Source organism: Trinickia sp. HAY1-2D (assembly GCF_056754935.1).
In genome coordinates, this window is sequence record NZ_JBPGWX010000002.1 from 621469 (window position 1) to 1530823 (window position 909355).

General features: G+C 62.7%; 847 protein-coding genes, 15 tRNA genes, 1 other RNA gene, 20 pseudogenes and 3 riboswitches (2 of these 886 running past the window's edge). Of the genes and pseudogenes, 449 read left to right on the top strand and 434 right to left on the bottom strand.

Annotated elements, in window-relative coordinates; translation table 11 throughout:
* Window positions 1-241: the start of an adenylosuccinate lyase gene (gene purB / locus ACR9ZC_RS09895; protein WP_481582634.1), read on the bottom strand. It extends 1148 nt beyond the left edge of the window; 241 of the gene's 1389 nt are visible here — the first part of the coding sequence; it begins with the start codon at window positions 239-241; the stop codon falls past the left edge of the window.
* Window positions 242-441: 200 nt separating this feature from the next.
* On the bottom strand, window positions 442-1842 hold the full coding sequence (locus ACR9ZC_RS09900; RefSeq protein ID WP_481580143.1) for an MFS transporter: 1401 nt from the start codon (window positions 1840-1842) through the stop codon (window positions 442-444).
* Between the two features lie 384 nt (window positions 1843-2226).
* Between ACR9ZC_RS09900 and ACR9ZC_RS09905 the strand changes: the two genes are divergently transcribed.
* A complete protein-coding gene (locus tag ACR9ZC_RS09905) occupies window positions 2227-3207 on the top strand; it encodes a LysR family transcriptional regulator (protein WP_481580144.1) in 981 nt (326 codons plus the stop codon).
* 6 nt (window positions 3208-3213) lie between these two features.
* Here the strand turns inward: ACR9ZC_RS09905 and ACR9ZC_RS09910 are convergent, their stop codons facing one another.
* Together ACR9ZC_RS09910 and ACR9ZC_RS09915 are read right to left on the bottom strand one after the other, a co-directional pair.
* On the bottom strand, window positions 3214-3903 hold the full coding sequence (locus ACR9ZC_RS09910) for a hypothetical protein (protein WP_481580145.1): 690 nt from the start codon (window positions 3901-3903) through the stop codon (window positions 3214-3216).
* A 699-nt stretch (window positions 3904-4602) separates the two neighbouring features.
* Window positions 4603-4788, bottom strand: a complete 186-nt coding sequence (locus tag ACR9ZC_RS09915; protein ID WP_481580146.1) for a hypothetical protein — start codon at window positions 4786-4788, stop codon at window positions 4603-4605.
* A gap of 21 nt (window positions 4789-4809) precedes the next feature.
* Here ACR9ZC_RS09915 and ACR9ZC_RS09920 point away from each other — a divergent pair, with 21 nt between their 5' ends.
* From ACR9ZC_RS09920 to ACR9ZC_RS09940, 5 genes are all read left to right on the top strand, one after another.
* The gene (locus tag ACR9ZC_RS09920) at window positions 4810-6114 is read left to right on the top strand and encodes a Glu/Leu/Phe/Val family dehydrogenase (RefSeq protein ID WP_331568710.1); all 1305 of its coding nucleotides are present in this window, start codon (window positions 4810-4812) and stop codon (window positions 6112-6114) included.
* 221 nt (window positions 6115-6335) lie between these two features.
* Window positions 6336-7232, top strand: coding sequence for a glutamate/aspartate ABC transporter substrate-binding protein (locus ACR9ZC_RS09925; RefSeq protein WP_331568709.1), 897 nt, complete (start codon window positions 6336-6338; stop codon window positions 7230-7232).
* Window positions 7233-7312: 80 nt separating this feature from the next.
* Window positions 7313-8053 carry an amino acid ABC transporter permease gene (locus ACR9ZC_RS09930; RefSeq protein ID WP_331568708.1) on the top strand — a complete coding sequence of 247 codons (741 nt, stop codon included), beginning with the start codon at window positions 7313-7315 and terminating at the stop codon, window positions 8051-8053.
* Window positions 8053-8730, top strand: coding sequence for a glutamate/aspartate ABC transporter permease GltK (gltK, locus tag ACR9ZC_RS09935; protein WP_173255284.1), 678 nt, complete (start codon window positions 8053-8055; stop codon window positions 8728-8730). The genes ACR9ZC_RS09930 and gltK overlap by 1 nt, the downstream gene beginning before the upstream one ends.
* The gene (locus ACR9ZC_RS09940; RefSeq protein ID WP_173255283.1) at window positions 8727-9452 is read left to right on the top strand and encodes an amino acid ABC transporter ATP-binding protein; all 726 of its coding nucleotides are present in this window, start codon (window positions 8727-8729) and stop codon (window positions 9450-9452) included. The genes gltK and ACR9ZC_RS09940 overlap by 4 nt, the downstream gene beginning before the upstream one ends.
* 10 nt (window positions 9453-9462) lie before the next feature.
* Here ACR9ZC_RS09940 and ACR9ZC_RS09945 read toward each other — a convergent pair whose 3' ends face one another.
* Window positions 9463-10371 (bottom strand): class II glutamine amidotransferase, encoded by a 909-nt coding sequence (locus ACR9ZC_RS09945; RefSeq protein ID WP_481580147.1) that lies wholly within the window; start codon window positions 10369-10371, stop codon window positions 9463-9465.
* A gap of 224 nt (window positions 10372-10595) precedes the next feature.
* On the opposite strand from ACR9ZC_RS09945, the gene pyrC reads away from it, so the two are divergent.
* From pyrC to rnpB, 3 genes are all read left to right on the top strand, one after another.
* Window positions 10596-11660 carry a dihydroorotase gene (pyrC, locus tag ACR9ZC_RS09950; protein WP_481580148.1) on the top strand — a complete coding sequence of 355 codons (1065 nt, stop codon included), beginning with the start codon at window positions 10596-10598 and terminating at the stop codon, window positions 11658-11660.
* Window positions 11661-11702: 42 nt separating this feature from the next.
* Window positions 11703-12566: a DUF3025 domain-containing protein gene (locus ACR9ZC_RS09955; protein WP_481580149.1), complete on the top strand. Its 864-nt coding sequence runs from the start codon at window positions 11703-11705 to the stop codon at window positions 12564-12566.
* Window positions 12567-12579: 13 nt separating this feature from the next.
* An RNA gene (gene rnpB, locus ACR9ZC_RS09960) (RNase P RNA component class A) lies at window positions 12580-12997 on the top strand.
* A gap of 299 nt (window positions 12998-13296) precedes the next feature.
* Here rnpB and ACR9ZC_RS09965 read toward each other — a convergent pair.
* Together ACR9ZC_RS09965 and ACR9ZC_RS09970 are read right to left on the bottom strand one after the other, a co-directional pair.
* Entirely contained in the window at window positions 13297-13452 is a 156-nt protein-coding gene (locus tag ACR9ZC_RS09965) for a hypothetical protein (protein ID WP_481580150.1), read from the bottom strand.
* Between the two features lie 174 nt (window positions 13453-13626).
* A complete protein-coding gene (locus ACR9ZC_RS09970; RefSeq protein ID WP_481580151.1) occupies window positions 13627-14049 on the bottom strand; it encodes an OsmC family protein in 423 nt (140 codons plus the stop codon).
* Between the two features lie 412 nt (window positions 14050-14461).
* Here ACR9ZC_RS09970 and rplM point away from each other — a divergent pair, with 412 nt between their 5' ends.
* From rplM to erpA, 3 genes are all read left to right on the top strand, one after another.
* On the top strand, window positions 14462-14890 hold the full coding sequence (gene rplM, locus ACR9ZC_RS09975; RefSeq protein ID WP_173255277.1) for a 50S ribosomal protein L13: 429 nt from the start codon (window positions 14462-14464) through the stop codon (window positions 14888-14890).
* An 11-nt stretch (window positions 14891-14901) separates the two neighbouring features.
* A complete protein-coding gene (gene rpsI, locus ACR9ZC_RS09980; RefSeq protein WP_173255276.1) occupies window positions 14902-15294 on the top strand; it encodes a 30S ribosomal protein S9 in 393 nt (130 codons plus the stop codon).
* Window positions 15295-15491: 197 nt separating this feature from the next.
* The gene (gene erpA, locus ACR9ZC_RS09985) at window positions 15492-15857 is read left to right on the top strand and encodes an iron-sulfur cluster insertion protein ErpA (RefSeq protein ID WP_173255275.1); all 366 of its coding nucleotides are present in this window, start codon (window positions 15492-15494) and stop codon (window positions 15855-15857) included.
* 35 nt (window positions 15858-15892) lie between these two features.
* Here the strand turns inward: erpA and ACR9ZC_RS09990 are convergent, their stop codons facing one another.
* Window positions 15893-17041, bottom strand: coding sequence for an anhydro-N-acetylmuramic acid kinase (locus ACR9ZC_RS09990; RefSeq protein WP_481580152.1), 1149 nt, complete (start codon window positions 17039-17041; stop codon window positions 15893-15895).
* Between the two features lie 191 nt (window positions 17042-17232).
* On the opposite strand from ACR9ZC_RS09990, the gene tyrS reads away from it, so the two are divergent.
* The 3 genes from tyrS to ACR9ZC_RS10005 are packed head-to-tail and all read left to right on the top strand — an operon-like array spanning window position 17233 to window position 19675.
* Window positions 17233-18480, top strand: coding sequence for a tyrosine--tRNA ligase (gene tyrS / locus ACR9ZC_RS09995; protein ID WP_481580153.1), 1248 nt, complete (start codon window positions 17233-17235; stop codon window positions 18478-18480).
* Between the two features lie 12 nt (window positions 18481-18492).
* On the top strand, window positions 18493-18951 hold the full coding sequence (dtd, locus tag ACR9ZC_RS10000) for a D-aminoacyl-tRNA deacylase (protein ID WP_481580154.1): 459 nt from the start codon (window positions 18493-18495) through the stop codon (window positions 18949-18951).
* A 46-nt stretch (window positions 18952-18997) separates the two neighbouring features.
* Complete coding sequence (locus ACR9ZC_RS10005) at window positions 18998-19675, top strand: histidine phosphatase family protein (RefSeq protein WP_481580155.1); 678 nt, start codon at window positions 18998-19000, stop codon at window positions 19673-19675.
* 116 nt (window positions 19676-19791) lie between these two features.
* Here ACR9ZC_RS10005 and ACR9ZC_RS10010 read toward each other — a convergent pair whose 3' ends face one another.
* Both ACR9ZC_RS10010 and ruvB read right to left on the bottom strand, forming a co-directional pair.
* Entirely contained in the window at window positions 19792-20727 is a 936-nt protein-coding gene (locus ACR9ZC_RS10010) for an oxygenase MpaB family protein (protein ID WP_481580156.1), read from the bottom strand.
* A 60-nt stretch (window positions 20728-20787) separates the two neighbouring features.
* Window positions 20788-21852: a Holliday junction branch migration DNA helicase RuvB gene (gene ruvB / locus ACR9ZC_RS10015; protein WP_331571028.1), complete on the bottom strand. Its 1065-nt coding sequence runs from the start codon at window positions 21850-21852 to the stop codon at window positions 20788-20790.
* 146 nt (window positions 21853-21998) lie between these two features.
* Here ruvB and ACR9ZC_RS10020 point away from each other — a divergent pair, with 146 nt between their 5' ends.
* The gene (locus tag ACR9ZC_RS10020; protein WP_481580157.1) at window positions 21999-22283 is read left to right on the top strand and encodes a type II toxin-antitoxin system Phd/YefM family antitoxin; all 285 of its coding nucleotides are present in this window, start codon (window positions 21999-22001) and stop codon (window positions 22281-22283) included.
* Window positions 22280-22699: a PIN domain-containing protein gene (locus tag ACR9ZC_RS10025; RefSeq protein ID WP_481580158.1), complete on the top strand. Its 420-nt coding sequence runs from the start codon at window positions 22280-22282 to the stop codon at window positions 22697-22699. The genes ACR9ZC_RS10020 and ACR9ZC_RS10025 overlap by 4 nt, the downstream gene beginning before the upstream one ends.
* Window positions 22700-22735: 36 nt before the next feature.
* Here the strand turns inward: ACR9ZC_RS10025 and ruvA are convergent, their stop codons facing one another.
* From ruvA to ACR9ZC_RS10065, 8 genes are all read right to left on the bottom strand, one after another.
* Window positions 22736-23317 carry a Holliday junction branch migration protein RuvA gene (gene ruvA, locus ACR9ZC_RS10030; protein WP_481580159.1) on the bottom strand — a complete coding sequence of 194 codons (582 nt, stop codon included), beginning with the start codon at window positions 23315-23317 and terminating at the stop codon, window positions 22736-22738.
* Between the two features lie 77 nt (window positions 23318-23394).
* Window positions 23395-23937, bottom strand: coding sequence for a crossover junction endodeoxyribonuclease RuvC (ruvC, locus tag ACR9ZC_RS10035; protein ID WP_331571024.1), 543 nt, complete (start codon window positions 23935-23937; stop codon window positions 23395-23397).
* Window positions 23938-24037: 100 nt separating this feature from the next.
* The gene (locus tag ACR9ZC_RS10040; RefSeq protein WP_481580160.1) at window positions 24038-28900 is read right to left on the bottom strand and encodes a trehalase family glycosidase; all 4863 of its coding nucleotides are present in this window, start codon (window positions 28898-28900) and stop codon (window positions 24038-24040) included.
* A 436-nt stretch (window positions 28901-29336) separates the two neighbouring features.
* Window positions 29337-30902 carry a bifunctional phosphoribosylaminoimidazolecarboxamide formyltransferase/IMP cyclohydrolase gene (gene purH, locus ACR9ZC_RS10045; RefSeq protein ID WP_481580161.1) on the bottom strand — a complete coding sequence of 522 codons (1566 nt, stop codon included), beginning with the start codon at window positions 30900-30902 and terminating at the stop codon, window positions 29337-29339.
* Window positions 30903-30941: 39 nt separating this feature from the next.
* Window positions 30942-31175, bottom strand: a complete 234-nt coding sequence (locus tag ACR9ZC_RS10050; RefSeq protein ID WP_173255266.1) for a Fis family transcriptional regulator — start codon at window positions 31173-31175, stop codon at window positions 30942-30944.
* A complete protein-coding gene (gene dusB, locus ACR9ZC_RS10055) occupies window positions 31172-32245 on the bottom strand; it encodes a tRNA dihydrouridine synthase DusB (protein WP_440561731.1) in 1074 nt (357 codons plus the stop codon). Before dusB ends, ACR9ZC_RS10050 begins: the two co-directional genes overlap by 4 nt.
* Window positions 32246-32370: 125 nt before the next feature.
* Window positions 32371-33684, bottom strand: a complete 1314-nt coding sequence (locus tag ACR9ZC_RS10060) for a UbiH/UbiF/VisC/COQ6 family ubiquinone biosynthesis hydroxylase (protein WP_481580162.1) — start codon at window positions 33682-33684, stop codon at window positions 32371-32373.
* On the bottom strand, window positions 33681-35078 hold the full coding sequence (locus tag ACR9ZC_RS10065; protein ID WP_481580163.1) for an aminopeptidase P N-terminal domain-containing protein: 1398 nt from the start codon (window positions 35076-35078) through the stop codon (window positions 33681-33683). The genes ACR9ZC_RS10060 and ACR9ZC_RS10065 overlap by 4 nt, the downstream gene beginning before the upstream one ends.
* Window positions 35079-35270: 192 nt before the next feature.
* Between ACR9ZC_RS10065 and ACR9ZC_RS10070 the strand changes: the two genes are divergently transcribed.
* Together ACR9ZC_RS10070 and ACR9ZC_RS10075 are read left to right on the top strand one after the other, a co-directional pair.
* On the top strand, window positions 35271-35882 hold the full coding sequence (locus tag ACR9ZC_RS10070; protein ID WP_440561721.1) for a glutathione S-transferase family protein: 612 nt from the start codon (window positions 35271-35273) through the stop codon (window positions 35880-35882).
* Entirely contained in the window at window positions 35879-36652 is a 774-nt protein-coding gene (locus ACR9ZC_RS10075) for a hypothetical protein (protein WP_481580164.1), read from the top strand. The genes ACR9ZC_RS10070 and ACR9ZC_RS10075 overlap by 4 nt, the downstream gene beginning before the upstream one ends.
* Here the strand turns inward: ACR9ZC_RS10075 and mnmA are convergent.
* Together mnmA and ACR9ZC_RS10085 are read right to left on the bottom strand one after the other, a co-directional pair.
* Complete coding sequence (mnmA, locus tag ACR9ZC_RS10080; RefSeq protein ID WP_481580165.1) at window positions 36550-37689, bottom strand: tRNA 2-thiouridine(34) synthase MnmA; 1140 nt, start codon at window positions 37687-37689, stop codon at window positions 36550-36552. The genes ACR9ZC_RS10075 and mnmA overlap by 103 nt on opposite strands.
* A gap of 20 nt (window positions 37690-37709) precedes the next feature.
* On the bottom strand, window positions 37710-38198 hold the full coding sequence (locus ACR9ZC_RS10085) for an NUDIX hydrolase (RefSeq protein WP_481580166.1): 489 nt from the start codon (window positions 38196-38198) through the stop codon (window positions 37710-37712).
* A gap of 209 nt (window positions 38199-38407) precedes the next feature.
* Between ACR9ZC_RS10085 and ACR9ZC_RS10090 the strand changes: the two genes are divergently transcribed.
* Genes ACR9ZC_RS10090 through ACR9ZC_RS10100 form a run of 3 tightly spaced genes read left to right on the top strand, consistent with a single transcriptional unit; the run spans window position 38408 to window position 41342 of the window.
* A complete protein-coding gene (locus ACR9ZC_RS10090; RefSeq protein ID WP_481580167.1) occupies window positions 38408-39559 on the top strand; it encodes a Re/Si-specific NAD(P)(+) transhydrogenase subunit alpha in 1152 nt (383 codons plus the stop codon).
* 10 nt (window positions 39560-39569) lie between these two features.
* The gene (locus ACR9ZC_RS10095) at window positions 39570-39887 is read left to right on the top strand and encodes an NAD(P) transhydrogenase subunit alpha part 2 (RefSeq protein WP_331571004.1); all 318 of its coding nucleotides are present in this window, start codon (window positions 39570-39572) and stop codon (window positions 39885-39887) included.
* Window positions 39888-41342: an NAD(P)(+) transhydrogenase (Re/Si-specific) subunit beta gene (locus ACR9ZC_RS10100; protein WP_481580168.1), complete on the top strand. Its 1455-nt coding sequence runs from the start codon at window positions 39888-39890 to the stop codon at window positions 41340-41342.
* Between the two features lie 72 nt (window positions 41343-41414).
* On the opposite strand, the gene ACR9ZC_RS10105 is transcribed toward ACR9ZC_RS10100, so the two are convergent.
* Together ACR9ZC_RS10105 and ACR9ZC_RS10110 are read right to left on the bottom strand one after the other, a co-directional pair.
* Window positions 41415-42104: a helix-turn-helix transcriptional regulator gene (locus tag ACR9ZC_RS10105; protein WP_331571000.1), complete on the bottom strand. Its 690-nt coding sequence runs from the start codon at window positions 42102-42104 to the stop codon at window positions 41415-41417.
* A 170-nt stretch (window positions 42105-42274) separates the two neighbouring features.
* Window positions 42275-42676, bottom strand: coding sequence for a VOC family protein (locus tag ACR9ZC_RS10110; protein ID WP_254366727.1), 402 nt, complete (start codon window positions 42674-42676; stop codon window positions 42275-42277).
* 327 nt (window positions 42677-43003) lie between these two features.
* Here ACR9ZC_RS10110 and ACR9ZC_RS10115 point away from each other — a divergent pair, with 327 nt between their 5' ends.
* Window positions 43004-45103 carry a putative bifunctional diguanylate cyclase/phosphodiesterase gene (locus ACR9ZC_RS10115; RefSeq protein ID WP_481580169.1) on the top strand — a complete coding sequence of 700 codons (2100 nt, stop codon included), beginning with the start codon at window positions 43004-43006 and terminating at the stop codon, window positions 45101-45103.
* A gap of 102 nt (window positions 45104-45205) precedes the next feature.
* Here ACR9ZC_RS10115 and ACR9ZC_RS10120 read toward each other — a convergent pair whose 3' ends face one another.
* The 7 genes and pseudogenes from ACR9ZC_RS10120 to ACR9ZC_RS10150 form a co-directional block, all read right to left on the bottom strand.
* Complete coding sequence (locus ACR9ZC_RS10120) at window positions 45206-45625, bottom strand: Hsp20/alpha crystallin family protein (protein WP_331570996.1); 420 nt, start codon at window positions 45623-45625, stop codon at window positions 45206-45208.
* Between the two features lie 69 nt (window positions 45626-45694).
* A complete protein-coding gene (locus ACR9ZC_RS10125) occupies window positions 45695-46135 on the bottom strand; it encodes an Hsp20/alpha crystallin family protein (RefSeq protein ID WP_331570994.1) in 441 nt (146 codons plus the stop codon).
* 226 nt (window positions 46136-46361) lie between these two features.
* Window positions 46362-47650 (bottom strand): annotated as a pseudogene (locus ACR9ZC_RS10130) (THUMP domain-containing class I SAM-dependent RNA methyltransferase).
* A 167-nt stretch (window positions 47651-47817) separates the two neighbouring features.
* Complete coding sequence (locus tag ACR9ZC_RS10135; RefSeq protein ID WP_481580170.1) at window positions 47818-48522, bottom strand: PqiC family protein; 705 nt, start codon at window positions 48520-48522, stop codon at window positions 47818-47820.
* Window positions 48519-50171 carry a PqiB family protein gene (locus ACR9ZC_RS10140; RefSeq protein WP_440561702.1) on the bottom strand — a complete coding sequence of 551 codons (1653 nt, stop codon included), beginning with the start codon at window positions 50169-50171 and terminating at the stop codon, window positions 48519-48521. Before ACR9ZC_RS10140 ends, ACR9ZC_RS10135 begins: the two co-directional genes overlap by 4 nt.
* A complete protein-coding gene (locus ACR9ZC_RS10145; protein WP_331570986.1) occupies window positions 50168-50851 on the bottom strand; it encodes a paraquat-inducible protein A in 684 nt (227 codons plus the stop codon). The genes ACR9ZC_RS10140 and ACR9ZC_RS10145 overlap by 4 nt, the downstream gene beginning before the upstream one ends.
* A gap of 7 nt (window positions 50852-50858) precedes the next feature.
* Window positions 50859-51527 (bottom strand): paraquat-inducible protein A, encoded by a 669-nt coding sequence (locus ACR9ZC_RS10150; RefSeq protein WP_481580171.1) that lies wholly within the window; start codon window positions 51525-51527, stop codon window positions 50859-50861.
* Window positions 51528-51862: 335 nt separating this feature from the next.
* Between ACR9ZC_RS10150 and ACR9ZC_RS10155 the strand changes: the two genes are divergently transcribed.
* The 4 genes from ACR9ZC_RS10155 to ACR9ZC_RS10170 all read left to right on the top strand — a co-directional run bounded on the left by ACR9ZC_RS10155 (window position 51863) and on the right by ACR9ZC_RS10170 (window position 55121).
* Complete coding sequence (locus tag ACR9ZC_RS10155; RefSeq protein ID WP_481580172.1) at window positions 51863-52429, top strand: cytochrome b; 567 nt, start codon at window positions 51863-51865, stop codon at window positions 52427-52429.
* Window positions 52430-52448: 19 nt separating this feature from the next.
* Window positions 52449-53018: a YceI family protein gene (locus ACR9ZC_RS10160; protein WP_481580173.1), complete on the top strand. Its 570-nt coding sequence runs from the start codon at window positions 52449-52451 to the stop codon at window positions 53016-53018.
* A 76-nt stretch (window positions 53019-53094) separates the two neighbouring features.
* The gene (locus tag ACR9ZC_RS10165) at window positions 53095-53673 is read left to right on the top strand and encodes a YceI family protein (RefSeq protein ID WP_481580174.1); all 579 of its coding nucleotides are present in this window, start codon (window positions 53095-53097) and stop codon (window positions 53671-53673) included.
* A 170-nt stretch (window positions 53674-53843) separates the two neighbouring features.
* Entirely contained in the window at window positions 53844-55121 is a 1278-nt protein-coding gene (locus ACR9ZC_RS10170; RefSeq protein ID WP_481580175.1) for an MFS transporter, read from the top strand.
* Between the two features lie 95 nt (window positions 55122-55216).
* Here the strand turns inward: ACR9ZC_RS10170 and secF are convergent, their stop codons facing one another.
* From secF to queA, 5 genes are all read right to left on the bottom strand, one after another.
* Window positions 55217-56167, bottom strand: a complete 951-nt coding sequence (secF, locus tag ACR9ZC_RS10175; RefSeq protein ID WP_481580176.1) for a protein translocase subunit SecF — start codon at window positions 56165-56167, stop codon at window positions 55217-55219.
* 30 nt (window positions 56168-56197) lie between these two features.
* Entirely contained in the window at window positions 56198-58237 is a 2040-nt protein-coding gene (secD, locus tag ACR9ZC_RS10180; RefSeq protein ID WP_481580177.1) for a protein translocase subunit SecD, read from the bottom strand.
* Window positions 58238-58349: 112 nt separating this feature from the next.
* Complete coding sequence (gene yajC / locus ACR9ZC_RS10185) at window positions 58350-58676, bottom strand: preprotein translocase subunit YajC (protein WP_331567992.1); 327 nt, start codon at window positions 58674-58676, stop codon at window positions 58350-58352.
* A 123-nt stretch (window positions 58677-58799) separates the two neighbouring features.
* A complete protein-coding gene (tgt, locus tag ACR9ZC_RS10190; protein ID WP_481580178.1) occupies window positions 58800-59981 on the bottom strand; it encodes a tRNA guanosine(34) transglycosylase Tgt in 1182 nt (393 codons plus the stop codon).
* A gap of 54 nt (window positions 59982-60035) precedes the next feature.
* On the bottom strand, window positions 60036-61085 hold the full coding sequence (queA, locus tag ACR9ZC_RS10195) for a tRNA preQ1(34) S-adenosylmethionine ribosyltransferase-isomerase QueA (protein ID WP_481582635.1): 1050 nt from the start codon (window positions 61083-61085) through the stop codon (window positions 60036-60038).
* A 147-nt stretch (window positions 61086-61232) separates the two neighbouring features.
* Between queA and recG the strand changes: the two genes are divergently transcribed.
* From recG to ubiA, 5 genes are all read left to right on the top strand, one after another.
* Window positions 61233-63404, top strand: coding sequence for an ATP-dependent DNA helicase RecG (gene recG, locus ACR9ZC_RS10200; protein WP_481580179.1), 2172 nt, complete (start codon window positions 61233-61235; stop codon window positions 63402-63404).
* Window positions 63405-63518: 114 nt separating this feature from the next.
* Complete coding sequence (locus tag ACR9ZC_RS10205; RefSeq protein WP_331567989.1) at window positions 63519-64478, top strand: hydrogen peroxide-inducible genes activator; 960 nt, start codon at window positions 63519-63521, stop codon at window positions 64476-64478.
* Window positions 64479-64652: 174 nt separating this feature from the next.
* Entirely contained in the window at window positions 64653-66104 is a 1452-nt protein-coding gene (locus ACR9ZC_RS10210; RefSeq protein WP_331567988.1) for a catalase, read from the top strand.
* A gap of 174 nt (window positions 66105-66278) precedes the next feature.
* Window positions 66279-66767, top strand: a complete 489-nt coding sequence (locus ACR9ZC_RS10215) for a Dps family protein (protein WP_331567987.1) — start codon at window positions 66279-66281, stop codon at window positions 66765-66767.
* A gap of 158 nt (window positions 66768-66925) precedes the next feature.
* Complete coding sequence (ubiA, locus tag ACR9ZC_RS10220; RefSeq protein WP_481582636.1) at window positions 66926-67789, top strand: 4-hydroxybenzoate octaprenyltransferase; 864 nt, start codon at window positions 66926-66928, stop codon at window positions 67787-67789.
* Window positions 67790-67876: 87 nt separating this feature from the next.
* Here the strand turns inward: ubiA and proC are convergent, their stop codons facing one another.
* The 3 genes from proC to ACR9ZC_RS10235 all read right to left on the bottom strand — a co-directional run bounded on the left by proC (window position 67877) and on the right by ACR9ZC_RS10235 (window position 70405).
* Window positions 67877-68689, bottom strand: coding sequence for a pyrroline-5-carboxylate reductase (proC, locus tag ACR9ZC_RS10225; protein WP_481580180.1), 813 nt, complete (start codon window positions 68687-68689; stop codon window positions 67877-67879).
* 27 nt (window positions 68690-68716) lie between these two features.
* Complete coding sequence (locus ACR9ZC_RS10230) at window positions 68717-69415, bottom strand: YggS family pyridoxal phosphate-dependent enzyme (protein ID WP_481580181.1); 699 nt, start codon at window positions 69413-69415, stop codon at window positions 68717-68719.
* 75 nt (window positions 69416-69490) lie between these two features.
* Complete coding sequence (locus tag ACR9ZC_RS10235) at window positions 69491-70405, bottom strand: GNAT family N-acetyltransferase (protein ID WP_481580182.1); 915 nt, start codon at window positions 70403-70405, stop codon at window positions 69491-69493.
* Between the two features lie 214 nt (window positions 70406-70619).
* Between ACR9ZC_RS10235 and ACR9ZC_RS10240 the strand changes: the two genes are divergently transcribed.
* The 11 genes from ACR9ZC_RS10240 (at window position 70620) to ACR9ZC_RS10290 (ending at window position 83113) form a co-directional block, all read left to right on the top strand.
* Entirely contained in the window at window positions 70620-72098 is a 1479-nt protein-coding gene (locus ACR9ZC_RS10240; protein WP_481580183.1) for an aldehyde dehydrogenase family protein, read from the top strand.
* Window positions 72099-72315: 217 nt separating this feature from the next.
* Window positions 72316-72984, top strand: a complete 669-nt coding sequence (locus tag ACR9ZC_RS10245; protein ID WP_331567982.1) for a haloacid dehalogenase type II — start codon at window positions 72316-72318, stop codon at window positions 72982-72984.
* 55 nt (window positions 72985-73039) lie between these two features.
* Entirely contained in the window at window positions 73040-74314 is a 1275-nt protein-coding gene (locus ACR9ZC_RS10250) for an NAD(P)/FAD-dependent oxidoreductase (RefSeq protein ID WP_481580184.1), read from the top strand.
* A 65-nt stretch (window positions 74315-74379) separates the two neighbouring features.
* The gene (locus tag ACR9ZC_RS10255; protein WP_481580185.1) at window positions 74380-75996 is read left to right on the top strand and encodes an ABC transporter substrate-binding protein; all 1617 of its coding nucleotides are present in this window, start codon (window positions 74380-74382) and stop codon (window positions 75994-75996) included.
* Between the two features lie 94 nt (window positions 75997-76090).
* Entirely contained in the window at window positions 76091-77047 is a 957-nt protein-coding gene (locus ACR9ZC_RS10260) for an ABC transporter permease (protein WP_481580186.1), read from the top strand.
* Window positions 77044-78000 (top strand): ABC transporter permease, encoded by a 957-nt coding sequence (locus ACR9ZC_RS10265; RefSeq protein ID WP_481580187.1) that lies wholly within the window; start codon window positions 77044-77046, stop codon window positions 77998-78000. The genes ACR9ZC_RS10260 and ACR9ZC_RS10265 overlap by 4 nt, the downstream gene beginning before the upstream one ends.
* Window positions 77997-79826, top strand: coding sequence for an ABC transporter ATP-binding protein (locus ACR9ZC_RS10270; protein ID WP_481580188.1), 1830 nt, complete (start codon window positions 77997-77999; stop codon window positions 79824-79826). The genes ACR9ZC_RS10265 and ACR9ZC_RS10270 overlap by 4 nt, the downstream gene beginning before the upstream one ends.
* Window positions 79823-80143, top strand: a complete 321-nt coding sequence (locus tag ACR9ZC_RS10275) for a (2Fe-2S)-binding protein (RefSeq protein ID WP_331567976.1) — start codon at window positions 79823-79825, stop codon at window positions 80141-80143. The genes ACR9ZC_RS10270 and ACR9ZC_RS10275 overlap by 4 nt, the downstream gene beginning before the upstream one ends.
* Window positions 80122-81561 carry an FAD/NAD(P)-dependent oxidoreductase gene (locus tag ACR9ZC_RS10280; RefSeq protein WP_481580189.1) on the top strand — a complete coding sequence of 480 codons (1440 nt, stop codon included), beginning with the start codon at window positions 80122-80124 and terminating at the stop codon, window positions 81559-81561. The genes ACR9ZC_RS10275 and ACR9ZC_RS10280 overlap by 22 nt, the downstream gene beginning before the upstream one ends.
* Window positions 81558-82736 carry an NAD(P)/FAD-dependent oxidoreductase gene (locus ACR9ZC_RS10285; protein ID WP_481580190.1) on the top strand — a complete coding sequence of 393 codons (1179 nt, stop codon included), beginning with the start codon at window positions 81558-81560 and terminating at the stop codon, window positions 82734-82736. The genes ACR9ZC_RS10280 and ACR9ZC_RS10285 overlap by 4 nt, the downstream gene beginning before the upstream one ends.
* Window positions 82737-82738: 2 nt before the next feature.
* The gene (locus tag ACR9ZC_RS10290; protein WP_481580191.1) at window positions 82739-83113 is read left to right on the top strand and encodes a helix-turn-helix domain-containing protein; all 375 of its coding nucleotides are present in this window, start codon (window positions 82739-82741) and stop codon (window positions 83111-83113) included.
* 59 nt (window positions 83114-83172) lie between these two features.
* Here the strand turns inward: ACR9ZC_RS10290 and ACR9ZC_RS10295 are convergent, their stop codons facing one another.
* From ACR9ZC_RS10295 to ACR9ZC_RS10315, 5 genes are all read right to left on the bottom strand, one after another.
* Complete coding sequence (locus ACR9ZC_RS10295; protein WP_481580192.1) at window positions 83173-84579, bottom strand: aminotransferase class III-fold pyridoxal phosphate-dependent enzyme; 1407 nt, start codon at window positions 84577-84579, stop codon at window positions 83173-83175.
* 178 nt (window positions 84580-84757) lie between these two features.
* On the bottom strand, window positions 84758-85993 hold the full coding sequence (gene glcF, locus ACR9ZC_RS10300) for a glycolate oxidase subunit GlcF (protein WP_440560348.1): 1236 nt from the start codon (window positions 85991-85993) through the stop codon (window positions 84758-84760).
* Between the two features lie 34 nt (window positions 85994-86027).
* The gene (gene glcE, locus ACR9ZC_RS10305) at window positions 86028-87116 is read right to left on the bottom strand and encodes a glycolate oxidase subunit GlcE (protein WP_481582637.1); all 1089 of its coding nucleotides are present in this window, start codon (window positions 87114-87116) and stop codon (window positions 86028-86030) included.
* 123 nt (window positions 87117-87239) lie between these two features.
* Window positions 87240-88745 (bottom strand): FAD-linked oxidase C-terminal domain-containing protein, encoded by a 1506-nt coding sequence (locus ACR9ZC_RS10310; RefSeq protein WP_331567970.1) that lies wholly within the window; start codon window positions 88743-88745, stop codon window positions 87240-87242.
* Window positions 88746-88762: 17 nt separating this feature from the next.
* Complete coding sequence (locus ACR9ZC_RS10315; RefSeq protein WP_481580193.1) at window positions 88763-90223, bottom strand: FAD-binding oxidoreductase; 1461 nt, start codon at window positions 90221-90223, stop codon at window positions 88763-88765.
* 160 nt (window positions 90224-90383) lie between these two features.
* Here ACR9ZC_RS10315 and ACR9ZC_RS10320 point away from each other — a divergent pair, with 160 nt between their 5' ends.
* Together ACR9ZC_RS10320 and hmpA are read left to right on the top strand one after the other, a co-directional pair.
* The gene (locus tag ACR9ZC_RS10320) at window positions 90384-90938 is read left to right on the top strand and encodes a cob(I)yrinic acid a,c-diamide adenosyltransferase (RefSeq protein ID WP_481580194.1); all 555 of its coding nucleotides are present in this window, start codon (window positions 90384-90386) and stop codon (window positions 90936-90938) included.
* A gap of 131 nt (window positions 90939-91069) precedes the next feature.
* Window positions 91070-92275, top strand: a complete 1206-nt coding sequence (gene hmpA / locus ACR9ZC_RS10325; protein WP_481580195.1) for an NO-inducible flavohemoprotein — start codon at window positions 91070-91072, stop codon at window positions 92273-92275.
* A gap of 35 nt (window positions 92276-92310) precedes the next feature.
* Here hmpA and aroG read toward each other — a convergent pair whose 3' ends face one another.
* The 4 genes from aroG to ACR9ZC_RS10345 form a co-directional block, all read right to left on the bottom strand.
* Window positions 92311-93384, bottom strand: a complete 1074-nt coding sequence (aroG, locus tag ACR9ZC_RS10330; protein ID WP_481580196.1) for a 3-deoxy-7-phosphoheptulonate synthase AroG — start codon at window positions 93382-93384, stop codon at window positions 92311-92313.
* 399 nt (window positions 93385-93783) lie between these two features.
* On the bottom strand, window positions 93784-95250 hold the full coding sequence (gene tldD, locus ACR9ZC_RS10335) for a metalloprotease TldD (protein WP_481580197.1): 1467 nt from the start codon (window positions 95248-95250) through the stop codon (window positions 93784-93786).
* 79 nt (window positions 95251-95329) lie between these two features.
* Complete coding sequence (locus ACR9ZC_RS10340; protein ID WP_481580198.1) at window positions 95330-96172, bottom strand: carbon-nitrogen hydrolase family protein; 843 nt, start codon at window positions 96170-96172, stop codon at window positions 95330-95332.
* A 32-nt stretch (window positions 96173-96204) separates the two neighbouring features.
* Entirely contained in the window at window positions 96205-100431 is a 4227-nt protein-coding gene (locus tag ACR9ZC_RS10345) for a YhdP family protein (protein ID WP_481580199.1), read from the bottom strand.
* A 124-nt stretch (window positions 100432-100555) separates the two neighbouring features.
* Between ACR9ZC_RS10345 and glnE the strand changes: the two genes are divergently transcribed.
* Entirely contained in the window at window positions 100556-103384 is a 2829-nt protein-coding gene (gene glnE / locus ACR9ZC_RS10350; RefSeq protein ID WP_481580200.1) for a bifunctional [glutamate--ammonia ligase]-adenylyl-L-tyrosine phosphorylase/[glutamate--ammonia-ligase] adenylyltransferase, read from the top strand.
* 58 nt (window positions 103385-103442) lie between these two features.
* On the opposite strand, the gene recN is transcribed toward glnE, so the two are convergent.
* Together recN and ACR9ZC_RS10360 are read right to left on the bottom strand one after the other, a co-directional pair.
* Entirely contained in the window at window positions 103443-105110 is a 1668-nt protein-coding gene (gene recN, locus ACR9ZC_RS10355; protein WP_481580201.1) for a DNA repair protein RecN, read from the bottom strand.
* 87 nt (window positions 105111-105197) lie between these two features.
* Complete coding sequence (locus tag ACR9ZC_RS10360) at window positions 105198-106115, bottom strand: NAD kinase (RefSeq protein ID WP_331567960.1); 918 nt, start codon at window positions 106113-106115, stop codon at window positions 105198-105200.
* Window positions 106116-106302: 187 nt separating this feature from the next.
* Between ACR9ZC_RS10360 and hrcA the strand changes: the two genes are divergently transcribed.
* The 3 genes from hrcA (at window position 106303) to ACR9ZC_RS10375 (ending at window position 109095) form a co-directional block, all read left to right on the top strand.
* Window positions 106303-107322 (top strand): heat-inducible transcriptional repressor HrcA, encoded by a 1020-nt coding sequence (gene hrcA, locus ACR9ZC_RS10365; RefSeq protein ID WP_331567959.1) that lies wholly within the window; start codon window positions 106303-106305, stop codon window positions 107320-107322.
* 182 nt (window positions 107323-107504) lie between these two features.
* Window positions 107505-108572 (top strand): ferrochelatase, encoded by a 1068-nt coding sequence (gene hemH, locus ACR9ZC_RS10370; RefSeq protein ID WP_481580202.1) that lies wholly within the window; start codon window positions 107505-107507, stop codon window positions 108570-108572.
* Between the two features lie 115 nt (window positions 108573-108687).
* Window positions 108688-109095: an RNA-binding S4 domain-containing protein gene (locus tag ACR9ZC_RS10375; protein ID WP_481580203.1), complete on the top strand. Its 408-nt coding sequence runs from the start codon at window positions 108688-108690 to the stop codon at window positions 109093-109095.
* Here ACR9ZC_RS10375 and ACR9ZC_RS10380 read toward each other — a convergent pair.
* Window positions 109067-109228 carry a hypothetical protein gene (locus ACR9ZC_RS10380; protein ID WP_440559484.1) on the bottom strand — a complete coding sequence of 54 codons (162 nt, stop codon included), beginning with the start codon at window positions 109226-109228 and terminating at the stop codon, window positions 109067-109069. The genes ACR9ZC_RS10375 and ACR9ZC_RS10380 overlap by 29 nt on opposite strands.
* Window positions 109229-109626: 398 nt before the next feature.
* Here ACR9ZC_RS10380 and grpE point away from each other — a divergent pair, with 398 nt between their 5' ends.
* The 4 genes from grpE (at window position 109627) to ACR9ZC_RS10400 (ending at window position 115720) form a co-directional block, all read left to right on the top strand.
* Complete coding sequence (grpE, locus tag ACR9ZC_RS10385; protein ID WP_481580204.1) at window positions 109627-110226, top strand: nucleotide exchange factor GrpE; 600 nt, start codon at window positions 109627-109629, stop codon at window positions 110224-110226.
* Between the two features lie 166 nt (window positions 110227-110392).
* Entirely contained in the window at window positions 110393-112345 is a 1953-nt protein-coding gene (dnaK, locus tag ACR9ZC_RS10390; protein WP_331567955.1) for a molecular chaperone DnaK, read from the top strand.
* A gap of 219 nt (window positions 112346-112564) precedes the next feature.
* Entirely contained in the window at window positions 112565-113695 is a 1131-nt protein-coding gene (dnaJ, locus tag ACR9ZC_RS10395) for a molecular chaperone DnaJ (RefSeq protein ID WP_481580205.1), read from the top strand.
* Between the two features lie 54 nt (window positions 113696-113749).
* On the top strand, window positions 113750-115720 hold the full coding sequence (locus ACR9ZC_RS10400; protein WP_481580206.1) for a chorismate-binding protein: 1971 nt from the start codon (window positions 113750-113752) through the stop codon (window positions 115718-115720).
* A 3-nt stretch (window positions 115721-115723) separates the two neighbouring features.
* Here the strand turns inward: ACR9ZC_RS10400 and panB are convergent, their stop codons facing one another.
* From panB to ACR9ZC_RS10435, 7 genes are read right to left on the bottom strand one after another with little or no spacing between them, the layout of a single operon-like run.
* Complete coding sequence (gene panB / locus ACR9ZC_RS10405; protein ID WP_481580207.1) at window positions 115724-116539, bottom strand: 3-methyl-2-oxobutanoate hydroxymethyltransferase; 816 nt, start codon at window positions 116537-116539, stop codon at window positions 115724-115726.
* A gap of 60 nt (window positions 116540-116599) precedes the next feature.
* Complete coding sequence (locus ACR9ZC_RS10410; protein WP_331567951.1) at window positions 116600-117274, bottom strand: deoxynucleoside kinase; 675 nt, start codon at window positions 117272-117274, stop codon at window positions 116600-116602.
* Window positions 117271-117822: a 2-amino-4-hydroxy-6-hydroxymethyldihydropteridine diphosphokinase gene (gene folK, locus ACR9ZC_RS10415; protein WP_331567950.1), complete on the bottom strand. Its 552-nt coding sequence runs from the start codon at window positions 117820-117822 to the stop codon at window positions 117271-117273. Before folK ends, ACR9ZC_RS10410 begins: the two co-directional genes overlap by 4 nt.
* 58 nt (window positions 117823-117880) lie before the next feature.
* Window positions 117881-119467, bottom strand: a complete 1587-nt coding sequence (gene pcnB, locus ACR9ZC_RS10420) for a polynucleotide adenylyltransferase PcnB (RefSeq protein ID WP_481580208.1) — start codon at window positions 119465-119467, stop codon at window positions 117881-117883.
* Entirely contained in the window at window positions 119464-120150 is a 687-nt protein-coding gene (locus ACR9ZC_RS10425) for a histidinol-phosphatase (RefSeq protein ID WP_481580209.1), read from the bottom strand. The genes pcnB and ACR9ZC_RS10425 overlap by 4 nt, the downstream gene beginning before the upstream one ends.
* Window positions 120151-120161: 11 nt before the next feature.
* Window positions 120162-120953: a DnaA regulatory inactivator Hda gene (gene hda / locus ACR9ZC_RS10430; protein ID WP_481580210.1), complete on the bottom strand. Its 792-nt coding sequence runs from the start codon at window positions 120951-120953 to the stop codon at window positions 120162-120164.
* Window positions 120954-120955: 2 nt separating this feature from the next.
* A complete protein-coding gene (locus tag ACR9ZC_RS10435) occupies window positions 120956-122032 on the bottom strand; it encodes an AI-2E family transporter (protein ID WP_481580211.1) in 1077 nt (358 codons plus the stop codon).
* 113 nt (window positions 122033-122145) lie between these two features.
* Here ACR9ZC_RS10435 and purM point away from each other — a divergent pair, with 113 nt between their 5' ends.
* Window positions 122146-123213, top strand: a complete 1068-nt coding sequence (purM, locus tag ACR9ZC_RS10440) for a phosphoribosylformylglycinamidine cyclo-ligase (RefSeq protein WP_481580212.1) — start codon at window positions 122146-122148, stop codon at window positions 123211-123213.
* Window positions 123214-123286: 73 nt separating this feature from the next.
* On the opposite strand, the gene miaA is transcribed toward purM, so the two are convergent.
* Both miaA and mutL read right to left on the bottom strand, forming a co-directional pair.
* Window positions 123287-124234: a tRNA (adenosine(37)-N6)-dimethylallyltransferase MiaA gene (gene miaA, locus ACR9ZC_RS10445; protein ID WP_481580213.1), complete on the bottom strand. Its 948-nt coding sequence runs from the start codon at window positions 124232-124234 to the stop codon at window positions 123287-123289.
* A gap of 10 nt (window positions 124235-124244) precedes the next feature.
* Entirely contained in the window at window positions 124245-126212 is a 1968-nt protein-coding gene (gene mutL, locus ACR9ZC_RS10450) for a DNA mismatch repair endonuclease MutL (protein ID WP_481580214.1), read from the bottom strand.
* A gap of 146 nt (window positions 126213-126358) precedes the next feature.
* Between mutL and ACR9ZC_RS10455 the strand changes: the two genes are divergently transcribed.
* Window positions 126359-127054, top strand: a complete 696-nt coding sequence (locus tag ACR9ZC_RS10455) for a DedA family protein (protein ID WP_481580215.1) — start codon at window positions 126359-126361, stop codon at window positions 127052-127054.
* Between the two features lie 86 nt (window positions 127055-127140).
* Entirely contained in the window at window positions 127141-128868 is a 1728-nt protein-coding gene (locus ACR9ZC_RS10460) for a SulP family inorganic anion transporter (RefSeq protein ID WP_481582638.1), read from the top strand.
* Between the two features lie 7 nt (window positions 128869-128875).
* Here the strand turns inward: ACR9ZC_RS10460 and icmH are convergent, their stop codons facing one another.
* The 3 genes from icmH to tssJ (ACR9ZC_RS10475) all read right to left on the bottom strand — a co-directional run bounded on the left by icmH (window position 128876) and on the right by tssJ (ACR9ZC_RS10475) (window position 131701).
* Window positions 128876-129655, bottom strand: a complete 780-nt coding sequence (gene icmH, locus ACR9ZC_RS10465; protein ID WP_481580216.1) for a type IVB secretion system protein IcmH/DotU — start codon at window positions 129653-129655, stop codon at window positions 128876-128878.
* Complete coding sequence (tssK, locus tag ACR9ZC_RS10470) at window positions 129652-130998, bottom strand: type VI secretion system baseplate subunit TssK (RefSeq protein ID WP_481580217.1); 1347 nt, start codon at window positions 130996-130998, stop codon at window positions 129652-129654. Before tssK (ACR9ZC_RS10470) ends, icmH begins: the two co-directional genes overlap by 4 nt.
* 88 nt (window positions 130999-131086) lie before the next feature.
* Complete coding sequence (tssJ, locus tag ACR9ZC_RS10475) at window positions 131087-131701, bottom strand: type VI secretion system lipoprotein TssJ (protein ID WP_481580218.1); 615 nt, start codon at window positions 131699-131701, stop codon at window positions 131087-131089.
* A 349-nt stretch (window positions 131702-132050) separates the two neighbouring features.
* On the opposite strand from tssJ (ACR9ZC_RS10475), the gene ACR9ZC_RS10480 reads away from it, so the two are divergent.
* The 9 genes from ACR9ZC_RS10480 to tssA (ACR9ZC_RS10520) all read left to right on the top strand — a co-directional run bounded on the left by ACR9ZC_RS10480 (window position 132051) and on the right by tssA (ACR9ZC_RS10520) (window position 142738).
* Window positions 132051-132704, top strand: a complete 654-nt coding sequence (locus tag ACR9ZC_RS10480; protein ID WP_331567938.1) for a tetratricopeptide repeat protein — start codon at window positions 132051-132053, stop codon at window positions 132702-132704.
* Window positions 132705-132740: 36 nt separating this feature from the next.
* Complete coding sequence (tssB, locus tag ACR9ZC_RS10485) at window positions 132741-133277, top strand: type VI secretion system contractile sheath small subunit (RefSeq protein WP_331567937.1); 537 nt, start codon at window positions 132741-132743, stop codon at window positions 133275-133277.
* Window positions 133278-133294: 17 nt separating this feature from the next.
* Window positions 133295-134785 carry a type VI secretion system contractile sheath large subunit gene (gene tssC, locus ACR9ZC_RS10490; RefSeq protein ID WP_331567936.1) on the top strand — a complete coding sequence of 497 codons (1491 nt, stop codon included), beginning with the start codon at window positions 133295-133297 and terminating at the stop codon, window positions 134783-134785.
* A 76-nt stretch (window positions 134786-134861) separates the two neighbouring features.
* Window positions 134862-135365 (top strand): Hcp family type VI secretion system effector, encoded by a 504-nt coding sequence (locus ACR9ZC_RS10495; protein ID WP_331567935.1) that lies wholly within the window; start codon window positions 134862-134864, stop codon window positions 135363-135365.
* An 84-nt stretch (window positions 135366-135449) separates the two neighbouring features.
* Window positions 135450-135956, top strand: coding sequence for a type VI secretion system baseplate subunit TssE (gene tssE, locus ACR9ZC_RS10500; RefSeq protein WP_481580219.1), 507 nt, complete (start codon window positions 135450-135452; stop codon window positions 135954-135956).
* Between the two features lie 51 nt (window positions 135957-136007).
* Window positions 136008-137882 carry a type VI secretion system baseplate subunit TssF gene (gene tssF, locus ACR9ZC_RS10505; protein WP_481580220.1) on the top strand — a complete coding sequence of 625 codons (1875 nt, stop codon included), beginning with the start codon at window positions 136008-136010 and terminating at the stop codon, window positions 137880-137882.
* Window positions 137846-138961 carry a type VI secretion system baseplate subunit TssG gene (gene tssG / locus ACR9ZC_RS10510; protein WP_481580221.1) on the top strand — a complete coding sequence of 372 codons (1116 nt, stop codon included), beginning with the start codon at window positions 137846-137848 and terminating at the stop codon, window positions 138959-138961. The genes tssF (ACR9ZC_RS10505) and tssG (ACR9ZC_RS10510) overlap by 37 nt, the downstream gene beginning before the upstream one ends.
* The gene (gene tssH / locus ACR9ZC_RS10515; protein ID WP_481580222.1) at window positions 138958-141627 is read left to right on the top strand and encodes a type VI secretion system ATPase TssH; all 2670 of its coding nucleotides are present in this window, start codon (window positions 138958-138960) and stop codon (window positions 141625-141627) included. Before tssG (ACR9ZC_RS10510) ends, tssH (ACR9ZC_RS10515) begins: the two co-directional genes overlap by 4 nt.
* A gap of 1 nt (window position 141628) precedes the next feature.
* Window positions 141629-142738, top strand: coding sequence for a type VI secretion system protein TssA (gene tssA, locus ACR9ZC_RS10520; protein WP_331567930.1), 1110 nt, complete (start codon window positions 141629-141631; stop codon window positions 142736-142738).
* 42 nt (window positions 142739-142780) lie between these two features.
* On the opposite strand, the gene ACR9ZC_RS10525 is transcribed toward tssA (ACR9ZC_RS10520), so the two are convergent.
* The 4 genes from ACR9ZC_RS10525 to ACR9ZC_RS10540 are packed head-to-tail and all read right to left on the bottom strand — an operon-like array spanning window position 142781 to window position 149593.
* Window positions 142781-143722, bottom strand: coding sequence for an OmpA family protein (locus tag ACR9ZC_RS10525; RefSeq protein ID WP_481582639.1), 942 nt, complete (start codon window positions 143720-143722; stop codon window positions 142781-142783).
* 13 nt (window positions 143723-143735) lie between these two features.
* A complete protein-coding gene (gene tagF / locus ACR9ZC_RS10530) occupies window positions 143736-144722 on the bottom strand; it encodes a type VI secretion system-associated protein TagF (RefSeq protein ID WP_481580223.1) in 987 nt (328 codons plus the stop codon).
* The gene (tssM, locus tag ACR9ZC_RS10535) at window positions 144719-148669 is read right to left on the bottom strand and encodes a type VI secretion system membrane subunit TssM (protein WP_481580224.1); all 3951 of its coding nucleotides are present in this window, start codon (window positions 148667-148669) and stop codon (window positions 144719-144721) included. The genes tagF (ACR9ZC_RS10530) and tssM (ACR9ZC_RS10535) overlap by 4 nt, the downstream gene beginning before the upstream one ends.
* A gap of 60 nt (window positions 148670-148729) precedes the next feature.
* On the bottom strand, window positions 148730-149593 hold the full coding sequence (locus ACR9ZC_RS10540; protein ID WP_481580225.1) for a M15 family metallopeptidase: 864 nt from the start codon (window positions 149591-149593) through the stop codon (window positions 148730-148732).
* A 125-nt stretch (window positions 149594-149718) separates the two neighbouring features.
* Here ACR9ZC_RS10540 and ACR9ZC_RS10545 point away from each other — a divergent pair, with 125 nt between their 5' ends.
* The 6 genes from ACR9ZC_RS10545 to ACR9ZC_RS10570 all read left to right on the top strand — a co-directional run bounded on the left by ACR9ZC_RS10545 (window position 149719) and on the right by ACR9ZC_RS10570 (window position 154531).
* The gene (locus tag ACR9ZC_RS10545) at window positions 149719-150729 is read left to right on the top strand and encodes a phage tail protein (RefSeq protein ID WP_481580226.1); all 1011 of its coding nucleotides are present in this window, start codon (window positions 149719-149721) and stop codon (window positions 150727-150729) included.
* A gap of 381 nt (window positions 150730-151110) precedes the next feature.
* The gene (locus ACR9ZC_RS10550; RefSeq protein ID WP_481580227.1) at window positions 151111-151686 is read left to right on the top strand and encodes a thiamine phosphate synthase; all 576 of its coding nucleotides are present in this window, start codon (window positions 151111-151113) and stop codon (window positions 151684-151686) included.
* Between the two features lie 120 nt (window positions 151687-151806).
* Window positions 151807-152301: a YciE/YciF ferroxidase family protein gene (locus ACR9ZC_RS10555; RefSeq protein WP_331567923.1), complete on the top strand. Its 495-nt coding sequence runs from the start codon at window positions 151807-151809 to the stop codon at window positions 152299-152301.
* Between the two features lie 93 nt (window positions 152302-152394).
* On the top strand, window positions 152395-152940 hold the full coding sequence (gene phaP, locus ACR9ZC_RS10560) for a TIGR01841 family phasin (protein ID WP_481580228.1): 546 nt from the start codon (window positions 152395-152397) through the stop codon (window positions 152938-152940).
* Between the two features lie 78 nt (window positions 152941-153018).
* Window positions 153019-153555, top strand: a complete 537-nt coding sequence (locus tag ACR9ZC_RS10565) for a hypothetical protein (protein WP_414720180.1) — start codon at window positions 153019-153021, stop codon at window positions 153553-153555.
* Between the two features lie 115 nt (window positions 153556-153670).
* Window positions 153671-154531: an MBL fold metallo-hydrolase gene (locus ACR9ZC_RS10570; RefSeq protein WP_331567921.1), complete on the top strand. Its 861-nt coding sequence runs from the start codon at window positions 153671-153673 to the stop codon at window positions 154529-154531.
* 12 nt (window positions 154532-154543) lie between these two features.
* On the opposite strand, the gene ACR9ZC_RS10575 is transcribed toward ACR9ZC_RS10570, so the two are convergent.
* On the bottom strand, window positions 154544-155866 hold the full coding sequence (locus ACR9ZC_RS10575) for an MFS transporter (protein ID WP_481580229.1): 1323 nt from the start codon (window positions 155864-155866) through the stop codon (window positions 154544-154546).
* 103 nt (window positions 155867-155969) lie between these two features.
* On the bottom strand, window positions 155970-156515 hold the full coding sequence (locus ACR9ZC_RS10580; RefSeq protein ID WP_481580230.1) for a gluconokinase: 546 nt from the start codon (window positions 156513-156515) through the stop codon (window positions 155970-155972).
* 173 nt (window positions 156516-156688) lie between these two features.
* Here ACR9ZC_RS10580 and gntR point away from each other — a divergent pair, with 173 nt between their 5' ends.
* Window positions 156689-157717: an HTH-type transcriptional regulator GntR gene (gntR, locus tag ACR9ZC_RS10585; RefSeq protein ID WP_481580231.1), complete on the top strand. Its 1029-nt coding sequence runs from the start codon at window positions 156689-156691 to the stop codon at window positions 157715-157717.
* A gap of 50 nt (window positions 157718-157767) precedes the next feature.
* On the opposite strand, the gene ACR9ZC_RS10590 is transcribed toward gntR, so the two are convergent.
* The gene (locus ACR9ZC_RS10590; protein ID WP_481580232.1) at window positions 157768-158997 is read right to left on the bottom strand and encodes a multidrug effflux MFS transporter; all 1230 of its coding nucleotides are present in this window, start codon (window positions 158995-158997) and stop codon (window positions 157768-157770) included.
* A gap of 184 nt (window positions 158998-159181) precedes the next feature.
* On the opposite strand from ACR9ZC_RS10590, the gene ACR9ZC_RS10595 reads away from it, so the two are divergent.
* The 3 genes from ACR9ZC_RS10595 to argP all read left to right on the top strand — a co-directional run bounded on the left by ACR9ZC_RS10595 (window position 159182) and on the right by argP (window position 162147).
* Window positions 159182-160114, top strand: coding sequence for a LysR substrate-binding domain-containing protein (locus ACR9ZC_RS10595; protein ID WP_481580233.1), 933 nt, complete (start codon window positions 159182-159184; stop codon window positions 160112-160114).
* 197 nt (window positions 160115-160311) lie between these two features.
* Window positions 160312-161058: a glucose 1-dehydrogenase gene (locus ACR9ZC_RS10600; protein WP_481580234.1), complete on the top strand. Its 747-nt coding sequence runs from the start codon at window positions 160312-160314 to the stop codon at window positions 161056-161058.
* 138 nt (window positions 161059-161196) lie between these two features.
* Window positions 161197-162147 (top strand): HTH-type transcriptional regulator ArgP, encoded by a 951-nt coding sequence (argP, locus tag ACR9ZC_RS10605; RefSeq protein ID WP_481580235.1) that lies wholly within the window; start codon window positions 161197-161199, stop codon window positions 162145-162147.
* Here the strand turns inward: argP and ACR9ZC_RS10610 are convergent.
* From ACR9ZC_RS10610 to ACR9ZC_RS10665, 12 genes are all read right to left on the bottom strand, one after another.
* Window positions 162144-163394, bottom strand: coding sequence for an SLC5/6 family protein (locus ACR9ZC_RS10610; protein ID WP_481580236.1), 1251 nt, complete (start codon window positions 163392-163394; stop codon window positions 162144-162146). The two genes, argP and ACR9ZC_RS10610, sit on opposite strands and share 4 nt — an antisense overlap.
* Complete coding sequence (locus ACR9ZC_RS10615) at window positions 163384-164349, bottom strand: fatty acid desaturase family protein (protein WP_481580237.1); 966 nt, start codon at window positions 164347-164349, stop codon at window positions 163384-163386. Before ACR9ZC_RS10615 ends, ACR9ZC_RS10610 begins: the two co-directional genes overlap by 11 nt.
* A gap of 202 nt (window positions 164350-164551) precedes the next feature.
* Window positions 164552-164980, bottom strand: coding sequence for an ACT domain-containing protein (locus ACR9ZC_RS10620; RefSeq protein WP_481580238.1), 429 nt, complete (start codon window positions 164978-164980; stop codon window positions 164552-164554).
* A 41-nt stretch (window positions 164981-165021) separates the two neighbouring features.
* Window positions 165022-165558 carry an NADPH-dependent FMN reductase gene (locus tag ACR9ZC_RS10625; RefSeq protein WP_481580239.1) on the bottom strand — a complete coding sequence of 179 codons (537 nt, stop codon included), beginning with the start codon at window positions 165556-165558 and terminating at the stop codon, window positions 165022-165024.
* Window positions 165559-165601: 43 nt separating this feature from the next.
* Entirely contained in the window at window positions 165602-166903 is a 1302-nt protein-coding gene (locus tag ACR9ZC_RS10630; protein WP_481580240.1) for a homoserine dehydrogenase, read from the bottom strand.
* Window positions 166900-167757 (bottom strand): transporter substrate-binding domain-containing protein, encoded by an 858-nt coding sequence (locus ACR9ZC_RS10635; protein ID WP_481580241.1) that lies wholly within the window; start codon window positions 167755-167757, stop codon window positions 166900-166902. Before ACR9ZC_RS10635 ends, ACR9ZC_RS10630 begins: the two co-directional genes overlap by 4 nt.
* Entirely contained in the window at window positions 167735-168517 is a 783-nt protein-coding gene (locus ACR9ZC_RS10640; RefSeq protein ID WP_481580242.1) for a thioesterase II family protein, read from the bottom strand. The genes ACR9ZC_RS10635 and ACR9ZC_RS10640 overlap by 23 nt, the downstream gene beginning before the upstream one ends.
* Window positions 168504-169085 carry a gamma carbonic anhydrase family protein gene (locus ACR9ZC_RS10645; RefSeq protein ID WP_481580243.1) on the bottom strand — a complete coding sequence of 194 codons (582 nt, stop codon included), beginning with the start codon at window positions 169083-169085 and terminating at the stop codon, window positions 168504-168506. The genes ACR9ZC_RS10640 and ACR9ZC_RS10645 overlap by 14 nt, the downstream gene beginning before the upstream one ends.
* The gene (locus ACR9ZC_RS10650; protein WP_481580244.1) at window positions 169082-170242 is read right to left on the bottom strand and encodes a MupA/Atu3671 family FMN-dependent luciferase-like monooxygenase; all 1161 of its coding nucleotides are present in this window, start codon (window positions 170240-170242) and stop codon (window positions 169082-169084) included. Before ACR9ZC_RS10650 ends, ACR9ZC_RS10645 begins: the two co-directional genes overlap by 4 nt.
* Window positions 170235-173255, bottom strand: a complete 3021-nt coding sequence (locus tag ACR9ZC_RS10655) for a type I polyketide synthase (protein ID WP_481580245.1) — start codon at window positions 173253-173255, stop codon at window positions 170235-170237. Before ACR9ZC_RS10655 ends, ACR9ZC_RS10650 begins: the two co-directional genes overlap by 8 nt.
* Window positions 173256-173258: 3 nt before the next feature.
* Window positions 173259-175145: a non-ribosomal peptide synthetase gene (locus tag ACR9ZC_RS10660; protein WP_481580246.1), complete on the bottom strand. Its 1887-nt coding sequence runs from the start codon at window positions 175143-175145 to the stop codon at window positions 173259-173261.
* A 15-nt stretch (window positions 175146-175160) separates the two neighbouring features.
* Window positions 175161-175793 carry a LysE family transporter gene (locus ACR9ZC_RS10665; RefSeq protein ID WP_481580247.1) on the bottom strand — a complete coding sequence of 211 codons (633 nt, stop codon included), beginning with the start codon at window positions 175791-175793 and terminating at the stop codon, window positions 175161-175163.
* A gap of 586 nt (window positions 175794-176379) precedes the next feature.
* On the opposite strand from ACR9ZC_RS10665, the pseudogene ACR9ZC_RS10670 reads away from it, so the two are divergent.
* From ACR9ZC_RS10670 to tnpB (ACR9ZC_RS10685), 4 genes and pseudogenes are all read left to right on the top strand, one after another.
* Window positions 176380-176511 (top strand): annotated as a pseudogene (locus ACR9ZC_RS10670) (ATP-binding protein); the annotation flags it as partial.
* Between the two features lie 541 nt (window positions 176512-177052).
* Complete coding sequence (locus ACR9ZC_RS10675) at window positions 177053-177412, top strand: hypothetical protein (protein WP_481580248.1); 360 nt, start codon at window positions 177053-177055, stop codon at window positions 177410-177412.
* A complete protein-coding gene (gene tnpA / locus ACR9ZC_RS10680; RefSeq protein ID WP_481580249.1) occupies window positions 177413-177868 on the top strand; it encodes an IS66-like element accessory protein TnpA in 456 nt (151 codons plus the stop codon).
* Entirely contained in the window at window positions 177865-178104 is a 240-nt protein-coding gene (tnpB, locus tag ACR9ZC_RS10685; protein ID WP_481580250.1) for an IS66 family insertion sequence element accessory protein TnpB, read from the top strand. The genes tnpA and tnpB (ACR9ZC_RS10685) overlap by 4 nt, the downstream gene beginning before the upstream one ends.
* On the opposite strand, the gene ACR9ZC_RS10690 is transcribed toward tnpB (ACR9ZC_RS10685), so the two are convergent.
* The 3 genes from ACR9ZC_RS10690 to ACR9ZC_RS10700 form a co-directional block, all read right to left on the bottom strand.
* Window positions 178086-180197, bottom strand: coding sequence for a recombinase family protein (locus tag ACR9ZC_RS10690; RefSeq protein WP_481580251.1), 2112 nt, complete (start codon window positions 180195-180197; stop codon window positions 178086-178088). The genes tnpB (ACR9ZC_RS10685) and ACR9ZC_RS10690 overlap by 19 nt on opposite strands.
* 286 nt (window positions 180198-180483) lie before the next feature.
* Window positions 180484-180948 (bottom strand): helix-turn-helix domain-containing protein, encoded by a 465-nt coding sequence (locus ACR9ZC_RS10695; protein WP_481580252.1) that lies wholly within the window; start codon window positions 180946-180948, stop codon window positions 180484-180486.
* Window positions 180949-181119: 171 nt separating this feature from the next.
* Entirely contained in the window at window positions 181120-181482 is a 363-nt protein-coding gene (locus ACR9ZC_RS10700) for a DUF5372 family protein (RefSeq protein WP_481582640.1), read from the bottom strand.
* On the opposite strand from ACR9ZC_RS10700, the gene tnpB (ACR9ZC_RS10705) reads away from it, so the two are divergent.
* The 6 genes and pseudogenes from tnpB (ACR9ZC_RS10705) to tnpC all read left to right on the top strand — a co-directional run.
* On the top strand, window positions 181401-181586 hold the full coding sequence (gene tnpB, locus ACR9ZC_RS10705) for an IS66 family insertion sequence element accessory protein TnpB (protein ID WP_481580253.1): 186 nt from the start codon (window positions 181401-181403) through the stop codon (window positions 181584-181586). The genes ACR9ZC_RS10700 and tnpB (ACR9ZC_RS10705) overlap by 82 nt on opposite strands.
* A gap of 29 nt (window positions 181587-181615) precedes the next feature.
* A pseudogene (locus tag ACR9ZC_RS10710) lies at window positions 181616-182086 on the top strand (IS66 family transposase); the annotation flags it as partial.
* A gap of 168 nt (window positions 182087-182254) precedes the next feature.
* Window positions 182255-183778: an IS21 family transposase gene (gene istA / locus ACR9ZC_RS10715; protein ID WP_481580254.1), complete on the top strand. Its 1524-nt coding sequence runs from the start codon at window positions 182255-182257 to the stop codon at window positions 183776-183778.
* Between the two features lie 12 nt (window positions 183779-183790).
* Entirely contained in the window at window positions 183791-184558 is a 768-nt protein-coding gene (gene istB, locus ACR9ZC_RS10720) for an IS21-like element helper ATPase IstB (protein WP_481580255.1), read from the top strand.
* 774 nt (window positions 184559-185332) lie between these two features.
* Entirely contained in the window at window positions 185333-186595 is a 1263-nt protein-coding gene (gene ltrA, locus ACR9ZC_RS10725) for a group II intron reverse transcriptase/maturase (protein WP_481580256.1), read from the top strand.
* Between the two features lie 48 nt (window positions 186596-186643).
* Window positions 186644-187618, top strand: a pseudogene (gene tnpC, locus ACR9ZC_RS10730) (IS66 family transposase); the annotation flags it as partial.
* A 754-nt stretch (window positions 187619-188372) separates the two neighbouring features.
* Here the strand turns inward: tnpC and ACR9ZC_RS10735 are convergent.
* The 10 genes from ACR9ZC_RS10735 to ACR9ZC_RS10780 form a co-directional block, all read right to left on the bottom strand.
* Entirely contained in the window at window positions 188373-190013 is a 1641-nt protein-coding gene (locus ACR9ZC_RS10735) for an anti-phage dCTP deaminase (RefSeq protein ID WP_481580257.1), read from the bottom strand.
* Between the two features lie 390 nt (window positions 190014-190403).
* Window positions 190404-190479: transfer RNA gene (locus ACR9ZC_RS10740), tRNA-Lys, on the bottom strand.
* Between the two features lie 84 nt (window positions 190480-190563).
* Window positions 190564-191313 (bottom strand): tol-pal system protein YbgF, encoded by a 750-nt coding sequence (gene ybgF / locus ACR9ZC_RS10745; RefSeq protein WP_481580258.1) that lies wholly within the window; start codon window positions 191311-191313, stop codon window positions 190564-190566.
* Between the two features lie 18 nt (window positions 191314-191331).
* Window positions 191332-191835: a peptidoglycan-associated lipoprotein Pal gene (gene pal / locus ACR9ZC_RS10750; protein WP_173256276.1), complete on the bottom strand. Its 504-nt coding sequence runs from the start codon at window positions 191833-191835 to the stop codon at window positions 191332-191334.
* Window positions 191836-191854: 19 nt separating this feature from the next.
* The gene (gene tolB, locus ACR9ZC_RS10755; RefSeq protein WP_331567899.1) at window positions 191855-193147 is read right to left on the bottom strand and encodes a Tol-Pal system beta propeller repeat protein TolB; all 1293 of its coding nucleotides are present in this window, start codon (window positions 193145-193147) and stop codon (window positions 191855-191857) included.
* A 110-nt stretch (window positions 193148-193257) separates the two neighbouring features.
* Window positions 193258-194277: a cell envelope integrity protein TolA gene (gene tolA, locus ACR9ZC_RS10760; protein ID WP_481580259.1), complete on the bottom strand. Its 1020-nt coding sequence runs from the start codon at window positions 194275-194277 to the stop codon at window positions 193258-193260.
* Window positions 194252-194701 (bottom strand): protein TolR, encoded by a 450-nt coding sequence (tolR, locus tag ACR9ZC_RS10765; RefSeq protein ID WP_331567897.1) that lies wholly within the window; start codon window positions 194699-194701, stop codon window positions 194252-194254. Before tolR ends, tolA begins: the two co-directional genes overlap by 26 nt.
* Before the next feature lie 10 nt (window positions 194702-194711).
* Complete coding sequence (gene tolQ, locus ACR9ZC_RS10770) at window positions 194712-195389, bottom strand: protein TolQ (protein ID WP_173256280.1); 678 nt, start codon at window positions 195387-195389, stop codon at window positions 194712-194714.
* A gap of 158 nt (window positions 195390-195547) precedes the next feature.
* On the bottom strand, window positions 195548-196018 hold the full coding sequence (gene ybgC / locus ACR9ZC_RS10775) for a tol-pal system-associated acyl-CoA thioesterase (RefSeq protein WP_331567896.1): 471 nt from the start codon (window positions 196016-196018) through the stop codon (window positions 195548-195550).
* A 125-nt stretch (window positions 196019-196143) separates the two neighbouring features.
* The gene (locus ACR9ZC_RS10780; protein WP_481580260.1) at window positions 196144-196890 is read right to left on the bottom strand and encodes an SDR family NAD(P)-dependent oxidoreductase; all 747 of its coding nucleotides are present in this window, start codon (window positions 196888-196890) and stop codon (window positions 196144-196146) included.
* A 302-nt stretch (window positions 196891-197192) separates the two neighbouring features.
* A riboswitch (ZMP/ZTP riboswitch) is annotated at window positions 197193-197292 on the top strand.
* 171 nt (window positions 197293-197463) lie between these two features.
* On the opposite strand from ACR9ZC_RS10780, the gene glyA (ACR9ZC_RS10785) reads away from it, so the two are divergent.
* The 7 genes from glyA (ACR9ZC_RS10785) to ACR9ZC_RS10815 all read left to right on the top strand — a co-directional run bounded on the left by glyA (ACR9ZC_RS10785) (window position 197464) and on the right by ACR9ZC_RS10815 (window position 202229).
* Entirely contained in the window at window positions 197464-198711 is a 1248-nt protein-coding gene (glyA, locus tag ACR9ZC_RS10785) for a serine hydroxymethyltransferase (protein WP_331567894.1), read from the top strand.
* Between the two features lie 6 nt (window positions 198712-198717).
* Window positions 198718-199197, top strand: coding sequence for a transcriptional regulator NrdR (nrdR, locus tag ACR9ZC_RS10790; RefSeq protein WP_173256284.1), 480 nt, complete (start codon window positions 198718-198720; stop codon window positions 199195-199197).
* Window positions 199198-199358: 161 nt separating this feature from the next.
* On the top strand, window positions 199359-199946 hold the full coding sequence (locus ACR9ZC_RS10795) for a GspH/FimT family pseudopilin (protein ID WP_481580261.1): 588 nt from the start codon (window positions 199359-199361) through the stop codon (window positions 199944-199946).
* Window positions 199943-200392, top strand: a complete 450-nt coding sequence (locus tag ACR9ZC_RS10800; RefSeq protein ID WP_481580262.1) for a type IV pilus modification PilV family protein — start codon at window positions 199943-199945, stop codon at window positions 200390-200392. Before ACR9ZC_RS10795 ends, ACR9ZC_RS10800 begins: the two co-directional genes overlap by 4 nt.
* 44 nt (window positions 200393-200436) lie before the next feature.
* Window positions 200437-201225, top strand: coding sequence for a PilW family protein (locus ACR9ZC_RS10805; protein WP_481580263.1), 789 nt, complete (start codon window positions 200437-200439; stop codon window positions 201223-201225).
* Window positions 201222-201764: a pilus assembly PilX family protein gene (locus ACR9ZC_RS10810; protein WP_481580264.1), complete on the top strand. Its 543-nt coding sequence runs from the start codon at window positions 201222-201224 to the stop codon at window positions 201762-201764. Before ACR9ZC_RS10805 ends, ACR9ZC_RS10810 begins: the two co-directional genes overlap by 4 nt.
* Window positions 201765-202229 carry a type IV pilin protein gene (locus ACR9ZC_RS10815; protein WP_481580265.1) on the top strand — a complete coding sequence of 155 codons (465 nt, stop codon included), beginning with the start codon at window positions 201765-201767 and terminating at the stop codon, window positions 202227-202229.
* Between the two features lie 89 nt (window positions 202230-202318).
* Here ACR9ZC_RS10815 and ACR9ZC_RS10820 read toward each other — a convergent pair whose 3' ends face one another.
* The 5 genes from ACR9ZC_RS10820 to ACR9ZC_RS10840 all read right to left on the bottom strand — a co-directional run bounded on the left by ACR9ZC_RS10820 (window position 202319) and on the right by ACR9ZC_RS10840 (window position 206000).
* Window positions 202319-202780: a DUF3318 domain-containing protein gene (locus ACR9ZC_RS10820; RefSeq protein ID WP_481580266.1), complete on the bottom strand. Its 462-nt coding sequence runs from the start codon at window positions 202778-202780 to the stop codon at window positions 202319-202321.
* A gap of 74 nt (window positions 202781-202854) precedes the next feature.
* The gene (locus tag ACR9ZC_RS10825) at window positions 202855-203253 is read right to left on the bottom strand and encodes a phage holin family protein (protein ID WP_481580267.1); all 399 of its coding nucleotides are present in this window, start codon (window positions 203251-203253) and stop codon (window positions 202855-202857) included.
* Between the two features lie 133 nt (window positions 203254-203386).
* On the bottom strand, window positions 203387-203689 hold the full coding sequence (locus tag ACR9ZC_RS10830; RefSeq protein WP_331567886.1) for an ElaB/YgaM/YqjD family protein: 303 nt from the start codon (window positions 203687-203689) through the stop codon (window positions 203387-203389).
* Between the two features lie 229 nt (window positions 203690-203918).
* On the bottom strand, window positions 203919-205109 hold the full coding sequence (locus ACR9ZC_RS10835) for an acyl-CoA dehydrogenase (protein ID WP_481580268.1): 1191 nt from the start codon (window positions 205107-205109) through the stop codon (window positions 203919-203921).
* A 75-nt stretch (window positions 205110-205184) separates the two neighbouring features.
* Window positions 205185-206000 carry an EAL domain-containing protein gene (locus tag ACR9ZC_RS10840; RefSeq protein ID WP_331567884.1) on the bottom strand — a complete coding sequence of 272 codons (816 nt, stop codon included), beginning with the start codon at window positions 205998-206000 and terminating at the stop codon, window positions 205185-205187.
* Window positions 206001-206180: 180 nt separating this feature from the next.
* On the opposite strand from ACR9ZC_RS10840, the gene hmgA reads away from it, so the two are divergent.
* Entirely contained in the window at window positions 206181-207524 is a 1344-nt protein-coding gene (gene hmgA, locus ACR9ZC_RS10845) for a homogentisate 1,2-dioxygenase (protein WP_481580269.1), read from the top strand.
* 76 nt (window positions 207525-207600) lie between these two features.
* Here hmgA and ACR9ZC_RS10850 read toward each other — a convergent pair whose 3' ends face one another.
* From ACR9ZC_RS10850 to ACR9ZC_RS10880, 7 genes are all read right to left on the bottom strand, one after another.
* The gene (locus ACR9ZC_RS10850) at window positions 207601-208254 is read right to left on the bottom strand and encodes a hypothetical protein (RefSeq protein WP_481580270.1); all 654 of its coding nucleotides are present in this window, start codon (window positions 208252-208254) and stop codon (window positions 207601-207603) included.
* Between the two features lie 26 nt (window positions 208255-208280).
* Complete coding sequence (locus ACR9ZC_RS10855) at window positions 208281-209675, bottom strand: selenium-binding family protein (RefSeq protein WP_481580271.1); 1395 nt, start codon at window positions 209673-209675, stop codon at window positions 208281-208283.
* A gap of 102 nt (window positions 209676-209777) precedes the next feature.
* Window positions 209778-210059, bottom strand: a complete 282-nt coding sequence (locus ACR9ZC_RS10860) for a DUF6566 family protein (protein ID WP_481580272.1) — start codon at window positions 210057-210059, stop codon at window positions 209778-209780.
* A 42-nt stretch (window positions 210060-210101) separates the two neighbouring features.
* Entirely contained in the window at window positions 210102-210671 is a 570-nt protein-coding gene (locus tag ACR9ZC_RS10865; RefSeq protein ID WP_481580273.1) for a hemerythrin domain-containing protein, read from the bottom strand.
* Window positions 210672-210782: 111 nt separating this feature from the next.
* Entirely contained in the window at window positions 210783-213062 is a 2280-nt protein-coding gene (locus tag ACR9ZC_RS10870; RefSeq protein ID WP_481580274.1) for an FdhF/YdeP family oxidoreductase, read from the bottom strand.
* 74 nt (window positions 213063-213136) lie between these two features.
* Complete coding sequence (locus ACR9ZC_RS10875; protein ID WP_481580275.1) at window positions 213137-215125, bottom strand: glycoside hydrolase family 28 protein; 1989 nt, start codon at window positions 215123-215125, stop codon at window positions 213137-213139.
* A gap of 244 nt (window positions 215126-215369) precedes the next feature.
* Window positions 215370-216593, bottom strand: a complete 1224-nt coding sequence (locus tag ACR9ZC_RS10880; protein ID WP_481582641.1) for an MFS transporter — start codon at window positions 216591-216593, stop codon at window positions 215370-215372.
* A gap of 279 nt (window positions 216594-216872) precedes the next feature.
* On the opposite strand from ACR9ZC_RS10880, the gene ACR9ZC_RS10885 reads away from it, so the two are divergent.
* Window positions 216873-218438, top strand: a complete 1566-nt coding sequence (locus ACR9ZC_RS10885; RefSeq protein ID WP_481580276.1) for a TAXI family TRAP transporter solute-binding subunit — start codon at window positions 216873-216875, stop codon at window positions 218436-218438.
* A 115-nt stretch (window positions 218439-218553) separates the two neighbouring features.
* Complete coding sequence (locus ACR9ZC_RS10890; RefSeq protein WP_331567876.1) at window positions 218554-219195, top strand: DsbA family protein; 642 nt, start codon at window positions 218554-218556, stop codon at window positions 219193-219195.
* Window positions 219196-219247: 52 nt separating this feature from the next.
* On the opposite strand, the gene ACR9ZC_RS10895 is transcribed toward ACR9ZC_RS10890, so the two are convergent.
* From ACR9ZC_RS10895 to ACR9ZC_RS10905, 3 genes are all read right to left on the bottom strand, one after another.
* Entirely contained in the window at window positions 219248-220387 is a 1140-nt protein-coding gene (locus ACR9ZC_RS10895) for a helix-turn-helix domain-containing protein (RefSeq protein ID WP_481580277.1), read from the bottom strand.
* A 302-nt stretch (window positions 220388-220689) separates the two neighbouring features.
* Window positions 220690-222714 (bottom strand): hypothetical protein, encoded by a 2025-nt coding sequence (locus ACR9ZC_RS10900; protein ID WP_481580278.1) that lies wholly within the window; start codon window positions 222712-222714, stop codon window positions 220690-220692.
* Window positions 222715-222834: 120 nt separating this feature from the next.
* Window positions 222835-224874 (bottom strand): hypothetical protein, encoded by a 2040-nt coding sequence (locus ACR9ZC_RS10905; protein ID WP_481580279.1) that lies wholly within the window; start codon window positions 224872-224874, stop codon window positions 222835-222837.
* A gap of 1326 nt (window positions 224875-226200) precedes the next feature.
* On the opposite strand from ACR9ZC_RS10905, the gene ACR9ZC_RS10910 reads away from it, so the two are divergent.
* From ACR9ZC_RS10910 to ACR9ZC_RS10975, 14 genes and pseudogenes are all read left to right on the top strand, one after another.
* Window positions 226201-227202 (top strand): GlxA family transcriptional regulator, encoded by a 1002-nt coding sequence (locus ACR9ZC_RS10910; protein ID WP_331567872.1) that lies wholly within the window; start codon window positions 226201-226203, stop codon window positions 227200-227202.
* Window positions 227203-227214: 12 nt separating this feature from the next.
* A pseudogene (locus tag ACR9ZC_RS10915) lies at window positions 227215-228759 on the top strand (mannose-1-phosphate guanylyltransferase/mannose-6-phosphate isomerase); the annotation flags it as partial.
* A gap of 249 nt (window positions 228760-229008) precedes the next feature.
* On the top strand, window positions 229009-230412 hold the full coding sequence (locus ACR9ZC_RS10920; protein WP_481580280.1) for an undecaprenyl-phosphate glucose phosphotransferase: 1404 nt from the start codon (window positions 229009-229011) through the stop codon (window positions 230410-230412).
* 80 nt (window positions 230413-230492) lie between these two features.
* Entirely contained in the window at window positions 230493-231644 is a 1152-nt protein-coding gene (locus ACR9ZC_RS10925; RefSeq protein WP_481580281.1) for a polysaccharide biosynthesis/export family protein, read from the top strand.
* A gap of 66 nt (window positions 231645-231710) precedes the next feature.
* On the top strand, window positions 231711-233954 hold the full coding sequence (locus ACR9ZC_RS10930) for a polysaccharide biosynthesis tyrosine autokinase (protein ID WP_481580282.1): 2244 nt from the start codon (window positions 231711-231713) through the stop codon (window positions 233952-233954).
* 69 nt (window positions 233955-234023) lie between these two features.
* A complete protein-coding gene (gene gmd / locus ACR9ZC_RS10935; protein WP_331565811.1) occupies window positions 234024-235142 on the top strand; it encodes a GDP-mannose 4,6-dehydratase in 1119 nt (372 codons plus the stop codon).
* A 13-nt stretch (window positions 235143-235155) separates the two neighbouring features.
* Window positions 235156-236109, top strand: a complete 954-nt coding sequence (locus tag ACR9ZC_RS10940) for a GDP-L-fucose synthase family protein (RefSeq protein WP_331565813.1) — start codon at window positions 235156-235158, stop codon at window positions 236107-236109.
* Between the two features lie 8 nt (window positions 236110-236117).
* Window positions 236118-237305 (top strand): glycosyltransferase family 4 protein, encoded by a 1188-nt coding sequence (locus ACR9ZC_RS10945; protein WP_481580283.1) that lies wholly within the window; start codon window positions 236118-236120, stop codon window positions 237303-237305.
* The gene (locus ACR9ZC_RS10950) at window positions 237302-238558 is read left to right on the top strand and encodes a WcaI family glycosyltransferase (protein ID WP_481580284.1); all 1257 of its coding nucleotides are present in this window, start codon (window positions 237302-237304) and stop codon (window positions 238556-238558) included. Before ACR9ZC_RS10945 ends, ACR9ZC_RS10950 begins: the two co-directional genes overlap by 4 nt.
* A 425-nt stretch (window positions 238559-238983) precedes the next feature.
* Window positions 238984-240456, top strand: a complete 1473-nt coding sequence (locus tag ACR9ZC_RS10955) for a circularly permuted type 2 ATP-grasp protein (RefSeq protein WP_481580285.1) — start codon at window positions 238984-238986, stop codon at window positions 240454-240456.
* 54 nt (window positions 240457-240510) lie between these two features.
* Window positions 240511-241563 carry an alpha-E domain-containing protein gene (locus ACR9ZC_RS10960; protein WP_481580286.1) on the top strand — a complete coding sequence of 351 codons (1053 nt, stop codon included), beginning with the start codon at window positions 240511-240513 and terminating at the stop codon, window positions 241561-241563.
* Between the two features lie 46 nt (window positions 241564-241609).
* Window positions 241610-245089, top strand: a complete 3480-nt coding sequence (locus tag ACR9ZC_RS10965; protein ID WP_481580287.1) for a transglutaminase family protein — start codon at window positions 241610-241612, stop codon at window positions 245087-245089.
* An 18-nt stretch (window positions 245090-245107) separates the two neighbouring features.
* Complete coding sequence (locus ACR9ZC_RS10970; RefSeq protein WP_481580288.1) at window positions 245108-247747, top strand: circularly permuted type 2 ATP-grasp protein; 2640 nt, start codon at window positions 245108-245110, stop codon at window positions 247745-247747.
* A complete protein-coding gene (locus ACR9ZC_RS10975) occupies window positions 247744-248631 on the top strand; it encodes a transglutaminase family protein (protein WP_481580289.1) in 888 nt (295 codons plus the stop codon). The genes ACR9ZC_RS10970 and ACR9ZC_RS10975 overlap by 4 nt, the downstream gene beginning before the upstream one ends.
* Window positions 248632-248646: 15 nt before the next feature.
* Here ACR9ZC_RS10975 and ACR9ZC_RS10980 read toward each other — a convergent pair whose 3' ends face one another.
* The gene (locus ACR9ZC_RS10980; protein ID WP_481580290.1) at window positions 248647-249258 is read right to left on the bottom strand and encodes a hypothetical protein; all 612 of its coding nucleotides are present in this window, start codon (window positions 249256-249258) and stop codon (window positions 248647-248649) included.
* Between the two features lie 238 nt (window positions 249259-249496).
* Here ACR9ZC_RS10980 and ACR9ZC_RS10985 point away from each other — a divergent pair, with 238 nt between their 5' ends.
* Both ACR9ZC_RS10985 and ACR9ZC_RS10990 read left to right on the top strand, forming a co-directional pair.
* Window positions 249497-250096, top strand: a complete 600-nt coding sequence (locus tag ACR9ZC_RS10985; protein WP_481582642.1) for an LbetaH domain-containing protein — start codon at window positions 249497-249499, stop codon at window positions 250094-250096.
* Between the two features lie 193 nt (window positions 250097-250289).
* Window positions 250290-252011, top strand: coding sequence for an FAD-dependent oxidoreductase (locus ACR9ZC_RS10990; RefSeq protein WP_481580291.1), 1722 nt, complete (start codon window positions 250290-250292; stop codon window positions 252009-252011).
* 82 nt (window positions 252012-252093) lie between these two features.
* Here the strand turns inward: ACR9ZC_RS10990 and ACR9ZC_RS10995 are convergent, their stop codons facing one another.
* Window positions 252094-253293, bottom strand: coding sequence for a glycosyltransferase (locus tag ACR9ZC_RS10995; protein ID WP_481580292.1), 1200 nt, complete (start codon window positions 253291-253293; stop codon window positions 252094-252096).
* Window positions 253294-253297: 4 nt separating this feature from the next.
* Window positions 253298-254827: a hypothetical protein gene (locus tag ACR9ZC_RS11000; protein WP_481580293.1), complete on the bottom strand. Its 1530-nt coding sequence runs from the start codon at window positions 254825-254827 to the stop codon at window positions 253298-253300.
* A 331-nt stretch (window positions 254828-255158) separates the two neighbouring features.
* Between ACR9ZC_RS11000 and ACR9ZC_RS11005 the strand changes: the two genes are divergently transcribed.
* Window positions 255159-256358, top strand: a complete 1200-nt coding sequence (locus tag ACR9ZC_RS11005; RefSeq protein ID WP_481580294.1) for an acyltransferase family protein — start codon at window positions 255159-255161, stop codon at window positions 256356-256358.
* 9 nt (window positions 256359-256367) lie between these two features.
* Here the strand turns inward: ACR9ZC_RS11005 and ACR9ZC_RS11010 are convergent, their stop codons facing one another.
* Complete coding sequence (locus tag ACR9ZC_RS11010; RefSeq protein ID WP_481582643.1) at window positions 256368-257597, bottom strand: glycosyltransferase family 4 protein; 1230 nt, start codon at window positions 257595-257597, stop codon at window positions 256368-256370.
* A 315-nt stretch (window positions 257598-257912) separates the two neighbouring features.
* Between ACR9ZC_RS11010 and ACR9ZC_RS11015 the strand changes: the two genes are divergently transcribed.
* Both ACR9ZC_RS11015 and ACR9ZC_RS11020 read left to right on the top strand, forming a co-directional pair.
* A complete protein-coding gene (locus ACR9ZC_RS11015; RefSeq protein WP_481580295.1) occupies window positions 257913-259148 on the top strand; it encodes an oligosaccharide flippase family protein in 1236 nt (411 codons plus the stop codon).
* A complete protein-coding gene (locus ACR9ZC_RS11020; RefSeq protein ID WP_481582644.1) occupies window positions 259145-260221 on the top strand; it encodes a glycosyltransferase family 4 protein in 1077 nt (358 codons plus the stop codon). Before ACR9ZC_RS11015 ends, ACR9ZC_RS11020 begins: the two co-directional genes overlap by 4 nt.
* A 60-nt stretch (window positions 260222-260281) precedes the next feature.
* Here the strand turns inward: ACR9ZC_RS11020 and ACR9ZC_RS11025 are convergent, their stop codons facing one another.
* Window positions 260282-261070 (bottom strand): sulfite exporter TauE/SafE family protein, encoded by a 789-nt coding sequence (locus ACR9ZC_RS11025; protein WP_331568029.1) that lies wholly within the window; start codon window positions 261068-261070, stop codon window positions 260282-260284.
* 324 nt (window positions 261071-261394) lie between these two features.
* Here ACR9ZC_RS11025 and ACR9ZC_RS11030 point away from each other — a divergent pair, with 324 nt between their 5' ends.
* Entirely contained in the window at window positions 261395-262492 is a 1098-nt protein-coding gene (locus ACR9ZC_RS11030; protein WP_481580296.1) for a glycosyltransferase family 4 protein, read from the top strand.
* A gap of 51 nt (window positions 262493-262543) precedes the next feature.
* On the opposite strand, the gene ACR9ZC_RS11035 is transcribed toward ACR9ZC_RS11030, so the two are convergent.
* The 4 genes from ACR9ZC_RS11035 to ACR9ZC_RS11050 form a co-directional block, all read right to left on the bottom strand.
* Window positions 262544-265117: an FG-GAP-like repeat-containing protein gene (locus tag ACR9ZC_RS11035; protein WP_481580297.1), complete on the bottom strand. Its 2574-nt coding sequence runs from the start codon at window positions 265115-265117 to the stop codon at window positions 262544-262546.
* Entirely contained in the window at window positions 265114-266589 is a 1476-nt protein-coding gene (locus ACR9ZC_RS11040; protein ID WP_331567115.1) for a sodium:solute symporter family protein, read from the bottom strand. Before ACR9ZC_RS11040 ends, ACR9ZC_RS11035 begins: the two co-directional genes overlap by 4 nt.
* The gene (locus ACR9ZC_RS11045) at window positions 266586-266801 is read right to left on the bottom strand and encodes a DUF3311 domain-containing protein (RefSeq protein WP_481580298.1); all 216 of its coding nucleotides are present in this window, start codon (window positions 266799-266801) and stop codon (window positions 266586-266588) included. Before ACR9ZC_RS11045 ends, ACR9ZC_RS11040 begins: the two co-directional genes overlap by 4 nt.
* A 132-nt stretch (window positions 266802-266933) precedes the next feature.
* Window positions 266934-267419: an aminoacyl-tRNA deacylase gene (locus tag ACR9ZC_RS11050; protein WP_481580299.1), complete on the bottom strand. Its 486-nt coding sequence runs from the start codon at window positions 267417-267419 to the stop codon at window positions 266934-266936.
* A 226-nt stretch (window positions 267420-267645) separates the two neighbouring features.
* On the opposite strand from ACR9ZC_RS11050, the gene ACR9ZC_RS11055 reads away from it, so the two are divergent.
* From ACR9ZC_RS11055 to ACR9ZC_RS11065, 3 genes are read left to right on the top strand one after another with little or no spacing between them, the layout of a single operon-like run.
* Entirely contained in the window at window positions 267646-269124 is a 1479-nt protein-coding gene (locus tag ACR9ZC_RS11055) for a DUF1800 domain-containing protein (protein WP_481580300.1), read from the top strand.
* A 1-nt stretch (window position 269125) separates the two neighbouring features.
* Window positions 269126-270298 carry a DUF1501 domain-containing protein gene (locus tag ACR9ZC_RS11060; RefSeq protein ID WP_481580301.1) on the top strand — a complete coding sequence of 391 codons (1173 nt, stop codon included), beginning with the start codon at window positions 269126-269128 and terminating at the stop codon, window positions 270296-270298.
* A gap of 55 nt (window positions 270299-270353) precedes the next feature.
* The gene (locus tag ACR9ZC_RS11065; RefSeq protein WP_481580302.1) at window positions 270354-272633 is read left to right on the top strand and encodes a hybrid sensor histidine kinase/response regulator; all 2280 of its coding nucleotides are present in this window, start codon (window positions 270354-270356) and stop codon (window positions 272631-272633) included.
* Window positions 272634-272655: 22 nt separating this feature from the next.
* Here ACR9ZC_RS11065 and ACR9ZC_RS11070 read toward each other — a convergent pair whose 3' ends face one another.
* From ACR9ZC_RS11070 to ACR9ZC_RS11085, 4 genes are all read right to left on the bottom strand, one after another.
* A complete protein-coding gene (locus ACR9ZC_RS11070) occupies window positions 272656-273603 on the bottom strand; it encodes an anti-sigma factor family protein (RefSeq protein ID WP_481580303.1) in 948 nt (315 codons plus the stop codon).
* A complete protein-coding gene (locus ACR9ZC_RS11075; protein ID WP_481580304.1) occupies window positions 273593-274219 on the bottom strand; it encodes an RNA polymerase sigma factor in 627 nt (208 codons plus the stop codon). Before ACR9ZC_RS11075 ends, ACR9ZC_RS11070 begins: the two co-directional genes overlap by 11 nt.
* Before the next feature lie 94 nt (window positions 274220-274313).
* A complete protein-coding gene (locus ACR9ZC_RS11080) occupies window positions 274314-274706 on the bottom strand; it encodes a cupredoxin domain-containing protein (RefSeq protein WP_481580305.1) in 393 nt (130 codons plus the stop codon).
* Window positions 274703-275668, bottom strand: coding sequence for a metallophosphoesterase family protein (locus tag ACR9ZC_RS11085; RefSeq protein WP_481580306.1), 966 nt, complete (start codon window positions 275666-275668; stop codon window positions 274703-274705). Before ACR9ZC_RS11085 ends, ACR9ZC_RS11080 begins: the two co-directional genes overlap by 4 nt.
* A 352-nt stretch (window positions 275669-276020) precedes the next feature.
* Here ACR9ZC_RS11085 and ACR9ZC_RS11090 point away from each other — a divergent pair, with 352 nt between their 5' ends.
* Both ACR9ZC_RS11090 and ACR9ZC_RS11095 read left to right on the top strand, forming a co-directional pair.
* Window positions 276021-278645: a T6SS effector BTH_I2691 family protein gene (locus ACR9ZC_RS11090; protein ID WP_481580307.1), complete on the top strand. Its 2625-nt coding sequence runs from the start codon at window positions 276021-276023 to the stop codon at window positions 278643-278645.
* 3 nt (window positions 278646-278648) lie between these two features.
* The gene (locus tag ACR9ZC_RS11095; protein ID WP_481580308.1) at window positions 278649-279722 is read left to right on the top strand and encodes a DUF6708 domain-containing protein; all 1074 of its coding nucleotides are present in this window, start codon (window positions 278649-278651) and stop codon (window positions 279720-279722) included.
* Window positions 279723-279728: 6 nt separating this feature from the next.
* On the opposite strand, the gene ACR9ZC_RS11100 is transcribed toward ACR9ZC_RS11095, so the two are convergent.
* Complete coding sequence (locus tag ACR9ZC_RS11100) at window positions 279729-281702, bottom strand: sigma-54-dependent Fis family transcriptional regulator (RefSeq protein ID WP_481580309.1); 1974 nt, start codon at window positions 281700-281702, stop codon at window positions 279729-279731.
* Between the two features lie 267 nt (window positions 281703-281969).
* On the opposite strand from ACR9ZC_RS11100, the gene ACR9ZC_RS11105 reads away from it, so the two are divergent.
* From ACR9ZC_RS11105 to ACR9ZC_RS11120, 4 genes are all read left to right on the top strand, one after another.
* Window positions 281970-282944, top strand: a complete 975-nt coding sequence (locus ACR9ZC_RS11105) for an alpha/beta fold hydrolase (RefSeq protein WP_481580310.1) — start codon at window positions 281970-281972, stop codon at window positions 282942-282944.
* 366 nt (window positions 282945-283310) lie between these two features.
* Complete coding sequence (locus ACR9ZC_RS11110; RefSeq protein ID WP_481580311.1) at window positions 283311-285038, top strand: methanol/ethanol family PQQ-dependent dehydrogenase; 1728 nt, start codon at window positions 283311-283313, stop codon at window positions 285036-285038.
* Between the two features lie 98 nt (window positions 285039-285136).
* Window positions 285137-286378, top strand: a complete 1242-nt coding sequence (locus ACR9ZC_RS11115) for a c-type cytochrome (protein WP_481580312.1) — start codon at window positions 285137-285139, stop codon at window positions 286376-286378.
* Window positions 286379-286619: 241 nt separating this feature from the next.
* Window positions 286620-288146: an aldehyde dehydrogenase family protein gene (locus tag ACR9ZC_RS11120; protein ID WP_481580313.1), complete on the top strand. Its 1527-nt coding sequence runs from the start codon at window positions 286620-286622 to the stop codon at window positions 288144-288146.
* A gap of 132 nt (window positions 288147-288278) precedes the next feature.
* On the opposite strand, the gene ACR9ZC_RS11125 is transcribed toward ACR9ZC_RS11120, so the two are convergent.
* Window positions 288279-289472 carry a porin gene (locus ACR9ZC_RS11125; protein ID WP_481580314.1) on the bottom strand — a complete coding sequence of 398 codons (1194 nt, stop codon included), beginning with the start codon at window positions 289470-289472 and terminating at the stop codon, window positions 288279-288281.
* A 294-nt stretch (window positions 289473-289766) separates the two neighbouring features.
* On the opposite strand from ACR9ZC_RS11125, the gene ACR9ZC_RS11130 reads away from it, so the two are divergent.
* A complete protein-coding gene (locus ACR9ZC_RS11130) occupies window positions 289767-291323 on the top strand; it encodes a methyl-accepting chemotaxis protein (RefSeq protein ID WP_481580315.1) in 1557 nt (518 codons plus the stop codon).
* 10 nt (window positions 291324-291333) lie between these two features.
* Here ACR9ZC_RS11130 and ACR9ZC_RS11135 read toward each other — a convergent pair whose 3' ends face one another.
* Together ACR9ZC_RS11135 and ACR9ZC_RS11140 are read right to left on the bottom strand one after the other, a co-directional pair.
* Window positions 291334-292080, bottom strand: coding sequence for a FadR/GntR family transcriptional regulator (locus ACR9ZC_RS11135; RefSeq protein WP_481580316.1), 747 nt, complete (start codon window positions 292078-292080; stop codon window positions 291334-291336).
* A 168-nt stretch (window positions 292081-292248) separates the two neighbouring features.
* Window positions 292249-293334, bottom strand: coding sequence for a lactonase family protein (locus ACR9ZC_RS11140; protein WP_481580317.1), 1086 nt, complete (start codon window positions 293332-293334; stop codon window positions 292249-292251).
* A 165-nt stretch (window positions 293335-293499) separates the two neighbouring features.
* On the opposite strand from ACR9ZC_RS11140, the gene ACR9ZC_RS11145 reads away from it, so the two are divergent.
* Window positions 293500-293637, top strand: a complete 138-nt coding sequence (locus tag ACR9ZC_RS11145) for an entericidin A/B family lipoprotein (protein ID WP_331568109.1) — start codon at window positions 293500-293502, stop codon at window positions 293635-293637.
* 640 nt (window positions 293638-294277) lie between these two features.
* On the opposite strand, the gene ACR9ZC_RS11150 is transcribed toward ACR9ZC_RS11145, so the two are convergent.
* From ACR9ZC_RS11150 to ACR9ZC_RS11160, 3 genes are all read right to left on the bottom strand, one after another.
* The gene (locus tag ACR9ZC_RS11150) at window positions 294278-294556 is read right to left on the bottom strand and encodes a hypothetical protein (protein ID WP_481580318.1); all 279 of its coding nucleotides are present in this window, start codon (window positions 294554-294556) and stop codon (window positions 294278-294280) included.
* Window positions 294556-295041 carry a DUF2778 domain-containing protein gene (locus ACR9ZC_RS11155; RefSeq protein ID WP_481582645.1) on the bottom strand — a complete coding sequence of 162 codons (486 nt, stop codon included), beginning with the start codon at window positions 295039-295041 and terminating at the stop codon, window positions 294556-294558. The genes ACR9ZC_RS11150 and ACR9ZC_RS11155 overlap by 1 nt, the downstream gene beginning before the upstream one ends.
* A gap of 720 nt (window positions 295042-295761) precedes the next feature.
* Window positions 295762-296403, bottom strand: a complete 642-nt coding sequence (locus ACR9ZC_RS11160; RefSeq protein WP_481580319.1) for a GNAT family N-acetyltransferase — start codon at window positions 296401-296403, stop codon at window positions 295762-295764.
* 677 nt (window positions 296404-297080) lie between these two features.
* On the opposite strand from ACR9ZC_RS11160, the gene groES reads away from it, so the two are divergent.
* The 4 genes from groES (at window position 297081) to ACR9ZC_RS11180 (ending at window position 300172) form a co-directional block, all read left to right on the top strand.
* Window positions 297081-297371 (top strand): co-chaperone GroES, encoded by a 291-nt coding sequence (gene groES, locus ACR9ZC_RS11165; protein WP_173256351.1) that lies wholly within the window; start codon window positions 297081-297083, stop codon window positions 297369-297371.
* A gap of 45 nt (window positions 297372-297416) precedes the next feature.
* On the top strand, window positions 297417-299057 hold the full coding sequence (groL, locus tag ACR9ZC_RS11170; protein ID WP_481580320.1) for a chaperonin GroEL: 1641 nt from the start codon (window positions 297417-297419) through the stop codon (window positions 299055-299057).
* A 307-nt stretch (window positions 299058-299364) separates the two neighbouring features.
* On the top strand, window positions 299365-299622 hold the full coding sequence (locus tag ACR9ZC_RS11175) for a hypothetical protein (RefSeq protein ID WP_481580321.1): 258 nt from the start codon (window positions 299365-299367) through the stop codon (window positions 299620-299622).
* Window positions 299623-299647: 25 nt separating this feature from the next.
* Entirely contained in the window at window positions 299648-300172 is a 525-nt protein-coding gene (locus tag ACR9ZC_RS11180) for a helix-turn-helix transcriptional regulator (RefSeq protein ID WP_481580322.1), read from the top strand.
* Window positions 300173-300205: 33 nt separating this feature from the next.
* Here ACR9ZC_RS11180 and ACR9ZC_RS11185 read toward each other — a convergent pair whose 3' ends face one another.
* On the bottom strand, window positions 300206-301072 hold the full coding sequence (locus tag ACR9ZC_RS11185) for a hydroxymethylpyrimidine/phosphomethylpyrimidine kinase (RefSeq protein WP_481580323.1): 867 nt from the start codon (window positions 301070-301072) through the stop codon (window positions 300206-300208).
* A 181-nt stretch (window positions 301073-301253) separates the two neighbouring features.
* Here ACR9ZC_RS11185 and ACR9ZC_RS11190 point away from each other — a divergent pair, with 181 nt between their 5' ends.
* The 8 genes from ACR9ZC_RS11190 to ACR9ZC_RS11225 all read left to right on the top strand — a co-directional run bounded on the left by ACR9ZC_RS11190 (window position 301254) and on the right by ACR9ZC_RS11225 (window position 307901).
* Window positions 301254-301424 carry a rubredoxin gene (locus tag ACR9ZC_RS11190; RefSeq protein WP_173256356.1) on the top strand — a complete coding sequence of 57 codons (171 nt, stop codon included), beginning with the start codon at window positions 301254-301256 and terminating at the stop codon, window positions 301422-301424.
* Window positions 301425-301484: 60 nt separating this feature from the next.
* Complete coding sequence (locus ACR9ZC_RS11195; RefSeq protein WP_481580324.1) at window positions 301485-302837, top strand: FimL-related protein; 1353 nt, start codon at window positions 301485-301487, stop codon at window positions 302835-302837.
* Between the two features lie 217 nt (window positions 302838-303054).
* Window positions 303055-303633, top strand: coding sequence for a YqgE/AlgH family protein (locus tag ACR9ZC_RS11200; RefSeq protein WP_481580325.1), 579 nt, complete (start codon window positions 303055-303057; stop codon window positions 303631-303633).
* A complete protein-coding gene (gene ruvX, locus ACR9ZC_RS11205; RefSeq protein WP_173256359.1) occupies window positions 303630-304064 on the top strand; it encodes a Holliday junction resolvase RuvX in 435 nt (144 codons plus the stop codon). The genes ACR9ZC_RS11200 and ruvX overlap by 4 nt, the downstream gene beginning before the upstream one ends.
* Window positions 304051-304587: a bifunctional pyr operon transcriptional regulator/uracil phosphoribosyltransferase PyrR gene (gene pyrR, locus ACR9ZC_RS11210; RefSeq protein ID WP_481580326.1), complete on the top strand. Its 537-nt coding sequence runs from the start codon at window positions 304051-304053 to the stop codon at window positions 304585-304587. The genes ruvX and pyrR overlap by 14 nt, the downstream gene beginning before the upstream one ends.
* Before the next feature lie 69 nt (window positions 304588-304656).
* Window positions 304657-305679, top strand: coding sequence for an aspartate carbamoyltransferase catalytic subunit (locus ACR9ZC_RS11215; RefSeq protein WP_331573666.1), 1023 nt, complete (start codon window positions 304657-304659; stop codon window positions 305677-305679).
* Window positions 305680-305782: 103 nt separating this feature from the next.
* Window positions 305783-307060 carry a dihydroorotase gene (locus tag ACR9ZC_RS11220; protein ID WP_481580327.1) on the top strand — a complete coding sequence of 426 codons (1278 nt, stop codon included), beginning with the start codon at window positions 305783-305785 and terminating at the stop codon, window positions 307058-307060.
* A 34-nt stretch (window positions 307061-307094) separates the two neighbouring features.
* Window positions 307095-307901 (top strand): lysophospholipid acyltransferase family protein, encoded by an 807-nt coding sequence (locus ACR9ZC_RS11225; RefSeq protein ID WP_481580328.1) that lies wholly within the window; start codon window positions 307095-307097, stop codon window positions 307899-307901.
* Here ACR9ZC_RS11225 and cysC read toward each other — a convergent pair.
* Window positions 307898-308452, bottom strand: coding sequence for an adenylyl-sulfate kinase (gene cysC / locus ACR9ZC_RS11230; protein WP_481582646.1), 555 nt, complete (start codon window positions 308450-308452; stop codon window positions 307898-307900). The genes ACR9ZC_RS11225 and cysC overlap by 4 nt on opposite strands.
* 156 nt (window positions 308453-308608) lie before the next feature.
* Window positions 308609-309454, bottom strand: a complete 846-nt coding sequence (locus ACR9ZC_RS11235; RefSeq protein ID WP_481582647.1) for a symmetrical bis(5'-nucleosyl)-tetraphosphatase — start codon at window positions 309452-309454, stop codon at window positions 308609-308611.
* 213 nt (window positions 309455-309667) lie between these two features.
* On the opposite strand from ACR9ZC_RS11235, the gene rfbB reads away from it, so the two are divergent.
* The 12 genes from rfbB to ACR9ZC_RS11295 all read left to right on the top strand — a co-directional run bounded on the left by rfbB (window position 309668) and on the right by ACR9ZC_RS11295 (window position 324224).
* Window positions 309668-310729: a dTDP-glucose 4,6-dehydratase gene (gene rfbB, locus ACR9ZC_RS11240; RefSeq protein WP_481580329.1), complete on the top strand. Its 1062-nt coding sequence runs from the start codon at window positions 309668-309670 to the stop codon at window positions 310727-310729.
* 10 nt (window positions 310730-310739) lie between these two features.
* Window positions 310740-311621, top strand: a complete 882-nt coding sequence (gene rfbA, locus ACR9ZC_RS11245; RefSeq protein ID WP_481580330.1) for a glucose-1-phosphate thymidylyltransferase RfbA — start codon at window positions 310740-310742, stop codon at window positions 311619-311621.
* Window positions 311618-312169, top strand: a complete 552-nt coding sequence (rfbC, locus tag ACR9ZC_RS11250; RefSeq protein ID WP_481580331.1) for a dTDP-4-dehydrorhamnose 3,5-epimerase — start codon at window positions 311618-311620, stop codon at window positions 312167-312169. The genes rfbA and rfbC overlap by 4 nt, the downstream gene beginning before the upstream one ends.
* Window positions 312170-312202: 33 nt before the next feature.
* Window positions 312203-313129, top strand: coding sequence for an NAD-dependent epimerase/dehydratase family protein (locus ACR9ZC_RS11255; protein ID WP_481580332.1), 927 nt, complete (start codon window positions 312203-312205; stop codon window positions 313127-313129).
* A gap of 202 nt (window positions 313130-313331) precedes the next feature.
* Window positions 313332-314243: a dTDP-4-dehydrorhamnose reductase gene (gene rfbD / locus ACR9ZC_RS11260; RefSeq protein WP_481580333.1), complete on the top strand. Its 912-nt coding sequence runs from the start codon at window positions 313332-313334 to the stop codon at window positions 314241-314243.
* A gap of 36 nt (window positions 314244-314279) precedes the next feature.
* On the top strand, window positions 314280-315074 hold the full coding sequence (locus tag ACR9ZC_RS11265) for an ABC transporter permease (RefSeq protein ID WP_331572999.1): 795 nt from the start codon (window positions 314280-314282) through the stop codon (window positions 315072-315074).
* Window positions 315075-315245: 171 nt separating this feature from the next.
* Window positions 315246-316280, top strand: coding sequence for a GDP-mannose 4,6-dehydratase (gene gmd / locus ACR9ZC_RS11270; protein WP_481580334.1), 1035 nt, complete (start codon window positions 315246-315248; stop codon window positions 316278-316280).
* A 125-nt stretch (window positions 316281-316405) separates the two neighbouring features.
* The gene (locus ACR9ZC_RS11275; RefSeq protein WP_481580335.1) at window positions 316406-317635 is read left to right on the top strand and encodes an ABC transporter ATP-binding protein; all 1230 of its coding nucleotides are present in this window, start codon (window positions 316406-316408) and stop codon (window positions 317633-317635) included.
* 15 nt (window positions 317636-317650) lie between these two features.
* Entirely contained in the window at window positions 317651-318979 is a 1329-nt protein-coding gene (locus tag ACR9ZC_RS11280; protein ID WP_481580336.1) for a class I SAM-dependent methyltransferase, read from the top strand.
* 18 nt (window positions 318980-318997) lie between these two features.
* A complete protein-coding gene (locus tag ACR9ZC_RS11285) occupies window positions 318998-321583 on the top strand; it encodes a glycosyltransferase family 4 protein (RefSeq protein ID WP_481580337.1) in 2586 nt (861 codons plus the stop codon).
* A 120-nt stretch (window positions 321584-321703) separates the two neighbouring features.
* Window positions 321704-322687, top strand: coding sequence for a class I SAM-dependent methyltransferase (locus ACR9ZC_RS11290; protein ID WP_481580338.1), 984 nt, complete (start codon window positions 321704-321706; stop codon window positions 322685-322687).
* On the top strand, window positions 322680-324224 hold the full coding sequence (locus tag ACR9ZC_RS11295) for a hypothetical protein (RefSeq protein WP_481580339.1): 1545 nt from the start codon (window positions 322680-322682) through the stop codon (window positions 324222-324224). The genes ACR9ZC_RS11290 and ACR9ZC_RS11295 overlap by 8 nt, the downstream gene beginning before the upstream one ends.
* On the opposite strand, the gene ACR9ZC_RS11300 is transcribed toward ACR9ZC_RS11295, so the two are convergent.
* The 12 genes from ACR9ZC_RS11300 to ACR9ZC_RS11355 form a co-directional block, all read right to left on the bottom strand.
* Window positions 324181-325416, bottom strand: coding sequence for a class I SAM-dependent methyltransferase (locus ACR9ZC_RS11300; RefSeq protein WP_481580340.1), 1236 nt, complete (start codon window positions 325414-325416; stop codon window positions 324181-324183). The genes ACR9ZC_RS11295 and ACR9ZC_RS11300 overlap by 44 nt on opposite strands.
* Before the next feature lie 162 nt (window positions 325417-325578).
* The gene (locus tag ACR9ZC_RS11305; protein ID WP_481580341.1) at window positions 325579-327864 is read right to left on the bottom strand and encodes a DUF7024 domain-containing protein; all 2286 of its coding nucleotides are present in this window, start codon (window positions 327862-327864) and stop codon (window positions 325579-325581) included.
* 20 nt (window positions 327865-327884) lie between these two features.
* Window positions 327885-328880, bottom strand: coding sequence for a glycosyltransferase family 2 protein (locus tag ACR9ZC_RS11310; protein ID WP_481580342.1), 996 nt, complete (start codon window positions 328878-328880; stop codon window positions 327885-327887).
* The gene (locus ACR9ZC_RS11315; RefSeq protein WP_331566967.1) at window positions 328877-329272 is read right to left on the bottom strand and encodes a GtrA family protein; all 396 of its coding nucleotides are present in this window, start codon (window positions 329270-329272) and stop codon (window positions 328877-328879) included. The genes ACR9ZC_RS11310 and ACR9ZC_RS11315 overlap by 4 nt, the downstream gene beginning before the upstream one ends.
* A 31-nt stretch (window positions 329273-329303) precedes the next feature.
* Window positions 329304-330236 (bottom strand): transketolase family protein, encoded by a 933-nt coding sequence (locus ACR9ZC_RS11320; RefSeq protein ID WP_481580343.1) that lies wholly within the window; start codon window positions 330234-330236, stop codon window positions 329304-329306.
* Window positions 330233-331039 carry a transketolase gene (locus tag ACR9ZC_RS11325; RefSeq protein ID WP_481580344.1) on the bottom strand — a complete coding sequence of 269 codons (807 nt, stop codon included), beginning with the start codon at window positions 331037-331039 and terminating at the stop codon, window positions 330233-330235. The genes ACR9ZC_RS11320 and ACR9ZC_RS11325 overlap by 4 nt, the downstream gene beginning before the upstream one ends.
* Window positions 331036-332082: an NAD-dependent epimerase/dehydratase family protein gene (locus ACR9ZC_RS11330; RefSeq protein ID WP_481580345.1), complete on the bottom strand. Its 1047-nt coding sequence runs from the start codon at window positions 332080-332082 to the stop codon at window positions 331036-331038. The genes ACR9ZC_RS11325 and ACR9ZC_RS11330 overlap by 4 nt, the downstream gene beginning before the upstream one ends.
* Window positions 332083-332092: 10 nt before the next feature.
* Entirely contained in the window at window positions 332093-333406 is a 1314-nt protein-coding gene (rfbH, locus tag ACR9ZC_RS11335; RefSeq protein ID WP_481580346.1) for a lipopolysaccharide biosynthesis protein RfbH, read from the bottom strand.
* Between the two features lie 5 nt (window positions 333407-333411).
* Entirely contained in the window at window positions 333412-334482 is a 1071-nt protein-coding gene (gene rfbG / locus ACR9ZC_RS11340; protein ID WP_481580347.1) for a CDP-glucose 4,6-dehydratase, read from the bottom strand.
* The gene (gene rfbF, locus ACR9ZC_RS11345) at window positions 334482-335252 is read right to left on the bottom strand and encodes a glucose-1-phosphate cytidylyltransferase (protein WP_440559786.1); all 771 of its coding nucleotides are present in this window, start codon (window positions 335250-335252) and stop codon (window positions 334482-334484) included. Before rfbF ends, rfbG begins: the two co-directional genes overlap by 1 nt.
* A gap of 242 nt (window positions 335253-335494) precedes the next feature.
* A complete protein-coding gene (locus ACR9ZC_RS11350; protein WP_481580348.1) occupies window positions 335495-336604 on the bottom strand; it encodes a glycosyltransferase family 4 protein in 1110 nt (369 codons plus the stop codon).
* A gap of 116 nt (window positions 336605-336720) precedes the next feature.
* Window positions 336721-338169, bottom strand: a complete 1449-nt coding sequence (locus ACR9ZC_RS11355) for a mannose-1-phosphate guanylyltransferase/mannose-6-phosphate isomerase (RefSeq protein ID WP_481580349.1) — start codon at window positions 338167-338169, stop codon at window positions 336721-336723.
* 355 nt (window positions 338170-338524) lie between these two features.
* Here ACR9ZC_RS11355 and ACR9ZC_RS11360 point away from each other — a divergent pair, with 355 nt between their 5' ends.
* The 4 genes from ACR9ZC_RS11360 (at window position 338525) to ACR9ZC_RS11375 (ending at window position 343748) form a co-directional block, all read left to right on the top strand.
* Window positions 338525-340414, top strand: a complete 1890-nt coding sequence (locus ACR9ZC_RS11360) for a polysaccharide biosynthesis protein (RefSeq protein ID WP_481580350.1) — start codon at window positions 338525-338527, stop codon at window positions 340412-340414.
* 132 nt (window positions 340415-340546) lie between these two features.
* Entirely contained in the window at window positions 340547-341731 is a 1185-nt protein-coding gene (locus ACR9ZC_RS11365) for a glycosyltransferase family 4 protein (protein ID WP_481580351.1), read from the top strand.
* A 48-nt stretch (window positions 341732-341779) separates the two neighbouring features.
* Complete coding sequence (locus tag ACR9ZC_RS11370; RefSeq protein WP_481580352.1) at window positions 341780-342742, top strand: NAD-dependent epimerase/dehydratase family protein; 963 nt, start codon at window positions 341780-341782, stop codon at window positions 342740-342742.
* 10 nt (window positions 342743-342752) lie between these two features.
* Window positions 342753-343748, top strand: a complete 996-nt coding sequence (locus tag ACR9ZC_RS11375) for an MraY family glycosyltransferase (protein ID WP_481580353.1) — start codon at window positions 342753-342755, stop codon at window positions 343746-343748.
* A 42-nt stretch (window positions 343749-343790) separates the two neighbouring features.
* On the opposite strand, the gene ACR9ZC_RS11380 is transcribed toward ACR9ZC_RS11375, so the two are convergent.
* Together ACR9ZC_RS11380 and ACR9ZC_RS11385 are read right to left on the bottom strand one after the other, a co-directional pair.
* Window positions 343791-344894, bottom strand: coding sequence for an MraY family glycosyltransferase (locus ACR9ZC_RS11380; RefSeq protein ID WP_173259903.1), 1104 nt, complete (start codon window positions 344892-344894; stop codon window positions 343791-343793).
* An 83-nt stretch (window positions 344895-344977) separates the two neighbouring features.
* On the bottom strand, window positions 344978-346183 hold the full coding sequence (locus ACR9ZC_RS11385; protein ID WP_481580354.1) for a sulfotransferase family 2 domain-containing protein: 1206 nt from the start codon (window positions 346181-346183) through the stop codon (window positions 344978-344980).
* A gap of 258 nt (window positions 346184-346441) precedes the next feature.
* Between ACR9ZC_RS11385 and ACR9ZC_RS11390 the strand changes: the two genes are divergently transcribed.
* Window positions 346442-346720, top strand: a complete 279-nt coding sequence (locus tag ACR9ZC_RS11390) for a type II toxin-antitoxin system RelB/DinJ family antitoxin (RefSeq protein WP_481580355.1) — start codon at window positions 346442-346444, stop codon at window positions 346718-346720.
* A gap of 132 nt (window positions 346721-346852) precedes the next feature.
* Here ACR9ZC_RS11390 and ACR9ZC_RS11395 read toward each other — a convergent pair.
* A pseudogene (locus ACR9ZC_RS11395) lies at window positions 346853-347149 on the bottom strand (hypothetical protein); the annotation flags it as partial.
* A 54-nt stretch (window positions 347150-347203) separates the two neighbouring features.
* On the opposite strand from ACR9ZC_RS11395, the gene ACR9ZC_RS11400 reads away from it, so the two are divergent.
* From ACR9ZC_RS11400 to ACR9ZC_RS11410, 3 genes are all read left to right on the top strand, one after another.
* On the top strand, window positions 347204-347467 hold the full coding sequence (locus tag ACR9ZC_RS11400) for a GSU2403 family nucleotidyltransferase fold protein (RefSeq protein ID WP_481580356.1): 264 nt from the start codon (window positions 347204-347206) through the stop codon (window positions 347465-347467).
* An 83-nt stretch (window positions 347468-347550) separates the two neighbouring features.
* Window positions 347551-348108, top strand: coding sequence for a nucleotidyltransferase domain-containing protein (locus ACR9ZC_RS11405; protein WP_481580357.1), 558 nt, complete (start codon window positions 347551-347553; stop codon window positions 348106-348108).
* Entirely contained in the window at window positions 348108-348545 is a 438-nt protein-coding gene (locus ACR9ZC_RS11410) for a hypothetical protein (RefSeq protein WP_481580358.1), read from the top strand. The genes ACR9ZC_RS11405 and ACR9ZC_RS11410 overlap by 1 nt, the downstream gene beginning before the upstream one ends.
* Window positions 348546-348590: 45 nt before the next feature.
* Here the strand turns inward: ACR9ZC_RS11410 and galE are convergent, their stop codons facing one another.
* Genes galE through ACR9ZC_RS11430 form a run of 4 tightly spaced genes read right to left on the bottom strand, consistent with a single transcriptional unit; the run spans window position 348591 to window position 352899 of the window.
* Entirely contained in the window at window positions 348591-349613 is a 1023-nt protein-coding gene (gene galE / locus ACR9ZC_RS11415; RefSeq protein ID WP_481580359.1) for a UDP-glucose 4-epimerase GalE, read from the bottom strand.
* 12 nt (window positions 349614-349625) lie between these two features.
* On the bottom strand, window positions 349626-350813 hold the full coding sequence (locus ACR9ZC_RS11420) for a glycosyltransferase family 4 protein (RefSeq protein ID WP_481580360.1): 1188 nt from the start codon (window positions 350811-350813) through the stop codon (window positions 349626-349628).
* Window positions 350810-351649: a glycosyltransferase gene (locus tag ACR9ZC_RS11425; protein WP_481580361.1), complete on the bottom strand. Its 840-nt coding sequence runs from the start codon at window positions 351647-351649 to the stop codon at window positions 350810-350812. The genes ACR9ZC_RS11420 and ACR9ZC_RS11425 overlap by 4 nt, the downstream gene beginning before the upstream one ends.
* Entirely contained in the window at window positions 351646-352899 is a 1254-nt protein-coding gene (locus ACR9ZC_RS11430; RefSeq protein ID WP_481580362.1) for an oligosaccharide flippase family protein, read from the bottom strand. The genes ACR9ZC_RS11425 and ACR9ZC_RS11430 overlap by 4 nt, the downstream gene beginning before the upstream one ends.
* A 272-nt stretch (window positions 352900-353171) precedes the next feature.
* On the opposite strand from ACR9ZC_RS11430, the gene ACR9ZC_RS11435 reads away from it, so the two are divergent.
* Window positions 353172-354566 carry a phosphomannomutase/phosphoglucomutase gene (locus tag ACR9ZC_RS11435; protein ID WP_331571635.1) on the top strand — a complete coding sequence of 465 codons (1395 nt, stop codon included), beginning with the start codon at window positions 353172-353174 and terminating at the stop codon, window positions 354564-354566.
* Between the two features lie 70 nt (window positions 354567-354636).
* On the top strand, window positions 354637-354828 hold the full coding sequence (locus ACR9ZC_RS11440; RefSeq protein ID WP_331571680.1) for a DUF805 domain-containing protein: 192 nt from the start codon (window positions 354637-354639) through the stop codon (window positions 354826-354828).
* Window positions 354829-354906: 78 nt separating this feature from the next.
* Here the strand turns inward: ACR9ZC_RS11440 and ACR9ZC_RS11445 are convergent.
* A pseudogene (locus tag ACR9ZC_RS11445) lies at window positions 354907-356049 on the bottom strand (cysteine desulfurase family protein); the annotation flags it as partial.
* Between the two features lie 164 nt (window positions 356050-356213).
* Window positions 356214-356954, bottom strand: coding sequence for a DUF2242 domain-containing protein (locus tag ACR9ZC_RS11450; protein WP_481580363.1), 741 nt, complete (start codon window positions 356952-356954; stop codon window positions 356214-356216).
* A gap of 203 nt (window positions 356955-357157) precedes the next feature.
* Between ACR9ZC_RS11450 and waaC the strand changes: the two genes are divergently transcribed.
* The 3 genes from waaC to waaA are packed head-to-tail and all read left to right on the top strand — an operon-like array spanning window position 357158 to window position 360483.
* Complete coding sequence (gene waaC / locus ACR9ZC_RS11455; RefSeq protein ID WP_481582648.1) at window positions 357158-358210, top strand: lipopolysaccharide heptosyltransferase I; 1053 nt, start codon at window positions 357158-357160, stop codon at window positions 358208-358210.
* A gap of 22 nt (window positions 358211-358232) precedes the next feature.
* Window positions 358233-359117: a Kdo hydroxylase KdoO gene (gene kdoO / locus ACR9ZC_RS11460; RefSeq protein WP_481580364.1), complete on the top strand. Its 885-nt coding sequence runs from the start codon at window positions 358233-358235 to the stop codon at window positions 359115-359117.
* A gap of 58 nt (window positions 359118-359175) precedes the next feature.
* Window positions 359176-360483 (top strand): lipid IV(A) 3-deoxy-D-manno-octulosonic acid transferase, encoded by a 1308-nt coding sequence (gene waaA / locus ACR9ZC_RS11465; RefSeq protein WP_481580365.1) that lies wholly within the window; start codon window positions 359176-359178, stop codon window positions 360481-360483.
* 56 nt (window positions 360484-360539) lie between these two features.
* On the opposite strand, the gene ureG is transcribed toward waaA, so the two are convergent.
* The 19 genes from ureG to ACR9ZC_RS11560 form a co-directional block, all read right to left on the bottom strand.
* Window positions 360540-361160 (bottom strand): urease accessory protein UreG, encoded by a 621-nt coding sequence (gene ureG / locus ACR9ZC_RS11470; protein WP_481580366.1) that lies wholly within the window; start codon window positions 361158-361160, stop codon window positions 360540-360542.
* 21 nt (window positions 361161-361181) lie between these two features.
* A complete protein-coding gene (locus ACR9ZC_RS11475; protein WP_481582649.1) occupies window positions 361182-361871 on the bottom strand; it encodes an urease accessory protein UreF in 690 nt (229 codons plus the stop codon).
* Window positions 361858-362550 (bottom strand): urease accessory protein UreE, encoded by a 693-nt coding sequence (ureE, locus tag ACR9ZC_RS11480; RefSeq protein WP_481580367.1) that lies wholly within the window; start codon window positions 362548-362550, stop codon window positions 361858-361860. The genes ACR9ZC_RS11475 and ureE overlap by 14 nt, the downstream gene beginning before the upstream one ends.
* A 23-nt stretch (window positions 362551-362573) precedes the next feature.
* A complete protein-coding gene (ureC, locus tag ACR9ZC_RS11485; RefSeq protein WP_481580368.1) occupies window positions 362574-364280 on the bottom strand; it encodes an urease subunit alpha in 1707 nt (568 codons plus the stop codon).
* A gap of 47 nt (window positions 364281-364327) precedes the next feature.
* The gene (locus ACR9ZC_RS11490; protein WP_173259886.1) at window positions 364328-364633 is read right to left on the bottom strand and encodes an urease subunit beta; all 306 of its coding nucleotides are present in this window, start codon (window positions 364631-364633) and stop codon (window positions 364328-364330) included.
* Between the two features lie 67 nt (window positions 364634-364700).
* On the bottom strand, window positions 364701-365003 hold the full coding sequence (gene ureA / locus ACR9ZC_RS11495; protein ID WP_173259885.1) for an urease subunit gamma: 303 nt from the start codon (window positions 365001-365003) through the stop codon (window positions 364701-364703).
* A gap of 39 nt (window positions 365004-365042) precedes the next feature.
* Window positions 365043-365762, bottom strand: coding sequence for an amino acid ABC transporter ATP-binding protein (locus ACR9ZC_RS11500; protein WP_481580369.1), 720 nt, complete (start codon window positions 365760-365762; stop codon window positions 365043-365045).
* Window positions 365749-366399, bottom strand: coding sequence for an amino acid ABC transporter permease (locus ACR9ZC_RS11505; RefSeq protein ID WP_173259883.1), 651 nt, complete (start codon window positions 366397-366399; stop codon window positions 365749-365751). Before ACR9ZC_RS11505 ends, ACR9ZC_RS11500 begins: the two co-directional genes overlap by 14 nt.
* Window positions 366396-367064: an amino acid ABC transporter permease gene (locus ACR9ZC_RS11510; protein WP_331571615.1), complete on the bottom strand. Its 669-nt coding sequence runs from the start codon at window positions 367062-367064 to the stop codon at window positions 366396-366398. Before ACR9ZC_RS11510 ends, ACR9ZC_RS11505 begins: the two co-directional genes overlap by 4 nt.
* Window positions 367064-367858, bottom strand: coding sequence for a transporter substrate-binding domain-containing protein (locus ACR9ZC_RS11515; protein WP_481580370.1), 795 nt, complete (start codon window positions 367856-367858; stop codon window positions 367064-367066). The genes ACR9ZC_RS11510 and ACR9ZC_RS11515 overlap by 1 nt, the downstream gene beginning before the upstream one ends.
* Window positions 367859-368080: 222 nt before the next feature.
* A complete protein-coding gene (locus ACR9ZC_RS11520; protein ID WP_481580371.1) occupies window positions 368081-368848 on the bottom strand; it encodes an urease accessory protein UreD in 768 nt (255 codons plus the stop codon).
* 273 nt (window positions 368849-369121) lie between these two features.
* Window positions 369122-369814 carry an urea ABC transporter ATP-binding subunit UrtE gene (gene urtE, locus ACR9ZC_RS11525; RefSeq protein WP_481580372.1) on the bottom strand — a complete coding sequence of 231 codons (693 nt, stop codon included), beginning with the start codon at window positions 369812-369814 and terminating at the stop codon, window positions 369122-369124.
* A 63-nt stretch (window positions 369815-369877) separates the two neighbouring features.
* Window positions 369878-370717, bottom strand: coding sequence for an urea ABC transporter ATP-binding protein UrtD (urtD, locus tag ACR9ZC_RS11530; RefSeq protein ID WP_331571674.1), 840 nt, complete (start codon window positions 370715-370717; stop codon window positions 369878-369880).
* Entirely contained in the window at window positions 370717-371952 is a 1236-nt protein-coding gene (urtC, locus tag ACR9ZC_RS11535) for an urea ABC transporter permease subunit UrtC (RefSeq protein ID WP_481580373.1), read from the bottom strand. Before urtC ends, urtD begins: the two co-directional genes overlap by 1 nt.
* A gap of 8 nt (window positions 371953-371960) precedes the next feature.
* Window positions 371961-373574 carry an urea ABC transporter permease subunit UrtB gene (urtB, locus tag ACR9ZC_RS11540; protein WP_481580374.1) on the bottom strand — a complete coding sequence of 538 codons (1614 nt, stop codon included), beginning with the start codon at window positions 373572-373574 and terminating at the stop codon, window positions 371961-371963.
* A 126-nt stretch (window positions 373575-373700) separates the two neighbouring features.
* Window positions 373701-374996 carry an urea ABC transporter substrate-binding protein gene (gene urtA, locus ACR9ZC_RS11545; protein ID WP_481580375.1) on the bottom strand — a complete coding sequence of 432 codons (1296 nt, stop codon included), beginning with the start codon at window positions 374994-374996 and terminating at the stop codon, window positions 373701-373703.
* Window positions 374997-375339: 343 nt separating this feature from the next.
* Window positions 375340-375663 carry a rhodanese-like domain-containing protein gene (locus ACR9ZC_RS11550; protein WP_481580376.1) on the bottom strand — a complete coding sequence of 108 codons (324 nt, stop codon included), beginning with the start codon at window positions 375661-375663 and terminating at the stop codon, window positions 375340-375342.
* 74 nt (window positions 375664-375737) lie between these two features.
* The gene (locus ACR9ZC_RS11555) at window positions 375738-376391 is read right to left on the bottom strand and encodes a protein-L-isoaspartate O-methyltransferase family protein (RefSeq protein WP_481580377.1); all 654 of its coding nucleotides are present in this window, start codon (window positions 376389-376391) and stop codon (window positions 375738-375740) included.
* 128 nt (window positions 376392-376519) lie between these two features.
* Window positions 376520-376777 (bottom strand): hypothetical protein, encoded by a 258-nt coding sequence (locus ACR9ZC_RS11560; protein ID WP_481582650.1) that lies wholly within the window; start codon window positions 376775-376777, stop codon window positions 376520-376522.
* A gap of 194 nt (window positions 376778-376971) precedes the next feature.
* Here ACR9ZC_RS11560 and ACR9ZC_RS11565 point away from each other — a divergent pair, with 194 nt between their 5' ends.
* The 3 genes from ACR9ZC_RS11565 to ACR9ZC_RS11575 are packed head-to-tail and all read left to right on the top strand — an operon-like array spanning window position 376972 to window position 378754.
* A complete protein-coding gene (locus ACR9ZC_RS11565) occupies window positions 376972-377298 on the top strand; it encodes a YkgJ family cysteine cluster protein (protein WP_331571670.1) in 327 nt (108 codons plus the stop codon).
* Complete coding sequence (locus ACR9ZC_RS11570; protein ID WP_331571597.1) at window positions 377295-377888, top strand: DUF1439 domain-containing protein; 594 nt, start codon at window positions 377295-377297, stop codon at window positions 377886-377888. The genes ACR9ZC_RS11565 and ACR9ZC_RS11570 overlap by 4 nt, the downstream gene beginning before the upstream one ends.
* A 29-nt stretch (window positions 377889-377917) precedes the next feature.
* Entirely contained in the window at window positions 377918-378754 is an 837-nt protein-coding gene (locus tag ACR9ZC_RS11575; RefSeq protein ID WP_481580378.1) for an undecaprenyl-diphosphate phosphatase, read from the top strand.
* A gap of 33 nt (window positions 378755-378787) precedes the next feature.
* Here ACR9ZC_RS11575 and trmB read toward each other — a convergent pair whose 3' ends face one another.
* Both trmB and ACR9ZC_RS11585 read right to left on the bottom strand, forming a co-directional pair.
* The gene (trmB, locus tag ACR9ZC_RS11580) at window positions 378788-379567 is read right to left on the bottom strand and encodes a tRNA (guanosine(46)-N7)-methyltransferase TrmB (protein WP_481580379.1); all 780 of its coding nucleotides are present in this window, start codon (window positions 379565-379567) and stop codon (window positions 378788-378790) included.
* Window positions 379568-379677: 110 nt separating this feature from the next.
* A complete protein-coding gene (locus ACR9ZC_RS11585) occupies window positions 379678-379884 on the bottom strand; it encodes a hypothetical protein (protein ID WP_440561260.1) in 207 nt (68 codons plus the stop codon).
* A gap of 268 nt (window positions 379885-380152) precedes the next feature.
* On the opposite strand from ACR9ZC_RS11585, the gene ACR9ZC_RS11590 reads away from it, so the two are divergent.
* Window positions 380153-381892 carry a pyrrolo-quinoline quinone gene (locus tag ACR9ZC_RS11590; RefSeq protein ID WP_331571590.1) on the top strand — a complete coding sequence of 580 codons (1740 nt, stop codon included), beginning with the start codon at window positions 380153-380155 and terminating at the stop codon, window positions 381890-381892.
* 148 nt (window positions 381893-382040) lie between these two features.
* Here the strand turns inward: ACR9ZC_RS11590 and ACR9ZC_RS11595 are convergent.
* Window positions 382041-382115, bottom strand: a tRNA-Gly gene (locus ACR9ZC_RS11595).
* A gap of 303 nt (window positions 382116-382418) precedes the next feature.
* Between ACR9ZC_RS11595 and ACR9ZC_RS11600 the strand changes: the two genes are divergently transcribed.
* Both ACR9ZC_RS11600 and ACR9ZC_RS11605 read left to right on the top strand, forming a co-directional pair.
* Window positions 382419-382715, top strand: coding sequence for a DNA-binding protein (locus tag ACR9ZC_RS11600; RefSeq protein WP_331571588.1), 297 nt, complete (start codon window positions 382419-382421; stop codon window positions 382713-382715).
* Complete coding sequence (locus ACR9ZC_RS11605; protein ID WP_331571586.1) at window positions 382715-383020, top strand: helix-turn-helix domain-containing protein; 306 nt, start codon at window positions 382715-382717, stop codon at window positions 383018-383020. Before ACR9ZC_RS11600 ends, ACR9ZC_RS11605 begins: the two co-directional genes overlap by 1 nt.
* A gap of 323 nt (window positions 383021-383343) precedes the next feature.
* On the opposite strand, the gene ACR9ZC_RS11610 is transcribed toward ACR9ZC_RS11605, so the two are convergent.
* From ACR9ZC_RS11610 to ACR9ZC_RS11635, 6 genes are all read right to left on the bottom strand, one after another.
* Window positions 383344-383559, bottom strand: coding sequence for a hypothetical protein (locus ACR9ZC_RS11610; protein ID WP_481580380.1), 216 nt, complete (start codon window positions 383557-383559; stop codon window positions 383344-383346).
* Window positions 383556-384329, bottom strand: coding sequence for an IS21-like element helper ATPase IstB (gene istB, locus ACR9ZC_RS11615; protein WP_481580381.1), 774 nt, complete (start codon window positions 384327-384329; stop codon window positions 383556-383558). The genes ACR9ZC_RS11610 and istB (ACR9ZC_RS11615) overlap by 4 nt, the downstream gene beginning before the upstream one ends.
* Window positions 384316-385815, bottom strand: coding sequence for an IS21 family transposase (istA, locus tag ACR9ZC_RS11620; RefSeq protein ID WP_481580382.1), 1500 nt, complete (start codon window positions 385813-385815; stop codon window positions 384316-384318). Before istA (ACR9ZC_RS11620) ends, istB (ACR9ZC_RS11615) begins: the two co-directional genes overlap by 14 nt.
* Complete coding sequence (locus tag ACR9ZC_RS11625) at window positions 385805-386269, bottom strand: hypothetical protein (protein ID WP_481580383.1); 465 nt, start codon at window positions 386267-386269, stop codon at window positions 385805-385807. Before ACR9ZC_RS11625 ends, istA (ACR9ZC_RS11620) begins: the two co-directional genes overlap by 11 nt.
* A gap of 1098 nt (window positions 386270-387367) precedes the next feature.
* Window positions 387368-387727: a DUF1493 family protein gene (locus ACR9ZC_RS11630; RefSeq protein ID WP_481580384.1), complete on the bottom strand. Its 360-nt coding sequence runs from the start codon at window positions 387725-387727 to the stop codon at window positions 387368-387370.
* Entirely contained in the window at window positions 387724-388155 is a 432-nt protein-coding gene (locus ACR9ZC_RS11635) for an STM2901 family protein (RefSeq protein ID WP_481580385.1), read from the bottom strand. Before ACR9ZC_RS11635 ends, ACR9ZC_RS11630 begins: the two co-directional genes overlap by 4 nt.
* A 182-nt stretch (window positions 388156-388337) precedes the next feature.
* Between ACR9ZC_RS11635 and ACR9ZC_RS11640 the strand changes: the two genes are divergently transcribed.
* From ACR9ZC_RS11640 to ACR9ZC_RS11650, 3 genes are all read left to right on the top strand, one after another.
* Window positions 388338-388568: a hypothetical protein gene (locus tag ACR9ZC_RS11640; protein WP_481580386.1), complete on the top strand. Its 231-nt coding sequence runs from the start codon at window positions 388338-388340 to the stop codon at window positions 388566-388568.
* Window positions 388569-388950: 382 nt separating this feature from the next.
* Window positions 388951-389505, top strand: coding sequence for a class I SAM-dependent methyltransferase (locus ACR9ZC_RS11645; protein ID WP_481580387.1), 555 nt, complete (start codon window positions 388951-388953; stop codon window positions 389503-389505).
* Between the two features lie 1079 nt (window positions 389506-390584).
* Entirely contained in the window at window positions 390585-391778 is a 1194-nt protein-coding gene (locus ACR9ZC_RS11650) for a benzoate/H(+) symporter BenE family transporter (RefSeq protein ID WP_481580388.1), read from the top strand.
* 233 nt (window positions 391779-392011) lie between these two features.
* Here the strand turns inward: ACR9ZC_RS11650 and ACR9ZC_RS11655 are convergent, their stop codons facing one another.
* A complete protein-coding gene (locus tag ACR9ZC_RS11655; RefSeq protein WP_481580389.1) occupies window positions 392012-392842 on the bottom strand; it encodes an SDR family oxidoreductase in 831 nt (276 codons plus the stop codon).
* Window positions 392843-392957: 115 nt separating this feature from the next.
* Here ACR9ZC_RS11655 and ACR9ZC_RS11660 point away from each other — a divergent pair, with 115 nt between their 5' ends.
* A complete protein-coding gene (locus ACR9ZC_RS11660; protein ID WP_481580390.1) occupies window positions 392958-393461 on the top strand; it encodes a LysR family transcriptional regulator in 504 nt (167 codons plus the stop codon).
* Between the two features lie 71 nt (window positions 393462-393532).
* On the opposite strand, the gene istB (ACR9ZC_RS11665) is transcribed toward ACR9ZC_RS11660, so the two are convergent.
* Both istB (ACR9ZC_RS11665) and istA (ACR9ZC_RS11670) read right to left on the bottom strand, forming a co-directional pair.
* Window positions 393533-394300: an IS21-like element helper ATPase IstB gene (gene istB / locus ACR9ZC_RS11665; RefSeq protein ID WP_481580255.1), complete on the bottom strand. Its 768-nt coding sequence runs from the start codon at window positions 394298-394300 to the stop codon at window positions 393533-393535.
* Between the two features lie 12 nt (window positions 394301-394312).
* Window positions 394313-395836 carry an IS21 family transposase gene (gene istA, locus ACR9ZC_RS11670; RefSeq protein WP_481580254.1) on the bottom strand — a complete coding sequence of 508 codons (1524 nt, stop codon included), beginning with the start codon at window positions 395834-395836 and terminating at the stop codon, window positions 394313-394315.
* Window positions 395837-395945: 109 nt separating this feature from the next.
* Between istA (ACR9ZC_RS11670) and ACR9ZC_RS11675 the strand changes: the two genes are divergently transcribed.
* Window positions 395946-396431, top strand: a complete 486-nt coding sequence (locus ACR9ZC_RS11675; RefSeq protein WP_481580391.1) for a LysR substrate-binding domain-containing protein — start codon at window positions 395946-395948, stop codon at window positions 396429-396431.
* A 119-nt stretch (window positions 396432-396550) separates the two neighbouring features.
* On the opposite strand, the gene ACR9ZC_RS11680 is transcribed toward ACR9ZC_RS11675, so the two are convergent.
* The gene (locus tag ACR9ZC_RS11680) at window positions 396551-397327 is read right to left on the bottom strand and encodes a helix-turn-helix transcriptional regulator (RefSeq protein ID WP_481580392.1); all 777 of its coding nucleotides are present in this window, start codon (window positions 397325-397327) and stop codon (window positions 396551-396553) included.
* 110 nt (window positions 397328-397437) lie between these two features.
* Here ACR9ZC_RS11680 and ACR9ZC_RS11685 point away from each other — a divergent pair, with 110 nt between their 5' ends.
* The 4 genes from ACR9ZC_RS11685 (at window position 397438) to ACR9ZC_RS11700 (ending at window position 402302) form a co-directional block, all read left to right on the top strand.
* Complete coding sequence (locus ACR9ZC_RS11685; protein ID WP_481580393.1) at window positions 397438-398517, top strand: zinc-binding dehydrogenase; 1080 nt, start codon at window positions 397438-397440, stop codon at window positions 398515-398517.
* A 573-nt stretch (window positions 398518-399090) separates the two neighbouring features.
* Window positions 399091-401232 carry a peptidase domain-containing ABC transporter gene (locus ACR9ZC_RS11690; protein WP_481580394.1) on the top strand — a complete coding sequence of 714 codons (2142 nt, stop codon included), beginning with the start codon at window positions 399091-399093 and terminating at the stop codon, window positions 401230-401232.
* Complete coding sequence (locus ACR9ZC_RS11695) at window positions 401232-402041, top strand: sulfotransferase family protein (RefSeq protein WP_481580395.1); 810 nt, start codon at window positions 401232-401234, stop codon at window positions 402039-402041. The genes ACR9ZC_RS11690 and ACR9ZC_RS11695 overlap by 1 nt, the downstream gene beginning before the upstream one ends.
* A 69-nt stretch (window positions 402042-402110) precedes the next feature.
* Window positions 402111-402302 carry a hypothetical protein gene (locus ACR9ZC_RS11700; RefSeq protein WP_440561391.1) on the top strand — a complete coding sequence of 64 codons (192 nt, stop codon included), beginning with the start codon at window positions 402111-402113 and terminating at the stop codon, window positions 402300-402302.
* Window positions 402303-402456: 154 nt separating this feature from the next.
* Here the strand turns inward: ACR9ZC_RS11700 and ACR9ZC_RS11705 are convergent, their stop codons facing one another.
* Both ACR9ZC_RS11705 and ACR9ZC_RS11710 read right to left on the bottom strand, forming a co-directional pair.
* Window positions 402457-402816, bottom strand: coding sequence for a DUF1493 family protein (locus ACR9ZC_RS11705; protein WP_481580396.1), 360 nt, complete (start codon window positions 402814-402816; stop codon window positions 402457-402459).
* Window positions 402816-402998: pseudogene (locus ACR9ZC_RS11710) on the bottom strand (STM2901 family protein); the annotation flags it as partial. The pseudogene ACR9ZC_RS11710 and the gene ACR9ZC_RS11705, both read right to left, overlap by 1 nt.
* A gap of 319 nt (window positions 402999-403317) precedes the next feature.
* Here ACR9ZC_RS11710 and ACR9ZC_RS11715 point away from each other — a divergent pair.
* From ACR9ZC_RS11715 to ACR9ZC_RS11725, 3 genes and pseudogenes are all read left to right on the top strand, one after another.
* The gene (locus ACR9ZC_RS11715) at window positions 403318-403671 is read left to right on the top strand and encodes a DUF1428 domain-containing protein (protein ID WP_481580397.1); all 354 of its coding nucleotides are present in this window, start codon (window positions 403318-403320) and stop codon (window positions 403669-403671) included.
* A gap of 130 nt (window positions 403672-403801) precedes the next feature.
* Window positions 403802-404152 (top strand): annotated as a pseudogene (locus tag ACR9ZC_RS11720) (nuclear transport factor 2 family protein); the annotation flags it as partial.
* A gap of 242 nt (window positions 404153-404394) precedes the next feature.
* Window positions 404395-404685 (top strand): hypothetical protein, encoded by a 291-nt coding sequence (locus ACR9ZC_RS11725; protein WP_481580398.1) that lies wholly within the window; start codon window positions 404395-404397, stop codon window positions 404683-404685.
* On the opposite strand, the gene ACR9ZC_RS11730 is transcribed toward ACR9ZC_RS11725, so the two are convergent.
* On the bottom strand, window positions 404669-405568 hold the full coding sequence (locus tag ACR9ZC_RS11730) for a LysR family transcriptional regulator (RefSeq protein WP_481580399.1): 900 nt from the start codon (window positions 405566-405568) through the stop codon (window positions 404669-404671). The genes ACR9ZC_RS11725 and ACR9ZC_RS11730 overlap by 17 nt on opposite strands.
* A 130-nt stretch (window positions 405569-405698) precedes the next feature.
* Between ACR9ZC_RS11730 and ACR9ZC_RS11735 the strand changes: the two genes are divergently transcribed.
* Window positions 405699-406091 carry a carboxymuconolactone decarboxylase family protein gene (locus ACR9ZC_RS11735; protein WP_481580400.1) on the top strand — a complete coding sequence of 131 codons (393 nt, stop codon included), beginning with the start codon at window positions 405699-405701 and terminating at the stop codon, window positions 406089-406091.
* A 32-nt stretch (window positions 406092-406123) separates the two neighbouring features.
* Here ACR9ZC_RS11735 and ACR9ZC_RS11740 read toward each other — a convergent pair whose 3' ends face one another.
* The gene (locus ACR9ZC_RS11740) at window positions 406124-407005 is read right to left on the bottom strand and encodes a LysR substrate-binding domain-containing protein (RefSeq protein ID WP_481580401.1); all 882 of its coding nucleotides are present in this window, start codon (window positions 407003-407005) and stop codon (window positions 406124-406126) included.
* A gap of 95 nt (window positions 407006-407100) precedes the next feature.
* Between ACR9ZC_RS11740 and ACR9ZC_RS11745 the strand changes: the two are divergent.
* A pseudogene (locus ACR9ZC_RS11745) lies at window positions 407101-407867 on the top strand (sulfite exporter TauE/SafE family protein).
* A gap of 162 nt (window positions 407868-408029) precedes the next feature.
* On the opposite strand, the gene ACR9ZC_RS11750 reads toward ACR9ZC_RS11745, so the two are convergent.
* Entirely contained in the window at window positions 408030-408950 is a 921-nt protein-coding gene (locus tag ACR9ZC_RS11750) for a LysR family transcriptional regulator (protein ID WP_481580402.1), read from the bottom strand.
* 113 nt (window positions 408951-409063) lie between these two features.
* Between ACR9ZC_RS11750 and ACR9ZC_RS11755 the strand changes: the two genes are divergently transcribed.
* Window positions 409064-410020, top strand: coding sequence for a haloalkane dehalogenase (locus ACR9ZC_RS11755; RefSeq protein WP_481580403.1), 957 nt, complete (start codon window positions 409064-409066; stop codon window positions 410018-410020).
* Here ACR9ZC_RS11755 and ACR9ZC_RS11760 read toward each other — a convergent pair.
* Window positions 409993-410709 carry an SDR family NAD(P)-dependent oxidoreductase gene (locus tag ACR9ZC_RS11760; RefSeq protein WP_481580404.1) on the bottom strand — a complete coding sequence of 239 codons (717 nt, stop codon included), beginning with the start codon at window positions 410707-410709 and terminating at the stop codon, window positions 409993-409995. The genes ACR9ZC_RS11755 and ACR9ZC_RS11760 overlap by 28 nt on opposite strands.
* Window positions 410710-410838: 129 nt before the next feature.
* On the opposite strand from ACR9ZC_RS11760, the gene ACR9ZC_RS11765 reads away from it, so the two are divergent.
* Window positions 410839-411795 (top strand): LysR family transcriptional regulator, encoded by a 957-nt coding sequence (locus tag ACR9ZC_RS11765; RefSeq protein WP_481580405.1) that lies wholly within the window; start codon window positions 410839-410841, stop codon window positions 411793-411795.
* Between the two features lie 52 nt (window positions 411796-411847).
* On the opposite strand, the gene ACR9ZC_RS11770 is transcribed toward ACR9ZC_RS11765, so the two are convergent.
* The 4 genes from ACR9ZC_RS11770 to ACR9ZC_RS11785 all read right to left on the bottom strand — a co-directional run bounded on the left by ACR9ZC_RS11770 (window position 411848) and on the right by ACR9ZC_RS11785 (window position 414516).
* Entirely contained in the window at window positions 411848-412177 is a 330-nt protein-coding gene (locus ACR9ZC_RS11770) for a DMT family transporter (protein WP_481580406.1), read from the bottom strand.
* A 14-nt stretch (window positions 412178-412191) separates the two neighbouring features.
* Window positions 412192-412902, bottom strand: a complete 711-nt coding sequence (locus tag ACR9ZC_RS11775) for a glutathione S-transferase family protein (protein ID WP_481580407.1) — start codon at window positions 412900-412902, stop codon at window positions 412192-412194.
* The gene (gene gstA / locus ACR9ZC_RS11780; RefSeq protein ID WP_481580408.1) at window positions 412899-413525 is read right to left on the bottom strand and encodes a glutathione transferase GstA; all 627 of its coding nucleotides are present in this window, start codon (window positions 413523-413525) and stop codon (window positions 412899-412901) included. The genes ACR9ZC_RS11775 and gstA overlap by 4 nt, the downstream gene beginning before the upstream one ends.
* A gap of 193 nt (window positions 413526-413718) precedes the next feature.
* Window positions 413719-414516 (bottom strand): DeoR/GlpR family DNA-binding transcription regulator, encoded by a 798-nt coding sequence (locus tag ACR9ZC_RS11785; protein ID WP_481580409.1) that lies wholly within the window; start codon window positions 414514-414516, stop codon window positions 413719-413721.
* 175 nt (window positions 414517-414691) lie between these two features.
* On the opposite strand from ACR9ZC_RS11785, the gene ACR9ZC_RS11790 reads away from it, so the two are divergent.
* From ACR9ZC_RS11790 to ACR9ZC_RS11830, 9 genes are all read left to right on the top strand, one after another.
* Complete coding sequence (locus ACR9ZC_RS11790; RefSeq protein WP_481580410.1) at window positions 414692-415546, top strand: transketolase; 855 nt, start codon at window positions 414692-414694, stop codon at window positions 415544-415546.
* Window positions 415539-416483: a transketolase family protein gene (locus ACR9ZC_RS11795; RefSeq protein ID WP_481580411.1), complete on the top strand. Its 945-nt coding sequence runs from the start codon at window positions 415539-415541 to the stop codon at window positions 416481-416483. The genes ACR9ZC_RS11790 and ACR9ZC_RS11795 overlap by 8 nt, the downstream gene beginning before the upstream one ends.
* Before the next feature lie 31 nt (window positions 416484-416514).
* Window positions 416515-417312, top strand: a complete 798-nt coding sequence (locus tag ACR9ZC_RS11800) for a GolD/DthD family dehydrogenase (RefSeq protein ID WP_481580412.1) — start codon at window positions 416515-416517, stop codon at window positions 417310-417312.
* A 64-nt stretch (window positions 417313-417376) separates the two neighbouring features.
* On the top strand, window positions 417377-418321 hold the full coding sequence (locus tag ACR9ZC_RS11805; protein WP_331567678.1) for a D-ribose ABC transporter substrate-binding protein: 945 nt from the start codon (window positions 417377-417379) through the stop codon (window positions 418319-418321).
* A gap of 68 nt (window positions 418322-418389) precedes the next feature.
* Window positions 418390-419025 (top strand): DUF2291 family protein, encoded by a 636-nt coding sequence (locus tag ACR9ZC_RS11810; RefSeq protein WP_481580413.1) that lies wholly within the window; start codon window positions 418390-418392, stop codon window positions 419023-419025.
* Window positions 419022-420560, top strand: coding sequence for a sugar ABC transporter ATP-binding protein (locus tag ACR9ZC_RS11815; protein ID WP_481580414.1), 1539 nt, complete (start codon window positions 419022-419024; stop codon window positions 420558-420560). Before ACR9ZC_RS11810 ends, ACR9ZC_RS11815 begins: the two co-directional genes overlap by 4 nt.
* A gap of 20 nt (window positions 420561-420580) precedes the next feature.
* Entirely contained in the window at window positions 420581-421663 is a 1083-nt protein-coding gene (locus ACR9ZC_RS11820; protein WP_481580415.1) for an ABC transporter permease, read from the top strand.
* Window positions 421664-421698: 35 nt separating this feature from the next.
* Complete coding sequence (locus tag ACR9ZC_RS11825; RefSeq protein WP_481580416.1) at window positions 421699-423168, top strand: FGGY-family carbohydrate kinase; 1470 nt, start codon at window positions 421699-421701, stop codon at window positions 423166-423168.
* Window positions 423169-423195: 27 nt separating this feature from the next.
* Window positions 423196-423987 carry a glucose 1-dehydrogenase gene (locus ACR9ZC_RS11830; protein ID WP_481580417.1) on the top strand — a complete coding sequence of 264 codons (792 nt, stop codon included), beginning with the start codon at window positions 423196-423198 and terminating at the stop codon, window positions 423985-423987.
* A gap of 62 nt (window positions 423988-424049) precedes the next feature.
* On the opposite strand, the gene ACR9ZC_RS11835 is transcribed toward ACR9ZC_RS11830, so the two are convergent.
* Window positions 424050-424550, bottom strand: coding sequence for a 6,7-dimethyl-8-ribityllumazine synthase (locus ACR9ZC_RS11835; RefSeq protein WP_481580418.1), 501 nt, complete (start codon window positions 424548-424550; stop codon window positions 424050-424052).
* Window positions 424551-424620: 70 nt separating this feature from the next.
* A riboswitch (FMN riboswitch) is annotated at window positions 424621-424780 on the bottom strand.
* Between the two features lie 400 nt (window positions 424781-425180).
* Between ACR9ZC_RS11835 and ACR9ZC_RS11840 the strand changes: the two genes are divergently transcribed.
* The 4 genes from ACR9ZC_RS11840 (at window position 425181) to ACR9ZC_RS11855 (ending at window position 427725) form a co-directional block, all read left to right on the top strand.
* Window positions 425181-426068, top strand: coding sequence for a hypothetical protein (locus tag ACR9ZC_RS11840; RefSeq protein WP_481580419.1), 888 nt, complete (start codon window positions 425181-425183; stop codon window positions 426066-426068).
* A gap of 93 nt (window positions 426069-426161) precedes the next feature.
* Window positions 426162-426497, top strand: a complete 336-nt coding sequence (locus ACR9ZC_RS11845; protein WP_481580420.1) for an ArsR/SmtB family transcription factor — start codon at window positions 426162-426164, stop codon at window positions 426495-426497.
* The gene (locus tag ACR9ZC_RS11850; RefSeq protein WP_481580421.1) at window positions 426494-426988 is read left to right on the top strand and encodes an arsenate reductase ArsC; all 495 of its coding nucleotides are present in this window, start codon (window positions 426494-426496) and stop codon (window positions 426986-426988) included. The genes ACR9ZC_RS11845 and ACR9ZC_RS11850 overlap by 4 nt, the downstream gene beginning before the upstream one ends.
* A gap of 5 nt (window positions 426989-426993) precedes the next feature.
* Window positions 426994-427725 (top strand): aquaporin, encoded by a 732-nt coding sequence (locus tag ACR9ZC_RS11855; RefSeq protein WP_481580422.1) that lies wholly within the window; start codon window positions 426994-426996, stop codon window positions 427723-427725.
* On the opposite strand, the gene ACR9ZC_RS11860 is transcribed toward ACR9ZC_RS11855, so the two are convergent.
* On the bottom strand, window positions 427693-428328 hold the full coding sequence (locus ACR9ZC_RS11860; protein ID WP_481580423.1) for a 2-hydroxychromene-2-carboxylate isomerase: 636 nt from the start codon (window positions 428326-428328) through the stop codon (window positions 427693-427695). The two genes, ACR9ZC_RS11855 and ACR9ZC_RS11860, sit on opposite strands and share 33 nt — an antisense overlap.
* Before the next feature lie 243 nt (window positions 428329-428571).
* On the opposite strand from ACR9ZC_RS11860, the gene ACR9ZC_RS11865 reads away from it, so the two are divergent.
* From ACR9ZC_RS11865 to ACR9ZC_RS11880, 4 genes are all read left to right on the top strand, one after another.
* Window positions 428572-429546, top strand: coding sequence for a LysR family transcriptional regulator (locus ACR9ZC_RS11865; RefSeq protein WP_481580424.1), 975 nt, complete (start codon window positions 428572-428574; stop codon window positions 429544-429546).
* 19 nt (window positions 429547-429565) lie between these two features.
* On the top strand, window positions 429566-429952 hold the full coding sequence (gene crcB, locus ACR9ZC_RS11870; protein WP_481580425.1) for a fluoride efflux transporter CrcB: 387 nt from the start codon (window positions 429566-429568) through the stop codon (window positions 429950-429952).
* Window positions 429953-429997: 45 nt separating this feature from the next.
* Window positions 429998-430321 (top strand): DUF190 domain-containing protein, encoded by a 324-nt coding sequence (locus ACR9ZC_RS11875; RefSeq protein ID WP_481580426.1) that lies wholly within the window; start codon window positions 429998-430000, stop codon window positions 430319-430321.
* Between the two features lie 303 nt (window positions 430322-430624).
* A complete protein-coding gene (locus ACR9ZC_RS11880) occupies window positions 430625-430864 on the top strand; it encodes a hypothetical protein (RefSeq protein WP_481580427.1) in 240 nt (79 codons plus the stop codon).
* A gap of 109 nt (window positions 430865-430973) precedes the next feature.
* Here the strand turns inward: ACR9ZC_RS11880 and ACR9ZC_RS11885 are convergent, their stop codons facing one another.
* Window positions 430974-431474 (bottom strand): Ohr family peroxiredoxin, encoded by a 501-nt coding sequence (locus ACR9ZC_RS11885; protein WP_481580428.1) that lies wholly within the window; start codon window positions 431472-431474, stop codon window positions 430974-430976.
* A 436-nt stretch (window positions 431475-431910) separates the two neighbouring features.
* Between ACR9ZC_RS11885 and ACR9ZC_RS11890 the strand changes: the two genes are divergently transcribed.
* From ACR9ZC_RS11890 to ACR9ZC_RS11910, 5 genes and pseudogenes are all read left to right on the top strand, one after another.
* Entirely contained in the window at window positions 431911-432936 is a 1026-nt protein-coding gene (locus ACR9ZC_RS11890) for a LysR family transcriptional regulator (RefSeq protein ID WP_481580429.1), read from the top strand.
* A gap of 424 nt (window positions 432937-433360) precedes the next feature.
* Window positions 433361-433714, top strand: a pseudogene (locus tag ACR9ZC_RS11895) (lecithin retinol acyltransferase family protein); the annotation flags it as partial.
* Window positions 433715-433825: 111 nt separating this feature from the next.
* Window positions 433826-435340 carry an efflux transporter outer membrane subunit gene (locus ACR9ZC_RS11900; RefSeq protein WP_481582651.1) on the top strand — a complete coding sequence of 505 codons (1515 nt, stop codon included), beginning with the start codon at window positions 433826-433828 and terminating at the stop codon, window positions 435338-435340.
* 33 nt (window positions 435341-435373) lie between these two features.
* Entirely contained in the window at window positions 435374-436690 is a 1317-nt protein-coding gene (locus ACR9ZC_RS11905; RefSeq protein WP_481580430.1) for an EmrA/EmrK family multidrug efflux transporter periplasmic adaptor subunit, read from the top strand.
* A 105-nt stretch (window positions 436691-436795) separates the two neighbouring features.
* Window positions 436796-438349 (top strand): DHA2 family efflux MFS transporter permease subunit, encoded by a 1554-nt coding sequence (locus ACR9ZC_RS11910; RefSeq protein WP_481580431.1) that lies wholly within the window; start codon window positions 436796-436798, stop codon window positions 438347-438349.
* Between the two features lie 28 nt (window positions 438350-438377).
* Here ACR9ZC_RS11910 and ACR9ZC_RS11915 read toward each other — a convergent pair whose 3' ends face one another.
* Window positions 438378-439379, bottom strand: a complete 1002-nt coding sequence (locus tag ACR9ZC_RS11915; RefSeq protein WP_481580432.1) for a LysR family transcriptional regulator — start codon at window positions 439377-439379, stop codon at window positions 438378-438380.
* Window positions 439380-439615: 236 nt separating this feature from the next.
* On the opposite strand from ACR9ZC_RS11915, the gene ACR9ZC_RS11920 reads away from it, so the two are divergent.
* Window positions 439616-440371 carry an SDR family oxidoreductase gene (locus ACR9ZC_RS11920; RefSeq protein WP_481580433.1) on the top strand — a complete coding sequence of 252 codons (756 nt, stop codon included), beginning with the start codon at window positions 439616-439618 and terminating at the stop codon, window positions 440369-440371.
* 101 nt (window positions 440372-440472) lie between these two features.
* On the opposite strand, the gene ACR9ZC_RS11925 is transcribed toward ACR9ZC_RS11920, so the two are convergent.
* Entirely contained in the window at window positions 440473-441036 is a 564-nt protein-coding gene (locus tag ACR9ZC_RS11925) for a YggT family protein (protein ID WP_331567641.1), read from the bottom strand.
* A gap of 63 nt (window positions 441037-441099) precedes the next feature.
* Window positions 441100-442029: a Rossmann-like and DUF2520 domain-containing protein gene (locus tag ACR9ZC_RS11930; protein ID WP_481580434.1), complete on the bottom strand. Its 930-nt coding sequence runs from the start codon at window positions 442027-442029 to the stop codon at window positions 441100-441102.
* A 326-nt stretch (window positions 442030-442355) separates the two neighbouring features.
* Between ACR9ZC_RS11930 and ACR9ZC_RS11935 the strand changes: the two genes are divergently transcribed.
* Window positions 442356-442517 (top strand): hypothetical protein, encoded by a 162-nt coding sequence (locus ACR9ZC_RS11935; protein ID WP_173259740.1) that lies wholly within the window; start codon window positions 442356-442358, stop codon window positions 442515-442517.
* A gap of 316 nt (window positions 442518-442833) precedes the next feature.
* Entirely contained in the window at window positions 442834-443118 is a 285-nt protein-coding gene (locus ACR9ZC_RS11940) for a hypothetical protein (protein ID WP_481580435.1), read from the top strand.
* Between the two features lie 111 nt (window positions 443119-443229).
* Here the strand turns inward: ACR9ZC_RS11940 and ACR9ZC_RS11945 are convergent, their stop codons facing one another.
* Together ACR9ZC_RS11945 and ACR9ZC_RS11950 are read right to left on the bottom strand one after the other, a co-directional pair.
* Window positions 443230-443904, bottom strand: coding sequence for a LysE family translocator (locus tag ACR9ZC_RS11945; RefSeq protein ID WP_481580436.1), 675 nt, complete (start codon window positions 443902-443904; stop codon window positions 443230-443232).
* Window positions 443905-443938: 34 nt separating this feature from the next.
* Window positions 443939-445513, bottom strand: a complete 1575-nt coding sequence (locus tag ACR9ZC_RS11950; RefSeq protein ID WP_481580437.1) for a UbiD family decarboxylase — start codon at window positions 445511-445513, stop codon at window positions 443939-443941.
* A 604-nt stretch (window positions 445514-446117) separates the two neighbouring features.
* Between ACR9ZC_RS11950 and ACR9ZC_RS11955 the strand changes: the two genes are divergently transcribed.
* The gene (locus ACR9ZC_RS11955) at window positions 446118-447254 is read left to right on the top strand and encodes a transglycosylase SLT domain-containing protein (RefSeq protein WP_481580438.1); all 1137 of its coding nucleotides are present in this window, start codon (window positions 446118-446120) and stop codon (window positions 447252-447254) included.
* A 100-nt stretch (window positions 447255-447354) separates the two neighbouring features.
* Here ACR9ZC_RS11955 and ACR9ZC_RS11960 read toward each other — a convergent pair whose 3' ends face one another.
* From ACR9ZC_RS11960 to ACR9ZC_RS11985, 6 genes are all read right to left on the bottom strand, one after another.
* Window positions 447355-448554 carry a pyridoxal phosphate-dependent aminotransferase gene (locus ACR9ZC_RS11960; RefSeq protein WP_481580439.1) on the bottom strand — a complete coding sequence of 400 codons (1200 nt, stop codon included), beginning with the start codon at window positions 448552-448554 and terminating at the stop codon, window positions 447355-447357.
* A 91-nt stretch (window positions 448555-448645) separates the two neighbouring features.
* Complete coding sequence (nusB, locus tag ACR9ZC_RS11965) at window positions 448646-449083, bottom strand: transcription antitermination factor NusB (RefSeq protein WP_331567629.1); 438 nt, start codon at window positions 449081-449083, stop codon at window positions 448646-448648.
* Window positions 449080-449589, bottom strand: a complete 510-nt coding sequence (gene ribH, locus ACR9ZC_RS11970) for a 6,7-dimethyl-8-ribityllumazine synthase (protein WP_331567627.1) — start codon at window positions 449587-449589, stop codon at window positions 449080-449082. Before ribH ends, nusB begins: the two co-directional genes overlap by 4 nt.
* A gap of 57 nt (window positions 449590-449646) precedes the next feature.
* Window positions 449647-450777, bottom strand: a complete 1131-nt coding sequence (ribBA, locus tag ACR9ZC_RS11975; RefSeq protein ID WP_481580440.1) for a bifunctional 3,4-dihydroxy-2-butanone-4-phosphate synthase/GTP cyclohydrolase II — start codon at window positions 450775-450777, stop codon at window positions 449647-449649.
* Between the two features lie 137 nt (window positions 450778-450914).
* Entirely contained in the window at window positions 450915-451799 is an 885-nt protein-coding gene (locus ACR9ZC_RS11980) for an AraC family transcriptional regulator (protein WP_481580441.1), read from the bottom strand.
* 89 nt (window positions 451800-451888) lie between these two features.
* Window positions 451889-452704, bottom strand: a complete 816-nt coding sequence (locus tag ACR9ZC_RS11985; RefSeq protein ID WP_481580442.1) for an acetoacetate decarboxylase family protein — start codon at window positions 452702-452704, stop codon at window positions 451889-451891.
* Between the two features lie 288 nt (window positions 452705-452992).
* Between ACR9ZC_RS11985 and ACR9ZC_RS11990 the strand changes: the two genes are divergently transcribed.
* From ACR9ZC_RS11990 to rpsU, 3 genes are all read left to right on the top strand, one after another.
* Window positions 452993-453280, top strand: a complete 288-nt coding sequence (locus ACR9ZC_RS11990; RefSeq protein WP_173259762.1) for a hypothetical protein — start codon at window positions 452993-452995, stop codon at window positions 453278-453280.
* A gap of 40 nt (window positions 453281-453320) precedes the next feature.
* On the top strand, window positions 453321-453602 hold the full coding sequence (locus tag ACR9ZC_RS11995) for a hypothetical protein (protein ID WP_331567619.1): 282 nt from the start codon (window positions 453321-453323) through the stop codon (window positions 453600-453602).
* Window positions 453603-453685: 83 nt separating this feature from the next.
* Window positions 453686-453898 (top strand): 30S ribosomal protein S21, encoded by a 213-nt coding sequence (gene rpsU / locus ACR9ZC_RS12000; protein ID WP_173259766.1) that lies wholly within the window; start codon window positions 453686-453688, stop codon window positions 453896-453898.
* A 92-nt stretch (window positions 453899-453990) separates the two neighbouring features.
* On the opposite strand, the gene ACR9ZC_RS12005 is transcribed toward rpsU, so the two are convergent.
* The 8 genes from ACR9ZC_RS12005 to ACR9ZC_RS12040 all read right to left on the bottom strand — a co-directional run bounded on the left by ACR9ZC_RS12005 (window position 453991) and on the right by ACR9ZC_RS12040 (window position 463261).
* Window positions 453991-454809 (bottom strand): M55 family metallopeptidase, encoded by an 819-nt coding sequence (locus tag ACR9ZC_RS12005; protein ID WP_481580443.1) that lies wholly within the window; start codon window positions 454807-454809, stop codon window positions 453991-453993.
* Between the two features lie 3 nt (window positions 454810-454812).
* Window positions 454813-455916, bottom strand: coding sequence for a DmpA family aminopeptidase (locus ACR9ZC_RS12010; protein ID WP_481580444.1), 1104 nt, complete (start codon window positions 455914-455916; stop codon window positions 454813-454815).
* A 38-nt stretch (window positions 455917-455954) separates the two neighbouring features.
* Complete coding sequence (gene gsiD / locus ACR9ZC_RS12015; protein ID WP_440560982.1) at window positions 455955-456854, bottom strand: glutathione ABC transporter permease GsiD; 900 nt, start codon at window positions 456852-456854, stop codon at window positions 455955-455957.
* An 11-nt stretch (window positions 456855-456865) separates the two neighbouring features.
* Window positions 456866-457786 carry a glutathione ABC transporter permease GsiC gene (gene gsiC / locus ACR9ZC_RS12020; protein WP_440560983.1) on the bottom strand — a complete coding sequence of 307 codons (921 nt, stop codon included), beginning with the start codon at window positions 457784-457786 and terminating at the stop codon, window positions 456866-456868.
* Between the two features lie 67 nt (window positions 457787-457853).
* Window positions 457854-459401 (bottom strand): glutathione ABC transporter substrate-binding protein GsiB, encoded by a 1548-nt coding sequence (gsiB, locus tag ACR9ZC_RS12025; RefSeq protein ID WP_481580445.1) that lies wholly within the window; start codon window positions 459399-459401, stop codon window positions 457854-457856.
* 32 nt (window positions 459402-459433) lie between these two features.
* The gene (locus ACR9ZC_RS12030) at window positions 459434-461326 is read right to left on the bottom strand and encodes a dipeptide ABC transporter ATP-binding protein (protein WP_481580446.1); all 1893 of its coding nucleotides are present in this window, start codon (window positions 461324-461326) and stop codon (window positions 459434-459436) included.
* A 50-nt stretch (window positions 461327-461376) separates the two neighbouring features.
* Window positions 461377-462390, bottom strand: coding sequence for an isoaspartyl peptidase/L-asparaginase family protein (locus tag ACR9ZC_RS12035; RefSeq protein WP_481580447.1), 1014 nt, complete (start codon window positions 462388-462390; stop codon window positions 461377-461379).
* Window positions 462383-463261, bottom strand: coding sequence for a MurR/RpiR family transcriptional regulator (locus ACR9ZC_RS12040; RefSeq protein WP_481582652.1), 879 nt, complete (start codon window positions 463259-463261; stop codon window positions 462383-462385). Before ACR9ZC_RS12040 ends, ACR9ZC_RS12035 begins: the two co-directional genes overlap by 8 nt.
* Before the next feature lie 250 nt (window positions 463262-463511).
* Between ACR9ZC_RS12040 and ACR9ZC_RS12045 the strand changes: the two genes are divergently transcribed.
* The 7 genes from ACR9ZC_RS12045 to ACR9ZC_RS12075 all read left to right on the top strand — a co-directional run bounded on the left by ACR9ZC_RS12045 (window position 463512) and on the right by ACR9ZC_RS12075 (window position 473210).
* Window positions 463512-465200, top strand: a complete 1689-nt coding sequence (locus ACR9ZC_RS12045; RefSeq protein WP_481580448.1) for a purple acid phosphatase family protein — start codon at window positions 463512-463514, stop codon at window positions 465198-465200.
* A 321-nt stretch (window positions 465201-465521) separates the two neighbouring features.
* On the top strand, window positions 465522-466022 hold the full coding sequence (locus ACR9ZC_RS12050; RefSeq protein WP_331567601.1) for a VOC family protein: 501 nt from the start codon (window positions 465522-465524) through the stop codon (window positions 466020-466022).
* A gap of 66 nt (window positions 466023-466088) precedes the next feature.
* A complete protein-coding gene (locus ACR9ZC_RS12055; protein ID WP_481580449.1) occupies window positions 466089-467159 on the top strand; it encodes a tryptophan 2,3-dioxygenase family protein in 1071 nt (356 codons plus the stop codon).
* Between the two features lie 1568 nt (window positions 467160-468727).
* Window positions 468728-469897 (top strand): aminotransferase class V-fold PLP-dependent enzyme, encoded by a 1170-nt coding sequence (locus ACR9ZC_RS12060; protein ID WP_481582653.1) that lies wholly within the window; start codon window positions 468728-468730, stop codon window positions 469895-469897.
* The gene (locus ACR9ZC_RS12065) at window positions 469891-470685 is read left to right on the top strand and encodes an SDR family oxidoreductase (RefSeq protein WP_481580450.1); all 795 of its coding nucleotides are present in this window, start codon (window positions 469891-469893) and stop codon (window positions 470683-470685) included. Before ACR9ZC_RS12060 ends, ACR9ZC_RS12065 begins: the two co-directional genes overlap by 7 nt.
* An 11-nt stretch (window positions 470686-470696) precedes the next feature.
* Window positions 470697-471815: an aminotransferase class I/II-fold pyridoxal phosphate-dependent enzyme gene (locus ACR9ZC_RS12070; RefSeq protein WP_481580451.1), complete on the top strand. Its 1119-nt coding sequence runs from the start codon at window positions 470697-470699 to the stop codon at window positions 471813-471815.
* Window positions 471816-471932: 117 nt separating this feature from the next.
* Complete coding sequence (locus ACR9ZC_RS12075; RefSeq protein ID WP_481580452.1) at window positions 471933-473210, top strand: DUF2252 family protein; 1278 nt, start codon at window positions 471933-471935, stop codon at window positions 473208-473210.
* Window positions 473211-473288: 78 nt separating this feature from the next.
* On the opposite strand, the gene ACR9ZC_RS12080 is transcribed toward ACR9ZC_RS12075, so the two are convergent.
* The 6 genes from ACR9ZC_RS12080 to hemL all read right to left on the bottom strand — a co-directional run bounded on the left by ACR9ZC_RS12080 (window position 473289) and on the right by hemL (window position 477611).
* Complete coding sequence (locus ACR9ZC_RS12080; RefSeq protein ID WP_481580453.1) at window positions 473289-473603, bottom strand: CcdB family protein; 315 nt, start codon at window positions 473601-473603, stop codon at window positions 473289-473291.
* Window positions 473603-473848 carry a type II toxin-antitoxin system CcdA family antitoxin gene (locus ACR9ZC_RS12085; RefSeq protein ID WP_481580454.1) on the bottom strand — a complete coding sequence of 82 codons (246 nt, stop codon included), beginning with the start codon at window positions 473846-473848 and terminating at the stop codon, window positions 473603-473605. Before ACR9ZC_RS12085 ends, ACR9ZC_RS12080 begins: the two co-directional genes overlap by 1 nt.
* A 49-nt stretch (window positions 473849-473897) precedes the next feature.
* The gene (locus ACR9ZC_RS12090) at window positions 473898-474185 is read right to left on the bottom strand and encodes a hypothetical protein (RefSeq protein ID WP_481580455.1); all 288 of its coding nucleotides are present in this window, start codon (window positions 474183-474185) and stop codon (window positions 473898-473900) included.
* Window positions 474186-474501: 316 nt separating this feature from the next.
* Complete coding sequence (locus tag ACR9ZC_RS12095; protein WP_481580456.1) at window positions 474502-475131, bottom strand: riboflavin synthase; 630 nt, start codon at window positions 475129-475131, stop codon at window positions 474502-474504.
* Window positions 475132-475149: 18 nt separating this feature from the next.
* Window positions 475150-476301 carry a bifunctional diaminohydroxyphosphoribosylaminopyrimidine deaminase/5-amino-6-(5-phosphoribosylamino)uracil reductase RibD gene (ribD, locus tag ACR9ZC_RS12100; protein ID WP_481580457.1) on the bottom strand — a complete coding sequence of 384 codons (1152 nt, stop codon included), beginning with the start codon at window positions 476299-476301 and terminating at the stop codon, window positions 475150-475152.
* A 26-nt stretch (window positions 476302-476327) separates the two neighbouring features.
* On the bottom strand, window positions 476328-477611 hold the full coding sequence (gene hemL / locus ACR9ZC_RS12105) for a glutamate-1-semialdehyde 2,1-aminomutase (RefSeq protein ID WP_481580458.1): 1284 nt from the start codon (window positions 477609-477611) through the stop codon (window positions 476328-476330).
* 239 nt (window positions 477612-477850) lie between these two features.
* Between hemL and ACR9ZC_RS12110 the strand changes: the two genes are divergently transcribed.
* The gene (locus ACR9ZC_RS12110; protein ID WP_481580459.1) at window positions 477851-479077 is read left to right on the top strand and encodes a Bcr/CflA family multidrug efflux MFS transporter; all 1227 of its coding nucleotides are present in this window, start codon (window positions 477851-477853) and stop codon (window positions 479075-479077) included.
* Window positions 479078-479205: 128 nt separating this feature from the next.
* On the opposite strand, the gene ACR9ZC_RS12115 is transcribed toward ACR9ZC_RS12110, so the two are convergent.
* From ACR9ZC_RS12115 to zwf, 4 genes are all read right to left on the bottom strand, one after another.
* A complete protein-coding gene (locus ACR9ZC_RS12115; RefSeq protein WP_481580460.1) occupies window positions 479206-480342 on the bottom strand; it encodes a porin in 1137 nt (378 codons plus the stop codon).
* 561 nt (window positions 480343-480903) lie between these two features.
* Window positions 480904-482826, bottom strand: a complete 1923-nt coding sequence (locus tag ACR9ZC_RS12120) for a bifunctional transcriptional regulator/glucokinase (RefSeq protein WP_481580461.1) — start codon at window positions 482824-482826, stop codon at window positions 480904-480906.
* Window positions 482804-483496, bottom strand: coding sequence for a 6-phosphogluconolactonase (pgl, locus tag ACR9ZC_RS12125; protein WP_481580462.1), 693 nt, complete (start codon window positions 483494-483496; stop codon window positions 482804-482806). The genes ACR9ZC_RS12120 and pgl overlap by 23 nt, the downstream gene beginning before the upstream one ends.
* A 94-nt stretch (window positions 483497-483590) precedes the next feature.
* Complete coding sequence (gene zwf / locus ACR9ZC_RS12130; protein ID WP_481580463.1) at window positions 483591-485051, bottom strand: glucose-6-phosphate dehydrogenase; 1461 nt, start codon at window positions 485049-485051, stop codon at window positions 483591-483593.
* 626 nt (window positions 485052-485677) lie between these two features.
* Between zwf and ACR9ZC_RS12135 the strand changes: the two genes are divergently transcribed.
* The 4 genes from ACR9ZC_RS12135 to ACR9ZC_RS12150 all read left to right on the top strand — a co-directional run bounded on the left by ACR9ZC_RS12135 (window position 485678) and on the right by ACR9ZC_RS12150 (window position 490095).
* Window positions 485678-486928 carry an ABC transporter substrate-binding protein gene (locus ACR9ZC_RS12135; RefSeq protein ID WP_481580464.1) on the top strand — a complete coding sequence of 417 codons (1251 nt, stop codon included), beginning with the start codon at window positions 485678-485680 and terminating at the stop codon, window positions 486926-486928.
* A gap of 125 nt (window positions 486929-487053) precedes the next feature.
* Window positions 487054-487992, top strand: coding sequence for a carbohydrate ABC transporter permease (locus ACR9ZC_RS12140; RefSeq protein ID WP_414720176.1), 939 nt, complete (start codon window positions 487054-487056; stop codon window positions 487990-487992).
* 40 nt (window positions 487993-488032) lie between these two features.
* Window positions 488033-488878, top strand: coding sequence for a carbohydrate ABC transporter permease (locus tag ACR9ZC_RS12145; protein WP_331567716.1), 846 nt, complete (start codon window positions 488033-488035; stop codon window positions 488876-488878).
* Between the two features lie 98 nt (window positions 488879-488976).
* Window positions 488977-490095, top strand: a complete 1119-nt coding sequence (locus tag ACR9ZC_RS12150; RefSeq protein WP_481580465.1) for an ABC transporter ATP-binding protein — start codon at window positions 488977-488979, stop codon at window positions 490093-490095.
* Window positions 490096-490129: 34 nt separating this feature from the next.
* Here the strand turns inward: ACR9ZC_RS12150 and ACR9ZC_RS12155 are convergent, their stop codons facing one another.
* Genes ACR9ZC_RS12155 through trxB form a run of 3 tightly spaced genes read right to left on the bottom strand, consistent with a single transcriptional unit; the run spans window position 490130 to window position 492506 of the window.
* The gene (locus ACR9ZC_RS12155; RefSeq protein WP_331567540.1) at window positions 490130-490750 is read right to left on the bottom strand and encodes a trimeric intracellular cation channel family protein; all 621 of its coding nucleotides are present in this window, start codon (window positions 490748-490750) and stop codon (window positions 490130-490132) included.
* 18 nt (window positions 490751-490768) lie between these two features.
* Window positions 490769-491485, bottom strand: coding sequence for a Smr/MutS family protein (locus tag ACR9ZC_RS12160; RefSeq protein ID WP_481580466.1), 717 nt, complete (start codon window positions 491483-491485; stop codon window positions 490769-490771).
* A 25-nt stretch (window positions 491486-491510) separates the two neighbouring features.
* Window positions 491511-492506: a thioredoxin-disulfide reductase gene (gene trxB / locus ACR9ZC_RS12165; RefSeq protein WP_414720175.1), complete on the bottom strand. Its 996-nt coding sequence runs from the start codon at window positions 492504-492506 to the stop codon at window positions 491511-491513.
* A 352-nt stretch (window positions 492507-492858) separates the two neighbouring features.
* Here trxB and ACR9ZC_RS12170 point away from each other — a divergent pair, with 352 nt between their 5' ends.
* The 3 genes from ACR9ZC_RS12170 to ACR9ZC_RS12180 are packed head-to-tail and all read left to right on the top strand — an operon-like array spanning window position 492859 to window position 497268.
* The gene (locus tag ACR9ZC_RS12170) at window positions 492859-495171 is read left to right on the top strand and encodes a DNA translocase FtsK (protein ID WP_331567536.1); all 2313 of its coding nucleotides are present in this window, start codon (window positions 492859-492861) and stop codon (window positions 495169-495171) included.
* A 60-nt stretch (window positions 495172-495231) separates the two neighbouring features.
* Window positions 495232-495939 carry an outer membrane lipoprotein chaperone LolA gene (lolA, locus tag ACR9ZC_RS12175; protein WP_481580467.1) on the top strand — a complete coding sequence of 236 codons (708 nt, stop codon included), beginning with the start codon at window positions 495232-495234 and terminating at the stop codon, window positions 495937-495939.
* A gap of 24 nt (window positions 495940-495963) precedes the next feature.
* Window positions 495964-497268 carry a replication-associated recombination protein A gene (locus ACR9ZC_RS12180; protein ID WP_481580468.1) on the top strand — a complete coding sequence of 435 codons (1305 nt, stop codon included), beginning with the start codon at window positions 495964-495966 and terminating at the stop codon, window positions 497266-497268.
* Window positions 497269-497271: 3 nt separating this feature from the next.
* Here ACR9ZC_RS12180 and ACR9ZC_RS12185 read toward each other — a convergent pair whose 3' ends face one another.
* Complete coding sequence (locus ACR9ZC_RS12185; protein ID WP_481580469.1) at window positions 497272-498132, bottom strand: aldo/keto reductase family oxidoreductase; 861 nt, start codon at window positions 498130-498132, stop codon at window positions 497272-497274.
* A 95-nt stretch (window positions 498133-498227) separates the two neighbouring features.
* On the opposite strand from ACR9ZC_RS12185, the gene ACR9ZC_RS12190 reads away from it, so the two are divergent.
* From ACR9ZC_RS12190 to ACR9ZC_RS12245, 12 genes are all read left to right on the top strand, one after another.
* Window positions 498228-499136 (top strand): LysR family transcriptional regulator, encoded by a 909-nt coding sequence (locus ACR9ZC_RS12190; RefSeq protein ID WP_481580470.1) that lies wholly within the window; start codon window positions 498228-498230, stop codon window positions 499134-499136.
* A gap of 57 nt (window positions 499137-499193) precedes the next feature.
* Window positions 499194-500489 carry a serine--tRNA ligase gene (gene serS / locus ACR9ZC_RS12195; protein ID WP_481580471.1) on the top strand — a complete coding sequence of 432 codons (1296 nt, stop codon included), beginning with the start codon at window positions 499194-499196 and terminating at the stop codon, window positions 500487-500489.
* 170 nt (window positions 500490-500659) lie between these two features.
* Window positions 500660-500750, top strand: a tRNA-Ser gene (locus ACR9ZC_RS12200).
* Between the two features lie 239 nt (window positions 500751-500989).
* On the top strand, window positions 500990-501304 hold the full coding sequence (locus ACR9ZC_RS12205) for a hypothetical protein (RefSeq protein ID WP_481580472.1): 315 nt from the start codon (window positions 500990-500992) through the stop codon (window positions 501302-501304).
* 316 nt (window positions 501305-501620) lie between these two features.
* A complete protein-coding gene (locus ACR9ZC_RS12210) occupies window positions 501621-502211 on the top strand; it encodes a GNAT family N-acetyltransferase (RefSeq protein WP_481580473.1) in 591 nt (196 codons plus the stop codon).
* 143 nt (window positions 502212-502354) lie between these two features.
* Entirely contained in the window at window positions 502355-502696 is a 342-nt protein-coding gene (locus ACR9ZC_RS12215) for a DUF6916 family protein (protein WP_481580474.1), read from the top strand.
* A gap of 37 nt (window positions 502697-502733) precedes the next feature.
* Window positions 502734-503345, top strand: coding sequence for a phage tail protein (locus ACR9ZC_RS12220; protein ID WP_481580475.1), 612 nt, complete (start codon window positions 502734-502736; stop codon window positions 503343-503345).
* Window positions 503346-503393: 48 nt separating this feature from the next.
* A complete protein-coding gene (locus ACR9ZC_RS12225; RefSeq protein WP_481580476.1) occupies window positions 503394-510656 on the top strand; it encodes a DUF4347 domain-containing protein in 7263 nt (2420 codons plus the stop codon).
* Between the two features lie 52 nt (window positions 510657-510708).
* Window positions 510709-512265: a TolC family protein gene (locus ACR9ZC_RS12230; RefSeq protein WP_481582654.1), complete on the top strand. Its 1557-nt coding sequence runs from the start codon at window positions 510709-510711 to the stop codon at window positions 512263-512265.
* Window positions 512266-512303: 38 nt separating this feature from the next.
* The gene (locus ACR9ZC_RS12235; protein WP_481582655.1) at window positions 512304-513071 is read left to right on the top strand and encodes an efflux RND transporter periplasmic adaptor subunit; all 768 of its coding nucleotides are present in this window, start codon (window positions 512304-512306) and stop codon (window positions 513069-513071) included.
* Between the two features lie 5 nt (window positions 513072-513076).
* Complete coding sequence (locus tag ACR9ZC_RS12240; protein WP_481580477.1) at window positions 513077-514501, top strand: efflux RND transporter periplasmic adaptor subunit; 1425 nt, start codon at window positions 513077-513079, stop codon at window positions 514499-514501.
* A 40-nt stretch (window positions 514502-514541) separates the two neighbouring features.
* Window positions 514542-516653: a site-2 protease family protein gene (locus ACR9ZC_RS12245; protein ID WP_481580478.1), complete on the top strand. Its 2112-nt coding sequence runs from the start codon at window positions 514542-514544 to the stop codon at window positions 516651-516653.
* A 60-nt stretch (window positions 516654-516713) separates the two neighbouring features.
* On the opposite strand, the gene ACR9ZC_RS12250 is transcribed toward ACR9ZC_RS12245, so the two are convergent.
* On the bottom strand, window positions 516714-517091 hold the full coding sequence (locus ACR9ZC_RS12250; RefSeq protein WP_481580479.1) for a copper resistance protein CopC: 378 nt from the start codon (window positions 517089-517091) through the stop codon (window positions 516714-516716).
* Between the two features lie 238 nt (window positions 517092-517329).
* Here ACR9ZC_RS12250 and ACR9ZC_RS12255 point away from each other — a divergent pair, with 238 nt between their 5' ends.
* The 6 genes from ACR9ZC_RS12255 (at window position 517330) to minE (ending at window position 524264) form a co-directional block, all read left to right on the top strand.
* A complete protein-coding gene (locus ACR9ZC_RS12255) occupies window positions 517330-520155 on the top strand; it encodes a DUF2339 domain-containing protein (RefSeq protein ID WP_481580480.1) in 2826 nt (941 codons plus the stop codon).
* Window positions 520152-521504: a DUF3999 domain-containing protein gene (locus ACR9ZC_RS12260; RefSeq protein ID WP_481580481.1), complete on the top strand. Its 1353-nt coding sequence runs from the start codon at window positions 520152-520154 to the stop codon at window positions 521502-521504. Before ACR9ZC_RS12255 ends, ACR9ZC_RS12260 begins: the two co-directional genes overlap by 4 nt.
* A gap of 203 nt (window positions 521505-521707) precedes the next feature.
* Window positions 521708-522214, top strand: a complete 507-nt coding sequence (locus ACR9ZC_RS12265) for a GNAT family N-acetyltransferase (RefSeq protein ID WP_440561234.1) — start codon at window positions 521708-521710, stop codon at window positions 522212-522214.
* A 170-nt stretch (window positions 522215-522384) separates the two neighbouring features.
* Window positions 522385-523122, top strand: coding sequence for a septum site-determining protein MinC (minC, locus tag ACR9ZC_RS12270; protein WP_481580482.1), 738 nt, complete (start codon window positions 522385-522387; stop codon window positions 523120-523122).
* Between the two features lie 62 nt (window positions 523123-523184).
* Entirely contained in the window at window positions 523185-523997 is an 813-nt protein-coding gene (minD, locus tag ACR9ZC_RS12275) for a septum site-determining protein MinD (RefSeq protein WP_331573128.1), read from the top strand.
* 12 nt (window positions 523998-524009) lie between these two features.
* Window positions 524010-524264 (top strand): cell division topological specificity factor MinE, encoded by a 255-nt coding sequence (gene minE, locus ACR9ZC_RS12280; protein ID WP_173257066.1) that lies wholly within the window; start codon window positions 524010-524012, stop codon window positions 524262-524264.
* Window positions 524265-524354: 90 nt separating this feature from the next.
* On the opposite strand, the gene ACR9ZC_RS12285 is transcribed toward minE, so the two are convergent.
* Entirely contained in the window at window positions 524355-525752 is a 1398-nt protein-coding gene (locus tag ACR9ZC_RS12285; protein ID WP_481580483.1) for a chloride channel protein, read from the bottom strand.
* A 343-nt stretch (window positions 525753-526095) separates the two neighbouring features.
* Between ACR9ZC_RS12285 and ACR9ZC_RS12290 the strand changes: the two genes are divergently transcribed.
* Window positions 526096-526233 (top strand): hypothetical protein, encoded by a 138-nt coding sequence (locus ACR9ZC_RS12290; RefSeq protein ID WP_331573132.1) that lies wholly within the window; start codon window positions 526096-526098, stop codon window positions 526231-526233.
* A 192-nt stretch (window positions 526234-526425) separates the two neighbouring features.
* Window positions 526426-527571: an OpgC domain-containing protein gene (gene opgC, locus ACR9ZC_RS12295; RefSeq protein ID WP_481580484.1), complete on the top strand. Its 1146-nt coding sequence runs from the start codon at window positions 526426-526428 to the stop codon at window positions 527569-527571.
* 50 nt (window positions 527572-527621) lie between these two features.
* On the opposite strand, the gene ACR9ZC_RS12300 is transcribed toward opgC, so the two are convergent.
* The 4 genes from ACR9ZC_RS12300 to ACR9ZC_RS12315 form a co-directional block, all read right to left on the bottom strand.
* Entirely contained in the window at window positions 527622-528938 is a 1317-nt protein-coding gene (locus ACR9ZC_RS12300; RefSeq protein ID WP_481580485.1) for an MFS transporter, read from the bottom strand.
* A 264-nt stretch (window positions 528939-529202) separates the two neighbouring features.
* A complete protein-coding gene (locus ACR9ZC_RS12305) occupies window positions 529203-529712 on the bottom strand; it encodes a TonB family protein (RefSeq protein WP_331573139.1) in 510 nt (169 codons plus the stop codon).
* 160 nt (window positions 529713-529872) lie between these two features.
* A complete protein-coding gene (locus ACR9ZC_RS12310; protein ID WP_481580486.1) occupies window positions 529873-530463 on the bottom strand; it encodes a C39 family peptidase in 591 nt (196 codons plus the stop codon).
* An 11-nt stretch (window positions 530464-530474) separates the two neighbouring features.
* Entirely contained in the window at window positions 530475-531221 is a 747-nt protein-coding gene (locus ACR9ZC_RS12315) for a hypothetical protein (protein ID WP_481580487.1), read from the bottom strand.
* Between the two features lie 324 nt (window positions 531222-531545).
* On the opposite strand from ACR9ZC_RS12315, the gene ACR9ZC_RS12320 reads away from it, so the two are divergent.
* The 3 genes from ACR9ZC_RS12320 (at window position 531546) to ACR9ZC_RS12330 (ending at window position 534669) form a co-directional block, all read left to right on the top strand.
* Window positions 531546-532313: a helix-turn-helix transcriptional regulator gene (locus tag ACR9ZC_RS12320; protein ID WP_481580488.1), complete on the top strand. Its 768-nt coding sequence runs from the start codon at window positions 531546-531548 to the stop codon at window positions 532311-532313.
* 310 nt (window positions 532314-532623) lie between these two features.
* Window positions 532624-533766: a branched-chain amino acid ABC transporter substrate-binding protein gene (locus ACR9ZC_RS12325; RefSeq protein ID WP_481580489.1), complete on the top strand. Its 1143-nt coding sequence runs from the start codon at window positions 532624-532626 to the stop codon at window positions 533764-533766.
* Window positions 533767-533946: 180 nt separating this feature from the next.
* Window positions 533947-534669: a hypothetical protein gene (locus tag ACR9ZC_RS12330; protein ID WP_481580490.1), complete on the top strand. Its 723-nt coding sequence runs from the start codon at window positions 533947-533949 to the stop codon at window positions 534667-534669.
* 47 nt (window positions 534670-534716) lie between these two features.
* Here the strand turns inward: ACR9ZC_RS12330 and ACR9ZC_RS12335 are convergent, their stop codons facing one another.
* The 3 genes from ACR9ZC_RS12335 to ACR9ZC_RS12345 all read right to left on the bottom strand — a co-directional run bounded on the left by ACR9ZC_RS12335 (window position 534717) and on the right by ACR9ZC_RS12345 (window position 536358).
* Entirely contained in the window at window positions 534717-535055 is a 339-nt protein-coding gene (locus ACR9ZC_RS12335) for a YggL 50S ribosome-binding family protein (RefSeq protein ID WP_481580491.1), read from the bottom strand.
* Between the two features lie 539 nt (window positions 535056-535594).
* A complete protein-coding gene (locus ACR9ZC_RS12340) occupies window positions 535595-535882 on the bottom strand; it encodes a hypothetical protein (protein ID WP_331573149.1) in 288 nt (95 codons plus the stop codon).
* Complete coding sequence (locus tag ACR9ZC_RS12345) at window positions 535879-536358, bottom strand: DUF2778 domain-containing protein (RefSeq protein ID WP_481580492.1); 480 nt, start codon at window positions 536356-536358, stop codon at window positions 535879-535881. Before ACR9ZC_RS12345 ends, ACR9ZC_RS12340 begins: the two co-directional genes overlap by 4 nt.
* A gap of 531 nt (window positions 536359-536889) precedes the next feature.
* On the opposite strand from ACR9ZC_RS12345, the gene ACR9ZC_RS12350 reads away from it, so the two are divergent.
* From ACR9ZC_RS12350 to ACR9ZC_RS12370, 5 genes are all read left to right on the top strand, one after another.
* The gene (locus ACR9ZC_RS12350) at window positions 536890-537567 is read left to right on the top strand and encodes a hypothetical protein (RefSeq protein WP_481580493.1); all 678 of its coding nucleotides are present in this window, start codon (window positions 536890-536892) and stop codon (window positions 537565-537567) included.
* Window positions 537546-537827 (top strand): phage terminase small subunit P27 family, encoded by a 282-nt coding sequence (locus tag ACR9ZC_RS12355; protein WP_481580494.1) that lies wholly within the window; start codon window positions 537546-537548, stop codon window positions 537825-537827. The genes ACR9ZC_RS12350 and ACR9ZC_RS12355 overlap by 22 nt, the downstream gene beginning before the upstream one ends.
* 454 nt (window positions 537828-538281) lie before the next feature.
* Entirely contained in the window at window positions 538282-538752 is a 471-nt protein-coding gene (locus ACR9ZC_RS12360) for a hypothetical protein (protein WP_481580495.1), read from the top strand.
* A 225-nt stretch (window positions 538753-538977) separates the two neighbouring features.
* Window positions 538978-539550, top strand: a complete 573-nt coding sequence (locus ACR9ZC_RS12365; protein ID WP_481580496.1) for a hypothetical protein — start codon at window positions 538978-538980, stop codon at window positions 539548-539550.
* Between the two features lie 173 nt (window positions 539551-539723).
* Complete coding sequence (locus tag ACR9ZC_RS12370) at window positions 539724-539990, top strand: hypothetical protein (RefSeq protein ID WP_481580497.1); 267 nt, start codon at window positions 539724-539726, stop codon at window positions 539988-539990.
* A gap of 140 nt (window positions 539991-540130) precedes the next feature.
* Here ACR9ZC_RS12370 and ACR9ZC_RS12375 read toward each other — a convergent pair whose 3' ends face one another.
* The 7 genes from ACR9ZC_RS12375 to rph all read right to left on the bottom strand — a co-directional run bounded on the left by ACR9ZC_RS12375 (window position 540131) and on the right by rph (window position 545373).
* The gene (locus ACR9ZC_RS12375; protein ID WP_481580498.1) at window positions 540131-540343 is read right to left on the bottom strand and encodes a hypothetical protein; all 213 of its coding nucleotides are present in this window, start codon (window positions 540341-540343) and stop codon (window positions 540131-540133) included.
* Window positions 540344-540416: 73 nt separating this feature from the next.
* Window positions 540417-541259: a class A beta-lactamase gene (gene bla, locus ACR9ZC_RS12380; RefSeq protein ID WP_481582656.1), complete on the bottom strand. Its 843-nt coding sequence runs from the start codon at window positions 541257-541259 to the stop codon at window positions 540417-540419.
* Window positions 541260-541819: 560 nt separating this feature from the next.
* A tRNA-Ser gene (locus ACR9ZC_RS12385) sits at window positions 541820-541909 on the bottom strand.
* A 97-nt stretch (window positions 541910-542006) separates the two neighbouring features.
* Window positions 542007-542696 (bottom strand): UdgX family uracil-DNA binding protein, encoded by a 690-nt coding sequence (locus tag ACR9ZC_RS12390; protein ID WP_481580499.1) that lies wholly within the window; start codon window positions 542694-542696, stop codon window positions 542007-542009.
* 67 nt (window positions 542697-542763) lie between these two features.
* Window positions 542764-543984 carry a radical SAM family heme chaperone HemW gene (hemW, locus tag ACR9ZC_RS12395; protein WP_481580500.1) on the bottom strand — a complete coding sequence of 407 codons (1221 nt, stop codon included), beginning with the start codon at window positions 543982-543984 and terminating at the stop codon, window positions 542764-542766.
* Window positions 543981-544607: an RdgB/HAM1 family non-canonical purine NTP pyrophosphatase gene (rdgB, locus tag ACR9ZC_RS12400; RefSeq protein ID WP_481582657.1), complete on the bottom strand. Its 627-nt coding sequence runs from the start codon at window positions 544605-544607 to the stop codon at window positions 543981-543983. The genes hemW and rdgB overlap by 4 nt, the downstream gene beginning before the upstream one ends.
* Before the next feature lie 25 nt (window positions 544608-544632).
* The gene (gene rph / locus ACR9ZC_RS12405; protein ID WP_481580501.1) at window positions 544633-545373 is read right to left on the bottom strand and encodes a ribonuclease PH; all 741 of its coding nucleotides are present in this window, start codon (window positions 545371-545373) and stop codon (window positions 544633-544635) included.
* Window positions 545374-545593: 220 nt separating this feature from the next.
* Between rph and ACR9ZC_RS12410 the strand changes: the two genes are divergently transcribed.
* The 4 genes from ACR9ZC_RS12410 (at window position 545594) to ACR9ZC_RS12425 (ending at window position 549974) form a co-directional block, all read left to right on the top strand.
* Entirely contained in the window at window positions 545594-546517 is a 924-nt protein-coding gene (locus ACR9ZC_RS12410; protein ID WP_440563995.1) for a YicC/YloC family endoribonuclease, read from the top strand.
* Between the two features lie 7 nt (window positions 546518-546524).
* Entirely contained in the window at window positions 546525-547223 is a 699-nt protein-coding gene (gene gmk, locus ACR9ZC_RS12415) for a guanylate kinase (protein ID WP_331573161.1), read from the top strand.
* 60 nt (window positions 547224-547283) lie between these two features.
* On the top strand, window positions 547284-547487 hold the full coding sequence (gene rpoZ / locus ACR9ZC_RS12420) for a DNA-directed RNA polymerase subunit omega (RefSeq protein WP_006400783.1): 204 nt from the start codon (window positions 547284-547286) through the stop codon (window positions 547485-547487).
* Between the two features lie 108 nt (window positions 547488-547595).
* Complete coding sequence (locus tag ACR9ZC_RS12425) at window positions 547596-549974, top strand: RelA/SpoT family protein (RefSeq protein WP_481580502.1); 2379 nt, start codon at window positions 547596-547598, stop codon at window positions 549972-549974.
* A 63-nt stretch (window positions 549975-550037) separates the two neighbouring features.
* Here the strand turns inward: ACR9ZC_RS12425 and ACR9ZC_RS12430 are convergent.
* Together ACR9ZC_RS12430 and ACR9ZC_RS12435 are read right to left on the bottom strand one after the other, a co-directional pair.
* Window positions 550038-550114 (bottom strand) — tRNA-Arg (locus tag ACR9ZC_RS12430).
* A 70-nt stretch (window positions 550115-550184) separates the two neighbouring features.
* A tRNA-Arg gene (locus tag ACR9ZC_RS12435) sits at window positions 550185-550261 on the bottom strand.
* 114 nt (window positions 550262-550375) lie between these two features.
* On the opposite strand from ACR9ZC_RS12435, the gene greB reads away from it, so the two are divergent.
* The gene (gene greB, locus ACR9ZC_RS12440) at window positions 550376-550939 is read left to right on the top strand and encodes a transcription elongation factor GreB (RefSeq protein WP_481580503.1); all 564 of its coding nucleotides are present in this window, start codon (window positions 550376-550378) and stop codon (window positions 550937-550939) included.
* Window positions 550940-551051: 112 nt separating this feature from the next.
* Here the strand turns inward: greB and ACR9ZC_RS12445 are convergent, their stop codons facing one another.
* On the bottom strand, window positions 551052-552203 hold the full coding sequence (locus ACR9ZC_RS12445; protein WP_331573167.1) for a porin: 1152 nt from the start codon (window positions 552201-552203) through the stop codon (window positions 551052-551054).
* A 486-nt stretch (window positions 552204-552689) separates the two neighbouring features.
* Window positions 552690-552956: a hypothetical protein gene (locus ACR9ZC_RS12450; protein ID WP_481580504.1), complete on the bottom strand. Its 267-nt coding sequence runs from the start codon at window positions 552954-552956 to the stop codon at window positions 552690-552692.
* A gap of 375 nt (window positions 552957-553331) precedes the next feature.
* On the opposite strand from ACR9ZC_RS12450, the gene ACR9ZC_RS12455 reads away from it, so the two are divergent.
* Together ACR9ZC_RS12455 and ACR9ZC_RS12460 are read left to right on the top strand one after the other, a co-directional pair.
* Window positions 553332-553544, top strand: a complete 213-nt coding sequence (locus tag ACR9ZC_RS12455; RefSeq protein ID WP_173257085.1) for a cold-shock protein — start codon at window positions 553332-553334, stop codon at window positions 553542-553544.
* Between the two features lie 97 nt (window positions 553545-553641).
* Window positions 553642-554805, top strand: a complete 1164-nt coding sequence (locus tag ACR9ZC_RS12460) for an exonuclease domain-containing protein (protein ID WP_481580505.1) — start codon at window positions 553642-553644, stop codon at window positions 554803-554805.
* Window positions 554806-554822: 17 nt separating this feature from the next.
* On the opposite strand, the gene ACR9ZC_RS12465 is transcribed toward ACR9ZC_RS12460, so the two are convergent.
* The 3 genes from ACR9ZC_RS12465 to ACR9ZC_RS12475 all read right to left on the bottom strand — a co-directional run bounded on the left by ACR9ZC_RS12465 (window position 554823) and on the right by ACR9ZC_RS12475 (window position 557136).
* A complete protein-coding gene (locus ACR9ZC_RS12465; protein ID WP_481580506.1) occupies window positions 554823-555419 on the bottom strand; it encodes a chorismate mutase in 597 nt (198 codons plus the stop codon).
* A gap of 201 nt (window positions 555420-555620) precedes the next feature.
* Complete coding sequence (locus ACR9ZC_RS12470; protein ID WP_481580507.1) at window positions 555621-555770, bottom strand: hypothetical protein; 150 nt, start codon at window positions 555768-555770, stop codon at window positions 555621-555623.
* Between the two features lie 247 nt (window positions 555771-556017).
* Complete coding sequence (locus ACR9ZC_RS12475; RefSeq protein ID WP_481580508.1) at window positions 556018-557136, bottom strand: aldo/keto reductase; 1119 nt, start codon at window positions 557134-557136, stop codon at window positions 556018-556020.
* A gap of 118 nt (window positions 557137-557254) precedes the next feature.
* Here ACR9ZC_RS12475 and ACR9ZC_RS12480 point away from each other — a divergent pair, with 118 nt between their 5' ends.
* On the top strand, window positions 557255-558196 hold the full coding sequence (locus tag ACR9ZC_RS12480) for a LysR family transcriptional regulator (protein WP_481580509.1): 942 nt from the start codon (window positions 557255-557257) through the stop codon (window positions 558194-558196).
* A 12-nt stretch (window positions 558197-558208) separates the two neighbouring features.
* Here the strand turns inward: ACR9ZC_RS12480 and pcaC are convergent, their stop codons facing one another.
* The 3 genes from pcaC to ACR9ZC_RS12495 form a co-directional block, all read right to left on the bottom strand.
* Window positions 558209-558604 (bottom strand): 4-carboxymuconolactone decarboxylase, encoded by a 396-nt coding sequence (gene pcaC / locus ACR9ZC_RS12485; protein WP_331573181.1) that lies wholly within the window; start codon window positions 558602-558604, stop codon window positions 558209-558211.
* Window positions 558605-560005: a 3-carboxy-cis,cis-muconate cycloisomerase gene (locus ACR9ZC_RS12490; RefSeq protein ID WP_481580510.1), complete on the bottom strand. Its 1401-nt coding sequence runs from the start codon at window positions 560003-560005 to the stop codon at window positions 558605-558607.
* Between the two features lie 87 nt (window positions 560006-560092).
* A complete protein-coding gene (locus tag ACR9ZC_RS12495) occupies window positions 560093-561043 on the bottom strand; it encodes a LysR substrate-binding domain-containing protein (RefSeq protein WP_481580511.1) in 951 nt (316 codons plus the stop codon).
* 137 nt (window positions 561044-561180) lie between these two features.
* On the opposite strand from ACR9ZC_RS12495, the gene pcaH reads away from it, so the two are divergent.
* The 5 genes and pseudogenes from pcaH to ACR9ZC_RS12520 form a co-directional block, all read left to right on the top strand.
* Window positions 561181-561933, top strand: coding sequence for a protocatechuate 3,4-dioxygenase subunit beta (gene pcaH, locus ACR9ZC_RS12500; protein WP_331573187.1), 753 nt, complete (start codon window positions 561181-561183; stop codon window positions 561931-561933).
* Window positions 561933-562580, top strand: a complete 648-nt coding sequence (pcaG, locus tag ACR9ZC_RS12505) for a protocatechuate 3,4-dioxygenase subunit alpha (RefSeq protein ID WP_481580512.1) — start codon at window positions 561933-561935, stop codon at window positions 562578-562580. Before pcaH ends, pcaG begins: the two co-directional genes overlap by 1 nt.
* A 240-nt stretch (window positions 562581-562820) precedes the next feature.
* The gene (locus ACR9ZC_RS12510) at window positions 562821-563990 is read left to right on the top strand and encodes a DUF6538 domain-containing protein (protein ID WP_481580513.1); all 1170 of its coding nucleotides are present in this window, start codon (window positions 562821-562823) and stop codon (window positions 563988-563990) included.
* A gap of 13 nt (window positions 563991-564003) precedes the next feature.
* Window positions 564004-564150, top strand: a complete 147-nt coding sequence (locus ACR9ZC_RS12515) for a hypothetical protein (RefSeq protein ID WP_481580514.1) — start codon at window positions 564004-564006, stop codon at window positions 564148-564150.
* A gap of 141 nt (window positions 564151-564291) precedes the next feature.
* Window positions 564292-564741 (top strand): annotated as a pseudogene (locus ACR9ZC_RS12520) (phage portal family protein); the annotation flags it as partial.
* Between the two features lie 156 nt (window positions 564742-564897).
* Here the strand turns inward: ACR9ZC_RS12520 and ACR9ZC_RS12525 are convergent.
* The 8 genes from ACR9ZC_RS12525 to pepN form a co-directional block, all read right to left on the bottom strand.
* Window positions 564898-568527, bottom strand: coding sequence for a hypothetical protein (locus tag ACR9ZC_RS12525; RefSeq protein WP_481580515.1), 3630 nt, complete (start codon window positions 568525-568527; stop codon window positions 564898-564900).
* Between the two features lie 712 nt (window positions 568528-569239).
* On the bottom strand, window positions 569240-570115 hold the full coding sequence (locus ACR9ZC_RS12530; protein WP_481580516.1) for a reverse transcriptase family protein: 876 nt from the start codon (window positions 570113-570115) through the stop codon (window positions 569240-569242).
* A 109-nt stretch (window positions 570116-570224) separates the two neighbouring features.
* Window positions 570225-570548 carry a helix-turn-helix transcriptional regulator gene (locus ACR9ZC_RS12535; protein WP_481580517.1) on the bottom strand — a complete coding sequence of 108 codons (324 nt, stop codon included), beginning with the start codon at window positions 570546-570548 and terminating at the stop codon, window positions 570225-570227.
* Between the two features lie 1062 nt (window positions 570549-571610).
* Entirely contained in the window at window positions 571611-572384 is a 774-nt protein-coding gene (locus ACR9ZC_RS12540; protein WP_481580518.1) for a DUF3800 domain-containing protein, read from the bottom strand.
* 174 nt (window positions 572385-572558) lie between these two features.
* Window positions 572559-572810 carry a hypothetical protein gene (locus ACR9ZC_RS12545; protein WP_481580519.1) on the bottom strand — a complete coding sequence of 84 codons (252 nt, stop codon included), beginning with the start codon at window positions 572808-572810 and terminating at the stop codon, window positions 572559-572561.
* A gap of 791 nt (window positions 572811-573601) precedes the next feature.
* Window positions 573602-573677, bottom strand: a tRNA-Thr gene (locus ACR9ZC_RS12550).
* 54 nt (window positions 573678-573731) lie between these two features.
* A complete protein-coding gene (locus tag ACR9ZC_RS12555; protein WP_331573191.1) occupies window positions 573732-574748 on the bottom strand; it encodes a class 1 fructose-bisphosphatase in 1017 nt (338 codons plus the stop codon).
* A 160-nt stretch (window positions 574749-574908) separates the two neighbouring features.
* Window positions 574909-577599, bottom strand: a complete 2691-nt coding sequence (gene pepN, locus ACR9ZC_RS12560; protein WP_481580520.1) for an aminopeptidase N — start codon at window positions 577597-577599, stop codon at window positions 574909-574911.
* Window positions 577600-577753: 154 nt separating this feature from the next.
* Between pepN and ACR9ZC_RS12565 the strand changes: the two genes are divergently transcribed.
* Window positions 577754-578458: a DUF4136 domain-containing protein gene (locus ACR9ZC_RS12565; protein WP_481580521.1), complete on the top strand. Its 705-nt coding sequence runs from the start codon at window positions 577754-577756 to the stop codon at window positions 578456-578458.
* Between the two features lie 43 nt (window positions 578459-578501).
* On the opposite strand, the gene ACR9ZC_RS12570 is transcribed toward ACR9ZC_RS12565, so the two are convergent.
* The 8 genes from ACR9ZC_RS12570 to ACR9ZC_RS12605 form a co-directional block, all read right to left on the bottom strand.
* Entirely contained in the window at window positions 578502-579074 is a 573-nt protein-coding gene (locus ACR9ZC_RS12570; protein WP_481580522.1) for a TMEM165/GDT1 family protein, read from the bottom strand.
* 83 nt (window positions 579075-579157) lie between these two features.
* Window positions 579158-579293, bottom strand: a riboswitch (yybP-ykoY riboswitch).
* 72 nt (window positions 579294-579365) lie between these two features.
* Complete coding sequence (gene guaD / locus ACR9ZC_RS12575) at window positions 579366-580697, bottom strand: guanine deaminase (protein WP_481582658.1); 1332 nt, start codon at window positions 580695-580697, stop codon at window positions 579366-579368.
* A gap of 79 nt (window positions 580698-580776) precedes the next feature.
* The gene (locus tag ACR9ZC_RS12580) at window positions 580777-581799 is read right to left on the bottom strand and encodes an adenosine deaminase (RefSeq protein WP_481580523.1); all 1023 of its coding nucleotides are present in this window, start codon (window positions 581797-581799) and stop codon (window positions 580777-580779) included.
* Entirely contained in the window at window positions 581780-582862 is a 1083-nt protein-coding gene (gene xdhC, locus ACR9ZC_RS12585; protein ID WP_481580524.1) for a xanthine dehydrogenase accessory protein XdhC, read from the bottom strand. The genes ACR9ZC_RS12580 and xdhC overlap by 20 nt, the downstream gene beginning before the upstream one ends.
* A gap of 16 nt (window positions 582863-582878) precedes the next feature.
* Complete coding sequence (xdhB, locus tag ACR9ZC_RS12590; RefSeq protein WP_481580525.1) at window positions 582879-585245, bottom strand: xanthine dehydrogenase molybdopterin binding subunit; 2367 nt, start codon at window positions 585243-585245, stop codon at window positions 582879-582881.
* Complete coding sequence (gene xdhA, locus ACR9ZC_RS12595; RefSeq protein WP_481580526.1) at window positions 585242-586777, bottom strand: xanthine dehydrogenase small subunit; 1536 nt, start codon at window positions 586775-586777, stop codon at window positions 585242-585244. The genes xdhB and xdhA overlap by 4 nt, the downstream gene beginning before the upstream one ends.
* 265 nt (window positions 586778-587042) lie before the next feature.
* Window positions 587043-587561, bottom strand: a complete 519-nt coding sequence (locus ACR9ZC_RS12600) for a disulfide bond formation protein B (protein WP_481580527.1) — start codon at window positions 587559-587561, stop codon at window positions 587043-587045.
* 99 nt (window positions 587562-587660) lie between these two features.
* Window positions 587661-589040: an amidase gene (locus tag ACR9ZC_RS12605; RefSeq protein WP_481580528.1), complete on the bottom strand. Its 1380-nt coding sequence runs from the start codon at window positions 589038-589040 to the stop codon at window positions 587661-587663.
* Window positions 589041-589278: 238 nt separating this feature from the next.
* Here ACR9ZC_RS12605 and ACR9ZC_RS12610 point away from each other — a divergent pair, with 238 nt between their 5' ends.
* From ACR9ZC_RS12610 to ACR9ZC_RS12645, 8 genes are all read left to right on the top strand, one after another.
* The gene (locus ACR9ZC_RS12610) at window positions 589279-590631 is read left to right on the top strand and encodes a gamma-glutamyl-gamma-aminobutyrate hydrolase family protein (protein ID WP_481580529.1); all 1353 of its coding nucleotides are present in this window, start codon (window positions 589279-589281) and stop codon (window positions 590629-590631) included.
* Window positions 590632-590770: 139 nt separating this feature from the next.
* Window positions 590771-590846: transfer RNA gene (locus tag ACR9ZC_RS12615), tRNA-Gly, on the top strand.
* Window positions 590847-590907: 61 nt separating this feature from the next.
* Window positions 590908-590983 (top strand) — tRNA-Gly (locus tag ACR9ZC_RS12620).
* A gap of 94 nt (window positions 590984-591077) precedes the next feature.
* A tRNA-Cys gene (locus ACR9ZC_RS12625) sits at window positions 591078-591151 on the top strand.
* 342 nt (window positions 591152-591493) lie between these two features.
* Window positions 591494-593458: an asparagine synthase (glutamine-hydrolyzing) gene (gene asnB / locus ACR9ZC_RS12630; protein WP_481580530.1), complete on the top strand. Its 1965-nt coding sequence runs from the start codon at window positions 591494-591496 to the stop codon at window positions 593456-593458.
* A gap of 506 nt (window positions 593459-593964) precedes the next feature.
* On the top strand, window positions 593965-594459 hold the full coding sequence (locus ACR9ZC_RS12635; protein WP_481580531.1) for a NucA/NucB deoxyribonuclease domain-containing protein: 495 nt from the start codon (window positions 593965-593967) through the stop codon (window positions 594457-594459).
* A gap of 19 nt (window positions 594460-594478) precedes the next feature.
* A complete protein-coding gene (locus tag ACR9ZC_RS12640; RefSeq protein ID WP_481582659.1) occupies window positions 594479-596533 on the top strand; it encodes an SMI1/KNR4 family protein in 2055 nt (684 codons plus the stop codon).
* 130 nt (window positions 596534-596663) lie between these two features.
* The gene (locus tag ACR9ZC_RS12645) at window positions 596664-597140 is read left to right on the top strand and encodes a GNAT family N-acetyltransferase (RefSeq protein ID WP_481580532.1); all 477 of its coding nucleotides are present in this window, start codon (window positions 596664-596666) and stop codon (window positions 597138-597140) included.
* Here ACR9ZC_RS12645 and ACR9ZC_RS12650 read toward each other — a convergent pair.
* The 3 genes from ACR9ZC_RS12650 to ACR9ZC_RS12660 are packed head-to-tail and all read right to left on the bottom strand — an operon-like array spanning window position 597137 to window position 599235.
* Entirely contained in the window at window positions 597137-598018 is an 882-nt protein-coding gene (locus ACR9ZC_RS12650) for a cytochrome c oxidase assembly protein (RefSeq protein WP_481580533.1), read from the bottom strand. The genes ACR9ZC_RS12645 and ACR9ZC_RS12650 overlap by 4 nt on opposite strands.
* Before the next feature lie 31 nt (window positions 598019-598049).
* On the bottom strand, window positions 598050-598520 hold the full coding sequence (locus ACR9ZC_RS12655) for a copper chaperone PCu(A)C (protein WP_173260757.1): 471 nt from the start codon (window positions 598518-598520) through the stop codon (window positions 598050-598052).
* A 31-nt stretch (window positions 598521-598551) separates the two neighbouring features.
* Window positions 598552-599235, bottom strand: a complete 684-nt coding sequence (locus ACR9ZC_RS12660; RefSeq protein ID WP_481580534.1) for an SCO family protein — start codon at window positions 599233-599235, stop codon at window positions 598552-598554.
* Window positions 599236-599545: 310 nt separating this feature from the next.
* Here ACR9ZC_RS12660 and otsB point away from each other — a divergent pair, with 310 nt between their 5' ends.
* Window positions 599546-600298: a trehalose-phosphatase gene (gene otsB, locus ACR9ZC_RS12665; RefSeq protein WP_481580535.1), complete on the top strand. Its 753-nt coding sequence runs from the start codon at window positions 599546-599548 to the stop codon at window positions 600296-600298.
* Window positions 600295-601737, top strand: coding sequence for an alpha,alpha-trehalose-phosphate synthase (UDP-forming) (gene otsA / locus ACR9ZC_RS12670; protein ID WP_481580536.1), 1443 nt, complete (start codon window positions 600295-600297; stop codon window positions 601735-601737). The genes otsB and otsA overlap by 4 nt, the downstream gene beginning before the upstream one ends.
* A 60-nt stretch (window positions 601738-601797) precedes the next feature.
* Here the strand turns inward: otsA and ACR9ZC_RS12675 are convergent, their stop codons facing one another.
* Window positions 601798-603666 carry an ABC transporter ATP-binding protein gene (locus ACR9ZC_RS12675; RefSeq protein ID WP_481580537.1) on the bottom strand — a complete coding sequence of 623 codons (1869 nt, stop codon included), beginning with the start codon at window positions 603664-603666 and terminating at the stop codon, window positions 601798-601800.
* A 778-nt stretch (window positions 603667-604444) separates the two neighbouring features.
* On the opposite strand from ACR9ZC_RS12675, the gene ACR9ZC_RS12680 reads away from it, so the two are divergent.
* The 5 genes from ACR9ZC_RS12680 to uvrA all read left to right on the top strand — a co-directional run bounded on the left by ACR9ZC_RS12680 (window position 604445) and on the right by uvrA (window position 613860).
* Window positions 604445-605509, top strand: coding sequence for a glycosyltransferase family 4 protein (locus ACR9ZC_RS12680; RefSeq protein ID WP_481580538.1), 1065 nt, complete (start codon window positions 604445-604447; stop codon window positions 605507-605509).
* Between the two features lie 230 nt (window positions 605510-605739).
* Window positions 605740-606573: a hypothetical protein gene (locus ACR9ZC_RS12685; RefSeq protein WP_481580539.1), complete on the top strand. Its 834-nt coding sequence runs from the start codon at window positions 605740-605742 to the stop codon at window positions 606571-606573.
* 24 nt (window positions 606574-606597) lie between these two features.
* Entirely contained in the window at window positions 606598-606999 is a 402-nt protein-coding gene (locus ACR9ZC_RS12690) for a DUF488 domain-containing protein (RefSeq protein WP_414720183.1), read from the top strand.
* Between the two features lie 32 nt (window positions 607000-607031).
* Window positions 607032-607637, top strand: a complete 606-nt coding sequence (locus ACR9ZC_RS12695; RefSeq protein ID WP_481580540.1) for a uracil-DNA glycosylase family protein — start codon at window positions 607032-607034, stop codon at window positions 607635-607637.
* Between the two features lie 256 nt (window positions 607638-607893).
* On the top strand, window positions 607894-613860 hold the full coding sequence (gene uvrA / locus ACR9ZC_RS12700) for an excinuclease ABC subunit UvrA (protein WP_481580541.1): 5967 nt from the start codon (window positions 607894-607896) through the stop codon (window positions 613858-613860).
* Between the two features lie 15 nt (window positions 613861-613875).
* On the opposite strand, the gene ACR9ZC_RS12705 is transcribed toward uvrA, so the two are convergent.
* Together ACR9ZC_RS12705 and ACR9ZC_RS12710 are read right to left on the bottom strand one after the other, a co-directional pair.
* A complete protein-coding gene (locus tag ACR9ZC_RS12705) occupies window positions 613876-615162 on the bottom strand; it encodes an MFS transporter (RefSeq protein WP_481580542.1) in 1287 nt (428 codons plus the stop codon).
* 108 nt (window positions 615163-615270) lie between these two features.
* A complete protein-coding gene (locus ACR9ZC_RS12710) occupies window positions 615271-616062 on the bottom strand; it encodes a PadR family transcriptional regulator (protein ID WP_481580543.1) in 792 nt (263 codons plus the stop codon).
* Between the two features lie 259 nt (window positions 616063-616321).
* Here ACR9ZC_RS12710 and ACR9ZC_RS12715 point away from each other — a divergent pair, with 259 nt between their 5' ends.
* From ACR9ZC_RS12715 to ACR9ZC_RS12745, 7 genes are all read left to right on the top strand, one after another.
* Window positions 616322-616873, top strand: coding sequence for an AidA/PixA family protein (locus ACR9ZC_RS12715; RefSeq protein ID WP_481580544.1), 552 nt, complete (start codon window positions 616322-616324; stop codon window positions 616871-616873).
* A gap of 22 nt (window positions 616874-616895) precedes the next feature.
* Complete coding sequence (locus ACR9ZC_RS12720; RefSeq protein WP_481580545.1) at window positions 616896-617450, top strand: AidA/PixA family protein; 555 nt, start codon at window positions 616896-616898, stop codon at window positions 617448-617450.
* A gap of 25 nt (window positions 617451-617475) precedes the next feature.
* Window positions 617476-617985 carry an AidA/PixA family protein gene (locus ACR9ZC_RS12725; RefSeq protein ID WP_481580546.1) on the top strand — a complete coding sequence of 170 codons (510 nt, stop codon included), beginning with the start codon at window positions 617476-617478 and terminating at the stop codon, window positions 617983-617985.
* An 87-nt stretch (window positions 617986-618072) separates the two neighbouring features.
* Window positions 618073-618603 carry an AidA/PixA family protein gene (locus ACR9ZC_RS12730; protein ID WP_481580547.1) on the top strand — a complete coding sequence of 177 codons (531 nt, stop codon included), beginning with the start codon at window positions 618073-618075 and terminating at the stop codon, window positions 618601-618603.
* A 105-nt stretch (window positions 618604-618708) separates the two neighbouring features.
* The gene (locus ACR9ZC_RS12735) at window positions 618709-619005 is read left to right on the top strand and encodes a hypothetical protein (protein ID WP_481580548.1); all 297 of its coding nucleotides are present in this window, start codon (window positions 618709-618711) and stop codon (window positions 619003-619005) included.
* Between the two features lie 13 nt (window positions 619006-619018).
* Window positions 619019-619384: a hypothetical protein gene (locus ACR9ZC_RS12740; RefSeq protein ID WP_481580549.1), complete on the top strand. Its 366-nt coding sequence runs from the start codon at window positions 619019-619021 to the stop codon at window positions 619382-619384.
* An 86-nt stretch (window positions 619385-619470) separates the two neighbouring features.
* On the top strand, window positions 619471-620463 hold the full coding sequence (locus ACR9ZC_RS12745; RefSeq protein WP_481580550.1) for a hypothetical protein: 993 nt from the start codon (window positions 619471-619473) through the stop codon (window positions 620461-620463).
* A gap of 172 nt (window positions 620464-620635) precedes the next feature.
* Here the strand turns inward: ACR9ZC_RS12745 and ACR9ZC_RS12750 are convergent, their stop codons facing one another.
* Window positions 620636-621616, bottom strand: a complete 981-nt coding sequence (locus ACR9ZC_RS12750; protein WP_481580551.1) for a hypothetical protein — start codon at window positions 621614-621616, stop codon at window positions 620636-620638.
* A 402-nt stretch (window positions 621617-622018) separates the two neighbouring features.
* Here ACR9ZC_RS12750 and ACR9ZC_RS12755 point away from each other — a divergent pair, with 402 nt between their 5' ends.
* The 3 genes from ACR9ZC_RS12755 to ACR9ZC_RS12765 all read left to right on the top strand — a co-directional run bounded on the left by ACR9ZC_RS12755 (window position 622019) and on the right by ACR9ZC_RS12765 (window position 626614).
* On the top strand, window positions 622019-622999 hold the full coding sequence (locus ACR9ZC_RS12755) for a hypothetical protein (protein WP_481580552.1): 981 nt from the start codon (window positions 622019-622021) through the stop codon (window positions 622997-622999).
* Window positions 623000-623546: 547 nt separating this feature from the next.
* Window positions 623547-624269 (top strand): site-specific integrase, encoded by a 723-nt coding sequence (locus ACR9ZC_RS12760; protein WP_481580553.1) that lies wholly within the window; start codon window positions 623547-623549, stop codon window positions 624267-624269.
* A gap of 374 nt (window positions 624270-624643) precedes the next feature.
* Window positions 624644-626614, top strand: a complete 1971-nt coding sequence (locus ACR9ZC_RS12765; protein WP_481580554.1) for an AAA family ATPase — start codon at window positions 624644-624646, stop codon at window positions 626612-626614.
* 455 nt (window positions 626615-627069) lie between these two features.
* On the opposite strand, the gene ACR9ZC_RS12770 is transcribed toward ACR9ZC_RS12765, so the two are convergent.
* From ACR9ZC_RS12770 to ACR9ZC_RS12790, 5 genes are all read right to left on the bottom strand, one after another.
* A complete protein-coding gene (locus ACR9ZC_RS12770; RefSeq protein WP_481580555.1) occupies window positions 627070-628545 on the bottom strand; it encodes an ion channel in 1476 nt (491 codons plus the stop codon).
* Between the two features lie 169 nt (window positions 628546-628714).
* Window positions 628715-629473 (bottom strand): hypothetical protein, encoded by a 759-nt coding sequence (locus ACR9ZC_RS12775; RefSeq protein WP_481580556.1) that lies wholly within the window; start codon window positions 629471-629473, stop codon window positions 628715-628717.
* Window positions 629474-629498: 25 nt separating this feature from the next.
* Window positions 629499-630167, bottom strand: a complete 669-nt coding sequence (locus ACR9ZC_RS12780; protein WP_481580557.1) for a hypothetical protein — start codon at window positions 630165-630167, stop codon at window positions 629499-629501.
* Window positions 630168-630187: 20 nt separating this feature from the next.
* Complete coding sequence (locus ACR9ZC_RS12785) at window positions 630188-630733, bottom strand: hypothetical protein (protein WP_481580558.1); 546 nt, start codon at window positions 630731-630733, stop codon at window positions 630188-630190.
* 665 nt (window positions 630734-631398) lie between these two features.
* Window positions 631399-632142, bottom strand: a complete 744-nt coding sequence (locus ACR9ZC_RS12790; protein WP_481580559.1) for a hypothetical protein — start codon at window positions 632140-632142, stop codon at window positions 631399-631401.
* 550 nt (window positions 632143-632692) lie between these two features.
* Here ACR9ZC_RS12790 and ACR9ZC_RS12795 point away from each other — a divergent pair.
* The 4 genes from ACR9ZC_RS12795 to ACR9ZC_RS12810 are packed head-to-tail and all read left to right on the top strand — an operon-like array spanning window position 632693 to window position 635618.
* Window positions 632693-633157, top strand: a complete 465-nt coding sequence (locus tag ACR9ZC_RS12795) for a hypothetical protein (protein WP_481580383.1) — start codon at window positions 632693-632695, stop codon at window positions 633155-633157.
* On the top strand, window positions 633147-634646 hold the full coding sequence (istA, locus tag ACR9ZC_RS12800; RefSeq protein ID WP_481580382.1) for an IS21 family transposase: 1500 nt from the start codon (window positions 633147-633149) through the stop codon (window positions 634644-634646). Before ACR9ZC_RS12795 ends, istA (ACR9ZC_RS12800) begins: the two co-directional genes overlap by 11 nt.
* Window positions 634633-635406 (top strand): IS21-like element helper ATPase IstB, encoded by a 774-nt coding sequence (gene istB, locus ACR9ZC_RS12805; protein WP_481580381.1) that lies wholly within the window; start codon window positions 634633-634635, stop codon window positions 635404-635406. The genes istA (ACR9ZC_RS12800) and istB (ACR9ZC_RS12805) overlap by 14 nt, the downstream gene beginning before the upstream one ends.
* A complete protein-coding gene (locus ACR9ZC_RS12810; protein WP_481580380.1) occupies window positions 635403-635618 on the top strand; it encodes a hypothetical protein in 216 nt (71 codons plus the stop codon). Before istB (ACR9ZC_RS12805) ends, ACR9ZC_RS12810 begins: the two co-directional genes overlap by 4 nt.
* Window positions 635619-635763: 145 nt before the next feature.
* Here the strand turns inward: ACR9ZC_RS12810 and ACR9ZC_RS12815 are convergent, their stop codons facing one another.
* Window positions 635764-636069: a hypothetical protein gene (locus ACR9ZC_RS12815; RefSeq protein ID WP_481580560.1), complete on the bottom strand. Its 306-nt coding sequence runs from the start codon at window positions 636067-636069 to the stop codon at window positions 635764-635766.
* Window positions 636070-636346: 277 nt separating this feature from the next.
* On the opposite strand from ACR9ZC_RS12815, the gene ACR9ZC_RS12820 reads away from it, so the two are divergent.
* Genes ACR9ZC_RS12820 through ACR9ZC_RS12830 form a run of 3 tightly spaced genes read left to right on the top strand, consistent with a single transcriptional unit; the run spans window position 636347 to window position 638166 of the window.
* Window positions 636347-636592: a hypothetical protein gene (locus ACR9ZC_RS12820; RefSeq protein ID WP_481580561.1), complete on the top strand. Its 246-nt coding sequence runs from the start codon at window positions 636347-636349 to the stop codon at window positions 636590-636592.
* Complete coding sequence (locus ACR9ZC_RS12825) at window positions 636589-636858, top strand: hypothetical protein (protein WP_481580562.1); 270 nt, start codon at window positions 636589-636591, stop codon at window positions 636856-636858. Before ACR9ZC_RS12820 ends, ACR9ZC_RS12825 begins: the two co-directional genes overlap by 4 nt.
* A gap of 39 nt (window positions 636859-636897) precedes the next feature.
* Window positions 636898-638166, top strand: coding sequence for an IS256 family transposase (locus tag ACR9ZC_RS12830; RefSeq protein WP_481580563.1), 1269 nt, complete (start codon window positions 636898-636900; stop codon window positions 638164-638166).
* 105 nt (window positions 638167-638271) lie between these two features.
* On the opposite strand, the gene ACR9ZC_RS12835 is transcribed toward ACR9ZC_RS12830, so the two are convergent.
* From ACR9ZC_RS12835 to ACR9ZC_RS12875, 9 genes are all read right to left on the bottom strand, one after another.
* Window positions 638272-640482, bottom strand: a complete 2211-nt coding sequence (locus ACR9ZC_RS12835; RefSeq protein WP_481580564.1) for a DotA/TraY family protein — start codon at window positions 640480-640482, stop codon at window positions 638272-638274.
* A 77-nt stretch (window positions 640483-640559) separates the two neighbouring features.
* Window positions 640560-640868 carry a hypothetical protein gene (locus ACR9ZC_RS12840; protein WP_150668167.1) on the bottom strand — a complete coding sequence of 103 codons (309 nt, stop codon included), beginning with the start codon at window positions 640866-640868 and terminating at the stop codon, window positions 640560-640562.
* 1 nt (window position 640869) lies between these two features.
* On the bottom strand, window positions 640870-641103 hold the full coding sequence (locus tag ACR9ZC_RS12845) for a hypothetical protein (protein ID WP_481580565.1): 234 nt from the start codon (window positions 641101-641103) through the stop codon (window positions 640870-640872).
* Window positions 641104-641158: 55 nt separating this feature from the next.
* The gene (locus ACR9ZC_RS12850) at window positions 641159-641368 is read right to left on the bottom strand and encodes a hypothetical protein (protein WP_246183822.1); all 210 of its coding nucleotides are present in this window, start codon (window positions 641366-641368) and stop codon (window positions 641159-641161) included.
* 83 nt (window positions 641369-641451) lie between these two features.
* Entirely contained in the window at window positions 641452-642363 is a 912-nt protein-coding gene (locus ACR9ZC_RS12855) for a site-specific integrase (protein ID WP_306440133.1), read from the bottom strand.
* Window positions 642364-642656: 293 nt separating this feature from the next.
* Window positions 642657-642731 (bottom strand) — tRNA-Val (locus ACR9ZC_RS12860).
* Between the two features lie 48 nt (window positions 642732-642779).
* A complete protein-coding gene (gene dnaQ, locus ACR9ZC_RS12865; protein ID WP_481582660.1) occupies window positions 642780-643532 on the bottom strand; it encodes a DNA polymerase III subunit epsilon in 753 nt (250 codons plus the stop codon).
* A 61-nt stretch (window positions 643533-643593) separates the two neighbouring features.
* Window positions 643594-644040 (bottom strand): ribonuclease HI, encoded by a 447-nt coding sequence (rnhA, locus tag ACR9ZC_RS12870; protein WP_331567271.1) that lies wholly within the window; start codon window positions 644038-644040, stop codon window positions 643594-643596.
* Window position 644041: 1 nt separating this feature from the next.
* A complete protein-coding gene (locus ACR9ZC_RS12875; RefSeq protein ID WP_481580566.1) occupies window positions 644042-644911 on the bottom strand; it encodes a class I SAM-dependent methyltransferase in 870 nt (289 codons plus the stop codon).
* Between the two features lie 17 nt (window positions 644912-644928).
* Here ACR9ZC_RS12875 and gloB point away from each other — a divergent pair, with 17 nt between their 5' ends.
* From gloB to ACR9ZC_RS12905, 6 genes are all read left to right on the top strand, one after another.
* Window positions 644929-645720 carry a hydroxyacylglutathione hydrolase gene (gloB, locus tag ACR9ZC_RS12880; RefSeq protein ID WP_481580567.1) on the top strand — a complete coding sequence of 264 codons (792 nt, stop codon included), beginning with the start codon at window positions 644929-644931 and terminating at the stop codon, window positions 645718-645720.
* A gap of 183 nt (window positions 645721-645903) precedes the next feature.
* A complete protein-coding gene (locus ACR9ZC_RS12885; RefSeq protein ID WP_481580568.1) occupies window positions 645904-647613 on the top strand; it encodes a transglycosylase SLT domain-containing protein in 1710 nt (569 codons plus the stop codon).
* Window positions 647614-647985: 372 nt separating this feature from the next.
* The gene (carA, locus tag ACR9ZC_RS12890; protein ID WP_481580569.1) at window positions 647986-649134 is read left to right on the top strand and encodes a glutamine-hydrolyzing carbamoyl-phosphate synthase small subunit; all 1149 of its coding nucleotides are present in this window, start codon (window positions 647986-647988) and stop codon (window positions 649132-649134) included.
* A 70-nt stretch (window positions 649135-649204) separates the two neighbouring features.
* The gene (gene carB / locus ACR9ZC_RS12895; RefSeq protein ID WP_481580570.1) at window positions 649205-652459 is read left to right on the top strand and encodes a carbamoyl-phosphate synthase large subunit; all 3255 of its coding nucleotides are present in this window, start codon (window positions 649205-649207) and stop codon (window positions 652457-652459) included.
* Between the two features lie 142 nt (window positions 652460-652601).
* On the top strand, window positions 652602-653078 hold the full coding sequence (gene greA, locus ACR9ZC_RS12900; RefSeq protein WP_440560839.1) for a transcription elongation factor GreA: 477 nt from the start codon (window positions 652602-652604) through the stop codon (window positions 653076-653078).
* 11 nt (window positions 653079-653089) lie between these two features.
* Window positions 653090-653578 carry a DUF4149 domain-containing protein gene (locus tag ACR9ZC_RS12905; protein WP_481580571.1) on the top strand — a complete coding sequence of 163 codons (489 nt, stop codon included), beginning with the start codon at window positions 653090-653092 and terminating at the stop codon, window positions 653576-653578.
* Between the two features lie 50 nt (window positions 653579-653628).
* Here the strand turns inward: ACR9ZC_RS12905 and ACR9ZC_RS12910 are convergent, their stop codons facing one another.
* Window positions 653629-654234 carry a YhbY family RNA-binding protein gene (locus ACR9ZC_RS12910; RefSeq protein WP_481580572.1) on the bottom strand — a complete coding sequence of 202 codons (606 nt, stop codon included), beginning with the start codon at window positions 654232-654234 and terminating at the stop codon, window positions 653629-653631.
* Window positions 654235-654410: 176 nt separating this feature from the next.
* Here ACR9ZC_RS12910 and ACR9ZC_RS12915 point away from each other — a divergent pair, with 176 nt between their 5' ends.
* From ACR9ZC_RS12915 to phoR, 11 genes are all read left to right on the top strand, one after another.
* Window positions 654411-655073, top strand: coding sequence for an RlmE family RNA methyltransferase (locus ACR9ZC_RS12915; protein WP_331567289.1), 663 nt, complete (start codon window positions 654411-654413; stop codon window positions 655071-655073).
* 198 nt (window positions 655074-655271) lie between these two features.
* Window positions 655272-657164, top strand: coding sequence for an ATP-dependent zinc metalloprotease FtsH (ftsH, locus tag ACR9ZC_RS12920; protein ID WP_331567291.1), 1893 nt, complete (start codon window positions 655272-655274; stop codon window positions 657162-657164).
* A 189-nt stretch (window positions 657165-657353) separates the two neighbouring features.
* Entirely contained in the window at window positions 657354-658178 is an 825-nt protein-coding gene (gene folP, locus ACR9ZC_RS12925; protein WP_481582661.1) for a dihydropteroate synthase, read from the top strand.
* A 25-nt stretch (window positions 658179-658203) separates the two neighbouring features.
* Entirely contained in the window at window positions 658204-659565 is a 1362-nt protein-coding gene (glmM, locus tag ACR9ZC_RS12930; RefSeq protein WP_331567295.1) for a phosphoglucosamine mutase, read from the top strand.
* A gap of 260 nt (window positions 659566-659825) precedes the next feature.
* Entirely contained in the window at window positions 659826-660857 is a 1032-nt protein-coding gene (gene pstS / locus ACR9ZC_RS12935; RefSeq protein ID WP_331567297.1) for a phosphate ABC transporter substrate-binding protein PstS, read from the top strand.
* A 98-nt stretch (window positions 660858-660955) separates the two neighbouring features.
* On the top strand, window positions 660956-661936 hold the full coding sequence (gene pstC, locus ACR9ZC_RS12940; RefSeq protein ID WP_481580573.1) for a phosphate ABC transporter permease PstC: 981 nt from the start codon (window positions 660956-660958) through the stop codon (window positions 661934-661936).
* A complete protein-coding gene (gene pstA, locus ACR9ZC_RS12945; RefSeq protein WP_481580574.1) occupies window positions 661933-662829 on the top strand; it encodes a phosphate ABC transporter permease PstA in 897 nt (298 codons plus the stop codon). Before pstC ends, pstA begins: the two co-directional genes overlap by 4 nt.
* A 15-nt stretch (window positions 662830-662844) precedes the next feature.
* Window positions 662845-663693, top strand: coding sequence for a phosphate ABC transporter ATP-binding protein PstB (gene pstB, locus ACR9ZC_RS12950; RefSeq protein ID WP_331567303.1), 849 nt, complete (start codon window positions 662845-662847; stop codon window positions 663691-663693).
* Between the two features lie 21 nt (window positions 663694-663714).
* Window positions 663715-664419, top strand: coding sequence for a phosphate signaling complex protein PhoU (gene phoU / locus ACR9ZC_RS12955; RefSeq protein WP_481580575.1), 705 nt, complete (start codon window positions 663715-663717; stop codon window positions 664417-664419).
* A gap of 17 nt (window positions 664420-664436) precedes the next feature.
* The gene (phoB, locus tag ACR9ZC_RS12960; protein WP_173260138.1) at window positions 664437-665138 is read left to right on the top strand and encodes a phosphate regulon transcriptional regulator PhoB; all 702 of its coding nucleotides are present in this window, start codon (window positions 664437-664439) and stop codon (window positions 665136-665138) included.
* A gap of 46 nt (window positions 665139-665184) precedes the next feature.
* Window positions 665185-666498, top strand: coding sequence for a phosphate regulon sensor histidine kinase PhoR (phoR, locus tag ACR9ZC_RS12965; RefSeq protein ID WP_481580576.1), 1314 nt, complete (start codon window positions 665185-665187; stop codon window positions 666496-666498).
* A gap of 23 nt (window positions 666499-666521) precedes the next feature.
* On the opposite strand, the gene ppk1 is transcribed toward phoR, so the two are convergent.
* Window positions 666522-668585: a polyphosphate kinase 1 gene (ppk1, locus tag ACR9ZC_RS12970; protein ID WP_481580577.1), complete on the bottom strand. Its 2064-nt coding sequence runs from the start codon at window positions 668583-668585 to the stop codon at window positions 666522-666524.
* 202 nt (window positions 668586-668787) lie between these two features.
* On the opposite strand from ppk1, the gene ppx reads away from it, so the two are divergent.
* Window positions 668788-670392 carry an exopolyphosphatase gene (gene ppx, locus ACR9ZC_RS12975; protein ID WP_481580578.1) on the top strand — a complete coding sequence of 535 codons (1605 nt, stop codon included), beginning with the start codon at window positions 668788-668790 and terminating at the stop codon, window positions 670390-670392.
* 17 nt (window positions 670393-670409) lie between these two features.
* Here ppx and ACR9ZC_RS12980 read toward each other — a convergent pair whose 3' ends face one another.
* Window positions 670410-671231, bottom strand: a complete 822-nt coding sequence (locus ACR9ZC_RS12980) for a GNAT family N-acetyltransferase (RefSeq protein ID WP_481580579.1) — start codon at window positions 671229-671231, stop codon at window positions 670410-670412.
* 143 nt (window positions 671232-671374) lie between these two features.
* A complete protein-coding gene (locus ACR9ZC_RS12985) occupies window positions 671375-671833 on the bottom strand; it encodes a SixA phosphatase family protein (RefSeq protein WP_481580580.1) in 459 nt (152 codons plus the stop codon).
* Window positions 671834-671999: 166 nt separating this feature from the next.
* On the opposite strand from ACR9ZC_RS12985, the gene ACR9ZC_RS12990 reads away from it, so the two are divergent.
* Window positions 672000-672076 (top strand) — tRNA-Pro (locus tag ACR9ZC_RS12990).
* Window positions 672077-672136: 60 nt separating this feature from the next.
* Here ACR9ZC_RS12990 and ACR9ZC_RS12995 read toward each other — a convergent pair.
* Together ACR9ZC_RS12995 and ACR9ZC_RS13000 are read right to left on the bottom strand one after the other, a co-directional pair.
* A complete protein-coding gene (locus ACR9ZC_RS12995; RefSeq protein WP_440560258.1) occupies window positions 672137-672430 on the bottom strand; it encodes a HigA family addiction module antitoxin in 294 nt (97 codons plus the stop codon).
* A 5-nt stretch (window positions 672431-672435) separates the two neighbouring features.
* Window positions 672436-672714, bottom strand: a complete 279-nt coding sequence (locus ACR9ZC_RS13000) for a type II toxin-antitoxin system RelE/ParE family toxin (protein ID WP_481580581.1) — start codon at window positions 672712-672714, stop codon at window positions 672436-672438.
* 284 nt (window positions 672715-672998) lie between these two features.
* Here ACR9ZC_RS13000 and ACR9ZC_RS13005 point away from each other — a divergent pair, with 284 nt between their 5' ends.
* Window positions 672999-673250, top strand: coding sequence for a hypothetical protein (locus ACR9ZC_RS13005; protein WP_481580582.1), 252 nt, complete (start codon window positions 672999-673001; stop codon window positions 673248-673250).
* A gap of 45 nt (window positions 673251-673295) precedes the next feature.
* Here the strand turns inward: ACR9ZC_RS13005 and ACR9ZC_RS13010 are convergent, their stop codons facing one another.
* From ACR9ZC_RS13010 to ACR9ZC_RS13020, 3 genes are read right to left on the bottom strand one after another with little or no spacing between them, the layout of a single operon-like run.
* The gene (locus ACR9ZC_RS13010) at window positions 673296-674051 is read right to left on the bottom strand and encodes a PP2C family protein-serine/threonine phosphatase (RefSeq protein ID WP_481580583.1); all 756 of its coding nucleotides are present in this window, start codon (window positions 674049-674051) and stop codon (window positions 673296-673298) included.
* A gap of 12 nt (window positions 674052-674063) precedes the next feature.
* A complete protein-coding gene (gene tagH / locus ACR9ZC_RS13015) occupies window positions 674064-675386 on the bottom strand; it encodes a type VI secretion system-associated FHA domain protein TagH (protein WP_481580584.1) in 1323 nt (440 codons plus the stop codon).
* A gap of 55 nt (window positions 675387-675441) precedes the next feature.
* Window positions 675442-675828 (bottom strand): TssQ family T6SS-associated lipoprotein, encoded by a 387-nt coding sequence (locus ACR9ZC_RS13020; RefSeq protein WP_481580585.1) that lies wholly within the window; start codon window positions 675826-675828, stop codon window positions 675442-675444.
* A gap of 552 nt (window positions 675829-676380) precedes the next feature.
* Between ACR9ZC_RS13020 and tssJ (ACR9ZC_RS13025) the strand changes: the two genes are divergently transcribed.
* From tssJ (ACR9ZC_RS13025) to ACR9ZC_RS13105, 17 genes and pseudogenes are all read left to right on the top strand, one after another.
* On the top strand, window positions 676381-676905 hold the full coding sequence (tssJ, locus tag ACR9ZC_RS13025) for a type VI secretion system lipoprotein TssJ (protein ID WP_481580586.1): 525 nt from the start codon (window positions 676381-676383) through the stop codon (window positions 676903-676905).
* Entirely contained in the window at window positions 676902-678269 is a 1368-nt protein-coding gene (gene tssK / locus ACR9ZC_RS13030) for a type VI secretion system baseplate subunit TssK (protein ID WP_481580587.1), read from the top strand. Before tssJ (ACR9ZC_RS13025) ends, tssK (ACR9ZC_RS13030) begins: the two co-directional genes overlap by 4 nt.
* Before the next feature lie 15 nt (window positions 678270-678284).
* Window positions 678285-679592 carry a DotU family type VI secretion system protein gene (locus ACR9ZC_RS13035; RefSeq protein WP_481580588.1) on the top strand — a complete coding sequence of 436 codons (1308 nt, stop codon included), beginning with the start codon at window positions 678285-678287 and terminating at the stop codon, window positions 679590-679592.
* Window positions 679589-683230, top strand: a complete 3642-nt coding sequence (gene tssM, locus ACR9ZC_RS13040; protein ID WP_481580589.1) for a type VI secretion system membrane subunit TssM — start codon at window positions 679589-679591, stop codon at window positions 683228-683230. Before ACR9ZC_RS13035 ends, tssM (ACR9ZC_RS13040) begins: the two co-directional genes overlap by 4 nt.
* The gene (gene tagF, locus ACR9ZC_RS13045) at window positions 683227-683892 is read left to right on the top strand and encodes a type VI secretion system-associated protein TagF (RefSeq protein WP_481580590.1); all 666 of its coding nucleotides are present in this window, start codon (window positions 683227-683229) and stop codon (window positions 683890-683892) included. Before tssM (ACR9ZC_RS13040) ends, tagF (ACR9ZC_RS13045) begins: the two co-directional genes overlap by 4 nt.
* Window positions 683893-683959: 67 nt before the next feature.
* A pseudogene (locus ACR9ZC_RS13050) lies at window positions 683960-685135 on the top strand (serine/threonine-protein kinase); the annotation flags it as partial.
* Window positions 685136-685945: 810 nt separating this feature from the next.
* Window positions 685946-686977 (top strand): type VI secretion system protein TssA, encoded by a 1032-nt coding sequence (gene tssA, locus ACR9ZC_RS13055; RefSeq protein WP_481580591.1) that lies wholly within the window; start codon window positions 685946-685948, stop codon window positions 686975-686977.
* A 63-nt stretch (window positions 686978-687040) separates the two neighbouring features.
* The gene (gene tssB / locus ACR9ZC_RS13060) at window positions 687041-687601 is read left to right on the top strand and encodes a type VI secretion system contractile sheath small subunit (protein ID WP_481580592.1); all 561 of its coding nucleotides are present in this window, start codon (window positions 687041-687043) and stop codon (window positions 687599-687601) included.
* Complete coding sequence (gene tssC / locus ACR9ZC_RS13065; RefSeq protein ID WP_481580593.1) at window positions 687594-689102, top strand: type VI secretion system contractile sheath large subunit; 1509 nt, start codon at window positions 687594-687596, stop codon at window positions 689100-689102. The genes tssB (ACR9ZC_RS13060) and tssC (ACR9ZC_RS13065) overlap by 8 nt, the downstream gene beginning before the upstream one ends.
* A 32-nt stretch (window positions 689103-689134) precedes the next feature.
* Window positions 689135-689626, top strand: coding sequence for an Hcp family type VI secretion system effector (locus tag ACR9ZC_RS13070; RefSeq protein WP_481580594.1), 492 nt, complete (start codon window positions 689135-689137; stop codon window positions 689624-689626).
* A 48-nt stretch (window positions 689627-689674) separates the two neighbouring features.
* On the top strand, window positions 689675-690220 hold the full coding sequence (tssE, locus tag ACR9ZC_RS13075) for a type VI secretion system baseplate subunit TssE (RefSeq protein WP_481582662.1): 546 nt from the start codon (window positions 689675-689677) through the stop codon (window positions 690218-690220).
* A gap of 4 nt (window positions 690221-690224) precedes the next feature.
* A complete protein-coding gene (gene tssF, locus ACR9ZC_RS13080) occupies window positions 690225-692096 on the top strand; it encodes a type VI secretion system baseplate subunit TssF (protein WP_481580595.1) in 1872 nt (623 codons plus the stop codon).
* Entirely contained in the window at window positions 692093-693250 is a 1158-nt protein-coding gene (gene tssG / locus ACR9ZC_RS13085) for a type VI secretion system baseplate subunit TssG (RefSeq protein ID WP_481580596.1), read from the top strand. The genes tssF (ACR9ZC_RS13080) and tssG (ACR9ZC_RS13085) overlap by 4 nt, the downstream gene beginning before the upstream one ends.
* On the top strand, window positions 693243-695906 hold the full coding sequence (tssH, locus tag ACR9ZC_RS13090) for a type VI secretion system ATPase TssH (protein ID WP_481580597.1): 2664 nt from the start codon (window positions 693243-693245) through the stop codon (window positions 695904-695906). Before tssG (ACR9ZC_RS13085) ends, tssH (ACR9ZC_RS13090) begins: the two co-directional genes overlap by 8 nt.
* A gap of 14 nt (window positions 695907-695920) precedes the next feature.
* The gene (locus ACR9ZC_RS13095) at window positions 695921-696442 is read left to right on the top strand and encodes a hypothetical protein (RefSeq protein WP_481580598.1); all 522 of its coding nucleotides are present in this window, start codon (window positions 695921-695923) and stop codon (window positions 696440-696442) included.
* A gap of 72 nt (window positions 696443-696514) precedes the next feature.
* Window positions 696515-698695, top strand: a complete 2181-nt coding sequence (locus ACR9ZC_RS13100; protein ID WP_481580599.1) for a type VI secretion system Vgr family protein — start codon at window positions 696515-696517, stop codon at window positions 698693-698695.
* A gap of 13 nt (window positions 698696-698708) precedes the next feature.
* Window positions 698709-699974 (top strand): hypothetical protein, encoded by a 1266-nt coding sequence (locus ACR9ZC_RS13105; protein ID WP_481580600.1) that lies wholly within the window; start codon window positions 698709-698711, stop codon window positions 699972-699974.
* 130 nt (window positions 699975-700104) lie between these two features.
* Here the strand turns inward: ACR9ZC_RS13105 and ACR9ZC_RS13110 are convergent, their stop codons facing one another.
* Window positions 700105-700428: a hypothetical protein gene (locus tag ACR9ZC_RS13110; RefSeq protein ID WP_481580601.1), complete on the bottom strand. Its 324-nt coding sequence runs from the start codon at window positions 700426-700428 to the stop codon at window positions 700105-700107.
* A gap of 42 nt (window positions 700429-700470) precedes the next feature.
* Here ACR9ZC_RS13110 and ACR9ZC_RS13115 point away from each other — a divergent pair, with 42 nt between their 5' ends.
* The 3 genes from ACR9ZC_RS13115 (at window position 700471) to ACR9ZC_RS13125 (ending at window position 706885) form a co-directional block, all read left to right on the top strand.
* A complete protein-coding gene (locus tag ACR9ZC_RS13115) occupies window positions 700471-704508 on the top strand; it encodes an RHS repeat-associated core domain-containing protein (RefSeq protein WP_481580602.1) in 4038 nt (1345 codons plus the stop codon).
* A gap of 15 nt (window positions 704509-704523) precedes the next feature.
* Window positions 704524-704880 (top strand): SMI1/KNR4 family protein, encoded by a 357-nt coding sequence (locus ACR9ZC_RS13120; RefSeq protein WP_481580603.1) that lies wholly within the window; start codon window positions 704524-704526, stop codon window positions 704878-704880.
* 283 nt (window positions 704881-705163) lie between these two features.
* Complete coding sequence (locus ACR9ZC_RS13125; protein WP_481580604.1) at window positions 705164-706885, top strand: sensor histidine kinase; 1722 nt, start codon at window positions 705164-705166, stop codon at window positions 706883-706885.
* Between the two features lie 34 nt (window positions 706886-706919).
* On the opposite strand, the gene ACR9ZC_RS13130 is transcribed toward ACR9ZC_RS13125, so the two are convergent.
* From ACR9ZC_RS13130 to wrbA, 4 genes are read right to left on the bottom strand one after another with little or no spacing between them, the layout of a single operon-like run.
* The gene (locus tag ACR9ZC_RS13130) at window positions 706920-707747 is read right to left on the bottom strand and encodes a metallophosphoesterase (protein ID WP_481580605.1); all 828 of its coding nucleotides are present in this window, start codon (window positions 707745-707747) and stop codon (window positions 706920-706922) included.
* A 22-nt stretch (window positions 707748-707769) separates the two neighbouring features.
* Window positions 707770-709200: an FAD-binding oxidoreductase gene (locus tag ACR9ZC_RS13135; protein ID WP_481580606.1), complete on the bottom strand. Its 1431-nt coding sequence runs from the start codon at window positions 709198-709200 to the stop codon at window positions 707770-707772.
* Entirely contained in the window at window positions 709197-709622 is a 426-nt protein-coding gene (locus ACR9ZC_RS13140; RefSeq protein ID WP_481580607.1) for a DUF2069 domain-containing protein, read from the bottom strand. The genes ACR9ZC_RS13135 and ACR9ZC_RS13140 overlap by 4 nt, the downstream gene beginning before the upstream one ends.
* The gene (gene wrbA / locus ACR9ZC_RS13145) at window positions 709619-710221 is read right to left on the bottom strand and encodes an NAD(P)H:quinone oxidoreductase (RefSeq protein ID WP_331567368.1); all 603 of its coding nucleotides are present in this window, start codon (window positions 710219-710221) and stop codon (window positions 709619-709621) included. Before wrbA ends, ACR9ZC_RS13140 begins: the two co-directional genes overlap by 4 nt.
* 126 nt (window positions 710222-710347) lie before the next feature.
* On the opposite strand from wrbA, the gene ACR9ZC_RS13150 reads away from it, so the two are divergent.
* The 3 genes from ACR9ZC_RS13150 to ACR9ZC_RS13160 all read left to right on the top strand — a co-directional run bounded on the left by ACR9ZC_RS13150 (window position 710348) and on the right by ACR9ZC_RS13160 (window position 713452).
* On the top strand, window positions 710348-711649 hold the full coding sequence (locus tag ACR9ZC_RS13150) for a YihY family inner membrane protein (protein WP_481582663.1): 1302 nt from the start codon (window positions 710348-710350) through the stop codon (window positions 711647-711649).
* Between the two features lie 100 nt (window positions 711650-711749).
* Complete coding sequence (locus ACR9ZC_RS13155) at window positions 711750-712508, top strand: SDR family NAD(P)-dependent oxidoreductase (RefSeq protein WP_481580608.1); 759 nt, start codon at window positions 711750-711752, stop codon at window positions 712506-712508.
* Window positions 712505-713452, top strand: a complete 948-nt coding sequence (locus ACR9ZC_RS13160) for a sigma-70 family RNA polymerase sigma factor (protein ID WP_481580609.1) — start codon at window positions 712505-712507, stop codon at window positions 713450-713452. The genes ACR9ZC_RS13155 and ACR9ZC_RS13160 overlap by 4 nt, the downstream gene beginning before the upstream one ends.
* A gap of 7 nt (window positions 713453-713459) precedes the next feature.
* On the opposite strand, the gene ACR9ZC_RS13165 is transcribed toward ACR9ZC_RS13160, so the two are convergent.
* From ACR9ZC_RS13165 to ACR9ZC_RS13175, 3 genes are read right to left on the bottom strand one after another with little or no spacing between them, the layout of a single operon-like run.
* Complete coding sequence (locus tag ACR9ZC_RS13165) at window positions 713460-713780, bottom strand: Mpo1-like protein (RefSeq protein WP_481580610.1); 321 nt, start codon at window positions 713778-713780, stop codon at window positions 713460-713462.
* 20 nt (window positions 713781-713800) lie between these two features.
* Complete coding sequence (locus tag ACR9ZC_RS13170; protein WP_481580611.1) at window positions 713801-714637, bottom strand: alpha/beta fold hydrolase; 837 nt, start codon at window positions 714635-714637, stop codon at window positions 713801-713803.
* The gene (locus tag ACR9ZC_RS13175) at window positions 714634-715968 is read right to left on the bottom strand and encodes an O-acetylhomoserine aminocarboxypropyltransferase (protein ID WP_481580612.1); all 1335 of its coding nucleotides are present in this window, start codon (window positions 715966-715968) and stop codon (window positions 714634-714636) included. The genes ACR9ZC_RS13170 and ACR9ZC_RS13175 overlap by 4 nt, the downstream gene beginning before the upstream one ends.
* 196 nt (window positions 715969-716164) lie before the next feature.
* Here ACR9ZC_RS13175 and ACR9ZC_RS13180 point away from each other — a divergent pair, with 196 nt between their 5' ends.
* The 3 genes from ACR9ZC_RS13180 to aroC all read left to right on the top strand — a co-directional run bounded on the left by ACR9ZC_RS13180 (window position 716165) and on the right by aroC (window position 719956).
* Window positions 716165-716623 carry a CBS domain-containing protein gene (locus ACR9ZC_RS13180; RefSeq protein ID WP_481580613.1) on the top strand — a complete coding sequence of 153 codons (459 nt, stop codon included), beginning with the start codon at window positions 716165-716167 and terminating at the stop codon, window positions 716621-716623.
* A 189-nt stretch (window positions 716624-716812) separates the two neighbouring features.
* Window positions 716813-718750, top strand: a complete 1938-nt coding sequence (locus tag ACR9ZC_RS13185; RefSeq protein WP_481580614.1) for an MFS transporter — start codon at window positions 716813-716815, stop codon at window positions 718748-718750.
* A gap of 105 nt (window positions 718751-718855) precedes the next feature.
* Window positions 718856-719956 carry a chorismate synthase gene (aroC, locus tag ACR9ZC_RS13190; RefSeq protein ID WP_481580615.1) on the top strand — a complete coding sequence of 367 codons (1101 nt, stop codon included), beginning with the start codon at window positions 718856-718858 and terminating at the stop codon, window positions 719954-719956.
* Window positions 719957-720077: 121 nt separating this feature from the next.
* On the opposite strand, the gene ACR9ZC_RS13195 is transcribed toward aroC, so the two are convergent.
* Window positions 720078-721751 carry an electron transfer flavoprotein-ubiquinone oxidoreductase gene (locus ACR9ZC_RS13195; protein ID WP_481580616.1) on the bottom strand — a complete coding sequence of 558 codons (1674 nt, stop codon included), beginning with the start codon at window positions 721749-721751 and terminating at the stop codon, window positions 720078-720080.
* 191 nt (window positions 721752-721942) lie between these two features.
* Between ACR9ZC_RS13195 and ACR9ZC_RS13200 the strand changes: the two genes are divergently transcribed.
* On the top strand, window positions 721943-722722 hold the full coding sequence (locus ACR9ZC_RS13200) for an SDR family oxidoreductase (protein WP_481580617.1): 780 nt from the start codon (window positions 721943-721945) through the stop codon (window positions 722720-722722).
* 91 nt (window positions 722723-722813) lie between these two features.
* Window positions 722814-723245 (top strand): acyl-CoA thioesterase, encoded by a 432-nt coding sequence (locus tag ACR9ZC_RS13205; protein ID WP_331573343.1) that lies wholly within the window; start codon window positions 722814-722816, stop codon window positions 723243-723245.
* A gap of 12 nt (window positions 723246-723257) precedes the next feature.
* Here the strand turns inward: ACR9ZC_RS13205 and ACR9ZC_RS13210 are convergent, their stop codons facing one another.
* The gene (locus ACR9ZC_RS13210; protein ID WP_331573345.1) at window positions 723258-723803 is read right to left on the bottom strand and encodes a PAS and helix-turn-helix domain-containing protein; all 546 of its coding nucleotides are present in this window, start codon (window positions 723801-723803) and stop codon (window positions 723258-723260) included.
* A gap of 260 nt (window positions 723804-724063) precedes the next feature.
* On the opposite strand from ACR9ZC_RS13210, the gene ACR9ZC_RS13215 reads away from it, so the two are divergent.
* The 19 genes from ACR9ZC_RS13215 to ACR9ZC_RS13305 all read left to right on the top strand — a co-directional run bounded on the left by ACR9ZC_RS13215 (window position 724064) and on the right by ACR9ZC_RS13305 (window position 741874).
* Complete coding sequence (locus tag ACR9ZC_RS13215; RefSeq protein WP_481580618.1) at window positions 724064-724768, top strand: CoA transferase subunit A; 705 nt, start codon at window positions 724064-724066, stop codon at window positions 724766-724768.
* A gap of 1 nt (window position 724769) precedes the next feature.
* Window positions 724770-725411 (top strand): CoA transferase subunit B, encoded by a 642-nt coding sequence (locus tag ACR9ZC_RS13220; RefSeq protein WP_331573347.1) that lies wholly within the window; start codon window positions 724770-724772, stop codon window positions 725409-725411.
* Between the two features lie 80 nt (window positions 725412-725491).
* Entirely contained in the window at window positions 725492-726418 is a 927-nt protein-coding gene (locus tag ACR9ZC_RS13225) for an alpha/beta fold hydrolase (protein ID WP_481580619.1), read from the top strand.
* A gap of 113 nt (window positions 726419-726531) precedes the next feature.
* A complete protein-coding gene (locus tag ACR9ZC_RS13230; protein WP_481580620.1) occupies window positions 726532-726891 on the top strand; it encodes a RidA family protein in 360 nt (119 codons plus the stop codon).
* A 55-nt stretch (window positions 726892-726946) separates the two neighbouring features.
* Window positions 726947-729169, top strand: coding sequence for a RelA/SpoT family protein (locus tag ACR9ZC_RS13235; protein ID WP_440560599.1), 2223 nt, complete (start codon window positions 726947-726949; stop codon window positions 729167-729169).
* A 117-nt stretch (window positions 729170-729286) separates the two neighbouring features.
* Window positions 729287-729363: transfer RNA gene (locus ACR9ZC_RS13240), tRNA-Val, on the top strand.
* Window positions 729364-729740: 377 nt separating this feature from the next.
* Window positions 729741-731648: a threonine--tRNA ligase gene (thrS, locus tag ACR9ZC_RS13245; protein WP_481580621.1), complete on the top strand. Its 1908-nt coding sequence runs from the start codon at window positions 729741-729743 to the stop codon at window positions 731646-731648.
* A 47-nt stretch (window positions 731649-731695) separates the two neighbouring features.
* Window positions 731696-732217: a translation initiation factor IF-3 gene (gene infC, locus ACR9ZC_RS13250; protein WP_173258971.1), complete on the top strand. Its 522-nt coding sequence runs from the start codon at window positions 731696-731698 to the stop codon at window positions 732215-732217.
* A 224-nt stretch (window positions 732218-732441) separates the two neighbouring features.
* On the top strand, window positions 732442-732639 hold the full coding sequence (rpmI, locus tag ACR9ZC_RS13255) for a 50S ribosomal protein L35 (protein ID WP_331573357.1): 198 nt from the start codon (window positions 732442-732444) through the stop codon (window positions 732637-732639).
* A gap of 30 nt (window positions 732640-732669) precedes the next feature.
* The gene (rplT, locus tag ACR9ZC_RS13260; protein ID WP_173258875.1) at window positions 732670-733029 is read left to right on the top strand and encodes a 50S ribosomal protein L20; all 360 of its coding nucleotides are present in this window, start codon (window positions 732670-732672) and stop codon (window positions 733027-733029) included.
* 152 nt (window positions 733030-733181) lie between these two features.
* Window positions 733182-734195 (top strand): phenylalanine--tRNA ligase subunit alpha, encoded by a 1014-nt coding sequence (pheS, locus tag ACR9ZC_RS13265; RefSeq protein ID WP_481580622.1) that lies wholly within the window; start codon window positions 733182-733184, stop codon window positions 734193-734195.
* A 58-nt stretch (window positions 734196-734253) separates the two neighbouring features.
* Entirely contained in the window at window positions 734254-736686 is a 2433-nt protein-coding gene (gene pheT / locus ACR9ZC_RS13270) for a phenylalanine--tRNA ligase subunit beta (RefSeq protein WP_481580623.1), read from the top strand.
* Window positions 736687-736751: 65 nt separating this feature from the next.
* The gene (locus ACR9ZC_RS13275) at window positions 736752-737162 is read left to right on the top strand and encodes an integration host factor subunit alpha (protein ID WP_173258880.1); all 411 of its coding nucleotides are present in this window, start codon (window positions 736752-736754) and stop codon (window positions 737160-737162) included.
* Between the two features lie 50 nt (window positions 737163-737212).
* Window positions 737213-737623 carry a MerR family transcriptional regulator gene (locus ACR9ZC_RS13280; protein WP_481580624.1) on the top strand — a complete coding sequence of 137 codons (411 nt, stop codon included), beginning with the start codon at window positions 737213-737215 and terminating at the stop codon, window positions 737621-737623.
* A 52-nt stretch (window positions 737624-737675) separates the two neighbouring features.
* Window positions 737676-737752, top strand: a tRNA-Pro gene (locus ACR9ZC_RS13285).
* Between the two features lie 506 nt (window positions 737753-738258).
* The gene (locus ACR9ZC_RS13290) at window positions 738259-738741 is read left to right on the top strand and encodes a DUF2778 domain-containing protein (RefSeq protein WP_481580625.1); all 483 of its coding nucleotides are present in this window, start codon (window positions 738259-738261) and stop codon (window positions 738739-738741) included.
* Window positions 738738-739019, top strand: coding sequence for a hypothetical protein (locus ACR9ZC_RS13295; protein ID WP_440559203.1), 282 nt, complete (start codon window positions 738738-738740; stop codon window positions 739017-739019). The genes ACR9ZC_RS13290 and ACR9ZC_RS13295 overlap by 4 nt, the downstream gene beginning before the upstream one ends.
* Before the next feature lie 498 nt (window positions 739020-739517).
* The gene (locus ACR9ZC_RS13300; RefSeq protein WP_481580626.1) at window positions 739518-740765 is read left to right on the top strand and encodes an acyltransferase family protein; all 1248 of its coding nucleotides are present in this window, start codon (window positions 739518-739520) and stop codon (window positions 740763-740765) included.
* A gap of 59 nt (window positions 740766-740824) precedes the next feature.
* A complete protein-coding gene (locus tag ACR9ZC_RS13305; protein WP_481580627.1) occupies window positions 740825-741874 on the top strand; it encodes an acyltransferase family protein in 1050 nt (349 codons plus the stop codon).
* Window positions 741875-741912: 38 nt separating this feature from the next.
* Here ACR9ZC_RS13305 and ACR9ZC_RS13310 read toward each other — a convergent pair whose 3' ends face one another.
* Window positions 741913-742818, bottom strand: a complete 906-nt coding sequence (locus tag ACR9ZC_RS13310) for a LysR family transcriptional regulator (protein WP_481580628.1) — start codon at window positions 742816-742818, stop codon at window positions 741913-741915.
* Between the two features lie 135 nt (window positions 742819-742953).
* Here ACR9ZC_RS13310 and ACR9ZC_RS13315 point away from each other — a divergent pair, with 135 nt between their 5' ends.
* Window positions 742954-744111: a CaiB/BaiF CoA transferase family protein gene (locus ACR9ZC_RS13315; protein ID WP_481580629.1), complete on the top strand. Its 1158-nt coding sequence runs from the start codon at window positions 742954-742956 to the stop codon at window positions 744109-744111.
* Between the two features lie 35 nt (window positions 744112-744146).
* On the opposite strand, the gene ACR9ZC_RS13320 is transcribed toward ACR9ZC_RS13315, so the two are convergent.
* The gene (locus tag ACR9ZC_RS13320; RefSeq protein WP_481580630.1) at window positions 744147-744671 is read right to left on the bottom strand and encodes a low affinity iron permease family protein; all 525 of its coding nucleotides are present in this window, start codon (window positions 744669-744671) and stop codon (window positions 744147-744149) included.
* A 205-nt stretch (window positions 744672-744876) separates the two neighbouring features.
* Here ACR9ZC_RS13320 and ACR9ZC_RS13325 point away from each other — a divergent pair, with 205 nt between their 5' ends.
* Complete coding sequence (locus ACR9ZC_RS13325) at window positions 744877-745320, top strand: anti-sigma regulatory factor (RefSeq protein WP_481580631.1); 444 nt, start codon at window positions 744877-744879, stop codon at window positions 745318-745320.
* A gap of 6 nt (window positions 745321-745326) precedes the next feature.
* On the opposite strand, the pseudogene ACR9ZC_RS13330 reads toward ACR9ZC_RS13325, so the two are convergent.
* The 7 genes and pseudogenes from ACR9ZC_RS13330 to ACR9ZC_RS13360 form a co-directional block, all read right to left on the bottom strand.
* A pseudogene (locus ACR9ZC_RS13330) lies at window positions 745327-746409 on the bottom strand (sensor histidine kinase); the annotation flags it as partial.
* 33 nt (window positions 746410-746442) lie between these two features.
* Window positions 746443-746691: pseudogene (locus tag ACR9ZC_RS13335) on the bottom strand (phosphatase RsbU N-terminal domain-containing protein); the annotation flags it as partial.
* Window positions 746688-747308 (bottom strand): SpoIIE family protein phosphatase, encoded by a 621-nt coding sequence (locus ACR9ZC_RS13340; RefSeq protein WP_481580632.1) that lies wholly within the window; start codon window positions 747306-747308, stop codon window positions 746688-746690. The pseudogene ACR9ZC_RS13335 and the gene ACR9ZC_RS13340, both read right to left, overlap by 4 nt.
* Entirely contained in the window at window positions 747305-747706 is a 402-nt protein-coding gene (locus ACR9ZC_RS13345; RefSeq protein ID WP_481580633.1) for an anti-sigma regulatory factor, read from the bottom strand. Before ACR9ZC_RS13345 ends, ACR9ZC_RS13340 begins: the two co-directional genes overlap by 4 nt.
* Window positions 747696-748070: an STAS domain-containing protein gene (locus tag ACR9ZC_RS13350; RefSeq protein WP_481580634.1), complete on the bottom strand. Its 375-nt coding sequence runs from the start codon at window positions 748068-748070 to the stop codon at window positions 747696-747698. Before ACR9ZC_RS13350 ends, ACR9ZC_RS13345 begins: the two co-directional genes overlap by 11 nt.
* A 4-nt stretch (window positions 748071-748074) precedes the next feature.
* A complete protein-coding gene (locus ACR9ZC_RS13355; RefSeq protein WP_481580635.1) occupies window positions 748075-749049 on the bottom strand; it encodes a protoglobin domain-containing protein in 975 nt (324 codons plus the stop codon).
* A 175-nt stretch (window positions 749050-749224) separates the two neighbouring features.
* Window positions 749225-750283, bottom strand: coding sequence for a LacI family DNA-binding transcriptional regulator (locus ACR9ZC_RS13360; protein WP_481580636.1), 1059 nt, complete (start codon window positions 750281-750283; stop codon window positions 749225-749227).
* Window positions 750284-750473: 190 nt separating this feature from the next.
* On the opposite strand from ACR9ZC_RS13360, the gene ACR9ZC_RS13365 reads away from it, so the two are divergent.
* From ACR9ZC_RS13365 to ACR9ZC_RS13385, 5 genes are all read left to right on the top strand, one after another.
* Window positions 750474-751631 (top strand): ABC transporter ATP-binding protein, encoded by a 1158-nt coding sequence (locus tag ACR9ZC_RS13365; RefSeq protein ID WP_481580637.1) that lies wholly within the window; start codon window positions 750474-750476, stop codon window positions 751629-751631.
* An 11-nt stretch (window positions 751632-751642) separates the two neighbouring features.
* Window positions 751643-753634, top strand: coding sequence for a beta-galactosidase (locus tag ACR9ZC_RS13370; RefSeq protein WP_481580638.1), 1992 nt, complete (start codon window positions 751643-751645; stop codon window positions 753632-753634).
* 83 nt (window positions 753635-753717) lie between these two features.
* Window positions 753718-754980, top strand: coding sequence for an ABC transporter substrate-binding protein (locus tag ACR9ZC_RS13375; RefSeq protein WP_481580639.1), 1263 nt, complete (start codon window positions 753718-753720; stop codon window positions 754978-754980).
* Window positions 754981-755106: 126 nt separating this feature from the next.
* On the top strand, window positions 755107-756024 hold the full coding sequence (locus tag ACR9ZC_RS13380) for a carbohydrate ABC transporter permease (protein WP_481582664.1): 918 nt from the start codon (window positions 755107-755109) through the stop codon (window positions 756022-756024).
* A 12-nt stretch (window positions 756025-756036) separates the two neighbouring features.
* Window positions 756037-756888 (top strand): carbohydrate ABC transporter permease, encoded by an 852-nt coding sequence (locus ACR9ZC_RS13385; protein WP_331572420.1) that lies wholly within the window; start codon window positions 756037-756039, stop codon window positions 756886-756888.
* Between the two features lie 7 nt (window positions 756889-756895).
* On the opposite strand, the gene tssF (ACR9ZC_RS13390) is transcribed toward ACR9ZC_RS13385, so the two are convergent.
* The 5 genes from tssF (ACR9ZC_RS13390) to ACR9ZC_RS13410 form a co-directional block, all read right to left on the bottom strand.
* Window positions 756896-758719: a type VI secretion system baseplate subunit TssF gene (tssF, locus tag ACR9ZC_RS13390; RefSeq protein WP_481580640.1), complete on the bottom strand. Its 1824-nt coding sequence runs from the start codon at window positions 758717-758719 to the stop codon at window positions 756896-756898.
* A gap of 226 nt (window positions 758720-758945) precedes the next feature.
* Window positions 758946-760877, bottom strand: a complete 1932-nt coding sequence (locus ACR9ZC_RS13395; protein ID WP_481580641.1) for a bifunctional diguanylate cyclase/phosphodiesterase — start codon at window positions 760875-760877, stop codon at window positions 758946-758948.
* Complete coding sequence (locus ACR9ZC_RS13400; RefSeq protein WP_481580642.1) at window positions 760874-761395, bottom strand: YfiR family protein; 522 nt, start codon at window positions 761393-761395, stop codon at window positions 760874-760876. The genes ACR9ZC_RS13395 and ACR9ZC_RS13400 overlap by 4 nt, the downstream gene beginning before the upstream one ends.
* 10 nt (window positions 761396-761405) lie before the next feature.
* Window positions 761406-763448: a TonB-dependent receptor plug domain-containing protein gene (locus ACR9ZC_RS13405; protein ID WP_481580643.1), complete on the bottom strand. Its 2043-nt coding sequence runs from the start codon at window positions 763446-763448 to the stop codon at window positions 761406-761408.
* A gap of 330 nt (window positions 763449-763778) precedes the next feature.
* Window positions 763779-764684, bottom strand: a complete 906-nt coding sequence (locus tag ACR9ZC_RS13410; RefSeq protein WP_481580644.1) for a helix-turn-helix transcriptional regulator — start codon at window positions 764682-764684, stop codon at window positions 763779-763781.
* Window positions 764685-764810: 126 nt separating this feature from the next.
* On the opposite strand from ACR9ZC_RS13410, the gene ACR9ZC_RS13415 reads away from it, so the two are divergent.
* On the top strand, window positions 764811-765602 hold the full coding sequence (locus tag ACR9ZC_RS13415; RefSeq protein WP_481580645.1) for a helix-turn-helix transcriptional regulator: 792 nt from the start codon (window positions 764811-764813) through the stop codon (window positions 765600-765602).
* A gap of 25 nt (window positions 765603-765627) precedes the next feature.
* Here the strand turns inward: ACR9ZC_RS13415 and ACR9ZC_RS13420 are convergent, their stop codons facing one another.
* The 3 genes from ACR9ZC_RS13420 to ACR9ZC_RS13430 all read right to left on the bottom strand — a co-directional run bounded on the left by ACR9ZC_RS13420 (window position 765628) and on the right by ACR9ZC_RS13430 (window position 767953).
* Complete coding sequence (locus tag ACR9ZC_RS13420) at window positions 765628-766533, bottom strand: helix-turn-helix transcriptional regulator (protein WP_481580646.1); 906 nt, start codon at window positions 766531-766533, stop codon at window positions 765628-765630.
* A 269-nt stretch (window positions 766534-766802) separates the two neighbouring features.
* Window positions 766803-767726, bottom strand: a complete 924-nt coding sequence (locus ACR9ZC_RS13425; RefSeq protein ID WP_481580647.1) for a dTDP-4-dehydrorhamnose reductase family protein — start codon at window positions 767724-767726, stop codon at window positions 766803-766805.
* A gap of 8 nt (window positions 767727-767734) precedes the next feature.
* Window positions 767735-767953, bottom strand: a complete 219-nt coding sequence (locus tag ACR9ZC_RS13430; protein ID WP_481580648.1) for a heavy-metal-associated domain-containing protein — start codon at window positions 767951-767953, stop codon at window positions 767735-767737.
* A 134-nt stretch (window positions 767954-768087) separates the two neighbouring features.
* On the opposite strand from ACR9ZC_RS13430, the gene cueR reads away from it, so the two are divergent.
* The 3 genes from cueR (at window position 768088) to ACR9ZC_RS13445 (ending at window position 769400) form a co-directional block, all read left to right on the top strand.
* Entirely contained in the window at window positions 768088-768528 is a 441-nt protein-coding gene (gene cueR / locus ACR9ZC_RS13435) for a Cu(I)-responsive transcriptional regulator (RefSeq protein ID WP_481580649.1), read from the top strand.
* Between the two features lie 207 nt (window positions 768529-768735).
* Window positions 768736-768882, top strand: coding sequence for a DUF3563 family protein (locus ACR9ZC_RS13440; RefSeq protein WP_331572440.1), 147 nt, complete (start codon window positions 768736-768738; stop codon window positions 768880-768882).
* A gap of 182 nt (window positions 768883-769064) precedes the next feature.
* Window positions 769065-769400: a hypothetical protein gene (locus ACR9ZC_RS13445; RefSeq protein WP_481580650.1), complete on the top strand. Its 336-nt coding sequence runs from the start codon at window positions 769065-769067 to the stop codon at window positions 769398-769400.
* Between the two features lie 4 nt (window positions 769401-769404).
* Here the strand turns inward: ACR9ZC_RS13445 and ACR9ZC_RS13450 are convergent, their stop codons facing one another.
* Complete coding sequence (locus ACR9ZC_RS13450) at window positions 769405-770250, bottom strand: 23S rRNA (adenine(2030)-N(6))-methyltransferase RlmJ (protein WP_481580651.1); 846 nt, start codon at window positions 770248-770250, stop codon at window positions 769405-769407.
* Window positions 770251-770560: 310 nt separating this feature from the next.
* Between ACR9ZC_RS13450 and ACR9ZC_RS13455 the strand changes: the two genes are divergently transcribed.
* Together ACR9ZC_RS13455 and ACR9ZC_RS13460 are read left to right on the top strand one after the other, a co-directional pair.
* Complete coding sequence (locus tag ACR9ZC_RS13455) at window positions 770561-771358, top strand: 3-hydroxybutyrate dehydrogenase (RefSeq protein ID WP_331572446.1); 798 nt, start codon at window positions 770561-770563, stop codon at window positions 771356-771358.
* A gap of 15 nt (window positions 771359-771373) precedes the next feature.
* Entirely contained in the window at window positions 771374-772615 is a 1242-nt protein-coding gene (locus ACR9ZC_RS13460; protein ID WP_481580652.1) for a DUF3734 domain-containing protein, read from the top strand.
* Between the two features lie 142 nt (window positions 772616-772757).
* Here the strand turns inward: ACR9ZC_RS13460 and ACR9ZC_RS13465 are convergent, their stop codons facing one another.
* Window positions 772758-773957, bottom strand: coding sequence for an amino acid aminotransferase (locus ACR9ZC_RS13465; protein WP_481580653.1), 1200 nt, complete (start codon window positions 773955-773957; stop codon window positions 772758-772760).
* A 283-nt stretch (window positions 773958-774240) separates the two neighbouring features.
* Here ACR9ZC_RS13465 and uvrB point away from each other — a divergent pair, with 283 nt between their 5' ends.
* The 5 genes and pseudogenes from uvrB to ACR9ZC_RS13490 all read left to right on the top strand — a co-directional run bounded on the left by uvrB (window position 774241) and on the right by ACR9ZC_RS13490 (window position 779736).
* The gene (gene uvrB, locus ACR9ZC_RS13470) at window positions 774241-776331 is read left to right on the top strand and encodes an excinuclease ABC subunit UvrB (RefSeq protein ID WP_481580654.1); all 2091 of its coding nucleotides are present in this window, start codon (window positions 774241-774243) and stop codon (window positions 776329-776331) included.
* 177 nt (window positions 776332-776508) lie between these two features.
* Window positions 776509-777056 (top strand): annotated as a pseudogene (locus ACR9ZC_RS13475) (iron transporter).
* Between the two features lie 23 nt (window positions 777057-777079).
* Window positions 777080-777418 (top strand): cupredoxin domain-containing protein, encoded by a 339-nt coding sequence (locus tag ACR9ZC_RS13480; protein WP_481580655.1) that lies wholly within the window; start codon window positions 777080-777082, stop codon window positions 777416-777418.
* A 66-nt stretch (window positions 777419-777484) separates the two neighbouring features.
* A complete protein-coding gene (locus ACR9ZC_RS13485; protein WP_173258947.1) occupies window positions 777485-778327 on the top strand; it encodes an FTR1 family iron permease in 843 nt (280 codons plus the stop codon).
* 17 nt (window positions 778328-778344) lie between these two features.
* Window positions 778345-779736: a 4Fe-4S binding protein gene (locus tag ACR9ZC_RS13490; protein ID WP_481582665.1), complete on the top strand. Its 1392-nt coding sequence runs from the start codon at window positions 778345-778347 to the stop codon at window positions 779734-779736.
* 159 nt (window positions 779737-779895) lie between these two features.
* Here the strand turns inward: ACR9ZC_RS13490 and hemP are convergent, their stop codons facing one another.
* From hemP to ACR9ZC_RS13510, 4 genes are all read right to left on the bottom strand, one after another.
* Entirely contained in the window at window positions 779896-780162 is a 267-nt protein-coding gene (hemP, locus tag ACR9ZC_RS13495) for a hemin uptake protein HemP (RefSeq protein WP_481582666.1), read from the bottom strand.
* A gap of 137 nt (window positions 780163-780299) precedes the next feature.
* Complete coding sequence (locus ACR9ZC_RS13500; protein ID WP_481580656.1) at window positions 780300-780782, bottom strand: SRPBCC family protein; 483 nt, start codon at window positions 780780-780782, stop codon at window positions 780300-780302.
* A 23-nt stretch (window positions 780783-780805) separates the two neighbouring features.
* Window positions 780806-781234, bottom strand: a complete 429-nt coding sequence (locus tag ACR9ZC_RS13505) for an OsmC family protein (RefSeq protein WP_481580657.1) — start codon at window positions 781232-781234, stop codon at window positions 780806-780808.
* A gap of 160 nt (window positions 781235-781394) precedes the next feature.
* A complete protein-coding gene (locus tag ACR9ZC_RS13510) occupies window positions 781395-782267 on the bottom strand; it encodes a pirin family protein (protein ID WP_481580658.1) in 873 nt (290 codons plus the stop codon).
* 126 nt (window positions 782268-782393) lie between these two features.
* Here ACR9ZC_RS13510 and ACR9ZC_RS13515 point away from each other — a divergent pair, with 126 nt between their 5' ends.
* Window positions 782394-783374: a LysR family transcriptional regulator gene (locus ACR9ZC_RS13515; protein WP_481580659.1), complete on the top strand. Its 981-nt coding sequence runs from the start codon at window positions 782394-782396 to the stop codon at window positions 783372-783374.
* Window positions 783375-783694: 320 nt separating this feature from the next.
* Here the strand turns inward: ACR9ZC_RS13515 and ACR9ZC_RS13520 are convergent.
* The 9 genes and pseudogenes from ACR9ZC_RS13520 to ACR9ZC_RS13560 form a co-directional block, all read right to left on the bottom strand.
* A pseudogene (locus ACR9ZC_RS13520) lies at window positions 783695-784122 on the bottom strand (ExbD/TolR family protein).
* A 14-nt stretch (window positions 784123-784136) separates the two neighbouring features.
* On the bottom strand, window positions 784137-784865 hold the full coding sequence (locus tag ACR9ZC_RS13525; protein WP_481580660.1) for a MotA/TolQ/ExbB proton channel family protein: 729 nt from the start codon (window positions 784863-784865) through the stop codon (window positions 784137-784139).
* Window positions 784866-784889: 24 nt separating this feature from the next.
* On the bottom strand, window positions 784890-785078 hold the full coding sequence (locus ACR9ZC_RS13530; RefSeq protein ID WP_481580661.1) for an energy transducer TonB: 189 nt from the start codon (window positions 785076-785078) through the stop codon (window positions 784890-784892).
* Window positions 785075-785644, bottom strand: a complete 570-nt coding sequence (locus ACR9ZC_RS13535; protein WP_481580662.1) for an energy transducer TonB — start codon at window positions 785642-785644, stop codon at window positions 785075-785077. Before ACR9ZC_RS13535 ends, ACR9ZC_RS13530 begins: the two co-directional genes overlap by 4 nt.
* Window positions 785645-785870: 226 nt before the next feature.
* Window positions 785871-786113, bottom strand: a complete 243-nt coding sequence (locus ACR9ZC_RS13540; protein ID WP_173258962.1) for a (2Fe-2S)-binding protein — start codon at window positions 786111-786113, stop codon at window positions 785871-785873.
* Window positions 786114-786260: 147 nt separating this feature from the next.
* A complete protein-coding gene (murI, locus tag ACR9ZC_RS13545; protein ID WP_481580663.1) occupies window positions 786261-787163 on the bottom strand; it encodes a glutamate racemase in 903 nt (300 codons plus the stop codon).
* A gap of 52 nt (window positions 787164-787215) precedes the next feature.
* Window positions 787216-787695, bottom strand: a complete 480-nt coding sequence (gene bfr / locus ACR9ZC_RS13550) for a bacterioferritin (RefSeq protein ID WP_173258965.1) — start codon at window positions 787693-787695, stop codon at window positions 787216-787218.
* 173 nt (window positions 787696-787868) lie between these two features.
* On the bottom strand, window positions 787869-789404 hold the full coding sequence (locus ACR9ZC_RS13555; protein WP_481580664.1) for a fumarate hydratase: 1536 nt from the start codon (window positions 789402-789404) through the stop codon (window positions 787869-787871).
* 137 nt (window positions 789405-789541) lie between these two features.
* A complete protein-coding gene (locus ACR9ZC_RS13560; RefSeq protein ID WP_481580665.1) occupies window positions 789542-790444 on the bottom strand; it encodes a DMT family transporter in 903 nt (300 codons plus the stop codon).
* A gap of 331 nt (window positions 790445-790775) precedes the next feature.
* On the opposite strand from ACR9ZC_RS13560, the pseudogene acs reads away from it, so the two are divergent.
* The 13 genes and pseudogenes from acs to ACR9ZC_RS13625 all read left to right on the top strand — a co-directional run bounded on the left by acs (window position 790776) and on the right by ACR9ZC_RS13625 (window position 799416).
* Window positions 790776-792757, top strand: a pseudogene (gene acs, locus ACR9ZC_RS13565) (acetate--CoA ligase).
* 102 nt (window positions 792758-792859) lie between these two features.
* Window positions 792860-793216 carry a DUF4212 domain-containing protein gene (locus ACR9ZC_RS13570; RefSeq protein ID WP_481580666.1) on the top strand — a complete coding sequence of 119 codons (357 nt, stop codon included), beginning with the start codon at window positions 792860-792862 and terminating at the stop codon, window positions 793214-793216.
* Window positions 793213-795231 (top strand): sodium:solute symporter family protein, encoded by a 2019-nt coding sequence (locus tag ACR9ZC_RS13575; protein WP_481580667.1) that lies wholly within the window; start codon window positions 793213-793215, stop codon window positions 795229-795231. The genes ACR9ZC_RS13570 and ACR9ZC_RS13575 overlap by 4 nt, the downstream gene beginning before the upstream one ends.
* Window positions 795232-795361: 130 nt before the next feature.
* On the top strand, window positions 795362-795832 hold the full coding sequence (locus ACR9ZC_RS13580; RefSeq protein ID WP_481580668.1) for a VOC family protein: 471 nt from the start codon (window positions 795362-795364) through the stop codon (window positions 795830-795832).
* The gene (locus tag ACR9ZC_RS13585) at window positions 795829-796158 is read left to right on the top strand and encodes an ArsR/SmtB family transcription factor (RefSeq protein ID WP_331566651.1); all 330 of its coding nucleotides are present in this window, start codon (window positions 795829-795831) and stop codon (window positions 796156-796158) included. Before ACR9ZC_RS13580 ends, ACR9ZC_RS13585 begins: the two co-directional genes overlap by 4 nt.
* Window positions 796155-796634: an SRPBCC domain-containing protein gene (locus ACR9ZC_RS13590; protein ID WP_481580669.1), complete on the top strand. Its 480-nt coding sequence runs from the start codon at window positions 796155-796157 to the stop codon at window positions 796632-796634. Before ACR9ZC_RS13585 ends, ACR9ZC_RS13590 begins: the two co-directional genes overlap by 4 nt.
* Before the next feature lie 73 nt (window positions 796635-796707).
* Window positions 796708-796798: transfer RNA gene (locus tag ACR9ZC_RS13595), tRNA-Ser, on the top strand.
* Window positions 796799-797243: 445 nt separating this feature from the next.
* Window positions 797244-797420 carry a type II toxin-antitoxin system HicA family toxin gene (locus tag ACR9ZC_RS13600; protein ID WP_481580670.1) on the top strand — a complete coding sequence of 59 codons (177 nt, stop codon included), beginning with the start codon at window positions 797244-797246 and terminating at the stop codon, window positions 797418-797420.
* 58 nt (window positions 797421-797478) lie between these two features.
* A complete protein-coding gene (locus ACR9ZC_RS13605; RefSeq protein WP_481580671.1) occupies window positions 797479-797895 on the top strand; it encodes a type II toxin-antitoxin system HicB family antitoxin in 417 nt (138 codons plus the stop codon).
* A 31-nt stretch (window positions 797896-797926) separates the two neighbouring features.
* On the top strand, window positions 797927-798376 hold the full coding sequence (locus ACR9ZC_RS13610; RefSeq protein ID WP_481580672.1) for a hypothetical protein: 450 nt from the start codon (window positions 797927-797929) through the stop codon (window positions 798374-798376).
* A gap of 29 nt (window positions 798377-798405) precedes the next feature.
* Window positions 798406-798786 carry a hypothetical protein gene (locus ACR9ZC_RS13615; RefSeq protein ID WP_481580673.1) on the top strand — a complete coding sequence of 127 codons (381 nt, stop codon included), beginning with the start codon at window positions 798406-798408 and terminating at the stop codon, window positions 798784-798786.
* Complete coding sequence (locus tag ACR9ZC_RS13620; protein WP_481580674.1) at window positions 798783-799088, top strand: hypothetical protein; 306 nt, start codon at window positions 798783-798785, stop codon at window positions 799086-799088. The genes ACR9ZC_RS13615 and ACR9ZC_RS13620 overlap by 4 nt, the downstream gene beginning before the upstream one ends.
* A 7-nt stretch (window positions 799089-799095) precedes the next feature.
* Entirely contained in the window at window positions 799096-799416 is a 321-nt protein-coding gene (locus ACR9ZC_RS13625) for a hypothetical protein (RefSeq protein ID WP_481580675.1), read from the top strand.
* On the opposite strand, the gene ACR9ZC_RS13630 is transcribed toward ACR9ZC_RS13625, so the two are convergent.
* From ACR9ZC_RS13630 to ACR9ZC_RS13670, 9 genes are all read right to left on the bottom strand, one after another.
* Window positions 799388-800215 carry a patatin-like phospholipase family protein gene (locus ACR9ZC_RS13630; protein ID WP_481580676.1) on the bottom strand — a complete coding sequence of 276 codons (828 nt, stop codon included), beginning with the start codon at window positions 800213-800215 and terminating at the stop codon, window positions 799388-799390. The two genes, ACR9ZC_RS13625 and ACR9ZC_RS13630, sit on opposite strands and share 29 nt — an antisense overlap.
* Window positions 800209-800475 carry a ubiquitination-like system serine protease family protein gene (locus ACR9ZC_RS13635; protein WP_481580677.1) on the bottom strand — a complete coding sequence of 89 codons (267 nt, stop codon included), beginning with the start codon at window positions 800473-800475 and terminating at the stop codon, window positions 800209-800211. Before ACR9ZC_RS13635 ends, ACR9ZC_RS13630 begins: the two co-directional genes overlap by 7 nt.
* 35 nt (window positions 800476-800510) lie before the next feature.
* Window positions 800511-800981, bottom strand: a complete 471-nt coding sequence (locus ACR9ZC_RS13640) for a hypothetical protein (RefSeq protein WP_481580678.1) — start codon at window positions 800979-800981, stop codon at window positions 800511-800513.
* A gap of 10 nt (window positions 800982-800991) precedes the next feature.
* Complete coding sequence (locus ACR9ZC_RS13645) at window positions 800992-801309, bottom strand: hypothetical protein (protein WP_481580679.1); 318 nt, start codon at window positions 801307-801309, stop codon at window positions 800992-800994.
* Window positions 801306-801530 carry a hypothetical protein gene (locus tag ACR9ZC_RS13650; protein WP_481580680.1) on the bottom strand — a complete coding sequence of 75 codons (225 nt, stop codon included), beginning with the start codon at window positions 801528-801530 and terminating at the stop codon, window positions 801306-801308. The genes ACR9ZC_RS13645 and ACR9ZC_RS13650 overlap by 4 nt, the downstream gene beginning before the upstream one ends.
* Complete coding sequence (locus ACR9ZC_RS13655; protein ID WP_481580681.1) at window positions 801527-802093, bottom strand: hypothetical protein; 567 nt, start codon at window positions 802091-802093, stop codon at window positions 801527-801529. Before ACR9ZC_RS13655 ends, ACR9ZC_RS13650 begins: the two co-directional genes overlap by 4 nt.
* A 55-nt stretch (window positions 802094-802148) precedes the next feature.
* Complete coding sequence (locus ACR9ZC_RS13660) at window positions 802149-802355, bottom strand: hypothetical protein (RefSeq protein WP_481580682.1); 207 nt, start codon at window positions 802353-802355, stop codon at window positions 802149-802151.
* Between the two features lie 161 nt (window positions 802356-802516).
* Window positions 802517-803071, bottom strand: coding sequence for a glycoside hydrolase family 19 protein (locus tag ACR9ZC_RS13665; protein ID WP_481580683.1), 555 nt, complete (start codon window positions 803069-803071; stop codon window positions 802517-802519).
* Window positions 803068-803397 (bottom strand): hypothetical protein, encoded by a 330-nt coding sequence (locus ACR9ZC_RS13670; RefSeq protein ID WP_481580684.1) that lies wholly within the window; start codon window positions 803395-803397, stop codon window positions 803068-803070. Before ACR9ZC_RS13670 ends, ACR9ZC_RS13665 begins: the two co-directional genes overlap by 4 nt.
* A gap of 178 nt (window positions 803398-803575) precedes the next feature.
* Between ACR9ZC_RS13670 and ACR9ZC_RS13675 the strand changes: the two genes are divergently transcribed.
* The 3 genes from ACR9ZC_RS13675 to ACR9ZC_RS13685 all read left to right on the top strand — a co-directional run bounded on the left by ACR9ZC_RS13675 (window position 803576) and on the right by ACR9ZC_RS13685 (window position 805700).
* Complete coding sequence (locus tag ACR9ZC_RS13675; RefSeq protein WP_481580685.1) at window positions 803576-803875, top strand: XRE family transcriptional regulator; 300 nt, start codon at window positions 803576-803578, stop codon at window positions 803873-803875.
* 2 nt (window positions 803876-803877) lie between these two features.
* Window positions 803878-804525, top strand: a complete 648-nt coding sequence (locus ACR9ZC_RS13680) for a hypothetical protein (RefSeq protein ID WP_481580686.1) — start codon at window positions 803878-803880, stop codon at window positions 804523-804525.
* Between the two features lie 71 nt (window positions 804526-804596).
* Window positions 804597-805700, top strand: coding sequence for an acyltransferase family protein (locus ACR9ZC_RS13685; RefSeq protein ID WP_481580687.1), 1104 nt, complete (start codon window positions 804597-804599; stop codon window positions 805698-805700).
* Between the two features lie 8 nt (window positions 805701-805708).
* On the opposite strand, the gene ACR9ZC_RS13690 is transcribed toward ACR9ZC_RS13685, so the two are convergent.
* The 27 genes from ACR9ZC_RS13690 to ACR9ZC_RS13820 form a co-directional block, all read right to left on the bottom strand.
* The gene (locus ACR9ZC_RS13690) at window positions 805709-805894 is read right to left on the bottom strand and encodes a hypothetical protein (RefSeq protein WP_481580688.1); all 186 of its coding nucleotides are present in this window, start codon (window positions 805892-805894) and stop codon (window positions 805709-805711) included.
* Between the two features lie 10 nt (window positions 805895-805904).
* Window positions 805905-807644: a hypothetical protein gene (locus ACR9ZC_RS13695; protein WP_481580689.1), complete on the bottom strand. Its 1740-nt coding sequence runs from the start codon at window positions 807642-807644 to the stop codon at window positions 805905-805907.
* A gap of 59 nt (window positions 807645-807703) precedes the next feature.
* Entirely contained in the window at window positions 807704-808294 is a 591-nt protein-coding gene (locus ACR9ZC_RS13700; RefSeq protein ID WP_481580690.1) for a hypothetical protein, read from the bottom strand.
* A 77-nt stretch (window positions 808295-808371) separates the two neighbouring features.
* Window positions 808372-809505 carry a baseplate J/gp47 family protein gene (locus ACR9ZC_RS13705; protein WP_481580691.1) on the bottom strand — a complete coding sequence of 378 codons (1134 nt, stop codon included), beginning with the start codon at window positions 809503-809505 and terminating at the stop codon, window positions 808372-808374.
* A gap of 54 nt (window positions 809506-809559) precedes the next feature.
* A complete protein-coding gene (locus ACR9ZC_RS13710) occupies window positions 809560-809961 on the bottom strand; it encodes a phage tail protein (protein WP_481580692.1) in 402 nt (133 codons plus the stop codon).
* On the bottom strand, window positions 809961-810641 hold the full coding sequence (locus ACR9ZC_RS13715; protein WP_481580693.1) for a phage baseplate assembly protein V: 681 nt from the start codon (window positions 810639-810641) through the stop codon (window positions 809961-809963). Before ACR9ZC_RS13715 ends, ACR9ZC_RS13710 begins: the two co-directional genes overlap by 1 nt.
* Entirely contained in the window at window positions 810638-811783 is a 1146-nt protein-coding gene (locus ACR9ZC_RS13720) for a phage late control D family protein (protein ID WP_481580694.1), read from the bottom strand. Before ACR9ZC_RS13720 ends, ACR9ZC_RS13715 begins: the two co-directional genes overlap by 4 nt.
* Window positions 811780-812733 carry a hypothetical protein gene (locus ACR9ZC_RS13725; protein ID WP_481580695.1) on the bottom strand — a complete coding sequence of 318 codons (954 nt, stop codon included), beginning with the start codon at window positions 812731-812733 and terminating at the stop codon, window positions 811780-811782. Before ACR9ZC_RS13725 ends, ACR9ZC_RS13720 begins: the two co-directional genes overlap by 4 nt.
* Window positions 812734-812736: 3 nt before the next feature.
* The gene (locus ACR9ZC_RS13730) at window positions 812737-814641 is read right to left on the bottom strand and encodes a phage tail protein (protein WP_481580696.1); all 1905 of its coding nucleotides are present in this window, start codon (window positions 814639-814641) and stop codon (window positions 812737-812739) included.
* A gap of 265 nt (window positions 814642-814906) precedes the next feature.
* The gene (locus tag ACR9ZC_RS13735) at window positions 814907-815386 is read right to left on the bottom strand and encodes a phage virion morphogenesis family protein (RefSeq protein ID WP_481580697.1); all 480 of its coding nucleotides are present in this window, start codon (window positions 815384-815386) and stop codon (window positions 814907-814909) included.
* Window positions 815383-815547, bottom strand: coding sequence for a hypothetical protein (locus tag ACR9ZC_RS13740; protein ID WP_481580698.1), 165 nt, complete (start codon window positions 815545-815547; stop codon window positions 815383-815385). The genes ACR9ZC_RS13735 and ACR9ZC_RS13740 overlap by 4 nt, the downstream gene beginning before the upstream one ends.
* Window positions 815548-815582: 35 nt before the next feature.
* On the bottom strand, window positions 815583-815960 hold the full coding sequence (locus tag ACR9ZC_RS13745; RefSeq protein WP_481580699.1) for a hypothetical protein: 378 nt from the start codon (window positions 815958-815960) through the stop codon (window positions 815583-815585).
* 3 nt (window positions 815961-815963) lie between these two features.
* Window positions 815964-816398, bottom strand: coding sequence for a hypothetical protein (locus tag ACR9ZC_RS13750; RefSeq protein ID WP_481580700.1), 435 nt, complete (start codon window positions 816396-816398; stop codon window positions 815964-815966).
* 57 nt (window positions 816399-816455) lie between these two features.
* The gene (locus ACR9ZC_RS13755; protein WP_481580701.1) at window positions 816456-817982 is read right to left on the bottom strand and encodes a phage tail protein; all 1527 of its coding nucleotides are present in this window, start codon (window positions 817980-817982) and stop codon (window positions 816456-816458) included.
* Between the two features lie 62 nt (window positions 817983-818044).
* Window positions 818045-818182 carry a hypothetical protein gene (locus ACR9ZC_RS13760; protein WP_481580702.1) on the bottom strand — a complete coding sequence of 46 codons (138 nt, stop codon included), beginning with the start codon at window positions 818180-818182 and terminating at the stop codon, window positions 818045-818047.
* A gap of 7 nt (window positions 818183-818189) precedes the next feature.
* Window positions 818190-819056 (bottom strand): hypothetical protein, encoded by an 867-nt coding sequence (locus ACR9ZC_RS13765; protein ID WP_481580703.1) that lies wholly within the window; start codon window positions 819054-819056, stop codon window positions 818190-818192.
* A gap of 4 nt (window positions 819057-819060) precedes the next feature.
* Window positions 819061-819738, bottom strand: a complete 678-nt coding sequence (locus ACR9ZC_RS13770) for a hypothetical protein (RefSeq protein ID WP_481580704.1) — start codon at window positions 819736-819738, stop codon at window positions 819061-819063.
* Window positions 819705-820154 carry a hypothetical protein gene (locus ACR9ZC_RS13775; protein ID WP_481580705.1) on the bottom strand — a complete coding sequence of 150 codons (450 nt, stop codon included), beginning with the start codon at window positions 820152-820154 and terminating at the stop codon, window positions 819705-819707. The genes ACR9ZC_RS13770 and ACR9ZC_RS13775 overlap by 34 nt, the downstream gene beginning before the upstream one ends.
* Window positions 820132-820527: a hypothetical protein gene (locus ACR9ZC_RS13780; RefSeq protein ID WP_481580706.1), complete on the bottom strand. Its 396-nt coding sequence runs from the start codon at window positions 820525-820527 to the stop codon at window positions 820132-820134. The genes ACR9ZC_RS13775 and ACR9ZC_RS13780 overlap by 23 nt, the downstream gene beginning before the upstream one ends.
* Window positions 820528-820827, bottom strand: coding sequence for a hypothetical protein (locus ACR9ZC_RS13785; protein WP_481580707.1), 300 nt, complete (start codon window positions 820825-820827; stop codon window positions 820528-820530). It abuts the gene before it with no gap.
* A gap of 67 nt (window positions 820828-820894) precedes the next feature.
* Window positions 820895-822205, bottom strand: coding sequence for a major capsid protein (locus ACR9ZC_RS13790; RefSeq protein WP_481580708.1), 1311 nt, complete (start codon window positions 822203-822205; stop codon window positions 820895-820897).
* Between the two features lie 14 nt (window positions 822206-822219).
* Window positions 822220-823020 (bottom strand): DUF6651 domain-containing protein, encoded by an 801-nt coding sequence (locus ACR9ZC_RS13795; protein ID WP_481580709.1) that lies wholly within the window; start codon window positions 823018-823020, stop codon window positions 822220-822222.
* A 132-nt stretch (window positions 823021-823152) separates the two neighbouring features.
* On the bottom strand, window positions 823153-824553 hold the full coding sequence (locus ACR9ZC_RS13800; protein ID WP_481580710.1) for a DUF4055 domain-containing protein: 1401 nt from the start codon (window positions 824551-824553) through the stop codon (window positions 823153-823155).
* A gap of 12 nt (window positions 824554-824565) precedes the next feature.
* Window positions 824566-824739: a hypothetical protein gene (locus ACR9ZC_RS13805; protein WP_481580711.1), complete on the bottom strand. Its 174-nt coding sequence runs from the start codon at window positions 824737-824739 to the stop codon at window positions 824566-824568.
* Between the two features lie 10 nt (window positions 824740-824749).
* Window positions 824750-826153: a phage terminase large subunit gene (locus ACR9ZC_RS13810; RefSeq protein ID WP_481580712.1), complete on the bottom strand. Its 1404-nt coding sequence runs from the start codon at window positions 826151-826153 to the stop codon at window positions 824750-824752.
* Entirely contained in the window at window positions 826098-826577 is a 480-nt protein-coding gene (locus ACR9ZC_RS13815; protein ID WP_481580713.1) for a DUF2280 domain-containing protein, read from the bottom strand. Before ACR9ZC_RS13815 ends, ACR9ZC_RS13810 begins: the two co-directional genes overlap by 56 nt.
* 28 nt (window positions 826578-826605) lie before the next feature.
* Window positions 826606-827268 carry a putative metallopeptidase gene (locus ACR9ZC_RS13820; RefSeq protein WP_481580714.1) on the bottom strand — a complete coding sequence of 221 codons (663 nt, stop codon included), beginning with the start codon at window positions 827266-827268 and terminating at the stop codon, window positions 826606-826608.
* A gap of 160 nt (window positions 827269-827428) precedes the next feature.
* Here ACR9ZC_RS13820 and ACR9ZC_RS13825 point away from each other — a divergent pair, with 160 nt between their 5' ends.
* Entirely contained in the window at window positions 827429-827716 is a 288-nt protein-coding gene (locus ACR9ZC_RS13825; protein ID WP_481580715.1) for a hypothetical protein, read from the top strand.
* A gap of 79 nt (window positions 827717-827795) precedes the next feature.
* Here the strand turns inward: ACR9ZC_RS13825 and ACR9ZC_RS13830 are convergent, their stop codons facing one another.
* The 20 genes and pseudogenes from ACR9ZC_RS13830 to ACR9ZC_RS13925 all read right to left on the bottom strand — a co-directional run bounded on the left by ACR9ZC_RS13830 (window position 827796) and on the right by ACR9ZC_RS13925 (window position 842723).
* Window positions 827796-828356 carry a hypothetical protein gene (locus ACR9ZC_RS13830; RefSeq protein WP_481580716.1) on the bottom strand — a complete coding sequence of 187 codons (561 nt, stop codon included), beginning with the start codon at window positions 828354-828356 and terminating at the stop codon, window positions 827796-827798.
* 71 nt (window positions 828357-828427) lie between these two features.
* Window positions 828428-828904: an HNH endonuclease gene (locus ACR9ZC_RS13835; RefSeq protein ID WP_481580717.1), complete on the bottom strand. Its 477-nt coding sequence runs from the start codon at window positions 828902-828904 to the stop codon at window positions 828428-828430.
* A 142-nt stretch (window positions 828905-829046) separates the two neighbouring features.
* Window positions 829047-829250 carry a hypothetical protein gene (locus ACR9ZC_RS13840; protein ID WP_481580718.1) on the bottom strand — a complete coding sequence of 68 codons (204 nt, stop codon included), beginning with the start codon at window positions 829248-829250 and terminating at the stop codon, window positions 829047-829049.
* A 119-nt stretch (window positions 829251-829369) separates the two neighbouring features.
* Complete coding sequence (locus tag ACR9ZC_RS13845) at window positions 829370-830020, bottom strand: hypothetical protein (protein WP_481580719.1); 651 nt, start codon at window positions 830018-830020, stop codon at window positions 829370-829372.
* A complete protein-coding gene (locus ACR9ZC_RS13850) occupies window positions 830017-830244 on the bottom strand; it encodes a hypothetical protein (protein WP_481580720.1) in 228 nt (75 codons plus the stop codon). Before ACR9ZC_RS13850 ends, ACR9ZC_RS13845 begins: the two co-directional genes overlap by 4 nt.
* Entirely contained in the window at window positions 830241-830633 is a 393-nt protein-coding gene (locus ACR9ZC_RS13855; RefSeq protein ID WP_481580721.1) for a hypothetical protein, read from the bottom strand. The genes ACR9ZC_RS13850 and ACR9ZC_RS13855 overlap by 4 nt, the downstream gene beginning before the upstream one ends.
* Window positions 830630-830959 carry a hypothetical protein gene (locus ACR9ZC_RS13860; protein ID WP_481580722.1) on the bottom strand — a complete coding sequence of 110 codons (330 nt, stop codon included), beginning with the start codon at window positions 830957-830959 and terminating at the stop codon, window positions 830630-830632. Before ACR9ZC_RS13860 ends, ACR9ZC_RS13855 begins: the two co-directional genes overlap by 4 nt.
* Window positions 830956-831429 carry a DUF1367 family protein gene (locus tag ACR9ZC_RS13865; RefSeq protein WP_481580723.1) on the bottom strand — a complete coding sequence of 158 codons (474 nt, stop codon included), beginning with the start codon at window positions 831427-831429 and terminating at the stop codon, window positions 830956-830958. The genes ACR9ZC_RS13860 and ACR9ZC_RS13865 overlap by 4 nt, the downstream gene beginning before the upstream one ends.
* Window positions 831430-832024: 595 nt before the next feature.
* Window positions 832025-832486, bottom strand: coding sequence for a RusA family crossover junction endodeoxyribonuclease (locus ACR9ZC_RS13870; RefSeq protein ID WP_481580724.1), 462 nt, complete (start codon window positions 832484-832486; stop codon window positions 832025-832027).
* A complete protein-coding gene (locus ACR9ZC_RS13875; RefSeq protein ID WP_481580725.1) occupies window positions 832483-832674 on the bottom strand; it encodes a hypothetical protein in 192 nt (63 codons plus the stop codon). The genes ACR9ZC_RS13870 and ACR9ZC_RS13875 overlap by 4 nt, the downstream gene beginning before the upstream one ends.
* Window positions 832671-833180: a hypothetical protein gene (locus ACR9ZC_RS13880; RefSeq protein ID WP_481580726.1), complete on the bottom strand. Its 510-nt coding sequence runs from the start codon at window positions 833178-833180 to the stop codon at window positions 832671-832673. Before ACR9ZC_RS13880 ends, ACR9ZC_RS13875 begins: the two co-directional genes overlap by 4 nt.
* On the bottom strand, window positions 833173-834198 hold the full coding sequence (locus ACR9ZC_RS13885; protein WP_481580727.1) for a DUF1376 domain-containing protein: 1026 nt from the start codon (window positions 834196-834198) through the stop codon (window positions 833173-833175). Before ACR9ZC_RS13885 ends, ACR9ZC_RS13880 begins: the two co-directional genes overlap by 8 nt.
* Window positions 834195-835115, bottom strand: a complete 921-nt coding sequence (locus ACR9ZC_RS13890; protein WP_481580728.1) for a hypothetical protein — start codon at window positions 835113-835115, stop codon at window positions 834195-834197. Before ACR9ZC_RS13890 ends, ACR9ZC_RS13885 begins: the two co-directional genes overlap by 4 nt.
* The gene (locus tag ACR9ZC_RS13895; protein WP_481580729.1) at window positions 835112-837628 is read right to left on the bottom strand and encodes a DNA methyltransferase; all 2517 of its coding nucleotides are present in this window, start codon (window positions 837626-837628) and stop codon (window positions 835112-835114) included. Before ACR9ZC_RS13895 ends, ACR9ZC_RS13890 begins: the two co-directional genes overlap by 4 nt.
* Window positions 837625-838383, bottom strand: coding sequence for a hypothetical protein (locus tag ACR9ZC_RS13900; RefSeq protein WP_481580730.1), 759 nt, complete (start codon window positions 838381-838383; stop codon window positions 837625-837627). Before ACR9ZC_RS13900 ends, ACR9ZC_RS13895 begins: the two co-directional genes overlap by 4 nt.
* Window positions 838380-838745, bottom strand: coding sequence for a DNA cytosine methyltransferase (locus tag ACR9ZC_RS13905; protein WP_481582667.1), 366 nt, complete (start codon window positions 838743-838745; stop codon window positions 838380-838382). Before ACR9ZC_RS13905 ends, ACR9ZC_RS13900 begins: the two co-directional genes overlap by 4 nt.
* Entirely contained in the window at window positions 838709-839218 is a 510-nt protein-coding gene (locus tag ACR9ZC_RS13910) for an HNH endonuclease signature motif containing protein (protein WP_481582668.1), read from the bottom strand. The genes ACR9ZC_RS13905 and ACR9ZC_RS13910 overlap by 37 nt, the downstream gene beginning before the upstream one ends.
* Window positions 839219-840020: 802 nt before the next feature.
* Window positions 840021-841748, bottom strand: a pseudogene (locus ACR9ZC_RS13915) (Hint domain-containing protein); the annotation flags it as partial.
* Window positions 841745-842155, bottom strand: a complete 411-nt coding sequence (locus ACR9ZC_RS13920) for a hypothetical protein (protein WP_481580731.1) — start codon at window positions 842153-842155, stop codon at window positions 841745-841747. The pseudogene ACR9ZC_RS13915 and the gene ACR9ZC_RS13920, both read right to left, overlap by 4 nt.
* A 238-nt stretch (window positions 842156-842393) precedes the next feature.
* A complete protein-coding gene (locus ACR9ZC_RS13925) occupies window positions 842394-842723 on the bottom strand; it encodes a YdaS family helix-turn-helix protein (protein WP_481580732.1) in 330 nt (109 codons plus the stop codon).
* A 104-nt stretch (window positions 842724-842827) separates the two neighbouring features.
* On the opposite strand from ACR9ZC_RS13925, the gene ACR9ZC_RS13930 reads away from it, so the two are divergent.
* The 29 genes from ACR9ZC_RS13930 to ACR9ZC_RS14070 all read left to right on the top strand — a co-directional run bounded on the left by ACR9ZC_RS13930 (window position 842828) and on the right by ACR9ZC_RS14070 (window position 860482).
* Complete coding sequence (locus tag ACR9ZC_RS13930; protein WP_481580733.1) at window positions 842828-843619, top strand: LexA family protein; 792 nt, start codon at window positions 842828-842830, stop codon at window positions 843617-843619.
* Complete coding sequence (locus ACR9ZC_RS13935; protein ID WP_481580734.1) at window positions 843619-843924, top strand: hypothetical protein; 306 nt, start codon at window positions 843619-843621, stop codon at window positions 843922-843924. Before ACR9ZC_RS13930 ends, ACR9ZC_RS13935 begins: the two co-directional genes overlap by 1 nt.
* Before the next feature lie 175 nt (window positions 843925-844099).
* On the top strand, window positions 844100-844411 hold the full coding sequence (locus ACR9ZC_RS13940) for a hypothetical protein (RefSeq protein WP_481580735.1): 312 nt from the start codon (window positions 844100-844102) through the stop codon (window positions 844409-844411).
* Window positions 844412-844494: 83 nt separating this feature from the next.
* Window positions 844495-844644 (top strand): hypothetical protein, encoded by a 150-nt coding sequence (locus tag ACR9ZC_RS13945; RefSeq protein WP_481580736.1) that lies wholly within the window; start codon window positions 844495-844497, stop codon window positions 844642-844644.
* Window positions 844644-844790, top strand: coding sequence for a hypothetical protein (locus tag ACR9ZC_RS13950; RefSeq protein WP_481580737.1), 147 nt, complete (start codon window positions 844644-844646; stop codon window positions 844788-844790). The genes ACR9ZC_RS13945 and ACR9ZC_RS13950 overlap by 1 nt, the downstream gene beginning before the upstream one ends.
* Before the next feature lie 260 nt (window positions 844791-845050).
* Entirely contained in the window at window positions 845051-845548 is a 498-nt protein-coding gene (locus ACR9ZC_RS13955; RefSeq protein WP_481580738.1) for an Lcl C-terminal domain-containing protein, read from the top strand.
* Between the two features lie 216 nt (window positions 845549-845764).
* Complete coding sequence (locus ACR9ZC_RS13960; protein ID WP_481580739.1) at window positions 845765-846097, top strand: hypothetical protein; 333 nt, start codon at window positions 845765-845767, stop codon at window positions 846095-846097.
* A gap of 97 nt (window positions 846098-846194) precedes the next feature.
* Window positions 846195-846359 (top strand): hypothetical protein, encoded by a 165-nt coding sequence (locus ACR9ZC_RS13965; protein ID WP_481580740.1) that lies wholly within the window; start codon window positions 846195-846197, stop codon window positions 846357-846359.
* Complete coding sequence (locus tag ACR9ZC_RS13970) at window positions 846356-846625, top strand: KTSC domain-containing protein (RefSeq protein WP_481580741.1); 270 nt, start codon at window positions 846356-846358, stop codon at window positions 846623-846625. Before ACR9ZC_RS13965 ends, ACR9ZC_RS13970 begins: the two co-directional genes overlap by 4 nt.
* Entirely contained in the window at window positions 846622-847719 is a 1098-nt protein-coding gene (locus ACR9ZC_RS13975) for a hypothetical protein (protein ID WP_481580742.1), read from the top strand. Before ACR9ZC_RS13970 ends, ACR9ZC_RS13975 begins: the two co-directional genes overlap by 4 nt.
* A complete protein-coding gene (locus ACR9ZC_RS13980; protein WP_481580743.1) occupies window positions 847712-849505 on the top strand; it encodes a YqaJ viral recombinase family protein in 1794 nt (597 codons plus the stop codon). The genes ACR9ZC_RS13975 and ACR9ZC_RS13980 overlap by 8 nt, the downstream gene beginning before the upstream one ends.
* A gap of 96 nt (window positions 849506-849601) precedes the next feature.
* Complete coding sequence (locus tag ACR9ZC_RS13985; RefSeq protein WP_481580744.1) at window positions 849602-850309, top strand: DNA polymerase III subunit beta family protein; 708 nt, start codon at window positions 849602-849604, stop codon at window positions 850307-850309.
* Window positions 850310-850431: 122 nt separating this feature from the next.
* Entirely contained in the window at window positions 850432-851076 is a 645-nt protein-coding gene (locus ACR9ZC_RS13990; RefSeq protein ID WP_481580745.1) for a 1-pyrroline-5-carboxylate dehydrogenase, read from the top strand.
* Between the two features lie 250 nt (window positions 851077-851326).
* Window positions 851327-851911 carry an Lcl C-terminal domain-containing protein gene (locus tag ACR9ZC_RS13995; protein ID WP_481580746.1) on the top strand — a complete coding sequence of 195 codons (585 nt, stop codon included), beginning with the start codon at window positions 851327-851329 and terminating at the stop codon, window positions 851909-851911.
* A gap of 22 nt (window positions 851912-851933) precedes the next feature.
* Window positions 851934-852305, top strand: a complete 372-nt coding sequence (locus tag ACR9ZC_RS14000; protein ID WP_481580747.1) for a four helix bundle protein — start codon at window positions 851934-851936, stop codon at window positions 852303-852305.
* 104 nt (window positions 852306-852409) lie between these two features.
* Window positions 852410-853678: an RNA-directed DNA polymerase gene (locus tag ACR9ZC_RS14005; RefSeq protein WP_481580748.1), complete on the top strand. Its 1269-nt coding sequence runs from the start codon at window positions 852410-852412 to the stop codon at window positions 853676-853678.
* A gap of 94 nt (window positions 853679-853772) precedes the next feature.
* The gene (locus tag ACR9ZC_RS14010) at window positions 853773-854369 is read left to right on the top strand and encodes a hypothetical protein (RefSeq protein WP_481580749.1); all 597 of its coding nucleotides are present in this window, start codon (window positions 853773-853775) and stop codon (window positions 854367-854369) included.
* Window positions 854370-854374: 5 nt separating this feature from the next.
* A complete protein-coding gene (locus tag ACR9ZC_RS14015) occupies window positions 854375-855265 on the top strand; it encodes a hypothetical protein (RefSeq protein WP_481580750.1) in 891 nt (296 codons plus the stop codon).
* Window positions 855258-856058 (top strand): DUF1653 domain-containing protein, encoded by an 801-nt coding sequence (locus ACR9ZC_RS14020; RefSeq protein WP_481580751.1) that lies wholly within the window; start codon window positions 855258-855260, stop codon window positions 856056-856058. The genes ACR9ZC_RS14015 and ACR9ZC_RS14020 overlap by 8 nt, the downstream gene beginning before the upstream one ends.
* A 44-nt stretch (window positions 856059-856102) precedes the next feature.
* Window positions 856103-856297 carry a hypothetical protein gene (locus ACR9ZC_RS14025; protein WP_481580752.1) on the top strand — a complete coding sequence of 65 codons (195 nt, stop codon included), beginning with the start codon at window positions 856103-856105 and terminating at the stop codon, window positions 856295-856297.
* Window positions 856294-856596 (top strand): hypothetical protein, encoded by a 303-nt coding sequence (locus tag ACR9ZC_RS14030; RefSeq protein WP_481580753.1) that lies wholly within the window; start codon window positions 856294-856296, stop codon window positions 856594-856596. The genes ACR9ZC_RS14025 and ACR9ZC_RS14030 overlap by 4 nt, the downstream gene beginning before the upstream one ends.
* Window positions 856586-856894, top strand: a complete 309-nt coding sequence (locus tag ACR9ZC_RS14035) for a hypothetical protein (RefSeq protein ID WP_481580754.1) — start codon at window positions 856586-856588, stop codon at window positions 856892-856894. Before ACR9ZC_RS14030 ends, ACR9ZC_RS14035 begins: the two co-directional genes overlap by 11 nt.
* Before the next feature lie 111 nt (window positions 856895-857005).
* On the top strand, window positions 857006-857308 hold the full coding sequence (locus ACR9ZC_RS14040) for a hypothetical protein (protein ID WP_481580755.1): 303 nt from the start codon (window positions 857006-857008) through the stop codon (window positions 857306-857308).
* Window positions 857308-857952, top strand: coding sequence for a hypothetical protein (locus tag ACR9ZC_RS14045; RefSeq protein ID WP_481580756.1), 645 nt, complete (start codon window positions 857308-857310; stop codon window positions 857950-857952). The genes ACR9ZC_RS14040 and ACR9ZC_RS14045 overlap by 1 nt, the downstream gene beginning before the upstream one ends.
* Entirely contained in the window at window positions 857949-858272 is a 324-nt protein-coding gene (locus ACR9ZC_RS14050; protein WP_481580757.1) for a phage protein NinX family protein, read from the top strand. The genes ACR9ZC_RS14045 and ACR9ZC_RS14050 overlap by 4 nt, the downstream gene beginning before the upstream one ends.
* On the top strand, window positions 858262-858678 hold the full coding sequence (locus ACR9ZC_RS14055; RefSeq protein ID WP_481580758.1) for a hypothetical protein: 417 nt from the start codon (window positions 858262-858264) through the stop codon (window positions 858676-858678). The genes ACR9ZC_RS14050 and ACR9ZC_RS14055 overlap by 11 nt, the downstream gene beginning before the upstream one ends.
* Window positions 858678-859217: a DUF1643 domain-containing protein gene (locus tag ACR9ZC_RS14060; protein WP_481580759.1), complete on the top strand. Its 540-nt coding sequence runs from the start codon at window positions 858678-858680 to the stop codon at window positions 859215-859217. The genes ACR9ZC_RS14055 and ACR9ZC_RS14060 overlap by 1 nt, the downstream gene beginning before the upstream one ends.
* A 3-nt stretch (window positions 859218-859220) precedes the next feature.
* On the top strand, window positions 859221-859421 hold the full coding sequence (locus ACR9ZC_RS14065) for a DUF4224 domain-containing protein (RefSeq protein WP_481580760.1): 201 nt from the start codon (window positions 859221-859223) through the stop codon (window positions 859419-859421).
* Between the two features lie 2 nt (window positions 859422-859423).
* Entirely contained in the window at window positions 859424-860482 is a 1059-nt protein-coding gene (locus ACR9ZC_RS14070) for a tyrosine-type recombinase/integrase (RefSeq protein ID WP_481580761.1), read from the top strand.
* 227 nt (window positions 860483-860709) lie between these two features.
* Here the strand turns inward: ACR9ZC_RS14070 and ACR9ZC_RS14075 are convergent.
* From ACR9ZC_RS14075 to ACR9ZC_RS14145, 15 genes and pseudogenes are all read right to left on the bottom strand, one after another.
* Window positions 860710-861243: pseudogene (locus ACR9ZC_RS14075) on the bottom strand (site-specific integrase); the annotation flags it as partial.
* A gap of 12 nt (window positions 861244-861255) precedes the next feature.
* Entirely contained in the window at window positions 861256-861909 is a 654-nt protein-coding gene (locus ACR9ZC_RS14080) for an Arm DNA-binding domain-containing protein (RefSeq protein WP_481580762.1), read from the bottom strand.
* A 637-nt stretch (window positions 861910-862546) separates the two neighbouring features.
* Window positions 862547-863278, bottom strand: a complete 732-nt coding sequence (locus ACR9ZC_RS14085; RefSeq protein ID WP_481580763.1) for a hypothetical protein — start codon at window positions 863276-863278, stop codon at window positions 862547-862549.
* A 1165-nt stretch (window positions 863279-864443) separates the two neighbouring features.
* Entirely contained in the window at window positions 864444-864908 is a 465-nt protein-coding gene (locus tag ACR9ZC_RS14090) for a hypothetical protein (RefSeq protein WP_481580764.1), read from the bottom strand.
* Entirely contained in the window at window positions 864905-865414 is a 510-nt protein-coding gene (locus ACR9ZC_RS14095) for a hypothetical protein (protein ID WP_481580765.1), read from the bottom strand. Before ACR9ZC_RS14095 ends, ACR9ZC_RS14090 begins: the two co-directional genes overlap by 4 nt.
* Before the next feature lie 244 nt (window positions 865415-865658).
* Window positions 865659-865811, bottom strand: a complete 153-nt coding sequence (locus ACR9ZC_RS14100) for a hypothetical protein (RefSeq protein WP_481580766.1) — start codon at window positions 865809-865811, stop codon at window positions 865659-865661.
* Complete coding sequence (locus ACR9ZC_RS14105; protein ID WP_481580767.1) at window positions 865808-866011, bottom strand: hypothetical protein; 204 nt, start codon at window positions 866009-866011, stop codon at window positions 865808-865810. The genes ACR9ZC_RS14100 and ACR9ZC_RS14105 overlap by 4 nt, the downstream gene beginning before the upstream one ends.
* 284 nt (window positions 866012-866295) lie before the next feature.
* Complete coding sequence (locus ACR9ZC_RS14110) at window positions 866296-867663, bottom strand: HK97 family phage prohead protease (RefSeq protein ID WP_481580768.1); 1368 nt, start codon at window positions 867661-867663, stop codon at window positions 866296-866298.
* A gap of 411 nt (window positions 867664-868074) precedes the next feature.
* Entirely contained in the window at window positions 868075-868554 is a 480-nt protein-coding gene (locus ACR9ZC_RS14115; protein ID WP_481580769.1) for a hypothetical protein, read from the bottom strand.
* Between the two features lie 10 nt (window positions 868555-868564).
* Window positions 868565-868876: a hypothetical protein gene (locus tag ACR9ZC_RS14120; RefSeq protein ID WP_481579904.1), complete on the bottom strand. Its 312-nt coding sequence runs from the start codon at window positions 868874-868876 to the stop codon at window positions 868565-868567.
* Window positions 868876-869706, bottom strand: coding sequence for an IS21-like element helper ATPase IstB (gene istB / locus ACR9ZC_RS14125; RefSeq protein ID WP_481579903.1), 831 nt, complete (start codon window positions 869704-869706; stop codon window positions 868876-868878). The genes ACR9ZC_RS14120 and istB (ACR9ZC_RS14125) overlap by 1 nt, the downstream gene beginning before the upstream one ends.
* Window positions 869703-871214 carry an IS21 family transposase gene (istA, locus tag ACR9ZC_RS14130; protein WP_481582621.1) on the bottom strand — a complete coding sequence of 504 codons (1512 nt, stop codon included), beginning with the start codon at window positions 871212-871214 and terminating at the stop codon, window positions 869703-869705. The genes istB (ACR9ZC_RS14125) and istA (ACR9ZC_RS14130) overlap by 4 nt, the downstream gene beginning before the upstream one ends.
* 149 nt (window positions 871215-871363) lie before the next feature.
* Entirely contained in the window at window positions 871364-873817 is a 2454-nt protein-coding gene (locus ACR9ZC_RS14135; protein WP_481580770.1) for a phage tail length tape measure family protein, read from the bottom strand.
* Entirely contained in the window at window positions 873817-873993 is a 177-nt protein-coding gene (locus tag ACR9ZC_RS14140) for a ribbon-helix-helix domain-containing protein (RefSeq protein ID WP_173262829.1), read from the bottom strand. The genes ACR9ZC_RS14135 and ACR9ZC_RS14140 overlap by 1 nt, the downstream gene beginning before the upstream one ends.
* A gap of 315 nt (window positions 873994-874308) precedes the next feature.
* The gene (locus tag ACR9ZC_RS14145) at window positions 874309-874596 is read right to left on the bottom strand and encodes a hypothetical protein (protein ID WP_481580771.1); all 288 of its coding nucleotides are present in this window, start codon (window positions 874594-874596) and stop codon (window positions 874309-874311) included.
* A gap of 375 nt (window positions 874597-874971) precedes the next feature.
* On the opposite strand from ACR9ZC_RS14145, the gene ACR9ZC_RS14150 reads away from it, so the two are divergent.
* The 5 genes from ACR9ZC_RS14150 (at window position 874972) to ACR9ZC_RS14170 (ending at window position 881434) form a co-directional block, all read left to right on the top strand.
* The gene (locus ACR9ZC_RS14150) at window positions 874972-875346 is read left to right on the top strand and encodes a hypothetical protein (protein ID WP_481580772.1); all 375 of its coding nucleotides are present in this window, start codon (window positions 874972-874974) and stop codon (window positions 875344-875346) included.
* 524 nt (window positions 875347-875870) lie between these two features.
* Window positions 875871-876881 (top strand): GlxA family transcriptional regulator, encoded by a 1011-nt coding sequence (locus tag ACR9ZC_RS14155; RefSeq protein WP_481580773.1) that lies wholly within the window; start codon window positions 875871-875873, stop codon window positions 876879-876881.
* A gap of 271 nt (window positions 876882-877152) precedes the next feature.
* Entirely contained in the window at window positions 877153-878364 is a 1212-nt protein-coding gene (locus ACR9ZC_RS14160; RefSeq protein WP_481580774.1) for a M24 family metallopeptidase, read from the top strand.
* A 68-nt stretch (window positions 878365-878432) separates the two neighbouring features.
* Entirely contained in the window at window positions 878433-879758 is a 1326-nt protein-coding gene (gene glyA / locus ACR9ZC_RS14165; protein ID WP_481582669.1) for a serine hydroxymethyltransferase, read from the top strand.
* 302 nt (window positions 879759-880060) lie between these two features.
* The gene (locus ACR9ZC_RS14170) at window positions 880061-881434 is read left to right on the top strand and encodes an MFS transporter (RefSeq protein WP_481582670.1); all 1374 of its coding nucleotides are present in this window, start codon (window positions 880061-880063) and stop codon (window positions 881432-881434) included.
* 292 nt (window positions 881435-881726) lie between these two features.
* On the opposite strand, the gene ACR9ZC_RS14175 is transcribed toward ACR9ZC_RS14170, so the two are convergent.
* The 5 genes from ACR9ZC_RS14175 to ACR9ZC_RS14195 form a co-directional block, all read right to left on the bottom strand.
* Window positions 881727-882434 carry a succinate dehydrogenase iron-sulfur subunit gene (locus ACR9ZC_RS14175; protein ID WP_481580775.1) on the bottom strand — a complete coding sequence of 236 codons (708 nt, stop codon included), beginning with the start codon at window positions 882432-882434 and terminating at the stop codon, window positions 881727-881729.
* A 183-nt stretch (window positions 882435-882617) separates the two neighbouring features.
* Window positions 882618-882761 (bottom strand): DUF488 family protein, N3 subclade, encoded by a 144-nt coding sequence (locus ACR9ZC_RS14180; protein ID WP_481580776.1) that lies wholly within the window; start codon window positions 882759-882761, stop codon window positions 882618-882620.
* Complete coding sequence (locus tag ACR9ZC_RS14185) at window positions 882758-885127, bottom strand: glycoside hydrolase family 15 protein (RefSeq protein WP_481580777.1); 2370 nt, start codon at window positions 885125-885127, stop codon at window positions 882758-882760. The genes ACR9ZC_RS14180 and ACR9ZC_RS14185 overlap by 4 nt, the downstream gene beginning before the upstream one ends.
* Window positions 885128-885154: 27 nt before the next feature.
* On the bottom strand, window positions 885155-885436 hold the full coding sequence (locus tag ACR9ZC_RS14190; RefSeq protein WP_481580778.1) for a DUF6566 family protein: 282 nt from the start codon (window positions 885434-885436) through the stop codon (window positions 885155-885157).
* A 364-nt stretch (window positions 885437-885800) separates the two neighbouring features.
* Window positions 885801-886127 (bottom strand): four-helix bundle copper-binding protein, encoded by a 327-nt coding sequence (locus ACR9ZC_RS14195; RefSeq protein WP_481580779.1) that lies wholly within the window; start codon window positions 886125-886127, stop codon window positions 885801-885803.
* A 197-nt stretch (window positions 886128-886324) separates the two neighbouring features.
* Between ACR9ZC_RS14195 and ACR9ZC_RS14200 the strand changes: the two genes are divergently transcribed.
* From ACR9ZC_RS14200 to ACR9ZC_RS14210, 3 genes are all read left to right on the top strand, one after another.
* Complete coding sequence (locus ACR9ZC_RS14200; RefSeq protein ID WP_481580780.1) at window positions 886325-887401, top strand: fatty acid desaturase family protein; 1077 nt, start codon at window positions 886325-886327, stop codon at window positions 887399-887401.
* Window positions 887402-887486: 85 nt separating this feature from the next.
* Window positions 887487-887795, top strand: coding sequence for a MocE family 2Fe-2S type ferredoxin (locus ACR9ZC_RS14205; RefSeq protein WP_481580781.1), 309 nt, complete (start codon window positions 887487-887489; stop codon window positions 887793-887795).
* 4 nt (window positions 887796-887799) lie between these two features.
* Window positions 887800-889032: an NAD(P)/FAD-dependent oxidoreductase gene (locus tag ACR9ZC_RS14210; protein WP_481580782.1), complete on the top strand. Its 1233-nt coding sequence runs from the start codon at window positions 887800-887802 to the stop codon at window positions 889030-889032.
* A 61-nt stretch (window positions 889033-889093) separates the two neighbouring features.
* On the opposite strand, the gene ACR9ZC_RS14215 is transcribed toward ACR9ZC_RS14210, so the two are convergent.
* The 6 genes from ACR9ZC_RS14215 to ACR9ZC_RS14240 all read right to left on the bottom strand — a co-directional run bounded on the left by ACR9ZC_RS14215 (window position 889094) and on the right by ACR9ZC_RS14240 (window position 896144).
* Window positions 889094-890218: a LacI family DNA-binding transcriptional regulator gene (locus ACR9ZC_RS14215; protein WP_481580783.1), complete on the bottom strand. Its 1125-nt coding sequence runs from the start codon at window positions 890216-890218 to the stop codon at window positions 889094-889096.
* 364 nt (window positions 890219-890582) lie between these two features.
* Window positions 890583-892325 (bottom strand): peptidoglycan D,D-transpeptidase FtsI family protein, encoded by a 1743-nt coding sequence (locus tag ACR9ZC_RS14220; protein ID WP_481580784.1) that lies wholly within the window; start codon window positions 892323-892325, stop codon window positions 890583-890585.
* The gene (locus ACR9ZC_RS14225; protein WP_481580785.1) at window positions 892322-892675 is read right to left on the bottom strand and encodes a hypothetical protein; all 354 of its coding nucleotides are present in this window, start codon (window positions 892673-892675) and stop codon (window positions 892322-892324) included. The genes ACR9ZC_RS14220 and ACR9ZC_RS14225 overlap by 4 nt, the downstream gene beginning before the upstream one ends.
* Window positions 892676-892840: 165 nt before the next feature.
* On the bottom strand, window positions 892841-893716 hold the full coding sequence (locus ACR9ZC_RS14230) for a serine hydrolase (protein WP_481580786.1): 876 nt from the start codon (window positions 893714-893716) through the stop codon (window positions 892841-892843).
* A gap of 11 nt (window positions 893717-893727) precedes the next feature.
* A complete protein-coding gene (locus tag ACR9ZC_RS14235; RefSeq protein ID WP_481580787.1) occupies window positions 893728-894777 on the bottom strand; it encodes a M23 family metallopeptidase in 1050 nt (349 codons plus the stop codon).
* A gap of 482 nt (window positions 894778-895259) precedes the next feature.
* The gene (locus ACR9ZC_RS14240; protein WP_481580788.1) at window positions 895260-896144 is read right to left on the bottom strand and encodes a DUF72 domain-containing protein; all 885 of its coding nucleotides are present in this window, start codon (window positions 896142-896144) and stop codon (window positions 895260-895262) included.
* 452 nt (window positions 896145-896596) lie between these two features.
* Between ACR9ZC_RS14240 and ACR9ZC_RS14245 the strand changes: the two genes are divergently transcribed.
* The 4 genes from ACR9ZC_RS14245 (at window position 896597) to ACR9ZC_RS14260 (ending at window position 900699) form a co-directional block, all read left to right on the top strand.
* Window positions 896597-897106 carry a DUF1697 domain-containing protein gene (locus ACR9ZC_RS14245; RefSeq protein ID WP_481580789.1) on the top strand — a complete coding sequence of 170 codons (510 nt, stop codon included), beginning with the start codon at window positions 896597-896599 and terminating at the stop codon, window positions 897104-897106.
* Between the two features lie 190 nt (window positions 897107-897296).
* Window positions 897297-898415 (top strand): patatin-like phospholipase family protein, encoded by a 1119-nt coding sequence (locus ACR9ZC_RS14250; protein ID WP_481580790.1) that lies wholly within the window; start codon window positions 897297-897299, stop codon window positions 898413-898415.
* A gap of 695 nt (window positions 898416-899110) precedes the next feature.
* On the top strand, window positions 899111-899671 hold the full coding sequence (locus ACR9ZC_RS14255) for an NADPH-dependent FMN reductase (protein ID WP_481582671.1): 561 nt from the start codon (window positions 899111-899113) through the stop codon (window positions 899669-899671).
* A gap of 86 nt (window positions 899672-899757) precedes the next feature.
* Window positions 899758-900699, top strand: coding sequence for a LysR family transcriptional regulator (locus ACR9ZC_RS14260; protein ID WP_481580791.1), 942 nt, complete (start codon window positions 899758-899760; stop codon window positions 900697-900699).
* A 19-nt stretch (window positions 900700-900718) separates the two neighbouring features.
* Here ACR9ZC_RS14260 and ACR9ZC_RS14265 read toward each other — a convergent pair whose 3' ends face one another.
* The 6 genes from ACR9ZC_RS14265 to ACR9ZC_RS14290 all read right to left on the bottom strand — a co-directional run bounded on the left by ACR9ZC_RS14265 (window position 900719) and on the right by ACR9ZC_RS14290 (window position 906082).
* Window positions 900719-901060: a DUF4148 domain-containing protein gene (locus tag ACR9ZC_RS14265; RefSeq protein WP_481580792.1), complete on the bottom strand. Its 342-nt coding sequence runs from the start codon at window positions 901058-901060 to the stop codon at window positions 900719-900721.
* Between the two features lie 283 nt (window positions 901061-901343).
* A complete protein-coding gene (locus ACR9ZC_RS14270; RefSeq protein WP_440562393.1) occupies window positions 901344-902453 on the bottom strand; it encodes an alcohol dehydrogenase catalytic domain-containing protein in 1110 nt (369 codons plus the stop codon).
* A 74-nt stretch (window positions 902454-902527) separates the two neighbouring features.
* Window positions 902528-903061: a carboxymuconolactone decarboxylase family protein gene (locus ACR9ZC_RS14275; RefSeq protein ID WP_481580793.1), complete on the bottom strand. Its 534-nt coding sequence runs from the start codon at window positions 903059-903061 to the stop codon at window positions 902528-902530.
* Window positions 903062-903068: 7 nt separating this feature from the next.
* On the bottom strand, window positions 903069-904091 hold the full coding sequence (locus ACR9ZC_RS14280; protein ID WP_481580794.1) for a VOC family protein: 1023 nt from the start codon (window positions 904089-904091) through the stop codon (window positions 903069-903071).
* A gap of 53 nt (window positions 904092-904144) precedes the next feature.
* Complete coding sequence (eno, locus tag ACR9ZC_RS14285; protein ID WP_481580795.1) at window positions 904145-905470, bottom strand: phosphopyruvate hydratase; 1326 nt, start codon at window positions 905468-905470, stop codon at window positions 904145-904147.
* Window positions 905471-905587: 117 nt separating this feature from the next.
* The gene (locus tag ACR9ZC_RS14290; protein ID WP_481582672.1) at window positions 905588-906082 is read right to left on the bottom strand and encodes a cupin domain-containing protein; all 495 of its coding nucleotides are present in this window, start codon (window positions 906080-906082) and stop codon (window positions 905588-905590) included.
* A 336-nt stretch (window positions 906083-906418) separates the two neighbouring features.
* Between ACR9ZC_RS14290 and ACR9ZC_RS14295 the strand changes: the two genes are divergently transcribed.
* Together ACR9ZC_RS14295 and ACR9ZC_RS14300 are read left to right on the top strand one after the other, a co-directional pair.
* Complete coding sequence (locus ACR9ZC_RS14295) at window positions 906419-907222, top strand: fumarylacetoacetate hydrolase family protein (protein WP_481580796.1); 804 nt, start codon at window positions 906419-906421, stop codon at window positions 907220-907222.
* Between the two features lie 355 nt (window positions 907223-907577).
* Window positions 907578-908714 (top strand): porin, encoded by a 1137-nt coding sequence (locus ACR9ZC_RS14300; RefSeq protein WP_481580797.1) that lies wholly within the window; start codon window positions 907578-907580, stop codon window positions 908712-908714.
* A 172-nt stretch (window positions 908715-908886) separates the two neighbouring features.
* Here the strand turns inward: ACR9ZC_RS14300 and ACR9ZC_RS14305 are convergent, their stop codons facing one another.
* Window positions 908887-909355, bottom strand: partial view of a methyl-accepting chemotaxis protein gene (locus ACR9ZC_RS14305; protein WP_481580798.1) — the final stretch only. The gene runs 1118 nt beyond the window's last position; only the last 469 of its 1587 coding nucleotides appear in the window; the start codon falls outside the window, past its right edge; the stop codon is at window positions 908887-908889.

Genomic DNA, 909355 nt, shown 5'->3' on the forward strand with positions numbered 1-909355 from the left:
CCGAAAAGCGTTCGACGAGCTGCAGCAGGAACCGCTCCGATTCGCCCGAAAAGCGCGGCACTTCGGCGAAGCCCGCGTGCGAGAGCGCGATGAGCCAATGCACTTCGACGGTGACGCGGTGGCGCATGAAAGCGGCTTCGGACAGCCAATCGCGCAGGGCTTCAGTCTTGGCGGCGTAGCGGCCGTCGAGCGGTGAGAGTGCGGTGAGGGCAAAAAGGGTATCGGCGCGGGTATCGGACATGATGGGGCGACGGAGCGCAGCAAGCGCCCGTTCGTAAGCGGCAAGGGAATCGCGCATTTTACCATCGAGCGGGAACGCCGCTGCCGAGCGGGAACCGCCGCTCGTGTCTCCGGCTGCCGGTTGCCGCGTCGCCAAAGAAAAAGGCATGCGTTGCCGCATGCCTTGCAAAGAATGACGCGCGCGAAGTGCGCGAACCTGACTCAGTCGCCCGCTGTGGCCGTGCGACGGATGCCGGCCGTCGCCGCGGGGGCTGCGACCGGCGCGCCCGGCGCCGCCCAGACGAGCCATTGCGCGCGCAGCGCGAGGACGGCCAGGCACGCGCAGGCGGCGAGCGCGCCGAAGGTGGCGAAGCCCATCTGGTAGCTCCCGGTGCTTTCCTTGGCGATGCCCATGACAACCGGCAGATAGAAACCGCCGATGCCGCCCGCGGCGCCCACGACACCTGACAAGAGGCCCGTCTTGCCTTTCCAGCGATGCGGCACGAGCTGGAACGTCGAGCCGTTGCCGAGTCCGAAGGCGAGATACAGGCACACGAGGATCGCGATGCCGCCGCTCAACGGCGGCATCCATGCCGCGAACAGCAGATCGGCGGCCGAGATGACGGCGAGGAGGACGACGAGGGCGCGCACGCCGGTCACGCGATCGGCCAGGTAGCCGCCAAGCGGGCGTACCATCGCGCCGAGGAACGCAAGCAGCGACATGAACAGGCCGGCTTCGAGTTTGGGCATTTGATAAAGATTCGTGAGCAGCAGCGTCACATACGACGACATGCCGACGAAGCCGCCGAACGTGATGCTGTAGACCAGCATGATGACCCACGTGTCGCGTTCTGCCAGCACGCTCCGGTAACGCGCCGGCAACAGCGCGATCGCGCCGATCGCGCCGAGCACCGGCAGGAGCAGCAGGCCGGTCTTGCCCGTGCCGAACACACCTGCTTTCACCGCGAGGACGAGCACGATGAGGCCCGCGAGCGTGGCGATGAAGCTGCCGGTTGCGCGCAGCGTACTGCCGGTCTTTTCGCCGCGGTCTTCCGCCCATGCGAAGATCGCGAGGCCCGCGATCGCAAGCAGCGGCAGCGCCGCCGCGGTGGCCATTTGCCAGCCGAGCACAGCCGCGACGCGCGGGAACAGGAACCCGTCGAGCACCGCGCCGATGTTGCCGGCGGCGGCCAGGCCGAGCACGAGGCCCTGGACTTTCGGGGGATAGCTGCTGCCGGCCATCGGAAGCGCGACGGCGAAGCTCGCCCCGCCCATGCCGAGAAACACGCCGAGTACGAGCAGGAGTGTGTAGCTGGGCGCTGCGGGCCAAAGCGGCAGCACGATCGTCGGTAGCGCGGACAGCAGCACGCCGACGAGCGCAATGCGCCGTCCATTGGTCGATTGATAGAGGTTGCCGAGCGTCACGCGCAAAATCGCGGCGGCCAGTACCGGGACGGCGACGAGAAAGCCTTGCTGCGCGGCCGTCATCGCTATGTCCTTGCCGATGAACGGGGCGAGCGGGCCGTAAAGCACCCATACGGTAAAGCCGGTATCGAAATACAGGAAACAGGCAAGCAGCGATCGCCAGTTGCCGCTCTGTAGCGCGTGTTGCAGATTCTTCATGACAGCCTCGCGGGTGATCGGAGAAAGATGCGCCTTGTTATTTTGCAGTGCAGCGCGACGGCGTTGTTACGCAAGGCCCGTGCCATATCGCCGCATCACCGCAGGCATGGTCGCGCGAGGCGCGGGAGGCTCGGGCGGTGCGAACGCAGGGCGGGACGCAGGCGCAACGGCGCACCTCGGCTGCACTGGTGCGCGGCCCCAGCCATGCGCACCTGGCGTGCGCAATCGGCACTGCACCCGTGCGTGGCGCGCGCCCCGATGGTGCGCCGCGCCAATCTTCTACACAAATCGGCAGCTCCCAGGGGCAGGGGCGCGACGGAGCGGATACCGGCGCCAGTACAATGCGAGGCGTTGCCGCCGCGGCGGTGTTTGCCCGATGCTCGTATGGAATTGAAATGGCTCGAGGATTTCGTCTCGTTGGCGGAGACGCGCAGCTTCAGCCGCTCGGCCGAGCTGCGGCATGTGACGCAGCCTGCGTTTTCGCGGCGCATCCAGGCGCTCGAGGCGTGGCTCGGCACTGAGCTCATCGACCGCTCGGTCTATCCGACGCGACTCACGCAGGCCGGCGAGGTGTTCTACGAGCAGGCGCTCGCGATGCTTTCGCAGATGCACGAAGCGAGAATCGTGCTGCGCGGGCATATAGGCGCTCCGGCGGCGACGATCGAATTCGCCGTGCCGCACACGCTGTCGCTCACCTATTTCCCGCATTGGCTGCAGCGTATCGAGGCCCGCATGGGGCCGGTGCATACGCGGCTGCGGGCGCTGAACGTGCATGATGCCGTGCTGTCGCTCGTCGAAGGCGGGTGCGATCTCGTCATGGGCTATCACCATCCGAGCCATCCTGTCGCGCTCGATCCGGGCCGCTACGACATGCTGACGCTCGGCTTTGAGCCGATCAGCCCGTTCTCGGCGCCGGTGCGCGCGGGCCGTCCCCGGTACCAGTTGCCCGGCACACCCGAGACGCCGGTGCCTTACCTGTCCTATACGCAGAACGCGTATCTGGGGCGGATGACAGAGGTGATTGTCGCCAAGGCACCGGAGCGGCTTTATCTGGACCGCATCTATGAGACGGACATGGCCGAAGCGCTGAAGGCCATGGCCATCGCCGGACACGGCGTCGCGTTCCTGCCGCATAGCGCAGTGGAGGACGCCGTGGCGGCGGGCGCGCTGGTGCGGCTCGATCGCCCGGCGCGCGGCGTGGCGGCGGACCGTTTCACCCTGACGATGGAGATCCGCCTTTACCGTGACAAGCTTGCCGTTGCCGGCGAGGATCCGCGCCATGCGCTCGTGCGGCGGTTATGGGATGTCGTGGCGAACGAGTTGGAGGCACAAGCAAGTACCCCCCCGAGGTCGCTCGGGACTTGATGCGCGTCACAGGCCGTTGCGGGGAAGCGGCAGTATGTCCGTGGGGGTCAAGCCGTATGCCCCGGCGGCTACGTTCAATGGAACGCCGTGTCGCTGCGCGTACCAGATAATGGGACCCCGGGCGCAGATCTCGTTCAGATCGCGCCGGGCATCCTCGGGAACCATGAATCGATCGGGCCGTGCCAGGTCGCGCGCAACAGCCAATTGCATGACGCAGTGCATGACCGCAGCCGGTGGCAAACCGAATTTTCCGGCGATCGCCATATGCGTCTCAGGCTGACTGAGCTTCTGCCTGAGCTCATGACGTACCGGGCCGTTCATTGCGGCGGCCACAAGCCCGCTTTGATCCGCGATGCGCCCTGTCTCGTCCATAATGCGAATGTCGTAACGTTGCGAGACGTACAGCAGGTTCGCTCCGCTGCGCACTTCGTGGCCCGCCGGCCCATTTTCCACCGCATAAGCCTCCAGCCGCGCACGGTCGGTATCGGGAAGCCGAAGCACTGAGAGGACGTCGCCGATCGGGTACCCTCGTTCGACTGCGGAATGGCTCAGTTCGGTCATGACAGCGGCGCCCGCTACGCGATGCTTGCTTGAGATGAGTTGAATGTTCCCTTCCGAGAAATTGCTGCTCGTTTCGATTTCGCGCGCCGCTGCCCGCGCCCGGAGCCACCTTTCGCCGTCGGCGCCGACACCCATTCGCCGCGCAATTTCACCCGGGGAAACGCCCCTCTCGAGTGCCCAGCGTGCCGGCCCCCGAAGCGCCGCCTGTTCGATGTCGGGCATCAATGCGGCAATCCTCTCGTCTGGATATCCCGCTGTTTGCAACGCTCGCCGCAGATGATCGTCCGTGTCCGCGATCGACATGCCATGAGTGAAAATGAGGCCTTGGGCAGCTTTGGCCAGCAGCTTTTGGATATTGACCGGATGCTCGATTCCGAACCGGCTGATGACCTGGACGACGTTGGCCCCGCTTGCATACGCCGCTTGCCCAGCCGGTCCCTCCACCGAATGGAGTTCGAGGTCGTAACGTTCGAACGGATGAAAGATCCCGGCCTTATTTGCGACCTCCCGCACATTCTTTCCGGAAACAACCGCTCTTTCCGGACTATTGATGCTGAGCCCGGATTGCCTTATGCGGTTGCCCGCGTCTCGCGTCGCCTGTCGAGTTTTCGATCCCAGCGTCGCGGCGATCTCGCGAAGTCCGGCTCCGACGCTGCCCCACTGCGGCTGTCCCGGCATATAGGCGGGCGGCGGCGGTGGCGCATTCGGCGGGCTCGGGAAGGTGCCGCCTGGTTGCGGATATCCCGGTGGCGTTGTCGGGGGAATCCACTGGCCTCCGCCCGGACCGTTGGTAGTCGTCATGGCCGCTCCTCGATCTGTTCATTGGCTTGCTTTTTAGCAGCGACGACGCGTCGAGGCGTCGGCTGCAGCGAAGAATGCGCCTGGAATCCGCACCGCCGTGTCTGAGAACGCGGCGATAAAGGTGGCGACGCGCAGTGCAGACGTTATGCAAAAAACACATAACGCAATGACCATACGGCATTGGATTTCAAAAAGCGGTTTTCCGACAATGGCGCTCATTCCGTGACCGTTGGAGTCTTCATGTCATCGCCACTGCCGTCAGACGCACTTACGCAATCCATCCCTTCGTATCTGCATGCTGATGATCTGGGTCCCTGGGGCAATTACCTGCGTCAGGTCGACCGCGTCGCGCCGTATCTCGGCTCGCTTTCCCGCTGGATCGAAACCCTCAAGCGCCCCAAGCGCATCTTGATCGTCGATGTGCCGATCGAGCTCGACAACGGCACCGTCGCGCATTTCGAAGGCTATCGCGTTCAACACAATGTCTCGCGCGGCCCGGGGAAGGGCGGCGTGCGCTATCACCAGGATGTCACGCTCTCGGAAGTCATGGCGCTGTCCGCCTGGATGTCGGTGAAGAACGCAGCCGTGAACGTTCCCTACGGCGGCGCGAAAGGCGGCATCCGCGTCGATCCGCGCAAGCTTTCGCGCGGCGAACTCGAGCGGGTCACGCGTCGCTACACGAGCGAGATCGGCATCATCATCGGGCCGAATACCGATATCCCCGCGCCGGACGTCAATACGAACGAGCAGATCATGGCGTGGATGATGGACACGTACTCGATGAACCAGGGCCAAACGGCCACTGGCGTCGTGACGGGCAAACCGATCACGCTGGGCGGCTCGCTGGGCCGCCGCGAAGCGACCGGGCGCGGCGTGTTCGTGGTGGGTACGGAAGCCGCGCGCCGGGTGGGCTTGAGCATCGAAGGCGCGCGCGTGGCCGTGCAGGGCTTCGGCAACGTGGGCGGCATCGCGGCGCGCCTGTTCCAGGAAGCCGGCGCCAAGGTAATTTCGGTGCAGGATCACACTGGCGCGCTGCATCGGGCGAGCGGTATCGATACAGTCGCGCTGCTCGAGCATGTGGCGAAAACCGGCGGCGTCGGCGGCTTCACGGGTGCGGACCCGGTCAGCAGCGACGAATTCTGGACGATCGAGACCGATATCCTGATCCCTGCCGCGCTCGAAAACCAGATCACCGAGAAAAACGCGGCCAGGATCAAGACGAAGATCGTCGTCGAAGGTGCGAACGGTCCGACGACGACCGCGGCGGACGACATCCTCCACGACAAGGGCGTGCTGGTCATCCCTGATGTCGTGGCCAACGCCGGCGGCGTGACCGTGTCGTACTTCGAATGGGTGCAGGATTTCTCGAGCTTTTTCTGGACCGAAGACGAGATCAACCAGCGCCTCGAGCGCGTCATGCGCGAGGCGTTCAACGCCGTCTGGCAGGTGGCGAGCGAAAACAAGGTTTCGATGCGCACCGCGGCGTTCATCGTGGCGTGCAAGCGCATCCTGATGGCGCGTGAAATGCGCGGGCTTTACCCCTGATACCGGTTATCCCGGGAAGCTTTTCCCCTGTTGTCCGGCATGCCGCGCACGAGGCGGCGCTGCCGGCACCTCGACGCGGGCGACATCGATCGGTGTCGCCCGTTTCCTCGTCCAAGCGGGCACGAGACTCGCCGTGCGAAAAGGCATTTGCGCAAATCCGATGCTTTCAAAAAGGTAACTTGATACACTGGCGCCGGTTCAGGCCAAAGGAGATCGCCACAATGAAGATCAAGAAGACAGCTGTATTGTTTGCCGCCGTATGCACCCTCGTCGCAGGCAGCGCGTTCGCGCAAGACTCGGGCACGCTGAAAAAAATCAAGGACACGGGCGTTATCGCGCTCGGCCACCGCGAATCGTCGATTCCGTTTTCCTACTACGACGAGAAGCAAGACGTCGTAGGCTACGCGCGCGACGTTCAGATGGCGGTCGTCGATGCGGTCAAAAAGAAGCTCAACATGCCGAACCTGCAGGTGAAGAATATCCCGGTCACCTCGCAAAACCGTATTCCGCTCGTGCAGAACGGCACCGTCGATATCGAATGCGGCTCGACGACGAACAACAAGGAGCGTCAGCAGCAAGCCGCCTTCTCGGATACGTTCTTCGTGATCGGCACGCGGCTCATGACGAAAAAGGATTCGGGCATCAAGGATTTCGACGATCTGAAGGGCAAAACCGTCGTGACGACGGCTGGTACCACGTCCGAGCGTCTGCTGCGCAAGATGAATCAGGACAAGAACATGGGGATGAACATCATCAGCGCGAAGGATCATGGCGATTCGTTCCATACGCTGGAATCGGGCCGTGCCGTCGCGTTCATGATGGACGATGCGCTGCTCGCGGGCGAGCGCGCCAAAGCGCACAATCCGGGCGAGTGGGTGATCGTCGGCACGCCGCAGTCGCGTGAAGCGTATGGCTGCATGATGCGCAAGGACGATCCGGCATTCAAGAAGGTCGTCGACGATGCGATCGCCAAGTTCGAAACATCGGGCGAGGCGGACAAGAGCTACAAGAAGTGGTTCGAATCGCCGATTCCGCCGAAGGGGCTCAATCTGAACTTCCCGGAAAGCGAGGACATGAAGGCGCTGTTCAAGAACCCGAACGACAAAGCGATCGATTGATCGGCACATCCGCATCGGTTGGAAGTTGAATCGAACGGAAGGGGCCTCGCTCCTTCCGTTCTTTTCGTTGGAGTCTCATCATGTCCTATCACTGGAACTGGGGCGTTTTGCTTCAGCCCGTGTCGACCGGCGAACCGACGACCTATCTCGGGTGGCTGCTTTCCGGCATGCGCGTGACGGTGACCGTGTCGCTGTCCGCCTGGGTGATCGCCCTCATCGTCGGTTCGATCGTCGGTGTGTTGCGCACGGTGCCTAACCGTCCGCTATCGGGTTTCGCGACCGGCTATGTCGCGGTCTTCCGTAACGTCCCGCTCATCGTCCAGTTTTTTATCTGGTATCTCGTCGTTCCCGAGTTGTTGCCCGTTTCGATCGGCACGTGGTTCAAACAGTTGCCGCCCAGCGCGCAATTCTTTTCGTCGTCCATCATCTGTCTCGGCTTGTTCACCTCCGCGCGCGTGTGCGAGCAGGTTCGATCCGGCATCGAGGCGTTGCCGCGCGGGCAGCGTGCCGCGGGTCTCGCGCTCGGGCTCACGCAATGGCAGACGTACCGTTACGTGCTGTTGCCGGTGGCCTACCGGATCATCGTGCCGCCGTTGACCTCCGAGTTCCTCAATGTCTTCAAGAACTCGGCCGTGGCCTCGACGATCGGCCTGCTCGATCTCTCGGCGCAAGCCCGGCAACTCGTCGACTATACGGCACAGACCTACGAGTCGTTCATCGCGGTCACGCTCGCTTATGTCGTCATCAACCTGGTCGTCATGGGCATCATGCGCTTCATCGAACATAAGAGCCGCCTGCCCGGCTATATCGGAGGCAAGTGATGCATCAATTCGATTGGAGCAGCATAGCGGGGGCGTTGCCGACGCTGTGGAGCGGGGCCATCGTCACGCTCGAGATCACGGTGCTTGCGATTGTCGTCGGCATCGTGTGGGGCACCGTGCTCGCGCTGATGCGCCTGTCGGGCGTCGCCCCGCTCGGCTGGTTCGCGAGGGGCTATGTGACGGTATTCCGTTCGATTCCGCTCGTCATGGTGCTGCTGTGGTTCTTCCTGATCGTGCCGCAGTTCCTCCAAAGCGTGCTCGGGCTGTCGGCCAACATCGACATTCGGCTCGCCTCGGCCATGGTGGCGTTCTCCCTGTTCGAGGCCGCCTACTACTCGGAAATCATCCGTGCCGGGATTCAGTCGGTCTCACGCGGGCAGGTCAACGCATCGTTCGCGCTCGGCATGACTTACGGGCAGTCGATGCGCTACATCATCCTGCCGCAGGCGTTTCGCGCGATGGTGCCGCTGCTGCTCACGCAGGCGATCGTGCTCTTTCAGGACACGTCGCTCGTGTATGTGATCAGCCTCGCGGACTTTTTCCGCACGGCTACCAACATCGGCGATCGCGACGGCACGATGGTCGAGATGGTACTGTTCGCGGGCGCGGTTTATTTCGTAATTTGTACGCTGGCGTCGAGCCTGGTCAAAGTACTCCGTAAAAAGGTCGCAAGATGATTTCGATCAAGAACGTTTCGAAGTGGTACGGGCAATTCCAGGTGCTCACCGATTGCACGACCGAAGTGAAAAAAGGCGAGGTTGTGGTCGTATGCGGGCCGTCGGGCTCGGGAAAATCGACGCTCATCAAGACGGTCAATGGCCTCGAGCCGTTTCAGCAGGGCGATATCGTCGTCAACGGGCAGTCGCTGAACGACAAGGGCACGAACCTCTCGAAGCTCCGCGCCAAGGTCGGCATGGTGTTTCAGCATTTCGAGCTCTTCCCGCATCTGTCGATCACCGAGAATCTGACGCTTGCGCAAATGAAGGTGCTCGGCCGATCGAAGGACGAGGCGAGGGTGAAGGGCCTGAAGCTGCTCGATCGCGTCGGCCTGCAGGCACACGCCGACAAGTACCCTGGCCAGCTCTCGGGCGGTCAGCAGCAGCGTGTGGCGATCGCGCGAGCGTTGTCGATGGATCCCGTCGCCATGCTGTTCGACGAGCCGACTTCGGCGCTTGACCCCGAAATGATCAACGAGGTGCTCGACGTGATGGTCGAGCTCGCGCGCGAAGGCATGACCATGATGTGCGTGACGCACGAAATGGGATTTGCGAAGAAAGTCGCGCACCGCGTGATCTTCATGGATCGGGGCGCGATAGTCGAGGACGATCGCAAGGAGGATTTCTTCGCGAATCCGAAATCGGATCGCGCGAAGGACTTTCTCGCGAAGATTCTGCATTGACCGCTAGCCGTTACGACTCGTACGCGGCGATGTCGTCCGCTTCGGCGGCCAGATCGCCGCCCGCGGCAGCGATCCTCGCACTCGGAGCAGTGGGATCGCACGCGGGGTTGCGTGCTTTTTCGAGCACTGACGGCGGCACCGGGATATGGGCCCGCGCGGCTACATCGCCATCCTGGAACATCAGCAGATCGCCCGGCTCGAACGCCGTCCAAATCTCGTTGTCCGTCAGCGGCTGAGTCGCGATCACCGCGACGCGGTCTTCCGGCGTCGTGTATTGCGCGAAGTCGATCGACATATCGGCGTCGATGAGATGCGCCGTCGAGAACGGCCAGCGGCGCACGAGGTAATGCAGGTGCGTCGAGCAGTGAGCGAACAGCGCCTGCCCGTTCGACATCAGGAAATTGAACACGCCGTAATTCGTGACTTCGCGGGTGAGCGCGGTGAGCGCCGCGAACAGATCGTGCAACGGTGGCTGCGCGCATGGAAATGCCTGACGCAGGCCCTGCATGATCGCGCAAAAGGCGAGTTCGCTATCGGTCGTACCTACCGGCTGATAGACACCTGTCAGCGTCGGCCGATAGCCCGCAAGATCGCCGTTGTGCGCGAATATCCAATGCCGCCCCCAGAGTTCACGCATGAAAGGGTGACAGTTTTCGAGCAGGATGTGCCCTTGCGTGGCTTTGCGGATATGGGCGATCGTGTTTTTCGATTTGATCGGATATCGCTTGACCATCTCGGCGATCGGCGAGGTGGCCGACGATTGATGATCGATGAAAAGTCGGCAGGCCTTGTCCTCGAAAAACGCGATGCCCCAGCCGTCGGCATGATGGTCGGTGACGCCGCCACGCGCCGCGAAGCCGGTGAAGGAGAACGTGACGTCCGTCGGCGCGGCGCAGTTCATTCCAAGAAGTTGGCACATGGTACGAGGGCGTGCGGTACGGGCGAGCCGTTTGACGGACCCGCTACAATATATTGTTTGAAGCATATACCGAGCCGCTGACCGAAAAAAGCTAAATCAGTGGCCTGGCGCGGCCCGGCGTTGCGGTTTTTCCACGTTCGTGCGGGTGTCGATATGCCCATTGTTGCTCTTGGCCGCCCCTCGAGGGGCGCCGCTTTTCTCCTGTTTTCCGTTCTGCCGCTGCCATGACTGTCTCTTCGAATTCCTTGCCCGACTCGTTGACCTTTGCCCGCCCCGACGACTGGCATCTGCATCTGCGTGACGGCGCGATGCTTGCCGCGGTGCTGCCGCATACCGCGCGCCAGTTCGGCCGGGCCATCGTCATGCCGAACCTGAAGCCCCCGGTGACGACGACCGAGGCCGCGCGCAGTTATCGCGAGCGCATCCTGGGTGCGCTGCCCGAAGGCGCCGCCTTCGAACCGCTGATGACGCTGTATCTGACCGACAACACGCCAGCAGACGAAATCCGGCGGGCCAGGGAAAGCGGTTTCGTGCACGGCGTGAAGCTTTATCCCGCAGGGGCGACGACCAATTCGGACGCTGGCGTCACCGATCTGGGCAAGTGCGCAAAAACGCTCGAAGCGATGCAGGAACTCGGCATGCCGCTGCTCGTGCATGGCGAGGTGACCGATCCGTCGATCGACCTGTTCGATCGGGAAAAGGTGTTCATCGATCGCGTCATGATCCCGCTGCGGCGCGATTTTCCCGCGCTCAAAGTGGTGTTCGAACACATCACGACCCAGGATGCCGCCGATTACGTGCGCGACGACGGTGCGGCCGACGGCCAGCTTGGCGCTACGATCACGGCTCACCACCTGCTTTACAACCGCAACGCCATTTTTCAAGGTGGCATCCGGCCGCATTATTACTGCCTGCCTGTGCTCAAGCGCGAAACCCACCGTCGTGCCCTCGTGGCCGCGGCGACGTCGGGCAATCCGCGGTTTTTTCTCGGGACCGACAGCGCCCCCCATGCGAAGGGGGCGAAGGAACATGCTTGCGGCTGCGCCGGCTGCTACACCGCGTTGCACGCGCTCGAGCTCTACGCCGAGGCGTTCGAGCAGGCGGACGCGCTCGATAAGCTCGAGGGGTTCGCAAGCTTTTTCGGCGCCGACTTCTACGGTCTGCCGCGCAACACCGCAAAAGTAACGCTCACGCGCGAGCGGTGGGCGTTGCCGGCCGAATTCGATGCGGGCGACGCTTCCGTCGTGCCGTTGCGCGGCGGCGAGGAAATCGGCTGGCGGCTTGCCTGAGGTGGGCCGGCGCTCGAATGACGACTCGCCGATGATCCCGGGATGAGCCTGCTTGCGAACGGCGTCGCCCCGAGCGCGCCCGCGTTCGCGGGTTTCGATCGCATCGACTGGGCGGCGCCCTGGCTTGCGCCGTGCGCCGAACGCGGCGCGCGTTGGCAGCGCATGGCGATCGAGCGCCCGGAAGCCTATCTCGCGGCGCTACAGCAAGACGCCGCCGCAGCCGGCCATCGAACGGGACGGGGCGAGGCGCTCACGTTCATCGCTCAGGCGGATTTGCCGCCGGGAAGTGCGTACGAAGCGCATATCGCCGCGACCGGCCGCGTACCGACGCGGGAGAATCTGCACGACTTCTTCAATGCACTGATGTGGTTCACCTATCCGCGCGTGAAGGCCACGCTCAACGCGCGGCAGGCGCGGATCATTGCGCGCGACGGCGTGAGTGCGAGGCGCGGGGCGGAACGCGACGCACTGACGCTTTTCGACGAGAACGCCGCGCTGTTCGTCGCGGCCGACGCCGAGCTTCGGGATGCGCTCACCGGATTCGATTGGCGGCGGCTGTTCGTGACCGATCGTACGGCATGGGGCCAGCGATGCGCGGTGCGCCTCTTTGGCCATGCGCTGCAGGAAAAACTGATCGCGCCCTACAAGGCGTGTACGGCTCACGCCTGGATCGTCGACGCTCCCGAGGCCTATTTTTCGTGGACCGCGGCGCGGCAGACCGAGTGGCTCGACGCGACGGTTGCCGATGCGCTCGTGGAGGCGCCGCTTTCCAGCCGCATGTTCGCTCCGCTACCGGTCCTTGGTGTGCCGGGGTGGTGGCCGGCCAATGCGGAGCCGGCGTTTTACGACGATGAGCGCGTATTTCGCCGCGGGCGTCGCGCGGAGCGGCAGTCCCGCGCGTGCTAAACTTCCCGGTTGCAAAGCAGGCTAGGCAGTCGCGGCCGTTTCCGGCGTAAGCCGTCGACGGGCGAGGAAAGTCCGGACTCCATAGGGCAGGGTGATGGCTAACGGCCATCCGTGGCGACACGCGGAACAGGGCAACAGAAAGCAAACCGCCGATGGCCCGGCGAAAGCCGGGATCAGGTAAGGGTGAAACGGTGCGGTAAGAGCGCACCGCGGCTGCGGCGACGCAGTCCGGCACGGTAACCTCCACCCGGAGCAATTCCAAATAGGCAGGCACGCATCCTCGGATGCAAGCGGGGCCCCCGTCTCGCCTGCGGGTAGGAAGCTCGAGCGCGTCAGCAATGGCGCGCCTAGAGGAATGACTGCCACGCGTGTGACGCGCCGCAAGGCGCGTCGCGCGTGCACAGAATCCGGCTTACCGGCTTACTTTGCCGATCGACGCGAAGGGCGGCACCCGTTGTCAGGGTGCCGCCTTTTTCTTTTACGCCAGAGTGAGCACCATCCTGCGGATGTAAGTCCCGACGGTCACTTGGACCTCCTCTGATGCCGCGGATGAAAAGCCCGCGTGTAAAATGCGGCAAGTCCCGTGCGGGCTTACCAATAACAACATTTCCTGAGAGACTTCCTATGCCAATGCAATGTGGTGCCGCTGACGGCGCACGCCGCGCGGAACGGTGACACTTGTCTTTGACTGGGGGCTGGGGGGCTCCGTGACCCTTGGGGCACATCCCGATCAGAGCTTGATGAAGCCCGTGCCGACGCCTGTCACGATCTCGACCGCGAGGCCCGCGCATTCGATTTCCTCCACGATGTTCGCGACCGTACGGCCCAGTTCCACCGCGGCTGCGGCAAGTGCGTCGACGTTGTCGGGATGGTCGGCGACTACCATCAACTGCCCGGGCCCGGCGTACGCGCGCTGCGAATGAGCCGGCGCATCTTGTTCTTGCCGACGACGGGCGAAGTCACGAGGACGCCCGGAATGCCTGCCTCGACCATGATTTCAGCTTCGCCGAGCTCAGCGCATTCGCGCGCCGCTCAATAAGGCGAAATGACGCGATCGTCCTTACTGCTCCACAATCTCGAAGGAGTGCGTCAATTCGGCCGTCTTGGCGAGCATGTTCGACGCCGAGCAATACTTGTCGTGCGACAGGTTGATGGCCCGCTCGACCGTGGCCGGGTTCAGATTCTTCCCCGTCACCGTGAAGTGGAAGTGAATGCTCGTGAAGACCTTCGGATCGACGCTCGCACGCTCCGCCTTCAGCGTCACCGAGCATCCGGCGATCTCCTGACGGCTCTTTTTCAGGATCATGACGACGTCATAGGCCGTGCAGCCGCCCGTGCCGAGCAGAACCATTTCCATCGGCCGCGGGGCCAGATTGCGGCCGCCGCCCTCGGGGGCGCCATCCATCATGGCCAGATGCCCACTGCCGGTCTCGGCGGCGAACGCCATGCCGTCAGGCCCCATCCAGCTCACCTTGCATTCCATGTCCAGGCTCCCGCGCAGTCAAAAGAAGAGCGCATTGTAGCCTCGCCCGAACGCTGCCGCTCCGCGCGGAATCGCACGCCGCGCGATATCGATATATCGTATCGTGAGATGCGATTTCGCGATGCAAATTTTCTTGCGCGATGGGGTGATCCTCTGTACAATACGACTCATTGGTTGCCATGCTTGTTCGGCAATCTCCGCATGTCTCCTCCACCCTCCTCCTTAGGTGGATTAAGCCCGAGCCGAGTGTTCGGGCTTTTTTTTGACGTGTCGCCTTGAATTCCTTTATAATTCAGGGCTTTTCCGCATCCATGCCCGCGGGAGAAGAACAGGGAGAGCCTGCGCCGCGTCTCGATACGCAACTATCCAAGCAGGAATGAAAGCAAGGGCAGGTCACAATTTTGGATCGATCATGAAGACATTTTCCGCGAAAGCCGAAGAGGTAAAGCGCGAATGGTACGTGATTGACGCGACGGATAAGGTTCTCGGCCGTGTCGCCAGCGAAGTGGCACGCCGTCTTCGCGGCAAGCACAAGCCTGAGTTCACCCCGCACGTCGACACTGGTGATTTCATCATCGTCATCAACGCTGGCAAGCTGAAGGTGACGGGCAACAAAAACACCGACAAGAAGTACTACCGCCACTCGGGCTACCCGGGCGGTATCTACGAAACGACGTTCGGCAAGATGCAGGAGCGTTTCCCGGGCCGTGCGCTCGAGAAAGCGGTCAAGGGTATGCTGCCGAAGGGCCCGCTTGGCTATGCAATGATCAAGAAGCTGAAGGTCTACGCCGAAGCGACGCATCCGCATACGGCTCAGCAGCCGCAAGCGCTCGAGATCTAAGGGGAGCCCACATGATCGGTAATTGGAACTATGGTACGGGCCGCCGCAAGAGCGCCGTCGCTCGTGTCTTCATCAAGGCAGGCAAGGGCGATATCGTCGTCAACGGCAAGCCCATCGCTGATTACTTCTCGCGCGAAACGTCGCTGATGATCGTTCGTCAGCCGCTCGAGCTCACGAACCACGGCACGACGTTCGACATCAAGGTCAACGTGTCGGGTGGCGGCGAGACGGGTCAAGCGGGCGCGGTCCGTCACGGCATCACGCGTGCGCTGATGGACTACGATGCGACGCTGAAGCCCGCGCTGTCGAGCGCCGGCTTCGTGACGCGCGATGCACGTGAAGTAGAGCGTAAGAAGGTCGGCTTCCACAAGGCACGCCGCCGCAAGCAGTTCTCGAAGCGTTAATACGCGCCGGTACCGCGCCGCAATGCTGGCGCGGTCCGCAAAAAAAGCCGCCGCTGCTGTCCGCACCGGCGGCTTTGTTCATTTCCGCGGCGTCATACGGAACGTTTCAGGCAAGCACCCATTGAATTCATGGACTTACAGCACGATATTCCGAACAGCCCTACAATGGCGCTTAGCAGCTTTTTTGGAGAGTTCGAATGACCGCCGTCACTGAAACCCCCGTGACCGAAATGCCCGGCCCCTTCGTCTTCACGGACGCGGCGGCTGAAAAAGTGAAGCAATTGATCGACGAAGAGGGCAATCCGGACCTCAAATTGCGCGTTTTCGTGCAAGGCGGCGGATGCTCAGGCTTCCAATACGGCTTCACGTTCGACGAAACGATCAACGAAGACGACACCGTCATGAACAAGGCGGGCGTTCAACTGCTGATCGATTCGATGAGTTATCAATATCTCGTCGGTGCTGAAATCGACTACAAGGACGATATCAACGGCGCGCAATTCGTCATCAAGAACCCGAACGCCACGACCACGTGCGGCTGCGGCTCGTCGTTCTCGGCGTAACGTAGTTTCCCCCGTTCCGGCCGTTCAGCAACCGCTCACGCCGGGTAGAGCGCCCCCAGCACGCGCTCGCCCGCGGCGCCCGTGACCGCGGGCAGATTCCCCGGCGCCCGCTCGATACACCGCTTCGCCAACCAGGCGAACGCGAGCGCTTCCACGTGATGGGGCGGTACGCCGAGTTCGTCGGTCGTTCTCACCGATGCGCCGCTGACACCACTCTTCGTCAATGCCGTCTCGAACGCTCGAAGCAGTTCGGGATTGCGCGCTCCGCCTCCGCAGACGTAAATAGCGCCGCATCCGCCGGCATGCCGCTCCACCTCCCGCACGACGGTCGTCGCCGTCAACGCGGCCAGCGTGGCCTGGACGTCGGCCGGGGCCGATTCGGAAAAACCGGCCAGTTTGGCATCCAGCCAACTCGCATTGAACAGATCGCGGCCCGTGCTCTTGGGTGGCGGCAATGCAAAAAACGGCTCGTCCAGCAACCGGTTCAAGAGCGGCTCGACAACCGTGCCGGTTGCCGCGAATCGACCGCCTTCGTCGTAGGGCGTGCCCAGATGGCGGCTGGCCCACTCGTCGAGCAGCACATTCGCGGGCCCGCAGTCGAAGCCCCTGACAGACGTGCCGGTGTCGGCGGGAAGGATCGTGATATTGCTGATCCCGCCGAGATTGCAGATCACGCGGGTCTCGTTTGCGGACCGGAAGATCTGCTCGTGAAAGGCCGGCACGAGCGGCGCGCCCTGGCCGCCGGCCGCCACATCGCGGCTTCGGAAATCCGCCACGACGTCGATGTGCGTCATCTCCGCGAGCAAGGCGGGATTATTGATCTGACGCGTATAGCCTTTTTCGATCATATGGCGCACCGTTTGCCCGTGTACGCCGATCGCTCGCACGCGCGACGGTGCCAGGTTGGCGGAGCGCAGCAGTTCGTGGCAGCACACCGCGTACCGTGTGGCGAGGGCCGATGCGGCGAGCGCCTCGCGCTCGATTTCATTGTCTCCGGGCTGCTGCAGCGCGAAGAGCGCGCCGCGCAGGCCGTCGGCGAAGCCGACGAAAGCGTCGGCCAGCACGGTCGGGGGCCGTCCGTCGGCGAATTCGACGGCGACGCCGTCGACGCCGTCCAGGCTCGTGCCGGACATCAGGCCGAAGTAGATGCCGTCACCGGGAGCGGAGGGGGCGGTACGGGGCACGGAAAACTCCTCGTCGTTTCAAGGTGGCCGGCGCGGGCCGGAAGACGGTGCGAGGCGGCGCAAGGCGGCACCGCACCCCCGACATTATCCAAGCAATGGCGCGCTTGCGTTCAGCAGCGTTGCGAGGGCGGCGCGCGCCGAGAATATGGGACAATTACGGCTTTTGCAACGTCTCAGCACGCGACTTTCCGATGAGCACCGACTCCACTGCCCAACCCGCCTCGAAGTTTCCAGTCACGGACGAGGTCCTTCACGCGCTCGCTGTCGCCAAGCGCGGCGCCGACGAACTGCTGATCGAAGAGGAGTTCGTGCAGAAGCTGGCGCGAAGTGCCGCGACGGGCAAGCCGCTGCGCATCAAGCTCGGGCTCGACCCGACTGCACCGGATATTCATATCGGCCATACGGTCGTGCTGAACAAGATGCGTCAGCTTCAGGATCTCGGGCACACCGTCATCTTTTTGATCGGCGACTTCACCTCGCTCATCGGCGATCCTTCGGGACGCAACGCCACGCGACCGCCGCTCACTCGCGAGCAGATCGAATCGAATGCGAAGACTTATTTCGATCAGGCCGCGCTGGTGCTCGATCGCGAGAAGACGGAGATCCGCTTCAACAGCGAATGGTCGATGCCGCTCGGCGCCGACGGCATGATCAAGCTGGCGTCGCGCTATACCGTCGCGCGCATTCTCGAACGCGAGGACTTCACGAAGCGGTTCCAGGGTGGTGTGCCGATCTCCATCCACGAATTCCTCTATCCGCTGATGCAGGGTTACGACTCGGTCGCGCTGAATGCCGATCTCGAGCTCGGCGGCACCGATCAGAAGTTCAACCTGCTCGTTGGGCGCGAGCTGCAGAAGCAGTATGGACAAGAGCAGCAGTGCATTCTGACGATGCCGCTGCTCGAGGGACTGGACGGCGTCGACAAGATGTCGAAGTCGAAGAACAATTACGTCGGCATCAGTGAGAAGCCCGCTGACATGTTCGGCAAGCTGATGAGCATCTCGGATACGCTCATGTGGCGCTACTTCGAGTTGCTGTCGTTTCGCAGCGTTGAGGAGATTGCACACTTCGCCCGCGAAGCGCAGGAAGGCCGCAATCCGCGCGACTTCAAAGTGCTGCTCGCGCAGGAGGTCGTGGCGCGCTTTCATTCGCAGGCCGACGCCGAGCGCGCGCTCGAGGACTTCAATCACCGCGCGCGCGGCGGGGTGCCCGATGACATCCCATCGGTGACGCTTGCCGGCGCGCCGCTCGGCATCGGCCAATTGCTCAAACAGGCGGGCCTCGTGCCGTCGACGAGCGAGGCGCTGCGCAACATCGACCAAGCCGGCGTCAGGATCGACGGCACGACGGTTACGGACAAAGGGCTCAAGGTCGACGCCGGTGAATATGTCGTGCAGGTCGGCAAGCGGCGCTTCGCGCGCATCACGCTGACCGCGTGACAGAGGGGGCTCGTGATCGCCTTGATCCAGCGGGTGACCCAGGCGCAAGTGCGCGTCGGCACGCGCGTCACAGGAGAGATCGGCCCGGGACTGCTCGCGCTCGTTTGCGCCGAGCGCGGCGACAGCGAAGCCGTGGCCGACAAACTCGTCGCGAAGGTGCTGGGCTATCGCGTATTCGGCGATGCGGCCGGCAAAATGAATCTGCCGCTTTCGAATATCGACGGCGCAGGGCGTGCCGGCGGGTTGCTGCTCGTTTCGCAATTCACGCTGGCGGCCGATACCGACAGCGGCCTGCGTCCGAGCTTTACGCCGGCCGCGCCGCCCGAGGATGGGCGGCGTCTGTTCGACTATTTCGTTGCTGCGGCGCGGGCGCGTCACCCGCTCGTCGAAACCGGCGAGTTCGGTGCCGAGATGCAGGTCTCGCTCGTCAACGACGGTCCCGTCACGTTCTGGCTGCGCGCCCGTAACTGATCCGAACGGTCCGGGCCTGACCTGACCGTCCATACGTCTTTCGATCATGCCAACCCGCATCGTTTTCATCCGCCATGGCGAGACCGACTGGAATCGCATCAAGCGCATCCAGGGCCACATCGATATCCCGCTGAACGAGACTGGGCTCGAGCAGGCCCGCCGAATTGCGGCGCGGATGACCCGCGAAGCCGGCGCCGGCCGCGGGGTCGATGCCATCTATGCGAGCGACTTGATGCGAGCGCGGCAAACGGCCGAGCCGACGGTGGCCGCGCTCGGCTTGTCGCTGAAGCTACAATCGGGGCTGCGCGAGCGCGCCTATGGCGTCTTTCAGGGACATGACAGCGATGAGATCGCGGACCGGTTTCCCGATGCCTACGCCGTCTGGCAGACGCGCGATCCAGGCTTTGCGCCCGAAGGCGGCGAGTCGCCGCGCGTGTTCTATCACCGGGTGCTGCACACCGTCGCGCAAATCGCGGCCGAGCATCCGAACGGCCGCATCGTCTGCGTGACGCACGGTGGCGTGCTCGATTGCGTTTATCGCTGTGCTCGCGGGCTGGCGCTCGATGCGCCGCGCGACTATCCGTTGCTCAATGCGAGTCTCAACAGCGTGCAGTGGGACGAAGCCGGCCGCGCCTCGATCGTCGAATGGGGCGATGTCGCACATCTCGAAAGCGCGAGCGCCGACGACGGCTTGGCGGTGGCGAAAGGCGTCGACCGCAAGTAGGCGACACGGAGCATCATCGACGCCCCTGCGGCGCGCCGCACGCGCAGGCGTGCGTTGCTAGCGTTGTGCGCGCGTTGAGCTTGGTCGCGGGCGGTGCCATGGCGCCATTACTGCCGTCACGCCACTTGCGCAGCCACGCGCCGGCGTGCGCGCTTCGATGCCCCATTGACGAGCGCCCAGCGCATCACGGGCGCGACCATGCGTATGCCTTGGCGTGCCAGCTTGCCCGCATACCGCGCCGGCGCCGAAAAACCGATCAAGTCCTGCGCCCAGCGGGGTAACGAATCGACGCCCGCGCGGAACACCAATGCGCCGGCAGGCCGCATCAAGCGTCCTTTCGGGGCGGCGTGGGCAAGCACCGCAACGACTTCTTGCACGCGCGGCCCTGCCTCGAGCGCGGGCCGCATGGTGGCGAGATAGGTCGCCACTTCCGCCCGGGAGCGCGGCACATCCTCGGCACCCAGCAGTTGCGCGATCATGGCCATCTCGGCGTAATAGCGATCCTGCTCACCGATCGACAGCGCGGGATTGACATAGCGCAGATGGGCAGCCATGAAGCTCGAGACCTCTGCCACGTGGACCCATGTCAGCAACGCGGGATCGCTGGCGCGGTAAGGCCGCCCGTCCGGAGCGGTACCGCTCACGGCGAGATGGATGCGTTTGACGCGTTCGATCAGCGCGAGCGCGTCGGCGCGGTTGCCGAACGTCGTGCCCGAGATGAACGTGGCCGTGCGGCGCAGGCGGCCGAGCATATCGGTGCGAAACGTGGAGTGGTCCCATACACCGGCCAACGCGAGCGGATGGAGGGCCTGCAGCATCAACGCCGAGATGCCGCCCACCATCATCGCCGTGAAATCGGCATGCACTTGCCAGCAGACCGCATCGGGGCCGAAGAGGCCAGGGTCGCCGGGCGGCGACGAGAAATCGAGCGTCGGGCCGCTGCCTGTCGTCAGATGAGTGATGCCCCGGACGATCTTCGCGCGCACTCGGGCGCCGAGCGCATCGCGCCATGCCATGCTCGGACGAGGGGCTTTGCCGGCGCTATCTGACATGGAGAGCTGGGGAACCGTTGAAATGAGGCCTGCCCGACGCGTGCGCTCGACGCTTGCGCCTCAGGAGGCGTCGTTATCCCAGAGGCTGCGCACGGTGCTGGCCGCGTCGGGGGTGGCCAGGCCGAAATGGCGGTACGCCGCCAAAGTCGCCACGCGCCCGCGCGGTGTGCGCTGCAAATAGCCTTGCTGGATCAGATACGGCTCGAGGACGTCTTCGATCGTATCGCGCTCCTCGCCGATGGCGGCAGCCAGATTGTCGACACCGACGGGGCCGCCGTCGAACTTGTGCAGGATGGCCTCGAGCAGCTTGCGGTCCATCAGATCGAAGCCGACGGCGTCGACATCGAGCATGGCAAGGGCCGCATCGGCCACTCGCGCCGTGATATTGCCGTCGGCCTTCACTTCGGCGTAATCGCGCACGCGGCGCAACAGCCGGTTCGCGATGCGCGGCGTGCCGCGCGAGCGGCGCGCGATCTCGTACGCGCCGTCGCGATGGATCTGCGCGCCGAGCAGCGATGCCGAGCGCACGACGATGCGCGCGAGCTCCTCGGCGTTATAGAACTCCAGGCGCGCGACGATGCCGAAGCGATCGCGCAGCGGATTGGTCAGCATGCCGGCGCGCGTCGTTGCGCCGACGAGCGTGAACGGCTGGAGATCGAGTTTCACGCTGCGCGCGGCCGGACCCTCGCCGATCATGATGTCGATCTGGTAATCCTCGAGCGCGGGATAGAGGATTTCCTCGACGACGGGCGAAAGGCGATGGATTTCGTCGATGAACAGGACGTCGTTGGCTTCGAGATTCGTGAGCAGCGCGGCGAGATCGCCGGCACGCTCGAGCACGGGCCCGGACGTTTGCCTCAGATTGACCCCCATTTCGCGGGCGATGATGTGCGCGAGTGTCGTTTTACCGAGGCCCGGGGGGCCGAACAGCAGGACGTGATCGAGGGACTCCGAGCGGCGCTTGGCCGCCTCGATGAAGATTTCGAGCTGGCCGCGCACTTTTTCCTGGCCGACATACTCTTCGAGCTGGCGCGGACGCAGCGCGCGCTCGAACGCTTCCTCGTGCGAGGAAGAGGGTGCCGCGGAGATGATGCGCTCGGTGGCGAGCTTGTCGGTTTCGATCATGCGCGCCATTGTACCGCGCGCGGCGCTTCGCGCCGACCGGAACGCGGCCAATGAGGCACGCTTGCGTTTCCATTCTCGAAAATTTAAAATGTGTACACGTCGATTCACAAATGTAGCGTGCGAAGGCACGATGCGGGAGCATGAGCATGGAAGCAATCAAGGTAGGGATTCGTGCGTTTCGAGCCGATCTCGCTGAATACATTGCTGCGAGCACACCGGTGGCGGTAACGCGTCATGGCCAGACGGTAGGTTACTTTATCCCGGCACACGGCCAGGACGAAGGACAACGCGCCGCGTTGAAGAAAGCGAGTAAGGCCCTGGACCGGCTGTTGGCCGATCATGACGTGGATGTCGAGGAAGTCGTGTCTGAATTCAAGACGGCGCGTCGTGCATCGGCGGGCAAATCCAAGGCGGGCACCAAGTCGACATGAGCAGTAAGGCAATCGTACTCGACGCGAATATTCTGATTCGGGCTGTCCTCGGCAAGCGCGTGCGCGAGTTGATCACTGCGCACGCAGAAGATGTCCGGTTTTTCGCCCCCGACGTCGCCTATGCGGATGCCAGGAAGTATCTGCCAGGCCTGCTAAAAAAGCGTGGCATCTCGCCCGAACCCGCGATAGCGGTGCTGGATGGCTTGGTTCCGATCGTCCAGATCATCGACGGGGAGATTTACGCCGAAGCGAAAACGCAGGCGCTCCAGCGCATCGGTACACGCGATGCGGACGACTGGCCCGTTCTAGCGTGTGCAATGATCGTGGGGTGCCCTGTTTGGACCGAGGATGCAGATTTCTTCGGGACAGGCATCGCAACATGGACCACGGACCGGATCGCACTTTATCTCGCGTGACACTGTGGAGACTGATGTGAATGATTTGGCCCCATATTAAGCCTTCGACAGTGCTTTCAGCGCGAGCTTGATGCCTTCGGACACGCCGGTTCCAGCCGGCACGTTTTTGATGGCGGCGAGCGCTTCTTTTTCCGAGTAGCCGAGGGCGAGCAGGGCATTGAGGATGTCGGTGGCGTGGTCGGACGGGGACACGGCCGCGGCGGCCGCGCCGAGATCGGCGCCGAGCTTGCCCTTGAGCTCGAGCAACAGACGCTCGGCCGTTTTCTTGCCGATGCCGGGCACACGCGTGAGGCGCGCGGCATCTTGCAGCGTCACGGCCTGGGAGAGCTCCTGAACGCTCATGCCGGAGAGCACCGCCAGCGCCATGCGCGCGCCGATGCCGCTGATCTTGAGCAACTCGCGGAATGTGGTGCGCTCCTGGGCCGTGCCGAAGCCGTAGAGGAGGTGCGCGTCTTCGCGCACGATCAGCTGCGTGAGCAGGACGACTTTTTCACCTGTCGACGGCAGGTTGTAAAACGTGCTCATCGGCACGTCGATCTCATAGCCCACCCCGTTGCAATCGACGAGCAGGTGAGGTGGGTTCTTTTCCAGCAGGGTGCCGGCGATTCGACCGATCATGTCTGAGGCGAGTGGAAAGGCAATGCGCGAGTGTAGCGTATGCCGAGGTGTCGCGAGCCGGCCGCAGGCCTTGCGTGTCAGCCGACGAGTCGCCCGCGCCGCACGCGCAATCCTTTTTTCGCGAGCCCGGGGGCGATATCCGCGAGGGCGCCGAGCGCACTTCCACCGTGGGCGTGGCAGATGGCCATGCCGAGCGCGTCCGCTGCGTCGGTGCCCGGCAGGCCGGGCAGATCGAGCAGGCGTCCAACCATCTGCTGCATTTGTTCTTTCGTCGCACGGCCGTATCCGACGACGGCTTGCTTGAGCTGCAGTGCCGTGTATTCGGCAACGGGCACGCCGCCGGACACGAGGCCGCAGATCGCCGCACCTCGCGCTTGCCCAAGCAGCAGCGTCGATTGCGGATTGACGTTCACGAAGACTTTTTCGATGGCCGACTGGTCCGGGGTGTGCTGGCGGATCAGCGTGGAGATGCCGTCGAAAATCGTGCGAAGACGGGACGGCAGATCCGCATCGGCCGTGCGGATGACGCCGCTCGTCACGTAAGTGAGCCGTTGGCCGGTTTGATCGATGATGCCGAAGCCCGTGACGCGCAGGCCGGGATCGATGCCGAGGATTCTCATGAGATTCAGGTGGGGAAGTGCCTGCGATACTACAACGAACGGCACTTCCCGCCTACAGGCGCAACGCTCCCATACATCCCGAGTGCGAGGACACGTGTTGTCAGGCCGCCACCGTCTGCTCCACCGGTTGCTCGTAGACCTCCTTGCAGCTCTTGAACCGCCATGCGAAATAGGCAAGCGTTTCATTGGTCATCGTCATGTTCGGTTCAACCGGATATTCGCCACCGCGGCCCAGCTCGCCATTGGGGTTGTACTTCTCGGCCGTGATGCCGTAATTGACGAGTGCCGCGCGGGCATTTTTCACGAAGCCCAACGCGATTCGTTCCGCACGCTCTGGATGACCGTTCGCGATCAGGCCTTCGACCGCCTTGTAAGCGTGCATCGCCCAGAAATTGAAGCCATCCCACTGCTCGTGGCTATCCACATCGGCGGTGGCCATGAGACCGTCCCCGGTGGTGAGCGAGTCCAAAGCCCCGACGATCCATTCGATGTCTTGCGGCGGCACGACGCCGGCCCAGAGTGCGTTGGCGACCTCGGCCGACAGCAGTGGATGCAGCTCGCCTTCTCTGAGCCGGTAGTACGACCCGACCATCATCGGCGGACGCGTGCCGGGCTTCGGCTCGAGCGTGATATCCGTACGCGGCGCGAGGAAGGTTTCCTGCATTGCGAGCTCGCGCTGATCGGCGAACTTCTGCAGCATGTCCGCCATTTCGTCATGACCGGCTGCACGCAGCGCCCTTACCAGGACGCGCTCGGACTGGAGCACATGGGCATTTTCAGTCAGCGGCGCGGAATAGCTCAGTTCGCGGCGGCCATCGACCGGGTTGCGCTGCGCCCGGCTGAAATCGGTACCGATGGCCGCGCTATCGCGGTTCTCGCCGAACACGAATGCAGGATTGATTCCGAGCCGCGCGAGTTCCTCGTCTGCGATCTCAGTGTCTTCGAGATCGCCTTCGGGGCGCGATCCCGAGGGCGTCGCATAGTCGATCAAACCGTTGACGATCTTGCCGTCGGGTTTCATTGCGACACCGTTGAAGATGGTCCCGGGCATCAGGCTCTCCGCACCGCGCATTCTGTTGTACCACTCGCCCATCAGTTCGGGCAGAAATTCCACCAGGATGTCGTCATTGCCGACGTGGTCCGCGTACATCCCCGCGATGATCGCGAACGTCTCCGGCTGCTGACGTCCGGTGTAGTGCGTCGCGTAGGCGTTTTCGTCGATTCCGGTCGTCCTGATGATGTGCGCTTTGTTGATGAGCGTACGCCTGACGCTCGCCAGGTCTCCGTCGGCCAGTTGGCCCGCCGATGCCAGCAACTGGTCCCATTGGAACGGAGTACTGAAGCGATTTGACGGTACGTCCGCAACCTCCGGAACCGGAATTGCGGATGAGCCCACCCGCAACGTCGCTTCCGACATATCGAGCTTGTTGATCTTGCGAAACGCGAGGACGTGGTCTTTCAGTGAGTTGATCGGCCCTTCTGGCTTTCTGTCGGCAAGCGGTCGACGCGGCGGATAGAAGTTCGCCTTGAAGAAGTCCGCAATGTCGAAGTCCTTCCAGAACTCGTCTCCCAACGTATCGAGATCTTCCGGGATAGCTTGTCCCTGCGCGATGTTTTTGATTGCGTATTCTCGCCGCGACCGCTCGAAATCCGCCATGATCTCGGCCGCAGGGCGCCTGGGGTCGCAGTCGACCACGGCCATGCTGTCGGACGTACCCAGATAGTCGTGGAGCGAATCGCCGATGGGCGTGCCTATCGGGTAGAGACGGGAGCGCCTCTGCACCAAGTGAAAGAGCTGCCCATAGATCTGCTTGTGACTCGGCATGACCACAGGCTCGACCGGCACCCATTCCTGCGGAAAGTTCGCGAAGATTTCGCGGATCTGCTGCTGCATCGGCGATTGACGCACGTTGGGATCGGCGGGTGCGAATCGGGTCGGCTTATTGGCTTTGAAGATCCGCTGGTTTTCGGCGTCCGGCACGTACATTTCGGGCACGCGAGTGCCGACGAGCGTATTGCGTCCGCCCGTTCGGCCGAGCACGTGTTGACGATCGCGCTCGACGGTGCCGACGAAGTGCTGTTTCTGGTACGCGATCGGTGGCATCCCGCTCACATTTTCGTGCTGATTGGTGTACTGGTACGACACCACCATGTTTTCGCCCCAAGTGGATTCGTCCAGCAGCTTCGCGCCCGCGCTGTCCATCTCACGCTGAATCGCCGGCCCCGCGGCGGGGTTGCCGTTCATTGTCGCAATCCTGTCGAAGCGGGCGTTCAACTCGCCCGCGGCTTCGGGCTTGACATAGCGCCGCACGACGACTTTGAGATCCCCGCGTGCGCCCGCGGGGCGATCGGGCAGTATGTGGTTGCGCATGTGTTCTGGCGGCGTAGGCGAAGAGGCGCCCCAGAGTTCCGTTTGCCATTCGATGTACTCGAGCTCGGTCATGACCCATTCTTGATACGGCGTACCGTTGGTGCCCGGGGGCGGGAGGTACAGCGTCGCCTCTCCGCTCTCGAGTCCTTTTACGAACCGTTTCATTGGGATCCACCACGCACCGAGGCCCATGCCCGTCACGTCGTGAATGGGCGGTGTGAGGCTCGGTTGCGGATAGGTGAGCCCACCGAGCGTTATATGCTGTTCGCGGCGGTTCTCGCTTCGCGAGACATTGTCCGCCCCGCGGATTCGGCTCGTGAGAGTTCCTTTGGTCCGCGAGAGTTGCACGGCGAACGCGTTCCACCAGCTGTTGACGCCCCCCACAACCCACGCGTTCTTCGGAATGGCGAGGTTGCCTCCGAACGGCGTGTTTACACCGAGCACCGTCATGGTCTGCGCGATACGCGCCCTTTCCGTGTCTTCGCGCGTTTGATGATGGACGCGGATGTGGTCGTTGTCGAAATGCTCGTCAACGAGATTGTCCCACCCGCCAAGGTCCTCGTCGCTATCCTCGGAAGCGGTCACCCCGGATAGCGCATCGACGACCTTGCATGCCAAGGCCTTTGCCTCATCGAACGTGTCGGCCGCGATGCGAAGCTTGACGCCCTCCGACGTTTCGTGAGAGCGGTGAAAACCATATTCGAACACTTGCCACCAGAAATTCTCGGACGCGGCGCTCGGGCTCTCGGAGTGAATCTGCCCAACAGCGCCGGCGAGAAGTGTCCATGACTTGCGATCCATCGTGCCGATGTCGATGTCGATATGAGCGCCGTCAGGACCTTCGTCCCCCGAGAGAATCATGGCGGCGCCGCGGCCGCGAATGCGAGAGCCTGTCGGCAACGGCGTGACGGTCGGATGCCCCCATTTATGCCTCAACGCCTCGGGAGCGACCGTCGCCCAGTACGTGATATTCGGCCCCTGTGCACCTCGGCTCGTGAACGCGATGGAGGTGCCGGGGCGCATCGTATCGACGAGCTCGCGCACCCCTCGAGCGTTGCTTGCTTTGCCTAGCTGCATGTTTTCGAGCGTCCGCAGGTGCTTGCCCATGTCCGACGTGGCGGGATCGACGCCGGCTTCCCGCATCCATGCACGCAGTTTGTCGACGTTCAGTTGCCTGCATTCGCCGTGCCCCTGTTGCCATGCCGGGTGGCGGCTCAGCTCCCGCGGCGTGATTTGCAGCCTGCGCGCGGTCGCATCGAGCAAATCGTTGAACTCCCCTCTTTTCAGATCGATCGAAGCGCGCCGTGTACGGTGATCCACGCGGTTGATGAACGCTTTCAATGCGGTGAAGTGCAGCGCTTGACGCACGCGGTCATCGGTCAATTCCGGGACGAAGTCGGTGTCGCGCACAAGCAGGCCGTTTTCCCATCTCATCGGCGGGGCGAGTGCCTCGTCCAGATGCGCGACTAAATCGCTCATGGTCCGCTTGGCCAGTGTGTCCATCAGACGCTGGTTCATCGTCGGCATGCGCCCGAAGAAACCGCGTTTTTCGTTGGTGTCGCTGAATATCTGGTTCACCCGGTGCCGCATCATCGACAGATTTCTGACGTCGCGCTCGCCCCCTTGTGGCTTGAAGAGCAGAATCGCCTCGCGTTCCTTCCGGGTAGGGCTGGTGGAGCACGAGCCCATCAACGCGCGCGCCGCGATGACATTGCGCTCGAAGCCCAGCGCCTCGCTGGTGCCGGGCCGCGGTTTGTCGGCATCGGGTTCGGGCAGGGCACAATCAACGATCTCCTGGGCGAGCATGAGGGCGTCATTGAGATCTCGCGGGCGCTCAAACGCCTCATCGCCGAACGGCAGATTGTCGAGCAGATGTGCGCACGCTCTGAGCGTGGTCGACATCCGCCGACGCTCATCGTCCGTATCGCTCAGGCGGACAAAGCGCGATGGGGCGAGCGCCGTCAGCACATCCCAACCCAGCTCGGTTTTTGCGAGCAGACACTGGGCCGCCAGATCGTCGGCTTGAACCGTTGCTGGAAATCGCGACGGGTCGCCCTCCGCTTGAAGATTCCAGGCATTCATGACATCCCGCGCACGTTCTGCATCGCCGCCCGTTGCCTGGGCGAGCGCGGTGGCCAACACGATCGCCTGCGCGTAGCGCGGCGCATGACCGTAGACAGGGATGTCGCTGTTTTCGCGTCTGTCGAGCAACTGATCGACGAATTGAGGGCTGACGCCCACGAACATCGACTCGATCTCAGCGCGTGCCGACTCCCGGTCGGTCATCGGATCTTGAGTGCTCGGGCGCTGGCGAGCGTCCTCGGCCGCTGCGCGAAACCGGCGGCGACTCGTTCGATCGTCGTTGCCTGCGAATGTCCGTTCGACGTGCTCATCCAGTTTTCGCTTGACGTCGACCGGCTGCGGTTTGCGATCCATCCGAAACAGCCCGCGCAGCCTGCCGCCTCGCAGGCGGGAGGCGTTCTCCCGATTGACATCGTCAGCGGCGGGGGCGGCAGTCTGCCGGTCCGCTGCCGGATGCTGCGCATGCGGGACGCTCGGTGCCGTCGTGGGCGAGAGAGTGGGCGTTGACATACACGTCTCCTTGGGAGGTTCTTCTCTTTGATCACCGGCTCGACGATCGAGTGGTCGCCGCAATGGCTGACGACTTCATGTGATCGAAGTGCCTTGCAGTTGCTCAGTGCGTGCCGTGTGTGGCTCTCGCGCTGAAGTGGTGACGATTATCGCGTTGCGCACATTGGGCGCATGGAGGTGGGCGAAGAGGAGAACGGCGGCGCGACGTGGCAGGCGTGCGCATCCAGGGCGCACGTATCAAAACGCGAGCGAGGGCGAAGCGGTGTGAGGAGAGGCGAAAAGCGGTACAGCTATTGGGACGGTCGTGTGCGCCGGGCCAGCGTTCTGACCGATTCAATGAGAGGGCGTCGGTCCGTGGCTCGAATGTCTTCGATGAAAACGTTGCACACGCAACGGGCGCCCATCGATGCGGGCGCCCGCGACATGCAATCGGCGATCAGTGCCGGAAGTGCCGCACGCCCGTCATGATCATGGCGATGTTGTGCTCGTCCGCGGCGGCGACGACTTCGTCATCGCGCATCGAGCCGCCCGGTTGGATCACGCAGGTCGCGCCCGCGGCCACGACGACATCGAGGCCATCGCGGAACGGGAAGAAGGCATCGGACGCCACGGCCGAGCCCGCGAGCGTGAGCCCCGCGTTTTGCGCTTTGATGCTCGCGATACGGGCCGAATCCACCCGGCTCATCTGGCCCGCGCCGACGCCGAGCGTCATACCCTTGGCGCAAAAGACGATCGCGTTCGACTTCACGTATTTCGCGACGCGCCAGGCGAAGAGCAAATCGTCCATTTCCTGCGGTGTCGGATGACGCTTGGTCACGACGCGCAATTCGCGCGACGAGACGTTCTTCGCATCGGGCGATTGCACGAGCAGCCCGCCGCCGACACGCTTGAAATCGAACGTGTTCTGCCCGGCGCCCAGAGCGATTTCGAGCAAACGCACATTTTGTTTGGCCGCAAAGACTGCCTTGGCGCCCTCCGTGAACGACGGTGCGATCAGCACTTCGACGAACTGCTTGGCCACGGCTTGAGCCGCAGCCTCGTCGACCTCGCGGTTGAACGCGATGATGCCGCCGAAAGCCGAAGTCGGATCGGTCTTGAACGCCTTCGAGTAGGCTTCGAGCGGATCGGCCCCGATGGCGACGCCGCAGGGATTCGCATGCTTGACGATCACGCAGGCGGTTGCATCGAACGTCTTCACGCACTCCCACGCCGCGTCGGCATCGGCGATGTTGTTGTACGAGAGCTCCTTGCCTTGCAACTGGCGATAGGCCGCAAGCGCACCGGCCGGCGCTGACAAGTCCCGGTAGAACGCCGCGCTCTGATGCGGATTCTCGCCATAGCGCAGGTCCTGCACTTTCTCGAAGGCCACATTCAACGTGGCCGGATACGCGTTGCGCGAGCTATGCTGGAGCGCCTCGGTCAAGCTCGTCAGATAGTTCGTGATCGCGCCGTCGTACTGCGCCGTGTGCGCGAAGACCTTCGTCGCCAGGCGGAAGTTCGTCTTGTAGCCGACCGTGTTGCCGTTCGCCCGCATTTCATCGAGCACCGCCGAATAGTCGGCCGGATCGACGATAACCGTCACGTCGCGATGATTCTTGGCGGCCGAGCGCAGCATCGTCGGACCACCGATATCGATGTTCTCGATGGCGTCTTCGAGCGTGCATTGGTCTTTCGAAACCGTTGCGACGAACGGATAGAGATTGACGACGAGCAGATCGATCGTCGGAATCCCGTGCGCTTCGAGCGCGGCCATATGCTCCGGCACGTCCCTGCGCGCGAGAATGCCGCCGTGCACTTTCGGGTGCAGCGTTTTGACGCGGCCGTCGAGCATTTCGGGAAACCCGGTGTAGTCGGCCACTTCGGTCACGGCGAGGCCCGCCTCGGCGAGCAGCTTGGCCGTGCCGCCCGTCGACAGGATCTTGACGCCGAGCGCCGAGAGCGATTGGGCGAATTCGACGATGCCGGACTTGTCGGAAACGGAGATGAGCGCTTGCTTGATCATGATGGAAACCAATACCGAAAAGGGACGAGGGCGGCGCGACTACAGCAGACCGTGCTGTTGCAGCTTTTTGCGCAACGTATTGCGGTTGATGCCGAGATACTCGGCGGCAAGCGACTGATTGCCGCCGGCCTGCTCGAGCACCACCTCGAGCATCGGTTTTTCGACGCACGACATCACCATGTCGAAGACGTCGTGTGCTTTCGCGCCGTCGAGATCCTGGAAGTACCGCCCCAGGCTGTCGCGGACGCATTGTTCGATGTTGTGTTTGCTCATGCTGCTATGGGTTCTTGATGTCTCGGCTGGTTCGGCTCGCCGCTTGTATCCGCTTCGTCTTCCACGTAGACGAGACGGTCGGACAAAGCCAGTTGCGCGTCGAAAAACTCGTTGACGGCCAGCAGTTGTTCGCGTGTGGTATCGAGCGTGTTCATCCTGTGCCGGAACGCATTGGCGCCAGGAAGGCCGCGAGTGTACCAGCCGATATGCTTGCGCGCAGTACGCACGCCGGTGAACTCGCCATAAAACGCGTAATGATCCTCGAGGTGCTCGTTCATCACCTCGCGAATCTCCGCGATGCGCGGCGGCGGCAGCAGCTCGCCGTGCCGCAGGTAGTGCTCGATTTCGCGAAAGAGCCACGGGCGCCCCTGCGCCGCGCGGCCGATCATGATCGCATCGGCTCCGGTGGCGGCGAGCACGGCCTGCGCTTTCGCAGGCGTATCGATGTCGCCGTTTGCCACGACGGGGATTCGTGCTGCGCGTTTCACGGCGGCGATGGTGTCGTACTCGGCTTCGCCGTGATAAAGATCGGCGCGCGTGCGGCCGTGCACGGTCAGCATCGAGATGCCGGCGTTCTCCGCGATGCGGGCGATGTTGAGCGCGTTCTTGTGCTCGCGGTCCCAGCCGGTGCGGATCTTCAATGTGACGGGCACGGCATTGGGCCCCACGCCGACGGCGGCCACGACCGCCTCGACGATGCGGGCGACGAGCGGCTCGTCCTGCAAAAGCGCCGAGCCCGCGGCGACATTGCAGACCTTTTTCGCCGGGCAACCCATGTTGATATCGATGATCTGCGCGCCGTTGGCCACGTTGTAGCGAGCGGCCTCGGCCATCATCGCCGGATCGGCGCCCGCGATCTGCACCGCGATCGGCTCGACCTCGCCCGCATGATTGGCCCGGCGCATCGTCTTTTCGCTTTTCCAGAGCTGAGCGTTCGACGCCACCATTTCCGATACGGCATACCCGGCGCCCAGGCGCTTGCAGAGCTGCCGAAACGGCCGGTCCGTGACGCCCGCCATCGGAGCGACGAACAGGTTGTTGCGCAGAGTGTGGGGGCCGAGGGTTGGCATGATGGGACGGCTGTCCGAGCTCGTGACGCGGCGCGGACGCAGGCTGGCGACAAGGGAAACGGGCATTTTACCGCGTTAACGGTCAGCCCCGCGGGTCAGCCCCGGCGCAGCCCTCGTTTCGCATGCTACTGGCGCTGGCCGAACATCATCTGTCGTGCGAGCGCGGTCTTGGCGGGCGGCAGGAATTCGAGCGCCGTCAGCGCGAGGCCGCGTAGCGGCGACAGCGGCCCGAGATCGGCCGTGAACAGGCGCGCAAGCGTATCTGTCGCGCCGATCGTGAGCGTTCTGTCGAGCCGGCGTGCCTTGGCGAACGCGGCGAGTGCATCCGGCACGGGCCCGAGCCGCGCGAGCGCGTCGGCCAGCGCGTGCGCGTCGCGCAGCCCCAGATTGAGGCCTTGGCCCGCGACGGGGTGAAGCGTCTGCGCGGCGTTGCCGATCGCCGCGATGCGGCCATCGACGAGCGTCTTTGCCGCGGCGAGACCGAGCGGGAAAGCGGCACGGCCCCGTATCGCCTCGAAGCGGCCCATGCGCGAGCCGAACGCGCGCCCGAGCTCGTCGAGCAACTCGGCATCGGCAAGTCCGGCGCGCCGGGTGGCCTCATCTGGCGACATGCACCACACGAGCGCGTAATCGGCCTGTCCGACCCCGCCCATCGGTAAAAGAGCGATCGGCCCTTCGCCGGTGAAGCGCTCCCAGGCTGTATCCGGCTGCGGTGTGGTGACGCTCACGACGCCGACGAGCGCGGTTTGTCGATAGTCGCGCATCGTGCGGCGGGCGACCTCGGCCGAGCCTGCCGCGCCGTGCGGCCCGTGGGTCTTGCTCTGGCCCTCGCCCTCGCCGGTGCGCACCTCGCCGAAGAGCCCCCCTTCGGCGTTGACGACGATGCGCGCGCGCACCGTGCGCCGCACGGCTCCGGTTTCGAGCGGCAGCGTCAGCGCGTCGTCGCCCGGCTCGTTACGCGGCGGCAGTGCGGAGGTGGACGTGAACCAGTCTACGGCGGTGCGCCGCACGGTCCGTGCGAGCGTCTGCACGAGCGAGCCGTACCGAACGACATAACCGAGGGCCGCGAGGCCGTGCTCGTCGCGCTCGATCAGCGTGCGGCCGAAGCGTCCGCGCTCCGAAACGTGGATGCGCTCGATCGGATGGGCGTCGGCCGGCCACGCTCCGAGCGGCTCCAGCAACATACGGGAGCCCTCCGAGACGGCGATGGCGCGCGGATCGTTTGCCGCATCCTCCGGCTCCCGTGCGTCGACGAGCGCGACGGCGAGTCCGGCACTTGCACTGCGCCGGGCAAGCCAGGCGGCGAGCGCAAGGCCGACCGGGCCCGCGCCGACGATCGCCACGTCGAAGTCAGGACCGCCCGCCTCGCGCGCGGCTTGGGCCGCTTCGGCGGATTCGGCAGATTCGGCCGATCCGGTTGTCGTCGATTGCGCTGTCATGGCTGAGCGGCCCGCGAGGCAAGCATGAGTGCCTCGATTTCGTCGGCTTGCACGGGCACGTCTCGCGACAGCAGCTCGCAGCCGGTCTCGGTCACGACCGCATCGTCCTCGATCCGTATGCCGATGTCCCAGTAGCGCTCGGGCACATCCTCGGCCGCGCGGATATAGAGACCCGGCTCGATCGTGAGCGTCATCGAGGCCGCGAGCGTGCGCCACGGCAAGGCGCCTTGCGCATCGCGCGCGGCGCCGCGGTCGCGGTAATCGCCGCAATCGTGCACGTCCATGCCGAGCCAGTGCCCGGTGCGGTGCATATAAAAGCGCGCATAGGCGCGCTCGGCAATGACGTCGTCGACCGACGAGAAGCGCTCGCGCGCAATGATGCCGGTATCGAGCAGCCCCTGCGCGAGTACGCGTACGGCGGCGTCATGCGGGGCCTCGAAGCTCACGCCCGGGCGCGTCGTATCGATGGCGGCTTGCTGCGCGGCGAGCACGATGTCGTAGAGCTCCCGCTGCGGCGAGGAGAACCGCCCGTTCGCGGGAAACGTGCGTGTGATGTCGGAGGCGTAGCCGTCGAGCTCGCACGCTGCGTCGATCAGCACGAGTTCGTCGTCGCGCAACATCGCATTGCCCGCCGGGTAGTGAAGCACGCAGGCGTTCGCGCCCGCTGCGACGATCGAGCCATAGGCGGGGCCCTGCGCGCCGCGGCGCCGGAAGGTATAGAGCAGCTCCGCCTCGAGCTCGTACTCGGTCATGCCGGGGCGGCATACGGACATCGCGCGCCGGTGGGCTTCGGCCGAGATCTGCGCGGCGCGGCGCATGATCGCGACCTCGTGCGGATCCTTGAAGAGCCGCATGTCGTCGAGTTTCGGCGTGAGATCGACGAGCGCCACGGGCGCGGCGACGCCGCTGCGGCTTTGCGAGCGCACCGCGTCGAGCCATCCCCGAATTTTGCCGTCGAGTTCGCCCGATTGCGCGAACAGGTAATGCAGCGCCGGCGCGTCGGCGATCAGGCGCGGCAGCTCGGTATCGATTTCGTCGACGGAAAATGCCGCATCGAAGCCGAACGCGTCGCGCGCGGCCTCGGGGCCGAAGTGAAAGCCTTCCCAGGTTTCGCGCTCGGCGTTCTTGGGACGGCAGAAAAGCAGACTGGCCGGCTCGTCGTCGCGAGCCTCCGCGTCGAGCACGATGAACGCCTGCGGTTCGGTGAAGCCGGTGAGGTAGTAGAAGTAGCTGTCGTGCCGGTACGGGTAGTCGGTATCGCGGTTGCGCGCGAGTTCCGGCGCCGTCCCTACGACGGCGACACCGCCGCCGGCCGCGCGCAGGGCAGCCAGCAGGCGCTCGCGGCGTTCGCGGTAGACGGCAATGGCGAGGGGGGGATCGGTCGGTCGATTCATCGTGAGATTGTAGCGCCCAAACGGCGGCTCGATGGCGTGGCGCCGTCGCGGCGCGGCGCGCGCGTCAGCCGGTGTGTTGCATTCCGCCGACAGGCGCCGGCCTGGCCGATCGGGCCGATATCCCCGCAACGCTGTCCGCCGTTATGATCGTTGGCAACGTTATACTCTCCGTCGCACACCTGAGAAACGCAGATGATGAAACTAATCGGTTCGCTGGCCAGCCCGTATGTGCGCAAAGCACGCATCGTGCTGGCCGAAAAGAAGATCGACTACCAACTGGTGCTCGAAGACGTCTGGGCACCCGAGACGACTATTCATACGTTCAATCCGCTCGGCAAGGTTCCTTGCCTCCTCATGGAGGACGGTGAGGCCGTGTTCGATTCCCGCGTCATTTGCGAGTATGTCGATACGCTGTCGCCGGTTGGCCGGCTCATTCCGCAATCGGGCCGGGAGCGCGTCGAAGTCCGCTGCTGGGAGGCGCTGGCTGACGGCGTACTCGATGCCGGCGTCCTGATCCGCCTCGAGACCACGCAGCGCGAAGAGGCGCGGCGCAGCGAAGGCTGGGTCGCACGCCAGCGACGCAAGATCGACGAAGCGCTGGGTGCCATGTCGCAAGGGCTCGCCGGCAAGCCGTGGTGCGCAAACAATCATTTTTCGCTTGCCGATGTGGCGGTCGGTTGCGCACTCGGCTACCTCGATTTCCGGATGCCGGAGCTTGGCTGGCGCGAAAAGCATTCGAATCTCGATAAGCACTTCGCGAAGCTTTCGCAGCGGCAGTCGTTCATCGATACCATCCCCGCTTGAATCTTCCCGACGCGCCCCCGCACGATGAGCGCTCGCCCGAGCGCACCGATCTGGCCGCGGCTCGGCAGGCTCCTGCGCTGAGCGGGCGGGGGATGGCCGGTGCGGCGCTCGCTTTCCTCATACTTCTCTGTCTGCTCGTGCTTGCGTGGGAGTTCGCCGCGCGGCGCGGTCTCGTCGACCCGTTCTTCGTCTCGCAGCCGTCCGTCATTGCGTATCAGCTTTTCGACTGGTGGCATGGCGCAACGTCGCGCGGCCCATTGGCCGTACACATCGGCCTGACGCTCGGCGAGACGGCCGCCGGGGTGGCGGGCGGCTCGTTGGCTGCCGCGCTGGCTGTTGCAGCTTGTCCGGGGGATTCGATGCGCGGCCGGATACTGCGGGTCGCGACCGGCGTCGCGCAGCCGGCCGTCGGTATCGGCATTGCCGCGGCGCTCGCGATGGGGCTGAGCGGCGCAAGCGGATGGGTGCCCAAGGCTGTGTTCGCCGCGCTGGCCGTGTTCGCGGCAGCCATGGTCGATGCGCGCGGGTCGCTTCGAACGTCGTCGCGCTTACGCCTGCGGTGCCAGCTTGCACTCGCCGCGGCCGTGCTCGCCGAATGCCTTGCCCCGGGCCGCGGTGTCGGCTTTCTGATCGTGCGTTCGCTGCATCAGTTCAATGCGGGCGGCGTTTATGCGGCGCTCGTCGTACTCGTTGCGATATCGGTGGCGATCGACGCCGTGGCCGCGGCCTGTTCGATGATGCCGCCGCCCAGGCAGACATCGCCGTCGTAGAGCACCGCCGACTGGCCCGGCGTCACCGCCCACTGAGCGGTATCGAAGCCAAGCGAGAACTGTTGCGGCCCGCCTTGGACGCTGAAGGTGCATGGGGCGTCGGCTTGGCGGTAGCGCGTTTTGGCGCCGAGCCGGGCGCCATCGTCGGGCGCGGCGCCTGCCACCCAACTCGTATTGCCCGCGACGAGCGTCTCCGACAGCAGCCACGGATGATCGTGGCCCTGCACGACGTAGAGCGTGTTCGTCGCCATGTCCTTGCCGGCGACGAACCACGGCTCGCCGCTGCCGCTCTTGCTGCCGCCGAGGCCGATTCCCTTGCGCTGGCCGAACGTATAGAAGGCCAGACCGATGTGCTCGCCGACGACGACACGCTCGGGCGTCATCATCGGTCCCGGCCGCGTAGGCAGATAGCGGTTCAGAAACTCGCGGAACGGCCGCTCGCCGATAAAACAGATACCGGTCGAATCCTTTTTCTTCGCATTGGGCAGCCCGATTTGCTCGGCGATCGCGCGCACCTGCGTTTTGGGGATGTCGCCGAGCGGAAACAGCGTCTTCGACAACTGCGCCTGATCGAGGCGGTGCAGAAAATAGGATTGGTCTTTGGTGTGATCTTTCGCCTTGAGCAGCTCGAAGCGGCCATCGGCTTCGCGCACACGCGCGTAGTGGCCCGTCGCGATCGTCTCGGCGCCGAGCGACATGGCATGGTCGAGAAACGCCTTGAACTTGATCTCCGCGTTGCAGAGCACGTCGGGGTTCGGCGTGCGGCCGGCCGAATATTCGCGCAGGAATTCGGCGAACACGCGGTCCTTGTATTCCGCCGCGAAGTTGACGGCTTCGACATCGATGCCGATCAGGTCCGCGACGGAGACGACGTCGATCCAGTCCTGCCGCGTCGAGCAGTACTCGCTGTCGTCGTCGTCTTCCCAGTTCTTCATGAAAAGGCCGACGACGTCATAACCGGCTTCCTTGAGGAGCCAGGCGGTCACCGACGAATCGACACCGCCCGACATACCCACCACCACTTTTTGCTTGCTCATCGAATTCACTGCTATCGGGTTCATGGCGCGTCGGCGACCGGCGGTCCGACCGAATGCGTATGCAGAAGGTCGAGCGCAAAGCGCTGGCCGGCGAGGTAATCGTCGAGCGAGCGCAAGACGAGCGGCGTCCGGTGACGCTCGCGACAGGTACGCAGCTCCTCGGGCGTGAGCCAGAGCGCACGCACGATGCCTTCGTCGAGCGTGCGCGGCGCTGGCTCGGCGCTGCAGGTGCCGCAGAACGTGAAGCGCAGGTACGTTGCGCCGCTGCCAGGTTTGTCGATATGCGTCATATAGACGCCGACGAGCGCTTGCGGGGCGAACGTGTGCGCCGTTTCCTCGAGCGTTTCCCGGATGGCCGCCTGAAGCAGCGTCTCGCCGGCCTCGAGATGGCCAGCCGGCTGGTTGATGCGCAGGCCGTCCGCCGTCTGCTCCTCGACCATCAGAAAGCGGCCGTCGCGCTCGATGACGGCCGCGACCGTCACATGCGGCGCCCAGCGTTCGTTTTTCATAGCAGCGCATTTTACCGAATGCGCGATGCGGCCGCTCGACACCTCCCAGCGAGCGATCCGCACCGATTTTCGTCAGCCGGCGCAAGTTCGGTTAAAGTGTCGCTTCGAATCAGCCGTGTCAGCCGTGTATCTCGACAGATGGAGCCGGCGTGCGTGGTCGGCCTGTCTTCGCTTTGCTTGATGAACGAGAAGGTGAGGAGGATTGAACGATGCACATCGGAGTGCCAGCCGAAACGCGTGCGCATGAAGCGCGCGTGGCCGCGACGCCCGAGACGGTCAAGAAGTACGTCGCGGCCGGACATCGTGTCACGATCGAGCGCGGAGCGGGAAGTGCCGCGAGCGTGACCGACGACGCGTTCGCCGCCGTGGGCGCGGAGCTTGCCGACGCGGCCGCCGCGTTCGGCGCCGAACTCGTCCTCAAGGTGCAATCGCCGCAGCCGGCGGAACTCGCGATGATGAAGCGCGGCGCCGTCGTAGTCGGCATGCTCGAACCGTTCAACGCCGAAAACGCCGCGCGCCTGGCCGAAGCCGGCGTCACCGCGTTTGCGCTCGAGGCTGCGCCGCGCACGACGCGCGCACAAAGCCTCGACGTGCTGTCCTCGCAAGCCAATATCGCGGGCTACAAAGCCGTACTCGTTGCGGCCGATCTCTATCCGCGTTTCATGGCGATGCTGATGACGGCCGCGGGCACGGTCAAGGCCGCGCGCGTGCTCGTGCTCGGTGCGGGCGTGGCCGGGCTGCAGGCCATTGCGACGGCGAAGCGCTTGGGTGCGGTCATCGAGGCGTCCGACGTGCGGCCGGCCGTCAAGGAGCAAATCGAATCGCTCGGCGCTAAATTCGTCGAGGTGCCTTACGAAACCCAGGAAGAGCGCGATGCGGCCGAAGGCGTCGGCGGCTATGCGCGGCCGATGCCGGCCAGCTGGCTCGCGCGCCAGGCGCAGCAGGTTCACGAGCGCGCCAAGCTTGCCGACATCGTCATCACGACCGCGCTGATCCCGGGACGGGACGCGCCGACGCTGCTGTCGGAGGAGACGGTCAAGGCCATGCGGCCGGGGTCCGTTGTCGTCGATCTGGCGGCAGGGCGCGGCCCCGAGCTGGCGGACCGCCCCGGTCAGCGCGGCGGCAATTGTCCGTTGACGGAGGCCGACCGCGTCGTGACGAAACATGGTGTGACGATCGTCGGTCACACGAACCTGCCGGCCATGGTCGCCGCCGACGCATCCTCGCTCTACGCGCGCAACCTCTTCGATTTCCTCAAGCTGATCGTGACGAAAGAAGGCGCGCTGAACATCGACCTGACCGACGACATCGTCGCGGCAACGCTGATTGCCCGCGACGGTGCGACCACGCGCACATCCTAAGGAGCCGGCGATGGAAATCATCAATCACACGGTCATCAACCTGATCATCTTCGTGCTGGCCGTCTATGTCGGCTATCACGTGGTCTGGAACGTCACGCCTGCGCTGCATACCCCGCTCATGGCCGTGACCAATGCGATTTCGGCAATCGTGATCGTCGGCGCGATGCTGGCGACGGGGCTCACCGTCGGCGGCGCCGGCAAGTTCTTCGGCACGCTGGCCGTGCTGCTCGCGGCAGTGAACGTGTTCGGCGGTTTTCTCGTGACACGGCGCATGCTCGAGATGTTCAAGAGAAAAGAACCGAAAAAACTGGCGAAGGAGGGTGCGTAAATGAGCATGAACGTCGTTACGCTCCTGTATCTCGTCGCCTCCGTCTGTTTCATTCAGGCGCTCAAGGGCCTCTCGAATCCGAAGAGCGCACGCGCGGGCAATGCATTCGGCATGGCCGGGATGGCGATTGCGATCCTTACCACGGTTGCGCTGATCGTCAGAGAAGCAGCGCTGCTGGGCTCGAACCTCGCGCTCGGGCTCGGGCTGCTGTTCGCCGCGCTCGTCGTCGGCGGCGCGGTGGGGGCGTTCGTCGCGGCTCGCGTCGAAATGACGAAGATGCCCGAACTCGTCGCCGCGATGCATTCGCTGATCGGTCTCGCAGCAGTGGCCATTGCCTACGCGGTGGTGTCGGAGCCGGCCGCGTTCGGGCTCGTGCCGCCCGATGCGCCCTACGCGGGCTATCTGCCGTTCGGCAACCGGATCGAGCTGTTCATCGGCACATTCGTCGGTGCCATCACGTTCTCGGGATCGGTGATTGCGTTCGGCAAGCTCTCGGGCAAGTACAAGTTTCGACTGTTTCAAGGGGCGCCCGTCGTCTATGCGGGCCAGCATCTGATCAATCTGATGCTCGCGCTCGGCATGCTCGGCTTCGGCATCATCTTCTTTCTCACGCAGTCGTGGTTGCCGTTCATCATCATGACGCTGATCGCCTTCGCGCTCGGCGTGCTCATCATCATTCCGATCGGCGGGGCCGACATGCCCGTCGTCGTCTCGATGCTGAACTCGTACTCGGGATGGGCGGCGGCCGGCATCGGTTTCTCGCTGAACAACGCGATGCTGATCGTGGCGGGTTCGCTCGTCGGTTCGTCAGGTGCGATTCTCTCGTACATCATGTGTCACGCGATGAACCGGTCGTTCTTCAACGTACTGCTGGGCGGCTTCGGCGCCGAACCGGGCGCGGCCGCGGCGGGCGGCCCGGCCGAGCAGCGGCCCGTGAAGTCGGGCTCGGCCGAAGATGCCGCGTTCATGCTCGGCAACGCCGAAAACGTCGTGATCGTGCCGGGCTACGGTCTTGCCGTCGCGCGTGCGCAGCATTCGCTGAAGGAGCTGACCGACAAGCTCATCGAGAAGGGCGTCGATGTGCGCTATGCGATTCACCCCGTTGCCGGTCGTATGCCGGGGCATATGAATGTGCTGCTCGCCGAGGCCGAGGTGCCCTACGATCTCGTCTTCGAAATGGAGGACATCAACAACGAGTTCGGCCAGACCGATGTCGTGCTCGTGCTGGGTGCCAACGACGTCGTGAATCCCGCGGCGAAGAACGACCCGGCGTCGCCCATTGCGGGAATGCCGATCATCGAGGCCTACAAGGCTCGTACCGTCATCGTCAACAAGCGCTCGATGGCCGCCGGATATGCGGGGCTCGACAATGAGCTGTTCTATATGGACAAGACGATGATGGTGTTCGGCGATGCCAAGAAGGTCATCGAGGATATGGTGAAGTCGGTCGACTGAGCTGCGGGGTGCGGCCGAGTCTGTCGTGCGCATAGCTCGGCCACCGCACTTCGGCGCGTACGCCCTTCGACATCATGCCGACGAGGGCGCTTCGACGTGCCGCAGGTAATCGGCGAGCCGCCGGCCTGCCATATCGGGAAACCCCTCGTGCGGCGTGACATCGACCATGCGCGAGATGTCGAAATTGCGGAAGTCTTCGCGCAGTTCGCACCATGCCCCGACCGTCCATTGCCCGCCCCAATAGACGAGGCTGAGCGGCCAGATGCGCCGCTCGGTCTCGGCCCCTTTCTTGTCCCGGTACGAAAAGCTCACGACGTGTCGGGTATCGACGGCACGATGGAGCGCATCGACGTTTTGCGAGAACTGGCGATCGATGTGATACGAGGGCGCGAAAACGGCAAGGCGCTCAAGTGTCGCGCGCTTGTCGGCCGGCATGGCCGAAGCCACTTTCGCGAGCGCGCTGCGGGCACCGGCCGCGAGACCCGCGCCGCCCCAGGTTTCGATCATGCGGGCGCCGGCCGCCAGTGCCGCGAGTTCGTCGGGCGTGAAGGTGAGCGGCGGCAGACTTGCCGTGCGCGAAAGCCGGTAGCCGATGCCCGCCTCTCCTTCGATCGGCACCCCCGATAGCTGCAGATCGCGAACGTCGCGATAAACGGTGCGCGGCGAGACGCCGAGCCATTCCGCGAGTTGCTGCGCCGTCGTCAGGCGCCGCCCGCGCAGCAACTCGGCGATCTGGAACAGGCGGTCGGCTCGGCGACTCATGGCGGACGGACTCGGCTAACGGTAGCGAAATGGCCCAGGGCGAGGCCGGGCCGGTGGCCCGGGCTCGGTATGGCGCGATGATAGCGCGGGCCGTCACCCATCAGTCGCGGAGTGAACGGCCGCGCCTGGCACGCATCAGTCGCGGAGTGAACGGCCGCGCCTGGCACGCATCAGCGTAGTTCGAGCGAATGAAGACCGACCCGGTTGCCCTCGCAGTCGATGAAAAATCCGATGTAGCCATACCCGTTCGGCAGCTCGACCAGCGAGCCGTCCTGCTTGCCGCCGGCTTTCTCGATGCGCTTGAGCGTGGCTTGCAACGACGGTTCGGCATTCAGATAGACGAGGGCGCCGTCACCGGGTTGAGCGGGCCGCAACTGCTGGGGGTTGTTGACGATGCAACCGCCGGTTGCACCGTCTTCGTGGGGGAATACTGCCATCGGCACCCCGCCGACGACTTCACGGTTCAATTCGATGCCAAGCGCGGCTTCGTAAAAGCGGGCGGCGCGTTCCAGATCGACGGCCGGAAGTTCGAACCAGGCGATAACGCGAGTGGCAGCAGCGACAGCGGTCATGACAGTCTCCATCGGGGGCGGCGGTGTGCCGGACAGTGCGCCGGACGGCGCGTGAGAGACAGTCTGAGGCGGTGCTGCTGACAGCGTTCTGTCAGTAGAGGTGGCGGCGGGGCCGTCCGGATGTCGAGGTCCGGCAATGGCGGTCTCCGTTGCATCGCTGCGGCACCCATCGGGATGCGGTTCTTACGCATAAAGTAATCCGCCAGTTTGTCGATACAACAAGCTTGATACCGTGCGCCGCGCGCAGATGTGGTGCGACCCTTCGAGGCTGAGCCGCACCTAGACACAGTCGCACGAGACTGACTGATACTAACGAAGAGAGAGCCGATGACCGGGGTCTACAACCCGCTGCTGGTCTGCCTGTCGCTGGTGGTCGCATTCCTTGCGTCCTACACGGCAGTGGAATTGTCCGGCGGCCTGAATACGCTCGCGGGCGCCAAACGGCGGCCGCTATGGCTCGCGGGTGGCGCGGTGTCGATGGGCGTGGGTATCTGGTCGATGCACTTTATCGGCATGCTCGCATTCTCGCTGCCCGTCGAGGTTGGCTACGATCTGGCCGCCACGACAGCATCGCTGTTCCTCGCGATCGGCGTGTCGCTGATTGCGCTTGCCACGGCGAGCCGCGGCGTGCTGTCGAGCGCACGCCTGTGCATTGCAGGGACCGTCATGGGCATCGGCGTCGCCGCGATGCACTTCACCGGCATGCACGCGATGCAGATGTCGCCGGGAATCGTCTACACGATCTGGAGAGTCGCGCTGTCGGTGGGTGTGGCGATCGCCGCTTCGATGGCGGCGCTTTGGCTCGCCTTCACGCTGCGCGCATCGGACGTGCAGAACGTCGTGGTCAAGCGGCTCGGCGCAGCCTTCATCATGGCGCTCGCGATCACCGGAATGCATTATGTCGGCATGAGCGCGGCCGATTTCGCCGCCGGCAGTATTTGCCTCTCCGTCGGCAAGCTCGATGCGCGCTGGCTTGCGCTCATCGTCACCGCGACATCGTTCACCGTGCTGGTCGGCACACTCGCATTGCTTGGCTTCCATACGAGCAGCCTCTCGATCTCGCTGCGGCGCGCGAACCGGCAACTGCATTACCTCGGTACGCACGACGCGCTGACGAATCTCCCGAACCGCCAGCAACTTTCGTTGCGCATCGCGCAGGCGATCGCCGAATGCTCGCGCAGAGAATCGCCATTCGCCGTGCTCTTCATCGATCTTGACGGCTTCAAGTCGATCAACGATTCGCTCGGCCACAGCGTCGGCGACGACTTGCTTAAAGCGTGCGCCGAGCGTCTACGCCAGGACGTGCCCCCGACCGCCATGGTCGCCCGGCTCGGCGGAGATGAATTCGTGATCGTGGTCGAGCACGTGGCAGAGCCGTCGTCCGCCGAGGCGCTTGCCAATGGCGTCCTGCGGCGGCTAAGCGAGGAGATCGACGTCAACGGATTGCCGCTGCGCGTGAGCGCAAGCGTCGGCGTTGCGTTCTATCCTCGTGACGGCAGCAATGCCGGCGAACTGCTGCACAGTGCGGACGCCGCCATGTACGTCGCGAAGCAAAGCGGGCGCAACACGTTCCGGGTGTTCGAGCCGCAGATGAACCATACCACCCTCAAATCGCTGATTCTGCAACGCGATCTGCATCGTGCGTTGACGGGCGGCGAACTCAGCGTGTCGTTTCAGCCGAAGTTCAGCGTTGCGTCGCAATCGGTGACGGGCGTGGAGGCACTGATTCGCTGGCGCCATCCCGAACTCGGCGAGATTCCTCCGCTCGAGTTCATTCCCATCGCGGAACGCTCGGGGCTCATCGTCGGGATCGGCGACTGGGTAGTGCGGGAGGTCTGCAGCAATATTGCGCTATGGGATGCGCAAGGGCTGCCCCCGGTGTGTGTGGCGGTGAACCTTTCGCCGATCCAGTTCAACGTGCAAGACCTGGTGGCCCGGATCGACACGCTGATCGGCGCAGCCGGCGTCGATCCCCGTCGCCTGATGTTCGAGATCACGGAAACAACGGCGATGCAGAACATCGAGAAGACGAGCCGCACGATCGAAGCGCTGCAGTCGCGCGGCTATACCGTCGCGATAGACGATTTTGGCACCGGATACTCGAGCCTCGCCTATCTACAGCGCTTCAGGTTCGACCAGATAAAGGTCGACGGCTCGTTCATGCGCGATCTCGTCGCCGGCGGCCGGCGCGGCAGCGCATTGCTGTCGGCCGTCATGACACTCGCGCGCGCGTTGCAGATCGAAGTCGTGGCGGAAGGCGTCGAGACGGAGTCGCAGTTCCTGACGTTGCGCGAGCTTGCCTGCGATCAGATGCAGGGGTTCCTGTTGAGCCGGCCTTTAACCGCCGTCGAGCTTCCTGCGTTCCTGCGTTCCGTTGCCGACCGAATCGTCACCGCCGGGGGCGCGTGCGTCACGCCGGCAGAATGAGGGCGGCTGCGGAACCCTCATCGACCAGCGACCGCACGCGCAACCGCGCGATACCACCCTCGCGCGGTTCGCAAGGCACGAAAATGCAGCGCCAACCGCCGATCAGCCGACGCTGATCTCGATGCGCCGCGGCTTCGCTTCGTCGCGGCGCGGAATCGTCAGCTTCAGTACGCCGTCGCGCAGTTGTGCGTCGATACGCGATACGTCGAAGTCCGGGCTCAGCGTGAACGCGCGCGCGAAATGCGGGTGGCGTATCTCCGCGTGCTGTAGTCGCAAGCCGGCCGGGGTCGGCACGACCGCTTCCGCCTCGATCGTCAGACTGCCGTCCTGCACGCGCACATCGAGTTTTTCGCGCGGTACGCCCGGTAAGTCTGCATAGAGCGTAATGCCATGACGGTCTTCGAAGATATCCACGTCCGGAGCGAGGCGCACTTGACGCGTTGCGGTCTGTCCGTTCCCCGGTTTCGTCACGGTCGTGCTGCTCCCTCCGGCCTGGGTGGCCAGCTTGGTTGTGTCATTCATGATGTCCTCCATAATGCATTGGGCGGGTCGCCCCACCGGTCCAATTCGCTGTTTCGTGCGTAGCCGCGTTTATTGCACGGTGACCGAACGCGGCTTCGACGCTTCGGACTTGCCGACGCTGATCGACAGGCACCCGTCCACGTAGCGCGCGCTGACCTTGTCCGGGTCGGCGTGCTGCGGGAGTTCCACGACGCGCCGGAATGCGCCGACGAAGCGCTCCTCGGCGTAGACGCGTGTCTCGTCGGACGATTCCGGCTCGGTGCGTTTGCGCTCGCCGCTGATCGTGAGCAGACCCTTGTCGATCGAAACGTCGATCGTGGCCGGATCGAGCCCCGGCGCGAATGCGACGATCTCGACCGATTCGTCGGTCGTGCCGATGTTGATGGGAGGGAAGGCGTCGAAGCGCGTGGCGCGCAGACTCGCGGGGAACCCCGCGAAGAGGTTCGTCATCTGCCTTTGCAGGCGATCGAGCTCGCCCAGCAGATTGGCGTCGAAGAAAAGATCGCTCATGATTGGCTCCTTTCCGGGGGGCCCGCACGGAGCTGAACCGGACTACGCGCTCCAGTCCATCCGTCCGCGAGGAAGCCCGCTGACAAACAAATCGAAACACGCAGCGCGTGAACCGCGACTGCCTGAGCGAAACCTAAGATAGTGCAGAAAGTGGAGATTTCAAGAGGGGCGCAGGCGCGACGAATGGCGTTCCCTGACCCCTATGGCATCGAGGGTCGGAGAAGCACTAATCGCGCGCCGGCCGCGACTTCACGCTGCCCGTGACGAGATCGAAGCGAAAGAGCCGGCACTCGAGCGCGCCGTTGAAAAGCGGCGTCTTCGTCGATTCGCGTAGCCGCATGAGCCCGGGAAGCTTGCGATCCGCCGTCAACACGAAAGCGCTCCAGCCCGCGAAGCGCTGCTTGAGTGCATCGCCGAACGCCTGAAAGAACTCCGCATCGGGCGTCTCTTCGTGAGCGCGGCGAAAACCTTCCGCGTTTTCACGCGGCTCCCGCAGTTCCCCCGCGGGCCACGGCCGCGTACGGTCAGCCGCTCCCCATAGGGCGGATTCGCGACGACGATACCAGGGGCCGCGATCGGCGGCGTGATCGCCCGCGCGTCGAGCTGCTTGAGCGAGATCGACGGCAACCCAGCCCGTTCGAGGTTTGCGCGAGCCTTCTCCAGCATGTCGCCCGAGATATCGCTGCCGAAGATGCGCAGGTCGGCCGAATTCGATGCCCGTGCCGCGCGTTTGGCGTCCATCGCCTCGACTTTCATCGCCTGCCAGGCGGCGACGTCGTATTGCTTCAGCTTCTCGAAACCGAAGCGGCGCTCGACGCCGGGTGCGATGCCGAGCGACATCTGCGCCGCTTCGGCAAGGAACGTGCCGCTGCCGCACATCGGATCGTAAAGCGGCGTGCCCGGCGTCCAGCCCGCCACGCGCAGGATGCCCGCGGCGAGGTTCTCGCGCAGCGGCGCGGCGCCCTTGTCGAGCCGCCAACCGCGCTTGAAGAGCGGTTCGCCCGAAGTATCGAGATAAAGGGTGCAAAGATCGGCGGTCAGAAACGCGGACACGCGGACGTCGGGCTGTGCCGTGTCGATGCTCGGACGCGCGCCGCTCACGCTGCGCAGACGGTCGCACACCGCATCCTTCACGCGCAGCGTGGTGAACTCAAGGCTGCGCAGCGGCGATTTGATCGCGGTGACATCCACGCGCAGCGTTTCGTTCGCGGAAAACCAGGTCTCCCAGCGCTGCTCCGCAGCAAGCGCATAGACGTCCTGTTCGTTGCGATAGGAGCGCTCGGCAATCTTGAGCAGCACGCGGCTGGCAATGCGCGAATGCAGATTGGCCGCCATGCCGACCGCCCAGCCGCCGCGAAACTGTACGCCGCCAGGCACTTGGGCACCGGCTTCGAACGGGGCGGCAGCGCCAGCCATTTGCAGACGGGCGCCGATTTCCGCGAGTTCGGCGGCAAGCGCGGCTTCGAGCCCGCGCGGACAAGGGGCGAAAAAATCGAACGGCGTGGGGGTGGACATAAGGCACAGGGGTAATTCAAAGACGCCATTGTACGCGTCTCATCCATGCGTCCCGGCGCCTCCATGCGCGGCTCGAACGCAAGCGTGCGCAGTGCGCGGCGAAACCGTTTTCAATCCGGCGCTGCCGCGACGGACGTGCCGGCGTCCAATCTTGCTGCGCTGTCAGGTCAGTTCGAACTGCTCACAGCGCTCTGGCTTCCCGACGCGCAGCCGCTTGCCGCCGCGCCCGCTGCGGCGGCCGGCCGCGCCGCCAACGCGCGCACGGCGGCCGCGATGTCGTCGGCCATCTGTGCGACGGCGCGGCGGTGACCATCGACGAGCGCGGGGTAGCCGGCTTCGACGGGCTCGCTCGCCACGGTTCGGCAGGTCAGCACGGCCTGCGTGCGTACGGCGCGCACGCTCCAGACCGCATCGAGCACAGCGCGCGAACCGGGCCACGATTCGAAGCGGCGCACGTTGACCGTGATGCGATAAACCGGCACGCCTGCCGGATAGGGCGCGCCATACACATCGAACGAGGCCAGGCGCACGGCCAGATCGCCCGACAGCGCCCTGCGGATTTCATCGGCGGGCGTCGAGGCCCAGCGTTCCTGCTCGAGCACGTCGACGCGCGCATCGCCGGCCTGCACGACGAGCTGGTTGCGCGAAACCTGGGCCGGCGTGTCGACGGGGGGCACCTCGAACAACAACGCGGGAGCCGTCGTCGGACGTAGCGCGGCCGCTGCCGGCACCACTCCGTCGCTGCCGGCATTCGCGCCGCTCAACGTATAGAACCGGCTCGTGGGCGAGGCGCAGCCAACGAGCGCCGCGGCGCTGGCCCAGACCGCGGCACGAACGAGTCCGGCCCGGCAAGAAGTGCGAATGGAGGTCATGGATGGCCATCCTTGGCTTTGCCGCGCAATAGCGATTCGGGATGCCGCTCGAGATAATCGGCGAGCGCGTTCAGCGATTGCAGCGTCTGCGTGAGTTGGTTCAGCGCCTGATGCATATCCGATTGCAGCGGCGAATCCTGCTGCAGCGTGGCCTGCGCCGCGCCGAACGTTTGCCGCGCCGCGGCGAGCGTGTCGCGCGCCTGCGGGGCGAGTTCGGTATCGAGCTGCTTGAAGAGGTTGTTGGCGTTCTTCAGCGTGCCGTTCAGATTCTGGCTGATCTCGTCGAACGGGATCTTGTCGATCTTTTTCGCGATGTCGGCCACCTGCAACTGCAGCTCTTCGAGCGTGTTCGGCACCGTCGGCAATACGAGCGGCGCATGCCGCATGTCCAACGACGCCCGCGGCGCGTTCGGGAAAATATCGAGCGCAACATAGAGCTGGTTCGTGAGCAGATTGCCGGTACGCAGCTGGCCGCGCAGCCCGTGCGCGACGAGCGTGCCCAGCAGTTCCATTCCCGCGGTCGGTCCGCCGCGTGCAATGGCGTCGCGGAACTGTTGACCGAGCCGGTCGGGGTAGAGGTTCATCGTGACGGGCATCGTGAAATTGCGTGCCTTCGGATCGTACTCGACGCCGATTCGCGTCACCTCCCCGAGCTCGATTCCGCGGAAATCGACGGTAGCGCCCGGGGACAGTCCGCGCACCGATTGGTTGAAGTTCATGACCACCGACAGCGGCGGACCGTCCGGCTCGCGCATTGCGCTGCTTTCGTCGCTGGCGAGCCGGAAGACCGCATCGTCGGGTGCGGCCTGGCCCACGGCTTGCCCTGGCGGCGACTGAAACGCGACGCCGCCGACGATGACGGTGGCGAGCGACTGCGTATTGAGCTTCAGGCCGCTCGAATCGAGCCGTAGATCGACGCCGCTCGCATGCCACCAGCGCGAATTTGTGCCGACATATTGATCGTAGGGCGAATTGACGAATACCTCGACCGTCACGCCGGTGCCGTCCTTGTCGAGCGAGAAGCCGACCACTTGTCCCACTTGCACGCGCCGGTAATAGACGGGCGAGCCGATATCGAGCGAGCCGAGCGAGCCGCCTTGCAGCGTATAGCGGCGACCCCGCAGGTCGCCCGTCACGGCCGGCGGCTTTTCGAGCCCGACGAAATCGGATTGCGCGTTGCGCGAGCGGCCGGCGTCCACCCCGATGTACGAGCCGGACAGCAGCGTGCCGAGCCCCGTTACGCCGCTCGCACCGATGCGCGGGCGCACGATCCAGAATTTCGTGTCTTCGACGGCGAAGTCCTCGGCCTCCTTGGTCAGCTCGACTTCCACGAGCACGCGGTGATGGTCCTTCGACAAGCGTATCGTTTTGACCGCGCCGATATCGACATCCTTGTACTTCACCTTCGTCTTGCCCGGCTCGAGGCCCTCGGCGCTCGAGAAACTGATCGTAATGGTCGGCCCGCGATCGATCACCGATTTGACGACGAGGCCGATACCGATCAGCGCGGCAACGAGCGGGACGAGCCAGACGAGCGAGGGCAGCCAACTGCGTTTCGCTGCCAAGGGCTCGGGCAAATCGGGCGGCAGCTCCGGGCCGCCGGGCGAACCGCCGTTGGCGTTGGGGGGCTGTCCTTGCGAACTGGTCATGATGAGGGTCCTGAGTCGGGCGGGCGGCGTGGCGCACTGTCGGCGGTATCGGCTCCGCTTTCGTCGTGCACAGCGTCCCAGATGAGGCGCGGATCGAACTGCATCGAAGCGAGCATCGTCAGCACGACCACGGAGGCGAACGCAAGCGCGCCCCAACCGGCCGTGATGACGGCGAAAGACTTGAACCGTACGAGCGCGACGGTCAGCGTGATGACGAAGACATCGAGCATCGACCAGCGGCCGATGCGCTCGACGAGCCGGTAAAGCCGCGTGCGTTCGAGCGGGCGCCACGGCGTGCGCCGCTGGACCGTGATCGCGAGCAGCGCGAGCACGGTGAGCTTGAGCATCGGTACGAGAATGCTTGCAACGAAGACGATGATGGCAAGCGGCCAGTCTCCGGAGACCCAGAAATAGACGACGCCGCTCATGATCGTGTCGTCCTGGTCGCCGAACAACGAACTCGTATGGAGCACGGGCAACAGGTTAGCGGGAATGTAGAGCAACGCCGCCGCGATCAGGAGCGCCCAGGTGCGCGAAATACTGTTCGCCTGACGCTGATGAAGCGCGGCGCCGCAGCGTGAGCAATGCTGTCGCGCGCGGCGCGGCGCAGCGCGGACTTCGACGTTGCCGCATGCGTGGCAGGCGATGAATCCAGCGCGGGCCGCGGTGAGATAGCTCATCGGGCGTCTATCGGCGGTGCGCCGACGCACGCGGGATGCCGCCCTGCGTGCGTGTACGGGGCGCCGGGGACGGGCGCAAGGCGTCCGCGATATCCCAGAGCGCGCGCGGATCGAACATGACGACGACGGCCAGCATCAGCGTCAGCCCGCCGAACGCGAAGAGCGCGGCCTCGGGCACGACGCGGGCGAGGCTCGTCATCTTGACGATGGTGACGAGGATGCCGAGCATCAGGACCTCGACCATCCCCCACGGCCGAACGAACTGGATGGTCCGCAAAACCAGATCGAAGGCGGGCGGCACGACGCCCGAGCGAACCGGCATCAGCACATAGAGCAGCGCGACGAGTTCCACGAGCGGAAATAGAAACGTCGAACAGAAGACGGCCACGGCGACGAGTTCCATCCCATCGTTCCATAGCACGCCGATCGCACCGATCAGCGTGGTCTGGGAAGTCGTGCCATTCAGATCGAGTTCGACGATCGGAAAGCCTTGCGCGATCAGGAAGGTGATCAGGGCGGCGACCGCGAGCGCGGCGATCAGGTCGAGGCGGGTCGCGCTCGAGCGAAAAAGCAACGCCGCGCAGCGCGGGCAACGCGTGTTCATCTGCTGCGCATGATGCGGTTTTCGCAACAGTGCGTCGCATTCGTGGCATGCAATCAGATCCAAGCGATTCATGGGCGGCGGGCTTTCGTCCTGGTTTCATCGCGGGCCGCGGTGCGTCCGCGCGATGTGCGGATGTGCCGCAAGTCCGCGCCCATCTTACCAAATGGACCTTCGAGGGGGCGCCGCGCGTCCCGCGGACGGGCTCGCCGATCGAACGATTGGGCCGATCGGCGCGGCGCGCGGGCACTTTGCAGCGGGCAGCGGCCGCCGGCGAGAAGCCCGTTTGCGATCCCGCACGTATTTTCAGGTTGCGGTACGATGGCGCCCGTTGGAATAGCGAGCGGGACATATTCGTTTCATCAGTATCCGGGTAGCGGGCCCGCTTTCATGTCACTCGATGCCTTGCCATGCAGACCAAACGTCAGCCTTCCTTTGCGCGATCAGACGGATATACGCGTATTGCAATCGCCTTTCACTGGGTGATTGCACTTTTGATCGTGAGCGGATTCACGATCGGCTGGATCATGACCCGCATTCCCGGTTTCACCCCCGAGAAGCTGCGCTATTTTTCGTGGCACAAGTGGATTGGCGTGACCGTGTTCGCGTTGGCGCTCGTGCGCGTCCTGTGGCGTCTGACGCACGAGGCGCCGCCGCTGCCGTCCGGTATGAGCGCCTGGCAGCGCGCGGCTGCGAACGCCGTGCACGGGCTGCTGTACCTGCTGATGATTGCGGTCCCCGTTACAGGGTACCTCTATAGCTCGGCCGCGAACGTGCCCGTCGTCTATCTCGGGCTCATTCCGTTGCCCCGCATCATCGATCCGAACCCGGAGTGGAAAGCGATCCTCAAGACCGCGCATATTACGCTCGATTACGGACTCGGCATTCTCGTGCTGGCGCACGTCGCGGCCGCGCTCAAGCATCAATGGATCGACCGGGACAAGCTGCTCGCCCGGATGATTCCGTTTCTCAAGTGATCTCTGAACGGAAATGACAATGAAAGCATCGTTTTACCGCTACATGCTGGCGGCGTTCGCCGCGGCGTCGATGGCCGCCGCCGGCCTGGCCCAGGCACAGGTCGATACCGCGAAGAGCTCGATCGTCGCGACCTCCAAGCAGATGAACGTGCCCGTGGACGGCAAGTTCACGAAGTTCACGGCGCAAATCAGCTTCGATCCGGCCAAGCCCACGACGGGCAGCGCCCAATTCACCATCGATGTGGCGAGCTACGATCTCGGCGACAAAGAGTACAACCAGCAGGTAGCCGGCAAGGACTGGTTCGATGCGAAGACTTACCCGAGCGCGACCTTCGTCTCGAGTGCCATCGCGCCGGCAGGCGGCAACAAGTACAACGTGACGGGCAAATTGACGATCAAGGGCAAGAGCCAGAACGTTGTCGTGCCCGTGACGGTGACACAGCAAGGCGCGACGCAGGTCTTCGATGGCGCGTTGCCGATCAAGCGTTCCGCGTTCGACGTGGGGACGGGCGAGTGGAAGGATACGTCGGTCGTGGCCGACGACGTGACCATCAAGTTCCATATCGTCGCCGCTGCCAAGAAGGGCTGAACTTCCCGAGTTGGACTTCGCCGCACGCAATCAACCCTTTTCGCCGCCCGGATGGCGGCACGCATCAGGAGAATCAATGAAGACCAATCTGCTCATCGCCGCGGCACTTGCCGCCTCGATTTCGGGCGCCGCATTCGCTGCCGATACGTACCAGTTGGATCCGAATCACACCTATCCGAGTTTCGCGGCCGACCATTTCGGCGGTCTCTCGGTCTGGCGTGGCAAGTTCACGAAGAGCTCGGGCACGGTGACGCTCGATCGCCAGGCGAAGACGGGCACGGTCGACGTCACGATCGATGCGGCTTCGATCGATACCGGCAACAAGAAGCTCGACGAACATCTGGTCGGCAACGAGTTCTTCGACGTGGCGAAATATCCCACGGCGACGTATAAGGGCACCGAGATCAAGTTCGACGGCGACAAGCCCGTCGAAGTCATCGGCACGCTGACGCTGCACGGCGTCACGAAGCCCGTGAACTTGAAGATCGAATCGTTCAAGTGCATGCCGCATCCGATGCTTAAACGCGAGGTATGCGGTGTCGAGGCCAGCACGATGTTCGATCGCGATGAATTCGGCATCGATATGGGCAAGAAGTACGGGTTCAAGATGGAAACGGCGCTGCGCATCCAGGCCGAGGGTATCAAGCAGCAATAACCGCTCAGCACGGGCTTAAGACCCGGCGCTCAGGGAACGAGCCGCTTCGCGCATCGAGCCGGGGCGGCTTTTTTTCGCATAGACACCTGCCGCTCCTCCGTTGCGCGCCTCAAATTTGCGATAGATACTTGCCGCGGCACCGCTCCCCTAAAACAACCCAGGAGGCAAGCATGGGCGAGACTTTGACGGCACGACCGGCCACGGCGCGCAATGGCGTGTGGCGGGCAGTTGTTGCAACATCCATCGGCAACGCACTCGAGTGGTTCGATCTCGTCGTCTACGGATTCTTTGCCGTTTTGATCGCCCGGCTTTTCTTTCCCGCGGGCAACGAAACCGTCTCGCTGCTGCTCACGCTCGGAACCTTCGGCGTCTCGTTTTTCATGCGCCCGCTTGGCGCCGTCGTCATCGGCGCCTACGCGGACCGCGCGGGACGCAAAGCCGCTCTTACGCTGTCGATCCTGCTCATGATGGTCGGCACCGCAATCATTGCCGTGCTACCGACCTACGAGCGCATAGGCGTGGCGGCGCCGCTCATTCTGGTGCTCGCGCGGCTCATGCAGGGTTTTTCCGCCGGCGGGGAATTCGGCAGCGCCACTGCGTTTCTGGCCGAACACCGGCCCGAGCGGCGCGGATTCTTTGCGAGTTGGCAGGTGGCGAGCCAAGGTCTTACCACGGTGCTGGCCGCTGTTTTTGGTGCCGTGCTGACGGGCGCGCTCACGCCCGAGCAACTGTCGACCTGGGGATGGCGCGTGCCGTTCATCTTCGGTCTGCTGCTGGGGCCGATTGCCTATTACATCCGCTCGAATGTCGACGAAACGCCGGAGTTCCTCGCGGCCGAGACGACGCGCACGCCGCTGGCCGATACGTTCGCCGCGCACAAGACGCGGCTGGCGGTGGCGATTGGTATCGTGGTGCTTGGCACGGTCTCGACGTACCTTGTGCTGTTCATGCCGACTTATGCAGTGAAGCAGCTGAAGCTCCCTTCGTCGATCTCGTTCGCCGCAATTGTTTTGACCGGCGCGATCCAGATGGTTTGCTCACCGCTCGTCGGGCATCTGTCCGACCGGTATGGGCGCACGGGCATCATGTCTGCTTCGGCTGCGCTCATGCTTTTGCTCGCGTATCCGGCCTTCGCGTGGCTCGTGGGACGACCCACGACAGGCGTGCTGATCGCCGTGCAAATCGGCTTGGGGCTCCTGATGACCGGGTATTTTGCGGCGCTGCCAGGGCTGCTGTCGGAGCTCTTTCCCGTGGCGACCCGCACGACCGGCATGTCGCTCGCCTATAACATCGCGGTCACGATCTTCGGTGGCTTCGGCCCGTTCATCATTGCGTGGTTGATCCGGGCAACGGGCGACAAGGTCGCGCCGAGCTTTTATCTCATGTTCGCGGCGGCGGTGAGCTTTGCGGCACTCATCGCGGCGCGGCGGGTGCTCGGCATGAGGTGAATGGAAGGCGACCCTGCCATCAGGGGCCGTGTACCAGAAAAAACGCGCGACTCGGATGAGCCGCGCGTTCTCGATGTTACCGATGCTGCCGAGTCTCAGACTTCCGCCCCGGCGTTCGGATCGTTCGGATCGTGGCGCGGACGCGTTTCCTTGAGCAGGTCTTCGCGCTTCACGCCGAGCCACATCGCCAGCGCGGCCGCGACGAATACCGACGAGTAGATGCCGAACAGAATGCCGATCGTGAGCGCCAGCGCGAAATAATGCAGCGTCGGCCCCCCGAACAGGAACATCGACAGCACCATCATCTGCGTGCAACCGTGCGTGATGATCGTGCGCGACATCGTGCTCGTGATGGCGTGATTGATGACCTCCATGACGCTCATCCTCCGTTCGCGGCGGAACGTCTCGCGAATCCGGTCGAAGATCACGACGGACTCGTTGACCGAATAGCCGAGCACCGCGAGCACCGCGGCCAGCACGGATAACGAGAACTCCCATTGGAAGAAGGCGAAGAAGCCGAGAATGATGACGACGTCGTGCAGGTTCGCGACGATACCGGCCACCGCGTACTTCCATTCGAAGCGGAACGACAGGTAGATCATGATGCCCGCCACGACGCAGGCGAGCGCAAGCAGGCCGTTCGTGGCGAGCTCCTTGCCGACCTGTGGCCCGACGAACTCGACGCGTTGCAATTGCGCGGCCGCGTCGTGCTGCTTGAGAGCAGCCATGACGAGCGTGCTTTGCTGCGACGACGTCAGCCCGGCCTTCAGCGGCAAGCGGATCATGACGTCGCGCGAAGTCCCGAACGTCTGCACCTGCGCGTCGGCGTAGCCGAGCGTGCCGAGCGTCTCGCGCACGGGCTCGAGCTGCACCGCCTGCGGATACTGCACTTCGATCACGGTGCCGCCCGTGAACTCCACCGACAAATGCAGCCCACGGTGTAGCAAAAAGAACACCGCGGCAAAGAACGTGAGGAACGAAATCGCGTTGAAGATCAACGCGCGCTGCATGAACGGAATGTCTTTATGGATGCGGAAAAATTCCATGTTCTTCTCTCCGGAGCCTAGGTCGGCCCGTTAGCGGGGCGAGCCCGGTTTGCGCGGCGCGCTGGCGCCTTCGCGCGCGCGGTTGCGCAGTACAGGCTTGCTTTCGCGCGCCCCCTTGCCCTTGGCCGGCGTGCGTGCCTCCGGCGAGGCGAGGGCAGCGCTCGCCTGCGCGGTGTCGGTCTCGGCATCGGCGCCGGTGTAGGGCGCGCCGGCGCCCGCGGGACGCCAGACCTGGCCGATCGCGAGCGACTTCAGCTTCTTCTTGCCGCCGTACCAGAAATTGACGAGACCGCGCGAGAAGAACACGGCCGAGAACATCGACGTCAGAATGCCGATGCAGTGCACGACGGCGAAGCCGCGCACGGGGCCGGAGCCGAACGCGAGCAGCGCGAGGCCGGCGATGAGCGTCGTCACGTTCGAATCGATGATGGTGGCCCACGCATGCGCATAGCCGTTCTGAATCGCGAGCTGCGGCGGCGCGCCGTTGCGCAGCTCTTCGCGCACGCGCTCGTTGATGAGCACGTTCGAGTCGATCGCCATGCCCAGCGCAAGCGCGATAGCCGCGATACCCGGCAGCGTCAGCGTGGCTTGCAGCATCGAGAGGACGGCAACGAGCAGCAGCAGGTTCACCGACAGGCCGATGACGGAAACGACGCCGAAGAGCAGGTAGTACGCGACCATGAAGACCGTGATCGCCGCGAAGCCGTAGACGACCGAATCGAAGCCCTTCTTGATGTTGTCGGCGCCGAGGCTCGGGCCGATCGTGCGTTCTTCGATGATGTCCATCGGCGCGGCGAGCGAGCCGGCGCGCAGCAGCAGCGCGAGGTCCGCTGCGGCCTGCGGCGTCGGCTGGCCCGTGATCTGGAACCGGTCGCCGAGCTCGGATTGGATCGTCGCGACCGTCAGCACCTGGCCCTTGCCTTTTTCGAACAGCACCATCGCCATCGGCTTGCCGATGTTATCGCGCGAGACGCTCGCCACCGCGCGGCCCGCCGTCGAGTTCAGGCGGATACTGACCGAGGGGCGCTGATGTTCGTCGAAGCCGGCCGAGGCGTCGATGATGCTGTCGCCCGTGAAAATGACCTGCTTGCGCAGCAGCACCGGAACCTGATTGCCTTCGGTGAACAGTTCGTCGCCGGCCGGGACCGCTTCGCCCGGTTGCGGATGCGTGTTGACGGGATCGGCGAGGCGCGCTTCGAGCGTTGCCGTGCGGCCGATGATCTCCTTCGCCTTGGCGGTGTCCTGCACGCCGGGCAGCTCGACGACGATGCGGTCCGCGCCTTGCTGCTGGATCACCGGTTCCGCCACGCCGAGTTCGTTCACGCGGTTATGCAGGGTCGTGATGTTCTGCTTGACGGCCGCTTCCTCGACGCTGCGCTGCTGAGCCGGCGAGAACGTGCCGACGAGCTCCGTGCCGCCGTCCGCGGCCGGCCGCGAGTTCCATTGCAGCTCGGGGATCGAGCGCGCGAGCTGCGTGCGCGCCGTGTCGGCCACGCTTGCCTCGGCGAAGCGGATGACGACCGATTGACCGACGCGATTCACGCCGCCGTCGCGGATATTCGCCTCGCGCAAATTGGTGCGCGCATCCGAGGCATCGGCATCGAGGCGCTTGCTCAGCGCGCCGGCCATGTCGATCTGCATGAGGAAGTGCACGCCGCCGCGCAAATCGAGGCCGAGATACATCGGCAACGCGTGCAGCGCGGTCAGCCAGCGCGGCGAGGCGCTTTGCAGATTGAGCGCGACGATGAACTGCGGATCGGACTGATCGGGGTTCAATGCTTTTTGCAGCGCGTCTTTCACATGCAACTGCGTGTCCGTGTCCTTGACGCGCACGCGGATATTCGCATTGGTCGCGCCGTTATCGAACGTGACGTCGTCGGGCTTGATTCCGTTCGCGGCGAGCGCGGCTTCGACTTGCGAGAGCGTGGACGAATCGAGTTTGACGGTTGCCTTGCCGCTCAGCACCTGCACCGCGGGCGCTTCGCCGTAGAAGTTGGGCAATGTGTACAGAAGGCCGATGGCAAGCGCCACGGCCATCACGACATATTTCCAAAGGGGGTAACGATTCATGGGATGGGCCGAACGGAAGTGGGCGTAAAGGCGCGGTAGGAAGCGGCGTCGAAGCTCGGCGACGAGCGCGCGGCGCCCGATGAGCCGCGCGTTTCGCCTGTGCTGCGGCGCGTCAGAGCGACTTGATCGTGCCTTTCGGGAGAATCGTGGTGACGGCGGCCTTCTGGACGACGATTTCGGTGCCCTCGGCGATCTCGACGCCGACATAGGCGTCGCTCACCTTCGTCACTTTGCCGACGACGCCGCCCGTGGTCACGACTTCGTCGCCCTTGGCCATCGCCGAGAGCATGCTGCGGTGCTCTTTCTGGCGCTTCATCTGCGGGCGGATCATGATGAAATAGAGCACCGCGAACATGAGGATGAGCGGCAAAAAGCTCATCAGGCTGGACTCGGCGCCGCCGGTTCCGCCTTGCGCGAATGCGTTGGAAATCAAGGACACGTTTAATTCTCCGTAAGTACGATCGGAACGATCTGAGAGATCGAAAAAAAGGCCGCGTATTTTACCACCGCCGCTCGAGGCGACGGCGGGGCAGCGCGGGATTGGGACCGGCAGCCCGCGCCGCTAGTCGACGCCCCTTGCGCGCTCCTCGGCGAATCGCATCCGAAAAGCGTCGAAAGTTCTAGTTTCGATGGCTTCGCGCATTTCGCGCATCAGTTCCAGGTAGTAATGCAGATTGTGGATCGTATTGAGCTGGGCGCCCAGAATTTCCCCTACCCGGTGTAGATGATGCAAATAGCCGCGCGTGAAGTTCCGGCAGGTATAACACGCGCACGATTCGTCGAGCGGTCGAAGCGAATTCTTGTGCGTCGCGTTGCGAATCTTGATGTCGCCGAAGCGCGTGAAGAGCCAGCCGTTGCGCGCGTTGCGCGTGGGCATGACGCAATCGAACATGTCGATCCCCGACGCTACGCCCGCCACGAGGTCCTCGGGCGTGCCGACGCCCATCAGATAATGCGGCTTGTCGGCGGGCAGACGCGGGCCGACGTGCTCGAGCACGCGCATCATCTCTTCCTTGGGCTCGCCGACGGACAGTCCGCCCACCGCAAAGCCGTGAAAATCGATCTCGGCCAGCCCCGCGAGCGATTCCTCGCGCAAATCCTCGTACATGCCGCCTTGCACGATGCCGAATAGCGCATTCGGGTTGCCGAGGCGCGCGAATTCATCGATCGAACGTTTTGCCCAGCGCAGCGACATGCGCATCGACGCCGCGGCGTCGGCGTGCGACGTCGGTACGCCGTCCGTGGCGTAAGGCGTGCACTCGTCGAACTGCATGACGATGTCCGAATTCAAGACCTTCTGAATCTGCATCGACACTTCGGGCGACAGAAAAAGCTTGTCGCCGTTGATCGGTGAGGCGAACGTGACGCCGTCTTCCGTGATCTTGCGCAGCTCGCCGAGCGAAAAAACCTGGAAGCCGCCCGAATCGGTCAGGATCGGGCGCCGCCAGCCCATGAAGGCGTGCAGGCCGCCGTGCGCCGCAATCGTCTCGAGGCCTGGACGCAGCCAAAGGTGAAACGTATTGCCGAGCACGATTCGCGCTTCGATTTCCTCGAGTTCGCGCGGGGCGATCGCCTTGACGGTGCCGTAGGTGCCCACGGGCATGAAAATCGGCGTCTCGACCACGCCGTGATTCAGGGTCAGGCGCCCCCGCCGGGCCTGCCCGTCGGTGGCGAGCAGCTCGAACGCGAGCCCGCCGGGCGGCGCCTCGCCGGGCGGATTTTCGTGGGTGAGACCTTCGGTCATGCATGACTCCGGAAAAAGGCTGCGCGCGCCGTTTTCGAGCGGCGCGCCGGTGCATCAGTCATCGCGGCGCGTGAGCAGCATCGCATCGCCATAGCTGAAGAACCGGTAGCGGGATTCGATCGCGTGCCGGTAGGCCGTGCGGATCGTCTCGACGCCGGCGAACGCGGACACGAGCATCAGCAGCGTCGACTTCGGCAAATGGAAATTGGTCACGAGCCGATCCACGATGCGAAAACGGTAGCCGGGCGTGATGAAAATATCGGTTTCGGCCGAGGTTGCCGCGAGCGGCCGGCCCGCCGCTTCGGCGTCGCGCGCGGCCGCTTCGAGCGCACGCATCGACGTCGTGCCTACGGCCACGATACGGCCGCCGCGCGCGCGCGTCTCGGCGATCGCGTCGACGAGCGTGTCCGGCAAGTGGTACCACTCGCTGTGCATCTTGTGCTCGGCGATGTTCTCCACGCGCACGGGCTGGAACGTGCCGGCGCCCACGTGCAGCGTCAGCGTCGCGCGCCTGACGCCGCGCGCGTCGAGCCGGGCGAGCACGTCGTCGTCGAAATGCAGTCCGGCCGTCGGCGCGGCGACGGCACCCGGACGTTGCGCAAAGACGGTCTGGTAGCGGGTCTCGTCGGTCGCGTCCGGATCGTGCTCGATGTAAGGCGGCAGCGGCAGGCGGCCGTGGCGCTCGATCAGATCGAGACAGCTCTCGGGAAAATGCAGCGTGTAAAACGGTTCGACACGCTCGCCGACCGTGACGTCGAACGCATCGGCTAGCCGCAGGACCGTGCCCTGCGCGGGGCTTTTGCTTGCGCGGATCTGGGCGAGGGCCGAGCGCTCGCCCGATACGCGCTCGATCAGCACCTCGATTCTTCCCCCGCTGGCCTTTTGCCCGAAAAACCTCGCCTTGAGCACTTTCGTATCGTTGAAGACGAGCAGATCGCCGGCCGAGAGGCACTCGGGCAACTCGAGGAAGCGGCGATCGACGAGGCGCGCCGGGGTGGCCGCGGTATCCACCTCGAGCAGACGGCTCGCGCTGCGTTCGGGCAGCGCCTGCTGTGCGATGAGTTCGGGCGGCAGATTGAAATCGAAATCGGAAAGCGTGAACATGCTGCGTTGGTCGGCCTGAAGCGGCGCGGCCCGACAGACGTGCGAGCCGCTATGATCGCGAAACATCGCGAACGCCCGTTCCGGCAGCATGGCCGGAACGCGGTTTTACATGCGATAAAGCCGATATTGTACTTGCGAAGAGGACCGATGCCCTTGCCACGCCCGCACCTGCCCGATCCGTCGGACGACGTTCCCGCGGCCGAACCCGTCGTGGAGAGCCCGCGCAAGGCCCCGAAGGCGGCCAAGGTGGCGAAGTCCGCCGACAAGCTTGCCAAGCTCGGTCTCACGCGCGACATCGATCTCGTCTTGCACCTGCCGATGCGCTACGAGGACGAAACGTCGCTCACGCCGATCGGCGAACTGCTGCCCGGCGAGACGGCGCAGACCGAAGGCGTCGTGTTCGACAACGAGATCGCTTACCGCCCGCGGCGGCAGTTGCTCGTGAAGCTGCGGGACGACGCGGGCGACGAACTGATTCTGCGCTTTCTGAACTTTTACGGCTCGCAGGTCAAGCAGATGGCCGTCGGCGAGCGCCTGCGGGTGCGCGGCGATGTGCGCGGCGGCTTTTTCGGGCTCGAGATGGTGCACCCGAGCGTGCGTCCCGTCGACACCGATACGCCGCTGCCGCAGGCGCTGACACCCGTTTATCCGAGCACGGCCGGCGTCTCGCAGGCCTACCTGCGCAAGGCCATCGACAACGCGGTGGCACGCACGCCCTTGCCGGAATTGCTGCCCGAGCCGCTCGCGCAAGCCTGCGTGCGCCGGCTCGGCTTGCCGCCCCTCGCTCAGGCCGTCCGCACGCTTCATCATCCGAGCGCGGACGCCGACGAAGCAGCACTGATCGACGGTACGCACCCTGCGTGGACGCGGATCAAATTCGACGAACTCCTGGCTCAGCAGCTCTCGCTCAAACGGGCTCACGAAGAGCGGCGTCGCCGCACGGCCCCGCCGATGCCTGCTGCCTCGAACGGCGCGCAAGCCGCCGCACTGACACTCAGCGCCCGCCTGCGGGCAGCGCTGCCGTTCGCGCTGACCGGTGCGCAAGAGCGCGTCGTCGCCGAGATTTCGGCCGATCTGACCGCCCCGCACCCGATGCAGCGGCTCTTGCAGGGCGATGTCGGCAGCGGGAAGACCGTCGTCGCGGCGCTGGCGGCCGCGCAGGCGATCGACGCCGGCTATCAGGCGGCGATGATGGCGCCCACCGAAATCCTCGCCGAGCAGCACGCCCGCAAGCTGCGCGGCTGGCTCGAGCCGCTCGGCGTGGCAGTGGCGTGGCTCGCGGGCAGCCTGAAGACGAAGGAAAAACGGGCGGCGCTGGAGGCCGCGGCCAGCGGTACGGCGCAACTCGTCATCGGCACGCACGCGATGATCCAGGAGACCGTCGAATTCGCGCGGCTGGGGCTCGTGATCGTCGACGAGCAGCACCGCTTCGGCGTCGCCCAACGGCTTGCGCTTCGAGCGAAGGCGCATCGGGCCGCGGACGGGGCCAGCGATTTCCAGCCGCACCAGCTCATGATGTCGGCGACGCCGATCCCGCGCACGCTGGCGATGACCTACTACGCCGATCTCGACGTGTCGACGATCGACGAGCTGCCGCCAGGTCGCACGCCGATCGTCACCAAGCTCGTTTCCGACACGCGCCGCGACGAGGTGGTTGCGCGGGTGCGCGAAGCGGCGCTGACCGGGCGGCAGGTCTACTGGGTGTGCCCGCTCATCGAGGAAAGCGAGACGCTGCAGCTGCAAACGGCGGTCGAAACGTTCGAGAAACTGGCGGCGGCGCTGCCGGAGTTGCGCGTCGGCCTCGTGCACGGCAGGCTGCCGCCCGTGGAAAAGGCGGCCGTGATGGAGGCATTCGCCGGCAACGAGGTCCAATTGCTCGTGGCGACCACCGTGATCGAAGTGGGTGTCGATGTGCCCAACGCGTCGTTGATGGTGATCGAGCACGCGGAGCGGTTCGGCCTCGCTCAACTGCACCAATTGCGCGGGCGGGTGGGGCGCGGCAGCACCGCCTCGGTCTGCGTGCTGCTCTATGGTGGGCCGCTTTCGCTGACGGCGCGCGCGCGTCTGAAGACGATGCGCGAGACGACGGACGGTTTCGAGATCGCGCGCCGGGACCTCGAAATCCGGGGGCCGGGGGAATTTCTCGGCGCGCGGCAGTCCGGCGCCGCGATGCTGCGCTTTGCCAATCTGCAAAACGACGCGTGGCTGATCGAGCCTGCCCGTGAAGCCGCGGCGCGGCTCGTCGCCGAATACCCGGATGTCGTGGCGGCGCATCTGGCGCGCTGGCTCGGCGGGCGCGAGCAGTACCTGAAGGCATGAACGAAGGCAGGGCGAATGGAGCTCGGCTCGAAACTGGGGCTTATACGGTTGGCGAATTCGCGCGACGGGTGTATAACTTAAACCTATCAACTCCCAAGTTTTGATTGTCCCCCAATGACGCTCACTGAACTGAAATACATCGTGGCGGTAGCCCGCGAGCGACACTTCGGGCGCGCTGCCGAGGCGTGCTTCGTCAGTCAGCCGACGCTGTCCGTCGCGATCAAAAAGCTCGAGGACGAGCTCAACGTGCAGATTTTCGAGCGCGGAACGAGCGAAGTCAGCGTGACGCCGATCGGCGAGCAGATCGTCACCCAGGCGCAACGGGTGCTCGAGCAGACGCTCGCGATCAAGGAAATCGCCAAACAGGGGAAGGACCCGCTCGTGGGGCCGCTGCGGCTCGGTGTCATCTATACGATCGGGCCGTATCTGCTGCCGACGCTCGTCAAGCAGATGATCAAGCGTGTGCCGCAGATGCCGCTGATGCTGCAGGAGAACTACACGCTCAAGCTCATCGAACTGCTCAAGCAAGGCGAGATCGACGTGGCGATCATGGCGCTGCCGTTTCCCGAAACGGGCCTCATGGTACGGCCGCTTTACGACGAGCCGTTCGTCGTCGCGCTCCCGTCCGGCCATGCATGGGAGTCGCGCAAGAAGATCGACGCAGACGACCTCAAGCAGGAAACGATGCTGTTGCTCGGCAACGGACACTGTTTTCGCGACCATGTCCTCGGCGTATGTCCCGAGCTGATGCGATTCTCGCAGACGGCCGACGGCATCCAGAAGACGTTCGAAGGCTCCTCGCTCGAGACGATCCGCCATATGGTGGCCAGCGGAGTCGGCATTACCGTATTGCCGCGGATGTCGGTGCCCGAGGTGAAGGTGCACGCAGGCGGCCCCGATGCCGGTCTGCTCAGCTATGTTCCCTTCGACGAACCCGTGCCCGATCGCCGCGTCGTGCTGGCGTGGCGCAAGAGCTTCACGCGCATGCCGGCCATCGATGCGATCAGCGAAGCGATTGCCGCCTGCGACTTGCCCGGCGTCGACAAGCTCGATCTGCCGGCCGTGGTGAACTGAATGCCGAAGATGTCCGCTTGGACATGACGGGGCGGCCCGCTGCCGCCTCGTTTTTTTAGCCCCTATCGAATAGATTGAATCGATTAATTTGCTGTTGTCGATAGCTATCTATATGCTCGGCTCCATGGATCGCAGCGATTTGCCGCTGACTCCCTCTCGACCCAAGGAACCGCTATGTCCGACAGCAAGCTCACCACAGCCGCAGGCGCGCCCGTCGCCGACAACCAGAACTCGATGACAGCGGGGCCACGCGGCCCCATCGCATTGCAGGACGTCTGGCTGCTCGAAAAGCTCGCGCATTTCGACCGCGAGGTGATTCCCGAGCGGCGTGTTCACGCAAAAGGCTCCGGCGCATTCGGCACGTTCACGGTGACGCATGACATCACGCGCTATACGAAAGCGGCCGTGTTTTCGGAGCTTGGCAAGCAAACGCCGTTGTTCATCCGGTTCTCGACCGTGGCGGGCGAGCGCGGCGCCGCCGATGCCGAGCGCGACGTGCGGGGCTTTTCGATCAAGTTCTACACCGACGAGGGCAATTGGGACGTCGTCGGCAATAACACGCCGGTCTTTTTCATCCGCGATCCGCTCAAGTTTCCCGACTTCATCCACTCGCAAAAACGCGACCCGTACACGAACCTGCGCAGCAACATCGCGGCGTGGGATTTCTGGTCGCGCCATCCCGAATCGCTGCACCAGGTCACGATTTTGATGAGCGACCGCGGGATTCCGAAGAACTACCGGCAGCAGCACGGATTCGGCTCGCATACCTTTTCGTTCATCAACGCCGCGGGCGAGCGGTTCTGGGTCAAGTTCCATTTCAAGTCCGCGCAGGGCGTCGAAAACCTGACGAACGAGCAAGCCGCCGCCGTCATCGCGGGCGATCGCGAGAGTGCGCAGCGCGATCTCGTCTCGAGCATCGATCGCGGCGAGTTTCCGAAGTGGCACTTCCGCGTGCAGGTCATGCCCGAGGCCGATGCCGCGCGATACGGTATCAATCCTTTCGACATCACCAAAGTGTGGCCGCACAAGGACTATCCGCTCATCGATGTCGGCACGATCGAGCTCAACCGCAATGCCGCGAACTACTTTTCCGATGTCGAGCAGGCGGCATTCACACCGGCCAACGTGGTGCCTGGCATCGGGTTTTCTCCGGACCGCCTGCTGCAGGGGCGTCTTTTCTCGTACGGCGATGCGCAGCGCTACCGGCTCGGGGTCAATCATCATCAGATTCCCGTCAATGCGCCGAAGTGCCCGGTTCACGCGTTTCATCGTGACGGCGCAATGCGCACCGACGGCAATCTCGGCGGCACCCCGAACTACGAACCGAGCCGCTTCGGCGAGTTCGCGCAGGATCGCAGCGCCCTCGAGCCGCCGCTCGCGGCCGGCGCGATCGACCGTTACGATCACCGCGAGGACGACGACTACTACAGCCAGCCGGGCGCGCTCTTTCGTCTGTTCGACGAGGGCCAGCGCGCGCGACTGTTCGATACGATCGCGGGGCACATCGACGGCGTGCCCGAGGACATCGTCGCGCGCCAGCTCGAGCATTTCTCGCGTGCCGACCCGGCCTACGGCGCGGGCGTGGCCGATGCGATCGAGCGCCGGCGCGCGGCCCGGGCGAAGTAAGGACGTCAAGCGATGACGAATGCGGGCCCCGCCAAGGGGCGCCCCCAAGGTGGCGCCGCAACGTTCGAGTGGGCTACACTGGCGCTCCCCCGATGCGGGAAGCACGAGCGCCTTCGGTTGGCGCAGGACATCCGCCGTCTCGCACCGTTCGCATCTCTTTTGCAAGGAACCGCCATGGCAAAGAAAAACACCGCATCGCAAATCGACATCGGCATCACCGACAAAGACCGCAAGAAAATCGCCGAGGGTCTTTCGCGCCTGCTCGCCGATACCTACACGCTCTATCTGAAGACGCACAACTTCCATTGGAACGTGACGGGGCCGATGTTCAATACGCTGCACCTCATGTTCGAGACGCAGTACACCGAACTCGCGCTGGCAGTCGATGCGATCGCCGAGCGGATTCGTGCGCTGGGCGTGCCCGCACCGGGGAGCTACAAGGAATTCGCGAAGCTGTCGTCGATTCCCGAGGCCGATGGCGTGCCGAGCGCGGAAGAGATGATTCGCCAACTGGTCGAAGGGCAGGAAGCGGTGGTGCGTACCGCACGCGCGATTTTTCCGACGACGGATGCGGCGCACGACGAACCCACGGCCGATTTGCTGACCCAGCGTATGCAGACGCACGAGAAAACCGCCTGGATGTTGCGTGCCATGCTCGCCTGAGGCCACATCGGTGGCACCCGCCAGCCACCGCACCTCACCGCACATAAAAACGGGACGCCGCTGTTTGGGCGTCCCTTTTGCATTCGGCTGCCGATTTTAAGTCTTAAAATAGCGGGATCCCGGTTTCAGTCAGTTCCGCCCACGCGATGTCCGCACCGATGTTTGCCCGCTTTCCGCTTTATCTGCGCTTGATCCGCATGGACAAGCCGATCGGCAGTCTGCTGCTGCTCTGGCCGACATTGAACGCGCTCTGGATCGCCTCGGGCGGACATCCCGCGCCGTCGCTGATCGTCATCTTCGCATTGGGCACCGTGCTCATGCGCTCGGCCGGGTGCGCGATCAACGATTACGCCGACCGCGATTTCGATCGCTACGTGAAGCGCACCGAGAATCGGCCGCTTACTTCGGGCAAGATCCAGGCGTGGGAAGCGCTGGCGATTGCGGCCGTGCTGTCGGTCGTTTCGTTCTTGCTGATCCTGCCGCTCAATGGACTGACGAAAGCGTTGTCGGTCGTCGCGCTGTTCGTGGCGGGCTCGTATCCATTCATGAAGCGCTTTTTCGCGATCCCGCAGGCCTATCTGGGCATCGCGTTCGGTTTCGGCATTCCGATGGCGTTTGCCGCCATTCAGGACCGTGTCCCGATGCTCGCCTGGATCATGCTGCTGGCCAACGTGTTCTGGGCCGTGGCTTACGACACCGAGTACGCCATGGTCGATCGCGATGACGATCTGAAGATCGGCATTCGCACTTCAGCGATCACGTTCGGCCGCTTCGACGTCGCCGCCGTCATGCTGTGTTATGCCGCCGTGTTCGGCATCTATGCGGCGATCGGCGCGGCGCTCGGTTTCGGCTGGCCGTTTTGGTTAGGCTGGGCGGCCGCGCTCGGCTGCGCCGCCTATCACTACACGCTCATCCGCGAGCGCGAGCGCATGGCCTGTTTCGCGGCGTTTCTCCACAATAACTGGCTTGGCGGCGCACTTTTCGCGGGCGTCGCCGCGCATTACGTCATCGCCGGCCTATAGCGCGGCGATCGTCCCGCCGTTGAGGCGGGACTCGCGAATCACCACTTTCTTGCGGATCGTATCGATTCGGCCGCAGCTCAGTGCTTCTCACTGCTTGCCGAGTTCGTCGCCCATTTCCTTGGCACGCGCGTCGGCGGCGAGTACGCCCTTGACGATCGCAGCCTTGACGCCTTGCGCCTCGAACGAGGCGAGGGCCGCGGCCGTCGTGCCGCCTTTCGACGTAACGCGCTCGCGCAGCACGCCGGCGGGCTCGTCCGATTGCACCGCGAGCTGTGCCGCGCCCGCGAACGTCGCGAGCGCGAGCGCACGGCCTTCTTCGTCGCCGAGCCCCAATTGGCGCGCGGCCTCTTGCAAAGCCTCGATGAAATAGAAGACGTAGGCGGGACCGCTGCCGGAGATGGCCGTGACCGCATCGATTTTCGCTTCGTCGTCGAACCATACCGTGTTGCCGACCGCACCCAGCACATCGGACGCGAGCGAGCGCCCCGCGGCATCGACGCCCGGCAGCGCGACGAGGCCCGTGACGCCCATGCCGATCAACGCCGGCGTATTCGGCATCGCACGTACGATGTGCGTGTAGCCGTCGAGCCAACGCGCGATGTCGGACCCGCGAATCCCGGCCGCGATGCTGACGACGAGCTGCGTCGCCAACTGCGGCGCCAAGGCGGCGGCGACGCTTTTCATCACTTGCGGTTTGACGGCGAGCACGATGGCGTCATAGTCGCGCAATGCGGTGTCGGCTGTCGCGCCGGTCTTGACGCCGAACTGTGCGTGAATGCGCGCGCGCGCGTCTTCGTTGGGGTCGATGGCATAGAGGTCCGAGGCTGCGGTGCCCCGTTTGACGAGGCCGCCGATCAATGCCGCGGCCATGTTGCCGCAGCCGATGAATGCGATTTTCATGGTGGATGGTTCGTGCTGAAGGAGAAGTCAGTGAGCGTAGTCGCGGGCACCGAAGACGGCCGTGCCGATCCGCACGAGCGTCGCGCCTTCGAGCACGGCCGCTTCGAGATCGGCCGACATACCCATCGAGAGCGTATCGAGTGCGAGACCTTCCGCGCGTAGATCGTCGAACAGCGCGCGCAGGACGCGGTGCGGCACCCGTTGCGCATCGGAATCGGCCGCCGGTTCGGGAATCGACATCAGGCCGCGTAGCGTCAGCCGCGGTAACGCGGCGATCTCATGCGCGAGTGCGGGTGCGTCGGCGGCCGATACGCCGCTTTTCGACGCTTCGCCGCTCACGTTGACTTGCAGGCAGACGTTGAGTGCAGGCAGCGTGTCGGGGCGCTGCTCGGAAAGGCGTTGCGCGATCTTGAGACGGTCGACTGAATGGACCCAGTCGAAATGCTCGGCGACGGGGCGCGTCTTGTTCGATTGCAGCGGGCCGATGAAATGCCATTCAAGATCGGCGCGCAGCTCGGCGAGCGCCTCGATTTTGCCGATGGCCTCCTGCACGTAGTTCTCGCCGAACGCGCGTTGGCCTGCTGCAAATGCGGTGCGCACGTCCTGGGCGGGAAACGTCTTCGAAACGGCTAGCAGCCGGACCGATGCGCTGTCGCGGCCGGCCGCTTGTGCGGCTTGCACGATGCGGCGCTGGACGGCGTCGAGATTGCGGGCGATGTCGGACATGGCGATGCGAAGCGGAAACCGGTGGGCAGCGACTGGGGGATTATACGGCGCGCCTGCCAGCCGACCGCCTCAGGCTCACCAGACCGCCTGACTCGTGATGGCAAACTGCTTCGATGTGGTATCGGCCGCCAACGGTCCCGCACCCGACGCCCCGTACGCCGTCCGTTCGATATGATCGACGAGCGGCAACCCGACGTCTTCGAGCCAATCCGAAAGCCCCAACTCGCGAGGCGTGTCGATGCGCACGAACATCCCCGCGTTGGACGCGAGCCAATGACTGATGAGGGCCTTGGCCCGGCACGAATCCGTCGACTCGGGCGCGATCACGGGCCCGATGACATGCCCATCGCCGAAGCGCCGAAACAACGCAAACCCGATCAGCTCTCCGTCCCGATCGAGCGCGATCCCGCTCGCGATATCGAGCAGCGCAGGCAACAGCTCCCGTCGATCGAGTCCGCTGGCACGCGAAGCGAGCTCGACGAGCCGGGGCGTGTCGTTGGCGCCGACCGGTCTCAACCGTTCGCCGGGCGGCAGCGATACGAGCGGAGGATGAAACGCCGCCCCTTGGTGCTGATGGATCCGCCCCAGCCACCGAAAGCCGAGCTGCTCGACGAGCGGCAAAGCGGCGTCGCTTGCGTGGAGCAACAGCGTGCGCGGCTCCAGCGCCTGCATCCAATGCGTGATCATCGCGCGGCCGATGCCGTGGCGCTCGTGATCGGGCGCCACGATCAGCATCCCGATCGTGGCCGCATCGCCGCCGAACTGCCACGCGAATGCCGAACCGACCAGCGTTCCGTCTTCATCGACCGCCACGATCCCCTTGCCGGTGTGCGCGGCGAACCGCCAGTCCTCCGGGCGGTGACGCCAGCGTACCGACCGGGACAACGCGTGAGCGGCGCTGAGATCGTCGTCCGCAAACTCGCGCAGACTGATGCCGCTATTGGGGATTCGATCGAGCACGTCGGCCTCCTGTTCTGTGTGCGCATACATCGGATATTCACTGTCACAGTGTGCCCCACGGCTGACTAGGACGATCTTCCTATCGTCGCCTCATTGCAGTGTCGAAATGTGATGCACTGCAAAACGCACCGTACGACGCTCGATAACGCATCGAATCTGCTGATGGCGAGATTTTGTCGGCGAAATATGCGGTGGCGCTCGCACTACGATGTGTGTCATCGAAACCGTTCGAAGACTTCATATCATGGATCAGTTCGAGCCTTCCTCCGTCGCCATACGCAGCGGCCACTTCATTGGCGGCGAGTGGATCGATCAGCGCACCGCTCAAAGGGACGTTGTGCGCCCTTCCGATGGCGTCGCATATGCCTCGGTACCGATCGCGGATGCCCAGACCGTGGATCGCGCCGTCGACAATGCGTCGCGCGCGTATCGCGAGAGCGGCTGGCCGCGCATGGCGCCGCGCGAGCGCGCACGTGTGCTGCGCCGCTTCGCCGAGCTGATTGCCGCCGACGCCAGCACACTTGCGCCGCTCGAGGCGATCGGCTCCACACGGCCCATCCGGGAGGCCTACACCTGGGATGTCCCGTTCACCGCCGAAGGCATCCGTTTTTATGCCGAGTTCGCCGATAAGGTGGGGGGTGAACTCGTGGCCACCGACCACGATCATCTGGGCATGACGATCGCCGAACCGTATGGTGTCGTGGCGGCCATCGCGCCGTGGAATTTCCCGCTCGTGATGGCATCCTGGAAGATCGGGCCGGCGCTTGCGGCGGGCAATGCGGTCGTCGTCAAGCCTTCCGAGATGACGCCTTTCTCGGTGCTGCGTCTCGCCGAACTCGCCGTCGAGGCCGGCATACCGGCGGGCATATTCAACGTCGTGCAAGGCGACGGCGCGACGACGGGCGATGCGCTCGTGCGGCATCCGGGCATCGCCAAGGTCACGTTCACGGGGTCTACCCGCGCGGGTGCCCAGATCATGGCGGCCTGCGCCGAGTCCGGCACGAAGCCGCTCACGCTGGAGCTTGGCGGCAAGAGCCCCCAGTTGGTTTTCGCCGACGCGCCGAAGATCGACGAAGTCGCGCACCGAATCGCCCGGGCCATTTCGAGCAACGCGGGGCAGGTCTGCGTGGCGGGTTCGCGTCTGCTCGTTCAGCGCGCCGTGGCCGAAGAACTGGTGGAGCGCATCGGCCAGGCATTCGCGGCGCTGCGTGCCGGCGCAACGTGGGCCGCGGGCACGACGCTGCCACCGATCGTTTCGGAGGCGCAAGCCGCGCGCATCGAGGCCATCGTCGAACGCAGCGCAGCGCAAGGCGCTGTCGTGCGATGCGGCGGCCGGCGCGCGGATGCCGCCGTGCCCGGCGCGTTCTACCTGCCGACGATCCTCACCGATGTGACACCGCAAACGGAAGCCGTGCGCGCGGAAATCTTCGGCCCGGTGCTCACCGTGCAGACGTTCGAGACCGAAGAGGAGGCGCTCGCGCTCGCCTCGCATCCCGACTACGGGCTGGCGGCCGGCGTTCACACGGCGGATATCGGCCGCGCGTTACGCCTCGTGCGTGCACTGGAGGCAGGCACGGTGTGGGTCAACCGTTACGGCCGTACGAACGACTTCGCGATGCCGACGGGCGGATACAAGCGCTCGGGTATCGGCAAGGATCTTGGACGGCTCGGCTATGAAGCCCACCTTCGTTTCAAGAGCGTCCTCATCGATACCCGGAGCTGACGATGCCGCCGTAAATCGGAACGAATCGGCGCGCAGCCACCCCAGCACGATCTGCTGTCGCAGCGGTCCCGAACGAGTGATTTGTATCGTCGAGCCGCCCCTAATCGACGACACGGCTTATTTTGGACTGCTTTAATTTTCGTATAGACGCTTTCTATCTGTCTTTCGCCACTGAGCCCAAAACGGGTTCATTAGACAAAACAAAAGGATTGTCATCATGATCGACTTCGAGCCTAAATACATCACCTTCGACTGCTACGGCACCCTGACGAAATTCCGCATGGCGGATATGGCACGCGAGATGTATGGTGATCGTCTGAAGGGCGCGGAACTGGAAAAGTTCGTCGCGTTCTTCGCCGCCTATCGCCTCGACGAAGTGCTCGGCGCGTGGAAACCCTATCGCGACGTCGTCGTCAACTCGGTGCGCCGCACGTGTGAGCGTATGAGGGTTGAATTCAACGAAGCCGAAGCGGAAAAGTTTTATCTCGCCGTGCCGACCTGGGGCCCGCATCCGGATGTACCGGAAGGCCTCTCGCGCCTCGCGAAAAAATACAAGCTCGTGATTTTGTCGAACGCCTCGGACGATCAGATCCAGAGCAATGTCGACAAGCTCGGCGCGCCGTTCCATCGGGTCTTCACCGCGCAGCAGGCGCAGTCGTACAAGCCGCGCATGCGGGGCTTCGAATACATGTTCGACCAACTGGACTGCAACCCGCAGGACGTGCTGCACGTTTCGTCGAGCCTGCGCTACGACCTGATGACGGCGCACGATCTCGGCATCAAGCACAAGGCGTTCATCAATCGCGGCCATGAGCCGGGCACGCCGTACTACGAGTACACCGAGGTCAAGACGATCGGCGAACTCGCGGCGCAGCTTGGCCTGTGAGCGATCACTGGTCGCGCTCGCGTTCTTTCACCCGGCTTAGCCCCGAGGTTGCACGATGAAGCTCGATTCCTACTGGCTCGATACCGCGCCTGCGGGTGTCTACGCAAGCGAGGGGCCGGCGCAGGGAAGTTTCGACGTCGCGGTCATCGGCGGCGGCTTCACCGGGCTTTCCGCGGCGCTCGCGTTCGGTCGTCGCGGCGCGAGCGTCGCGGTGCTCGATGCGGGGCGCATGGGAGGCGGTGCATCAGGGCGCAACGGCGGTCAATGCAACACGGGCGTGGCGCAGGATTACGCCGCACTGCGCCAGCAACTTGGCGTGGAGCGTGCGCAGGGCTGCTACCGCGCTTACGCGGCGGCCGTCGATACGGTGGAGCGGCTGATTCGCGAGGAGCGGATCGAGTGCGATTACTTGGCTTCGGGCAAGCTGAAGCTCGCATCGAAGCCGCGTCATCTCGAACACTTGCAGCGCACGGCCGAGCTGATTCATCGCGAGGTCGATTCCGACGTCGAGATCATCGGCCGCGACCGGATTTGCAGCGAAGTCGATTCGGACAGCTTCTTCGGCGGCCTCCTGCAAAAACGCGGCGGACAGATGCACATGGGCAAGTTCGCCGTCGGGCTCGCGAATGCGGCGGCACGCCATGGCGCGCAGCTCTTCGAGCATGCGGCGGTGACGTCGATCGAGAAGGATGGCACCGGATATCGCGTGGAATCGTCGCGCGGCACCCTGCGGGCCCAGCAGGTGCTGATCGCGACGGGCCCCTCGCGGCACGGTCCCTTTTCGTGGTACCGGCGGCGGCTGGCACCGGTCGGCTCGTTCATCGTCGTGACGGAGCCGCTGCCCGAAGCGGCGCTCGCGCGCCTCTTCCCGAAGAGGCGGTCATACACGACGAGCCGCCTCATGCACAACTATTTTCGGGTGACCTCCGACTCGCGCCTGCTCTTCGGCGGCCGGGCACGCTTCACGGCATCGGAGCAGCCATCCGACGAGAAGAGCGGCCGCATCTTGCGCGGGAATCTCACGCAGCTCTTTCCGAGTCTCGCAGGGGCGCGGATCGACTACTGCTGGGGCGGACTCGTCGATATCACGGCCGACCGTCTGCCGCGCGCCGGACAGCATGGCGGCATATGGTTTTCGATGGGCTACAGCGGACACGGCACGCAGATGTCGACGCATATGGGACAGGTGATGGCCGAGGTGATGAGCGGTAATCCGGCCGCCAATCCGTGGCGCGATTTCGACTGGCCCGCGATTCCCGGGCATACGGGCAAGCCTTGGTTTTTGCCGCTCGTCGGCGCGTACTACCAGATCAAAGACGTTTTTTATTGACGCTGTATCGAGCAATTGACCAAAACGGCCGTTCCCCCACAAGACCACCTCACGCGGAGAGATTCATGAGCATCGATAATTCGCCCGAAGACGTAGCCGGCAGCGGCGTACGACTGGAAGAACTGACACGGCGTGGCGCCGCGCGGCGCGACATTCTGCGCGCGATGATGGCGAGCGGCATGATGTCGATGACGGGCGCGGGGCTGCTCGCCATGAGCGGCCAGGCACTAGCACAGGGCAAGCCGAAGCAGGGCGGCAAGATTCGCGTGGCGACGCAATCCTCGTCCGCCACCGATACGCTCGATCCGGCCAAGGGAGCGGTTTCGACCGATTATGTGCGGGCCAACATGCTGTACAACGGCCTGACCGAGTACGACTCGCATCTCGGCGCACAGATGGCGCTTGCGCAATCGATCGATACGAAAGATGCCACGGTCTGGGTCATCAAGCTGCGCAACGGCGTGCAGTTCCATGACGGCAAGGCGCTCGCGCCCGCCGATGTCGTCTGGTCGCTGACACGCCACAAGGACCCGGCTACCGCATCGAAGGCGAAGACGCTCGCGGATCAGTTCAAGGAGGTCAAGGCGAGCGGCCCGAACGAAGTGACGATCACGTTGCAAGGGGCGAACGCCGACCTGCCCGTGATCCTCGCCGATTCGCATTTCATGATCGTCAAGGACGGGACGAGCGACTTCAAGACGGCCGTGGGCACGGGCCCGTTCAAGCTCAAGGATTTCTCGCCCGGCGTACGTACGGTCGTGGTGCGCAACGAGCACTACTGGAAGCCGGGACTGCCGCATCTCGACGAGATCGAGCTCGTGGGTATCGGCGACGAGCCGGCGCGCGTGAACGCGCTGCTGTCGGGCGACGTGCAGCTCATCAATCAGGTCGATCCGCGCTCGGCCGCGCGCATCAAGGGGACGTCGGGTTTCGCCGTGCAGGAGACGAAAACAGGCGGCTACACGGACCTCATCATGCGCGACGAAGGCGGTATCACGGGCAACGCCGATTTCCGCCGCGGCTTGATGTACCTGCTCGATCGCGAACAGATTCGCAATACGGTGCTGCTCGGCTATGGCTCGATCGGCAACGATCAACCGATCGATCCGACCAACAAGTACTACTTCGCGGGGTTGCCGCAGCGTACGTTCGATCCGCAAAAGGCGAAGTTCTATTTCCAAAAGGCAAAGCTCGGCAACGCGCCGGTGCAGGTCTACGCCTCGCCGGCCGCGGATGGCTCCGTCGAAATGGCCATGCTGTTGCAACAAGTCGCACCGCAGGCCGGCTTGAATCTGAAAGTGGTGCGTACGCCTTCGGACGGCTACTGGTCGAATCACTGGATGAAGCATCCGCTGACGTTCGGCAACATCAACGCGCGTCCGAGCGCCGATGTGATCTTCACGCAGTTCTTCAAGTCGGACGCTCCGTGGAACGAGGCCAACTGGAAGAACCCGCAGTTCGACCAGATGCTGGTGGCGGCCCGCGGCGAGCCGGACGAGGCCAAGCGCAAGAAGATTTACGGCGATATGCAGGTGCTCGTGCATGACGATGGCGGTGTCGGCATTCCGATGTTCCTGAGCTCGATCGATGCGCATTCGACGAAGCTCAAGGGGCTCGGCTCGATTCCGATTGCCGGCCTGATGGGCTTCAAGTTTGCCGAGAACGTATGGCTGGATACCTGATCCACCTGCGCGGCACCGCGCGCGGCTCGAAACGGCAGCAGGTTTCGGCACCGCGCGCGGCGGCCGCGCAACTCTTAACCGGAGATGTCGTCCGATGAAAGTTCACGCGCAACAACTCATTGCGGCACGGCTCGGTCTCGCGCTGCTCACGTTGCTGATCGTTTCGGCCATCGTGTTCGGCCTGACCGGGCTCTTGCCCGGCGACGCGGCCCAGCAGGCGCTCGGTCAAGCGGCGACGCCCGAGCAGGTGGCCGCCTTGCGTCATCAATTCGGCCTCGATCAGCCCGCGCTGCAGCGCTACTTCGAGTGGCTCGCGCACGTCGTGACGGGCAACTTCGGCACGTCGCTCTCCAACAGCATGCCCGTGAGTCAACTCATTGCGACGCGTTTGCCCAACTCGCTCATGCTCGCCGGATTGACCACGCTGGTGTCGGTTCCCGTCGCGCTCTTGATCGGCATTCTGTCCGCCATGTTTCGCGGCTCGCTGCTCGATCGCACGCTCAACGTATTGACGTTGTCGACGGTCGCCGTTCCCGAGTTTCTGATCGCGACGATCGCCGTGCTGATCTTCGCGGTGAAGCTGCGCTGGCTGCCCGCGCTGTCGTATCTGTCGGAGGTGACGTCGTTCGGTGCGCTCGTGCGCATCTATGCGATGCCCGTGACGACGCTGTGCTGTGTCATCGTCGCGCAGATGGCCCGCATGACGCGCGCGGCGGTGCTCGACCAGTTGAACGCCCCGTATGTCGAGATGGCGCGATTGAAGGGCGCGTCCCCCGGACGCATCGTTTTGCGTCATGTCCTCCCGAACACGATCGGACCGATTGCCAATGCCATCGCCTTGAGTTTGTCGTATCTGTTCGGCGGTGTCGTGATCGTCGAGTCGATCTTCAACTATCCGGGGCTCGCGAGCCTGATGGTGGATGCCGTGACGAACCGCGACATGCCGCTCGTGCAAGGCTGCGTGATGGTGTTCTGCTCCGCCTATCTCGTGCTCGTGCTGATCGCCGATATGTGTCAAATCATCTCCAACCCGAGGCTGCGTCAACGATGAACCGACCCGCCACATCCCATGGCACCACCGTGCTGTACTCGGCGCCCGGCGAAGAGGCGAAGCCTTGCGCCGATGCGCTCCAGGACGTGCCCATCGAAGCATTGACCGTCAAGCGCAGCGTATTACGCCGTTTCGCGAGCCGCTTCTCGGTGCTCGGCCTGATAGGGCTGACGATCATCGTATTCTGGCTCGGCGTGGCGTTCATCGGGCCGCTCGTCGCGCCGTACAAGGGCGGTGCGGTCACGTCGACGGAAATCTTCGGCGCATGCAGCTCTGCGCATCTGCTCGGCACCGATTACCTCGGCCGCGACATGCTGAGCCGCGTGCTCTACGGCACGCAATATACCGTGGGGCTCGCGCTTGCATCGGCCGTGCTCGCCAGCTGTATCGGCACGTTCATCGGCCTCGTCGCGGCCGTGTCGGGCAGATGGGTCGACGAAATCTTGAGCCGTCTGTTCGACGCACTGATTTCGATTCCCAGCAAGGTGCTCGCCCTCGTCATCATCGCCGCGTTCGGTTCGTCGGTGCCGATGCTGATCATGGTCGCTGCGCTCGCCTATATTCCCGGCGCATTCCGCATCTCGCGCTCATTGGCGGTCAACCTGATGACGCTCGAATACGTGCAGGTCGCCAGGGCGCGCGGCGAGCGGCTGCTCTATATCGCTCGCGTCGAGGTACTGCCCAACATGATCCATCCGATGCTCGCGGATTTCGGCCTGCGTTTCGTGTTCATCGTGCTGCTGTTGAGCGGTCTGAGCTTCCTCGGCCTCGGCGTGCAGCCGCCCGATGCCGACTGGGGGTCGCTCGTGCGCGAGAACATCGGCGGTCTGTCGGAAGGCGCACCCGCCGTGCTGATGCCGGCGGTCGCGATCGCGACGCTGACGGTCGGGGTGAACCTGCTGATCGACAGCTTGCGGCGCCACGGCGCGCGCGCTAACGGAGGTGGCCGATGAGCATGATCGAGGTGAGGGGGCTGCGCGTCGTTGCGGGCATCGCGCCCGAGACGGTCGTCGAGATCGTGAAGGGCGTCGATTTCACCGTCGAAAAGGGCGAAGTGCTGGCGCTCATCGGCGAGTCGGGCTCCGGCAAGACGACGATTGCACTGTCGCTGCTCGGCCATGCGCGCGGCGGGTGTTCGATCGCTGGTGGCTCGGTGAGGATCGGCGGCGTCGACGTGCTGTCGCTCGACGAGAAAGGGCGGCGTGCGTTGCGTGCACGCGCGGTCGCTTATGTCGCGCAAAGCGCGTCGGCGGGGTTCAATCCCGCCCGCACGATCATGGATCAGGTGATCGAGCCGGCGCTGCTGCATAAGCTGATGACGCCGGCCGCGGCTCGCGCGAAGGCCATCGAACTGTTCCGCTCGCTCGCATTGCCTGCGCCGGAGACGATCGGTTCGCGCTATCCGCACCAGGTATCGGGTGGACAACTGCAGCGCCTGATGGCGGCCATGGCGTTGATCACGGACCCGGCGGTCGTCGTCTTCGACGAGCCGACGACCGCGCTCGACGTCACGACGCAAATCGAAGTGCTTGCCGCGTTCAAGAAGGTCATCCGCGAACTGGGCACGACGGCCGTCTATGTCTCGCACGATCTGGCCGTCGTGGCGCAGATGGCGGACCGCATCGTCGTCCTCAACGGCGGTAAAGTGCGCGAAAACGGCGTGACGGCCCAAGTGCTCGATGCGCCGGCCGACGAATACACGCGCCAGTTGCTGGCCGCCACGCGCCATCCCGACCCCGACCCCGTCGTAGCCGCGCCGGAAGCGAGCGTGCCGTTGCTCGAAATTCGCCATTTGAGCGCGGGCTACGGGCGCGTCGGTTCGAATGGACTGCCCGCGGTGCGGGTGCTCGACGACGTGAGCCTGAAGATCGCACGCGGCAGCGCGCTCGGGGTCATCGGAGAATCGGGTTCGGGCAAGACGACGCTCGCGCGTGTGGTTGCCGGGCTCGTGGACCGCGCAAGCGGCGACGTGCTGCTGGACGGCAAATCGTTGCCCGCGAAGCTGTCCGAGCGCACGCTCGAGCAGTATCGGCGCGTGCAGATCGTGTTCCAGAACGCCGATACGGCGCTGAACCCGAGCCGCACGGTGGCCGATATCCTTGCGCGGCCGATGTGCTTTTATCACGGGCTGCGCGGCGCGGCGGCGACCAAGCGCATGCTCGAACTGCTCGACCTCGTGAAGCTGCCGGCCTCGGTGGCGAAACGCCAGCCCGGCGGCCTGTCGGGCGGACAAAAGCAGCGCGTGAATCTGGCCCGTGCGCTCGCCGCCGATCCGGAACTGATCCTCTGCGACGAAGTGACATCGGCACTCGACACGGTGGTCGGTGCGGCGATCCTCGAGCTGCTCGGCGAATTGCGGCGCGAGCTCGGTGTCTCGTACATGTTCATCAGCCATGACATCTCGACGGTGCGGGCGATCTGCGACGAAGTGGTCGTGCTCTATGCTGGCCAGTGCGTCGAAGCGGGCCAGCGCGACGCGTTGAGCGCACCCCCTTATCACCCTTACACGGGTCTGCTCGTCGACTCGGTGCCCGCGCTGCGTCCGGGCTGGCTCGATACGCGCCGTGCCATGACGTCGGGCGCGCTGCCCGCGATGGGGCCGCCCAGCGATTCAGACCAGCTTTGCAGTTTCCGTTCGCGCTGTACGGCCCGTATCGACGGGAAGTGCAACGTCACACCGCCTTCGATGACGAAGCTTCCCTCGGGCGTCGAAATCCGATGCCACCATTCGGCGGCGGATCTGGTCCGCATGCAGAGAGCCGAAGCAGTGACGCCATGAGTTCGCGCTTCGTGAGGGTCGCCGAAACAGGACGCAAGACGTTCGATCTGATCGTGGACGGTGTCCCCACGCAGGCGGCCGAGGGCGACACGCTGATGGTTGCCTTGCTGACGACGCACGACACATTGCGCGATTCCGAGTTCGGCGATGGACGCCGCGCGGGTTTCTGCCTGATGGGCGCATGCCAGGACTGCTGGGTCTGGACAGCCGAGGGCGAGCGCCTACGAGCCTGTACGACCCCGGCCGCGCCGGGCATGTCGATCGTCACGCGCGCGGCGCTCGTTGGGGAAGGCGTATGGCCGCGCGTCCGGATGTGAAAGCGATGAAGGTCGTCGTGGTCGGTGCGGGTCCCGCGGGCGTACGCGCGGCACAAGCGCTCGTCGAAGCCGGATTGCGCCCCGTCGTAATCGATGAGGGCCGCAAGGACGGCGGCCAGATCTATCGACGGCAGCCCGACGGGTTTTCCCGCTCGTACGGGACGCTCTATGGCACCGAAGCGGCGAGGGCGGCCGCGCTGCACCGCGACTTCCAGGCGATGCGCCCATCCATCGACTATCGCCCCGACACGCTGGTCTGGAACATCGGGGCGAAGGCGGTCCATGTCGTCAGCGGCACGCGCTACGAGGAGGTCGCATTCGACGCGTTGATCGTTTGCAGCGGCGCGACGGACAGGTTGATGCCCGTACCGGGGTGGCATTTCGCAGGGACCTTCAGCCTGGGCGGCGCGCAGGTCGCGTTGAAATCGCAAGGCTGCGCGATCGGTGCGCGCACGGTGATGATGGGTACCGGGCCATTGCTGTACCTGGTGGCCGCGCAATATGTGAAAGCCGGCGCGACGGTGAGCGCCGTCCTGGATACGTCGACCTTTGCGCAGCGCCTGCGCGCTTTGCCGCAACTGCTCGCAATCCCTTCGACGCTGCGCAAGGGCCTGGCGCTCATGCGCGTGCTGAAGAAGGCGGGCGTTCGCGTTCATCGCGGCGTCACGCCCGTGGAAATCGACGGTTCGCCCGAGCATGGCGTGGCGGGCGTGCGCGTGAAGCTCGCCGACGCAACGACCCTCGAAGTGCCCTGCGACGCGGTCGCGCTCGGCTATCACTTGCGCTCGGAAACCCAGCTTGCCGACCTCGCGGGCTGCGACTTCGATTTCGACGATGCGACGCAGACGTGGCTGCCGCGTATCGACGAGGATGGCCGCAGCAGCATCGCCGGCGTCTATCTCGCCGGCGACGGCGTGCGTGTTCGCGGCGCGGATGCCGCCGAACGCGCGGGCCGGCTCGCCGCGTTGGCGGCCCTGAGCGATGCCGGAATCCAGCGCGAAGGCGCCGCGCGCCTGCGCGCCGAACTCGGACGTTTCACGCGCTTCGCAGCCGGCTTACGCCGCGCCTTTCCGTGGCCCGCGCGTTTCGCGGCCGCGCTGCCCGACGATACGATCGTCTGCCGTTGCGAGGCGATCACGGCCGGTGAGTTGCGCCGCGTCGTGCGCGAGATGGGCGCGACGGAAGCGAACCGCGCGAAGGCGTTCTCCCGCGTCGGCATGGGGCGTTGTCAAGGCCGCTTTTGCGCGCACGCGGGCGCCGAAGTCATCGCTGCCGAAGCACATGTTCCGCTCGAAGCGGTGGGGCGGCTGCGCGCTCAGGCGCCGGTCAAGCCGTTGCCGATGGCGATCGCGCCGGCGTGCCGCGCTGAACGGACCCTGGAACACGCGGGTCGATGCACGCAGGAGTTCAGCGAATGAGCAACCGAGCCGACGTGATCGTCATCGGCGGCGGAATCGTCGGGACGTCGGCGGCGTTTTTTTTGCGCCGCAGGGACCGCTCGGTGACGTTGCTCGAACGTGGGCTCACGGGCCAGCAGGCGAGCGGCGTGAATTTCGGCGGGATCCGCCGCCAGGGCCGAGTGCTTGCGCAACTCCCGATGGCCAATCGCGCGCTCGAAACGTGGCGACGCTCGCGGGAATTGCTCGGCGACGACGTCGAATTCCTCCCGTCGGGGCATACGCGCGTTTGCTACCACGCGCACGACGCCGAGTATTTTCATCGCTATGCGTTGGAGGCGCGTGCATACGGTCTCGATCTCGAGGTGCTCGAAGGCGCGGCGATGTTCCGGCGGTTCCCGTTTTTGAGCAGGGAGGTGCTGGCCGCCTCCATTTCGCCGCTCGATGGGCATGCGAATCCCCGTCTTGCCGCGCCCGCATTCGCGCGGGCGGCGGCCCGGCTCGGCGCGAGCATCGTCGAGAACACGGAGATCGTGCGTGTCGACAAAGAAGCGGGTGGCTTTCGCGTGGAGAGCGTCCGCGGCGATATCTACCGCTCGCAGCAGCTCTTGATTTGTGCCGGCGCATGGGCGAACGCACTGTCGACGCAATTCGGCGAGCCCGTTCCGCTTGTGGCGCGCGGTCCGCAGATGGCGGTCACGGAGCCGGTGCCTTACGTCTTCGGCTCGTCGATGGGCGTCTATACGTCGATCAAGGAAGAGAGCGTCTATTTCCGGCAGATTCCGCGCGGCAACATCATATTGGGCGGCGGTCCGCCGGGACCGGCCGACGTGGCGACGCGCCGTGCAGGCGTGCTGCCAATCAACACGGTCCGCCAGCTCGCACAGTTTCGACGGCTCGTTCCGGCCATGACACCGCTGAACGTCATTCGCGTCTGGAGCGGTGTCGAGAGCTACCTGCCCGATGCGGAGCCGATCGTCGGCGCCAGTTCCACGACGGACGGTCTTTTCTATGGATCCGGCTTCAGCGGATCCGGTTTTCAGATCGGTCCCGGCGTGGGAGAGACGCTGGCGGAACTGCTCGACACCGGCCGCACCGAGATCGCGCTCGAACCGTTTTCCGTTGCTCGCTTCGCGCACAGGGCATCCGATGCGCCGCTGGCGAGCGCCGACGTCTTTTCGCCGAGCGAGGCCTGATCATGCAGATCGTCGATGCACCCGACAGCGCGCTTCGCGATGTGCTGGCCTACATGGAAGCGAATTTCGACAAGTCCGTGCGCCTCGCCGAATTGGCCGAAATGTCGGCGCTCAGCGTTTCTCGCTTCGCAACCGTGTTTCGCCAGCGGATCGGACTGTCACCGTACAAGTACCTGTGCCGGGTGCGCGTGCGACGCGCGCAGTCGCTGTTGCTCGCGGGCGTGCCGGGCGCCGTGGTGGCCGCGGAAGTCGGGTTTTTCGATCAGAGCCACTTGGCGCGCCATTTCAAGCGCTTTTGCGGCGTCACGCCCACCGAATTCCTGCAGCAGGCGAGGGCGCGCGACGCTGTGGCGACCGGCAGCACGCGCTTTGCCTGATGCGCCGACAGGCGGACCGCAGCCGCCTGTGGACACACCGTTGGCCATGCGTCACGAACTTACGCGGCAGCACGGCTTCCCAGTTCACTCGATGCCTTGAGCGCGGCTCGCACCTCGGATTGCGCGAGGACATCGTCGAGCGTCTTTTCGAGGCGCTCGAACATCAGATCGAATTCGCTTTCCGTGAAGGACAACGCGGGTGCGAACCCCAGGACGCCGTCGCCGAACGCACGGAAAACGAGGCCATTCGCGTACGCGGCCGTGGCGATGCGCTCGGGCAGCGTGAGCGATGGATCGAAGCGCTGTTTGGTCGTTTTATCCGCGACGAGTTCGAGCGCGCCGAGCAAGCCGCGATGCCGTGCGTCGCCGACGAGCGGATGCGCGAGCAGCGCGTCGAGTCCCTGCGCGAAGCGGGGCCCGCGCGCGATGCCGTTGGCGAGCAATCCGCCTTCATGATAAAGACGCAGCACTTCGAGCCCGATCGCGGCGCTGACGGGGTGTGCCGAATAGGTATGACCATGGCCGATCGCCGCCGTGGGGTCGCCGTCGGCAATGCCTTGATAGACGGCATCCGACATCAGCACGGCGCCCATCGGCGCGTAGCCCGCCGTGAGCCCCTTCGCCACGGTCATGAGGTCGGGCTCGACTCGTTCGGCCTCGCAGGCGAAGAGCGGTCCGGTGCGGCCGAAACCCGTGATGACTTCGTCGGCGACGAACAGAATATCCAGTTTGCGGCACGCTTCGCGCATCGCTCGCAGCCAGCCGGCGGGTGGCACGATCACGCCGCCCGAGCCCTGGATCGGTTCGCAGAAGAACGCGGCGACATGCTGTGCGCCGAGTTCGGCGACTTTGGCCTCGAGCGCGGCCACCGAGGCAGCGATGATGGCGGCATCGTCGGCGTGTTCGCTACGGTACGGATACGGCGACGGAATATGGTGCTGCGTCGCAAGCGGCAGATCGAAGTGGCGATGGAAAACGGGTAGTGCGGTCAGCCCTGCACCGATCGCCGACGAGCCGTGATAGCCGCGCTCGAGCGCGATGACGTGCTTTTTCGTGGGTCGCCCGGTGGCGTTGTAGTAGTGCGTAATGAAGCGCAGCGCCGAATCGACGGCGTCCGACCCGCCAAGTGTGAAGTACACGTGCTGCAACGACGCGGGCGACAATTCGACGAGTTTCGCGGCAAGCTCGATGGCCGGCTCCGAGCCGAAATGGAAGTACCCCGTGGCATAGGGCAGTCGCGCCATTTGCCGGGCGGCCACCTCGACGATGCTTTGATGCCCATAGCCGGTGTTGACGCACCACAGACCGGAGAACGCATCGAGCAGTTCATGGCCGTTTGCGTCGCGCAGAAAGACGCCCTGCGCGGACTCGAGTACGGTCACGCCGCGCGCTTCATGCGCGCGATAGCTGACGACGGGGTGGATCAGGTGTTTGCGATCGGCTTCGACGAGCGAGGAGTTCGACATGATTCGGTATCCGGTAGCGTGGAGCGGTTGACGATTCCATGCTACCGGGCAACGACCCTCGGCCGATTCGCCAAATAAATCGCGAAATAGCGCGATCGTGGCGTTTCGGGGTCACGCCGCAGCATATTCTGCTGGACCGGATCGGTCATGTTCGAGGCGTCGCGCCCGCCGCGCCGTGTTACGCAGCCAACATATGCTCGACGAGTTCGATCCAATGCGCGACGGGTACCGATGTGCCGCTTTGCAGATGCGTGATGCACCCGATGTTCGCCGATACGATCATTTGGGGCTCGAGTACCCGGAGGGTGTCGATCTTGCGATCGCGCAACGTATAGGCGAGCGACGGCTGAGTGATCGAATAAGTGCCTGCCGAGCCGCAACATAGATGACTGTCGGCGGGCACGCGCACTTCGAGGCCGAGCGACGTCAGCAGCCGTTCGACCACGCCCCGGATTTGCTGCCCGTGCTGCAGCGTGCAAGGCGGATGGAACGCAACGGTATGCACGCCGCGGCGGCGCGCGAGCGCCGTGAGTTCCGGTTCGAAGCCCTGCAGCCATTGCGCGATGTCGCACGCGAGTTCGGCGACGCGGCGCGCCTTGTCCGCGTAGACCGGATCGTCGCGCAGCAAGTGCCCGTACTCCTTGATCGTCGCGCCGCAGCCCGAGGCATCGATGACGATCGCCTCGATACCCGTTTCGATATACGGCCACCACGCATCGATGTTGCGGCGCATATCGTCGAGCGCTTCCTCGCGGTAGCTCAAGTGCAAGCGAATCGCGCCGCAGCAGCCGGCCTCCGGCGCCACGATCGCCTCGACGCCGAGCGCATCGAGTACGCGCGCGGCCGCAATGTTGATGTTCGGCAACATCGCCGGCTGAACACAGCCGGCGAGCAGCAGCACCTTGCGTTCGTGCGGCACCGCCCGTTTGGCGGGCCACTGAAGCAGACGCTGGCGCGGCGGCACCTTGTCGCGCAGCTTGCGCGGCAGAAACGGCCGCACGTGCTGGCCGAGCCGCATGAGCGGCGTGAATACGGCAGTGTTGGGCAAGAGACTCGCCAGCAGCCGCCGTATCAACCGCTGGCGAAGCGGGCGCGGCACGGTCGCATCCACATGTGGCCGGCCGATTTCCACGAGCCGCCCGTACTGCACCCCCGAAGGGCAGGTCGTCTCGCAGCTGCGGCAGGTCAGGCAGCGGTCCAGATGCAGCTGTGTACTGCGCGTGACGGGCGCGCCCTCGAACATCTGCTTCATCAGATAGATGCGGCCGCGGGGGCCGTCGAGTTCGTCGCCCAGCAGTTGGTACGTCGGGCAGGTGGCCGTGCAAAAGCCGCAATGAACGCATTTGCGCAGAATCGCATCGGCCTCTTCGCCGTCCGGCGTATTGCGAATGAAGTCCGCCAGTTGTGTCTGCATCGCGTCGCTCAGTCGATCGGGGTCTTGGGATGGCTCAGAAGTCCGCGTAGAGGCGGCCGCGATTGAAGATGCGTGCCGGATCGAAGGCGGCCTTCAGGCCTCGATGGATCCTCATGATCGGCGCCGGCAGTGGCGTGAAGACCCCGGCGCTGCGATCGAACTCGCGGCCTGCGCGAAAAATGGTGGCGTGACCGCCGGCCTGCTTGGCGCTGATACGTACCGTTTGCGCATCGGTATCCGTGATCCACCAACGCTGAGAGCCACCCCACTCCATCAGCTGCGCGCCCGGCAGCTGCAGCGGTTCGGTGACGGACGGCAACGCGAGCCGCCAGAGCGCCGAGCGCGGCGGAATCGTCGCGAAGAACGGATCGGTCTGCTCGCGCAAGCCGGCCCAGAAGCGCTCGGCCTCGACGGCATCCACGACTTCCCCGCCGATCGTATTGCGGGCTGTCTTCACGCCGTTCTCGGCGCCCGAGAGGCGTACCGCGAGCGTACCGTTGCGCCAGGCGCTCGCCGTGATCGGCAACGGGCGGCCGCACCACTCGTTGAGCTTGCGTACTGCATCGGTGCCGTTCATGTCGAACTTGAGCGTCGTTTCGGCCACGGGCAACGGCAGGACTTTGATCGACACATCGAGCATCAGGCCGAGCGTGCCGAGCGAGCCCGCCATCAGTCGCGAGACATCGTACCCCGCAACGTTCTTGACCACTTGACCGCCGAAACGCAGCGTTTCGCCGCGGCCGTCCATCATCGTGACGCCGAGTACGAAGTCGCGCGGCGCACCGGCCGAGCTGCGGCGCGGACCCGCGATACCCGCCGCGATGCAGCCGCCCAGCGTGGCGGAGCGGCCGAAGTGGGGCGGCTCGAACGCGAGCATCTGGTTGTGTTCGGCGAGCGCCGCTTCGACCTCCGTCAACGGCGTGCCGCAGCGCGCCGTCATGACGAGCTCCGCAGGGTCGTACGAAACGATGCCGCGATACGCGCGGGTGTCGAGAATCTCGCCGTTGAGCGCCTGGCCGTACCAGTCTTTCGTGCCCGAGCCGCGGATGCGCAAGGGGCGCTCGTCAGCCGTGGCTGCGCGGATACGCTCGGCCCAGTAGCCGAGGATCTCGTCGTCTTGCATGGCTTCCCGCTTTATGGTGTCGTTCATCCGGTTGCCGCTTTTGCCTCAGGGCTTCATTCTACCGGCCGACCCGGGGCAGGCAAGCCACGGGTTTATACGCGTGGCGGTGCGCGGCGGCGAGGGCTAAAAGCGCGGCAGCTCCGGATGAGGCAAAAGGCCGCCGCGCACATGCATCTTTCCGTACTCGGCGCAGCGCGCGCGCGTCGGAATGCCCTTGGTGGGGTTCAGCAGCCCGTCCGGATCGAACGCGCGCTTGACCGCGAAGAACGCATCGCATTCGGCCGGAGAAAACTGGACGCACATCGAATTGATTTTTTCGATGCCGACGCCGTGTTCGCCCGTCACGGTGCCGCCCAGCTCCACGCAGGCCTCGAGAATCTCGGCACCGAACGCCTCCGCGCGATGCAGTTGGTCGGGATCGTTGCCGTCGAAGAGAATGAGCGGATGCATGTTGCCGTCCCCGGCGTGAAAGACGTTGATGCAGCGCAGACCGTAGGTGCTCTCCATCTTCTCGATGCGCGCGAGCAGCGGTCCGATACTGCGGCGCGGCACCGTGCCGTCCATGCAGTAGTAATCGGGCGCAAGCCTGCCCGCGGCCGGAAAGGCGTTCTTGCGGCCGGACCAGAATTTGAGGCGCTCGGCCTCGGTGCGGGAGATCTGCAACCGGGTGGCGCCGTGTTCGCGCAGCACGGCGGTCACCCGTGCGATTTCTTCGGCGACTTCCTCGGGCGTGCCGTCCGACTCGCAAAGCAGGATGGCCGCGGCGTCGCGATCGTAGCCGGCGCCGACGAACGCCTCCACCGCGCACGTCGCGGGATTGTCCATCATCTCGAGCCCGGCCGGAATGATCCCCGCCGCGATGATGGCCGCCACCGCGTTGCCGCCTTTGACGACATCGTCGAAGCTCGCCATGACGACTTGCGCCGTCGGCGGCTTCGGAATCAGCTTGACGGTCACTTCCGTGACGATCGCGAACATGCCTTCGCTGCCGATCATGACGGCAAGCAGATCGAGCCCGGGCGTATCGGGCGCGAGCGAACCGAATTCGACGATCTCGCCTTCCAGCGTGACGGCGCGCACGCGCAAGACGTTATGCACGGTCAGTCCGTACTTCAGACAATGCACGCCGCCCGAGTTTTCCGACACGTTGCCGCCGATCGTGCAGGCGATCTGGGAAGACGGATCGGGCGCGTAGTAAAGCCCATAGGGCGCGGCCGCTTCGGAGACGGCGAGGTTGCGCACGCCGGGCTGGACGGTGGCGGTGCGCGCATACGAGTCGACATCGATGATTCTCGTGAAGCGCGCGAGCGAAACGACGATGCCGTTCGAGATCGGCGTGGCGCCGCCCGACAGCCCGGTGCCCGCGCCGCGCGGTACGATCGGCACGCCAAGGCGCTTGCATATCTGCACGATACGCAGCACCTGCGCCTCGGTTTCCGGCAGTGCTACCGCGAGCGGCAGTTGCCGATAGGCGCTGAGCCCGTCGCATTCATATGGGGCGGTCTCTTCATCACGATAAAGCAGACAGCGCGCGGGCAGCGTGGCCATCAGCGCCTGGACCACTTCGCGCTGGCGCTCTTCGCGCAGCGCTGCTGACATCGCCGGATCGGTTTGGGCTGCGGTTGCCATCGGTTTCCTCGCCTGTCTCAGGCCGTGTAGGTGAAGATCTTGCCCGGATTCATCAGATTGCGCGGATCGAGCGCATGCTTGAGCGCGCGCATCACATCGACGGCATCGCTGCCATGCTCGTCGATGAGGAAATCCATTTTGTGCAGACCGATGCCATGCTCGCCCGTGCAGGTTCCGCCCATGCGCAGCGCGCGCTCGACAATACGCCGGTTCAGGCGTTCGGCTTCGCTGAATTCCTCGGGCCGGGCCGGGTCGATCAGGATCGCGACGTGGAAGTTGCCATCGCCGACGTGTCCTACGATGGGGCAGGGCAGCGGCGAGCCGCGTAGATCGTCTTCCGTTTCGACCACGCATTCGGCCAGCCGTGAGATCGGCACACAGACATCGGTCGTGACGGCGCGACAGCCCGGCTTGAGTTGCAGCATCGCGAAATAGGCGTTGTGGCGTGCGTTCCAGAGCCGGCTGCGTTCCTCGGGGCGCGTGGCCCAGGCGAAACCGCTGCCCGCATGTTCGGCGGCGAGCGCCTGTACCGTCTCGGCTTGCTCCTTGACGCTCGCCTCGGTGCCGTGGAACTCGAAAAAGAGCGTCGGCGATTCGGCAAGCGTCAGATTCGAGTGACGGTTGATCGCGCGGATCGCGAGCATATCGACGAATTCCACGCGAGCGACGGGCACGCCGAGTTGAATCGTTTCGATGACGGTGCGCACAGCCTCGCCCATCGACGGAAAGGCGCAGACGGCGGCCGAAACGGCTTCCGGCTGCGGATAAAGCCGCACCGTGATTTCGGTGATGACGCCGAGCGTGCCCTCCGAGCCCACGAAGAGCCGGGTCAGATCGTAGCCGGCCGACGATTTGCGCGCCCGCGTGCCCGTCTTGATGACGCGACCGTCTGCGAGCACCGCCGTGAGGCCGAGCACGTTTTCTCGCATCGTCCCATAGCGCACGGCGTTGGTGCCCGAGGCCCGCGTGGCCGACATGCCGCCGATGCTCGCATCCGCGCCAGGATCGATCGGAAAGAAGAGCCCCGTGTCGCGCAACGCTTCGTTGAGCGCCTTGCGCGAGACGCCGGCCTCGACGGTGGCCGTGAGATCTTCCGCATTGATCGACAGGACGCGATTCATGCCGGAAAGATCGATCGATACACCGCCTTCCACCGCAAGCAGATGCCCTTCCAACGACGAGCCGTTGCCATACGGAATGACGGGCACGCCGTAGCGCGCGCAGAGCTCGATCGTCGTGCGCACGTCCTCGGTGGATTCGGCGAAGACCACCGCATCGGGCGGTTGAGGATCGAACGGCGACTCGTCGCGGCCGTGGTGTGCGCGTACCGCCTCGGCCGTTGAAACACGTTGACCGAAAGCGCTCGCGAGCGCGGTGAACAGTTCGGGAGCAAACGGCCGGCGAGGGCGCGGGGCAGCGGCGCCAGGACGTCCTTCTTGGGGATGCAGCGGATGAACGTCGGCGGGAGGACGGTCCATATCATCTCCGATATCGTTTTGGCCATTCTACGCCGCCGCGGCACAGGCACGTGCCGAGGTGGCCGGTGGAGCGTGCCGTTCAGCCGGCTCCTATAATGAGGCCGTTTCGGCCGCCGCCAGGGCGGCGGGCCGACGTGCAGCGACTACGAAGGAGACCTCGATGGGACACCGTTTGAGCAAGATCGCCACGCGCACCGGCGATGACGGCACGACTGGCCTCGGCGACGGCAGCCGCATACGCAAGGACGATGCACGAATCGAGGCGATCGGCGAAGTCGACGAGTTGAATTCGCAGCTCGGCGTGCTGCTGGCCGAGCCGTTGCCCGAGGACTTGCGCGAGGTACTGACGGCCGTGCAGCACGACCTGTTCGATCTCGGCGGCGAGCTCTGCATTCCGGGCCATACGATGATCGGCGACGAACATCTGGCCCGTGTCGACGGCTGGCTCGCGCACTACAACGCCGCGTTGCCGCCGCTCACCGAATTCATTCTGCCGGGGGGCACCCGCGCGGCGGCGCTCGCGCATGTGTGCCGGACGGTCTGCCGCCGCGCGGAGCGCTCGATCGTCGCGCTCGGCGCAACGGTGACGCTGGAAGCCGCGCCCCGCCGATATGTCAATCGCCTCTCCGACCTGTTGTTCGTGCTCGCCCGGGTGCTGAACCGCGCCGGCGGTACGGGCGATGTCTTGTGGCAACGTCAGCGCCCCGGGAAATAGCCCGCGCAGTCTCGCCGATCCACCCGGCCAGCGGTCGCTCGCAGCATGCTGCGGTGCGACAAAGTGTCGTATGTCGGATACACTCTCGTAAGATGTATTCTTGATCAATGTTTAGAAGGAGCCCACCCGACATGACGACCCCGCTCACCGCAGACCAGATCGCACGCGTCAAGGCGACCGCGCCCGTATTCGCCGAGCACGGCGCAACGATCACCAAGCATTTTTACCGCCGGATGTTCGCGAACCGCCCCGAGCTGCGCAATCTGTTCAACCAGACGCACCAGGCGAGCGGCACGCAGGCTCATACCCTCGCCCACGCGGTCTACGCCTATGCCGCGAATATCGACAATCTCGGTGCGCTGGGTTCGGCCGTCGGCCGGATCGCGAACAAGCATGCGAGCCTCAATATCCGCCCCGAGCACTATCCGATCGTCGGTGAAAACCTGCTCGCGTCGGTCGTCGAAGTATTGGGCGATGCGGTCGACGAGCAAACGCTCGAGGCGTGGCGCGCCGCCTATGCGCAACTGGCGGGAATCATGATCGGCGCCGAGGCGAAGCTCTACGGCGCCGCGCCCTGGAGCGGCTATCGCCCGTTCGTCGTCTCGCGCAAGGAAGTCGAGAGCGACGAGATCACCTCGTTCTACCTGACGCCCGCTGACGGCGGCGCTGCGTGCGGCTTCGTGCCGGGCCAGTTCGTCTCGGTCAAACGCTATGTCGGCGAGCTCGGCGTCGACCAGCCGCGGCAGTACAGCCTCTCCGATGCGCCGCACGGCAAATGGCTGCGCATTTCGGTCAAGCGTGAAGCGGGGCGCGAAGACGTGCCGGCCGGGCGCCTTTCGACATTACTGCATGAGGGTGTCGAGGTCGGTTCGATCGTCGAAGTCACGGCGCCGATGGGCGAGTTCCGCCTCGATCTCGAAAAAACGACGCCGGTCGTGCTGGTCTCGGGCGGTGTCGGCGTGACCCCGATGATGTCGATGATCTCCACGCTCGTGGCCGCCGAGAGCCCGTGCCGCATTGCGTTCGTGCACGCCTGCCGCAACGGCCGCGTGCATGCGTTCAAGCGCTGGCTTGCACAGACGATGGCGACGCATGCGAACGTTTCGCGGGCAGTGTTTTACGAAGAAGTGTCGGAGACCGACCGCGAAGGTGTCGATTACGACCTCACGGGCCGCATCGATTTCTCGCGCATCGCCCATCAAGCGATTCTGCCCGATGCGGACTACTACCTGTGCGGGCCGGTTCCGTTCATGCAGCAGCAGCGCGAAGCGCTGATTGCGCTCGGTGTGGACGCGGCACGCATTCACACCGAGGTGTTCGGCTCCGGCGCGATCTGAACCGGAGGCCGGAACCGCATTGGCGCATCGATGCTTCAGTTGCCGCTACCGCGGACGATGCGCCGCTGCTTGACGCTCTCCGCCAACCCCTCCAGCACGCCGACGCTTTCGTCCCAGCCGATGCATGCATCGGTGATGCTTTGGCCGTAGGTCAGCGTACAACCCTCCTGCAGATCCTGGCGCCCCGCGACCAGATGCGATTCGACCATCACGCCGACGATGCGCTCGTCGCCGCCCGCGATCTGCCTTCCAATCTCGGCGCACACGGGAATCTGGTTCTCGTGCTTTTTCGAGCTGTTGGCGTGACTCGCATCGATCATGAGCCGCGCCGCGAGGCCTGCTTTGCCGATAGCGGAGCACGCCGCATCGACGCTTTGCGCATCGTAGTTCGGGGTGGTGCCGCCGCGCAGAATCACGTGACAGTCCTCGTTGCCTGCCGTCGAAACGATGGCTGAATGGCCGCCCTTCGTCACCGAGAGGAAGTGGTGCGGTTGCGAGGCCGCCTTGATCGCATCCACCGCGATCTTGACGTTGCCGTCCGTGCCGTTCTTGAAACCGACCGGGCACGAGAGCCCCGACGCGAGCTCGCGATGGACTTGCGACTCGGTCGTGCGTGCGCCGATCGCGCCCCAGGAGACGAGGTCCGCGATGTATTGCGGGCTGATCATATCGAGGTATTCAGTCCCTGCAGGCATGCCGAGCTCGTTGATGCCGACGAGCAATTCGCGCGCGGCGCGCAGGCCGTCGTTGATCTTGAAGCTGTTATCGAGGTAGGGGTCGTTGATGAGTCCCTTCCAGCCGACCGTCGTCCGCGGCTTTTCGAAGTAGACGCGCATGACCACCTCGAGCTCGCTCGCGAAGCGCTTGCGCTCGTGCACGAGCCGGCGCGCGTAGTCGAGCGCGGCCGCGGGATCGTGGATCGAGCAAGGGCCGACGATGACGATCAGACGATCGTCCATGCCGTGCAGGATGCGATGCATCGCCGTGCGCGCGCCGTAGATCAGATCGGCGACCGGCTCTGTGCACGGAAATTCGCGAATCAAGTGAGCGGGCGGTGTGAGCTCTTTGAGTTCGCGAATGCGGACATCGTCGGTATTGTGCGGGGCCATGCTGTATTTCTCCTTGTCGACTCGGTGTGGGGCGCACCTCTCGATCCGTTCGGCGTGGTTCCGCGTGGTTCCGGATACGACGGACGAACAGTGAAGGTGCAGGGCTGGCGGGTCGCGGCGAAAAAAAACCGCCGGACTCGCCGGCGGTTTTTCGGGAATTCAGGTTCGCGTCACGCGCTAACACCCCTCTCGATCCGCCGGCGGACTGAGATGCCAAAAGAAGTAAAAGTAAAACTTCGGGCTCATGAGTGGGGAAAGCGCGTTGGAAACGGGTATCCGGGCTTTATACGCTCCGCCGGCACGGCTGACAAGCCGTCGGAGGGGAAAAAAGCGAAAAATCCACGCGGGGCGACCGAACAACGGATATTTTTCGCGCGCCCGCGCGGATTCGAAGCCGGTTCAAAGCGTGCCGCCCACCGTCATCTTCTCGATGCGCAGCGTCGGCTGGCCGACGCCGACGGGCACGCTCTGTCCTTCCTTGCCGCACACGCCGACACCGGTATCGAGCGACATGTCGTTGCCGATCATCGTCACGTACTTCAGCGATTCGGGACCGCTGCCGATCAGCGTCGCCCCCTTCACAGGGTAGGTGACCTTGCCGTTTTCGATCATGTACGCCTCGGAGGCCGAAAACACGAACTTGCCGTTCGTGATGTCGACTTGCCCGCCGCCGAAGTTCACGGCGTAAAGCCCGTTCTTGACCGATGCGATGATTTCGGCCGGGTCTTTGTCGCCGTTGAGCATGTAGGTGTTCGTCATGCGCGGCATCGGCAGCGCCGCATACGATTCGCGCCGCGCGTTGCCCGTCACCGGCATTTTCATGAGCCGCGCGTTGAGCGAATCCTGGATATAGCCCTTGAGCACGCCGTCTTCGATCAGCGTCGTGCATTGCGTGGCGTTACCCTCGTCGTCGATGTTGAGCGAGCCGCGCCGGTTCGGTAGCGTGCCGTCGTCGACGACCGTGACGCCCTTGGCCGCCACGCGCTCGCCGATGCGTCCGGCGAACGCGGACGACCCCTTGCGGTTGAAGTCTCCCTCGAGCCCGTGGCCGATGGCTTCGTGCAGCAGCACGCCCGGCCAGCCCGGCCCGAGCACGACGGTCATGGTGCCTGCCGGCGCCGGCCGCGCATCGAGATTGACCAGCGCCGCATTGACGGCATCGTCGACATAGCTCGAGAGCACGTCGTCGGAGAAATAGCCGTAGTCGAAGCGGCCACCGCCGCCGCCCGAGCCGATCTCACGCCGGCCGTTTTGCTCGGCGATCACGGTGACCGAGACGCGCACTAGCGGCCGCACGTCCGCGGCGAGCACGCCATCGCTGCGCGCGACGAGCACGATGTCGTACTCGCCCGCGAGCCCGGCCATGACTTGCGTGATGCGCGGATCGCGCCCGCGCGCCATTAGTTCGACACGCTCGAGCAGTTTGACCTTCGCCGTGGCGTCGAGCGAGGCGAGCGGGTCGGCGGGCAGATAGAGATCGCGGCCCGCGATGCCCTTCAGGACACTCGCCGCCTGGATCTTTTGCTTGCCGCCGCCTGCCTTGGCGATCGAGCGCGTGGCCTCGGCGGCCTGACGCAACGCCTCGGGCGAGAGGTCGTCGGAGTAGGCGAATGCCGTACGGTCGCCCGCGACGGCGCGCACGCCGACGCCCTGGTCGATGCTGAAACTCCCCGACTTCACGATGCCTTCCTCGAGGCTCCATGCTTCGCTGCGCGTGGCCTGGAAGTAGAGGTCCGCATAGTCGACGCGGTGCGTGAAGATATCGGCGAGCGTACGCGTGAGCAGCGCCTCGTCGAGCCCGTAGGGGGCCAACAAGACTTCCTTCGCGGTCGCGAGATTGCGAATGCCGGGTTCGATGATATTCATGCGGATAGTTCGAGAAAGGAGGCTGTGAATGTCGGAATGGCTGGCCGGGTTCGAACGATGGGTCGGTCGGGCATGACGGCTAGGAGAGGACGCGGTGGCGCCACGCGGGCAGGCTGCGCCGCACTTCGTCGATGCGCGCGCCGTCGATTTCGCCCGCGACGATGCCGGGGCCTTCGTCGGTGCGCACGTCGACGATCTCGCCCCATGGATCGATCAGCATGCTGTGGCCCCAGGTGCGGCGGCCGTTTTCATGCGTGCCGCCTTGCGCCGCGGCGAGCACGTAGCACTGATTTTCGACGGCGCGCGCGCGCAGCAGCGTCTCCCAGTGCGCGCGCCCCGTCGTATAGGTGAACGCCGACGGCACGACGATGAGCGCCACGTCGCCCATGCGCCGGTAAAGCTCAGGAAAGCGCAAATCGTAGCAGACCGAGAGCCCCACGCGTCCGAACGGCGCTTCGAACGTGCGTACGTCGCGGCCCGGGCGGATCGTGCGTGCTTCGTCGAACGATTCGGCGCCCTTTTCGAAGTTGAAAAGGTGGATCTTGTCGTAGCGCGCGACCTCGTTGCCTTCGGGATCGAATACGAGCGTCGTGTTCAGCACGCGCTCGGCGTCGGGCACCGGATCCGTGACGGCGAGCGGAAGCGTGCCGCCGATGATCCAGATACCGTGCCGGCGTGCCGCATCGGCCAGAAACCGCTGGATCGGCCCATCGCCGTAAGGCTCGCGCACGGCCAACTTGTCGGCGTCGCGAAAGCCCATGAAGCAGAAGTACTCGGGCAGCAGGACGAGCCGCGCACCGTTGTCGGCCGCCTCGGCGATGAGACGGCCGGCGTCGTGCAGATTGCGCTCGCGCTCCGGCGTGCTGACCATCTGGACGGCTGCGACGCGAAAAGGCGCCGGGAATGCGTGTGGATCGCTCATGGGGGTCCGGTGGGCCTGGCGCACGGCGTGCGTCACTTGCCTGTCGATTCCGTTGCTTCGGCTGGAGCAGCCATCTTACCCCGATCGCCGGTGAGCCGCTCGACGTGCGGTTGCGACCATGACCCCGTTATTGCGTAGTGCGTGGCAAACGCGTGGGCGATCGACTGCGAGAGAGCGAGATTGGCGAAGAAGGCGCCGAGCCCCAGCAACGGATTGACGATCGTCGCCGCGATCACGGCCGAGCCCGCATTGACTGTCGGGGTCACCTGCACACGCAGGTCCTGCGTTTCCTTCGCGAGATCGACCGTGCCCGAGAGATCCGCCCGCGCCGGCGCCGTGACGAGATGAAAGTCGTCCGTTCGACCGATGCCGTCGGCGATGCGGCCCGTGCCCGTCACGCGCTCGAACGGCAGCCCTTCGCCGATGACGTCCCTGAAGTTGAGCGTGACGACGCGCGCGAGGCTTTGCAGGCTCAGCACGCCAAGCAGTTTCGCGACGCCGGGGTCGACCTTGAGGATCTGCCCATGATGGAGATCGAGCGCCATCTGGCCGCGCAGCGTCGGATAGTCGATGGCCGTCGGACCACCGCGCCAGCCCACCTTGCCCGACAACGTGCCGGCGCCGCCCTTCACCGTGCGCGGCAGGCCGAATTGATCGAGTAGCGCACCGGCGTTGGCGATGTCGAGCTTGAAATCGATCGCCGTGCGGCGCGGCGAATTCCGATCGATGTCGTCGCCGAGCCGGCGCAGTGTGCGCCAATTCGCGGTCGCCGACAGGTGCGCGGCCGGATTCGCGACATCGAGCTTGTCGAGTTGCCAGACAGGCACGCCGTCTTCATCGGTATTGTGCGCCTGGATGGCGAGCCGACCGAAGCCGCGCCCGCGTACGCTGAGTTCGTCGACGACGAGATCGATCGCCGGCATCCGTTCTGTTGTCGACGAAGATATCTGCCGCACGAGATCGTTGCCCACCGTGACGGGAACGGCCGCCTTCGAGAGGCGCGCCGTCAGCAGCCCGTTGGGGTTGGCCGGCGTGCCGGGTTGCCACGACAGCGTGCCCGTCACCTGATCCGATGCGAGTTGCGCCCGCCAGTCCTCGTCGGAGCCCGTGCCATCGAAGGCGACATGGGTCCACTCGCGCTCGAGCAGCTTGAGGGTGTCCACATGCGCCGTCAGGCGAGTCGGCATGAACTGGCTCGCGAGGCCGCCGGCCGCCTTTGGCGATGGGGTTCGTGCCGACGGCGGCGCTTGGGTCGGCCGGGCGGCGGCGCGCAGCTCGGCAGCGATTGCGCGCCAGCCATCGCCGTCGAGCGACGCAAGCTCGGCCGTCGCACTGACGCCTTGGGCCGGCATGCGCGCGGCCGTACCGATGCCGATCGCGCCGCGCACCACCTCCAACGCCTGCGGAGCGCCCGGTTCGCGGGCACCGCGCCGCAGCAGGTAAGTCGCGCTCGCGGGTCCCAGCTGCAGCTCGGCGCGGGCCAACGCCCCGGCCTGCACGTCGGCGTCGGTTTTCGCCGCGTCGACCGAGAGCGAAAACGGCATCGGCGTGCCGAGCGGCTTGTCGAACGGTGCTGGGAAGTCGAGCCCGAGTCCGCTCAGGTCGGAACGGGCTTCGATCTGCGGTAGACCACTCCTCGTGCCGCGCACCGAGATCGAATAAGGCGCCGTGCCATGCAGGTGGCCGAGCAGTGTTCCGCCGGGACCCTCTATGCCGAGTTCGCGGGCGCTGTCGGCGGCGATGCGTCCCGCGATATCGAATGTATAGGCGCCCTTGTCGTCGAGCGCGCCGTTTGCGCGTATCTCTCCGCCGAGCCAGCGGCCCGCCACGTGTTCGACGCCGAGCGTGTGCCCGGTGAAACGCACCCGCCCGGTCAGCGCGTCGAGCGGTGGCCATTGTTCGCGCGCGAGGCTGTTTCCCTGGAGCCCGACCGTGCCGTCCACGCTCACGCGAGGCTCGGGTCCGCGCGGTACGGTGAGCGTGAGCGCGAGCGTCGCCGGGCCCGTCCCGCGCAGCTTTTGCGTCGCATGATCAGTCAGGCTGGCGGCCGCGCTTTCGTTCAGATAGTCGAGGAAATCGGCGAGCGGCCCGTGCGCTTTGCCCTCGATGACGAGGTCCGAGCCGTGGTTGCCGAGATCGTCGATGCGTCCGGTCACCCGGTCCAGCGTGACGCGCTTGTAACGCGCCCGACCGATATCGAAACGCAGCACGTTTTCGGCGAGCGAAAAGACGCCATCGATGCCGTCGAGCGCCGGCCAGACATCGGGCGCGCCGTTGGCGAGCGTCTTGGCGGGGAACGGCGAGGGATCGAACCGCGCGCCGGTGAACGGCGCAACGATGCGGAAGATGCCGGCTTTCGGATCGCGCGAGTAGGGGAACTGATCGAGCCCGCCATGGACCTCGATGGTCGCGTTGCGGGCAATGCCGTCTTGCAATCCATGTCCGAGGTAATGGCGCAGATGTTCGCCGATGCTCGTCGGCAAATAACGCGGGATGGAAGGGACTTTGGCGCGTTCGATTTTCGCGGAGAGATCGAGGGTGCCGCGCCCATGGCCCGGATTGGTGTAACTCGCGACGACGCGGCCGGCCGCATCGGCGTTTTCGACGCTGAGTTCGGGAACGGTGATCGTGAAAGCCTTATGCGGCTGGCCGGGCGCAGCGGTGACGGTCCATTGGCCGCGGCCGCGCAGCCGATCGAACGCGAGGCGCGGATCGTCGAATTCGCCGGGCAGCGTGAGCGTCGTCTCGGCGGTGTCGACGGTGACGCTGCCATGGGCTTCGTCGGCATCGATCGAGCCCCGGAGGTTTTCGACGCCGGGCAGGCCGGCACGCGGATGTCCGGCCGGCGAAAGCCCCGGCGGCGGCTCCTGCGCCGCGAAGCTGATCCCTTCGAGGTCGCCCTTGAACCGGTAGCGCACGATCGGGGCGGTGCCGGAGACGCGCTGCTCGCTGGCAGCCAGCGCGTTGGCGGGGCGTGCGCGCTCCACTTCGATCACGTAGTTGGCGACGAGTCCGCGCGGGTCGAACCGTACGAGTTCGTCGCGAAAACGCTCCGGCACAGGCAGGGCGCGAGTGAATTCGGCCAGCACGCCCAGATCGACGCGGTCGCCCGCTACGCTCATCAACTGACCGTGCTCCACATCGGGCACGCGATAGCGGCCCGTGAGCGTGGCGAACGAGAGCGTGCGCGAGACCGGCGTGCCATCGGCGAGCGGCGGCTGTCCGAGTTCCGCGTGCAGATTCGACAAGCGCAGACGGTAGTCGCGCTGCGGCGCGATATCGGCGGCCCACTCGAATCGGGCGACGGGCAGGTCGAGCCGTGGCTGCGCGGGCCGAACCTGCAAGACGACATCGGCGCCTTGCAGCCGTCCGCGCGCCGAGCGCAGTGCACCGCCCGAAAAGTCCGCCCAGATTTCGTTGTCGATGCGCCCGGCATGCAGCTTCATCGGAATCTTCAGGTAACGCGCGAGCGCGGGCAGCTCGACGGGTCCCGTCGACAAATAGGCCTGTCCATTCCAATTCGCGGGCTTGCCGACTTCCGCCAGCGGCAGATGACGAAAACGCGCGCGAAAATCGAGCGCTCCCTTGAGCACGGTGCCTTCGGGCGGAGCCTGCAACGCTACGCGGTGTTCGAAGGCTCCGTTGAAGATGGCCGCCCGGATGTGGCGCAGGGCAAGCTCGGGGGCTTTACGCTGGTTGTCGCGCCAGCGCAGCGTGCCGTCGCGCAGCACGATGGCGCGCTGCGTGAGCACCCAATTCGAAAACGTGGTGTCGTTGCCGGTGTGAGTGGTCGGTACCTGCACGCCCGCGACGGCGATCGAGCCATCCGCCGCGCGCGTCACGAGCACATCGGGGTGCTCGACGACGAAGCTCGCCAGCGCGGGCCTGCCCCGCATGAGCGAACTCCACGAGAGGGAGGCGCGGGCGTCGGGCACCGAAAGCGCGATGTTGCCGTCGCGGTCGCGGATCGTGAGCCCGGTCACATCGAGGCCCGGCTCCAGTCCATTCCAGTGAGCGGCAAGTTTTGCGATGCGCAGCTCGACGTGCAGCCGCGCGGAAATGAACGCCTCGATCCGCGGCCGAAAATCGTCGATGCGCGGCAAGACGACATAACGCAGTCCGATGAACGCCGCGCCGAGCGCGAAGTAGACGACGAGGGCGAATGCCAGGGTGGCTTTGAAAACCCGGCGCAGAAGCGGGAGATCGTGGCGCGTGCGTCCGGCAACGGCTTTTTCGACGGATTCCTTGCTGTCGGACATGCTGCGGCAGATCGGGGGTATGGTAGTTTGGCGTTTCGGACGTCGAATGTAACACAGCGCAGGCGCGGGGCGAGGCGCGCAAAGCCCGTGCCGCGTGGGCTGCCGGCGCGCTCCTCACCCATCCATGCCGCGCAACACGCGAGCCACATCGTTCATGACTGCAACCGCACTGCTGAGTTCCGCCTATTCGTCTTTTACCGCACGCGCGATCGCCGCGCGACCCGAGCTGAATGGGCTCATTGCCGACTGGGCGCGCGCGCCGATCACGCGCGAGCGCATCGACGCCCGATTGAATGCGCTCGCCGCGCTGGAGCGGCAGGCCCGCGGTAGCGCCGAGACCGGGCCGCTGGACGAGGATGCCCTGCGCCGCGTGCTGCGGCGGTTGCGCGTGGAGGTGTTCTGCGCGGTCATGGAGCGCGATCTGGCCGGTCTTGCGGATGTCGACGAGGTGACCGGCACGATGACCGATCTTGCCGAGGCCGCCGTCCAGCATGCGCTCGCCACGCTCGAAGCCGAACTCGAAGCGCTCTACGGCGAGCCGCGCGGCCCGAGCGGCGAGCGGCTCGTGCTGGGCGTGGTCGGCATGGGCAAGCTGGGCGGGCGGGAGCTGAACGTATCGTCGGATATCGATCTCATCTTTGTCTACGAGGACGATGGCGAGACCGCGGGCGCGGCGCGGCCGCCCATCTCGACTCAGGAGTTTTTCACGCGCCTCGGCAGGCGGCTCATCGGTGCGCTGGCCGAGCCGACGGCGGATGGATACGTCTTTCGCGTCGACATGCGATTGCGGCCCAACGGCGACGCCGGACCGCTCGCGTGCAGCCTCGGTATGCTGGAAGAGTATTTCTACGTGCAGGGCCGCGAATGGGAGCGTTATGCGTGGATCAAAGGGCGGCTCGTCTCGGAAGGCGCGAGCGCTGCCGCGAAGCGTCTGGCCGCGCAGCTCGACGCGCTCGTCAAGCCATTCGTTTACCGACGCTACCTCGATTACGGGGTGATCAGCGCGATTCGCGCTTTGCATCGCCAGATCGGCGAGGAAGCGAGGCGCCGTGCCTCGATGCGTCCCGACAAGGCGGACGACATCAAGCTCGGTCGCGGCGGTATCCGCGAAATCGAGTTCAGCGCACAGGTGTTCCAACTGATCCGCGGCGGCCAGGATGCCTGCTTCCGCGTCAGGCCGACGCTCGCCGTGCTGCGCTGCGCGGCGGACCGCGGTCTGATCCCGGCCGCCGTGTGCGAGGAGCTCACGCAGGCCTACCGTTTTTTGCGTCTGCTCGAACACCGCCTTCAATACCGGCACGACGCTCAAACGCATGCCGTGCCCGTCGATGCCGACGAGCGGGCGCGCCTCGCGGCCTCGATGGGTTTCGCGGATTACGCGAGCCTCGCGGCCAAGGTGGACGAGTACCGCGAGCTCGTCGAAACGCAGTTCGATCAGATCTTCGCGGACAAGGTGCGCGACACCGGCGGCGAAGCGGCCGAAGCGCGGGCGGCAAGTATTTGGAGCAGTGCGCTCGACGACGATGCGGCCGCGCCGTCGTTGGCCGCGCGCCTCGAGGCGCTGGGCTTTGCCGACGCCGAAGACCTCCTCGCCCGGCTCGTCGGCATCCGTCGTTCGATGCGCTACCAGGGGCTGCCGGAGCGCAGCCGCGAACGGTTCGATACGATTGCGCGGCGGGCTCTCGAGGCGACGGCGGCGTGGGAGCCCGCCGACAAACGCAGCACGACGCTCGCGCGGCTCTTCGACTTGCTCGAGGCCGTGGGCCGGCGCGGCGCTTATCTCGCGCTGCTCAACGAGTATCCGGCCGCGCTCGATCGCGTGCTCGCCGTGCTGGCCGCATCGCGTTGGGCGGCCGGCTACCTGACGCGCCATCCGCAGTTGCTCGACGAACTGCTCGACGACGAAGCGATCGCGAGCCCGTTCGATTGGACCGGGTTCAAGGCTTCGCTGCGCACCCGGCTGGCCGCGGCGGATGGCGTCGAGCATCAGATGGACCTTTTGCGGCACGCCCACCAAGCGGAGGTGTTCCGCATCTTGCTGATCGATCTGGCCGGCAAGCTCAGCGTCGAGCAGGTCAGCGACCGGCTGTCGGAGCTCGCCGATTCGGTGCTCGACGTGACGATCGAAGCGGTGTGGCGCCAACTCCCCAAACGTCACCGCGAATCGCCGCGGTTTGCCGTCATCGCTTACGGCAAGCTCGGCGGCAAGGAACTCGGCTATGCCTCGGATCTCGATCTGATCTTTCTGTATGACGACCCGGACGAAGCGGCTGCCGAAATCTATGCCACTTTTACGCGGCGTCTCATCACATGGCTCACGACGGCGACGGGAGCCGGCACGTTGTTCGACGTCGATTTGCGGTTGCGGCCGAACGGCGAATCGGGCTTGCTGATCACCGATCTCGATGCGTTCCGGCGTTACCAATTGCGCGAGGGCGATGCAGCCAATACGGCGTGGGTTTGGGAGCACCAGGCCTTGACGCGCGCACGGTTTTGCGCGGGCGATGCGCAGATCGGGACGGAGTTCGAGGCGATCCGCAAACAGGTGCTCACGATGCCGCGCGAGGCGGGGCCGCTTGCGACGGAAATCGTCGCGATGCGCGAGCGCGTCGCAGCCGGCCATCCGAACCGCAGCGACCTCTTCGATCTCAAGCATGATCGAGGCGGCATGGTCGATATCGAATTCATCGTCCAATACTGGGTCTTGCTGCACGCCGCGCGCGACCCCGAGCTCATTCTCAATACCGGCAATATCGCGCTGCTGCGTGAAGTAGCCCGCTATGGGCTCATGCAGCCGGAAGAGGCGGAGACCGTAGGCGGCGCTTACCGCGCTTATCGCAAACTGCAGCATCGCTTGCGGCTCGATGGCATGGAGAAGGCGCGCGTACCGGCCGCGCAAATCGCCGCCGAACGCGATGCCGTGCTGCGGTTGTGGCAGCGCGTATTTGGGTGATGGCGTGCACCGGCGGCCAGCGGGCGGAGCCGCGCGGGCCGCGAGCCGGCGGTCCTCCCTAAGCCGCGAGCATCTCCTTGGCGTGGCGGCGCGTGGTGGCCGTGATTTCGAGGCCGCCCAGCATTCGCGCCACTTCCTCTATCCGGCTCGTACGGTCGAGCTGCGTCACTGTGGACAGCGTGCCGCCGTCCGCCGTACCGGCTTTGGCGACCTGGAAGTGGTGATCCCCGCGCGCCGCGACCTGCGGCAAATGCGTCACGCAGAGTACCTGCCGATCGCGGCCCAGTTGATGCAGCAGCCGGCCGACGACTTCCGCCACGCCGCCGCCGATGCCCGTATCGACTTCGTCGAAAATCAGTGTCGGCGTCGGGCTCGCGGCGCTGGCGACCACCGCCAATGCCAGGCTGATACGCGCGAGTTCGCCGCCCGAGGCGACTTTGGCGAGCGGCCTGGGCGGCACCCCTGCGTGGCCGGCCACGCGAAATTCGATCTGTTCGAGACCGTGCGCACCGCCTTCGGCGAGCGGGACGAGCGCGACTTCGAAGCTGCCGCCGGCCATGGACAGTTCCTGCATGCCCGCCGTGACCGCGGCGCTCAACGCTTTCGCCGCCTTCGCACGTGCTTTCGAGAGCTGCTTCGCCTCGCGCAGGTAGGCTTCATGCGCCGTGGCGACGGCCGCTGTCAGCGTATCGAGATCCGCCGCGGCATCGAGCGCGGCCAATTGCGCGCGGCGTGCCTCGTGCTCGGCCGGCAGCGTTTCCGGTTGCAACCGGAACTTGCGGGCGAGCGAGTGCAGCGCATCGAGCCGGGCTTCGACCTGCGCGAGCCGATCCGGATCGAGCTCGAGCTTTTGCGCATAGTGCGTCAGCGAATAAACGGCCTCGCGCAATTGAATTTCGGCGGGCTCGAGCGAGGCGAGCGTGTCGCCGAGCGCCGGATCGATATCGGCCAGATCGCGCAGTTTCGAGACGATCGAGCCGAGCCGGCCGAGCATGGCATTGTCGGCCTCCGACAGCGCATCGACGGCGCCGCGCACGCCTTCGATCAGATTTGCGGAGTGCGCGAGCCGACGGTGCTCGGCGGAAATTTCTTCCCATTCCCCGGCTTGCGGTGCAAGCTTGTCGAGCTCGGCAAGCTGCCATGCGAGGCGCTCGCGCTCGAGCTGCAGCTCGCGATCGCGCGTTCGAGCGAGCTCGAGCGCATGTTGCGCATCGCGCCAGCTTCGGTGCGCGCTTGCCACCGTGGCGGCAGACGCCGTGAGGCCCGCATGGGTATCGAAAAGCGTGCGTTGCGCATCGGGGCGCATCAATAACTGATGGGCATGCTGCCCGTGGATATCGACGAGCCGTTCGCCGAGCTCGCGTAATTGCGCGAGCGTGGCGGGCGTGCCGTTGATGAACGCGCGTGAACGCCCGTTGGCATCGACGACGCGTCGCAGCATGACCGCGCCGCCCGCTGCGTCGGGCTCGGGCCGCGCGAGCGCCTGGTCGTCGAGCCAGCGTTCGACCTCCGCCGTGGCGCTGAACTCCGCCGTGATATCGGCGCGGCTCGTGCCGGTGCGCACGACGTCGGCGTCGGCGCGCGCGCCTAGCGTCAATGCGAGTGCGTCGATGAGGATCGATTTGCCGGCGCCGGTTTCGCCCGAAAAAACAGTAAAGCCGCGATCGAATTCCAGGTCGAGCGCGGCGACGATGACGAAGTCGCGTATCGAGAGGTGGCGGAGCATGGGAATGGTGATGTTGACGTCGTGTTCTCGTATGGGTTGCCGACGGCCGAGGCCGCTCGGGCGCCGTGGTCCGTCGGCGCGCCTCGTCTAGAGCGGCCCTGTCGCGTTGTCCGGTTCCTCGCCGCCGGACGGATGCTCGTTCCAATGGAGCTTTTGCCGCAGCGTCGCGTAATAGCTATAGCCGACGGGATGCAGAAACGGCACGGTGTGACGCGAGCGCCGCACTTCGATCGTGTCGTTGAGCTCGAGCGCGGTAAACGATTGCATGTCGAAATTCACGTTGACGTCGCGTCCGCCGATGATCTGGATGCCGAGCTTGCATTCGTCCGGCACGACGATCGGGCGATTCGACAGCGCGTGCGGAGCGATCGGCACGAGCACGAGACCGCGCAGCTGCGGATGAAGAATGGGGCCCTGCGAGGACAGCGCATACGCGGTCGAACCCGTCGGCGTGGCGACGATGAGGCCATCCGAGCGCTGGTTGTACATGAAGCGCCCGTCGACGAGCACGCGCAGCTCCGCCATGCCGGAAAAACCGCTGCGGTTGACCACCACATCGTTGAACGCGAGCGCGTGATAGATCGGCTCTCCCGCGCGCATGATGCGCGCTTCGAGCAGCGTCCGCTCCTCGCGCTCGAAGCTGCCCGCGAGCATCTGCGGCACGCGCTGCTGCATCTCGGAGACGGGGATATCGGTGATGAACCCGAGCCGCCCCTGATTGACGCCGATGAGAGGCGTACGATAGGGCGCGAGCTGGCGGCCGATGCCGAGCATCGTGCCGTCGCCGCCCAGCACCACCGCGACATCGGCCCGCGCGCCGATTTCGGCCGGCGTGAGGGACGGATAGCCGCCGATGCCGATATCGCGCGCGGTCTCGGCTTCGAATACGACTTCGAAGCCCCGCTGCGCGATGCAAGCGGCGAGCGCCGCCAGCGGCTCGCCGATGCCGGGCGTGTTGCTGCGCCCGACGAGCGCAACAGTCTTGAACTGGGTCCCAATATTCATGCCGGCATTACACCATAGCTGGGGTCCTAAAAGAACCGTTGTTCCACCCGGTCCCGCAATATTGATTTGTCGCTAGAATGATGACGTGCCGATGAAGGGCGGGCCGCGCGCCGGGACCCGCCGTGCGGCAACCCGAACGCCCCCAGGCGGCCCGGGGACCATCGGCGATTGGCTAAAATTTTGCGTCATGCTAGAACCACGCGCACAAACCTTGTTGAAAACCCTGATCGAACGCTATATCGCGGAAGGTCAGCCGGTCGGCTCGCGCACGTTGTCGCGCTATTCCGGGCTCGAATTGAGTCCGGCGACGATCCGCAACGTGATGTCGGACCTCGAGGAGATGGGGCTCGTGGCCAGTCCGCATACGTCGGCGGGCCGGATCCCGACGCCGCGGGGCTACCGTTTGTTCGTCGATACGATGCTGACGGTCGAATCCGTCGCGGACGAGGAAGCCGTCACACGGGCCGTCAAACGGACGCTGCAGCCCGGCGAGCCGCAAAAAGTCGTCGCGGCGGCGGCCAGCGTGCTGTCGAACCTGTCGCAATTTGCCGGCGTCGTGCTGACGCCGCGCCGCAGCCACGTGTTCAAGCAGGTCGAATTCATGCGGCTGTCCGACAAGCGCATTTTGCTGATCATCGTGACGCCCGAGGGCGATGTCCAAAACCGCATCATGGCGACGCGGCGCGAATATTCCCCCTCGCAACTCACTGAAGCGTCGAATTACATCAATGCGCACTTTGCGGGGCTCTCGTTCGACGAGGTCCGCCGGCGGCTGCGCGAGGAAATCGACGAACTGCGCGGCGACATGACGGCGCTCATGCACGCGGCGGTGACCGCGAGCACGGACGAATCCGACACCGGCGAAACGGTGCTGATCTCGGGCGAGCGCAATCTGCTCGAAGTGGCGGACCTTTCGTCCGACATGGCGCGGCTGCGCAAGCTTTTCGACGTATTCGACCAAAAGACGAGCCTCCTGCAATTGCTGGATGTGTCGAGTCATGCGCAGGGCGTACAGATATTCATCGGTGGCGAATCGAATCTCGTCCCGATCGAGCAAATGAGCGTCGTGACGGCGCCTTACGAGGTCAATGGGACGATCGTCGGCACGCTCGGTGTCATCGGGCCGACGCGCATGGCCTACAGCCGTGTGATCCCGATCGTCGACATCACCGCGCGATTGCTGTCGACCGCGCTCAGTCAGCACTAGACTTTGGCGCGGCGTCGGCACCGGTAGGTCGCCGGCGGGCCATGGGCGAATGATGCACGGTGCGGGCGAGGCCCCGCCATTGGCCGGATGGCCGAATGTCGGGCAGCACGGGCGGCTCGCTATAATGCCCTTCACGTGAACCGAGCTTGTGCCGCGCCGCTCAAGCCTTTCTACGATTGCCCATGCGCTTCGATCTCGAGCTGCCGTCGCAGCCTGCCACGTCTCATCGCGTCGCCGTGCTGCTGATCAATCTCGGCACGCCCGATGCCCCGACGCCACGCGCGGTGCGCCGGTATCTCGCGCAATTCCTGTCGGATCCGCGCGTCGTGGAAATCCCCGCGCTCGTCTGGCAGCCGGTGTTACGCGCATTGATCCTGCCGTTCCGGGGCCGCTCGTCGGCCCGGAAGTACGCGTCCGTCTGGATGCAGGAAGGCTCGCCGTTGCGCGTCTACACCGAAAAGCAGGTCGAAGCGCTGCGTACGCTGCTGCATGCGAACGACTATCCAGTGATTGTCGAGTATGCGATGCGCTACGGCACGCCGGGCATCGGTGCGATGCTCAACCAGTTGAAGCTGGCGGGCGCCGAGCGCGTGTTGTTGATGCCGATGTATCCGCAATATTCGTCGTCGACCACGGCGACCGCGTTCGACGCCGCATTCGCGGCGCTCGGGCGCATGCGCAATCAGCTCGAAATCCGCACCGTGCGGCACTATGCCGATCATCCGGCCTATATCGGCGCGCTGGCCGAGCAGGTGCGGGCGTACTGGGCTGTCCATGGCACCCCGAATTTCGCCTCGGGCGACAAACTGATTCTCAGTTTCCACGGCGTGCCCAAGCGGACGCTCGATCTGGGCGATCCCTACCACGGCCAATGCCAGCAGACGGCGGCAATGCTCACGGCGGCGCTCGGATTGACGGCCACCGAATGCCTCGTCACGTTCCAGTCGCGGTTCGGCCGCGCGCAGTGGCTGCAGCCCTACACCGCGCCGACCCTGCGCGAGCTCGGGGCGGCCGGCGTGCGCCGGGCCGATGTCTTCTGTCCGGGCTTTACGGCCGATTGCCTGGAAACGATCGAGGAAATCGGGATCGAGGTCCGCGACGAATTTCTGCATGCCGGCGGCAAGGAATTTCATCGCATTCCATGTCTGAACGCCGCACCGGCCTGGATTGCCGCGCTGGGCGAAATCGTCGCGCAGCAGCTTCAGGGCTGGCCGGCGCAGGCGCCAGCCGCGGCTGGCGCGCTCGCATGACGACGCGGCGCTTCCAAAGCGCACCGGCGTACGCGCACTTGCGGGCGGCGGGCAGGATCGTTGCGCGCAACCGTGTGGACGCGGTGCGCGCCCCGAGCCCATTTCAGCGATTGTCATGAACTTCAAGATTTCGACGGAACCGGGTGCGCGCCTGCGCATCGACAAATGGCTCTGGGCCGCGCGCTTTTTCAAGACGCGGTCCCTGGCGGCTGACGCAGTGGACAAGGGCCGCGTGCGAATTGGCGGCGCCGCCGTGAAGCCTGCCAAGGAAGTCCGGGTGGGCGATCTGGTCGTGATAGAAATCGACCGGCTCAGCTGGGAAGTCCGCGTGGTGGGTGTATGCGAGGTGCGCGGGCCGGCCGCTGTGGCACAGACCCTTTACGAGGAAACGCCGGAAAGCCGCGCGAAGCGCGCGGCCGAGGAGCAACGGCGCCGTACTTATCGCGAGCCGGCGGCCGCGCTGCGCGGGCGGCCGACGAAGCGCGACAGGCGCGTCATCGACAAACTTTCAGGTGGGGATTGAAAAGCTGCTCGAAAGTGGCATGGACGGCACCATATTCCGTCGTTCTGTCGGTGACGGCGCCGGAGATGCAGATGGTCGTGGTCCCCGCGACGAGTACCAGCGCGACCACCGCAATTGCAAAGGTCAGTTTCACGGTACTCCCCCAATGGAGATGAGCGGGCACGGACACGAAAAGCGGTTCGAAACGATGCTGCCGGGCGCCATGCAGTGCTCGCGGGCCGCGGGCTTTGCACGGAAAAACACCTAGACGAAAACCAGTGTAGGGCAAACCAGAATGGTGCTCAATGCGGTTTCGGTACTGGTGCCGTAACCAGTGTTACCGTTCGTTTCCCATGCACGGCACCGGTGCGAAAAAGCCGCGTTTGCCTCTTGAAACGCCATATGGCGCCCCCATTTGCGCCGGGATGCGTGAGCGTGGAGTTGCTTTTCCGCAACAAACAGCGCTCCGGCGGCGCGGTGACACACACCCGAGCGAGCCGGCGCGCGAAATGCACGCTCTGAACGACTTCACCTTTAGGACGATTTCGCGACATGGAACACCCGCAAGACAACCCCGCTGATCAGAACCCCGCTTCGGCAGGCGATACGGCGCAACCCATGGCTGAGAGCGTCGCCACGCAAGCGGCACCCGCTGCCGAGGAATCGCAGGCGCAGGCCGCCAACCAGCAGGCTGCCAATCAGGCCGAGACGGCACTCGCCGAGGCTCAGGCCAAGCTCGCCGAGCTCGAGGAGAGCTTCCTGCGCGCCAAGGCCGAGACCGAAAACGTACGCCGCCGCGCGGCCGAAGACATCTCGAAGGCGCGCAAATTCGCGATCGAGGCTTTTGCCGAGCACCTGCTTCCCGTGGTCGACAGTCTCGAGGCTGCGCTGTCGGACTCGTCGGGCGACATCGCGAAACTGCGCGAAGGCGTCGAATTGACGCTGCGCCAGTTGACGGCCGCCATGGAAAAAGGACGTGTCGTGGCACTGAACCCTGTCGGCGAGAAATTCGATCCGCACCAGCACCAGGCCATCTCGATGGTGCCGGCCGATCAGGAGCCCAATACCGTCGTATCGGTGTTGCAAAAGGGTTATGTCATCGCCGACCGCGTACTGCGGCCGGCCCTCGTGACGGTGGCCCAGCCCAAGTAACCGCGCCGGGCGCCCGGGCGCAACGCAAAAAACCAATGACCGCATTGGCCCCGGGGCCTTGAAAACGATGCGCGAGCACTCATGTTGAGTGCAGTTATGAATCGAGCAGGAGCGGCTCCCCGGTAGGCGCCGCTGCTACGGACTGAAAGTCAGGAGATTAGGAAAAATGGGCAAAATCATCGGCATCGACCTCGGCACCACGAATTCGTGCGTGGCGCTGATGGAAGGCAATCAGGTCAAGGTGATCGAGAATTCGGAAGGCGCCCGGACGACGCCGTCGATCATCGCGTACATGGAGGATGGGGAAATCCTCGTCGGCGCGCCGGCCAAGCGTCAGTCGGTGACGAACCCGAGGAAAACGCTCTTTGCGGTCAAGCGCCTGATCGGCCGCCGCTTCGAGGAAAAGGAAGTGCAAAAGGACATCGGCCTGATGCCCTACGAGATCGTCAAGGCCGACAACGGCGACGCCTGGGTGAAAGTGGGCGACAACAAGCTCGCGCCGCCGCAAATCTCCGCCGAAGTCCTGCGCAAGATGAAGAAGACCGCCGAAGACTACCTCGGCGAGCCGGTCACCGAAGCCGTGATCACCGTGCCGGCGTACTTCAACGACAGCCAGCGTCAGGCCACGAAGGACGCGGGCCGGATCGCCGGTCTCGAAGTCAAGCGGATCATCAACGAGCCGACGGCGGCTGCGCTCGCGTTCGGTCTCGACAAGGCCGAGAAGGGCGATCGCAAGATCGCGGTCTATGACCTCGGTGGCGGTACGTTCGACATTTCGATCATCGAAATCGCGGACGTCGACGGCGAGATGCAGTTCGAAGTGCTGTCGACGAACGGCGATACGTTCCTTGGCGGTGAGGATTTCGACCAGCGCATCATCGATTACATCATCGGCGAGTTCAAGAAAGAGCAGGGTGTCGACCTCTCGAAGGACGTCCTCGCGCTGCAGCGTCTGAAGGAAGCGGCCGAGAAGGCGAAGATCGAGCTGTCGTCGAGCCAGCAGACCGAAATCAATCTGCCGTACGTCACGGCGGATGCCTCGGGCCCGAAGCACTTGAACCTCAAGATCACGCGTGCGAAGCTCGAAGCGCTCGTCGAGGACCTGATCCAGCGTACGATCGAGCCGTGCCGCATCGCCATCAAGGATGCGGGCGTGAAGGTGAGCGATATCGACGACGTGATTCTCGTCGGCGGTATGACGCGCATGCCGAAGGTTCAGGAAACGGTCAAGGAGTTCTTCGGCAAGGAGCCGCGCCGCGACGTGAACCCGGACGAGGCGGTGGCCGTGGGCGCCGCGATCCAGGGGCAGGTGCTGTCCGGCGACCGCAAGGACGTGCTGCTGCTCGACGTGACGCCGCTGTCGCTCGGCATTGAAACGCTGGGCGGCGTCATGACGAAGATGATCAGCAAGAACACCACGATTCCGACGAAGCATCAGCAGGTGTATTCGACGGCGGACGACAACCAGTCGGCCGTGACGATCAAGGTGTTTCAGGGCGAGCGCGAAATGGCGGCCGGCAACAAGCTGCTCGGCGAGTTCAACCTGGAGGGCATTCCGCCCGCACCGCGTGGCGTGCCGCAGATCGAGGTGACGTTCGACATCGACGCGAACGGTATCTTGCACGTCGGCGCGCGCGACAAGGGCACGGGCAAGGAAAACAAGATCACGATCAAGGCGAACTCGGGCCTGTCCGAAGCCGAGATCGAAAAGATGGTGAAGGATGCCGAAGCCAATGCCGAGGAAGATCACCGTCTGCGTGAGCTGGCCGATGCCCGCAACCAGGGTGACGCGCTCGTGCACAGCACCCGCAAGGCGCTGACCGAGTACGGCGAGAAGCTCGACGCCGGCGAGAAGGAGAGCATCGAATCGGCGCTGAAGGAGCTCGAGGAAACGTTGAAGAGCGGCTCGAGCGACAAGGCGGCGATCGAAGCGAAGATCGAAGCCGTGGCCAAGGTCTCGCAAAAGCTCGGCGAGAAGATGTATGCCGACATGCAGGCGCAAGGCGCCGCGGGTGCTGCCACCGGTGCCGGCAACGGTGCGAGCGCAGGCCAGGCGTCGAGCAAACCCGCGGAAGACGATGTGGTCGACGCGGACTTCAAGGAAGTGAAGAAGGACTAAGCGAAGGCTTAGCCGAAACGGCGGCCGGTACCCTTCATGGGACCGGCCGGTGACGCGCCTGGCGAACCTTCGGGTTCTCCGGGCACATTTGCTTTATGGGCGGCGTGCTTGTGACGGCTGCGAGGCGGTAGCCGGCGAGAGGCATGTCCGAACGAGTCGGAAGACTCCACAGCATGTGAAAGGAGCGGTCGTGCGCGCTGCGCGGCCGGTGGTGAGCCGATGGCGAAACGGGATTACTACGAGGTTCTGGGCGTTGCGAAAAACGCGAGCGACGACGAGATCAAGAAGGCGTATCGCAAGCTCGCGATGAAGTATCACCCGGACCGCAATCCAGACAACAAGAATGCGGAAGAGCACTTCAAGGAGGCGAAAGAGGCCTACGAAATGCTCTCCGATTCGCAAAAGCGTGCGGCGTACGACCAGTACGGTCACGCAGGCGTCGATCCGAACATGGCGGGCGCCGGTGCGCACGGCTTTGGCGGCTTCGCCGATGCGTTCGGCGACATCTTTGGCGACATCTTCGGTCAGGCGGCCGCTGGTGGCGGCCGTCGCGCGGGCCCGCAGGTCTATCGCGGCGCCGATCTGCGCTACAGCATGGAAGTCACGCTGGAGCAGGCGGCGCACGGTTGCGAGACACAGATCCGCGTACCGACGTGGGTGGGCTGCGAGGTCTGCCACGGTTCCGGGGCGAAACCCGGCACGAAGCCCGAAACCTGCCCGACCTGTCATGGAGCGGGCGCGGTGCGCATGTCGCAGGGCTTTTTCAGCATCCAGCAGACTTGCCCGAAGTGCCACGGCAGCGGGACCTACGTGCCCGATCCCTGCACGAACTGCCATGGCGCCGGCAAGGTGAAGGAAACGAAGACGCTCGAAGTGAAGATTCCGGCGGGGATCGACGACGGCATGCGTATCCGCTCGTCGGGCAACGGCGAGCCGGGTGTCAACGGCGGTCCGCCGGGCGACTTGTACGTCGAGATCCATATCAAGCCGCATTCGGTCTTCGAGCGCGAAGGCGACGATCTGCACTGCCAGATGCCGATCCCGTTCACGACGGCGGCGCTGGGCGGCGAGATCGAAGTGCCTACGCTTGCAGGCCGCGCGAGCTTCACGGTGCCCGAGGGGACGCAATCGGGCCGGACGTTCCGGTTGCGCGGCAAGGGCATCAAAGGCCTGCGTTCGAGCGTGGCTGGGGATCTATACGTCCACGTGCAGGTGGAAACGCCCGTGAAGCTGACCGACACGCAGCGCGAACTGCTCAAGCAGTTCGAGAAATCGCTCGTGGAGGGCGGGCCGCGCCATAGTCCCCAGAGCAAAAGCTGGTTCGATAAGGTAAAAAGCTTTTTCGATTGAGTTCTAGTGCACTAGCGAGAGGCGCCGGGCAGTCCGTTGCTGCGGGTATGAACGATGAATGTTGACGAACGCGGCACGGTATTCGCACTGCTCGACGATTGCGACGCGAGCGCGGCGCGCCGTTCGAGCCGTTTGTACACGCGCTTCGTGCGCGAGCACGTAGCGCGTGAGGCTTCGAAGCTCGACGAAGTGTGCGCTGCCGCCGCGGCCGATGTGCGCGGCGGGCTTCATGCGCTCGTTCTCGGCGATTACGAATTCGGGCGCGACCTGCATCTCGCGCGAACCCATTCGACGCAGCGCGGCTCAGGCTCGCTGCGTTTTTTATTGTTCGAGCGATGCGAGAAGCTCACGCGCGACGAAGTCGACGCATGGCTTGCCGAGCGCGATCGCCTGGAGGGCGCCGCGTTCTCGCAAGGCACCGGCACCGACCCATCGGTAGCAGGTACGGCCCATGTTGCGGAAAGCGTGACGCCCGACGAATTCGATGCGGCGATTGCCGCCGTTCACGAGGCATTGCGCGCGGGCGAGTCCTACCAGATCAACTACACCTATCGACTGAAGTTCGATGTGTTCGGCTCGCCGCTCGGGCTCTTCCGGCGGCTACGCGCCAGACAGCCCGTACACTTCGGCGCACTCATCGCGCTGCCGGCGGATCGGTGGATCGTTTCGTGCTCGCCGGAACTCTTCATCGAAAAGACCGGCGCGCGGTTGCGCACGCGCCCGATGAAAGGAACGACGGCGCGGGGCCGCACGCCCGAGCAGGATGCACGCGCCGAAGCGTTCCTGCGCAGCGATCCAAAAAACCGCGCCGAGAACCTGATGATTGTCGACTTGCTGCGCAACAACGTCTCGCGCGTGGCGAAGATCGGCTCGGTGCAGGTGCCGGCGTTGTTCTCGATCGAACCGTATCCATCGATCTGGGCGATGACGTCGACGATCGAGGCCGATCTGATCGACGGCGCCTCTTTTGCCGACATCATGCGGGCGCTTTTCCCCTGCGGCTCGATCACGGGTGCGCCCAAACACCGGACGATGGAGCTCATCGACGAGATAGAGACCACGCCGCGGGGGCTTTACACCGGCACGATCGGTTGGTACGACGCCCCTTCCGATAGCACTCCGGACGCGCCGCATCCGGGCGGCGACTTCTGCCTGTCCGTGACGATCCGCACGTTGACGCTCGACGTGCCGAACGAAGCAACGGGCTTGCGCGCCGGAACGATGGGCGTGGGCGGCGGGATCGTGCTCGACAGCGTCGCGGCCGACGAACTGGCGGAGTGCCGGCTGAAGGCGAAATTCCTGACCGGCGCCGATCCGGGCTTCGAGCTGTTCGAGACGATGCGGGCTTCGCGCGAGGCGGGCGTGGCGCATCTCGACCGCCATCTCGCGCGTCTTGCAGCCAGCGCGGGCGAGTTCGGTTTTGTTTTCGAGGAGTCGGCACTGCGCGAGCAGATCGACGAGCGTTGCGCGCATTTGAGCGCCGGCGGCGAACATCGTTTCCGGCTTGCGTTATCGAAGGAGGGGCGGGTCGTCATCGTGACTGCGCCGCTCGTTCCGGTCGTGACGCTCGGCGGACAGGCACGAGGCGATGAGGCCGAAGGGTCGTTCGTTGGCGTACTGCTGGCTCCCGAGCACGGATTTGCGCCGATGCGCTCGAACGACTGGCTGTTACGGCACAAGACGACGCGTCGCGCCGAATATGATCGCGGCTGGCGCGAGGCCGAAGCGAATGGTGCGTTCGACACGCTCTTTTTCAACGAGCGCGGCGAGTTGACCGAGGGCGGCCGCTCGAACGTCTTCGTCAAGCTCGAGGGCCGCTGGTGGACGCCGCCCCTTTCCGCGGGTGTGCTGCCCGGGGTGATGCGCGCGGTACTGCTCGACGATCGCGCGTTTGGCGCCGCGGAGCGGGAACTGACCTTGCGCGAGCTTCATGCCGCCGAAGCGTTGCTGATATGCAATGCCTTGCGTGGCGCGCTGCCCGCGCGGATCGTACCGGTACAGCAGAACGAAGCCGGGCCTCGGTGAGGCTCAAAACTCGTGCTCGGGGCTCGGGAACGACCCGTCCTTGACGGCCTTCACATAGGCCTCGATCCCTGCCGCGATGCTCGGCGCGCCGGCCATGAAGTCCCTGACGAAGCGCGGCCGCTTGCCCGGATAGATACCGAGCATGTCGTGAAGGACGAGCACCTGCCCCGAGCAGTCGAGCCCTGCGCCGATGCCGATCGTCGGAATTCGCAATTCGTTCGTCACGCCCGAGGCCACCGCGGAGGGAATGGCTTCCAGCACGATCAACTGCGCGCCGGCATCCTGAACCGCTCGCGCATCGCTCACGAGCTGCGCGGCAGCGGCGTCCGTCTTTCCCTGTACCTTGAAACCGCCGAACGCATGCACCGATTGCGGCGTGAGCCCCACATGCGCGCAGACGGGAACGGACCGTTCGACAAGATAGCGCACCGTATCGGCGAGCCATTCGCCGCCTTCGAGCTTCACCATCTGCGCGCCGGCGCGCATGATTTTGACCGAGCTGGCAAAGGCCTCGGCCGGCGTACCGTAGCTGCCGAAAGGCAGATCGGCCACCACGAGCGCGCGCGGATCGACGCGTGCGACGCAGCTCGTGTGGTAGGCGATGTCCTCGAGCGTGACGGGCAGCGTCGTCGTATGTCCTTGCAGTACATTGCCGAGCGAATCGCCGATCAAGAGCACATCGACGCCCGAGCGATCGAGCAGGGACGCGAAGCTCGCGTCATAGCAGGTCAGCATCGCGATTTTTTCGCCCGCGTCGCGCATGGCCTGGAGCTTCGGCACGGTCACCTTGGGCCGGCTGGTTTCCTGCAGGTAGGTCATCGAATGTCCCGTTCCCGGAAAGAGAGTGGAAGGCGCCCGGCCAGATCGCGGCCGGGCTGCTCACTGTGCTTTGACGAAGCTCGCCTTGCGGCCGCGCATCGTTTCGATGCGCTCGACGACGAGTTCGAGATCCGCTGCCGACTCGAGCGGATTCAAATGCTCGGTATTGACGGTCAACACCGGGCAGGCATCGAAGTGATAGAAGAATTGGTCGTAAGCTTCGGCAAGTTTGCGTAAATATGCCTCGGACATCGGCGCTTCCTCGGGCCGGGCGCGCTTTTGAACGCGCTGCAGGAGCGTCGCGGGGCTCGCTTGAAGATAGACGACGAGATCGGGTACGGGCGCTACGGCGTCGAGATGGCCTGCCAGCTTTCGATAAAGACGCCACTCCTCGTCATCGAGCGTGATGCGGGCGAAGATATCGTTCTTTTGTGCGATGTAGTCCGCGACGAGCGAAGCGCCGTTGGCGAGCGCTTCGGCTGCTTCGCGCGCTTCGTCGATGCGCTGCAGTGCGAAGTGCAGCTGCGTAGGCAGCGCATAGCGCGCCATATCGCCATAAAACCGCGCGAGAAAAGGATTCTCGTTGGCGCGTTCGAAAAGAGGCCGCATCGACCAGCGCTCGACGAGTCGTTCCGCGAGCGAGGTCTTGCCTGCTCCGATGGGCCCCTCGATCGCGAGGTAGCGGCACGGCGCGCGGCGATCCGGCGCCTCGACGGTGATGGCGGGATGGGTCATCGGCAATCGCTGTCGGTGGAAGGAGGCGCCTCGCGCTTGATACCAAGCTTGTCGAGTAACGCACAGCGGCAGGTTTGAACCTTCTCGATGCGCTGATCGGCGACCGCGGCAACGAGCGCCTTCGCGGGACCGACACCGGGAATCGCAAGCTCGGGGTCGATTTCGAGGAGCGGTACCAGCACGAACGCGCGTTTGGCGGCGCGCGGGTGGGGAATCGTCAAATCGGTATCGTCGATGCGCTCTTCGCCGTATAGCACGATATCGAGATCGAGCGTGCGCGGAGCGTTGTGAAACGGGCGCTCCCGCCCGAACTGGTGCTCGATGCGGTGGCACAGCGCGAGTAGGGCATGGGGACTGAGCGTCGTCTCGACTTTGACGACGAGATTGTAGTAGTCGTCGCCTTCGGCATCGATCGGTCCAGTCCGATACAGGCTCGACTTGGCGAGCACGGTGATGGTGTGCTGTTGGGCAAGGCAGACGACCGCATCCTTCAAGGACTGCCGGGCATCGCCGAGATTTGCACCGAGGCCGAGATAAGCAACCGTCATCACATGGCTTCCTACGACTCCACGACTTGACCACTCCGGACGCGCACAGCCGCGACCGTCACTCCTCGCGCACGTCGTGCGTGGCGGGACTGACCGCATCGCTCGACGATTCCGCTTCGCCCGTCTTGGCGCGGCTGCGGCCGCCGCGGCGCCGGCGCTTGCGCGGTGCCCGCTCCCGGCCGCCTTCCGACAGCAGCGCTTCGCGCGCCGCCGAATCGCCTTCGATGAAGGCCGTCCACCATTGGCCGATCGACGGATCGAGTTCGCCCGACTCGCAGCGCAGCAGGAGGAAATCATACCCCGCTCTAAATCTTTGGTGTTCGATGAGCTTGAGCGCGCTGCGCCCCGAGCGTTTTTCCAGGCGCGCCTGCAATCCCCAGATCTCGCGCATGTCGGCCGAGTAGCGCTTGTGAATGGCGAGCTTCTCGGTTTGCTTGTCGAGCACGTCGTCCATGGCGCGATGCAGCGCGGGAACGGGATATTCGCCGTCGCGCTCGAATTGCTGTGCGCGCTGTTGCATGTCGTGCCAGAGCAGCGTGGCGAATAAAAAGCCGGGTGAAACCGGTTTGCCGGCGCGCACGCGCGCATCGGTATTGTTCAGCGCGAGCGTGACGAACGATTCGCCGTGCGGCTGCTCGAGCACGACATCGAGTAAAGGCAACAGCCCGTGGTGAAGTCCTTCCTTGCGCAACTGCTGGAGGCACGCGAGCGCGTGGCCCGACAGCAGCAGTTTCAGCATTTCGTCGAACAGCCGGGCGGCCGGCACGTTGTGGATCAGATCCGCGAGCGCCGTGATCGGTGCGCGGGTGGCATCGTCGATCTCGAAGCCGAGCTTCGCGGCAAAGCGCACGACGCGCAGCATCCGGACGGGATCCTCGCGATAGCGCGTCGCCGGATCGCCGATCATCCGCAGCATGCGCGCCCGGACATCGGCCATCCCGTTGTGATAGTCGAGCACCGTTTGCGTCGCCGGATCGTAGTACATCGCGTTGATCGTGAAATCGCGCCGCGTCGCATCCTCGTGCTGCTCGCCCCAGACGTTGTCGCGCAGTACGCGTCCGCTGGCATCGACGGCGTGCGTACGCCGATCGAGTTCGTCGCGGCGCGACCGTCTGCCCGGCGCGCCGCCCGCGGGCGGCGCTTGCGGCGCGTCCTGCGGCGTGTCGACGAGCGCTCGGAAGGTCGAGACTTCGATGATTTCCTGTCCGAACTGGACATGAACGATCTGAAAGCGCCGCCCGATCAGCCGCGCGCGGCGAAAAAGCTTCTGGACTTCTTCGGGCGTCGCGTCCGTCGCGACATCGAAATCTTTCGGCGCAATGCCAAGCAGCAGATCGCGGACGGCTCCGCCGACGATGAATGCGCGGTAGCCGGCCTGCTGCAGCGTATCGGTGACGCGAACCGCGTTGCGCGAGATCAGCGTCGGATCGATGCCGTGAATGTCCGAGGACAGAATGACGGGAACGTCGGGCTCGGGCGGCGCACTCTTGCCGCCTGCGCGCGCAGGCTTGCGGCGCGGTTTCGCGGGACGTGATTCGTTCTCGTCGAGCGGCGGCGAATCCTGGTGCGACCGAGCGGCCTCGGGTACGTCGACGGGCGCGGGCGAGTCGTGGCCCAGCAGTTTGCGGATGAGTTTCTTGATCACGACGGTTCAAAAAGATCGAGGATGCGCCAGCCTTTCGCTTCGGCGTGCGCGCGCAGCGTTGCGTCGGGATTGGTCGCGATCGGATCGGTGACTTTCTCCAGCAGCGGAATATCGTTATGCGAATCGCTGTAAAAGTAGCTGCGCTCGAACCCGGCAAGCGTTTTGCCGAGCGAAGCCAGCCATGACTCCACGCGCACGATCTTCCCTTCGCGGTAGCTCGGCGTGCCGGCGCCTCGGCCTGTGAACGCCGACCCGGGCTGGCCGTCGACGGTTTCGACTTCGCAGGCGATCAGCATTTCGACGCCGAACGCGTCGGCGATCGGCCGCGTGATGAATTCGTTCGTCGCCGTGACGATGCAGCAGAGGTCGCCCTTGTCCTGATGGCTGCGCACGAGTTCGAGCGCGACCGGAACCAGTGCGGGCCGGATGACTTCGTGCATGAACTGCTCGTGCCAGGCCGCCAGTTGCTCGCGCGAATACTTGGCAAGCGGCGTGAGCATCGCTTCGAGGTACGCATGGATGTCGAGCTGGCCAGCCTTGTAGTCGGCGTAGAAGCGATCGACGTCACGCATGAAGCGCTCGGAGTCGACAATGCCGAGCTTGACCATGAAGCGGCCCCATTCGTGGTCGCTGTCGGTCGGGATGAGCGTGTGGTCGAGGTCGAAAAGTGCGAGATGGGTCATGAGGGCGCATTTTACTTGAACCGGCGCGGGCCAGTGGCCTGAGCGCCGGGCGGCGCATCCGCCGATCGTTCGGACGGGCTCGCGTCCACGTCCTGCGTGCCCTGCCAAGCGGCCGGCTGAGCGAGCATGGTGCGCAACAGCGGCAGCGTGACGGCGCGCTTTTGCTCGAGCGAGAAGCGGTCGAGCGCATCGAGCAATGCCATCAGACTCGGCATGTCGCGGCGAAAGTGCGTGAGCAGATAGCTCGGGACGTCCTCGGCCAGCGCAATGCCTCGCTCCCTGGCCGCTTGCCTGAGCACGGCGGCTTTGCGGTCGTCCGGCAGGGGAGCGAGGTGAAAGACCAGCCCCCAGCCGAGCCGGGTACGCAGATCCTCGCGCACGGCCAGCGCGATCGGCGCGGCATTGCCGGTGGCGACGAGCGCCGCCGACGGCTGCGCGCGCACCTCGTTGAAGAGGTTGAACAGGGCGACTTGTTGCGCGCTCGATAGCTTGTCGCAGTCGTCGATCGCATAGATCGGCACGCGCGCGTCGAACGAGAATGCCGCGAGCGCGCTTTGCGGGCCGATGAAGCGGGCGCGCTGGGGCCCCGCGCTATGCACGAGCGCTGCCAGCAGATGGCTGCGCCCGCTGCCCGGCTCGCCCCAGATGTAGAACGTGCGGTCGGCCACCGGGCCGGCCGCGAGCGCGCCGTCGAGCTCGGCGAGCCGCGTGACGAGCTCCGCGTTGGTCCCGGCGAAAAAATTGTCGAATGTCGAGGGCGGCGGCGTGCCCAGATCGAGCGTCAGTTGGCGCAGCACGGTCACGGTCAGTTCTTGTAAAGCCCGCTTGCCAGGTAGCCGCGGCGCACTTCGCGCAGCGCGCTCGAGAGGATGGCACTGACGGGCAGGGCGAGCAGCACCCCGAAAAAGCCGAACAACTGGCCGAATGCGAGCAGCGCGAAGATCACGGCGAGCGGATGCAGGCCGATGCGCTCGCCGACGAGCCGCGGTGTCAGAATGAAGCTTTCGAGAATCTGGCCGATGCCGTAGACGACGGCCACCGCCGCGAAGCCGTACCAGTCGCCGAACTGCAGCAGCGCGGCGAGCAGCGCGAGGATGAGCCCCGTCGCGAAGCCCACGTAGGGAATGAAAACGGCAAGCCCGGTGAATACGCCGACCGGCAGCGCGATTTCGAAGCGGGCGACGCTGAGCGCAGCGGCGTAATAGATGGCGAGAATGCCCATCACGAGCAACTGGCCGCGCAGATATTGCGAAAGCGTGCCGTCCATCTCGATGACGAGCTCGGTGGTTTTCGCGAGCCAGCGCCGCGGCACGAACGAGGCGACGCGCGCAAGCATCATGTTCCAGTCGTACAGCAGGTAAAAGAGCACGAGCGGCACCATGACGAGGTCGCCCACCACCGTGATCATCACGTTGCCGCTCGTGCGCACCGATTTCCAGACCGCCAGCGCGACGGCCTGCGCGCTGCCTTCGATCTGACCTGTCAGCATGTCGCGCAGGCTCGAGAAATCGAAGACGTCGCCAAAGCCGAGGAACGCGAGTTTCGGCTGAGCCCAATCGTGCAGCCGCGCGATGAGCCCCGGGATCTGCTGTTGCAGTTGCGGGCCTTCGCGCCGCACGACGGCGAACACGAGCAGCACCAGCAGCGTCACGAGCAGCGCGAAAAACAGCATCATCACGAGCGCGGCGAGCCCGCGCGGCACGCGCTTGCGTACGAGCCATCCCACTCCGGGTTGCAGGATGTAGGCGAGGATCGCGCCGAGCAAGAACGGGGTGAGCACGGGGCGCAGCAGCCATAGGAGCATGCCGAGGCCGAGTGCGACGGCACCCCAGAAAAGGGCCTGGCGCTGATAAGGCGTGAGAAGCGGAGAGTTCTGCGACAAAAGCGTTTCCTGGTGGGTCGGCGAGCGGTTCGGGACGGCCTGCCGACGAGTAGCACGGAATCGAAGCCGACATCAGTTAAAATCGCATTTTACCGACCTTCTCGCACTCCCCCATGAATCAACCGAAATCGGCTCCGGATGGGCAGCATCCGGCTCAGGGTCTGTCGTACCGCGATGCGGGCGTCGATATCGACGCGGGCGACGCGCTCGTCGACGCAATCAAGCCGTTTGCGAAGAGGACGCTGCGCGATGGCGTGCTGGGCGGCATCGGCGGTTTCGGCGCGCTTTTCGAGGTGCCGAAGAAATACCGCGAGCCCGTGCTCGTATCCGGCACGGACGGCGTCGGAACGAAGCTCAAGCTCGCGTTTCATCTGAACAAGCACGACACGGTCGGTCAGGATCTCGTCGCGATGAGCGTCAACGACATCCTCGTGCAAGGCGCCGAGCCGCTTTTCTTCCTCGATTACTTCGCCTGCGGCAAGCTCGATGTGGGCACTGCGGCCACGGTCGTGAAGGGTATCGCCCAGGGCTGCGAGCTTGCCGGCTGTGCGCTGATCGGGGGCGAGACCGCTGAAATGCCGGGCATGTACCCCGATGGCGAATACGATCTGGCCGGTTTTGCGGTCGGCGCGGTCGAAAAGAGCAAGATCATCGACGGCAGCACGATCGCCGCGGGCGACGTGGTGCTCGGGCTCGCGTCGAGCGGCATTCATTCCAACGGGTTTTCGCTCGTGCGCAAGATCATCGAGCGCGCCAACCCTGATCTTTCGGCGGATTTTCATGGCCGCTCGCTGGCCGACACGTTGATGGCGCCCACGCGCATCTACGTGAAGCCGCTGCTCGCGTTGATGCAGAACATCGCGGTCAAAGGCATGGCGCACATCACGGGCGGCGGTCTCGTCGAGAACATTCCGCGCGTGCTCGGCGAGCACCTGACGGCTGAACTTCACAACGGCGCGTGGCCGATGCCGCCGCTCTTTTCGTGGTTGCAGCAGCACGGCGGCGTGGCCGATGCGGAAATGCATCGCGTCTTCAATTGCGGGATCGGCATGGCCGTCATCGTGGCGGCGGCGGACGCCGACGAGGCGATCCGACAGCTCGGCGCAGCCGGCGAAGCCGTCTGGAAAATCGGCGTCGTGCGTGCGCGGGCCGAAGGCGAAGCGCAGACGATCGTCGTGTAAAGGGCTCGCGAGTGCCCGGAAACGCCCGTCGTTCGCCTTCGCGCGACGGGCGGGCCCCAATGCAGAGCAACGCTCAGCGCGTATCGAGCGCGCGTTCTATCGCTTCGACGGCGTCGTGCGTGGCCGAGTCCGCGCAGCAATCGATGACGATGCGCTCCGTCATCGCGCGCAGCCAGGTCAGTTGCCGTTTGCACAACTGCCGTGTCGCAAAGATCGCCTTGTCGCGCATCGTGGCCGAATCGATCGTTCCATCGAGGTATTCCCAGGCCTGCCGGTAGCCGACGCAGCGCATCGAAGGCATCGACGGATCGAGATCTCCGCGCGCGCGCAACGCGGCGACTTCATCGATGAATCCGGCCGCCAGCATCGCGTCGAAGCGCCGCGCGATGCGCGCATGGAGCGCGCCGCGGTCCGACGGCTCCAGCGCGATCGGCACGAACCGGTACGGCGACGCTTCGCGGCGGCTTCCCGCCGCCGAGGCGAGCAGTGTCGACATCGGCTGTCCCGCAACGAGATAGATCTCCAGTGCGCGCTGAATCCGCTGCGCATCGTTCGGCGCGAGCCTTGCGGCCGTAACGGGGTCGACGGCGGCAAGGCGGGCATGCAAAGCCGGCCAGCCCGCGCGGGCAGCCTGCGCTTCGAGCTCTGCCCGGATGTCCGCGTCGGCGGCGGGCAGGTCGTCGAGGCCGTGCGCCAGCGCCCGGTAATAGAGCATCGTGCCGCCGACGAAGAGCGGAATGTGGCCGCGCGCGCGAATCTCGTCGATCAGCCGCAATGCGTCGGCGCGAAATTCGGCGGCCGAATAACTGGCGGTAGGCTCGACGATGTCGATCAGATGATGGGGTACTGCTGCGCGTTCGGCCGGTGTCGGTTTGGCGGTGCCGATATCGAGCGTGCGATAGACCAGCGCGGAATCCACGCTGACGATCTCGATGGGCAGCCGCTCGGCGCAAGCGAGCGCGGCGGCGGTCTTGCCCGATGCCGTCGGGCCGAGCAGGCAGGCAATGGCAGGCCGATTCATGCCGTCTCGCTCACTGCCCGCGCATGAAGAGGCGATCGAGATCGGCGAGCGAGAGCTGGTACCAGGTGGGGCGCCCATGATTGCATTGGTCGGCGCGTTCGGTCGCCTCCATCTGGCGCAACAGCGCGTTCATCTCGTCGAGCGTCAGGCGCCGGTTCGCACGCACCGCGTGATGGCAGGCGAGCGTGCCAAGCAGCTCGTGCTGCCGCTCAGTCAGTACGCGGGAGCCGCCGTAGGCCTGCAGGTCGGCGAGCACGGCACGCGCAAGCGCCGGCAAATCCGCGTCTTTCAGCAGCGCCGGTACCGCGCGAATGGCGAGTGTGGTGGGGGAGAGCGCCGCGAGGTCGAAGCCGAGCGCATCGAGCGTCTCGCGTTCTTCCTCGACCGTGCCGATTTCGACGGCGTCCGCGGGCATCGAGATCGGCAACAGGAGCGGCTGCACCGCGATCGCACGCTCGGCGAGCGCGCGCTTGAATTGCTCGTAGAGGATGCGCTCGTGGGCTGCATGCATGTCGACGATCACGAGGCCACGCGCATTCTGCGCGAGCACGTAGATGCCGTGGATCTGGCCCAGCGCATAGCCGAGCGGATGGTCGTCGTCCGTTCCGGGTGCGCCGGCATGCGTGGTATAGAGCGGCTCGGCACTGTCGCGGGCTTCGAGCATGCCGCCGACGGCGTGTGTGGCCCCATCGGCGCCGCCGGCTTCGATGTCCTTGCGCCCGAACAACGCATCGTAGAGGGCCAACGGCTGTGCGACCGGCAGCCTGCCCTGCGTCATGCGCGCATCGCGCATCCAGGTCGTGCCCGAGCGGACCGTGGCCGATGGCGTCGCGCCAACCGGTGCGGATGGCGCGAGTCCGCCGGAGCCCGGCCAATTCGACCCCTGCTGCGGCTCGGCCGCGAGGTGAGTGGCGTGTCCGCCGGCCGTGGTTTCCGGCGAGGCGCCCGCTTCCCGCGCCAGCGCTCGCTGCAGCGCGTGAAAGACGAACTGGTGCACGGCGCGGGAATCGCGAAAGCGCACCTCGATCTTCGAGGGATGCACGTTCACATCGACCGCTTCGGGCGGCAGATCGAGAAAGAGCACATAAGACGGATAGCGATCGCCGTGCAGCACGTCCTCATAGGCCGCGCGCACGGCGTGCGTGAGCAGCTTGTCGCGCACGAAGCGGCCGTTGACGAAAAAGTACTGCTGATCGGCGCGGCCGCGGCTTGCGGTCGGCAGTCCGGCGCAGCCGTAGAGCGCGAGCGGTCCGGCCTGCTCGTCGAGCGGCAGGTGCGCGAGCGCGAAGCCTTCTCCGAGAATCTTCGCGACACGCTGGGCCGGCTCGCTCGCGTTCCAGTGTTCGAGCGCGCGCCCGTTGTGAAGCACCGAAATCGCCACGTCGGGGCGCGCGAGGGCCGCGCGACGGATCATTTCGATGCAGTGGCCGAGTTCGGTCTGCTCGCTTTTCAGGAACTTCCGGCGTGCCGGCGTGTTGAAGTAAAGCTCGCGGATTTCGATGGTGGTGCCAACGGCGCCGGCCGCGGGCGACAATGCGCCCGTTTGGGCGTCGATACGCGTGGCGTGCGGTGCCTCCGCGGTGCGGCTCGTAATGAACGTTTCGGCGACCGAGGCGATCGAAGCGAGTGCCTCGCCGCGAAAACCGAGCGTCGCGACGGCTTCGAGTTCGGCGAGCGATCGAATTTTGCTCGTCGCATGACGCATCAACGCAAGCGGCAATTCGGCGGCCGGAATGCCGCAGCCGTCGTCGGCGATCGAAATCCGCTTTACGCCTCCCGCGTCCAGCACGATGCGCAGCGTTTTCGCACCGGCATCGAGCGCGTTCTCCAGCAGCTCTTTGACGACGGAGGCCGGCCGCTCGACCACTTCACCGGCCGCAATCTGGCTGATCAACTGGTCGGGCAGCGGGGCGATCGCGCGCAGGGAGCGAGCGGGCGTGCCGTCGGCGCGCGTGGGCGGTTCGGGGAATTCGGACATGCCGCAATTATAGCGATTGGCGCCATGCCGGTCCGGGCGGCACATCCCGGCGGTGAGCTGTTTCCAGGATGGGCGCGGCACTTTCGGTATCATGGCGCGAGCGCTTTGCCGCCTGCGCTGTCGCGCGCGGAATTTTTCTCAAAGGGATGCATTTGGATACGCTGCTTCATTTCGTCGGCCTGGTGCTGCACATCGACGCGTTTCTTGGCGACTTCGTCAATCAATACGGCGCGTGGGTGTACGCGGTGCTGTTTTTCATCGTCTTCTGCGAGACCGGGCTCGTGATCCTGCCGTTCCTGCCGGGCGACTCGCTGCTTTTCATCGGCGGGGCGTTTTGCGCGACGGGCGAGATGAACCTCACCTGGCTCATTCTGCTGCTACTGACGGCGGCCGTCGGAGGCAATAGTCTGAACTACGCGATCGGCCGTGCGATCGGGCCGGCCGTGTTCAATACGCGTATTCGCTATCTCGAGCGCTTTCTCGATCGCGCGGCGCTGCAAAAGACGCACGACTTCTACGAGCGGCATGGCGGCAAGACGATCGTGCTGGCGCGCTTCGTGCCCGTCGTACGTACGTTTGCGCCGTTCGTCGCCGGCGTGTCCGGCATGAGCGTTTCGCGCTTTCAGTTCTTCAACGTGGCGGGCGCCTTGAGCTGGGTACTGCTGCTCGTGCTCGCCGGGTACTTCTTCGGCAATATCCCGTTTATCCGCCAGTACCTGAATATCATCGTGCTCGTGGGGATCGGCGCCGCGATCGTGCCGCTTGCACTCGCGGCGCTTTGGAAGGTGTGGCGCAAGAAGACCGCAGGCCCGGTCGTGCGCAAGCAAAGCGGACGTCCTTGAGCGGCGTCGATGCGGGCAAGGCCGTGTGACGGTTCGTCAACGAGAGCCAAGAGCTAAAGCAAAAGGCGTCGCACGCCTTGCCGACCATGACCATCGATACCGGCCACGCCGCCGCGGCGCATCTTCAGGACCCGAGCCATTACGCGAGCGCCGAAGCCGCGCCGCCGCGTTCCCTGCGGCTCGCCAAAGACGCGCTCGCGGGCGTGTCCATCGCCGGTCTGCTGCTGCCCGAAGCCGTTGCTTATGCGGGCCTCGCCAATCTGCCTCCGCAGGCGGGCGTGGTCGCGCTGCTCGTTGGGCTGCTCGTCTATGCCGCGCTCGGCAGCAGCCGGTTCGCGATCGTCTCGGCGACATCGTCGTCGGCCGCCGTACTCGCAGCGACGGTGAGTGCCGTGCCGGGCGCCCGTCTCGCAGCTGCCGCCGCGCTCGTCGCGGCCGCGGGCGGCCTTTTCCTGCTGGCTGGCGTCGCGCGCTTGGGCGGCGTGTCGGATTTCATCGCCAAGCCGGTGCTGCGCGGATTCGCCTTCGGCCTCGCGTTGACCATCACCCTGAAGCAGATTTCCAGCATCGTCGGCGTGAAGTCGCGATTCCCGGATGCGCCTCGCATCGCCTACGACCTCCTGGTTCAGGCGCCGCAATGGAATCTGCATAGCGTCGGCGTCGGGGCCGTTGCGCTCGCCATTCTCTTCGCGCTCGGTCGCCGCGCGCGGATCCCGGCCACACTCGTCGTCATCGTGCTCGGCATCGGGGCCGGCTATTGGATCGACTGGCATCGCTGGGGTATTCCGATCGTCGGCGATATCGATTTGCGCAACGTGCATTTCGGGTTGCCCGCCTTTCAGCGCACCGAATGGCTCGAAACGGTGGAGCTCGCCTTTGCGCTGATGCTGATTCTTTACGCGGAGTCCTATGGCTCGATCCGCACGTTTGCACTCAAGCATGGCGATAGCGTTTCGGCGAACCGCGACCTGCTTGCGCTCGGGGCGGCGAATGTCGCGTCGGGTCTGCTGCAGGGTATGCCGGTCGGTGCAGGCTACTCCGCCACCTCGGCAAACGAGGCGGCGGGGGCGCAAACGCGTCTGGCCGGCGTCGCCGCGGTATGCGTGATCGCGCTGATCGTGTCGTTCCTGTTGCCGCAGCTCGCGCGCACGCCCGAGCCGGTGCTCGCCGCCATCGTGATCTACGCGGTGAGCCATTCGATCGATCCTGGCGTGTTCCGGCCTTATTGGGTCTGGCAGCGGGATCGTTTGCTCGCGATGGCCGCGCTGGCGGCCGTGCTCGTCTTCGGCGTGTTGCACGGGCTGCTCGCGGCGATCGCGGTGAGCCTGTTCCTGACGTTGCGCAGCTTGTCGGTGCCGGTGGTGAGCGTGCTGGGCCGCCTGCGCGGGAGCCATGACTTCGTCGATATTGCCGCGCACGCCGACGCGCGACCGATCGATGGCATCGTGATCGTGCGCCCGGAAGTGCCGCTTTTCTTCGCCAACGTCGAACGGGTGCTCAGCGAGACGCGCGCTCGTGTCGGGGCCTACGTGCCGACGCCGCATACCGTGATGTTGAGCCTGGAGGAGTCGCCCGACGTCGACAGTACCTCGATCGAGGCCTTGCGCATCTTTGCCGCCGAGTTGCGTTCGCGCGCTCAAACGCTCGTGTTGGCTCGTTTGAAACCCAGGGCATTGGCGGCGCTCGGGCGCGCCGTCGATGAAACGTTGCCCGCGCAAGCATTGCGCGAGCTCAGCGTCGATGAATGCGTGCAATCGGTACTCGACGGGCTCGGCGCACCCGGGAACGGCAACCCGTCCGCGAGCGGCGCCTGAGCGCGGATCAAGGCAGCGAGATCGTCAGGTTGGCCGATTCGGCCTCAGGCTTGACGAGCTGCGAGTAAGGCGCAAGCGTATGGAGCGTGGAATCGCGCAAATACGTATGGAGTCCGAAATACGCACCGAGCGCGACCAGCGCGAATACGGCGCCGATGGTCCACAGCGGCACCTCATGCTTGAGCCGGTGCGCGATCTGATCGGGCAGCGGCCAGTGCGGCGCGAACGACGCGCGCTTGCCCTTCATGTGGGCAATTTCGTCGCCGAGCCGGGCGCTCAGGTAGGCGAGCTTTTCCGGCCCTTCGAGCAAATACTTGCCTTGAAAGCCGAGCAGCAGACACATGTGGAATACTTCGAGCGACTGTAGGCGGGCGGCGCCCTGCGCGCGGCACGCTTCGAGGTGATCGAAGAACTTTTCGCCCGCGAGCTGCTCGCCGAAGAGCACGAGCTGCAAAGGACGACGCTCCCAATCCGCACGAATCTTGAATGACGATGCGAGCACCGCTTCGTCTATCGCCGCGCAAAACGCGAATTTGGCCGCGTAGACATCGTCGGCGGGTGCATTGAGCTTTTTCGCGCCGCGCTCGAAATCCGCGAGAAACGACTGCACGCGCGAGCTGAACTCTGTCGCGTCGCCTGGCTCGCGCCCTTGCTTGAGCAGAAACAGCATGAAAAAGCCGTCATAGAGCAAATCGCGCAGCGAGCGCGCCTGGGCGCCGGTCTCAGTGCTCGACGCGGAGGTCGTCGGCGGTGCGCTGCCGCCGAAAAGGGATGGGACTTCGGTCACGATGTCACCGCAATGAGTTCGAGTTTGAGATCGTTGATGCCCGACGGCGTATAGATCATCGCCGACTGTGCCTGCAGCATGCGCTCGTATAGCGTGCCCCGCGCGTCCAGCGAGAAGTAGCATGCACCGGGGCGTACCGGCACGGCGGGCGGCACTTGCGGCGTGTAGACGAGCTTCACGCCGGGCATCGCGGAGAGCACGAGCTTGTCGACGTCGTCAGGCGCGCCGACCTTGAAGCGCGCGGGGACGGCCTCGACGAGTTCGACAGGTGCCATGTCCGCCGAGACGGCGATGAAGAAGGTGGTCTTCTCGTCGATCTTGCCCGAATCGAGGCGGCCGATATGAAACGAAGGGCGGACCTCTTCGAGCGCGATCGCGAAATGGCGCGTCGAAATCACGGTCTCGAGCAAGTCGCGCACGATGGTGTCGAGCGTCTCGAACGCGGGCCCCGGATCGTCATGTCGATACGCGGGCAGATCGGTGAGCGAATAGCGTTTGGAAAACGTCATCAATTGACCGGCAAGTCGCAGCAGCTCCTGAAAGAGCCGCTCCGGGTGCAGCGATGCGTGCTGCAGCAAATGCACGAGCGATGCGACCGCCGCATTCGCGGTATGCAGCAGCCAGAACGAGGCGATGTCGCCCGAGCGGAACTCGATGATGTTCTTCGTCGGCTCGCGATGAAACCCGTAAAGCGCGCTCACCTTCGCTTGCAGCGCATCGATGAGCTGACGCAAGCACTGGTGCAGCACGGGCGATGCTTCGATGGCAAGCGTCGGCGGCACGAAGGTCTCGTCGAGCTCGAAGCCCGAAGCCGCCGTGCGCTTCACGCGCGCGATCGGCACCGCGATCAGTTGAGCGCGCGGTTCGTTGTGGCCGATCAGTTTGACGCGCGTCTTGAGGAACGTGAGATTGGCCGTTGCCGCATCGGTGAACTGGTCGGCTACCGGCAACTGCTTGCTCGCGTAGCGCGACCCGAAGCCGCCGTTCGTTTCGCCGGAATCGTGGTTGCCCGTGTCGCGCAACGGATGCAGCGCGAGATAGAAGACGAACTCGCTGACGCCGTCGGGCAGCGTATCGAGCGAGATCGATTCGGGCAACTCGTCTGCCTGCGGGGCCGTATAAAGGGTGCCGTCCGGGAAGATGAGCGAGAGCTCCGCGATCCGCAACAACTTGTTGTTGAGCGAATCGGGATCGAAGCGCACCGAGCGTACGCCCCAGTTGTACGGTTGAATGGCGCGTATCGATTCGAAAACGCGCGCCTCGTGATAAGCGTCCTGTTGCTGGAAATGCTGAGGCCTGAGAAAAAGGCCTTCTCCCCAAAGCAATTTCGCCGAATAACTCATCTCGAATCCGCAAGGAAAGTCAAAACGCCGCGCATGCGGTCATAAAAGGTGCATTCAACATGCATCGACTGCTCATTGGTGCGTGCCTTCATCCGCAAGACACCGATGACAGCATATTCAACGCAGGCATAGGCAGACCCGGATCGGGCGGAATGACCGTGCCGTTCGCGACGGTCATCGCACAACTGTGAAGGCCGATCATTATGCCGGATTTCTCCGATTTCACCGGATCGAAGGCGAATTTCCATCGCCGCATGGCGGGATCGCGAAAGAGCGCGACGATACCGAACGCCTGCGCTTCACGCGAAACCTTCTCCACCATTTGATAGCGCTGGCCCGGAATCAGCGTCACCTCGCGCACGCCGAGCAAATCCGCGCCCAGGGCGCTTTTTTCTTTCGCCGGGTCGGTAAAGGCGTCGAAGCCGGCCTGCTGGAATGAAGTCGGATCCTTGAGTACGTATAGCCGCACGACCACGGCAAGCGGATGCCTGTTGTTGGCCGCATTCAGGTTGGGCGCGGCGGCGAGCGTCAGCGAAATGTCGCGCGGCGGTTTCTGTGAGTCGGGCACGGCGGGCTTGCCGAGGCCGGCCACCTGGAGCGCGGCCGACGCTGCGGCGCCGAGCATGGGCACACCGGCGGCGCACCCCGAGAGTGACAAGGCGACCGCAAGCGGTGCCATGGCGTGTCTGAAATATGGCCTCATCGAACTAATCCGGCCGATGCCGGTGCTCCATCCAAAGTGTGGGAAAAGCAGCCGGAACGGCGCCTGCAATCCGTTTAAAACTAGAAAACGGACAAGTTTGTATAGTGGCTAATACGCCGCCCCGTCCGGCAAATTTTGCTTAATGTGGAATCAACTCAAAATAGACTCGGAAAATGTTTCCTCCCCGCCCGTGTCCGTTCCTTATTCAAAGAATTCCTACTCGACCTATATCGCACGATAGAAGTTGAATTATGGAAATTTGGCCGGTACTATACGCGCGCACTCGCCGCAAAGCAAAGCTGTGGTTTCCGGGCGAATTAAATAAACCGCTAGGCGGTACCAACAAATCATGAAACAGCGACTTTCTATAAAACTTTCCGCGGCGGTGCTCGTATGCGCCGCTATCGCTGGCTGCGCGACGCAGCAATCGGCTCAGCAAACCACCCCCGAGGCATTCAACAAGGCGCTGGCCGATGCCGACACTGTCGCAAAAGGCGGTGACAAGGACAAAGCGATCGCGCTGTATCAACAGTTGACCAAGGCGGACCCGACACGCGAAGAGCCGTGGTCGCGCATCGCTCAAATCCAGTTCGATCAAAACCACTACGGTCAGGCGATCGTCGCCGCGCAAGAAGCCTTGCAGCGCGATTCGACCGATCGCGCAGCCAAGAGCGTACTGGCCGTGAGCGGCCTGCGCATTGCCACGCAGTCGCTCGGCGAATTGAGGCAGGACGCCGCGCTTGCGGGCGACGCGAAGAGCGACGCTCAGACGCTCGCTCACGAACTGCGCGACACGCTCGGGCAGGCAACGCTCTTCCCGGAAGAAGTCGTGCAGAAAAAGCCCGTGGCGAAGCGCCGCCGCATCGCGCGTCATCCGGCGCCGGCCGCGAAAGAAGCCGGGGCGGATGGGGCGAACGCGGCAACGACGGCGTCCAAGCCCGACGAACCCGCCGCCGCAAAACCGGCCGGCAGCGGCGCAGATCCTTTCAGCGCGCTTCGCTGAACGGTCCGTTTGAACCAACGTTTCGGGGAGCCGTCGATGGCGAAGAAAGAAAGTATTCAAAAGCGCTTGCAAAAAGTGCGTCCGCCGCGCGTGCAACTGACCTATGAGGTCGAGCGCGGCGATGCGATCGAGGTGAAGGAGTTGCCGTTCGTCGTCGGCGTCGTTGCCGATCTGGCCGGGCAATCGGAAGTCGAGCAGCCGAAGCTGCGCGAGCGCAAGTTCGTCAATATCGATCGCGACAATTTTGACGATGTCATGAAAGGCCTGGAGCCGCGCGCGGCTTTTCAGGTCAAGAATCGATTGACCGACGCCGGTGGTTCGTTTGCGGTCGACCTGCGTTTTCGCTCGATGGCCGACTTCAGCCCGGACGAGGTCGTCAACCAGATCGAGCCGCTGCAACGCCTGCTCGACGCACGCTCGAAGCTTGCCGATCTGCGCAACAAGCTCGCCGGCAACGACAAGCTGGAAACCTTGTTGAGCGAAGTGCTCGCCAACACGCAGCAGCTGCAGACGTTGACGGGAACGGCGCGCGAAAGTGACAACGACGCGGACCAGGACAAGCAGGGCGAGTGAGCCCGAGCGGGGGTGATATGAATCAGCAAACGGCCATGGCGAGCACGGCGCTCGCGGAAACGAGCACGGCAACGTCGTTGCTCGACGAGATCGTCGAAAAAAGCAAAGTCGCGAAATCCGATTCGGAGCATGCGCGGGCAAAAGACCTCATCAGCGAACTCGCGCACCAGGTGCTCGAAGGCACCGTCGTCGTATCGGACAATCTGTCCGCTACGCTCGACGCGCGCATTGCGGAGCTCGATCGCCTGCTCTCCGTCCAGTTGAGCGAAGTGATGCATGCGCCGGAGTTTCAGCGCATGGAAAGCACCTGGCGCGGGCTCGAATACCTGTGCAAGGAGAGCAACACCGGTTCGACGATCAAGATCAAGGCGCTCCATGCGGCCAAGCGCGAGATCGTGCGCGACTTCAAGAACGCGTCGGAATTCGATCAGAGCGCGCTGTTCAAGAAGGTTTACGAGGAAGAGTTCGGCACGTTCGGCGGCGCACCGTTCGGCGCGCTGGTCGGCGACTTCGAGATCACGCGTCAGCCGGAGGACATGTACTTCATCGAGCAGATGTCGCATGTCGCCGCTGCCGCCCACGCGCCTTTCATCACCTCGGCGTCGCCCGAGATCATCGGCCTCGAATCGTTTGCCGATCTCGGCAAGCCGCGCGATCTCGGCAAAGTCTTCGATACCGTCGAATACGCGAAGTGGAAGTCGTTCCGCGAGTCCGAAGACTCGCGCTACGTCGGCCTGACGCTGCCGCGGTACCTGGGGCGCCTGCCGTTCAATCCGAAGGACGGCCTCGTTGCGGACTCGTTCAACTTCGTCGAGGACGTCGACGGCACCGATCACAACAAGTACCTCTGGTGCAACGCGGCGTGGGCGTTCGCCGCACGGCTCACGGCCGCGTTCGACGATTTCGGCTGGTGCGCCGCGATTCGCGGCGTGGAAGGCGGCGGACTCGTCGAAGATCTGCCCACGCACACGTTCAAGACGGACGACGGCGAGATCGCCCTGAAGTGTCCGACCGAAATCGCGATCACCGATCGGCGCGAAAAGGAGTTGAGCGATCTCGGGTTCATTCCGCTCGTGCATTGCAAGAATTCGGATTACGCGGCGTTCTTCGCGGCGCAGTCGGTACAACGGCCGAAAAAGTACAACACCGACAGCGCGAACGCGAATGCCGTACTGTCCGCTCAACTGCAATACATTTTCTCGGTCTCGCGCATCGCTCACTACCTGAAGGCGATGATGCGCGACAAGATCGGCAGCTTTGCCTCGGCGCAAAACGTCGAGACGTTCCTGAACCGCTGGATCTCGCAATACGTCCTGCTCGACGACAACGCAACGCAAGAGCAAAAGGCGCAGTTTCCGTTACGTGAAGCGTCGATCCAGGTGGCCGAGATTCCCGGCAAGCCGGGCTCGTATCGCTCGGTCGCGTTCCTGCGTCCGCATTTTCAGCTCGACGAGCTGTCGATTTCGCTGCGGCTCGTCGCGGACCTGCCCAAGCCGGCAGGCGCCTGACACCTAAATCCAATTTAACGGGCCGGGGCACGCTCCCGGCTCGCTTTTAAACCGCCACTTCGGGAGTCGAGAAGCCATGAAAGATATGTTTTTGAAGTTCGGCAACCCTGCCATCCAAGGCGAATCCGCCGACAAGGACCACACCGGCTGGATCGAGTTGAATTCGTGGGCGCATTCGATCGTCCAGCCGCGCTCGGCAACGGCGTCGACGGCAGGCGGCCATACGGCCGAGCGCTGCGAGCATGCCGACATGACGTTCACGAAAGACATCGATGTCGTCAGCCCGCTGCTTTATCAGCACGCTTCGGGCGGCACGACGTTCGATGAAGTCACGATCGACTTCATGCGTGCGGACGGCGAGGGCAAGCGCGTCAAATACCTCGAAATCAAGCTCAAGTACGTGATCATTTCGAGCATTGCGCCGAGCGTGGTGGGCGAAGGCCTGCCGAGCGAGACGTTCTCGCTCAAGTATGCCGCCGTCCAGTGGAAGTACACGCAGCAGAAGGTGGGCGGCAACCAGGGCGGCAATGCTCAGGGCGCCTGGAGCCTCACGAAGAACGACAAGACCTACGCGGTCTGATGTAGCGAAGCGGGCGGCGTGCCGGTGTTCGCACCGGTATCCGCCCGTGCCGTTCCGAGGGTAGAGCGAGGCGCGCACGTACCGATGAAGCGATTCGAACCGAGCTTGCTCGACAAGCTTTTCGACGACGATCCGCATTCGCCGGCACCGGCCGCGATGCGGCAGATGTCGCTCGACGAGCTCAAGAGCCGCGTGGCGCGCGATGTCGAGGCACTGCTCAACACGCGTATCGTGTTCACCGAAGGACAGCTCGAGAAACTCATCGAATGCCAACGCTCGGTCTTGACCTACGGGTTGAACGACTTCGCGGGACTGAGTCTCGCAAGCCACACCGATCGCGGGTTCATTTGCACGTCGATTCGTAACGCCATCGCGCGGCACGAGCAGCGATTGCGCGAAGTGACGGTTTCGTTGGAGTTGAACGCGCAATCGACCAATGCGCTTTACTTCGCGATCCGGGCGAAGCTCGTCGTCCACCCGGCCGAAGAGCCGGTCAGCTTCGATGCCATGCTGCAGGCGTCCACGCTGCAATACTCCGTCACCCGCTCGCGGCGCAGTACCGATGCGTCGCGCAGCCGCGTGTACGAGTGATCAGAGGCAGGCAAAGAAACGGAGCGAAGCGCCCGCGCTCGGGGAATATAGATGGAAGCGTTGCTGCCTTATTACGAGCGGGAGCTGGCATTTTTGCGGCAGTATTCGCGCGAGTTCGCGGATCGCTACCCGAAGATCGCGGCCAGGCTTGCCTTCAGCGGCGAGCAAAGCGATGACCCGCATGTCGAGCGGATGATCGATTCGTTTGCGCTGCTCGGCGCGCGAATCAACAAGAAGCTAGACGACGAATATCCGGAGTTCGCCGAGGCACTTTTCGAAGTGCTCTATCCGCACTACCTGCGTCCGTTTCCGTCCTGCTCCATTGCTCAGTTCGGCGCGAGCACCGCGACCGCGCTGCGCTCGACGCGCGCGCCGGTCGTGATTCCGCGCGGGACTCTGCTCGAGAGCCGCGAGGTTCGGGGCGTGCGCTGCCAGTTCCGTACCGCATTCGACGTCACGCTGGCGCCGATCGCCGTCACGCGGGCACGCTATCGACCGCTCGCCGCGTTGCCGGCCAATGCCCCGGTGTTGCCGGGCAATGTCTCGGGGGTGCTGTCCTTCACGTTCGAGAGTACGTCGCCCGATATGGGCTTGCATGCGTCGGGACTCGCGACGTTGCGCGCCTATCTTCACGGTGAGCAGTCGTTTACCGCGGCATTGGCCGATTGCATTTTCATTCGGGCTACGGCGGCCTACGTCGAGGTGGGCGATTCGAGCGAGCCGGAAGGGGCGGCCGAGCCGGGGGCCTGGAGGCGGCTCGAGGGCATGCCGATCGAGCAGACAGGCTTCGCCGACGATCAGGCGCTGATCGATTACCCGGCGAGATCGCACCCCGCCTACCGTTTGCTGACCGAGTATTTCGCGTTTCCCGAGAAATTCGATTTCATCGATTTTGGCCTGGGCGAGATGCTTCGGGCCAGTGGGCCATGCCGCCGGCTGACGCTGCATGTGACGATCAGGCAGACGCGCGCGGAAACGCAGGCGCCGCGACTCGTCGAAACGCTGTCGGCGCACCATCTGCGTCTCTTTGCGACGCCCGTGGTCAATCTCTTCGCGCGACGCGGCGAGCCGATTCGCGTCAGCCACGAGGCTGTCTCGTATCCGGTCATCGCCGACGCCCGCCACGCGCACGCTTACGAGGTCTATTCGATCGATGCCGTTCATGTGGTGAAGGAGTCCGTCGGCGAACAGGCTGTCGAGGAGTTCCGGCCGTTTTACGCGCTGCATCACGACGAGCCGTCTCAACTCGGCCGATATTGGTTTGCGCGTCGCAATGCGCGGGTTGCGCAGATGAGCCCGGGCTACGAAACGGAGCTGTCCGTCGTCGATGCGCATTTTTCGCCAGCGCGCGCCATGACGAGCACGGTGAGCCTCGCGCTCACCTGCACGAATCGCGATTTGCCCGCGCGGCTTGCGATCGGCCTCGAAGGCGGCGATTTGTTCGCAGACCGAACGATTTCCGACGGGCCCGTCTCGATGCTGTGCCGCCCGACGCCGAGCGTACGAATCGAGCGTGGCGCGTCGATGCATCGGCGGTTGATTTCGCATCTCGCCTTGTCGGAGGTTTCCCTTTTACGCGAGGATCTATCGACGCTGAAGGAACTGCTCGTCCTCTACGATCTTCGGCGCACCCCGGCTTCCATCCGTCACATCGAAGGCATTGTCGCGCTCGAAGCGCGGCCTGCTGTCGTATGGCTGCCCGGCAAGCCGTTCGCGACGTTCGTGCGCGGTAGCGAAGTGCGCCTCACCGTCGACGAAACGCATTTCGTCGGCACGAGCCTCGCGTCGTTCATTCGCGCGCTCGATATGTTTTTCGGACTCTACGTCAGTCTGAACAGCTTCGTACAACTGGTTGCCGTGTCCAAGCGCACGGGCGAGGAGATCATGCGATGCAAGCCGCGCAGCGCCGATTCGATGCTGGCGTAGTCGAGCGGCTCCTCGACGAGCCGTACCGCTTTCAATTTTTCCAGGCCGTGCGCGTGCTCGAGGTGTGGTTCGCGCAGCAGGTGTCGCGCCGCGCCGGCGAACGCGTCGCCGGACGTATCGGATTTTGCAGCACGTTGTCGTTGACGTTCGCGCCGAGCGAGCTCGAGCGCGCAGTCTCCTACGATTGCGCGGGCGCCGCGCTCGCGAACCCCGAGGAGCGCCGCTCGGCGATGGCGGACCAATCGCTCGCGCGGATCGAATTGACGCCGTCGTTCTTCGGCATGTTGGGTGGCCAGGGCGCGCTGCCGCTGCATTACACCGAGCAGCTCGCCGCTCGCGAACAGTTGCAGCGCGACCGGGCCGCGCGCGAATTTTTTGATGTGTTTTCCGATCGGGCGACGGCGCTTTTTTACGAGGCATGGAAAAAGTATCGCCTCCCGTTTCATTACGAGCTCGACCGGAACGAACGCTATCTCCCGCTGCTGCTGGCGCTTGCGGGACTGACCCATGTGCCGACGCGCGCCGCGCTGCAGCGCGGTCCCGGCGCGCTCGTCGACGAAGCGTTGGCCGGCTTCGCGCTGCCGATCCGGCATCGGCCGATGTCCGCCGCCTATTTGGCGCGTGCATTGTCGGAATACTTTCGCGTGCCCGTGCAGGTCGAGCAGTTCATCGGCAAGTGGTACGAGGTGCCGGCCGAACGTCTTTCGCGGCTCGGCCTGGCCAACGCAAAGCTCGGCGCGACCGCGCTCGCGGGAGAGCGCGTCTGGCAACGCGATATGCGCGCGCGGCTCGTCGTCGGCCCGCTCAATAAAAAGGACTACGAAGCATTCCTGCCGGGCGCTGCGTCGGCCATCGCGCTCGAGCGCATGCTTTCGATTGCTGCCGGCGACATGTTCGAGTACGAGGTATGGCTCGTCCTGGCCCGCGAAGAGGTCGGCACGAGCCAGCTCGGCGCAGGTGCGCGGCTGGGCTGGGATGCCTTTCTTTGCACGCGCGAAGCAGTGTGCGATCGCGACGACGCACGCTACGAACTGAACCTCATCCATTCATTCCCAGACACAGGAACTGTCGACTCATGAGCACGCCTCTGAAGACCCTCATTGCCAAGCTCGACGCACTGTGCCTCGATGCGGCCACGCGTGCCGCGAGCCTGTGCCTCGCCCGCGGTCACTATGAGGTCGACCTCGAACATTTGTTTCTCGCTCTGCTCGACGATACCGCGAGCGATCTCGGCATCGTGCTGCGCTCGAACAGGCTGAGCGCCGACACATTGCGCCGCGATCTCGAGCGCGAGCTTGGGCGCCTGAAAACCGGCAACACGCGCACACCGGTGTTTTCGCCGCATCTGATCGCGCTTTTCGAGCAGGCGTGGTTGATCGCGTCGCTCGATTCGCATGCGGCGCGCATCCGCTCGGGGCACCTGCTGCTCGCGCTGCTCGGCGCACCCGATCTGGCGCAGTTTGCGCAGCGGATGTCGGCCGTTTTCGCCGAGGTGCCCATCGAAGCGCTGAAGCACAAATTCGACGAGATCACGGCCGGATCACACGAGGCAGAGGCCGTGCCGGTGCGCGCGAGCCCAGGCACGGATGGCTCGGGCGAGGCGGACGGCGCGATACCCGGTCTAGCCGCGCCCGGGGCATCGAAGACGCCCGCGCTCGATACCTATACGACGAATCTCACGCAACGTGCGCGGGAAGGCAAGATCGATCCCGTCATCGGGCGCGAAGCCGAGATCCGGCAGACCATCGACATCCTGATGCGGCGCCGTCAGAACAACCCCATCCTGACCGGGGAGGCCGGCGTGGGCAAGACAGCGGTCGTCGAGGGACTCGCACTGCGCATCGCGGCCGACGACGTGCCCGAGCCGCTGAAAGGCGTGGCGCTGCATGTGCTGGACATGGGGCTGCTGCAGGCCGGCGCCAGTGTCAAAGGCGAGTTCGAAAATCGTTTGAAAAACGTCATCGACGAAGTGAAGAAGAGCGTCGTACCGATCGTTCTTTTCATTGACGAAGCCCACACGATCATCGGCGCGGGCGGACAAGCGGGGCAAAACGATGCGGCGAATTTGCTGAAGCCCGCGCTCGCGCGCGGAGAGCTTCGCACGGTCGCCGCCACGACCTGGAGCGAGTATCGCAAGTACTTCGAGAAGGACGTCGCGCTTGCGCGGCGTTTTCAGGTGGTGAAGATCGACGAGCCCGGCGAGGCTTTGGCAGCCGCTATGGTGCGCGGGTTGGCGCCGCGCATGGAAGCGCACTTCAATGTGCGCATTCTCGATGAGGCCATCACCGAGGCCGTGCGTCTTTCGCACCGGTATATCACGGCGCGTCAATTGCCCGACAAGGCCATCGGCGTGCTCGATACCGCCTGCGCAAAGGTCGCGCTCGCGCACGGTTCGACACCCGCCGCGATCGACGATGCGCGCAAACGGATCGAGCGCATCGATGCCGAGATCGCTTCGCTCGAACGCGAGGTCGGAGGCGGTTCGGCTGGAGCCGGGCATGAAGAGCGGCTTGCCGAGCTGCGCACGGCGCGTGCGACCGACGTCGAAACGCTTGCGGCCGACGAAGCGCGTTATGAGCAGGAGCGCGCACTCGTGACGCGTATCGGCGAGTTGCGTGCGGCGCTCGAGACGGCGAGCGCCGACGAGGCCGATGCCGCCCGCGCGGCGCTGGCCGAGCAGATGTCGTCGTTGCAGGCGATCCAGCAATCGAGGCCCATGGTGCCGTTGCAGGTCGACGGCCATGTCGTCGCGGAGATCGTCGCTTCGTGGACGGGCATTCCGCTCGGACGCATGGTGAAGGACGAGCTTCGCACCGTGCTCGGTCTGAAGGATCTGCTCGCCGCGCGCGTCATCGGACAGGACCATGCGCTCGAAGCGATTGCGCAGCGCGTGCGCACAGCCAGCGCGAATCTGGAAGACCCGAATAAGCCGCGCGGCGTATTTCTGTTCGTCGGACCTTCGGGCGTGGGCAAGACCGAGACGGCGCTGGCACTCGCCGATATTCTTTACGGTGGCGAGCGCAAGCTCATCACCATCAATATGAGCGAGTATCAGGAGGCGCATAGCGTATCGGGGCTGAAAGGGTCGCCGCCCGGATACGTCGGCTATGGCGAGGGCGGCGTACTGACGGAAGCGGTGCGGCGCAATCCCTATTCCGTGGTACTGCTCGACGAGATCGAAAAGGCGCATCCCGATGTGCTCGAGATGTTCTTTCAGGTGTTCGACAAGGGAACGCTCGACGATGCCGAAGGGCGCGAAATCGACTTCCGGCATGCGCTGATCATCTTGACGTCGAACGTCGGATCTTCGGCGGTGATGCAGGCGTGCCTGAACCAGCAGGCCGAAGAGTTGCCCGATGCCGACGCGCTCTCGGAGATGTTGCGCCCGCAACTTTACAAAACGTTCAAGCCGGCCTTTCTCGGCCGCGTCAAGGTGATTCCGTATTACCCCATTTCCGATGACGTGCTCGCCGAAATCATCGAACTGAAGCTCGGCCGTATTCGCGATCGGATTGCCGCCAATCACCGCGCACAGTTTTCGTGGGACGAGTCGCTCGTCGATGCGGTGCTGGCGCGTTGCACCGAAGTCGACTCGGGCGCGCGCAACGTCGACCATATTCTGAACGGTACGCTGCTGCCCGAATTGGCGCAGCAGGTACTGGGACGGGTGGCGCAAGGGGACCGGATGGAGAGGATCGCGGTGCGTGCCGGCGAGGACGGCGAATTCGAATACAAGGTGGCATGAGATGGCAATCGATCTTGCACCGCTTCTGGCGCCGTTGGACGGCGCATCGACATGCGGCGAGGATATGTTGTTTTCGAACGATTTCGACGAAATTCAGCATGCGCGCCGTTTCGACGATCCATCGCTCGATCAGGGCGAGTGGGTGACCGAGATCAAGGAGGCCAACTGGAGCCTCGTGATCGAACGGTGCACCGAGCTGCTGAGCAAGCGGACGAAAGATCTGCGCGTGGCCGCGTGGTTGACCGAGGCGCTTGCGATCAAGCAAGGGATATCGGGTTTGACGCAGGGCTACACGTTGCTGAGCGGGCTTTGCGCTCAGTACTGGGACAAGGTGCATCCGCTGGCCGAAGGGGAGGACACCGAGTACCGGCTCGGCAACGTGACCTGGCTCGTGGCTCGTACTGCGCAACTGCTGCGCGAAATGCCGTTGACGCAGACATCGAGCGCCGGCTTTACCGCCATCGATTGGGAGGTCGCGTCGAACGTCGCGCAGGCGATCAAGCGCGACCCTGATCATGCCGACGACATTGCGCGCGGCAAACCCTCGTTCGAGCAGATCGATGCGGCGAAGCGCGCGACGCCGGTGCCGTTTTATCGCGCATTGTTGGCCGATCTGAAGGCGTTCGAGGCGGCGATGCTCGCGCTCGAACAAGAACTCGAGACCCGTGCGCAAGAGGCCGCGCCGAGTTTTCGGCAAGTCAAGGATTCCTACGCTTTCGTCCACGGGCTGGCGGAGCGATTCGCGCGCGACGTTGGCGTGAGCGTCGAGGTGCCCTCGGGCAGCCCCGCTCAGTCGCCATCGGCACCGAGCGTCGAGCGCGCCGAGCCGACATTCAAGACGCCGCTTTCGCAAGGAACGCCAATGGTTTCGACGCCGCAAGCCCGGCATTCGGGCGTGATTCAAAACCGTGCCGATGCGGTGGCGCAATTGCGTGCCGTTGCCCAGTTCTTACGGGCAACCGAGCCGCATAGCCCGGCGGCCTATTTGGCGGACAAGGCCGCGGAATGGGCCGATATGCCGCTGCATCAATGGTTGGCTGCCGTGGTGAAAGACGACGGATCGCTCGCGCATTTGCGCGAGCTGCTCGGGGTGAAGCCGGACGCGCAATGAGCCTTCGCGGCGGATGCGGTATGCATCGACACGTGGCCCGATTTACTTCCCGACACGAAACTCGATTCGCCGATTACGCGCGCGTCCATCGCTGGTATCGTTCGACGCAATCGGTTGATCGGGCCCGACGCCCATCGTCGTCATCGATTGCGGCGCGATACCCTTCGTCACGAGATAGCCTTTGACCGCGTCCGCCCGGGCCTGACTCAATGTGATATTCGAGGCGCGATTGCCCGAGTTGTCCGTGTGCCCGATGATTTCTACCGTTTTGCCGGACAGCCTGGCGAGCGCCGCGGCCATCTGATCGAGGATCGAACGCCCCTGCGGCGTCAGCATCGCGCTTGCCGTCTCGAACTCGATCGTGCGGTTCGCCAGCGTGCTATCGAGCACACCTTGCTCCGAAGCGCTGACGCGCAAGCCGTTCTTGATCGTGTACGTGGGATTGAGCGCATTGGCCATATCGCTGGCGATCTGCTGGCGCTGCGCCTCGTTGCCGACCTCGCCCTTGACGTCGATCTGCGTCCCGTCGATCTTCAACTGCCCTTTGCTGATTTGCTTCAACTGCGGACCGATGAGCTTTTGGACATTGGCAGCCCAGTTCGGCGGCGTATCGACATTGCCCACCTCGATCTGATCGACGACGTTTGCGGCGCCGTACGTGTCGCGCAGGCGCTGCAGCACGGCCGCGCGCGTCGATTCGTCGGGTACCTTGCCGCTGGCGACGACTTGTCCCGGCGTCGCGTTGACCGGCGGCGGAACGCGTGTCGCGGTGTTGGCCGCGCCAGGCTGCTGCCCGGCCTGCGCGGCCTGGCCGGACGGCTGCGTCGGCGCTATCGGAGTCGAACGGATGCCGATACCGCTGTTGTCGACCGGAGAAACATTGGCGGGCCCCGCTGTATCGGCGAATGCGGCGCCGGCTGTCAAACCGGCCGCCCAGGTGAATGCGGTAACGGCCGCTATGCGCGTCAGCACACGAGGAAGCATTGCAACCATCGTCTTACGCCCCGATGAATGCTTCTCTGAACGTATCGATGGCGATACGCAGCGAGAGCTGAGGTTGCTCCAGATAGCTGACGAGCTTGCTGATGCCCGGTTCGTTTTGTGCGTGTTCGTCGACCCATTCGGGATCGTCAATATCGATGTTATGTGTCGCATAAGCTTGCGGATCGATGACGCTATGAAGCGTTTTTGCGGATGCGCCGTTGAAGCCGATGACGAGACGCTCGCGTTCGGCAATGTTACCGATGAACACCGCGACCTCGAAATCGGCTTGCGAGAGAAACGGTGCGACGAGTTCGAGCCAGAACGCCGCAACCAGGCTTCGGTAGAACGTGTCGTTCGGCAACGGCAGGGTGAGTCCGCGCTCGAGATGCCGGGATTTGCTTTGCATCACGGGCTTGAGGAGCGAGCCAAGTGCGAGCATCGCGCCGCGCAGTCGTACCGGATGGCCGCTGGCGAGCAACATCTGCTCGAGCCCGGCCAAGGTTTGATGCTCGACGAAATCCGAAAACGTGCCGTCGTGCGAGTTCGATTGTCCGGCGTCGATCGAGACCTGCGTGTCGCCCAATGCTTGCAGCGCGGCGCTCGGCTCGGTGCACTCGTAAAGCTCTCGCATCTGAGCCGCGGCGCGCGACCAGAGCCGCGCGAATGCGAGCGGACTGCGCGCGAGGAAGGCGAGCGGGCGCTCGACCTCGAGGGCGGTTGCCGCGACCAGCGGAAAGCGCCGCGACGAGACATCGTGGCTCGCCATCATGTGACCGGCGATGGCAAGCTTGCTTTGCGAGCCGAGGAACGCGAAGTTCATCGGCCGGGCGTTCTCATAGACGATCTTCCAACGCGGATCTTCGGCAAGCAGCTCCATCGCTTGCGCAATCCAGCGGTCCAGCGTTTGCAGGAGCTGCGCATTGTTCGTGCTTTTGACGAAATCGCCGCGCGAGGGAATTTTGCCGAAATAGGCCAATTGCGCCTGGACCGATTGCGTCATTGCGCGGCTCCCGGGTTCGTGGCCGCGGTAGGGGTGGCGGCCGGATTGGTCGATACGGTGCGTGGCGAGTCGATGCTCGGCGTCGCACCGGAAGTGGCAGCGCCCGAAGCGGCGGCCGTCGTCGCGCCCGAAGCGAGTGCCGTTGCCGGCGTCGAGCCGCTTGCGGCCGCGGCATTCGCACGGGCTGCCGCCACGTCGACGACGCTCGCAGGCAGCCGTGTACCGCGCAAGCTCTGTTGCTGGGGCGCATCGCCGCTGCCGGCTTGCGGTTGCGACGTACTGACGATGCGCATGCTGAAGGCGACGGTCACATCGCCTTGCGTCCACGACAGGTCGAATGTGCCATCGGCATTGCGCTTGCGTTGTGCCGAATTGATCAGCTTCTCGAGCCCGTAGCGCCCGGGTTCGTTGACGAGCTGAATCGTGCGGCCATCGAACGTCGTCGCTGTGAGCGTGGCGCCGGCAGCGCCCTGCGGGTTGGGCCATACGAAGTTGGCCCACTGTGCGGGCGTATTGCGGTAACGCAGTTGCTGGCCGTCGATCGTCAGCGTGTATTCGGTCGTCTTTGCACCGGGCTGAGGCAGGATCTGGAAGACGGTTTGCGGCTCCGCCGTCGCTTGCGCGCCGCCTGCCGCCGCTCCCGAAAGCGGAGCGACCCAGCGTGCGAACCCGCTCGAGAAGTCGGGCGTGAATGCGACGCCCATGCCGCCCCACGTGCGCGGGCTCAGCGTATCGCCGCGCCTGACCGCGAGCGGCCCCAGCGTGGTCCCGACAAACTTCGAAACGGCGCCGTCCGGGCCGAACACCTGCGCGATTTCGCCGGCACCGGCCTCGACCTTCGCGTTGGCCATGAACGGATACTTGTTCGCAAGCGATGTCTGGAACGGCTGGAGCACCTGTGCGTTCCACACCTTGTTCACTTCGTCGCCGGCGGGCCCGATCACGACGGCGAACGCCTGCATCAGTGGCCGCACGAGTAGCGGACGCAGCGCCTTGCGTTGATCGTCGGTCAGACCGGTGAGCATCTGCTCGTCGACGAACTTCAGCGAATCGGCGAGCTCCGAGGCGTTGCCTTCGAGCGTTTGCTGCATCAGCTCGCGCGCGCCGGGGCCGGGGTCGCCCTGATTCTTGAGCAGATTGAAGCGTGTGCGCACCTTCGAGAGCGTCTCCATGTAGCCTCGAAGCAAGGAGTTGTCTCCCTGCTTGGCGACGATGCGCGCAAGGCCGGTGAATGCCGTGCCCACCGGGCCCATCGTCGCCGGCGCGAGCGCGCCCGGATCGATGTCGATGCCAGCGTTTTGCGCCGCCTGCTCGCGTGCCGAGAACATCCGCTTGAACCAGCCGCTCACGCCCTTTTGCGCACGCTGCAGCGTAGTGGAAGCGAGTGCCGGATTGTCCCAGGCGGTCTGGTCGTACGCCGTCTCGAAGATTTTGCGGATCGGCGAATCTTGGGGGTCGCCGAGACGGTTCATGGATGCGACGGCCTGATCGAAGCTGCCGAAGTCCTGAATGGCGATACCCTGCATGAAGCGCTGCCAGTGCTGCGCATAGTCGGTCTTGTACATGCCGACCAGCGCTTTCTGGATTTGTTCGGGGCTGCCCTCGAGCGTGAGGTCGTCCTGCGACGCGGTGTTGAGCACCCAGTCCTTGGCCTGCAGCTCTTTCGTGGCGGCATCGCGAATGGCGGGCTGCACGTACTGGAACCAGGCATCGCGCGTGAACGTGCCCGGAATCGCGTAACTTCCGGCGACGAGATTGGCGTTGTCGTCGCCGACGATGCGCGCCACCGTCATCGGCGCGAACCGTGTCGAAGCGCGCGCCTTGATTTCCTCGTACACGCGCTGACGCGCCGGCATGCCGCGCACGACGTGGCGCAGATTCTCGCGGGTCTGATCGACGAGCGAAAGATTGGCGTCGATCATCGGCCAGTCGTCGTCGGATACACGCGAGAGATAGAACGTGATCATGCGTTCGGCACTCCTGATCATGTCGCCGCGTGGCATGTTGCCGCGATTCGTCTCGAGCCAACCCCGCCAGAAACGCGCGAGCTGATCGGTCAGATGAGCCGCCTCGACATGGCGCTTGTCCGACAGCATGAGGTAGGTCTTGAGTGCGTTATAGGCATCTTCGACGTTGGTCGGGGAGGCATCGCTGTAAAGCCCGCCTTGCGCACTTTGCTGACTGAGCGCCGACGTGCCGCTGCGCGCGGAAACGGTGACGGCGCCCGATTCGGGGGGGCGCGTGAGCGGTGTCAGCTGATCGGGATGCGCATTGACGTCGCGCAGGAACGATGCAAGGTTCTGCGAGACCGGATCGAGCATCAATTGCTTTGCGCCGCGGTAGTACTCGGCGAGCAAGCGCTGCTCGATGCGATCGCCCTGATACAGGCCGAGCGAGACGGAGAGCGGCCGATCGCGGCGGAACTGTTCGAGTTGATCGATGCGGTCTTCGAGAACGTCCATCGCCTGCAGGCGCGATTGCAGGTTGTTGTGGCCTTGCTGAATGCGAACGACGTTGTCGAGATCGGCTTGCACGTTTGCGACGAGCTGCTGATTGCCGATCGTGGACCACGTCCAGCCGCCGAGCGCCAGTGCCAGTACAGCGACGAACGTGAAGAACGTGCCGTAGCGCAGCCGTGTCTTGGCTGGGCTCGCGAACTGTCGCACGGTCTGGCGATCGGCGAAGATCACCTTCGAGAACAGATCGCGCAGGAAAAAGCCGTTTTGCGAGGAGGGCGCCTGCGGCGCGGGAAGATTGTCGGTCGCGAGGCCAAAGCGCGTGCCGATGCGAAGCGCCGCGGCGCTGTTCGTCTGCCCCTCTTGCAGTGCGCTCGTGAAATAAAAGCCGCGCAGGATCGGCTTGTATTGGAATGGATTGTTCTCGAACAGCGTCGCGAGGAACATGCGCAGCGCCGGCTTGATGGCGAGGAATTCGAGCGGGAAGCTCAGTTGCCCGGGCGACAGCTTGTTGCCTCGATTGATCGACATCTGAGCGATGCTGATTTCCTTCAAGCCCTCGTAGAGTTCCTCGAAATGCTCGTCGAACAGCGCGACGACGTCCCGTCTTTCGTCGGGTTCATAGGGCAGCGTGGCGCCCCAGACACGTTCATATTCATGGCGCTCGCCCCCGCCGAAGAATTCGGCGAAGCCCGTGATCAGGTCGGCCTTCGTGAACATGACGTAGACCGGGGCGAAGACCTCGAGCTTCTCCGTCAATTCCTGCACGCGCTGGCGCAAGCTGCGGGCGAGATTGATCGTGGCATCGGGACGGCTCGACGTCAGCTCCGCGATGCTCGCCGTGACGATGATCCCGTTGATGGGCGCCTTGGGCCGATAGCGTTTGAGCAAACCGAGAAAACCGAGCCATTCCGTGCGATCTTCCTCGTGCACCGAATAGCGGCCGGCTGTATCGAGCAGGATGCCTTCGGTCGTGAAGAACCAATCGCAATTGCGCGTGCCGCCGATCCCGTGAATCACCGCGTCGTTCTTGTCGGCGAACGGAAACTGGAGCCCTGAGTTCAGCACGGCGCTGCTCTTGCCCGCGGCAGGATTGCCGATCACGATGTACCACGGCAGCTCGTAAAGCGCGGAGCCGCCCGCTATCTGTCCGATCTTCGATGTCTTGATCGTGCGTACCGCATCGACGAGCCGTGTGCGCAGAACGTCGAGCTCCGCTTGCTTGGCAGGCTGCTGGACCGCGGCGGCCTTGCCGGCTTCGGCCTGTTGTTCGAGCATCTCGCCAAGCTTGCTGTTGGCTCGCCGGGCGGCCCGGCGCCGCCAAAGCCAGACGACGAGCACGATGAGCACGAGCGCGGCGAACGCCGCGCCGGGCCACGCGAGCGGAATGTCGAACCAGAGCGCGCCTCCGAAGAGGATGACCGCGACGACGAGCAGGCCGAAAACGGTCATCGTGCGTTTATGGGTGAGCGCATTGAGCAGGCGTTGCATAAGACGTTCTTCTATATGAATGGCGCGACGACAGCGCGGCAAAAGCAGCTTTTGATTCGATTACCGGATGGAAACGGAAAGGGCGGCGGCGCGACGCAGAACAAATCCGGGCTTGTGGTATTCGACGTGCCCCAGATCCATCAATTTCCATCGTCCGCCCCAGGTCAAGCCGACCTGTTCGGCCGTTTGCCCGTACAGCTGATAACCACGCATGGCCCACGGATCTTTTTCCGAAATGACGAGCTTGCCGTCTCGCAAAAAGGCGTTATCGGCGGCAAGGCCGTATTGGTGATAGCTCTGATATGCGGCAGCATTTGTGACACCCCCCAGCTGCGCCAGCCGGTTTTGTCGATCCGGACTTCGGTAACCTTCGAGCAAAGCCATTTCATAGCCGTATTGCTCGCGCATGATTTTGTACACGAGCAACAGCCGTGTTCTAAAGTCCGCATCCAGCAAACTCCAGTCGCGACTCGCGTCGCGTAATGCTGGACGGACCTGTTCGACTTCTTGCGTCGCGAAAACCTCCGGCGGCAACGGCGGCGGTGGGACGAGCTGTTCCCCGTGCAGCAAAGCGGCGATTTTCTCGTCGGGCGCCCGCGTTTCGCCGTCATACTGAAATAACAGCTTGCCGCGCAGTGCAATTGCAAGCAATGGAGGCGCGGCAAGGATACCTGTCGTAATGAAAATCATCAAGCGACGTCGAATCAGTATTTTTTTCGTATTTCCGATCGTCGATTGCGAAATTTTTACTGATTTCCTTATGCCATGACGTGCCTGTGTCATACGCAGCGAGGCGCGACGTCCTACACGCCGCTGTATATGAAGCGCGGCATTGATAAGCGCGGTACGCGCCTGTGGCAATAGCAGTACGGCTGCCAGCGTGACGGCGAGAGCAAAATAGGCGGTAAGCGCAACGGCAATCAAGTTCGGCCCCGTAGCTGGGAAATAAATTGTCTTTTGTAATGCTTGATCTTAGAATCTGGCCTGCTGCAAGGCAGGCCGGATTGCATTATCGCGGCGAATTAAACCCAAATTCAATGAGACAGTGAATGAGTGCGCCGGACAGTCCCAGTTCCAAAGCGCGGCCGAGCCTGCTTTCCGAGACGGCCAAGAGCGCCGCTGATAACGATTCGCGGATTCTCGCGAATCTGGAAGGCCGTGTCGCTGCGCAGCCGAATTCGACGCGCCGCTCCAACAAGCTCTGGATTGTCGTCGTCGCCGCCGCGCTGGGCCTGAGTGCATTCGGCGCCTGGCAGTGGCAACGCGCGTCACGGGATGATGGTCAGACGAGCCCGCGCGTGGCGTCGGCGCTCGACGGTGTTAAAAAGACGGCGGCGGCACCGGCGGCGAGCGCGGCGGCTGCGAGGGTCATAGCCGACGCATCCGGCACCGCGGCCGACACGCTCCAGACGGCGGCATCGGCTCCGCAGCCGGCCGTCATCTTGGCCGATACTGCCGCTAACGATCGTCCGGCCTCCGCGCCTGCCGGTGCGCTTGCCTCGGCGGCGAGCGCTGCACCCGCCGCGACGGCGGCAATCGGTGCGAGTGCGTCCGATAGCGAGCGTCTTTCCCGCGCCTTGAGCGACGGTGCGTCGGCATCGGGCAGTGCGGCCGCGCCGGCGGCGCACGCGAAGAGCGCCGTCGCGGCGCGTGAGGCGACGAATACGACGAAGACCGCGAAGACGACCACGGCGTCGCACACCGTTCGCGAGGCCGATAAGAAGCATCAGGCACAACGCGTCGCCTCGGCGCATCCGCGCAAGGATGCGAATGCCGGCGCGAAAAAGCCGGACCAGGACGTGGATCTGCTGGCCGCGATCGTGGCGCGTACGAAGCCCTACGATGCCAATCACGGCAAGACGTCGGCGAAGACGGGTGCTGCGCAGAAGACGCAAACCGCGGCGAGCGGCGGGCCGGGATTGGCCGGGCGCGTTGCCGAATGTTCGACGCGTGGTTTGATCGAAGGCCAGTTTTGCCGGTGGCACGTCTGCGCCGATCACTGGGGCAAGGATCCGGCCTGCCCATCGAGCACCTTTCGATCCGCCGGCTCGAGCGACTAGGGCCTGTTCACGCTAATTACAGGCTTGCGAACGTGCCTTGCCGGCCGCAGGACAAGGAGAGAGGAGGCGCAATAGCCGTAGCTATTGCAACGACGAACGACGCCGTCCCCAAGGGGATTTCCTGCGGGGCATAATGCGGCCGGCAAGGCACGTTCCCCTGGTTGTAGGAATCCTTCGTGGGGCTGGCCACCAGAAGGGCCGATCGCCGCGTCATGCTCCTTGTGAATACGTCGAGTATTCCCTTCGTCCCATTCCTTGCGCTCGGCCCTTCTGGTGGCCAGCGCAAGCCTGTAATTAGCGTGAACAGGCCCTAGCGCTTGGCGAGAACCGGCGCGGCGTCGATGCGATGACAGGGCAAGCTTCTTTTGGTAGCTTTGCCGCATGCGCGACGACAAAGTCCTTCCCGAATGGCTGCTCGTGACACCCGAGCCCCCGGCCGACGGGCGCTTCGACCCATTCCTCGCACGTATCGAGCATGCGTTGGCAGGTGGCGTAGCGCTTATCCAACTGCGCTCGAAGCACGCGAGCGCCGAGTCGTTCGACGAATTGGCCGGCGAAGTCCTAGGGATTTGCCGCCGTCATGGCGCGCGGCTCATCCTGAACGGACCTGTCGAAACGACGAGGATACGCGCCGACGGTATCCACTTGAATAGCGAACGATTGCTGCGCTCGACGCGGCGCGCAACATCCGGCTCGCAGTGGGTCAGCGCCGCCTGTCACACACGAGCGCAATTGCGCCACGCGCAGGCCATTGGGGTCGATTTCGTGACGCTTTCTCCCGTGCTGCCGACATCGTCTCACCCCGGCGCGCCGACGCTCGGCTGGCGGCGCTTCGCCGAACTCGTCGCGAGCGTGCAATTGCCGGTCTATGCGCTGGGCGGCATGACACGCGCCGATTGCCGGCTGGCCCGAGCGTTCGGCGCTCAAGGTATCGCCGGCATTTCGGCGTTCTGGTAGCACCGCTTTCCCTCCCATGGCGTTCGAGCGTTTCGAGGCACGTGCGTTGCATCCGTGAGCGGAGCCTTGTGCTTGATCGCAGTTGCGATCGCTTTTCACATCGATCCAAGGGAGTTCGCCATGGCACGCCAAACGCTGGAAGACTTGTTCATTCACGATCTTTCCGATATTTACAGCGCGGAAAAGCAATTGACACGTGCGCTCGGTAAGCTGGCGCGTGCCGCGACCAACGAGCAGTTGTCGCAGGCATTCGAGACGCATCTGCAAGAAACGCACGGCCAGGTCGAGCGCATCGACAAGGTCGTGGAGATGTGCGGTATTCGGTTGAAGCGCATGAAATGCGCGGCGATGGAGGGGCTCATCGAAGAAGGGCAGGAGCTGGTCGAGGAACTGGAGAAGGGCCCCATCCTCGATGCGGGCCTGATCGGCGCCGCTCAGAAAGTGGAGCACTACGAGATCGCGGCGTACGGCACGCTTTGCGCCCTCGGCAAACAGCTTGGACGGGAGGATGCGGTGAAATTGTTGCATCAAACGCTGGAAGAAGAGAAGGCGACCGATCAGAAGCTCTCGCAGTTTGCCGAAAAGATCGGTAATCCCCAGGCGAAAAAGGGCTGATGGCATGCGCTTCGCGAGTTGAATGCGTGCCGCGCGGGACGCATCGCGCGGCACGCTTTACAGAGTCCTACCTCTTTCCGACGGAGCAAGAAGATGAATACACCCGCACTCGAATCGGCCGGTCGCATCGGTAAGTCCGCCATCGGTTCGTTCAGCGATATGGCGGATCGCACCCTCGACGGCCTGCAGCGTATGACCCAGCTGAATGTGCAGACAGTCAAGACGACGCTCGCGGAACAAAAGGAAATCGCCGATGAAGTGCTGTCGACGCGATCGCTCGACTGGGTTCTGGCATTGCCGTCCGCGCAGAGTCAGGCGGCATTGAAAAAGGCGCTGGCCTACTGGGGCCACGCAAGCAACATCGCAATCGAGACGGTGGCCGATAACGTCGGATGCAGCTGGTCCAGTCTCCACGACTACTCGCGGTGGGCCGCCTCCTGGCTCGAGGATGCGTCGGAACTCGCGCGCACGGGCGCTTATACGTCCGCTTCGACGAGCCTCGTCGTGACGGATCCGAATGCCCAACTGCCGGCTACCGTCGCATCGACCTCGGGGGCGAGCGGAAAAACCGGCGGCAAGGGGCGTTCGGTCAACCTCGTCGATAGCGAAGGAAAAAGCGTATCCTCGACGAAGCAGTAGCGCTACCGCAGCATCGCGTCCCGCGGCATGGACGACGTTGCTTGCCGAAAAAGGACTTGAAAAAAGGAACGCTTCGCGATGAACACGAGATGCGCCCTGGACGGCGAATGTAAAACCTTGCTGCGCGAGGCCATGCGCCGTTTCTCGCCGAGCGAGCGTTCCTCTTTGATCCGGCACGTCGCGGCATCGGGCGCGACGGCCGGCGCGCTGTCGGCCCTCACGGCCGGAAGGCGGGCGCGCATCGACGGTACGACCGTCTATGCGCCGATCAATGCGGTGACGCATTCCTTATGGCCCGATGCAGCCCCACGCGCGACATGCTTCAGTGTCCGCCATACCCTGCTGGGATTGGCCATTCACCAGTGCGCCGCCATGTTCTGGGGCGTATTGTTCGAAGCGCTCGTTCCAAGGTCGCCACGCAAACGCGTGGGCACGACGCTGGCAGTGGCCGCGGCGACGGCCGCGACTGCCTATGCCGTGGACTATCACTGCGTGCCGAAGCGGCTCACGCCGGGCTTCGAGTCGCATCTGTCGCCGCGCTCGATGGTGTGGGTCTACACGGCTATCGCCGGCGGCTTCGCATTCGCGGCCTTGCTCCGGCGGCAATCGCGCTGAGTGTGTCGTCGCGCGTTCGACGACTGTCGGGATAGATGCCGGCGACGAAGGCCTCATCGTCCCCGAGGCTGATATATTGTCGCGCAAACACATCTCGAACGAACTGGAGGTTGTCATGCGGCCCTTCGTCGAACCTTTTTTCGATTCGGCCACGTCCACATTCAGCTATGTCGTTCACTCGGGCGATGGGACCGATTGCGCGATCGTCGATTCGGTTCTCGACTACGATCCGAAATCGGGTCGCACGTCACGCGCATCGGCCGATCGCATCATCGGCTTCGTGCGCGAGCACGGCTTGCGCGTCCAGTGGCTGCTCGAAACCCATGCCCATGCCGACCATCTATCGGCGGCGCAGTACCTCAAAGCGGAGCTGGGCGGCAAAATCGCGATCGGGGAGGCCATTCAGGTCGTTCAACGCACGTTCAAGGGCATCTTCAACCTGGGGATGGACGTGCCGGCGGACGGTACGCAGTTCGACTACCTTTTCGGCGCGGACGAGACGTTCGCAATCGGCGCGCTGACGGCGCGTGCGATGCATGTGCCGGGGCATACGCCGGCCGATATCGCATACCAGATAGGCGACGCGGTTTTCGTCGGCGATACGCTTTTCATGCCGGATGTCGGTTCGGCCCGTTGCGATTTTCCAGGCGGCAACCCGCACACGCTTTATCGGTCCGTGCGCCGGCTTTTGTCGTTGCCGCCCGAGACGCGTCTGTTCATGTGCCATGACTACCCGCCCGATTCGCGCGAACCGTGCTGCCAAACCACGGTGGCCGAAGAGCGCAATGCCAACGTTCATCTGCACGACGGCATTACGGAGGAAGCATTCGTCGAAATGCGCACGCGCCGCGACAGCACGCTCGGTATGCCCACGTTGATTCTGCCGTCTGTCCAGGTCAACATCCGGGCGGGCGCCATGCCCGCGCCGGAATCGAACGGTGTTCGGTATCTGAAGATTCCGCTCGATGCGCTGTGAGCGCCGGGCGACTCAGGCCACCGATGCGCGATCGCGCGCGCCTTGCTGCTCGGGCTCGGGGATCGCTTCGATGCGGCCCATGACGAATACGAACGAGACGATGCCGATGGCGAGGATCACGCCCGCGATCATGAACGCATTGGTGAACGAGTTCGTCGACCCGACGATGTAGCCGGTGACGATGGGCGCGGCCACGCCCATCAGGTTATTGACGAAGTTCATGATGCCGCCGATGGTGCCCACACCGCCTTTCGGTGCGATCAGCGAGGGCAGCGACCAACCGACAGGCGCGGCGGAGGCGAGGCCGCCGAGCGCGATCGAGATCCAGAGGATCGCCCAGCCGGGGTTCGTTGTCTGCGTTGCGCCCAGCACAGCGAGGCCAAACAGCATGCCGACCACGAGCACGCCCTTGCGTACGCGCGTTTCGTCGTGGCCGCGGCGAATCAGGTGATCGATGAGCCAGCCGCCCACGACGAGGTCCGCCACGGTCGCGACCGCCCACGGAATCGCCGCATATTCGGCCGACGTCAGAATGTTCATGTGCATCGTATGCACGAGATAGCCGGGCAGCCAGGTGAGAAACAAATAGAACGAATAGCCATAGGCGGCAAAGCCGATCGTGAGCCCCCAGACTTTCGATTTCTTCAGCAAGTAGCCCAGCATGCCGAACACGCTCGCGCTCGCCGTACCTTCCGGCGTCGCGCCGCCTTGGCGGATGTAGTCCAGCTCCGCAGCATTGACCTTGCGGTCCTGGCTAGGATCGCGATAGATCAGAAAGAAGGCGAGGAAGTACGCGAGGCTCAGCAACGCCGTGATGCCGAAGCCCCAGCGCCAGCCCATGCGAACGACGACGAAGGCAACGAGCGGCACGCCGATCACATTGGAGAACTTGGCGGCCGCATCGAAGATCGCCGTGGCGAGCCCGCGTTCGCTGCGCGGGAACCAGTAGCCGGTCGCTTTCGAACTGACGGGAAAGCCGGGTGCCTCGGCGACGCCCAGCATGGCGCGCGCGGCGAAAATGCCGCCGAAACCGCCTGCGAAAGCCGTCACGGCGGAGGCCAGTCCCCACAGAAACGCACCCCAGCGGCCGACGCGGGTGACGCCGAAGCGGTCCAGCACGATCCCAGCCGGCACCTGCAACAACGCGTACGGCCAGAAGAATGCGCTGAAAAGCAGGCCCATCTCCGCCGGAGTGAGGTTGAACGCCTCCTTCAACTGAGGGGCCGCGACCGACAAATTGATGCGGTCGAAATAGTTGATGAGTACGCCGATGCCGAGCAGCACGCCGATTACCCAGCGCCGCTTGGTCATTTGACTGCTTGCCGTTGTGGTCACTTCCTGTCTCCCGAAAACTCCGAGGCGGTCCCCGAATTCGATTGCTGTGGTGTCGGTCTGCGGTGTCACGCACTCGCAGCCGGCTGGTTTCTATGGGATAGCGCTATCTTTCGCGTGACAAAAATATCGGCTGCGTGGCTTGATCGCCGCACCAGAGGGCGGCGCGCTCGACGATGGCCGCGAGAGGCGCCGTGGCGGCGAGCGTCAGCGTGGGATGTTCGTCGATCGGTTGCTCGAGATCGGCAAACTGGCTGTTCACGAGCGAGGTCGGCATGAAGTGGCCGGCTCGCGACGCAATGCGTGCGAGCGCCTGCTGTCTCGGGATGTCGAGGAACACGAAGCCCAGCGAGGGGACGGCCGTGCGCAGCCGTTCGCGATAGCGGCGCTTGAGCGCCGAGCAGGCGAGCACCGGTCGCGCGCCGAGCGCCGCGACCCGCAGCAGTTCCGCCGCCAGGCTGTCGAGCCAGCCCGCACGATCCGCATCGGTGAGGGCGACGCCGCGCGACATTTTGTCGACGTTTGCGGCCGGGTGAAACGCGTCGCCTTCGATATAGTGGCCGCCGATACGCTCGGCGAGCGCCTTGGCGACACTCGTCTTGCCGCAGCCTGCCACGCCCATGACGACGATGGCTGAAATCGCCGGGTTCATTGATCTGCACTCCCGCTGCTTGAGATAGCGCTGTCTTCCGCGCGCTAAAAAATCGGCCTTTCATGGGGCCGTGGAGCTATGTCTGGAGGAATTCGCGCGGATCAGCATCAGCGTTTCGTCGCCTCGCTTTTAGCGTTGTCCAGACGATAAGACAGCGCTATCCTAGCCGAACGATGACAACTTCGACACCCAGGAAAACCCGGGCCACGGGCAGGCCGACCCTCGAGGAGGTGGCGCGTCGCGCCGGGGTCAGCACCATCACCGCGTCGCGTGCATTGCGTGGGCTGGCTTCGGTCGGGCCTGAATACGCGACGCGCGTGCAGGCGGCTGCGCGCGAACTCAACTACGTGGCCAATTCCGCGGCGCGGGCGCTCGCGTCCGCTCGTAGCCACGATGTGACCGTACTGATTCCGTCGCTATCGAACAATGTCTTCACCGATGCGCTCGAAGCGATCCATGCAGTATTGCGGCCGCGCGGCTTCGAGATGCTGATCGGCAACTCGCATTATTCGCGCGACGCGGAAGAGGATTTGTTGCGGCACTACCTCGCGTCGCCGCCGAGCGGGATGATCGTGACCGGGTTCGATCGCACGGAGACGGCCCGGCGGCTCATCGCCGATAGCGGCGTGCCGTGCGTCCACATGATGGAGCTTGCGTCGGCGAACGGTATTTATTGTGTCGGCTTCTCGCAAACGAAAGCCGGTGAGGCGGTGGCGGAGCATCTGATTGCGCGCGGTTGCAAACGCAATGCGTTCGTCGCCGCCCAACTCGATCTGCGGATGATGCAGCGTGGCGAAGGCTTTCGAAGCCTGCTGCAGCGGCGCGGGATCTATGACGCCGACCTTGAAGTCATGACGCCGGCGCCCTCGTCGGTCAGGCTCGGTGGGGAGCTGTTTTTGCAGTTGATGAAGCGGCGGCCGGATGTCGACGGAATTTTCTTCGGCAACGACGACCTCGCACAAGGTGCGCTATACGAGGCCTGCCGCCATGGCGTGCGCGTCCCGGAGCAGGTGGCGATCGTCGGCTTCAACGATCTTGCCGGCTCGGCGGACTCCGTGCCGCGACTGACGACGGTGCGCACCCCGCGCGCTGAAATGGGCCGCATCGCCGCGCAATTGCTGCTGGCCCTCATCGATAACGAGCGCGTTGCCCGGCCGGCTGTCGATCTCGGTTTCGAACTCATCGTGCGCGAGAGCGCGTGAGCGACGTGCGGCGATAAGGCTTGGCGATCGTCCGCACGCCATTGACCTCGTCAGCTTCGGCAGGCCGCAGCCACGGCTGTAACGGTTCGGGGCCGTTCCGAACGCAGCAGCAGAAGCGGAAAAGCGATGCAGCCGAGCGTGGCCACGCCGGCAACGAAAAGAGCCAGGGCGAGCACGGTGGCAGGCAGTGCCGCGATTGCATAGATGGCCAGCGAGCCCGCCGTCAGATGCATGGCGCCCATCAGTCCCGACGCCGCGCCGGCGTTCGAAGGAAAGCTCGTCACGCCGCCGGCGAAGGACAACGGAACCAGAAAGCCGTTGGCGAGCGTGATGACGGAAATGGCGAGAATCATCGGCAACGGCGTGCTCACGCCATCCACACCGAGACCGATCAGTGCGAGCGCGCCCAGCGCGAACAGCAGATAGCCGACGCCGAGGAGCCGGTTCAGCGCATAGCGCCTGGCGAAATGCCGCGAAACGAGGTTGCCTGCGATATAGGTGAGCGAAAGGCTGATGTAGCAATGGCTGATGGCCTTGGCGTTGAGTCCCATGGACTCGAGCAGGACGGGCGAAGCAGCCAGATAGCCCAGGTAGCCGGCGTAGCCCACGCAAAGATTCACGGTATAGGACCAGAAGCGCGGTTGGGCGAGCAGCATCGGGTAGCTTTCAAACGTGCGCCATACCGAGCGTTGGCGGCTCGACTTCGGCACAGTCTCGGGGATGTAGATCGCGAGCAGTGCAAGCGCCGCTAGGCCGAGCGCCGCCGTGAAGAAAAACGGCGCTCGCCACGAGATATAAGTCGTCAGATAGCCGCCCACCAGCGGGGAGAGGGCCGGCGAAGCGCCCACGATCGGCATGATCGTGGTGAAGGTGTGCGCGGCGGTCTTCGCATCGAAGATGTCGCTGACGATGGCACGGCCGATGACCATGCCCGCGCCGGCTCCGAGCGCCTGTGCGATGCGCGCGACACCGAAGGTCGCGACATCCGGCGCCAATGCGCAGGCGATCGATGCAACCGTGTAGAGCAACATACCGCCCATGACGAGACGGCGGCGTCCGAATGCGTCCGAGAGCGGCCCATACACGGCTTGTGCGATGGCAAGGCCGATGACATAGATGCTGAAAGTGTGCTGCAGTGCTGCGATGGGCGTGCCGAATTCATGGGCGGCGAGCGGCATGCCCGGTAGATTGATGTCGGAGGCGATGAGGCCGCTGGCGCTGAGCAGGACGAGTGTCGTGAGCAGTACGCCGTATGCGATGGCGGGTCTTGGGCGTTCCATGGAAGTCACTCTCGATGAAGGTACGTCGTCAGGTGGCCGCTGCGCTTGCGCGGCCGGATTGGACCGATGAGCGCAGCGAGCAACGACAGGTTATCGAGACGAAAGCTTAGAGCGGCAGATATAATGCCGTCCAAGACTTAATTCGTCACAGTTGATGCTATTGCAGTCTTAAGTGAGGTTCGAGATGGAACTGCAGCAGCTACGCTATTTCGTGGCCGTCGCCGAGACCGAGCATGTTGCGCGGGCCGCGGAGCGGTTGCACATTTCGCAATCGCCGTTGAGCCGGCAGATCCGACAGCTCGAGGAGGACTTGGGTCTGCAACTGTTCGAGCGGATCAAGCAACGCGTTCGATTGACACCGGCGGGCCGCGCGTTTCTCGACGAGGCGCGCGATCTGCTCGCGCAGGCGAGCCGTCTGGAGGAACGCGCTCGGCAGGTGGGCAAGGGCGAAATGTGTTCCCTGTCGATCGGCTATTGCGAAGGCATCGTGCACAACGGGCGATTGCCCGCGGCGTTGCGGCGCTTTCGCGCGCAGTATCCACGCGTCGGTCTCAAACTTGCCGCGATGCGTTCGGCCGAGCAGGCGGAGGCACTCGAGCGCGCCTCGATCGATATCGCGCTTGCCTATAACGTGCCCGCGCAGGCGGTTGCGTTCGGCACGCGGCTGCTTTCGCGCGAGCCGTTCGTGTTGGCTTTGGCGGACGATCATCCGTTGGCTGCGCGGCCGGCGGTGCTGCCGGCCGACCTGGACGGCATGCCGTGGATCGCGCTTCCCAAGGCGCTGAACCCCGCGGCGCGCGAACGGTTCCTTGCGGCATGTGCCGCGAGCGGCTTCCAGCCCGACATCCAATTCGAGGTGGCCCATGTCTCCACGACGCTTGGGCTCGTCAGTGCTGGGCTTGGCGCGGCGATCATGCAGGCGAGCATGCGGCGGATGAACCCGCCGGGCGTCGTTTTCAAATCGATCGAATGGCTGCCGCTTGCGGTCGAGATTCACGCGATGTGGCGCACGAAGGCCCAGACCGTTGGGGCTCGGCGGTTTCTGGAGGTCCTGCAGGAGTTGGATGGCATCCATGAGGATGCCAAAGCCGGCAGCGCGGCCTTCAGCGAGGCGTGAGCGAGCTGCCCGACGCACGCCCGGTTTGGCGTTGGGCGATTGTTCGAGTTTGGCGAGCGGTTAATTCGCCGCCGTCCGCTTTATCAGATCGGAGGGCGGGCTTAACTTCACGGTGTTTTCTGTCCGTATCGCGGTGTCGAACCAGGGACTCGGCGTCGGACATCTTTCATCGATTACGAACCGTAAAGGAAAGCACCATGAGCAAGCTATCGGGCAAAGTAGCAATCGTCACCGGCGCATCGAAAGGCATTGGCGCGGGTATTGCCAAGGCGCTCGCCTCCGAAGGCGCCGCCGTCGTCGTCAATTACGCCAGCAGCCGCGCCGGCGCGGAAGCTGTCGTCGATGCGATCGTATCGAAAGGCGGCAAAGCCGTCGCGGTGGGTGGAGATGTATCCAAGGCTGCCGAGGCACAGGCCATCGTCGATGCTGCGATCTCGCAGTTCGGCCACCTCGATATTCTCGTCAACAACTCGGGTGTTTATGAATTCGCTCCGCTCGAGGCTATTACCGAAGAGCATTTCCATAAGCAGTTCAACGTCAACGTGCTCGGACTGCTGCTGACGACGCAAGCTGCGGCCAAGCATCTCGGCGAGGGCGGCAGCATCATCAATATCAGCTCCGTCGTCACGCGCATCGTTCCGCCGGCAAGCGCCGTGTATAGCGGAACGAAGGGCGCGGTCGATGCTATCACCGGTGTGCTCGCGCGCGAACTCGGGCCGCGGAACATCCGCGTCAATTCGATCAATCCCGGCGTTGTCGTGACGGAAGGTACGCACAGTGCGGGTGTCATCGGCTCCGACATGGAAGCTCAGGCGGTCAGCCAGACCCCGCTGGGGCGCACGGGGCAGCCTGACGACATCGGTCGCGTTGCGGTGTTTCTCGCGTCCGACGATTCGCGGTGGATGACGGGCGAACAACTCGTGGCCGCGGGTGGGTTGCGTTGAGGGGCGCTGCGCGCATCGAGCGTCGGTAAAAGATTTTTAATGCGCGCATCAAATTAATTTTGTGAGCTGAAATGCCGATTTAGGGTGGAATATAGTGCACCGCTAAAAACCCCATAAAAATGCTCACGAGGGTGCACTATGCTTGATCGGTTTCAACTTGAGGCGTTTGCGACGGTAACCGAAAACGGGAGTTTCGAGCAGGCCGCCAATGCGCTCCACATTACCCGTGGCGCCGTATCGCAGCGCATCAAGGCCCTGGAAGAAGCGCTTTCCACCGTGCTGCTGGTGCGCGAGAGACCCGCACTACCGACGGCTGCCGGCGAAGTCGTGCTGCGGCACGTGAAAGCCTTGCGCCTGCTCGAGCATGATGTCTACGTCAGCCTCAAGCTGCGCACCTCACGGAATGAGCGCACGCCGATCGCGATTGCCGTCAATTCGGATTCCCTCGCAACGTGGTTCGACAGGTGCTCGGAAGCGCTTGTTCGACAACTGCCGGTGGCGCTTGAAATCAACGTCGACGATCAGGATCATACGCGGCACATGCTGACGCGAGGAGATGTCACGGGGTGCATCTCCACCGAAAGCCAGCCTTCGCAGGGTTTCAACGCGATTGCGCTGGGCTCGATGATGTACCGGTGCGCTGCCGCGCCCGCGTTCGCGCAGCACTATTTTCCACGCGGGTTGACACCGCATGACGCGAAATCGGCGCCGGCGGTGCTCTTCAATCGCAAGGACTCCCTTCACGACACCTTCCTGAAATCGAAGTTTGGTGTCGAACTGAAACAGTTTCCTCGCCATTACTTTCCATCGCCGAGCGCGCTGCTCAATGCGATTCGCAGCGGCAATGGATACGGTCTCATTCCCGCCCAGCAGGCGGAAGAACTGCTGGCTTCGGGCCAGCTCGTCGATCTCGCGCCGCAGGAGGGACTCTGCATTCCACTCTTTTGGCACCACTGGCAACAAGAGCCGCCTCTGGCGCGGCAAGTCACTGAGTTCGTCGTGGAGTTCGCGCGGACCGCGCTGGCTCCGGACGGGCGGCAATGCGGGGCTGCTGGCGACGCCAGGGAGGCCAGCGCCGCGTCGAGCTAGCTTGCGCTGCCAGGCTCGCGCACCCGGTGGATTTCCAATGCGAGGACCGACGCAAGTATTCCGGCGCCCAGGAACGTCATTTCAACGTGTCCGCTGACGAAACCCATCCATTTCGTGGCATAAAGCGCGCTCGATACCGCGAAGCCTGCCAGCAAAGAGCGCTGAGCGGCGAGCGCCGGCACATCGATCTTCAGCAACTGGTATGCGAATAGCGGCGCAATGCTGGCAATGTAGACGATGTTCAGATCGACCATCGTTTCGACGATCGCCTGCCCACGCGTCGCGACCACACCCCCGAGCAGGACGAGGGCGATCGATACTCGAAGCCTTGCATGGGCACGCGGCGCGGCCGAAAGTGCAAGGACGGCGTCGGTCATGGCGCGAACGATAGCGGCGCCGGAGCCGAGCGCCGCGGCGAGCAGCGTCAGCAGCATCGCTGCGCCGGCGCCGTGGCCCAGGCGATCCGACATGTGGGCGAGGACCAGCGGAATCGCTTCTTTCGCGTTGACCGTGTGGGCGACGAGACCTGCGTTCATCGCGGCAAGGACTGCAGCCGCCGGCAGCGCGCCTACGATCATCAGTGCGACGGCGGCGAGCGCACATCCGAGCCGGGCATCGGCACGATTGGACGCCGCGATGATGAATTGCTGGTAGTCGGCTCCCGTCAGGACGAGAAAGACGACCGCGATCGTCATGGTCGCGACCTGTGCGCTGCCAACGCGAGGTAAGTCGGCGGCAAAGCGCGGGAGCGCATGCAGATAAGTATCGAGTCCGCGCAGGTCGATGACTGCGACCAGCAGCACGACACTGCTCGCCAGCAGACACAAGGAGAACACCTTCGACGCGAGTCCGAGGCGCAGGTGCGCCGCGATGACGATGAGCGTCAGCACGATTGGCAACGACAGCGGGTGCGAGACGCTCGTCAGCGAGAGTGTCGTCGCTGCCCCTTGGATCTGCGCGGCGAGCACGCCCGTCATCCAGATCATCGAGAGCAAGGCGACATACCGCTTGACGGCGGGGCCATAGCTTCGTCCGAAGACATCCCATAGCGGCATGCCCAATTGCCAGACGCGGCTTGCCAGCAATGCGAGAAGCAGCATGCCTATTGCGGTGAGCCACGGATAGAGGCAGCCGGCCATGCCATACGACACCGCGAGCTCTCCCGAGCCGAACAGGAAGCCGATGCCATAGCTCGCCGAAACCAGCAATGCCGCAACTTGCAGCGGCCCAAGGCGTTCATCGCGCATTGCCAGGCCCCGCACTTTGCGCGAGGCGCACAACGGCGCCGCGTCCCCAAAAATACGCTGTGCATACGATGCTGCGCGAACGGTAGCTCGGCAACTGCGACACTGCTTGCCACGCAGCGGGCAGCCGGTAATACGGCACCGAGGGCATCAGATGGTGCGTGAGATGATAGCCGTTGTTGTGTGGGTGAACGAGCCAGCGCCAGGGGCGACGAACAACGATGTCTCGCGTGAACGAATAGATGCCGCCCGGATGCAGGCCGTAGTGATCGCACATCTCGCGCAACACCGTGATGGCGTGAAAGCCCGTCGCTTTTGCCAGATACCATGACGCGACGAATACCTCGGCGTACCGAACGCCGGCGATCGACGCGAGCAAGCTCCACACCGCTATCCACCATGCGACCAGCATCAGGCGCCGTATTGCGCTGACATTGCGGTCGATCACGTGACCGAACAGAGAGGCGAGCCAGCTTCTCCGGGATAACAGCAGCCGGCAGTAGGTTCCCGGCCAATCGGGAAAACGGACCGTGCCCGGGCCGATGTAGTCGGGATCGTGTGCCGGCATCCCCAGCATTGCGTGGTGACGGGCATGCGTGGCGCGATAGCGTTCCAGATCGATCAGCAACGCCGGTGCAAGCAACGTCTTGGCCACGAAGTCGTTGCATCGGGGCGCTCGATAGAGATTTCGATGTCCCGCTTCATGCAGCAGGTTGCCGAGCGCGCGTTGTCGGTTCGCAATCACGGCAAGTGCGGGCAACGCGGCGGCCGCGCCGAAGCGGCAAACGAACGCTGTAGCGAGCATGATGAGTGCCCAGTCGAATGCAATGTCGAACGCAGGCCGCACCGGGTCGATATCGCCGCGAGCCATCGCGTTCGAGCCGCGTTCCGCGAACTCTTTGTGAACCAGAGTTGCATCCGCCGATACGAAAGCCGGGCCTAACGTCTGAAAAGTCATCGCAACGCCGTTGATCAGAAAGATTGCATCGAAGGTCGCGGCACGCTTGCATCGCGCCCGCATGACCTGCCGCGCGGCATTCTATCTGGATGCTCTTGGCGCAAATCGTGGTTTAGAAATTTTCGCGGACCGACAGTCTGGCTCATCGCGGCGAGCGCCCGCGCCATGCTGATGATGCTCAACTGGCGAGCATGCCTGGACTTCAGTCGTCGGCAGCAAGGGTAGAGGGAAATGAAGGATGGGTGGCGAGGGATCGCAACACTTGCAGCGCTTGTACAGCCTGATCCACCGGAACAAAGATGTGATCGTGGTAGTAGGCAGATACGGCGTTGCAGGGAATCCCGGCGCGGGCTAGCGCAGTGCAAACCGTGGCGAGAAAGCCCACGGCGGCGAGATCGGAGTGGATCTCGAGCGTGATCAATCGCGATTCGAAGGACCAGGACAATCCCAGCGCTTCGGCTAACGTCTTTTCGACGATCGCGGTGAGGCCTTCGGCTTCGCGGAACAGGCAGATAGCCTCGACCCCATCCGGCAGGCGATGATCCGGGAAAGCGCAAAAGACGTAACGCGGCGACGTCAGCGTGGGGGCCATGTCGCGCAGCAAGACCGCGAGATTACGCTCTGGGCTCACGCTGAACTTCCTCGCTTCGGATTACTGGCGGCGCAATACTATCACGCGTGTCCGATCTGTCGCAGCAGACCGGCAGCGACGCAATCGGCTTGCGCGAGCAACTCGTGCGACCAGCGGCCGCTCGTCGCATCCCTGTCCTGCGGGCAGACGGCCAACTGCTCCACGATGGCCGGGACGTGTAGCGAGCGCAGCACATGACGCATGGCTGCCAGTGTGGCCATGCCGCCGCGCGGGCTGCCAGAAGCCGCAACCAGCGCGGCGGGCTTGCCTGCGACGAGCGGGCTATCGAGGTGATCGAGAAGATTCTTCAGCCCCGCACTGAAGCTGCCGTGATATTCCGGGCTTCCGATTGCAAACGCGCTGGCGGAGTCGACCACTTGGCGCCATGCATGCAGATCGGCAGCTCCGCCATTGCCGAGTCCATAAATAGGCAGATCGAAAGTGCCCACGCACACGCGCCTTGTCGGGTGACCGGACCGCTGAAATCGTTCTTCGAGCAGATGCAAAGCCCGGCTCGTCTGCCCTTCCGAGCGCGGGCTGCCGCAAACGACGAGGATCATGATCCGAGTCCAGCCCATCGCAGTCTCGTGGCAGCCATGTTTGGGCTCGAGCCTCCTCCCGTCAACATCCGCAATCCTCCAGGACGGGAAGCACCACCACGGGGTGATCGCGGCCGGCCGCGCGCTGGAGTTGAGGCAGCGTACTGCGCAGCCGATCCTCGGAAACAGGGTGAGTAATGACGACCAGATCCGTTAGCTCGCCCTGCGCGGCATCCTGAAGCAGCGAATGCGCCGAGATGCTCGCAGTGGCGAGCACGCGGCTCACCTCGGCTAGCGCGCCCGCGCGGTCGTCGAGGCGAAGCCGAATGTAAAACGCTTCCATGCACTGCGGCGTACCGTGGGCTAGCGCCGCCGCGGGCGCGGCGTCGCGAAAGCCCATGTTATAGGCACCGGTGGCGGTGTCGGAGTCGCTGCCATTGGCTAGTTCCAGCAGATCGGCGAGAACGGCGCTGGACGTCTCTTTGCCCCCCGCGCCCGATCCATACAGAAACGCCGAGCCGAGCAGGTCGCCCCGTAACGCGATGCCGTTCATCGAGCTACCCACCTGGGCCAGCATGGAACGGTCCGGCACCAGGGTTGGCTGCACGCGGATTGCCATGTCATCGCCGACAAGCTTCGCCTGCGCGATGAGCTTCACTTGATGCCCGAGTCGCTTCGCGTATCCTATGTCTTCGCGCTCGATGTCTGCGATCCCTTTGAAACGGACTCGCTCGAAGTCGATGGGCACGCCGAACGCAAGCGACGCCAGCAGTGTGATCTTGTGAGCTGCATCCTCGCCGTTGATGTCGAGCGTGGGATCAGCTTCGGCATAACCCCGGCGCTGTGCTTCGGCAAGTGCACTGGAGAAATCCGCGCCGTGCTCGCTCATCTGCGAGAGCACGTAGTTGGAGGTGCCGTTGAGGATGCCCACCACCGATGAAATCCGGTTTGCCGCCGCCGCTTCGCGCAGCGTCTTGATGATGGGTATCGACACGGCAACAGCGCCTTCGAATAGCACACGGCGCCCGGCGCGCGCGGCATGGGCCATGATTTCAGCGCCGTGATGGGCCAGCAGCGCCTTGTTGGCGGTGATGACATGTTTGCCGTGGGCAAGCGCGCGCAGCACCAGTTCGCGTCCGAGCGGCACGTTGCCGGTCAGCTCGATCACCACGTCGACCTGCGGGTCGTCGACGAGAGCGTGCGGATCGTTGCCGATCTGACAGCCGGCCGGTGCGCGGCCGTGCGCCCGCGATGGCGTGCGAGTGGCGATGCGGACGAACTCGATGGGCGCGCGCGCCTTGGCAAGAATGAGATCCTGATTGGCCAGGAAGCTCTCCATGGTGGCGGCCGCAACATTGCCGAAGCCGAGAATGCCTACTTTCATGTACTTCCTCGAGGATGACGAGTGGGGGGTATCTGAAGCGATCCGGCGGCCGATTCTGGACCTGGCCGGGTCAGGTGAGGCAGTTGGCGCTCGAAGTCCAGGCCCAGGCTGAATCCGAGACCGGGCAGCGGACGATCGAACCAGCGAGCGTAGCGACGGGCGAAATCCGGCGCTTGCAGCACGGCACCCAGTGCGTGGTTCACTGCCTCGTGGAACGCGTGATCGGCGTGCCGCATCATGAAGCCGTAGTGCTCGCTGCCGAGACGCTGCCCTGCGAGCACGAGTCCGCCTTGATGAGCGCGTGGCATGAGACCGGCGAGGATGACCTCATCGGCCACGATGCCGTCGATCTCGTCGTCCTCGACAAACGCGTCGAATGCTTCGCCAATGCTCGGGCGGCCCACGAAGTGCGGCGTGCATCGGCCACCGCTGGCGTCGAGCAGTGCGCGATGGCTAGTCGAACCGGTGATGCCCGTGACGCGAATCGTGTGCGGGCTCGAGAGCGAACGTCTTGCCTTGAGCGCCAAGCGATGCGCGGTATGAAAGATGGGGCGGCTGAACGCAACATGGCGTTGGCGTGCCTCGGTAATCGTGGTCGAGCCGCACTCGATGTCGATCTCGCCGCTGATCAGTCGAGCCGTGCGCGTACTGGACGTGACCTCGACAGGCAGCATGCGCAACGGTGCGCCCAACCGCGAGGCGAGCGCGTCGGTCACCTCGGTTGCCAGCGCGACGGAATAACCGATCGGCCATTGCTCCCGCGTCGCATACGAAAACGGCGGAGTATGCCGCTGAAAACCGATGCGAATCTCGCCGCGCATGCGCAAGCGGTCAAGCGTTGGAAGCGAGCACATGTCGGCAATCCTCGTCGAGAAGTCGGCGTAGCAAGGCAAGGGTGGACGCGGGCCGCGCGCACAGTTCGAGGTGCCCGCCCGGCAGCGTGTGAAGCGTGAATCGTCCGGTGATTGCGGCCTGCCAGCGCAGCATGTCCTGCGGGCACACCAGCTTGTCCGCTTCCCAAGCGAGGCCGTCCACGATCAGAGGTAGCGGTCTTGGAAGCGGGTGTTGGAATTCGCGTCGCATCCATGCGATGTCGGCGTCCAGCGTCGCGCAGAGGATGGCCTGCATTTCCGGATCGTCCAATGCGGCAGGCCACGGCTCGCCGAGGCTCGCATACCAGGCGGGAAGATGGCCGCGACGCCAGGAACGGACCGCCGCCGGCAGCCCGGGCGCTTGAGCGGAAACGATCAACCGGCAATGCCGGCCGTGGCGTTGCCAAAGGGCGGCCGCCACCCACCACGCGAGGGTGCCTCCCATGCTATGTCCGAAAAGGACGAGATCCCGATGCCCGGTGCGATCGAGAGCTCTCGCAATCTCGTCCGAGAGTGCCGGTAAGGTATCGTCGAGCCGTTCCGCGTGGCGGTCTTCCCGGCCCTTCAACTGCACGCGCGCGAGATCCGCGTAAAGCTTGTCTTCGACAGGCCAGCCCGCGAAGGTCGATGCGCCCGCTCCGGCAGGGTGGAAGCAGACAAGGAGGCGGGAGCGCGCGCTATCGTGTGCATTCGCGCTTATGCGCAGGAGCGGGCGATGCCGCATGCCGTTATGCACGCTCATGACCGTACGTCGCCGGCACGCCGAAACACGCCTCGATCTCGTGGGGCTTTAAGCGATGCAGATCGCGACGATAAGCGTCGGCCAGCGCTTTGTATTCCCTTGCCGTGTCCCGCAGCCCTTCGATGTCGCTGGCATCGAGCGTCATCAGTACGCGAGCCGGATTGCCGGAAATCAGGCTGTTGTCGGCAAACTCGGGACCGGCGCCCAGTTGCGAACCCGCCGTGACGAGACTGCATGAACCGACCTTCGACCCGTTCAGCAGAATCGCGCCGATGCCGATCACGGAGTGCGCCCCGACGTAGCAGCCGTGCAGCATCACGCCGTGTCCGATAGTCACGTTTTCTTCGAGTGTGAGCGGATAGCCGGGGTCGGCATGGAGCATCGCATGCTCCTGGATATTGCTGTTCGCGCCAATGGCGATACGGGCCTTGTCGCCGCGAATGGTGACGCCTGGCCAGATGCTGGCACCCGGCCCTATGTCGACATCGCCGATGATGACCGCGTCCTCGAAAACATAGGCGTCGGGGTGGATCCGGGGGCGCAGCCCCTGAAATGCGAAGAGCTTCATTTTTTTCGATGTCCGAGCAGTCGGGACAGCAAGCGCAGGCTGTCGAGCACATGAGCTTTGTCGAGGCCGAAGTCCACGAGGCACGCCACTTCGTCGACTCCGATATGGCGGAAGTTTTCGAGCCGCGTCTGTGCTTCCAAGAGGTCGCCGATCAACGAACTCGTGTCCACATAACGCGAGAAGACCATCTCGATGAAGTCGTCGCGATCGTTACCCAGGCTCTGGAGCGTTCGCACCTTGTCGCTGGCACCGGCCCGATCGGCGCTCTGATGCTGCGAAACGAATGACTTCAGATACTCGGTCAACGCGGGGCGGACTCGCTCGATAGCACGAGGCGCATCGGTATCGACATAGGTGTGCAGCATCAAGGAAACGACGCCCGCGTCCGGGTCCCATCCCGCGGCTTGGCGGGCCGCACGATAGATTGCGATGCGGCGCTCCAGCTCTTTGGGGCCGAAATTGATCAGCGCAGTCAGTACGTTGAAGCCGCTGCGACCGGCGAACTCCCACGCTTGCTCGCGCTGCGATGTGGTCAGCCAGATCGGCAACTCCGGCTGGACTGGCCGTGGATAAGTGACGATCGCATGAGGCTGGTCGAACGCATCGAGGCGCTCGATGGATTGACCTCGCCACGCCGTGCGCAACTGCTCTCGATAATCATTGAGGATGTCGAACTTATTGTGAAAGTTTGCCGGCTTGAGCACGAAATCTCGCACGTGCCAACCGGGCGCGATCGCGATGTCGACACGACCGTTCGACAACTGGTCGACGACAGCCCACTCCTCCGCCACGCGTAGCGGGTCATGCAGCGGCAGATTGATGCTGCCGGCTCGCAGGCGCACGCGCTGTGTCGCGGTAGCCAGCGCCGCGGCGAGCAGTGCGGGATTCGGATAAGCCCCCCCAACCTCGGTGAAATGCCGCTCGGGGGTCCAGATCGCGTTGAAGCCCGCTTCGTCCGCGAAGCGGGCAACATCGATCAGAAGCTCGTAAGGGCCGAGGCCGGGCGTGAGTCCGGAAAAGAAGATGATGCCCAGCTCGGGCAGGGCAGTGCGCGCTGGGGCCTCGCTCTCGACTCTGTCCAGGGCGACCCCAACGCGCTCGAGCCTGGCGGTCAGACGAGCGACCTGGTCGCGGGACAGCGAAGCGGATTCAGACATTGGCAGGCTCCTCGAGCAATTGGCGGGCTATCTCGCGCGAGATAGCGGCAATCGAGCTGCGCTCATAGAAGCTGCGCAAGGCAATGTCCACTTGGAACGTTTCCCGTAGCCGATTGACCAGTTGGATAGCCAGCAAGGAGTTGCCACCGAGCTCGAAGAAGCTGAGTGCCGTACTCATTTCCGTGCCGCCGAGGAATGTCCGATAGATGTCGGCGACCGGGCCCTCCACGGGATTGGACTCGCTCGCATCGACTGTTTGATTGGCAGCCGGCACGCCGGTCGCGTCGGCGCCATCGGTTGCGGCGGGAATAGCCTCGGAGGACGCGACGCAAGACGGACGGACCGACTCCGATTCGACAGGCACGGCTTGGCGGCGCGGCTGGAAACCGATCACGGGACGCACCCAATGGGTATCTCGTGCGAACGGATACACGGGCAACGAGATCTTGCGCCGGCCGTCCACATGGGCATCGATGTCGACGTCCGGCGCGAGCGTCCAGCCTAGCGCTACCGCTTCGAGGAAATGCGCGTATTCATGGTCCACGCTGGCGATCGCCGGCACGATGATGGCTTCTTGGGCCGCGCGCTCCCGCAGGTTGCCGCGGAGCAGATTGCCCATCGCATGACCATGTCCGATTTCGATGAAGTGACGCACGCCGAGATCGGCCAGCGTATCGACCGACGCGGCGAACTGAACCGTGCGGACAAGATGGTCGGACCAATACGCGGGGTTGCGGTACTCGTACTCGGTCAGCAGTCGGCCCGTAACGTTAGAGACGATGGGCATGCGTGCAGTGCCGAAGTCCACGTCGCGCAGATAATCGAGGAACATGCGTGCAGCAGGTGCCATCATGGGCGAGTGAAAGGCATGCGACGTGTTGAGCCGCTGATGTGCGAGGCCGCATGCCTGGGCCATCGCCTCGGCTGCTTCGATGTCCGCGAGCGACCCCGACAGCACGTATTGCCGGGGCGAATTGTGCGCCGCCAGCGCGAGTAGCCCCGCATCGAGCATCGGCCGGAACGGCTCCGGATGTTCCACGCTGAGCATTGCTCCCGCTACGCAGGCCGCCATGAGGCGAGCCCGCGCAGCGACGATGAGCCCCGCGGTCTCGAGATCGAAGACGCCGCTGACCGAGGCTGCTACCACTTCGCCGAGGCTGTGCCCCATGAGGTAGTCGGGCCGCACGCCGCTATCGATCAACGCTTGCGCGAGTGCGTACTCGACGGCAAAGATAAGCGGCTGGGCGATATCCGTAGGCAGAAGTTCAGCGTCGGACGTGGCCTCCCACAGACAGGCTCGGAGGCCGGTTTCGCCAGCCGGGTCCAGCGCATGCACTGCATGCTCCAGATGGTCCCGGTATACGGGCCAGTCGGCGGCCAGAGCCCGGCCCATGCCAAGCCGCTGTGTACCTTGTCCGCCAAACACGAACGCCAGCAGAGGCGGGCAGGCGTTGCGGTTGCGCGCAAAGTCGCGCGAGCGAAGCCGCGCGGCTGCCTCCAGGGCGTTTCGAGCGACCACGGCAGCTCTTACGGGCAGCTGCGGACGACACATCCGCGACGTGTAGGCCGCGTCTGCCAACGATGTCTCGGGTGCCGCCTCGAACTGATCGGCAAGCAATGCGGCCATACGATCGAGGGCCGCGTCCGATCTGGCCGAGAACGTGAAGAGTTGCGCGCGGGTGGCACTGACCGGTGCAGTCGGGGGCACGGCGGGCGCACTGCGCAGCACGAGGTGGCAATTGGTCCCGCCCATGCCGAACGCGCTCACCGCTGCATGACGGGTCTGGCTCATGTCCAGTTGAAGCTGACGGTCCGCGATGAAAAAGCGCGACCCGTCCAGTCCAAGTTGCGGATTCACGCGCTGCAGGTGCAACGTCGCGGGCACGATGCCGTTTTTCAGTACGAGGGCGGTCTTGATGAGGCCGATTACGCCGGCAGCGATGTTGAAATGGCCGAAGTGGCCCTTGAGCGAGCCGATCGCGCACGGCCTGCCCTCGAGCCCGTAGGCCTGACGGATGGCTTCGATCTCGATCGGGTCGCCGAGCCGGGTCCCGGTGCCGTGTGCCTCGATGAACTGCACATGGCCCGGCGATACGCCTGCCACTGCCAGTGCTTGCGCGAGCACTTCGCGCTGGCCGCTCACGCTGGGCGCCGTGAATCCCACCTTTTTCGCCCCGTCGTTGTTGATCGCCGATCCGCCGATGACGGCGACGATATCGTTGCCGTCTTCGACGGCATCGCCCAGCCGCTTCAATAAAACCAGGCCAAGGCCATTGGTAAAGACGGTGCCGCGAGCGTCGGCGTCGAACGGACGGCAAACGCCATCGGGCGACAGCACGCCGTCGGCCTGGTACTTGTAGCCGGCGTGCTGGGGCAGCCTGATGTGGACCGCACCCGCGATGGCCAGATCGCATTCGCCGAGCAATAGACTTTGCACGGCGCTATGGACCGCGACCAGGCCGGTGGAGCAGGACGTCTGGACGTTGACGCTCGGGCCTTGCAGATCCAGCTTGTATGAAATCCGGTTCGCGAGAAAATCCTTGTCGTTGCCGTGGCGGATCAGCATTTCGCCCAGCGCATCGACGAGTTCCGGCTGCTCCAGCACGCCGAACAAGTAGGAACTGAAGCTCGATCCCGCAAAAACGCCAATGCGCTTTCCTGCACGAGCCGGATCGATGTTGCCACGGTTGAGCAGGGTCACCGTGGCTTCCAGCATCATCCGCTGCTGCACGTCGAGCACGTCGGCCTCGCGTCCGCTCATCTCGAAGTAGGCTGCATCGAACTTGTCGACGTCGTCCAGAACGGCTGCTCGCTTGATGTAGTCTGGGTGCGATCGTAACTCTGGCGATACGCCGGCCTCGGCGAGCTGATCGTCGCTCAGCTCCTGAATCGTGCAGCGATCTTCCAGTAGGAGTTCCCAGAGCTTGTCGACGTTATCGGCACCGGGAACACGGCATTCCATCGCGACAATGGCGATGGCGTCTTCGTCATATTCGCAGTCAGAGAGGGTCATAGTTCAAGCCTGAGCGTCAGGATTCTGACGCTCGCTCCATTGAAATTGCGATTGCCGGGTGCGGCGATGGCGTGCACCCAGGGTTTGCGCGCGCACGGCGTGTACCGCGGTATGCGCTCGCGGCGCGGCCGCGGTACCAGGACTCGCATCGCCAGCCAGCATGGCGGCTTGCGACGCGAGGGTGGCGTGCTCGAAGAGCCGCACGATCGGAAGCCGGATCCGGAACGTCTCTTCGATGCGGGCGTGTAGTTCGACTATCGTCAACGATGTGCCGCCCGACTCGAAGAAGTTGCGATGCGGATGGACCGAGTCGGAACGCAGCACGGCTCTCCATAGCAACTCGAGCCGCTCTGTCGCCGTCGCGCCGCTCGTGCGAAGCGGCGCGGCCGCCGGCGGCGCCGCCGGCGGCGGCTCCGATACGAGACGGGACAACTCGGTCCGGTCGAGTTTGCCGTTGGGCAATCGGGGCAATGTGGCAAGCGTCAGTACGCGCGAAGGCACCATTGCGGCTGGCAGGGTTTGGCGAAGGTGACCCATCAGCGGCGCGATCACCTCCTGCGTGGCCTCGAGGACGGCCGCGAGGCTGCGCTGGTAGCCTGTTCCCGTCGTGCAGACAAAGACGTCGCGAACGCCTGGAAACGAGGCGATTGCGGACTTCACTTCCAGCAGTTCGATGCGCACGCCATTGATCTTGACCTGGTCGTCCAGACGGCCGCGGATTTCAATCTCTCCACTGGCGTTGCGCAGGCCCAGATCGCCCGTGCGATAGACGCTGCGGGGAGGTCCATCCGGCGGTTGAAAGTCTACGAACGGCGCACGCAGGCCAGCCTCATGCAGATAACCATGCGAATGCCAGCGCGTCTCGATGCAGATTTCGCCCACGACTCCGTCCGCGCAGGGGCGCAACTGCTCATCGAGGATGTGCGTTGTCGATCCGGGGATCGGATGGCCGACAGGCTGAACGCCATCGACCGGTTGCGAAGGCACGCGTTTGAAATGCTTCGCGAGCGTGGTTTCCGTCGGACCGTAGAGATTGACGACTTCGCACGATGGGAAGCGCGCTTGCCATCGCCGGACGAGCACGCCTTCCAGCGGTTCGCCGGCAAAGAAGGCCAGCCGCATCGTGGCGATTGGCGGACGCGCGGGCGCGCTGTTGACCCAGTGATTGGCAACCGATGGCACGACGTGCATGGCGGTGATGGCATGCGTCTCCAGAAAATCGAAGAGATCGCGCGCGCCAAGATGGCGATGGTCGGGAATGCACAGCGTTGCACCGTTGGCAAGCGGCGTGAAGGCGTCTCTTAGCCAGACGTCGAACGACAAGTTAGTCAGATGTGCGAAGCGATGTTGCGGGCCAATACCGAACTCGCAACCCTGCCACTGCACGAAGTGAGACATACCTTGATGACTGCCCAGAATCGCCTTGGGGTGCCCGGTAGAACCCGAGGTGAACGCGATATAGGCGTGGTCGATGTCGACGGGCGCGAAGCGGACCGGTGACGCCTGGGCCAGTTCCAGTTGCGTGGTCGCGCCGCAGCGTATCGTTGCGGCAGGCGGGACGCTGCCGAACATCAGGCGCTGGCGTTCCTCCGGCAAACCGTCATCGACGTTCATCAGCACGCAGCCGATCGACCAGACAGCTAAAGCGGCCACGATGGTCTCGACGCTTCGGTGACCCACGACCGCAACGACGCTGCTTGGCGCGACCTTCTCTGCCAAGCGTGATCGCATCGCGTCGATCCGTTGCGCGAGCTGGGCATAGTGCACGGCCTGCCCGAGTTCCTCAACGGCTACTCGATCGGCGTAACGCTCGCAGCTGAGGCGCACCAGCTCGTGCACCGCCGGCCCTGCACAAAGTTCAGGCGTGCGCGGATCGGAATGGCGTATCATGGACCGGCTCATGGCTCAGTGGACCACGCGCTGAAACGTCGCCAGCACGAGCGCTGCCAGCATGAACAACGAACCGAATGTCTTGTTCAGCATCGCAATGTGCTTTTCTGTTTTCAGGTAGACGAGCGCTTTCGAGGCGAGACCGGTATAGCCGGCCATCACCACGAGATCGGTGAATGCGAAGGTCAGCGCGATAGCGATGTACTGCGGTGTCAGCGGGGCGTTAGAGTCGATGAACTGCGGAATGACGGCCAGCATGAAGAGGTAACCCTTCGGGTTCACCGAGTTCAGTGCGATGCCTTTGCCGACGAGCTTGAGGACGCCGATCTTGGGCGTCTCGGTGCGCGCGACATCGATCGGCGCGCCCTTGGCGCGCCACTGGCCGAATCCGAGGTAAAAGAGGTAGGCGACGCCAGCCCACTTGATCACATTGAACGTTACGGGCGAGGCTTGAATTACCGCCCCCAGTCCAACCACTACCGCGAAAAATACCGACCAGAGGCCGAGTACCAGACCGACCACGCCGAAATACCCGCGTTTGAATCCATAGTTCAGCCCGTTGGTCATTGAGAATACGGAACCTGAACCCGGTGATAGCGAGAAGATCCAGGAGGCGAGAAAACAGGTAATCCAGGTATCGATGTTCATGGTGGCGATTTTCAAGAAATAGGCAACGCGATGATTCGGTCGAACGCAATGTCGCCTGCCGGACAGGCAGGATGGCGTCCGCGGGCGTCGCAACGTTCGTGGGAAAGAATTTGCCGAGGCCGGTCTTTGTCCAGGCCGCGAAGGGCGGTTTGCGGACTTGACTGCGTGGTCCGGCAGCTCAGACACCAATGCTATCAATGCAGTGATGCAATGAAGCGAGAATCAAAGACTTTAGTTGCCGGTGAATTTTTTTAAACATGCCACTTCAGTGCGATCTGCAATTTCGCATGCTTGGCAATTCGGGTAATTCGGTGGGTGTCGTGATCGAACATAGCTGGAGAGCCGCGGTGCTTCTTGCGAGTTATCACATGAGGATCACCGAAACAACCGTGGCCCACGTCTCGAGCGTGAGGCGTATAGGGAAGATTTCCCGGGTGTTGCACCGATCGGTCAGCTGAAGTTGTGCGCCGATCGATGCACGCCCGCTCTCAAAATCTGGGAAGGCCGGCCTGGCAGGAGCACATCGTCGCCGATTATTCGGATGCTGCTAACCGCGATGGCAAGACGCTATCGCTGTCAGTCGTCGGGCAACGCCACGCTAACAGCGGCCATGCTCGACCGCATCCTGCACCGCGCCCACATGATCCAGATCAAAGGAGACAGCTACCGACTTGAACAGCAACGCAAAGCCGGCCACGTGCCGGCATCGAAGAACTAACTACTGGCTCACTTTTACTTTGCGCGCTCACGCGCGAAGTGGCTCAGAATTCGAATAGGCTTGACACCCGTTAGGTTTGCGCTGGATCGGACGGCGTTGCGTCTTCGGCCGGTGGTTCGGGGCGGTTGTACCCGAAGGCCGCGCTCAGATTGCGCGGCGGTTGCAGTGGCGGGCGATCTTCGGCCGGGACGCCAGTCGAAGATGAGGAGGCTTCAAGACTTGGGGCGCCAGACCTGGATTCGTCGACTTGCCGCGGCTTGTGTCCGCTAGCAGACGGAATGCGCTTCTTGAGGCCGGCTACTGCGCCGGACGCTTCTGGCGGCACAGTGGGCTCGCCCGCGCTCGTATCTCCGATCGCTTTTGCTTCGCCATGGCTGTCGTCGGCAGACGACGGGCCCCCCACCGGAGAAATGGACATGATCGAATACCCTCGCTGATGTTTCGGTAGGCGCATCGTGCCATTGCTGCCGATGAGCTGACAGGGCAACTGCGAAGCGGGGGCATTTCTTGCGAAACCGTTGTGGTAGACGGCTGCGGCAACGTGTGGCAGTTGCTGCTGGCGCACAATACGCGTCCGCTCAGGCATGAGGCGTTCTTCCGTGCTCGCGCGATGAGGCGACTGTTAAGCGTGTTGCTGGCAATTGTGCTGACCGTTCCGGTCTTTCTCATTCTGACTCGAATCGACGCGATCCCTGGGTGGCTGTACAGCGAACGCGGCTATGCCGTACTCGATCCGTTGTTTCGCGTGTTCGGTGCGGTGGGTGTCGAGGGCCACGAGGATGTGGTCGCTGGTGTTTTACTGGTTGCCAGCTTCGTTATCGCCGTTGGGATCGTGTGGAGTGGACCGGCCGTATGGCGAATTGGTCGTAAGCGTGTCGCCGGTACCGTCTCGACGGTGTGAATGAATGTTGCCAGAGTAGGCCCCACCACACGAGTAGCGGGGACCACAGTGTCAACAGAGGCACCGAAGAGAACTTCACGCAAAGGCATTCCGAATCACCCCATCGAGTTTCGACGGCGCCTGGCGACGCTGGCTTGCGAGCCAGGCGTATCCGTGGCGCGCCTGGCGATGGAACACGGGGTGAACACGAATTTGCTATTCAAATGGCGTCGAGCGTTGCGCGCCGGCGAATACGATCCGGCGGGATTGTTGCCCGTAACGGTGGAAGCAGCGGCGCCACAGTTCGAGCGGCCGGCTTCGTCCGCGACGCCGACGCCTGTCATCGGCGCCGCCGCGGTGGGCGCCATCGAAATCAACGTCGGCAACACTCGCGTTCGAATCGAAGGCTCGCCCAACGAGGCCACGTTACGGCTGGTGCTGTGCATGTTGCGCAACACATCGGAATCGGCAGCATGATCGGGCTGCCCAGCCGCACAAAGGTCTGGCTGGCCGCGGGTGTGACCGACATGCGCTCGGGCTTCAACAGCTTGGCAGCGAAGGTCCAGACCGTATTGGAACGCGATCCCTTCAGCGGCCACGTGTTCGTGTTCCGAGGCAAGCGCGGCGATCTGGTCAAAGTGCTGTGGTGGAGCGGCGACGGCATGTGTCTTCTGATGAACTATCTGGCTTCATACTACAACTCCTTCAGTTGAATTGGAGCGTTTTGATCCGCTGTCGCTCGAGCAGCTGCTACTCGGTCGGTAAGTCGATCCCATCGACTGCTATGCTTCACTGGTGGGTTCGAATCGGGGACGTCGTAGAGAAACGCGTAATCGTTGTAGGCGTGTCTGATGACGAGACCGTACTCCACCCACCTCATGAGCGTTGCGACGTGGATTCCGAGACGTGTAGCGGCTTCGGATCTCGTCAACATGCCACGATCTCGCAGTCTGTCGCGACGCGATCGGAGTCCGTTTCGCTGAGCGATGTACGAGACGCGCAACGCGGTGAATCGAATGTTGCCCTTACCTGGTCGGACGCAACCGCCCGGGCGGATACCTTGATCGTTGAGGATTTCCGCAATCTCTGGACATGTGTGGCTATCCAGAAGCTTGTCGATAAGCGCCAGGACCTCCGGCCGGGTCTTGACCTGTTGTGCCGAGGATTTGGGATTCTGTGCCGTGAGCGTTTCAGTCTTGCCTGCCTTGAAACGAACGTGAATCTTGGTTGTTCCTTCGTCTGGAAGTTTGACCAGCGTGACGTCCTCGATGATGTAGGCGAGCAATCGCTTACGCTCCCGATTCGCCAAGGACTGGTCTCTCCAAAGCGTGTTGAAGTCAGCCGTCATGACGACGAGCCGGTCGCGGATCGCATCGTCGAGCACAAGACGCTCCTGCTGCTGACTGCGCTCCCTTTGTTCCCTGGCGTCGGCCAATGCACGCAACTTGTCGTTCCATTCCTGCTCGAGGGTGTCGGCAACCAGACGGTTGTTCGGGTCCACTAGCATGAAACGCCGTTGCGCAAGATCTGCGTCGAACTGGGCGCGTTCGATGGCGCGCAGGCGTAACTGGTCGGCTTCATCGTGGCGCGCTTCGATCTCCCTGCGAATCTCCCATGCCAGCTCGACTGCGGCCGGAGTCATCGAGGCGACAACTAATGCACCAACCGCCTCATCGATCGGGGCTCCAGCAATCGACTGGCAACAAGGCTCTCCGCGGGTGCCTTGGGCGCGATCGCAGATATACCACGCCTCCTGTCGTCCGCGTCGCGTGGCATACCGGAGCCGCAAGTGCCTGCCGCAACGTCCACAGATGGCACGTCCCTGCAGTAATGCCGCTCCCTCGCGAGGCGGCGACGATCGCGCAACTTCATACCCACGACCATTCGTTTCGAGAACCTTGAGGTTCTGCTGAAACTGTTCCCAGGTGATGTATCCGGGATGGGCGTCAGGGATACAGGCAAGCCAGTCATCGCGATCACGTCGTCGAGGCACCTTCCGCCCGTCGGCAATTCTCCGATACTGCCGTCGGCCATAGGCGTAAGCACCTGCATAGCGCGGATTGTTCAGCATCCGAAGTGCCGTCGACGCGGAAAGGTGCTGGAAAGTGACGAACTTCTCATTGTGCGTGCGGGACGGGAAGAGAAGGCCTTCATTCTTGAAGACCTTGACCGTCTGACTGGCGGAGCCGACCCGCCAGAACGTCTCGAAGAAGTACGCGATGGTCTCTCTGACCTGGGAGTCCGGATCAAGCACTACGTTGCCGAGTTCGTCATATACAAAGCCTGTTGGTAGCAGACAGCGATACTCGCCGCGGTTGACCTTGTTCAAGATTCCGCCGCGTAGTCGTGCTTTGAGAACATGCAGTTCGGCTTCACTCATTGTTCCTTTGAGTCCAAGCAGGAGCCGATCGTTAAAGGTCGCCGGATCGTAGACTCCGTCCTCGTCAAGGATGAGCGTATCCGCAAGCGCGCAGATTTCCAGCAGCCGATGCCAGTCGGCATTGTTTCTCGCCAGGCGTGAGACCTCCAGGCCCATGACGATGCCCGCGCGTCCCATGCCAACATCCGTAACCAACCGTTGAAACCCTTCGCGCCAGGACGCCGATGCTCCGGACTCTCCCTGGTCGCTATCGATCGTGACGATTTGCTCGTCGCGCCAACCGAGCGCGGTTGCGCGCCCACGCAGGGCGTATTGCCGCTTCGTGCTCTCGACGTTCTCGACGACTTGCCGCATCGACGACTGCCGGACGTAAAGGTAAGCGCTCCGTTCGAGGTGGTGAGGTTGAACTTTAAGCGATGCGTTCATGGTGTTCTCCGTTCGTTGAGCGTCACAGCCATGCCTGCTAGTGCATAGATGATGCTCTGGCGCTCGAAGGACTGTACGTACGGCGAGGACCGGGTAACGACCGGATCCAGCGGAGCACACGTTGGGACCATCATGCGTGCCCACGCCCACATGCCTCGAGCAAGAAGGACGCTGAGTCCGCGACGCGCTTCTGGAGGCAGGGCCTCGCCAAGCACAGCGGAACGCAGCACTTCGTATTGCGCAGCGATTGCAGATGAAACTACCAACGGCCAAGCATCGGATCGCGCTATTCCGCCGTTTTTTTTACACCGAGGGCACGCTCGATCGTTCTCGGATGTACATCAAGACCAAATTCCTTTCGAACCAGCTGTGCCAGTTCGCGTGCTCGAATCGGCTCTCCGGGCGTGAACTGCGATTTGAGAAAGGCCAACACGTCACCCTGTATCTTGTGTGGACCGCGCGGTCCTCGCTTCCTCGGAACCAACCCCGCGATCCCGCCTTGCTCAAAGTCCGTCCGCGCCTGGTAGAAGGTTGGTCGCGAAACACCGTATTCGTCGGCGATCTCGGTGACCGACGCCTTCTCGACGGAGACGCGGCGCAACATCTCGTACTTGACCTGCACAGCGTCGCGGGGATCGAAGAATCCGCCTTCGCAGAACTTCGGATCACGAACGCTCTCCGGTGCCGGATTCAGCGTGCCGTCCTCCGCGAGAACATCGGTCTTCGAGCGCCTGCGTTCATTCGTTGGCACGTTTGCTCCGGGGGCTGCTTCCATTTGTAATTAAATTATGCCGCACAATGAACCTTGTCAAGCTGTCTTCACGGCCGTGTTCGCTTATAATTTGCGTAGATTGTGCGCATGCGCCGACAGAAGACCAGAGATTGCGGCGTTAATTATTTTACACATGCGACATAATTCGCTTTACAACGACGAGGAGATCTCAGCGTCCCTGCGCGAAGAGAGGCGTCTCACGAGAAATGCAAGCTCCATCAGATCCGCGACTGTGAACAGTGCGCGCTGTTGCCCTATCGTGACTTCGGGCTCGGGCTCAGTCATATCCGTCCACCTCGGAGGTACCGAGCACACCGACTTGTCGTCGATGCGCAGCAAGAGACGCTTGCCAGAGCGGTTATAGCGCTCGCCGACGCAGACGAGTTGCCGGCCACTGAAGGGATGGAAGGGATGAGTTATGCGGACAAGCCGTGTCGAGGGAGCGACAAGGCCTGCATTCCGAGGTATGTTACAAACGCCTGGAACGGGGCCGATTCGTGTGGCCCCGCGCAGATGGCGGCGTTGTGTGCCTGAGCCAAGCCCAGCTGTCGATGCTGCTCGAAGGCATCGACTGGCGCCAGCCGATACGAACGACGGAGCCGACATCGGCGTTGTAAACGTGCTGGCCGCCGCGTAAACTGCGGGCATGACTGCGGCCAACGCCTATCCAGACGACATCGAAGCGCTCAAAGCCATGCTGCTCGAGCGCGATGCTCGCATTGGGCATCTCGAGGACGTGGTCGAATCGCATAAGGCGGCAAACGCCACCGCCAAGGCAGAGATCGAGCATCTGAAGCTGCTGATTGCGAAGCTGCGCCGCATGCAGTTCGGTCGCAAGTCGGAGAAGCTTGATCGCCAGATCGAGCAACTCGAACTGCGGCTCGAAGAGCTGGAGGCCGACGAAGGCGCCGCTCCGATCGAAATCCCCAAGACACCTCGCACAGCGCCGGAACAGTCGCCTCGCAAACCGCTGCCGGAGCATCTGCCGCGGGAGGTGCAAACGCATTTGCCGGAATCGACGGTGACGTGCTCGGAATGCGGCGGCAAGCTGAAGCTGCTGGGCGAAGACGTTGCCGAACAACTTGAGTACGTGCCTGCGAGCTTCCGCGTGATCCGTTGCGTATTTCGGACGAACGTGACCGGCCGTTTCGGGATCGTGACCGACGATTTCGGCAACGTGACCGGTCATTTCGGGAACGTGACCGAGCGGACCGGAAGGCAGGATTGGCGTTGCGCATGACATCAACCACGCGGGCTATGCTCGCCGGCTTTGGCCGGAGAGAACATGCCCGCGCACCGGATGAACATGCGCATGATCAAGGACGTTTTACGACTTAAATTCGACGGCGGCCTCTCGCACGATCGGATCGCCGCGTCGCTGGGCATTTCCAAAGGCGTGGTCACGAAGTACGTCGGACTGGCGGGCGCCGCCGGGCTGGACTGGGCAAGTGCCTGCGACATGGACGAAGGCGAGCTCGAGCGACGGCTACTCGGCAAGCCTACAGGACCAGCCGCCTACGCCCAGCCCGATTACGGGCGCATCCATCAGGAACTGCGCCGCAAAGGTGTGACGCTGACCCTGCTGTGGGAGGAGTACCAGGCCGAGTTCGCCGACCGGCAAACCTACCGCTACACGCAATTCTGCGAGCACTACAAGGCGTTCACGAAGCGTCTTAAGCGCTCGATGCGTCAGATCCACCGCGCCGGCGAGAAACTGTTCGTTGACTTCGCCGGTCCCACATTGCCGCTGACCAGCGGGCGACGCGCGCACGTGTTCGTGGCCGCCATGGGTGCCTCGAGCTACACGTTCGCGTGCGCGACGCCGGCCGAGACGATGGAGGACTGGTTGGGCGGCATTGCGCGCGCGCTGACCTTCTATGGCGGCGTGCCGCAACTGATCGTGCCGGATAACCCGCGCGCGATGATCGCCGATCCCGACCGCTACGAACCCCGCGCCGGTGACACCGTGCTGGACTTCGCGCGTCATTACGGCACTTCATTCCTGCCTGCACGCGTGTATCGCCCGCAGGATAAACCGAAGGTAGAAGTTGCGGTCCAGGTCGTCGAGCGTTGGATCATGGCGCGCCTGCGTCATCACCGGTTCGCATCGGTCCAGTCGGTCGACGACGCAATCCGGCCGTTGCTCAAGAACCTAAACGAGCGCCCGTTCCAGAAACTGCCCGGATGTCGTGCGAGCGCATTCGCCGACCTCGACGCACCGGCACTGCAACCGTTGCCCGCCCAGCCCTATGAGCTCGCGCGCTTCAAGACGGTGACAGTTCACATCGACTATCACGTCGAGATCAACAAACACCGCTACAGCGTGCCGCACGCCCTGGTCGGTCTCAAGCTCGATGCGCGCATCACGGCGGGCGCCGTCGAGCTATTGCATCGCGGCCGCCGCGTTGCCAGTCATGCTCGCAGCGATCGCGTAGGTGGCTACACAACGGTCGTCGAACACATGCCGGCGGCCCACCGTGCCCACCTGGAATGGACGCCCCAGCGATTGATTCACTGGGGCCAGCAGATCGGCGCGGCAACTGGCGTGCTCGTCACCCGATTGCTGCAGGAGCAACGCCATCCAGAGCACGGCTATCGGGCATGTCTCGGGTTGCTCTCGCTGTCTCGCCGCTATGGCCGCGAGCGCCTCGAAGCGGCGTGTGCGCTGGCGCTGGAACTGGGCGTACACCGGTACCGCCATGTGCGCGACATCCTCATCAATAACCGCGACCGCGCTGCGGCGGCAACGCCTGCCGACTGGGTCAGCCCGAGTCACGCGCACGTGCGCGGCCCCAGCTATTACCAATAACGAGAACCCGCCATGATGATGCAACAGACATTGACGCAACTGCGAGCGCTGAGGCTTGACGGCTTCGCCGACGGCCTTGAAGAACAACTGACGCAACCTGGTTCGGTTAGTCTCAGCTTCGAGGAACGGCTATCACTCCTGGTCGACCGGGAAGCCAGTTGGCGTGATGATCGGCGCCGCACACGCCTGCTTAAGCAAGCACGCTTGAAGTATCCGCAGGCCGCCATCGAAGATCTCGACACCCGCGCCGGCCGAGGCGTGGACTCGCGCTCGCTCATGAGCCTCGCCCTCGGTGATTGGGTCGAAGCCGGTTACAGCCTGCTCATCAGCGGCCCAACGGGCGCGGGCAAATCGTGGCTGGCCTGTGCGCTCGCGCAATACGCCTGTCGGCGCGGACATTCGGCGTTGTATCTGCGCGTGCCGCGCATGAGCGAAGAGCTGCGCGTGCTGCACGGCAACGGCGGCTTCACCAAATGGTTGCTACAAGTAGCCCGCGTTGATGTGCTCCTGCTGGACGATTGGGGGATGGCTCCCCTCGATGCGACGGTTCGAAACGATCTGCTCGAGATGATCGACGACCGCGCCGCAGGCAAGGCGACCATCGTCACCAGCCAATTACCGATCGAACACTGGCATGGCTGGATCGGCGACGAGACCATTGCCGATGCGATGCTCGATCGGCTCATGCAGCGGCATCATCGGATCACGCTCACCGGCGAATCGCTCAGAAAAGCGGCCCTTAAACCCAACGTTCCGGAGCCCGAACTCGACCAAAACTAGCGAGGAAAACTACAATCGACACCGCGCAACGCCAAAACCCGCCGAATCGGTCACGTTCCCGAAATCGGCGGTCACGTTCGCCGAAATACGCAATCCGTCATGTGCGGCCCAAATTCGCCTGCGCGTGCTGCGATCACATCGCACAGGCAGCAGCGCCGAGTCGCCCCATCGAGCGCGGCCTCGCGGGCCCTGGACTGCTCGCGCACCTGCTGGTCTCGAAGTTCGCAGATCACAGTGTGTCCTGGAACACATCCTGAAGTTCGGGGTGTGGAACTGCATGAGAGATGAGGGAGGGCCCCTCGGGGCCGGCGATCAGGAGCCGGTCTCAAACCGCCACAAGCTGCTGTCGTAAAGAGCGATGGTGGTGAGCGTTGTGGGAAAGGCGGAACTTTGATTCCGTCAGGTAAGGTCCACGGAGACGAGCGAGAGCGAACCGTCGATGAACTGCCGAAAGCGTATCGTTGATGTCAGAACCGGAGCTGGTGGTCGCTCCGGGATGAGTGCGGGCGGAGTCCTGAAGCCCGGCCCGCGCGGCATCCGGCTCGAAGGCGGCGTGAACGTGGACCAGGCTCTCATGCGGAACAGGAGAACCTGTCGCCCCGATGCGAAGGGAGACGGTCGAGCAGGCGATCCCTGCGAGACCCAGAGTACCGATGCGGGGCACAGGGGCAGAATGGCTCGTAGTAGGGTTGAAGGCGCTGTAATGGAGCTGGACCGAAGGGGCCATGGTATCCAGCCTTCGGCTGCGGCCAACCGTATAACGGGAGGAGCTGCATGACGCGGGCAAAGCCGTTTTCTATCCAGAAGCGGGACGTGTGGGAAGCCTTCAAAAGAGTGAAGGCCAACCACGGAGCGGCTGGAGTGGACGGGCAATCAATCGAAGAGTTCGAGGCGAAGCTGTCCGCCAATCTGTACAAGCTCTGGAATCGAATGTCGTCCGGAAGCTACATGCCTCCGCCTGTTCGACGGGTGGACATACCGAAAGCGGGAGGCGGTACGCGACCACTGGGGATTCCCACGGTTGCAGATCGCATCGCACAGGAGGTTGTCCGGCGATATCTTGAGCCGATACTGGAACCCGTGTTCCACGCGGACTCGTATGGATATCGCCCCGGTCGGTCGGCGATTGATGCAATCAGGACGGCGCGCGAGCGGTGCTGGCGATCGGACTGGGTGCTCGATATCGACATCAAGGGCTTCTTTGACAACATCGATCATGAGCTGCTGCTCAAGGCGATTCGTCGGCATACCGACTGCGTCTGGGCGGTTCTCTATATCGAACGTTGGTTGAAGGCGCCTGCGATGCTTGATGATGGTGAACTTGTTGCGAGGGACAGGGGCACGCCGCAAGGCGGGGTTATTTCTCCGCTTCTAGCTAACCTGTTTCTCCACTACGCGTTCGATGTCTGGCTCGGGCGCGCAATGCCGGGGGTGTCGTTCGAGCGGTATGCCGACGACATCATCTGTCATTGCCGCACTGAGCGACAGGCAAAGGCGCTATGGGCACGTCTGGATGAGCGGCTCCGCTCGTGTGGTCTCGCGCTCCACCCGCAGAAGACGAAGCTTGTCTACTGCAAGGACACGAACCGCAAGGGCGAGTACCCGTGCGTTAGCTTCGACTTCCTTGGCTATACATTCCGGCCTCGGTTGGCGCAGTGGCGCGGGGGACTCTACGGAGTTTCGTTTCTGCCCGGCGCAAGCCCTCGGGCGCTCAAAGAGGTTCGCAAGGCGGTACGTAACTGGGGCCTCCAGAGGCGCAGCGACAAGGGGCTGACCGATCTTGCCCGGATGTTCAATCCATACATCCGCGGCTGGATCGGTTACTTCAGTTGCTTCTACAAGTCGGCGCTGTATCCGACTTTGCGTCGGATTGATGCGCACCTTCTCCGGTGGGTTGCTCGCAAGTTCAAGCGATTTCGTGAGCGCCCTCGTGGCGCGCGTGCGTGGCTTGCGAAGATCATCCGGGCCCAGCCCGGGTTATTTGCTCACTGGTCCCTTCTGTATGGCCGGCCGGGTGCTGGGAGCCGTATGAGTTGAGAGGCTCACGTACGGTTCTGGGAGCGCGTGGGGGTGAGATTCCCCCGCGCGACTCGCTTCCCGTTGTATCGGCAGTCGGTCATGTATGCGCGTGAGGGCGTCGAGCTCGATCGCTCGCTGCTCGCGAAGTGGGTCGGCCACGGCGCGACGCTCTTACAACCACTGGTCGATGCGTTACGCCGGCATGTGATGGCGGCGACGAAGTTGCATGCCGACGATACGCCAGTGCCAGTGCTCGAACCGGGCAACGGCAAGACGAAGACTGGGCGCTTGTGGGTCTATGTGCGTGACGATCGATCCTCGGCTGATGCGACGCCACCAGCGGTGTGGTTTGCCTACACGCCGGATCGCAAAGGCATCCATCCGCAACGACATCTCGCGTCGTTCAGCGGCACGCTGCAAGCCGATGCATATGGCGGCTATCAGGCTATCTACGAGACCGGTCGCGTGAAGGAAGCCGCATGCTGGGCGCATGCCCGACGGCAGTTCTACGAGCTGCACGCAGCACGCCCGAATGCACTGAATACCGAAGCGCTCGAGCGTATCCGCGCGTTGTACAAGATCGAGGACGCGATACGCGGCAAACCGCCCGATGAGCGTCGCGCGTATCGAGAAGCACATGCCCGAGCGCTTCTCGATCAGCTTCACGCCTGGCTCACCGCCACGCTAGAGACGCTCTCAAAGAAATCCGATACGAGTCGGGCCATTCTCTATGCGCTGAACCGATGGGAAGCGCTCACACGCTATTGCAACAACGGCCGGCTAGAGATCGACAACTTGCCGGTCGAGCGCGCATTGCGTGGAGTGGCCATTGGAAGGCGCAACTACCTGTTTGCCGGCGCGGACTCCGGTGGTGAACGTGCCGCCGCGATTTACAGCCTCATCGGGACGGCAAAACTTAACGAGATCGATCCCGAGGCCTATCTGCGCTTCGTACTGGCCCGAATCGCCGATCACGCGATCAACCGCGTGGACCAACTCATGCCGTGGGTTGTAGCGGATCAGTTCCGCAACGCCAACTAAACATCACGCCCCCGCCGTCAAGACGGCGCTCGCGACACGCTTACAATTGGTCGCCGTCCGAGCCAGTAGCTCCCGGCCGTGCGCATGGCTATATTCGCGAAGCCGCATATACTTGCCCGTGTTGCAGGCGAGCGCGAGGCAAGTAGAGGTCGTCGCTAGACGGCAGCCCGAATGGGTGGGATCCGCGAATCCGGGGCCTGCAACAGTTCTACCCTTTTCCACAGGGACGCCGGTTTCCCGGTGTATTGAACGCGGTAATCATGCGTCTCAATGGATCCGTTATTCCTTGCGAGTGTTGGTCTCGGCGGTCTGGGATGGTGGGGCCAGAAAATGAAACTCGCGACGAGGATGTGTGGTGCCACTTGGCTGCAAGTCGACACGCATCGCATGCATTACTTCGCTCAAGAGCGCATCATGCCGTTGGTCGCTTCGCTCAGTGCTGCGATAGGAGATTTCTCTCTGGCACCGCCCGGGTTCGCCCGCAAGACGAAAAGGCCGCCTGAAGGCGGCCTTTTCGTCAAATTCAGAAGTGTAGTGAGCGGCGTAAGACGCGCTTGAGTAGCTCCCTTTCTCGCTCCAGAGCCTTCTTTCGCGCTCGCTCCGTGCCGGTGGGCAACAACACGACCTCGGCGCTTGCCAGAGTTTGTGTGCAATTTGACACCAAGCGGCAACCTGCGGGCGCTGGAGGCTCCAGTGGCGGTTCGAAGTTCAGACTAAGTTGCTTGTCCCGATCCATATCCCCCCCGGTAGACGCTCATAGGGCATCGCTGCCACCGCCCGCAGCATCTGGGGCAGGGCTCGGCGCTAGAGCTTGCGGTTCGGCCGATTGTAGACTACGAACGGCCATCGACTCAAGAGTAGGGATTGCCTCTAGCGTGATGGCGGTAACAGGGTACGCCGATCTAGATCTCATTTTTCCGCTCTGTGGATCTTTGCGTCCCTCGTCCTGGGCTGAGAAAAATTTGAGGAAACGTGATGGCGCGACTCCGTCAAAAGGGAGGATACGCACCTTTTCCTTGTCCGCCTCACGCTCAGTGATCGCGTCGGAATGAAGCTTCGTGGCCAAACTTTTGCGGTAGGGCTCCAGAAAATACACTTCTCTGACGCCTGCAGCGACGATATGGCGCGCGCACGCGTGGCATGGATACGTTGTCACAAAGAGTTTTCCGCCGCGAACTTTGGACCCATGGGCGGCCCCCGCGTTGAGCAGCGCGTGCATCTCGGCGTGGACTGCCCGGGAAAATTCAATGAGGCCCTTCAGTTGTGTGTCGTGCCGGATAAGCTGGACCGCTTCGCCCCGTTTGCTCTCGTCGATAATGTGTCGCTGAATCATCCGCGTTACAACGGCATCGGCCATGATGTCCTTTTCCTCATCGTTGAAGCAATGTCCCCCGTCTAGATTCCAGCATCTATGATCGGCGTCAACCGAGTCCCCGGAGTCGAGAGATTCATATAGACCCCCGAATGGACGTGGCACGTCGTTCCAACCTACTGCAAGTATTTCACCTTCCTTACTTGTAATCGAGGCGCCTACTTGCCGCGACAAACACGCCGAGTTACGTGCTGCTGAATATGCGGCGTACATGGCCCGTTCGTTCGGAGTCGGCGTTGCGATTCGCGTTCCAAGCATCAGGTCCAAGAACCGCTTTACTCGAGAGCGTAACTGTGAATCTGTGCCCGAGTCCACGCGTAGAAAGAAATCAGACAGGGGGAACGTATCTCGCACTTGCTGTCCATAGTCCACCTCTTCTCCCGAGTCTTGGTCTATTAATTGGTGCACATGGTCGCCCCGATTCGCCCGCCTAGAGAGCTTGTCGATCCTCATTTCAACCGGGGAATAAACGCCAATTACGTGCAGCATGTCGCCATACACAGATCGCAGCAGACGCAACTCGTCGATGTTCTTTATTGAATCGATGATGTGGCAGCTCCGGATAGACAAGATCGGCTTCAAGTCGGTGTCGGAGGAGTCATCGCGTTCAAACAATTCCGCCTGCTGAGTAGCGCTCTCAGTGACGTTGAGCTCCTCGCGCGCGAGAGTGATCTTCTTAATGGCCACGCGGGCTAAGTAGGCGTTGCCATGATGTCGTCGTAGCTCGTTTCCAGCCTCGATCAACTGTTTAGTCGAACCTTTTGATGCGGATAGGGCGGCGAGCCGCCTTATCTCGTCGCTGAGCCGAATAATCGAGACCTCTTCGTAGCGATAGTCGTTGCCCTCGAGCAACTCCTTAACTGTCTTTGCGACGTCATGCAGTGGCGTGCCCATGGGACCGCACAGGGCGATAACAATCTCGGCCGTTAGCGACTTGTCGATTGCATTCTGATCATCAAATCGCTCCGCTCTACGTCGCTCACGTCGCGGTTCCGTTACAACTTCAAGATTGGATTTGGCCATTCCGTCCCGCCCGGAAAGTGTGATTTTCCTAAAGAATATCTGGAAAATCGCGGTTGTGACGCAGCCTGCGTAAGAATGCGGCGAACGGAAGCAGCTATTCCTGACGATTTTCCGGTGGGGTTTGGGCGTGGCTCCGTTGGCGGGTTTCAGCCCAAGCTGTTACTCCGTGCGGAGGGTATCGAGTTATCTTGGGGCTGACCGGCGAAGAGCTGCTAACAAGATGCGGTACCCAAGAAGATCTTAGCTGGCGAGCAGGCCACCTTAGTGACAGTTGACGGGAGTAGTGTTGGCGGTTGGGTGACTGGCGGGGCCTGCCAGGCGTTTGCGGAGCAGTCGAGGATTTGCGGCGAAAGAAAAAGGGCTTAGCCGAAGCTAAGCCCTTGAATTTCTTGGTAGGCCGTACTGGATTCGAACCAGTGACCAACGGATTAAAAGTCCGCTGCTCTACCAGCTGAGCTAACGACCCGAAAGACGAAAAATTATAGAGGGGGGAGGGCGGATCGTCAAGCTTGGGCTCGCGCCATCTTGCCGTGCCGCCCGACCCGCCTCCTTACTTGATCTGCCCCAGCTTGGTCTGCGCCGATTGCGCCACTTCCGAGCCGGCATACTGCGACACGATCTGCTGCAACGTCTTTCGGGCCTGCGCCTTCTGACCTTGTTCCAGCTGATTGTTCGCGATTGCCAGCAACGCCTCGGGCGCGCGCGGATGCTGCGGGTAGTTCTTGACGATGTTTTGCCAGACCGCGGTCGAACCTTTGTAGTCCCGCTGCGCATAAAGCGCATTGCCGAGCCAGTACTGCGCCGTCGGCTGATAGGGGCTTTGCGGGTACTTCGCGATGAAGTCGCGAAACGATGCGGCGGCCGTCTTGAAGTCGCCCGCCCGGAATTCCTGCGACGCCTTGTTGAAAGCATCCGTTTCGCCCGGCTGCACCGTGCCCTGCACCCCATCGACAGTCTGCTGCTGCGGCTCGAACTTCTTGAGCCGCCCGTCGAGATCGGTGTAGTAATCCTTTTGCTGCTTTTGCAGGGTGGTCAGCTGGTTGGCCATGTCCTCGTTTTGCCCGCGCAACGTCGCGACCTGCTGATTGAGCTGATCGATGCGATTGGACTGGTCGAGGAGCGCCCGCTGGGCCGCCGACAACTGGCTCGCGAGATTATCGGTCTTGCTGCGCAAGTCGAGAATCGCCTGACGAGCCTGGTCGTCGTCGAATATGCCGGCGTGAGCAGGCAGCGCGACAAGCGCCGAGGCAGTCATGCCGGCGGCTGCGACGCCGCGCAGCCAGGAAAAACGGTGCTTCATATACGTCGCCTGTTACCTTTATTGATAGAGGATGTCCGCGCGGCGGTTTTGCGCCCACGATGCCTCGTCATGACCGGGGGCCAAAGGCTTTTCCTTGCCCAGGCTCACGGCTTCCATTTGCGAATCGGGCACGCCGAGTGTGCGCAGCGCGCTGCGCACGGCTTCGGCACGCTTTTGACCCAGCGCGAGGTTGTATTCGCTCGTGCCGCGCTCGTCGGTGTTGCCCTGAATCAGAATGTGGCGGTCCGGGTGGCTCTTCATGTATTGCGCATGGGCCTGCAGCAGCGACTGGTATTCGTCCTTGACCGAATAGCTGTCGAAGTCGAAGTACACGCTGCGCTTGGCGAGCGGGCTGTTCGGATTGTTCAGCTCGTCGACGGTGACGGGCGCCACTGCGTTCGGATTCGGCTGTTGGCCGACCGTGCCAGTGGTCCCTTTGTCGTTGAGCTTCACACCCGAATGGCAGGCTGCCAACGCGCCCACGAGCAACGCTGCAAACACCATACGAAGTTTCGACATCATTTCTTACTCTCCTTGTGTGTCATTGCATAAACGGACCCCAGGACGGCTCGCGTACGCTGCCGCCCGGAACGGACAGGATTTGCCGCGTCCGACCGTCCGTCGAGACTGCGGCCAGCACGCCACGGCCGTTCACCTGAGTGGCGTAAAGAATGTACTGACCGTTCGCCGCGAAGCTCGGCGATTCGTCATGTGTCGTATCGGTAAGCGCCGTTGCCACGCCGCTTTGCAAATCCTGCACGTAGAGCTTGAATGCGCCGCCGACGCGCGAAATATACGCGAGTTGCTTGCCGTCCGGACTCACACGCGGGCTTGTGTTGTAACTACCCGTAAAAGTCACGCGCTGCGCCGCGCCCGCTTGCTCGCCTTGCGCGGGCATCCGGTAGATCTGCGGCTGGCCGCCTCGGTCGCTCGTGAAGTAGATCCATTGCCCATCGGGCGAGTAGGCCGGTTCGGTATCGATCGAGCCGCTCTGCGAAAGGCGCCGCAAGCCGCTGCCGTCCGCGTTGACTGCGAAGATCTGCGTGTTGCCGGTTCGCGAGAGCGCGACCGCCAGCGTGCGGCCGTCCGGCGACCACGCGGGCGCACTGTTGTTGCCCTTCTGGTCCGAGATGATGACGCGCCTGCCCGTCGGCAAATCGTGGACATACACGATCGGCTTGCGCTTTTCGAACGATACGTAGGCCACCTTCGTGCCGTCAGGCGACCACGCCGGCGAGATGATCGGTTCGGGGCTCGACAGCGCGACATGCACGTCTTGACCGTCGGAATCCGAGACCTGCAACAAGTAGCGGTTGCCGCTCTTGACGACATAGGAAAGCCGCGTCGCAAAGACGCCGCGCGTGCCGAGCAGCTTCTGATAGATGTAATCGGCGATCTTGTGCGCAGTCATGCGCAGACCGCTTTCCGGCGTGGTCAACGACAGGCCGCCGAGGTTTTGCTGCTTGGCCGTGTCGTAGAGCTTGAAACGCACTTCATACGTGCCGTTCGCGGCGCGCGTCACGCTGCCCGCGACGAACGCATCGGCGCCTTTTGCCTTCCAACCGCCGAGGTCGACCGAATCGGTCTCGGAGACGGGGGCGCTGCCCGCATCGATATTCGTGAATTTGCCGCTGCGTTTCAGATCCTCGCGCACGATCGCACTGATCTGCTGCGGTGCGCTGGTTTCATTCGCGAAATTCGCCGTTGCGATCGGAAGTTGCGCCGAACCGGTGCCCGTCACGACGACGGTCAGCTCCGCGTTCGCGGCACCACATGCAGCGATCAGGCACGACGCCACCCATGTCTTCAAGCCTAGCTTCGTCATCAAACTCATGCGAGAAATCCCAAAAAACAAGTTGTCACAACTGCAAAGAGACCGTCGAGTGCATCTTTCGTTCCCGCTTCCGGTCCATCGCGCCGACTTTGCCACCCCCGCGGCGTTCGTTATTGCGGTGGTCTTACCTTGATGGAAAAGCTCGCCGGCGCCTGCCCATTGGTATCGAGCGGCATTGGATCGGACTCCCGTACCGCACGCAGCGCAGCGTCGTCGAATGCCGGATTGCCGCTGCTGTGCTGGATCGTTGCCGACAGCAGGGTGCCTGTCGGCGCGCAACGCACGGCGATCAGCGTTTCGAGCGAGTTGTCCGGCGGCCAATGAACGTTCGGCGCCACCCGCCTGCGCACTTTGTCCGCGTATCCGGGCGAGGCGGCCGTGCCGCCCGAGCCCGTTCCGGTGCCGCCCTTGGCGAGCCCGTTGCCGCTCGAGCTTTCACCGGCGAGGCCTTGCAACTGCGCGAGCCGCGCGCGGCGCTCCTGGTCGAGCTGCTGTTTTTGTTTCGCCTGCTGCTGCGCCAGGGCCTTGGCCTTTGCCGCTTTCTCGGCCTCCGCCTTCTTTTGCGCTTCGACCTGCTGCTGCTTGAGTTCCTCTTCCTTCTGTTGCTTGAGCTGCTCCTGCTTTTGCTGCTCGGCCAATTGCTGCTGGCGAAGCTTCTCCGCCTGCTGCTTTTTGAGTTTGTCGGCCGCGGCCTTTTGCGCGGCCAGCTCGGCCTGCTGCTGGAGCTCGCGCTGCCGTTTCGCCTGTGCCTCTTGCTCGGCGAGTTGCCGCTGACGTTCCTGCTGCTCGAGCAACGCCGCGCGCGCGGCGGCTTCCTGCTGCTGGCGTTTTTTCTGCTGCAGCGCGATGTCAGCCTGCTCGTCCGGGACCGGCGGAGCAGGCGGCGCTACACGCACGGGCGGGGCCGGCGGGGGCGGCGTCTGCTGCTGCGGAATATCGGTCCACAACTCGGCTTCAGCCCCCGCGGGCGTGCTGTTTTGCCAATGAATGCCGTGATAGAGGAATAACCCGAGCAACACGTGCATCAAGAGCGCGAGCGTGAACGCTCGCGTCGTCCCGCGTTCGCGGGGCGGTTGCGGGGGAAGGAATCCGACTTGCCGGGTTTCATTGCGATTTAACGAGCAGCCCAACGCGCTTGACGCCGCGCGCCTTCAAATCCGACATGACCTGCATCACGGCTTCGTACTTGACCGTCTTGTCAGCGGCAATGACCACCGGCTGATCGGGGTGCGAGGTTTCGCGCTCGGTCACGAAGCCGGTCAGCTCCGCACGGGTCATCTGTTCCTGTTGCGTCGCGCCCGCGTCGTCCTTGTAACGAACGCTCATCTTGCCGTCCGCGCCGATATTCACCACGACGGGCGGTGTTTGTTGTTGCGGTGCCGCACCGCCCACCGTGGGCAGATTGACGATCGACGGTGCGACGAGCGGCGCCGTGACCATGAAGATCACGAGCAGCACGAGCATCACGTCGATGTAAGGGACGACGTTGATGTCAGACATCGCGCGGCGGGAGCGGCTGCCGCGCATGGACGAACGATTGGTCGAGCCGGCCATCGCGTGCTCCTTAATGCGCCTGGCGCTGCAAGATATTCGAGAATTCTTCGATGAACGTTTCGAAGCGGATCGCGAGGCGATCGATGTCGTGCGCGTAACGGTTGTATGCCACCACGGCCGGGATAGCGGCGAAAAGGCCGATCGCCGTCGCCGTCAGCGCCTCGGCGATCCCCGGCGCGACGTTGGCGAGCGTTGCCTGTTGCACGTTCGCGAGACCGCGGAAGGCGTTCATGATCCCCCATACGGTACCGAACAAGCCGATATATGGGCTCACCGAGCCGACCGATGCCAAGAACGCGAGATTGGCTTCGAGTGCGTCCATTTCACGCTGAAACGCTGCGCGCATGGCACGCCTCGCGCCATCCAGGATCGCGCCGGGATCGTTCAGGCGCTTTTCCTTGCCTTTCAAGAATTCACGCATGCCCGATTCGAAAATTCTCTCGAGCGCGCCGATCGTATGGCGGTTGTTCGCCGCGCTCTGATAGAGCGCTTGCAGATCGCCGCCCGACCAGAAGTCGCGTTCGAACTGTTCAGTTTGCGCGCGGGCGCGCCGAATGGCAAACCACTTGCGGAAGATAAACGTCCAGGACATCAGGGACAGCAGCAGCAAGAGCCCCATGACGGCCTGCGCGAGGACGCTCGCGTTGAGGACAAGAGAAATAATCGACAGATCTTGTGCGTTGTTCATAGATATTTTGCTTTTGCATCCGAAGGGCGGCCATCATGGGCGGCAAGCCGCCGAAGCGGTCCCAGTCGGCAACCTGAAAGCTCGGCGGCACGCGCAGCCGAGCTCCATTGGGTAACGATGCGGACAATACAAGGCCACTGACGAACTCTCAACGGTGTTCATGCATCGGCCGTTGACATTCCGGCGTGCACGACTCCGGGGCCTCGCCGCAGCGCTGCGAGCACGTCGGGTGGAATGGGCGCGGGTTTGAACGTGGCGCGCTCGACGCAGGCGACGCGAATCTCGCCGGTGGCAAGCAGGCGATCGTCGCACCACGCGTGTTGCACGAAATCGACACTCGCGCGACCAAGCCGCTCGATGTGGCTCTCGATCGTGAGCAGATCGTCCAGACGCGCGGGCGCTCGATAGTCGAGCGCCGTGCCGCGTACGACGAAGACGATCCCGATCTCCCGGTCGAGGCGGCCTTGTTCGATGCCGCACGCGCGGAGCCATTCGGTTCTCGCGCGCTCGAAGAACTTAAGGTAGTTCGCGTAAAAGACGATGCCGCCCGCATCCGTATCTTCGTAATACACGCGCAGCGGCCATAAAAAGCCGCGGCCCGTTGCTGGGCGACTGCTAGGCATATTCATGGGCGCATTTTACCGGAACCCGTACGACCATCTCGAAATTACATGTCGAGCGCAGGACGCAGGGCACCGGATACGGTCGTCCGGCCATGCCTACGCGCTCGGACCGTGGGCGTTGCCGAGCGGTTTCAGCCACGATGGATCGACAGGCCCGCGAACGATTGCGCCACCGGCATCAGCTCGATCGTATTGACGTTCATGTGGGCGGGCAGCGTGGCGATCCAGTAGATCGAATCGGCGATGTCTTGCGGCGAAAGCGGCGTTACACCGCGGTAGAGGCCGGCTGCCTTGGTGTCGTCTCCCTTGAAACGCACGTTCGAAAACTCCGTGCCGCCGCAGAGCCCCGGCTCCACGCAGGTGACGCGTACGGCCGTACCCGAGAGGTCGGCGCGCAGATTCAGGCTGAACTGGTGCACGAAAGCCTTCGTTGCCCCGTAGACGTTGCCGCCCGAATACGGGTAGCTGCCCGCCGTCGAGCCGAGGTTGAATATATGGCCGCGATTGCGCTCGACCATTCCTGGCAGCAGAGCATGCGTGACGGCGGCGAGGCCGGTGCAGTTCGTCTCGATCATCCGGGACCAATCGTCGAGATCGGCCCGCTGTGCGGGTTCCAGTCCAAGGGCGAGCCCCGCATTGTTGACGAGCACGTCCACGGACGCGAACGCCTCGGGCAGCCGCCCCGGCAACGCTTGTATGGCGGCGCGGTCGCACACGTCGAGCTCGAGCGGCAAAAGTGCCGGTCCAAGCTCCTCGGCGAGCGCCTCCAGGCGATCGAGGCGGCGAGCGGTGGCGATCACGCGGTGGCCGCCATTGACGAAACTGCGAGCGATGGCGGCGCCGAAGCCGGCGGATGCGCCCGTGACTAAAACGATCATTGCTGCTCCTGACTGGTCGAACCCGGCAGGCCTCATGGCCTTGCCGGTATAAGCAAGAACTACCGAAGGCGAAAAACGGAACGGGCCGATGATACCCGCCGTACCCCGGTCGCGGTATGAATGCTCCCGATTCTTTCGAAATGCTTTCCATTGGGCTGCGGGCGCGCGCCGAGGGCTCCGGCTACCTTTCGCGGGAGGGTCGGCGCGGGAAGCGGTGCGCGCAAGCGCGCCGCGATGCGGCCGTGCTGGCACTGTGGCCGGCCAATTGCCTATTGGTTGCGCTGCCAGTACACTAACGCGCTCAGCCCTTGCGTAACTGGCGATAACACCCTCCGGGGTCAAGGTGGAGCGACCCACCGTGAAGCGCAAGGTGCCGTTTTGCCGTTCGCCTGGGCAGCCGAAAACCGCGCGCGTTCGCTTGCGCAGCGGCGGTTGCCCCGCGGGTGCAACGGAGCTTCGACCATTCGAATTTTCCGCCACGCCAGTGCCGGCCCCTCCGCCATCCAGTGCAAGCGTACGTTCGTATGCATTCCGCGCATTTCGGCCAACCTGTAAACCTTCAACGGAATCCGTATGTTTGACAGAGCCCAAAGCACCATTGCCGCCATCGATCCCGAGATCTGGCAAGCGATCGAACAGGAAAACCGCCGTCAGGAAGAACACATCGAACTGATCGCATCGGAAAACTACACGAGTCCGGCCGTGATGGCCGCCCAGGGCTCGCAGCTCACCAACAAATACGCCGAAGGCTATCCGGGCAAGCGCTATTACGGTGGCTGCGAATACGTCGACATCGTCGAGCGACTGGCCATCGAGCGCGTGAAGGCGATCTTCGGCGCCGAGGCCGCGAACGTGCAGCCGAACTCCGGCTCGCAGGCGAATCAGGGTGTCTTTTTCGCGATGCTCAAGCCGGGCGATACGATCATGGGCATGAGCCTCGCCGAAGGCGGTCACCTGACGCATGGCTCGCCGGTCAACATGTCGGGCAAGTGGTTCAATGTGGTCAGCTACGGCTTGAACGAGGCGGAAGACATCGACTACGACGCCGCGGCCAAGCTTGCCGAGGAGCACAAGCCGAAGCTGATCGTTGCCGGCGCATCGGCGTTCGCGCTGAAGATCGACTTCGAGCGCCTCGCGAAGATCGCGAAATCGGTCGGCGCGTATTTGATGGTGGATATGGCGCACTATGCGGGGCTCATCGCCGCCGGTGTGTATCCCAATCCGGTTCCCCATGCCGATTTCGTCACGACGACGACCCACAAGAGCCTGCGCGGCCCGCGCGGCGGCGTGATCCTGATGAAGGCCGAATACGAGAAGCAGATCAATTCGGCCATCTTCCCCGGCATTCAGGGCGGCCCGCTCATGCATGTGATCGCCGCGAAGGCTGTCGCATTCAAGGAGGCGCTCTCGCCTGAGTTCAAGGCCTACCAGCAGCGCGTGGTCGATAATGCGCGCGTGCTGGCCGAGACGCTCGTCAAGCGCGGCTTGCGCATCGTGTCGGGCCGTACGGAAAGCCACGTGATGCTGGTCGACCTGCGCGCGAAGAACATCACCGGCAAGGCGGCTGAAGCCGCGCTGGGCGCGGCGCATATCACCGTCAACAAGAACGCGATTCCGAACGATCCGGAAAAGCCGTTCGTCACGAGCGGGATCCGCCTCGGTTCGCCCGCCATGACGACGCGTGGCTTCGGTGCGCAAGAAGCGGAGCAAGTGGGGAATCTGATTGCCGACGTGCTCGAGAACCCGGAAGACGCGGGGACGATCGAGCGCGTGCGCGCGCAGGTTGCCGAACTCACCAAGCGCTTCCCGGTTTATCGCTGAGCCACCATGCGCTGCCCCTTTTGCCGGCACGAGGATACCCAGGTCGTCGATTCGCGCGTATCCGAGGACGGCGCCGCGATTCGGCGCCGCCGCCGGTGTCCGGCCTGCGACAAGCGTTTCACGACTTACGAGCGAGTCGAGCTCATGTTGCCGGCGGTGGTGAAAAAGGATGGCAGCCGCACCGAATTCGATCGCCGCAAGATTGTCGCGAGCATGCAACTGGCGCTTAGAAAGCGCCCGGTTGCGGCGGACGCGATCGACGCGGCGGTTGCCCGCATCGAGTATCAATTGCTGGGCAGCGGCGAACGCGAAGTGCGCAGCGAGCGCCTTGGCGAGCTCGTGATGAACGAGCTGCGTCAGCTCGATACCATCGCTTACGTTCGCTTTGCATCGGTCTACCGGCGCTTCGAGGATGTATCCGAATTCGAGGACGTCATCGAAGAGTTTCGTCGCGCCGCTCCCGCCAAACCGTCGCGCAAGCGTTGATCGGTCTAGTCGTTTCATCGTTTTCATTCCCTTGCATATTGACGTGACGCGCCATTGTCGGCGCGTCGATACTTGCTCGCCACTCGGCCGAACGGACGATGGTGCTGTACGTGCACGTCCGCTAGATTGATCGAATCGAACAACGGACAACGGAGCTGGGAATGCGGTTCGGTGCAAGCGGAGCAGGCATTGAGCGCCGACGTGCGCGGCACGCGCGCGGATTCACATTCGTCGAAACGCTGATCGTCTGCGCCGTGATGCTGTTGCTCGCGACGCTGGCGATACCGTCGTTTGCGACCTGGCAGCAACGCCAGCGCGTCGAAGCGAGCACGCGCATGCTGCTGGCGAGCATGTCGTACGCGCGCAGCGAAGCGGTTCGTATCGGTTTGCCGGTCGTGATTTGCCGCACTGATGGTGACGGACGATGCGTCCATAACGGCGCACACGACTTCGGCCGGGACCGTGTCCCCGTCGATTGGGCGACGGGTTGGGTCGTCGCGCTTGAAACCGGTTACGGACAGCGGGTATTGCGCACGCATGTTCCGGCGCCCGGCGTGCGGATCCGCGGCGCCGCGCATGCGATCCGGTTTCGCCCGCCGGCCGGACAGGTGATCGGCGGGTTTCGCAGCTTCGAGATCGCGCCGACAGGCGCTCGTCATGGCGCGTCTGCGCAAGCCGCGAGGCGCTGCGTTTCGATCGCTGCCGGCGGCCGGGCGAGGGTGGGCGCCGAGTGCGGGCGGCACGTATGAATGCCTCGCCGCGAATCCCGGGCCGGCAAACCGGAGGCTCGCTGCTTGAAGTTGCGATCGCACTGGGCATCGCCGCGTTGTCTCTTGTTGGCACGATCTCGAGCCAGTTCGTGGCCGTGCGTACCGAAAAGAGTTCTGCGCAGCGCGAGGTGGCATCGCTGATTGCGGCTTCGGCCGCCGATGCGCTGCGCGAACGATCCGCGGCAGCGGGTGAGATCGAGTACTGGCGTGTCCAGGCCATGCAGGCATTGCCGCGTGGCGACATCGTCGTACGGGATGCAGGTAGCGGTGCCGCATTCGTCGCCGTGCGCTGGGCGAGTTCGCAAGCGGGTGGGCACGCGCTTGGGCGAGCGCGCCCTATACGTTTCGACGGATGTCCGCCCGAGTTCGCCGCCCCCGAGGTTTCTTGCAGCGTAGCGCCTCTGTTTCTGGGGGCGACGCCATGAGGCTGGGCGCTTCGCGCGGGGCGAAATCAATGAGGCGCGGCTCAGTGGGGAGGCGCAGCCGCGGGCATACGCTCATCGAGTTGATGGTTGCAACGGCACTGGGGCTCGTCGTCGTGGCGATGATCGCGTCGCTCTACCATACGGTGCGTCAGTTTTACGCCGCGTCTGCCTATACGGCGCTGATGCGCGAGGCCGGCATGACAGCCCTGTTGCTGATGAGCGAGCAGATCCAGATGGCGGGGTTTGTGCCGCCAGGGTTGCCGGCGCTGTCGGGAGATGTCGCGCCGGGACTATTCGGCTGTACGTCGGGATATCCGGTCGAAACGGCGGGCGGGCTTCGTTGCGAGCGCGATGCGAGCGGCTCCGACGGCATCGTTATCCGCTATGTCGACGACGCCGTGGCGACGTGGCCTACCGAGGCGGGGCAAACGACGGATTGCCTGGGGCAGGGTATCGGGCGAGCCGGAGAGTCGGTCGTCGTCTCCAATCGTTTTTTCGTGGGGACATCGCGGGATGGCGGCACCCCCGAGCTTTATTGCGAAGGCAACGGCGGTCTTGCCCGGCAACCGGCTGTTGCGGGTGTCGAACGGCTGGCTTTCAGGTATTGGATACGCGGGGCCGCCCGAGCCGTTCGTGCCGATGCCGTCGCGCCGAACGATTGGCAGCACGTCACTGCCGTGGATATCTGTGTGCGTGTCCGCGGGAGGCGGACGGACGCACGCGGCCAGCACGTCGATTGCGACCCGGTGGCGACGCGCTATTTCGACGGTCACGCTCGGCAGGTATTCCGGCGCCGCGTTGCGGTACGGAATCACGAGCAGGCGGGCCGATGAGCAATGCGTCGGCATACGGTCTGGTGCCACGGACCCATCGCGCCTGCCGTCTTGCCCGGCAGGCATCCGGGGCGGCGTTGCCGGTTGCGCTCATGCTGACGTCGATGCTATCGGCGGCGGCCATCGCCTCGTTCGACGCGACCATCATGGGTGTGCGGCGCGCATCGAACTTCGAGGATGCGCTGCATAGCATGCAGGCGGCCAATGTCGCGCTCGAGCTTTGCCTCCGCGAGCACGAGGCCGGCCGCGCGCCGCTGCTGCTGCCGAGCCGCGCGGAGGCGATGCGTTGGCAAGAGCGCGATCCGTTCGCCGATGCCGCTGCATTTGCGCCGCTACCGAACTGGCCCGGTGGTCGCAGGCCGCCTCAGTGTCTGATCGAAGGGCTGCGCATTGCGGAGCGGCCGCACGCGCGGGGATTTGTGGTCACGGCGAGAGGCTTTGGCGCAAGCGTGGATGCGCAAGCGTGGGCACAGGTCTTCGTGGTTCGCGAAGCGGGTAAGGAATCGCGTCACTGGCGCCGCATCGCGAGGAGACGGTAATTGAACGCCAGGGACGCTACGCGCACGCCGGCTCGCTGGGCCGCGGCATTCTCTCTGATGGAGTTGGTGATTGCGCTGGCGATCGTCGCTGCGTTGGCCGCTTACGCGCTGCCGAGTTACCGCGAGCATGTGGCGCGCGCCCATCGCGCCGATGCTGCGATGGCGCTCTACCGCGCGGCGCAGTATCTGGAAGCGGGCACGGACGCACATGCAGGCGGGGCGGTCGTCTTGCCGGCTGGACTCGACCAGGCGCCGCCTGTCGGCGCGCCAATCTATCGGCTCCATGTGGTCGATGGCGACCGCGCGAGCGGATACTACGCGCTGGAGGCGCGGCCTGTCGATGCCGGCCCGATGGCGGGCGATGCATGTGGGACATTCATTCTGGATGTGCTCGGCGCGCGTATGAACCGGCGAGCTGGCTCGCGCGGCACCATGGACCCTGGCTGCTGGCTGGGCCGCCGATAGCGGCAAGCGCGGACATGAACCGCGGAAATCGAACCGGCTCGGCTCAGCTCGCGGAGATAAGAATGCTCAGCGGCGCACCGCTGCAAGCGTTACGGCGCATCGCCGGTCTGCGTGGCCGACCGCGCGTGCTCGCGGTGGATCGCTTGCGCGAGAAAGCGATACCCCGCCCATGCGGCCGCGCCGAGCGATCCCCACTTGATGAGCGGCTTGGTGCCGGCGGCCAGCGTCGCGCGCAGCGGCTTGGCCAGTATCAACGACGCGAGCGAGCTCACCAGCGGGTGGCCGGTGAACCAATCGGTCAGCGAGGCATTGATGCTCTTGCCGCCCGCCCTGGACCGATGGCTGGAAAAGCCCGGGACGAACAGCTTCAGCCAGCCGAAGCTCGACAGACTGTGATGAAGCTCCATACGCGCGTGCACGAACTCGGAACGCTCGACCTCGGCGCGCAACAGCAGCAACTCCTTGCGGACCGTGCGCAATTGCGGAGAACTCAGGTCCTTGACGGGACCGTGCGCGCGGGCACGTGCGTGATGCTCGGTAGTCTGGCTCATGGCGGGCAGTGAATCTCGGTTCGATTGGGGCGCTCAACGGTAATCAACGGCAATCAACGGCAAGCACCACCCAACTAAGGCTGACGGAACATCTCGCGGTCTTTCTCGAACTCGTTGAGCGTCGCTTGAAAAACGATCGGCGCGTCATGCAAACCGCTGCGTGCCTTGAGCGCGCACAAAAGCGCGCCAATTCCATAGACGCCGGTAATGCCCGCAAGAACCTGCCATCGATAGGTGTCCCAGAATGCCACGGCAATCAGGGCTGTCAGGCTGATGAGCGCCATCATCGCGAACATGACGGCGATGAGGCCGAGAAACACTACGGCCAGAATGCGCTCGCGCTCTTCCGCGAGCTCGATGCCGATGAGCTCGAGCCGCGTTTGCAACAGCGCGTACAGCGAACTCAGCATCCGTCGCAGCGGTCCGTGCTGGTTGGCGGATGAATGCGGCGATGGGTTGTCGTCGTTTGGCATGAAGTTCGGACGGATTAGCGCATAACCCCGCGCGGGCAGACGGCGCCAGCGATTTGCCGTACAGGCTCACGGCCGAGCGGGCCAGCTCGGCGGCAGCCTGACGGGCACCGGCGCGCCGGCCGGCGCACCCGGATTACTTGCGGTTGATGAGAAGGCCGAGCACCATGCCGATCCCCGCTGCAACGCCAATAGCCGTCCACGGGTGTTCATGCACGTAGTCGTCCGTTGCGCGCGCAGCCTTTTTGCCTTTTTCCACGACGACGACCTGGACGTCGGCCGCTTTTTCCTTGGCTTGCTTGAGCCGGGAGAGCGCGGTTTCGCGCAATTCCGAGGCGCGTTCGCCTGTGGCATTCGCGGCTTGCTTCAAGAGGTCCTCGGCATCCGCGAGGACGGTTCTGATATCGGACATCAATCTCTCCTTGTTAACTTCAGCCATTCGAATCCCCTAGTTTCCATCCACGCGTGCATCGTACCAAAGATAGGACAGCCGGCGGGCATATGCCACACCCGATGCACATGCAGAATCCATTCCCGGCCCGATTCGCATAACCGATGCGCCTCACCGGACGGCTTTATCGCAGACTGCGCGCGGCTTGAAGAAGTTTCGTCGGCGCGACGCCGAATTTACACAGGCACCGGCCGATATACGGCCGGGTGCCACGCGCTCAGAAGAATGCTTGAATGCCTGTTTGGGCGCGTCCGAGGATGAGGGCGTGGATGTCGTGTGTGCCTTCGTAGGTGTTGACGACTTCGAGATTGACGAGATGGCGCGCAACGCCGAATTCGTCCGAGATGCCGTTGCCGCCGAGCATGTCGCGCGCTAGTCGGGCAATGTCCAATGCCTTGCCGCAGGAGTTGCGCTTCATGATCGACGTGATTTCGGACGCTGCGATGCCTTCATCCTTCATGCGGCCGAGGCGCAGCACGCCTTGCAAGCCGAGCGTGATTTCGGTTTGTATGTCGGCGAGCTTCTTTTGCACGAGCTGATTGGCCGCGAGCGGGCGGCCGAACTGCTTGCGTTCGAGTACGTACTGACGCGCCGTATGCCAGCATGATTCCGCCGCCCCGAGCGCACCCCAGGCAATGCCGTAGCGCGCCGAATTCAAGCAGGTGAACGGTCCGCGCAAGCCGCTTACATTGGGCAGCATGTTCTCGCGCGGCACCAGGACATCGTCGAGTACGATTTCGCCGGTGATCGATGCGCGCAGTCCGACCTTGCCGTGGATGGCCGGCGCACTGAGGCCTTTCATGCCTTTTTCGAGGATGAAGCCGCGGATGGTGTCCTTGCCGTCTTCGTCGAGCTTGGCCCAGACGACGAACACATCGGCGATCGGCGAATTGGTGATCCACATTTTGGCGCCGGTCAGCACATAGCCGTCTTCGACCTTGCGTGCGCGCGTGACCATGCTGCCCGGATCGGAGCCGTGATCGGGTTCCGTGAGCCCGAAGCAGCCGATCCATTCGCCGGTGGCGAGTTTCGGCAGATAGCGGGCCTTCTGCGAATCCGAGCCGAACTCGTAGATCGGCACCATCACGAGCGACGACTGCACCGACATCATCGAGCGGTAGCCCGAGTCGACCCGCTCGACCTCGCGTGCGATCAGGCCGTAGCTGACGAAATTGAGACCCGGCCCGCCGTATTCGTCCGGAATGGTCGGACCGAGCAGACCGATGGCGCCCATTTCGCGGAAGACCTCGATATCGGTGCGCTCGTGACGAAACGCTTCAGTGACGCGCGGCAGCAGTTTGTCTTGCGCATAAGCGTGCGCCGCGTCGCGCACCATGCGTTCCTCTTCGGTCAACTGCTCGTTGAGCAGGAGCGGATCGTCCCAGTGAAACCGGGCAGGCTCGGCCATCGTGATCTCCTTTCAGGTCTGTTGTCGCGAAAGCATCGCACCGCCGCGCGAAGCGCTGGAGCGGGATGCCCCGCGTTAGCGGATCCGCGCGTGCGGCTCGAACAGCGGCCCTTGCACGAAGCGCGCACCGAACTGCTGGAGCGCATCGAATTGCGCTTCCGTCGCCACTCGATCGAAAATCAGCGGAATGTGCAGTCGGTTGGCGTACGCAATGAGCGGCTTGGTCATGGCATCTCTCAAGACAGCTGCACCGTCGATTTTCAGAAAGTCGAGCCGGGCCATGTCCGATACCGACATGATGTGTCCGGCATTCGGCAGATTACCCGCCACCTTGAACCCGAAGCGCTGGTAACTCTTCGTGAGATAGCCGAGAAACGTGCGATGGGCGACCGCGATACCGGGCAGTTCGATCACGATACGCGCGGGGTTGAGGCCGAGCGAGACGAGCACCGTGGAAAAGTGCTGGCCGTGATCGTACTTGACGCTCTTGAGCAGACGCTCGTGCACGCGCAGAAAAAGCAGTCCGTGCTGTTGCGAGCCGAAAAAGTTGATTGCATGCAGCGTGCGCGCGAGGCGATCGCGCGCGACGAGTTCCTGGTCGTCCTCGACGCGTTCGCAAGGATCGAACGGCGTGCCGCCGGGCGCGAGCGTCAGTGCCTGAAAGCCCAGCTCGTCGCCGAAACGGTCTGCGCTGTCGGGCGCGGACCAGAGCGTTTGTATGCCGTTCATGCTCACGTCGAAGATGGGCTGATAGCCGCTTTCGAGGCGCAAGCCGTCCAGGTGCGCATAGGCGAAGCCCGGCGGCGTGTCGCCGCCGGACGACAAGTGCTCGCGCAAGAAAGGATGAGCGGCGGCGTGTTCGAGGAGCGCGGGAATGGTCGGGGGGATCATGGGCAGGCGTGGGAGGGGTGCTGTGTCGATGGTAGCAGCACCCTGGCCGGCAGCATCGTTACTTCGTCGTTACTTATATCGATATTGTCCGGTAGTGCTCCATCAGGGTTTACGTTGAATCAACAATGAGTAATTGGTTTTACCATGCGTAAATCGAGAAGCACCACGGAGATAGGATTCATGCACTCAGCCTCTCGCCACAGCGGACCTGACGGCTATCAGTCGGGTTTTGCCAACGAGTTCGCCACCGAAGCGCTACCTGGCGCGCTGCCCGTCGGCCGTAATTCCCCGCAGCGCGCACCGTACGGCCTGTACGCCGAGCAACTGTCGGGGACCGCGTTCACGGCACCGCGCGCGCATAACCGCCGCTCGTGGCTTTACCGAATCCGCCCGGCGGCGGTTCATCAGCCGTTCGAGCGCATGCCGGCGGATGACGCTGGCGGGCCACCGCCGCGACTCGTCGCGAACTTTGCTCAAGTTCCGCCCACGCCACCGAACCAGCTTCGATGGGACCCGCTGCCGCTGCCCGATACGCCGACCGATTTCGTCGACGGGCTCGTTACGATGGCCGGCAACGGCAGTGCCGCGGCGATGTCGGGTTGCGCGATCCATCTCTATGCGGCCAATCGTTCGATGCATGACCGCTTCTTCTATAGCGCGGACGGCGAACTGCTGATCGTGCCGCAAGCGGGGCGGCTGGCGATCGCCACGGAGATGGGACGGATCGACCTCGAACCGTCGGAGATCGCCGTCATTCCGCGCGGCGTGCGATTTTCGGTGGCGCTGCCGGACGCAAGCGCCCGCGGTTACGTCTGCGAGAATTTCGGTGCACTGCTGCGCCTGCCCGATCTCGGACCGATCGGCTCGAACGGGCTCGCGAATCCGCGCGACTTCCTGACGCCGCAGGCCGCATACGAAGATCGGGAGGGCGCCTTCGAGTTGGTGGCAAAGCTCGACGGCTTGCTCTGGCGCGCCGATATCGGACACTCGCCGCTCGACGTCGTGGCGTGGCACGGCAATTACGCGCCTTATAAGTACGATTTGCGCCGCTTCAACGCGATCGGCTCGATCAGCTTCGATCATCCCGATCCGTCGATCTTCCTCGTGCTGCAATCGCCAAGCGACACGCCGGGTGTCGATTCGCTCGACTTCGTGATTTTCCCGCCGCGTTGGCTTGCGGGCGAAGATACCTTCCGACCGCCCTGGTTTCATCGCAATGTCGCGAGCGAGTTCATGGGGCTGGTCCACGGCGTCTACGATGCAAAAGAGGAGGGCTTCATGCCGGGCGGTGCGAGCCTGCACAACTGCATGGCCGGACACGGCCCCGATGCGGCCACGTTCGAAAAGGCGTCGACGATGGATACGACCAAGCCGCAAAAGGTGGCCGACACGCTCGCTTTCATGTTCGAGACGCGCACGTTATTGCGGCCCACGCGTTTCGCGCTCGAAAGCGCTCAGTTGCAGGCCCGCTACTTCGAGTGTTGGCAGGGGCTGCGCAAACGCTTCGACGCTGCCCGCCGATGACGATCGTTCGCGGAAGACATCGGATCGGCTTGCAGACGCCCGGGCAGGGCGGTTGCGGCCGCCGCAGGGCCGGGTTTCAGCCGAACGCCAGCAGGAACGTGCCGGCCGCGACGAGAGCGGCCGACCAGAGCCAGTCGAAGTTGATCCAGCCGCGCCGCAAGACGCCGAGCCCCACATACTGATAGGCAACGAACGCGAGGATCGCGCTGGTCGCGGTTGCAACGGCCGTATGCAGCAGCGTGGCCGCAGCGGCGGGACCGAGCGGCCCGCCCGGCGGTCCGAACGCCCCGCTCGTGCAAAGCGGCATCAGCGCGGGAACCAGCATGAGCCCGGCGCCATGCAGCGTCGCCGTCGCGGCGGACCACAAGGCCAGCCCCGCGAATCCAGCCGTCATGCCCACTGCGATGCGGTGCCGATGCCCGTAGAAATGGTGATAGATGCCCCATGCGACCAGCATCGCCCCGAGCGCGAGCTGCATATGCAGCGTACGGGCGAGCACGCCGAACGCGAGCGCCGAGCTCGTCACGGCGAATACCGACACGGCGTGTCCGAGCGCAAGCGGCGGCAGCGCGGCCCAAAGCGCCTGGCGGCTGCCGCGCTGCAGCCCGAGCGCAGTCGCGAACAGCCATCCCATGGCCGGATTGACGCCGTGAAAGACGCCGCTGCCGACGATGGCCACCCAACTCGTCGCGGCGGTGGCGGCGCTTGCCGCGCTCAGTGTCGCACTCATACGGACCCCACGCCTCCCGCGGCGTCTCACGGGTAGCAGTAGGAATCCGACGAGGCGTCGCCGCCTTCGAGCCGGATCTGATGTGGCCGATGGGTGTCATGCCACGGCAGATAGAACTCCCGGTCGAACTCGAGCCCGCTGCCGGCTGGCGCATCGAGCTTGACCATCCAGCCGGCGATGCCGTCGGGATAGAACTGTTCGTCGATCGCACCGTAAAGCGAGTTCGTGAAGTAGACGCGTTCGCCGTCCCGGCTGACTTCGACCATTTGCGGTCCGCCGTTGAGCGGACGGCCGTCGGCGCACGGATGCGTGGCGCGCGAGGCGATGCCGCCCACGCGCACCGTGCCCGTCAACTCCGGGTGAAACGGATCGGAAACGTCGTAGCGGCGCATGTCGCCGGTGCCCCAGCAGGCGACGAACAGCGACTTGTCGTCGAGCGAGAGCGCGATATCGGTAACGAGCGGCGGGACCGCGGAAAACCCCTTGAGCATCGGCGGCAGGATCGCCGGGTCCGCCGGTTCGGCCGGAATTTCGATGATTTTGCGCGCGGCCCAGCGGTTGCCGTCTCGATACCAGGTCCAGATCGATGCCGAGAGGTCCTTCAAACTGATGACCGAATTGACGAAGCCGTAGGCCTTGGTCGGATCGTGCGCCGGCCGCAGCTCGAAGACGAGTTGATGTTCGGCGCCAAAATCGAGGGTTTGCTGGTGTTTGCGCGTGTTGAGATCCCAGAAGTGCAGCCGATGGCCATACTGCCCGCCGAGCAGTACCTCGGGCACGAGGCCGTTTTCGAACGTGGCCGGCAGCCCCCATTCGCTGGATACGAGCGTGTCGAAGCCGAGATGCCACCAGGCATCGTAGGCGAGCTCTTGCGGTCCGCGCTCGATTTCCCAGCGGCCGCGGACATCGAACGTCTCGTGATCGATGAGCATGACACCGCCCGGCGCTTCGCCCTCGGCGTTCGCGAGTGCGGTCACGTAGATTCCCTGCGGGCCGCAATGGACGGTATGCGGGCGCGTATAGCCCGCTTTGCGTTTGAGCTCCTCGGGCTCGATCACGCGTACGATGGCCGGGCGGCGTGGGTCGGGCTTCGTATCGAGGATGTGGATGCGCGACGAGCGCAGCCCCGGCACGACGAGATAGCGGCGCTCGGAGTGCGGGTGGGGCGCATTCGGACACAGGCACGAGCTGCAGGCGTTCCAGCCGAAGTGATGCAGCTCGTCACCGGTATTGGGCATGGCGACGCGGTGAACGATGGTGCCGTAGCTCGGCGAATCCGCATCGAGATCGACGACGGCGATTTCGTCGGGCGTGGCGCGCTTCGGATCGAAGCTCGCCACGTAGGCCAGCGTTTCCGGGGGAGCGTCTGCGGCGAGCCGCGCAGACGGGTAGAACGTCGGATCGGGTTTCCAGGACGGCATGAGCCTCTCCAAGAGAGGGGGAGGCTCACTATCGTAGGTGGCCGTCGTATGGAAAATCAAGGAACCGTTTGGAATAAGCTAAGGCCCGTTCAGGCGGGGCCCTCATCTCGGCCGCGCCGGGTTGCGAAGGGCAAGCACTCCGTCGCGCTGATCCAATAGGTAGCGCACGCGTTCGATGCCCGCCCGTTGCGCTTCCTCCCGCGTGCTCCAAAACGGTACGACGGTCTCGGGTCCCTCCAGTTGCACGGGTTGTCCGTCGCGTTCGACATCGATGACGGCGAGCCAGCTGTTGCGCTCGTTGCGCTGCGTGTGCACGGTCACGCTGTAGCCGCGATACACGAAGCGCTCGGGCGGAAACTCGTCGCGATCAGATGGGAAGGGCATGAGCGGGTGCCCGTGTCGGACAATGCGCGGCGGCGCGGCGGTTCATGCCGCGCGCGCGTGTCGATTGCCCCTGACGAGCCGCGCCACGCCGCAGGCGAGCACGGTCGCCACGACGGCTGTGGCAACAGGGAATGTACCGGCCGTATTGACTGCCATCTCGACGGGATGTTCTCCCAGCAACTGCATTCGCCGGCGCATCATTTGTGCACCCAGCGTGCGCAATTCGGGACCGAGCGCGCGCTCCGCGAGAGGTAGCAGCTTCGTTTCCTCATCGGCGACATGGTGCAGGGTATCGCGCATCAACTCCATGAACAGCGAATCGTATGCGGCGTTCTCCGGGCCCATGCCACGCAGCTTCGCGATGATTTCGCGCAGTTGGTCATGCTCCGGCTGGCTCTTCTTCAGAATTTCGTCAGTCGGTGCGATGCGCGCAAGGGCAGGGTAGAAGAATTCTTCTTCGAGCTGTGCATGTATTTCAAGCGCTCTGCAGACGGAGGTGACGATCGCACGTTTGCGCCACCATGCGGTTTCGCTACCGTAGCGATGAAATGCAGATACGGCGTGGGAGTGATCGAGACGAATCATCGTCGTGATGGTGGGCACGTAGGGCATGGTATCGACCTCTGATGGTGGGACACGGTAAGGGACCGTGCGCGTTCCGCTGAGCATGCTGCGTTCCCGCGCGGCACCCTCACCGCAAAAGCAGTCGGGCGTGAACACGCCCTAGACGATGCGCACCGGAATCGATTTCGCCCCCGGGACCTTGCTTTCCTTCGCGTAGTGCCAAAGCGGCAGCAATACGTTGCATTCCGGGTAGTAGCCGCCGATACAACCCTCGGGTATCGCATACGCCTTGATTTCGAGCCCTTCGAGGCGCCGATCGATGCCGTCGTCGGCGATCGTCTGCAGCGTCACTTTCTGCCCTTCATGCAAGTGACGTTTTTCGATATCCGCTTTATTCATCAGAATGACCATGCGCGTATTCTTCACGCCGCGAAAACGGTCTCCGGTGTTGTAGATCGTCGTATTGAACTGGCTGTCGCTGCGCAATGTCATCAGACGCAGCGCTTCAGGCACCTTCTCCGGCATGTCGGGGTCTTCGCCCAGCGAGTGGGGCGTGAGGAACTCGGCCTTGCCCGATGGGGTTTTCCACTGGCGATGACGTGCGGCAAGCGGCCGGTGGAAGCCGCCCGGCTGCCACATGCGCGCGTTGAAGTCGTGGAAGATGTCGGGGTAGGTCTTGGCGATTTCCTCGCGCACGAGCGAATAGTCGTCGCGCCAGGCGTCCCAGTCGACGGTGGAACGCTCCCCCAGCGTTGCTTTGGCGATGCCCGCCACGATGTATTGTTCCGGGCGGGCTTTTTCGCTGGCGGGTTCCGTGACGCCTTTCGAGCCATGCATGCAGCCCGTGCTGTCTTCCATCGACACGGCTTGTTCGCCTAGTGGCGTACGGTGAATTTCGATTCGGCTCAGGCACGGGAGGATGTACGAGACTTCGCCGTGAACGAGGTGGCTGCGGTTGAGCTTCGTCGCCACATTGACGGTCAAGCGCAGACCTGCCCATGCCGGCTCCGTGCGCAGCCGATCCGGGACCGAGCGTACGAGATTGCCGCCCAGATTGACGACGGCTTTCACCTCGCCATTCAGCATCGCTTCGAACGCTTCAACGGTGTTCAGCCCTTTGCTCCTCGGGGGCTCGAACGAGAACTGCGTCGCGAGCTGATCGAGCGGCGCCAGTTCCGGCTTCTCGGTGATGCCCACCGTGCGCTGGCCCTGCACGTTGGAGTGTCCGCGCACCGGCGAGGGGCCGGCGCCCGGCTTGCCGATGTTCCCGCGCAACAGCAAAAGGTTGGTGAGCATGCGCACGTTCTGCACGCCGAGCCGATGCTGCGTCAAACCCATCCCAAAGTGCGCCATTACCGCGTTGGCCCGCATGTATTCGTCGGCCGCATCGAGCAGCGCCGCGCGCGTGAGGCCGCTCACACGTTCGATCTCGCTCCAGTCGGTTGCCCGGGCATAGGCAGCGAACTCCTCGAAGCCGATCGTGTGTTCATCGATAAAGGCGACATCGAGGACGCGAGGCAAGCCCTGCGTTTTGGCTCGATCGTCCGCTTCGATGACCGCCTTGCAGATGCCGAGGATGGCCGCCGTATCGCCGCCCGTCTTCACCTGGTGGTACTGCGTGCTGATCTGTGTCTGCGCGGGTGTCAGCATCTGCACGGGCGACTGCGGGTTCGCGAACGAAACGAGGCCGGGCTCGACCAGCGGATTGAACGTGATGATGGGAACGCCGCGATTGCGTGCTTCCTGCAACTGGTGGAGCATTCGAGGACTGTTGGTGCCGACGTTCTGTCCGAAGAAAAACATCAGGTCGGTCTTTTCGAAGTCTTCGAGCGTGATCGTGCCGACCCCGACTCCAATGGCTTCCTTCAGTCCGACGCTGGTGCTCTCGTGGCACATGTTCGAGCTGTCGGGAAGATTGTTGCAGCCATACATCCGCACGAAAAGCTGATACATGTATGACGTTTCGAGGGATGCCCGCCCCGACGTGTAGAAAACGACGCTCTTGGGATCGAGCGCGGCCAGTTCCCGGCCGATCTCGCGAAAGGCGTCCTCCCAGCTGACTTCGACGTATCGATCGGTAGCAGCGTCGTACTTCATCGGTGCGGTGAGTCTTCCGGCCTCCTCGAGGTCATGGTCGGGCCAGTTCAGCAGCGAGCTCACCGTATTGAGTTCGAAGAACTCGGGCGTCATGCGCTTCGCAGTGAGGTCCCACGCGGTCGCTTTTGCTCCGCTTTCGCAGAATTCGAACGTGTGAGGATCGGCCGGCTTTGCCCACGAACAACTGACGCACATGAATCCGTCGGGCTTGTTCTGCTTGAGCAGAACCGCACTGTCTTTCAGTGTGACCTTTTCCTGCGCGAGGATGTTCGTTACCGCTTTCAGCGATCCCCAACCGCCGGACGCGAATGGATATGACGGACTCTTGTTTGCCTTGCTCATGGCGGGATGCTCCGGAGAAACAGCGCTACGCAGGTCCGTAGCGAGCAATCTCCATTCCATCCCGCCCCGAGGGCTTAGCGCTTGTCGACGATCGTCGTGTTGACGATCTGGCCCGCGATGACCGTATTCGAGAGCGTGATCGCGTTCACGTTGTAGGCATAAATCGGCCCGGGCGAGGTGACCGTGGCAGGACCCGCCGCGACCGGGGTGCCGAAGTCGCAGTTGCTGATCGAGACGCCCGAGATCGGCACGACGGTCGGCGCGGGTGTGGGTCCGTTGTAGTCGGATGCGACGGGACCTTGCGCGACGATCGCCTGAAAACAGGAGCCGGTTACGCCGTTCAACGTCACGTTGCTCGCCTTGACGTCCGATATCGTGATGTTTTGCACGACGGGCGGCCGCGTTCTGACGGCATCGTTAGCGGGCTGATAGTCGCAGTCGAACGTGACGATTCCGCCTTGAGCCGCTGCCGGATTCCCGGCCGCCGGCGTGACGACGCCCAGCGGCACGCTCGCATTGATCGGACTGCCGGCGAGAAACGCGCTGCCGTAGCCACCGCCTTTGAGACTGACGCCGTTCGGCAGCGTCACGCCTTTGACGTGGAAGTCCTTCACGTAGCCGCCGCGATTCATGTTCGTTTTCACGCGAATGGCGATATTGAGCGGATTGGTTTGCCAGTTTGCGTTGAGCATCGACAGGTTCGTCGCGAAGATCTGCTCGACGCCGCCGCCCATCTCGCTGCCGAGCGTAATGCCGCCATGGCCGCTGTTCATCGTGCAATCGCGAATCAAATGGCGTTTGGCCGGACCGTATCCGGTGTCGAGATTCTTGCCCGATTTGATGGCGATGCAATCGTCGCCCGTATTGAACGTACAGTTTTCCACGAGGACGTTGGTGCAGGCCTCGGGATCGAACCCATCGTTGTTGGGACCGATGCTGTCGGTCGTCACGCCGCGAAACACGACGTTCATGCAGGCCGTGGGATGGTGCTGCCAGAACGGCGTGTTTTGCGTCTGGTAGTTTTCCATCAGCACGTTCTTGCAGTCGATGAATTCCACAAGGCACGGACGCAGATAATGGCCGAGCCCGAAGATGCGTTTTTCGACGGGCACGCCGGCTTCGGAAAGCGCCGGCAAGTAGTTCTGGTCCTGCTGCCACGGGGTGCTGGGCGAGGTCAGCAGCGCATAGAGCGCGTCGGAGATGCCGGGCGCCACGAGGCGCAAATCGGCGTTGTTCGGGTTGGCATACGCTTGGCTCGGCACCGATGCGCCTGCTCCGTAGGCGCCGGACGAGCCCTTGTACGTCCACCAGCAGACGCTGTTGTTGCCGCTGCCGGAGAACGGCGTCATGGCTTGCCCATTGAGCACCGAACTCGGACCTTCGCCCGTCAGCGCGATGTTGATCGCGTTGCGCGCATAGACCGGAGCGCCGAAGTTCAGGCAGTCGTCGGCCTGCCAGCGGCTGTAGTAGAGCCGGCCGTTGGCGCCGCAATCCACGGGGCCGTCCTTCGCATAGTCGGCAGGGTTCGGGGTGAAATAGATCGTGCAGTTCGCGCTCAGGTGAAAGCGGACGTTGCTTTGCAGGACGATCGGCCCAGCGCAGTACCAATTGCCGGCCGGAACGACGACACGACCGCCGCCTTCGCGGTGGCAGGCGTCGATCGCGGCCAGGAATGCCGGGCGCGAGTCGAACGCATTGGGGGCGGGCGTCTTCTCGGAGCCCGGGCTGACAGGCGACTTGACCACGTTCGTGTAGGGCGAGGCGGCCGCCACGACGCTCACGGACTGTGCGCCGTAAGCCGTCACGTCGTAATCGCGCGGACGAAAGAGCGTCTTCGAAACATGCGCCACCATCGCCGCGATCCTCGCGGCCGCGCCGTGTTCGCCCCAAATGAGATCGACCTGGGGAATGCCGGGCGCCGCGGCGAACGCGCGCACGGCGCTCAGTGGTCCCAGCGTGCCGGCAAGTGCCGCACCGCCGAGGCCGACGAATGCGCGGCGCGTGAGGCGGACGTTCGATAAGGCGGAAATCGATGATGCACGACGACGGCTTTTTGCTGTCATTTGGAACGCCTCCTGGATAGGATCGACGAGCGGCAAGGGACGCGCGGCCCGCGCTGAGTCTTATGTTGTCGTACTACGTTGAGGAGTGTAGTTCCGAACCGTTCCGGCTGAGAAATCTCGTAACCCGCGGAGCTAGTGCGCTTGATGGTGAGTGGAGCGCAGTGCGACTCATCGGTCATCGTATGACTGGCGCGCGCAATAAGCGGATGTCGGGCGGCTAACCGCCGGATTCGGAGGATGCGGCCTAAAACGCCGGGGCGGCGCCGTTGCGCACGTAACGTACGTAGAGGCTCGCGCTCAGCACTGCCGCTGCTGCGGCGGCCAGCGCAGCCATGAGGAACACCGAGCCATACCCGAAAGCGCCTGCGACATAGCCCGCCAGGGGACCCATGATGCCGAGCGAGAGGTCGAAGAACACCGAGTACGCCGACAGCGCCGCACCGCGGCTCGCGGGGGGCACGAGTCCCACGGCCTCGACGCCGAGCGCGGGGAAGACGAGCGCGAAGCCGAAGCCGGTCAGCGCCGCGCCGGCCAGCGCGGCATGCGGGGTGCCGGCCAGCCACAGCAGAATCAGGCCCGCGCATTCCAACGAGAACGACGCGATGGCAATGCGCAACCCGCCATATGTTTTGATGGCATTGGCGAATGCGAGGCGGGCGCCGACGAACAGCATGCCGAATACGCTGAGCGCGAGAGCCGGGTGTTGCCAGCCGCGCGCGGCGTAGTAGAGCGCGATGAATGTCGCGATGGCGCCGAAGCCCGCGGTGCCGAGCGCAAGGCCAAGGCCGTGGGGCAGGACGCGCATGAAGACGCTCGCATACGACATCCGTTCGCCATGGACAGGCGGGACCGGCGCGACCCGGCGCGCGAACGCGTAGCCCAGCGCCGCGAGGACCACGGTGACGGCGCCGAGCGCCCACGGACCGCCGAGCGCATGGGCAAGCGCGGCACCGGCCGGCGCGCCGACGGCAATGGCGCCGTAGGTGGCGACGCCGTTCCACGAGATCACCCGCGCGCTGTGATGCGCGCCGACGCGTCCGATGCCCCAGAGAATCGCGCCCGTGCCGACGAAGCTCTCGCCGAAGCCGAGAACGAGCCGCGAGAGCAAGAGGACGGCAAGGCTTGCGATACGCCACTCGGTCAACATGCTGGCGATGAGCAGCAGCGCGCCGCTCGCACCGCACGCGGCAAGGCCGGTGAGCACGGTGCGCCGGGCGCCCCGCGCATCCGCGCTGCGGCCTGCGTGCGGACGCGAAGCGAGTGTCGCCGCGTATTGGACGCTGACGGCCGCGCCGGCCAGGACCGAGCCGAAGCCGAGGTCGCCGTTGACGAAGCCCGGCAAGACGGGCAGCGGGATCCCGATCGTCAAATAGCAGATGAACGTGAAACAAACGACGCTGACGATGCGCGCGGTCGCCGTGCGATCGGACAACGCGGGTTGAGGTGCGGAGGCGGACTCGGCGGACATGGGCTCGGCGACGGGACTGGGCAAGACGTAAAACCGGAAACCAAGGATACGCGGCACATCCGCTGGGGGCGCGCCCGTGAACCGGGCGGCCTTCCCATGCGGCTCGCCGCAAAGGCGGGATTGTCTCATGGAACCGGTTTCTTTGCGTTGCAGCAAAAGACGGGGCCTGGCGGCGAACGGCATGCGCGACGGCGCGATTCCTGTACCATCGGCGGGCGCCGCGGTCCAAGACACGGCGGCGCGATATTCACTGTTCCGACGTGTCCGATCCCACTATCGATGAAACCGACTTCCGAGCGCCCACGCCGCGCGCCGCGCCTCGTCGCGCGTTTCGTAGCCATTTCCTGGCGCGATCTCGCGGTCTCGTTCGGCCCGATCCTGCTCGTGTCGGCGGCCGCAATCTGGGGTGCCATCCGCCTCATTCAGCCTGCGCCGCCGACCACGCTCACCATCACCGCGGGTCCGCCGGGCAGCTCGTTCTGGAACGCCGCCATCGGCTATCGGCGCATCCTGGCGCGCAACGGCATCAAGCTGATCGTGCTGAGTTCGGAAGGGTCGCAGGAGAACCTGGAGCGGCTTTCCAACGCGCACTCCGGTGTCGATGTCGGTTTCGTGCAAAGCGGACTCGTGGCGCCGCCGCCTGAGCTGTCGGCGGCGAGCGCGTCGGCGCCTTCGTCGGCTTCGTCGGGTTCATCGGCCTCCCAGCCGGTCGCGGCCTCTGCGTCCGCCGCGCCGGCGCCCGGGGTGTCGCCATCCGCCTCCACGTTGGCGCTGGCGCTGGCTGCATCGGATGGTACGCCGCCGTCGGCTGCATCGGACGCCGCCTCGGCGCCCGACGGCGGCGCGGTACCGCGGCCCGTGCCGAAAGGGCTCGTGTCGCTCGGCAGCGTCGCCTACGTGCCGCTCGCCGTGTTCTACAACGGACACGCCCGGTACACGAGGCTGTCCGCGTTCGCCGGCAAGCGCCTGGCGATCGGGCCCGAAGGCAGCGGCGCACGCGCCTTGGCGCTCACGCTGTTGAAGGCCAACGGGATCGAGCCGGGCGGCAGTACCACGTTGCTGCCATTTACCGGCGAACAAGCGGCCGATGCGTTGACGCAGGGAAGCATCGATGCCGCGTTCTTTTCCGGCGACTCGGCGCAAGTCCCTGTGATGGCCCGGCTCACGCGCACGCGAGGCGTGCGGCTCTTCTCGTTTTCCCAGGCGGATGCGTACACGCGGCGCTTTCCCTATCTGACCGATGTCGTCTTGCCGATGGGCGCGTTCGATCTCGGCAAGAACGAGCCTCCGCGCACGGTCCACACGCTCGCGCCGACGGTCGAGCTGATCGCCCGCGATTCGCTGCACCCCGCGCTATCGGATCTCCTGATCGAGGCTGCGCGTGCGGTCAACGGCCGGCCGAACCTGCTGCAGCGCGCGGGCGAGTTCCCGGCGCCGATCGCGCACGATTTTCCCATCAGCGATGACGCCGCGCGCTACTACAAGTCCGGCAAGAGTTTTCTCTATCGGCTGATGCCGTTCTGGTTGGCGAGCCTCGCCGACCGGCTCATCGTGTTGATCGTGCCGATCGTCGTCGTGCTGATTCCGGGGCTGCGTCTCGTACCGTCGCTTTATGCGTGGCGTGTGAAGTCGCGAATTTATCGCTGGTATGGTTCGCTGATCGCGCTCGAGCGCGCTTCGCTCAGCGACACGTCCGAAAGCGAGCGTTCGGCGCTCGTCGACCGCCTCGACGAAATCGAGGCATCGGTCAACCGGCTCAAGATGCCGCTTGCCTACGCGGACCAGTTTTACGTGCTGCGAGAGCACATCGGGTTTGTCCGGGAGCGGCTCGCGAAAAAGAGCTGAGGGGGCGCGCACGCCGCAAGGCAGCGCGCGTAAGATTCAGATACGCGCAGCGTGGCCGGGTAGTCCGGCGGCGTCGCACGGCTCGAGGCGGTCCAGGGTGCAACGGGAGACAACAATGAAGCACGGTATCGATGCGGCCATGCCGCTGTGGTTCTACGACTTCGTGTCGCCGTTCTCGTATCTCCTGCTCGAGCAGCACGACAAATGGCCCAGCCTGCCGTTCGCCCTCGTGCCCGTTTCGGTCCATGCGCTCTATCGCCACTGGGGGCAGCGACCGGCGAGCGAAGTGCCGCCCAAACGGGCGTTCACCTATCGGCACGCTCTGTTTCGTGCCGAACAGCTCGGCATTCCGTTCAAGATGCCGCCGGTGCATCCGTTCGATTCGACGAAGGCACTGCTGCTCGCGGCCGCCATCGGTGCCGATCTCCCCACCGTGTGCACGATGTTTCGTTTTATTTGGCGCGATGGCCGCGATCCGTCGACGCCCGACGGTTTCGCGGATCTTTGCAGCGCGGTCGGCATGCCGCATGGCGAGCGGCTCGTCGAACACGAGGAGACGAAGTCGCGGCTGCAGCGCAATCTCGACGATGCGATCGCGCTCGACGTATTCGGCGTGCCGACGTTCCGGCTTAATCGCCAGCTCTTTTGGGGCGAAGATGCGTTGCCGATGTTGCTGTATTGCGCGCGCTCGCCAGGCTGGCTCGAGTCGCCCGAAGTGCGGCGCCTCGGCGAACTGCCGAACGGGATCGCCTCGTAGGGCCGATAGCCGATAGCCGATAGCCGATAGCCGATAGCCGATAGGCCGCGCCCTAGCTGCGCTGACTCGTGCGCCGGCGCTCGGCGATCCGGTATTCGGTCGGCGAGATCGCGAGCCGCTTGCGGAAAATCTTCGCGAGCCCGTCGCCGCTGCTCACCCCGCAACGGCGGGCGATCTTGTCCACCGGCAGATCGGTTGCAACCAGCAGCAGACAACTGGCGTCGAGCCGGGCACGCAGCAGATATTCCGACGGTGTGAGACCCATTTGCGATTTGAAGCGGCGCAAGAAGCTGCGCTCGCTCATCGCGGCGACCTGCGCGGCCTTGGCGACCGAAATCGGGCGGCCGTAGTTTTCGCGCATCCATCGTGCCGCGGCGTTGATCTTCTCGCGCGCGCCGCCTTCATCGAGCTCGCCGAGCACGGCGCCGAGACGCCGCCACGCGCCCGGCACCGAGCGTTCGGAGATCTCGCGCGCGGCATCGGCGCCGCGATCGCGTTTGACGATCGACAGCGCGGCAGCGATCGGGCCGAGGGGGTCGTCGAGCGCGACCGGCTGCTCGATCAACGGTGGACTTCCCGCAGCGGCGCCGATCGCGAGCGGCACGCTGGGCACGGGCGATCCCGCTTCCGGATGTTCGTTCACGGCATGGGCGGCGGCCAGGATGGCGAATCCTTCGCCGATCGCCTTCACGATGCGGGTCTTCTCGAGCACCGCACGCAGATGGCGCAGAAAGGTTTCGTCGGTTTTCGCGAGAGCGGCGCCCGGGCCGCCGGCGATGAAGAGCACATCGAAACCGCGCGCGCCGTCGTCTTCGAGCCGCTCCGACCAGACGCGCATGGCGCCGCTGCTCGCAATACTGCCGCCGACGTCCGACACGACGACGAGTTCGTAGGGTTCGGGCGCCTCATGTGCTTCGGGCATGCCTTGCGGCTCGACGTGAGCCTGTACCCGCGGCTCGGCGCGCGGTGTCGGACTTGTGCGTGACGATGGCGGCGGGGGCTGCCCTGCATGCGTCGCGCCCGCACCGGGGGCCGAGCCTGTGCCGGGGCCCGTCGGCGCGCCTGAGTGCTCCTGCGCTGCGACTTCGCGTTCGAGTTCGATCTCGTCGGCGAGCCGGAACACCTCGGCGACCGAACTCACTTCGACGAGTGAAAACGCGTCGAAGATCAGAATAGCGATGCGTTTGGTCATGAGAGCAATATCGTCGCGACGACATCGGCGCCGCTCGCGGACATTCGCCTTGCAGCGTTCGTGGCAGCCAGCCCGGATTCCCGGCGCCCTGGTTCGACGCCGAAAAAGAATCGTGCACGGGGTGAAAGCTAATGGACTGGCTGCGTCGCATCATATGCGGCGCGGCGCGACGCGCCTCGCGCAGCGTCGGAAAAGCGCGAGATGTTGTCAGATGGTCTCGATACTTTCGCGCTGCACGGCGAAGCTCCGGCCGCGATATGCGAGCCGGCGCGCCTTCGCATGTCGGTGCGCGCCGCGCCAAGTCACTGCCCGGTGTAGCCCGCGGGAACGGTAACGTGGGACATCATGGCGTTGCGGTTCGACGAGACGACGTAGATCGGCGATTCGCTGAGCGGCAGCGTAATGCGTCCGTTGCTGTAGGGCATGGATGCGGCGTTGCCCATGACATCGAGCACGGTGACATTGCCCGACGTGCCGTCAGCATCGACCTTCAGCGAGTACGGCACGGTGTAGGTGGCACTGAAGCCGGTCGCGGCGCTCCACACGGCATTGTTGTGCGTCCACAAGGCGGTGACGATCTTGCCGCCGTTCAAGCGTTGGAACGCATAGCCGTAGACGCCCGAGGGGACGTCCTTCAGATAGCCGAGCGTAGTGGTGCCGTCGATGATGCGCGTCATGGCCGCGACGGCCATGGCGGCGGGTTTCGGGCTGATGTCGTTGGAGCCGTAGCTGCCTTTCGGGTTGGACAAATCGAAGAACAGCCCATAGCCGGGCGGCGAGTCGGGCGTGTCCGACGAATAGAACACGTAGGTCATATCCGCACCCTCGCCGAGCAGAATCAAGTGCGTGCGCGCGACGACGGCGCCCTGGGCGAAGAGCACGTTCTGCGTGGGGTAGTTGGCGCCGTAGGCGGTACCGATGTCATAACTGATACCGGTTTCGGTCGCGAAAAGTTTGGCCCCGGGTTTCAGATACTGAACCATCGCGCGACGCAGCTCGCGCATCGAAGCGGGCAGCGCATTCGCCGCGCTGGCGGCCTGCCCACTGGTTGCGAGCCGTTCGGGCGGGTGCGACGGCGAGCAGCCGACATCGTAATAACCGTGAATTGCAAGGCCGTCGAGGTAGTGCGCGAGGCCCAGCGGCGCGAGGCGCTTGAGCCAGCGCGTGTTTTCGCGTACCGATGCGTTGGCGGTGCCCATGACGACGGCGTGCGGATCGGTCGCATGAATCGACTCGTAGGTCGCGCGATAAAGCGCGACGAAGTGGGCGTCGGTATCGCGCCAGGGCAGTCCGCCGTCGTAGTCGGGCTCCCAGGTCGTTTGATAGTAATTATTCGATTGATTCGGAAAGTAGCGCGCTCGAATGGCCGCGGAGTCCTCGCCGACCCGGCGCATGTAGCTGCGATAGGCGGCCTCGGACGACGGCGCATAGCTGTGCGTGCGCTGGCCGGTGGGACTCGCCCAGCCCGGAATGCCGTCGAGCTGGATGAGCCGCATGATGTCGCCCTGTCTGAAGTAGCGCGCGAGCGTTTCGGTACCGGGCTTGAACGTATCGGCCTTTTCCTCCTCTTTCATGTACCAGTTGCGATTGTCGTTGGCCCACGAGAAGCCGAGCGTCGGGTAGAGCGGCCGATAGCCGTCTCCATCGCAGCAGGTTTCGCCGGGCTCGAGGTAGTTGGTCCCCTGTCCGCCGAAACGATGCTGATCTTCGTGCGAGTAGGTTGGGGCCGGCAGCACGCGGGCCACATCGGGCAGCACGCCGAATGTGGCGATCCCCGCGGGGCGGGTGCCACGGGCCGGCAATGCAGCACCTGCGTCCGCGAGCCGCGCCGAGACCGCGAAATAGCCGGCCAGCGGGGAACGGCAGCGCAGTGTGGTCGTGCGCGCACCGGCGCTTACGTGTAGACGGCCGCTCGCGCGCACAACATCGCGCGCGTCGTGTATTTGCCAGACGACGGTGTCGTCGTGTTCGATGTGCGTCGTGAACGCAATCGTAAAGTCCCGCTCCACGGTGAACGTGCGCGTGCCGTTGCTGCCCGGCGTATCGGCTTCGAGTGCTTCGCCTTTTTCGCGCGCCGCGTGCGTGCTCGCGCCGGGCTCGCAGGCGATCGATCCGCTCACGCTGAACGGCATCGCCTTGGCTGTGGCCGCCGCAGCGGCCGTGGCGGCCGCGGCGCGCGTCGGCTGCACTTGCTCAGCGTCGGTGCGGCCGCGTTCGCAGGCCGCGAGCGCGCATGCCAGCGAGAGCAGGACCGGCGTCGCGAACGATGCGAGCCGGCTCAGGCGCGGGCGCCGATGCGCCTCGCGGTCGAGGAGGGCTGCGGGCATGAAACGAAGGCGCTCCTGGAAGACGGATTCTCGAGTTCAGCACAGTGTTCGCGCAGGGACCGTGCCCTGGCGAACATTTCGTGTGAACGATCCGCGCTACCGTCGGAGCGGCCCGCCGCATCACTGCGCCACGTAGCCGGCGGGAACCGTGACGTGGGACATCATGGCGTTGCGGTTCGACGAGACGACGTAGATGGGCGACTCGCCGAGCGGCAGCGTTATGCGGCCGTTGCTGTAGGCCATGGACGTGGCGTTGCCCATGACGTCGAGCACGGTGACATTGCCCGACGTGCCGTCGTCGTCGACCTTCAGCGAGAAGGGCACGGTGTAGGTGGCACTGAAGCCCGCCGTTGCGCTCCACACGTCATTGTTGTGCGTCCACAAGGCGGTGACGATCTTGCCGCCGTTCAAACGTTGGAACGCATAGCCGTAGACGCCGGTGGGCACATCGTTGAGATAGCCGAGCGTCGTGGTGCCATCGACGATGCGCGTCATGGCGGCGACAGCCATCGCGGCGGGCTTGGGGCTGATGTCGTGCGAGCCGTAGCTGCCGTTGGCATTGGACAAGTCGAAGAAGAGTCCGTAGCCGGGCCCATCGGGCGTATCGGACGAATAGAAGACATAGGTCATGTCCGCACCCTCGCCTAGCAGAATCAAGTGCGTGCGCGCGACGACGGCACCGTGAGCGAAGAGCACATTCTGCGTGGGGTAGTTGGCGCCGTACGACGTCCCCATGTCGTAGCTGATGCCGGCTTCCGTCGAAAACAGTTTGGCGCCGGGCTTCAGATACTGGGCCATCGCGTGGCGCAACTCACGCATCGAAGCGGGCAGCGCGTTGGCCGCATCCGCCGGATTCGGATCGGTTGCATGCCGCTCGGGCGGATGCGACGGCGAATTTCCCACGTCGTAGTAGCCGTGAATCGTCAATCCGTCGAGATACTGGGCGAGGCCCAGCGGCGCGAGACGTGCGAGCCATTCCGAGTTCGTGCGCACGAGCGCGGCCGTGACGCCCATGACCATCGCGTTCGGATCGGTCGAATGCAGGCCCGTGTAAGCGGCACGGTACATCGAGATCATGTTGGCATCAGTGTCGGACCAGTGCGTCGGTCCGCCGCCGTCGGGCTCCCACGTGATCTGGTAGTAGTTGTTTGCCGCCTTCGGGAAGTAGGCCGCGTGGATCATCGCGGAATCGGTGCCGACCCGGCTGGCGTAATCCTGAAACGCTGCCTCCGAGGACGGCGCATAACCTTCGGTCTGCCCACCTGTCGGACTCGCCCACGCGGGAATGCCGTCGAGCTGGATCAGCCGCATGATGTCGCCCCCGCGGAAGTACGGTGCGAGTGTTCCCGTACCCGGCGCGAATGTGTTGGGACCGTTCGGTTCTTCCATGTACCAGTTGCGATTGTCGTTGACCCACGCGAGACCGAGGTCGGTGTAGAGCGGCCGATAGCCATCGCCGCTGCAGCAGGTGGTGCCGGCCACCAGGTAGTTCGCGCCCTGGCCTCCGAACCGGTGCTGGTCTTCGCGCGCGTAGACGGGGGCGGGTAGCGTGGCCGACAAGTCGGGCAGCACACCGAACGTCGCGATACCGGCCGGACGTGTGCCGCGCGATTGCAACTGCGCCCCGTTCGACGTCAGCGATGCCGTGACGGCGAAATAGCCGGCGAGCGTCGAGGAGCAATCGAGGTTCACGGTATTCGCGCCGCTTTGCACGGGAAAGCTGCCGCTCGCGCGTACGACGTTCCAGTCGTCGCGGATCTGCCAGCTCAGCGTATCGGCTTGCGCCGCGCGTGTGGTGAAGGCGAGCTTGAAGTGGCTGCCCGTTGCGAACATGCGCGAGCCGTCGCTGCCGGGCGTGTCGGCTTCAATTGCGTCGCCGCTCGAGGATGCGGCGCTGGTCGGACTCGACACCGATCCGCACGTCAGCGCCTGAGCGCCGGCCGCGACGATGGGTGCGGCTGTGTTCGCTTGATTGGCTCCCGCGGAGCCCGAGCCGGCGCCGCCGCCACCCCCTCCGCCGCACGCGGCGAGCGCGAGAACCGCGCACGAGAGTGCGGCGGGCAAGGCGACGTAGGGTGGGGAAAAACTGGAACGCTCGGTGAGCAGGGACGGAAGGAGGCGGGGGGCGCGCTTTGACAGCGCAGTTGTTTTCGTCTTCATTCGTAAGGTATGAAAAAAGCCGCGCCGTAAAAAGTGACGAGCGCAGGCATCCCGCATCGCAAGAGCGATGAAGGGGGGCCGCCAAAAGGCGGCGCAACCAAGGGAATGACGCGGTGTGTCGATTCGGCACGAAGAGGCGCGACCCGCTTAGGCGGGGCCCTCGACCGCAAGAGCGGCCTTGCCGGAACGGCTCGTGACGCCAGGCGATGAAGAATCGGGCGCGACGGCGATGTGCAAACGTTTGCGTCTGACGAAACCGTATTGGCCGGCGATTCGGTGGACGAAAGACTACCCCGATTCGGTAATTATCGGGAGTGAAACATCTAGCTTATTTGCGCAACGCCAAGTGGCGGATTCGTGCTGGGCCTGGCGTCTGCGGCAACGTCGGGTCGCGGTCTCGGACAGTGCGCAAACGTTGCAGGGATGAATCGGTTCATGGTGGCTGCCGGGACACGGCGCAAGGTTTGCCGGTCGCGCAGAGGCCCTTCGCATCTTTCGTGCCCCGGCGCAGCGCGCTGCGCGCAAAGCCCGACCCATGGGCGCCTGGGAACGGCCAAGCCCGCGGGAAGCCGCGTCGCCTTTCGCCAAGCCGCTGCGATCGGCTTTACTGAGCAGATTAATGAGTGAAGTTATGACATCTCTATGAAGGCGGTCAATGTCTGAAATAGTTGTATATCTGAGCCGCCATTAAATGAATCATAAATGAAACATGAAAGCGGTCGCATTCCTATCGTTTTGTATTACAAAATAGGAAAGCCAGAATCGCGGCGTCGTAAATCGACCGCTTCTGCCGTTAGGCGTTATGCGCCAGTGTGGCTTGCGCCACAGATGCCCGGCGCGACTCCGACTATCTTCCTATCGTGCGTTTGTTCGGAAGTGTCTTCGAGGTCTGGTTCGCGAATTGCGAAGCAGGTCCGGCAAGTCCTGATTGCCGCGAAGGCGTGACCGTCGCCGCGCTCGGTTCCATCGGCTCGAACGAGGCCGAATCCAGCAGTTCATTCAGCCACATAAGGAGACCGGGTTCGCTCGACGCGGAGCGGGCTTGGGCGTCGGCGGCGTTGCGCCGGCGCGCAGGCGTTCTTTAGCTAAATGATGTGCAGAGGATTCGGAAATTAATCGGATTTGTCTGGTTACGGTAGGAGTGTATTTCGGCAATGGCAGAGATGGCAGAGGTTTTCGAAGACACCGGACGGCATCAATGCCGCCAAGATGCCGTTCGATTACGTCACGTAATCCGCCAAATGGATACGTGCTGTCTATGATGCACTGCGAATTGCCGAAAAGGGGGCTGCCGTTATGCAGGCAACGAATATTGAGGGAAATACCATGCCTTACGCGAGTATCGAACCCGCTGTGATGGGTTGGTTGCGTGCGTCGCAAACGAGCGCCGCGCACACCGCCACGCGCCGTATCGCGATCGTTCTGTTCGACGGCTTTTCGCTCCTCGGCACAGGCCTCGTTGCCGAAGTCTTCCATATGGCCAATGAGATCGTCAGTACCCGCTCCAGCGACGAGTGGGTCTACGACGTGACCTTCCTCTCCGCGGGCGGCGGCAATGTGACGTGCTCGTCGTCGGTTCGCGTGTGGACCGATGGGCTCGACGCGCGTCACTTCAGCGGCTTCGATGCGCTCTTTGTCGCAGGCGGCAGGGGTGCGACGGCCGCGGCGCATGACGAGCGGCTGATCGGTTGGCTGCGCCGCGTGCAGGTCAAGACCGCCAATGTGCGCTCCATCGACGAAGGGCACTTGCTGCTCGAAGCGGCCGGGATCGGCAATCGCGATAGCGAATATCAGTTCAACTCCTATCTGAAGCAGGCCGGCCGCGACGCCCCCATCGCGGACACAGGCGACCGGCTCGCGCCGATGAAAGGCGCGCTGACGATGGTCAAGCGCGACCTGGGCCTCGACATCGCGCGCAGCGTCGCCGAGCGGCTGATGCCGGGCTCCAGCGCCCGCTTCGTACCGATTCTCGGAGACGCCGGCGCAGCCAGCGCGGGCGACAAGATTCGTGCGGCGGCGCGTTGGCTCCAGGACAACTGCGAACGGCCGATTTCGATCGCGGATGCCGCGCAGGTTGCCGCCATGAGCGAGCGCAACTTTTTGCGCCGCTTCAAGCTCGAGCTGGGCATGACGCCGTCCGACTATCTGCTGCAGGCGCGTCTGGCGATCACCTGCAGCTTGCTGATCGACTCGGAGCTGCCGGTCGACAAGATCGCCCGCCGCAGCGGCATGGGCAACGGCGATCGGCTCGCGAAGATTTTCCGCAAGCGCATGATGATTTCGCCGACCGAGTTCCGCATGCAAAGCCGCCGCGACGTGGGCGGTTAACGGGAGCATGGCATGAGAACTCCCGAACAACGATATGGCGGCGGGGTTGCCGGATTGTCCGCTCGTGGACCGATTGCCGCGCTCGGCGCCCAGCTCGCGCGCGAAAGCACGCCGTGCCGGCGGATCGTCCCCGTCGTGCTGGCGGGTGGCTCGGGCACGCGATTGTGGCCGATGTCGCGCGAGCACTATCCGAAGCAACTGATCGACGTCGTCGGTGCCGATACGCTGCTGCAGTCGACGGTACGCCGGCTCGACGGTTTTCCGGAGGAATGGGAACTAGCCGAATCGCCCATCGTGGTCTGCGGCGGCGAACACTGCTTCATCATCGACGAGCAATTGCGCGAGAGCGGCGTTACCCCGCAGCTCATCGTCGAACCGGCGCGCCGCGATACCGCGCCCGCGCTGACGATGGCTGCTGCGCTCACGTGCTCCCACGGCCGTGACGCGATTCTCGTCGTGATGCCATCGGATCACGCGATTACGGATGTGGCCGCGCTGCAATCTTCGATCGAGCTCGCCGCGCGCTACGCGCAGCGTGGCGCGATCGCGACGCTCGGTGTGCCGCCGACACGGCCCGATACCGGCTTCGGCTACATCCGCATCGGCGACGCGTTGGGCGACGGCGCACATCGGATTGGCGGCTTCGTCGAGAAGCCGGCGGCGGAACTCGCCGCGCAGTATCTCGCCGCGGGCAGCTACTGGTGGAACAGCGGCATCTTCGTCATGCGTGCATCGGTATGGCTCGCGACGCTGCGCGCACTGCAGCCCGCGATGCATGACGCGTGTCTCGCGGCGTTCGCGAGCGGCGCGACGCACGACACGCGTTTTACACCGGGTGCGCAAGCATTCGCGCAGACACCGGCCGATTCGATCGACTATGCGGTGATGGAGCGGCTCGGCGGCGCCGATGCGCCGTGCGAGGGCGTCGTCGTGCCGCTCAACGCGGGCTGGTCGGACCTCGGCTCGTGGGATGCCGTCTGGGATGCGCTCGAGAAGGATGCGCAAGGCAACGTGGCACGCGGCCGCGTCGTCTTCGAAGGTGCGACATCGACCTATGCGCATTCGCAGGGCCGGCTCGTGGCATGTGTCGGGACGGCCAACATCGTTGTCGTGGAGACGCCCGACGCCGTGCTGGTCGCCGACCGGTCGCACGTGCAGCGCGTCAAAGGGCTTGTCGCCCGCATCAAGGCCGATCATGCGCCGGAGGCCGATGCGCACCGCAAGGTACGGCGTCCGTGGGGCTTTTACGATTCCATCGATCATGGCGACCGCTTCCAGGTCAAGCGCATCGTCGTCTCGCCTGGCGCGCGGCTATCGCTGCAGATGCACCACCACCGCGCCGAGCATTGGATCGTCGTGCGCGGCACCGCGCTCGTCACGCGCGGCGAGGAGCAGTTCCTGTTGAGCGAAAACGAATCGACGTTCATTCCGCTCGGCGTGCTCCACCGTCTCGACAACCCCGGCAAGATGCCGCTCGAAATCATCGAAGTGCAATCGGGCGCCTACCTCGGCGAAGACGACATCGTGCGTTTCGACGACCAATACGGCCGATGCGCGCCGGCCGCTGCCGAGGACAACCATGGGAGCAATGCGAGCGGCAACGTCAATGGCAACGGCACCGGCACCGGCCACGGCAGTGGAAACGGCAATGGCGCCAGCAACGGCAGTGTCCATGCCGCCAGCAATGGCGACGGCAATGGACATGCGGGCGACCACCACGGCAGCGACCGCCCCGGTAACGACCAGCGCCGCAACGGCAAGGGCCTGGCGTCCTGACGGCCGCCCGATGCTCGCGGAGATACGAACATGCGTGACTTCCAAGGCCTCTTTGCACGTTTGTGCGACGTCGCGCTGATCGTCGCAGCGGCGGTCCTGGCGTCGCATTTGCGGTTCGAGGACTGGGCTCGAGACGGCTTTGCGGATGCGTTTGCGCTTTACACGGCGGCCTTTGCGCTCGTGCTGTTTCCCGTGTTCGGTGTCTACGAGTCGTGGCGCGGCCGCTCCAAGCGCGTGTTGGCGGGCCAGGTCGCGCTCGCGTGGATCGTCGTGCAGGCTTGCGCGCTGATGGTCATGTTCTCGCTGCGCCAGATCGATTTCATTTCACGCCTGTGGTTCGCTTACTGGAGTGCATTGGCCGCCGGGTCGCTGATCGCCTATCGCCTCGTCGCGCATGCCCTGCTGGCGCGGCTGCGCCACGCCGGCCTGAATCTGCATCAAGTCGCGATCGTCGGATGCGGTACGCATTGCGAGGGCATCCTGCGGCGGATCGAAGCGGCACCGGCGACCGGTTTCCGTGCAACGGCCGTCTATCTGCCGAACGGCGATCCGCGGCACGAACTGGCCGCGCTCGATCTTGCGGAGCCGAGGGTGGAGCGGTTCGACGATTTCGATGCCTTCGTCAAGTACGTGCGTGCGAGCGATTTGCACGAACTCTGGCTCGTTTTGCCGTTATCCGAGGAGCGCACGATTTTGCGCGTGGTGCGCGAGTTCCACGAAGATCTCATCAACATTCGCTTCATGCCCGATATTCGCGCGCTCGCCCTGTTCGACACGAGCGGCATCATCGATCTGCTCGGCGTGCCCGCGATCAATCTCATGGCCTCGCCGCTCTCGCCGAGCGCCATGTTGAAAAAGGAGATCTTCGATCGCGTGTTCGCGCTGTGCGCGCTGATCGGCCTCGCCCCGCTGCTGCTGGCGATTGCGATCGCGGTGAAGGTTTCGTCGCCGGGTCCCGTGTTCTTCCGGCAAAAGCGCAAAGGCGCCGACGGACGCGTCTTCACGATCTACAAGTTCCGCTCGATGCGGATCCACGATGAGAAACCCGGCGTCGTGAAGCAAGCGGTGCGGCACGATCCGCGCGTGACGCGCGTCGGCGCCTTCTTGCGTCGCACGAGCCTGGATGAGCTGCCGCAGTTTTTCAATGTGTTGAAAGGCGACATGTCTGTCGTCGGACCGCGTCCGCATGCGCTCGAACACGATGATCTCTATCAGAAGGTTGTCGCGGGCTACATCCATCGCTATCGGATCAAGCCCGGCATCACCGGCTGGGCGCAAGTCAATGGTTATCGGGGCGAGACGGACCGCATCGAAAAAATGGAGCGGCGCGTTGCGCACGATTTGTATTACCTCGGCAACTGGTCGTTCGCACTGGACATGCGAATCATCGCCGCGACCGTCGTGAAAGGGTTCAGGCATACCAACGCATATTGACGGTCGATGAAGAGCGGCGTCTGCACCGGCACGTTGCGGGCGGGCGCCAAAACCAATAACCGGCACGGGAGGGAAGGGTCATGTGCTATTCGGTCGAGCGCGTTCGCGCATACGTAATGGTTGGGTTCATCGCGCTGGCGGGCACGCTCGGAGCGTGTTCCATCGTGCCGGGTCAGCGCATGGATACGCCGGCGACCGTCGATGAGACGGGCGGCGAGTACAGCAAGGAGCCGGTGCAGAAGACGCAGATTCCAATCACCGACATCAACCTCTCGTTGATTCGGCAAATGGGCACGCAGGCGGGCCAGCCGAAGCTCTCGCCCGACATCCTGAGCTTGTTCGGCAAGGCGGGCCCCTATACGGTCGGCCCGGGCGACGTGCTGCAGATCACGGTCTGGGATCACCCCGAGCTTGCGGCCGCGCTCGGCCAGCCGGCGGCGACGACGCGCGACGCGGACGCGGCACCGGGCTTCGTCGTCGACGAAGCGGGCAACATCCAATTCCCGTATGCGGGCGTCGTGCATGTGGCAGGCGACAGCACTGAAACGATCCGGCGCAAGATCGTGTCGCGTATCAGCCGGGTCTACAAGAGCCCGGAAGTGACGGTGCGTATCACCTCGTACCGCGCGTCGCAGATCTACGTCGACGGGGAAGTCGGCAAGCCGGGCGCCCAGCAGATCAACGACATCGGCATGACGCTCACGCAGGCCATCGGACGCGCCGGCGGGTTCACGGGAGCCGCCGATCAGGGCGAAGTCACGCTCGTGCGCGGCGGCACCAGCTACCCGATCAACTTCAACGAGATCGTGAAGAGCGGGCACAACCCCAACGATCTGGTCTTGAAGCCCGGCGACATGCTGCGGGTCGGTTCGCGCGACGAGCACGGCGTCTATGTGATGGGCGAGGTCAACAAGCCGGCGACCGTTCTGCCGATGCGCAGCGGCAGGCTCTCGCTCGCGCAGGCGCTCTCGGAGGCCGGCAGCATCAACCCGAACACCGCCAAGGCCAAGGAGCTCTTCGTCATTCGCACGTCGTCGACGGGCAACCAGCCGCAGATCTATCACCTCGACGCAACGTCGCCCGTTTCGATGGTGCTCGCGAATCAGTTCGCGTTGCAGCCGAAGGACGTCGTGTATGTCGATAACGGTGGGCTCGTCAAGTTCAACCGCGTGCTGAATCTGCTCTTGCCGGCAATCAACGCGGGGCTGACGGCGGCCATCGTGACCAAATAGTGCAACCCATTCGTCCCGTCGTGCGCGGCGCGGCATGACGGGACGGTCAGCAACGGGGCAACGGATATGGCTATGAATTTCGAAAACCGCTACACCGACGTGACGGCAGCCGACGAATTGCGCCTGACGGACTATCTTCAGGCGATCGTCGGAAACTGGCGACTGATCGCGACGATCACGCTGGCCGTGACGCTGGTTTCAGTGGGCTACGCGTTTCTGACGCGGCCCGTATACAAGGCCGATGCAGTCATCCAGGTCGAGGATGTCCAGAATGGCGAAAACGGAGGCGGCGGCAACCAGCAGCAACAGATCGAGCCGCTCTCGCGGATGTTCACGCGCAAGGCGACGACCGCAGCCGAAATCGAACTACTGAAGTCGCGCCTCGTCACCGAGGCGACGGTGCGCGATCTGCATCTCGATACGACCGTCGAACCGCGGACCGTGCCGGTCATCGGCTCGATTCTCGCTGCGCTGACGACGGGCAAGTGGGGTTTCAAGGTCGATCCTTTCATGAACCTCGGCGGCTTCGCGTGGGGCAACGAGAAAATCGGCGTGGCCCGCTTCGATACGCCGAAAGCGCTTTACGGCAAGCCGTTTACGCTGGTCGCCGGACCGTCGGGCACCTTCACGCTCGAAGATGGCGATGGCATTGCTCTTGCCAGCGGCCGGGTGGGCGAAGACGTGAAAGCCGCGACCGCGGCCGGCACTGTGCTGTTGCATGTCGATCACCTCGTGGCTCGCCCCGGTACGCAGTTTCATCTGACGCGGGCATCGACGCTCGACACGGTCGAGCACTTGCAAAAAGCGTTGCGCGTGGCCGAGACGGGACTGCAATCGGGCGTGATCAACGTGACGCTGCAAGGCGAGAACGCGCAGCTGACGGCCGACATCGTCAACGGTATCGCGCGCCAGTTCATCAAACAGGACGCGGATCGCCGCTCCGCCGAAGCGGAACACACGCTCGCCTTCCTGGACGAGCAACTGCCGCAGTTGCGCCACGAACTCGATGCGGCGGAGCAGCGTTACAACAATTTCCGGAACACGCACGGCACGGTCGACCTCAGCGAAGAAAGCCGGTTGCTGCTGCAGCAGATCGTCGACAACAAGACGAAGCTCGCGGACTTGCAGCGTCAGCGTGCCGATCTGTCGCAGCGCTTCACGGCCAATCATCCGGCGGTGGCCGCGCTCGATGCGCAGATCGCACAACTGCAAGGGTCGCAGGGGCAGATGTCCAAGAACGTCGCGCAACTGCCCGATACCGAGCAGACGGCGTTGCGTCTGCTGCGTGATGTGCGGGTCGATACGGAGCTCTATACGAATCTGCTGAATAGCGCTCAGCAACTGCGCGTCGTCAAGGCAGGGCAGGTCGGCAACGTGCGCGTCGTGGATTTCGCCGAGACGCCCGATCAGCCGGTCTGGCCGAAACGCTACATCGTGATTCTGATCGGCTTGGGCGGCGGACTCTTCCTCGGCATCGTGGCCGCGTTCGTGAAGAAGGCGCTTTACGGCGGCGTGGAGCGTGCCGACGAGATCGAGAACGCGATCGGCGTGCCGGTTTTCGCGGTGGTGCCGCGAAGCGGCTTGCAATTGCGTCTGCAGCAAAACGTGATGATGCGCCGGCAGGGCTTGCACGTGCTGGCCGCGCAATCGCCGCAGGACATCGCCGTCGAGGGCGTGCGCAGCCTGCGCACCACGCTGCAGCTCTCGCTCGATCAAGCGCGCAACAACATCGTCATGCTGACGGGTTCCCGTCCCGACGCCGGCAAGTCGTTCCTGTCGGTCAACCTGGCTGCGCTCGTCGCATCTGCCGGTAAGCGCGTGCTCGTGATCGACGGCGACATGCGGCGCGGGGAAGTGCATTCGCACTTCGGCGTGCGCCATCAGCCGGGGCTCTCGGATGTGCTGCGCGGGGCCGAGCCGGCCTCCGTCATCCAGCGCGAAGTGCTGCCGGGTCTCGACGTGCTGACGAAAGGCACGCTGCCGAGCCACCCGTCCGAGCTGCTCATGAGCGAGCGCTTCCGCGATCTGCTCGACGCGCTTTCGCGGCATTACGACCTGGTGATCATCGATACGCCGCCGGTGCTCGCGGTCACCGATTCGACGGTGATCGGCAAGTACGCCGGTACGTCGTTGCTGGTCGTGCGGTATGGACGGCATCCGATCGCGGAGATCACCGAGACGGCGAAACGCCTCGAGACCGGCGGCGTGAACCTGCAAGGTGTCTTGCTCACAGATGTGCCGCCCGCCGTGCCGATGCTGGGTGGCTCGTACAACGGGGGCTACTACGGTTACGAAAGCATCGCCGAGTGAGATCGGCGATGCAAACCCACCGCGCCGGATTCGAAGCGGCGCGGCCACACTACACAGAGGATATTGGCGATGAACCAAAAGGTCGCGTTGATTACCGGGATCACCGGGCAGGACGGTTCCTATCTGGCGGAGCTGCTGCTGGACAAAGGCTATGTCGTGCATGGTCTGAAGCGCCGCACGTCGCTGTTCAATACGGACCGCATCGATCATCTCTATCGCGATCCGCATGAAAGCGGCGAGCGGCTCACGCTGCATCACGGCGACCTGACCGATTCGGCGAGTCTGCTGCGCGTGATTCAAGCCATCGAGCCTGACGAGATCTACAACCTGGCGGCGCAAAGCCACGTTCATGTGTCGTTCGACGAGCCGGAGTACACGGCGAATGCCGATGGCCTCGGGGCGCTTCGCATCCTGGAGGCGATCCGTATCCTCGGCATGGAGAACAAGGCGCGTTTTTATCAAGCGTCCACCTCCGAGCTCTACGGCCTCGTGCAAGAAGTCCCGCAACGCGAGACGACACCGTTTTACCCGCGCAGTCCTTATGCGGTGGCGAAGCTCTTCGCGTACTGGACGACGGTGAACTATCGGGAGGCGTACGGCATCTATGCGTGCAACGGCATCCTGTTCAATCACGAATCGCCCGTGCGCGGCGAGACATTCGTCACGCGCAAGATCACGCGCGCGCTTGCCCGCATTGCGGTGGGTATGCAAACGGAGCTCTATCTGGGCAACCTCTCGGCGCTGCGCGATTGGGGGCATGCGCGCGATTACGTCGAAATGCAGTGGCTGATGCTGCAGCAGGAAGAGCCCGAGGATTTCGTCATCGCGACGGGAGAGCAATACAGCGTGCGCGAGTTCGTCGAGCGTGCCGCGGCCGAGCTCGGCGTGACGATTCGCTTCGAAGGCACCGGCGTGGACGAGGTGGGGATCGTCGAGCAGGTCGCGAACCGCGAAATACGCGTGACGCCAGGCGACGTGATCGTTCGCGTCGATCCGCGCTACTTCCGTCCCACCGAGGTGGAGACATTGCTCGGGGATCCGTCCAAGGCCCACGAAAAGCTGGGCTGGAAGCCGCGCACGTCGTTCGAGGCGCTGGTGAAGGAAATGGTCCGCGCCGATTATCAGCTCGCACGGCGCGATGCGCTCGTTACGCTCGCGGGCTTCACAGCGCTCGAACACCACGAGTGAGGAGACCTGAGCGATGGACAAGGAAGCACGCATCTATGTGGCCGGCCATCGAGGTATGGTCGGCTCCGCACTCGTGCGCGAGCTCGATGCGCACGGTTATCGCAACATCATCACGCGCACGCACGCCGAACTGGACCTGACGGACCAGCATGCGGTCAACGCGTTTTTTCACGATGCCCGTGTCGACATCGTGCTGCTCGCGGCGGCGCGCGTGGGCGGCATCCTCGCCAATGCCACGCAGCCGGCGCGCTTTCTCTACGAGAATCTCGCCATCGAGACCAACGTGATCCATGCGGCGTATCGCGCGCAGGTGGGGCGGCTCGTCTTTTTCGGCTCGTCATGCATCTACCCGAAGCTCTGCCCGCAGCCGATTCGCGAGGAGTACCTGCTCAGCTCGGCGCTCGAGCCGACCAACGATGCCTATGCCATCGCCAAGATCGCCGGTCTCAAGATGTGCAACGCCTACAACAGCGAATACGGCACGCATTACGTTTCGCTGATGCCGACCAATCTCTACGGTCCCAACGACAACTACGATCCGCGCGGCTCGCACGTGCTCCCCGCGCTGATCCGCAAGGCACACGAGGCGAAGGCGGCGCATGCACCCCAACTGACGGTCTGGGGAACGGGCACGCCGCGGCGCGAGTTCCTGCACGTCGACGATCTCGCCGGGGCTACGCGCTTTTTGCTCGAGGGCGATGTGGGAGAGGGCGTCTACAACGTGGGCGTGGGAGAAGATCTATCTATTCGCGAGCTGGCCGAGTGCGTCGCGCGCATCGTCGGCTACGACGGCGAGCTGGTATTCGATGCGACGAAGCCCGACGGCACGCCGCAAAAGCTGCTCGACGTCTCCCGGCTCGCTCAGATGGGCTGGCGGGCGCGCATCGGCCTCGAAGAGGGCATCGCGCGGACTTACGAGGATTTTTGCTCGCACCATTGCGAACTCGAAACGGCTTCGAACGGATGAATCGAAAAATGACAGCAACCGTGACGATCTTTCACAACGTAGTGTGGTCGCGCCACAAGGGCGTTGTGTTTTCAGCGCTGCACTCTTTGTCGACGAGCGGAACCATCCGATACTCGATGGTCCAGATCGCCGATACCGAAACGGACCGTGTCGGCTTTTCGGACGTCGACTATTCGTTTCACCGGTACCCGATGCAAAAGCTCTTCGACGGGTGCTATGAAGACGTGCCGGCCTGGAAGATGATCGGGCGATTGACATGGGAGGTCGTGAAGGCGAAGTCGGACCTGATCGTGCTGCCGGGCTACCACCGGCCCGAGTATTGGGCGATGCTGGCCGCCTGTATCGTCACGCGCAAGCGACGCGCCGTGTTTTGCGATTCGACCGGGCGCGACAAGCCTCGCCGATTGGCCACGTCGATTCCGAAGCGGATCTTCTTCTCGCTTTGCGACGGTTACTTCGGTTTCGGCGAGCGCTCGCGCGAATACCTCGTCTCGCTCGGTGCGAAAGCGAACCGCATCTTCGTGCCTTGTCAGGCCGCGGCCTTGCCGCGCTCGTATTCGAGCGAGCACGCACTCGAGGCGCGTATCGACAAGCGCGCGAGCGGCGAGCCGGTTTTTCTCTACGTCGGCCGGCTCTCCGAGGAAAAGAGCATCGATACGCTGATACGCGCGTTCGCGCAGCTACGGATGAGCGTACCGTCGGCGACGCTGCGCATCGTCGGCACGGGGCCGATGCTCGATGCGTTGAAGACGCTCGTCGATTCGCTCGGCGTGCGCGGTACCGTGCATTTCGTCGGCAGTCTGCAAGACGAGCCGCTTTCGAACGAGTACTTCGCCGCGTCGTGCCTCGTGCTGCCGAGCACGAGCGAGCCTTGGGGCCTCGTCGTCAACGAGGCGCTGAGCCACGGTTGTCCGGCTGTCGTCAGCGACCAGTGCGGCTGCGTGCCCGAGCTCGTCGTAAGGGGCGAAACGGGCTATGCATTCGAAGCGGGCAATATCGCCGCGCTACGCGACACGCTGTTGATGGCGATGGAGCGATTCGCCGATACGCGGGCGACGGCTAAGTGGTGCCTCGAACGCATCGCGCGGTTCGATCCGCGCTCGGCGGCGGCCAATATCGCGCGCGGCTGCGCGACGATGCTCGTCGACAAGAGCGGCGATCAACCGGCGACCGGCGCGGAGCGACTGCGCCAATGAGGCTGCTCGTCTATGGTCTGAACTATGCGCCCGAGTTGACCGGCACTGGCAAGTACACGGCGGAGATGGCTGAGGCACTTGCCGTGCGCGGCCATGACGTGCGCGTCGTCACCGCGCCCCCGTACTACCCTGAGTGGCGCGTGGCCGAAGGGTGGCATGCCTGGCGTTATCGGCGCGAAACGCGCGCGGGCGTGACCGTCTGGCGCGCGCCGCTATGGGTGCCGGCGCGCCCGAGCGGCGCGACGCGCCTCGTGCACCTGGCTTCGTTCGCGCTGAGCTCTGCCATGCCGATGGCGCGTCAGTTGCGCTGGCGGCCCCATGTCGTCATGGCTGTCGCGCCGACGCTGCTGTGCGCCCCGGCCGCGCTAGCGGTGGCGCGCATGACGGGTGCGCGCGCGTGGCTGCATGTTCAGGACTTCGAAGTGGATGCGGCGTTTGGCCTGGGCATGCTTCGGAGCCCGCGCGCGGCCAGGCTCGCGCGCGGCGTCGAGCGCTCGCTGCTCACGCGCTTCGATGTCGTCTCGTCGATCTCGGCGAAGATGGTCGAGCGGCTTTCGCGTCTCGGCGTGGACGCGTCCAAAGCGTTTTGCGCACCGAACTGGGTCGATGTCGAGGGGATCCGTCCGCTCGATCGCCCGAGCGGGTACCGGCGAACGCTTGCGATCCGCGATGACGCGAAAGTGGTGCTCTACGCGGGCAACATGGGAACGAAGCAGGGGCTCGAGCATCTCGTCCATGCGGCCATCCTGCTCGCCCATCGTACCGACATCTGCTTCGTCTTTTGCGGCGATGGCCCGACAAAGGCCCGTATCGCCGAGCGGTGCGCAGCGCTTCCGAACTGCCGCGTGCTGGGCCTGCAGCCTGCCGAACGTCTGAACGAGCTGCTCAATCTCGCCGATATTCATGCGCTGCCGCAGCGCGCCGATGCGGCCGATCTGGTCATGCCTTCGAAGCTCACGGGCATGATGGCCAGCGCGCGCGCCATAGTGGCGATGGCGCGTTCCGGGACGGAGCTTTACGACACCGTCGCTCCGCGCGGGATCGTCGTCGAACCCGACGATGCGCGCGCGTTTGCGCGGGCGATCGTGAATCTTGCCGACGATCCGGCACGTCGTGCGCGGCTCGGTGCGGAGGCACGGCGCTTCGCCTGCGAGACGCTGTCCACGGCATCGGTGTTGGCGCGCCTGGAGGCGCGGCTCATCGAATGCGCCCGGCGCGCAACGCCGGCGATCGAATCCCGGCGGGCCGGGTGACCCGCGGGCCTTCGGTGCCCCGTGCCGGTGCGGCGCAGCTTTCACTGATGCCCCATTGAAGTGCGTGAACGTTGGGAGGGCCGCCGGTCCGCCGCTATAACCCGTCGCTGATCCGCGCTCCCTCAAGCCTGGCTTGCATCGGCACGCTAATTGCGTTGATGCGGCCCAACGTCCGGTTGCCTGCCGCACGGCCTGTGCTGCGGGTTTTCCCCCTATCGCGCTCGGCCTCGCAGCCGGCTACCGTGGCGTTGAGCGCCGGCGAAGCAAGATCGACCGGGCTTTCGAGTGCGGCTGCCGCGTGCTGCCGCCTCCATCGAAGAATGCTTGATACCGAACGACTGCGTCCCGATGAGGGCGATAGTCGGGCTCGACGGGGCCATGCTTTGAGCGCCAACGGCCCCGAATAACGGACGGGAATATCGGCCATGACGCAAGCCTTCTTCAGCGAGATGTTCGAGCGCGATGGACCCGCTATCGCGGGCGTGCCGCCAGCCGAGTTTCCAGGCTGCGGCGAGACACGCGCGCACTACCGTGAATTCCACGGGTGGATGTGCGCGCAAAGCGAGCAGCAGATTGCGAACAAACGCGCCGAAGCGGATCTGAACTTCCGCCGCGTCGGCATTACGTTCGCGGTCTATGGCGCAAAGGACGAGACCGGGGTCGGCACCGAGCGTACGATTCCGTTCGACGTCATTCCGCGCATCTTTCCGGCACACGAGTGGGCGGCCCTCGAACGGGGCCTGCGCCAGCGCGTTTGCGCGTTGAACCGCTTCATTCACGACGTCTATCACGATCAGGCGATCATGCGCGCGGGCGTCATTCCCGCGGAGCAGATCCTCGCCAACGGGCAGTACCGTCCGCAGATGCAAGGCGTGGATGTGGCGCGCGATATCTACGCGCACATCGCCGGCATCGACATCGTGCGTGCGGGTGCCGGCGAATTTTACGTGCTCGAGGACAACCTGCGGGTGCCCTCGGGCGTGTCGTACATGCTCGAGAACCGCAAGATGATGATGCGGCTCTTCCCCGATCTCTTTGCGCGCAATCGCGTCGCGCCGGTCGCGCATTATCCCGACCTGCTGCTCGATACGCTGCGCTCGGCGGCGCCGCACGGCGCGGCTGACCCGACGATCGTCGTGCTCACCCCGGGCATGTACAACTCGGCGTATTTCGAGCATGCGTTTCTCGCGCAGCAAATGGGCGTCGAGCTGGTCGAGGGGCAGGATCTGTTCGTCGAGGGCGGCTTCGTCTACATGCGGACCACGCAGGGGCCGCAGCGCGTCGATGTGATCTACCGGCGGGTCGACGACGACTTTCTCGACCCGGAGGTGTTCCGACCGGATTCGACGCTCGGCGCGGCCGGTTTGCTCGCGGCCTACCGCGCCGGCAACGTGACGCTGGCCAATGCCGTGGGCACCGGTGTCGCCGACGACAAGTCGATCTATCCGTACGTGCCGGACATGGTGCGGTTTTATCTCGGCGAGGAGCCGATCCTCGACAACGTGCCGACGTGGATGTGCCGCAAGCCGGACGACCTGCGCTACGTGCTCGATCATCTGTCGGAGCTCGTCGTGAAGGAAACGCACGGCGCGGGCGGCTACGGGATGCTCGTCGGTCCCGCGTCGAGCGCGGCCGAGATCGAGGCGTTTCGCGCCGCGTTGATTGCGCAGCCCGACAAGTACATCGCGCAGCCGACACTGGCGCTCTCGACCTGCCCCACCTATGTCGAGGCAGGCATTGCCCCGCGCCACATCGATTTGCGGCCGTTCGTGCTCTCGGGCAGCGAAGTGCGGATGGTGCCCGGAGGCCTCACGCGCGTTGCGTTGCGCGAGGGCTCGCTCGTCGTCAATTCTTCGCAAGGGGGCGGTACCAAGGACACCTGGGTGCTCGAACAGTAGGTCGCGCGGTACCGCCGCATTTTCGCTCTTGCCACGAACGCATCGGGAGACAGTATGTTAAGCCGCACCGCCGACCATCTCTTCTGGATGGCTCGCTATACCGAGCGGGCCGAGAACACGGCTCGCATGCTCGATGCGAATTATCAAATGGCGCTGTTGCCGCAATCGGACGAATACGCGGCGCTGGGCTGGCGCGCCATGCTGTCCATTTCCGAGCTCGCGGACAGGTATGAGGCCGCGCATCCGAGCATGACGAGCCGCGATGTGATCGCCTTCATGTCGAGCGATCGCGACAACCTCTCGTCGATCGTCAACTGCTTGCGTGCCGCGCGGGAAAATGCACGCGCCGTGCGCGGCGCAATCACGACCGATCTTTGGGAAACGCTCAACACGACGTGGCTCGAGTCGCAGCGCATGCTCGCCGACGGCGTGCTGGATCGCGATCCGGGCCAGTTCTTCGAGTGGGTCAAATTCCGCTCGCACCTATCGCGCGGCGTGCAACTCGGCACCATGGTCAAGGACGAGGCGTTTTACTTCATGCGCCTGGGCACGTTCCTCGAGCGGGCCGACAACACCGCGCGCATTCTCGACGTCAAGTACGAGATGCTCGAGCAACGCGGCGGCATGCTGACCCAGCCGCTCGCGCAGTCGCTCGATTACTATCACTGGGCAGCAGTGCTGCGCTCGGTCTCGGGCTTCGAGGTCTATCGCAAGGTCTATCGCGATGTGATCACGCCGGAGCGCGTCGCGGACTTGTTGATCCTCTTCGCGGACTGGCCGCGCTCGCTCGCGGCGAGCCTCGACGAAGTTCGCCAGATCATCGCGCGGGTGCGTAACGCGCGCTCCGCGCACGCGGAGGCGATGGCCGTGCAACTTCATGCCGATGTGCGGGCCGCGTCGATCGGCGACATCCTGCGTGGCGGGCTGCACGCCTGGCTGACCGATTTCCTCGTGCGGATCAACGAACTCGGCAGCCGCGTCAGCCGCGATTTTCTCGTGCCGCTCGCGCCGGAACCCGAGGCTGCCGTCGTTCAAACAGCATCTCAGTCCCAGTCGCAATCATCGCAATCTCAATCGCAGTCCCAGTCTCAGCCGCACGCGGCATGAGCGCCGCGGCCGAAACGTTTCCCGCTCACCGCTTCGAGGTACTCACGTGTCGATTCGCGTCGCGTTAAATCATGTCACGCGGTACCGCTACGACCGCCTGGTCGCGCTCGGACCTCAAGTCGTCCGGCTGCGGCCGGCGCCGCATTGCCGCACGCCCATCCTCGGGTATTCGATGCGCGTCGAGCCGGCGGACCATTTCGTCAACTGGCAGCAGGATGCCTTTGCGAACTACCAGGCGCGCCTCGTCTTTCCCGAGCCCACGCGTGAATTCCAGGTCACGGTCGATCTCGTGGCCGAGATGTCCGTCTACAACCCGTTCGATTTCTTCCTCGAACCGGAGGCGGAGAAATTCCCGTTCACTTATGCGAGCGCGCTTGCCGCCGAGCTTGCGCCGTATCTCGTGCGCGCGGCCGAGCCGACGCCGCGGTTTGCCGCTTTCGTCGAAAGCATCGACCGCACCCCGTGCGGCACGGTCGATTTTCTCGTCGCGATCAACCAGCGTCTCGCCGATGAAATCGGCTATTTGATCCGCATGGAGCCCGGCGTGCAAACGCCGGAAGAAACGCTCGAAAAAGGCTCGGGCTCGTGCCGCGACACAGGTTGGCTGCTCGTCGAGACGCTGCGCCATCTCGGCCTTGCCGCGCGCTTCGTCTCGGGCTATTTGCTGCAGCTCGCCCCCGATGAGAAAGCGCTCGACGGTCCGAGCGGAACGGAGGTCGACTTCACCGATCTGCACGCGTGGTGCGAGGTCTATCTGCCGGGCGCGGGCTGGATCGGCTTCGATCCCACGTCGGGGCTGCTCGCCGGCGAAGGGCATATTCCCGTCGCGTGCACGCCGCAGCCGGGCAGCGCGGCGCCGGTAGCGGGCGCACTCGACGAATGCGAGGTCGAGTTTTCGCACAGCATGTCGATCACGCGTGTGCTCGAGACGCCGCGCGTGACGAAGCCTTACGACGATGCGCTGTGGCAGGACATCGAGCGCGTCGGCGCGCACGTGGACGCGGATCTCGAGTCGATGGACGTGCGGCTCACGATGGGCGGGGAGCCGACGTTCGTCTCGGTGCGCGAGCGCGATGCCGCCGAGTGGAACACCGATGCGCTCGGGCCGACCAAGCGTGGCTACGCGGTTTCGCTGATGGACAAGCTGCGTGCCCGATATGGCGCGAACGGCTTCCTGCACGTGGGGCAGGGCAAGTGGTATCCGGGCGAGCAACTACCGCGCTGGGCGCTGTCGCTCTTCTGGCGCGCGGATGGCGAGCCGTGCTGGCAGGACCCGACGCGCTTCGCCGATGAACGCGATCCGATGCACTACACCGCGGACGATGCCGGCCGGTTCATCCGCCATCTGGCGGGCAAGCTCGCGCTCGACGACACGCATGTCCAGCCCGGCTACGAGGATGTCTGGTACTACCTGTGGCGCGAGCGACGCTTGCCGGTGAACGTCGATCCGTTCGATTCGCGTCTCGACGACGAGCTCGAACGCCTGCGGCTGCGGCGTATCTTCGATGCGGGCCTGGCAGCCGTGACCGGTTACGCGCTGCCGGTTGCGCGGGAACGGGACACGGCGGCGACACTCGCAGGCCCGCGCTGGATCACGGGGCCCTGGTTCTTTCGCGACGAGCGCATGTACCTGATTCCAGGCGACTCGCCGATGGGCTATCGGTTGCCGCTCGATGCGCTGCCCTGGGTCGGTGCGGCGGACCATCCCCGGCTGCACGAGCACGATCCGTTCGGGCCGCCGGCCGCGTTGCGCAGCGCAACGCAATTGCGTGCGCAGTATGCGTCGCCGGAAGACGCGGCAAACGACGTTGCGAAGCCCGCCCGGGCCGCCGGTCGCGCCGGCGCATCGCGAGGGCAAGGCGGCGATGCTGCCGCGGCCGATGCGCGTATGCCGGAGCACGGCGAATCGGCGGCATGGCTACATCGCACGGCGCTTTGCGTCGAAGCGCGCGATCCCGTGCGCGCGGCTGGGCCGCAAGCGGAAGCTGACGCCGCGGCGGCGGGCCGCAAAGGCGGCGCGCTTTATGTCTTCATGCCGCCGCTGGCCGCGCTCGACGACTATCTCGACCTGCTGGCGGCCGTCGAGGCGACGGCTGCGGACCTGCAGGTCAAGATCGTGATCGAAGGCTATCCGCCGCCGCGCGATGCGCGCCTGAAACTGCTGCAGGTGACGCCCGATCCCGGCGTCATCGAAATCAACATCCATCCGGCCGCGACGTGGAGCGAGCTCGTCGACAACACGGCGTTCCTTTACCGCGCCGCGCACGAATCGTATCTGGGCCCCGAAAAGTTCATGCTCGACGGACGCCATACGGGCACAGGCGGCGGCAATCACATGGTGCTGGGCGCCGCGACGCCGGCCGACAGCCCATTCCTGCGCCGCCCCGATCTGCTCGCAAGCCTCATTGGCTATTGGCACAACCATCCTTCGCTGTCGTACCTGTTCTCCGGGCTCTTCATCGGTCCGACGAGCCAGGCGCCGCGCGTCGACGAGGCCCGCAACGATCAGCTCTACGAGCTCGAGATCGCGTTTCGCGAGCTGCAGCGTCAGCTCGACGGACTCGCGGCGCTGGGCGAGGGCGACGAGTCGGTGCCGCCCTGGCTCATCGATCGCGCATTGCGCAACATCCTCATCGACGTGACGGGCAACACGCACCGCGCCGAATTCTGCATCGACAAGCTCTATTCGCCCGACGGTCCTGCGGGCCGGTTGGGCTTGCTCGAGCTGCGCGGCTTCGAGATGCCGCCGCATGCGCGCATGAGCCTCGCGCAGCAACTGCTGCTGCGCGCGCTCGTCGCGCGCTTTTGGCGCACGCCTTACACGACGCGTCTCACGCGCTGGGGCACCGAGCTGCACGATCGCTTCATGTTGAGCACTTTCGTGCAGATGGATTTCGACGATGTGCTCGCCGATCTTCGCGCGGCCGGCTACGCGTTCGATCGTGCCTGGTTCGCGCCGCATTTCGAATTCCGCTTCCCGCTCGTTGGCGAGTTCGATGCGAGCGGCGTCGCGCTGACGCTGCGCCATGCGCTCGAGCCCTGGCACGTCATGGGCGAGGAGGGGGGGCCAGGCGGCACAGTGCGCTTCGTCGATTCTTCGCTCGAGCGCATCGAGGTGCGCGCGCTCGGTCTCAACGAAAACCGCCATGCCGTAACGGTCAACGGCGTGCCGCTGCCGCTGCAGCCCACGGGCCGTGCGAGCGAGTACGTGGCGGGCGTGCGCTTTCGCGCATGGCAGGCGTCGTCGTCGCTTCACCCGACCATCGGCGTGCACGCACCGCTTACGTTCGATCTCGTCGACAATTGGGCCGAGCGCTCGCTCGGCGGATGCCAGTATCATGTCGCACATCCGGGTGGACGCAATTATCAGACGTTTCCCGTCAATGCCTACGAAGCGCAGAGCCGGCGGCGTGCGCGCTTCTTTACGATCGGCCACACGCCCGGGCCGATGTCCGTAAAGGCGCGCGAGCGCAGCCTCGAGATGCCTTTTACGCTCGATCTGCGGCGTGTCGGCGGCGACGACTGACCGAAGCCAGAGAGCCTTTTGCCTTTTCAATCGACCCTGCCGTTCGACGCCGCGGCCGATGTCGCCGATGCGCTCGCGCGATTGCTCGACGTTCCGACGCGCGCCGGCCATTGGGACGAGCTGCGCGATGCCACCGGCGCCTTGCGCGCGCCGTGGCGGCGTTTTTTCGGCCTGCTGGGCGTGGATGGCGTCGCGGGCCTCGAGCCTGCCGCAGCCGCTATCGCCCGGCAGATCCGCGACAACGACATCACTTATAACGTCTATGCCGATAACGGCGAGCCGCGGCCCTGGGCGCTCGATCTGCTCCCGTTCATCGTCGACGAGAACGAATGGGCGACGATCGAGCGCGGTGTCGCGCAGCGCGCGCGACTGCTCGAGGCGCTCATCGCCGATATCTATGGTGCGCAGACAGTGCTTGAGCGCGGCTTGTTGCCGGCGGCGCTCGTATTCGGACATCCGGGCTATCTGCGCCCGATGAAGGGTTGTTTGCCGCCGGGCGGCCGATATCTGCAGATCGTGGCAGTCGATCTGGCCCGCGGGCCCGCTGGCGAATGGACCGTCATGGGGCACCGCACGCAGGCGCCGTCGGGGCTCGGCTACGCGCTGGAGAACCGGCTCATCGTTTCGAGCCTGTTCGCTCAGCCGTTTCGCGCCCTCGGCGTGCAACGGCTCGCCCCGTCGTACTCGCAGTTGATCGCGACGCTCGCGCAGGCGGCGCGCACGACGATGACCGACGACGAGCGCCAGGCCCGCGCCGGCTCGCCGCATATCGCGCTGTTGAGCCCGGGGCCGTTCAGCGAGACCTACTTCGAGCATGCGTTCCTGTCGCGCTATCTCGGCCTCACACTCGTCGAAGGCAGCGATCTCACGGTGCGCGGCGACAAACTCTATCTGAAGACGCTGGCGGGTCTCGAACGTGTGCACGGCCTGCTGCGCCGGCTCGACGACAGCTTTTGCGATCCGGTCGAGCTGCGCGCCGAATCGAGCATCGGCGTGCCGGGCCTGCTGGAGGTCATGCGCGCCGGCAATGTCGTCGTATCCAACGCCCCGGGAGCCGGTGTGGTCGAGTCCGCGGCGCTGCACGGCTTCTTGCCCAAGATCGCCGAAGCGTTGTTCGGCGAGCCCCTCGCTTTGCCGAGCGTCGCCAGTTGGTGGTGCGGCGAAGCGGCCGTGCGCGAAGACGCATTCGCCCGGCTGACCGACGCATGGCTCGCGCCGACCTGGGCAGGACTGCCGCATCCGGCCTCATCGGACATGCCGCCCGGGCTTGCGGCCGGACCGCAGTGTCTGGCCGACTGGCGCGCGCGCATCGAGCAGGCGCCCGACGCGTTCACGATCCAGGCGCCGCTGCCTTATTCGTGCGCGCCGCGCTACGAGGACGGCACGTTATCGCACCGGCCCTGCGCGCTGCGCGTGTATGCGATCGCAGGGGCGTCGGGCGGCTGGCACGTGCTCCCGGGCGCTTTCACGCGTATGGCGGGCGATCGGCAAACGAGCGTCTCGATGCAGTCGGGTGGCAGCAGCGTCGATACCTGGGTGCTGTCGAGCCGGCCGGGCTCGACCTTTTCGCTGTTGCCCACTCCGATGAAGCCCGGCGATTTCGCCTATCGCCGCCGCACCGTATCGAGCCGCGCCGCCGAAAACCTGTTTTGGGCCGGGCGCTACAGCGAGCGCGCGGAAAACAGCGTGAGGCTCGCCCGCCTCATTCTCGGCTCGCTCGACAGCCACGATTCCGAGGAGATGCTGGCCACGCTCGTGGAGCTCGCCGCGCGCTTCGAGCTCATTGGGGCCGCCGAACCGGCGGCCCGGCCCACGCGCCATGCGTTCGAACGCGCGCTGGTGGCCGGTTTGCACGAGCATTCTGGCACGGGCAGCATCGGTCGCATCATCGCGAGCCAGGCACGGGCTTGCGGCGAAATCCGCGCGCGGCTCTCGAACGACCACTGGCGGACGATTCTCGCCGCGCGCAACGATTTTCGCGATGCACTGCATGCGCTGTCGCTCGTGCCGCCGTCCAACGCACAGGGGGAGGAGGCGGGGCAGGGCGAGCGCTACGATTCGTACGACCGCGTCGCGCTGATGCACGCGCTGGAGACGCTCGCCATGCAGCTTTCGGCCATCAGCGGCTCGCAAGGCGATCGCATGGTCCGCGACGAAGCATGGCGGCTGCTCTTCGCGGGCCGGCACATCGAGCGCGTGATCGGGATGACGACGCTGTTGCGCGTCGTGGCCGACGCAGGCGTGCTGGCCACGCCTGCCGGCTTCGATCTGCTGCTGCAGCTTTTCGACAGCACGCTGACCTATCGCTCGCTGTATCCCGGGCGGCTCGAGGTGCCCGCATTGATCGATCTCGTCGTCGTCGACCCGACGAATCCGCGCGGGCTCTACGGCGTCTACGAGCGGCTCGCGAAGAAACTCGACGAAATCGCCGCGGCCGCGGGCGGCGCGGTGCGGCGGCCGTTCGGCGAGGCCATGCCGCCCGTATCGTCGCTGCCGACGCTCGAGCGCCTTTGCAGTACCGACGCCGCGGGGCGCTACGCGACGCTCGCCGCGCTATGCGACGAACTGGCCTCGCATGTGGCCGCGGCATCGAACGAAATCAGCAGCCGCTACTTCTCCCATGCGGACAACCCGCTGGCAGCGAGGCTATCGACATGAGCGCAGAGCTGAGGCTGTCGGTTTCGCACGTCACGACCTATCGCTATACGATGCCGGTCGAGACGGCACAGCATCTCGCCGCACTCCGGCCGCTCGATTGCGCCTGGCAGCGTGTGCTCTCGCATCGTTTGAAGATCGACCCGGTGCCCGCTTACGAGAGTGCCCACATCGATGCGTTCGGTAACGAGGTGCGTTACTTTTCCTTCGAGGCCCCGCACGACTACCTGGAAGTCACGAGCGAAACGACAGTCGAGTTGGCCGAGCGCTGGGCTGCGCTCGACGTGTGGGCGACGCCGGCCTGGGACACTGTCGCCGCCGCCCTGCGTTACCGCGCCGGCGAGCCCTATATGCCCGAGAGCGAATTTGTCTTCGCCTCGCCGAACATCGCACTCGCACCGGAGCTGCGGGCGTACGCGCAATCGAGCTTCGCGCCCGGCACGCCGCTCGCCGTGGGCGCCACCGACCTCATGCATCGGATCCATGCCGATTTCGTCTACGCGCCGCAGGCCACCGAATTCGATACGCCCGCGCTGCGCGCGTTTCATCTACGCCAGGGGGTCTGTCAGGACTACGCGCAAGTGATGATCGGATGCCTGCGTTCGATCGGCTTGGCGGCTCGCTACGTGAGCGGCTATTTGCGCACGGTGCCACCGGAGGGGACACCGCGCCTCATCGGCGCCGATGCATCCCACGCGTGGGTATCGGTGTTTTGTCCCGGGACCGGCTGGGTCGATTTCGATCCGACCAACGATGTGCTGGCCGATCTCGATCACGTCACGCTCGGCTATGGCCGCGACTATACCGACGTATCGCTGCTGCGCGGCATCATCCTCGGAGGCGGGGAGCATACGGTCGAAGTCGCCGTCCATGTAGCCGCTCAGTAGTCGCGCCCTCGCGCGCTACCACGGCATCCGATAGACGGTCTGTCCGTTTGCATTCCCATTGGCCGGGCCCTTGAACGCGTCGCGATAGGCTGCTTGCGCGGCGGCTTGCGGCGTGCGTGCGGGCCCGTTGTCGGCCCCGGCTGCGCCCCCGTTCGCGGCATCCGCCGGGGGCGGCCGGCGACGACCGCCCGGTGGCAGCGGATCGTAGCCAAAGCCAGGGCCGCCGCCTGTCGGCACGCGCTCGGCCTTCATCAATTCCGTTTGACGCGCTTCGTCCGCATCGCCCGCCGTTGGATACGGATTGCTATAGGCTGGGGGGCCGCCCATGAGCGCTTCCTCGTTGCCAATGCCGCGCAACTGATTGGCGGTGGTCCGCGCCGCGGCCGCACGGTCCCCGGCCGTGCCAGGGGCTGCGGCGGCGTTGTTGTTGTTGCGGGCGTTGCCGGCACCGGGGGCACCGGCGGGGGCGCCCGGCGGCTGCGCGGCGAGCGGCGCAGCAGCAAAGAGCGCAACGCATGCCGCCGCGGACACGAGTGCGGCGTGCGCGGTCCGCGCGAGCGTACTTCGCCGCGCGCTCCCTTCTTGCGCCGATCCGGCGCCATGTCGATGCTGCGAAAACAGTGTCACAAGCAGACTCCCTTGTGCAACGTCTGACAGCTCCCATGCTCGCGCGGGCAGACCCTGCGGCGCCGCCAAAACACCGTAACCGCCCGCCATCCGTGCGGCTGCCGACAAATCGTGGCATGCGTCGCGCTCGATAATCCCCGCACGAGAGCAAGAACATTCGAGGGCATCGGCGATGGAGCGCCATATCGACCATGACGAGGCCGCGCAAGCGCGCCTGGACAACGACGACCTGTCAGCGATGCGGGCCGGCAGTGCGCGCGTGACAGGCGCCCCTGCCGACTCGGCCGCCGCACAGCGCGTCATCGACTTGTCGCGGGCGGGCAAGGGCAATTACGTTGCACGCCGCAGCAGGCTGATCGAAGCGATCTGGTTCCTCATCGAAGCGTGCGTGATCAACAACAAGCTCCTGCCGATCTCCGCTGTCCGCGTTGCGTTATTGCGTCTTTTCGGCGCGAAGATCGGCACCGGCTGTCGTTTCGTGCATCCGCTGCGCGTGAAGGCACCGTGGAATCTGGAAGTCGGCGATCACTGCTGGTTCGGCGTCGATGTCTGGATCTACAACCAGGCGCCCATTCGAATCGGCTCGCACGTCTGTATCTCGCAAGGCACATTTCTGAGCGCGGGCTCGCATGATATGTCGACGACGATGGATTTGCGCGTGGCACCGATCGTCATCGAAGACGGCGTCTGGATCACCTCGAAATGCGTCGTGCAGATGGGGGTCACCATCGGGCGCTCGGCCGTGGTCACGCCTCTTTCGGTCGTGCATCGTTCGCTGGATGCGGAGGGCGTTTACGGCGGCAATCCGTGCCGGCTTCTGCGCAAGCGTTTCTCATAATGCAGATAAAAAGAGCAAACATGACGGTATTGCGTAATTCATCGGATCGTATGCGCAATACATTTTTGGGTTTTAGCTTCGCTTCACCGATTATTCGTAATTGAAGGGCAATTTCGTTGGCCGGAGGCGGCGCGAAATTGGCCGACGACGAAAATGCACCGGCTCATTATCCCAATAAAACTGGGGAAAAAGAATGTTTGTCGATACGCGCACTGTCGACGAGGGGTACATCGTCGAAGCTACGGTTTGTATTGTTGGCGCGGGCGTGGCGGGGATTACGCTCGCGCTTGAAATGAATCGGCTTGGCATCGATACATGTCTGCTCGAAAGCGGCGGATACAAGGCCGACGATGAAACGCGGGATTTGTATCGGGGAGAAAATGCCGGCCTGCCATACTCTTTTGCCGATGGCAGCCGCAGCCGTTTTCTCGGCGGGAGCAGCAATTGTTGGGGCGGCTGGTGCCGCCCGCTCGATCCATGGGACTTCGATAAGCGCGAGTGGGTGCCGCATAGCGGCTGGCCGTTCGGGCTCGACGAGCTGGCGCCCTACTATGCGCGCACGCATGCGTGGCTCAAGCTCGGCCCGAACAATTTTGATCCGGAATTCTGGGAGCGCGCGATCGGGCGACCGGACGTGCGCCGCATTCCGCTCGTGACGGGCAAGGTCCGCGATACGGTCGCGCAGTTCAGCCCGCCCGCGCGCTTCGGCAAGCTCTATCGCAGCGCGCTCGAGCGTTCGGCATGCGTGCGGGTTTTTCTGCATGCCAATGCGGTCGATATCGAGACCGACCGCACCGCCTCGCACGTGACGGGCATTGCAGTCGCCACGCTATCGGGCCGCCGCATCGCCGTGCGTGCGAAACAGTACGTGCTTGCCGCGGGAGGTATCGAGAACGCACGCATCCTGCTCGCTTCCAACCGTGTGCAGCCGGCGGGGCTGGGCAACGGCAACGACGTCGTCGGCCGGTTCTTCATGGACCATCCGCGCATCATGTCCGCGAGTGTCCGATTCTCCGACGCGTGGGCGCGCAACAAGCTCTACGACATCAAGTTCCATTACCAGAACGCCGCCGTGGCCGCGTTGGGCACGCCGATCTCGTCGCAGTTCGCGTTGACGCCCGACGTGCTGCGGCGCGAACAGCTGCTGAACTCGCGCGTCTGGTTCTTCTCCCTGTTCTACGGTGAGGGCAGCGCCGGCGCCGAGGCGCTGATTCGCTGCAAGCAGGCGCTCTTGAAGAAAGATCAACCGGGGTGGCGCTTGCGCGACGACGTCGCCACGATGGCCGCCCATCCCATCGATACGGTCGGCTTTGGCTTGACGCGGCTTTTTCAGCCGCGTGCGCTGATCACCGATGTCAAACTGCAGGCGATCGTCGAGGCGGCGCCGAACCGCGATTCGCGCGTGACGTTGAGCGAATCGCGCGACCGGCTCGGCATGCCGCGCGTCAAGGTTGCATGGCGGCTCGATTCGCTCGTGCAGCGCACGTTCGACCGGACCTTCGCCTTGATGGCCGATGAACTGCGTGCGAGCGGTGTCGCGCAGGTACGGCTCGACGAGCCGCTCGAGGGCCGTGCGTGGCCGTCGTCGCTCGAAGGGACCTGGCATCACATGGGCACCACGCGTATGCACGATTCTCCGCACGAAGGCGTGGTCGACCGGGACTGCAAGGTTCACGGCATCGACAATCTGCACATTGCCGGCTCCTCCGTGTTTCCGAGCGTGGGCGCCAACTTCCCCACCATCACGATCACGGCGCTGGCCCTACGGCTGGCCGAGCGGCTGGCCTCTTCGCTCGGCAGGGTCGATGCACTCCCGGCGAGCAACGATGCGTACGCGAACGCCGGCAACAGCGACGCGAAGGTCGATTCCCTGCCGTTCGCCGCCGCGACGCTCTCGCGCATTGCAAAGGAGTGACGAGCGGCCGCTGCGATATCGCGCGCTGTGCGGGCTGCCCGCGCGATCGCGCGGGCACTCAAGGGTCAGGGGCGGAGATCGTCTAGGACGACGATAATCGCGCCGAACGCTCGAGCGGATAAGTCGGACGCGCCGCATCGGCTTCGAGCACGTCGATCAGCCGCCTGGCGTGCGCTTCGACGGTGAAGCGCTCGCGGAACGTCGCGGCGGCCCGCGTGCGCATGCGCGTGCGCGCTTGCTCGTCGAGCGCGAACCAGCGCCTCAAGTTGCGCTCCGTACCCGCCACGGTATCGGGGGCGACAAACCCCGCCCCATCGCCGGCCACTTCGCGCCAGATGTTGACCTTGTCCGAGATCAAGACGGGCACGCCGCACGCGAGCGCTTCCACGACAGCGATGCCGAAGTTTTCCTGATGCGATGGCAACACGAACGCATCGGCGGCATAGAAGGCACCCCATTTGAGCTCGCCCTTGAGCATGCCGGCCCAGGTGACGCGTGCTTCGATGCCGGCGCGGCGTGCCTCGTCGCGCAGCGCGGCGAGCGTGTCGTCGCTGCCGGGGCCGGCCAGCACGAGATGCGCGTCGCCTGCGAGCTGCGCGAGATTGGCGAATGCGCGCAGCAACAGATCGCAGCCCTTTTTCGGGTGGATGCGGCCGAGAAAGAGAATGAGCCGCTTGCCCTCGAGTTCGGGCCGCGCCGCGAAGAACGCTGCGCGCAACGGGGCCGCATGAGCGGGCGGTGCCGCCGTGCCATACGAAACCACCTGCTCGCGCGCGCGATACAGCCAGAACGATTGGCGTGCGAGCAGGCGTTCCTCTTCGGTCGTGAACAGGACCGCGCGCGCATCACGCAGCACGCGGTATTCAGCCCAAGGCCAATAAAGCCACTTCTTCAAATGTTTGAGCGGATACGCGCGCTTGAACCAGGGGTCGAGCATGCCGTGGGCGAACACGTAGTACGGCACGCCGAGGCCTCGCAGCGCGCGCCACGCGGCAAAGCCGTGATACTGCCAAAGACCGTTGACGACGACGGCGTCGAAGCGCGGCCCGTGTTCGCGCAGCCACGGCACGGCATGGGGCGTGCGTCCGTATTTTCCTTGCGGCGGCCCGAGTCCCGTGACGATCGCACCCGGCTGAGCGAGGAACGGCGCATCGGGCGCATCGAGCGAGGCGATTTCGACCCGATGCCCGAGCGAGGAAAGCGCCTGTACGCTTTGCCGCACGCCTTCGGCGGGACCGCCTGCTTCCGGATCGAGCGTGGCTGTCAACTGAAGGATTCTCATAGCGTTATTGCGGTTCGATACGGTCGTCGTCGCGGCGCTGCGTGAGCGCTGGCCTCGGAGCTGGCGTCGGAGCTATTGGCGCAGCGAGCGACGGCTCGTGTCGATCGTCGACACCGTCGCCCTGCCGCTGTTGCGCGCCGAGCGCGGTCTGCGGCACGGGCCGTCCGACCGCCGGTTGATGTCGTATCGGCGCGGGCCTCATCTGCGCTCCCAGCCGACGCAACTGCACGTGCATCGCGATCATCAGTCCGAGCGACACACCGAAGACGAGTCCGGAAAAACGCGGGCCGAGCGGATTGCCGCCGATCGAGGTGGCGGGCAAGGCCGCGGTAAGCAAAATCGCGCGGCCGAGCACGGGTAGATAGGGAACATGCGGCATATGCATGCGCCATCGTCGGTAGGTGATCGTGCAACGATAGAGCGCGAAAAGGATGGCTACCGGCATGGCGACGCCGAAGAACAACCCGCCCGCAAAGAACTGATAGACCCAGAAGTTGTGTCCGGCCGACCAGTCATGAATCGCGTAGAAGTCCTTTTTGGTCATCTGCCCTTGCAAATCGGGCAAATAGCTCGGCGAATAGCGGTACTCGTGTCCGTAGCCCATACCGAAGAGCGTCGATACCGGCGTGGACGTGACTTCGTCGTACTGATATTTCATTTCGGCCAGACGGGTGACGGTCGTCGGATCCTTGCCCGTCGTCGTGGCCTTTTCGGCGAAGAAAAGCCGCTGTGTCCAGTGGCCGGCCACCTCCGGAAAAAGCGTGGCCGCCCCGAACGCCATCCCGCCGAGCAGGATCGTGGCCACCGTCGCGCGCAGGAGCGCCCGCACGAGATAGCGCAGCGAAGGCGCACTCATCCAGACCGCGAGCGCAAAAAGAAGCGCGGTGCCGACGAGCAAAGAGCGCGTGACACTGAGCAGTTCGATGAGGATGGTCCCCATGAACAGGACGAGCGTGAGCGCGGTGAACCGCTTGGCGATCACGAACTCGTGCAGCAGCACGCCTTGCAATCCAAGAAACGTCGCCGATACGATGCGATAGCGCACGTCTTCGAGCGGCCCGCCCGTTGCCATGCCATAGACGAACGTGAAGGCCAGCGCAATGACGTTGGCCCAAAACATCGCCTTTTCGAATTGCTCGACACGGCTTTCCTGCCACGGGCGGCAGGCGACGATGAAGCCCATCTGGAAAAGCACGAAGGGCAACAGTACACGCAGGTATTGCCCGATCGGGTTGTCCTGGACCAATTGCGTGACGAGACTGCCGGGGACTGCGAGCGCAATCGCGAGCCAGACGAACGAGCGCAGGCTCGAGCGGTCCGTGATGCGCGGAGCGATCAACATCAGCAGCGCGCCCCCGGCCAACGCTGGCACCGCCAGCAGGATTTGCGCGAGATGGCTCGAGGTATCGCTGATGGCCTTGTAGTCCATCGCGAGCGGGCAGATGAAGATCCAGATCCACAGACTCGCGTAGCGGTTATAGCGTGACACGGGATGCCCGGCCAATGTCGATTGATAGGGCGGAGCGGCTGCCATTGGAGTGGTTTCTCCCTGATCGTTGTGCGAGCGTCGTCGCTCGACCTTCCTCCTTCGGCTGACGCAAAAAGCAAGCCACGGGGAATGGTTTTCCTGTCCGACTATAACGTTGGCCGGCTGTGCGAAAGCGCGGCTGGCGGATCGAGACTATCGTTCGGCGTCACGAGGCAGACGGCTCCGACGCGCGAGCGCAACGGTCGGGCCCCATGTCGCTGACGGGCGTGATATTGGCGGACGGAGGCAGCGGGAGCATCGGAACATCGCTATAGGCAGCGCGCTTCGGAAACACCGCGGCGCGCAAAGACGATAAAGAGAGAACGAGGTGAAACAGATGGGCACTCTCTTCGGAGGAGCCAAGGCGATCGTCCGAAACCGAACGATCGAACTGGACTTCCTGCGCGGCATCGCGATCATCGCGGTGATGGGCTATCACTTTCATACAGTCGCTACCGGCTTTCGTGTGATACCCATCATCCAATACCCGTTTACGCATTTCGGCCGGGAAGGGGTGAACCTGTTCTTCACGCTGAGCGGTTTTCTCGTCGGCGGATTGCTGCTGCGTCAGTACGCGAGCACCGGCGTCATCGATGCACGCCGCTTCATCGTCCGGCGGATCTTCAAGATCTGGCCGGCCTACTATGTACTCATTGCGTTTCATATGGTGGCGGGCCGTCATCCGCTGAGCACGTTCGCCGTGCAAAACCTCACGCATTTGCAGAACTACCTGGGGACGTCGATTTCCCAGACTTGGAGTCTCGCAGTCGAGGAGCACTTCTATCTGCTGCTCCCGGCGCTGCTGCTCCTGTTCGCGCGGTGGAAGCTGCGTGCCAATGCGATCCTCGCGATGCTCGGCTTGATTTGCCTCGCAGTGTTGATCGGGCGTTCGATCGTCGTCGCAAACGGCGGACTCGACGCCGCGTTCTTCCAGACGCAATACCGCATCGACAGCCTGCTCGCGGGCGTCATGCTCGCGGCCGTGTATTGGATGAAGCCCGACCTTTATCGCCGCCTCGCGCAAAGGAAGGGCATGCTGCTCGCGATCGTCGGTTTCCTCGTGGCCTGGCTCGCGTTCGCCACACGCCACGATGCGCTCGACGAGAGCATCGGCTACACCATCCAGTCGGCCGGGTACGTTGCGCTCATCGTCCTCATGCTCGAACATACGGGCTCGATGGCGCGTCTCTGGCTCTTTCGCGCGATCGCATGGGTCGGTGTTTATTCGTACGGAATCTATCTCTGGCATTCGATCGCGTTCGCACCGGCCGATATCCTGATCGCGAAGACGAGCGCGCTCGGCTTGCCGGCGCTGGTCATCTGGGCGCTCGCGCTGGCGTTTCAGATCACGATCGCGATATCCGCGGGGTACATCACGACGCGGCTCGTCGAGTTCCCCTTCCTGCTCCTGCGCAACGCGCTGTTCCCGGCTCAGGGCGTCGCGAGCGCCGAGCCGAGCGCACCGGTGCCCGTCGTGCCGAAGACGCCGGCGGCGGAGCCCGAGAACGTGCCTGTCGTCGGCAGCCAGCCGTCGTAGGCGTTGCGCTCAGGCCATCGCTTCTTGCAGCGTGCGTTTGAATTGATCGAGCGTGTTGCGTTCGAGCAACCGCTCGTGCGCGCCTTCCGGTGCTTGCGTGCGATCGGCCGGATCCGCGTTTCGCGCAAATACCTTTTCGATCGCGGCTGCGATGGAGGGCGGCGAAAGATCGTCGATGACGGGGCCCAGCGTGCCGCCGCGGCAAAACCAGCCTATGAGGCCCTCGGCGGTTGCGATCACCGGTTTGCCGAACCGGTAGGCTTGCACCAGGACCCCGCTCATGCCGTAGTGCCCCTTGTAGCCGAGCCAGACGGCATCGCATGCCGAGAAAAGATCGAACTCCATCTCGTTCGTGATGAAGTGGTCCAATACGACGGGTGCAGGCGTCAAGCGCGGCGCTCGAGTGCGCAGGAATTCGCGCGTTTCGCCGTCTTCTTCTCCGGCTACCACGAGCGTCGGTGCGTCGTGCATCGTTTCGAGCGCCGCCACGAGTTCTCGAATGCCCTTGCGATCGGTGATCGAGCCGTATACGAGCAGATGACGCCCGTGGGGCGCGAGCCCCAGCTTCGCGCGGGCCGCGGCAGGGTCGTCCGCACGCGCGTCGGGAAACGGGTCGGCCAGATAACGCACGACGGCAGCGCGCTGGCCGAGCGCCTGCGCGCTCCATTCGCTGAGCGTCGGGTCGATCGACAGCAACGCGCGCATGCCCTTCACACGCACGGCCTGGCGAAACAGGTAAGCCTTCGCCGCGTTGACGACGCGCCGATCGGGGGCTTTCACGCCGACCGTTCTGTGATGAAACGACGAGCGCATCGTGATGCCGACCCAGGGAGCGCCGCCGAACGGCGAACCGAGAAACGGCAGCGCGTAAAGAAAGTAGTCGACGTAGGGCACGACGACGAGCGAGACCGGCTGGAACTGTGCGATGAGCCGGTACGCGTAGCGGAAATAGCGGTGATGGCGCACATATGAAATGCGCTCCAGACCGGCCGCACCGCCGGGCCGCTCTTGCTGCGGATCGACGAACGCGATTTCTAGATCGTCGCGCGCGGCGCTCGTGATCTTGCGCGCGAGGCGATGGTCCTCGTTACGCGATTCTGTCACCACGACGCAACGATACCCGGCATCCGTGTAGGCTTCGGCCGCCCACTGCGCGTACCGCCATCGATGTCCCGTGAAGTTGGGCTCGATGACGAGCACGGTTTCGCGCGGTGTCGGTTTGCACGTCGCATCGGGCAGCGCCGCCGGCACCGCTTCGGGTATGGCGCGTGCGCCGGGGAGAAATGTCGTTTTGCATCGTCTCGTCGCTCTCGTCGGTCTTGCGGCCCGAAGCTGTTGGGACACGATGACCGTACCACCGGCTGCGTTACGTCATCCGTCATTTTTGCTCACGTCATGGCGGAAAAGAACAGGTCGTCTCGCCAGGATGGCGGGCCGCGCCTACTAGATGGCGCGCCCAGCCGCCGTCTACAAGGTACTTTGTGCTTTCTACTTCTGAATCGGGGCAGTTTTTCCAACGTGAGCGCATCGTGGGGCAGGGAAGTGAGATCGAGCATGTTTGCGACGCTATCGATGCGCGCGGGGCTGGGCACGAGCGCGGCCACGTGGGTATTGCTGCAGCAGGTCGCGGTGCGTGGCCTCGTGGCGCTCAAGTTTCTCGCCATCGGGCGCATTCTCGGGCCGACCGCTATCGGTAGCGTCAGTGTGGCGCTGCTCGCCGTGGCGATCGCCGAGTCGCTGTCCGACACCGGACTTGCGCAAGCGGTCATCCAGGGGCGGGAAGCCCCGACGCACACCGAACTGGGCGCAGTGTGGACAACGCTGATGGCGCGGGGCGCGTTCGTCGCGTTGCTGCTGCTCGCGCTCGCGCCGGTGATGGCCGCACAATTCCATCTCGATGGGTCGATCCTGCTGCTGCAGCTCGCCGCGGTGTTGCCGCTCTTGCGCGGCGCGGCGTCGCCGACTTACTTCGTCGTGCAGCGCGAGCGCCGTTTCAAGCACATTGCCGCGGTCGAGATCGCCGCGGCGTGTGCCGATTGCGCAGTGGGCCTGTTGCTGGCCATCGCGGGTGCCGGCGCGATCTCCGTGTTGATCGGCATGGCGCTCGGCGAGGCCCTCAAGAGCACGCTGACCTGGGCCACGATGCGACCGCGCCCGCCCATCGCGCTGCGCTGGCATGGCATTGGGCACTATGTCGCTTTTTCCCGCTGGATCTGGGCGAGTAGTGTCGTGAACCTCGTACTCAATCAGTTCGACAAGCTCGTGGTCGGCAAAATGCTGGGACCGGCGCAGCTCGGTGCCTATCAGATGTCGTCGCGCCTCGCGCAGATGCTGCTCGCGGACGCCGCGATCGCCATGTCGCAATACCTCTTTCCGACTTTCTCGGCCCATCATCGCAGCGACGCGGCACGCGCCGCACGCATTTTTCAGCTCTATCTCGTGGCTGCCGGTTTCGGACTCGCGCTGATCGTCGTGCTGTTGCGATGGCTCGCGGCGCCGCTGTTTTCGCTCGTGCTCGGACCGCAATGGATGCCCGCGGTGCCGCTGTTCCGAATCTTCGTCATCAACATGGCGTTGGGCGCATTGATCGCGGTGCTCGTGTCGTACCTGCGAGCAGTCGGCGATGCGCGCGCGGCAACGCAGGCTTCCGTGATGCAGGTCGTCGTGCTGTTCTCGGTCGTGCCGCCCGCGACCCACTACTGGGGCGTGACCGGCATTGCCTGGGGAATGACCGCGGGACTCGCCACGGCAACGCTATGGATGCTGTACCGAACGGTAAAGGCCAGATGATGCGGATTCTTCATCTCGTGCTCGCACCGCGGTTATCCGGCGCAGAAGTGCTCGCCACCGAGCTCGCTTTGCATCAGCGGGCCGAGGACCACCATGTCTCGTTGACATCGCTGTTGCCCGCGCATGACGATTTCGAGCAATTGCGGCGCGAGCTTGCGCAAGGCGACGTGCCGTGCCGCTTTCCGCTCAAGCGGCACGGCATGGCCGGCAAGCTCTGGCATCTTTACCGGGTCATTCGCATCGTGCGGCCCGACGTGATCTTCGCGCATGCGACGATACCGGCGTTCTATGTCCGTGCGTTGCCGATCGCAACGCCCATCGTCTACATCATGCATTCGGCAACGAACGACTTCGAGCGGAACCTGTTCCGACGCGTCGAGCGGATTTTGTCGGCGCGTGCGCGCGCGGTGGTCGGCGTCTCGCGCACGAACGTGGACGACTACATCGCCATGGTGGGGCCACACCCGCACATGATCGTGATTCCGAACGGCGTCGACCCGGCGCGCTTTCTTCACGCCGCCGCGGCCGAAGCGAGCGGCGGCGCTCCGCAAATCGTGCAGATCGGACGTTACACGGCGATCAAGAACCAGTTGCAGACCGTGCGCGCGTTCGCGCAAGTGATACGCGAAGTGCCCGACGCCCGGCTGCTGCTGTGCGGCGTGATCGAAGATCCCGCTTACCATGCGCGAGTCATCGAGCTCGTCGCGACGCTCGGTCTCACGCATGCCGTGGCGATAGAGGGCTCGCGCACCGACGTCTCGCGGATGCTCGCGCAAGCGAGCGCATTCGCGATGCCTTCGCACTCGGAAGGGCACAGCATCGGATTTCTCGAAGCGCTCGCATCGGGCATTCCGGTGGTGGCGAATACCATCGAGCCGTTCCGGTTCGCGAACGACTTTCCGGGCGTGCAGCTCGTCGACACCGATGACACGGCCGCCTACGCGAGCGCACTCGTCGCGGCGCTCAATCAAAGCCGCGTACAACGCGAACTGACGGGGCTCACGCTCAAGGATTCGGCCGAGCGCTATCTCGACGTCGCTCGCAAAGTGGTCCGTCAAGGCGTCGTTTTCTGATCATCCCGATATCGTGCGCGCCGCGCCCGTCGTCGATGCAGGCATGGCGTCAGCGCGATGTCACAGCACGACGAGCCGCACGCCGATCAGTACGAGCACGCCCGCCAGCAGATTGCGCAGCAGCGTTTCGGGCGCGCGTGCCGATAAGTGGCTGCCCAGCGCGATGCCGGGCAGCGAACCGATCAGCAGCGAGAGCAGCATCATCCAATCGACCGAGCCGAGCAGCCAGTGCCCCATGCCCGCGGCGAGCGTGAGCGGCACGGCGTGGGCGATGTCGGAGCCGACGATGCGCGCTGTCGGCAGCGACGGATAGAGCAGCAACAGCACCGTCACGCCGATGGCGCCCGCGCCGACCGACGTCAGCGAGACGAGCACGCCGAGCACGGCGCCCGTCAGGATCGTCAATGCGGTGGTGCTGCCGGCGGAAGGCTGGCGTCTCGTGCGGGCCGCGAATCGCATCAGCTGCGGGCGGAACACGAGCGCGATCGACGTGATCAGCAACGCGGTGCCGAGAATATGCTGCAAGAGCGCTGTCGCGCGCGGAGAGTGGATGCCGTGATGCTGGAGCCACCACAGCGTGAGCGCCGCGGCCGGCACACTGCCGGCCGCGAGCCGGCCCGTGATACGCCATTCGACCGACCCCTTGAGACCGTGTACGAGCGTGCCCGCCGATTTGGTCGCGGCCGCGTAGAGCAGATCGGTGCCGACGGCCGTCGCCGGATGCACCCCGAACAGCAGCACGAGCAGCGGCGTCATCAGCGAGCCTCCGCCGACGCCGGTCAATCCGACGAGGAATCCAACCGCAAGGCCGGATACGGAGTACAGGAGATCGATATGGGGCAGAGCCATGTGCGATAGGGTGTGGCCGCGACAAAACGGCGCGAAAGGACCGGAAAGCGGATCGAAAGCGGCGACGCGGTGGCGCTGCACACGCACGATCGGCGCGCGAAAACAGCCATTGTCGCAAAAGTGGCGCCGGAACGCTCGATAAGGTCAGATAAGACCGGTCTGTCGATTTGCGCCAGCCGCGCGCGGGCGGGCCGAAACCCACTACAAGATGGCGAGCGCACTGGCCCTACCGCACGTTATTTTGGTGCGCGGGCGGCATGCGGCAACGTCCAATGCATGCCGTAGATGGGGCGAATTTCTGCCCTTATTCGCCACAGGGACACTATGCGCATTTTCCAGCTGATCCTCGCGCCGAGGCTTTCCGGCGCCGAGATGCTCGTGAAGGGGATCGCGATCGACCATCAGCAGAGCGGACACAGCGTTTGCATCGCTTCCCTCTTGCCGGCGCACGGCGATTTCGCGCCGGCAGCAGGCGAGCTGGCGGCGCATCGTGTCACCTGCGTCTTTCCGCCCCGGCGCTACGAAAAGCTCGGCCGCCTGCTGTTTCTCTATCGCGCGATTCGCCGCTTCAAGCCCGACGTGATCTTCGCGCACGCCACAATTCCCGCCCTGTACGTGCGTGCGCTACCGGTACGCGTGCCGATCGTCTGGGTCATGCACTCGGGCGTCGACGATTTTCAGGACAACCGCCTGCAGCGTGCGGAGCGGCTTTTGTCGTTGCGCGCCAAGGCTGTGATCGGCGTATCGCAGAAGAACATCGATGAATATCGGCGCGCGATCGGCCGGCATCCGCCGCTCATCGTCGTGCCGAACGGCGTCGACGCGGAACGTTTTCGCCATCGCGAATCGGTGCGTGGGCCGCGCGGCGAGGCGGGTTCGGCCGGCGCGGCAACGGGCGGCGATGCCGCCAAGCGCATCGTTCAGATCGGCCGTTATATTGCCGAGAAGGGGCAACTCGACACGATACGCGCGTTCAAGCGGGTGCTCGATGTCGAGCCCGATGCGCGGCTCTTGCTGTGCGGTGTCGTGGACGATGTCGCCTACCATGCCAAGGTCCGCGAGCTCGTCGACGAGCTCGGGCTTGCTTCGCATGTCGAGGTCACGGGGCCGCAGACCAATGTCGCCGAGATTTTGGCCGCCTCCAGCGTCTTTGCGATGCCTTCGCGCTTCGAGGCGCACAGCATCGGTTTTCTCGAAGCGCTTGCGTCCGGTATTCCCGTCGTCGCCAATACGATCGATTCGTTCGCCTTCGCGCGTGGATGGCCCGGTGTGCAACTCATCGAGACGAGCGATATCGACCGCTACGCCCAAGCCCTTGCAACCGCGCTCGGCGAGCCTCGCGCGCAGCGCTCGCTCGACGGTCTGACGCTCGAGGATACGGCCGAGCGCTATCTTGCCATCGCGCGGCAGGTGATCCGATAGGCGGCTCCCATCCGGGGGCCCCTCCGGCCTTCGGCAGACGCCGGCCGAGGCCTATTGCAGGCGGTCCAGCCGCAGCGTCTCGGTGTACCGGCCCGGCAACGTGCCGAGCCGTTGTTCGGTTCCCAGCGCGTGCCCGTCGGCCTCGAAGTCATAGCGCACCAACGCGGGAGCGCCGCCCCAGTAGTGATACTCGTCGAGGTGGGCATCGGTTCGTTCGAAGAGAACGAGCCGCGAGCGTCCGCTGCCACCTGTGCCGCTGCCGCTGCCCGTGTCGCGCGTAAGCGCAGGCAGCGCATCGGTCCACGCCACATCGAGCGTGCCGATATGCATGGGCGCCGACAACCGTCGCTCCGTGCAGTCTGAGGCGATCGTCCAGACATCGATGCCGCCGCGACCCTCCGACGAGGGAACGCGCGCGCCAAGCAGCACGAGTCCGTCCTGTCCGCTCGAATCGATCGGCCCTGCCGCGATACGTGTGAGCGCGGGATCGAACGATGCCGGCAGCACGCGGCGATCGTGCGGCGAAAATGCCCGGCCCGAGCTTATCCATTGGGACAGTGCGAGCGAATGATCGGTGCGTTCCGCTGCGACTATGGTGGCACGCTGCGAGCCGGCAACGCGCAGCGCAAAGAATTGCGTTGCGGCCGCCAGCGGCACGGCCGCCCGCCATCGCGACGGGGCATTGCCCGATGCGCCGCGGCTCGTCAGCACCGAGAAGTCGAAGCCCCGGCCGTCGACGGTGCGTCGCACGGCGAGGAGATCGGCGCGGCCGTCGCCGTCGAAATCGGCCGCCAGATACTGCTGCGTGCGCGCCGGTGCGAGCGTGGCGTCGCTGCGGTACCAGAGACTCGGCGCGGCGAACGCGCTTCCCGTACTCGCGAAGCGCCAGAAGGCTGTCCCGCCGTGCGCGTCCGGTGCGATCGCCATGAGGTCGGCGCGGCCGGTGCCATCGAAATCGCCGAGCACGAAGCGCGTGTCGTCGAAGCATAGTGCGTCGCCGCGGCAGCTCGGCACGATTGCGTCCGCATCGAACCGAACGGGGTTCGCGTACCAGCGAGCCGCCCGCGCGCCCGGGGCGAGCGGTGTGACCCAGATATCGAAGCCGGGGCCGTCGGTCCGGCGCTCGATATAAACCGCGCTGGAGCGGCCCGTGCCGGAGACATCGCCATAGAGCGCGGCATCGAGGCGCAGGTCCCGCCACGGCGCCGCCAACTCCGACGTCCAGCGATAGGCGGTCGTGCGTTGCCCGCAAGCGGCGAGCATGGGCGTGTCTCCGCTTGCGCCGAGGCAGTGGCCGAGCGGCGTACGCACGATGCCGAAGTCCCAGGGTGTGAAGCGCTGCGCGAGCGCTTCGTCGTCGCACGGTTCTTCCACGAGCCGGCCCGCGCGCTCCGCGACGCAGCGGCCGCTCGCCACGCTCATGAGGGCCGCGTCGTGCGGATTGCCGGGGTAGCTCGGCACGGGCCGCCATCGCCATGCGCGTGCGGGGGTGCCGTCGCAGGCCGCGAGCGTGATCGTACGGGCGCCAGGTGCCACGCTCGCGGTACTCGCTTCGGCACTGCTCAAGCATCGGCTCGTGCGCACGTTGACGAGATTGAAGGCGGCCATGGCGTCAGGCGACGAACGCGCTCGCGACGATATGGGCGACGGGTCCGCGAACGAGGACCGGGCCGGTAGCGCCGGCGTCGACGCAACGGCTCCCGGCGTGCCGAACGCATAGCGCCGGGCCACCCAATTGCCGTTCCACTCGTATTCGCCGAAGACCTGCGCGATATCGCCGCCGTCCATTGCGAAATAAGTGGCGACCTGATCGCGTTTCATCTGGGTTGCCTGAGCGGACAGGTTCGCCGGCATACCTGCGCTCACGTAAGTGAGGTGATAGCCGATCGGCGCCTGCACGCCGGCCACGCGTGCCGCCTCGCGTGTCGCGCGTGCGGCGTAGATGTGATCGGGGTGTTCCAGAAACGGAACGGTGTCGGGATTCAACGTAAAGATTTGCGTCGCATGCGCGAGTATCGCGCCGAGCGTCGCCGTCAGCGCGGGGCGATCGTAGCGGGCCGCACCGCGGCCGTCGGCCCCCATCGGGTAGCTGGAAACGGATGCGCCCTCGTCCCACAACAGCGCGAGCGGCGCACGCCCGCCGCGCACCTGCGCGCCCGGCAGCCGCAGCTCATAGAGCGCGACGCGCGGCATCGCGTCGAGGACCATACGATGCACGGGCTGGCCGGCGATCGATACCGTCGACTCCGTCCATGCGTTGCGCACTCCCGCCATGCGGGCATACGTCCGGCGGATCGCCCGCTCGCGTGTGAGCACGTAATCGAACTTCGAATTGTCCGCACCGCCGATCAGATGCACGGTGACGATGCACCATCCGGCACGCAGACGGTCGGTGATACCGGGATTGACGAAGAGCAGGTCGTCGTCGAGGTGCGCGACCACGGTGACCAGCGTGCCGGCGCTGCAGCCGGGCGGCAGGACCATTCCAGCCTGAGCAATGGACTGACGGGTGACGGCCGCGACCGGATGCGTCGCTCCACGCACTGCGGCGAGGCCGGCCGCAACGGCGATCGCGGCGAGCGCGGCGATCGCCGCGCTCAGCCGCACACGTAAACCAACGCTCACAACGAATGTGCCTGCGACTGAGCTGCCGTGCGAGACTGAGTGAGCGCGCTGACGATGAGCAGCACGAGAACGTTGACGGACAGGGCGACGAGGCCGATGTTCGTATCCTTCAGCCGCTCGGGCAGAAACGGAAACCACTGGCCGAGCGTGGCATGCGTCAGCGTCGTGATCGTGACGACGGCTACGCCCGCGACGATACCCGCGAATGCGCCTTGCCACGTCACCCAGCGCCGCGCCGCGAGGCTGGCGAGCACGGCTGGAAAGAGCTGGGTGACGAAACTGTAGCCCATGAGCAGCAGCGCGACGATCGTTTCGCCGCCATGCAGCGTGAAGCCGACCCCCACGAGTGCGATGACCGGCACCAGCACGCGGGCGAGCCGCGTCACCTGAGCGTCGCTGGCCTGGCGCGCGATGCCGCCGCGATAGATGTCGTTGGCGATCAGCGTGGCCGCGGCATTCAGAATCATCGAACCCGGCACGAGCGCGGTCAGTACACCGGCCGCGCCGATCACGCCCACGAACCAGGGGTCGAACGTCGCGAGCGAGAGCCGGAACAGCGATAGATCGATGTCGCCGCCCTTGAGGCCGGGCACCTTGAGCGTTGCCGCGAAACCGACGAAGAAGACGAACAGCAGGATCAGCTGATAGACGGGCAGCACGGCCGCGTTACGCCGGAAGATGCGCTCGTCGCGCGCGGTGAACACCGACGCGAACGTATGCGGCCACATGAAAAAGCCCAGTGCCGTAAGCGCGACCGTCGATTGGAACCAGGTCACGCTCGAGCCCTTCTCGGGGAACGAGAGGAATCCCGGCTTCGCGGCATCGATGGCGTGGAACATCGGCGCATATCCGCCGTAGTAGTGCAACGGCAGGTAGATGCCGAGGAAGAGCACGACGCCCAGAATCATCAGGTCCTTCGTCACCGAATTCCAGGCCGAACCGCGCACGCCGGAGATCGTCACATAGGCCGTCACGACCAAGGCGCCGATCCAGATGGCGGCCGCGGGCGAGATGGCGCCGTACGAAGTCGTCGCCACGATGATGCCGAGCCCCTTGAACTGAAGGACGAGATACGGCACGAGGGCGACCACATCGACGATCGCGACGAGTACGCCGAGCCCGGGGCTCGCGTATTTGCTCGCGAGAAAATTCGGTTGCGAGACGACGCGGTTGGCCTTGGCATAACGCCAGATCGGCGGTAGCAGCCAGTACGAGAGGATATAGGCGAGCGTGGCGTAGGGGAGGATGTAATAGACGGGGGCGCCCTTGCCGTATGCGAAGCCGCTGCCGCCGAGGAACGTGAACGTCGTGTAGATCTCGCCGGCCATCAACAGAAAGACGAACGCCGTGCCGAAGCTGCGGCCGCCGACCGACCACTGCTCGAGATTCATGTCGTGCCCGCGGCGGGCGCGCAGACCCAGGCCGAGCGCCAACAGTGTGAACGCCGCGATGATGAGGAGTGCGCTGCTCATGGGCGCACCTCCTCACCGGGCGACGCGGCCGTGCGGTTGGCCGGGTCGAGCCGGTAGATGAGCGCCATGATGACGGCGGTCAGCACGACCCAGGCGACGATCCATGCGAGCACGAGCGGCATGCCGAGCACGAGCGGCTCGACGCGATTGACGAACGGGACACCGAGCAAAATGCCGATGAACGGCAGCGCGGCGAGCAACCTGAGAACCATGATGAAATCACTCCTGGAAGGGGTGCGACATGATCGGACTGCGCGCCACGACTCTATGCCCAACATCGGTGCGCCGTAAAGACTTTCAAAAATGCCGTCCGGCGCCTGCCCACGACGCTTTTTCGTAGGGCGTCAAATCGACAGTCCCTGCATCCGGTGGGCGAAACGCGCGCGCTCGGCTTGCTCCATCAGTGCGAGGAACTGCTCGATATCCATGTGAACGAGCGCTTCGTGATCGCCTGCTTCGAAGTAGACGTCGGGCTCGCGCACGAGGCTTTCATCGAGATACGTCTGCATCCCGTAAGCCATGCCGACGGGCGGCAGCGCGCCGATATCGCAGTCCTTGAAGATTTGGCGAATGTCGGCCTCGCTCGCCACGGCGAGTTGCCTGCCCGTGCGCGAGCGCAGTTCGGACAGCCGCACGGCATGCGTCGATGGGAGCACGGCCGCGACATAGCCGTGTTCGTCCGCGAGAAGCACTGTCTTGGCCAGGCGCTCGCCCGGCACGTGCGCGGCGGCGGCCGTTTCGGCGCTCGAGTGGCTATAGGCATGATGCAGTACATCGTAGCGGGCACCCCGGTTGTTCAGACATTGCTCGAGCGTAGTTGACATCGACATGGCGCACCTCCGTCGTTCTAGCGAAAAACGCGTTTGAAACGCGGCCTGCATACGGTTCTCCTAGCATAGGTCGTTTGCTGCGTGCTGCTGCGGATATCGGGAGCATGCCGCGGCGCGTGCGCCGGCGTAACAGTTTTTACTCATATGTAAATGACCAGGCGTTGGAACGCGCTACATTGAACGCCGAGCCGATATGCGCAGCAGCCGGAGTCCCACGCGAGACAACATGGCCAATACAGAACATATGACCGGCGCGGCGATCGCGCTGAATCGATTTGGGCTCGGCGCGCGCGCCGGCCAGGCCGCTCCCGGCGACCCCAAAGGCTGGCTGTTGGCCCAACTCGACGCCTACGAGCCGTGGCCGCCCGCATGGGCGCAGGAGCCCAGCTCGCATGCCGCACTTGAAGCCGTGGCCGAGGCTCGCCGCGTGCGCAAAGAGGCGAAGATGGCCGCGAGCACGGCGGCCGCGAGCCAGGCCGGCGCAGCGGCAAGTCGGGCGGCTATTCAGGCGGTGCGCAAGGAACTGCGCGACACCTATGTCTCGGCCGTCGACGCCCGTATGAACAGCGCACTGGCGACGAATACCCCGTTCGTCGAACGGCTCGTGCATTTCTGGGCGAATCATTTCGCCGTGTCGGCGGACAAGCCGGAGCTCGCGCCGCTTGCCGGCGCTTTCGAGGCCGAGGCGATTCGCCCGTACGTGCTCGGATCGTTCGAGGACATGCTCGTGGCCGTGGAGTCGCACCCGGCCATGCAGATCTATCTGGATCAGGTCCGCTCCGTCGGCCCGAACAGCCCGGCCGCGTTACGCGCCGGCGCGCGCAATCCCGCCAAAAAGCCCGGGCTCAACGAAAACCTCGCGCGCGAAATCATGGAGCTGCATACGCTCGGTGTGCGCACGGGCTACACGCAAGACGACGTGACCGAGTTCGCGCGGGCCCTGACAGGCTGGAGCATCGCCGAGGCCCCGGGCGCGGCGCCGGCGATGAAACGCGCCGCGGGTGCCAAACCGGGCTCGGGCACCGCGATCGCCGGCACTTTCGTGTTTCGGCCTGCGCTGCACGAGCCCGGCGAACGAACGGTCATGGGCCGACGCTATGCGGCGGCCGAAGCGGATACCGGTGCGACGCAAGCGCTGGCCGTGCTCCACGACCTCGCGCGGGCGCCGGCGACGGCGCGCCATATCGGTTTGAAGCTCGCGCGCCATTTCTCGACAGACAACCCGAGCCCGGCCATGGTCGAGCGGCTCGCGCATGCATTCGAGGCAAGCGGCGGCGATCTGCCGAGCGTCTATCGAGCGCTCGTTGCGTCGCCCGAGGCATGGCAGCCCGTGGCGACGAAGTTCAAGAGCCCCTGGGATTGGACGATTTCCGCTTGCCGCGGCATCGGGCTGACCCGACTCGACAATCTGCATGCGGCGCCGCTTCTCGCGCAACTGGGCCAGCCGGTGTGGCGGCCTGGTTCGCCGGCCGGCTACGACGATACGAGCGCGAGCTGGGCGGCGCCCGATGCGCTGATGCGTCGCGTCGAACTGGCTCAGCGCATCGCCGCTCGCGTCGGCGAGAGCATCGATCCGCGCACGTTGGCGCCGACGCTGCTTGCCGGGGCGCCGATGCCGGCCACCGCGGCGGCGATCGCGCATGCAGAAAGCGTGCCGACGGCGCTGGCGCTGCTGCTGGTTTCGCCCGATTTTCAACGGAGATGACATGACGCTCTCTCGCCGCAGATTCCTGACCCTGTCGGCCGCGGGTGCCGGCGCCATGCTGGTCTCGCCGATGCTCGCGCTGGCGCGGGTCGAGTCGGAGCGCCGTTTCGTGTTCGTCATCCAGCGCGGCGCCGCGGACGGACTGAACATCGTCGTACCCTATGCCGATCCGGCTTATGCCTCGCTGCGCGGTCCGCTCGCGCTCGAGCTATCGTCGGCCGCCAAGCTCGACGGCACGTTTGCGCTGCATCCGGCCTTGCAGCGTACGGCGCGGTTCTACGCCGCCCGCCAAGCGCTTTTCGTTCATGCCGTGGCGACGCCTTATCGCGATCGTTCCCACTTCGACGGACAGAACGTGTTGGAGACCGGCAGTACCGCGCCCTATCAGCTGCGCGACGGCTGGCTGAACCGTCTCGTCGCGCTGTTGCCGCGTGACGCGGCCCAGGCGATCGCGTTCGCGCCGACGGTGCCCGCCGCATTGCGCGGGCGTTCCAATGTCGAGTCGTACGCGCCTTCGTCGTTGCCGGACGCCTCGGACGATCTACTCATGCGCGTGGGCGAGCTCTACTCGCACGATGCCGAGCTCGGACGGCTCTGGAGCGAGGCGCTGGCCGCGCACGCGATGGCCGGGCGGTCAGGGCCGAGGCAGGACCCCGCTAGCCTCGGCAAGCTCGCCGCCGGCTTTCTGGCACGCGCGGACGGCCCGCGCATCGCGATGATCGAGACCGGGGGCTGGGATACCCATAGCGCGCAGAATCCGCGGCTCGCCGCGCAACTGAAAGCGCTCGACGCGATGCTCGGTGCACTGCGCGACGGTCTCGGCACGGTCTGGGCCGACACGACGGTGGTGGTCGCCACCGAGTTCGGGCGCACTGCCGCGGCGAACGGCACCGCAGGTACCGACCACGGTACCGGATCGCTGGCGATGCTCATGGGCGGGGCAGTCGCGGGCGGACGGGTCATGGCGGATTGGCCAGGCTTACGCGCGGGCGATCTTTACGAGGGCCGCGATTTGCGCGCGACGACGTCGCTCGATGCGCTGGTCGCCGGGGCGGCAGCCGAAACGTTCGGCCTCGATCCGGCGCATACCGTGGCGGCGCTCTTTCCGAAGCGTCGCTTGCTCGCCCCGGTCACCGGTGTCGTTGCCGCAGTGGGGACAGCGCGACACGCGTGAGCCGCGGCACGGGCGTTGCTTGCCGCGTTAAGGGTATCTGCATGGAGACGCTTTCATGAGCAACGCCGCTCGCGCCCTCATTCCGCGGCGGGACTTCACTGAACATTTCGTCCGCTTTTACGACGACGAGCTGCCCGTCATAGACGAAGTCGTCCAGTTTGCCTTGCGCGCCTTGCGCGACAAAGGCGTGGCGATCGTCATCGCGACGGACGCGCATTTGTCGGCGATCGTACCGCGCCTCGAGCGCGCGGCACGCGGACCGCGTTCGGGCAAGCTGATTTGCGCGGAGGCTCAGGCCGCGCTGGCCGGGTTCATGGTCGACGGTTGGCCCGACGACGAGCGATTTTTTGCAACGATCGGCGCGCTCGTGGCCGACGCGGCGGCGCGCGCGGATGCGGCGCCGATTCACGCATTCGGCGAGATGGTGGCGATACTGGGCGCAGCCGGGCAATACGATGCGGCCCTACGGCTCGAAATGCTCTGGAACCAACTGGCGCGGCGCCATGCGTTCAAGCTCTTTTGCGCTTATCCGCGGGCGCTTTTCTCGCATCCCGCGCAACTCGGTGTGTTCAGCGAAATCTGCGGCGCGCACGGGCGCGTGCTGCCCGCCGAGATCCTGACGGACGTGGGCGCCGCCACGGCCAGCCGGCTGATCGCTCCGTGGCAACGAAAGGCGGCTGCGCTCGAAAGCGAAATACAGCGGCGATGCGAAGCCGAAGCGGCACTGCGCCGGCGCGAGCGCGAACTCGTCGACTTCGTCATGAACGTGCCGGTGGCAGCGGCGTTCCTCGCGGGGCCTGACCACGTCTTCCGACTCGCCAACCATGGATATCGCGAGCTCGTCGGTTGCCCCGAGCCGATCGGCCGTACCTATGCCGACGTGTGCCCGGACGAGAAGCTCGGTGGAGAGGTCGCCCAACTGCTATCGAAATGCTATACGAGCGGCCGCTCGATCCACCGCGACGAGTACCGCATCGAAATGACGCGGACCGACGGCGCATTCGAACCGCGCTATTTCTCGTTCAATTTTAAACCTTCGCGTTCGGACAGCGGCGAAGTGGAGGGCGTCATCGCGGTGGCCGTCGAGGTGACGGAGCAGGTGCGCAATCGCGAGCGCCTCGAAAAGTCGCATGCAGAGCGCGAGCGGCTACTGGTCGAGCTCGAGCGCGCAAGCCGCGCGAAGGACGAGTTTCTGGCAATGCTCGGCCATGAATTGCGTAATCCGCTCTCGCCGATCGTCACCGCGCTGCAGCTGATGCGCATGCGCTCGGATGGCGAGACGTCGCACGAGCAAAGCATCATTGCACGACAGGTGGAGCATCTGGTGCGGCTCGTCGATGACTTGCTCGACGTCGCCCGTCTCACGCGCGGCAAGATCGAGCTTCGACGGCGTACGGTGAATGTTTCGGACGTGCTCAACCATGCGATCGAAATGGCGAGCCTGCTGCTCGAGCAGCGCAATCACCGGCTGACCGTCCAGGCCGAGCCGGATCTCGTCTGGTCGGTCGATGCGGCGCGCATGGCGCAGGTCGTCTCCAACCTGCTGACCAATGCGGCGCGTTACTCGGCGGTGGGCGAAGAAGTGCGCCTTTGCGCTTCGCGCGGGCCTGGCGATACGATCGAGATCAGCGTACGCGACAACGGTATCGGCATTAGCGAGAAGATGCTGCCGCGCGTGTTCGATCTGTTCTTTCAAGGCAAGCGCAATCTCGATCGCGCGGAAGGCGGGCTCGGCATTGGCCTCGCGTTGGTCAAGAATCTCGTCGAACTGCATGGCGGCAACGTGGGCGCTGCCAGTGCGGGGCCGGGTCGCGGCAGCGAATTCACGATTCGCGTGCCTGCCCCGGCGGCGGGCCACGCGCATCGGTCGCCGGGCGCGCGGGCTCCCTCGGTGCCGTCCGAACGGACAGCGCACGCTGCGCCGCCCCCTAAAAACGGCTGCCGCATCCTGCTCGTCGACGATAACGTCGATGCTGTCGAAGCGCTCGCGCTGCTGCTCGGCGAGTGCGGTCATCGCGTCGAGGCCGTCCACGATCCCGCTGCCGCGTTGCAGATCGTCGGGCGCTTCAAACCCGAGATCGCGGTCGTCGATATCGGCCTTCCCGTGATGGATGGCTACGAGCTCATCGGCAGCCTACGCGCGATGCCCGCCACGCGTGAGTGCATGTTCATCGCGCTGACCGGTTACGGACAGCAGGCCGATCGCTTGCGCAGCGAGGCGGCGGGTTTCGAGCATCACCTCGTCAAGCCGGTCGATCTGGCGCATCTGACGCGTCTCATCGACGCATTCCAGGCTGAGAAAGCAGCGCACGCGGCCGAAAGCCACGGCCCGTGATCGCTGCTTGCCCGGCCGGCTGTTACATCGACTCGCCCGACGCCGGGCGCCCGGCAGCCGTGTTTTGCGCGCCCTGCAGTTTCATCTCGAGCGCCTTCTGGAAGCTGGCCAGCACGTTCGGCTCAGCGTCCGTCACGGCCCACCACACCATCCCGTTCGCGCGCCAATGCAAGAGGGCATAGCCGTCGCGCACGAGCGTGGCGGACCCGCTTTCGCCGCCGCTGTCCGACGCTTCGCGCTCCGGCATCACGTAGACATCGATCACGTGCAGGCGATAGCGGTAGATGAGCACGGCAACACGCCGATGCGCCACGTAATCGAGGCGTCCGCCCGCCAGCGCGAAGCCCTCCGCAGCGAGATCGACGACGGGCGGCGTGTAATCGAGGCGGCCGTTGAACCACGGCTTCACCGTATGCTGATCCGTGGAGATGACGTCGATGCCGTGCCCCGACAGTTGTGCGCGGACATGCGCGCCGACGAGTTCGTCGACGAAGAGCTCGGCGCGATTCGGGCCGCGTAGCGAAGGCGTCAACGCGAGCGTCGCGGCAACGGCCATCGCAACGGCAACGGCGCTCAGCCCGGCGAAGGCTGCGACACGGCCGCCGCCCGTTCGCCCGGCGGCGAGTCCCTGCCATGCGGGCCGATGCGAAGCGGGCCGAGCCGAACCGGGTTGGCGCCAAAGCTGCTTCAGCCAACCGAAGCGCGCGTCTCGCCGCGGCTCGGGGCGATCGGCGGCAGACCTTCGACCGGCTTCGCGCTCGAGCGCGGCCGCGATGCGCATACGCAGTGCATCGGGCGCGTGGTGATACTCGGCGCGCCGCACGCTGCGGCGTATCGCAAGCAGGGCTTCCTGTTCGGCGCGGCACGCGGCGCAGGTTTCGAGATGTTGTCGGACCGCGCGCGCTTCGCCTGACGGGAGTTCGCCGTCGAGGCTCGCATCGATGCGAGGACGGATGTCGTCACATTCCATCAGGCCTCTCCTGCTTACCGTCGGTCGTGCGCACCTGCGAGGCCCGGCGTTGCGGCTCGCGCGATGTGACGATGGCGGCGAATTTGCGCCGCGCGCGGGCGATGCGCGACATGACCGTGCCGATCGGCAATTCGGTGACCGCCGCAATCTCGCGGTAGCTCAAGTCCTCGAGCTCTCGGAGGATCAGGACTTCGCGGAATTCGACGGGCAGCTCGGCAAGCGCCTCGTGCACGAGCCGCGTGTCCTGCTCGCGGATCATCAGCGTTTGCGGATCTTCGGGTGCCGTGCCCCAGCCGTCGATCGGCGTGTCGTCGAGTTCCTCGTCGAACTGCACGACCTCATGCGACGATGCGCGACGGCGCCACTCCGAATACCAGGTGCGGCGGACGATCGCGAGCAGCCACGGCCGGGCGCTGTCGCCTTCAAACGAATCGAAAAAGCGCAGGGCGCGCATGAATGCCTCCTGGACGATGTCTTCGGCATCGGCCGAATTGCCACTCAACCAGCGCGCAAGGTTGTAGGCCGCATCGAGGTGCGGCAAGGCCAACGCCTGGAAACGGCGAACCTGCTCGCCGTCGTCGCGCTTGCGCGCGGCCTGTCGATCGCTGCTGGTCACCCCGGCTCCTTCCCCCTCACCGATGCACCATCGGCCACCCGTCGAGTGTAGTTCGCTTTTGGGCATATCGAGGGTCCGTTGAGCCACGACGTTTTCACCGGACCACGATCTTGCCGACCATCATCGGATGAATACTGCAGAAGTAGGTGTAGGTGCCCGACTTCGTCAGCACGGCCGTGTACGAATCGTTCGTGTCGAGTGCGGGCGAGTTCTTGAACGCACCGTTCGTACTGACCACGACATGCGGCTCCTCGTCACGATTGACCCAGACGATGCGCGCGCCGGCCGGCACGTGGATTTCGTTCGGCTTGAATGCGAAGTTGCTGATTTCGACGCGATAAACGGCCGGCTGGCCGGAGCCGCCGGCATTGCCGCCAGCCGCTTGCGCGTCGCCATCGGTCGCGGCTCGGGAAGCGCTCGTTGCAACGGCAGCCATGACCATGAGCAAGGTGGCCGCAATCCGGCCGCGAAAGTACCGTGCGTTCATGACAGCGTCTCCTCGGTGAGGGCAAGCGTGCGTGCGGTCTCGACATGACGCACGACGCGCACGCCGATATAGTCGGCCAGCTTGCCGGCGGGGATCTCTTTGAGCGGTCCGGGCCCAGGGCCCACGCCCGGCGCCGGCTGCGGGTAGGCCGTCGAGCGGGCGGTGAAGAACGTCACGTTGCCTTCGACCTTTTGCTGAATCTGATGGATATGTCCGTTGAGCACCGTCACCGAACCGAAGCGACGCAGCAAGGCGAGCGCTTCGCCCGCGTCATCGGTGCCCCAGCCCCATGAGGGATAGAGCGACCACAGCGGCATGTGGGCGAATACGACGATCGGCGTTTCCGATGTGCGGCTCGCGAGATCGCTGCGCAGCCAGGCGAGCTGATCGGTGCCGAGCGAGCCGAGGCCACCGGCCTTGAGGTTCAGCACGTTGATCAGTGCGACGAAGTGCACGCCGCGGTGATCGAAGCTATACCAGCCGCCTTTCGTTGCTTCGCTCCCGAAGCGACGGAAAAATTCGGCGCCGTTATCGCCGATCACGTCATGCTCGCCCGGGACGAAGAAACGTTGTTTCGTGCGCATCTGGCGCATCAGCTCGGTCACCGTATCGAACTCGTCGGGCTTCGAGAGGTGAGTCAGATCGCCTGTATGCATGACGAAGTCCGGCTGCACGGGCAGGGCGTCGATGTGGTCCAGCGCACGCTTGAAGGTGCCGGCGACATCCTCGTTTGGCGCCTTGTTGAAGCCGATATGCGAATCGCTGACTTGCACGAAGCTGAACGCCGCGTTCTTGGCTTCGCCCTGCGCGCTGTCGCCGAGCGCGCGTGCCTGAAGGACGCCGCCCTGCATGAACCAGAGCGTGCCGGCGCCGGCCCACGCCATGCACTTGAGAAATTCGCGCCGGGCGCCGGCCGGTCGCGCGTCGCGGTAGCCGTCTTTATCGTCTTGCTTGCCATCCATGATCGGAGTCTCCTGGTCGTGGTGAATGCGGCCAGAAAAGACCGCGCTCGGAGGACCGGCGACGCACGCGCCGCGAGCTCGATGAGCTGTCCTCATCCAGCATTACCGCGCCGTGCGCCCGGTTATTCCCGCCAGAAGTGAAAAACATGGAAGTGATATCTCGTTGATCGTTTCCTTTGTTCTTTTGGGGCGCAGTTGTATGTAGAATCGCCCCGTTTTGAATCCTGGCGTTGGTCAGGCTGATGAATGAAAACGAACCTGTCTGTACGAAGTCGCCGGAAAAGGGTCGCCGGCATGCAGCGCAGAGCGGTCGGCTATTTAGGCTGGACGCCGAAATTCAGGGATCGAAATCATGACAACTAAAGGATGCCCGCTGTGCGATCGGCAGTCGTTGCTGATCTATCCGGTTCGGTATGCCCTCGCGTGCCCGCGTGGCGCGGCGAAAGCGCCGGGACTGTCCGGCAACTTCAAGATCGATGGTCGTGCTCCGCAATCGATCGGCACGGCAAAGTACACGTTGCGTGCGCTGCGGCAGGGCTATCTGTACACCTACGATGAGAAGCGCAAGCGGCTCAGCGCCTACATGGTCCTCGACGATGGCTCGCTGTGGTATTTCCCGCCTGATACGACGCCGCCGCCGGGTGATTCGAAAGGCGCACGAACGGAGAGTTGTAAAGCGAGCGGCGAAACTGAGTTCGAATCGTTGGGTCGGTGTATCGGCGTCCAGCACACGCCTGGCAGCGACGAAGCGACGAACTTTTGGATTGGTTGGTCGAACGTGCGATGGACGAAGGATCTTGTCTACAACAAGATCGGCAACGAGAGCTGGCGAAAGCAGCATATGCAGTGCATCAACGTCGCGGCGATGCTCGCAGGCGGTGCCGCGGATACGGGAGAATTTCAGGCTGCTCACGGCACGGTCGCGCATTTCGCGATGGACGACCAGGCGATGAAGGATGCGTTCGGGTTCAGCAACCGCGCTCCCAAGGACGAAATCAGCCTGCGTCAACGCAAGATCGCGAACCGCATCGGCGAGGCGATGGCGAAGTCACCGCTCAAGAAAGGCTTCATCGTCGCGGTCAACGATCCTGTCGGCATCACGAACGATCTCGCGGAATTGACAGTCCCGAATGTGCATAACGGCTTCGATGAGCAGGTCTACTGGAAGTACATTTCAGCGCAGCTTGTGGAGCGGGCCGAAGCGGGTATTCGTGCAAACGCTGAAGCGATGACAGGGTTGACCTATGGGGCGTCAAAAGCCATCGCGGACGCTAACGTTGCGAATGTGGCTGACCGCGCAGCCATTGCGCCGGACCCGGTAAGCCTTTTTCATTTCGTTCGGACGTGGATCAAGACTGGAAGCGCCGATCAAGCAGCGAAGATCGAACAGCAAAAGATCGACGATGTGCCTGCAACACAGCAGGCCGCAGCAGATGAGGCGTGGCGCGAGGCTTCGCTCAAGAAAGGACCCGACGGCAAACCGGTGATTGGTTCGGATGGGAAGCCCGAAAGCGTTATCGACATCAAGGCGCTGGATCATTTCCGTGAGCGGGAATATCCGCAGGCGCTCGATGCCTTCAGGCCCAAGTGGGAACCCCTCGTAAAAGCCCATGCTGGATGGCTCAAATCGCAGTTGCTCGCCGACTGGATGGCCGGCAATCACGACACGGCGGACCTTCGCAGCGGGTATGCGTACAGCGAATCGTGCGCGCAAGCGATCGGTGCGGCTGCGGGTACCGATGATTGCAAGGCAGTGTTGGAAGAGTGGCTGAATGGTCGAGCCTCGGATACCCGCAATTTGTACGTGCGCGCTTTAATGTTCAATCAGACGGAGTTGATGAAAGCCGCTGATGCTCAAGTTCACGGCTCGGATATTCAGTACGAGAATATTCTGAACCTCTACAAGGCCGCCTTCCAAAACATCGAAAAGCTTGGTAATGCGGCCGGCTTGCGAGACAGGCTCGTCGTGACTACGGCTAATACTGTCGTGAATGTCCTCGCGACAGGCTTGAAAGGCGCGGCTGTCGGATACGTCACGATCCGATTGGCGCTACACGCCGGCGTGCCGATCAAGGCCGCTCATATCACGCCGATCGCCGTGCGGAACTGGATACTTGACCAAGGCAAGGCGTTGGGATTGAAACTCGACGACGATAGAATCGAAGGTCGTGCGGCAGCGATGAAGCTCAGCCGGCAGGTAGTCAATGCTGCGCCGCCTGCCGATCCGGCCGTTTTCGGATACGCGATCGACACCGATGCCTGGGTGAGGGAGGGCACGCTCGAGGCGGGCGATATCAAGGTCATCAAGATTCCTGGTGTGGAAACGACCCGCAAGTGGCTCGGCTCATCGTCGTCGGTCCAGTTCAATCATGGCATCGTGGCGGCGATCTTTCAGCTCGCTACGTTGACTTTTGCGTATAAGGATTTCGCCGGCAGTGATCAGTTCAACAAGAGCGAGAATGTGCTGAAGCTCACGGGGTCGCTCGTCTCGATTCTCGGAAATATCGTCGAGACCGTATCCGAAACCGTTGCCAAGGCACCAAACCATCCTCTCTCCGCTTTTCTCATGAAGCAGTGGGCGTGGTTTAGTCGTGATACGGCCGAGATCGGAGCGAGGATCGGACGATGGACCGGTGCGGTCGCCGGTGTCGTGCTGGCCGGGTATGACGTATTGAACAATTTGCCGCAGGCGTATAAAAACAAGGACTACGCATTGACTGCTTTGTATGCAGCGAATGGGACCCTAGGCGTCTACCTGGCTCTCTCGCCGTTCCTTTCTACAATTCCCCTTCTCGCCAGTTGGCTTCCTGCCGCATGGCTGGTTCTGGCGGCATCGATTATAGTCGGCATCGTGATTGCGAAATGCAAGCCGGCGGCGATCAATGAATGGATGCCGCGATGCAGGTTCGGAATGAGTGAGCGCTATCGTTCACTGGATGAAGAGCTCAAGGCCTTCAATTCCGCTATGGGAGCTTAACGTATGGACGAGCGGTTGATGAAGAAGTGCACCGGCTTACCTGTTCCAGAATGGGATCTGGCACATCGCTTATGCATCAAAAAGCCGGCGGGTCCTGAGATAAAGGATTTTGGCTCAGTCTTTTGTGTCAATTCCACCTTTATGGATGTGGTCGACCCTTCTTTTGCTGAAAGGCAGTGGGTTATATTGCCTGTTGTGATTGCGTTTGTCGCAATAGGGATCGGGCCGTATATCTTCTTTCTTACACATTCTGATCCTGCGCCGGCTTTCTGGATGTTTATATTCAACATATTGGCACTTATTCCTATATTGCTCTTTGGTTCCATTGCCTGGAAGCTAGGCAGCGGCTTGTTCTTCGGCCTGCGATACCAACCGATCCGCTTCCACCGTGAGACACGCAAGCTCTACGCGATCCGCGCGAGACGCTTCTTCGGGAAACCTGGGGAAGGGGACATCGTTTGGGAGGCGCCGTGGACGGACGAATCGATCTTCTGCCTGCATCGCGAGGTCACCCCTTTCGGGACGGTGTTTCACATCCGCCACTACACGGTCGACGATCAGGGCAACGTCACGAGGGTGTTTTCGATCGGTCGCGAGTGGACGGCATCGCAAATCAGGCTAGCGCTTGCTCAGTGGAACTACTGGTGCAAGTACATGAGCGATGGCCCGAACGGCCTCCCGAAACCGATGCTGTTCCACACTCAGCACGAGACGCCGCGCGAGTCATTCCTGTTTTCGCTTTATAGCTTCGGGATGAGCGCGCCTGTCTTCATGCGGCTCCTATCGATGCCCGCTGTGCTTGTTTTCACCGCAATGAGAATGCTGGCGAATGCGACGTGCCGAGCTCCCGTGTGGCCACAGGCGATCGAGAACATCTCTCACGTCGCACCTCACGACCCATATGCGGAACCGCGCACCGGCACACCGGTTGGCTGGGCCGAGACCGTCCTTGCGCAACAGCGCGGCGAGTATCCGGAAGACTCGAATGCGCGGGTTGAAGACTGGACCGGAGAACCCGATGGCCGCTTGCACGCCGCAGCTTGGCTCGATAAGCCCGCTACTCAGGCGGCGCGATAAAGACCTCTACTCGTCTTCGACGGCTCGATTGAGCCCAAACGAAGCAGGCATCTTGCGATAGATAGTCGTACGGGAGACGCCGAGTGCGCGGGCCGCGGCCGATACGTTGCCCCCATGCCGCTCGATGGCCGCAGCGATGACCGAAACCGCCACTTCCTGCAAGCGCGCATCGTTCCTCAAGGCGACATGTGGGGGCTGCCCGACCTGCGATGCGGCACTTGCCTCACGGCCAGCGATATCTTCGAAGAAATCGTCGGGCAGATGCTCGCGGCGAATCACGCCATCGGCATCGACCATCGCAGCGGCCGTACGCAGCAAGTTTCCGAGCTGCCTGAAGTTACCGGGCCAAGCGCATTGCTCGAACAGCGCGGCGACCTCGTGCGAGACGCTGAGACTGCATCCGTTGCAGCTCGCCGCCGACTCTTGTTCCAGCATCTTTTCGATGACGACTGCAAGATCGGTCCGCTCCCGCAGCGGCGGCAATTTGACGACGAGCCCGTTCAGCCGATAGTAGAGATCTTCGCGAAAGAGATTTTGCGCAATCATCTCCCGCAGGCTGCGATGGGTTGCGCAGACGACGGAGATATCGACGGGAATCGATTTGGTCGACCCGAGCGGATTGACGATCCGTTCTTGCAGTACGCGCAGCAGGCGCACCTGCAGCGGATAGGGCATATCGCCGATCTCATCGAGAAACAGCGTGCCGCCGTTGGCCTGCACGAGCTTGCCGAGGGCGCCCTTGCGCCGCGCACCGGTGAAGGCCCCTTCTTCGTATCCGAACAATTCCGATTCGATCAGCGTTTCGGGAATCGAGGCACAGTTCACGGCAACGAACGGACCGTCCCGGCGCGGCGAGTCGTTATGGATCGCCTGCGCGAGCAGTTCCTTGCCGGTACCCGTCTCGCCTGTGATCAGAATCGGAATGTCCTTGCCGATGACCTTGCGCACCTTCGCAATCACGGCGGCCACTTGCGGATCGCCCGTATCGAGGCTCGCAAGCCGCACACGTGTGCTCGTCGACGCCGCCTGCGCGACCGCGCGCGATACGCGTTGTACATCGGCGACGGGACCGTCGGCGAACGACGTGCGCTTGATGCCGATGCGCGCGCGGACCACCGTGCCGTTGTGCAGATTCAGCGAGACGACTTGATCGGGATGCGCGCGCACGCGATCGAAGAGCTGCGCGCTCGTGAGACCGAAAAGCGAGGCGAGGGTATGCGCACGCAATCCGGCGAGCGGGACGCCGAGCTGGAATTGCGCGCTGCGATTGGCCGACAGAAAGCGGCCGTCGAGCGTGAAGGCGGCGATGCCTTCCATCAGCGTGCCGAGGAATTCCGGGCGGCCATGAAAGGCGATTTGCAGCGTGTCGCGGAACGTGCTCGTGAACAGATGATTTTCGATCATCTGCACCGACATCTTCGCGAGCGCCATCGTGTGCTGATGATAGCTGCGGCAATCGCCCGTCACGTCGAGCACACCGACCACCTCGCCGTAAGGGTCGAGGATCGGCACGCTCGAGCATGTGAGGAACCGGTTGGCCGCCAGATAGTGCTGATCGCCATGGACGACCGTTGCGCTGCGCTCGGCCAGCGCCGTACCGATGGCGTTCGTGCCCTGGCGGTCTTCGGCCCAGTTCGCACCCGGGCGAAGCGCGACCTTTTCCGCGCGCTGGAGGAAATCGTCGTCGCCGATCGAATGGAGGATGAGGCCTTGCGCATCCGTCAGCACGATCATGCTTTGCGTATTGACGATCTGCTCGTGCAGCGTTTCCATGACGGGCAGGGCATGCGCCGTCAGTACGCGGTTTTGTTCCAGCTTGAGCGTGAGGTCGGCACCGGTCAGCACGTCGTAGTCGGGCTGCGTGCACGTGTGCAGGCCGAAACCTTCCGAGCGTTCGTGCGCTTTCTGTATGCAAGGGGTCAACCAGCCGCTTTCGCTGTTCGTGAGCGAGCTCGGGGCGTGACGGGCGTCGTCCGGCATTGTCTCCTCCATTGAGGCCTCAGCAAGGCCCTCGTACCGGCGCGTAGCCGATACGTTGTGGTGCCGCTTGGAGCAAGTTACGCGCCAGAAACGCCACTTCGAGCCGAAGCCGGGCTGAAAGGCCATGCCGCGACCGATGAGCGCACGGCATCGACTTTCGACTGCATCGTTTACGATGGCGCCATTGCCGAGTGGGCGGAATCGGGAGTTATCCGTAGTTTCCCGAGGTTTCCAGCCGCGGCTCTCAGCCTCTCGAACCGGCCTTTAATGAACGCGTCTCATTCGAACGTCCGAGCGCTCCAACGCGCGGTAACGCGTCACATCATCACGCGCGATGGCCATCGCATCGCGGTTGCCGTCGCGGGCGCGCACGACGGCGTACCCGTCGCCGTCCTGCACGGCGGGCCCGGCAGTGCAAGCGCGATGAGCGTGCTTGCGCGCTTCGATCTCGCGCGCTGTCGAGTCGTGCTGATCGATCAGCGCGGCGCCGGCGCGTCGAGACCGCGCGGCAGCCTGCGGCATAACCGCACGGACCGGCTCGTCGGCGACATGGAAGCAGTTCGCGAGCGGCTCGGATTCGCCCGCTGGGGTATCGTCGGCGGATCGTGGGGCGCGGCGCTCGCGCTCGCCTATGCGGGCGCGCATCCGCAGCGCGTGACAGGCGTCGTGCTGCGCGGCCTTTTCCTCGCATCGCGGCGCGAGGTGCGAGGCTTGTTCATCGGCTCGCGCGGCCGCGCACCGCACGCATGGCGCGCGCTCATGCGTGCGGCGCATTGCGACCGTCCCGCAGCGCTCGTCGCATGCTGCGAGCGGGCGTTGCGCCAGGGCGCTCCATGGGCGCGGCAGCGCGGCGTCGCGCTCGCGTGGAGCGATTACGAAGACGCGGTACTCGCATCGGCGCATATCGGCCGTCCACGCGGCACCGGTCGCCGGACGCGCACCGGGCACGCGAACGCGTTGCGGCTGACGAAGAAGTACCGCATCCAGGCGCACTATCTGACCCATGACTGTTGGCTCGGCGAACGGCGGCTGCTCTCGCTGGCGCGCCGCGCCGCGATGAACGGCGTACCGTTCGCAGCCGTTCACGGCATGCACGATCCCGTATGTCCGCCCGGCAATTTGCGGCGCCTCGCACGGGCCGTTCCGAACGTCAGACTCACGCGCGTGGACGCCGGCCACCTCGGCAGCGAACCGGCGCTCGCAGCGAGTCTCGCCGAGGCGATTCGAGCGATGTTCGGCTGAAGCCGTTCGGCGTCGCTTGCGGTCCACGCTCTCTTCAACTCTCTCCAGCCCTCTCCGGTTTCCCTCCTGCCTGTTCCCAACGTGAACAGTGTCCGCACCGCCTGTTCCGAATTGGAACAGCCGCGACGTAACGACACATCGAACGACGCGATTCGGCGGGCACGCGCATCGGCTGCGATGCCGCGCGGCACCGGGCGATCCCACCTCAATGGCATACGACTTGCGTCGAGCCGCCCGCCGCGGTTGCCGAATGAAGCGTGAAGCGCGCAGTTCGAAATACCGCCGCAATCAATCGATAAATCCTTGGCCGCGCGTGGCATCGCACTCAGGCGGAGTCAGCGCTCGGCAGGAGCCTTGGAGAGAGACATGAAAAGAAGTTCGGCTTCGGCCTTGTTGCTCACGGCACTTGCGAGCGCGCTCGCGGGCGTTCTCGGTCTCGATGCACCTCGTGCCGGCGCGGCCGACGCGTATCCCCCGGTCACGTTCGAGCGCATGACGAACGCGCAAGAGGACGCGGGTTGGCTGACCTACTACCGCACCTACAGCGGGCAGTCGCATTCGCCGCTCAAGCAGATCGATACTTCGAACGTCAAACGGCTCGTGACGGCATGGAGCTACAAGTTCCCCGCCGATCTGCAGCAAGGCTTCGAAGCGACGCCGATCGTCAACGGGCGTTATCTCTTCGTGAGCACGCCCAAGGACAACGTCTATGCGTTCGATGCCGCCACGGGCAAGACGCTGTGGAAATTCGAGCCCAAGCTCGGCGCCGAATCGTTCAAGACGGCCTGCTGCGATGTCGTCAACCGAGGCGTCGCGCTCTACGGCAAGAACGTCTATGTGGCCATGCTGAGCGGCGAAGTGGCCGCCCTCGATGCGCAAACGGGCAACCTCGTCTGGAAGAAGCAGATGTTCGATCCGGGCCTGGGCTATGCGTTCTCGCTCGCACCGCTCGCGCTGGACGGTGCGATCGTCGTCGGCAGTTCGGGCGGCGAATATGGCGCGCGCGGCTTCATCGCCGCGCTGAGCCCCGAGGATGGCAAGGTGCTCTGGAAGCGCTTCACGGTGCCGGGTGCGAAGGAGAAGGGCGGCGACACCTGGCCCGGCGGCATGCAGGATCACGGCGGCGCGCCGGCCTGGCTGACCGGCACCTACGATGCGGCGACGAAAACGCTCTACTGGGGTGTCGGCAATCCGGGGCCGTGGCTGGCCGATCTGCGCCCCGGCGACAATCTTTATTCGGACTCCTTACTTGCGCTCGACCCGAAGACCGGCGCGCTCAAATGGCACTTCCAGTACACGTCGCACGACACGTGGGACTACGACGGCGTCAATACGCCGGTACTCGCGAAGATCAGCTACGAGGGCAAGGACTACGACGCGATCATCCACGCGGACCGCAACGGCTACTTCGACGCGATCGATCGCAGCAACGGCAAGCTCATCTATGCAAGGCCGTTCGTCAAGGCCACTTCGGTGACGGGGTACACGGCCGAGGGCAAGCCGATCCAGGACGGCGCGAAATATCCGAAGGTCGGCTCGACGATCGATACGTGTCCGAGCTTTCTCGGCGGCAAGAACTGGTGGTCGATGTCCTACGATCCCGAGCGGCACCTCGCGTTCGTTCCCGCGCTGCATGCCTGCATGAGCCTGTCCGGTAAATCGGTGAGCTACATGGAAGGGCTGCCCTATCTGGGCGAAGGGTTCGAGATCAAGGCCGAGCCCGGCAGCAAAGGGTATGGCGAGCTGCAGGCCATCGACGTGAACACGGGCAAGAAGGTCTGGAGCCATTGGACGAAGATGCCTTGGAACGGCGGCGTCGCGAGCACGGCAAGCGGCATTGCGTTCAGCGGTTCGCTCGACGGCCATCTCTATGCGTTCGATGCGGCCACGGGCAAGGTGCTTTGGAAAAGTCCGAAACTCGCGAGCGGCATCATCGCGCAGCCGTCGATCTTCGAAGTCGACGGCAAGGAGTATGTTGCCGTGCTGGCCGGCTACGGCGGCGCGAATCCGATCTGGGGCGGCCCGATGGCGAAGATAGCAGAGAAGGTTCCGCGCGGCGGCACGCTCTACGTCTTCGCGCTCGGTCGCAGCTGACCGGTCCTCGGCATCGCAGCCTTTATCTGTCGCGAGTCTGCTCTGTATTCGGCGCATGACTCGCGGCACCGCTTCACGCATTCATCGGTAGCATCGCCATGAAAATCTCCTCTTTGCCTCTCGCAGCCGCAAGCGTCTTCGCTGCCGGCGCCTTCCTCGCCTCGGCGCCGGTCCCCGCGGCCGTGCGTGTCTGTACGTTCCCCGGCAGCCCGTCGGCCAGCCTCGATCGAGCCGTCGCGCGCGAAGCATTCAAGCGCGCGCGAATCGATGCGTCCATCGTCAGCGATGCGCTCGGCTCGAGCGATGACGACGGGGTCTCGCTCAAGGAATTGCGCCGCGCGCTCGAGAGCCGCTGCGACGTTATCGCGGGCTTTCCGCGCTCGCCGACTGCCAACGCCGCGAGCCCCGAGCTGCAATTCTCGCGCGGTTATTTGCGAGCGGACTATGTCGACCTGAGCATGGCCGCATCGTCGTCGACGCCTCGCCCGGCCAATGTGGTGGCCGCGACCTATGCGAGCCCCGCGCAGCTGATCGCCGTGCAGCAGTTCAGCGGTGCGCGGCTCGACCTCGAAAACACGCCGGAGCTGACCGTCGCAGCGGTCGCGGGCGGGCGCGCTCAGCGCGCGATCGTCTGGTACCCGGCCGTGGTGGCCTATCGACGCTCGCACCCCGAGCAACGCTTCGAGCTCGGCGCGACGCGCTCGGTCTACGCGCAGTGGCAATTGGTCTTCGCATTCGATGCGAAGCGAGCCGGGCTGCATGAACGCATCGACAAGGCGTTGGCGGCGATGCAAGCGGATGGCCGGCTCGCCGCGCTCACGCGCGACTGGGATCTCCCGGCATTGGCCGAGGCCGCGGCCGACCGGCCGGTGCATAGGCCGGAGCTTGCCTACCGCGATGGTGCCGCGCGGTATGCCTTCGGCGCAGTGCGCGCCGCAACCTACGATCCATCGACGGGAGGAGCTTTTGTGCGCGTGGCAGCGGGGTCGCCCGGCGACTCGCCCGCGTTCGACCATGCGCAGATCGAACACGGCAAGCGTCTTTATGCGAGCGCGTGCGCCAAGTGCCACGGAGCGACCCTGCAGGGCGTGACGGCGCCGGCCTTGACCGGTCCCGCGTTCGCACCGGCCAGCAATTCCCACCTCACGATCGGAGGCATCTTTGGCTACATGTCCACGAACATGCCGGCAGACCGCCCGGGCAAGCTCAAGCCGCAGGACTACGCCGACATCATGGCGTTCCTGCTCTATTCGAACGGATATCGACCGAAAACCGAGAAGCTCACGGCCGATGTCGCGCGCGCGTCGGTGACGCCGCTCAATGCGGGGCCCGGGCAATGATCGATCGCACGCGCGGCGATCGGTTCGTACGACCGTTCCAGTTGTTCCACTTGTTTCGGTTGTCCCAAATTGGAACGGTCGTCGATGCAGCTTGGAACACTGTTGCAGTCGGCGCCGGTCGATGCAGGTCTGTATCGATGTCCAGGCGGCCTTGGGATACGTGGGCATACATGTTGCCTCGTTGAGCCCGCCGCCGGATGGCACACAACCCAACACAATCTTGGATTCAAGGAGACACGCGATGGACATGTTAGACCTCAAGAAGCTGGGACTCGACATCGAGTATCCGTACCTTCAGCAGTACGAGAACTACATCGGCGGCAAGTGGGTCCCGCCCGTTGCAGGCGAATACTTCGAAAACGTTTCGCCGATCAACGGCAAGCCGTTCTGTCGCATTCCCCGTTCCGGCGCAGCGGACGTCGAGCTCGCGCTCGATGCGGCTCACAAGGCACGTCGCGCCTGGGGCAAGACTTCGACGACCGATCGTGCCAACCTGCTGCTCGCGGCAGCCGATCGGATGGAGAGGAATCTGAAGCTGTTGGCCGTGGCCGAAACGATCGACAACGGCAAGCCGCTGCGCGAGACGATGGCCGCCGACCTGCCGCTCGCGGTCGATCATCTGCGCTACTTCGCCGGCTGCATTCGCGCGCAGGAGGGTGGCATTTCGGAGATCGACGACAACACCGTCGCGTACCACTTTCATGAGCCGATGGGCGTCGTCGGCCAGATCATCCCCTGGAACTTCCCGTTGTCGATGGCGGCATGGAAGCTCGCCCCCGCGCTCGCGGCCGGCAACTGCGTCGTGCTGAAACCGGCGGAGCAGACGCCGGCTTCGATCCTCGTGCTGATGCAGATCATCGGCGATCTGTTCCCGGCCGGCGTCGTCAACATCGTGAACGGCTTCGGCCGCGAGGCGGGCGAAGCGCTTGCCACGAGCAACCGGATTTCGAAGCTGGCCTTCACGGGCTCCACGCCGACGGGCAAGCACATCATGCGCGCGGCAGCCGAGACGTTGATTCCGACCACGGTCGAGCTCGGCGGCAAGAGCCCGAACATTTTCTTCGCCGACGTGCTCGATCGCGACGATGCGTTCCTCGACAAGGCGCTCGAAGGCCTCGCGATGTTCGCGCTGAACCAGGGCGAAGTCTGTACCTGCCCGTCACGCGTGATGATCCAGGAGTCGATCTACGAGCGCTTCATCGAAAAGGCGATCACCCGGGTGCAGGCGATCAAGGCCGGCCATCCGCTCGATCCGTCGACGATGATCGGCGCGCAGGCTTCGCAGCAGCAGCTCGACAAGATCCTGTCGTACATCGACATCGGCCGCGGGGAGGGCGCGCAATGTCTGACGGGCGGCGAGCGAAGGAGTCCCGCCGAAGGCCTGTCGAGCGGCTACTACGTGATGCCGACGATGCTGCTCGGTAACAACAAGATGCGCGTATTCCAGGAGGAGATCTTCGGGCCGGTCGCGTCTGTGATGACGTTCAAGGACGAAGCCGAAGCGATCGAACTCGCCAACGATACGTATTTCGGACTCGGTGCGGGCGTCTGGACGCGCGATGGCACGCGCGCGTACCGGATGGGCCGCGAGATCGAAGCGGGCCGCGTGTGGACCAATTGCTATCACCTGTATCCCGCGCATGCGGCGTTCGGCGGCTACAAGCAATCGGGCATCGGGCGCGAGACCCACAAGATCGCGCTGTCGAACTACCAGCAAACGAAGTGTCTGCTCGTGAGTTACGACGCCAAGCCGCTCGGCTTCTTCTGATCGCGCGCAGTAGGCGAGGGGGCGCTGTTCACAAAGAAAAACGCCAGAGTCGTGAGACCCTGGCGTTCAAGTGCTCGCACCGAAGTTTGAGCAGCGCGGCATCGACAACCGATGCCGCGCAGTCGTTGTTGCTTAGAAGCGGTGGATGATGCCTGCGCCGATCGCAACTTGGTTTTGGCTCGCCGACGCGCTGATGCCGTCGCCGATTTGTGCCGTTGCGTTGATGATCGCTGCGCCGTTACGCGTCTTGCCCGTGGCGTGCTGGTACGCTTCGATCACGTAGAAGCCCGTGCGCTTCGACAGTGCGTAGTACTGCGACAGGTTGAACTGGTGGTACTTGGCAGCGCTCGTGATGCCGTTGGCTTCCGATGCGGCCGTGTAGCTGTAGCCTGCCGCGAGGTCGAGAGCAGCCGTCGCCTTCCAGTGCAGCACAGCGCCAAACGTGTTGAACACGGCTTCGTTCGTGAACGTCGAACCGGCGCCCGGCACGTAGACCACGTTCGTGTACGACGCGGACACGTCCCACGCCGGCGTGAACTGATAGCCGGCCGTCACGCCGAGGCGGCGCTGAGCGACAGCCGTCTTGTAGCCGTTGTCGATGGCCGACACGGCTTCTTCAGCACCGTTGTTGCTCGCCGCCGACGTCCACGTAGCACCGTTGGCGTTCTTGATGTTCTGGTAGCCGACGCCGATACCGAACGGGCCGTTCTTGTATTGCGCAGCCACGCTCCACACCGAGTTCGCTGCGACGCTGCCCGGCGTGCCGCCGAACGCGTAGCCGCCGCTGAACGTGAAGCCGTAGAGGTTCGGCGACGTGTAGATGACTTGGTTGTTGGTACGGTAGTTCGTATCCAGCGAGTCGATATCGCCCGGATGCGCGCCGAATGCGCCGGTCAGCCACGTCGTCGGGCTCCACGGCGAGAGCAGCGTGTAGTACGGCGTGTACTGACGGCCCATCGTGACCGTACCGAAGGCGTCGTTCGTCAGGCCAACCCAGGCTTGACGGTGGAATTCGAGACCGGCCGTGCTTTGCGTGCCGTTCATGATGTTGAAGCCTTGCTCCAACGTGAAGATGGCCTTCGTACCGCCGCCGAGGTCTTCGCTGCCCTTCAGGCCGAAGCGGTTGCCCGCCCACACGCCGTTGTTCATCTTGACCAGCGACTTACCGCCCGACGTGGCGCCCGTCGAAGGAGCGACGTTGTTCACATAGGCGAAGCCGTTATCCACGATACCGTAGAGCGTAACGCTGCTTTGCGCTTGCGCAGCGCCAGCAACGAGGCTCGTCGCGGCTGCGGCCACCATCGTGGCGAGTACTTTCTTCTTCATCAGATCTCCGGGTGCTGAGAGGGACTTCTTATCGATACCGGCACCGCTGGCACCGGTACTTATATGTCATCGTATGACTGTAACTGCCAGTAAAATTGTCGGGGCGACCCCGGAGCGGGCATACTAGGGAAACTACTACGTATTAACCCGCTAGCTCCTGCTTGTAAGACAACGTATGATGTGCGCCGCCGCGTATTTGCATCGATACCCAATGCCCGGGCTTGATTTAAGTCATTCAAGAAAACCCTGACAGGACCGATAAATAGGGGATCGACGTAATACGGGGGACACAAGATGCGCAACTGGACAGTGCGACACAGCCTGCTCGCGGTATTGATCGTCTTCGCGGTCATGATCATCGTGGGTGGAGTAGTGGGCGTGGTGGCACTCGATCGCTCCAACGGCAACGCCCGCTTCCAGCGCCAGGTCGCGCGTCAGGTCATTCTCGCCAACGACGGCTACAAAGACACCACGCGTACCCGCTCGGCGCTCACGCGCGCCTACGCCGCGCTCAAAGAGAACAACGACAAGGCGACGCGCGACTCGGCGCTCAAGAGCGCCCAGACCACGATCGACCGCGCCGCCGAGGAAACGGAGGCGTTTCGCCGTTCGGACCGGTTCGACGGGCAGGATGACGCGTTAAAACAACAGTTGCTCAATGCGTCCGATCAGCTCGCAACCCACCTGAAAGCGGCATTCGTGGCGTTGCAAAATGACGACACTGCGGCCTACGTGACGATCAACGACGGGGACATCCGGAACGCCGGTATCGCCTATTCGGCGGCTGTGGAGAAGTTTCAGCAGCTTGCGCGCACGCTGGCCGATGCCTCGGCCGAGCGCGGCGAGGCGGAGTTCAAGTGGGTGCTCGGCATGGTGATCGTCGGCGTATCGTTCGCGCTCGCCCTCATCATCGCCACGCATTTCGCGCTTCGCCGCATCGTGCTCGGGCCACTGCGGCAGGCGGTTGCCATGCTCGACCGGATTGCCGCGAACGATCTGACCGTCGAGGTGCCCGAGGCCGGCAGGAGCGAAGTCGGCCAGTTGTTCGGCGCCATGCGGCGCATGCGGCTCGGGTTATGGCGGACCGTTTCGGACGTACGCACGAATTGCGATGCGATTCACACTGCCGCGCGGGAGATCGCCGCCGGCAATCTCGATCTGTCGAGCCGGACCGAACAACAGTCCGCGTCGCTGCAGGAGACCGCGGCGAACATGGAGCAGCTCACCTCGACCGTCAAGCGCAATGCCGATAGCGCGCAGCAGGCGAGCAGTCTCGCGTCGAGTGCCGCGCAGGTCGCGACGCGCGGAGGCGATGTCGTCGCGCGCGCGGTGCAGACGATGAACGCGGTATCCGAAAGCTCGCAAAAGATTGCCGATATCACCGGCATGATCGACAGCATCGCGTTCCAGACGAACATCCTCGCGCTCAATGCGGCCGTCGAATCGGCCCGGGCCGGGGAGGCCGGGCGCGGCTTTGCCGTAGTCGCGTCCGAAGTGCGCGCACTCGCGCAGCGCAGCGCCGCCGCGGCCCATGAGATCAAGACGCTCATCGGCACATCGGTCGCGGACGTCAAAAACGGCAACACGCTCGTGGTCGAGGCCGGGCAGACGATGAACGAGATCGTGACGGCGGTGAGCGAGGTCGCGGGCATCATGGCCGAAATCACCGCGGCCACGGCCGAGCAAAGCATCGGCATCGCCCAGATTGGCGACGCCGTCAGCCAGATGGATCAAGTCACCCAGCAAAACGCCGCGCTCGTCGAGGAATCGGCGGCCGCGGCCGGCGCGCTCGAGCAGCAGGCGCAAGCCACGGCTTCCGCCGTCGCCGCCTTCAGGCTCGCTGCCGCCTGATACCGCGCGTTCAGTCGAATTGCGTCGCCGCGTGCTGATTCGCGCGGCGCAACCGTTCGCGGCTGTTCGAAAGATGCATGCGCATGGCCGCGCGCGCGCTTTCGGCGTCGCGCCGCGCAATCGCATCGAAGATGCTTTCGTGCTCGCGGTTCACGAGCGAGAGATAGGCGCTCGGGTCTTCGCGCGCGATGCTGGCGGAATCGACGCGCTCGCGTGGAATCAAGGCCGTGCCGAGCTGCACGAGAATATCGACGAAGTAGCGATTGCCGGTGGCCTGCGCCACCGCGACATGAAAGTCGAGATCCGCTTCCACACTGTCCGAGGCATTCGCGCGCTTGGCCGCGATCATATCGAGCGCGGCGCGAATGCGCGCGATGTCGGCCGACTTCGCCCGTTGCGCGGCGAGCCCCGCGCATTCCGTCTCGAGGCTGATGCGCAACTCGAGAATTGCCAGTACGTCGCGTAACGTCGTACCCGGTACCACTTCGAGGCCGATCGATTGTTTGCTCGGCTCGAGCACGAAGCTGCCGATGCCATGGCGCGTCTCGATCACTTTTGCGGCCTGCAAACGGGAAATGGCCTCGCGGATGACGGTGCGGCTGACGCTCATCGTTTCCATGAGCTGGGATTCCGTCGGCAGCTTGTCACCGGGCTTGAGGACGCTTGCCTCGATTTGCTCAGTCAAGCGGCTGACGACGAATTCCGCCAAGTTTCGAGCCCGTCTTTGTGGGACGGCAGGGGTGGGCGGCGCGGACATCGATGTACCTCGTGGGGACAGCATTTTATGAGTGCGAATGCGTATTCATTATAGCTAGTCACGCCCCCAAGTCGTCAGATGACGGACATTCGGTGGGCGAGTAAAGCGCGTGGACCGGCACCGGCGCGCCATGGGCGGCCCGGGCCGGTTTTGCCGATGCTGTCTGCGTTACTCGAACGTGACCACTTCGACCCAGTTCGGGTTCTTCCCCGTCGGTGCACCGCCGTTCGCCGTCAGTGCGCCGGTTCTGCGATCGATACGATACTCGGTCAAATGATTCGAGAGTTGTCCAACCGCGAACAGATATTGACCGGATGCGTCGATGCCGAAGCCGCGCGGCTGTTTTTCAGTCGGCCATGTCCCGATACGTTGCAGCTTGCCCGAGCGGCGATCGACGCGGTAGCCCCCGAGCGTGCTCGATGTGCGCTCGGATACGTAGAGGAACTTGCCGTCGGGCGTCAGGTGGACGTCCGCGCCCCAGGGTTTTCCGGTGAACTCGGTCGGGAGGATCGAGATCGTCTGAACGGGACGTGCCGCATCGGCCTTCTTGTCGAAGGCCAGCACATGGAGTTTGCCGTCGAGTTCGTCGATCAGATACACGAAGCGCCCATCGCCCGAGAATACGAAGTGGCGCGGGCCCGAGCCGTGCGGCAGCGAGTAGGCCGGCTTCGGGTCGAGCGTGAGCGTGCCGGCGTCGCCGTCGAGCGCGAGCTTCAGCCAGGCGTCCGAGCCCAGCACCGAAGCGAAAGCGTACCGATTGTCGGGCGAGGTACGAATGGCGTGTGCCATCGGTCCCGTCGGGACGGTTTGAAGCGCATCTTCAGGCATGCCCTTCGCATCGATGCGGCTCATCGACAGCAGGTTGCCGCCGTACGAGGCGCCGAAGAGGAAGCGGCCCGTGGCGTCGGTGGAAATGTAAGCCATGCTCTCGGGCAACGCCGCGGTGCCGATCCGCGTGAGCGTCCCGTCGAGCGGATTCATGAACAGCGTCGCCACGCTGTACGGCTTCGAGCGCAGTCCGACATAAAGATGCGGCCGGTTCGGCGAACGTGCCATCGGCATGGCCGTGCCGCCGACAGCGAGCGTCTGGATCGATGTGAGCGCGCCCTCTCGGTCATCGAGTTTGAATGCCGAGATGTCCTGGCTGTCGGCGTTCGAGACGTAGACATAGGTGCTGCTTGCATGCGCGGTGCCGGCGAGCGCGCATGCCATCAGGCCGGCTAGCGCCACGCGCAGTGAAAAACGTCTCGGCATATCCATTCTCCTCACTGTTATTGATGACGGTAATGTACGTCATCTTATGTCTGATAACTAGGCGGAGAAACGCTGCGGCATTAGGAGGCCCGGGATCGGCACGACGATTGCTCCAGACCCGTTACCTAAAACGTCGGGCGACTCGGCTCGCAAGGGAGGATTTCCATGAAACGACTCATCGCGCTCCTGGTACTTGCCGCAACGGCGGCGCTGACAGCCTGCCATACCGTTGCGGGGGCGGGAGAAGACCTCTCGAAGGGCGGTCACGCCATCACCAACTCGGCCGAGAAGCATTCGGACTGACGTCGGTCGAAACTGCAATCGGGCGGCGTGTTGCGCGCCGCCCGCGGTTTACTCAGGTCGCGACATTCCCCAATGGGTGCTCGCGGCCCCACGTCATATCAGGCTGAAGTCCGGCCCCGTCGCCCCGGGTGGTCTCGCCGCGTTCGGCCGTCTTCAGACGCGATCTGCCGACCGGCGCGCCGACGAAATGAGCGCCGCTATTTCGCATGCGCGGCGCTTGCTGGCGGCCGCCGAGCGATTGGGTCGTTCGTCGGCTTGGTGGGGCGCTTGACCGGCATGTTGTCGGGGTTGTGAGCGTTCACTCCGCTTGCGGGGGACTGTGGGGGCTGGACCATGGACGCGCTGGCATTGCTCGGCGCGCTTTGGCTTTGTGCGTGGGCCAGACTGACTCCGGCCAGGGCGGCCCATGCAACCGTTGCAACCGCAAAGGCGTGCCCGAGCTCTCGATCGATCGCACTCATCATCGGCTCCTCGGCGGGAAAAGCCGCCGTGTTCATATGGAGCAGCAATCGGAGGACCCGTTTCAAGGCGAACGGCGCCGCTGGGGGCGCGGGTCATTCGATGCATCGCTGGGAAGTCGTGAGATCGGTAGTACCAAAGCACTCGCTTGCGGTTTTGGCGACCGCGGCCCCGCGAGCCGTCATGAGCGGCGCGCGAGCCGCCAGCGGTGAAACGCCAGATTCAGTACCCAGACTATCAGCGCGGCGGCAGCGAGAGACAGCACGATAATGACGAGCAATCCGACCGTCTCTATGTCATCTGCGTTGTTGACCGTATCGACTCCAAGCCTGCGCATGACCAGCGCAATCAACGCCGGCAGTGGCGGGAACTCGTAGGGAAGGCTGGCGATGAACCGCGACAGCGCAAAGCCGATGACAACGGTTGCCAACATATTGGCGCCGTAGCGGACAAGCTTCATCAACGAACCTCCAGCGTGCCGTAAGCCTTTACACTCGTACCGGGAACGGTAAGCGTTGGTCCGCCGCTTCTCAGATACGTGCTGAGCTGTTTGAATTGTGCCGGGTTGACGAGCGCGATGCATCCTTCGCTGCGACGCTGCGGCCCAATGGGATGCAATCGAAACGCACCTCGTCGTACGCCGTTGACGTAGGTCACATCGTCGATGGCACCGTCGTTTCTGTACAGCGCGAACCATTCATTGCGGTCGGTACCGTAGCCGTGAGTCCGAAGGATGTCGTAAAGCCACCCTAGGTGCCCGCCAGATTGACGATCAAGGATGTAGTATCGCCCCCGTGGAAGCGGTCCGGACTCGGCGTTGCCTTCGGCGGCAGGATTATTTCGGTCGGCCGGCATACCGGAGAAGGCTGCGAAAGTGCCAGCGCCAGAACACGAGAGCGACGTAAGCGGTTGGTTATTCAGCAAAAACGTGCAGTTGATTGGCATCACCCGGAACTCGTGGTCGATCAAGCTTGCAATGTTGACATGCTCGCCGACCGAGCCGCAACCGGCGGCTCGGTCTGTCTATCGGTGCGGACGAGCTGGGAGCGGCGCATATGTGCCTAAACCTCCATCTTTTCGGGCGCGATGCGGCACTTACCTAGGCGCTGCACCACGCGATTTTTCATTGTTTCAGCACGTCAGCGCCGTGTCGATCGCGCCGACATCGGCAGCCCCAAACTCGGGCACAGACTACCAAGCCGACAGATGAACGAATCAAATCGCAGGCAGCAGGCTACAGAGAACGACAATTACCTTGGCCGGTCGCATTGACTCAGGTTTTTTGTTACCGAGCTAGGCTCGTTGCCTCAAGTACTTTGCTACTTGTTAGACGGCTGATGGGTGCGACGTCGTCGTTCTGAGGCGCAGTTGCATTGCGGCGCGCGTCGACTGGCCGTTACGGACGGCGGGCGGATTTAGCGATGCGACGACGCTACAAGCAGGCGCCAACGGATTGGGCCCAGATTGGGCTCGTGCTGATGGTGATTCTGGGGTGGCAGAGAATGGCCATGGGCCGATACCGCCTCGATGCCACAGCCCGCGCATTTGTATATGCCGGAGAACGGCGCGGTTGCACCGGGATGATGAAGTGTGTCGAACGCGTCGTTGTTGACGTGTGACAGCTGATTCCCGTATTTGTATTGCGCCATGACGTCACCGGCTCGGTTACACCGCAAAGTTTTGATTGAGTTCAGCAACATCGGGTGTCGGCAACGCCAAAGGCGTGTCCCCTTCCGGTGAGTATAAATCGCGGTACATCAGGACGGTACGAGGCGCGTCGTCCTGTGCGCCGCGCTGTGGACGTTTCTTGCTCACCGTCGACTGACGCACTTTGTTGTGCGCGGCGGCTTTAAACCCATTGCGTTCATAGAACTGGATCGTGCGCGGATTGTTGTCCGCATCGACCGTCAGTAAGCGCACCGATACGCTGTTGCCGTAGGCAATCGCCTCGATCGCTCGGGTCAGCTCGCGTCCGATTCCGGCCGATTGCAGGTCCGATCGCACTGCGAGCTTGGTGATCTTGATTGCGGGGAAATACTTGATCGAACACTCGAACGGCAGTCCCAGCTCGAACGCCTCCGATAAATTCAACGGAAGCCCATCGGCGGACAGACTGAAAAATCCCACAGGGATCACGTCGTCCTGGGCGTAGGCGACGACCGTTTCAGTCAGGCCGTGCATGGAATAGTCGCGAGCGCTTTCTGTCAGGAACGAATCCAGGCCTTGATTGCCGCACACGAAACCCGCGAGCTGTGCGGAGGTCAGGTCACAGATGTTGCGGAGCGCAAGCTGCGCGAGAGTCGGCACCGACGAGCGTTAACCGCGACGCACACCGTGCGGCAGCGGTGCCGCGAACGCTTTTTGGAGATCCGCAGCATATCGACGCAATTGTTCGCGGCGTTCGTCCGTCAGAGTGACGGACGTGACGCTACGGACGAGCGCGCGACTATCGCGGCGCGTCAATCTGCGGGTGGACTGAATGATGGGTTTGGCTGCCATGTTGCTACTTCAGATTACATAATCACATCGCGCAACCGCCAGTTTTGCGGCACCTGCGCACATTATCGGAAGCGATACCGAGAACTTAAGAGCGATCCGCGAAAAGGTCAACCGCAAACGTACATTCTGCACAGCGGGCGTTGCGGTAAAAGATTCCGATCGAAAACCAGGCCGCGATTTTCGCACGACCTTTTGGGTCGAAGCGATTAGAACACACGAATGATACATGGTTCACTTAACGGACGCAGCAGCGCCGAATGGCCGCGGCCACCGACGTCCAACGCGTCGGCGGCGGCCTACATGGCCGGTGTCCTACCTCTGATTTGCAACGATTCTCACTTCCTCGTCCGGCCCTCCTTGAAATCGGGGCAACCCGTCCATATAATTAGCACTCGCTGCACGTGAGTGCTAACAAGTTCCGTCCGGGTCGCTGGGCGGCCTACCAAGCTAAGCGTTCTTCAGTCTCAATCAGAGAGGAGTGTTGTATGAACCTTCGTCCTTTGCACGATCGCGTCATCGTGAAGCGTCTGGATCAAGAAACCAAGACCGCCTCGGGCATCGTGATCCCCGACGCTGCGGCCGAAAAGCCGGACCAGGGTGAAGTGCTCGCGATCGGGCCGGGCAAGCGCAATGACAAGGGTGACCAGATCTCGCTCGACGTCAAGGTCGGCGATCGCGTGCTGTTCGGCAAGTACGCAGGCCAAACCGTGAAGGTCGACGGCCAGGAACTGCTCGTCATGCGCGAAGAAGACATCATGGCGGTCGTTCAGAAGTAATCACGCTTCCGATCCATATCCACTGAGATTTCAAGGAGTTAGAAGATGGCAGCTAAAGACGTCGTATTCGGCGACAGCGCACGCGCCAAGATGGTCGAAGGCGTGAACATTCTCGCCAATGCGGTGAAGGTCACGCTGGGCCCCAAGGGCCGTAACGTCGTGCTCGAGCGCAGCTTCGGCGGCCCGACGGTGACCAAGGACGGTGTCTCGGTCGCGAAGGAAATCGAGCTCGAAGACAAGCTCCAGAACATGGGCGCGCAGATGGTCAAGGAAGTCGCTTCCAAGACCAGCGACAACGCCGGTGACGGCACGACGACGGCCACGGTGCTGGCTCAGTCGATCGTCCGCGAAGGTATGAAGTATGTCGCGTCGGGCATGAACCCGATGGACCTGAAGCGCGGCATCGACAAAGCGGTGATCGCCGCCGTCGAAGAGCTGAAGAAGATCAGCAAGCCGTGCACGACGAACAAGGAAATCGCCCAGGTCGGTTCGATTTCGGCCAACAGCGACACCTCGATCGGCGAGCGCATCGCCGAGGCAATGGACAAGGTCGGTAAGGAAGGCGTCATCACCGTCGAAGACGGCAAGTCGCTCGCCGACGAACTCGAAGTCGTCGAAGGTATGCAGTTCGACCGCGGCTACCTGTCCCCGTACTTCATCAACAACCCCGACAAGCAAGTCGCCGTGCTCGAGAGCCCGTTCGTGCTGTTGCACGACAAGAAGATCTCGAACATCCGCGATCTGCTGCCGGTGCTCGAGCAAGTCGCGAAGGCTGGCCGTCCGCTGCTGATCATCGCCGAGGACGTCGAAGGCGAAGCACTCGCCACGCTGGTCGTGAACAACATCCGCGGCATCCTGAAGACCGTTGCGGTCAAGGCGCCGGGCTTCGGCGATCGTCGCAAGGCGATGCTCGAAGACATCGCGATCCTCACGGGCGGCCAGGTGATCGCCGAGGAAACGGGTCTTTCGCTCGAAAAGGCCTCGTTGCAAGAGCTCGGTCAAGCGAAGCGCATCGAAGTTGCGAAGGAAAACACGACGATCATCGACGGTGCGGGCGACGGCGCCAACATCGAAGCACGTGTGAAGCAGATCCGCACGCAAATCGAAGAAGCCACTTCGGACTACGATCGCGAAAAGCTGCAAGAGCGTGTGGCGAAGCTGGCCGGCGGCGTGGCAGTGATCAAGGTCGGCGCTGCAACCGAAGTCGAAATGAAGGAAAAGAAGGCACGTGTCGAAGACGCGCTGCACGCTACGCGCGCGGCCGTTGAAGAAGGTATCGTGCCCGGCGGCGGTGTGGCGCTGATCCGCGCTCGCGCGGCGATCGCCAGCGTCAAGGGCGAAAACGCCGACCAGGACGCAGGTATCAAGATCGTGCTGCGCGCGATGGAAGAGCCGCTGCGTCAGATCGTGTCGAACGGTGGCGAAGAAGCCAGCGTCGTCGTGGCGGCCGTTGCCAATGGCAAGGGCAACTACGGCTACAACGCAGCCACGGGCGAGTACGGCGATCTGGTCGAGGCAGGCGTGGTCGATCCGACGAAGGTGACGCGCACGGCGCTGCAAAACGCCGCTTCGGTTGCCGGCCTCCTCCTGACGACGGACGCGGCTGTTGCCGAGTTGCCGAAGAAGGACTCGCCGATGCCTGGCGGCATGCCCGGCGGTATGGGCGGCATGGGCATGGACATGTAAGTCTCGCGCAACAGCGAGCAGCATGAAGGGCGCGCCTCACGGCGCGTCCGTCCAGACGAAACCCCGCAGCGATGCGGGGTTTTTTTGTTTGTGCCGCAGCCAGATCCATTGGCCGTTTGGCGGATTTCCACGCACCGCACTTTGCGGGAGCATGAGCCTTTCCACTCACATTGGAGAAGGCCATGTTTCATTGCCGGACAAGCCCTGCGCTTGCGCTCTGCGTCCCCTTGCGCTTCGCCAAAACGGCGTCCGAATATTGTAGTTGTCAATTGACAACCTCGTCGTTTCCCCCTATCCTGGGGCTCGTATGACTCGTCCGGTGCATCCGAAGAAGGAAATCGAGGAGGCGCTGCGGTACGCGCAAGCGAACGGCTGGACCGTAAGGGTCGGTGGAGCGCACGCCTGGGGAAGGCTTTATTGCCCATACAACGATGCGGAGTGCCGCTGCGGAGACTTCTGCATCGTCGGTATTTGGAGCACCCCGAAAAACGCGGGCAACCACGCGCGAGCGTTACGGCGAGTCGTCGATCACTGCACTACGCACCAGATGAACGTGCGGCAATAAAAGGGCTGTGCCAAGGAATAAGCCAATGGAATACGTATTCACTTTGAGATATCAACTGCCGGTCGAACTGTGCGATCCGGCGGAACTGATGGAGCGGCTCGGGGCGGCGGGGTGCGACGATGCGCTGGTCGGGATGGGCTTGCCGGGCCGAGTCGCGCTGGAGTTCACGCGCGAAGCCGCATCCGCGCAAGTGGCGTTGGTGACTGCCTTGTCCGATGTACGTCGCGCCCTTCCCGGCGCAACGTTGATCGAGGCGGTGCCGGACTTCGTCGGCCTGAGCGATGTCGCGGACGTTGTCGGCGTGAGCCGGCAGAACATGCGCAAGCTCATGCTCACCCATGCGGCGAATTTCCCCGCCCCCGTGCATTGCGGCACCACCTCGATCTGGCACCTCGCCGAAGTCCTCGCATGGTTGCAGGACAAGGGCAGCTATGAACTGAAGGCGGAACTACGCGAGACTGCCGCCGCCGCAATGCAGATCAACCTGGCCAAGGCGGCGCGTCAGGCATTGCCGCGTGTTCAGCAGCAAGTGAGCGGCCTCATCGCCTGAGCGAGGCATGCGGCGAATCGGCACAGCCGCGCGTCAGTGCGGCGGCTGACGGTAACGGGGCACAGCGGCGGCGCCTTCCACGCGCACTTCTTCATTCTCGTCGTCATGCGCCCAAAAGAAGCGATCGAGCAGGTAGGCGCCCATACCGGGACGGAACGCATGGAGGGTTGCCTGATAGAGATATTCCTGGGCTTCGCGGGCGGCCTCGGCGGGCTCTTGCCCGTTCGCGAGCAGCGCGGCAATGGCCGCACCCAGCGTATCCGTCGTGCCCATCAGCCGGTGAGGAGGGCGGTCCCACATGTCCTGTCGCAGTTGCCCTTCTTCGCCGAACAGCGTGTTGACGAGCCGATGGGTGCCCGTCTGTATCGACAAGATGTACTCGGCCCCCTGCGAGAGCAAATGCGCAATCGCGGCATCGAGGCTTGGGGCATCGGCGTCGCCATCGGGTTGCGCCAATGCAGCGAGCGTCGTCTGGTCCGCCACGAGCAGTGTGGTTTGCGGCGCGAGCAAGTCGGCGATCGATTCGCGCAGATCGTCGGCAGCGAGGACGTGCTCGTCATCGACGGTGAAATCGGGCGCCAGAATCAACGGGATATCGTCGTAGTCGGCTACGACTTCGGCGATCGCACTCACCACCTCCGCGCGCGTTGCCGCGCCCACTTTAAATGCGGCGATCGGCATGTCTTCGAGTAGCATGCGCGCCTGGGTGGCCACCACCTCGGGGTCGAGTCCTGTAACTTCGTCGCAGTTTGCGGAGTCGCGGACCGTATAGCCGGTGAGAACGGAAACGCCGTGGCAGCCCATGCTCGCGAGCGTGAGTAGGTCGGCCTGGATGCCGAAGCCTCCGGTCGGATCGGAAAGACCGAAAGTGAGAACGATGGGAGGAGCGGCGCTGGGCATGGCGGAGGTTGGGGCAAGAACGGGTTGGGACGTCGCAAAAATGCAGTCGGCTCAATTATGCGGCTTTATTGATTCGGATGGCACGATGGGCGTGCTCAATTCAAGGGCGTAGCCAGTGCGGCATCAAAAACGGTACCATCATGGCTCTTTTAATCAACGGACCTTTCGACGCGGCATAGGAATGGAATATAAAAGCTGGATGTGCCTCATTTGCGGCTGGATCTACGACGAAGAGGCCGGCCTTCCGGAGGAAGGGATCGCTCCCGGAACGAAGTGGGAAGATGTCCCGCTGAACTGGACTTGTCCCGAATGCGGAGCCCGCAAGGAAGACTTCGAAATGGTTCAGATCTGATCCGCGACGCGAGCGGCTGTCGGCAAGCCGCTCGTCATTTTGCGAGCGCGCGCTGCCCCTATGAGTTCTCCTCTCACGTCGAACTTCGAAGCGCTGCCGAACCCCCGCGGGGCGGCAGTGCGACCGGCTGAAGACGCTCTGGCTGAAGCGCGCCGAGCCTTCGATTCTCATGCTGCGACCGGCGCGCCGCTGCGTCGCGCAGCCGAGGCGTTGGCGCATGCCGGCTGGTTGCCGGCGCAACGGTTCGCCGAAACGCTGGCGCTGGCCTCGCCGTTCGCCGAAGGCGCGTTCGAGGAGCGATTCGGTGCGGCGCTCGCCGATTTCCAAGCCGCGCTCATGCGGCGCAATCTGCGCGAGCTTGCTTGCTCGACGGTCCTGTTCGAGCACTACCGCGACCTGCGCTCGCGCATCGCGATGCACGCGGGCCCGTCGGACATCGCTTACGAAGATGTCGCGCTGGCGGGCAAGCCGATCGCCCCGGCAACGATGAGATCGATTGCGACGCCGCAGCTGGCGCGTTTGCGCGCGTGCTACGAAAGCGCGCTGCTCGCGTGGCTGCGCGGGCGTGATTCGGCGCACGGGGCGCTGGGCGATCTGGACGGTTACATCGAGCAGCTCGCCGGGCCCGATCCATACGATGTTTGGCGGCTCGCGGCCGCGTGCGCGCGAGCGCTGCGGGTGACCGGGCGAGCCACCACGGGCGATGCCGATGCGAAACGCTTCTATGCGCGGTGCAACCTGCTGCTCGGGGAGCAGGCGCATGGACTCCTGCTCGCGCCGAAGTCGTTCGTTCGTATGGCGCTTGCTTTGCTGTGGCGCGACTATGCGCTTTACGGTGCTCCCGCGGAAGATGCCGATCAGGTGGCGCTGCTCAACGACTACGGGCTGACGGTCGATTGGCATGTCGCCGGCAACATGGATTCCGAGGCGCGCTGGGAGGTTGAGGCGGCGCGCGAAGCGGGACAAACGGGCGTTCGAGACGGATCGTCCGTGCGTGAGCTCGGAGTGCTGTCGATCCATGCGCCCGCTTACGAAGATTTTCTGCAGACGGCCGATATCGCGATGTCGGCACTCGCGAATCGTCCCGTATCGACCGACGCGTCCGCGGCGCTGAAGCTCTCCGAGGCGGCTTATCGGCTGGGCAGCGCAGGCTGCGCGCTTGGCCTTGGACACATCGCCGCGCTTGCCGACGCACTGGCGCTGGCCTGGCGTCTGACGGCGTGCGCCTGGCAGTCCGCCGCGCCGGAACGCCAGCCCGAGGCCCGCGCCGTGGATGCGGCCGCCCAGGCGCTGCGCGCGATGCTGCTACGTGTGGCGGCTGGCGTGGCCCCGTCCGAATCTGGCGCATTTCATGCGTTGATCCAGTCGATCGAGCGCGCCGCGCCGGCGCGCTCGCACCCGGCCCATTTCTGATCTCTCCCCTTGCGGCCCGTGCGTCGGCGCGCGCGTTGCGCGGCGCGGACAGCCGGCTGCGGCGGCGCGGCTGAAAGGCCCGGCCGACGTGATAGAGTGTGCAGTAATGAGGCATGTCGCCCCTTGGCGGCACGGCGGCCGGCGCCCGGTGCGCGGCCGTGCGCTGGCGCCCGAAGTCGCGGGCCGGTCCCGCACTGTCTTTGCTAGAATTCGAACCATGCCTAAGAGTAACGATCGCATCAACCTGACCAACCAGTTCCTGATCGCCATGCCGAATATGGCCGATCCCACGTTTTCAGGGACTGTGGTCTATCTTTGCGATCACAGCGATCGCGGAGCGCTCGGCCTTGTCATCAACCGGCCGACCGACATCGATCTGGAATCGCTTTTCAGTCGCATCGATCTCAAACTCGCAATCGAACCGCTGTTGCACGTGCCCGTCTATTTCGGCGGCCCGGTGCAGACCGAGCGCGGCTTCGTGCTGCACGAGCCCGTCGAGGGCAGTGCCTACACGTCGTCGATGTCGGTCACGGGCGGCCTCGAAATGACCACCTCGAAAGATGTGCTCGAGGCCGTCGCGAGCGGAAAAGGGCCGCAGCGCTTTTTGCTGACGCTCGGTCACGCCGGCTGGGGTGCGGGTCAGCTCGAAGAGGAAATCTCCAAGAACGGCTGGCTCACTGTGGAAGCCGATCCGCGCATCGTGTTCGATGTGCCGGCGGAAGAGCGTTTCGAGGCTGCGCTTGCATTGCTCGGCATCTCCGCATCGATGCTTTCCGGTGACGCAGGGCACGCATGAGCAAACCGGTCGGGCGTGAGGCGACGCTGCTTGCGTTCGACTACGGCGAAAAGCGCATCGGCGTGGCCGTCGGCAATATGTTGACGCGTCAGGCGCGCGCGCTGGTGGTCGTGCCGAACACGAACCGCGAGTATCGTTTCGAAGCGCTCGGCAAACTGATCGGCGAATGGAAACCCGATGCACTCGTCGTGGGATTGCCGCTGCATCCCGACGGCACGCCGCACGACATGACCCGCCTCGCCAAGCGTTTCGGCAATCAATTGAACGGCCGCTTCAATCTCCCGGTGGCATGGGTCGACGAGCGCTACAGCTCGGTCCAGGCCGCCGCCGATTTGCGCGATGCCGGCGTGCGTGTCGACATGATCGATGCCGAAGCGGCCCGCATCATTCTTCAACAATATCTGGACGGACTTTCCGATGAGCTGCATTGACGCCGAAGCGTCGTATCGCGTTTTGCTCACGCAAATCCGCGATGCATACGGCCACCTTTTCGGCAGTGCCGACGCGCCGGAGCTGGCGGGTATTCATAGCGGCGGCGCCTGGCTCGCGAAGCGGCTCGCGAGCGATCTGGGCATCGAGCGGTTCGGCGTGATCAATGTCGCCTTGCATCGCGACGACTACGCCAAGAAAGGCCTGCATAGCCAGGCGAGCCCCACGTTGTTGCCGTTCGATGTCGACGGGCGGCGCATCGTGCTCGTCGATGACGTGCTGTACACCGGCCGAACCGTGCGCGCCGCGATCAACGAACTCTACGATTACGGCCGCCCGGCGGCGATCGAGCTCGCCGTGCTGGCCGAGCGCGGCGGCCGGGAGTTGCCGATTGCGGCGCGTTTCGTCGGCGCCCATGTGGAGCTCGCCGACGACACCACGCTGGTGCTCGTGCGCGAGGCGCAGGGCGACCGCGACGGCGAAACCGACCGCTTCACCTTCCGTACCGAGCCGCGTACCGATTGACGCGATCGACGCGATTGACGCGCGCACGCTCTTGCACGCTACCCGACCCACGTTTGCAGCAGGCAGAATATGAACACCGTCACCCCGGGGCAGGCCGACCATGCAACTTCGGCAGACCGTTTTCGCTACGGTTTCCTGAAGGGCAATCCGCAACTGACGAAAAACGGCGAGCTCAAGCATCTGCTGACGATCGAGGGATTGCCGCGCGCGATCGTCACGCACATTCTCGATACGGCCGAGCAGTTCGTGAGTGTCACCGATCGTGAGGTGAAGAAGGTGCCGCTCTTGCGCGGCAAGTCCGTCTTCAACCTGTTCTTCGAGAACTCGACGCGCACGCGGACCACGTTCGAGATTGCGGCCAAGCGCTTGTCGGCCGACGTCATCAACTTGAACATCAATGCATCGTCGACGAGCAAAGGCGAATCGTTGCTCGATACGATCAACAATCTGTCGGCGATGCATGCCGATATGTTCGTCGTTCGCCATGCATCGAGCGGGGCCCCTTATCTGATTGCGCAGCACTGCGCGCCGCACGTGCACGTCATCAATGCCGGCGACGGGCGCCATGCGCATCCGACGCAAGGCCTGCTCGATATGTACACGATTCGTCATTACAAGCGGGATTTCACGAATCTGCGCGTGGCGATCGTCGGCGACATTCTGCATTCGCGCGTTGCGCGCTCCGATATCCATGCGCTCACCACGCTCGGCGTGCCGGAGGTCCGTGCGATCGGCCCGCGCACGCTGTTGCCGGGCGGGCTCGAACAGATGGGTGTGCGGGTGTTCAACAATCTCGACGAGGGATTGAAGGGTGTCGACGTCATCATCATGCTGCGGCTGCAGAACGAACGGATGAGCGGGGCGCTGTTGCCTTCGGCGCAGGAGTATTTCAAGAGCTGGGGGTTGACGCCCGAACGTCTTGCGCTTGCCCAGCCCGATGCGATCGTGATGCACCCGGGACCGATGAACCGCGGCGTCGAGATCGATTCGCAAGTGGCGGACGGCCCGCAATCGGTGATTCTCGATCAGGTGACGTTCGGCATCGCCGTGCGCATGGCCGTGATGGGCATCGTGGCCGGCAACAACGATTGAGACGGTTTGCCCGATCGTGGCGCTAGCCCGCGCCGATGCACGGGCGGCAGGTACGCGCGCGGGAATGCGAAAACAAAGACGGACGGAATAAAGAAGGCAGCGCATGAAGATTCATATCGAAGGCGGCACGTTGATCGACCCGGTGGCGGGCAGCGAGGCGCGGGCCGATGTATTCATCGACGAGGGCAAGATCGCGGCGATCGGTACCGCACCGGCCGGTTTCGATGCTGCAAAGCGCGTCGATGCGAAAGGGCGCCACGTCGTGCCGGGGCTCGTCGATTTGTCCGCGCGGCTGCGCGAGCCCGGCAACGAATATCGCGCCACGCTCGAGTCGGAAACCGCCGCGGCGCTGGCCGGCGGCGTGACGAGCCTCGTATGTCCGCCCGATACCGAGCCCGTGCTCGACGAGCCCGGTCTCGTCGACATGTTGAAATTCCGCGCGAGCAACCTCGAGCGCGTGCACGTGTATCCGCTCGGCGCTCTGACCGTCGGCTTGAAGGGGCAGGTCATCACCGAGATGGTCGAGCTGACCGAAGCCGGTTGTATCGGGTTTTCGCAGGCCGATGTGCCCGTCGTCGACACACAAGTGCTCCTGCGCGCGTTGCAGTATGCGAGCACGTATGACTACACCGTATGGCTGCGGCCGCTGGATGCCTATCTCGCCAAGGGCGGCGTGGCGGCGAGCGGCGCCGTTGCTTCGCGGCTCGGTTTGCCGGGCGTACCCGTTGCGGCCGAGACGATCGCACTGCATACGATCTTCGAATTGATGCGCGTGACCGGTGCGCGCGTGCATCTGCCGCAACTATCGTCGGCGGCCGGCATCGCGCTCGTGCGAGAAGCCAAGGCCGAAGGGTTGCGCGTCACATGCGATGTCTCGGCGAACCACGTCCATCTGATCGACGTCGACATCGGTTACTTCGACGCGCAATTCCGGCTCGATCCGCCGTTGCGCGGGCAGCGCGATCGCGAGGCGATCCGTGCAGGCCTGGCGGACGGCACCATCGATGCGATCGCATCGAATCACACGCCTGTCGACGACGACGAAAAGCTGTTGCCCTTCGACGAAGCGACCCCGGGCGCGACCGGCCTCGAGCTGCTGCTCTCGCTGACGGTGAAATGGGCCCAGGAAGCACGCATTCCGCTGGCGAAGGCATTGAGCCGGATCACCGCCGCACCGGCCGATGTGCTCAAGCTGCCCGCGGGGCGCATCGAAGTGGGTGCCGTGGCCGATCTTTGCGTTTTCGATGCGAGCGCGCACTGGCGCGTCGAGCCGCGCGTGTTGAAGAGCCAGGGTCACAACACGCCGTTTCTGGGCTACGAACTGCCGGGCCACGTGATGGCGACGATCGTCGCGGGCCGTCTCGCCTACGAGCGCGTGTGAGCGCGTCCCTGCCGATCCGAATGGACCGACTCGAATGAAACTCGCGCTTGCCAAGGCCCGGCTGGGACTGCACCTGCTGCACGGAATGTGGATCGTCGCGACACGCTTTCCGCACGCCTCGCCCGAGCGCAAGCTCGTGCTCATCCGCGCGTGGTCGCTCAAGGTGTTGCGGCTCGCGGGCGTCAAGCTCGTCGTGCATCATGACGAGGCGCGGCTCGACCACGGTGCGCTGGTGGTCGGCAACCACGTCTCGTGGCTCGATATCTATGTCATCAATGCGTGGCGGCCGACGCCGTTCGTTTCGAAGGCCGAAGTGCGCCATTGGCCCATCGTCGGCTGGCTCGCGCATCAACTGGGCACGATCTTCGTGCATCGGGAAAAGCGCAGAGACGCCCATCGCACGATGCACGAGATGGCGGCGCGGCTGCAAGCGGGCGAGGTGATGTGCATGTTTCCCGAAGGCACGACCTCGGATGGTCTCGACTTGTTGCCGTTTCACTCGAATCTGTTTCAAGCGGCTGTTTCGGCCGGTTGCCGCGTGCAGCCCATCTGCCTTTTATACGAGGATGCCGAGGGCCGGCAATCGACGGCGCCCGCTTATATCGGCGATATGTCGCTGGGCGAATCGGTCGATGCCGTCTTGCGCGGTGCTCCGTTGACGGCGCACTTGTATGTGGGCGACGCGATCGAAGCGGTAGAGGACAGGCGCGTGCTGGCGGCGAGGGCTAGAGATGCCGTGGCGGCCGGTCTTGTTCGATTGAAGCCATCGCAACCGGCGCCGGCCATGGCGCCGAGCGCTTCAGATACGGCACCGCTGGGTGCCGAATACGATCAGCGTTAAACGGCAAAACGCATCGGCGCGATGTTCGCTTGAATGAATGCCTCGAACCGAGCGACCGAATCGTCGATCGTGAGACCGGCCGTATCGATCGTCAGATCGGGCGAGACGGGGGCCTCATAGGGCGACGATATGCCCGTGAACTCGGGCAACTCGCCGCGTCGCGCACGTGAATAGAGTCCTTTCGGATCACGCGATTCGCATACGGCAAGACTGCTGGCGATGTGCACTTCGAAGAAGCGCTCGCCGACGATCGAACGCGCAAGACTGCGATGCTCGCGCGCCGGCGAAATCAGCGCGCCGATCACGACGAATCCCGCGTTTTTGAACAGCGCGGCCACTTCGGCGGTGCGGCGGACGTTTTCCAGACGGTCGGCGTGGCTGAAGCCGAGGTTCGAATTCAGGCCGGTACGCAGGATGTCTCCATCGAGCACCACTACCATGCAGCGCCTCGCTTCGAGCCGTTCCTTGACGGCATGCGCGAGCGTCGATTTGCCGGCGCCCGAGAGGCCCGTCATCCAGAGGACGCCGCCGCGCTCGCCGGACGAAACGATGGACTGCGGGGCGCCGCTCACGCTCGCCAGGTTCTGCGGAATCTGGCGGGACGATGCGTCTGTTGATGGAAAGGGGGTGCCTTCCAAGGTGACTCCTGCTCGATTGCGAAACACTGCATTCTATGAAAATTTGCGGGCACGCAAAGCGCGGCGCGGTTACCGATTGTTTCTACAATCGGTGCATTCCTCTTGCGCGACGGTGCGCGCCGCCGGATCGCGCGTGAGGCGGACGGCCGTCAGACGGTTGCCCCACACGCAGCCCGAATCGAGCCCGATCAGGTTGTCGCGCATGAGGACGCCGAGCGCAGCCCAGTGCCCGAACACGATGGTGGTGTCCGACGTGCGGCGATCGGGTGCGTCGAACCACGGCACAAAACCCGTCGGACCGTTTTCGAGGGTGCCGTTCGCACTGAACTCCATGTCGCCGCCGGGGGTGCAGAAACGCACGCGCGTGAACGCGTTGAAGGCGACGCGCAACCGATCCACGCGCGAGAGATCGGGCGACCAGCGATTGGGCCCCTTCTCGTAGAGTGCCGCAAGCGTTTCCTGCCAGTTCGGCGCGCGCAGCGCCCGCCCCAATTCGTCGGCGAGTTCGAGCACGAGCGTCGTGTCCCACTGCGGCAGGACACCCGCATGGACCATCAGCGTGCCGTTCTCCAGATGAGCGAACGGCCGCTGCCGAAGCCAGTCGAGCAGCTCCTGCGCATCGGGCGCCGTCAGGATATCGCCGAACGTATCGTCCGCCTTCTGACGGCGTATGCCAGCCGAGACGGCCAGCACATGCATATCGTGGTTGCCGAGCACGACCTTCGCCCGCGCGCCGAACCCTGCTATTTCCCGTAGTGTGGCGAGCGAATCCGGGCCGCGGTTGATGAGATCGCCGGCGAACCAAAGCGGTGTATCGCCGGGCGGGGAAAGCCTGGCGAGAAGGCGGCGAAAGGGTGCAAGGCATCCCTGCAGATCGCCGAAAGCAATGGGGGCGGCAAGCGTGTCCATGGTCAGATAGTCAAATGGAATGGACGGCTCTCTAAAGTCTTGCAGGCCTGCAGCCGTATAATTAGCTGATTATTTGGCCAAACTGAGCAGCGGCGCGGGCGATATTTGGATCACCGCACCGCCAGCAAAGAGCGAGCCGTCGAACGGAATTTCGGCGAGGGGGCATTGTACGCAAAGTCCCGCTGACGCGTCGCGGGCCGCGCAATTTTGAGGAACCCCATGATCCTGGTCACCGGCGGCGCCGGTTTCATCGGCGCCAATTTCGTGTTGGATTGGCTGCGCGATTCGCAAGAAGCTGTCCTGAACGTCGACAAACTGACGTACGCGGGCAACTTACGCACGCTCGCGCCGCTGGCGGACAACCCGGGCCACATCTTCGTGCGCGGCGATATCTGCGACGGCGCGTTGCTCGACGGCTTGCTCGCACAACACAAGCCCCGTGCCGTGGTGCATTTCGCGGCCGAAAGCCATGTCGACCGGTCGATCCACGGCCCCGCCGACTTCGTGCAAACGAACGTCGTCGGCACGTTCACGCTGCTCGAAGCCGTGCGCCGATACTGGTCCGCGCTCGACGATGCGGCTCGCCCGGCCTTTCGCTTTTTGCACGTTTCGACGGACGAGGTGTTCGGTTCGCTTTCGCCCACGGATCCGCCCTTTTCCGAGACGACCGCCTACGCGCCGAACAGCCCGTACTCGGCGACCAAAGCAGGGTCCGACCATCTCGTGCGCGCCTATCGTCACACCTATGGTTTGCCGACACTGACGACGAACTGCTCGAACAATTACGGGCCATACCAGTTCCCCGAAAAACTGATTCCGCTGATGATTGCCAACGCGCTCGCCGGGAAACCGTTACCGGTGTATGGCGACGGCCAGAACGTCCGTGATTGGCTTTACGTCGGCGATCATTGTTCAGCCGTGCGCGAGGTGCTCGCGCGAGGCGAGCCCGGCGAGACATACAACGTCGGCGGCTGGAACGAGAAAACGAACATCGACGTGGTGACGACGATTTGTGAATTGCTCGACGGCATCCGCCCGAAAGCGCACGGCTCGTACCGCGAGCAGATCGCGTTCGTGAAGGACCGGCCGGGGCATGACCGGCGTTATGCGATCGACGCCCGCAAGCTCGAGCGGACGCTGGGATGGAAGCCTGCCGAGACGTTCGAGACAGGGATGGGGAAAACAGTGCGCTGGTATCTCGACAACGCGGCCTGGGTGAGCGAAGTGGCCTCCGGCGATTACCGGAAGTGGCTCGAAACGAACTATGCAAAACGCGACTGAAGGAGCCTCCATGGCGCGCAAAGGCATCATCCTAGCGGGCGGCTCCGGCACGCGGCTCTATCCGATTACCCATGCGGTGTCGAAACAGCTGCTGCCGGTATACGACAAGCCGATGATCTACTACCCATTGTCCACGTTGATGGTCTCCGGGATTCGCGAAGTCCTGATCATCTCGACGCCGCAGGACACGCCGCGTTTCGAGGCGATGCTGGGCGACGGCAGCCAGTGGGGGATGAACCTGCAATACGCGGTGCAGCCGAGCCCGGACGGTTTGGCGCAGGCGTTCGTCATCGGCAAGGACTTTGTCGATGGCAAGCCGTCGACGCTGATACTGGGCGACAACATCTTCTACGGCCACGATCTGGTCAGCCAGCTCGAACGCGCCGACGCGCGGACCTCGGGCGCAACGGTTTTCGCGTATCACGTGCAGGATCCGGAGCGGTATGGCGTCGTCGAATTCGATTCGGCATTCCGCGCGCTATCGATCGAAGAGAAGCCCGCGCAGCCGCGCTCGAACTACGCCGTAACGGGGCTTTACTTCTATGACGAGCACGTGTGCGAGATTGCGAAGAGCATCAAGCCCTCGGCGCGCGGCGAGCTCGAGATCACCGATGTGAACTCGCATTATCTGCAAGCGGGCAAGCTCGACGTCGAGATCATGGGGCGCGGCTATGCGTGGCTCGATACGGGCACGCACGATTCGCTGATCGAAGCGGCCAGCTTCATTGCCACGCTGCAAAAGCGGCAGGGGCTGATGGTGGCTTGCCCCGAGGAAATCGCCTATCGCCGCAACTGGATCGATGCCGAGCAACTGCTGAGGCTTGCGAAGCCGCTTTGCAAGAGCAGCTACGGCGCGTATTTGACGGGCCTTCTCACCGACCAGATCGCATGACAATTCAAGTGACCTCGATGCCGCTCGACGGCGTGAAGCTCATCGAGCCCAAGGTGTTCGGCGATACGCGCGGCTTCTTTTTCGAGAGCTTCAACGCTCGCGAGTTTGCGCAACACGTGCAAGACGGCGTGACGTTCGTACAGGACAATCACTCGCGTTCCGCCAAGGGCGTGCTGCGCGGCCTGCATTATCAGATCGCGCATGCGCAGGGCAAGCTCGTGCGTGTCACGGAAGGCGAGGTGTTCGACGTGGCCGTCGACCTGCGTCGCTCGTCGCCTACGTTCGGCAAGTGGGAGGGCATCACGTTGTCGGCCGAGAACCATCGGCAGTTGTGGATCCCGCCCGGCTTCGCGCACGGCTTCGTGGTACTGTCCGAGTCCGCGCAGTTTCTCTACAAGACGACCGATTATTGGTATCCGGAGTTCGAGCGCTGCCTGCTTTGGAACGATCCGAGCGTCGGCATCGAATGGCCGATCGAGTTCGAGCCGATCCTGGCCGCCAAGGATGCCGCCGGCCGGTTATTGGCCGATGCCGACCTGTTCGAGTGAGCGAACGGGTTCGTAAAAAAATCGAAATCTAAGATGGGTGTTGGATTGGAATCTTCTTCTCAGCCAGGGCGTCGGCGTGTGTTGCTGACCGGCGCTCGCGGCTTTACGGGCGTCTATGTCCGCAACGAACTCGAGCGCGCCGGCTACGAGGTGATCGGCACGCTGGCGCGCGGCGAAACGGCCGGTGCGCACGAGCATCTGCTCGATATTTCGTCGCTGCACGATTGCCGCCGCGTGATTGGCGAAGTGCGGCCCACGCATCTCGTGCATCTGGCCGCGATCAGTTTCGTGGCGCATGACGACGCGCTCGACATGTATCGCGTCAACGTGCTCGGCACGCTGAACCTGCTGCAAGCCTGCGTCGACGTGGGATGCCACCCGGAGAAGGTTCTCGTCGCCAGCAGCGCGAACGTCTACGGCAACGCCGCGGGCGTGGTGGACGAGAGCGTTGCACCCGCGCCGGTGAACCACTATGCGGCCAGCAAGCTTGCGATGGAGCACCTGGTGCGGACCTGGTTCGACCGCTTGCCCATCGTTGTCACGCGGCCGTTCAACTACACGGGACGCGGGCAGGAGCCGCGCTTTCTCGTGCCGAAGATCGTTTCGCACTTCGTGCAGCGCAGGCCGTTCATCGAGTTGGGTAACCTCGACGTGGCGCGGGATTTCTCCGACGTGCGGATGGTGGCCAGCATCTATCGCTCGCTGTTGGCCGGCAAGGCGGCCGGTGAGGTCGTGAATGTCTGCAGCGAGCGCGCGTACACGCTGCATCAGGTCATCGACATGGTGCGGGAAGCCTCGCATCACGATCTCGACATCCGAGTGAACCGCGCATTCGTTCGGGATAACGAGGTCAAAATGCTGATCGGCTCGGCCGAGAAGCTGCGGCAACTGGTTCCGGATGTCGAACCTATCGAATTCGCCGATACCATTCGTTGGATGGTTCAACGCGAGCATCACTGAGCGCAGCCAAAAGTAGGCGGTGGAGCGGCAATTTGTACCTTGCCGCGGCCCTGGGTCGGCAAAATTCACCCGATTGCGGTGTTTCAGATTGTTAGGCACCTTCGGTTACCCCCCGTGTGCTTCTATAATCTCGTGTCCTCGCGTCGTGGCGCTTTCGTCGGCTGGCATCTGTCCGGTATCTGTCCTCGGGGTGCACTCGTTCATGTCCGATTCGAACCAACCGATCATTCTCGTTACCGGCGCGTCGGGGCAAGTAGGCTTCGAGCTCGTGCGCACGCTTCAGGGGCTGGGAACGGTGATCGCGCCGCGGCGCTATGCACTCGATCTCGCCGATGTGCGTTCGACCGAGGCGGCGCTCGATGAGATCCGGCCTTCGCTGATCGTCAACCCGGGTGCCTATACCGCTGTCGATCAGGCCGAGAGCGATGTCGATACCGCAATGCGCATCAATGCGCATGCGCCTGGTGTATTGGCTGCGGCGGCCCATGCGATGGGCGTGCCGCTGATCCATTATTCGACGGACTATGTCTTCGATGGCGCGAAGCAAGGGGCCTATGAAGAAGACGACGCGCCCGGCCCGTTGAATGTCTACGGTGCGAGCAAATTGGCCGGCGAGCGCGCCATCGAGCAGGCTGGCGCCGCGCATCTGATTTTGCGTACGAGCTGGGTCTATGGCGCGCGCGGGCGCAATTTTATGAAGACGATGCTGCGCCTGGGCGAAGAGCGCGACGAGCTGCGCATCGTCGACGATCAACGCGGCGCCCCGACGTGGTCGCGTACGATCGCGACACTGACGGCGCATATCGTTGCCCAGGCCATGGCAGTGGCGCCTGAAGCGCGGGCGCAATGGTGGTCCGCGCGCAGCGGCACGTACCATCTGAGCGCGAGCGGGGAGGCCTCGTGGGCGGAATTCGCGCGGGCGATTTTCGAGCTTGCCTCGCCCGAGAAGGCGCCGAAGGTCGTACCGATTTCGGCGAGCGAATACCCGACGCCGGCGCGGCGGCCCGCCAACTCGCGGCTTTCCAATGCGAAGTTGGCCGCGGCGTTTGGAATTCGGCCACCGCATTGGCGGGACGCTTTATCGCTCTGCTTGCAGGACCGGCAATCGTGGTGAGGCCGGGCATCGGCACGAAACATCGAGGAAGATAAATTGGCTGCATTGTTGAATGCGCTGCTGCGATACAGGGGCTTTGTCGTCGGCAGCGTGAAACGCGAATTCCAGACACGTTATCGCACGAGCATGCTCGGCGCGTTGTGGCTCGTGCTGCAACCGTTGGCGTTGATCGTCGTGTATACGGTCGTGTTTTCGGAGGTGATGAAGTCGAGGCTGCCGGGCGTGCAGAGCACGTTCGGCTACAGCATTTACCTTTGTGCGGGCGTATTGACGTGGGGGCTTTTCGCCGAGATCGTTTCGCGCGCGCAAAGCGTCTTCGTCGACAATGCCAATCTGCTGAAAAAGCTCAGCTTCCCTCGCATCGTGCTGCCCGTGATCGTCACGTGTTCCGCGCTGATGAACTTCGCGATCATCTTCGGCCTCTTTTTGGTTTTTCTTATCGTCACGGGAAACTTTCCGGGCGTCGTATTCGTGGGCCTCGTGCCGCTGCTGTTGACGCAGGTCCTTTTCAGCATCGGGCTCGGTATCACGTTGGGGGTGCTCAACGTTTTTTTCCGCGACGTCGGTCAATTCATGGGCATTCTTCTGCAGTTCTGGTTCTGGTTCACGCCCGTTGTCTATCCGTGGCATGCGCTGCCGGAGCAGGTCAGACCATTGATCCGGCTCAACCCGATGGCGCGATTGATCGAGGGATACCAGACGATCTTCGTGAACCGCCTTTGGCCCGACTGGTCGCTCGTGTGGCCTGTCTTTGTGCTCGGTGTGCTGTTTTGCCTGCTTGGAATGCATCTTTTTCGGCGGCATGCGGCGGAAATGGTCGACGAGCTGTAGTGCGTCCGTTGTGCGCGCAATATGCGCGCGATAGGCGCCGTTGCGGCGAGCCGCTGGCTTTGAGCGTTTTTGGCAAGGAGCGCTCGGCTATAATTTGCGGCGTTCGATTTCGGTATTTTGATGATTCTTCGCGGAATATGGCGCGGAGATCAGCTTTCCAAAGGAGAGGGAATGACAAGGGCAGTCGTAACCGGCATCACCGGTCAAGATGGTGCGTATCTGACGCAATTGTTGCTCGAGCGCGGGTACGAAGTCTTTGGCACGTACCGGCGTACGAGCTCGGTGAACTTCTGGCGCATGGAAGAGGTGGGCGTTCTCGATCACCCCAATCTGCATCTTGTCGAACACGATCTGACCGATCTCGGCGCCTCCATTCGCCTCATCGAAATGGCGAAGCCGCGAGAAGTCTACAACCTCGCTGCGCAAAGCTTCGTCGGCGTCTCGTTCGATCAGCCCGGCACGACGGCGCAGATCACCGGCGTTGGCGCCTTGAATCTGCTCGAAGCCATTCGTATCGTTGACCGCTCGATTCGCTTCTATCAAGCATCGACGTCTGAAATGTTCGGTAAGGTGCAGGCCGTTCCGCAAAAGGAAGACACGCCGTTTTATCCGCGCAGCCCCTATGGTGTGGCCAAGCTGTATGCCCACTGGATCACCGTGAATTACCGCGAGTCGTACGACATTTTCGGATCGAGCGGCATCTTGTTCAATCACGAATCGCCGCTGCGTGGGCGCGAATTCGTCACGCGCAAGATTACCGATTCGGCGGCGAAGATTTCGCTCGGCAAGCTCGACGTACTCGAGCTGGGCAACCTCGACGCCAAGCGCGATTGGGGTTTCGCAAAAGAGTATGTCGAGGGCATGTGGCGCATGCTGCAGGCTGACGAACCCGATACGTTCGTGCTGGCCACCAATCGGACGGAGACCGTGCGCGATTTCGTCTCGATGGCATTCAAGGCAGTCGGTACCGAATTGAAGTGGCGCGGCGAAGGCGATAAAGAGGAAGGCGTCGACGTTGCCAATGGCAAGGTACTCGTGCGCGTGAACCCGAAGTTCTACCGGCCGGCCGAAGTCGAGCTGCTGATCGGCGATCCGGCGAAGGCAAAGGCCAAGCTTGGCTGGGAGCCGAAGACGTCGCTCGAAGAACTGTGCAAGATGATGGTGCAAGCCGATCTGCGTCGAAACGAAGCCGGCTTCTCGTTCTGACCGGATGAAGCGAGAGGGCGTTTCGGCGCCCTCGAGCCCGCGCCGATTCGAGCCTGGCCGAGAAGAGGCCGGGCCTTTTCCTCACAGCGTCCAACGCTTCGACTCGTAACCGCGGACCCGATCTCATGGGTAGTATTTCCGTACAAAACGTCAGCAAGGCCTACAAGCAATATTCGTCGCGTTTCGGGCGGTTGCTCGAATGGGTCGCGCCGGGGCATGCCGTCAGGCATCAGCTCAAATGGATATTGCGCGATGTCAGCTTTGACGTGAAGCAGGGCGAGGCCGTGGGCATCGTCGGTATCAATGGCGCGGGCAAGAGCACGTTGCTGAAAATGATTACCGGCACGACGCAGCCCACGCGCGGCAGCATCAGCGTCCACGGACGCGTTGCGGCGATGCTCGAGTTGGGGATGGGTTTTCATCCCGACTTCACGGGCCGCCAGAACGTCATCATGGCAGGGCAACTGCTCGGTCATCCGGTTGAAGAGATCATGGCGAATATGCCGGCGATCGAGGCGTTCGCTGAAATTGGCGATGCCATCGATCAACCGGTGCGGGTCTATTCGAGCGGCATGCAGATGCGCCTTGCATTCAGCGTGGCCACGTTCCGCCGCCCCGACATTCTCATCGTGGATGAAGCGTTGTCTGTCGGCGATGCCTACTTCCAGCACAAGAGCTTCGATCGCATCCGCTCCTATCGCGAGCAGGGCACGACGCTGATGATCGTCTCGCACGACAAGACGGCGATTCAGTCGATTTGCGATCGCGCCATTTTGTTGAACGAGGGACGCCTGGAAAAGCAGGGCGAGCCCGAAGAGATTTTCGATTACTACAACGCGCTGTTGGCGGACCGCGAAGGCAAAACCGTCAAGCAGGTGCGCGGCGAGGATGGCAAGACGCGAACCGTCTCGGGCTCCGGCGAGGCCACGGTCGACGCCATTCGTCTCGTCGATGCCGACGGCAAGAGCGTCGAGGTGATCGATGTGGGGAGTCACGTGGCGCTGGAGGTGGATGTTTGCGTTCACGAGAACGTGCCCGACCTCGTGCTCGGATATGCGATCAAGGACCGGCTCGGTCAGCCGATATTCGGCACCAATACCAGTTTTCTTGCGCACGCGCGTTCAGCGTATGCTGCGGGCGAGCGCATCAAGTACCGGTTTGCGTTCACCGCGAACCTCGGTGAAGGGAATTATTCGATCGCCGTGGCGTTGCACGCCGGCGCTACCCACGTCGAAAAGAATTACGAGTGGCGCGATCATGCGATCGTTTTCCAGGTGCTCAATATGTCGAAAAAGAAATTTGTCGGCTGCGCTTGGATGGAGCCGGAAGTGAGCACCGTGAACTATCAACTATAGAAAATTCGGGGACCTATGCTGTCAGACGATTTTTACCGGGCGCTCGAAGATCGCTTTCGGGGAAGCCGGGAGACGATCAAGGCGCGGCAGAGCGTTTATTTGCCGGTCGTCGAGGCGCTGCATGCAAAGGTGCCCAAGCAAGTGCTCGACGTGGGATGCGGGCGGGGTGAGTGGCTCGAGTTGTTGAAAGAAAGCGGCGTTCCTGCTGAGGGGATAGACCTCAACGAGGAATTCGTCGACGCGGGGCGGGCTGCTGGGTTGATCGTGCGAAAGGCCGATGCAATGCAGTTCCTGGCTGCGCAAGCCGAGAACACGTACAGCCTGCTTAGCGCGTTCCACGTGGTCGAGCATTTGGGCTTCGATAACTTGCTGGCGTTTCTGAAAGAGGCGTATCGCGTTGTCGACGAAGGCGGCGCGATTCTTCTCGAGACGCCGAACCCAGCGAACTTGGTGGTCGGCGCATGCAATTTCTATATCGATCCGACCCATGAGCGGCCGATTCCCTCGGTACTCCTAAGCTTTGCGGCCGAGTATTCCGGGTTCGAGAGCGTTGTGGTTGTTCCAGTCAACCGCGGTGCGCTTCAGCGCGATCTGGAGTTGATGCCTGCCGAGCTGGCTGGAGCAACGATTATTAACAAAGTTGTCTCGACGATCGACGACAATTTGATGCAAGCACCTGACTATGCGGTGATTGCATTCAAACGGCGCGACTCAGGGCTCGAGCAAGCTGCACAGGCGTTGGTGAGCGGGTCCTCGCTCGCTGTATCCAAAAGCGAAGAGGGGAGCATGGAGCTGCTGAATCTGACCGTTGTGGAGGCTCAGGCCGAAATGCGCAGATGGCAGGAGCGCGCGTATCAAGCGGAGATTCAAATCCGTGAACTTGAGCTCAGGCTGAGCGAAGCGGAACGCCGAGCGGAAGCCGAGAGGTTCAAGATCGAACAGCGTGCGGCAACGGCCGAGATGGAGATTCTGAGGTTGCAGGATCACATCAATGCAATGTATAGCAGCAGCAGTTGGCGGCTCTCCGCGCCCCTGCGGATCGGCGGGCAAGCGCTTCGGAAGGTTGGGCTGTCGCCGTCCGGCGTCAAGCCTCGCGTCAAACTCGTTCTTTTACACGCTGCGGCGTATGTGCGCTGCCGTCCGGTACTGAAGGCTCGCATCTCTGCCGTTCTGACGAAGTTTCCTGCGCTGCGTTCCCGCCTGGTGAATGTGATCGGGTCCGATGCGCTTCGCGGTGTCGGCGCTGGTGTCGACGACGAGATCGATTCCGTCGATCGTTTGACGGCCCGGGGCCGAAAGATCCATTCGGATCTGACTGGCGCAAAAGATCGCAATACCCCTTAAATCAAAGTTAGGACGACTATGCGCATCGTATTGGACCTTCAAGGCTGCCAATCCGCAAGCCGGTTCCGAGGGATCGGCCGGTATAGCATGGCGTTGGCGCAGGCGATCGTTCGGAATGCAGGGCAGCACGAAATATGGGTGGTCCTGAGCGATGCCTTTCCTGATTCGATAGAAAGCATTCGCGCATCGTTTGCTGGGCTCCTTCCCAGCGAGCGCATCGCCGTTTTTGCTATGCCATCTGTGACGCCCTATCAGGGGCTGGGCAATTGGCGCGTGGCCGCGGCCCGACTCATTCGCGAATATGCGATTGCGGAGCTGGAGCCGGACCTGGTCCATATCAGCAGCTTGTTCGAGGGATATGTCGACCAATCGACGAGCTCGGTCAAGGCGTTCGATGCGAATGTCGTTACGGCCGTTACGCTCTATGACCTCATCCCGTTTCTCAATCCTGAGCGTTATCTCGCGGATCCCGGCGTCAGACGGCATTACTACGGAAAGATCGATGCCTTGAAGCGGGCGGATGTCCTGCTCGCCATTTCTCAGTACTGTGCGGAAGAAGCGTCCCGAGAGCTTGGGATTCCTGGCGAGCGGATCATTAACATCTCGTCGGGTGTGTCGGGCATCTTCAAACGGGTCGAGTTTTCTGAGCAAGCGGTACGCGACCTATACCAACGGTATTCGATCGAGCGCCCATTCGTGATGACGACGGGCATCGTGGAGTCGCGCAAGAATCTGGAGCGACTGATCGTCGCCTATTCCAAGCTGCCGATCGAGGTGCGGCATCAGCATCAGCTGTTCCTCGCATGTCAGGCAACTGAAGCGCAGGCGGTCAAGCTGAACGGGATCGCGAAAGCGAACGGACTACGCCATGACGAGATGGTGCTGGGCAGTTATATTCCCGACGACGATCTCGTAGCGCTCTACAATCAGTGCCGGTTGTTTGTTTTCCCTTCGCTCCACGAGGGTTTCGGTCTTCCGGCGCTCGAGGCGATGGCGGCCGGTGCCGCCGTGATCGGCTCGAATACCACGAGCATCCCTGAAGTCATCGCGCGGAACGACGCATTGTTCGACCCGCTCAACGTCTCTCAGATGACATCGATGATGCGTCGGGCGTTGACCGATGATGAATTCGCGGCGTCGTTGCGAGAAGATGCGATCGCGCGCGCGAACCGTTTCTCGTGGGATGAGACGGGGCGTAGGGCGGTACGGGCATTCGAAGCGGCGGTCGAGGCGCGGAGTGCCGGCATTAGCGCGGCGGAAAGTGCGACGGCCAACCTGCACCATAGTCGCGAATCGGCCGACAATCGTTACCATCGATTGATCGAGGCACTTAGAAAACTCGATGCCTCCGCGATGGGATTGGACTACATCGCGGCTGCGGATGCCATTGCGGCGAACCAGCGTACCAACCGGGACCGTCAGTTGTTGGTCGATGTATCGGTGCTGTCCGAAGTCGATGCAAAATCTGGCATTCAGCGGGTCACGCGAGCGATCCTTCGCCAACTGATGACCGCTGCCCCCACGGGGTGGAAGGTGCGGCCCGTGAGACTGGAGCGCTCGACGATGGGCTACCGATACGCCAATGAGTTTTGGCGTGGGCTCGATTTTGCATCGGACGCGCCGACAGAGGGCGATGACTGGGTCGATACGCAGTCTGGCGACGTGTTTTTCGGTCTCGATCTGGTGGCAGACCGCATACCTCAAGCCGAGCGGTGGTTTCTCAAACAGCGGCGGCGAGGAGTGCACATTTACTTCGTTGTCTACGATCTCTTGCCGGTAAGACGCCCCGAGTGGTTCCATGAGGGCATTGCCGGCTGTTTTCCGCCTTGGCTCAAAACTATCGCTACGGTTTCCGATGGCTTGATCGGCATTTCGCGTGCGGTCGCGGATGATCTGGAGGACTGGCTCGACTCGGCTGGGATCGAACGTCTGCGTGAACTGAAGCTGGGGTACTTTCATCTTGGGGCTGACATTGAAAACAGCCAGCCTTCGAAAGGGTTGCCTGACAATGCGCCTCAACTGTTGGCGGCGATGCGTTCGAAGCCGACGTTCCTCATGGTGGGGACGGTAGAGCCACGGAAGGGGCACGATCAGGCGATAGCCGCATTCGATGCACTCTGGGCTGCCGGTATTGACGTCAATCTCGTGGTGGTGGGCAAGGCAGGGTGGGGCTTGAATGGCTTCGACCGCATGCTCCGCGAGCACCCCGAGGCCGGCAAACGCTTTCTGTGGATCGATGGGGCGAGCGATGAGTACCTGGATCAGATCTATGGAGCAGCGACATGCCTGATCGTCGCGTCGAAGGGGGAGGGGTTCGGCCTGCCGCTTATCGAAGCCGCACAGAAGGGCCTGCCCATTATTGCTCGCGATATTCCGGTTTTCCGCGAAGTTGCAGCTGAGCATGCGCTTTATTTTGACGGCGAAAGTGCGGATACACTCGCGCAATGTGTGCGAGAATCACTGCGGCTGCGTGAAACCGGCACTATGCCGCCGTCGACCGGGATGGCATGGTTGAGGTGGGCAAAGAGCGCGGATCAAGTGAAAGACATACTTTTCGAAAACAAGTGGTACAAAAGTTGGCGCTCGTGTGTCTGCGTCGACTAGCGGTTGAAGTACTGCACACGAATGTCGGACCAGGACGCTAAGCGGGCAGAGAACCCTGCTAGCTGCATTGCTCATCCCCCTAGGCGACCTCACGCTCGCCGCTTTGGTACAGGAGAGTATATGTTCATGCTGAGGCGCAGAAACGAGATTGAAAAGGCGGTAGCGCCGCCTCTTCAACTCTCCAAGAAAACGGATAACGAGTACACGATCGACTCATTTCCACTTCGTCCTCCCTTGCCTTTGCCAGAGGGCACGACCAAGGATGAACTATTTGATTGGTTGAAGTCTGTTCGTGAGGCGCAAGCGCCGGAGTCTATCCGCGAGTACTGCATTCAGGACTTTGAGCGATTCGTTCACACATATGGGTTGGTGCGCCGAGCATTAGCCGGTTCGGGCGACGGTTGCCGCGGGCTTGAATTAGGTGCTAATCCGTACTTCACGACGATGCTCTTGAGGTGTTTTACAAACGCCGAATGGACGCTTGCAAATTATTTCAGTCCTGATTTTCCCAACGGGATTAATGCTCAATGTGTTTTGCATAACGAATCGATGGCGAGTCGCCGACTCATCTCAAGTGATCTGGAATTTCATCACTTTAATATTGAGCAGGACGCCTTTCCTTTTGAATCGCAGTCGTTCGACGTGGTTTTATTTTGCGAAATTATTGAGCACTTGCTGAATGATCCTTGTCGGGTCCTGTTGGAAATAAAAAGGGTATTGCGCCCTGGCGGAACGCTCGTGCTTACCACGCCGAACGTGGCTCGGTTGGAGAACGTGGCGCGCCTTATTTCCGGTGTAAATATATACGACCCCTATAGTGGTCATGGCCCGTACGGTCGGCATAACCGCGAATACAATAAGCATGAGTTATTTATGTTGTTGGGGTATCTTGGTTTTTCTGTTGATGAGATATTCTCGGCCGACGTGCACGAAAATTTGGCAGGTAATTTTACTGATGTGAATAAATTCGGGGGCTTGGTGGATTTCAGGCGACACGACTTAGGGCAATACATATTCATCCGAGCGAAAAACAAAGGTCAAGGTGGTGTAAAACGGCCAAAATGGCTGTATCGGTCATATCCGCAGTCCGAGTTGGATGAATAAGTCGCAAGCGCTTCGTGGGCGGATGGGGCGGAAATTGACGAAAAAGAATGTAGGCGGGATGGCGATTGTCGTCGTCTTTTTGACTTTTTCATACCTCTCGTTCGAACCGTACATAAAATCTGGTTTCTGGTACGACGATGTTGCGAATTGGCAGACGTGGGGTTTGGTCCATCGCCATGGGATAACCATCTCTGATTTTTCTTGGAGAATGGTTGTGCTCAGCTTGCAATCTGGTCGTATACTCGGTGCTTACGCCCAGATATACCCGTTCTTCTATTATATTCATGCGCCGGCAGTGGTCAAGTCGATCGATATTGGATTGGTCTTGATCAACGTGGCGCTGTTCGCGTGGCTATTGAGGAAACTCGGGGCAAGTGCGAGGCTTGTAATTGCTTTTGCAATGCTTGTTGTTGGCCTTCAATTGCAAATCAGGGATTTTTTCGATCCTGTCGGATCCTTCTCCACTCTTTATCCGAGCCTGGGTATCGAGCTATCGGTGTGCATGCTGTTGTTGGTGAAATGGCGAGAAACAGGACGGGCGAGTTGGCTGGCAGCGTCGTCTGCGATCGCGCTTGCATCAACATTTATTTACGAGCTTAATGTGCTGTATTTCCCGATTGCGCTCGCGTTCATTTTTGTTGAACGAAAGCGTATCGCTTGTCGGCGATCGGCATTGTGGCTCGTGGCGATCCCGTTGGTGCTCGTTGCGGCGATACAGATCGCTGTGAAGTGTCACGCGGTGGCGCTATACACGGGCACCGCTCCTGGGTCCGTATCGATGTTCGCGATGACGCTCGCAAAACAACTGATCGCGGGACTGCCGGGTAGCTTCTATGCCTTCCGTGGATGGTGGCAACTTCCTTATGATCAAGTCGTCTCGACGTTCCTTGGGGACCCTCGGAAATGGCTGCTTGCCGCCGTGACGTTTGCCCTAGCGTGGTTCTCAACCGGAGAGAAACGCGCCGTGCCGCGTCTCGCCTCGTTTTCATACGTGTGCTTCGGGGCGTTGATTTTCCTTCCTGCGGTAATGGTTGCACTCTCATCGAGATACCAGAAAGAGGTGATCTGGGGCGTGGGATACCTACCGGTGTACTTGCAGTATTTCGGCGTTGCCTTTTTTCTCGCCCGGGGGATCGAGTTGATTGGCACATCGATAGTCGCGCGCGTCTCGATCGCCATCGTCGTCGCCATACTCGTGCCGATGAATGTGATCGTTAACCAGCACACCCGTGACATCCTCGATGCGGGATTCTGGAACGACCAAGTGTCGCTCGCGTCGGCTATGCGCAACGGATTGATGGACTCGGTCAAGGACGGCGATATCATCGATACCCCTGGCTTGCCAGCGTGGCTTGGGGGAGACCTGATCTATCAGATCATCCAGAAGCGGGTCGTTGTATCGGGGGAGCAGACGTTTGGCTTCCTGCACGTTCTTCCGTCGCAATCTCCAAACTACTTCGTTCTCCAACGGGGCAACAATCACGGGTGGTCCCTCATTCCAGCGGACGGAATTCGATCGACAGCAATTCGAGACTAACGTCATTATGACAAAACAGTCTCATCTGTATGTCCGACGTGGGGCGTTCCAATAGGAAGGGCAACTCGATTGCCTCGATTTTTTCCCGCGAAAAGTCGGCGGTCGACGAGGTGATCGTTCTTGCATCCTTGGACACGCATATGTCGATCGTTGCTTGTCCGGACGGCCGTGACTTCGCGGAGAGATTGGCTCGGGCCACCCATCGTCCTGCTGGCAGGGCACAATATGGACCGAAAAATCCCCATCCGTTTGAGGCGCCATTGAGCTTGAGCGACTGACCTTCCTTCTGTCCGACGGTCGAGCCGATCATTACATCTCCCGCTGGCGTCGATAACCGGCTCGTGTCAAACCGCTGCGCCTCCCAGACGATTGCCGCCGCATGCGCGGTCGAGTCGTGTTTTGTACCCACCCAGCCCGTCGAGAGTAGCGCATGCCGGAAATACTCTTCGCTGAAGCCAAGTTCGAGCCATCCGTATTTCCTGATGGCCCACAGCGCTTCCCCGGCAAGGCGAATTCCCCACGGCATCGGAAAATTCTGCTCTATAGGCTCCCCGCCGAAATAGATGCGTCCGTCGTGGTTCACAGCCTTCTGCAGCGCCCGGAGGAGTCGGAGATGGTCGTCGCAGTGGTGAAAGGACTCATAGAAAATGACGGCGTCGTATGGATCATCAATCGTTTCGACCCACATGAAATCGGAATTGACGATATTGATCGGTACGCCGAGGCGGTCCGCCCTGGCGCGCAGCAGGCGACAATATCGTTCCTCGATGTCCACCGCAGTTATGTCGAAGCCAGCCTGAGCTAATGCAAGGCTCGTGTTTCCCCACCCAGGCCCAAATTCGAGAATACGGCCCCCGGGGGGTACACGCATCGCTCGGATGAGGGATCCGATAGCGAGAAGCTGGTTGCCAATCGTTTCGGTGTTCCGGGTGTTGTAAGGAAAAGGATTCTTGACGAGCGCGTCGACGTCAAACTTATGAGACTCATTCTCCAACGAGTACGGCTTGCCGGCGATGGAGGAGTAAAGTTTCTTCTGGTATCTCGCGTACTCGTCGCTGAAGGGGTCGTCGGGGACTCCTTTCGGTTCCATGCGGAACGAAAGGAAAATACTGCGTAGTTCTTGATCCGACGTAGCTGCGTTGCATTCCGCAATCTTGGCGTCCAGCTCTTCCAATGTGGTAATCGTCTGCATCGTGCCCTCTCTCATGGACGCCAATGATGTTACTCCGTCTTCAGAGTCCCGGTGTCTCCTCATCGTTGGCACCCTCGCCGCAGGCGACAACATAAATGCCGAGCCCCCAGGATATTGCTGCCATGCGAGTCTGGACTGCGCCTCAAGGCTTTCGGTTTCTGCTCACGGCAATGTTTCGATCGATAGTCGCTGCAGCCCTATGCCAAGCTTGCGCGTATCGGCGCTCATTCCCACGTCGTGCGGTGAAATGGGTTTCGCGGGGCGGATCTCGATCTTGTCAGTTGCAACGTGGTCGTCAAAGCGTAGAGCAAAGTCTTTCAAGGCCGGCGTCGGCACGAATTCCCGCACCTCATGCCCTACGATTACTTTCGTAGCGCCGCTGACATTAGGCTCAAATCCTTGGCAGCGAATATGCAGTACAAAATGCTTCGGAAGTGGCGCCACAAAAGTCAGCGTAACCGCCGGAGCAAGGTTCGCATCCGACCATCGGCCCCACGGCTCGAGATCCGAGAGACCCTTAACGTCGGACAGAAACGTCGGGACTGACGGGCGAGAAAAATCTATACCGTCGTGGAGCGTACCGACGGACCGTACACCAAGTCCGTCGACGATGAATCCCGCACGTTCCATGATCTGACGATCGGTCAGACCCTGCTGCGCAGGTACCGCATCGTTGTTGCCTTCTGCGACGAGGTCGAAGAATACCTGTTGATTGCTTCCACTGATTAGCACCGGCGGATGTCCGGTCGCGCTAGTTAAAGCGCGTTCAATCTGCACTCCACCGTCCGTGTACCCCCGGCGATCAAGATACACCCCTCGGAACCCAAGCTTGCGAATGACATCGATTTGCCGCTGGACAGATTCCTGTGAGAGCGCACGGAAGAAAAGATCGCCGTTTCTTCCTTTCATTAAACCGTAGCTCCATTTCAACGAGCGGGAGTGCAGGTAACCAAGCGCTTGATCGTACGCTTGCAATTTATTCAAGGGCGGCACTTCAGGGAAGGGCATGTACGGCAGTTGGTAGACCGCCGAGCCCGGGGGCAATCTGTTTTCGATCGACGCGACGAATCGAGCATCGTCTTCAAAAGTCGCTTTGTTTGCAGCGAAGCACGGTCCGCAGCCGGGCGCCTTTTGGTCCCAGACGGCAAATCCGGCAAGCGCAATGGCGAGTCCGATGATAGAGGCGTTGGAGAGACGATAACGGCCTGCCACACGATCGAGGCTCAACATCGCGGCACAAACGCTGGTGAACGCAACAAAGACGCTTGCGCGGTTCCACGCCCGGATCATCGGACTGATCAGCAAACTAAAGAGCGATGAAAAGCCGCCTATCGTGCAAAACAGGATCATGACCAGCGCGAGGGATGCCAGAAATGGCATGCTGTCGGATTCACCCGTCTTTTTTCGATGAAGGACGACCGACAGTAAGAGAATCAGAAAGCCCGCTGACGCGATCACGCCCCCGGCGGATGAATCGTTTTCGTTCACCAGAGGAAACGTGGTTGAGTAAGCCTCGTTTAATTCGGCAAACGGTTTGAATCGATGGTGCGGGCGCGGCAGCAGCATCTGTGCGATTTTGAGACCGTATCGCTCCGATTCGGCGGCGGATCGTTGGGCCGTTTCTTCGTTGACGCCGTGCGAGCCTCGATAGGCGAGATTCGGTGCGACGTTGGCGACAATTCCGATCGTCACGATCAAGGTGGCCAGGACGGATCGAATAAGAGGCGTGAGCGAGCGGGCGCGGGCAGCACCGGTTGCACCCCCCGTAAGCAACATGAGTACGCCGAAGAAAGCGTAGTAGACGCCGAAACAGGACAGCGCCAGGAGCGACGCGCCATAGACCGCCCGGTTCGCCCAGGGGCGCTCTTTGAAAAACTGTGCTCTTTGGCCTTGATAGATCCTGTAGGCGAACAAGGCAAAAATCGGCGCCGAGAAGTACCACGTATAGAGCAAGTGGCCCATTCGCATGAAGTGAAACGGCAATATCGCGAAAGCAAAGGCTCCGACAGCGCGGAAGGGCGTTTTGGACACGCCGAATCGCCCAAAGGCGTAGTAGGCCGCTAACGCATTGAGCGGGAAGCCGAGCAAATAGTAGATGTTGTAAGCCGCCCCGGCGCTGTGCGTAGCCATTCCGAATGCTTTGAGGAACAGCAGGCTTCCCGAATCGGGGATCGGATAGTCGTAAAGCGAGGCGCCAAAAGGGTAACCCAGTGCTTGGCTCTGGAAGACCCAGGGGTTTTCGATCAATCGCTTGATGAGGGTCAGCGTGAACAGGCCATCACCGGAATAAAACGCCGGGATATGCAGCTGGAATATCCTGCCGCCCACTGCAAGCCAACCGACGATCAGCGATGCAATGGCGACTGACCATGGAACGATTCGCGGCCAGAAAGCAGGTTTCTGCGCTGATGTGATCGGCGTCGTTTGGTTTGCGATTGGACTGCCCATTGGACGGCGTTCTCCTTTCTTCAAGCGGCTGGCGACGTCGATTGGGCGGCGATCTCATTGCCTGTCGCCGCGTTCGGCATCGCCGGGGTTCCGGCGATCCGTTCACGTTCGACTACCAATGGTCGCCTCTGCGCATACGTGAGAATCGCCCCAACGTACTCTCCCAGCAGCCCAATGAAAAACAATTGAACAGAGGAAAAGAAAAACAAACCGATCAGCATCGGTGCGCTGCCCATCGAGAAGCTGTTCCAGTACATGAGCTTCAAGACGAGATAGACGAACGATACGCAAAGACTCATCCCTGACAAGATGAAGCCAGCAATCGTCGCGAGCCTGAGCGGTACCTTCGAATGCGAGGTGATACCGAGCATCGCGATGTCATATAGCGTATAAAAGTTGTTCTTCGAGATTCCTCGTTTGCGTCGAGGCTGCACGTAGGGAATCTGCACGGCATCGAAGCCGATTTCGCAGATGAGCCCGCGGAAGTACGGGTATGGATCATCGATCTTCCTCAGAATCTCGATGACCTTGCGATCGTACAGGCCGAAGCCGGTGAAGTTTTGAATCAGCTTCACGTTGGCGATCCGCGTGACGAGGCGGTAGTACATCCTTCGCAGCGCAAAAAACAGCTGCGATTCCTTGGCCTCGGGTTTGACGCCAACGACGATCGGTGCACCTGCGAGCCATTTTTCGACGAATTCGCGCATCAGGTCGGGTGGGTCTTGCAAGTCGGCGACGAGCAATATCACTGCATCGCCTTTCGCTTGCAGAAGCCCATGCATCGGTGACCGGATGTGCCCAAAATTCCGAGCATTGACAATCACACTGACGGCCGGATCGCCGGCCGCGATCACGCGAAGCTTCGCGACGGTGGAGTCGGTCGACGCGTTGTCGATGAACAGGTGATCGTAGGTGATCCCGGGAATCGAAGAGAGAACGCGGCGCGCTTCGGCGTAGACCGCTTCCACATTCTCTTCCTCGTTGAAGCAGGGCGTGACGACCGTAATGTGCTTCATGGCAAGTTGAAAACGAATCGACGATTGAGGATAAAAGCAATGACGCTAAGCGGGACGAGCGTGATTGCGTTGGCGATGTACACGTTTGGCCACAGGCCGAGCAAGAGGCGAACGCCACCCAGGTTCAGCAGGTAGATGACGATATAGACACCAACGAATCGCCAGAACCGTGAGCGCGGCGCACCATTGAAAACCAGGCGCCCGATGCTTTGGAAATTGAATAGGACCCCACCGACGGTCGCAAGACCGATCGCGGCAGGGTAGGGCATGCCGAAGTACGTGAACGCTGCGAACAACGAATAGCCGAATACGGTGTTCAATCCACCCACGACCAAGAAGCGCAGGAGTTGCACGAACGTCGCCGCAGCGGTTTCGCGCTGAGGTAGGCTCACCGGGGGCTCACGGAGCGGGCTGCCCGTGCTTTCACTGTTGGTACTGGACATTTTCTTCGAGCGTTTTCCGGATACGGTTCTCGACGTCCACCGCACGCAGGCCATGGCTCTCCATGACGAAGGAATAGTTGCCGCACAGCGTACTGAAGCGGTCCTCGATCCCTATGCGAATGAACGTTCCCGTATAACGGCCCATCAGTGTTTCGGCAACGATGCCACCGAGCCCACCATAAATGGAGTGCTCTTCGAAAGTGACGATCCCCTCGCGCCCTTCAGCCAACTTGCGAAGCGATGCCTCGGGAAACGGCTTCAGGCACGACGCCGAGACGACGTCGGCCCCACCGATCGCCGCAGCGACCTTTTGAGCGAGTTTGACGCCGGACCCCGTCGCAACAAACAGATAGGGCGCAGTGCCGGTGCTCGATAGAGGCAGCAATTCGTTACAAGATGAAGCGGGCAACGGAGCGCTGTGAACATCGCCCAGGTCGGCTTTGCCCATGCGCAAATAGGCCGGGGCTTCGCGCTGCAAAATCTCATCGAAGCATGCGTTCAGTTCGAAGCCGTCCGCGGGCGAATAAATGGAGATTTGCGGTACGGCGCGCAACGCCGCGATGTCTTCCGTGCTTTGATGGCTCGTTCCCAACTGCGCGTAAACGACGCCTGCGCCGTCCCCGATGAATGTCACCGGCAGGTTTTCGTAGCAGACATCGATCTTGATTTGCTCGAGCACCCGGATCGGAACGAATGCCGCGAGCCCATAAACGATGGGCCGGAAGCCGGCTTTTGCAAGGCCGGCTGCGACACCCACCATATTCTGCTCGGCGATGCCGCAGTTCATATATTGGTCGGGGCAAGCCTTACGGAACGGATCGAATAAAGCGTATCCGTGATCGCCCGTGAGCAGCAAGACCCTCGGATCCTTCTGGGCTGCGGCAACCAGTGCGTTCGAGAAAGCGTCTCTCATGCTTTACCCCTGAGTTCGGACACGGCGGCCTCATAGGTCTGAGGCGTGAGGCGGGTGTAATGCCAAATGTTGTCGTTCGCCATGAACGACACACCTTTGCCCTTTACCGTTTTTGCGACGATGGCTTTGGGCCGACCGTTCTTCATGCTCTTCAAATCGCGATATGCCGCGTCAATGGCAGTCTCGTCGTGACCGTCGATCGTCGCTACATCGAAGTCGAATGCGGTGAACTTCGCCGCCACATTCCCGAGGCCCATGACTTCATCGGTCGTGCCCATCGCTTGAAACCCGTTTGCGTCGACGATGACAACGACGTTGTCGAGCTTGAACTGGGAGGCGAACAGAGCGGCTTCCCAGATAGCGCCTTCGTTCAGCTCACCGTCTCCCACGAGGGCGTAGCAGATTTGGTCCGTGCCATTGCGTTTCGCGCCGAGCGCGAGTCCGACTCCGACCGATAGCCCGTGCCCGAGCGAGCCGGCAGTCGCCTCGACACCTGGCACATGAGCATCGGCAAGCCCCTTGAGGCGTGTGCCGTTCCCAAAATATCGCCCGAGTTCTTCATCCGACAGCCAGCCGATTTCATTCAGACATGCGTATTGCGCCATGACGCCATGTCCTTTGCTGAGGACCATGTAGTCTCGTTGCGATGAGCGCGGATCGTCCTTGTCCAAGCGCAAGTGGTTCCGATAGAGCACCGCCAGCAGTTCGACAATGGAGAACGCGCAGCCGATGTGGACCGTCGATCCTGCGTAGGCCATATCGAGAATCGTCTTGCGAATGCGTGTCGCGTCGAAGGCTTTCATTGCGTCACCGCCGTTCTGTTCCAGTTGATAGTTTTGGACAAGGCTGTTTCCAATCCGGTGTATTGCGCGAGGCCGAGCGATCTTCGGGCCTTCGATGTATCGGGCACGTAGCGAGGCGCATACGAGTTGTTGCGCGCCGCGGTCGGCAGGCCCGAGTCCCTCGATCCGCATAGGCGTTCGATCGTCTTCGCCAACGCGGCGATAGACAGCGCATCTTCCGAGCCGACGTTGTAGGCTTGGCCATTCTCTGCGTGAAGCAGCATGCGCAAAAGCCAAATGCAGGTATCGGCCATGTACAGATAGCTGCGCAGCGGCCGCCCGTCACCTTTCATGCTGATGGGCCGGCCGGCAATTGCGTCCCGTATGAAATTGCCTGCTGCGAATGGGCCGTCTAGTGGAATGCCCGGACCGACGAGCGCATAGATTCTCGCGATGGCGACTTGGAGATCGCCCTCCCGGGCATACGTCGCCGCGAGCCACTCGGCTGCTCGTTTGCCCTGGCCGTATGCCGTGGCGGGGTCGAGCGGATCGGGCGCGCCCATATAGCTTTCCGGCATCTTTTCGACGGAGGGCGGCTGAGTACCATAGACCGCACCGCTCGAGGTCAGCAGTAAGCGCGCGGCGCCGCTTTTTCGCGCAAAGTCCAGCACCCGTCGCGTGCCAGTGACACCGGTATCGAACATACGCAGAGCGTCGGCCGCCTTCTTCGTGTCGGCGACATCGGTGGCGGCATGGACGCAGAAATCGATGCGGCCTACATCTGCCTCGAAGGTGGTGACATCGCCTTCAATGAGCGTCAAGCTGCCATCGTCGAACAGATGCGGTGCGTACTCGCGTGCCTTAGCGGCATTGCGGCTCAACGTGACGACTTCGACGTGTGAAGACGTCACGCGGTTGGCATGCTGAATGGCTTCGAGCAGCCACGAGCCGATGAACCCCGTGCCCCCGGTCACGAACAGCCGTGCCCCGTCGAACGCCGCCCACACGTCAGCGGTCTGTTCGACGATGAATTGCAAGTCGTCTTTGGGCAGCGGCTTACGCATGGAAGCTCGGTTAGAAATTTACGCCGAGAAAAGTCTCGATCTTTTCCGCAACGAAATCGAGCATCTCGCGGCCAAGGCCGGGATAGACGCCGACCCAGAACGTCTGGTTCATGACGATATCGGTGTTCGTCAGTTCGCCGCTGACGCGGTATCCCCGTCCGATCATGTACGGCTGGCGCGTGAGGTTGCCGGCGAACAGCAGGCGCGTGCCGATCTTGTTTTGATCCAGGTAACCGAGCAAGTCGACGCGGCGAACGTTCGCCTCGGGCTTGAGCGTGATCGGGAAACCGAACCACGACGGGTCCGAATTCGGCGTCGCGTGCGGCAGAATCAGGAACTCGGAGCAGGACTGCAATCTGTCATGCAGATACGCGAAGTTGTCCCGGCGAGCTTTGATGAAACCTTCGAGCCGGTCCATCTGAGCAAGTGCACATGCTGCCTGCATGTCGGTGATCTTGAGGTTGTATCCGAGATGCGAGTACGTGTACTTGTGATCGTAGCCTTCGGGCAGATTGCCGAGCTTCCAGCAAAAACGCTTTCCGCAGGTATTGTCTTTACCCGGCGCGCAGTAGCAATCGCGCCCCCAGTCGCGGAAGGATTCCGCGATCAGCTTCAGATCGGCGTTATTGGTGAAGACAGCACCGCCTTCTCCCATCGTAATGTGATGGGCAGGGTAGAAGCTGAGCGTGCCGATGTCGCCGAAGGTGCCGACCAGTTGACCGTTGTACGTCGCCCCGAGCGCGTCGCAGCAATCCTCGACGAGCCACAGGTTGTGCTTTTTGCACAGCGCCGTGATGACTTCGAGGTTGTACGGGTTGCCCAAGGTATGCGCGAGCATGATCGCCTTGGTCTTCGGCGAGATTGCCGCTTCGATCTTCGAAGCGTCGATGTTGTAGGTGCCGAGTTCGACATCCACAAAAACAGGAATGGCGCCGAATTGAATGATCGGATTGACCGTTGTCGGGAAGCCCGCAGCTACACCGATGACTTCATCGCCGGGGCGAATTGCGCGATCGCCAAGCTTCGGTGAAGTCAGCGTCGAGAACGCAATCAGATTGGCCGAGGAGCCGGAGTTCACCGTAATAAGATGGTTGACGCCTAGAAACTGCGCCAGTTTCTTCTCGAACGCGTCGTTGAACCGGCCCGTCGTCAGCCAGCCATCGAGCGAGGCTTCAACCATCAGCTCCATCTCGCGCGCACCGATCACTTTGCCGGACGGTGGGATGACGGTCTGTCCGGGTTCGAACGCCGGCTTTTGTGTCGCCATTTCGCCGTACTGGCGCACGAGGGCGACGATCTGCTCGCGGATCTGATCTTTGTTCATGGGCTTCAGGATTGAGTAAATTGATCTATCTGTTCGAGCGTGACGGCCCGCATGTCCTCTTGACGTGCGGCGGCCTTGTACCAGGCGACGATTTCGTCCAAGGCACGCTCGAGATTCCATCGAGGCTGCCAGCCGAGCCGGTTGCGTGCTTTCGAGCAATCCAGCTTCAGGAAAGTCGCTTCGTGCGGGTGTTCCTCGCCATCCAACGCCCAGCTCGCACCGTCTCCCCATTGGGACGTGAGGCGCTCGACAATAGCCTGCACGGGGCGCGCATCCGCATCGTTGGGGCCGAAATTCCACGCTTCGGCGTAGCGGCTTTGTTCCGAATACAGCTTTTCGGCAAGCAGCAGATATCCGCTGAGCGGCTCGAGAACGTGTTGCCAAGGCCGGATAGCGTGGGGGCTCCGGATGCGGACCCGCTCCTCGCGCATGATCGCTCGCATGATGTCCGGAATGAGGCGATCGGTTGCCCAATCGCCGCCGCCGATCACGTTACCCGCGCGGGCACTCGCGATGGCGACACCATGCGTTGCGTATGTCGACGGGTTGAAGAATGAGCGCCGATAGGCCGCAGTGACGAGCTCCGCGCAGCCTTTACTGCTGCTATAGGGATCGTAGCCGCCCATCGACTCATTTTCGCGGTAGCCCCATTCCCATTCGTGGTTCTCGTAGCACTTGTCGGTCGTGACGATGACGACAGATTTCACGCCTGGAACATGGCGAACCGCTTCCAGCACATGCACCGTGCCCATGACATTCGTTTCATAGGTCTCGACGGGGCTTGCATACGACTCGCGCACGAGCGGCTGCGCCGCCATATGAATGACGATTTCGGGCGAGGCCGCTTTCATCGCGTTCAATACCGCATGTCGATCGCGAATATCGGAGATGACAGAGTCGATTCCGTCCGCGACGCGGGCCAGATCGAATAGATTCGGCGTGGTGTCCGGCGCAAGGGCGTACCCCGTGACCTTCGCGCCGAGGGCCTGAAGCCATAGCGTGAGCCAGCTGCCTTTGAAGCCCGTGTGGCCCGTGACAAATACCTTCTTGCCCCGCCAAAACGTTGTCGATTGCATCACCACACCTTCCATGGAGCCTTGCCGCTCTGCCACAACTCTTCCAGGTGATTCTTGTCGCGCAGCGTATCCATGGGCTGCCAGAACCCGTCGTGTTCGTATGCGGCAAGCTCTCCGCGGCTGGCGAGCGTTTCCAGCGGCTCGCGTTCCCAAACGCATTCGTCGCCGGGGATAAGGTCGATCACCCGCGGCGAAAGCACGAAGAAGCCGCCGTTGATCATCCCGCCGTCGCCTTTCGGCTTCTCCTTGAAGGAGCCCACTTTGTTTTCGCGGATATCCAACGCGCCAAAGCGGCCAGGGGGAAACGTCGCACTGAGGGTCGCCAACGTCCGCTGCTGCTTGTGGTATTCGATCAGCGACGTGATGTTGATGTCGCTCAATCCATCGCCATACGTGAAGCAGAACGCCTCTTCGTCTTTCACGAAATCCCGCACGCGGCGCAGGCGGCCACCAGTCATCGTGAGCTCGCCCGTATCCACTAGCGTGACTTTCCACGGCTCCGCATACTGCTGATGCACTTGCATCTCATTCGTCCGCATGTCGAAAGTCACGTCCGACATATGCAGAAAATAGTTCGCGAAGTATTCCTTGATGACGTAGCCTTTATAGCCGCAGCAGATCACGAATTCATTGATTCCGTACGCGGAATAAATTTTCATGATGTGCCACAGAATCGGCTTGCCGCCGATCTCGATCATAGGCTTGGGTCGGTTGACGGTATCCTCGGAAATGCGTGTTCCAAGCCCGCCTGCAAGAATGACTGCTTTCATCGAAATCCTGTGGGACGCGGTGGGTTATCGCCGTTGGCGGCACTGACCGATGCGGCAACAAACGTCGCTTGTACAACTTGCCGCCGAGCCACACGCTCAGCTGCAGCGAAAATCGGTCGGTAGTTGTTACATGGAAAGAATTGGTAATTTCCGGACCGCAGCGCGCCATTATAGAGGACGGTGCGCCGGTTGACGACCCGTGCGGCGGCCCGGGGCCAATCGGTCATGGGTACCGACGCGACTTACGCGCGCGCAGCCAACCGCCGATACAACTCGACGTACGATTCCGCCATCCTGGCGGCGGTGAAGTGCATTTTAAAGCGTTCGAGTGCGCCCGCGCCCAACCGTTTCGTTAGCGCGTCGTCACCCCACAGCTTCGCCATGGCACCCCTGAGCGCCTGCGGATCGCTAGGCGGCACCACAATCCCCGTCTCTCCATCCACATTCACATACGACGTCCCCGTCCCGATTTCGGCGGAAATCAGAGCCTTCCCGAACATCGCCCCTTCGAGCAGCGATATCCCGAACGCCTCCGATCGCAGATGCGAGGGAAACGTCAGCGCATGACAAAGCGTGAGCAGCGCGATTTTATCGTCGTCGCCGACAGGGCCCACGAAATCGACGTTGTCGAGTTTCAGCCGCGCCGCCTGCTGCTTGAGCTCTCTCTCGACCGGCCCGGCGCCAACGATCACCGCACGGAACTGGGTTCCCGCGAGCGCATCGAGCAGGATATGCAACCCCTTGTAGTACCGCAGGTTGCCCACGAACAAAAAGAACTTCTCGCCGGCACGCTCGCGCCAATATCGCAGCTTGTCCTCGGTGGGCGCCGCATAAGATGCGGGATCGAGCCCGATCGGAATGACCTCTACCTTGTCCCGAAAGCGCCGCAGCACGTCGCTCGTCTCGACGTAGTTCGGCGAAGTCGCAACGATCTTGTCGACGCTGGCAAGAAACCTGTCGCGCAGCGGCTTGTAGAACTGCAGCAACACCTTCTGCCGCACGATATCCGAGTGATACGTGACGAGGCACGGCTTGCGTACGCGCGTCAGAAAATGCGCCATATCGGCAAACGGCCAGGGGAAGTGATAGTGAATCACGTCCGCATGTCGCGCCAGATCCTTGAAACGCTTTAACGCATGAATTGAAAATGCCGACGAGGCAATCTCGACATCGAGCTTTGCGCGGTGATGAATGTGATCCCCGAAATCGACGGTCGAGGTGTCTCTGCTGACCGTCAACACTTCGCTCGTCACGCCTTGTTTCGCGGCCCCCGAGCATATCTGCCCAATCAGCTCTTCAACGCCGCCCATCGAATCGGGCTTGTATGTTTTATAGAAATGGAGAACGCGCATGAGTCAGGCAGGGTTCGTGGGCACGACGTTCGTTGTTCGCTTCTTCGGCAAGACTGCCGCGCCCGCGCCCGATCGAAGCAGGGGAAGGGGGCTTGCAGCCCCCTCATAACCGCAGTTCAGCAGGGTGCGCGCCCGTAGATGTCTTCGAAGCGAACGATATCGTCTTCGCCGAGATACTCGCCGCATTGCACTTCGATCAGCACGAGATCGAGCACGCCCGGATTGACGAGCCGATGCTTGTGCCCCGCCGGGATATACGTGGATTCGTTCGGCTGCAGCGAGATGATCTGCTCACCGTTGACGATCTCCGCGCAGCCGCTGACGACGATCCAGTGCTCGCTGCGATGGTGGTGCATCTGCAGAGAAAGGGACGCGCCGGGTTTGACGACGATGCGCTTCATCTTGAAGCGATCGCCTTCTTCGAGCACCGTATAGGTGCCCCAGGGGCGATGCACGGTGCGGTGCAGGCGGCATGCGTCGTCGTTCGTCCGCTTGAGCTTGGCGACGATCTGTTTCACGTCCTGCGCGCGGTCTTTGTCCGCGATCAACAGCGCATCGGGCGTATCCACGACGATGAGACCGCGCACGCCGACCATGCCGATCAGGCGCTCTTCGCTCTGCACGAAGCAGTTCTCGACATCGTGCAGCGCGGTCCTGGCATTAATGCGGTTGCCGCTCTCGTCGGGCGAAGTCAACTCGCTGATCGCAACCCATGATCCGATGTCGTTCCACCCAAGATCGCACGGCACGACGTTGACGTTGCTCGACCGTTCCATGACGGCGTAGTCGATCGAGATGTCTTGCGCCTTGCCGAAATGCGCTGCATCGAGCTCGACGGAAAAGCCATCGTCCGATGTGCTCCGTCGTGCGTCCTTCACAGCCGCAAGCGTCGGCTCGATGACGTTCGGCGCGTGCTTTTGCAATTCGTCGAGCATCGTCTGCGCGGTGAAGCAGAACATGCCGGCGTTCCACAGGTGCCGGCCCGTACCGACCAATTCCTTGGCGATATTCAGCTCGGGTTTCTCAATGAAACGTTCGACCTTGTGGATGCCCTCGGCCCCTGGCAGCGGGCGTGCTTCGAATTCGATATAGCCGTAGCCCGTTTCCGGCGCGGTCGGACGAATGCCGAACGTCACGATTCGGCCGTTAGCCGCACCGCGTGCCGCGTCTTGCACGGCTTGCGCGAAGGCTTGCTCTTTCTCGACGAGTTGATCGGCCGGCATGACGAGCATGATCGCATCGGGGCCGTGCGCCTCGCGAACGACCTCGGCCGCAGCGCCGATTGCCGCCGCCGTATTGCGGGCAGCGGGCTCGAGCACGAAGCCGACACGCGAGACGTCCGTGTCCACCTCACCGCACTCGTCCTTCGTTAGAAAGTAGGTCTCGCGATTGGTAACGATCAGGACTTCGTTCGTCGACGCAACGCGAGCTGCGCGCAAGAACGTCTTTTGCAGAAGGCTTTGACCGTCAGCGAGCTTGAGCAGCGGCTTGGGAAACGCTTCCCGGGAAACGGGCCAAAGGCGCGTTCCGGCACCGCCGCAGATGATGACAGGAATGATATTCATCGGCGCTGATCCATTGTGCAGGGGGCGATTCTAGCGGAAATTGGCCCCGGCCGACCGAAATCGAGAACATCTGGTTACGGATTTTGCACCATCTGGCACATCACAGTATTCCGTCGCACGTCTTTTATGGAGTATCTTCAACGGGGCCGTTTTGACCTATTCCGAGAAGGCCGTGGCGGGATCGGGCGTGGTGTTGGCGCCACTTCGCATGGAAATTGCTACCGATCTGCCTCATAATGCTGGCCTGCGCAATTGTATGCGGGCCGGCTGCCGCGATCAATAAGAAGAACGCTAAAGCGTTGAACGGGCTCTCTGCGCTATGTATTCCAACTTTACTCCGAGGAAAAGTCGCGGAATGTCTCGATTTAAATCATCGTGGCTGTCGTTGAGTGCATTCGCTTTCGATGCGCTGGCGGTGACGGCTGCGTGGCTTGCGGCTTACGCGATTCGCTTCAACGGGGACGTACCCGTTGCCTTCCTGTACGGCGCACTTCATGCGCTGATCTGGGTCGTACTGGTCTATGCAGTGATGTTCCGCGTGTTCGGTCTATACCGGGGCATGTGGGTGTTCGCGAGCCTGCCGGATCTGGTTCGTATTTCGAAGGCCGTTGGCTCCGGCGCGCTGCTCATCATGATCGGCGCGGTCATGCTGCAGCCCTCGCCCATCATTCCGCGTTCGGTGCTGATCGTCTGTCCGCTGCTGCTCTTCCTCGTCATGGGCGGCGCGCGCGCGTTGTATCGGACTGCGAAGGAATTCTATCTTTATGGGGGTCTGGTTGCCCAAGGCAAGCCGGTCATCGTGCTGGGCGCCGGCTCGGCCGGCGCGAGTCTCGCGCGCGAGTTGTCGCGTTCGAGCGATTGGCGCCTGGTCGGCCTGCTGGACGACGATCCAGCCAAGCAGGGCCGCGAGATCTACGGTTACAAGGTCTTGGGGCCGATCGCCGATTTGCAGCGCGTTGCTCAACAGCTGAAGGCCGAGCACGCGATCATCGCCATTCCATCGGCATCGGTGGACGCCCAGCGCCGCGTCGCGGCGATCTGCGTGCGCGCCGGGGTCCGCGCAATGGTGCTGCCGGCGCTGGCCGCATTGACGAAAGGTCAGCCGTTCCTCGCACGTGTGCGGCACATCGATCTGGAAGACTTGCTGGGGCGCGAGCCGGTCAAGATCGATACGCCTCACGTGGAAGCGCTGCTGCGCGGCCGAGTCGTCATGGTCACGGGCGCGGGCGGTTCCATCGGCTCGGAGTTGTGCCGCCAGATCCTGCGCTTCGAGCCGGCTCAATTGATCGCCTTCGATGTCTCGGAGTACGCAATCTATCGGCTGGTCGAAGAGCTGACGGACCACTATCCGGGCCTCTCGATGGTACCGGTGGTGGGCGATGCCAAAGACTCGCTTTTGCTCGATCAGGTTTTTTCTCGCTATGCGCCCCATATCGTCTTTCATGCGGCGGCCTATAAGCACGTTCCGCTGATGGAGGAGGTGAACGCCTGGCAGGCTGTGCGCAACAACGTGCTCGGCACTTATCGCGTCGCACGCGCGGCCATCCGCCACGGCGCGAAACGCTTCGTGCTGATCTCGACGGACAAGGCAGTCAACCCGACCAACGTCATGGGTGCGAGCAAACGGCTGGCGGAGATGACCTGTCAGGCGCTTCAGCAAACGAGCAACGGGACGCGATTCGAAACGGTCCGCTTTGGCAACGTGCTCGGCAGTGCCGGAAGCGTGATTCCGAAATTCCAGAAGCAAATCGCCAAGGGCGGGCCGGTCACGGTCACGCATCCCGAGATCACGCGGTTTTTCATGACGATCCCCGAGGCGTCGCAGCTCGTCTTGCAGGCGTCGAGCATGGGACAAGGCGGCGATATCTTCGTGCTCGACATGGGCGAGCCCGTGAAGATCGTCGATCTGGCTCGCGACCTGATCCGTCTGTACGGCTTCACCGAAGAGCAGATTCGGATCGTTTTCACGGGCCTGCGCCCCGGCGAAAAGCTCTACGAGGAGCTGCTCGCCGACGACGAAACCACCACCCGCACGGTGCATCCGAAGCTGCGCATCGCCCGGGCACGGGAAGCCCCGAGCGATCTTCTCGACGAGTTGATGCCGTGGTTGATGCAGCATCGCGTGTTGACCGACGATGAAGTGCGCCGCGATTTGCGTCGATGGGTCCCAGAATATGAGACGGCGTTGCCGCCGCGGCTCGAATCGGTCCCCATTACGCGCTCCGCCGGGGTGCTGACGCGCTAACGAGCTGCGCGCGCACCTCCCGGGTGCGCCAATTGTTGGAAAATCGACGGCTTCCTGTCGTAGCATGGCGGCTTTGATCGTCAGGCGTCTTTCGCCCCTTTTTTCAACGCCACCACGGCTCGCTGCCATTGCATGAAACTGCTTTTTGATCTCAACTCGCTGCGGCCGCCGCGCAGCGGCGTCGGCTACTACACGCAGCACCTGCTCGAAGGATTGTTGGAGCAACCGGATGTCGAGGCAATTGCCGGATGGGTGGGCTCGACCGTCTACGAAGGCGATGCGCTGCGTGCGCTGATGTGCGATCAAACGTCGCTGGCCAAGGCCGCCCAATTCAGCAAAGGGTTCACCGCATCGGCTTTGCGCGCCGCGCGCAATGTCCCCGGCGTCTATAAAGCTCGAACGCTTGCCCGAAGCTTTGCTTCGGGGAGTTTGCGTCGGGACTTCGCCAAGCGTGGCTACCTCTATCACGAGACGAATTTCATCGCGTCGCGCTACCGCGGACCTTCCGTTGTCACGGTCCACGATCTGTCCCATCGGCGGCACCCCGAATTCCACCCGAGCGTGGCCGTCCAGTATCTGGACGATGGATTGCCGCGCACGCTTGCACAAGCGCGCGTCGTCATTGCGGACAGCCACTACACGAAGAAGGAAATTCACGACATCTATGGATTGCCCGACGAGAAGGTCGTCACTGTCCATCTGGGCGTGGAAACGTGCTTTCAGCCTCGATCGGAGGAAGTCTGCTCTGCCGTGCTCGCGGCGTTGGGGCTGAAATACCGTGGCTTCGTGCTGTCGGTCTGTACGTTGCAGCCGAGGAAAAACCTGCGCCGGCTCGTCGCGGCCTACGCCCATTTGCCCGAAGCGCTGAGGCGCGAGTATCCGCTCGTTCTGATCGGCGCGAACGGGTGGATGAATTCCGATCTGCAGCGCGATATCGGCCCCTTGGCGAACGCCGGTCAAATCATCGCGCCGGGCTATGTGTCCCGGGCCGATCTCACTCGGCTGCTATCGGCTGCGGCAGTATTTGCCTATCCGTCGCTTTACGAAGGGTTCGGTCTGCCGGTGGCGGAGGCGATGGCAAGCGCAGTTCCTGTGTTGACCGCCAACGTGACATCGTTGCCGGAAGTGTCGGCAGGGGCGGCTTGGGAAGTGGATCCTTATTCCGTCGATGCAATCGCCGACGGCCTGGCGCGATTGCTCGAAGACGCTGCGTTGCGCGAGTCGCTCGTCGCCAAGGGCTTGCAACGCGCAGCCGAACTCACCTGGGCGGCAACAGTCGAGCAGACCCGCGATGTCTATCGGTCGGTGCTGGCGTGATGCCCGCCAGGCGATATCGTTGAGGCGGGGTTCATACAAGGAGGCGGTGTGCGAATTGCCATAACGGGAGCTAACGGTTTCGTCGGCAAGGCGTTGTGCGCGCTGCTGCGCGACAGCGGCCATGACGTCGTTGCGCTTGTGCGTCGGCAAGGTGTCTGTACGCCCGGTGTGCGCGAGTGCCTGATCGAGGATGACAACTTCGCCTCGCTCGCGTTGGGCAGACCCGCCTTCGGCCCATGCGACACCTTCGTTCATCTTGCGGCCCGCGTGCACATCATGCGCGATCGCTCGGTGGACCCGATCGCTGCCCATAGAACGACGAATGTCGACGGCACGCTCAACGCCGCGCGCGCCGCATCGGCGGCCGGCGCGCGGCGGTTCATCTATGTCAGCAGCATCAAGGCGCTCGGTGAGGGCGAGCCGGGGCGGCCGTGGCGCGAGAACGACGAGGCGTCGCCTGTCGATCCATACGGCGTATCGAAGCGCGAAGCCGAACTGGCGTTGAGCGAGTTCGGGCGGGCGGTTGGCATGGAGATCGTCGTCGTGCGTCCGCCGTTGGTCTACGGTCCGGGCGTGCGCGCGAATTTCCTCGGTCTCATCAAGGCTGTCGAGAAGGGCGTTCCGTTGCCGCTGGGGGCCGTCGATGCGCAACGCAGCATGGTCTATGTCGGCAATCTGGCGGATGCGATTCGTTTGCTCGCCACCTATCCCGCCGCACTCGACGGTGCCTATCACGTGACCGATTGCGAGGATTTGAGCGTCTCGCAGATGATTCGCGCGATTGCCGATGCACTGGGCAAGCCGGCGCGGCTCGTGTCCGTGCCGGTCGCCTTGTTGCGCCTGATCGGGACTTTGACGCGGCAGTCGGACCGCATCGATCGGCTGACCGGCCCCTTGCGCGTGGAGTGCAGGCGGCTGCCCAGCGAGCTCGGATGGACGCCGCCGTGGCAAGTCGCGGATGGGCTTAAGCAAACGGTGCGGGCACGATCGACCGTTTCAACCGTTGAATGAGGCGCCATCGATGACGATATCGTCGCTTCTTCTCACCGGGTTCGCTGGTGCACTGATCTGCTTCGTAGTCCTATGGATCCTGCTTCGCACGGGATGGGCGTTCGATATTGCGCTCGATATTCCCAATCATCGTTCGTTGCACGTGAAGCCGGTGCCGCGTGTGGGCGGATGGGGCGTGTTGCCGGCGGCGCTTGCGATCGTCGCGATCGAGGCTCCGCTGATGCATCGGTTCGCCGTCGGAGCGCTCGTCCTGGGTGCGCTTTCGCAGATCGACGATCGCCGTGGCTTGTCCGCAAAGACGCGTTTCGCGGCGCATTCGATCGTGGCCGGGTCGGCGGTGGCGCTGAGCGCGAACGGCATCGATTGGTGGCTCGCCGTGGCTGCCGTCATCGCGCTCGTTTGGCTCATCAATCTCTATAACTTCATGGATGGTTCGAACGGCCTGGCGGGCGGCATGGCCGTCTTCGGCTTCGCAACCTATGCCGTGGCGGCGATGGCTGGCGAGCCGCAGTTATCGATTGCCTCGGTGGCGATTGCGGGCGCCGCGCTCGGCTTTCTCGCGCTCAACTTCCATCCGGCCCGTATCTTTCTGGGCGACGTGGGGTCTATCCCGCTGGGTTTCCTTGCGGGCGCGTTAGGCTTTTGGGGTTGGCGGCACGATGCGTGGCCGGTCTGGTTTCCGGCGCTTGCGTTCGCTCCGTTCATTGCGGACGCAACGGTGACATTGCTGCGCCGGCTCGCGCGCGGCGAGAAGGTCTGGGAGGCGCATCGGCAGCACTACTATCAGCGCCTCGTGCAACTCGGCGCGTCTCATGTCCGCGTCGCGTTGCTTTATTACGGCCTGATGTTGTGCGGTTCGACGCTCGCGCTGGTGGCGCTGCATGCGCCGACCATCGCGCAATGGCTGGCGGTTGCATGCTGGTATCTGGTGCTCGCCGGCGTAGGCATGGGCATCGATCAACGCTGGCGCGCGTTCGAGCGATCGCGCGCCGAGACGGCGGCCTGAATACCGCGGTAGTAGCGTGAGCGTGGTGGTGGAGCGCGGAGGTTAGCGCCGCCCGCTGCGCCGCACGACGAGCCACTTCGGCGATCTGAAACGGACGATGCTCACGTAGAGCCAGACATACGTCAGTGCGAACAGCACGACGAAGGCGAACAGGTGCACCGTGTGTTGCCAAAAGAGCGTCGCGGGAATGACACCGATCAGGCACAGCAGCCACAGATAGGGCGATGTGAACGAATTGCGCCGCGTCAGCTCATGCGCGGTTTTCGCGCCGACGGCCCAACGCATGAGGCGCTTGTAGACGAGCATGTGCAAATGCACGCCGTCGGGAATGCCGGGCGACATGCCGCGCACGAATTTTTTCCGGTAGATCGAAAAGCAGGTCTCGAAGATCGGATAAACGAAGAGCAGCACGGGATACCAGGCCGAAACCTCGCGGTGTCGCATGACGAGCATGATCGCGAGTTCCGCAAGCATGAAGCCGATGAAATAGGCCCCGCCGTCGCCCAGAAAAATGAGACCGGCCGGGAAATTCCAGATGAAGAAGCCGAGTACCGCGCCCATCATGATCAGCGATGCCGACAGCACGATCGGATCGGAGAGGCGGAACGCCACATAAGCAAGCGATGCAAACATCATCATCGCGACCATCGACGCAAGACCGTTGAAGCCATCGATGATGTTGACCGCATTCGCCAAGGCCGCGACCGCCAGCACGGTCACCGCGGCTGAAATGACCGCATAGGAAAGCAGAAAATCCAGCGGCGGTACGCTGATGCGCACCACGGCGATGTGCAGCGCGAAATAGGCGAGGGCGGCTGAGCCCATGGTGGCGACCAGGCGTGCGGTGGGCGAAACGCGCTTCGTGACGTCTTCGATCAAGCCCGAGGCGAATGCCGGAATGCCGCAGGCGATCAATGCGAGGATGCCCAGCGAGACAGCCGGATAGGGGCCGTAGAGCTCCAGCGTCGACGCCACCAGCCCGACGAGGATCCCGAGGCCGCCGACGCGCGGAACGGGCCGGGCATGAAACTTCTGTACGCCGGCCAGATCGGCATCGATCGAAAACCTTTCGTGCAGATGCGCATAGCGCACGATCAGCAATGTAACGAGCAGCGAGACGAGAAAGGCGAGTGCGAAACTGAGCATGAGCGGTAGCCGGGTGGCGGACGGCGAATTATACCGAGAGCCGTCCGCATGCCTGCCGCGTAGGAGGTGAAGCGTGAAATGCCTTATGCGATTTCGATCGGGTAATCGGTACAGACGCGGGACGGCTCGTCGTCGAACCACGCGACGCCTTCTTGCACCATCGTTATCCGCAATGTGTATTTGCCCGCATGCTCCGGGGTGACGACGCGAACCGCGTAATGCTTGCATTCGCCCGCGCTAAGCGTTTCCGAGAGGGCGGTACGTTCGCCGTCGAAGACGACCATGCCCCCGGTTTGCGCATCGAGCCAATGGTACGAAAGATTGAGCGGATAGGGGGTCTGGCTGGCCAGACGGAAGTGGGATCGGTTTGCGAGGGCGACGTTGGCGTGGAACTCCGAACCGGGTTGTGCGGCGCGCGGCGCGCTCACGACCGTCATGGCGATTCGGCTTCGTTCTTCGGTGCCCAGCGGAGCTGTCCATGCGGCTGGGGCATGGCGCGGATTCGCTTTCCACTGGCTCATGAGCAGCGAGTCGACCATTGCGGCGTATCGTTGCTCGAATACTTTCGCGGCCCAGTCGTACAGCTCGCGATCGAGTTCGGTGACGCGATGAATGGCTTCGAGCGCTTCGACGGAGAGGGCCTCGGCCGGGACGCGATTGGACGAAACGTTGAGCTTCCGTTCCTCGATGACAGGGTAGAAGCCGAGCGTATGGCTCAGAAGCTGCAGCGACTCGCTCATGCGCTCCGCCAAACCGACGAAGAGGCACTGCTCGAGGCGGGCCTTGGCGCGGGTCAGCAGTTCGCGATCGTGCTTGCCGCTCGCATATTCGCGCACGACTGCCTGCCCGTAGCCGACGGGATCTTTCGCGAGTTTCTCGTAATCGAGATCGACCGCGAGGAATAACGTCTGAGCATTGATCAGATCCCAGTTCGTTACTTCGTCGGAGACGAAATCCAGGAGCGACCAATTCTCGTTCACGACCTGATCGTGCCGATATGCGTCGGGCTCGCGGCGCACATGCGAATACCAGGAAATGGTGCGCTGAACGGGGTCGCGCAGCATCGTTATATAAGCGAGGTCTCTTTTCAAATAGGTATTCAAGCCGTGCCATAGATGGCCCCGGAAGAAGGCGTACTTGGAAAGATCCTGCCTCGGAAGCGCGAAGAGGCTCGGAAGCAGCTGGGCAGGGCATATTTCGCTGGAATCGAATTGACTATCCAGGAAACTGATCAGAGAAGTGCCAGCGGTTTTGGGTATATGGAGATAATAGAGAGGTAAATCGGACATTTCTATTTGTTAATCTGATTTTTGCCAATTTTATGTCATTCTGTGATCTTTATAAATAACGAACTTGTTACGTTGGCTTACAAGGTGAAAGCGGCGGTGTCGTCTGGTCAATGTCCGGGGTTACCTCGTCCGAAATTCGCTCGACCCGATCATGGAGCGCCGTGGTCTAGCGCAGACTGGCTTGCGCGACAACACCGCAAAGCGGGGGCTCGATTGAGATACAATGTATCTCATTTTTGACGGTGAGACGAGGTTGCCATGACTGCCACTACGATGGTCCACGTCCGTTTGGACGAGCATTTGAAAGCGGAAGCGGCTGAGACGCTTGCGTCGATGGGCCTATCCCTCTCGGACGCGGTCCGCGTGTTTCTGAAGCGGGTCGTTGCAGACAAGCAACTGCCGTTCGAACTGAAGGTGCCGAACGAGGAGACGCGGCGTGCGATGAAAGAAGCCGATGACATCGTCCGGACGCGTCGGGGCCGCTTCAAGACGGGCAATGAACTGATCGATGAGCTTGAGAAAAAGCGCCGCAAGTAAACGGGCAAGTCTTCCGCGGGAGGCTGATTACACGAAGATATCGCGTCGACGACAGCTCCGCGCACGGATGCGTGGTTTTCGTGCGGGCGGGTACACATGCCGATCTGTTCAAATAGGTGGCGCCGACATCCATCAGAATCCCGCGGTGCCTCGAACGCTGCCGATAGCGTCGTCGCACCCCTCAAGCAAACCGTTCCGATTCATCGACTGCCACCGCCAATGATCGGCGCACATGCGCTCGATGCCATGCACCGCGCGCCAGCCAAGTATCTGCCGGCCGCACTTGTACTCGCAAAGCATGAAGCCACATCCCCCGGGCCGCCGATCCACGAGCTCATAGGGCACCTTCCGCCCCGAAGCGGCCCTGAATGCTTTCGCCACCTCCAACACCGAGTACCCGCGCCCGGTACCGAGGTTGACGGTCAGGGAAAGCGAATGTTATGTCGTCTTAACCTATTGAAATGTATGTAATTTCGGTATGTTTTGTCGAAATCAACCTTTATACCGAACATCGGACCCAACGGCGACATGGCGCGACTGGAAACGCTGGAGCCGATGGCCTTCGCCCGGCTCAAGCGTTGGATGGGGAGTCTAAAAAACCGCGACGCCCTGAAGCGCCGACGAGATGTGTCGCAGGCCGAGGTGGTTGAAGAGACGATCAAGCAAACCCGTTCGGATTCATCGACTGCCACCGCCCATGGTCGGTGCCCAACGCGCTCGATGTTCACGCAATTATTTGATCCTTGAAATGGGGATATATATCCCTCAGTTGAGGATTCGCCGGTTGATCCCTATACTAGGGATTTGTATCCCCATATCGAGGATTGACTGTGAGTATTGCCGACTTTCTCTTCACAAGGGGCTTGCAACGAGTGCTTGGTGCCACACTGCTACAACCTGACCGCAGTTTTACGCTCGAGGAACTGCTGCGTCTGGCGGACAGTGGGCGCGGAAGCGCTCAAAAACAGGTGGACCGCCTAGTCGAAGCTGGCGTACTGCGGGAAGACGCCCGACGAGGCCGGCAACGAAGCATTCGAGCGAATACCGAATTTATCCTCTATCCCGAATTGCTCAGTATCGCGCGGAAGTCATTTGCTATTGTGGAGCCTCTGAAGGAAGCCCTCGAGCCTTTTGCCGACCTCATCAACTCGGCGTTTGTGTTTGGCTCAGTGGCCAAGGGCACGGACAGTGGCCGGAGCGACATCGACCTGATTGTCATCGGGAGCGCCCCTCTGCTCGAACTATCTGAGGCGATGCACAAGGCGGAGCTAGGTTTGCTGCGCCCCATCCACTTCTCCTTGTACGAGCCCGCTGAGTGGGCTGCCCTGGTACAGGCTGATCCCATCGTGGCCCAGATTGCCGAGGGCCCCATCTTGAAGATACTGTGATGTCGCGCCCAACTGAATATGACAATCTCATCAAGACGAAAGCCTTGGAGGCAGTCGCCTCAACGCCTGGCGCTATCGCGGGCTTCCTGCGTAACGCTGCGGACTACAGGGTTACGGCAGAGGGACTAGACCCTGAACGACATATGCAAGTATTCACCTTGGCCTACGAAGGCTATTTTCAGGTGGTCCAGGCGATCCTCGAGTTCTATCAAGTCCGCACTAAAGAGGCAGGGCGTAACCTAGCCATCCAGCGCGTTTCCACGTCGTTGGGCGTGAGCCCCCAAGAATTTGCGTTCATCACGAAGGCCCACGAGCGTCGCAACGGTACTTGTTATGTTTCACCGTTTCCTCCGGTATCGAAGGCCGAGGCCGTCACCATGCTGGCTATTCTGACTAAGTACCTACCCGTCGCGCATACGCTGACCGGCACGTCGTGAGAATCGGTCGGCAGAACAGCTATGAACCGGTGCACGCTGCCGCCTTCAAACAAACCCATTCGGATTCATCGACTGCCACCGCCAATGATCGACGCACATGCGCTCGATGCCATGCTCGGCGCGCCAGCCAAGTATCTGCTCGGCCGCACTCGTACTCGCAAAGCATGAAGCCACATCGCCAGGCCGCCGATCCACGAGCTCGTAAGGCACCTTCCGCCCCGAAGCGGCCTCGAACGCTTTCACCACCTCCAACACCGAATACCCGCGCCCCGTACCAAGATTGACGGTCAAGCTGGCATCGCGCACCTTCAGCGCATCGAGTGCCGCGATATGCCCGCGCGCCAGATCCACGACATGGATATAGTCGCGTACGCCCGTGCCGTCAGGCGTGTCGTAGTCGCTACCGAACACACGCAGCTTGTCGAGCTTGCCTACCGCGACCTGCGCCACATAAGGCATCAGGTTGTTCGGAATGCCCGCGGGGTCCTCGCCGATACGTCCACTCTCGTGCGCCCCAACCGGATTGAAATACCGCAGCGTGGCAATGCGCCACGCCGGATCGGACCGTTCGACATCGCGCAGAACCTGCTCCGCGATCAGCTTCGATTGCCCGTAGGGGTTCGTCGCCGAAAGCGGGAACGATTCGTCGATCGGCGAGCGCTCGGGCACGCCATAAACAGTCGCCGACGAGCTGAAAACGAATCGCTTCACATTGCGCTCACGCATCGTATCGAGCACGGTGAGCAGGCTACCGATGTTGTTACGGTAGTAGTCGATCGGTTTGGCAACCGATTCGCCGACCGCCTTCAACGCGGCGAAATGAATCGCGGCATCGATCGGGTGCTTGTCGAAAATCGCGCTCAGCGCCGCGGCATCGCACGCGTCGGCTTCGTAAAAAGCGACTTTACGGCCCGCAATCTCCTCGATGCGTCGCACAGCCTCGCGCTTGCTGTTGACGAGGTTATCGACGATGACCACGTCATAATCGCTTGCGAGCAGTTCGACCGCGGTATGCGAGCCAATGAACCCCGCTCCGCCCGTCACCAGAATCGTGCCTTTCATCGCCATCGTCGTGCTCCGTCAAAGATAAAGAGAAACGCCAGTGAGTTCGCGCAGCGTTTCGAGGTAGCGCGCGATGACAGTCGTTTCGTCGAATTCCGCCGCGACCTTCGCGCGGCCGCGCTCACCCATTGCACGCCGTTCGTCAGGCGTGAGTGCCATCATCGCTTGCAGCTTGTCGGCGAGGCTCGCCGCGCTTTTCGCCTCGCAGAGAAATCCCGTGGTGCCATCGGCCACCACTTCGCGGCAGCCCGGAACGTCGGTCGCCACGATCGGCCGGCCCATCGCCGAAGCCTCCATCAGCGTGCGTGGCACGCCTTCCCGGTACGAAGGCAGTACCACACAGTCCGCGTTCGCAATGTGCTCGCGTACGTCGTGCGCCTCGCCGAGATATTCGACGATGCCTTCGCGTTCCCACGCTTGCAGCGTGTCCAGCGTCACCGCGCTCGGATTGTCGACGCCGGCCGGCCCGAGCAGCTGGAACCGCGCCGTGGGATGCCGCTCGCGCAAGATACGTGCCGCCTCGACATATTCGCCGACGCCCTTGTCCCAAAGCAAGCGCCCGATCAAGACAAATGTAAAGTTCTGTTTCTGTCGCGGCGGGGTGTATGCGAAATGGTTCAAGTCCACCCCTTCGCCATGGAGCAGGCGTGCCCGCTCGGGGTGCGCGAGCAGCCGCGATTCGACGAATGCCGTCTGGTCGTCCCGGTTGAGGAACCATACCTGGCGCGGAAACCGGAACGCGAACCGATAGAGCGCCTTCGCTACGACCGCCGCACGGCTCTTCTGGATGAAGACGTAGCCGAGGCCCGTCGTGACCGCAATCGACGGAACACGCGCAAGCCATGCGGCAACGGTGCCGTAGATGTTCGGTTTGATCGTGTAGTGAAACACGATGTCGGGTTGGATCGCGCGGTAATGGCGATACAGTGCGGCGAACGTACGCAGGTCGTCGCGCGGGTTGGTCCCTTTCGACGCCACGTGCAGTTCCACGAAGCGGCAGCCCATTTGCTCGAGCAGGGCGGTCGTACGATCGCGCGGCGCGATGACCGTCACGGTCGCGCCATTGGCGATCAGCGTGCGGATCAGTCCTTGGCGATACGTATGGATCGCAAACGACGTATTGCAGACGAGGCAAATGGAAAGCGTTCGCGCAGCGGTAGCGCGCGTGCTAGTGGCAACGGCAGCGGATCGAGCAGGTGAATTCATGCGGTACGGGCGGCAAAGAGGACACGTTTCATGCGGTGAAGCCATCCGTAGGGTGTGACGAGATGGAGCAGGTTCTTCGCGAGTCCTAACCAATCGTAGACGTTGCGTGGGTTGAAATAGCGCATGCCGAGCCGGATCGTGGAGACGATCTGCCTGCGGCGCTTCGTAGCGCTGATGCCGTCCGGATTGGCTTCGTAATAGAGCCCCAGCTCGGGCAGGTTCGCACAGTCGTAGCGTTCCATGAGACGCAGGAAGAGGTCGAGGTCCTCGGCCGCCGGATACGCAACACGGTAATTGCCGACCGCGCGCACCGCATCGACGCGCAGCATCATCGCCGGATGCACCAACTGCGAGCGGAAAAAACGCAAGCGGCGAATGTCAGCCGGCTCGGTGGCGGGTCGCAACATGAAGAGCGGTTCGCCTTCGCGTGTTACCACTTGCGTCCACATGCCCACACCGGCAACGTTCGGATGCGCTTCGAGGTAGGCGCGCTGCTTGGCGAGCCGCTCGGGCGCGGCAAGATCGCCGGCATCGATGCGCGCTGCGTACTTGCAGCCGCGCGAAGCGAGTGCTTCGATGCCGGCTTGTAACGCTCGTTCGATCCCCCCGTTTCGGGGCATCCGCAGAATCTCGACGGTCACGTTCGGCAGGGCCGGTGCGACGATCGGCGGATCGCTGCCGTCGTCGACGAGCAAGACGTGCACAGCGGCGCGTTCGCGAAACGACGTCAGCGTGCGCTCGACATCCGCTTGCCCGTTATAGGCGGGCATCAACACCGTGACATCGGCAAGCGCGTCGCTCGGCGCGGATGGCGGGGCGGTGGTGGGCGTCGTCATGACAGCTTGTAGCGAATGTAGTAGAGGTTCACCGCGGAGGCGGCGGCATAGCCCGCGGCGAGTCCCACGAGCGCGCCGTATGCACCGATCCGCGCGATGGCAACGAGGTTGACGACGAACGCGACAGCGAGCGCGAGCACCCACTTCGCGAGCAGAACGAACTTCGCCTGATATTTGAGCACGACCAGATTGCCGATGGCCTCGATGCCGGCTGGCACGGAAAGCCAGACACACCAGCGAAAAATCGCGACGGCGCCTTCATAGCCGGGCCCGAACACGCGCGTGATGATCAGGTGTCCGAACAAACCGAGCACGAGCGCGCCGGCCGCCATCAGCGCGGCGGCGAACAGCATCAGACGCCGTACGTTGGCAAGCAGTTTGGCGGTGTCCTGCACGCGGTAGATGAAGGCCGGCGCGATGGTCTGCGCGAGCATGAGCCCGAGCGCGATCCAGTTTTCGTTGATCTGTTGCGCGGCCGAGTAGCGGCCGAGATCGGCGAACGAGATGGCGCGCTCGAGCATGAGCCGGTCCAGCTTCAGAAACAGATACATGCAGACGAGGCCGATCCAGAACACCGTGCCCGCGCTTGCGAAGTGACGCAACAGCGGCCCGTCGACGCGCCAGCCGAGCGTACCGCCATGGCGGCGCATGTAGTAGACGACGAGCGCACCGCCGATGACGGCCGATTCGGCGGCCCAGAGCCAGCCGAACGCGGCGGGCGCCATGGCAACGCGCACGAACAGATAGACGAGCGCGGCTTTGGCGAGCGCGGTGACGATGCTCGTCAACAACTGCGGCTTGCTGTAGGTCAAGCTTTGCAGCCACGAGTTGATGACCCCGATGAACGGCTCGCGAAAAAGCATGGTCACGGCGAGGCCGGCGAGCATGGCGCCGACGAGCGGGTCCGTTACGCCGAGCGCAATGGCTGTCCATGTCGCGGCGAGTGCCAGCACCGAAACGCTCATGCGCAGCGCGAAGGCGCTGCCGAGCACCGTGCCCAGCTCGGAGGCGGGGCGATGCACGATCGTCGGGACGAGGATTTCAGCGCCGCACACCCATGTGATGGGCGCGAGCACGAGCAGCAGCGTGTTCGCGTATTGCCATTTGCCGAAGGCGTCGGGGCCCAGGTAGCGCGCAAGCAGGCCCGCGATGGCGATGGCGACGACGATCTGGGTCAGTCGTTCGAGCCCGAGCCAGATAATGTTCGCGACGGCTTTCGCGACGTCCTGATTGGCAAGACGCTTCAGCATACGTTGCGCGGCAGGGAATTTGCTCGTCGTGGGACGCGCTTCGCTAACGCCTTGATACAAGCTTCGGCTGACGAATGTCCGGCAATGAAACGTCTTGGCATTAAAATGAGCGCGTCGTGCGTCCGTTGAAAAACGGCAATTATAAGTGGGAACGATCGCGCACCCCTCGTGCGGCGGCGGTGTAAGGGGAATCTGCGACACCGCGTGCGGCGCGCTGCGTCTGGCGCCGCAACGCCGTTTTGCATCCTTTTTTGCAGACTGAGAGCCTATCCATGATTTCACAATCCATCTTCAAGGCGTATGACATCCGCGGCGTCGTGGGCAAGACGCTCGATGCCGATGTGGCGCGCTTGATCGGCCGTGCATTCGGCAGCGAAATTCGCGCGCAGGGCGGCGACGCCGTCGTCGTCGGACGCGATGGCCGCTTGTCGGGTCCGTCGCTCGTCGCGGCGCTGGCCGACGGGTTGCGCGCGGCGGGTGTCGATGTCGTCGATGTCGGCATGGTGCCGACGCCGGTCGGCTACTTCGCGGCGAGCGTGCCGCTCGCGTTGCCGGGCGGCGAACGGTCGGTCGATTCGTGCATCGTCGTCACGGGCAGTCACAATCCGCCCGACTACAACGGCTTCAAGATGGTGTTGCGCGGCGCGGCCATTTACGGCGAGCAGATCCAGGCGCTTTATCGGCGTATCGTCGACGGCCAATTCAGCGCCGGCGATGGCGGCTATGTCGAATACGACGTCAGCGATAAATACATCGAGCGGATCGTCGGCGACATCAAGCTCGCGCGCCCGATGAAGCTCGTCGTCGATGCGGGCAACGGTGTCGCGGGCGGTCTTGCCCCGCGCCTGTTCAAGGCGCTCGGCTGCGAACTCGTCGAACTCTTCACCGATATCGACGGCAATTTCCCCAACCATCATCCCGATCCCGCGCATCCGGAAAACTTGCAGGATGTGATCCGGGCACTGAAGGAAACGGATGCTGAAATCGGCTTCGCATTTGATGGCGACGGCGACCGTCTCGGTGTGGTCACGAAGGATGGCCAGATCATCTATCCGGACCGCCAACTGATGCTCTTCGCGCAGGAAATCCTGTCGCGCAACCCCGGTGCGCAGGTCATCTACGACGTCAAGTGCACGCGCAATCTTGCTACCTGGGTGCGCCAGCATGGCGGCGAGCCGGTCATGTGGAAGACGGGCCATTCGCTCGTGAAGGCGAAGCTGCGCGAGACGGGCGCGCCGATCGCCGGTGAAATGAGCGGGCACGTGTTCTTCAAGGACCGCTGGTACGGTTTCGACGATGGTCTGTACACGGGCGCTCGCTTGCTCGAGCTGCTGGCACGCGTGAGCGATCCGAGCAAAGTACTCAACGATCTGCCGAATTCACTGTCGACGCCCGAGTTGCAATTGAAGCTCGAAGAGGGCGAGAACTTTGCGCTGATCGGGCGTTTGCAGAAAGAGGCGCGCTTTCAGGGAGCGGACGAAGTCATTACGATCGATGGGTTGCGCGTCGAATACCCCGATGGTTTCGGGCTTGCGCGTTCGTCGAATACGACGCCTGTCGTGGTCCTGCGCTTCGAGGCCGACAGTGCCGATGCGCTCGCGCGGATCCAGGACGATTTCCGGCGCGTGATTCTGGCCGCGAAGCCGGACGCAAAGCTGCCGTTCTAAGCGATCGCGCTGCCCCGGTGGGATGCCGGGGCAGCGCGGACGGGCCTTACTGGAGAAAAAAATGCATCCAATGAATTCCGGGCACTGGCTGTTCGTCATCGTCGTTCTGGTCGCGATGCTCTATCCGTACATCAGAATCATCCGCCGAGCGGGGTACTCGGGCTGGTGGTTCCTGACGATGTTCGTGCCGATCGTCAACATCGTCATGCTCTGGGTCTTCGCATTCGCACAGTGGCCCGCACTCAATCGGGCCGATCGATAGATCGGTAGCTCGATAGCTCGGTAGTCCAGCGCATACGCTCGCAGGAAAGCTGACGCGTCAGCGCCGGCATTCCTGAGCGCATTCGCTCACGACCTGCTCGAAGCAGCCCACCGCATAGTCGACATCGACCTCGGTCGTGTACCGCCCGATGCTGATTCGAATCGTTCGACTGGCGGCATCCTGCCCGAGTCCGATCGCGGTCAGTACATGCGACGGCGTGCCCGCTGCGGAATTGCAGGCCGAAGTCGATGAGACGGCCAGATCGCCGGGCAGCATGAACGTGAAAAAGCCTGGCAGATCGATGGTGAGGCTCAGCGTATGGGGAATGCGCCGCGCTGCGCTGGCATTGTGCTCGACGCCTTCGAGTCGAAGTACCCGTTCGAGCAGCCGCGCGCTCAATCTCGCGATCCGCTCGCTGTCGGCTGGCATCTGATCCTGCGCGATCTCGCACGCGGTTCCCATTCCGACAATTTGGTGCGTGGGAAGCGTGCCCGAACGCAGGCCGCGCTCATGGCCCCCGCCATGCATTTGCGGTGCGATACGCTCGCATACCTCGCGGCTGACATAGAGCGCGCCGATTCCTTTGGGGCCGTAGACCTTGTGCGCCGACATCGACATCAGATCGATGCCGAGTGCCCGCACATCGATAGGCGTTTTGCCGAGCGCCTGCGCCGCATCGACATGCAGCAGCGCGCCGGCCTCATGTACCACCTGCGAGATTGCAGCGATGTCGGTCAACGTGCCGAGCTCGTTGTTCACGAGCATCAGCGACACGAGGCCGGTGTCCTCGCGCAACGCGGCGGCTACCGCCTGGACCGTGATCTCGCCGTTTTCGGATGGGCGCAGATAACTGACGGGCAGGCCGCGCTTTTCGAGGCTTGCCATCGTATCGAGCACGGCTTTGTGTTCGAGCTGGCTCGTGATCAGATGCCGTCGCGCCGAGGCGGTATCGGCATAGCCTTTCAGGGCGAGATTGTTCGATTCGGTCGCGCCGGAAGTCCAGACGATTTCGTCGGCGGAAGCGCCGATCAGCGCCGCGACTTGTTGGCGACCACGCTCGACCAATTGGCGGGCGCGCTGACCGGCCGCATGGGAGCTCGACGCCGGGTTGCCGAACGCTCCCGACATGCCCAGGCATCCGAACATGGATTCGATGACCTTCGGATCGGCCGGCGTCGTGGCGGCGTAATCGAAATAGCGCAAATGGCCTGCGTCGCTCATCTTCTTCTCTCCGCTCTTCATGAACGAAGCGATCGTACGCGCAGTGCCCTAAAAAGTGCTTCCAAAATAAACTGCGTTTCGCTTTGTTTTTGGTATGAATTTCTAGCGAATCCGGAATTTGTAGAACGGCTTTTTACCCGTCGACGATGCCGTGCGCTCTCGGCCTATGGCGCCGTGGGTGCCGGCTGCGACGCGAGACCGTTCCTTGCGGTATCGGCGGGCGCGGATGTCGATGCGCCCGAGGGGGCCGAAGCTGTCGAAGGTGTCAATGGTGTCAATGGTGCCGCCGGTGCCGCCGGCGGGGAGGCCGGCAACTCGCTCGCTTTGATCTTCGAAGGCTGCGGCACGGGCACGGCCTTCACCACGGTACGCAGGTACTGATCGACGTAATCGAAGAAGCGCTCGTAAAATTTCTGCGATTGAATGGTTTCGCTCGACACCTTCACCATCGCATCGCTGTTCGAGCGAATCGGCAGCGAAAGCGAACCGAAAATGCTCAACCCCACGCTTGCCGAGGTGTCGCTCTTTTTCAGCGCAAAGCCGCTTTGCACGGCGTTCGCGTAGACGAGGCTCGAATTCTCGGCATCATCGCCCGCCGTACAAACGACATGGAATTCGACGGTGATGTGCTTGTCGCCACTCGGCTGGAAATCCTTGCTCGCGTCGATCGTGTCCGAGCGCGTCGTCGTAGTCAGATATCCCTGGCTCAGCAGCGCACGCCGTGCGGCCTCGCAAGCATCGGACGACGTTGCGGCGAAATGGCGCGAGAACGGGCTCGCGCCCGTATCGAACATCTCCTGCTGAAACTTGGGTTGCTGCGGCGGGCTGGAACAGGCCGCCAGCGCGGCGAGCCCGGCAAGCTGCAGCACGATGCCAAAACGAAAAAAACGATACGAACGGTGCATGGTAGGAAACGGTACGAAGTAGTGCGCGCCCACGGCGCGGCGCTCAAACGGGCTATTGTAGTGTGATCGGCGCGCGAAGAATAAGACGCTCAAAAGCGCCGCCCGATGGCGGAACATCGTGCCGCCAGCCGGTTCATCGCGGAAAAAACGCGCCGACGCGGTAAAATCGCGCGTTTGGGCGGCTCCAACGCGCGACGTACGCAATATCGTCCCGCGCACGGACCGCCTCGCCACCATCGTTTTTTTCTTTTTCTTTCGGTGTGCAAAAGATCCTGATCGTGCGAGTGTCGTCGCTGGGCGACGTCGTTCACAACATGCCGGCGGTAGCCGATATCCGGCGCCGTTATCCGGGCGCCGAAATCGACTGGCTCGTCGAAGAGAGCTTTGCGGATCTCGTGCGGCTTGTCGCAGGGGTGCGGCAGGCCATCCCGTTCTCGCTGCGGCGCTGGCGCAAAGAGCCGCTCGCCGCCGCGACCTGGCGCGAAATCCGCGCGCTGCGCCGCTCGCTCGCCGCGGAGCGCTACGACGTCGTCATCGATTGTCAGGGCCTCATCAAAACGGCCTGGGTGGCGAGCTGGGCACGCCGTCCCGTCGTCGGGCTCGGCAATCGCACCGACGGCGCGGGCTATGAATGGCCGGCTCGCTTTTTCTACGACCGGCTCGTGCCCATCGCGCCGCGTACGCACGTCGTCGAGCGTACGCGCCAACTCGTCGCCGCAGCGCTCGCTCTGCCGGCACCGACGCCCGCGGACGACCTCGATTTCGGCCTCGACACATCGCGCGCGGCATCGGCGCTTGCGGCGCTCGGGCTCAATCTTCCCGTGCCTTACGCCGTGTTCGTTCACGCCACCTCGCGCGCCGACAAGCAGTGGCCGGACGCGAATTGGCTCGAATTGGGCCGCGCGCTCGTTTCGCGCGGCATGTCGCTCGTGCTGCCATGGGGAAACGACGCGGAGCGCGCGACGAGCGAGCGGCTGGCGCAAGAGTTCAATGCCGCCGCCATCGTGCCGCCGAGGCTTTCGCTGCCGGCGGTCGTGGGCCTGCTCGATGCTGCCGCCGTGACCGTCGGCGTCGACACCGGACTCGTGCACATTGCCGCCGCGCTCGAGCGTCCGACGGTCGAGCTGTACAATTTCGCGACCGCATGGCGTACGGGCGGCTATTGGTCGCCGAAGGTCGTCAATCTGGGCGATGGCGGGCCGCCGCCATCGCTGCAGCAGGTGAAATCCGCACTGGCCGGTTTCGGCCTCCTCTGATTCGCCAGCGCTCAACCGAACCATGAACGAATCGCAAATCATCGAAGTCGCCGCGGGGGATTGGCAAGGGCAGGGCCTTTCGGTGCCGCGCGAGACTTTGCGCGCCGCGCTCGAGCACGGCAAGGTGCTGTACTTCCCGAATCTCGCTTTTCCGATCGAAGACCGCGAGAGCGCACTGCTCGATCCGGCGCTCGCCGATCCGAAGCGCAAGAACATCAGCCTCGAGCCTGCCGGCGGCGCACTGCGCGGTGTACTCGCCGATGCGGCCACCCAATCGGCGGTGCGCTCGCTCGTCGCGCGCTATCAGGCAAACGCGCATTCGCTCGTCGATGGCCTCCTGCCCGAGTACCGCGGCAAGTTGCGCGCGGCGCCGACGAGTCTTCGTCTCATGCGCGTGGAGACGCGTCACACGTCGTGGCGCAAGGACGACAGCCGCCTGCATGTCGATGCGTTTCCCTCGCGCCCGAATCGCGGTGAGCGGATTCTGCGCGTTTTCACGAACGTGAATCCGCACGGCACGCCGCGTGTCTGGCGCGTCGGCGAGCCGTTCGAGGACATGGCCCGGCGCTTCCTGCCGCGGATCAAGCCGCAACTGCCCGGCTCGGCGTGGGTGCTCGAGCTGCTTCGTATCACGAAGTCGCGACGCAGCGAATACGATCATCTGATGCTTCACTTGCACGATTGCATGAAGGCCGATCTCGATTACCAGAAGACGAGTCCGCAGGAGACGCTTCCCTTTCCGCCGGGCAGCGTATGGGTCTGCTTTTCCGACCAGACCGCGCATGCGGCGATGTCAGGCCAGTTCATGCTCGAGCAGACGTTCTTTCTGCCGGCCGATGCCATGGTGCAGCGCGAGTGCGCGCCCATCGGCATTCTCGAGCGGCTCACCGGCCGGGCGCTGATTTGAGCGCCGCCGTCGTGGGTTTCGCGCGGCTGCGTGCCGCCTCGTCACGCCAGGGTGCGGCATGCTGAGGGCCCTCTATCGCGCGCTCTGGTGGATCGTCGCGCCGCTCGCGGTGCTCCGGCTTTTCATTCGCTCGCGGCACGAGCGCGGCTATCGCGAGCATATCGGCGAGCGCTTCGGCCGTACGGCCGGCCGGCCGCGAGACGATCTCGCGCCGCTCATCTGGGTCCACGCGGTATCGGTCGGTGAAACGCGCGCGGCGGAACCGCTCGTCGAAGCGCTCTTGCGCGCCAGGCCCGACGCTCGGTTGCTCGTCACGCATATGACTCCAAGCGGCCGTGCGACGGGCGAACGGCTGTTCGGCTCGCGCGTTGCACGGTGTTATCTGCCTTATGACATGCCGCACACGGTGCGGCGCTTTTTGCGCGCATGGCGGCCGACGGTTGGGATCGTGATGGAAACGGAGGTCTGGCCGACGCTGCTCGAGGAGTGTCGCCGCGCCGATGTTCCGCTCGTGCTGGCAAATGCACGCATGTCGGCGCGTTCCTACCGGCGCGCGGCACGCTTCGGGCGGGCGACGCGCGAGGTGTTCGGCGGTTTCTCGCGCGTGCTGGCGCAAAGCCCTGCCGATGCGAAACGGTTGACGGCGCTCGGTGCGCGCCATGTCGCGGTGCTCGGCAATCTGAAGTTCGATATGGCGACTCCCCCGGACCTGGTGGCGCGCGGTCGTGCGTGGCGCGCGGCGATCGGCACGCGCCCGGTATGGGTGGCCGCGAGTACGCGCGAAGGGGAAGAGGGGTTGATCCTCGATGCGTTGGCCGCACAGGCGACGAAGGACGCGCTGTTGCTACTCGTGCCCCGGCACCCGCAGCGCTTCGACGAGGTCGCGGCGCTTGTCGAACGGCGTGGCGTGCGTCTTGCGCGGCGCTCGCAATGGGGCGGCGAGGCGAAGCCCGCGGCTGCCCCGGGGCCTGCCGATATGGCGCCATTGCCAGCCGACGTGACGGTGCTGCTCGGCGATTCGATGGGCGAGCTCGGCGCCTATTATGCGGCGGCGGATGTCGCGTTCATTGGCGGCAGTTTGCTGCCGCTTGGCGGGCAGAACCTGATCGAAGCCTGTGCGGTGGGCGTACCGGTGCTGATCGGGCCGCATGTCTTCAATTTCGCGCAAGCGACGGCCGATGCGGTGGCGGCCGGTGCCGCGCAGCAGGTGAGCGATCCGGCCGATCTTGCCCGCGTGCTCGACGAGCTTTTCTCGGACCGGGGGCGCCGCATTACGATGGGCGCGGCGGCTTCGGCGTTTGCCGCGCGCCATCGCGGGACGACGGAGCGAACTGTCGAGGTATTGAGGGCGTTGATGGAGGGGTGAGCCAACCGGTGGCGCAGTGACGGCCGCCAGACATTTGCAGTCAGGCGGCCAACCGCTCAGCTTCGCAGCAACCCCTTCGCCTCGATGAACGACACGACTTCGTCGAGCCCCTCGAGCGCTTTCAGATTGCACATGACGAAAGGCCGCTCGCCGCGCATCTTCTTTGCGTCCGCTGCCATGACTTCGAGGTTGGCACCGACGAATGGCGCGAGATCGGTCTTGTTGATGACGAGCAGGTCCGACTTCGTGATACCCGGCCCACCCTTGCGCGGAATCTTCTCGCCGCCCGCCACGTCGATCACGTAGATCGTCAGATCCGACAGCTCCGGGCTGAACGTGGCCGCCAGATTGTCGCCGCCTGATTCGATGAAGACGATATCGGCCTCGGGAAACCGCGCGAGCATGCGATCGACCGCTTCGAGATTGATCGAGGCATCCTCTCGGATCGCCGTGTGCGGGCATCCCCCCGTTTCCACGCCCATGATGCGCTCGGCCGGCAACGCCCCCGATATCGTCAGAAGGCGCTGATCTTCCTTCGTATAGATATCGTTCGTGATGGCTACGAGGTCGTAGCGCTCGCGCATCGCCTTGCAGAGCATTTCGAGCAGGGTCGTTTTGCCGGAGCCGACAGGGCCGCCGACGCCGACTCTCAGCGCCGGCAATTTCTTGGTTCGCATGACGGTATCTCTCGTATCGATCTAGGAGCGGAAAAGCCGCGAGTATTGCTGTTCGTGGCGCGCGGAGAGCACGCCGAGCATCGGTGCAAACGTGTTGATGGCGGAGGGCGGGGTCGCCAGCGCGAGTTCGACGGCCGCCTCGATGGAGTCGCGCAGCGAGACGATGATGCGCTGGCCGGCCATTTGCCCGAGCGGTACCGCCTTGAGCGCCGCGGCAACCTGATTCTCGGCCCAACTGAACGCGTAAGCGGCGAGGGCGGCTGGCGGGTCGATGTCGTGCGCGGCCACGGCGAAGGCGAACGTGCTCGGCTGAGCCACCGGTGCGAGTGCGGTAAGCGTCTCGCGCCGCGCCGTATCGCCCCATTCGAGCGATAGGCATAGCTGCTTGAGCGACCAGCCCATCTGCTCGGTTTCGCGTCGCAATTCGGCCGATTCGCGGCTGGCGAGAAACTCGGCATCGGCCGTGGCCAGCGCCGCGATCGACTGCGCATCGTGCGCGTGCCAGCGCGCGATCTGATGCGAGAGAAAGGGCAGCTCGCAGCGCGCCAGGACGTGTGCGAGACCGCCGGCAATCCATGCGGACGTCGAGCGCTCGTCGACGACCCACTGCGAGTCGATCGCGGATTCGAGCCCTTGCGAATAACTGAACGCGCCAACCGGTAGTGCAGGCGATGCCAGATGCAGCAGCGCGGTCAACTCAGCGATGCGCATGGCCTTTGCCGTGGCTGTGTGCGTGACCATGGCCGTGATCGTGCCCATGCTCGCAATCGTGGCCATGCTCGCCATCGCATTGCCCGCCATGGCCGTGAGCGTGCTTGTGGCCGTCGTCATGGCCGTGAGAATGAGCATGATCATGCCCATGAGCATGCTCGCCGTGATGTTCGTCGAAGACACGCTGAGCGAGCGCGTAATCTTCATCGAACGTTGCATCGTGCCCGTGCCGATGCCCGCCGCCGTACGCACCGGTTTCGGGTTGAAAAGGCAGCGACGCCGCCTCCACACGCACGCCAAGCCGCGTCAGCATCGATTCGAGCACCGTGTCGGCTTCGAGCTTCAGATAATCGGCACCTACTTCCACGGGCGTATGACGATTGCCGAGGTGGTAGGCAGCCCGTGTAAGCGCCAGCGCATCGTTCGCACGCACGACGAGAACCGCTTCGTCAGCTGCGACCACGCGCACGAGGCCGCCATCGTCGGCCACGAGCACGTCGCCGTCGGCCAACACCGTGCCGCGCGGCAGCACGAGCGCCACGGTCTCGCCGTTATCGAGCGTGGCCGAAAGCCGGCTCTTGCAGCGCGCCTCGTAGGCCAGCGTGAGCGTCGGCGCCCGCGAAACGAGCGATGCCGCGAGCTTCACATGAGGCGCGATGCGTTTGTCGATAGTGCGCATGTCGAAACCTGGATCGTCAGCACTCAAAACAGAAAATACCGCTGCGCCATCGGCAGCACGGTCGCGGGCTCGCAGGTCAGCAACTGGCCGTCCGCGACGACTTGATAGGTCTCGGGATCGACGCTGATCGACGGCTGCCAAGCATTATGGATCATGTCGGCTTTCGTGACCGTGCGGCAGCCGCGCACCGGCACGATCCGCTTGGACAACCCATAACGTTCGGCAATGCCTGCCTGCGCGGCCATCTGCGAAACGAACGTCAGCGAGGTGCGCGCAAGCGCGCCGCCGCGCGTGGCGAACATCTCGCGGTAGTGCACGGGCTGCGGCGTCGGAATCGAGGCATTCGGGTCGCCCATCTGCGCAAGCGCGATCATGCCGCCCTTTACGATCAGCGACGGTTTCACGCCGAAAAACGCCGGCTCCCAGAACACGAGATCGGCCCACTTGCCGGGCTCGATCGACCCCACTTCGTGCGCAATACCATGCGTCAGCGCGGGATTGATCGTGTATTTGGCGACGTAGCGTTTGGCGCGGAAGTTATCGTTGCGCGTATTGTCTTCGGCGAGCGCACCGCGTTGGACCTTCATCTTGTGCGCGGTCTGCCAGGTGCGAATGATCACTTCGCCCACGCGCCCCATCGCCTGCGAATCGGACGACAGCATCGAAAGCGCACCGAGGTCGTGCAGGATGTCCTCCGCCGCGATCGTTTCGCGCCGGATGCGCGATTCGGCAAAGGCGAGATCTTCGGCGATGGACGGATCGAGATGGTGGCAGACCATCAACATGTCGAGGTGCTCGTCGAGCGTGTTGATGGTGTAGGGGCGCGTCGGATTCGTCGACGAGGGCAGCACGTTCGCTTCGCCGCAGACCTTGATGATGTCGGGCGCATGTCCGCCGCCCGCGCCTTCGGTGTGATACGTGTGGATCGTGCGGCCCTTGAACGCGGCGACCGTCGTTTCGACGAAGCCCGCTTCGTTCAGCGTATCGGTGTGAATCGCGACTTGCGTGTCGGTATCGTCGGCCACGGACAGGCAATTGTCGATCGCGGCCGGCGTCGTGCCCCAGTCTTCATGCAGCTTGAGCCCGATGGCCCCGGCGGCGACCTGCTCGACGAGCGGTGCGGGCAGGCTCGCATTGCCCTTGCCGAGAAAGCCGAGATTCATCGGCCAGCCGTCGGCCGCCTGCAGCATGCGTTCCATGTGCCACGGACCGGGCGTACAGGTGGTCGCATTCGTGCCCGTGGCGGGGCCGGTGCCGCCGCCGAGCATCGTCGTGACGCCCGAGGCGAGTGCTTCGTCGATCTGCTGCGGGCTGATGAAATGGATGTGCGTATCGATGCCGCCGGCCGTCACGATGAGACCTTCGCCCGCGATGATTTCCGTCGCCGCGCCGATGGCGATCGTCACGCCCGGCTGGATATCGGGATTGCCGGCTTTGCCGATGGCGGCGATGCGGCCGTCCTTGATGGCGATATCGGCTTTGACGATGCCCCAGTGATCGAGAATGACGGCGTTCGTGACGACGGTATCGGCCACTTCGGCCGCGCACCGTTGCGACTGACCCATGCCGTCACGTATCACCTTGCCGCCGCCGAACTTCACTTCTTCGCCGTAGAGGGTGAAGTCCCGTTCGATTTCGATCAGGAGCTCGGTGTCGGCGAGCCGGATCCGGTCGCCCGCGGTCGGGCCGAACATTTCCGCGTAGGCGCGGCGATCGATGCGCAGTGTCATGACGGTTCGCAGTACTAAGAGTAGAAGAGGGCGGCAACGCAAGGCCTTTACAACGGGCCCATCACCTTGCCGTTGAAGCCGTAGACAGTGCGGTCGCCGGCCAGCGCGACGAGCTCGACCGTACGTTCCTGCCCCGGCTCGAAGCGCACGGCGGTGCCCGCGGCGATGTTCAGCCGAAAACCGCGCGCACGCTCGCGCTCGAACGCGAGCGCGGCATTCACTTCATAAAAATGGAAGTGCGAGCCGATCTGCACGGGGCGATCGCCGGTGTTGGCGACCGTGAGCGTCAGCGTTTCGCGGCCCGCGTTGAGCTCGATATCGCCGGGTTCGGTGAGGATTTCGCCAGGAATCATCGATCAAGACCTCGAACGGTTGGAGAAGACCCGCTGTTGCGCATGCCCACGCTTGCGGCGCGGCCTGTCATGGAATCGGATGATGGACGGTGACGAGCTTCGTGCCATCCGGAAAAGTCGCCTCGATCTGGATGTCGGGAATCATTTCGGGCACGCCTTCCATGACGTCGTCGCGTGTGAGCAGTGTCGTGCCGTAATGCATCAGCTCGGCCACGGTCTGCCCGTCGCGCGCGCCTTCCATCAGCGCGGCGGTGATGAACGCGACGGCTTCCGGATAATTGAGCTTGAGGCCGCGGGCCTTGCGGCGCTCGGCCAGCAGCGCAGCGGTGAAGATGAGCAGTTTGTCTTTTTCGCGTGGAGTGAGCTTCATCGCTTGGTGCCGTGCGGCTGTAAGCGCCTTGAAAGCGCGTTATTGAACGAACTTCCGCAATTCTATGCTCTGCGGGCTGCCGAAGATCTGTTCGGGCGGTCCGCTCTCCCAGACGCGCCCCTCGTGCATGAAAACGACGATATCACTCACGCGGCGCGCGAAGCGCATTTCATGGGTGACCATGATGAGCGTCATGCCATCGCGCGCCAGTTGCTCGACTACGCCGAGCACTTCGCCCACGAGCTCGGGGTCGAGCGCGGACGTGATTTCATCGCACAACAGCAGCGTCGGCTCCATCGCGAGCGCGCGCGCGATGGCCACGCGCTGCTGCTGTCCGCCCGAGAGCTGATCGGGATAAGCGTCGAACTTGTCGCCGAGACCGACGCGTTCGAGCATCTGCTGCGCGACCTCGCGCGCCTTCGCACGCGGCGTTTTCTTGACGACGCTTTGCGCGAGCATGACGTTTTCTCCGGCGCGCAGATGGGGAAACAGGTTGTACTGCTGAAACACCATGCCGACCTTCAGCCGGAGGCGGCGCAAGTCGGCATGGCGTGCGTCGATGCGCTCGCCGTCGATGCCGATCGTTCCCGAATCGATGCTCTCCAATCCGTTGAGCGTGCGCAGCAGGGTGCTCTTTCCGGAACCGCTGCGGCCGATGATCGTGACGACCTGGCCCGCTTCGACATTCAAATCGATACCCTTCAGGACGTGCGCCGCGCCGAATTGCTTGTGCAACTGCGTGACTTCAACGAGCGACATGGAGTTTCCTTTCGAGCGCACGCGCGGTGCGCGACAACGGGTAGCACAGCATGAAATAAATGAGCGCGACGCAACCGTAGACGGCGAATGGCCGGAACGTGGCATTCGATATCACGGTGCCCGCTTTCGTCAGTTCGGTAAAACCGATGATCGAAACGAGCGCCGTGTCCTTCACCGCTTGAACGGAGAAGCCGACCGTCGGTGCGATGGCGATGCGCAGCGCCTGCGGCAGCACGACATGGCGCAACTGCTCGAAGTAGGTCATCGCGAGACTGGCCGACGCTTCCCATTGCCCACGCGGGATGGCCTCCACGCAACCGCGCCAGATCTCGGCGAGATACGCACTCGTGAAGAACGTCAGGCCGAGCGTTGCTGCCACCCAGGGCTCGACATCGAGACCGAGGAGCGGCAGCCCGAAAAAGACGACGAAGAGCTGCATGAGAAGCGGCGTGCCCTGAAACACCTCGATGTAGAGCTTGGCGAATGTGCGCGGCAATCGCGAAGGCGACACGCGCGCAATGAGCAGCGCGAAGCCGGCGAGGCCGCCGACGAGGAACGAGACGATCGACAGCACGATAGTCCAGCGCGCGGCGAGCAGCAGGTTCGAGACGATTTGCGCAAAGCTGAATTCGATCATCGCGCGCCTCGTGCGAAGAACCGCCGGCCTGCCGCCTTGAGCACCGCGCGCAGTGCGATCGCAAGACCGAGGTAGGACACCGTGATCACGAGATAGGTCTCGAACGAACGGAAATTGCGCGACTGGATGTAGCTGGCGGCGTAGGTCAAGTCCGGCACCGAAATCTGCGAGACGACGGCCGAGCCGAGCATCACGATGACGATCTGGCTCACGAGCGCAGGGAAGACCTTGGCCAGCGCCTGCGGCAAGACTACGTGCCGATAGATCTGCGCCGGTGTCATGGCCAGCGACGCGGCGGCTTCGACGTGCCCGCGCGGCACGGCGGCGACGCCCGCCCGCACGATCTCGGTAGCATAGGCACCGAGGTTGAGCGTCATCGCGATGATCGCCGCCGAGTACTCGTCGAGCCGCACGCCGAGCGCGGGCAGGCCGAAGAATACGAAGAAGAGCTGAATGATGAAGGGCGTGTTGCGGATCGCCTCGACATAGGCGGCGACGATCGTCCTCAGCGCGCGCGAGCGCGATTCGCGCGCGGCCGCGCCGCCGACTCCGAGCGTCACGCCGAGCGCGGTCGCCACCGCGGTCAGCCCGACCGTCAGGGCTGCGCCGTGCGCGAACATGCCCGTGTACTGCGCGAGCTCCCCGAACTCCAGCGTGTAGCTCATTACAGTGTCGCCGGCAGCGGCTGACCGAACCACTTCTTCGACATCGCTTCGAGCCGGCCGTCATGGCGCGCCTGTGCGATGGCTGCGTTGACCTTTTCGAGCAGCCGCGTTTCGTTCTTGTTCAGGCCGACATAGCAGGGCGAATCCTTGATGACGAACTTCGGCTCGGGCTGGCGCGGCGGGTGCCTGGCGACGATGGCCGCGGCGACGACGTTGCCGGCCGCGATCAACTGCACTTGTCCGGAGAGGAACGCCGCGATGGTGGCGTTGTTGTCCTCGAACCGTTTGATCGTCGCGTTCGGTGCCATCTGTGTCAGTGCGATTTCTTCGAGCGCGCCGCGCGTGGCGCCCACCGTCTTGCCCGTGAGATCGGCGGGGCCGGCAACCTTGATGTCGGCGGGGCCGAACACGCCTTGATAGTACGGCGCATAGGCCTGCGAGAAGTCGATGACCTTTTCGCGGTCCGGCGTCTTGCCGAGCGACGAGATGACGAGGTCCACCTTGTTCGTCGTCAGATACGGAATGCGGTTGGCGCTGTTGACGGCCACGAGCTGCACCTTGGCGTTGAGCGCCTGAGCGAGCAGCGCAGCCATGTCGACGTCGTAGCCCTGCGGCTTCATGTCCGCGCCGACCGAGCCGAAGGGCGGATAGTCCTCCGGTACCGCAACGCGCAGCACGCCGCTTTTCGCGATGGTGTCGAGCGCATCGGCTTGCGCGCGCTGATTCAGTGTGATCGACAGGATGGCGGCGGTGGCGAGCGTGGCGAACGTACGCGCGATCAGGCGAGGCTTCATGAATGGGTCTCCTACGCGGCCATTCGTGCCGCAAGGAAAGCGGCACCGTTCATGGCCGGGTGAGCGCCCGATTGAGCAAGCCGCATGCCAAGCGAGGCGGGCCGCTGCTCCGACTGGTCCAACTGGTCAGTCCAGTCGTTTCGCGTTGTCGGATGCGCACCGAAGCGGTGCGTTCATGCACGGTTTGTCGTCGTTATGCGTGGCTTTGGTGCGGATGCGTGCTCAAGTCGACCAGAGCCGCAGTGCGCGGGCCGGTACGCCGTGAACGATAGGGCGAAGTTCGGTCCAGCAGCGCTGCATCAGCAACTGGATGCCCTCCATCGATGCACCCAACGCGCGCACGAGCAAGACGCCGCCCGGCAAAGCCGTCGCGCCCGCCCGCAACGTCGCGTCGAACGGCAGTTGCGCGGCCAGCGTCTCGGCGAGCTCGGGCGTGCAGGCGGGGCCCACGGCCCAGAGCGTGCCGAAGGCGGCGAAACCCGCCAGCCCTTGCGAGGCATCGCGCAGCGCGTCGTCGGCGCGTAAGGCGGCGCGCTCGTGCCACAGCAACGGGCCGGGCTCGCCGAGGCGAATCGCGGTGGTACTCGCGAATTCGCCCGCCGACCAACGCTCGCCGGCCGCCTGTCGCCCGAGCTGCGTGGCGTCCCAGCCGATCGCGGTGGCGTCGGGCGCGATCTCGAGCTCGAAGGCGAGCTGCGCCCGTGCGGAGTCGAAGACGATGTTGTTTTGCGGCAGCCAGTCGAGCTTCGCGCCCGAACCCACATGAAGCGCGATACGCTGCGCCGCGCTGCGTCCGTTGGCTTTGTACCATTTCGTCGCGCCGGGCGTCGTCAGTACGGCGTGCGCGCCGGCATCCAGGCGGACATCGATGGCGAGTTGGTCGCCGCCGGCGATGCCGCCGGGCGGGTGGACGATGACCGCATGGCAGATCGCGTGCCCTTCCGGGTAGAGCGGGCGCTGCACGCGCAACGGCCCGACGTGGCGCCGCATCGAAAGCGTCGTTCGTTCGGCGCGGTAGGTGAATCCGAGCTCGAGTCGCGCATCCCAGCCGCTCGACGCGGTGCCATGCGGAGTCGCCGGCGCGCCGGCGGTGGTGTCGGATGGCGCGCAAGCGTTGAGAGAGGTAGGGTGCGGCGAAAGCATTGCTGAACACTGAGAGACGGTGCCGCGAATCTACACGAAAGTGATTGGCAATGGCACATTCGAGCCGCGGGGACCTGCAGCGTGCCCCGCCGCAGTGCGGGGCGCGCATCGCATGCAATCTCAAACGGCGATCATCTCGCGTACGCCTTGCGCCTCCATCTCCGCGCCCATGCCGTTCGCGACGATCTCGCCGCGCCGCATGACCCAGTAGCGGTCGGCCAGCGAGCGCGCGAAGTCGTAGTATTGCTCGACGAGCAGCACCGTCATGCCCGTTTCGTCGACGAGCTGCCTCAGCGTGCGGCCGATCTCCTGGATGATCGACGGCTGAATGCCTTCGGTCGGTTCGTCGAGTATCAGCAGTTGCGGCTCGCTCATCAGCGCGCGGCCGATCGCGAGCTGTTGTTGCTGCCCGCCCGAGAGATCGCCGCCGCGGCGCTTTCTCATTTCCTCGAGCACGGGAAAGAGCGAATAGATCCGGTCGGGCACCTGGGATACGGGCTTGCGGCTCGCGGCGCCCACGAGCAGGTTCTCTTCGACGGTGAGCCGCGCGAAGATTTCCCGCCCTTGCGGCACATAGCCCAGGCCCTGTGCGACGCGTGCATGCGGCGGCAATGTTTCGAGCGGCTGGCCGGCCCAGGCGATCGTGCCGCTTTTCGCACGCACGAGCCCCATCAGGCAGCGCAAAAGCGTGGTCTTGCCGACGCCGTTGCGCCCGAGCAGCACGGTCAGCGATCCTTTCGGCACCTCCATCGTCACGTCGCGCAGAATGTGGCTGCCGCCATAGAATTGGTTGAGCCCGGTGATGTTCAGCATCGACGTCTTCCTCGGTTCATCGGTTCTTCGGTCTTTCTGTTCGCGTGCGAGCGTTGGCCCGTCTCAACGGCCGAGATACGATTCGATCACCGCATCGTTGCGCTTGACCTCGTCGAGCGTGCCGTCGGCCAGCACGCGCCCCTCCGCCATGACGGTGACACGTCCGCCTTCGCCGGCAAGCGCCGCGACGAACTCCATGTCGTGTTCGACGACGAGCATCGAGCACGTGCCGCGCAAGCGGTCCAGCAGTGCGGCGAGCGCCATCGTTTCGTCGTCGGTCATCCCGGCAGCGGGTTCGTCGAGCAGTAGCAGCGCGGGCTGCTGCATCAGCAGCATGCCGATCTCGAGCCGTTGCTTCTGGCCGTGCGAAAGCTCGCCGGCAAGCCGTCGCGCCTGCGCGGCGAGGCCGATGGTCTCGAGCGTGGCTTCGATGCGCTGTTGCGCTTCGCGCGTCAGTTGCGCGCGTAGCGATGCCCACCAGCCCTTATCGGTTTTCATCGCCAGTTCGAGGTTTTCCCAGACGGGGTGCTGCTCGAACACGGTGGGCTTCTGGAACTTGCGGCCGATGCCCGTGCGCGCGATCGTGGGCTCGTCCATGCGCGTCAGATCGAGCGTCTGGCCCAGGAAGACCTTGCCGTGATCGGGCCGTGTCCTGCCCGTCACGACATCCATCATCGTGGTCTTGCCGGCGCCGTTCGGTCCGATCACGCAGCGCAGCTCGCCGGCGTCCAGCGATAGCGAAAGATTGTCGAGTGCGCGGAAACCATCGAAGCTGACGGTGACATCCTCGACATAGAGAATCGTGCCGTGCGATACGTCGATTTCGCCGGGCGTCAGCACATGCGACATGGCCGCCGTGCCGGAGAGCGCGTGCAGATCGAGCGGGGTATCGGTGGAGGGCATCATGACTTGGATCTCCCCTCGATAAGCGTCGACGGACGAGGACGGGCTCGCGCGCCTTGCATGCGCGCAAGCAGCGGCTCGACGAGACCCGCGAGACCGCGTGGCATGACGAGCGGCACGATCACGAACAGCGCGCCGAGGAAAAAGAGCCAGTACTCGGCGAAGTAGGCCGTGAACAGGCTCTTGGCGCCGTTGACGGCAATCGCGCCCGCGATGGGGCCGAGCAGCGTCCCGCGCCCGCCGACGGCGACCCAGATCGCCATTTCGATGGAGTTGGCCGGCGACATCTCGCTCGGATTGACGATGCCGACTTGCGGCACATAAAGCGCGCCTGCGATCGCGCAGAGCACCGCGGACAAGGTCCAGATGAAGAGCTTGTAAGCAAGCGGGCTGTAGCCGAGAAACATGAGGCGCGTCTCGCTGTCGCGCATCGCGGTGACGACGCGCCCGAGCTTGGACACGACGATGGCGCGCGCCGCGATGAACGCCAGCACGAGCGTGGCGAACGTCAGCAAAAAGAGCACCGTACGCGTGCCCGGATGCGTGATCGAAAAACCGGCGATGCGCTTGAAATCCGTGAAGCCGTTGTTGCCGCCGAACCCGGTTTCGTTGCGATAGAACAGCAGCATCGCCGCATACGTGAGCGCTTGCGTGATGATCGACAGATACACGCCTTGCACGCGCGAACGAAACGCGAAGAAGCCGAACGTCCACGCGAGCAGCGCGGGCACCACCACGACGAGCGCGAGTGCGTAGGCGAGGTGCTCGGTGCCGTGCCAGTACCAGGGCAGCGCATGCCAGTTGAGAAACACCATGAAGTCGGGCAGATCGCTGCCGTAGACGCCATCGTGTCCGATCGCGCGCATCAGGTACATGCCGATGCCGTAGCCGCCGAGCGCAAAGAAGAGCCCGTGACCGAGGCTGAGAATGCCGCAGTAGCCCCAGACCAGGTCGAGCGCCAGTGCGGCGATCGCGTAACACATGAACTTGCCGCCGAGCGTCAGCACATAGGCCGAGAGATGGAACGGGCTCGATACCGGCAGCACGAGTGACGCGAACGGCACACCGATGCCGATGGCAAGGACGAGTGCGAAAAGAGCGGCCCATGCCGGACGCGGCAACAAGGCGCGGCGTGGCGGCAAGCCGAGCGCGAAGCCGGCGCTGGCGCCTGCGTCGTTGCCCGCCAGTGCCGGCGCGGGGCCCGCGCTGGAATGAAGCGTGGTGGTGGAAGTCATGGCTTGCCTCATGCGCTGCGTCCTTTCAGGGCGAACAGCCCCTGCGGACGCTTCTGGATGAACAGCACGATCAGCACGAGCACGGCGATTTTCGCGAGCACGGGGCCCGAGAACGGCTCGATCGCCTTGGCCAGCAGTCCAAGGCCGAAGCTGCCGAGCACCGTACCCGCAAGCTGGCCTACGCCGCCGAGTACGACGGCCATGAACGAGTCGACGATATAGCTTTGCCCGAGATCGGGGCCGACGTTGCCGATTTGCGAGAGCGCGCAGCCGCCGAGCCCGGCAATGCCGGCGCCGAATGCGAACGCGTATGAATCGATGAGCGCTGTCTTGATGCCCACGCAGGCGGCCATATTGCGGTTTTGCGTGACCGCGCGCACGAAGAGCCCCAACCGCGTGCGCGTCAGCACGGCCCATGCGATGGCGATCACGGCCAGCGAGAAAGCGAGAATCGTGAGGCGGTTGTACGGCAGGATCAGATCGGGAAACAACGCGACGCCGCCCGTCATCCAATGCGGATTGGCAACTTGCACGTTTTGCGCGCCGAAGATCGAACGCGTTGCCTGCATCAGCACGAGGCTGACGCCGAACGTCGTCAACAGCGTTTCGAGCGGTCTGCCGTACAGATGCCGGATGACGAGCCGCTCGATGACGATGCCGACCGCGGCCGCGGCGAGGAACGCCGCGGGGACGGCCACGAGCGGATACCAGTCGAAGGCGCTGGGTGCGTAGCGTTGAAAGAGGTTCTGCACGAGGTAGGTGGCGTACGCCCCGATCATCAGGAATTCGCCATGCGCCATGTTGATGACGCCGATGACGCCATACGTGATGGCGAGCCCGAGCGCCGCGAGCAGCAGCACGCTGCCGAGCGAAATGCCCGCGAAGATCGTTCCGGCGATGCGGCTTTCGCGTGCCATCGAATCGAGCGCGTCGATCCCTTTTTGCGCGGCCTCGCGCACGCGTGCGTCCGGTTCGGCGAAACTGCCGTCGGCCTGTTTCGCGACGAGCTGACGCAGCAGGAGATACGTGTCCGGGTCGCGGCGGGCCGCGACGAGCGTAGCGGCTTCGAGACGTTTGGCCGCATCGCGGTCCGAAAGCGCCGTCATGGCCCAGAGCGTATCGAGGCGCCGCTTGAGCGCCGGATCGGTTTCTTTCGCGCGGGCGCTGTCGATGAGCGGCTTCATCGACGGATCGGGGGTGGCGAGCAATGCCTCGATCGCTGCGCGGCGCGCCTGCGGGTCGGGTGAGGCGAGCCGGAGCCCCGCCAGCGCGCCCGATACCTTGCTGCGCAACAAGTTGTTCAGCGTGATCGGCTGTGCATCGCCGATTGCGACCGTCTTACCCGTTATCGCATCGCGGGCGTGGTCGGCATCGTCGCTGTCCTGAATCAGCACCTGAGCCGATGTGCCGGCCAGCGCGCGATTGTCGGCCAGTGCGTTGAGGACTGCTAACGAAGCAGGATCGTGCATGGCGACGAGCTTGTCGATGGCCGCCGATTTTTCTTCGAAATCGTCGCCCGCGAGCGGTGCAAGCTCGGCGGGCGTCAGCGCATGAGCGGCGCTGACGACGAGCGCGAACAGGAGCGGCGCAGCGCACAGGCAATAACGTAAGCGAGCGATCATGAATGACGCGCCGTGGGAAGTTGAGCGGGAATGCGTGATGCGATTCGAGAGAGCGGGCGCGGCGCGGCGACGCGTGCGGCGCGCCCGCTCTTTCAGAGCGGCATCAGGTGGGCAACGAACGCCGTGTTATGCGACGGCGCGCCGGCGCAGGAAACCGGGAATCGAGGCAACCACATCGGGCTTGCCCTGGTTGCCGGCGATATACGGGCTCCACGGTTGCGCACGGATGGCCTGCTTGGTCTTCCAGACCACGTTGAATTGGCCGTCGCCGCGGATTTCGCCGATCATCACGGGCTTGTGCAAATGATGGTTTCCGTCCATCGACAGGACGAAGCCGGAAGGCGCATTGAACGTCTGGCCGATCATGGCCGTGCGTACTTTGTCGACATCGGTGCTCTTGGCTTTTTCGACAGCCTGCTTCCACATATGGATGCCGACGAAGGTCGCTTCCATCGGATCGTTGGTGACGCGCTTCGTGCCGCCCGCCAGCTTTTGCGAAGCCACCCATTCCGCCCACTGCGACTTGAACTTGGTGTTCTCACCGGCTTTGACGGACATGAAGTAGTTCCATGCGGCGAGGTGACCGACGAGCGGTTTCGTATCGATGCCGCGCAGCTCCTCTTCGCCCACCGAGAATGCGACGACGGGCACGTCCGTGGCCTTGAGCCCCTGGTTGCCGAGTTCCTTGTAGAACGGCACGTTCGAATCGCCGTTGATCGTCGAGACGACTGTCGTCTTGCCGCCTTGCGCGAAGCTCTTGATGTTGGCGACGATCGTTTGATAATCGCTGTGGCCGAACGGTGTGTAGACCTCCTGGATATCGGCGTCCTTCACACCCTTCGCATGGAGGAACGCGCGCAGGATCTTGTTCGTCGTGCGCGGATAGACGTAGTCGGTGCCGAGCAGGAAAAAGCGCTTGGCGCCGCCGCCTTCGGGGCTCATCAGATACTCGACGGCGGGAATCGCCTGCTGATTCGGCGCTGCGCCCGTATAGAAGACGTTGCGCGACATCTCCTCGCCTTCGTATTGCACGGGGTAGTAGAGCAGCCCGTTCAGTTCCTCGAAGACCGGCAACACCGATTTGCGCGACACGGAGGTCCAGCACCCGAACACGCATGCGACCTTGTCCTGCGTCAGCAACTGGCGGGCTTTCTCGGCGAACAGCGGCCAGTTCGAGGCCGGATCGACGACCACGGGCTCGATCGGCCGGCCCATCACGCCGCCTTTGGCGTTGATGTCGGCGATCGTCATCAGCGCGGTGTCCTTGAGCGACGTTTCCGAGATCGCCATCGTGCCCGACAGCGAATGCAGAACGCCGACTTTGATGGGGCCTTTCGATTCGGCCCGTGCAAATGGAATCTGTCCTCCCAATGCGAGCGCGCTCGATGCCGTGCCGAGCTTCAACAAGCTGCGACGTTTCATGTGCTTCCCCTTGCCGTGGGTGAGATGCGATTTATAGGGATAGGACTGCTAAATAAACGGCCGAAGAGGTGCTGCCGCTTCGGCCCGCCGACCATCGCAAGCTATGTGCCAGCGACGAAAACGGCGCGCACGCACAGCGTTGGCGCGGCAGGGCAAGCAGGTGAGTGGCGGGAAAGCGCGAAATTGGTGCGCGATGCGGCTGCGTGCGCCTCTTCGCGGTGCCTCGCGCGCAGAGATGAGGCGCGGCGTGAGTGAAGATGGTGAAGTTGCCGCCGCTGAAAGACAAAACGCCGGCGACGGCCGGCGTTTATCGATCGAACTCGAAAGAGGTGCTTCGGTGTACTCAGTAAGTGGGCACGGCCGGATCGACCTGGCGCGACCAGGCGTCGATGCCGCCTTGCAGGTTGAACACCTGCTTGAAGCCGCGCGATTCGAGGAACATCGCCACGTTCGCACTGCGAGCGCCGTGATGGCAGATGCAGACGATCGGCGTCTCGTCGTCGAGCTCTTCGCTGCGGGCGGGAATCTCGCGCATCGGAATCGAGACAGTGCCGCCGATGGCGGCCGTGGCGAGTTCCCACGGCTCGCGCACGTCGAGCAGCACCGGCGAGGGGCGCGAATCGTCAGCCAGCCATCGGGCGAGGTCGGGGGCGGTCACGTTTTGCATCAGGGCACTCGGTCGGATAGGCGATAGGCGGGGCGGCAGTGCCGCCCCCGCAAGGATTGCGGCCTTTGTCTGGGTCAGAACTTGAAGCGCGGCGGCTCGACGGCGTTGACGAGCGGCTCGATATACGTTTCGAAGACATCCGCCACGCGAAATTGTTTCTCGTCGATGCGCGTGATGATCTGGGCTTTCATGACCGGGGCAACACCGACGAAGGCGGCGAGGCGGCCGCCAACCTTCAACTGCTCGAGCATTTCCTGCGGCAGCACCGGCAGACCGCCGGAGACACAGATGATGTCATAGGGCGCCGCGCCGATCCAGCCGCGAGCGCCGTCACCGGTTTCGACCTGGGCGTTCAACACGCCGTTCGCGGCGAGGTTCTGCTTCGCCAGTTCGGCCAGTTCGGGCTTGATGTCGATCGTCAGGACGTGGCGGGCGCGATGCGCGAGCAATGCCGCCATATAGCCCGAGCCTGCGCCGATTTCGAGCACGCTCTCATGCTTTTTGACGGCCAGATCTTGCAGCACGCGCGCTTCGACGCGCGGCGCGAACATGTGCTGGCCCTCGGGCAGCGGCAGTTCGAGGTCCGCGAAGGCGAGCTCGCGATAGGCGGCGGGGACGAAGTTTTCGCGTTTGACGATCGAGAGCAGATTCAGCACATCCTGGTCCAACACATCCCAGGTGCGGATTTGCTGCTCGATCATGTTGAAACGGGCTTGCTCGATGTTCATGGCGGCTTGACGGGCTTGAGACGAAAGCGGTTCGACAGCTTGAATGAGAGAAACTGCGGGATTGTACCAAACCCCCGATCGGCGCCGGGCGGGGCACGCAGGCCGTGGCGGCGCGTCGGCCGGGATGCTCAGCGCCGGCTGCGCTTGATCTGGGCGTCGAAGGCCGCGTCGAGCTTGCTTTGTCTTTTCGGCTGGGCGGGGGAGAGCGAATCGACGAACGCGACGAACGCATCGAGCGGCATCGGCTCGCCGACGGTGCGCTCGGCACCGCCCGCTCGATCGACGAGGCGGAAAACGCCGCCGGGCAGGCTCCGGGCGGCGTAGGCGTTATTGCCGCTGCGTGTCTTGAGTCGTTCGACTGCGTAGATTGCCTTCGTGCCGCGCATGATTCGGTTCTCGTCGAGCTGAATGCCGCAAAACATCCACTGTACCAAGGTCGGCCGCGCGGCGGCGGCTTTGGGCATCTGGGCGCGAACGCAGGCACAATGCCGCTTGAGATATTGCTCCGGGACGCCGATGGCGGCGAACCGATTTCGTCATTCATGTACCGAGGATCCGAGCTGTGGCAGCCGATGTATCGATGACGCCGCCAACCGGCGAGCAGCACGCGTGCCGCCCTGGCTGTGGCGCCTGCTGCATCGCGCCATCGATCACGAGCCCGATTCCGGGCATGCCGCACGGCAAGCCGGCGGGCGTACGCTGTGTTCAGCTCGACGACGAGAATCGTTGCGCGATCTTCGGCCGCCCCGAGCGCCCGGCATGCTGCTCGGGGCTGCAGCCGGAAGCGCAGATGTGCGGCACCTCGCGCAACGAGGCGCTCGCCTGGCTTTCCCGGCTCGAGGAACTGACGCGGCCGGCCACGGATGCGCCGGCCCCCCAATCATCTGGATACGGAGAAGCTGCATGACAGATGTCGTTCGTTCGCACCGACGAAAATTCGTGCGGACGGTTGTGACGCTCGGCGCCGCGGCCGCGTTTGCCGCGCCTTTTTCCGCCTGCGCGAGCCGCACGTTTCCTTTTATCCCCGATCACTACACGTTCTCGCAGCGACAGGTGCAGGCCGCCGTCGCACGCAAGTTTCCCTACCGCCGCGACGTATCGCAGTTGTTCAATCTGGCTTTGACGAATCCGGTGGTCGGCTTCGCGCCGGACGCGAACCGCGTGCTGATCACCGTCGATGCGCACGTCGCCAGCCCGTTCCTGCAAGACCCGGTGGACGGCGCGCTGACTCTCTCGAGTCGCCTCGAGTACGACGGCGCGCAGCATGCCGTCGTACTGCGTTCGCCGAGTGTCGATCATGTCGATGTCGCCGGCGAGGCACGGGCCTACCGGCAGCAGATCGAAGCCGCCGGCGCGCTCGCCGCCGCACAGTGGCTGGACGGCTATCCGATCTACACGTTCAAACCCGAAGAGCTTCAATTTGCCGGTGCCACCTTCGAACCCGGTACAATCACGATCCTTACAAACGGCATACGCGTTCAGATCGTCGAGAAATAGCTCGGCGCGCGGTGCCATCCGGAGGCTCGATGGATTGGATACTGATCGCGAAGGCGGTGGTTCTCGGCGTCGTCGAGGGCATCACCGAGTTCCTGCCGGTCTCGAGCACCGGCCATTTGATCCTGGCCGGTAAGCTGCTCGACTTCAACGGCAGCGGCGCCAAGACGTTTCTCGTCGTCATCCAGTTTGGCGCCATTCTGGCGGTGTGCTGGGAGTATCGGCGGCGTATTGCGGCCGTCGTCGCGGGCCTCTTTACCGATGCCAGTGCGCGGCGCTTCGCCATCAATGTCGTCATCGCGACGATACCCGCCGTCTTGCTCGGCATGCTCTTCGAGGCGCAGATCAAGCGGGCCCTGTTTGCGCCGGTGCCCGTTGCGTTCGCGCTCGTGATGGGCGGAATCGTCATTCTATGGGCGCAGGCGCGCGAGCGTTCGCGCGGCGAGACGGGCGCCTCGATCGGCTCGCTCGATGAGTTGCGGCCGCTCGATGCGTTCAAAGTCGGCTGCGCGCAGTGCTGCGCATTGATTCCCGGCGTCTCGCGCTCGGGCTCGACGATCATCGGCGCCATGCTGCTTGGCGTCGAACGGCGCGTGGCAACGGAGTTTTCGTTTTTTCTCGCCATTCCCATCATCGTCGGCGCAACGCTCTACGAGCTCGCCAAGCATGGCCACGGCGCGCTCGTGGGCACGGGCGGCGTGCTGACGGTCGGGACCGTGGCCGCGTTCGTCAGCGCATTCGTGTGCGTTCGTTGGCTGCTGCGCTATCTCGCCACGCACGATTTCACCGTGTTCGCCTGGTACCGCATCGCGTTCGGCATGCTCGTGCTCGTCATCGGTTACAGCGGCGAACTCGACTGGCGCGCTTGAGAATCCGCGCAGCGCCATGCACGCGCCAGCGCGTCAACCGGCGCGCTTTTTGAAAACGAGATCCCATACCCCATGCCCGAGGCGCAGCCCGCGGCGCTCGAATTTCGTCACCGGGCGATATTCGGGCCGCGGTGCATAGTCCTGGGCGGTATTGTCGAGCGACGGCTCGGCGCCCAGCACTTCGAGCATTTGTTCCGCGTAGTTCTGCCAGTCCGTCGCGCAATGCAGATAGGCACCCGGCTTGAGCCGCGAGACCAGCTGCGCCACGAACGGCGGCTGGATCAAGCGGCGTTTATGGTGGCGTGCCTTGTGCCACGGGTCGGGGAAGAAGATATGGACGCCATCGAGCGAAGCGGGCGCCAGCATATGCTCGATCACCTCGACCGCATCGTGCTGAACGATGCGGATGTTAGTGAGCGCTTGCTCGTCGATCAACTTGAGTAGCGCACCTACGCCGGGCTCGTGCACTTCGACACCGATGAAATCGTCGCCGGGGCGCCGTGCCGCGATCTCCGCGGTCGTCGCGCCCATCCCGAAGCCGATTTCGAGCACGCGCGGAGCCTCGCGGCCGAATATCGCGTTCCAATCGGCGGGCTCGCCCGTGTAGGGCACGACGAAGCGGGGCCCGAGCTCGTCGAGGGCGCGGCGTTGGCCTGTGGAGACGCGGCCGGCGCGTGTGACGAAGCTGCGAATGCGCCGCAAGTGCGGCTTGGCCGTCGCAGGGTCGGATGTTTCGCTCGCGGCATCGTGCGCGGCGCGCGCGCGGGGGGCGTCGCCAGGCGCGCCGGCGTCATCATCGGAATGGTGAGTCATCTTTAAAACGGTCGATTGGAAGGCGGATTGCGACCTGAGGCAGACGCAACGTGCGCGAGATTGTAGACGAGAGCGGGGAGGGCGCAATGCTGGCCGGCGCGACGCCGACGTCAGTCTGCGACGATGACGTGGACCTGTGACGGAAACTCGAGATCGAATTCGAGCACGCGCCCAACGCGTACGTCGAGCAACAAACGTTCGACCTCGCCGAGCAACCGTTCGTAATGCGACGCATCGTGCGCGAATTTATCTTCGCGCTGCTGCGTGATGGCCCGCCGGGCATCAACGAGCAACGCGACGGCGCTGGTGCGAGACATGAAATACCGTTCCATCAACTGCCATTCAAAGGGGGAATGAGTCGGGCATCGATTGTCGCCCGAAATGCGTGACCATGCATCGACAGCCGGTCAATGAAAAAATTCGGGCATGGCGCAAAAAAAGGGCACGCAAACCCGCAACGATGGCGGACCAATGCGCTGCAATGTCGCGCTACGTTGTGTGCTGCTTCGTACCATCGAAGCCTCTGACGATGCGTCGGCCGACGTTTTTGCGATCGTCTGGCGCTCGCCGGGAACGGAGATTGGCATGCGAGCTCTGCAGCCCGAGCGCGACGACAGGCGGCGCCTGCTCGCCCAACGCGCGAGACGTCTGGGAATATGGCTTTTGACAGCGGGCATCTGCGTATCGTGCGGTGGAGGTGGCTCCGGTAGCAGCCAGATGGCGGCGCTCGGAGGCGGCGCGGGTGGCGGTGGAACCGGCTCGGGCGGCGGAACTGGCGCGGGCGGCGGAACGGGCGGCGGCGGCATGGGCGGCATGGCGTTCGCCACCGACGTACTGATGCACCACAATGACCTCGCCCGTACGGGCGAGATGCTGGCCGAGACGACGCTGACGCCGGCCAACGTGCGCGCTGCGACGTTCGGCAAGGTGGGTTTCCTGCCCGCCGATGGCAAAGTGGATGCTCAACCTCTCTTCGTCACGAATCAGTCGATCGGTGGGGCCGCGCACAACGTCGTCTATGTCGCGACCGAGCACGATAGCGTCTATGCGTACGACGCCGACACGTCGGCACTCCTATGGCATGTCTCGCTTGTGGGCAACGGAGAGACGCCGAGCGACGATCACGGGTGTCAGGACTTCACGCCGGAAATCGGTATCACCGCCACACCGGTGATCGATCGCAATCGCGGCGCGAACGGCGTGCTCTATGCCGTCGCAATGACGCGGGATGCAAGCGGTGGCTACCACCATCGCCTGCACGCACTCGATTTGTCGACGGGTACCGAAGTGCTGGGCGGCCCCAACGAGATCGGCGCGAGCGTTCCGGGCAATGGAAGCGAAGGCACGAACGGCGTGATGCGGTTCGATCCGTCGCTGCATACCGAACGTGCCGCCCTGACACTCGTCGGCGACAAGATTTACACCGGATGGACTTCCCACTGCATGAACGGCCCTTATACGGGCTGGATCATGTCCTACAGCGCGAGTACGCTGCAGCAAACGGGCGTGCTCAACATCGCGCCGAACGGAAGCGCCGGATCCGTCTGGATGGCGGGCTCCGGGATGGCTTCCGACGGTACGTCGATTTTCGTCGTCGATGGCAACGGCACGTTCGATCCGACGCTCAATGCGCAGGGCATGCCGAGCGGAGGCAATTTCGGCAATACCTTCATGAAGCTATCGGGTGCGTCGCTCGCCGTCACCGATTACTTCGCGATGTCGAATACCGTAGCCGAATCGAATGCCGACGACGATTTCGGTTCAGGCGGACCCTTGCTGCTGCCCGACGAGGTGGCGGCGGACGGCACCGTCAAGCATCTGGCTGTCGCTGCGGGGAAGAACAACAAGATCTATGTCGTCGATCGCGATGCGATGGGCAAGTTCGACGCTGCGGGGGACCACATCTGGCAGGAGCTGACGGGCACGCTGGGCGGTGGCATCTGGGGCTCGCCGGCGTATTACAACGGTGTGGTGTACTACGGCGGGCTCAACGACAATCTCAAGGCCTTGCCGATCACGAACGCACTGCTCGCATCGACCGCAGCTTCGAGGAGTCCCACGACCTTTCCCTATCCGGGCACGACGCCGGCGATCTCAGCCAACGGCGCGACGAACGGCATCGTATGGGCCGCGGAAAACGGCAGCACGGGTGTGCTGCATGCGTACGACGCGGGCAATCTCGGCAACGAGCTTTACAACAGCAATCAGGCCGGGACGCGCGATCAATGGGGTAGCGGCAACAAATTCATCACGCCGATGATTGCGCTGGGCAAGGTGTACGTGGGTGCGACGAATGGCGTCGCTGTTTTTGGGTTGCTGCATTAGGCGGTGCCGGGCGGTGGGCGATGCAGGGTGTTCCGCCGCTTCGCTCCGGGCTAGGCTCGAGCGCGTATCGATGTGCGCGAAGGGGGAGTAATCCGGGAACCGCGCGCAGATCACATTGCGCGAAAGTCTTTGCAGAAAGAGGAGATGCTGGAGCGGGCGATGGGAATCGAACCCACGTCTCTAGCTTGGGAAGCTAGGGTAATGGCCATTATACGACGCCCGCAGAGACCGCGATTCTACAGGGTTTTTGGTGGTTTGGGGGAGGGCGTCGTTTGGACGCTGGCGTGAAAAGTGGCGCCACTTGAGGAGTTGTTGCTGGCATTGTCCGTTCGGTGGATCGGATCGACCCCGAAGGGCGGGCCGGTTCGTTTGTTGTGAATAATGGATACATTTTGAGATTGCTCATACCACTTACGGTGAGCTAACACTGTACGGTTCGAGCCGAGAGTGTCGATCCGGCGGCCTAGTCAACGGCGAGAGGTCCCAGAGCTTGATGTTGTACGGGAATCCCGTATAATGCGCATCTATGCGGACCGTGATCGAAACCCCGACCTTCCAGAAGCAAGCCGAGCGCATTTGGTCAGATGCCGAACGTTTGGACTTCATCGGCTGGATCGCCGCCAATCCGGATGCAGGGGATGTGGTCCCTGGCGCCGATGGCGCTCGTAAGGTTCGCTGGAAGCGCGCAGGTACCGGCAAGTCGGGCGGTGCGCGCGTAATCTACTTCAATCTGACCGATGAGGAGATTGTGTTGCTCGTGGCGGTTTATGCCAAGGCCGAGCGCGAGAACATGCTCCCCAAGGACATCCGAAAGGTGCTGTGATGGACATCGAGAAAATCGCCAAGGCCATTGAGGCCGACGCCGGTGAGTCGCTGCCGGATCTGCGTCACGCGCTTGAGGAAGCCAAGGCGCGCGTCGGTCGCGTAACCACTCCCGAGCAGATGCTTGTGCGTCAGGCGCGCGAGGCGGCGGGGATGACTCAACCTGCTTTCGCCGAGCGGATCGGTACGCCCGTGGCCACGCTGCGCGATTGGGAGCAAGGTCGCTTTGCTCCCTCGGGAGCTGTCCTGTGCCTGCTGCGCTTGATTACCAGGCATCCTGAATTGACTGCCGAACTTGCTGCGTAACGGAACCTGTTGTGTCCTACCGCCCGCCTCGAGCGGGCGTTTTCCAGAGCGAAATAATGTGCGATCCGAAGTGAGTTTGCGAAAAGCTGCTGGGGCTACCGAGCCAGCAGTCTATCCGGTCTGCTGGGCAAAAACGTCCGGGAATTCATCGCCACATAGCGCAAAAAGTGCGTCATAGATTTCGCGATCTTGCTCTGGGCCGTTGGAGTGGGTGCAGATTGTTAGCGCCGGTGTAAAACCGACGCTAAACGACGGCGCAAGGTTGAGCGAATCACTCAAGAACAAAGGGGCCGCGTGGGCCCCTTTGTCGTCAATGACATCGATCAGAACGGCGGATCGCACTCGTTGAGCGGCAGCTCGTGTTGCCGGCGATCGTCACGTAGGACCCGCTGCATGTCGGGCAGATATCGGGCGCAAATCACTTCACGCAGGTCGTCGAGTAGCTCGAACACGGCGAGCGCCTGCTCGGGCGTCCAATCATCGGGCACGACGAAGCTCAGGCCGCGCGTTCGACCGGAAGGCAACAGCGGGGCTTTCATGATGTCTGCCCTCCCTTGGCCGATTTGCCGGGACTGCGCTGGCGGGCGCGTTTGTCAGCCCGCTCGCGAGCTTCTTTCAGGCGGTACGATTCGCCTTCGATCGAGATGACCTCGGCCAGATGCACCAGGCGATCGACGAGCGAGACGACGCAGGCAGCGTTGGGGAACACTTCGTGCCATTCGGCGAACGGTCGATTCGATGTCACGATCGTGCTGTTGTTCTGGTATCTGCGGCTGATCAGTTCGAACAGCAGATCCGCATGGCGATTCGAGTACGAGAGGTATCCGACCTCGTCGATTACAAGGACGTCGGGCGCAGCATAGCGACGCAGGCGCCGGCGCAGCGTTGAATCGCTATCGAGCGCGGCCAGTTCGCCCAGCATGTTGCCGGCGGTGGTGAACAGCACCGTATGCCCATGCACGAGCGCCTGATGCGCGATGTTCTTCGCTAGCGTCGACTTGCCCACGCCGTTCGGGCCGATGAGCACGACGTTGGCGGCGTCCTTCATGAACCCGAGCGTCATCAGATCCTCGATGGCGCCGCGATCACATCGTGACGGCCAAGCCCAATCGAAGTCGCATAGGGCTTTGAATCCACCCAGATGCGCTTCCTTGATGCGCCGCTCGAGCGAGCGACGGGCTCGCTCGTCTTCTTCCCACTGCACGAGCGGGGCGACCCACGGCTGCTGCGCAACTTCCGGCCAGTGGGCCAACAGCCCGTGCAAACGTAATTCCTGTGCGCGCGTACGCAATGATTCAAGCGAGCTCATCGGAGCCTCCGGCGAGTTGGTCGTAGGTGTCGAGCCGGTGTGGTCGAACCGGCGTGTCCTTCTGGCGTACGTGCGGTGGCAGACACACGGCAAGCGGCGGCGGTAGCTGCTGCTCTTCGCGGCGGCGCTCCAGCGCCAAGCGCACGGCGTTCGGGTGCGGAACGCCGCTTTCGAGCGCATCTCCGATTGCGGCCTGCAATTGCGCAGCGCCGTATCGTTCGAGCAGACGCAGCAACGCCGCCGTGATGGTGCCCAGATTCGCATTGCGTTCAGCCGCGCGGCGCAGCAGGTCTTGGCTAGCAGGGGCGGCTTTGGCCAAGCGATCCATTCCGCGATGATGCCGGGCCTCGCGTTTGACGCCGACGAGCGTCTCGATGTGAACGGGCTCTTCGATTTGCGCGCCGCGGTCGAAACTGCGAGCGTGGCGGGCAATGATCTCGGCGCCATCGAGCACACGTACCTGCTCGAGATCGGCGCGTATCGTGAGCGTGCGCCGCACGTGCGTGTGCGGGATCGAGTAGTCGTTCAGATCGAAGCGCACGTAGGGCGTCTTGCCGACTTTGACGGCGAGCGTTTCCTCGACGGGATACGGGTTCTCGGGCAGCGCAAGCAGCGTTGGCTGTTCTTGAGTAAATGCTTGGCGCACGCTGATCATGCGATCCTCCGGGCACGGGCGATCGGCCGCCTGCGTGCGGCACCAGTGCTCGGCTTGCGCATTCAGATCGTCCAGATCGGTGAACTGCCTGGCCGCGAAGAACGCGTCGCGGACATGTCGAATCGCACGCTCAACGCGGCCCTTCTCATTGCCGCGCGCAATGGCCACCGGCCTGGGCTCGAAGCGATAGTGCGCGGCGAAGGCGAGCAGCGTCGGATGGAAACGGATGGCCTCGCCCTGGCGTTCGAGCACGGCGCTCTTCAGGTTGTCGTAGAGGATGACCCTGCCGAGCCCGCCCCAGCAGGTGAAGGCGCCGATATGGCCGCGCAGGAAGTTCTCCATGCGCGCGTCGAGGAAGAACCGAAGATACAGATCGCGCGAGTATGAGAGCACCATCACGAAGGCCATCAAGGGCCGGCGCGCTCGGCCGATCTGCAAGTGACCGAAGTGCCCCCAATCGCATTGCATCTGTTCGCCGGGCAACGTGCGCAGCCGCAGGTACGCCTCGGCAGGCGGGCGCGGCCGGTGCAGCGAGATCAGATGCCGGAAGTGCGTGGGGCCGCCCTGATAGCCGCGCTCACGCACCATACCGTAAAGGCGACTGGCGGTGAGTGTCGGATACTTCTCGAGCGTCTGGCCAATGAACGGCAGATATGGCTCGATCATCGAAGAGCGCGGCGCCGATCCATGGCGCGGCAAGCCGGCCTGCGCGAGCACCCGTTTGACGGTGTCGCGATGCACGTGCAGTTGCCGCGCGATGGTGCCGCAGCGCCACTTCTCGACGTGATAGAGCCGCAGGATATGGGCTTCGAGTTCAGCGTCAATCGTCACCTTCAGAGCCTCCCCGCAATCGGTAGATGGAATGGAAAGCTCGACGGCGCAGCGGGCCAAGGCGTACGAACGGCGAACACGCATTGCCGCATAGGTGGCAATGCGTCGCCGTCGGCACTGATGCCGTGACGCGATGATGAGCGAAGGCGGCGCGCATCGACTCCGCAGCCAGTAGAGCACTGGACGCCGTCGCGAGTGAACCGTGATGCGTCACTTTATTGATTCGTGCCCGGTAACGCCGGGCGCGCTGCGCATGGGCGAGACGTCCACGGCGAGAGTGCTGGTAACGCTGGGCCGCTTCGCGCTGGCTCGCGCGGCGAGCCGCTTGCGCACAGCCGTTGGCGCAATAGATCTGGCCGCGATCACAGCGGCGACAAATGAACACCTGTGCCCGACAGCGGGCGCAAAGGAACAGGCGGCCCGTGGGCTGCTCTTGGCAATAGCCTTCGGTCATCGGCGCTCCGATCGAAACGCCGAAGACGAACGCATAGACAGGAGCGCGCCAGCCGTGGAATACTGCGGCTGCACGCGCTCCCTGTGTTAAAGCCCCTGGCTTTGCACGTTGACTTGTGTGGCGCGACTCCGGGGTTAACTTGGCGGTTTAGCCGGGGTCGCGTCGGTGGTTTCTTCGGCGCTGTGCCTTTCTACCGCAACCGCTTCCCGCCGTCATCTCCCAACGCGCTTTGCGCGTCTGCACTCGCCCTACGGGCTCCTTACGACGCGCAAAGCGTCGTCAATGCCCAGCGCAACCTTCCCTACACATCGCGCAATAAGATCCGGCCGCTCAGTGGCTCGATTCCGGAACGCCGTCGTTTAGTGTCGGATTTGGACCGGCGTTCACAGCAGATCGAAAGGTAGATGTTTTTTTGTTCATGCACGCCGAAGATCAGCCACTCCCCGGTAAGTTTTTGCTTTGCTGCGCGCTGCCTGTAGCCCTCCATCACGAACGCGTGAGCCAGCCGACCTTGCCAGCCAACGCGCGAGGGAGCTTCCTCTTCTTCAACTGCAATCCGGGCGCACAATTTTTCCAGTGACGAATTACTGCGCTCTTACCTACTTCGGCGAGGTTTTTTGCTTTCGACCGTGGACGTGCCAATTCGCGCTTATCGCGAGACGTTGGAGATGGTCGCTGAAGTGAAGGGTCTTTGCAGTACCGACACAGGGAAATCGATTCCAAGCCCCAAAGTGCCCGACGGTGCCTCGATGGTCGACCGAAGTGGGGGTAGAACGGACATCGCGGTTGGCGACCTCGTGCAGTGGGAAGCAAACGGTTTGCTGCAGTTTGAGAGGCCTCGAACTGTCACGGCGCTTCGCGAGCATGAGGGGCAGGATTGGGTATTCGTAGAAGGCAGCGAGAGACGGGGTTACCGCTCCACGAAGTCATCCTGGAGCGGAAGGGGCGTACGGGCTTCGAAGCGGTTCGGGAGGGGCAAAGCCGCACCGAAAACCGGCCGGTTTCGAGTTTTCACACAGCCTCGGTCGATGGGCGTCAATCGTGACATCTGTCTTGTTCACCGATACCGGAATCGCCTATCGCCTTCCCGAGGGTCCGTCAGAACCGACCGTTCTCAACCTTCTCGCAATCCCATTTACCAAGGCTGGCAGCTGTGACGAGCATGCCGACCGTGATAGGAATGCGATCGAGCGCCTTTCGCCGCTTTCGCGACAGGGCTGTGACGAGCATGAGCAGAAGGCCGGACCCCTCGTCCATGAAGTAGCGCCCCGACGCAAAATCGCCTTCATCGACCTTGAAGCGGGCAAAGAAGGCTTCCATGAACATTTCACCTTCGATGCCGGTGATGCCGAGGTCGTCTTCAAGCGTCGTGGCCGTCGTGATCACCTTGCTCTTCGACAAGCCGCGCTCGTTGCGCACGAACGATTCGACTTCTTCGAGCAGCAGCGAATTGCTCATAGGCGGTCCTCGGGCTTCACGAGCTGGTTGTAATGAACGGCGCTGCGGTAGCTGATTACCGACACGTCGTAGGCGAGGATGACTTCGCCGATGATCGGGACGGTGCGGCCGACGAAAACGCCGATGTTGCGCGTCCAAAGAATTTTGAGGCGTCGGACGCTGCCGAGCGTTAGCGTCGGCAGGATGTCCTTCTCTATCTTGAAGTCGAGATGCTTGCGCGCCACCCGTGATGCTATCGATGTGCCGATTGTCGCACCCTTCGGTTTGCGCCTCGTTGGAAGGAATGGCCAGCCGATGATCAGCAGTGCCAGCCCGGTCAGCTCGTCAACGCCGAAGTGCTTTGCGGCCTCGTCGAGCATAACGAGAAAAAACAATTGCGGCGGCGTAAGGTTTGTGTGTATGCCGTATGTGTAAGTGTTGTCCGACACGTTTGGTCCTCGGAGTCAATCAGGGCGAGAACGTATCAGAAGTCGATTCGTCTGAGAATAGACGGACCGGACTACTTCGTGCGAGCGCTCCAGCCAGCCTAGCCGCCGCGCCTCATGCAGCCGCTTCGTCGAGTGCGATGCGCTCGTTGTTACGATCGCGGTATAGGCCGGATAGTCGTCGCATGGACGACTCCGAACACCCTGACAATTTCCCGCCGCTGACCATCGAGCAGATTCGCGAGTTGGCCGCCGCGATCCGCGAAGTCTTTGGAAGCAATCTCCCGCGGATGGAGTTCACGGACAAGCTGCTGCTGTTTCTTGAAGGCGTACCAGGGTATGAAACAGACGCAATAGACACATCGCTGATCGACTCGGCTTGGGCGGAGTACGCGCATCGGGACCGGAAGGCTTGACCGGCCTACTCGCGCCGATGCTTGTCGTGCGCAGTCTGCTGGTTGCGGCTTGAGCAAGCACCGGATGGCGCGCCTGCAGGATGGGCGTAAATCGCATAATTGAAAAAAAGTCCATCGCCCGCACCTGAAATATGAGGTAGGTTGACTATCATCTGTTGAAATCATAGTATGGTCCGGGAAATACGCTGGGCTGATAGCCTTGTGTTGAAGAAAAAACTAGTTTCCTGAGAGAGTTGAATGAACGATACGATTCTTACGTCAGCGTTGGTTGAGACACGCCTATTCGACGAACCTGAGCCTCGGCGGATTTTTGATGTCGAGCGAGTCGCGTATCTGGTGGCAGCCCACGACTCTGCGAAGTTTTTTTGCGAGTAACATGCGAATGGCAAGGAATCTTGTCAATCCTGTTTCACTTCTAAAGTACGCTCTTGGGAAAAGAGAGGTTGATGGTCTCGTTTTAGAGTTCGGTGTGGCGACAGGAGCAACTCTCAAGATTATCTGTGAAGAAACCGCGCATACAGTTTATGGTTTCGATAGTTTCAACGGACTTCCGGAAGATTGGACGCATTTCCAGAGGTCCGGCCGTTTTTCCTCGTCAGGGTGTCCTCCGGAAAACCTCGCAAAAAACGCTGAATTAGTTATTGGTCTTTTCGAGGAGATTTTGCCGTCCTTTATGGGTGATCATGTTGGGCCTGTAAGTTTTGTCCATATCGACTGCGATCTTTATTCGAGCACGAAAACCGTGTTTCAGCACCTCTCGCCGAGGCTGTGTCCAGGATCAATCATTGTATTTGATGAATACTTTAATTATCCGGGATGGCAAGACAATGAGCACAAGGCCTTCGTCGAGTATCTCGAGAGATCTAATCTCGATGGTGAGTACATCGGGTTTGCCTCGAGTGGACAGTCCGTTTGTGTTCGTCTGAAAGCTAAGTAAATTCCATATCCGAATGCGCGTTCTCTTTTTTGCGCACGACCGCGGTGGCGGAAATGTGTTGGTTGAAGTTGCCCAACACATTGACCGTCGAGGGCATGCGTGCTTGTGTATTGGTCTTGGCCCATCAAAGGATATTTTTACTCATACCGGCATCGCCAGTGTGCAGTTAACGGAGCGCACGCTAGAACGCGAACTCATCAAGCGAATCCGACGGTTTCGCCCTGACATCATTGTCACGGGAACAAGTGTCCGGTCTCACGCCAAACATGTGCTTTGGAGAGTTGCCGGCTCGCTAAATGTCCCGTCGTTAGCTTTGGTGGACGGGTGGACAAAAATTAGAGAGAGATTCAGATCGAGGAGACGGAGGCGCGCCGCGCCCGATCGCTATGGTGTGGTTGATTCCCATACGAAGCGAACGCTCGTCAGAACGTGCAAAGTTGCTCCGGCGAGGATAGATGTCATTGGTCATCCCCATCTGGAAAAATCGTCGGCTGATCTCATCCTTGCTCGAACGACCAGAAACAAGTCTGATTGCCTGACCTTAGGCTTTTTCTCCACGCCCGCGGAAGATTCCGAGGCAGGTCCCGGAATCGATGCTGCTCGCTCAGTTCTTCCCCATCTGCACGCTTATGCTCCGATGCGAGTGTTCTTTAAGCCGCATCCTCGCGAAGAGCTCGGCCCTTGGAGGCAATGGATACGGGAAAATCATGCGAGGGAGGACAGTAGGTGCGTCCGCCTCACGTTGGTTGACGGCCAATCAACACACGACATACTTACTAGCGTTGACCTTGTTGTCGGCCTTCCGACGACAGTTTTAATCGAGGCGGCCCTTTCCGGAATTCCTGCTATGGTAATCGAGCCAAAGTGGTGGCCAAGCAAAAATTACGCGATAAAGTGCCATCTATCGGAGAGCATTGTTCGAGAGAAGGGCCGCATTCCTCAAAAACTGTCGGAATTGGTTGAGCGGACTCGGACTTCGACTCCACGGATTGTGGATGGAAGTGTTGCGAACTCCTGTTATCGTGCCGTCAAGGCGATTCGGAATTTTTATAATTTGACCTCGCGCGTTTAATTTAAGCATGCCTACCGAAAACATCGGCAGATCTCGCTTCCTCGGAGCATCGCCTAACGCGATGATCATACCGTTTCTTTCCTGCATTATTGGGTTCGGTGGGACGGTCGTTCTTATTATTCAATCTCAAAATGCAATTGGGGCATCGCAGACGCAGATGGTATCTGCGATTACATCACTTTGTGTCGCCATTTCCGTTTTGGGGTTGATGCTCACCTTGCTCCATAGAGCCCCTGTCATTTTGGGCTGGTCAACACCTGGCGCTGCTTTACTGGCGGGATATACCGGAATCCATGAGTACCCGCAAGCCGTAAGCGCGTTCATACTAGCGGGTGCCATGACCCTTGTTGCCGGATACAGCTCGACTCTGAGGGGGATCGTGTCCCGAATCCCCATCTCGGTATCTTCCGGGATGCTCGCGGGAATTGTTTTTCCATTTTGTTTGCCGTTGTTCACCAGGACATCGCTCCATCCTATTCTTGCTATAGCTACTCTGGCGACATTTATCGTTGTTCGCAGTGTCAATCCGATGTATGCGCTCGTTGCGTCGATTACGGTTTCGATCCTCGCGGGAAATGCTGTTAATTCACTTCCTGATCATTATTCCGGGAAGATTTTTGGCGTATTGAATCCTGTATTGCCGTCTACGAATGTTTTGAGTTCAATTGAGTTGGCGATTCCCTTATTTCTTGTAACGCTCGTGTCGCAGAATTTGCCGGGGCTATTGATTATTCGCTCTGCGGGTTATAGCGTGAAAGAGAGGTTGACCGTATCCTTGGTGGGTCTCGCTTCCATTGTAATCGCTCCGTTTGGCGGGCACGGTATCGGGATGGCGGCGCTTACCGCTGCAATGTGTGTGGGCGAAGATACGGGCCTCGCTCCCGAGCGTAGATGGTTGGCCGGTGTAATGTACGCCGTGTTTTATGCGGTTCTTGCGATGTTCTGCTCCCCGGTGATTTATTTTTTTATTTCAATGTCGCGTGATGTTCTCGCAACAATAACTGCCGTTGCTGTCCTCCCGATTCTTGCGGGGACCATGAGTGGCATGGTGGAGGTCCCGGAGGATCGCGATGCGGCCGCGCTGACGTTTGCTGCTACCGCCTCGGGCATGGTTTTCGTTGGGATCGGCTCCGCGTTTTGGGGGCTTCTGATCGGCGGCTGCACTTGGGCAATAAAACGTAAGCTGCGTCCGCTCGGTTAAGCACCCAGGTTCTGACCTTGGGATTACGGACGAAACCGGTTGTTGTCGATATGGTCGTTCCAGGTGCTTTGCTTCCGTCAGGGCGTTCTTTCCGCGTCTTGCGAATCTTGGCGACGGCCACTGCTTCGACTGCCCGATGCAATTCCTACTTACCCTCCAACTCGGCGATGAGAGTTTCAATCTCCCCAGCAACTCATGTCCCGACATTTTTTGCCGGTGGAGGCCCGGTCGGTCTAGCTTATCGAGTCGGCTGAAAACGCAATGTCCTTCTGTGCGTCGAGCGCCCTCAGGCGCTCGACCAACGCAGCCCTGATCGATTCGTACGCACCTCCGCCAAGCGTCAGACGGAACGGAGGATGCGCCGAGTCAGCCGCGGCGATCATTGCGGCGACCGTCTTGCCGGCATCGCCCCGGATTGCAAAGCTGTTGGACGCAATCGCCCGCCTGACGTCGCCCGCCGGGGTATCGTCGTACTCGGGCATCGGCACGGCGCGATCGAGACCGGCACCGAACTGCGTGCTCGTCGGCCCCGGCTCCACGATCATGAAGTCTATGCCGAATGGCGCCACCTCCTGCGCCACTGACTCGACGAAACCTTCGATGCCCCATTTCGTGGCGTGATAGAGACTGAAATTCGGATAAGCGATCTGCCCCCCTTCGGATGAGACCTGGACGATTCGGCCGCCGCCCTGGCGTCGCAAGTGAGGCAGCGCGGCACGAATGACCTGAACCGAGCCGGTGAAATTGGTGGCGACCTGCCGGTCAATCTGTTTATCCGTCACTTCCTCCGCCGCGCCGAATAACCCGTAGCCAGCGTTGTTCACGACCACGTCGATACGGCCCATGGTTTCGAATGCGACAGCGACATTCGAGCGCACTGCGCGAATGTCGGTGACATCGAGTGTCAGCACATGCAACCGGTCATCGTGCTGTTTTTGCAGCTCATCGAGCGCCCCCTCACGGCGCAGCGTCGCGACCACCCGATCGCCGCGTTGCAGCAGGCGCTCGGCGAGTAAACGGCCGAGGCCTGACGACGTGCCGGTGATAAACCAGGTCTTCACCATGGTAGGTCTGTCCATAAAGTGGATGGAATGGCATTGCGTGGTTACGAGTATAGGGACGCGTTATTGGCCAGAGAAGGCAATATAGTCGGCATAACCTCGTGAAAATTTGCCACCAATGAGCAAACCGACACTTGCCGATCTCACCGCGTTTTCCGCCGTTGCAGCGCATCGGAGTTTCCGCCGTGCCGCAGATGCACTTGGCGTTTCGCGCTCGTCGCTAAGTCACGCCATGCTCGCGTTGGAGCGCGAATTAGGGGTGCGCCTGCTCAATCGCACGACGCGTAGCGTGGCACCGACAGAAGCCGGAGAAGCATTGCTCGCGAGGCTTGCGCCCGTGCTCCGCGATCTTGACGAGGCACTGGATTCGGTCGCTGACGCGCGCGGCAATCCGAGCGGCACGCTCAGAATCAATGCCAATGAGAGTGCGGCGCGGCTGTTGTTGAAAACGGTGGTGCCACGCTTTCTGGAGCGCTTCCCCAGCATGGCGCTCGATCTGGTCGCGGAGGGACGGCTCGTCGATATCGTCGAGCAAGGTTTCGATGCCGGAGTACGGCTTGGCGAGTCGATCCCGCGCGACATGGTGGTCGTGCGGATCAGCTGCGTATTTCGGCGAACGTGACCGCCGATTTCGGGAACGTGACCGATTCGGCGGGTTTTGGCGTTGCGCGGTGTCGATTGTAGTTTTCCTCGCTAGTTTTGGTCGAGTTCGGGCTCCGGAACGTTGGGTTTAAGGGCCGCTTTTCTGAGCGATTCGCCGGTGAGCGTGATCCGATGATGCCGCTGCATGAGCCGATCGAGCATCGCATCGGCAATGGTCTCGTCGCCGATCCAGCCATGCCAGTGTTCGATCGGTAATTGGCTGGTGACGATGGTCGCCTTGCCTGCGGCGCGGTCGTCGATCATCTCGAGCAGATCGTTTCGAACCGTCGCATCGAGGGGAGCCATCCCCCAATCGTCCAGCAGGAGCACATCAACGCGGGCTACTTGTAGCAACCATTTGGTGAAGCCGCCGTTGCCGTGCAGCACGCGCAGCTCTTCGCTCATGCGCGGCACGCGCAGATACAACGCCGAATGTCCGCGCCGACAGGCGTATTGCGCGAGCGCACAGGCCAGCCACGATTTGCCCGCGCCCGTTGGGCCGCTGATGAGCAGGCTGTAACCGGCTTCGACCCAATCACCGAGGGCGAGGCTCATGAGCGAGCGCGAGTCCACGCCTCGGCCGGCGCGGGTGTCGAGATCTTCGATGGCGGCCTGCGGATACTTCAAGCGTGCTTGCTTAAGCAGGCGTGTGCGGCGCCGATCATCACGCCAACTGGCTTCCCGGTCGACCAGGAGTGATAGCCGTTCCTCGAAGCTGAGACTAACCGAACCAGGTTGCGTCAGTTGTTCTTCAAGGCCGTCGGCGAAGCCGTCAAGCCTCAGCGCTCGCAGTTGCGTCAATGTCTGTTGCATCATCATGGCGGGTTCTCGTTATTGGTAATAGCTGGGGCCGCGCACGTGCGCGTGACTCGGGCTGACCCAGTCGGCAGGCGTTGCCGCCGCAGCGCGGTCGCGGTTATTGATGAGGATGTCGCGCACATGGCGGTACCGGTGTACGCCCAGTTCCAGCGCCAGCGCACACGCCGCTTCGAGGCGCTCGCGGCCATAGCGGCGAGACAGCGAGAGCAACCCGAGACATGCCCGATAGCCGTGCTCTGGATGGCGTTGCTCCTGCAGCAATCGGGTGACGAGCACGCCAGTTGCCGCGCCGATCTGCTGGCCCCAGTGAATCAATCGCTGGGGCGTCCATTCCAGGTGGGCACGGTGGGCCGCCGGCATGTGTTCGACGACCGTTGTGTAGCCACCTACGCGATCGCTGCGAGCATGACTGGCAACGCGGCGGCCGCGATGCAATAGCTCGACGGCGCCCGCCGTGATGCGCGCATCGAGCTTGAGACCGACCAGGGCGTGCGGCACGCTGTAGCGGTGTTTGTTGATCTCGACGTGATAGTCGATGTGAACTGTCACCGTCTTGAAGCGCGCGAGCTCATAGGGCTGGGCGGGCAACGGTTGCAGTGCCGGTGCGTCGAGGTCGGCGAATGCGCTCGCACGACATCCGGGCAGTTTCTGGAACGGGCGCTCGTTTAGGTTCTTGAGCAACGGCCGGATTGCGTCGTCGACCGACTGGACCGATGCGAACCGGTGATGACGCAGGCGCGCCATGATCCAACGCTCGACGACCTGGACCGCAACTTCTACCTTCGGTTTATCCTGCGGGCGATACACGCGTGCAGGCAGGAATGAAGTGCCGTAATGACGCGCGAAGTCCAGCACGGTGTCACCGGCGCGGGGTTCGTAGCGGTCGGGATCGGCGATCATCGCGCGCGGGTTATCCGGCACGATCAGTTGCGGCACGCCGCCATAGAAGGTCAGCGCGCGCGCAATGCCGCCCAACCAGTCCTCCATCGTCTCGGCCGGCGTCGCGCACGCGAACGTGTAGCTCGAGGCACCCATGGCGGCCACGAACACGTGCGCGCGTCGCCCGCTGGTCAGCGGCAATGTGGGACCGGCGAAGTCAACGAACAGTTTCTCGCCGGCGCGGTGGATCTGACGCATCGAGCGCTTAAGACGCTTCGTGAACGCCTTGTAGTGCTCGCAGAATTGCGTGTAGCGGTAGGTTTGCCGGTCGGCGAACTCGGCCTGGTACTCCTCCCACAGCAGGGTCAGCGTCACACCTTTGCGGCGCAGTTCCTGATGGATGCGCCCGTAATCGGGCTGGGCGTAGGCGGCTGGTCCTGTAGGCTTGCCGAGTAGCCGTCGCTCGAGCTCGCCTTCGTCCATGTCGCAGGCACTTGCCCAGTCCAGCCCGGCGGCGCCCGCCAGTCCGACGTACTTCGTGACCACGCCTTTGGAAATGCCCAGCGACGCGGCGATCCGATCGTGCGAGAGGCCGCCGTCGAATTTAAGTCGTAAAACGTCCTTGATCATGCGCATGTTCATCCGGTGCGCGGGCATGTTCTCTCCGGCCAAAGCCGGCGAGCATAGCCCGCGTGGTTGATGTCATGCGCAACGCCAATCCTGCCTTCCGGTCCGCTCGGTCACGTTCCCGAAATGACCGGTCACGTTGCCGAAATCGTCGGTCACGATCCCGAAACGGCCGGTCACGTTCGTCCGAAATACGCAGATCAGCGATGATCTTCGCTTTGTGGTGGTTTGTTCGCCATCGTATATCGCCGAACGAACGCCGCCCACCACGCCCGACGACCTCCGTACCCACGCCTGTATTCGCCAACGGCTGCCGAGCGGCAAACGGTACCGCTGGGAGTTCCGCAAAAACGGCCAGGAGGTGGCGATCGATGTTCCCGGTGTGCTCACGCTGGATAACAACGGGCTGATGGTTGAAGCCGCGTCCGCTGGCTTAGGCCTCGCTTATGTACCGGAGTCCGCCGCCAGAGACTGGCTGGACGCGGGCCGGCTCGTCACCGTGCTGGCAGATTGGTGCCCATTCATTCCCGGGCTCTATTTGTACTATCCCGGGCATCGCCATGTGCCTGCTGGGCTACGGGCGTTCGTTGACGTGGTTAGGGAGGTCATTGCCGAACGCGTGTGAGCGTTTGTCATCGAGAATTGTAAGCGATCGTTCAGTCGGCTTTGCACGCTCGCCGTCGGCCCGGATCGACCTGCCCGGCATGAAGGCATCATTGCGGGCGAGATGGGTACATCGCTGATTCACGCGGGCGTGTAGATCGCGAGTTTCAACCCGGGGTCGTCGTTCGCCTGAAAGGTCGCGTAGTCATAGCGTTGCGCGCCGCGCTCCGGATGGATCAGCATCTTTCGGCCGGACGCGCCACCACGAATATCGTGCGCGTTCCACCATTTCGCGAATTCGGCGCTGTGCGCGCGCAGCCGTTCGACCAGTTCGACAAAGGCCGGATCGTCGGCATAAAGATCATGCGTTGCGCGAAACAACGCGATCATGCGACGCGCCTCGCTGGCCCAGTTCGCGCCGAAAAGCCGTCGCGAATCCGGTTCGATGAACATGAACACAAGAATGTTGCAATCCGCTTCGGCAAGACGCTCGAAGCCGAGAAGATCGGCCGCCGCTGCATTCCAGGCCAGCAGATCCCAACGCCTGCCCGTGACATACGCGGGAAGCTCGAGAGCCGCAATCAGATTCGTGATGGGTCGCGGCACGCTCTCGCGAGTGAAGGTATGCCGATCGCCGCTGCGTGCCAGTGCGCGCAGATGCGCCGCCTCGACTTTGCCAAGCCGCAGCGCGCGAGCCAGCGCTTCAAGAGTGGTATCGGACGGATTCACCGTGCGGCCCTGCTCGAGCCGCACATACCAGTCCACGCCGATGCCCGCGAGTTCGGCAACTTCCTCGCGACGCAATCCGGGCGTGCGCCGCCGCCGCCCGTTATTGAGTCCTACCGACTCAGGGCTTAGCTTCTCGCGCCGTGAGCGCAGAAAATCGCCGAATTCGCTTCGGCTCGCGGTTGTCATCATCGTCCGTCCTCAAGGAGGTACGCGCGAATCCCAGGATAGTCCCAGGCCTTGTTACCAATGCTACGCCTGCCAGAATGGCCTCGTCCAATGGCCATCACAGGGGAACGCAGATGAAAGCAGCGATCTTGAAGACGCTCGGCAAGCCGCTTTCGATTGAAGACGTAGCAGAGCCTTCATTGGGCACCGGCGAAGTGATCGTCGACGTCGCGGCCGCGCCAGTGCTGTCGTATGCGCGGGAAGTGTTCAGCGGCGAGCGCCGCTACCTGATCGAATTGCCGATCGTGCCTGGCTGCGGGGCAATCGGTCGCGTCCGTGCGTTCGGCCCCGACGCCACGCGCCTGGAAAAAGGCGACTGGGTTCTCTGCGACCCAACAGTGCGTTCACGCGACGACGCGCTCACGCCCGACATTACATTGCAGGGCTGGAGTGCACGCGGCGACGGCGGCCTGCGGCTCGCGCGCCATTTCCACAACGGCCCATTCGCCGCACAAATGCGCGTGCCAACCGAAAACGCCATTCGCATCGGTGAAATCGATCCCGCCGATGCCGCGAAATGGTGCGCGCTCAGCACCATGCTGGTTCCGTACGGCGGGCTGCTTGCGTCGAATCTGCAGGCTGGCGAGACATTGCTTGTGAGCGGCGCGACCGGCAACTTTGGCAGCGCGTGCGTCGCCGTCGCCCTCGCGATGGGTGTGCGCTGCGTGGTCGCGCCGGGCCGCAATGAACGCGTGCTCGCGGATCTGCAAAGGCGCTTCGGCGAACGTATCCGTACCGTGAAGCTCACAGGCGACGAGGACGACGATCGGGAACGGATGCGTGCGGCTGCCGGAGCACCCATCGACTGCGTGATGGATCTGCTGCCGCCGTCTGCGACCACGAGGACGGTGCGCGCCGCGGTGATGGCCGTGCGGCCTTACGGACGTGTCGTGTTGATGGGCGGTGTCGGCATGCTCGGCGGCGACGGTCTCGATTTGCCGTACCCGTGGATCATGCGCAACGACATCACCGTGCGGGGCAAATGGATGTATCCGTCGGAAGCGGTCGCGCTTATGACGGGCCTAATTCGCGGCGGTCTGCTCGATCTCGGACACTTCGACGTGACGTCCTTCGAACTCGACGACGTGAACGAGGCCGTCAGTCATGCTGCGGCGAATGGCGGCCCATTCAGGATGACGGTAGTCCATCCATAAACGCGGTTTCTCCAGCGCTTCGGTCAAGCGACGCCAGTGCGCCGGTTTCTTTCAAATCGGTGTAAAGGGAATCAGAATCGAATGACGTAAAAACAAGGAATACCCTACTTAATTCTCAAAAACTCTCATCATCGCGGAGAGGCTTTAATTATCGAATTGACAGCGTCTGTGCGGTGTCGCCGGAGCAGTGCGAATTCAATTGCGCACCAGCGAATCAATAAGGATTATCTGACGCGAAATTCAACAAATTCTTCACATTTGTTTATCAATAACTATGCGAGACTGTAAGCGCTCGCCGATCGACCGGCTTTCAATGTAAATCGATGGGACACACCCCCAGCTTTCTCATTGAGATGAAGCATCTAAAAATAGTTTTCTTATGGCGCAAAACCGGATCTTTCGGACAGCTGCATTGAATTACCGGCAACGCACAATGGCCGGCACGGTTCTGATCCGCCGGGCATGGCCTGCGTGGGCGTCGTGGGCACTGGCAGGCTCGCTTGTGGCCGCCGTGACGATCTTTGCGTACATGGCGCAAACGCGATGATCGGGCTGCGCGGGAAACTTCCCGTTATGCTCCAGGCCGAGTTGACCGAATGCGGTCTCGCGTGCGTGGCCATGATGGCCGCCTTCCACGGAAAACCGATTTCGATGCGCGAAGCCAGACAGCACATTGTGTTGTCCAGCAAAGGTGCAACGCTTGCGGATCTCATCGATATCGCCTCCGCTTTGGCGTTGTCGTCGCGAGCGTTACGCGTCGAGATCGAGGATCTCAGCGAGCTGCGGCTGCCGTGCATTCTGCACTGGAACATGAATCATTTTGTCGTGCTCAAGTCGCTGAGCCGAAGCGGCGTCACGATACACGACCCGGCCGCGGGCTTGCGGCGAATTTCGTGGCGCGAGTTCGATGGGCATTTCACCGGCGTGGCGCTGGAATTGTGGCCATCGAGCGAATTCGTCCGCCACAGCGAAAAACGAGATCTCTCGCGCTTCGCACCGATCGCCAAATATTGTCTCGATGCGAAATCCGAACTTAGCTGGATTTTGCTATCGGCATTCGCGCTCGAGGCGTTGTCCATTGCCATGCCGTTTCACCTGCGATGGGCAATCGACCGGGGGCTCGTGTCGTCGTCTCACACGCGTACGCTGGCCGTGCTGTCGATGGGATTCGCGCTGCTGGTCGTCGTGCAGGCGGCGATCTCCGCGGTTCGTGGGTGGCTAGTCGCCGCGATCAGCGCACACCTGAATTTCCGCTGGCTATCGAACGTCTTTTCGCATTTGATTCGGCTGCCGCTCGCGTGGTTCGAACGGCGTCACCCGGGCGCCGTTCAGTCGAACTTCGGATCGGTCGAGCAGATCCAGCACATGCTGAGTACGCGATTTGCGCAAACGATCGTCGATGGCGTCATGGTCGTCGGTACGATGGCCATGATGCTGTCGTATAGCACTGCCGTCAGCGTCGTATCGGTCGGTGCCGCGTCGCTGTACCTCGCCTCCCGATGGCTGTCGTTTCGTGCAATGCGCGACGTCAAGGCGGAAGAGATCGCGTTCGGCAGCAAGCAGAACAATCATTTTCTCGAAACGCTGCGCGGCATTCAGACCGTGCGCCTGTATGGCCAAGTGCCGCTGCGGACAATGCATTGGCTGAATCTGCTGGTCAGTCAGTTCAACGCCGGTCTGCGCAGTGAACGCATTGTCGCCGTTCAACGCGCGATGAGCACATTGCTGTTCGGGCTGGAGCGCATTGCGGCCGTCTGGATCGGCGCGCTCGCGGTCATCGATAGCCGCTTGACGGTGGGGATGCTGTTCGCCCTTGTCGCCTACCGGGAGCAATTCTCAACCCGTGTTGCCGGGCTGATCGATTGCGTCATCGATTTGAGAATGCTTGTCGTGCACGTCGAACGGGTAACCGACATTACCGATCACGCGCCCGAACCCAACGAAGCAGTGGCGGGCTGCTTGTCGCCGATCGACCACGATCGTCTGGAGGCGAGCGTCGAGTTGCGCGGCGTCAGTTTCCGATATGCGCCGTCCGAGCCATGGGTATTGAAGCGCGTCGATCTGCGCATCGAGCCCGGCGAAAGCGTCGCCATTACCGGCCCATCCGGGGGCGGTAAATCGACGTTGGCAAAAATCTTGTTAGGGCTACTCGAACCCGTGGAAGGAGAAGTGCTGTTTGGCGGGCGGCGTATCGACGAGATCGGATTGACACCTTTTCGTCGTCTCGTCGGCACCGTGATGCAGGACGACACCGTGTTCGGCGGCACGATTGCCGAGAACATCAGCTTCTTTGCCGCGGACGTCGATATCGAGCGCATCGAAGCCTGTGCCGCGCTCGCCGGGCTCCATGCGGAAATCGATCGCATGCCGATGGGTTACGACAGCCTCGTGGGCGCGGGCGGATGTTTGCTGTCGGGAGGCCAGAAGCAGCGCCTGCTGCTGGCGCGTGCGCTCTACAAACAACCCCGCCTGCTGCTGCTCGACGAAGCCACGAGCCATCTGGATACCGCGAATGAAACCGCCATCAATGCGGCCGTGCGCGCGATGCAACTGACTCGCATCGTCATTGCCCATCGGCCGCAGACGATTGCGTCGGCCGAGCGCGTGTTCCGGCTCGAGCACGGCCGCGTAGATCTTGTCGACGATGACGAGGCACACCGGGGCCAGGATGCCGGCGCGATCGGCACCCACCACGCTCATAGGGAGACCGCCTGATGACCTATCACGTTCTGTCGGGATTGCCGCGCTCGGGATCGACGCTGCTGGCGGCGCTGCTTCGGCAGAATCCTCGTATCCACGCGGATATGACGAGCCCCGTCGCCCAGCTCTACATTGCGCAGTTACAGGCGATGAATGCATCGGTCGAGATGCACCATCATTTTGATACGGCACGACGGCGACGGCTGTTGCGGGCGGTTTTCGATGCCTACTACGGCGATGCGGAAGGACGGCCGGTTGTGATCGATACGCATCGCTCATGGAGCTGCATGCTGCCGGGATTGGTCGATCTGTTTCCGGCGACACGGGCGATTTGCTGCGTCCGGAATGTCGGCTGGGTGATCGACAGCCTCGAGCGGCTCGCGCGCAAGCATCCCCATCGATTGTCCGCATTGTTCGGCAACCGGGCGGACGTGACGGTGTACGAGCGCGTCGAGGCGCTGTGCGCGAGCAACGGTATGGTGGGCTACGCGCTCGATGCACTGAAGCAGGCTTGCTATGGCGCCGAAGCCGGACGGGTGCTCGTGGTGCGCTACGAAACGTTGTGCCGCGAGCCCGCCCGGGTGCTCGCTCGCATTTATGCGCATCTTGATGAAGTGCCTTTCGAACACGACACGGCAAACGTTCAATACGACGCTGAGAGCTTCGACCTCGCCGTGAATACGCCGGGGCTGCATCAGGTGCGGCGCGGCGTGTCGTTCGAGCCGCGTGACACGGTCTTGCCGCCCGATATGTTCGCGCATCTGGAGTCGTTCAATTTCTGGGAACGCCCCGATGTGGAGGCACACGGCATCGCGATTGTATGACTTCGATCGATACCCGCACGATCGAAGGCACTGAAGCCTTTAATTGCGGGATTTACGAGGATATTCACCATGAATGAAAAGAACCAGGTCGAGCGCCAGGCAGCTGAATCGCTCACGCGCGAAAAGATCCGCACGCCGATGACGCTCCGTGAAGGTCGCTCGTCGTCGCTGCGGACGCTGACCGCCGAGGAAATCCAAGGCGTGCGCGGTGGGTATAGCGACCCGGGCCCGAACTGCAACCGTTGGGGATACGGCTGCTAAATAGCGGTGAGATGACGCGCGCCGGAAGGCGTGCGTCTCCGTACCCCTCAGAGATTGGAAGCACAGCGGCTCCTCTCCCGCACCTGCGGACTTGTTACGATCCTCGGCTTGTACACCCACATCCGCCGGCTCCTTGTCGTGGGACACCTTCTCGTCATTGACTTGCGGAAAATCGTGACAACGTTTGTGAGTCCCATTTTCCAATAGCAAGTGCCTTATAAAGCATGCCGACGGTCAAGGTTTCTCGCTTCAATGAGTGCGATTTTCTTAGTACCTTCATCATCAGGTGATACAGAATCCCCTCGCCTTCCATGAGGAAGTAGCGATGAAAGTCGTAATCACCCCTATCCAAATGGAACGCTTCAAAGAAGTGCTGCATGAACTCGTCAGCATCGTCTCCCTGTTGGCCCAAATCGTATTCGATCGTCGATTCGGGCGTTATGGGCTTCTTCGGCGATACGCACGCTTCCTTTCTAACAAACGACTCGAGGTCTTCCCAGGTATGGTTTGCCATTAAAACACCCTATCCTCAGGCGAAACGATGCGGTTGTATTGAATGACGGTGTGATACCCGATCTCGGCAACATCGTTTGCCAAGAGGACCCAACCGACGCCCGGCAGCGTTCGACCGACAAACGTGCTGAGCTTGTCAGTCAAAATCCAACGAAGCCGCTTTATGCTGTTCAGCGTGAAAGTCGAACAGCCGACGAAACGCCGCCTGTTCGCAGGCTGGATCGTATCAAAAAGCCGGAACGTCGGTGGATCCGTCTGAGGAATCGGACCGCGACGGGATGGGGCGGTCATATCGTCCTGCGTGAAACGCAGCCATCGACACAGATCCCGGGACCTCGTGATTCGTAAGCAGATGAGCTAGCGTTGCCGACTCCGACGTAGCGATGGATAGTCGATTTCCTAAAGCGTCGTTCGTCGTGTGTATAGGGCGGCGGTTGTGGCACTGCGGTTCCGACGTCGCTTTGGCGCCCCTAGTCATTCTTAACGCGCACGGAGATCGTTCATGACTTACGTAGATGGATTTGTCGCCGCGGTGCCCACGGCCAATCGTGAAATGTACCGGAAGCATGCCGAATCGGCAGCGGCCGTCTTCAAGGAACACGGCGCATTGAAGGTGGTCGAGTGCTGGGGAGATGACGTCCCGGAAGGGAAGGTGACGTCTTTTCCGATGGCGGTCAAACGGCAGCATGACGAGGCGGTGGTGTTCTCTTGGGTTGTCTGGCCTTCGCGTCAGGCACGAGACCAGGGAATGAAAGCGGTGATGGCCGACCGACGGCTGCAGCTTGGCACGAATCCGATGCCTTTCGACGGTAAGCGGCTGATCTACGGCGGGTTTGAAGTGATCATGGACGCGTGAGTGGCCGAACAAGGCGGCGCCGGTCAAAAATGGCCAGGGGCCTGCGGCTCACCTGATTTCTTTCAGCAGGTCCGCCTGCAGGAACAAGCCGTTGAGCCGCTTCTTGAAACATTCAATGGAGACGGCCTATATGCAACAAGATCCGGCCGACATCGCCCGTGCGAGTTATCTCGCCTATGTACGTAAAGACCGCGCCGCCATCGAGGCTCTGATCGGCGACGACTTTCATTTCACCAGCCCTCTGGATAACCGCTTGGATCGCAACACCTACTTCACACGTTGTTGGCCCAACAGCGAGACGATCACCGACTTTCAGTTCGTCGATGTCGTTGTTCACGGCGAACAAGTCTTCGTCGTGTACGAAGGAACGAGTTTTCGCAGTCGACGATTCCGCAATACCGAGAGGCTTACCATCCGTGGTGGCAAGATCGTCGAGGCAGAGGTCTATTTCGGCTGGTCCCTTCCGCACGACGTGCCCGATTGCGAGTTGGCGTGCGGCGCGGCCAGTTGCGCACGTTGGCTGAAAGCGCCTAGATTTTCCACCCCTTGCAAGGTTTACTACGGCGGCACAGTTACTACACTGCTAACGGGTCGCGGATATCAGACCGCGCGACCTTCTCCATCAGTTGCGCGCACTGCACGCTGTCGGAGGGAGCAGTGAGGGGACGCACGCATTGCGTGTGCGGCTTGCTCGTCTCGTTGGTCCGTCAAGGAGCATCGATCATGCAAACTGTTATAAGGAAATTTTCCGGAAAGGGTGCAAAGGAGTTATACGATCTGCTCGAGAAACGAACGACTGAGGTGGAGGAGCTGATGCGTTCGGTCAAGGGCTTCGTCAGCTACACCCTCGCACGCAGTGGAGATGGCGGATTTTCGGTAACCGTTTGCCAAGACAAGGCAGGCACTGATGAAAGCGTGCAAAAAGCGAAGGACTGGATCGCGAAAAACGCCGCAGACACGGGCGTGGGCGCGCCCGAAGTATTGGAAGGATCGGTCCTCATTTACCTGAAGTAACGTCTCCAAACCGTTCGACCAAGAAGTCGACAAACGTACGAATCTTCGCCGGCGGCCGCCGGTCCGCCGCGAACAGCAGGTGCATCGACCGCGACGCAGGCGCGTAGTCGGGCAATATCCGCACGAGTCGGCCAGCGTGCAAATCGTCGGCGAGCAGAACCTCGGGCTGCATGATGATGCCGAGCCCGGCGAGCGCCGCCATTTTCAGTGCTTCGCCGTTGTTGGCCGTCAGCACGAGCGAAACGGGCACGACAACTTCCCCGTCCGGTCCCGCCAAGCGCCAGCGGCGCCCTGCCACCGGATGCGCAAAGCCCAGACATCGATGGGCCGTCAGATCCGCCGGCACGGAAGGCGTCCCGTGCCGCTTCAGATAGGCAGGCGCGGCGCACACGACTGATCGATATGGGCGCAATCGTCGTGCAACTAGCGAGGAATCGGGTAGTTCGCCCACCCGCACCGCGACATCGAAGCCTTCGTCGACGAGATCGACTGCGCGATCGCTCAATACGAAGTCGATGTCGACGGCCGGATGCGCTTCGCGATAATCGATGCACGCGGGCGCCAGCGCATGGACACCGAACGATACCGGCGCCACCACGCGTAGCCGTCCGCGTGCTTCGTCTCGCAGTTCGACGCCGAGCGATTCCGCATCGCGAACGTCCGTCAGAATGCGCCGGCAACGTTCATAGTATTCGGCGCCGAGCTCTGTCAGGCTCTGGCGGCGCGTCGTGCGGTTCAACAAGCGCCCGCCCAGCCGCGCTTCGAGTGCACGGACGTGATGGCCCACCATGGTTCCCGTCAGCCGGAATTCCTCTGCGGCGGCCGAGAAACTGCCCCGTTCCACGACCCGCACGAAAATCGCCATGCTTTCCAGTCGATCCAATTGCGAAGCGTCCTTTCGTTATGTTCGAAGCAATTCCATCTTTTTCCCGGCGGGCTGCGTCGCAACAATGCCATCGATCGCCCGAATCTAAACCGGTGCGGCCTCGCAGATCAACACAGGAGAATTCGTCATGCTATCGCAACCCACGCTTCGCGAACGCGGCGCGGCATTGCTCGCGCAACTGCATGGCAGCGGTGCTGCCGACGCTTTGAGGGCCGACATGGAAGGGCTGTGCCCCGACTTTGTCGATATGTCGATCGAATGGGCGCTCGGCGGCGTCATGGCGCGGCCGGGCCTCGATCTCGTGACGCGCGAGCTCGTCGTCATCTCGTCTTGCGTGACGCTCGGGCACCCCGTCACGCAGTTGCGCGCGCACGTCCACGCCGCACTCGCAGCCGGCGCGACGCGCGAGCAGGTGATCGAAGCGATTCTGCAATTGATGTTCTATGCGGGCGGAGCGGCCGTTCGCAATGCACTCGTTCACTGCAAGGATCTGTTAGCGGAGCCGGCGTCGGCTCGGTAGGGCAACCAACGAGGGCTCTGTCAGCGCAAAGGCTATGGCGCGCCTGCCTTCAACTGCCGCGCGAGCAGATCGGCATGCGGCGCCAGCGCGAGAAAGTCGCGCGCGCAAAGGTAAAGCCGCCGCGCAGCCCATGCCTCCGATAGTGGCAGGATGGCAAGGTCCCGACGCAGCGTGCTCGCCAATACTTTGGACAGGATCGATACGCCGACGCCTGCCTCGACCAACATCGCCACATGCTCGACGCTGCGCAACTGGACGCGGTAGTAGAGCTGACGACCAAGACGCGACGCGCGTTCCGCAAGGTATGTTTCGAGCGCGGTATCCGCCATGCCGACAATCGGTTCGCCAAGAACTTCCGTGAATGCCACGGAGGCTTGCGTCGCCACGCGATGCGCGCGGCTGGCCACTACCACGAGTTCGTCCTCTGCAATCAGATGCGTCTGCAGGCTCGCGAGGTCGGTAGTGTCGGCCACGATGCCAAGGTCCGCGCGCCGGTCCACCAGCGCCTGGACGATCTCGGAACTAGGCCGTTCTTCGAGATCGACGGCAAGGTCGGGATGCGCCGCCAGGAACTGACATAGCCGGGGCGGCAGGAATGCCGCCAGCGCGGCGGTGTTGGACAGCAGTCGAATGCGTCCTTTCAGTCCCGTTGCGTAGGTACGCAACTCCCCGCGCATCTGCTCCACTTGGCCGAGGATCGAACGGGCATGCCGAATCAAGGCCTCGCCGGCCGCGGTTGCGCGCACGCCGCGACGGTTGCGCTCCAGCAACGGTGCGCCAAGCGCCGACTCCATGCCCGCGATGCGCTCACTGACCGACGCCAGCGCCAGGTGCATTTCTCGCGCGCCTTGCGTCAGGCTGCCGCATTCCACGACAGTCAGGAATAGCCGCATATCGGTCAAGTCGAAGCGCACGATAGGGGTCCTTTATCTGCTTTTCGTTTTTTCCGAAGTCTAGCACTGGAAATGCCAGATTGCGGATAGAGGGTCGAGTGCCTAGCATTACGGCCATGGAATCAATTTTTCTGATTTTTCTCGCTGGAATGGTGGCTGGTGCAATGAACGCACTAGCCGGAGGCGGCTCGTTTGTCAGCCTGCCTGCGCTGATCGCGGCGGGTGTGCCACCGGTTTATGCGAATACCTCCAGTACGGTTGCGCTGTTTCCTGGTGGCCTCGCCAGCGCGTGGGCCTATCGAGACGGCCTGGGTCCAGTCGGGTCGGTGCCGTTGCGCGCGTTGCTGGTTGCGACGCTGTGCGGTGGCCTGGTCGGAGCGATCCTGCTGCTGCACACCTCGTCCGCAGCATTCGCTTTCGTGTTGCCATGGCTGCTGCTGATCGCGTGCGTTGCGCTGTCGTTCGGACGGCGGATCGGCGCTGCGCTGCGGGCTCGCTGGCGCATTCGCGCAGGCGCGGTACTGGCCATCCAGTTCGCGCTCGGCGGGTATGGAGGCTACTTTGGGGGGGCGGTGGGGATCATGATGGTCGCCATATGGGGGCTGCTCGACAATCGCGATATCAAGCACCTCAATGCTCCCCGTACGCTGCTGGTCAGCGCGGCGAATCTTGTTGCAGTGCTGGCGTTCATCGGCGCGCAGGCGGTGCGCTGGCCCGAGACGCTGGCCATGCTGGCCGGCGCAATCCTGGGGGATACGGTGGCGCGCACCTTGGCCGGCGCGCCTCGCCGGCAATCATTCGTGCCGGCACGCTGCTGGCAACGTCCTGCATCACGCTGGCGTTCTTCGTGAAGACCTATGCGCCGATGCTGCTGCATCGTTGAGCATGTTGTACGCCCTGCTGGAAACCATTGGAGCGCTCGCCATCCTGGCAAGCATCGCGGCGCACGTAGCCATCTCGCGCCGCAAGCCTATCTCCCGCGACGTTTTCGGCTCGGCTCCTCGGTCCGATAGCGACCCAAGGTCTTCCCAGGTATGGTTTCCCATTAAAACATCCCACCCTCAGGTGAGGCAGCGCCACTCTCGCCCAGCTCCGTCGCCAGAAAATCGAGAAACACCTTCATCTTCGCCGGCAGGAAGTGCCGCGACGGATAGACGGCATAAATCGTGGTTTCGTCGCTTTCCCACTCGGTGAGCGCCGGCAGCAGCAAGCCCTCGGCCAACTGATTGCGCACGTAGAGTTCCGGAATGAGGCTCAAGCCGAACCCCGCAAGCAGCGCGTCGCGCACAGCAAGGCTCGAGGAAACCTTATAGCGGCTCGTCACAGGCACCGTCACCGTCCGTCCATCCTTGCGAAACGCCCAGGCGGCGGAGTGATCCGACAACGTGAACTGCACACAGCTATGGTTGGCGAGATCAAGTGGATCCTTGGGCATGCCGCAGCGCTCGAAATAAGACGGCGCAGCACACAGCACATGCTTGAGAACCATCAGCTTGCGCGCCACGAGCCGGGAATCCTCCAGTCTGTCGCTGCCGCGCAGCGCACAATCGTAGCCGTCGCGGATCAGATCGATGCGCCGGTCGTCCAAGTGAAGATCGAGCGAAAGGCCGGGGTGACGCGCCAAAAATCGCGGGAGCGATGGCGAGATCGTCAGCAGCGTCAGCGTGATGGGCGCGCTGACGCGAAGCTGTCCGGCAGCTCGTTGCTGCAATTCGCCCACCGAGCCGTCCGCTTCGTCGAGATCGTCCAAAATGCGCGCGATCCGCTCGTAATACTGCGCGCCGGCTTCGGTCAAACTGAGCCGCCGGGTCGTCCGGTTCAGCAATCTAGCGCGCAAATGCGTCTCCAATTCGCCGATGTTCTTGCTGACCGCAGCGGGAGACAGGCCCAATTGTTTCGCCGCCCGGCTAAAGCTGCCGACGGAGACGACGGTCCGAAACACAGTCAAGGCGGTCATGCGGTCCATGATTGCGCACCCCTGGTAAATAGTCTTTTCCGTTGACGCAATATTATCAATCGAGACGCGCGTAATTAGGATGACGAGGTGTCGCTAGCCGAACTTCTAGAAGGAGCCTCGTCATGCCGCTACCCACCGTCGCTTCAACCCTGCGTGTGCCCGTCCTCGATTCGACGATGAGCTACCGGCAGCAGGGCCCGGAAGACGCCCCCGTCGTGCTGTTCCTGCATGGGAATCCGACTTCGTCGTACATCTGGCGTAACATCATGCCTGCAGTCGCCGACACACACCGCGCCATCGCGCCGGACCTGATCGGTTATGGGCACTCGGGCAAGCCGGACATCGATTACCGCTTTGCCGATCACGTGCGCTACCTGGACGGTTTCATCGAAGCGCTGGGTCTGGGTACGTTCTATCTCGTGGCGCAGGACTGGGGCACGGCGCTGGCATTTCATTTCGCCACGCGTTTTCCTCAGCGCGTGAAGGGCTTGGCGTTCATGGAATTCATTCGGCCTTTCGACCGCTGGGACGAATTTCATCAAAATCCCCAGGCGCGTGCGACCTTTCAGAAGTTCCGCACACCGGGCATCGGCGAGGAAATGATCCAGCGCGACAATTTGTTCCTCGAACGGGTTCTTCCGGGCTCGGTCCGGCGCACGCTATCCAGCGAGGAACTCGCAACCTACAAGCAGCCTTTTCCGACGGAAGAATCGCGCAAGCCGATCTGGCGTCTGGCAAACGAATTACCGATCGAAGGGCAACCGCAAGATGTCCATCGATGCCTGACCGAAGCACACGCGGCGCTCGAGGCTTCCACGTATCCGAAGCTCTTGTTCGTCGGCGATCCGGGCGCAATCGTGTCGCCTGCCTTCGCGAGACAGTTTGCGGCGGGCCAGCGGAATATCGGCGTCGTCGAGTTGGGCGCGGGTTTTCATTATCTGCAGGAAGACCACGCGGCGCGGATCGGCGAAACGCTGCGCGCATGGATTGCCACGATCGAGGACGATTCGCGTCCGGGGGAGGTGCCTGCCGCGGGAGCACGCGAATCTTCTCACCACGGAACGGTCCGACCTTGGTAATCGAGATACTCCAACCCGGGACGCCCCAACTTGCTTAGCAGCACGTTCACGACTCCGGGCACGCTCTCGTCGATGGACAACCGTCCCTCGGGCCCTCCGAGGTCGGTCCGTACCCAGCCCGGCGCCATCAGCACCATGGGCCGTGGCGTACCCGCCTGGCGCGCGGCAAAGCTGCGCATGAACTGATTCAGCGCCGCCTTGCTGCCCCGATAGACTTCCCGCTGGCCTGTTTCGTTGTCGGCGATGCTGCCTTGTCCCGACGACATGATTCCAATCAGGCCGTCCGGTGCAACGAGATCGGAAAGGCGTTCGACCACGCGCATCGGGCTGAGCGCGTTGGTGATCATCAGGTTCACGAAATCCTCGGTCGATACTTCGCCAATCGTTTGAGTGGGATCCGGATTGGTAGTGCCCGCATTGACGAATAGCATCTCGAACGTACGTCCGGCCAGGCGTTCGCGCAAGGCGGCGATTTGCTCGGGCCGCGTGATGTCGAGCATCTCGATTTCAACCTGACCGGGACATGCATCGGCCAAGTCGTGCAGCAGCGTTCGGCGGCCGGCGCGGACAGTGCCCACCACATGCCATCCCTTCTTCACGAACTCGACCGCCATGGCGTGGCCAAGGCCGCGCGAGGCGCCGATCAGCGCAATGGTGCGGACAGGAGCGGAAGTGGAAATGTCTGGCATGGCGCGATCCTTTGTGCGAGTGACGTCATCGATTCTCCGGATAGCGGTCGGCTTGCGCCAGACGCCTGGGATGCAATCGACGGTTGCACGTAGCGCCATACCTCAGTCGTTTTCGACTATGCTGCGGGCATGTCACGCGTCGACCTCAATCTCTTGACCGCGCTCGATGCATTGCTGAGCGAACGCAGCGTTACGCGAGCCGCGCTACGCCTGAATGTGAGCGTTTCGGCAATGAGCCGCACGCTGGCGCGTCTGCGCGTAGCTACCGGCGACCGGTTGCTATTGCAAGCCGGCCGCGCGCTGGTTCTCACGCCTTACGCCGAGCAGTTGAGTCAGCGCCTTCCCGCGCTGCTGCGCCAAGCTCAGGCTGCGCTAAGCCGCGCCGACACTCGGCTGGAGATCGCGGCGCTCGAGCAGCGTTTCACTGTGCGAGCGGGGGAAGGCTTCATCGATCTGCTGGGAGCAGCGTTGATCGATCGGGTGCATCGAGCGGCGCCAGGTGTTCAGCTTCGCTTCACGCCGAAGCCCGATTGGAATGCGCAACCGCTAAGGGAAGGGGGCGTCGATCTGGAGATCGGCATCGTCAAAACCGCCGCGCCGGAGGTCCGCGCGCGCGTGCTCTTGCGCGACCGCTACGTCGGCGTGTGCCGCGTCGGCCATTCGCTGTTGAGCGATGGCGATGTCAGCATCGAGCGATGGACCGCGTACCCGCACGTCGATATATCTCGCACTGGCGAAGCCGATAGTCCGGTGGACGCGGTCCTCGCGTCGCGCGATCTGCGGCGGAACGTGCCGATCGTCGTGCCGTCATACACGAGCGCTATCCATCTTGTTCGTCAATCGGATTTGCTGGCCGTCGTCCCGCATTCGTGCTTGGGCAATGCCTTTGTGCCTGAGTATGCAACGGCCAACGGCGTGCAGAGCTTCGAGCTGCCGCTGGCCGTGCCGGCATTCAACGTCTCGGCGATTTGGCATCCGCGACTCGATCACGATCCGGCGCATCGCTGGTTTCGCGCCGAAGTGCTGGCGCTATGCTTGGCCGCTTACCCGCGCACTGCGAGTCGGGATGGACATTCATCGACCTGAGCCTCGGGCGGGACGCTTCGAACGTGTGCATACAATCTGTGAATCCTGCACGTTAGGCAGGCGCCATCTTCAATGTGACGATGCCCGCGACCACGAGCGCGACGCCGCCGAGTCGGATCAGCCCCGCGGGCTCTCCGAAGAGCGCAATGCCGAGCAGCACCGTTCCCGCCGCGCCAATTCCGGTCCACACCGCGTACGCCGTGCCCACGGGCAGCACTTGCAGTACGCGGCCCAACAGGAAGACGAACGCGGCGAGCAACAGCAAGGACACTACGCTCCAACCCAGCCGTGTGTAGCCGTCGGCGTATTTCATCGATACCGCCCAAGCGACATCGCAAAGCCCCGATACGATCAGCCAGCCCCATGCGGCCCCTTGGCTCATTGCGGTTATCCCGTTCATTGCATCGACGCTCCCGAGCGTTTGAGCAAATAAGCATCATGCCGAGTCAGAAACGCCCGCAGGCGCTCCTCATAGCCGGGCAAGACGGCATCCGTCACGCTGGGTCTTTCGAACAACGCGCGACGCCAAGCGTCGACCTTCGGCGTGTGCGCAAAGACGTCGGTGGGCACGAGCGCATCGAACACATCGAAGTATCTGAAGATCGGCGCGAACGCCGCGTCGACGAGGCACATTCGCGAACCGCAAAACAACGGACCGTCGCCGAGTTCCGCTTCGACGCGAACGAACTTCCGTTCCAGGGCCTCTCGCTTCGTCTCGTAGGTGGTCGCGTCGGTCGCGGTCTCGAAATGCCAGATATCCGCGAGGATGGCCGAAGCGAATTCGATCCAACTGCGATGCCGCGCCCGCTCGAGCGGATCCGACGGGTGCAGCGAGGGGCCCGCGCCGACATCTTCGAGGAATTCGCAAATGACCGCGCTCTCGAAGACGGCGGCAGGCGGCTCGGGGCCGTCCCCGCCGACGAGCAACAACGGAACTTTGCCGAGCGGCGATATCGCACGAAACCATGCGGGTTTGTCCGCGAGATCGATGTAGCGCCGCTCGAAAGCCACGCCTTTTTCAGCGAGTGCGATCGCGGCGCGCTGCACATAGGGACACAGCGCATGGCTCACGAGCGTGTAGGCCGGCGTTATCGACGACGCAGTCATGCCGGCACCTTCAATCCTTCGGCCTTCATCGCTTCGCGTACGGCCGGCCGCCGGCCAACCCGTTCGAGATAGGCGCGCAGACTCGGGAAGCCGGATAGGTCGACATCGACGAACCGCGACCAGCTGACGATGGTGAACAGATAAGCGTCGGCCACCGTGAAGGCTTCGCCCGCGAGAAAGGGTCCGCCCGCAGTCAAATGCGTTTCGACGTATCGCAGCCGCTCGGCAATCTTGCCGCGCGCGACTGCTTGGGCTTGCGCGCCGTATTCGTCGTGGAAGAGCCACGGGCTGTACATCTTGTGCAATTCGGTGGCGATGAAGTTCAGCCACGCTTGCAGGTGGACGCGCGCCATCGTTCCCGCCGGCGGCGCCAAGCCGCTTTCCGGCTTCATGTCGGCCAGGTATTGCACGATCGCGGGGCCTTCGGTCAGGACCGTGCCGTCGTCGAGTTCGAGCACCGGGACATAGCCGTTTGGATTGACAGCGGAGAAGTCGGTCCCGGAACCGGTGGTGTGCGGCGTTTTTGTGATGCTCACGCGTTCCAGTTCGAGCGCGATGCCGGCTTCGACGGCGACGATATGCGGCGACAACGAGCAGGCGCCGGCGGAGTAATAGAGCTTCATAGGGCCTCTTGAGCGATGGCGGTAAGTGAACGACCGGACCAGCATGCGGGTTGCGAGCGCGCAACGTCTATTGCGCAAATGCCATTTTGGATTGCATTCGCGCAAGCGGTCGTCAGCGTTTCGCCACGCTGGACTTGCCGAAATCGACCGCAAGGTCGCCGGGCCCTGCGCCGCCTAAATCGTCATGCACGCATCAGCCCGCGGACCGATCGGACTCGTCGTGGGCGTAGATGATCTGCGTGCCGTTGTCGGCGAGCCACTGGGCGAAATCCGCACCCAACCCCTCGTCGGTGACGAGGTAGTCGATCCGGTCCATCGCGCCGAATGCCGCGAACTCACGCTTTCCGAACTTTTTCGAATCGGCGAGCAGGTAGACCGTTTTCGCGGCATCGATCATCGCCCGTTTGACGTGCAAATCGATGAAGTCGGGGTACGAGATACCCGATTCTTTCGAGACACCGCCGGCCGCCAGGAACAGTTTGTCGACGAACATCCCCTGGAAAAACGTCGACGCCTTCTCCCCTGAAACCGCAATCGTCTCCGGCTTGAATTCGCCGCCTGTCAGCATGATCCGGTTGGTCGGCTCCGCGCCCAGGATAATGGCGATGTTCAGCGCATTCGTCACAATCCGCAGGTGCTGTCGATCGAGCAGGTTCTTCGCGAGTTCGGTCGTCGTCGCCCCGCAATCGAGAATGATGGAGTCGCCGTTTCCGATGAGCGTCGCAGCCATCCGGCCGATCAGTGCCTTCTCGGGGCTCGTCGGAAGAATGTTGGTTCGATCGGCGACAGGTCGCGCCTGACCGGCCTGCGGCGTCACGAGGCGGACGTTGCCGTGGACGCGTTCGACGCGGCCATGTTTCTGAAGCTCGTCGATGTCCTTTCGAATGGTTGGCATCGAAACGCCAAACTCGCTCGAGAGCTCGGAAAGCTTGATCAGCTTGGCGGCCTGCACCCTCTCGAAAATCTTTTCTGTTCTCGTCCGTTGGTCCATTGTTCTCTTCCCGCGAAGCGACCGAGCGGCTTCGCCACATCCGCCAATATTGTGCCCTAAACGACCACGATATGGTCCGATCCGGGGTTTACCCTCTTTCCTTTGATTTCTCTTTGACTTTCGAAAGAAAGTAAAAGAAACTTAAATCAAGCAAACGGGAAGTGCGGGAGTCGGAATGCAAAACCCTTACAAGCAGTCTGGAGACGCGCTGCATCGGCGGGCGCAAGAAATCCGTAAAAAGATCTGCGTGATGAACTCCGCTGCCAGGAGCGGCCATACGGGCGGTGACATGTCGGAGGCCGACGTGCTCGCAGCGCTTTACTTCCACGTGCTCCGCTATGAGGTGCAAGCTGACCGGACGGTGAAATGGCACGATGAATTCATCCTCAGCAAGGGACACGGCGTAGGAGGGCTCTATGCCTGCTTTGCCGAACTCGGTTGGCTCACCGACGACGAACTGCTGACCTACCTGAAAGACGATTCGCGCCTGCCGGGTCATCCGGTGCGCGAAAAGCTGCCGTCACTGGTGACCGTCAATACGGGCGCTTTAGGGCACGGCTTGCCCATCGCGGCGGGGCTGGCGATGGCGAAGCAGCGTCATGCAAGCCATGTGGAGGGCTCGCCCGGCCGGGTTTTCGTGCTGACGGGCGACGGTGAGCTCGAAGAGGGTTCGAACTGGGAAGCCGCGATGGCGGCGGCACATTTCGAACTGGCGAACCTGGTCGTGATCGTGGATCGCAACCGCCTGCAACTGGCGGACTTCACCCACAACATCATGGACATGGATCCGCTCGACGAGAAATTCCGGGCTTTCGGCTTCGAGGTCCATGACGTCAACGGAAACCAGGCGGATTCGATTTGGAAACTAATAGAAAGCCTGGATTTCGAGAACGGAAAGCCCAAAGTCGTCATCGCTCACACCATCAAGGGGCGCGGCGTGTCGTTCATGGAGAACGTACCCGCGTGGCACCACAAGTTTCCGGACGAAAAGCAACTTCGACAGGCACTGGAGGAACTGGACCATGCGTGAGTACGCCGATTTGCGAGACGGTGTGATCAGCGCACTCGGACGGTTGACGGCCGCAGGCCGGGACATTCTCGTGATGGTCGCGGATTCGACCTCCACGTCCAAGATCGCCCCTTTCCTCGAGACCTATCCCGAACGGGTCATCAACGTGGGAATCGCCGAACAGAACATGGTCGGAATGGCTGCAGGGCTGGCCCTGGGCGGCCATGTCGTCTTCACCGCCAATGCCGCGCCGTTCCTCGTCGCCCGCGCGAACGAGCAGGTCAAAAACGATGTCTGCTACAGCGCGACGAACGTCAAAATGCTCGGACTGAATGCCGGAGTGGCTTATGGTCCGCTAGCGTCGACCCACCACGCGATCGACGACATCTCGATCATGAGCGGATTCGGAAACGTCCAGATTCTCGCGCCTTGCGACGAGGTCGAAGTGATTCAGATGGTCGAATACGCAGCCGCCGTCGAAGGGCCCGTCTACATCCGGCTCGACAATGCGAAGTTTCCCATCGTGCACGAGGCGGACTACCGGTTCCAGCCAGGCCGTCCCGACGTGGTGATGCGGGGCAGCCGCGTCGTTGTGATCGCGTTGGGCTCCGTGGTCGGCGAAGCGCTCGATGCTTGCGAACGGGTGAAGGCGCAGCACAACATCGCCCCGACGCTCGTGAATCTGTCATCGATCCGGCCGCTCGATCAAGACGCCCTCGCGAAGATCATTGCGGCTCATGACTGCGTCGTCACAGTGGAAGAACACTCGCTTCACGGCGGGATCGGCGCGATCACCGCGGTCTTGATGGCGCGACGCCAGCTTGCGAAGCCGCTCACGATGCTCGGAATCACCGAAGGCGAGTTCGCCAAGTACGGCACGCGCAAAGGAATCCGGCGCCACTACCGCATTGACGCGGCAGGCATTGCCGAAGCGATCTGCGCGCAGTGCGCGCACTGAACGTACAGCTAGATTTCAAGGAGACACTGGCATGGCCATTCAGTACGACATGTCGCTGCGTCATGGCGTCGACTTCGACTTCCGGCTCGACGGCAAGATTGCCGTCGTAACGGGCGGTCTGGGCGGTATCGCGATGGCAACGAATGCGGCACTAATCGCCAAGGGCGCGCGCGTCGCCATTTTCTATCCCAGCTTCGAAGAGCCACGAGTGAAGGATGCAATCGAGGCGCTCGGGGCGGCAAACGCCGCCGCATTTGCCTGTGACGTTGCGAACGAGGCCGATGTCGCGAAGGCGATGAAGGCGGCGCTCGATCGCTTCGGCGATTTGCATCTTCTCGTCAATGCCGCCGGCTGCATCACGCTTACGCCTGCGGAAGACATCAGCCTCGATGAGTGGCAAAAGCAGATCGGTGTAAATCTCACGGGCCCGTTTCTCTGCTCGAAGCATTTCGCTCGACACGTTCTGGCGAGCGGCCACGGCGGCAAGATCGTCAACATCGCCTCTCAAGCCGCGACCGTGGCGATCGACAAGCATTGTGCCTACACGTCGGCGAAGGCCGGGCTGATCGGCATGACCAAGGTGCTTGCCAAAGAATGGGCCCTGCGTGGGGTCACGGTCAACACCGTTTCGCCCACCGTCGTGCTCACCCCGATGGGTGCGGCTGCGTGGGACGGCGAAAAAGGCGAAGCGATGAAAAAGCAGATCCCTGTCGGACGGTTCGCTTACACGGATGAAATTGCCGCCGCAATCCTGTTTCTGCTTTCGAACGGTGCGGACATGATCACGGGCGCCGACATCATGATCGATGGGGGATACACGATCTGTTGATGGCACTTTGAGCGCAGCCGGACGAGGCTGCAACGTTGATAAAGACACTAACCTGGAGACAAAAATGCTGAGGAAATTCGCACTCGCGGCTGCCGTTGCTGCCTCGCTCGCAGCGGTCCATTCCATCGATGCGCTCGCCGCTTCGAAAGGGACCATCGCAATTCTCGTCAACGCCCTCGACAACCCCTATTACGCCGCGGAAGCGAAGGGCGCCGATGCCGAGGCCAAGAAGCTTGGTTACGATACGATCGTGTTGTCGCACGGCGAGGATGTGAACAAGCAAAACGAACTGATCAATCTGGTGATCGGCAAGGGCGTGAAGGGTATCGTTCTCGACAATGCGGATTCCAACAGCAGCGTTGCGACCGTTCGCACTGCCCAGGAAAAGAAGGTGCCTGTCGTGCTGATCAACCGCGAGATTCCGAAGGACGGCATCGCAATTGCGCAACTGAGCCACAACAATCTACAGGCTGGTACTGAAGTCGCGCAAAAGTTCGTCGAGGCGATCGGCGAGAAGGGCGAGTACGTCGAACTCACCTGCAACTTGGCCGACAAGAATTGCGTGACTCGGTCGCAGGCATTCCACCAGGTGCTCGACCAGTATCCCGATCTGAAGATGGTGGCCCGCCAGGATGCCAAGGGTGCGCTGCTGCCGGGCAAGCAGGCGATGGATTCGATCCTGCAGGAACACCCGAACATCAAGGGCGTCATTTGCGGTAACGGTCCCGTTGCACTCGGTGCGATCGCATCGCTCGAATCGGCCGGAAAGAAGAGCGTTGTCGTGATGGGTATCGACGGCAGCAACGATGAGCGCGATTCGATTCTGCAGAGCAAGCTCAAGGCCAGTGTCATGTTGCAGGCGCAAGGCATTGCGAAACACGGCGTCGACCTGCTCGACAAGTACATCGCGACTGGCAAGACAGGCGAACCGGAACGTCAGCTCACGCGTGGCATTCTGATCACCAAGGACAACGCTTCGCACGTCAAAGACTTCTATTACAACAAGTAGGCGCATGGGGCGTTGGAGCGGGTGCGGCGAGGGCGGCACCTGCGCAAATGTCGTCAAGAGAGGTAGTCATGGTTTCTTCCCCATCTGCAGCCGGGCTGGCGCTGGTAGTGCTCGGCGCCGTTTCGGTTGCCGGGTGTCACGTCGTGACGGATACCGAACTCGCCGAGATTCGCTCTCAGGGACAGCATCAGGGCCCGGATCCCGAAAAAATCCTGAGCGAACAACTGATCCCGTATGCGGACAAAGCGGCCAAGCCGGCTGCTCAGGTGATCGGCGCGGCCGGCCAGAATTTCGATAGCGCCTGCAAGGAGTACGGTTTCCGTCAAAGCACGGCTTTTCCATGCGACTTCTGGATTCGTGTGCGCGGCAAGGTCACCAAGGTCGACACTTCATCGCGCGTTGGAAAGGCGTACGTGGATGTCACGCCTTCGTCCGGCGGCGATCCAGTGCATATCGCACTCGAGACAGGCCCGGTCGTCATTGGCACGGGCGTTCGCGACGGCTTTCCCGGTATCAAGTACAGCGACTTCGACGACCAGACGCGCTTCGCGGTATTTGGACAGGAGCTGAACAAACTCGTCGTCGCGCGAGCGCAAAAATCGCTGAAGCTCAAGGTGGGCGACACGGTTGATGTGGCAGCGGTCTACAGCAGCTGGAGCGAGCCCGCCGGTGAAATCCGCGCGATTCCGGTGGCCTGGAAATGAGCGAATCCCGAACCATGAATCCGGTCAACGTCATCGAGACGCGCGGGTTGTCCAAGGTCTACCCCGGGACCGCGGCACTATTGGACGTCGACTACAAGGTGCGACGCGGCAAGGTCAACGTGCTGATCGGCGAAAACGGCGCGGGTAAATCGACGTTGATGAAATTGCTCGCCGGCGCGGAAGTCCCGACGTCCGGAGAAATCCTGGTAGACGAGAAGATCGCGCAGATCTCGGACGTGCGCAGCGCGGAGAGGCATGGCATCGGCATCATCTTTCAGGAATTGAACCTGTTCCCCGAGATGACGGTTGCCGAAAATATCTTCGCCGGAAACGAACTGACCAGTTCCGGGGTGATCCGCCGCAAGGACGAGGACCATCAGGCAAGGATTCTGCTCGATCGTCTGCAGATTCCGATCGACCCGCGCACGCGGCTAGGCGATCTCTACGTCGGACAACAGCAACTGGTGGAAATCGCCAAGGCGCTCTCCAAGCACATCAAGGTGCTGATCATGGACGAGCCGACTTCCGCTCTCTCGAAGACCGAAGTCGAGGTTCTCTTCAAGATCATTGCGCAACTGAAGGAAGAGGGCGTCACGGTCATTTACATCTCCCACCGTCTAGAAGAGGTCATGGCGATCGGCGACTGCATTACGGTGCTGCGTAATGGACGCCTCGTGGCGGAAGACGATATTGCGAATATCGACATTCCCTGGATCATCGAAGCGATGGTGGGATCGTCGAAAAAGCGATTCGCGTTCGAGCAGCATGCAATCGGTCCGGAGGTTCTCAAGGTCAAGGACCTTGCTCTCAAGCGGCCCAATGGTATCTACGCGGTTGACCATGTTTCATTTTCCGTCAGGGCCGGTGAGGTCATCGGTATCTACGGTCTGATGGGGGCGGGTCGTACGGAACTGCTCGAGTCGTTGCTGGGCGCGCAGCCGCTGGCGCTCGGCGAAATCGAGTTGGCCGGCAAGGCGATCGAAGATCTCCCGATCCACAAACGGATCGAGGCTGGCATCGCGCTGGTACCGGAGGACAGGCAGAAGCAGGGGATGGTGCAGTTGATGTCGATCCTCGAAAACATGACGCTCTCGAGTCTGTCGAAGTTCACCCGGCGTTTCTCGTTCGGCGCACTGCGACGTGACAAACAGCTCGAGGCATCGACCGATATCGTCAAGCGCCTCGCGATCAAGGCCGCTTCCGTCGATGCGCCCATTACGTCGTTGTCGGGCGGGAATATGCAGAAGGTCGTGATCGGCAAGGCGCTGCTGACATCGCCGAAGGTACTGCTGATGGACGAGCCGACGCGAGGGATCGACGTCGGTGCCAAAGAGGACGTCTACAAGACGATTAGCCTCCTCGCGAACTCGGGTATCGCAGTCGTGTACGCGACCTCGGAGCTGGATGAAGCAATGGCTGTTTCCAATCGGGTCTTCGTGATGGCCAGCGGAAAATTGACGGCAATCATGGAGCGTTCGCGGTTCGACAGCGAACGCATCGTGCGCGCGTCCACGCCCGCAACAGCCGTAGTGTGAAGCATTTTGAGGCACAAACCATGAGCACTCCGAACAGCAGCAATCCTTCGATCCAGCCGGTTCACGGCAAACACAACCGTCAGTCTGCTTACATGGCTGCCCGCATCGCGGTGAGCGTGCTCAAGCTGCGGATCTTCATTGCACTCTTTGCGATCATCATCGTGTTCTCGCTTGCGGCGGAAAACTTCCTCTCGGCAGGCAACATGTTGATCATGGCGAAACACGTCACCATCGTCGCCATTCTCTCGATCGGAATGACGCTCGTTATTCTGACCGGGGGCATCGACCTCTCGGTCGGCTCCATAGTCGGCATCAGCGGTATGGCGGCGGGGTATCTTTTGCTCGAAGGCGTCAAGCTTGGCCACTACGTGGTGTTTTTCAACCCGTGGGGAGTGACGCTGATCGCTTGCGCGTTGGGTGCGGTCATCGGCGCGGTGAACGGCTACCTGATCACGGCGCTCAACGTGGCGCCGTTCATTGCAACGCTCGGCATGTTGTACGTCGTGCGCGGCGCAGCGCTGCTCGTCAACAATGGCGGCACCTTTGCCGATCTCGGGGGCAACCCGGCTCTGGGCAACACGGGCTTCGAGTTCCTCGGAAACGGCACGATTCTCGGGCTTTCGATGCCCGTGTGGATCATGGTGATTCTCGCCGCCGTCACGATTTTCATTGCAAAGCGCACGCCGCTCGGTCGCCGCATCTATGCGATCGGAGGCAATGAGCAGGCCGCTCGCTTTTCCGGAATTCGTACCAATCGGGTGAAGCTGTTCGTCTACATGTTCTCGGGTTTTTGCGCGGCGATCGTCGGGCTCGTGATCACAGCTCAATTGCAGACCGCGCACCCATTGACGGGCCAGACGTTCGAATTGAATGCGATTGCCGCGGTCGTGTTGGGCGGTACCGCATTGATGGGTGGCCGCGGCACGGTCTTCGGTTCGGTCGTCGGTGCCTGTGTGATCAGTATTCTCGGCGATGGCATGGTGATGTGCGGCATCAGCGATTTCTGGCAGATGGTCATCAAGGGCCTCGTCATCATCTTCGCGGTAGTCATCGACCAGTTGCAACAGCGTTTGCAAACCCGCATGGTTTCGCTCACCGCGTGAGCGTCTGGACTCGAACTGCCTTCATGAAAGCGGACATGCAATACATTCTGGCGATCGATCAAGGCACGAGCGGTACGAAGGCGCTCGTTTTCGACTCCGAAGGGCAGGTGCACGCCCGTGGCTTCGTAGCTGTGCCTTGTACCCATCCGCGTACGGGATTCGTCGAGCAGGATCCGGATCTCATCTACGAGTCGGTGCTGCAAGCTGTATCCAGTTGCCTCGGCGCGTTCGAAGGCGAGAGCAAGGACATCGCTGGTGTCGGGATATCGAACCAGCGCGAGACGGTCGTGCTTTGGGACGCGGAAGGTCGGCCCATCGTGCCGGCGGTATCGTGGCAATGTCAACGTTCGCTTGCCATATGCGACCGGTTCAAGAGGGAAGGTAGGGGACCCGCCATTGCCGAGAAGACGGGGCTGTTGATCGACCCGTACTTCTCGGGTACGAAGCTCGTCTGGTTGAACGAAAACGATGAGCAGGTGCGATCGCATATCAAGGCGGGCACAGCGCACTTCGGTACGGTGGATAGCTGGTTGCTGCATCGTTTGACCGGGGGTACGGCGTACCGCACCGACTATACGAACGCGTCCCGGACGATGCTGTTCGACCTTCGCAATCTGGAATGGGATCGTGAACTGCTCGCTGATTTCGGTTTGCAGGGGCTGCAACTGCCCGAACCGCATCCGTCGTCATTCGATTTCGGTGCAAGCGATTTCGATGGCATCTTCGATCGGCCTGTGCCGATCGTATCGATGATCGGTGACTCTCATGCAGCGGCCGTCGGCGAGGGATGCCTGAGCCCCGGTATGGCCAAGGCCACGATGGGCACTGGCTCGTCGATCATGATGAACGTGGGCAACAAGCCTTTGCCTGCCACTCACGGCCTGGTGTCGACCGTTTGCCTTGCCACTGACCAACGTATCGATTACGCACTCGAAGGCATCGTGATAAGTGCGGGTTCGACGCCTTCGTTCCTGAAAGAGAAACTGCGACTCTTCGACGACTTCATAGAGGCGGAGCGCGCGTTCACGGAGTACGACAACGGCGGCGTCTTTTTCATTCCCGCGTTTTCAGGAATCGGATGCCCGCATTGGAAATATCCGGGCGGCGCACAGATCCTAGGCCTGAACTTTTCGACATCATGGCAAAACGTGGTGCGGGCGGCTTATGAGTCGATCGTCTACCAAATCAAGGACGTGATCTCCGTCATGGAGGGCGAGGCCCATGTCCCGCTGCGCGAACTTTTCGTCGACGGTGGGTTGGTGCAGAGACCGTTCCTTCTTCAATATCTCGCCGACACGTTGAATCGGCCCGTCAGTACGCTCGCACTGAGCGAAATATCGGCCGCAGGCGCGGCAGTGCTTGCGGCGTTGAAGCTTGGGGCGATCAGTTCCCTCGACGAATATCGCAAGACCCGGGTGGTGGCAAGACGTGTAGAGCCGGGGGCGGGCGTCGAAGCTGCCTCGAGAAATCACGCTCAGTGGTTGCAATGGATCGGGCGGCTTTGAGCTCCGTCGATTAATGGAGATCGAGAAATGGCATTCCAGCAGCGTTTCGAGAACAAGGTTGTGGTGGTAACGGGCGGCAGCCGCGGCATCGGATTGGGTATTGCGAGGCGTTTCGCCGAGGAGGGCGCAAAAGTATGCATCTCGGCAAACGAGAAGGGCGTGCATGACGCGGCAGCCCAACTGCGTGAGTCGGGCTTCGAGGCCATTTCCATCGAAGCGGACGTTACCAGCAAGGACCAGGTCGTCGCGCTCTACGAAGAAGTTGCAGCCAAGTTGGGCGAGGTTGATGTTTCTGTCCAGAACGCGGGCGTCATTACCATCGCGAAGCTCGAGGATCTGACAGAAAACGAATGGGACAAGGTACTCGCGGTCAATACCAAAGGCGTTTTCCTTTGCTGCCAGGAAGCGGCGAAGCGGATGCTGCGCGCGGGAAAAGCGGGTCGCCTCATCAACACCGCATCGGGACAGGCGCGACAAGGTTTTGTCTACACGCCACATTATGCAGCGAGCAAGTTCGGCGTTCTGGGAATCACGCAGAGTCTGGCGAAAGAGCTGGCACCGACTGGCATCACGGTGAATGCGTTTTGCCCGGGGATTATCGCGACCGATATGTGGTCATACAACGACGAAGCGTGGGGCAAGCTGCTGGGCGACTACAAGCCCGGGCAACTCATGGCCGAATGGGTCGAAAGCATTCCCATGAAGCGCGCCGGCAGCGACAAGGATGTCGCGGGTCTTGTCGCATTCCTTGCGTCGGATGACGCGGCCTACATCACGGGACAGGCCATCAACGTGGATGGTGGCATGTTCATGTCCTGAGCCCGTGTGCGTAGTCGCGAGCAATGTTGCCCGCGACCTTGCACCGCAGGCGGTGTCCGAGTTCAGGCAGGTTGTAGCAGAGAAACCTTGTGTACCGTATCTGCGCATGCCCGTGCGACTTCCGCGCCCTTCACGACAAAATGATCGGTGAAGAACTTGATGTGTTCTTCGCCGTGATGGAAGTGGTGCGGCGTCAGAACAGCGGAAAACACGGGGGTACCTGTTTCGAGCTGAACCTGCATCAAGCCTGAAATAACCGCCTGAGCGACGAATTCATGGCGATAGATGCCGCCATCGACGACTAGTCCTGCCGCGACGATGCCTGCGTAACGACCGCTCTGGGCGAGCCGTTTGGCATGCAGGGGGATTTCGAACGCGCCTGGGACTTCGTAGAGGTCGATGTCCTCAACGCCGTAACCGAGCTCTTTGATGACGTTCAGAAAAGAGTGCTTGCACTGGTCGACGATATCGCGGTGCCAGCATGCCTGGATAAAGGCGATCCGGGTGCCATTGCCGCCGTAAACGAATGGTGCTTGTGTTTCGATCGAGAGAGATTTGTTCATGGATTTCAGCCTGTTTTGAGTAAACAGGGCGAAGAACAGCCGTCTCCCGCATGCGCGGGAATGCTGGCTGTCCTGTTCTCTTTCATCCGGACTATACCGTCGGCCCCGGAATCCAACCGGGTCTGCTGACCTCTGTTATCGCAGCAATGTCGAAACAGAGCGCTCGCGGGCTACGTCCGTGAAAGACGATTACCGCCGGTGGGGAATTGCACCCCGCCCCGAGAACGTGTTCTTGACGAACGGAGCGTACGTTACCACGGATCCCACGACCCTGTTGCACGCTCGCCCTGATGGTGGCATATAGCGAACGATGGCGATGTCGATAATGCGACACGGATTTGCCGGCGCCTTGGCTCACCATATCTCCGGCGGCCGGCGCCATAAGGGACGATCGTGAAAAGGAATCACCGCATGAGGCGCGGGCCGTCGCCGAGCCGATACGATCAGCGATAAGACCCGGTCCCATCGCACCTGGGCGGGAATCATTTCGCTGCACGGCGGCGAGCGTAGCGGACGTCTAGCGATGCCTTCGCGCAGCGCCCCCGCATTTCGCCGGACAATGCGGCACTTCGAACCAGCCGGGGTCAGCATGACGTTCCCTTTATCGGTAACGGCATCACGAGCGCGGAAATGGGCTTCGACATCACTCGCACGAACGGGGCGCACCCGATCGCATCCGCTACGGGCGGGAGCCAAGCATCGTCATCGAATGCCGCCGGGTCGTCCGCTTCTCGTGGTCGGCGAGCGCTCGCCGATGGCTACCTGCAAGGGCTGCCCGGGCGGGCTGCGAGCAGCGCACGACCGGCCGCGGTGACCAAGTCGAGCGGGTGGACTGCTGTCGCCGCGCATATCCGAAATCCGGCCGACGATCCGCGCGTATCGAATCTCCTTGCGAAACTCGAGGTACTCCACGAGCAATCGCCGACGTTTCGCGCACGCATGAAAAAGGTGGTCGGCGAAGGGGGAGTCACGATCACCGTTGCCCGAGGCGACCATTTGCCCAAAGCCTTTACGCACCCCGGACTGCGTCGCATCCATCTTTCGGAGGAAGTGGCTAGCGATGCCCCGGGCGGTGCTCACCGGTCGCTGCCAGCGCTTGCGGTGGAAATCTCTAACCTGTATCGGGGCGAAGAGTTCGAGACGCTCAACCGGCATGTCAAGCATGGACGCCTCGGCATCGAGCATGCCGCTCGATTGAAGGAAACCGCCGAGTACGGGTCGGTGACCGATATGGTTCGATACTTTTCCGAGGCGCGCCGGAGTCTGGAGCAAATGGGTTTCGGGAATCCTTCCGACTGGTACGCCCGTATCGGTCCGTTCGGCGACGTTCGTGCCGCCTACCCGACGGCGAACGATTACGTGAGCGCCGCCGTGAAGTCAGGCCATACCGCTGCATACGAACGGCAGTTCGCCAACATTGCGGCGCAAATGAAGCGCACCGCCGAGCCCTCCGCCAACAACGATTCGACTGCCGCGGCCCTGAACCCCAAATCTCCGGCGCCGCTGGGCGCGCGCTAGACGCGATAGCGGTCTTTTCGTTCGCCGGGCGAACCCCGCCGCACGCACATCTTTCGCATTGCGGTGCACCAACAATTCGACTATATTGGAAATATGGAAGAAAATGACGTCGTCCGATCCCTTGCCGCGCTCGCGCACGGCCTCCGCCTGCAAGTTTTCCGGATGCTGGTGGTGGCCGGTCCTGCAGGCCTGACTCCCGGCGCGATCGCCGAGCAGCTCGATGTGCCCGGGGCGACGCTGTCATTCCATCTCAAGGAACTGATGAACGCGCACCTGGTGACCCAGGAGCGTGAAGGCCGCAACCTCATCTACCGGGCAGCCTACGGCCACATGGGCGCACTGCTCGAGTTCCTCACCGCCAACTGCTGCCAAGGCGAGAAGTGCCTGGAAACCAGCGTCACCGCGTGCGATAAGCGCGTCTGCTCATGACCACCAACGTACTGATCCTCTGCACCCATAACTCCGCACGGAGCGTGCTGAGCGAAGCCATGCTCAACCACTGGGCACGAAAGCTCGGCAAGCATGTGCACGCCTACAGCGCCGGGAGCGCGCCGAGCGGCCGCCTGAATCCATTCGCGCTGGAAGTCCTCGCTGACGCCGGCATCGACACGGCCAGCTATCGCAGCAAAAGCTGGAATGAGTTCTCCGGAGACGACGCGCCGCGCATGAGCATCGTCATTACGGTGTGCGATAGCGCTGCGGCGGAACAATGCCCTTATTGGCCCGGCAGTCCGGTGAAGGTGCATTGGGGTTACGCTGATCCGTCCAACGCACCCGGGGGCGATGCGGGCAAGCGTCAGGCCTTCGAGCTGACGCGCCAGGCAATCGGCTACCGCATGTTGCAGCTTCTGGCCTTGCCGCTCGATACGCTCACCCATGCCGACTTGCAGGCCGAGCTCGAACGCATTTCCAGGAATTGAGCGCCATGTCCGATCTGCGCAGCAGGCTCGCCGCCGAAGCATTGGGTACGGCTTTGCTGTTGGCCATCGTCATCGGGTCCGGCATCATGGCCGAGCGACTGGCCGGCGGAAACGTCGCGCTGGCACTGCTCGCCAATACAGCGGCTACGGTCGGTGGGCTCTATGTCCTGATCGAGACGCTTGGGCCGGTCAGTGGCGCACATTTCAACCCGGTGGTCAGCGCGGTCATGGCGGTGCGCGGCGAGCTGCCTGGCGCCGCACTGGCGCCTTATATCGCGGCTCAGTTGATCGGCGCCGTGCTCGGTGCCTGGCTGGCGCACGCAATGTTCGATATGAGCATCGTGCAATTGTCCACCAAGGTCCGTGGTGGCACGGGCCAATGGATCGCCGAGGTCGTGGCTACCGCTGGCCTGCTCCTCGTCATCCTGCGCGCGCCAAACGGCCGCGTCTCGTCGATGGTGGCCGCGTATATCGGCGCGGCATACTGGTTCACTGCCTCCACATCCTTCGCCAATCCGGCGGCGGCGTTCGGGCGTATGTTCAGCAACAGCTTTGCGGGTATCGCGCCGCACAGCGTGCCGGCCTTCGTGTTGGCCGAATGCGCCGGCGCGGCGATCGGGTTACTGCTTCATCGGATGCTGCAGTCCAGTCGGGGCGGCAGCGCTCATCCCAATGTCATGGAGTCCCACGGGCGCGCCTGGATGTCACGATCCGCTACGCCGGACGCCGACCGGTAACGCGCTCACGCGCTGCACTTCCGGCGTGGCCAGCCAGTCGCTCTCCAGACATTGCAGGAACATCGCGGTCGCGTCTTCTCCCCAGAACAGATCGCCGTTACGCACGAACGTGGGCACACCGAACACGCCGAGTGCGATCGCCGCGTCGGTGTGATGGCGCAAGGCGTCTTTCACCGCAGGCTGCTCGACGGCGGCGACGCCCTCCGGAAAGCCAACCGCTTCGCACAGTGCGGCAAAGCCCTCGGGTGAGGCCACTTCCTGTCCGTCGCGCCAGATGTGCCGGAACACCGCACGGACGGCATCGAGCGAGCCACCCATCGCAATCGTCAAGCGTAGCGCCTTGATCGGATTGAACGGATGCGCGGGCGGCATGCGGTATGCAATGCCGAGTTGCAGTGCGCGAAACAGCGCATGCCGGTAGGTGAACGTACGCTTCGCGTCGATCTCGGCGGGGGCCTTTTGGCCCCAGTGGTTCAGGATCGCGCCGAGCACCACCGGGCGCGGACGGATGGCGAGGCCTGCCGGCAGCTTGTCGAACTGTTCGATCTGCAGGTAGGCGAACGGGGAGACTACGTCGAAGAACCAGTCGATGGTGTCGGGCATGGACGCTCCTCGGCCGGTACGCGCGTGCATCGCGCGGACGGCACAAACGGCGCCCCGGTCAGGGCGCGAATGTCTGCCAGTGTCGCATGCGAGACGATCTCGTGCAGCGCGGGCCGGTCCCGATCGCATCGCCCCCCTTTGGCCCCAGCTTGACCCGACGCGACCGATGCGTCGACGCAAAACCCATGATACGAACGCGGTTCGGGCTTGCAACCGCGCAAGAAGCCGATTAGCGTCGCGTTCATGAACGACTGGAACGAACTTCGCCTTGTCCTCGCCGTATATAGAACAGGCAGCCTGACGGCTGCGGCCGAGCGGCTGCGCGTCGATCATTCGACGGCCTTTCGACGTCTGAAGGCGCTTGAAAGCCGGCTCGGCGTGCGTCTTTTCGAACGCTCGGCGGGCGGGGCCTACGAGGCCACGGAAGCCGGGGCCCGCATGGCTGCCGCGGCCGAACGCATGGAGGACGAGGTGCTGGCCATGGATCGCGACATCACGGGCCGGGACCATCGGCTGTCCGGCCGATTGCGCGTCACTTCGTCGGAAACACTCGCGTTCAGTCGGCTGACCCGCCACCTGGCGGCATTCAGAGAGGCCCATCCCGGCATCGTGGTCGAACTGACCGTCGACAATCGCGTGCTCAATCTCTCGCGCCGGGAGGCCGATATCGCGCTGCGTCCGGTGCGCCCGAAAGAAGGCGAGCTCTGGGGCCGCAGGCTGGCCAACGTAGCATGGGCGCTTTACGCCTCGTCCGAATATCTGGAGGCGCACGGCGGCGCATTGGCGCACGTCGACGAACTCGAAGGCCACGCGTTGGTTGGCTGGGAATACGCTGCATCGGGTATCCAAGCGGCCGAATGGCTGGCTCGCACTGCCGCTCCCGACGCTTTCGTTTACCGGACCAACAGTCTCATCAACCAGTTTGTCGCGGCGCGTGCCGGTATCGGGCTCGCGCTATTGCCGTGCTATCTCGGCGACAGCCAGCCCGGCGTCGTCCGTGCGCTGCGCGCACCGGTGCTGGAACTCGAGGGCGAGCTTTGGATCGTCGCGCACTCCGATCTGAAAGGCACGGCACGCGTCAGAGCGTTTTTCGATGTCGTGGGCGAGGGGCTGGCTCGTGAGCGCGAGTTGTTCGAAGGGCGATTCGACGCGAACGACGCTGTTCGTCCGGCCTCGTCTGCCGTACCATCCCGGTTCATAAAAAAACGCCGAACATGACTTGAATCAGGACGGGACCTTGGTTTACACGCTGCTTTCCATTTTCATTGGCGCCGGTTTGGGCGCGTTGCTGCGCTGGGGATTTTCGATCGGACTCAATGCGGTGTTTCCGATGGTGCCGCTCGGCACCCTTGCGTCCAACCTCATCGGCGCCTATCTGATCGGCGTCGCCGTGGTCTTTTTCACCGCGAAGGCCGGTTTGCCGCCCGAATGGCGGCTCTTCGTCATCACCGGCTTCATGGGCGGGCTCACGACGTTCTCGACGTTTTCGGCCGAAGTGGTCACACTGATCGCGCAAGGGCAATTTGCGTGGGCGCTGATCGAAGCGGCGCTGCATGTGTTCGGCTCGTTCGCGCTGACCGGTCTCGGCATCTGGACAGCCCGAGCCTGGCTCTACGCAGCGTAAGCAGGCCGGCGCCCGCTCCTGCTCCACCGTTCCTGGAGACGCGCCATGGACGACTATGTGCTGTTACGGTTTTATGTCCACGAAAACCATCGGCTGCATTGGAAGCCGTTGTGGGAGTGGTTGCTGACCGAAGCGAGCCGAATGGGCGTGACGGGCGGCTCCGCTTTTCGCGCGATGGCCGGTTTCGGCGCGCATCGCGTTCTGCACGAGGAGCGCTTCTTCGAGCTTCAGGGCTCGTTGACGGTCGAAGTCGAATTCGTCGTGACCGAGGCCGAAGCGAAGCGTCTCATCGAACGCGTTTCGCAGGAAAAGCTGCGCGCCCTCTATGCGATCATCCCAGCTCGCTTCGGTGCCATCGACAATACGTAGACCGTGAACGCAACCGAGGCCGGCTCTCGCGATTACGGGAGGGAACGTGCCGAATGAGGGTTTGCCCCTATCAAGTGCCGCACTCGTTAGCCGTTACACAAGAGGCATGGAGTCATGACGAGAGGGCGGTGATGAACGGCCAAACGTTTGCGCGAACGCTGTGGCTATCCCTTCTCCCGAGCCTGGTGGGCCTGACCGTCATTCCGCGACTCGATGCATGGTTGTTGCGCCAAGTTCATCGAACGGCTCGTAAACATTCGGCCGTACGAAGCGGTGGGTTTCCGACGGGGCAGGAGGATACGTATGGTGAGGGGAGAAATCGAGCGACTGGAAAAGACGGTGCACACTTTAGCCCGCCTTCCCTGGCTGATCCGTCGTGAATACTGGGTCTCGCAGATCGAGCACCTGTTGGAAGCCACAACGATGTCGATCGTCGATCGCCGACGGTTGACGGCGTTGCTGGAGCAGCTTTCGTCGATGCCGACGGAGCTGCGGTTGACGCGATACGAGCGCACGTTGGCTATTCCGGCGCATAGCGGATGAGTGGTGTGATCTTTTGAAGACGCAGGTGCGCCGGCCCTGCTGCCGGTGAAGCAGGGAATGTCTTCGACAACGGACAATCACGCGCGCTTGCCGCCCCATGGGCGTTGGGTCAGTCAACGACGGTCACGATATTGACGGTCCCTTGTCGGGCCATCTTTGCATACGGGCACAAGCGCTCGGCAGTTCGAACCATCTCTTCCGCCACGCATCGATCGACGCCCGGCATCCGGACGCGCAGGTCGATGACCAACGCATAGCCTCCGTCCATCGGATCGCGACCGAACGAAACCTGCACTTCGACAACCGTATCGGCGATGTCCATCGCGGCGCGTTTGCCGAGCAGATTCAGCGCTCCATGGAAGCACGCCGCAAATCCCGCGGCGAACAACTGCTCGGGATTGGTCCCGTTCCCGGGGCCGCCGAACACGGTGGGCAGCCGCAGCTCCACAACGAGATTTCCGTCATCCGAGCGGGCCACTCCAGATGCGCGCCCGTGTCCCGTCTCGCCACCGGAAACGGTGACACTCGTTGTATAGAGGGGATGAAAATCCCGGCCCCGATACCTGTCGAGGAGGGAAAGCGGTGGGGCTTGCAGCTTTTTCTCGTCCATGATGCATTCTCGAGTTCAGTGACGTGCGATCCGACCCCAGTCAGCGATTCGTCGGAGTCTCTCTTGCAGACTACGGGACAATGCCGCCCCCATCGTAAACGGACGCCGATATCAACGGTAGGGCCGCCATGGGCGACATGATGTTTCTCGTTTGGCGACAATCCAAATGAAATGATCGGACATGAAGCGCTCGTCCAAGGGACTGCTTTCGAAACAGGCGAGTGTTACACTTCCATCCAGACCCACATCTCCAGGTTGACGGCGCCGCATGCGAATGGGGCCTTTCCCGATAGTTTTCGATGCAGCCGTTTCCGGTCCCCCGGAGTTGCGCCAATGACCGCCACTTCATAGTTGCAACTTGGCAGTCGTTGCCGGTGCCAGCGCAGGCTGGCACCCGGACGGCCGATCCGATCACGTCTCAGTATTGGGGCTATCAATGGACCAATCGGATACATCGCAGCGAGGCTTCCGCGTTGGCTTGCCAAATAATGCTGACGCTTTGTCTACCTGTTTCGCGACGAGCTACGCTGGGATCATCGCCTTCATGGCGGTCGCAACCGAGGGAAGCTTCGCCAAAGCCGGGGAGCGCTTGGGGGTAGGGCGCTCGGCTGTCTGCCGAAATGTTCAGAAGCTCGAAACGCAGCTCAGTACGCGCCTGTTTCTCCGAACGACAAGAACGACAACCCTGACGCAAGAGGGCGAAAGGTTCTTCGAGAACTGCAACCAGGGCGTGGCTCATATCGTTGGGGCCGTGAACGATATGCTGGACCTCCGCCAGGGTCCACCGCGTGGCTTCCTTCGCGTCCTCTCGACTGTCGGGTTCGGACGCAAAGTGGTTGCTCCGCTGCTTTTCCGGTTCTCCGAGGTCTATCCCGATATCGCAGTCGACCTGCTTCTGGACGACAGGCCAGTCGATTTCGCAGCGGAGCAGATCGACGTCGCGTTTCGCGATGGGTGCATCGAGGATTCCAGCATCATTGCGAAACAGTTGATTCCAATGCAGTTGGTACTCTGCGCGTCGCGCGCCTACGCCGAGGAGCGGGGACTTCCATCCACGCTGGAAGACCTGGCCCAGCACGACTGTATCAACCTGAGGTTCAACGGTCGCGTCTTTGATTGGGATTTCAAGGTCGACGGCCATATGCGAAAGTATCTGCCGACCGCCAGACTGACTTTCAACGACGCAGACCTGGTATTGCAAGCGGTCCTGGAGGGCCGCGGAATCGCCCAGATGCCCGGCTATCAAGTGTGCGATTACATTGCGCGCAACGAACTCGTCGCGGCGCTAAGGCGATACGTTCCGGATGACCGGGGTCACTACATCTGCTATCTCTGCCGGCAGCATCTGCCGTCACGCATTCGTGTGTTCGTCGATTTCATGACGGACGAGATCCGGGCGCGCAATTCACTTTGCCTGGGCGAATTCAATACCGACGACTCGGAAAGCCTGCATCAGGTGTGAACACCACAAGTGGTGCCGTTGCATGTTGTATTGGTGTCCACAGGGCAACAGTGAGTGTTCCGATGCGTATCTACCGAGGTGGCGACTCGACGCCTACTATTCCGACATGACACCGAGATCAGCTCAATTGAGTTGGCGGGGCGTCGAGGTCGTTAGTGGAGAGCGTCATGTTTCGTCTCGGATCCCTATCGATGTTTGCAGGCTGGATCATGTTGTCTGCGGTGAGTGTCGGGCTTGCAATTGCCGTCTCGTTCAGCGGCATTATCTGAAGCCCGATATCCGCCTCTCAAACCGCAATCTTCCATAGCCAATCAGGCCTGACAACGGAAAGATGCGGCTCGCAAGGCCGGCATCCAATTGGATCTCCGAGCGGAATCTCGGAGGGACTCGCGTCTTATTGCACCCATAACATGGGCGGTTCGACATGGAAAGTTCATATCTTGATTGCCGCACAACTTCACCGGAGCTGGGCATCGCCGAATGCGCCATCGAAGTTGGCGCCCATATTGTCACCGAGCGGGAAGGCTATATGCACCATGGAATTTATGCGGGGAATGGACGGGTGATTCACTACGGTGGATTTCATCATTGCGCGCAACGTCGGCCCATTGAATATATCCCGTTACACCGCTTTGCGGCGGGAAGAGCGATAAAGGTTCGATCTGAACCGGACGCGATTTATACCGGGATAGATGCCGTGGAGCGAGCCAGATCCCGCTTGGGCGAAGACCGATATCGGTTGCTGAGCAATAACTGCGAACACTTCTGCACATGGTGTGTGTCAGGTGTCGGACATAGTGAACAGGTATGCCGATGCATAAGGAATCCATGGCAAGGCATCAAGACCCTGTTCGCGCTGGCGAGAGAGGAACGCATGGTAGGCCGGAAGATGAGCATTCAGCCAAACATCGGGCAGTGCGTATCGCGTGCGCTGAAACCGGGTGTGGTGATGTTCGCGGCGGCGCTGTCGGCGTGCGTGAACTATGCCGATATCTACGGCGACGCGAAAATGGCCGAGCCGCAGCAGTATGCCACTCGGCAAAGCCTGCCCGAGCAACAAGGCCATTGGCCCGCCGCCAACTGGGCCGACCAGTTCGGCGACGCGCAACTCAAGGCGCTGATCGAGGAAGCGCTGAAAAGTAGTCCGACGCTGGAGCAGGCGCGTGCACGCGTTGAGGCTGCATCGGCGTACAGCGAGACGGCGAAGGCGAGCACGATGCCGCGGGTCGACGCGAACTATTCGCTCACGCGTCAACGGTTCTCGAGTACGACGTTCGTGCCGCCTCCTTTTGGCGGCTCGTGGCAGACCGAGAACAAGGGCCTCTTGAGCGCGTCCTATGATCTCGACCTGTGGGGCAAGAACCGAGAAGCGCTGAAAGCGGCAATCTCGCTGCATCAGGCGAGCCGGGCCGACGCGGAAGTCGTCAAGCTGACGCTGACGACGTCGATTGCTCGCACGTACAACCAGCTTGCGCGCCTGTATGTGCTGCGCGACATCGCTCAAGACGAAATCACGCATCGCGAGCAGATCGAGCGGATCACGGCGGGCCGCATCGCGACGGGGCTGGACACGGAAGTCGAGCGCAAGACTGCGCAGGCCAACCTCGCGACGAGCCGCGCCGCGCTGAAATCGCTCGACGGACGCATCCTCATGGTTCGCTACGAGATCGCTGCGCTGCTTGGCGCAGGTCCCGACCGCGGCTTGCAGATCGCGCGCCCGACGCTGGGCATGGGTGACGATGTGCGCCTGCCCGACAATCTGCCGGCGGATCTCCTGAGTCGCCGCCCGGAGATCGTGGCTGCGCGATGGCGTGTCGATGCGATGACACACGATGTGAACGAGGCGAAGGCCGAGTTCTATCCCGACATCAACTTGAGCGCTGCAATCGGGCTCGACGCATTCGGTTTCGGCCGCTTTCTGACGGCGGCGAGCCGCACCGCATCGGTCGGTCCGGCCATCCATCTACCCATCTTCGACGCGGGCGAACTGCGCGCGCAACTGAAGGGCCGCTACGCGGACTTCGACTACGCAGTCGCGACTTATAACCAGTCGCTCGTGAGCGCGCTCAACGAAGTCGCCAAGCAACTCGCGGATGTCCGTTCGACGGATGCGCAGCTTGCGGATGCGCAGATCGCGCAGGACGCCGCACACCAGGCCGACAAGCTCGCGCTCATGCAGTACAAGGCAGGCCTCACGAATCAGTTGACGGTTTTGAACGCCGACGTCGCCGCGCTTTCCGCCGATCAGGCTGTCGCGGATTTGCGCATGAACCGCCGAGATCAGCAGATTGCACTGGCTTCCGCGCTGGGAGGCGGTTTCGTCGATACGTCGAACCAAGACTCCGCGGCAGCGTCGCCCACGCAAGCGTCCGCACTCAAAACGCCTGTTGTCGCCGCGCGCTAAGGCGCCACCACCGAATTTGCCTGGAGAACTGAAATGAGCGAAATCAATGCTGTGGAGGGCCAGGAGACCCGGACGAGCGGCGCGAAACGTGACGCAGTCGTTGACCCGAAGGCCGCAGTCGCGACCGGACCCGACACGGGCAAGCGCAAGTTGCTGCTCGCGCTGCTCGGCGCGGCTGTCGTTGTCTCGGCGGGGGCTTACGGTGCGTACTACATGACGTATGCGCGTTACCACGAATCTACCGACGACGCGTACGTCAGCGGCAATCTCGTGCAGTTGACGCCGCAGGTGACGGGCACTGTTGTTGCCGTGAATGCCGACGATACACAGATGGTGAAGGCAGGGGACCCCGTGGTTACGCTCGATAACGCGGATGCGAGAGTTGCGCTCGGCAACGCGGAAGCCCTGCTCGGGCAAGCCGTGCGGCAGGTCAGCCGTTTATACGTGGACAACGATTTCTATGCCGCGAACGTCGCGCAGAAGCGCTCCGATCTGGTCCGTGCGCAGGATGATCTACGCCGCCGCCAGGCCATCGCCGATACGGGCGCCGTGTCGGCCGAGGACATCGCGCACGCGCGCGACGCGGTGACTGCCGCGCAGGCGGCGCTCGATGCCGCACGTCGACAGGCGCAAGCCAATCGCGCGTTGACCGGCCGCACGACGATCGGCCAGCACCCGAACGTGGAGGCGGCCGCGTCGAAAGTCCGCGATGCATATCTCGCGTATGCGCGCGACACGTTGCCAGCGCCCGTCACCGGCTATGTCGCGAGGCGTTCGGTGCAGGTCGGGCAGCGCGTGTCGCCGGGCACGCCTCTGATGGCGATCGTGCCGCTCGAGGGCGTGTGGATCGAAGCGAATTACAAGGAAAGCCAGTTACGCAACATGCGCGTCGGCCAACCGGTGACGATGACGGCCGATGTGTATGGCGGCAAGGTCCGGTACCACGGCCGCGTTCTCGGCTTCTCAGCGGGCACGGGCAGCGCGTTCTCCACCTTGCCCGCGCAGAACGCGACGGGCAATTGGATCAAGATCGTTCAGCGTCTGCCCGTGCGCATCCAGCTCGATCGCAGGGAGCTCGAAGCGCATCCGCTGCGTATCGGCCTGTCGATGGATGTCGACGTGGATACGCGCAACGAGACCGGCCCGCAGCTCGGCGCCGCCAGGAGCACGTCGTATCGCACGAATGTGTTTGCCGAATACGGCGCGCAGGCAGATGCCGAGATCGAAAAGATCATCGCGCAGAACAGCGTTTCGTCGCATGCGGGGTCCGTGGGCGACGTCGTATCGTCGATGCCTTCCGCAAAGCGCGACCCAAGCGATAAGAGTGACGCCAGACATCACGCAGGCTGAATTGCCTGCCGGAGCGCGACCCGCGCTCGTGTTCCCGTTCATTCACTACTCTGACGGGCCGGATCGATACGCCGGACCTGTCGAAAATTTCAGACTGGAAGCGAGATGAATTCCTCGATGCAGATTGCACCACCACCGCTGACAGGCGGCAAACTGGTCCTCGCGACAATCGCGGTCGCGCTCGCGACGTTCATGAACGTTCTCGACTCTTCCATCGCCAACGTCGCGATTCCAACCATCTCGGGCAATCTCGGCGTATCCGTCGACGAAGGCACATGGGTGATCACGCTTTTCGCGGCGTCCAATGCCGTCGCGATTCCGTTGACGGGTTGGCTGACACAGCGCGTCGGTCAGATCAGGCTATTCGTGGCCGCGATCGTGCTGTTCGTGTTCTCGTCGTGGCTGTGTGGCGTCGCCCCGAACCTGATCGTGCTACTCGCTGCTCGCGTGTTGCAGGGAGCCGTCGCAGGTCCGCTGATTCCGCTGTCGCAGGCCATTTTGCTCGGCTCGTATCCGAAGGAAAGAAGTTCGACGGCGCTGTCGCTGTGGGCGATGACGGCGACAGTCGGGCCGATTGCGGGTCCTGCGCTGGGCGGCTGGATCACTGACAGCTATAGCTGGTCGTGGATCTTCTATATCAACATTCCCGTGGGGTTGTTTGCCGCCGTCGTCACCTGGGTGATCTACCGTGACCGCGATTCCCCGGCGCGAAAGCTTTCCATCGACAAGGTGGGGCTGCTGTCGCTGATCGCGTGGGTTGCGTCGCTGCAGATCATGCTCGACAAGGGCAAGGATCTCGATTGGTTCAACTCGCCCGTGATTTGCACGCTCGCTGTCGTTGCCGCCATCAGCTTCCTGTTCTTCCTCATCTGGGAACTCACGGAGAACCACCCGATCGTCGATCTTCGCCTCTTTGCGCAACGCAACTTCCGCGGCGGCACAATTGCGATCTCGATCTCGTACGCGGTGTTCTTCTCGAACCTCGTGATCCTGCCGCAGTGGATTCAGGGTTATCTAGGCTATCGTTCGGTGGATGCCGGTCTCGTGACGGCGCCGCTCGGAATCTTCGCCGTGCTGCTCGCGCCCGTGATGGCGAAGATCTTGCCGAAGTCCGATGCGCGGATCCTCGCGACGCTGGCCTTTCTCGGCTTTGCAGCGGTGTTCTTCATGCGTTCGCATTACACGACAGACGTCGACGCATATACCTTGGTGCTGCCGACGCTGTTGCAAGGCATTCCCATGGCACTCTTTTTTACGCCGCTTACCGCGATCATTTTGTCGGGGCTGTCGGCGGACAAGATTCCGGCGGCCGCCGGCTTGTCCAACTTCATGCGCGTCCTCGCGGGAGGTGTCGGCACATCGTTGATCTCGACGGGCTGGAACGACCGCACGATATTGCATCATGCGCAGCTCGTCGAACAATCGAGCGTGAACAACCCCGTCTATGTGAGCTCCATCGCGAACCTTCGCGCGATGCTCGGCGGTGGTATGGATCAGGCCGCGGCATTCTTCGAACACTCGCTGAATGCGCAGGCCGCGATGCTCGGACTGAACGACATCTTCTGGCTCTCGTCGATGATCTTCATTGCGATCATTCCGCTGGTATGGCTCACCCGGCCCGCAAAGGGCGGCGGCGCGGCGACGGCAGTTGCGCACTGAAGCAGGCACTTCCAGTGCCTCCTTACCGTCATTCGACTGTCGATAAGGTCGGCATCGTCGGCAGACGCTGCAAATCGAGTGCTCTGGTGTGCTCGATCATGTAGTCGATGAACACCCGGATTCGGGCCGGAAGATGCTTGCGGCTGAGATAGCAGATATAGTGGCCGCCATCGTCGGGTGCATGCTGCGCGAGACAGCTGAGCAGTTGCCCATCCTCGAGCAGGTCGCAGACTTGGTAGGCGGGTAACTGAGCGATGCCTACTCCGTGGCGCACAGCCTGCAGCACCAGATCCGCGTCGTTGAACGTTTGGTGCGCGAAAGGCTGGCGCCGCTGCGCGACCCCGTCGATCTTGAACTCCCATTCCCTGATGCGGCCCGAAGCCGTCCGGAAGTTGATGCAGCGATGATTCGGAAGCTCGTCGACGTGGCGCGGCAAACCGTGAATCCGCGCATAGCCGCGTGACGCGCAGACAATCATCTGCATGGGGATCAACTGCCGAGCCACGATTCCGCTGTCTTCCATGCGACCCTCGCGAAAGGACACGTCGATTCGATCGGCGGTGAAGTCGGCGGGCTGATCGTTCAGCAGCAATTCGAGCTCGATCTCGGGATATTGCATGTGAAAGTCCTGCAATAGCGGCGCGACGACCTTGCGCCCGAAGCCGGGCGTCGAACCGATGCGCAGATGGCCGCGCGGCGGCCCGGTACGCAGCTCTCGCATGTCTTCGAGCGCCTGGGCGATGCGCTCCATACCCGGCTGACAGTTCTCATAGAAGAGCTCGCCCTCGCGCGTCAGCGACGTACTGCGAGTCGTGCGCAAAAAGAGACGCGTGTCGAGTTGGGCCTCGAGTTTCTGTACGTTCCGGCTGACCGAAGAGCGACCGATGCCGAGGCGGTCGCCCGCGCGGGAGAAGCTGCCTTCGCTGGCGACGGCTAAAAAAGAAACGACGCAAGCAAAACTGGTTGCCATTTTGCTTGCGAACTGATCGTCCGCGCCCGAAAGGGGAAAGCGTGAGGGGTACGTTGACATGGGAGCGCAAGTCTTGGAGTCCATAAGCGAACTAGACGTATCTGCGCTGCCGTTTGTGACACGGTTCGCGGCTTCATTTATTGCGGGAGGTCGCGACTCGCTGCGGGGCCGAGCGACTTCGATTGCTGCTATTAGGACAACACAGTGAGCCTGTTTGCGTGTCTACCGCGACACGCGCCCGCCCATTACGATGAGTTCCTCCGGCGCCTTGCCGCTAACCAGATGGAGGGTGAATCATGAGGATCGTCGTCATTGGCGGTACGGGCCTGATCGGCTCGAAGACCGTCGCTATTCTGCGTCAAGGTGGCCATGTCGTCGTCGCGGCCTCGCCCAATAATGGCATCAACAGCATCACCGGCGAGGGGCTCCATGCGGCCATTGCCGGCGCGCAGGTGGTAGTCGATCTCGCCAATTCGCCCTCGTTCGAAGATAAGGCAGTGCGGGAATTCTTCGAGACTTCCGGCCGCAACGTTCATGCGGCGGAGGCTGCCGCCGGCGTCCGTCACCATGTCGCGCTGTCGATCGTCGGCGCGGACCGGACGCCCGAGAACGGCTATTTCCGCGCCAAGGTTGCTCAAGAGAAACTGATCGAGGCTTCGGGTGTGCCTTACACCATCATCCGTTCGACTCAGTTCATGGAATTCCTCCGCGGCATTGCCGATGCCGGTACCGTTGGAAACGTCGTCCGGCTTTCGCCCGGTCTGTTCCAGCCCATCGCGGCCGACGACGTCGCGGCCTTCGTTGCCCAGGTGGCGCTCGCGGCGCCGCGAAACGGGATAGTCGAGATCGCGGGCCCGGAGCGCGCGCCGTTCGACGAAATCATCGCTCGCTATCTGAAGGCAGTCGGTGATGTGCGCGAAGTCGTACGCGACCCGGAGGCCCGTTATTTCGGCGGCGTGGTCGAAGAGCGTTCGCTCGTGCCGTTGGGCGAGGCGCGTCTAGGCCGCATTGGTTTTGACGAATGGTGCCTCAGCGCTCGGGCGCACGCTTGATTCCGTACCGGGATGCGGCAACGCCATGAAGTGCGCACTCGCCGATGCCTCGTGCCGTATCCCGGCCGCGCCCGCTTTGCGACCCGCCCGCCGCCGCCGCTTCAAATGCCGAACAGCGTCAGCGAAACGGCCACGCGCGTCACGATCATCAACAGCACCTGAACGATGACGAAAAGCAGGATCGGCGACAAATCGATGCCGCCGAAGCGCGGCAGCACGCGCCGCAGCGGATTGAGAAACGGCGCGGTCAGCTGATACAGGATCGGCATGGCGGGCGAGCTCGGATTGAGCCAAGAGAGCAACGCCATCAGGATCGTCAGCCAGACGAGCAGGTTCAACGCCCATTTGATGACGGTCAGCAACGCCACGATCGCGATGACGGGCGCGAGCCCGAGCGGATCGACACCGGCGACCGATACCATCAGCACCACATAGACGATCGCCGCGATCAGCGCGGCGACCAGGCTCGCCCAGTCGATTCCGCGCGCCGTCTTGAAGACATGGCGCAAGGGCAGAACGAGCCAATTCGTCGCGTGGTTGACCGCATTCGAGACCGGGTTGTAAGGCGGCATGCGTACCGCGACGATCCACGCCCGCAGGAGGAGCGCAGCCCCGAAAAGCGTGAATACGGTGTTGAGCAGAAAGCGGGCGATATCGCCGAACATCGTTGGTCCTTTCGTTCTTGGGTTCTTAGGAAAGTGCGGCGCGCCGCGCCGGTCGTCACCATATCACGGCTTACTGGCGGCTTGCACTTGCAGCGTACGGGCGAGCGAATCCTCCACGATGCGATCGATTGCATCGAGTGTCGCCGGTGGATTCGCACGCCGCCGCGCCAGCGCTACGGCACGGCGCGTGAGCAGCCCATAAAGGGCGGCGTGATCGCTGCCGAGCGCCTCGAAGCAAGCCAATTGCTTTTGCAGCAGCACCGCATCGCCGCGCGAAACCGGGCCCGCGAGGGCATTGGCCAAGCCTTTCTCCCGGGCTGTGTCGATGGTGCCGCTCAGCATCGGCAGCAACGCCCGCAACGCGTCTTCCTCGCTCAACCCGAGCGTGCGCCAGAGTTCCACGGCTTCGAACAGTGCGCAAAGCGCGAAGCTTGCGGCATAGTGGGCTGCTCCGTGATAGAGCATCCGTTGCCCGGCCGGAATCTCGAGCGGATGGCACGACATACTGCGCGCCAGCGTTTTCAATGCTTGGGCAAGCTCGGCGTTCGCTTCGATCGTGATCGAGCAGCCCGCGATACGGTCCACGTCCGCTGGGGCGCCGCTGAAGAGAAAGAGCGGATGGAAGCCGCCCGTCAGCACGCCTTGCGCCGCGGCGCCGGCCAGTACGTCGACGCCGGTTGCCCCAGAACAGTGCACGAGCGCCTTGCGGGCGCCGCGCGCGATGGCGCCATCGAACTGTAATGTGTTCGCGATCGTACCGATGCTGTCGTCGGGAGTCGCTAAAAAGACGATATCGGCGGCATCGACGACCTGTTGCGGATCCTCCACGGCCGGGCAGGCGCCGAGCACGGTGGCAAGCTCACGCGCGGTATCGCCGCGGCGGCTCGCGACGGCAGTCACGGGATAGCCGGCGCGCGCGAAGCCGAGCGCCAGACAGCGGGCAAGCCGGCCGGCGCCGATGAAGCCGAGCCGCGGAGCGAGGGAGAACGGCATGTCGGGAACGATGGGCAAATGCAATTCGCCGCAGTATCGCGCATCTGGATTGCCAGCGGCGAGCGGCGTCGCCGTTAGCCCACACTCCCCATGTTGCGCAACCGGGATTCGTGCTGATTTTCGGGGATCGTTTTCGGGTGTGGTATGAGAGCCAGAGCAGAAAGTGGCAGCAAAACGAACAAGTGCGATGCGACCGCAAGGCGTCGGTCGCAGGCCGCCAGGCGGGCACGGACGCCACCCGCGTCGCGCCGGTGCATGGACGAAGGTTGGAATGAGTTCGCGTTGTATTTTCGTTCCGGTGTTGCAGCCATGTATGGGGGGTTACGATGAACGTCTTTTCCTATCGCAAACACTTGCGCTTTTTGAGTCCCTCGCAACGGCGCATCTGGTGGGACCAGAAAAAGCGCCTGACGCCGCGCGTCAAGATCGGTGGCGCCTACGTGCCCCCCGCCATTACGCGCGAATTCACCTATGTGAAGGTCGGTTGACGCGGCAACCCGTCTGCGGGTTCGTCGCGCCGCCCCGGCGTTCAGGTGCCGGGGTGTGGGTCCGATACATCGTTTTGTAATCAAAGATTACCGATGAATGTGGGCGCGGCAGCCGTCGGTCGGTAAAGAGGACCGGCGGCGGTCGCTGCTTCCGCTCGGACGATGGCGCGGCCCGGCGCTGGGCGCGGAGCGCAATTGCAATTTGCAACAAATGCACACGGTGTGTGCGACGCTTTTTCTATACATTTGACATGTCAGTGCACGGGTCAGTCGTGCGCCGTTGTGGGCGCCGCACCTGCACCGCAAAGGAATAGAAATGAAAAAGCTCGTTGCGTTGTTAGCAGTGGCTGCGGCCGGCGTGGGGTTCGCCGCCACGGCGCAGGCACACGTGTCGGTCGGCGTCGGGATTGGTTTCCCGATTGCGCCGGCCTATCCGGTCTATTCGCCACCGCCGCCGGTGTACTATGCGCCGCCCCCTGTCGTGTATTCGCCGCCGCCCGTCGTCTATGGGTATGGGCCGCCGGCTTATGTCGGCGGTTATTACGGCCGTCCGTGGCACCATCACCATCGTGGCTATTGGGGCCGCCCCTGGGGCTATTGATCGCGTTCCACGCGCCGGTGCGTTCGCGCTGACGCAGGTGCCGTAAAAGCGGCGCAACACAGGCTTTGCCGCGGTGTTGCGCCGCTTTTTATCGACCGCCCCGCGAATGTGTCACGCCGTTCGCGCGATATGCACGATGAGGTCTCGGTATCCGTCCACGATGACGCTATAGGACAAATAAGCGAACAGCAGCGCGGAAACGATGTGGCAGGCGCGTAAGAGGCCCGAGCCGGCGCGCTTGCGTCCGTGGCTGGCCAGTACGCACAGAAAAAGCGTCCAGGCGAGTCCGCCGAGAAAAAATCCGCCGAGAAACACGGAAGCCGCGCGCGCATCGGTCGCGCCGGCCCGCGCGATCAGCGCACCGCCCACCGCGGCGAACCAGACGATGGCCGAAGGCGAGGAGAGGGCGAGCATGGCACCGCGCACGAACCCACGCGCCGGAGCGGACGACGCGTCTGCATGCGCCGGCGCTTGCGCTACGACCGCGCGGCTCGCGAGCGCTTCGCGCGCCATCTTCCAGGTCAGGTAGAGCAGCATGGCGGCGCCGCCGAGCCAGACGATCCAGCGAACGGCTTCGAAGCGCAACAGCGCGGTCATCCCTGCGAGAGCGAGCGTCGCGTAGGCCAGATCGCCGAAGCAGGACCCCAGCCCGAGCCAGAACCCCGATTTGAAGCCGTGCCGCAACGTCAGCGAAAGCATCGCGACGTTGACGAGCCCGATGTCGAGGCACAGCGATAAAGACAGAAAAAAGCCGTTTGACAGCATCGATGCGGAATGGGAGTACATAGCAGTTTTGCCGTGCGTTCGTTTGCCGGCAATATCAACGGCCGAAGCCAAGCTGGTCCCACAGCGTATCGACGCGTGCTTTCACGGCCGGATCCATCGCGATGGGACGTCCCCATTCGCGATCGGTTTCGCCGGGCCATTTATTGGTTGCGTCGATACCCATCTTCGAGCCGAGACCGGCCACGGGCGACGCGAAATCGAGATAGTCGATGGGGGTACGTTCGACGAGCAGCGTATCGCGCGCGGGGTCGACCCGTGTCGTAACGGCCCATATCACTTCTTTCCAATCGCGCACGTCGACATCGTCATCGACGACCACGATGAACTTCGTGTACATGAACTGCCGCAGAAAACTCCAGACGCCGAACATGACGCGCTTCGCGTGCCCGGCGTAGCTCTTCTTCATCTGCACGATGGCCATCCGATAGCTGCATCCTTCGGGCGGCAGGTAGAAGTCCGTGATCTCGGGAAATTGCTTTTGCAGCAACGGGACGAACACTTCGTTCAGCGCGACGCCGAGCATGGCGGGCTCGTCGGGCGGTTTTCCGGTGTAGGTCGAATGGTAGATCGCGTCGCGGCGCATCGTGATGCGCTCGACGGTGAAGACCGGGAACCACTCCTGCTCGTTGTAGTAGCCGGTATGGTCGCCGTAGGGCCCCTCCAGCGCATGTTCATAGGCCGCGGCGGGGCCGCGCGACGGGCGCGCAGGGGCGCCGGGCGGGACGGCCGTGACGTCGTCTGCCTGCGGATGAATGAACCCTTCGAGCACGATCTCCGCGCGTGCGGGTACCTGCAATGTGTCCACGCCGGGCGTGAGGCACTTGGCGAGTTCGGTGCGCCCGCCGCGCAGCAGTCCGGCGAACTGATACTCGGAGAGCGTGTCGGGAACAGGCGTGACCGCTCCGAGGATCGTCGCCGGATCGGCGCCCAGCACGACGGCGACCGGGTAGGGCTGGCCGGGATGCTTGAGCGCGAACTCGCGGAAGTCCAGCGCGCCGCCGCGATGCGCGAGCCAGCGCATGATGAGCTTGTTGCGGCCGATCAGCTGTTGTCGGTAGATGCCGAGGTTTTGCCGGGTCTTGTTGGGCCCGCGCGTGACCGTCAGGCCCCACGTAACGAGCGGCGCCGCATCGCCGGGCCAGCAGGTCTGGATCGGCAGCTTCGCGAGATCTACGTTGTTGCCCTCCCAGACGATCTCCTGGCACGGCGGCGAGCTCACCGTCTTCGGTGCCATGTCCCAGACCGCCTTGGCGAGCGAGATCAGCTTGCCGGCGTCTTTCAGCCCCTTGGGCGGCTCGGGCTCTTTCAATGCGGACAGGAGTCGGCCGATATCGCGCAGCGACTCCAGCGCGGCACCGTCGCTGGCCGCGCCGGCGCTATCGATACCCATGCCGAGCGCGATGCGCCGCGTCGTGCCGAAGAGGTTCGCGAGTATGGGAAACCGGTAGCCGGTCGGCGCGTCGAAAAGCAGGGCCGGGCCGCCCGCGCGCAACACGCGATCGGCGAGCTCGGTCATTTCGAGGACAGGCGACACAGGATGATTGATGCGGCGCAGTTCGCCTGTTGCTTCCAGGCGCTCGACAAAATCACGTAAGTCTTTGTATTTCATGGATTACGGTCAGGCGGCGGCCGATGCGCGGCGCTTTGAATGAGGGCCGTTCCCCGCTACCGCGAGGGGGCTGGATGGCCTGCGATTGTACTCGTCGAGGGCGGAATCGCGTGCTCGAAAGCGTTTTCACAACCGGCCCGAAACGCGCGTGAGGCATAGTTTTCGGCCGTTTGGAGCCTTTCTTTAATTACATTTAGTTATGAATTTGAGAATTTGTAGCATTGACGATCTATAAAAGCCTGCTAGAATCCGTCGGCATTGGCTGCTGGGCCAATGCGATTCGAGTTCTATATCCCGGTCATTGACGCACCGCGTCACCGCTCGCCGCCTTGCACGGTGCTCGGTCCGATGGTTGTTCTTGCCAGCGCTTCGTGCCGCTGGCGTTTGCGTGTGAGAGCCACCGCGTGCATGCCTTCGGGGCATGCCGACGGTCCTTTTGCTCCGATGTGGCTCTCCACACGGTCCGGTACCGTATTCGACGGTACCGTGCCGTATCCCGGCGTCGCCGCGGTCCCAACCAAGGCCGTGCACGCCTTGGCTTTCGCGATATGCGCTCCATGCGCCGCAGTACCCTTCGCGAGGCCATGCCCAATGGGAGAACTGAATGAATACTTGGTTATCGTGGCGTCCCGAGGTTCGCTTCGCCCCGCTCGTGCGGGCAGCGTTGCGCCGTGGAACGCGTGTCAGCCACCATCTGTTCAGCATCGTCGGCGCGTGCGCCGTGGCGGTGGCGCTCGCGTTGTGGCTGTTGCCGACGGTGCGTGGGACGCTCGCAGCCAAGCTGATGCCGGTGCTGACGGCCGCCGTCGAGGCTGGCCCCGCGCGTCTGTTGAGCGGCCATCCCCTGCCACCGTTCGCGCCGGCCCATGCCGCGTCCCGCGACGAGACGCTCAGTGCCAACCCCATCAACGCCGACAACGCGCGCTATGACGGCGCTTTCGATGGCAGCGGCGCGAGCGGGCTCAGTGTCGCAAGCAGCGCAACCTCGCTCGATGCACGCACCCCGACGAGCGTCGATCTGCTCGCGAAGACGATTTCCTCGCAGCGCGTGGCCGCGGAGGCGCGCGACGACCGTGTTCTGGTCTCGGTGCGCGAGCAGGCGCTCGTCGCCTCGTATCTGGCACGCCGTTATCACGTCGCACAGGAACCGGTCTCCGAGCTCGTGAAAGCGGCGTTCGAAACGGGCCGCCAAGTCGGCCTCGATCCGCTCTTGCTGCTCGCGGTCATGGCAATCGAATCGGGCTTCAATCCCTACGCGGAAAGCGGCGTAGGCGCACAAGGCCTCATGCAGGTGATGGCGAAGGTCCACTCCGACAAGTTCGAGTATTTCGGGGGGACGACGGCGGCACTCGAGCCGCTCGCCAATATCACGGTGGGCGCACTCGTGCTGAAGGACTGCATCGCGCGCGGCGGCTCGCTTGCCGAGGGCTTGCGCTTCTATGTCGGTTCCACGTCGCCCGACGATGGCGGCTACGGTGCAAAAGTGATGGCGGAGCGGGCGCGTTTGCGCGACGTCGCGCGTGGGCGCTCCGTACCCATCAACGCGCCGCAGGCGCCGCAGCCTCAACCGCAGCGTGCCGTGGTCGCCTCGAACAAGCGCGTGCAGGTCGCGCTGAACAGCAATCATCCCGCGGCCGCCACGGTCAAGAGCACGGCGCCGGTCCGCAGCGATAGCGACACTGGCAGCGATGGCAACGCCGACGCGCAGCATGGGAGCGGCGGCTCGGAGCTTGGCGCGTAAGCCACGCCGTACTCGAGCCCGATACAAAAAAAGCACCCGGCGGGGTGCTTTTTTATGGACGATCGCCGCAGGCCCCGACGGGGGGCGCTGTTCGGGCTTACTAGGCTGACCGGCCAAACAGCCGGCCCAGCCGGGCGACGGCTTCCTCGATGAGCGGATAGGCCGTCGCATACGACAGACGGATATAGTTGCGCGGTGCGTGAACGCCGAAATCGAGCCCGGGGACGAGCGCGACGCCGGCATCGTGCAGCATGGCCTTCGCGAGCTCGGCGCTGTCGCCGGCCGCGGGGTGCGGCACGCCGCGGCAATCCGCATAGACATAAAACGCGCCGTCGGGAACGACGGGCACCGAAAAGCCGAGCGAGCTCAGCGCCGGTACGACAAAATCGCGGCGCCGCTTGAATTCGAGCCGGCGGCCTTCGTAGATCGCGATCGTTTCGGGTTCGAAACAGGCCAACGCCGCGTGCTGCGCGAGCGCCGACGCGCAGATGAAGAGGTTCTGCGCGAGCTTTTCGAACGCATCGATCATCGAGGGCGGCACGACCAGCCAACCGAGCCGCCAGCCGGTCATGTTGAAGTACTTCGAAAAGCTGTTGACCGTGACCACATCGTCGCCAAACGAGAGCGCCGACACGGGACGCGCGTCGTACCACAGCCCCTGATAGATCTCATCGACGATCGTAAAGCCGCCGCGCGCGCGTACGGCATGGACGATGCGCTCGAGTTCGGCCGGAGCGATCGACGTGCCGGTGGGATTCGATGGCGAAGCGAGCAGCACGCCGCGCGTACGTGGGCCCCAGTGCGTTTCGATATCGTTTGCGCTCAACTGGAAGCGCGCCTCGGGGCCGCTCGGCACGAGAACCGGTTTGCCTTCCGTCGCCGCCACGAAATGCCGGTTGCACGGATACGATGGGTCGGGCATCAGGACTTCGTCGTCGCGATCGACGAGCGCCGCGCAGGCGAGCAGCAAAGCCGCCGATGCACCGGCCGTCAGGATGATGCGGCCCGGATCGATCGAGACGCCATAAACGCTCGCGTAGTAATCGGAAATCGCTTCGCGCAGCGGGGTGATGCCCAGCGCGCCGGTGTACTTCGTCACGCCGCGCCGCAGTGCCTGCGCGGCGGCCTCGATGACAGGTTCGGGCGCCGTGAAGTCGGGCTCGCCGATGCCCATATGGATAATGTCGCGCCCCGCGCGCTCGAGCTGCGCGGCTTGCTTGGCGAGCTCCATGACGTAGAACGGGGCGATCGCGTCGACTCGCGAAGCGAGCTTGACGAGCGGTTCGGTGGCGACGGTCATGCTGATGCGCGTTCGATTTCAGTAGGAGAGGGGGCGGCCCGCCGCGAGTCACGGGCGCGGCCGTTGGCTGCGTCGGCGCGGGCGCGCCCGATCAGTGGCTGCCGCGGCTTGCCTGCGCTTCGCCGGGGCGCAGCGTAAGCGCGAGCTTGTCGAGCACGCCGTTCACATACTTGTAGCCATCCACGCCGCCGAACGTCTTGGCGAGCTCGACCGCTTCGTTGATGACGACACGGTAGGGGATGTCGGGGTGGCACTTGAACTCGTAAGCGGCGACGAGCAGCACGGCGCGCTCCACGGGGGAGAGCTGTTCGATGGGTCGATCGAGACACGGCGCGAGGTCGGCCGACAGATCGGCGGCGTCCCGGATCACGCCATGCAGCAGCGCGTCGAGATGCTCCTTGTCTGCCTTGTCGAACCCTTGCGCGCCGCGCAACTGGGCATCGATCTCACCGGCGGCGGCACCCGACAGCAGCCACTGATACAACCCCTGCGTGGCCAGTTCACGGGAGCGGCGTCGTGCACTCTTCATGCCTCGTCCTCTTCTTCCTCGTCTTCGTCTTCATCGTCGCCGCTCAGTTGCTCGAGCGCGACCGACAAATTCGCCATTTCGATTGCGACGCGCGCCGCGTCCCGGCCCTTCTCGGTCATGCGCGCAACGGCCTGGTCGTCGCTATCGGTGGTGAGCACCGCGTTGGCGACGGGAATGCCGAAGTCGAGCGCAATGCGCGTGATGCCGGCGCCGCTTTCATTCGAAACGAGTTCGAAATGATAGGTTTCGCCGCGAATGACGGCGCCAAGCGCGATGAGCGCGTCGAACTGGCCGCTCTCGGCAAGCTTTTGCAGCGCGAGCGGGATTTCGAGCGCGCCCGGCACCGTGACGAGCAGCACGTCTTCGCCCGTCACGCCGAGCCGTTCGAGCTCTTCGATGCAGGCGTCGACGAGCCCGTTGCAGACCGGTTCGTTGAAACGAGACTGGACGATGCCGATTCGCAGGCCGTCGCCGTCGAGATTCGGTTGGTATTGTCCGATTTCCATGGGGTTGTCCGTGAGAAGAGAAAGGGGGCGAGTCGCAACCGATGCGGCGACGGCCGATTATGCGCTTTTCGTCGCGGCGGCGCCCGGCATCGGCACGAAACCGGTGACTTCGAGGCCGTAGCCGGACATGCTGCCGAGGCGCCGCGGATTCGATAGCACCTGCATCTTGCCTACGCCGAGTTCGCGCAGGATCTGTGCGCCGACGCCATAGGTCTTGAAATCGACGGGGCGGCGCTTCAACTGCTCGGCCTTCTCCTTTTCGTCGAAGGCCTTGAAGACGTCGACCAGATGGTCCTTGGAGTCGCCGCAATTGAGCATGACGATGACGCCGAGATCGCGCGAGGCGATTTCTTTCATGGCTGCGTCGAGCGTCCACGAGTGCGTCGAGCTGCCTACTTCGAGCAGATCGAGCACCGACAGCGGCTCGTGCACGCGAACGAGCGTGTCGCGTTCGGGCGACGGTGTCCCACGCACGAGCGCGAGATGCGGCGAGCCGCTCGGGTGGTCCTGATAAAGGACGGCACGAAACGCACCGTGCGCCGTTTGCATCGTGCGCTCGGCAACGCGCGTAACGATCGATTCGGTGCGGCTGCGGTAGTGGATCAGATCGGCGATCGTGCCCGTCTTCAGGCCGTGCTGCGCGCCGAATTCGAGCAGATCGGGCAGGCGTGCCATCGTGCCGTCGTCCTTGATGACCTCGCAGATCACGGCGGCCGGCGTCAGCCCGGCGAGCGCCGCGAGGTCGCAGCCGGCCTCGGTATGCCCGGCGCGCACGAGCACGCCGCCCGGCTGCGCCATGATCGGGAACACATGGCCCGGCTGGACGATGTGCTCGGGACGGGCATCGCGTGCGACGGCCGCCGCGACCGTGCGTGCACGGTCGGCTGCGGAAATGCCCGTTGTGACGCCCTCGGCCGCTTCGATGCTGACCGTGAAAGCCGTGCCGTACTGCGTACCGTTGCGGTAGGTCATGAGCGGCAGGTGCAGCTGCTTGCAGCGCTCCTGCGTCAGGGTCAGGCAGACGAGGCCGCGACCGTAGCGAGCCATGAAGTTGATCGCTTCCGGTGTGACGAAATCGGCGGCAAGGACGAGGTCGCCCTCGTTTTCGCGATCCTCTTCGTCGACGAGGATCACCATGCGGCCGGCCTTCAGTTCGGCGATGATCTCGGGTGTGGAGGCGAGGGTCATGTCGGTGGGCTTGTTCGGGAAAGCGCGTATTTTACGCCAGCCTGACGGTCATGGCCGCAATCCCGCGTCCGCGTGCGTGCATTCGCTCCATTCGTTCGGTAAGCGGCTCGGACCGTCAGCGAGCGGCTCGCTTGCCGTCAGCGCGCCGGCTCTTGCGCAAACGCTTTGCGAAGCGTCCCGGGCGCGCTTCCATGAATACGTTTGAAGACCCGCGTCAAATGGGCCTGATCGGCGAAGCCCGTTTGGGCGGCGATATCGGCGAGCGGTGCACCGTGCATCATCAAGGCTTTCGCGCGGGCGATGCGCCAGTTGCGCAGCCAGGCATCGGGCGGCAGCCCGTAGCGCCGGGCAAAGTGCTTGACGAGGGTCGTGCGGTGCACGCCCCAGCGGCGCGCCGTGGCCGTCACGTCGGCCTTCACGGGCGTGTCCGCCGTGAGCTGGCGGCGCAGCTCCTCGCTCGCCCGGTCGGTCGCGTCGGTGGTGCGCAACCGGCTCGCGGCGGGGTTGTCGGCGGTTGGCCGGCACAGGTTCGCGCTCCCGCGCGTGGCATCCCCCGCATGCGCCGCCGGTACGCCATGCCGGGTGAGCAGCGCCAAGAGCGCCGTACTGAGCGCGAGTGCGCGCTCCTGCGACGAGAGTTCGGAGGCCGTCAGCGCCCCGACCCATTGCTCGCACAGCGCCTCGTCGCGAATGACGATCTGCTCGAAACCGACGCCGTCGCGATGCACGAGCGCGGCGTGCTGCTCGAACCAGGCCGGATCGATGTAGGCCATGCCGTATCTCAGCCCTGCTTTCGCGGTTCCACCGGTATGAACGACGCGCGGCGCAATCACGACGACGTCGCCGCGCCGGGCGACCCATTGCGCGCCTCCGCACGAAAACGCGCACGCGCCGTCGGCGATCGCGCCGATCGACCAGGCATCGTGAAAATGCGGCTCGAACCGGTAATCCTCGAGGGCGGCAGCCATGATTTCGCCCGGCAGTTCGGTGCCGCAATACCAGGTAAAGCGCGAGACGGTCATGACACGCTCCTCGATCGCCGATCAGCCGATATGGTAGCGGCTGATCGGCGGCGAGGGCACGCGCCCGGTCATCGACCGATATGCGGAATTCATCGCTGGTCAGCGAGGTAATTCTCGGCGACGACGAGATCGTCGATGGTCAGTGAGACGATCATCCGAAAACCGTTGCCGACGCTCAGTGGGCGAAACGCATCGAGCTCGAGCGACGGATGCGCGCTCAGCTCGAGCTCGGCCCGCCCGCTCTGCAATCGATCGATCGAGACGTTGCGCGCACGCAGTTGCGTGAGCTCGTGTACGGCGGGCGCGTCATGATAGCCGGCGGTGAGGCGCGGAAAGTGGCGCACGTTGAAGGTCGACGCAAAGCCGGGCTCCGGCAGGCGCTCGGTGGGGCCGTCGAGCGTGACGCGCGCATCGAACACGCGGCGATCTCGATAGGCGAGCGAGGCGGCGAACCGGCCGCCTGCCGACGGACTCGGCGATGCAGGGGAATGCACGCCATAGCTGCGTGTGATGGCCGTGTGTCCGAACTGTTTCGGCCAGCCTTGAACGAGACCGCGCATGAGGGCCAGATCCTGGTCGACCCAGATGTACGGACAGTAGGAGGCGGGCGAGCCTTTGCGCTCGCAGGCGACGAGCAGAATCGTCTCCTTGTATTGACTTGCGACCGGGTCGAGATACTCGTGGCCTGCATCGGTGGCGAATTGCCATTCGCAGAAAAACACGGTGCAGCGGCCGGCGCGCTCGCCTGTCGCCGGGGTCAACCCCCGCGGCAGATAGGCGGCGAGGGCGTCGCCGTCGGCCGCGAATTCGACGGCAAGACACTCGCCGGCGTAGTGCCACGGCGGGTGCGGTGCAAGCGATGACGTTCCGTTTGGCGTGCGCGGAATCGAATAGCCTTGCAGCATGTTTGCCCCCTTCGTTTTCGGTGAGAAGCCAGTATGGCGGGCACTTCGGGGGGCGTCTTGAACGCCAGTGAACGAAACTTTCTCTGTGAGAAGGCGCAAAAACGCGTAACATGGGGCAGCTCGCTCGATTCGAGCGCCCGCTTCCCGCGCACGTCGCGATTCCTCCGCCAGGGCACCCCGTGCCCCTGAACGCCAGGCATAAGGCAAGCTTGCTTCCGCGGTACAGTCCTTGGCTGGCCGTTTTTCTGTCGATATCTTGCCGCACCCGTGCGGCGCTGGGGTTACCCCATGAGCACCGGTTTTCATTCATACCGAGGGTTGGAGCTTTACCCTCTGGTCTTTCCGCATCAGGCAGCCAAGCCTGGATTCGCTCACAACTACGACGAAGGCTTCGATGCCGCCGTTCGTATTCAGGAGATGGAGGACGCTGGCGCGGCTGCGCGCAGCCGCGTCTTCCGGCTGACGGTCAAAAGGCCGTTCGAAAATGCAGGCGACGCGCGGCGGGCTTCCATCGCATATGCGGAGCAGTTGATCGATGCGTGCGATCCCGACAAAACCGTCTGGGACAGCGAATAGCGCGGTCCGTGTATAGTGCACCTCCTGTCGGGAAATCATCATGTTGGCGACACAGCTTCGCTCTTATAAGGGATACGATCTCTATCCCCTCGTGTTCTCGCGCAAATTCGAACGGTTCGACGGTCACTCGCGATATGCGGAGGGCTACGACATCGCCATTCGCGTGTGCCGGGCGGGGGATCGAAGCGGCGCCGGAAGGGTCTTTAAAATGGACCAGCAGCAGGCATTCGTCTCTTTCGGCACGGCACGCCGTGCCGCGTATCGACACGGCGAAGACATCATCGACGGAAGGGTGGAAGGCGCATCCGTCGGTGACCTTTAAACGATCCACGCGCGCTCAGCGGTCGGCGGATGCATTCGAACATGCGTTGCGCTCGCTGCCCGGATCGCAAACCAGGAGCAATATTGACTACCGTCATTCCCAAACCGAACGAACCCATGGAAGTGGCGCTGCGGCGTTTTCGCCGGAGCATTGAAAACACGGGCCTGATCAAAGAGCTTCGTGCACGGATGGCCTACGAAAAACCGACCACCGAACGCAAACGCAAGCGTGCCGCGGCGGTGTCCCGGCTGCGCAAGCAGATTCGCCGCTCCATGCCGCCGAAAAAGATGTATTGAACTGCCGCGCCGCCCAATGGGCGCGCGAGGGGATTCAACCCCGCGGGTGACGCTTCGTCCGTTCACGAGCCATGCGCATCGGCAACGGGCGATCAGCGCAGCATGAAAGACATCGCCGAAAGGCAGTTCAGCATCCGCACGATCGATTGCATATTGGCCGCGCGAAAACGCAGCGCAGTGCCATCGATGCGCTGCATCTCGGGCCACTGACAGAACAGGTCAGCAAGGCCCGCTGTCTGCGCGACGAGCTCGCATTCGAGCGGTGCCGCGATCGTGAACGGCGAGAGATCGCGCGCGGCAGACACGGCTGCCCGCGCGGCTTCGTAGACCCTATTGCATGCATGCGCGGGCGCCAGGCTCGTGCAAGATGCGTTGCCCGCCGCACGTTTGGTTTGCACGCCGATTGCGCCTGGAAAGGTCGATGTCGTTTCCGCAAGGAAGATATCGTCGCCCGACAGCAGCGCAACGGGCACGCCGAATTCGCCGGCGAGCGCCCCATACAAGCCAGCCTCGCCCAGTTCGATGCCGTTCACGCGCACGCATCGGAACGCAAAACTGTTGATCGTGTGCGCAAGCACGCCCGTGCTTTGGGCGCGCGCGTGATAGCCGATCATATAGACGGCGTCGCAGTCCTGTTCGACACCGGCCATCATCCCGAGATAGCGCGGCTTGCCCGTGATCGTCTGCGCGCGTGCGTCCAGCCGATCGAGCAGCAGGTTGCGAAAGCCGCCATGCGAATCGTTGACGAGGACTTGCGTCGCGCCACCATCGAAGGCCCCGCGGATCGCGGCGTTGGCTTCGTCGGTCATCCAGAGGCGTGCGCGTTCGTATTCGGCGTTGCCCGGGCGCGTTTGCTCGCTATGGACTACGCCCGCGATGCCTTCGATATCGGTGGAAATCAGAATCTTCAACGGTCATTCCTCGCTTCGTTGCGGGTCCAAGACACTGCGCCAATCGGGCAGCGCTTCCAGGATCGAGCGTCGGCTGTGGCCCTCCCGGCCCGTCACGGAAGCCGCGCGCCAAATCGCGTGGACGATGGCTTGCTCCACGGCTTCGGCACATGCTTCGAAGAGCGCGTCGATATGCGACTCGTGCAGCATGTGCACAGAAGGCATGGGCTCGTCCGGCAAGTGGGGGATCTGATAGGCCGTGCTGAAGGCCAGCGCGATGTCGCCGCTGCCATGTCCATAAACGGATCCCATGCGCGCGAGCCCGGCCCCGGCGCGCTTCGCTACGCGCCCCAGTTGCCGCGTATCGAGCGGGGCATCCGTGGCGACGATCATGATGATCGAGCCTTTTTCCGGTTCGCTGAATTCGTCGCCGCCGCCGGCACGGTTCGCGGCAAGCGTTCGGCCTAGCGGCTGTCCTGCAACGCTCAGATGGCAAAGGCGACCGAAATTGGCTAGCACGAGTGCGCCCAGGGTGTACCGTTCGCCGTTGGCAAGCATGGCCACGCGCGAGGCGGAACCGATGCCTCCTTTGAATCCGAAGCACGACATGCCGCGTCCCGCGCCCACCGATCCCTGCGCGAACATCGGCGCGGCCGCCGCGCATGCCTGGGCGTAATGCCCGGCCGACACGGCCATTGCCTGTATATCGTTCAAATAACCGTCGTTGCATTCGAACACGAGCGGATTGAGCGTGGGCCACTCGCGACCGATTTGCCGATGGCGGCGAAGAGCCGTTTCGATCTGCGCGGTGGCGATCGCAGCGACCGAAAAGGTATTCGTCAATGCCAGCGGCGTTTCCACTACGCCGAGCTCTTCCAGTTGCACTAGCCCGACGCTTTTGCCAAAGCCGTTGATGACGGTCGCGGCCGCCGGCACCTTGTAGAGGAATTCGTCGCGCTCATGCGGTACCACCACCGTCACGCCGGTCTGGCGCTCGCCTTCCGCGATGGTGGCGTGCCCGACTTTTACTCCGGCCACATCGCTGATGAGGTCGAGTGGCCCGGAGGGCAGGGTACCCACCCGTGGGGCGTCACCGGCAACAACGTCGGGCGCTTGCTGAAAAGGCATGGAAGTCTCTTTATCGCTGTCTCGCCGTCGTAGTCGGCTCAACGGTCGAGTTTCGGGTCGAGCGCGTCGCGCAGGCCGTCGCCCAGCAGATTGAAGGCGAGGACGGTCAGGAAGATCGCGAGCGCTGGAAAAATGGCCACATGCGGCGCCAGCAGCATATCCGCGCGCGCGTCGTTCAACATCGCGCCCCACTCGGGCGTCGGCGGTTGGGCGCCCATGCCGAGAAACGACAAGCTCGCGGCCGTGATGATCGAGGTGCCGATGCGCATGGTGCCGTAGACGACGATCGGCGAGATCGTGCCGGGAAGAATGTGACGGAACACGATCACCCAATCCGAGGCGCCGATGCTGCGCATCGCTTCGATGTAGGTCATGTGCTTGATCGACAGCGTGCTGGCGCGCACGAGCCGCGCGAATGCCGGCACGCTGAACACGGCCACGGCGATGATCACGTTGGCCATGCTCGAGCCGAGAATGGCGACGACGCCGATCGCCAGCAAAATACCGGGGAACGCGAGCAGGACGTCGGAAATGCGCATTGCGATGCGATCCCACCAGCCCTCGTAATAGCCGGCCATGAGACCCATGAGCGTGCCGCCGAGCGCGCCGAGTGCCACGGATATCAATCCCGCGGCCAGCGAGATGCGCGAGCCCATGACGATGCGGCTGAATTCGTCGCGCCCGAGCGCGTCGACGCCCATCCAGTGAGCCCATGACGGGCCCGCGTTCAGCGCGTTGTAATCGAAATAATTTTCCGGATCGAAAGGCACGATCCACGGCGCGAAGACGGCGACCAGCACGAGCAGCACGACGAAAGCGCCCGCGCCTTTTGCCAGCCTTTGCTTGCGGAACTTGCGCCAGAACTCGCGCGCCGGCGTGCGCACGCGGCCGGGCGGCGCGACGTCGGGTTGCAGCGCGGTAGCCTCGATTTCGCTCATCACGGCCTCCCTCATGCGTAGTGGATGGTCGGGTTGATGAGCCCGTACAGCACATCCACCACGATGTTGATCACGATGAATTCGGTGGAAAACAGCAAGATGAGCCCCTGGATGACGGGGTAATCGCGCATGTTGACCGAATCGACGAGCAGGCTGCCCATGCCGGGCCACGCGAACACCGCTTCGACGACGATGGAGCCGCCGAGCAGGAAGCCGAATTGCAGCCCCATCATCGTCACGACGGGAATCAGCGCATTGCGAAACGTGTGCTTGACGATGACGATCCACTCGGAGAGGCCTTTGGCCCGCGCCGTGCGCACGTAGTCCTCCTGCATCACCTCGACGAAGGCGGCACGCGTGAAACGCGCCATGACGGCGGCTACGCCGGCGCCGAGCGTGATCGAGGGCAGGATGTAGTGCCGCCACGAGCCGCCCCCGATCGATGGCAGCCATCCGAGCTGGACCGAAAAAATCTGCATCAGCACCATGCCGAGCGCAAATGCGGGAAACGAAATGCCCGAGACCGCGAGGGTCATGCCGATCGCGTCGGGCGCACGATTGCGCCAGACCGCCGAGGTCACGCCCACCACGAGGCCGAATATCACTGACCATGCCATGCTGGTCAGCGTCAGCACGAACGTCGGCATGAAACGATCGGCGATCTCCCGCGATACGGGGCGCCGTGTGCGCAGCGACTCGCCGAGATCGCCATGCAGCATGCGTTCCGTATAGCGCACGAATTGCGCGGGCAACGGCAGATCGAGGCCGAGCTGGTGGCGCACGAGCGCGACAGTGGCCTCGTCGGCGTCGGCGCCCGCGGCAAGGCGCGCCGGGTCGCCGGGCAGCACGTGAACGAACATGAAGACGGCGATCGTCACGAGCACCAGCGTCGGAAGGGTACCCAGCAGTCGTTTGGCGATATAGACGAGCATGATGAACCCGCATGGTCAGCGCGGATCGGACAAGCCGTCCGCGCTTCGGTGGGAGATACGAAACGACTTACTGCGCGAGGTCGACGTCGCTGAAGTTGAACGAGCCGTCCGGCATCACATAAAAGCCGCTCAGCTTCTTGCTCTCGGCTGCCAGGGTGCGGTCCGTGGTCAGGAAGATCCACGGCGCATCCTTCCAGATGCGCTGCTGCGCATCCGCATAGAGCTGCTGCCGTTTCGCAGCGTCCGTGGTCAGCAAGGCATTCGAGACGTCCTTGTCGACATCGGCGTTCGAGTAATACGCCGTGTTGTAAAACACCGGCGGCCATGCATCGGTGGTCAGCAGCGGACGCAGTGCCCAGTCGGCTTCGCCGGTCGATGCGGACCAGCCGCCGTAGTACATGCGCACCGCCGCGGTCTTCGCATCCTTGACCTGTTGCACGCGCTGTACGCGCTGGCCGGATTCGAGCAATTCGATCGACGTCTTGATGCCGACCTGCGCGAGCTGCTGTTGCAGGAACTGCACGACCTTGGCTGAGGTGCCGTCGTTATAGCCGGACCAGAGCGCGGTCGAAAAACCGTCCGGATAACCCGCTTCTTTCAGCAGCGCGCGCGCCTTGGCCGGATCGTAGGGCCAGGGCGACATCTTGTCGGCGAATGCCACCCCCTGGGGCACGACGCCCTGCGACGGAAACGCGTAACCGGCGAACGCGACCTTGGCCAGCGCGTCCTTGTTGATCGCGTAATTGACCGCTTCGCGCACCCTCACGTCGCTGAACGGCTTTTGCAGCACGTTCATCGATACGTACCGCGCCATGATCGATGGCGTGGAAACGACATCGAGCTTCGGGTTGGCTTTGAGCAGCGCGGCCTGCTCATACGGCACCGGATAGGCGAGCTGCGCTTCGCCGGTCTGGATCACCGTGGCACGCGTATTGTTGTCGGTCACGGTCCGAAAGGTCAGCGTATCGATCTTCGGGAAGCCCTGGCGCCAGTAGCCGGCGAACTTCCGGACCTTCAGGTACTCGGCCGGTTTCCATTCCACGAACTCGAACGGACCCGTGCCGACCGGATGGAACGCAATATCCTTGCCCCACTTTTTGAGCGCGGCCGGGGAGATCATCATGGCCGAGGGATGGGCGAGTGCGTTGATGAATGCGGAGAACGGCTGATTCAGCGTGATCTTCACAGTGGAGGGGTTGACTGCCTCCACCGATTTGATCCGGTTGAACTGGTTGTACCGGGCGAGGCCGTTGCTCTTGTCCAGTACGCGATCGAGGTTGACCTTGACCGCTTCCGCATTGAACTCCGTACCATCATGAAACTTCACGCCCTGACGCAGGGTGAGGGTATAGACCAGACCATCCGGGCTCACCGTATAGCTCTGCGCGAGCAGCGGCTGCGCCTTCAGATCTTTGTCGAACCCGAAGAGTCCCTCGTAATAGGCCTTGCCGACAGCCTGTGCGAGCGTCGAATTCGTGTTGTAGGGATCCAGCGAATCCAGGGCGATCTGCACTGCGACTGTCACGTCCTTTGCGGCCATCGCCAACGGTGCCGTGAATACACCGAAAGCGAGCGCAATGGCGCCGACCCATTGTTTTGCGCGAAACGTACGCATCGTTCAACTCCTCGTAGCAGGGTGGTGGTGCATCAAAACTGCGCGGCAATGGCATGCTGCGCGACAAAATGGTCCCGAGCGACCTGCATGAGCGGTGCAACGACGGGCTCGTCGCCGACATCGCGGATCGGGCTCGGAATCTCGTCGGAGGACAGCTTGCGGTCGAGGTGGCGCCGACGCGGGTCCGCGATCGGTACCGCGCTCATCAACTTCTTCGTGTAGGGGTGCTGAGGATTCTCGAAGATGTCGCGACGTGAGCCGATTTCGACGATCTGACCGAGATACATGACGGCCACGCGATGACTGATCCGTTCCACCACGGCCATGTCATGCGAGATGAACAGCATGGCCATGCCGAGTTCGTGCTGCAGATCGATCAGCAGGTTGACGATTTGAGCCTGGATCGATACGTCGAGGGCGGACACCGATTCGTCGGCGACGATGACCTTGGGATGGGTGGCGAGTGCCCGGGCAATGCAGATGCGCTGCCGCTGGCCGCCCGAGAATTCGTGCGGATAGCGCTGCGCCGCATCGGCCGGCAACCCGACACGCTCGAGCAGATGGCGCATGCGTTTTTCGGCTTCGCGCTCGTCATACAGCTTATGGATGCGCATCGGCTCCATGACCGAGTAACCGACGCTCAGGCGCGGATCGAGCGAGGCCAATGGGTCCTGAAAAACGAACTGGATATGGCAGCGCAGATCGCGCAGTGCCGCACCCTGCAGACTATCGATCGGCTGGCCGTCGAATACGATCCGGCCGCCCTGGCTTTTGACGAGCTGCAGCAGCGAGCGGCCCGTCGTCGATTTGCCGCAGCCCGATTCGCCGACCAACGACAGCGTTTCGCCGGGATGCAGATCGAAGCTGACCTGCTCGACCGCATGAACGCGGCGTTTCACGCGGCTGAAGAGGCCGGTACGGATGTCGAAACGCGTCGTGAGCTCGCGCACACTGAGAATCGGCTCGCGTCTCGTGTCGGCGGCTGCCGCGGCGGTTGCGGGAGCCTCCGCTATTGGCGTCTTGCCTGCCACATCGGCGCCGTCGAGCAGAGGAAAACGCGCGGGGCGATCGGTGCCGCGCATCGAGCCGAGCCGCGGTACCGCGGCAAGCAGGGCTCGCGTGTACGGATGGGACGGCGCATCGAAGATCTGCTGCGAGGGGCCATCCTCCACGGCTTCGCCGCGCAGCATCACGAGCACGCGATCGGCTACTTCCGCCACGACACCCATGTCGTGCGTGATGAAGATCACGCCCATTTGCATGTCGCGCTGCAACTCGCGGATCAACTGCAGAATCTGCGCTTGTACGGTGACGTCGAGCGCGGTGGTCGGCTCGTCGGCAATCAGCAGGGCGGGCCGGCACGCCAGCGCCATGGCGATCATGACGCGTTGGCGCATGCCGCCCGAGAGTTGATGCGGAAAGCGCCCCAGTACGTTCCTGGCATCGGGCAGGCGCACCTGATCGAGCATACGCAGTGCTTCGGCGCGCGCGGCGCTTGCGCCGAAGCCTTGATGAAGGCGAATCGATTCGGCAATCTGCTCGCCGACGGGGAACACCGGATTCAGCGATGTCATCGGCTCCTGGAAGATCATCGCGAGATCGGCACCGCGCATCGCGCGCATCTGCTGCGCACTGCTGCGCGCGAGGTCCACGACGGGACCGGCCCGGCGGCGGAATTGCATGCGTCCGCTCGTAATGCGGCCGCCGCCATACTCGACGAGGCGCATCAGCGCGAGCGAGGTAACCGACTTGCCCGAACCCGATTCGCCGACGATGGCGAGCGTTTCGCCGCGATCCACATGAAACGAAAGGTGCTTGACCGCCGGGATCGTGCACTCGGGACCCTTGAATTCGACGCTCAGATCGTCGACGCGGACGACTTGGCTGGGTGCCATGTCTTCGAATGGTGCAGCTATCGGGTTCATGGTTTGGCTCGCATCGATAAGGGCCGGGAGCGACAGGGCTCGTTCGCCTGTCACCGATAGATGGCGACGACAGGGGCTTGTCCGGTGCGAATGAAGCCCCGGTACATTCCTTCGGTGTTGAATGGCATGCTGACGTTGCCGTGGGCATCGACGGCGATGAGGCCGCCGCTGCCGTCGATGAGCGGCAGCTGTTCGTGGATCACGCTATGCGAGGCTCGTTCGAGCGAAGCGCCCGCGTACTTCATCCGGGCAGCGACGTCATGCGCGGCCACCAGGCGGATGAACATCTCGCCCGTTCCGGTCGTCGAAATCGCGCAGGTGTCGTTGCTCGCATAGCAACCCGCGCCGATGATCGGCGTGTCGCCGACGCGCCCGGGCTGCTTGTTGGTCATGCCGCCCGTCGATGTCGCGGCGGCAAGGTTGCCGTGCGCATCGAGCGCGACGGCCCCCACCGTGCCAAGCTTGCGACCCTCGTCGAGCGGCGCAGAGCTCAGCGCGCTGTCTTGCGAGCCGCCCGGAAACGATAGCGGTACTGCCGATTGCGCGGCTGGGGTGCCGTCGTGATCGAGCGCTGTCCCATCCGCGCTCGTTCGCTGCACACGTTCGAGCTGCGCACGGCGCTCGGGCGTCGAGAAGAACGCGGGCTCCACGCACTCGAGTCCGTGCGCGCGCGCGAACGCTTCGGCGCCGTCCGCAACGAACAGGACGTGCTGACTGCGCTCCATCACGGCACGTGCGGCGAGCACCGGATTGCGCACGGTGCGCAGATTGGCCACCGCGCCGCTTTTGAGCGTGCGGCCGTCCATGATCGCCGCATCGAGTTCATGGGTACCCGCGCTCGTGAAGACGGAACCGCGACCCGCATTGAAAAGCGGACATTCCTCGAGCAGGCGCACGGCTTCCGTCACGGCATCGAGCGCGGTGCCGCCTTCGTCGAGAATCCGTCCGGCGTTGCGCAGAATCTCGCGCATGGCGCTCTGGTAGGCCTCGCGCACGTCCGCCGAAGCTTCTTCGCGCGCCATTGCGCCCGCGCCGCCATGAATGGCGAGTACAGCGTTAGTCATGCTTGTCTTCCTTGTGGTTCAGCCAGGGCATCACCGATTCGGTGACCTTTGCCACCGCGTCGAGCGAATTGGCGGAGCGATGGGCGACAGCCGCGCACAGTGCTTCTATCAAGCCGAGTGCCGACGTCTCCGAGTTCGAGAGGTATTGCCGCTCGCTATGCGCGAACAGGCAGATGTCGGCGCAGGCGGCAATCGGCGAGGTGGGTTTGTCGGTGAGCGCGAGAACGTTGGCGCCCGTGTCGCGTGCGGCCTTGACCAGGGTGACCGTGTCGGCCAGATAGCGCGGAAAACAAATGGCGATGACGAGGTCGCCCGTGCGGAGCCGGGAAGTCTGGCGCGCGGCTTCCGATACGCCGCCGATGGTCGCGAGGTTTTCCACCATGTCGCAATAGACCGCCAGGTTGCGCTGCAGGAGCCCCGCGAGATAGCCGCTCGCCCCGAAGCCGAGGACGGAGATGCGCCGGGCGTCCAGCACGGCTTGCACCGCTTTCTCGCACTGGTCGGCGCTCAGCGACGCGCGCGTGAGCTCGAAATTGCGCTGATCCTCATAGAGCGATGCGGCGAAGACATCGGCCGCCGACGCGGCGCGCGTGCGCTCGAAACGCAAGCGCTCGACAGGCGCCAGCGCGTCCTCGAACCCCTGCGCGAGCAGCGCGCGGAACTGCGGGTAGCCCGGCAGACCGAGCTTGCGTACGAAGCGATTGGCTGTCGCATTCGACACCTCGCAGGCGTTCGCGAATTCGTCGATGCTCATCAACGCAACCTTGAACGGCTTCGCGAGCACGTAATCGGCAAGGCGCCGATGCGCGTCGCTCAGGGCCGGCAGCGTTTCGGCTATGCGTTCGACGACGGACGAGGAGGGCGGATTCATCGCGGTGCCAAGGGCAGTGGTGTTCGTCATGTAAGTAAATTTTCACCAGAGTATCGACGACAAAAAAATATTTTCATAGGGGTTTACGCCGAGATGGAGCATAGAGGATGGGGGCGCTCGGGCCACGACAAGTGGGCGCACGCGCGGTGCGGGGGGTGACATCTGGCCTTCACTCGCCGCCGCTAGCATGGCGCGACATGCAAGCGCGTCGGCCGGCGCACGGCCGTGGATACATGAGGGCTGACAGGAAATGACGAAGAAAAACACCACCGATGCGTCTTTGGATCATGCGAGCGGCAGCGTATCGCGCCGCGGCTTTCTCAAGCTCGCGGGCGCCTCGGGATTCGCGGGCGCGGCCGGCGCGCTGACCGTGGCGGCGAAAGCGGCTTCGGCAGGCGAGGCCGCCGACGGCACGCCCGAACAAATCCATCTGACGTGGGGCGACGATCCGACGAGCGAGGTCGTCGTGTCGTGGGCGTCGCAAGCGGCGGCCACCGGGGCGCGAGTCACCGTGAGTGCGGACCATGGCCACAGCGAAACCGTGCGCGCGGTACAGCGCGTGTACACGGACGGACTCTCCGGTGTCGCAGTGTTCGCCTATCATGCGCGCGTGCGTGGCTTGCGGCCCGATACCACGTACCGCTATGAAGTCACCGCGGACAACAGCAGCCGCGTCGGCACTCCGTTCAGCGCGAGCTTCGCGACCGCTCCGCGCGGTCGCAAGCCGTTCCGCTTCACGAGCTACGGCGATTTGGCGACGCCTAACACCAACTGGGTCCTGTCGTCGCCGCAAAGCCGCTTCGCGGTGGAGGCCGTCGAGCGGTTTCAGCCGCTGTTTCACCTGCTGAACGGCGACCTGTGTTACGCGAACCTCAACCCGGCGCATCAGACCGATGTGTGGCGCGATTTCGGGAACGACAACCAGACATCGGCGGCCAATCGTCCCTGGATGCCGTGCCCGGGCAACCATGAACTCGAGTTTCACAACGGCCCGCAGGGTCTCGACTCCTATCTGACGCGCTATACGCTGCCCGATAACGGCACACGTTTCCCAGGGCGCTGGTACGCGTTTCAGGTGAGCTCGGTGCTGTTCATCTCGCTCGATGCCGACGACGTCGTGTATCAGGATGCCGCCGCGTTCGTCGCGGGCCCCGCGCCGCTCGTGCCCGCACCGGGCACGGGCAATCCGCCGATCGCGCCGGGAACCTCGCTATACGTGCGCGGCTACAGCAACGGCGAGCAGACGCGCTGGCTCGAGAAAACGCTGCGCCGCGCCGCGGACGACCGCGATGTCGACTGGATCGTCGTGCAGATGCATCAGGACGCGCTGAGTTCGTCGAAGACAGGCAACGGTTCGGACAAGGCATTGCGCGAGGCGTGGCTGCCGCTCTTCGAGCGCTATGGCGTCGACCTCGTACTCTGCGGGCACGATCACGACTACGAGCGCAGCTATCCGGTGTGCGGCTGTTTCCGGTACATGGGTACGGACCTGGCGACGGGCGAGCGCGTCGACACGCTGACGCCGCGACCGGTGCGTCATGCGCAGTACGGTGCCAACACCTTCGACACGACGCGCGGGACGATCCACCTGATTCTCGGCGGTGGCGGCACCAGTGCGCCGCTCGATGTGTATGGCGTCGACACCGGCACCGGCATCGCGCAAGCGAAGGTATTCACGAAGCCGAACCGTCCGATGCCGGGTGCGAGCGCGGGTACCTTCGTGCGTGCGCCGGCCGACGCGGTGGAAGACGCGGTGTGGTCCGCGAAGCGCGATACCGAGACGGGCTACGGCATTGCGGTGTTCGATGTCGATCCGGGCGAGCGTGGCGGCAAGACCACCATCACGATGAACTACTATCACGCGCCCGGCGCGGACCGCGTCCCGACCGGGGAGTACGAGCTCTTCGAGACGGTGACGCTCGCGAAGGCACGTCGTTGAGATGTAGGTCGACTGATGCAGGGCGCGGCTTCGTCACGCCCTGCATCAGATGGCAGACGTAACGGCTTTCCTGCTCGCTGAAGGTCGTGCGGTACCGGCGCTGTCGCCGCGTTGCATTGGTTCTACTTTTCGCTGTCGTCCTCTCGTTTTCGCGCCCCATCCTCCCCGTACCGCCGCGACTTTTCGACAATCCTCCTGCAGCACTTCATTAGCTGACTCCGAATGATTGCTCTTGCGCAACGCTAACGGTTGCCGCAAGCGGCAACCGTTTTCCCTCCTCGCCGCACGGCGATTTGCCTCGTATCGTTAAAAGGAATGCCCATGCCGAAAAAGCTTCATCACGCTGCCTATCGATGCAAGGACGCCGCTGAAACCGTCGACTTTTATGTCAACGGAATCGGGATGAAATTTGCGGCGACGATGATCAATCACATCCCGTCGACGGGGCTCAAGGCCATCAACAACAATGTCTTCTTCGAAATGGAAGACGGCAGCTATATCTGCTTTTTCGAAATTCACGGCAGCAAGGAACCGGTTCTGCCGGTCGAAAACGATTGGGCACAACATCTCGCGCTCGAGGTCGAGGATGAAACGCGCGCCGAGGCCATCTGTGCACGGCTGCGCGAGCGCGGCGTGGCAGTCGAAGGGCCCGTCGTGCACGGCGAGCTCGCGAGCTCCTGGTATTGCAACGATCCGAGCGGACACCGGATCGAATTGATCGTCAAGCCCCGCGTACCCGCGACCGCGATATGGGAACGGTTTGCGGCAACCGCATACGACGATCTGGCCAAGTGGGCCGAGTTCAAGAAGACCGCGATCTGAGCGGGTCCCTACGGTCGCATTCGTCGACCGCGCATTCCATTGCAAAAACGCAGATCGAGGTCGCGCATGAAGGAAACGAATTACTGGAACTACCTCAAAGTCGAGGAGTTGTTGGCGCTTCAAACTGGCCTCGGTGAGGACGAATCGGGAGTCGGTAACGATGAACTGCTTTTCATCGTCGTCCATCAGATTTACGAGCTTTGGTTCAAGCTCATCCTGCGTGAATTGACGTTCGCGCGCAATGCGCTGAGTGAGGACATGCCGCACGACCATCGCGTCGCGCCGATCGTACGCTCCCTGCGCCGGGCCATCGTCATTTTCGAGCAGGCGAATCAGCATTTCCGGGTGATCGAGACGATGACCACACGGGATTTTCTCGATTTCCGCGACGCGCTTACGCCAGCGAGCGGCTTCCAATCGGCCCAGATGCGCGAAGTCGAGATCCTGCTGGGGCTCGAGGACCACGAACGCATTTCGCCTGGCAACCGATGCTTCAAGGACGCGCTGAAGTCTGCGGACGGCACGCCCTCATGGTCGTCCCGACGTGTCGAAGCGCGTATCGCGCAAGGCCCGAGTTTCAAGGATTGCCTTTATGAATGGCTGTCCCGTCTGCCGATCGTCGGGACGGTCGACGGCTTCATCGGCGACTATGTGCGCGCCATTCGCGACGAGAACCGCAGCCGCGCGCAAATGCTCGTCGAGTGCGGTCTTCCGCCCGACGATATCGAGCGCCTCGCGGTCCGCCGGCGGGCCGACGAATCGAACGTCGAGGCCTACCTGCGCGCGCAGGACGACCCCGAAGCCGATATGGCGACGCGCGCCAAACGTCGTGCGGTCCGCGCCGCATTGCTCTACATCGAAAGCTACCGGGAACGACCCGAGCTCGGATGGCCGCGCGAGCTCATCGAAGCGGTGCTCGATTTCGAGCAAGCCTTCGTGATCTGGCGGCAGCGGCATGCGCGGATGGTCGAGCGGATCATCGGACGCCGCGTCGGTACCGGCGGCTCGAGCGGCGTCGACTATCTGGACGAAACCGCGCTGCGCTATCGCGTGTTTTCGGATCTTTGGACCGCGCGTTCGTTGTTGTTGCGCAAGGCCGCGGTCCCGACGCTCGATCCGGCGTTGGAGGATCGATGATGGCGCGCATTCGCGTGGTCGTCGTCGGGGCAAGCATGGCGGGCCTGATAGCTGCGCTCGCGCTCGCGCGCAAGGGCGCCGACGTTCAATTGCTCGATCGCGACGATATGACGCCGCGCGTCGATCGCGCATCGAGCGGTGAAGCCCCGTTCGATGCGAGCTGGCGCAAAGGTGCACCGCAGGCGCGTCATACTCATGCGCTCGCGGCACTTGGGCGCCAGGTACTGCGTTCGCGCGCGCCCGACGTGTGGCAGGCGTTGCTCGATGCGGGCGCGATCGAGACGCCGTTTGGCGGTACGCTGCAACCGGGCAAGGAAGCCGTGCCGCGCGTCGACGACGACGCGTTGTTCGGCCTGTCGTGCCGACGCTCGCTCGTGGAGGAAGTCGTCCGCCGCATCGTATGCGCCGAGCCGAATGTGACGCTGCGCGATCGGGTGGTCGTCACCGGACTGCTGGCAGCGCCCGGACCCTTACCGGTCGTCGAAGGTGTACGCACGTCGGAGGGCGACGTGCGTGCCGATCTCACGATCGACGCGCTGGGACGTGCATCGCCATCTGGAAAGTGGCTGCAAGCGCTCGGCGCATCGGCACCGGTGGAAAGCTCGGAAACCTGCGGCCTGTCCTATCTCACGCGCTGGTACCGGTCGCGCAACCGGCCGGCCGTGCAGTTGACCTCGGGTCTTTCCGCCGGTGCCTATGCGGCATCGAGCGGCTGTATCGCGTGCCCCGCGGATCATGGTTATGTGTCGGTGACGATGATCGTTCCGCACGGCGACGTCATGCTGTCGCCGCTATCGGATGCGCAGACGTTCACCGCGGCGGCCCGTTTGCATGCCGGCCTTTCCGAATGGCTCGATATCGAAGCGGGAGAACCGCTCTCCGACGTCCTTCGCTGGCCCGTCTGCGAGAATCGCTTTCGACGCTTCGTTGTCGATCGCCGGCCGCTCGCGCTCGGGCTCATCGGCGTCGGGGATTCGATTTGCGTGACGAACCCGGTCTATACGCGCGGCATGTCGCTCGCTGCGCGCCACGCGTTTGCGATCGCGGACATGGTCGGTGCGCTCGGTGTGGGCGACGGCTATCGACTCGCACTCGAAGCCGACGCGCTCGCACAAACGCTGTTGCGCCCCTGGTTCGACGACAGTGTCGCCCAGGATCGTGCGCGCCTTGCGTTATGGCGCGGCGAGGCTCATCCGTCGCTGGGCGACGAATCGATTACGCTCCAGCACATCGCGGCCGCGGGCCGGCATGACATCGAGGTGTGGCATGCGTTGGCCCGCCGCACGAGCATGCTCGAGGAGCCCGATGCGATATTTACGCGCGGCGCGCTCATCGAGCGCGTGCGCCGTACGCTGGCGGCGCATCCTCCATCGCCGCCGCCGGGGCCGACGAGGCAGGACCTGCTGCGGGTCATCGACGCGCGACGCGCGCATGCGTCACAGCCGGGAGCGCACGTTGGCATCGACCCTTCCGGTTCGCATGAAGCTCGCAGCGAGCCGGCCTTCGATGTCGCAGCCGCGCGTGAGCGCTTCCTGCTCGACGATCGCATCGTGTGTCTCAACCACGGCATGCTCGGCGCCTGTCCCATCGAGGTACTCGATCGGCAGACCGAGTGGCGCACCCGAATCGAACGACAGCCGTGCGCCTTCGTTCTGCGCGAGCTTCCGGCTCGACTCGACGATGCGCGCCAGGCACTGGCCGAACTCATCGGCGCATCCCCGGGAGATCTGGCGCTGCTGCCGAACGTGACGACGGCGCTCAGTGCCGTGCTGCGATCGCGATCGTTCGCCGCGGGCGATGAAATCCTGACGACGGACCACGCTTACCTGTCGTGCCGGAATCTGCTCGATTTCGTGGCGCGCGAAACGGGCGCGCGGATCGTCGTCGCTCGGATCGAGACCCCCGTGGCCCACCCCGATGCGGTCGTCGACGCCGTGCTCGATCGCGTGACGGCGCGCACGCGGCTCGCGGTTCTGGATCACGTGACCAGTCCGACGGCGATCGTCTTTCCTATTGCTGCGCTCGTCGACCGACTGGCGGCCCGCGGTGTCGATACGCTGGTCGACGGCGCGCACGCACCGGGAATGCTGCCGCTCGACGTCGACGCGATCGGCGCCGCGTATTACGCCGGCAATTGTCACAAATGGCTTTGCGCTCCGCGCGGTGCGGGCTTTCTGCATGTACGGCGGGATCGCGCCGACGGTTTGCATCCGCCCGTGATCAGCCGCGGCTACGGCGTATCGAGCACCGATCGTCCGCGGCTGCATCTCGAGTTCGACTGGCTTGGCACCGCGGACCCCACGCCGCTGTTATGCATTCCCGACGCGATTCGCTTTCTGCGGAATCAACTGCCCGGCGGATTGCCGGCGCTCTATGCGCGCAATCGTGAGCTGGCGCTCGATGCCGCGCGCACGTTGGCGCAAGCGGTGCCGGTCGTACGGCTCGCACCCGATTCGATGGTCGGCAGCATGATCGCGTTTGAACTGCCGGACTCGTTCGCCGCGGCGCCTATCGACGCAGCCGCATCGCTGCAGCAACGCCTGTACGACATGCATGGCATCGACGTATCCGTTGCGTCCTGGCCGGACGGCCGGCGGCTTGCGCTGCGTATCTGCGCGCAGATCTACAACTCGATCGACGATTTTCGTCGACTGGGCACCGTGCTTCGCGAACTTGCCGCCGACGTGCGGGACAGCGACATGGTGTCCGACGCTCATCTTAGGAGTACTGAATGTTGAATGGGAATCACGAAGCAACCCGGCGTGTGTTGTTGACCGGCGGAAACGGCGGCATCGGCATCGAGCTGATTCGGGTGTTCGCCGAGGCGGGGTACCACGTCACCTTCACGCATCGCCCGGACGACGACAGCCTGCGACGGGCACTCGATCTGATCGAGCGGTTTCGCGATCGCCGCGTCGACGCTTTGCCGCTCGATGTCGGAAACCGTGCGAGCCACGCGGAGCTGGTCGAGCGCCTCGTCGAACCTGTCGATGTCCTCATCCACAATGCCGGCGTCGGCACGAAGACGGTGGAGCGGGTTGCGTCGCACCCCAAGGCTCAGGACGAAGCGTTCTTTCGCGTGAATGCGCTCGGGCCGCTTTGGCTGACCGACGATCTATTGCCCGCGATGCGCCACCACGGTCGCGGCAAGATCGTCTTCGTGAGTTCGGTCGATGGCGGCATCACGCATTTTCCGCGTTTTCGCGCGGCGGACGGAATGAGCAAGGCGGCCGTCGCCTTTCTCGGGCGGCAACTCGCGGCATCGCTTGCGTATACCGGCATCGATGTGTTCACCGTCTGCCCGGGCGCAACGGATACGCCGATGTTTCAAGCGAGCACGCTGCGCGGGTTGACGGCCGAGCAGCGGCAGGCGCTCGAATCCTCGCTGCCGGGCGGCCGACTGATCGAGGCTCGCGAGATCGCCGATCTTTGTTTTTATCTGTGTCGCGACGAAGCGCGCATTTTGCGCGGTGCCGTCATCGATGCGTCGCTGGGTTTGGGCGTGTGCCCGACCGTGTTGAGCTAAGGAGGCCCTCCATGCCCGTTCCATCCAATAGCTTCTGGGAGCAATGGCTCGTCGCGCATCGCGCGAGACCCGAAGCCTGTGTGACGTTCTCGCTTTCACCCTCTCCCTCGTTGAAGGAATTCATCGAAGAACTCGACGGCAGCATGCCTCTCGATTGGTCGAGCGAGGACTATCAGGGAGCGCGCGGCCTGCGTGGCCAGGTTCTCGACCGTTACGGATATCGTCCCGCGTGCGATATCGACGATGTGCTGATCACGGCGGGTGCGCAGGAGGCGAATTATCTCGCTTTGACTCAGTTGCTTCGCCCCGGCGATGAACTCTTGATCGATGCGCCCGGCTGGCAGCAGCCGATCGTCCTGGCCGAGCAGATCGGTGCGGTCGTGAAGTATGCGCCGCGCCTCGAGGCGCGCGGCTGGGCGCTCGACGTCGATCGGCTCGAAGCGCTCGTCACGCCAAAAACCAAGGTCGTTTTCATCTGCAACCCGAACAATCCGACGGGGCGTGTCGAGGACGAAGCGACGCTGCGCAGGATCGTCGGCATTGCCGAGCGTGTCGGCGCGTACGTCATCTCGGACGAGGTCTATCGCGGTCTCGAATGGGAAGGACCGCAAACGCCGCGCGTGGCGACGATGTACGAGCGCGGTATCAGCACCGGCAGCGTGTCGAAACTGCTTGGTTTGCAAGGGCTGCGCACCGGCTGGATGATTACGCGCGATCGAAAGCTGATTGCCGACGCGATGGTGTTGCGCGAGAACACGAGCGAGATCATGAACGTGATGGGCGAACGCATCTCCGAGATCGCACTGCGTCCGGATCGATTCGCGCTCGCCGTCGAGCGCTCGCGAGCGGTCGGATATGCACGGATCGAACGACTCGACCGGTTCGTTGCAGATCAGCCGGCCTTGCGCTGGCGCCGGCCGGCGGCGGGGCTGCTCGGACTTGCATATCTGGATCTGCCGATAACCGCGGGAGCGTTTGCGCACAAGCTGCTGATGCCGCCGTACAACACGTTCGTGATGTCAGGCGACGCGTATGCGTGCCCGCAGCATCTGCGGCTCGGGGCGGGCGGGGTGTCCGACGAGGAGCTTGAACTCGGGCTTTCGCGAATGGCGCGTTTGCTTGGGAGTTGAGCCGGATTGCCCTCGATGGGCGATACGGTGCATCCGACGAAATCGGGTGCCGCGCTGTCCGGGCACGCTTTGAGCTAACTGCGATAGGTGCGGACCACTCCTGTCCGTGGAGGCACCGTGTCGAGGCGATCGGCCAAATCCGCGCAATATCCTCCGCCTGACGCCAGTCAGTACGTGCTGGCCGAGTTGCGCCGGCAGAAAATGGCGCGCTCGCCTCATGCCTATGAGCGGGGCACCGCCGCTCATTTTTACGAATGGGTGAAGACTCAGGCGGCCGGCAGGTTACCGGTGGGGCCGGACGTGTGGATTTGCGGCGATTGTCACTTGGGCAACCTTGGCCCGGTGGCCAACGCCGACGCAGAGGTTGCGGTTCAGATCCGGGATCTCGATCAGAGCGTGATCGGAAATCCGGTGCACGACCTGCTGCGACTGGGACTGTCGCTGGCTACCGCGGCGCGCAGTTCGGATTTACCGGGCGTGATCCTGAGTCGCATCGCGGGTGCGCTGCTCGACGGGTATGAACAAGCGTTCGACGACCGGCGCGCTGACGACACGAGCCAGTCGCAACGACCGAAAGTGGTCACGATCGCGATGAAGGAAGCGCTGCACCGTTCGCAGCGTAAGCTTGCACGCCAGAACATCCGGCATGTCGAGCCCCACATCCCGCTTGGCAAGCGCTTTTGGGCGATGTCGGACGACGAGAATCAGGCTGTGCACGCGCTGTTCGAAGCCGGGGGCCCGGCGCTGATTCGTACGGTGCTGGGCGAGACGGAGCGAAACGCGTCGGCGATCCGCGTGCTCGATGCTGCTTATTGGGTGAAAGGATGCAGTTCGCTGGGCCGGCGCCGATATGCGGTGTTATTGGGCGTCGATGGGTCGAACTCCACGGACGGCCCACCGCGCCTCATCGACATCAAGGAAGCGGTCGCGCCTGCGGCGCCGGTTGCTCACGGGCATCGTATGCCGCGCGACAATGCAAAACGTGTGGTGGAAGGCGCACGCCATGTCTCGCCGTTGCTCGGCGAGCGCATGATCGCTGCTCGGCTCGATGGTTGCTCGGCTGTGGTCCGTGAGCTGATGCCTCAGGATTTGAAGGTCGAGGCTGAGCATCTGTCGGAACGCGACGCGGTGAAAGCGGCGTATTTTCTGGCGCTTGTCGTCGGTCGCGCGCATGCGGGGCAGATGGATGCCGCGACTCGCCAAGCGTGGCTCGCCGCATTGCACACCAGGCGACCGAAGTCTTCGGAGGCGCCTTCGTGGCTCTGGAGCAGCATCGTCGAATTGCTCGTGATGCATGAAGCGCAATACCTCGAACATTGCCGGCGTTATGCGTTGGAACGGCCGTTGAGCAGTGCTCAAAGCTGCATTGAGTACGGGGGCATTAGTGAGTCGTAGAACACCAGTCTGTGTGCGAAAGCGTCACGGCTTTGTTCTCGAAGATGACCTTCGGCTTCGGTTAGTCCGCTGGCAAACTCACCATCCCCCAAACAATCGGTCTAGTGCCGATATGATTTCATCCTGCCGATGTACGAGCGAGCTAACTGGCTTGGTCAGTGCGCTGCGCGGAACGGCGGCGAGCGTCGGGGTATCGAGCATGCACTCGATACCCTCGACAACGAATATGGGGATGAGGTCAGGCGGAAGCGGCACTGGGGCGATCCGGTCCAGGCGGCGTAGCGGAACAACTACGCGGGTCGCTAAGCCGGACAGATGATTTCCTTGGACCTCGAGCACATAGGGCGTACCCGGGTGCCCACTCGGGTTGGCAAACACGTCGAAACGACCCATCAGAACGTCCGATACTGAGCGAGAGGCAGGCCGTCGCGCTCTACCATGTCGTTGTATGCCTGGATAAAATCAGCATATTTGATTGCCCATTGGCGGTCCTTCTCTAGCTGTACCGCCTGCCGGATCGCCCGTTCGCATGTCTGTGAGAAGTTGATCCCGAGCTCCTTCGCGTCCTTGTAGACGTCCTCAGGCAGGCTGATGTTGGTAGCTCGGCGCGGAATGGCGTCAGTCGTCGTATGCCGCATATTCACCCCTCCCATGTGCGAATTTATGCGCATTATAACCCACATAATTCTATTGATCCCGGTATCCGTTTGCGGGCCCGCCCGAGAGAGCCCGCTGCCATGCCGAGGCCTGTGGCAGGGCTATAGCGCGCCGACGAACCGGGATGCTGTTGGCGCTCACCCATGAAGCAATGCGAGCGCTGGTCGGCGTCTCATTGCGCATGACCTCATGCTGCACCATATCGACGAGTGCAACGGACCATCCCGGTTTTAGCAGCAGATTCAGCGCATCGGCGTAGGCAAGCGTGATCAAAGGCCCTGCGTCGGGAAGCAGGGTAACGGCTTTGTCATTCGCCATGCACTAACTGCGCAGCGCGTTGAGGTCATCTACCATGCGGCGCGTGCTCGACTCCGACAAGCGCGGCATGGGCAAATGGGCCTGCGCCATCAGCCACGTACCGCGCAACTATGCTGAGTTTGGCTGGAAACGCTTGCACAGCCTTTGTCGCGCACACCATCGAGGCCGCCATGCTCGGCAAGCTGGCGATCCGGTAGCCGCCTTCTGGCGCCTCGGTCAAATGCACGGTATCGCCCTTCTGCACCTTGGTTCCGGCAGCGGATCGTCGAGTAAGTCGGCGAACGATGAAACTCGAAACGCGCACTGGTTTAAACAGTTACGGGCGGCCCATGAGTGATGCCGACGACAGCATCCTTTCTGTGTAGCGCGCAATCAAATCAACCTCCAGATTGACCCGGCTACCCGTCGACAGATGCTTGAGCGTCGTGACTTCGACGGTATGCGGAATGAGGTTGATCGAAAACTCGCAACCGTCGTCCCGATCGACAACGCTATTGACCGTCAGGCTCACACCGTTGACGGTCACCGAACCCTTATACGCGAGATAGCGGCCGATCTCGCGCGGCGCCAGCACGCGCAACTCGTGCGACTCGCCCACGGGCGCGAAGCGCGTGACGGTACCGAGCCCATCGACATGTCCCGAGACGATATGCCCGCCCAGCCGCTCATGTGCCGTGAGGGCCTTTTCAAGGTTGACCTCGCCGGACTCGCCAAGCCCCACGGTGCAATTCAGGCTTTCGCGCGAGACATCGACGTCGAATGTTTCGCCCGTCTTGGCGACGACCGTCATGCAGGCACCCTGGATCGCAATACTGTCGCCGATGGCGACGTCCGTCAGATCGAGCGCGCCCGCGCGCACCGTCAAACGCACTCCGGCGTTTGCCTCGGTGCCGAGCGGCGCTACTGTCTCGATGCGGCCCACTGCCGCGACGATTCCCGTAAACATCGTGTCTGTGCCTCGTAATCAGAATGAAGAGGGCGTCGGAGCAGGCGCCGGCGAAACCGGCTCGGCCGGTACCATGCGCGCCAGCACGCGCAGATCGTCGCCGACCCGCTCGACGCTGCGGAATACGAGCCGCGTGCGCGCATCGAGCGTCGCGGGAGCGGCAAGCGCAAGCATGCCCGCAGAATCGGCGCCGAGCAGGCTCGGTGCAAGATAGACGAGCAACTCGTCGACACATCCTTCGCGCAGCAGCGAGCCGTTGAGCTTATGTCCGGCCTCGACGTGCAGCTCGTTGATGCCGCGCCGGCCGAGTTCCTTGAGCATGCCCGCCAGATCGACCTTGCCGTGTGCATTCTCGAGCGCGACGACTTCCACGCCCCGCTCCGCGAGCGCCTCCGCTCGCGCCGCATTGTCCCCGTCCAGGCCCGCGCAGAAAACAAGTGGCGGCGCACCTTCGAAGATATGCGCATCGAGCGGCGCGTCGAGCCGGCTGTCGATGAGCACACGCAGCGGCTGGCGCGGCGTCTCGATCGCGCGTACCGTCAAGTGCGGATTGTCCTCGCGCACGGTACCGACGCCGGTCAGGATCGCGCAGGCGCGCGCGCGCCAGGTATGTCCGTCGGCACGGGCGGCGGGCCCGGTGATCCACTGACTCTCGCCGGAGGGCAGCGCCGTTCGCCCATCGAGCGAGGCCGCGATTTTCATGCGCACCCACGGCCGTTTGCGCGTCATGCGCGAAACGAAGCCGATGTTCAGCTCCTGCGCTTCATGGGCCAGCAACCCGCAACGAACGTCGATCCCAGCGTCGCGCAGCATCGTGAGACCGCGGCCCGAGACCTGCGGGTTCGGATCTTCCATCGCCGCGATCACACGCGCCACGCGCGCCTCGATCAGCGAATGAGCGCACGGCGGCGTGCGACCGAAATGGCTGCAAGGTTCCAGCGTCACATAGGCCGTCGCGCCATGCGGATCGTTGCCGCGCCGGCGCGCGTCCTTGAGCGCCTGCACCTCGGCGTGGTCCTGGCCGGCAGGCTGTGTAAAGCCTTCGCCGATGGCCAGTCCGTGCTTGACGAGCACGCAGCCGACCCGCGGGTTGGGCGTCGTCGTGTAAAGCCCCCGCGCAGCCAGCGCGAGCGCGCGCTGCATGTGGGCGAAGTCCGCGTCGGAAAACATCGTCGGGTGCTCGTCGGCGAGCGGCGTTACGCCGCAAGCGCGGCAAACGCACCGCGTGCGGCATCGAGCGTGGCATCGATGACGGCATCGTCGTGCGCACTCGACACGAACCCGGCTTCGTACGCGGATGGCGCGAAATGGACGCCAGCGTCGAGCATGCGATGAAAGAACGCGTTGAAGGCGGCGATGTCGCTGCGCGAGACATCGGCGAAGCTGGCCGGCACCTGCGCGGTGAAGTAAATGCCGAACATGCCGCCGAGCGCATCGGCGCTGAAGGCCACGCCGGCCGCACGCGCCGCCGCCGACAGCCCGTTGGCCAGGCGCGCAGTCTTCGCCGAGAGCTGTTCGTAAAACCCCGGCGCCTGGATCAGTTGCAGCGTCTTCATGCCCGCCGCGACGGCGACAGGATTGCCCGATAGCGTGCCGGCCTGATAGACCGCTCCTTCAGGGGCGAGGTGCGCCATGATGTCGCGCCGACCGCCGAACGCGGCCGCGGGCATGCCGCCGCCGATGACCTTGCCGAGGCAGGTGAGATCCGGCTCGATGCCATAAAGCGCTTGCGCGCCCCCCAGTGCGACACGAAAACCGCACATCACCTCGTCGAAGATCAGCACGGCACCGTATTCCGTGCAAAGCCGCCGCAGCGTCTGCAAGAAGGCCGGATTGCCGCGCACCAGGTTCATGTTGCCGGCCACGGGCTCGACGATCACGGCCGCGATCTCGCGGCCGAATGCGGCGAACGCCGCTTCGAGCGCCTCGCTGTTGTTGTATTCGAGCACCGTCGTATGGTTGGCGATATCGGGCGGCACGCCGGCCGAAGTCGGGTTGCCGAACGTGAGCAGACCCGAGCCGGCCTTGACGAGCAAGCTGTCCGCGTGCCCGTGATAGCAACCTTCGAATTTGACGATGCGGCTGCGATCCGTGAATCCGCGCGCCAGGCGCAGCGCACTCATCGTCGCTTCGGTGCCGCTCGAGACGAACCGCAACTGCTCCATCGAGGGGACGAGCTTGCGGATTTCTTCGGCGATCTCGATCTCGGCTTCGGTCGGCGCGCCGAACGAGAAGCCGTCAGCCAGCACACGCTGAACGGCTTCGAGGACTTCGGGATGGACATGGCCCAGGATCATCGGTCCCCAGGAACCGATGTAGTCGATGTAACGGGTCCCCTCGGCGTCCCAGAAGTAGGGGCCCTGGGCACGCGCGATGAAGCGCGGCGTGCCGCCGACCGAGCGGAAGGCCCGCACGGGCGAATTGACGCCGCCGGGGATGACGCGCTGAGCGCGTTCGAACAGAGCTTGATTGCTAGGCATGGAGTGAGGGCAACTGCAATGAAGGATCGGGCCGGGGCGCCACCCGTTCAATCGGGCGCCATGGCAAAAAACGGCCCTACGATGCGTGGAATTGTACCGGAGCGGCGCCGCCCGGGCGTTTGCCGATCGCTTTGCGTAGAATCTGCGCTTTACGCGCCGTGCGCTTCGCGCCCGGTTGCCTGGCTCGCCGCTTGCAGCCGCCGCGCAGCGCCTGCCGTCTTTATGAGGCATTCCATTCGATGACCGAAACCGACCAACGCCAGCCTGATCTACGCCTCATCGTGCTCCTGGGCGCGCTCGCGGCCTGCGGCCCGATCGCGGTCGACATGTACCTGCCGAGCCTGCCTTCGATCGCACGCGCGTTCGGGGTCGCCGATTCGGCCGCCCAAAGCACGCTGACGAGCTTCATGCTCGGCTTCGCGATCGGCATGCTGGTCTATGGCCCGCTGTCCGACCGTTTCGGCCGGCGTCCGATTCTGCTCGGCGGCCTCGCTCTTTTTCTCGTCGCGAGTATTGCCTGCGCGAGTGCGGGGTCGATCGATCTGCTGGTCGGCATGCGTTTCGTCCAGGCGCTGGGAGCCGGCGCGGCCTCCGTGATGGCGCGCGCGATCGCGCGTGACGTCCATGCGCCGCACGATGCGGCGCGCGTGCTCTCGATGATCGCGATCGTGACGGGGGTAGGCCCACTGCTGGCGCCACTCATCGGCGGACAGTTGCTGCTCGTCGGCGGCTGGCGTGCGATCTTCGTCGTGCTGGCGCTCTTCGGTGCGCTCGCGTCGGCGCTCGCCTTCATGCGGGTGCGCGAATCGTGGCCGGCCGACAAGCGTGCCGGCGCGGCGCTCTGGCATTCGTTCGCCATCTACGGGCGGCTTCTCGTCGATCCGGTCGCGCTCGGCCACTTGTTGTGCGGCGGCATGGCGTTCGCGTCGATGTTCGCGTACATCACGGCAACGCCGTTCGTGTACATCGATTATTTCCATGTGACGCCGCAACACTACGGGTTCTTCTTCGGCCTCAATATCGTCGGCATCATGCTCGGCAACTATCTCAACGCGCGGTTGATCAGCCGGTTGGGCTCGCTGCGGCTCGTCGCGGGTGCGTCGTTCGTGAGCTGCGGGGCCTCGTTGTTCGTTGCGCTCGCTTGCCTGACGGGGTGGGGCGGCCTCTGGTCCATCGTCGCGGGGCTGTTCTTCGTGGTGGGCGTCGTAGGTGTGCTGACCGCGAATTGCACGACCGATCTCATGCACCGCTATCCGCGCAACGCGGGCGCCGCGGCCGCGGTTTTCGGTGCCGGGCAGCTCGTGCTCGGCGCGCTCGCAAGCTTCGTCGTCGGTGTGCTGCAAAACGGCACGCCCACCGGCATGGGCATCACGATCGCTGGGACCGGGGCGCTCTGTTTCGCCGGGCGAACGATGGTGATCCGCTGGCACGGCCTGCCGGCGCGCGGTACGGCCATGCCACGCTGAAGGTCGCACGCGAGACAACCGCCATAAAAAAAGGCGCCAACAAGCGGCGCCTTTCGAGTGTACTGCCGATCCCGCTGTCGTCCGGCAAAGCCGAAGCTTTGCCGGCGCGCGGGTTGTTACTTGTTTGTTTAGAACTTGTGACGGATACCGACGCGTGCTGCGACCTGGTTCTTCGTCGTGCTGGCGCCGGAGAACTCTGCCGCGTAGATGTCAGCCGTCACACCGCCGCTCATCGCGTGCTGGTAGACGCCCATTGCATAGACGTCGGTACGCTTCGACAGACGATAGTCGGCAACCAGGTTGACCTGACCGTACTTCGGCTTCTGGCCCGTTGCATCGACCTTACCGAACGTGAACGTGTAGCCCGCGCCGAGCGTCGTGGCCGGCGTCAGGCTGTACTGGCCCCACAGTTCAGCGCTGTCGAACCGCACTTTGTTGCCGGCCACGCCGTTCGCGTCGTCGAACCGCACGTCCGAGAAGTTGGCACCGAAGAGCGCCGGTCCCATCGTGTAGCTCGCGCCGAGGCTGGCGACCTGCATGTTGCGGGGCAGACCGACGAGACCCCAGATGCCCGTCGTCGGATTGACGGCGCCCGGTGCCTGGTTCGCGTTGAAGTTGCCGTCGTCAAACTGCACGCCGGGGTTGCGCGCGTAGAAGTAACCTGCGCCGACATACAGAGGACCGGCCGAGTAGCTCAATGCGCCGCCGATCGTGCTGTTTTGACCGAACTGGCCGGCAACGCCGCCGAATGCGTACATGGCTTCGGCTTGCAGGCCCGCAAACTTCGGCGAGACATACTTCACTGCGTTGTTGATACGGAAGCCGTTATCGGTGTTGTCGATATCGGCCGGGTGCGAGAAGAACGCGCCCCACTGGCCGTTGAACGTCGTCGACTGAACCATGTCGACCACCGGGTCGTATTGGCGACCGAGGGTCAGGGTACCGAACGAGTCGTTCGTCAGACCGACGTAGGCCTGGCGACCGAACATGCGGCTATGCTGAGCCAGCTTGCCGTTGGCCGCGTTGAAGCCGTTTTCCAATTGGAAGATGGCCTTGGTGCCGCCGCCCAGGTCCTCAGCGCCCTTCATGCCAAAGCGGCTACCTTGCAAGATACCGCTTTGCTCTTGCCACTGCGAATGACCGCTAGTGTTGTTAACGTAGCTGATCCCGAGATCGATGATGCCGTAAAGGGTGACACTGTTCTGCGCGAACGCCGGTGCTGCCACGGCGCTCGTCACTGCGAGGGCGATAAGCGATTTTTTCATTAAACGGTCTCCGAGACGTTGAACTGCAAATTGAGCACCCGGGGTGGTGAGTGCAGCGGACTAGCGCATCTTTTGAACACGCTGGATCCCCGCCGCGGGTCCAGGTAGTCGTCCGGATACTAGGCATGTCGAAATCAGCCCCTTATTAGTGGAAACACTAGTTGCTTCCCGTCGTTGCAGTTTTTGAAACGGTGTATTTCGCGAAGAGCCTCTTCCACAGCCGCGCCGGCTGTGCGTTCCGGTGAAAGCGGTTGCTTAAATATGCACGACAGCGTTGCCGCGCCGCCACATATCGTGTGTCAGAATTGTTGCGCTTGCGTGGGGAAAAACAGACGAAGAAACGGCCGCTTTGCCCAATATTGGGGCGATCGCGGGCGGCTCGTGCACCGAAACGGGGGATCATGGGCGAGGACGGCGGCCGGCTCACCCCAAAAAAAAGCCCGGGCCGGCGGACCGGAACGGGCTCTTGGAATAAAGCCGGCGAATCGCAACAGTCCCCGGCCGATTGAGTGTAGCAGCGTGGAGACGCCCCTCCGATGAGGGTTTTCGCCAAGCTCGAGGTCAATCCGTAGCGGAGGATGCCGCCCCATGGCTGAGCCAGTCGAGCACGGCCGCCGCATCCTCGGTGCGGCTCGCGCGAGCCTTGGCAACGGCCTCGGTCACTTCCGGGCTCGGTACGGCGCGCCGGATCGCCACGCCCACGGCGAGAATGTCGATCATCACGAGATGCAAAATGCGCGAGATCATCGAAAGCTGCGATTCGCGCATCTCGATGTGATCCGTTTCCAGCGCCACCGTAGCCCGCTTGGCCAGCGGTGTGTTGCTCGAGGTGATGGCGATCACCTGCGCGCCCGCCTGCATGGCGACGTCGAGCACGCGCAGCAGCTCGGGCGCCCGGCCCGACTTCGATACCGCCACGATGACGTCGCCTTTGCCGAGCAGGGCAGCGGAGGCGGCCTGCATATAGAGATCGCCGTAGGCGATGGTCGGAATGCCGAAGCGGAAGAACTTGTAATGCGCGTCCTGCGCGACGATGTTCGAATTGCCCAGTCCGTAGAACTCGATGCGCCGTGCGCTGTTGAGCATATCGATCGCCCGCTCGACATGCTCGAAGTTCAGGTGCTCGCGCAACTGCAGGATCGCCGAGACGGTGTTGTCGAGCACTTTCGCGCCGAAATCGGTCGCCGTATCGCCGAGATGGACCTGGCTGTGGCTGACCGGAATGGTTCCGGTCAGCCCCGTGGCGAGCTTGAGCTTGAAATCGGACAGGCCCTGGCAGCCCAGCGAACGGCAAAAGCGGATCACCGTCGGCTGGCTCACGTCGGCCTTGCGGGCGATATCGACGATCGGATCGCTGATGATCGAGCGCGGATGATTCAAGGCGAGATCGGCCACGCGCCGCTCGGCCGGCGTCAGCGCATCGCGCATCTGACGAATGCGCTCGAAGACAGCCGAGGAGCCGCCGCCCGTGCGGTTCGAGAGCTGCTCCGCGAGAATGGCCGACACGCCCAGGAACGCCGGATACTCGGCCGTGATGACGTAGGTGGGCACGTTGGCCAAATACGGCTCGAAGCGGCCCTTCGCCTCGAAGCGCTCTCTGAACCGCGAGCGCGCGAAGAACTCGCCCAGCTTCAGCACGACGCCGCCGCCGATGTAGATGCCGCCGAGCGCGCCGAGTGTCACGGCGATATTGCCCGCGAACGTGCCGAGAATGCCGCAAAAGCAGTCGACCGATTCAGCCGCGAGCGGATCGCCTTCGAGCGCGCGGCTGACGACCTCCGCGGGATCGAGGGTGGCGCCGACGCGCTTTTTGTCGCGTGCCGCCAGCGCCCGGTAGATCAATTCGATGCCCGGACCTGCCGCGACGCGTTCGAACGACACGTGCGACCACTTCTTGCGCGCATAGTGCAGCACGATGTCCTCGCGCTCGTCGGACGGCGCGAAGCTCGCATGACCGCCTTCGCTGCCGAGGGCAATCCAGCGGTCGTCGGCGGGAATGAGGCCCGATACGCCAAGGCCCGTGCCGGGGCCCAGCAGGCCGATCACGCTGTTCTGGCGGCGCGCGCCGCCGCCGATCTGCACGCGCTGCGCGTCCGTGAGGCCCGGCAGCGCCATCGCGAGCGCGGTGAAGTCATTGACGACGAGCAGCGTATCGAAGCCGAGCGCGCGACGCGTGGCTTCGATCGAGAACGTCCAGTTGTGGTTGGTCATGCTGACCTGATCGCCATCGACGGGATTCGCGATCGCGATTGCCGAGTGATTGACGTGGCCGACTTTCGTGTCCTTCAGATACTGCTTGAGCACCTCTTCGACGCTCGGATACTCGGCGCAGGGATAGACGCGAATCTGCGAAATCTCGCCGGGGCCGATTTCGAGCGCGAAGCGCGCGTTGGTGCCGCCGATATCGGCGAGCAGCCTCGGGCCGTCGGCGTGCTGACGGGCGCCCGGAATGGCGATTACTTTAGTTTGCACACCAGTAGACATCGAGTCTGACTCCCTTGTCGTTTGCCAGCTTCGAGATGGCGTTTTCCTGGGCGGTGGATGCGGCTGCCTTGAGCACGTCGAGTTTGGGCGTGCCGGAGATCAGCAGATAGAGCCGCTCGATTTGCTTGAGTGCGGCGAGCGACAAGCTCACGCGCGCGTGGGGCGCTGCCTTGGGATGGACGGCGACGAAGTATGGCGCATCGGGGGACGTGATCCGGGCCCACTCGGGAGCGTCGGCAAAGAGCGACGCGCTATGCCCGTCTTCACCCATGCCGAGCACGGCAACGCTTGGCAACGCGCGCTGCGCATCGGCGTTGAGCGCGGCGACGTTTGCTTCGAGCGTGACGGCCGTATCGACGAGCGGCAAAAAGCGCGCATCGCCCGCACCGTCTCGCAGCAGTGTCTCGCGCACGAGTCTCGCGTTGCTGGCCGGATCGGTTTCGGGCACCCAACGGTCGTCGACGAGCGTCAGATCGATGCGCCTCCAGTCGACCGGTTCTTTCGCCAATGCGAGCAGAAACGGACGCGGGCTCGTACCGCCGGATACCGCGAGCGTCGTGCGCGACGCGCCGCCGGACGCGGCGCACGATGCGTTGAGCGCATCGCCGACCGCTCTCGCCAGCGCGCCGGCCTGGGCGCGCGGATCGTCAAAAGCGTGAAGCTCGATCACTTCTCCTCCTGAGCAGCTTTTTGTATTCCCCAACGGGTTCGTTCGACGGGGCGCCGCGGTACGCAGCGCTCCGTCCCGGCATGCGACCCTTGCCTTAGTTTTCTTCCTCGAGCCAGCAGGTGCCGTGCTGCGCGAGCATCGCGCTGGCGGCGGCCGGCCCCCAGGTACCCGACGCATACGGCTTCGGCGGCTTGTTCGATACCGCCCATTCGTTGAGAATGGGCTCGACCCAGCGCCAGGCGGCTTCCTGCTCGTCGCGCCGCACGAACAGCGCGAGCCGGCCGTTGATGACATCGAGCAGGAGCCGCTGGTACGCCTCCATCTGTCCTTCCTTGAAGAACTGATCGAAGGCGAGATCCAGGTGCACGCTCGCGAGATTCATGCCTTCGCCGGGCTGCTTGGCGAGGCAGTAGAGCCTGATCGATTCGTTCGGCTGCAGGCGGATCACGAGGCGATTGGCGCCCGGGCGCAGCGCCGGCGCGCCGAGCGCCGAGTGTGGCACCGGGCGGAAGTTGACGACGATCTCCGCGATGCGATCCGCGAGCCGCTTGCCCGTGCGCAGGAAGAACGGCACGCCGGACCAGCGCCAGTTCTCGATCTCGACTTTCAATGCGACGAAGGTTTCGGTCGCGCTCTGCGGCTTCACACCGTGTTCGGTCGCATAAGCGGGCACCGAGGCCCCTTTGATGACGCCCGCATGATATTGCCCCCGAACGGCGACCTTGGAGATGTCGCGCGTATCGATGGGCTTGAGCGCGCGCAATACCCGCAGCTTCTCGTCACGCACCGAATCGGAGTCCATCGAATGCGGCGGCTCCATGGCGACGATCGATAGCAACTGCAACAAATGGTTCTGCACCATGTCGCGCAGCGCACCCGTGTTGTCGTAGAAGTCGCCGCGGCCTTCGACCCCGAGCTCCTCGGCGATGGTGATCTGAATGCTTTCGACCCACTCGCGGCGCCACAACGGTTCGAACAGGGCGTTGCCGAAACGCAGCGCGAGCAGGTTCTGCACCGGCTCCTTGCCGAGGTAGTGATCGATCCGGTAGATCTGCTCTTCCGTGAAGATTTCGCCGACGGCGTCGTTGATCGCGTTCGACGAGCGCAGATCGTAGCCGAGCGGTTTTTCGAGCACGATCCGCGCGTTCTCGTTCAGGCCCACGGAAGCCAGCGCGCGGCAGATCGGTACGAACAGCGACGGACCGGTCGCCAGATAGAAGACCCGAATCCCCGGATGCCCGTCGAGCGCATCGCGCAGCACGACGAAATCCTCGGCCTTGCCGAGATCGAGCTTCACGTAGGCGATGCGTTCGAGAAAGCTCCGCCAGACGGCATCGTCGACGCCCGCCTTCGAGACGTGCGACTTGACGTTCGAATTGATCCATTCGATGTAGCCGTCGCGATCCGCCGCGTGCCGCGCCACGGCCACGATCCTGCCGTTGTCGGACAGCATGCCCGCACGGTGGGCTTCGTACAGCGCCGGGAGAATCTTTCGCATCGACAGGTCGCCGGTCCCGCCGAAGAGAACGAAGTTAAAGCCTGAGTCGATTTGCATGAGTCGTGAGCCGAAGGTCAAGGGTTGCTGAGCGCGCGGACCAGGTGCAGGTTGCGTCGGATTGGGGCTTGGGTCGAACTAGCGTCGTATCTGAGGTGGATCTGTCTCCAGTTTGCCTCTCGCACATTCTCCATCGGATCGACCGCTCGACGGAGACGGCGGCCGGGACCCGGTTGTAGCGCGATAAAAATTTTTTTGACACTGAATTGTAGTTTAACTACAATCCAAATCAAGAGGTAACGTTGATTCGATGCAAAAAGCATGCGTCGCGCGGAGCGTGGCGCGGTGTTTCGGGCGCGAATCGGCTGCGAAGCGTGCTGGCACGTCGGCGCGCTCGGGTATGCGCCGCGCGTTGCATCTTAGCGTCAAGCGGCAATCCGTTCCGCCTCCCCGAGTCCGACCGCGCGATGCCTGTCGGGCCGGGTCGAATCAAAACAGGAGACAAGTTGTTGAGTTCCGAATCATCCAATTCCTGAAGCGTCTTCCGGCCGGGCGTGTGTTCAGCCGTATCGAATGGCGCCAGGTCCGGCCTGTCCAGTGTTGTTCTGTTTGACCAACCACCGTTCCCCATCGCTAAGAAACGGGGAGCAATCGTATCTTGTTCAGGTGTCCGGAGGAGATAAAGAATGAAAGTTCGCGCGATCATGGCAGCGCTCGCCGCCACGGGGCTGATGGGCGCTGTTTCGGCGCAAGCGGCGGAGTCCGTCGAAGTGCTGCACTGGTGGACGTCGGGTGGCGAATCGAAAGCCGTCGGCGTGCTGAAGGACGACATGACGAAGCAGGGTTACACCTGGAAGGACTTCGCGGTCGCCGGCGGCGCGGGTGCGGCCGCAATGACGGCGCTCAAGACGCAGGTCATCTCGGGCAATGCCCCTTCGGCCGCGCAGATCAAGGGGCCGCTGATTCAGGAGTGGGCCGATCAGGACGTGCTCGTGAACATCGATTCGGTCGCGAAGGACGAGAACTGGAAGAAGAACCTGCCGCCGGAAATCGACAAGATCATGCAGTACAAGGGCCACTACGTCGCCGCGCCGTTCTCGGTGCACCGCGTGAACTGGCTCTACATCAACAAGGCCGCGCTCGACAAGGCGGGCGGCAAAGTGCCGACGACCTGGGACGAGTTCTTCACCGTTGCGGACAAAATGAAGGCGAACGGCATCATGCCGATCGCCATGGGGGGCCAGCCGTGGCAGGACCTCACGCTTTGGGAAGATGTCGTGCTGTCGCAAGGCGCTCCCTTCTACAAGAAGGCGCTCGTCGATCTCGACCAGGCCACGCTGACTTCGCCGCAGATGGTGAAGGTCTTCGATACGGTGCGTAAGATCCAGGGCTACTTCGATTCAGGTCGCACGGGCCGTGACTGGAACCTCGCCACGGCGATGGTGATCAACAACAAGGCCGGCATGCAGTTCATGGGCGACTGGGCCAAGGGCGAGTTCGCCAACGCGAACAAGAAGTCGGGCGTCGACTATGTCTGCGCACCCGTGCCGGGCACCGACAAGGCCTATACGTTCAACGTCGATTCGTTCGTCTTCTTCCAGCAAAAAGGCCAGAAGGCGGCAACGCCGGGGCAACTCGCAATGGCCAAGACCATCATGAGCCCCGCGTTCCAGGAGCAGTTCAGCCTCTACAAAGGTTCGATCCCGGTGCGTCTCGGCGTGTCGATGACCAAGTTCGACGATTGCGCGAAGAAGTCGTACACGGATGAGCAAACGGCGATCAAGTCGGGCGGCTATGTGCCGTCGCTCGCGCACGGTATGGCGCAGCCCGACGCCGTTGCCGGTGCGATCACGGACGTCGTGACGAAGTTCATGAACTCGCAGCAATCGTCGGCTGATGCCGTGAAGGCGCTCGCGAACGCCGCGAAGACGAAGTAAGCGAAGGCAGTGCCCAAGCGCGGCGCGTCTCGTTCGACGCGCCGCTCTCAGCATCACCTACGCCGGTCGCCGCGTTGCGGCGCAAAGCAGGGCGCGCGCCGGCAGGCAAGATTAGGAGTCGAGTAGTGGCTGCCTCTCTTAGCGACAAAGGCAACAAGATGGCACACACGTATCGTCGTTCATCGTCGTTTTCGGCGGTGGCCGATCGCTGGATCCCGAAGCTCGTTCTGGCGCCCAGTATCGTCATCAGCCTCGTTTTCATTTACGGTTTCATCGCTGTCACCGGCTATCTGTCGCTTTCGAAGTCGCGACTGATGCCCAATTACACGTTCGCGGGTCTCGACCGCTATACGGAGCTCTTCAATAACGATGTCTGGTGGACCTCGGCCAAGAATCTCGGCTGGTTCGGCATTCCGTTCATCGGCATTTGCGTGGGGCTCGGTCTTTTTCTCGCGATCCTGCTCGATCAGAAGATTCGCAACGAAGGCGCGCTGCGCGCGATCTTCCTTTATCCGATGGCGCTCTCGTTCATCGTGACCGGTACAGCGTGGCAGTGGATTCTCAATCCGGGCCTGGGCCTCGAAAAAGTCATGCACGACTGGGGATTCGCCAGCTTCTCGTTCAACTGGATCGGGGATCCGGACAAGGCGATCTTTTGCATCGTAATTGCCGCCGTCTGGCAATCGACCGGGTTCGTCATGGCACTCTTTCTGGCCGGCTTGCGCGGTGTCGACGCCGAGATCTTCAAAGCCGCACAGGTCGACGGTGCTTCGCTGCCCACGATCTATCGCAAGATCGTGATTCCGAGCATGCGTCCGGTGTTCTTTTCGGTACTGCTGATTCTGTGCCATATCGCCATCAAGACGTTCGACCTCGTGGTTGCATTGACCGCGGGTGGTCCGGGCACTTCGTCGTCGCTGCCCGCCATCTTCATGTACACGTTCTCGTTCAACCGCGGACAGCTCGGTGTCGGCGCCGCGTCGTCGATGATGATGCTCGCAACGGTCGTGGCCGTGCTCGTGCCGCTCATGTACATGGAATCGAGGAGCACCCGCAATGTCTGAAATGACACAGAAGTTTGGGGACGGCCCGGCGCGTACCGGAATGTCGGTGAGCCGTGTCGTGATCTACGCGGCCCTCATCCTGTTCGCGCTTTATTTCCTGTTCCCGATCTACGTGATGCTTTCCACGTCGTTCAAGGATATCGACGAGCTGCGCACGGGTAATCTGCTCACGCCGCCGATGCACTGGACTATCGCCCCGTGGGTGAAGGCATGGAGCGGGGCCTGTACCGGCGTACGCTGCGACGGGATGCAGCCGTTCTTCATGAACTCGATCCGCATGGTCATTCCGGCCGTGCTGATCTCGTCGATCGTCGGCGCGTTCAACGGTTACGTCCTCACGCACTGGCGCTTTCGCGGTGCGGACGCGCTTTTCACGATGCTGCTCGTCGGCTGCTTCATTCCGTTCCAGACGATTTTGCTGCCGATGGCGCGTCTGCTCGGCACGATCGGGATCTCGAACACGATCACGGGGCTCGTCTTCGTGCACGTCGTCTACGGGATCGCCTTCACGACGATGTTCTTCCGCAACTTCTACGTCGGCGTGCCGGCCGAACTCGTCAAGGCCGCGCGGATCGACGGTGCCGGCTTCTTCACGATCTTCACGCGCATCCTGTTGCCGGTGTCGCTGCCGATCTTCATGGTGTGCGTGATCTGGCAGTTCACACAGATCTGGAACGACTTCCTGTTCGGGATCGTGTTCTCCGGCGTCGATTCGATGCCGATCACCGTCGCGCTGAACAACCTCGTCAATACGTCGACCGGTGTGAAGGAATACAACGTGGACATGGCCGGCGCGATCATCGCGGCCCTGCCGACGCTTCTCGTCTACGTGATCGCAGGGCGCTACTTCGTGCGCGGCTTGACCGCGGGTGCGGTCAAGGGCTGAGGCGGTCGGGCTTCGCGCCCGAGGGCGCGACACGCCGGGCTGCGCACGAAGCGCAACGCTTATTCGCAAGCAGCAATGCAGATTAAAGGATTCTCAGCATGGCAAGCCTTTCCATCCGCGACGTATACAAGACTTACCCGAACGGCGTACCCGTCCTCAAGGGCGTCGACATCGAGATCGAGGACGGTCAGTTCCTGATTCTCGTGGGCGGCTCGGGTTGTGGCAAATCGACGCTGCTCAACATGATCGCCGGGCTCGAGACGGTCACGAAGGGCGAGATCCGCATCGACGACAAGGTCGTCAACAACCTGTCGCCGAAGGATCGCGACATTGCGATGGTCTTCCAGTCGTACGCGCTTTATCCGTCGATGACGGTGCGCGACAACATCTCGTTCGGACTCAATATCCGCAAGGTGCCCAAGCGCGAACAGCAGCAGATCGTCGAACGCGTTTCGCAGATGTTGCAGATCGATCACCTGCTCGATCGCAAGCCGGGGCAGTTGTCGGGCGGTCAGCGTCAGCGCGTTGCGATGGGCCGCGCTCTCGCGCGAGACCCGGTCATGTTCCTGTTCGACGAGCCGCTCTCGAACCTCGACGCCAAGCTGCGCATCGAAATGCGTTCGGAAATCAAGCTGCTGCATCAGCGCCTGGGGACGACGATCGTCTACGTGACGCACGATCAGATCGAGGCGATGACGCTCGGCGATCGTATCGCGGTCATGAAAGACGGTATCGTCCAGCAATTCGGCGCGCCGCAGGACATCTACGATTCGCCGTCGAATCTCTTCGTGGCCGGCTTCATCGGCGCGCCGCCGATGAACTTCATCGAGGGCAAGCTTGTCGAGCAGGGGGCCGGTGCCGGTATCGAACTCGATACGGGCGTGAGCCGCAGCGTACTGAATCTGCCATTCGACCTGGCGCGCGTGAAGGGTTCGATCGGCAAGAACGTGATTCTGGGGCTGCGCCCCGAGCGGATTACCGACGCACGTCACGCGCACAACGGTCATGGAGAGGGGCTGCAACCGATCGAAGTCAAGATCGACGTGATCGAGCCGACGGGTCCGGATACCCTGGTGTTTGCACAGATCAACGGCAAGCGGACGGTGAGCCGGGTGCATCCGGCATCGAATCCGCAGCCGCTCTCGAACATGACGCTGCTCTTCGATGTCTCGAAGGCCGTGCTGTTCGATCCGGCCACGGAAGCGCGCATCGCCTGATTGCCGGGCATAGGCTCGGTCGCGCTTGCCGCGCTCAATGCGGCAAGCGCACGTCGAGTTTGAATGTCACGAGCCGCGCGACCAGAATGAAAGCGGTTGCGGCCAGCACGCTGTAGACGGGGTCGACATCGGCTTTCGCGAGCAGCAGGTAGAGGCCGCAGCCCGCCAGTGCGCACGTGGCGTAGGGCCGCGAGTCCCTGAGGATGAGCGGCACCTCGTTGCAGAGCACATCGCGAAGAATTCCGCCGAATACACCCGTCACCACGCCCATCATTGCCGAGATGAACCAGGGCATGCCCGACTCGAGGGCAATCGACGTTCCCGATACGCTGAAGAGCCCGAGACCGACCGCATCGGCGACGAGCAGGGCACGCTCGGACAGTACGCGCGACGCCATGCGCAGCATGACCGGCGCGAAGAACGACAAAGCGAAAATGACGATGACGTAGGTCTGGTGCTCGACCCAATAGAACGGCCGCCGGCCCAGCAGGACGTCCCGGACCGTGCCGCCGCCGAAGGCGGTGACGGTGGCGACGAGAAACGTGCCCACCGCATCGAGCCGCCGCTTGCGCGCCTCGATGAACCCCGAGACCGCAAAGGCGAAAATGGCGAGCCCCTCGATGATCGACAGGGCGAGGGTGAGCCTCGGGTGCATGCGTGCGTTCGTGAAAAGTCAGGCTGAACGAGGGGGCGCCTTCGGCGCGCTGGGGGGCTGCAAGAGTACGAGCACGGCGCCGGCGCCTCCATCGCGCTCGCGTGCCTGACAAAATGCAATGACTTCCGCTTTCTGCACGAGCCAGGCGCGGACCTTTCCCTTGAGCACGGGCTCCTTGCCGACCGAGCCGAGTCCCTTGCCGTGAACCACGCGTACGCAGCGCAAGCCGCGCTTGACCGTTTCGCGAATGAACTCCGCCAATGCCTCGCGCGCTTCGTCGCGCCGCATGCCGTGCAAGTCGAGCTGGGCCTGCACGACCCAGTGACCGCGCCTGAGCTTGCGCACGACTTCGTGGCCGATGCCTGGCCGGCAGTAAAAGAGCGACTCGTCGGTATCGAGCAGCACTTCGGGATCGAATTCGTCGGAGATCGCCTCGGCCAGCACGGCACGCTCGTCGCGCCGCGTCTGCACCGCCACGGCCGGCGGCGCCGCCCGCTCGTGCACTGCGCGCGCCGAAGCCTTCAGCGGCGATACGTTGCCGACTTCGCGCCGGAAAAGTTCGGCGTCGGCCGAGGCCTCCCGGGCCGCTTTGGCGGCGGCGGCGCGCTCGCGTTCGCGCTGGGCCGCGCTGCGTTCGAGCGCGTCGCGCAGCCCGCCGAGACTGGCCAAGCCGCCAGCCCGCACGGGAGCCTCGCCCGGTTTGACGCTACCGGGACGCGTTCGATGTCTGCTCATGACACAGCCGGACTGCTCTCGGACGTTAGCGGTCCGATTCGTGGCTCATGACGTGAGCCTGATGCACTTCATGGATGCTTTCCAGGTAGCGCTGCGCATCGAGCGCCGCCATACAACCGGTGCCGGCGCTCGTGATGGCTTGGCGATAGACGTGATCCTGCACGTCGCCCGCGGCAAAGACACCTGGTACGCTCGTCGCCGTCGCGTTGCCGCTGAATCCGCCGTTCGTGATGATGTAGCCGTTCTTCATCTCGAGCTGGCCGGCGAAGATGTCGGTGTTGGGCTTGTGGCCGATCGCGATGAACACGCCCTGCAGCGCGATATCGGATGTTTCGCCCGTCTTCGTATGCTTGATGCGCAGGCCCGTGACACCGGAATCGTCGCCCTTGACCTCGTCGAGCACATGGTTCCACTTGATCTCGACGACGCCTTCCTTTTCCTTCTCGAGCAGCCGGTCGATCAAAATCGGCTCGGCGCGGAACTTGTCGCGTCGATGGACGACGGTCACCTTGCTGGCGATGCCCGCGAGATAGAGCGCTTCCTCGACGGCCGTATTGCCGCCGCCCACCACGGCCACGTGCTGCTGCTTGTAGAAAAATCCGTCGCACGTCGCGCAGGCCGACACGCCGCGTCCCATGAACGCTTCTTCCGAGGGCAGCCCCAGATATTGCGCCGACGCACCGGTCGCGATGATGAGCGAATCGCAGGTGTACTCTCCCGAATCGCCGATCAGACGGATGGGCTTTTCATCGAGCTTGGCGGTGTGGATGTGGTCGAACACGATTTCGGTGTTGAAACGCTCGGCATGGTCGAGAAAGCGCTGCATCAGCTCGGGACCCTGAACGCCGTTGGCGTCGGCCGGCCAGTTCTCGACATCGGTCGTCGTCATCAGTTGCCCGCCTTGCGCGAGGCCCGTGACGAGCACCGGCGAGAGATTGGCGCGCGCCGCGTAGACGGCAGCCGTATAGCCGGCGGGGCCGGAACCGAGGATGAGGACTTTGGCGTGTTTGCGCGTGGACATGGAGATCGAATCCGTAATGAATACCGCTAAATGAGCTGACGGGGCGGCGGCACAGCCAATGCTGACCGTTGGCAGCGCGCACCCGTTGCGCGTCTAGGCCTAAATGGGGCACACCCGCGCATTATAAAGGGCAGGGCCTTCGCTTGCCGCCCAGGGAATTTCAATCGTGGCGATAGCCGGCACCCGTCGCACGCGCGGCGCGGCCCAGCGTCGGGCGCGCGTGCGGCAGCCCAACTGTTGCGCCGTTACCGTCATTTACAGCCCGTGGCGCGACGCAGCGTTTACAATAGCCCGCATCGAACGACCGGCGTGCCGGCGCCTACGGGCCTGCACGCCAAGCCTTTACGGATTCATGGCCAAAGCTCCCTATTCGGCGCACGCGCAAGCCTTACCGCATCGCATGTCGCGCCTTTTCACCGAAATCCGCTGGATATTGCAGGTCGCGCTCTGCGTGTTCCTGGCGATGGCGCTCGTCAGCTACAGCCGCCACGATCCGAGCTGGACGCACGCCGAGCAGGTCGAGCGCATCGCGAACTGGGCAGGCCGCGTGGGTGCCTGGACATCCGACATCCTGCTGTTGCTGTTCGGCGTGTCCGCCTATTGGTGGGTCGCACTGCTCGCGCGGCGCATCGCCGCGAACTACCGCCGGCTCACGCATCAAGTGGAAGCCGAGGAGGACAAACCGCGCGAATCGTGGGTCGCCGATGCGTTCGCGTTCGCGCTCGTGTTGCTCGCATGCGACGGAATCGAAGCCTTGCGGATGTGGTCGCTGCGGGTGCCGTTGCCGCGTGCGCCGGGCGGTATCGTCGGCGACGCCGTGGCGCGCGGCGTCTCGCATGCGCTCGGCTTCACGGGCGGCACGTTGGCGCTCTTGATCGCGCTCGCCATCGGCTTGTCGCTCTATTTCCGGTTTTCCTGGCTCTCCGTTGCCGAGCGGGTGGGTGACGCGATCATTTCGGCGGTGACGTTCGCGAAGCTGCGCCGCGAAGCCGGCCGCGATCGAAAGCTCGGCGAAGCGGCCGCGGTCAAGCGCGAAGGCAAGGTCGAACAAAGTCGCGTGCGCCTGGAAGATCACGAACCCGTCACGATCGTGCCGCCCATCGTGACGCCGGCCAAGTCCGAGCGCGTCGAGAAGGAAAAGCAGGTTCCGCTGTTCAAGGACCTGCCGGGCGACACCACGCTGCCGCCGATCGCGCTGCTCGACGCGGCGCCGGCCGTGCAGGAGTCGGTGTCGGCCGATACGCTCGAGTTCACCTCGCGTCTGATCGAAAAGAAGCTCAAGGATTTCGGTGTGGACGTGAGCGTCGTGGCCGCCTACCCGGGCCCGGTGGTCACGCGCTACGAGATCGAGCCGGCCACGGGCGTGAAGGGCAGCCAGATCGTCAATCTCGCGAAGGATCTCGCGCGCTCGCTGTCGCTCGTTTCGATCCGCGTCGTCGAGACGATTCCGGGCAAGAACTTCATGGCGCTCGAGTTGCCGAACCAGCGCCGCCAGACCGTGCGGCTTTCGGAGATTCTCGGCTCGGAGGTCTATGCCGACGCGGCCTCGAAGCTCACTATCGGTCTCGGCAAGGACATCGGCGGCAAGCCGGTGTGCGCGGACCTCGCCAAGATGCCCCACCTGCTCGTAGCCGGCACGACGGGCTCGGGCAAATCGGTCGGTATCAACGCGATGATCCTCTCGCTCGTCTACAAGGCGAGCGCCGACGAAGTGCGCATGATCCTGATCGATCCGAAGATGCTCGAAATGAGCGTCTACGAGGGCATTCCGCATTTGCTGTGCCCCGTCGTCACCGATATGCGGCAGGCCGGCCACGCGCTGAACTGGACCGTGGCCGAAATGGAGCGCCGCTACAAGCTCATGAGCAAGCTCGGCGTGCGCAATCTGGCCGGCTACAACCACAAGATCGACGAAGCGGCCAAGCGCGACGAAAAGCTGCCGAACCCGTTCAGCCTGACGCCCGACGAACCGGAGCCGCTGACGCGCCTGCCGAACATCGTCGTCGTCATCGACGAGTTGGCGGACTTGATGATGGTGGTCGGCAAGAAGGTCGAGGAGCTGATCGCGCGCATCGCGCAAAAGGCGCGCGCGGCCGGCATCCACTTGATTCTCGCCACACAGCGCCCGTCGGTCGATGTCATCACCGGTCTCATCAAGGCCAACGTGCCGACGCGGGTTGCGTTCCAGGTCTCGTCGAAGATCGATTCGCGCACGATTCTCGATCAGCAAGGCGCCGAATCGCTGCTGGGCATGGGCGACATGCTCTATATGCCGCCCGGCACAGGTCTGCCGGTCCGTGTGCACGGTGCTTTCGTCTCGGATGAGGAAGTGCATCGCGTCGTCCAGAAGCTCAAGGAGCAGGGCGAGCCGAATTACATCGAAGGCATTCTCGAGGGCGGCGTGGCGGGCGAGGGCGACGAAGGCTCCGCCGCGCTCGGCGGCGCGGCGGGTGGTGCGGAGGAGTCGGATCCGCTTTACGATCAGGCCGTCGAGATCGTCGTGAAGCACCGCCGCGCCTCGATCTCGCTCGTGCAGCGCCATCTGCGCATCGGCTACAACCGTGCGGCGCGGTTGCTCGAACAGATGGAGCAATCGGGGCTCGTCTCGGCGATGTCCACCAACGGCAATCGCGAAATCCTCGTGCCCGCGCGCGACGGCGACTAGGCATCGTTGCCGCTTGGCCGAGAAGCCGCGCGGCTCAGTTCATCACGGAGAATCACCCCCATGCAGCATCGTTTCCGGCATTTCGCGTGGCGCTTGCTCTCGTTTTCGTGGGTCTCGCGCCCTATGCGCCGAGGGCTTGCCGCAACCCTGTTCGGTGCCGCGCTCGCGGTGGCGGCGCCGACGGCCTTTGCCAGCGGGACCGAGCAATTGAAAGCCTTCGTCTCGCAAGTGCAGTCGGCGCGCGGCGAATTCGTGCAAAAGGAAGTGAAGGCGCCTTCGAAGGTGCAAGGCGCCAAGCCGACGCAGGGTGGAACGTCGAGCGGCACGTTCGTCTTCTCGCGGCCCGGCAAATTCATCTGGACCTACGAGAAGCCCTACGAGCAGGTCTTGCAGGCTGATGGCTCGAATCTTTACGTCTATGACAAAGATCTGAATCAGGTCACGATCCGCAAGTTGGGCGGCGCGCTCGGTGCGAGCCCGGCCGCCATTCTTTTCGGCAGCAACGATATCGAGCAGAACTTCACGCTGCGCGACGCGGGGGTGAAGGCGGGGATCGACTGGCTCGAGCTGCGCCCGAAGTCGCGCGATACCCAGTTCGAGCGTGTCGGCATCGGCTTCAGGGACGGCAATCTCGAGGCGATGGAACTGCACGACGTCTTCGGCAACGTGACGCTGCTCACGTTCACGAACATTCAGAAGAACCCGCCGCTCAAGGCCGATTCGTTCAAGTTCACGGTGCCGAAGGGCGCCGATGTCATCAACGGCTGAGCCTCGCCATCGGGAAAACGCGTCATGCCTGATCTGTTCGCGCAAGAACCCGTTGCGCCGCTCGCCGAGGCTCTTCGCCCGAAGACCTTGGACGAGGTCATCGGCCAGTCCCACTTGCTCGGCGAGGGTAAGCCGCTGCGATTGGCGTTCCAGTCGGGCAAGCCGCACTCCATGATCTTCTGGGGACCGCCGGGAGTGGGCAAGACGACCTTGGCACGTCTTACCGCGACGGCCTTCAAATGCGAATTCATTGCCCTATCCGCGGTCTTCTCCGGTGTCAAAGACATCAGGGCGGCAATGGAGCAAGCCGAGCAGAATCTGGCGATGGGCAAGCACACGATCTTGTTCGTCGACGAGATTCACAGGTTCAACAAGTCGCAGCAAGACGCGCTTCTTCCTTATGCGGAAAGCGGCTTGGTCACGTTCATCGGTGCCACCACCGAGAATCCTTCCTTCGAGGTGAATTCGGCCTTGCTGTCGCGGGCGCAGGTCTATGTGCTGAAATCGCTGACAGACGACGAATTGAAGCAGTTGCTTCGACGCGCTCAGGAAAAGGCGATTGGCGGTCTGGAGTTCGACGATCTGGCCAGGGACACCATCATCGGCTATGCGGATGGTGACGCCAGAAGATTCCTGAACCTGCTCGAACAGTGCCAGACGGCTGCCGGTGCCGCCGGGATTCGGAAGATCGACGCGGAGTTCGTGCGCAATGCGTTGACGTTGAATTCCAGGCGCTTCGACAAGGGCGGCGACAACTTTTATGACCAGATTTCAGCCCTTCACAAATCGGTTCGCGGTTCGCATCCCGACGCCGCTCTCTACTGGCTGACGAGAATGCTGGACGGCGGCGCCGATCCCCGGTATCTGTCGCGGCGGATCGTTCGCATGGCTTGGGAAGACATCGGTCTTGCCGACCCGAAAGCCATGCAGATCGCGAACGACGCGGCCCTGACCTACGAGCGTCTGGGAAGCCCGGAAGGCGAGTTGGCGCTGGCGCAGGCGGTGATCTATCTGGCCGTTGCCGCCAAGAGCAACGCTGGCTACATGGCCTACAACCAGGCCCGAGCTTTCGTGAAGCAGGACAAGAGCCGTGAGGTTCCTGTCCATTTGCGCAATGCGCCAACGAAGCTCATGAAGGAGCTGGGGTACGGGCATGAATACCGATATGCCCACGATGAACCCAATGCCTACGCCGCTGGCGAGACCTACCTTCCTGACGGCATGGAAGAGCCTCGCTGGTATCAGCCGGTTCCAAGAGGTCTGGAAATCAAAATAAGCGAAAAGTTGGCCCTCTTGAAGAAATTGGACGAAGAAGCGGGGAAGAAATAAGCACTAGCGCGCCATCCCGTCCAGTTCGACAACGATGTCGTCCGGCAGCAGGAGTGTTTCCGCAGCCAGGTTTTCCTTGAGGTGGCTGATCGAGGCCGTTCCAGGAATGAGAAGGACGTTGGGTGCACGATGCAGGAGCCAGGCCAGTGCCACCTGATTGGGCGACGTCCCGAGACGGGCAGCGACGTCGGATAACGTGGCCGACTGCAACGGCGAAAAACCGCCTAGCGGGAAAAACGGGACGTAGGCGATATGATCGCGGCCCAGCTCGTCGATCAACGCGTCGTCAGTCCGATGGGCCAGGTTGTAGTGGTTTTGCACGCATACGATATCGCAAATGCGGCGTCCCTCCGCCACTTGGGCCGGGGTCACGTTACTCAGGCCGATATGGCGTACGAGGCCCTTGCGCTGCAGCTCTGCAAGCGCGGTGAGCGGCGCTTCGATCGAACCTTCGGCCGGCTGCATCGGATCGATCATCACGCGCAGGTTGACGACGTCGAGCTTATCGAGTCCCAGATTGCGCAGATTGTCGTGCACCGCCTGCTCGAGCTCGGCGGACGAATAAGCCGGCAGCCACGATGCGTCGGCGCCGCGGCGCGCACCGATCTTCGTGACGATCACCAGGCCGTCGCGGTAGGGATGCAGCGCCTCGCGGATCAACTGGTTGGTCACGTGCGGCCCATAGAAATCGCTGGTGTCGATATGATTCACACCGCATTCGACCGCCGTGCGTAGAACGGCGAGGGCACCGTCCTTGTCGGCGGGCGGACCGAAAACGTGGGGCCCGGAAAGGCGCATCGCGCCGTAGCCGATGCGGTTGACCGTCAGGTCGCCGAGACGATAAGTAGCGGATGAGGAAGGCATATTGGACCTCTTTCTGTTGAAGGTCTTAGTGTAGGCACGCAGCTCCCGTTCGAAAAGACGGCATAATCTACACAACCTGTACGAAAATGCGCACAATGAAACTCGATCTCGCCGACCTGAATGCTTTCATCGCTGTGGCGCGCGCCAAGGGCTTCCGCGACGGCGCACGCTCGACTGGCGCCAGCGCATCGGGTCTGAGCGAGGCGGTACGGCGGCTGGAGGCGCGACTGGGCGTGCGTCTGCTCAACCGCACGACCCGCAGCGTGGTCCTTACCGAAGCGGGCGACCGTTTGTTGGAGCGTCTCGGGCCGGCATTGACGGAGGTCGAAGCCGCGCTCCACGAAGTGAACGATTTGCGCGATCGCCCTGCCGGCAGGTTGAAGCTGAACGTTCCCGTCAGCGCCGCACGACTGGTGTTACCCACGATCGTGCCGGGTTTCCTGGCCGCTTACCCCGAAATACAGTTGGAGATCATTGCGGAAGAAAGCCTCGTCGACGTGTTGGCGGCCGGCTGCGATGCGGGCATCCGCTACGACGAGCGTCTCGAGCAGGACATGATTGCCGTGCCCATCGGTCCGCGGGTCCAGCGTTTCGCAGCTGCGGCTGCGCCCTCGTATCTCGACAAGCGTGGACGACCCGATCATCCGAGCGAGTTGCTGCGGCACGACTGCTTGCGCATGCGTTTTGGCGGACGCGCGGTGCAGCCATGGGAATTCAAGCGCAACGAGGAAACGGTGAGGATTGACGTCGATGGACCCTTGCTGGTCGAGCGTTCCGGTGCGGTCGATTTGATCGTCGATGCGGCCCGAGCAGGAAGCGGCATCGCCTACCTGTTCGAGGATTGGCTGCGGCCGTATCTGCAAAGCGGTGCGCTGGAAGCGGTGCTCGAGCCGTGGTGGCAGTCGTTTTCCGGCCCTTTCCTGTATTACCCCGGACACCGCCTCGTCCCACCCCCGCTGCGCGCCTTCATCGACTACATCAAGGACACGACCCGCAATGACTGACAGTCGATGCGGTGCGTTAAAATCGCGGTTTTCCCTTTACGACAATCGACTTTCCCCATGCTCGACATCCAGTTGCTGCGCAAAGATATCGAAGGCGTTGCCACACGCCTTGCCGCACGCGGCTACACGCTCGACGTCGCGGCGTTTTCGGCGCTCGAAGCCGAACGTCGTGCCATTCAGACCCGCACAGAAGAGCTGCAGTCGCGGCGCAACACATTGTCGAAGCAGATCGGGGCGATGAAGGGGCGCGGCGAAGACACGTCGGCGGTCATGGCGGAAGTGGGCTCGCTCGGCGATGAAATGAAGACGTCAGCCGCGGCACTCGACGGCGTTCAGGCGCGCTTGCAAAGGCTGCTGCTCGAAATGCCGAACCTGCCGCACGAAAGCGTGCCCGTTGGCCGCGACGAAACGGACAACGTCGAAGTTCGCCGCTGGGGCACGCCACGGCAATTCGACTTCGAGGCCAAGGATCACGTCGATGTGGGCACGCCGCTCGGGCTCGATTTCGAAACGGGCGCGAAGCTGTCAGGTGCGCGGTTCACGCTGCTGCGCGGGCAGGTTGCGCGTCTGCACCGTGCGCTTGCGCAGTTCATGCTCGATACGCATACGCAGCAGCACGGCTACACGGAAACGTACACCCCTTACATCGTCAATCCCGAGGTCCTCGTCGGCACGGGCCAGTTGCCGAAGTTTGCGGACGACATGTTCCGCGTGGAGAAGGGTGGCGCCGAGAGTGCGGTGACGCAGTACTTGATTTCGACGTCGGAGATTCCGCTGACCAACACGGTGCGCGACAGCATTCTCGATGCGGGCGAATTGCCTGTGAAACTGACGGCTCATTCGCCGTGTTTCCGCTCGGAGGCGGGCTCTTACGGCCGGGACACGCGCGGCATGATTCGCCAGCATCAGTTCGACAAAGTCGAGATGGTGCAGATCGTGGCGCCCGAGGCGTCGTACGACGCGCTCGAGCAGATGGTCACGCACGCCGAGGCCATTTTGCAAAAGCTCGAGTTGCCGTATCGGGTGATCACGCTCTGTACGGGAGACATGGGTTTTTCCGCGGCGAAGACATACGACCTCGAAGTCTGGCTGCCGGCGCAGAACACCTATCGCGAGATTTCGAGCTGCTCGAATACCGAAGCGTTCCAGGCGCGTCGCATGCAGGCGCGGTATCGCAACGCTCAGGGCAAACCGGAGCTGCTGCATACGCTCAACGGCTCCGGCCTCGCGGTGGGGCGCACGCTCGTTGCCGTGCTCGAGAATTTCCAGAATGCCGATGGCTCGGTGACAGTGCCGGCGGCGCTGCGTCCTTATCTGGGCGGCGTCGAGCGCTTGGAGCCGGTGCGGGCGTGATCGATCGGGTGCGGCGTCTCGGCTTGCGACCTTCTTGGTAAAAAAGCTTGGAATGCTGCTTTCGATGTTCTATAATCTTCGCTTCGCCAAACAGCGACCAGCTTGGCGAAGCGAAGTAAGCGGTGGTAGGGCAGCTATGTGGCAAATGAGCTGCATGCCATCCACAAGACGGAAAGGTGGCAGAGTGGTCGAATGCGCCGGACTCGAAATCCGGTGTACGGTTATACCGTACCGTGGGTTCGAATCCCACCCTTTCCGCCAGGACATCAGCAAACGGGCCTTTCGGCCCGTTTTGCGTTTCTGTGTCAGAAAAAATCCTTTAGCCGTACGCCTGTGTGGCGGCCATCGCCGCGCGATGTGGAAGCGGCGATGAGCTTGAGCACATCGTCGTCCACAGAAATCGATTATCAACGCCATCAGACTTGGATGAATTTTCGCAACTGATGTTCTTCGCTGCGCCGCGTATGGTTACATGGAAAACTTTCACGACGGGGTAGCGAATGGCTGATCGTCATCTTAAGTGGGTTCCAGTGCCCGCATGGCAAAAGGCAGGCTCGACGGTTGACGGTGGTGGCTCGGGAGGAGATGATGGCGGCATGCAAGCGCGAATCTCCCTCCTTGAAGCGGCCAATTTGGAAATCCGCGATCGTCTCGTCAAAATCGAGACGAGGCTGAATGCGCTCGCCTCGAAAGAAGATTTAGCGCATCTCAGGGCCGAACTTCATGCCTCGCTGAACGTACAGACATGGCGCATTATCGGCGCCGTGACGTTGTTGACCGGCGCCGTTTATTATTTGGCGAAATTCGCTCACTGACACTGTTCAGTCTGCGTCGCGCGGGCTTTCGTTGATATCACTTGAAACGGGCTTTGCCGCCGCTTACGCCGTCTCGCGGCGCGGCGCTCCTCGTTTCGATCGCCGAACGAGCTGTCGCAATGACAGCACATGCAGCAAGACCGAGCCTTGTACCACGACCGCTCGTGTCGACACATTTGGCATATCGCTTCGGGCGGTAAAAATGTCGATGCGGGTATTCCCGGTGCGCTCGGCCCAAGTACCAGATTGCGAGCCGACTTTCCCTAGACTAATATCCATCTCGCCTGTACTTATTTTCTCGGTCGATTGAAGTCGCATGCATCGATTGGCCGTTTATCGCGTGCACAAGGAAGTGATGCGAGAAATGACCAACACCGGTGGTGCATATTTGAGCCTGCGGTCTGCGTCTGAAATCGATATTGAATTTTTACGTACGGTTTTTGAAAGCACGCGCGAGCAAGAATTCGCGCAAACAGGATGGAGCGTCGAGCGCGTTACGGCATTACTGGCCGATCAATTTTCGATGCAGCATGAGTATTACCGTCGGCATTACCCGCATGGCCGCTTCGATGTAGTCATGCTGGGCAAGACCGCGATCGGACGCCTTTATCACGATTGGCAGGGGGCCGATGCGCGGTTAATCGATATCGCACTCTTGCCCGCTTATCGACGCGGGGGTATCGGCGGGCGGCTCGTCCGTGCATTCGTCGCGCAGGCGGCCGCACGGGCGATGGCGGCGGTGTTGTACGTCGAAATCGACAACCCGGTGCAAGAGCTGTATCGGCGCCTGGGGTTCGAAGCGGTCGGCGAGAACGGTGTGTATCTGCAGATGCGTCGAGCGGCCGCGCCGTTCATCGATGAAAGCGTCGTGCCTGTGCCAGGGCTGGCGGCTGAGGGCGCGATGTAACGCGAGGCGCGGCGACGCGCGAACATCCGCGGCTCGCGTTGTGATGAGCCAGGCGAATCACGTATCAAAACGATAGGCCATGGCCGGCAACGCCGACCAAGACAGATAGCGCATCACACAACGAATAAGAACCGGGGGCTTGCTTGCGGACTATCCCTACCCATGACGAGTTGCTCGAAGCGATCGGGCAACGCTTCACTTTCGCTTCCGCCGACGGGCAGACCGTCGAGGCGGTGCTCGCGCACGCGCCTGCCGGCATTGCCATGGATGACAGCTTCATCTGCTACTCGGCTACGTTCGAGTTGCCTGCGGGCGTTTTCCCTCCTCAGGACGTTTATCGCATAGGCTCGCCGAGCGGCCGAGCGTGGGACCTGCTCGCCACGCCTACGCGGCCCACCGGGGACGGGCGATCGACGCTTACCGTCGTTGTGCACTGTCGCGCCGATGCACTGGCTATGGACGCCGGTTCGCAGGGCGTCAATTGAGCATCTTTCCCATTCTTGACTCGACTGGAGGCGTTCGATGAGTGATCCGTTCCTGGGTGAAATCCGCATGGTGGGCTTCGACTACGCTCCCTACGGCTGGGCGTTGTGTGCAGGTCAAACGATCGCGATTTCGCAAAATCAGGCGTTGTTTTCTCTGCTCGGCACCGTTTACGGCGGCAACGGCACGACGACCTTTCAATTGCCGAACATGCAGGGCCGTAGCCCCGTTGGTGTGGGGCAGGGCCTGGGGTTGTCGACCATTGTCATCGGCGAGCAAGCCGGGACCGAGAATGCGACGCTGACGACGCAGAACATGCCGATGCATACGCACACGGCGACCGTGTCGAGCGGCGGTTCGGCCACGGGCTCCGTCGCAATTCCGGCCACCACGTCGACGGCATCGCAAAGCGCGGTTCCCGGTACAACCGCGGTGCTCGGGCCGGTTAGCGTCAGCAATCACCAGGGTGCGCTCTACAGTACCTCGACGCCCAATACGACACTTCAGCCGTTCAATGTCACGGTGGAGGGATCTGCGCCGTCGGTGCAGAACGGCATGGCCGGGGGCAGCACGCCTTTTTCGGTGCGCAATCCGTACTTGGGCATTACCTTCGTCATCGCCTTGCAAGGGATTTTTCCCTCGCGGGGATAAATAAATTGAGGCGTGCCGCCACCGGCACGCCGTCGGGGAAATCACGCGATGAGATTTGCCGCCAGCCTCTCGAAGCTTCTCGCCGCGATGCGAGGGTCCGCCCCGACCGCGCGCCGCGAATGTACCGCCATGCCGGCGCCGCTGATCGTCGCGCTCGAGCCGCGCATCGTCTATGACGCATCGGCCGCAGCCATCGGAGTGGCAGCTGCTGCCGCCCCGCATCCGACGAACGGCGATGGACATGCCGCGAGTACCGCACACGAAGGCGCGTCGGCTTCAACCTCGACGCGTGCGGTGCATGGCTTCACACCCGCGGCAGTGGCCGCCGGTCAGGGCGAAGCGGGCGCGCAAAACGCAGCTGCCACAGCACGGCATGGCTACACGAGCACGCCGTTTTCGGGCGTTACGGGCGACGCTACCGCGACGCGCGCGGTGCACGGCTTCACGGATTCGGTTGCGCAATCGGCGGATCGCCAAGTCGTCTTCATCAATTCGAACGTCACCGATCTTCAGACGCTCGTCGCTGGCTTGCCGGCTGGCACGCAGTACGTCGTGCTCGATTCGACGAAGGACGGGCTTGTCCAAATCGAGCAGTATCTGCAGGCACACCCCGGCGTCAGCGCGATCCATCTCGTGTCGCATGGCGCCACGGGCGAGTTTCAGGTGGGTAGCACATGGATCAACGAAGCCGATATCTCGACGTACAGTTCGGAGTTCGCGCAGATCGGCGCGTCGATGAAGGCGGGCGGCGACTTTTTGATTTACGGCTGCGACGTCGCCGGCAATGCGGACGGCAAGGCGCTCGTTCAGCAGATCTCGTCGATATCGGGATTGAACGTGGCGGCGTCGACCGACGCAACCGGCGCGGCCTCGCTTGGCGGTGACTGGTCGCTCGAATACGACGCGGGCACCGTGCATGCGGGCGTTATTTTTTCGGCGGCCTCGGAGCAAAACTACGATCACGTGCTCGCCGCATTCGACGAGACCTATGACGGGTCGGTCGGCTTCGATACGGGCTCGACGCCCGTCGCTTCGACGACGCTCGACGGCCTGACCTATACGGGCGATCAGGCTGTCGAGTATCAGGTCGTCAGCGGATCGCTTCCGTCGAGCGGGTCGGGCGGCGAGTTCATCGTCAACACGCAGGGCACGCAGATGTCATCGCTGACGATTCAGCGGCAAGATGGCACCTTGATGGCGGTAGAGAGCTTCGATATCGATATATTTGTCAGCAACCAAGTGACGGTCCAGGCCCTCGACGGGTCCGGCAACGTCGTTGGGAGCATAGTCCTCGATTTTTCCGCTGGCGCCACTGCGTACACGCCGGGCCACGTGTCGAACAGTTCGCTCTTTCACGTCGATCTGTCCAGCAACGCTGCGTTCTCACAGGTCAAGAGCATCAAGCTCATCGAGACTAGCGGCAACGGCACCTTTCTCTCGCCCACACTGGATAACTTCACCTATCTCGCGCCCTCGTCCCCGCCGACGCTCACGGCCACCGGCGGCACCACGTCGTTCGTGGCAGGCGACAACACGGCGTCGACACCGGTCGCCGTCGATTCCGGCATCACGTTAGCCGATGGGAATTCGGCCACCGCCGTGAGTGCCACCGTGTCGATTACGGGCAACTTGCACAATGCGGAGGACGTGCTAGCGTTCACGAACACGAGTGCCGCCACGTACGGCAATATTTCAGCGGGATACAACGCGGTCACGGGCGTTCTGACGCTGACATCCTCGGGTGGCACGGCCACTATCGCGCAATGGCAGGCGGCATTGCGCGCGGTGACCTACACCGATACGGCCGTGACGCCGAATGCCGCCACCCGCGCAATCAGCTTCGAAGTCACCAACGACGGCTTCACGGCCGGTAATACCACGACGAAGCAGGTCAGCGTCACCGATACCGACCAAACTCCGATCGTGTCGACCAGTGGCAGCACGCTGAGCTACCGGGATGGCGCATCCGCGGTGACGATCGACAGCGCGATCACAGTGAGCGATCTCGACAACACGACGCAATCGTCGGGCACGGTGTCGGTGTCGGGAGGCTTCCACAGCGGCGATACGCTTGCGTTCAACAACACGAGTGGGGCGACGTTCGGCAACATCGCGGCTTCGTATAACGCGGCGACGGGCGTGCTGACGCTGACGTCCGCCGGCGCGACCGCCACGGATGCGCAGTGGCAGCACGCGCTGTCGGCAGTCACATTCTCCAGTACGAGCACGACGCTCGGCAGTCGCACGATTTCATTCGCGACGAGCGACGGTACGAAAACGAGCACGGCAGCGACCGACACCGTGAATGTGGTGACACCGGTTCAAATCACGACGGATTCGGGCTCGGCTGCGTTCGTGGCGGGCGACAACACGGCGTCGACGCCCGTCGCCGTCGATTCCGGATTGACGGTGACCGACACGGCCGCCACGACGCTCGCCTCGGCCACTGTCGCGATCACGGGCGGCTTGCAAAGCAGCCAGGATGTGCTGGGGTTCACGAACGACGGCGCGACGATGGGCAACATCACCGCGTCGTACAACGCGGCGACGGGCGTCATGACGCTCGCCTCGGCCGGTGCGACGGCAACGCTGGCGCAATGGCAGAGCGCACTCGAGTCGGTGACTTATACCGATACGGCCGTTACGCCGAATGCGGCGACGCGCACGATCAGCTTCGCGGCGGTCGACGGTGCGGGCAATTCAAGCGCAACAGCCACCCGCACGGTGACAATCACGGACACCGACCAAACGCCGATCGTAACGACGACGGGCGGCACGACGAACTACGTGGGCGGCACGTCGGCCGCGACGATCGACGGCGGCATCTCGGTGAGCGATCTCGACAATGCGACGCAATCATCTGGGACAGCTTCTGTTTCCAGTGGCTTCCATAGCGGCGATGCGCTTGCGTTCACAAATACGAGTACGGCCACGTTTGGCAATATCGCGGCTTCGTACAACGGGGCGACGGGCGTGCTGACGCTGACGTCGTCGGGTGCGATGGCCACCGACGCACAGTGGGCGAACGCGTTGTCGGCGGTGACGTTCTCGAGCACGAGTACCACGTACGGCAATCGTACGATTTCGTTCGCGACGAGCGACGGCGCGAAAAGCAGCACGGCGGCGACCGACACGGTCAGCATGACGGCCCCGCCGACGATCACGACCGATTCGGGTTCCGCTTCGTTCGTGGCGGCTGACAACGCGGCGTCGACGCCGGTGGCGATTGATGCGGGCTTGACGGTGACTGACGGTAGCGCGACGACGCTGAGCTCTACGACAGTTGCCATCACGGGTGGCTTTCATAGTGGCCAAGACGTCCTCGCGTTCACCAACGACGGCGCGACGATGGGCAACATTACGGCGTCGTACAACGCGGCGACGGGCGTCATGACGCTCGCCTCGGCCGGTGCGACGGCAACGCTGGCGCAATGGCAGAGTGCACTCGAGTCGGTGACTTATACCGATACGGCCGTTACGCCGAATGCGGCGACGCGCACGATCAGCTTCGCGGCGATCGACGGCGCAGGCAATTCAAGCGCTACAGCCACCCGCACGGTGACAATCACGGACACCGACCAAACGCCGATCGTAACGACGACGGGCGGCACGACGAACTACGTGGGCGGCACGTCGGCCGCGACGATCGACGGCGGCATCTCGGTGAGCGATCTCGACAATACGACGCAATCGACAGGGACGATCTCGGTCACGAGCGGCTTCCACAGCGGCGACACGCTGGCGTTCGTCAACACCAACTCGGCGACGTTCGGCAATATCGTCGGGTCATACAACGCGGCGACGGGTGTGTTGACGTTGTCCTCATCGGGCGCGACGGCGTCCAACGCTCAATGGGCCAGCGCATTGAGCGCGGTGACATTCTCCGCCGGCTCGAGCGCAACGCCGGGCAACCGCACCATTTCGTTCGCGGTGAACGACGGCATTAAAAGCAGTGCGGTGCGGACGGACACCGTGGATGTATTGGGGCCACCGACGATCACGACCGATTCCGGCTCTGCGTCCTTTGTAGCGGGCGACAATACAACTTCAACGCCCGTGGCGATCGATCCCGGGCTGACGCTGACCGATGGCGCGTCGCCGACTTTGGCGTCGGCTACCGTCGCGATCACCGGAGGATTTCACAGCGGCGAAGACGTGCTCGGATTCACGAACACGAGCGCGACCACATTCGGCAACATTGCCGGCTCCTATAACGCTGCGACGGGTGTGCTGACGCTGACTTCTTCCGGCGCGTCGGCGACGCTCGCGCAATGGCAGGCAGCGCTCGATGCTGTGACGTACACCGACACTGCCATCACGCCCGACAACACGACGCGCACGATCAGCTTCACGGCGGTCGACACGGGCGCCGTCACGAGCAATACCGCGACCCGAACAGTGACCGTGACCGACACCGATCAAACGCCGATCGTCTCGGCGACCGGTGGCACGACCAACTACATCGCCGGTACGTCCGCCGTGACGATCGACGCGGCCATCACGGTCAGCGATCAGGACAATACGACCCAATCGGACGGCACCGTATCGATCACGACGGGCTTCCATTTCGGCGATACGCTGACGTTCGTCAACACGAATTCGTCGACTTTCGGCAACATCGTCGGGTCCTACAATTCCGCGACAGGCGTGCTGACGCTGACGTCGGCGGGTGCGACGTCGAGCGATGCACAGTGGTCCCACGCATTGAGCGCCGTGACGTTCTCCGCAGGATCGAGTATCACGCCTGGCAATCGCACGATTGGATTCGCCGTGAGCGACGGTACGAAGACGAGCGCTTTGGCAACCGATACGGTCGCCGTACTCGGGCCGCCGACGATCACGACCGATCCGGGTTCGGCATCGTTCGTGGCGGGCGACAACGCTACATCGACGCCCGTGGCGATCGATTCGGGGTTGAGCGTGACCGACGGCGGTGCATCGACGCTGGCCTCGGCCACCGTTGCAATCACGGGCAACTTCCATAGCGGCGAGGACGCCCTCGCGTTCATCAACACCAGTTCGACGACGTACGGCAACATTGCCGCATCCTACAACGCGGCGACGGGCGTTTTGACGCTGAACTCCGCCGGTGCGACGGCTACGCTGGCGCAATGGCAGGCGGCCCTCGATTCGGTGACCTATACGGACACGGCGGTCACGCCGAACACTGCCACGCGCACGATCAGCTTTACCGCGGTGGATACCAGTGCCGTGACGAGCAACACCGCGACGCGCACGGTGACCGTGGCCGACACGGATCAAACGCCAGTCGTCACGGCAGCAGGCGGCACGACGAGCTACGTGGTGGGCACATCCGCCACCATCGTCAACTCGAGCGTGAGCGTGACCGATCTCGACAATCCGACACAATCGTCGGCAACGGTGTCGGTCACCGGCAACTTCCATGGCGGCGAGGACATCCTCACCTTTACGAACAGCAACGCCCCGTCGTTCGGCAACATTGCGGCGACCTACGATTCGGCGACAGGCGTGCTGACGCTGAGCTCGGCCGGCGCCACCGCCACCGACGCGCAATGGGCGAATGCGCTGAGCGCCGTGACGTTCTCGACGAGCGGGACGCACTTCGGCAATCGCACGATTTCGTTCGCCACGAGCGACGGCTCGAAGACGAGCGCGGCTGCAAGCGCAACGCTCGTCGTGCTCGATCAGCCGCACATCACGCCCGATGCGGGGTCCGGTTCATTCGTGGCAGCCGACAATGCCACGTCGACGCCGATCGTGGTTTCGCCGGGCCTGACGCTGACCGATGCGAGCAGTACGACGGCATCGTCCGCGAGCGTGGCGATCGCGGGCGGATTCCACGCCGGCGAGGACGTGCTGGCGTTCGCCAACGACAACGCGACGATGGGCAACATCGCGGCCAGCTATAACGCGAGTACGGGCGTGCTGACGCTGACGTCGGCGGGCGCCACGGCCTCGCTGGCGCAATGGCGAGCGGCGCTTGCATCGATCACGTATACCGATACGGCGGTCGTGCCCGACACTACGACACGCGTCATCAGTTTCACGGTGATCGATGGAAACGGCGCCGTGAGCGCGGCGCAAACGCGTAGCGTCACGGTGACCGACACCGATCAGACACCGCTTCTGTCCATCGGCGGAAGCGTGACGTTCACATCGCTAGGGGCGCATTCGACGCCGGTCGCGATCGCGCCGCAAGTGACCATCAGCGACCGCGATCCGAACGCTACGTTGAGCTCGGCGCAAGTGGCGATCAACGGGGGCTTCGATGCGGCGAACGATACGCTTGCGTTCACCGGCAGCGCGGCAACGGGCAACATCGCCGCAAGCTACAACGCCGCTACAGGTGTGCTGACGTTGACCTCGGCCGGCGGCACCGCATCGCTCGCGCAATGGCAGGCCGCACTGCAATCGGTCACCTACTCGGATGCGAAGTCGGGCGCGAGCGGCAGCCGCACCGTGGCGTTCACCGTCAGCGACGGCATGAAGACGAGTGCCGTCGCATCGAATACGATCACGATCGTCAGGGGGCAGACGGGCATCGTACCGATCTTCCCGACGCCGCCGACGGTCATCGAATCGCCTGCAGCAGCGCAGCCGCCGTTGTTTACGGGCTCCGATCGCACCGGCGCGCCCGACGTGCTCGACGAGTTCGATGAGCCGCTGCCCGTGGGCTCGGTACCGATCGTGCCGACAATGACGTTCTCCGATCCGAGCGCGCCGCGCAACATGCAGCCGCTCGATCGTGCCTCGGTGTCGCGCTTCGACGCGGCGGCGCTCGATGCGGCAATTGCGGTCGGTACCGCCGAGGTGCCCGTGCCGCTTCCCGACGTCTCGTTTGCAATTGGGCCGAACGACCCGTTCTCGATCGAAGTGGCGACGCTGTTGCCGCCTTCCGAGGCGATGCACGGCGGCTCCGACGTCACAGTCCGGCTTGCCAACGGCCGTTCGCTGCCAGGCTGGATCCATTACGACGCGGCAAGCGGCGTATTGCGGGGCAAACTCCCTCCCGGTGCGGAAGACGTCCATATCGTCGTTCAGACGCGCGACGCATCGGGTCGTGAAACGCGCCGCCAGATCGTGCTCGCGCCGCACGACAAGCATGGCCGCTCGCACGATGAGCGCAATCAGCACGATCAGCAGCATGGACAGGACAAGCACGGCGCAGTGCATCCATCGCCGCAAGGGCACACGAGCCGGGCGGCCGCCGAGCCCTCGGTCGCGCGCGCGGCGAGACCGCTCGGCAAGCCGTCGCTCGATCAGCAGTTCGCCCAGGCGCGCGCTGCGCTGCACGTTTCGCATCCCGGCGGCGCGACGCGTCGCCTATGAGTTACCTCATCCTCCAAGACCAATGAGATCTCAATCGACCTGTGCCACAGCGATGCCTTCGTCCACTACTGAATCCTCCGTTGCGTGGGCAACGGCCTCCACGCTTATCCTGCGCCCTTCGCTGATTGCCGTTTCGCTGGCCGCGATGTGGCTGTCGGGCTGCGCCATCCACCCGACGCCCTTCACGGACGCCGAACGCGCCCAGAGCGCGCGTGCCGACCGCACGGCGATGTTCGCGGAGCAGCCGCCGCTCGCCGGGCCTGTTACGCTCGACGAGGCCATGGCGCGTGCGATCCGCTACAACCTCGATCATCGCTTGAAGATGATGGAAGAGGCGCTTGCGCAAAAGCAGCTCGACGTCGCCAGTTTCGACATGCTGCCGCGTTTGACCGCGGCTGCCGGCTACACGTCGCGCAATCATCCGCTCGCCTCGCGATCCGTGTCGCTCGCCACGGGCGAACAATCGTTGGAGTCGTCGTACTCGACCGACCGGGACATTCGCACGGCCGATCTCACGTTTTCGTGGAATTTGCTCGATTTCGGGGTGAGCTACTTCGAGGCCAAAGAGCAGGCCGATCGCGTGCTCGTCGTGGAGCAGCGCCGGCGCAAGGTCGTCCAACTGATGATGCAGCAGGTGCGCGAGGCCTACTGGGAGGCGACGGGCGCGCAGCGTCTGGAGAGCCGCATTGGCCCGCTGCTCGAGCAAGCGAAGCAGGCGCTCGATGAATCGCGGCAATCGCAGAGCGAGGGCTTGCGCTCGCCGCTCGACACGCTCGCTTATCAACATGCGCTGCTCGATATCATGCGCCAGCTCGAAGCCGTGCGCGATCAGCTCGAGGAAGCCAAGCCGCGGCTCGCCTCGTTGATGAACATTGCGCCCGGCACTGATTTCACGCTCGCGCCGCCGGCGGATTTCACGGTGCCTAGCTTCGAGATGCCGATGGACCGCATGGAAGAGACGGCGCTCGAGCGCCGGCCAGAACTCGTCGAAGCCGGCTACAACGAGCGCATCAGCATCAACGAGACGCATAAGGCAATCGCCAAACTGTTGCCCGGCATCGAGGTGCAGTTGGGCGGGCATTACGACAGCAACAGCTTGCTCGCCTATCACGCATGGCGTGCGGCCGGTATCAATGTGAGCTGGAATCTGCTGAACCTGCTCAACGCGAAGAACATCCGCGGTATGGCGCGTGCCCAGCGCGACGTCGCGCATGCGCAGCGGCTCGCGCTGTCGATGGCCGTGCTCACGCAAGTTCACGTCGCGAGCGCCGAGCTCGGCGCCAAGCAGCGCCAGTTCGATTTGTACAAGCAGCTCAACGACGTGGATGGCCAGATCCTGCAGCATACCCACAACGCGACGGTGGCGAATGCGCAAGGCAAGCTCGAGGAGATTCGCGCGGCCACTTCGGCCATGATCTCGGAGCTGCGCCTCTATCAAAGCTACGGCGAGCTCGAAAGCGCCTATGGCCAACTGCTTGCGACGCTCGGACTCGACCCGGTTCCGGCCGACACGCGCAATGGCGATCTGAAATCGATCGAGCAATCGCTCGACAAGGAGCAAGCGCGATGGGCCGAGTTCGGCCACGCGAACGGAGTTACAACGCAATGAACCGATGGGGCAGGGCAGGGCTTGGTGGTGCGGTATTGATGATGGCGGTTCAGGGTGGTTGGGCTGCAGGAGTGCAAGCGGGGACCCCGGCCCCGGCGGCGTCGGGACCCTCGGGTGGGCCCGTCGCGCATGCCGAGGACGACGGACGCATCCGTATTCAGCTCGTTGCGCGCGACGAGGTCGAAGTGTCGAGCGAAATCAGCGCGAAGATCGCCTCGACGCCGTTTCGCGATGGCGATGCGTTCCGCGTGGGCCAGACGCTCGTGTCGCTCGATTGCTCGCTGTACGCGGCTCAACTGCACAAGGCGCAAGCCGAGTCCGACGCCGCCGTGGAGTTGAAGCGTGTCAACGATCGGCTGTCGCAGCTCCATTCGATCGGCCAGATCGACGTCGAGCAAGCCGCGGCAAAGGCGAAAGCGAGCGCGGCCGAGGTGGCCTACATGCAGGCGACGGTGCGCAAGTGCGCCATTGCGGCGCCGTTCGACGGACGCGTCGTCAAGCGCAGCGCTTCGGCGCAGCAGTTTGCGCAGCCCGGCAAAGCACTGATGACGATCGTCGACACGAGCCACCTGGAGCTCAAGATGATTGTCCCGTCGAAATGGCTCGCCTGGCTCAAGCCGGGCCATCCGCTGACGGTCAAGGTCGATGAGGTCGGCAAGGTGTATCCGGCCACGGTCGCTCGCATCGGCGCGCGTGTCGATCCCGTCACGCAGACCATCGATGTGACGGCCGCATTGTCCGGGCACGCATCCGAGCTCCTGCCCGGTATGAGCGGGTGGGCGAGCTTCGCCGGCGCGAGCCGCTAGCCGTCATGAACGCCCCCTTGCGGATCCAGGCGGACGCGCTCGCACTGCTATGGCAGTTGTCAGCACGCGCTCGGCAGGCGCCGAGCGAGGAGACGCTCGGCTTCGTCATCGTCAATGAGTCCCTTTCGCTCGTCCCGTATCGTCAAGCGGCGTGGTGGCGGGCGCCGGCGCCTCTTCCGGGTGCGGTCGCAGCGGTCTCGGGGCTGCCGCAGAGCGATCCCGGCGCACCCTATGTGCAATGGCTCGGCCAAGTGTGTCGCGAGCTTGAAAAACGTCATTCGACGCAAGCGGACGCGTCATCGACATCGCAGCAGGCGGACGTGCGCGAGGGGGCGGGTGCCGGCGATCACCCGGCCCTCGATTGGCCCTATGCCTTTGTCGCGGACAGCCTGCCCGAGCCGCTCGCTGCTGAATGGGACGCCTGGTGGCCGGCACATGCTCTATGGCTGCCGCTTTTCGATCGCACCGGCCGCCCGCTCGGCGGTGTCCTCTTTGCGCGCGACGAGCCGTGGACGCAGCTCGACGAAGCGCTGCTCGCCGAGCTCGCGCGCGTTTGGTCGCACGCCCTCGCGGCATTTTCGCCACGCGCTTCCTGGCTGCAGCGCACGAAACTCGCCCTGCGCGCCGGCAAACATCGACGCCGGTTGCTTGCAGCCGTCGCCTTCGCGCTCGTCATACCCGTGCCGCTGACGGTGCTCGCGCCGGCCGAAGTCACGCCGAAGGATCCGTTCGTCGTGCGCGCGCCGCTCGACGGCGTCATCGACAAGCTCTTCGCGCAGCCGAATCAGCGCGTCGAGGCGGGCGCGCCGCTCTTCGCACTTGATTCGACGACACTCGCTTCGCGCTATGCGCTTGCAAACAAAAACTACGCCACGGCGCAGGAGGAGTACCGGCAGACCGCGCAACTGGCCGTCACCGACGATAAAGACCGGCTCGACATGGCGTTGCGCAAAGGCAAGCTCGATCAGAGCGCGGTCGAACTCGACTATACGGCGCGCGAGCTCGCGCGCGTGCGCGTGAATGCGCCACGCGGCGGCGTCGCGGTGTTCTCCGATCCGAACGATTGGAACGGCAAGGCGGTATCGATCGGGGAGAAGGTGATGCTGCTCGCCGATCCGGCCCATGTCGAATTGACTGCCTATGTGCCTGTTGCCGACAACGTCGATGTCGTGCCTGGCGCGACCGTCACGCTCTATCCGAAGAGCTCGCCGCTCGCGTCCTACGATGCCCGCATCGATACGGTGGCGTATCGCGCCGAGCCGACGCCCGACGGCGTGGTCGCCTACCGTGTGAAAGCAACCTTCGTCGATGCCACCAAGCCGCCGCTCGGCACGATGGGTACCGCGCGCATTCATGGTCGCTGGGTGCCGCTCGCCTACTATCTGCTGCGCCGCCCGCTCGCATCGGCCCGGCAGTGGTTCGGCTGGTAGGTGGGTCCATGACCACGCCTTGTGAATTGACGTAGCTTCGATGCCCCGCCTTCCGTCCCTTCGCCAAGAACTGAGCCTGACGCCCGGCGCCGCGACGCCGGACGGCGCTCCGACGTGGATGCTCCACGATCCGGCGGCGAATCGTTTCTTCCAGATCGGGTGGCCCGCGTTCGAGATGCTCTCGCGCTGGCCGCTCGACGATGCAAGCGCGATCGTCGCTTCGGTCAACGCCGAGACGACGTTGAGATTGACGATGGAGGACTTCGAGTCGCTCGTACGGACGCTGCTTCATCAAAATCTGCTCGTCGCGACGAGCGCGGCCGACACAGGACGGCTCGCGAGCGCAGCCGCGGCGGGCAAGCTGTCGCACGCTATGTGGCTCCTCAAGCATTATTTGATGGTTCGCGTGCCACTGTGGCGGCCGATGCCTTTTCTGCGGCGCTTCGCGCGTTATGCCGAACTCGCCTACCGCCCAGCGTTCTGGATCGGCGTCGCGATTGCGGCGCTGATCGGGCTCGTGCTCGTGTCGCGACGCTGGGACGAATTCGTCCACACCTTCCACGGCTACGCCGATCTACGCGGGCTTGCCGCGATCGCTCTCGCACTGGGCTGTGCCAAGGTGCTGCACGAGTTCGGCCATGCGTTCACGGCGCATCGCTACGGTTGCCGCGTGCCGACGATGGGCGTCGCGCTGCTCGTCATGGTGCCGGTGCTCTATACCGATACCACCGAAGCCTGGAAGGTGCCGGGGCGTGCCGAACGTTTGCGCATTGGTGCTGCCGGGATGCTGACCGAGCTTGCATTGGCCGCATTCGCCACGTTGGCCTGGAGCCTGTTGCCCGACGGACCGTTGCGCGCGGGCGCATTCCTGCTCGCAACGACGACCTGGATCGGCACGTTGACGATCAACGCGAGCCCGTTCATGCGCTTCGATGGCTATTTCCTGCTGTCCGATTGGCTCGACATGCCGAATCTGCACGATCGCGCGTTTGCGTTCGGCCGCTGGTGGATGCGCGAGCAGCTGTTCGGTTTTGGCGATCCGCAGCCCGAGCCGTGCGCAGCAGGCCGCGGACGCTTTTTGATCGCGTTCTCGTTCGCGACCTGGCTCTATCGGCTCGTCGTCTTCTTTTCGATCGCGCTCGTCGTCTATCACACTTTTTTCAAGGCGCTGGGCTTGATCCTCTTTTGCGTCGAATTCGGCTGGTTCATCGCACGGCCGATCGTGCGCGAAGTCATCGCCTGCTGGCATCGCCGTTCGGCGCTGCGTTGGTGCCGGCAGACGCGGCGTAGCGCGGCGCTCGGCGCGATCCTGTTTGCGCTTGTCGTGCTGCCCTGGCACGGCGGTGTGGGCGCGCCGGCCGTGCTGGGGCCGCAGCGCGCGCAAGGCCTCTATGCTCCCGAGGCGGCTTACGCGAGCGGCGAGGCACCGATCGCCCGCGATGGTCAGCGCGTACATGCGGGTGACGTACTTGCCGTGCTGAGCTCGCCCGATCTGACGCATCGACTGCAAGCAGCACGAGCCGACGAAGCGTTGTTGCGCTGGCAGGTCGAGCAGCAGTCGTTCGATACGAGGCTACTCGAACAGGGTGTCGCGCTGCGGCGGCGCTGGGACGCTGCCCGCGAAACGGTGGCGGGGCTCTCGGCGCAAGTCGGGCAACTCACGCTGCGTGCGCCGTTCGACGGTGTCGTGCAAACCGATGACGCGCTCGCGCCCGGTACCTGGCTGCCGCGCGGCGAGCATCTGTTCGACGTCGTCGGGCCGATGGGGGTGAAGGGCGAGGCGTTTGTCGGTGAAGACGATGCGGCGCGCATCGCGTCCGGCGAGCCGGTGACATTCGTTGCGGCGCTGCCCGAACGGGGTGCGCTGCACTGCCGCGTCACGGCCGTCGATCGCGTCAATCTTGCCGCGCTCGATGTGCCGTCGCTGGCAAGCGTGTACGGTGGGCCGCTGCCTGTGCAGTCGCAGCCGGGCACGCATCAGCTCGTGCCGCTCGCGGCCACCTATCGCGTACGGATCGGCGCGTGCCCCGGGAACGAGGCGTGGCCGCGCGAGATCGTCGGCACCGCGACGATCGGCGCGGCGCGTCAAAGTTTTGCGTGGCGAGCGTTGAAGTGGCTTGCGGCCGTATTTGTGCGCGAGGGTGGCGCTTGACGATGCGATCGCCTTTCGTGGCGACTATCGTGATGCCGAAGACGATCGCATGCTCGCCAGTTACTTCACCGAAAACGTATAACGCCCCTGCGTGCGATGCCCGTCCGCGGCAACGGCGACCCACACGACGGTGTACTTACCGGGCGCGAGTGTGCCGACCGAAATCGACATGTGCTTCGGGTTCGCCGCATCGACAGCAGACTTGCCGCTGACGACGGACTTGCCTTGTGCATTGGTCACATCGATCGAACTGAACGCCGGTTCGAGACGGTCGTCGAAATCGATGGCAACTTTGTCGATCGTCGCCGTGATGGTGGCGCCGGCGGCGGGTTCCTGACGAGTCGGCCTGGCGTGAGCGAACGCGAGCGAGGCAGCGGCAAGCGTCAGTGCGGCGGCGGCAATGTGTGCCGCGGAAACGATCGATAGATGCTTCTTCATATCCTCAGTGACCTTTCAATGCAGTGCAAGGCGGGCGCGTGACTAGGGCTCCGATCGTAGCCGATCGGCCGTAGTGTCGCAAACGAGGTATGCCACCCCATCGGGGGCACGCGAAAATGCATGTGATAGCCTACACATCGTTCTCCTGCCATATCGGACGTCGCTCGCGTTGCCCACGTCGCGCACATTGCGCACGCTTGCCGTTGCCGTTGCGATGAAAAGACAAAAAGAGGAACACATGCGCTGGATCTTTGGGGTGGTGGGCCTGGTGATCGGCTCGGCGATGGCGCGGCTTGTCGGTGCCTCGGATGTGAGCGGGGCGATAGTGGGAGCGCTGGCCGGCTTCATGTTCGGCGTGTGGCTCCGCCGAGCATCGCCGGCGCAAACAACCGCTGACGCGGGCGCGGAAAAGGCTCTCGACGGTTCGACGACGCTCGCTGCGCGCGTCGAGCAGCTCGAACGTCAGGTCGCCGCGTTGACGCAGGAACTCGCGCGGCTGCATTCGCCCGAGGCGCAACCCCCTCAGGTGTCTCCCATCGCGCAGACGACAGTAGCGCCTGTCGGGCCCTCCGATTCCGGCACGCCGCCGGCCTCCCGTGACGACGCAAGCGAAGTTCAGCCCGGAACCGCGGCGATGTCCGTGCCCATGCCCGGCGAGCGCAACGAGCAGACCGTTCCGACCGCACCGACTGCACCGACGGTCTTCGAGCGAGCGGTGCGGTCGGCGCGTGATTGGCTCGTCGGCGGTAACACGGTGGTGCGGGTGGGCATCATCGTCCTCTTTTTCGGCGTGGCGTTCCTGCTCAAATATGCGGCCGACAACGCGATGCTGCCAGTCGAGTTCCGCCTCGCGGGTGTCGCGCTCGGCGCCGTCGTGCTGCTCGTACTGGGCTGGCGTATCGGCCCGCGGCGCGGTGCTTATGGCCTCGTGCTGCAAGGCGGCGGTATCGGTGTGCTGTACCTGACGGTGTTTGCGGCGACCAAGCTGTACGGGCTGCTGCCCGCCAGTGCGGCCTTCCCATTGATGGTCGTCATTTGTGCCCTGGGTGTGTTTCTGGCGGTACGCCAGGACGCGCCCGCGCTTGCGTTTCTCGCGAGTGCGGGCGGCTTCCTGGCGCCGGTGCTGATTTCGACAGGTGGCGGCAGTCACGTCGTTCTGTTCAGTTATTACGCACTGCTCGATGCCGGTATCTTCGCCATCGCCTGGTTCAAGGCCTGGCGTCCACTCAATTTACTCGGCTTTACGTTCACTTTCGCCATCGGCACAGTCTGGGGAGTGACGTCGTACCGGCCTGAATTGCTCGCGAGCACCGAGCCGTTTCTGATCCTCTTCTTTCTGATGTACGTCGGTATCGCACTGCTTTATGCGATGCGCCGCGAACTCGCGATCCAGCATTACGTCGACGGCACACTCGTATTCGGCACCCCCATCGTCGCGCTCGGTTTGCAGGCTGCGCTGATGAGGCACATTCCATTCGGCCTTGCCTGGAGCGCGGTGGCACTGGGCGCTTTCTACCTGATCGTAGCCGCGTGGCTCGCGCGTCGGCGCGAGCGATTGGCGTTGCTGTTTCAGTCCACGGCGGCCATTGGCGTCGTCTTCGCCACACTTGCAATTCCCCTCGCGTTCAGCGGACCGACGACGAGCGCGGCCTGGGCGGTCGAAGGCGCCGCCGTCACCTGGCTCGGCGTGCGTCAACGGCGCTACTTGCCGCTTGCTTTCGGGCTCCTCATGCAGCTCGCGGCAGCCGGGGCATTTTTCGTGAGTCAGCTTTTCGCGAGCTCACCCGCCACGCCGGTGCTGAACGGCGCCTATCTGGCGACATTGCTGATTGCAGCGGGCGGCGTTTTCACCGGTTGGCAACTGCATGGGCGCGACGAAGGGCGCGCGTGGCGTCCGTGGACCGGGCAACTGGGCTTCGCGGCGGCGATCTGGGGGCTCGTCTGGTGGATCGGCGGCGGAGCGGACGAGATCGCCGCCTACGCGCAAACGCATGCCGTCGGGGCGCCACAGCGTTTCGCGATCGATGCCTCGATACTCTTTGCCGTGCTGACAGCCTGGGTCGCGCATGCGCTTCGCCGCGTGCTTGCGTGGCCCGCGGCGCGATGGCCCGCACTGGCGCTCGCGCCGGTATTGGCGTGGCTTTCGCTCGCCGCGCTGGGCTTGAACGAGGCGCCGCTCACGGGTCTCGGGGCGATTGCGTGGCCGGCCGCATTCGTGTTCGGATATCTGCTGTTGTGGCGCGAGCAAAGCGATGCGCCTGGCCGGACTGCGGATGCGCTGCATACCGTGATGTTCTGGGTGCTCTGCTGTGTGCTCGCCCAGCAAGCGTATTGGCGTTTGCGCACGTACGTGCCCGAGGGCGCCTGGAGCTGGAGCGCATGGGCATACGGCGTCGGGATGGCGGTTTTACTCGTGTCGACCGTCGGGACACGCTTGCGTTGGCCCATCGGGCGATTCGCGCGTGCCTATCAGCTGTGGGCGGCCGGGCCGCTTGCCGCACTGCTCTGGGTATGGACCCTGGCCAGTTTGCAAAGCGATGGCAGCGCGGCGCCGTTGCCGTGGCTGCCGCTACTCAATCCACTCGATGTCGCGCAGATGCTCGTGTTCGTTGCGATGGCGGCATGGCTGCGGCGCGCGTCGACATTCGGTTTTGCATTACCGTCCCGCGTGTTCGCTTACGCGACACTGGCCACGGGATTTCTCTGGCTCAACGCGTTGTTGTTGCGCGCGCTTCATCATTGGATCGGTCTGCCATACAGCCTCGGCGAAATGGCGCGCTCCACGTTGGCGCAAGCCTGCGTCTCGATCCTCTGGGCGGTGAGCGCGCTTGCCATGACTATCTGGGCCACGCACAAGGGCGCACGCGCGGTCTGGTTCGTAGCGGCCGGCCTGCTCGCCTTGACCGTCTTGAAGCTGTTCGTGTTCGACTTGTCGCACGTTCAGGGGCTCGAGCGCATCGTGTCGTTCATCGGGATCGGCGTGATGCTGCTGTTGATCGGCTACTTTTCGCCGCTGCCGCCGAAGGTTTCGGAGCGCGGAACAACGGGAGGCAACCTCACGTGAAGCGTTTCGTTGGAGGCTGCGGCGCGACGGTGCTCGCGGCGTTCGCCATTGGGCTGCCGGTTGCGGCGCAAGCTGCGTCAACGCCGTTCACGCATCGCTTTGCGCTCGAACTCGACGGGCGCGCGCCGTACTACGCCCTTGCCGTGCCACCGGCCGTGTATGCCGCGAGCCGTCGATCCGATCTCGGAGACGTGCGTGTGCTCAATGGCGCAGGCGAGCCCGTGCCTTATTCGCTCGATGCGCCCGTGGCCCATCAGGCGCCGACGCTGCGTCCGGTCAACTGGTTTCCGTTGCCGGCCGCCGCTGCGAACGCGCCCGCCGCAACGGCCGGCGTATCCATCGCACAGGATGGGACATTGCGCCTCACGACGGCCGCGGCGAACGCGGGCGCGCGCGATGCGGACCTGCTCGATATCGGTTCTGCCGCGCAGCACGTGGGCGCGCTTGTCATCCATGTGCGGGAGGACAGCTACCAAGGACGCGTGCATGTCGATGCCAGCGCCGATCTGCAAAGCTGGCGTGCGGTGGCCGATGCCTCGATTCTCGAGGCCAACCACAACGGCGAGCGTCTTGCGCAGGAACGCATCGCGCTCGATAACCTCGGGCAGCGAGAGCGCTATTTGCGGCTTCGGTGGCTTGGCGGCGGCCCGGAGATCGCATCGGTCGACGTCGAGCTTTATCCCGATGAAGCCCGCCCATCCGATGGCGCCCGCCAATGGCGCGAGGGCCTCGTCGCCCGTGCGGGCAAAGCTGCGGGCGAATATCTGTTCGAAACGGGCGGCGCCTACCCGGTCGACCGCCTCAGAATCGATGTGCCGCAACCGAATACGGTGGCGCAAGCCACCGTCTACTCGCGCCCGAACGGCGATGTGCCGTGGCGCGAGATTGCGCACGCGCTGCTTTTTCGCGTCGCGCAACACGGCGAAGCGCGCAATCCGCCTTTGGAATTCGCGCCGGATACGGATGGTCAATGGCGAATCGTCGTCGACATGCGCAACGGCGGACTGGGCAACGGCATGCCGAGCGCGGCAGTGGGCTGGCAACCGGCACGGCTCACGTTCGTCGCTCGCGGCGCTGGGCCGTTCTCGCTTGGCGTCGGCAATGCGCGCGTTGCCGGGGCCGCCGAGCCGCGCGACGACATCCTCGTGGGGGGCGAGGGCGGGGAGGGTATCAAGCCGGCACACCTGGGCGCGCCGCTGCCGGTCGACGAGGATGAAGCGCGGCGAGCCGCCGGCAATGCGGACTCAGCGCGCCGATACGTGCTCTGGGGCGCGTTGCTATTGGCCGTCGCCGTGCTCGCCGCGATGGCTTGGCGCCTCTTGCGGCCGCAAGATACGGCGCGGTCGTGACGCTCGCCCGTGCCGACGATCGGCACGCCTGACGTTTCGCAGTGCCAACGCGAGAGCTTTCTTTCAGTGTGCTTACGTGCTATAGATGCGCGTGTTCCGGGTCTTGCAAGACTCTCAGCGTGCTTTCCCGCGACGACTATTTGACTCGCTCGCCGGTTAGGGCGAAGCTACGCACCAGCATTTCTTCCGCCCATCGGATATTCATGAGTTCATCGCTGACAGTTCGCCGTATTGCTGCCGACCAGGGCCCAACACTGCGCGAATTGCGCACCGCTGCATTACGCGAAGCGCCCTACGCGTTTGGGCAGACGCTGGAGGAGGCGCTCCACGAACAGACCGAAACGTTCGAAGCGATCGCCGCCCGCCATGCCGGATCCGACACCTCCACGTCTTTCATTCTCTACACGGAAGGTTACCCGGCGGGGCTGATCGGCGCTTACTTCGACGACGGGCACAAGGCGTTCGTCTGCGCGCTATGGGTCGCGCCGGCCGTGCGCCATTTGCGCGGTGGGGAGCTGCTGGTCAATACGGCGAGCGAATGGCTCGCCGAGCGCGGCGCCGACGAAATCCACGCGTGGGTGACCGACATCAACCGCAACGCGATGCGGTTCTACGAGCGCCTCGGCTTCGGGCCGACGGGCGACCACGCACGCATGCCACGTCAACCGGAAGCGTGGGAAACGCTGCTGGTGCGGCACGTCAAGCGCTGAGTGCGCGCCCTCCTGCCTCCTGCGTCATCTCGTTCGGAATCGGCTCTGACGGGTTGCGCACCGTTCGCTGACGGGCTCTTCCCGCCACCGCAGCCATTCCTCATATCGGAAAAATCGTCGCCGCACGCGCGGACCCCTGTAAAATACGCAAAATTTTTTGCCTCAATGCTATGTCGCTGAATAAATCGCCATTCTTCGAACTACGCAGCGGCTCGGTCGATACGCTCTTGTTCGTCGTCAAGACGACCGACCTCGGTGCGCTGAAGAGCGAGCTCACGCGGCGCTTCGAGGCGACTCCCGAATTCTTCGCGGGCGATGTCGTCGCCATCGATGTACGGCGCTTGGCCGACAACGAGCGCGTGCCGGTCGACGAGCTGACGGCACTGCTGGGCGAAGTCAGAATGCGCGCGCTCGGCGTGGTTGCCGCGCCGCATCAGACCGAGTGGGCCGCTCGCGGCGGGCTGCCTTTGCTCGAAGCGCGCGACCGGCGCGCAGCGCCTCCGAAGGGCGAGCACGCAAGCGCCGCCGCGCCGCAGCCCGCGGACGTCGTTGCGCCGGTGCCGCAGGTCGCTGCGTCGGCGCTGGTCATCGATAAACCGCTGCGCTCGGGGCAGCAAATCTATGCGAAGGGCGACCTCATCGTGCTCGGGCTCGTGAGCTACGGCGCGGAAGTGATCGCCGAAGGCAACATCCATATTTACGCGCCGCTACGCGGGCGCGCACTCGCCGGCGTCCACGGCAATCACGACGCGCGGATTTTCTGCACGTGTCTCGAACCGGAACTGATTTCGATCGCAGGCATCTATCGGACGTCGGAAAACCCGTTGCCGGCCGAATTATTGGGCAAGTCGGTGCAAATCCGGCTTGCCGACGAACGACTGATCATCGAGCCGCTGCGGCTCACGTGAGATGCGCGATACGCATCGCGCAAGCCTCATCGACTCAATTGACGAACACAGGGTAAGGGGAAATGGCAAAAATCGTTGTGGTGACTTCGGGCAAGGGCGGCGTGGGCAAGACCACGACGAGCGCGAGCTTCGCGTCGGGCCTCGCACTGAGGGGCTTCAAGACGGCCGTAATCGACTTCGACGTCGGGCTGCGCAATCTCGACCTCATCATGGGCTGCGAGCGCCGCGTCGTGTACGACTTCATCAACGTGATCCAGGGCGAGTCGAACCTCAACCAGGCGCTCATCAAGGACAAGAAGTGCGACAACCTCTTCGTCCTGCCCGCATCGCAAACGCGCGACAAGGATGCGCTCACGCTCGAGGGTGTGGAGAAGGTCATCAACGATCTGAGCGGCATGGGCTTCGACTACATCGTCTGCGACTCTCCGGCCGGTATCGAATCGGGTGCGTTGCTCGCCATGCATTTTGCCGATGAGGCGCTGGTCGTGACGAATCCCGAAGTGTCGTCGGTGCGCGATTCCGACCGTATTCTCGGCATCCTTTCCTCGAAGACGAAGCGCGCCATCGAGGGCAAGGAGCCGATCAAGGAACATCTGCTCATCACGCGCTACAACCCGAAGCGTGTGAGCGAAGGAGAAATGCTTTCTCTGTCCGATATCCAGGAGATCCTGCGTATCGAACTGATCGGCGTGGTGCCCGAATCGGAGGCGGTGCTGCACGCCTCGAACCAGGGCTTGCCGGCCGTGCATATGGACGGCACCGACGTGGCCGAGTCGTACAAGGATATCGTTGCGCGCTTTCTGGGCGAGGACAAGGCGTTGCGCTTTACCGATTATCAGAAGCCGGGGCTTTTGCAGCGCCTCTTCGGCAAGTAAGCGGAGCACGCCATGTCGATCCTTTCCTTTTTGCTCGGCGAAAAGAAGAAGTCCGCGGCGGTCGCGAAAGAGCGGCTGCAACTCATCATTGCTCACGAACGCGGCGGTGGGCACGCGCCGGCCGATTATCTGCCGGCGCTGCAGCGTGAGCTCGTCGCGGTCATTTCGAAGTACGTGAAAATTTCGGACGACGATATTCGCGTGAGCCTCGAACGGCAAGACGATCTCGAAGTCCTCGAAGTCAAAATCGAAATTCCTCAGACTTGAATGCGATGCGGGCGTCCGACGTCCGCATCGCCGTCGCCGCTGCGCAACTTGCGTGGCTTGCTCATTTCCCCGGTTTCGCGCGGTTGTCGATCAACTGCTTCGCTCGTCAGCCGGCTTTGCCGGCGGCTCCTCGTCTTCGAAAAGCGGTTCGAGCGTCTTGGGCGATTCGGGCGCGGCCGCGGGTGGTGCGGCCGGCGTCAGATAACGATGTGAAAGCGACTCGTAGAGCGGCGGCGCAATGAGCCGCGAGACGCGGCTGGAGATCAGTGCGGTTGCCATCAACGAGATCACGAGCGCATGGCCGTTGATCATCTCCATCACGATGACGAAAGACGTAATCGGCGACTGCGTCACCGCTGCCAGATAGCCCACCATCGCGAGCGCAATCAACATCGGCAACTGCATGTTCGTGAACACCATGTGCAGCAGGTTGCCGAAGCCGGCACCGATCGATAGCGACGGCGCAAAGATGCCGCCCGGTATGCCGGGCAAATACGAGCCGACCATCGAGATCAGCTTCAGGAACGGATAAAACGCCGACAATTGTTCGCGTCCGTCGAGCAGGCCGCGCGCCTCGGCGTAGCCGCTGCCGAATGTCGTGCCGCCCGAGACGATGCCCACTACCGCAACCACGAGTCCGCACAGCGCGCCGAACAGTACCGGCTGCTCGCGATGCAACCGCTGCAACGCGGCGGGCTGCCAGCGCGAGGTGTGCAGCAGGAGCCACGCAAAAAAACCGCCTGCAAGCCCGGTTACGAGCGCGGTGATGACAACGGCGAGCGCGAGCAGATCGGGGAAGTGCGAGCCGAGCTGGATCGTGCCGAAGTAGGTGTAATTCCCATTCATGCCGAGCGCAATCACGCCGGCCACGATGATGGCCGTGATCAGCACGCCGCTCGCACGTGCTTCGAAGCTGCGCGTCAACTCCTCGATGGCGAACACGATGCCGGCCAGTGGCGTATTGAAGGCCGCGGAGAGGCCCGCGGCCGCACCGGCGAGCACGAGCTGACGCTCGATGAGGGCATTCGAGCGCGGATAGAAACGGCGCAGGTTGTACATCAGCGTTGCACCAACCTGCACCGTCGGCCCTTCTCGTCCGATCGTAAAACCGCCGAGGATCGCGAGAAAGGAGACAGCGACTTTGCCGACGAGAATGCGCATGCCGAGCATGCGCGGCCCGAGCCTGGACGGGCCTTCTTCGAGCGTGGCGATGACCTGCGGGATGCCGCTGCCTTCCGCGCCTCGGAAAAAGCGTCGCGTGGCCCAGACGCACGCCGCGCCGACGGCTGGCGTGACGATCAGCGGCAGCCATGCGTGGCGATGCTGCATCGCCTGGAAGGCGCCGTAGCCCCAGTCGATCAGCCGCGCGTAGAAAACGGCGAGCAATCCGACCGCAATCGCGCCGAGCCAGAAAATCCCATAGCGGCGCCATAGGTGCCGCGCATAGCGGACGAGATCGGGGGATCGGGCGAGCTTGGTCCGGAGCATGGGGGAGTGGGCGGCCAAAGTGGCGATTATAGCGAGCCATCGTCTGTCACGCCTCGCAAGAATCGAGGCGATGTTCTTGCAGGATTGGGCGCTGCGCTCATTACAAGCCTGTTAAATCTGTGCCCGTTCGTTCACGGCGGCACCCATGTCGCCAGCGTACGCACCGTGTTCGACGCGCGATGCCGATGTTCTGTAATACGTCCGCATCGGCTGCTTACAAATTGCAACGCTGCGGCATCGCGCGCTGCTGTCCAATCGACTCATCCGTCGAATCGGCCGCAACGATTCGACGTTCCGATGTTCGATATGCGCCGCACGCACGCGGTTGAGGGGAGAAGACGAAATGAAACGCTCGATACTGACTTGGGTCGCGGGGGCGCTGCTGGCCGCGACATTGGCGGGATGTGTCGTGGTACCGGCCGGAGGTTACTATCCCGGCTACTACCATGGCGGCTATCATGGCCGTTACTACGATCGTTGAATTCACGCATCGTTGCGCGGCGCACAACCCGCGCAGGCGCGAACCCTGCTTTTCATGAACGGCATCGGCTCGACGAGGAACGGACGAGGGAACAGGTTGTCCATCGCATTTGTTCGTCAGGAAACGAGGGTCGAGGCGGGGCGCCGATAGCATTGCCCGGTTGCCGCCGTCCGATTCGTTCGAGGGGATCCAATGAGTGGGACTGCGGGGCGTTCGGTCGAAGTGGATTTTTTGCGCGGTGCGGTGTTGATCGTCATCGCGCTCGATCACATCTCGAGGGGGATATTGCAACACGCGATGCTGCATAGCTACGCGTATTGCGATGCCGCCGAAGTATTCGTATTTCTAGGCGGTTATGCTTCCGCGGCGGCCTATGGCGCGGTGGCTTCCAGCAACGGCGAGACCGGTGCCCGCCGACGCTTTTTCAAGCGGGCCGGAGAAATCTATCGAGCTTACTTGCTGACCGCGGCGCTGATGCTCGTCGGCGGTGCGTTGTTGACCCGCGTGCCCTGCGCGCAAGCGGCGATGGCCGACACGAGCTGGCCCGTCTTCGCGCGCCATCCGTTGCAGACGCTGGCGGACATTGCGCTCTTTCGCCGTCAGCCTTATCTATCGGCCGTATTGCCGATGTATGTGCTGTTCGCGCTGGTTGTGCCGCTCATCGTGCCGCTTACGCGCCGCGCTCCGGCGGCCGTGCTGACGTCCAGTCTCGCCCTCTGGCTCGTCGCGCCATGGCTCGGCGCTTTGCTGCCGGCGGCGGGCGACGGGAGTTGGCCTTTCAATCCGTTTGCCTGGCAACTGATGTTCATGTTCGGCATCCTCGCACGGACACACCCGGTATCGGCCGAGACGCTGGCCTCGGTGACGGGAAAACGGGTAACGCGGGCCGCGTTCGTCGTGGCCCTGACCTTTGCCTTCGTCAAGCTCTGCATCGATGCGCATCCGTCGCCGGGCTTCATGAAACAGAATCTCGCGAGCGTTCGCATCGTCAGCTTCCTCTCGATTGCCTGGCTGTGCGCACAAGCAGTGCGGCTAGGATGGTTGCGCAAGCTGGCCGATCGCTTGCCGAGCGTGGTGACGATCGGCAAACAAGGCCTCATCTGCTTCGTGGGCGGAACGGTGGTCTCGATGTCGATCGACGCGGCGTTGGCGCTCGCACGTGTGCAGACGAGCGATATCTGGACGGACTGGCCGATCCGTTTGCTCGGTGACGCGTCAGCCGTTGTTCTGCTCGTGTCGCTCGGACGCGCTGCAAGCGCGCTGAAGGCTCGCAAGCGTCCGGTCAGCGTGCCGGCAGCGATGGCATGGCTTCCGGCCCGCTCCCGCGAGCGCGAGTAGGAGCGGGGCCGGCGGCTCGGCGCGGCCCGCCCCGTGCGTAAAGGAAACGCTCAGTTCAGCGCAATACCGCGTGTCTCGCGCATTGCGAGGACGGCGACGAGGCTGACAGCGGCGGCGATCGAGACATAAGCGCCGACCCACGCGAGGCCGCCGCGGGCCGCGAGCATCTGCGCGATATACGGCGCGACCGATGCGCCGAGAATCCCGCCGAGGTTGTACGACACGCCTGCGCCGGTGTAACGCACGCTCGTGGGAAAGAGCTCGGGCAACAGCGCACCCATCGGCGCAAACGTGATGCCCATCAGAAACAGCTCGATGATTAGAAAGAGCGCGACGAGCGGCGGCGATCCGCTTCCGACGAGCGGTGCCATCGTAAAGCCCGAGGCGATGGCGGCCGCGATACCCGCTATCAGCACGGGCCGGCGGCCGAATCTGTCGCTGGCCCATGCCGCGAGCGGCGTCGCGAGCGCCATGAAAACGACGGCGAGGCACAGCAGCCCGAGGAAGCTTTGCCGTGAAAAATGCAGCGTCCCGACGCCGTACGAGAGCGTGAAGACTGTGGAGATATAAAAGAGCGTATAGCAGACGACCATCGCCAACGCCCCGAGCAGCGTTGGCCCGCCGTGGCGTGCGAACAGCGTGACGAGCGGCACGCGTACGCGCTCGCGGCGCTCGATTGCCGCGCGAAAGGCGGGGGTCTCGGCGATTTTCAACCGGACGTAAAGCCCGAGCGCGACGAGCACGGCGCTCAGCAGGAATGGCACGCGCCAGCCCCAGCTGCGGAACTGCTCGTCCGACAACGTGAGCGCCAATCCGAAGAAAAGTCCGTTCGATGCCAGAAAGCCGACGGACGGTCCGAGTTGCGGGAACATGCCGAACCAGCCGCGGCGACCTGCCGGCGCGTACTCCGTGGCGAGCAACGCGGCGCCGCCCCATTCGCCGCCTAGACCGATTCCCTGCCCGAGACGCAGAATGCAGAGCAGCACCGGTGCAAGGCCGCCGATCGAATCGTAGCCGGGCACGAAACCGATCAATGTGGTCGATACGCCCATGACGAGCAGCGACGCAACGAGTGTCGATTTGCGGCCGATGCGATCTCCGAAGTGCCCGAACAGCAGCGAGCCGACCGGCCGCGCGATGAAAGCGAGGCCGAACGTGACGAATGCCGAGAGCGCCTGAGCCGTGGGCGAGCTGTGCGGGAAGAATACCGGGCCGATCACCAGCGCGGCCGCGGTGGCGTAGACATAGAAATCGTAGAACTCGATCGCAGTACCGATGAAACTCGCGAATACGATGCGCGAGCGGCTCGTGGCGTTGTCCGCGTCGGATGAGGTAGCCATCGCGGGGGATGACGGCGAAGCCGGCATAGGAGTCTCCGTGGTCGTGACGCGCGATGCGAGGCCCGCGCGCGAAACCGCGCCGAACGCAGGCGGGGTCCGTTGTTGTGGATCGATCGGGAATCGCTGCGTTGCTCGACGCATTGGCCGCCAAGCGGTGCGACGCGGCCAGCGGTGCGATGCAATGCGGTCTGGATTATAGCGAGTCCGCCGACCTTGGCGTCGGCGGATGCACGCCGGGGTTCCCACCGCATCCGGGCGGGAGCGCCGCACCGGATGCCCGGTGCGAGCGCTTCAGTCGAACGCCTGGGCCTGCGGCGCGGCAAGTGTGCGCAGTTGGAACTTACCGTCGTCGTTGAAGAGCCAATCCTCGAACATTTCGAGTTGGCCGAGCGCGTTGAGCAGCTTGGGCGGCGGCGGTGGCAGCGGGGCGGCGCGGCGTAGCGAGGCCAGCGCCGTGGCTTCCGCTTCGTCGTCGCCGTTGGTGCGATAGACCGACGACGAGACCAGCTTGCCATCGCGATCGACCTTCATCGCAACGACGACGAGGGAGCGCAGCATCGCTTGCGGCGGGCGTTTTTGCACATAGGACGGATTGCGCTCGACGATACGCTCGGCGACCAGCTTGCGATACTGATCGAGCGTCGCACTGTTGACAGCGGCCGGCGGCGGGGCCGTCAGCGCGGACGGTCGCTGAGGCGGCGTGAATGTGCAGGCGCTCGCGAGAGCCAGCGCGCCCAAGGCTGGAAAGCGCCAATGCCCACGGACGCGCGGCGCGGGAAGGCGGCGAAAAATGGCGATCATGGCGAGGTGCGGCTATCGATGGATGCTCGGCTGAGCGGGGGCAACGGGATAAGAAAAGAGTAGGCTACCGGCCGCCATTGCGCATCCGGGTTCGCGCGATTTTATGTGCGCATGCGAACGAGCGCGAACTGAGCGGATGTTCGTTTCGAAGTGATCGAATCTAGTATGCGATCAGCGACTCCACCCAGGTGTGAAGCCCCATGTCGCCCTGCCCATATCTCATCCAGTCGTAGTCGCCATAACCGGCACCTTCGCCCGGCCAGGGGTTCATGAAGTAAAGCGTTTGCGAAGCATCGTCGAAACCGTCGATGACGATGAAATGGCCGCCTCCGCCGGGCCAGGACCAGAGCGCGATTACAGGGTTGCCGCGCTGAACGGCCGAACGCGTCGCACCATAGGAAAGCGGGTTGCCGTAATAGCGCGATGCGCGCCGCCCCAGCCACCAAAGGATGCCTTCGATACCGGTCGTACCGGCCAGGTAGTTTCCGGAATTCGCTCGATCGTTCCAATAAAACGGATAGGCTCCGCATGCATAGCCGACCGAGTCGACCCAGTTGGCGATTCGGCATTGCGATGTCGTGACGCCGCGGTAAGCCAGCACGGCGTCCGCGTCCGCGCTCCAACACCACTCGCTGTGTATTTGCTGCGCGAGGGGAACATCGAGTTGAACGCTTGCCGCCTGCGCTGCCATCTGCGGCGCTATGAAGGCCGCAGCGCTCGCGATGAGATACGCCGCCGGAGCAATCTTCATGATGGAACTCCTCAATGGCTGAAGCGTGGATCGCTCATCCCGCGCCGGATACTCGCACGCAGCGCGTCGATGATCCGGTGTTCGCTCAGCGCCTCGCGTTTCGTGGCGGCGACAGGGCTCGCGCCCGCGGCGGAATCCGGTCTCGACGAAAACGCGAGTTCTTGCGCACTCAGCAACGGCAGGTATGCCGGATCGCCGTGCGCGATGACTTCGATGAAATCCGCCAGCCCTTGCTCGCTGCGTATGAAGCGCAGTCGTGGGGCCGAAGGGTCGCGGAGATAGTCGCTCACGGCGCGTGAGATGTCTGCGGCGAGGCCCGCGCCGCCCATCTGCACCGTTTTCCACTGGCCGCGCACACGCGCGACCGTCGCGAGGCCGACTGGCCGGTCGCCGATCAGCACCAAGAATCGCCAGACTCCGGTACGGCGCAGGCTCTTGTCGATGCTGTTGCCCGCAAGCAGCGAAGCCGCATCGATCAGATAAATCTCGAAGCCGTAGCCGATCGCGGCATCGCGCACGGCGCCCGGCGAATCCATCGAGAAAATGCGGCTCAGCGAGCGACTATCGTCGTTGTCCATCGCATGTTCAGCCAACGCGGCGAGCGAGCGTTCGGCGGCATCGCGCTGCGGCGTGCCGAGCGCGAGCGTGAAATCGACTGGCGACGAGGCATTCCCCTCGTTGGCCGCGACGGGTGCCGGGCACGCGGCGATCAGCGCCACTGCCAGCAAGATTCCGAGCGACTGCCTGAATGAATGCATGGGGACGGCTCCTTCGTCTAAGGCACGGCGCTGCCATGGCTGAATAGGAGCTTAGGAAGAAGCGGTGCGATCGGCCAGCGGGCTCCCTGAGGTTGAGAGGTTTCGAAGCGATTCGCATAGATTGTCTGCGGCCGTTTTTCCGGTCGATTTTCTCCGAAAACCCACTATGTGGATTGGGTGTGGATTTATAACGAACAATTTGCGACGGCCGCTGATTTTCTCAAATACTAAGATTAATGGGCTCAAGTTCGTTTGAATTTCAAGTTTCCATCCAGTATCGTTCGGCAGGCGGGGTTGCGAGATTCGTCTCTGTGAATCTAGAACTTGAATGAGGCCGAGGGAAAAATGTTTCGATATGAAATGGGTGCAGCGCTCCTTGATGCCGCGGATTCGGACACCTGGTTCGATGAACTATCTGAAATTGGCCGACGGCATGATTTCGAATACACGATATTTGCTTTGTCGATAAGAAACACCATGCCGTTCGAAAATGCGTTTTATCGCGGAAATCATTCGGCGGTGTGGCGAAAGATATACGAACAGAAGCACTACGTGCGCATCGACCCGATCGTGCGCTATTGCCAGTCGAAGCTCACACCGCTCGTTTGGGGCAGCGAGCGTTTTGTCGAGCCCGAAGAGCAGAGTCTTTACGAACAGGCGAGTGGATTCGGCATGCGGTGGGGCGTGACGTTTCCGATTCACGGGCCAAAGCAGGAAGTGGGTATGTTGTGCTTCGCCACGAGCCGGAAATCGGAGGAAGCGAGGCGCGACGTGGTGGTGCATATGCCGAAACTGGGATTGATTCGGGATATCGCTTACGAGACGGGCTTGCGCTTTGCGCGTGAAGGAATGAGTTCATCGGTGCCGAAGCTGACGCCCTGCGAAACGGAGTGCCTAAAATGGCTCGCACTCGGAAAATCGACGTGGGAGATTTCAAAGATACTGGATCGGTCGCAGGCAACGATCAACTATCACATCCATAACATCAAAAGAAAAATGGACGTGCATTCGCGAAGCGCCGCAATGATGATGGCGGTCAAGCTCGGATTGATCGAGGTCGATCGGTTGGCCTCCACGCCTTGTTTTGCATAGCCGCGGTTTGCCCGGGGACGATCGGGCCCCGCATTGGCCGGCGGCCGGCATCGCGCGCGGCACGAGCGTTCGCCGTTCGAGCCGAAGCGACACGGGGCCGATGTCAGCGTTTTCCCGAGGAAACGATTCCATGCTGATAAACGGTTGAACCTTTTGCCCGGCGCAGCCGATATCTCCGTTACGCAGCGACGCTGGTCGCCTGCTGTAACGGAGGAGCCGCAAGATGAGGGATGGAAGCCAGCCGGGTGTTTTCCACGAGACTGGCGCGCCGCGGTCTGCATCAGTCGCTGCGCGTCGTATGGCGGCGGTCATGCTCGCGGTGTGGACCGTACTGCCGTTCGCGTTCGCGCCCCGTGACGTGCAAGCGCAAGAAACGATCAAGATCGGTGTGCCCGCGCCGCTGTCCGGAAGCTACGAGCGGGCGGGTGTCGACATCGTCGATGGCGGCAGGCTCGCCATCGAGCAGATCAACGCCGCCGGCGGCGCACTTGGCAGGAAGCTCGAACTCGTGCCGCAAGACGATGCCTGCAATCCCGACGGCGCGGCGAAGGCGGCGACCCAGCTGGTTGCGGCGGGTGTCGTCGCCGTCGCAGGCGGTTATTGCTCGAGCGCTGCGCTGCCCGAGCTGCGCGTGTTGCACGACCGGCATATTCCCTACGTGCTGGATGCCTCTACGTTTCCGCAGCTCACCGATCACGGTTGGAACGACGTCTTTCGCACGATAGGGCGAACCGACGCGCAGGGAGGCTTCGCCGCACAGTTCATGAGGGACGTACTGCATGCGACGCGCGCAGCGGTCCTCAATGACGGGTCCACGTATTCGCAGGGGCTCGCGCAAAGCACGATCGCGGCGCTCAAGCAAGCGGGTGTCGAGGTGGTCTACGACCGTGCGATCACACCGGGACAGCCGGATTATCGCAGCGTGATCAAGGGGGCGACCGATTCCAAGGCGGATGTCCTGTACTTCACGGGGTATTACACCGATGCTGCCGTGCTGGCGAAAAACCGGCGCGAGCTGACGCCGTCGATCAGATACTTCATGGGCAACGGCACCGCGGACCCGTCGTTGATCGAAAAGGGTGGGGCGGCGGTGGAGGGGATGATCGTGACGACCTCGCCGTTACCGCAGTTGTTCCCGCAGTCCCGCGCACGGGGTTTTGTGAAGGCGTACGAAGCTGCCTACCAGCGCGCGCCCGGTCCGTATTCGGTTTACGAGTACGACGCGATCGGGGTTACGGCACAGGCCATCGAGAACGCGAACTCGACCAAACCGGAGGACATCGCGGCGGCGTTGCATAGGCTGAAGCGCTACAACGGTGCGACGGGCGAAATCGAGTTCGATCAGAAGGGCGATCGAGCGAAGGCGCCGTTCATGGCGGTGACGGTGCGCGATGGCAAGTTCGAACCGTATGCCAGCCTCGATGCCAAGGGGCGGTGGGTGGCGGTGAAGTAGGGGGGCGTTCTGGCGCAGGGCGTGTCCGCTTTGGTTCTATGTCTGACAAGGGATAAGAGGCGGTTAGCGCCGTCTACCCACCAACGTACCCACCATTGCCGAAACTGCGAGGTCATGTAGAAACCGACTGGCCCCTTTAGGGCTATTGTCTGATGATATATTCGGCTTTAGCATCCGCGCATGACTGCAAACCGGGACGACTCCTTCTTCGCGCGGCTGGTCTCGCCGATGCTTGAGCAACTGCGGCGCCTCGCCCATGGCACCCGCGGCGAGCACTCCGTCGACGATCTGAAAAGCGAGGCATGGCTGGCCGCTCTGGACATCCACGAAGAAGGGGGCGTTGAGTTCGAACCGGAGGACGAGAGTTTTCAGCAAGCGATACTGACGAAGCTCCGCAAAGCATTCGGGCGCTTCGCCAATCGCAAAATGCGGTTCGCAGTGCAACTGGACCACGAGCAAGCTGGCGACGACGGCGAACTTCTTCCAAACTTTCTCGCCTCGAGCTTGACCGCTTCAGACGACTACGAGCCGGAAATCGCGCTGGAGCGCGCAGAGGAGAGTGTCGCCCGCGAGAACCATCTGGGGGAGCGATTTACGGAAGCCGTCGCCTACCTGCGAGCCCTTGACCACTTCGACAATGATTGCAACAGGCTCGTGGAGCATCTGGTAATCACGTTGGGAGTGTTCAAGTCTCGAGTGGCCCGGGCTGAGCTGATGGCCCAGCGCCAGCCGTCGTTGTTTGATGGAATCGAGGCCGTCCCGCGCGACTTTGTACCGCTCCGAGGCCGGGCAGTGCGCTTGATAGCTCAAGCATCGATCGAGTGGCGGCGAATTTGTGCCTTGATGAGACCGCATCAACAGCGCTTGTTTTCGGGCGCTCCCTCGTTGTTCCGCAAGCAATGAGCTGGCGTGGCCGTTCAATTATCTGCAGCACGCGGTGGCGCGCCTTTTCAGTCGTGGCCGTACCATGCATCCACCAGCGGGCCAACCGTTACCGCACTGAATTCGCTCCGTCCCGCTAGCCAAGCGCGAACGCACTCGCGCTGCTGTTCATTTGCGGATCCGCGCGCCGAATTGGCCACCACGTAGCCCTCCAAGTCTCGGTTGATACCGCCGCCGAAGAGCATCCCGTTGGGCTCGATGCATTTCTCAAGAAAGACGTCAATGAGTGTATCCCGTTGAAGAGCGTTCAGCGGCGACGCGAGCTCGGCGGACACCGAAAAGCCAAGCTCCTGAAATTCGCCGATCCGGAGTTTCTTTCGTTGTCGTCGAGAACGATGTTTTGCCAAGTCTTCTCTCCCTCGTTGTACCAGCACCCGATTGCATTGGCTCATGTTTCTGAGCCGGCGCCGGGGCGATCGTTCATTAGGCCAGACGCATTTTACATCTGGTGCTATCGAGGAAATCTCGCACGGCGTTGGCACCAACAAGCGGACGCGCTCGATGCCATCCAGGCTATCTCGCCTTCGAATTTGCAGCACATCACTGCTCGAGCTTCGGCGGCAGCGGCGAACGCGCGATACGGCAAGCCTGTTCTCACATCGAATGGGGCGCGAAATTCGCCGCCGCAGCGATGTGGCAGCGCCGATGGGGGCAAGTCTTCCCGCTCTTCGCTTATCCGCCGGAACTACGCGAATCGCATACAACTCGACCGAGAGCCGAAAGGCCGCTGTTTCGAACTCTCCGTCAAAATACGGCGGTAAAAGGATTCGCTTCCCCTACATCATGAGTCGTTACCTGACGCGAAACGAACTCGCCGAACTGGTCGGCTGCAAACCGACCAGCCTGGCATGCAACCACAGCCTACCGCTCGCTTGCGAACCCGCGACTAAGAAGCCTTTCGGCGTCGCCCCTCGCGTAACGGTCGGACGATGAATCGGTAGATCGTCCAGACAGTGATGCATGCGGCCGCCAACGAGACAAAAAAATAGAAGAGCAGCAACAGAGTTTCCCCTTCATCGGCTCCGCGCACATTGAAGAGGTCCGCGAGGAAGAAGTAGACCTTTTGGCCGCCGGCGCTCTTGCGAACATCGTCGACCCACTGCCAGCTATAGATCAGCTTCAAGTACAGGTATGTCAACGCCGCTACCATCGCCGTGCGCAGCACATATTTCATTTCACCTCCACGACGCCGTAGTAACGCGCTTTTGTGCCCGGAATATAGCTGGGCGGAAGTGAGAGGAGGTAGGTACGGAGCTGATTAAAACGCGATTGGTCCGTGAGGGTAATACAGCCTTCACTGAGACGCTGACGGCCCGCGGGATGGAGGCGGAAGTTATTTCTGCGTACGCCACTCACGATGACCCAATCGGCCATCGGCTGTGTCACCGGGTGTAGCGAGAACCACTCATTGCGGTGTGAGTTGCTGAACTCGTCCTTGATGGGATCCCACAGCCAGCCAAGGCGCCCGCCGCTCTCCCGCGCGATGATGTAGTAGCGCCCCTTCGGAATCGGTCCCGCCTTTGCCAATGCCGTATCGGCGGCCCTATTCTCGTGTCCGACGTCGCCGGAGAAAGCTGGAAAGGTGAGCCTATCGCAAGTCAGCTTGCTGATAGGCTGGCCGTTCAGAACGAATGTGCAGTTCGCTGCCATTGACTTGTGCCCTCGATCGTCTTTTTATTGGTGGGCGAAAGCATATCAAATCCTGAGGCGCGTTCACGTCCCTATGCCCCAGATACATAGCGCCCGCCGCGCGGCTGAGCGAGATGAGACACGAGCAGCGCGGGCGATCGCGCCCCGCGTGAGTGATACGGAATGGCCTAAATGCCGCCTAGCGGGGCTCCGATGAGTTCGGCGGAGAAAACAGTGGCAAGTGCCAGGGCGTGACCGCACCAACAGCCTACCCACCTACCGCCCCCCCCAAACTTCGCGACTAAACCGGACTATTCGCAACGACTCCGGACTATTTCGATTTTGGATTCTTCTTTGTGAGCCTTATGCAGCAAGGGAATTGGCGATTTAACCGAATTGTCCAAGATTGTTTCGAGCGGTGCGAATACCTTTGTACCCTGTTCGGCACCGACGCGCCGGCAACGGATCGGACCGGACTGGTGAGCTTGAATCGCGCCATCTATTTGCTCGCTACGCGCCATCTCGGCAACGCTGTCGCGCCATACGTGCTCAATGCAGACGTTCGCGCCAATCGCGCGCTCGCTCGTCTGGTATCAGCAATACCTCACGGCACTGGTGGGCGTCAGCCAATTCATTCAACGGGCGCTTGATGACCGCCTTTGGACGCCATGTTGCTTGCTCAGCGGAGCACCTTTCCCGCATGACGCCCTGAGCGACTGGACTCAGCTCGATATTGCAGGCGCGGTTTCTGCGGCGGCCCGCACATTCTGGGAAAACCCTCCGACCAGCGGAGCCGACTCCGAGGCGTGGCCGGATTATGTTGCGCGTGCGCCCGGCGTGGGCATCGAGCAGCGCGAACTTGACGGTTTATTCGCCGGGACGATGGGGCGATCGGTCACCCCAGCGGAGCCGAGCGCGTCTGAACCGAATCTGTCGTCGAATGGGCCGCCGCCTGTATCGACCGGCACCGGCCTTCTGCCCGATTCGCCTGCGATCAACGCAAGTTGCAGTGCGCATGCCGACCACGACGCCCCGTCAGTTCCAGCGAACGCGCCGATTTCCGCCGGCATAACGCATCGAGTCAAAACTCGCCGCCGCGACATTCTGAGTCCGGTGATAGACAAGGCCGTCCAGGCAGCCGGAAGCCGTGAGTTCCAGGCTGGCTGTCATCCGATGCGCGCAAGCACTGGCCGACGATCGCCGAGCCATTGCGCGCGGCGGGCCTGTTGACCGCGCTCGATACTACCGCGCTGGCGCTCTATTGCGAGGCGTTCGTCACCTGGAAAGACGCGAGCGACAAGGTCGTGAAGCATGGCGCCGTCATCAAGGGCGCAGCGGGTTATCCCGTCAAATCGCCCTATTTACGCATTGCAAATCGGGCATACGATCAAATGACGCGCATGTTGGCCGAGTTCGGCATGACGCCCTCGAGCCGGTCGCGTTGCACGGTCACGAAGCCAGACGATCCCGGGCCGTATGCGAAGTTATGAGGAAGACTTGACCCAGCGACCGTAACGGACCAGCAGTCACCACTTTCATGGCGCAGATGTTCTCACTTATGCAACAGAACAGGCGAGTGCCCAGCAAGAATTAGCTCAAGACGTCATGCATCGAGACGACGCAAACGAACAATGATGGTGCGGAAACCTGCGAATCGCCCGCCCGGGCGAGGCGTGATGAGATGCCCGGAGATCAACTCGCGTCTCATAAACGAAACTTTTCTGACCTTCGCATGCATTTCCAGCCAATCATCGCGACGAGCGGCCATGCGTACACGCGATCTGCGCAACATGGTCTGCCATTTGCATGGGGAAATCGCCGGCGCGCGAGAGAATGTGCACCGGACCGCTATTCACAAATTGAGTCCAATCGAAATCACAAATTAAACCCATCGGGGAGGGGCATATGACTAGCAGAAGGATCATAGTGTGTTGGCTCGCGGCTTTGGCTGTAGCCGAACTGGCCGGCTGCGTCACACCTGGGACAGATGCAATTCAGATGGGGGTAGAAAAGAGCCGGACCTACGACGCGGCATTCGATGCGGTGTGGCCTGCGATAGTCGGCAGTGTTGCTGACCGAAACCTGCCCATCACCACGCTGGAAAAAGCGAGTGGGCTGATCGCCATAAGCGGAGTGTCTTACTCCCCCGCCGACGCAGAGGAAGGCCGGCGAGGGTCAGTGAACGGTGTTCCTGACCGCATTACGGCCCGTTCCGCCAAGTTCAACATCTTCGCCACTCGTCTCAACAACGGGAGAACGAACGTCCGGGTCAACACGAGCTTCATGATGCAGATTCGAACCGGCAACGGTTCGCAGCTGTTTCCGTTTCGCTATGAATGGGAATACGCGTACTCGAACGGAAACGTTGAAAAGCTCATCCTGAACGACGTCAGCTATCGTATTAAGCCGCATTAACCACTGAAACCGATATCCGCGATCAAATCGGACCAAAGGTGCACTTGGCAATTCTCCGGCGAGGGCAGGGACTTCGTTCAATCGCCGGTTCCAACCGTCTTGTTGCGTCCCAGGTTAGACCATATGGCATCGCGGACCCATGGCGGTCATCTGCCCTAGCTGCGACGGTAACGCGAAATGACTTCGAACTGGTATCGGCCAGCGGTGCATGGAGGGGAAGGCGGAATGAGCAAAGCAATTCGCTGGATTCTCGGGATCGTACTGGCCTTAATGGTTATCGGACAGTTGGTGAGGCCCAGTCATACAGATGTCGCCGCCGCATCCGCGTCGACACAACCACCGGTCACAGCGCAGGTCGCGCCGACTCCAGAGCAAGTGCCCATCCATTGGCACTACGACGAGCAGCGTGACGAGATGCGCGGGACGGTCCGGAAATACGCATGGGCGAATGCCGACGAGCAGCTACAGTTCGCGTTTCCTTATGGGGGTGGCAGCACTCCGTCGATCCGACTCCGGAAATCTGGGAGGGGAACAGAGGTCTTGCTGGACGTCAGCAAAGGGCAGTTTATGTGCTTCATCGACGGCTGCTGGGTATATGTGAAATTCGACGGCGGAGCCGTCACCAGATACTCCGCAGTCCCGCCAAGCGACGGCACCAGCAATGTCCTCTTTCTCGATCCAGCCGCTCAGTTCGTTAAGAAATTGAAGAAGGCGAATCACGTCACGATTGAGGCTGAGTTCTATCAGGAAGGGAAACGGCAGATGACTTTTGACGTTGCCGGCCTCGACTGGAAATAGGAGCACGCACACCAGCGCACGCGCACCAAGCAGCCCCCGACGCAGACTTTCGACAGGAAAGCAAGCACGCGGGGACCGCCTGCACGTTTCGTTCAAAGTCTTCGAGGTCACGCGCGCGCGCCTGCCCCGACTGTAGTAACTCACTGGATAGGAGAAATGTAATGTCAACTAACATGGAGCTGGAACTGTTGCACGAGATCAACCAGCGCGTGACCCGTACTGAATCGCGCATGGTGCAGCTAGGAGATTTTGTCGGTACGAACCTGCGCGTGCGGATGCGCATTGCAGTGCGCAAACACGCTGGCGATGTGTGGGTCGAAGTCGACGCGCTCGATACATCGATCTCGCGGATCTATACCGAGCTGCGCGAGCATGACATTAAAGGCATCCCGGTGCCCGTGCGCTGTGGCGGAAAAGACATCGCCACCGTCTATCCGTAACCCAGTCGAGCGAACATGAGCCATCCTGACACACCGGACTTCATAACGCCCGGTCAGGTCGAGCGCTGTTTCCTCACGGCAGGTGCGGTGTCAACTCTATACATAAGGTGCGGCATGAAGGGTGGACGCTTCACGTTTACCTAGTGTTCGTGGTCTAGCAATTCGATTTCGCGCAGGCGAGCAGCGGCGCTCGTCGCAGTACGTGAGGCCTTGCTCGAGGGTGGGTCGTTCAAAGCGCAGATGCGCCGCTGCGGTGCGTGCAAACGGACGGCGCTCGGGGCGGCCGTTCCCTGGGCGATGCGCTGCGCGAGCCTGCGCACCACGTCATCAAATGTCGCGATGCCGTCCACCATCTTTGCGTCGCGGGCGGCCTGCGGCGACGCGGAAAAAAATAGGCGGATATTCCGAGCGCCTTCGATGCGTCGCTCACGCCACCTCCATGGCCCACTGCGTAAAGGCTTCGCCCGCCTTTCGCAAAACTGACTCGCGTTCCGCCATCGCAAGGCTTGGCGCATCAAAGTAGGCCGCAACGATCAATGGATGTCGCCCGATTGGCCGCACAAGCGCGTAATCGTTTGTTTCCCCTCCAACACTGGTTCCCGGTCGGTCCGCACAGATCCAGCTTTGAGGTAATACCGCGCGAATACGGCTGCGACCTGGCTTGCAATTGATCATTCCCCGTTCGAGTCGGGCGCGCGATTCCGCGGTGAGAGCATTGCCAAGCAGAAGCGTCTTCGCTAGGGTCACGATAGCCCGTGGTGATGTTGTATCAAGCAAGCCGCTATAGCTGTTTGCCTGCGGCTCATACCGGTCTGAGCGGGTTACGGTATCCCCCAATCGGCGAACGAATGCTGTAAGGGCTTCGGGCCCCCCCGCGCTCCTCATCAGTAGCACGGCAGCGGTGTTGTCGCTTTCTTCCAGTATGGCCCGGCAGAGGTCATCGATCGACATCGCACCGCGAGCAACGTTCGCCTGAGTCACAGGAGAGGTTAAAATCAAATCTTTTTGCGTATAGGCAATTTGACGGTCGAGCCGTTCTTCGCCCCGATCGACGCGCGCAAAAATCTGTGCTGCTAGGATTCCTTTGAAGGTGCTGCACATAAGGAACCGCTCATCAGCGCGATAGGCAAGCGTTCGTCCGGAACCTGTATCAACGGCGAAGAAGCCCAAGCGACCACCTGACTCTGCCTCAATGTTGGCGAGCCGCCGTCTTTTCACGCATGTTCCAGCCGGTTCACACGAGGGGTTTGCACCAACTGCGCCTAGCACCCGAGACGCGCTGGTAACTATCGCGGCACTCAGCGCTGCTTTGGCAAAGGTCCGTCGTTTCATTCCATCTCCTTCGGATGGCGCCACTATGGCGGCTTGGCTGCAGCCCGTCAAACGACGATATAAAAGGGGAGCCAGAAGAATTTCTTCTGGCTCCCCGTCTCCGAGCGGGGAGCGGCACTGCGCAATGCGGGGCATCTACGCGATGTCCAACTTCTTAGCGATGGTTGCCTTTAGCGGCCAGATGTCCGCTGTCGAGAAGGCCCACTGTCTGTTGTGCGTCGGCATGCGACCTACGCGGCGGTGACGGGCGAACGGTTGATGGTGCCAAACGCCATGCCCGCCTTTGGCGTATCGACGGCATTGAACCGGGCGAGATAGTCGCCCGGGTGCCATGCCTCACAGACGCGTCAGGACGCCCAGGCCGCCGGGGCGGCGGCCCAGACGAAGGCGGGAAGTGGTGCGCACTCAGGCCGTTCGCGCGGACTGTTGGCGTTTGGGGGGTTCTTTGGCGGGTAGAAACGAAAAACGGGCCGAGAGGCCCGTATTCATTGATGTTCTGGCGGAGGGCGTGGGATTCGAACCCACGAAGGCCGTAAAGCCTTGCCGGTTTTCAAGACCGGTGCATTCAACCGCTCTGCCAGCCCTCCGAGGGGAGCGATTGTACCGCGAAACAGTCGGCCTGCAGCAATGCCGACGGCGCCCTGGATCCCGCGCAGCCCGCTTCCCCCGCGTCGCAAGATCCGCTTACTCCGTGCCCGAGCGCTTACCGTGCGCCAGTGCCCCGGCCTTGCTCAGCGTCTCGACGATATGCGCGAGCGCACGTTGACGCGTCTCGCGATCCGGGGCGCGCAACGCGTACGACGGATGCCATGTCGCCAGAATGGCGCGTCCACCGTGCTCGATCACTTTGTCGAAGTGCTCCTGCAACCGGGCATGTGGGTCCTGCAGCAGCGCCTTGAGCGCCGTGCTGCCGAGCGCGATCACGACCTTCGGCGCGACTTCCTCCAGTTCCTGGTCTAGCCAATAGCGGCATGCCTCGATTTCGCGTTGGGCAGGCGTTTTATGCAGCCGCCGCTTACCGCGCGGCTCCCATTTGAAATGCTTCACCGCATTCGTGATGAAAACGTCCTTGCGGACGACGCCGGCTTCGCGCATCGCGTCATCGAGCAACTGCCCGGCAGGTCCGACGAAAGGTTTGCCGGCTTTATCCTCGCTGTCGCCCGGTTGTTCTCCGACCATCATGATCGGCGCATGCCGCGCCCCGGCGCCCGGCACGCCCTGCGTGGCACGCTCCCAAAGCGCGCAGCGGCGGCACGCGTCGAGCGTGCGCGGCTGCTGTTCCGGCTCGACCTCGGGCCGAGGTTCGGGCTCGGATCGAGCTTCGGGCTCGGCATCGGCAGCCTTGGGCGGTGGGCGGCGTTTCTGGGCGTTCATGACCGGTTTGCGTAGCATCCGGGAATCGACGCGAGCAATTAGGATGCCGCCCCCGCCCGGTCAATCGTCAGGCGTCGCGCTCGTTCAAGAACAGCGCCTGCAGATCGTTGAGAAACCGCTGCCCGAGCGGCGTGGGCGCAATCCGTTCATGGTCGCGTGTGATCAAGCCGCGCTGCTCGGCTTCGCGTAGCGCGGGCTCGATTGCCGTGATCGCGAGTCCCGTTCGCTCGATGAACCGATGCACGGGAAAACCTTCGGTCAGCCTCAACGCGTTCAACATGAATTCGAACGGCAGATCGTGCGGCCCTACCTCGCGTTCCTCCTCGACGGGCGAGCCGGCGCGTGCCTTTTCGATGAAGGTGGCCGGGTGTTTGTAACGCGCCTGACGAACGATCCGATGGGCGAACGACAGCTTGGAATGCGCACCGGCTCCGATGCCCAGATAGTCGCCGAAACGCCAGTAGTTGAGGTTGTGCTTGCACTGTCGATGCGGCTTGGCATAGGCCGACACCTCATAGCGTTCGTATTCGGCCGCCGCCGTGCGCTCTTGGATCCAGTCCTGCATGTCCGCCGACGCGTCGTCATCGGGCAGCGCCGGCGGGTACTTCGCGAAGAGCGTATTCGGCTCGAGCGTCAGGTGATAGAGCGAGAGATGGGGCGGGTCGAACGACAGCGCGCGCTCCACGTCGGCACGGCATTCGTCGAGTGTCTGCTGCGGAAGCGCGAACATCAGATCGAGGTTGAAGTTCTCGAAATGCCGCGCGGCAATTTCCACCGCCCGATGCGCGTCGCCGCTGTCGTGAATCCGGCCCAGCGCCTTCAAGTGCCGCTCGTTGAAGCTCTGAATGCCGACGGACAGGCGGTTGATGCCGCTTGCGCGAAATTGCGCGAACTTCTCGGCTTCGAATGTGCCGGGATTGGCCTCCATCGTGATCTCGGCGTCTGCATCGAGCGGCAGCAGCGCGCGCACATCCGATAACAGCCGGTCCAGCCCGCTTGCCGACAGCAGGCTTGGTGTCCCGCCGCCAATGAACACGGTGTGCACCTGCCGTCCCCAGACGAGGGGCAGCGCTTGCTCGAGATCGGCACGCAGCGCATCGAGATAATCGTTTTCTGGAAAGCGTTCGCCTTTCCACTCATGCGAATTGAAATCGCAATACGGGCACTTGCGCACACACCAGGGGAAGTGGACATAGAGTGCCAGCGGCGGCAGCGAGTTCAGCGCAATCTTCCCAGGCGCGACGAACGCTTGAACGACGCGATGCCGATCGTACTCGGGGGTGGTCATTGCGTTTCCCCAGCGAGCCGGGCGACGAGCGCACGCAGCGCCAGCGCGCGATGGCTATGTGCGTTCTTGACGATGGGATCGAGCTGCGCCGCGCTGGCCGCAAGCGCCGGCACGAAGAAGTGCGGGTCGTAACCGAAGCCGTTGCTGCCGCGCGGCGTGTCGATGATCTCGCCATGCCAGCGACCCTCGGCCACGAGCGGCTCCGGATCGTCCGCATGACGCATCAGTACGAGCACGCAGTAGTAATAAGCCCGCCGGTCCTCCACGCCCCGCAGTTCGGCGATGAGCCGCGCGTTATTGGCTGCGTCGCTTTTTTCGCCGCCCGCGTCGAGTGCGAACCGCGCCGAATGCACGCCGGGTGCGCCGCCCAGCGCATGAACACACAAGCCGGAGTCGTCTGCAAGCGCGGGCATGCCGGTCAATGTCGCGGCATGGCGCGCCTTCGCCAGGGCATTCTCGATAAAGGTCGGATGCGGCTCCTCGGCCTCCGGGACGCCGAGCTCGCCTTGCGCGACGAGCGCAATGCCCGCATCGCCCAGCAACGCGGCGAATTCCCGCAGCTTGCCGGCGTTGTTCGACGCAACCACGACGCGTCCGAGCGAACGGGCGACACTGCCCGGCATGGTGCGCGAGGATTCGCTTGCGCGATCAGTCACCTGTAACCTCCAACGCCGCCTTTTGCTTGGCGATCAACTGTTCGATGCCGGATTGGGCCAGATCGAGCAGCGCATTCATTTCGTCGCGCGAAAAAGGGGTTCCCTCGGCCGTCCCCTGAACTTCGACGAATCCGCCGTCGCCGGTCATGACGACATTCATATCGGTATCGCAGCGCGAATCTTCCCGATAATCGAGGTCGAGCAGCGGCAGCCCCTCGTAGATGCCGACCGAAATAGCGGCCACATAGTCGAGAATCGGCGAACTTTCGATGCGTCCTGCCGCGAGCAGCTTCGACACCGCGTCGTGCGCGGCGACGAACGCACCGGTGATGCTGGCCGTACGCGTGCCGCCGTCGGCCTGGATGACGTCGCAATCGACGTGCAGCGTGCGCGGGCCGAGCCGCTCGAGGTCGAACACCGATCGCAGCGCGCGGCCGATGAGCCGCTGAATCTCTTGCGTGCGCCCCGTCTGCTTGCCGCGCGCGGCTTCGCGATCGCTGCGCGTGTGCGTGGCGCGCGGCAGCATGCCGTATTCGGCGGTGAGCCAGCCCTGGCCTCGATCGCGCAGAAACTCGGGCACGCGCTCGAGCACGCTTGCCGTACAGATGACCTTGGTATCGCCGAATTCGACGAGCACGGACCCTTCCGCATGCTTCGTGTAATGGCGCGTGATGTGCACGTCGCGCAGTGCATCGGCACGGCGCCCGCTCGGGCGTTCAACGAGATCGGTCATGGTGGGCAAAGGTATGAGGAGGAAACCGTGATTTTACCGTTCCGGCGACGCCGCATCGCGCGTGCCGGCCCGAGCTGCCTTGCCACGCCCTGCGAGCGGCCTCGGGGCAGGCGCTGCGCGCAAAAATGGGATAATGCCCCTTTCGCCTGCGCGACGCCTCATTGGCGCGGCGGGCGCCTCGAACAACCGGCCGGCAATGGCCCCAAACGCGAGACGGACGATGATCTACAGCATGACAGGCTACGCGAGCGCCACGCGCGAAATTGCGGTGCCGGGCATTTCGGCGGGCATGAGCGTATCGGTCGAACTGCGCACCGTGAATTCGCGTTTCCTGGACCTCAATTTCCGTATGCCCGAAGAGGTGCGCGCGTGCGAGCCGACGCTGCGCGAATTGCTCATGAGCAAGCTCTCCCGCGGCAAGGTCGACATCCGCATCAACGTGCAGCGCAGCGAGCAGACGCCGAGCGTCGGTGCGCTGAACGCCGAGGTGCTGCAGCAACTCGCCAAGCTCGAGCAGGCCGTCACCGATGCCTTTCCCGGCGTCGAGCGCATGCGCACGGGCGAGATCTTGCGCTGGCCCGGTGTGCTCGCGGAAAGCGGCGCGTCGGCGGAGGCGCTGCGCGACGCCGTGCTCGCTTGCGGCAAGCAGGCGATCGCCGAACTCATCGATGTCCGCGGCCGCGAGGGTGCGCAGCTCGGTGCCATGTTGCTCGGCAACGTGACCGAGATGGAGGCGATCTTGCAGCGCATCTCGCCGCTCGTGCCGGAGCTCATCGCCAAGCATCAGCAAAAGATCGTCGAGCGCTTGCAAGAGGCGCTGGGGCTCGCGGCGCCCGACGGGGTCGCAACGATCGTCTCGCGCGAAGAGATCGCTGAGCGCATCCGTCAGGAAGTGACGATGTACGGTATCCGGATCGACATCGCCGAAGAGTTGTCGCGCCTCACCGCGCATTTGAACGAGACGCGTCATGTGATCGAGAAGGGCGGCAAAGTCGGCAAGCGGCTCGATTTCATGATGCAGGAACTGAACCGCGAGGCCAATACACTGGGCTCGAAGGCGGCTGCGAAGGAGCTTGCCGACGCGTCGATGACGCTCAAGCTGCTGATCGAGCAGATGCGCGAGCAAGTCCAGAACCTGGAGTGAACCACCGATGATCGACGCTACGTCCGCAGGCGGTGCGCGCAAAAGCGGCGCTCCGCGCAATCCCTACGCCGGGGTGTATCCCGGCAACCTTTTCATGGTCGTCGCCCCATCGGGGGCCGGCAAATCGACGCTCGTGAACGCGCTGCTGGCCGACGACGCAGCCATTCGTCTATCGATTTCATATACGACGAGAAAGCCGCGCCCTGGCGAACAGGACGGGCAGCACTACCACTTCACGACGGTCGACGACTTTCTGGCCCGTCACGCGGCCGGCGAGTTTCTCGAGAGCGCCGAAGTGCATGGCAATTACTATGCGACTTCGCGCGTGTGGATCGAGGAACAGATGAAAAGCGGCCATGACGTGCTGCTCGAAATCGATTGGCAGGGCGCACAGCAGGTGAAAAAGCAGTTCCGCAACGCGGTCGAGATATTCATCCTGCCCCCGTCGCTCGAGGCGCTCGAGGTCCGTCTCAAGAAGCGAGGCCAGGACGAGCCGAACGTCATCACGCGCAGGCTGCTTGCGGCCGGCAGCGAGATGGCGCACGCATCGGATGCTCAGTACGTGCTCATCAACGAGCATTTCGATCGAGCCCTGGCCGAGTTGCGATGTATCGTTGCCGCGACGCGGCTTCGTTTCGATTCGCAGTACGCCCGCAACAGCGAGCTCTTCATCGAGCTCGGCATCCATCTGCCGGCCGCCGAGTGACGGTGGACGGCTGCATACATAAGGTAGAATAAGCAGCATATCAAGAAGGAATTTCCGAACATGGCCCGCATTACCGTCGAAGACTGCCTGAAGCAAATCCCGAATCGATTCGAGCTGGCGCTCGCCGCGACTTATCGCGCCCGCCAGTTGGCCCAGGGTCACACGCCCAAGATCGAGAGCCGCGACAAACCCACCGTTGTCGCGCTGCGCGAGATCGCTGCAGGCCAGGTCGGTCTCGAGATGTTGAAGAAGGTGCCCGTCTGAGCATCGAGTTCGTGAAGCGCGGCGGCAATATCCGTCGCCGCGACTTCGCGCAGTCTATCGAGCCAAACGCGCTCAACTGACCCGGCAACCACCGATACGGAGGCGAATATGAGCAACATCCCATCGTCCGCCTCCACTGCTGCCGAGGCCGTCAACCCGGAACACGAGACCGAAGCGCCGGGTGCCGCGCGCAAATACATCGACGCGGTTCTGGAACAATCGTTCCGCCATCTGTTCGGGCCGACAGCCACGCCCGAGCAGCCCCGCAAGCACGACGTCGTTTCCATCGCCAAGCTCACCTCGATGCTCGCCGGCTACTTGAGCCCGGAGGAGATCAAGGAGGTCAAGGCCGCGTTCCATTTCAGCGACGAAGCGCATCTGGGCCAGTATCGCCAAAGCGGCGAGCCCTATATCACGCATCCCGTCGCCGTCGCGGAAACCTGTGCCGGCTGGAAGCTCGACGCGCAATCGATCATGGCCGCGCTGTTGCACGACGTGATGGAAGACCAGGGCGTGACGAAGGCCGAACTCGCCGAGCGGTTCGGAGCGAAAGTGGCGGAGCTCGTCGACGGGTTGTCGAAACTCGACAAGATGGAGTTCCGCAATCGCGAGGAAGCGCAGGCGGAAAACTTCCGCAAGATGCTGCTTGCGATGGCGCGGGACGTGCGGGTGATTCTGGTCAAGCTCGCCGACCGCCTGCACAACATGCGTACGCTCGGCGCCGTTCCGCCCGAGAAGCGCCGGCGTGTGGCACGCGAAACGCTCGACATCTATGCCCCGATCGCGCATCGGCTGGGCCTGAACAATACTTATCGCGAGCTGCAGGATCTGAGCTTTGCGAACTTCAATCCGAATCGCTATGCGACCCTCGAGAAAGCGGTCAAGGCGGCGCGGGGCAACCGGCGCGAAGTCGTCGGCAAGATTCTGGAGTCGGTGCAGCGCGCCATCGGCGACGCGCATATCGATGCGGAAGTGACGGGGCGCGAGAAGACGATCTTCAGCATCTACAAGAAGATGCGCGACAAGCAGCTCTCGTTTTCGCAGGTGCTGGACGTCTATGGTTTTCGCGTCGTCGTCGGCAGTGCGCTCGAATGCTATACCTGCATCGGGGCGCTGCATGCGCTCTATAAGCCCGTGCCGGGCAAGTTCAAGGATTACATCGCGATCCCGAAGGTCAACGGCTATCAGTTGTTGCATACGACGCTCGTCGGACCGTTCGGCGCGCCGATCGAATTCCAGGTGCGCACGCGCAAGATGCACGAGATCGCAGAGGCGGGCGTCGCGGCACATTGGCTGTACAAGAATGGTGGCGCCGATCTCAACGATGTGCAAAAGCGCGCACACCAATGGTTGAAGTCGCTATTGGACATCCAGAGCGAAGCGGGCGACTCGAGCGAGTTCCTCGAGCACGTCAAGATCGATCTGTTCCCGGACGCCGTCTACGTCTTCACGCCGAAATCGAAAATCATGGCGTTGCCGCGCGGCGCCACGGCGCTCGACTTCGCCTATTCGATCCACAGCGACCTCGGCAATCAGTGCGTGGCCGTCAAGATCAACAATGAGCTGCTGCCGCTGCGCACGGAGCTCAAGAGCGGCGATATCGTCGAAGTGATCACGGCGCCATACTCGAAGCCGAACCCCGCCTGGCTCGGGTTCGTGCGCACCGGCAAGGCACGTTCGGCGATTCGTCACTATCTGAAGACGATGCGGCTGAACGAGTCGGTGCAACTGGGCGAGCGGCTCGTCGATCAGGGCCTCAAAGGCTACGGTCTGTCGTTGGCGGAGGTCGAGCCCGAAATCTGGGAAAAGCTCGTTCAATGGACGGGCAACAAAAACCGTCAGGAAATCTTCGCCGATATCGGCTTGGGCCGGCGTGTTGCCGCGGTCATGGCCAAGCGCATCGAGGTGCTCGTCAGCGGGCGAGATGCCGACGACGACCACCCGCGCACCGAGCACTCTACGGCGCCCCATGCGCCGCCGGTCGTCATCACAGGCACCGAGGGAATGTCCGTGCAGCTTTCGGCGTGCTGCCGGCCGATACCGGGCGACGACATCATGGGTTACATCGGCATCGGTCTCGGCATGGCCATTCATACGACCGATTGCCGGGTCGCTCAGCGCATCCATCGGCGCGATCCCGCGCGCTGGATCGATGTGGCCTGGGCGCCGCAGCCCGGGCGCCTGTTCGACGTTGCCGTCAAGGTCCTCGTCAAGAACACCAAGGGCGTGTTCGCGCGCGTGGCGGCGGACATCACGTCGGCCGACGCGAACATCGTCCATATTGCGATGGACGAGGATTTGTCCCAGGAGTCGACGGTGCTGCGCTTCGTCATCCAGGTCAGCGATCGCGTTCACCTGGCGAACGTCATGCGACGCGTGCGGACGAACCCCGACGTCATGCGCATTGCGCGCGAGCGGCCGAGCGAGGAGGGGCATCACCGGCACGACGGCGGTATGCGCATCGAGCGGGAGCGGGCCGACTACTGACGACCGAGCGCCGGACAGATCGACAAAAACAAAGGGCCTTCCGTTCGGAAGGCCCTTCGTAATTGGTGCGGCTGGCAGGATTCGAACCCACGACCCCTTGGTTCGTAGCCAAGTACTCTATCCAACTGAGCTACAGCCGCATGTAAAGCACACTACCACCAGACAGCGGTGAAACAAAAGAGCCTTCCGCGAAGAAGGCTCTTGAAAAGATGGCGCGGCTGGCAGGATTCGAACCCACGACCCCTTGGTTCGTAGCCAAGTACTCTATCCAACTGAGCTACAGCCGCACGCAGAAGCGAAAGTATAGCACGACCCTGGAAAAATGGAAGAGCTGCGAGGCGTTGCGCCCGGGGTTATCGTGTAGTCTTGAAGACTCATCGAATCGACGCAGTGGTTTCATCATGAACAAAGCTTTTGTCAAAGAATCGGGCGAGGACGGCGATGACGATCTCGACGTCGCGCAGCCGGAGATCCCGCCAGGAACCAAGAACTACATCACGCCAGCAGGGCATAAACGCTTGCGCGACGAGTTGTTGCATCTGATCGACGAAGATCGACCGGAGGTCGTGAAACTCGTCTCATGGGCCGCCTCGAATGGAGATCGTTCGGAGAATGGCGACTACATCTATGGCAAGCGCCGCTTGCGCGAGATCGATCGGCGCATCCGTTTTTTGACCAAACGGCTCGATTTGGCCGAGGTCGTCGACAGCAGCAGGCAGGAGAACGTCGACCAGGTCTTTTTCGGCGCGACCGTCGATTACGCGGGTGCCGATGGCGAGACGCATACGGTCACCATCGTGGGCATCGACGAGGTCGATCTCGACTGCGGGCACGTCAGCTGGATTTCGCCGATTGCGCGCGCCTTGCTCAAGGCACGCATCGGCGATGTCGTCACGCTGCACACGCCGGCGGGGCCGGAGCAGATCGATGTTCTCGATGTGCGTTATCCGCCAGCGAGCGCTTGAGCGCCCGATGGCGGCTTGACCGTCGCGTCATGTCGGCCGCTCGCGATTAGCCGACGAAAAAAAGGCGCCGCAAGCGGCGCCTTCGAGGCATACAACCGATTTTCGATGCGTATTAGAAGCGGTGACGCAGGCCGGCGGTCACGGCAACCTGGTTGTGCGTGGACGACGGAGCCAAGCCGTTGATGAAAGCCGTCAGGCCAGAGCCATCGGCCTTGATGTGCTGATATTCGCCCTGCAGATAAACGTCGGTACGCTTCGACAGCATGTAATCGGCTTGCAGGCCGAACGTGTGCCATTTCGGATCCGTGCTGCCGACCTTGCCGTCGGTGAACGTGTACTGTCCCGCGAGGCTCAATGCAGGCGTCAGCGCATAACGACCATTGATTTCATAGTTGTTGAAGCGCAGACCCGTCGGCGCAGCGAACGCCAGCGAGCCGGAAGTTACCGGGTTGGCGTTGGCGATGCTCGTCGCATTGTTGACGCGCGACTGCGTAAACACGACACCGGCCGTTGCCGGGCCGAACGTGTAGTTCGCGCCGGCACCCCAGACACGCTGACGCGTTCCGGCGAACGGCGAATCCGTCACTGCACCGCCCGTGTTTGCGGCGCCTAGCGCGGTGGCCGAGTTCAGACCGTTGTTCAACTGCAAGTACGCCGCGGCGAAGTTGAAGCCGCCGAAGTTGTACGATGCGCCGACGCTGTACTCACGGTTGTTCGCGAAGCCACCCGCGGCGTTCGAGAAACCATACATTGCGCCGAGCTTGAAGCCGCCGTAGTTGGCGCTCTGGTAGTGCACCGAGTTGTTCACCCGGAACGAATTGTCGAGGTTGTCGTTATCGAACGGGTGGGCAAATCCGGTACCGCCGTATTGCGTACCCGTCAGCGACAGCGGCCCGAGGTACTGCACCACGTCGTCATACTGCCGACCGAGAGTGACCGTACCGTAATCGGCGCTCGACAAGCCGACATAGGCTTGACGGCCGAACATGCGGCTTTGTTGCCCCAGCGTGCCGTTGTTGATGTTGAAGCCGTTTTCCAACGTGAAGATGGCCTTCAAACCGCCGCCGAGGTCTTCGGCGCCTCGCAGCCCCCAGCGGCTGCCGTTCACGCTACCGCTCGTCTCTTGCCAGTTGCTGTGGCCGCGCTGGTTGTTCGTGTAGGTGATGCCTGCGTCGATCAGGCCGTACAGCGTGACGCTGCTTTGCGCATGCGCCATCGTTGCAAATACGCCGGTGAGGGCGCCGACCAGAAGAGTCTTCTTCATCTTTATCACTCCAGAACGGGAAATTTTTTACAGCTTTCGGAAGACAGTCATGCCACCGACAGCGAGAGGCATTTGCGTGCAAGCGCGCCCACCACCATTGGGCGCTTTGTCTTCCAACCCGGCTGAGTGTAAATGAGCACCCCCCGCAGACTGCCATTTCAGTTCGCGCAATAAAGTATTTTGCGATGCGCAACGGCCACCGAGCCCCGCGCAATCGCTTGCCCGGCAAGGGTTCCGCGAAGGAATGCGGCTCTGATGGAGATATGACGAGCTTTCGCTTGTTGCGTTTGCGATACAAATGAGTTCGCGTCTGCTCATGGGAACAGACGCGCGTCTCAACTGATTATTGCGTGACGAGGAAGAGATGGTTGCGGATTATGTTGTCGATTGTCGTGTCCGCGCGGCCTTACACTGATGGATCTTTTTCGTACAGAAAAAGGTCTCCGAGCTTTATTGGCGCGGCCGCTGGCCGCGCTTTTTTTTCATTCAATTGCGGCGGCGTCGCCGGGCGGTATCGCCGTCTTTCTCCCAGGCGCCGGCTGACGACTCATCGAACGCAGGCGCCCAGTCTTCGACGACATAGTGACGTGCATCCATGGGCGAGGCGAGCAGGTTCTGCCAGTGATCGCCGTGCCAGAACGGATCGAAGCCGCTCGCCGGAGCGATGCCGGACGCTACGGACGCTAGAGGCTGGCGTGCGGAGGGCGCATGCATGAGCCGGGAGAACAGACGTTTGAGGCGTTGCAATTGCATGATGGTCTCCACAGCTAATAATCTGATTCAATCATCCGGCGCCGGTGGGTCGCGGACAACTCGGATAAATACTTACATCGGAAATATTTTGTTGCAAGTGCGGTATATTTTGCCGGGTTGATCCCTGTTATTGCGATGGCGCAGGTAATCTTGACGGGGATTAATGCATTTATTTGCGCTTGATGCGTATAGCATCGCGCAGCCGTTCAGTTAATGAAAAAATTCTTGACGAGGGCTCTCGCTTCCCTTTATAAAAGCAGCGCCGGATTGACCTGGCGACGAGTCGCAGACGGAGAGACTGTGGCGTGTCGTCCACAAGGGGGTTTCGGTGGAGGGCGCTGCCCGTCTATTAAAAATCTCGAGGGAATCAGTACTATGAGTACTCAGGAAACTGGTATCGTCAAATGGTTCAACGATGCTAAAGGTTTTGGTTTTATTACGGCTGATAAGGGCGGTGAGGATTTGTTTGCGCATTTCTCCGAAATCCAGGCCGATGGTTTTAAATCACTCAAAGAAAATCAACGCGTGACATTCGAGGTGAAAACCGGACCGAAAGGCAAGCAGGCGGCGAACATTCGTCCGATCTGACGCTGCGGGCCCGGGCCAAGGTGCCCGGCCGCGTTCGGTAGCCGGCGCTCGGGTGGTGCATACTTCGGTTATTGTTGCCCCCCGAGCGTTTTTGTTCATGTCATCTTCTCCTTTGCCCGAATCGGCTGTCGATACCCCGATCGTATTCGTCGACTTGGAAACGACGGGCGGATCGCTCGCGGATCATCGGATTACCGAGATCGGCGTCGTCGAAGCGGGGCCCCACGGAATTTCGCGCTGGAGCACGCTCGTCAATCCCGGGCAGGCCATTCCCCCGTTCATTCAGCAGCTCACCGGCATTACCAACGAGATGGTGCGCGAAGCACCGAGTTTCGATGAGATCGCCTCCGAGCTCCACCAACGGCTCGACGGCAGACTTTTCATCGCGCACAACGCCAGTTTCGATCGGGGATTCCTGCGAAGCGAGTTCCAGCGCGTCGGTCTCGCGTTCAATCCCGACGTTCTATGCACCGTGCGCCTTTCGCGCGCGTTGAATCCCTCCGAGAAACGGCACGGGCTGGATGCGCTGATCGATCGGCACGCGCTCGTGCCGATCGCGCGTCATCGGGCGCTCGCCGATGCCGACTTGCTCTGGCAGTTCTGGCATACGCTGCACGGGTTATGGCCGCTGGCTGTGTTGCGCGAGCAGGTCGAACGAACGATGCGCCGCTATCGCATTGCCGGCGATATCACCGAAGATCTGCTCGATACCGCACCGGCCGGCTGCGGCGTCTACGCTTTTTATGACGAAGCGGGTACCGCGCTCTTCGTTGGCCGCAGCGTCAGGCTGCGTCAGCGTATCCGCGCCCATCTCGTTGGAGAACGTCGTTCGGCGCGCGAGTTGCGTCTCGCAGCCGAGGTTCGGCGGGTCGAGTGGCGTGATACGGGAGGGGAGTTGGGCGCGCTGCTGGCAGAAGCGCAATGGATAGCCACGCTGCAGCCGCGGTACAACCGGCAGCCGCGCGCCGCACGTGGCGAGGCAAGCGATGCGCCCTGGCCGTTCAGTGGAGCGATTGCGGTCGTGGAGCATGGAGCGGATGGTGCCGCTCCCGTCTTCCACGTCGTCGATCGCTGGTGCTACCTAGGCGCGGCGACGAGTGTCGAGCACGCGAGCGCGCTCGCCGTGGATTGCGCTCGATGCACGTTCGAGTCATCGACGTATCGTATTTTGCGAACGCATCTCGAGCGCGGCTTGCGCGTAATGCAGCTCGCGCCGGGATCGGCCGTCACCATGACGGCGTCCGAAGCGGCGCCGATCTGAACGCGTCGCGCGCCGTTTCAGCCCGTGCCGCCCATTCCACCAGACGAGCAGACGTGCGCCAGCGCGGTCGTCAGCGCAGCGGTCTCGCCGGATTCATAGTGCGTCATGGCTTTCCAGTTCTCGACGCTGCGCTTGAGCCTCGTCGGGCAATCGGCGCTGTCGCGCAGCGGTTGAGCGCGCGCGAGCGCGGGAATCAACGCCTGCGTCAGCTGATCGAGCGCGGGGCGGGTAGTGGCGGCCAGGTCGGGCGCGGGCCCCTCGGGCGGCTTCGTTGTCTTCCATCGGTCGAACAGCGCAGTCTGGATTTGCTTGCTGGCTTCAATCTGATCCCGAAAGAAGGCGTGAGCGAAGGCGGGATCGACACCTGCCGCGCGTGCGCGCTTGTCCACGTCGGCCAGCAGTGCCGCTTCGCGCGGCGGATCCGTGATCGCCCGACCGTTTGCCCACTTCCATTGGGCGACGGGTACGGCCAGGGCAAGCCGTTTCGAGGCCAGCGCGACGAGGTTGATGAGCGGGGTATCGTCGCCCTCGGCCCGCGCGTGACGGGGCATGACGGACAAGGCGGCGCATAACGCGATGGCGCCGAGCGCTGCAGCACTCAGTGGACGTTTCATGAGGGTAAGGTTCAGGCAGTCAGCCGGCCGGGCCGGCACGGAACGCCGCACGACCGCCGGCACGGCGGACGGTCGGCGGCAGCGGGATGACAGCGCGGTACCGCCATAGCGGCCCGCATGTGGAGGCGAGCACTGCGCGCGCGCAGACTCATGACGCGCGGATGACCGCGCGATGCAAAGCAGCTTCCGAGCGGTGTCCGCTCACTTCGACTCGAAGGATCTGCGTTGTTCGTCGAAGAACGCGCGAACATGTTCCGGGAGCTCGGCACCCAGAAATTCGACGCCCACCGGTTCCGGATCCGGGCTTGCGATTTTGTCGGGGGGCGGAATGTGGCTGGGCTTCGCTTCCATGATCTCTCTCCTGATACAAAGCGATTATCTGACGCGTCCGTCGATTGGTGCCAGCGCCGAATCGCTTTTTAACGATTTGTTGCATTAACGGCACACGTGCGCCTGCTTTGAAGAGCGATTCAGGGTAATCAACGAGTCGAATCCTGTCGCACACTGCCAGCGCGCCGGGCAGCCATCGCGTACAGCTTGCCCGACGGGCAACGATGGCTCAGTGCCCCGACGCACACGGCAGCGGCATGGATCGTCGTTAGACCGATGACGAAGGCGCGGGCACGATGACGGGCTCGTCGTAGCGACGAGGCTTGCTGGCGACTTCCACATGGCCGTGGATGCGCGCCTGGTGACCGTCCGCGAACATGTAGTAGGGGAACGGCCGGTCGGGTTGCGACACCGCATCGAGACGCGCGGCAAGCTCGGGCGCGAGCGTGAAATCGAGCGATGCCAGCGAATCCTCGAGCTGCTCGGGTTTCGTCGCTCCAACGATGATGCTCGAGACACCGCGCTTGTCGTGCAGCCAGTTCAGCGCCACCTGGGCCATCGGGCGACCGGCTTCGGCGGCCACCGCCTCGAGCTCGGCGACGATTCGGAAGTTGCGCGGCGTCAACTTGTCGAAACCGGGCGGCATGCGCCCCGCCGTTTGCTCGCTCACGGTCTGAAGGCGCCCGGCGCCCGATGCACCCTCCGATGGCCGATATTTGCCCGACAACAGACCCATGGCGAGCGGACTCCAGGGAACCAGCCCCATGCCGAATTCGACGGCCAGATCGGCGAACTCGTTTTCCGCGTTGCGCTCGATCAGGGAGTACTCGAGCTGCATGGCCGCGACGGGCTCGAAGCCTCTCCATTGCGCCAGCGTCTGCGCGCGCGCCGCGAACCAGGCGGGGGTGTCGGAGAGCCCGACGTAGCGAATCTTGCCCGCCCGGACGGCATCGTCCAGTGTGCGCATCACCTCGTCCACGGGCGTCATGCGGTCCCACGTGTGCACGTAATAGAGGTCGATGTAGTCGGTGCCGAGCCGCGCGAGCGACGCATCGAGCGCACGCATCAGATTCTTGCGATGGTTGCCCCCGGCGTTCGGGTTGCCGGCCTGAGCGTTATAGCTGTATTTCGTCGCGAGGACGATTTTGTCGCGCAATCCGCTTTCGGCGACGAATTTGCCCAGCCAACGTTCGCTGGTGCCTTCGGTATAAAGGTCCGCGGTATCGATGAAGTTGCCGCCGGCATTCACGTAAATATCGAAAAGGCGACGCGCGGTTGCTTCCTCGGTGCCCCAGTTCCATTCGGTACCGAACGTCATCGTGCCGAGGGAAATCGGCGAAACGCGCAGCCCCGAGCGGCCGAGCAGCGTATAGCGGTCCATCGTCATGGCAGTTCTCCTCGTTGGGTGAAGTATGTCGATGGCCGTATCGTGCCTGCGTTGATCCCTCGGAAAAAGGCCGCTATTCTGCAAGCATTTTGAAGCGCTGCTTAATAAAAGGATCGATATGGACCCAGCCCGACTTCCCGCGCTGGTGGCTTTTGCGAGCGTCGCGCGCCATGAGAGCTTCACGCGCGCAGCCCTCGAGAGCGGCGTCTCGGCGTCCGCGCTTTCGCAGTCCGTCCGGGCACTCGAAGCGGAGCTCGGCGTGCGGCTCTTCAATCGCACGACCCGCCGGGTTGCGCTGACGGAAGCCGGCGCGGACTTTCTCGAGCGCGTCCGCCCAGCGCTTTCGATGCTCGACGCCGCCTTCGATGCGCTCGATGCGCAACGCGGCCATCCCGCCGGTACGTTACGGATCAATCTGCCGCGCGTGGCGAGCGAGCTGCTCGTACTGCCGCACCTCGCTGAATTCAAGCGGCGCTACCCGCACGTCACGGTGGATATGACGCTCGATGACGGATTGACGGATCTCGTCGGGGAGGGGTTCGACGCGGGGATCAGGCTCGGCGAAATGCTGGCCCGCGATATGGTTGCGATTCCGCTATCCGGACCGCTGCGGATCGCCGTGGCCGGTTCCCCGGCCTATTTCGAGCGTTATCCGGTACCCGCGGTACCGGATGAGCTCATGCGGCATGACTGTCTGCACTATCGTTTTGCGACGAGCCGCGGGATCTATCGATGGGAGTTCGCACCGCCCGCCGATCCAACGCGGGTTTTCGAAGTGGATACGCCGGGCAGTTTCGTCACCAACGATTTGCGCACCATGATGCGCGCGGCCGTGGACGGCATCGGCCTCTTGCACGTCATCGAGGACTATGTCGCACCGGAACTGGCCGACGGCCGCCTCGTCCGCGTGCTCGACGATTGGTGTCCTACCTTCGACGGCTTTTGCCTCTATACATCGAGCCGCGTGCATATGCCGCTCAAACTGCGCGTTTTCATCGACTTGCTGCGGGAAAAACGCTTGCACTCGCCTGCGGCGCGCGGAGATTCGGCTGGGCAATGACGGCTGGAACGCTCATGAGCCACCGGCTGCGTCGGTTTCGTCAGCGAAGATCCGATCGGCGAGATGAAACGCGGAATTGGCCGCCGGCACGCCGCAATAAATGGCCGTCTGCAACAGCACTTCCTTGATTTCGTCTCGCGTCACGCCGTTGTTCTTCGCCGCGCGCAAATGCAGCGCGAGTTCCTCGCCGCGATTGAGCGCCACCATCATCGCAATGGTCAACAGACTGCGCGTATGGCGCGGCAAGCCCGGGCGGGTCCAGATCTCGCCCCACGCGTAGCGCGTGATGAGCGCTTGAAATTCGCTCGTCAGTTCGTTTTGCTTGGCGAGCGATCGATCGACGTGCGCATCGCCGAGCACGGCGCGGCGAACTTCCATGCCGGCGTCGTAGCGTTCCTGGTCGTTCATTTATTCGGACTCCTGATCTCGATTGGTTCTGGCGGCTTCTTCGGCCCGCGATGCGCGAAACGCTGCAAGCACCGCGTCGACGAACGCGTGCGCTCGCCCCGCGTAGTTGGCCGGATCGAAGAGTGCATCGAGGCGAGCCGCGTCCAGGCGGCTCGTGACCTCGGTATCCTCGGCCAGCACGTCGCGCAGATCGCGTCCGCTTGCAACGGCCCGTTGCGACGCATGTTCGACGAGCCGATGCGCCTGTTGACGCCCCATCGATTCGCCGAGCGCGAGCATGACCGCTTCCGCGAGGATGAGGCCGTGAGTGGAACCGAGGTTGGCGGCAAGCCGCCCGGTGTCGACTTCGAGCCCGCGCGCGATATCGTCGACGTGCGCGAGCGCTCCGCCGCAGAGCCGGGCAATCTCGGGCAGGGCCTCCCATTCGGCCTGCCAGCCTCCCAGTGCGCGTTCGTGTTCCTGAACCATGGCGGCGAGCACAGTCGCGACGAGCCCCGGTACGCGCACGGCGGCGCTCAGAACAGCGGCGCAGCCGACCGGATTGCGCTTGTGCGGCATCGTCGACGAACCGCCTTTGCCCGCGCCCGACGGTTCGGCAAGCTCGCCGATTTCGGTTTGCATCTGAAGCGATACATCGCGAGCAATCTTGCCGAGCGTACCCGTGATCAGTCCGAGCGTCGTCGCGATCTCCGCGATGCGATCGCGCTGCGTGTGCCACGGCAGCACCGGTACCGCCAGGGCCAACTCGCTGGCGAGCGCCTGCGTCACGGCATCGGCGCGCTCGCCGAGGCTCGCGAGCGTGCCGGCCGCGCCGCCGAATTGCAGCACGAGCGCGCTCTGGCGCAGGTGGGCCACGCGCGCCCGATGGCGCTCGAGCGTATCGAGCCATTGCGCGAACTTCATGCCGAGCGTGATCGGCAGCGCCTGCTGCAGCCAGGTGCGACCCACCATTGACGTGGCGCGATGTCGCTCGGCCAGGCTGGCCAGGACGTCGCCGAGCGACGCGATTTGCGCGTCGATCGCGCTCAGCGCGTCGCGCAACTGCAGCACCATGCCGGTATCGATGATGTCCTGACTCGTGGCGCCCCAATGCACGTATTTCGCCGCGTCGGGAGCCTGCTCGGCGACCGCCGCGGTCAGTTGCTTCACGAGCGGAATAGCGAGATTGCCCGCCCGTGCGGCGGCGCGCGTCAGCGCGTCGGCATCGATGCACTCCGCGCGGCACGCGGCCTCGATCGGCCCGGACGCATCGCCCGGAATGACGCCGGCCGATGCGAGGGCCCGGGCCAATGCCGCCTCCACATCGAGCATGCGCTGGATCGTCGCGCGCGGCGAAAAGATTGCGATGAGCGCCTCGGTGGAGCTCAGGCGGTCGGTCAGTCGTCCGTCGAATTCGAGCATGATGGTGCAGTCGTTTGTTCGATCACCGAACAAAGTGTCATTTAACGAACAATAATCGACGCATGGTATGCGCGAGGCCGCAGCGGGTCAAGAAACGCGATCGCCTGACCGCTTTCGCCGCTTGCCCGGTTCGCTCCCTGCAAGTGTGCGCAAGATCTCGGCGAACGTTTGTGCGAGCTCGCTCGTTGTGCCCGCGCTGCGGCGCACGATGCCCACCGGCTCTTCGGCCCCGGTCATCGGCAGCGGGAGCGCGACGAGCGAACCGCCTTGCAGGTCGTCGTGTGCGGCGCGCGCCGGCGTCACCCAAACCGCGTTCGAGCGCCGTGCGATGAGGCGAGCGACTGAAACCGACAGCGTTTCGATGGACTCGGGCGGCACACGCAGCGCGTGGGCATCGAAGTAGGCGTCGGTGTTCAGGCGCGGCACCGTTGTCTGCGGCGCGACGATGAGTGGATAGTCCAGCACGGCGGTCAGCGAAACGGCGCTTTGCTGGAGCAAGGGATGGCTCGGCCGAACGGCCATCACGAGCGGTTCGGCATATAGAAACTCGAACGAGAGCCCTTGCATGGCTGAGGGTTCGGCCATGCGCCCGAGCACGAAGTCGAGCTCGCCAGCCTTCAGTGCGGAGAGCAACAACGCATTCGTGCCGGTGCGCAACCGGACGCCGGCATGGGGGCGAACCTCTTTGAATCGAATCAGTGCATCGGGCATGACGCCGCTGGCGACAGTCGGCAGTGCGCCGATTTCGAGCGCGGCGGCCGATGGCATGGCCGAACCGCTCAACGCGGCGCCGGCCGAATCGAGCGCCTGACCGACGTCGAGCGCATAGCGTAAGAAATGCTCGCCCGCTGGAGTCAACCGGGCTCCGTGGCGTCCTCGTTCGACGAGCTGGGCGCCCGCCAGCGCTTCGAGTTCCGCGAGCGTTTTGGAGATCGCCGGCTGGCTCAGGTGGAGCCGCTCCGCCGCGCGGCCGAGATTGCGCTCCTGGGCAACGGCCAGAAAGCAGGTGATGTGGCGAAGGCGAAGGCGGTTTTCCATCACCTGAGGTTATGAAAAATCGCTAAACAAGTCAATTTACCTCAAGTTTCAGGAAACATACATTAACGACTCAGGCACCCGCTCGTTCACCGTGCGGCAAGCGCAGTGTCATTCGAAAGCATTTTGGGAGACGGTTCATGCAGACATCGGCCGCTGAGGACTTTGGCGCCTTTGGCGAGTTCGCCCAGCGCGACACGGCGCAGCACCCGCCGGCCTACGCGCCCGGCTACAAGACGAGCATATTGCGCTCGCCGCGCAACGCGTTGATTTCGACGCAAAGCACGTTATCGGAGACGACAGGGCCGGTGTTCCGCGCCGACGAGTTGGGGCCGCTCGACAACGATCTCATCCTCAACTTCGCGAAGGAGGGGTTGCCCATTGGCGAGCGCATCATCGTCCACGGGTTTGTGCGCGACGAGTTCGGGCGGCCGGTCAGGAATGCGCTCGTGGAGGTCTGGCAGGCCAACGCGGGCGGCCGTTACCGCCACAAGAACGACAAGTATCTTGCGCCGATCGATCCGAATTTCGGCGGCTGTGGGCGGATGCTGACCGATGCCGATGGCCACTATGTCTACCGGACGATCAAGCCGGGACCGTACCCGTGGCGCAATCGCATCAACGATTGGCGTCCCTCGCATGTCCACTATTCGCTGAGCGGCGATGGGTGGGCACAGCGGCTGGTGACGCAGATGTACTTCGAGGGCGACCCGCTCATCGCCCAATGTCCGATCCTGAAGACGATCCCGAGCGAGGAGCAGATCCGCGGTCTCATTGCGGCGCTCGATCCGGCGAACCACGTCCCACTCGACAGCCGGTGCTACCGCTTCGACATCACGCTGCGCGGACGCCGCGCGACCTACTTCGAACAGTCTTTGCCGGGAGTGAAGTGATGGCGCTGACACCGTTTGCTCCGTTCCATTTGAACGAAACCGCATCGCAGACCGGGGGGCCGTATGTGCACATCGGTCTTGCACCGAAGCAGGCCGGTTTCGATATCTTCGAAAACAACTTCGGCAATGTGCTGGTCACGAACGAGACACGCGGCGAGCGCATCGACATCGAAGGACGTGTCTACGACGGCTCCGGGTCGCTCGTGCGCGACGTGTTGATCGAAATCTGGCAAGCCAATGCGGCCGGGCGTTACGCTCATCCGGCGGACCGGCAGGACCTGCCGATCGATCCGTCGTTTCGCGGATGGGGACGCACCGGCGCCGATTTCGAAACGGGCGTGTATCGATTCGAGACGATCAAGCCCGGCGCGGTGCTCGGGCGCAACGGTACGCGGCAAGCGCCGCATATTCTCCTGGTGTTGTTCGCGCGCGGCATCAATCTCGGTTTGCATACGCGGCTTTATTTCAGCGACGAAGCCGAAGCCAATCTGCGCGATCCGGTGCTTGGTGGCATTGAATGGGATGTGCGCCGCAAGACGCTCATCGCCGAGCGCAGCGAGCGCGACGGCAAAGCCGTCTATACCTTCGACATTCGCTTGCAAGACACGCCCGACGGTGGACGCGAGACGGTCTTCTTCGACATTTGAGGTGGGTTGCCGGCGCGCGCCCGCGGTGTGTACCGGGTGCGTGCTGCCGCGAGAGTGGTCACCAAAAAACAAAAAGCCCAGTCTCGCGACTGGGCTTTTTGTTTGAATCTTATGGTGCCGGAAAGAGGAGCGGATATTCCCGCACCCGGCACCATCTCTTCCCCGAATAATCAGGGAATTACAACAGCTTAGCGCCCTGTAGAGAGTGGTTGCGTGTGGTAGATTCTGGGGTAATCTACCGTGCAAACCACCTTCGGCGTTCTTCGCGTGACCCTTCGATATTCGTATGCGCGTGGCGGGACAATCTATTTCCAGCGCGCAATCCCAGACGACCTACGGGACCGCTATCCCTCCAAACTCGGGACCGGCGATGTCCGGGTAGCGGCTCGTAGGATCGAGCAGCTAAACCGGGAGCTTGAGGCCGAATGGGCGCTCTTGAGAGCGAGCCCCGAGGCGACCCCTAAGACCATCAAGGCCCAAGCCGAGGAGCTTCTCAGGAAGTGGGGCTTGTCGCCATCCCCGGCTGACAACGACCCCAATGCGGTCGATACCTTCTACGGCCACCTCGATACGAAGCGGGAGCGGTACGCGGAGGGCGATGAGCACCTCTACCGGCAGAATCCAGCGGACGAGTACCTCGACCCCGTAGAGGTGAAGGCGGCGCAACTCCTCGCGGGGACCGTCAAGCCGACACTCAGCGATGCCCTTGAGCTTTACCTCAAGGTGCATCCGAAGAGGGCCGATGAGAAATTTGTGACATTCACCAGAGGAGCCTTCGGGACGCTCACGGCTGCTATCGGCGATAAAGCCATTCAGGAGCTATCCCGAGAGGACGCCCATGCCTATGTCGCTAAGGAGCAGGAGCGAGGAAGCAAGCCCGGGACGATTCGGAGACGCCTCAATACGGTAAAGGCCGTGCTTGAGACGTACCTCCGCGAGAAGGAGCTAGACCGGAAGAACCCCTTTGCGTCCGTCCCGATTCCAACCGAGGGGAGCGACGAGAAGAAGCGTCAGCCGTTCACCGAGGCTGAGCTACAGGCGCTCTTTGCCGCGTGCAAGGCGAAGGATGATGATGTCCGCTGGCTCGTGGCGATCCTCGGGGACACAGGTGCGCGGCTGGCTGAGATAGCGGGCCTCGCATTGGACGATATTGTCCTGGATGGCGATGTCCCCCACGTGGTCATCACTCCGCACCCTTGGCGATCCCTGAAGACGACCTCTAGCGCCCGTATGGTGCCCTTGCTGGGTCATGCCTTATGGGGCGGCTCAGAGGGTCAAGGAGCACGCCCGGAAGGGGCAACGATTCGCTTTCCCCCGCTACACGACTGCGGATGGCACCAAGGCCGATCACGCGTCAGCGACCATCGCCAAATGGATACGGTCGCTGAAGCTACAGCACACGTCCCATGAGCTACGGCATACGATGGCCGATAGACTGAGGGACGTACAGTGTCCCGAGGACATCCGGCAGGCGATTTGCGGATGGGCTACGCGGGACATCGCATCGAAGTACGGCAAAGGCTACAGCCTCCGCGTGATGACGGAATGGCTCGGCAAGGTTGTTGTCTGAGCGCTGCCGACGTGCGGTAGAGTCAAGGGGAGGGTTGACACCACCTAGGGGAGACAGCGAGTGAACGAAATCGGCGAAAGCCAAACGTTGCCAGAGATCAAACGTGTGGAGGTCTCGCCCGAAGCCCTCGCCAAGTTTGCTTACGAGAATGGCAGCCACGCTGGTTTCATTCTCTACATGATCGACGCAGCTCAGAAACAGGAGGACGTCGACAACATGCGTGAGGCATTGCGAAATGCCAAGGGGCCGGGGAATTTTCGCAACGTCTTTATGTATGCCCCGAACGGGAAGAAAGACGGGATACAGCTCATCCCTGTGTCTGAAGTCGCGGCGAAAGATGAATTCTTCAACATCAAGAACGTTACCCGGGACGACTTGCTTGCTGCGCATCGCGTACCACCACAACTTCTCGGCATCGTGCCGGTCAACTCGGGCGGGTTCGGCACCCCCGACACAGCGGCACGGGTGTTCGGACGGAACGAGATCAAGCCGTTGCAGACCCGTTTCGCCGAGCTGAACGAGAGTCTCGGCGAAGAGGTTGTCCTGTTCGACGACTACGATATCCCCGTGGCCATTTGTGGATCAGCCTAATCCACCTAGCTGCGGAGTATCGCCAACGCCACGAGCGCTTGTTTGCTGGCGGCACTGGGAGGTCGACATCAATGGCACATCTTCCATCCGCCGAGGAACCGATGCAGGCCCCGGTTCAACCGGGACCGTCCGAACTAGCTTTGGATTGGCCTCCTGTTACTCGTCGAAACGGTCTCTGGACACTACATGATCTGCATCACGGTCGTATGAGGCGGCCAGTCCTCGGAGGGCAGTAGCCAGTCGATGATAACCCGCGTTCTCGACAGCTTCCGCCCGCGTGCGGTACTTGCTAGCGAGCTCTCTCTCAGGCGCACCGGTAGGGTCCACCCAGTGAGCCCCGCGCGAGTTATAGAATTCAGTAACAAGGCCATTTCGCATATCCTCCGCGTCCTTCGCATTGAGAGCCGCAGCTGCCGAGCGATGTATCCACAGCCCGTCTTGGTCAGGCGGTACATAGATGAGCGAGTGACCGACCATTGTCATCGCGATCTCGAGATGTCCTGTCTCGACGCACTCGATTTTCACAGCATCCAACCATCGGTTGAGCGCGTCTCCATCGAAATCGCCATCCATGTGAGAACCTGGCGGAGTTGTCCATGCCCGCAAGAGACGATAGGCATTTCCGGCCAATTCTTTTTTTCCTTCGGGCTGATCGTCAGCTGATCGTTCCTCGTTTGTTGAACGGAACGCGAGTCGAATTATTTCGCAGAAGAATGCGGGTTCTGTCGCCATCCTGCGCTGGAGTAACGTAGGCGCCGCGCCACTGTGTCGATCAAGGAGGGGCAGGTAGGCCCACTCGACCCGGAGCAGGTCATCATGCGCAGTGATCGGTTCGAGTTGTAGGGCTTTGATGATCTCTACAATCTCATAGGCGTTCGCTGAGTGTGAACTCTCTGGCGATGTCGCTGCCGCCAGTAATGCTTGCACGGCGCGCGTTGCGTCGAGCGGCTGCTTGCGATGCAGCATCACGTAGAGACAGCTCACGGCAGCAAGCGGCCGCCCGTGCTGCACGAGTTTATCGATCGCACCTCCGAGGCCAGCATCGGCAGCATACGGATTTGCATTCGCCTTGGCCCAGTACTCGATCTCGTCGGTCCCAAGAAGGCGATCCGAGCGCTCCCACGTACCTTGCACGAACGGCAAGAAAGATAGGAACTGGCCGATTTGTGAGGGGGACCATGTTGTTACATCAATGCTGTCTACCCAATGCCAATTGCGGCTATGGAATCTGCTCCACACAAATCCGGCCGCGAACTGGCGAAGCTGTTTCTGCTCGGATTCCACCAAGCTGGGCAAAACGACCGTGTCCTGCGCGGGAGCTGCGACGATGCCGTAGGCGAGTCCAACCCGCCAAGACGACTGAACAGCTACGGCGAACTCGAGAACGGCTTGTACGCCGCTTCTTGCCACTTCGGCGACGGCATTTTGACGGCGAACCTCAAGTTCGCTGCGCTGTTCCTCATAGTTATCATTGTCCTCGTATAGGTCGAAGTCACGATCGCTAAAGAGGCGTTGGTGGCGAAACGCGGGGGCATTCGGTGCCAGGCGTTCGGCAATAGAAGCGATTTCCTCGACCTGCTCATGCCTCATCGCCCAGTCGGTGTCAGCAAATCGCCTGTGTTTCGTGGCGACATCAATAAGTGCGTTCCAGAGGCGGAGTCTATCGTCTTCGGGCAAGCTGAGCACAGACTCGGAACACAGCTGCGCCCCAAGTTTTTCGTATGCCGATGGGGGGAGGTTCTCGAAATGATCGATCAGCTCAGCCAGCTTATTACAGTCGCTTTGGGCGGCCGCCACTGTCATGTCAGCGTAAACCGCAACCTGTTCGGAATACTCGCGGTCCGTAACCTCTGTTCCCGAGTCGTCGGAAATTGTCTGACGCCAGGCTGGCCGACGTGTGCCAGACGATGTGGAGTGGGAGTTAGGGAGCAAGCTCACGAGCAGCTTCCATCCAATTTCTGGAACTTCAGCGAGCAGGGTTGAGATTGCGGCCACACGTTTCCCAACCGGTGCACATGTCTGTGGCAGCCATGGCAAGAATATGGTGGTCAAGGAGTTGATGGGGCGATTCGACCAACGCCCGCCTGGGTCACGTTGGGCGAGTTCTCCTAAGCAGACTACGACTCGGCCCAAGTGATCCGCATCCCAAGCCAACGTCTCGAGAGCCCACAGTACGCCACTCATATAACTGCGGCCCATGATGCCGTCACGTTCCTCCGCGAATACAAGGTCGAACGCGCACGGCATTTTGACAAGCGCCGCCTCGACGGCGCTGAGAAATTGCTCTGGGGCCGCCTCTGCGAGCAGCGGCAGCAAGTCATTCAGGCTAGCCCAACGTTCCCAATTTGCCTCAGCCAGAACTTCACGGACCGTAAGAGCTGCGGTCGCCTCGGCCCTGCCACGTGTGCAAGATGTCAGCGCCTCCGGATGGCTCCCAAGCAGCGCAAGCGATTCTGCGAGACCGTTTCGCAGGAGCTGTGAATGAGCTAGGACCTTGCCGCGAATGGCAGCCTCGTACCGCTTGTCCTTAGGAAGATCGAACTGCGGATCCCTTTCGATCAAGACGGATATCGCAGCACGTTGCAAACGCTCCAGATGCTCGTCGAAGACCTGTGGACCGAGGGCATACCACCCTTCATAGCGTGCGATGAATCGCCAGTGTCCGTCACGCTGAATCAGGGGAGTGCCCGGACGAAGCGCCACTTCGCGCATCTTGCCGATCCACTCCCCGTATGAGTTTCCCGATACGTCTTCCGCAATAGTGCGGTCGGCGTCTGCCATGTCGTTCCAAGACCCCAGAGCTGCTGCGATAACGAGTTCGGACGCGATGGAGCCCTCAGCCCATTCGGGCATCAACGACAGGTTTTGGAGGCACCTGAGCAACGATCCCAGGTGCCCCCCGCTCTTTTGCGCCAACGTCCGAGCCCGCTCCTCACTGTACCCGGCAAGTTCTAACGCCGCTCGGATGTGGTGTGATCGAGGCGCTCGAAGCGGTACGCTTGCCGGGTCTGGTATTCCGCCGGTCGGCCCTCCAAAAATGACCGCGTGCCCATTCCTTCGGGCCTTCTGGATCAGCTTAATACCCGTGTCTCCACTCAGGTCAAGAGCGGAGTCGGCAATCAGAATAAGCTTCTCTTTCTGTGACGCGACAGCATTCCATGCCTCGGCGCCGGAGACGATAACGCAGCGCCCCGCAGCATCCGCGCGGTTTTCCGGATCTAGCTGGGCCAGATATGCGGACACGAAGTCCACTACCTGATCAGGGAAGTGCGTTTCCAGCTTGAGTTGAATAGCAGTTCCCCCCAAGACCGCACTCAGTCTTGCGCAAGCGTCTTCTCTGCTTGAAATGAACAAGTTAGGAGTTAGCGGCGGGGGCTCACCGATTGTGCGGATCAAGCTCCAGCGAAGCTCGGGTGTCTCAATTTGCTCAATGGGTATGCCCATTGTCCGCTGAAGGAGCCAAAGCTCGACAGGTGGGAACTGTTGAATCCAGTCGATGAGCTTGGTCCCATCAATAATTCGGACGTCCCGCCACTCGCGCCTCGCGCGACGCTCCTCGAGCCACGCCCCTTGCGCGTCCTCTTTCCATGTATGCTTCCAGTCCCTCCGGCCTGAAAGAGGCGTAACAAAGACAAACGTCGACTCACGCCGGGTGCTTTCGGGCAGCGCGTCAACGAGGTCACTGTAGTCAGAGGTCGCCTTCGGGCCAGCTTTCAACCCGGTTCCTATCTCCCAAAACGAGCGGCCTTCCGGCACGAACGGATCGAATCCTAGGTCGACATCCAAGATACCGTCTGGGCCGTGTTGGCCAATCGAGTCACCCAGTGGAAACCGGCGGTCTTTGGGCTTCGGACACGAAGCAGCGACCAAGCGCCATACGAGTTCAACAATTACACCTTGAGCATCGCGCGCATTACCCTGGACCCACTCGTCTAGTTGGTTTTCCGTAAGAATCACTCGCCCCCCCATTTTGTTTTCAGACTGTGTCGCTCGATAGCGACAGAGCAGGTTTTATGGTCGATGTCAAAGCTATCGCCCTGCATCGGCACGCGTGCAATCTATAGGGATGCAGTATAAGCCGCGTTCCTTGCGCCGAAGTGCTTCAAGCAATGAACAGCCCCGGATTTTCACGTTGAGATTGATGGCCGAATAGAGGATGCCCTGGAGCAACAGTCGCGGCGTCCTTCGCCCGATCGCATACATCACGACTGCCGCATATTTGCCGCAGACTGTCATTGGCCACCTACTGGTTGAACAAAGGCTGTTACTTGCTAGCGGAGGAGCGCGAATGCCGTAACTGCGCGTTACCGATGATGCTATCCCGCCTAGTAGCTCGAATTCGCAGTCCCCTCCCCGCCTGCGCATCGCTAAATCATCGCATCTCATGCACCTATTGATCGAGTCAGCGGTACGCCGCACAGAGCGGCCCCGCCGGCTTCAAATGGCAGAAGATGATGCAAACTGATGCAGCGATCCTTGTGCCGTGCATGATCGCTCTTCAGGCAGTTCGGGGCGATGTTTTGCGTGAAGCCGACGTGCGCCGACGTTTCAGCATTGCCCTTCGGGATCGCTTGGCGCGGTCGTCTGTTATGTCTTTCCACGTTGTCGCGTGCCGGGCCAGAAGCGCCTTCTTTGTTAGCCCGTACGCCGATACAAACTGCTGTGCTTCATTCAGCTTTCCGACGAGTCTGGATAGGGCGGAGCTCAGCTCGGCGCCTGACAGAGAATCTAGATGTTTCAGTAACTCGCGAATATCCTTCGCTCTGTCGTGCGGGAGGGCCACCTTGTTCTGCAACACAATGGCCCCGGTAACCTTTGCTGCAGTTCCGATAAAGGTCTTCAATTTGTGCGCTTTTAAGCCCGTTGCTTCTATTCGGCTCTTGATTTGCTCGAGTAGCGCATCGTTCGCGAGCTTCCCGGACACCGTAATATCGTCAACGTAAAGCGTCATGTTACAATCCTTCGCCGCACACATATTCCATATGTCGTTGAAGAGTCGCGAATGTACCCAATAAGACAGGACAGGACTTACACTGCTGCCCGTCGGCAGATGAGTGCGCCCACGAGCTGAGACCGTACAAATCTTGGTTAGAATGGTCGCGACATCCGGCGAGCAATGCATTTGGTCAGAAAAAAAACGATAAATCATTCCAAATGTTATGGAGGGATAATATTCCTTGATATCGAGTTTGATGATGTTGCTGCGACCTACATGTGATTCGGCGTTTGTTTTGTATGACCGCTTTTTTGTCGCTGAGTGGAGAAATTTCGGTGGAATGACGCGACTCAAAAGTTTTGCGATTCGTTTGTGAATAGACTTCAGCTCGCCTTGTGGTTCTGTAATATGTCGCCCCGAACGCTCGTCGTCGTACATTTTGTATCTTTTCCCGGACGGCAACCCCGCAAGCTCTTCCAGACTTGTAAGCGGGGTTGACAACAGGGTGGCCAGACTTTGTTTCGAATGCAAACGAAAAAACGGTGATCTAGTCAGCGCGTACCGTTTTATCTTTTTCTTTGAGTTCGCCATTTTCTGAAATCCATTCAAGGACCCTTAACATCTTTTTAGCGACGAAACTTCTGACTTTGCTCACGCTTTGGCTTCCATCTAGCGTTTCCGAGAATGCAAGAATGGAAGACAACGGAACATTAAACGTTGCAGCATACTTGTTCAAAATGTCCAGGGTGGGTTCTTTTTTTCCACTCTCAATCTCTGACAGATAGGAATTTGATATTCCCAATGTGCTTGCTAGTGCACCTTGACTTTGATTGTGAAACTGGCGCATAGCTTTTAGTGCGCGACTTAACATATAACACTCCTTCAAAAACGGAAGGGGGGCAACCAGGTTAAGAGATAAAGACGTCGAACAGCTTTTCAGCCAACTCCGGAACTTTCACGGCGAGATAATGCCAAGTTCGCTCGTTAAGCAGTCTCGAACATGCGTATCGGCCAACGCCTGACGCTACGCCATGGACTACCAGTTTCCAGAGAGAACGTCCGTCCTTCTCCTCCTGCTTGCACTTCGGTTGCTCTATAGAGGGTACAGTCATAAAAAACTCCTTATGGAAAAACCGGGTTACCCCGGGGACACGCGTGAACTCGCGCATCCGCCTCGCATTTCCATAAGCCGGAGAAAGCAACCGAAAGCCCCTTCATATCGTTAGTGACGTGGTCGCCAAAGCCTACAGGCGACCACCTTGGCATATTCGATCCGCCCGCAGGCGGTGAAGGTACCAAGCGTCTGGCGAATCGATGTTCTGTCCGCCACGGGCTCGCGCCCAACACAACCGAGGTCTCTCCGTACACCCCATCTATGGAGCGTAGTGTAGCAGGAAAACGTACGCGGTCAACAAAATTTTTTCGCTGGTGGCGAAAAATAGTCGCTCGGTGCGATCGACGGTGCTCTGCCGCTTCGAGGGACGGGTGATCGCCATACTGCAGCTAAATTGCAGCTTGGACCGGCCCGCACTACCTTGATTGACCCCTGTGCAGCCCTGGTTTTGCAGTTTGCGAGTTGCGTAAGGCTTTGATTTATAAGGGGCTGGTGCCTGTCCGAAAACTCCGGAGGCAGAGTTCGGTGCGCGGCACTCAGATCATCAGACCGCAGCCGCGTTTGCAGTCTGGTTAGCCCAATGCTAATGCTGTCGGATTAAGCGGATGGCGAAGCCCGTACCGCAGTGAGGCTGCGCCGTGGGCCGCAACCCGGAAGCGGGGCGTTTCGACCGTTGAGCGTCTATCGACTTGTCTATATTTATGCAGCCGCGTATAGTGGACGCTGTTGCAGGCAAGCGCGGAGCCAGTAGAGGTCGTCGCAAGACGGCAGCCCGAATGGGTGGGACCCTCGAATCCGGGGCCTGCAACAGTACTTCCCTCAGCTGGCGACTACCGCCAACACTCGGCGCCTCTCGTTCGCGTCGGCACACCAGAACTTCAATCCATATCCGTCTGCAGTTCCCCGATTTCGGTAGATGTTGCGCGCCAAGAGGCGCAAGTAGCCATCCTCGATTTCGCCGTAGACAGAGCGGTGTACAGAATAAAACACGCCGGTGGCGACTGCGTCAGCGATTTGAAGCCCGGCAAGCTGTTCGTGAGCGACGGCGCTTACGGCATCGGGCTCGACACTATTCCAATGAATTCGTACTTCGGCTGAATTTCGCAGCCGCCGCAAATATTCGCGAAGGTCGGCGTAGGACATCGCAGATCGGTTTGAGAAGATCAGTTCCGCGCGACCATCACCACCGTCAGCGGGGCGATAGTAATCTCGGCAAAGCCAACTTACCCTTTCAAGCAGCAGTCGCGTCGCATATCGGTACAGCGAAAATTTCTCTTGCTGGAAATTTTCGGGCTCTGTGATTGACGGTTTATGCACGAGAACATGGATATGCCGGAGAGGCGACTCGCCAATTTGTCGAGCGAACGGTATCCGCTGCTCATGCCTGAGGTTTCGGAAGTGAAGCGCGTGCTTCGGCTCTTTGTTGAGCAGGGCGCGTACTTCCTTTGCGAGCTGTACTAGCTGAAGGTCTCGTTCCTTCCTTACCACAACGGCCGACAGAACGAACCACCTGGAGCTTCCTTGTTCATTGGGCAGAAATTTAAAGCCCTCGTCTCCAGACTCGTCGATGTAGACACGGAAACTACTCGGCATATGGCGTGATCAGGCGAAAAGTAGATGTTGCGTTGTGAGCGACGGTAGTGAGCCGCCGCTCATCGCATATTTTGATGATGACGGTCGTTTAACTGCCACTTAAATGTTGCGTCGTATACCTGTTCGGCGGTCGGCGCGCGACGGCTTCGGAAAGTGGAGAGCCGCTTGAGCCTATTAATCGTTGACTCGCAAATGTGGCTGACACTCGTTTCCTACCGCGTCGAATAGCGCGACGCGGGCCTCGTGGAGTCCGGCTTCGAAGCTGCCGAATATCGCCGCCTGCTGGCTCGCTGAAAGGCGTGCGAAGGCGGCTGCGACGTCCTCGTCGGCCAGCAGATCAGCCAGCGCACTGAGACGGTCGATGCTGATCATTGCCGCATCGAGGTGAGACTGCAGAAGCTTGGAATCAGTGTCGAAGTGATGCATTGCGCGCGTCTCCTTTTGCGGGTTCCATCGCCCGCCACCTCAACGCGAATTGAGGTGGCCGGGCACGAGACAGGGTTGGCGTACCGGCGCAAAAGTAACCGGCGAGCCCGAAGGCTCCCCCATCAAGGCCCGACCGTAGGGGCGCAAGACGCGCAGGCGAAACCGACCCTATGCCGGTGGTTGCCTGCCTTTTGCATTTCCGGACGCCAATCCAGGTGTTCGCTGTTTTGAACACGCCGCCATCATAGTGACGCGGTGGTGCGGGATCAAGTGATGGCTCGTATCGTCGGACCGTTTTACCGCGCTGGGGCTCGAACCCGAGGAAAGCCGTTGCAATGGAGCGGGGCGGGAAGCCGTAACACCGGTCACTGACCTGGAAAACGGAGTATAAGTTACTGAATCTAGGCCGAAATTTGCGTTACCCCCGAAACGGCACGACTGGTCACAGATACCGTAGCGTGCGGCCAAGTATCTGATTTTGAAGAGTTCGACTTATCGCATCAGTTACCGAAGCAAAAGGTAACGCGTTCCTGAGCTGTTACTCATATGTGACTGATCTGCGAATCGTGCGCACCGTTGATCTTCCGGGTTCTGACGGGGGCTTGCCGAAAGAGTGACCTGCGTTACCTTTTTCTGGCGGCCAAACTTCGAGGCAGTGATCGGTTCCTCCCCACGTACGACTTTGCCTCTCGATTTCGCGAGGACGTTTCCCACGCGTCAACTGGCGTTACGCCAGATTTACGCCAAATAAAAAGCCCAGCCTTGCGGGCTGGGCTTTTCACGTGAATCTGTGGTGCCGGAAAGAGGAATCGAACCCCCGACCTTCGCATTACGAATGCGCTGCTCTACCGTCTGAGCTATTCCGGCATCAGGAGAAACGCGATTATAGAGACATGTCGCGCCGGATGGCAAGCCCCCATCTTAACTTTTTTCTTCGCGATGGTAGCCCGTGACGCGCTCGACCTCGTTCTTCGAACCGAGGAACACCGCGATACGCTCATGCAGGCTCTCGGGCTGCACATCGAGAATGCGCTCGTGCCCGTTCGTCGCCGCGCCGCCGGCCTGCTCGACGATGAACGACATCGGATTCGCCTCGTACATGAGCCGCAGCTTGCCCGGTTTGTCCGGGGTCCGCTTGTCCGCCGGGTACATGAAGATGCCGCCGCGATGCAAGATCCGATGCACATCGGCAACCATCGATGCGACCCAGCGCATGTTGAAATCGGCCTGACGCACGCCCGTCTTGCCGGCCAGCAGTTCGTCGACATATCGCTGTACCGGCGGATACCAGTGGCGAGCGTTCGAGGCGTTGATCGCGAACTCCCGCGTGTCTTCCGGAATGCGCAAGTTGGCATGCGTGAGCACCCACGAACCGAGTTCGCGGTCGAGCGTGAAGCCATTCACGCCATCGCCCGTCGTCAATACGAGCATGGTTTGCGGTCCATAGACCGCGTAGCCTGCCGCGACCTGCTGCGTGCCGGGCTGAAGGAACGATTGCTCGGTCGCGACTTGCCCGTCAGGGCAGCGCAGCACCGAAAAAATCGTACCGATCGATACGTTGACGTCGATGTTCGATGAACCGTCCAGCGGGTCGAACACGAGCAGATATTCTCCGCGCGGATAGTTGGCCGGAATCGGAAACAGCTTTTCCATTTCCTCGGACGCCATCGCGGCAAGGTTGCCGCCCCATTCGTTCGCGTCGAGGAGAATTTCGTTCGACAGGATATCGAGCTTTTTCTGGACCTCGCCTTGAACGTTTTCGCTGCCCGCCGTACCGAGCGCTTCCCCCAAAGCCCCTTTGCTGACGTGATAGCTGATGAGCTTGCAAGCGCGCGCGACGACTTCGATCAAAAGACGCAAGTCGGCCGGCAGCTTGTTGGTTTCGCGTTGTTGCTCGATCAGGAATTTCGTGAGGGTAGTGCGTCGTTGCAGAGACATTGCGGTACTCCGAAAGCCAGGGGATGCCGTGGATTTTACCCGCCGCGACGCCGATGGCCGCGAGTTTTTGTAGGCAGGCGCACGGTCGGCACGAAAAAAACGGGCACGTGCGTGCCCGTTCGTTGGGTCGCGAAGCGCCGCCAAACGGCGCTCCACGGCATCAAGCCAACGCTTTCTCCACGATCTCGCGTACGTCGCGTGACGAGGCCTTCGCAGCCACTTGCTGCAGCGCCTCGCGCATGCGCTCGCGCAACGCCGGCGTGTAGCGACGCCAGAGTTCCAGCGAGCGTGCGAGGCGCGCGGCCACCTGGGGATTGAGCGCATCGAGCGCCACGACCTGTTCCGCCCAGAACGCGTAGCCCGAGCCGTCGGCCGCATGGAACTGCGCGGGATTGCCCGAGCAGAAGCTGAAGATCAACGAACGCGCACGGTTCGGATTGCGCAAGGTGAACGCCGGATGACTCATGAGCTTGCGCACGATCTCGATCACGGGCCGCTTCTCGCTACCGCGCTGCGTGGCCTGCATCGAGAACCACTTGTCGATGACGAGCGGCTCGCGCTCGAACCTGCGATAGAAGTCTTCGAGCGCGCGCTCCGCGATCGGCGTATTCGTCGCCGCACCGGCGGCGATGAGCGTCGCGAGCGCGGCCGCACGATCGGTCATGTTGTCGGCGGCGTCGTACTGCGCATTCGCGAGCCGCACGGCGTCGGACGCGTCGTCGAGCTCGGCAAGGTAGGCCAGCGCGAGATTCTTGAGGGCGCGATGGCCCGCGGCTTGCGCCGTCGGCTCGTACGGGCCTGGCGTCACATGAGTTTCATACAGGCTTAGCCACTGGTCGCGCAGCGCCGTGGCGAGGCGCTTGCGCACGAATTGCCGCGCGCGGTGCACCGCCGACGGGTCGGACTCGGCCATCTGCTCGGCAAGGTAGGACTCCGAAGGCAGCACGAGCGCGAGCTCGCGAAACGCGGGTGAGATTGTCTTGTCGGTCAGCACACGCGCGAATGCCGCGACAATGGAATCGTCGAGCGTGAGCGGCTCGTCGGCTGCCGCGCGCGCGGCCAACCCCAGCAGCTCACGCGTGGCGAGGCGCTGGCCAGCCTCCCATCGATTGAACGGATCGCTGTCGTGCGCGAGCAAAAACGCCAATTCGTCATGGGTGTAGTCGTACTCGACGATCACCGGTGCTGAAAAGTTGCGCAGCAGGGAAGGCAAGGGCGCTTCGGCCACATCGACGAACGTGAATTGCGCTTCGTTGTCCGTCAGCTCCAGCACACGCGTCGTCCCGGCCGCAGCGGGCTCCCCTTCGAGACGCAACGGCAGATCGGCGCCGTTGCGGCCGATGAGACCCATCGCAAACGGAATCAGGAGCGGGCCTTGTTGTGTTTCGCGCGCAGCGGGCGCCGCGTCCGCATACCGTTGCGAGAGCGTGATCGTGAAGCGCTTGGTTTTTTCATCGTACGCTGTCCGCACGCCGACACGCGGCGTGCCGGCCTGGCTGTACCAGCGCTCGAATTGCGCCAGATCGCGCCCGTTCGCATCGGCCAGCGCATGGCGGAAATCGTCGCACGTGACGGCTTGCCCGTCATGCCGCTTGAAGTAGAGATCCATGCCGCGGCGAAAACCGTCGCGCCCGAAGAGCGTCTGATACATGCGCACGACTTCGGCGCCTTTCTCGTAGACGGTCATCGTATAGAAGTTGTTGATTTCGACGTAGCTCTCGGGACGCACCGGATGCGCCATGGGGCCCGCGTCTTCCGCGAATTGCATCTGCCGCAGCACGCGTACATCCTCGATGCGTTTCACCGCGCGTGCCGTTTCGTCGGTCGCGCCGCCTTGCATATCGGCCGAGAACTCCTGATCGCGAAAGACGGTAAGCCCTTCCTTCAGGCTCAATTGGAACCAGTCGCGGCAGGTGACGCGATTGCCTGTCCAGTTATGGAAATACTCGTGGCCCACCACGGCCTCGATGTTGGCGAAATCGGTATCGGTGGCGGTTTCGGGGTTGGCCAGGACATACTTCGTATTGAAGACGTTCAGGCCTTTGTTTTCCATGGCGCCCATGTTGAAATCGCTGACGGCGACGATCATGAAGCGGTCGAGATCGAGCTCGAGGCCGAAGCGCTCTTCATCCCACCGAATCGCGTTGACGAGCGAATCCATGGCGTGTCGCGTCTTGTCGAGATCGTGCGGCTCGACCCAGACCTGCAGCAGTTTTTCCTTACCGGAGCCGGCGCGGATTCGCTCTTCGAGCGCGACAAGTTTGCCGGCGACCAGCGCGAAAAGGTAGCTCGGCTTCTTGAACGGGTCCTGCCATTTGGCGAAGTGGCGTCCGTCCGGCAAATCGCCCGTGTCGACGAGATTGCCGTTCGAGAGCAGGACCGGATAGGCGGTTTTGTCCGCGCGCAGCGTCACCGTGTAGGTGGCCATGACGTCGGGGCGATCGAGAAAGTAGGTGATGCGCCGAAAGCCCTCGGCCTCGCATTGGGTGAAAAAGTTGCCGCTCGAGACGTAAAGGCCGGAGAGCGTCGTGTTCTCGGCCGGCTTGCACGCGCTCACTATCGTCAGCTCGAACGTGTCGGGTACGGCGTCGAGCACGAGGCCGTGCTCGTGGACGCGATGCTCCGCATGAGACGCGCCGTCGAGCGAGACCGAGAGGAGTTCCAACGCTTCGCCCATGAGTTCCAGGCGTGCAGCATGCGCGGCGCCGGGATTGCGTCGCACCCGCATCGTGTTCTTGACGATCGTGCGTTCGGCTACGAGATCGAACTCGAGCGCAACCGAGTCGATGAGAAAAGCCGGCGGCGTATAGTCGGCCCGGCGGATCACAGCGGAATTGGCGGTATCGGACATGGCGGATCGGGAAAATGGACCGTTTGGGCTCGCGCATCAGCGGCGAGGTCGTCATCCATTGTACAAAGCCGGCCGGCCCGGCGCTGCAGGCTCGGCGTATCATCGCGACGAGGCCCGGGGTGAAGGCAGGCCCCGTAGCGAAACAGAGGAAGATATGAAGGCGAAGTGGCAACAGGTAAGACGTGCGGTCGCGCCGGTCTGCGCCGTGTCGGCATTGACGTTGGCGGGGTGTACGACCTATGTGACCTCGCAGGTCACGGCTTTTTCGGAATGGAGCGGCAGCGACGCAACGCGGACTTATTCATTCGACCGCACCCCGGCGCAGCAAAACAGCCTCGAGCAAGCGACCTACGAGCAACTCGTTGCCTCCGAGCTCGATCGTTATGCGTTCCGGCGTGTACCGCGTACCGACGCACACTATCTCGTGGGACTCGGTTACAAGACCGATGCCGGCGCGATGACTGTCACGCAGCCGGTCTACTATGGGAACCCCTGGCCGGGCCCGTTCTGGCGGCCCATGGGCCCGTTTGGGCCCTTTGGCGCCTTCCCGCCGGATTATGTGAGCCAAACCTATCCGGTCTACACGCATACGCTGGGCGTGCGGATCACCGAGCGCTCGACAGGCCGGGAAGTCTACAACGTCACCGCGCGCACGACGAACGATGAATCCTCGCTAGTGCAGGCCATGCCCTATCTTGCCCGCAGCGCGTTGGCCGATTTCCCGCTCGGCAACGGGGTCGTGCGCACGGTGCGCATCCCCGTCGATTCGCATGGCGGCGGGGCGTCGAACGAGGTGCCGGTCGCACCGGCGGCAACAGGCCGCGCGCCTGCTGCAGCATCCGCCCCGGCAGCGCAATAGCATCGTCACGGCCGCGTGCTTTCGCCGCGGCCGCCCGCGCCCGTCAAACCGTTCCGCGCACCAGCCCGAGCACCCCGAGCACGATGAACAGGACGGCTGCGATCACATGCACGGTGCGTGTCGGCAGACGGTGAGCGAAGCGCTCGCCGAGCAGGATGGCCGGCACGTTGGCCAGCATCATGCCGAGGGTGGTGCCGGCCACCACGCCGATGAAGTCGTGAAATCGTGCGGCCAGCGCGACGGTCGCGATCTGCGTTTTGTCGCCCATTTCAGCCAGAAAGAACGTGACGAGGGTGGCGCCGAAGACGCCAAGCCGGCCGCGCGCGACGTTTGCCTCGTCGGCATCGAGCTTGTCGGGTATCAGCACCCAGATGCCCATGGCGATGAACGAGATCGTCAATGCCCAACGCATGACGGTCGGCGTGACGAGCGCGCCGAGCCAATTCCCGATTGCGCCGGCGCCCGCATGGTTGGCCAGCGTAGCGACGAGCACGCCGAGCATGATCGGAATGGGCTTGCGGTAGCGGGCCGCAAGGACCAGGGAAAGCAATTGAGTCTTGTCGCCGATTTCAGCGAGCGCGACGGCGCCGGTCGAGATCAGAAAGGCTTGGTCCACGTTATTGGTTCTTCCCGGGCCGAGATGTGTACGAGCGACGACCCGCGGCGACGCCGGGCCCATAAACGGCGCGCGTGCGGGTCATCGGTCTCGCCAGGCCCGAGGCTGCATCCGCCATGGCCGCAAGGCCAAGTCTGTTGACGGATGCCCCCGCCGCGCTCGGCATGACCGGTGAACCGGCGCGAAGCGGCGGGGCGGCTACTCCCCAATGAGGGGCGGATTCTAACACAGGCGCGGCGCTGGGCCGCGGAACCGGCGGCCGGGCGGCCTCGCGTCGCGCCGCGCCGGCGTTCAGTGATCGGCGAGCGCGCGTCGGCGGCGCGCATCGTCGTCGCGGCGATGTACGCATCGGCCTGCCGCGTAGGTCTCGAATACTGCGCGATCGTCGCCGAGCAAGGCGAACGCGAACAGTCGTTCCTCGAGCGACTCGGCACGCTGCATACGCCGCTCGAGCAGCGGTGTGGCCTGCGGATCGAGCACGATGAAATCGGCTTCTGTCTGCGGCGCCAGCGTGCCGATGGTTCCGTCCAGATCGAGAGCCTGCGCGGCACCGGCCGTGGCGAGCCAGAACATGCGCGTCGCGCTGAGGTGATGCCCGCTCAGACGCGCGACTTTATGCGCTTCGTTCATCGTCCGCAGCATGGAGAAAGCGGTGCCGCCGCCCACGTCGGTGCCGAGCGTCACCGCCATGCCATGCGCGCCCGCCTTGGCAATATCGAACAGACCGCTGCCGAGAAAGAGATTCGATGTCGGGCAATGCGAAGCGACGGCTCCGCTCTCGGCCATGCGAGCCCGATCGCGATCGTCGAAATGAATGCAGTGCCCATAAATCGCACGGCGGCGCAGCAGTCCATGGCGATCGTAGACATCGAGATAACTGCGATAGCCCGGGTAGAGCGCGGCCACCCACTTGATTTCGTCGACGTTCTCGGCGACGTGCGTCTGAACGAATACGTTCGGATGGGCTTGCGCGAGCGCGCCGCATGCTTGCAGCTGTTCGGGCGTCGATGTCGGCGCGAAACGCGGCGTGAGCGCGTAGAGCTGCCGCCCTTTGCCGTGCCAGCGCGCGATCAGCTCAGCGCTGTCGTCATAGCCCGATTGCGCGGTGTCGCGCAGGAATTCGGGGCAATTGCGGTCCATCAACACCTTGCCCGCGATCATGCGCAACTGCCGAGCTTCGCTCGCGGCGAAGAATGCGTCGACCGATTCCTTGTGCACCGTGCAGTAGACGAGCGCGGTCGTCGTGCCGCAAGCGAGCAGTTCGTCGAGGAAAAAGTCCGCGGTTTCCCGCGCCCATGCCGCGTCGGAAAACCGCCGTTCCGTCGGGAACGTGTAGTGCTCGAGCCAGGGTAGAAGGCCGGAGGCCGGTGAGGCGATCATGTCCGTCTGCGGGTAGTGCACGTGCGTATCGATGAAGCCCGGTACGATCAGCTTGCCTGTGAAGTCGCGCAACTGCGTGTCGGGCGTCAATTGGTCTGCAAGCGCAGCGTAGCTGCCTTTTGAGACCACATGCCCCGCTTCGACGATGAGCAGTCCGTCTTCTTCGAAGCGGGCCGCATCGTCGGATTCGGCTGGATCGCCGGCGAAGCCGAGCAGCATGGCGCGATAGGCGGTGCGTCCCACACCGTGCTTGTCGATTGGGCTCATGGTCGGAAATGTTCCTGTGCTGAAAAACGGCGCCGCATCGGTGCGGCGCGCACGTCTACGGCTTCCAATATGCGTCGAGCTTTGCAATGAACGCGTCGAGTTCGCGCGGCGTCACGAAGGAGGCTTCGAAGCTGTTGCGTATGAGTGTGTACACGTCGCGATCGGTCAGTCCGAGCGCTTCGACCGTTGCCAGGTAGTTCGCATTGACGTAGCCGCCGAAGTAGGCCGGATCGTCCGAGTTGATCGTGACGGCCACACCGTGATCGAGCAGTGCTTTCAAGGTGTGCCGTTTCATGTCGTCGAATACGCGCAGCTTCAGATTCGACAGCGGGCAGACGGTCAGTGCAACGCGGGTATCGGCAAGCCGCGTCACGAGCGCCGGGTCTTCGATGCTGCGCACACCGTGATCGATGCGATCAACCAACAGCAGATCGAGTGCTTCGTAAATGTACGAAGGGGGGCCTTCCTCGCCCGCATGCGCGACGACCTTCAGCCCGCGCTTGCGTGCCTGCGCGAAAACGCGTTCGAATTTGGATGGCGGATGGCCGCGCTCCGACGAATCGAGACCGACGCCGATCAACCGGCGCGCGTAGGTATCGAAGAGCGGCAGCGCGGCCGAATAGGTGGCGAGCGCATCGTCTTCGGATAGATGTCGCAAGAAGCAGAGAATCAGCTTGCTGGATAAGCCGCGACGCTCGCCCTCGGCCAGCGCGCGCTCGATGCCCGCGACTACCGTTTCGATCGGCACGCCGCGCTCGGTATGCGTTTGCGGATCGAAGAAGATCTCGGTATGCACGACGCCATCGGCGAGTGCGCGCTCGACATAGGCCGCGGTCATGTCGTAGAAGTCGTCTTCGGTGAGCAACACGCTCGCGCCGGCGTAGTAGATGTCGAGGAACGACTGCAGATCGGTGAACGCATAGGCGGCGCGCAGCGCTTCGATCGAGGGGTAAGCGAGCGCAACGCCGTTGCGTTCGGCAAGCTTGAAGATCAGCTCGGGCTCGAGCGATCCTTCGATATGGATATGGAGTTCGGCCTTCGGCGCACCGGCGATTTTTTCAGCGAATGTCGGGGTCATGGTCGATCGTTGAAGACAACGGGGAAGAGGGAGGCGATGGTGCGGCGCGCGACGCACGCCGCGTTCGCACGCTTTCGACGGCTTGCAGCAATTGGGCCGCCGCCGAAATCGCAATGGCCTCCGGCGATTTGTCGGCGATGCCGGCAACCCCGATCGGGCAGTGCATGCGCGCGATGAGAGCGGGGTCGATGCCGCGCGCAGCGAGCCGATGTTCGAATTGCCGGCGCTTCGTCAGCGAGCCGATCATGCCGAAAAATGCGAAATCGCCGCGCCTGAGGATGCGCTCGGCCAGCGCAAGGTCGCGCGCGTGATTGTGCGTCATTACGATGAAATAGCTCGCGGGCTCGGCTTCATCGACAGCTTCGTCCGGCGCATCGTTTGCGTCGATCGTCACGTTCGGCAGATCTCGCGGCGAGACCGGTACGAGGTGCTGTTCGAATTGAGCATCGCGCTCGTCGACCCAGCGCACGCGGCACGGCAGCGTCGCGAGGATCCGGATCAGCGCGGCGCCGACATGTCCGGCGCCGAACAGCACCACCGGAAACTCGCGCGCCACGATCGTCTCGGTCAGGAGCGCGTTGCCTTCATCGAACCCGGTGCCGTCCCAGAGCAGGCAGTCCGGCATGTCGCAGCCGGGTTGCGCATCGGAAAGGAGCACGCTGTCGGGCGATGGGCCGAACGACACGCTGCGCACACTCGCTTTTCCCGCCGCGAGGCGCTTGGCGAGCGTCGCCACCCAGCCGAGATCGCCTACATCGAGGCGTTCGAACGCCAGCATCACTGCACCGCCACAGCATTGGCCGAGGCTCGGTCCGAGCGCAAGACGTTCGAGCCTGCGCATGTGCGGCACGCGCGTGCCGTCGCGCAGAACCTCGCGGGCGATCTCGATCGCCCGCCATTCGAGATGTCCGCCGCCGATCGTATGGCGCGCGGTGTCGCGTGTCACGATCATCTTCGTGCCGGCTTCGCGCGGGGCCGATCCCTCCACGCGCGCGACGGTGACGAGCACCACGGCGTCGCCATGTGCGAGCAGATGCTGAAGGTCGGACAACCATGTTTGCATGCGGAGACGATCCTCTTCAGGCAGTGCTTGCTGTGCGACCCAACGCGGAGATGGCCGCGAGGATCGCTTCGGGCGTCGCCGGCGCGCGCAGCGGCGGGGCCGAGCGCGCGTGCGGGGCGGCCGCGGCGATCGCGTCGCGGATGGCCAGAAAAACCGAGAAGGCGAGCAGCAGTGGCGGCTCGCCGACGGCCTTCGAACGGAATACGGTCGGCTCGACGTTTTCGTTCCGATAAAGGGCGACGTGAAACGCGGCCGGCGTATCGCTGATCGCGGGGATTTTATAGGTCGACGGCGCGTGGGTCATGAGCCGTCCATCGGCGTTCCACCAGAGTTCTTCGGTCGTCAGCCAGCCCATGCCCTGGATGAATCCCCCTTCGACCTGCCCGAGATCGATCGCCGGGTTGATCGATCGGCCCGCATCGTGCAGCAAGTCGGCACGCAGGAGCTTCCATTCGCCGGTCAGCGTGTCGACGACCACTTCCGATACCGCGGCACCGTACGCAAAGTAGTAGAACGGGTGCCCCGTCAGCGTTTTCGCATCCCAATGCACTTTCGGCGTGGCGTAAAAACCGTCCGACCAGAGTTGCACGCGGGCGAGGTAGGCCTCGTTCACCAACTGCGCGAATGGCAACGATGCACCATCGAGCGATACGCATCCGTTGGCGAAGATCGCGTCGCCCGGCTGGCCGCCGAGCAGCCGCGCCGCCATTTCGGCCAAGCGCGCGCGGATGGTTTGCGCAGCCGCTTCGGCGGCCTTGCCGTTCAGGTCGCTGCCGGTCGACGCCGCCGTGGCCGACGTATTGGCGACTTTCGAAGTGTCCGTCGCCGTCACGCGCACCTGCTCGAGCGGCAGCCCCAGCACATGCGCGACGACTTGTGCCACTTTCGTATTGAGGCCCTGGCCCATTTCCGTGCCGCCGTGATTGACGAGTACGGAGCCGTCCCGATAGACGTGCACGAGCGCGCCGGCCTGATTGAGGAACGGCACGTTGAACGAGATGCCGAACTTGACCGGCGTGATCGCGATGCCGCGTTTGAGCACGGGACTCGCTTCGTTGAATGCCGCGAGCGCCGCGCGGCGCGCGCGATAGTCGCTCGATTCGAGCAGTTGCGCGGTCAGCGGAGCAAGGATGTTGTCGTCGACGCGTTGGCCGTAAGGCGTGACGTCGCGCTCGCCGATGCCATAGAAATTGGCCAGACGGACATCGAGCGGGTCCCGCCCGAGCGCGCGCGCGATATCGTCGATCATGACTTCGGTCACGAGCGCGCCTTGCGGACCGCCGAAGCCGCGAAACGCGGTATTCGATTGCGTGTTCGTCTTGCAGGCCAGCGCCGCGATTTCGACATCGGATAAATAGTAGGCGTTGTCGACGTGACAGACCGCGCGCGTGGCGACGGCTCCCGAGAGATCCGCTGAATAGCCGGCGCGCAATGCAATTTCGACGCGCGCGCCCGCGATGCGGCCTTCGCTATCGAAGCCAACCTCGTATCGGTAGACGGCGTCGTGGCGCTTGCCCGTGATCAGAAAATCGTCGTCGCGGTCTGCGCGTAGTTTGACGGGCCGCTTGAGCTTTGAAGCGCCGAGCGCGGCAATACAGGCGAACACGGCCGACTGCGACTCCTTCCCGCCAAAGCCCCCGCCCATGCGCCGGCATTCGCACAGGACGCGATGCGCGGGCCAGCCGAGCATATGCGCGACGACCTGCTGCATTTCGCTTGGATGCTGCGTCGAACTGTAGACGAGCATGCCGGCGCCTTCCTTCGGAACGGCATAGGCGATTTGCCCTTCGAGATAGAACTGTTCCTGTCCGCCAACCTCGAACTCGCCTGTCAACCGGTGCGGTGCGGCCGCAATCCTGGCCGCGGGATCGCCTCGCACGAGATGCAGCGGAGGCAGTACGTACTGCTGGCGATCGTGGGCCGCTTGCGCGGTCAGCACGGCCTCCAGCGGTTCGTAGCGCACGATGTCGCCGCTTTTGGCGAGCGCCGCGGCTTGCCGCGCGAGGTCGCGGCTCGTCGCGATCACGGCAAAAACGGGTTGCCCGAGATAGGAGACGGTGCCCTCGGCAAGGATCGGATCGTCGTGAAGGACCGGGCCACAGTTGTTTTCGCCGGGGATATCGGCCGCCGTCAATACCGCGACCACGCCCGGGGCAGCTCTCACGGCTTCGAGATCGAGCGAGACGATGCGCGCATGCGCGTGGCGCGATAAGCCGAGCGCGACATGGAGCGTGCCGGCGAACTCCGGCAGATCGTCGGTGTAGGCGGCTTCGCCGCTCACATGCAATTCGGCCGATTCGTGCGGGCGCGCCACGCCGATCGCGGCGCTCGGCTGGGAAGCCGTCCCCATGCGTTCGGCGGATGCTTCGGTCATCAGATTCATCGCATCTCCTTGGCCGGTCGGGCGGTGGGCTCGAACGAGAACGCTTCGACCTCGCTTGCTGCCAACGGCGCCTCGTCGCGCGTTTCGAGATGAAAGCGCCAGAGCAGATTACGGGCGACGGTCATACGGTAGGTATTCGATGCGCGCATATCGGTGAGCGGCACGAAGTCCTGTTCGAGCGCATTCATGGCGCGTTGCGCGCTCGCCTCGTTCCATACCTCGCCGGCGAGCGCGGCTTCGGCACCGGCCGCACGCTGTGGCGTCGCGGCCATGCCGCCGAAGGCGATACGTGCCGAGACGATTTTTCCGTTGTCGATTTCGAGTGCGAACGCGCCGCATACCGCCGAGATGTCCTGATCGTAGCGCTTCGACACCTTGTACGTACGAAATCGCAGCTGGGCCCGCGGGAGCGGTACACGAACGGCGGCGAGGAATTCGCCCGGCTCGAGTGCTGTCTTCTGATAGCCGAGATAGAACGCGTCGAGCGCAAGCGTGCGGGAAGCCTTGTCCCGCCGCAACACGACCTGCGCGCCGAGCGCGATCAAAGCCGGCATCGAATCGCCGATGGGCGAGCCGTTCGCGACGTTGCCGCCGAGCGTGCCCGCATTGCGAATCGGCAGCGAGGCGAAGCGCCGTGCCAGCTCGGCGAGCGCCGGGTACTCGCCGACGAGCGCGGCGTAGGCGTCCTCGAGCGAGGCCGCGGCGCCGATGGTGAGCATCGATGCGTCGCGCTCGATGCGCTTCAATTCCTCGACGTTGCCGATATAGAGCAGATCGCCGAGGCGGCGCATTTGCTTCGTCACCCAGAGCCCGACGTCCGTGCTGCCGGCGAGCACGCACGCCTGGGGGTATGCCGCGCGCAGGGCGGCGAACGCGTCGAGCGTCACCGGCGCGCGAAATGTCGTCGTGCCGGAGTCTGCAGTGTGCGTTTCGCGGCTCGCGTATTCGAACGTTTCGTCGCGGCGCAATGCGCGCAGCGCCGCGACGACGGGCGCGCGATCGAGCGCGGTGCGCGCATGGCGCCCGCCGTCGAACATGGCCTGTGCGGCCTCGACGATCGGCCGGTACCCGGTGCAGCGGCACAGATTGCCGGACAGCGCGGTCGCGATTTCATCGCGCGAGGGCGTCTGGCTTTCTCCTTGCCGGTTTTCGTAGAGCGCCCACATCGACATGGCAAAGCCCGGCGTACAAAAACCGCATTGCGATGCATGGCAATCGACGAGCGCGCGCTGCACGGGATGCAGCGTGCCATCCGGGCGGCGCAGGTCTTCGACCGTGAAAAGGGCGCGCGAATCGAGCGTGGGCAGGAATTGAATGCAGGCGTTGACGGCCTTGAGCGCGAGCGCGCCGCGGGCGTCGAGTTCGCCGACGACCACCGTGCACGCGCCGCAGTCACCCTCGGCGCAGCCCTCCTTGGTGCCCGTGCACTGGAGGTCTTCGCGCAGGTGCTGAAGCACGGTGCGGGTGGCCGGGGCGTCGTGCACTTCGTGAATCGCGCCGCGGTAGTAAAAGCGGATGGGATGCGTGGTCATGGCCGAATCCTGGAGTTGCGGATCAGGCGCGCGTTACGCTTCGTACCGGCAACGGCCGGCTCGCGCACGTGGATCGCCATCCAGAGCACAAGATAGCACCGCAATATGCGGCGAAGATCGTCCGGCGCTGATGGTCGCTATCAGCGCCAGCATAATTACGGCTCTACGATGCGCGGCACGCGTGCAAGTTGCAAGCCATCGCCATGTTGCACCGCGAAGACGGCGGGGGGCGTGAGCCGGCCGCGTGTGTCGGCGCGCTCAGCGCTCAGAGCGCATGCAGACGACCCTTGGCGCGCCGACGCCAGAGACTGGCGGCCACGGCGACGAACGTCAGCGCGAAGGCGACGAGCGCCCAGCCGGGCAGCAGAAGGCCGAGGATGGGGGGGTAGACCGTTTCGCACAGGCCCGCGACCTTGAACACGCTCGGCAGCCAATGGGCGGGCGGCAGGGCGTCGACGACGGGCTGCAGCGCATCGAATCCGCAGCTGAAGCCGGGATGGAGCTGGATGAAGAGGTGACGCACGGCGGTGCCGATGCCCGCCACGGCGACGACCGCTATCAGCGTTTCGAACACGCGAACGCCTTGCCAGCCGCCGCGCGTTGCGCCGGCGAACGCGAGAATTGCGATCAAGATGAAGAAATAGCGCTGAATGATGCAAAGCGGGCAGGGATCTTCGCCCTTCGCGAACTGCAGATAAAGCGCACCGCCGACGAGGCTCAGCGAGACGAGACCGAGCAGCACGAGTAGGCGGCGTTCGCGGCGCAGGGACAGGAGGTCGTTCATGAAGCGTGGGCTCCGAGGGGCAAATCGCTGCATTTTAGTGTGATTTGCCGCAGCCAGTGACATCGAGCGTGCGTGACGATCCGCACGCCCTGAACCGGCTCAGCGAATCGAGTCGAGCACGCGTTCGACCGCGAGTGCCACGCCGAGGAGCGCGTCGTCGCGATGCGGTCCCGCGGCGAGCATCAGCCCCACGGGCGCGTCCCCGCGTGCGTGGCACGGCAGCGAAACGGCGCAGGCGTCCAGGACGTTGAACGTGCTCGGGTTACGCAGTACCAGCGCGTTGATGCGCGCATACGTTGCATCGTCGCGATCGCAGTCTGCGACACGGGGCGGCGCGATGGGCACAGTCGGCGCGACGATCGCATCGAAGTGCTGCCAAAGGGTTTCTTCCGCGGCTTTCATGAGCGCTGCGCGCTCGGCGATGAGATCGAGGTAATCCGTCGCCCGTGCGCTTTCCCCTTTGAGTATCCGCGCGAGCACGCGCGGATCGTAGCGCTCGCGCTGCGTGGCGATGTGCCCGCGATGCCAGGCGTAGGCCTCCATCGCCGAAAAGCCGAAACGGTTGATCTCGGGCAGGCGCTCGAGCGGTGCGAAATGGACATCGGAGAGGATCGCGCCGGCCGCTTCCAGGTGCTTGAGCGCTGTGTCGAGCGCTCGAGCGACGCTCGGCTCGACATCGTCGGTGACGTAGTGGGTCAGCACCCCGAGACGCGCGCCTTCGAGCGGGCGCCGAGCGGGAACGCGCGGCTCGAGGCCGGCGAGGATGCGATCGACGAGCGCACAGCAGGCCACGGATACGCCTATCGGCCCGAACGAATCGAGCGTGGTGGATAACGGTACGGCACCTTCGCGCGGAATACGGCTTGCGGTCGGCTTGAACCCGGTCAGACCGCAAAATGCGGCCGGGATGCGGATCGAGCCGCCGGTGTCCGTGCTGAGCGCGACGGCGGCCATGCCGTCGGCGACCGACGCCCCTGCGCCCGACGACGAGCCGCCCGCGACGCGGGCCTCGCCCGGCTCGCCCCGACGGTACGGCGAAAGCGGCGTGCCGTAGTGCGGATTGAGGCCCAAGCCCGAAAACGCGAATTCGGACATGTTCGTGCGGCCGATGAGCACGGCGCCGGCGTTGCGCAAACGCGCCACGACGGGAGCGTCGGCTCGAGCCGGCGGCGCGTCGGCCAGCACGCGGGAGCTCGCGCGCGTGACCTGGCCCTTCACGTCGAACAGATCCTTGATCGATACCGGGATGCCCGCGAGCGGGGACAGTACGGTCCCCGCGGCCCGCAGGCGATCGTGCGCGTCCGCGGCGGCACGTGCCGCTTCGGCATCCGCCTGCATGAAGACGGTCGAGCCTTGACCCGCCGGATCGCCAATGCGCTCGAGCGCGGTTTCGACGAGCACGCGGCTCGTCGTTTTACCGGTGGAAAGATCGTCGGCGAGGCGGGCGAGCGGAGGGAAGGGAGCGAATTCGGTGGCCATGGGGTGACGGTGTCGAGTCGGATAGGGGCATAGCGCACAGCATGCTGTAGGCATTGTAGCGGTGGCATGCGGCATGCGCAGGCAGGCGAGCCTGAGCGAAACAACCGGGTCGCACGGCGGGCGTCGCGGGGCCGCCGGCCCGCATCGATCCGCCACGATTGCCGCGGCTTTGCGCGGTGGCGGATAATGGGTGCTCTTTCATCGCTGTGCGTGCGACGCGCGCCCCTGTCCCATCGTCATGAGCGAAAAAACGCCACCGAACGCCGGCCACGCCGGTCCAGACACTCCAGTCCACTCCTCCAGCGATTCTTTTGCCGCACCGCATACGGCCGAGCCGTCGGGCACGACGGCGGGAGCGGCGTCCCCGGGCGGACCCGACGCACCGCCGCCGGCCCCGGCCCCGGCCCCGGCCGGCGGCGCGGGAGCGAGCGGTACCGCTGCCGAAGCAGCGGCGCGTGCGTCGACCGATACGCCCGGGAGTGCTTCGACGGTGGCCGTTACCCCCGAAGCGGCGCCCCCGCAATCGGGCGCGGCGGCTGAAGCCGCCGAAGCGCGGGCGTCGGCGGCGCGCGAGACGTCGGCACAGGAGAGCGCCGCGCACGAGGCTGAACGATCGCCGGGAGGAGGGGCGCCGCCGCCGGGATTCGGTGCGCCGCCCGACTTCGATGTCCCGCGCCCGCCGCCCCCGGGCGCCGCCGGGACCGTGTCCAGACCTGCCTATCTGAAGTACAACAACTCGGCATGGACCGTCTTCGGACGGACGATCGCGGCGCGCGCCCGACTCTTTTTCGACCGGGCGGGGCAGCGGATCACCCAACGCACGCTGCGCATCGGCGTGTCGGCACGGATCTTTCACCCCGAGCCGGGGGCGATCGGGTTGCGGGGCAAAACGCTGCAATATCTCGAGGAATCGGTGGCGCACTGGGTGATGTCGCGCGATGTGATGGTCTTCATGATTCCGACGGTCGGCCATCAAGGCATGCTTCATCCGAGCAACATCCGCCTGCGCGATTACGCCAAGCATCTCGACGGCCTGTTGCTGCAGGGCGGCGCCGATGTCTCGCCGCAGACGTATGCCGCCACGGAAACATTGGCCGAATGGCCGGGCGATCGCGTGCGCGACATGTACGAGCTCGAACTGCTGCACGAATTCATCGAATCGGGCAAGCCGGTGCTCGGAATTTGCCGCGGGTGCCAACTCATCAATGTCGCGTTTGGCGGCTCGCTCTATCAGGACATCGCGACCGAAGTGCCGACAGCGGGCGTCCATGTCAATGAGCGTTACGATCAGCATCGGCACTCGGTCAGGTTCCCGGATGGCTCGACCCTGGTCAATATGTTCCCGGGGCGCCGCGAGGCGCTGGTCAATTCGATCCACCATCAGGCCGTGAAGACGCTGGGCCGCGACTTGAACGTGGAGGCGGTCTCGGCTGGGGACGGGCTGATCGAGGCGGTGCGGTATCGGCGGGCGCCGTTCGTGATGGGCGTGCAATGGCACCCCGAATTCCATCGCGCGGGCGGCCCGGAGCTGCTCGATTGCACGCCGCTGCTCGACAGCTTTTTGCGCGCGGCGCGCGAGACGCGTCTGTGAGCCGCATGCGGTGCCGCGGCGGCGACAAAGGTGTTGACACGATTCAGCAGGTTATACATAATCTCGCTTCTCCGGTGACAAGCCTTTGAGCGCGACGCGCTGAGCCAGGCGAGTCGATCGTCAGCCGGGGAGGCGCACTGCGGGAGTAGCTCAGTTGGTAGAGCGCAACCTTGCCAAGGTTGAGGTCGCGAGTTCGAGACTCGTCTCCCGCTCCAGTTTGCAAAGACGTTGCGGTACGCAGTGGGTTGCGGGTCAGCGTCGAGTATGTCGGTCAAAGCGGGAGTAGCTCAGTTGGTAGAGCGCAACCTTGCCAAGGTTGAGGTCGCGAGTTCGAGACTCGTCTCCCGCTCCAGGTGGACAGGGAAGCTGAGCTTCCCTTTTTGTTTGGATCACTCGTGAATCGTTGTGCTCCCCGAGGGTGGCGACGGTTCGGAGAAATCGCTTAAGGCGCGATAGCAAAGCGGTTATGCAGCGGCCTGCAAAGCCGTGTAGGCCGGTTCGACTCCGGCTCGCGCCTCCAAATATCGAAGCCCTGACGGTCTGCCCGTTGGGGCTTTTTTGTTGGCAATTCCGCAGCATCTCCCTAATTCCTTCCATCGCGCTTTACGCAGACAAAAGCACCTGGATGCGGATATCCAATTTTCTTTTTTTAATCAATTTTTTCGGCGTCGCTGCGGCAATAATCCGTGCTCGCGCGGCGTGATCCCGTTTGCATTAGCGCCGAGCGCCGTTGGAAGCGTGGAAAAAGCGGTTCTTCTGTCGCGGATTATTCGCGATTATTTTCTCCGTAAGATGGGTCGTCGAACAGGCGCATGTCCCATGAGGCAAGCGCCCTGCCCGACCACTCGAACGGATTGCGGATATGTGCGGAATTGCGGGCTTCTGGACCCGAACGGCGTCCGAGCACGAGACGGCCCAAGCAATACTTTCCCGGATGACGGATAGCGTCGCGCATCGCGGCCCCGACGATGCCGGTGCCTGGTTCGATCCGGCCGCCGGCCTCGCGCTCGGTCATCGCCGGTTGTCGATCGTCGATCTGTCGGAGCATGGGCGGCAGCCGATGGTCTCGGAATGTGGCCGTTACGTCATGACTTTCAATGGCGAAATCTACAACTGCCTGGCGTTGCGCCGGGACCTCGAGGCCGAGGGGCGTGCGCCCGCCTGGCGCGGGCACTCCGACACCGAAATTCTGCTGGCGGCCTTCGTTGCCTGGGGTGTCGACCGGACGCTCGAGCGGGCGGTCGGCATGTTCGCGCTTGCGCTGTGGAATCGTCAATCGCGCGTGCTCACGCTGGCCCGCGACCGCATCGGCGAAAAGCCGCTTTATTACGCGAGGGTCGGCGACGGTATCGTGTTCGCCTCCGAACTCAAGGCGCTACGGACTTATCCCGGCTTCGACGCCCGCGCGATCGATCGCGATGCGCTTTGCCTCTATTTGCGTTACGCATGCGTGCCGGCGCCGCACACGATTTACGAGAATGTGCGCAAGTTGCCGGCCGGCAGCTATGTCCAGCTCGAACTGCCGGAGGTCTGGCCGGCGCCGCGGCGCTACTGGACGCTCGAACAGGTGATCGGCCGAGGCCGGGCCTATCCGTTCGAAGGCAGTCCCGAAGCCGCCGTCGACGAGCTCGACCGATTGTTGCGCGACGCGGTGCATGGCCAGATGATGGCGGACGCGCCGCTCGGAGCGTTCCTGTCGGGCGGGGTCGATTCGTCGGCCATCGTTGCGCTGATGCAGGCGCAGTCCGCCAAGCCGGTGCGCACGTTTACGGTCGGCTTCGATGATGCGACCTACGACGAAGCCGTTCATGCGAAAGCGGTTGCACGTCATCTCGGCACGGAGCACACGGAGATCGTCGTGACGGCTGCCCGAGCGCTGGAACTCGTGCCCAAGTTGCCGACGATATACGACGAACCGTTTGCGGATGCCTCGCAGATTCCTACTTACGTGGTGGCGCAGACCACGCGCGAGCATGTGAAGGTTGCGCTCTCGGGCGACGGCGGCGACGAACTATTCGGCGGTTACACGCGTTATTTCCTGACGCCGCGCCTCTGGAGCCGCCTGCGGCGCGTGCCGTCCGGCATGCGCAAACGGATCGCATCGGCGCTTTATTCGCTTCGGCCCGATCATGCGGATCAGTTCGCGGCGCTGTTTCAGGGCGCCTGGTCCCCGGGTGCGCGAGACGGGACGCGCATCGGCGAGCGTCTGCACAAGCTCGCGAACGTGATGGGCGCACAAAGCAGGACCGATCTTTATCGGCTTCTGTTGTCGTCGGTTCATCATCCCGAACGCCTTGCCCTCTCGGGGCGCGAGCTGCCGACGCGTGTCGATACGCCCGAGGCATGGTCCGTCGATCTGGAATTTGCCGAGCAGGTGATGGCGGTCGATGCGCTCACTTATCTGCCCGATGACATTCTGGCGAAGGTGGATCGTGCGGCAATGGCGGTGAGCCTCGAGACGCGCATGCCGTTTCTCGACCATCGCGTCGTCGGGTTCGTCTGGAGCCTTCCGCTTTCGATGCGCATACCCGAAGACAAGCCGAAATGGCTGCTGCGCCAGTTGCTGTACCGCTATGTGCCGCGCGAGATCATCGATCGGCCGAAGCAGGGTTTTTGCGCGCCTGTAGGCGAATGGTTGCGCGGTTCGTTGCGCGACTGGGCGCAGGCGCTGCTCGATCCCGCGCGATTGCGTGACGAAGGGTTTCTCGATGCGACGCGTGTGGACCGGATGTGGCAGCAGCATTTGAGCGGGCGGATGAATTGGCAGCATCCGCTTTGGACCGTGCTGATGTTTCAGGCGTGGCTCGATGCGCAGAAGAATGGGTGAAAACGCATGGATTGTATCGATTAAGGTTTTCCCCTGGCCGGCGTAATTCCAATTCGCTAGTCGACTAACCCGAAGCCCCGACGGTGACGTAGGGGCTTTTTGATTTTTTGGGCGTCCTTTTACTCGCCGATATGCCTGTTGCATGCGGTTGCTTCGCTTGGTCCGAATGTGAGATCGGTCGAAGTGGCAGGCAGGTAACGCGGACTACCGTCCTCTCCTTGCGTGGCATCCGCTGCGCATCCACAGTGAGAGGAGAGGGCCGTGGGAAAGTCAGTCTTGTGTCGTTGGTTGATAGTGGGATGGTTGTTGTCGTGCGGTGCATCGGGAGCGTATGCGCAGACAGAGGGCGCGGATACTTTTATCGCGTTGTGAAGTCTGGAGAGTCATTCGAGGACGGACCGAGTGCGGTGACCGTTGGCCTGGGATACGTCCCGACGATTCGATGCGATGTCGGTCTTGCCAAGACGGGTACGCAAGGGTGCGTATACCCAGAGGCACCGGCGATCATGACATCGGTCAAGACGGACAACCCCGACGTGGATGAGTCCGCGCTCCATATCAAGGAGGCGCAAGCTGCCGGCCGACCGGGAAGATATGTATCGCCCTCGGACGGAAGCATTAAGCCGGCATTCGGCTCCGCTGAGTTGACGCGTTTGAGAAATGAGCAAGCGCGGAAGAACAATAGAGCGGTTTCGAAGACTCAATGTATTGCTCAATACGGCAAGGTGAACGGGCTGTGCGATTTTACGGGCGATCCCGATGAAACGCCGACGAACTGCGATTGTGATGAATACCCCTTTGCCGCGACGAACCAAGGAGCCGACGGAAACGAGTTCTCGGTGAAACGGATCGATGCTAGTGACAACCGCCGGGCTGGAGCACTGTTTGGATGCTTTCTTGCATCCCAACGAGTGCTGGATGGCGAGAAGTTTTATATAGACGTTGAGCCTCAGGGAACGAAGGGTACTGCGCCGGACGAGTGTGACATCCACAACAAATAGGGAGTACACGAGGCTGATCATGGCAGACCATTCATCATTTCCAGCGTGGCTTGGGCTCGTTTACGAGGGGTGCCGGCGAGCGATTCCGCGGGGGCTGCAAGCGGAGACCATCGCAATCGAAGAGGCGTGTCTGCGGGTGACCGCTGAGCCGGTGACAGCGCCCGAGGACGTACCTCGATGGCCGGTCGCATCGTGCCGCGGATACGCGATGCGTGCTAGCGACGGAAGTGCGGCGACACTGCGGCGCCCCGTTGTCTTTGAGCTCGATCAGGCGCACGGGAGGCTTGAGCGACGGGTCGACAGACCGGTAGTCCGTTCGCTCTTACCCAACGAGGTTATCGAAGTCCACGCCCATAGCCCGTTGCCAAAAAACGCCGATACGGTTGTTTCGATCGAAGAGAACAAGCCTCCCACCGGTAGAGGCTTTCGCCAGGTTTGGCTGAGAGAACCTCCGTCTGCGGGGGCGCATATCCGTGCGCGCGGCAGCGAATTTGCAGCGGGCACTACCTTGCTTGGAAAAGGGCAGCGAATCACGGCGGAGCGTCAGGCACTCCTGATAGCGGCGGGAGTCCGCACGATCAAAGTTGCGAAGCGTCCGCGCATCGGTGTCGTGGTATCGAGCTATGAGCGCTGTGCGCCCGACGCAGCGCGCGAGTGCTGGCAAATTCCCGACTCATGCGGCCCATACGTGCGTTCGTTGCTCAAACAATGGGGCCACGATGTACCGGCGATCGAATTTATTGCGCCTCCTCAGAGGCCGAATCGGCATAGTGGCCCCACGAGGGAAGCGGAACTCGCGTATCAACAGCGCATCAGGGAACTCGCGGCGCGGTATGACCTCATCATCGGCAGTGGCCTGCTCGGAGTCGAGCCATACGCCCGCATTGGGCTAAACGATCTGCAGATGTTCGGAGGTTGGCCCGATAATAAACTCGATCTCAAGCAGATTCGAGGGGAAACCGTCAATTTTGCACTCAGCGACGAGCGCTCTCCCAAGTGGACCGAGATGGTTGACCTTTGGAACGAGGCCGGCCGACTCGTGGGACGCTGCGGCATTGGCCATGTTGATCGAGCCACGCTCGTCAACCTGCCGGGCCAGCCTGGCACGGTTGCCATGCTGATGCACACAGTGGTGCGGCGCATTCTCGATCTGTACGAGTTTGTCGAAGTTTTTCCCTACAAATTCGTCGAATCCGCTGGCCCGCATTGGGAAATCGGTGAACTGGCTCGTGATGTCGAACGCGATCGGAAACTGAACGCGATGCTATGGGCGCGCATTGTTTGGGGCCCACGTGGCGAGCCGCTGATCGATCCGCTTTCCGATCAACGGCCTCACCTCATTACACCGTTTATCGAAGCCGAAACCATCGCGGCGATCCCTGCAGGCGCGACGCGCCTTCTCGCAGGTAGTCGCATTCATTTTCTCCGGCTCGATGCCACGCGGCAGCCGGGTCAAGCCAATCGTGCGTTGCCCTCTCTAATCGAAGAGCCGCTACCCAAACAGGAGGAAAAGCAAGTGGAACTACAAATCGTAAGTCCGTCCTTGACGGTTTCCGAGTCCTGGTCTCGCCTGGATCCGTGGCTTGCGGACCACCCCGAAGAGATTCCGGGCGGGTTGAACGCCGGAGCAGGCGACGAGGACATACGGTCGCTCGAAGCAGCACTCGACATCGAGCTGCCGGAGGACTTTATCGAGAGCCTCAAAATCCATAATGGACAACCGGGGATCGCCGGCGATTTCTTCGACGGCGATAGTCTGCTATCCGGCCGGGACATCCTGAACGCATGGAAGGTTTGGCACAAGCTCGTCGTGAGCGGTGACTTTGAGGATTGCAGTGCCGAGCCGGACGATGGCATCAAAGACGATTGGTACAACCTCAAATGGATTCCGTTTACGTCGAATGGTGCGGGAGACCATCTGTGTCTCGATTTCGATCCGGCGGAGGGTGGCACTGTGGGACAAGTCATCCGGGTCTGGCACGACGATGACCAGCGAACGCTAGTCGCTCGGAGCTTCCGCGAGTGGCTTCACCGTTTCGTAGTCGAGTATACGGACGACGAGCCCGAAGATTGACCTCGAAAGGCGGCGGTGGGCCGCGCCTGTATTGCGCTGGCGAATCCGCCCGCCTGCCGGGGTAGCTTTCGGTCGCGGCTCACCGGATAATCGCGAATTACCGAAGACGAATTACAGCGATTGCCACCCCATGACCGCTCGATCCCCTACGACGCTGGAAGCCCTCGAATGGCGTTGGAAGTTTTTCTCTGACCTCACGCCGGCGGAAGTCTATGACTTTCTCGCCGCGCGCAACGAAGTTTTCGTCGTCGAGCAAAACTGTGTCTATGGCGATGTCGACGGCCTCGACAAAGAGGCCTGGCATTTGCTCGCCTACGCGGCCAACGGCGAGCTGGCCGGCTACCTTCGCGTATTGCTGCCCGACGAAAACGAACCCGATGTCCGCATCGGCCGCGTGCTGACCACGGCGGGATTTCGCGGCATCGGACTCGGCAGTGCCATGCTCGAACGGGTACGAACGCATATCACCGCGCAGTGGCCCGGTATCGCCATCAGCCTTCATGCACAGGCGCATCTGCAAGCCTTTTACGGTGCCTTCGGTTTTAAACCGTCATCGGATATCCACGATGAAGACGGCATCCCTCACATCTGGATGCGTTCCGCCTAGCCTCCGGGCTCAAAGCGGGGCACACTCCGCGGTGTCGGCTTCACATGCCCACGTGCGCGCTCTTCGATGAGCCGCGCGCGGGCCGACAACCGCATCCAATGGCGCAGCGCGATCAACGCGCCGAACACGCTCATCATCGAACCCGGGATCCAGAGTAGCAGGCCGCCGATCTGTTGATCGCGGATTGGGCTCAACCATGTGAATGCGCGGCCGCAAATCGAGTAAATCGGATATAGCTCATGCGGCGTGAAGAAGATGAGTGCGCCGAGCACGATTTGCGGCGGGATTGCCGCGATGACGATGATGAGGCGCCGTCCCGCGGCAAGGCGTGCGGGCGGCGCGGGCCGTGGATCGAGCACGAGCCACCAGAAGAGCAACCCGTCGATGACCATGCTCCAATTCATGATTCGGTAAAGCCGCCAGTCGAGCATGGCTTTGAAATGAATCGGCGAAAAGAGCCAGAAATAGATCAGCCCCACGAAGAGCACGACTGCGACAACCGGATGAAATACGGTATCGAGCACCGCGCGCATCGGCTTCGTGCTCATCGCTGGATTGACGAAGCGCTGACGCCAGCGAAACGGAATGCCCGCACGTAGTGCCGCGCCCGGATACGACCATGCAATGAAGAACGGCCCGAGGTGATGCAGCACGAGATGCTGCAACCGGTGCATGAAAAACTCATGCTCGAAGTAGTAGTCGAGCCGAGTATGCAGCGCGACATAGAGCGCAATGAGCCCGAACCAGAACGCGATGCGCCGCGCAACCGAAACGTGCGCGCGCCGTGCGCCACGCAAAAACAGTACCGCCGCACAGAGGATGGCGACCACGACCGTCGGCGACGGCTCCCAGGGTTCGAGCCAGTACAACAGATTCATCGTGTGCAGAGTTGGATGTCCGGCGTGCCGCTTACTGAGCCTGTCCAGGCGACTTCACGGCGAACGGTGTGTCGAGCGTCGTGCCGTCGGAGAACTTCATGCGCAAATGCACCGTATCGCCGGGCGCGATCTTGCGCTTGGCCTCCTCGAGCATGAAGTGATAGCCGCCCGGTGCGATCTTCAATACACCGTGTGCGGGAACGGTTGCTTTCTCGACCATTTCCATTTGCGACGTCGATCCGTTCGACACCGTCTGATGAAGCATGACGCTGCCGTAATCGGGGCTCGTCACGTGGTCCAGATCGAGGTCGACGGGTTTATCGCCGCTATTCGTCAGCGTCACATATCCGGCCGCCGGCAGCTTGTTCGGTAACCACCGCACCCAGGCGTTGGAGGCATGCACGGTTTCGGCTGCCTCCGCCCCCGTTGCAAGGGTGAAAGCGAGCGATATCCCCAAAGCGGCAGCGCGAATGGAACGCAGCGTTGTCGTTCGTCGGTTCATAGCCATTGAGCTCCTGAGCAGATCGGAAATATCAAGCATCGCCTTCCACGATGCGGCGCAGGTCGTGCGCGATCGCGTCCGGCGAGTCGTGGTCGGTGGCAAGCAGCCGGGCATGGCCTTGCGCATCGAAAATATAGACGGCCGAGCTGTGCGTGACCTCGTAATTGCCCTTCGGGTCGCGTTTCTCCATCTGGTAAGCGACACGATAGCGCCTTGCAAGCGATTCGATCTGTCGGTCGCTTCCTGTCAGACCGCGCGCGTGTTGCGCATCGAACGCGCCGACGTATTCGCGCAGCAACTGCGGCGTATCGCGGGCCGGATCGACGGAGATGAAAAGAATGCGGACCTGTCCGGCGTCCTTGGACGGAAGTTTGGCCAGGACCTGCATCAGACGCGCCATCGTCTCGGGGCAGACATCGGGGCAGTGCGTGTAACCGAAATAAACGAGTGTCGTCTGCCCCTTGAAGGCAGATGCGTCGATGGGCTTGCCGTCGTCGCCGGTCAGTGAGAATTGCAGATCGGGCAAGTGCCCGCTGACATTCGTCAACTGCCACGGCGCCCCGCGCTCGGAGCACGCCGCCATGAGCAGGGCAAGCATCGCGGTCGCCGCGAGCCGCACTACGCGACGCAGCGACCGATTCCGCGATTGCACGGGAGAAAGCGATGAGGGCTGTGCCTCTAAAGGCGAACCGGCGGCAGGGGAATGGGGCGGCATCCGAGGCTCGAGAAATGCAGGCGGGCGAAGGCCGAGCACCGTCGCAAGCGCGTTCGACGCAAGGCGGGAAGCGCCTGCGACTATAGCGCAAAAGCCGTGCCGCTGCAGGCGGCGAACCCGCGACGGGGCACGTCGAGACAATTTGTCGCAGAAAAATGCCGAGCCATCTGTTTCACCGAGCGGTCATCGAACGGACGCGTTGCCGGGCAGTCTTGCGACCCATTTTCTCGAAATCGCCGGCAAGGCGCGGTAAGATGCCTCTACTTTTCGGGTTCGGGCATCCCCCCGGGCCGCTTTACGAACTCTGCTGATGCAATCGTTACCGGCTTTCCTGTCTCCTGCCGAGACCGCGTTTTTCTTCGATTTCGACGGCACGCTCGTCGATCTCGCTTCCACGCCTGACGGCGTGATCGTTCCGCCCACGCTGCTCGACACGCTCGCCGAACTCCGGTACCTCTCGCGAGGCGCCGTGGCTGTTGTCTCGGGGCGGGGAATCGACAGTATCGACGGCTTTCTCGGCATGTTCGATTTGCCGGTGGCCGGGCTGCATGGCGCCGAACGGCGCGATGCGGCGGGCGACGTCATGCGCCTCGGCTTCGATGATGCACGCCTCGTGCGCATGGAGCGCGCGCTCGCGGAACTCGTGACCCTACATCCCGGCATGCTGCTCGAAATCAAGGGCGCGTCGCTTGCGCTGCACTACCGCAACGCGCCGCTTGCCGAGCCTGTCGCGCGTGAGGCAGCGGAGCGGCTCGTGGGCGAGCATGCCGATGCCTATGTCCTGCAGCCGGGCAAGATGGTCTACGAGATCAAGCCGAAGAACGTCGACAAAGGCCGTGCGCTCGCCGCGTTTCTCGACGAGCCGCCTTTCGCGGGGCGCATACCCCTGTTCGCCGGCGACGATCTCACCGACGAAAAAGGCTTCGCCGTCGTGAACGCGCGCGGCGGCCTGTCGATCAAGGTGGGCGAGGGCGACACGTCGGCGCGCGCGCGAATCGAGTCGGTCGACGCATTTCGGGCGTGGCTCGCTTCGCTGGTAGCAGCTTCACGCGGCAATTCATGAGTCGCCTGATCATCGTTTCGAACCGCGTCGCGCCGATTTCCGAGGGCGGCCCGGCCGCCGGCGGTCTCGCAGTCGGCGTCTACGACGCGCTCAAGGAGACCGGCGGCATGTGGTTCGGCTGGAGCGGCGAAGTGCTGTCGTCGGGGCAGCCGCAGATCCAGCTCGTCGAACACGGGCCCGTCACATTTGCCACCGTCGGGCTTGCAAGGCGCGATTACGATCAGTACTACCGCGGTTTTTCGAATGCGACGCTATGGCCCGCGTTCCACTATCGCGCGGACCTCGTGCATTACGATCGTCACGAGTTCGAAGGCTATCGGCGCGTGAATGCCTGGCTTGCGGGGCACCTCGTACCGCTGTTGCGCGACGACGATGTCATCTGGGTGCACGACTATCACCTGATTCCGTTCGCCGAAGCGTTGCGCGAGGCGGGCGTGAAGAACCGTATAGGTTTTTTTCTGCATATCCCGTTTCCCGCGGCGCAGGTCCTGCTTTCGGTGCCGCCTCATCGGGATCTCGTCAAAGCCCTGTGCGCATTCGATCTGCTCGGCTTTCAGACCCGGCCCGATCTGCGTGCGTTTTGCGACTACATCGTGCACGAAGCCGCAGGGCAGGTGGACGACACGGACGGCACACAACCGGCATCGATCCGCGCCTTCGGCCGGTCGCTGCGCGCGGCTGCGTATCCAATCGGCGTCTATCCCGATGAAATCGCGCAATTGGCGAAGGCTGGAGCGCGCGGCAAACCGGTGCGCACGATGAAAGCCACGCTGCACGATCGACAACTGATCATGAGCGTCGACCGTCTCGATTATTCGAAAGGTCTCGTCGAACGGTTTCGCGCATTCGAGCGCCTGCTCGATCGCTCGCCGGCATTTCGCAACCGGGTGTCGTTCGTGCAGATCGCCCCGCCGACGCGGGCCGATATGCACGCCTATCAGGACATTCGCCTGCGGCTCGAAGCGGAGTCGGGCCGAATCAACGGGCGTTTCGCGGAGTTCGATTGGACGCCGATCCGCTACATCCATCGGCAATACGAACGCCAGGTGCTCGCGGCGCTCTTTCGCCAGTCGCATGTCGGCTATGTGACGCCGCTGCGCGATGGGATGAATCTGGTGGCGAAGGAATACGTTTCGGCGCAAGACCCCGACGATCCGGGTGTGCTGGTTCTGTCGCAGTTCGCCGGCGCCGCGCAAGAGCTCACCGCCGCGCTGATCGTCAATCCGATCGATGTGGATGGAATGGCCGACGCGCTCGGCGAGGCGCTCGCCATGCCGCTCGCGGAGCGCCGTGCGCGCTATCGCGACATGATCGCCCAGTTGCGCGACAACAATGTCTCCATCTGGCGCGACAATTTTCTGCGCGATCTCAACCGGGGTGCGGCCGACAAGCCACGGGCCGTGCGAGCGCGAGCGGCGCGCAAAGCGGTGGTGGCCTGAACTGGGCCGGTAGCCGGCTCGCGTTCCTGTTCCGACTCAGCAGGCCGGCGCATCGATGCGCTATGCAACGTGCTCGCCGACTTTGCGTCCGCCCGGATGCAGCACCACGCCTTTGCCGTGCTGCTTCGCCAGCAGGTCGCGATAGATGCCGGGACGGTTGCGCAGTTCTTCGGGCGAGCCGTCGTCGATAACCTTGCCGGCACTCATCACGATGATCCGGTCGAAGTTCTGCAGCGTCGAAAGCCGGTGCGCGATCGCAATCACCGTGCGCCCGACCATGAGCCGGTCGAGGGCTTGTTGAATCGCTTCTTCGGAGGCACTGTCGAGTGCCGAAGTGGCTTCGTCGAGCAGCAGGATCGGTGCGTTTTTGAGGATGGCGCGTGCGATCGCAATCCGTTGCCGCTGACCGCCGGACAGCTTGACGCCGCGATCGCCGACGATCGTGTCGAAGCCGTCGGGCATCGCCTCGATGAAGTCGGTGCAGCGCGCTTCGCGCGCGGCCGCGCGGACTTCGTCGGGCGTGGCGTCGGGGCGACCGTAGGCAATGTTTTCGTAGACGGTTCTGTGAAACAGCGCAATGTCTTGCGGCACGAGTGCAATCGCATGACGCAGGCTTTCCTGCGTGACGGAACCGATGTCCTGCCCGTCGATCTCGATCGAACCGCCCTGTGTCTCGTAAAAGCGCTGCAATAGCGCGAGCACCGTCGATTTGCCGGCGCCCGACTTGCCGACCAACCCCACGCGCTGGCCTGCCGCGATATGCAGATCGAAGTGATCGAGAATCGGACGCCGCCGCGGGTAGGCGAACGTCACCCCTTCGAAGTCGACCCTGCCGCCGCTCGTGCGCAATGGCACCGCATCCTCTCGATCGGGCATGCCATGCGGCTCCAAAAGCGTTTTGACGGCTTCGGCCAGCCGCGCAATGTGCTGCGTCACGTCGACGAGCGCGACGGCCAGATCGCGCGTGCCGTGCAGAATCGTGAAACCGAGCGAACTCACGAGCACGATGTCGCCCGAGGTGGCGCGGCCCTGATTCCAGAGCCAAAGCGCCCAGCCGAGCAGGCCGGCCGAGAGCAGCGCGGTGACGCCCGCATGCAGGAGCCGCAGCCGTTCGAGGTAGAGCAACGATTCCTGACGGGCGGCCATTTCGGCTTGTACGGTGGCGCCGAAGCGTTTTTGCTCGCGCAGCGTCATACCGAAGGCTCTCACGAGGCCCATGTTGCCGATGACGTCGACGAGCTCGCCGTCGACTGCCGCGGCCTTGGCCGCGAACTGATGATGCCTCGATGAGCCGCGCCCCGCGAGCTTGAACAGCACGACGGACAGAATGGCCGAACAGAGCATCAGGCTGAGCGCCATGATCGGGTTGACGGTGACGATCATCACGATCGCACCGAGCACGGCGATGCAAGGAGGCAATACGTTCCACGCCATCGTGTTTTCGGACGTATAGACCGCGTTCGACGTCGCCGTGATGCGGCTCGCGAGCGTGCCGGGCTGCCGTTCGGCGTAGTAAGTGGGCGAATGGCCGCTCAGGTACTGGAACAGATCGCGCCGCAAGTCGCCGGTCACGTTCACGAACACATGCGCCGCGACCCAGCCGCCGATGCGCCAGAGCAGATTGTCGGCGGCAATCAGCCCCACGAGGATGGCGAATGCGCCCCACAGCGCCCCCGGGTGATTCCGGCCGGCCGCCAGCACGTCGATCAAATGTTTGATCGCATATTGCGAGGCGAGCGCGCAACTGACAGCCGCGAACACACTCGTCAGCACGATCGCGTGCGCGAACGGGTGACGGCGGATGTAACTCATCAGGAAGGCGAGGGGCCGATCCGCGTAGCTCGAAAGCTTCGCATCGCGGGCGTTACGCTCGGCGACGGTCAAATGTTCCAATTGTTCGTGCGGTGTACGCAAAACGGATGAAGTCATGAAAAGGATAGTCTGCGGATGGCGCACCGCGAGCCAATATCGAGATGGTTTGGCAAGCCGCCATTGTAAACATCCGCGTAATCATGGGTGGTTCGGACGGGCGCCTCGATGCAAGCGTTGGATGAGCACAACGCACAACGAGGCGTTGCACGGCTCATGCCGGGCTTGTCGGGACCGCCACGTGCGGCGATGTCCGCTATGGAGACACGACTCAAACGGCGCCGGAATCAGTCAAGATTACCGGATCGCCGAGGGGCTGCCCGCTTCGCATGCAGCAGCGCGGGCCAATGCGGCGCGTGGACGACCGCGCATGGCCTGCAAGGGCGCATCGACGCCCCGAAACGGGATTCCGCAGGACACAGACGCCCAGTGTAGGCGACGCTCGGCACAGCGGGATTGACAGAGTGTTTCTTGATTGTAACAATGTAAAATTTCTGAAAGCCTTTACGGTGCTGCAGTGCAGCGGCAGGATAATCGCGCTACGGGTTAGCCCCTAGAAATTCCTGCCGACCCGGTCAACGGTTATGCAGGCGGTGCGTTAACCCGTCCAGAGCTTCGCGCTCGCGGCGTGCCGGCCCATCGGCCAGCTCGCCCGGAAACGGGCTCCGTGATTGCTTCCAGAAGGAAGATCACAATCAGGCGAACCACCGCAAGTCTGAACGAGAAATGAGCGCAGCGGGTCAGCGGCAATAGCCGGGCCGTTCGTCGCCAAGCGGGCGATTCGCTTCCAAGAAACAGCAGTCTTTTTTGCCTGAATTTTTATTAGGAGTTCATCACTATGCGGATCGCTCAAATCGCTCCTTTGCATGAGGCGGTTCCCCCGAAACTGTATGGCGGGACGGAACGCGTGGTGTCTTATTTGACTGAAGCGCTGGTCGAGCTCGGGCACGATGTGACGCTGTTCGCGAGCGGCGATTCCCAGACATCGGCGAAGCTCGAGGCATTCTGGCCGCAGGCACTGCGGCTCGACCCGTCGATCCGCGACACGATGGCTCCGCATATGCTGCTGCTCGAGGAAGTGCACCGCCGGGCGCAGGATTTCGACGTGCTGCATTTCCATATCGACTATTACCCGTTCTCGCTGTTCTCGCGCCAGCCCACGCCGCACCTGACGACGTTGCATGGCCGCCTCGATCTGCCGGAACTGCAGCCGATCTTCAATACGTTCAACGACGTGCCGGTGGTGTCGATCTCCGATAACCAGCGTACGCCGCTGCCGCAAGCGCACTGGCTGTCCACCGTCTATCACGGGCTGCCCGAGAACCTGCTGACGCCCCGCACCGACGTCAAGCCGAGCTATCTGGCGTTCCTCGGGCGGATTTCGCCCGAAAAGCGTGTCGATACGGCAATCCGCATCGCCGAAAAGGCGGGCATGCCGATCAAGATCGCGGCGAAGCTCGACAAGGCGGACCGCGCTTACTACGAAGAGCAGATCAAGCCGTTGATGTCGTTGCCGCACGTCGAGTACATCGGCGAAATCAGCGAGGCGGAAAAGGCCGAGTTCCTCGGCGGCGCGCATGCGCTCCTGTTCCCGATCGACTGGCCGGAGCCGTTTGGGCTTGTCATGATCGAATCGATGGCTTGCGGCACGCCCGTGATCGCGTTCAAGCGCGGCTCGGTACCCGAAGTCATCGAAAACGGCGTGTCGGGGTTCGTGGTCGAGGACGAGCTGTCGGCTGTGGCGGCCGTCAACCGCCTGCATACGCTGCCGCGCGAAACGGTACGCAAGGCTTTCGAGCAGCGCTTTACGTCGAAGGTGATGGCGCAGAACTACATCGCGTCGTACGAGACTCTCGTGCACCGCAAGCGCCGCGCCGTTCTGCGCGAAGTCGCGGCCGGTTGAGTGCCGGGTCGCTGGCGCGATCGGCGCCGGGGCCCGAGTGCCGGTGTGCCACGCCCCGTCTGCCCCCGCGGCAGGTGGGGCGTTTGTTTTATGCGCGAAAGGATCGCGCGGCCGGTGCTGCGCTGCCACAGCGTTTCGGGCATGTGCCGCGCGGCTTCCTATAATGGCGCTGCCACAGCGCGTGGCAGCCATGAGACAGACCCTGTGCCGTCCGTTCAGAGGAGGATGAGTTGACGAGACCGATCCGTTCGCGGGAGAACCCGGCGCCAGGCGCCGGGACGGTCTTCGCGCTGCGCGCGATCGGGCTCGTCCTTCTTGCGCGATGGTTGTTTTCGATGGCCCAGATGGGTTATGGCGCCGCTTTTTCGGCGATGAGCTCTTCGCCTTGGGCATCTGTCAACGTTGTCTTTTTGTTTTTGCTGATCGTCCTGCCAGGGGCGCGGGCTCGTGCCGAACGGCCGTTTCATCCGTTGCCGCAACGGTTGCGTCAGGCCCTTCGGCTCTTTTCCCTGCTCGGGCTCGCCTTTGCGATCTGGTCCATCGGCCTTTTTGCGTGGCAGGCGGGCTGGCGTGACACGGTGTATGCGGTGACCGAGACCAACGGGTGGCTCGTCGTCGGGCCCGCACTGTATGCAGCCGTGCTCTGGATTTGCCGGCCGCGCCCGCTTTGGCGCACGAATGTCGCCGCACGGCGTTTTGCGATCGGACGCTATGCGATCGCACTCGATGCTGCTGCGCAGACCGCTGTCGTCTGGATCGAAAGCCGCAAGCTCGGTCAGTACGATATGCGGGAGCTTTCCGTGAAGTGGTCCCCAAGCGAAGCCATCGAAACCGCTCATCCGCTCGTGAGCGAACCCGCGACCGCGCGTCGGGGGCCCGCTCCGGCGGCGCGCCTGCCGCAGGGGGGCGGGCAGGCACGCCGCTCGCACGTCGAATTGATATGGGATTCCCCCGCCGCAGCCGGGCACAACCGGCAGATCGTACTGCGCGCCGCGCTGGTCAAGCCAGGCGATCGCGCCGCCGCGCGTGCGCTCGATGCGACACTCGAGCAAGCGAAGGCGTAGCGGCAACGGGATGCACGGCTCGGCTTGAACTCGACACATGGCAAGAAGGGCATGATGAAGCACGTTCGAATCGGTGTGGCGCGGGCGTACGACCCGCCGGGAGACGACGACGGTTCGCGTTATCTCGTCGATCGGGTCTGGCCGCGCGGCATCAGGAAGGATGCTTTGCGCATCGAACAATGGCTTCGCGATGTCGCGCCGAGCAATGAGCTGAGACGATGGTTCGGCCACGACCCGCAGCGTTGGGACGACTTCGTCGAGCGCTACCGCGCCGAACTCGATGCCAATCGAGCAGCATGGGAGCCGCTGCTGGAAGCGGCGTCACAGGGCCCGATCACGCTCGTCTATGGCGCGCGCGATCCGGAGCATAATCAGGCCGTCGCGCTGCGCGACTATCTCGAGCGCAAGCTCTCGCACCGCCGATAACCGCGAACGACGCAGCCGTTCGATCGAGTTCGATGTCCTCCCGCTCCTCCTCTCGTCTGTCCGCATTGTTGACCGAAATCCGCGCGTGCCGCGCTTGCGAGTCGCATCTGCCGCTGGGCCCCCGGCCCGTTTTGCAGGTTGGCCGCGGCGCGCGCGTGCTCGTCGTCGGCCAGGCCCCCGGCTCGCGCGTGCATGCCACGGGCATACCATGGAATGACCGCAGCGGCGAGCGCCTGCGCGAGTGGATGGGTGTCGACCCCGCGCTTTTTTACGATGAGCGACGCATCGCGTTGCTTCCAATGGCGTATTGCTACCCGGGGCGCGGCGCATCGGGCGATTTGCCGCCGCGTCGCGAATGCGCGGCACTATGGCTCGACCGGGTGTTGGCCGAACTGCCGCATATCGAGCTGACACTGCTTATCGGCACCTATGCGCAGCAGCATTTTCTACGGAGCGACCGGCGCGCGACGCTGACGGAAACCGTCGCGGCATGGCGCGACTACGGCCCTGCACGGCTGCCGCTGCCGCACCCGTCGCCGCGTAACCAAGGTTGGTTCAAGCATCATCCGTGGTTCGAGCGCGAGCTCGTGCCGGTGCTGCGCGAACGCGTGGCGCAGGCACTGGGAAACGAGAGCTGATTCCCCCCGTTTCGCCCCGTTTCCCCCCGTTTCGCCGCATCGCCGAAAACGTCCCATTAGCCGCATTGCGCGAGCAATCGACGCGCGCCTCTATTGGCGCCGATGACACCCGGAACAAACGAAGAAACGTCGCGCGCGGGTGCAACGCAGTGCCGCGCGCGGGACTATCATTGCACCCCTGACCGCCGCTTGTCTCGAAATGGCGAGCGACGACATCGAATTGAAGCGCAGCACGCGCGTATAGAGGGACCGTTCCATGACTTTCGGAGTGATCCGCATTCGCGGAGCTCGTCAGCACAATCTCAAAAATATCGATCTCGATTTGCGGACGGGGGAAATGACCGTTGTCACCGGACCCTCGGGATCGGGCAAGTCGAGCCTGGTGTTCGACACCCTTTACGCCGAGGGGCAGCGCCGCTACGTGGAAACGTTCAGCGCTTATGCACGCCAGTTCCTCGACCGTATGGATCGCCCGCAGGTCGACCGGGTAGACGGCGTGCCGCCGGCGATTGCCATCGACCAGACGAATCCGGTGCGCAGTTCGCGCTCGACCGTCGGCACGATGACCGAGCTCAACGATCACCTGAAGCTGCTGTATGCGCGCGCGGCACAACTTTTCGACAAGGTGACGGCGCAACCGGTGCGTCACGATACGCCCGAGACCATCTACGCCGAGCTGCTCGAGCGCACCGTCCCGGACAACCCGCGCGTAGTCGTCACGTTCCCCGTCGAGTTGCCCGAAAGCGCGAGTGCCGAAGAGATCGGCGAGTGGCTGTCCGCGAGCGGCTATACGCGTGTGCAGGCCGAGCGCGAGCAGCAAACGAGCGGCGGCGTGCGCAAGGTGCTCGATGTCGTGGCCGACCGGTCCCGTATTCATGGAACCGAGAAGGTACGTGTGGTCGAGGCGATCGAAGCGTCGCTCAAGCGTGGTGCAGGTCGAGTGAACGTCTATGTGCTGGCGGAGGGTGCGGGACGCTCCGAGCAACCGGACCGCAGCGGGACGGCGAGCGCGGCTGAGGATCTGGCGGCGCCGCTCATCTGGCGGTTTTCGACGGGACTGCACTGCCCGGACAGCGATTTGCGTTATGCGGATCCCCAGCCCGGACTGTTCTCGTTCAACTCGGCCTACGGCGCGTGCGAGGTTTGCCGCGGCTTTGGCCGCGTCATCGGCGTGGATCTCGGGCTCGTCATTCCCGATGCGCGCAAGACGCTCGCGGGCGGAGCGATCAAACCGATGCAGACGCCGGCGTGGAAGGAGTGCCAGGACGACCTGATGCGTTACGCCGCACGCGCTCGCGTTCGCACGAACGTGCCGTGGTCGGAGCTCACGGAGGCCGAACGCGAGTGGGTCATCGAAGGCTCTCCGGACTGGGACGGCGCATGGCAGCGCCATTGGTACGGCGTGCGCCGGTTTTTCGGCTATCTGGAATCGAAAGCCTACAAGATGCACATCCGGGTGCTGCTGTCGAAATATCGCAGCTATACCCCCTGCGAGGCCTGCGGCGGCGCGCGGCTGAAGACTGAATCGCTGCTGTGGCGGCTCGGCACCAAGGAAAACGCGGATGCGGTGCTTGCGCCGGAGTTGCGGTTCATGCCGAACGGTACGGCTTGGACGCCGGCACAATTGCACGCGTTACCTGGACTGACCGTGCACGACGTGATGCTGTTGCCGATCTCGCGCATCCGCCAGTTCTTCGATACGCTGAGCTTGCCGAGCGCCTTGCTCGACGATGCGCTCAAGCTGCTGATCGCGGAAGTGCGTACGCGGCTGAAGTATCTCTGCGACGTGGGGCTCGGCTATCTGACGCTAGACCGGCAAAGCCGCACGCTTTCGGGCGGCGAGGTGCAGCGGATCAATTTGACGACGGCGCTCGGCACATCGCTCACGAAGACGCTGTTCGTCCTCGACGAGCCGAGCATCGGCCTGCATCCGCGCGATTTGAACCGTATCGTGGAAGCGATGCGGCGTTTGCGCGATGCCGGCAATACGCTCGTCGTCGTCGAGCATGATCCATCGGTGATGCTCGCGGCCGACCGACTCATCGACATGGGACCCGGGCCCGGTGAGCGCGGCGGCACCATCGTCTATGACGGCGCGCCTGACGACATTCGCACCGCGCCGACGCTCACCGGCGACTATCTCGGTTCGCGGCGGCACGTCGCCGATGCGACGCATTGGGCTGGGCGGCCCGTCGACGCATCGACGCCGCGGCTCGTGCTCGCAGGCGCGAGCGAGCACAACCTGCGCGACGTGACCGTGGAGATTCCGCTTGCACGGCTCGTTTGCGTAACGGGCGTCTCCGGTTCGGGCAAGTCGACGCTGATCCAGGACGTCCTTTATCCCGCACTTGCGCGGCAACTGGGCAAAGCCACGGAGACGCCGGGAGCGCACCGGGCGCTGAGCGGTGCCGAATGGATCGCCGATGCGGTGTTCGTCGATCAATCGCCGATCGGAAAGACCGCACGCTCCAATCCGGCGAGCTACGTCGGCGCCTTCGACGAGATCCGCAAGCTGTTCGCGAAGGCCCCGCTCGCGCTGCAGCGCGGTTATACGGCCGGCACGTTCAGTTTTAATTCGGGCGATGGCCGATGCCCGACGTGCGGCGGCTCCGGTTTCGAGCACATCGAAATGCAGTTTCTCTCGGACGTCTATCTGCGATGCCCCGACTGCGATGGCCGCCGCTATCGGGCCGAGGTACTCGAGGTGAAGCTCGAGCGCGGTGCGCGCGCGCTGTCGATTGCCGATGTGCTGGAACTGACCGTGAGCGAGGCCGTTGCGTGGTTCTCGAACGATGCGGACGTCTTGCGCGTGCTGGAGCCGATAGTCGATGTCGGGCTCGAGTACGTGAAGCTGGGGCAGCCGGTGCCGACGCTGTCGGGCGGCGAGGCACAGCGGCTCAAGCTCGCCGGATTTCTGGCGGAGACCGCGGCCAAGCCAGGCGCCGGGTCAGCGCCGGGCGGGCGGCTTTTCATGTTCGACGAGCCCACCACCGGTCTGCATTTCGACGATATCGCCAAGCTCATGCGCGCATTCGGCAAATTGCTCGCGCGCGGGCATTCGCTGCTCGTCATCGAACACAATCTCGATGTCGTGCGTGCTGCGGATTGGATCGTCGATCTCGGCCCCGAGGGCGGTGACGGCGGCGGGCAGATCGTCGTGGCGGGCACCGTGGACGACGTGAAGGCATGCGCAGCGTCGCATACGGGGCAAGCGCTGCTCCAATACGATGAGGCGCTGAGCGAGATGGCGCACACATCGGCCGATGTCGAAGCCGGCGTGCCGCTTCAGGCCGCATTGACAGCGGCGCGGGCGAGGCAACCCATCGCGGGCGAAGACGCCATTCGCATCGTCAACGCGCGCGAGCACAACCTCAAATCCCTCGACGTCGACATTCCGCACGGAAAGTTCAGTGTGGTGACGGGCGTGTCCGGCTCGGGCAAATCGACGCTGGCCTTCGACATCCTTTTTCACGAGGGGCAGCGCCGCTATCTGGAGTCGCTGAACGCCTATGCGCGCTCGATCGTTCAGCCCGCCGGCCGGCCCGAGGTGGATGCGGTGTATGGCATCCCGCCAACGGTTGCGATCGAGCAGCGCCTGTCTCGCGGGGGCCGCAAGAGCACGGTGGCAACGACCTCCGAAGTCTGGCATTTCTTGCGCCTGTTGTACGTCAAGCTCGGCGTGCAGCATTGCGTCCACGACGGTGCCGCCGTCACGCCACAAAGCGTCGAATCGATCGCCGCGCAACTGCTGCGCGATTATGCCGGCCAGCATGTCGGCTTGCTGGCACCGTTGGTGGTGAATCGCAAGGGCGTTTATACCGATCTCGCCAAGTGGGCGAAGGCGCGCGGCCATACGCATCTGCGTGTGGACGGCCAGTTCGTTGCTGTCGACCCGTGGCCGAGGCTCGAACGGTTTCGCGAACATACGATCGAGCTGCCGGTGGCGGACCTCGTGATTTCCGCCGACCGCGAGAGCGAGCTGCGCCGTGCGCTCGATCAGGCGCTGGAGCTTGGTAAAGGCGTCATGCATCTGCTGGCACCGCTCGACGGGCTTGCCGATATGCTGTCCCAGGGAGGCGAGCATGCGCATCTCGGCGAACTCGAGGTGCTGTCGGTCAAGCGGGCCTGTCCTGTCTGTGCAACGAGCTATCCCGAACTCGATCCGCGCATGTTTTCGTACAACAGCAAGCATGGCTGGTGTGAAACCTGCGTCGGAACCGGACTTGCGCTGACACGCGAGCAGCGTGCCGCGTTCGACGATACCGCATTTGCCGACGATGGCCGCGGCCGCGAGCAGAGCTTGCCGAGCGAAGAGCTCGAACCCGAGGACGTCGGCGATACGCCTTGCCCCGATTGCGGTGGCACACGTCTGAACGCGGTCGCGCGGGCCGTGACGTTCGATTCGCATTCGATCGTCGACATCGGCCGGTGGACCGTCACCGAGACGCGTCGCTGGATCGATTCGCTCGAGCTCGCAGGGCGCGATGCGCAGATCGCGCGCGACGTCGTCAGCGAGATCGCGAGCCGCCTGCAGTTTCTCGAAGAAGTGGGGCTCGGCTATCTGAGCCTCGATCGTGCGGCACCGAGCTTGTCGGGCGGCGAGGCGCAGCGCATTCGTCTTGCCGCGCAACTCGGCAGCAATCTGCAGGGCGTGTGCTACGTGCTCGACGAACCGACGATCGGGCTGCATCCGCGCGACAACCGGATATTGCTCGATGCCTTGCGTCAGTTGGGCGACAAGGGCAACACGCTCGTCGTCGTCGAGCACGACGAAGACACCATTCGGCGAGCCGATCACATCATCGACATCGGTCCCGGCGCCGGCAAGCGCGGCGGCCGGCTCGTGGCCGAAGGCGGGGTGAGCGATCTCGCCACGCACCCGGAATCGCTGACGGGGCAGTTCCTCGCGCATCCGATCGTTCATCCGCTGCAACCGCGCCGCCCGGTGCATCCGTTACGTCGTGCGGGCAACGGCAAAACGAAAACGGGCACGGGCACGGGCACGGGCACGAAGGCGACGACGGCCGATCTCTCGTCACCCAGTTCCCCCGAACGTTGGCTGACCGTTCACGGCGCGCACCTTCACAACCTGCGCGATATCACGGTCGACATTCCGCTTGCGCGCCTCGTGGCCGTCACGGGCGTGTCCGGCTCGGGCAAATCGACACTGGCGCGCGATGTATTGATGACGAATCTGCTCGACGCGGTCGGTCGCTCGGTGCTGTCATCGCCCGCGGTACGCCGCGCGCGACGTGCCGCGCCGAGCGCCGCCCCCCGCCGATGGGGGCGCGCTGCGAGTGCAACGGACGCGCCCGCACGGATCGAAGTCGAACATCGCTGGCAGGGTTGTCGCGCGGTGACGGGCTTTGAAGCCATCGACCGCGTGCTCGAAGTCGATCAGACACCGATCGGAAAAACGCCGCGCTCGTGCCCCGCAACGTACATCGGCGTATGGGACACGATTCGCAAGCTCTTCGCCGATACGCTGGAGGCGCGCGCGCGTGGCTATGCGGCTTCGCGTTTTTCGTTCAATACCGGCGACGGGCGCTGTCCCGCTTGCGAAGGGCAGGGCGTGCGAACGATCGGCATGAGCTTTTTGCCCGACGTCAAAGTACCCTGCGATGTTTGCCATGGACAGCGCTTCAACCCCGAAACGCTTGCCGTGACGTGGCGCGGACGCAATATCGGCGAAGTGCTGACGATGGAGATCGATGAGGCGGTCGAGTTCTTTTCGGCCATGCCGAGCATCGCGCACCCGCTGCAACTGATGAAGGATGTCGGACTCGGCTATTTGACGCTGGGTCAGCCCTCGCCGACGTTATCCGGGGGCGAGGCGCAGCGCATCAAGCTCGTGACCGAGCTCGCCAAGGTGCGCGATGACGTGACGCGGCGCGGACAGAAGGCGCCGCATACGCTTTACGTGCTCGACGAGCCGACGGTCGGTTTGCACATGGCCGATGTCGCGCGGCTCATTCGCGTGCTGCATCGGCTTGTCGATGCGGGGCATAGCGTCGTTGTCATCGAACACGATCTCGACGTGATCGCGGAGGCCGACTGGATCGTCGATCTGGGTCCGGAGGGCGGTGCGGGTGGCGGCACTGTCGTGGCCGCGACCGATCCGGAATCGCTCTCGCGCGTGCGCGAGAGCCATACGGGGGCGGCGCTCGCGCCGGTGCTTGCGCGTACGGGCGAGCGCGAGTCGAAGCCCGCGCATGTTGCCTAGGCGCCCATGCTTTGGTCAGCCCTCTGATGCGAGCGTTGGCCGGGCGTCGGGCGCAATGTCGTCCCTGCCCGTCACGACGCGCAGCGGCTCGCGGGCCGCGGGCGCGCTCGTGACGCGGCCGATCCACACGAGCGCCAGTGCGGCGAGCGAGACGGAAAGCCAGCCGTTCGTGCCATAGCCGAGCACATGTCCGGCCGCATCGGTCGACAGCAACATGCCGCCGATCCATGCGCCAAAACCCGTGCCGAGCGCCTGCACCGCGCCGTTGGCGCTCAGGAAAGCACCGCGCTCGGCCGCCTCCGGCACCGTGGTCAGGATGGCTTGCAGCGGCACCATGCGCCCTGAACTGATGACCATGAACAGCGCGAAGAACGGCACCATGACGGCGAACGATAACGCGGGCAAGTGCGTCATGCCGAGGACCGCCAAAAGCGCTAACGACCCGAAGATGCGAAACACGCGCCGATGGCCGAGGCGGTCCGACAGCCGGCCGACCGCGCGCGAGGTGAAGAACGTTGCCGCTCCGCCTGCCATGTAGAGCCATGAGATGCGGCCGGGCGCCACGCCATGATTCGCCACGAGCACTGGCGAAATGAACGGGATGACGAGCATGTGCGCGAGCATCATCGTGAACGTGAGCGCAAACGCCTTGAGATGGCGCACACGCGAGAGCATGCGCCACAGCGCAGGCAGCGCATCGGCTATGGCCGGCGCCCCCGCGCGCAGATGCTCCACCAGCGAAGGCACGGTGAGCGCCGCCACGCAACCGATCGAAGCGCTCAATGCCGCGAGCAGCCAGAACGGTGCGGCCCAGCCGAAACGTGCGCCGAGCAGCACGCCCGCGGGCACGCCCGCGATGGCGGCCAGCGAGAACGAGGTCATGATGACGCCCGTGGCGGCGCCGCGCCTTGCGACCGGGACGACATCGGCGACGATGGCCATGACCCCCGCACCCAGTACACCGCCCGTGATGCCCGCGAATGCGCGGCTCGCGAGCAGCAGCGTGTAGCTCGTCGTCAACGCGCAGATCAGATTCGAGAGCGCAAAGAGCACATAGGCGACGAGCAGCAGCCGGCGTCTGTCGAATCGATCGATATAAGTCGCGGCGAAGAGCCCCGACAGTCCCGAGCACCACGAGTAAGCCGATACGGCTGCCGCGAAGGCCGCGGGCGTGATGTGGAACGCGGACATGATCTGCGGGCCGAGCGGCATCATGACCATGAAGTCCATGATGATCGTGAATTGCACGAGCGCGAGCAGCCAGATCAGCCGGCGCTCGCGGGTGGGGGACAGTGCGTACATGCGTTGGCGTCCTTTATCTTGTTTGTGCTGTCTTGCGTCAGGCACTGCAGACCGGTGAACGGGCGGCGGCGCGCGCGCATCGCGCCTGCGCCTCGCCGCCATTGCCGCTCAAGCGGGTGTGGGTTCGCTGCCCTGGCTGGAGGTGCCGCCCTCTATCTCGGCCGCGGCACGCAGCAATATTTCTGCGATACGACGTTGCTCGGCTTCGCTTGCATCGGCATGCCGCACGATCGCCAGCTTCAGTGCGTAGCGTGCCTCGATTAGTTTCGGATGCCAGCGGCCGCCTTCTGCGCCGAAGCCGACGTTATCGTCGTCGGCCGCGTACGCGCGCCGCATCGATTCCATCTTGCTCGCGATGAAACTGAGCTTGGCGAGCATCATGTCGACCTCGTTGCGGTGTGCTTCGAGGTGGGCTCGGCCCGCTTCGGCGATTTCATAGCGCTTGCGGTTGCCTTCCTGCTGCACGGTCACATAACCCAGCTCCTCGAGATAGGTGAGCGCAGGGTAGACCATGCCTGGACTCGGCGCATAAAAGCCGTTCGAACGCGCTTCCAACGCCTTGATCAGTTCATAGCCGTGGCGCGGCGTCTCCGCGATGAGCGCGAGCAGCATCAGCTGCAAGTCGTCGCCGGTGAACTTGCGGCCGCGGGTCAACCCGTCGTCGTCGCCAAAGCCACGGTCTCCTCGACCGCCCCAGGACGGGCCGCCGCCATGGCGATGACGGTGGCGGCCGATTGCATGCCACAGGCCGTGGAAGAACGATGCGGAACCCGGGAAACGGCCCTGATCGTACGCGCGGTGCAAGGTGGTGCGCAATTCATCGAACTCGTAGTTTTCGAAGCGCGGGTCCAGGCCCGGGTGGGCGTGCGAACCGCCGCGGAAGTGGTGAGCGTGGCGCATGCGGTGCTCCTCTCGGTGAAGATGTATCTTAAGATATATATCGTTAGATATGTTGTCAAGGGGGCGCGGAGCCGCGGGAGCTGGTTCCGCGCGACCTTTTCGGCCATCGATTTACCGCAGGAGGCAAAAGATTTTCAGACCTAACAATGTTGCTAAGTCGAATCGAGCGAGCGGCGGGTAATGTCACAACTGTGCGAGACGACAGCGGCCATAACGGGAATTATCTGTTGCCGCGTAACCCCCCCGACTGAGCGAGGTAATGATGCCGCAAATCGATATTCTGATGATCGCGGATGCCGAAGGGATTTTAAATAAATATGGGCAAGCCGGATCCACGTCGGCCCCGACTGATGGGCCCGGCTCGGCACAACAGCCGATAACGGTCGACGGATCTTTTGTGTTCTTTATCACGAAAGCTGCCAACGCCTATGCATATAACGGAAATTGGCAGTTGTACGTTTCGACGGGGACCGAGTCGGAGCAGGGGGTCGATATTGTTCGTTGGAGATCCGAAGGGATCGATTTAGGACACAAATTCGCCTGTCCGATTACCGGATTCAAGTTTTTTCCGAATTCCGGGGCGGGGCGAGTGGAGACGCCGGTGCTTAGGCACTACTCCACGACATTTGTCACGACGGATCCCGCCGATGCTACCAAGCCTATAGTGCAAAAGGGAATCGATCGATGCTGGGAAACGAGGGCCGTCACGGACGGAAATATCGGATACAACGTCATTTTCATGATCGTCGATGAGCAAGGCAATGTAAGGATGCATACCCAGATCGACCCGACCTTCGTGATTCAAGGATGACCAACAAATTTTCGAGGTCCATATGAGCCAAGACAATTCGGACGACGTTATCGTCAATATGCTGGTGGTGGTCGATGTCAGTATGTTTGCTGACAAGCTCGCCAGCAGCACAGAAAAGAGCCCGGTAGTCGTCGACGAAGGGATTTACATGTTGGCGGAGCCGAAATATGTAAAAAGCGGGCAGGCAACTAGTGCGCTCGTTCTCAACGTTGCCGCCGAAGGTGAGGATTCCTCGACTTTCGTCCGTTTCCGAGAGCAATGCTTGCAAATAGGAAAATATCAATGCGTAATCGTCGATATAAATATCGACTCGTCCGCCAGCGACGACGTCGAGGCCCCGGCGCTCCGGGCGGTCACCTATACCGAGCTATACCGCGTGCCGACTGATCTGAAGCCCGATACCTTCAACACGACCACTGCCCCCGATATTTTCTGGGAAACCGAAATGGAGGCTGCAGGCGTGGTGAATTATGCCATGAAGATCCTTGTTGCTGACATGACATTGCCGCTCATCCAATCGGAATTCCACTACGTTCTAGTGAAATCGTCGATCAACATTTCCGATCCGCAGGATTGACGAATTTATCGTTCGGGAGAAGAGCATGGTGAGCAACATCGTAAAGAATGTCCTGGCGGTGATCAGTGTCGATGACGTTTTGCAAAAGCACGGAACCAACAACGCAGTGGATGCGGGTGCGGAATTGGGAAATGATTGCATTGGCGTTTTTACGGGAAACGTAACAGGATACTTGGACCCATTGCCGCCAGGGAGTGTTGCATCGGCAACCGCAACGAAATGGGTCTTGTGGCGAGCGACTTCCCTGACGTTCAACGCCAAGTACCATTGTGTGGTTACCGGGGTTTCCGTGGATGATCGTTCCGGCTGCTTGGTCAACGCACCGAAGGCGCTTTGGATCGAACCATCGGTGCCGGTGGTCAAGTTGGTCGGCGCTGCGGTGCAACCGCAGATCGAGGCGCGCCAGGAGGTTGTTTGGGCGTCGGAAGTCAAAACTCCCGGTAGCGTCAATTACGACCTGGCCGTGAAGGTGATCGATTATCACGGGGCGTTGCAGGGATTCTATCACCTGAAATCCGCGATTGCCATTAGCTGACCGGCTTTTCTTGTGTAACCAGTTTCTCTACGCGGATGCTTTGGGCGAATTGCGGTGCCTGATGGCTGCGCAGAACACGTCGGGGTCATGATGCCAAATATCGTCGATGTCCTTATTGCAGTTGATTGTGAATCGGTGCTTGCGCAATACGGCGAGAATAATGCGCCGACCAACCCGCCGATGATGGAGTACGAACATATTTATATGGTTATTCGTAATGGGAATGATTTGGTATGGAATGGTGCGGACTACAACAAATCACCATATCTCTATTTGAAGGTGAGCGAAGAGGATGATCTTTCCGCCACCAGTATTCGATGGCGCATGGAATCTCTTTCGATGGGAATGGGCTATAAAGCGTTTTTGACGGATTTCACTCTTTATAACGGGGTGGATGTCATTACCCAGCCAGAGTGCCGCGAGATCCGGACAAAATCGTTTCTGCCGGATAAATCGAACCCTGACCAGCTGATCGCGCAAGAAGTAGTTGATCCCTTTTGGGAGTCTACCGTGCTCAGGGCTGGCTATGTGGCGTATTTCTTTTATCTGGCAATCGTCGATCACATGGGCAAGGTTCGTGGGTATTACCGAAACGATCCAGCTGTTGTTGCACAGTAACCGCCGTAATGGTCTGTCGAAGGATAGTCATATAGCTGAACATTGAATTTTCGTTTTCAGCGAGACTGTTCGAAGTTAACTTTTATCATCTTTGTCGGAGGGATCATGAGCGCACTGACTCATCCTCACCCCGGGAGCCCACTGGGCGATATTATTGTGCTAGTGGCCGGCGATGTCTCGATGGCACCCATCGCCGATGCACTTGGCGACGTTGCGGTGGATGCGATTTCGAAAGGCGTTCAAGCTTTCCCGTTGGACGTCAGCATGTCCATCTTCAGCGTGGGTACCGACGTTTTTCCGGGGAAACTCCCGAGTCCGACACTCAAAAGTTACCTGGTTAATCCGCCGCCGATGGGGGTTGGGGCGCCGGCGGGGCAGGTGAAAGAGCACCCCGCCGCCTGACTACAATTACGACATGGAGAACGCAATCATAGACGCATGCGCGCTCTTCAACTGGCGCAATGGCACAAAGCAGGCGATTCTCTTATTGGCCAACGAGTGGCCGAATGGCGGCGGCCAAGGGACAGGAACCAGCATTCTTGCCGACGTCAAAACAGCGGCACGGTATAACGATAAGAATCCGGTGCTTGTTTTCACGGGGTTAACGACGCCTCCCACTAATAAGACCTTGAGTAAAGATGTGGCGACAGAATATCGGAACTTGGCGTTGAGCGGCGGCACCTACACGGACCTGACTGTGCCGTCGTCGCTCGAAATTGGGATTTCCGATGTTATCCAAAGAATGATTGGTGCACTTGCCATGGCTTGGAAGTCGCACTGAATTAAGTTTTGCATGTCCGAACAGGCAATTCTAGAAATCGCTCGAAAACTAGTTTTCCCACCGCTTTCATGTATATAGGAGGAGTTATGAGCAGCGTGACTCAGGCTTACCCTGGCAGCCCGCTGGCCGATATCGTCGTGCTCGTTGCCGGTGATGTCTCGATGGCGCCGGTCGCCGACGCACTTGGCGACGTTACGGCGAATGCGATTTCCAACGGCGTTCAAACTTGCCCATTGGACGTCAGGACGGCCATCTTCTGTGTAGGTACCGACGCCTTCCCCACGAAGCTCCCGACGCCGACGCTCAAGAAATATCTGACGGATCCTGCTCCGAATGGGCTCGGAATTCCGGCGGTGCAACTGAAGGAACATGATCCCGGAACGCCGCCGCCTGACAACAACTACGACATGGAGAACGCGATCCTGGACGCCTGCGCGCTCTTCGATTGGCGCAAGGGCGCAAGCAGGGCGATTCTCCTGTTTGCCAACGAGTGGCCGAATGGCGGCGGCGCAACGGTAGGAACGAGCCTCGCCGATGCGGTGAAAACAGCGGCTGGGACCGACCCGGATCAGCCCGTGCTTATCTATACGTGCTTGACCGCGCCGCCCACTGGTATGACGCTGGCCCCGGGCGTGGCAAGCGAATATACGGCGCTTGCGACGCAAAACGGCGGCACCTTTACCGATCTCAGTTCGGCCAATTCGAATGGAGTGCAGGACGGCATCACGAAGATGTTGCAAACGATAACCTGCGCGCTCGCCCCTGCCACGAGTACCCAAACAGGCGGTACCGGCTCATGCAGCAGCGTTTGCGACGAGTTTTCCTCGATTCTCTGCACGATCAATTTGCTGGCTTGCGCGCTCAACAAGGCGATGGATGCCTGCTGCCCAGGTGCAGGAGCTAACGCCGGCTGTGATTGCGGGTGTAGCGATAAGAAAAAACCGGGACCGGTTGTGACATCGAGTGCGCTGACTCTGCCACCTATGGCGCTTCCTCAAATGGCACGCCCTGCGCAGCCGCCGACGGCTAACCGAGTGGCCAACACTGTCCAGACGCCGCCCAAAGCCGCGCATGCATAGTCGTTAGCGCGAGCGATTGTTTGACACCGCAACGCCAGAAAATAAGAAGGGCCGGCATTTGCCGGCCCTTCCGATTCTGGTGGGTGGTACAGGGATTGAACCTGTGACCCCTGCCGTGTGAAACGAAAATCAGCCCAAGTACCTGTGTACGGATTCCCGCACACCGTTGAGTTTACAGCAACTTTAGCTTCCCACGCCTGCCTTTGTTTTCCGTGGTCTTCCGAACACGTTGCACCGCTTTTGCACCGCTTCCGACGCTAAGCATTGGCGTTCGCGCGCTGTCATTAGTCGCGCGTGTCGACCGCGCGAGCTGAAACTCCAGTCGTCGAAAAAACAGGTCGATTTCCTCGTCGGCAGTTGGCAGCGGCGGTAGCAATTCGCGACGATTCTCGCCCAGCGGTCGGTGCTCCGGTGCCCACGGTTGATCAACCCAGCCGAACGCGAACCGAATGCGCAGACGATCTATGGCAAATGCATTGGGGCACGTCGGATCGAACGGACGCTCCCAGTCATCAAGGAGTTGGTACTCGTCGTGTGTTAGGGCACGCCGCTCGTAATACGCTCCTGTTTCGTCGGCCAGCCACATGTCCCGCTCGGATACGTCCGAGCCACCTCGATCTTCGAATACCTCTCCGCCGAGGGATCGCAGGGTATTTATCCAAATTCTGTAGCTATCGAGCGCCTCGGTACTGGACCTGGGTACCCTCGGCTTCCCTCCTTTTGCGCCGCCCGGCGGCACCGGCATTTTGCCTTCCGCGAGCAGTGTCTTTCCTTTTTGAAAGATTCGAAAGGCCGCTCGCTCGTTTGCGAGGCGCGCTTGGACCATCTCCGCGGGCTCCAATTCGTGGAGACCCACCAACGCCCACAGATCTGCCTTAGTAAGGTATTCGAGGTCCAATGCCAGCCTCCCGATCGCTAGTACCCTGCTTAGCGATAGTGCTTGATTCGTCTTGCCGTTCGCCGACGGCGGATGGCTATAACGCTTCCACTCTTGGCCTGTTTCCTGATCATGTTCGCCTTGGAGGCCAAGGCCGAACTTCGCTTCTAGTTGCGCTGGCGTCAAGCCCGACCGCTGCTCGATCAACGTCAGCAGTGCGACCGTTATTCGTTTCATGCGCAACTGGCCAGCCTTGCCGTCTACGTGCAGACCCAACGGAACCTCCCCGAATGCCCTTTTGTTGATAGCGCGTGTGAAATACATCCTAACAAAAGCAACGGCAGGCAAGCAAAGGGGAAACAGGCCATGGCACTTCTGGGAAGCGATTTTCGAGTGACTTTTGCAGGAATGGATAGATCCGCGCTGCTGACGCCCGCAGAACTGGGCGAACTCATTGGAAAGTCGGCGAATGCGGTCTACCACATGCTTTGCCGCGAGTCGGCAGGCTTACCGACGCCAGTGTTCAGACAACATCGATACGTTCGTTGGCGCGTAGGCGATGTGAAGGATTGGATCGAAGGGCTACCAATTGCCGCGCCGCACGACAGTGACGGCGTAGCACGTCGTGGCCGGCCACGACGTGCAGCCGGTTCGCGGCGGGATCAATGAGCACGGCAAATGGTTGAACGCCGGCTTACTCACCTCGTCACCCAGCTATTGGGGAATCGAGAGGTCATTCCTTTCTCGCCGGCGCTTGCTCGTGCCTTAGGCGATGTGGAGGCCGCAGTATTTCTATGCCAAGCGTGCTATTGGCAGGCGCTGATTGGGGATGGTGACTGGTTCTATAAGCTCCGCGATGCGGACAGAGATGAGGCTGGACGCATAAAGCCTCCTGTTGATGCCAGTAGGCAAAGTTGGGAGTGGGAGACGGGTCTCTCCCGCACAAGGCAGGAGTCTGCTCGGCGACGCCTGAAGGCGCTCGGCCTTCTCCAAGAGACGCTGCGAGGCGTACCTGCGAAGCTGTACTACAGGGTCGACATGGACCGATTGGTGGACTTTCTCCTTGCGACCCGCCAGTTGGCAGGATTTCCACCAACTGGCCGGCAGGAATTCGGCCATCAAGCTGGCAGCACCGATGCCGGCAAGGAGGAAGGACCGTTGCCGTCTATGACAGAGACTACTGCAAAGACTAGCAGCACAACCACCGCCACGCGAACGCCTTCAGTACACGTAGTCGCAGAAGACACCTCCGAAGTCGGTGGTAGTGGTGGTAAGGACGTCGTCGGATGCATGAGCTTGATCTTAGAGCGGGCGGTTCGGCCTCACCAGGATCTGCTGAACACCTTACTCGCGAGTGTTCCTGCTGATGTCGCGCAAGAAATTGTCGATGAGCTTGCCGGTGCACTGGAGGCGGCTTCAACAGGGAAGCGGCAACCGATCAAAAGTGTCCGGGGCTGGGTCAAGGCGGTAGTGCAACAGCACCGAATCGGCCAGTTCTCGCCGGACTTAGGGCTGGCGATTGCGGCTAGACGCCAACGCACCAGCACGGCCGAGAGTTCAAGCAATGAGAGCAACCGACCTTGGTCGGCGAATCCAGCGGTGTATGGACCGAATATGAAGTCGATCAAGGATGCGCTCACGGGCCATACGCGGAAGTGATGCTTGGAGTGCGTTACGGAAGTCACTCACGTATCTCTTCGTCCTGGGCAAGCGCCGAAGGCGCGCGTCAGGCCGAAGGCAAAGTTCGCGGGGAGCCGGTGGGCAAGTCCGGCACCGACGGCCAACGAGCCGTCGGCTGTCCACGGCGTGAAGCGGTGGACAGCGGACTTGTGCACGGGCGGGCGCGGGACCAACGATCACGCTTGGCACAGGGGCGGTTCGTGGGCGGTCTCCTTCGATTGCTGAATCCATGTCAATGCAGACGCCGATGATGGGAGATTTCCACGCGACAGAAATCATGTCGGTCTCTTGTCCGACGCCGATGTCGGACAAGAGGGGGCTCGTGCTGTTTCAGCCATAACAACGACATGCGAAGACATGGCGAGTTGTGGCTGAAACAGCATGAGCCCCAACCCCTCAGGGGTCGAGGCGCGTAGCGACTCGGGGGTGGTGTTAGGCCGATTTCTGCTGGGCCGAAATCTCACTCCACCGGACCCGGCCAAGACCGAAATCAAACGTGGGCAGAAATCCGATAGGGGCGTGAACGATGGGAAAAGCGAAGAAATCCGCACTCAGGCTGCTTCCGCCAGACTGGCGGGAATCCCTATGGGAGGCGGCATCGACACCAGAGTGGCAGCAATCACGGCCGCAGCTGATGCCCGCGCTTGCCATGCTCTGGATCACAGGATGCCGCCCAGCCGAACTCGAACAGGGCATCGAGCTTGTCGCGGGACGCGACCAACTTGTAGTCAAGATCATGGGCGCGAAATGTGTGGACGCGGGTGGCCGGGAGCGCGGCCAACCGACGCGACACATCGGGTTTCGCATAGACGCTAACGCCAACCCTGCATTACGCTTTCTGCACGCCTTGGCAGAACGGAACGCTGCGAACAGGATGGGCAACTACACGATCGCGCACAAGAAAGATTACCTGTACAACAGCGTAGTGGCCCTCGGCAGAAGCGCATTCCCAAAGTTGCGGACACGGATCAGTCCGTATTGTTTCCGCCATCAAGTAGCGTCCGATTTGAAGGCTGCCGCCTCCGACCGGGAAATAACTCTGGAGGAGGCAGCCAAGGTCATGGGCCACCTCAGCGATTACTCCATAGGCGCATATGGGCACGCGGTCCACGGCCGGAGAGGCCGTGGCGGACGGGTCAAGGTACCTTTTGTTAGCACCACGCGTCCTATCAAGCATTCGCCGAAAGTTGATCGCCTCGTCCGGTTCAAAATGGCGAGCGCGAAGCGGCGCGAACACAAAGCGGATTGAATCCCCTATGCCGGGGTACTGGATGCGTCGTTTCTGCGTTGTTTCATGTCCGCCAAAGCACTCAGAGGCGCGATGGGTTGGCGAAACGCGTCGAACTTGCGTCGTTTACGACGCATTCGATGATCGTAGAAAAACGAAGAAGGTGTCGCCAGCTGAGTGGCCTGTGCATCTATCGTGTACGTTTCCACGGATGTCCAGATCGAGGCTGATGCGGGGCACCGCACTTGGAGACGGTCAGACCAAATTGATTCGGTGGTCGAGCGGCAATTCCGGCGCCGCTCCGCTATGAGGGAATGCGTGTCGGTCTTATGCTATGTTTCCGTACCGGGCCAGAACCATGGCCGCTCCTACGGTAAAACAACACGGGGTCTTCGATGCGATTGAAGTCAGCGAGAGTGACGAATTTCCGGTCGGTGGAGGACAGCGGCGAGTTTAAAATCGGCGACCTCACCTGCCTTGTCGGAAAGAACGAAGCCGGTAAAACGGCGCTCTTGTCGGCACTCTACGGGCTGAATCCCTACACCACATTCACTTACGATAAGACCCGAGACTATCCTCGTAGGTTCGTAAATAAGTTTGAAGAACGGAGCAAAGGCGCCAAGTCCAAGGTGGTTGACACACTGTGGGATCTCGACGATGCCGATGTTGATGCGGTCGCCGAACTGTTTGGCGAAAACGCATTGATGTCCCGGGAAGTGCGCGTTGAGCGCGGCATTGGTTACGAAACCCAGAGTTGGAACCTCAGTGTGAACGCCGCCGAGTGCTTGGCGTTCTTGGTTAGAAGGCATACAACGGACGATACAGAGCGGAACGTCCTTAAAGACTGCGCAAATGCCGCACAGGCGATCGCCGCGATCGAAGCCGTGGCCCAGCGATCGGCTGGGCTCGACGCGCTGTATGCCGATCTGAAGGAATGTCGGGGCGACGATTTCCAATTGGCGATCTTGGATGTCCTCATGCCTCGAATGCCCAGGTTCTTCCTTACATCGCATTTCGAACGCATGTCGGGTGAGGTGTCGATCAACGCCCTCAATCAAGCGCGGGCCAACAACACGCTCACGTCGTCGGATCGCATCTTCCTCGATTTCCTGGAATACGCCGGGACCTCGGTCGAGGAGTTGCAAGCCTCGACAAGGCTGGAAGAGCTGAAGGCGAAATGTGAAGGGGCCTCGAATGAAATCACCGACGAGATCTTCGAGTTTTGGACGCAAAACGACGCTCTTCAGGTCGCGATCGACATTGCGGAAGGGCGAGCGGCTGATCCACCGCCGTTCAACAGCGGCACCGTTGTAACGGCCCGGATTCACAACAGCAATCATCGTGTGACCGTGCCGCTTTCCGAGCGCAGCGCTGGATTCATATGGTTCTTTTCGTTTCTGGCCCAGTTCAAGCAGCTCCGCAAAGTCGCGGGTGATGCGATTATTCTTCTCGACGAGCCTGGGCTGACGTTGCACGGGAAGGCCCAGTCCGATCTACTGCGCTACATTGAGAAGCGGCTCCTGCCCACGCACCAGGTTATCTACTCGACGCATTCGCCGTTCATGGTGCCGAGCGATCGCCTATCCGACGTGTTGATCGTCGAGGATGTTGTCAAGCGCGACGAACGAAACCGCCCTGTCGTCGAGGGAACCAAGGTGCGCGATGATGTGCTGTCGGTGGACAAGGACACGCTGTTTCCGTTGCAAGGAGCATTGGGGTATGACATGACCCAGAGCCTCTTCGTTGGCAAGAATACGTTGCTCGTCGAGGGCCCCTCGGACATTCTCTACCTGCAAGCTCTATCGGCAGCGCTGCAACAACGTAAGCGCGTCGGTCTCGATGCGCGATGGACAATGTGTCCATCCGGCGGTATCGACAAAATCGCGCCGTTTGCATCGTTGTTCGGGGCTAATCGGTTGAACATTGCCGCGCTGTGCGATGTCGCAAATGGCGACAAAGCCAAAATCGAACGCTTGCGAAAGAGCCAGGTCCTTGAAGCGGGTCATGTGCTGACCATCGGGGATTTCACTGGGCTCGACGAAAGCGACGTGGAAGACCTTTTCCCGCCGGCGAAATATGCCGAGCTTTTGAACGCGGCCTATGGATTGATCGGGGAGAACGTGATGACGGTTAACAGATTGCATGAAGCCGCGCCCCAGACTCAGCGTGTGGTCAAGCAGGCGGAGGCGGCCTTCCGTGTTCTCCCCGTCGAAATCGCGGAGTTTGATCACTTCACGCCATCGGCTTGGCTCATCCGTAACCCGGACTTTCTAGACATGAGCGACGAGGGCACATCGACGTTGTTGCAGCATGCCGAGCGATTGTTCAAAACGGTCAACGCGTTGCTGGTGAAGGCCGGAGCCTAGCTAGCCAAAACGTTGCGGTAAAAGCGACGTTCTGCCAGCGAAGTTGCGGCGCTCGCACGGCGCATCGCTGCTGACGCTCAGTAGTCCCGGTAGCCTGTGAAAGCGGTTGTACGCCCGAGTTGTACAAAGCATTGTGGCGAGGGCGCGACCAAATAACCCCTGAACAGCCCGAAAAATAACTTCATCAAATTTCCTGACGGATTTCAACGCAAAAGGTCAGTGTTTAGAACGCCGACGGGTTAGCCGAGATAGTACGGCGCGGGACGCGAAAACTTCCGAGCAGCGGGTCTCGGCTGCTCTATCTCCCGAGATGATGGCATGACCGATGACCGCGGGCAGGCACCCAACTGGCGGCGGACTTTTCCGAAGTTGGGCCATAAAGGGACAGTGGGTGCTCATAGGTAGACTGTCCACAATCACAAGTACGAGACATCGAGAAGCCGCTCGACTAATGTCTAGTACTTGCTTCGGTTAGAAAAGCCAGCAACGACCAGTCCCATTGTAAAAGCACCTAGGATAGCCTCAGTTCCACACAACATTTTCAACATCGTCGTGTTTGGTAAAATGTCTCCATAGCCCAATGTGGTGAATGTCACGACGGAAAAATATACGCTGTCAATCCATCCCGGAGGCGCTTTGTCATTCCAGTCAACGCCGTGATAAATCCGCGCATAGGTGCCGATCATTAAAAGTGCAAAGAGAAATATTCTGGCGGGACGTTCACCGTAGCCCCACATCAAAGACTCAATTAATGATGCCAGCCAGCGAGCTCTTAAAATAAGGGATCGGAGCGCGTATTTGGGTATCAGCCATATTTTCACTCGTGGAATAATAGTCATGCGTAACCCCGGCCATACTTCGCTGGAGGGAATTCTGCCTGAATACCACGTGCGAAAAAGATCCCGGAGGCTCCCATACCCCATCGCCGGGAAATTCTTCCTATTTGAGTCATCAAGGTACGGACGAAATAATGCCTTCCGTTCGAATACCCGTTCTTTGTAATAGCTTGCAGCAGCTTCTCGACGCATGCCGCAGCTCTGAAAAGCAGTCCTCAGTAGACGAAACGTAGTAGCGATCTCGCTCGGTCTCGCGTTCTTTGCAGGCTCAAACGACACCTCTCTAAGCTCACAGTTGTCGATAAATGGAGTTATGCGCGACTCGTTAAATCCGAGCCGGAACACATAGGTCTCAGACAGACGAAGTTCCTGAACATCCGTATTCTCAAAATAAAAATCTTGAAGTTTTGAATTATTGCATATGAATTTTTCCATTGCGCATTTGTGAAAGGTGCAAAATGCAAATTCTGCATTGTTGAGCGTGATTTCGCGACAAGAGCTATAGCTAATCGTTAACCAATATGATCCATGCCAATTCCCGGTGATCGAAAGAAAATCGAGGTCGGTGAAATCAAGGTTTCGAGGAGCCAGAAACACTCCTTGTGGCAAATTCACTTGACCAAGCTTGAGGACTGTAAAATCTCGAAAAAGATTTGCACTCGTTGCGCCCCCGGCTTGATTCGAGCCACTCCATAATCCGTAGCGAAAATCATCGGCGCGCGAATTATTTGCTACATCAAAGGTAAAAAATCGATTTCGACCTAGCGTATCTTTCGCCCATTTTAAATACGGTTCAAAAACTCCAAGTGCTTTCGCCGAGTTGTTTCGTTTTTTCCAGTAAGACTCCGCATCCTCCGTCGCATTTTCGTAGCATTCGAAGACGCGATCACCGAAATCGCCGCTTCTCTCAATCACCAACTTCGTTTTGTCGCCCTTGAAGAGTGCGCCGGTTGGCACGATGCGCATCATCACGTGACGATCGAAAGGCAGCGTTGCGATCCAGTCTTCGAAGCCTGGCAGAATTGTGGCTAGATAGTCAAAAAGGACTGGGATGTCATTGGCCGCCCGCCATTCGTTGAATACATGCGGCTTCATATTCCATAGATGTACTGGTGACGGGTATGGGACGCGCGTTGTCATTTTGTTTCACGTAATCAAAGGCCACCAAATATTAAGGGAATCGAAGCGCTGGTTGCCTACCTTTCTCACATAAGAATCGCGGTGGGGTTGCATGCACTTGCTCTGCCTACGGCCCGAATCGTTGTCAGGGCTGCGCCGGTACAACCCGGGCAGCGGGTCGCGGCTCCATTGTTGCAAGCAGGCGTTCTAGGAACGGAGGCAGCACTCGGCACAGACTGATCCGCTGGTGCATTTCGCCGCGATATGCGTCCAGTTTAGCTGGGTCGAAATGTCCGCCAACATAAGCTGTGCCGACCTGCTCAAGTGCAACCCGGCTTGCAATTGTCAATTTTCCACAATGGCTGTATGCGTTGTAGTGCTTCATGGCAGTGCGCATGTTAGCGACAGCACTGCCGCTTACTCCAAGCGTGCCGGCGTTCCATTCAAGCTGCTCGATCGCCTTGTGTCCCTGCGTGCGGTGATCATCATCGTCAACTTTCTGCCAATAGCGTGCCGTGACCGGTGGTTGATTTTTGTTCTTCTTGATGATGAGCGGCGCATCGGCTGAGCAAAGGATTGACATGGCGATTCCTTCGACCGCTTGTCGCATCAAGTTACCCGCCGCAGGCAACTTTCCCGCGAACAGCAGTTTCGTCGAAATGACGATATCGTCGAGCACTCCGTACGCAAACGCGGTGACGAGAGCGGTTTGCATAGTCTCAGCCTGATTTGCGGCTGCGTTGAGCGCGGGTATGAGCCGGAAACAGAGCGCCAGCGCGTCGGCTAGCTCTGTAAGCTCGCCGTCCAGATGCGCGGCGAACTCGGCTCGCACGTCGGCATCCTCGTCGAGCAGTTCGCGTTTGACGGCTTCAGGGGCGGACAGGTCAATTATCGGTGGCGCCATGGGTGCCTCCTTTGCGACTTGACATCTACTGAGTGACACTACCAAAAGCCGGGGCGCTTGGAGCCTTCGTCCGCAGCGTTTCCCCTACCTCGTAGGCGATCTGCCTGATGCTTGCCAACACAGGATTGCCCATCGCGTACGCAGTTTCAGGGCCGGTACTGAAGAACAACAGCAGCGAGTTCTCGCGCGTCAGGCGCCGATACGCTTCGTCGATCGTAGGGTCGATGTGTGCACCACCATCTTGGTTGGACACGGCAAGCACCAAGTCCCGGCGGCAGAATGTATTTCCGCGTTGATCCTTGATAACGGGGATATTCCACCAATCAGAAAACACTCTCTTGGATGGCCGTACACTCCCCATTCGCGAGGCCAGGAGCGGGACATATTTTGCTCCAGACATCGAATCGACGAGAACGGAGGTCAGCGCGAAATCAGAAGCACGATTCTTCGGGCTCAAGCGGTGGGCCGTATTGACGAAATACCCATTCCTCAACCCGAGTTGCTCGAGCAAAGCATGCGATTGTTTCGTTTGATGTAAGAGAACTCTGAGGCGAACTGCTATATTTTTGGCTTCAATCTCGTTGCCCGAGTCGAAGTTCTGGCACCCGAGTTTCAACAATTCGATTTGCTCGGAGAGGGCTTCCAGCAGGTCGCCTCTGCCGCGAGCAGTTTTCTTTTTTTCGTCCGTTGCCATGGGCCTTCCAATCGTTAGCGCTAGTATTCCGGCGTCATGCTGGTCAACCGCTCTTGTCCCATAGGCCGGATGAACAGCACGTCAGCGCCGTGGCAGGGACGATACCGTGCGTGATACGAGAAACATTCGTCCTCGAGTTCGCCAAAAAAATCGATCAAGTCTGGGCGTCGTCCGGTTTCCGCTCCAATGAGGTCGATGTCGTTGGGTGTGCCATCCTGGTTGTTCACTTGAACGTACACGGTCAGGTTAGACTCGCGCCCAATCCGCTCCAAGACTTCGAGCATGCAAATGCCGGACAGCAGGACGATTCCGCATTTCGCACGCGTTTGCTCGATTGCGGCTGTCAGTTCTTGGGGCCGTAGGGCTTCGACAAACACGCCCTGCTGATGCTCGACGAAATCATCGAGGTCGAGCCCTTGCACCGCGAGGCGACGCGCTATCTCGCGCATCAGTTCCGTCTTCCCGGCGAGCATGCACCCGTCAAACGTAATCAGGCCGTGCCTAATCTCGCGCACGCGGTGTTCCAAAGCATCGATGTCTGCCACTTCGATACGGGTTGTTCGCATGCTCGCTCCGGGGTGAGAGTCGCTGCAGTCTCCGATGATGCCTGCCGCAGCCGGGTATTGTAGCGCGGCCACACCGAACAACTTGGCCGTCGATCGTTCGCTCTCTAGAGTGTTTGACGGAAATTTCACACCCCGGCAAATCACTCGCCGGAAACGGGGCCACGCGGTTTGCATGCGGATGTTTCACGCGCGTGCGGACGACTTCAGTCGTGCGGAAAAATGGCGAGACATAATAGCGCTTATGTCAGACTGCAGTTTTCGATCGTTATAAAAATGACGTCATACGTAATCATGAGTCGGCTTGCGGTGGACGCTTTGACCGAAGCTACCTGCACGTCCGGTGGGCGCTCCTGTCGCTCTCCCGTGTATCGCAGTCCTTTTTGCGACATCTGTACCGTCGAGGCCGTGTCTGCGCGGCTCTCTTGACGCGAGATAAGAACAGGGGCGCAGGAGGCGCGACCAAATAACCTCAGAAGTCGAAGCGGGTAGCGACACGCAGATCGACCGAGTGGCCGGATAGTCGTCGCGCATAATGTCCAGCCATTCGCCAAGCGCCTCCCTGTGCCAATGATGCCCCAGAGACGCTTGGCGAACGGCGTCGAACTTGCGTCGATTCCGACGTATTCCGCTTGATAGAAACGGCAGCGGCCATCGTTTCGCAAGTGCTACCGGTTCTTTTTCTTACGGCGTTGGCTAATTTCCTTTCGTTGTTCAGCTTTTTTTATTTTCACCTGTTTATTCCATTCATTTGCGCCATTGGCGATATCTTGGTAAAGCCCGGTGCTAAATTTCAGGTTTGCAAGCAAATCCAGAATAAATGGAGAAACTTCGAAGTGCTGCTCTTCGAGGACATATTTTATAAATTTCGAACCAAAGAATGCATAAATCGCAGCGCAAACGATCGTTACTTGCGTCCAAAGTGACTGGGCCGCAGAAAATTGATTATGGCTGATTTCGTAAAGAAGGTAGGCGAAGTAAATGTAGAAGCCCGCCACTAGCGCATAAAGTGTCCATACAAGCCTCTTAGACATTTTAACGCCTACGAGTTTGATCTTTGATGCGGCTGAGAATGTAAAAATACTGTAAACCAAAAATGGCATTCCAAAAAAGGCGACGTCTAAGTTCGAAAGGCTGTAACTGCCTGGGGCCAGCGCCAGCAATATACATAAGGTGGCTCCTGAGATTATAGACACGAAAAGGTCTGTCTTGATTTCGCTGTAGAACTTAGTCATGTACGAGGAATTTTTTCCCGCGATGGCGAGCAGAAAATCGCAAATATATAAAAATGCGACTAGCCACATAGCCGACCCCCATCCGAAAACAAATAACGCTTTATTGGGATTTCCGTGACCAAGATAAAAATCAAAGGCGATGGTGGCCATCGCGAGCGCATAAAAAATATATTTCATCTCTTTGAGTTTCGCATTCTTAAGATGCACTATTGGAATTATTAAAATGCGTGCTGTTACCGAACAGGTTCACTCGGATCGGAATGTGAAGTCTAGGCGAATGCGCCTCTTTCTTCCTGCTTCCGGAATTGTGGCGTCATCGAACAGCGCGGCGCGACCAAATGTGAACGCCGGTCCAAATCCGACACTAAACGACGGCGTTCCGGAATCGAGCCACTGAGCGGCCGGATCTTATTGCGCGATGTGTAGGGAAGGTTGCGCTGGGCATTGACGACGCTTTGCGCGTCGTAAGGAGCCCGTAGGGCGAGTGCAGACGCGCAAAGCGCGTTGGGAGATGACGGCGGGAAGCGGTTGCGGTAGAAAGGCACAGCGCCGAAGAAACCACCGACGCGACCCCGGCTAAACCGCCAAGTTAACCCCGGAGTCGCGCCACACAAGTCAACGTGCAAAGCCAGGGGCTTTAACACAGGGAGCGCGTGCAGCCGCAGTATTCCACGGCTGGCGCGCTCCTGTCTATGCGTTCGTCTTCGGCGTTTCGATCGGAGCGCCGATGACCGAAGGCTATTGCCAAGAGCAGCCCACGGGCCGCCTGTTCCTTTGCGCCCGCTGTCGGGCACAGGTGTTCATTTGTCGCCGCTGTGATCGCGGCCAGATCTATTGCGCCAACGGCTGTGCGCAAGCGGCTCGCCGCGCGAGCCAGCGCGAAGCGGCCCAGCGTTACCAGCACTCTCGCCGTGGACGTCTCGCCCATGCGCAGCGCGCCCGGCGTTACCGGGCACGAATCAATAAAGTGACGCATCACGGTTCACTCGCGACGGCGTCCAGTGCTCTACTGGCTGCGGAGTCGATGCGCGCCGCCTTCGCTCATCATCGCGTCACGGCATCAGTGCCGACGGCGACGCATTGCCACCTATGCGGCAATGCGTGTTCGCCGTTCGTACGCCTTGGCCCGCTGCGCCGTCGAGCTTTCCATTCCATCTACCGATTGCGGGGAGGCTCTGAAGGTGACGATTGACGCTGAACTCGAAGCCCATATCCTGCGGCTCTATCACGTCGAGAAGTGGCGCTGCGGCACCATCGCGCGGCAACTGCACGTGCATCGCGACACCGTCAAACGGGTGCTCGCGCAGGCCGGCTTGCCGCGCCATGGATCGGCGCCGCGCTCTTCGATGATCGAGCCATATCTGCCGTTCATTGGCCAGACGCTCGAGAAGTATCCGACACTCACCGCCAGTCGCCTTTACGGTATGGTGCGTGAGCGCGGCTATCAGGGCGGCCCCACGCACTTCCGGCATCTGATCTCGCTGCACCGGCCGCGCCCGCCTGCCGAGGCGTACCTGCGGCTGCGCACGTTGCCCGGCGAACAGATGCAATGCGATTGGGGGCACTTCGGTCACTTGCAGATCGGCCGAGCGCGCCGGCCCTTGATGGCCTTCGTGATGGTGCTCTCATACTCGCGCGATCTGTATCTTCGGTTCTTCCTCGACGCGCGCATGGAGAACTTCCTGCGCGGCCATATCGGCGCCTTCACCTGCTGGGGCGGGCTCGGCAGGGTCATCCTCTACGACAACCTGAAGAGCGCCGTGCTCGAACGCCAGGGCGAGGCCATCCGTTTCCATCCGACGCTGCTCGCCTTCGCCGCGCACTATCGCTTCGAGCCCAGGCCGGTGGCCATTGCGCGCGGCAATGAGAAGGGCCGCGTTGAGCGTGCGATTCGACATGTCCGCGACGCGTTCTTCGCGGCCAGGCAGTTCACCGATCTGGACGATCTGAATGCGCAAGCCGAGCACTGGTGCCGCACGCAGGCGGCCGATCGCCCGTGCCCGGAGGATCGCATGATCAGCGTGCGCCAAGCATTTACTCAAGAACAGCCAACGCTGCTTGCGCTGCCCGAGAACCCGTATCCCGTCGAGGAAACGCTCGCCGTCAAAGTCGGCAAGACGCCCTACGTGCGCTTCGATCTGAACGACTACTCGATCCCGCACACGCACGTGCGGCGCACGCTCACGATACGCGCCGATCTCGAGCAGGTACGTGTGCTCGATGGCGCCGAGATCATTGCCCGCCACGCTCGCAGTTTCGACCGCGGCGCGCAAATCGAAGAGCCCGTTCACATCGAGACGCTCGTCGGCGTCAAACGCGAGGCCCGGCATCATCGCGGAATGGATCGCTTGGCCAAAGCCGCCCCTGCTAGCCAAGACCTGCTGCGCCGCGCGGCTGAACGCAATGCGAATCTGGGCACCATCACGGCGGCGTTGCTGCGTCTGCTCGAACGATACGGCGCTGCGCAATTGCAGGCCGCAATCGGAGATGCGCTCGAAAGCGGCGTTCCGCACCCGAACGCCGTGCGCTTGGCGCTGGAGCGCCGCCGCGAAGAGCAGCAGCTACCGCCGCCGCTTGCCGTGTGTCTGCCACCGCACGTACGCCAGAAGGACACGCCGGTTCGACCACACCGGCTCGACACCTACGACCAACTCGCCGGAGGCTCCGATGAGCTCGCTTGAATCATTGCGTACGCGCGCACAGGAATTACGTTTGCACGGGCTGTTGGCCCACTGGCCGGAAGTTGCGCAGCAGCCGTGGGTCGCCCCGCTCGTGCAGTGGGAAGAAGACGAGCGAGCCCGTCGCTCGCTCGAGCGGCGCATCAAGGAAGCGCATCTGGGTGGATTCAAAGCCCTATGCGACTTCGATTGGGCTTGGCCGTCACGATGTGATCGCGGCGCCATCGAGGATCTGATGACGCTCGGGTTCATGAAGGACGCCGCCAACGTCGTGCTCATCGGCCCGAACGGCGTGGGCAAGTCGACGCTAGCGAAGAACATCGCGCATCAGGCGCTCGTGCATGGGCATACGGTGCTGTTCACCACCGCCGGCAACATGCTGGGCGAACTGGCCGCGCTCGATAGCGATTCAACGCTGCGCCGGCGCCTGCGTCGCTATGCTGCGCCCGACGTCCTTGTAATCGACGAGGTCGGATACCTCTCGTACTCGAATCGCCATGCGGATCTGCTGTTCGAACTGATCAGCCGCAGATACCAGAACAACAGCACGATCGTGACATCGAATCGACCGTTCGCCGAATGGCACGAAGTGTTCCCCAACGCTGCCTGCGTCGTCTCGCTCGTCGATCGCCTGGTGCATCTGGCCGAGGTCATCTCGATCGAAGGCGAATCGTACCGCCTGAAAGAAGCTCGCGAGCGGGCTGACAAACGCGCCCGCCAGCGCAGTCCCGGCAAATCGGCCAAGGGAGGGCAGACATCATGAAAGCCCCGCTGTTGCCTTCCGGTCGAACGCGCGGCCTGAGCTTCGTCGTGCCCGATGATTGGACGCCCGAGCAGGCGCTCGCCGTGTTCGAGCTACTCGACGACCTGCGTGAAGTGATTTGCGCCCGATATCTGCCCGACATGCAGCGGGTCCTACGTGACGATCGCCGGCAACACGAGCTGCCGCTCAACGAGTGCGATCCGCCGTTCTGATCGATGTCATTGACGACAAAGGGGCCCACGCGGCCCCTTTGTTCTTGAGTGATTCGCTCAACCTTGCGCCGTCGTTTAGCGTCGGTTTTACACCGGCGCTAACACCAAAGAACCTCACGCATTGTCCGCAGCAACCACGAGGCAGTCAGGAGGGCGCAACGTGTTTCGGCGTCATCCAGGGCAGCGCACGCGGTGCCAGAACGGTCGTGCCAGCGCCGTTCCACGCGAAGCCGAACTGGAAATCCTGTTCGGCGGGCAGGACGAAAATGTGCGGCTCGCCCTGCACTTCGCCCCGCCATCCCGCTTCGCGGGCGGAATCCAGCGCATCCGCCAGTTCGGCGTCGATCAGTTCGACGGCCGCTTGCCCCGAATCTACGCCCAGCCGCTCCTTCCATTCGTTTAGATCAAACATGCCAAGGAAGCTGGAATCGGTCTTTTCGAATTCGTACACGTGCCACACCATCGTTTCGGCTCCTTGTTAATGACCAGGCCAACTCAGGTGTTATCGGCAAAAAAGGCCACAGTCTGAAGCCGAACCAAAAAGCTGAACCGATTAGAACGTGGCCTTTAGCAGAACGTGGCCTTTAGCGTCGTTACGCAAGTCACCGGCTCGCGGCTGCCCTACGATTGAGGTTATTTGGTCGCGCCTGCGCGGTGCAGGGGGCGAAATCAACCCTTTCGAGGGTCGGGGCAGCTGGCGTATGCTTGTAATGAAAGGAGAAAACGCCATGCCACCCGACAAATTGGGTCGTTTCATGATGAGCCCCGAGTTTCTGGAGCGGGCGAAGGCCGCCGTCGCCAGAGCCGTTCGCGATCTAGAGTTTCGCGGTATTCAGCCCGTTTATCTCGATCGGAAGGCAGGCCGGATTGTCGGCGGCGGCGATGACGCCTCGCGCACAAACGACTCTTGCGACGGTCGGCGAACTCCCGATATATTGAAGGGCCAAGATCAAATCCGAGGGGCCGGGGAATGAGCGATAACGGGGTAGCGCTTGGCAGGGCGTTCGCTGCTGAGCGGAGCGCAGCGGAGTGGAAGGCTTATGCGAGAAAGCTCGAGCAACAACTTCTGGTTGCGCAAGCCAATCTCGCGGGCCACAAAGCACTCAAGGAAATTGCGATTCGAGAATTGGCGAAGATAGATTCGGCGCACTTTTTGACGGATCAGCAGAACCGCCAGCGACTGTTTGATGAGCAATTCGATGCCGTAGTGTCTGGCGGTCGGAGCCTGTCAGAATTTTAGTGTGCCGAGGTCATGAGACGATAACGGAAATTACGTCCTATGACCGAAGCAACCGTGACCAAGAAGAGCAAGAACCCGAAGGCGCCGAAGCTGTTCCCTGACGAACTGATCGATCAATTGCTGGCGCAGATTCAGAACAAGGATGCCGAGTCGGTTCTCGGCGAATCGGGCCTGGCCGGGCAACTGAAGAAGCGACTGGCTGAGCGCATGCTGGCAGCGGAGCTCACGCATCACCTGGAGAACGAGGCTGAGCAAGGCAAGGCCGGCAACCACCGCAACGGTACGAGCCCCAAGACGGTCCTCACGCCCAACGGCGAACTGAATCTGGACATTCCGCGCGATCGGCAGGCGACGTTCGAGCCGCAGCTAGTGGGCAAATATCAACGCCGGCTGCCAGGCTTTGATGACCACGTCATCAGCATGTACGCGCGCGGCATGAGCGTGCGCGAGATCCAAGGCCATTTGCTGGAGCTATATGGCCTACAGGTGTCGCCCGACCTGATTTCGACCGTCACCGATGAGGTGCTGGCCGAAGTCGAACAGTGGCAGCAACGCCCCCTCGAAGCGATGTATCCGATCGTGTATTTCGACGCACTTCGGCTGAAGATTCGCGACGAAGGCACGGTCAAGAACAAGGCGGTGTACCTCGCGCTGGGCATTCGGGCCGACGGCCGTAAGGAAGTGCTGGGTTTGTGGATCGAGCAAACCGAAGGCGCCAAGTTCTGGCTGAAGGTCTTCAACGAACTGAAGAACCGCGGCTTGCACGACATCCTGATCGCCGTCGTCGATGGCTTGCGCGGTTTCCCCGAGGCGATCGAAGCGGTGTATCCGGCCGCCCAGATCCAGACATGCATCGTGCACCTGATCCGCAATTCGCTGAATCTGGCGAGCTGGAAGGACCGTAAGCCGTTGGCTGCGGCGCTCAAGCCGATCTATCAGGCCGCCACCGCCGAAGCCGCTGAGGCGGCGCTGCAAGCCTTCTCGCAAAGCGAATGGGGCAAGAAATTCCCAACGGTCGCCGCGATGTGGCAGCGCCAATGGGAACAAGTCATCCCATTCTTCGCCTATCCGCCGGAAGTACGCAAAATCATATACACGACCAACGCGATCGAGAGCATGCACATGCAGTTGCGTAAGATCGTCAAGAACCGAGGTCACTTCCCAAGCGACGAAGCCGCAAGCAAACTGCTGTACCTGGCCTTGCGCAACATCGAAAAGGATTGGAAGATGCCACCGATCACTTGGCGGCAAGCAGTCAATCAGTTCGCCATCCTGTTCGGCGAGCGATTCACCGCCGCCATCAGCTGAGATTTTTAACCGACCTCAGCACACAAACTTCCTGACACCTCCGGCGGTCGTCGCGCCGCGTAGCGCTACCGAAGAACGAGCCCGCCCAAAATGGGCGGGTATGTCCTACCCCAAGTCTCGACCGGCGTCGTGCGGGCCGGTTGAGTTCGGAGGATCGCCGCCCCCAAGCCCCAATACTGAGGGCACGTGGCCACGCGCGGTGTTGCCTCCTTGACCAACACCCCCACCGAATAGGCGATTCACACGATCCTCCAGTTCCGGCATGCGCGACGCCATCTGACCACCGACCCACGAGAACACCTGGTCAGGCACGATGTGAATCAAACTGAACGTACTGTTGCACAGCGTCTGGCACATACTAACGTAGAGGACGATGTAGCCGATGATGGTCACGAGGCCCGTCGTTGAATCATATTGGGCGTTTTGCATGGCAACGCCGAACATCGAGTTCAGTAGCGTTCCAAGGACCACGATGCCCGCTCCGGCCAAGACGAAGCCGATTTCCATGAAGACCGGTCTGAACATGACGTTTAGCAGGAAGATGTAGCCGTGCGTCGGCCTTTGTCCCAACCCTTCACCTTCGCCATCAAGATGCGTCATTGCCCAAAGTGGTGACGCGACCATCGATTCGCCGACAACGGCATACCATGACAAAACGCCGCTGAACCAGATGATGAACGGAAGCATCGGGATGTAGATCGACAGCATCGCGCCGAAGAAGAACAACGTGATGCACATGATCACGATGAACGGAGCGAGTGCGTTCAGAATCCCTTTTGCTGCGCCAGCAATGACGTCCGACATGCCCCAGGTAGCGACATCGGCAGCGGCCGACACGATTTTTCCAGCTTTGGTCTCCTTTGCTTCAGCTAAGCCTTCCAACGCCGCATAGCCGGCGAGCGCAGTCCAACCGGCATCAAGGATATAGTCACCTAGGTTCTTCATGCCGATCAGCGGGTTCGTCGTGCCTCCGGGGCCTTGACCTGAGTTCAGGCTGACCATCCACTTCACTATGCCTTGGCCATCGAAGATCTTACTGACAACGCTCCTCGCGTTCCCTAGGCCAGTAATGCCACTTCCGGACAGATTTGCAGCACTCTGCGCTGCAGTCGCCGACGCATCTTGCTGATTCTGCTGCGTATACGTCGCGCTGACCTTCCGGTATAGCTGCGGGTACGGCATGTTGTCGGGATCAGTGCCCGGCACAGCGGCGGCCGTCGCGTTCGCGAGCGTCGTCACTTGCGAGTTCGCTTGGGCGAAGGTTTGATACCACGCGCCCATCATGATCCAGCCGTCGCGTTGGAGGTTTGACTGAATCACGCTCGCGAGTCCGCTGATCGCGTTCGAGGAATTCGATATCGCCTGCGAAATCGTAGCCTGGTACTGGAGCGCAGCCTGATTGATGATGTTCTGCGGATCTGCCGGCTGCGCCTGTCCGTTCACGGATAAAACGTAAGCTTGCGCAGCAGCAGACAACGTAGACTGAAGCGTGCTCAGCGCGCTTTGATGTGAGCTGAGCATCTGCGAGTAGATTGATCCGGGGTCGAGCGAATAGACGGCCATGCCGTCATACGATGGCAGCGTCGGTGGTGGTGTAATGTTGATCTCAGCCCCGCCGCACGAAAGTCCGCGTTGGTTCATGAGCACGACCTTGTTGTTCGTCGTGATAGCAGTGAAATTCTCGGCCGGATCGACGGACACGCCGCTGTCGTTCGGCATGTTCGCGATCGCCGTGTTAGCCGCCTGCGCGCAAAGGTTCGCTTCGAAGAGAGCTTTCGCCAGTGTGGTGGCCTGCGGCGAAGCTGGCGTTGCGATCATCGAGCCACCGCTGTTGAGCACTGAAACCGCCGCGTCGAGCGACAGGTTCGCAATGCCCACGCCGAGCATTGTTCCCCACAGCATCACCATCTGTGCGCCGCAGTAGCCGCCGAACATAGGAACGAGGCCAGCGAAGCCCGCGCCCAAGCGGATGATGAACCATGGTGACGATTTCTTCTGCCCCATGAACTCACCGTCCTGCCCGGTCGCTATCATCGCGGAACCAAAGTGATACATGGCCCAAATCGCACCGACCGCGAGCATGCACGAATTCAGCACGAGGAACATTTGCGCAATCATGCCTCCCGACCCGCCACCGGCCGCAAGCGGGTTGTGTACCACCGACCCGTAGACCAGCTCCAGCAGCGACATCGACTTGTCGCCGCCTCTGTTCGCCGCGTTCTGAATGTCCCCCATCGACACAGACGACTGCGCAAAGGACGTTGCCGATGTCAGCGTGATAACCACCGCGGTTGCGGCTCGCTTGACCTTGCTCATTGAAACGTGATGGCGTGAGCATAGGCCTGCATGAGCGAAGCAACGGGAGAGGTCGTTTGTCTTCGATTGGTTGCTGCTCATTGCCGGATCTCCCTCGCAACTTCGTTTTCGAGTGCTTCGTACGCCTGCTTCAGCAGGAATCCCCAGAAAAAAATGACCCACGCGACGGCCACGGCGACGCCGAGCCAATTCGACCAGCTTCCCCTGCCGTGATGGATGCGCGCCCACCAAAGCGAAGCGCACAGGAAGCAATGCACGAGCACACAAACCTGGGCAATCAAGCAGGCGTCCCTGAACTGCTCGCGCGTCAAGACACCACGAGCCCGGCGTCGGCGCAGAGCGAGTGGCAACGCTCGTATTACGCGAAAGAAGTGGTTAGTTTCCATGTCACCTCGCACGATGCAGCGCGAACCACTGCCGCCGCGTCATGGGAATTTCCACGCAGACGCCGTTCACAACCTGCACCTCCATGGTCTGCTGGTTGTAGAACCCCTCCCAGATCGCGACGATGTCTGGGGGCGTGCCGGGCGGCTCGACGCCCAACGGGTCAGACGGCGAAGTTTGGGCGACTGCCAGCGGTGACACCGCGATCAGCGCAGCAAACGCAAAGGCAGCGTTCATGCTCGCCTCCCGTAGCATTGTTGACCGAGCGAAATGACCTTTTGCGTTATGCACGTCAGTGCCCCCCTGCGTAGACGACGGCGCGGCGCAAGTCATACAAGCCAAACAGGTAGCCCCTCATTTCGCCCGGTTCGGTGCGCTCGATCAGCGTCTTCAATCGATCAAGAGGCATGCGAAATGGGTCTTCTGTTTCGAAGACAATCGACAGTTCGCAATCGAGCGACAGGCCGTTCAGCGGGTGGGCCGGTAAAATGGATGCAGCCATGATTTCACCTCTCTTGTTCAGGTGAGTTGTGGTTAGGCGTGCTGGCCGGTAGCCGCCGGTCAGCACGCCGCTTTCGCGTCGATTCAGCCAAGTTTCCGGGCCAAATCAGTGGCACGTGGCTTGTAATAGACCCGGTGCAGTACGTTGAGGGTGCGGTGGCCGGTGATGGCGGCCAATTCCAGGACACTGTCCACGCGGTCCGCGAGGCGCGTGCAGGCCTCTCGGCGAAGATCGTGGAAGTGAAGGTCGTCGAGTTGGGCGCGCTCACAGGCACGAAGGAAAACCTTCTTCAGCGAATCGGCGGAGATGGGAAAGACGCGGCCGGTGATGTGGCGGGGGAGGGCGGACAACGTGGCCACAGCGCGGCTCGATAGTGGCACGTCCCTCGATTCACCGTTCTTCGTATCGTGCAGACGGACGTACCGATCCTCCAGAAACACGTCGGACCAGCGCAGCGACAAGATTTCGCTTCGTCGCATCGCGGTTTCGACCGCGATAATGACGATCGGTCGTACCCAGTCGTTTCGACTGCCGCCGCGTTCAAAGCGACCGTTTTCGTCGCGTGGACTGGCTGCCAATTCTGCGAGCAGTCGCTGTTCTTCGTCGTGCGACAGCCGACGGGTGCGAGCTCGGTTTTCTCGCGGACGACGGATGAGTGATACCGGGTTGACATCTATGTGGACGTCCCATTCCTTGCGCGCCACATTGAGGACATGCCCAATGAGCGTTAGCTCACGGTTGACAGTCGATCCTGTGACCGGTTTTCGTTTTGCATCGCCGGCCAATCGGCGATCGCGGTAGTCCGCGATGACCTTGCTCGATAGAGCAGTGATTTTGTATTGTGAAATGAGGTCTTCGCGCAGTTTTTTTATCCGCTCGATTTCGCCCGCACCGCTCTTCTTATGGGGCGAGACCTCGTTGGCGTATCGCTTCAAGAGGTCGTCAAGCGTGTTGCGCTCCGCTTCCGTTCTATCGACAAAGGTCCCTCGATCCATGTCGGACTCGATGCACCGTGCCCAAGCTTCGGCTAAAGCCTTTGTGTCGAACGTGCGTGTTTGGGTGGGGTAGCCGCGCCGACGTATGAACGCGCCCCAATAGTTTCCCCGCTTTAGGATTGATGCCACTGGATGCTCCAGACAGTTGTTCGTCGTTGTCTGGGGCTGATTTTCGAGGTGCACCGCTCGCGCACCAAAAGGGCATTTCGCGAGGTTTGCAAACGCAAAGAAAAAGGCCCTCGGCTAACGCCTGAGGGCCTTTATTCTTCGGGCTTCCTACATACCCATGAATCTGGTGGGTAGTACTGGGATCGAACCAGTGACCCCTGCCGTGTGAAGGCAGTGCTCTACCGCTGAGCTAACCACCCGAAGAGCCTCGGATTATGGCAGACGCCGCATTGCGCGTAAAGCGCTTTTTAAGCGGCTTGCGCAACGGCGGCATCGCCGTCGTCGCCCGCCGGCTCCCGTCGCCAGACGCTTGTCCCCTTGGTCGCCTTTTCGATATCGTCGAGCACAGCCTGGTGCGCCGCGAGTTCCTCGCCCTGCGCCGCCAGGACGGGCAGCACCACCGACTCGAGCACCGCACCGGCGCGCGGTGCGGCGACATCCGCCTGCGCCGGCGCGTCGCCCAACATATCGATGACGAGGCTTTCCTGGCCACGCGTCATCGCTAGATAGACCTCGGCCAGCAGTTCCGAGTCGAGCAACGCGCCGTGCAGCGTGCGGTGCGCATTGCTGATACCGAAGCGATCGCACAGGGCATCGAGCGAATTGCGCTTGCCCGGGAACATCGACTTCGCCTGAACGAGCGTATCGATCACGCTCGCATAGTGTTCCGAGAACGGTGGCAATCCAAGCAACGCGAACTCGGCTTCGAGAAAGGCCAGATCGAATGCCGCGTTGTGGATGACGAGCTCGGCGCCGCGCAGATAGTCGCGCAGTTCATCGACGATTTCGGCGAACTTCGGCTTATCGCTCAAAAACTCGGTGGTCAGCCCGTGAACGGCCAGCGCCCCTGGATCGCTGTCGCGTTCGGGGTTGATATAAAAATGCAGATTGTTGCCGGTCAGCCGGCGGTTGATCAGTTCGACGCCGCCGATTTCGATGATGCGGTCGCCTGTGCGTGCATTGAGGCCTGTGGTTTCGGTATCGAGGACGATCTGGCGCATAGTCGACAAGGTAGTTCAAAAACGGTTGTTTCGAGGCACGCGCGGCGCAACGGCCACGCACTCAACCAACGGCCAGCGCGGCGACGCCGCGGTTCGCCAGCGCATCGGCCCGCTCGTTCTCGGGATGCCCGGCGTGGCCTTTCACCCAGCGCCACTCGATTTCATGCATGGCCGCCAGTGCGTCGAGCCGCCTCCAGAGGTCGGCGTTTTTCACGGGCGTTCTCGCGGCCGTCATCCAATTCTTTTTCTTCCAGCCGTGAATCCACTCGCTGATGCCTTTTTGCACGTATTGCGAATCGGTATGGATGACGGCCTTGCACGGACGCTTCAAGGCTTCGAGCGCGGCGATGACTGCCATCAGCTCCATGCGGTTGTTCGTCGTGCAGGCCTCGCCGCCGAAGAGTTCCTTCTCTTGCGTGCCGTAGCGCAACAGCGCGCCCCATCCGCCGGGGCCCGGGTTGCCCTTGCACGCGCCGTCCGTATAGATTTCGATGAACTCGGGCGTCACGTCATATTCTCGGGTTGTGTGTCTTGTGAGTCGCTGCGGGCGTGAGCCCCGGTGCGAGCACCGGCTTTTTCGTCCTGACGGGGCCAATGAGCCGCATGCCGCGCACGCGCTTGACCGCCGTCACCATGTAGGCAGCACCGAAAATGGGCCACCATCGGTCGCCGGCATCTTCCATGAACGAAAAGCGCGTAAGCCACTTTTCGCCGACGAGGGGCGGACGATAGCAGCCGAAGCGTCCGCGTTCAAGTTCGAAGCCGAGCAACTTGATCCAGTCCTTGATGCGCGTGAATGCGATGAGGTCTTGTGCGGCCGGCACGAAAGGGCGTCCGGTCATTTTGCCCACCGATTGCCGCACGCCCCACAAGCTGAGCGAATTGAAGCCAAGAATGATCAGTTGCCCCTCGGGCATCAGCACGCGCTCGGCCTCGCGCAGCAGGCGGTGCGGATCGCGCGTGAATTCGAGCGTATGGGGCATCACGATCAGATCGACGCTTTGCGCTTCGAACGGCAAATCCAGTAGGTCGCACCAGACCGTGGTGCGACCATCGGGCGCGAAGCGGTCGCTTGCCGCGAGCGGCACATCGGGCGGCACCGGCGGTATGGGCGATACAGGCGGCGCAAGCGGGTCGGGCGCGGCCGGCGGAAAACGATAGGGCGAGCTTGCGCCGCTGGCAGCGTCCAGCACGAGCGCGCGGCACGGCATACGGTTTTCCCGCAGCGCGTCGAGCTGCGGCAGGCCGAGTTGCAGCGCGTGATAACCGAATACGTTGGATACGACGCGGTCGAGCTGCGCCTGCTCCCACGCCAGGACGTAACGGCCGGGCGGAGAGTCGGTCCAGGCGGGCCAGTCTATAATCGGTCGATCAGACATCGTGTGGTGCGTCGCCTATGAATACGCTCGAATACGTGCCGGTGCCGGCCTTTACGGACAACTACATCTGGCTCGTGTCGAACGGGCGCGATGCGGTCGTGGTCGACCCGGGCGAAGCCGCTCCGGTGCGCGCGTTTCTCGCGCAACGACGCTTGCGACTGAGCGCTATTTTACTCACGCACCACCATGCCGACCATGTCGGCGGTGTCGCCGATCTTTGCGGCGACTCATCGATCCCCGTCTATGGGCCGGCGGCGGAAGCCATCGCCGAGGTCACGCACCCTCTGTCGGGCGGAGATCGCGTGCGCCTCGAATCGCCCGCGATGGACCTGGCGGTGCTCGACGTGCCCGGCCATACACGCGGGCATATCGCGTACTTCCAGGACGGCCGCGCCGGCGCGGCGCCCCATGTGTTCTGCGGCGATACGCTCTTCGCCTGCGGTTGCGGGCGGCTCTTCGAAGGCACGCCGGCGCAGATGCTTGCCTCGCTCGACGCGCTCGCGGCATTGCCCGGTGAAACGCAAGTGCATTGCGCACACGAATATACGCTGGCCAATATCCGCTTCGCGCTGGCCTGCGAGCCCGGCAATGCCGAACTGCGGGCGTGGCAGGAGGAGGCGGCGGCACGCCGCGCGCGCGAGGAGCCGACGCTGCCCACCACGATCGCGCACGAGCGCGCCGTGAACCCGTTTCTGCGCGCGCAGCGCGACGAGATTCGCGCCACGCTCGCCGAACAACTCCATGAGACGGTGCCCGATAAGTTGACCTCGTTCACGCTGATGCGCGAGTGGAAAAACCGCTTCCGCTAGGCGTGGCATGGCGCGACACGAGCAGGCCACTGCGGTGAAAGCGGGTACCCGGCTCGGAAAACGAATCGAAAACGTGCGCCAAGCCTCGGATTTGTCAGCATTTTTTTGGCTTTTCAGTTGACGCGGCCGGCATGCTTTCGTACTATCGCCTGCAAATTTCCAGTTTTGGAAGCCGAGACGTTCATGCGATTTATCCTCAGTGCGCTATTGGTTCTGACGCTCGCCGCCTGCGCGAGCAGCGGACCGACGGCGAACTCCTCCTCCAACGACGCTTCCACTCCGCAAGCCGCTCCTGACTCCCTGCGCACCGCCACCGCGAAACAAACGATCGACGTCGATACCGGCTCCGTCGATCAACTGACGACCGCGGACAGCGACCTGTGGGGCCGCATCCGCCGCGGCTTTCAGCTTCCGGACTTGCAGGGCGACCTGGTCGATATGCAGGTCAATTGGTATGCGCAGCGCCCGGACTACGTCCAGCGCATGACGGAGCGTTCGCAGAAGTACCTCTATTACATCGTCGAAGAGCTCGAGGCGCGGCACATGCCCACGGAGCTCGCCCTGCTGCCGTTCATCGAATCGGCGTACAACCCGCAGGCGCTGTCGGTCGCGAAAGCTGCGGGCATGTGGCAGTTCGTGCCCGGCACCGGGCGCACCTATAACCTCAAGCAGAACATGTGGCAAGACGAGCGCCGCGACGTGCTGGCTTCGACCGGCGCCGCGCTCGACTATCTGTCGCGCCTGCATGACATGTTCGGCGACTGGTACCTCGCGCTGGCCGCCTACAACTGGGGCGAAGGCAACGTGCAGCGGGCGATCGCGCGCAATCAGGCGGCCGGTTTGCCGACCGACTATCAAAGCCTGCGCATGCCGAACGAGACGCGCAACTACGTGCCGAAGCTTCAGGCGGTGAAGAACATCGTGGTCAACCCGCAGATGTATGGGTTGGCGTTGCCGTCGATTCCAAACCACCCCTATTTCGTGTCGGTCACGACGTCGCACGATATCGACGTCGCAACGGCCGCGAAGCTCGCCGACATGTCGCTCGACGAGTTCCGTTCGCTGAACCCGTCGTTCAAGCGGCCGGTGATCCTCGGCGCGACGCAGCCGCAAATCCTGCTGCCGTTCGACAACGCAAGCGCTTTCGAACGCAATCTCAAGTCGTACGGCGGCCAATTGTCGTCCTGGACCACCTATACGGTGACGGAGCGCGCGCGGCCTGCGGCCCTCGCTGAAAAGCTCGGGGTCGATGCCGACACGCTGATGGAGGTCAACAAGATTCCGGCCGGCATGCGCCTGAAGCCCGGTTCGACGCTGCTCGTGCCGCGTGACGGCGACGACGAGGATATCAGCGCCGATGTTGCCGAAAGCGCGGTGCTCGCGATGGAGCCCGACGTTCCGGACACTCGCAAGATGCTGATCCGCGTGCGTCGCAAGCAATCGCTCGCGGCGGTTGCGGCGCGCTATCAGGTCTCGATCGCGCAACTGAGGGCGTGGAACAAGAGGACCCGGCGCGAAACGCTCATGCCGGGTCAGGTGATCGTGCTGCACGTGCCGGTGGGCAAGACGATGCCGGCGGAGCCGGGGCCGCAGAAAATCGCCACGGAAGTGCCGGCCGATGCGCGCGCCGAGAAGATCGAAGCACGCGCGGCGGAAGTGAAACCGAAAGCGCATTCGAGTCGGAGCGCCGCACGCGGCGCGGCGCGGACAAAGTCCGTGAAGGTTGCGGCCCGTGCCGCCGCCGGCAAAGGCGAAAACAAGGCTGACGCGCCGGCCCGAAAGAGCGTCGAAACAGCCTCGAAGTCGGCCAGGAAGAGCAGTGCGAAGCCGGTGCAAGGCCGGCAGCAGAGCACGACCGTTGCATCGTCGCGCGGACAAACCAAGCAGCAGTGAGCGCTTGATACGTGCTTGATCCGATGTGATACGTTCGCCGTCCTTCGGTACGGCGAACGCCCGCTCATACCACCGCATCCCCGTATGTCCATTGTCGGGAATAGGGCTTTCACGCTATAATTCGAAAGTTTCGCTATTCAACCCGCACCCTAGCGCCTACCTTCCCCATCCCGTTCATCCGCCGCTCAATGCACCGTGGCGTAGTTTGGCAAAAGCCTTCGATTCCGGGCCATCGAGCGTCCGGGCGCGCCAGCCAGGCTTCACGCGCAACGAGGAACGTCGAGCGCCGCGCTTGCCGCCGAGACATCGGCGCCGTGGCAGCCTCCGGGCGGATGACAGGTCGGCAACAGGGTGCTCCCCAAGGAGCTTCCCGTGTTGCCGTCTTTTCCTCCCGCTCTGCTTGCACTCGCTGACGGCACGGTCTTTCGCGGTTACGCGATCGGCGCGGCCGGCCATACGATCGGCGAGGTGGTCTTCAACACGGCCATCACCGGTTATCAGGAGATCCTGACCGATCCGAGCTACGCGCGCCAGATCGTGACGCTCACCTATCCCCATATCGGTAACGTCGGGGTCAACGGTGAAGACGTCGAATCGATGAAAGTTCATGCCGCGGGCCTGATCGTGCGCGATCTGCCGGTGCGGGCGTCGAACTTCCGGATGCAGCGCACGCTCGCCGAGTATCTGCGCGACGAAGGCGTCGTGGCCATCGCCGGAATCGATACGCGCCGGCTCACCCGCATTTTGCGCGACAAAGGTGCGCAAAACGGCTGCATTCTCGCGGGTACCGACGACGAAGCGCGCGCCGTGGAGCTTGCGCGCTCGTTCCCAGGGCTCGCGGGCATGGACCTCGCCAAGGTCGTTTCCACTGCCAAGCCCTACGAGTGGGCGCAGACCGAATGGCGGCTCGGCAGCGGTTTCGGGGCGCAGCGCTCCCCGCGCTACCGCGTGGTCGCCTTCGATTACGGCGTCAAGTACAACATCCTGCGCATGCTCGCCGAGCGCGGCTGCCAAGTCACGGTGCTGCCCGCGCAATCGAGCGCGGCTGATGCACTCGGGCTCAATCCGGACGGCGTGTTCTTGTCGAACGGCCCCGGCGACCCGGAGCCTTGCGATTACGCGATCGCGGCGACGAAGGAGTTTATCGACCGCGGCGTTCCGACTTTCGGCATCTGTCTCGGTCAGCAGATCATGGGCCTCGCCGTCGGCGCAAAGACGATGAAGATGAAAACGGGCCACCATGGCGCGAATCATCCTGTGAAAGATCTGGGGGACGGCCGGGTCGTCATCACATCGCAGAACCATGGTTTCGCTGTCGATGCGGCGACGCTGCCGCCCAATGCGCGCGTCACGCACATCTCGCTTTTCGACGGCACCTTGCAGGGTTTCGAATTGACGGACAAGCCCGCGTTCTGCTTCCAGGGTCACCCCGAGGCATCGCCGGGTCCGCACGATATCGGCTATCTGTTCGACCGCTTCACCGCGTTGATGGACGCGAAGCGCGGTAGCGCGGCCGCGTGATTCGTGCCGCGGCGCGAGAGCTCGCGCCGCCTTTCGTCAGAGATACCAGAAATACATTAGCGAGAGCGTTATGCCCAAGCGGACAGACATCAAGAGCATTCTCATCATCGGCGCGGGTCCGATCATCATCGGCCAGGCGTGCGAGTTCGATTACTCGGGCGCACAGGCTTGCAAGGCGCTGCGCGAGGAGGGCTACAAGGTCATTCTCGTCAACAGCAACCCGGCCACGATCATGACCGATCCGAACACGGCGGACGTGACCTACATCGAGCCCATTACCTGGGAGGTGGTCGAGCGCATCATCGCGAAAGAGCGTCCCGATGCGATCCTGCCCACGATGGGCGGCCAAACGGCGCTCAACTGCGCGCTCGATCTTTTCCATCATGGTGTGCTGGCCAAGTATGGCGTCGAACTCATCGGCGCATCGCCGGAAGCGATCGACAAGGCGGAGGACCGTCAGAAGTTCAAGGATGCGATGACGAAGATCGGCCTCGGCTCGGCGAAGTCGGGCGTCGCGCATTCGATGGAAGAAGCGCTGAAGGTGCAGGCCGAGATCGCCGTGCAAACGGGCGGCCCCGGCTATCCGGTCGTGATCCGGCCGTCCTTCACGCTCGGCGGCTCGGGCGGCGGTATCGCCTACAACCGCCAGGAATTCGAAGAAATCTGCCGGCGCGGCCTCGACCTTTCTCCGACGCATGAATTGCTCATCGAAGAATCGTTGCTCGGCTGGAAAGAGTACGAGATGGAAGTGGTGCGCGACCGTGCGGACAACTGCATCATCGTCTGCTCGATCGAAAACCTCGATCCGATGGGCATCCATACCGGCGATTCGATCACCGTGGCACCGGCGCAGACGTTGACCGACAAGGAATACCAGCTACTGCGCAACGCGTCGCTGGCGGTTCTGCGTGAAATCGGCGTCGATACGGGTGGCTCGAACGTTCAGTTCGCCATCAATCCGGATGACGGTCGCGTAATCGTCATCGAAATGAATCCGCGCGTGTCGCGTTCGTCGGCGCTCGCTTCGAAGGCCACGGGCTTTCCGATTGCGAAGGTCGCCGCCAAGCTGGCCGTCGGCTATACGCTCGACGAGCTCAAGAACGAAATCACGGGCGGTCAGACGCCCGCATCGTTCGAGCCGACGATCGATTATGTCGTCACGAAGATTCCGCGCTTTGCGTTCGAGAAATTCCGCGAGGCCGATTCGCATCTGACGACGCAGATGAAATCCGTGGGCGAGGTCATGGCGATCGGCCGCACGTTCCAGGAATCGTTCCAGAAGGCGCTGCGCGGCCTCGAGGTCGGCGTGGATGGGCTCGACGAGAAATCCACGCACCGCGACGAGATCGTGCGCGAGATCGGCGAGCCCGGTCCGGATCGCATCTGGTACGTGGGCGACGCGTTCCGCCTCGGCATGTCGCTCGACGAGGTGTTCGAAGAAACCTCGATCGATCCGTGGTTCCTCGCGCAAATCGAAGAAATCGTCGCCAGGGAAAAAGCGCTCGCGGGCCGTACGCTCGAGAGCCTCAGCAGGGACGAGCTTCGCTTCCTGAAGCAAAGCGGGTTCTCGGACCGCCGGCTTGCGAAGCTCCTTGCGGCCGCACCGGCCGACGTGCGCCGTCGCCGTATCGAGCTGAACGTGCGTCCGGTCTACAAGCGGGTCGATACGTGCGCCGCTGAATTCGCCACGAAGACGGCCTATATGTACTCGACCTACGAGGAAGAGTGCGAGGCCATGCCGACATCGAACAAGAAGATCATGGTGCTCGGCGGCGGCCCGAACCGCATCGGCCAGGGCATCGAATTCGACTACTGCTGCGTTCACGCCGCGCTCGCCATGCGAGAGGATGGCTATGAAACGATCATGGTCAATTGCAACCCGGAGACCGTGTCGACCGATTACGACACGTCCGATCGCCTTTATTTCGAGCCGCTCACGCTCGAAGACGTCCTCGAGGTCGTCGACAAGGAAAAGCCGCTCGGCGTGATCGTCCAGTATGGCGGTCAGACGCCGCTGAAGCTGGCGCTCGATCTGGAAGCCAACGGCGTGCCGATCATCGGTACGTCGCCTGACATGATCGATGCCGCGGAAGATCGCGAGCGCTTCCAGAAGCTGCTGCAGGATCTGCAGTTGCGTCAGCCGCCGAACCGCACGGCGCGCACCGAAGCGGACGCGCTCACGCTTGCCGACGAGATCGGTTACCCGCTCGTCGTGCGCCCGTCGTATGTGCTCGGTGGGCGCGCGATGGAAATCGTCCATGAGCCGCGCGATCTCGAACGCTATATGCGCGAAGCCGTGAAGGTGTCCAACGATTCGCCGGTGCTGCTCGACCGTTTCCTGAACGATGCGATCGAGTGCGATGTCGATTGCATCTCGGACGGCCAGGCCGTCTTCATCGGCGGCGTGATGGAACACATCGAACAGGCCGGCGTGCATTCGGGCGATTCGGCCTGTTCGTTGCCGCCTTATTCGCTTTCGAAGGAGACGGTAGCCGAACTGAAGCGCCAGACGGGCGCCATGGCGCGCGCCCTGAACGTCGTGGGCCTGATGAACGTCCAGTTCGCGATTCAGCAGGTGAAGCAGGACGACGGAACCCTGAAGGACGTCATCTACGTGCTGGAAGTCAATCCGCGCGCTTCGCGTACCGTGCCGTACGTCTCCAAGGCGACGGGCCTCCCGCTCGCCAAGATCGCCGCGCGCGCAATGGTCGGACAAACGCTCGCTCAGCAGGGCGTCGGAAAGGAGGTCGAGCCGCCTTACTTCAGCGTGAAGGAAGCCGTCTTCCCGTTCGTCAAATTCCCGACCGTCGATCCGGTCCTGGGGCCGGAGATGCGTTCGACGGGCGAAGTGATGGGCGTCGGCCAGACGTTCGGCGAAGCGCTGTTCAAGTCGCAACTTGCCGCCGGCTCGCGACTGCCCGAGTCGGGCACCGTGCTGATCACGGTGATGGATGCGGACAAGGCGAAAGCGGTCGAAGTGGCCGGCATGCTTCATGAACTCGGCTACCCGATTGTCGCGACGAAAGGGACGGCCGCGGCGATTGCCGCAGCCGGTGTGCCCGTGAAGGTCGTCAACAAGGTGAAGGACGGGCGCCCCCACATCGTCGACATGATCAAAAACGGCGAGATCGCCCTCGTATTCACGACGGTCGACGAAACGCGCGCCGCGATCGCCGATTCGCGCTCGATTCGCATGAGCGCCCAGGCAAATAAGGTCACGTACTACACGACGATGTCCGGCGCGCGCGCGGCCGTCGAGGGCCTGCGTTACCTGCGCGACTTGGAAGTCTATGATTTACAAGGCCTTCACGCTCGCCTAAACTAGGCTTCTGATTACTAGTCGGGGTCGGCTTCGACCCCAGATGCCGCGGTTAAGCGGCGTCCCCTCCGGTGGCCACAACGCCTGACGGGATGCACTTAACCGCGGTACTTTTTTATAGCCGTCTTTTTTGCTTACTGATCTGTCTATGAGCACTATTCCATTGACAAAACGGGGCGCCAACAAGCTGCGCGACGAACTGCAGCGATTGAAATCCATCGAGCGTCCCTCTGTCATCAACTCGATCGCCGAGGCGCGTGCGCAAGGCGATCTGTCCGAAAACGCCGAATACGATGCGGCAAAGGAAAAGCAGGGATTCATCGAGGGCCGGATTGCGGAGATCGAATCGAAGCTGGCCGCGGCCCAGGTGATCGACCCGGCCGCGCTGGATGCCGACGGCCGCGTGGTGTTCGCGGCCACCGTCGAGCTCGAGGATCTCGGTTCAGGCAACGTCGTGACTTATCAGATCGTCGGCGACGACGAGGCCGATATCGATCACGGTCTGATCTCCGTCAGCTCGCCGATCGCGCGCGCGCTGATCGGCAAGTCGGAAGGCGATGTCGCTGCGGTGCAGGCGCCCGGCGGCGTGCGCGAGTACGAAATCATCGCCGTGAGCTACGTCTGACAGGCGGCCACGTGTCCCTGGCTCCGCATCGCATTTTCAGATTGCTCGTCGTCGTTTGGGTCGGCTCTTTGCTGACGATCGGCTACGCTGCCGCGCCCACGCTGTTTGCGACGCTGGACCGTGTCGCGGCGGGCGCTGTCGCGGCGCGGCTTTTTCGGATCGAAGCGATGATCGGCGTGCTGTGTGGGATTCTCGCGCTCGCGCTCGGCAACGTACTCGTGCGGCGCGGTTCGCTCGCATACCGGCCGCTCAGAGGGTTGTTGGCCGGTATGCTGATTTGCGTGCTGGTCGGATATTTCGCGCTGCAGCCGTTCATGGAAGCGATGCGCACCGCGGCACTCGACGCCGGCGTGGATCTGGCGCATTCGGCGTATGCCGCCCGATTCGGGATACTTCATGGCGTCTCGAGCCTGATTTATCTGATCGAGAGCCTGCTGGGCGTCGTACTCGTCTGGAAGCTGCCCGTCGATACTATCGGCGGTGCGAGCAGCCGAACCTGACTTGCCGCTCGAGAGTGGCCCCCGATATCGGACGGGCCCTGAAGACCCGGTTACTTCACTGTTTGATGCTGGCGCTTGGCGCTGGTCTGACGTTTCTTCGCACGCTTGACCGTGCCGCCCGCGGTGACACGTTCATTGCCGCGCACGACCACGGTTTGCGGTTTCGGCCTGCGCTTGGGGTTGTCGCTCGGCTTGACGACTGTTACCAGGCGGGGTGCGGCACCGCGCCCGGCTTTTTCGCCGGCGGCTTGCTGCACACTCGGCATGGCGCGGCTGCGCGCTGCGCTAGCGCCGCCGGCACGGCCTGCGGTCTTGGCGCTGGCGGGGCTTTTCGCGGTGGCGGTGCGGCCCGCGGGTTTGGTCACCGCGGCGCGGGCGTTCTCCTGCGGCTTCCAGACCACGAGCAATTTGCCGATGTGCTGGATCGGAGCGGCGCCGAGCGTATCGCAGATCTGTTCGTAGATGGCCGCGCGCGCCTCGCGTTCGTCGCCGAATACGCGAATCTTGATGAGCTCATGCGCGGCGAGGTGGACCTTTATCTCGGCCAGCACGGCATCGGTCAGCCCATCGCCTCCGATCAGCACAACCGGTTTGAGCGCATGAGCCTGGGCGCGCAATTCGGCGCGTTGAGCGGGAGAGACTTTGAGGGCGGGCATGGGGGATCGGCAACTCGACTAGAATGTGGGCGGCTTGCGAATACGCGAGGCAGCTTGCAAATACGTTACGAAGGCGTGAGGAATGTGACAAACCGCGAGCGCGCGGCGGCCGCATCGGCAAAACGCGTATTATCCGCCAAAAGTGCGGCGACGCAGCAACAGTTGTAAACCTTTCGATGGCAAAAAATCGCTTCAATCAGTCGTGGCTGCACGACCATATCAACGATCCTTACGTCAAGCTGGCGCAGCGCGAAGGTTACCGCGCCCGCGCGGCCTACAAACTCAAGGAAATCGACGAGCAGGACAAGCTGATTCGCCCGGGGCAGGTGATCGTCGATCTCGGCTCGGCGCCGGGCAGCTGGAGTCAGTACGTGCGCAACAAGCTCGCGCACGGCGCGCGCCGCGATGAAAGCCGAGAGGGCGGCATCGACGGGACGATCATTGCGCTCGATCTCCTGCCGATGGAGCCCATCGCCGATGTTCATTTCATTCAGGGCGACTTTCGCGAAGAGGCCGTTGCGGCGCAGCTCGAAGAGAAAGTGGGCGATCGGCGCGTGGACCTTGTAATTTCCGATATGGCGCCCAATCTGTCCGGTGTGGCCGTGGCGGACGCGGCGCGTATCGAGCATATTTGTGATCTCGCCCTCGAATTCGCGCAGAACCACCTGAAGCCGGAAGGCGCTTTGCTCGTCAAATGTTTCCACGGGAGCGGCTACAGTCAGATCGTCGAGAAATTCAAGCGCCAATTCAAGACGGTCGCGGCGCGCAAGCCCAAGGCCTCCCGCGACAAATCGTCCGAGACGTTCATTCTGGGCAGGAATTTGAAGCGTCCGGGATAAGGAGCGTGTCAAGGGCGCCGGTGCCAGCGCTGCGCCGCGCGGTGCCCGCACTGTGCGAAAACGACACGTTGACGGATCGGAAAACCCTATTTGCGCGGTAACGAAACGTTATGGCAGGGGTCTACGGACTGGATTAGAATGCTTTCGTGGTGCCGCAAGGTAAATGTAGGCGCCCGTCTATAAGGAAGGAGTGGTGCTTTGAACAACAATATGTTTTCGAAGGCAGCAGTGTGGCTGGTGATCGCACTGGTGCTGTTTACTGTGTTCAAGCAGTTCGACAAGCCCCGCGTCCAGGAAGGTGTCTCGTACTCCCAGTTCATGACGGATGCGAAGGACGGCAAGGTCAAGAGTGTCGTCGTTCAAGGGCGTAATCTCACGGTCACTCCTGCCGACGGTCAAAAGTACCAGATCGTATCGCCGGGCGACATCTGGATGGTCGGCGATCTGATGAAGTATGGCGTTCAGGTGAGCGGCAAGGCCGATGAAGAGCCGAGCGCGCTCGTATCGGCGCTTTACTACCTCGGACCGACGATTCTCATCATCGGATTCTGGTTTTACATGATGAGGCAGATGCAGGGCGGCGGCAAAGGCGGAGCGTTCTCGTTCGGCAAATCGCGCGCGCGTCTGATCGACGAGAACAACAACGCAATCAATTTCACGGATGTCGCCGGTTGTGACGAAGCGAAGGAGGAAGTGTCCGAACTCGTCGATTTCCTGCGCGACCCGCAAAAATTTCAGAAGCTCGGTGGACGTATTCCGCGTGGCGTGCTGCTCGTCGGGCCACCGGGTACCGGCAAGACGCTGCTTGCGCGCGCCATCGCCGGCGAAGCCAAGGTGCCGTTTTTCAGTATCTCCGGTTCGGATTTCGTTGAAATGTTCGTCGGCGTGGGTGCCGCGCGCGTTCGCGATATGTTCGAGCAAGCGAAAAAACATGCCCCGTGCATCGTCTTCATCGACGAAATCGATGCCGTCGGCCGCCACCGCGGCGCCGGCATGGGGGGCGGTAACGACGAGCGCGAGCAGACCCTGAACCAGATGCTCGTCGAGATGGATGGCTTCGAAGCCAATTCGGGCGTCATCGTCATCGCCGCGACGAACCGTTCGGACGTGCTCGATAAAGCATTGCTGCGTCCCGGCCGTTTCGACCGTCAGGTCTATGTCGGCTTGCCCGACATTCGCGGCCGCGAGCAGATTTTGAAAGTGCACCTGCGCAAGGTTCCGATCGCCAACGATGTGGACGCTGCCGTCATCGCGCGCGGCACACCGGGTTTTTCGGGCGCGGACCTCGCGAACCTCGTCAACGAAGCCGCCCTTTTCGCGGCGCGCCGAGGCAAGCGCATCGTCGAGATGCAGGACTTCGAGGATGCCAAGGACAAGATCTTCATGGGCCCCGAGCGCAAGTCGGCCGTGATTCGCGAGGAAGCGAAGCGCGCCACGGCGTATCACGAAGCCGGTCACGCCGTCGTGGCGAAGTTGTTGCCGAAGGCCGATCCGGTTCACAAGGTCACGATCATTCCGCGCGGCCGCGCGCTCGGGGTGACCTGGCAATTGCCCGAGCACGATAACGAGACGTATTCCAAGGATTATCTGCTCGATCGGCTCGCGATCCTGTTTGGCGGCCGCGTTGCGGAGGAGCTGTTCCTGAATCTGATCAGCACCGGCGCCTCGGACGATTTCAACAAGGCCACGCAGACTGCTCGCGCGATGGTGACGCGCTTCGGTATGACGGATGCGCTCGGTCCGATGGTCTACGCCGATGACGAAAACGAAAGTTCGCCGTTCGGCCGGGGCTTTACGCGCGCCATTTCGGAGGCGACGCAGCAGAAGGTCGACGCCGAGATTCGCCACGTGCTCGATGACCAGTACAACCTTGCGCGGAGCCTGCTCGAAGCCAACCGCGACAAGGTCGAGGCTATGACTGCCGCGCTGATGGAATGGGAAACCATCGATGCGGACCAGATCAACGACATCATGGCCGGTCGCCCGCCGCGTTCGCCGAAGAGCGCCTCGCCGGCCGATGCCTCGTCCGGCAGTAGTGGGACGCCGCCGGGCGCTGAGGTCAAGCCGGGCAGCGCCACCGCGCCGGCCTGACGAAGGTTGCGATGCGTGACAGGGCCGGTGCGGTTGACGCACCGGCCTTTTTCGTTGCGTCGCGCTCGCGCCCCTGGATGTTTTTTCCTCGCACAACGATTCGTGACGCACACTGATCTTTCCCCCGCATCCCTTCCCGAGCCGCTGCAATGCGGCCGGTTCACGTTGACGTTCGAGCGGCCCCGCGTAATGGGAATTCTCAACGTCACTCCCGATTCGTTTTCCGATGGCGGGCGTTACGCAGCCCGCGACGACGCGCTGCGCCAGGCGGAACGCATGATTCACGAGGGCGTCGAGATCATCGATATCGGCGGCGAATCGACGCGCCCCGGCGCGCCGCCGGTACCGCTCGATGAAGAGCTGGCCCGCGTGATGCCGATCGTCGAGGCGTTGGCGAGCGTCGGCGTGCCGTTGTCCGTCGACACCTACAAGCCCGAAGTGATGCGGGCCGCGCTGGCGGCCGGTGCAGACCTGATCAACGACGTTTGGGGTTTTCGTCTTCCGGGCGCCATCGAGGCCGTGCGCGACAGCGCCTGCGGTTTGTGCGCGATGCATATGCACGGAGAACCGCAGACAATGCAGCGCGGCAAGCCCGAGTATGCCGATGTGGTGGCGGATGTTCGTACGTTCCTGACGGAGCGTGTCGATACGCTGATGCGCGAAGGCATCGCGCGCGAGCGGTTGAGCGTCGATCCGGGATTCGGCTTTGGGAAATCGACGTTCGAAGATAACTACGCACTGCTGGCGCACCTACGGGATACCGCACCGCGGGTTGCGCCGGGAGCAAGGCCCTTTCCGATCCTGGCGGGGATGTCGCGTAAATCGATGTTCGGCGTCGTCACGGGTCGTGCTACGCCGGCCGAGCGGGTCGCGGCCAGCGTAGCGGGGGCGGTCTGCGCGGCTGAGCGCGGTGCAGCGATCGTGCGAGTGCACGACGTGGCGGAGACCGTCGATGCCATCAAGGTATGGGCCGCGGTGCGGGACGCCACGAGAAGTGCGGCCCAATCTAATTGACTGAACTGGATAAGGAAAAAAGAGAATGGCACGACGCTATTTCGGTACCGATGGAGTGCGGGGCAAAGTCGGTGAGGCGCCCATTACGCCCGATTTCGTATTGCGGCTCGGCTACGCTGCCGGAAAGGTGCTGGCGGGCGCGGACCGCCGTGTGGCCAAGCCTGGCTCGCGGCCCACGGTGCTGATCGGCAAGGACACGCGCGTATCCGGCTACATGCTGGAAGCCGCCCTCGAAGCCGGGTTCTCGGCGGCGGGAGTGGATGTGATGCTGGCCGGGCCGATGCCGACGCCGGCCGTCGCCTATCTGACGCGGGCGCTGCGGCTCTCGGCGGGCGTGGTGATCAGCGCATCGCACAATCCTTACTACGATAACGGCATCAAGTTTTTCAGCGCGGACGGCAACAAGCTTCCCGACGAGGTCGAAGCGATGATCGAAAGCGCACTCGACGAGCCATTGGAATGCGCGCCGTCCGAGCGGCTCGGCAAGGCGCGGCGGCTCGACGACGCGGCGGGACGCTACATCGAATTCTGCAAGAGCACGTTCCCAGCCGCCTTCGATCTTCACGGATTGAAGATCGTTCTCGATTGCGCGCACGGTGCGGCCTATCACATCGCGCCGCACGTGTTCCACGAACTCGGAGCCGAGGTCATCTCGATCGGCGTCGCGCCGAATGGCTTCAATATCAACGACGGCGTCGGCGCGACGGCGCCCGATGCGCTCGTGCGCGCCGTACTCGCGAATCGTGCCGATCTCGGTATTGCGCTCGACGGGGATGCGGATCGCCTGCAGATCGTCGACGGCGAGGGGCGGCTCTATAACGGCGACGAATTGCTTTATCTGCTCGTGAAGGATCGGATCGCGACCGAAGGCCGGGTAGCCGGCGCCGTCGGAACGCTGATGACCAACATGGCAGTGGAAGTGGCGCTGGTCCGTGAAGGGGTGCAATTCGTCCGTGCGGCGGTGGGCGACCGCTACGTGCTCGAGCAGTTGCACGAACATGGGTGGCAGCTTGGCGCGGAGGGCTCGGGCCATATCCTCTCGCTCGATCGCCACAGCACCGGCGATGGCATCGTATCGGCGCTGCTCGTCCTGGCTGCGCTCAAGCGCAGCGGCCGCACATTGGCGGAGCATCTGGCCGATTTGACGCTGTTCCCGCAAAAGCTCATCAACGTACGGATGCGCGCGGGCGCCAAGTGGAAGGAAAGCGCTGCGCTGGGGCGTGCAGTTGCGGAAGCCGAACGTTTGCTGGCCGGCAATGGCCGCGTGCTGATTCGGGCCTCCGGCACGGAGCCGGTGTTGCGTGTCATGGTCGAAGCGCGCGAACGCGAGCTCGCCGTGCGTTGCGCCGAAAACATTGCCCAGGTGGCGGAGCGCGAGACGGCGTAGGGCGCCGGAACGGAAAAAACGCCGCGATTCGCGGCGTTTCGTTCATGTAGTTTTTGCTGACCGGTCGTCATATTCCGGCCGCGAAGTTTTGTCGTCTTCGTCCCCAAAATTCGACCTATCGTCGGTCAATTTCTGAAAAAATCGCTTCATCGTGTCAGCGCGACCATGATAAAGCGTCAACTTCCGGTCATATTACTGTCACAATAACTACCTAATCTCCCCGGTGTCGATCCACACGACCACACCACTGGGGGTAATCCATGAAATTGATGCAGACTGCGTTCGCCGGCGTTGCCGCAGCGCTTTTCGCGCTCTCCGCGCAAGCCGCTGACATTACCGGCGCGGGCAGCACGTTCGCCGCACCGATCTACACCAAATGGGCCGACGCCTATCAGAAGAGCGGTGGCGCCAAGGTCAACTACCAAGGCATCGGCTCGTCGGGTGGCATCAAGCAGATCATCGCCAAGACCGTCGATTTCGCGGGCTCGGACGCTCCGCTGAAGGACGACGCTCTGGCCAAGGACGGTCTCTTTCAGTTCCCGACGGTGGTCGGCGGCGTGGTGCCTGTCGTCAACGTGCCGGGCGTGAAGGCAGGCGAACTCGTTTTGTCGGGCGAAGTACTCGGCGACATCTATCTCGGCAAGATCAAGAAGTGGAACGATCCGGCGATCGTTGCGTTGAACCCGAAAGCCAAGCTGCCCGATACCGATATCGCCGTGGTCCGCCGCGCCGACGGCTCGGGCACGTCGTTCATCTGGACGCATTACCTCTCGCAGGTCAACCCCGAGTGGAAGTCGAAGATCGGCGAAGGCACGACGGTCAATTGGCCGACCGGTACGGGCGGCAAGGGCAACGATGGCGTCGCCGCATTCGTGCAACGTCTGCCGGGCGCGATCGGCTACGTCGAGTGGGCCTACGCGAAGCAGAACCACATGACCTACACGTCGCTCAAGAACAGCGCGGGTACGGTTGTCGAGCCGAAGACGGAGACGTTCAAGGCAGCGGCGGCGGGCGCGGACTGGAAGAAGTCGTTCTACCAGATCCTCACGAACGAGCCGGGCAAGGACGCATGGCCGGTCGTCGGCGCGACCTTCGTGCTGCTGCATACTGCGCAGGACAAGCCCGAGCAGGGCAAGGAAACGCTGAAGTTCTTCGACTGGGCGTTCAAGAACGGTACGCCGGCGGCGGACAGCCTCGACTACATCTCGCTGCCGCAGTCGGTCGTTTCGGAAATCCGTACGCAGTGGAAAGCGAAGGTGAAGGACGGTTCGGGCAAGGCGCTGGCTGAGTAAGCCGGTCCAGAGGACGCCCGGGGAAGGGCCACAGCGCCTTCTCCCCGGGTAACGCCACCGGCCGCATGGCGAACAGTGCGGCAAAGGATTACGCAGACATGTCCGAGATCAACGTCGCATCGCCGCCGGCCAGTCAGGCGCAAAAAGAGCCCAGCCGGTTGGGCGATATCGTCTTCGGCGGTCTCGCCCGGCTTGCCGCGATCGTCACGCTCCTTTCGCTTGGCGGGATCATCGTCTCGCTTTTCGTCGCCTCGTTGCCGACGATCCACAAGTTCGGTCTGAGCTTTCTGTGGACCGCCGATTGGGATCCGCCCAACGACACCTTCGGCGCGCTGGTCCCGATCTACGGCACGATCGCCACGTCGCTCATCGCACTCATCATCGCGGTGCCAGTCAGCTTCGGCATCGCGCTGTTCCTGACCGAGCTCTCGCCGACGTGGTTGCGCCGGCCGCTCGGCATCGCCATCGAATTGCTGGCTGCCATTCCGTCGATCGTCTACGGTATGTGGGGCTTGCTCGTGTTCGCGCCGATCTTCGCGCGCTTTTTCCAAAAGCCCATCGGCGAGGTACTCGGTTCGATTCCGTTAGTCGGCGCGCTCTTCCAGGGGCCGCCGATCGGTATCGGCATTTTGTGCGCGGGGGTGATCCTCGCCATCATGATCATTCCGTACATCGCCTCGGTCATGCGGGACGTCTTCGAAGTGACGCCCGTACTGCTCAAGGAGTCGGCTTATGGGATCGGTTGCACGACCTGGGAGGTCATGTGGAGGATCGTGCTGCCGTTCACGAAAAACGGCGTCATCGGCGGCATCATGCTGGGGCTCGGACGCGCGCTCGGCGAGACGATGGCCGTCACGTTCGTCATCGGTAATACGAATCTCTTGAGCAGCGTGTCGCTCTTTGCGCCGGGCAACAGCATCACTTCCGCGCTCGCGAACGAGTTCGCCGAAGCTTCGCCGGGTTTGCACACGTCCGCATTGATGGAGTTGGGCCTGATCCTGTTCGTGATTACGTTCATCGTGCTCGCGTTTTCCAAATTCATGCTGCTGAGGCTCGAGCAAGGCGAGGGCACCAAATGAACCGTCCCGCTCAACATATACCCGGTTCGGCGAGCCCCGAAGTCTTCGCGGCAACGCGCGACCGCCTGCAGCGCCACCGCCGCCGCATCAATGCGTTCGCGCTGGCGTTGTCGCTCGCAGCGATGGCGTTCGGCCTGCTCTGGCTCGTGTGGATTCTCTATACGACGCTGAGTCTCGGCGTGGGCGGTCTTTCGGTCCAACTGTTCACGCAGTCCACGCCGCCGCCCAATACGGACGGCGGCGGTCTGGCGAATGCCATCGTCGGCAGTCTGGTTCTCGTCCTCGTTGCGACGGTCATCGGTACCCCGATCGGCGTGCTCGCCGGCGTCTATCTGGCCGAGTACGGGAAGAAGGGCTGGTTTGCGAATACCACGCGCTTCATCAATGACATCCTGTTGTCGGCGCCGTCGATCGTCATCGGGCTGTTCGTCTATGCGGTCGTGGTCGCCAAGGTGGGCCACTTCTCCGGCTGGGCCGGCGCCCTCGCGCTCGCCTTGCTGCAGGTTCCGATCGTGATCCGTACGACCGAAAACATGCTGCTGCTCGTGCCGAACGCATTGCGCGAAGCGGCATTCGCGCTCGGTGTGCCGAAGTGGCGCATGATTCTATCGGTGACGCTGAAGGCATCGCTCGCCGGCGTCGTGACCGGCGTGCTGCTCGCGGTGGCGCGTATCGCCGGCGAGACTGCGCCGCTGCTCTTTACCGCGTTGTCGAACCAGTTCTTCTCGACCGATATGGGGCAACCGATCGCGAACCTGCCGGTGACCATCTACAAGTTCGCAATGAGCCCGTTCCCGCAGTGGCAATCGCTTGCCTGGGCCGGGGTGTTTCTGATTACGCTCGGTGTGCTCGGACTCAATATCCTCGCGCGCGCGATGTTCCACAAGAAGTGACGGCGGAGCGACCCTATGAACATGGCAGAGTCTCATTTGAACCCCATCGAGCGCCCAGCGGCGCCGGCCGGCTTCGATCCCGCGCACGGCGATTCGGCGCTCGCGCCGGCGGCTCCGAAGATCGAAGTCAAGAACCTGAACTTCTATTACGGCAAGTACCACGCGCTCAAGAACATCAACATGCAGATTCCCGAGGGCAAGGTGACGGCGTTCATCGGACCCTCGGGTTGCGGAAAGTCCACGCTGCTGCGTACGTTCAACAAGATGTTCGCGCTGTATCCGGAGCAGCGCGCCGAGGGCGCCATCATCATGGACGGCGAGGATCTGCTGACGAGCAAGCGCGATATTTCGCTGCTGCGCGCGCGCGTCGGCATGGTGTTCCAGAAGCCGACGCCGTTTCCGATGTCGATCTATGACAACATCGCATTCGGCGTGAAAATGTTCGAGTCGTTGTCGCGCTCGGAAATGGACGATCGCGTCGAATGGGCGCTGACGAAAGCGGCGCTCTGGAACGAGGTCAAGGACAAGCTCAATCAGAGCGGCTACGGCCTGTCGGGCGGGCAGCAGCAGCGGCTTTGCATCGCGCGCGGCATCGCGATCCGGCCGGAAGTGCTGTTGCTCGACGAGCCCTGCTCGGCGCTGGACCCCATTTCGACAGGGCGCGTGGAGGAGCTCATCGCCGAGCTCAAGAACGATTACACGGTCGTCATCGTCACGCACAACATGCAGCAGGCCGCGCGCTGTTCCGATTACACCGGGTACATGTATCTCGGCGAACTGATCGAGTTCGGCGACACCGAGAAGATTTTCATCAAGCCGGTCCGCAAGGAAACCGAGGACTACATCACCGGCCGATTCGGCTGATGAATCGAGAGGGAGTTCACCATGTCCGATAAGCACCTGTCCAGCCAGTTCGACGCGGATCTCAATCTTCTTTCGTCGAAAGTGCTCGAAATGGGCGGTCTGATCGAAGCGCAGATCACGCGCGCGATGCAGGCGCTCAATGCATTCGACGCGGAGATTGCCGACCAAGTGATCGCCGCTGAGGAAACCGTCAATACGATGGAAGTCGCGATCGACGAGGAGTGCAGCAACATCATCGCGCGCCGGCAGCCGGCGGCGCGGGACCTGCGCTTGCTGCTCGCGATCTCGAAGACGATCACGAACCTCGAGCGCGCGGGCGACGAGGCCGAGAAAATTGCCAAGCGTGTGAAGCGGCTCATGGAAGACGCAGCGGCGCGCACCGTCAATATCGCCGAGATCAAGGTCTCGGGCGATATGGCCGTGACGATCCTGCGCCGCGCATTGGATGCGTTCGCGCGTCTCGATACCGTGGCGGCGGCGCAGATCGTGCGGGACGACAAGGCGATCGACGAGGAGTTTCGCGCATTCGTGCGCAAGCTCGTCACGTACATGATGGAAGACCCGCGCACGATCTCGGCGGGCCTCGAGTACCTGTTCATCGCGAAGGCGATCGAGCGGATCGGCGACCACGCGAAGAACATCGCCGAATTCATCATTTACATCGTGAAGGGCACGGACGTGCGGCACAAGTCGCGCGACGCGCTCGAACGCGAAGCGCTTAGTTAACGTCTCAAGAGGTGACGATGCCGAGCAGCATTCTCATCATCGAAGATGAGCCCGCCATTTCGGAGCTGATCTCGATCAACCTGCAGCATGCGGGTCATTGTCCGATCCGCGCCTACAACGCGGAACAGGCGCAGTCGCTGATCAGCGACGTGCTGCCCGATCTCGTCTTGCTCGACTGGATGTTGCCGGGCAAGTCGGGTATCGCGTTTGCGCGCGACCTGCGCAACAACGAGCGCACGAAACATATTCCGATCATCATGCTGACCGCGCGTGGTGACGAGCAGGACAAGGTACTGGGTCTTGAAATCGGTGCGGACGATTACGTCACGAAGCCGTTTTCGCCGAAGGAATTGATGGCCCGCATCAAGGCTGTGTTGCGTCGGCGCGCTCCGCAACTGACGGAAGACATCGTGGCCATCAACGGACTCAAGCTCGACCCGGCCACGCACCGCGTCGCGGCACATGCCGATGGCAGCGAGATCAAGCTCGATCTCGGTCCCACTGAATTCCGGCTGCTGCATTTTTTCATGACACATCCGGAGCGTGTACATAGCCGTACGCAACTGCTCGACCAGGTCTGGGGCGATCACGTATTCGTCGAAGAGCGGACGGTCGACGTGCACATCAAGCGCTTGCGCGCCGCGCTCAAGCCGGCCGGCTGCGATGCTATGATCGAAACGGTGCGCGGCAGCGGCTACCGGCTCGCCAAGAGCGCATGATCCGGGCACCGGCGTTCCATTTTTCGCTCTTCGAACACGTGCAGGCATGAATATCATCTGGGCGCGCTCGCTCGTATCGCTGGTGCTGCTGGCAATCGCGAGCGCCGCCATCGGTGCGTTCGCCGGCGTCAAATGGGCGCTCGCGTTCGCACTCGTCGTGCTCGTCGTGCAAAGCCTCTTCGGCACGTATCACACGGAAAGGCTCTGGCGCCTGCTCGATGCGCCCGTCTACGGACAGGTCCCGAGCGCACCGGGCGTCTGGGGCGAGATCTACTATCGGCTGCATAAGCTCGCGAAGCGCTGGCACGCGCAGGTGCGTCAGGTCGAGCAGCAACATTCGCGCTTCATTCAGGCCATCCAGGCGTCGCCGAACGGCGTCGCGATGCTCGACGATCACGATCAGATCGAATGGTGCAATGCCATTGCCGAAGAGCATTTCGGACTCGATGCCAGGCGCGATCTGCGCCAGCACATCACTCACCTCGTGCGGCATCCCGAGTTCGTGCGATATCTGAATTCGCACCGGTACGAGCAGATGCTCATCATGCGCGGCATGGGCGATAAGCGGCAAAACGTCTTGTCGGTGCAGGTATTTCCCTACGGCGAGAACCGCAAGCTCGTTCTCTCGGCGGACATCACCGAGCTCGAGCGGACCGACTCGATGCGGCGCGATTTCGTCGCCAATGTCTCGCACGAGTTGAAGACGCCGCTGACGGTCCTATCGGGCTTTCTGGAGACGATGCGCGAGCTCCCGCTCGACGAAGGGGACCGTGCGCGCTATCTCGAACTGATGGAGCAGCAAGCGTCGCGCATGCGTCATATCGTCGATGATCTGCTCGTGCTGGCGAAGCTCGAAGGCGATGCCAAGCCGCCGAGCGACCACGCCATCGACATGGTCGCCGTATTGCGTCACCTTCGGGAGGATGCGGCCACGCTGTCGGGTGGACGCCATCAGATCGCGTTCGATAGCGATGACACCTTGACCGTCACCGGCACGGAAACGGAAATCCTCAGTGCGCTCGGCAATCTCGTGACGAATGCGATCCGCTATACGCCCGATGGCGGGTCCATCCGCGTGGAATGGCACCTCGTTGGCGGCGCGGCGGCGTTTTCGGTGACCGATACGGGCTTCGGCATTCCCGCAGACGACATTCCGCGCCTGACCGAGCGCTTTTATCGCGTCGATCGGAGTCGTTCGCGCGACACAGGCGGCACCGGTCTCGGCCTCGCGATCGTCAAGCATGTGCTGCAGCGGCACGATTCCGTGCTCGACGTCAAAAGCGAAGAAGGGCGGGGCAGTGTCTTCACGGTGCGCTTTCCCGCGCAGCGGACCGTACGCCGCCAACCTCAGCACGCGTAAGCGGTGGGCCCGGAACCCAGGGGCTAACAGCCGAACTTCGTCAGCAGGCTCGCTTGCGCGTTACGCGAGGATTTGCCCGGACGCGAACGCCGATAGTGGCCATCGCTTTGCATGACCCAGGCGGATTGATTGTCGCCGAGGAAGCCGGAAAGCCCTTCGGCGATGACGCGCCGCTTCAGGCGCCGGTCCCGGATCGGGAAGGCGACTTCGACGCGGCGGAAGAAGTTGCGATCCATCCAGTCGGCGCTCGAGAGATAGACACGTTCGTCGCCGTTGGAGAAGAAGTAGAAGATGCGATGGTGCTCGAGAAACCGGCCCACGATCGATCGCACGGTGATGTTCTCGGAGAGGCCAGCCACTCCCGGCTGCAACGAGCAGACGCCGCGTATGATCAGGTCGATCTTGACGCCCGCTTGGGAGGCCTCGTACAGCTCCGCGATCACGGTCGGCTCGAGCAGCGCGTTCATCTTTGCGACGATGCGCGCCTTTTTGCCGGCTCGTGCATTTTCCGCCTCAGCGCGAATGGCTTCCACGAGCCGCGGGTGCAGCGTGAACGGAGACTGCCAAAGCTCGTGCAGCTTCAGCTCGCCGCCAATGCCCGTCAATTGCTGGAAGACATGGTGTACGTCTTCGCAGATCATCTGATCCGAAGTCATCAAACCGAAATCGCTGTAGAGCCTTGCCGTGCGCGGATGGTAATTACCCGTACCGAGGTGCGCGTAGCGCTTGAGCACGGACCGGCCGTTTTCCGTCACGCGGCGCACGATGAGCATCATCTTCGCATGGCATTTATGGCCCACGACGCCATAGACTACATGCGCGCCCACCGCCTCGAGCTGCGATGCCCAATTGATATTCGTTTCTTCGTCGAAGCGTGCGAGCAGCTCGACGACGACGGTCACTTCCTTGCCATTGCGCGCCGCCTGCATCAGCGCGTCCATCAGTGGCGAGTCGGTGCCGGTGCGATAGATCGTCTGCTTGATCGCCATGACGTTCGGATCCTGCGCCGCTTGCACGAGCAACTCGAGCACGGGCTGGAAGCTCTCGTACGGATGGTGCAGCAGGACATCGCCCTGATCGATCGTTTCGAAATGATTCGCCGAATTGGCAAGCCGCTCCGATGTGGCCGGCACGTGCGGCACGAACTTGAGGTCGGGTCGGTCGACCATCTCCGGCAACTGCATGAGACGGACGAGGTTCACGGGGCCCTCGACCCGGTAACAGTCCTTTTCGCTCAGGCCGCTTTCGTCAAGCAGGCGCTGCAGGAGATGAGGCGGCGTATCGGCCGAGACTTCGAGCCGTACCGCATTGCCGAGATGGCGTGCCGGCAGCTCGCCTTGCAAGGCGACGCGCAGATTGGTGATTTCGTCCTCGTCGACGAATAGCTCGCTGTTGCGCGTGATCCGGAATTGGTTGCAGCTGCGCACGACGAGATTCGGAAAAAGCTCGCCCACGAAACGCTGCATGAACGAACTCAACAACACGAACCCGTGAGTGAACCCCGAGAGCTCCTGCGGCATGCGCACGAGCCGCGGCAATGCACGCGGCGCCTGCACGATGCCCATGACCGCTTGCCGACCGAATGCGTCCTTGCCTTCGAGTTCGATGACGAAGTTCAGGCTCTTGTTGAGCACCCGGGGGAAAGGGTGAGCGGGGTCGAGCCCGATCGGGGTGAGCACGGGCAGCAGCTCGTCGTTGAAATAGCGGTGCGCCCACTGCGTCTGGGCTGCCGTCCACGCTTCGCTGCCGTGAAAGTAGATGCCTTGCTCCTCGAGCGCCGGCAATATCGTTTCGTGCAGCATGCTGTATTGGCGATGCACGAGTTTTTGCGCGCGCTCGACGACCAGATCGTAGACGTGCTGCAGCGACATGCCGTCCGGCGCGAGCGCTCCCGGATTGTCGCGCATCTGTTCCTGCAATCCGGCCATGCGGATTTCGAAGAATTCGTCGAGGTTGCTGCTCGTGATACAGATGAAGCGCAGCCGTTCCAGCAGCGGTATCGCCGGGTCAGCGGCCTGGGCGAGCACGCGCTCGTTGAAGCCGAGGATGCCCAATTCCCGATTGAGCAGAGGGTAACGCACCGACATCGGTAGTAGTGAGTGAGAAGGGTCGGATGGAAAAGCGAACGGTTGCTCAGAAAGTCTCACAGTCCAATGTCTTTTAGATGAACGTCGATGTCATCAATTCTACGGGTAATTGATCTAATTTGAGACGGCTGCTCGGCGCGGACGCGCAATGAGGGATAGGCGTGCCCCGCGAATGACCGGAGTGCCCTCCTATGTGCGTAAAATGGCGACTTTGAACCGCGTTGCGCCGTCATCCGCTCGAAATCGCGGAGCGGCGCCTCTCGCGCGACTGGAAACGTTTCCGCTCATGCCTACCACCCCGCATTTGCTTGCCTCGGTCGATCTCGGCTCGAACAGCTTCCGCCTCATTGTCGGTCGCGTCGAGGAAACGCCGGCCGGCAGTCAGATCTATCAGGTCGATGCGCTGCGCGAACCCGTGCGGCTCGCGGCTGGACTGTCCGCCGACAAGATGCTCGACAGCGCGTCGCAGGAGCGGGCGTGGAATGCGCTCAAACGTTTCGGCGAGCGCCTGCGGGACTTTCATCCCGATCATGTGCGCGCGGTCGCCACGAACACGCTGCGGGTCGCTAAAAACGCGCCCGAGTTCCTCGTCGAGGCCGAGAAGGCGCTCGGCTTTCCGATCGAAGTCATCGCCGGGCGGGAGGAAGCGCGGCTCATCTATGCGGGAGCGGCGCATTCCGTGCCCGCGAGTTCGGGCAAGCGGCTCGTGGTCGATATCGGCGGCGGCTCGACCGAGTTCATCATCGGTTCGCATTACACCCCGCTCGTCATGGAAAGCCTTTACATCGGCTGCGTGAGTCATAGCCGGCAGTTCTTCCCCGCCGGCAACGTGGACGAGTACACGATGCGGCAGGCCGAGCTCGCGGCGAAACGCGAGATACAGATCATTTCGCACGAGTACAAGAAGGCGGGCTGGGATCAGGCGATCGGCTCGTCGGGCACGGCGCGCGCGCTCGCCGAACTCGTCGAGGCGAACGGCTTCAACGATGCCGGCATTTCGCACGGCATTTCACGCGGCGGGCTCGAGCGGCTCAAGCGCGCGCTGATCAAAGCCGAGAACGTGAACCGGCTCAAGCTCATCGCGCTCAAGGCCGATCGCGTACCGGTGCTTGCAGGCGGGCTGTCGATCATGCTCGCTGTGTTCGAGGAACTCGGCGTCGATTACGTCGATACGACCGACGGCGCCTTGCGTCTCGGCGTGCTTTACGATCTGCTGGGGCGGACGCAGCACGAGGACATGCGTGCGGTGACGGTCGAAGGCTTCACGCGCCGCTATGGCGTCGACCGCGCGCAGGCGCAGCGTATTCGCGATCTGGCGGTCGGTTTTTACGATCAGCTCGGCGGGGCGGATAGGAACGACGCCGACGATGCAGACGAAGACCGCATGTTCCTCGCATGGGCGGCGGCGCTGCACGAGATCGGATTGTCGATTTCGCACAGCGCTTATCACAAGCATTCGGCCTATATCGCGAGCAATGCCGATATGCCCGGGTTCTCGCGTACGGACCAGGCGCGGCTTGCGGCGCTGGTGCTCGGCCATGCCGGCAAGCTCGGAAAACTGGCGCAGACGCGCGACGTCGAATGGCCGCTGCTGTTTTGCCTGCGGCTTGCCGCGTTGTTGTGCCGGCGCCGAGCCGATCTCGGGCTGCCGGGCATTCGTGTCGGAAAGAAGGGCAACGGCTATGAAGTCAGGTTGCCCAACGAGTGGGTGGCCAATAATCCATTGACCGACTACAGCCTCGTTCAAGAGGCGGCGGAATGGGAGAAGGTCGGCATTCGCTACCGCGTCGTTTATACGGACGACTGAGCCCCGGGGCGGTGCGCTCAGCGGGCAGACGTTTCGCCGAGGAAATGGCGCGCGTAACGCGCGTTGATGTCGGCGAGCCTGAACAACGTCAGGAAGTCGGCGCAATTGAAGTCGGGATCCCAGGCGGGCGCGCCGCAAATTTTCGCGCCGAGCCGCAGATAACCTTTCACGAGCGGAGGCGGCGCCACCTTTGCGCCTGTACGCAGCTCTTCGACGGGTAGCGGTGTATGCGCGAACGCTCGATATTCCGGGGCCGTCAACGCGCTGTCGCGCAGCGATTCGTAGAGGTTCGCCGCGAAATGCCCGCCGTCGGCCATCGGCACGCTCGCGCAGCCGAGCATCGTTTCATAGCCGTTTTGCATCATATAGGCGCCCAAGCCGCCCCATAGCGACATGATGACCGAGCCGCTGCGGTAGTCGGGATGGACGCATGAGCGACCGACTTCGACCATCTTCGAGCGCAGGTGAGCGAGCCGCGAAAGATCGAACTCGCCTTCGGCATAAAGGCGCCCGACGCGGGCGGCCTGATGCGGGGGCAGCACACGGTATGTGCCCACGACCTTCAGCGTATCGAGATCGCGCACGAGCAGGTGATCGCAGTAGGGATCGAACGGGTCCACGTCCAGACCGGCTGGACCGACGACGCGTGCACCCATTTCTTCGGCGAATACGCGATAGCGCAGCCGTTGTGCTTCGCGCAGTTCTTCGTCCGTGCGCGCCCAGGCGACCTGGAGCCGATGCTGCGCGGTGATCGTTTCCTCCGCGCGGGGAAGTCGGCGGCGCGAATCGAGCGGAAGAATGAAAGCGAGGGGCAGGGTAGGCGTCGGCAGGTCTCGCATAAAGGTTCCTGATCAAATGTAGGAATGCGGTGTATTTGCCAATGTAGTAACCGCCGATGACGCTCGCATGGCAAACCCGTGTAAATGCGATGACATGTCGCATCAGCGACACGCATGTTTCACGATTCGACTGTCAGACGATTCTAGGCGAGATCGGGCGAAATGACGGCGCGGATCAGCACCGGCGCCTGGCCGTCGCGCGCTCGGCTTTCCAGCCACCAGATGCCGGACTTCTTGACGGACCACTCAGTGGCTTTTCCCGCTACGAGCTGCGAGACCACGAGGCCGAGCGTCGGCTGATGACCGACGATCACGACCGTTTCGGCCGCGCCTCCCGGCCAGCCGGCAGCCGTCAGGACTGCCTCGGCGCGCGCGCCGGGCGCAATCTCTTTGACGATCCGGTATTGATCGGTCAAGGCTTCGACGGTCTGGACGGTCCGCGCGGCGGGGCTCGCGAGAATCAGAGCGTCGGGCGGCAGACGGTGTTTGAGCCATTTGGCCGTCGTCTGCGCTTGCTTGCGGCCACGGGAGGTCAGTTGACGGGCGAGATCTGTCGACGCGATGTCTTCGGCTTCGGCGTGACGCCAGAGGATGAGATTCATGAGCGTCTCCTTTTTCGTTGAACCCGATCGATTCGATTCTGCTGACCTTGTTGACCCGCAAACCGGGTGCCGGGTTCGACATGGTTGCGATGCGATGCTGTGGAAATTCTCGGAACGCAATCTGATTGACCGCTGGCAGGAGGGCAGGCTAGAATCACGGATTCGTCGGAGCGTAGCGCAGCCTGGTAGCGCATCTGATTTGGGATCAGAGGGTCGAAGGTTCGAATCCTTTCGCTCCGACCACCAGTATCAAGCAACGAAGCCCAGCCATTTCGGCTGGGCTTCGTGCTTTTTGAGGCAAGCTTATACAGCCAGCCGTTTTGCTGGCTTTATCTTTGCGGTGCTTTTCTGCTCGGCTTGCCACAAGTCGTATTGCAACTGGGCGCGCAGCCAGATTTCCGGACTTCCTTGCAGCCATTGCGCCAGCCGGATCGCCATTTCGGCACTGATGGCAGCCCGGCCGTTCAGGACGCGGGACAGCGCAACGCGGGACACACCCAGTTGTTCGGCGGCCTCGGTCACGCTCAAGCCCAACGCGGGCAAGACATCCTCCTTGAGTGTTTCGCCGGGATGCGGCGGGTTATGCATGCGCATGATGCTTCCTAGTGGTAATCCTGATAATTGACAATTTCGACGTCTTCTCCGACGAAGCAGAAAGTCAGCCGCCAGTTTGCGCTCACCCAGACAGACCAGTGCCCGGCTATGTCGCCTTTCAACCGATGGAGTCGCCAACCCGGAAAATCCATTTCCTCGGGCGCGGTCGCCACGTTGAGCAACCCCAGTTGGCGGGCAAGCTTCCCGGCATGATTCGGGCGGATGCCCGATTTGCTGCCGGTCTTGAAAAACTGTTCAAGACCTTTGTGAGCGAAACTTTTAATCATTGTGATTGTATCTTGTAGCGTTACGCGATTCAACTGCTGCTGGCCCTCCGTGGTTGTCCCGATTCTTCTAGTCGATTGAACGCGACGCGAGCCAGAGCATCGGAGCCTTCGACTGTCACACAAGTCACGCCCGGAGCATCGCAGCACGTCGATTTTTCCGCCTCGCTGCCTGTTTTCTTTGCGACTCGCCGGTCGCGTCCCATGAGACGAATGCGCGCGTCGAACTGGCGCTGCGCCATCGAACGCGGGTGACGAGAGTGAGCGAATCGCGGGACGAAGCACGGGTGTTCGTCTCGACCTTGCGGCCCGAGCCGCGGGACCAACAGGTCGCCGTCGCGGTGGTGCTGGTCTCGGCGGCGTTCTTTGTTGCGGCCGTGCCGTTCGCGAAAACGCAGCTCGTGAAGGTTGGGCCCTTCACCCCGATCTACGAATCGGCGCTGATCATCAGCGATAGGCTTACTGCGGCTCTATTGATCGGTCCAGACCACAACCAAAAACACAAAGGGCTACAGAGCTTTTCATCTGTAGCCCTTTGATTTTGCCTTTGCCGGCTGCGATGGCAATTGCGCGTGGCTGCGCTGCTAGCGCATTGCAACGAGCGTCACGGATTCCGGGTTGCCGATCCACACCGCAAGTGCCGAGCAATTGTCCACACTACCCGACAGCTCCGAACGTTGCCTGATCGCATCGGCGAGCAGCGTCAACCAATCGCTCACCGTATGCACGGCGCGCAGGCAGTACTCGATCAGTTCGTCAGGCAGCAATTGCCAGAAACCGTCCGTACACAATAGAAAAGCATCCCCATCTTCGACGGATATCGCGGAACTCAAGCCCGGCAGCACCTCGCCGGTCATGCCGAGAGCATGGAGCAGGAGACCGGGACTGAGGCCGTCGCACGGCAGTCCGGCGTCGGCCAGCTGCTGGACGAGGCTATGGTCGCGCGTGCGCTCGACGAGCTGGCCGCGCCGAAACCGATAAAGGCGGCTGTCGCCAACGTGCGCCCACTGTGCCGTGCGCAATTCGCTATCGACCAGCAACGCGACGATCGTTGCCGCCATCTCCCGAAGTGCGGGATCGTGCCGCTGCCTGGCAACGATTGCGCCGTTCGCCTCGGCGATGCATGCGCGCAAGAGTTCATCGGTGCCGTATGGCGTGGCCGCGCTCTTCGCAAGCGCCGCGGACACAGCCAACTGCGATGCCGTGTCACCGCCGGGACGTCCGGCAATGCCATCGCTTACCACGAAACATCCGCGATTGCCCCGCACGTCACAGCCGATCGCATCCTGATTGACCGTTCTGCTGCCGACATGGGAGTACTGAGCATGCGATATTTTCATTCGCCAGCATGCTCAGCCGCGACGGCGGCCGCGGTAGCGTTCCACCTCCGCATCGTAGGCGCCGAGAAAAGACTTGCCGAAGACGGACGAGAAATCGTCCTCGACGGCAAGTACCACGTCCCGGTGCAGCGCGACATAGCGCTCCCATATCCGAGCCTTGCGCAGCATCGGCCACATCCGCTCGTACCATCGCGGTTCGGCATCGCGATCGAGCAGGCGCTGAGGAGAAAATCGCGCGAGCAAATCGGTCAGCGCCGCGCGCATGCCCGCCACCATGCCGATCTGATGCGCATGGAGATCCTGGAACGCATCGCTCACAGCGCTTGGCGGCGACATGAAGCCCGGGAACGGTAGACCGAACATCTGCCGCAGCGCCGCACCGCCATCGGGCAGCAACTTGAGCGGGTTGTTTTCCCGATCGAGGAGCATCGTCATGTCCGCGCGCACTTCGCGCTTCAAGATGCTTCGTGCCGATAGCAACTCCACCGTGCCGTTGGCGAAAAGCGCCAGCAACTGGCCCGCGACGAACAGTTGCTCCGCCGACCAGCGGTCTACCGGTGCCGTTGCGTCCAGGCCGGCGCCCTCGAAAAATGCGCGCAGCAGTACGTCGGGCGCAACCCGCAGCCGGTCTGTCGTCAACTCGTGGCGCTCGTCGCCGCCGGTCGCACTATTGTCTGCGCTGGCCGTTTCGCTCGCGGGCACTTCGTTTTTCGGCGCAGCAGGCGCCGGCTGCAAACGAAACGGCGCCGCCCATTCGGGCACCGGATTCGAAGCCATAACCGGTGCGTCGGCGGCCGCAGTCGGACCGGTGAACTCGCCGGCGTCGCCATCGGACGACGATGCAAAGAGTCTCAGCGGGTCGGTGGGGAGCGCGTGCAATGCTTGAAGCGCATCGGACGGGGGCGCCGGTGGCGACTGCGCCTCGCGAGGGGTGTCGTCCACCCGCGCTACAGGCGCGTCGATCGCCGTACGCGGCTGCGCCGAAGGCGCGTGTGCCGACGCTGTCGCTGTCGCGCCTTCGTCGAAATCGGCGCGCAGCAGATAGGCGCCGATACGAATGGTGTCGCCCGCTTGCAGCAGCTGCACTTGGGCATAGCCGATCGACGTACGATTGACCTCGATCGTCGAGACGCTGCTGAGATTCTTCAGCGAGCACGATGTCTCGCCCACCTGCAGCAGTGCTTGCAAACGCGAGATCTGCCGCGTTTCGTCCCTGAGCACGAGGTGGTTGTCGTGGTCTCGCCCGATCGTGCCGCCCGGCGGACGAAACACGACCGAGGTTCGACGGTCGCGGTCGAGCGGTCGACCGGCGTGTTCGATAACGATCAATTGCATGGTCGCTGCAGTTGTTCCGTGAAAAATGCTTCAGATATCGGCCGCGACGCGATCGCTAGGATGGCGCGCGCTTGCGTTTTGCCGCCTCGAACGCTGGCCCCCACACAGGATGTCCTTTTTCCGCGGGCGATAGCTCGAAGTGCGGATCGATGTCCAGGATCTTCGAGAACTCGGCGCGACACGAAGCGATCCGATTGGTCACGCAGTAACTGAATGCCATCAGCTTGTGCGCGCTGACCTGGGTATCGCGGTCGGCGTCGCCGATTTCATGCGCATGCGAAAGCAGCGCGATCGTTCGTTGGTAATCGCCCGCATCGTAGGCGGCACGAGCTCGGTCCACGGTCGCCTGAGCCGTGCGCTGTTCGGGCGAAACGGTGCTGCACGCAACCAGGGCTGCAGCGATGGCGATCGGGAAAAATCTGGCACGAAAATAATGCTTCATTCAGGGTAATCCGCTTCGCCTCGAAAGATAAATCGAGATTTCGGTCGTGGATTTTAGGCTGGGCGATTATGGGTGCTCGCTTTTGTTACTGTTTGTTTCAATTTATCCATTTAAGGGTGGTGCGTACGGTCGGTAATTGAATGCTCGCTCGCTTGTATGCCGATATTTTTTCCACTATAGTTCGCCCCACTTTACGGTTTGACATAGTTTTCACCTTTCGTTTTTCTTTCGCGGAGATGAGGGGGTATATAGTTTATTTGGGTGCTGTATAAACTTTTTTTATCCGGAGCCCTTGTGTATCGGGGCTTTCGCGAACTCGTGCGTTCCGCTGTGGGACCGAGCGCGCCGTCTATCGGCGCGCGCCCGAAAATCCAAGGCGGTATGGGCGACACCCCGAAAAACGGTAGGGCGTCAGCCGTTTTGCGCGCGCTATTCGCGGGGTGATCCGTCCGGCAGTGAATGAATTCGAATTTTCATTAGTGTGCGGCTATGCCGCGAGAAACGATTGATTCGTTATGCGAACGTTGAATCGATAATGGAAGGTAGTGGGAGATGAAAGCGCTATATGGGGCGAGGATTGGTATTTTATTCGGGTGCTTATTCATTTTGAGCGCGTGTGGCTCGGTCGACCGCCAGGTGTCGTTACCTTACGCGGTGACATTCGATGTGGCGGCCGACGTTAATCCGGACATCCGGGGACGTCCGTCTCCGATCGTTCTCAAGGTATTCCAGCTGAAATCAGCGTCTGCCTTCGAGAGCGCGGAGTTTTTCGCGCTCCAGGACAAGCCCGACAACGCGCTGGGCGCTCAATTGCTGAGCGTCGACAGGATGATCCTGCGGCCCGGCGAGGTTCGGACTGTCCGTTATACGGGCAACGCCGAAGCACGCGCCATTGGCATCGTCGCCGAATACCGATCGCTCGAAACGAATCGGTGGAGGCTCACTCTGGCCCTGCCGGAAGGCAAGCAGCCCAGTGCGTTGCGATTCTGGCAGGGGTCGCCGCGCGAGGCGAAATTCGCGATCGCGGTCAGAAATGGCGGCATCGATCTGAGTTCTGACGCCCGGGGGGCGCAATGAACGATGCGGTGATGTCGCCGATGTCCGTTGCGGGGCTGCGCGAGCGCGTGATTTGGTCCGAAGGCATGTTCTTGCGCCCTCAGCATTTTCAACAGCTCGAGCGTCATTTCGAACGCCTTGTGCAGACGCGCTGTTTGCCGCTGCAAAGGCTCTTTTGGGGCTTTGACGAGCTGGAGATCGATCGCGAAGCACTCATGCTCGGCAAGGTACGCTTGCTGGCGGCTTCCGGCGTCATGCCGGACGGCACCCCGTTCGCTTTTTCGCACCTGCACGATGGGCCGGAGCCGCTCGATATCGGCACGCACGTCAAGGACGAGCGCATCGTGCTGGCCTTGCCCTTATGGCGCGGGTCGGCGGAAGACGTCTCGTTCGGTGGCGATGCCTGTACGCTGGCCCGCTACCTCGTGGAGGAACGCGAGATCGCGGATGTCAATCCGATTGCGCTCGAGCCCGCGCTGTTGCAGATCGGCCGTTTGAATCTGCGCCTCGCCCTCGAGTCCGAATTGACCGGCGACTGGCAAGCGCTCGGCGTGATGCACATCGTCGAGCGCCGCGCGAACGGTCAATTGGCGATCGAAGCCGACTTCATACCGCCGCGGCTCGCCGCGCAGCGCGACCCGGTACTGCGCACTTACCTGTGCGAGCTGCACGGCATGCTCGCGCAACGCGCAGAGGCGCTCGCGGAACGCTTGACGCAGCCGGGCAAGGGCGGCATCTCCGAGGTGGCGGATTTTCTTCTGCTGCAGCTCATCAACCGGTATCTCGGGCTCACGTGGCACGCGCAGCAGGATGTCGAGATTCATCCGGAAACGCTCTTTCGCGACTGGCTCAAGCTCGCTTGCGATTTGAGCACGTTCACGACCGCCAACCGCTTGCCGCAAGTCTTGCCGGTGTACGAGCACGGCGATCTGCGTGCGACGTTCGGCGCGCTGATGACGGAGTTGCGGCGTTCGCTCTCGACAGTGCTCGAGCAGAACGCCATCCGTATCGATCTGCGCGACGCGGGTGGCGGAGTGCGCGTGGCAACGGTGGCGGATCCAACGTTGCGCCGCGATGCGGGCTTCGTGCTGGCCGTTCGCAGCGACATGCCTTCGGACAGCCTGCGCTTGCGATTTCCGGCGCAAGCGAAGCTCGGCCCTGTCGAGCGCATCAGCGACCTCGTGCATCTTCAGTTGCCGGGCATCGGCGTGCGTCTGCTGCCCGTCGCGCCGCGACAGATTCCGTATCACGCGGATCACGCCTATTTCGAGCTGGAGAAGGGCAACGAGCTGTGGAAGCAATTTGACCGCTCGGGAGCGCTCGCTCTGCATCTGGCAGGAGAGTTTCCCGGGCTCTCGCTCGAGCTTTGGGCTATTCGGGGTTAGCAAGAGGCCTGCATCATGAACCTTTCGGTCGATTCTTTGGGGGCCGGGGCCGGCGGCTTCGTGCCGCCGAATCCCGGCGGCGCCCAGGCTGGCGGCGCCGCTGCAGCGGAATTCGCGGTAGCAGGGCAGTGCACGCCAACCGGCAGCAACCCGCTCGTTGCCGCGGCCAATCCGTTACTCAATCTGGTGCCGCAAATTCGCTCGACCGTGCATCATCCGAATCCGGCCTGGTTGCGCGAACATCTCGTCGTCGAAATCCGCGCGTTCGAAACGCGTGCGCAGCAAGCGGGCGTGCCGCCGGAAACGATCATGGCCGCGCGCTATTGTCTGTGCACCGCGCTCGACGAAGCGGCGGCGCTGACTCCATGGGGAAGCGGCGTCTGGTCCTCCCACAGTCTGCTCGTGTCGTTTCATAACGAGACCTGGGGAGGCGAAAAGTTCTTCGAGGTACTCGCGAGACTCTCGCAGCAGCCGGGGCAGCACATCGATCTGCTCGAACTGCTGCAGTTTTGCCTGGCGCTCGGCTTCGAGGGGCGATATCGCGTCGTCGATAACGGTCGCGCACAGCTCGATGCGTTGAGGCGTCAGTTGGCTCGGACGATCCGCACGGCGCGCGGCGACTACGACCCCAGTCTGTCACCGCACTGGCGCGATGCGGTGGCGCGCGACGAAGCGCGCGGCTTCGCGGTACCGCTATGGGTGTGTGCGGTGCTCGCCGTGCTGCTTGCGCTCGGCCTGTTCGCCGGCTTGCGGTTTGCGCTGGCGATGCACGCGGATCGCCTTTTCACGGCCATCGACGAATTGCACCTGCCGCGGCTGCAGGCGAGCGCCGCGCCGCGACCCGTGGCGCCCGCACCGCCTCGGCTAGCGCACTTTCTGCAGCCGGAGATCGACGCCGGTCTCGTCTCCGTACGGGACGAGGCCGATCGCAGCGTCGTCGTGCTGCGCGGCGACGGGCTGTTCGCGTCGGGTTCGACCGCGGTCATCGATCGCTACCTCCCTGTCCTCATGCGCATCGCGGACGCACTGAACGGCACCGCGGGCAGCGTGACGGTGGTTGGCTATACCGACAACGTACCCGTGCACACGCTGCGTTTCGCGTCGAACTGGGACTTGTCTCAAGAGCGCGCGGAAGCGGTCAAGCGATTGCTGGCCACGCGCCTCGCCGATCGGGCCCGGCTGAGCGCACAAGGCCGAGGCGAGATGGATCCCGTCGCGCCGAACGATTCGGCATCGGGGCGCGCGCGCAACCGGCGCGTCGAAATTACGTTGATGCTGGCGCCGACGGCCGGCTCGGCACAACCGGCAGCGGGAACACCATGACGACAAGCCATTCGTTGCCGAGGGTCGGTCGCGTGCTGAACCGCCGCGAGACCTGGACGTTCGCGGGTGTGCTCGCACTCGCTGCCTTGATCTGGTTTGCTGGGCCGCTCGTCGCGTTCGACGGCCACCGTCCGCTCGAAACCGCGGCGGCCAGAATGCTTGCGATCGTCGTGTTGCTGGCGATATGGGGCGCCCGTGTGGCGTGGCGAAACTGGCACGCCGCTCGACTCAATGCCGAGTTGCTCGCGCAGTTGCGTAGCGACTCCGGCCGTGCGCAGCCTGCGGGCGAGCCTCCTCAGCCGGACCTCGACGAGTTGCGTACACGATTCGGCGAGGCCGTCGCGCTGTTGAAAAAAGTCCGCTTCGGCGTCGCGAATCGGCCGCGCCGCGGCCTTGCGCGCTGGGTCGAACGTTTCTCGCAGCAGTATCTGTATCAGTTGCCGTGGTATGTGTTCATCGGTGCACCGGGCTCGGGCAAGACAACGGCCCTCGTGAACTCGGGGCTCACGTTTCCGCTGGCGGAGCAGTTCGGTCGCGCGGCCATTCGTGGCGTAGGCGGTACGCGCCATTGCGATTGGTGGTTCACGAACGACGCGGTGTTGATCGATACCGCGGGACGCTACACGACGCACGAAAGCAACCGTGCGCTCGACGAAGGCGAGTGGAAGGGCTTCGTCGAACTGCTGAAGAAGTACCGTACGCGCCAGCCGCTGAACGGCGCGATGCTGACGATCAGCGTGGCCGATCTGGTGAGTGCGTCCGAGAACGAGCGGACTCAGCATGCCATGGTATTGCGCAAGCGGCTTCAGGAGCTGCGAGCGCAGTTGGGAATCCAGTTTCCCGTCTACCTGATCGTGACCAAGGCGGACCTGCTCGCCGGCTTTACCGAGTACTTCAGCGCGTTCGGGCGCGCGGAGCGTGAGCAGGTATGGGGCTTTACCTTCACGCTGCGCGAGCAGGCGGCCGCCGATTTCCAGCTGCGCGCGGCGTTCGACCGCGAATTCGATCTGCTTCATCGAAGGCTCAACGATGCGCTGCCGGAATTGCTCGCGGAGCAGCTCGACGCGCGTCAGCGCGAGCTGACGTATCTGCTCCCTCAGCAATTCGCGAATCTGCGAGACATGCTCGGGCAGTTCGTCGCGGAGGTATTTTCCGCATCGAAATTCGAACCGATGCCGATGTTGCGCGGCATCTATTTGACGAGCGGCACGCAGGAGGGCACGGCGTTCGACCGCGTGATGGGAGGCATCAAGCGCTTCTTGAAGATCGAGGGCACGCCGCCCATGGCGCAGCCCGCGCTCGGCGGCCGCAGCTTCTTCCTGAAGACGCTGTTGCAAGAGCATATCTTCAACGAGGCGTCGCTCGCGGGCAGCGATCTGTCCTGGCATCGACGGCGAAAGGTTCGCGCGACCGCGGCCTACGTCGCGCTCGCGATCGTCTTCTGCGTAGTCGGTATCGGCTGGACGCGCAGTTATCTGCACAACAGCGCGTATCTGGACGCACTCGCGGCGCGTGTGCCGGCCGTAAACGATCAGATGCGTCGCGCGAAGATCGGCGATGGCAGCGATATCGCGCAGCTGCTGCCCGTGTTGGACGCACTGCGCGAATGGCCAGCCGCCGGCGGTATCGAGCCCGGACACCCACCGCTGTCGTATCGATGGGGCCTCTTCCAGGGCGACCGGATGATGGCGGCAGCGGATGCCGTCTATCGTCGCGAGCTCGAGGCAGCGCTGCTCCCGCTCGCTGCCCGGCGGTTGGAAACGGCCCTGCGAGACGCGCGTGCCGATGACGGTGCGTATGCGTATGCCGTGTTGAAGGCGTATCTGATGCTGTACGACAGCGGGCACTACGACCCGGTGTTCGTTCAGGCGGTGCTGGATCTCGTGATCGAGAGGTCGTTGCCTGCGGATGTGCCGTCGTCGGAACGCCGCGCCCTGCGTGCCCATCTCGCGTCGCTGTTCGACGATCGCGTGGTCTCGTCGCCGATACCGATGGACGAACGTCTCGTTGCCGACAAGCGCGATCAGTTGCGGCGCGTGCCATTCGCGCAGCGGCTCTATGGGCAACTCATCCATACGCTGCGCGCGAGTACGGCGCCGTACGACTTCAACTTCTCGGACGCGGCGGGGCCCGATGCCTCGCTCGTGTTCGAGCGGCGAAGCGGCAAGGGACTCGGCGAAAGCCTGCCGGGTCTCTACACGCCAAGTGGTTACTGGAGTGTGTTCGATAAGCGCGTCGACGACGCGGTGAACGCGTTCGGACGCGAGGAAGTCTGGGTGCTGAACCTCGACCGCATGGAGGTGGCGTCGGCGGATGAAGCGGCGGCGCGCTCGCGCGGTGTCCGGCAGCTCTACCTGAACGACTACATCAAGACGTGGGACGATTATCTGGCCGACCTACGTCTGCGCGGCGGTGCATCGCTCGCGCAAAGCATTCAGGAGGCGCGAATATTGTCGTCGCCGGATTCTCCGTTGACGCGGCTCTTCGCCGCCGTGGCACGCGAAACCACGCTTGGGAAGGAGGCGGCGGAAGGCCCGCTCGCCGCGGGTGCGAAGACGCGGGACAAGGTGGACGAAGCGCGCAGTTCGCTCGCACAGATGTTCGAGAGCGGCTCGAGCGGGAATACGGGAACGGGCGCGGCGGCAAGGCCGGAATTCATCGTCGACAGCCACTTCGCGGGTTTCCGTGCATTCGGTCCGAACGGCCAGGGGGCATCGTCGGCCGAGCCGCTCGATGGGGTTCGCAAGACGATCGACGAGCTTTATAGCTACCTCACGGCGACCGACCACGCGCTGCGCAGCGGCGGCATGCCGCCGCCCTCCGACGTCCCCGACAGAATACGCGCCCAGGCGGGCCGGCTGCCCACGCCATTTCGCGAAATGCTCGACCAACTGTCCAATGCCGCGAACGGTAGCGTGGCGAGTGCACAGGAACGCAACGTCACGCACGATGCGGCCGTCAATGTCGGCGAGTTCTGCAGGCAGGCGATCGGCGGACGCTATCCGTTTGCGCGCGGATCGTCGCGTGACGTGACGCCTGCGGATTTCGCGCAGCTTTTCGCACCGGGTGGTTTGATGGACAGCTTCTTCCAGAAGAATCTTCAGCCGCTCGTCGATACAGCGGCACGGCCCTGGCGCTTCAACAACGCAGGACAAGGCGCACAGGCGCTGGCCGCGCCGGTTCTCTCTTCATTCGAGAAGGCGGCCGTGATCCGGGATGCGTACTTCCCGGGAGGCTCGCATGTGCCTGAGACGACGGTCGAGATCAAGCCGCTCGACATGGATGCGTCGATCTCGGAGATGGTGCTCGACGTCGATGGCCAGATCGTGCGGTATGCGCACGGTCCGCAAGTGCCGGCAACCGTTCGCTGGCCCGGCACGCGCGGCAGCGCTCAGGTGCGCTTGCAGATCGTCGAGAGCTCCGGTGCGACGGGCGGGATCGTCACCGAAGGCTCGTGGGCGCTGCATCGGTTGTTCGACCGCGCAGCCGTGTCGGCGGGGCGAGCGCCGGAGCAGATGGTTGCGCGGTTCACGATCGATGGGAAGCCGCTCACGCTGCAGGTCACGGCAAGCAGCGTTCGCAATCCGTTCCGGCTGCCCCAGCTCGAATCGTTTTCCTGTCCGGCCTCCACATCATGATCGCTGTGCCGATTCCACGCGGCTTCGATACGCCGCCTGCCTGGTACGGAAAGCTGCCTGGCGCGGGCGACTTCGTCAGCCGGCATCTGCCGCACACACTGGCCGGGTGGTGGGAGCGCTGGCTCCAGCACGGTATGGCGGCGATGCGGCAGCGTGGGCCCGGAGCGCTCGAACGGCACTACGCCGTCGCGCCGCTTTGGAACTTCGCCATGCCGGCAGGCACCGGTGCGCGATACGTGCAGCTCGGCTGCATTGCGCCGAGCTGCGACCGGGTAGGGCGCTACTACCCCATCGTGGCGATGCTCCCGATCGAGGCGGGCGACTACTCGAGCGCACTGACCGCGCGAGCCGGAGGCTTTTATCGGCAGCTTGGCACCGTGCTGCTCGACGCGGTCCGTCATGGCCGGGCGCCGGAACAGTTGGAGTCGGCGCTGTCGGCGGTTCGCCTGACGTATGTCGACGTGCCGGATACGGCGTCGCCAGCCGACGCGCCCGCCGGCTGGCCCGGACTTGCGCATTACTTCGACCCACACGGCGCGACGAGCTTTTGGTGGACACACGCGCTGAACGGCGCGCCGCTTTCGACGTGTTCGCACACGGGCACGCCCGATGACGAACTGTTCATCAGGCTTTTCGGCGCGCAGCAAAACCGCGAGCCGTGACGCGATCAATGAGGGCGAACCCGGGGCCGCGCCGAATCCGGCGCGGCCCGCATCGGAGAGGTTGCAGATGATGGATCAGCTATCCCGAGACACCATGGACCATCCACGCGGTATCGATACCGCCTCTCGCACGGGCGAAGACGACGCACGGGTCAGGCCGCTTCCCGTCGGGCATCGTTTCGGCGAGCTTCAACTGGATGCCGTGCTGGGCGTAGGCGGTTTCGGCATCGTATATCGTGCGTTCGATCGTGCTCTGCAGCGCGTCGTGGCGGTCAAGGAATACATGCCTTCCATGCTCGCCACGCGCGGGGGCGATCACACGGTCATGCTTCGCTCCGAACGCTTCGGGCAAGCGTTCGACGCCGGGCGCGCTGCGTTCGTCAACGAAGCAAGGCTGCTCGCGCAATTCGACGATCCGGGCCTCGTCAAGGTGCTGCATTTCTGGGAAGCGCACGGAACGGCGTATATGACGATGCCGTTTTACGAGGGCGAGACGCTCAAGCAGCGCGTGGCGCGCGGCGAACGCATCGGCGAAGCGCAGTTGCGCGAGATGCTTGCCGGCGTGCTGGGCGCGCTCGATACGCTGCATCGCGCGCAGTGCTTTCACCGCGATATCTCGCTCGACAACATCCTCGTCAAGCCCGACGGCAAGCCGGTGCTGCTGGACTTCGGAGCGGCACGCAAGCTGATCGGCGATCTCGTCGACGATCGAGCCGTCATGTTGAAACCCGGCTACGCACCGATCGAGCAATACACCGACGATCCGGCCTTCACGCAGGGTCCCTGGACCGACATCTACGGACTCGGTGCGGTCGTGCACGCCGTCGTAACTGGCGAGTTGCCGCCGCCGGCTGTCGTGCGCAGCATCGAAGACAAGTATCGGCCGCTCGTCGCGCGCGCATTGCCCGATCGCGAACGGTACAGCGATCGGTTTCTCGCGGCGATCGACCACGCACTCGCCGTGCGCATTCCGGACCGGCCCGAATCGGTGGCCGCATTCGCGGTCGAGCTCGGCATAGCGGGATTCGAGCGCGCGCCGCAGGTGCCGCTGCAGGGCGATCGAAACGCGCCTTCGACAGCGGCATCGACCACTCCTCCGTCTCCGCTCGCAGCGGCGGCGGCACCGGCATCCGCCCACACGGAAGCGGATGCGAAAGCGTCCGATGCGAAGTTGCAGCCGTTGGACGCGAGCGTCGAACCGCCGGCAACGCCGGACCCGGCAGTCGGCCCGCAACAGAAAAGTGCCGATATGGGCACCGCCTCGCAACCGGAGCATGAATCGCCGAGCCCTCGCCCGGCTGACGAAGCGACGACCCAAGAACGTGCGGCTGCCGGCGTTCGCCGCTTCGGCGGCAGTCGGTTCGCACTCTACGGAGCGAGCGCGTTGGCCGTGCTGCTCGTCGCCGGCATCGTCGCGACGTGGACGGCGCGGATTTCCCAGCGGGTATCGCCGCAAGCTGTTTCGACGATCGCCGGAAAAGCGGGCGCAACGCAGGCAATAAGAGGGGCGCCGGTTCCGCCGGCGCAGACGAAATCGGCAACGGCCTTTGCCGCGCCCGGACCGACGTCTGCTGCAACGATGGTTCCGCCAGCCGCGAGCGCCGCGGCTGGTATGCCCGCGTACGCCCGCCGTTCGGCTTCCGACAGCATGACCGCATCGGCTGCCACCGTGCCGGCAGCGAGCCTCGGCCCTTCAGAGACGGTCGTCGCCATTGCAACGGCGAGCGGCGCGACGGCCGCTCCTGTCGAAGAGCCGCCGGCTGCACCGAAGCCGCCGGACACGGTACCCGTGCGTTTCAAGATCCGCCCTTGGGGCGAGGTGTACGTCGGCGGCGCGAAACGCGGAGTCAGCCCGCCGCTCAGAACGCTGTCGCTTGCGCCAGGCGTGTATCAGATCGAGATCCGCAACGGAAACCTGAAGCCGCTGCGGCGCACGCTGACGATCGAAGCGGGCGATCGGCCGGTCAGCATCGACTATGCCTTCGAATGAAAACCCATCCATCTCGCTCGACGTTGCAAAAAAAGCGCTCACGACCGCTCGACAGGATTCGCCATGCCGTCCCCCGAACTGATTGAATCGATGCTTGCGCAAATCGCCGCCGATGCCCCTTGCGGACCGAATCTCGAGTACGACGACGAGTACTTGAGACTGCGGCAAGTGGCGACCGGCAAACCCGAGCAGCAGTACGGCGAAACGGTGATCGCGGCCGAGCCGCCGGACTGGCTGGCGGTGGAACGGCACGCGAGCGCGCTTTTTGGGCGGACCAAGGATCTGCGGGTCGCTGCGCTGCTCACGCGAAGCTGGACGGAGTTGAGCGGCATTCCCGGTTACGCCGATGGCCTGCAAGTCGTGAGCGAGTTCATCGAAAAGTATTGGGACGACGTTTATCCACCGCTCACGGAAGACGGCGAATACGACCCGACGCAGCGAATGAACGCACTTGCCGAAGTCGCAGGGCCGCTCGGCTGCGCCGGGGTTGCGCGCCAGCAGCCGATCGTCGTGGGCAGCTTCGGGAGCCTCACGGTGCGCGACGCCGAGCGCCTGCTCGACGGCGCGGAAAAGGATGTCGCGCACTACCCCGGCGGCCCCGAACGCCTGCGCGGCGACTTGCTGCGCGCACAGGCCGAATCGCGTTCCGAATTGCGCGCGGCGCTTGCGGCGCTCGACAGGCTCGAAGCGATTCGTGCGCGAGTGGCCGACAAGCTCGGCACCGAATGGACATTCGATACGAGCGACTTCGAAAAGGCCCTGCACCGAATCAGACGCGATGTGCTCGCTCCGCCGGCGAGCGAGCCGAGCGGACCTGTATCCGCCGACGACGCAGATGCCGGCGCTACCGCAGCGACGGCAGCCGGGGGGGCGACGTGGCGAGAAGCCGAGCTCGCAAGCCGCGACGACGTCCGGCTCGGCCTGGAGAAGATGTGCCGATATTTCGAAGTCCATGAGCCGAGTCATCCAGCGCCGATTTTGCTGCGCCGCGCGCAGCGCCTGCTGGGTCTCGACTTCTACGAAATCATCCGCGATCTCGTGCCGGAGAGCCTGGCTCACCTCGACGCGCTGGGCGGACAGCAGCGCACCGAGTAACGCCACCCTGGCGGCGATCGACGGTCATCAATGTCACTTCAGGACCTTACGAGGAGCATCGGAATGGCAAAACACAAAACCATGGCCAGCGGCCAGAAGTTCATCGCGCGCAATCGCGCGCCGCGAGTCCAGATCGAATACGACGTCGAGGTATACGGCGCGCAGCGCAAGGTGCAATTGCCGTTCGTCATGGGCGTCATGGCGGATCTTGCAGGCAAGCGTCGCGAACCGTTGCCCGATCTCGCGGAACGCAAGTTCCTCGAAGTCGATATCGACAATTTCGACGAACGCATGAAGTCCATCGCGCCTCGCGTCGCGCTGCAGGTGCCCAACACGCTGACAGGCGAGGGCATGCTGAACGTCGACGTCACGTTCGAGAGCATGGACGATTTTTCTCCGGGCGCGATCGCACGCAACGTCGAAGCGCTGCGCCGGCTTCTCGATGCGCGCACCGAGCTGGCCAACCTGCTTTCGTACATGGACGGCAAGCAGGGTGCGGAGCAACTGATCGAGCGGGCGATGCGGGATCCGGCGCTGCTCGAGTCGCTCGTACGCGGAAAAGAGGCGAACACCGACGCGAGCGTAACCCGCGACGCCTCGCAGCAGGAGGTCGGCCATGAATAAAGCCGCCGTCAGCCTCGATGCCGGAGCGGTATCGGATGCACCCGCCGTCGCGCATGACGAATTCGCTGCGTTGTTGCAGAAGGAATTCAAGCCGAAGACCGAGCAGGCACGCGAATCGGTCGAGCGGGCAGTGCGTACGCTCGCGCAGCAGGCCCTCGAGCATGCCGTCGTCACGAGCGGAGATGCCTATGGAACAATGAAGCAGATCATTGCCGAGATCGACCGAAAACTGAGCGAGCAGATCAATCTGATCTTGCATCATCGCGAATTTCAGGCGCTGGAAGGCGCGTGGCGCGGCTTGCATCATCTCGTCAACAACACGGAAACGGACGAGCTGCTGAAGATCAAGGTCTTGCCGGCCGCGAAGACCGAGGTGGCACGCACGCTCAAGCGCCACAAGGGCATCGGCTGGGACCAGAGTCCCCTCTTCAAGAAGGTCTATGAGGAGGAATACGGCCAGTTCGGCGGCGAGCCGTTCGGATGCCTCGTGGGCGACTATTACTTCGACCATAGTCCGCCCGACGTCGAGATGCTCGGCGAACTCGCGAAGATCGCGGCCGCCGCGCACGCGCCTTTCATCGGCGGCGCAGCGCCGGAACTGATGCAGATGGATTCGTGGCAGGAGCTCGCCAATCCGCGCGATCTCACCAAGATCTTCCAGAACACGGAATACGCCGCCTGGCGAGGATTGCGCGAATCGGATGACTCGCGCTATCTGGGGCTTGCGATGCCGCGCTTTCTCGCGCGTTTGCCGTACGGCGCGCGTACGAATCCCGTCGACGAGTTCGATTTCGAAGAGGAGACGGAAGCGGCGAATCACGACCGATACACGTGGGCCAATTCGGCCTATGCGATGGCGGTCAACGTCAACCGCTCGTTCAAGCACTACGGTTGGTGTTCGTCGATTCGCGGCATCGAGTCGGGCGGGGCCGTCGACGGCCTGCCGTGTCACACCTTTCCGACCGACGACGGAGGAGTCGACCTGAAATGTCCGACCGAGATCGCAATCAGCGACCGGCGCGAAGCGGAGCTTGCGAAGAACGGATTCATGCCGCTCGTGCACCGGAAGAACTCGGATTTCGCCGCATTCATCGGTGCGCAGTCCCTATTGCAGCCGGCCGAGTATCACGACCCTGACGCCACGGCCAATGCGCGTCTGTCAGGGCGCTTGCCCTACCTGTTCGCGTGCTGCCGGTTCGCGCACTACCTCAAGTGCATCGTGCGCGACAAGATCGGCTCGTTTCACGAGCGCGACGACATGGAGCGCTGGCTCAACGATTGGATCATGAATTACGTGGACGGCGATCCCGCGAACTCGTCGCAGGAAACCAAGGCACGCAAGCCGCTGGCGGCCGCCGAAGTCGTCGTCGAGGAAATCGAGGACAACCCGGGCTACTACACCTCCAAGTTTTTCCTGCGCCCGCACTATCAACTGGAAGGGCTCACGGTGTCGCTTCGACTCGTGTCCAAGCTGCCCTCCGCGAAGACGGGCCAACACTGAACATCAACTGACTTTCCTGACGGAGTGAAGAAATGGGCGTGGCAATGTTTATGAAGGTCGATGGCGTCACCGGCGAATCGGTGGATTCCCAGCACAAGCAATGGACGGACATCCAGTCGTTCTCCTGGGGGGCGAACCAGAGGGGGGCGATGGCGACCGGCGGTGGCGGCAACGCAGGCCGCGCGAGCTTCAACGACCTTTCCGTCGTGGCCTATATGGACAAGAGCTCGGCTGCGATCATCAAGAATTGCGCGAACGGCAAGCATCTGACCAAAGTTGAAATCTCGGCCTGCAAAACGGGCGGCACCCAAATCGAGTTCATGCGAGTCACGTTGGAGGAGGTGCTCGTGACTTCTGCGCATGTGACGGGTGTCGATCCGGGCGATGCGGCCGATCGGCTGCTCATGAACTACGGCTTTCAGGCCGCACGTGTGAAGAAGCAGTACTGGGAGCAGACCGATACCGGCGGCAAGGGCGCCGAGGTATCGGTCGGCTGGAACGTCAAGGAAAACAAGGAAATGTGACGGGTGAGGGGCGCGACCATGAACGACGCTGAGCACGACTTCTCCTCGATGCGCGGCACGCGCACCGCTCGCCGGGCGCGGGACCGTTTGCAGCCTGCGCTGCTCGATCGCTTGACCGATACGGCGCAGCGTCGAGGCACGGAGCCTTCCTACGCCGAATCGATCGGCGACGAGCGTCTGCGCGCGGCCGTTCTGCGCGATCTTGCGTGGCTGCTCAATACGAGCAACGCCGCGGATGGGACCGACGGCGTGTCGTTTCCCTATGTGCTTTCGTCGGTGCTCAACTACGGGATGCGGCCGTTGGCAGGCGTGCAGATGTCGGGGCTGGAGCCGTCCGATGTCGAAGCGTCGATCCGGGAAGCGATTCTTCGCTTCGAGCCTCGGATCGCGGCCGATAGCCTCGACGTGCGCTGCATCGGCAAGGGCGTGCCCGGCGAAACGGGTGAGGACGGCGAGGCGAGCCCGCAGAACTTGCTGGCGTTCGAAATCCGCGGTCGACTCTGGTCGGTGCCCCGACCCGTCGATTTGCTGTTGCGCTCCGAACTCGATCTCGAGACGGGCGCGATGTCGCTGCAACCCATCCAGCGGATCTGATGCGATGGACACGCGTCTGCTCGAATACTACAACCAGGAACTCGCCTATCTGCGTGAGATGGGCGCGGAGTTCGCACAGCAGTTTCCCAAGGTGGCGGCGCATCTGCGCTTGCCGGAAGGCGAGCCGCCCGATCCGTACGTCGAACGGCTGCTCGAAGGCTTCAGCTTTTTGACCGCCAGGGTGCGGCTCAAGATGGATGCGGAGTTTCCGCGTTTCACCGAGGGCTTGCTCGAAAGTGTATGTCCCGGCTATCTGGCACCGCTGCCTTCGATGGCGGTCGTACGCTTCGCGCCGATGATCAACGAAGGCAGCCTCGCGCGCGGCGTCCTCTTGCCGGCCGGTACGGCCCTCAAGGCGCGGCCGGCAGACGGGGAGCAGACCGCATGCGAGTTCCGTACCGCGCACGATGTGACGCTGTGGCCGCTCGAACTCGCGCGGGTTGCGCTCACCGGTGCGCCGACGGACGTGTCGCTCGCGCATCCGGGCATCGCGCGCGAGGTGCGCGGTGCGTTGCGCATCCGCTTGAAGTTGCGCGGCGGGGCCACATTCTCCCAGCTGCCGCTGGATCGATTGATGTTTTATTTGGCGGGCCCTGAACGCATCGCGCTGCAATTGCTCGAGTTGGTCGGGGCGCATGCGCTGGGCGTGGTTTGCCACGAAGCAGGAAGTTCGCCGCGTTGGCAGTACCCGCTCGGCCCCGACGCGATCGTTCATGAAGGCTTCGGCGCGGAGCAGGCGCTGTTGCCTGACGACGGTCGTACGTTTCAGGGCTATCGGCTGATGCGGGAATACTTTGCGTTCCCGGCACGATTTCTGTTTTTCAGCATCAATGGGTTGCAGCCGGCACTTCGACGCGCGGCCGGAGACGAACTCGAACTGACGATTCTGCTCGACAAGCCGGAAGCCGCGCTCGAAAGCGCGGTCGGCACGGAGCATCTCGCGCTCAACTGCACGCCCGCCGTCAATCTGTTCGCGCGGCGGGCGGATCGCATACCCGTCGCGCCGCGCACACGCGAGCACCATGTCGTGGTGGACCGCGGCTGCCCGCTCGACTACGAAGTGCATACCGTGGAGCGTGTCGTCGGCCATCTGGATGCGGGCGAGCAAGCGCAAGCGTTCCGTCCGTTCCATGCGTCATATGCCGCCGACGGCGGAAACTTCGGCGCATATTGGTCGGCGCATCGCGAGCCGCGCCTCGTTTCGGCGCAGGCACGTGCGAACGGAAGCCGCACAGGCTATATCGGCAGCGAGACTTTCATCACGCTCGTCGATGGGCAATGCGCACCGTTCGACGAGCGGATTCGCTATCTGTCCGTCGATACGCTGTGCACCAACCGCGATCTCGCGTTGCTGCTGCCGTCGGGCAGCGAGGCCGGGTTCACGCTCAAGGTTTCGGCGCCCGTGGAACGCATCGAAATGCTGGCCGGCCCCTCGCGCCCCCGGGCACCGATCGCCCAAGGCGCCGCTGCCTGGCGTCTCATCAGCCATCTAGGGTTGGCCTGCCAGACGCTCACCGATCTCGACGAAGAGGAGGGGGCGCATCGCTTGCGTGAACTGCTGACGCTTCACACGGACGCTGCGGATGCGTCGGCGCGCATGCAGATCGACGGTATTCGCGGTGTCGCATACACGCCCGTGTTTCATCGCCTGCCGGCTGCCGGCCCGCTCATGTTCGGGCGCGGCGTGGAAGTTGCAGTGACGGTGGACGACCACGCGTTCTCGGGCGAGAGCCCCTATCTGCTCGGCGCGGTGATCGAGCAGTTCTTCGCGCGGCACGTCTCCATCAATACCTACAGCGCAGCGGTGCTTCGAAGCGTTCAGCGCGGTGCGCTTGCGCGTTGGCCCGCACGTGTGGGCAGGCGGCCTGCGATATGAACAGTGCACCGCTTCCTGCCATGCCCGCGTCCGACGATGGGCGACGTGCCGCTTGGTGGCAGCGTATGCGCGCCGCGCCGCACGCATACGATCTCTTTCATCTGATGCGCTGGCTCGATGCGGCATCGGGCAGCGAGTTGCCGCTCGGTCACGCGGTGCGCCTGCGGGACGAACCGGTGCGATTCGGCCAGCAACCTTCGCTCGCCTTTGCGCCGGCGATGGTGGCCTCTGTGCATGAGTGCGATGAAACCGTGCCGCGCGTTGCCATTCACGGATTCGGGCTCTTCGGCCCGAACGGGCCCCTGCCGTTGCACCTGACCGAGTACGCACGCGAGCGCGCCACGGCGTTCGACGATCCGGCTTTCGCGGCCTTTGCCGATCTTTTTCATCATCGGCTCATCGTCCTCTTCTACCGCGCGTGGGCCGATGCGCAGCCTGCCGTCAGTCTCGACCGGCCGGCACAAGCGCGGTTCGATGGGCATGTCGGCAGTCTGATCGGTCGAGGTGCGAGCCCGCATACGAACCCGTATCGCCCCGCGCTTCACGCGCAGTATTTCCAGGCCGGACATCTGGTGCGGCATACCCGCAACCCCGAAGGCCTGATACAGATCCTGCGGCGATATTTCGGCGTGCCCGTGCGCATCGTCGAGCATGTGCCGCGCTGGGTGCGGCTGGCGCCGGAGCAATGCTGCGCGATTCGCGCGACGGCTCGCACTCAGCCGCTCGGCGCAGCGGTGCTCGGCCGGGCGGTGCGCGACGGCCAGTCGCACTTTCGGTTGGTGCTCGGCCCGCTTTCGCTTGCCCAGTACCGGCTGTTCCTGCCCGGCGGCGAGTGGGCGCATCGGCTGGCCGAGTGGGTGCGCGAGTACCTCGGGATCGAATTCGCCTGGGACGTGCAGCTCGAGCTCGCTCACGACGAAGTCCCGGCGCTGGCTCTGGGCGATGCGCATGGACTCGGGCGAAGCGCCTGGGTCGGCCGCAGGATGACGACGAGTCCGGCGCGCGACCTCGTGCTCGATCCGGCTGCGCGGCGCGCCCGGCCCGATGCAAGCTCCGTGGGCCGGCGGGCGACGCGGCCTGCGCCCGGCGGCGCGCGCCCCGATGTGGATGCCTTTTCCTCCCACCACAGTCTTGATGGAGACGCCATTGTCTGAAATCGGTCGTGTCGCCCTGTTCGGGAAACTGAACCCATTCCTCTATCGAGCGCTGGAGCAGGCCACCGCATTCTGCCGGCTACGGGGCAATCCGTATGTCGAGCTTGTCCACTGGCTGCACCAGATCCTGCAGCAGCCAAACAGCGATCTGCACCGCGTGCTGCAGCGTTTCGACATCGAGCCGGTCCGCATCGAGCAAGGGCTCATGGCCGCGCTCGATCGCTTGCCGCGCGGCGCCGGCTCCGTTTCGGACTTCTCAGGGCATGTCGACGAAGCGGTCGAGCGCGCGTGGGTGTATGCGACGCTTCGCTACGACGCGACGCGCATCCGCGGCGCGGTCCTGCTGCTCGGCATGCTGAAGACGCCAGGTCTTGCCAACGTGCTTTTTGCGGTCGCCCGCGAGTTCGGGCGGATCGCACCCGACGTCCTGGCCGACGAGCTGGAGCAGATCGTCGCGGGCTCGCCCGAGACGGCCGGCGAGGACTATGCCGCGGCGCCCGACGTCGAGGCACAAAAGCGAAGCGAAGGCACCGCATTGAGCCGCTTTGCGATCGATCTGACGGCTCGGGCGAAAGCGGGCGAGATCGATCCTGTCGTCGGGCGCGACAGCGAGATCCGGCAGGTCGTCGACATTCTGTTGCGCAGGCGTCAGAACAACCCCTTGCTCGCAGGCGAGGCCGGAGTCGGCAAGACCGCGGTCGCGGAGGGGTTCGCATTGCGCATCGTCGCCGGCGAAGTGCCCCCGCCGCTGCGCGACGTGACGCTGTATATGCTCGACATCGGCCTGTTGCAGGCCGGCGCCAGCGTCAAAGGCGAATTCGAACGCCGGCTGCGCGAGGTGATCGACGAAGTCATGTCGAGCGCGCGGCCCATCATTCTCTTCATCGACGAAGTGCATACGCTGATCGGTGCGGGCGGTACGGCCGGCACCGGCGATGCGGCGAATTTGCTGAAGCCCGCACTCGCGCGCGGACATCTGCGCACGATCGGCGCGACGACCTGGTCGGAGTACAAGAAATACATCGAGGCCGACCCCGCGCTGTCGCGTCGTTTCCAGGTCGTGCAGGTGCACGAGCCGAACGAGGCGGCCGCATTGCGGATGCTGCGCGGGCTCGCGCAGCGGATGGAGGCGCACCATCGCGTGCTCGTGCTCGACGAAGCGCTCGATGCCGCCGTGACGTTGTCGCACCGCTACATTCCCGCGCGACAGTTGCCCGACAAAGCGATCAGCCTGCTCGACACCGCATGTGCACGTGTGTCGGTCAGTCAGCACGGTGTGCCGGCGCCGCTGGAAGACGCACGGTCGCGCATCGAGGGTCTGCGCGCCGAGCGGGGACTGCTCGAGCGCGAACGCACGCTGGGCATGGCGGACGCGGTCCGCCTCGACGAGATCGAGGCGTCGCTCGCTCGCGAGGCCGAAACGCTCACGCAGTTGGAGGAGCGCTGGTCGGCCGAGCGAGCGGCGATCGAGCGAGTCGTCGGTTTGCGGGCCGAGCTGCTGAGCCAAGATGCCGAAGGTGCGGCGGCTGCGGCGGGTGGGTCCGACGCATCCGATCTGGCCGACCAACAGCGACGACTCTCGTCCGCGCTGCGCGATCTGGCTCAATTGCAAGGCGAGAGTCCCCTCGTGCTTGCGTCGGTCGACACGCATGCGGTCGCTTCGGTGGTGGCGGACTGGACCGGGATTCCGGTGGGCCGCATGGTCAAGAATGAAACGGAAGCGGTGCTCAAGCTGGGCGATACGCTCAACGAGCGCGTCATCGGGCAGGTTCACGCACTGGAAACCATCGCGCGGCGCATCCAGACCGCGCGCGCGCGGCTCGACGATCCAGTCAAGCCGCATGGCGTCTTTCTGCTGTGCGGACCGTCGGGAGTCGGCAAGACCGAGACGGCGCTCGCGCTCGCGGACACGCTCTATGGCGGCGAGCACAACCTCGTCACGATCAACATGAGCGAGTTCCAGGAGGCCCACACCGTCTCGACGCTCAAGGGCGCGCCGCCCGGTTATGTCGGCTATGGCGAGGGCGGCGTGCTGACCGAGGCCGTTCGGCGCCGGCCGCACAGCGTGGTGTTGCTCGACGAAGTGGAAAAGGCGCATCGCGATGTCCACGAAATTTTCTTTCAGGTCTTCGACAAGGGCCGGATGGAAGACGGCGAGGGTCGTTTCATCGACTTCCGCAACACAGTGCTGATCCTTACCTCGAATGTCGGCTCGGAACGCGTCATGCAGCTGTGCCGCGACCCCGAGCGGTTGCCGGATCCGCAAGCACTGACCGACGCACTGCGTGCGCCGCTGCTCGACGTTTTCCCCGCGGCGCTGCTGGGCCGCCTGACCGTCGTGCCTTACTACCCGCTCACCGACGCGATGCTCGCGCGGATCGTCGAGTTGCAGCTTCGACGCATCGAGCGCCGTGTCGAGACTCAGCATCGCATTCTCCTGACGTGCGCGCCGTCGGTTACGGCGCTGATCGTCGAACGCTGCCGCGAGATCGAATCGGGCGGCCGAATGGTCGATGCGATCTTGACTCACACGCTCTTGCCGCGCATCAGCCAGGCACTGCTGCGGGCGACGATCGACGGCCGCGTGCTCGCGGCGATCGAGGTCGATGCGGAAGACGGCCAGTTCGTCTATCGCTTCGACGACGCTTCTTTTTGAATTGGGAGGTAGCAATGAACGGAACATGGAGCTTCGGCAATCAGCGCGGCCTGGGCAAGCTGCCGGGCGGCAACGCCGATTGCGGTCAGCATGCCGCCGGCGGCGTGGCGGGGGGCTACACGGTCGGATCGATCGATCCTTATGGAGGCGGCGATCAGCCATTGGCGGCACGCACGCCGTTGCAGTTCGATCCCGCGCACGGCCTTATAGACGGTTTTTTCAGGATCGCCAACATCCCCGCTCACGCACAAGCGGTCGCTTACGTGAACTTCCAGACCGGTGCATTTCATTACGCGAGGATCACAGGCCAGGGACTGACACAAACGGACGCCAACCAGGCACAAGCGCCCGGCATGGGCGGAACGTTTCAGCGTTTCGGGCGTGGGCCGAACGGAACGGTGTCGCTCGACAATCTCGTCGCGCAACGCGGTGTGCAGCCGATACAGGCGATGCCCGATCCCAATGCCTTCGTCAACTATTGCGGTCAGCACTACGACCTGCAAAACGGGCTCTTCTTTTTTTGCAAATTCAATTGAACGCCGCGACGCCGCTTACCAAGCGACGCTCGACGACCGGCACCGACTTCATTGCGCAACGAGAGAGTCTGCATGTCTCGGATTTTCACGCTCGATAGCCCGTTCGGGGATCAGTTGATCTTTCGCCGTCTGACGGGCAACGAAGGCCTGAGCGAGCCGTTCGAATTTACGCTCGATGCGTTGGCCCAGAGCCATAGCCTGCCGTTGCAGTCGCTGCTCGGCAAGCCTGTCACGATCGAGATCGAGGAGCAAGGTGGACGGCGGCGCCATCTGAACGGATTGATTGCGCGTGCACTGATGGGCGGCCGCGAGGCCGATCGGCACTACCGGTACGAGCTCACGCTGCGTCCGTGGCTGTGGCTCGCCACGCGCCGTGCCGACTGCCGGATATTCCAGCTCAAGAGCACGCCGCAAATCGTGCAGGAGGTGCTCGCACCGTACGGGTTTCCGCTCGAAAACCGGCTGACCTGTAGCTATCCGCCGCGCGAGTACTGCGTGCAGTACAACGAAACCGATGCGGCGTTCGTCTCGCGGCTGATGGAGTTCGAGGGCATCTACTATTACTTCGAACATGCGTCCGGCCGCCATACATTGGTGCTGAGCGATGCGCCGAGCGCGCATCGCCCGCTGCCAGGATACGAGTCGATTCCATTCATCGGGCCCGACCGGATCGCGATCGCCGATGAGGAGCATATCGCCGGATGGTGGCCCGCGCAGGAAATTCATTCGGGCCGGCATGAACTGAACGACTATGACTTCAAGAAGCCGCGCGCGGATCTGCTTGCGCGCCGGGCCGATCCGCTCGGCTACCGCCATGACGATCTTCCCGTGTTCGAGTGGCCGGGCGGCTATCTCGACGGTGCACAAGGGGAGCGCTACAGCCGTGTTCGTCTGGAAGAGCTGCAAGCGGAGCATGACCGCGCGAGCGGATACACGAATGCGCGCGCGATGGCGCCGGGCTATTTATTCAATTTGACGCGTTGTCCGCGGGCCGATCAGAATCGCGAGTACCTCGTCGTGCGGTGCCGCTACCTGTTTCAGGAAAACGCCTACGCGACAAAAAGCGGCGATAGCGAGGTGACGCACGAGACGCAGTTCATCGCGCAGCCTTCGAGCTTGCCGTATCGCGCACCGCGCCTCACGCCGAGACCGCGCACGAACGGCCCTCAAACGGCTGTGGTGACCGGGCCGGCCGGCGAGGAGATCTGGACCGATCAATACGGACGAGTGAAGCTGCAGTTCCACTGGGACCGCTATGGACGGCGCGACGAAAACTCGTCCTGTTGGGTGCGCGTATCGAACCCCTGGGCGGGCGGCGGCTTTGGGGGAATACAAATTCCGCGGGTCGGCGACGAAGTCGTCGTCGATTTCCTCAACGGCGATCCCGATCATCCGATGGTGACGGGGCGCGTCTACAACGCCGAGCGAATGCCGCCGTGGGGCTTGCCGGCCAGCGCGACGCAAAGCGGGTTGCTGTCGCGTTCGACGCCCGGCGGAACGGTCGCACATGCGAATGCACTGCGTTTCGAAGACCGCAAGGGCGCCGAGCAGTTGTGGATGCATGCCGAACGCAACTTCGATGCGGAGACCGAGCAGGACCACACGTTATCGATCGGACACGACCATACGCATTCGGTCGGAAACGACGAGACGATGCAGGTGACCAACAATCGGAAGCGAAGTGTCGGTCAGAACGAGACGGTGAGCATCGGGCAGCATCGCATGGCCACGATCGGTGGCAATGAGACGCATACGGTGGCAGGCAGCCGCCAGCGTGAAGTCGGACAGGCCGAAACCGTCAACATCGGGGCGGATCGGCAAGCGACGATCGGCGGCAGTCATACGGAGACCGTCGTGCACAACAAGACCGCGACGATCGGCCAGCTTTATCACACCACCACTCGGCAGATGAAGACCACTGTCGCCGCCTCGCATATCGAAGAGATCGGCGAGCGGACATCGTCGATCGCACATGCGCATGTGGTCAACGTAGGTGCGGCACAGTCGGTGAACGTGGGCAGCAATCACACGATGACCGTGGGAAAACGGGTACTCGTGAGTGCGGGCGACGAACTCGCGCTCGTTTGCGGCAGCGCGAGCATCACGCTGAAGAACGATGGCACGATCCAGATCATCGGTGTGACCGTCGAGTCGGTCGGATCGAGCAGCCACAGCATTCGCGGCACGACGGTCACGTCGTCGGCCACGGGCGAGCACACGGTCGAGGGCGTCGTGTTGAAGCTGAATCCCTGAGAGACCGGCGCACATGCAGAATTGGCAACCCACGAATCCGGTCGAACGCAGGTTCATGAATGCGCACGCCGATTGGCTGCGCTTTGCGAACGATCGCGATGCGCGGCTGATGATCTGGCAAACGAACGAAGCCGACGCGCAGCTCGTGCGGCTTTATTTCCAGGCGCAAGAGGAGCTGTCGTGCGCGGTCATTCGCTTGCGCTCGGAGTATCTCGATGAAGCGCGCTATGCGCATGCGCTGACGAACGAGATCGTCCGGTTCTACGACAGTCGGCGAGATGCATCGAACGCACAGGGGATGCGAGCCGACTGGCAAGCACCGCCTTATCGGGGCACGGATCCGATCCTGCATTTGCTGAGCGTATCCGATAGCCTCATGCAGCGTCATCCGGACATTTTCCCGGCGCTGATCTTCGTGCTGGAGCCGGCGCAGATTCATGACGAATCGGCGTTTTCGGGTTGGCTCGGGAAACTGCTTTCGGTCTTGAAGACGGTGCCGCGGCTTGGCGAGCGCGTGCGATTCGTTTTGGCGCGCACGGGTGTCGAGTCGTTGGCGCCTCTGGCCGAGCGACATAGGGACGTGGTGCGCCTTGCGCGCGGACAGTACAGGATGGCGAGCGTGCCACGCGAGTTGCTCGCGGAATCGGGCGAACGCGGAGCGAGCGGTGAGTTTCGGCGCCTTTTCGTGGAACTCGGCGAAACGGTCGGCTCAGGCGATCCGGCGACGCTCGAGCGGCTGCGCACGCAGGCGCTCGAGATCTCCGAGCGTGAACGGTGGTTCGATCAATGTACGGTCGTGCATTTGATCTCGGGTGCTGCGTATCTCAAGTGGCGCGACCACGCGCGAGCGATCGAGGCTTATCGGAGTGCGGCTCGAAGCGGCGAGCAGGCCGTCGAAGCCGGGCATCCGGCGGGCCACAAGCTCGTCGCCCACGGATTGTTCGGCGAGGCGAGTGTGCATCTGACGCAGAAGGCGTTCGCATTGGCAGCGTATTGCTATGAGCGCGCCGCAGCTTCGATGAGCGCAGCGAAGGACGCGCTGATGACGGTCGAAGCATGGCGCATGAGCGCAGTGTGCTGGGAGAGGGCTGGCGAGCACGAGCATGCGCTCGAGGCCGGTTTCAACGCGCTCGATGCCGGCCTGTCGATCGATGAATCGATGCGCGTGAACAGCAATTTGCGGCTCGTCGTCGAATGGATGGTGTCGCAGGTCGGAGCGTTCGATCGGCGTCGCGGCGAGTTGACCGAGAAAGTCGCTGCTTTGAGCGCAGGACGGTGAGCGCACTATGGGATTGCTCGCTGTCAAGCACATGGATCCTGTCGTCGGCGTGGACGTGCACGCCGTTATCGTAGCGCCGAGCCCGACGCCGGTATTTCTTCCTCACCCGCACGTCGGTTTCGTGCTCGATTTAAGGGAATACGTTTCCGCCGCAATGGGCGTGGTAGGCAGTATTGCGACGACGATCGTGCAAGAGAAAGCGATCGAATATCTGCAGGACCATCCTGATGTCGCACAACAGATCGACCAGGCGACGAACGTGGTGGGCGACAAGCTCAACGACATCGAAAGCAACGCAATCGTCGCGGAGGGATTGAAGCTCGACGCGGATATCGCTGGCGTGGAAGGCGCGGTTGCGAACGCATCGGGGGCTGGCGTGGGTGCGGGCGGTGGCGGCGGCCCGATCTTCGTCAACGGCTTCATGCGCACGACTGCGGGGACGCATTCGTTTCACGTGCCGGGACTGCATTTCCCGTTGGGCGAATCGTTTGCACCCGTGCCGCCCGCACCGCCCGAGCCGTCGAACGACGCCGAAGCCTACATGGGCAGCAGGACGGTGCTCGCGAACAACGATCCGATGTCGTTCATGGCACTGCCTGCGATGAGCTGCTGGTCGGTCGGCGAAGAGCCGATTCCGCACAACGGCGCGCACACGCAGCGAGAGTACCCCTCGATGCCGTCGTCGGTGATGCTGCCGATTCCGGTTGGTCGACCTGTGCTGGTCGGTGGCCCGCCCGTGATGAATATGGCCGCGGCTGCGGCGGGGCTGTTCAAGGCGTTTCAAGGATCCAAATGGGCCTATGCGCTGGCCGACAAGCTGCATTTGAAGCCGGGGTTCCTGCGATGCACGGTGCTGCGCGCCGAGCCGGTGGATGTGACAACTGGTGAGGTCGTCGTTCAGCAGCGGGATTTCACTGTGTCCGGGCGATTACCGCTTGAATGGGAGCGGCATTACGCCAGTCACGACACATATCCTGGCGCGGTCGGGGTGGGATGGCAGACACCGGCCGATATCCGGCTCGAACTGATGTCGCACGAGGGGGGGATCGGTGCTGCTGCGTATTTTCCGGATCATGCGACAGCGTTCGATGCGTTGCCCGTAGCCGAAGGCTGGTCCGGGCGTGCCTATGACTGGCAGCACGGGCATGCGCTATACCGGTGCGACGACCGGCTTACGCTGCGTACCCGGGGCGGCATCGAATACAGGTTCGATTTGCCACCGCAATGGCAGCAAATCGTGTCCATGCTTGAAGGCGAGGCGCGGCTGACGCTGCCCGTCGAGCGTATCGCCGATCTCAACGGCAACGCGTGGGTCTTCGAACGAGACGAGCGGAGACGCGTTGTGCGTATTGCCGAATGGACCTGCGACGGGGCGACGGCTCGCACGATCGAATGCGATAGACGAGATTCAGGGTATGACCGGTTGAGCGGCGTCACTCACGCTGGATGGCTGACCGGGCTGATTCTCGTTGATGCGGACGGTCACGGGCATCGCCTCGTCACATACGCGCAAGACCGCGACGGAAACCTGAGTGCTGCCGCCGATGCGCTGGCGCATCAGCGCCGCTTCGACTACGCGGTCGAGCATCGGCTGACCTGTCACACGAGCGCGCGTGGCGTGTCGTTTTATTACCATTACTGTATGGGCGAGGACGGCGTATGGCGCGTCGATCACGCATGGGGTGACGACGGACTGTTCGATTACCGCTTCGCATACGATCGAGTGCGAATGGAAACCAGGATTACCGATTCGCGTGGCCATACATCGATCCTGCAATTGAACGATCGCAGCTTACCGGTGGCCGAAACCGACCCGCTTGGCGGCGTGACGAGCTACCGGTACGACGCGCACGGGCGCATGAGTGCCGAGACCGATCCCGCCGGACGTACTACCGCGTGGCAATACGACCGCTACGGCAATCTAGTAGCACAGACGCTGCCCGACGGGAGCGCGGTACGTACCGATTACGGTGAGGACCACCATCCGGTCTCTGTAACATTGCCCGGCGGACGGCGGTGGAGCTACGAATGGGATAGGCGAGGCAACTTGCTCGCGAAGATCGCGCCGTCGAGTGCTACCTCGCGCTATACCTACGACTCGTATGGACAGGCGATCGCTTACACCGGGCCGCGTGGAGCGATTACGCGATTCGAATACGACCGCGATGGCGGTCTCGCCGCGCTGAACGATGCGCACGGCCATCGCACGCAGTATCGGCATGACGCACGCGGGAACTTGATCGAGGCAATCGATGCTCTCGGACAGGTGAGCCGCTATGAGTACGATGGCAACGGTAATCTGCTCCGGGCCATTGAGCCCGGCGGGCGTGAAGTGCATTGCGTCTATGATCCGGACGGGAACCTGGCGCGCTATCGCGATGCGGCGGGCCATGTGACGGAGCTGGAGTATTCGGCACTTGGCCAGGTCAGGCGACGCGTCGCACCGGACGGCACTGCCGTCGAATACCGATACGACACGGAAGCAGAACTGATCAGTGTCGCGAATGAGCGGGGTGAGCTCTACGCGTTAGAGCGGGACGCGCTGGGACGCATTGTTGGCGAGACGGACTACTGGGGGAAGGCGCGGCGCTATCGATACGGCGCAGCCGGCGAATTGCTCGACAGCACCGACCCGCTGGGGCAGATCATCCGGTATCGGTATGATCGACTCGGCCGCCTGGTTGAGAAACTCGCGCCTGATCCGGAGCGGGCGGAGGAGGCTTGGGTAGACCGCTTCGAATATGACGGGCACGGCGATCTGGTGCTTGCGGAAAACCCGTCGTGCCGTATCGAGTTTGAATACGATGCCGACGGCCGAGTGAGCACGGAGCGGCAAGGCGAAGATTTCACGATTGCCAGCGTTTATGACGCGGCCGGCAATCGAACGGAACGCAAGACAAGGCTTGTTGTCGGTGGTGGAGTTGTCGGGCACACGGTGCGGTATGCGTATGATGCATTAGATGTCGTGACCTCGATTCAGATCGACGACGCGGCCCCCGCCGTTCTTGAGCGCGATGCGCTCGGGCGGATCACCGCCGAGCAACTGAGTGCCGAACTGCGACGCGAGCTGTCGTATGAGGCGGCTGGGGAGATTACTTCGCAGCGGACACTGTTGGCAGGTACAGGCGCGTTGTTCGCAACCGAATATGCTTATGACGCGAATGGCGAATTGGTGGAAAAGCGCGATTCTCGCACGGGTGGCGAACGCTATCAGTACGACCCCGTGGGAAGAATTACCGCGCACATCAATCCCATCGGCCGGCTGCGCCGGTTCCTGTACGACCCGGCGGGCGATTTACTGAAGACGCATATTCGCGAGCGCCGCACGGTGGGGGCTACCGATGTGCCATCGGCTGACATGTGGGTGCGTGAAGGCGAATATGCGAACTGCTATTGCGCGTACGACCGTATCGGGAATCTGATTCGCCGGCAACAAGCCGGGCATGACCTGACGCTGAGATGGAATGCGTTCGGACAGCTCCTTGACACGGTGGCGACGCGGCCCGCTGCGGCGCAAGCGAATAGACAGGTTTGTGTCCGCGCCCAGTATGAATACGACCCACTCCAGCGTCGGGTGCGTAAGATTGTCCGTGATGGCGCTCAGGGAGATATGTCGGCGCACGTCAGCCGGTTCTTCTGGGACGGCAATACGCTCGTGGGCGAGTATGCCAGCGACGAACACGGAAGCGCCGGCGCAGTCTCAGGAGGGGGTGCTGCTAGCGAACGCGGTTTCGCCGCGGGGCAGTTATATGAGTGGATCTACTATCCAGAGACATTCCGGCCGTTCGGCGCGGTGTATGGCGAATTGACGGAAGCAACGGCGTCAGGTTCCGTTGCACGACAGGCGCTCGTTACGCCGACGGTGTATTTTTACCAAAGCGACGTTAACGGAGCACCCGTGCGGATGCATGACGCCGCGGGCTCCGTCATGTGGGAGTCATGTTACGCTCCCACGGGCGGGATCGAAGGGTCTGCTGCTTCGCAGGTTCATCAACCGCTGAGATTGCAGGGGCAGTATCACGATGCTGAAAGTGGGCTCAACTATAACCGGTTTCGGTACTTCGATCCGCAGACAGGATCGTTCATTAGCCCGGATCCGATCGGCCTCGACGGTGGCGACAATTTATATCAATATGCGCTCAATGTTCTCGCATGGATTGACCCTCTAGGACTACTTACTTTCAGTCCGAACGATCCTGATCTGTTCCCGGTGACAGGCGGGCAGCGCAACATTGTCCAGATAACCATGCAGGGTTCGCGCGGAAGAGACTTTACCGCCGCCTTCAGGGAGGCTGGAATCACGAAGAAGCAAGCGAAGGGCTATACGTGGCATCACGTTGACGACTTCAACCCGAGAACCGGGAAGACGACCATGCAGTTGGTGAAAACCAATGGTACTCACAAGCGCACGTCACATGCAGGCTCCGTCTCTCAGTTCGAAAAGCGATTCAACGTGAGATACGATACCAGCGCGTCGCTGAAGCACGCCTACCGAAAGGGATGGATAACGGGGAGAAAGCCGTCTTGTGTTTAATCTGGGAGGAGAGCAATGAGTAAACTCGTATTGTCGGATTCAGAGAAACCGCTGAGTGACAGTGATCTGAGAAAGGTTGAGCAAGATCTGGACGTGAAACTTCCGAGCGATTTTGCGGAATTTTACAAGGCCCATAACGGTGGCAGTCCGGACCGGCCTGTTTTGAAAGATTTTTACGGAAAGCGTGAGGATATTGAGATCAGTGCGTTCTTCTCTATGTTGTACCGCCGGGAGTTCGGGGATGATCCCGACTACACACTGAACGGGCGTGCAAAGAGCGAATGGGCGGAGCACAAGGTTCCGAGAAATCTATTGCCTTTTGCGATGGACTGGGGGGGAATTATATTTGTCTCGGGCTCGAGGATGGAGTGATTTACTACTACGTTCTCGATGTCTGGAGTGATAATTTATCCACCGAGCAGAATTTTGCTTCCAACACCGTACCTATTGCACCTTCGTTTGCTTGTTTTGTTGACAATTTGAAGCATGACCCCGATGCGTGAGGAGTAGGGCGGACACGTCGCGGGGTCGGCGCGCGCCCGCGGCACATTTCGCCTCCTCCCTGATGTTCCCTTTGCGACTCGCCGATCCCATCCCATAATACGAATACGCGCGCGTCGAGGCGGCGCCGCGCCATCCAACGCGGGAGACGAGCGTGGGCGAATCGCCGGACGAAGCACAGGTGTTTCTCTCGACCTTGCGGCCGGAGCCGCGCGACAGACAGGTCGCTCTCGCCGTGGTTCTGGTCTCGGCCGCGTTTTTCCTCGCCGCAGTACCGTTTGCAAAGGTCCAACTCCCGAAGGTTTGGCCATTCATCCCAATCTACGAGTCCGCACTGATCATCAGCGATTGGCTGACCGCGGCGCTTTTGATCGGCCAGTACAAGATTCTTCGCTCGCGCTCGCTGTTGGTGCTGGCGAGCGGCTACTTGCTGACGTCGTTGGCTGCGGTTGCGCACATGCTGACGTTTCCAGGGCTTTTTGCGCCCGACGGACTGCTCGGCGCCGGTCCGCAAACTACAGCATGGCTTTACATGTTCTGGCACGCCGGTTTTCCGACGGCGGTCATCATCTATGCGCGGCAAGCGCCGCCTGAGCCATCGCCGGTGAGCGACACGACAGGCGGGTTGTTCGCGCCCGTCGCCAAATGCTGCCTCGTGATTCTGTTTGCCGTGGGCGGGGTGGTCGCCTTGACCACGGCAGGTCATGAGCGGCTGCCGCCGATTCTCGATCACGAGTTGTACACGCCCGCCTATATCAGCGCGATCGCCACGGTCGGCGCGTTGACGCTCGCCGCGCTCGTCACCGTTATTCGCCGCCGGCCCCGCTCGGTGCTCGACCTGTGGCTCATGGTCGTCCTGTGCGCCTGGCTTTTCGATATCGCGCTATCGGCGGCACTCAATCATCGCCGCTTCGACCTCGGGTTCTACGCCGGTCGCATCTATGGGCTGCTTGCCGCGAGCTTCGTGCTCGTGGCGCTCACCTTCGAGAACGTCAAGCTGTACGCGCGCGTCGTACGCGCCTTCGACCGCGAACGCGCCGAACGGCGCCTCGTGCAGCAGCGCACGGCGGAGCTGAACGAGGCCAAGGCGTTGCTTGAAAAGCGGGTTGCGGCGCGCACGTCGGCACTCGCCGCATCGAATCGCGATCTCATGCGCGAGGTCTCCGACCGCAAGCGTGCCGAGCACGCGCTCAGGCGGTCGCAGGCGGAGTTGCGAGAGCTTGCGGCGATCAGCTCATCGGCACGCGAGCAGGAAAAGCGCCGCATCGCGCGCGAGCTTCACGATGAGCTGGCGCAAACGCTCGCCACCCTGCGCCTCGAGATGGATCGATTCGGCGAACAACAAACGACCGCCAACGGTTTGCCGCTGCCCGAGCTTGCCGACATGCGCTCGCTCGTCGACGAGGCGGTGACTTCGACGCGTCGCATCGCCTCGGATCTCAGACCGGCGATGTTGGACGATCTGGGTTTGGCGGCCGCAGTGCAATGGCTGACCGAGGCGTTCGAGCAACGGCACGGTATCGATTGCGAGCTCATTGTCGAGCCTGTCGATTTCGACCTCGACGAACCGTATGCGTCGACAGCGTATCGGATCGTGCAGGAATCGCTGACCAACGTCGCGCGGCACGCACAGGCGACGCGTGCGTGGGTCAGTCTTCTTCGCGAAAACGGGCAGATAGTGTTGCGGGTCCGGGACAACGGTGTCGGCTTCGAGCCGCTGGCGCGCCGCAAGCCGACTTCGTTCGGCCTCGCAGGGTTACGCGAGCGGGCCTATCTCGTCGATGGCAAGCTCCGTATCGAAAGCGCGCCGGGGCAGGGCACAACGATTGAAGTGCGCATTCCGATGCCGGTGACGCAAGTGCGTGCGGAAACCTGAGCGACGCCTGCGACGCTGCGCGCTCCGCGGCATCTCAAGCGCGGGTAGGAATTTCGACGATCTTGTCCCACGCGAACTGCGGGTTTTCGAGCCCGCGTGTGCGCCGGTCGAGATAGCCGCGCGGATTGCAGACGACTCGCGTGCCGTCGGTCACGTAGTCGAACGCCGTATGCGTGTGGCCATGAATCCATAGCGCCACCGGCTCGCGCACGAGCATGGGCAGATGGTTGATGAACCCGGCCGATGCGAGATCGTTGGCATAACGCTCAGCGAGGCTCGCGCGATGCGGCGCGTGATGGGTTACGACGATCGTCGTACCGTCGAACGGCTCGGCAAGCTCCTGCTCGAGCCAGGCGCGCGCGTGCCGGTGCAGCGCCAGCGCATCGTCCACCGTGAACAAGCGTGCAGGGCCATCGCTCGCGGCAGTATCGGTCGACCAGGCCACCTGTATCGGCCCACGAAAATCGAGCAACACTTTTTCGCAGGCGGCGAACGATGCGGCGAGCGCCGCTTCGCTTGCGCCGAAAAGTTCGAAATCGGTCCACAAGGTCGTGCCGAGCACGCGCCAGCGGCCGGAGGGGGCAACCCACGCTGCATTGTTGAGATAGTGGAGATTGTCGACGCTCGCGGCCGCGTCGCGCATGGCCGTCTCCAGGGCGCCGAATTCGCCGTCGTAGTACTCGTGATTGCCCGGCACGTAGATGATGGGCGTATCGGGGTCGAACGTCTGCGCGGCCCAGCGTATCCCTTCGGCGTGATTGTGAATGTCGCCGGCAAGCACGACGAGGTCCGCGTCGGCGTGCGGGATAGCTTCAGGCTCGTCGCATTCGAGATGCAGATCTGACAGTACGCGGATTTTCACGGGATGCCTCTTGCGTTCTACGCTAGCGTAGCACCTTGCCGGGATTCATCAGGCCGAGCGGATCGAGCGCATGTTTCACCGCCCGCATGAGCGAGAGTTCGACCGGCGACTTGTAGTGCGCGGCTTCTTCCACTTTGAGCTGCCCGAGACCGTGTTCGGCGCTGATACTGCCATGATGGCGAGCCACGCTATCGTAGACAAGCCGGTTGATTGCCGCTTGATACCGGGCGAGAAAGGCCTTCGCATCTCCACCTTCGGGCGCCTGGACGTTGTAGTGCAGGTTGCCGTCGCCGAGGTGCCCGAACGTCACCATTCTCGCGCCTGGAATGGCAGCCGCAATCGCGGCGTCGGTTTCGGCGATGAACGTGCCGATGCGCGAGATCGGCACCGCGATGTCGTGCTTGATGTTCAGTCCTTCTTCGGCCTGTGCGAGCGGGATGTGTTCGCGCATTGCCCAGAACGCGCGCGACTGCGTGAGATTCTCCGCGACCACCGCATCTTCCACTAGCCCGGCATCGAGCGCCGTTTCCATCATCTGCTCGAAGAGTCCGCGTGCGTGCGCTTCGCTTTCGCCGTCGGACAGTTCGAGCAAGACCGTTTGCGGGTGCGACGCGTCGAACGGATAGCGAAGCTGAGGAAAGTGCTTGCCGACGAGCCGAAGGCAAAAATCGGACATCAGCTCGAAGCCTGTCAGCAACGCACCGGCGGTACGTCGCGCGAGCGAGAGGAATTCGAGCGCGGCGTCCGGCGATGCGAGCGCTGCGAGGGCGGTCACTTGCGCGGCGGGCAGCGGATGCAGCTTCATGACGGCCGCGGTGATGATCCCGAGCGTACCCTCCGAACCGATGTAGAGGTCGCGCAAGTCGTAGCCGGTGTTGTCCTTGCGCAGGCCCCGCAGGCCGTTCCATATCTCGCCTTGGGGCGTGACCACCTCCAATCCCAGGCATAGCTCGCGCGCATTGCCGTACCGCAGCACGCCCGTGCCGCCGGCATTGGTCGACAGATTTCCGCCGATCGTGCAACTGCCCTCGGCCGCGAGACTGAGCGAGAACAGCCGGCCGGCTTCGCGCGCGCGGGCCTGTACGTCGGCCAGCACGACGCCGGCTTCGACCGTGATCGTGTCGTTTTGCGTATCGATCGCGCGCACACGCGTGAGACGAGTGAGGCTGATGACGGCCTGCTTGCCGCTCGTATCGGGCGTTGCACCGCCCGCGAGTCCCGTGTTGCCGCCTTGTGGCACGAGCGCGATGCGGTGCGAGGCCGCAAGGCGCACGAGCGCCGCCACTTCTTCGGTCGTGCCTGGGCGCAGCACCGCGCAAGTCGCGCCCGAATAGCGCCGGCGCCAATCGGTCAGGTACGCGGCGGTGTCGTGCGGCTCGGTAAGGACGTAAGCCTCGCCGATGGCTTGCCGGCAAGCGGCGACGAATTCGGACGAAGAAGTGGAATCGCTCATGATGACCTTTGCCTGGATTGGCGCGCTGCCCGCTTGAACGGCGCGACGTAAGCGAGCGCGCAAGAGAGAAACACAACCGACAATGCCGTTTCGAGCCAGCCCAGCATCGCTGAACGTCCCGCATCGCTCATGCCTCGAACGATGCCTTCTGCGAAATAGAGCAGGATCAGCATCGACGCCCACTGCAACGTGTAAAGACGCCGGCGCAGCACGCCGGGCAGCGCGGCAGCGAGCGGCAGCGCCTTGAGTACGAGGGCCGAGCCGCCGGGCCGCAACGGCGCGAGCCAGCGCTCCCAGGCGAGCGTCAGTGCGATCAGCGCGACGAGCGCCACCGCTGCCCCGACGGCGTATGCGCGGTGCGCGCCCGCCGGTCCAGCCGCAGTTCGAGCCGATTCCGCGTCGGGAGGCCGAGTGCCGGTCATGGACGGCCGCCGAGCAGGGCCGCCGTTCGCGCGACGCGCGCGCCGAGTGCGGTGGCCAGCGTTTTCTCATGCGGCGAAAGCGACGATTCGCGGGCGCCCGCGCCGGACACGTGCGAGGCGCCATAGGGCGTACCGCCGCTTTGCGTCGCGGACAGCGCGCTTTCGGTATAAGGAATGCCCACGAGCAGCATGCCGTGATGCAAAAGCGGCAGCATCATCGAAAGCAGCGTCGTTTCCTGCCCGCCGTGCAGACTCCCCGTCGACGTGAAGACGCAAGCCGGTTTGCCGGCCAGCGCGCCGCTCAGCCATTGGGGCGTGGTGCCGTCGAGAAAATACTTGAGCGAGGCGGCCATATTGCCGAAGCGGGTCGGCGAGCCGAGTGCGAGACCCACGCATTCTTCGAGATCCCGCGGCTCGGCGTAAGGCGGACCATCCGCAGGTATCGGCGGTTCGGTGGCTTCGCTGAGGGGCGAAACGCTTGGCACGGTGCGAATGCGAGCCTGCATGCCCGCGACGCTGTCGACGCCTTGCGCGATCGCGAGCGCCAATTCGCGGGTGGCGCCGTGCCGGCTGTAATAAAGTACGAGGATGTCTTTCATGGGACGCTTTTATGAGCGGCCTATTATAGGGGCATGAGAGTATTCGAGCGGCCGGTGGCGGGCGGACAGCCCGTGCCGGCGCCCCACGATGCGCCCCCCACGACGGAGAATTTCTTGCCGAAAAAATTGAGTGTCGATCTGAACACCGTCAAACGCCTCGCGCGATTTGCCGCCAAACGCAGCAGCGAGGACCGCATTGCGCAGGTGGCCGGCAGCTTGACGTTCACGACGATGCTGGCGATCGTTCCGCTCGCCACGGTAGCGTTCGCGCTTTTTACGGCGTTTCCGATTTTTTCGACGTTTCAGGCTTCGCTGCAGACGTTCCTTGCCCAGCACTTGATGCCGGACCAGATCAACAGCCAGATCTTTCGCTACCTGAATCAGTTCGCGGCGAAAGCGAAGGGACTGACGACGGCGGGGATGATCGTGCTGTTCGTCACGTCCGTCATGACGATGATGACCGTCGAATCGGCCTTCAACCTCATATGGCGCGTGCCCAAACCGCGTCCGTTCGCACAGCGCGTGCTCGTCTACTGGGCGATCATCACGCTGGGACCGTTGCTGATCGGTGTGAGCTTGTCGATTACCTCGCACCTTTTCACGCAATCGAGCTCGTTGGCGAACGGCTACGTCTCGCCGCTGATCGAATGGGCGCTTTCGGGGGCCGCGCTGCCGCTGACCGGGCTGGCCTTCACCATGCTCTACGTGTACCTGCCCAACTGCAGCGTGCAGTGGCGCGATGCCGTGGTGGGCGGGTTATGCGCCGCCATCGCGTTCGAACTCGCGAAGCGCGGCTTCGGCTTCTACGTCCGGCGCATCCCGACCTATACGGCGGTCTATGGCGCTTTCGCGACGGTGCCCATGTTCCTGATATGGGTTTATCTGAGCTGGTTCATCACGCTCGCGGGTGCGACGATCGTCTCGACGCTGCCCGCTATCCGCGCCGGCCAGTTCCACCGGCACGACTACGCGGGAGGAGACCTGCTCGATGCGCTCGAGGTTCTCGCGCGCCTGAGCGATGCACGCGACCATGGCGCTGCGGGGCTGACGGTGATGGAACTGGCGCGCATGCTGCGGTGCGATCTGGATACGGCCACGCGGATCGTCGGCAAGCTGAGCCGCCATCAATGGATCACGCGGCTGGCCGACGAAGGCGCGGATGGTCAGCCACGCTACGCGTTGCTCGTCAATCCGGCGCATATCACCGTGGCGCGGCTATTCGATGTTTTCGTGATCGATCGCACCGAGCTCGAATATCAGTTGCGGCTCGAGTCGACGCGCGTCGATGGCGATGCTTTACTCGCCGCGCTCGGCAACGACAGACTCGAGATTTCGCTCGCTACGCTGCTTGCGGCGCGCGAGGCCCGCGAGGCCTTCCAGGCTGGCCGCTCGCGCGTCCTGTCGGGTTCGCCCCGCCACGCCACTTGAGGCGGGGCGTACTGCGTGCGTGTTTGCGCGCTGCGCCGCTAGCTGACTCTTTTCGTGTCGCTCCATCGTCTTATCAGTATCTAAACGATGGAGGACCGTGATGAACCTGAGAAACAAAAGCGTCGTCGTCACCGGTGGAAGCCGGGGTCTTGGCCTGGGTCTGGTCGAAGCGCTCGTCGAGCGACAGGCGAAGGTGACGGTCGTGGCGCGCGGTGGGGAGGGCCTCGATGCTGTCGCAACGCGTCTTGGCGTGGCAACGATCGCAGCCGACATTACCGACGAGGCGGCGGCACATCGGATCGTCGGGGACGTGCGCCCCGATGTCCTCGTCCTGAACGCTGGGGTTCTCCCGCGCATGGGGCGGCTCGACCAGTTGAGCTGGAAGGACTTCTCCGTGGCCTGGGAAACGGACGTCAAGGGCGGCCTATTCTGGCTTCAGGCGGCACTCAATGCTCCGCTGAATCCTGGCAGCCGCGTGCTGGTCGGATCGAGCGGCGCGGCCGTCGGCGGTTCCCAGATGTCGGGCGGCTACGGCGGTTCCAAGCGCATGCTATGGTTCATGGCGAAATACGCGAACGGGGTCTCAAAGGAGAAGAATCTCGGAATTCAGTTCCAGGCGATCCTTCCGCGCCAGATGGTCCTTGGCACCGGCATCGGGGACGCGGCTGCAGGTGTCTATGCAAGTTCAATGGGAATCACGCCCGAGGAGTTCGTCGCCCGCTTCGGAGCGCCGATGCCGCCCAGGGCCTTTGGCGACCGTGTCGTATCGGTGCTGGAGGATCCTCGATACGCCGAGGACATCGTATTCGGCGTCAACGGCGATGACGGTGTCACCGTGATGGAAGGAGCGACAGGTTGAAGGAAGGCCAGAGCCCGGCACAAAGCGCGCTGCGGTCCGAGTTGCTCGCAGCGGCCGAGGAGTGGCGCCCGGAGCTTCATCGATACTGCGCGCGCCTGATGGGCTCGGTCATCGAGGGCGAGGACGTCGTACAGGACGCCCTGACGAGCGCATTGATCGCCATCGACGAAAAGCAGCAGGACGTCAGGACGTTGCGCGCCTGGCTTTTTCGCGTCGCGCATAACCGGGCATTGGACCTGCTGCGCAGCCGTGCGCTGCGAGCGACGGAGCCGATAGACGCTGCCGATGAAGTCGTGGACGACACCATCGAGGATCCCGTGGAGAGACTGATGCGGCAGCAGGCGATCAGTTCGGCGGTTTCGCGATTCACGGAACTGCCGGTCGCCCAGCGTAGCGTGATCATCCTCAAGGATGTCCTCGATGAGCCGCTGGCCGATATCGCTGCTTTGCTCGATCTGACAATAGACTCTGTGAAGGCGCATCTGTCGCGCGGCCGCGCTCGACTTCGCGAGATCAATGCGAGTGCTGCGCCAAACGAGCCGGTGGACGCCAAGCCGGTATCGGAGGCATTGGCGCGATACGTCTCGCTGTTCAATGGGCGCGATTGGGACGGTCTGCGCGCGCTCCTTGCCGACGACGTGAAACTGCATCAGTCCAGTTATCCGGTTCGCGTCGGATCGGCTGACGTCGGAAGGTTTTTCAGCATCTATGCGACGATCGAAGGCTTGTGGCTCGTGCCGGCGTGGCTTGGCGGACGGGAAGTCGTTGCTGTCTTTTCAACCCGGACGAGCGTTGCGCCCGACTATTTCATGTGGCTGGAATGGCTCGACGGCCGGATCAGCTTCATACGCGATTACCGTCATGTCAGCTACGTCATCGACGACGCAGAGTTGATCCTCGCGCCGCCCACTCGGCGCCAGGACGCGGAGCGTCCTTCCGATTGACGCAAAGCTAGAGCCGGATCTTGCCTGTGCAAATGTCCTTGAACATCACCCAGTCGCCCATCAGGCTGTAGAGCGGATGACTGAAGGTGGCGGGCCGGTTCTTTTCGAAGAAAAAGTGGCCGACCCAGGCGAACCCATATCCGCACACGAGTGCGCCCGGCAGCCAGAACCAGCTTCCCGTCGCGACGGCCATGGCGACGCAGCCGATTACCCCTAGCGAGCCGATGAAATGCAGCCTTCGGCAAATCGTGTTGCGATGCTCGCCGAGATAGAACGGGTAGAACTGCGCGAAGCTCGTAAAACGTGTCGCATGCGTGCCGTGAACCATGATAGCTACCTCCGCAACGATCAGGACGGTGGTGACGCCTGGAGCGGCCGCGCAAACGCGAAGAGCGCTTCCAGGGTCGCATCGGGTGCCTCGGACATCAATGCGTGGCCGGCATCGAGCGTGACCACTTCGAACTGCGCACCGGCCGCCGCAAGCGCTTCGACCAGTCCGCGCGCGGCCTTCGGTGGCGTCATCGCGTCCTTCGAACCGAGCACGAGCCGTACCGGGCAGCGCAGTTGACCAGCGCGCTCCAGCCCTTCCGCGTAGCCGTTGCAGGCGGAAAAATCGGTGTGGAAGAGCCCTGGCTCGCCGGCCGCGGCCACGCGCTCCATCAGACGCTGGTTTACCCCGTGCAGCCAAAAACCAGGGCCTGGGCAGGACGGCTTGGCGGCAATCGTCGAATGCGACCAGCGATTGACGAGCGCGATCGCTTCGGCTTCGCGGTGGAGCGCGGCGTCCAGCAACGCGTCGGAAACGGTCATCGGCACGGCTGTGGCGACGAGTGCCACGCGCGCGGCGCGGGTCGGATAGCGACCGGCGAAATCGAGCGCGACGAGCGAGCCCATGCTGTGCCCAGCCACGAACGCCGATGTCACGCCCAGCGTGTCGAGGAACGCCGCGAGCCAATCGGCGAGCGCGCCGATGCTCTTCGCCGCCGGCCCGGCGCTGCGGCAGTGGCCCGGCAGATCGACGGCGAGCGCGTTGAAGCCGTGGTGCGCAAAGTACCGGCTCTGTAGCGCCCAGACGCTGTGGTCGTGCTGGGCGCCATGAACGAACACGGCGCTCGGCAGTGCTGGATCGAACGACCTGCCGCCGGTATAGGCATAAGCCGGTTTGCCCAAGACGTCGACGATCATGCCGACTCCTTTTTGGGCGCGCCACGGCCGGCATCGGGTCCCGAGCCGGACTTGCCGGCTGCCTTGAGCGCACGTTTGAGATCGTCGATGAGATCGTCCGGATCTTCCAGCCCGATCGACAGGCGAATGGTGCCTTCTCGGATGCCCGCTGCCGCGAGTGCCGCAGCGTCCATGCGAAAGTGCGTCGTCGAAGCCGGATGAATCACGAGCGAGCGCACGTCGCCGACATTCGCGAGGTGGGAAAACAGTGTCAGGGCTTCGATGAAGCGCCGGCCGGCGGCGCGATCGCCGCGCAGATCGAAGCTGACCACGGCGCCCGCGCCGCGCGGCAGCAGGCGCTGCGCGAGCGCGTAGTCCGGATGCGAGGGCAGCTCCGGATAGGCAATCGATGCGACGCCCGCGTGCGAGGCCAGGAATTCGACGACCTTGCGCGTGTTGGCCACGTGCCTGTCCATCCGCAGCGGCAGCGTTTCAATGCCTTGCAGCAGTTGCCACGCGGCTTGCGGGTGCAGCGTGGCGCCGAAGTCGCGCAGGCCTTCGCGGCGCGCGCGCAGCAAAAACGGCGCGACGGTGCTCTCTTCGGCGAAGACCATGCCGTGGAAGCCGTCGTACGGCTCGGTGAATTCGGGAAAGCGGCCCGATGCGACGAAGTCGAAGGCGCCGCTGTCGACGAGTACCCCGCCGATCGTCGTGCCGTGTCCGCCCAGGAATTTGGTCGCCGAGTGATAGACGAAATCGGCGCCATGCTCGAACGGTTTGAGCAGGTAAGGCGTCGTGAACGTGGAGTCCACCAGCAGCGGCACCCGGTGCTCGTGGGCGAGATGCGCCAGCGTGGCAATGTCGAGCACGTCGAGGCCCGGATTGCCTAGTGTCTCGCCGAACAGGAGGCGGGTGTCCGGCCGCAGCGCGGCGCGCCAGGCATCGATATCGCGCGGCTCGACGAACGTCGTTTCGATGCCGAAGCGCGGCAGCGTGTAGTGCAGCAGATTGTGCGAGCCGCCGTAAAGCGCGTTCGAGGCGACGATATGGGCGCCGGCGCCCATCAACGTGGCAATGGCCAGATGCAGGGCGGCTTGCCCGCTGGCCGTGCCGATCGCGCCCGCGCCGTTTTCGAGCGCGGCGACACGCTCTTCGAAAACGGCGACGGTCGGGTTGGAGATGCGCGAATAGACGTGCCCGGCGCGTTCCATATCGAACAGCGCCGCTGCGTGATCCGTGTCGCGGAATACGAACGCCGCGCTTTGATGGATGGGCGTGACGCGCGCGCCGGTTGTCGCATCGGGCGCGGCGCCGGCATGAACGGCGAGTGTGTCGAATCGGTTGGCGGACATCGGCGGCGACCGGACGCTCGTCCGGCAAGGGTGGCGTGACGGCCATCGTACCATCGCGGCGCGCCTGTTCAAGAGGCGGCGAGCGCGACCGTCCGCACGCCCCGGTGGCTGAAATCGGCGCGTGCGGCTTTCCTTTTAAGGGGCTTTCCGCTAGGATCGACCGATCAAACGAGGCTTTAACCGGAGGGGGCAAACCATGAAGGTCAGCGATATCTTGAAGGTGAAGGGCAATACGCTCTATACCGTTTCGCCCGATACGCCGCTCTCAGCCGCGGTGACCACGATGGCGGAGCACGACATCGGTTCGCTCGTGATCATGGAGCATGGCGATCTGGTCGGCATGTTGACGTTTCGCGAAATCATCGTCACGTTGAACAAGAATGGCGGCACCGTAGGCTCCGGCATGATCCGCAAGGTGATGGACGACCACCCGCTCACGTGCACCCCCGAAACGGATGTCGACGAGGTGCGCCGGATGATGCTCGAGCATCATGTGCGCTACCTGCCGGTGCTCGAGAACCGCACGTTGATGGGAGTCATTTCGTTTTACGACGTCGCCAAGGCGGTTGTCGAAGAACAGAGCTTCGAAAATCGTATGCTGAAGGCATACATCCGGGATTGGCCGGAAGAGGGCGAGTCGCGCGAATTGCGCTAAGGCGCTTCGGCGCCCGTTCGTCCGCTTCCGCTTCCCGTTTCCCGTACGCCTAGACGGCAACAAGACGCGCCCCGGTCTTGTTGCGTCGCACAACAAGCCGGCTGCGTTCTTTGAACGCGGCTTTTTTTTCGAATCGACGCGAGCCATCGTCCGATTTTCGCGACATCGCCTCGCCCTGCAGCCCGATCCATGAGCGAACGCCCGTTAACCATGGCGACCGATGCGCGCCGAGCCCCGCGTCACGAACACTCTCAGTTCGGTTTGCTCAAGGAGCGCCGTTTCGCCCCGTTTTTCTGGACGCAGTTTCTCGGGGCGCTGAATGACAACGTATTCAAAGTCGGCTTTACGTCGCTCGTGACGTACGAGACGGCGCGATTTTCGGGTGTCGATGCAAAAACGGCCGCTTTTCTGATTTCGGCGATCTTCATTTTTCCGTTCGTCCTTTTTTCCGCAACGTCGGGGCAAATCGCTGATAAGTACGATAAAGCGACGCTGACGCGCTTCGTCAAAACGTTCGAAATCGCGGTGATGCTGGTGGGCGCCGCCGGGTTCGCGCTTCATCATGCGGTGCTGCTGTACCTGTGTACGTTTCTGATGGGCGTGCATTCGACGTTGTTCGGCCCGGTCAAATATGCGTATTTACCCCAGCATCTCGATCAGCGGGAGCTCGTCGGCGGAAACGGGCTCGTCGAAATGGGGACGTTCGTGGCCATTCTCATCGGCACGATCGTGGGCGGCGTTGCCGCAGCTTTCGCCACGCACGGGGCGCTCGTGCTCGCCGTCGTCTGCGTGGCCGTCGCCTGTGCCGGGCGGGCCATATCGAGTGCGGTTCCGGCAACACCGGCGCCTCAACCCGATCTGCGCATCAATTGGAACCCGGTCACGGAGACGCTGCGCAATCTCGCACTGGCCCGCGAGAATCGAACGGTATTCCTGAGCCTGCTGGGTATTTCATGGCTCTGGTTTGTCGGCGCAACGTTTCTGACATCGTTCTTCAGCTTCGCGAAGGACGTGTTATCGGCCAATCCCGATGTCGTCACCGTTTTGCTCGCAACGTTTTCGCTCGGTATCGGCGGCGGCTCGCTGCTTTGCGAGCGGCTCTCGAACCGGCGCGTCGAAGTCGGTCTCGTGCCGCTCGGCTCGATCGGCATGAGCGTTTTCGCCATCGACCTTTATTTTGCGAGCCACGCCTTGCCGAGCGCCGGACATCTGCTCGACGTCGCCCAGTTTCTGAGCCGCCCGGCGCACTGGCGTATCCTCGCGGACCTGTTCCTGCTCGCCATGTTCGGCGGTTTTTACAGCGTACCGCTCTATGCGCTGATTCAAAGCCGCAGCCAGCCCACGCATCGCGCGCGGATCATCGCGGCCAACAATATTCTCAATGCGCTCTTCATGGTGGTATCGGCGCTGATGGCTATCGCGTTGACATCGTTGGGCGTGCGCATCCCCGGTATCTTTCTGACGACGGCATTGCTCAACGCCGTGGTGGCCATTTACATCTATTCGCTCGTGCCCGAGTTCCTGCTGCGCTTCGTCGCGTGGGTGCTCGTGCATACCTTCTACCGGATCCGCCTCGTGCATGCGGAGCGTATTCCGGAGACAGGGCCGGCGGTGCTCGTCTGCAATCATGTGAGCTATGTCGATGCGCTCGTCATCATGGCCGGCAGCCCGCGGCCGATCCGCTTCGTCATGGATCACCGCATTTTCGAAACGCCGTTCGCGGGCTGGGTCTTTCGTCATGCGAAGGCCATTCCGATCGCTCCGACCCATGAGAACGCGGCGCTGCTCGAGCGCGCATACGACGCTTGTGCCGAGGCGCTTGCGCAAGGAGACCTCGTATGCATCTTTCCCGAAGGCAAGCTGACGGCCACGGGGGAGATCAACGCTTTTCGCCACGGTGTGACGCGCATCGTCGAGCGTACGCCCGTGCCGGTCATTCCCATGGCCCTGCGTTGGTTGTGGGGCAGCGTGTTCTCGCGGCACGCCGATGCGCGCTGGCCGCGGCCGCTGCGCAAGGGGATGACGAGCCGCCTGAGCCTGGCCGTTGGCGAGCCGATGGAGCCGTCAGCCGCGACGCCCGAGGTGCTGCAGACCATCGTGACAGGCCTGCGGGGGCCGCGCAAATAAAACGTCGGGGCAGGCGCGCCATGGCGGCGCCGCACGCGGTGCAAGGTTGCGCCGCGGGCAGGGCATAATATCGGTCTTTCCCGCATTTTTCGTAAGGCCACGTCCATGTCCGGCAACACTCTTGGCACGCTCTTCACCGTTACGACGTTCGGCGAATCGCATGGCCCGGCCATCGGCTGCGTCGTCGATGGCTGTCCGCCCGGCATGGCGCTGACCGAGGCCGATATTCAATTGGAGCTCGATCGCCGCAAGCCCGGCACGTCGCGGCATGTGACGCAACGCCATGAAGAGGACAAGGTCGAGATTCTGTCCGGCGTGTTCGAGGGCGTGACGACGGGCGCACCGATCGCACTGCTGATCCGCAATACCGATCAGCGCAGCAAGGACTACGGCAACATCGCCGAGACGTTTCGTCCCGGGCATGCCGATTACACCTATTGGCACAAGTATGGCGTCCGGGACTACCGCGGCGGTGGCCGCTCCTCGGCCCGTTTGACGGCGCCGACCGTCGCGGCCGGCGCGGTGGCGAAGAAATGGCTGCGTGAGCGGCTCGGCGTCGAAGTGCGCGGGTACATGAGCGCGCTCGGCGAAATCGACGTACCGTTCATCGATTGGTCGCATGTGCGCGAGAATCCGTTCTTCGTCCCCAATGCGGATATCGTACCGAGGCTCGAGGAATACATGGATGCGCTGCGCAAAGAGGGCGATTCGATCGGCGCACGCATTAATGTCGTCGCTAGCGGTGTGCCCGTGGGTCTCGGCGAGCCGCTCTTCGACAGGCTCGATGCCGATATCGCGCATGCGATGATGGGCATCAATGCCGTGAAGGGCGTCGAGATCGGAGCGGGCTTCGCCAGTGTTGCGCAGCGCGGCTCCGAGCATGGCGACGAATTGACGCCGGCAGGATTTGTCGGCAATCGGGCCGGCGGCATTCTCGGCGGCATTTCGACGGGCCAGGATATTACGGTGTCGATCGCGATCAAGCCGACGTCGAGCATCCGCACACCGCGCCGCTCGATCGATAAAGCGGGGCAGCCGGCTGTTGTCGAGACTTTCGGCCGGCACGACCCCTGTGTCGGTATTCGCGCCACGCCAATCGCCGAGGCGATGCTCGCGCTCGTGCTGATCGATCACGCGCTGCGTCATCGCGCGCAGTGCGGCGACGTGAGCGTCGCCACGCCGAAGATTGCGGCAAGCGCACCCTGATCGTCTGCAGGTCGTTCTCGGCGCAATTCGGCCGAGACAAAAGAAACGGGCGCGGGTCTCGATGGACCCGCGCCCGTTTTCATCTGTGCGGCACGAACATCGTCCGTGCCGCCTTCCCGCGTCACATATTCGCGTAGTTGGGCCCGCCGCCGCCTTCGGGCGTGACCCAGACGATGTTTTGCGTCGGATCCTTGATATCGCACGTCTTGCAATGCACGCAGTTCTGCGCATTGATGACGAGCCGGTCGCTCCCGTCGTCGTTTTTGACGAACTCGTACACCGCCGCAGGGCAGTACCGTCCCTCCGGCCCCGCGTAGGTATGCAGATTAACGTTCACTGGCACGGACGGATCTTTCAGCGTCAAATGCGCCGGCTGATTCTCTTCGTGGTTCGTGTTCGACAGGAAGACCGACGAAAGCCGATCGAACGTGAGTTTGCCATCGGGCTTCGGATAAGCGATCGGCGCGCACTGCGCGGCGGGCTTGAGCATCTCGTGATCGCGGTGCTTGTGATGCAGCGTCCACGGCACGTTGCCGCCGAAGAGCTTTTGCTCGATGCCGACCATCAGCGTGCCGAGATAGAGCCCCTTGCTCATCCACTGCTTGAAGTTGCGCGCGCGGTTGAGTTCTTCATGCAGCCATGAGGATTTGAATGCCTGCGGATAGGCGGCCAGCTCGTCACCGCTGCGCCCGGCCTGCACGGCTTCGAAAGCGGCCTGCGCGGCCAGCATGCCGCTCTTGATGGCCGCATGACTTCCCTTGATGCGCGACGCATTGAGAAAGCCCGCGTCGTCGCCCACGAGTGCTCCGCCCGGAAAGACCAGCTTCGGCAACAACAGCAGACCTCCTGCCGTGATTGCCCGCGCGCCGTAAGATACGCGCTTGCCGCCTTCGAGAAACGCGCGGATCGCCGGGTGCGTTTTGTACCGCTGGAACTCCTCGAACGGCGACAGATAGGGATTCGTATAGCCGAGGCCGACGACAAAGCCCACGACCACCTGGTTGTTCTCGGCGTGATAGAGAAACGAGCCCCCGTAGGTTTGCGTGTCGAGCGGCCAGCCGGCCGTATGGATGACGAGCCCGGGCTGGTGCTTGGCCGGATCGATCTCCCAGAGCTCCTTGATGCCGATGCCGTAGACCTGCGGTTCGGCGTCTTTATTGAGCCGGAATGTGTCCATCAGCTGGCGGCCGAGGTGGCCGCGCGCGCCTTCACAAAAAAGCGTGTATTTGGCGTGCAACTCCATGCCGAGCTGAAAGTTCTCGGTGGGCTCGCCGTCTTTGCCGATGCCCATGTTGCCGGTGGCGACGCCTTTGACGGAGCCGTCGTCGTTATAGAGCACCTCGGCCGCGGCGAAGCCGGGGAAGATTTCCACGCCGAGCGCTTCGGCCATCGTCCCGAGCCAGCGCGTCACGTTACCCAGGCTCACGACATAGTTGCCGTGGTTCTTGAAGTTCTCGGGCAAAGCCCAGTTCGGCGTCTTGACGGCCCCTTTTTCCGAGAGGAACAGAAAGCGGTCTTCGGTGACCGGTACGGTCAGCGGCGCGCCTTTTTCCTTCCAGTCGGGAATCAGTTCGGTCAGCGCGCGCGGATCCATGACGGCGCCCGAGAGGATGTGCGCACCGATTTCGGAGCCTTTTTCCAGCACGCATACGCCAAGCTCGACGCCTTTTTCCTGCGCGAGCTGTTTGAGCCGGATGGCCGCCGAAAGTCCCGCGGGGCCGCCGCCCACGATCACGACGTCGTATTCCATCGATTCGCGCGGGCCGTACTGCTCGACGAGACGCTCGGGGGTCATTGGGGCTCCTTAGCCGTTAGAATGCTTTTTTCGGGTTCGTATTGTCAGCGAACGAAGAGGGCGCTGCAACCGAATGAGTCAACATTAGCACGACCGTTCTATTTTTGTGATAGAGTGCCCCCTCTGTTGTCGGGCCGATATCGCGTGCGCGTCGCCGCAAACGTACAACCTAATCGATAAAGGGATCGACAATGGGCCGTTCGATCAATCTGGAAGGCAAAGTTGCGCTGATCACGGGCGCCTCGAGCGGGCTCGGCAAGCGTTTCGCGCTGGTGCTGTCGCAGGCCGGGGCGAAAGTGGTGTTGGCGAGCCGCCGCGTCGAGCGGCTCAAGGAGCTGCGGGCCGAGATCGAGGCGTCGGGCGGCGCCGCGCACGTCGTTTCGCTCGATGTGACGGACTATCAGAGCATCCGCTCGGCCGTCGCGCATGCGGAGACCGAGGCGGGCACGATCGACATTCTCGTGAACAATTCGGGCGTATCGACGACGCAAAAGCTCACCGAAGTCACGCCGGCGGATTTCGAATACGTATTCGATACGAATACGCGCGGTGCATTTTTCGTGGCGCAGGAAGTGGCCAAGCGAATGATCATGCGTTGCGCGTCGGCCAATCACAAACCGCCGTACCGGATCGTCAATATCGCATCGGTCGCGGGTCTCCGTGTCCTGCCGCAGATCGGACTCTATTCGATGAGCAAGGCGGCGGTCGTGCAGATGACGCGTGCCATGGCGCTCGAATGGGGCCGCCACGGCATCAACGTCAACGCGATCTGCCCGGGCTACATCGACACGGAGATCAACCATCATCTCTGGTCGACCGATCACGGGCAAAAGCTGCTGTCGATGCTGCCGCGCAGGCGCGTCGGCAAGCCGGAGGACCTCGATGGCCTGTTGATGCTGCTTGCGGCGGACGAGTCGCAATTCATCAACGGTGCGGTGATCTCCGCCGACGACGGTTTCGCGCTGGCGTAAGCGACGAAGCGAATCGCATGACGCGTGCCGCGAAGACGCGTGCAATATCCGCCGTGCTTGATTTTTGTTTTTGTTGAAAGAAGACGTGACGATGAGCGATGACCAACCCGTGTTCGAGATGTCGATGCCGATCCGCTGGGGCGACATGGATGCCTTCGGCCACGTCAACAACACCGTCTTTTTCCGCTACATGGAGCAGGTGCGGATCAGTTGGTTCGAAGCGCTCGGGCTTGTCGGCAATGCGCGGGACGGCCAAGGTCCGGTCGTCGTCAATGCGTCCATGGAGTTCTTGCGCCAGCTCCACTATCCGGGCGACGTCATTGGGCGCATGGCAGTGGCGCGCCCCGGCCGAAGCAGCTTCGACACCACATTCGAACTCGTGCGCGCCGACGACCCGAAGACCCTCTATGCACGCGGCAGTGCGCGTTGCGTCTGGATCGACTACGCGGCCGGCAAGTCGGTGCCGCTGCCCGAGCCTCTTCGGGAGCTGATCGAGCGGCACGCATCCGAAAAGGCGGCCTGAGCGGCGCTGCGCTTACTGGCCGAGTAGCCGCTGCAACAGCTCTGTTGCATTGCCGGTCCCGTATTTGCGCATGAGCCGCGCACGGTAGATATCGACGGTTCGCGAGCTGATGTCGAGCGCGCGGCCGATCTGCTTGCTCGTCTTGCCGGTCGCCAACTGCGCCGCGACTTCCCGTTCGCGCGGCGTGAGTTCGACGGCCACTCGCCGCGTGGCGCTCAAATCCTCGAACGTCCAGACCCCGGCCGCGAGCGGCGCATGACGCTCGAGCGCGCGCCCCGTGACATGGCACCAGAACAGCTCGCCGTCCGCGCGCTTCATGATGCGATCGTCGGCGTAGCTGCCTTGTGCCGTCATGATGGGGGCGATGCGTTCGCCGATGCGCTCGAATTCATCGGGCGAAGGATAGAGCACCCGAAACGATTGGCCGATCAACGCCTGGCGATCGCACCGGAAGATTCGCGCCAGGGCGTCGTTGCAGTCTTCGATGACGCGATCTCGCGAGAGCACGAGTCCGAGCGGGGCGAGTTGAAAGGCGGTCTTGTAGTCGATTTGGGGCATGGTCTGCGAAGTGCTGCCGCGAAAGGCTGGGCGGGCCTTTCACCTATGTATTTTTGCGTATTGTGCCGCACGCGTCGGCCATCTTACCCTTTTGCCCATCGTGAGAGGCGCGAAGCGAGGCAGGCGAGAGCCCACGTCGACGCGGCCGCCAATCGACCATTGGCCCGCGGACGACTAGAATGCTCAAGCGTCGAGGCTTCGCGCGACGCATGCCGACACGGCTGCGTATCCGCCAATTCCAATCGTGGAAGGACAATGAGATGAACAAGGTTTATCCAAGCGCGTCCGCCGCACTCCAAGACATCGTGAAAGACGGGCAGACCTTTGCCGTGGGCGGCTTCGGCCTATGCGGCATTCCAGAGGCGCTCATCGCCGCGTTGCGGGACTCCGGCGTGAAGGGCCTCACCTGTATCAGCAACAATGCCGGCGTCGACGGCTTCGGCCTCGGCCTGCTGCTCGAGACGCGGCAGATCAAAAAGATGATTTCTTCCTACGTCGGCGAGAACAAGGAATTCGAGCGCCAGTACCTCGCAGGCGAACTCGAGCTCGAATTCACGCCGCAAGGTACGCTCGCCGAGAAGCTGCGTGCGGGCGGCGCGGGCATTCCGGCGTTCTACACGAACACCGGATACGGCACCATCATTGCCGAAGGTAAGGAAACGCGCCAGTTCGGCGAAAACTTCTATGTGCTCGAGCCTTCGCTGACGGCGGACGTCGCGCTCGTCAAGGCGTGGAAGGCGGACAAGTCCGGCAACCTCGTGTTCCGGCGCACCGCGCGCAACTTCAACCCCATGTGCGCGATGGCCGGCCGCATCACCGTGGCGGAAGTCGAAGAAATCGTCGACGTCGGCGCGCTCGATCCCGATGCGATCCACACCCCCGGCATTTTCGTGCAGCGCATCGTGCTCAATGCGCATCCGGAGAAACGCATCGAACAACGCGTCGTGCGCGCGAAGGGAGACTGACATGGCATGGACTCGCGAACAAATGGCTGCGCGCGCGGCGCAGGAGCTGCAGGACGGCTATTACGTGAATCTGGGCATCGGGTTGCCTACGCTCGTCGCCAACTACGTTCCGGCCGGCATCGAAGTATGGCTGCAGTCGGAAAACGGCCTGCTCGGCATCGGCCCGTCGCCGACCGAGGACGAAATCGATCCCGATCTGATCAACGCCGGTAAGCAGACGATCACGACGTTGCCCGGTTCATCGATTTTCTCGTCGGCCGACTCGTTCGCGATGATTCGCGGCGGTCACATCAACTTGGCCATCCTCGGGGCGATGCAGGTCAGCAAGACCGGGGATCTCGCCAACTGGATGATTCCCGGCAAGATGATCAAGGGAATGGGCGGTGCCATGGATCTCGTGGCTGGCGTGAAACGTGTCGTGGTCTTGATGGAGCATGTCGCCAAGGGCGATCAGCACAAGATCCTCGAGAGCTGCACGCTGCCGCTCACGGGCGTCGGGGTGATCGATCGGATCATCACGGATCTGGGTGTGATCGATGTCACCCAACAGGGACTCAAGCTCGTCGAACTTGCCCCCGGCGTCAGCCTCGACGAAATCAAGGCCAAAACGGGGGCGCCGCTCGACGTGAGCGGCATTCACTGACGGCGTCGCACGCGCGGTCCGCGCGAGACGCAATGTGCCGGGCCCGTGCTGCGCCCGGCTTTTTTTTCGAGGGTCGTTCCATGAGCTCGTCGCCCGGTAGCGCATCGCCCGCCCACGCCTCGCAACCCGCCGGTTCGCGCCTGCGCTATGTGCAGTGCGCAAACCCTGCCGGTTTGCACCGGATGGCCTACACCGAGTGGGGCGACCCCGAGAACGAGCGCGTGCTCGTCTGCGTGCATGGCCTCACGCGTTCGGGGCGCGATTTCGACCGCGTTGCGACCGCGCTCTCGGATGTCTACCGCGTGGTGTGTCCCGATGTCGTCGGCCGCGGCCAGTCCGATTGGCTGCCGGAGCCGAGCCGCTACGGCATCCCGCAATATGTGGCCGACATGACGACGCTGATCGCGCGACTCGATGTCGAATCCGTCGACTGGTTCGGAACGTCGATGGGCGGGCTCATCGGGATGGCGATGGCGGGCTTGACGGGTACGCCCGTGCGCAAGCTGCTCGTCAACGACGTCGGCCCGCATATCGAACCCGCGGCGCTTGCGCGGATCGGCTCGTACGTGGGGCAGCCGGTGCGCTTCGCCTCGCTCGACGAGGGCATCGATCACGCTGCGCTGCTCGCCGCTTCGTTCGGGCCGCTCACGCTCGACGAATGGCGCGAGATCAATACGCCGCTGCTGCGGCAGCGCGACGACCGCGCCTGGGAATTCCGCTACGATCCGGGCATTGCCGTGCCGTTTACCGCTTCGACCCCGGAGGCCAATACCGCCGGCGAGGCGATGCTCTGGCACTTGTTCGAGGCCGCGAAATGTCCGGTGCTCGTGGTGCGCGGGGCGTTATCGGATCTGCTCTCGCGCGAGACCGTCGCACAGATGGTGGCGCGCGGACATCAGGTGTCGAGCGTGGAGATTCCAGGCGTGGGCCATGCGCCGGCGTTTCTCGACCCGCAACAGATCGGCATTGCGCGCCAGTTCTTCGTCGGTGACGGCAACGCGTCATAATAACGGTCTCGCGCGCGGCGTCTCGCATTCGGCGAAGGGCTGGGCGTAGCGCCGTTGCCTACCGCCGCCGCGCGTAACGACCGATCGAGCGGTCATCGAACAGGACTTTTCAAATGGCAGTCATTCGTCATCACGTCGGCAAGCGTCTTTCCGAAATCGCCATTCATAACGGCACCGTCTATCTGGCCGGGCAGATTGCCGAGGACACCGCGCAGGATGCGGCAGGCCAGACGCGCGAAGTGCTGGGCCATATCGATCGCCTGCTCCAGGAGGCGGGCAGCGACAAGACGCACTTGCTGTCAGTGCAAATCTATCTCGCCGATATGGTGCATTTCCCGGCAATGAATGCCGTATGGGACGAGTGGGTCGCGCAGGGCGACACGCCGCCGCGCGCCACCGTCGAGGCGAAACTCGCCAACCCTGAGTGCCTCGTCGAAATCGTCGTCGTCGCAGCACAAAAGCAAAACAGCTGAGCGGCCTGCGGGTGTGCGTGCGAGGGCTGCCTCGCCTGAGAAAGTGGGCTTCACGATGATTGCCGAAAACGACGCCGCGGCGTTGCCGTCCTACGAGGAGGCGCTTGCCTTCGTGCGCGAGCACGCGGGCGACGCGCGCTTGCCGACGGGCGAATTGCTGGCCGATCACGCCGAGGGAACGGCGACGATCGTGCGCAAGCTCAATGTCGATCCGCCCGCCGTGCTGGCGGCGGCGCTCTTTGTGCTCACGCCGCGCCTGGAGGACCCGGAGCGCAAGATCGCGGAGCGCTTCGGCGAGGAAGTCGCCCGTCTCGTCGGCGATGTGCGCAAGCTGCTGCGGCTCGGTACCGTGAGCCTGCGCGTGACGCAAAGCGCCGCGGCCGACGCGAGTCGCGAAGCCCAGGAGGAGCGCCGCGCGCAAATCGAAGCGCTGCGCAAGATGCTGCTCGCGTTCGCGCAGGATATCCGCGTCGTGTTGATCCGGCTCGCGTCGCGCGTGCAGTCGCTGCGATACTACGCTGCGGCGAAGCGCTCGCCGGGCGTCGACGTCGCCCGCGAAACGCTCGATATCTACGCGCCGCTCGCGAACCGGCTCGGCATCTGGCAGCTCAAATGGGAACTCGAGGATCTTGCGTTCCGCTTCGAAGACCCGGACACCTACAAGCGCATCGCCAAGCTGCTCGACGAGAAGCGGGTCGAGCGCGAGACCTACGTCGCAAGTGCGATCGAACGGCTGCAGCAGGAGCTTGCCGCAGCGCATATCCGGGCCGAAGTGAGCGGGCGGCCGAAGCATATCTACAGCATCTGGCGCAAGATGCGCGGCAAGGCACTCGATTTCGCGGAGCTCTACGACGTGCGCGCGTTTCGCGTCATCGTGCCCGACATCAAGGACTGCTACACGGTACTCGGCATCGTCCACAACCTCTGGCAGCCCGTGCCGAAGGAATTCGACGACTACATCTCTCGTCCGAAGCCGAACGGCTACAAATCGCTCCATACCGTAGTGATCGGCGATGACGGTCGTGCCTTCGAAGTCCAGATTCGCACGCAGGAGATGCACCGCTTCGCCGAATACGGCGTGGCCGCGCATTGGCGTTACAAGGAAGCCGGCGTGCGCGGCTACGGCGGCCAGTTCACCGCGAGCGAGAAGTACGACGAGAAAATCGCCTGGCTGCGCCAGCTGCTCGCCTGGAAAGACGAAGTCGCCGAGGGCGAGCATCCGGAGAACCCTTGGGAGCAGCTGCGCCAGGCCACGCTCGACGACGATCACATCTACGTCATGACGCCGCAGGCACGCGTGATCGCCCTGCCGCAAGGGGCGACGCCTGTCGATTTCGCCTACCACCTGCATAGCGAACTCGGCCACCGCTGCCGTGGCGCGCGGGTGGACGGCGCGATGGTACCGCTCAACACGCCGCTTTCGAATGGACAGACGGTCGAAATCATTGCGGTGAAGGAGGGTGGGCCGTCGCGCGACTGGCTCAACCCGCAGCTGGGCTATCTGCAAAGCGCGCGTGCGCGTCAGAAGGTCCGCGCCTGGTTCAACGCGATCGACTCGCAAGAGAACGTTGCGAATGGACGGGCCATCGTCGAAAAGACGTTGCAGCGCGAAGGGAAGACCTCGGTCAGTCTCGATCATCTGGCGGCGAAGCTCGGTTTCAAATCGCCGGAAGAGCTTTTTTCGCAGGTAGGCAAAGACGAGTTCAGCGTGCGTGCGATCGAGCAGGCGCTGTCCGACACGCCGCCGCCCGAACCGGAACCCGAGGCGCCCGCGCAATTCGAAAAGCGCGGCAGCGGCTCGAGCGTGGCGCACGGCGCATCGGCCGGTGTGCTGGTGGTCGGCGTCGACGCGCTGCTCACGCAGCTTGCACGGTGCTGTCGGCCGGCGCCGCCCGACGCGATCAGCGGGTTCGTCACGCGCGGCAAGGGCGTGTCGATCCATCGCGACGACTGCCCCATGTTTTTACGCATGGCGGCGCGGGCGCCCGAGCGCGTGCTGCAGACCGCGTGGTCGGCCGATGTGCTGGGTGGCCGCGGCGCTTCGGTCTATCCGGTCGATTTGACGATCGAGGCGCAGGACCGGCAGGGGCTCTTGCGCGACATCTCCGAAGTGTTCGCGCGCGAGAAGATGAATGTCGTCGGCGTGAAGACGATGAGCCGGCGCAACGCGGCGTTCATGCAGTTCACCGTCGAGGTGTCGAACGCGGCGCAGGTACAGCGTGCGTGCACGTTGCTGGGCGAAGTGAGCGGCGTAGTGCGCGCGGCCCGCAAGGGCTGACGCAGGGCACGGAGGGCGGCGTGGAAGCGAGGTCTGCGAACGGGGTCTGCGCTTGCATGTGAAAGCATAAAAGTGCTTGCCAAGTTTTCAGGGACTCCATATAATCTCTCTTTCTTCAGGCTCGTAGCTCAGCTGGTTAGAGCACCACCTTGACATGGTGGGGGTCGTTGGTTCGAGTCCAATCGAGCCTACCAACGAAATACGAAAATCCGGTTTGCCGGTTTTTCAAGCAGCGCGAAATACGCCCTCGGGCGTCAAAGGCGAATACGGTTATGACACCGCGAACGTTGACCGAAACAACTTCGGAGCGACGCTAGTCGAGGACCTCTTTCGCCCTGTTTCAGTATCTGCGGTTAATGAAAGTGAATGCGGCCCCTCGAAAGCGGGGCCGCATTTTTTTGTCGGCCCGAGTTAGCGCTTCAGCGCTTACTCGGGCCCCATGCTGAGTCGACTCCAGTTGGTGCTTCAGCACTTACTGGAGTCCCGCCAGCGGTCGGCGGGAGTTGGCGCTCGAGCGCTGACTCCGGCCTCTGACGATGCCGCGCGCTTCGCGGCAACCGGAGAGAACGCAATGGTTTCGATACGCCTGCCAGACGGTTCGGTTCGACAGTACGAGCATCCGGTCACGGTTGCCGAAGTGGCGGCCTCCATCGGTCCGGGGCTTGCCAAGGCCGCCTTGGGCGGCAAGCTCGATGGCGAGCTCGTCGATACGTCGGCACTGATCGATCGCGACGCGTCGCTTGCCATCGTCACGGACAAAGACCCCGATGGCCTCGACATCATTCGCCATTCGACGGCCCACCTGCTCGCGTATGCGGTGAAGGATCTCTATCCCGAAGCGCAAGTCACGATCGGTCCGGTGATCGACAACGGTTTTTATTACGACTTCGCGTATCAGCGGCCATTCACGCCCGAGGATCTCGAGAAGATCGAAAAGCGCATGCAGGAGCTCGCGAAGAAGGACGAGCCCGTGACGCGGCGCGTGGTATCGCGCGACGAAGCCGTCGAGTACTTCAAAAGCATCGGCGAGCAATACAAGGCCGAGATCATCGAATCGATTCCCGCCGAGGACGAGATCAAGCTGTACGCGCATGGCGGCTTCACCGACTTGTGCCGCGGCCCGCACGTGCCGTCCACGGGCAAGCTGAAGGTCTTCAAGCTGATGAAGGTCGCGGGCGCGTATTGGCGCGGCGATTCTAAGAACGAGCAGTTGCAGCGGATCTACGGTACGGCGTGGGCGAAGAAGGAAGAGCAGGACGCCTATCTGCACATGCTCGAGGAAGCGGAGAAGCGCGATCACCGCAAGCTCGGCCGTCAGCTCGACCTGTTCCATCTGCAGGACGAGTCGCCCGGGATGGTGTTCTGGCATCCGAAGGGGTGGACGCTGTGGCAGCAGGTCGAGCAGTACATGCGCCGCCGCGTCAATGCGGACGACTATCTCGAGATCAAGACGCCCATGATCATGGACCGCTCGCTGTGGGAAGCGTCGGGCCATTGGCAGAACTATCGCGAGAATATGTTCACGACGGAATCGGAAAAGCGCGACTACGCGATCAAGCCGATGAACTGTCCCGGGCACGTTCAGGTGTTCAAGCACGGCCTGCGCTCGTACCGCGATTTGCCGCTGCGCTATGCGGAATTCGGCTCGTGTCACCGCAACGAGGCATCGGGCGCGCTGCATGGGCTCATGCGCGTGCGCGGCTTCGTGCAGGACGATGGACACATTTTCTGCACCGAAGACCAGTTCATCGCGGAGTCGATCAAGTTCAATACGCTGGCGATGAGCGTCTATCGCGACTTCGGCTTCGAGCATATCGATATCAAATTGTCGCTGCGTCCCGAGCAGCGCGCGGGCACGGACGAGATCTGGGACCGGGCCGAAGCCGGACTTCGCGAAGCGCTGACGGCCTGCGGATTGCAGTGGGAGGAGCTCGACGGCGAAGGCGCGTTTTACGGCCCCAAGGTCGAGTACCACATCAAGGACGCGCTGGGCCGCTCGTGGCAATGCGGTACGCTTCAGCTCGACATGGTGCTGCCGGAGCGCCTGGGCGCCGAATATGTCGCCGAGGACAACAGCCGCCGGCGGCCGGTCATGCTGCATCGGGCCATCGTCGGCTCGATGGAGCGTTTCCTCGGCATTCTGATCGAGCATCACGCCGGTGCGATGCCGCCCTGGCTCGCGCCGACCCAGGCAGTGGTCATGAATATCGCCGAAAGCCAGGCCCAGTATGCGAGTGCGCTGGTCCAAACGTTGCAAAAACAAGGGCTTAGAATCGAGGCCGATTTGCGCAACGAGAAAATTAGCTATAAAATACGCGAGCATACGCTTGAAAAGGTGCCGTATCTGCTCGTGGTCGGCGATAAAGAGCGTGATGCCCAAACGGTAGCCGTGCGTGCCCGTGGCGGTGTGGATCTTGGCGTCATGCCGATCGATACCTTCGTTGAGCGCCTGCGTCAGGATGTCCAGGCCTTCAAGTAACCACTTGGCAGCGCGGCTCGTTTTTTTAATTTCTAGAGGAACCGAACATCGCTACTGATAAGTCGCATCGCATCAACGGTGAAATTTCTGCACCCGAGGTGCGTCTGGTCGGAATCGACAACGAACCGCTCGGCATCGTAAAACTGGCTGATGCTTTCCGCATGTCGGAACAGCAGGACGTGGATCTGGTGGAAATCGCACCCCAGGCGGTCCCGCCCGTTTGCCGCTTGATGGACTACGGCAAATTCAAGTACCAGGAAGCGAAAAAGCAGCACGAGGCCAAGCTCAAGCAGAAGGTCATCCAGGTCAAGGAAGTGAAATTCCGTCCCGGGACTGACGACGGTGATTACAACGTCAAACTGCGCAACCTCGTACGCTTCCTCGAGGACGGCGACAAGACGAAGATCACGTTGCGTTTCCGCGGTCGCGAGATGGCGCACCAGGAAATCGGTATGCGGATGCTCGAGCGCCTGCGCACCGACCTCGACGAGGTCGGGCAGGTCGAGCAAATGCCGAAAATGGAAGGGCGCCAGATGATCATGGTGCTCGCGCCGAAAAAGAAGAAGTGAGGCGTCGTGCCGCGAACGGAACGGTCGTTCGCGGTACGTTGGCTTCGCACAGGCAGTACCCGGCAGGTTTCGGAACGACGCGAAGCGTCGTTCCTGAAAATGCGGCGGGCCCGGGAGGTTTCGGGCTGGGCGCCGCAAACAAGTGGACTGGGTTTCGAAGGGCGGATCTGGGGCATTTTGCCGGCCGCACACCCATCGCCATCTAATAAATGGAGTTGTTCGTCATGCCTAAGATGAAAACCAAGAAGAGCGCTGCAAAGCGCTTCGTGGTGCGTCCGGGCGGTACCGTCAAGCGCGGTCAAGCCTTCAAGCGCCACATCCTCACGAAGAAGACCACGAAGAACAAGCGCCATCTGCGCGGTTCCACCGCGGTGCACGAGACCAATCTGGACTCGGTGCGCGCGATGCTGCCGTTCGCGTAACCCTCAACCGACAACTCATAGGAGCGAAACATGCCTCGAGTCAAACGTGGGGTTACAGCACGTGCCCGCCACAAGAAGATCATCAACCTTGCGAAGGGCTATCGCGGCCGTCGCAACAACGTCTTCCGCATTGCGAAGCAAGCGGTCATGCGTGCAGGTCAGTACGCATACCGTGACCGTCGCAACAAGAAGCGTGTGTTCCGCGCGCTGTGGATCACGCGTATCAACGCGGCGGTGCGCCAGCACGATATGACGTACAGCGTGTTCATCAACGGCCTGAAGAAGGCGTCGATCGAACTCGACCGCAAGGTGCTGGCCGATATGGCCGTGTTCGACAAGGCTGCTTTTGCCGCGATCGTGAAGCAGGTGAAAGCCGCCGTCGCAGCCTAATTGCGAAATTAGTACTGCTTGGTTCGTGGCGGCGGTATCGGTAAAAGCCGGTGTCGCCGCGACAAAAACGGGGGCTCCTCACCGAGCCCCCGTTTTTGTTGGTCGAGCGCTTTCTCTCGTAATTTTTCCTCGACGTTGAAATGATGGGATCAATGGATCTGGACCAGATTGTTGCCGAGGCGCAAAGGGCCTTTGACGAAGCCGCCGATGGCGTCACGCTCGAAAACGAGAAGGCGCGCTTCCTTGGCAAGGCGGGTGTGCTGACCGAACTTCTCAAGGGACTCGGCAAGCTCGATCCCGACCTGCGCAAGACCGAGGGCGCGCGTATCAACGTCGCGAAGCAGCGAGTCGAAGCCGCGCTGTCCGCGCGCCGCGATGCGCTGGCCGAGGCGCTGTTGAACCAGCGGCTCGCCGCGGAGGCGGTCGATGTCACGTTGCCCGGCCGCGGCAACGGCGCGGGGAGTCTGCACCCCGTGATGCGCACCTGGGAACGGGTCGAGCAGATATTCGGCTCGATCGGCTTCGATGTGGCCGATGGCCCGGAGATCGAGACGGATTGGTACAACTTCACCGCATTGAATAGCCCGGAAAACCATCCGGCGCGCTCGATGCAGGACACGTTTTACATCGACGGCACGGATGCAACGGGGCGCCCCTTGCTGTTGCGCACGCATACGAGTCCGATGCAGGTGCGATATGCGCGCACCAACAAGCCGCCCATCAAGGTCATCGCGCCCGGACGCACGTATCGCGTCGACAGCGACGCGACGCACTCGCCGATGTTCAATCAGGTGGAGGGGCTGTGGATCGACGAGCACATCAGCTTCGCCGATCTGAAAGGCGTCTATACCGATTTCCTCAGGAAGTTTTTCGAGCGCGACGATATCTCGGTTCGGTTCCGGCCGTCGTACTTTCCGTTCACCGAGCCCTCGGCCGAAATCGACATGAAGTTCGAGGAAGGCAAGAATGCCGGCAAGTGGCTCGAGATCTCGGGTTCGGGGCAGGTGCATCCCAACGTCATCCGCAACATGGGTCTCGATCCCGAACGCTATATCGGCTTCGCGTTCGGCAGCGGGCTCGAGCGCCTGACGATGCTGCGCTACGGCGTGCAGGACTTGCGGCTCTTTTTCGAAAACGATCTGCGCTTTTTGCGGCAATTTGCCTGACGCCGCGCGCGCTCGGCATTGCCCCGGCTGGACCTCATTCATTCGAACGTAGACACTCATGCAATTCCCTGAATCCTGGCTTCGCGCATTCGTCGATCCGCAACTGACGACCGAAGAGCTGTCGCACGCGCTGACGATGGCTGGCCTTGAAGTCGAATCGCTGCGGCCTGCCGCTCCTCCCACGTCGAAGATCGTCGTCGGGCGCGTGCTCGAAGTCGTCAAGCATCCCGATGCCGATAAGCTCAATGTCTGCCAGGTCGATGCAGGCACCGGCACGACGCTCAACATCGTATGCGGTGCGCCGAACGTGGCCCCGGGCATCAAGGTTCCTGTTGCGCTCGTGGGCGCGCAACTGCCGCCGGCCGAGGAGGGCGGCGCGCCGTTCGCGATCAAGCTCTCGAAGCTGCGCGGCGTCGAAAGCCAGGGCATGCTGTGCTCCGCGCGCGAGCTCAAACTTTCGGAAGACCACAGCGGCCTTTTGATCCTCCCCGAGGATACGCCGGTGGGTCAGGATATTCGCGAGACGTTGAATCTCGACGATACGATTTTCGAAATCAAGCTGACACCGAACAAGGCCGATTGCCTGTCGGTCTTTGGCGTCGCGCGCGAGACGTCGGCCATTACGGGGGCGCCGCTGAAGCCCCTCGCAATCGAGCCGGTGCAGGCCGGACTCGACGAGACACTGCCGGTCAACATCGCGGCGCCCGATTTGTGCGGCCGGTTTTCCGGGCGCGTGATTCGCGGCGTGAATGCGCGCGCGAGAACGCCGCAATGGATGGTCGAACGGCTGGAGCGTTCAGGACAACGAAGCATTTCGGCGCTCGTCGATATCTCGAACTATGTGATGCTCGAGCTCGGCCGGCCGACGCACGTGTTCGATCTCGACAAGATTCATCGCGGCATCGAAGTGCGCTGGGGCCGCCGCGGCGAAAGCCTGGAGTTGCTGAACGGCAATACGATCGAGCTCGACGAGACGGTGGGTGTCATCGCCGACGATCGGCAAGTCGAAAGCCTGGCGGGCATCATGGGTGGCGAGCGTACGTCGGTCACGCTCGATACGACGAACATTTATCTCGAGGCGGCGTTCTGGTGGCCCGACAGTATCCGCGGGCGTGCACGCCGGTACAACTTCTCGACCGACGCGGCCCATCGCTTCGAGCGTGGCGTCGATTACTCGACGACGGTCGAGCACATCGAATACATCACGCGTTTGATTCTCGATATTTGCGGCGGCAAGGCCGGTCCGGTCGACGATCAAACGGTCAACGTACCGAAGCGCACCCCGGTCGCGATGCGTGTGGCGCGTGCGCAGCGCATCATCGGCGTGCCGGTTCCCGCCGACGAGATGGCTCGTATTTTCGAGCGCCTTGGGCTCGCGTTCGAGTTCGACGACGAGCGGTTCTCCGTCACGCCGCCGCCGTACCGCTTCGATATCGAGATCGAGGAGGATCTGATCGAGGAGGTGGCGCGTATTTACGGTTTCGAAAAGATTCCGGCGCGCCCGCCGATGGCGGCAAACGCAATGCGCGCGACGAACGAGACGCAGCGCTCCATTCACGCGATTCGCCACGCACTGGCCGCCCGCGATTACTCGGAGACGATCAACTTCAGCTTCGTCGACGAATCGTGGGAGCGCGATTTTGCCGGCAACGATAATCCGGTGCGGCTCGTCAATCCGATTGCGAGCCAGATGTCGGTGATGCGTACGACGCTCGTCGGCAGCCTCGTGAATGTGCTTCGCCACAACCTCAATCGGCGTGCCGAGCGTATCCGCGTGTTCGAACTCGGGCGCGTATTCCTGCGCGATGCGACGCAGGAGGCCAGCGAATATGCCGTCGAAGGGTACATCCAGCCGAAGCGTATCGGTGCGCTTGCCTATGGGCCCGTGGCGGAAGAGCAGTGGGGTCTCCCGACACGCCAGGTCGATTTCTTCGACGTCAAGGCGGATGTCGAGGCGCTTTTTGCGCCGCGCATTGCGCGCTTCGTGAAGGCTGAGCATCCCGCGCTGCATCCGGGACGCAGTGCTCGCATCGAGCTCGACGGTCGCGCAGTCGGTTTCATCGGCGAGCTGCATCCGCGCTGGATGAGGCAATACGATTTGCCGCAGGCGCCGATCGTTTTCGAGCTCGACGCCGAAGCGGTGATGGCGCGCGCGTTGCCGGTGCCCGCCGAAGTATCGAAATTTCCGCCGGTGCGGCGCGATATTGCCGTGGTGGTGGATCAGAAGATCGAGACGCAGGCGCTGCTGGACGAGATGCAAAAGGCGCTGGGCGAGGGCGCCGGCAAATTCGTGCAAAGGGTTGCGCTCTTCGATGAATTTCGTGCAAAATCAAATACTTCCGGTGGCCTGGCTGCGCACGAGAAAAGCCTTGCCTTCCGCGTGACCCTGCAAGATACTGGCGGCACGCTGCAGGACGAGACGGTGGATGCGGCCGTCAAGGCCTTGGTGGATCGTTTGGCTCGAGTCTACGGTGCGCGGTTGCGGGGGTAAGCGCGAACAGCTTCGGAACGATGCCGGCGCTGCGCGTTGGCATCGGATGGCCGCTGTTTTTAGATATGAACGAAATGAACTCGAGTGATTTCGAAGCCCTTCTTTCGGCGCAGCGTGGCGCCATGATTCGAGAAATTCCGACCCCGCCCGCGGGCGTTTCGAGCGAAACGCCGACGCTGACGAAAGCTGAGCTGGCCGAGTTGCTGTTCGATAACGTCGGGCTCAACAAGCGTGAGGCGAAGGATATGGTCGAGGCTTTCTTCGACGTGATTCGCGACGCACTCGAAAGCGGCGATGGCGTGAAACTGTCGGGATTCGGCAATTTCCAGCTGCGGGACAAACCGCAGCGACCCGGTCGTAACCCGAAGACAGGCGAGGCGATTCCGATTGCCGCGCGCCGCGTCGTGACGTTCCACGCAAGTCAAAAGCTCAAGGCGCTCGTCGAAAACGGAGTCGAAGCGACTTTCCCGCGCTGACGAGCGAAAGGCGCGGTGTCGCGCCCATTCACCACGACGGTTAACTGACGATGACAACGACGGTCGAAAAAGTCGTCTTGCCTCCGATTCCGGCGAAGCGCTACTTCACGATTGGTGAAGTCAGCGAACTGTGCGGCGTCAAACCGCATGTGCTGCGTTATTGGGAGCAGGAGTTTACGCAGTTGCGTCCGGTGAAGCGGCGCGGTAATCGGCGCTATTACCAGCATCACGAAGTCCTTTTGATTCGGCGGATTCGCGAATTGCTCTATGAGCAGGGCTTCACGATCAATGGTGCGCGCAATCGGCTCGATGCGCGCGGTGCGGTGATGGAAGAGGGCAGCGATGCGTCGCAACCCGATGTAGCGCCGGCGGCGCAGCCAGCGCCGAGCGCTGCGCCGGCTGTCGATATCGAGCGGCTGCGCAAGGAGTTGCGCGGTGTCATCGAGTTGTTGCGTCATTAGTGATGAGGTGTAGTTCTTTTCGGTGAAAGTGTCTGTTATACTTTCATGCTTTCGGGGCGTAGCGCAGCCTGGTAGCGTACCTGCATGGGGTGCAGGTGGTCGGAGGTTCAAATCCTCTCGCCCCGACCAGATTAAAACCCGCGTCAGTCAAGGCTGACGCGGGTTTTTCGTTTTTGGCCTTCCCGCGCCATCATCGTCGGTTCTCGGCTTGTGTTGCCTAGTCATTGCCTAAACGTCGGAAACTCGCGCGGTTGGGGAGCGTACATCCTCGTGCATCGAGGTGAATTCCGACTAGTCGTTGAGCATGAGCAAAAAACCTATCAAACAAGACGCCGCGCGCACGTGCCTCATTGACTTCCTGAAAGACGGGCCCACCCCAAGAGGGAAGTTGATGATGCCGCGAGGCTGGTTGACATTGCGCTCGATTTACATCCGGCTCATCTCAGAACCTCAATTAGGCAAACTGCTCATATGTCGGTGCTATGGCGCAGTCACTTTCATCGGGTTGGGCCGGAGCTTAATACGATGTCGACACAGTGCGCCGCGCTCCTCAATCCGACGTTCGCTTGCTAGATTGCACGCCCAGTGGCTCTCGTCATACATTACTGGGGTCGCCGCCGCCACCAAGGACAAAGTTGCCAGCCCAGTGCGTTTTCACCCTCAACAGCAAGAACCCCTCGCTGCTCTCGTGCGCCGGCTTCGGCGCGGTCGCTGCATTCTCCGGTAACGGCGCATACGTCGACCAACCCACCGCCACGGCCGTCCCCAACGCAGGCCCGATCCCGAAGGGGCGCTACTACATTATCAAGCGTGAAACGGGCGGACGCCTTGGCCGCCTCAGAGATCTCGGGCTCGATATGTGGTCGAATAGCGAGCGCGCGACGTGGTTCGCGCTCTATAGCGCTGACGGCAAGATCGACGACTGGACCTTCGTGGAAGGTGTGAGGCGCGGCAATTTCCGCTTGCATCCGAACGGCCGATGGGGCGTGAGCGACGGCTGCATAACGCTCGTGTCACAACACCAGTTCGATCGTCTGCGCGACTACTTACTCTCACAGCCGACGAAGCCCATTCCGGGTACGAGCACCCCCTACTACGGAACGGTGGACGTCCGATGAAGTTGATTCTGCGATTCGTGATTGCCCTTGTGCTGACTGGCCCGGTTTTCTTCGGGCTTTCGCGCATCGATCCGCTCGCGCGCTGGGTCGGCAGTGAAGCCGTGTGGTCCGCGCTTGCGCCGTTGTTCCGCCTGTTCGGCGCGGTAGGCATCGAGGGCGAGGAAACCGTATTGCTCGGCGTGCTGCTCGCATTGAGCTTCATCATTGCCGCCCTGATCGTATGGGGCGCAGGCACAATACTCACGCGCGCTAGGGCGCATCGCGCCGCCGCTCATTGACAGACCCCACGCATCGCCTTGTGCGCTGGTGACGCTGTTATGCGGGGTGATCGCCCATAGGTACCTAGGCGTACCGAGCCTGCGCGTTCGATCGTGAGCTACGCAAGTCTGGGAGTCACAACTTCCCTGGTGTCTGGACGCGTGAGCAGATCAGGGCGTTCACCGACCACAAGTTCGGTTGAAATATTCTTGACGCGCACGCGAGCTCATGGGTACCTGGGCTTCGCGCTGGCAGGACGGCGTCCCGTCCGGCGTCAAAGGTATATGGTGACGTTGAACTATACGTTCTAGCCGACGCACGTAAAATTGCGCCGTTCAACCTCAAGCGCTCGACAGCCGCGAAAAAGAGAAGATAAAAGCCGCGCTGTGCCACTCGTTGCAGCTTTAATCGCGTTTTCTGTCATTTGGGGCGGCAGCGAGAGCCCGCAAGACGAAGCGGCCCATCAGAAAGGCATTTATACCGTAAAATCGGAGGTATTCTAAAAATGAGAACGAGAGATGGGTCAAAAAATCAGCGCAGGAGAAAGATTTGAATTTATCGAGGGCATGCGCGGGATTGCTGCGGTCATGGTGCTTCTAACGCATTACTGTTCCGCCTTCCTTCCTGCTTTCGCGCGCGTCGCGAACGCGCCGCCTCATTTTTCATGGGAGGCGTGGCTCACGGGCACGCCGATATTCTCGCTGATCAATGGGACCATGGCGGTATATATGTTCTTCACCATGAGCGGCTTTGTGCTCGCCGGTTCATTCACCAAGTCGACTTCTGGTATCCCGTCGCAGATTGCGAAGCGATTCCTGCGCCTGTACCCGCCGATCGTATGTTCCGTTATATTCGCGACGCTGCTGCTCTGGTCCATGCCGTCGGTGCACGCCGATGCGGCGAGGGTCAGCATGTCGAGTTGGCTCACGGGATTGTCGCTCGTCCCGTTCACACCTCATTCATTCTTCGGCGAAGCGGTGTTGAGCTCAATGCTGACCGGTTACGGTGGTGTGTCGATATTTGATCGCACACCCTACCTCAAGGACGTATTCCCACTGACGCCGATCAACATCGCAGCCAATATTCCTCTCTGGTCGCTCCACGCTGAGTTCTGGGGGTCAATGCTGGTGATCGCTCTATCCGCCACATATCGTCGGTTGCCAAGGCCCGCGTTTTGGCTCATCTTCGTCGCCTTGTTGTTCGTGACCGGAACGAGCCAATACTCGTTATTCCTCGCTGGTTTCGCTGCTTATATGGGCAGACATCGACTGTTGTCTCGCGACAGCGCACAGTGGTCCACCGTAGGCTATGCGCTGCTCGGGCTGGGCGTCGCACTGAGCTTCACACGTCACTATCAGCCGTTCCAATTCGTACTTGATGTGCTGGCTAAAGTGAATTTGACAAAGAGCGTCGGTGGCGCGCAGTTACAGTTGTCCGTCGCCGCGTTGGCCATCCTCTTGGGATTATGCATCACACCGAGCTGCCGATCATTTCTGCGCGGTCGTGTGCCAAGGTGGCTTGGGAAAATATCGTTCAGCCTGTATCTGACGCACTTTCCTATACTTTTTACCGTGGCGTCTGCCGTCGTGACGATTGCCGCACGGCATCTAGGATATGGTTGGTCGATAGCACTGTCGTGCGCCATCGCCTGGCCTCTCACGTTCTTCGTAGCAAGCGTGTATGAACGGTTCATCGATCAACCATCGGTTGCTTTTTCCAAGCTCGCCGCCGAGCGGCAATCTACGCGGTCGGCACCGGCGAGCTAGCACGAATCCTTTGATCGACGATGTAAAATGTCGGTCCAGTCGACACACCCATTCAAGCCATGCTAGGCATCCTAAGATTTTTTCTCGCCTGTTGCGTTGTCGTCTTCCATTTCAGTGGCAGTGTGCCGACCATCGGAATACTGGCGGTCAATTTTTTCTATGTCATCAGCGGGTACTTGATGACGCTGGTCCTGCATGAGACGTACCGATTCAATCCAGTAAGCTTTTTTTCGAATAGGGCTCTACGACTCTATCCGGCTCAACTTGCGATTTGCATGGTATCTATACCGTTCCTGTGGGGATTGTCAAATGCGCGATCCTTCCATCCTTTGTGGGGAACCGCTCAATGGCAGGACTGGATTGGTAATATTCTGATTTTCCCTTGGACATTTCTACCGAGTCAGCACTTCAGAATCTCCCCGACGACATGGTCGGTAGCCGTTGAAATTTGCTGTTACTTCCTTCTTTGGCTTTTCGTTTCGCGCCGCGCATGGACGGCGATTTCCAGCGTAGGGCTTGCCATTCTATGGCAGGCCTATCAATTCCATGTTGGGGCGGATCAAGGAGCTCACTATTTTCCTGTTTCAGCGGCGATGTTGCCGTTCAGTCTCGGGGCAGCGTCTTACTTCGCGACAGACATGCTCAGTCGATCGAAGCCGAGGAAGCATGCATCAACGGTGAATCAACTGGCAATTCTGATATCGGTTATTGCCGTATTCGTGGTCAATTGGCGCCTGGCTCTACGATTCGATGCAAGCCCGTTTTACGGGTTGTTTTACTACGTCAACAATATACTGGCATGTGTTTCCGTAATTATCCTTCATGGCAAAAAAACCCATGGGATAACAAAGAATATATCGCTGTGGTTCGGCGACCTTTCGTACCCTGTTTTTCTGTGTCAGTGGCTTGGAGCATTCATTGCATGGCATATCATCGGAATCGGGTCGCCCATGCGGAGTTGGTGGGTATTTTTAATCGGTTACGTGATCGCAGTCGGCCTCGGCGTTTGTATCGTATTGCTTGTTGATCGGCCTATTCAAGCGTTGAGGGCGAGAGTTCGAGAGATCGCCCTGGCGCCGCGCACACCGCTACGCCAGTCGCTGAACTGAACAAGGAACGAGGAAGGAGGAATCAGGATTTTCAAGCCTCACTCACCTTCCGCACGCGTTCCAAGATACTTCACGAGCCGCTGAGCCGGCGGTTGCAACGCATCGAAATCCTTGCAACAGACAACGAAGCGCCGGTATGCCCATGCGTCGTTCAGCGGAACGATCCGCAGCCCGAGCGCGCGGCGATAGGTTCGGCCGACCTCCACCGGCACAACGCTGATCCCCAATCCCGCGGCGGCCACGCGAAATGTGGCATCCAGGTTCGAAACGATGACCCTGTACGTTATGGTCTTCCCGACGTTCGCCGCGGCTCGCCTGAGCATCGTATGCACCGAGGAGTTGGGCGGCAGCCCTACATGGTCATACTCGAGCGTCTGCTCGAAATCGATCGACCTTTTGCTCGCAAGCGGATGATCGCGATGCGCCGCAATCGCAAGGCGATCACGCCGATAAAGTTGCGCCTGCAGGCCGCTGCGATCGACGTTGTCCCAGCAAACGCCAATCGCCGATGTTCCCTCGCGCACTTGTCGAACGAGATCGGTCGACATCCGCTCCTCTATATCGACACGGATATTCCTATTCTCGGGCGCACGCATGAACGATGCGATATCGTCGAGCAGACTCTCGGCCATCGCCGAAGGCGAAGCGCAAATACTGACCCTGCCACGCAGCCCCGCACCCAGCGCGGCAACATCGCTCTCCATCCGTTCCATCGTGAAGAGCACCGCCCGCGCATGCTCGAGAAGCGCGAGCCCGGCAGGCATCGGATCGACGCCGCGGCGAGAGCGCGAGAGCAACGGCACACCAAGCTCGCTCTCGAGTTGTGCTATGCGCTTGCTGATCGCCGATGGCTCGATATGGGCCTCCTGGGCGGCGCGCGCTATGTTGCGGTGATCGCACACGGCTACGAATAGACGCAGCGTTTTGATATCGATGTCGTGCATCGGACGAGGCTCCTCGATGCCGCGTGCGCGGCACATGGCATTCCGGATCGGAACGATAACGCTGCCAAAATACCGCTTTTGACGCCGATATGGAACCGATACAGTGCCCATAGCTATGCGCATTGACGAGGCAATATGAGCAGTCAGACCCATTGCAACGGCCGGCTCCCGCTCGAAGGCATACGCGTGATCGAATTCACGCATATGGTCATGGGGCCGACCTGCGGAATGATCCTCGCGGACCTCGGTGCCGAGGTCATCAAAATCGAGCCGCCGGGAGGCGACAAAACGCGACAGTTGCCGGGGCTCGGCATCGGCTTTTTCCGCTCGTTCAACCGGAACAAGAAGAGCGTCGTGCTCGATCTCGAGACGCCCGAGGGAAGGCGGACCGCCGTCGAATTGGTCGGGACCTGCGACGTCATGATCGAGAATTTCCGCCCGGGGCTGATGGGCAAGCGCGGACTCGACTACGCGTCGCTTTCGGCTCTATACCCGGGCCTCGTCTATGTTTCGCATAAAGGCTTTCTTCCCGGACCCTACGAAAAGCGCCTCGCACTCGACGAAGTGGTGCAGATGATGGGAGGCCTCGCGTATATGACAGGACCGGTCGGCCGCCCCCTGCGTGCCGGCACGTCGGTCAACGACATCATGGGCGGCATGTTCGGCGTGATCGGTGTGCTTGCCGCGCTGCGCGAGCGCGAACGCACGGGACGCGGGCAAGAGGTGCAAAGCGCGCTCTTCGAGAATTGCGTGTTCCTCTGTTCGCAGCATATGCAGCAGTTTGCGATGACGGGCGAGGCACCTCCGCCCATGCCTGCGCGCGTTTCAGCCTGGAGAGTGTACGACGTCTTTACGCTGGCCGAAGGCGAGCAGCTTTTCATCGGAGCCGTGAGCGACAAGCAATTCGTTACCCTGTGCCGACTGCTCGAGTGCCCCGAGCTCGCAGCCGAGCCGCGCTTCGCCACGAATGCCCAGCGCGTGGCCGTTCGTCCGGAACTGCTCGAACGCCTCGGCGCGATACTCGTGCAGCTTCGCGTCGAAGACCTGACACCCAAGCTCGAGGCGGCCGGTATTCCGTACGCACCGATCGTTCGCCCGCACCAATTGTTCGACGATCCGCATCTGAAAGCGAGCGGTGGCCTCGCACCGATGCCGACGGACGACGGTGGCATGACCGAGATTGCGTTGCTGCCGCTGACGATGGACGGGCGCCGCCTCGGCGTGCGCCGGGCACTCGCCCGCATCGGCGAGCACACGCAGGAGGTGCTTTCCCGTCTGAAGGCCATCGTCTGATCTGCGGACCGGGTGCTGTTTCCCCGGTCGTGCTGTTACTTGTTCTTCCCCCCGGGCCTTTCTTTTGCCTCGTTGATCTCGCGTTCGACCTCGGACCGGACTTCCTCAGTTGCCTCCGCATTTTTCGAGAGTGCCAGATAAGCACTCGCAATGCGCCGCAAGTCCTCTTCGCACACGTCCTCGATTCCAATCAGCTCGCTGTTCGCTCTGCGGTTTGCCGCTACGAGCTCATTGAGCTTCAGATGAATCGCGACGCTGTCCTTGTTCTGGCTTTGCTGAATCAGGAACACCATGAGGAACGTGACGATGGTCGTGCCAGTATTGATGACGAGCTGCCAGGCATCGGAAAACTTGAACACCGGGCCGAGCACGCCCCACACCGCAATGATGATCACAGCGATGCTGAAAGCGATAGGCGAACCGGTCCATCGTGTTACGGCGCTCGCAAACGAATCGAACGCGCGCGTGATCGGGTGTCGGTTCGAATAGGGCGGCAGCGAAGAATCGGGCACGTTGTCGTAGGGATCGTGCCGCGGCGAATCGTTCGTCGGCGTGGACATGGGCGCTCCTCTCCGGGCGTATCGCCCGATATGCTGAAATGTGAATATCGAAACAGATCGGTGGGCAACGCCAAGCCAGCAAGCCGCGTGCCGCCGGGGAGGGACGACGCATCGATGCGGCGGTGCTAGGATGCATGCACGCCAAAAACAGCGAGGGCATTCGTATGAAAGGAGTCCGTCGCATATATCCCCCAGGGGCGTTGCCGTGACGACGCATCGCACTCTCGGCGCCGCAGTGCATGTGTCGGTGGTTGGCGAATCGGATGTCGCCTGGACGCGGCAGGTCGTTCGCGAACTCGGTGCGCAGCAGGGCCTCCCCGAAGCCCGAGTGGCCGCGTTGGCCACCGCGGTGACTGAAATCGCACGCAATATCGTCGTTCACGCGGGCAGCGGGGAACTGACGTTTCACTCGACTGCGGATGGGCAGCGTCGCGGTGTCTTTGTCGTTGCGCGCGATGACGGCCCGGGGATTCCCGACATCGCACGGGCAATGCAAGACGGCTATTCGACCAAAGGAGGCGGGTTGGGTGCCGGACTGGCAGGCGCGAAACGCCTCGTCGACGAATTCCACATCAGTTCGGCACCGGGTCAAGGCGTCACGGTGACGATGACGCAGTGGCATGACGGCGGCGAGCGAGACCTGCTTTAACGTTACTCAGCGCAGTTCACGCCTGACCTCCACCGCCTCGAGCGGCAAGGTCGCAGTCAGCGCAAAGCCGGCGCCCGGTGCCGTCCGGATGCTGACCTCGCCGCCCAGCAGGGCCGCGCGCTCGCGTATGCCGAGCAGCCCGAACGAATGTCTGCCCCGTCGATCGTTCTGGGCCGCGCCGCGGCCGTTGTCGACGACCCGTACGACGCAGTGAGGCTCCTCGCGAACGATATCGAGGACGACCTCCGTTGCGCCCGAATGGCGCGCGATGTTCGTCAGCGCTTCTTGCACCATCCTGAAGAGATCGATTCGGCATTCCCGGTTGAACGCAATCGCGTCCGCGTCGATATGGCGGGTCACCTTGATTCGATAACGCGCCGTGAATTCGTCGATCAGCGTATCGATCGCCGGGATCAGGCCCAGGTCGTCGAGCATGACAGGGTGCAGATCGGCCGCGATTCGCCGCACCGAGTCGACAAGCTGATCGATCATCCTGTACATCGCCTTGAACGCCTGTTTCGGCGCGGGCAGGTATCCGCCGCCGCCCGGATGTTCGAGCATCGACGCGGCCATCTTCAGGGCGGTCAGCTGCTGCCCCAGATCGTCGTGCAGCTCGCGTGCGATGCGAGCCTTCTCTTCCTCGCGGATGTGCTGAATATGCCCTGACAGACGGCGCAGCTCTTCTCCCGATGCGCGCAGCGCTTCCTCGTCGCGCTTGCGATCGGTGATGTCCATGATCCAGCCGACCATGCGATAAGGCTCGCCCTTGTCGTTCCACAACGCCTGCCCGCGGGATTGGACCCAGCGGAACTCGCCTGACTTCATGCGCACCCGGTATTCGACGTCATAGAGGCGACGCTCGTCGAGGTGCTTTTTCAGGGCTTGTTCGACGCGGTGCGCATCGTCGCGGTGAATCGCGCCGAAATGCGCCTGGCGCTCATTGGGCAGTTCATGATTTTCATAGCCCGTGATCCGCTTGAAGTGCGGGGAGAAATAGATCGCGTCGGTCTGCGGATTCCAGTCCCACAAGCCCGCGGTCGTGCCGCTCACCGCCAGTTGAAACCGTTCCTCGCTCGCCGCCAGCGCCGCGCGATAGCCTTCGATGGACAATTCGAAAGGCGCGAGCAGTTCGTTGAAGAACGCTGCCGCGGCTTGCGCGAGCCGGGCCCGATCCTGCGATGGGGCAGGGAGCACGAGTTCATCGAGCGAAGCGTAATGCAGCGCCGCCATATCGAGCAGTCCCACGCCCTGGCTCAGGGCGCGCCGGCCGATCTCGTAAGCATGCGTGAGCCCTGCTTCGCCTTCGTGCTCGAGATAGGCGCGAAGCCCGCTCAGGTATTCGGCTGCGAGCGCGGCGAGCTGCGTCGTCATGCGTGCGCTCCGAGATAGCGGGCAACGACGACATGCGCGTCGTCCGTAGCCTTGCCGTATCGTACGAGGATGGTTTCCGCAAGCTCCTGTGGGGTGCAGGCAATCGGCATGCGTGCGGTGAATGTGCTCTGTATGCCGTCGGTGACCATCACGAGCGTATCGCCGCGCGATAGCGACAGGCGCTCCGCTCGCAGCGGGGGCACGCGGTAGCCGACGACGCCGCCACGCGTCGAAATCGCGCGATCGCGCGCGTGCGAGTCCGGTTGGGCCCGAACGAGAACGCCGTCGACGTTACCGACGCCCGCCCAGGTCACCGAGCTGTCGCGAGCGTCGAACGACGCAATGCTCATTGCGGCGCCACGCGTCTTTTGCAGCCCTTCGTGGCAATGCTGCAGCACTTGCAAGATGGGTTCGCGCGCGTGCGCCTCGATGATCGGCGCCGCCGCGCATGCCGCTTGCGCCGCTTCGTGGCCATGCCCGAGACCATCGAGCAGCGCTACCACGGCCCCGTCGTCGAATTGAACGACGACGTGCAGGTCGCCCGAGACGCTTTCGAGCGCACGCCCCGCCCAACCCCATTCGATGATGGGTTCACGAGGCGGGGACGCGGCGTTCATCTCAGCCATCTCCTCATCGTGACCTTCGTGCCTTTGCCCACGACGGAGATCAACTCGAACTCGTCCATGATCCGCTTCGTCCCGGGCAGGCCCACGCCGAGGCTCTTCGCGGTCGAATAGCCGTCGCGCATCGCGAGTTCGATGTCGGCGATACCCGGACCCTCGTCTTCCGCGACGATCATGATGCCGACACGCGCGCCGTCGTCGAGCTTTCGCAACGTGACTTCTCCGCGGCGTGCATAGCTGACGATGTTGCGCGCCATCTCGGAAATGGCGAGTGCGATGATGGTCCGGTCCGTCATCGAGAATCCGGCAGCGGCAGCGAGTTCGCGCCCCTTCTGACGGGCAATGACGACATCCTCTTCGCGCTCGATCGGCACGTGAAATTCATCCGCCATCGCCAGCGCTCCCGTTCGCGGTATCGCCGAGATGGGCGAGGCCCTCCTCGAGATCGAGCGCCGTCGCAATGCCATCGAGCGACAGGCCGAGCTGAACCATCGCAAATGCGACCTCGGGCTGAATCCCGACTACGACGGTCTGCGCACCGCGCAGCTTCGCGATGTAGGCGATGCCGCGCAATGTGCGGGTAGCGAACGAATCGAGCACGTCGAGCGCGGTGACGTCGATGACGACGCCTCGCGTGCGCAATCGACCGATCTTCTCGGCGAAACCATCCCGCAATTGAACGAGATCCTGGTCCGACAGCGCCGATTGAATCGATGCGATGAGTACATCGCCTTGCTTGAGAATGGGAACGGACACGGTATCAGCTCGTTGAGTTGGCGCGCGACTCGTTGGCGTTGCCTTGTGACACGCGATAGCCCAGAATCTGCTCGGCTAGCTCGATACCGCCTTGCAGATCGCCGACCGTATCGAGGAGCCGATCGAGCTCGATACCCAGCGCGACCAGCGATTGCGCAACCGGCGCCGCGATACCGGTTACGATGACCCGCGCACCCATGAGTCGTGCCGCGGTTACCGTTTGCAGGATGTGGTTCGCGACGCGCGAATCGATCGTCGCCACGCCGGTGACGTCCATGACGACCACCTTCGCGCGCCGTGCGCGCACCGCTTCGAGCAGGTTTTCGGTGATGAGCCGGGCCCGGTAGGTATCGATGACGCCAATGATTGGCAACAGCAGCAGCCGATCGCGCAATTGCAGGACCGGTGTCGACAGTTCCCGAATGGCTTCCTGTTGCTGTCGAATGATGCGCTCGCGTTCGAACACCAGCACATCGACGATCAGCCCAAGATCGAAGAACGCCACCTTTTTCAGCGACATGAAGGCATCGAACGCTTCGAGCGGCGCGTGCTCCGAATGCGTCATGACCTCGTTGCCGATGAACCTCAGCAGTTGATGGAATGCGCCGAGAAAAAACCGCATCTCGAGCCCTGCCACGGCGTAAAGCCGGCCCAGCTCGATGCGCTGCGCCACGTAATGTCTGCTGTAGTCGCCCGATACAAGACCCTGCAAGTGGTCCGTCTTGAGCCGCTTCGCCTTCTCGAGCAAGGCTCGATTGTCGAACAGCGGACGAGCCTCGTCGAACTTGGCGAGATGCCCGAAGAACGCAGCCGTGTACTCATCGACGCGAGGCAGCACGAGATCCCTGATGCGCGCAATGCGGGCGAGGTCGGAGGGCTCCAGGGCAACGACTTGCTTGCGGCGTTCGATGGCGCCATCGTTGAGCCCCATCTGATGCATCAATGCGAACGATTCGCGTTGTTCGAGCTGCTCCCCCATGCGCCTCTCCTCGGATGTTGTTGGATACGTGGTTACGGATAGACAGATCGTTTGTTCAGATTTTTTCCAAGTATAGCGATGCGTGTCGAACTGGCAAGGCTGATGCAGGCAATCATGCGCGCGGAGCAAGGGAGCGCATGGCATGCAATGCTGTGCGCGTCACGCGTTGGCATCGCTATGCGGTCGTGTTCCTCTTGACTGGACGGCGTCTCGCGGGCGGCGGGGCCGTGGAGGCGCGTACGACGAGCCGCGGTGCCGAGGTCTCGCAGATCTCCGGTTCCCCATCGGGCACACGCGAACCCTTGACGACCAGTTTGCGCAGCAACGTGACGGCAAGTTGTGCTGCCTCGGCCGTCGGTATCGCGACGGTTGTCAATGCGGGCCGCGATTCGCGGGCGAGATGAATGTCGGTGATGCCTATGACCGACAAATCGCGCGGCACGTGAAGGCCGACATCGGCCGCCGCATGCATGGCTCCGAGCGCCGGCAGGTCATTGGTCGCGAAGATCGCCGTGAGCGCGCGGTGTTGCTCGAGCAGCGAGCGAGCAGCCGTGTAGCCGCCCTCTATCGTGTCGGGCGCGTGAATGACGGTGCTGGCATCGATTTCGAGTCCGGCTTCCAGCATCGCGGCAGCGAACCCCTCGTGACGCGGCGTATGGATACCGGACGCTTTGCTGCCGACGATGGCGCCGATCTTTCGATGTCCCAGCGCGATCAGATGCGATGCTGCGAGCTGCCCGGCCAATGCGAAATCGACTGCCACGCAGGGCAGGCGCGGTGGGGCTTCGGGACGCTCCCACATGCACAGGACGACCGGTGCGCCGCGTGCTTCGGTCGCCGCGAGATCGGCGAAATCGAGATTCGCGTTCATGACGAGCACGCCCTCCGACAACGTACCGGCGATTTGCTCCAGATAGGCGCGACCCATGGCCGGATCGTCGTTGGTATTGCAAATGATGACGAAGTGCCCCGATTCCCGGGCCGCACGTTCGACCGCGAGCGCGAACTCGGGATAAAACGGGTTGGCAATGCTCGAGACCATCAACGCGAGCGTGGGACCGCGTCCCTCCGCCAGCGCGCGTGCCGCAAGGTGCGGACGATAGCCCAGGGTGTCGATGGCATCGAGTACGCGCTGACGCGTTTGCTCGCCGACGCGGCCACGCTTGCGCAATACGTTGGAGACGGTGGCGGGCGTTACGCCCGCCAAACGTGCCACTTCGTTGATCGTCGTCATGCGTGCTCAATATTTGGGATGACTGTTCAGAGTTTGCAAGCTGCTTCGAGTAACGGCACTATGGCGCCCATTAGATCAATGAATTCGGAGACAAGGCAAAGGCGCGCGGCCTCGATGGCCGTTTTCCTATGCCGGCCTGATTAAGCGCTTAATCTCCGACTTCGACCGATTACACCACGGAGCGGAAGCGATGGCGAGCATTTCCTTGAAGGGTCTTCACAAGGCATATGGCGATGCAGCGCCGGTCATTCGCGATGTGAACCTCGAGATAGGTTCGAACGAGTTTTGCGTTTTTCTCGGACCGTCAGGGTGCGGGAAATCGACGCTGCTGCGAATGATCGCCGGCCTCGAAGACGTCACAGAAGGCGAGGTGCACATCGGCGAGCGACTCGTCAACGACGTGCCTTCGGCCGAGCGCGGTGTGGCAATGGTGTTTCAGAGCTACGCGCTCTTTCCGCACATGACGGTGTTCGAGAACATGGCCTTCGGCTTGAAGCTCGCCAAGACGCCGAAACAGGAAATCGCGCGCAAGGTGCACGAAGCCGCGCGCATTCTTCAATTGGACGCATTGCTCGATCGTCGCCCCAAGGCGCTTTCCGGTGGTCAGCGCCAACGCGTGGCAATCGGACGAGCGATCGTGCGCGAGCCCGGAGTGTTTCTTTTCGATGAGCCGCTTTCGAATCTCGATGCGACGCTGCGCGGGCAAACGCGGATCGAGATTGCGCGCTTGCATCGTCAGTTCGCCAAGGCCAGCGTCGTCTATGTCACGCACGATCAAATCGAGGCGATGACGCTCGCCGACAAAATCGTTCTGCTGCATGCCGGTAAGGATACCGAGCGTTACGGCAGCATCGCTCAGATCGGCGCGCCGCTCGAACTCTATTACCGTCCCGCGAGCCGTTTCGTTGCGGGCTTCATCGGCTCGCCGCGCATGAACTTCCTGCCGGCATCGATTGCCTCGATCGATGCGGACGGCGTGAGCGCCGTGATCGATGGGACCGGAGAAACGGTGCGACTCGCCGTGGACGGCTCATCGTTGGTCCCGTCGCAGCCCGTCACGGTGGGCGTGCGGCCCGAGCATCTGACATTGCGAGCTGGCGGCGACGTGACCGCCGCCAGCTCGCTTGCGCTCACGCGTGAAGTCGCGCTCACCGAACGCCTCGGCGAGCAGACCTATGTACACCTCGATGCGCCGGACGGCCGCACGCTGATCGCCAAGGTTGCCGGCGACGCACGCGTCGAGCGGGGTGCACGCATGTCATTTGGCGCACCGGCTTCGGCATGCCATCTATTCGGGGACGACGGCTTTGCCATCGCACCGCTGCAATCGATCGAACACTACGCCTGAGGAGGGAAGGGATGCACCTTGGAGTCTGCTATTACCCGGAGCATTGGCCGGAATCGATGTGGGAAGACGACGCGCAACGGATGAAGGCGCTCGGCATCGAGCGCGTGCGCATCGCCGAATTCGCGTGGAGCCGTATCGAGCCCACGCCGGGCGAATACGACTGGGACTGGCTCGACCGTGCGGTCGACGTATTGCATCGTTCAGGACTCCAAATCGTCATGTGCACGCCGACGGCGACGCCGCCGAAGTGGCTGATCGACCGGCACCCCGATATTCTGCCCGTCGGTGCCGATGGGCAGGCACGCCGGTTCGGCTCGCGCCGTCATTACGACTTTTCGTCGCCGTCGTATTTCGAGGCGGCGCGCCGCATCAGTACCGCAGTGGCGCAACGGTACGGCGCGCATCCTGGCGTTGCGTTCTGGCAGATCGATAACGAGTTCGGTTGTCATCAAACCGTGGTCAGCTATTCCGAGGCCGCGCTGCTGCGCTTTCGAGAATGGCTGCGCGCGCGCTACCGCATGATAGACGCGCTCAACCGTGCGTGGGGCAACGTGTTCTGGAGCATGGAGTACCGCAGCTTCGACGAGATCGATACACCGGCTGCGACGGTGACCGAGGCGAACCCTTCGCACCGATTCGATTATCGGCGCTTCGCATCCGACGAGCTTGCGCGCTTTAACCGCATGCAGGCCGAGATCATCCGCGCGCATTCGCCTGGGCGGCCCGTCGCGCACAATTTCATGCAGCTCTTTACCGAGTTCGATCATTACAAGGTCGCGGCCGATCTCGATATCGCGGCATGGGATAGCTACCCGCTGGGCGCCCTTGAAGAGCTGTGGTTCGATCCGGAAACGAAAGCGCGCTGGCTGCGCACGGGGCATCCCGATTTCGCCTCCTTCAATCACGATATCTACCGCGGCATGTCGAGCCAGCCGTTCTGGGTCATGGAGCAGCAGCCGGGGCCCGTCAACTGGGCACACTGGAATCCGGCGCCGCTGCCGGGCATGGTGCGCCTTTGGAGCTGGGAGGCATTTGCGCATGGCGCCGGTTGCGTCTCATATTTCCGCTGGAGACAGGCACCGTTTGCACAGGAGCAGATGCACGCGGGGCTCAATACGCCCGACAACCGGCTCGATATCGGCGGCAGCGAAGCGTCGCGCGTTGCAGCAGAAATCCGCTCGATGCTCGAAGCCCACCCCGATGCGGTTGAGGATGCGAAGCGTTCTGTCGCGCTCGTCTATGACTACCCGGCGAAATGGCTCTTCGAGGTTCATCCGCAAGGCGCGGATTTCCACTATCCGCGTTTCGCGTTCGAGTACTACAGCGCGTTGCGTGTGCTCGGGCTCGATGTCGATGTCGTGCCTGTCGATGCGCCGCTCGATGGTTATCGAATGATCGTCGTGCCGCCGTTGCCCATCGTTCCCGACGATTTTGTCGAGCGATTGACCAGGAGCGGGGCGCAAGTCGTCATTGGCCCGCGTACGGGTTCCAAGACCGTCGATTTGCAAATTCCCGGCAATTTGCCGCCGGGACCGCTTGCTGAGGCATTGCAGCTGCGCGTATGGCGAGTGGAGTCGCTGCGGCCGAACATCTGCCCGGCCGTACGCATGGCAAGCTCATCGGCGGGCCGCCCCGGTAGCGATGCGGGGCAGGGCCGCCATTGGCGCGATCTGATCGAGCTCGATACACATGCGCCGCACGAGGTCGTTGCCGAGTTTGACGATGGCCATCCTGCTTGCGTACGCCACGGTGCCTTCCATTATTGCGCGGGCCTCTTCGATGAAGCGTTGACGCGGCAACTCTTTGCCGACATTGCCGAGCGCGCCGGATTGCGTGCCGTGCCGCTACCGGAAGGAGTGCGAGTGAGCCGCCGCGCGGGCGTGACCTACGTCTTCAATTATGGCGAGCGCGTGTACGAGGTCGAAGGCGTCGAAGCCGACGCCTTCGTCATAGGCGCCGCGCGAGTCGAACCGCAGGGCGTTTGCGCGTATCGTTCCAGCTGAAATGGGCCGGAGCGCGTTATTTGCCGCTCAGGCGGCTACCGTTGATGACGATATAAACCTTGGATAACACGAAGGAGACACGCATGAAGCAACCCGCGAACCGTTTTCGCATCGGCGTCGCCACCGCGTTTTTCGCGGTGGCGACAGCCGCGTCCTGGTGGGCCAATGCGGCACAGGCAGGCACGCTCGATATCAACATTGCCTTCAAGGGCGCCAGCCAGCGCGCGGTATGGCAATCGACGCTCGACGACTTCAAGAAGGCGCATCCGGATATCGACGTGAAAGCTGCATTCATCGACGAGGAAGCCTACAAGGTGCAGCTGCCGGGGTGGCTCACGACCGTTGCGCCCGACATCGTGAACTGGCATGACGGCGAGCGGATGGCCTACTACGCGAAGCGCGGGTTGCTCGAAGATCTGACCGGGGATTGGGCGAAAAACGGCTGGGATCGGATGTACGCTTCGACGAAAGAAGCATCGTCGTACCAGAGCAAGCAATATGCGGCGCCGACCGTGTATTACTCGTGGGGGATGTTTTATCGCAAGGATCTCTTTCAAAAGGCCGGTATTGCGGGCGAGCCGAAGACCTGGCCTGAATTCCTCGATGCCTGCAAGAAGCTGAAGGCTGCCGGCATTACGCCGATCGCCGTGGCTGGCCGCGACGCCTGGACGCTGGCCGGCTGGTTCGACTACCTCGACTTGCGTTTGAACGGGAATGCGTTCCATCAAAAGCTGATGGCGGGGGAAGTGCCTTATACCGACGCGCGCGTGAAGAAGGTCTATACGACGTGGAAGCAGCTCATCGACGATCATGACTTCATCGACAACTCGCTCTCGTACGATCTCGACGCGGCACAACCGTTCCTGTTCCAGGGCAAGGCCGCAATGATGCTGATGGGCACGTTCATCAGCGCGGGTTTCCCGCCGTCGATCAAGCCGCAAATGAGCTACTTCCAGTTCCCGATCATCGATTCGAACGTGCCGACCGCCGAAGACGGTCCCGTCGAATCGCTGCACATTCCCGCACATGCGAAGCACAAGGCCGAAGCGCGAGCGTTCCTCGCGTTCGTCGAGACACCCGAGAACGGCGCGCGGCTCGCGAAGGGACTTGGTTCGCTGTCGGCCAACAGCAAATCGCCCGAGCCGGAGGATCCGATTTCGAAGATCGGTTTTCAGATTCTGTCCAATACGAAGGGCGGTATTGCACAGTTCTACGATCGTGATATGACGAAGGAGATGGCCGACGAAGGCATGAAGGGCATGCAGCGATTCGTGTCCGATCCGACGCAGATCGATGCTGTGCTCACGCAGCTGGAGCAGACGCGCAAGCGTATCTACAAGCAGTAAGGGCAGGCGGCGGCCGTAGTTGGCCGCCGAAATGCCGAAACGCCGAAACGCATTGGAGGCCTTGTCGTGCCGCAGTCAGCCACCCACGAGCATTTGCGCGCCGCGCCAGACGGCGCGGACTTTTCCATGCCGGCCGGCAAATCGCCGGCAAGCCGGCGCGGCGCAGGCCGGCAGGCGGGACGCAAGCTGTCGCCCACGGCGCGCCGTCAGCGACGTGCCGCGCTGTTGTTCCTCGCGCCGGCTTGCATCATGTTCGGCGTCTATGTGATATGGCCGATCGCGTCGACGATCTGGTTGAGCTTCTTCAACTGGGATGGCATGTCGGACAAGGTATTCGTCGGGCTTGCCAATTACATCGAACTGTTCCATGCGCCGACTTTCTATACCGCGCTGAAGAACAACGTGATCTGGCTGGCGATGTTTCTGCTCGCGCCGCCAGCGGGCCTTGCCGTAGCGTTGTATCTGAATCAGAGCGTGGCAGGAATGCGCGTTGTCAAGTCGCTATTCTTCGCGCCGTTCGTATTGTCTGGTGTGGTCGTCGGCCTCATGTTCTCGTGGTTCTACGATCCGACGTTCGGCTTGCTTGCACTGATCATCGGGCACGGCGTGCCCGTGCTTGGCGATGCGCGGTATGCCACGTTCGGTATCGTGATCGCCGCGTTGTGGGCGCAGACTTCGTACTGCATGATTCTCTATCTCACCGGGCTGACGACGCTGAACGGCGAGCAACTCGAAGCGGCGCGAATGGAGGGCGCGCGCCGCTGGGCATTGCTCTGGCATGTCGTGCTCCCGCAACTGCGTCCGACGACGTTCATGGCGGTCGTGGTTACCGTGATCGGTGCACTGCGCAGTTTCGATCTCATCGCCGTCATGACGGGCGGCGGGCCGTTCGAGAGTTCGACCGTACTTGCTTATTACATGTACGACCAGGCGATCAAGTATTACCGCCTGGGTTATTCGGCATCGATCGCCGTGGTGCTTTTCGCCATCATGCTGGTCTACATCGTCTACCAGTTGCGGCGTACGCTGCGTAACGAGCAGTAGAAGGAGAAGTTCATGTATCCGCTGCCTGTCGATAAATGGAAGCCGCTGCCGCGGCGGTTCTACAAGATTTCGGTGCCGATTGCGCTCGTGGTCTGGATGCTGCCGATGCTTGCAGTGCTGATGACGTCGGTGCGCTCGTCCGAAGAGCTCAGCGAGGGCAATTACTGGGGATGGCCGAAGCATATTTCGCTGATCGGCAACTACACCGAGGCGCTGACGACCTCGCCCATGCTGCATTACTTCTGGAACAGCGTGCTGATCACGGTGCCGGCCGTGGTGGGCTCGATCGCGCTGGCCTCGATGGCCGGTTTCGCGCTTGCGACCTATCGCTTTCGCGGCAATACGCTATTGTTCGCGGCATTCGTGGCGGGGAATTTCGTTCCCGTGCAGGTGTTGATGATCCCGGTGCGCGACCTGACGCTGAAGTTCGGGCTTTTCAATACCGTCGAAGGATTGATGCTCTTTCATATCGCGTTTCAGACCGGGTTTTGCACGCTGTTTCTGCGCAATTTCATCAAGCAGTTGCCGTATGAATTGATCGAGGCTGCGCGCGTTGAAGGCGCTGGGGAATGGACGGTGTTTTTTCGCATCGTATTGCCGCTGATCCGGCCGGCACTGGCTGCGTTGGCCATTCTCGTCTTCACGTTCGTCTGGAACGACTACTTCTGGGCGTTGTGTCTGACGCAAGGCGACGAGGCTGCGCCGATTACCGTGGGCGTCGCGGCGCTCAAGGGGCAGTGGACGACGGCATGGAACCTCGTCTCGGCCGGTTCGATCATGGCGGCGCTGCCTTCGGTGTTGATGTTCTTTGCCATGCAGCGGCACTTTGTCGTCGGATTGACGTTTGGCGCCAGCAAGGGATAGACGAGCGTCAAATCAACGGCGCCGCGCCTTCCCGTGGCGGACAACGCCAAATTTCGGCGCCGATGTTTTTCGATACCAGTACCACCTGTACGAAGCTGTTCGCGGGCGCATACGGCGCAAAAAACCGGTCCATCACGCCCGCAAAAACACGCAGGCTGCTCGATGCGAACGCATGCTCGTCGACGGTCGCGGTGATCTCGATGCCCCGAACGAATGCGGGCGACGGTTCCATCGCGATCCATTGCATCGTCGGGCGGTAGTCCAGCGACACGATGCCGTCGATATGTGGCGCCTGTGACTGCGATAGCGCCGCGAATTGCCGAAAGAACTGCTTGAACGCTTCGAGCCCCGCTTGACTCAACTGCAGCGAATGAGGTGCCATCTGACCGATGAGCCGCCACAATGCGCCATCGCCGCGCGGCAAGCGCACCGGCTGCGTGGGCCGCGACAACATCGCCACGTTGCGTCCCAATTCGCTGCCTCCGCTTTGCAGATCGCCCCCGGGCATGCCGATCGGCAGCGAGGCGGGCAGATCGCCGTTCGTGCAGGTCATATCGACACCGAATTCGCGGAACTCGGGCGTTACCGGTTCGCCATCGAGTCCCACGAACACGAGTTCGGTTTGGCCGCGGTTCCCGGCATCGGCTCGCCATCGGTCGCGGCGCACCGTCCAATAGGGCCCGGCGAGCTTCTCCGCGCTGCCGTGCATCAGGGAGTTGACCGGATGGAGCACTGTCTTACGAGCGGGGGAGGGCCCCGCCGTGCTGACGCCATCGATCGAAAAAATCTCGGCCTCCGGTTTGCCCGGTAACGACGGGAGCAGCGAATAAGCGGTCACGTCCGGATTGATCTTGATCGACGCGGCATCGCGTTTGAAGACATTGACCACGGGTGTACAAAACGGCTGGAAGGTATTCGCCCCGATCCTCGAGAGACGCTGCGATGCCCAGGAGTCCTTATGAATTTCGGCCAGCGCGAAGTGGACCGTCACACTACCGCAGGGGCCGGTGGTACTCAGCAATGCGGCCAGATCGAGATCGATGAAGTCGAACTTCTCCGGAAACGCAAAATACTCCATGAGCAAACGCAGCGCAGCGGGCGTGTCGTCGGAGCCCGCGACGAGCGTCTCGCCGTCGTCGAACCCCACCGCGGAAACAGGCGAGGACTCGAGGCGCTTCCAGCGGCCCAAACCGTCTGCCTCGACATACGCGGCGACCGTCTTCAGATGCAGGGCATCGTTCAACGCCGCGATCACTTCACGCGCGCCGGCCAAGTGCAAACGCAAGCGAGGCGGTGCAGTGGCGTTGAGCAGGGCGCCTGCGCGCGTGGCCGAGATGCCGAGCGAAACGAGTCCCGTCGTTTCGGCAGGCAGGATCGTGCCGGTAGGCGCATGCGGGGACGCGGTGTAGGTCCCCTGCGTGACGCGCAGCGGCGCGATCGTTACGTCGTACGTGCTGCGAAAGCCGCATTCGGTGGCTTTGGCGACGAATTGCGTACCGCGCGCGATCGTCAGCGGGGCGGTCAATTTCTCAAAGACTGCATCGGTGCGGACCTGCGCGATGCAGCAAGAAGGAATCGAACGCAGGTACTGCGGAAACAGTATCTCGATCAACGCTTCCGTGAAATCGGGATAGTCGTCGTCGAGCTTGACGTCGATGCGTGCGGCCAGCAGGGCGAACGACTGGAGCATGCGTTCCACATGTGGATCTTCCGAGTGCTCGCCCGCAATCGCAAGGCGCGCGGCGATTTTCGGATAGCGCGCGGCGAATTGCTGCAGCGATTGCCGGAGCAGCGCAAGCTCGCGCTCGTAATGCGGAAGTAACTCTTCCATCTGTTCGAACCGTCGATATTGAAAAGGACCACGCCAGCGAGCGCTTTTCGCATCCCGCTTTGAAAACGAGACGCTCATGCGTTCGCGCGGGCCTATTATCGGCGATTTGAACCGTAAACTCCAAAGCGACGCCGTTTTCGGAAAATGGCGCCGATTCCGATTTTCAGATTCGATCGCCGGTTATCGCCGCGATATACCCGGTTCGAACAGTCGCCGTGCCGACCGTTCATTCCGCCAACGTCTTCGGCGACATTCCGGCGTCGCTGAGCACGCGGGGTTTGGCTGCGTCATCGCCCAGCAATTTCATCAGTTGCTCGAACGGCATGGGCCGCCCGGTAAGGAAACCCTGCACGATATCGCAGCCCGATTCGGCGAGCCAGGCAAGTTGCGCGGCGTGCTCGACACCTTCCGCCACCACGGCGATACCGAAACTGTGCGCCATCGAAATAATCGCGGTCACGATGGGTTGCCCCGCATCGGGAAGCGGATGAACGAAGCTGCGGTCGATTTTGAGGCTGTTGACGGGAAACGATTGAAGATACGAAAGGGACGAGTAGCCGGTTCCGAAGTCGTCGAGAGACAGTCTTACGCCCGATGCTCGAAGGCGGTTCATCGAATCGATGCCCGCATCCATATTCGCCATCAATTGGCTTTCCGTCAGCTCGAGCTCGAGCAGTTGAGAATCCAGCCCGCTTTCGGACAGCACCGCCTTCACCTGATGATCGAATTCAGATTGCCGCAGCTGACGGGCCGAGACGTTGACCGCCACGTGAATTCGCGTGGCCGACACTTCATTCCAATGCGCGGCGTCGCGGCAAGCCCTCCGCAGCACCCACTGTCCGAGCCCGACGATGAGATCGCTGTCTTCGGCAATAGGAATGAATTCGGCCGGCGAGACGGTACCGTCGGCGGGGTGCTCCCACCGCACGAGGGCCTCCGCGCCGACGAGCGCGCCGGTCTTGCAATCGAATTGGGGCTGATAGACGAGATCGAGCGCATCCATCTCGATTGCTTTGCGCAATTCGCTTTCGAGTCTGGCGCGCCGCCGCGCCTCCACAGTCATGTTGGGGTGAAATTCGACCGCCGTATTCTTGCCGCGGCCCTTTGCGGCGTAAAGCGCCATGTCCGCGCTGCTGACGAGCGCGGCGACTTCCCGGGCGTCGTCGGGAAACACGCTTACGCCAACGCTCGCGGATGCCACGATACTCGATCGCTGCAGGTTGAACGGGCGAGCGAGCGCACGGGCGATGCGCATCGCCGCCAGATGCCCCTCGCTCTTGTCTTCATTGATCTCGACGAGTACCGCGAATTCGTCGCCGCCGATCCGGCTCACCACATCGGTGCTGCGTACGGCTTGACGCAAGGCAGTCGCGACCCGCGTGAGCAACTCGTCGCCCGCACCGTGTCCCAGCGTGTCGTTCACAGTCTTGAAATCGTCGAGATCGACAAGCACCAGTGCGAGACGCGTGCCGACGTAGCTCGGCCGATGCAGCCGCCGGTCGAGCTCGTCGTAGAACGCGCGACGATTCGGCAGCCCGGTCAACGGGTCGGTGGACGCCAGGTATTCGAGCTCTTTCTCCGCTTGCGCGACGCGCGCGCCCATTCGCGACGTGACCGCGAACGCGACCCAGATCGCCACCAACGAAGCCGCCGAGAGAAACGCGCCGTAGTGGAGCAGTTGAGCGACGACCGCGTCTGTCGTGGCGACGAGCACGACTTCGCCGATTGCCTTGCCCTTGACCTGGACCTCGGATTCGACGATGACATCGGTGAGCGACCAGGGGCCCGCATGCATGCGTGCATTCTCGATCGTGGCTTCGCCGCGCTCGCGTTCTGAGAGTCCGGGCTTCGCGTAGCGGGCGAACACTGCTCCATTGCTCTTGAAGACTGCCACCGTTTCGACGTAAGGCACCTTGCTCAGCGAATGCAGGACTTCGCCCGCAGCCGGCTTGTCGTCGAACATCAGCGGCGCCGCGGTGTTGTCCGCCACCATCTCGGCGATCATGTTGGCGTCTTCGGTCAGCGATGTCCGCAGCGTCACGGCTTGATAGACAAGGAGTACCAGGCTCGATATGAGCAAGGCTACTCCCACGCGCAGCGTCTTGATCCGTGCCATTTCGCGCGCCGGACTTGGCGTTTCGAGCTTGACGTGCTTCATGTGACATTCCTCGCAAGCCGAAGCAATTTGGAGCTCAGGCCCAGATGGCGTCGGGCTGCCTCGCTATTGTCGATATCGAAGCGCAGTTGATCGCCTTGGCGAACCAGCAGGACCACGCACGGACCCTCGGGGGCGTCGGGCGTACGCACGATGAGCAATGGCGAGTCCGTAGGCAGTGCGGATTTGATCGCGGTCGATGTCGCCGGGCTGCCATCTACGATCAGCACATCGCATCCCGCGGCAGTCGAGCCTTCCGAAAGCATGCGCAGGTGCCACGTACGCGCCGCCACCTGGCGCCCTTCGAGTTTGGCGAGCGCGGCACCGAGCTCCCCCTTGTTGCTCGCGCAGACCATGAGACTCGCCGAAGCGGCACGCGTCGGAGGCCATTCGGTGAAGGCGGTGAAGTTGAAGATATAGGCTGCTTCGAGTGAAAAGAGATCGACCTGAGCGTGTGCCGTCACACGCAGACAGGCTGCGATAGCAAGGATGAACACGGCGGCGGCAAGCTTTCTTCTCATGTGCGGTCCATCAGAACCCATACACGAGTTTGGCGAGGAACGTGCGGCTTTGCTGCACGATGACGCTTTGCGTGAGCCCGGGACCGGCGGGATCGGAAAAGCGCCGGTCGGTGACGTTGTAAATCGAAAACGACAGGTCGGCATGCGGAATCAGCCGCGCTGTGCCGATGCTCAGATTGCCGAGACAGTAGCCGCTTGCATCGCCCGCTTGCGCCAGCCGCGACGATACGCAGCGTAGCTCGGCGCCGACTCGCGCCGAATGATGGAAGACCGGGACGAACACATTGAGCTTGGCGAGCTGTCGCGGCGAATCCTGCAAGGCCGCGCCGGTCTCGCTGTTGCGGGCTCTTTGCCATGAATAGCTCGCCCGGATCGTTGCTCCACCGGCCAACTGCTGCTCATAGGCGAGTTCAGCGCCGTTGGCCTGGACGCGATCGATGTTCTGAAACTGGAACAGCCCGGAATCGGTGAGGACTTCGGTGATCAGGTTGCGCACGTCGTAATGAAAGACCGACAGCGTGGCATGTCCGGAGTCGCTGATCCTTCGATCGTAGATGAACTCATACGTCGTGATGTGCTCGGGTTTGAGCGCAAGATTGCCGGTTTGGCCGTCCGTTCCCGGAATGGTGTAATACAGCTCGTAAGCGTTAGGTGCGCGATAGGCACGCCCGTACACGAGCTTGAGCGTGTCGGCGGCTGTCGCTTTGAAAATCAGTGCAAGACGAGGACTCGCGTTCGCACCGGATACGCTCTCCTCGTCGAATCGCGCACCGGCGTTCAATGTCAATCGATCCGTAAGCTGGATCTCATCCTCGGCATAGACACCGAAAATGTTCGAACTGCGATGATCGTCGAGTATCGATTGATAGGGGTCGACGTTGTAGTTGTATTGATCGCGTCTCGCATTGCGCGTCACGCTCATGCCGACGACGATCTTATTGCGCGGCACGCCCGTGAAAGTCGCATGGACGTCGGCGCCGTACCAGATCGCCTTGTCTCCATCGACGTTGACTACAGCCGGGGCCGTGCCGTATAGCGACGGCATGCGATAGTCATAGCGTTCCCAATAAATCTCGGACGCGACCTCGAGACTGCCCGAGAACGCATGGCGGTAGGTTGCGTTGGCGAAGGTATGCGTATCGCTGGTACTGTCCGGCTCGTTGAAGTTGGCGCCATAGGCCGCGGTCGGCATACCTTTCGTTCGGTTCCCGTAGCCGGCACTGAACACGAAATCACGGTAGGCGAATTTTGCAAACAGATACTGCGCGCGATCGTAGTCGAGTCCGTTGGCCACGCCATTGTTCTGGTCGGGCGTGTCGAACTCGCCGTAGTAGAGGTCTTGCCCGCTGCGGACGTACGAAGTGGCCGACAGCAGCAGATCGGCCCCGTTGCTTCCATGCCAGCCATAGCTCGCGCGTGCGCGCTTTTCGCCGAAGCTGCCGACCGAGACAGCGGTTTGGGCGCCGCCCAATGCCGCGCCCTTTTTCGTCACTACGTTGATGACACCGAAGAGCGCGTTCGAGCCGTACACCGCCGATCCGGGGCCCGGCACATATTCGATTCGCTCGACCAGATCCATATCGAGCGGAAAGTCCGTTCCGATCGAAGCTTGATCATAGACGGAATCGTTGAGGCGCATTCCGTCGATCAACAGCAGAAAGCGGCTGTTGTAATCGCCCGGGCGGCGAAAACCGCGCGCGCCGAGATAGTCATAAGTCCGGTCGTACGAGACATAGAGCCCGGGCAGGGAGGCGAGCGCATCGGAGAGCTTGCGCCAACCGAAGTTGCGGATATCGTCGGCGGTCAGTATGACGGCGGCCGCGGGTGCTTCCGAAACAGGTTGCTCGAAGAGGGACGCCGTACTGACCACCTTGACGTTCATGAGCGCTTCGAGCGGCATCGATGCAAGCGCGTCGGCGGTCAGCGGCGCGTCCTCGGGACCAGATTGCGGCGACGCAGCAACGCTCTCGTTCGACCCGACGAAAATCGGTACAACGGCCAGGGCGATGCGAACGATGAACGTGATGCCGCGTTTGTGTTGTCTGGGGACCATTAGAGCGAAGTCAGAAAGCCGGTGGCGCGAGGACGTGCCTCCTTCACTTAACGGCAGAGTGAAAGCGGTTCTTGAGTTTGGCAGGCGCGTTCGAAGGCGCGGCTTGGCGCCAGGAAGAGCTCGCGCGTGTCAATAGGCGGAGTCCTCAATCGACCTGGGCATGGGAAGCCGCCATCCTGGACCCGAGCCCGACGCGTGGTGGCCCGACGCACGGCCAGGCGGCGTGCGAGACTCGACGTAACGGTTGGGAGTCCTAACGAGGTTGGCTGCGGCCGGTATGGACCGGCGTGGGGAAGCGCGCGTACGAACGCCGCTTCTTGCCGTGACGGCTCAAATCAACTCGAGCTTGGAGGTGAGGTAGGTGAGTTCGATGCGATTCGCTACGCCGAAACGTTTGCGTAGCTTGCGCAGGTGGTAATCGACATTGTGCGCGCTCGTGTCCAGGCGGCGGCCGATTTCCTTGTCGGACGCACCTTCGGCAATACCCATCAGCAATTCGCGCTCGAATGGCGTCAAGCTATTCGCCGCACAGCTGCGCGAGGCCGCGGTCAATTGCGGCAAGGCAAACGCGTGGACCGACAGCGCAATCGACAACGATTGCTCGACTGTTGCGGACGTGATCCAGTCCCGCGAGCGGCGCGGTGCGGTGAAGCTCATGAAGGCGCTCAAGCGCGTGCCGGGGAGGGGCATGGCGAACATCAGGCCGCTGCACATACCGTCATCGCGCATGGTGCTCAGAAAGCCGTCGACTGCTCGATCTTCCGGGGTGCCGATGCTCGATCCGATGCTTTGCTCGCGCAGATGGTACAAGTCCCAGACCATCGGCGCATTGGCGCGCCGCGCAGCGAGCGTGCGCGGATCGATCTCGTGATAGCCTTGCTTCACGTAGTCGCCGCGATAGGTGGGAGGCACGAACGCCTCATGCAGGAAGAGCCGCTCGGCTTGCTTGACGTTGCTCTCCAATCCGAAATAGGCAAACGTCGAAAAACCGACCAGATGCAAGAGGCCGTTGATCATGCGATTGCGCTCGGCAGCGGTGCGCGCGCTGGCCAGCGCGCCGGCGATACCGAGGGACGGGCAAGGTTGATCGTCCGCACTCGTTTGTCGCGGGTCATTGCACCAGATCACATCGATCGGATGTTGCTGCGAAGTTGGCGTTTCGGACTGCTGAGCGTCCAATGAACGACGTGAGGGCGGGAACGACGACGCGTCCTCGCGCAATGCGGCGTGATGCATCGATGAGCCTCCGGTCGAGAGTCGCGTTGCGCGCCACGTAACGCGGCACGGTGGTGCCGGTCAGTGCGTGTAACTTATGGTAATGATAATCAGAAAATCGCATATCGGCACGCGAGGCGTACCCTGATGACAGATGTCGACGAATTCCCGACGCTCGTATGGTTTTCGCAGGCCGACGCGCTCGCTCATCTGCACGAGATCGACGCAAGCGCCGATGTCGACCGTGCCGCATCGGATCTGCTCGGTTGTCACGAACGCCTATTGCACATGGGGTTCCACATGCTCAATTACGGCGCGTTCGAAATGATAGGCCGACGGGTGTTGCGCATCTATTCGATGAGCGATTTAGCGGATATCTCGTTCTCTCGTCTTTATTGGAAACACCGGTTGTACGAAAGCGATCCGCGTTTTGCCGCGCTCTGGCAAAGCGGATTGCCGGCGACATGGCAGGCGGGGCAAGTCACAGCGTATGCGGAGCGGACCGGAGACTCGCGGGCGCGCATGCTTTCAAACAGCCTGCGGTCGCATGAAATGAACGCGGGATTGACGCTCGGCCTGCCGGCACCGCAGCCCGATCTGCGCGTAGCGGTCAATCTGACCGCGCGAGCGCACGAGATCGGGTGGATCAACGACCGCACCGTGGGGGGCGCATTGACGATCGCCCTGACCGTGCACCGCATCGTGCAGCCTTATATCGACGCTTGTGTCCGGCGCGCGCGGGAGCTCGTGTTGAGCGCAGATCAGGCCGCGGTTCTCGAGCGGCTCGTCAAAGGGCTGTCGGATCAGGAGATCGCCACCGCAACCGCGAGTTCGCTGCACAAAGTGGCGTCCCACGTGCGGGCGTTGCAAAAGATGTTCGGGGTCGAGAACCGCGCGCAACTCGTGTACCGCGCTGCGCGCTGGGGTTGGGGCGGTTAAGCGGCGTTTAGCGCGCCCGCGCGAGTCAAGCCGCCTGAAGCCGTCCGGCGAGATAGGCGAGCTGGCTGCGATTACGCGCGCCCAGCTTCTCGCGCAGTTGCCGCAAGTGGTAGTCGACGTTGTGCACGGTCGTATCGAAGCGCGCTGCGATGGCTTTATCGGACAGCCCCGCCACGACCGCCGACAAGATCCGTTGCTGCAGCTCGGACAACCCGTTTGTGGCCTCGCGCCTGCACATGGCCTGGATGTAGGCCGAGCAGCGTTGGTGCAACGACAGACCGAGTCCGATGGCCTGCGCGATGACGCTGTCCGTGATCCATTCGCAGTGCTCCGGCGCCCCTGCAAAAACGATGATTGCGCGCATCGGCGTTTGCGAGATCGGTAACCCGAATGCCAGGCCGCTGGCGAGGCCGTGCGCACGAAGCTCGTCGAAGTGGCGACGGACCTGCGGATCGAGGGCGTCGTTACGCGACGCGTCCAGGATCGAACGGATATCCCAGACATGAAGCCGGCTCGATTCGAGCGCACGCCGCATTTGCGGATCCCGGAGGAAGTAGCCGCCCTCGAGCGCCTTCGGCAACAAATCGCTCGCCAGGTAATCGCGCAGCAAATAAGCGCGCTCGGCCTGGGCCTGGGCATTGAGTTTCAAGGCTGCATAGCCAAGGCCTCTGAAGCCCACGATGTGAAGGACGCCGCGGATCATCCGGATCCGTTCCTCGGCCGTTCGCGCCGCACTGAGTTCGGCCGCGAGAAACGTCGAATCCGCCGCGCCGTCGGCGCGTGCTAACGGGGACAGCGCCGCTTCGTCGAAATACCGCGTATCGCAACGCGGTGCGATCTCCCGGAGCATCGCGGAGCCCGTCCGACGCGCCGGTGCGGGTGGGACCGGTTCGAGATCTTCGCCTTCTTCCACTACCTCGAGGTAAGACATGCGGAATTCCTATATGGGCCGAGGCACGTCGCTTGTGGCGCCGAGCCGCAGCGCGCGAACAGCACGCGGTTGAGGCAGCTCGTCGAAGCGACTCGCCCTCATGAAAAGGATTGTATTGACCGCGCTGGCGATGTGTAGCCCGGCATTTCGTAGTGTTTGGCACGTGGCCCCTACGAAGTCGCCATGCAATTACGGAAGTACGCGAGCAAAAATGCCGGGCGGCGCGTTCGTCGGCGCGTGTGTCAATAATACTGTGTTTTTATACAGTATCAAGTCGACGCATGGGGGTGCAGGGCCAGATATCGTTCCAGCACCCGTGCGAGCGCGTCATCGAATGGCGTGCGGCGCCCGATCCCGAGCGCTTCGAGCCGACTTGCGTCGAGATGGCAGTCGCGCGGCCGCGGCGTGGAATCGACGCTCGATGCCACCGGCTCGAGGCGCGCATCGAGCCTCAGGGTGCGGGCGATTCGCACCGCGATATCGAATTTGGTCATCGGCTCGTCACCGGACCAATGGGCGCGGCCGCATACGGCGGCCCCGCTTGCCGCCCGCTCCAGCAGGCCGCGAATCACGTAAGCCACATCGCCGGTGAACGTGGGGTAGCGCGTCGCCCAGGCATCCATGCGGGCGGCGGGCGAGCCTGCCTTGGCGGATGCGACGACAGCCGGCACGAGGCTCGTCACCGCCGATTCGCTCAAGTCGGTTGTGTGGCCGAAAAGCAACGGTAGCCGAAGCACACAGCCGAAATCCGTGGCCTGCGCCAGCGCACGCTCTCCGTCGAGCTTGCTGTGGCCGTAGGCGTTGAGCGGGCAGGGCGGATCGTCGATGCGATACGGTGGCCTCGTGCCGTCGAACACGTAATCGGTCGAGATCGACAAGACCCACGCATCGTGGCGCCGGCCTGCCGATGCGATCGCCCGGACGGCATCGACGTTGAGCGAGCGAGCGAGTGCCGGATCGCTTTCGCAAACATCGGGGCGCCGCTCAGCTGCCGCAATGACGACGGCGTCCGGCGATGTTCGCGCCATGAACGCATCGATGGCCGCTGCGTCCCGGATGTCGAGGGATATCAGCGCGCCTCCCGCTCGACGATGAGCGGTGCCGATAACGCGCCAGTCCGCCCGCTCGGCCAGCGTTTCCATGACGGCCCGGCCGACCAGCCCCGAGGCACCGATCACTGCGACTGTAAACATGCGGTGCCTCAGCCCGGATCGGCGACGGTCTTTGCTTCCTGGACCGCATAGCCGGCTTCATCGATCGCGGCCGTCAGCGTCCCCAGATCTGCGCTCGACGCGACCCGCACACGTCCCCCCGCAAGGTCGACGTCGACCTGTGCGGCGGCATCGACCGCCCGCACCGCTTGGGTGACAGCTGATACGCAATGCTGGCAGCTCATGCCTTCGACATGGAATTCGATCATTCGGTGTCCCTTCGATGTAAGTGAGTTCGAAGCGCGAACGCCGGATCGTTGCCGGTCATCGTCACGCTTGCATCGAGCGTATACCTTGCCATAGTGGGAAGGTATACGCTGTCTTCACGAATCGGGAGGTATCGGTGAATATCGGCGAAGCTGCGCGCGCGTCGGGCGTGAGCGCAAAAATGATCCGCTATTACGAGCAGGTCGGGTTGCTCGCCCCCCGGGGCCGCACCGAATCCGGTTATCGGCTTTACGGTCCGGCAGAGGTGCATACGTTGCGGTTCATTCGTCAGGCGCGGCGTTTGGGTTTTCTCGTCGAAGATATCCGGAAGCTGCTGGCGCTCTGGCACGATCGGTCCCGTGCGAGCTCCGAGGTCAAGGCGATCGCGCTGGAACATGTCGGCGAACTGGACAGGCGCATTGCCGAGCTCAAAGAAATGCGAGACGTTTTGGCGCACCTCGCGCGCCATTGTCACGGCGACGCGCGGCCCGACTGCCCGATCCTCGAGGAACTCGCGAGCGAGGATCCGGCCGCATTTCAAGAAAGCCACGCCACATTTGCCGCAAAGGTCGTGTGAGGCTTGATAAATGAGGCTCGCACCTTGGTTGCACCGTCAAGGTGCATTCTCGACGCAAGAGACGGCTGCCGGCACCATTCCATAGCGGAATGCACGTCATTCGTGCATTTCACTGGCGACTTTCCGTGGGCACTATATAATCCGGGTTAACCCTTTTCCGGGAAATCCCTAGCTTCGGCAGCGGTTTCCCGACCCCGGAGAAACGTCATGCTCGCCTATATCATCGAAAAGCTCAGCAACTGGTTCGAATCGGCCGAACGCACCCGCCGCGAAGCGTATCTCGCCTCGTCGTCCGATGTCGTCGATCTCGAAAAGCGCCTGCGTGCCCTCGAAAGCAACGGCTATACGCTGTAATGTGTGATCGCAGCGAGCAGGGCAGCATTGAGTGCGCCCCTGGTCGCCGAGCACGGTCATCACAATCGGCGTCGGCTCGAACCGGTGTTTCGCGCGTTTCCGGTAGCCGGAACGTCCGGGCCGCGCTAAGGTGTGAGCGTCGCGTACGCGTTTTGCGTCGCGCGCCTTGTGGATAGTTCTCCATGCACCTCATTTCTTTTCTCTCCACGCCTGCCCGTTCACTCGCGGCGGCGGCCGGACTCTCGATTGCCGTTGTAGCGAGCCCCGTTCTCGCGGACTCGGACCGCGCACCCGTCGTGCTCGATACTCAAACCGGCATCCACGACGGCAGAAGCGGCCTCGTATTGCAAAACGCTCCGCTTGCGCGCCAGGCGATGGTGCCCACGCAGCCCACGGCCACGCTGCCGGAGATGGCGCCTCAAGCCCAGCAGCCTATCGTGGTTGCACCTTACGTTGAATTGCCCGGTGGGTCGGACCGGCGCGCGGTGTACCGGCAGCGCCCGGCCGCAGGGCAGTGACGCGCTATGACACGCGCGCTTCGATCTCGAAGCGCGCTTCGCCGTCCTCGTTCAGCACATCCTTCAGAAACGGCAACATCTCCCGCACTGACGCAGCGAGCGTATAGGGCGGATTGAGCACGAACATTCCGCTGCCGTACAGCCCGAAGCCGTCCGATGGCGGCCGGCTTACAGTCAAGCTCACATGTAGCCAGTCGGTGCTTTGCAGGCGCTTCAACTGCTCCGGGAACCGCTGCGACTCCGGGCGTACCACCTGCGGATACCAGACCGCGTACACGCCGGTGGCGAATCGGGCGAGGCTTCCCTCGAGGCACGTTATTGCGCGCGCATAGTCGCGCTTGTCTTCATAGGACGGATCGATCAGCACGAGCGCGCGCCGCGGTGCGGGCGGCAGCAGGGCCTTGATGCCTTCGAATCCGTCCCCGGCGTAGAGCATCGCGCGACGGCCGGCGTCGCGGAAGTTATGGCGCAGTACCTCGATCTCCGTGCTATGCAGTTCGAATAGACGCATGCGGTCCTGAGGGCGCATCAAGCGCCAGGCCAGATAGGGCGAGCCGGGGTAAAGGCGCAGTTTGCCATCGGCATTGATGGCGCTCACTTGCTCGACGTAATCGGCAAGCGCGGCTGGCAAGTCGTTGCGAGTCCACAGTCGGGCTATGCCCGTTTCGAATTCGGCGGTCTTGGCCGCGTAGCCTTCGGTTAACGCATAGACGCCCGCACCGGCATTCGTATCGATGTACCAGTAGGGCTTTTCTTTTTGGCCTAGATAGCGCAGCAACTGCACGACGACAGCGTGCTTGAGGACATCGGCGTGATTGCCGGCGTGAAACGCATGGCGATAGCTGAGCATGGCAAATCGAACGAGAGTTGAACCGCGACACGAGACTCGCGCCGACAGCGTATGGGTGCGCCGCATTGCGTCCTGCAAACGGGCGCGTCATTGTACGCGAGCGATTCCCGTGCAGGTTCGAGTGCGGCGCTCGGAGTTCGAGCGGCGATCCGGCGCCGTCGAGCAAATCGCCACGCGTCGGCCGTCCCTTCATGCACAATAGCGAAGTCGATCCTGGCGCGCGAGTCGAGCGGACGGCATATGCCATTCGGCCAGGTTGTCCCGCATCGTGCGTCATGGTGTCATTGTGCTCGAGTCGATGGAGATCTGAATGTCCTCGTTGAATAGCAATTTGAGCGGTAAGGCCGCGGTCGTGACAGGCGCGGCAAGCGGCATTGGCAAAAGCATCGCGCTGACGTTCGCTGCGAATGGAGCAGCCGTCGGCATTGCCGATTTGAACATCGCCGGGGCGCAGGCCGTGGTGGAGGAGATCGAAAAAGCCGGCGGCAAAGCGCTTGCGCTTGCGATGGACGTGACCGACGAAGCCGCTGTCACCCAGGGCATCGATGCAGTGGCCGAGCGGTTCGGTTCGGTCGATATTCTGGTGTCGAACGCCGGCATCCAGATCGTCAACCCAATCGAAAGCTACTCGTTCGCCGATTGGAAGAAAATGCAGGCGATCCACGTGGACGGCGCATTCCTGACAACGAAAGCGGCCCTCAAGCATATGTATCGCGACAATCGCGGCGGTGTGGTCATCTACATGGGCTCGGTCCATTCGCACGAGGCTTCGCCGCTGAAATCGGCTTACGTCGCCGCCAAGCATGCCTTGCTCGGACTGGCGCGCGTGCTGGCGAAAGAAGGCGCCCCGCACAACGTGCGCTCGCATGTGATTTGTCCTGGCTTCGTGCGTACGCCGCTCGTCGACAAGCAGATTCCCGAGCAAGCGAAGGAGCTCGGGATCAGCGAGGAGGAGGTCGTCAAGCGGGTCATGCTGGGGCAGACCGTGGACGGCGTTTTCACGACGGTCGAGGACGTCGCGCAAACCGCATTGTTCCTTGCAGCGTTCCCCAATGCGGTCCTGACGGGGCAATCGATCGTTCTCAGCCACGGTTGGCACATGCACTGAAAAAAAGGAGCCACGATGGCGGAGCACAACGCTCAGCCGTTGCACGCGCAGACGCAATCTCCGTCCCGAGAGGGACATGCGCGCGCACGGGAGCAGGAAACAGCCGAACGGCCACGCATTGCGTTGCCGCCCTACGAGACGATCGCGCTGGTTTTGCAAGGTGGCGGTGCGCTCGGCGCTTATCAGGCTGGCGTCTACGAGGCGCTGCACGAAGCCGGGATCGTCCCGAATTGGGTAGCCGGCATTTCGATCGGGGCGATCAACACCGCGATCCTTGCCGGCAACGCACCCGAGCGTCGGGTCGCGCGCTTGCGAGAATTCTGGGAAACCATTTGCCAACCGGCTTACGGGTTGCCGCTGCCGCCCGCGGTCGAACAGGCATTCTTCGATTCGACAGAGGTGGTGCGGACCGCATTCACCGCCATGCAGGCGGCCAGCGCGCTCGTTGACGGGCAAAAGGGGTTTTTCGTTCCGCGTGTGCCGCCGCCGTTGCCGTTTTCGGTCGGCACGCCCGATACGGCAAGCTGGTACGACACCGCTCCGCTGAAAGCAACACTGGAGCGTTTGTGCGATTTCGACAGGATCAATTCTGGCGAGACGCGCGTCTCGGTGGCGGCTGTCAACGTCCAGACCGGTAACTTCGCCTATTTCGACAATCAGCATACGAAGCTGCGGGCCGAACACTTCATGGCATCGGCATCGCTGCCGCCCGGTTTTGCCGCCACGGAGATCGACGGAGAGTTTTACTGGGATGGCGGTCTGATGTCGAATACGCCGCTTTCGGAGGTCGTCCAGACAACGCCGCGCCGCGACACGCTTGCATTCCAGGTTGATCTATGGAGCGCGCGCGGCCCTGCGCCGAATACGCTCACCGATGTTCAGAGCCGCATCAAGGATATTCAGTATTCGAGCCGCACGAGGCTCGTCACGGATATGCTGCAGCACTCGCAGCGGTTCAGGCATGTGCTGCGCGAAGTACTCGCGCGCGTATCGCCCGAGCATCGGGACGATCCTTGGTGCAAGCTTGCCGAGGAGCTTGCGACTTCGCGTCGCTATAACGTATTTCAGCTCGTCTATCGCGACAAGGAATTCGAGGGCAACTACAAGGACTATCAGTTCGGGCTCTCGACGATGCGGCTCCACTGGGAAAGCGGCTTGCAGGATATGCGCGCGAGCCTGGCGCAGCCCGGATGGCTGGAAATGCCCCAGAACGACGCGGGCTTCGTCACACACGACATCCACCGCGACTCGCGGTGAGCCGTGCCTCCCAAGCCGTCCCTGGGAGAGCGGGTAGCCGGTTCGGCGCTCTCGTTCAATAAAAAACGGCACGCAGCGAGCGTGCCGTTCAGTGAAGCGGGCGCTGGGCCGTCCGCGGATGGCGCGGCCGGCAGCGCTTGGATTACTTCAACACATGAGCGATGGCATTTGCCACCGTATCGATGTTGCGCATATTGAGGGCGGCGACGCAGATGCGGCCCGTGCCAACCGCATAGATGCCGAACTCTTCGCGCAGACGATCCACCTGAGCCGCATTGAGTCCCGAATACGAGAACATGCCGCGTTGCGCATTGACGAAGCCGAAGTCTCGCGCGACCCCGGCAGCCTTCAGGCGTTCGACGAGTCCGGTGCGCATGGCGCGGATGCGATCGCGCATCTCGCCCAGTTCCGTTTCCCACGTGGCCCGCAACGCTGGCGTGGCCAGCACGCTCGCGACGATGGAGCCGCCATGCGTCGGCGGATTCGAGTAGTTCGTGCGAATCACGCGCTTCAATTGCGACAATACGCGCGCAGCCTCGTCCTTGCCCGTGGTGATGACCGACAGCGCACCGACGCGCTCGCCGTAAAGCGAAAACGACTTCGAGAAAGACGACGAAACGAATGCGTTGAGCTCAGCCTCGGCGAACAGGCGCACGGCGAATGCGTCTTCCTGGATGCCGTCACCGAAGCCTTGATACGCGATGTCGAGAAACGGTACGAGCCCGCGTGCTTTCACGACTTCGACGACCTGCTTCCACTGTGCTTCGCTGAGATCGACGCCGGTCGGATTGTGGCAGCAGGCATGCAGCACGACGATCGTGCCTGCCGGGTAGCTGTTGAGCGCATCGAGCATCGCCGGAAAATTCACGCCGTGTGTTGCGGCGTCGTAGTACGGATACGCGACGACCTCGAAGCCAGCGCTTTCGAAGAGGGCACGGTGATTCTCCCAGCTCGGATCGCTGATGGCGACCTTCGCGTTCGGTTCCACGCGCTTCAGGAAATCCGCACCGATCTTCAATGCGCCCGTACCGCCGAGTGCCTGTACCGTCACGACGCGCCCGGCCGCGATGAGCGGCGAGCTTTCGCCGAGAAGCAGCTTTTGCACCGCTGCGTCATAGACGGCGATGCCGTCGATCGGCAGGTAGCCGCGCGGCAGCGCGGCTTCGACGCGCACTTTTTCAGCCTCGCGCACCGCGCGCAAAAGCGGAATCTTGCCTTCTTCGTTGGTATAGACACCGACGCCCAGGTTGACCTTCGTCGGGCGCGGATCGGCGTTGAAGGCTTCGTTGAGGCCGAGAATCGGATCGCGGGGGGCCAGTTCGACAGCGGAAAAGAGTGACATGGTCTGTATCGGCTGAGTAGAAAAGCGGCGGCTTCGTGCATGCCGGCAGCAGTTGGCCCGGGAGTACGGGCCAGGAGCTTGAACCGACGGCGAGCGCTGAAGATCGTAATTGTAACGAATCCGGGGCCGGCGTCGGAGCCTTTTGTGCCCGGGCATGCGGCGTTTCGCCGGACGGGCGTTCGTTTTCGCGTATATCGCGCTCGTCGGGTCGCTCCGCTGCTTGCCTATCCGTAAAACGCTAAAATAGCTTTTTTCTTCGGCGAACGATGCCCCTTTTTCCCTCATGTCCGAACATCAGCCTCATGCCGCCGATGCACTCGACGAATCGAAATTCATCGAGTTCGAGGGCTCCCCGTTCCACCTGTATCAACCGTATCCGCCGGCCGGCGACCAGCCGGAGGCGATCCGCTTGCTCGTCGAGGGCATCCACGACGGCCTGTCGTATCAGACGTTGCTGGGCGTGACGGGCTCGGGCAAGACCTTTACGATGGCCAACACGATTGCGCGGCTCGGCCGGCCCGCCATCGTCTTCGCGCCCAACAAGACGCTTGCCGCGCAGCTGTATTCGGAGTTTCGTGAGTTCTTTCCGCGCAACGCGGTGGAGTACTTCGTCTCTTACTACGACTACTACCAGCCGGAAGCGTATGTGCCGCAGCGAGACCTTTTCATCGAAAAGGATTCGTCGATCAACGAACACATCGAGCAGATGCGGCTGTCGGCCACCAAGAGCCTGATGGAACGTCGCGATGTCGTGATCGTCGCGACTGTCTCGGCCATCTACGGTATCGGCAATCCGAGCGAATACCACCGGATGATCCTGACACTGCGCACGGGCGACAAGATCGGCCAGCGCGACGTGATCGCGCGGCTGATCGCGATGCAGTACAGCCGTAACGAGGCGGACTTCCAGCGGGGCGCGTTTCGCGTACGGGGCGACACCATCGACGTCTTTCCGGCTGAGCACGCCGAGATGGCAGTACGCATCGAGCTTTTCGACGACGAGGTCGAATCGCTGCATCTGTTCGATCCGCTCACGGGACGCGTGCGCCAGAAGATCCCGCGCTTTACCGTCTATCCGTCCTCGCATTATGTGACGCCGCGCGAGACCGTCATGCGCGCAGTGGAGACGATCAAGGCGGAGCTGCGCGAGCGGCTCGAATTCTTCCATCGCGAAGGCAAGCTCGTCGAAGCGCAGCGGCTCGAGCAGCGCACGCGTTTCGACCTGGAAATGCTGCAGGAGCTCGGTTTTTGCAAGGGCATCGAAAACTATACGCGGCATTTCTCGGGCGCGGCGCCGGGCGAGCCGCCTCCGACGCTCGTCGACTATCTCCCGTCGGACGCGCTGATGTTTCTCGACGAATCGCACGTGTTGATCGGTCAGTTGAACGGGATGTACAACGGCGACCGCGCTCGAAAGGAAAACCTCGTCGATTACGGTTTTCGCTTGCCGTCGGCGCTCGACAATCGTCCGCTCAAGTTCCCCGAATTCGAGCGCAAGATGCGCCAGGCGATGTTCGTGACCGCAACGCCCGCGGAATACGAGAGGAAAACGTCCGGGCAGGTCGTCGAGCAGGTCGTGCGGCCCACGGGGCTCGTCGACCCGGCGGTGCAGGTGCGCCCCGCACGCACGCAGGTCGATGACGTGCTCTCGGAGATCAATGTCCGGGTCGCGGTGAACGAACGCGTGCTCGTCACCGTGCTGACCAAACGGATGGCCGAGCAGTTGACCGAGTTTCTGGCCGACCATGGCGTGAAAGTCCGCTACCTGCACAGCGATATCGATACGGTCGAGCGCGTCGAAATCATCCGCGACCTGCGACTTGGGACCTTCGACGTCCTCGTCGGCATCAATTTGCTGCGCGAGGGGCTCGACATTCCCGAAGTGTCGCTCGTCGCCATTCTCGATGCGGACAAGGAAGGCTTTCTGCGTGCCGAGCGTTCGCTGATCCAGACGATCGGGCGGGCGGCACGCAATGTCAACGGCTGTGCGATTCTCTACGCGGACCGCATCACGGATTCCATGCGCCGCGCGATCGACGAAACCGAGCGTCGGCGCGCGAAGCAACTCGCGCACAACGAACGCATGGGGATCACGCCGCGCGGAGTGGTCAAGCGGATCAAGGACATCATCGATGGCGTCTACAACGCCGACGACGCGCGTGCCGAACTCAAGGAAATGCAGCAGCGCGCGAAGTTCGAGGATATGTCGGAAAAGCAGTTGGCCAAGGAAATCAAACGGCTCGAGAAGCAGATGATGGAGCACGCCAAGAATCTCGAATTCGAAAAGGCGGCGCAGGCGCGCGATCAACTCGCGGTGCTCCGCGCCCGCGTATTCGGCGCGAACGTCGGGGACTCCATCGTCGGCGGCGACTGAGACGTTTCGCCGTCGTTCTTTTGTTTGTTTGTCCGACGGAACGATGCTAGACTTATGCGCAATTGATAATCGTTCGCATTCGCGTTACTTTTCGCAATGCGAACGGCGATCGGATTACGTCGAGTCACAGTTCAGCGCGGGCGGAATGGCCCGCGGTCGTCTTTCGAAGGAGTGTAAATGCAGCGTTCTTCCTGGATGCGCGGGGGCCTGATCGTGGCTGCCGCGATGGTCGCCACGGTGGCGTCGGCCGCCGAATACCCGATCGGCAAACAAAAGATCGAGGGGGAATGGAGATCGGCGCCGTCTATTTGCAGCCGATCACGATGGATCCGGAAGGGATGATGCGCAAGGCGTCCGATTCTGACGTCCATCTCGAGGCGGACATCCACGCTGTGAAGAACAACCCCACGGGCTTTGCCGAAGGGGATTGGATGCCCTACCTGCAGGTCAAGTACGAACTCACGAAAGCAGGGGCGAGCTACAAGCAGACGGGCGACCTCATGCCGATGGTGGCCGATGACGGTCCGCATTATGGCGATAACGTCAAGCTCGCCGGCCCGGGCAAGTATCACCTGAAGCTCGTGGTCAATCCACCGATGCAAACGGGCCATATGGCATTCGGCCGGCATGTGGACAAGGAAACCGGTGTCGGCCCCTGGTTCAAGCCCATTACGATCGAATACGACTTCCCATTCGCCGGTATCGGCAAGAAGGGCGGATATTGATCCGTTGACGAAGGATTGCACGTATGAAATTTCATCGTCTCAGCCTATGGCTCGCCAGCGTCGTTCTCGGGCTGGCCGGCGCCTCGGTCCATGCGGAAGACTTGCCGACATTCAAGCTCGACATGGCGGACGGCAAAGTCGAGCCGGCGCGTATCGAGGTGCCGGCGGGCAAGCGCATCAAGATCGAAATCCGGAACACAGGCAAAGGCGCTGTCGAGTTCGAGAGCGTGCAGTTGCGCAAGGAAAAGGTGCTCGCACCGGGCGCGGATTCGTTCGTCGTGATCGCGCCGCTGACGCCCGGGGAGTACAAGTTCTTCGACGATTTCCATCAGAGCGCGCACGGTGTGATCGTCGCAAAGTAGTGGGATGAGTCGAGCATTGCGCGCGGTGGACGCAACCCGCGTTTGCCGCGTGCCGGAGAAGTTCGGATGGGGCAGGTATTGTTCGTCGTATGGCGGGAAAGCGTCGAGGCGTTGCTCGTCGTCGGTATCCTCTATGCGTGGCTGAAAAACGGCGATATGTCCGCGCGGCGGTCTTTGCCGTTTCTCTGGGCCGGCGTCGGCGTGGGGGTGCTGGCGGCTGTCGCGCTGGGTGCTGCGCTCGTCGGATTCAGCGAATTCCTCTCGGGCGATGCGGCTGATTACTTCCAGACGGGCATGGTACTCGTCGCCTGCGTGCTGATCGTGCAGATGGTGCTTTGGATGAAGCGGCACGGGCGCACGTTGAAGCGCGACATGGAGCGCTCGCTGCAGACGCATACGCGCGACGGCAACGGCTGGGGTATCGCGATCCTCGTCGCGCTCGCCATTGCCCGCGAAGGCAGCGAAACGGTCATCTTTCTTTACGGCCTGGGATTCGGGCAGTCCGGACATGTCGGCGGCGCCGATGTGCTCGCGATCGTGCTCGGTCTCGCACTGGCGTTTCTCACGTTCTACTGCCTGCAATTGGGCGGCCGGTTCTTCTCGTGGCGGCATTTTTTCCGTGTTACCGAGATCATGTTGCTGCTGCTCGGTGCGGGCTTGCTGCAGACCGGTGTCGATAAGTTGATCGACAAGGAGATATTGCCGCTCGGTATCGCGCAACTGTGGAACACGTCGGCTTTGATCGACGATTCAAGCACGGTCGGCTCGCTCGTCGCCGCATTGACGGGCTACCGGGCTCATCCTTCGTTGACCAATCTCGTCGCCTACGTTTTATATTGGGCGGTCGTCGGTTGGCTTGCGCGCCGCGCGAGCCGCATGCCTGCAACTACAGCGGGCCGCCCGGTATGAGCAGCCCCGCGGTCACGATGTCGGGTTCGAGTCGGCTCGCGCAAGTTGGCGCATGGATGCAGCGTCATGGTGCGGTCATTCGTGCGGTGCAATGGGTTGTCGTATCGATCTATGCATTCCTCATTGTCGTGCCAGCCTGCATGCCGCTGCCCGACAACACTGCTCATCTCTGGACCAATTTGACGCTTGCCGCCCAGTTCGTCTTCTGGGGGATCTGGTGGCCGTTCGTTTTGCTTTCGATGGTGATGCTCGGCCGCTTCTGGTGTGGCGTGCTCTGCCCCGAAGGCGCACTGGCGGAATTCGCGAGCAAACATGGGCGAGGACGCGCCATTCCACATTGGATGCGCTGGGGTGGCTGGCCATTTGTCGCGTTTGGGCTCACCACGATCTACGGACAGATGGTGAGCGTCTATCAGTACCCGCGAGCGGTTTTGCTCGTACTGGGCGGCTCGACGGTGGCGGCAATCGCGATCGGTTTGCTCTATGGCCGGGAAAAGCGTGTCTGGTGCCGGTACCTGTGCCCGGTCAACGGTGTATTTGCCTTGCTTGCGCGCCTCGCGCCGTTTCATTACAAGGTCAATGAAGACGCGTGGCGGCGTTCATATAAAGCCGGCGAGCACGGTCACCGCGTGATTCCGATCAATTGCGCGCCGCTCGTTCCCTTGCGCAATATGAAAGGCGGTGCCGCATGCCATATGTGCGGTCGGTGCAGCGGGCATCGCGACGCGATTGCGCTGTCATGGCGTTCGCCGTCGCAGGAGGTCGTGGAGTTGGGGCGTGATGCCGCGAGCGGCTGGGATACCGCGCTGATTCTCTATGGCCTGCTCGGGATCGCCATCGGCGCGTTTCACTGGACGGTCAGCCCGTGGTTCGTGCAGATCAAGCAGTCGCTTGCCATGTGGCTGATCGATCACGATATCACCTGGCCGCTCGACACGAGTGCACCGTGGTTCCTGCTGACTCACTACCCTGAACAAAACGATGTTTTCTCGTGGCTCGATGGCGCGCTCATCGTCGGCTACATTCTGGCGACTGCCGCCGTCTATGGCACCGTGCTGCTCGCCTGTTTGTCGCTTGCTACGCGCGCGCTGGACCGGTTCGATTTCAAGCGGCTGCATCATCTGACGCAGGCGCTGATCCCCGTTGCAGGCGCCGGCGTTTTTCTGGGATTGTCCGCTACGACGCTTTCGCTGCTGCGCGCGGAGCACATTCCGCTCGAGTGGGCGCCAGGCGTCAGAATCGCCGTGCTTGCTATCGCGAATCTATGGAGTGCATGGCTCGGCTGGCGCGTGATCAGCCGTTATGCGACCACTTTCCTTGCGCGTGGAGCGGCAATGCTGCCGTACATTGCGGCGCTTGCCGTCGCCGATAGCGCCTGGTGGTTGATGTTCTGGGGTTTCGCTCGCTAGTCGAGCTGGAGCAGCGTAACGGCGCATAAAAAAACGGCATGGCTGGCTGCGGCGGTTGCAAAAAGTGGTTGCACGAAGGGGTCTAGACTCGCGTGCAATTCCGTCGCGGCTGGCTACTGCCCAACACCTCTTGGGAGGTGGTCCCCACAATACACGGTCTTACTTCGTCAGGATCAGCTTGCCCAGGCGCGTTGCGCGCAGCTGGTACGTTTCGCCGTTATGGGCGATCAGCACATGAGTTCCTCCCTGAAGCAGCGTTTCGCTGCGCACCACGCGCTGCTCGCGACGTTCGCTGCCGCCCCCATCGCTTGCTGAAGCCGTGCGCGGACCAGAAGCCGGACCGGTCCGTTCGTTTCGGCTGTGACGTGAGGCGGTTGGCATAGCGCGTCGCAAAGTCAGGGTTGTCGGGCGGTTGAATTCACTCATCTGCGCATCAATGTCTCGATTCGATGAAGCAAAGTATAAATGAGAATCATTATTAATTACAAAAAAGATTTTCATCAAGATACGGCACCGATAGCGGCGTATCGATGCCGTTCGCTTACCCCACGCGTGGCTTGCCGTTAATGCAAGGCGCGCGGTTCTTTCGGGTTGCTGGCGTACTGGCGAATGAGGCGCACGGTGTCAATATCGGATTCCCGATATGCCGATTTCACGATTTCCGTCGTTTGCCTTGCGTCTTCGGTGTCAGCGGTAGGGAGGGTCGTCTCGTACTGAAAACGCAGAAAGAGCTGGGATGCGTTCGGTTGCTCGATCGTCATCGTAAGCGAGCCGCCCACATGTGCCTGCGTCGGGAGAATGTCGTACCGCACACTTTCGTTCGGCGTCAGCGTGACGCGGTCTCGAACCGTGGCGGAGCCGTAGTGGAGTTCGCGTTCGAGCGTCAGGTCCGTTCGTGAGAGGATCGTGCAGCTATCCAATCCGATCACGAACAGTTGCGGTTGCTCAGCACGCAACACGAGCCCCTCCCAAAGCTGCTCGCGCGTCAGCTGCTCGACGAGCGGATTGAGTGGGTTGTTGATCTGGATGAGGTGTTCGAAATTCAAGACGGGTCCTTCGCTTCAGGCGTTCATGCTCCGGTGGCATCCACGGTCGACGGGGGCACCGCGGCAAGGCCGGTATTGATGTTGATCGGACGCGTGAGGATTTTGTGAACGGGGCAGGCGTTGGCGATTTGCAGAAGCCGTTCGCGTTGCTCGTCGGACAGCGGCCCCGTGAGAACGATCGTGCGATTGATCGTCGTACCTTCTTCGGTGGGCCCGAGCGAGAGCGTGACGTGCACATCTTCCAGCGGCCACTGTTTGCGCTGGGCATACATCTTCAGCGTGATCGAAGTGCATGCGCCTAGACCGGACAGCAGCAGCGAGACTGGGGTGGGTGCTCGATCGCCGCCGCCGAGCGCGGCGGGTTCGTCGGCATGCCAGAGATGGACACCGTCATCGAACAGAACTTGATAGGGGGTAGGACCGATCTTTGCGTGGACGACGCGTTCGCTCATGCCTGGGCTCCGGGTTCAAGGGCGGGCTCGACGTTGCGGCGCCGATAGCCGTCGTACGGCTGGCGCGCAGACGGTCAGCCGCACGAACGACTATTGTGACGCAATTCATCGCCGCCTGCGCGAGAGACATCGCGCGCATGGCGATGCCCGGAGCCGGGAATCAGTGGGCGATCTGGCCCATGCGGCCCGTCTGATAGTCGACGACAGCCTCTCTGATTTCCTCCTCTGTATTCATCACGAACGGACCGTGCCGCACGATCGGCTCGTTGAGCGGTGCGCCGCCGATGAGCAGCACCTCCAGCGGCTCGTCGCCGGCGCTCAGCGTCACGCTGTCGCCGTCGTCGCCGAATACGACCATATGCTGCGCGCGCACGGCTTGCCCCGTCGGACCGAACTGCCCCACACCGGAGAGCCCATAGGCAAATACGCGGAACCCTTCCGGCACCGGATGGACGACCGAGGCGCCAGGCTGCAGCGAAAAGTGCTGATACAGGATCGGGGTGCGCGTTTCGATGGTTGCCCGCACGCCGAACGCTTCGCCCGCGATCACTTTGACTCGTACCTTACCGTCTTGCGAAGTCGCTATCGGAATCTGCTCCGAAGGGACTTCCTGGTAGCGCGGCGCGATCATCTTGTCCTTGCGCGGTAGATTGACCCAGAGTTGGAGCCCGTGTACGCGGCCGCCACCGGCGGCGAAGGCCGCATCGGGCATCTCGCTGTGAACGACCCCCGCGCCGGCCGTCATCCACTGAACGTCGCCCGGCTTCAGTACACCGGCGTGCCCGGCCGAATCCTTGTGGCTGAAACGGCCCTCGAGCAGGTAGGTCACCGTTTCGAAGCCGCGGTGCGGGTGGTCGGGCGCGCCCTTGGCCGCGCCGGGCGCGTAGTCGGTGGGCCCCATCTCGTCGAGCAGCAAAAATGGATCGAAGTCCATCAGCATGCGGGTAGGGAACGGACGATGGACGACAAACCCGCCGCCTTCCGTCGTGCGGACGGCCGGGAGCGTATATCTGATGCTGCGAGTGGCTGACATGTGGAGTGACCTCGGCGATCCCTCTCGGGCATCGCGGTTTGATTGTGTGGGCTTATTATATGGACCGGCACCCGCCATTCCAGCCACCTCCAGGGCAATGGACCGTCCCATTGATGGAACAATCAGATGCAGCTCGATTCGCACAACCTGAACGACCTGATGTATTTCGCGCGCGTCGTCGAACACGGTGGTTTCTCCGCGGCTGAGCGTGTGCTCGGTATTTCGAAATCACGCCTGTCGCGCAGAGTGGCGGAATTGGAATCGGCGGTGGGTGTGCGGTTACTGCAGCGCTCGACACGCAAGCTTGCACTGACCGAAGCGGGGCAACTCTTTTACCAGCATTGCCGAGAGATGCTGACGCAAGCGCAAGCCGCAATGGATGCGGTCCAGGAGTTGCGGTCCTCGCCGCGCGGTACCGTACGTGTGAGCGTTCCCGTGACGGTCTCGCAGACGCTGCTGTCGGACGTCCTTCCTGAGTTCCTGCTGCGATATCCGGAAATTCGGCTATCGATCCGTGTGACCAATCGGGTGATGGATCTTTACGAGGACTCCATCGATGTGGCACTGCGCGTACGTTCGGAGCCGCCCGACAACGCCAACATCGTCGCGCGACCGCTCTGGCGCACCGAGCAGATGCTCGTGGGAGCCCCGAGCCTGCTGAGCCAGCATGCGCCGCCCGTTGTTCCGGCCGATCTGGCACGCTTCGAAACGCTCGATACCCCGAGCGGGGACGGGCGCCACGTGTTCAATCTGATTTCACCCGATGGCAAGCGGCACGCGCACGAGCATGAGCCGCGCGTGGTGACGGCCGATCTCACGACGATTCGTGACGCAGTGCTGGCCGGTGTCGGTATCGCTGCGTTGCCTGTCATGATGTACGGCGCCGCCATGCGAACGGGACAGCTTTCGCCCGTGATGCCGGGGTGGACGTTGCCGGCGCCGCAACTTTTCGCGGTGTTCGTCTCGCGACAGGGCATGATTCCGGCGGTGCGGGCCTTCGTCGATTATCTCGTCGAGGTCATCGATCGGGCCGAACATCCGGGCGAATGCCCTACAAAAGAGCAAGTCCGCGCGGCGCAACGGCAAGCGTCGATGGTGGCGCCATGAGGCGGGAACATCGCTTTTGTCATTGAAGCGCCGGCGACGATCAGTAGTTTCTATGGTGGTTCGCTTGAACCGCCCCGCAGGGAGGCCTATAGTGGAATCCCGTTCGCGCTGGCGGTCCAGTGCGGAATATGGCGGCTTCTCTCATAGCAAGCCGAATAGGGCTGAAACGCGCTGTCCGTGACGATCACGGCTGTCGCATTTGCGTGCTCCCGCTACCCCGATGGCGAGCGAGCGCGCCGCCCGAAGGCGCCGTGTGCGCATGAAAAAAAGGGCCCTCGTCGCATGATGAGGGCCTTTTTTATTGAGCGCGGAATGCGTGCTTAATGGGCGCCGTTCGGCTTGGGTGCCGTGACGAAACCGATTCTCGTCAACCCGCCCGCTTGCGCCATCGACATGACTTCGGCGACCCGCTCATACGGAACCTTCCGATCGGCTTCGAGATGCAACTCCGTTTGTGGATCGGCCTCGGCCGTCTTCCGAACTCGTTGCAACAGCGCGTCCGGCGCAACGGGCTCGTTGTTCCAGAAGAGGGCGCCGTCGGCGCGCACGCTGACGCTCACATGGGCGGGACGGGGAGCCGGCGCGCTTCCCCGGCTTGAGGAAGATCGACCGCGATTGCGCGATGAATCGCGGGAACGGCTACGAGGAACACGATGAGCAGTACGAGCATGACATCGATAAACGGTGTCATATTGATCTCGTTCATCAGATCGTCGTCGTCATCGACATCGAAGGCTTGCATGGCCATTGCCCGTCCCGTGATCAGTTCGCGCGCGTCGCGAGGCGCAGGCTTCCCGTCCCCGTCGACGATAGCCGCGTCCCTGTCACGAAATACGCGTGCAGGCCGTGGGCAAACCGACGCAGACCTCCGACGATCGCCTTGTTCGAGCGGGTGAGCGCGTTGTAACCGAGCACGGCCGGAATCGCAACGATCAGCCCGAACGCCGTCATGACGAGCGCTTCACCGATCGGGCCGGCGATCTGATCGATCGATGCCGCGCCGCTCGCACCGAGGGAGATCAGCGCACGATGAATGCCCCACACGGTACCGAAGAGCCCGACGAACGGCGCAGTCGATCCGATCGACGCGAGCACGCCGAGGCCGCTCTGCAGATGCCCGACACGATTGTCCATCGTGTCCTTCAAGCACCGCGAGATCCATTCGGAAACGTCGAGTTGATCGTGCAAATGGGGCTGCGTTCGCTTGTGGTGATCGGCGGCTTCCTGGCCCGACAGCGCGAGCGCAAGGAAAGGGTTGTCGTGGGCGGCGCGCGCCGATGCGCCAAGCTTCTCGATGCCGCTCGTGAAATCACCGGAATGCCAGAAATCGCGCTCGGCATGCTTCGTCAGGCGGCGCAGCCGGAGCGCGCTCCATCCCTTCGCGATGATCACGCTCCACGACATCAACGACATTGCCAGTAACGCGATCGCAATCGCGCGCGTGACGAAATCGCCCTGTGCCCAGACATGGGCTACACCGTAGCTCTGCATTGATTTCCTCTTTTCTCGGTGACGTCAATCGCCGAACGCGAATATGAACGGTTTCGTATAGGCCACGCGGACCGGCGAGCCATTTTCCGTATAAGGACGGCAAGAACTCGCGCGCATCGCAGCAAGCGCCGCTTCGTCGAGCCGCGGGTAGCCGCTGCTCTTGGCAAGTTCGATGTTTTCGATCGTACCCGTGAGGCCGATCACGAAATTCACGTCCGCCGTGCCGGCTTCCCCCGGCGACGCGATAACGCGGGGTAGTCCGGTTTGACGATGTTGCAGTCCACGTGACGTACGTCTTTGGGCGCGCTCATCGCGAGCGTTTCGCGCCCTGTGGCGGCCGGCGCGGGCTGAGCCGGATGGCTGGCCGCCTCGTTCGCATTGGGAGCCGCGACGACCGCAGCCGGCTCGGGCTTGTTCTGTGACGCGGCTGATGGCGCGGGCGCCGCTGGATGGTCGGGAACGCGCGGCGACACCGTGCGCACAGGCGCTGGCGGCTGCACGCGCGGCTCGATGTGCTTTTTCACGACGGGTTGGGGTGCCGGAGCGGGCGCGGGGCTCGACCGTAATGCGCTTGGGGCGGCTGGCGCCGGTTCGGGGCTCAGCAATTGTGCGCGGATGACGGGAGATTCGATCGCGACGGGCGGGGCCGTACGCTCGCTCGCACGCATGATCAGGGCGATCAACACGACGTGGATGATGGCAACCGCGGCCACGGTCGACACTGCGCGCATGCGCGCCGCTGGCGGCAGCGCCGATGCCGTCGAGGCCGGGACGTTCAATGGCGCGCCCATCATCAATACGGCAGTGCGCCGACTTCATGGCGCGCGCGACCCAATGGCTGGCACTTCATGCGCGAAAAATCAGGAGGGAGATACCCAGCGCCATGGCGAAACCGATAAGCAATTCCATCTCGAAGTCCTCCGACGAACACGAGCGGCTGCTGGCGGGTGACGAAACTGGCGCGCCGAACGAAAAGATAAACAGCGAAAGCAAACTGCGCAATGCTCAAGCAGCTTTGCGATCGTAAAAAGTGACTTCCATCGGATGGGCGTGCGCCGGGCGCTGCACGCCGCAGCGCGTCTCACACACCCCGCACTGTGCCATGACGTCTCGCACCGATTCCTCGCACTTGCCGCAGCACGTGGCGACGCCGAACTCGAATTGCAGTTCGTCGAACGAATCGACACCTTCCGCGATGGCGGCGCGAATCTTCCGGTCCGAAACGGACTTGCAGACGCAGACAATCATGGCTCGTGCAGTAGAGAACGTTAATGCGAACTATTATCATTTCGTTCGCAACGCTTTGCAAGCCTGCGCGTTGTTTTTTTATCGGGGAAGGATGTGCTGCCCCTTTATTGGGGCAGGAAGGGCGGGCCGGTGTGAACGGTTTTGCTGTTATGCCGCCCTGGGAGCGTGTCCGGCCACGCCGCGTTCGGACCCGGGCGCGCCAACGGGCTGCAACTGTTCCACCGGCAGATCGAGGTTCAAGAGAGCCTGGGCCAGCTGCCGCAGATGGGCTCCGTCGCTCGTGGAGCAGAGGCGCGGCGCCGCGGGTGCGGTGCCTGGTGCAGCACGCAACCCGTGAGTATCGAGGATGCGTTCGAGCTGTCTGGCGATGGCAACGCTCGTGTCGATGAGCGTCAACCGGTCTCCCACGATTCGGCGGATGGCCGTATCGAGGAACGGGTAATGGGTGCAACCGAGGACGAGCGTATCGGCGCCCGCTTCCAGCATGGGCCCGATGTAACCCTCGAGGAGCCGCGAGAGCGCCGGCGAATCGATGTCGCAGCGTTCGATCGCCTCCACGAGGCCGTGGCCCGGTTGGCAGATGAAGCGGCAATCGGCCGCGTGGCGCTCCACCAGTTGGCGAAATCGCTCGCTTTTCAGCGTGACGTACGTGGCCAGGACCCCGGCCACGCGCGTCTTCGACTGCGCGGCCGCCGGTTTGATGCCGGGCTCGACGCCTACGACGGGAATGGGCAGCCGCTCGCGCAGCGCGGCGATCGACTCGGCCGTCGCCGTGTTGCAAGCGACAACGAGCGCTTTCGTACCTTGCGAAACGATCCAGTCCCCCATGGCGAGCGTGCGCTCGACGATATAGGCGTGGTCGCGCTCTCCATAGGGGGCGTGACGGGAGTCGGCCACGTAGAGGAGGGACTCGCCGGGTAGCACGGTACGAACGGCCCGCAGCACGGAAAGACCGCCGAGGCCGGAATCGAAGATTCCGACGGGTGCGGCGGCCAGATCGGGAACGGTGCCCGCCGGGCCGCTTTCGAACGAAGTTGGGGTTGTCGTCATGAGAGGTGACGAAGTGACGAAGTGACGATCGCGTAGTCCGGCTACTGCTCGATCAGGATTCGATCGAACCCATTGCCGACTGTTGATAATTCTGAATGCCGAGTTTATCGATGAGATCGAGTTGCGTCTCGAGCCAATCGATATGTTCTTCCGTATCGTCGAGGATTTTTTCGAAGATGGAGCGCGAGACGTAGTCGCGAACCGATTCGCAGTAGGCGATGGCTTCCTTGCAAGTCGCCTGCGACCCTTGCTCGAGCTTCAGATCGCACTCGAGAATCTCGCGCGTTTCCTCGCCGATGAGCAGCTTGTGCAGATCCTGCAGGTTCGGTAATCCGTCGAGCATGAAGATGCGTTCGATGAGCATGTCGGCGTGCTTCATCTCGCCGATGGATTCATCGTATTCGTGCTTGCCCAGCTTTTCGAGCCCCCAGTGCTTGTACATGCGGGCGTGCAGGAAATATTGATTGATTGCCGTCAGCTCGTTGGTCAGTTGGCGGTTCAAATAGTCGAGGACTTGCTTGTCGCCTTGCATGATCTTCCTTTGTCGTGAGGCATCTGTTTGCGAACGATAAACGCTGCTGTCCGAAATGCCAAGCCGCGTGCGCGAGCGTTGGCCGATCGGACGATGTTCGGCGTGCCGCCGTGAAAAAGCCGGGCGCGACGGCCCGGCTTTCGCACGCGAGACGCCGCGGCCAGGTCGTCGCCTTAAGCCGGCACCACGGGCAGCTTACCGATCTTGGCTCGCCACTCCTTCGGGCCGGTTTCATGCACCGAGGTACCCGTGGAGTCGACCGCCACCGTCACCGGCATGTCCGTCACATCGAATTCGTAGATGGCTTCCATGCCGAGGTCTTCGAACGCCAGCACCTTCGCGCCGCGAATGGCCTTCGACACCAGATAGGCCGCCCCGCCGACTGCCATCAGATAAGCCGCCTTGTGCTTCTTGATCGCCTCGATCGCGACCGGGCCGCGCTCGGCCTTGCCGATCATCGAGATGAGACCCGTTTGCGACAGCATCGTCTCGGTGAACTTATCCATGCGCGTGGCCGTGGTCGGGCCGGCCGGGCCGACCACTTCGTCGCGGACGGGATCGACGGGCCCGACGTAGTAGATCACGCGATTCGTGAAGTCGACCGGCAGTTTTTCGCCTTTCGCCAGCATGTCCGCAATGCGCTTGTGCGCCGCATCGCGACCGGTGAGCATCTTGCCCGACAGCAGCAGCGTTTGCCCCGGCTTCCAGCTGGCGACTTCTTCTGCCGTGAGCGTATTGAGGTCGATGCGTTTGCTCGTCTCGGTGTCGGCCACCCATTGAACCTTCGGCCAGGCGTCGAGCGGGGGCGCCTCGAGCTTCGCGGCGCCGGATCCATCGAGCGTGAAGTGCGCATGACGGGTGGCCGCGCAGTTCGGGATGATGGCGATGGGCTTGGAGGCGGCATGCGTTGGCGCGGCCATGATTTTGACGTCGAGCACGGTCGCAAGGCCGCCGAGGCCTTGCGCGCCGATGCCGAGGGCATTGACCTTTTCGTGCAGCTCGATGCGTAGCTCTTCGATCCAGTCACGCGGGCCGCGCGCAATGATTTCCTGAATGTCGATGGGATCCATCAGCGATTCCTTCGCCATTACCATCGCTTTCTCGGCCGTGCCGCCGATGCCGATCCCGAGCATGCCGGGGGGGCACCAGCCGGCACCCATCGTCGGCACCGTCTTCAGCACCCAGTCGACGATCGAATCGGACGGATTGAGCATCGCGAACTTCGATTTGTTCTCCGAGCCGCCGCCTTTGGCCGCGACCTGCACATCGACAGTGTTGCCGGGCACGATCTCGTAATGGATCACGGCCGGCGTGTTGTCCTTCGTATTCTTGCGCGCGCCTTCCGGCGGATTGACGATCGAGGCGCGCAGCACATTGTCGGGATTCAAATATCCGCGGCGCACGCCTTCGTTGATCATGTCCGTCACACCCATCGTTGCCGGGCCGCTCTCGCTGCCCCAACGCACATCCATGCCGACCTTCACGAAGACGGTGACGATGCCGGTGTCCTGGCAGATCGGCCGGCGGCCTTCCGCGCACATGCGGCTGTTGGTCAGGATTTGCGCGATGGCGTCTTTCGCCGCCGGGCTGGCTTCGAGTTCATACGCGCGACCGAGTGCCTGGATGTAGTCGAGCGGATGGTAGTAGCTGATGTATTGCAGCGCATCGGCGATGCTCTGGATCAGGTCTTCCTGTTTGATGACTGTCATGGCTTGGATGCAGTGGGGGCGAGGCGGCGCGCCGGCCGCCGGGAAAACGCGAAAAATCGCGCTATTGTACCGCGCTGCGCATTGGCCGTTCGTCTCGGAGCCGGGCACCCGCCCGGCCCGCCGGAGCCGACGCCAGATCAGGAGGCGACGGGCGGCGTGCGTTTCGTGCCGACGCTCGCCAGCGCAATGCCGGCGATGACGCACGCGAGAGCAATGCCGTGCGCGAATGTCGGGCGTTCGTCCAGAAACACGATGCCGTACGCGGCAGCCGCGATGGGCAGTACGGCGCTGAAGACGCCCGCAAGGCTGCCGTGAACGTGGCGGATGCCTTTCATCCAGAGCCAGAACGAGAAGATGCTGGCGGACAGCCCATACCAGACGACGAGTACCCAGGTGTGGCTGGGCACGCTCGTGTAATCGAAGTGCGCGAGCGTATTGGCGCCGAGCGGCAACATGAGCAGGAAACCGAACAGGTGTGTGTAAGCGCAGATATCGATCGGTGCCAACGTCTGCGTGAGGCGGCGCGACAAGATCACGTACAGCGATTCGCAGCAAACGGCGCCGAGCACCATCAGGTTGCCGGCCAGCGATGCCGCAACGGGCCGCGCGGGTGCGTGTGCGCCAACTTGCGAGAGGTTGATGACGACGATGCCGGCGACGGCGAATGCGATCGAGACGATGGCCCGGCCCGTAGGTCTTTCACCCAGAAAAAGCCATGCGAACAGGGCGACCACGGCAGGGATCGTACTGGTGATGACTCCGGCCGCCACCGCGCTGGTACGCGCGACTCCGCTCAGCATCAGCAGCGTGAAGCCGAACGTACCGAAAAGAGCTTGAAGGAAGAGATTGAACCATTCGTCGCGCTTGACGCGTTTCATTTTGCTCACACGCAAAAGCGGCCAAAGTACGGCGAGCGCGATGACGAAACGCAGCGTGGCGAAAAGCGGGACGGGGACGAAAGCGACGATCGACTTGCCGATCCCGACATTGCTGCCGACGAGCAGCATGGCGGCAATGAGAAACCAGGCGTATCGATTCATGGGGTTCGGGGCATGGGTCAGGCTGGCATTGTATGGGCGCGACCGGGCCACGGTAAAGCAAGCGCGATGTGCGCATGGATCTGCTCGCCGGCAGTATTCGATCGCCAGCGCGGCGTATAGGACGGAGCGACCGGTAGGTATCACGCGAGTTGCGGCCGGGCGGGTGCAGGGAATATTCTCGGGATTGTTACGCGATACCCGGGATGGATGCGCTTCATGTTGCAGTGCCGCATCCATCGGCGCCAGCTTGCAAGCTGCCCGACCGAATGCTCGAACGACGGGCGCCCCGGCGGCGGATAGGAAATTTCATTTTGTCGATTAGGAGTTGTCGATGTCTGCGATTGAATCGGTCCTTCATGAAAGTCGCGTCTTTGCGCCGCCCCCCGAATTGGTGGCGAATGCGACGGTGTCCGGAATGGACGCGTACCGCGCGCTGATGGAGCACGCGGAGCACGACTACGAAGGATTCTGGGCGAAGCTCGCTCGCGAGACGTTGTCGTGGCACAAGCCGTTCACGAAGGTGCTCGACGAATCGAATGCGCCGTTTTACACCTGGTACGAAGACGGTGAGCTGAATGCGTCGTACAACTGCCTGGATCGGCAAATCGAGCTCGGCAACGCGGAGAAAACGGCGATCGTGTTCGAAGCCGACGACGGTACGGTGACGAACGTGACCTACCGGGAGCTGCTGCAGCGCGTGTGCCAGTTGGCCAACGCATTGAAGGCGCGCGGCATCGAAAAGGGCGATCGCGTCGTGATCTACATGCCGATGTCGGTCGAAGGCGTGGTGGCGATGCAGGCGTGCGCGCGCATCGGTGCGACGCACTCGGTGGTGTTCGGCGGGTTCTCGTCGAAGTCGCTCAACGAGCGGCTCGTCGATGTGGGCGCGGTGGCGCTGATCACGGCCGACGAGCAGATGCGCGGGGGCAAGGCGCTGCCGCTGAAAAACATCGCGGACGAGGCGCTGGCGATGGGCGGATGCGAGGCGGTGAAAAGCGTGATCGTGTACCGGCGCACGGGCGGCGCGGTGCAGTGGCAGGCCGGTCGCGATCTGTGGCTGCACGAGATCACGCAGGGCGAGGCGCCCACGTGCGAGCCCGAGTGGGTGAGCGCGGAGCATCCGCTGTTCGTGCTGTACACGTCGGGCTCGACGGGCAAGCCCAAGGGCGTGCAGCACAGCACCGGGGCTACTTGCTGTGGGCCGCGCAGACGATGAAGTGGACGTTCGATCTGAAGCCGCAGGACGTGTTCTGGTGCACGGCCGATATCGGCTGGGTGACGGGGCACACGTACATCGCCTACGGGCCGCTGGCGTGCGGCGCGACGCAGGTGATGTTCGAAGGCATCCCGACGTACCCGGACGGCGGGCGGTTCTGGGACATGATCGCGCGGCACAAGGTCAGCATTTTCTACACGGCGCCCACGGCGATCCGCTCGCTGATCAAGCTGGCCGAAGCCAACGCGGCGGTGCATCCGAAGCGCTACGACTTGTCGTCGCTGCGCGTGATCGGCACGGTGGGAGAGCCGATCAACCCCGAGGCGTGGGTCTGGTACTACGAGAACGTGGGCGCTGCGCGCTGTCCGATCGTCGATACGTGGTGGCAAACGGAGACGGGCGGGCACATGATCACGCCGCTGCCGGGCGCCACGCCGCTGGTGCCGGGCTCGTGCACGCTGCCGCTGCCGGGGATCATGGCGGCGATCGTCGACGAGACGGGGCAGGACGTGCCGAACGGGCAGGGCGGCATCCTGGTGGTCAAGCGGCCGTGGCCGGCGATGATCCGCACGATCTGGGGCGATCCGGAGCGCTACAAGAAGAGCTACTTTCCGGAGGAGCTGGGCGGGCGGCTGTATCTGGCGGGCGACGGGTCGGTGCGCGACAAGGCGACGGGCTACTTCACGATCATGGGCCGCATCGACGACGTGCTGAACGTGTCGGGGCACCGGCTGGGGACGATGGAGATCGAATCGGCGCTGGTGGCCAATCCGCAGGTGGCGGAAGCGGCGGTGGTGGGGCGTCCGGACGACACGACGGGCGAAGCGGTGGTGGCGTTCGTGGTGCTCAAGCGCACGCGCCCTGAAGGCGAGGAGGCCTTGAAGCTGGCCAACGAGCTGCGCGCGTGGGTGGGCAAGGAGATCGGCCCGATCGCCAAGCCCAAGGAGATCCGTTTCGGGGAGAACCTGCCGAAGACGCGCTCGGGCAAGATCATGCGGCGCTTGCTGCGCTCGCTGGCCAAGGGCGAGGCGATCACGCAGGACGTCTCCACGCTCGAAAACCCCGCCATTCTCGAACAGCTCGCCGAGGTGCGTTGAAGGTGGTCATCGTGCCGCGGTCCGCGGCAGTTTGACGCAGATGCCGGGCGCGGCACGGACAATCCCGATTGCCCGTGCCGCGCCTTTTTGATACATAGGCGCATGGTTGCGCCACGTCTTCCCGAAACGGCTGTTTCCGAGCCAGTCGAGCCTCGATCGATGTCGAGCGCGCTTGCACGCGCGCATCGGCGCTATTGGCGCTTCAATCTCGCGCTCATCGCCGTGCTGATGGCGATGGGCTTTAGCGTATCGTTCGTCGTACCGCTTTTTGCGCGCGAGCTGGCGGGTTTGCGCTTCGCCGGCTTCAGCCTGCCTTTCTATCTGGGTGCGCAAGGCGCGATCGTGATCTATCTGGCGTTGATCGTCGTCTATATCGTGGCGATGGGCATGGCCGACCGTACGATGCGACGAGCGATCGAGGCCGAGACCCTCGACGATGCGCGAGACCGCACGCCATGAAGCTCGTCGGTCGCCTGAGCAAGGCATACGCGTTTTACACGGTCGGCTTCTTCGTCTTCATCTACTTGATGTGGCGCATCGAGCGTGCGCTAGGCGCGGGCCCATGGGTGGGCTACGTGTTTCTGTTTCTGCCGATCGCCGTCTATGCCGTGATCGGCTTGCTTTGCCGCACGTCCGATGTCGTCGAGTACTACGTGGCCGGGCGCCGTGTGCCGGCCTTCTTCAACGGCATGGCGACGGCTGCCGACTGGCTCTCGGCCGCATCCTTCATCGGTCTGGCCGGCTCGCTTTACGCGACCGGCTACGACAGTCTTGCCTACCTGATGGGATGGACCGGCGGGTTTTGCCTCGTGGCGTTTCTGCTGGCGCCTTACGTGCGCAAGCTCGCGCGCTACACGATTCCCGATTTTCTCGGCACGCGGTATTCGAGCAACCTCGTGCGCGGGCTTGCAGCGGGCTCCGCGATTCTTTGCTCGTTCGTCTACCTCGTCGCCCAGATTCAAGGCGTGGGGCTGATTGCCATGCGCTTCATCGGGGTCGATTTTGCGATCGGCATCGCGTGCGGACTGGCCGGCATACTCGTGTGCTCGTTTCTCGGCGGCATGCGGGCCGTCACGTGGACTCAGGTCGCACAGTACGTCATTCTGATCAGCGCGATGCTCGTGCCCGTCTCGATGATCGCGCTCAAGGACGGACTGGGGCCGGTGCCGCAATTGACCTACGGTCGTCTGATGGAGCGTATTCAGACGCTCGAGCAGCAGGCGCGCGACGCGCGCGAAGAACGCAGCGTTCGCGCGTGGTATCGAGAGCGCGCCGCGCAGATCGATGCGCAGATTGCCGCCTTACCGGGCTCATATCTCGACGGGAAGGCGAACTTGGCGCGCGAACTCGACGCGCTGCGCCGGCGCAACGGCCCACTGCGCGAGATTCACGAACTCGAGGCGGCATTAGGCGCCTTTCCGCGCGACCCGGCCGCGGCACGCGCAATGTGGACCCGGGCACGAAACGACTTGCTTGCGCGCGCAACGGATCCGGTGCCGATGCAGGAGCCGTTTTCCGCCGCCAATGAAAACGAGCGCCGCATCCACCAGCGCAATTTCCTCTCGCTGCTACTGTGTCTTTCGCTGGGCACGGCGAGCCTGCCGCATATCCTGGTTCGCTACAACACCACGACCTCCGTCGCGTCGGCGCGCCGCTCTGTCGGGTGGACGCTTTTTTTTATCGCGCTTTTTTATGTGAGCGTGCCGGTGCTGTCCGTTCTGATCAAACACGAGGTGATGACTCACCTGGTTGGACGGTTATTTGCCGATCTGCCGTCATGGGTCGTGCAATGGCATCGCGTCGATCCGACGATGATCAACATTGCCGATACGAATGGCGATGGCATTGTGCGCTGGTCCGAAGTGCGCATGCAGCCGGACATGGTCGTGCTGGCGGCCCCGGAAATTGCCGGTTTGCCGTATGTGATTTCGGGCCTCGTTGCGGCGGGCGCGCTGGCCGCGGCGCTTTCGACGGCCGACGGACTGCTGCTGACGATCGCGAATGCGCTCTCGCACGATTTTTACTACTACATGATCGACCCGGCGGCGACGACGCAGCGGCGTGTGACGCTTTCGAAAATTCTGTTGCTGGGCGTGGCGCTGTTGGCGTCGTATGTCGCGTCGCTCAATACGGGCAACATCCTCTTTCTGGTGGGGGCGGCGTTTTCGCTCGCAGCGTCGAGCTTCTTTCCCGTACTCGTGCTCGGCGTTTTCTGGAAGCGCGCGACGAAACGCGGCGCGGTGGCCGGGATCATGGCGGGGCTTGCGGTTTGCATTTACTACATCGTGTCGACGCATCCCTATTTTGCCCAACTGACGGGCGTGGCCGGGGCGCGTTGGTTCGGCATCCAGCCGATCAGCTCGGGCGTGTTCGGCGTGCCGGCGGGGTTTATCGCGACGATCGGCGTCAGTCTTTTGGACCGAAAACCCGACGCCCATACCCTGGCGCTCGTCGATTACATTCGACGGCCATAGCGCGTTGAGCGTAGTGAAGGGCGGCACGGCCTTTATGTCGTCGCGCTTATGCGACGTTTACTTGCGTTTTTGGTTAAATATTGCCAGTATTTGCAAGTGGCATCCGGACGACGAGGAAAGGAGGACTGACATGAGTGATCTTTATCGGCCGAAGGGGCTGTCGAGTGCACTGTCTTATCAGGATCCGAAGGCGGCTTATCGCTGGCTCGAGACGGCATTCGGGTTTGAGCCGTTGTTCGTCATCCTCGATGGCGACGGCAATCTGGCGCACGCTGAAATGTCGTATGGCGATTCGGTCCTGATGATAGGGAGCGAATGGAGCGAGGAGCACAAGAGCCCGCGCTCGATCGGTGGCAAGAACACCCAATCCGTTCATGTCCAACTCGCGCAGGGCGAAGATGTCGACGCGCATTGCGCCCGTGCACGTGCGGCCGGCGCGGCGATTCTGATGGAGCCGGAGACGCAGTTTTACGGCGATCGGGCATATCGCGCGAAGGATCTCGAGGGCCACATCTGGTCCTTCGGCGTCACCGTCCAAAAGATGACGCCTGAAGAGTGGGACAAGGCGAGCGGGTTCACTACGCGGACTCGGCTCGATTGACAGCCGCTGTCGACAGAATCTTTGCGGCGCTTGCCGATCCGAACCGGCGCCGCGCCATCGAGTTGCTCGGCGAGCGGCCGCGCAGCGCGGGCGAATTGGCGAGCGCGCTCTCGCTATCGCCGCCTGCGTTGAGCCGGCATTTACGGCTCTTGAAGGCGTCCGGACTGGTCGATGAAATGCATCCGCAATTCGATGCGCGCGTGCGCGTGTATTCGTTGAAGGACGGCGCCATGACGGAATTGAAACGCTGGGTTGCCGGTACGGAAGCGATGTGGGCGGCGCAATTGTCCGCGTTCAAGGCACATGTCGAAAAGGGGAATCGATGACAGCTTCGGTCATCGTCTCGCTTCGGGTCGGGGTATCGCCACTTCGGGCGTTCGAGGCTTTCACGCAGGAGATCGGGCGATGGTGGGTGGCCGATCCGCTGTTCGCGCTCACGCCGCGCGGCGATGGACGGTTAGCGTTCGAACCGGGAGAGGGCGGGCGGCTCGTGGCGACGTTCGAGGATGGCACGGAGTTCGAAGTGGGCCGCATCGATGTTTGGGAGCCAGGGCATCGGCTCGCGTTGACCTGGCGGCAGGCGACGTTTGCCGCTGATCAGGCTACGTATCTCGATGTGCGTTTCGAAGCGGTTGGCGATGAAACTCGTGTGACGGTCGAGCATCGTGGGTGGGATACGATCCCTCGGGAGCATGTGGCTCGGCACGGGTTCGAGTTGATGCTGTTTCAACGCCGGCAGGTCGATCACTGGCGTGTGTTGTTGGCTTCGATGAAAGGAATCTTGTGGCACGGCGGCGGGTGAGTTCGTAGCGCTCGCTTGGCGTACGGGTGGGTGGCGGAGCGACGCACGAACTCTGCTATAATCCTCGGCTCCCGGAGAGATGGATGAGCGGTTTAAGTCGCACGCCTGGAAAGCGTGTATAGGTTAACAGCCTATCGGGGGTTCGAATCCCCCTCTCTCCGCCAGCGTCACATAAGGCTCTCCGAGGAGAGCCTTTGTCATTTTGGGTTATTCAAACGCGGTTGGGTTATTCGCGAAAAGCGAATTCCGCTCATCCTGGCGTCTATACTGTTTGCATATACAGTATCACGCCATGTCCCAAAACCTCAACAATCCTTACGGCACTCGGCGCCCATGTCGCGCATGCGAGCATTGGGGCGGAGACCTGCCGGGAACCCCTCACGTTCAATGCGTGCGCGGCGAGCGGCCGCAGATCCAGGCCGACGGTGCGCACGGCTGCGTCTTTTGGGTGCGGGCGATCGGGACGGATGACGACGCAGCGCCGGCGCGAGAATGCGCTCATCGAGGGCTTGAGGACTCCTTCGACGACGAAATGGAATAAACAAAAATGTTTGCACGACTGAGCATTTTTGTTTATACTGCCTCCATGTTCAACAACACGGAGGGGCGGTGAAGCAGAGTGAGTTCAAACGGTGGCTGGCGGCGCGCGGCGCGACTTTCGAGGAAGGAACGAATCACACGAAAGTCAGGCTGAACGGCAAGCAAACCACCCTGCCACGGCACCCGAGCCATGAAATCGGCGAAGGTCTCAGGCAGCGAATCTTGAAGCAACTCGGTCTCAAATGAGAGGGAGCCCCGAACGGGGCTTTCTCCGCACCGTTTCTCGCATGCAATGGAGTGCAATATGTTGAGGTATCCAGCCCTTTTTGAACCAGACGGCGACGGTTTCTGCGTGTCGTTTCGGGATGTCCCCGAAGCTCTTACGAGCGGGGCCACGATGGAGGAAGCGCGCGCCATGGCCGCCGATGCGCTATTGACGGCGATGGACTTCTACTTCGAAGATCGGCGCCCTGTTCCGGCGCCGTCGAAGGCGAAGAAGGGAGAGGAATTGGTCGCGCTGCCGGCCAGCGCCTCGGCGAAAGTGCTGCTGTTGAACGAAATGCTCGTTCAGAAGGTCACGCCGGCCGAGCTCGCCCGTCGATTGCATACGCGCCCTCAGGATGTGAACCGTATCGTCGACATCGGGCATGCGACCAAAATCGACACGATCGCAGCAGCGCTTGAGGCGCTCGGGAAGCATCTCGAGCTGGCGGTGGTGTGACGCGCCGCGAGTGGCACCCAGGGAGGAAGGAATGGAAGAAGTGAAATCTGGCGAGTACCACCTTTTCTTTTGGGGTGGCATCGAGAACGACGGCTTAGCAACGGCGAAGTTCGGCCCCGAGCGGGGCTACTGGTTCGCCACGCCGGAGGAACGCGCAGTCTTCAAGGCTGAGGTATCACTATTCGCCAAGGCAGCCGGCCAAATCGTCTGCTTCAACGAAGTGGATGGGCCGCTCGCGCTCAAGCGCACCATCGCGAAGATGACGCTTGTGTTGGACGGTAAGCGCTACCCATTTGAGTATGACTTCGGTTACGGCTACCCAGTCGACAGTGCGGACTTTATGTTCTTTGATGGCAACTACGCGTGCGACTGCAATCGGAGCCTGTTCCTGGGCCGTCAATATCCAGATGCCGGCATTGAGGAGCGGGAATGCGGGGACTCGATCGACATCGAGGATTTCGAGATTGAGTATCGGGATTGACGCGCCCGTATGGGAGGGAGTGAGTGAATATGACGACAGACACGGAACGTCTCGACTTCATGGCGAAGCATTGCCTTTGCGCGTCCGAGAACGATAACGGCGAGTGGCAAGTGTTTGAATTCGCGCCGCGGTTCTACAGAGATGGCGTCGTGACGCGCAATGCCTTTCTCGATTCGGCTAGGGATGCGATCGACTACGCCATGAATTTCTACCTTGGCGGTGCATCTCAATACGGCGATCCTCGCCACTCGGTCACGTTCATGGATGGCGAAGACCTGGACGCCATCGGCTCATTCCCTTTCGTGGATCTGATACGGGCGAGAAACGAACAGGACCATGACTATCGGGGGCGGTTGATTGAGAGGATGAGGGAAGTAGAGTCGCCGCCGATGGCGGCCAGGGAGGGATGATGGAGGGTTGGCTTGAAGTTCTTGGGCGCGACGCCTACGTCGATATCATGACCTTGGCGAAGAAGGGTGATCCGGTCTTAATCGACGGATACCCGAGCGTCATTACGCACGTCGAGTTTGATGCGGTCCAGAATCGCGGACGGTACAAAGCCAAACAGATCAACCCATTGCCGCCGGGCGGCGTCGTACGTGTACTTGACCACGAATGGCGCGGCCCAATGGGCGCTGAAACCACCGCCCAGCCCGACGACACCGCACCGAGCGTGAATCACGTGCGCGATGCCGTAGAGACAAAAAGGTGAAGTGAAGATGAAACGCGAAGTCCGAAAAATTTTCGAGAAGGTGGCGAGCGCGAACCATCTGAACACCCGAGGCCGCCGAGAGTACAGACGCCAATTTGCGCGTGAGTATCAAGAGATATTCGATAATGTGTATGGCGTCATATCGAGATTCTCTGATATTCCAATCGACAAGGAGACGCGCGAGGCGATGCTTGGAGCGCTATTGGCCGAGTTTCCCCCACCGCCGCCTGCTAACGCCGGTGCGGATGGTTTCTTGAGCATCGCCCTTACGCCGGAGGCGGCGCGTCTCTTGCGAGTCATCACGCCACCGGCTCGAGACCGAGCTTGAGCGCAGTCATCGCCTCCATCGTCATCCGGTACCCATCGTCGTATAGCCGCTGCCGCGTCGACGCCGCCATGTTCCGATCCAGTGAACTCGCATACCCGGTCGGCACAGTGACGATTGTCGCGCCGGCGTGCGCATCGAGCGCGATATGCGATGCCTCATTCGAGGCCAGTAGCAAATCGATCATCCGAGGAGCGAGCGTGCGCAGCCCATATGCACCCGGCAATAGCGGCGTGTCGGCTGATTCAAGGTAGATCCCGAGCCGCGGCACGTCGTCGACGGTCAGGTTGCTCGCCGGGAGATTGTCGGTGCAGCCGCCGTCGACCAGGAGCGCGTTCCCGAACGAAACCGGCGTGAATACGACTGGGATGGATGCCGATGCGCGCGCCGCGAGCGCAATCGGCGCCGACGGCGTCGATGCTCGGCCGAACTCGAATTCTCGTTCCGTCAGCAGGTCGGAGGCGATGACCTTTAGATCGATCGACAGATCTGCGAAGCTCTTTCCGACCGTGTGCTGCTGAAGGAAACCCAACAGCGCCGAGCCGGAGCAAAGCGCCTGGCTCCTCAGCAGCGCCCACGGCGAGAAACTCATCATCGGCGACCAGTCGATTTCCATCAGCATCTGGCGCATTTTGGCGAGGGTCATGCCAGCAGCATACAGACTGGCCACGATCGAGCCGCCCGATGTGCCGGCGAGCTCGACGACGTCATATCCGGCATCGGCGATCGCCTGGAGGGCTCCGACATGCGCGCCGAGACGAAAGCCGGATCCGCTCAGCGCGACGCGAATAGGCTTCAGCATGTCGTCACCTCACCATTGGTGATGAAGCCGTGCCACGGGCGCGTATTGACCGATGGCGTCAGCGTGAGATTGCTGAAATCCGTCCCGCTCACGCCCCACTGAATGCCGCCGTTCTCATCAGCCGGCGCGCCGCGATCACGAAACGGAACGCAGATCATGTAGCTGCGATCAGTTGGACACCAGAAGCGAATTCCCTGCGCCTCTGCCAGCGTCGCGACGGCCTCGCGCTTGTGCATGCGGTCCGTCACCAGTTCGGGCAAGAACCGCACGAACTGCGGCTCAAGATCAACGAACCTCATTTCAGCGGCTCGCCAGCAAGCGGTGTCGACGCGGCAGCCGGAGCGGAAGCTGCCGATGTTGGCACCGCGGCGGGCGCAAGGCTGATCGCAATGTTGAACGCCAGCACGGCCGTATCGATTGCGGCATCGGCGGCCTTCATCTTTTCCGGCGCGAGCGACGACGAATCCACAATCGACTTGATGAGCGGCAAGGTTGCATTGACGACCGATTGGAGGTCCGGTTTCTGGACGGTCGCGCCCGCCACACAGACCTGCTTGACCTTCGGTTCAATCGTCTTCGAGAGTGTGTCAGCCGCGCCACCAGTGAAGACGCCGTCTGCCTTCAGGATTGCGATTTCGCCATTGGCCGCGCCACAGGCGATCGATACTTGCTGGGCAAACGTAAGCGCCGGGGCAGAGCCATTGCATCCGGCGAGCATTGCGACAGACGCGACGAGGCCTGCCGCGAGAAGCAGCATCTTCTTCATGATGGGTTCCTTACTTGGTGAGCTTGATAGCCGCCGCAGCGGCATTGGAGACGGCACCGGCCACCGCTGTGGTGACTTCGCCTTGTGCGGTGATGGGCGCCGTGGCGCCTACGCCGGATTCGGTGAAATGGACGGCGACCGAGCCGCCGGGCTGCATTGAGAGATCAAACGACAGGGACGATATGTCCTTGCTGTTGACCGCGATCGCCTCGCAGCAGACGAGCTGCTTCGTGGTGGGCTCGTAGAACGGCCGCACCGAATATGAGGCGGTACCGGCGCAGCCGGCGAGCGCCGCGGCAACCAGCACTGCGAAAGCGGCGCGGATCATTGCGCTGCCGGCGCGGCCCCCGACGACTTCGCGGCCGCGCGCGTCGCGAGGTAGTTGCCGATGGCATGCACCCCGGCCACGATGAGGCCGGCCACGAGGGCGGATACGCTGGGCGGTACCGGCGTCTTGGTCATAAGACCGAACGCCCACTCGACAGCGGGCATGACAGTGGCCGTTGAAAGCGCGACACCGCCGGTCACTACGGCAGAGGTTTGGTTCATAGGTGCTCCTGGTCGTGATGGATGACTTCGGTGGGGGTGAATTGATAGCCCTCGCGCGCATACTTCTGGACGATCCAGATCGGGAACGGAATGGTGTGAATGCCGGCGTCTTTGACGGTGTGGAACTGCTTGCCGAGCAGCAGTCCATTCACGGTCATGTCGTCGACGAACAGATACGGATCAACCGGCACGAGGTAGGTGTAATTGGGGTGAAGCGGTGTCTCCCCGGGGATCGTCACGGCCCTCGCGCCGGCGAAAAACTTCTCCCAGTCAAAAGCCTGCGCGTGTGGACCCCAGTGCCCTGCTTCGCAATCGGCCGCGAAGACGCTCCAATCGATTACGTCGGCGAAGCATCGCTCGATCGGATGGTGGTGCGCCTCGAGCGGCGCACCGAGCTCCTCGGCTGTCATGCCGGAAATGAAGCAGCGGCCGCCCTCGCGCTCGATCAGTAGCTTGCGGGTGCGCTCGAACAGAGCAGTCTCTTTGCGAGGCGCGTGGCCAGGAAGCAGCACGTCGATGACGAGCGTCTCTTTTTCTTCGTGGATTTGGGTAACGTCGGTCATGGCCGTAAACGAAAAAAAGCCGCCCGGAGGCGGCTCGAAGTGAGAGGGTTCGGGATCAGTCGACGTCGGGCAGATCGACGGTTTGTCCTACGAGCGCGTGCGTGCTGTCGCCAAGGAAGATCATTTGCCCGGGAGCCGCGCCGTTGCAGCCGACGAAGGAGTGGCAGACGTACTGCGGCTCGTCCTCGATTTGATAGCGACGTAGCACGCTCGGACCGAATACCGGCTTTTCGAAATCTCCGTTGAAGGTCCAGTGATCCATATTGGCGACCCCGCGCGACTCCGCCGTTTCTCCCGGCGGCCGCCAGTTTGAGATCGGAAGAATGTGTGGCTCGCGGAATCCATGGGCTGCTCGGCACCCAGGGCAATCGAACCGAATCCCCCAGAACAGCCCATCGCTATCGCGGACGATCTTTGCTTTGCTCATTGAGTGATCCCCATTGCTTTCTTGGCGGCCGAGTACAGCGCCTGCCGATCGACGAGCCCGTTTGTGCCGCCGTTGATGCGCCGTGTCAGCGCGACGAAATTTCCGGCCAGCGCCAACGGCGTGAGATTCTTGCTCCACCAGAACCAAGCTGCGCTCATCGCGGCATGCTCCGGCTGCTCGAGCAGCTCCGGATGGTTCAGCAGGTCGAGGTCGAGCTCGCTGGCGGCAAGCGCATAGTTCGCGCGGCCCGTGATCTGGATGAGCCCGCGGCCACAAAAACGGCGACCGTCACCTGGCTGCGTATTGCCGAGCTCGGTGGCCTTGGCCGACGGCGGCTCATATGCCCGTTGCGCGACCGTTGGGCCCCATATCTCCTTCGTGAAAACGAGGTGCCCAGACTCGTGGCCCGTCTGCGCCAAGAACGCGGCTATGTCGAGCGGCTCGCTGATCCCGTAGTGCTCACACGCCACTCGCATGAAAGGTGCGAATATCGCCGCGCGCGATGGCGCCGCGCCGGTACCGGCGGCGATGATCTGTGGCGTGAGGATCACTTGTCGGCCTTCGTATCGATGCGCCGATGAATCTCGGCAAATCCTTCGCGCGTTTCTTTCGAGTTCTGATTCACGGCCTCGATAAGCCGCTCGATTGAGCGTTCGAGGCTGCCGACAGCCTTGGTCAGTTCGGTCTGGGTAACGTAGTGCTCCGCGACATAAAGCTTGTGAGCTGCGAGCGCATCCGCAAGTGCTTTGATCGCGTCGCCCTGCTCTTTGATGGTCTTGTCGCGCTGCCCCTCCGAACGCTGCCATAACCAGCCAAAAACACCGCTGACAGCGGCAAACCCTGCACAACCAACCTCGACGACGGCGGTGTAGTCCATTCAATCCCCGGAAATGAAAAAGCCGCCTCACGGGCGGCTGGTTGTCGAATGCTTGACACATAGGCGGATTCCGCCTATCTTTGGCGGCATAGGAAGCGCATTCGCGCGGCCGCCATCCGAAAGGAAACCATCATGAAACGCTGCTTTCGCGCGCTTGCGCATCCTGGATCAACTCACCATGCTCTTTCGCTCGCCCTCCGTCGCTCAAATGAAGCAGTGGAAAGAGCGGCTTCGCTTTTCCGGCACGCAGATGGCCAGGATTCTCGGACTCAAGAGTGCGCGCCGCTGGCGGGACTATGCGGACGAGAACAAGCCCCAGGGCATCCCACCAGCGAATCTCTTCATGGCCGCAGCCCTCGTCACTCTCCCGCAAGCCGAGATCGATCGCGTGCTCGAGGCGATGCGCGAAGTGGGCGCGGTGATCGACTTAGACGCCTCGTCCGATTCCCAGGCGCCCGATGGAGAGCAGCAACCGTAGCGATGACACTCGGCTGCGCCGCGGCGACGCAGGCGCGAGCCGAATCCTTCTTCCAGCTCGAGGCCGGTGCCGGCGTGCAAGTCTCGCGCGACGGCGGCGACAATCTTTGGGTCCAATACGGCCTCGCGCATAAGGAAAATCTCACCACGCCGGCATGGATGATTGGTGTCACTGGTGACGTGACAGACTGGTTATCCTGGCATGCGGATTTCGTCGATCTCGGACACGTGAGCGCGTCTACTATGGCGGTCGGTGACGATCAATATGACGTCGGCGTGCATCGGGTGAGGCCTCAGTACCGCAACGTCCCGCTGACGCGATTCGAGGGGAATGGCCACACATACGGCGTCGCGCTGACGTTGGAGCCTCACTACATCTGGCATAACGTTCGGTTCGGCGTTGAGGCCGGGCCGTTCATCTACCGCACGACGTGGAACGAGACGATCTATAACCTTGGCGGCCCACCGTCAACGCTCGGGCCGAAGCCGGAAATCATGATCAAGTACGTTGTGGGCGCCAACGTCTCGTACAAAAACGTTGGCCTGTCCTACCGATATTACGCAAACAAGACCAAATGGAACCCGGTCCCGGGCATCGTGACAGGCACGCATGCGGTGATGCTGACGATCAAGACGAACGCGCTGTTTTAGGCCTGGCGCGCTCGTCCGGCCGGTGGGCGCGATGCGTTACAATCCCGCCCAGAAAATAACCGAGGGCGAAAATGGATAATCAAGGACGTCTGCACGAGCTCGATAGCCTTCGGGCTCTTGCGGCAATCGGTGTTATCGGCTGGCATTACACGAACCATTTTCACGCATCGCCGCTTGCCTATGTAATGGTTCCATTTTATCGGCACGGGCTCTTGCTGGTCGATTTTTTCTTCGTTCTATCCGGGTTCGTTCTGGCCCGCACCTACTGGACGGCCGAGCGCTCCGAAAACTTCGCGCGCAACATACGGGACCGCGTCGCCCGCATGTACCCGCTGCATTTCGCGATGCTCTTGCTTGTCGCGGTCCTGCAGTGGGCGCTCGTTCACCGGCTGCACTCCGAACCGTTCATCTATACCTTCAACGATAAGCGCGATTTCGCACTCAATCTGTTCCTGCTGAATCGCACGGGGCTTGAGCGTGGCTGGGCATATAACGCCCCGTCTTGGTCGATTTCGACCGAGTTCATCGTCAACATCCTGTTCCTCGCCGCCATCGTCGCGCGCCGGCGTATAGCGATCGCTTTGCTGGCTGCTGGATTTGCTGTATCGCTGGTGATAGTGCTTCGGCACGGGCTCATCAGTAACGACACCTTTTATGGTATCGACAACGATGTTTTCCGGACGGTCATCGGCTTCGTGTTGGGAGTAGCGCTTCATCGCTTCGATCGCGGCCCGATAGAGCGCGCCAAGCTGAAAGAGGCATTCTGCGATCTGCTGGCAATCGCGGCCGTGTCGGGATTCCTGTACTACTGCGCGCGCGGCCACTTCACGCGCTATTCCGACTTGATTATCGCGCTAGCCTGCTTCCCGTCGATTATCATCGGCGCAAAGCGCGGTGCGATGGTCAAAAGGGTCCTGAGACTTCCACCGCTTGTATTCCTCGGCGCGATTTCATATTCGATTTACCTCGTGCACTTTCCGTTGCAGTTGGCGATCCACACCGTGTCGGTTGCGATGAAAACGGATATGCCCTATGGAAATGCGTTCTTTCTTGTGGGCTTCATCTTACTGACCATAGCCGTGTCTTCGGTCACATACCGCCTGATTGAGATTCCAGGGAAGCGAATGATCAAGACATGGGGCGCGCGCGCACTCGCCTCACGCACCGCGTCCTGATCACGTCATCAATCCGGCGTTGGCAGATACGGCCTGATGAACACCGGTTGCGCATCATAGTACGCAAGCCAGCGGGGATCGCTTGTATCGACTGCTCCCTGGTTTGGGTACTGATCGGGATCTTGCGGACCCGCGAAATACGCGATGATCGTTTCGTCCGTTGGATCGGAAAATTGGACAAACAGTGTGCTCATGACACCTCCGTCAGATCGTGTAACCGCAGAGTTGCAGAGTAAAGGTCACCGTTCCAGTTGACCCGTTGAAGTTGTAATAGAGTTTCTGTTGCTCCCGCAACGGTATGTCCGCAAACCACGAATTGAAGGATTGCGACCCGTTCGTTGTTATGCCGCTGTCCTCGCGACCATAACCAGTGGAATTGCCTGCTAACTGCATGCCGGCAGCCGCAGCGACACTTGTCGCTACTACTGTTTCGCCACGTACGGATTTCGCATTTTTCGGAATGAGCGCCGAAATCGTGAGTGCCGTGAGTGACGCAGTCTGTACGCTCGTATTGAGGATCGTCGCCGGTGTGAAGAAGTATTCGCGGTCTTGCTGGTAGCCGACGCCAAACTGACCACTTGCGTTCGTCTGCCATACGGCTACAAGCCCGCTTGCTGTGTAACCGCTTGGCAACGTCCCGCCATACACGCTCGGGGCTACCGCACTGGTCGCATTCGTCGCCAGCAGCGCCGCTGTTTGATTAGTGGGATTGTAGATCGCATAGAGCGCGACAAAACCGGAGGCGGGAGGAGACCCGGTATCCATGCCCCCGGCGCCCGTCGTGGCCAGGTTGATCGTCTTGTTGAAATTCGCGAGACAGTAGCGCAATCCGCCGAGCGCCGACTCGACGATAATCTCATCAGCTGTCGCGGTTGCCGTCGCGCTCGCTGCCGTGACGTCCATCACGAAATTGCGGACCGAGCCCACGACGCCGGCCACCTGGCCGAACTGCACCGCATGCTGACTCTGCGTGGCGGCGCCAACCTGAATCGCTCCACCGGTGCATTCCAGAAGGATGTACGAGCCACCGCTGATCGAGCTATTCCAGATGACGACCGCATCGCCGTTCGCGATGTATTCGCCGCCTTGTAGCGCCGCATGATTCGCACCGAGGACAGTGGCAGTGCCGACGCCATCCGCCAGCGTCACGCCGCCCGTATTCGCAGCCGGAGCCTTGTACCGGATCATCATGCCGTCCACGCGCGCCGTGAGGGCCGGGGTGAGGGCGATCGTGTGCGCGTTGGCGGTGCCGGTGGCGACCGCATACGACAGGTTGCCGTTCTGGATCGATGCGAGCAGGGACGAGGGGAGGATCGGCGCGCCTGCGTACTGCGAGATGTTGCCGGCCGTGATGGTGCTTTGACCGTTGGCGACCGTAACGACCCACAGGCCGGTGTATCCAGCGTCGGGCGTGGGCGTGGTCTGGCTGCCCGTGGTAGCCGCGGCGCCAGCCTTTGCGACGAGCGCAATGGTGCCTTTGCGCGTCGTTGCCTGGGGTGTGCCGCTGTTGTTCGGGCCGCTCCACGCCTGCGTCGGATTCGACGCGTTGTAATAAGGAAGCGTCGTGAGGTCGGTATCGCTGTCCTGGTAAATCGCCTCGATCAGGTAGTTGATGGATTGGCCGGCCGTGCCGGGTGCGGGGCACGACAGATTGACGGCGTCGAGCAAAATCCCGCTCTTCAGGATTTGATGGGTCGTGTCCGCCGCTACGGAGCTGTAGGCCGTCGCGTCCATGCTGACGAGCGAATAGATCTCGCCCGGATTCACGTTCACCGTGAGCGTGGCCGGCGACGTCGGCACGCAAGCCAGTCCATTGACCACCGTCGAGGTGCCGAGCATCGCCGCCGCCAGTTTCGCGATACCGGTCATCGCGAATTTGTTCGAGCGGAGCACGTCGGTCTCGAGCGGGATTTGCCCTGCCCAGACGATTACGCGGTCAGTCATGTGTATGCCTCAAAAGAAAAAGGCACCCGGAGGTGCCTTTGTGCGATGTGGTGTTCGATTTACGACTGGATGTCGACCCAGACAATGGTTGCCGCTGGTCGAACTGAATCGATCGCGGCGTAGATATCCGCGTCCGTGACGGCGTTTTGGATCATCGAAAGCGACGCCCACTCAGCCTGCGATGCTTGGCTATAGCCTCCGGTCGAAATGCCGTAGCCAGCCACCGATGGAATGCCGGAACCGAGCGGCCGATAGGCGATTACGAACGCCTGATACGGCATCTGCATCGATCCATAGGCCCCAGCGACGCCATAGCCGATCAGAGGGCCGCCGTAGGAACCCGTGTCGTATGGGCGCTTTGGCTCGACAATCTTCGGCGTGCGTCCAGTGAGGTCCTGCAAGACCTTGACGATCGCGTTACGCGTGGCCCGTTCGCGGAACAGGTTGGCGATGATCGTGGCGCGAAACGACGCGTCCGATTGAGTCGACTTGCGCTGGATCGAGGCGCCGAAAAAGTCATAGGCGATGAGATCGAGATAGCCGTCCGTGGCGGTCCGGATCCTGGCCTGCAACTTCGCATACGCGTACAGCGAATAGATGAACGACATTGCCGTCGCAATGCCGGTGAGCAGCGAATCGACGACGGGCATTGAGTCCGCCGTCGAGCCGAACCATCGTTGCGGAAGCGCCGATTTCAGCCGTGCGAAAACGTCGGTTTGATCGCCGGTCATGAAATTACTACCGAGCCGGAGGTTGTTTTGATCACCTGGAGCGCCGTCGCCGTGACGTCAGCCGTCCCGCCATTCAGCGTCACCGAGGTCACGTTCGTGACGCCGGCCGATGCGTCGTAGGCCACTTGTGCGAGTCGGCTGTACGCGAGCGACGTGCCCAGCGGCAAGGTGTTGATGTAGTTCAGCAGCGCAGTTTGCACCGTGGCAGTCAACGTCGAATGCGTGTAGCCAGCCGCCGTGGTGATGGTCATGGCGACCGTGACGCTCACGACAACCGGCTTGTGCACGTCGAATGTGCTCGTGAAAGGCCGAACTGCATCGATGGCATTAGATACGCTGGATACGAGCGAATCTGGGGGCGTGCCCGAGCCATCGTCAATGACCACGAAGAAATTGCCCATCAACGTCGCGCCGGCGTACGTCTGATTCTCGGTGATGGTGTATTGCAGGCCCTGCTGCACGGCCAGGATCGCCGCTCCAATCGCTGCCTTCGTGGCTTTTGAGAGGCTGTTGATGTACGAAACGAATCGAGCGCGGAAAGCGGAATCCGTTTCGGCGTTGGTCCCGTTTGTGAAGGGTGCGGCGTTGGTGACCGTGTCGACGTATTGGACAGCCTGCGTCAGCGTAGTGATGGTGTTCGCAAGGACATTGGTTTGCGTGCCGGTATTGACCGCTTGCACTGTGGCGACCGCGCTCGAGATACCGGCCGCGATCACGTAGCCGCCCAGCGTCGCGCTATAGGCCGTCTGCGTGGTGTCTGCCACGACGGTGAATTGCTGCGTGCCATCGGCGGTCTGAATGACCGTCCCCACCGGCACGACGGCCTGATAGGTTGGGGTGAAGCGAGAGAACGTGACTTGACCGGTCGACGAGGTTGCGGCGAGCCTCGTCAGCCCATAGTCCAGCATCCACGAATCGAGATCGGCGCCGTTCGATGTGGCCGCGCGCGTCGTGGCGAGCAAAAGCAGAATCAGGCCTTCGAGCCACACCACTACCTGCGCCGTTGCCTCGACGATCGCGAGCGTGACCGAGCCGACGGAGAAGTCGACGAGAACCTTGGCTGCGTTCTGCACCGACGTCGCCATATTGGCTATCGCCTGGCTGAGGCTCCACTGATTGACTGTCGGCATGGCGTACCAAAAGAAAAAGCCCTCCGAAGAGGGCTCTGTGTGTGCGAGAAGGCGTTACGAGTTGACGTTGAAGCTCAGCGTCGCCGGCGCCCCGGATCCTGCCACCGTGTACCGGATGTAGACGGAGATCGTCTGGGGGTCTGGGCGAGTCACCGTGATCTGCGGCTCAGGGTTTCGGGCAACAGAGTCCTCGAGCAGCATCTGACCGCGGATCAGCGCGCGAAGTGTGGCCGCATCGGTGGCTTTGCCGACGTACCGCGCGAGTCCCGCGCCGTAGGTCGGATGCAATGCGTAGTCCGGAGGGCCGTTCGCGTCGAGCGGGTTCGTCAGCAGCCGCCGGATGACGCGCTGTTGGCTCCGCGTGGCCTCATTCACTACGCCGAGGTCACCGGTAGGGCTCGTGACGATGTCCTGGCCCCATAGGTGGTTCAGGTCGTAGAGGGTTTGCGTCGTCATCAGCCACCCGTCACAGTTGAAGTGAGGTGCGAGCTACTCATCGTTTGATTTGGAGCCAATGTATTGCCGCCATCGTGCTCAGGGTGCGTATGGGTATTGAAGAGCGACATGAACGCGGAGGTGACGAACTGGAGAAGGGTTTGCCCAGTCGCACCGAGTTTGATCGTGGGCGCCGTCACACTGGCTGAGCTCGTCGCTGTGACGTTCGCCTGCGTCGCATTCGTGTTGGCATTGCCTGTCACGTTGGCGGTCATGTTCCCGCCCACCGTCGCATTGAGGTTGCCCGTTACGTTCAGCGACACATTTCCGTCGTTAGTGAATTTGAGGTAGCCCCCCGACTTGTGGACCAGCCAGAACTCACCGGACGGTGCCGCCGGCGGTTGCTCGACGTCGGTGAAGAACCGACCCACCACTACGCCAGCATCCTGGTCCTCGCGGTCGAATGCAATGATGACCTGATCGCCGATCGACGGGCCCGCGACCAGCCCCCAGCCGCTGCCGATATACATCGATGCGAGTGGGATCCACCCCAGCGATTCCTGTGTGTCAGGCCACATCTTGACCTTCACGGCATACTTGTTCGGGTCGTATGCCGTGACCTGGCCGACCCGATGCGTCGTCTTTTCTCCCTGCGCCATCTGGGCCTGCGCACGCATCGCATTGAGAAAGTGTTCGATCATGACGGGATAACCGTTGTGTCCAGCGAATGATTCTTTCCGCGCACGCTCATCGTGTAGCCAGAATCGAACGACATCCGGCGATTCACTGACTCAACGTAGTACATCGTGTCGAATGGCGTCTGGGTGCCTGATACGCTCACTATCACGTTCGGCATGAGGATGTTGTCGCCCGGCAGCTCGGCGGTCATCTTCAGCTCGTGCCGGATGATGTCGTTGTAGATCTTCGCGGCGCGCGCCTGTGCGTCCTGCTGCGTCAGGTTGGCGATGATGTAGCTGTAGACCTGCGATGGAGCCTTTGCGGTGCCTGGCGCGATGCCTTTCGCCTTCCCGGCCGGGTACGTCACCGAGAAGCCAGCCTTCTGCTTGTGGTTGAAGCTGTGCACCTGGACGATCACGCCCTTGCCGACCGTCAATGTCCGTGAGAACGACATATCGCGCACGTTGCCTTGAAACGTCGTTTGCGTGATCGCGTCCGGATTCGTCCATCGCAGCGCGTAGGGCGTCGCCGTGGTCGGATCCGGCTTCGGCCCGAAATACAGCGTCATTCCCTGCACATAGACCACGAAGTCATAGACACTTGCCAGCCACGTGAGCAGTTCCCACTCCGTCGAGCCGTGCCGATCGTGGATCTTGTCGATCTCATAGATCTTGCCGACCGCGCCCTTGGTTGCAGTGACCTGCGGCGTCAGCCCATGCCGCTTCGCGAGCGTCGTCGCGATCTGCGAGGCAGTTTGGTTCGTCCACCGATCGAACGTCTTCGCATCGATCAGAAGCGACGTGTAGTCGCGCCCGCTAAGGTCCACGGTTCGGCGCACCGGGTCGAACTGGATCTGATCGACGTTGCCGGTGATGAGCTGCTGCAGGTCTGCCGTGCCGTACTGGTTGGGATCGCCAGGGAAGCCCGCGAAGATCTGCGCCTGGATCGGGTTGGTGCCGAGCACGTAGTTCAGGTCGATCGGGCTCTGCAGCGCGGAGATCGGCAGGCGCATGCGAAACGTGCTGGCCGAGTGCCATGTGTTCTGCTCGACATCCCAGTCGATCCACGGAACGGAGGTGCCGGGTTGGTTCGGGTCGCCGAGCAATACCATGCCCCGCGGTTGCCGGGCTGCGGCCACCGCAGGGACGGTATTCAGTGTCGTCATGCTTGCAGTAGGCCGCCGCTGTTATCCGGCGTGACCGGAATGTTGAGTGTTTGGACGCCTTTAACGACCGGATCCGACGTGCCGTTGGCCTTCGCGATGCCCGTCCATGCCTCGGCCTTGCCATAGACCTTCGCGGCGAGCTGCATGAGGTTGCCGCCGGCGACCGTTACCTGCTGTGCGGCACCCGAAACGCTCCCGAGGTTGGTCGACATGCGCCCCATCACCGCCTGAAGGTTGTAGAGCAGCGGCGCCTGCTCGAACGCCGTGACCTGTGCGGCGATATTCGCGACCGAGGTCGAGATCGGGTTATTCGGCACGATGCCGCCCAGCGTCGTCACGTTCAGCATGGTGTTGGCGCCGCTCGCGAGCAGCGTCGAGACCTGCGTCTGCACGGCGGCGATCGGCGCCAATACGCCGTTGATCGTGCTGGCCGTCGCGCTGGCGAAATTCGACACCGCGGAGATTGCCGAACCGACGGTATTAACCAGTCCCGAGAGCGTGCTGTTGCCAATCTGGCCAGCGAGGCTGTTCGCGCTCGAGAAGTCGGTCGCGATCAGGTCATTGATCGAGGGCCCGGCAAGGGAGGTCAGCGGCGTGGCGTGATCCTTCACGACTACGCATGTGATCCGGTATGGGATCATCCATTCGCGCTGAAAGTCCGCCTCGAAGCGCTGGATAACGACGTCGTAGAAGAGCTCCGACCAGACAAGCGGAACCGATGTGCCGGCGATCCGCTGCGCGTCGAGGTATCGCGCGCGCGACAGGGCATTGGCGCCCATGAACCACCCGGACCACTCCAGCGGCATGTCCGAGCGGCCCATCGCGTCGATAACGCGCGTGCCGCCGACCAGCTCATGCACGGTCAGCCGCTGGTCACCTCCGAACGCGATGTGATCCGGAACCTCCAGATCGGCGAACAGGACGTCGCCGAGGGAAAGGGAAGTTGCCATGGATTACCGCGCAAAGGAGTGGCCGATCGGCGGCGCCGAGCGTGTAAAGTCGAATCCGGAGCTGGTGGACTGCGGGCGGCCCATTCCTCCCAGGATGTAGTCGGTTGCCGCCTCGCCGATCTTCTTGCCGTCGAGGTTGATCGTCGACTTCAGCTGGATGGCCTGCTGTTTCGGCTGGACGTACGGACTCCCGTTCGAACCGCCGTGAGGCTCCGCCGCATTGGCGCTACCGAACATCAGCCGATATGGCCACGCGAAGGCATGGGCCACGCCCGAACCGAATGACTGCATCGCCTTGAATCCTGGGCTGTCCGCGACAGCACCGATGCTGCGCAGGACGTCCGCACCGACCTGCAGCATGCTGGTGATCTGCGGCAGCATCGTCGTCCCAAACTGCTTCTTGAAGTCGTTCCAAGCCGCGTTGAAGTCTGCTTCTGCGCCCGATGCCGAGGGCTTGAACATATCGATGACCTGATCCGCGCCCATTGCGCCCTTGGCCAGCTTGAAATCACGCATCACCTGGAATTGCTGCGTCGTCATGATCGAGCCTTGGTTCGACGCATTGCGATTCGACAGGACGTCATTGACGGCCTTCAGGACATCGCTTTCTTTCGTAATGCCCTTCGACGCGAGCGCGGGCAACAGGACGTCAGTCATCCACTTCGCCGGATCGCTCTGGAGCAGGTCCGACCCTCGGATGTTGGTCATCACGAGCGACTTGAGCGGCTTGCCGCCCACCGAGCCGTGCACTTGCTCCTGGAGTTGCGCGAGGCCGAGATCCTGCAGCAGGCCCATCGTTTTCTTCGGCGTGCGGCCGGCGACGAGGTTCTGGTACAGGCTCATTAGCGCGGTACCCGCCTTCTGTCCGCCTTGCTCGACCATCAGGCCTTCCATGTGCATGAGGCCTTCGTCCGAAAGGCTTCGGAATGCGGTGCCGGCGTTCTGCGAGAAGGCGCCGAGATCCTGGAAGTGCAGGAAGCCGCCGGAGCCCGTCACGAGCCGTTCGGCGAGGTTCAAGGTGCGATTGAATGTCGCCTCGTCTTTGAACCCGCCGCGGCGATCGATGAACTTGAGGACGCTTTTGAGACCCTCGTCATCCATCGCGCCGAGCTTGCCGCCGAAGACCGCAGCGTTCGCCTTGCCCAGCGTGACGAGCGCCGGCGTGTACTTGGCCGCCTCCTCGAACGAGCCGAACAGGCCGACCGATTCGGCCATCGCCTTCATCAGCTCAGACTGGGACACGCCGAACGTGCGGGTCGCCTTGACGAAGCTGTCGGCCTCCGCATTGACCTTATCGCCCAGATTGAGCGATTTGAAGCGCATGAACTCGTCCTGATAGGTCTTTGCGCTTTCGTAGAACTGCTTCCCGACATAGCCAGCCACCATCGCGGCACCCAGCGGCACGAGCATGTCACTGGCCAGGCCGACGCCAATTCCGCCGATGCCGACGCCATTCGATCCCATGTGCAGGTTGCCGCCGTGCACGCGACCGCCATGACGACCGCCACCGCCGCCAGGACCCGGCAACCCACCGCCGCCGCCCGGAAGCCGGCCAGTTCCGCGGATACCGGCGAGCGTAGCCGCGAGCGTGCGCGCCTGTGCATTCGCGGCCATCAACTCCGCCTCGATGCCGAGCCCGCCGGCCGGCAGCGCCACGCGCAGGCCGATGAGATTCTTTTCTGCGAGCGCAGCCTGATCCTGGATGATCTTGAGGCTGCCGCCCAGCGACTTGGCCGCCGTGGCGAGGTTGCGAACGCCCACCACCTCGGCGCCCATTTTCTGCAAGCGCTTGTTCACCTGCAGCGCAACCGCGTCGATCTTCGCAAACTGCTCCGACAGCTTCAGCAGATGCGGTGTGACCAGATCGACCAGCTTGAGTGTGGTCCCGATCTCGTAGACGTTGATCATTTGCGGTATAGAATCAGGGACTTGCTGGAGGTTTTATGGGTCTTGCGTTTCGCGTCCACGAATGGCTGGCTGACCATATAAGCTGGGTCAATTACCCGAAACCGAGGGTGCGCAGTCTCAGCGGGCATCCGCACGGCTGGCGGCTCAGGTGGCAGATGCGGCCGCCGATACATCGAGGCGTGGCGCTGCTACTGCCGACCGCCTGCCTCTTCGTGCCGTACGTGGGGGTGTATTTGGCGATCTTGTGCGTCGTCTTCCTATTCGCCTATTTCCGCAGGAACTGAAGCCGCTTCCATCCCATTCCAGCCAGCCAGGCGAAGGTCGTTTTGCCGAACTGCGCCAGGATTCGCGGCGAACTGTAGTGCGCCGCAGGGCCGAGGACTGGCCGCGGCGGCATCCGATCGGTGCCGAATTCGTGGTATTTCAGGATTTCGTCGTTCGAGCCCACGACCGCCTCATTGCCCTCGGCGTCGGCCCGAATGCTCTTCTTCATTTCGCCCGTGCGCAGCAGCGGCGCATCCGGCTCGTAGCCCAAGCGCGCTTTCTCCGCCTCCGTGCTGTCGGCGAGAAGCGCCCAGTCCGGATAGGGCTCGATATCAGTCTGATAAAAGCCGATCTCACCCTGGGCTGTCTTCGCGATCTCTTCAGCGCCGGCCTTGACCATGTGATGAGTCACTTCCGGGCCGGTGGCGGCCAGTTTGGCGAGGTGGGTTGCGAATGCCCCGAAGCTATTGAACTGCTTCACTTCGGCTCCTCAAACTTCATCGTGTTCCAGTTGAACCTGCCGCCCTCGAAGATCGAGAAGTTGATCGAGAACGCGCGCCGCTCGATTTCGTCGATCCGCCACGCTTCCGCGCGCTCTTTCGGCATGCTCATGGCCGTATGGAACGGAACCCCGTTTTTCATCAACCAGCAGGCCTCCTGAAAAGCGGGGTTCCGGGCTAGTTTTTTACCGCCGCATCCTCTGCTTCTTTCTGCTCGGCTTTGCGCTTGTTCACCCGATACATCGCCGCGGCGCCGATGCCTTCGCGCCCGAGACGCTGAATCAGCGCGTCGACCTCGCGCTGGGTTGTCGGGAAGTCCACCGGATCGCCGTCGATTTCCGCGACCGAGACAGCCGGAAACACGTAGGCTTCCATGTACGCCGCATTGAAAGCGGCATCCTGGCCGATCATGCGCACGAGGCGGCTTTCCGTGAGCACATCCGGCTCCGCGATCTTCAGCGTGCGCCCGCGCCCGTCGACGACGACGTTATCGGGCCGCGCTTCGGCGGCGGGACTCTCTGTCGGGTTCAGTTCCAGCGTGGATTTCTTCGTCATGGGTTAGCTCAACTTGATCTTGCGCGATGCCTCGAAGCCGATCTTGACCTGCACGCGGTCATCGCCGACGAACTTGCCGCCTTCTTCGAGCCGCAGCGCGACTTTCGTATAGCGGTACTGCGTCACCGCGCCGCTCGATTCAGAGATGGTCTCGATGATCGTCGCGTATCCGATGTTCACGCCCGAGTAGTAAAACTGCTCGAGTTGCACGAAGAAGTCGCCGACGACGTTGTCCGTGCGGTCCAGGCCGATCGTTCCGGTCCAGCCGATCGGCACGTTGGCGTGGTTGTTTTCGCCGCTCAGCGCGATGCTCTCGATCGTCTTGTATTTGGGCTTCGCTTCCCAGTCCGTGACTGTCGTGGGAAGGGTGAGCGGCCCGGTCGGCGTCGTCACGTTCAGCGTCACGTCCCGCCCGGTGTTAAACGGACCAATGGCCATGGGTCACTCCAAAAAAGAAAAAGCCGCTCGAAAGCGGCTCAGTTGAGGCGGGGATCGTTAGAACGAGGGGAGTTGCTGACGGGTGATCGTTACCGACTGACCACCTTCCTGGTTGATCAGGATTTTTTCGGCGACAGCGAGGTAGCGCACGCGGACGTCGGCCTGCAAGTAGCCCAGCGCGATCCGGCTCGGCGGGTTGTTGTTCAGGTCGCACTGCACCGTGAAGTCGTCGATTTGAAGCTGCTGCTGCAGGTTCAGGTAGAAGTTGTCGAGCGTCGCCTTCACATTCCGGCGCAGCGGATCTGTCGGCTGCGTCGATTGCAAGCGGCCGTCATAGATGCCCATGCCCGCCGCGGTCGTCGCCGCGAGGTAATTGGTCATCCGCGTGTAGTTGTCGCCGTTGCGCGTGCTGTCCGACGACGAGTTGTGCCCGATGCGCACGCCGAACTGATTGCCTGCCGGGATCGGGTTCGTGATGACGTCGATACCGGCCTGCGCGAGCGATTGGAGCTCGGCGCTCGAGTACTGCTGGTTGGCATTCGATTTCTGCGTGCCGACGATGCCGTACAGCTGCTTGTTCAACGAGGAATTCTGCGGCGCGAGGTTGGCCAGCACGCCAACGACATAGCCTTGCGGCGAGATCAGCCGTACCCCACCGTTGACCGGATCCAGGAAATAGATCCAATCACCGAACATGTACTTGAACGCGTACGAGTCGATGCCCGCCGTTGCCTTCACCGACACTGCGTTGCTGATGGTGTCGCCCGCCGGCGTGACCCCGATCATGTACGTGCCTTCGGACAGGCCGTAGCTGACCTGCGTCGAGAACGTCGTCGTGTCCGAGCAGTCGACGAGCGCGGCCACCGAAGCGCCCGTCCCTCGGAGCGCATACATGCCCTTGCGCGGGATCGTGTCTTGACCGATCAGGACCGAGCCGTTGATCGTGGTCGCGCCATCGGCGCCGCCCGCCAGCGTGTAGGTCGCGAGCGTCGGGGCGGTCGTGCCGGCCCCCGCGGTCGCGACGATCAACTGCGACGGTCCGCGCGCGCCGACCTGGCCATTGTTGATCGCGTTCGCCATGTTGACCCACAGCGCATTGCCCGAGCCAGCGATGTTGTCGAACACCTCCGGCGTCTGGCCGGGCAGCGTCACGATGACCTTGCTCGTGCTCGCCGCCGAGCCCGCCGCGATTTGCACCTGCAGGCTGTTCCCGAGGCTGCCCGTGTACTTGCCGGTGAACGTGATGCAACTCGTCTGCACGACGATGGTCGCAGCCGCATCGGTGCCGTCCGTGACGCGCACGCAACGGAAGTTGTTCGCGCCCTGGAGCACCGCCGCGGCGACGGCCGTGCCCATGTCATACAGGCGGTTCTGGATCGCGCCGAAGTTGCGGGCGTAGTCCGCCATGCTGCCGACGATGGTCGGGCTGTTGACCGGTCCCCACGTGGCCGTGCCGACGAAGCCGGCGACGTTCGTTGGCACGCCATTCAACTGCGCCACTTGCGGCGCGATGATCTGGACGATCAGATCCGGCACGATCAGCGCCGTGGTGTTGACCTGACCGTATTGCACGATCTGCGTCATTCAGATGCTCCAAAAAGAAAAAGGCCTCACATGGAGGCCTTTGGGCGAAGCGGGGAGGGTGGTTATTCGGCGGCGACGCGCTTGACGACGTGGTGCTGGTGCTCGCTGGACAGGATTTCTTCGACTTTGTCCGGATCGGTGATTTCATCGCCCTTGGCATAGCCGCCAAACGGCTCGACGACGGTGAGATGGAATTCCATAGCAGCCTCAAATGTTCGTGGTCGTGGTGTTCGGGTACAACTGACTGTTGGTCGTGCCGTTATAGCCATTCACGCCGACCGATACGTTTTCGACGATGTCGACAACCGTCGTGGCCGTGTTCGTCACGGTCTCTGCATATTCGACCGTTGCCATGATGTCGCGCCGGTACAGCAACTCTTTCTGCGGCACATCGTCGTCGCGCTGGCTTTTCAGGATCAGCCGAGCATCGCTGCCGTCGGCCAGCGTGAGGAAGCGGTTGCTCATGATCGCGGGCACGATCACCGATGCGATTGCTTTGCGGTTCGCGGGAGTATTGGCCCAGACCGTGATCTGGAAAATCTGCTCGACGCGCCCGACTTCGATCTGCTGCGTTCCGCTGCCGCCAACTCGAGCGGCGTTGATCGCCGGGCCCGCAGCCGGCAGCGTGATGACCGCGCCGGAGGCCGTTGTGCCAAGGAAATCGGCATTAATCAGCGCCGCGAGGGCCGTAGCGATCGTGCTCAGCGTGTCATTGGCGACCGTCTGGTACGTGTAACCATTCGTGCCGACGACAACCGCGGTGTTGACGCCCGCGGCAACCGCGCCGCCGACCGTGATCGCACGCGCATTGATCGACAGCGTTAGCGCCGGGGCCGCGACCGTGTAGTCCTGCTGCTGAAGTTGGTATCGCGTCGTGTTGCGCGATTCGCGGTTGAAGACAGTGACGTGCGCGGTGCCCGCCAACATGTCAGCATCGAGCTGCGCGGCGGTCGGCCAGCCGGCATAGACGCGAGCCGGCACGCCCGCCGCCGACGGATTGCCAATGCCGTTTGGATATATGGCATTGGCTAGTAGGGTCACCAAGCCGTCTTGAACATCGCTTAAATCTGCCATGGCATCACGTTTGGGCTTGCATTGCGGTGCATCGCCACCCCAAATCGGTTTTCTCGGCGCTGGAAATCACATATCGGCGCGCAAGATCATCGGTGATGATGTGGGCGCTCCGAATCGAAATGCCCGGGTACGCGGGAAACAAGATGGCCCACCACGGGTTGCGCACGTCACCAGGTAGATTGACGTCGCCTTTCTCGCCTTTCGTTCCTTGCAGGATCGATGCGGGCCACTGCTGCATCAGCATGCTTTCGCCAGCCGCCGTATCGCCACCATAGCCAACTGCACCGACCGTCGGTTGCTGCGCAGCCTGCACGACGTTGATCGTGCGATTGCATTCCACCGCCAAGATCGGCAGGATTTGCTGCATGGCGGCGATAAAAACCGTCCTATCAGCGCCAACGAGGTAATCTCCGACCTTTGTCTCGGTCCCGTCGATGAGGCAATACCAAAGCGGCTTGCCATAGATATTCGGCTTGCCATATTTCATGTCCTGCGCATTGAAACTGGCGGGGAGCGTGGCAATTTTGTTCGCGAGTGCGAGCGGATTCGACGCCGAGGCGGGGCGGTATAGGTCGTAGTTTGGGCCAATCCGCTTTGCTGCCTTCGCATAGCCCGCGTAGATCTTCTGCTGGATCTTCGTAGCGTCCATCAGAGCTCCAACGTGTCGATGCCCATGCCGCACTCGCTGCTGAGAGCCATCGCGACCTCGACCGCGCCGCGAGCATTCATGCCAAGGTGCATCGCTGCCATGGCAAAGTCAGAGCCCGACCCAATCGCGTAGAACCGCGATTCGTACCGCATCGGGAATCCATTCGCCGTGTACAGCATGATCTGACCGTCTGCCGTGATGCGAAGAAGGCGGCCGAATTCGTCCTCGGGCACCTTTGGGTAGGTCGCCGGGTCCATCCCGGCGCGTGCCCAGTCGATTCGCGCGATGCCGGTTGGCCAGCAGCCACTCGTACCGAACAGATCACCATTGATCCGATGGATCTTAGTGCCGGGGTGCTTCGCGCAGTTATCGATGATCATGCGGTCAGCCGCAAGCGTTTTCCCATCCCACGCAATTACCGTCATTTCACCCTCGAACAATCCGTCCACCGCCATTCCCGAGGGATGGCCCCGGAGCGACGCCGATGAAATAGCACATCCGGCGGCGCCACTGGTCGAACAGCTTCGTCCGATCAGACACCTCGTTCTTGTTGTGCGTCCAGACCGCGGCGACGTCTGTATCGAGGTTGTCGCCGGCGGAAGCGATCGCCGTCTCGAGCGTGTAAAGCGGTGTGAGGTACGTCGTAGTGAGGATTGATTCCTCTTCCGGCCGCATATTCGTGAGCCGGTGCTCGAGCGTCTGCCACACGCCCGGGGAGACCCATCCATATGCGAAGTCTCGTGAATCGTCCGCCTGCGTGTCGGCCAGCATGGGGTAGCCAGCGAAGCGCCGGACGTCCGCCATTTGCTGGGCCGTCAGCATTTACGCGATCTCCCAGCCGCCGCGCGCGAAGTTCGAAACCTCCTTCGGATGCACCTTTGCTTCGTGCGGGGCATCGAAAAGTTCCGGGTCGCGCGTCATGCGGACGTACTTGATTTTGTCGTCGGCACCTTCGGCGCCTTCGCCGGTGCCGTCCGTCGCGCCAGTGTCCGCGCTCGCGCCGACGATCCTGGTCTTATCCTCATTGCTGAGCGCATCGAACTGCTCTTGCGTAAGGCCCGCATCCGCGATCTTCTGCGCGAGCAGCTTCGCGGCGCGTTGTTCTTTCGTCAAACCAGACATTTTTGACTCCGTCATGAGGCCCGGGACGCTCGCCCCGGACCATCAGGTTGCACAGCAAACGCGCCAATCAGCCGAGCATCAGCGCCGTGTGTTCCGGCTTGATGTTGGCTGCGCCGTATGCGATCGAGACCTCGTAGCGGACGCGGCGATACAGTTTGTACATCGCCACTTCGAAGGCGAGGCCGCTGCGCGGATCGGTGACCATCACGCGATCCTCCGCCATGTCGCCTTCTTCCGGGAGTGCCGGAGCGCGCGTGGCCAGCACCAGCGCCGAGCGTGCGAAGGCCATGTTGGCGGTGAACGAACTCGCCACGGTGACGGCCGTGCCGGTGTTGATCGCCTGCATGAGGCCGGGCGCGCCGATGGTGAACGCGCCACCCGACAGAGCGTTTGTCACGACATATTTGCGCGGATCGCCAGCAAACGACACCACGTTGCCAGCCAGGATGGTCCCCGTGCCGGTCTGCACGTTGATGGTCGTTGCACCCTTGGCCAACGCGCCGTTCGTCACGTAGCTTGCGCCGGTGCCCGCGGTGGATGTCTGCACGCCTGCGGATTCACGCAGCATGAAGCCGTGCAGTTCGAGCAGCGTGCCCTGCGCGCGAAGCTCGGTCGTGCCGGCTTCGTTCGCCTTCGTGAGCTGCGTGAGCGTGCGGATGTTCGCGCCAGCGGTGGTGTCGATCACCATCTGCATGTCGCCCAGCGGTGCGCCGTTGTCCGACAGGATCTTGCGGAGCTGCGCGGAGTCGCCGAGCGACGACGCGAACGGCGTCGTGCCGGCCGTACCCTCGGCGCGAGAGGCAGTCAGAAACAGTCCGCCCACAAACGCGTCGATCTCGTTCGTAAGTGTGCGGAATGCCTGCGCAATCTGATTGCGCCGGATGTTGGCGTAACCCGGACCGCTGTTCACGCCCTTCTGTTCTTCGCCAGTCCAGCGGAACGGCACGCCCCGCGACTTGGTGATCACAACCGGGTTGTTCCCGATGTTCTGGTCGCCATCGTCGGGCGGCAGCTGACCCGGCGTCGTATCTTCGGCGGAAGCAGCCGGCGTGATCGGTACGCGGACGCTTTGGTTCAGCGCTGCACGTTCGGCCGACGCATCCAACGTCACAGACGGGATGAAGCCGATCATTTCGCGCGACACGATATCGAGCGCCTCATACAGATCGGGAATGAGGCTCGTCAGCGTGTTATTGCCTAGAATCAGGCCAGCGCGCGCCATGTGATTGAACAGGCGCGCGTGCGCGATCAGCGCATACGCCTTCACATGTCGCGCGATCCACGTGACGACGCGCTTGCGGCGATCGATCAGAAAGCCGCCCATGGCGACGAACGCGATGCCCAGCATGAACCAGGCAATCAGGATGAGATTTTTCATAGCGATAGGTCCTGTCAGTCGGAGATTTGGCCACCGCTTTTGACGTGCTCCATCTGCTTGGCAGGAGAGAGCGCGTCAAACGCGGTACGGTTGAGGGTCTTCGCGCCAGAGCCGCTGCCGCCACCACCAGATGCGCCTGATCCGCTGGCTCCCGAGCCCTTGAGGATCTGATCGCGATGAGGATAGTTTTCGACGAGCATTTCGAGCGCTTCATCGAAGTTGGCGATGTCACCAGGGCGCATGCGGGAGAACATCTTGTTCCCGTTTGCGTCATAAGCGACGATCTTGCCTTCCTCGATCTTGAAAGCCTTGCCAAACGCGGCACGCGCCATGTCGCCGGGGATTGCGAGCTTCTCTGCGATGAACTTGGAGCGGTCGAAGCTGCCTCCAATGCGTTCGTCGTAGAGCTGCTGCTGCAGGTTGTCGCGCTCGGTCTTGGTCTTGGTGAGTTCGGTCGCGAACTGCTTGTTTGCAGCCTCAACCTGTTCTTCGGCAGCCCTTTTCGCCGCCGTCTTGATTTCCTCGACCTTGCCTGCTGCGATCAGCTCGCCATCCTTGATGTTCTTGACGGTCTCCATCGCCTTGCGTGCTGCGTCGGCGTCTTCGATCCCCTCGAACAACTTGGCGCGGGCCTCCGCGGTCTCTGCGCGAACCCGATGGTCACGAGCCTCGCCGTTGAGGCGGGAGATCGTGGCGATCGTGCTGTCCCCATCGAACGGAACTTCCTTGCCGTCGGTGTGGATGAACACGGGCAACTTGGCTCCATTGACGTCCTGCGTGACAACGTGGCCGTCGGCGTCGTACTTGAATGGCATTTGGCTTTCCTCGGGCATCCGCCCATGTTTCCGCGCGGCATCCACCGCATTGCGCTCTCAGGCATCCACCGTCTGAGCAATAAAAAAGGCCGCATCGCTGCGGCCTCACCATCTGTGCCGGCTTGCGGCCGGCTAGTCTGAAATCTTCACCTGTCCGCGCACAGTCTTGGGCGGACTCGCGGCTATGCGCGCCTTCTCGGTCTCCCAATCCACGTCAGGCGTAATGACACCGCGGCGTTGGGCTTCGCGGTAAAGCGACTCGTCGGACAGGGTGCCGTCCACGTTCATGTCGCGCAGCAGATCGAGCGACGCCTCAGCAAGCGAGGCGACGCCGAAGTCGCTAAAGATCGACACGTGTCCGCCTTCCGGCAGCCTGACCCACTCGGCGAGCAGTTGCAGCGCCTGGTCGAGCCCATCTTCGACGTCCGATGCGATGCGCTGCAGAGCGCACATGCCCGCCTCGTTATCGGCGACTGTCTGCACGACAGTCCGGTTGGACGGCTTGATGACAAGCAGTTCGGCGCCGGTCTGGCGCATCCGGTCCTCGAGGTCGAGCAGTTCCTTGCGGCCCGCCTCGATGGCTTGGCCAGTGTGCTCGACGTATTTCAAGTCGGCGTCTGCGCTGTCCGCCAGCACTGCCGACGATGAGCCGATGGTGATATCGTCATCGCCGAGATTCTTGCCGAACAAGATCGGCACCCGCGCGACGTGCAGGATGGTTTGCTGGTCGGACTTGCTCTGCCAGTGTTCGACGTTCATGTACGCGAGCTCGATCAGCGGCGATACCGCTTGCATGAAGCCGGTTCGCTTGCCATAGATCGGCACGTACGGGATCTTCTTCAGTGTCGTGGCGCCATGGTCGTGGCGCACCCAAACCTTTTTCCCGGCCGCGTCGGCTTCCTTATCGGACTCGCGCCAGATCTCCCACTTCCCAGGGTACAGAACGCGGACCTGTTCGATGATCCGCTCACCGAACGGCCCATCAGGCTCCTCGATCTGTTCGAGAAACCGCAGTTGGGTCAGCGTCATGACGCCGTTGATGCGCTCCGCGCGCCACCCTAGGACGTTTTGCGCATGGATGTGCACGAAATACGGCCGGACACCAGCGGCCTTTTCGTCGGCGCGCGTCTTCAGACGCCCCCGCGTCGGCGGGAAGTCCACCAGAATGCCGCATTGCCCGTAGCTGATCGCGTGGAACGTCAAGGCTGCCGAGAACGCATGCAGGTTGTGGCCCTGCAGGTCAATGTTCTCGCACCACTGCTTGATCTGGTCTGGCACGTCTTCGCCGAACGTGATCGGCTTGGAGAACGGCTTACCGGTTAGCACCTCGCATGTGCGCAAAAAGGCCGGAAACAGTGTCGCGCTGGCCAGCCGGTTGGCATAGCAGCCATTGTTCTCGTTCGGCCATTGCGGCAGATACGTTTTTCCGGCCTTGCGCATCGCCGCAGTGCCGCCCAGCAGTGCTGTGATCAGCGGATACACTTCCGCCATAGCGTCGACTGCGGCGCTGGTATCTCGGACGGTGGCTGTCATGCGTGTACTGGGCTATTTGTGCTTGAATTTGCGTGCATTGAGCGCAAATTGCGCTTCCTTGCGAAGCGACGGGCTTTTCGAATGCGCGGCGCGCTCGATCTTTCCCAACGGGATTGTCTGCCCGGCGGGCACGCCGAGCGCGCGATGCAGTTTGCCTTCGTGAGACTTCTTGATGCGGATGACCATTGATCCCACCTCATGCTGACAGCGAAGTGACGGACGCTGACGCCTTCTTCGCACTGAGCCGGTACCGGACTACATCCGGCGCATGGTCCTCGGCATCTGTGTCGACGTCATCGGTATGAGTTGCATCTCGCGGCAACACCGGCAACGTGCGGATCACGTGCGTGCAGTTCTCGAACACGTAGAAGCCCGGCAGTTCATTGCCGGATGCCTGCTTGAGCATCTTCCGGATCATTTCCCAGCCGTTCTTTCGGCTGCCAGGCGACTTATCTGCTTTGGTCCACGAGACCTTGCGCTTCTTCATGTCGTCGGCGATGCACATGCCGTTCTGCGTGTCGAAAATCGACGTATCTGCGGGCCCGGGCAGCACCCGATACGGAAACCGGCCCTCACGCTCGACAATGCCGTCGGCGATATCAACGGCGAGCATCTTGCAGCCTTCATTCGGCTTGCCGTTCCAGCCGTACCATTCAGCGATCGCGAACACCGTGCCGCGCGGGAAATGGTGCTGTGTCCCGTCGAGTAGCGTCGCGGCGGTGCCATCGCTCTCAGCGAACCAGATGACGGAAAACGGCTTGCTGCTCCCCCAGTCGAAACCGCGATCCACGCGCCATGACTTCGGGATGGCGAACGGCTTGATGACGTGCGTTGCACGCCGCCACAGATCGTCAAACATGCCGCCGGCAACGATGTCCCAGTCGCCATCCTTCATCGCGCGCACGAGCTCTGGGCTCCCGAGCCCTTCCAGCGTGTCGACGTAGTCCGGGTCCGTCTCCGCCATCGACGGATTGTCGTCGAGCTTCGCCGGAATGTACTGGCGCTTCTTGCCGCCTTCCTTGGGGGGCATCTTCGTGATCGCCCACGGCGGCGCGATGTCGATGAACGCCGCTTTTACCCAGTTGTGGCCAACTCCGCCCGGGTTGGACCCGCAGACGATGCGCGGGAACAGCCCTTTGTATCGCTCCGGGATCTTCAGGCCGCCCAACCGGCACCGGCCGCGCAGGTAGCGGTAGATCTTCTCGGTGAAGTGCGTCAGCTCATCTATCAGCAACACATGGATCTGCGCGCCCTGATACTTGATGACATCCTTCTCGTACTGGCAATGGCACAGGTGAATCTTCGAGCCGTTCCAGAACTCGATCGAGTTCTTGCTCCAATTGATCTTGACGTGCTTCGTGTCGATCCACTCGGCCAGCAGGGCTGGGAACCCCGAATGGCCCTCCATATGGTTCTTCTGGAGATCGTCCGACAGCCGCCGGAAGATGTAGACCTGCAGCCCGGGTATGTCCGTACACCATGCAATCGCGCCGACGCGCATCAGGTGCGATTTTCCGCCGCCCGCCGCGCCGCCATATAGAAGCTCAGTCGCCTCTGTTAGGAACGCCTCCGTCTGCCGCGGGTGAAGGCTTAGTTCCATGGAGATTTAGCGTCAACGTCGGCGTGGCGATGGAGCCCGAGTGCTCGTGCTTCTGCTTGTTCGTGAACGCATCGCCAGCTTCCTTCGCTGCCTGCTCGAGCAATTGCGCCATCAGCGGCAGATTGCCGCGCTGTTCGGCGAGGTCGGCCGCGCGCCCAAGCTTACGCAGCCGCACCGCGCGATGCGACACCGCGATGGTCGAGGTATCGTCCAGAAACGCCTTGCGCGTCGATTCGAAGATGGCCCGGAATTTCTTCCCAAGCCGCTCGCCGGCGCGCTTGGTCGGGTCATACACCTCGCATTGCTGGGGCGTCACGTCCAACCCAAACTCAGCCTTGACGTCCTTCGCGACCTGCGATGGCGTGTCGAAACAAGCCAGTCCCTGCGTAATGCGTGTTTTTACCGTGTCTGGTAGCGCCGCCATTGCATCAATCCTTCAATGCACCATCAACCTAAGCGACACGCAGGATGCAGGTGCCGCACGCATGCGCAATGGATACTGAGCCGACCTCGGGAGCCTGTGCGGCAGCCGCAACCAATTTGGCCGTATCTCCGGCACCACCCGCGATCCCGTAGCGCCGTACGATGCCAACAAATTCCTCGACGTCGTGTCCGCGCATGCCGAGATTCGGGCGCCCGTCCTTCTTGAAGGATGGTTGCCCGTAGTCGTCCAGCCTCTGCGCGATGTGATACAGCTCATGCTCTACCAGCGCGCACCATTCGAGATCCGACGCCTGCCGCGCATACTCGGCGTCTAGCGTTATCAGGAATTCGGGTATCCGTCCGAACCACTCTTCGAACTGCTGCTCTTTGCGGGCGCGCTGCCAACCGCTGTCGCGGAACATCACCAATTCGCACTCGCCCACGACCCGGCGCATCTTGCGCTCATTCGCAACGCCAGCCCATAGGTATGCAACGTCTGCATCGTGCAGGTGCGCATGATCTGGATTGAGGAGCGGCGCGTCTTGGCGAAGAAACGTGTCGTGCACCCATTCGGCCACGCCATCCGCCGGCACAATGAGCGGATGCCAGCGCGTTGTATCGAATAACGACGGCGGCGGTTCAGGGCGCGTTCTCGCAATGGGTTTCGCGATCTGCCGTGACTTTCGAGCCATTCATTTCTCTTGAGGGCGCGAGCCGCGAGCGAAACTCGCTCATGCGCTTGGAATGCAGGCCTGTATTAATCCTGTCAACTTTGACAGTTGCATCGATCTGCGACGGGAGTACCGTTTGGCGCTCCGCATGCTGCGGAAACCACAAGATCAGGAGACCAACATGGCATGGTTTATCACTCGCGTTGAACTTCACAACGCTACCGAGAAGGACTATCAGAAGCTCCATGAAGAAATGGAGCGGCAGAAGTTTTCTCGCACAATACCCGCTCAGGATGGCAAGCGATATCGCCTCCCGACCGCAACTTACTTTTCGCAATCTGCCGAACTGGACGCCAATGGGGTGCGGGATATTGCTGTAGCTGCCGCTAAGACGACTGGGCGAACGGCATGGGTGATCACATGTCTCATGACCAGTTGGGCAGGTAACAATCTCCAGCAGGCAACATAATCGTTGGCGCGCCCCTGCCGCCATTCCCGACGATAGGAAGTCCATCGGGAGCGTCACGTGGCGCGCTGCTGACGAAAGGTCAGGGCGTGTAGGGTTTCCAGCGCACGCCACCATCTTCCGTGAACTCGAACTTCAGGCCGAGGTGCTGTTCGATGGTGGCGCGGTCTTCCGCCGACGCGTCCTGCAGATGGACGGTGTAGAACTTGCCGTGCGTCGTAGCGCCAGCTGTCGAGTACCGCACCCATCGCTCACGGTCAGGAAGGCGTTTGCCAGTTCGCTCGTCGTATCGAGGCTCGGGAAGAGCTTCCCAGCCGTCACCTTCCGGCTTGAAGTTCGCCGAACTGCGAATTTCGCGCATCCCCTCGTGCGGATTCGGCACGCCGTCGAAATACGCCTTGTGCGGCCACCCATACTTGAAGTCGGCCCAATGGCCCTTCGCGCCGGCGCGGATCGCCGCAGCGACGTCGGCAGGGTGCATGGAACCACAGTACCCGCAGCCGCGCAGCATGCCGGCCGTGCGTCCGCCACCGTCGACGTTGGGCGCTTCCGCCGGCCGCCACGGCACCAAACCGTCCGGATTCTGCGCCAGACCGAAGTGATTCATGTCATGCCGGTGCGCGACGCTTTTTGCTTCGTCCATGCGGAAGCCCTGAATAAAAAAGCCCGGCGCGCGGCCGGGCGAATCCGAAGACTCTCGGCTTCGGAGGAGACTCAGGTTGTGCGAGCGAACTCGCCATGCAATTCATATGCGGCGGCGCAATAAGCAGCGTGAGCCAACTCGGGCGTGTCGAAATACCCTAGATTGATGGGGCGGCCGAATACATGGATGCGAGCCTGCCATTTCTTAGTCTTAGGCTCAATCGATACGCCCTTGAATCCACTCGAATTTCTCGAATATCGCCCCTTATTGCGTTGATTTTCTGCTCTCGTGCAAATACGCAAATTCTCGCGACGGTTGTCGAGCTTGTTGCCATTGGCGTGATCGACTTCCGTCCCGTCACCGACCTTCAGGCATAAAATTGCTCGATGCATCCTCTCGATCATCCACTTTCCTGGCCGCGACGGATGTGCGACGTTTCTTGCCGCGTATCCGCTGTCATTGACATGCCATCGATAGCAGCCGAAACGCTCGAAATCGTCGTCATCCAACAGGATGATCTGTCCACGCCGAGTGATGATTTCAGCCATCTGCGCCTCGCTCTAAGGCCGCTCGAATAGATCGATACGGCACCGCGCGAGCGACGCGGGCTTCGGGTGCCCCCTAGCCGTACCGGGAAAAGCAGAAAGCCCGCTGGCAAACGCCTAGCGGGCTTCTGAGATGGGGTTCATGTCAGTGCCGAGTCGCGAACATCGCCTGCGCCGCATCGGCGGGCGTCAGGCCGGCCACGAAGTATCCGTGCATGGTCTCGTATGCCTGGAGCGTCGGACGCCACGGCGGGACGATGTAGCCAGCAGCGACCGCTTCGTCGAATGCGACACGGGTCCATTCTTCGATCTTCGCGAGTTCGGCCGGTGATAGGTCATCGGCCGGCATCGCGATCTCCGAATGCAAAAAGCCCGCTAGGCTTCGGCCTGGCGGGCTTGAGGGGGTATTGCGGTGAGTCTGGCGAAATCGTAGAGGCTTTGTCGCAAAAAAGCAAGGATTTTTCGCGCTCAATCGCACGCCAGTTCTGGCTCTCCGCGATTCATCACGCCGGCAGGTTCGTCCTCGACGTATTCCTCGCTTTCGACGACGCCTTGCGCCTTGAACTTCGGATCGAGCCGCGCAATCCCCAGCGCCTCGATCGCCGAATAATGCTTGCGCATCCACAGCGCGGCACGCTGCATTGAATCCTTCGTCAGCTTGCACTCGTCGGCCAGATCGCGCAGCGAGAGTTCGTCGCGCCGGCGGCGCGGAAGGTAATGGCGAGCGGTGAGCTTCGAACAGGGCTTGAGGCCAAGTCCACAACTACGGCGCGCGTGAAGGGCGAGACGCACAACGCCGCGCTGCTGGTCCTCGCCGATACCGAAGCGAGCGAACAAGGCGGCGGATTCGGTCGATGGCAGCCGATCGCGCGCCGCAGCAACGATCATCGCGCATTGGCCGCGCACTTCCATCTGCGACAGCCCACCGAAATCGACGCTGCCGGAGCGCTCGCCCTTCAGTTGCTCCAGCCAGGTCTGTTGACGCTTATTCAAGCTCGGTGCCTGCTCGAGAACCTGAATCAGGAACTGGCGGAACTTGTTTTCGCCCATCGCCGGTACCGACAGGATGAGGAACGAGACGTGAAGGGCTTGTTCGGTGCTTTGGAATATCGCGTTCACTTGGGTTCCTCGAGGGTGTAGAGCTGGCAGCGCTTTGTTTCTTCGATGCGCAGCGCAGCAGGGCGCATCCGTTTTTTGCAGGCGACCTCGGGGCCGCCGAAAGGTGAGGGAAGAATGAGGCGGCAACCCTTGCAGGTGCCGCGCTCGCGTGCGATGAGGATTTCGAGAGGGTCTTTTGTGCGTTCGTGGCGCGGATCGCCGTAGCGTTCGACGTGCCGCTTCACGCGTCTTCCTCGCCTGTGACGCCATACATGTAAAGCGGCGGCACCGGTTCTGGCTCTTGTTTCGGTGCAGCGCGACGCTCACGTTCGGCCAGCGTGCGCTCCGCCCATTCGAATGCGCGCTGTAGCGCGACTTCACCCGGTATGCGTCCGTCGCACTGTGCCTGCCAGAAGATGTCGCGATAGCAGGTGGGGTGCGCAAGAATCCCAAAAAGAGAGGCGCATAGGAAAAGGTCGTGGGCCGTGACAGCGCCGTTCGGATCGCGCGATTTCGAAAGTAGCTCGAGCGCCATAGTCACGTGCGGGATGGTCTGGCTATCGAGCACCGGCTCTTTCGAAGCCGCTTGTTCTAACCCACGACCGGCGATCAGCCGTTTTATCCAGCGGATCATCGACTCACCTCCAGCATTCCGCGCTCGGCGAGCGCGATATAGGTCTTCGCGACCATCTCGAATTCGAAAGCCCTGCGCTCGGCCTTCGGCAAGCTGCCGCCTTGATCTAGCATGGCGTGGCAGCCGCGTGCGCCCGGTCGATCGGCGCATAGAGCCGCGAGCGCCGCATCGGACGCCTTGATCGCGCCACCCTTGCCGAAGTTCATGTGCGCAGCTTGCGTATGCCCTTCGATGCCGCACTTCATGCAGGGAAGCATCGCAACGGCGCGGCGCAGCGCATCGGATCGATAGGTGAGCACTTTCGGGAAGATCAGGCGCGCCGTCATTGCTCGAACTCGCTTAGGACAGACTCGACCATGAGCTCGCCGCGCTCGGCGTCCAGGTGCGGCCACAGGTAGCGGTATGCGTGGGGCGTGCGAAGGAACGCTTTGACGCTCTCATGCACCTCGTGGAATTCGGCATCGTCGAGCGCCTCGTATGAGATCGAGCGCGGCAGAGCGACGAGCTCGCCGTCGGGCCCGGGCACGAAGTCACAATGGCCGGCACCGACCTCAAGCCATTTGCGCATGCGCTCGGGATCGGTGAAAACCTCTTGGCATTTGAAGAAGGCGGTCAGCATCACGAAGTGGAGGCGATGGAACCGTTCGCTACGCGGGAGCCTGAATTCGAACGATAGCGTCTGGCCCGGCCGAAGCTTCGCGATCTTGCTGCGAAAGCGCGCGTAGGCTCGTTCGTTCTTCTCGTCGAGTCCGGCGAGCTTGCCGCACTCATCGATGCGCAGGATGACTTTGCTCACGCAGCCTCCAATTCATCATCGTGCAGGTGCCTAACGATTCTTCCCTGCGGCGCCGGAGATGCGCATACCAGGCCTGCGGCCGTCGCGAAGGGATTAAGCGACCTCACAGTCTCGCCAGCGCGCACGCGCTGAGACTTGCTTCGTACGTGTCTTCGGTGCTCTCGCTCGCCGCGAGTGAGAGCGGTAGGGCGTGGCAAATCTTCGCCGGTGCCCCATTTCCAGACCGCAGCAAACTTGCCGCCCTGGGCCTCGCGCTTCCAGCCGCAGATGTGAATTTGAGCGCGCTTTTGCTTGATGACGTCGTAGGCACGCCGATACGAAACGCCGCTGGCACGCGAGAGCTCGCGAACCGAGTACGGCCCACATTCTTCGAGCACGCGCCGAGCAAGGGTCACACAAGCCGATTCGGCGCACTTGATTGAGCGTCCGTTGCGTCGCGACGGCAAGCCGAGGGCCATTGCTCGCATTACGATGCCGCGGTATGAATGAGCCTCCAGGCGGTGCATATTGACCTTGATCGGCTCCGGGCACTCCCAGATTTCACGGAGAACCGCGTCCTCACGAGTCGTCCATGCACTCCACGTCTTCTTGGCTTTCATGCTGCCTCCAGGTCCAGAGCGCGCACGATCACATCGACGCGCGGCGCCGCCGCGTAGCGCTTTTGCAGGGTGATGTCCGTGATGCGCGAATCATCGACGTACACGACGCCATTCATCCCGTCCTTCAAGGCCTTGAGCACGTTGTCGGCGTCCGGCTTCTTCGTCGCGCCAATGAGGCCGGCGCGGGCCTTTTCCTGTTTCTTCTTTGACCAGCTCTGCGGGATGGGCAGGTAGATTGCGACCGTCAGTTGCACGGGCCCGTCGAACACCGAGGCGGAGGCCATCGCCTGTTGCGCGGCGAGCCGCACGAGGTTTTCGTAACGCTCGGTCTTCTCGGGCGTGTAGTGGCGCGTGAAAACACGCTGCTTGCCACCGGCTCCTATACCGATGCGCGAGCTCGATTTCGCGCGGCTTTTTGCGACGGGCGTGCCCGGTATGGTGAAGACGATCTGCTTCATGCGGCGGACTCCGTGCGCTCCTCGGCGGCGAGTTCCTTTTCGAGTTGAGCGATCCGCTCGTCCTGCGCCTTCACTTCCGCCCAAAGGCGCATCGCGAGTGCATCGGTCATGCTCCCGATCCACTGCTTTTCGCGCTGCCGCATGAAGATTCGCAACTCTTCCGGAGTCTGGTCGGCGATCCAGGTCATTTGCGATCCCTCGACTCGAGTTGCCGCAGAGTCCCTACCTCGTCGCCACCCGCATACCCCACGGCCTTGGCGATCAAGACGTGAAGTCCAGGTAGACCGTCTCGTGTTTGCACGGCGCCCTCGCGCTGCAAGCGCGTTTCGGCGATCTTGCGACGGGCGCGCTCGACCTGTTCAGTGCGGAGCGCATCGCTCATTTCGAGTTGAGGTGCATTACTGCGCGGCTCCCATGCCCTAGGCGTCAGCGATTTGCACAGATCCCGGAACTCGGGAAGTGTTGGCGCATACGTCTTGTGCTTGTCCGCGCACTTGGCAAGAGCCTTCAGGATCACGTCGCCACTGAACTCTCGCAGGCCGTTTAGCCAGACCGATCGAGCGGTAGCCATGCCAACGTCTTCGCCTTTGTCATCGACCTGCCCGATTCGGTACTTGTCGAGCACCTGATTGCCGTACATGCCGTGCAGGAGCATGAAAAGCCGTTTGATTTGCGCTTCGTCGACGTCAGACATCGATCACCTCGCTTTGTGAGTTTCCGGGCCCAAAGATCGCCGCGGCTGCTGCCGAACGGTCGTTGCGTCCAACCGCTGCCTTGCGGTTGGATTGGCCGGGCTTCATCCGGGCATTGATGGCCCCCGCGATCCAAGCGGCAGGCTCTACCGGCTTTTCCCGCATGAACTGCTGGGCGAGATCCCAAGCGCCGTCGTCGCCGAGCTGCTTTATCGCGCCGCCCATGAGCGAGCGAGCGTTTTTGTCCGGCACGCCGCGCTCAACGAGCCAAGGCACTGCAACGTGGAAAACCGCATCTTTCGAACCGAGTCCGCTCGGCGGCGACGCTACAGCGTCCGTACCGTCAGGTACGGAATCAAGGTGTCCCTGTCCCTGTCCCTGTCCCTGTCCCTGTCCCTGTCCCTGTCCCTGTCCCTGTCCCTGTCCCTGTCCCTGTCCCTGTCTTAGCCGTGACTCCTCCGCCGTATTGCCGTGACCGTCCTCACCTGTCACGCGGACAGGTGCGTGACAGGTCGTGACATGTTCCGAGTGCAGCGTGCGAAGGTCACGAGTGGTTATGTTCCACGGCGGCACAATGTTCATTGCGCGAAGGGCCGCGAACATCACGCTGCGTTCCTCGCGCTCGCGGCGCTTGCGCTCACGCTCGTTGGCTTCTTTCTCCTTCCGCTCAGCCTTGGATTCCCAACTTTCGCGAGCTTTCTCGCAGGTCGTCGGGTTGTATAGCCGGCCGTCACTGCATTTGATCCATCCATGGAGAACGTCGGCCTTGAGCTTTGACCACTTCGCCGGATCGCACATCGCGAGATCGGCCAGCACGTCATCGTCGTCCTCAAGAGAACCGGCGGGCACGTCGTGCCATGCAGCGGTCCAGAGATTGATCATGTAGAACGCCAAAGCAGGGTTGCGCTTGGCTTTGAGCCAAGCCTTGCTTCGACGCAGGCGCTGGATATCCAACGGCATGAATGGGAAATCTCGCAGATCGCATTCCGAAGGCGTCAGCGGGTCCGGTAGATCGCTCAAATTGCCTCCGTTCTATCCGCTGGTTTGAGCGCAGATTCGAGTTCGCGGAACTGCTTCACGCCCCATTCGATGCCGCGGACGATGTTCGTCAATTCCTTCACGGTCGAATCCTGTTGCGCGAGGGCGATCATCGATTCGAGGCGGTTCGACATGGCTCGAATGTTCTTCGGGTCCGGCTCCATGCCGACCGCTGCCGCCAAGTCACGCAACATGTCGCTGCACTCGCGGTCTTCGCGCTCTCGTAGGGCGGCGCGGCGCCCGCGCTGATGCTCCAGATCTGCTTCAAGCGAAGAGATTTCGATTGCGAGCTTGTTCTTCAGTGCATCGAGTCGTCGCGTCGTCTTGTCCCGGTGGTCCTCGATCGCGGCCGCAACGACTTCCCCGTATTGCTGACGGATCCGCGCGGCGGCGCGCCATTCGTTCAGCTCGCGTGCGCCTGCCTGTTCCATGTACGCCTGGCGCTCGTGGTCGCGGCGCTCGCCATCCATGACCAGCTTCAGCCAAAGTGATCGAGGAAGATCGGGGCACTTCGACAAGCTCGGGGCCTTCACGACACGCCAGCCTTCTTCGCCGCGCGTCATTAGGCCCGCGCCCTTCGGGATGTCTTCTTTCTTCAATAGGCCAGCCGGGCAGGCGAAGATGACGCCGCTCGCGTAGGCGAGATAGTCGGTGTACTTTCCCTTCGTCACGTCGGCCCGGAAGTCAGATACGGACACCTTGCATTCGTAGGCGAGGGGGGTAAAGCGAGAGAAACTGCAAGGCACCGCATAGACATCCGGACGTGTGCTGGCCGCCGGGCCCAGTTGCATGTCGACCCAGACGCGTCGGTCGGTCATGCCGCGAAGATGCGCGGCGAGATCGTGGGCGAGGGCGTCGTGAGTCCACCCGGATTCAGTCGTGAACAGGTCACGTTTCATGCTGCCACCTGCAGCGTGTCGAAGAGCGACGGCATTGAGTACTCGCGCTCGGCAGCGCGCAGGTAATGCACCGAATCCATGAAATAGCCCGGATTGAGTTCGGAGCCGCCGCCACGGCGCCCTTTCAGAATTGCTCGGTATGGAACGGTGCCGATGCCGCAAAACGGGTCATAGACAAGCTCGTCGGGGTTGCTATATCGCTCGATGAGTCGATCCACGATATCGAATTGAAGCGGGCACACATGCTTCTCGACGGCGCGTTTCGCTTGGTCACCGTTGAGCGTCAGCATGCGCGTGACGTCGTGCCATATGTTCGGGTCGTGCGAGCCCGGCGAGAGGCTCATGAACTTCGTGGGCAGCCGGCCGGACGCCTGGAGCTCCTCGCCAATTCGAACGTGGAACTCGTAGTCGTAGACGTTTTCGAGGCTGAATTTCGTGAACAGACTTGCGAGGTTCTCGGGACCGAGGGCGGCGAGCTCTTCAGCAGTGACAAGACGATTCCCGCTCGAGCGCCAGAAGGCGTGCGCATCAATCTGCCAGCGCGCGAGGCTGTATTCGGCCTTGGACTTGCGCACGGGGACGTCGGCATAGCCCTTCGAGCGGTCCGACTGCGGCTTATGGAACAGCAGGATGTATTCCGGCGAGCCGACGCTCATCTTCGTGCCGTCCTTGCACATCTCGCTATACGAGAGGCGATAGGTCTGGTTGTTCTCGCGCACGACGTCGGTATTGACGGTGATCATTCCGCAGTAGTCGAACCCGTGCTTACGGCCGTGGAAGAGCGCTTCGGCATGAAACGGGCTGACCGTCGGAATGCCGGCTCCCGTGACGTTGCCGAACAGGATCCGATCTTTGACGTGGCACGCATAGATGCGGCCTGGCTTCAGGATGCGCAGCAGTTGCGGCGTCAGGAAGTCCATTTGCCGCCAGAAGTGATCGTTGTCTTCGGTGTGCCCGAAGTCGTTGTAGCTCGGTGAATACTCGTAATGGTTCGCAAACGGAATCGACGTGACGATCAGATCGACGTGGTTATCGGGCAGGCGCCTAGCCTCTTCGACGCAGTCGTTATTGGCGACGGTGAAGCGATCGCTCGATACCTCGATGCGCTCGACGCCGATCGAGCGCGCGAGCGTCTGCTGCATGGCGAGCTGATTGAGGCCGTATTCGCGGATGATCTGGCTCATCTTTTCGGTCATCTCGTTGTGCTGTTGCCACTTGGCGAGCAGGGTGCGCAGCGTTTCCTGCTCGGCCTCTGTGTAGACGATGTCGATCCGCACACGGTGCTTTTGTAGAAAGCGCTGCACGCGGTGAATCGCTTGAATGAAGTCGCGGAACTTGAACCCGATGCCGGCGAAGATTTCCCAATGGCAATGGCGTTGAAAGTTGCATCCGGCGCCGGCCAGGATCGGCTTGGTCGACAGGCGTTTCAATCGGCCGCGAGAGAAGTCGACGATGCGCTTCTCGCGCTCCTCGAGGTCTTGCGTGCCCCAGACGCTGACCACGTCTGTGATCTCGCGTTGGATCGCATGGCGCTCGTCCTCGAGGTCATGCCAAACGATGACGTGATCATCGGGCCGCTCGGCGACGAGCTCGGCGACCTTTTCGATGCGCGCTTCGAGACTGCGACGCTTCTCGCCAGCGGCGCCTGAGAGGCCCATGGCCAGATCCGGAATCAAAAGCCCTTGGCCGTTGCGCTCATGGCCGGCAGCCTCGTAATTGCTCGGGATCTCGTGGTACCGGATGTCGAGCTCGGGGAGTTCGTAGCCGTCGTCCGAGTAGCCGAGATCGCTAGGGCGCTGCAAAAAGACCGCCCAGCTCGACACCCACAGCCAGAATTCCTTTTCCTTGTGCGGATAGAGCGTGAGGTTTCCAGCCTTCTCGCTATCGCGCTGAAAGAAGCGTGTGAGCGCTTGGCCGGTGTCCATGACGCCGAGAAAGCCCGCGTAGTGGATCAACTCTTTGAAGCGGTTCGGGCTCGGCGTGGCCGAACACACGAACTTGAACTCGACTCCATCGAACAGCGGCAGAAATTCCTGATACGTCTTCGAGCCGAAGCTGCGCAGCACATCCGCCTCATCGAGGCTCGCGGCCCGGAACAGCGAAGGGGTGATCTTTCCCTCGCGAACCGATTCATAGTTCGTGAAGTAGAGGGTGCGCTCGTCGTCGATTTCGCTGTCTGAACGGATGAACCGGGCCGAGACGCCGTATTCGTCCCGAAATCGCTCGTCGATCTCCTGAAAGAACTCCTGGCGCACGCCGAGCGGCATCACCTGCAGGCGCAATCCTGGGCGATGAATCCCGATCAGGCGATGCAATTCGATTTGCGTCGCCGTCTTGTGCAGGCCGAACGAGGCAAACACAGCGCGGCGGCCGCCTTGCGCGGCCCAGCGGACGATATCCCGCGTGTGCGGCTTCAGATTGGGGTTGATCTCGTCCGGCGAGACATCGAAGCCGCAGTAACTCGCCATACTGATCTTCTGGCGCAGGAACTCAGCGTAGTCGGGTGAGCTCATGCGACCTCCAGGTCGAATGCCGTCTGGATGGGTGCGAGCTCGCGCTGCCAGAATGTCAGCGCCTGATGAGATTCAATGCGCTCACGCATGACCTGCGCGCGGGACTCCTTTGTTGCGGGCGTATAAGGTCCGCGCCACGCACTATCAATGCCGATGTTGCGGCCGATATTCGTGCTGTCGGCCGAGGCGAACGGAAACTTTGTAAAGACCTCGGGATTGAGCATTCGCAAGCCGTGGATCTTGCAGATCGGCCGGCCGTGCTTGTCGCAAAGCACATTCATTGCCTCAGCCATGCGCCGGTACCATGGCGGCGTTCCGACGGTGGCGAATTCTCCTGAACTGCCAAGGCAAACGCGCGGCCACGCGAAAGCGAGCCGCTCAAGCCGCTCAAGGCTCTCATGCAGATGCCACACCGGTGCTCCCACCCACGGTGCGCGAATCCTCCATGGCCATTCGTCGAGCAGTGCGTCGTTCGCTGACTCGTCGCCATCGATCACATCGGGAATGACGGCAAAGTCGAACGACGGGTACCGATGCAATTCGGCGATCCATTCGTAATAAGGCGTCCAGTCGCCGACAGGGCGTCCGCTGCGCCATGCGGAAAAGGCCCCGTTGTCCAGCGCAAACGACTGAGCCGCTTCAAGCGCGAGCCCCAATTGATCAGGATGATGAAACGAAACAAAGGCATGACCGCCAGCGATCGCGCGTGCGGCGGCCGTCGCGGGTGTGATCGGAAGGCCGTGGTAGTGGATCACGCCGCTACCCCCGCATGCTCACGCTCGTGTGCGAAGTTGGCGCGAACGAGTGCTTCAGAGACCGGAGGGCAGACGCTGTTGCCAATCATTCTGACCTGCGCGGACTTCGAAAGCCGTTTGCCGTTGACGACAGGATCCAGCACGTAGCTATCCGGGAATCCCTGCGCGCGCGCGAGCTCGCGTGGCGTGAGCATCCGCATACCGATGTCGACGATCGCATAGTCCTCGCCGTGGATCGTCACAAGTCCGAGCCGATCCTTCGTCGGAATCGTGTGCATCGGTTCGCGAACGTCCTGCCACTGACCGCCCTGCGAATAAAACTTGATCAGGAAGGCTTTGACTCGTGCTGCACCGCTCGAAATGCCGTCGTCTGGGAAACGCCCATCGCGCTCGCGATCTCCGCGTAGGTCATCTGTTGCGCTCGTAACGCCTTTGCCTGCGTCGACAGATTGCCGACGATCGGCGCTATCCGCGGCTTTCTCAGACCCGTCGCATATGCGTGCTCGTGGTTCTTCCCGCGAGTCATGAGCTCCAGATTCCCCGGCGCATTGTTGTGCTTGTTGCCATCTTCGTGATTGGGCTCCAGTCCAGCTGGTATTGGGCCTTTCGTCAGCTCCCATACCGCACGATGAGCTTGTATCAAGTACTGCCTTCCGCCCGTGCACACTTTTAATCCAAGATAGCCGCTCTTCAGCCTGCACTCGGCTCGCTTCGGTGTTTTCGGCGTGATCGTTCCGTATCGGTCGGATGTTGCTATCCGCCAGAATTCTCCCTTCTCGTTCAACGTGATCAGCCCCAACTGCAGCGCGATACGGACTGCCTCGATTGCCTTCATCGGCTTTCTCCAGGGTTGCAGTGACTACCGAATGATGGTCCGATGTCGTGACGGTGCCGGCCGGAACGTCCAGGCGAGTACCGGTGACGCCGGTGAAGTGCTTCGCGAGGAAGGCGGTGACGAGCGCATGCTTTGCGCCGCCCGCCACGATCGTGCCAAGCGGTTTATCTAGGCCCGGCACGCGCGGCGCTTGGCCGCCGATACGGATCAGATCATTTTCCGATCCACAAGCGGTGCAGCCGCATACCGGCTCGACGTCATGGACATGGCCGCAGTCGTCGCAGCGCCAGCGCGCGGGGCGCTCGCCATAGCCCGTCTGGATCAGCGTGTGTGCTGCATGGAGCGCGCCCGGGCCATAGATGCGATCGTATTCTTGACGCGTGCCGCCGAGCGCGGCGGTGTCCTTTATCCATTCATCGAAGGTCGGCACAACTTCCAACTCTGCAGAGACGAGCGCTAGTTCGCCGCGATGCGCTGCCGTGACGGTCGGGACTGGGCTCCCGGCCGACGTGCCACGGTGCGCGCCGTGATGCGTCACGGGGATGATGAATGGATCGGCGCTGTTCACGACGAACTTCATGATGCCGCGCGCGATGCGGCGCAGCGTGGCGTCCTTCAGCGGCCGCTCGCGCTCGAAGATAGACGGGCAGGGGATGTACCAGTCGATGCACTCCGCGGCGGTGCGCCATGGCATCAGTCTGCCGCGCTTCACGTCGTCGGATTTCGGATCGGCGTGCGTCGGCATCGGCCAAACGATGGGAAGGCCGTCGCGGCGCGCGAACAGATAGAGGCGCTTGCGGATGGTCGGAGCACCAAAGTCGCAGGCACGGAGGATGCGCCATTCGACGGTGTATCCAAGACCGGCGTACAGGCGCTCCATCGGAAAGTCAGCCCCGAGTGTTTGATAGATCTCCTGGACGTCCGGATGCGCCGGATCGAGACCCGTCGACAGGGCCGCGACGAATGCCCGGAATGTGCGTCCCTTCTCTGATTTGATCGGATGGCCATGAATGTCGAGCGGCCCCCAGTCCAAAAATTCTTCGACGTTCTCGAGCGCGATGCAGCGCGGCGTTTGGAAGGTCGCCCACTTGAGCGTCACCCAGGCGAGGCCGCGAATTTTCTGCTCGCGCGGCTTTCCGCCCTTGGCCTTGCTATGGTGCTTGCAGTTATGGACAACGATGCCATCGGCGATATAAGTCTCGTCGTCTTCGACGGAGATGTTGAAGACTTCCGTCTCGGCGACGGCGTCGGACACCCGCTGCACACGCGACCAGTTGTGCAAGTCATCACGGACTGTCTGTTTTCGCTGCAGTTCCGCTCTCCAACGCACAAGATAGGTTGGCTTTGCATCAACCGGCCGCCCTTGGATTTCCCGGCTATTCTGTCTGGGACCGAAAACCTGTGCGGTATGGCCGAGACTCTCCGCCAATGCTTTAGTGCTGAAGGCAAGCGCGCGCGAGATCGTCACCGTCTCCGTTACGGGGAAGCCCTTCACGTGAAGATCGCTGCCGTCGGCCGATACATATCCGTCGAGTAGCGCGCGGCGCAGGCTCGCCGCGCATCCGAACGCCCACGCCGGAAAACTCTTCACGCCGCCACCGTGACCGAACTCGGCTCGCAGCCACTCGACCAAGCCGCGGTGGTTCGTCGAGAACTGATATGCGGTCGCGGTGTCACGCTCGTGCCATGCGATTTCGCCGAATCCCGAGCGATCGCCCTCGCGCGGCCACACGTTAAGCTTTTCTCGGAGGGCGTCTGCTTCGCTCTTGCCGCAGATGATGACGAGTTCCGCCCGCTCCGTAGTGATGCGCGACCACCCGTCGCCGACGTAGCGTCCGGCTAGCCACATGAGCCGCTCGTCAATGGGAATGCCACGCCCGGCGACGGTGGGAATCGGAAGGGACGGGAAAGCGCAGGGAGTTCCGCAAAAATGCCGGTCGCCGCCGGCAGCGTTCATGGGTGCGGCGCCCACGCGCATATCCCGCGCAGAGACCCATTCGGGCGCGCCAAGCGTACGCGCATAGCGGCGGTTGGCGTTATCCCATGCGTTCGTCATGGCACGAGCGTAAAAGGGATGCTCCGCAGTGACTCGAATAGTCGGAACACCTTGAATATCAATCTCGTGCACCTGCTTGCGGGCCGACATGGTCGCGTACACGCGGCGATAGCGTCCCGCGTGCGTCAGCACCATGTCGCCTTCGCGAATCGTTTCGATCGCACGATATCCACGATCGGTCAAAATCAATGTTCCGGCGGGGAAGCAATCTGGGCTGAACCACGCGAGTCCGATCGGCTGTTGGTTCGTCACGAAGCCGGGATGAATGTCGAACACATCCTCACGGTAGTGCTTGGTTCCCGGATGATTCGCGGCGTGCATCGCGAGCGCTTCGCCATCATGATTGACCGCGATGTTCACCGGTCGGCCGAATGCGCGCTCAATCCCGGTACTCGCACCACCACCGCCTGCGAAGTTGTCGACGATCAACTCTGCACCGAGGTCTAGCGACAATGAAAACGCGTCGCGCTTCATGCGGCTCTCCGCGGCACCGCGCGCATCGTCGATGTCTGCGCTTGGATTCGATCGAGCGCAGCCGTCGCCTTCGCAATGGCTTCGGCCGCCGATTGGATGGTCTCCGACAGCTTGACCACATCGTCTTCGGGGGCCTTCCGATCGGGCCGCGCGTGCATCGTTTCGTCGCACATCCAGTAGAGCGGGTCGTAGCAGTTGCAGAAGCGCATGAGGGCCAGCACTTGGCTGAACTTCAGGTTCTCGTCGCCCTTGGGATTGAGGCAGGCCTTGAGCTTCGCGTATGCGCTCTCGAGCTTCATATCGGGCCAGAGATGCTGGGCAATCTCTTTCAGCTGCTTGCCGCTGTTGGCGCACATCAGCTGGAGCGCCTCGAATTCGTCGTCGTAGAACAGCTTCGTTTGCATCATCCAGTCCTCTACTAGGCGCCTATCTGCGCGCTCCCTAACAATTAGGGACGGTTAGGGTTTCGTGGTGCGGCGCAAAAAAGGGAGACTTGCGTCTCCGATACAACAACCAACAAGAACCGCTATGCCAAACTCACTTCACACGAGCGACTCGATCGCACTTCGAATAAAAAAGGGGTGCCGGGGGACACCCGAACCGCACATGCAGCAAGGTGTGCGGGAGACCATTCGTGCGGCGCTGCTATCCTTTGCCGCGAGGACCTTTCTTGGAACTGCCGACGGGCGGCTGCGCGTCATCACTGGACTCGATCTCGTCCGGTGGGCGGACGCCTCCATCTGCGATCGCTTGTGCGGAGTTGCGCACGTACCGCCAATCGACATCGGGTCGAATATCGTCGACACGCACAGCGCCGTTGGAGGCCTTGTCGATCTCGATTGCGAGCGATTCGCTGCAGCGCCGCTGCCGATAGATGACCTGCCAGAGGTAAGCGACTGAAGTCCCCACGGACTTCGCGAATGCGTCGCGCTCGTCTTTGGTCAGGTTCTTGAAGAAGGCATGAAGTTTGTCCATGCCGGTAACGATAGCAAATGCTCTCGCAAAGAGCAAGCAGATGATCGCAAAACAATAAACTTTGCGAACACAGCAAATGCTAGTTTTCAGGTGTAATGCAGGCTATGGATATGGATGCACACCGCCGCAACAAGCTGAGGGAACTGGTCGAAACGGAGACCGAAGGAAACGTCTCCGCGTTCGCACGCAAGCACGGCCAAGACGCCACGAGACTGCGACAAATACTCAACAAGAACTATCGAGGGGGCAGGAGCTTTGGGGAAAGCACTGCCCGCAGACTCGAAAGCGAGTTGGGGTTGCCGGCCCTCTACTTTGATCGAGGTCTGGTCGAGGAAGTCTCAAACCACAAAAGTGGCATTGGCGATGCCTCAATGAAGGGCGAAAAGAACGGTCTAACTAGGCAACTGCCTACATCGGGTAGGGATATCCTTGCTGCCGAAGGCCGAGGACAATTCGACCAGAACGTGGCACCCGCAACGGTCGGGCACCGCCGCATACCAATAATCAGCTTTGTGCAGGCCGGCATGATGACCGATGTAGCGGATCCTTTTGCATTGGGGGACGGATTTGAGCTGATCCTAACGGACTTGGACGTCTCGGATGGCGCGTTCGGGCTCAGGATCAAGGGGGATTCGATGTTGCCGGAGTTCCGGGAGGGCGATGTCGTCATCATCGATCCGGCGGTAGGCGCGGTGCCAGGCGATTTCGTCGTCGCCAAGAACACAGAGGAAGAGGCAACGTTTAAAAAGTACCGGCCACGCGGCACTGATGCGCGCGGCGAAATGATCTTCGAGCTGGTACCCATGAACGATGACTATCCCGTCCTCAACAGCGAGCGGGACCACCTGCGCATTATCGGGGTCATGGTCGAGCATCGAAAGTATCGGAGGCGGTAATGCGCTCCATCATTCTGGCTGGAGCCATCGCTGCGGTCTGCGGCAGCGCAGCCGCAGGAACGCTCAAAACCGTCACGGAGAACAGCTTCGGCTGCGTGTCGGAGCAAGCGTTCAAGGACGCTGAGAGCTATCTTTCGAACCATGAAGTGCGCCTGTTGCAGCGCCAATTCTCGTCCGGCGAATGCGTGGTCTTCGAGAAGGGGCAGCAGGTGATTCTGGTCGATGTTGCATTCCTATCGTACGCCCTCGTCCGCATCCCCAACAACGCCACCAAGCTGTACACCTTCGTCACGACGTTGAAATAGTCTGCCGCGTCGCCCCGCGCCAAAGCCCGCTCCGAGCGGGCTTTTTCGTTGGTGCTATCGCAGATGTCCTGCGCGCGAAAAAAATTTATCGACAAGCGATAGCAAATGATTGCGTCTAACAAGATCATTTGCTATTGTTCTTCTCAACGCAGCACCGAACCCACTGGAGACCTCGATGAGCAAGAGCAAACAAGACTGGACCGCAGGCCAAACCGTTCGCGTCGGTTTCATGAGCTTGGTTGTGGTTGCAAAGCTCGAGGCGGCTGGCGACGGCAACCCGGGCGCCTACATCCTGACAAGCGGCACCCAGCTCTATTCGTTCGTGCCGCACAACGGGGTGAGCACGATCACCGAAGAGCAGGCCGTCGCGATGTGCGAGGAATCAAAGCGCACTGCCGAAGCCCGCGCCGCGCGCGCTCAAGCCCAGGTAGCTCGGGTGATGGCAAACGCAGCAGTGTGCGAGAAGTTGCAGGCGATTGCCGCATAAATCCGAATACCCCACCCGCGAGAAAGTGCTTGGGGCAGCGGAAGTAGCGCGTAAGACCCCGGGCGGCAGGACAGGAGATCGAAATGAGCCTATTCGCAAAGGACTTGCTGGAACTGCGTGCGATGCCACGCAATCCTGATGGAAAGCTCGGCGGCCTCATTGAAGTTCTGATGCGCGAGCTTGCGTTGAACATCATCGCGCAGGGCGTCGCGGATCAGCGTGGTGGCCTGTAATGCACACGCTCGCTCAGACCGAAGCCCTGGGCGATTGGATCATCGATCGCGATCTCGCTCGAGCTGTCGACGCCGAAGAGCGTGAGATCGAAGGCGAACAGGATGACGAATTCGATGCGGAGGATCTGCGACATGACGCCCGCTGAATTGGAGAAATGGCGCAATCGGCCAATGAGCATTACCACGCTGACTCGCTGCGATGAGTGCGGCGAGTTGAAGCCGGATCCGGCCGTGCAGAAGCGAACGTACGAAACCGGCTACTACGTCAGGCCGAAATTCAGCGTGAGCGCAACGTGTTGCGAGCCGTGCTTTGAAGGCGTGAAGGCCCGGGCGAAAGCCGAGGCAGAGCAAGCGACGGCGGTTTCGGAATCCTGATAGCAGTTACACCTCAAAAAAGGAGTTGGCAATGTCGGAAGTGATCGAAAATTCGGCGCTCAAAGTGCCGCAACTCGGCGAGTACTGGCCAGGGCAGGGCGGCATTTATGCCGGCGTGATGCCCGGCGAGAACGGGCAGCGCCCGTACCATCTGATCGTCTCCGAGGAAAGCGCCGAGGGGCTCGAATGGGGTGAATACGGCCAGAAGATCGAGGGCGCCGACAGTCGTATCGATGGGGCTGCCAACACCAAGGCAATTCTCTCCGCCGACGGCGATCACCCAGCCGCGAAATGGGCCGCGCAGTACTCGAAAGATGGCCACTCAGATTTCTATCTGCCTGCGCAGCGCGAACAAAACCTGTGCTTCGCGACGATCCCCGACAAGTTCGAGACGGACGATTGGTATTGGACGAGTATGCAGTACTCGGCCTACGACGCCTGGAGCCAGTACTTCGATGGTGGCCACCAGAACCTCGCGGGCAAGGGCAACCCCGGTCGCGCTCGCGCCGTCCGCAGATTATTCATTTGAAATTTCTCAATTTGAAGTGCGCCGCGCGTCGCCCACGCGTGTGTTAGGAGGGGCTGGCCCGGGGCCTTATCCGGGCATCCTGAACGGATCGCGTTAGCGGGTGGTTGGACGAGTGGCGCGGGTAATGCCCTAGCTCGCGTCGACTGCACCGATGGGCTGTGCCATAGCGCGATCCGTTGAGGATTACCTACTTAGGAGTCCTTATGACATTGGTCGATGAAATTGAATACCGACGCATTGAGGCGACGCACTCCGTCGTTGCTGGGACTTGCTTCGGACTGTTTGCAGCGATGGCTGGTCTACCGTTCATTTTCGGCGGTCATTTGCTTCTGGTTCTTGTCGGGGGTTGAAGTGTTCCAAACACCAAAGCGCGGTACCGATTTGCGGCATTTCGATAGTGGTCTTTCCGAGGCAGAGAAGCACCGCGTGCTCGAAGAGGTTGAGCGGGATCGGCAAAAGGCACGACTCGGAAATCGCTATTTGCTGCACCCGGAGAACGCTCCGCAGCGCGGGACATACAACCCAATTACCGGCGCGAGGATCGCGTGAAGTTGATCGTCGCCAGCGTCATTTACATCTTCCTGCTGGCCGCCCTCATTGCATTCGTGCGCGGCGCCGGAAGCTCTGCCAACAAGAGGAGGTATTGATGATCCGCGCGTTTGATCGCTTCTATCAGAAGCACCCAAAAGCGGCTTTTGCCGCGATGTTGGTGATCTGTGCGGTGGCGCTGTACGTCGCTCACGGATTGGATTCAGACAACGCCGCCATGTTGCAACTGAAGTACATGGCGAACACCAGGAGTTCTACATGACGAAGCAAATAGCGATGGACTCCGTCGAGTCCTCACAGATCCATAGCATCGGGCACGACGCTCAAACCAACACGCTTGCGATTCGCTTCAAGAGCCGCAGCGGTCCCGGTTCGCTGTATCACTACAGCAACTTCACGGCTGACGACTACGCCGCATTCAAGGCGGCCGAGTCAAAAGGCACTCATTTCGGCAAGAACATCAAGCCTTTCACGGAAAGATACCCGTTCGTCAAGGTGGAGTCGGCGCCGAAACTGGAGCAGGCATGAGCACGGCACTGACCACGCGTAACGAATTCGGCGCACAACAGCAGATGACCGCGGTTGTCGAAACCGCATCGACGGCCGTCGCGGCTCAGTCGAAGGCAATGGTCGAGGCGCGCTACATCATGGCGATGCAGCGCCCCCGCAACTGGGATCAAGTCCGACAGGACCTCATCACCGAGTGCAAGCGGCCGTCGTTCGCTCACAACAAGAGCGCGTACTACCGAAAGCCTATCGGGAATGGCGTCGAAGGGCTGGGGATTCGGTTCGTCGAAGTCGCGCTGCGCTGCATGACAAACGTTCTGGTCGAGACGACCATGATCTTCGAAGACGACGCCAAAGAAGTCCATCGCGTCAGCGTGACGGACCTCGAATCCAACCTGACGTATCCGCTCGATGTCCGTGTATCGAAGACTGTCGAGCGCTCGAAGCCGCTGGATGATGGCTCATACATTTCGGTCCGGAAAAACAGCTACGGGAAGAATGTCTTTACGGTACCGGCCAACGATGACGACTTGCTCAATAAGCGTGCGGCGCAGATCTCAAAGGCGATCCGGACGCTTGGATTGCGCATCATCCCCGGCGACCTCCAGGACGAAGCTGAGGCGATCATCAAGGCTGTGCGTATGGACGAGGCCGCGCGCGACCCTGCCGCCGAGCGCAAGCGGATCGCCGACGCGTTTGCCGAGATCGGCGTGAAAGCTGCGGACTTGACTGCGTATCTCGGCCACTCGCTCGATACCTGCTCGCCGTCCGAGCTCGTCGACCTGCGCGGCATCTTCGGCGCAATTAAGGACGGTGAGGCGACGTGGAAATCGGTGATGGACAACAAGGCCGAACAGCAGGGCGGGAACGACGGTCAGAGTGCGGGCGCGCCGTCTAATGGGAGCGCGACTTCCGGCGATAGCAACCCAACAGGCGCCAAGACGGTTCCCGTCTGTACGGACGACGAATTCAAAAAGAAGGCCGCCGAATGGCGCAAGACCATCCTCGACAAGAAAAAGTCCGTCACCGAGCTGATCGCAACGATCGAGACGCGCACACGCTTGACGGAAGACCAGAAGACGCAGATCGACGCGTGGAGCCACGAAAATGACTGAACGCATCATCCACAACCTCATCCAGGGTACGCCCGAATGGGAGCAATTTCGACTGGAGCATTTTGGTGCGAGCGAAGCCGCCGCGATGCTCGGCCTGTCATCGAAGGTTCGCCGCAGCGAGCTGCTTCACATGAAGCATACCGGTACCGCGCGCGAGTTCAGCGAGTGGGTGCAGAAGAACATCCTCGACTACGGCCACGAGGTCGAGGCGTTGGCGCGGCCGATCGTCGAGGAAATGATCGGGTCGGATCTGTATCCGGTCACGTGCTCGCTCGGTCGTTTGTCGGCGTCCTGCGATGGCTTGACGATGTCCGAAGACATCGCCTTCGAACATAAGCAGTACAACACAGCGCTGTTCGATGCGCTCTCGAATGGCGTGCTGCCCGAAGAGCACGTGCCGCAGGCGCAGCAGATCATGCTGGTGACCGGCGCGGCGCGGGTGGTGTTCACGTGCTCGGACGGCACGCCTGATCCTCTCGTGACGCTTGATGTGCTGCCCGACGAGGCGTGGTTCCAACGGTTGCGCGCCGGCTGGGCACAGTTTGAAAAGGATCTCGCCGAGTACCAGCCGATGGAGGTTGTCGAGGCGCCCACACCGAGCGCGATCATGGCGCTCCCGGCGCTGGCAGTCCAAATCCGCGGCGAGGTCATCACGAGCAACCTGCCAGCGTTCCGGTCGGCCGCCGAGCAGTACATCGCGAGCATCAAGACCGACCTGGAAACGGACGAAGATTTCGTCAATGCGGCCGCAACCGTCAATTTTTGCGACGATGCCGAAAAACGGCTGGCCGCGGCGTTGGACGGCGCGATAGCTCAGATGGCCACTGTGGACGAGGTAAAGCGGACGGTCGAACATCTCATCGAGCAGTTTCGCTCAAAGCGCCTCGCCCTCGACAAGCTCGTCGAACGCCGCAAGAAGGAAATCAAGGAAGCCGCCGTCGAGGCGCGCCGAAAGAAGTATGCCGATCATGTCGAAGCGCTCAACAACGCACTCGGCGACGTAAGCATCGTGGTCACGCCACCGGATTTCGCTGGCGTCATCAAGGGCTTGAAGACGATCGCTAGCGTCAACGACAAGCTCGACACCGCGCTGGCCAACGGAAAGATCGCTGCGGATGCGGCTGCCCGTGATTTGCGCGCGAAGTTGGACTGGTACGAGCAACACGCCAACAACCACGAGTTTCTGTTCCGGGATCTTCAGACGCTGATCCAAAAGCCATCGGAAGATTTTGAGCTCGCGGTGCGGAGCCGTATCGACGAGCACGAGCGCGCTGAAGCGGCGAAGGCGGAGGAGGCGAAAAAGGCGCTGGCCGCAGAGTATCAGGCGTTGCGCGAGAAGGGCGAATATCCAACCTTTGAAGAGGCCGTTGCCGCATCAGCCAGTGGCGAAACGTTGGACTATCGGCGCGGCCCGCAAGAGGAATGGCGCGCTTGCGGATCCGGCCATGAAATGAACGCCCATTTTTATTATCGGCGTTCGCCGCAACCAGCATTGACTGTGGCAATTGCGCCTCAGGCGGAACGTGCGCCCTGGATCGCGCCAGCACCATTGCCGTCATCTGCCGTCGTTTCTGCAAAAGGCACCGCGACACTGCGGCTCGGCCAGATCAATGAACGCCTCGCGCCGATCACGTTGACGGCCGAGGGTCTGGCGATGCTCGGATTTAAGCACGCGACAACCGAAAAATCGGCGAAGTTGTATTTCGAGAGTGACTTCGTAGGTATTTGCGGAGCATTAATCCGCCACATCGAAAAGGCTGCCGCCGAGCTGGAGCGCGCAGCGTAACGAACGGGCGCCGCCGCCGGCCGACTGGAATTGGCAATAGCGTTTCTCCGACTGGCCGGCGATCGGAGCCCCCACATATTGGCCTGGACGATTCGAATGAACGCACCGAACGATGCTCAGCTCTCGATAGAAGGGCTACCTCAACACGAACCCGAAACCAACGCAGTTGCACGCATGATCGCTCGCGTGAACGCGATGGCAATCAAGGTCGCATTTCCTTTCATGGCCCAGAACGACATCCGCTACTACCTCAATGGAATCAACATCCGACCACTCGAGGATGGCACGGTGATGATCGTTGCGACGGATGGCCACCGCTATGTCGTGATCCGCGACCAGCACGGGTATGCCGAGAGCGAAATCACTGTCTCGGTGAAAAAAGATGCGCTGAAGTCCTGCAACGCCAAAGCCACGGTGGACGTGATGTCGAACGGTTCAGCGATGGTCAACGACGAAGGCGGTCAACCGCAATTCATTCAGCCAGGAAAGTCGCTGATCGAAGGTACCTTCCCGCGAATCGAGAATGTCGCTTCGGCGATCGGCTACAGCGAAGGCATTTCCGGGGCCATTAATCCAGCCTATCTGAAGGACGCGCTCGTGATCGGACAGTTCTTCGGCAGCATCCGCTTCTTTACGCGTGATGCCGATAGCCCACTGATGTTCGTTGTGGGCGGCTTGGGCGATCTCGAGGTTTTCGGCGGGATCATGAAGATGCGTGACAGCTTCGAACAGTTGCCCGTGTGGTTTCCGAGGCCATTACCGTTCGATCTAACGCACACGACCCTGGATCCGGAGGCATCGTGAGGAAGGACATAGAGACGTACCTGGGGACGGCAAGCGAGGCCACTGCGAAGCGGATATCCGAGCGAATTGGCATGCCGCATCTCGATGTAGCGAAGGAATTGAATCGTCTACACGCGGACGGCGTGATCGAGCGCGAGAAGCGCAAGGGCGGTGGCAACGAGTACGTGTATTGGCTCGCGCGCCTGCCGGCTCAGACCAACGTTGCGCAAAGTTGTGGCGTCTCTGAAACGCCTGAAATCGAGCACATCGCCGAAGTTGTTCCAGGATCCGGCGCTTCGTCTGCAGCTTCGAAGCCAGAACCAGAGCCGATTCAGACGGAGGCCGAGAAAGCGTTTGCAAAGTTGGCCGCGCAGACGCGAGAGCTGATGGAGATTTTCGGCTTGCCAGGCACGATGACTGAGGCGCTCGATACGGCTCGGTCGATGGTCGAAATCGCGAAGGCGACGGCATCCGAGCGCGACGCGCTGCGCCTCAGATGCGACGAATTGGATGTCGAGAACGAATCCAACAAGCGGTCGCTGGTGAAGTGGCGCCAGAACTGCGCCGATCTGGAGGCGCGTATCGACGAACTGACGCTCGGCCCGATCGGGTCGAAATCGCCCCTGTTCGTCACGATCGGCCGTTCCGCGAAGCCTCAACGTCACGACTCGCTCGAAAAAGCACAGAAGCGCGGGCAGCGCCTCGTGCGCGGTGAGAAGGAATCGGAAGTACTCGTGCTGGAGCCAGTAGGTCGGATCGTGCGCGGCACCGAATGGAGGCCGCGATGATGGCTTGCGAACCGATATTCGAGGCACTTCGGCGACTTGAACATGCCGATATTCCTCCGAGCGATAGGGAGATTCTGCGCCCCGCCTTCGCTGCACTGCACGGCGGCCAGGCATTTCCCTTACCCGAGCGCGTCGTTGCCCGCATTCGGGCGCTCGATGCGCAGTTGAGCAACACGTCGCGCTGATTGCCTCGGACGCGACGCACTTTGATGGCCTGCTCGCACAGGGGCCAATTTTTTAAAGGATCGATATGAACGCAGCAGAAATCGAAATCCCGTTCCACGGCGGACGTCTGAGCGTGCCGAAGGACGCGGCGGTCAAAGCGTGGCTCGATTCCGCGCTTGGGCGCGTATCCGAAAAGGCTGAGAAGGGCATGCCGGCAGTGGGCGAGTACTGGGAGGGGGAGGGCGGCATCTATGCCGGCTTCATGCGCGGCGAGGGCGGCGCGCGCGGCTGGCACCTGATCGTACCGACGCATCCCAGCGCTACACACGACGGCATCAAGTGGGGGCCGTACAACGCCGATACCGGCGCGACGAGTCATACAGACGGGCTTGCGAATACGAAGGCGCTTGCGTTGCTGGGAGCCGATTACCAAGCGGCAAAGTGGGCAACGCAGTTGGAGATCGATGGGCATCGCGATTTCTATCTGCCCTCGCGCCGCGAACTCGCGCTCGCCGAATTGAACCTCGCGGATCACTTCGTGAAGGGCTGGTACTGGTCATCGACGCAGTGCTCGGCCAGCAGCGCCTGGCTCCAGATCTTCGATGTTGGCTACCAGGACGTCGCGGGCAAGGTCAGCACCGGTCGCGCTCGCGCCGTCCGCAGATTGTAATTTTGACTTTTGAAATTTAGCCATGGCCGCCGCCAAAGAACTGCCGATTTACAAGGTCGCGTATGACCTCTTCAAAGAGGTCACCGAATCGACGCGGAATATGCCGAGGGACTTCAAACTTTCCCTCGGCGGCCGGATCCGCGACGAAGCGCTCGAAATTGTGACGTTGATTTTCCGAGCGAACGCGGCGATCGACAAGGTGCCCTACCTGAACGATCTGCTTGAGCGAGTCGACGTGATCAACCTTCTGTTGCGCCTCGCGCACGACATGAGGTTCATTGCGACGAAGCATTACGCAAAAGCGATCGAACTCACGGCATCTGTAGGGCGGCAAGCTGGTGGCTGGCGAAAATCTTCAGCATCGTCGCCCGTTGCCTCACGGTCAAGGCCGTGATGCCTGTGCGATTTTCTATCTGGTCGTGCCGCTGTCTCACGAGGACACCGACATGCGCAATACGGATACCGGCAGCGTTGCTGCGCAGGTCCCGCGCAGTTTCTTTGCTGATCGGTGAGGGCCTTCAGCAAAGCGACGTAGATAGCACGATACGACGCAGTACTCGGCCAACAACGCCTGGAACCAGAACTTCGATGATGGCAACCAGAACAACGCGAACAAGGACAACACCGGTCGCGCTCGCGCCGTCCGCAGATGGAAGCGATGCCGTATCGTTCCAAGAGCTCGTCGCCGCATATTTCGATTGCCGGCGCACGAAGCGAAACAGCAAGAACGCGCTCGAGTTCGAACAGCGGCTCGAGCGCAACCTCGCTCGCCTATACGGCGAGCTGATCGATGGCTCGTATCGCCCGGGCCGTTCGATCTGCTTTGTGGTGACGAGGCCCAAACCGAGGGAGGTGTGGGCGGCGGACTTTCGCGACCGCGTGGTCCACCACCTGCTCTATAACCGGATCGCCGCACGCTTCGAGAACGCATTTATTGCCGATAGCTGCGCCTGCATACGCGGGCGCGGCACGCTGTATGCCGCCGAGCGCCTGGAGTCGAAGGTGCGGTCGATCACGCAAAACTGGTCGCGTCCAGCGTTCTACCTGAAGCTGGATCTGGCCAACTTCTTCGTCTCGATCGACAAATGCGTCTTGCTGGAACTGCTTGCATCGAAGATCGGCGAGCCATGGTGGATGTCGCTGACGGAGCTTGTGCTGATGCACGACCCTCGCAGCGATTTCGAGTTCCGCGGCGACCCCGCAATGATGGAACGGGTGCTGCCGCATAAGAGGCTCATGGAACAGCCGGGGCACCTGGGTCTGCCGATCGGCAATCTATCGTCGCAATTTTTTGCGAACGTCTATCTCGACGTGCTCGATCAGCACGTGAAGCACCAGCTGCGCAGCCGGCATTACATCCGCTACGTCGATGACTTTGTTCTACTGCACGAATCGGTGCAATGGCTCAGTGAAGCGCACGCCAACATTGCCGCGTTTCTGCCAGAGCGCCTCGGCGTGCGACTGAATGAGCACAAGACCATTCTGCAGCCGGTCGGGCGCGGCATCGACTTCGTAGGACAAGTCATCAAGCCATGGCGCCGGTCAACTCGCCGCCGCACGTTTCGCGAAGGTTTGAGACGCGTCGCGATCGCGCCGGCCGCTGATGTGCACGTCATGGCCAACAGCTACTTCGGATTACTACGACAGGCGCCAGCAAGCCATCACGATCGCGCGCGTCTGGCGAATGTAGTCCGCGATCTTGGCCACAGCGTCAACATGCAATTTACCCAGACCTATCGGCGTGGGAAAGCAAACGTCGAAACGTAATCCTCTCGCCGAGCGCGGCATCTCCATGCCTCGTATGCGCTCGGTTTTTCGGTGCCCGGCTGGCATAGCGGGCCGCTTTTTGGAGAATGACAGAATGCCCACCGGATACACTGCAGCAATCGCGGGCGGAATAACGTTTGAGCAATATGCGCTCATCTGTGCCAGAGCTTTCGGGGCGCTCATACTGATGCGTGATGAACCGAGCGATGCTCCGATCCCACATCGATTCGAGCCATCCGATTACCACCAGAAGAAATTAGAGTCCACTCACGCTGAGTTGAACCGAATCCTTGCAATGAGGCCCGCGCAGGTTGATGTCGAGCGAGATAGGGACTATGCGAGCGAGATGGAGTCGTATGGCAGACGCATGAGTCGGGCGGCTAGCCTGCGAACGAAGTACGAGAACATGCTCGCCAGTGTTCGTGCGTGGGAGGCACCGACGCCAGACCATGTCGAGTACAAGGCGTTCATGGAAGATCAGATCGTCAAGTCGATCAACTTTGATTGTGATACTTCGCATGACGCGGTACCTGAAAAGAAGTCGGCCGATGGATGGTTGTCGATACGGCTCGCAGAGCTACGACAAGACCTTGCGTATCACGAGAATGCGCACCGCGAAGAAGTCGTGCGCACCGAGAAGCGCAACGAGTGGCTTAAAGCGCTGCGAGACAGTTTATCCAACCCGAGGTGAATGACATGAGCGACAACAAGGAAACGAAGCAAGCGCCGGTCGTCGAGGCGGCGTCTGTAGAGCACGGACAAATGGGCTGGAAATTGGCGATGCGCGTTATGCAGAGCGATCTATTTGAACAGCTCGACGATGCAGAACGCGCCGAATGCGATGCACTGGTGCGAGCTAACCCGTATATGAATTTCCGCAGCAACGCCGACAGCGCACCAGCGCCGGCCGTCGAGGCGGGGGCGCGGGATGAGTTGTGGGAAGCAGCGCGCCAATTCCACAATCTGACGCAAGGCGACAGCGCGGTTATCATCCGGGCGCCGTCCGCCGAGAAGCGCGACGCCATCATTGCGGCCGGCGAACGCTTGCGAGCCGCACTCGCCCGCGCATCCGAGGCGGCGGCAGGGGAGCCGGATATTGCGGGCATGGTGGATCGCTTCCTTGGCTGGAAGCTACCGCAAGACTTCGCGCCAGATGCTGGGATTTCGTTCAAGCCGCCAGCCAACTTGGCTTTGTGGCCTACCGGAACGAATCTTTTGCACGCAGAGCAAGCACGGCAAATGCTTGAGTACGTATGCGCCGCCCCGCAACCCGATAGCGAGCAGCAAGACGATCTGTTGCGTCGCGCAGTAAAGGCAGTCGTCGCGATGCTCAAGAACGGCGAGTATGCCGAGCATTGGGCGGACGCGGAAGCGCCTGGAGACGCGGACGCTACCGACCTGGAAGCCGCGATTACCGAACTCGTCAACGAGACACATGAAGCCAGCGAGCAGCAAGCGGAGCGCGGGCTGGACGACCTGGTAAACATGCGATTGCGATGCTCAGCGGCTGTCCAGCGCATTCCGTGTGACGTGTTGATCGAGTATGGACGCGCCCTTCTCGCCGCCAAAGGAGACGATCATGCGTGACGACGATCTCAAACCGTATCGCGAAGATGCAAGCACTGTCGCCATCAGCCGTGATTTATTGGCCCGATCGATAAGCGATTTCCGAACGAGCGAGGCGCTGGAGCGGCAGAAAATAGCAGTGCGCGAGGAATTGGAGTCGCTTCTTTTCGAAGCCAGCGCTGCGCCTGCTGATGGGCGGGAGACGCCAGTATGGGCCGTGTACAGCGGCGTGTGCCTGCACGACATTTTCCAAAGTGAAATCGCGGCCCGAATCCATGCGAAGGAAATGCAGAAGCGCCACGACCTATCGGGTTCGTTCGCAGCGTTCCACGTCGAGCCTCGCATCCTCGCCACTGCCCCGACGATGAGCGAGGCGGAAGTATTGCGCGCCGAGAGGGATCATGCGCGGGACATTTCGGCACGCAGCATCGCTATTCTTTCGAGAATCCGTTCGTTTCTAACGCCAGAAGACGTTCGGCTTCCCGACGGACGTGTAATGCAGTTCAACAATCCTGAGATCGAGCGCGAAATGCTGCGTGGATTGTGCGCCGCCATTCGGGCCATTCCAGGCGATCTAGCCACTGGCCCGACGATGAGCGAGGCAGCCGGCGCCAGACGATTCCGTCACGTAAAGACGGGCTGTCAGTACCGGATCATCTGCGAAGGCGGAATGGAGTCTGACTGTACGCATGTTGTCGTATATCAGAGCGAGGACGCCCCCTATGGAATTTGGGTTCGACCGCACGCTGAATTTTTCGATGGCCGTTTCGCCGAAATCGACCGCGCCGCTGCGAAAGGGGATAACCAATGCTGAACTGGTTTCGAAATTGGCTGCTTTGGCACATTGGCCGCGCAGAAATGATCGAATTGGACCGCTGGCGGGCCGGCTGCACGGACTATGCCCGCTGGCTCTGCGTCGATTTCCCCGATGCGTCCGACACGCTCGACAATCTACGCCGGTCAGTCGGAAGTAGCGAGCAGTTCTATGATTCGATCGGCTGGCGCGAATTCCTGCGCAAGCGATACGCCGCTGCGAAAGGGGGAAGCAAGTGAGCCGTCGCAATTACCCATATATCGGAAGTGATCGTGCCATCAAAGGAAAGCGGCTGTGCCACTGCTGCACAGCTACGGCTATCCGAAAGGTTGATATCCAAGTCAGTTGGTTTCGCGGCGACGACGAAGTTTTGCAACTTTGCGAGCTTCACTACGCATTCGTAGGTAAAGGTGCTTGGCGCGAACTCTTTGATGCCGCTGCGTCTGAAAAGGATCGGCGTCGGAAGCATAGCGAACTCGCCCGTGAGCGCGCAAAACAGCGTAAGTCGGCTGTAAAAGGAGAAAGCGATGAGCAATGAACGAGAGGATGAAGTCGAACCGGTAGAGTTCGCGCTTTTGCACTGGTCGATGGACGAATTGCGGGCCGGACGTAATGCGACAGGCGAAACCAATCGAGGCTTTCGCGCTGGCTGGCAAGCCGCCCGCCAGTCTGCCGACACGAACGAATCGACCCTGCGCGTGTCGTCCAGTCACGCCATCCGTAAGCACGAAGGCGTGACGATCTTCGGTTATCCGGCGCAAGTGCTTAAGGTAATGGCGGCGATTGAGTCTGCTGGTGCGACGGGGCAGGAGCCGGCAGCCTGGATGCACAAGTAGGGAGATTTCCTGGAGCCAAGCTTGCGCCGCCTGGATTCAGATGAGTTGTCGCGCGGATGGACGCAGGGACCGCTATTCTACGCCGCCCCAATCGGCGATAACGGGGCGAAGATGGCCGAACTCGAAGCGGCGAATTTCGCGCTTGCAGCCGGGCAATGCGTCCACAAAGGTGGCGTCATGATGGACGAATACGGCCATGCACTTTGCCCGCTGACAAAAACGGATGATGCGCAGCCAGCCGAGAGCAAGCGGGAGGATTTCGAAGCCGACGCAAAGCGCTTGGCGCTTGAGCTAGAGTGTCTTTTGTTGTCCTGCGAGGACAACGCGACGGTATCGAAATGGTGGGACTCCGCAATGGAAGCGCTTGAGCAACATCGCGTACTTCTCGCCCGCGCGTCGGCTAAGGGGGAATGATGAAAGAACGCCCAATCCTCTTCAGCGGCGCGATGATCCGCGCCGTGCGCGACGGACGAAAAACGCAAACGCGGCGAGTGGTGAAGGGCTTTCCGCTTGAGCTGCTGAACCATGCGAACTTTACACCCGAATATGTCGCTCTTCAGGAAAACGATCTGAGTCCATATGGTTACGCCGGCGACCACCTATCGGTGCGCGAGACGTTCTTCGCCTATGGACGTTGGGAAACGCGTTATAGCGCCAAGAAGGGCCGCGATGAATGGCACTTCGTCGACATGACGACCGAGTGTGATCGCGCGTACCAATACGCAGCCGATAATCCAGACGTCCCGTTGGCAAATGGCCGCGGCGGCGTGTTGCCGGGTTGGTGGAAACGGCCGGCGATCTTCATGCCGCGCGCTGCGTCGCGCACCACGCTCGAAGTAACCGGCGTGCGCATCGAGCGGTTGCAGGAGATCAGTTGGGAAGATGCGATCGCCGAAGGGATTCCAGATCCGCGCCGCGCCGCGCGCCGCGTCGATCCGGTCGAAGGATGCGTCGCGAAATACCAAGGGCTGTGGGATAGCCTCAACGCCGCACGTGGCTATGGGTGGAGCGTCAATCCATTCGTCTGGGTGGTGGAATTTAGGAGGGTCGAGGCATGAAGGTGAGCGAACTGAGCGGCGCGCTGCTCGACTATTGGGTCGCACGCTGCGAAGGCATGACGCACGAGACTGCGTCGTTCGCTATTCCCGCGCACGCCTATTCGAGCGAGTGGGCCCACGGCGGCCCGATCATCGAGCGCGAGCGGATCACGGTTGCTTGGCAGCCGATGAAGGGAGAGTGGATGGCCGGCCTCATTGAAACTGAGAACGGATCGATGCTCGAATTCAGATGGCTCGGGTTCGACGCATCCCCGCTCATCGCCGCGATGCGCGCGAAAGTGGCCAACCACTACGGCGATGAGGTGCCCGATGCAACCTGACCTTGAGCACGTGATAGCGCTCACGAATGCAAAGGCCGCCCGAGTCGAAGAGCGCTGCAGCTACGTGGTGACAGGCTATGTGCTAACGCACCCGGAGCTTGCGACACCACCGTCGGCAAAGTTGCTCGGGAGCGCGGAGGCCGCGCTCGGCGAGCTCGCGCGTGAACTGGGCTGCGTGCGCAACGACGACATACCGCATAACGCGGGCTGGTTCGTGCCGGGCAAGCCGACGGCCTATGTGAGTGCCTACGACGCGATATGCGGGCTGGTGGCAAGCCTGAAAGCTGGCGGCACAGTGTATGAAGGCAAATCAGACTCGCAGCAGATCGATATATCGGCTTCGGGGCCAGTTGCGTCAAAACACAACGCGCCGGCGCCCACCATCGAACAGGGGGCGCTTTTCTGATGCAGTACCTGACCGACAATTCCGACCTGATCATGCAGCGCGGCGCCCAGATCAGCGACTGCGGCACCTACCGATACCGCCTCTGGCGCGAATGGGACCGCGTGCGTCCGACATTGGCCTTCCTGATGCTGAACCCGTCGACGGCCGACCATGTAACGGACGACGCGACGATCACCCGGTGCCTCTCGCGCGCAATCGCCGGCGGATTTGGGCGGCTCGAGGTGGCGAACCTATTCCCTTTGCGCGCGACCGATCCGGACAAGCTGCTGACGCATCCGGATCCCATCGGACCGACTCGCGGCAGTGTGACGGCGGACGGCGCAATCCTCGACGCGATAGACCAAGCACACACGGTCATCTGTGCCTGGGGCGCTCACCCGGCCGCCGCGGCGCGCGCCACCGAAGTCCTGCGCATCGTCCGGCTCGTTGGGATGCGCAACAAACTCTATCACCTCGGTCTGAACAAGGACGGCAGCCCGAAACACCCGCTTTACATTGCCGCGAGCACGCGGCCCAAGCCTTTTACGTTGGAGATGTAATCCATGTTCCTGACCGAAGACGAACTGACGGAACTCACTGGCAAGCGGCAGAACGCCGCGCGCGTGCGCGCGCTCAACGGCATGGGCGTACAGCACAAGATCCGGCCGGATGGCTCGATAGCCGTGCTGCGCTCTCATGTCGAGCGCCTCTTTGGCGAGAAGACAGCCAAGCCTAAAATGGAGTGGCAACCTGCCTGGATGTAACGATGCCGCGGCCACGAAAAAAGGAAAACCTGGGGCTCCCGACGCGGTGGAAGCTGCACCACGGGGCATACTATTACCTTGTGCCGCCCGGGCTCGAAGCGGCGTGGGATGGAAAGAAGAAGTTTCGCCTCGGCGCGACGCTGCCCGAGGCATACAAGGTCTGGGGCGAACGGGTAGGGCGGCTGGACAAGATCCGCAATGTCAATCAACTGCTGGACCAGTATGCGCTTGAGGTCGTTCCTACGAAGGCGCCGACCACCCGCCAGCAAAATTTCGCGGCAATGAAGCAGTTGCGAGAACTGCTCGGGGTTGCACCACTCGATTCTCTAAAGCCGACGATCATTTATGGATACGTCCGCAAGCGAGGATCAGTCAAGACGGGGGCGAAACGCGAAATTGAAGTGCTATCGCACGCCCTGACCAAAGCGGTCGAGTGGGGCTATATCGACCGACATCCATTCGCGTGGCAACTACGTTTCGAAGGGGATGAGCCGCGCACACGCTACGTGGAGGATTGGGAGATCAATGAGTGCCTCAGCCTTCAATCGCGGCGCAAGAAGGGCAGCGTACGCGCGGCGCAGGCCTACATTCGCCTGAAGCTACTGACCGGCATGGCGCGTGGCGATCTGTTGCGCTTGCGGCCGGCGGTCGACTTCAAAGACGACGGCATTCATATCCAGCGGCACAAGACGGCCAAGAAGACTGGCAAACGCACGATCTACGAATGGACCGATGAATTGCGTGCGGCCGTAGCCTGCGCGATCGCCGCGCGGCCGGTCGACATCTCGCCATGGCTCTTCTGCAACATGAGAGGCGAATGCTACATCAACGAGGAAACGGGTCGCGCCGGCGGGTGGGAGTCGCTATGGTCGAATTTCATGGCGCGTGTGTTGAGCGAGACGAAGGTGACGGAGCCCTTCCACGAGCACGACATACGTGCGAAAGTGGCCAGCGACGCCGAATCGCTCGATCACGCGCAAGCGCTGCTTTCGCATGCCGATAGCCGCACGACGCGACGTTTCTATCGTCGCAAGCCTGAGAAGGTAAAGCCTGCAAAGTAGCTTGAAGGGTGGGTTATTCGGGTGGGTCGGAAGTAAACGAATCAAGCACTTACGAGGCACTATGAGGGAATTCTATGACCCATGCTCGAAGCGTAGAGGGCTTACGTGGCGGCCACGGGCGGCCGAAAACTGTACGTTTTAACAGCCTATCGGGGGTTCGAATCCCCCTCTCTCCGCCAGGAAACCCTTATAAATCAAGCCTTTCTGATTCTGAGGCTGCGATTTATTCAGCTATTTTCGGCTGAATTCGGCTCAGAATCGCACGACAATCGCAGCATCTCCGAAGCGAATCTCTCTACCGCTTTTCCGCCCGCATCCGGGTCTGCACTCGGCATCCACCGCGCATAGATACGCACCGTCGTGTTCTGGTTGGAGTGCCCCATCTGCCTAGCTACCCACATCGGATGTTCGCCCGCCGAGAGCATCATCGACGCGTACGTATGCCGTGTCTGATATGGCTTTCTGTAGCGCACCTTGGCTTGCTTGAGCGCACGCGTCCACACAATCCTAACCGGCGAGTCTCCCGCCCATCTGGCGCGGTTCCTTGGGTCCTGGAATACCTCGTTGCCGGCGAGTAGCGTGTGTTCTTTCTGAGCCTCCAGGGCGGCGAGGGCGGGAGGCAGTAGCTTGACTTCTCGGCGACTGGATTTTGTCTTCGTGTCCTCTGCTTCGGTGGCGGTTTGCGTAAGCGCTCGGCGGATCACGACGACGCCGCGTCGCCAATCTACGTCGGACCAATCGAGCGCGATAAGTTCGGAGGTGCGGAGGCCCGTCTAGAACGCAAACCGAACCATGTTCGCCGCCTGTGCGGGGAGAGTGCCAATAATCGCCCGCTGCTCCTCCGCTGTGAACGGGTCCACTTCGTCCTGTTCCTTGGGTTCCTCTCTCCTGCGGTACGTCCAGCCGTGCAGCGGGTTCTTTTCCATGAGCGGGGGCTCATCCTGTACCGCGTCCTCGAATGCTTTGCGCGCTACGCTTTGAATGTTTGCGAGGCGCTTGTTTCCGCAATCCAGCTTGTCCAGCCAATCTCGGAAATCGGCGCGCGTCAGGTCGCTTAGATGCCGTTTGCCGAACTGCGGGATAAGTAGGTACTCGATTACTTTGCGGTATCCGTCTACGGTGCTCGCCTTTAGGAACTTCCTTTGACGCTCTAGCCAAGCCTCCAGATAGTCCGATACGGTCTGCACCTCTCCTCGGAACTCTGCGAAAGTTGCGGCTCGCGGGGATTCTGGAAATACGCGAGCATAGTTGAACGTACCGCGAGCTATCGATAGGAGAATCTCGGCGCGGAGCAACTCCGCTTGTTTCAGGCCTGCTGTAGTAGGCTTGATACGCAGCCGCTCGCGACAGATTACGCCCCTGTATGTGAAGGAGATTTGAATACTGCTGTCCGAAACCTTCCTAACACCCCTCCCGTCTCTACCCATGATTCGTATCCTCGCACGTCGATAAGTTGCCGCCCATCTGGGGCCTTAATCCATACTTCACCCTCCAACCAAACCGCGCGATTGATCTTTGTTCGAATCGCGTCCTCTGTATATCCGCTTTCTTGAGAGAATTTACGAATAGTAAGGAATCGGACGCCCAAGTTATGCGCCCACTCGATCTGATCGAAAAAATTTATGTGTCAATGCGTACTCCCCATATTGCTTCATAACTACGCACACGAGACGTAGAGCCTTTATTGATAATCCTGACTGGTGCCGCAAACCGGAGCCGAACCGGCAACTCGAACTCCTTTACAAACGATTTGATTCGATATAAAAATACGTCGTTATCAGACGCTACTTGAGGTGGTTTAATGACCGAGATGGAAGCTATCCGCATCGCTACAAAGGCCGTCGAAATTTACGCAGCGCGGCATCCCCGTCCGCCCCACGTCAACATTACCCAGGCTGCTGCTATGATCGGGCGCAGCCGTCCGACAGTCCGACGTATGTTGCTCGATAACAAGGTCCGACTCAACGCTGCCGCCTTGATCCCAATCGAGGCTATCGATAGGCTGCTAGCTTCGAACAACTAGCATATCGGGTATGCTCAATGCCATTACGCGCGTACCCAGTCCTAACGCAGCGATGCTGCGAGCGGATGCGCTTTCCAGTTCTTAGCCTGCTTGATTTTCTCCTGGATGACGTTCTTAGAGCGGGCCGGCGAGACTACCTTACCCTCTGCGTCCTTCTTCTCCTCCCACTCGCCCTCGATAAAGATACTGTCCCACATTTCCTTATCGGCGATATCCCAGATGAAAGCCTTAAGCTCGGTCAGCGCTGCGGGAACATCGATAACGATAGGCTTACCCGAGAGAGGGTCCTGTACCGTCGTGCCCTTGACGTTGTAGCCGTTCGGTCCTTTGAGGTTCGCGTAGACTTTCTTGCCGTCTGTGCTCTTTTTGTGGAATACCTCGACGATAAACGGCTCACCAAGCAATTCCGCCATGTGCGTAGCCTTGCCCGCGTAATTCATCGCGGCGAACAGCTTGAAGAACGACGCATCGGCCTCCAGGCTGAGAGTCTCCTGTACCGTAACGCGGATAGGAACAAGCGTGCCGTCGTCCAGCTTACGCGGCTCGTGGTTCGGTCCGCTCAGTTCAAAAATCAGATCAACCTTTTCGCGGTCGCGCTCGCGTCCCTCGAATTCCTCCTCGTGTGTGCCAAGCTCGAAGTAGCCGACGAGCCGCGCCCTAGCAATGCCCGCAGCCGGAGGCGTGTACTCGTCCGTCAATGCTGGCTTGCGCATATCTGGAAGCCGGCCATTATTTTTCGCTTTCTGAATAATCCTCCTAATGTCTTTATCCATTTCCGCGCGCCACTCGTCAAAATTATCAGTGTAGCCAAGCCCTGATAGAAAGCACAATGCGTTTCGCGCTCGCTACGATGACTTTCGGGTATGCCTAGCAAAATTCTTGACACAATGGCCCAATCGCCGACATTGAAGAAGTCCTGCACAGTGTTCGGTCCGCTCAGTGCCCATCAAAAACTTGGCTCAAAAAGCCAACTTTTAGAAGGCACTTTTCAGGCGCGACAAGGGTTTCCGGCCGATTGCTTATAGTAATATGCACTTTGCGAGTCGAAGACTCAGAGCGACCAGATAGCCCTACCGTGAAAGATGCCGGGCCAAGCATAGTAGATCGCGGATTCTTCCAGTACCGCCTGCGGTGTCAACTTCGCATGCTTTTGGAACAGACTCCCTAATGCTTGCTCCTGGGCAATGACTCCCGCTGCTGCTATCTGGCCTATCAATTCGTAATGTTGCTTTCTCGACCTACCTATACGAGTGACTTTTCCGTTGCGGTTTATGTATCCGTCGATAAGCTCGTCTAACGGCAGTACGAACGATCCTCGGCTATTTCTCATCCTCAATAAGAATACGCATAAGTCCTTGGCTTTCCTTCCCAGGGAGTTAATTATCGAAAGCTGTTCGATAAGTCGAAGGCTAGCATTCTGCGGAACAGGACACCTGGACTTATACATGTCTCGCTTCTTGATTATTTCTCCAGTTTCCGTATCCACATACGCCTTCACCGATAAGCGGGTGACGGGTTGGCTTGTCTTCCGCCATCCTGCGGCCTTGAGTAGCAACTTAGGGACTCGTATCAGCGTTGTATCCGGTCCCCAAGGGAGGTACCTAGGTGTTGGCTGGTACGCGTTTGGTTCGCATCCAGCGTCGTCTTTGTCGTAGAGCAACGGTCTCCATTAAAGCGATTCGATTAAAGCCGGTCTGAGCGGCTGGCTGGTTCGGGTAGCTCTTGGTACTCCCCGGTCCCTCTCATCCGGTCTGAGAGCTTCCCAGTGGACGATAGAGGTATGTAGCAAAGGGCGGGGTAGGTCGATTTGCGGAGGCTGCCCGGCCCGACACCGACCGGTCTCATTCGAAATATCGCTAAAAGCAAAATTGCACTTTTTTCGAGGGTATCTCGGTCGGAATGGCTTGATAGGTAAGGAATGCGGCCGAAATCGATCCGTTAGGAGTTGACAGGCTTTACAGGTAGCCCCAAGGGACTATCCGGCCACCCGATAGAGTCCTCCTCAATCTCGACGCCTGCCTCTCGGACTACATGCCGCCACAGTCCGGGAATCAGGTTCAAGCGGCAACTCTCGCCGTGCTTCTCCCATAGCTGCTTACGGACCTCGACCGGGCTGTTGTTGGCTTGGTACTGTCCGCCAGCGGTGCGAACCGCCCCAAGGCGCAAGCGGCGGGTTAATTGCCCTTCTTGCTTCGCCATACGGTCGATGACGGCGAATACCGGGTTAGGCTTCTCGCCGCCCGCTGCCGTGGGAACCGTAGCCGGGGCTCGGGTCGCTTTGCGTCGCTCTACATCAAGCTTCTGCCGGATACCTGCTAATTGTTCGGCTAGCAGCTTGTCTTGATCGGTCCATTCCATGCGCACTGCAAGGATGGCTTTAAGGTGCTGTGCTTTAGTCGTCATTTCCCAATTCTCGCGGCGGTCGTCGACTCAACGTACCGCCCGTACTGTTCTCGGATAAGCGCCTGCGCATCTGCCTCAACCGAGCTAAGGTCATATCCGGCGCCGCGCATCCCTACCTCAACCTCATGCAGGCGTTGGGCGGCATCGCACATGCCGAACCAATGCGCGATGCTTCTCGTAAGCCTTCTTTCCTCGTCCCACTTACGACGCTTGAGCGCTTGTAGTCGGCGGAGTTCGACGGTTTCCGTCATAGCGCCGCGTAGCGCCTGTTGTGCCAGTTTCAGAGCCGCGCCGAGACCGCCCGTACTGGCCTCCGCGATGCGCAACATGGTCTTATCGGCCTCAGCGGCGGACTTGAACCGCCAGTCCAACCCAGGCCCGTACGTGCGTTCGATAATGTCCGTCCGGAGCCAGTTATTGTCTTTGCTCCCGCGCTTGCCACTCCGCCGAATCTCTACCGGGATGTGCAGTAGGCGGCAACACTCCAGCAGTTGCACGCGGCTCATTCGCGCTCGTCCTCAATCTGCAAGCTGATAAGCCGATGCTGCGCCTTGTCGCGGATAGCTGCGTACTGGTCAATCAGTCCCCGGAGTCGTCTGATATCTGCGTCTAGGGCGGAAACGAGTGCGTTAAGTTCAGCCTCGTTGAGGGATTCATGCAGCACGAACGGCGGGGCGTCGTGTGCTTCCCGAGTATTTGTATTAATTGGGATTCCTTATGGATAGGGGGCGGCACGCGCCGCCCATGTTTTCAGTTCTGACCCGTCGCGACGCGCGCCACTATCTGCCGCTGGAGTTCGGCATAACGCTCGGCGAGTGCCTTTCCGTCTTTTCCTTTCTCGACCGCGTTCACAAATGCAGTGCGAATACGTTCGGCCTCGTCGCGTAGCTCTTGAATGCTCATTGCAGGGCCTCCAGAAGGCGGCTTAGTTCTGCTGTTGCGCGGTCGGCTTCGTCCCGTTGCCGAGATTCTTCGAGCAGCGCGCGCAGGGCGGCGTACCGCTGCGTGTACTCATCGTGCGCGACTGAAACTTCCGCAACCTCGATGATTCCGGCGCGGCCTTGTGCGCGCTTACGCTCCAACGTTTTGGACGCGGTGTCCACAGCATCGCGGGCCTTCTCAATGGCCGGACGAAGCAGGTTTGCTTTACGGCAACCGTCGCCCGTGGCCTTGAGGGCACGGAGGCGGGCAACCTCATGTGCTACCCGGCTAACGGCTACGGAAAGCTCGGGAGCAGAGGGCGTTGCACGATATGAGCCGTCCGGGTTGCGTGCATCGGCGGGAAATCTAAAGCTGTATGAAGCGCGCGTCGAGGAATTAGACGCCGCTTTGGGTTTAAAGAGCCTCAATGGATACCTTACGGAGAGTGGCCCCGAAGGGCCAGGGATTAGGCGAGGGTAATGATTTGCGGGGCCGCCAAAATATTCGCGTCCGCGAACTTTGTGATTTTTAGGGCCGTCATGTTCTGTTGGAACATGCTTACTGGCGCGCTCGCCGCATTCGTCGGGGTGGTGTCCATAACGATACTTGCTTCGTTGCTACGCTCGATGATCTCAGGCCCATCGAACACTGCGATGCGCTGTACGTCCTGCAAAATCAGCTTGCCTGCGGGCACAGCGAGAGATGCGATAGCGGGGAGCGTTCTGTATGTGCCCCCGCGTGGGCCAATGTCTGGGTTAGCCGCATCCTGGAGCGTTGTAAGCGTCTCCGGACTGCCGATCCAACACGCCGTACGGAGGTCTCCCGCAAAGGCCGCGATAGCCGCAGCGACGCTGTTAGCTGCCGTGCCGTTGGAGGTCATAAGCGCTACCATGAACGCGTCGGTCGCATTGTTCGCCGCGTGCTCAAGTTGGTTCTGCACGTACTGGACGACGGAATCGTTAAAGTTGTTCGCGGCAAACAGCACGTCATTAAATGCGAGAATCAGCCCAAATTTTCGGCGCGACGTAAGCGCAAAATCAACGGACGGCGCAGCGGCGGGGTAGGGCTCGCCTTCTTCGATTTCGGAAGCCTGGAGCAGCGCACCTTGCGTCAGAATACGGACGTTCGGCGGCAACTGCGGAGCCCCAAGGCTGGCCAACGCCGTAACGATAGCGTTCGTAACCGGCGGGAGGAGAACCCCGGGCGTTTGACTCGGGTAATACAGGGCAGGCGTGTTACTCGTCGTGCTGGCCGGTACGGCGGCTTTGGTATTCGTCGCCTCGATAATGGCTTGCGCGGGCGACATGGCTACGGCCTTGCGGATTTGTTCGGCCAAGGTGTTCCGGTTCATTCGGTCCTTATTGTTAGTTTCGGGGGCGGCCTTGAATGCCGTGATAGTTGCTTCGGGATTGCAGGGGATGGCGGTAAGCGAAAGCTCATGGACCTCCGCCTTTGTGAAGTGCGTACCGCCGTTCGGTAGCGCTTTAGACTCCTTCGGAATGAAGCCGATACTTACGCCCTTGATAAGTCCGCTCTTGACAGAATGCCAAGCGGTGTCGGTACGGGTCTTTACTTCGCCTTCTTCATCAACCTTTGCAATGCGCGCGGTAAACGGAAGGCCCTTAGCGGTCGGCGTACCGAATGTCACGGTTCCTACCGGTTTATCAGCATCATGGCCGAGGAGAAGCGGAATATTGCCGCGTGCCGTAAGCCCCGTCGGCTCGATAACGTCTTTGACGCGATCTGGCGTAGGCGTGCTGGCGATGCCGACCAACACGCGTTGTTCGTCCGTCGAAACAGATTTGATTTCGAGAGACGAGGTAAATTTATCCAATTTTGTCCTATTGAGATTAAGAGGTGTGACCGGACGATGGATACGGGCCGCGCCGTCCTCCGGTCGGGAGTTGGCGGGCTTACATGTGGTGCTTTACGGCTTAACTAGCCCCGTAGACAAGTATCCCGGTTTGGTACACGTCGTACTGTGTACTGTTCTTTGGCGCGTAGTACCAAGACAACGTAGTGCCGCTGAACGAGAACGAAGGGACTATTACGCCTCCGGACAAATATCCGTCTCCGCATGTGATATCCGGTTGGAAGCCGAGGAATGCGCCCTGGGACAGCCGGGAATCCGTCAGGGAGGAAGTGGTCCCATCGAGATACCGACTACCGGCGATCCGCAGTACTCGATATGTCGCGTCGAGAACAACGTTTCCGGAGGGGTCAAATACTTGCAGACCTATCGACATTAGATTTGTCCGTACTTCATCTGGTAGGCATAGCCCCCCTGCGATCTCATTTTCTGGTCCATCTTTCTATCGACGAACGCAGACACGAGCGTATGCAGTTCCTTAGCGTCCTGCTGACTCAATCCGCCGCCCCCGTTGTTATGTACCGTGACTGATACCGGAGCGCCACCAGAAGCCGGGGCGGATACCGCAGAGCCTACCGAGCCGCCGTCCGCAAAGTGCGCAAGATGCCCGTTATTGATCGACTCCAGAAGCCCGCGATACCGGGAGGCTTGCGACGCCTTAACGACGAACTCCCCGTTAGAGAGCATGGCCGGAATACTGTCGCTTGTGCCCGTACCGGGGCCGCTGATTGCGCCACCGGTAGCGTAGTGACCTACCGAGCCTATGGCGCGACGATCTGGATGAGAGACGCGCGACAAACAAGATGAGAATGTCGCGGTGACGCTGATGATGCCGACGTTGATTGACGCTGGCAAGCGCCGCGCGTCAATCTGCGAGGTCGATCGAGTAACGCGTGACGATGGCCGTCAAGATGCGCTTGACGGACTGGCGTTTGGCCTCGATCAGCGGCGTCGCCACGGTCCCAGTATCGAGCGCCGCTAAGTCCTGCCCGAGCAAGGTCAACAGCGTCACGCGTGACGCGGTGACTTCGTCCCCGATCGCATCGATGACGGCGCGTTTGCGCCGCAATCGATACGCGCGTTGCCGTTGTGCGGCAGTGCGCCCAGCGGGCCTCTCGCCCGCGTTATCGGGCGCGCCGTCACGCGTTACGCTCGTCAGTTGCGAGCCCATATTCATCACTGATCCTCCTGGCGCGACGGCACGCCGACATTGTTCGGCGTGGCGAAGTTAGCGGGACGTCCTGGTCCCTGCTGCTTGCGCTGCAAGGCGGTACGCCGGCGATAGCTTTCGACGTTCAGCTCGAAGATGGTCGAGTGATGGACCAGCCGATCGACGGCGGCCAGCGTCATGGCCGGGTCGGGGAAGACCTTGTTCCATTCGCCAAAGGGCTGATTGGCGGTAATGAGAAGGGAACGGCGCTCGTACCTGGCGCTGATCAGCTCGAACAACACCGACGTTTCGGCTTGGTCCTTGGTGACGTATGCCAGATCGTCCAGGATGAGCAGATCGAAGCGATCGAGCCGGTTGATGGCCGACTCCAGGGCCAACTCGCGGCGCGCCACCTGTAACCGTTGGACGAGATCGGAGGTGCGAGCGAACAGCACCTTCCAACCCTTCTCCACGAGGCTCAAGCCGATCGCCGACGACAGGTGCGACTTGCCTCCTCCGGGCGGCCCCATCAGAATCAAATTGGCGCCGTTTCGCAGCCAGCCGTCGCCGGCGCATAGCGCCGACACTTGCGCCTTGGACACCATCGGCACCGCGTCGAAGTCGAAGTTCTCCAGCGTCTTGCCCGGCAGCAGTTTGGCGTCCGCGAGGTGACGTTCGATACGGCGTCGATCGCGCTCGGCGATCTCGTGTTCGGCCAGCGCCATCAGTAGGCGCGCCGCAGGCCAGCCTTCCTTATCGGAGCGTTCGGCGAAGCTCGGCCACATGAGCTTGATGGCAGGCAGGCGCAATTCGCTGAGCAGCAGCGACACGCGGGTAGCATCGAAGTCGTGGCTCATGCTGCGGCCTCCATATCGAAGCTGAGCAGGGCCTCGTAATCGCGCAACGAAGCGAGCTGCACGTGCACGTGCGGCACACTCGCCGGGTCCGGTGCGAAGCGCGAGCGCAGCGCTTGTAGATCAGGCAATTGCCCCTGGGCGAGGTACTGCTCCAAATCCTGCGCCAATTGCGCCTCGCAGGCGCGCTCATGGGCCATGCTCAGCAGCTCCACCATGGTCTTGCATGCCGTGCGCGGCGGCAGTTGCTCGCACAGGCGATCGAACGTCAATCGGTAGGCCTCGCGCGGAAACAGTTGGTCGCGGTAGATCAGGTTCATCAGTGCCATTGGCTTGCGGCGTAACGCGTGAATGACGTGTCGATAGTCAATGACGTGTCCGTGCTTGCCGTTCACGCCCGGACGCCCGCGCCGTAGCGTCATCAAGGCTGTGCCGCCCAGAAACAACTCAAGTCGGTCGTCGTATAGGCGTACGCGCAGCCGATGGCCGATCAACCGCGACGGGACGGTGTAGAACACCTTGCGCAAAGTGAAGCCGCCGGTGGAGGTCACATATACGCGCGTTTCCTCGTAGTCGCTGGTGCGCTGACCCGGCAGCGGTTGCAGGAAGGCCCGCTCGGCTTCGATGCGCTTGCCATTGCGCGCGTTCTGGCGGCTGACGATCTCATCGACGAAGCGGCGATAGTCGGCCAGATCGATGAACTCGGTACTGCCGCGCAGCAGCAGCGCGTCACGGATGGCATTCTTGAGGTGACCGTGCGGGCTCTCGATGGAGCCGTTCTCATGGGCGACGCCGCGGTTGTTGCGAGTCGGTTGCATGCCGTAGTGAGCGCACAGCGCTTCGTAACGCGTGGTCAGATCGTCGCGTGCTTCGCGATCAAGATTGCGGAATGCCGCAGACAGACTGTCACTGCGGTGTTCGCGGGGCGCGCCACCGAGCGCCCATAACGCGTTCTGTAGCCCTTCGGCAAGCGCGACATAGCTCTCGCCGCCGAGAATGACGTGAGCGTGCTCGAAGCCCGAACAGGCTAAACGGAAGTGGTACAGGCGGTGATCCAGCGCGACACCCGCCACGCTCACGCCCAGGCTTTGCATGTCGGTAAAGTCGGACAGCCCGAGTCGGCCGGGCTCATGAACCTGGCGGAAGATGACGTCGTGCTCCTCGCCATGCATCGCGCGCCAATCGCGGATGCGTCGCTCCAATGTTCGTCGCACCGTGCGCGACAAACTCGGATGTCGCCGAAGCATCTCCTCGAGCACTGCCACCGGCCGAATACCCGGAGCAGAGCACAGCAGCGGCACAATCTCCGCGTCAAAGATCTCGGCCAACGGGTCCGGACGTCGGCGCTCGCGCGGCGCCTTCTTCTGCGACGGCAACCGCAAATCCTGTTCGATGCGATAGGCTGTGGCCACGCTAAATCCCGCGCGTGCGGCCGCCGTGGACGGTCCTTCCGTGCGTCTGTACTTCATGTAGAGCCTCATCTGGTGGTCGTTGACGTGTCGTCCGGGCACGGCGAGCCTCCCTTGCAAGGAAGACTCGTTCATACCCGATCCACCGCGACCACCGACAGGGCTCTGCGCTAAAGGCGAGCACTCCCGGCGCGGCGCTGCGGCGCCGGTTCCGGGCTACGCCCGTCACCGCCGCCGCAGCGCCTGCATTCTCATCCTGATTGACGCGCTGTTCTCATCTTGATTGACGCGCGGCACGAGCCGCCGTCCGCAAAGAACGAGGTTCCGATAGCTTGAAACATCTGCATCTCTGCTTGATGCAAAGCTATCTTGGCAAGGTCCGCGAGAATGCTTGACGTGAACTGAGCAAAGTTCCCTTTGCCTGTGGTAACGAACTCGTCCAACGCTCGCGCCGAGTCCTGCCACGCAGTAGTAAAGGCCGTAGCCATCATCTGCGCGGTTGTCTCCCCGTCGCCGCCTAGCTTCGCTACCGCTAGGTGCATCTGGTCGGAGTAGCTGTCTCGGACCTCCTTCTCGCGCGCGAGATATGCCTCCAATTGCTGCATGCGTGCGTCGTACGCCTCTTGCGAGGCTCGCAACTCAAGCGCGTATTTTTGTTTATCGCTAGCCGGATCGAGAGCATACTGCTCATACAGGGCCTTGGTTGATTCCGCGTACTGCTTAGCCATTTCTAGCCGCGCGTCGTAGTCCGCTTTTTCGCGCGTAGTCGAGAATCGGGTAGCCTCTGCGCTCGCATATACCGATCCCTGCTGCTCCGTGCCGTTCGACAAACGCAATGCGTAGCGCTGCACATCCCGGATGCGCTGCTGCTGGAGCATGGAAAGCGAATCGTTGAGGCTCCGCTCAACGTCTACACGTTGCTCTTTGAGCTTCTGCAAGTCCCGTAGCGCTTCCTGGTATGCGGCAGATTCCGGCTTGCCGCGTGCAATATCTACCCGCTTCTGGGCGTTGGCGATCTCCTGATTGAGCGCGCGCTCCTGGATCGCTGCAAGCTGACTAAGGTAGGTCTCGCCATCGATAAGGCCCAAGCTGCGCGCTGCCTTTAACGCTGACTCGTGGCGTTTCTCCTCAGCCTCGATAAGCTGGTTAGCCGAGGTCATTTGCGCGAGCATGCCGGAGAACGCAGCGGAGTTCCCGTGCTTCTTTGTTTTCTTCGCGTACTCTTCGTTTATCTGGGCGACGTTATCATAGTGCCGCTTTAACGCTGCCTGATAGTCCTTCGAGTTCTTATCGAGAGCAGCGGTAGCCTTCTTAAAGGCTGTGTCCTCCGCTTGTAGCTCCAGCGTGTGCTTCTGGCTTGGGCTCGCATACTTGTCCGAGCGTAGATAGCTGTCAACGGCTACCTTGGCGTCGCCTGCCTTCGCTGCGGCCTCTTGTGCGCGCTGCTGCGTATTTACGACGGTCTGCTGCTGTCGTAGAACATCGAGCTTCTTCTTTTCTACGTCGAGGGCTTGTTGAGCGCTCGCGACGTTCCCGAACGCACCCATAGATTGCTGCTGCTTAAGGTTACGCTGTGCTGCTGCAAACCGCTCGTATTGATCTCCTACTTGCTTGTCTATACTGTCCGGAACGCCGATACTACGAATAGCGTTCTTTACCCGGTCGATAATCGAGCCCCATTGATGCCACCATGAGAGCACGATACCCATGTGCTTGTCGGCATCGTCGGAAATCCTTTGATGCACGTCCGACAGGTCCCGCATGATTGCCTTAACGGCTGCGGCCTCGTTGCCTTGCTTGACGAAGTTATCTATCTCTTCGACCTGCGCCGCCGTAAATGCGTGGTGAGCCGTCTGATACTTCGCCACCCATTCAAGTACGTTCTCTTGGATGCGTGCGAGCGATTCAGCCGCCTTATCGGTACCGATGCCGATATCCGAGGACATAGCGAGCGCGGCACGCGTCGCAAGCTGTAACTCGTCGGCAGTGAATGCACCTGTCGCAGCGACTTGGGCCATAGCTTCCCGCACATCGCTAAGATGCGCGGTGCTCGATTGCAACCCGTTAGACATTTCCGCCATCTGTCCAGCGGAGAGTCCGATATAACCGTTCGTGCTGCTAATGGCGTGATTGAACGCCTCTACTTGCTCGTAACCCTTAACGATTTGAGTCACGAAGAACGCCGCAGCAGCCGCAGCCGCGCCAAACCCGAGACCGACCGGGCTAAGTACCATGCTAAGCGCGTCAGTACGTTCCGCGAGCACGCCCATAGAACCCGCAAAGCGAGTCCAATTTCCTTGGGACGCCTCGTGAGCGAGTACGAGCAGTTCTCGCCGTGCGCCCGAGCTATTCAGGCTGAATTCGTGTGTATGCTTACTCGCCTCGTCGATCTGGCGAACGTAGCTCGATACGGAGTCGGCGATGCCCAATTGCGCCGCGCGCATCTGCAATAGCTCCGCACGAGTCTTACCCGCTTGGTCCGCTGTGCGCTGTAGCTGTGACACAAAATTGTTAATAGCCCTAGCAGATGCGTTCGAGCCGTTCTGCGCGGCCTCTGCGATGGCCTGTTGTGCTACGCGGACTCGCTCCGCTGCTGCGGCCTGGGTTTGCATGAAGGCATCGGCGGACTTCCGCGCCTTGTCGATCTCTGCCGTGTAGCCGGATGCGTCTGCGGTTACACGAACGGTAGTGGCGTTGTTAGCCATTAGCGCGCGTGATTGCTCAGGTATTGACTCACGGCGTCTTTGACGAGCGCGCTAACTGTGCGGTCCTGCTCTGCCGCAAGTTGTCGCAGCGATTTTCGCACCTGGGGGGAAACCTTCGCGCCGATCACTGTCTCGCGTGAATATGGCTTTGGGTATTTGTTTTCTTCGTTGGGCATATAAATTAACAAGGGTTAACAAAAGAACACGAGCTACCGGTATTCGCTCGAAGAGAACGGACACGGGGTAGCTCACGCGGGGATGACAATGGAATACGTCAAATGAGCGCGGATGGAGAACGAGCGTCCTCTCCTTAGCTGTGGGGTATTTTGTATCGTGGGGATGCGGTTCGCCTTGCACGTACCTGGGGCATCGTCGGGTATGCCTACCCGTTCGGAAAGGTTCTCCTCTCCAAAGCCCTCGACAATTTTATATCGTGAAATGGCGCTGCGTATGCAGCTTTGAGGGCGTCCTCTCCTTAGCGGTCCACTATTTTATATCGTGAAATCCGCCGCGTATGCAGCCCTGAGGGCGTCTAACTGGTTGCAAGCGTCTACGTAGGCAATCTCCATCGCGGCAATCTCTGTGCGAATGCTTTCGGCCTCCCGCGCATCGCCTATGTCGTCTGCGAACTCAAGCGCATCGTCCAGCGCGTCCCAAGCTGCGTCGAGCGCATCTATGTCATGCTGGAGCGCCTCCAAAGTTACCGGCTCATCGTCAAGCATGAGGGCGAAGGAGGGCGATTTCCGGATTGCTGCTACTGCTTGCGCTACGTTATTCATGGTCTACCTCGCTGGATGTTTCGTTAGGACGGCTAGTCGGTTAAGCAAGGAGACTCGCTAAAGAATCGCCCTTGACGAACCGATTTCCTCGCCGGCCCGCTTGCGCTCCTCATGCACTGCGCTACCGTCGATTCGTGCCGGGTCTGCTAGGACTAGCTGTATTCCGGCTTCGCATTGGATTCCCTCCGCGACACCCTAGCTTCGCTATTGACGTGGCCGGCTCTAGGTAGCCTCTCCGCTGCTATACTCAAAGCTTAAGTACAGCATTGGGCGCATCGTATCTGCAAAGCTTAAGTACAGCAAGAGCGCGTTTTAGAGTGTTCGCTCTAGCGTTGTCTTGCTAAACTGCTCTATTGCTTAAGTACGGGAGGCATCATGCCCAGGAAGTCAGTAGATCGGCCCTCATCCGCGCAGGAGCTTGCAAAGGTATCGAAGGAAGCAGCGAAGCAGGCGCAGCAGAATAGCGAGCGGGCGAGATATCTAGTCGAGCTTATGAAGCAGCACTTCAACAGCGACGAGATAAAGAACGGCGTTAAGACGGGCCAAGAGACCGTATCAATGCAAATCCGCGTGATGAGGGAGCAGGCGGACATGTTGAAGGCCGCTGCGTTCGTCGAGGGCCGGCCCGCTACCGCGATTTTGCGCGATCTCCTTAGAATTTATTTCGAGGCCAAGCAGAATGACCCCGACGAGGTGGAGCGGGAGAAGTTCCAGAAGGCAGTAGCGATGCAGGCCAGCCTAGCGCGTTGAGTAGAATCGCACGAACATCGCAGCAACTCCCCGCAGAGCCTTGCTGCATAAGGCATTGCGGGGGTTCGAATCCCCCTCTCTCCGCCAGTCAAGCTTCTCAGGCGGTCTCGCCGATTCTCAGCAAATCTCGCAAACCCTTGTTGCGGCGGGCGAGTTGGGGTGTCGATCTTCTTGCTTCTTTTCCGTGCTGCCTGACATTCGTACCCTTAGTTGTGGGTAGGGTTGGGGGTAGAGAACGGGCGCTTATGGGAAGCTTCCAGGTGTTCCATGCCGAAGCCATCATGGAAGCGAATGAACTTCGCATCTTTGGCTAGCCAATCAGCCCAATGAATTTCGCCGTATGAGCGCAGCAATGCTTCCGCTTCGCGAAGCATCGCGGCGAGGGCTTCGGTTTCTGATGTTGGTCTGTGCCGCGAGCAGGGGGACACGACCGGAATGGAGCATTGCGCGCGCACCCGTGCTGGTGCGCATATGATTACGGACGTACCCGGATTTCAGTGCTTTTTCCCGTCAAGAACTCGAACGTGTCTACGAATTCCAATAGACCTGAAAGCGAACGGCCGGCCGGACTGCACGATCTGCGCGTGACGAAGTATGGCTTCCTTCTACTCGACGATTTCTCGCTGATCGCGCTGGCCGCGGCTGTCGATCCGCTGCGGATCGCAAACACGGTCGTCGGTCGGCGCGTCTACGACTATCAGCTGATCGCGACTGGCGGGGATTTCGTCCAGTCGAGCGATGGAATCTGCGTGCGGCCCAATGCGACGATGGCCGATAGCGGTTCGTTCGACGCCGTGTTTGTCGTCGGCCCCAATCCGATTCCGCGCAGGGGCATCGGCGCGGTGCTTGACTGGTTGCGCCTGCTTGCCCGCCACGGGACAGCGCTTGGCGGCCTCGATACCGGTAGCTTCTTTCTCGCGCGCGCCGGCCTGCTGAACGGCTACCGATGCACGATTCACTGGGAAGATCAGGACGTGCTGATGGAGCAGTTTCCCATGTTGACGGTGTCGAATCACCTGTACGAGGTCGATCGCGATCGTTATACCTGTAGTGGAGGCGTCGCGCCGCTGGACTTGATGGTGCACCTGCTTGGCATGCCGCCCGGCAGCCGCTCGCTCGCGGCGCGCGTGCTCGAACTGCTCATTGCCGAGCGGCGCAGTCATGAGCAGCGCCAACGCACCTCGCTGCGCCAGTACATGGGTGCCGAACACGCGAAGCTCGACGAAGCGCTGCAGGTTATGGAAAGCAACGTCGAAGAGACACTTACCGTCGCCGAGATTGCGTCATATCTGAGCGTTTCGCAAAGGCAACTTGAACGCTGGTTTCATGAGCGTCTCGGCAAGACACCAGCACAGGCGTATCTCGAGATCCGCCTGCTGCGTGCGCGTCAGTTGCTGTACCGCACCTCCCAGCCGCTGGAAGAGATCTGTGCGCGCACCGGCTTCACGTCGATGACGCACTTCGCCACGCGCTACAAGGCGCAGTTCCAGATCCCGCCCAGCGTCGATCGCCGACGTTATCAGAACGCACTATAGGACGTGCTGGCGATGCGCTTCCGGATCTTCTGAGCGCCGTCCGGATGACAGGCCCCGGTTCGCAAGCAGCACGCCGTCTGCGTTGCTCAAACCTGTCTCCACATCTGATCCAATAGTCTGCTCATGGACGCCTCGCGTCGGTAAGCGCGCTCACCGGCGTAAACCCTAAATGTCGAAATGGGGAATTGTTCCGTCGAATCCGGAAATGTTATAAATCCCTGAACTCCTACCATTCGCTCACACCCACCGACCTTCACCAAGGAGCGAGCGCATGAAACTGGAGAACCTGATCCGGATCGAAAACGGCCAAAAGGTGAAGCACACCTTTTCAGACGCCGAGTACGCCAACCGCCAGGGAAAGCTGCGTGAACTGATGGCGCACGAGAACATCGACGCCGTGCTGTTCACGTCGTACCACAACATCAACTACTACGCAGACTTCCTGTATTGCTCATTTGGCCGCAAATATGGGCTCGTGGTCACGCCGAAGAAGGTGGTGTCGATCTCGGCGAACATCGACGGCGGCCAGCCGTGGCGTCGCACAGTCGGCGACTACAACGTCGTCTACACCGACTGGCAACGCGACAACTTCTTCCGCGCCGTACAGGGAGAGATCGACGACAAGGGGCGCGTGGGCGTCGAGTTCGACCAGCTTCCGGTGGAGGTGCTCGCGAAGCTGAAGGCGGCGCTGCCATCCGTCGAATTTGTCGACATCAGCGCCCAGACGATGCGCATGCGCATGATCAAGTCGGCCGAAGAAATCGAGGTCATCAAGCACGGCGCCAATGTGTGCGACGTGGGTGGCGCCGCACTCGCCGCCGCCATTCATGAAGGTGTGCCCGAACATGAAGTCGCGCTCGCGTCGACGCAGGCGATGGTGCGCGAGATCGCACGCCGTTTTCCGGACTCCGAGCTGATGGATACGTGGACGTGGTTCCAGTCGGGCATCAACACCGACGGCGCACACAATCCGGTCACGACGCGCAAGGTACAGAAGGGCGACATCCTGAGCCTGAACTGCTTCTCGATGATCGCCGGCTACTACACGGCGCTTGAACGCACGATGTTCTTCGACCACTGTTCGGACGAGCACCTGCGTCTGTGGAAGGTCAACGTCGAGGTGCACGAGGCGGGGCTGAAACTGATCAAGCCTGGTGCCCGTTGTAGCGATATCGCCCACGAGCTCAACAAGATCTACGCGGAGTATGACCTGCTGCAGTACCGCACATTCGGCTACGGCCATTCGTTCGGCGTGCTGTCGCATTACTACGGCCGCGAAGCCGGGCTAGAACTGCGCGAAGACATCGACACAGTACTGGAACCGAACATGGTGGTGTCGATGGAGCCGATGATCATGCTGCCGGAAGGCCTGCCCGGAGCGGGCGGCTACCGTGAGCATGACATCCTGGTAGTGGGCGAGAAGGACGCGACCAACATCACGGGCTTCCCGTACGGGCCCGAGCACAACATCGTCAAGGCCTGACCCGCCTGCGTTCAAACAGCCTGTGGCCACGGCCGCAGGGCCCTCATGATGTGGCAGGAGACGTTTCCTTGTTTTCAACAGAACAGACGATTGCCGGGTTCGATCCGGATCTGTACGACGCGATGCGTAGCGAGCGCCAGCGCCAGGAAGATCACATTGAGTTGATCGCGTCGGAAAACTACACCAGTCCGCGTGTGCTCGAAGCGCAGGGCTCGGTGCTCACCAACAAATACGCCGAAGGCTATCCGGGCAAGCGCTATTACGGCGGCTGCGAGCACGTCGACGTCGTCGAGTCGCTGGCGATCGCGCGTGCGAAGCAGCTGTTCGCCGCCGATTATGCAAATGTGCAGCCGCACAGCGGCTCGCAGGCGAACGCCGCCGTCTATCTGGCGCTCCTCTCGCCCGGCGACACGATTCTCGGGATGAGCCTCGCGCACGGGGGGCATCTCACGCACGGCGCGAAGGTGTCGTTTTCCGGCAAGTTCTACAACGCGGTCCAGTATGGCGTCGATACCCAGACCGGCCTGATCGATTACGACGAGGTGGAGCGCCTCGCGCTCGAGCATCAACCGAAGATGATCATTGCCGGGTTCTCGGCGTATTCGCGCGTGCTCGATTTCGCCCGTTTTCGTGCGATCGCGGACCGCGTCGGCGCTTATCTGTTCGTTGACATGGCGCACGTCGCCGGACTGGTCGCAGCCGGGATCTATCCGAATCCCGTGCCGTTTGCGGACATTGTCACGACAACTACCCACAAGACCTTGCGCGGCCCGCGCGGGGGGCTGATTCTGGCCAAAGCCAACGCGGAGATCGAAAAGAAGCTGAACGCGATGGTTTTCCCGGGCACCCAGGGCGGCCCACTGATGCACGTGATTGCGGCGAAAGCGGTCGCATTCAAAGAAGCGCTCGGCCCCGACTTTGTTGAGTACCAGAAACAGACCCTCGCGAACGCGCGCGCTATGGTGACCGTATTCAACGAGCGGGGCTACCACGTGGTGTCCGGCGGGACCGACGATCACCTGTTCCTGGTCAGCCTCATCGCGAAGGGGATCACTGGCAAGGACGCGGATGCCGCGTTGGGCCGTGCACACATCACCGTCAACAAGAACGCCGTGCCGAATGACCCGCAGTCACCGTTCGTGACCAGCGGGATCCGCATCGGTACGCCGGCCATCACGACGCGCGGTTTCGGCGAGGCCGACGCTGTGCTGACCGCCGCGCTCATTTGCGATGTCCTGGATAACCTGGGTGACGCGCAGATCGAGCTGCGGGTTCGCGAACAGGTGGCGAAATTGTGCGCCCGCTTCCCTGTATACGCCGGCCTCGGGGTGCAACAGACCAAATACAAGGAAACCTCGCGCGGAGGCCTCGCGGTCAACGTGATCGAGGGTTGAGGAGAAGGATCATGAGCCGGTGCAACTCGTTGGCCTGAAGACATGTGTGGCAGCGGCCTGATCGAAGAGATGCGTTCAGTTCGCGTTCACCGCCCTTATCACGCTCACCGGTGTTAACCCTCGATGTCGAAACGAGAAAGTTTTCCATCGCATCCGGAAATCTTCCCCTTGGTCGAACGTCTACCATTCGCTCAAACGGACCCTGCATATCGCCACGGAACGGACACATCGGACAGGCCGCCGCAAGAGCCGCCGTCAGAACCGCAGCAATCTCACGATTCATTCATGTTTGGAGACAACAAATGAGTACCAGGAAAGCGGTTTCAGCGCGGCCAGCTATGGCCGGCATCACCTCGCAGCCCGGCATGGCGTTCACGTCGAGCCATGATCAGGCGGACACGGCACCAGACGCGCGCCTGCTTAAGCGCGCCGCGATGGCGAGCTTCATCGGCAATTTTGTCGAGTGGTTCGACTACGCGTCCTATGGCTATCTGGCGACGATCATCGCGGTCGTGTTTTTCCCGAAGACCGACGCGGCAACGGGGCTGCTCGCCGCTTACGCCGTATTTGCGATCTCGTTTATTGTCCGGCCCATCGGAGGCATCGTCTGGGGGCACTTCGGTGACAAGATCGGGCGCCGGACAGCGCTCTCGCTGTCGATCCTGATCATGTCGGCTTCGACCTTCGTGATTGCGTTCCTGCCAACGTATGCACAGGTTGGCGTCATGGCGCCGATTCTTTTGCTGCTGGTTCGACTTATCCAGGGGTTTTCGGCCTCCGGTGAGTATGCAGGGGCATCGGCATTTCTCGCCGAATATGCACCGGAGGGCAAGCGCGGTGTCTATACCAGCATTGTCCCGGCCAGCACGGCTGCGGGTCTGCTGTTTGGTTCGATCTTCGTCGCGGTGTTGCATGCCGTGCTCACCACCGAGCAGATCCAGTCGTTCGGATGGCGGTTGCCGTTCCTGCTTGCTGCGCCGTTCGGGCTGATTGGCCGATACATCCGGGTGCGCCTCGAAGATACGCCAAAGTTCAAGGCGCTTGAGATGTCCCACCACGTCGCACGCGCGCCGGTCACCGAATTGCTGACTGTGCATCGCAGCAAGATGTTGATCGCGTTTGGGGTCACGTGCCTGAACGCGGTGGCGTTCTATCTGGTGCTGAGCTACATGCCGACCTACCTGTCGACCGAGATGGGGATGGGCGAAACGCAATCCTTTATTGCTGCCACGATCTCCCTTGCCGCCTATATCGGCTTCATCTTCATCATGGGGGCGCTGTCGGACCGCGTCGGTCGCAAGACGATGCTGATCGGCGCCTCGGTCCTGTTCGCCCTACTGACGGTACCGCTTTTCAAGGGACTCGTCGGTGCCAGCTTCATGACGATCGTGCTGATCCAGATCGCGTTCGGCGCGTTGCTGACGATGAACGACGGCACGCTACCGTGCTTTCTGTCAGAGATCTTTCCGACGCGCGTGCGCTATAGTGGCTTCGCGTTTTGTTTCAATGCAGCGAATGCCCTGTTCGGCGGTACAGCACCGTTTGTCGCGACCTGGTTGATCCATGCCACCGGCAGCAAGCTGGCCCCCGCGTGGTATATGGTCGGCGCGGCAGGCGTCGCTTTGATAGCCATGCTCGCGAGTCGGGAGACATCGCGCGGGCCGCTCGCCGACTGACTCCCACTGGACTGAAGCTAACCCTCTCTCCGCCAGTCAAGCTTCTCAGGCGGTCTCGCCGATTCTCAGCGAATCTCGCTCAGCCTTATCTGGCGAGCGTTTTGTTGGTCTTAATGTTCTTGCCGCCTCCCAGGGCTACCCACATGTTCGCAGCATGGTTTGTGGGTAGGCCATGGGCTCCAAGCAACTTCATCGCCTCAATGCTTTGCGCATCTCGCGGAAGATCGCGCTGAACGCCCCCTGCGTCATCCTTGGCGTTGCCATAACAGCCTCCTTCGTTAGTTTGCGGCTTTCAGATTGCCCTGCGCGCAAGCATGCTGCGAATCTCCCCGATTGCCTTTGCAGGATTCAGGCCTTTGGGGCAGACGTCCGTGCAATTCAGTATGGTCCGACACCGGAAAAGGCGGTACGGATCGTCAAGATTGTCAAGCCGCTCCCCCGTGCCCTCGTCGCGGGAATCGACCAGAAAGCGATAGGCCTGCAGGAGCCCGGCTGGGCCAACATATTTGTCTGGATTCCACCAGTATGAGGGGCACGCGCTGGAACAGCACGCGCACAAGATGCACTCGTAGAGACCGTCGAGCTGATCGCGTTCCTCGGGAGTCTGGAGCCTTTCCCGCTCGGGCGGAGGAGTGTCGTTGATCAGGTAAGGCTTGATCGAATGGTACTGCTTGAAGAACGCGGTCATGTCCACGATCAGGTCGCGAACGACCGGCAATCCGGGCAGCGGGAGCAAGACTGTATGGCGAGGGAGCTCGTTTAAGTTGGTGATGCAGGCAAGCCCATTCTTGCGGTTGATGTTCATCGCGTCCGAGCCGCACACGCCCTCACGACACGAGCGCCGAAAGCTCAGCGTCTCATCCTGTGCCTTGAGCCGGACAAGGACATCGAGCAACATCCGGTCATACGGGGTGACCTCTATCTCGTACGTTTGCATGTACGGCTTGGGATCTCGGTCTGGATCGTAGCGGAAAATTTCGAAGGTCCTTGTGTCACTCACGATGTTCCTCCTTTGTGGAACGAATCTCGCGACGCACCAGCGATGAGAGACTCGAACGTCATACCCAGCATCGTAGAACGCAACGAGGAATCTTCGGCGATGAGCAAGGAGTCGACGTCCACCGTGTTCGCTCGCACGTCTGTCTCGACCTTTGCATGAACTGCGGCCTCTGCACGATCGCGCCTAATCCACTTCCTTGAGCCAGCCGTCGAGTTTTACGGCGTCCTTCTTGATGCCTCGCGGCCAGAGGCGATCGACGAGAAAATGAACATGTCCGTCATCGCCCACGCGCTCATATACGCGTTGGATATCGATTGTGTGTTTCATGATCGCGATGCTCCCGTGTTGGCATCTCCCAGAAGAATGTGAAAGTCAGTGCCGGCCCAGCGTTGCGACTGCGGGAAATAGAACGTGAAATCAAGGACCGAATGACCAGCAACGTCTGCGCTGTCGAACCGGACGCCGTGTGTGCAAAAGGCTTGCACCAGCGACGGCCTGTCAGCTATTCCATGCCATCCATCGAACCCATAGTGCAGGCAGAACGGCTCCAGATTTTCGATAAGCAGTGCTCGACCCCCGGGCAGTACATCGAACGGCTGTGGCTCTCGCCAATGCCAGGTCGCCGCTTCGGGCCGCTGGGCGTGGTATCGCCGCTCGACACTCGAGAGCAGTTCGATCGGGCGCCGTTGATGCCGCGCAATCAGCAACTTGATAAATTCGGCATGCGCCCACACGAGCGGCATGGCGCTGCCGGTCGGCTTGCCAGGCTCGAGGCCACGTTGGGGTATCGGATCGGTGTCCCACACTTGTTCCGGAATCAGGCCACTTGCTCCGGTCATCCGCGTCATCATTTCAAGGTAGGGCAGCGGATCGATTCCCAGCATCAGATCGAGATGGGCCCGCTCGCCTGTCAGCAGGGGCCACAACCGCCCGATGCCTGTGCCATCGAACGATGCGCCGTTGTCGTGTTCGCCGTAACCATCGTCGTTGTAACGCCGGTAAGCGATGCCGTGAGGCGTGCGGACACCCAGCAAGCCGTCGATGACTTTTACCGTATTCAGGATGCGTCGATCGCGCGCATCGCGCAATCCGAGCCGGACCAGATAGAGGCACTCCATGCCGACGAGCGCGACAGCAGGCGCGCTAGTGCCCACCCGATTGGCAATGTCGATTCGACCTCGCAATCCGCCTTTGCGTAGGGGCGCTGCGATTCGAACGTAATAGCCGTCGATGCCGAAGGCCCCGGAAAACGCTCCGTTCTCGACGTAAGTCCAGTCTTCAAGCCGTTCATTCCAATAGTCGGCGAGCGAGAGGACGTAGGCGTTCTCGTCGTGCGGCAAATGTTCGGCCGCGCAGACCATTGCCGCGATCTCGACGCCGAGCGTGAACGGCGAAATGCCGGCATTTTCTTCCCAGCGGTCTTGGGGGCTGCCTGGACCATTGCGCGCGATATAGCCAATCGCGCGTGTAATCATTTCGGACCAGCCTGTCAGTGCGCCCATGGTGCCGGCCTCGGCGAGCTTGGCTGCAAGCAGTACTGGAAAGCCCACCTCATCAAGCTGAATGCCGGTCCAGAACGACCGTCCGTCCGGATAGCTGTTCTGGCTCCAACTTCCGTCCGCTCGTTGCGTTGCAATGAGGTATTCGAGCGTGTGGCGGGTATCTTCCACACAGCCGATCGCGAGCAGCGCGAAGGCGGCTTCGACGGCGTCGCGCGTCCAGACGAGGTGATACCCTCCGGTACTGTCGCTCGTGTTACCCCATGGAATGCTCAGGCTGGCGATCAGCGCTCCCGGATACGTCCTTCCTTCATGAGCTTTGAGCACTGTCGCTGACAGGTAGGCCTCATGCCGAACCGGCTCCGGCGTTTCCGGAATAGCGATTTCGGCGGCCCATGCCTGCCAGGCCGCGGCGCACGAACGCTGCACACCATCGAACCCCTCGGCAAGGCTCGACCGCGCGAGAGTATGGGCGCCTTCCGGCCTCGCGGCAAAGCCGAGCGCAAGCACACCGGTAGCGGCCGCCAGTTCTCCCATCAGGGCAACGTTGCCGTTCAATGCCTGCGCGAAGGTCCAGTCCATGCGCCCATGGATGGCGAAGTCTTGCCAACCGTCGGAATACCCAACGTATCCGGCACTTGCACGCGAGTAGCCGCAATCGGCAGCAAGATGAAGTGCGATTCCGTCTTTCCATGCCACGAGACCGTCTGCTACCTGAGCATTGTTGTGCAGACCGCTGCCGCCAAGATGGGGGGCGAGCAGAGCGTAGAGCTTGACGTCGTTTCCGATGAGCCGGAATGCGACGAGCATCACGTCCCGAATCGGGTCTGGCGATAGCTTGATCTCGAGGCGATACCCCTCACCCTCGTGCACGATGCGCGGCACCGGGATAAAAGGGCTGGGAAGCGAAAGCCGATACCGCCCGATGCGCTTCAGTTCGTGCCAGCCACGCGGCCCGGCGACGATGAAGCCCAGGTCGCGTACTTGAGGCTCGCCAGTGGACGGCCAGTAGACCTCATTGAGGATGCCATTGCCGATCGACGCCCATACGCGGCTGCGACCCAGTGCGGTCGTCACAAGGTCCTTGGCACTCGAGGTCCAGGTAGGAGCAATCCCAGGCCAGCCGGGCGCAGTACCTGAAACATCCACCGCCTGCGTGTCCATGTCGAAATCAATGGGTCTGGGAAGTTTCATCTCTTGAGCGACTGCTTCACGTTTCCATCAGGCCGCACGTTCGCGCAATGCTCGCCGTTCGTCCAGTACGCCGCTATCGATGATCTTCACCGCATACTCCAAGACGTCCCTTCGGGCCTCGGCCTCCGACAACCAACGCTCGCTGAAAAACGGTAAATGCCAATCGGCCAGCACGTTGCCTTCTCTTTCAATCCTGACGGTTGCGATATAGCCGTCCGGTGTTGAGTCGCGCGTGAGGGTCCGGCGAACGGGAAAGGTGTGAATGCAGATAATCCGATCCTTCCATGAGTCCTTAGTCACCGTGTCCATTTGAAGGCTCCTTCATCAAGCAAGTGGTTTGCTTTGTCACCAGGACGACGGTCACCCATCCGTGATTGATCCCCCTCGAGCCGTGCCATGCGCGCGATAGAGCCGATCGCCGGAAAAGCCCACGGCATCCGCCGGCAAGGACCGTCCGTTCTCAAATTACCCCGATGAGATTGGAGAACATTGAGCCGTATCAAGACATGGATAAATATCACAATGTGATATTTATAGTATCGGTATGGCTCACAGCGCAAGTACGATTCGAGGCGAGTGAGCGCGGCGGTACCAACGTCGCCGAGATAGGGAGGTAATTACCGGGCGTGCAGTCCTGGGCTCCGCGATGGGTTCTGGCGATCGCGTTCGCCAACTAAGCCATGGCCTGGCATTCCTTGGCACACTCGCGACAATTTTGTGCGCATTGCTTGCAATGGTCGTGTTGGTGTTTCTCGCACTCGGCGGCGCAGGCCGCGCAGATTGACGCGCACAGCGCGCATATGTCCTTTGCGTGGCGGCTGCCTCGGGCCATGAGTGCAGACGCGAGGCGGCAGACGTCCGCGCAGTCGATATCGAGCCTGATGCATTCGGCCATTTTGGCGACATCACTTTCAGCAAGGCAGGCCGTGGAGCAGTGGTCGCATGCGGCGGCGCAAGCGTCGCACGCTTGAATGCAGGATTGATGCTGTTGGGGTGCCATGAAACCTCCGTTAGACGCACGAAAGCGGTGGGTTCAATGGAACGGATCAGCATCGGGCGTGCCCCGGTGCCAGCAATTCTGTGCGTTGACGAAATTTCATCAATGTTTTCGTTGAGGACTGGGACCGACACGCCTATGTTTGACGCATTGGCGCGCTGCGATTGGGCGCGCGATGTGACTCGATCGAGGGGGCAGGGGTGTCGAACACGCAAAGTTGCCAGCGCGGCGCACACGCGCGTCACGAGGCTTACCGTCTGATCGGAGGCGCCGGTGACAAGGCGCAGGCGGAGGGGCTCGTGAATGCGCTCTGGTACAAGTGCCCGGTGCCGCGCGCAACGATGAAGTCGGTGATGCAGCGCAATGACGCGCGCGCCGTCGCCGATACGATCGTCTGGTACGCAGCGATCCTGGCGAGCGGCGTGCTCGCGTGGCTAGCATGGCGAGCCGATTCGCTCTGGGCGATCCCCGCTTTCTTCGTCTACGGCACGCTTTACTGCAGCCCCGCGGATTCGCGCTGGCACGAGTGTGGGCACGGCACGGCATTCAAGACCCGGTGGATGAACGATGCTCTCTATCAGCTAGCGTCGTTTCAGGTCTTTCGCCGTGCAACGGTCTGGCGGTGGAGCCACGCACGGCATCATACCGATACGCTGATCGTGGGCCGAGATCCCGAAATCGCCGCGCCTCGGCCTACCGACTGGCTCGGACTTCTGCTGAATGTCTTTGCGATCAAGCACGTTTCGAAAGAATTGCCGAAGATGGTGTCGAACGCATTCGGCCATATCGGCGCCGAGGAGAAGACGTTCGTGCCCGAATCCGAATGGCCGAAGATCATCCGTGAGGCGCGCGTCACGCTCGGCGTCTATGCGGTCGTACTCGCGACCAGCGTTGCAGCGCGCTCCGTCCTCCCGCTTCTCTATATTGGGCTTCCCAGCCTTTACGGCGCATGGCTCTACCTTTACTTCGGTTTGACTCAGCATGCCGGCCTGCCGGAGAACGTGCTCGATCACCGCACGAATTGCCGGACCGTAATCATGAACCCGGTATTTCGCTTTCTTTACTGGAACATGAATTACCACATCGAACACCACATGTTCCCGATGGTGCCGTTTCATGCGCTCGAGCGCTTGCACGAGATCGTCAAGGGCGATATGCCGCCGCCTTATCAGAGCACTGTGGCCGCTTACGCCGAGATCATTCCGGCGCTGATGCGGCAGACGCGCGACCCGTCGTACCACGTGACGCGGCCGGTCCCCAAAGCGTCACAAGCATAGGCGCAAGTACATAGGGGGCGAAGACCCCCGAGATGCGATTACCCCGTCATTTACCCGGCTCGACAAAAAAGACAGGAGACACGATATGGCTCAATGGATAGACACCGTCGCCTTCGACGAAATCGACGACGAGGACGTGGCGCGCTTCGACCACGCCGGGCGCACGTTCGCCATCTATCGCGTAGAGGACCAGGTCTACGCCAGCGACGGGCTTTGTACACATGAGCGAGTGCACCTTTGCGACGGCCTCGTCATGGGCCACGTCATCGAATGCCCGAAACACAATGGCCGCTTCGACGTGCGCGACGGGCGCCCGCTTGGCGCGCCGGTGTGCGAGAAGCTCGCGACCTATCCGGCCAAGGTGGACGGCGGCCGCATCCTGATCGAGATCTGAAGCGATGAGTGACGAACGGGGCATGGCCATTGTCGGCGCGGGACATGTCGGTGGACGTGCGGCACAAACGCTGCGTGAGGCGGGATGGCAAGGGCGCATCACGCTCGTCGGCGCCGAACCTCACATGCCCTACGAGCGGCCGCCGCTTTCAAAGGATCTGTTGACTGCACAGCGGGAAGCCGAGCATTGCCGATTGCGGCCGCGGGAGGCTTGGGAGGAAGACGGCATCAAGCACGTTGTCGCGACCGTACAGGCGCTCGATCCGCGGGAGCAGGTGCTGCGGCTCGACGACGGACGGACGATCGCCTATGAAGCACTGCTGCTCGCTACGGGTGGAGATGCGCGGCGGCTCTCGATTCCCGGAGCGAACAGTGCAGGCGTTCATTGTCTGCGCACGCTTGACGATGCACTCGGCATCAGGCAACGGCTGACGCCCGGCGCACGCATCGTGGTGATCGGCGGTGGGTTCATCGGACTCGAGGTGGCCGCATCGGCTCGCATGTGCGAATGCGATGTGACCGTCGTGGAGGGCGCATCGCGTTTGATGGGTCGCGCGGTGCCCGAGCCGATCGCAGCCCGCGTGCACGCATTACACGAGCGCAAGGGGGTACGGCTATTGCTGGGCGCTGCGCCGCTCGCTATCGAGACCGGCGAAGATGCCTCGCTCGTCGTGCGGCTGGAAAGCGGCGATGCGTTGTACGCGGATACGGTTGTGGTAGGCATCGGCATCGAACCCGCGGACGCGCTCGCGCGCGCTGCGGGCCTTGACGTGGAGCGGGGGATCGTCGTGGGCGAAACGCTGGAAACATCGGCGCGCAACGTCTACGCGGCGGGTGATGTTGCGGTGTTTCCCAGCCGCTTCGGCACCCACCGTATCCGCCAGGAAACGTGGCACAACGCCGAGACGCAATCGCAACTGGCGGCGCGCAATGTGCTGGGCGCGCGTGAGCCGTATCGCGCGCTGCCGTGGTTCTGGTCGGATCAATTCGACTATCAATTGCAGGTCGCTGGCGAGCCCGGATTGGGCCGGCAGTCGGTGGTGCGCTCGATCGCCGACGATGCCGAGATTCATTTTCATCTCGATGGCGGCGGCCGGCTCGTGGGCGCAAGCGGGCTAGGCCCGGCGGGGGCGTTTGTGCGCGAGATGAAGCTGGCACGAATGCTCGTCGACCGAGAAGCCGTTATCGGGCAAGCGGAACTGGCCGATCTCGGCGTGAAACTCAAAAGCTTGCTGTGAAGCGAGTTCGTTCTGTGGTGGATTCCGCCGATGTTGTCTGCCAACGCGGGATTCGATGGCGTCAGCGCGCACTCGATGATTCCTCCGATACCGCTGCGTTGCCGGTTTCATCGCGTAGGCTGACCGGAGCCTCGACGAGATAAGGGCTACGCCTTACATTGGCCGAACAGAAAATGCGGAATTCAACCGGCCCGGGCGGCGCGGGCGCGTCCACTACGCCGCACGCATTGAGCACGTGCTGTAGCGCGGAGACGATCTGTCCATCCGGGTCTTGATCGATCGCAATATCCATCGCTCCCTGTTCGATGTACTGCCTGTGGTGATCGAGCATTTCGTGGCCGACCCATACGACCTTGCCGGCCGCGCCCGCTGCCCGTAGCGCGGCCTCGATGCCGGCCGATCCGTATCCGCTGTTGTAGATGCCCACGAGATCCTCGCGCTTGAGCGCTCGTGTAACTGCGCGATGGCACCGGTCGGAATCGTCGAGTGTTTCCATCCCTTCCTCTTCGCAGATGAGCGTCGGAAACGATTCGCTCAACTGCGAGCGGCATCCCGCGACGCGTTCGAGATGGGCGCGGTAGTCTTTTCGGCTGCCAAGCAGCAGCACTCGGCCCGGCCGCGTCGCGAGTCGCCCGACGAAGTAGCCTGCCGTGCGTCCGGCGCAAGCATTGTCGATTCCGGCGTAATGGACGCGCGCAATCTCCGGTATGTCGGTGACCATGGTGACGACGGCCTCGCCGCGGGTCGTCACCGTGCATAGTGCATCGCGGACGTTCGCCGTGTCGTGCGTCGTGATGATGAGGCCCGCACGTGCATATGGCGGTTCGAGGATTGCACGCGTGATAACGTCATCGTCATCCTCAGGGAGGATCTGACGGTGCAGCACGATGCGCCTGTCGAGCATCTGCATCGAGCGCTGCAGTGCCTGCCTCATGCGCCGAAAGAATGGCGTGTCGTTCCTGGGCAGCAATACGTCGATATGCACGAGTCCGTGCCGCGTGTCGGGCAGCACGCGCGGGACGCCGAGCTGGCGCGCCGCCGCGACGACGCGGGCGCGCATCTCGGCCGATACGCTGCCGCGCTCATTGAGAACGCGATCGACCGTGGCGGGGCTCACGCCCGCCGCCTCGGCAATCTCGACGAAGCGCGGCGTGCGTTTGCGTCGGGGCGATGCGGTGCCGCTCATAACGTGTCTCCTGATATCTCCTGGTTCGCGCAATGGCGCATCGCAGCACGAGTTCGAGGTGGACGGCAACGCGTACGTCATGATGGACGTCGACGACCGCGAAGAATCGGCATACACCGATACTCAATGTGCGGAGATTTCAAACCGCGGTAAACGGGATTGCCGTCCCAGTTGGGCCGCTCGTCAGCCGGTGCGATCCGCGGCCATCGTGCCAGTATGGCGCGAAATGCAATTTCCGCTTCCATCATTGTCAACGCCGCGCCGATGCAGACATGCGGCCCGTGCCCAAAAGTCTGGCTTTCGATCACGAAAGCCGGGACCGGCAGGTGCCGGCCGACGAACCGCAGCGACGGGTTCCCCTGACTTAAGTGGACGACGCCGAAGAAGCGTTGTCGGTCGTCAGCACGTCGGGCGAGACGTTGAGAATGTGCATGGTTCTCGAGGCGATATCGGCGAAGGCAGGCCCCGACACGGCGCCGCCGAAGTGCGAGCCCTTGTGCGGGCGGTCGATGGACACCGCGATGATCACGCGAGGCGCGTGCGCCGGCACGATTCCCACAAACGACGCGCGATATTGGCTGTGGTCGTAGCCCTTCGCGGTCCAGTGGTACGCGGTGCCGGTCTTGCCCGCGACGGTGTACCCCGGGACCTGCGCCTGCGGCGCGGTGCCGTCTTTCGACACCACGCTTTCGAGCATCGCGCGCACCTCCCGCGCGACAAGTGGCGAATAGATACGCCGGCCATGCACAGGCGCGGCGCCATGCGCGTGAATCGTCGCGGGAACGAATACGCCCTCGTTCGCGAAGATGGTGTAAACCTGCGCGAGCTGCAGCAGCGAAGCCGACAGGCCGTAGCCGTACGACATCGTCGCCTGTTCGATGCGTCGCCAGTGCTGATATGGGCGCACATGGCCTGCGGCCGCACCCGGCAATCCTGCCGAGGGCGCGCGCCCCAGTCCCATTGCACGGAAGTTGTGCCACATGTCGTATGGCGTGAGCTGCAGCGCGATTTTCGTGGTGCCGACGTTGCTCGACTTCTGGATCACCTGCGAAACCGTCAACACGCCGAAATCGGCATCGTCGTGAATTACGGCGTGGCCGAGTTGCAAGCGGCCGCCGTTGGTGGGCACGATCGTATCCGGCGTGACGACATGGCGCTGTAGCGCAAGCGCAATCGTCAGCGGCTTCAGCACAGAGCCCGGCTCGAAGACGTCGGTCACCGCGCGATTGCGGATCTGTTGGCCACTGCGCGCTACGCGCTTGTTCGGATCATAGGTTGGCCAGTTCGCCATCGCGAGTATTTCACCTGTTCGAGCGTTCAGCACGACTGCGGAGCCGGCTTGCGCGCCGGTGCGCCGCACCGCGTCCCGCACCGCCTTGAAGGCGGCGAACTGAATGGATCGGTCGATGGAGAGACGGATGTCCTTGCCAGGCTTCGGCCGGACGAAACTCAGTGTATCGATGGTCTGGCCGCGCGCGTTGCGCAACACGCGCCGGTTGCCGTCCACGCCGGTGAGGGTGCGGTTGCCGACACGTTCGATTCCTTCCTGGCCCCGGCCATCGACGTCCGCGAAGCCTGTCACCTGCGCGGCAATCGGGCCCTCAGGGTAGAACCGTCGATAGTCGCGCTCGGCGTAGAGGCCCGGTATGTCGAGCTGCATCGCGGCTTTCGCGGTGGCGAGCGGCACCTGTCGCCGCAGATAGGCGAAAGCGCGATGCTCGCGATACACGTCTTGCACGTGGGCGCGGTGGATGCCGAGCAGCGCGGCCACCGAGGCGAGCTTGCCGGGCGGCACGCTCGGCACGTCGCGCGCGTCCACCCATAGCGCGCGGGTGGGCAGGCTCATCGCGAGGATGTGGCCGTTACGGTCGAGAATGCGGCCACGCGCCGCGTGTACGGTGAAATCACGGACCTGGCGGATGTCGCCCTGAAGCTGGTAGAAGCCGTCGTTGATGCATTGCACCCAGAAGGCGCGCACGCCCAATGCGACGAATGCCAGGGCGAACGTTGCGCCCAGCAGCGCCGACCGCAACCGGAACCGAAGGTAGGTACTGTTGCCCAGCACTTCGGATTGCCTGATGCCATGCGTGTTGCGCGGGGGATTCATGACTGCGGGACGGCCGGCGCGCTGTCCGTTTCGCGGCTCGCCTCGGGCTGAAGACACCCGCGCACCATCGACCAGTAAAGCGGCTCGGTGCGGCGCCGCCGAAAGTATTCGACGCGTGTATGCTGCCCTTCCGGCTCGACGCGCAGACCAATCGCCGCGCCGCTGAAGAACGTTTCGGCGCGCAGGGTGATGGCTGTGCCGCCTTCACCCCGATGCAGGCCCCGCGTGCCGTTTTTCCATCGCTGTACGACGCAGTCCGCCACATCGGACGCGGAAATGCTGGATTTCGCGGTAAACGCGGGCGACAGTGAGAAGATGCTTTCGCGGCGCGAGCAGGCCACGAGCAGCACGCAGAGTCCCGCCGCAATTGCTATGTGCCAACCGTTCAGGGGTGTTCTCCCGGTGCAAGGGAGCCCGATGTCGAAGCCCCGATGGAGTTGCATCACAGTGTGACATACAAGGCCATCCGTCCCAACCCCGCAATTTCGCGCGACTCGACCCAAAAGCGCGGCGGCTCAACGGTGACGGCCTTGCCGAAGATTCGCTCGTGCCAACCAGCGCCGCAGATCGATGGCGTCCTGAAAATGTGCCTGAGGTGTCGGGGCGCCGAGCAGTACGATCAGCATCATGTGCCCATGCACGGGCGTCATGACGATGAGGCAGTGGCCCGCTTCGTTGGTGAAACCCGTCTTTTGCAGCACGACGTGCCACGCGACGTTGTGCACGAGCGGATCTGTGTTGTGGTACATCAGCGGCCCGGCGCCGCCCAGCACCAGCTTCTGGCGCGAGGTCGAGTACAGGCGGATCTGCTGGTATCGATACGCGGCACGCGCAAGTCGCGTCAGGTCGCGCGCGGTGGACACGTTGTGCGGCGAAAGCCCGGTCGGATCCACGAAGTGACTGTGCCGCATGTGCAGACGCTTCGCCTTGCGATTCATCGCGCGTACGAATCCGGCGCGCCCGCCCGGATAGTCGCGGCTCAGCGCCAACGCTGCGCGATTTTCGGACGACATCAGCGCGATGTGCAGCATCGTGCGCCTCAGCAGCAGCGAGCCGACCGGCAGGCGCGAGCGCGACCACTTGAGCCGGTCGATGTCGGCGTGGGTGATGCGCGCGGGCCTGATGAGCGAGCGCTTCGAGTCGAGCACCACCATCGCCGTCAGCAGTTTCGTGAGAGACGCGATGGGCATGCGCTGATCGGCATGCTTTGCGTACAGCGTGCGCCCCGTCGCGAGATCCACGACCATCGCGGCACGCGCGCGCACCGCGGGGCGAAGCTGAACATGCCGAGCGTGGACGCCCGCGCGCGCGAACGCGGGACGGGTGAAGACCCATGGCGTGACGACCGGCAGGACGAATAGCGCGACGAACAGGGCCCCCCAGCGGCGCATTGCGCTTGCGCTCAAAACAGTGCGGCGAGGCGATTTGCGCGCTGCGCGAATCGCTTGCGCTCGTCGCCGTGCAACGGCGTGTCGCCGGGCAGCGCCACGGTCAGCGGATTACGCGCCACGTTTGCGACGCGCACTTCATAGTGCAGATGCGGTCCCGTCGCCCAGCCGGTCTTGCCGACGAAGCCGATCACCTGGCCGCGCCGCACGTGAGTGCCGCGATGCAGGCCTTTCGCGAAACGCGACAGATGGGCGAACGCCGTCTGATACGGCGGCACGTTGTCGATCACGACGATCTTGCCGTAGCCGGTTTCCCAGCCGATGTACGAGATCGTGCCGCGAGCGGTGGCGTGCACGGGCGTGCCCGCCGGCGCGGCGAAATCGACGCCATCGTGGCTTTGCCATTGATGAGTGATGGGGTCGAGGCGGCGTGCGGCGAAATTCGACGACACGCGCGTGAACGCGAGCGGATAGCGCGTGAAGGAGGGCGCACCGGACCGGCCATTGGCCGTGTAGTAGAACGGCTTGCCGCGCAGATCGCGATGCAGGAACAGATCGTGATCCGTGCCGCCGCGCGAGACGCGCACGGCGAGCGGAATGTCGTCGGTGGCTTGTACGCTGCTCGCGGCGTCGGGCGCGTTGTCCACATTAGCGGGACGCATCACGAGACTGATGGTGTCGCCCTTGCGCAGGTCGCGGCGAAAATCGATTTGTCCGGCGAACGAGCGCACGAGCAATGCGGTTACGCTCGCATCGAGGCCGAGGCGCTGCATCGCTTCCGTGAAACTCGAATCGATGGTCACGGAGCGGGTGACGGGACCGGGTGCGGTGGCCGGGGCGGCTGGTGTGCGGGCCCTGGGCGCGTGACCGGAGGGTGCGTCGTTGTAGAGCGTGTCCGCAGCCGATGCACCGAGGGGTTGTGCCGCGCGCGGTACATCGGCGTCGCGTGCGGCAGCCGGCATGTCGTCGTCCTGGTGAGAGCCCCGTTTCGGCGGCGAGATCACGAGGGCGACGCAGGCGGAACTGAACGCGCAAACGAGTACGGCTTTGCCGATGCGCGTCATGGGCACAACGGGTGCAGGGAGGGCCATGGATGACGACGGGAAAAGCGGTGAGCAAAGTGACGACAGGTTCGGGCGGACGCCCGGTGTCGCCGGCGATCGCGTCCGGTGCGAGAGCCCGAATGCGTGCGTAGACGAAGTTCGCGCGGATGCTCGTGCGCGTGGCGGCGAAAGCTATTCGCGCTGCGCTTGCACGAAATTGCCGGGAAGCGAATGCAATGGGGAGTCGGGTGAATGTAGATCTGACATCGAGCTGCGCGCCGCCAGTGAAAATCTCAGAAAGCGTTCACCGTAGACAGTGCGCCTTAAGCGAAACTTAAAATCCCCGGGGTATTTTTAGGGGACAAATTCGCGGCGCTGCATGGCCTCACCCATGCGTTGTGCTGTCCCTCACCGACCGAATCGACATCGCCGACTTGGCGCCGGCGGGACCGCAGCAGCGGGCCGAGCAATACCGAGGCTGCTCCTTCGTTTGATCGGACGGCTCACGATAGCATCGCCCGTATCGACAGCGCGTTTCGCTGTGCCACGTCTCGATAGCAGTTGTTGAACACAACGTGTGTGCGCGCGGCCCGGCTGGAAATTGCCTTGATCGGGTCAACCAGTTCGCGCAGTTCGTCGTCGGAATATTCGTAGTTAAATCGTTCAGCGGCGCTGCTTGCACCGCCCCACGTGTCGATGTTCCGGCCATGCAGCCGCACGATTGCAAGTTCGCTCGAGGTGGTTTCCCAGACGCTATGTGCGCGGTTCTTGACGCCTTCCGGTGCGTCCACGATGACATGCACGATGCCGCGTTCGCGTTCCATCGCAAGCGTTGAATCGCGGTGCTTGTCGTTCAGCCAGCTTTCGTGACGAAATTCAAAGGCCGTCAAGAACGGATGCATGCGTTCGGCGCAGTGCTCAACGTGTGTCATGGATTTCGGCGCAGGCGTCACCCAATGCGGAAACTGGAACAGGACGGACCCTAGCTTTCCGGCCTCATGCAGCGGGCGCAGCGCTTCGAAGAAACGTGCCCATAGCTCATCGATGACTGGGTCGGGCACGTCTTTGTAATAAAGATTTTTCTTGTCCGTCTTCGGTAGCTCGGCCAGCAAATCCTTCGGAAAGAATTTCGGTTCGGTCTGGTGGCCGGTGAAAAGCCGGAACGCCTTCATGTCGAACACGAAATTCGGCGGTGTGCGCTCGACCCACAAGACGCTGTTGCTGGGGCTCGGCATCGCGTAATACGACGAATCGACTTCGACCAAGGGGAAGACGCTCGCATAGAACCGCAAACGCGCCTCGGCGCTTGTGCAGCCCTTCGGATAAAACGCCCCCGACTCGATGAGCGTCTTATCGGTCCACGATGCGGTTCCCACAAGGATCGACATAACGCACCTTCCGGATTTCGTCGTGAACGGTCATTTTGCCACGCTGTACGCGCCGCGCTGGCATACCAAGCCGAACGAGCGTAACGACGTTGACTTCCGTCAAGGCGTGACTCGCAGACCACATCACGACGTTGACGTGCATCAAGTCTTGACGGCTTAGGGCTCCGGTCTGACCTGGCGAAAGGCGAATAGCAGCGAAAGGTCGTAGGTGATCTTCAATGCGCCACAGGCAACGAGCGGCACACCGAGCCATCCCATCCCATTCCAATCAGGCCGAACCCGTTTGCCATCAAGTTCAAAGGGCCGAAAAACGTCACGAGCTACGTGCTGGGCCATCAGCCGAAGTCGTTCGACTGGCGAGCGCGGGGCGCGAAAGCGCATCCTTGGAAGCGCGTGCCTCTGTGCATCCATTCCCAACGCAACGTCGACGGATGTAGCGATAGAATGCACCGATGAACACTTATGTCGCCCTCTTGCGCGCCGTGAACGTCGGCGGAACTGGCAAACTTGCAATGTCCGAGCTGCGGGCGATGTGCGAATCCATCGGCTTTGCCAAGGTACGCACGTATATCGCAAGCGGCAACGTCGTCTTCGAAAGCAAGCTCTCCGAAACCTCGGTGAAGACGAAGCTGGAGCGTTGCCTGGAGGCATACGCCGGCAAGCAGGTGGGCGTTATGATTCGAACCGGTGCGGAACTGGATGCGGTTCTTGCCGACAATCCTTTCCGATCGGCTGCGCCGAATCGAACGGTCGCTATCTTCCTCGATGCGCCGCCACCAGCTGACACCCTGGCCGGCGTGAGCGGCCAGCAGATGGAAGAGATCGCGCTCGGAAAGCGCGAGATCTACGTGCACTATGGAGATGGAATGGCGCACTCGAAGCTGAAGATACTGGTCGCCAAGTCCGGAACCGCCCGCAACATGAATACCGTGGCAAAGCTCGCCGAATTGGCGGCAGCGTAGACCGATCGTCCTACACTTGTTGATGGCATCGGATCCTATCGTTGCACGCCGTTACGCAACGCCAAGTAAGCGGGATCCCATCATGGCAATCGATTAGCGCTCGCCCCGCGTACCGCTACCTCCACCGGTGAAACTGTGCGTGGGGCACCTTACCCCAGTCGCGCTGACGAAAAGACGAGCGAGGCAATCGATGAGAGCAAACCCACCAGCACGCACAGAGTTGCCCGGGCAAGTCGTACTCGTCTTTCAGGGGGGTGGCGCATTGGGCGCGTATCAGCTTGGTGTCTACCAGGCGCTGGACGAAGCGGGCATACAGCCCGACTGGGTGATCGGCACCTCCATTGGCGCGATCAACGCAGCCTTGATCGCCGGAAATCCGCCGGAGCGCCGTTATCAACGGCTGGCGGAATTCTGGAACCAGGTGACCGACCGAACCCGCCTGGACGTATCCGTTGCTTGGCCGAGTTGGGACAAAATCTTTGCGAAATGGATGATCATCGGCGGCGGCATCGAAGGATTCTTCCAGCCCAATCCGGCATCCTGGCTCGGGCCGCTCGCCCGTCTCGGGGTAGATCGAGCGTCGTATTACATGATCGAGCCGTTGCGCGATACGCTTTCTTCGCTGGTCGACTTCGATCTGCTGAACGCCGGGCATCCGCGACTGACCGTGGGCGCAGTTCACGCCTGCACGGGCGCGATGCGCTACTTCGATTCGCGCGATCAACGGCTGAATGCCGCGCACATCATGAGCTCGGGCGCGCTGCCGCCGGCGTTCCCGGCAGTGCGGATCGACGGAGAACCGTATTGGGACGGCGGCGTCTATTCCAATACCCCGGTCGAGGTGGTACTGGATGACAAGCCCCGCAAGAGTTCGGTCATCTTCTCGGTGCAGGTATGGAACCCGATCGGCCCTGAGCCGGAAAGCATATGGCAGATATCGGAACGGCAAAAGGACATCCAGTACGCCAGTCGCACCGATAGTCACATCGCGCGTCAGCAGCAGATACACCGTCTGCGCCATGTGATCCGCGAACTGGTCAAGCGTCTGCCGGAAACCGAGCGCGCCTCGGCCGAAGTCCAGGAGCTTGCCGCCTGGGGTTGCCATACCACCATGCGCATGATCAAACTTGCTGCGCCTCGCCTGGATGGGGACGACCAGTTGAAGGATATCGATTTCACCCCAGCCGGCATCGCATCCCGACAGCGCGCGGGCTATGAAGCAGCAATGCGGGCCATTGCCGCGCGCCCGTGGGATGCACCGATCGACCCAGTCGAAGGGTTGACGGTCTACAGCGCGGATGAAAACTAACCGGGTGAGAGGCGCGTTTGACGTTTGCCCGCATGGGGAGCCGGCGACATTGGCCGAAAGCGACGCTCGAAAAAGGCATCACGATTCGCCGCCGTTAAACAAGGGCACGCTCGCGATTTGCTCGGGCAGCACGCCCACGCGATAGCAGAAGCCGCCATTGAGCCGCCCGGCGTAGCCACGTACCGTCATTTACCTGCGCCGTTCTCTCTCTCGCAGCTGAGGACCAGGACGTCGCCGGATCGAGCTCCGGCGCTCAGGCTCGCCGTGTGTAATTCGGTGTCGCTGCACCGCCATTCAGCGCGGAAGTCGCGGCGGCAGGCTGGCTTCGCGTTGCGCGTAGCGGGGGGAAGAACGTAGCTGCAGGTTCGGCGGCCGTCGCATTGATGCGATAGCTCGAGCGTGGCGTTGCCGAGTGCCGTGCCGCAGTTTTGCCCATATGTGCCGGACACGATGGTTATCGGTCGAGCGTCGGTTGATTGGGCGGAAGTGCGAAGCGAGCTCGCGGGAGCGCGAGGCGTCGCGCCGCACGCCGACAGCGCCAAGCCGATGCAAGCCAACGCTCCAAGGAAAAAGGGGGTGGTCGAGTTCATGGCGAATGTCCTTTGTGGCCCACGAAGCCTCAGCATATTCTCCGCCCAATTAAAGCTCTATGCTATGCTAACGATAGCATTCATCGGAAGAAAAAGGGGGAATTGATGTCCGTACCGTATAAGGTGGCGGTGTTGGTTGGAAGTCTGCGCAAGAAATCGTTCAACCGGATGCTGGCCTATGCGCTAGCGAAACTTGCGCGTCCCGCGCTCTCGTTGGAAATTGTCGAAATTGGCGCGCTGCCGTTCTATAACGACGACCTTGAGGCGGACGCGCCCGCTCCGTGGCTGGAGATACGCAACCGGTTGGCCAGCATGGATGCCATCCTGTTCGTGACACCTGAATACAACCGTTCGGTTCCGGCCGTGTTGAAGAATGCTGTCGATGTTCTTTCGCGACCGTTTGGATCGAGCGTTCTCAACGGTAAGCCGGCGGCGGTCGTGAGCGCCTCGCCGGGCGCCATGGGCGGATTCGGCGCCAGTCATCATCTCAGGCAGTCGTTGGTTTGTTTCGGGGTGAACGTGATGGCGACGCCGGAGGTATACGTTGGCAACGTGACCGCGCTCTTCGACGATAGCGGCGCTTTGAACCATGCCGCTACGACCGACTTCCTGAAGCGATTCGTGAGCGCGTTCGCCGCATGGATCGAGCGATTGTCGGCGGGCTAAACGATGCCGCGTTTCCTTTCTCCGTAACACGCGGGTGACATGGGTCCCGTGGGAACGCTCGCCGAACCGCGGCCCGAAAAATTGCTATGGACACACTTCAATGTATGCGCGTCTTTGCGAAAGTCGCTTCGGAGGGGGGCTTCGCGGCGGCGGCACGCAAGCTCAACGTGACGACTTCCGTGGCATCGCGCGCCGTCTCGTCGCTGGAAAACCATCTGGGTTCTCGGCTGCTCTATAGAACCACGAGACACACGACGCTAACGGAAGCGGGCGAACGATATCTGCATCGATGCAGGCAGATTTTGGCGAACATCGACGAGGCGGAGGCGGAAGCGAATGCCGCTCGGCAGCTCCCGTCGGGTTGTTTGCGCGTGCACGCGCTGTCGAGTTTCGGACATCACCTCGTCGTACCTGCCGTGCTGCGATATCAGGAGCAGTTCCCTTCTTTACGGATCGAGCTGACGTTGTCCGGGACGGTGCCTGACATCTTGGCTGAAGGTTATGACGTATCGATCGTCGTCGCGCCCGGGCTGCCCGATTCCGGGCTGATCAGCGTTCGGCTGGGAAGCACTTCGGGCGTCGTCTGCGCCTCGCCGCGCTACATTGCGGCGCATGGCGAGCCCGAGACGCCTGAGGACTTGCGTCGTCATTCCTGTCTGCAGCTCGCCACGCCGGTGTTTCCGTTCAACAAGTGGGTCTTCGAAAGCGCCGACGCACCCGTCGCCGTGGAGATCGGTGCGCCGCGTTATGCCGTCAACGTTATCGAGGCACTCGAGCCGGCGGTCAGGAGCGGTCTCGGAATCGGCATTTTGCCCGCCGCCGTTGCGCTGCCCGGCCTCACTTCGGGCGCCCTCGTCAGGGTTCTGCGCGGGTATGACGTGCAGCCCGTTCTCGTCCATGCGCTGTATCAATCGAGGCATTTCGTCGATGCGAAGATCCGCACATGGATCGCTTTCCTGCGCGAAGATCTGCCCGCGGCGTTCGAGGCCGACCATCGTGCGTTGGCGGCGATAGACCGCCCACGCTGACGATCCTCGAGCCGGGACCCTAGTCGCCGACGTACAGCGAGCCGGCGTTCTCGAGATACAGCGATTTCGCGGGAGCGGCGGCACGCGAGCCCGCTTCGGTCGATCCTCCCGGCTTGCCGCCGTAGGTCGTCGCCTCCGTGTTGTTCGCCTGCACGCCTGCACGCGCCTCGGCTGCCTGCGGGTTGCCCGGATAGTCGATGTTGCTGCCGAGCGGCGAGTAGCCGGATTGCTCCCACTGAACGAGTTCGCTCCTGACCTGGGCGCGCGTGACCTGTGCCGGCCCCTGCGCTTGCGCGAGCGCAACGATCGGCGCCGTTGCGGCGATTGCAACGACGATGGTCTGCATCAGCGTGTTCTTCATGGCTACCTCTGTATTGGACTGCGACATCCGTTGTCGATCTCGATCGATTGATTGCAACCGATGTAAGCAGTGTAGTGAGGCGAGCGATTAGGGTGAATACCTACGGCGGAGAACGCACCGTTGCCGGCGATGCGCGTAATGCGGGTAATGGCGATCGAGCGAAACAGGAGGGGCGCCCGTGACGAGCCTATAAAAAAAGGCCAGCTCGAATGAGCTGGCCGACGGGAGCATTGTCGCCTGGAGCGCGACTGCCGCGCCTGTACGGCGCTCGCAGGATAAGAGGCTAAGGAATGACGACGTAGTTGCTGAAGCCGCCATCGCGATCTTTGAGGCCGGAGATTGCCTCATTGACGCGCGACAGCGGGAATTTGCGGTGTTCGAGATATGAAAGGTCGAGGGCGCCCGTGCCGACCATATCCGCCATTTCTTGCCCTTGAGCCGTCGTGAACCAGTTCGAGCCGATCAAATGCACCTGCTCGTCCATCAGCCATTTGACGTCGATGGGAAGGTCCTCCGCCACGCCGCCGACGTTGACGACCTTGCCGCCGCGTCTGACGCCCTTCATCGAATCGAGCATCGTCGAGGCAGGCGCCTTTGCGCCGAGCGCGCTGATGACGAAGTCGACGCCTTCGCCGCCCGTCAGCGACTTGGCCCAATCGCCCACTGATCCGTCGCCGAGTCTCATGACTTCGATGCGATCAGGTGCGATCGCCTTGATGCGCTGGAGCAGATGCTCGTCTCGCCCCGTGCCGAGAATGCGCGTGAGGCCCATCGCGAGGCCGAGCATCGTCGAAGCCACGCCGAGCGTGCCCGTGATGCCGTCGATCAACGCGACTTGGCCCGAGCCGGCGCCCGCATTCTTCAACGCGCCGTACGATGTGCCCAGATAGCCGAAGCGCCCCGCCTGCTCGAAGCTGAGGTTGTCCGGAATATTGACGAGCGCATATTCGGGCGCTGTCATGTACTCGCCGAAACCGCCGTAAGGATACAAATCGAAAATGCGCTGACCGTCGCGGCTCGTACTGAAGTAGCCGTTGAGCGTGTAATAGCGGCATTCGCTGCGCCGGCCTGCCCGGCACGCTTTGCATGAACCGCAGGAGCGCAGCGGGCTCACATAGACGCGATCGCCGGGTTTCGCATTGATGACGGCTTCGCCGACTTCTTCGACGACACCGGCCGGGTCCAGCCCGAAAATCGCGGGAAACTTCGGCAGCGGCTGATGCGGAAACCACGTCGGCCAGTTGTTGATGACATTGGCCATGTTGGGCACGATACCGCATGCCTTGACGCGCACGAGCACATCCGTCGGCCGCGGCTTCGGAACGGGAATCGTGTCGAGCGTCATTGGGGTGCCGAGTGCGTGCAGCCGCGCTGCAACCATTGTTCTTTCCATGTCTACCTCTATGCTTGTCAAATCGCCGTGCCTGTCTGTTCGTCTGCGCGAGCGCCGCGCGAGCCCATCGCGTCTCAACGATAGCCGTCTTCGAGTTCGATACGCAGCGCGCCCATGATGCGAACGCCCGAGTTGTACCAAGCGACGTTCAGCGCCAACTCGACGAGCTGACGTTCGTCGAGAAACGCCGCGACGCGTTGCCACGTTGCGTCACTGACGTCGACCTTCAGCGTCGATTCCTTGGCCACGGCCATCACTGCGCGTTCTTCTTCACTGAAAAGAGGCGACGTCTCGAAGTCGGGAATGGCTTTCAATTGCTCGGCGCTGATGCCGGCCTTCAGCCCATGCGATTGATGATGCGCGACCTCGTATTCCGATCCCGTGCAGTGACCCACGGTAAGGATCGCCATTTCGCGCAGCTTGGGGCTGATCGACGAGCCGCGGATCGCGTTCGCGTAAGACAGGAATTGATCGAGGATACCCGGCGCGTGCGCGAGCGCGCGGAAGATATTCGCGGTCGGGACCTTGCGTTCGCGTTCGAGACGATCGAATAAGGTATCGTTGACGCCGACGAGATCGGAACGTTGAAGATATTTGACGCGTGCCATTTAATCGTTACCGTGTGTGAGTTCGGCCGAGAGCCGATTGGTTTTGGATGTAGGTTTCGAGCGTTTCGGGCTTGGGTTTGCTCGACGTTTCGACGATTTCGGCACCCTCGAATCGAGAGGCTTCGAAGTACCACCGGTGCGGTGCCGGCAGTCCCCAGCGCACGCTCGTGTTGAGCGAGGCTGCATCCCAGCGAACCGGCTCGACCTCGACGTCGATCGTTTGATAGTGGCCGTCGCACAATTCCACGCGGTGGCCGTCCGGATCGCGCACGTAGACGAACAGCATTCCGCCCGGGCCATGGCGCCCGGGGCCTCGCTCGACTTCATGCGCATAGCCGTAAATGCCCGCTAAATCGCAGGCGGTGAAAATATTGTGCGATTCGGGCACGATGTACGCGAAGTGATGCATGCACGGTCCGTCGTTCTGCACGATGGCCAAATCGAGGCAGGTACCCTTGCGATACATGAACGCGCCGAGCAGCGTTTCGCCATGCGCCAGGTATTCTGAATTGCGAAAACCGAGCTTGCTGTAGAACTCGCACGACTTGGACGTATCGGGCGAAAAGAGTTGAAAGTGGTCGATGCGTTGGGCGTGCGCGCCCTTGAATTTATCGCGGTCGAGATAGAGGCGCGGACGCGTTTCCATCTGCGCGCAGAGCTCGATTTTCGTGCCGAACGGGTCTTCGACGTGCAGCGTCCGCCCTTGGTAGGCGACGTCGACCCATTGCACCGGCAACCCTTGTTCCTCGAAGAACGCATAGGCGAGGTCGAGGTCCTCGTCGAGGAAGACGCGAAAGCCGATGCGCTTGCAGGTGGATGCGGCGTCCTTCGACTGAATCAGCACGAGACTATGGTGGCAAGCCTCGGACAATCCGCGCAAATAACAGATGTCGCTGGTTTCCTCCGTGACGACGAGGCCGACGATGTCCACATAGAACTCGCGGCTTTTCGCCAGATCGGCGACGTTCAATACGATATGGCTCGCACGCGTGATGTTGAACGGCGGCTTGAGATTGACGGTGGGTAGCATGGATGTCCTCGCTGAAGGGTCGTGCAAGCAGATCGTGCAAATGGTGGCTAACGTTAGCACTGACGGCGGACGCTCCCGCTGTCGATTGCCGACGCGCGGTAAAACGGCAGCGCCGCCCACCCGCTAAAGAGCGCTTGTTTTCCGAGGGCTTCTTCGATGCGCAGCACCTCGTTCCATTTCGCCATGCGCTCGGAGCGCGAGAACGAGCCGACCTTGAGCTGACCGGCGTTCCAGCCGACCGCCAAATGCGCGATCGTCACGTCTTCCGTTTCGCCCGAGCGTGCGGAGACGATCGTGCCGAATCCGGCCTTTTTCCCCGCGCGCAATGCGGCGAGCGCCTCGCTGACCGTGCCCGCCTGGTTGGGCTTGATCAGCACCGCGTTGACCGCGCCCGACGATGCTGCCGCCTCGACACGCGCAGCGTTCGTCACCAGAAAGTCGTCGCCGATGATCTGGCAGCGGGAGCCGTAGGTCTGTGTGAACTGGCGAAAGCCGGGTTCGTCGTCTTCGGCCAGCGGGTCCTCGATCGAGACGATGGGGTAGGCATCCAGCCAGCGTCCGAGCATGTCGATCAATTGAGCGGTGTCGAGTGTCCTTCCGTCGAGCGCGAGCGTATAGCGTCCATCGCGGCCGAATTCCGATGCGGCGATGTCGAGCGAGATGCCGACATCCTTGCCGGGGCGTAACCCGGTGTCCGAAATCGCGCGGGTCAATGCTTCGAGCGCTTCTTCGTTGCTGTCGAATGCGGGCCAGTACCCGCCTTCGTCGGCGACACCCTGCAGTTTGTCGGCTTGCTTCATGAGGGCGCCCGCGGCGCGATAGACCTCGGCGGTCCATTCGAGGGCTTCGCTGAAGCTGCCCGCCGATGGACACATCACCATGAAATCCTGAACGTCGACGCGGCGGGCCGCATGCGCGCCGCCGCCGAAGATCTGGATTTCGGGCAGCGGCATGCGCACGGGGCCGTCGCCGGCCAGATAGCGCCAGAGCGGTTGCCCGCTGCTGGCGGCTGCCGCATGCAGCACGGCCATCGAAGTCGCGACGACCGCATTGCCACCGAGACGGCTCAGATTCGGCGTGCCGTCGAGCTCGATGAGCGCCGCATCGATACCCGCTTGATCGTAGGCATCTTTTGCGCGAAGCGCGCTCGCGATCGGTCCGTTGACGCCGGCCAGGGCATTCGTCACATCGAGCCCGCCGAAGGCGTTGCCGCCATCGCGCAGATCGACGGCTTCGCCGGTGCCCATGGAGGCGCCGGCGGGTGCGATGGCGCGACCGCTGACGCCGTTGGCCAGCGTGACTTCGACTTCGACGGTCGGTCGCCCGCGAGAATCCCAGACGCGGCGCCCGTGCAGGTTGGCGATCGTTGCATCAGTCATAAGTTTTTCTCTTGATGTCTTTGTATATGCCTTCGAGGCGAAGTATTCGGCGCCCGCGCGAGCGCCGATCAAATGATCGAATGAAATGGGGTAAGCGGCCCGTAGTCGCATGCGCGTTCAGGGCGCCGCGTCTTTGGCCGCGCCGATCAAGACGAACGCGAGCGTCGCGGAGCGTTCGCTTTTGTTGCGCCAAGCATGGCGGGTGCCGTTTTGAACGACGACGTCATGCCTGCGCAGCAGTTCGGCGCGCCCGTCGTCGAGTTCGAGCCAAATCTCGCCGTCGAGCACGATGCCGTAGTCGATCGTCGGCGTGGTATGCGTGCCGTCGGCTTCGAACAATTCGGCGAGGCCCGGGCTGATGGCGAGATTTTCAGCCGCGGCCGCGGCCGGATCGAAACCGGGTGCACCGAAGACGCGGTCCGGCGGAAACGTCACCACCAGAAAGCGGGTGCCCGATCGCGGCGGCACGATGCTCGTGACGGACAAGGTCGGATCGGTGCCGTCGGACGGCAGCGCAGGGGCAGGGTCCGTGGCCCAGATGAGCCTGGACATCATGCCCGGAACGTGCAGGAATGCATCGGAACGGGGTGCGACGCCGTCGTGCGCCACCATCGATGCGCCGGTTTCGTCATGTCCCGTGACGACGCGGCGTATCGCCAGCGGCACGCCGTCCAAGGCCGGCAGATTCGATTCGTTCACGGCCGTTCCCCCGAGGTAAGACGGACAAGTACCTGGGGCGCAAGGGCAGGCCCGCCCGAAGGGCTGCCTTCGGCACGACGGATTGGCTGCATGGCTCGTCTCCTTGTTTGCTAACGTTTGCACAAATTCTGGCAGAGCGTCATTCGATCTGTCAATAGCGGAAATACGCGCATTCTGTCGCACGAGGCGGATTGACCTCGTGCCTCCGTACTGCTAACGTTAGCAAAACCATGACCCTGGAGAGTGTCGATGTCGTCCGAGAAGATTGTTCGCTATGCGCTCGACGGAGCGACCTACTACGGCGTGGTGTCCGAAGACGCCACGATCGCGCGCTTGGCCGGTTCGCCGTTCGACGGCCTCGCGCGAAGCGGCGAGCGTGATCTATTGAGTCGTGCGCGTCTGTTGGCGCCGGTCGAGCATCCGAGAATCTTCGGTCTCGGCTACAACTACAAGGCGCATTCGAACGAAGTCGGCAAGCCGGTTCCGGATCTGCCCGTGCTGTTCATGAAGCCGAGCACCGCGGTGATCGGCCCGGACGAGTCGATCGTGTATCCCTCCGATGGAGAGATCGTGCATTTCGAAGGCGAACTGTGCGTCGTCATCGGCAAAGTTGCCCGGCATGTGACGGAAGCTCGGGCGCTCGACTACGTATTCGGCTACACATGCGGCAACGATGTCAGCGATAGAGTCCTGCAACGGCGAGAAAGCGCGTTCGGATGTCTCTTCGCGGGCAAGGGCTACGATACGTTCGCGCCGCTCGGCCCCGCTATCGTCACGGGGCTCGATCCGTCGAATGTACCGATCGTCACGCGTGTGAACGGGCAGGTGCGTCAGAACGGCAATTCGGCGGACCTTTTGTTTCCGGTGCCGTACCTCGTCGCCTATCTGAGCCGATATCTCACGCTGCTGCCGGGCGACGTCATCATGACCGGCACGCCGGCCGGCGTGGGGCCGATTCACGTCGGCGACACCGTCGAAATCGACATTGCACCGATTGGCGTGTTGCGCAATAGCGTCGTGGCGGAGACGCCGACGCACGGTCGAAGCGATTGACGGGTCAAACGACCGTCTGACCTTTCCGGGTAGGCATCGCTCGGCCTCGCAGCATCGGGCCGAGCCACGCGCGGGTTTCGATCGCATCGCCTCGCTGCGCACGTTGGCTAGCGCCGGGCGGTGATCCTCCGGCGTTACTCGCGCGTCCGGAAATACGATTCGCGGATCGTCAAGCCGTTTCTGTTTCACACGAAAAAATCCAAGCGGGTTGCATTCAAACCGATTGTGTCGCCCAGCGCCGATTTGGCGCTGTGGCGGCGTATTGCCTTTGCGTTCTCGGATTCAAATGTTTTTCCACTATCGCTGACATCAGGCAGCGATTTTTTAAGACGTTAATTAAATAAAAGGAAGACAAGTGAGACAAAGAAGCATGGCCGTTGTTTTTTTGAGTGGCGTGGCATTGAATGCACACGCGCAAAGCAGCGTCACGTTGTACGGTCGTATCGACAACGGGATACGGTACGAGAGTGGTTTGCCGACCGGGCACCTCTTCACCGCATCGGGCGGGGACTGGGGTTGCTCCTGGTTCGGGCTGCGCGGCACGGAGGATCTAGGCGGCGGAACCCGGGCGATATTCAATCTCGAAGGACAGCTCGACACGATGACCGGCGCATCGGAGGGCGCCTTGTTCAGCCGTCATGCGACCGTGGGGCTCGCCAACGATCGCTTCGGTACGTTCAAGCTCGGCAACCTGGGCGCGGGCGAGCTTTCGCAAGACAGCTGGCCCGTCGATCCTCAAATGATGCAACGCTACTCGATCGAAACCTTGGTTCGCGCCCGCAATTGGGCAAGCGCATCGAACGGCTTCGAGTATCAGACGCCGACATGGGGCGGCTTTTCGCTCAAAGGCCAGTACGACCTGACCAACAATACGGGTTGGAACAGCGCATCGTCGGCGACGGGCCAGGGCCGCTCCGATGGCATCGAGATGCTCTATCAGTTCGCGAACGCGGGCGGGCGCGTGATCTATGACGAGATTCGCGGCGCCGACGGCTCGTTCAACGACGTCTATGCCCACTCGCGGTCTCTTCTGGCAGCCGGCGCGTATTCGTTCGGGCCGGTGCGAGTGTACGCCGGCTATCAGCATCTGAGCGCGCCGAATGCAACCGATGCCAGCGTCGGCGTGGCGTCGAGTACGCAGCCGGTGGGCGTCTCCGCGCCCACGCAAGTGGACCACGAATGGATCGGCGCGGCCTGGAGGGTGACGCCCGCAACGGGGATCATGGCGGCGGTCTATCATGCGAACGCCAATCACGGCAACGGCAACGCAACGCTCTATACGCTCGGCGGTACATACGACCTGTCGAAGCGCACCTTTTTATACGCGGAGATGGCCTACGTTCGTAACAGCGCGACTTCCAACATCGGCTTGAGCGACGGGCCATACGGCAACAACGACTACGATCCCGCGACCAATACGGCGTCGAACGGCAATCCCAACTACGGGCACGCCCAAGCGGGTGCGTTCGTCGGGGTGATGACCGCGTTCTAAAGCTGCCGCTTTCCTAGCGCCTCGCCGCTCCCGTGGAGCGGCGGCGTACTTCCACGCACGACGAGTGTCGGCTGACACAGCGAGTTGTACGGGACCGAGTTCGGCGATTTTTGCCTGATCCCCTTGATCGCGACCGGGCCGCTCGCCGGATGCTTTGCCGATCGCCGCATCGTCACGAAGCGCGCGCGCCCCGCGCCGCGCCCGAAAGCTTGAACGATTCGACCAGCTTCGCCAATTTTCCGGCTTCTTCCTGCATGCGGCGAGACTCGAGTCCGGCTTGATCCACGAGTTCCGCGTTGCGCTCGGTCGTATGCTCGACCTGCGCCAGCGCTTCGTTCACCTGCACGATGCCGTCGCTTTGCGAACTGCTGGCCGTCGATATGTCGCTCAGCACCATCGCCACGCGTTCGACGGCGGCGACGACGTCCGTCATCGTCTCGCCTGCATCGGTCACGTGCCGGCCGCCGGCATCGACCCGCTCGGCCGCATCGCCGATCAAGGATTTGATTTCCTTCGCCGCATCCGCGCAGCGTCGCGCCAAATTGCGTACTTCCTCGGCGACGACGGCGAAACCGCGGCCTTGCACGCCGGCGCGCGCCGCTTCCACGGCCGCGTTCAGCGCGAGGATGTTCGTCTGAAAT

Excerpts from the sequence above, each read along its gene's own strand:
- ACR9ZC_RS09900 (WP_481580143.1), bottom strand. The coding sequence starts at position 1,842 with ATGAAGAATCTGCAACACGCGCTACAGAGCGGCAACTGGCGATCGCTG.
- ACR9ZC_RS09905 (WP_481580144.1), top strand. The coding sequence starts at position 2,227 with ATGGAATTGAAATGGCTCGAGGATTTCGTCTCGTTGGCGGAGACGCGC.
- ACR9ZC_RS09910 (WP_481580145.1), bottom strand. The coding sequence starts at position 3,903 with ATGGGTGTCGGCGCCGACGGCGAAAGGTGGCTCCGGGCGCGGGCAGCG.
- ACR9ZC_RS09915 (WP_481580146.1), bottom strand. The coding sequence starts at position 4,788 with ATGAGCGCCATTGTCGGAAAACCGCTTTTTGAAATCCAATGCCGTATG.
- ACR9ZC_RS09920 (WP_331568710.1), top strand. The coding sequence starts at position 4,810 with ATGTCATCGCCACTGCCGTCAGACGCACTTACGCAATCCATCCCTTCG.
- ACR9ZC_RS09925 (WP_331568709.1), top strand. The coding sequence starts at position 6,336 with ATGAAGATCAAGAAGACAGCTGTATTGTTTGCCGCCGTATGCACCCTC.
- ACR9ZC_RS09930 (WP_331568708.1), top strand. The coding sequence starts at position 7,313 with ATGTCCTATCACTGGAACTGGGGCGTTTTGCTTCAGCCCGTGTCGACC.
- gltK (WP_173255284.1), top strand. The coding sequence starts at position 8,053 with ATGCATCAATTCGATTGGAGCAGCATAGCGGGGGCGTTGCCGACGCTG.
- ACR9ZC_RS09940 (WP_173255283.1), top strand. The coding sequence starts at position 8,727 with ATGATTTCGATCAAGAACGTTTCGAAGTGGTACGGGCAATTCCAGGTG.
- ACR9ZC_RS09945 (WP_481580147.1), bottom strand. The coding sequence starts at position 10,371 with ATGTGCCAACTTCTTGGAATGAACTGCGCCGCGCCGACGGACGTCACG.
- pyrC (WP_481580148.1), top strand. The coding sequence starts at position 10,596 with ATGACTGTCTCTTCGAATTCCTTGCCCGACTCGTTGACCTTTGCCCGC.
- ACR9ZC_RS09955 (WP_481580149.1), top strand. The coding sequence starts at position 11,703 with ATGAGCCTGCTTGCGAACGGCGTCGCCCCGAGCGCGCCCGCGTTCGCG.
- ACR9ZC_RS09965 (WP_481580150.1), bottom strand. The coding sequence starts at position 13,452 with ATGGTAGTCGCCGACCATCCCGACAACGTCGACGCACTTGCCGCAGCC.
- ACR9ZC_RS09970 (WP_481580151.1), bottom strand. The coding sequence starts at position 14,049 with ATGGAATGCAAGGTGAGCTGGATGGGGCCTGACGGCATGGCGTTCGCC.
- rplM (WP_173255277.1), top strand. The coding sequence starts at position 14,462 with ATGAAGACATTTTCCGCGAAAGCCGAAGAGGTAAAGCGCGAATGGTAC.
- rpsI (WP_173255276.1), top strand. The coding sequence starts at position 14,902 with ATGATCGGTAATTGGAACTATGGTACGGGCCGCCGCAAGAGCGCCGTC.
- erpA (WP_173255275.1), top strand. The coding sequence starts at position 15,492 with ATGACCGCCGTCACTGAAACCCCCGTGACCGAAATGCCCGGCCCCTTC.
- tyrS (WP_481580153.1), top strand. The coding sequence starts at position 17,233 with ATGAGCACCGACTCCACTGCCCAACCCGCCTCGAAGTTTCCAGTCACG.
- ACR9ZC_RS10005 (WP_481580155.1), top strand. The coding sequence starts at position 18,998 with ATGCCAACCCGCATCGTTTTCATCCGCCATGGCGAGACCGACTGGAAT.
- ACR9ZC_RS10010 (WP_481580156.1), bottom strand. The coding sequence starts at position 20,727 with ATGTCAGATAGCGCCGGCAAAGCCCCTCGTCCGAGCATGGCATGGCGC.
- ruvB (WP_331571028.1), bottom strand. The coding sequence starts at position 21,852 with ATGATCGAAACCGACAAGCTCGCCACCGAGCGCATCATCTCCGCGGCA.
- ACR9ZC_RS10020 (WP_481580157.1), top strand. The coding sequence starts at position 21,999 with ATGGAAGCAATCAAGGTAGGGATTCGTGCGTTTCGAGCCGATCTCGCT.
- ACR9ZC_RS10025 (WP_481580158.1), top strand. The coding sequence starts at position 22,280 with ATGAGCAGTAAGGCAATCGTACTCGACGCGAATATTCTGATTCGGGCT.
- ruvA (WP_481580159.1), bottom strand. The coding sequence starts at position 23,317 with ATGATCGGTCGAATCGCCGGCACCCTGCTGGAAAAGAACCCACCTCAC.
- ruvC (WP_331571024.1), bottom strand. The coding sequence starts at position 23,937 with ATGAGAATCCTCGGCATCGATCCCGGCCTGCGCGTCACGGGCTTCGGC.
- ACR9ZC_RS10040 (WP_481580160.1), bottom strand. The coding sequence starts at position 28,900 with ATGTCAACGCCCACTCTCTCGCCCACGACGGCACCGAGCGTCCCGCAT.
- purH (WP_481580161.1), bottom strand. The coding sequence starts at position 30,902 with ATGATCAAGCAAGCGCTCATCTCCGTTTCCGACAAGTCCGGCATCGTC.
- ACR9ZC_RS10050 (WP_173255266.1), bottom strand. The coding sequence starts at position 31,175 with ATGAGCAAACACAACATCGAACAATGCGTCCGCGACAGCCTGGGGCGG.
- dusB (WP_440561731.1), bottom strand. The coding sequence starts at position 32,245 with ATGCCAACCCTCGGCCCCCACACTCTGCGCAACAACCTGTTCGTCGCT.
- ACR9ZC_RS10060 (WP_481580162.1), bottom strand. The coding sequence starts at position 33,684 with ATGACAGCGCAATCGACGACAACCGGATCGGCCGAATCTGCCGAATCC.
- ACR9ZC_RS10065 (WP_481580163.1), bottom strand. The coding sequence starts at position 35,078 with ATGAATCGACCGACCGATCCCCCCCTCGCCATTGCCGTCTACCGCGAA.
- ACR9ZC_RS10070 (WP_440561721.1), top strand. The coding sequence starts at position 35,271 with ATGATGAAACTAATCGGTTCGCTGGCCAGCCCGTATGTGCGCAAAGCA.
- mnmA (WP_481580165.1), bottom strand. The coding sequence starts at position 37,689 with ATGAGCAAGCAAAAAGTGGTGGTGGGTATGTCGGGCGGTGTCGATTCG.
- ACR9ZC_RS10085 (WP_481580166.1), bottom strand. The coding sequence starts at position 38,198 with ATGAAAAACGAACGCTGGGCGCCGCATGTGACGGTCGCGGCCGTCATC.
- ACR9ZC_RS10090 (WP_481580167.1), top strand. The coding sequence starts at position 38,408 with ATGCACATCGGAGTGCCAGCCGAAACGCGTGCGCATGAAGCGCGCGTG.
- ACR9ZC_RS10095 (WP_331571004.1), top strand. The coding sequence starts at position 39,570 with ATGGAAATCATCAATCACACGGTCATCAACCTGATCATCTTCGTGCTG.
- ACR9ZC_RS10100 (WP_481580168.1), top strand. The coding sequence starts at position 39,888 with ATGAGCATGAACGTCGTTACGCTCCTGTATCTCGTCGCCTCCGTCTGT.
- ACR9ZC_RS10105 (WP_331571000.1), bottom strand. The coding sequence starts at position 42,104 with ATGAGTCGCCGAGCCGACCGCCTGTTCCAGATCGCCGAGTTGCTGCGC.
- ACR9ZC_RS10110 (WP_254366727.1), bottom strand. The coding sequence starts at position 42,676 with ATGACCGCTGTCGCTGCTGCCACTCGCGTTATCGCCTGGTTCGAACTT.
- ACR9ZC_RS10115 (WP_481580169.1), top strand. The coding sequence starts at position 43,004 with ATGACCGGGGTCTACAACCCGCTGCTGGTCTGCCTGTCGCTGGTGGTC.
- ACR9ZC_RS10120 (WP_331570996.1), bottom strand. The coding sequence starts at position 45,625 with ATGAATGACACAACCAAGCTGGCCACCCAGGCCGGAGGGAGCAGCACG.
- ACR9ZC_RS10125 (WP_331570994.1), bottom strand. The coding sequence starts at position 46,135 with ATGAGCGATCTTTTCTTCGACGCCAATCTGCTGGGCGAGCTCGATCGC.
- ACR9ZC_RS10135 (WP_481580170.1), bottom strand. The coding sequence starts at position 48,522 with ATGACCTCCATTCGCACTTCTTGCCGGGCCGGACTCGTTCGTGCCGCG.
- ACR9ZC_RS10140 (WP_440561702.1), bottom strand. The coding sequence starts at position 50,171 with ATGACCAGTTCGCAAGGACAGCCCCCCAACGCCAACGGCGGTTCGCCC.
- ACR9ZC_RS10145 (WP_331570986.1), bottom strand. The coding sequence starts at position 50,851 with ATGAGCTATCTCACCGCGGCCCGCGCTGGATTCATCGCCTGCCACGCA.
- ACR9ZC_RS10150 (WP_481580171.1), bottom strand. The coding sequence starts at position 51,527 with ATGAATCGCTTGGATCTGATTGCATGCCACGAATGCGACGCACTGTTG.
- ACR9ZC_RS10155 (WP_481580172.1), top strand. The coding sequence starts at position 51,863 with ATGCAGACCAAACGTCAGCCTTCCTTTGCGCGATCAGACGGATATACG.
- ACR9ZC_RS10160 (WP_481580173.1), top strand. The coding sequence starts at position 52,449 with ATGAAAGCATCGTTTTACCGCTACATGCTGGCGGCGTTCGCCGCGGCG.
- ACR9ZC_RS10165 (WP_481580174.1), top strand. The coding sequence starts at position 53,095 with ATGAAGACCAATCTGCTCATCGCCGCGGCACTTGCCGCCTCGATTTCG.
- ACR9ZC_RS10170 (WP_481580175.1), top strand. The coding sequence starts at position 53,844 with ATGGGCGAGACTTTGACGGCACGACCGGCCACGGCGCGCAATGGCGTG.
- secF (WP_481580176.1), bottom strand. The coding sequence starts at position 56,167 with ATGGAATTTTTCCGCATCCATAAAGACATTCCGTTCATGCAGCGCGCG.
- secD (WP_481580177.1), bottom strand. The coding sequence starts at position 58,237 with ATGAATCGTTACCCCCTTTGGAAATATGTCGTGATGGCCGTGGCGCTT.
- tgt (WP_481580178.1), bottom strand. The coding sequence starts at position 59,981 with ATGACCGAAGGTCTCACCCACGAAAATCCGCCCGGCGAGGCGCCGCCC.
- queA (WP_481582635.1), bottom strand. The coding sequence starts at position 61,085 with ATGTTCACGCTTTCCGATTTCGATTTCAATCTGCCGCCCGAACTCATC.
- recG (WP_481580179.1), top strand. The coding sequence starts at position 61,233 with ATGCCCTTGCCACGCCCGCACCTGCCCGATCCGTCGGACGACGTTCCC.
- ACR9ZC_RS10205 (WP_331567989.1), top strand. The coding sequence starts at position 63,519 with ATGACGCTCACTGAACTGAAATACATCGTGGCGGTAGCCCGCGAGCGA.
- ACR9ZC_RS10210 (WP_331567988.1), top strand. The coding sequence starts at position 64,653 with ATGTCCGACAGCAAGCTCACCACAGCCGCAGGCGCGCCCGTCGCCGAC.
- ACR9ZC_RS10215 (WP_331567987.1), top strand. The coding sequence starts at position 66,279 with ATGGCAAAGAAAAACACCGCATCGCAAATCGACATCGGCATCACCGAC.
- ubiA (WP_481582636.1), top strand. The coding sequence starts at position 66,926 with ATGTTTGCCCGCTTTCCGCTTTATCTGCGCTTGATCCGCATGGACAAG.
- proC (WP_481580180.1), bottom strand. The coding sequence starts at position 68,689 with ATGAAAATCGCATTCATCGGCTGCGGCAACATGGCCGCGGCATTGATC.
- ACR9ZC_RS10230 (WP_481580181.1), bottom strand. The coding sequence starts at position 69,415 with ATGTCCGACATCGCCCGCAATCTCGACGCCGTCCAGCGCCGCATCGTG.
- ACR9ZC_RS10235 (WP_481580182.1), bottom strand. The coding sequence starts at position 70,405 with ATGTATGCGCACACAGAACAGGAGGCCGACGTGCTCGATCGAATCCCC.
- ACR9ZC_RS10240 (WP_481580183.1), top strand. The coding sequence starts at position 70,620 with ATGGATCAGTTCGAGCCTTCCTCCGTCGCCATACGCAGCGGCCACTTC.
- ACR9ZC_RS10245 (WP_331567982.1), top strand. The coding sequence starts at position 72,316 with ATGATCGACTTCGAGCCTAAATACATCACCTTCGACTGCTACGGCACC.
- ACR9ZC_RS10250 (WP_481580184.1), top strand. The coding sequence starts at position 73,040 with ATGAAGCTCGATTCCTACTGGCTCGATACCGCGCCTGCGGGTGTCTAC.
- ACR9ZC_RS10255 (WP_481580185.1), top strand. The coding sequence starts at position 74,380 with ATGAGCATCGATAATTCGCCCGAAGACGTAGCCGGCAGCGGCGTACGA.
- ACR9ZC_RS10260 (WP_481580186.1), top strand. The coding sequence starts at position 76,091 with ATGAAAGTTCACGCGCAACAACTCATTGCGGCACGGCTCGGTCTCGCG.
- ACR9ZC_RS10265 (WP_481580187.1), top strand. The coding sequence starts at position 77,044 with ATGAACCGACCCGCCACATCCCATGGCACCACCGTGCTGTACTCGGCG.
- ACR9ZC_RS10270 (WP_481580188.1), top strand. The coding sequence starts at position 77,997 with ATGAGCATGATCGAGGTGAGGGGGCTGCGCGTCGTTGCGGGCATCGCG.
- ACR9ZC_RS10275 (WP_331567976.1), top strand. The coding sequence starts at position 79,823 with ATGAGTTCGCGCTTCGTGAGGGTCGCCGAAACAGGACGCAAGACGTTC.
- ACR9ZC_RS10280 (WP_481580189.1), top strand. The coding sequence starts at position 80,122 with ATGGCCGCGCGTCCGGATGTGAAAGCGATGAAGGTCGTCGTGGTCGGT.
- ACR9ZC_RS10285 (WP_481580190.1), top strand. The coding sequence starts at position 81,558 with ATGAGCAACCGAGCCGACGTGATCGTCATCGGCGGCGGAATCGTCGGG.
- ACR9ZC_RS10290 (WP_481580191.1), top strand. The coding sequence starts at position 82,739 with ATGCAGATCGTCGATGCACCCGACAGCGCGCTTCGCGATGTGCTGGCC.
- ACR9ZC_RS10295 (WP_481580192.1), bottom strand. The coding sequence starts at position 84,579 with ATGTCGAACTCCTCGCTCGTCGAAGCCGATCGCAAACACCTGATCCAC.
- glcF (WP_440560348.1), bottom strand. The coding sequence starts at position 85,993 with ATGCAGACACAACTGGCGGACTTCATTCGCAATACGCCGGACGGCGAA.
- glcE (WP_481582637.1), bottom strand. The coding sequence starts at position 87,116 with ATGCAAGACGACGAGATCCTCGGCTACTGGGCCGAGCGTATCCGCGCA.
- ACR9ZC_RS10310 (WP_331567970.1), bottom strand. The coding sequence starts at position 88,745 with ATGGCAACCGCAGCCCAAACCGATCCGGCGATGTCAGCAGCGCTGCGC.
- ACR9ZC_RS10315 (WP_481580193.1), bottom strand. The coding sequence starts at position 90,223 with ATGGACCGTCCTCCCGCCGACGTTCATCCGCTGCATCCCCAAGAAGGA.
- ACR9ZC_RS10320 (WP_481580194.1), top strand. The coding sequence starts at position 90,384 with ATGGGACACCGTTTGAGCAAGATCGCCACGCGCACCGGCGATGACGGC.
- hmpA (WP_481580195.1), top strand. The coding sequence starts at position 91,070 with ATGACGACCCCGCTCACCGCAGACCAGATCGCACGCGTCAAGGCGACC.
- aroG (WP_481580196.1), bottom strand. The coding sequence starts at position 93,384 with ATGGCCCCGCACAATACCGACGATGTCCGCATTCGCGAACTCAAAGAG.
- tldD (WP_481580197.1), bottom strand. The coding sequence starts at position 95,250 with ATGAATATCATCGAACCCGGCATTCGCAATCTCGCGACCGCGAAGGAA.
- ACR9ZC_RS10340 (WP_481580198.1), bottom strand. The coding sequence starts at position 96,172 with ATGAGCGATCCACACGCATTCCCGGCGCCTTTTCGCGTCGCAGCCGTC.
- ACR9ZC_RS10345 (WP_481580199.1), bottom strand. The coding sequence starts at position 100,431 with ATGTCCGACAGCAAGGAATCCGTCGAAAAAGCCGTTGCCGGACGCACG.
- glnE (WP_481580200.1), top strand. The coding sequence starts at position 100,556 with ATGCCGCGCAACACGCGAGCCACATCGTTCATGACTGCAACCGCACTG.
- recN (WP_481580201.1), bottom strand. The coding sequence starts at position 105,110 with ATGCTCCGCCACCTCTCGATACGCGACTTCGTCATCGTCGCCGCGCTC.
- ACR9ZC_RS10360 (WP_331567960.1), bottom strand. The coding sequence starts at position 106,115 with ATGAATATTGGGACCCAGTTCAAGACTGTTGCGCTCGTCGGGCGCAGC.
- hrcA (WP_331567959.1), top strand. The coding sequence starts at position 106,303 with ATGCTAGAACCACGCGCACAAACCTTGTTGAAAACCCTGATCGAACGC.
- hemH (WP_481580202.1), top strand. The coding sequence starts at position 107,505 with ATGCGCTTCGATCTCGAGCTGCCGTCGCAGCCTGCCACGTCTCATCGC.
- ACR9ZC_RS10375 (WP_481580203.1), top strand. The coding sequence starts at position 108,688 with ATGAACTTCAAGATTTCGACGGAACCGGGTGCGCGCCTGCGCATCGAC.
- grpE (WP_481580204.1), top strand. The coding sequence starts at position 109,627 with ATGGAACACCCGCAAGACAACCCCGCTGATCAGAACCCCGCTTCGGCA.
- dnaK (WP_331567955.1), top strand. The coding sequence starts at position 110,393 with ATGGGCAAAATCATCGGCATCGACCTCGGCACCACGAATTCGTGCGTG.
- dnaJ (WP_481580205.1), top strand. The coding sequence starts at position 112,565 with ATGGCGAAACGGGATTACTACGAGGTTCTGGGCGTTGCGAAAAACGCG.
- ACR9ZC_RS10400 (WP_481580206.1), top strand. The coding sequence starts at position 113,750 with ATGAATGTTGACGAACGCGGCACGGTATTCGCACTGCTCGACGATTGC.
- panB (WP_481580207.1), bottom strand. The coding sequence starts at position 116,539 with ATGACCTACCTGCAGGAAACCAGCCGGCCCAAGGTGACCGTGCCGAAG.
- ACR9ZC_RS10410 (WP_331567951.1), bottom strand. The coding sequence starts at position 117,274 with ATGACCCATCCCGCCATCACCGTCGAGGCGCCGGATCGCCGCGCGCCG.
- folK (WP_331567950.1), bottom strand. The coding sequence starts at position 117,822 with ATGACGGTTGCTTATCTCGGCCTCGGTGCAAATCTCGGCGATGCCCGG.
- ACR9ZC_RS10425 (WP_481580209.1), bottom strand. The coding sequence starts at position 120,150 with ATGACCCATCTCGCACTTTTCGACCTCGACCACACGCTCATCCCGACC.
- purM (WP_481580212.1), top strand. The coding sequence starts at position 122,146 with ATGAATCAACCGAAATCGGCTCCGGATGGGCAGCATCCGGCTCAGGGT.
- miaA (WP_481580213.1), bottom strand. The coding sequence starts at position 124,234 with ATGAATCGGCCTGCCATTGCCTGCCTGCTCGGCCCGACGGCATCGGGC.
- mutL (WP_481580214.1), bottom strand. The coding sequence starts at position 126,212 with ATGTCCGAATTCCCCGAACCGCCCACGCGCGCCGACGGCACGCCCGCT.
- ACR9ZC_RS10455 (WP_481580215.1), top strand. The coding sequence starts at position 126,359 with ATGCATTTGGATACGCTGCTTCATTTCGTCGGCCTGGTGCTGCACATC.
- ACR9ZC_RS10460 (WP_481582638.1), top strand. The coding sequence starts at position 127,141 with ATGACCATCGATACCGGCCACGCCGCCGCGGCGCATCTTCAGGACCCG.
- tssK (WP_481580217.1), bottom strand. The coding sequence starts at position 130,998 with ATGAGTTATTCGGCGAAATTGCTTTGGGGAGAAGGCCTTTTTCTCAGG.
- tssJ (WP_481580218.1), bottom strand. The coding sequence starts at position 131,701 with ATGAGGCCATATTTCAGACACGCCATGGCACCGCTTGCGGTCGCCTTG.
- ACR9ZC_RS10480 (WP_331567938.1), top strand. The coding sequence starts at position 132,051 with ATGAAACAGCGACTTTCTATAAAACTTTCCGCGGCGGTGCTCGTATGC.
- tssB (WP_331567937.1), top strand. The coding sequence starts at position 132,741 with ATGGCGAAGAAAGAAAGTATTCAAAAGCGCTTGCAAAAAGTGCGTCCG.
- tssC (WP_331567936.1), top strand. The coding sequence starts at position 133,295 with ATGAATCAGCAAACGGCCATGGCGAGCACGGCGCTCGCGGAAACGAGC.
- ACR9ZC_RS10495 (WP_331567935.1), top strand. The coding sequence starts at position 134,862 with ATGAAAGATATGTTTTTGAAGTTCGGCAACCCTGCCATCCAAGGCGAA.
- tssE (WP_481580219.1), top strand. The coding sequence starts at position 135,450 with ATGAAGCGATTCGAACCGAGCTTGCTCGACAAGCTTTTCGACGACGAT.
- tssF (WP_481580220.1), top strand. The coding sequence starts at position 136,008 with ATGGAAGCGTTGCTGCCTTATTACGAGCGGGAGCTGGCATTTTTGCGG.
- tssG (WP_481580221.1), top strand. The coding sequence starts at position 137,846 with ATGCAAGCCGCGCAGCGCCGATTCGATGCTGGCGTAGTCGAGCGGCTC.
- tssH (WP_481580222.1), top strand. The coding sequence starts at position 138,958 with ATGAGCACGCCTCTGAAGACCCTCATTGCCAAGCTCGACGCACTGTGC.
- tssA (WP_331567930.1), top strand. The coding sequence starts at position 141,629 with ATGGCAATCGATCTTGCACCGCTTCTGGCGCCGTTGGACGGCGCATCG.
- ACR9ZC_RS10525 (WP_481582639.1), bottom strand. The coding sequence starts at position 143,722 with ATGCTTCCTCGTGTGCTGACGCGCATAGCGGCCGTTACCGCATTCACC.
- tagF (WP_481580223.1), bottom strand. The coding sequence starts at position 144,722 with ATGACGCAATCGGTCCAGGCGCAATTGGCCTATTTCGGCAAAATTCCC.
- tssM (WP_481580224.1), bottom strand. The coding sequence starts at position 148,669 with ATGCAACGCCTGCTCAATGCGCTCACCCATAAACGCACGATGACCGTT.
- ACR9ZC_RS10545 (WP_481580226.1), top strand. The coding sequence starts at position 149,719 with ATGAGTGCGCCGGACAGTCCCAGTTCCAAAGCGCGGCCGAGCCTGCTT.
- ACR9ZC_RS10550 (WP_481580227.1), top strand. The coding sequence starts at position 151,111 with ATGCGCGACGACAAAGTCCTTCCCGAATGGCTGCTCGTGACACCCGAG.
- ACR9ZC_RS10555 (WP_331567923.1), top strand. The coding sequence starts at position 151,807 with ATGGCACGCCAAACGCTGGAAGACTTGTTCATTCACGATCTTTCCGAT.
- phaP (WP_481580228.1), top strand. The coding sequence starts at position 152,395 with ATGAATACACCCGCACTCGAATCGGCCGGTCGCATCGGTAAGTCCGCC.
- ACR9ZC_RS10565 (WP_414720180.1), top strand. The coding sequence starts at position 153,019 with ATGAACACGAGATGCGCCCTGGACGGCGAATGTAAAACCTTGCTGCGC.
- ACR9ZC_RS10570 (WP_331567921.1), top strand. The coding sequence starts at position 153,671 with ATGCGGCCCTTCGTCGAACCTTTTTTCGATTCGGCCACGTCCACATTC.
- ACR9ZC_RS10580 (WP_481580230.1), bottom strand. The coding sequence starts at position 156,515 with ATGAACCCGGCGATTTCAGCCATCGTCGTCATGGGCGTGGCAGGCTGC.
- gntR (WP_481580231.1), top strand. The coding sequence starts at position 156,689 with ATGACAACTTCGACACCCAGGAAAACCCGGGCCACGGGCAGGCCGACC.
- ACR9ZC_RS10590 (WP_481580232.1), bottom strand. The coding sequence starts at position 158,997 with ATGGAACGCCCAAGACCCGCCATCGCATACGGCGTACTGCTCACGACA.
- ACR9ZC_RS10595 (WP_481580233.1), top strand. The coding sequence starts at position 159,182 with ATGGAACTGCAGCAGCTACGCTATTTCGTGGCCGTCGCCGAGACCGAG.
- ACR9ZC_RS10600 (WP_481580234.1), top strand. The coding sequence starts at position 160,312 with ATGAGCAAGCTATCGGGCAAAGTAGCAATCGTCACCGGCGCATCGAAA.
- argP (WP_481580235.1), top strand. The coding sequence starts at position 161,197 with ATGCTTGATCGGTTTCAACTTGAGGCGTTTGCGACGGTAACCGAAAAC.
- ACR9ZC_RS10610 (WP_481580236.1), bottom strand. The coding sequence starts at position 163,394 with ATGCGCGATGAACGCCTTGGGCCGCTGCAAGTTGCGGCATTGCTGGTT.
- ACR9ZC_RS10615 (WP_481580237.1), bottom strand. The coding sequence starts at position 164,349 with ATGACTTTTCAGACGTTAGGCCCGGCTTTCGTATCGGCGGATGCAACT.
- ACR9ZC_RS10625 (WP_481580239.1), bottom strand. The coding sequence starts at position 165,558 with ATGGGCTGGACTCGGATCATGATCCTCGTCGTTTGCGGCAGCCCGCGC.
- ACR9ZC_RS10630 (WP_481580240.1), bottom strand. The coding sequence starts at position 166,903 with ATGAAAGTAGGCATTCTCGGCTTCGGCAATGTTGCGGCCGCCACCATG.
- ACR9ZC_RS10635 (WP_481580241.1), bottom strand. The coding sequence starts at position 167,757 with ATGTGCTCGCTTCCAACGCTTGACCGCTTGCGCATGCGCGGCGAGATT.
- ACR9ZC_RS10640 (WP_481580242.1), bottom strand. The coding sequence starts at position 168,517 with ATGAGCGTGCATAACGGCATGCGGCATCGCCCGCTCCTGCGCATAAGC.
- ACR9ZC_RS10645 (WP_481580243.1), bottom strand. The coding sequence starts at position 169,085 with ATGAAGCTCTTCGCATTTCAGGGGCTGCGCCCCCGGATCCACCCCGAC.
- ACR9ZC_RS10650 (WP_481580244.1), bottom strand. The coding sequence starts at position 170,242 with ATGTCTGAATCCGCTTCGCTGTCCCGCGACCAGGTCGCTCGTCTGACC.
- ACR9ZC_RS10655 (WP_481580245.1), bottom strand. The coding sequence starts at position 173,255 with ATGACCCTCTCTGACTGCGAATATGACGAAGACGCCATCGCCATTGTC.
- ACR9ZC_RS10660 (WP_481580246.1), bottom strand. The coding sequence starts at position 175,145 with ATGATACGCCATTCCGATCCGCGCACGCCTGAACTTTGTGCAGGGCCG.
- ACR9ZC_RS10665 (WP_481580247.1), bottom strand. The coding sequence starts at position 175,793 with ATGAACATCGATACCTGGATTACCTGTTTTCTCGCCTCCTGGATCTTC.
- tnpA (WP_481580249.1), top strand. The coding sequence starts at position 177,413 with ATGAATGTTGCCAGAGTAGGCCCCACCACACGAGTAGCGGGGACCACA.
- tnpB (WP_481580250.1), top strand. The coding sequence starts at position 177,865 with ATGATCGGGCTGCCCAGCCGCACAAAGGTCTGGCTGGCCGCGGGTGTG.
- ACR9ZC_RS10690 (WP_481580251.1), bottom strand. The coding sequence starts at position 180,197 with ATGAACGCATCGCTTAAAGTTCAACCTCACCACCTCGAACGGAGCGCT.
- istA (WP_481580254.1), top strand. The coding sequence starts at position 182,255 with ATGCCCGCGCACCGGATGAACATGCGCATGATCAAGGACGTTTTACGA.
- istB (WP_481580255.1), top strand. The coding sequence starts at position 183,791 with ATGATGATGCAACAGACATTGACGCAACTGCGAGCGCTGAGGCTTGAC.
- ltrA (WP_481580256.1), top strand. The coding sequence starts at position 185,333 with ATGACGCGGGCAAAGCCGTTTTCTATCCAGAAGCGGGACGTGTGGGAA.
- ACR9ZC_RS10735 (WP_481580257.1), bottom strand. The coding sequence starts at position 190,013 with ATGGCCAAATCCAATCTTGAAGTTGTAACGGAACCGCGACGTGAGCGA.
- ybgF (WP_481580258.1), bottom strand. The coding sequence starts at position 191,313 with ATGAAGCACCGTTTTTCCTGGCTGCGCGGCGTCGCAGCCGCCGGCATG.
- pal (WP_173256276.1), bottom strand. The coding sequence starts at position 191,835 with ATGATGTCGAAACTTCGTATGGTGTTTGCAGCGTTGCTCGTGGGCGCG.
- tolB (WP_331567899.1), bottom strand. The coding sequence starts at position 193,147 with ATGAGTTTGATGACGAAGCTAGGCTTGAAGACATGGGTGGCGTCGTGC.
- tolR (WP_331567897.1), bottom strand. The coding sequence starts at position 194,701 with ATGGCCGGCTCGACCAATCGTTCGTCCATGCGCGGCAGCCGCTCCCGC.
- tolQ (WP_173256280.1), bottom strand. The coding sequence starts at position 195,389 with ATGAACAACGCACAAGATCTGTCGATTATTTCTCTTGTCCTCAACGCG.
- ybgC (WP_331567896.1), bottom strand. The coding sequence starts at position 196,018 with ATGAATATGCCTAGCAGTCGCCCAGCAACGGGCCGCGGCTTTTTATGG.
- ACR9ZC_RS10780 (WP_481580260.1), bottom strand. The coding sequence starts at position 196,890 with ATGATCGTTTTAGTCACGGGCGCATCCGCCGGCTTCGGCGCCGCCATC.
- glyA (WP_331567894.1), top strand. The coding sequence starts at position 197,464 with ATGTTTGACAGAGCCCAAAGCACCATTGCCGCCATCGATCCCGAGATC.
- nrdR (WP_173256284.1), top strand. The coding sequence starts at position 198,718 with ATGCGCTGCCCCTTTTGCCGGCACGAGGATACCCAGGTCGTCGATTCG.
- ACR9ZC_RS10795 (WP_481580261.1), top strand. The coding sequence starts at position 199,359 with ATGCGGTTCGGTGCAAGCGGAGCAGGCATTGAGCGCCGACGTGCGCGG.
- ACR9ZC_RS10800 (WP_481580262.1), top strand. The coding sequence starts at position 199,943 with ATGAATGCCTCGCCGCGAATCCCGGGCCGGCAAACCGGAGGCTCGCTG.
- ACR9ZC_RS10810 (WP_481580264.1), top strand. The coding sequence starts at position 201,222 with ATGAGCAATGCGTCGGCATACGGTCTGGTGCCACGGACCCATCGCGCC.
- ACR9ZC_RS10820 (WP_481580266.1), bottom strand. The coding sequence starts at position 202,780 with ATGAGCCAGACTACCGAGCATCACGCACGTGCCCGCGCGCACGGTCCC.
- ACR9ZC_RS10825 (WP_481580267.1), bottom strand. The coding sequence starts at position 203,253 with ATGCCAAACGACGACAACCCATCGCCGCATTCATCCGCCAACCAGCAC.
- ACR9ZC_RS10830 (WP_331567886.1), bottom strand. The coding sequence starts at position 203,689 with ATGGCTGAAGTTAACAAGGAGAGATTGATGTCCGATATCAGAACCGTC.
- ACR9ZC_RS10835 (WP_481580268.1), bottom strand. The coding sequence starts at position 205,109 with ATGGCCGAGCCTGCCCGGTTTCACTGGGACGATCCGCTCCTGCTCAAC.
- ACR9ZC_RS10840 (WP_331567884.1), bottom strand. The coding sequence starts at position 206,000 with ATGATCCCCCCGACCATTCCCGCGCTCCTCGAACACGCCGCCGCTCAT.
- hmgA (WP_481580269.1), top strand. The coding sequence starts at position 206,181 with ATGCACTCAGCCTCTCGCCACAGCGGACCTGACGGCTATCAGTCGGGT.
- ACR9ZC_RS10850 (WP_481580270.1), bottom strand. The coding sequence starts at position 208,254 with ATGAGTGCGACACTGAGCGCGGCAAGCGCCGCCACCGCCGCGACGAGT.
- ACR9ZC_RS10855 (WP_481580271.1), bottom strand. The coding sequence starts at position 209,675 with ATGCCGTCCTGGAAACCCGATCCGACGTTCTACCCGTCTGCGCGGCTC.
- ACR9ZC_RS10860 (WP_481580272.1), bottom strand. The coding sequence starts at position 210,059 with ATGCCCTTCCCATCTGATCGCGACGAGTTTCCGCCCGAGCGCTTCGTG.
- ACR9ZC_RS10865 (WP_481580273.1), bottom strand. The coding sequence starts at position 210,671 with ATGCCCTACGTGCCCACCATCACGACGATGATTCGTCTCGATCACTCC.
- ACR9ZC_RS10870 (WP_481580274.1), bottom strand. The coding sequence starts at position 213,062 with ATGAGCAAGGCAAACAAGAGTCCGTCATATCCATTCGCGTCCGGCGGT.
- ACR9ZC_RS10875 (WP_481580275.1), bottom strand. The coding sequence starts at position 215,125 with ATGACAGCAAAAAGCCGTCGTCGTGCATCATCGATTTCCGCCTTATCG.
- ACR9ZC_RS10880 (WP_481582641.1), bottom strand. The coding sequence starts at position 216,593 with ATGTCCGCCGAGTCCGCCTCCGCACCTCAACCCGCGTTGTCCGATCGC.
- ACR9ZC_RS10885 (WP_481580276.1), top strand. The coding sequence starts at position 216,873 with ATGAAACCGACTTCCGAGCGCCCACGCCGCGCGCCGCGCCTCGTCGCG.
- ACR9ZC_RS10890 (WP_331567876.1), top strand. The coding sequence starts at position 218,554 with ATGAAGCACGGTATCGATGCGGCCATGCCGCTGTGGTTCTACGACTTC.
- ACR9ZC_RS10895 (WP_481580277.1), bottom strand. The coding sequence starts at position 220,387 with ATGACCAAACGCATCGCTATTCTGATCTTCGACGCGTTTTCACTCGTC.
- ACR9ZC_RS10900 (WP_481580278.1), bottom strand. The coding sequence starts at position 222,714 with ATGCCCGCAGCCCTCCTCGACCGCGAGGCGCATCGGCGCCCGCGCCTG.
- ACR9ZC_RS10905 (WP_481580279.1), bottom strand. The coding sequence starts at position 224,874 with ATGAAGACGAAAACAACTGCGCTGTCAAAGCGCGCCCCCCGCCTCCTT.
- ACR9ZC_RS10910 (WP_331567872.1), top strand. The coding sequence starts at position 226,201 with ATGCCTTACGCGAGTATCGAACCCGCTGTGATGGGTTGGTTGCGTGCG.
- ACR9ZC_RS10920 (WP_481580280.1), top strand. The coding sequence starts at position 229,009 with ATGCGTGACTTCCAAGGCCTCTTTGCACGTTTGTGCGACGTCGCGCTG.
- ACR9ZC_RS10925 (WP_481580281.1), top strand. The coding sequence starts at position 230,493 with ATGTGCTATTCGGTCGAGCGCGTTCGCGCATACGTAATGGTTGGGTTC.
- ACR9ZC_RS10930 (WP_481580282.1), top strand. The coding sequence starts at position 231,711 with ATGGCTATGAATTTCGAAAACCGCTACACCGACGTGACGGCAGCCGAC.
- gmd (WP_331565811.1), top strand. The coding sequence starts at position 234,024 with ATGAACCAAAAGGTCGCGTTGATTACCGGGATCACCGGGCAGGACGGT.
- ACR9ZC_RS10940 (WP_331565813.1), top strand. The coding sequence starts at position 235,156 with ATGGACAAGGAAGCACGCATCTATGTGGCCGGCCATCGAGGTATGGTC.
- ACR9ZC_RS10945 (WP_481580283.1), top strand. The coding sequence starts at position 236,118 with ATGACAGCAACCGTGACGATCTTTCACAACGTAGTGTGGTCGCGCCAC.
- ACR9ZC_RS10950 (WP_481580284.1), top strand. The coding sequence starts at position 237,302 with ATGAGGCTGCTCGTCTATGGTCTGAACTATGCGCCCGAGTTGACCGGC.
- ACR9ZC_RS10955 (WP_481580285.1), top strand. The coding sequence starts at position 238,984 with ATGACGCAAGCCTTCTTCAGCGAGATGTTCGAGCGCGATGGACCCGCT.
- ACR9ZC_RS10960 (WP_481580286.1), top strand. The coding sequence starts at position 240,511 with ATGTTAAGCCGCACCGCCGACCATCTCTTCTGGATGGCTCGCTATACC.
- ACR9ZC_RS10975 (WP_481580289.1), top strand. The coding sequence starts at position 247,744 with ATGAGCGCAGAGCTGAGGCTGTCGGTTTCGCACGTCACGACCTATCGC.
- ACR9ZC_RS10985 (WP_481582642.1), top strand. The coding sequence starts at position 249,497 with ATGCGGGCCGGCAGTGCGCGCGTGACAGGCGCCCCTGCCGACTCGGCC.
- ACR9ZC_RS10990 (WP_481580291.1), top strand. The coding sequence starts at position 250,290 with ATGTTTGTCGATACGCGCACTGTCGACGAGGGGTACATCGTCGAAGCT.
- ACR9ZC_RS10995 (WP_481580292.1), bottom strand. The coding sequence starts at position 253,293 with ATGAGAATCCTTCAGTTGACAGCCACGCTCGATCCGGAAGCAGGCGGT.
- ACR9ZC_RS11000 (WP_481580293.1), bottom strand. The coding sequence starts at position 254,827 with ATGGCAGCCGCTCCGCCCTATCAATCGACATTGGCCGGGCATCCCGTG.
- ACR9ZC_RS11005 (WP_481580294.1), top strand. The coding sequence starts at position 255,159 with ATGGGCACTCTCTTCGGAGGAGCCAAGGCGATCGTCCGAAACCGAACG.
- ACR9ZC_RS11015 (WP_481580295.1), top strand. The coding sequence starts at position 257,913 with ATGTTTGCGACGCTATCGATGCGCGCGGGGCTGGGCACGAGCGCGGCC.
- ACR9ZC_RS11020 (WP_481582644.1), top strand. The coding sequence starts at position 259,145 with ATGATGCGGATTCTTCATCTCGTGCTCGCACCGCGGTTATCCGGCGCA.
- ACR9ZC_RS11025 (WP_331568029.1), bottom strand. The coding sequence starts at position 261,070 with ATGGCTCTGCCCCATATCGATCTCCTGTACTCCGTATCCGGCCTTGCG.
- ACR9ZC_RS11030 (WP_481580296.1), top strand. The coding sequence starts at position 261,395 with ATGCGCATTTTCCAGCTGATCCTCGCGCCGAGGCTTTCCGGCGCCGAG.
- ACR9ZC_RS11040 (WP_331567115.1), bottom strand. The coding sequence starts at position 266,589 with ATGAGCAGCGCACTCCTCATCATCGCGGCGTTCACACTGTTGGCGCTC.
- ACR9ZC_RS11045 (WP_481580298.1), bottom strand. The coding sequence starts at position 266,801 with ATGGTTCTCAGGTTGCTCGCCGCGCTGCCGTTCATCGGCATTTTGCTC.
- ACR9ZC_RS11050 (WP_481580299.1), bottom strand. The coding sequence starts at position 267,419 with ATGTCGATGTCAACTACGCTCGAGCAATGTCTGAACAACCGGGGTGCC.
- ACR9ZC_RS11055 (WP_481580300.1), top strand. The coding sequence starts at position 267,646 with ATGGCCAATACAGAACATATGACCGGCGCGGCGATCGCGCTGAATCGA.
- ACR9ZC_RS11060 (WP_481580301.1), top strand. The coding sequence starts at position 269,126 with ATGACGCTCTCTCGCCGCAGATTCCTGACCCTGTCGGCCGCGGGTGCC.
- ACR9ZC_RS11065 (WP_481580302.1), top strand. The coding sequence starts at position 270,354 with ATGAGCAACGCCGCTCGCGCCCTCATTCCGCGGCGGGACTTCACTGAA.
- ACR9ZC_RS11070 (WP_481580303.1), bottom strand. The coding sequence starts at position 273,603 with ATGGAATGTGACGACATCCGTCCTCGCATCGATGCGAGCCTCGACGGC.
- ACR9ZC_RS11080 (WP_481580305.1), bottom strand. The coding sequence starts at position 274,706 with ATGAACGCACGGTACTTTCGCGGCCGGATTGCGGCCACCTTGCTCATG.
- ACR9ZC_RS11085 (WP_481580306.1), bottom strand. The coding sequence starts at position 275,668 with ATGGATGGCAAGCAAGACGATAAAGACGGCTACCGCGACGCGCGACCG.
- ACR9ZC_RS11090 (WP_481580307.1), top strand. The coding sequence starts at position 276,021 with ATGACAACTAAAGGATGCCCGCTGTGCGATCGGCAGTCGTTGCTGATC.
- ACR9ZC_RS11095 (WP_481580308.1), top strand. The coding sequence starts at position 278,649 with ATGGACGAGCGGTTGATGAAGAAGTGCACCGGCTTACCTGTTCCAGAA.
- ACR9ZC_RS11100 (WP_481580309.1), bottom strand. The coding sequence starts at position 281,702 with ATGCCGGACGACGCCCGTCACGCCCCGAGCTCGCTCACGAACAGCGAA.
- ACR9ZC_RS11105 (WP_481580310.1), top strand. The coding sequence starts at position 281,970 with ATGAACGCGTCTCATTCGAACGTCCGAGCGCTCCAACGCGCGGTAACG.
- ACR9ZC_RS11110 (WP_481580311.1), top strand. The coding sequence starts at position 283,311 with ATGAAAAGAAGTTCGGCTTCGGCCTTGTTGCTCACGGCACTTGCGAGC.
- ACR9ZC_RS11115 (WP_481580312.1), top strand. The coding sequence starts at position 285,137 with ATGAAAATCTCCTCTTTGCCTCTCGCAGCCGCAAGCGTCTTCGCTGCC.
- ACR9ZC_RS11120 (WP_481580313.1), top strand. The coding sequence starts at position 286,620 with ATGGACATGTTAGACCTCAAGAAGCTGGGACTCGACATCGAGTATCCG.
- ACR9ZC_RS11125 (WP_481580314.1), bottom strand. The coding sequence starts at position 289,472 with ATGAAGAAGAAAGTACTCGCCACGATGGTGGCCGCAGCCGCGACGAGC.
- ACR9ZC_RS11130 (WP_481580315.1), top strand. The coding sequence starts at position 289,767 with ATGCGCAACTGGACAGTGCGACACAGCCTGCTCGCGGTATTGATCGTC.
- ACR9ZC_RS11135 (WP_481580316.1), bottom strand. The coding sequence starts at position 292,080 with ATGTCCGCGCCGCCCACCCCTGCCGTCCCACAAAGACGGGCTCGAAAC.
- ACR9ZC_RS11140 (WP_481580317.1), bottom strand. The coding sequence starts at position 293,334 with ATGCCGAGACGTTTTTCACTGCGCGTGGCGCTAGCCGGCCTGATGGCA.
- ACR9ZC_RS11145 (WP_331568109.1), top strand. The coding sequence starts at position 293,500 with ATGAAACGACTCATCGCGCTCCTGGTACTTGCCGCAACGGCGGCGCTG.
- ACR9ZC_RS11150 (WP_481580318.1), bottom strand. The coding sequence starts at position 294,556 with ATGAAGCTTGTCCGCTACGGCGCCAATATGTTGGCAACCGTTGTCATC.
- ACR9ZC_RS11155 (WP_481582645.1), bottom strand. The coding sequence starts at position 295,041 with ATGCCAATCAACTGCACGTTTTTGCTGAATAACCAACCGCTTACGTCG.
- groES (WP_173256351.1), top strand. The coding sequence starts at position 297,081 with ATGAACCTTCGTCCTTTGCACGATCGCGTCATCGTGAAGCGTCTGGAT.
- groL (WP_481580320.1), top strand. The coding sequence starts at position 297,417 with ATGGCAGCTAAAGACGTCGTATTCGGCGACAGCGCACGCGCCAAGATG.
- ACR9ZC_RS11175 (WP_481580321.1), top strand. The coding sequence starts at position 299,365 with ATGACTCGTCCGGTGCATCCGAAGAAGGAAATCGAGGAGGCGCTGCGG.
- ACR9ZC_RS11180 (WP_481580322.1), top strand. The coding sequence starts at position 299,648 with ATGGAATACGTATTCACTTTGAGATATCAACTGCCGGTCGAACTGTGC.
- ACR9ZC_RS11185 (WP_481580323.1), bottom strand. The coding sequence starts at position 301,072 with ATGCCCAGCGCCGCTCCTCCCATCGTTCTCACTTTCGGTCTTTCCGAT.
- ACR9ZC_RS11190 (WP_173256356.1), top strand. The coding sequence starts at position 301,254 with ATGGAATATAAAAGCTGGATGTGCCTCATTTGCGGCTGGATCTACGAC.
- ACR9ZC_RS11195 (WP_481580324.1), top strand. The coding sequence starts at position 301,485 with ATGAGTTCTCCTCTCACGTCGAACTTCGAAGCGCTGCCGAACCCCCGC.
- ACR9ZC_RS11200 (WP_481580325.1), top strand. The coding sequence starts at position 303,055 with ATGCCTAAGAGTAACGATCGCATCAACCTGACCAACCAGTTCCTGATC.
- ruvX (WP_173256359.1), top strand. The coding sequence starts at position 303,630 with ATGAGCAAACCGGTCGGGCGTGAGGCGACGCTGCTTGCGTTCGACTAC.
- pyrR (WP_481580326.1), top strand. The coding sequence starts at position 304,051 with ATGAGCTGCATTGACGCCGAAGCGTCGTATCGCGTTTTGCTCACGCAA.
- ACR9ZC_RS11215 (WP_331573666.1), top strand. The coding sequence starts at position 304,657 with ATGAACACCGTCACCCCGGGGCAGGCCGACCATGCAACTTCGGCAGAC.
- ACR9ZC_RS11220 (WP_481580327.1), top strand. The coding sequence starts at position 305,783 with ATGAAGATTCATATCGAAGGCGGCACGTTGATCGACCCGGTGGCGGGC.
- ACR9ZC_RS11225 (WP_481580328.1), top strand. The coding sequence starts at position 307,095 with ATGAAACTCGCGCTTGCCAAGGCCCGGCTGGGACTGCACCTGCTGCAC.
- rfbB (WP_481580329.1), top strand. The coding sequence starts at position 309,668 with ATGATCCTGGTCACCGGCGGCGCCGGTTTCATCGGCGCCAATTTCGTG.
- rfbA (WP_481580330.1), top strand. The coding sequence starts at position 310,740 with ATGGCGCGCAAAGGCATCATCCTAGCGGGCGGCTCCGGCACGCGGCTC.
- rfbC (WP_481580331.1), top strand. The coding sequence starts at position 311,618 with ATGACAATTCAAGTGACCTCGATGCCGCTCGACGGCGTGAAGCTCATC.
- ACR9ZC_RS11255 (WP_481580332.1), top strand. The coding sequence starts at position 312,203 with ATGGGTGTTGGATTGGAATCTTCTTCTCAGCCAGGGCGTCGGCGTGTG.
- rfbD (WP_481580333.1), top strand. The coding sequence starts at position 313,332 with ATGTCCGATTCGAACCAACCGATCATTCTCGTTACCGGCGCGTCGGGG.
- gmd (WP_481580334.1), top strand. The coding sequence starts at position 315,246 with ATGACAAGGGCAGTCGTAACCGGCATCACCGGTCAAGATGGTGCGTAT.
- ACR9ZC_RS11275 (WP_481580335.1), top strand. The coding sequence starts at position 316,406 with ATGGGTAGTATTTCCGTACAAAACGTCAGCAAGGCCTACAAGCAATAT.
- ACR9ZC_RS11280 (WP_481580336.1), top strand. The coding sequence starts at position 317,651 with ATGCTGTCAGACGATTTTTACCGGGCGCTCGAAGATCGCTTTCGGGGA.
- ACR9ZC_RS11285 (WP_481580337.1), top strand. The coding sequence starts at position 318,998 with ATGCGCATCGTATTGGACCTTCAAGGCTGCCAATCCGCAAGCCGGTTC.
- ACR9ZC_RS11290 (WP_481580338.1), top strand. The coding sequence starts at position 321,704 with ATGTTCATGCTGAGGCGCAGAAACGAGATTGAAAAGGCGGTAGCGCCG.
- ACR9ZC_RS11295 (WP_481580339.1), top strand. The coding sequence starts at position 322,680 with ATGAATAAGTCGCAAGCGCTTCGTGGGCGGATGGGGCGGAAATTGACG.
- ACR9ZC_RS11300 (WP_481580340.1), bottom strand. The coding sequence starts at position 325,416 with ATGCAGACGATTACCACATTGGAAGAGCTGGACGCCAAGATTGCGGAA.
- ACR9ZC_RS11305 (WP_481580341.1), bottom strand. The coding sequence starts at position 327,864 with ATGGGCAGTCCAATCGCAAACCAAACGACGCCGATCACATCAGCGCAG.
- ACR9ZC_RS11310 (WP_481580342.1), bottom strand. The coding sequence starts at position 328,880 with ATGAAGCACATTACGGTCGTCACGCCCTGCTTCAACGAGGAAGAGAAT.
- ACR9ZC_RS11320 (WP_481580343.1), bottom strand. The coding sequence starts at position 330,236 with ATGAGAGACGCTTTCTCGAACGCACTGGTTGCCGCAGCCCAGAAGGAT.
- ACR9ZC_RS11325 (WP_481580344.1), bottom strand. The coding sequence starts at position 331,039 with ATGAAAGCCTTCGACGCGACACGCATTCGCAAGACGATTCTCGATATG.
- ACR9ZC_RS11330 (WP_481580345.1), bottom strand. The coding sequence starts at position 332,082 with ATGCGTAAGCCGCTGCCCAAAGACGACTTGCAATTCATCGTCGAACAG.
- rfbH (WP_481580346.1), bottom strand. The coding sequence starts at position 333,406 with ATGAACAAAGATCAGATCCGCGAGCAGATCGTCGCCCTCGTGCGCCAG.
- rfbG (WP_481580347.1), bottom strand. The coding sequence starts at position 334,482 with ATGCAATCGACAACGTTTTGGCGGGGCAAGAAGGTATTTGTCACGGGC.
- rfbF (WP_440559786.1), bottom strand. The coding sequence starts at position 335,252 with ATGAAAGCAGTCATTCTTGCAGGCGGGCTTGGAACACGCATTTCCGAG.
- ACR9ZC_RS11350 (WP_481580348.1), bottom strand. The coding sequence starts at position 336,604 with ATGCGCGTTCTCCATTTCTATAAAACATACAAGCCCGATTCGATGGGC.
- ACR9ZC_RS11355 (WP_481580349.1), bottom strand. The coding sequence starts at position 338,169 with ATGAATATCATTCCTGTCATCATCTGCGGCGGTGCCGGAACGCGCCTT.
- ACR9ZC_RS11360 (WP_481580350.1), top strand. The coding sequence starts at position 338,525 with ATGTCTCGATTTAAATCATCGTGGCTGTCGTTGAGTGCATTCGCTTTC.
- ACR9ZC_RS11365 (WP_481580351.1), top strand. The coding sequence starts at position 340,547 with ATGAAACTGCTTTTTGATCTCAACTCGCTGCGGCCGCCGCGCAGCGGC.
- ACR9ZC_RS11375 (WP_481580353.1), top strand. The coding sequence starts at position 342,753 with ATGACGATATCGTCGCTTCTTCTCACCGGGTTCGCTGGTGCACTGATC.
- ACR9ZC_RS11380 (WP_173259903.1), bottom strand. The coding sequence starts at position 344,894 with ATGCTCAGTTTCGCACTCGCCTTTCTCGTCTCGCTGCTCGTTACATTG.
- ACR9ZC_RS11385 (WP_481580354.1), bottom strand. The coding sequence starts at position 346,183 with ATGTCCGATTTACCTCTCTATTATCTCCATATACCCAAAACCGCTGGC.
- ACR9ZC_RS11390 (WP_481580355.1), top strand. The coding sequence starts at position 346,442 with ATGACTGCCACTACGATGGTCCACGTCCGTTTGGACGAGCATTTGAAA.
- ACR9ZC_RS11410 (WP_481580358.1), top strand. The coding sequence starts at position 348,108 with ATGTCGCGCCCAACTGAATATGACAATCTCATCAAGACGAAAGCCTTG.
- galE (WP_481580359.1), bottom strand. The coding sequence starts at position 349,613 with ATGGCGATGAAAGGCACGATTCTGGTGACGGGCGGAGCGGGGTTCATT.
- ACR9ZC_RS11420 (WP_481580360.1), bottom strand. The coding sequence starts at position 350,813 with ATGAATTCACCTGCTCGATCCGCTGCCGTTGCCACTAGCACGCGCGCT.
- ACR9ZC_RS11425 (WP_481580361.1), bottom strand. The coding sequence starts at position 351,649 with ATGACGACGCCCACCACCGCCCCGCCATCCGCGCCGAGCGACGCGCTT.
- ACR9ZC_RS11430 (WP_481580362.1), bottom strand. The coding sequence starts at position 352,899 with ATGCTGAAGCGTCTTGCCAATCAGGACGTCGCGAAAGCCGTCGCGAAC.
- ACR9ZC_RS11435 (WP_331571635.1), top strand. The coding sequence starts at position 353,172 with ATGATTTCACAATCCATCTTCAAGGCGTATGACATCCGCGGCGTCGTG.
- ACR9ZC_RS11440 (WP_331571680.1), top strand. The coding sequence starts at position 354,637 with ATGAATTCCGGGCACTGGCTGTTCGTCATCGTCGTTCTGGTCGCGATG.
- ACR9ZC_RS11450 (WP_481580363.1), bottom strand. The coding sequence starts at position 356,954 with ATGCACCGTTCGTATCGTTTTTTTCGTTTTGGCATCGTGCTGCAGCTT.
- kdoO (WP_481580364.1), top strand. The coding sequence starts at position 358,233 with ATGAACGAATCGCAAATCATCGAAGTCGCCGCGGGGGATTGGCAAGGG.
- waaA (WP_481580365.1), top strand. The coding sequence starts at position 359,176 with ATGCTGAGGGCCCTCTATCGCGCGCTCTGGTGGATCGTCGCGCCGCTC.
- ureG (WP_481580366.1), bottom strand. The coding sequence starts at position 361,160 with ATGCGAACCAAGAAATTGCCGGCGCTGAGAGTCGGCGTCGGCGGCCCT.
- ACR9ZC_RS11475 (WP_481582649.1), bottom strand. The coding sequence starts at position 361,871 with ATGCGCATCGCTGAGTTGACCGCGCTGCTGCATCTGGCATCGCCTGCA.
- ureE (WP_481580367.1), bottom strand. The coding sequence starts at position 362,550 with ATGCGCACTATCGACAAACGCATCGCGCCTCATGTGAAGCTCGCGGCA.
- ureC (WP_481580368.1), bottom strand. The coding sequence starts at position 364,280 with ATGACACTGCGCATCGATCGCCGCGCCTACGCGGAAATGTTCGGCCCG.
- ACR9ZC_RS11490 (WP_173259886.1), bottom strand. The coding sequence starts at position 364,633 with ATGATTCCTGGCGAAATCCTCACCGAACCCGGCGATATCGAGCTCAAC.
- ureA (WP_173259885.1), bottom strand. The coding sequence starts at position 365,003 with ATGAAGCTCACTCCACGCGAAAAAGACAAACTGCTCATCTTCACCGCT.
- ACR9ZC_RS11500 (WP_481580369.1), bottom strand. The coding sequence starts at position 365,762 with ATGTCGCTCGTTGAAGTCACGCAGTTGCACAAGCAATTCGGCGCGGCG.
- ACR9ZC_RS11505 (WP_173259883.1), bottom strand. The coding sequence starts at position 366,399 with ATGATCGAATTCAGCTTTGCGCAAATCGTCTCGAACCTGCTGCTCGCC.
- ACR9ZC_RS11510 (WP_331571615.1), bottom strand. The coding sequence starts at position 367,064 with ATGAGCTACACGCTGGAGTTCGGGGAGCTCGCGCAGTACACGGGCATG.
- ACR9ZC_RS11515 (WP_481580370.1), bottom strand. The coding sequence starts at position 367,858 with ATGAAGCCTCGCCTGATCGCGCGTACGTTCGCCACGCTCGCCACCGCC.
- ACR9ZC_RS11520 (WP_481580371.1), bottom strand. The coding sequence starts at position 368,848 with ATGCGGCGCCACGTCGGGCCGTTGCGCGTGCAGCGCCCGCTCTACCCG.
- urtE (WP_481580372.1), bottom strand. The coding sequence starts at position 369,814 with ATGCTGAACATCACCGGGCTCAACCAATTCTATGGCGGCAGCCACATT.
- urtD (WP_331571674.1), bottom strand. The coding sequence starts at position 370,717 with ATGCCCTCCACCGATACCCCGCTCGATCTGCACGCGCTCTCCGGCACG.
- urtC (WP_481580373.1), bottom strand. The coding sequence starts at position 371,952 with ATGACTTCCACCACCACGCTTCATTCCAGCGCGGGCCCCGCGCCGGCA.
- urtB (WP_481580374.1), bottom strand. The coding sequence starts at position 373,574 with ATGATCGCTCGCTTACGTTATTGCCTGTGCGCTGCGCCGCTCCTGTTC.
- urtA (WP_481580375.1), bottom strand. The coding sequence starts at position 374,996 with ATGAAACGTCGCAGCTTGTTGAAGCTCGGCACGGCATCGAGCGCGCTC.
- ACR9ZC_RS11550 (WP_481580376.1), bottom strand. The coding sequence starts at position 375,663 with ATGCAAAACGTGACCGCCCCCGACCTCGCCCGATGGCTGGCTGACGAT.
- ACR9ZC_RS11555 (WP_481580377.1), bottom strand. The coding sequence starts at position 376,391 with ATGAACATCGAGCAAGCCCGTTTCAACATGATCGAGCAGCAAATCCGC.
- ACR9ZC_RS11560 (WP_481582650.1), bottom strand. The coding sequence starts at position 376,777 with ATGCGCGGCACGAAGGCAATCTACGCAGTCGAACGACTCAAGACACGC.
- ACR9ZC_RS11565 (WP_331571670.1), top strand. The coding sequence starts at position 376,972 with ATGACGCCGCCAACCGGCGAGCAGCACGCGTGCCGCCCTGGCTGTGGC.
- ACR9ZC_RS11570 (WP_331571597.1), top strand. The coding sequence starts at position 377,295 with ATGACAGATGTCGTTCGTTCGCACCGACGAAAATTCGTGCGGACGGTT.
- ACR9ZC_RS11575 (WP_481580378.1), top strand. The coding sequence starts at position 377,918 with ATGGATTGGATACTGATCGCGAAGGCGGTGGTTCTCGGCGTCGTCGAG.
- trmB (WP_481580379.1), bottom strand. The coding sequence starts at position 379,567 with ATGACTCACCATTCCGATGATGACGCCGGCGCGCCTGGCGACGCCCCC.
- ACR9ZC_RS11585 (WP_440561260.1), bottom strand. The coding sequence starts at position 379,884 with ATGTCTCGCACCAGCGCCGTCGCGTTGCTCGTTGATGCCCGGCGGGCC.
- ACR9ZC_RS11590 (WP_331571590.1), top strand. The coding sequence starts at position 380,153 with ATGCGAGCTCTGCAGCCCGAGCGCGACGACAGGCGGCGCCTGCTCGCC.
- ACR9ZC_RS11600 (WP_331571588.1), top strand. The coding sequence starts at position 382,419 with ATGCGGACCGTGATCGAAACCCCGACCTTCCAGAAGCAAGCCGAGCGC.
- ACR9ZC_RS11605 (WP_331571586.1), top strand. The coding sequence starts at position 382,715 with ATGGACATCGAGAAAATCGCCAAGGCCATTGAGGCCGACGCCGGTGAG.
- ACR9ZC_RS11610 (WP_481580380.1), bottom strand. The coding sequence starts at position 383,559 with ATGAAAGCCCCGCTGTTGCCTTCCGGTCGAACGCGCGGCCTGAGCTTC.
- istB (WP_481580381.1), bottom strand. The coding sequence starts at position 384,329 with ATGAGCTCGCTTGAATCATTGCGTACGCGCGCACAGGAATTACGTTTG.
- ACR9ZC_RS11625 (WP_481580383.1), bottom strand. The coding sequence starts at position 386,269 with ATGACCGAAGGCTATTGCCAAGAGCAGCCCACGGGCCGCCTGTTCCTT.
- ACR9ZC_RS11630 (WP_481580384.1), bottom strand. The coding sequence starts at position 387,727 with ATGAGCAATTCGCTGCTGCTCGAAGAAGTCGAATCGTTCGTGCGCAAC.
- ACR9ZC_RS11640 (WP_481580386.1), top strand. The coding sequence starts at position 388,338 with ATGGACGACTCCGAACACCCTGACAATTTCCCGCCGCTGACCATCGAG.
- ACR9ZC_RS11645 (WP_481580387.1), top strand. The coding sequence starts at position 388,951 with ATGGCAAGGAATCTTGTCAATCCTGTTTCACTTCTAAAGTACGCTCTT.
- ACR9ZC_RS11650 (WP_481580388.1), top strand. The coding sequence starts at position 390,585 with ATGCCTACCGAAAACATCGGCAGATCTCGCTTCCTCGGAGCATCGCCT.
- ACR9ZC_RS11655 (WP_481580389.1), bottom strand. The coding sequence starts at position 392,842 with ATGGTGAAGACCTGGTTTATCACCGGCACGTCGTCAGGCCTCGGCCGT.
- ACR9ZC_RS11660 (WP_481580390.1), top strand. The coding sequence starts at position 392,958 with ATGAGCAAACCGACACTTGCCGATCTCACCGCGTTTTCCGCCGTTGCA.
- istB (WP_481580255.1), bottom strand. The coding sequence starts at position 394,300 with ATGATGATGCAACAGACATTGACGCAACTGCGAGCGCTGAGGCTTGAC.
- istA (WP_481580254.1), bottom strand. The coding sequence starts at position 395,836 with ATGCCCGCGCACCGGATGAACATGCGCATGATCAAGGACGTTTTACGA.
- ACR9ZC_RS11680 (WP_481580392.1), bottom strand. The coding sequence starts at position 397,327 with ATGATGACAACCGCGAGCCGAAGCGAATTCGGCGATTTTCTGCGCTCA.
- ACR9ZC_RS11685 (WP_481580393.1), top strand. The coding sequence starts at position 397,438 with ATGAAAGCAGCGATCTTGAAGACGCTCGGCAAGCCGCTTTCGATTGAA.
- ACR9ZC_RS11690 (WP_481580394.1), top strand. The coding sequence starts at position 399,091 with ATGCTCCAGGCCGAGTTGACCGAATGCGGTCTCGCGTGCGTGGCCATG.
- ACR9ZC_RS11695 (WP_481580395.1), top strand. The coding sequence starts at position 401,232 with ATGACCTATCACGTTCTGTCGGGATTGCCGCGCTCGGGATCGACGCTG.
- ACR9ZC_RS11700 (WP_440561391.1), top strand. The coding sequence starts at position 402,111 with ATGAATGAAAAGAACCAGGTCGAGCGCCAGGCAGCTGAATCGCTCACG.
- ACR9ZC_RS11705 (WP_481580396.1), bottom strand. The coding sequence starts at position 402,816 with ATGGCAAACCATACCTGGGAAGACCTCGAGTCGTTTGTTAGAAAGGAA.
- ACR9ZC_RS11715 (WP_481580397.1), top strand. The coding sequence starts at position 403,318 with ATGACTTACGTAGATGGATTTGTCGCCGCGGTGCCCACGGCCAATCGT.
- ACR9ZC_RS11725 (WP_481580398.1), top strand. The coding sequence starts at position 404,395 with ATGCAAACTGTTATAAGGAAATTTTCCGGAAAGGGTGCAAAGGAGTTA.
- ACR9ZC_RS11735 (WP_481580400.1), top strand. The coding sequence starts at position 405,699 with ATGCTATCGCAACCCACGCTTCGCGAACGCGGCGCGGCATTGCTCGCG.
- ACR9ZC_RS11750 (WP_481580402.1), bottom strand. The coding sequence starts at position 408,950 with ATGGACCGCATGACCGCCTTGACTGTGTTTCGGACCGTCGTCTCCGTC.
- ACR9ZC_RS11755 (WP_481580403.1), top strand. The coding sequence starts at position 409,064 with ATGCCGCTACCCACCGTCGCTTCAACCCTGCGTGTGCCCGTCCTCGAT.
- ACR9ZC_RS11760 (WP_481580404.1), bottom strand. The coding sequence starts at position 410,709 with ATGCCAGACATTTCCACTTCCGCTCCTGTCCGCACCATTGCGCTGATC.
- ACR9ZC_RS11765 (WP_481580405.1), top strand. The coding sequence starts at position 410,839 with ATGTCACGCGTCGACCTCAATCTCTTGACCGCGCTCGATGCATTGCTG.
- ACR9ZC_RS11770 (WP_481580406.1), bottom strand. The coding sequence starts at position 412,177 with ATGAGCCAAGGGGCCGCATGGGGCTGGCTGATCGTATCGGGGCTTTGC.
- ACR9ZC_RS11775 (WP_481580407.1), bottom strand. The coding sequence starts at position 412,902 with ATGACTGCGTCGTCGATAACGCCGGCCTACACGCTCGTGAGCCATGCG.
- gstA (WP_481580408.1), bottom strand. The coding sequence starts at position 413,525 with ATGAAGCTCTATTACTCCGCCGGCGCCTGCTCGTTGTCGCCGCATATC.
- ACR9ZC_RS11785 (WP_481580409.1), bottom strand. The coding sequence starts at position 414,516 with ATGGACCAACGGACGAGAACAGAAAAGATTTTCGAGAGGGTGCAGGCC.
- ACR9ZC_RS11790 (WP_481580410.1), top strand. The coding sequence starts at position 414,692 with ATGCAAAACCCTTACAAGCAGTCTGGAGACGCGCTGCATCGGCGGGCG.
- ACR9ZC_RS11795 (WP_481580411.1), top strand. The coding sequence starts at position 415,539 with ATGCGTGAGTACGCCGATTTGCGAGACGGTGTGATCAGCGCACTCGGA.
- ACR9ZC_RS11800 (WP_481580412.1), top strand. The coding sequence starts at position 416,515 with ATGGCCATTCAGTACGACATGTCGCTGCGTCATGGCGTCGACTTCGAC.
- ACR9ZC_RS11805 (WP_331567678.1), top strand. The coding sequence starts at position 417,377 with ATGCTGAGGAAATTCGCACTCGCGGCTGCCGTTGCTGCCTCGCTCGCA.
- ACR9ZC_RS11810 (WP_481580413.1), top strand. The coding sequence starts at position 418,390 with ATGGTTTCTTCCCCATCTGCAGCCGGGCTGGCGCTGGTAGTGCTCGGC.
- ACR9ZC_RS11815 (WP_481580414.1), top strand. The coding sequence starts at position 419,022 with ATGAGCGAATCCCGAACCATGAATCCGGTCAACGTCATCGAGACGCGC.
- ACR9ZC_RS11820 (WP_481580415.1), top strand. The coding sequence starts at position 420,581 with ATGAGCACTCCGAACAGCAGCAATCCTTCGATCCAGCCGGTTCACGGC.
- ACR9ZC_RS11825 (WP_481580416.1), top strand. The coding sequence starts at position 421,699 with ATGCAATACATTCTGGCGATCGATCAAGGCACGAGCGGTACGAAGGCG.
- ACR9ZC_RS11830 (WP_481580417.1), top strand. The coding sequence starts at position 423,196 with ATGGCATTCCAGCAGCGTTTCGAGAACAAGGTTGTGGTGGTAACGGGC.
- ACR9ZC_RS11835 (WP_481580418.1), bottom strand. The coding sequence starts at position 424,550 with ATGAACAAATCTCTCTCGATCGAAACACAAGCACCATTCGTTTACGGC.
- ACR9ZC_RS11840 (WP_481580419.1), top strand. The coding sequence starts at position 425,181 with ATGGGCTTCGACATCACTCGCACGAACGGGGCGCACCCGATCGCATCC.
- ACR9ZC_RS11845 (WP_481580420.1), top strand. The coding sequence starts at position 426,162 with ATGGAAGAAAATGACGTCGTCCGATCCCTTGCCGCGCTCGCGCACGGC.
- ACR9ZC_RS11850 (WP_481580421.1), top strand. The coding sequence starts at position 426,494 with ATGACCACCAACGTACTGATCCTCTGCACCCATAACTCCGCACGGAGC.
- ACR9ZC_RS11855 (WP_481580422.1), top strand. The coding sequence starts at position 426,994 with ATGTCCGATCTGCGCAGCAGGCTCGCCGCCGAAGCATTGGGTACGGCT.
- ACR9ZC_RS11860 (WP_481580423.1), bottom strand. The coding sequence starts at position 428,328 with ATGCCCGACACCATCGACTGGTTCTTCGACGTAGTCTCCCCGTTCGCC.
- ACR9ZC_RS11865 (WP_481580424.1), top strand. The coding sequence starts at position 428,572 with ATGAACGACTGGAACGAACTTCGCCTTGTCCTCGCCGTATATAGAACA.
- ACR9ZC_RS11875 (WP_481580426.1), top strand. The coding sequence starts at position 429,998 with ATGGACGACTATGTGCTGTTACGGTTTTATGTCCACGAAAACCATCGG.
- ACR9ZC_RS11880 (WP_481580427.1), top strand. The coding sequence starts at position 430,625 with ATGGTGAGGGGAGAAATCGAGCGACTGGAAAAGACGGTGCACACTTTA.
- ACR9ZC_RS11885 (WP_481580428.1), bottom strand. The coding sequence starts at position 431,474 with ATGGACGAGAAAAAGCTGCAAGCCCCACCGCTTTCCCTCCTCGACAGG.
- ACR9ZC_RS11890 (WP_481580429.1), top strand. The coding sequence starts at position 431,911 with ATGGACCAATCGGATACATCGCAGCGAGGCTTCCGCGTTGGCTTGCCA.
- ACR9ZC_RS11900 (WP_481582651.1), top strand. The coding sequence starts at position 433,826 with ATGAGCATTCAGCCAAACATCGGGCAGTGCGTATCGCGTGCGCTGAAA.
- ACR9ZC_RS11905 (WP_481580430.1), top strand. The coding sequence starts at position 435,374 with ATGAGCGAAATCAATGCTGTGGAGGGCCAGGAGACCCGGACGAGCGGC.
- ACR9ZC_RS11910 (WP_481580431.1), top strand. The coding sequence starts at position 436,796 with ATGAATTCCTCGATGCAGATTGCACCACCACCGCTGACAGGCGGCAAA.
- ACR9ZC_RS11915 (WP_481580432.1), bottom strand. The coding sequence starts at position 439,379 with ATGTCAACGTACCCCTCACGCTTTCCCCTTTCGGGCGCGGACGATCAG.
- ACR9ZC_RS11920 (WP_481580433.1), top strand. The coding sequence starts at position 439,616 with ATGAGGATCGTCGTCATTGGCGGTACGGGCCTGATCGGCTCGAAGACC.
- ACR9ZC_RS11925 (WP_331567641.1), bottom strand. The coding sequence starts at position 441,036 with ATGTTCGGCGATATCGCCCGCTTTCTGCTCAACACCGTATTCACGCTT.
- ACR9ZC_RS11930 (WP_481580434.1), bottom strand. The coding sequence starts at position 442,029 with ATGCCGTTCTCCCTCGCTCCGCGGCTCGGCTTCATCGGCGCCGGCCGG.
- ACR9ZC_RS11935 (WP_173259740.1), top strand. The coding sequence starts at position 442,356 with ATGAACGTCTTTTCCTATCGCAAACACTTGCGCTTTTTGAGTCCCTCG.
- ACR9ZC_RS11940 (WP_481580435.1), top strand. The coding sequence starts at position 442,834 with ATGAAAAAGCTCGTTGCGTTGTTAGCAGTGGCTGCGGCCGGCGTGGGG.
- ACR9ZC_RS11945 (WP_481580436.1), bottom strand. The coding sequence starts at position 443,904 with ATGTACTCCCATTCCGCATCGATGCTGTCAAACGGCTTTTTTCTGTCT.
- ACR9ZC_RS11950 (WP_481580437.1), bottom strand. The coding sequence starts at position 445,513 with ATGAAATACAAAGACTTACGTGATTTTGTCGAGCGCCTGGAAGCAACA.
- ACR9ZC_RS11955 (WP_481580438.1), top strand. The coding sequence starts at position 446,118 with ATGAATACTTGGTTATCGTGGCGTCCCGAGGTTCGCTTCGCCCCGCTC.
- ACR9ZC_RS11960 (WP_481580439.1), bottom strand. The coding sequence starts at position 448,554 with ATGACCGTCGCCACCGAACCGCTCGTCAAGCTCGCTTCGCGAGTCGAC.
- nusB (WP_331567629.1), bottom strand. The coding sequence starts at position 449,083 with ATGAAGAGTGCACGACGCCGCTCCCGTGAACTGGCCACGCAGGGGTTG.
- ribH (WP_331567627.1), bottom strand. The coding sequence starts at position 449,589 with ATGGAAATCGGACAATACCAACCGAATCTCGACGGCGACGGCCTGCGA.
- ribBA (WP_481580440.1), bottom strand. The coding sequence starts at position 450,777 with ATGACCCTCGCCTCCACACCCGAGATCATCGCCGAACTGAAGGCCGGC.
- ACR9ZC_RS11980 (WP_481580441.1), bottom strand. The coding sequence starts at position 451,799 with ATGACCGTCTCGCGCTTTACCTGGTATTGCGGCACCGAACTGCCGGGC.
- ACR9ZC_RS11985 (WP_481580442.1), bottom strand. The coding sequence starts at position 452,704 with ATGCTGCAAGGCTATTCGATTCCGCGCACGCCAAACGGAACGTCATCG.
- ACR9ZC_RS11990 (WP_173259762.1), top strand. The coding sequence starts at position 452,993 with ATGAGCACCGGTTTTCATTCATACCGAGGGTTGGAGCTTTACCCTCTG.
- ACR9ZC_RS11995 (WP_331567619.1), top strand. The coding sequence starts at position 453,321 with ATGTTGGCGACACAGCTTCGCTCTTATAAGGGATACGATCTCTATCCC.
- ACR9ZC_RS12010 (WP_481580444.1), bottom strand. The coding sequence starts at position 455,916 with ATGCCTTTTCAGCAAGCGCCCGACGTTGTTGCCGGTGACGCCCCACGG.
- gsiD (WP_440560982.1), bottom strand. The coding sequence starts at position 456,854 with ATGAGCGAAATCGAGGCTACCGCGCTGCAACCCGACGTCGCGCCGCCC.
- gsiC (WP_440560983.1), bottom strand. The coding sequence starts at position 457,786 with ATGCTCGTCTATATCGCCAAACGACTGCTGGGTACCCTTCCGACGCTG.
- gsiB (WP_481580445.1), bottom strand. The coding sequence starts at position 459,401 with ATGCGTACGTTTCGCGCAAAACAATGGGTCGGCGCCATTGCGCTCGCT.
- ACR9ZC_RS12030 (WP_481580446.1), bottom strand. The coding sequence starts at position 461,326 with ATGAACCCGATAGCTGCACCATTCGAAGACATGGCACCCAGCCAAGTC.
- ACR9ZC_RS12035 (WP_481580447.1), bottom strand. The coding sequence starts at position 462,390 with ATGACTAACGCTGTACTCGCCATTCATGGCGGCGCGGGCGCAATGGCG.
- ACR9ZC_RS12040 (WP_481582652.1), bottom strand. The coding sequence starts at position 463,261 with ATGAATCCGCCCTCCTCGTCCGTCGTCGAACGCATAGCCGAAACGCTG.
- ACR9ZC_RS12045 (WP_481580448.1), top strand. The coding sequence starts at position 463,512 with ATGACGAAGAAAAACACCACCGATGCGTCTTTGGATCATGCGAGCGGC.
- ACR9ZC_RS12050 (WP_331567601.1), top strand. The coding sequence starts at position 465,522 with ATGCCGAAAAAGCTTCATCACGCTGCCTATCGATGCAAGGACGCCGCT.
- ACR9ZC_RS12055 (WP_481580449.1), top strand. The coding sequence starts at position 466,089 with ATGAAGGAAACGAATTACTGGAACTACCTCAAAGTCGAGGAGTTGTTG.
- ACR9ZC_RS12060 (WP_481582653.1), top strand. The coding sequence starts at position 468,728 with ATGCTCGGCGCCTGTCCCATCGAGGTACTCGATCGGCAGACCGAGTGG.
- ACR9ZC_RS12065 (WP_481580450.1), top strand. The coding sequence starts at position 469,891 with ATGTTGAATGGGAATCACGAAGCAACCCGGCGTGTGTTGTTGACCGGC.
- ACR9ZC_RS12070 (WP_481580451.1), top strand. The coding sequence starts at position 470,697 with ATGCCCGTTCCATCCAATAGCTTCTGGGAGCAATGGCTCGTCGCGCAT.
- ACR9ZC_RS12080 (WP_481580453.1), bottom strand. The coding sequence starts at position 473,603 with ATGGGTCGTTTCGACGTGTTTGCCAACCCGAGTGGGCACCCGGGTACG.
- ACR9ZC_RS12085 (WP_481580454.1), bottom strand. The coding sequence starts at position 473,848 with ATGCGGCATACGACGACTGACGCCATTCCGCGCCGAGCTACCAACATC.
- ACR9ZC_RS12090 (WP_481580455.1), bottom strand. The coding sequence starts at position 474,185 with ATGGCGAATGACAAAGCCGTTACCCTGCTTCCCGACGCAGGGCCTTTG.
- ACR9ZC_RS12095 (WP_481580456.1), bottom strand. The coding sequence starts at position 475,131 with ATGTTTACGGGAATCGTCGCGGCAGTGGGCCGCATCGAGACAGTAGCG.
- ribD (WP_481580457.1), bottom strand. The coding sequence starts at position 476,301 with ATGTTTTCCGACGCGGACTTCGCCCACATGCAGCGCGCGCTCGCGCTG.
- hemL (WP_481580458.1), bottom strand. The coding sequence starts at position 477,611 with ATGCCTAGCAATCAAGCTCTGTTCGAACGCGCTCAGCGCGTCATCCCC.
- ACR9ZC_RS12110 (WP_481580459.1), top strand. The coding sequence starts at position 477,851 with ATGACCGAAACCGACCAACGCCAGCCTGATCTACGCCTCATCGTGCTC.
- ACR9ZC_RS12115 (WP_481580460.1), bottom strand. The coding sequence starts at position 480,342 with ATGAAAAAATCGCTTATCGCCCTCGCAGTGACGAGCGCCGTGGCAGCA.
- ACR9ZC_RS12120 (WP_481580461.1), bottom strand. The coding sequence starts at position 482,826 with ATGTCTACTGGTGTGCAAACTAAAGTAATCGCCATTCCGGGCGCCCGT.
- zwf (WP_481580463.1), bottom strand. The coding sequence starts at position 485,051 with ATGCAAATCGACTCAGGCTTTAACTTCGTTCTCTTCGGCGGGACCGGC.
- ACR9ZC_RS12135 (WP_481580464.1), top strand. The coding sequence starts at position 485,678 with ATGAAAGTTCGCGCGATCATGGCAGCGCTCGCCGCCACGGGGCTGATG.
- ACR9ZC_RS12145 (WP_331567716.1), top strand. The coding sequence starts at position 488,033 with ATGTCGGTGAGCCGTGTCGTGATCTACGCGGCCCTCATCCTGTTCGCG.
- ACR9ZC_RS12150 (WP_481580465.1), top strand. The coding sequence starts at position 488,977 with ATGGCAAGCCTTTCCATCCGCGACGTATACAAGACTTACCCGAACGGC.
- ACR9ZC_RS12155 (WP_331567540.1), bottom strand. The coding sequence starts at position 490,750 with ATGCACCCGAGGCTCACCCTCGCCCTGTCGATCATCGAGGGGCTCGCC.
- ACR9ZC_RS12160 (WP_481580466.1), bottom strand. The coding sequence starts at position 491,485 with ATGAGCAGACATCGAACGCGTCCCGGTAGCGTCAAACCGGGCGAGGCT.
- trxB (WP_414720175.1), bottom strand. The coding sequence starts at position 492,506 with ATGTCCACGCGCAAACACGCCAAAGTCCTCATCCTCGGTTCCGGCCCC.
- ACR9ZC_RS12170 (WP_331567536.1), top strand. The coding sequence starts at position 492,859 with ATGGCCAAAGCTCCCTATTCGGCGCACGCGCAAGCCTTACCGCATCGC.
- lolA (WP_481580467.1), top strand. The coding sequence starts at position 495,232 with ATGCAGCATCGTTTCCGGCATTTCGCGTGGCGCTTGCTCTCGTTTTCG.
- ACR9ZC_RS12180 (WP_481580468.1), top strand. The coding sequence starts at position 495,964 with ATGCCTGATCTGTTCGCGCAAGAACCCGTTGCGCCGCTCGCCGAGGCT.
- ACR9ZC_RS12185 (WP_481580469.1), bottom strand. The coding sequence starts at position 498,132 with ATGCCTTCCTCATCCGCTACTTATCGTCTCGGCGACCTGACGGTCAAC.
- ACR9ZC_RS12190 (WP_481580470.1), top strand. The coding sequence starts at position 498,228 with ATGAAACTCGATCTCGCCGACCTGAATGCTTTCATCGCTGTGGCGCGC.
- serS (WP_481580471.1), top strand. The coding sequence starts at position 499,194 with ATGCTCGACATCCAGTTGCTGCGCAAAGATATCGAAGGCGTTGCCACA.
- ACR9ZC_RS12205 (WP_481580472.1), top strand. The coding sequence starts at position 500,990 with ATGGCTGATCGTCATCTTAAGTGGGTTCCAGTGCCCGCATGGCAAAAG.
- ACR9ZC_RS12210 (WP_481580473.1), top strand. The coding sequence starts at position 501,621 with ATGCATCGATTGGCCGTTTATCGCGTGCACAAGGAAGTGATGCGAGAA.
- ACR9ZC_RS12220 (WP_481580475.1), top strand. The coding sequence starts at position 502,734 with ATGAGTGATCCGTTCCTGGGTGAAATCCGCATGGTGGGCTTCGACTAC.
- ACR9ZC_RS12225 (WP_481580476.1), top strand. The coding sequence starts at position 503,394 with ATGAGATTTGCCGCCAGCCTCTCGAAGCTTCTCGCCGCGATGCGAGGG.
- ACR9ZC_RS12230 (WP_481582654.1), top strand. The coding sequence starts at position 510,709 with ATGCCTTCGTCCACTACTGAATCCTCCGTTGCGTGGGCAACGGCCTCC.
- ACR9ZC_RS12235 (WP_481582655.1), top strand. The coding sequence starts at position 512,304 with ATGATGGCGGTTCAGGGTGGTTGGGCTGCAGGAGTGCAAGCGGGGACC.
- ACR9ZC_RS12240 (WP_481580477.1), top strand. The coding sequence starts at position 513,077 with ATGAACGCCCCCTTGCGGATCCAGGCGGACGCGCTCGCACTGCTATGG.
- ACR9ZC_RS12245 (WP_481580478.1), top strand. The coding sequence starts at position 514,542 with ATGCCCCGCCTTCCGTCCCTTCGCCAAGAACTGAGCCTGACGCCCGGC.
- ACR9ZC_RS12250 (WP_481580479.1), bottom strand. The coding sequence starts at position 517,091 with ATGAAGAAGCATCTATCGATCGTTTCCGCGGCACACATTGCCGCCGCC.
- ACR9ZC_RS12255 (WP_481580480.1), top strand. The coding sequence starts at position 517,330 with ATGCGCTGGATCTTTGGGGTGGTGGGCCTGGTGATCGGCTCGGCGATG.
- ACR9ZC_RS12265 (WP_440561234.1), top strand. The coding sequence starts at position 521,708 with ATGAGTTCATCGCTGACAGTTCGCCGTATTGCTGCCGACCAGGGCCCA.
- minC (WP_481580482.1), top strand. The coding sequence starts at position 522,385 with ATGTCGCTGAATAAATCGCCATTCTTCGAACTACGCAGCGGCTCGGTC.
- minD (WP_331573128.1), top strand. The coding sequence starts at position 523,185 with ATGGCAAAAATCGTTGTGGTGACTTCGGGCAAGGGCGGCGTGGGCAAG.
- minE (WP_173257066.1), top strand. The coding sequence starts at position 524,010 with ATGTCGATCCTTTCCTTTTTGCTCGGCGAAAAGAAGAAGTCCGCGGCG.
- ACR9ZC_RS12285 (WP_481580483.1), bottom strand. The coding sequence starts at position 525,752 with ATGCTCCGGACCAAGCTCGCCCGATCCCCCGATCTCGTCCGCTATGCG.
- ACR9ZC_RS12290 (WP_331573132.1), top strand. The coding sequence starts at position 526,096 with ATGAAACGCTCGATACTGACTTGGGTCGCGGGGGCGCTGCTGGCCGCG.
- opgC (WP_481580484.1), top strand. The coding sequence starts at position 526,426 with ATGAGTGGGACTGCGGGGCGTTCGGTCGAAGTGGATTTTTTGCGCGGT.
- ACR9ZC_RS12300 (WP_481580485.1), bottom strand. The coding sequence starts at position 528,938 with ATGCCGGCTTCGCCGTCATCCCCCGCGATGGCTACCTCATCCGACGCG.
- ACR9ZC_RS12305 (WP_331573139.1), bottom strand. The coding sequence starts at position 529,712 with ATGATCGCCATTTTTCGCCGCCTTCCCGCGCCGCGCGTCCGTGGGCAT.
- ACR9ZC_RS12310 (WP_481580486.1), bottom strand. The coding sequence starts at position 530,463 with ATGAAGATTGCTCCGGCGGCGTATCTCATCGCGAGCGCTGCGGCCTTC.
- ACR9ZC_RS12315 (WP_481580487.1), bottom strand. The coding sequence starts at position 531,221 with ATGCATTCATTCAGGCAGTCGCTCGGAATCTTGCTGGCAGTGGCGCTG.
- ACR9ZC_RS12325 (WP_481580489.1), top strand. The coding sequence starts at position 532,624 with ATGCTCGCGGTGTGGACCGTACTGCCGTTCGCGTTCGCGCCCCGTGAC.
- ACR9ZC_RS12330 (WP_481580490.1), top strand. The coding sequence starts at position 533,947 with ATGACTGCAAACCGGGACGACTCCTTCTTCGCGCGGCTGGTCTCGCCG.
- ACR9ZC_RS12340 (WP_331573149.1), bottom strand. The coding sequence starts at position 535,882 with ATGAAATATGTGCTGCGCACGGCGATGGTAGCGGCGTTGACATACCTG.
- ACR9ZC_RS12345 (WP_481580492.1), bottom strand. The coding sequence starts at position 536,358 with ATGGCAGCGAACTGCACATTCGTTCTGAACGGCCAGCCTATCAGCAAG.
- ACR9ZC_RS12350 (WP_481580493.1), top strand. The coding sequence starts at position 536,890 with ATGCAGACGTTCGCGCCAATCGCGCGCTCGCTCGTCTGGTATCAGCAA.
- ACR9ZC_RS12365 (WP_481580496.1), top strand. The coding sequence starts at position 538,978 with ATGAGCAAAGCAATTCGCTGGATTCTCGGGATCGTACTGGCCTTAATG.
- ACR9ZC_RS12370 (WP_481580497.1), top strand. The coding sequence starts at position 539,724 with ATGGAGCTGGAACTGTTGCACGAGATCAACCAGCGCGTGACCCGTACT.
- ACR9ZC_RS12375 (WP_481580498.1), bottom strand. The coding sequence starts at position 540,343 with ATGGTGGACGGCATCGCGACATTTGATGACGTGGTGCGCAGGCTCGCG.
- ACR9ZC_RS12390 (WP_481580499.1), bottom strand. The coding sequence starts at position 542,696 with ATGAACGCCCAGAAACGCCGCCCACCGCCCAAGGCTGCCGATGCCGAG.
- hemW (WP_481580500.1), bottom strand. The coding sequence starts at position 543,984 with ATGACCACCCCCGAGTACGATCGGCATCGCGTCGTTCAAGCGTTCGTC.
- rdgB (WP_481582657.1), bottom strand. The coding sequence starts at position 544,607 with ATGCCGGGCAGTGTCGCCCGTTCGCTCGGACGCGTCGTGGTTGCGTCG.
- rph (WP_481580501.1), bottom strand. The coding sequence starts at position 545,373 with ATGACCGATCTCGTTGAACGCCCGAGCGGGCGCCGTGCCGATGCACTG.
- ACR9ZC_RS12410 (WP_440563995.1), top strand. The coding sequence starts at position 545,594 with ATGATCTACAGCATGACAGGCTACGCGAGCGCCACGCGCGAAATTGCG.
- gmk (WP_331573161.1), top strand. The coding sequence starts at position 546,525 with ATGATCGACGCTACGTCCGCAGGCGGTGCGCGCAAAAGCGGCGCTCCG.
- rpoZ (WP_006400783.1), top strand. The coding sequence starts at position 547,284 with ATGGCCCGCATTACCGTCGAAGACTGCCTGAAGCAAATCCCGAATCGA.
- ACR9ZC_RS12425 (WP_481580502.1), top strand. The coding sequence starts at position 547,596 with ATGAGCAACATCCCATCGTCCGCCTCCACTGCTGCCGAGGCCGTCAAC.
- greB (WP_481580503.1), top strand. The coding sequence starts at position 550,376 with ATGAACAAAGCTTTTGTCAAAGAATCGGGCGAGGACGGCGATGACGAT.
- ACR9ZC_RS12445 (WP_331573167.1), bottom strand. The coding sequence starts at position 552,203 with ATGAAGAAGACTCTTCTGGTCGGCGCCCTCACCGGCGTATTTGCAACG.
- ACR9ZC_RS12450 (WP_481580504.1), bottom strand. The coding sequence starts at position 552,956 with ATGCAATTGCAACGCCTCAAACGTCTGTTCTCCCGGCTCATGCATGCG.
- ACR9ZC_RS12455 (WP_173257085.1), top strand. The coding sequence starts at position 553,332 with ATGAGTACTCAGGAAACTGGTATCGTCAAATGGTTCAACGATGCTAAA.
- ACR9ZC_RS12460 (WP_481580505.1), top strand. The coding sequence starts at position 553,642 with ATGTCATCTTCTCCTTTGCCCGAATCGGCTGTCGATACCCCGATCGTA.
- ACR9ZC_RS12465 (WP_481580506.1), bottom strand. The coding sequence starts at position 555,419 with ATGAAACGTCCACTGAGTGCTGCAGCGCTCGGCGCCATCGCGTTATGC.
- ACR9ZC_RS12470 (WP_481580507.1), bottom strand. The coding sequence starts at position 555,770 with ATGGAAGCGAAGCCCAGCCACATTCCGCCCCCCGACAAAATCGCAAGC.
- ACR9ZC_RS12475 (WP_481580508.1), bottom strand. The coding sequence starts at position 557,136 with ATGACGATGGACCGCTATACGCTGCTCGGCCGCTCGGGGCTGCGCGTT.
- ACR9ZC_RS12480 (WP_481580509.1), top strand. The coding sequence starts at position 557,255 with ATGGACCCAGCCCGACTTCCCGCGCTGGTGGCTTTTGCGAGCGTCGCG.
- pcaC (WP_331573181.1), bottom strand. The coding sequence starts at position 558,604 with ATGAACGACCAGGAACGCTACGACGCCGGCATGGAAGTTCGCCGCGCC.
- ACR9ZC_RS12490 (WP_481580510.1), bottom strand. The coding sequence starts at position 560,005 with ATGCTCGAATTCGACGGACGACTGACCGACCGCCTGAGCTCCACCGAG.
- ACR9ZC_RS12495 (WP_481580511.1), bottom strand. The coding sequence starts at position 561,043 with ATGGAAAACCGCCTTCGCCTTCGCCACATCACCTGCTTTCTGGCCGTT.
- pcaH (WP_331573187.1), top strand. The coding sequence starts at position 561,181 with ATGCAGACATCGGCCGCTGAGGACTTTGGCGCCTTTGGCGAGTTCGCC.
- pcaG (WP_481580512.1), top strand. The coding sequence starts at position 561,933 with ATGGCGCTGACACCGTTTGCTCCGTTCCATTTGAACGAAACCGCATCG.
- ACR9ZC_RS12515 (WP_481580514.1), top strand. The coding sequence starts at position 564,004 with ATGGCCGATAGACTGAGGGACGTACAGTGTCCCGAGGACATCCGGCAG.
- ACR9ZC_RS12530 (WP_481580516.1), bottom strand. The coding sequence starts at position 570,115 with ATGTACGACGACGAGCGTTCGGGGCGACATATTACAGAACCACAAGGC.
- ACR9ZC_RS12535 (WP_481580517.1), bottom strand. The coding sequence starts at position 570,548 with ATGTTAAGTCGCGCACTAAAAGCTATGCGCCAGTTTCACAATCAAAGT.
- ACR9ZC_RS12540 (WP_481580518.1), bottom strand. The coding sequence starts at position 572,384 with ATGCCGAGTAGTTTCCGTGTCTACATCGACGAGTCTGGAGACGAGGGC.
- ACR9ZC_RS12545 (WP_481580519.1), bottom strand. The coding sequence starts at position 572,810 with ATGCATCACTTCGACACTGATTCCAAGCTTCTGCAGTCTCACCTCGAT.
- ACR9ZC_RS12555 (WP_331573191.1), bottom strand. The coding sequence starts at position 574,748 with ATGTCTCTGCAACGACGCACTACCCTCACGAAATTCCTGATCGAGCAA.
- pepN (WP_481580520.1), bottom strand. The coding sequence starts at position 577,599 with ATGTCCGATACCGCCAATTCCGCTGTGATCCGCCGGGCCGACTATACG.
- ACR9ZC_RS12565 (WP_481580521.1), top strand. The coding sequence starts at position 577,754 with ATGAAGGCGAAGTGGCAACAGGTAAGACGTGCGGTCGCGCCGGTCTGC.
- ACR9ZC_RS12580 (WP_481580523.1), bottom strand. The coding sequence starts at position 581,799 with ATGACCCCGACATTCGCTGAAAAAATCGCCGGTGCGCCGAAGGCCGAA.
- xdhC (WP_481580524.1), bottom strand. The coding sequence starts at position 582,862 with ATGCAAACATGGTTGTCCGACCTTCAGCATCTGCTCGCACATGGCGAC.
- xdhB (WP_481580525.1), bottom strand. The coding sequence starts at position 585,245 with ATGAATCTGATGACCGAAGCATCCGCCGAACGCATGGGGACGGCTTCC.
- xdhA (WP_481580526.1), bottom strand. The coding sequence starts at position 586,777 with ATGACCACGCATCCCATCCGCTTTTACTACCGCGGCGCGATTCACGAA.
- ACR9ZC_RS12600 (WP_481580527.1), bottom strand. The coding sequence starts at position 587,561 with ATGAACGACCTCCTGTCCCTGCGCCGCGAACGCCGCCTACTCGTGCTG.
- ACR9ZC_RS12605 (WP_481580528.1), bottom strand. The coding sequence starts at position 589,040 with ATGGCCACCGAATTCGCTCCCTTCCCTCCGCTCGCCCGCCTCGCCGAC.
- ACR9ZC_RS12610 (WP_481580529.1), top strand. The coding sequence starts at position 589,279 with ATGAGCGAAAAAACGCCACCGAACGCCGGCCACGCCGGTCCAGACACT.
- asnB (WP_481580530.1), top strand. The coding sequence starts at position 591,494 with ATGTGCGGAATTGCGGGCTTCTGGACCCGAACGGCGTCCGAGCACGAG.
- ACR9ZC_RS12635 (WP_481580531.1), top strand. The coding sequence starts at position 593,965 with ATGACATCGGTCAAGACGGACAACCCCGACGTGGATGAGTCCGCGCTC.
- ACR9ZC_RS12640 (WP_481582659.1), top strand. The coding sequence starts at position 594,479 with ATGGCAGACCATTCATCATTTCCAGCGTGGCTTGGGCTCGTTTACGAG.
- ACR9ZC_RS12645 (WP_481580532.1), top strand. The coding sequence starts at position 596,664 with ATGACCGCTCGATCCCCTACGACGCTGGAAGCCCTCGAATGGCGTTGG.
- ACR9ZC_RS12650 (WP_481580533.1), bottom strand. The coding sequence starts at position 598,018 with ATGAATCTGTTGTACTGGCTCGAACCCTGGGAGCCGTCGCCGACGGTC.
- ACR9ZC_RS12655 (WP_173260757.1), bottom strand. The coding sequence starts at position 598,520 with ATGAACCGACGAACGACAACGCTGCGTTCCATTCGCGCTGCCGCTTTG.
- ACR9ZC_RS12660 (WP_481580534.1), bottom strand. The coding sequence starts at position 599,235 with ATGCCGCCCCATTCCCCTGCCGCCGGTTCGCCTTTAGAGGCACAGCCC.
- otsB (WP_481580535.1), top strand. The coding sequence starts at position 599,546 with ATGCAATCGTTACCGGCTTTCCTGTCTCCTGCCGAGACCGCGTTTTTC.
- otsA (WP_481580536.1), top strand. The coding sequence starts at position 600,295 with ATGAGTCGCCTGATCATCGTTTCGAACCGCGTCGCGCCGATTTCCGAG.
- ACR9ZC_RS12675 (WP_481580537.1), bottom strand. The coding sequence starts at position 603,666 with ATGACTTCATCCGTTTTGCGTACACCGCACGAACAATTGGAACATTTG.
- ACR9ZC_RS12680 (WP_481580538.1), top strand. The coding sequence starts at position 604,445 with ATGCGGATCGCTCAAATCGCTCCTTTGCATGAGGCGGTTCCCCCGAAA.
- ACR9ZC_RS12695 (WP_481580540.1), top strand. The coding sequence starts at position 607,032 with ATGTCCTCCCGCTCCTCCTCTCGTCTGTCCGCATTGTTGACCGAAATC.
- uvrA (WP_481580541.1), top strand. The coding sequence starts at position 607,894 with ATGACTTTCGGAGTGATCCGCATTCGCGGAGCTCGTCAGCACAATCTC.
- ACR9ZC_RS12705 (WP_481580542.1), bottom strand. The coding sequence starts at position 615,162 with ATGTACGCACTGTCCCCCACCCGCGAGCGCCGGCTGATCTGGCTGCTC.
- ACR9ZC_RS12710 (WP_481580543.1), bottom strand. The coding sequence starts at position 616,062 with ATGCGCCACGCTCACCACTTCCGCGGCGGTTCGCACGCCCACCCGGGC.
- ACR9ZC_RS12715 (WP_481580544.1), top strand. The coding sequence starts at position 616,322 with ATGATGCCGCAAATCGATATTCTGATGATCGCGGATGCCGAAGGGATT.
- ACR9ZC_RS12720 (WP_481580545.1), top strand. The coding sequence starts at position 616,896 with ATGAGCCAAGACAATTCGGACGACGTTATCGTCAATATGCTGGTGGTG.
- ACR9ZC_RS12725 (WP_481580546.1), top strand. The coding sequence starts at position 617,476 with ATGGTGAGCAACATCGTAAAGAATGTCCTGGCGGTGATCAGTGTCGAT.
- ACR9ZC_RS12730 (WP_481580547.1), top strand. The coding sequence starts at position 618,073 with ATGATGCCAAATATCGTCGATGTCCTTATTGCAGTTGATTGTGAATCG.
- ACR9ZC_RS12735 (WP_481580548.1), top strand. The coding sequence starts at position 618,709 with ATGAGCGCACTGACTCATCCTCACCCCGGGAGCCCACTGGGCGATATT.
- ACR9ZC_RS12740 (WP_481580549.1), top strand. The coding sequence starts at position 619,019 with ATGGAGAACGCAATCATAGACGCATGCGCGCTCTTCAACTGGCGCAAT.
- ACR9ZC_RS12745 (WP_481580550.1), top strand. The coding sequence starts at position 619,471 with ATGAGCAGCGTGACTCAGGCTTACCCTGGCAGCCCGCTGGCCGATATC.
- ACR9ZC_RS12755 (WP_481580552.1), top strand. The coding sequence starts at position 622,019 with ATGGTTGAACGCCGGCTTACTCACCTCGTCACCCAGCTATTGGGGAAT.
- ACR9ZC_RS12760 (WP_481580553.1), top strand. The coding sequence starts at position 623,547 with ATGGGAAAAGCGAAGAAATCCGCACTCAGGCTGCTTCCGCCAGACTGG.
- ACR9ZC_RS12765 (WP_481580554.1), top strand. The coding sequence starts at position 624,644 with ATGCGATTGAAGTCAGCGAGAGTGACGAATTTCCGGTCGGTGGAGGAC.
- ACR9ZC_RS12770 (WP_481580555.1), bottom strand. The coding sequence starts at position 628,545 with ATGAAGCCGCATGTATTCAACGAATGGCGGGCGGCCAATGACATCCCA.
- ACR9ZC_RS12775 (WP_481580556.1), bottom strand. The coding sequence starts at position 629,473 with ATGGCGCCACCGATAATTGACCTGTCCGCCCCTGAAGCCGTCAAACGC.
- ACR9ZC_RS12780 (WP_481580557.1), bottom strand. The coding sequence starts at position 630,167 with ATGGCAACGGACGAAAAAAAGAAAACTGCTCGCGGCAGAGGCGACCTG.
- ACR9ZC_RS12785 (WP_481580558.1), bottom strand. The coding sequence starts at position 630,733 with ATGCGAACAACCCGTATCGAAGTGGCAGACATCGATGCTTTGGAACAC.
- ACR9ZC_RS12790 (WP_481580559.1), bottom strand. The coding sequence starts at position 632,142 with ATGAAATATATTTTTTATGCGCTCGCGATGGCCACCATCGCCTTTGAT.
- ACR9ZC_RS12795 (WP_481580383.1), top strand. The coding sequence starts at position 632,693 with ATGACCGAAGGCTATTGCCAAGAGCAGCCCACGGGCCGCCTGTTCCTT.
- istB (WP_481580381.1), top strand. The coding sequence starts at position 634,633 with ATGAGCTCGCTTGAATCATTGCGTACGCGCGCACAGGAATTACGTTTG.
- ACR9ZC_RS12810 (WP_481580380.1), top strand. The coding sequence starts at position 635,403 with ATGAAAGCCCCGCTGTTGCCTTCCGGTCGAACGCGCGGCCTGAGCTTC.
- ACR9ZC_RS12820 (WP_481580561.1), top strand. The coding sequence starts at position 636,347 with ATGCCACCCGACAAATTGGGTCGTTTCATGATGAGCCCCGAGTTTCTG.
- ACR9ZC_RS12825 (WP_481580562.1), top strand. The coding sequence starts at position 636,589 with ATGAGCGATAACGGGGTAGCGCTTGGCAGGGCGTTCGCTGCTGAGCGG.
- ACR9ZC_RS12830 (WP_481580563.1), top strand. The coding sequence starts at position 636,898 with ATGACCGAAGCAACCGTGACCAAGAAGAGCAAGAACCCGAAGGCGCCG.
- ACR9ZC_RS12835 (WP_481580564.1), bottom strand. The coding sequence starts at position 640,482 with ATGAGCAAGGTCAAGCGAGCCGCAACCGCGGTGGTTATCACGCTGACA.
- ACR9ZC_RS12840 (WP_150668167.1), bottom strand. The coding sequence starts at position 640,868 with ATGGAAACTAACCACTTCTTTCGCGTAATACGAGCGTTGCCACTCGCT.
- ACR9ZC_RS12845 (WP_481580565.1), bottom strand. The coding sequence starts at position 641,103 with ATGAACGCTGCCTTTGCGTTTGCTGCGCTGATCGCGGTGTCACCGCTG.
- ACR9ZC_RS12850 (WP_246183822.1), bottom strand. The coding sequence starts at position 641,368 with ATGGCTGCATCCATTTTACCGGCCCACCCGCTGAACGGCCTGTCGCTC.
- ACR9ZC_RS12855 (WP_306440133.1), bottom strand. The coding sequence starts at position 642,363 with ATGGATCGAGGGACCTTTGTCGATAGAACGGAAGCGGAGCGCAACACG.
- dnaQ (WP_481582660.1), bottom strand. The coding sequence starts at position 643,532 with ATGCGCCAGATCGTCCTCGATACCGAAACCACAGGCCTCAATGCACGC.
- ACR9ZC_RS12875 (WP_481580566.1), bottom strand. The coding sequence starts at position 644,911 with ATGTCTGATCGACCGATTATAGACTGGCCCGCCTGGACCGACTCTCCG.
- gloB (WP_481580567.1), top strand. The coding sequence starts at position 644,929 with ATGAATACGCTCGAATACGTGCCGGTGCCGGCCTTTACGGACAACTAC.
- ACR9ZC_RS12885 (WP_481580568.1), top strand. The coding sequence starts at position 645,904 with ATGCGATTTATCCTCAGTGCGCTATTGGTTCTGACGCTCGCCGCCTGC.
- carB (WP_481580570.1), top strand. The coding sequence starts at position 649,205 with ATGCCCAAGCGGACAGACATCAAGAGCATTCTCATCATCGGCGCGGGT.
- greA (WP_440560839.1), top strand. The coding sequence starts at position 652,602 with ATGAGCACTATTCCATTGACAAAACGGGGCGCCAACAAGCTGCGCGAC.
- ACR9ZC_RS12910 (WP_481580572.1), bottom strand. The coding sequence starts at position 654,234 with ATGCCCGCCCTCAAAGTCTCTCCCGCTCAACGCGCCGAATTGCGCGCC.
- ACR9ZC_RS12915 (WP_331567289.1), top strand. The coding sequence starts at position 654,411 with ATGGCAAAAAATCGCTTCAATCAGTCGTGGCTGCACGACCATATCAAC.
- folP (WP_481582661.1), top strand. The coding sequence starts at position 657,354 with ATGGGAATTCTCAACGTCACTCCCGATTCGTTTTCCGATGGCGGGCGT.
- glmM (WP_331567295.1), top strand. The coding sequence starts at position 658,204 with ATGGCACGACGCTATTTCGGTACCGATGGAGTGCGGGGCAAAGTCGGT.
- pstS (WP_331567297.1), top strand. The coding sequence starts at position 659,826 with ATGAAATTGATGCAGACTGCGTTCGCCGGCGTTGCCGCAGCGCTTTTC.
- pstC (WP_481580573.1), top strand. The coding sequence starts at position 660,956 with ATGTCCGAGATCAACGTCGCATCGCCGCCGGCCAGTCAGGCGCAAAAA.
- pstA (WP_481580574.1), top strand. The coding sequence starts at position 661,933 with ATGAACCGTCCCGCTCAACATATACCCGGTTCGGCGAGCCCCGAAGTC.
- pstB (WP_331567303.1), top strand. The coding sequence starts at position 662,845 with ATGAACATGGCAGAGTCTCATTTGAACCCCATCGAGCGCCCAGCGGCG.
- phoU (WP_481580575.1), top strand. The coding sequence starts at position 663,715 with ATGTCCGATAAGCACCTGTCCAGCCAGTTCGACGCGGATCTCAATCTT.
- phoB (WP_173260138.1), top strand. The coding sequence starts at position 664,437 with ATGCCGAGCAGCATTCTCATCATCGAAGATGAGCCCGCCATTTCGGAG.
- phoR (WP_481580576.1), top strand. The coding sequence starts at position 665,185 with ATGAATATCATCTGGGCGCGCTCGCTCGTATCGCTGGTGCTGCTGGCA.
- ppk1 (WP_481580577.1), bottom strand. The coding sequence starts at position 668,585 with ATGTCGGTGCGTTACCCTCTGCTCAATCGGGAATTGGGCATCCTCGGC.
- ppx (WP_481580578.1), top strand. The coding sequence starts at position 668,788 with ATGGCGACTTTGAACCGCGTTGCGCCGTCATCCGCTCGAAATCGCGGA.
- ACR9ZC_RS12980 (WP_481580579.1), bottom strand. The coding sequence starts at position 671,231 with ATGCGAGACCTGCCGACGCCTACCCTGCCCCTCGCTTTCATTCTTCCG.
- ACR9ZC_RS12985 (WP_481580580.1), bottom strand. The coding sequence starts at position 671,833 with ATGAATCTCATCCTCTGGCGTCACGCCGAAGCCGAAGACATCGCGTCG.
- ACR9ZC_RS13000 (WP_481580581.1), bottom strand. The coding sequence starts at position 672,714 with ATGATTAAAAGTTTCGCTCACAAAGGTCTTGAACAGTTTTTCAAGACC.
- ACR9ZC_RS13010 (WP_481580583.1), bottom strand. The coding sequence starts at position 674,051 with ATGAAAATATCGCATGCTCAGTACTCCCATGTCGGCAGCAGAACGGTC.
- tagH (WP_481580584.1), bottom strand. The coding sequence starts at position 675,386 with ATGCAATTGATCGTTATCGAACACGCCGGTCGACCGCTCGACCGCGAC.
- ACR9ZC_RS13020 (WP_481580585.1), bottom strand. The coding sequence starts at position 675,828 with ATGAAGCATTATTTTCGTGCCAGATTTTTCCCGATCGCCATCGCTGCA.
- tssJ (WP_481580586.1), top strand. The coding sequence starts at position 676,381 with ATGAAAGCGCTATATGGGGCGAGGATTGGTATTTTATTCGGGTGCTTA.
- tssK (WP_481580587.1), top strand. The coding sequence starts at position 676,902 with ATGAACGATGCGGTGATGTCGCCGATGTCCGTTGCGGGGCTGCGCGAG.
- ACR9ZC_RS13035 (WP_481580588.1), top strand. The coding sequence starts at position 678,285 with ATGAACCTTTCGGTCGATTCTTTGGGGGCCGGGGCCGGCGGCTTCGTG.
- tssM (WP_481580589.1), top strand. The coding sequence starts at position 679,589 with ATGACGACAAGCCATTCGTTGCCGAGGGTCGGTCGCGTGCTGAACCGC.
- tagF (WP_481580590.1), top strand. The coding sequence starts at position 683,227 with ATGATCGCTGTGCCGATTCCACGCGGCTTCGATACGCCGCCTGCCTGG.
- tssA (WP_481580591.1), top strand. The coding sequence starts at position 685,946 with ATGCCGTCCCCCGAACTGATTGAATCGATGCTTGCGCAAATCGCCGCC.
- tssB (WP_481580592.1), top strand. The coding sequence starts at position 687,041 with ATGGCAAAACACAAAACCATGGCCAGCGGCCAGAAGTTCATCGCGCGC.
- tssC (WP_481580593.1), top strand. The coding sequence starts at position 687,594 with ATGAATAAAGCCGCCGTCAGCCTCGATGCCGGAGCGGTATCGGATGCA.
- ACR9ZC_RS13070 (WP_481580594.1), top strand. The coding sequence starts at position 689,135 with ATGGGCGTGGCAATGTTTATGAAGGTCGATGGCGTCACCGGCGAATCG.
- tssE (WP_481582662.1), top strand. The coding sequence starts at position 689,675 with ATGCGCGGCACGCGCACCGCTCGCCGGGCGCGGGACCGTTTGCAGCCT.
- tssF (WP_481580595.1), top strand. The coding sequence starts at position 690,225 with ATGGACACGCGTCTGCTCGAATACTACAACCAGGAACTCGCCTATCTG.
- tssG (WP_481580596.1), top strand. The coding sequence starts at position 692,093 with ATGAACAGTGCACCGCTTCCTGCCATGCCCGCGTCCGACGATGGGCGA.
- ACR9ZC_RS13095 (WP_481580598.1), top strand. The coding sequence starts at position 695,921 with ATGAACGGAACATGGAGCTTCGGCAATCAGCGCGGCCTGGGCAAGCTG.
- ACR9ZC_RS13100 (WP_481580599.1), top strand. The coding sequence starts at position 696,515 with ATGTCTCGGATTTTCACGCTCGATAGCCCGTTCGGGGATCAGTTGATC.
- ACR9ZC_RS13105 (WP_481580600.1), top strand. The coding sequence starts at position 698,709 with ATGCAGAATTGGCAACCCACGAATCCGGTCGAACGCAGGTTCATGAAT.
- ACR9ZC_RS13120 (WP_481580603.1), top strand. The coding sequence starts at position 704,524 with ATGAGTAAACTCGTATTGTCGGATTCAGAGAAACCGCTGAGTGACAGT.
- ACR9ZC_RS13135 (WP_481580606.1), bottom strand. The coding sequence starts at position 709,200 with ATGAGCGATTCCACTTCTTCGTCCGAATTCGTCGCCGCTTGCCGGCAA.
- ACR9ZC_RS13140 (WP_481580607.1), bottom strand. The coding sequence starts at position 709,622 with ATGACCGGCACTCGGCCTCCCGACGCGGAATCGGCTCGAACTGCGGCT.
- wrbA (WP_331567368.1), bottom strand. The coding sequence starts at position 710,221 with ATGAAAGACATCCTCGTACTTTATTACAGCCGGCACGGCGCCACCCGC.
- ACR9ZC_RS13155 (WP_481580608.1), top strand. The coding sequence starts at position 711,750 with ATGAACCTGAGAAACAAAAGCGTCGTCGTCACCGGTGGAAGCCGGGGT.
- ACR9ZC_RS13165 (WP_481580610.1), bottom strand. The coding sequence starts at position 713,780 with ATGGTTCACGGCACGCATGCGACACGTTTTACGAGCTTCGCGCAGTTC.
- ACR9ZC_RS13170 (WP_481580611.1), bottom strand. The coding sequence starts at position 714,637 with ATGATCGTCGACGTCTTGGGCAAACCGGCTTATGCCTATACCGGCGGC.
- ACR9ZC_RS13175 (WP_481580612.1), bottom strand. The coding sequence starts at position 715,968 with ATGTCCGCCAACCGATTCGACACACTCGCCGTTCATGCCGGCGCCGCG.
- ACR9ZC_RS13180 (WP_481580613.1), top strand. The coding sequence starts at position 716,165 with ATGAAGGTCAGCGATATCTTGAAGGTGAAGGGCAATACGCTCTATACC.
- ACR9ZC_RS13185 (WP_481580614.1), top strand. The coding sequence starts at position 716,813 with ATGAGCGAACGCCCGTTAACCATGGCGACCGATGCGCGCCGAGCCCCG.
- aroC (WP_481580615.1), top strand. The coding sequence starts at position 718,856 with ATGTCCGGCAACACTCTTGGCACGCTCTTCACCGTTACGACGTTCGGC.
- ACR9ZC_RS13195 (WP_481580616.1), bottom strand. The coding sequence starts at position 721,751 with ATGACCCCCGAGCGTCTCGTCGAGCAGTACGGCCCGCGCGAATCGATG.
- ACR9ZC_RS13200 (WP_481580617.1), top strand. The coding sequence starts at position 721,943 with ATGGGCCGTTCGATCAATCTGGAAGGCAAAGTTGCGCTGATCACGGGC.
- ACR9ZC_RS13205 (WP_331573343.1), top strand. The coding sequence starts at position 722,814 with ATGAGCGATGACCAACCCGTGTTCGAGATGTCGATGCCGATCCGCTGG.
- ACR9ZC_RS13210 (WP_331573345.1), bottom strand. The coding sequence starts at position 723,803 with ATGCCCCAAATCGACTACAAGACCGCCTTTCAACTCGCCCCGCTCGGA.
- ACR9ZC_RS13215 (WP_481580618.1), top strand. The coding sequence starts at position 724,064 with ATGAACAAGGTTTATCCAAGCGCGTCCGCCGCACTCCAAGACATCGTG.
- ACR9ZC_RS13220 (WP_331573347.1), top strand. The coding sequence starts at position 724,770 with ATGGCATGGACTCGCGAACAAATGGCTGCGCGCGCGGCGCAGGAGCTG.
- ACR9ZC_RS13225 (WP_481580619.1), top strand. The coding sequence starts at position 725,492 with ATGAGCTCGTCGCCCGGTAGCGCATCGCCCGCCCACGCCTCGCAACCC.
- ACR9ZC_RS13230 (WP_481580620.1), top strand. The coding sequence starts at position 726,532 with ATGGCAGTCATTCGTCATCACGTCGGCAAGCGTCTTTCCGAAATCGCC.
- ACR9ZC_RS13235 (WP_440560599.1), top strand. The coding sequence starts at position 726,947 with ATGATTGCCGAAAACGACGCCGCGGCGTTGCCGTCCTACGAGGAGGCG.
- thrS (WP_481580621.1), top strand. The coding sequence starts at position 729,741 with ATGGTTTCGATACGCCTGCCAGACGGTTCGGTTCGACAGTACGAGCAT.
- rpmI (WP_331573357.1), top strand. The coding sequence starts at position 732,442 with ATGCCTAAGATGAAAACCAAGAAGAGCGCTGCAAAGCGCTTCGTGGTG.
- rplT (WP_173258875.1), top strand. The coding sequence starts at position 732,670 with ATGCCTCGAGTCAAACGTGGGGTTACAGCACGTGCCCGCCACAAGAAG.
- pheS (WP_481580622.1), top strand. The coding sequence starts at position 733,182 with ATGGATCTGGACCAGATTGTTGCCGAGGCGCAAAGGGCCTTTGACGAA.
- pheT (WP_481580623.1), top strand. The coding sequence starts at position 734,254 with ATGCAATTCCCTGAATCCTGGCTTCGCGCATTCGTCGATCCGCAACTG.
- ACR9ZC_RS13275 (WP_173258880.1), top strand. The coding sequence starts at position 736,752 with ATGAACGAAATGAACTCGAGTGATTTCGAAGCCCTTCTTTCGGCGCAG.
- ACR9ZC_RS13280 (WP_481580624.1), top strand. The coding sequence starts at position 737,213 with ATGACAACGACGGTCGAAAAAGTCGTCTTGCCTCCGATTCCGGCGAAG.
- ACR9ZC_RS13295 (WP_440559203.1), top strand. The coding sequence starts at position 738,738 with ATGAAGTTGATTCTGCGATTCGTGATTGCCCTTGTGCTGACTGGCCCG.
- ACR9ZC_RS13300 (WP_481580626.1), top strand. The coding sequence starts at position 739,518 with ATGGGTCAAAAAATCAGCGCAGGAGAAAGATTTGAATTTATCGAGGGC.
- ACR9ZC_RS13305 (WP_481580627.1), top strand. The coding sequence starts at position 740,825 with ATGCTAGGCATCCTAAGATTTTTTCTCGCCTGTTGCGTTGTCGTCTTC.
- ACR9ZC_RS13310 (WP_481580628.1), bottom strand. The coding sequence starts at position 742,818 with ATGCACGACATCGATATCAAAACGCTGCGTCTATTCGTAGCCGTGTGC.
- ACR9ZC_RS13315 (WP_481580629.1), top strand. The coding sequence starts at position 742,954 with ATGAGCAGTCAGACCCATTGCAACGGCCGGCTCCCGCTCGAAGGCATA.
- ACR9ZC_RS13320 (WP_481580630.1), bottom strand. The coding sequence starts at position 744,671 with ATGTCCACGCCGACGAACGATTCGCCGCGGCACGATCCCTACGACAAC.
- ACR9ZC_RS13340 (WP_481580632.1), bottom strand. The coding sequence starts at position 747,308 with ATGAACGCCGCGTCCCCGCCTCGTGAACCCATCATCGAATGGGGTTGG.
- ACR9ZC_RS13345 (WP_481580633.1), bottom strand. The coding sequence starts at position 747,706 with ATGGCGGATGAATTTCACGTGCCGATCGAGCGCGAAGAGGATGTCGTC.
- ACR9ZC_RS13355 (WP_481580635.1), bottom strand. The coding sequence starts at position 749,049 with ATGGGGGAGCAGCTCGAACAACGCGAATCGTTCGCATTGATGCATCAG.
- ACR9ZC_RS13360 (WP_481580636.1), bottom strand. The coding sequence starts at position 750,283 with ATGACGACGATCAACGAAGTGGCACGTTTGGCGGGCGTAACGCCCGCC.
- ACR9ZC_RS13365 (WP_481580637.1), top strand. The coding sequence starts at position 750,474 with ATGGCGAGCATTTCCTTGAAGGGTCTTCACAAGGCATATGGCGATGCA.
- ACR9ZC_RS13370 (WP_481580638.1), top strand. The coding sequence starts at position 751,643 with ATGCACCTTGGAGTCTGCTATTACCCGGAGCATTGGCCGGAATCGATG.
- ACR9ZC_RS13375 (WP_481580639.1), top strand. The coding sequence starts at position 753,718 with ATGAAGCAACCCGCGAACCGTTTTCGCATCGGCGTCGCCACCGCGTTT.
- ACR9ZC_RS13380 (WP_481582664.1), top strand. The coding sequence starts at position 755,107 with ATGCCGGCCGGCAAATCGCCGGCAAGCCGGCGCGGCGCAGGCCGGCAG.
- ACR9ZC_RS13385 (WP_331572420.1), top strand. The coding sequence starts at position 756,037 with ATGTATCCGCTGCCTGTCGATAAATGGAAGCCGCTGCCGCGGCGGTTC.
- tssF (WP_481580640.1), bottom strand. The coding sequence starts at position 758,719 with ATGGAAGAGTTACTTCCGCATTACGAGCGCGAGCTTGCGCTGCTCCGG.
- ACR9ZC_RS13395 (WP_481580641.1), bottom strand. The coding sequence starts at position 760,877 with ATGAAGCACGTCAAGCTCGAAACGCCAAGTCCGGCGCGCGAAATGGCA.
- ACR9ZC_RS13400 (WP_481580642.1), bottom strand. The coding sequence starts at position 761,395 with ATGAGAAGAAAGCTTGCCGCCGCCGTGTTCATCCTTGCTATCGCAGCC.
- ACR9ZC_RS13405 (WP_481580643.1), bottom strand. The coding sequence starts at position 763,448 with ATGGTCCCCAGACAACACAAACGCGGCATCACGTTCATCGTTCGCATC.
- ACR9ZC_RS13410 (WP_481580644.1), bottom strand. The coding sequence starts at position 764,684 with ATGCATCACGCCGCATTGCGCGAGGACGCGTCGTCGTTCCCGCCCTCA.
- ACR9ZC_RS13415 (WP_481580645.1), top strand. The coding sequence starts at position 764,811 with ATGACAGATGTCGACGAATTCCCGACGCTCGTATGGTTTTCGCAGGCC.
- ACR9ZC_RS13420 (WP_481580646.1), bottom strand. The coding sequence starts at position 766,533 with ATGTCTTACCTCGAGGTAGTGGAAGAAGGCGAAGATCTCGAACCGGTC.
- ACR9ZC_RS13425 (WP_481580647.1), bottom strand. The coding sequence starts at position 767,726 with ATGTTTACAGTCGCAGTGATCGGTGCCTCGGGGCTGGTCGGCCGGGCC.
- ACR9ZC_RS13430 (WP_481580648.1), bottom strand. The coding sequence starts at position 767,953 with ATGATCGAATTCCATGTCGAAGGCATGAGCTGCCAGCATTGCGTATCA.
- ACR9ZC_RS13440 (WP_331572440.1), top strand. The coding sequence starts at position 768,736 with ATGCTCGCCTATATCATCGAAAAGCTCAGCAACTGGTTCGAATCGGCC.
- ACR9ZC_RS13445 (WP_481580650.1), top strand. The coding sequence starts at position 769,065 with ATGCACCTCATTTCTTTTCTCTCCACGCCTGCCCGTTCACTCGCGGCG.
- ACR9ZC_RS13450 (WP_481580651.1), bottom strand. The coding sequence starts at position 770,250 with ATGCTCAGCTATCGCCATGCGTTTCACGCCGGCAATCACGCCGATGTC.
- ACR9ZC_RS13455 (WP_331572446.1), top strand. The coding sequence starts at position 770,561 with ATGTCCTCGTTGAATAGCAATTTGAGCGGTAAGGCCGCGGTCGTGACA.
- ACR9ZC_RS13460 (WP_481580652.1), top strand. The coding sequence starts at position 771,374 with ATGGCGGAGCACAACGCTCAGCCGTTGCACGCGCAGACGCAATCTCCG.
- ACR9ZC_RS13465 (WP_481580653.1), bottom strand. The coding sequence starts at position 773,957 with ATGTCACTCTTTTCCGCTGTCGAACTGGCCCCCCGCGATCCGATTCTC.
- uvrB (WP_481580654.1), top strand. The coding sequence starts at position 774,241 with ATGTCCGAACATCAGCCTCATGCCGCCGATGCACTCGACGAATCGAAA.
- ACR9ZC_RS13480 (WP_481580655.1), top strand. The coding sequence starts at position 777,080 with ATGAAATTTCATCGTCTCAGCCTATGGCTCGCCAGCGTCGTTCTCGGG.
- ACR9ZC_RS13485 (WP_173258947.1), top strand. The coding sequence starts at position 777,485 with ATGGGGCAGGTATTGTTCGTCGTATGGCGGGAAAGCGTCGAGGCGTTG.
- ACR9ZC_RS13490 (WP_481582665.1), top strand. The coding sequence starts at position 778,345 with ATGTCGGGTTCGAGTCGGCTCGCGCAAGTTGGCGCATGGATGCAGCGT.
- hemP (WP_481582666.1), bottom strand. The coding sequence starts at position 780,162 with ATGAGTGAATTCAACCGCCCGACAACCCTGACTTTGCGACGCGCTATG.
- ACR9ZC_RS13505 (WP_481580657.1), bottom strand. The coding sequence starts at position 781,234 with ATGAGCGAACGCGTCGTCCACGCAAAGATCGGTCCTACCCCCTATCAA.
- ACR9ZC_RS13510 (WP_481580658.1), bottom strand. The coding sequence starts at position 782,267 with ATGTCAGCCACTCGCAGCATCAGATATACGCTCCCGGCCGTCCGCACG.
- ACR9ZC_RS13515 (WP_481580659.1), top strand. The coding sequence starts at position 782,394 with ATGCAGCTCGATTCGCACAACCTGAACGACCTGATGTATTTCGCGCGC.
- ACR9ZC_RS13525 (WP_481580660.1), bottom strand. The coding sequence starts at position 784,865 with ATGCAGAGCTACGGTGTAGCCCATGTCTGGGCACAGGGCGATTTCGTC.
- ACR9ZC_RS13540 (WP_173258962.1), bottom strand. The coding sequence starts at position 786,113 with ATGATTGTCTGCGTCTGCAAGTCCGTTTCGGACCGGAAGATTCGCGCC.
- murI (WP_481580663.1), bottom strand. The coding sequence starts at position 787,163 with ATGACGACAACCCCAACTTCGTTCGAAAGCGGCCCGGCGGGCACCGTT.
- bfr (WP_173258965.1), bottom strand. The coding sequence starts at position 787,695 with ATGCAAGGCGACAAGCAAGTCCTCGACTATTTGAACCGCCAACTGACC.
- ACR9ZC_RS13555 (WP_481580664.1), bottom strand. The coding sequence starts at position 789,404 with ATGACAGTCATCAAACAGGAAGACCTGATCCAGAGCATCGCCGATGCG.
- ACR9ZC_RS13560 (WP_481580665.1), bottom strand. The coding sequence starts at position 790,444 with ATGAATCGATACGCCTGGTTTCTCATTGCCGCCATGCTGCTCGTCGGC.
- ACR9ZC_RS13570 (WP_481580666.1), top strand. The coding sequence starts at position 792,860 with ATGGTTGCGCCACGTCTTCCCGAAACGGCTGTTTCCGAGCCAGTCGAG.
- ACR9ZC_RS13575 (WP_481580667.1), top strand. The coding sequence starts at position 793,213 with ATGAAGCTCGTCGGTCGCCTGAGCAAGGCATACGCGTTTTACACGGTC.
- ACR9ZC_RS13580 (WP_481580668.1), top strand. The coding sequence starts at position 795,362 with ATGAGTGATCTTTATCGGCCGAAGGGGCTGTCGAGTGCACTGTCTTAT.
- ACR9ZC_RS13590 (WP_481580669.1), top strand. The coding sequence starts at position 796,155 with ATGACAGCTTCGGTCATCGTCTCGCTTCGGGTCGGGGTATCGCCACTT.
- ACR9ZC_RS13605 (WP_481580671.1), top strand. The coding sequence starts at position 797,479 with ATGTTGAGGTATCCAGCCCTTTTTGAACCAGACGGCGACGGTTTCTGC.
- ACR9ZC_RS13610 (WP_481580672.1), top strand. The coding sequence starts at position 797,927 with ATGGAAGAAGTGAAATCTGGCGAGTACCACCTTTTCTTTTGGGGTGGC.
- ACR9ZC_RS13615 (WP_481580673.1), top strand. The coding sequence starts at position 798,406 with ATGACGACAGACACGGAACGTCTCGACTTCATGGCGAAGCATTGCCTT.
- ACR9ZC_RS13620 (WP_481580674.1), top strand. The coding sequence starts at position 798,783 with ATGATGGAGGGTTGGCTTGAAGTTCTTGGGCGCGACGCCTACGTCGAT.
- ACR9ZC_RS13625 (WP_481580675.1), top strand. The coding sequence starts at position 799,096 with ATGAAACGCGAAGTCCGAAAAATTTTCGAGAAGGTGGCGAGCGCGAAC.
- ACR9ZC_RS13630 (WP_481580676.1), bottom strand. The coding sequence starts at position 800,215 with ATGCTGAAGCCTATTCGCGTCGCGCTGAGCGGATCCGGCTTTCGTCTC.
- ACR9ZC_RS13640 (WP_481580678.1), bottom strand. The coding sequence starts at position 800,981 with ATGAAGAAGATGCTGCTTCTCGCGGCAGGCCTCGTCGCGTCTGTCGCA.
- ACR9ZC_RS13645 (WP_481580679.1), bottom strand. The coding sequence starts at position 801,309 with ATGATCCGCGCCGCTTTCGCAGTGCTGGTTGCCGCGGCGCTCGCCGGC.
- ACR9ZC_RS13650 (WP_481580680.1), bottom strand. The coding sequence starts at position 801,530 with ATGAACCAAACCTCTGCCGTAGTGACCGGCGGTGTCGCGCTTTCAACG.
- ACR9ZC_RS13655 (WP_481580681.1), bottom strand. The coding sequence starts at position 802,093 with ATGACCGACGTTACCCAAATCCACGAAGAAAAAGAGACGCTCGTCATC.
- ACR9ZC_RS13660 (WP_481580682.1), bottom strand. The coding sequence starts at position 802,355 with ATGGATCACTGGACCTTCAACGGAGATTTCGAAAAGCCGGTATTCGGT.
- ACR9ZC_RS13670 (WP_481580684.1), bottom strand. The coding sequence starts at position 803,397 with ATGGACTACACCGCCGTCGTCGAGGTTGGTTGTGCAGGGTTTGCCGCT.
- ACR9ZC_RS13675 (WP_481580685.1), top strand. The coding sequence starts at position 803,576 with ATGCTCTTTCGCTCGCCCTCCGTCGCTCAAATGAAGCAGTGGAAAGAG.
- ACR9ZC_RS13680 (WP_481580686.1), top strand. The coding sequence starts at position 803,878 with ATGACACTCGGCTGCGCCGCGGCGACGCAGGCGCGAGCCGAATCCTTC.
- ACR9ZC_RS13685 (WP_481580687.1), top strand. The coding sequence starts at position 804,597 with ATGGATAATCAAGGACGTCTGCACGAGCTCGATAGCCTTCGGGCTCTT.
- ACR9ZC_RS13690 (WP_481580688.1), bottom strand. The coding sequence starts at position 805,894 with ATGAGCACACTGTTTGTCCAATTTTCCGATCCAACGGACGAAACGATC.
- ACR9ZC_RS13695 (WP_481580689.1), bottom strand. The coding sequence starts at position 807,644 with ATGACTGACCGCGTAATCGTCTGGGCAGGGCAAATCCCGCTCGAGACC.
- ACR9ZC_RS13700 (WP_481580690.1), bottom strand. The coding sequence starts at position 808,294 with ATGCCCGTCGTCGATTCGCTGCTCACCGGCATTGCGACGGCAATGTCG.
- ACR9ZC_RS13705 (WP_481580691.1), bottom strand. The coding sequence starts at position 809,505 with ATGCCGACAGTCAATCAGTGGAGCCTCAGCCAGGCGATAGCCAATATG.
- ACR9ZC_RS13710 (WP_481580692.1), bottom strand. The coding sequence starts at position 809,961 with ATGACGACGCAAACCCTCTACGACCTGAACCACCTATGGGGCCAGGAC.
- ACR9ZC_RS13715 (WP_481580693.1), bottom strand. The coding sequence starts at position 810,641 with ATGATCGAACACTTTCTCAATGCGATGCGTGCGCAGGCCCAGATGGCG.
- ACR9ZC_RS13720 (WP_481580694.1), bottom strand. The coding sequence starts at position 811,783 with ATGACGACACTGAATACCGTCCCTGCGGTGGCCGCAGCCCGGCAACCG.
- ACR9ZC_RS13725 (WP_481580695.1), bottom strand. The coding sequence starts at position 812,733 with ATGGCAACTTCCCTTTCCCTCGGCGACGTCCTGTTCGCCGATCTGGAG.
- ACR9ZC_RS13730 (WP_481580696.1), bottom strand. The coding sequence starts at position 814,641 with ATGATCAACGTCTACGAGATCGGGACCACACTCAAGCTGGTCGATCTG.
- ACR9ZC_RS13740 (WP_481580698.1), bottom strand. The coding sequence starts at position 815,547 with ATGAAAAACGGGGTTCCGTTCCATACGGCCATGAGCATGCCGAAAGAG.
- ACR9ZC_RS13745 (WP_481580699.1), bottom strand. The coding sequence starts at position 815,960 with ATGACGAAGAAATCCACGCTGGAACTGAACCCGACAGAGAGTCCCGCC.
- ACR9ZC_RS13750 (WP_481580700.1), bottom strand. The coding sequence starts at position 816,398 with ATGGCCATTGGTCCGTTTAACACCGGGCGGGACGTGACGCTGAACGTG.
- ACR9ZC_RS13755 (WP_481580701.1), bottom strand. The coding sequence starts at position 817,982 with ATGACGCAGATCGTGCAATACGGTCAGGTCAACACCACGGCGCTGATC.
- ACR9ZC_RS13760 (WP_481580702.1), bottom strand. The coding sequence starts at position 818,182 with ATGGAATTCCATCTCACCGTCGTCGAGCCGTTTGGCGGCTATGCCAAG.
- ACR9ZC_RS13765 (WP_481580703.1), bottom strand. The coding sequence starts at position 819,056 with ATGGCAGATTTAAGCGATGTTCAAGACGGCTTGGTGACCCTACTAGCC.
- ACR9ZC_RS13780 (WP_481580706.1), bottom strand. The coding sequence starts at position 820,527 with ATGCTGACGGCCCAGCAAATGGCGGACGTCCGGCGCTTCGCTGGCTAC.
- ACR9ZC_RS13785 (WP_481580707.1), bottom strand. The coding sequence starts at position 820,827 with ATGTCTGGTTTGACGAAAGAACAACGCGCCGCGAAGCTGCTCGCGCAG.
- ACR9ZC_RS13790 (WP_481580708.1), bottom strand. The coding sequence starts at position 822,205 with ATGAAAAATCTCATCCTGATTGCCTGGTTCATGCTGGGCATCGCGTTC.
- ACR9ZC_RS13795 (WP_481580709.1), bottom strand. The coding sequence starts at position 823,020 with ATGCCATTCAAGTACGACGCCGACGGCCACGTTGTCACGCAGGACGTC.
- ACR9ZC_RS13800 (WP_481580710.1), bottom strand. The coding sequence starts at position 824,553 with ATGACAGCCACCGTCCGAGATACCAGCGCCGCAGTCGACGCTATGGCG.
- ACR9ZC_RS13805 (WP_481580711.1), bottom strand. The coding sequence starts at position 824,739 with ATGGTCATCCGCATCAAGAAGTCTCACGAAGGCAAACTGCATCGCGCG.
- ACR9ZC_RS13810 (WP_481580712.1), bottom strand. The coding sequence starts at position 826,153 with ATGGAACTAAGCCTTCACCCGCGGCAGACGGAGGCGTTCCTAACAGAG.
- ACR9ZC_RS13815 (WP_481580713.1), bottom strand. The coding sequence starts at position 826,577 with ATGGCGGCGCTACCAGACACGGTAAAAACACGCATTACGCAGGGACTG.
- ACR9ZC_RS13820 (WP_481580714.1), bottom strand. The coding sequence starts at position 827,268 with ATGGCTCGAAAGTCACGGCAGATCGCGAAACCCATTGCGAGAACGCGC.
- ACR9ZC_RS13825 (WP_481580715.1), top strand. The coding sequence starts at position 827,429 with ATGGCATGGTTTATCACTCGCGTTGAACTTCACAACGCTACCGAGAAG.
- ACR9ZC_RS13830 (WP_481580716.1), bottom strand. The coding sequence starts at position 828,356 with ATGGACGAAGCAAAAAGCGTCGCGCACCGGCATGACATGAATCACTTC.
- ACR9ZC_RS13835 (WP_481580717.1), bottom strand. The coding sequence starts at position 828,904 with ATGGCTGAAATCATCACTCGGCGTGGACAGATCATCCTGTTGGATGAC.
- ACR9ZC_RS13840 (WP_481580718.1), bottom strand. The coding sequence starts at position 829,250 with ATGCCGGCCGATGACCTATCACCGGCCGAACTCGCGAAGATCGAAGAA.
- ACR9ZC_RS13855 (WP_481580721.1), bottom strand. The coding sequence starts at position 830,633 with ATGATCCGCTGGATAAAACGGCTGATCGCCGGTCGTGGGTTAGAACAA.
- ACR9ZC_RS13860 (WP_481580722.1), bottom strand. The coding sequence starts at position 830,959 with ATGACGGCGCGCCTGATCTTCCCGAAAGTGCTCACCTATCGATCCGAT.
- ACR9ZC_RS13870 (WP_481580724.1), bottom strand. The coding sequence starts at position 832,486 with ATGAAGCAGATCGTCTTCACCATACCGGGCACGCCCGTCGCAAAAAGC.
- ACR9ZC_RS13875 (WP_481580725.1), bottom strand. The coding sequence starts at position 832,674 with ATGACCTGGATCGCCGACCAGACTCCGGAAGAGTTGCGAATCTTCATG.
- ACR9ZC_RS13880 (WP_481580726.1), bottom strand. The coding sequence starts at position 833,180 with ATGTCTGACGTCGACGAAGCGCAAATCAAACGGCTTTTCATGCTCCTG.
- ACR9ZC_RS13890 (WP_481580728.1), bottom strand. The coding sequence starts at position 835,115 with ATGAAACGTGACCTGTTCACGACTGAATCCGGGTGGACTCACGACGCC.
- ACR9ZC_RS13895 (WP_481580729.1), bottom strand. The coding sequence starts at position 837,628 with ATGAGCTCACCCGACTACGCTGAGTTCCTGCGCCAGAAGATCAGTATG.
- ACR9ZC_RS13910 (WP_481582668.1), bottom strand. The coding sequence starts at position 839,218 with ATGAAGGCAATCGAGGCAGTCCGTATCGCGCTGCAGTTGGGGCTGATC.
- ACR9ZC_RS13920 (WP_481580731.1), bottom strand. The coding sequence starts at position 842,155 with ATGATGCAAACGAAGCTGTTCTACGACGACGAATTCGAGGCGCTCCAG.
- ACR9ZC_RS13925 (WP_481580732.1), bottom strand. The coding sequence starts at position 842,723 with ATGGACAAACTTCATGCCTTCTTCAAGAACCTGACCAAAGACGAGCGC.
- ACR9ZC_RS13930 (WP_481580733.1), top strand. The coding sequence starts at position 842,828 with ATGGATATGGATGCACACCGCCGCAACAAGCTGAGGGAACTGGTCGAA.
- ACR9ZC_RS13935 (WP_481580734.1), top strand. The coding sequence starts at position 843,619 with ATGCGCTCCATCATTCTGGCTGGAGCCATCGCTGCGGTCTGCGGCAGC.
- ACR9ZC_RS13940 (WP_481580735.1), top strand. The coding sequence starts at position 844,100 with ATGAGCAAGAGCAAACAAGACTGGACCGCAGGCCAAACCGTTCGCGTC.
- ACR9ZC_RS13945 (WP_481580736.1), top strand. The coding sequence starts at position 844,495 with ATGAGCCTATTCGCAAAGGACTTGCTGGAACTGCGTGCGATGCCACGC.
- ACR9ZC_RS13950 (WP_481580737.1), top strand. The coding sequence starts at position 844,644 with ATGCACACGCTCGCTCAGACCGAAGCCCTGGGCGATTGGATCATCGAT.
- ACR9ZC_RS13955 (WP_481580738.1), top strand. The coding sequence starts at position 845,051 with ATGTCGGAAGTGATCGAAAATTCGGCGCTCAAAGTGCCGCAACTCGGC.
- ACR9ZC_RS13960 (WP_481580739.1), top strand. The coding sequence starts at position 845,765 with ATGAAATTGAATACCGACGCATTGAGGCGACGCACTCCGTCGTTGCTG.
- ACR9ZC_RS13965 (WP_481580740.1), top strand. The coding sequence starts at position 846,195 with ATGATCCGCGCGTTTGATCGCTTCTATCAGAAGCACCCAAAAGCGGCT.
- ACR9ZC_RS13970 (WP_481580741.1), top strand. The coding sequence starts at position 846,356 with ATGACGAAGCAAATAGCGATGGACTCCGTCGAGTCCTCACAGATCCAT.
- ACR9ZC_RS13975 (WP_481580742.1), top strand. The coding sequence starts at position 846,622 with ATGAGCACGGCACTGACCACGCGTAACGAATTCGGCGCACAACAGCAG.
- ACR9ZC_RS13980 (WP_481580743.1), top strand. The coding sequence starts at position 847,712 with ATGACTGAACGCATCATCCACAACCTCATCCAGGGTACGCCCGAATGG.
- ACR9ZC_RS13985 (WP_481580744.1), top strand. The coding sequence starts at position 849,602 with ATGAACGCACCGAACGATGCTCAGCTCTCGATAGAAGGGCTACCTCAA.
- ACR9ZC_RS13995 (WP_481580746.1), top strand. The coding sequence starts at position 851,327 with ATGAACGCAGCAGAAATCGAAATCCCGTTCCACGGCGGACGTCTGAGC.
- ACR9ZC_RS14000 (WP_481580747.1), top strand. The coding sequence starts at position 851,934 with ATGGCCGCCGCCAAAGAACTGCCGATTTACAAGGTCGCGTATGACCTC.
- ACR9ZC_RS14010 (WP_481580749.1), top strand. The coding sequence starts at position 853,773 with ATGCCCACCGGATACACTGCAGCAATCGCGGGCGGAATAACGTTTGAG.
- ACR9ZC_RS14015 (WP_481580750.1), top strand. The coding sequence starts at position 854,375 with ATGAGCGACAACAAGGAAACGAAGCAAGCGCCGGTCGTCGAGGCGGCG.
- ACR9ZC_RS14020 (WP_481580751.1), top strand. The coding sequence starts at position 855,258 with ATGCGTGACGACGATCTCAAACCGTATCGCGAAGATGCAAGCACTGTC.
- ACR9ZC_RS14025 (WP_481580752.1), top strand. The coding sequence starts at position 856,103 with ATGATCGAATTGGACCGCTGGCGGGCCGGCTGCACGGACTATGCCCGC.
- ACR9ZC_RS14035 (WP_481580754.1), top strand. The coding sequence starts at position 856,586 with ATGAGCAATGAACGAGAGGATGAAGTCGAACCGGTAGAGTTCGCGCTT.
- ACR9ZC_RS14040 (WP_481580755.1), top strand. The coding sequence starts at position 857,006 with ATGGCCGAACTCGAAGCGGCGAATTTCGCGCTTGCAGCCGGGCAATGC.
- ACR9ZC_RS14045 (WP_481580756.1), top strand. The coding sequence starts at position 857,308 with ATGAAAGAACGCCCAATCCTCTTCAGCGGCGCGATGATCCGCGCCGTG.
- ACR9ZC_RS14050 (WP_481580757.1), top strand. The coding sequence starts at position 857,949 with ATGAAGGTGAGCGAACTGAGCGGCGCGCTGCTCGACTATTGGGTCGCA.
- ACR9ZC_RS14055 (WP_481580758.1), top strand. The coding sequence starts at position 858,262 with ATGCAACCTGACCTTGAGCACGTGATAGCGCTCACGAATGCAAAGGCC.
- ACR9ZC_RS14060 (WP_481580759.1), top strand. The coding sequence starts at position 858,678 with ATGCAGTACCTGACCGACAATTCCGACCTGATCATGCAGCGCGGCGCC.
- ACR9ZC_RS14065 (WP_481580760.1), top strand. The coding sequence starts at position 859,221 with ATGTTCCTGACCGAAGACGAACTGACGGAACTCACTGGCAAGCGGCAG.
- ACR9ZC_RS14070 (WP_481580761.1), top strand. The coding sequence starts at position 859,424 with ATGCCGCGGCCACGAAAAAAGGAAAACCTGGGGCTCCCGACGCGGTGG.
- ACR9ZC_RS14080 (WP_481580762.1), bottom strand. The coding sequence starts at position 861,909 with ATGGGTAGAGACGGGAGGGGTGTTAGGAAGGTTTCGGACAGCAGTATT.
- ACR9ZC_RS14085 (WP_481580763.1), bottom strand. The coding sequence starts at position 863,278 with ATGGATAAAGACATTAGGAGGATTATTCAGAAAGCGAAAAATAATGGC.
- ACR9ZC_RS14090 (WP_481580764.1), bottom strand. The coding sequence starts at position 864,908 with ATGACGACTAAAGCACAGCACCTTAAAGCCATCCTTGCAGTGCGCATG.
- ACR9ZC_RS14095 (WP_481580765.1), bottom strand. The coding sequence starts at position 865,414 with ATGAGCCGCGTGCAACTGCTGGAGTGTTGCCGCCTACTGCACATCCCG.
- ACR9ZC_RS14100 (WP_481580766.1), bottom strand. The coding sequence starts at position 865,811 with ATGAGCATTCAAGAGCTACGCGACGAGGCCGAACGTATTCGCACTGCA.
- ACR9ZC_RS14120 (WP_481579904.1), bottom strand. The coding sequence starts at position 868,876 with ATGAATATGGGCTCGCAACTGACGAGCGTAACGCGTGACGGCGCGCCC.
- istB (WP_481579903.1), bottom strand. The coding sequence starts at position 869,706 with ATGAGCCACGACTTCGATGCTACCCGCGTGTCGCTGCTGCTCAGCGAA.
- ACR9ZC_RS14135 (WP_481580770.1), bottom strand. The coding sequence starts at position 873,817 with ATGGCTAACAACGCCACTACCGTTCGTGTAACCGCAGACGCATCCGGC.
- ACR9ZC_RS14140 (WP_173262829.1), bottom strand. The coding sequence starts at position 873,993 with ATGCCCAACGAAGAAAACAAATACCCAAAGCCATATTCACGCGAGACA.
- ACR9ZC_RS14145 (WP_481580771.1), bottom strand. The coding sequence starts at position 874,596 with ATGAATAACGTAGCGCAAGCAGTAGCAGCAATCCGGAAATCGCCCTCC.
- ACR9ZC_RS14150 (WP_481580772.1), top strand. The coding sequence starts at position 874,972 with ATGCCCAGGAAGTCAGTAGATCGGCCCTCATCCGCGCAGGAGCTTGCA.
- ACR9ZC_RS14160 (WP_481580774.1), top strand. The coding sequence starts at position 877,153 with ATGAAACTGGAGAACCTGATCCGGATCGAAAACGGCCAAAAGGTGAAG.
- ACR9ZC_RS14170 (WP_481582670.1), top strand. The coding sequence starts at position 880,061 with ATGAGTACCAGGAAAGCGGTTTCAGCGCGGCCAGCTATGGCCGGCATC.
- ACR9ZC_RS14180 (WP_481580776.1), bottom strand. The coding sequence starts at position 882,761 with ATGAAACACACAATCGATATCCAACGCGTATATGAGCGCGTGGGCGAT.
- ACR9ZC_RS14185 (WP_481580777.1), bottom strand. The coding sequence starts at position 885,127 with ATGAAACTTCCCAGACCCATTGATTTCGACATGGACACGCAGGCGGTG.
- ACR9ZC_RS14190 (WP_481580778.1), bottom strand. The coding sequence starts at position 885,436 with ATGGACACGGTGACTAAGGACTCATGGAAGGATCGGATTATCTGCATT.
- ACR9ZC_RS14195 (WP_481580779.1), bottom strand. The coding sequence starts at position 886,127 with ATGGCACCCCAACAGCATCAATCCTGCATTCAAGCGTGCGACGCTTGC.
- ACR9ZC_RS14205 (WP_481580781.1), top strand. The coding sequence starts at position 887,487 with ATGGCTCAATGGATAGACACCGTCGCCTTCGACGAAATCGACGACGAG.
- ACR9ZC_RS14210 (WP_481580782.1), top strand. The coding sequence starts at position 887,800 with ATGAGTGACGAACGGGGCATGGCCATTGTCGGCGCGGGACATGTCGGT.
- ACR9ZC_RS14215 (WP_481580783.1), bottom strand. The coding sequence starts at position 890,218 with ATGAGCGGCACCGCATCGCCCCGACGCAAACGCACGCCGCGCTTCGTC.
- ACR9ZC_RS14220 (WP_481580784.1), bottom strand. The coding sequence starts at position 892,325 with ATGAATCCCCCGCGCAACACGCATGGCATCAGGCAATCCGAAGTGCTG.
- ACR9ZC_RS14230 (WP_481580786.1), bottom strand. The coding sequence starts at position 893,716 with ATGCGCCGCTGGGGGGCCCTGTTCGTCGCGCTATTCGTCCTGCCGGTC.
- ACR9ZC_RS14235 (WP_481580787.1), bottom strand. The coding sequence starts at position 894,777 with ATGACGCGCATCGGCAAAGCCGTACTCGTTTGCGCGTTCAGTTCCGCC.
- ACR9ZC_RS14240 (WP_481580788.1), bottom strand. The coding sequence starts at position 896,144 with ATGTCGATCCTTGTGGGAACCGCATCGTGGACCGATAAGACGCTCATC.
- ACR9ZC_RS14245 (WP_481580789.1), top strand. The coding sequence starts at position 896,597 with ATGAACACTTATGTCGCCCTCTTGCGCGCCGTGAACGTCGGCGGAACT.
- ACR9ZC_RS14250 (WP_481580790.1), top strand. The coding sequence starts at position 897,297 with ATGAGAGCAAACCCACCAGCACGCACAGAGTTGCCCGGGCAAGTCGTA.
- ACR9ZC_RS14255 (WP_481582671.1), top strand. The coding sequence starts at position 899,111 with ATGTCCGTACCGTATAAGGTGGCGGTGTTGGTTGGAAGTCTGCGCAAG.
- ACR9ZC_RS14260 (WP_481580791.1), top strand. The coding sequence starts at position 899,758 with ATGGACACACTTCAATGTATGCGCGTCTTTGCGAAAGTCGCTTCGGAG.
- ACR9ZC_RS14265 (WP_481580792.1), bottom strand. The coding sequence starts at position 901,060 with ATGAAGAACACGCTGATGCAGACCATCGTCGTTGCAATCGCCGCAACG.
- ACR9ZC_RS14270 (WP_440562393.1), bottom strand. The coding sequence starts at position 902,453 with ATGGAAAGAACAATGGTTGCAGCGCGGCTGCACGCACTCGGCACCCCA.
- ACR9ZC_RS14275 (WP_481580793.1), bottom strand. The coding sequence starts at position 903,061 with ATGGCACGCGTCAAATATCTTCAACGTTCCGATCTCGTCGGCGTCAAC.
- ACR9ZC_RS14280 (WP_481580794.1), bottom strand. The coding sequence starts at position 904,091 with ATGCTACCCACCGTCAATCTCAAGCCGCCGTTCAACATCACGCGTGCG.
- eno (WP_481580795.1), bottom strand. The coding sequence starts at position 905,470 with ATGACTGATGCAACGATCGCCAACCTGCACGGGCGCCGCGTCTGGGAT.
- ACR9ZC_RS14290 (WP_481582672.1), bottom strand. The coding sequence starts at position 906,082 with ATGGTGGCGCACGACGGCGTCGCACCCCGTTCCGATGCATTCCTGCAC.
- ACR9ZC_RS14295 (WP_481580796.1), top strand. The coding sequence starts at position 906,419 with ATGTCGTCCGAGAAGATTGTTCGCTATGCGCTCGACGGAGCGACCTAC.